A 736,787-nucleotide genomic window follows, 5' to 3' on the forward strand; every position below is an offset into this window, starting at 1 on the left:
ATAAGTTGATGGGCTTTATCTTTTCTATATGAATTGCTAGTCTAACTAACGCGTTTTTTAATTTTTGATTCAGGTTTGATTAGTAGAGAAGATAAAAATTCATAAATAATTGAAAATACCAAGGGTTGTTTACTCTCCTTCAGTTTGTATTTCATTTAGCTCGGATGTAACTATAAAAACAAAGGTTAAAAATGTTTTTTATTGCATCGATCAATTGAGAAGATTGCATAGTAACATCATACAAATAGATTATAATAAAAAAAGGGTCTTTCACATAGTCCTATTTTTAAAAAGTTAGTAAAATTTTTTTCCTCTATTCAAAATGTCTTTGATCTTAATTGTAACTAGTTATAGTTTAGTATAGTTTCGTTCAAAATGATGTAATTGCTTCCCTGTTCAAAACGTTATAAGTTTACAAATAAAAAGCCCTTATCATAGTAGAAATAAGGCTTTTTAGCATGGGAGTTGGGATAAAAAACATTATGGTAACTAGATTTGCAGATTATAAATATGAGATAATACGGTAGATTTTATAGATAAAGGAGATAAATTTAGATGACAAAAGCGATAAACCTTTGGTCATTCGTTTTCACATTGCTATGTGTCTGTCTAACTTTCATAACTTTTGCTCATCCATCATTATTAAGATTAAATTTTTATGTAGCAATTGTTGTATTTTTAGTTGGTATTATAGGTTTCTTTGGAGTACATAATTTGAAATCAGCTGTGAGAAGTGTTTTAACCATTATACTTAGTGCCGTATTAATTGTACTTACTGGATGGATTATCTTTGTTGAAAATCTTTTCTCATAATTAGTATGTGACTTAGAAATATAAAGAATATCAAAGAAGCTGTATTATGGTAACTAAAATTGATCCTAGAAAGACAACTTTATTAGAAATGAGGATAGTTTGGTTGTTCTTAGATGCTAGAAGCTAAAATGTCCAATCTATAATATTAACTATATAGATTTTTCTTCATTAACAAATATAGTTACCATGCATTAGTAAAACCACCTACAGCTATGGCAATCACTATTAGACCTATGGCCATGTAAAAAAAGGGTCCCCTTCCTTTCCACTCTAAATGGGTAGTGTAACTATTAAAAACGAGCGATGACCCTAACAAAACAAGGCCAAATGACTTCAAATAAAGTGAATGCTGAAGGTAAGAAACGATAGCTAGAATGGCTCCCACTACAGCCAAAAGCACATAAAATACTTTCAATACTTTAAGATATGTCATGTATTTCCCCCTTTTGCATCAACCGTATACTATCCTCTGTTACCCAGCATATGTTTGTCCCATATGAATTTAGGTCTAATTTCTAAAAATAATCAAATAAACATTTGAATATTTTTAGAAATTGGCGCCATCTCTAGTTCTAGGTGTGGCTATTAATATTTAATTTCACTATCTATAAGGTACATTAGGCAAAAATAAATTGTGCTTAATAAAAAAAGAAACCTTTGCTTATATAAGCAAAGGTTTTTCAAATTTATTGGAATAGGGGGAATACGTTATTAGTCTGGCCAGATTTGTAGATTCATATACATATATCTTTAAAAATAAACAGTTTGATTGACTCTTTTATTAGAAAATAACTTTATTTAAGTGATGTTGTTAGTTGAGTAAATACTAATTTATTTCATATATTATTAATATTTTACTATTTACACCAAGTAACGACAAATACAAAGTTTCACTTCTTATAGTATATTAAGCTATTCTCCACTTCCCTTTTGAGTAATTATTACATTAATGATAACTAAAAATAAAATCTATATTTATTAAATATCAATATATATTTAATAATGTATATTTTTTTATTCATACAAAGTTAATGTACTTTATATAAAAGAGTAAAAGGTAGAACTAACTTATAAAAATTAAAGTTATACCATTTACTCTAAGTGACGACAAATATAGTATTTTTCTACAAGATAGGTAAATGATATAACTATTTTTAATAAAATACGTTAACCATTACTTTTCTATATAAATGAAATTAAGTATTTATTTTATTATATTGTTGTTTTATCATTTATATTAAGGTATAGATTCTCTATAAGTTTTCTTTTTACACTTTATATAATTAGGTCATCTTTCTCCTTAACCAATATAATCTTTAAACGTAGCATTTCAGATTACAATATGATCTCCACATTTGTCTGCGGTCTGTTTCACAATGGACTTTGTAACAGCAGGCTTTGATCAGGGACAATACACCATTGTTAAGAAGGAAGTTTTATTAAGAATAATAAAAGAGACCCTACAAGGGTCTCTTGTCATACAAATTAAAATTCACTACACGTTTTTTCTATTTTTACCTTAAAATGAGTAGAATTCTCCATCATCTGGCACTAATACATTAGACTTGATTCCTTTTTTGTTGATAAAGTTCTTTAATTCTTCTCTGGACAATCTCCAATGGTTAACTGATTCCATATGACTATCAATGACGTTAGCTTCAGGAGCAGCCTTGTATACTTCATATATGTCTTCTTTCCCCATAATAAGGGGGCCACCTTCAAGAAATTGGTTTTGGCCACCGTTTAGAATAATAACTTCTGGTTTATAGGTATCGATGGTCTCCTGTGCTTTTTCATACCAGACTGTATCACCAGCTAAATACAAAGTTTTTTCATCCGGGTGTTGGAAGACACCCCCCATAACATTTCCCATGCGCTTTGCCGTTTCTCCATATCCGTGTCGACCAACAACCTCAGTAAGTTTAACACCATTAAAGTTTGTATATATTCCTTCTTGCATGACTTTTACTAAATAGTCTTTCACCTTGATTTCTCACTTTTTTCTATACTACTGTTAATCTTTTGTTTTTAATTTACGAACCTTTTCAGGTGTTACATCATTTAAATGCGAATCCACTATCTTCATTCCTGAAAAAGTTTGGAGAACTTGTCCTCGTATGGCACGTAAATAATCTTCACGAAGCGCTTGTTGCTCGACTTTTTCTGCATATGTTAACCCTTCTTCACGCTGCTTTTTCGCTAATACATTAATTCGTTGTAACAAGTCCAACACGTTTTTTCACCGTCCTAATTGATTTTAAATTTATTCAATAATTTGAGTATGGAAGCAACGTTTCATATGGTTTACCATTGTTTCTCCCAGGTCAGTAAATGTTGCTACCCCTCGTTTATGAATGGCTGTTTTGAATCCTTCTGCGTCTGCTCCTGCAACTGTTAAAAAGTCACAAATATCCGTCGTTACCCCAACAGTATGGACCTTTTCTACTCCTAAACTTCTTAAAGTTTCAGCCAAATCCGTTTTAAAAAATGCATTATAGTTCGTTTTAGGTGTATAAAATACATTTGCATGATTCTTATTATCTTGAAACCAGTCATGCAAATCTCCGTACAATTGTTGCCCTTCTGTACCTACAATATTATGTGGTGGCCATAATTCAAAATGTGAGTCATTTTGTTGGTGTGCATCCATTGATACGACAACTACATTTCCCTCTGCTAAAAAACTTGTTGCCAAATCCTTAATATAAGGCACTATGTCTTGTGCTGGCTTACGAACCGTTAATGTTCCATGATCAGCTACAAAATCATTACTCATATCAACAATTAATAAAGCTTCTTTTGCCATTTTAAGTCGACTCCCAAAATTAATTATTTTAAAACTACCATCAAAGCCATTAAATCTACTTTATCTAAATAATAAATGTGTTTTTTCTCTTATAAGGGTACAGTTTTTCGATTGTGTTTTTTTACTTTTTCTATATTTTTCATTTTGTTGTTACAGCAAACCTGACTTAAATTCACAGGATATTCAGCTGGATTTAAAGTACGTTTATACTCATCCCATAAAAGGTCTAGTTGTTGCCGTGCAAAGGATTGAATCTCTTGGACCTGTGGGCATTCGTAAACAAGTGTGCCATGGTCGAAAATAACTTCGTGTAAGTCCTTGACCGTAAAATTAGTGACGAATTTTCCAATATACGTGTGTACAGGATGAAACATGTGAAGTTTGGCTTCTTTTTCTGGTTGTTCGTTGGCTAAGGCGATATAATCTCCTTCTGATTTATTCGTCAGATTATTGATAATACGGTATACCCTTTTTAATCCTGGTGTTGTTACTTTTTCAGGGCTTGCAGAAATTTTGATCGTATCAGTCATCTTACCGTTATCATCTTCAATGGAGACCAATTTGTACACGGCACCTAATGCCGGTTGATCAAAGGCGGTTATGGCTTTAGTACCGATTCCATATACATCAATTTTGGCTCCTTGCGCATTTAAGTTCATAATGGTATATTCGTCGAGATCGTTCGAAGCATATATTTTTGTATCGACAAATCCTGCTTGATCTAATAACTTTCTTGCTTCTTTCGAAAGGTAAGCCAAATCCCCACTATCTAACCGAATGCCTGCAAAATTCATGGTGTTCCCCAGTTCATTGGCTACTTTGATTGCCGTAGGAACACCTGATTTTAGCGTGTCATAGGTATCCACTAAGAAGACACAATTTTTGTTTCGTTTTGCATATTTATGGAAAGCAGTGTGTTCATCACCATAAGCTTGAACAAAGGAATGGGCATGTGTTCCGGAGACAGGAAGTCCGAATCGTTTTCCTGCTCGAACATTACTTGTGCTAGAGAATCCTCCAATATAAGCAGCTCTTGTACCCCATAATGCAGCATCGAATTCATGTGCGCGTCTTGACCCAAACTCTGAGACGGGTTGATCACCTGCGACTTGTTTGATTCGAGAAGCTTTGGTTGCGATGAGTGTCTGATAGTTTACAATATTCAACAATGCCGTCTCGATGAGTTGCGCTTCGATTAACGGCGCTTCGATACGAAGAATGGGTTCGTTACCAAATACAACTTCCCCTTCTTTCATGGCACAAACTGTTCCTGTAAAACGTACAGTTTGCAAAAAATTGATATAGTCTTCTTGATAGCCAAGGTCTTTTAAATAATCCAAATCACTTTCAGAAAAATGAAACGACTGAAGATATTCAATGACTCGTTCTAGTCCAGCAAAAATCGCATACCCATTTCCAAATGGTAATTTTCGAAAATACAATTCGAATACAGCTTTTTTGGTATGAATGTTATCTTCCCAATAGGCTTCTGCCATATTGATTTGGTACAAGTCCGTGTGAAGGGCAAAGCTATCATCCATATACTTGTTCATAATAATTTCCTCCTAAATTAACAAAATACGGTCGGACTTGCTCACGATAAATAAATTTTTTTATGCAGTAGTTTCACTACTTTTACGTAAGAGATCTTTAGCAAAGTTAACAAGTTGATGTGCTTCTTCGGTCCGAAGAAAATTTACATCCAAAGCATCGGGGCCTAGGCGGAATCGATCCAGTGCGTCAGCATCCTTGAAAATCTGATACAGCAGCACAGCCTGTTCACTTAAACTAGACGACTTTTTAATCTCTGACAAACCAAGCGAATCATCCTGGTCATGGTAATAGGTGATGTAATAGGTTTGTTCATCATATGGCAAATCGTGCTCACGGCAATAATCTTTGTAATACTCTGCCGCACGACTACCATGTCCTTTATCAATCCCATCATCAAGGCGTCGGGAATCATGGAAAACAGCTGCCATCCCTAGTGCGTCCTTTTCCTCCTCACTCAGACCTTTTTGATGTGCGATGAGAAGTGCCAGTAACAGCACGCGAGCGCAATGGGTTTTAGTATGCCATACACTATCCGGAAGCCAAAACTCTATCGTTTCTTCCATGAATGTATACCATCGTTCATAAGGCTTTTTGATTGGTTGACAGACAGGAGCATTCAGAACATTCGCTAGAAACATCATTCATTCCCTCCTCTGTTTTCTAATAAACAGCTTATTTCATCTGCACCAAATGCTGTAACACTTCCGCAATATTACCGTCGATCCCAATGGATTTAGAAGCAATTACATCTGGAATAAAAAGCTCGGATCCTCTATTAAAAGTAATATAGGTTGCATTTTCCTCTAAGCTAGTTAAATTCATAAATGGGGCTTTAATCAATTGGTTTCTTGCACCTACGCCTAATTCCAGCAGGACTAATTTTCTACCATGAGCATTATCGATAAAATCCTGATAAGCCTGGTAGCTTGTTTGCCAAGACTGGCCTCTTAGAAAGTTCCGATCGACTTCGACATGGACTTGCATTGGGCCGCCGCACTCTGGACACTTAGGAATAAGATTCAGAGGAACTTTTCCATTCTCTTGGTGTTGGGCCATTTTACTCAATATTTCGTCACCTTGATAAATTCGATTATGGCAACCATTAGAACATTGCAAATACCGACTATTGCCCTCTATTTCGAAAAGGCGCTCCTTTTGAAATCCTGCCAGTGTAAAATGCGAATCTGTATTAGAAGTAACCACAAAATAATTTTTATCCTTCACCAGTTCATAAAGGTTCTTCATCACAGGACTAGCTTCCTTGTTGTTTAAAAAGTAGGCGTACATACGGCTGAAAAATGCCCACTTTTCTTCCTCGGAAGGATATGGATAAAAAGATCCTTGTAGGATACTACGAAAACCATACTTTTTACGGAAATCACCAAAATGTTCTAGAAAGGACGAATCCTCGGCAAAAATATTATATCCTTCCGAAATGGCGAGGCCGTTACTTGCGCCGATTACAATCCTGTCAGCCTCCTTAATTTTGCTTAAAACTTCTTGATACTTCTCTTCCATATGAGCCTCCATTTTTATAAAATTTTGATTATAAATTAGTATATTCCTTAGATATGCAAAGACGGATCGCTCAGTACTTACTCAATATCCGCATCCCTTTTTTCTTTCTTGTTTAAAGCATCTTGTAATACCTTGGCAATATCTTCATGAATGGCAAGTCCCTTATCCTTCAGTTCCCTTGGCAATAATGCATCCTTTGGATTGATGGTAATGTAGTATGCATCCGGCCAACTGTAAGTCATGTTCCAGAAGGGTTCTTTGATGAACATCGGTGTCATTGTGCCAACACCTAATTCCAGAAAGAGAACCTTTTTATCTTTGTTTTTTATAAGAAACTCATTGTATTTTATTAATTCATTTCTGTAAGAGGTACCTTCCAGAAATACATAAGAGCGCACCCATGGTTCCATTTCCTGCCCGCACTTTGGACATAATGGAATTAACTCTGTTGGAATTCTGGTTCCATCTATGTTTGCATACATGTTCTCAATTTGCTCTTTATTAAAATAAACCTGGTCATGGCAACGGGAGCTACATTGAAAATAACGCAAATCCCCTTGAATTGGGGAAACTTTCTCTTCAGGAAAAGTTTTCGAAAACTGTGCATCTTGATTCGTTGTAACAATGAAATAGTTTTTGTCTTGAAGTAGTTTCAATAAATCAAGATATGGACGACCTGCTTCGGCATCATATATAAATTTGATTTCAGTTGCAAGATAAGCCCACCGTTCTTCTCTTGTAGAAAAACGGTAATAAAAGCCCTCAAAAAGGTTTTTAATACCATATTTATCTGCAAATTTTCCAAAATGCTTCAGAAAATTTTCATCAGTATGATAAAAACTGTGTCCGATAGCCTCAGACATCCCAGCAGCGCCACCAACTACAATCGCCTCAGCTTCTTCGATTTTTTTTAGTAATGTGTCTATGTTGTCTTGATGTTGTTGTAGTACCATATTTTATGTGTCCTCCTAATGATTTTCTTCATTCATTGATTTATATAACCCTCCTCAAAAACAAATAGTAGAATCGAGAGGTGTAATATATTTTTAATTAATTAACTTTAAATATATTATATAGTCGATATAAACAGATAAACAAGTATGCACTTTCTTGACATATACTATCCAAATGGATAGTGTGAGTCGTGAAAAATTTAAAATTAATGTTACTGCATGCTATCGTTGGTACAACAATATCCCCCCACTATTTCTCCCTTTACTCTTGAATGGGCCGCCTTATTTTTTGCTGAATATCTGCAATCAATTACTGATATATCAACCACTCAAAAACAAATATTTGAATCCAGAGGTGCATAATTTTCACCCCAAATTCAAATCCTCTTTACTTGGATTCAAATGTATTATATAGTCGATATATATTTATAAACAAGTATGCACTTTTATGATGTATACTATCTAGGAGGATAGTGTAATTATGACAAAATCCAAGATTAATGTTGCTGATAGCAATGAGAAATTTTCTGATAGCCAAGAACCTTTTTTTGGCTATACACTCTCTATTATCAGCGGAAAATGGAAACTGCTAATTATTTACCATTTATCAAAAAACGGTACAGTACGCTATAATGAACTGCAGCGCATGTTAGGGAAGATAACCTATAAAACACTCAGTTCTACATTAAAAGAAATGCAGAATGATGGTTTAGTTCATCGTAAGGAATATCCACAAATTCCTCCAAAGGTCGAATATAGCCTTACCGAAAAAGGGAAAAGTCTTTGGCCTATAATTCAAGAAATGTGCCAATGGGGGGAGCATTGTAAAGAAAGATAAAAGAGAGGTATGTCATCAATAGGTTAAACTTTTGATGGGATTTTGAAATTTTGTATAAAGTAACGGGCAGTTTAGTGGAAGAAGAAGTTGATTACTTTGGCTTTTTCTAGCCAAGTGTTTTAGAATGCTAAGATGCTGTTTGTAAGCCTCCGTTTATGGCAAAAACAATTCCTGTACTCACTCTTATTATGGACCAAAAATAGACCATCTTGATCTTTTATCAGGGAATACTCATATCGAAAAAAATAAAGCATAATGGATAAAGGGTGTCCAGAAGTTATTTTTCTGAACACCCTTTTTTAAGTTGATGAAACATCTTTCTTGTAAAAGGAAAGACGTTATGTTCGCAAAGAAAATTATTTCAAAAAGGCCTCTGTTGTTTTTACAGTTGCATAGACGCCATTTAATGCGGCCATAAATGCGTAATGGACATGCTCAGCAGGAACGATTTCATCTTCGATTTGTAATGTTGTTGTTGCACAAGCATCTTCTACGACTTGACATACATAACCATGTTCAACTGCAGAACGAACTGTTGCATCAATACACATATGGGACATCATACCACAAACGATTAATTCTTTAACCTCTTGTTCTTGTAGCTTTTCATGTAAATCTGTATTAAAAAAGCTATTCGGCATATGTTTTACAATGATTGTCTCTTCCTCTAATGGACGTACTGACTCATGAATTTCGACACCTTCTGTATTTGGATGGAAAAAATGAGCCATGTTACCTTCTGTGATATGCTGTACATGAAAGACTGGTGCGCCTGTTTCTCTGAAGTGTAAAAGTAGTTTAGCCGCATTTTGTGCTGCTTGCTCAGGGTTTGTTAAAGCCATCTTCCCATTTGGAAAGTAATCATTTTGAATATCAATCACTAATAAAGCTGTTGTCATTTTCTTCACCTCTTAAAATTTTATATAGTATAAGGATATATCACTGTAATTAAATTTTCGATGGACTCATGAAATACTATTAATAAAAACTTTTCTATCATAGCTCTTTGCTTGGACTTTTCCGTGACCAAACAACTACAGGAATAAGCACTAGTGACAGAATGGCTCCAGAAAGTGATAACGCTGCATAACTAGAATGAGCGACTACCATTCCTGATAATCCTCCACCAGCTGCTCCTGACAGTGCAAATAAGACATCGACTGATCCTTGTGTTTTTGCACGCACAGATGGGTGTGTTGAATCTATAATGAGAGCCGTTCCACTTATTAAACCAAAGTTCCAGCCCAAACCTAGTAGCACTAACGCCAGGATAAGTAGTGGCATTGAACCTACTGGTGCAAAGGCTGCCACCAATCCAGAGGCTAGGAGTGTAACACCAGAAGCAACAGCCATAGTAGTACGGCCAAGCTTATCCACGAGTATACCTGTCAATGGCGAAGGAAGATACATAGCTGCTATATGAAAACCTATAACTAATCCTACTTCCCCCAAACCATGACCATGATGTCCCATATGAATAGGCGTCATGGTCATAATAGCTGCCATGACAAATTGAGTCAAAATCATAATTACAGCTCCTACCACAACACCTTTTTTGTTAATATTAGCACCCATTAAATTTGTCTTTGTTTCTGTATCCACATTTTTCTGAGCACTCGCAATAGCTGTAGACACAACCAAAGGATCTGGACGAAGAAAAAATAAGATCAATAATCCGGCAATTATGAAGGCAGCTCCTGACAAGATGAAAGGGCCAGCCAAAGTTGGAACACTGATTGAATTCGCAAATTCTCCCATTGTATTGACCAAGTTAGGAGCAACTACAGCACCCAAGGTAGTGGAAACCATGGCCATACTTGCGGCAGTTGCCCTTTGTTTATCTGTTGCAAGATCCGTCCCTGCATATCGCGCTTGTAGATTAGACGCCGTACCAGCTCCATAAATAAGAAGGGAAAGGAATAAAAGTGCAATGTTGTTGGTTAAAGCTGCAATGATAACACCGATAGCGCCTATCCCTCCTGCAAGGAACCCTCCTGCAAGTCCTGCTCTACGTCCAAAACGTTGTGAAGATCGGCCTATAAGTAGCGCAGCTCCTGCAGAACCTAAAGTAAATAAAGCCGTTGGAATCCCTGCAGCATTTTCCGTCCCTAGCATGTCTTGTGCAAGAAGTGCTCCTACTGTTACACCGGCTCCAAGTCCTGCTCCCCCAAAGATTTGTGAAAACATCAAAATTCTTAATGTTTTTTTATAAAGTTTTGCTTGTCTTTCTGGTGAATCAATATATTCTTGCAACCATATAGGCTGCTGTGTTGAGGTATTTGTATCTTTTGCTGCCATTGTCATGAACTCTACCTCCTAATAAAATATTTTGTAGCTTTTCATGTGTGATTTTGTCATCCTTGGAATATTTCATTTATGTTATTCTATATATTTAGGATTTTCGATACATTTAGCTATATTCGCTATTAGAAGAAGCTCATAATTAACTTGTTCATAATTACGAGCTTCTTCTATTTCTTATTTTAAAATATGAACACCACAATATTTGTAGATATTCATATTAAAATGTGTAGGATTCACCATCTTCTGGTACTAAGATATGACTTGAAAATCCTTTTTCTTTGCTAAAGTTTTTTAATTCTTCTCTAGATAGTGCCCAATGGTTAACTGCTTCCATATGAACAGAAATAATCTTAGCATTAGGAGCCGCCTTGTGGACTTCATAGATGTCTTCTTTTCCCATAATGAGAGAACCATATTCTATAAATTGGTTATCTCCGCCATTGACGACAATAATATCTGGTTGATGGGTATCTAATTCTTCCTGTACACCTTCATACCAGACTGTATCACCAGCTACGTATAATGTTTTTTCACTTGGATTTTTGAAGACTACACCACATACTTCACCCATAAGCTTTAATAGTTCTTCTCCTCTTCCATGCTCACCTTTTGTTTTAACTAATTGGATACCCTCAAAAATAGTGTTTTGTTGTAGTACTTCTACATTTTTGAAACCAACGTTTCTCAATTCTATTGCTTCTTCTTCATTTTGAACGAACATTTTAATATCTTTTGGCAATAGTCTTTGCGCTGCTTCGTCAAAATGGTCTAAATGTAAGTGAGTCACAATGACTGCATCAACTCCACCAATAATCTCGTCAACAGAGGTTGGTAAACTCACTATAGGGTTATATTGATCTTGTTTGATTGAACCAGGGAAAGGTGGGTACGCACCTTTCTCTTCCAACATAGGATCTATTAAGAACTTTTTGCCAGCATATTCGACTACGATTGTGGCATTTCGGATTTGTTTAATATTCATCTTTATTGCTCCTTTTCTTTGATCTACATATAGCTTATACTATGTCCAGTGCATGATTACATAGATAAAATCAAGTCTTTTACCCGTTTAACTTGATTTTTGAAAGGATTTGAAGAAATGTTAGATCATACGGACATGGGTATCTTGCGTGAGCTGTCTAAAAATAGTCGAATAACAATGAAAGAATTGGGTGAGAAAGTCCATTTAACTGGACAAGCAGCTGCAGCTAGAGTATCTAAACTTGAGGATAATGGAATAATTGAACGTTATACAATTGAGGTTGACCAACCTAAATTAGGGTGTTTAATACATGCCTGGATTAATATCTATACAAAAAGCACCCATCATCAGCCCTATCTCTCCTTTATCGAAACCCAGGAGAATTATGTATTAAATAACTATAAAATTAGTGGAGATAGTTGCTACTTACTTGAATGTAAATTTCCATCGAATAAAGTATTGGATCAATTCTTAGTAGAGCTGAACAAGCATGTAAATTATAAGTTATCTATTGTAATTAATAAGCTTTAATAAACAAAAGAAGATGGTTGCTACCGTCTTAAGAAAACCAACGATTCAATGAGGGTATTTGTATTTTGCAGGCAATTCAAAAGGGATATCGTTGTTTTTCATCTAACTAACTAAATAAATAGACAAACAAGCAGCTAGGCGCTTTTTCAAGGAAGCCTTGGCTGCTTGTTATATTTATAAGACTCGTGTTATAAGTGTTGATAAAAATATGGCCTATTCTATTTTGTTTGTGTTCATTACTCAATCATACCAATTGATTCCAGCATAGAATAAGCCTTCAAAGTTTAATTCTGAGGGTTCAACTACCGGTAAAAGTGATGTAGTTTTGATACTTCTCTCATCATTAACCTGCGTTATCCTAAAATTCATATGATATAGAAGCTAGTTTTTCATTTGTTAGTATGGTGAAAAGCCTTGAATGTTTAGTTGAATTTAGATAAACGATCAAATTTTATTTGTGGCTCTAATACATCGCTTACTCTCTCTACTATCATATCTTTATCAACTTTGAACGTAGCAGTTCCTTTAATATTTGCGGAAGAAGCTCCTACTTTTACTTTGTAAGTGCCTTTTTCAACAACCCATGCGGATAAATTCTCATCAAATGATGCAAGATCTTTTGCATCAAGCTCGAATTTCACATTTTCTTTTTTGCCTGGGTTTAATTCCTTGGTTTTCGTGAATGCCTTTAACTCTAGCTCAGGTTTTTCAAGCTTTCCATCAGGAGCTGATACATACACCTGCACTACTTCTTTACCTGCTACATTTCCTGTATTTTTTATCGTTGCATGGACCATAATCTTATCTTTAAAATTTCTGGTGTTGGTCACTTTAATATTGCTATAGTCAAAATCTGTATAAGATAGACCATAACCAAACTCATAGGATGGCTTCACGTTGAAAGTCGTATTGTAGCGATAGCCAACATAAATGTCTTCTTTATATACATAATTTCCGCCCGTTCCAGGGAACCTATCTGCGTAAGTTAAATCTTTATAGTCCTTTGGAAAGGTGTGCGGTAGCTTCCCAGATGGGTTCACTTTGCCGGTTATCACATCTGCAACAGCATTCCCTATCTCTTGACCTGGCTGCCAGGATAAAAGGATTCCATCCACTTTATCCTTCCAGCTTTCGACTTCTAATGGTCCTTCTGTATTTAAAATAACAATAACCTTTTTGCCTTTGGCATGGTAGGCAGTAGACACTTTATTGATCATATCTTGTTGTGTTTCAGATAAGTAAAAATCCTCTTTTGCACGATCTTGGGCAGGAATTCCAAAGGCTGGCGATAAAACAATGATGCCTACATCCGTGTTCTTAGCTGCGGCGATAGCCTCTTCGGTAATATCCATTTCCGGTAATTTCGGTCCAAGTGTACCGAAATCTCCAGGTGTACCTTTATACTGGCCCTGTGACCTTAAGTTCGCAACATATTCTCTGTATTTATTAATTAAGCCTTCATTTAATTCAAACCCTGCATTTCTCAAACCATCTGGAATTCCTATAATTCTTCCTGGTTCGGTATAAACTGTAGAACTTCCTCGGCCACCGGTTAATGTCTCAATTTGCGGAGTACCAAATATAGATGCACTAGTGTGTTTCGTGATTGGTAATGTATTTGATTTATTTTTTAGTAATACCATTGCGTTCGCAGCTGCTTTTCGTACTACTTTTGCATTTTTGTTAAGATCGGGATTATTTGAAGGTTGCTCACCTTTGAAACTTGGCGTTTTTACAATTACCTGAAGAAGGTCCTTTACGTTACGATCAAGAACTTTTTCATTTAGTGTACCACTTTGCACAGCATCAATAATTTGTTGTGAAGTGGTTGCGGTCCCAGGCATTAATAAATTCGTGCCAGCGTTCATTTGCTTGGTTCGATCTCTCTCTCCAGTTTCCCAATCTGTCATTGTGAATCCTTTAAATCCAAACTCTTCTCTTAATACATTTCTCAAGAGCTCTTTGTTTTCAGTTGCGTAGGTTCCGTTTATTTTGTTATACGAATTCATGACAGCCCACGGCTTAGCTTCTTTAACTGTCATTTCAAAGCCTTTTAAATAAATTTCTCTCAATGCTCTTTGGCTCACAATCGCATCCACATTAAGGTTTGTGCGTTGATTAAAGGCTGCAAAATGTTTAATAGTTGCTCCGACGCCATTCCCTTGAACCCCTTTAACAAATGCAGTAGCCATTTTACCAGTAACGACAGGATCTTCTGAGAAATATTCATAATTTCTCCTATTTAAGAGATAGCTTTGATTATTCATGCCAGGCGCTAAAAATAAATCAATTCCATATGCTTTTAGTTCCCTAGCTTCTGCTTCTCCCACCTCTTTAACAAGCTCTGTATCCCATGTTGAGGCAAGAACGCTAGGAGAAGGGAATTTCGTAGCGTAGTACTTATGATTATCATTCGGCCGGGTCGGGTCAAGTTTTACTCCCACTGCCCCATCAGCAAAAACAATAGAAGGAATTCCTAAACGTGGAATTGCTTGAGTTTGCCCTGCGGCGCCTGGAACCTTAGTGGCTTGTGTTCCAATTATCTCCCCGTTTCCTGACGTTACTTCTTCCTTATTTCCACCCACAACTAGAGAAGCTTTCTCCTTCAATGTCATCGCTGTAACCACAGCATCGATGGACTCCTCATCCACAAGCTTTAGAGTTTCCTCTTGTTGCACATTTTTATGGTTATCTTGTTTTGAAGACTCATTCACTCTTTGTGACGGGTCATCAGCTGCAATAGCAAAATCGGCATTAATTCCTGATAAAGCAATTCCTGAAGCAAGTGGTAGAACCAACAAACTTTTTCTTTTTTTCTTTTTGAGTTTTTTTAACATGTTATTACCCCTTTGTGTGATATTAAAGCGTTTACAAAAATCACCAACCACTTTTCTTTTTAAACACTTCTATTATTTGAATATTAGCACCATTTATCTAGCAAACACATAGATAAAATCAAGTCTTTTGGGCGTTCCACTTGATTTTTGAAAGTATTTGAATATGTATTGAACCCTACAGATTTGCTTATATTAGTTAGAGTAACTGTTTAAGAACAGTCAGAAGAAATATTAAAAATCGCATCCGTATCAATAGATAGAGGATGTACTCGTTTCATGTACATAATTTAGTACATCTATTTTAAACTGTGTTGAATAGCTTGTTTATTTTTTTATAGGTGTAAAATTAGCCATAAAAAAACCCCATAAATGTTAGATATCAATCTAACATTTATAAGGCAGTTCGATATAGAGAGCTTTTCTAAAAGGGGGGGCAGACGTCAAAGCGTCCTACTCTTTTCTAATTATTCCTCTAAGCTTTCTATCAATTGTTTTTCTTTCCACATTACTGTAATACTAAAACCAATGCCCAAAATAACCGCAGAGAAAAGGTAAGGGTAGTGGATGTTTATGTCAAATAATATTCCACTCATCATTGGTCCGACGATATTCCCTAAGCTCGTATAGGTTGAATTCATTCCCGCAACAAATCCTTGCTCTTTCCCAGCAGCTTTTGATAATAATGTCGTCAATGCAGGACGAAGCAAGTCAAATGCAAGGAAGATGAAGCAAGTCACCGCCAACACCGGCAAAAAACCAGAGATCACGGTAGATACTACCGCCAAGATAGCACCTGTAATTAAACATAATTGAATCAGTCTCTTTTCACCAAGTATATCTACCATTCTTCCAAACATAAAAATTTGGAAAATCACGCCGAAGATTGAGCTTATTGAAATAATGGCGGCAATGTCCTTTGGTGTAAAGCCGAACTTATGATCAGAAAATAGGCTAAAAATAGTTTCATAGGCTGATAAACCGAAAGCGAGCACAAACACAATCATAAATGCAATAAAGTAACGTGGATTAAGTGATCTTTTTATATCATTTATAAAGTTTGTTTGCTTTGTATTAGCAGAAATACCTATAATCCTTTCCTTTGTTGGCGGCTCTTCTTTCAAAATAAATATTGATGGGATGCATGCTAAAATGGCAATGGCTGCCGCAAAGAAGAAGGGCATGCGTATACCGTATTCTGCAATAAAGCCGCCGATGCCGGGTCCTATAATATAGCCAGTACTAATGGCGGCAGAAATATACCCCATCGCTTTTGGACGTTCTTGAACAGATGTAATATCTGCAACATATGCAGTAACGCCCGGCATAATAAAGGCGGCACTTATTCCTCCTAGAATTCTTGATATATAAAGCACCCATATATTCGTACCTAAACCAAAGATAAGTTCTGAAACACCAAAAAGGAATAAACCAATTATAATGATTTTTTTTCTGCCATACCGGTCAACCCAGCGTCCTGCAAATGGTGACATAAGCAGTTGTGCCATCGCATATACAGCAACAAGATAGCCCATCGTTTTACCTGATAAATGCATGATATCCATAAAAGACGGCATAACAGGGACGATGAGTCCAATCCCTAGAAATGCAATGAATATATTGCTTAAAAGTATAATTAATATCAATTTCTGTTCTTTTATTGTTTTCTTCATATATCAACATCTCTTTCTGCATGATCATTGTTGTGAAATACCTCTTCAAAAAACTGTCCAAGAAACTTCTAATTTTCCCTTGAGTCGTTTCTTATCATTTCCATATATAGGCGCATAATGGAATCCATCACTTCTAAGAAGACGGAGGTCGGCGTTTTTGCTGCATCTTCGGCTATTACTTTAGCATTGATCCAATTCTGAAATTTACTTACTAGTACCAACTGTACCTTCTATTCGATATCAATTGTTTTCGCAAGATTTTTTGACGAAAAAAGGACATACATAGCCAAAACTTTAACTGCTCATTTTTTAGAAAAGATCGATTACCAATTGTAGAAATTAAGTGTTTTAGAATGTTACGATGCTGTTCATAAGCCTCTATTTACGGCAAAAACAAGTCCTGTACTCCTTCTTATTTTTTCCATAAATAGGATATATTGATCTTTTATCCGTTGGAAATACTTATACCAAACCACAAAATAAAGCATAATGAAAAAAGAGTGTCCAAAAGTTATTTTTCTGGACACCCTTTTTAAGTTGTTAAAACACCTTTCTTGTGAAAAGAAAGACGTTATGATCGCAAAGGAAGTTCTTTTATTTTTAAAATATCTCTATTATTTTTACTTAAAAATAAAATACAAGAGGTAATAAATAACATTATAACCTGCAATCCAGCTCACCATTAGGGTACTATAATAAGTTAGCACCCAGTTGTTTTAGAATGTCGTATCGATCAAAATGAGCTCTTTTCTCAATAATTTTGCCATCAACAATTTTTAGAAGTATCATAAGAGAAAATTTAACGTTTTTTCCTGTTGCAGGAATACCACCAAACGGTATACCTGTATGGGTACCTTCGAATATAAAATAAACGGCTACTTGATCGCCTTCAGCTACCATAGCTTTAAGAGGCATTTTGAAGTTGGAAGTCGCATCAAAGTTTTTCTTTTCTGATTCTATCAAACCTTCTACGCCATAAAACGGCGTATCCACTTGTGGATAAAAGACAAAGTCTTTATGGCAGAATTCTTTCAATGCCTCATAGTTCTCTTGTTGAATGGCTTCATAAAAACGACGCACTAATTCTTTATTCGTTTCAACTGACATGATGATTTCTCCTCTCTTCCAACATGATAACAACCATGTTTGTCTATTTTCGGCTTAAAACGTGTATGATTCACCATCATCTGGTACTGAAACATTAGACGCCGTTCCTTTTTCGTTAATAAAGCTTTTTAATTCTTCTCTTGATAAGTTCCAATGGTTTACTGCTTCCATATGGACTATAATGATTTGGGAATTAGGGGCAGCTTTGTACACCTTGTAGATATCTTCTTTTCCCATGACAAGAGAGCCACCTTTAAAGAATTGATTATCTCCACCATTTACAACAATGATTTCTGGTTTATGTGTATCAATAACTTTTTGAACCTCGTCATACCATACCGTGTCTCCAGCTACATATAATGTTTTTTCACTTTGGTGTTTGAAGACCACACCACATACTAAACCAGCAAGTTTTAATATCTCTCCTCTGCCGTGCTCCCCTTTTGTTTTAATCAATCGAATATCTTCAAAGACTGTATCTTCTTGTAATACCTCTACATTTTGGAAACCGGCGTTTCTCACTTCTGTTGCATCCTCTTCATTTTGAACAAACATTTTAATATCTTTTGTTAATATTCTTTGCGCTGCCTCGTCAAAGTGGTCTAAATGTAAGTGAGTAACAATGACTGCATCGATATCTTTAATAATATTTTCAACGGATGTAGGTAAACTAACTACAGGGTTCTTTTGATCTTGTCTTGCAGAGTTTGGGAAAGGTGGGTACGTACCTTTCTCAGCTAACATTGGATCTATTAAAAACTTTTTATTTGCATACTCAACAATGATTGTTGCATTACGAATTTGGTTAATTTTCATCTTACCCTCTCCTTTTCTTTAATCTACGTATAGCTTATACTATGTCCAGTGGAGCAATATATAGATAAAATCAAGTCTTTTGGTCGTTTGACTTGATTTTTGAAAGGATTTGAAAATATGTTAGATCATACTAATATGAGTATCTTACGTGAGCTGTCTAAAAATAGTCGAATCACCATGAAAGAATTAGGTGAGAAAGTCCATTTGACTGGTCAAGCAGCTGCGTCTAGGGTAGCAAAATTAGAAGATAATGATGTAATTGAAAGATATTCAATTACAGTAAATCAAGAAAAGCTAGGGTGTTTTATGCATGCTTTTATTAATATCTATTTAAATGACATCCATCATCACCCATTTCTCTCATTTGTAAAAACACAAAATCAATTCATTCTAAACAACTATAAAATTAGTGGAGATGGATGCTATCTGCTTGAATGTAGATTTCCATCTAATGAATATTTAAATGAATTTCTAGAGAATTTAAATGAGTTTGCGAATTATAAGATATCCACTATTATTAAAAAGCTGTAATAAATAATATTAGAAAAAGCCTTATATAGAAATATAAGGCTTTTTTAGTACCGAGAACGCACATTATGGTAAGTACAAACGTGTACTTTTACAGACTGTTCTTACCACCCCAGAAACACTTGTCTATTAATCGCCTCAAAATCTTAGCTTTTGAGATAGATAAATGATTAATAAGGGGTCTAGCCTAGAAGTGAATTTTGATTGAAACACCTTAAAAGCCCATATTTTACGATTAATAAGAAGAATCCATTTTGAAGGAAAGACTAATCAAAATGGACTCTTTTCCAGCAGCTTTAAAATTGGTTTTTATAAAAAAGGGTAATTAATTAAAATATTACATATTTGATGTTTTTACCTCATTTAAATGAAGATTAGAAACTTTTTTTGTTCTGACTTTTAAAGTTAATAACATAAGTGTAGCTAAAATAAATAGTAATACAAAAAATGCAATGTTATATGTGTTTGTTATATCTTTTATAGCTCCCACAAACATAGGGGTAACTCCACTGATAATGTAACCACCAAATTGAATCATTGCACTCCATTGACTTGCATCCCTTGGTGTAGATGTAGCATCTAAAGGCAGAATCATGGCTAATGGGAATAATCCTCCTGTACCAATTCCTATTAGAATCGCACTAATAATAGGCGAGATATTTCCGGTTATTAACATGATGATACCAACAAAGGAAAATAAAGCACATAGGATAATCCAAGGTTTTCTATTCAAACTATTATTAATTAAAATAGGGATAATAAAGCTAAAAATCATCTGTGTAATTGAAAAAACAGTAGCTACTGTTGCTGCATATGTGGCACTAAAGCCCATTTCTTGTACTTTTGGAGCTAACCATGTTGCAAGAGAATAATACACACCAGATTGAAGTCCAAAAATGATCATAAGAAGCCAAACATATCGATTGCTCCAAGGCAACTGATTTTTTGTATTGATTGATTTTCCTTCTTTTTTCCCTTTTAAACTAGACTTTTTGATAATTGGAATCCATACCACTATACCTATTACAGCAAATAACGCCCAAATAGATAAAGCAGCGTTCCAAGAATTATGAAAAGAATACATAGCTGGTACAACCAACCCAGCGCTTAAAGAAGCTCCAACCCCCATTCCAGCTGAATATACGCCAATCATAGAAGATGAATATTTAGGAAAATGTTCTTTAATAAATCCAGAAATAAGCGGTCCTGCAATCGCAATACCAATTCCAGCTAATACTGCAGTCATTAACAAAAGGAAAGAAAAGTTCGAAAAGAAGCGCAATGCTGTTGACACACCTATTAATAATACCGATAATGCAATCGTCAATTCTATCCCCCATCGATTACTAAGCTTTCCAGCAACAGGAGCAAAAATACCCATACAAAAAACAGGAATAGCAGTCAGAAGACTAACCACGATACTAGACATTTGTAAGTCTATCTGAATATTTTTTAAAACTGGAGAAACTGATGTGATAGAAGCTCGTAAGTTCATGGAGATAACAAATAAAGCAAAAATACTCCATATCGTATAAATTTTTTTTGATTCTTTCATAAAAAAACACCTCTCATTGTAAATACTGATATAACTTTGGTATACTATAATAAATTTTCTGTATCATAATTTTATTATAATTAACTGTTTTGTATATTATAGTATACCGTTTTGGTGAAATCAATATGAAAGGCGTGAAAAAGTGAAAGAGGAAAATATTAACTTGTCTAGTCAGGTAGGAATTAATCTAAGAGAACTTCGTAGAGATAAAAACATTAGTCTTGAAGAGTTAGCGAATATAAGTGATGTTAGTAAATTAACGTTGGTGAAAATTGAAAGAGGGGAAGCCAATCCCACACTTAATATCCTTTGGAAAATATGTAGAGGATTAAACATCCCTCTAACATATTTATTAACTTTTGATGAAAACATAGAAGTTTACCGTTTTAAAGACGGTCACTATTTGTTTGAGCAAAATAATAATTGGGTTGTTAATCCATTATTTAGAGCACATGGAACGACTGAATGGTGTCGAGTACGCATCGCACCTGACAGTCGGCACAGCGAGTTTCATTTACCAGGTTCTGAAGAAATGGTCATGGTGTTAAACGGTCAATTGGAGATACAAGTAGGAGAGAAGATACATCAGTTAAATCAGGGGGATGTTATTAAATTTAATAGTGAAGAGCTTCATACGTATATAAACTATTCTCATGAGTCAGTATATTTAATGATTTCCTTAACCTATAAAAATCCATGAATGAAGGGGCCAGTCTCGCTGATCAAAAATTATTTTACAGGCGGTTTATCATGAGAGATTAAGTTATAACGTACAGTACATACATTTATAGCTAATATAATATCTCTCATTGGGGATAAAAAAGCTAAGGATTCTTATACGGGACTGTCCTCAGAGAGTAAAACAAATAAAAAACTACTGGCATATGTGTGTCAGTAGTTTTTTTAGGTTAAATAGTACGTAGATAAGATCCTTGCATTTTAGAATTTAAACACTTCATGAGTAGTATGCTCCAGATGTGAAAACTTATTACTCTTACTAACGAAAAGTACAGATTTTTAATTGTTATCATGTACCAACCTACCCTCTACTTTCCTCTTGAGAAATTTTTACATTAATGATAACCGCACGGAAAAACTCTAAACATTTAACGCCACTATGTTTTCTGTAACATAAATTTAATTTAAAATAAAAAATAAATGTATTCTATACATAGAAGTAAATAGATAAACTCTGTTACAAAAAGAATAGTTTTACCATTTACTCAAGATGACGACAAATATGGGCCTTTTCTACAAAAAAAGAATCTTTTTGTTATTCTTAAGACCAACTTTAAAAAATAGACGACCAAAAGGTCGTCTATTCTTCAGAAATGACATGTTTGTTAAAACTACAAGACCACTCCTAATTGTATTCCTTTATATAAACCTGGAGTTGACAGGAAAACGCATTTACATCAAAAATATCGGTAAATAGATATAATTCTAAACAGTGAATTACATGTAATTTGTTTTCAAGTATAAAGTTCTTTAATTGAAGCATTTTCTCATTTCGATTTTTATTTGTGTAGGACAAAGTTAAGTAATTTCCTGTGGGAAGTATAGAGAACAAATCTTTATTTTTAAGATAATCCTCTTTATTTATTAATTCGAAAACAAATGTTGGTGTTGGATGACCTATTTCATCAATATAATATAGAGTTCCACTTTCATAAATACTTTTTATTTTATAGTCCTCCATTAAACAATCTAAAGTCGAATAATCTAGTAAATCCGATGACTCTGTTACTTCAGTAGAAGGTGTAGTCATCAAGTAACGTTCTTGAAAATGTGTTACTTTAAAATCCTCATCATTTATTATATTGAATGAATCATCGATTCTTTTCCTGAGAATATTGATTTTATTTTTAACAGAGTTTAATTGATTTATTTGTGCATCAATATCCTTCTTCTTTTGCTCTAAGAAATATAGCAATTCTTCAGTATTTGCAGAAGAAAAAATCTTTCGCATTTCTTCAATACTCACATTTAATTGACGTCCAGCCTTAATAATATCAATATGGATAAATTGTTCAGCAGAATAATATCTATAGCCAGTACTCTCATTAATATATGCAGGCATAAGTATTTTTTCCTTATGATAATATCTTAACGCTTTAATGGATAAATTCTTAAGTTTGGAAGTTTCACCTATAGAATATAGTTTAGACCTTTTTTTCATATTACCCCTCGTATAAAATCCTAATTCGTCATAATAATTATGATATTGACAGGTTTTAAATAGAAAGTACTCCAATTAAAAGATACAGGTAGGTGTTCATTAAATTTCATATTGTAATACTCTGACACAACCCAGTTGATAAATACCTTCAACTGGGTCAATCCTAATATATCCCCTTAAAAGAGCTTAACAGGTAACTGTTTTAAACCACGAATTATAAGACTTTGTCGCCATTCTAGTTCAGACAGTTCAGCTGCAAGAGTAATATCTGGGTATTCCTCGAGCAAAACCCGAATGGCAATTTCTCCTTCAATTCGAGCTAGTGGGGCACCTAGACAGTAGTGAAGACCTTTACCAAATGCAAGATGCGGACTTTTCTCTCTTGTAATATCAAGAGTACCAGGTTTTGCAAACACCGCCGGATCATGATTAGCTGATGCAAGTGAAACAATAACGTGGTCCCCCTTCTCAACCTGCTGACCCATAAACGTAAAGGATTCTTTCGCCCAACGGTCTGTACTGAACTCAACCGCCCCATTAAAACGTAGCAATTCCTCAATAGCCTGAGCGACAAGGGAAGGATCTGCTTTTAGCAACGCAAGTTGCTCTGGATGTGTAAGCAGGGCCAGTAAACCGTTAGCAATGAGATTAACGGTCGTTTCATGTCCTGCCACGATAAGAAGCATGATAACTCCATACAATTCGCTTACGGTCAGCCGTTCTCCCCCTTCCTCAGCTTGAATTAAATACGACATTAAATCTTCTTCAGGAGAAACACGCTTTTGTTCTGTCAATTTCTCCAAATAAGCCATAAATTCCATATTGACTTTGTCATACTCAGAATCATCATTTATATCCACCAATGCGTTGGACCAGCGCTGGAAATCAAGCTGATCTTCAGATGGAATACCAAGTAATTCACAAATGACTCTAATTGGAATCGGAAAAGCATAAGCGTTGATAAAATCAACTGTTCCCTTGTTACTCATAAGCTTAGCCTGTTCTCTTGCAATTTCTTCAATACGCCCCCTTAACTTCTCAATCCTTTTGGGTGTAAAACCACTTTGTACTAGGCTGCGTAAACGATGATGATCTGGCGGGTCAACAAAAAGCATACTTTGAGCGATTGGCGGTAAATTCTCATCCGTCATTTCATCAGGAAAAACGGTCCGCATATCTTTTATAAACCTATTATCTTTTAATACGGTTTCTGCTGCCTTATACGTAAAAGCCATCCATGTACTGTGTCCTTCGTTAAGCATCTTCACTTTTGCAAAAGGTTGGTGTGGACGAATTTTCTTATAATAATCATAAGGGTTTTGGTGGAACTGTTGTGAAAACAAATCAAGTGATTTTATATCCATAAACATTGCCCTCCCTTTCTAAACTCCCTCGTACTAATAAGCTGCTTTATTTCCGGGTAAACACTTTTCCAACCTCACGGCATAATATAACCTATATCCAAACACCCCTTCTCTCAATTTCTAACTTAATTTTAATGTCTACCCTAAGAGGAGAGTCAATCTTATTTTTTATGGAAGGTTCCATTAGGTTAAATTTTGAGCTTGCTGTACAAAATTGGAAAGGATTCATTTTTTAGTGAAAGTTTCTTATTATTTAAATTCATAGTCCGTAAACATATGTTTTTACGGTAGGTGTATTAAGGAAAATGAATTTACGTTAATTTTATAGATCAGAAAAACCAGACTTAATAATAAAGATACAATTCAATTTTCCCCATTAAATTCCTCGATATAATACAAATATTATACAATATAAAAAGACTGATAATTTAGGGGGAAGATTATATGGGAAGACAAAATGGAACAATTAAGTGGTACAACTTTAATAGGGGATATGGTTTTATTACAACAGAAGATGAAACTGAGATTTTTGTTTCTTATCGCTCTATTGAAGGGAATGGTTATGCAGATCTGAGAGAAGGTCAAAAGGTTTCTTTTGACATAGAAACAGGTCAAAGGGGTCTAGAAGCAGTACGTGTACGGGTCCTACACTAATTTCCTAAGATCATCTATTATTTAAAAGGCAACAGGTTATTCTGTTTCCTTATTTGGCTTTATAAAGTTATTTTGATCATTAGTCTAAAATAGGTCGCATACTATTATAGTTTGTAGAAAAAATAAAAAGGAACCTCGACAATTGGCAAGCGAGGTTCCTTTTTATAGCTAATATTTGTCATGAGGTAGAAATATTAGTAAATAAATAATAACATATTTTTTTATAAAGACTACATTTTTCTAATTAAGTATACTTCCCCAAGGGTTCTTCTGCTTGTTTGGTTCCTTTAAGAGGTATTATGTAAAATAAACGCCCAACTAGAAATCTATTCAGTTCTAAGTTGGTGTTTATTTTATAAGCAATCTTCAAATGAGATGAAATATTGAATTTCATTATAGAATCTAGCTTAATAATTAACTAGCCATTTTTAGACCAATCACCCCTATTAAAATAAAACAAAGAGATATAAGTTGATAAATTCCTAATTTTTCTTTAAACCATAAGATGCCTGTTAAAGTAATTCCTACACTCCCAACACCTGTCCATACTCCATAAGCGACTCCAGCAGGAAGTGTGCGCATAGCATTAGATAAACAATAAAAAGAAAAAGCAAAACCAATGACCATAACGAACAATGGCCCCTTCTTTTTAAGACCATCCATATACTTCATTGCAATTGTAGCAATAACTTCTTCAATACCAGCTAATATTAATAATGCCCAGGCCATCATTGTTCACCCCTGCTCTCGTGTTCGTTAGTAAATGTTTTCATTCCGACAATTCCTGTTAGTAAAATTAATAAAAAGATAATTTGTGTAATAGAGAAAGGCTCACCTAAGTAGACCCCCATAAGATAAGTTCCTGCCGTTCCGATGCCTACAAATACAGTATAGGCTGCGGCAACTGGAATCTTTTTATATGAATAAATTAGTATAATAAAGCTTACTAAAATTAAAATAAAGGTGATAATCCATTCTAAAAGTGTATCGGCATACTTAAGACCTGAAGCCCATAAAACTTCTAAAATCCCAGCAATAACGACCAATAACCATTTCATTTTACTCACTCCCCAAAGATGACTGACTGTCATTCATTATATTCTAACTTCAAGAAACTGTCAAAAGGAAAGTGATCACACCATTTCACCGTTCTTCAGTAGTTTGAATGATAATTAAAATTTGAAATAAACTAAAAACGTCGAGATAAAAAAGGACCCTTGTGACAAGGGTTCTTTTTTATGGTTGGTTCCTAGAGTACGTTTTATGTTAACTAGAAATGAATATATTATGCATTTTAATTCGCTTATATTTTACTTTTAAATGGAATAAAAGGTAAAAATTATAATTTAATAGATATTGGAAATGTTTATTAAAAACGAACGGGGATTATTTAAATGCATAATATAAAATTTAATTATTTAACTGACTTATGTTCAAGGTATCAACAAGACAAATTTTTCATTGAAGAAATTCCTCTCTCTATTTTATCCAAGGTAAATAAAAGGTTTAACATTTCAAATAATGAAGAAGTGTTTGCTTTTCTCGACTGTACGATATTTGGATCAGGGAAAATCGGTGTGTGTTTTACCGATAAGGGGTTAAGGTGGAAAAATCTAAGTGGTGAATTAGACAATATTGAATGGACTGAATTTGGCAAAGTCAATCAGATTACAGTTCAAAATAATGTCGAAGTTCATTTCGACAATAGAAAAGCATGCTTAATAGGTGGAGGAAATACGTATCCAATCCCATTGTTTATAGAACTTTTGACAAGTATAAGAGATTTCTTAAACGAATATTCTTACGAATTACTTGTACAACCGCACAATGTATTTTCTTCTTTAACGTATAATGACTTAATGAACATAAGTACATTATTTGAGAAATATGAAGAAGCTTTTGAGCCTAATAATGGTCTGTTAGTAAATCAGCATATTCCTTCAGATTTGAAAAAGAAAATAATAAAGTATTTTAATTTACAACCTAATAAAGAGATTGTTGCTTTTTTATGTACGTTTCCTTTAAAGAAGACAGACGGTATTATTATTGGTGAAAATGGAATTTATTTTAGAGAAACATTCTTCTCTCTTTATTATCCCTGGTATGTATTCCGAACGTTGCCTTTATATTTATCAGAAGATGAGCTTAATATTGGGAAAGATAACATTTTTCATCTTACTCATGCCAAAATGGAAGGTACAGAGATTCTACTTTTTCTAAAAAAACTTCAGGATTATGCTAATTCTGTTTACAAAAGCGTTCCTAACGTAGTTGATCTCTATTCTGCTAACACTAAAATTTAAAAGTCACGCTATATATTAATTAAAACCCACTTCATAATAAGATGAGATTCTGAAGTGGGTTTTTGTCGTTTCCTATAATGCACAATATGCTAACAAATTCTGAATATGGTGTACAAAATTCTTTAGTTTAAGAAATCCTTTTTATATCGAACAGCAAGATATATACCTGCAGCAAGGAATGCGAGGGAATATTTAAATAAGAAGAAAATTTGCCACATATACTCTTTTGGAAAAATGAGATCGCATAAAATAATTCCACACAACATAATAAGGGCACTTTTTAAATTTATTTGGTTGGTTCTTTCGTCAGACACACTCATCCCCAATTTTTTTTGAAATACGTATACCAAAATTATTGCGATTATAAGCGATAAAAGTCCAATACCAATCAGCATATTCCAGTTACTATTTGATTGTTCTGTCCAGGTTTTCAAAGGATAAAAGACGGCATTTTCTATTTTATCAGTTATCATTTCAATCACGCCCTCCCACATAATTAAAAATATCGTTAACATCTACGTCGAAAAAACTAGCTATTCGAAAAGCTAGAACGAGAGAAGGAGAATAATTATTTTTCTCCATCACATATATGGTTTGTTTGGATACCCCTACAGCGTCAGCCAATTCTTTTTGAGACATTCTTTTTAAAACTCGGTGCTCATACACTTTATTTTCAACGTAGTCACCATTTTTTTCTTTCAATGTAATCACCTTCCTTTTTTTGACTACAAACAAATAATACAACAAACTTATATAAAGGTAAAGTAAACTTATACAAAAGATAAATATTATTATACAATTAATGATAATAAAAAGGGTTAGACTCTTAGCGAGGAATCTAACCCTTTTTTACATTTTTAATCGAAAATATAAATTCTTTCTCACTGTCTATAAACCACATTATGTTAACTAAACTTGTATGCTATATATATTAAAAAGTAGATATTTTGTAAAAGATGTTTGACATAATGAAAATATTACCATATACTATGAATGTAAAATGTTTTTTACATTTTAGGGGTGGGTTGATAGTATGGATAATCGAATCAAAGAACTAAGGAAATCTAAAAAGTTATCTCAAGAAGCGCTAGCTAATGCATGCAATGTATCGAGACAAACGATTAATGCGATTGAGAATAACAAGTACGATCCAAGCTTAGAGCTAGCATTTCAGTTAGCAGGAAATTTGAATGTTAGTGTAGATGAATTATTTTTATACAAAAACAGGGGGAATTTATAATGAAAAATGTAAAAAATAATTATGTATGGACTGCCATTATTTTACTAAGCTGCGCTTTTGCATTGTATACGATTTATATAACAGATTTTAAAGATGGAGTTAGATTAGGTGTAACGGGAGTTATAGCAATAGTTTTGGTTATTACTACTTTATGTCAACTTGCTACGTGGGGATTTGATCGACAAATTCAAAAAGATGAGATGGGTAAGAAAATTGCTACGATGAGTGCTAAAAGAAGCTACCATATCTTAACTATAGGTCTTTTCATTCTTTGGATTTTGGATCGTATTATTTTCGTAAGAAAAAATGACTTTGGAAATGTTTCTTTGTTTGCAGCGTTATGTCTGGCATTGGTTATCTTTCCAATTGTTCAATTCTTTTCTGCCAGACGTTATAGATAATGTTTCTAGGCTTTTTAGTTCATATAACGTGTTTTATGTTAACTAAAATCATATACAGTTTAAAATTAGAAAAAACTCCCTCCAATAAATAGGGAGTTTTTCTACAGGTTAATGAGATTTAGATCGAAGATAATTCTCAGCACCTTGAGTAGTTTGTTTATAATAAAAAGAGATATTCGTGGTTTAGGCTACTTGTGCCTAAATCATGAATATGTTGACCAAATTATATATTTAAAATAAATTTTTAACCAATAAGAATCTTTTCTTCTGCATACCTAATTTTAGATTGTTTGTTTGAACGAATCGCAAGTACAAAGCCAATGGTAAGAGGTCCCACTCTGCCAATAAACATCATAATTGTAATCAGAATTCGGCCTATAGGACTTAAATCTCCTGTAAAGTTAGCACTTAATCCAACTGTTCCAGAAGCAGAGAACGTTTCAAACAAAAGGGTAGACATGTCTATACCTTTTTCTGTGATTGTGAGTAGAAAGAAAATAATAGAAACAAAAATAATGCCAGAAGTAGCAATAGAAAAAGCTCTATACACAAGCGATTTAGGAATTCGGCGTCGAAAAACATTAATCTCTTCTTTATTTGTCAATACTGACCATAAAGCAAACAATATTAAGACAAACGTAGTTATTTTAATTCCACCGCCTGTTGAACCTGGAGCCGCTCCAATAAACATAAGACCCATCATATACACTTTTGAAGGCAATGTGAGCGCCCCGATATCCAAGGTATTAAAACCAGCAGTACGAGGAACTACACCCTGAAAGTAAGCTGCCCACCATTTATCCCCCATGCTTAATTGACCTAAAGTATGAGAGTTATGATATTCTAGAGTAAAAATAATGAGTGTACTCACGGCATTTAGTAGGATAGTTGAAACTAATACAATTTTAGTGTGAAGAGAAAACTTTCTTATGTTTCGTTTCTGAAAAATGTCTGCTATGACAAAAAATCCAGTCCCTCCTATTATGAAAAGTAACGTAATCATAATATTTACGGTTGGATCTCCTACCCATTTGCTTAAATTATCTGGTTCCAAACCAAATCCTGCATTATTAAAAGCAGAGATAGAATGGAATATGCCATAATAAATAGCCTTTCCCCAGCTCATTTCTTGGGACCAACGAATAGCTAGGATAAGCGCTCCTATACCTTCCACAGCCAATGTAATTAGCACAACACGTTGGACTAATGCAATAACGCCTTGTAGCGAAAAAGCATTTAGAGATTCCTTAAGTATTAATCTTTGTTGTAATCCTATTTTTTTACCTAGTACAATAAACATGAGTATACCAATAGTCATGAATCCCCAGCCACCAACTTGAATGAGTACAAGCAAAATGAGCTGTCCAAATAAAGTAAATGTTGTCCCCGTATCTACCACGGCTAGGCCTGTTACACATACAGCAGAAGTGGCTTCAAAAAGAGCATCAATAAAGCTTAGATGATGTCTATCGCTTGTAGCAGCAGGAATCATTAATAAGCCGGTGCCGAGCAATATTAATCCTAAAAACCCCACGAACAAGATACTTGCAGGTTCCAGATGCTTCACTTTATGTTTTTTACGTGACTTAGAAATTTTCATATTACATTTCCCTTCAAAATGTTTTGATTAAAGATTTATTATATATCATACCCATTTATTTCAAAAGATGGTCATTACTTTTATTACCTTCCTATCTTCTCAGAAAGTACGTTACATTAAGTAAATAATAAAGTATCTAATGTTAATATACTTTAAATAAGATAAAATTTATTAAAAATAAAAAGATCACATCTTCTATGTAAAGGAGTAAAATAACAAACTAATTTATAAAAATAATAGTTTTATAAGGCTCTGTTAAACTTTATTGTTGATTTTTTGAATAAAGAAAAACACTATATTGAATAAAACATAGTGTCCTTGTTTCTTATGGTTGATTATCAGCTTGGCGATTCTAACAATTCATCTATTATCTTTAATTGCCTTACCCTTTCCTTTGTTGAGGAATCTAAGGAGTTATGTGTTAGAAGATTTGTTACCTTTATTGCGTAGTCACTGCTAACCATTGCCTGTCTTCTCATATGTCCTGTTGCTATGGCTTGGGCAAATGAACGTGCAGAATATTTACTAACGTCAGATTTGGAGTCTTTAGCCAATTCATTTACAATAAATCCAACTTTTCGTAAATCAAAAGCTCTAATACTTTCTTCTATTCGTTTTTGCAAAGTTTCTATTCTCAAATTTATACATAGTTCATTTTTTAAATGGTCATCGAGAAAATCTAATCCTTTTTATTGTCCTAAATCATCCATGCTATCAGGTAAATAAAGTCACGCTATAACAAACCTAACCTTTTTAATGTAGCAACCAACGGGGGGGTATTTTCTATTTGTAGAAAATACCTTTTATTTTTATAATCCTGTTGATACACGTGCATATCCAATAAACACCTATTATCACTCTTTCTTATTTTTCTCTTATTCGATTGTAATATAAAATAGAATAAGAAAGGTTATTGAACACAGAATACTGTACAGAGTTTTATTACAAAAAACACTAAAAATCGACTTTTCCCACTCAGAATGTAGCGTGTGCAGAAACGGATAAAAACCAATTATTTTTCATAAAGCTCTAACAAGCGTTTGTGTATCCAAATAGCTGCCTGTAAACCTTCTCCCATCGCTACCGTCACTTGTTCAGAATGAGCTACAATGTCTCCTGCTGCCCACACGTTTGAAACATTTGTTTCTTTTGTACGCGGATTTACGATAATGTGCTGATTTTCTAGAAGTTCTGCTCCGAGCTCATGCGCTAATTCTGTTCGAACTTTATTTCCTCCGAACGCTAAAAAACCTCTTTCTCCATAGATAAATTCATTGTTTTCGAGGATAACTCCTTTTAACATGTCTGCTTCAGCTATGACTTTTTTTATTGCCGCTTCTTTATAGGTAATGCCCTTTTGCATCAAGGTATCTGCTAAAGGTCCAATTTCTTTTTTGTCGTGATTAATGTACGTAATGTCATTTGTCCAATATGTTAACGTAAGAGATAAACTGGCTCCTACTTTTCCTGACCCTAGTACTAATACCCTTCTATTATTTACTTCATACCCATCGCAGTCGGGACATACATATACGGTTGTTCCCATGCACGGATATAGCTCTTGCTGAAGTTCAGGCGGAATCCGGTCTACGACTCCCGTCGCAAACAGTAAAGTAGCTGCTTCGTAGTTCGCAAAGTTTGTAATGACGTTAAACCCTTCTATTTCTTTTTCACACTGAAGGACACGCTCTTCTGCAAATTGAATGCCGTAGCTTTTTGCTTGCTGCCTTCCCGTTTCTCTTAGAGTTTGCCCGCTTATTCCCTCAGGCCATCCCAATATATTTTGATAATTTTTGCAAAGATTGGAACGGCCATCGTTTGAATCAATAACCAATACACTGCGCTTATATCTTCCAAGCTGAATAGCGGCTTGAAGTCCTGCAATTCCTCCACCTATAATGACACAGTCATACTTGTCTGCCACAGCACATCACCCCAACTTTTACTATTTTCTAAACAAAAGCTTCAGTTTTTCATTATCTGTTTTTCCATTATTTTTATACGCTTTATTGCCTTTATTTTTTGAAGTCATTCTACATACAAAAAAACCGCCTCGGCAGCTGCCCTGCCTAGAGACGGTTTTTTATAAAATGAAGAAAGACGATATCACTCATTTTTTGCTTCTTTTTCATTAATTTTAGTAATCAGCTCTTCTTTATATACTTCACTATCTTTCCCGTAGCGTAGACGACTATAACAGTTGGGACATAGTGCCGCAGCGTCCTTTGGCTTAGCGAATCCGCTCTCTGAAAGCTTTGAAAGATAGTACATTTGCAAAAAGGAGCTTCCATCTTTTGCGATAAACGGCGCGCTTTCTCCGCAGGCTTCACAAATACCTGCTGCGCGTTTGTGAACATATTGTTTAAGAGCGGCCGTTTGTTCGTAAATACTTGTCTTTTTTTCTTCTCCTAATGCTATATGGCGAAGCTGTTCAGTTGAATAAGGTGAAACATCCAGCTTTGCTGCTTTTTCCTCAATCACAGGATTTCGTTCAAGTTCAAAAATAATAGCTTCACGAAGCTCTCCGTCTGAGTCCCACATGATTTCTAATTGATGATTAATATACGTCACTTCATCAATGAACTCTACTACTCCAGGCTCCACGTAGTGAAACAAGTAAACGGCTTTTCCTGATAAGAAATGTTCACGAAGCGCTTTATTGCCTTTAATGAGCTGCATCGATCCTCTTTGGCCTTCTCCTGTATAGAAAAAAGCGGTTTTATCTCTGTTCCACCCGTGTCCTGTTCCGTATTCACTTCCGCTTTCTTTTGTGAAAATAAAAATATATGGATGCGCTTTCGGCGTTGATATTTCGCTTTGTTCCTGTCCTTTATAAAGCTTATGAATTTGTTTTCTGCGATAACGATGTCCTTTTTGAAAGAAATCTCCGCGCTGTAAATCCGTAATCAATGAATTGCCTCCTACTGCGGTCCTGCTTTTATAGTACTTATAGCTCTACTATACACTAATTTTTGTTTTCTTTGCAGATCGTTTCTTCTATCTATTGGATTTATATCATACAAAAAAAGCAGCTGTATGGGCAGCTGCTTTTTTGCGATAGTCAATTTTGCACCGTATAGTCTTCTCCTAGCCATTTTGTGCTGAGTTTTTTTAATGTACCGTCTTTTTTCAGCTTTTTAATCGCCTGATCGACTTCCGACTTTAACTTTTCGTCTTTTTTGTTAAACATAAAATATACTTTTGAATTAATCACGATATCTCCAACCGTTTTTTGCTGAAATTTCAGCGCTTGATTGCTAAAGTCGATGGAAAATGGTGTCGCAAGCGTAGCATCTGCCCGGCCTGTTTTTAATTGAGTTGTGGCATCATCCGCACCTTGACCGGCGTAAACTACATCGATTTTATTGCCGTGTTTTTGATTGTATTTGTCTAGATAGACAGCCGCATTGCTTGTAGCTCCTACAATCATTTTTTTACCTTCTAAATCTTTTAATGAATGAATATCATTTCGATTTTGAGGAACTGTTACATAAAGCGGAGAATAATTATATGTTTCATCATTAAATAAAAACTTTTTCTTTCGCTCAGCGTTCTGAGCCATGTTATGAGCAATCATATCAATTTTATTACTTTCTAAGCTGAGAAGCAGATTTGAAAATTCCATCGTTTTAAATTCAAATTTATAATCCTTTAGCTCTTTGTCGATTGCTCTTACTACTTCTACATCATAGCCGGTCAGTTTGCCTTTATCATCGATAAAGCAAATATTAGGAAACTGAGTGCCTGTTCCAACCACAATCGTTTGAACATCTTTTTCTTTCTTTTCTCCTGCACTTGAAGATGCGTTTGTTCCGCATCCTGCCACGCTCACAGCTACTACAATTGAAAGTAAAAACAGCCAATATTTTTTCATACGTTCCTCCCCTAAATCCCTATATTATGTAATAAAAAGAGGCTCTTGATGAAGCAGCTGCTTCATCAAGAGCCTCTGGTTAACCAGTGGGCTTACTTCGTGTAAGATTATTCACATCATAATACTAGTTAACCGATAAATCAAGTAGGTTTTTAGAAAAAGATTATCTTGACAGCCCGGTGTCTACCGCTTAAGATACAACTAATAAAACATTGAACCTACATATCTACCAGTCAACTGGAGGCAAATGGACACGATAATGCGTGTACGTTTGCTTTTTTTATTGTCGTCTACCATTTTATCTTTTGGAGGTAAAACGTATGAAATTTGCTTTATTTAGTCTTATTCAAAACATCCCGAACCCGGTTACTGGAGAAATATTCACTGCTCAAGAAAAGTTTCAGCATGTGTTAAATCAAGCAGTGCTGGCAGAAAAGTTAGGTTTTGATGCTTACGGAGTCGGCGAAAGACACGGAACTCCTTTTTTGTCTTCTTCTCCTCCTGTTGTTTTAAGTGCAATTGCGGCTAAAACGTCACACATCCGTCTCCTTACGACCGTTACCGTTCTAAGTATTTTAGACCCTGTACGAGTAGCTGAAGATTATGCAACGCTTGATCACCTATCGGGTGGACGCCTTGAACTGATTATCGGAAAAGGCAATGACCCGCGTCATTATCCGCTTTTTGGTATTACAGAAGAAGAACAATGGGAATCTCTTGCTGAAAGATACGCTCTTTTAAAACAGCTTTGGACAGAAGAAAATGTCACGTGGAGCGGCCGTTATCGTTCGCCTTTGACAAACGTTACGACTCAGCCTCGTCCGTTTCAAACTTCTATTCCCGTTTGGCATGGAAGCGCGTCAAGCCCGCTGTCTACAGAACTGGCGGCTAAATACGGAGAGCCGCTATTTTCATCTAATTCCTTCCATCCTCAGGCTAAATATAAAGCGCTGATTGACCACTACCGCGAACGTTTGGCTTATTATGGCCATGACCCACGCAAGGCCATCGTCGGTTCGGGGGCGAGTAGCCTCTATATTTCTAATACAGCGGAAGAAGCGATTCGCCGCTATCGCCCGTATTATAACGCCTTTAGCAATACAGAAGCAGCCAAACATAATCAATCGCCGTTCACATCACTAGAAGATATCGTTCAACATGGTCCTGCTTTAGTAGGAAGCCCTGAGCAAATCATTGAAAAAATAATAGACTATCACCATGCTTATGGAAACGAAGTGCTGAGCATCAGCGTAGACGGTCTAAGCGAAGCAGAACAGCGCGAACAGCTAGAGCGCTTTGCAGATGATATTGCACCTGTTCTTCGAAAAGAACTTCCCAGCAGCGTGTGGGAAAATAAAAAAAAGAAAACTCCTTTTTAACAGGAGTTTTCTTTAGCTAAAAATAATTTGTCTATTAGTTTATTAACTTTTAAACTAATAAACTACTCTGGTTAAGATGCCTGCGTGTCTGTATCGTAAATATTGGCTGTTACTTCGCTTCTTTGACAAAGTAAGATGAGCAGCCAAATGCCTCCGATAACTGGAACAAAGTTAATTAAATACCACCAGCCGCTTCTTCCTGTATCATGCAGCCGGCGAACAGTAACAGCAAGTGAAGGCAGAATCATTGCTACTCCATAGAGCAATATTAAAATAGATACAAGTAGAGCAATTGAATCAATAAAAACCAAGGCGTATAGAACAAGCGTAAAGATATAAGCAAATAATGTAAACATCCAATACTCCGTACGCGTTGCTCTTCCTCGAAACGTCGCGTAATTTTTTAACGCTTTTATATACCAGTACATGACAAACCCTCTCTTTATTTATTAAATTAAACTACCTAATCATTTAAGTCCTACGCAACTTTATTAGGTACATCAAAACGATTTAGCTGCGACTCACTTCTTAGACAAAGAAGAATTAATAGACAAATAACTCCTGCAATCGGAATAATACTAATGAGCTGCCACCAGCCGCTTCTTCCTATGTCATGCAGTCGGCGTGCCGTCACAGCAAGAGATGGAATGAGGACTGCAACAAGATAAACTATACGCAAAAACGGAGGCATATCTGTTATAAGTTCAATAGCTGAAAGCACACACCTTTATAAACACGGCAGGCCATATCTTCACTTATGTTCGGTAAAAGTAAGGTTCACATGAGCTTTCATGGGTAATTACATAAGTCCACGTGAAGTTTTTATCAACCACATATAAATCTTCTAAATACATGTTTGTATTTTCACTTAAATCAGCGCTTGTTAGATACTTACATTTAGATAGCTGCAGCACTCGTTCATCATGCTCAAACAGCAAATAACAGTCGTTCTTTATTTGCTGTTCGAACGCTTGAACCGCTTGTTCTCCTTGCAAGCAAGGGAGCTTTTCATAGCTAAACGCATGCCACAAAAATTGGTCCATATAAATTTTCTTTTTTTGCGATGCGCTTAAAGCACTTGCAAATTCATTTTCCCATCGCTTTCGAAAGAATTCACCTTGATTCGGTAATTTTTTAACAAACATTCCTTCTTTCTTTAACGCATCTTTCATTTTCACTGTGCTTTTCCATCCTTTATCCTGTATTCATTTCTTTTTATCGGCTTCTTAGCTTATTTGTCCACTAGTACCCGTGCGTTAGATTCTTTGCTTTTTGACCAAATTCACTTTATAAAACGTCGGCTTTAACGTGCACAAAAACAATACAATTGTACTTAAAAACATAACCAGGCTTCCACCAATTACAGCTTCCTGAATCGAAAAGATGTGCGCAGCCATGCCGCATAAAAAAGTCATGATAATGATCAGGAGTGACTCAAGCAGTCCATATATACTTCCTACTCGACCCATCATGTCAACGGGAATACTGTTTTGATAAAAGGTTTGAAAACCAGCACTTGCAAAAGCTAACGCAAAAGATAAGCTAAAAAATCCTGCTCCGATAGTTTGAAAAGAAGAGGAACACGCATACAGCAAATAACCAAGCGACACCCCTACACTGCCGGCGCCTATGAGAAAGTTCGTCGACAGCTTCTTAGCAAACAGTGTATTCACAACTGCTCCAATCATAATGCCAGCTCCTGCTATGCTTAATAAAAATCCGTATTCGCTTTCGGACAAAGGAATGACTTTTGTTGCAAATGAAACTTCAAGAGAATCAATTGCCGTGGCCATGACCATTAAGAAACTGAATAATACATAAATGGTGATAATGTATCTGTTGGCTCTACTGAAACGAAACACCGCTTTCCAATCCTCTCGAATGGTGTTTACAGACAGCTTATTTTCTTTAACTTCTGTTTTTGTATCCAGGTTCGGCATAAACAAAGTAACCACTCCTGACGATACCAGCGCTGCAGCAGTAGCATAAATGGCAAACGCTGGCGTTCCAATCATAAATAGCGCACCTGCTGCGGCTGGCCCAATAAGAAAACCGCCTGAATCAATCAAACTGCGCAGCGAATTAAATCTTTTTCGTTTTTTACGTGGAATAAGCTTTGTGATATAAACCATCGATGCTGGCCGAAACATTGAACTTGCCATACTCATGATAAATACCAGCACATAAATGATCAGTATGGATGAGAAAAACGGAAAGCAAGCAATAATCCCCGCGCGCGTCCAATCTAAAAACAGCATAAGCTTCCGTTTGTTCATGCGGTCAATTAAGCTTCCAGACCATATATTTGTACATAGCGCAGCAAGCGGCTTTATCATGTATAGCCCTGAAACCGCAAGCGGCGAATTCGTCATATCAAGCATCATGACATTTAAAGCAATTAAATAAATCCAGTCCCCGATATTGCTAATGCCAATTCCAAACAGTAATAAACACGGGTATTTCCAAGACAACAGCTTATTTTTCATAAAAGAAAGGCCTCCGCTTCACTATTGATTTCGATCAATAAAAAAATCCCACCCCCAAGACATTTGTCTTAGGGGCGAGATTATGAATCGCGGTGCCACCCTAGTTTGTTCATATGTCGCCATATAAACCTTATCGAGTACGGCTTTCTCTTATACTCTAGCTTTGTAACGGAAGCAGCCGTCGCACTATCACGTTAGATCCAGTGCGCTGCTCAGAGGCTTGTTTCAACAGCGTTTTTCTTGCTCCTTTTCAGCTTCCGGAGCTCTCTGCTAAGAATACGCGCTGTCTACTTTTCTCTTCACGGCATTTAATTTCTAACATCTTACCATTATTATCTATTTTTTGTAAATACTTTATTTCAAAATCATTTTTTGCGGCTGAGAAAAGAATAGTCGATACCCTAGATATACGAAATAAATGATAGACGCCACCAGCACGATTCCCCACATATTGTACATATCCTTATTTCCCCATACGCCTGTTAGTGAAAACAGCGCTGGAATCGTCAACGTCACCCACGACTGGACAATCGCCACTTTCCCCACATATGCAGATACATCTTTTTTGCTCGTATTAAGCACATAAAATAAAAACCATAAAAACGACCAAAGAATCCATGTAATGGCATTAACTACGTCATGATAGTGAACAAGAGAAACCGTAACGTACACTAAAGCGATAATCGATACCCAAAGCGAGTAATAGCCAAGTCCTGTTCCCTGCATTCCCTTTAATACAGTCACCCCTACATACAAATACGTAAGGCCAAATAAAAAGATTGCCGTTCTTTCATACAAAATCCAGTTGCTTTGATCTGACGTAATAATTAAATAAAACGGAACAATAACTTGAAAAGCTCCAACAAATAAGTTAAATACGCCTACGTTTTTTTCATCTGCTTTTCCAAGCAGCATCAGTCCGTTTAAAAATAAAGCTGCACCTGACAGCAACAGTCCAATTTGATCCATTTTTCAGTAAGAAAAGCCCCCAGCTTTTCTTGTCCTCCTCTGCGTCGATGTTTTTCTTTAGGATGTGCGGAGTTGTAGTTTACATGTAAAAAAGAAAAAGCAATTCCTTTTGAAAAGGAAACTGCTTTTCTTTCTGTTTCTATTACACTTATAAAATGAAGCTGACAACAATTGCTGACAGTACGCTTACAAGCGTAGCTCCGTACAGTAAACGAAGACCAAAGCGCGCTACTGTATTTCCTTGCTTTTCGCTTAAGCCTTTAACAGCTCCTGACACGATTCCAATTGATGAGAAGTTAGCAAATGATACTAAGAATACAGATACAATTCCAAGCGTTTTAGCACTGAATGTTGAAGCCATATCCGACAGGCTCATCATTGCCACAAATTCATTTGTTACAAGTTTTGTTGCCATAATTCCACCCGCTGCCACAACTTCTGAAGCAGGAACACCCATGATGAATGCAAACGGTGCAAACACATAGCCAAGAAGATGCTGGAACGATAGACCAAATAACATTTCAAACACGTTATCAATCGCAGCCATCAGCGCAACGAAACCAATTAGCATCGCACCTACGATAATTGCTACTTTAAATCCATCCATAATGTATTCGCCAAGCATTTCGAAGAACGTTTGCTTATGACCTGTTTGTACCTCTAAAATATCTTCTTGATCCGTTACTGTGTAAGGGTTAATAATAGAAGAAATAATAAATCCGCCAAATAAGTTAATAACGATTGCTGTTACTACGTATTTTGGTTCAATCATTGTCATATAAGCACCGACAATTGACATTGAAACAGTCGACATAGCTGATGCACAAAGCGTATATAAACGATTTGGCGGCAGTTTGTCTAGTTGCTTTTTAACAGTAATGAATACTTCTGACTGACCTACAATCGCGGAAGCTACTGCGTTATAAGACTCTAATTTTCCCATTCCGTTAATCTTGCTGAGAACTAAGCCAATCCATTTCATAATGAACGGAAGGATTTTAAAGTGCTGTAAAATCCCAATCAAGACAGAGATAAAAACAATCGGAAGCAGCACGTTTAAGAAAAACGGCATTGATCCTTTATTCGCAATGCCTCCAAATACGAACTCTACTCCTTGGTTTGCGTATGAAAGCAGCTTTCCAAAAACGCTGGCAATCGCATTGATAATAATCAAACCAAACTTTGTGTTAAGAAGTAAAGCTGATAAAAGAACTTGAATCACAACCATAATAACGATTGGTTTATATTTGATTTCTTTACGGTTATTACTTGCAAGATACGCTAATCCAAAGACAACGAGTAACCCTAAGATGCCAATTAAATATTTCATAGTATCCTCCACTGCTTACTTATTTTTGTAAGTCTTTTGATGAAAAATAGCCCGGTAAGATTTCGTTGATGTTGGTAATCACAAAATCTCCTTTTAGGTTTGCTAAGATAATTTGTGTGTGATCATCACAGAACTCAGCTAATACTTGTCTGCATGCGCCGCAAGGAGAAATTGGTCCGTCCGTATCTCCTACAACTGCAATAGCTGAAAACTGTTTGTCCCCTTCTGAAACAGCTTTAAAGATTGCCGTTCGCTCAGCACAGTTCGTCAATCCATAGGAAGCGTTTTCAATATTGCATCCACGATAAATCTTCCCATCGGTTGTTAAAAGAGCTGCACCAACATGGAAGTGAGAATATGGTACATGTGCCTGTTTGCTTGCTGCGATTGCTTCATCTATTAATTGTTTTGGCTCCACAGTCATCATCCTTTGCTTAGTTTACAGCAGGTTAGTTAGTACTAACCTGCTGTCATTTATTAATAATCAGAGTTGCTTAATTGACCTTTTGCAATTGATACGCCAGAGCTTGCACCAATACGTGTTGCACCAGCTTCAATCATTGCTTTTGCATCTTCTAAGCCTCGAACGCCTCCAGAAGCTTTTACACCTACATCTGGTCCAACCGTTTTTCTCATAAGCGCTACGTCTTCTACCGTTGCGCCTCCTGTAGAAAAGCCCGTTGACGTTTTAACAAAATCAGCTCCAGCTTTTACAGCTAGCTCAGAAACTTTTGCTTTTTCTTCGTCTGTTAAAAGAGCTGTTTCAATAATTACTTTTACTAGCGCTTTGCCTTTTGCAGCATCTACTACTGCTTGAATGTCGCTTTGCACTAAGTCATAGTTTTTATCTTTTAACGCGCCGATGTTGATTACCATATCTACTTCATCTGCACCGTTTTCGATTGCATTTGTTGTTTCGAATGCTTTTACTGCTGAAGTAGTAGCTCCAAGAGGGAAACCGATTACCGTACATACCTTCACTTCTGGAGCATCTTTTAATAACTCAGCTGCTTTTTTTACCCACGTTGGATTTACACAAACCGAAGCGAATGAATATTCTTTTGCTTCTTGTGCTAAAACCGTAATTTGCTCTTCTGTCGCATCTGCTTTTAATAATGTATGATCAATAATACCCGTAATGTTTTGACTCATTTTGTACTTCCTCTCTGTCTCTTAATGAATTTCTTTATAAATTAACGTTGGAGCTTCCACTTTTTCAGCGACCGTGCTGTAAGAATCGTAGACGATATCCATTACTTCCTGTACATTTTCGCTGTTGCTGTGAATTGTAACAAGAGAGTCACCTTTTTTCACTTGGTCGCCAACTTTTTTATTAAGCATGATACCAACTGCTAAGTCGATTTCAGATTCTTTTGTTGCACGTCCTGCACCTAGCTTCATTGCTGCTACACCGATTTTTTCTGCAACGATTTCTGAAATGTAGCCATCTTCTTTTGCTGGCACTTCAATTTTGTGCGCTGCATCCGGTAATTTAGACGGATCGTCTGCAACAGAAGCGTCTCCGCCTTGTGCGCTTAAGAACGTTTTGAACGATTCTAATGCTTTTCCGTTTTTAATTACTTCTTGAAGCATTGCACGCGCTTCATCTAAGCTGCTTGCTTTTTCAGCAAGTACAACCATGTGACTTCCTAATGTTAAGCAAAGCTCTGTTAAATCTTCAGGACCTTCGCCTTTTAACGTGTCGATAGCTTCTTTCACTTCAAGTGCATTACCAACCGCAAATCCTAGAGGCTGGCTCATATCTGAGATGATTGCTTTTGTGTTTCGGCCTACGCCTTTTCCGATTTCAACCATTGCTTTTGCTAATTCTTCAGCGTCTTCAAGCTTTTTCATAAATGCGCCGTTCCCCGTTTTTACATCGAGGCAAATAGCATCTGCTCCAGCTGCAATTTTCTTACTCATAATTGAGCTTGCAATTAACGGAATCGAATCAACCGTTGCTGTTACATCACGAAGCGCATAAAGTTTTTTATCCGCCGGCGTTAAGTCTCCGCTTTGACCGATAACGGCAATTTTATTTGTATTTACTAAACGAATGAATTCTTCATTTGTAATTTCAACGTGGAAGCCAGGCACTGCTTCAAGTTTGTCAATGGTACCGCCAGTGTGTCCTAAGCCGCGGCCAGACATTTTGGCAACCGGTACATCAACCGCAGCTACTAAAGGTCCTAATACAAGTGTTGTTGTATCACCTACGCCGCCTGTGCTGTGTTTGTCTACTTTAATACCTTCAATTTTTGATAAGTCGATTTGATCGCCTGATTCAACCATTGCTTGCGTTAAATTTACGCGTTCTTCCTGCGTCATTCCTTGAAAGTAAATCGCCATCGCAAATGCCGATAGCTGATAATCAGGTAAATCCCCTTTTGTATAACCTTCGATAATAAAATCGATTTCAGCTTTATTTAATTCATGTCCATTACGTTTTTTTTCAATTAAGTCAACCATTCTCATGACGTTTTCCCCCTAAAAGTATCTGCATATTGTGCATCCACTAAAACGTTTTCAACAACTTACACCCTTACTATATAATAGCTTTGAACAATTGTAAACAGATATATTTACATTTGTTCAAAAATATTTATAGCCGCTGTTTTAGTGAATAAAAAAAGACTTCCGCACTCGGAAGTCTTCCCTTATTTTTCAGCTTTTATCACAAATGACAACATGATTCGATACTTATTCTTTACCTTTTTATAAGGAATTAATACATATGGCTGATCAGGCGGCGTAAAACGTTCAGTTCCTTTTTGATTAGCATCAGGAGAAAAATACATTCTTCCCCACCGTTTAATAATATAGCCCGTGGTTCCTTTGGCAATCACTCCGTCTTTTGAGACGTCTGTTTGAAAAGGATACCGGTTTCGCTGCGCCTGCAGAGATGACGCCGAATAAGATACAATATCTTCTACTATTTCAATCCGATGAAGCTTTTGCTCTTGAAAAAACAGCGTCTTCATCTCCCTTACTCTTGTTTATCTAACAAAAAGCGCGCCGTGAACTGATCCGTAACGAGCACATTTGCAAATTTCCCTTGCAGCGCTCCGTAAATGCTGTCAATTTTCTGGTCCCCGCCCGCTACTAAAATGGCGTACTCTTTCTTCTTTAGTTCGTCCAAATCAAGTCCAAGCGTCCGTTCATCCAGGCTTTCATTGCAAATTTGTCCATCTTTATCAAAAAAACGTGAACAAATGTCTCCTACTGCCCGCGAGGAAATCATCTCTACATCTTGTTCGGAAAAGTAGCCAAGCTGAAAAAGCAGCGAATCCGTTTTAATGGGTCCCGTAGTAAAGACGGCAATATTGGCTTGTTTGCCTAAATCTAAAATACGCTTAATATGACGATCCGTTTCCATTGCTTTTTTGACTACCACGTGATCGACGATTACAGGCAAAGGAAGATGCATAGGAGGCGTATTGTATGCCTTTCCAAATAAGTACATAATTTCAGAAGCATATGTGCTCGTTTCCGAATGGCTTACTCCGCCTTTTAACTGCACAACCTGCACGTCATTCACATACTTTTGTTTTAAATCGATGGCCACTTGATAAAGAGTTGTTCCCCACGTCACCCCAATAATATCTCCGTCTTTTACGATGTCATAGAGATAGTCAGCTGCTGCCACGCCTAGATGACTTTTAATAATGTGATTTTCATATTGAGGCACCGGTGTGACGATTGCTTTTTTTAAATTGAATTTTTGTTCAAGTTGAGAAGACAATTTTTCACTATTGATAGATGAATCCACAATTTTAATTTGAACAATGCCTTCTTCTTTTGCTGTCTGCAGCAATCGAGAAACCGTAGGCCTTGATACACCAAGCTTTTTTGCAATTTCACTTTGATTATAATCAAGAATATAATACATCCTTGCCGCTTCAATCACCTTATTAAATTTCTCTTGATCCATCTCCATCGACTTGTTCTCCCCTACCTCATGAATTTCTTATCCCAATTTTACCAAACTTATGTCTTTAGTTTACTTGTTTGATGAACAAAATTTCAAGAGGGGATTTTATAAAAAGAAAAAAGAACTTCACCTTATAACATAAGATAAAAAGTTCTTTCTGATTTTGTATGCATTTTAATCATTCTAATATTGGAGTGCGTTAATTTTTTAACTTTTAGCATAACATTTATTATGAATCAAAAAGCAAGACTGACATTCGTCTATTTCTTCATGAGTTACTGATGTTACAAACTTTTCTGTAGTATATGGATTATAATATATATACTCATAGTCATTTGAAACTTCAGTTTTAATTCCTGCAAATTCACCTACCACAAAGGCATGAACGCTTTTTTGCTTAGTCTTACGGACTTTATCTTGACCCTTTTTTTGAACACGAAATTTTACATTTTCCAACAGTATTCCCTCTCCATATCCAATAACCTTTTTGGTAGTAGCATCCTGAATAGAAAACATATTTTTATGCAAGTTTCTATACACTCTTATTTTCTGACCTATTTCAATAGTTTGCTCTTCTCTAAGATGTATCATATATTCACCTACCACTACTAAGTTCTTTATAAAGTAGCTTGTCCATATGTAGAGAAAATATATATATCTATATAAAAAAACATAAGTTGCACAAAAGCTTGCTTTTGTGCAATTTATGTTTAAGAAAATGAACACACGCATGGTACCGTTTCATCTGAAGTTTTTAAGAATTTGTCTATTCCTTCGCAATCCATCTGTTGTCTATATTGTTTTAATGTATAAGGTCCACCGTTCTTTTTCAGAATGGAAACATCTTTGTCAAAATGTTTACGGAAATTCTCTTCCATTTCTTCTTGCTCCGCGTAACGTTCGGGCCAAATTTTATACAATTGTGCATAATGTTGAAAACCTCCTCGAACACATCTTCCTCCACAGTTAGCGTGAGAGAAGCCTAGCTCATACATACGAGGTAATTTAATACCCCATTCATTCTCAATAATTGATTTAGCATCAATATCTTCACGAAAAGTATCAACCATTGGAAAACGTGTTTCGATAGGCTCTAAAGGATAATGCTTATAAAACTCCGTTAAATTATCGGAACGATGAGTTTCATGAGGACCAATTCCAAAATACAAAATTGGCTCTAGATTATGTTTATCGCGAAGCTCTTCTAAGAAAACTATCGTTTGATATACCTTCAACTCCTCCGAACACTTCGCCAAACGAGAATTCCCTAAAAAGCGGTAATCGTAGAAGACTTCTTCTGGCGTTCTCCCATCGATTCTTTCAGTAATCTCAAGACCTATATAGTCAGACACTTCATCCATAAACCGGTAATTATCTTCATCTTCCCATAACGTATTAGTAAAGAATAAAATACAATTTTCTTTTCCATAAGTTTGTACCATTTGGTAAGCTACATATGCACTAGCAGCTCCACCACTAAACATTGCAACATGGACAGGTTTTCTTTCCATAACTAGCACCACCTAATTTTCTACTCTATAATTTCTTCTAATAATTTATAAACTAAATATTCCACTTCTTCTCTTGGTACATTTCTCCCTGCATTTCTAATCATACGATTTATATTGTTGTATATAGTTTGAGACTTAGTAGACAATTCCACATTTGTAATAGATTTCACTTTATTATTGTACTTAATTTCTATTGACTTTTCATCAATTCCGCTTGAGTTGCTTACAGATTTATATTCGTTTGCTAATTGTTGATTAAATACCTCACTAGTTCTGTCGGACCAATTCTCAATTTCTACACCTGAAAAAGTTGATATGAATTCTTCAATAGGCTTTTTAGCTCCACTAGTCTTTAACAAACTTTTTACTAAGGAATTTCTTTTTTGAATAGCTGGTTCTTGATGCATTGCCCAGTTTCTTGCATCCTCAAAGCTTTCAACTTTAATTACTTTATTTACTTCTTTCTCTATTGAATTTAGATACATTGGGAAGTGAATTTCTAAAGATTTTTTATTTCTTGTAACAAACTCAATATCCTCTTTATATAGAACAAAAAGTTTCTTTAATGTATCCTGCGGGTTAATCTCGCTTTTTCTAATCAATTCTTTAAAGGTACGTTGTTCTTCACTCATATTATTTGAAATCTGTGTAATACGAGGTAAGCTTCTAAGCCACGTCAACATACCACTACTTAGGCGAATAACCCTTGGTTTTTTACTCACTAGCTCATTTTGATAGCTACTAAATTGTGATTCTAAATGCATAAAGAAGTTATCATATTCTTCACTAAATCGATAGTAAACATATTGATATTCGGTTGCTTCTTCAAACATTTTATAGAGGGTTTCACCGTCAATTCCAGCCACATACATATCATTTCTATAAAACATTAATTGATCCCATTTGTCTCTTAAAAGCGCTACTAATATGATAGGAATTAAAGGTTCTCTTAATCCGTAAGGGTCATTAGTCATCACTTCAATAAATTGTTGTAGATTTCCTTGAATATTTTTTTCCAAATAATTCAAAAGATCTTCTCTTAAACTTGCTAGCTCCACACTTTGCAAATTATCTAAATTGTTAAGGTCAAAGTGATTATTTTTGAAAATAGTAGCATAGATCAAATACTCTGGACCTTGCCCTTCAATACCTAAATTATTTTGATCATAACTGTTCAAGATATGATCTAATACTTTATAACCTGCTTTTCTTTGCATGTTATTAACTGTTTTTCTATTAAATGAATCATTACGAACTTCAAGAGTCAATGGATATTTCGAAAACATGATGTCACTTAATAACTTTTCTAAATTAATTTCATTTGCTACATCAATCTCTTTCTGATTATATATCCAATCGCAATCATTATTATAGGCTGTATATTTACTAATGAACTCTTGAATTATATAAACTACATCTTCTCTTTTTAAAGTCAATTCACCTTTTAAATTTTTATCCTGGTTTAGGAGTTCAACATCTTTTAATAAATCGTCAATTACTTGCAGTTCGATTACTGCCTCTTTTACAATGTTAAATGAATACTTACTTATACAAAAAATACTCATGTCATCTTTAATTTCTTTAATTTTACTTACTAGTTCATTATAGTGATGACTTGATTCTAAAATTACATAATATAAAGTTGCATCTGCTTTATTAGAAGTTCGGTTTCCGATAAAATCAATGTTTTCATCTAGGATATCTTGTTCAAATACAAATTGAACTTCAGCATACCTAGTCATACTTTTTACATCATTATATTCATTAGCAAGATAGAATCGCTTCGTCAAACAATTTTCCAAAGCTTTTACCTGTTTATTTTTTGAATTATTTAAGTTCGGCATCCTACTTAAGATTAATTCATCAATAAAGAACGAACTTCCCTCTTGTAATTCCCAATATCCTAGAACACGATTATATCTTACTGCTTTTAAGGCTACTAATTGGTTTAAACTATCTATTAGTATTTCTTTTTTGATATTTAAAGCAAACATTAAGAAATCTGTATCTAACTTGAACCTTGCATGCAAGCCAGATAATTCCCATAGTGTAATCATTTTCAGGATTGAAGATTTAATTTTATCTTTTTCTAGCTCTGGTGTTTTACTGATTAGTTTCTTATATATTTTTAAAGACTCTAATCCGTCACCACTAACATCTATATCATGAATAGATGGAAAGAAATACGAAAATAAATCAGAGGGCAAATAGTAATCTTCAGTTTTCTTCAGATGATTCTTTAACCCACCTGTTTCATTACTTTCTAAGAAAGTAAATAAAGTACGCTCATTTTGTCCAAATGCACTAGACAATTGAGGTAATAAAAATAGGGTAACTGGATGTATAGGGTATACACCTTCAATCACTAGCTTTTCTAATTCTTGTTGATTAAGCTCTGGAAAAAGAGGATATTTACGCAATTGATTAACTACATCATTTAGATGTATATTCTCCGGAGATGCTCCCTTTAAATACGCATCTGCTATACGAATAAATGTAAAACTATCGCTTTCTACATAATAAGATTTAAACCTTTTCTCAATACGTTGAAACTCATTCCGGAATTCTTCTTGAAACACACGGAAATACTGACTTAAATTCCGATGAGTAATTAATAAAAGGTGTAAATTATCTTCATAATGATCCGTTAGTTCAGCTAGGTCTTGTAAATCCTGCATCGTTTCATGAACTTGGATTAACTCTAAAGTTTGTAGCATTCTTCCAAATTCATCGTATGCAATAAATAGTCCTAGATTCTTCTTTTTTAGTTCATCTAGCACAAATTTAATTTGACTAATAAAATCTGTTTGGTAATCTACGAAAAATTCTGCACCGGCTGTCAATTCCGGGTAAATAGAAATAAACCAATCGATTTCTTCTTTTTCCTGATTCAAAATTGCTAATCGCCATAATTTAAAATCTTTATCATTCTCTGCTAGCAAACGTTTAAATGCTTTAAATGTCTTATTAAATTTTTCTTCCCATAGTTCCACAACTTGTATTATTTTACCGTTTTGTCCAGGTAAAACAATATCGATTTCATTTTCATTCAAAGTACGTATAATAGCATTGAGAATAGCATGTCGGAAACGTCCTTCATTTCCATTTAATGCTACTGTTAAATATGTAGTTGGATTATCCGTTACATTGTTTAATTCTTCATATATTTCATCATGCACCTTGTTAAATTTCGATTGTAGACTTTTGAACGTTTCTCTATCAACTTGTTTGGAAACAATTCCGCCAACGATTGTAGCAATTAGAGATTTGCCTGTACCATAGGGACCCACAATCATATGAGCTTTCGAATTTGTAGAATTAGTAAATCCTTTTAATAACCCTATAAGTGATTCAGCATGAGAAGGTGTAGGTAGATATCTGTTAATAAATTCTTTTTTACCTAAATCAAATTTTATATTAACACTTGTTTTAAAAGTATCATTAGTTTTAATCATTTGGTTACACCTACCTTACGACGATATTCTTGTTGTAAAAATTCATATGGAGTAATTTCAGGAATTCTAATTAAATCTAGATTATTCGTTCGAATAAACGTTAAATTATAAATAGGGTTTTGTGTTAATTCATTCAAAGCATTTACAATAGCACTTCTTTTCATGTTAAATACTTTTCCCCATAATGCGGGTTGATTAACTAAGTCATCTACACTTATATTACTTACTCCGTGAAGGGTTTTATAATCTAAGAGTACATACATTAGCGCCGATAAACCTATATCACTTACTGAGGTAGTCCGTTTATATACAATCCCTTTCTTTTCCTCTACTAACTTTGTTTTGTTGAGAGGACTTTGAATGACTTCTTCAGGATCACTAGTATTTTGCCCAGCAGTATATAGTTTTACCAAACAATCAATATCTCTCTTTAGAGATCTCTCTGAAACAGGCTTACTTTCATTCTTTTCTACCCATAAAATTAGTTCACTTAACAGATTATCTTTTGTGATGATAGTCTCATTGAAGTAGTTAAAGTACCAATACCAGGCTGTGCTAGGCTCTTTTTCCTTTACCATCTGATAGTGTAGGATCGCTGCAGTATCTTGAAGTTTAACAAACCTATCATATTCAAAAATTAAACGTCCCAATTCTGTAATTTTATGAACCTTTTTTCTATCTTCATTAAAAACCTCTTCAACAACGCCGGTGGCTACTACCCAATAGCGCAGTGATTGAACCATATTTTTACCTAAACCAATTTTTTCAAACGCTTCTTTATCATAAAAGAAGCGTTCATCTATTTCTAAATGTCTAATTGCCTTATTTAACCATCTATCCCTTAAATAAAAACTTTGATGTTGTCCGTATCCCATTCTTTCTCGCCTTTCTATATTATTACTGGAACAATCTTACCAGTAATGAAATTTATGAAAAGATAGGCATCTAGACATCGTCTAGATGCACAACTTATTATTCCGTTTTATTAAAATATTTGAGTAGCATTCTACGAACTTTAGGAGTTAAGAAAGGACTTTTCCCTCTCTCAACATTCCCATGAACTTTAGCTAAGAAATCGCCTTTTCCTGCAAGCTTTTCTGCTCCTGAATCATCTAAAATGATATTCGATGCAGTTGCATCAGCTGCGCGTAAAGCTAAACGGGCACCTAAATTATTTCTAATATTAGTATTTATTATGTCAGATTTTGGGTTTTGGGTGCAAATAATCAAATGAATTCCTGCTGCCCTTGCTTTTTGTCCTAATCTCATGATGGCATTTTCTACTTGTTTTTTCATATCTGCATCTTGTGTCATAAAATCAGCGAATTCATCAAAGACTACTACTATTCTAGGAAGAACAATTTCTACTTCTTCAATATACTCCTCTAGGTTGGTTACACCTTCTTGAGCAAACGTAGTATATCTGCGTTCCATTTCTTCTACCATGTGTTGAAGAATTAGGACTGCTTCACTAATTTCAGTAATAACATTCATTGTATGTTTTTTATTCTCATAAATTGTAAACTCCACTTTTTTAGGATCAATAAACATAAATTGAACTTGCTCAGGATCATATAAGCACATTATCCCTAAAATAATAGAATTTAGTGTAACACTCTTTCCACTGCCCGTTGTTCCCCCGGTCAAAAGATGAGGAGATAGAGAACTAGAGAAATCCATATAAATAACTTCATTCAGTGGATTAAGACCCAATGGAGCAATTAAATTTGTTTTTTTGATATCTTGCTGTATCTGCTCTCTTGTAAGCTTCATAAATTGCTCAAAATAAATTGTTTCAGGTTGTTCTCTTACAATATCTATATTCATTCCCCGGTTGTTAATAAAGACATGTGGTTCACTATTTAATCCTAGCCATAGCTGTATATCTTTTGTACGCGAAATAATTTTATTTGCTGAAAGATCCGGTGGTAGTGTTAAAATTAGACGTATTACACTTGAACCAATAATCGATTCTTTTACATTAATGTGAATATTATTATGGTTAAAGTTATATTTTAGTTTTCGAATATACGTATTTTTGAGCTCTTCACTATCGTTATCTTCCACTTCGTACTCTAGCTCTAGACCGTTAAGAGCTTTAATTTCAGGATAGCTATAGTTACTATGATTATCGAGTTCTATTGTTGCTATTGGAGTGTTAATAACTTCATTTTTCAGGTCTTTTTCTCCACTGACAATGTTAGTAGTATGAACATCTAAGTTATCCATTGTTCTTAGAACCTCTTCATTATCCGCTTTATTAACCTCAATATTTTGAACTTCTAAGTTCTCTGGTTTCCCCAAACCTTCTATTTTTTCACTATTTCCTTCAATATCTTTATTTTCAAAAGTCTGTTGTAATGTCTCATTCAAAGATTCCAATTTGGCAAGCTCTTCATATTCAGGCATATCTGATTCGTCTGCTTGCAACGTGTTTAAAATGTATGCACGAGTATATATATAATTTTTTATATTAGAGTCTAATGAATCTATATATACACCATTTTCTAATTGTTCAAAATTATATTCCGTTAAATTAGACGTATAACAATAAACATCTACGCTTCCACTAATGGAAACATTTATTTTATCTAAAGAAATATGCTGTAAGTCTTTTAGAAGTTTCGCATGTTCCGGACCATAAGAATTCTTTTCGATAAAATACTGAACCAGTTCACTCCTCCAATGATTTGTGTCTAACTGTTCGTTACCAAATCTAAACAGATTATTGTATAAACTTATACCAGGTTTAACCTGCTTAAGAGCGTCGAAACGTTCCTTATCAAAGATATTATGGTTAATGAATTTAAGCTCTAGCAATTCAAATGTGATCTTTAAACCTTCGTTTTCTCTTTCAATAGTAGTCAAGACTAAATCTGGTCTTCTTTTGTTACTAGCAAACCAAGGTAAGTCATCACAAACCGACCATACCTGCAGCTTACGTTCACTGTAAGTAAGCCTTCTTTCAGTAGATAAATAAGTTGCTAGCATTTCGTGAGCATATTTCCCTCGACCAATTACCTTCAAGACAAGAGCTCCTGAAATATCTTTAACTTTATTAACAGCTTCAATGATCGCGTCTCGAGATATATTTTCGTTCTTCATTATAGATACGAGCTTACGATGCAACCGGTCATAGTATGCAAAATCATTTGTTTCTTCAGTAAGTTTACGAATATATTTAGATGATGAAACAATAAGTTTGAAACGACTGCTCTTTCCTACTTTAGGTTTATATTGAATAATATTTGCTTCACTAGACGTTTTAGTTAAAAGCGTTTTGTCTAAATATCTATCTAAAATTACTGACCAATTAAAGCGTTGATGCATAAAGTCAATTAATGCGCTCTGTTTTTCACTTGTAATTGATATCATATTTTTTAAAAGTTGTACCTCATTTTTTTCAGGCATTAAATTCGTTTGAACTATATATTGTAATTGATAAAAATATTGTAATGTTTTAGGTAAATGCTCACTAACATAACTTATACGTTTAACAGCTTCATCGTTATTGAGTGGCTCTTTATATATGGTTTCAAACCAGCTTGTTGAATTTATAGGAGTGACACGTTCATATCTGTATTTCACTTGTTCTCCTTGACCAAAGTAGTCCGCTAACACTACTAAATCAGCATCTACCATCTGTTTTTCAACTTGATTTGATATTTCGTTAAGGTTCCTGCCTGAAATTACGTTTATTTCAATTTTAGGGAATTTACTATTCAATTCAGACTTCGTATATTCCTCTTTTTGCTGTAGCCATTTATTTAATTGGTGATGAATTTTAGCAGCAGATTCGCTGTGAATAGTTAAACGCATTTTCTTCACTTTCGTTTTTGAAAATAAAGCATCGATACATTTCATAACTACTTCACTACTCTGACAATGTAGTAAAAGCATATCCAGCCCGTCTTTTGCATAGGGGTACACTTCTAAATAATTTTTAACTACTTTTATTAATTCTTCAGATAGCTCCTGAGATAAGTAGTCAGTATTTTGTGCCTGCTTTGTATTTATAACAAAGGATCCTTCTCCAAAATATTCGTCATTTTCGATTAAATAAGTATCGTCTTCTAATACTGAAAAATACCTTGGTGCTAAATGACTAACTTTACTGTATGCAAATTCTAAGTACTCTTCTAACTTTTCTACTTCTAGGTTACCTTGAGTAGCATATTCACACCATTTTTGAACAAATTGGTTAAGAGTTTCAAAACGCTTAAGATATGCTATTAACCGGATAGGATTTACGATAGTTAGCTTTCTAGAGTCAGGTATTCTAGATTCTCCCTTTTTTGTATCAAAATAATCTACGGCACCTATAATATTGATGTTTTGATAAATATGTTTAGCAACGGAAGAAGAAGTTGAAACACGAGAAAGAACTTCTTCTAATTCTTGCTCTAGTCCTTGAGGATCTAGTACAAAAAAACCTTCTTTAAATGCTTTGTTTATATGACCTAAATACTGCTCTAAATAAGCTGAAAAATAATCAAAGTGTTGCTGCATGTTTTGATCATTCATAGAGAGATAATTTTTCACACTTGACTTCATATAGTTATTAACATCTAATATTTCTAGGTCACTCTCTGCATAATTTTTGATGTAAGGTAAATTACCTTTTTCAGCATATTGCTTAAGAGTGCATAACTCAAGATTATTAAATGAGGTAATTTTAAATTTACGATTTCCTATAAATTCATTATCAATGTAGTGTTTTAATTCAAATGTAATATCTGTATCCTTAGAAGTTTCGTCTACTGTAGGTAACTTTAGTTTATCAAAGGTAATCTTCGGTACTAATTTTTCTAGCCCTTCTAAATAAAGCTTCAAAGTTGTTAAAACATTTTCACTTGTTTTAGATGTAATAACTTGTAAATTAAACCTTGAGTTTATAATGTTACTATTCTCTCTTTCGTCTTCAATTAGAGAAAATGTCTCTTTTAAAAGAGCTAGTGTTATATCACTGTATATAGATGGATTCATTAGTTTTTCTACAGAACGATTTAACTTCTTCACAAGCCCATTCTTAGAAGCTAATTCTTCCTCAAACTCTTCCACAAATTCTTTAATCGCTTCAGGACTATCATTAGATATTACTTCATCTAATCCATTTTCAAAGCTTTTTAATTCTTCTTGATCGAAACGGTCTTTGTTCTCTTCTAATACTTCAACAATTTGCTCTTTTATAGTCGGAGGTCCTACTTTAAAGTCTGTGACTTTTTGGACAAAGTCAAAATCATTAAATAAAAAAGCATCTGATGTTTGGTTTAAAAACTCAATTGCTTCTTTAGTTAACTCGTCTATATTTTTACTTTCCCAAATCTCGTCAGGCCAATTATTTTTTTCTTCTTGTTCTAAAAATAAGTATAGATTATTTTGTATTTTCTCATGTTGTGATTCTTTAATTTGCAAGTTAGCTAGTAGATAGTTCTTTTGTAAACGGCTTTTACCTGCTCCACCTATTTTTAGCTTCATATCAATAAACAAATTAAGGTGAGGTAAATTCTTTTGAATACTATCTATAACTGAGGAACTATTGTCGTTTAATACATGAACCAAAAACTTCACAACATTTCTGAGTTGCGGCTCACAAATACTTTGATAAGTTTTAATAAAATCTTGAATATGCTTTATCTCATCCGTAGCAATCTGTCCAGATTCTGCTAAAATATTATAAATAGACATTAACCCTCTTGAAGTTAATAAATAGGATTCATCAACAGTGAATAGGTTCTCTAAACTTTGTGCTTCAGGTGTCATTTCGTTAATAACTAAAATTAGAGCCTGATGAGATTTAGTATTATTTCTAAGCCATGTACTTGTTTCGAAGTCTCTATATGCAAAATTACTAAAACCTTCTACAGGGGTTATTGTTCGAATAACTGGTTCGTAAAAATTACTCATTGAACCTATATTCAAGTTTAATTCACTTAATAAAAGCTGAATATTATTTGAAGTTAATCCGGTTATTTTAACAAATAACTTTTCTGTATGTTCATCTTTTTGCTTCTTAAAATGATCTACTAACAGCCTATTAATCCATTGTGCCAACAATTTGTCTTCGGTTATATTGCTCATATTGTCATCACACCTTCTGCCATCTCATACGGATTTCTAATCATTGCTGTAGCATCCGAATATTCTACTAGCAATCCGTTTTTTCTTAATTTCTCCCTAAGAGCCAACTCATTTTTTTGATAATGACGAATGTTGACTTTTGACCTATCATACAATGCACTTTCTCGCGCTTGCATTTCCCCTACTATGAACCCATATTTTTTATATAGCATATTTAAAAACTCACTAAATTCTATTGATTCTTTTGGTTTCACGTTGATAAAAACTAGTGTTTGTAAGAACGTATCTGTCATCAAATATCTGTAACTAGAACCCGCTTTGAAGTTACCTACTCCGCCATCTCTAGCTAAAGTTCTATTAATAGAAATTTGGTGCCTTTTTAATGTGTCAGAAATGACTTCCTTTACTACGTTATGGAGTTTGTCTTTTACATCCTCATAATTTTTACACTTTTGCAATGAGTTTATTACTCGTTTTTTGCGAGATTGAAGTTTTTGCAAACCCATTTTCTCAATAAAGATCATGGGATCTTCTTTCCATTTACTTAACTCTCTATTGACTTCTTCTTCATGACCGATAATACTGAAAAATTGCTTTGAGAAATAGTCTTCAAATTTTTCTTTAATTAAAATCTCATTATTTTTAAACGTACTAGTTGATATTTTTTGTACTTCTTTATTTTTACCATCTAAACAATCGAAGAAAAACTCTATTCGATCGTTGACATCTACTTTAGATCGCTCATACATATACAATAAAATATGAAAGCAAGTTAAACTTGTTAAAAGCTTGAACATATCGTAAACATCAATATCTAAATTCAATAAGTTTGACATTTCTTCAGCAAACTGGTCAAAAAGTTCGTGCTCTTCAATTGGCAAATGAGGGTATTCCTTAGACAGCTTTTCCACCTTTTTTAATGGATATCTATCTTCAGACTTATTTTCACCTTCATCTCCTAAAACACTTTGGATAGAGTCTACTATTTGACCAACAGAATTGTTTTTTTGTAATAACTGTTGAAACCTCTGCTCTATTCTATGTTTAACACCTGGGAAATTTTTAGCTCCATAAGAAACCATTAAATAATATAATTCTCCACCACGTGCAAAAAAGTTTCGTTCGTAAGAAGTATTTTCACCTTTAACACGCAACTCGAAAAAAAGTAGGCTCTCGTGTAAAGGGTATAACGATCGAGCATACCAAGAGCGATCAGCTTCCTTTCCTTTTCCGTCCACAAGAGGTATTTCTAGATTTCTAAAAAAATCTCTAATAACTTCAATTTTGTTATCATCTTGAAGTTTTTCATAAAGAAATTTCTTTTTTTCTTGATCAAGTTGGGCGCTACCACGCTTGCTACCTTCTTTGACCCCTTCAAAGATAAATTTACGTAAATTTTGTGATTTATTTCTAAAATAGCAATCTGCATTTAGTTGATAATCTGTTCCATATAAAACATTTAAGAACTCTAAAACGTACTCTGGTCCACGTTGACCATCTTTAAAACGGTGCCCCCAGATTTTTGCAGATAGCTGAGATGAAAATTCTTCTACATTTTTATCTGAATTCTGCATGTCTATTCACCCTTATTCTAAAATTTCTATACAATCTTGCACATACAAACCGTTTTCTTTATCTAGCCTTAGAATGTTTAATACAAAAGGGTCTGTTTCGGTTTCTTTTATTAATTCGTTACGAAATGTATCAAGAAGGATTTCCACATCTTCCTTTAAAATATTATGAGTATCGCCGTTGCTTAAGCGCATGAGATATTCAAATACATATAAATTTAAAAATAGTTTAGTTTTACCCACGGTAATTTCAAAGCTAGAGGATCTGTGATCAATATCCTCTCTTTGTTTTTCTTCACTTATTTTCATCTGACTTATAGGTATACTTGAATGAATCATTAGATTTTCTGAAGTAGAGAATAATTCTCTATTACTATCCACTAATCTTTTAGAAAAAGCCCGATTAAGACCTCTAGTTAAATCCCTTTTGCTTATCGCCTGCTTCCTTTGGTCACCAAAGAGCTCGTCGAATATATTTACAAATTTAAAGGGAACTAAATTGGTTCTATTAAAAAATTCTTCTGAAGGGAATTCGAAATAAAACTTTCTTCTTAACCTTTCTATCCATTCTTCAATGAGGTTATCATTACTCTCTTTGTTATGATTACGATAAATATCTAATCTTTTCTTAAAGTATCCTAGATATAAATCCAAATCCGAATTAAATAAATCCTCATGTAAAGCTTCCAATTGGGCATTGCCACTAATATCGCCATTTAAAATAAAGTCATCTATATTAGAATCAGAATATCTTCCTGGATCTAATTCTTTAAAGAGTTTTATTGCTCTCATATCCGAAAGAGCTTCATTGGCAGCATTATTCCCATAGAAATTTTCATAATATGGTTTGTCAATTTGGTATTTTAAGGCTTCATAATCTGCATTCAACACATCTGTACAAGTTAAACCACCGGTAAGGATATAACTAATATGTATAAGCATTTCACGCATAGTTATGTGGGTGCCCAAATAGTCAAGAAACCTATATTGTTCTACCAATCTATTTTTCACAAAATCTTTGGAAGATCTTTTATGATTTAAGTTTATAATACACGCTTTTTGCTTAGAACAACTTTCACATACCGACCAGTTACTTTCTTTATTCCATTCATCTAAGACTTTTTCAACGTATAATGATGAGGTTACATCTAACAAATTGATAATACTAAAAGTAGAATTATTTTCTAAATGGGTCTTAAAACGTCTTTTAACTTCCACTTTCAACGAGGATAGATGTTCATGTTGGGATAAAAACTTAGTCAACTTACCTTCATTTGCAGCAATAAGATAGTATATTTTATCTGCATGGTTATCGTTTATACTTGCTTGTAATCTACTAAGCTCCTGTAGGATAATTTCGTCTTTCAGTTCTGATAAATCTTTAACCATTCTAATTTTCCCGTGCGGAAAATCCACCTCGAGTATTCCTGATTCAGGCCAATCTACTAAACCATCTTGGTGAAAATAATTATAAATGGAACGACATAACCTAGTCTTTCCATCCCCTGCATTTCCTGTTAGTATAATGCTTTGAGGGTTATTTAAAAATAAATTGCAAAGATACGTTTCTGCCTTGGTTTCAATTTTAAAAACATACGAGTCTTTACCTTTATCGTATGTATATTCATCATATATTTTAGAGTGATTAGGAGATAAAACATTAAATTGATCTAAATAGTCAACAAATGTATTTTTATTCAAAGTCATTCTCTCCTTTTGTCATTTTTATTATTCTGATACTATCTAATCTCATAATTCCAATAATTAATTGATGGCATAAAAACAGCCCAAATTGCTTCTAATCGACAATAAAAAAGCTATCCATCAAAAGACAAAATAGGTAAAAAGTAATCTTCAATTTTCCTTTTTTAGGTAATTATACCTCATTATTCTCTTATTGATTATAGCATAGATATAATAATATCTGGAATAAAATTGTTTTATTTTAACTTAAATTACCTGTAATCTCTGTAATGCAGTACCAAATAATTAAAATCAGTCCTGAAATGTAGTAGGTTCTTGAACAAATGACAAAATCATCTTCATTTTTCCTTTTACTAAAATAATTTATTCTACCTCAACTAAATAAACCCGATCATCAAACTTCCCGCGCTCCTTCGCCTTCTCCTCACGCACTTTCTCCAGCTGTTCTGGCGTGGCCCCGTGCACAGCTGCTAGCGCCTGCATAACTTCCAGGAAATCTGCGAGTTCTTCAATAGCATCTTGATGAGTTTGGGCTTCTATGTATTCTTGAAGCTCTTCTTTTGCTTTTTTTATCAGCTCATGTTGATATTCCTCTCGCTGCAGCACGCGTGATTTGAAGGTTTTTCCGCTTTGTTCAATAATCGCAGGAATTTTATCTCGCACTAGCTTGTTGTAAGTAGGCATTATTTTTCCCTCCATCTCTTACCTTTCTAGTAAACTAGTATTTTTCAAATTCTGCTTGATTTCCGTTAAACACATTTAAATCAATAAACGTTTCTTTACCTTTATAGCCGCTTAACCGCCCTTTGTCCGTATACTGCCAAAACGTCCATTTCTTCTGCTCTTCAAGAGTAGGCTTTTTCACAACATCGCGAATCCAAATATCACACTCAGGATATCTGTTTTTAATATACAAGTCATACGCTTTAGGCGTCGTATAAAGAATGACGCGCTTGTCATAATGAGATTCAAGACGTTTAATCATGCTAGAAAGCTCCTTGTATACATGTTTCTGAGACGGAAGGTTTTGTTTTTTATCTCCGTAAAATTCTACATCAATCACTGGAGGCAAATCGTTATTTTTAAGAGAGACCGTTTTGATAAAATTAGCCGCTTGTGTGGAACCTTTGCTATCGTAGCTAAAAAAGTGATAAGCTCCGGTCCGCATGTTTTTCCGATTTGCTTGTTCCCAGTTTTGTTTAAATAAAGGATCTTGAAATGAACTTCCTTCCGTTGCTTTGATAAAAGCAAACTGAATATCTTGTTTACTCAGCACACTCCAATCAATCTGCCCTTGATAAGAAGATACGTCTACGCCTTTTACATCATAGCGGTTGGCACTTATCGCATTAGGAATTACCCATCCTTTACTCCATAGTAAAAATATAAAGCTTACAAGAGCGACTAATATGAGTCCTGCTGTAAACAGTCTTTTGTTTTTTTGATTGGCTTTGTCTATTATGTTTACCCCCTTTTTCCGGAAAATACTTCTAATATTCTAACATAAAAAGGATTTTCTAAAACAATAGAGCCTTCAAGTCTTTGCTAAAAAATACAAAAAACCACCTAAAAATCAGGCGGCTTTTCTTTTATGCTGCGTCTTCAGATGGCTCGTTATCTTTGGCTGCTTCTATCAGTAAGAAAATAGCCGTTAAAATATGCATAATCATGCCGACAATTGGAATCCACGCAATAGCAGAACAGACAATTCCCATGATATGCCCTGTCCGAACTTTGTTTGTTTTAATCGCAAATACTAAACCTACGATGTGCAATGCGAGCATTAGAATAAGCGGCGTGTAGGCTAGGCTTATAACCAAGGTGCCGCCCAGGAGGGGAATCCCCCAAAGAGCCTCTAATCCCCCGCTGACCCATTTCAATATACGACTTGTTTTTCCCAATGTATCCTCCCCCTTTGTCTTCAATGTATGCACAGAGGTTTTATTTCTGAACGGTTGTATATGAAAAAAGTGGCAAAAATACGTGTACTAAAAATAAATCGATAGTCCCTTATAAAGATACGTTTTTGTACGGGACTAGTGTAATAGTGGAAAATGAATGAGAGGAAAAGGCGCGGTTTTATATATAATAACGAGGAGCTCTTCGTAAAGAAAACGAATTACACATAAACAAAAAAGCCGAACTCAAAATGTAAGCTCGGCTTTTTCTTATATAACAAATAGAAGTATTATAAAATGTTTTTCGTATTAGTGTTCTCGACTCTTCTCAAATTTTTCAACAGCTTCAAAATCAAGCTCGGCTGATATCCAATCGCCTTTTTCCGGGAATTCTAGATTGCGCACGACTATTTTATTCGGCACCTTTTTTTCTAAAATTTTCGCCTGGCAGTTTTTGTACATAACTACTTCTCGTTCTTTGATATCTGTCCACAACAAGTGCAGGACCCCTTTCAACTTTAAGAAGTTAATATTTCGAAACACCGTTTTACATTTTATTATATTTCTTTTGATTTGTTAATTTCTTTGTCTTATTTTTTATAAAAAAATATTAAAACACATTTCTTCTAATACAATATACCCAAAATATCTTTTAATCCTTAAACATTTATGTTATATTTTAAAAATTGTATTACAAGTTTTTATTTTTGTAGAAAAAATCAGAACGGCTGATGCGCAAAAAACTTTGCTGTTATTGTAGCAAGTTTTTTTATTTTTGCCTTTCCGCCTATCCTCTTTGCTTTTTTTACATATTTATAATGGACATATGGATTCGTCCTAATGCGTAGGAAGGCTTGAAAATCCAAAAATATCTTAACATAAAGTCATGAAACTATTCCGCTAAGAATACAGTTGAATTTACAAATACTCTACCGAAACTGCCAGCACCCTCTATCCATATAAAAGCTACCTTCCACTATTTAAGAAACCACAATTTACTCGCTGGGAAGCAATACATACTGATAGAAGTGTTCAGAAACAAAATAAACTTTACTCTTGATATCTTGCTATAAAATGAATAATAACAACACAATTTGAGGTGCCAACAATGAACGTATTAACAAACGCTATAATTATCTTATTAGCTTATTTAATTGGGTCCATTCCTTTTGCTTTAGTGATTGGAAAGGGCTTTTACAAAACCGATGTTCGCAAGCACGGAAGCGGTAACTTAGGAGCCACTAATACCTTTCGCACTTTAGGAAAGAAAGCAGGTATTATAGTATTGATCGGCGATATAGCAAAAGGTTCGCTAGCTGTCTGTTTACCGCTTATGATGAATAGCCACTTGCATATGCTTGTCCCTGGATTTATCGCTATTCTTGGACATAGCTATCCTGTTTTTGCAAAGTTTAAAGGAGGAAAATCCGTAGCGACTGCGGCTGGTGTATTCCTTGCATTTTCACCATTAGCTTTCATTCTAGGGGTTCTTGCTTTTTTAATTTCTCTCAAAATTTCTAAATACGTATCCTTATCTTCACCTATTGGCGCATTGGTTGCCTTTTTAGCATCAATTTATGTAGGCGATGTAGTTTTAATGGTATTTGCAGCCATTATTTTTGTTTTCATTACATGGAAGCATATTAAAAACTTCAAACGCATTAAATTAGGTACAGAACCAAAAGTTAATTTTTAAGCGTAATAAAGTTATTTACTATTAATCTTTAAATATTTTTGCCAAAAAGGTGTTCATGATTTGAACACCTTTTTTATTATTTTAGTACGTCTCGTCCGAAGATAGACGTAAATTATAAAATTTCTTTTAACAAACGCTCTTGGTTATAGAGTAAATTATACATTCCGCTACTTCTTGTATCTCATTTTGTAATTTGATATTTCCTATTTAATAACTTAGCATAATAACCTTTTTAATTTTAATAACTTTGAATAAATAAATGAAACCTTTCCTCTCCTCTAACCGTATATCTATCATGCACGTATTAGTTAAAGGAGGAAGACTTGTGCTAAAACGAATTTCACTGTTTATTTTCGTTAATATTTTAGTATTAATCACAATCACAACGATTACATCTTTATTAGGTGTTCAAAGCTATATGGGAAGCAGCGGTTACGGCGGCCTGCTGGCATTTAGCGTAATTGCCGGCTTCAGCGGCGCGATTATTTCTCTTATGATGTCACGCGTGATGGCAAAGTGGATGATGGGTGTTCAAGTTATTGATGAACGTTCTCCTCAAGGTGAATATGAACGATTTGTTTTAGAAGAAACGCACCGACTTGCATCTGTTGCAGGATTAAGAAAAATGCCTCAGGTCGGAATTTATCATTCAGCGGAAGTTAACGCTTTTGCAACTGGGCCAAGTAAAAGACGCTCGCTTGTTGCCGTTTCAAGCGGAATGCTTGAACGAATGGACCGCGATGCGATCAGCGGCGTTATCGCTCACGAAATAGCACATATTAAAAGCGGGGATATGGTCACAACTACGCTTCTGCAAGGAGTATTAAATACATTCGTTATTTTCTTCTCTCGTTTAGTAGCCAAAGCGGTGTCAAACTTTGTGCGAGAAGAGTTTGCGATGGTTGTTTATTTCCTTACATCGATTGTATTTGAGATTCTCTTTAGTATCTTAAGCAGCCCAATTATCTTCTGGCATTCAAGAAGACGTGAATTCAAAGCCGATGCGCTTGCAGCTAAACTCGGTGGTAAAGAAAAAATGATTTATGCGTTAGAATCGCTTCGTCATACTACTTCATTAGTAGATGACCGTCAAAAATCAATTGCTGCTTTTAAAATTAGCGGCAAAGAAAAGTTCTCACGCTTATTCTCTACTCACCCGCCGCTTGAAAAACGCATTGAGCGCTTGCATTCACTATAAGCATAAAAACCAGCTTCTTTATAGAAGCTGGTTTTTTATGTTATGACTGAGGAGCAAGCACACGTGTAGTTTCCCACAGCAAGACGCCATCTTGATTTTTTGTTAATTCAACGTATCCTTCTTTCTCTAAATACGTAAGCTGGCCGTACACTTCTGAGAAAATAAAGTCCGGTGCTTTTTGATACATATCCGGGAAAAAAGCTGCGCTGACTTCAAGCGTTGTTTTTTTTCCTTCACCCATTACTTGTAACACGCGCAGGGCCCATTTATGCTGCTTTTGAATACGTTCCATAATTAAAGAATGAATGTCACCAAGCGGTTCACCATGTCCGCTGTAGATCAAATCAATGTCGTAGTTTAACGTTTTTTCAAGAGACGCCAAGTAGTCCAATAGCGGCGTTGGCTTAGGATTTTGAATGGTTGGCTCTAAATATGGATTTGACGGTACTTTTGGCAAAATATGATCTCCGCCAAACGCGACTTTTTCTTTTCGATTGTAAAACATCAGCTGACTCAAGGAATGTCCCGGCGTTTCAATCACTTCCCAATCACTGGCATACGGAAGTGTATCTCCTTCTTTCAAATACCCTGCTAGCTTCTGTCCTTTAGGTGAATATACTTGAATTGCAGCCGTTGCTTTACGAAGCCATGTATCCATTACATCATCACTGACTCCAAACTCCATAAGGAAATTACGGTATAACTCATTATGCTGCTGAACAAACTCTTCATCTTGGTAAATCCAAGGCTCCACAAGCTTATGACCGTAAACCGGTATATCACTCGGCAGCCATTCTAAAAATCCAGTGTGATCCGGATGCTGATGAGTAAGAATCACTTGTTCAATGTCTGTTACTTTATATCCTTCTTTACGAAGCGCCTCTTCAAAAACATTCCACGCTTCTTTGGTTTTCATACCTGCATCAATTAACGTTAACTTGTCTGCTTTTAATAAAAACACATTCACTGGTCCAATTGGAAATGGCGTAGGCAGCTCAATGCGTATTACCTTATGATCTAAACTCATTTTACCAAACCCCTATATCTGCATTCTTTTTACTGCTTTATACTGTTAAACGTTTTATTCTTTTAAATAGTCAATTTCCTGCTAACTTCTACCTTTTGTAAAAGTGTGCTGAGCCTCAATAATTGGATGACTCTTTGTACTCGTACAAACATTTTACATAAACTCATACTATTAATAGTTTAGCAGGTTTGAAGACAAATTGATAAAGGAATGCTTTCCAGTGTACTTATTTAAAGCAAACGAATGATTTATCAAACTAAGAAAGTAAGATAGAATAAAGAGATGGAATGATGATATAAGGAGTATAGTTTATGATTAAAGCAATTTTTCTTTTTAGTTTAGCAGGCCTTGCTGAAATTGGCGGAGGCTATCTGATTTGGCAGTGGCTGCGCGAAGGAGCATCAAGCTGGTTAGGACTTCTGGGCGGTATTGCTTTGGTGCTGTACGGCGTCATTGCTACGTGGCAGTCGTTCCCGGACTTTGGACGTGTATATGCAGCTTACGGCGGTATTTTTATTGTTTTAAGCCTGTTTTGGGCGTGGTGGGTTGATAAAAAAATGCCCGATACATATGATTGGATTGGCGGACTTGTGTGTCTACTTGGCGTAGCCGTTATGCTTTGGCCAAGAAGTTAAATGATAACGCAGAAAGCGGCAGAATACATGAATTCTGCCGCCTTTTATTTTTTTAGATAAATACAGCTATATTGCCAGTTTATGCACTTACAAAAAAGACAACCCCAAGGTTGTCTTTTTCATTACTTCAACTCAGCCCATCTTTTATCTAATGATTTTAACAGCTCATCTTCAGATGTTTGGCCGCCGATGTATTCTTGTACATCCGCTCCAAATTTTTGCGTTACGCCTTCAGGGAATTTTGTCCATTCCCAAGGAATCGTTTTTTGATCCTTAGAATATTTAAGAAGTTCTTCGCCTAAAGGACCGATGTCTTTTGCTTCGATTGACTTAAAGGCTGGAATGTACTTAAAGTCTTCTACTAACGCTTTTTGACCTTCTTTAGATGTAACCATCCAGTTTAAGAAATCTTTGGCTGCTTTTTTATCTGCCGCTGGCGCTTGCTTGTGAACAACCCAATTGCTTGGAACGTCGATTGCAAGCTTGTCAGATACAGCTGCATCATCGCTTAACGGCATAGGCAAAATGCCTACATCCATGTTCGGCGTAATTTTATCAAGCATTGGCTGAATCCAGTTTCCTTGCTGAATCATCGCTGCTTCACCGTTCGCAAACTTCGTTACTTGCGTGTTGTAGTCCGTCGTTAACGGATTTTTATTTCCGTATTTTACCGTTAAATCAAGCAGCTTTACATACTGTTTGAACTGCTCGTTTCCTGCGATTTTCGTACTGCCGTCATTTAACCCTTTAATAAATGCATCCGGATCTTTTTGACTAGCAAATGGAATATTTAAGCCGTGGTTTCCAAGCACCCACCACTCGCCGTAGCCGATAGAAAATGGCGTAATACCGGCAGCTTTCAGCTTTTTAGCCGCTGCTTCTAATTCTGAATATGTTTTTGGAAGTTCTTTGATGCCTGCTTTTTTGAACAGTTTTTTGTTATATGTAAATCCGTAGCCTTCAAGACTGATCGGCTGCCCATATACTTTACCGTCCATCGTCATTGGTGTAAGTGTGTTTTCATACGCGTCATCAATCCACGGCTGATCCGATAAATCTTCTAATTTATTTTTCCATGTTTTTGCCTCTTGATATCCGCCGTTTGTGAAAAGATCAGGTGCATTACCCGACGCAAACTGTGCTTTTAAAGCAGCTGCGCCGTCAGCTCCTCCACCAACCGTTTGGATATTAAACTTTACGTTTGGATGTTCTTTTGTATATTGATCAGTTAAAGCTTTTAGCTGATCAGCGATTTCTACTTTTCCTTGAAATACATCTACTACTACTTGATCTCCGCCGCTTTTTTTATTACCCGATGCACTTTCGTTTGAACACGCGGTTGAAAATAAAAGCGTAGCCGATAAAACACCTGCTGCTAAAGGCCATTTTTTCATTTTAAATGCCATTTTCCGTTCCTCCCTATTTGCTGCTGATTTTGACGCCTCAGCATCAAAATCAGCCCTGTTGCCGTTTCTATTATTTAATTGAACCGCTTGTAATTCCTTTAACAATGTGTTTTTGCATTGCAAAGAAGAAGATTAATAGCGGGATAATACTGATCACAAGTGCTGCTAGTGCTAAATCCCACTGCTTTGTATACTGACCAAAGAAGAAGAATGTGGCAAGCGGAATTGTTCTTAGCTCAGGATCTTGCAGAACAAGAGACGGAAGTAAGAAGTCATTCCAAATCCATAGGCTGTTTAAGATAACTACGGTTACTGTAATTGGTTTTAATAACGGAAACACAATTCTCCAGAATACGCCTAGACGTGAGCATCCGTCGATGATTGCTGCTTCTTCTAGCTCGACTGGAATTCCTTTAATAAATCCGTGGTATAAGAAAATCGTCATACCTGAACCAAAGCCTAAATACATGATCACAATACCCCAGATGCTGTTTAACAGATTTAAGTTTCCTGCTACTTTTACAAGCGGAATCATGATGGATTGAAACGGAATAACCATTGCCGCTACGAATGCCATAAAGATAATGCTGCTGATTTTTTTCTTTGTTCGAACCAGCATGTAAGCTGCCATTGAACAGAAGATGACTAGAACTGCGTTACTAATGACTGTAATGATCAGCGAGTTGCTAAGCACTTTTAAGTAATTCATTTGGTTGAATGCATTAACAAAGTTTTGAAACTGAATTGTTGTCGGCAGTGCCGATGTGTTTGACAAAATTTCTGCAAATGACTTCAGTGAGTTTGAAAGCACGTAATAAAATGGTACCAAGAACACTAGTCCAAGCAGGACTGCTAAAATTTCAACAATAAAGGTTTTGCTCGTATATTTGTTTCCCATCACGATTCAACCTCCTTCTTCTTGGTGTATGTTACTTGAATAATTGTAATTGCTGCTACGACGATGAAGAAAATTAAGGCTTTTGCTTCACCTAGACCGTATCTGTTATTAACAAATGCTTCTGTATAAATGTTAAGCGCTAACATTTCTGTTGATTTAAATGGACCACCGTTTGTTAATGATAAGTTGACATCAAATACTTTGAATGACCATGAAATCGTTAAGAATAAACAAACCGTTACTGCCGGTGCTACCATTGGAATTGTAATGTGACGAAGAATTTGCCATCTGCTTGCTCCGTCAATTTTTGCTGCTTCAATTAGCTCTTGCGGTACGTTTTGCAGTGCTGCTGTGTAAATAAGCATGATATAACCCGCTCCTTGCCATACACTTACAATCACGATGCCCCAAAATGCTGTTTTTGCGTCTCCCAACCAAGGAAGTTCAAAAAGCGAAATTCCCGTGATTTGTCCGATAGATGCAAATCCTTTTACAAAAATGAACTGCCATACAAATCCTAGTAAAAGTCCGCCAATTAAATTCGGCATAAAGAAAACCGTACGTAAAATATTTCGTGTTTTTAACATTTGAGTAACAAGGATTGCTAACACGAACCCCACCACATTCGTTAAGATAATCGCAACGACCGTATATTTTGTTGTGATCCAAAACGACTGCTGAAACTGCTTATCTTCGGTGAACAAGTACTTAAAGTTATCAAGGCCCACCCAGTTAATCGTGCCGTTTACTCCGTTCCAGTCTGTAAATGAGTAATAAATCCCTGTAAAAAATGGTATAAGTACAATCACACAAAACGCTAAAAGTGCGGGCCCTACAAATAGTGCAAATAAACCTACATTTTTCAAATTTTTACGTTTTTTTGTATTAATGGATGGTTCTCTTTTAAGTTCTTGCTCTAAAGGAACATATTCTGTCTCCTGTAATTTACTTTGGCTATTCATCTTACTAGCACCTCCCTATGTCTTATTTTAGCGAAATCAGCTATTTATGAAACCGCTTTAATTGACGAGTAGGGTGTAAAATATTGACCTTTGTGCAACATTTTCTCCCTTGTGCACATTTTACGCATTTTTTTAAAGTATGCATGAAAGAAAAGCTAGAAGTGGACGACGTATCTTCTTATCCTATACACTAGAAAAAAGATGTAGTTGGGAGGAACATACGCATGACAGCCAAACGAGCGTTAATTACGGGTGCCAATTCTGGAATGGGGCTGGCCACAACGATTGAACTAGCTAAAAAAGGATTCGAAGTCATTATGGTATGCCGAAATGAAGAAAGAGGAAATACGGCTTTAGAAGAAGCGAAGCGTCAAAGCGGATCGGATTCCATATCTCTTATGACCTGTGACCTAGGTTCTCTTGACAGTATTCGGGCTTTCAGTGAAGACTTTACGTCTCGCTACAGCGTGTTTGACCTGCTGATTAATAACGCGGGCGTGGTGACAATCAAGCGTGAAACAACCCAAGACAGCTTTGAAATGATGCTTGGTGTCAATCATTTGGGTCACTTTTTGTTAACTAATTTACTTTTAGATCTGCTGAAAAAATCTCAGCAAGGACGCATTATAAACGTTGGGTCCGGTGCTCATAAAGCTGGAAAAATAGACTTCAGCAACCCTCACTTAACAACAGGATTCGGAATATGGCGAGGATACTCTCAGTCTAAATTAGCGAATAATTTATTTACGATCCATTTAAGTAAAAAGCTAAAAGATACTTCTGTAACCGTAAATTGCCTACACCCCGGTGCAGTCTCTACCGCTATCGGCGTTAATCGTCAAACGGGTTTTGGAAAAAGCGTTCACGCCGTGCTTCGCCCTTTCTTTTTAACACCTCTTCAAGGTGCCGAAACAGCTATTTATTTAGCAGTCAGCCCTGAAGTGACGCATATTAGCGGCGCTTATTTTTATAAAAAACGCGTTACACCCCCTTCTTCAAGAGCAAAAAATGAACGACTCGCAGAAGAATTCTGGAACTGGAGTGCACGCGAAGTTGGCTTATAATGTAGAATAAAAAAAGGTCAGCTTTTCAGCTGACCTTTTCGTATTAGAAAAACGTTAGTCCTATAGCAAAAATAAAGCCTGATACAATTAAGGTCGTCACGCAGTAGCCCATTATATCGCGCGCTCCGAGCCCTGCGATAGCTAGTGCGGGCAGTGCCCAAAACGGCTGCGCCATATTCATCCATGCTTCTCCGTAGGCAATGGCCATCGCAGCGACTCCCGGATCTACGCCGAGCTGTTCAGCTGCCGGCATAATAAAAGGTCCTTGTACAACCCAGTGTCCTCCTCCAGACGGAACAAAAAAGTTCACAACGCCAGAACTTAAAAACGCAAGAAACGGAAATGTCGTTTCATTTGAAATCGAGATAAATGCGTTCGTTAGCTTCCCGCCTAAGCCTGATAGCTCCATCATGCCTTGAATACCTGCGTAGAATGGAAACTGAATCACAATCCCAGCGGTTCCTTTCGCAGCATTAGAAACGGCATTCATATAGGATAAAGGCGTGCGGTGAAGTAAAATACCCGTTGTAAAAAACAATAAGTTCACTGTGTTAATATCCATTTTAAAACCGTTTGTAGCAAAATAATAAATTAAATATGAATACCCAAGAAGCGCAATCGTCAGACTTAAAAACCTGCTGTTCTCCATGCGTACAGCAAATGTTGGCTTAGAAGAAGTTGTCTCAACAACTGTAGCCGGAGCCATTTCATCTTCCGCCAACAGTCTTGGATCAATTTCTACCACTTCTTTTCCCGTCGGCATCATCAGTCTTGTCATAATAGGGAGGACAATTAATAACCCGAGGGTAATAAATAAGTTGTACCCCGTAAAAATCGTGTCTGACAGCGGAATAAGTCCAGCCGTTTTTTCCATTGGGTTTCCAGGTGTAGCAGCGACAAGAGGAATCGAACCCGACAAGCCTCCGTGCCATGTTAAAAACCCTATGTAAGCACAGGCAATTAAAAACCGGTAATCAGATCCCGGCACGCGTTTCGCTACTTCTTTCGCAAACAGCGCACCTACAATTAAGCCAAACCCCCAATTGATCATACAGGCCATAGCTGCGCCGAGCGTGACAAGAATTACCCCTTGCGCCGGAGTTTTGGCTAACAGTGCTATGTTCACAAGCCACTTCTTTACAAGCGGCGAGCTGGCAAGCGCATGTCCCGTGACAAGCACTAAGCTCATTTGCATCGCAAATGCCAAAAGGTTCCAAAAGCCACTTCCCCAAAACTGAACCATTTCAATCGGCCCGTGAGGAGTAAAAACAATACCTGATACAAATAAAATCAGCGTCAAGATTAAAGCAAATACAAACGGATCAGGTAAAAAACGCTGCACAAGCGCCGTAAAGAAATTAGATAACGCTTTCATTTTACTCCTCCTTTACAGGAATACTCCTGTGAATAAATGTCGACAAGCATCTTTAATTATACATAATTTGTTGAAAATTGTTAATATTTAGTTTAAATAAAAAACCCTTCTGTTTTTCAGAAGGGTTTTACACACTAAATGTTTGAATAAGAGTTGGTTCTCCGTCAAGTTCAATTTTCTTTTCTTGAAAGGAAATATGTAAGCTTTTATAAATATGTTTCCAAAATGAAATAGCCCGCTTATTGCCTGCAAGCTCAATAATCATATATGTTCCTTTTCGATGAGAGAAAATGTCTTTTACCGTTTTGGAAGCGATGCCCTGCCCTCGGTATTTGTTTAAGATAAAAAAATCATTGATGCAGTAATCTGCTTCCTGCTGAAGTGCGGGCTGTTCAAGAAGTAAAAAAAAGCCCATCAGCTTATCATCTACTTTAATAAAGTATGGCGAGAGGCCTTCTACTTTCCAAAACAGCGGCAGCTCTTCAAAGTGGAAAGCTCCATCTTCGCAAATATCTAAAGAAGGTGTATAAGCAGATAAATCGTGGAGATAAAGAGAATACAAATTTTGCAAAACGCCCGCTTGGTCTTTAGGTACTTTTTCAATCGTAAGCATTCTTAGTTCATCCCCTTCTTTTCCTATCATAAGGGTTTTTTGTGAAAGTTTACAGTAAAAATATTTGAGCAAAGTGAAGATGGATAGTCAAAAAGCTCTTTTTTCATTTTGTAGATGTATGAAACGCAATAAAAAAACGATCATCTCCGGTACTGTACGCTCCGTCTGATAATCGTTTTTTATGTTTTGTGTGCTGATGCTGAAGTTTTTCCTTCTTTGTTTTGGTTTTCCGCGTTTCCATGTCTGCAAATACAAACAGACTGCGGTTTAATTCTGGGTTTCGCTTGCCTTCACGCGTCATTTTATCACGCATTTTTTTTGCTTTTGACTTTGCCATGTAACTTCCTCCCTATATAAATGATGTATACATATCTTACTGCTTTTTTATAAAATGTCAAGTGCAGAAGCACTGATGTATTGACAGTGCTTCTGTATAGTCAAGACTCTTTATTTTTCAGCATATCATCTAACTTTTGCTCCATACGCTGAAGCCTTTTTTCATTTGCCCCCTGCTTTTGAATCAACCTTTTTAAGCCTATAATAAATGCAATTATTACTCCTGCTATTCCTATCAGGATAAGCAGCATAAGAATTTGAAAAATCATATCACCTATATTAACCATAGTTCCACCTTTAATCTATTTTTTTACATTATATCATTTTTTTGGTTATTTTTGTTTTATTTTATAAAAAAAAGCTCTCAATGCTGAGAGCTTCATTTACTATCTTCATCGTAAACTGTCCACTTTTCCTGTTTGATTTGATTGGAAACATCAATCAGTTTATTTTTCACTCGGTCCTTTTCCGGGCCTGTTAAAGGCGTAGGTCGGTAGTCGTTTCGTGCTGTTGTGGAAGAAATACGGAATGGAATGACGTTGATGTCTTTATTCGTCGTTAGCTTTCCATCTTTAATCGTAAACGTCTGCTGAAATACAAATGTATCTTTATCACTTGGATTTTTGTTTCCGCCAAACATAAAGTTTCCTAAGCTATAGACAATAAATTTATTTTTGTACTCTTCAATTCCTTGAACAACATGAGGATGATGACCTAAAATTAAATCTGCTCCGTTATCAATTGTATATTTCGCCAATGCTTGCTGCGCTGTATCAGGAACATAGTGTCGTTCAGACCCCCAGTGGAAATGCACAATGATAATTTTAGCTCCTTTTTCTTTTAAAGACTTAATTCCGTCTTTAATCTGGCTTCTTATTTCTTTGGTGTCATCCCAGCCCGGATATCCAAGCAATCCTACTTTGACTCCTTTTACCGTTGTGATGTATGTATCTTCATAGCCAAAATAGCCTATTCCGCTTTTCTTTAAGTTCTCTCTTGTATCATCATATCCTTGCTGTAAATAATCACGTGTATGATTATTAGCTAAGTTAACGGTTTCAATACTTCCTTGTTTTAAAATATTCACAAAAGAAGGATCACCTTTAAAACGAAATGTTTTACTTGCTTTTTCGGTCGCCTTTGTCAGCGTCGTTTCTAAATTAACCGTTGTTAAATCATCTTGTTCAAAAATCGACTTTACATTTTGCGTAAAATACGGAAGGCCATTTCTTGCCGCTACGTCATTAAAAGTAGAATCATAGCTGAAGCTTTCATCATTTCCTAAAGTAAAATCTCCCGCTGCGCTAATTTTAATGGTTGTATTAATGCCCTCTTTTTTTTCTTTTTTTGTCGCTTCTTCTTTAGATTTTACAGCTTCTTCTTTTTTCTGCGGTTCAGAAGATGTTTGTTCTCCTGCTCCTCCGCACGCTCCTAGTAAAAAACACAAACTTCCATAAATAACAGCTTTTTTTAAATACTTATTCATGTAACGTTAAAACCCCTTTTTACGTTTTAATAACTGTGTTTGGACATGGTGTTTAATGTACATTTCGCCAAATACATACAATCTTCCTGTTATATCGGCAAAATAAGTGAAATTTTTATAAAAAAAGGAAATTCCTATCTTCTTTTTGAGTTAAAACAAGAGGTTTTTTTAATACAAGCGCTATGAAGAAAGCTGATGATCTTTGATAAACGTCAAGGAATTTACAAAAATATAGAGGTTTTCAAAGATCACCTAAAATAAAAAACCTCCTTTGCTCATGCAAAGAAGGTTTTATCTAAACTTAACAAATCGAATCATTAGATTTAGGGTTTTTGAGTCCAAATATCGGTCGGATAAATAGTGCTAAGCCTGTGCCAAGCATCGCCATAACCATCCATACCCATCCATGAAGACTAAATGAAGCAATACCGCCAAAGTAAGCGCCGATGTTACAGCCAAAAGCAAGACGCGCACCATACCCCATTAAAAGGCCGCCAACAACAGCTGCTCCCGCAACTCCGGGCTTAATCTTTCCTGGTTTGAACGTCCCTTGCGCCGTCGCTGAAATGAAGGACCCTAGTATAATCCCAAAGTTTAACACGCTGGTAGAGTCTGCTAGCACACTTTGCGTTAGCGCTTCTCCATTTGCACCTTGGAAAAATCCCCAGCTCGATACATCTATCCCGGCTGCCATCATGGCTTTTCCGCCCCATAATGCAAAAGCAGAAGTGATTCCCCAAGGGTTTCCTCTTACAGCAAGCGTCAATGCATTTAATACTGCCAGCACAATCGCTGCTGTGAATAGAGGCCAAGAGCCTCGAATAATCTTTTTCCACCCTTTTGTAGTAGGAAGCTGTTTCATCATAGGCGGATTTTTCTTTTTAGCAATTTGAATCGTAATCCAGTAAATCGCTGCGAACGCGATAAGCTGTATAATCCAAGCTCCAAAATAACCAAGACCTGTCGATTCAGCTAATGAGATAGGGGGAAGCGAAGGTTGCTTTTGCCAAAATGGCAAATGATACGCCCCAAACATAGAACCTACAATAAAGGCTAAAAGTGTTAAAATCATAGAAGAAGAACCTCCGCCTAACGAATACAGCGTCCCTGAGGCACATCCATTTCCTAACTGCATGCCAATTCCAAACATAAACGAACCAACTATCACGCTTACTCCTACAGGTGAGACATATCCTTTTGGCGTTACCCCTGTAAAGCTAAAGCCTGTACTTAAAATAATAGCAAACAATGTTGACGCAATTGCAAGCATAAGCATATGCGCTTGCAAGCCTTGAACATTGCCGACAGATACAAGGCGGCGAAATGCTGATGTAAAGCCAAAACGTGCGTATAGAAGCGTCATCCCTAACGCTAGGCCGATAATAAATAAAACACCTTGCGTCCAATTAGTCGTGAGCACAATCGCAAGAAATAAAATAACTGCTGCTATAACCCCTCCTGCAAATAATGGCTTTTGCATAGGACTTAATTCTGTTACAACAGTAGTAGGCTTTGATTTATATGATGAGTGCAACGTTTGCGACACATCATCCACTCCTTTTCTGATAGAAATACTAAGAATTAATATTTATCATCTTATAGCACTTCCCTTCTCCTGTAAACTGTTTAGCAAAATGAAAGTGAATTGTTTATTTTTTAAATATTCTTACCTTTAGTCATACAAAAAGCAGAAGTTTCTATTCTTCTGCTTTTCGCTGCTAAGCGTAAATAGAATGAATCTCTTTTATCGGAGTAGGATGAGGCTTTGCAAAATAATACCCTTGAAACAAATCATATCCCATCTCTATCAGGCATTTTAAATCTTCTTCTGTCTCTACTCCTTCCGCAAGAGCCTTCGCCCCCATTTTATGGGTGATAGCTAACATCTCTTGGGCCACTTTTTTCTGTTTCTCATTTTTACTGACTCCGTTTGTGAATTCAAATGCTAACTTCACCACGTCAGGCTCCACTTCTAAAAGCCTCTTCAGCGTGTTATAACCAACACCTACGTCATCTAAAGCATATTTAAATCCGTGGGAACGATAATAATTCAAAATGTTTTTTAAATGCTCAATATCTTGAACATCCTCGGTTTCAATCACTTCAAACACTATTTGTTCGGGTTTTATATTCAATTCTTGAATTAACGCAAATGTAGATGCCAAGCAATGCTCGGGATTATATATTGCTGTAGGAATAAAGTTAATAAAAATCAGCTGACGATCAATAATACTAGCATTTTTTACAGCTTCTAAGCGACAGGCTCGGTCAAGAGCGAAGGTTTTATTTCTTATTTGAGCAGCTTCAAACATTTTAAAAGGCGGTATAATACTTCCGTCTTCTTCTAATCCTCTTGATAAAATTTCGTGGCCAACGATATGCACGCGTTCGTGATCAATCGATACAATGGGCTGATAATATGAGCAAATTCGCTTGTCTTCAATCAGCTCATCAATCCACAAGGCATCTTTCATTTTTTGAAAAACGGTGATTGGCTCCATACCCCGCAGGTTTTCAAACGGGCTCCGCTGCTTGGCTTCTACAGCCCACACATGCCGAGGGTCTAGATGCTGATGAACATAATCCATAAAACTCCAAAAGATATCTTCCCTCATCCAGACCATATCTTCTCCAAGAGTCTTCCATTGGCTTTGAGAAATATCTTTAAAGTATTTTTCCAATTTCTTCACATCGCTTGATTTCTGAAAAGAAACCGTATATCCTGTCCTAATTGGCAGACACGCGTCGCACCCCATAGCTCATCTTCTCCCTCATTTATCATCAGTTTTTTGTATGTATACATGGATAGTTCTTAGGAACTATACCACTTTTAAGAAACTTACAAACCCTATTTTCCCGTTAAAATAGAATGTACCAAAAAGTTTTGGTAAAATGATAGACGTATTTTATTGTCTACATCATAAGACGCACTTGATAAAAGGAAGTGAACGATACATGAGCAAAAACCGGTTTACGAAGTGGTTTTTATTTTCTTTAATACTCTTTGCCTTAAGTACCGGAGCAATGTATTATATGCTGTATCTATCGTACTGGGCGTATTCTATTAAACTGTTTTTAATCGCGGTGCCGCTCTTCACCTTATTATCGGTTGCTTTTGGTTTGTTGGTAATCGTACATGAACGCAAAAGAAAACGTGTATTTCATCTGCAAAACGATGGAGGCAGTCCTAAAAGTACGTTTATTCAAGGTTTTTCCGAAATAACGGTAGGAGCAGGATGCATTGTGCTGTGCTTTTTTCTTTTTCTTTATTTTCTAATGGATTATTGAGTACATATAAAAAAGACGAGCAGGCAGCTCGTCTTTTTTTATTTGGATCTTTCTAGAATATCTCGAACGGTTGCATAGTCAAGCTCTTTATAAGTGCCAACACCTGGTTTTACAAAGGTCTTTTCAACAATCGCATCAAATTCACGATCATCAATATCATAGTCACGCAAGCAGTTCGGGGCTCCTAAGTCATTCCAGAAAGTGCGAAGCGCTTTTGCTCCTTCCATTGCTGTTTCTTCATCGATTTTTCCTGCTGGATCAATGCCAAATACGTTTACAGCCAATTGTTTTACACGGGAAGGGTCTTCTTTTAAGACGTGCTCCAGCCAGTTAGGGAACAAGATAGCAAGACCGCCTCCGTGGGGAATATCATATACGGCCGACAGAGCATGTTCGATACGGTGAGTAGCCCAGTCTCCCCCGTCCGTTCCGTTTGCTAAGCTTCCGTTAAACGCCGTCGTGCTGATATACATCATCGTTTCACGATACTTATAAGAAGTCAGATCTTTAAGAAGCTTAGGACCTTCTTGTATAGCCGTTCTTAGTAAAGATTCAATAAAGCCGTCGATCATCGGCGTATTTTCCGTGCGATGAAAATAGTGTTCAAGCGCATGCGACATACTGTCAACAATTCCATAGACGGTTTGATCGCGCGGCACTGAAAATGTGTACGCCGGATCTAAAATAGAAAAGACGGGAAATACGTGAGAAGACGTCCATCCGAGCTTTTCTTTTGTTTCCCAATTTGTTATAACAGAAGTTGAATTCATTTCAGACCCAGTTGCTGCAAGTGTTAATACCGTTCCAAAAGGAAGCGCATCTGTAATCTCTTTTTTACGTGTAATTAAATCCCATGTATTTCCTTCATACACGGCTCCAGCTGCAATAGCTTTTGTACAATCGATTACACTTCCTCCCCCAACGGCTAAAAGAAAATCAATGTTTTCTTTTTTACAGATGTCCACGCCTTTAGCTACCGTAGTCAAACGAGGATTAGGTTCTACACCAGACAGCTCGTGAACAACCGCGTTAATAGACTGAAGTTCAGCTTTCACTTCGTCGTATACGCCATTTCGTTTGATACTTCCTCCTCCGTATACTAACAGAACGTTTACTTGTTTATGATAAGAAGCAAGCTCTTGCGATAGCTTCGTAATTTGATTTTTTCCAAAGTATAATTTTGTAGGATTGTGCTGCAAAAATATATTCATGTTCTACACCTCTAGTTTCATGTTTTATAAAAAGTGTAGCACGAAAACTACTTCATCATTATTGAAGATTCTCTATATCTATTATCAATATTTTTGATAACCTTCTTTAACAAGTGAAATAAATTGTTGAATAGGTGCCGTCAGCCATTTTTTCTTTTTGAAGATAAGCTGTGAATAAAGATAAAATTCTTCGTGGTCAAACGGGACTTTAATCAGTTTTCCACTTTCCATCTCTTGTTTTACCGCTATTTCCGGTACAAGAGCAATACCTAAATTATCCGCTACGCACTGTTTAATCGCTTCAAGACTGCTAAACGAGATGACCGATTGCATATGAATACCGCTGCTGCGCATCATCTCTTCTAAAAGCGTGCGATAAGGGCAGCCGCTCTCAGTTAAAATAATGGTCTCTCCCTCAAACTCTTCCATTAGAACGCTGTTTCTTTTACTAAAAGAATGAGAAGACGAAGCAATCATAACCATGCTTTCTTTTCGAATAGGAATCACTTCTAAACTTGAAGATGTTTGAAGGCGATCAAGCAAAACGGCTACATCATACTTTCCGTCAATAATTCCTTGTGTTAAATTTGGACATAAACCCGCTTCTAGCATAATCTTTAGAGAAGGGTACTGTTTTTTTAATTCACGAATATACGGTGTAATAAAATAGGCGGCCAGCGACTCCACGGTTCCTATTGAAACGGTTCCTCTAGCATCTTCGTTCGTAGTAAGACGCTCTTTTGCTTCATTTAATAACTCGGTTACTTGATTCACATAATAAAGCAATTCTTCACCAGGCTGAGTCAGCTTCATTTTTTGTCCTGTTCGTTCAAATAGTTTTTGACCGTAATGATCCTCTAATTTTTTTATATGAGTGGTAACGCTTGACTGAGCATACCCTAACTCCTCGCCCGTTCGTGTATAGCTCCCCCACTTCGCTACTTCTTTAAATGTATATAAATAATTAATATCCATGTGCTGCTCCTTATGTACTGCTGTTTGGTTTCGTTGTCCATATGTTAAAGCTGTTCTAGTAATTAGAACTTATACGTAAATAGAATCACAGTACAGTATAAGCGAACTCGTTTTGCCAAGCAATTTTATCAACCTTAAAAATTCTTTTTATATTAGGCAATTACGCCGTTTTTTGTTCATAGAATGAAAAACAAACCTATGAAAAGAAAGGGTGTATCTCATGACAGCCTACAAAGAAGTGTTATATAAAGGAAAACGCTTTGTACTGATTCACGTATATGATTCAGGATACTGTGAAATCCGACCGATTGATCATGCTTTTAAAGTCGAACTTGTGCGATTAGATGAGATAGAACAATGTGGATAACAATCATGAACGCAGCTAATGCAGCTGCTTTTTTATTTGTATTAAAAACAAGTGGATGAGATAAAAATAGCTGAATTGGCTGGCCTTTTACATAATTTCTTCCTGTATACTTTGTAACTAAGGATATTCGCACTTATTTAGTTTCTATACTTACTCGAGGTGATTACATGAAAAAAGGCTGGCTGGAATGGATATTATTATCCGTGGCGTTAATTTGGGGAGCCAATTATGCAATCGGAAAATTTGGAGTTGCTCATATGTCTTCCATTCAATTTAGCGCACTGCGTTTTATAATGGTTGCTCCTATTCTTTTACTTATTACAGGAATAATAGAGCGAGGCATTCGGATCGAAAAAAAAGACTGGGGACGCTTAATAGCGGTCAGTATAGTAGGCGTTACGCTCTATCAAACGCTGTTTATGGTATCTGTTAAGTATACGACAGCTACAAATGCTTCTTTACTTATTTCGATGTCTCCTATTTTCACAGGAATCCTAGCTATATTATATAAGCATGAAGCTTTTTCGTTAAAAACACAGCTAGGCTCTGTGCTTGCTTTTTTTGGGGCTGCGTTTGTACTGCTGTTTGGTCACTCTAGTCATGCGCTGTCGCAGCTTGCATGGTTCGGAAACATCATGGGGATTGTGGCAGCCATTGCTTGGGGCTGGTACCCGATTTTAGCAAAACCTTTAGTCGTAAAATATTCTGCTTTGCGCGTGACTGCGTGGTCCGCTTTAATCGGCGCTATTCCGCTTACTGTCTACTGTCTTTTCACCTATCAAAAACTTGTATGGCCAACAGATATAGGTAGCTGGAGCTCTCTGGCATACTCTGTTTTGTTCGTGACAGTGTACGGGCTGGTGATGTGGTATGTAGGAATTGGAAAAATTGGTTCTACAAAAGTAATGGTTTACATGTATGTTATTCCTTTGTTCGCCGTTGTTTTTGCTGCTGTAACTATTGGAGAGACCATCAATGCTATGCAGCTGCTTGGAGGACTTATTATTTTTAGCGGTTTGTATATTGTCAAAAAAAGCCCTGCTCCTAAAACAGCTCTTAAACTTAAAAAAGCAAACTAACAAGAGTAACGGGTTCGGTTAATTCATGCTAATAACGCTCAGATTTTTTCTGGGCGTTATTCGTATATTATTTTAATGTCCTAATTGAATTAAACACCCGTTAGTTTGATTAATGAACATTTTTTAGTTTATATTCATGAGTGATTTTATGCTGATTGTATACGCGTTTAAAACCGTTTCGTTCATAAAATAGTTTCGCTTTGTCCGGATCCGTATAGAATCCGAGGCTGTCGTAATAATTCTCTGCACAGTGAATGACTTCTTTTAAAAGTCGCTTGCCTATACCCTTTCTGCACAATTGAGCTGAAACATAAAACCTCCTTACTCTTCCAGCGTTAGCATACTGGCTGTGAGGATTTTCATTAAGGCCAGCTACGCCAATTAATTTGTTGTGTTGACTGTAAATGCTCCATAAGATACATTAGCCTAATGATTCTCATATACCTTCTCTACGTTCAGCAGATGTCTTGTCTATTTCGATAGAATGCTTGTTATACATTAATCCTGCCATGCCTATTAGAGCCGTTAAAAGTAGCATGAAGCTTGAAAATAGATATACAAACCTTACCCCAAACAGATCGGCTACTGTCCCTACAAATGCTATGGAAAGTATAAACACAGCCTGTACAAGAGTTGATTTTGCCGCTATTACTTTAGGAAGCATCCCATTGCTGCAGGTATTTTGATAAATGGTTTCCTGAGCTACATCTCGAAGCTGATAGGCAGGACCCATCATTATCAAAAGTACTAAAGCTAGATACGGGTTCGTTACTAGACCGTAAAAACCGGTTAAAACAGCATAACCGAGTGAGCCTAAGAACATAAAAAGCAAAAGCCTTCCTTTTACCATAGAAGACATTCGGTACACAATAATTCCTCCAACTATGCTTCCAAAATAATACGCACCGTTTATATATCCCCACCACGCTTCTCCTTTTTCAAGCACTTCTTTCACAAAAGAAAGAGTAATAGCTCCAATCCAAATGGTTCCAAAAAGCGACTCGATAATGTCCATTATAACGAGGGCTCTGATGCGTTTATGTATCCATAAAAAGCGCCATCCTTCCATTAGTTTTGCCGCTCTTCGCTTTTGTGTTTGTTTATATGTATGGGCTTCTTTTATAAACAGTAAGCAAACAAATGAAAGCGATAGAAGACCTGCCGTTATAAAGAGAGACTGAGTGGATCCCGTTAAGGACAAAACGAAACCACCAAGCGACCACCCTGCAAACAGAAAAGTTTGATCAATTGTTGAAAGCAAGCTATTCGCCTGCATTCTTTGACTATCATTTACTAAGCTGCGTACAACTGACGTTTTAAAAATGGAAAAAAAGCCGTTAAAAAAAGAAATGATTCCAACAATGATAAAACCCATCGTTAGTACTGTGACTGTAAATTCTTGTGTAAGCAGCACATACAATCCAACAAGCATCCCTATCTGCATCACTTGAACAGACCGCATAATGTCAATGGATTTATACGTATCGGCTAGTAAAGGTACGATAAGGCCGCTAAGGAGCCGTGCAAGTAAGCTCGTCATCGTAATCATCGACGCAAGAGCTGTTGAACCGGTGTTTTCCTTTATATAGGAAGTGACAGCCATTGTATAAAGAACAAAACCTACATTTGCGGTTACTTGACTTGCTGCTAAAAGATAAAAACGCTGAGTCAATTCTTTTCTCCTTTCTGTTAGACGTAACATGCAAAAAGATAATTCATTTTTGTTAATTTTTCCCTTTAAACTATAACACTATTTGACGAAATCCAAAACTATCTATAATTTAGTAGATGGAGGTTTTTATGTTTAAATATAGTTTTCTTATTGTTCTTATCGCTTTTTTACTTATTAACTTTAACGGCCAGGAAAATCAAATTGTAGGAGGCAAAATAAAAAAGGAACGAAGTGAGGTTTTCTTTGGCGAATACGACAGCTTTACGGGCCGCTACTCCCGGAGCATTAAACTCAAAAAAGGCGTAACCTACGCTTTTACGCTATCTAAAAATACCAAAAGCGGAGACCTGTCCCTGTACGTAGAAGATCCAAAACAGACACGATTTTTTGAAATGACTAATAACTCTCTTTATTTAACACCTGAAAAAACGAGGAGATATCGTATTAATTTTGTAGGCTCTGAGCATAAAGGCTCTTTTCAGCTTCACTGGAAAAGCAGTAATCAAAAAGAGAGCGAAAAATTTGTGTAATACCATTTTAGACAACGCTTAAACGAGGAGGAATGGTTTATGATCATTAATCAAGCTGTCCTGTACACCCACTTATTGGACACAATGAAGGATTTTTATGTAAATTCTCTCGATTTTCCATTAACCGCCGCTTCACCGCGTTCTTTTTCCATCAAGGTTGGTGAAAGTGAGCTAACCTTTAAAGAAAGTTCTCTACATACAAAGCCCTTTTACCATTTTGCTTTTAATATTCCAGCAAACCGGTTTATGGAAGCAAAGCAATGGGCTACTCAGAGAGTCTTCCTCAATACAGAAGAGAAGAAAGATGAGATTTATTTTGAAGCATTTGATGCTCATTCCTTTTATTTTGAAGACCCTGCTCATAATATTGTTGAATACATTTCAAGACATTCGGACTGCGCGTCATCCAAGGACCCCTTTTCTTCTAAGTCGCTTTTAAGCATAGGAGAAATCAACTTGACAACTCCTCATGTCCACTCTGTAGGGACACAGCTTATTAACTCCGGTATCACCGTACGTAACAACAGGCTATTAAACGAGACCTTTAACTTTTTAGGAAGCGGCAGTGCGTTTTTTCTTGTAGGGACGCCTAAAAGAAGGTGGTTTTTTTCGAACCGAGACTCTGAAGTTCATCCATTAATGGTAAAAGTCAATCATTCTCTAACGCTTGCGCTCGACGAAGAAGGAATGTTGAAGATTACGCAAGAATGATTGTTTTTTTAATAAAGCCACGTAACAAGCGAACTTGTTACGTGGCTATTTTTGTTCAAAATTCAGCACATACTCCTTCCTATAGGTTTTGTATATAGTTCTCGATGTCCTTTCTGTTCATCAGCATAAAAACCTTGTAATCCTCATCATTTTTAAGCTTTTTAAACCGGTTTCTCATCTTTTTTTTCCGTTCTCGATACGTAGTAAGAATAAACGTAAAAAATGACCAATCTACTTTTTCAGGGCATCCTTTTGCCATATCTTCACGCGTTTTTCTTGCATATACGATTCTCCGCTTTATTACTCGGTACATACAAACGATTAGCGGCAGCTCTAAATAAATAACGGTATCTGCACGCTTCACTCGCAGGTCATAGGAATTGCTGTAGTTCCCGTCGATAATCCAGCTGTCTTTTTTTACAATGTGTTCCTGCAATTCTCTAAAGCTATCATTGTCTCTTTCCGTCCAGCCAGGCTGCCAATACAGGCTGTCTAAATGATATACTTCTAGATCAAGCTTTCCCCCTAATTTCTTGGCAAATGTAGACTTTCCTACTCCTGGAGAAACGCCCATTACCAGTACTCTTTTCATCTTATCACCTTACCTTTTTAAGAAATAAAGCTGATTGAAGAGAAGGGAGCTGTTTATAGCTGACTCGGCGCATTCAGTGTACTCGGAGCGAGCTTCTTTATAAAACGACTTCATGTTAGGATTTTTATTTCCATGATTTTCAGGCAACCTATAAATATTCATTATAAATCCCTATATTCCTTCTTGCTTTGTAGTAAATAGGTTGCTTTTATGAATCGTTTCCTTTACCTTAAATGTGAGTATATAAAAGTAAGGTGAAAAAAATGAATGCATCTATGCTAAAGAGATTTTTACGAAACCTCGGTATTTTTGTTTATATTGTCATTGCAGCTATTAATATTTACTTAACAAGAAATGATTTGGGCGATATGCTTACCCGCCTTGTGCTGCTGACTATTTTACTTCCTTTGTTTTTTAGTTTTGTGTATGCGTTAGGAAAATCACATTTTAAAAGACACGAAGAGCTCGCTGAACAAGAGAAGAAGAAAGAGTAAAAAAAGCCTTTTATCGAGGGGGATTCCCCTTTCTAAAAGGCTTTTTACTTTTTTTCATATAGCTGAACATTAACTACATCAGGATGAACGTGATACTGTTTGGCAACTTGATTTACCATTTGCTGAATTTCCCTTTTCTTATGAGAAGAAAGGTGTTCGCGGGGCAGAAGAACTAGAATTTGAGCTTCCGCATAGTTATTCAGCACCCTAACTTCTTGAAAGCCATGCTGCGTCAAAAAAGCTTTTAACGCTTTTTCAAAGTCTGTGCTTTCTTTTTGAACAACTATAGAAGGCTGATCGTAAGAAAATAGCGAAACCTCTTTCTCTTCAGGCTTGGTATACACCGCCCAAGCAGTTATGAGCACTGTGACAGAAATACCCATATTTAACATCCACCTTTTCATACCACGAACGCTCCTTTTAATTAAGTTTGTTCATGATATGAAAAAATTCGTTCATTCATGCGTTATCTTCCTAGCCAGCCTCCGTCTACAGCAAGTAAGTGCCCATGAATATAGGCAGATGCATCAGATGCTAAAAAGACAACCGCTCCTTTAAAATCATCTGCTTCCCCCCATCTGCCTGCGGGAATACGTTCAATGATTTGTCTGCTGCGCGTTTCATCGTTAATAAGTGCTTCATTCATATCAGTAGCAATATACCCTGGTACAATTCCATTAACATTTACGCCTTTTGCTGCCCATTCATTAGATAAAGCCTTTGTAAGCTGAGCAACTCCGCCTTTTGCTGCAGCATAAGCCGGAACGGTAATACCTCCTTGGTAAGAAAGCAAAGATGCCATATTAATAATTTTTCCGCTTCCTTGTTTAAGCATTTGGCGGCCCGCCTGCTGACATAACAACCATACGGTTTTTAAATTAACATTCATAACAGCATCCCAATCTTCTTCTGCAAAGTCTACAGCGGGTGAACGTCTTTGAATGCCAGCGTTGTTCACTAAAATATCGAGCTTGCCAAAATAAGCAACAACCGATGAGATCGCTTCGCTTACTTCAGAAGCATTTTCTAGATCACAATTAACAATAAAGCATTTTCTTCCGAGACGTTCAATCTCTTCTTTTACTCCAAGAAATTCCTTCGATCGCTGCAGAAGAGCGATATCCGAACCTGCTTCTGCCAAAGCAATCGCCATTGCTCTTCCAATTCCTCTCGTTGCTCCCGTAATCGCTGCTACTTTACCATCTAAAGAAAATAAATCTACTGTCATTGTTCATTCTCCTCTCCGTTTGGTGCAAATAAAACCTTAAGTGATTCATCAGGCCGCTGCATAAACTCAAACCCCGCTTGAAGATCTTCAAGCGGCAGTTTATGAGAAATTAAAGAATCTGCTGCTATTTCACCGTTTGCCAGTAAATCAATAGCCGTCTGAAAATCTTCCCTTGTATAACATCTCGTTGTAGTTAATGAAATTTCTTTAAAGTGCATTGCTGCTAAATCTACTTCTGGAGCGTTTTTATATACGCTCACCACCACAATCTCTCCTTGAATACGGCTTGTTTCAACCATTTGTTTTGCTGTCATTTGATTTCCAGCTACTTCAAATACAACGTCTGCACCGACGTCATTCGTAAGCAAGCGCACTTCTTTTACGACGTCTTTTTTCGTTGCATCAATTGGTATAAAGCCAAGTTCTTTCGCTTTAGTTAAGCGATAAGAACTAATATCTGAGATCATTACTTTTTTTGCTCCTGCTCGTTTCGCAATCATCCCGATCAGCAGTCCAATAGGTCCTGCTCCTAAAATGACAGCTTGGTCTCCTACTTTCAACCGCGAGCGTCGTACTGTATGTACGGCAACTGCTACAGGTTCTGCAAGAGCTGCATGCGCGCTAGACAGTTTCTCTGGCAAGAGGTGAAGGCGGTTCACTGGAACAGCCACGTACTGCGCGAACCCTCCATCTTGATCAATGCCGATTAGTTTTAACTTCTTACAAACGTGAAACTGTCCTCTTACACAGGCTTCACACGTTCTGCAGCTAAGCGTAGGTTCAACTGCTATGCGGTCACCTAAAGAAAATTTCGTTTCCCCTCGGATCTCTTCTATAACTCCGCTGAATTCATGCCCCATAATAAGTGGCGCTTGTGATCTAGGATGTTTTCCAAAATAAATCATCATATCCGTTCCGCAAATTCCAGCATGAGATACCTTTACAAGCGCTTCTCCTTCTTTTATAACCGGTTTCGCTTTTTGCTGCATAACGGCTTTTGTTTCTGAAACGTAGACACCTGCTTTCATTTTTCCATCCCCTTTGTATACTTGTCGACAAGTTAAAGATAAAAAGGTCCAAAAACATTTTGAATCTTTTATCCTTTTTTATGCTTCATTCAAAAGTGAAGCTGTTATCGTATTTCGCGTGTCTTCAAAGTGACGCTTCACTTCATCTTGAATACGTTCTGTATTTTGAGACTTTAATGCTTTAATCATTTCATGATGCTGCTTTATCAGTGGGAGCACAGCTGCTTTATCATCTCGAAATCTTTTTTCAGTAGTAATTAAAAGAGCAGCTAAAATAATTTCACGGATGCTTTCCCACAATTTTAATATCCGTTTGTGGCCTGCTTCGATAATCACGAGCTCATGAAACCGCAAATCTTGATAAGCAAACTCTACATAGTCATCGTATTTAGCTGCCATGTTCATTTGATCAATACTTTGCTCAAGCTTTTTAATAAGCGAATCATGGTTGACTTCAGATAGACGTTCTAAGACAAAATGTTCTAAAAGCAGACGAACATCGTACAGCTCGTTTAAATCCCTAGCTGTTAAACCAATAACAACTGCTCCCATTCGCTGTAAATCAATGAGTCCTTCGTTTGAAAGGGTCCGCAGCGCTTCTCTTATAGGAGATCGACTCGTTCCAAACTCTGCCGAGAGCTGATTTTCCGATAGTATGGTTCCTTTCTTCAGCTCGCCGCTCATAATTTGAATTCTTAATTTGCTTACAACTTGCTCTCCCAGCGAGGCTCCGCGAAGCCATTTTTCCGGGTAGGTTACCTTTTTAATGTGTCATCACTTCCTTAGCCAACTTGTATACAAGTATTCAAGATTTAGTATATAGAGAAGTAATCTGATTGTAAACGTTTTCTTTATAGAATGTATATTTTTACAACTCTTTCTTACACTAAGAACTACTGATAAATAAAAGGTGGGAAGATGAATGAATCAAATTATATTATGGGGGATTCTTGTTATTCCATGGTTTTTACTGCTGCTGCTTGATAAACAGCGTGTTAAACGATTTTTTACTGTAGGGTTATTTGCTGCATTAATGATGACAATCGCCTATCAAGTAGCGGAAAAAATGCACTGGTGGACGGTTCAAGAAAACGTATTTTTTCTTACTAGCATGGGAGCAACGATTTATTGCCTTCATATTGTGATTACGATCTTTGTCTTTTACCTGACGTATCCGGGGTTTATCTTGTACATAATTGTTAACATTATTTTGGATTTGATTCATGGTTATGTTATTGTTCCTTTTCTTGCTAAAATCGGGCTTTATAATCTGTATGATATCAGTCATTTTGGGCTTTTCCTTGTCATGACTACCGTAGCTATTATCCTTTACTTGTTTCAACGGCTGCTTGACTTTATATTTGAGGAAAGTCCTGCATAAAAAGCCACAGCAAACGCTATGGCTTTTTAATCAGTAAAAAAATGGAATAACCGTATCTCCGCGGATCGGTTCAATGGCCGCATGAAACCGAATTCGCAAACTTTTTGACGTTTCGATGTCAGAGGCATCCATGACGTGAAAATGAATGTGGGGTTCGGATGAATTCCCGGAATTTCCACACCTTCCGAGCAGCGTTCCTTTACGAACCACGTCTCCTTTTTTCACAGAAACCGATCCTTTCTTCAAATGCGCAAGCACACTGTATTCTTTTCCTTCATGCTCAATGATGACGTAATTTCCTAAAGGATTTTTTTTATTCGTATGTCCAATTTCATTATCTTCTTGACCATCAACTGCTGTGATAACGACTCCTTCAAGCGGCGCTACAACTTTTTTTCCATAGGCATAGTAATCTTCGTTTTTCATTCCATCATTTTTATAGCTTTGCTTTCCTTTTCGCACGACTAAATCATACGCATACCTTTGTTTTTCGACTGGATGGTGATAGTTCAACACCTCATGCTTTCCTCCCCAATAGACAAACCATTCACTTTGAATCGGCATCGTATATTTGTTTGTACTCCATCGATCTCTCTCTGAAAATGATTCTATAGGAGCAATCACAAGTGCTTGTATAATGTTATGTTCATCAAACATAACGCTGATGAATTTCGTCTGTGTAGAATTTAACCAAATAAACTGCTCAATTTGAGGAGTTAAATAGAGATTTGTTTCTAGTCTGTAGAACTGTTCTCCTTGATTAAACAATTTGCTCTGCTCCAAAAATTGCTGAAGCGAAACTTGACGTTTAAATTCTTCGCTTACACAATCATAAAGTTTCTTAAAATCCCCTTGTGCAAATAAAATTCCAAACTCTTCTCTGATGTTCACTTTTCTCTCTGTATCCATCATTGTAATCCACCCTTTTATATGTATTTCAATTTGTTTGAATTATCTATAAGTAATACGTTTTATGTTATAAAAAGGTTTCATTTTCCAGTTATTCTATCTCAAAATCTTCTTTTATTCCGTATTTACAATTTTCTTAATCCATTTTATACTTATTTTACAAATATTTGAAAGGAGGTGCAGCATGATGAAAATAACGTTAAATAAGAAAATCAAGCTGCGCCGAATAAGTGTTTTTGGCGCTTAGATTTTAAGGAGATTTCACAATGAAAGTAGCATTAGTACGTCATTACAAAGTAAACAAAGGTCTTCCAGAAAACCACCGCTTATCCACTGACGAACTAGTGGCTTGGTTTCAGGAATATGATGAATCAGATATTACGTATGGAGAGACTGATTTGAATAATATCCAATGGAAACGCTGTTTTTCAAGCGATATGCCGCGAGCACACAAAACGGCAAAGCATATTTATAAACAAGAGATCACGCTTCTTCCGGAACTTAGAGAAATACCTATGCCTATTATTCCAGTAAAATTTAAACTTCCTTTTATCCTCTGGGTATTACTGTTTCGCATGTCCGGACTCATCAACAAACAAGCTCGTAAAGATATGGCTGAGACTAAGAGAAAAGTAGCAGCAGTGCTAGATCGCGCCATTTCCGAGTCAGAAGACGATTTGCTGATTGTCAGCCACGGAGGCATTATGAAGTTTATGCGTAAAGAACTTATAAAACGCGGCTTTAAAGGGCCTCGGTTTGATATTGCTGTTAACGGAAAGCTTTATCTTTTTGAAAAGCAATAGAATGAAACTTACTAGAAAAAGTCGCAGAGACTACTCTCTGCGACTTTTTAATAACCATTTTCTTCAATTGTTAATGCTTCACGCAAAGCGATATCTTTTCGGATATTATGAGCGATTTCACGCGTGATTTCTCCTTTTTCATAAAGTTCTTGCACCGTTTCCCGCTCGGTATGAAACGCTTTATAACATAAATCTCTCGTTGCTTTTTTACGTTTGCGTGAATTATACTCCGTACTCTCTTTTCTAAGTCTTGCCATGGATCTATGGTATTCGCTAATAATAGCAAGTGAAATCATTCGATTTTCTTCGTTCATATTTTCTTTAATGACCTTTATCGCTTCTTCAATCATTTGAATACGTACTTTATTCACTTTGCTTCTTCTTCGCAAGCTTTGTTTTCTTAAAGCCTGCTTATTAGGTGAAAAAATTCGGACTAGTAATAATAAAACTTTTTTAAACCTCATCCAGCTCACCAATAATTTGTACCTTACACGATTGGTTACAGCCATTTCAAGCTTGTGCGTATGTTCCAAACAAATATACGCTGTCTCACGGTCTATTTTTTCCTCTTTTAATAGCTTTTCCACCAATTTCCCCTTGGCCTGAAGAGCCAGCAATCGAATTTTTTCCTCGTACTGTTTGTTTTCAGAGGCTTCTAAAGGATGAGTTTTAACGATGATGTTATTAATCGTTGTATTATACGTTGAAATTAACGAAAGGGCTGCTCCACGATTTTCCTCGGTCATTTCTCTTTTTAACCGCTGAATAGCAGCTTTGTGCACTTTAATGCGTGCTTTAACCTCTTTTGTATTGCGCTCAGGCTTCTTCGGCGCCTTTTCTGTTTTCGCAATGAGAGGTAAAAGAATACTTGCCGTAACTAAGGTTAACAATATAACGCCTGCTGCTAGAAAAATAATCAGAGAGCGTTCCGGAAAATCACTGCCGTTATCAAGCGTATATGGGATCGAAAACGCTCCGGCTAACGTAACCGCTCCTCGTACACCTGAAACCGTGATAATGCCAATAGACCGAGGCTCAGGTTTTAGATGCTTGTTATTTTTGTAATACCAGCCTACTGACCATGACACCATCACCCAAATAAATCGTAGTACAAGTAAAAAGACAGTAATAATCAAAATATAAAGAAGCACTTGTCCATTATTAAAGTTTGGATCTTGAATAATTGCTTTCGCCACTTTAGGTATTTGCAGACCAAGCAGTACAAACACCAAGCCATTTAACAAATATAAAATAACCGTCCAAGTACTTTTTGATACTACTTTAAGCTGCTGATTAGGTGATTCCTCTCGGTCACGCTCAATCGCATGTACAATGCCGCCTGCTACAACTGCCAAGATTCCTGATAAATGAAAATGTTCAGCAATGTAGAAGACAACAAATGGAGTTAGAATTTGTATTAACATATGAATCGTAATATCTTCCATTCCTAAACGTCGAACAAGTACACGCAATCTGATAATCAAAAAAGCGATAAATGCTCCTACAAACAAACCGCCCAGCGCTACCCAAAGGAACTGAAATGTAGCATCTACTATCGAAAAGACGCCCGTTACGGTAGCAGCTACTGCTACTTGAAACGCTACCAGACCAGAGGCATCATTCATCAGCCCTTCGCCTTCCAGCAAATGCATAATTCGCTTAGGGAGCTTTACTCGGCTCGCCATAGCTCCAACAGCCACTACATCTGTCGGGGACAAAATAGCAGCTAGTGCAAATGCCGCCGGTAACGGAATGGAAGGAATGAGCCAATTGATTAGATATCCCCCTACTGCCACCGTTACAAAAACCAGTCCCAGCGCTAGTAATAAAATAGGTGTACGAAGCTTCCAAAGAGCAGCTCTTGACACGTTTTTTCCATCATTAAATAATAGCGGGGCAATAAATAAAATAAAAAATAACTCAGGCTCTAAATGTACATCTCCGCCAAATGGTAAGATAGCAAGCCCTGCTCCCAAAGCTATTTGAACTAATGGAACAGGAATAAATGGTACAAAATGATTAATGATATTAGATAGACCAATCAAAGCCAATAAGACTAATATCGTCAGAAAAAATTCCATAAAAACAATCGACTCCTACTTCTATTTACATCCTTTTAAAGGTATCACGTTATCTCTTTTCATTCATTTTATAGTGTTTAGTTTACGCTTTTTGTGCCAAAAAATGTTGTGGGTTATTAAAAAGTGCTCTTTCTTTTCGGTAAGTTTATTTCTGCGGACATTAAGGGAACAGTATACATGATATTCTTTATTTACCATATAAATCAGCTCATCAAACTTTTATAAGGGAGGTGTTCCCTTATCCGTTTCAACGGGGTAAGGAGATAAATTTGGAAACAGTAAATGTCATTTTATTCATCGTATTAATCATATTAACAGCCTTTTTTGTTGCAACGGAATTTGCCGTCATTAGGGTACGGTCGACTAGAATCGACCAGTTAATTGAAGAAGGAAACCGGAACGCTTTAGCAGCAAAAAAAGTAGTATCAAATTTAGATGGTTATCTTTCAGCCACACAGCTGGGCATTACGGTTACCGCACTGGGTCTAGGCTGGATAGGTGAACCTACGGTAGGTCATTTATTAGAGCCGCTTATTGACATGCTTCCTTTTGCTGCATCACTTTCGCATGTCATATCTTTTGTTCTTGCTTTTTCGGTTGTCACATTTTTAAATGTGGTAGCTGGGGAACTTGCGCCCAAAACAGTGGCGATTCAAAAAGCCGAACAAGTGACGCTGTTATTTTCCCGTCCTCTTATTCTTTTTTCTAAGTTACTTTATCCGTTTATTTGGCTTTTAAACCACTCAGCAAGAGGCGTTGTCGGATTATTCGGCCTGAAGCCAGCTTCTGAAAATGAAGTAGCTCATAGTGAAGAAGAACTTAGAATTATTTTATCTGAAAGCTATGAGAGCGGTGAAATTAATCAATCGGAATTTAAGTTCATGAATAATATTTTTGAATTTGATAATCGTACGGCTAAAGAAATCATGGTGCCTCGTACAGAAATTGTTAGCGTATCAGCAGATGAAACGATAGAAGAATTCTTAAAAATGGCTAGAGTAGAGCAATATACTCGCTATCCAGTAGTTGTAGATGGAAACAAAGATCAAGTGGTGGGATTAGTTAATATTAAAGAAATATTAGCGGATTACATAAAAGAAGATGATATTAAACCACGTACCGTGCAAACGTATATGAAACCCATCATTCAAGTCATTGATTCCATCGCCATTTACGACTTATTGCTTAAAATTCAAAAAGACAGAATTCACATGGCCCTCTTAATAGACGAGTACGGAGGAACAACAGGGCTTGTAACGGTAGAAGACATTTTAGAAGAAATTGTTGGTGAAATTCGTGATGAATTTGATGATGATGAAATACCGGACGTACACAAAATTAATGAAAATCACTACGTACTCGATGCGAAGGTGTTGATTGAAGAAGTAAATGACTTACTCGGAACAAATATTGAGCAAGAAGACGTTGATACCATTGGCGGCTGGATGCTGACCGAAAAGTTTGATCTTGCTAAAGGTGACAGCATCACAAACGAAAGTTTTTCATTTAAAGTCATTGATATTGAACATCACCATATTAAACGAATCGAAATAACAAAGGAAAAAAGTACGGATAACAGCTGATTATCCGTACTTTTTTTGATGCTCTTTTTTAAATGTCAAGTACTCTTTATTCTCTCGTACCTCCTTCCATTTTTTCATAAAAATAGCCGCCGATTTTGCTTTTTGTTCATCAATTTGCCGTTCGTTACGCTCTCCGTCTTTGCTGTATTTCTTTCCGCCTTTGTAGTTCGCGTAGCGCCTGGATCGCGTATATCCCATTTGGAGAAATTTCCGGGCCATGTCCATTCCAACAAAATCGCTTTTTTCTTTGTAGGTTAAAAAAAGCTGATAAATGGCGTCCGCCGATTCCTCAGCAATTTCAGGTGTTCGAAAACGCCAATGAGGAAGAATTTCACTTTTATACGGCTCCACAAGGAGAACTCCTTGTTCTCCTTTTCCTACTCTATACTTTTCAGGATGTTTTCTAAAATCGATATGCTCAAAGTCAAGTGAATAATCAAATGCCACGGCTCTCCCCTCCTTTTTGATCTCTACCCCTTACAAATGAATGATAAAACTTTTCTTAAAGAAGTTTTTCACATGCAGATGCGGGTAATAATAGGTGGATAAGTATGACTAACTTTTTTCTCCATGCTAAAAGAAGGCCGAACTTATTAAATCATGATACGGGAGATTTCGTTATGTCAATAAAGCTACAGCAAAACCGAATCAAAGCTAATTTTTGGATTACTCCTTCTTTATATGGAATTGTTGCTTTTGTTTTAGCCACTATTAGTACATTTTTAGATCGATATTTAACAGCTCATAAACAATGGTTAAAATTAGTTCCTTCTGTATTTCTAACGGATAAAGAGCTTGCTCATACTATTTTGAGTTCAGTATCAAATTCCTTATTAACGATGACGACGATTACGTTTTCTTCTGTTTTAGTGGTACTGACTACGTTTGTAGGCCAGTTTTCTCCTAGAACGATTCAAAATTTCAATACAGATGCCAAAACTCAGCGCGTGCTTGGCACTTTTATCGGTGGGTATGTGTACGTGCTTGTACTGCTTATTCAAGTTCGAAGCAATCAAGTCAGCAACACTTTTATTGTTCCTTCACTAGCCATTTTGGTAGCTTTCATTTGTCTAGGTATGTTTGTATTTTTAATTCATCATGTTATTAACTGGATTAAAGTCGGCAACTTAATTTCAAACATTGCCAAAAAAACAATGCTAACCATTGAAGAACGGCAGCTAGAACAGCAAAAATCACCTCAATCAAAAAATGAAGAACAGCTTAATTTTGATAGTGAAAACACGCTGCAAATTAAAAGTAACAAACAAGGATATATTCACTATATTGAACTCAAGCATTTAACTACACTAGCATCTAAATATAATGTTATTGTGAAACTTGAAAAAGCACCCGGTGAGTATGTCGAAGAAGACACACCTCTGCTAAGGGTGATCCATCACGATCAATCATTAGAACACGAAAAATTTCTTCATTGTTTGTTTATTACAAATGATCAAGAGTCGATTCAAGATGTGAAGTTAGGGATTCAAAAGCTGAGTGAAATTGCATTAAGAGCTATTTCACCCGCTATTAATGATCCTGAAACAGCCATTAACTGCATTGAACAGCTCACGCAAGTGTTTATCAAACTTGGAAAAAGCTATTCTTCTTCTCCTTATTATTACGATGAAAAAGGATGCATTCGCGTCATGCTAGAAAAACCTTCTTTTATGGATTATTTGTACAAAGCGTTCTATCAAATTCGTCATTATGGGAAAGAAGATGTTTCCGTGATGTCTGCTGTCATCAAGGCATTAACCGTAATCGCTGAAACAAATCACTCTGCCATCAAAAACGACGTGTGGGTTTTCTCTTCCTATATCGTAGAAGGGCTGCAAAAAGAAGAGTGGCTTAAAATGGACAAAGAGTTTCTTAATCAGCTGCTCAAAAACCTTGCAAAAGCTTGTGGAAAAAAAGGCGCTTCTATGTTGATAGAATAAAAGCCAAAAACGCCGCTCATCAACTGAGCGGCATTTTCTTACGATATAAAGTGCTCTATCTCTTCTCTCTTTTTCACTATTATAAGTTTATCGTTATATGACGTACGAAGGATATGCAAAATTTCAGGTTTACTGTGCTTTTCGAAATCCGCATTCCACTGAAACATAATAAGGTTAGCTCTATTAAAACTTTCATTCACCCATGTATAGTGTACGCCTTCTATAATCCATTCTTTTGAAGCTGCAATATGATGTAAACACTTTTTTCTATCCGCTTCACTTCTTCTTTTATCTCCTTCATATGTTCGTTCCCACATAATATTATCAAGTTCGTAGTGAGGAACTTTTAATTCATGGGATAATAAACGGGCAAGAGCTGTTTTTCCACTTCCAACAGATCCAACGATATGTATTTTTTTACATGAAGCGCTTTGAATACTTCATCTCCTCCTACTTCAAACCTGTTTTTTTACACATATTGTATAATTCACGTTCTTTTTCTCTAATGCAAACGAGAACGTTTTATGCTAGTATTTTATGGTACTTGACTGACAAAAGGAGTGAAATCGCAGTGCCTAAAACCTTTTTTGGAAAACTTACGCTGTTTTGGATTGGACTATTTTTATTGATTACAGGTCTATTTTTTTATTATAAATATACAAACCAAGCGTTTACCGCTGCAGATTTATTCTTTCGCGTCTCTCCTCCTTTAGCTGCTATTGGCTTCCTTTTAAGCGCAGCCGGACTATATGAAGAACGAGGAAAAAACAAGCTAATTCCTCTCCTTGTACTCGGCATTAGTTTTGTCATGCTTTGCCAAGCAGGCTATCATTTTATACATATGCATACCCCCCCGCCGCGTCCCTGACTTTGTCTCATTCTCATTTATAAAAAAGCTCTTCGTTTAGTATATTAAACGAAGAGCTTTACTCTCTATTCAAATAAACGCACAAGCTTTTTTGTATAGGGATGCCTGTTTTTATCAAATAGCTTTGCACGTTCAAACTGATCAATAACCTCACCTTGCTGCATAACTATCATGCGGGTACTCATAAAATTTACCGCTGCTAAATCATGCGAAATAAACAAATAAGATAGCTGAAACGTCTCCTGCAAATCTTTTAATAAATTTAAAATTTTTGCCTGTACCGTAACATCAAGACTCGCTGTTGGTTCGTCTAATAGCACGAGAGACGGACCTACGCTAATGGCACGCGCAATCGCTACACGCTGAAGCTGTCCACCGCTGAGTTCATGAGGATAATTCAACGCATATTCTGCGCTAATCCCGACTGTTTCTAACAAATAAAAAGCGAGTTCTTTTTCGTTTCTGCTCACATGAGATAAAAATGAAGGAACGGTTCGCTGCTGCCGCAAAGGCTCGAGCAAAGAATCGATGATTTTTACTTTTGGATTAAAAGAAGCCGCGGGGTTTTGAAATACAACTTGCATGCCTAGACGAGCTTGCTGCAGTTTTTTTCCTTTTAACCAGTGAAGAGGTTTCTCTGCAAACCATACTTCTCCCTGCTGAATCTCTATTAACCTTAGCACACTTTTTACAAGCGTACTTTTTCCGCTTCCACTTTCTCCAACAATCCCTACACATTCCCCTCTATCGATATGCAGGGAAACATTATTTAGCGCTTTAACGTCTTTATACTGTTTCACCAGCTGCGTGACGCGTAATATACTTTTTTCTTTCATATCTCACTCCTATATCAACACTTTTTTCTGCGTATCTAACAATCGATCAGGCGTTTTCTGTAAAGAAGGAATGGCGTTAAACAGTTTTTTTGTATAAAAGTGATCCGGAGCGTGAAACAGAGATTCGATACTGTTTTCTTCCACGATCTCTCCCGCTAACATAATGGCTGCTCGGTCTGCATATTTCCGCACATGACGCAAATCATGGGTAATAAACAAAATGGCACAGCCTGCTTCTTCTTTCAGCTTATGCAGCAGCTGAAGAACTTCAGCTGCTGACAAGCTATCTAAAGCCGTGGTTGGTTCATCTGCAATAATCAAGGCAGGCTTCATCACCAGTGCTAAAGCAATCGCTGCTCGCTGAAGCTGTCCACCGCTCAGCTGAGAAGCATAGCTTTTATACACGCGTTCATTAGGTAAATTCACAGCTTTTAGAGCCTGAAAAATAGCAGCAGTCCTGTCTTTTTTAGCAAGCTTACTATGTGTACGAATCGTTTCATCAAACTGCTTTCCGATTGTTAAAAAAGGCGTAAAAGCGCTTCGATAATCTTGAAAGATATACGAAATATCTTTTCCAAGGATAGGCGCCTCTCCTTTCTGCTTAAAGATAATAGATCCTCCTTTAAGCGTTACACCTGAAGGCAACAGTCCTCCTATCGAAGCAGCAGTGATACTTTTACCGCTTCCGCTTTCTCCAACGAGCGCCATCCACTGTCCTTGCTCGATTGTAAAAGAAACGTCTTTTACAATTTGTTTTGTTTTATTATGAATGGCTAGATGCTTTATTTCTAAAACGATGACGATCACCTCTTTTACTGATTAACTTGATATTTCCCTCGAATATATTCACCTAAAGCTGTAAACGCCAGCACAAATAAAATAATGGCCACGCCTGGTATCAACATTAACTGCGGAGCATTGTAAAAGTAGGCTCTGCCTTCATTTAGCATCGTTCCCCATTCCGGAGTAGGCGGCTGAGTCCCTAGTCCAATATAGGATAGTGAAGCCATCATTAAAATAATTTTCCCTATATCCAGCGTAGCAAGAACAAGAATATGTCCTCCCACATGAGGAAGAAAGTGGCGCAGGATTAGAGGCAGTGTTCCCACTCCGTTTAATTTAGCGACCAGCACATATTCTTTTGACTTTTCTTGAAGCACAATACTGCGCACTACCCTTGCATAACCAACCCACTTTACAATAACCATCGCAGCAATTAAGTTAAATAATCCAGGCCCTAACAGTCCGCTTAAGACGATAGCTGCAATATAGTCAGGAAAAGCTAAAAAAGCGTCTACAATTCTCATTAAAAAGCGGTCTATTTTCCCTCCAATATACGCTGAAACTAAGCCAACAGGTACTCCAATCAAAAGAGAAAGAGCTAAGACAAGAAAGCTAGTTCCAATTGTGGTCTGAGCTCCAGCTACGATTCGTGAAAAGAGATCTCTGCCTAAGTGATCAGTTCCTAACCAGTGATCACCGGTGGATTTTTGAAGCCGGTCTTGCATATTAACTTGTGTGGGATCCATCGGTGTTAGCTGACTTCCAAACAGACAAAATAAAATAAGCGCAATACCACACACGCTTATCACTACAAAAGGAAGCTGCGGCTTTTTCACGTTTTATCCCCTCCCTTTACGTAGAGCTGGGGATTTACATATTTGTAGCTCAAATCCACAAATGAATTAATTAAAACAACAAACAGGCCCATCCACAAAATATACCCTTGAATCACAGGATAATCACGATTCATAATCGCATCAATAACTAATTTTCCGATGCCAGGATAAGCAAATAGGACTTCAATGATGACCGTTCCTCCAAGCAAACTGCCTAAGCTCGTCCCTAAAATGGTAAGAAGCGGCGTTAAGCTATACCGGAACGCGTGGAAAATAAAAATGCGGCTTTCACTGATTCCTCTTGCTCGAGCGGATCGTATAAAATCTTGTTTCAGTCCTTCTAGCAGACTAGCTCTAATCATTCGCATATACACAGCGGACATGGCAAAACCAAGCGTTAAAGAAGGCAGCACAAGATGAGCTGCTGTGCCTGTACCCATTGAAGGAAGCCATTGAAGACGTACAGAGAACAGCTGTATAAACAAAAGGCCGAGCCAAAAGCTTGGAATAGACGCTCCAATTAAGGAAATACTTCTGCTGAGATAATCAATCCACTTGTTCGGATACAGTGCTGACAGCGTGCCGAGTGGCACAGCTATTAACAGCATCACAACCAAAGATGCAGCCGTCAAGCGCAGCGTAGCCGGAAACTTTGCGGCTAATTCATCGATCACAGGCTCTTTTGTCATATACGAAGACCCTAAATCAAACTGAAAAAAGCGCTTCAGCCACTTTACATATTGAATATATACAGGTTCATTAAACCCTAGCTCTGTTCGCAAACTATTTATTTGTTCCTCAGAAACTGCCACGTCATCTGCGCGGAGCATTTGCTTAACTGGGTCTCCTGGAGCCAGCTTCATCAAAACAAAGCTGAGAAACGATAGGATAACTAAAAAAATGAGTAATTCTATTATTCTTTTACCAATTAATTTCATATCTATTTCACATCTAAATCCTTTGTTATCACATAGTATTCACTTTTAGTTGTGACCCAATTTTTCACATTGTCTCTATAGGCCACAAAATTATTCGGATGAACAATCGAAGAGTGGAGCGTTTCTTTTTCTGCTATTTCTCCGGCTTGTCTTGCTAACTCATTGCGCTGTTTTTGATCAACGGTTTTATTGAGTTTATTGATAATGGAAGTTAATGCTGGTTCATGAAAATGACCTACATTAAATGCTCCTCCCTCCATGTAAAGAGCATTAAAGAAATATCCTGCATCTCCTCGGGGCGCGGTTACTAGACTATATGTAACGATTCCCCAATCATTTTTTGTTGTCATATACTCGTCCATATTTTCCACTTGTTGAATGTCTATTTTTACACCAATCTTTTTTGCTTCTGACTGAAGCATTTGTGACATTAAAGGCAATTCTGGACGATAAGGGTATGTAACAAGCTTAAAGGAAAGCTGTTTTCCATTTTTTATTGCTTTTCCATCCTTGAGTATATAACCGGCTTTTTCTAAATATGTTTGAGCTTCACTTGGTCCATAGATTTTCGTTTTTTGATCGTTCGAAAAATCTAAACTCTTTAAAAATGGACCATTTGCCGGGGATCCTTGACCTGCAAGCGCTGTATCGACAACATCTTTTGGATTTAATAATACATCAAACGCTTTTCTCACATTTTTATCTTTAAACGCTTCTTGCCTTGAATTATAGAAAAGCATTTGATTTCTCAGGCTCGGTTGTACATCTACTACAATAGAAGAATCTTTTTTTAACGTGTTTAAGCTTTCAATAGCCGGCCGGTACACAATACCGGCTTCACCTGATTGCAAAGCGGACGTTCGTGCATTTTCATCATCATTAAATGTTAACACAACTTCATCCAATTTTGGTTCCCCGCCCCAGTATTCTTTATATTTTTTTACTTTCATTTCATTATCCGGTTTAAACGAAGCTACTTTAAATGGCCCTGTTCCCACGGGTTTACTTTTTGTATCTGGAGCATCTATATCAATAATTGCCGTATTTGGATGAACAAGTTCAGAAGGCAGCGTGGCAAGCGGCTCTGTTGTTGTAATGGTTAAGATTTGGCCACTGGCTTTCATTTCTTTAATTTTAAGTGCACTTTTCATTGCTTCGCTTTCTTTTATCGTTCTTTCTAACGAATGTTTCACGGCTTCAGCATTTAGATCCTTGCCATTTTGAAACGTAATCCCGTCTCTAATCTCAAATACCCAGGTCGTCCCATCATCTTCTGTTTTCCACTTTTTTGAAAGCCACGGTTCAATCTGTAATTGCTCATTAACTTTTACTAACGTTTCGGCAATACCGGCTCGTACAGTTGTATAATTTAACTGTGGATCGAGCGTGTCACTTGGAAAATTCGATACAAAAGTAAGTGATTTCTTTTTACACTTTTCTTCGGTACTCGCAGAGTTACTCGAACATGCCGCTAGCAGACCTATCACAGCAAGCGTTAAGCATAGCAAACTTATCCTTTTTCTCATATAAACCCCTCCTTTATTCAAAACTATCTTTCTTTTATGTACCGTCTCTAACTATAACTTCCTCCTTTAAATCGTAACGATTATTATTATCATAAAAAGTTTAATTTGTTTACCTTACTTTGTCAACAAAGGTTTTTAAAGGATATGGGTGCTCTAACACTTGTTTTCACCCGTTATGATGATTAAATTTATTGATAGCGCATACAAATGAGCATAAAAAAACAAAGCCTTCTCGAGGCTTTGTTTATGCAGCGTGTTTTTTTCTTTTATATTTCCACATCATATATCGATAACGAATCGTGCAGCCTATACAATATCCCATCAGCGCTACACCAGCAGCAAGAATCACCATTGCACTAAATACATAGCCGACAAGCGTATAACCAAGTAAAAAGGAAATGAAAGCAATTCCGATACATACAGTTGCAATCCATTGGTTAAAAAGCTGCTGATCCCGGTCTTCCATTTGATAAGAAGAAGCAGGCTTTTTGAGAAGCGTTTTCCCTGCCATAATTACGGGATTACGCTTTGTTGCAAGTGTGACTACTCCAATGAGAAAAGGCAAAAGTAAAAGCCACTTTGCCGCAAGTAAAGCGATCAAAACCGTTATAACGATAAAGAATTGATTAAGCTGAACTAATGGTTTGGGAATGCTCATGGAACTCCTCCTTCTCAAAACCCATTATACAAATTGGTTTACTAATTTAAAAGAAAAAGCACTCCAAATGAGCGATAAGACTCATACAAAAAAGTTACATAATTTCACTAACGTACTTTAAGATCAGTATCGTAAATAAAATCAAGACAACGTATCGTAAAGAACGAATTCGACGTTGAAGAAGACGTTTTACATGCCTTTTATTACGCATATGGGTTCTTCCTTTCGTATATTGAATTGTCTCTAGACACACTTATATCATACTTTTTTGGAAAGTACCAACGTCAGAAAAAATTGCCAAGAACCACAGCTTTATGCGCTTAAAAAGCCTTTTCCAATTACATCTCGTACATCGTGCACAATCACAAATGCTTCATCATCAATTTTTTTAATCAGCTTTTTAAGTTTAATAAGCTCTTGTTTATTAATGACCACATACAAGATTTCTTTTGATTCTTTTGTATAGTTCCCTCGACCGTTTAGAATCGTTACTCCGCGATCAAGCTGCTCATTGATTTGATCCGCTACTTCATTTTTGTTGCTTGAAATAACGGTAACGGCCTTTTTGGCATCAAATCCTTCAATAACGAAGTCAATTACTTTTGTTGTAATATAAAGCATGACGATCGTAAATAGTAGCTTTTCGATTCCAATAATAAAATAAGAAGCCAATACCACTAGTAAATCAACTATTAAAAGTGCATGACTGACTTTCCAGTTTAAAAACTTATTTAGAATTCGAGCAATAATGGCTGAACCTGCTGTTGTTCCACCAACTCGTAAAATCATCCCAATTCCAACGCCTAGCAGTACACCGGCAAAAACCATGCCAATGAGTTCTTCATGAAGATGAAGACCCCAGCCTTCAGTTACGTGAAGAAAAATAGATGTAGCGATAATCGTAATCATCGTATAGACGATGGTTTTTTTCTCTAAAAATTTATACCCTACGATAAGCAAGATACCGTTTAAAATAAAGTTAGTGATGCCCGTTGAAAGATGCGTTGTATAATATAAAATAATTGATATACCCGTAACGCCACCTTCACCTAATCCTATTGGAATGACAAACATGTTAACTGCAAGTGAAAATACAAACGAACCTATTAATAAAAAGATGACATCTTTTATTGTTTTACTCATCGATTAAACCCTCCTCGACATAAAAATTCACATAAAAAAGCCCCTTCTCCAAAAGAGAAGAGACGCTTATGTTTAGTTTTTATATTACGTATTCTTAAATTGCCATGTATGACTATAATATGTTCACATACGTTTGTCAAACGGAAAGTTTATGCATTATGTGTAACCAAGGCGATGAATCATTTATCTTTTATGTATACTAGGAATGTTTTAATTTATTTAAACAAAGACGAATGCAGGAATTAGTTGACTCAATTAATTCTTTATCGCCTTTTTTCAATCGAATTTCTAACGCACGTTGAAAATAATGATGTGCTCTGGAAACAATCCGCTGATCAAGTAAACATTTTCCATAATGCTGATAGACAAAGTCTTCATATATGTGAAGGTCTTCATCTGCTTTTAATTGTTCAATGAGTAGCTGAAACGTTTCATTCGCTTTATCCCACTGTTCTTGCCAGTGATATGTATGTCCAAGCCGGATCGTATTCAAAAATTCACCTATTGTATCAGCATGCCGGTCATATAGATAAATGGCCAGCAGCAGATGTCTTTCACTGCTCGTTAATTCTCCAAGTATGCGCTCATATACACCAATATGTCCATATGTTTTAGCAGCGGCACACTCATCCTCTTCTTCAAGAGCTCGTTTCTTTAAATAGATAATTCCCTGCTTCATTTGGTGTGGGTTAACCGGAACTTCTCGAAGCTGTTCATTAAATCGATAACTCATATTAAACGGAAGATCTCTGATGTTCATGCACGCTCCTTTCATGTGGCACATCAGCAAACATACTTTCATGACCGCTTGCTTTTGGTCCATTGGATGTAGGATTCTTTCCATTTTGATACGTTTACGCGATTTACAGGAAAGCTCAGCAAAAGTGCTGAGCTGTTGGTTCTTATTATTTTACTTATATATCCATTTTATCACAAAAAATACTACCGTAAAGATGCTCAGGCAGTCTTCATATAAAAAAATGGTTTTTTATCAATAAAAATGGTTTTATGCTCTTGAAAGCCTATACGCTGATACAATTTTTTGGCTTCTACGTTATTATATTCAACGTTTAACGATAAAAACATCTTACGCTTTTTGGCTTCTTGCTTGGCTACATTTAAAAGAGCCGTTCCTATCCCTTTTCCAAGATAAGCTTCATCTACACATAGAGAGTCAATATAATAATCTCCATGTTCAGTTTCTATATCAATTTCCCACGCTGGATTATTAAGTTTAGCACGTACAAAACGCTTAACTGGTTCATAAAGCGTTTGTAACATACTTCCTTCGTAGCAAAGCATAAGTCCAACTACCTTCTCCTCGACTTCTGCGACTGTAATATGATGATAGCTATAGCGATTCTTCTCAGACAGAATAAACGCTTTAAGTCTTAAAAGCGCTTCTTCGTTCGTTGTAGCCGCTGTGTGAGAGCGCGCAATACTGCCAAGCATGTCATAAAGTAATTCCGTTACAGCAGAAGCATCTTCTTTTCTTGCTTTCCTTATTTTCACGATTTTCAAACTCCCTTTATTCTCTTCGCTTGCGTTATTTGTAGCAAACCTTCTTACCTATCTACTTTAACACGAAAAAGAAAAGAAAGAAAAAATTAACTCCTAATCTTCCTTTCATTGTATAATTAATGTATATTTTCAAATGAATGGATGATGACTATGAAAAAACGCCGTCAGCAGAAAGATACTACGGTAAGTAGATGGGAAGTTTTAGCAGAAATTCTTTTACAAGTGCCTCAGCTGCTCATATGGCCACTGCGTCTTCTTATACGGATTGGTCGCTCTTTGTTGGATGGTATTTAGCCACTCCTATACAAATACTTACTTAACTCAAAAAAAAAGAAATTCAGCAGTTACTGAATTCCTTTATTAGTTTTTTGCTTTTGTGTATCCTGCTTCTTGCGCATCTTTTTCGGTACAAAACCAAATGACGTTGTTCATGGTTTGATTGTAGTGCGCCCCAGTTGGCACGTGATAAATTTTAGAGTTTTGATTTCCTTTTATTTTACCTTCGCAGCTTTCGGCAGATTGAGTATCTTTTTGATTAGAAGAGGACTGATTTTTTACAGCATCCGTATTATACCCTTTTTCCTGAGCATAGTTTTCAATGCTCCAGATTCCTTTTTCGCTTTTTCGAGCCTGCTCCTGGATTTTCTTAAATTCATCTACGTACTTTGTGTTAGGAGGAAATACTGCTACGCGGGCTAGCCCTTTTGCTAGCAGCTCTTCATTATACAGCTCATTGTCTATCCATACATACGCAAGTAACCGGCCATATTGATCACGCTCTTGCACATCAAATTCAAGGGTGATTTCCTGTCCTTCTAGCCTTTTTTTTGTGTAAGCAGATGCTTCTGGACCAAAGGGCTGTACGCCTAGTTTGGGATGCTTTGTTTCGGGGGTATCAACAAGAAGTAATCGCACGCGATCTCTCTTTCCGTTCAGCATTTTCACTTTAAGCGTATCACCGTCCACTACTCTTTCTACCGTAGCCGCCTCACCTACTACATCTTCACGATTTGCTTTAGAAGGACTATGATCTTCTTCTTGATCTGATGAATCTTCTACTTGAACTGCTTGTTTTGTATCGGCAGAAGATGTGCTTGAATGACTTGCCTGCTCATCGCTGCATCCAGTAAGAAGCAGCATAAACATCGCAAGCATCGTGCAAATAATTGCTTTTATTTCTTTCAAAACCCGGGCCCTCCTTTAACACGTTCCCTATCTACTATATAAAAGTAAAATGATTTTATAAATAGTGTAAATCACCTAAAAACAAAAACTCGTGAAAATACCTTTCACGAGTTTTTTCGTGCAACTGTTATAAAAATTGGTTACCTGTTTTAAAGTTATTCTTTTAAATAGCATCTATTTTGTTTTTATCTCATGAACACATTTTTCGTTTTAGTGTATCCAGATTTTTAATCATGAGGATATTTTACACTACAAATACATTTATCGTCTACCACCTTATAAGAATAAGGAATAGCCGCACAAATAGAATAAGTGTGAATATTTCAATATAATAACTGGCTAACATGATTACTATTTTTTTGTAACATAAATAAGAGCCCTCATTAACAATAGCTAATAGGGCTCTTCAAACCTTTGTTTTTACGATCGAATTTTTTGTTTGCGCATCCACTGGGTAGCGACCCACTTTTCTCCTTTTATAACAGGAGCTCCCCCGTGGAGAGTACGGTCATTAAGTTCAGCGTCACTATAAAAATATTCAAAGTACACGGCCATTCCTTTTGTCGGAGATACGGAAAGACCCAGCTTAGGAAAATAAGTTTCTCCTCCTTCTTCGACATCGTTTAAGTACATAACCAATGTACTAATACGGTTGTTTTTAGATGCTTTACTTGCAGAAGTGAAATAATCGTGATGTGCTTTGTATTCTTGGTCAGGCAAGTATTTTAAAACTTGAAGACCTTCAGCATATTCAATAGATGGTCCCATGATTTTAGAAAGTCGTCTTTCGATTTGATGTACAAGCTCGTTTTCGCTTTCTTCAAAAAACATGCCGCTGCTCGTTCGAATACTGTTTACTTCACGTGCAGCACCAATTTTTGATCGCTGCATTTTATCTTTGGATAGCTGTATAAGTTCGTCACATTCTTCGTTACTTAGGACATTTCCTAAAACTAGAACAAGGGGCTCTTCAAATCGAGCAACAATATCAATCTCTCTGTCTTCTAATTTAATTTTATTCCCTGTATGGTTAAAAATCGTTTGTTCTTTCGTTAGTAAAGATGTATTAGTTAGAATCATCTTTTATCGGCTCCTCGAAATAGCTATTTTCCAATTTTCCACTCCATTATATGTAAACGCTTACTAATAAGAATTATATCATGAATACGAAGTAAATTCTGCTAGTAAAGGAAATAAATAAAAAGAAGCCCGTTATATAACGAACTTCCCTCATTTTTTCTTATAGATTTCACATGTCGTTTAAATGCTTTAACTATCTAAAAAACTCTTTTAATATAGAGTATACGTATCAAAGGCTGCCTAAAATCATCGGTACACAAGTTCTTTTTTACTTAAATCAAGCGTTTGTGCTGTAGAAGCATGAATTTCGTTAAAAAGCGCTGGATTTTCTACCAGTGACAAGCCGTAAGAAGGAATCATTTCTTTTATTTTTGATTCCCATTTCTTCATATGCTGCGGGAAACACTTTTCCAGCACTTCAAGCATGACATGAACGGCAGTCGAAGCACCTGGCGAAGCCCCGAGCAATGCAGCAACGGAACCATCAGCTGAACTCACAACTTCGGTACCGAATTGAAGAGTTCCTTTACCTCCGGCTTCCGTATCTTTGATTACTTGTACACGCTGACCCGCTACGACGATATCCCAGTCTTCGCTTTTTGCGTTTGGAATAAACTCACGAAGTTCTTCCATACGCTTTTCATTGGACAACAGCACCTGCTGAATCAAGTATTTCGTTAAGCCCATCTCTTTGACGCCTGCTGCTAACATCGTTAAGATATTATTCGGTTTTACAGAATTGATTAAATCCAAATTTGAACCCGTTTTTAAGAACTTTGGTGAAAATCCGGCAAAAGGTCCAAACAGCAGTGTTTTTTTGCGGTCGATATAGCGTGTATCAAGGTGCGGAACCGACATCGGCGGAGCACCAACCTTTGCTTTTCCGTACACTTTCCCGTGATGCTGCGCTACAACTTCGGGGTTATTGCATACCATAAATAATCCGCTTACCGGGAACCCTCCAATATGTTTGGACTCAGGAATACCCGTTTTTTGGAGTAAAGACAGACTTCCGCCTCCTCCTCCGATAAAAACAAAGTTCGCCGTGTGATATTCCTGTTTGCCGGTATGAATATCATGTACTTTTACTTTCCACGAGCCGTCTGCGGTACGTGTCAGATTTTCAACGCTGTGGTTATAGTTTATTTCTACCCTTTTACTTTTTAAATGTGTGAACAACATACGAGTTAAAGCTCCAAAGTTCACGTCCGTCCCTGAGTCGATTTTGGTTGCCGCAATTGCTTCAGTCGATGTACGGCCTTTCATAACAAGCGGCATCCATTCTTTTAGCTTTTCAGGACGATCTGAATATTCCATCCCTTGAAACAATGGATTATTTGATAGCGCTTCAAAACGTTTTTTCAAAAAGGATACGTTCTTTTCTCCTTGTACGAAACTCATATGAGGGATTGGCATAATAAACTCTTGCGGATGATGAATTAAATTACTGCTTACAAGATACGACCAAAACTGTCTTGAAAGCTGAAACTGTTCATTAATCTGCACTGCTTTCGTAATATCTATAGATCCGTCAGCTTGTTCAGATGTATAGTTCAACTCGCACAGTGCAGCATGGCCAGTCCCTGCGTTATTCCATTCATTCGAGCTTTCTTCTCCTGCATCTGCGAGTTTCTCAAATACTTTGATTTCCCATTCCGGCGCTAACTCTTTTAGTAAAGATCCCAACGTTGCGCTCATCACTCCGGCCCCAATTAAGATAACGTCTGTTTTTTTATATACATTGCTCATCACAATCTTCCTTATCTTTTATATTTTAAAAAAGCACCTTTTAGCAACACGCCTGTTCTACCTGACTCTCTACAGATTAAGTATGTCTGACAAGTTATCTGTCTTACATAATGGGTGTTTTTATACATACCCTTTCGTCTTGTCCTTTTTTAACATGCTCAATATCACTTCAGCGGTTTCTTCAACTGCTTTACCTGAGACATTAACAATAGGACAGCCAATGCGCTTCATAATTTTCTCAGCATAGTCCAGCTCTTCAAGGATTCGATCTACATTGGCATAATTGGCTTGAGACGCTAAACCTAAATTTTTTAATCGTTCTTTTCGGATTTCATTGAGCTTATCCGGTGTAATAACTAAACCAATACATTTATTTTTCGGAATAGTAAAAAGTTCATCAGGAGGCGTCACTTCTGGAACTAAAGGTATATTCGCTACTTTAAGACTTTTATGAGCTAAATACATAGAAAGTGGCGTCTTAGATGTTCTCGAAACACCAATCAACACTAGATCAGCTCGCTTGATACCTCTGAAGTCTTGTCCATCATCATATTTAACAGCGAATTCAACTGCTTCTACTCTTCGAAAATAGTTATCGTCTAATTTTCTCGTTAATCTCGGTTGAAGATTAGGTTCCTTATTAAAGGTTTGGCTAAAGGCACTCATAAGAGGGGTCATTAAATCAATGGCTACAATTCCTTCTTCATGTGCCTTTTGGTCAAGATACTGTTTTAAAGGTGGGATGACGATAGTATACGCAATGATGGCCTCGTTACATCTTGCTTCAGCAATGATATTATCAATATTTCCCTCATCTTCTACGTAAGAAGTATTTTGAATTTCAATATCTTCTTCACTAAATTGAGTTAAAACTGCTTTTACCATCAGCTCAGCCGTTTCACCTACTGAGTCGGAAACTATATAGACAATTTTTCTTTTATTCACATTAAATCTTCCTATTCTTTGATTTTAATAGTTTAATAACGCTAGTATTTTTTGTTCAACTATCATTTAGCAGCTTGCAAGATACATATTTTATGGGTAATGAATGGGCTAATATCCTGGATACTGTGATTATAAACACTTAAAAAAACGAGCGAATCCAGGATTTATGTCATACTAATTATAAAATAAAACTAAATATGTTATACTATTTCATTAAATGTTATATTAGCATTAAATATACGGAGATACAATCCCTTTTCTCCGCATTTTATAAAAAGTTTGAAGAAAGAAAAAGTTTAGATGTTAAAATATTTTTTGCTTTGGCATGGTGGCACTCATCAGGGCTGAGAGGCGTTTTGCAGCGATAGGTACGAGGATAGTTATATAGTTATGTTGTTTATAGCATGATTTTTAAATTATAGAAGATTTATTCTTATCTATTCTTTTTAGCTAAGAGTGCTATAACTAAAAATAATGAACGGTTTACTTTCCACCTTATGTATACTAAAAACACCGCCTAAAAGACGATGTTTTGAATAGTTGGTTATAATGCATTGTCATGAAATAGATTAATTTTTATAAAACGGGATTACTTCTAGTAGATTTTTGTAATAAAAATTTAGAAAGATAATGAGATACGCCGTTTTCGTCACAGTTAAATTCCGTTACGTCATCGACAATTTCTTTAATATGATCCGGCGCATTTTTCATCGCTACGGCATAGCTGGCAAACTGAAACATTGGTAAATCATTGTTGCTGTCGCCAATTGCTAGAATGTCTTGCTCGGGCAAATTAAAATGTTTTAGCATTTGCTGAATTCCCGTTGCTTTATTTACGTTTGCCACCATCACTTCAACATTGTGTTTAGATGAAGTAGAAGTTGTAAAGTCGATTTCTTTTTTAAGTTCTTCAAGTTCCTCTTTCCATTTATCGATATGCTCGTGCGTTCTTGCAAAGAAATAGAACTTTGAAAATTCACTTCCCTCTACAGAATCTTTCCAGTCAATTTCTTCTTTAATCGCTTGTTTACGAGAAAGCCACTCGTTAATTTCCACACTGTCTGGCTTTGGATCTCTAATTTCATTTTCTACATAGGATTGATCTTGTTTTAACGTCACGCGAGGTGTGCCGTACGGGAAAAGCTCGTAGTACACCTTATTCGCTCTTGCTTTTTCAATAATAGTTTCCACCAATTGAAGCGAAAGCGAGTGCTGAAAGACTGATTCTTTTCCTACATAGCCCGCCATACCATTTGATGTGATAAATCCATCTACTTGAAAGCCTTCAGGAACTAACTCTTCTATTTCATCAAATGCTCTTCCCGTAGCAATAAAAACAAAAATTCCCTGTTTTCGTAATTCGTCAATGATTTCTTTTGTTTGAATACTTACTTTGTTAGAGCGATTTAATATCGTACCGTCCATATCTAAAAAAATTGCTTTAGGTTTTAACAACATATTTATTCCCCCTATTTGTAAAAAGAGTGTACTTGGCAAGTATAAACTTTTCCATTTTTAAACTCAATGAATGTACTTTGCTTTTCTCTTTTATAAAACTACTATAATACTCTCCTTACATTTAAAGTATATACTGATATTGTACAGGCTCTATAAAGAAAGAATTTTATATTTTATACTAATAGCCGGCTAGGCTAATTCGATATAAAACAGCATTCACAAAAACGAATTTTCCTTTTAGCCTTTAGAGTATCGTTCAAAAAAGATATAATAAGACTGTTACAGATTAAATACATACAGAGGAGGTCAACATGAACGAACCATCCAATTTTTCTCCTTACCTTATTAAACAAATCAGCGATGCGATCGATGACAATATCAAAGCAAAGTGCATAGACTTTTTATATGATTCTCATTCGTTTTTTTCGAATGAAAAAGATTTTATAGAAGACTACATTTTAAATATATTGCAAGATACGTTTGTTTTAGAGAATAAATTAATAAATCCTAAGGAAATACGAAACCCGGCCTACAAAAGAAGACAATCGAATAAGAAAAACTGGCTGCAAACCTTAAAAAAAGATATTAAAGCAGAAAAGCCTAATCCTATTTTTGAAGACATTGAATTGGCCAAAAAAGTGATGGATAAAAAAGTGGATACCGAACACTTAAAAAAACTGTTTGGCGTGGAAAAACCTGAAGATATTTTAAAGATAAAGTTAAAAGAAGTAGAGGCATGGGCTAAAAGTAAAAAAACAAACATTACCGATTTTCCTTATTTAGATTCAAAAATGAATTATCAAATAGAGAAAGCATTTCACACGGACTTTACTTTTTTAATTGCTGAAATCATATTAGAAAAATACAATGGAAATTTGAGTAACTGGATTGATAAACGATTAAATTCGTGGGTAGAGGCCCCTATCTTCTCAAACGAAAGTCATTCTCTTAAAACCAATATGGAAGTTAAAACAAACTCCCAAGAAGTCGTTTTATATAATGACTATAAAGTTGATGAAGAATATTTCATTCGCACCATTATCCCTGTGAATGATAATCAAACGGTTCTTTCCAAACGAAATATGGTTTTAGACCCAAAAGATTCCCAAATTATCCAGTTTGCTCTTTCACAGCGCGACGAGATGTTTTATAAAGAAAAAACGGTGACTCTTGATTTAGCGGATATCGTGAAAGAAATTTATAATTCAAAAGGTGTAAAAAACTATGAAGCAGTTGAAGCCCGCATTATGAAAATTGCCAGGTACCACGTAGAAGGTGTAGCGAAGAAGAAAAATTCCAGAGATACAAAATTTGCGATAAACTTCTTCCAAAAAGCTGTTATTGAAACCGATGAAGTAACGGGCAGACGATATGCAACCATCGTATTTAGCGACGATACGCATCAAGGCTTTTTAAATCAGCAGTTTGTACAAATTTACAGTGACGTTATTAAAAAGTTTAAAGATAACTCGCTGTCTTCTTTGCTGCTGTATGCATTTCAAAAAGAGCGATTAGATTGTTATTTACAAGAGAAGTCTTACACCCATTTTTACCCGTATCAATATTTTGCTTCAAAAGTTCGTTTTCGTTCAAAGAAAATTGATGTCAATCTAAAATTAATTAATGAATCTCTAGCAGAGTTTGTTAGCAATCAAGTACTTATCCAAAGTTATCAGCAAAAACTTCAAGGATTTGAAATCTCTTTTATTCCTCTTCAAAATTATGAAATTCAAGACTATTTTGGAGGAGAACATAGAGAAACATTGGAAGGGTAAATTGTTCCCTTCCTTTTTTATTTGATATTTTGCCACTTTCAGCTTATAAATACAAAATATCCCTCTACTTTTATTTCATAGTTTGGAAGTTTTGTCATTTTTAACGTACTAACCAGAAGCTTTTGCCGTTTTTGACGTACCTGTTCGCTTCTTTTGCCGTTTTTAGCGTACTAATTACTACCTTTTGCTGTTTTTGACGTACCACTCTGATTCTTTTGCCATTTTTGACGTACTACATTCATTTTATTTACTCATAATCACTTATTAATTGTTAATTATTCTCTTTTTCCCGTAAAACAATCCTACCTTTTGCCGTTTTTTACGTACTCCTTCACTACTTTTGCCGTTTTCTGCGTACTAAACGTTGCTTTTCCCTTTGTTATTGCCTTTTCAAACCCCATTTTTTATTTTTTTCGCAGCACCTATAAAGCTTTTGCCATTTTTGACGTACCAAACGAAAACTTTTGCTGTTTTTGTCGTACTACTACGTCGTTTTTGACGTTTTTCACGTACTAAAAATAGCTTTTGCCATTTTTGACGTACTAACAAAATTCATTGTGCTATTTACAACGATCAGAAAAGTGATTTTTTTACCTTTTTTTAGGTGAATCGAGATCACTTTTGCTGTTTTTAGCGTACTATTCTTCACTTTTGCTATTTTTGGCGTACTATACTGAGCCTTTTGCCGTTTTTTACGTACTAAAACGCATAAAGTTTTTTTTGATTTTTACTGATCGTAACAAACACTGTTCTGCCGGCGCTTGCTTGCTTTTGCCGTTTTTGTCGTACTAAAAAACCTATACGCTGCACCCCTTGATATGACAGCATTCTTTGAACCTTTTGCCGTTTTTAGCGTACTACTCGTTCGTTTGCGATTCTGTTTCTTATTGATATAATTTTCACAAGGTATTCTTTGTTATTTTACCCTAATAAATTATTGTTGATATGAAATAGATTGGAGGGATTCTCATGATAAAAAAAGAATTTGCGAAAATTGGAAAACAAATTATTCGCCAATTGTCTAGCACCGTAGAAAAATATAAAGATATTGAAGATCACATGGACCTAGACGCTCATGGGAACCCTACAATCAAAACAGTGGCAGAGCATCACCGTTTATCTAAATCTCAAATTTCACAATTAATTTTTTATCACTTCCTTCACGTTGATGAAAGAGGTATTATTTGTGATGTTTCTGAAAAAGAGATTGCAGCCGCTTTGAATTGTACAGTTCGAACAGTTCGCAACAACAATATAGTATTAGCGGAAACAGAATTAATTTCCTATTCTCGCAGCGGCAAAGGAATCAATATTTGTATTGTTCCCTATCCTCAATATTTTGAAGAACACGGCTTTGGGTTTATGGAATTAGAATATACTCGCTTTGAAGAACTTATTCTAATTGAAAACGTAAATGCCCTTCGCTTAGAGCTGCGCAAAGAATTGGTTTATGACAACGATACGATTAAGCGTCAGTTTAATCCTGGAGAAAACACTTCAAAAATTAGCTTTAATGATTATAAAATTTTCACGCCGAAATATACCCACTACAAAGGTATGATGCAAAAAATAGCTGAAACACAGACGAGCGCATTTAAAACCGTTGTCCAAGGATCTACTATTTTCTTTGTTTTAAAAGACGGAGCTAAAAATGGCAAGATGTCAAAACAAGAAAAGAAAGATCAATACGATGCGGCGATTCGACGTGCTATTGAAGAGACTTTTGTAAAATTATCTGGACACAGCACAGATTCTACCGGAATTGTTATGTCTTCATTCCAAAACGAAGACATCGCTGATTTGGTTCAGCTTTCTTTTGAATATGGTATTGAACGAGTGAAGTCTGCCCTTTATTCGCTGATTGAACAGGCCTTCTTCAGCCATGATGCTCAAGTCGTTGAAAATTACGGTGGAAAAATCCGTACGCTCATTCGAAAAGAGCTTTCAAAAAATCTTCAAGATCAAGTCCCTGCCGAACTTACAGCTTCATAAGGGGCTTCTTTGGCATGCCTTTTTTTTATTTTCTCTCCTTTCTCTTCTCTTTTTGAGACAAATAATGCAAACAAACACCCCATTTTGCAGCTATCCAATCCCATTATCCTATCTATATAAACGTAATGAGTTCAAATAAATGATATTTCTTGTGTATAACTACGGAATATTGCTAAAAAAACACCTTCATACTTATCCACAAAAGAAAGAAAACATATTCAATTAATGTTATATCATCCTTTTTGTTAATAAAAACATCCCTTTTATTTTTTTATTAACGATAATTTCTAGGTTATTTACTCTTTAACACGACTATTTTTATCCACAGTGGAAATAATTCATACTTTTAACAGAAATCTTCATACTATGAGTTTTAAAATTCGTCTATTGCAGAAGAAAAAACATAGTGAATAAAATAGTTTCTATATCTGTTGTTATAAAAAACATCCTTTAGCTAAAGGATGCTGTTCACAAAAAAGGGCTCTTTTCCACACAGTTATTTATTGAAAAGCATTTTCCTCGCTACCCCTTGATATCATTGGGTTTTTAAAGGGTTTTTCTTTCTTTAATATCTGTATATAATGTTTGTTAATAAGATCTATCTTAATCTCTGCTATAAGGTTTTATTTAATATTTGTATAAAGAAATGTTTTAAAGATATCTATACTTGAGGATTTTTTCTTTTTCTAAATTAAGGAGTTTTCATTTCATATACCAACTACAAATAAATTAAAATAAAATAATAGTTTAAACGCCTCTTCATAAATTCTAGTAGTATATTTTTAAAAATAAATTATACTATTCAGTAGAGAAAATTTTATAAAGCAAGAAAGGGACTTAGTCATGAAAGACATACAGTGGGTACAGCAAACTTTATTTAATACCGGTAAGTGGATTGACATTAGTGAAGTAATTATAAAGATTATCTTGATTTTCATTATTGCTCAAATCGTTATCAGGTTTGCTCGCAGTGTAATTAATAAAATCTTTGATTTCAGATTTAAAACTAAACTGCTGAGGTACAATGAACGTAAAGAAATAACGCTGAAAAAGCTTTGTCTGAGCATTGTCATGTACGTAGTGTATTTTATTGTACTTATTACGTCTTTAGAGGCAATCGGAATTAATATGAAAGCACTCTTAGCTGGTATTAGTGTAGCAGGATTTATTACAGGCTTAGGTGCACAAAATTTGATTAAAGATATTTTAAACGGTTTTTTTATTCTATTTGAAGATCAATTCTCAGTAGGAGATCACGTATCCATAAATGATACGAAAGGAACTGTTGAAGAAATTGGATTGCGCACGACAAAAATTCGCGGAGTTGACGGAGAGTTTTACTTTTTTGCTAATAGTAACATTACAAAAGTAGCGAACTATACGCTCGGTGAAATTCCCGAAGTACATAAGCCTGAACAAATAAAAACTCGTGAAGAATAGCTTCACGAGTTTTTATTTACTACTGTTGTAAAGAATTGATCGTATGATGTAAGGTGATAATCTGCTTCAATGTCGTCATTTTGAAATGCACATGTTTTGATTCCCAGTTCACGGGCAGGTTTTAAATCAAGCTCGCGGTCTCCAATCACTAAATCGAGCTGATACTTATCGTGAAGATAGGCATAAGCGCCGCTATCAGGCTTTCGTTTGTAGCCATCATCTTTTGTAATAATCTCCGTAAAATAGTGCTCCATATTAAAAAATGCCAGAATATCAAGAGTAGACTGTCTAGATTTATGCGTAACAATTACATTTGTATCCGCAAAGCTCAGTACGTCTTCTACGTGAGGAAAAGCAGGCTTATCTTTAGGATTGATTTTCTGTTCAAGCACATGGAAGTGTTTATCAAACAAAGACTTTTCAATATCGAAGTGCTTAATTGCTACGTCAGAAGATATCTTCATTTGTTTTAAAATATCGTCTTCTGAAATCGTTTGATCTGTTAGTAATTCTTTGAATGCTTTTACAATCGTTGGATAGGTATCAAAGATGGTTCCATCAAAGTCCCATAAAATATTCATTTTCACTGTCTCTCCTTTTTTAAAAACGTAACGATTATACCAAATTTTTCATTGCTTGTCAGTGAACCATTTTGTCGTCGTTGCATTTAAAGTAAAAAAAACTCGTTTTATACGAGTTTTTTTACTTTATCAGCTGCTGCTGCACCCACTCCCGCAGCTGGAGCTTGAACAGCTAGAGCTGCTGCAGTTTGAACTCGAACAGCTGCTGCCGCTGTCATGATGGTGATGCCCTCCATCGTGTTGGTGATGGTGGCGATTGTCTTCCCCTGGACTTGAACAGCTATAGCCGCTGTAAGAGGCTGTATCTCCCGCATATATCGTTTTTTTATATAGCAGCAGCTCATTCATATGGCTTGAAAAGTTGGTGGCTTTGTAGAGAGAATAAAAAACAAAGCCTTGAAGAAGAAGTTCGTTTGATACATTTCCTTTTTTAGCCGTTTTTTTAAAATAAGTTGATCCGCCTGCTTTTTTTCTCTTTCGAGCAGCATCGATTTCTTCTTTTAACGTTTGAATCAGGGCTCTCTGCTGTTCTTCCCATTTGCCGTTTCTCAAAAAATAGCGATCGAGCAATTCATCTTCTGATAATCTTTGAAAATCTTGAAGCGTACTTTTACCAAGCGGATGCTGAAAAAATTTTCCCCAAAGCAGTCGGCTGTTGCCCGTTATGTCAAACAAATGAGCATACATCCAATCGAAGAATGCTCGCTTATCCGGCTGTGGGGATGGAGCTGTATCTACATTTGGCTGGTGATGCAAAAAACGGCTGAAAAAGTGTTCTGTAAAACGCTTATAATCCACTGTAAACATAATCATTTCGTGCCACACTTCATCTACTTTTGCACTAAACATCGGTACGTCTTTGATGACTGCATTTAATAAAAAGTAGCGCTTCATCTCAAAAAACGTCCATTCTACTTCATCGTCTTTTGTATTTCCCCTTTGTATACGCTGTTTTACCTGTTGAACATAGGCTTTCGGTAAAGAATCTTCTAGTGAATGTACAATATCTTCAAAACCATTACCTTCATGTATTCCGAGCTCATCTGGAAGCTCCTCTTTATACAAGCGAAATCCCCTTGGCTTTCCAATCCCTTTAATAATCAAAGCTAAAAGAATTACCGCTCCTACTATAATTGCTGCTATCATCTTCTTCCCCCTATACCGCGTCTATATATTCAATATTTTACCACATTCGTAAAATACAAAAAAAGAGCTCAATTAACTTGAGCTCTCGTCATCATCAGGCATCTCGTCTACCTTTTCTACTTTGACTAGACCTTTGGTGCTATATTCAAGATCAAAGTATGCTTTAACAATATCCCCTTTTTTCAAATTGCTTGGAATCGGTTCATTTAAATTTTTATCGGAAAATTTAATGCCCGTTCCTTCTTTTGTTGTTCCGCTGTATGTACCATTTTCGATTTTTTCAATAGTAATATAATACACTCGATATTTGTGCGCTTCCTCGTCGCCCTTTGCTTTTTCTTTAACGGTTTCTTGTTCAGGGAGCTTACTCAGTGTTTCTTGGGCCTGTTCGGAAGTCGGCTCTGCTGATCGATTTATGAATTGCATCACAACTAACACTAAACATATAACTACTAAAACTAATAATAATATCTTTTTTGCTGATAAAGACAATGAACTGTGCCTCCTTACACCTTTATGTATATCATGCTGCACACAAGAGATTATACACGATAAAGGATTAGAAATTGGAATAAATTCTATAAAAATAGTAAAAATATGAGAAAGTACCTAGAATTTTTTACGCTTTTCTGCACTTTTTTGAGATAAAAAAGAAATTTGGTACCTTATCCTTAAATTGTAACTGATTCACTTCATTTTCGAAAAGAGTTTTGCCCATTTTGTCGTAAAAAAGTCATAATAAGAAGGAATATCACACCATATTGTCGAACATATGTATATACTTATAATGAACTGCCGAACTGCTTTTCTCTACCCTCATTGTTGAGGCAATATGGCAACTGAAACAGCTTGCTGTTAAATTCAGATTACACATCTATACTCAGGAGGTGGAATGCAAAATGATGTTTGCACTTATTGTTGTGGTTGGTATCGTAGCACTTGGCGTAGCTAGCTTCTACGTCATTAAGCGGCCTCAAGGCGCTGTTGATCCTGAGGATCGCAAACCGCTTGTTTCTGTAAACGGGCATGTTAAATTTGCAGAAGGAATTAATCAAATTTCCATATCTAAAATTGACATGTACGATCAGCGTCTTGTTATCAATCAAGTAGCTATTATTCCATTTAACCGTATTCAACGAGCAGAATTTTCAAAGGTTGTCAAAAATGAAAAAGGCCTTCACGGAGCTCCTGTTCAACGCTATTTCGGTGAATTAACCATTCATTTCACAGACAAGAACGGGCAAGAAACATACATTCGCTGTGAAACACCGAAAAAAAATCAATTTCACCTCATCTACCAGTACGATTTAATGAAAAGACAATTAAATAAGCGTCTGGGTCTTGAAGATCTGCAGCCTTACCTTACTCTTCAAGAACCATACGAACTATAAGAGAAAACCTCCCTTTTCACATATTATTTCACTTCCCTGTACATACTAGAAGCGAAACTGAAAATGGGAGGTCATTCCAATGGATTTCGTCCGTTTTTTGCAATATTTTTGTTCAATCGCCGGCGCTCTATGCTTGGGGTTTACCTACTATCACATGTTCAAGCGTGACGCTCCGGTTAAAAAAGAAGAATCACAGCAAGGTGGAACTGACTAACGTTCACCTTGTTTTTTTATGTGCAGGCATGTGTACTTCGCATTTTGGGGTTGAAAGTTAGATTACTTTAATCATTTGTAAAATCACGGGTGATTTTTCTAAAGGAATATCCTCCGTGTTAATGATAAGAAGTCCTCTTTGGACGCTGTAATTGGAGGAAGGCTGTAACACACCGTTTATGAATAGATTACTGTATGAGTAGCTCTCAGGATCCAATATATGCTGAGTGCCGTATTCTTTTAACGCATCTTGATCTGTAAAGATGCGCTTGCTGCCTCCGGCTACCGTATAGTATTCAAAGATGCGAACTTTTTTCGGAAATATATATCTAAATTCCTGCTGAGGCAACACGGGAAGCTTAATAAAAGGTGTTGAACAAGAGGTTGTATAGTGATTGCAGCCGTAAGATTTTTTCTTCAAGAAAAACTCTCCTTCACAGATGTACTTAGTTTAGTTATAGTCTTTCAGAATTAAATTTATGCCATTAAACCTATTCCTTAGAAGGAACAAATGCATATATTGAAGGATAGAACATGAAAGGAGGTAACACGTTTATGCCTCTTCAAATTATGAAACTCGCTATAGCCGCTACTACCACTGTAACCGCCAGTCCGACCGTCTCACGTTTCTTTTATACAGCAACTGCTACAACTACAGGTGCAGCCACTTTAACAATAGATGCCGCTGACTTTTTTGGTGATACAGGTGGCGCGGCTACTGCACTTCCAGCTTTAGCTACGGATAACAGCTATTACAATGTATATATAAACGGCGTTTTACAAATGGCTGGCCTTTCCACATATACGCCAGGAGCTACAGGTGTCGGTTCTTTAGCTATTACTGTTCCTGCAGGATCCAGCGTTTTAACAGGTTCTCCTATAGTTTTAGAAGTTGTTAACTTTGCTCCTGATTCTACAACTGATGTACAAACTTAAAAATAACTTGCTATCGTTTTATTTTAAAACGTAATCGCGTGTAAGATATATGAAGTTTCAGTTTTACAGAAATTTAGTGATCATAATAAAAGCTTCTGCGGATGTAGCGCAGAAGCTTTTATTATTGTTATTTATTTAATTCAAAACGCCCAGTTCCCTTTTCTAAACACCGGCTCGCTTGTACCGTCAGCTTTAATGCCGTCGATGTCCATTTCGGCTGAGCCAATCATGAAGTCAACGTGGGTGATGCTGTCGTTTGCTCCGTTTTGTGACAGCTCTTCTTTAGACATCGTTTTTCCGCCTTCTAAACAGAAGGAATACGAGCTTCCGATCGCTAAGTGGTTGGATGCATTTTCGTCAAACAGTGTGTTGTAGAAGATAATGTTTGACTGAGAAATTGGCGATTGATGCGGTACTAAGGCTACTTCTCCTAAGTATTTGGCACCTTCATCTGTTTCAATTAGGTGCTTTAACGTTTCTTCGCCTTCTTCTGCTTTTACATCAACAATTTTTCCATTTTCAAATGTTAGCGTGAAGTTTTCAATTAAGTTTCCTGCGTAGCTAAGCGGTTTTGTGCTTGTTACTTGTCCGTTTACGCCGTCTTTTTTTGGAAGTGTGAATACTTCTTCTGTTGGCATATTGGCCATAAACGAGTTGCCGTCTTCATTAACACTGCCTGCGCCAACCCAAATATGTTTGTCAGGAAGCTCAATTGTTAAATCTGTTCCTGGCGCTTTATAGTGAAGCTTAGCAAATCTCTTTTCATTTAAAATGTCTACTTTTGTATGTAATGAAGCATTATGCTCTTCCCATGCCGCCACTGGATCTTCTTGGTCTACGCGCACGGATTTAAAAATAGCTTCCCACAGTTTTTCTTGCTGCTGTTCTTCTGGAACGTCAGGAAATACTTTTGCTGCCCAGTCTTTTGAAGGAACAGCTACAATGGACCAGCTGATTTTATCGGATTGGATCGCTTCACGGAATTTTTTCATGGCTTTTCCGCTTACTTTTTGGAACGCAGCAATACGTTTGCCGTCTACTCCTTTTAGTAAGTCAGGACCGCTTGAAATTACAGATAAAACAGCGCCTCCGTTTTTCACAAGCTCTTCTCTTGCTTGAGCTTTCCAAGCAGGAAATTCATTAAATACAGATTCATCTGCTTTTTCATATTTCAAACGAACTAAATGATCGTCATGCCAGTCTACATCCACAGACTTTGCTCCGGCTTCGTACGCTTTTTTCGCAATTTCACGAACAAAATCAGCGGAAGAAATATCGGCATTAATGTTTAATACTTGCCCTTTTTGAATGTTTACACCGACTTTTACAGCCAGCTCGGCGTACTTTTCAATATTGCGCTCAAATTGTTCCATAATTTATCTCCTTTACGTATATATTCTAACGACTTTATTGTATCATGAATAAAACATCAATTAAAAATCCTAGCCTGTAGTTTACATAATATAATTACGTTATTTTACAGATTATTATATAGCAAAAGTTTGTTCTCGAAGAATCAGAACAAACTTTTGTCTTTCACAGATTCAGTTTTGTAGCCGAGCCGCTCTGAAATGTTCTTGCCTATATCAACCATGCGTTCTTGAAGATACGTTAATCGCTCATTTGTCATACGCATCGTAGCACCTGAAATGCTGACTGCAGCAACGACTTGACCAAGGTGGTCAAAAATAGGCGCTGCGATGCAGGTAATTCCATATTCATTTTCTTCTAAATCCAGCGCATATCCTTTTTGTTTTACTTCCGAAAGTTCTCGAAGAAAGCTTTCTTCATCTGTAATGGTGTGATCGGTATGAGCTGGTAAGCCTTTTCTTTCAAGAATGCTTGTTACCGTGTTAAGCGGTAAAAAAGCTAGGATAGCTTTACCGACAGACGTGCAGTGCATAGGGGCTCTTTTCCCGACTTTTGAATGCATGCGCAGCGTCTGATTGCCTTCTAATTTTTCAATATACACTACTTCACCTTGATCGTAGACAACAAGATGAATAACTTCATTTGTTTCACTTTCAAGTTCTTGCAAAAACGGCTTTGCTTCCGTTCGTAAATCAATAGAATCTAAAAGCTTTGAACCTACTTCTAAAAACTTATACCCAAGCTTGTACCGCCCGGTTTCTTGATCTTGTTCAATATAGCCGTACTGAGCAAGAGTAGTTAGAATACGGTATACGGAGCTTTTGTTGATGTCCATTTGCCTTGCAATTTCTGTGACGCCTACCCCTTCTCTTTCCATGCTGACAATTGTGACGATATCCAACGCCCGGCTTACAGACTTCACCATATTTTCTCTCTCCATTTTTTTCTCTCCTTTATGTGTCGTGTTACTGCCGGGCATTTTTTATCACTCTTATACGTTTACACGTTCTTTCTCTGCAGCAAACGGATTTTGGAGGGTTCCAATTTCTCGGATGGTGCATTCAATGACATCGTTTGCGCTTACCAGCTCCGCGCCGACCGGACTTCCTGTTAAAACCACATCTCCCGGCTTAAGGGTCATAACAGTAGAAAGGTAAGCGATCATTTGCTCAACGGAAATAATCATTAAATCTGTCGAGCTATTTTGTTTTTCAACGCCATTTAAAAACGCTTTTACATGAATGGATTTAAAATCAAGCTCCGTTTCGATTACGGGGCCAAGAGGCGTAAATGAATCAAAGGATTTTCCAATGGTCCAGTGCCCGTCTTCATGAAAATAATCCGGAGCCGTTACATCGTTTCCAAGTGTATACCCAAATATATAGTCCAGCACGTCTTCTTTTGCGATGTTCTTCGCTTCTTTTCCAATAACAACCGCAAGCTCGGATTCAAACTTGACGTGCTTAATCGCGGTTGGAATGACAATGGCCTCGTTTGGACCGATCACAGAGGATGTGGGCTTAAAAAAGAAGACAGGAATAGAAGGCATTTCTCTTGGCAGCTCCGACTTTGCAGCTGCATAATTTGCGCCTATTCCAATAATTTGATTCGGCTCTAAAGGAGCCAAAAGCCTTACTTCGCTCGGTGAAAAAGTCTGCCCTGTATAGTCCCATTTCTCAAATATATTTCCTTTAATGACGCTGATCGTATCCTCTTTTAGTACACCTGTATGACGGCTATCTTGTACAGCGAACCTTACAAATTTCATAACGTAGCTCCTTTTCCCATTTGCTTAATTTTAATAAGAATAGTAGATAGTCAGATTCTGAAGGTGTAAGTACAGCCTGCCATCCCTATGCTGACAGGCCGTTTGTTTTACTGTTTTATAGCTGCTTTTGCCTTTGCTTCGATACGGCGGCGGTGTAAAATGGGCTCCGTATAGCCGTTTGGCTGATCATAGCCTTGAAATACTAAATCGCAGGCTGCCTGAAAAGCAATGGATGTGCTGTAGTTCGATGCCATTGGCTGATACAGAGGATCATTTTCATTTTGTTGATCCACTACTTTTGCCATTCGCTTGAGCGTCTCCGTTACTTGTTCTTTTGTACAAATTCCATGATGAAGCCAGTTAGCCACGTGCTGGCTGGAAATACGAAGCGTTGCCCGGTCTTCCATTAGCCCTACATTATTAATATCAGGTACTTTTGAGCACCCTACTCCTTGGTCGACCCATCTCACTACATACCCAAGTATTCCTTGAGCGTTGTTGTCGAGCTCCTGCTGAATTTCATCTTTGCTCCAATTTGGTTTTTCTGCCACAGGAATTTGCAAAATGTCATCTTGTAAATCAGTAGACTGAGTAAGCAATTCGTTTTGAACATCTCTTACCTCAATTTGATGGTAGTGAAGAGCATGAAGCGTTGCTGCGGTTGGTGAAGGCACCCATGCCGTATTCGCTCCTGCTTTTAAATGCCCCACTTTTTGTTTAAGCATTTCCGCCATCATATCCGGCATTGCCCACATTCCTTTTCCGATTTGAGCGCGGCCTTGGAATCCGCTTGCTAAGCCTACATTTACATTAGACTGCTCGTAGCCTTGAAGCCATTTAGACGTTTTCATATCATTTTTACGAATAACAGCGCCTGCTTCCATTGAGGTATGAATTTCGTCACCTGTTCGATCCAAGAATCCAGTATTAATAAAAGCCACTCGGTCTTTTACTTCTTTGATACACGCTTTTAAATTAAGCGTCGTGCGGCGCTCTTCGTCCATTACGCCAATTTTAATTGTATGACGCTCAAGCCCTAGCATATCTTCAATTGAATTAAATAACGTATTGGCAAAAGCGACTTCTTCGGAGCCGTGCATTTTCGGTTTAACGATATAGATAGAGCTCTTTTTAGAATTTTGATACGTGCCGTTTTTAAGTAAGGTGTGTTTGGCAATTAAACTAGTAATCACGCTGTCTAAAATACCTTCATAGATTTCGTTGCCATTTCGATCTAAAACAGCGCTGTTTGTCATTAAATGCCCAACGTTTCGAATAAACATAAGCGAACGGCCAGACAGTGAAATCTTTTTCTTGTCCGGAGAAATATAGGTACGGTCTGGATTTAAACGCCTTGTCATGTTTTGACTTCCTTTTTTAAAAGTAGACGTCAAATCACCTTTCATTAATCCCAGCCAGTTGCGGTAAACATCTACTTTATCCTCTGCGTCTACTGCCGCTACTGAATCTTCACAGTCCATAATCGTCGTAAGAGCTGCTTCCATTAAAATATCTTTTACACCCGCATCGTCTGTTTTACCAATCGAATCCGTACGATCAATTTGAACTTCAAAATGCAGGCCGTTGTTTTTGAATAAAAGAGCATCAGGGCTTTCTTCTTCTCCTTGATACCCTACAAATTTCTCTTCTTCCTGTAATTCGGTTAAACTGCCATCGTTTAATTGAGCGACAAGCTTTCCATTTTCAAGGCTGTACTGAACCACTTCCGCATGAGAAGACTGAACGAGCGGAACAACTGCATCAAGAAAATTCTTCGCAAACGCAATAACTTTTTCTCCTCGAATTGGATTATAAGAACTCGTGCGCGAAGCTCCATTTTCTTCACTGATTGCATCAGTGCCGTAAAGAGCATCATAGAGACTTCCCCAACGTGCATTAGCAGCGTTAATAGCGTACCGGGCGTTATTTACTGGTACAACAAGCTGCGGTCCTGCCTGATAGGCAATTTCGCTGTCTACTCCTTCTGTACCAATAAGAAAATCTTCTGTCTTGTCTTCTAAATAGCCAATTCTCGTTAAAAACGATTTGTATTCGCTAAAGTCACCGTCAGGGTTTTCTTGATGCCACGCATTAATTCGAGCTTGCAGCTGATCACGCTTTTCTAACAAACGTTTATTTACGGGTGTTAACTCGGTTACTAACGCTTCAAAATCAGACCAAAAATTTTCTGTACTTAGGCCGCTGCCCGGAAGAGCTTCCTCATTGATAAATTGATAGAGAACTGGAGCTACTTTCAGATTTCCAACTTGTTTGTAGTTTGTCACCGTCTGTTTCCTCCTCTTACTCTTTTACATTTTTAAATTTGGACACGCTTTCATTTCTTTTTGCCAAAATGGTTAAGACGAATATATGCGGTACTGTTTCTTATTACGAAACAGTGTTTTGTTTTTGTTAAAAAAATCATATCATCGAGCGAATATATTTTCAAGAATTTTCTAAAAATATTCTACTTTTTTCATTTCTTTTTTGACTTCAGCGCAGCGGCTCGGACTTGGAAACAGCTTTCCTGCATTTAATAGATTTTTAGGATTAAATACTTCTCGTATATTCGTTTGTGCTTGAATTTCATCTTCATTGAAAACAAATCGCATTTCTTCTTTTTTTTCAATGCCCACGCCATGTTCGCCGGTAATCGTTCCTCCTGCTTCTGCACATACTTGTAAACATGCGCTTCCGGCGTCGAGTGCTTTTTCAGTTTCCCCCGGCTTTCTAGCATCAAATAATACAAGCGGATGCAAGTTTCCGTCTCCGGCGTGAAAAATATTGGCAATGCGAAGGCCAGATTCTTCGCTAATTTTGTTAATTCGCTTCAGCACTTGAGGCAGTTTACTTCTTGGAATAACGCCGTCTTGTACGAGATAGTCAGGGGATATAGCTCCCATCGCTCCAAATCCTGTTTTACGATTTGCCCACCACCTCGCGCGTTCTTCTTCACTTTCAGCTACTTTCACTTCCCGTACTTTTTGTTTTTTACATACGTCTAAAATACGAAGGATTTGCTCTTCGATACCGGCTGAAATGCCATCTACTTCAATTAATAAAAGAGCTTCAATATCTCTAGGGTGTCCGACTGGAAACGCAGCAGCTTCCACTCCTTCAATGGCGGTTTTATCCATCATTTCAAGCGCGGCAGGCACAATGCCGGCTGATATAATGTCTGATACCGCTTGGCTGCCGTCTTCTACGCGGTCGAAATAAGCAAGAACCGTTTGTTTTGCTTCAGGGTTTTTCAAAATGCGTACCGTAATTTTTGTAACGATTCCTAACGTCCCTTCTGATCCTGTTAAAAGCCCTAATAAATCATATCCCGGTTCATCTGGAATACCTTGCTTGCCAAGCTCAATCACATCTCCATTTGGAAGCACCACCTCTAGCCCTAAAATATGGTTGGTGGTTACTCCATATTTAAGACAGTGTGCCCCTCCTGCGTTTTCCGCTACATTTCCACCAATGGTGCAGCAATATTGACTCGAAGGATCCGGTGCATAATAATATCCTTTTTCAGAGATTGAATTGGTTAATTTAAGATTAATAAATCCCGGCTCTACAACGGCACGCCTGTTTTCATAGTCGACGCTAAGAAGGCGCTTCATTTTCACTAAACTAATAATCACTTCGTTATTAAGAGGAATTGCTCCCCCGCTCAGTCCTGTGCCTGCTCCTCTTGCAAGAAAAGGCAAATCATGTTCATTGCAGTATTTAACAATGCTAGAAACTTCTTTCGTATTTTGAGGAAATAACACCGCTTTAGGCAAATGTCTATGAATGGTAAACCCATCGCAGTCGTACGCAAGCAAATCTTCTTTATGATGCAAAATAGAATGTGCATCTACTAGTTGAGAAAGATTTTTTACGTGAAGATCTTTTATTCTATTTTTCTTCAACACGATGTGCTTCCTCCTCTTCTTTTTGATAGGCCCACTCCAAAAGCTGTACCGTGTGAACAATCTGCTGACTTCGTCCATATTTTTTCACTCCTACTGCCATCTGCAGCATGCATCCCGGATTTCCCATTGAAATCATTTCTACGTCATGAGGTACATGTTCCATTTTACTTTGAAGCACAGCTCCCGCCATATCAGGATTTGTTAAATTATAAATTCCTGCACTTCCACAGCATCGGTCCGCATTAGCCATATGAACCATTTCCACTCCCGGAATAGAAAGTAAAATATCTCTTGGTTCTTCTCTAACTCCTTGACCATGAGCTAAATGGCAAGCGTCGTGATACGTAATACGCTTATGCAGCTTTGTCTGCGGGGGGCGATATCCCGTATCGTGAAGGTATTTTGAAATATCCTGGACTTTTTCAGCAAAGACTTCAGCTTTTTCAAGCCACTCTTGCTCTTCTTCTCTAAATAGTTCAGGATACTCTTTTAACATGCAGCCGCATCCCGCAGCGTTTACAATAATGGTATCGGCATGCTGAAACGCCTCTATATTTTTTTTTGCAAGCTGTCTTCCCATGTCTCGGTCTCCTGCATGAACGTGCAAAGCACCACAGCACGTTTGAGATGGAGGAATAACGACGTCGTTTCCATTTCTTCGTAATACATTAAGAGTCGCTTCATTAATATCACTGAACATGACGTCCATGATGCAGCCGGTTAAAAAAGCAACTTCTGCTTTTCTTTCGGCTTTTGCTTTTAGAACGCGTTTCTTTTTATATTTTTTTCGAACAGAACGGGTAATTTTAGGCATTACATATTCCATGTCCGCTAGATGTGTCGGCATCATATTTAACAAGCCTGTTGTGCGCATCATTTTTTGCATTCCGCTTTTTTGATACAGCTTCAATAAGCTTCCTGCAGCTTCTAAGCGATGAGAGTGAGGAAAAAGTTCTTTTAGAAAAAACTTGCTGATCATGCCTTTCCATCCCGTCAAAGGCATTGCCTGGCGAATTTGGCCGCGAGCTTCTTCAATGAGTCCGCCAACATCTACATTTGCAGGGCAAGCAGTTGTACAGGCCCGGCAATCCAAACAGGCAAACACAGGGTCTGTAAACTGCTCATTCACGCTTATTTTTCCTTCTGCTACCGATTTGATAAGGTGCACGCGTCCTCTTGGTGAATGCTGTTCTTGCCCCGTTATTTCATAAGTAGGACAAGACTCCAAGCACATTCCGCAGTGTACACAATCCGCCCATTTTTTTTCGTCTGGCGCGTCTTTCCACAAATAATTGCTAACGCTTTGACATGGAGCATCTTTGATATCGGCTTTCGCTGAATTCACTTAGATTCCTCCTATAAATCGTTTATAGTTAAGCACATTTTTAGCGTCCATCTTTGCTTTAATTCCTGCTAGTAACGGAAAATGAGAAGGTTCTTCTCCCCATACATTTACTTTTTGGCGCAGTATAAAAGGCAAATGGTTAACGACCACATATCCTCCGTACGTTTTGGCAGTTTCAGTAAATGAAGTAATAACGGAAAGAATGGCATCTTCTGAGCCTTTTATGTAGATCGAACAAAGACCATGTCCAACTCCTCCATGTGCTTTTATCAGTATTGGACGGGACGTTTTTAATGCAGTACTTTTGTTTATTACATCGAGTACATTCATATTTGGTACGCCAATTTTTAGCGCGGCTTCCGTTTCCTCTTCGGAAGAACAGCATGCACCATTTGGACTAATGTTACTAAAAAATCCCCAAAATACTTCGGCTTCTTTTTCATGCAGCACTTTTAAAATCGTATCAGACGGCTGAATACTTTTGATGTAATTCTCTTGATAATGAACGGAACTTTCCACATCTTCAAAGCTGATTACAAGCGTAAACAGATGCTGCCCTATTACATCTTCAGCTAGAGAAGGATTTAATAACTCCAAAGCAACAGGCTCTATCATGGAATCTAAGACTTTGCTAACAAACGCATGAATTTCTTCGATATTGCCTGTTGAAAAAGAAATAAAGACAATGCTTTGATACTTGGGCAGCGGACGCAGCTTTAACGTTATTTCGGATATAACGCCGAGCGTTCCCATTGAACCAATAAACAGCTTATTCATATCATAGCCAGCCACGTTCTTGACGACTTTTCCCCCTGAACGAACAATGGTTCCATCTGAATATACGACTCTCATACCGATTACTGCATCTCGAGCCGATCCATAAGATAAGCGCTTTGGACCACTTTCATTCGCTGCAATAACTCCGCCGATTGTAGCGTAGTCTCCTAGAGCTGGATCAAGTGAAACTTGCTGATTGTGCGTTTTTAAATACGTTTGCAGCTCTCCAAACGGCGTACCAGCTTTTACAGTAACCGTCATATCACCTACTGTATGTTCAACAATTCCGCTGTATTCAGTCAGCGAAAGCAAAAGGTCTGCTGTATCTATAAGTCCCCCAAACCCTTTTTTTGTACCGTTCCCTTCAATGACGACTTTTTTTCCGTGTTCCGTCGCATACTTTAAAACGGCTGCTATTTCTTGTTCTGAAGTTGGCTTAATATGCAGGGACCCGTTATTTCCAAGGAAGTGATTCATATGCTGTTCTTCAAGTGTGGAAGGGTGAGATAAAATGGATTTTAAATGACCTGGAAGCTTCAACGTACTCAATAAATTGACTCCTCTCGTTTTGTAATAGCAAACAACGTTTCACTAATAACATAAAGAAGTGCCATATATAATACGACTAAAAGTAGTAGATTAATAAGAAGAATAATTAGTAGAATAGATGAAAAGATATATTTCAAGCGCTTACAATCATTAAATCACCTATTCTTGGGATTTTCAACCAGTATTTTCTTCTTATCACCAAAAAAATGTCCGTTCTTTTGAAAAAAAGTTTCTTTTAGTACTTGCCTATCCTAAAAGGATTAGAATATAATGTAAGCGAATTCATTTTTACATAAGTCATCAGATGACCTTATCATCGTAGTTTTAATGGTTTCATTTTACTAAATTTATAGTTCACTAATTTGAAAATGAGGTGTTAGTTATGACATGGACACAGCAGTTCACTCCTGTAGGAAACAGCGTCATTTGGTCTTCATTAATCGCTTTGATTCCTATTCTTTACTTCTTTTGGGCTCTGGCTATTAAACGAATGAAAGGTTATATGGCTGGAGTTACAACTTTACTGGTCGCACTTGCCGTTGCAATACTTGCTTATAAAATGCCGGCTAGCATGGCTTTTATGTCAGCCAGTCAAGGAGCCGTATACGGTATACTGCCGATTGGATGGATTATCATTACGTCCGTTTTTCTTTACAAACTAACCGTAAAAACCGGTCAGTTTGATATTATTCGTACCTCTGTCGTATCTATTACAGAAGATCGAAGACTTCAAGCTTTGTTGGTGGCTTTTTCGTTTGGGGCTTTTCTTGAAGGGGCCGCTGGTTTCGGAGCACCTGTTGCTATTTCAGCAGCTCTGCTGGTAGGTTTAGGATTTAATCCGCTGTATGCCGCTGGCTTATGTTTATTAGCAAACACAGCACCCGTTGCTTTTGGTGCAATCGGTATTCCTATCACGGCTATGGAAGGTCCTACTGGAGTAGCGGCAATGGAAATCTCTAAAATGGTAGGCCGCCAGCTTCCTTTTATTTCTGTATTTATTCCCCTGTATTTGGTTTTTGTAATGGCAGGATTTAAGAAAACAGTAGAAGTACTCCCTGCTATTTTAGTATCCGGCATCTCTTTTGCCCTTACCCAGTTTGTCAGCTCTAACTTTTTAGGACCGGAACTTCCCGATATTTTATCGGCACTCGTTTCACTTTTTGCGCTCGCTATTTTCTTAAAATTCTGGAAACCGAAAACAACGTTTCGCTTTCAATCTGAAAAAGCAGCACACGAAGTAGCTTCCGCTTCGGCTGAGCCAAGAGAAACTCAAGATCAACCCGCATTCACGGGGGCTCAAATTGCAAAGGCGTGGTCACCTTTTTTAATTTTAACGATCTTTATTTCTATATGGGGAATTCCTCAAATCAAAACCGCTTTGACAGGACATTATGAAGGAGCTAACGCTTTTTTGAGCGCTATCAATTCCATCGGACATTATTTAACGTTTATGCCAGAAGTACCTTGGTTAAATAATTTAATTTTAAATGGAAATGGAGAACCGATTGCGGCAGTGTATAAGTTAGAATTACTAGGCGCTGCCGGCACAGCTATCCTGTTGTCTGCTGTTGTCACAAAATTTATCGTCAACATCTCTTGGAAAGACTGGTTCATTACGTTTAACGAGACGTGCAAAGAATTAGCGTTGCCGCTGCTTACCATTATGTCCGTTGTGGCATTTGCTTACGTGACAAATGCGTCTGGAATGAGTACAACCTTAGGACTGCTGTTAGCTAAAACAGGCGCGTTATTTCCCTTTTTCTCTCCTGTACTCGGCTGGCTCGGTGTTTTTATTACAGGATCAGATACTTCAGCCAACTTATTGTTTGGCAACTTGCAAAAAATCACGGCTACATCTATTGGAATGGATCCGCTTCTTGCGCTTGCAGCAAACTCTTCTGGTGGAGTAACCGGTAAAATGATTTCACCGCAGTCCATCGCCGTTGCCTGTGCTGCGGTCGGGTTGGCTGGAAAAGAGTCCGATTTGCTTCGTTTCACGGTGAAGCACAGCTTATTTTTACTGCTGATTGTCTGCGTGTTAACATTTTTACAATCTAATGTATTATCGTGGATGATTCCTTAATCAAAAAAAGCTTCCGTATGTAGAGGTACCCCTCTGAACGGAAGCTTTTTTTCTTTTAGTTAAGATTGATTAATAGCATATACAACAAATAAAACTATATCTAGCAAGATCATTACAACACCGACAAGCAGCCAGATGTTTCCTTGAGTCTTTTTCTCACCTTCTTGCATTTCAAACGCTCGAATAGCAAATACAATTCCAAGGGTAAACACAAGAAAAAACAGCTGACGGTAATCGAAGAACGACAGTACAACAAAAATTAAAGTGAAAAACACCATAATCATTTCTAAAATCCGATAAGGCTGCTTTTGACATGCTAATAATAGTTTCATTTCTTGACCTACTTTCATCCCGTTTTTAATAGCGTTATTTTACTATTAATTTTAAATGAGATGTTAGTATTTCGAGCACTGTTCACTGTTTTGTAACAAAAAAGCGTACGTTAGTTAAACGCACGCTTCTTTTTTATTCATTTACATTTGGATTCATTGGATTATCCATCCCTGTTTTATCTTGAATTTTTTTATAGATAAAATATGTGTAGATAGCAATTAAAATGGAGAATGCCCACGTAACGGCCTGACGGAATACAATCATGTTCCCGTACCCTTCTACTCCGTACTTTTGAATCAATACGTATTTTACAATTGCTAAAAATACATAGCGACCTGCGAATAGTACTGTAAGCCAGTTCATCATTTTGAATAAATCAGGCTGGTGGAAGAGTTTTAGAGAGTCTTCTCGCTTATAGCCCATTAAGTAAGCCGTATCTACAAAAAAGTACAAACCAATTGGCTTTTTTATCACAATGGTAAAAAGGACAACTACAGCCAGTCCAATCATAAAGTATACTTGATTGTTTAACATCGTTGCTGCGTTCCCTGAAATTAAATCAATAATGGTACGTGCCAGCAGCGTAATGACAATAAACAATCCTGTTACGTTAAACTGGCGATCTTTAATAAATGTATAAATGGTATACACAAACGCTGGTGCTGTTGAAAGCAAAATGGCATAGTAATCACCAATAATGTCTTTTCCTTGGTTCCATATTAGGTAAGGAATAGCGATATAAAAAAGTAAATCAAACCATACTCGTTTTGTATTGTTCATATATAACTCCTTTAAAAACGTTGTTCCTGCTATTATATGGGATACTACGCAAGAAAAAAAGGCTTTTACCTGGAATGTTATGAAATTTTAATTATTTGATGTTTAGATCCAGAGCGACAGGGAAAACGATTTCTAGAAAGACTTCAAGAATCATAAACATCCAAACACTTGAGCAGCAATACATGTGCCACAAGTGAAAAATGCTGAAAGGATTGATTCATTATCGCACTTCACCTAACGTACACGTCAGAAATGGAAAAGGCCATGCAGCTTTCTCACGGCGTGGGGTATGCTGAATATAGCCGTAAACTAGACAAACGTCTACAGGTGGAAAAAGAACGAGAAAAAGATTATCAGGCTAGCAAAGATATACTGCGTGATATTAACCAGCATCGATAATAAAAAGCCGCTCGCTACTTTTGGTAGCAAGCGGCTTTTTATTTACAAATGAACCAAAATTATACATAATAAGGAAGTGCGTGTGCCAAAGAAAGGAACTTGCTTATTATGATGGAAAAATTACTGATTATTTGTGTGTTTGTAGGCATTATCCATATGATTGAAACACTAGCCTACTCTGTGAGACTTGCGGGCTTAAAAACTGGAAAACTAGTCGTGGCTTTATCTCTTTTTAATATTATTGTCATTGTGTCAAGAACAGCTAATATGGTGCAAGCTCCGCTGACCGGCAAATTAGGAGATGCGGTCCAGTCTAAAGAAGATTTGCCCGTTCTGCTTCATCAGCTTCAAACTATCTTGCTCGCCGCTTCTATTGGTACAATCGTAGGTGCTCTTTTAATTCCTAGCTTTGTATCAATTTTCTCCCGAATGATTTTACATTTAGAAGTAGCGGGTTCTGTACCCAAAATGATGAAAAACATTACTTCCATACATACGCTGGAAAAAGCAAAAAAACACGTGAAGCGTCCTAGGTGGATTATGCTGTCTCAGCTGCGAATAGGCGGAGTGCCCAAGCGATTGCTTCTTTTGAATTTAATGGCCACGACCATTTATACAGTAGGTGTTCTTTCCACTCTTTATGCTTCTACGCTGGAGCCTACTCTTTCTAAATCAATTCTGATGTCTTCTGGTCTTATTAACGGACTAGCGATGATTACCCTTGCTGTATTTGTAGATCCGCAAGTAGCCATTTTAACTGAAAAGGTAATGAAAGGTGAATCCACTAAGCAATCTATGAATAAAATGGTTGGTACACTCGTCATCTCTCGTTTGTGCGGGACAGTATGTGCCCAAATTCTCTTAGTACCTGCTGCTCTTTATATTGCATGGATTTGCAAATTAATCCCTTAGAAAAAAGACTTCGTTAAAGAAGTCTTTTTATACGTATTCCACTTTTTTGTATCTATGAACAGCAGCGATTAAAAGAAAAAAACTGCTCATTAACGTAACAACTACGGTATAGGTGACACTTTGTGACCAGTGCAATTGTTCAAGCAGGCGAGCGGCGTATTGTGACAGCGCTGCAGGACTCCACTTTAATTGATTCGTAAACAAAGTACTCAAAAATGAAAGTAACGCAATGATCAAAATGCTTACTCCAGCAATTCCTCCGCTTTGTAAAAGGAATGTTCCAGCTGCCACTAAAACGGACAAGATAAAAATTAGCCACAGGCTGTATAAAAGAAAGCTAACTAGCATATGAGTCCAATCCACATATGAAAATAAAAGATTTGTATAATACCATGCTGCTATATAGCTTATAAACGTTGAGCCAATGACCAGTACGATTTGTGCAGCCCATTTACTCATAATGTATTGAATGACGCTCACCGGTCTCATCATAACAAGTACAGCAGCATGATTTTGTCGTTCATTTGAAATTATATTCATGCTTGCTAGTACAATCAGTAAAGTTCCTATTGTGCTATATTGCGAAAGGACACCTTGCATTACTTCTTGACCGGTGGGCGTAGGAAGTTGAATAATTGCTCCTTTTGGTAAATTCCCTGCCATGTTAATGATTTGTGGCATATAATAATTCGTTAAAGGCTGTGTGATGCCTAGTAAAATTAGAGAGATTGGCAGCCAAATTCCTTTGCCGTTCGCAAATAATTCATGCAGTTCCTTTTTAAATAAGACTCCAAATGTGTTCATTTGTTCATCACCTCTAGATACACATCTTCGAGAGAATGCTGTTTTCGTTCAAATAAAACAAGGTTTGCTTGTTGATCAACAAGCAGTTGAAGCAGTTGCTGCTGCTGAGATGTATCTTTTACACTTACAGTGGCTTTATAAGGAGAATGAAACAGCACCTGTTCACTTGGCAGACTGCTAAGTGATCCAGGGAGCCTTTCTTCTGTTTCAATCGTAAAAGCAGGAGCCGTAAACTCTTGGCGCAGCGAACTCTTTGTTCCATTCCATTTCATACGTCCGTTTTTAATCATAATAATGTTATCGCATATTTGTTCTGCATCATGCAAAATGTGAGTTGAAAAAAGGATGGTCGTATCTTTTTTTAATGTTTCGATAATCAGTAGGACATCTTTTCTGCCTTCAGGATCCAAAGCCGAAACCGGTTCATCTAGAATTAGCAGTTCAGGTTTATGTAACAAGGCTTGCGCCAAGCCCAAACGTTGTTTCATTCCTCCAGAAAAGCCAGCAATTTTCTGCTTTTCCTTTCCTTTTAAACCTACAGTTTCAAGTACTTCATCTATTCGGTGGGAAAGCACATTTTTTGAAATGTTAGATAAAAGACCTAAAAAAGTTAAATACTGCTGAGGTGTCATCCAATTAAAAAACGTAGGATGCTGTGGCAGAAAGCCAATAAATGATCGTACGTCTTGGTGTTGTTTATCTTCAAAAGAAATTTTCCCTTTATTAGGTGCAGTAAGACCTGCAATCATATGCAAGGTAGTCGTTTTACCTGCACCGTTAGGGCCTAACAACGCTGCACATTTTCCTTTGTCGAGATTAAATGAAAGGTTATTCACAACGGTTATATTACGATACGCTTTTGTCAGTCTTTCTACTTGCATAAACATCTTCGCTCCACCTCACTGTTTTTTACGTCCTAAAACAAAATATAAAACGGGGCCAACTGTACTTACACATAAAATAATGAGTCCCCATAGCCATTTTGGTCCGTTTGTCTCTTCTTGCTTTATGCAGCTTATTAACGCTGGAATCATTAAAAGCAATTGTAAGAATAGAATTGGAGCAATTAACAACCAGTTAATGTCCTTCATTTACATCCCCCTTTTTCTTCGTGCTGGAAGCCAAATAATAAAAAACCAATAAAACAGCGTTGGCATTGGAATTTGAATCAGTCCCCATATTCCCCAAAACCATGGATGAGCGCCGCGTTTTTTTGCATTGATAAAAAGTAGAAAGCTTTGAAGAAGGAGAAATGGTGAAATAAACAGCACAAGAATCCATTTTTCATTCATTATAAAAACATCTCCTTTTTTCGTTTATAGTGAAAAACGATAAAAGAAATAGGAGCAACAATGATCCCAATTACTTCAATAGCGATAAATAAGGCGGGTATTTGTAAAATAGCAGTTGCCATTACCGTTAAAATAACAAGTGCTGTTAATGTAAATAAACATAACTCTTTCCGGAAAGCTTTTTTCTGCTTTTGTTTTTGAATGAGAAGCTGTTCTTGAATTGCATGAAGAGAAATACGTTCATGACTTGCTAAACTCTCTAGCTGCTCCCAATCTTTTTTTAAAGAATGTAAGGACTGATTGTTATTTTCTTCTCTCATTCTTTCCACTCCTTTCTCAGTATGTTTACTCCTTTATTTACTCTTGATTTGACCGTTCCTGCTCGCATATTCAGCATATGGGCAATCTCATCGTATGTATATCCGTAATAATGTCGAAGCAAGACAGGAATTCGAAAGCGCGAATCGAGTTCATTAAAATCGGAAAACATCTCACTCCATTCCACTCCTTTGTATTTAGCTTTCCACTGAAGCTGGTGCGATAAAGACTGCTTTATTCGCTGGAGACTGCTTTTTTCCCGTTTTTGCTTACGCAAATAATCCATGTACAGTCTTGAAGCAATGGATATCATCCAAGTCGAAAACTTTGCTTCATTTTTGTATGAAGAAAGATTCATGTAACACTTCATCATTGCTTCCTGACACAATTCACTGCATAAGTCCTCATCTAATGTCAGCTTTAAAAGGTATTTATATAAAAATGAATGATAGCGCTGAAATAATAATGAAAAGGCATCATCATCACCTTGTAATGCTTTTTGGACAAGGATGAAATCATCTTGTTCCAAAGCGGTCACCCCTCCTTTTTGTTTCATCACCTATATGACGCTTTAGCGATTGAAATCGTTCATTTTTTATATAAAAAAAACGCCCCGCAGGACGTTTTTATTTAGTACGAAGTATTTTTAATCCTTCTTCATCTTCTTCTAAGGGATAGACTTCGTCGTTTTTAGCGAATAAAACACCGTGGAAGATTTGAAGGTCATCATCACAGGCTTCACAAAATTCCTTTTCACCTTCGTTCCAAAAGCTAAAAAGCGCTAGTTCATCGCTACGCACGCTTGCATATTTTTGATGAAATTCATAAATCATCATCGCATAGTAGCGAAGCGCTTCTTCTTTTTTTTCAAATTCAATAGTTTCAATAATATCCTTTTCCCAGCCTTCTAAAAATAGCCAAGGTTCACAATCACTTTTTATTTTATGAACTCTCCATTTATCTGTCATGATAGAACATCTCCTTACTTACAGCTTACTTCTAAAATTTCTCTTTTCCTTATTATTCAGCAAAAATAACTTTGAATCAAGTAAAACGGAAAAAAACGCCTATTTTCAGGAAATAGACGCTAACAATGTGGCTTAATCTGAACTTCTTTTTTATATTAATAATAGCTCCTTAAACTATAAGGAACTAAACTGCCCGTATAATACTGGGTAATGGGAGGAAAAACGCCTGCTGAAGGCGTGATTCCCCCCCACCAAGATGTTTTTTTGCCCCACCAGTTGTCCATCGCTCCATCAGGTCAGGTGAAACGACAAATCCAATTGGACGTGCAAACGAAGGCATAAAATACGGATAGAACGAATACTGAAAAGGCGTATAGAAAGAAGAGTAAAACATCTCTTTCCTTATCCGTTTCCGAAGCCGTTTTGATCAGAACCATCGGGATCGAGCGTATTTGTATTAGAAAGTCCTGAATTTGTATTTACACAAATTCCTGTATTTGAAGACCCTGAACCTTGTGCAGTTTTACTGTTACTTTTTGGAGAAACATAGTACGTATCGCCAAACGTAACGACTCCTCCTGTAACGTTTGGAATCACTACATGATTAATAACAATCGGCATTATCCTCACCCTTTTTATTTTCATCGTGATGTAATATATGAACGATTTATCAAAAGGGTTATACATTAATGGATATAAATAAAAAATCCCCCTGCAGAGTGGGGTATTTTTACGCTTTTACCTCTTTTTTAGAATGACTTAATTCATCTCGCAGAATATCAAAATCTCGTTCTGCTACTTCTTCAATTTTAGTATACAATTCATTCTCCGTTAGAAGTCCTTTTTCTTCAAGTATTTCGACAAGAGCCTTAAACTTTATTCTAGATAAAAGCATTTCGTTTACCGTGCTCTCTGTTGGCTGTTCATTTTTTACTTGTTCTTTTGCTTTAACAGGTTCTTGCTGCAGCTTCACCCTGAAAACAATATTCGTATGATCTGTAATTTCAGGTGACTGATAAAATGTGCTATGCGAAATGTTTTTTAGTGTTAGCGTTTCTTTTGTCTCCATATTTGTTACTTCAAAATACGGATCCTCAAAAAATGCATCATATTTATCATAAGCTGCTTTGCCTACAACCGAAAAAGAAAAGTTTAGCCTTTTCAACTCTTCACCTGTATTCGCATCAGTAATCATTTTTTCTTCAAACATATCAACGTGAAAATTTACGTTATTAATCATTAGTTGTGTCAATTCAATCGCCTCCTTCTTTATTAATACGACACGGAGTGACAAGTTCCCTGTTTTTTTATATAAAAAAACATCTCCCAAAAATGGGGATGTTTTTCAAGGAGCTAGAAAAATGCTCTTTTTTTAGCTCTACAATTCTTCTTCTGCTTTGTCATATTTGCGTTCGTGTGCCGTATCTTCTTCGTTATCACGAATGGTTTTTTGGAGCACAAAAGCAGACATTGTTAAGTATAAAGTTCCAACGGCATAATAACCTTTTACCGGTAATGATGCATCTAAGGTATAAATTCCTATAAACATAGCTAATAGTGCTGTAATAAAAGCTGTCCATGCTAAAAATGTAAAAGCTGCTGTATTACGCTTTTTCATCGTATGACCTCCTCTTTTCCTTTTTCTGCTAAGCGTCGCTTTCATTTTACATTGTAAAATAATTGTTGTCATGGGTATTTATAGTCAGTTACCCTTTTAATCAGAACAAGAAACGGAAGATTTTAGGTCTTACATCCTATTTTTATCATAAAGCTTTTTTTCGAAATGATTAGATATATGGAATTTCTCTTTAAAAGTATGTTCATTCGTTTTCATTAAGAAAAGCCCCAAGTAATTATTGCAATAAAAAAATCATCGCCGAGACGATGATTTTTTGTTTAGCCTTCAAAGTATTCTTTATAAAAGCCGCCGACTTGGCCAGTGTTATCAACAACAAAATAAAACTCTTCTGTTTCATTTTTCACATCATATGTTTTTCCTGCTGTTAAGACATTTTCAACCACGAATTTTTTTGCATCTGTATGTATGCATTTTACTTGTTTAATGGTTGGACGATCGTTCCATTCTAAATGAATCATGTATGTACACTCCTTTGTTTTCATTCAAGATTCATTTTATCTTACTTGAAGTAAAAAAGAAACGGAGCGAATTTAAAAATTAAAAAATTCGCTCATGCACTTTTTTTTTGGCAACTGTTGCTTGTACAAACTGTGCCGTTTGTGCAACAATTGTGTCTTTATCAAAATCCATCGACGCAACATGGTAAGAGTTTCGAAGCATGTGCTGTCTTTTTTCTGCTGATTGAATATGGTTTAAGATATAAGCTGAATTCTCAGGCGGTACTACGTTATCAACTGTTGATGTTAGTACTAAAGCCGGGCACGTTACATAAGATAAGCGTTCTTTTGTTTCATCCATTAAAGAAAGCAGCTCACGCATAGAGCGCACGGGTACTTTATCGTACGTAATTTCATGTACGTTTGGATCTTTAATATCAGGATGCTCTTCTTTTAAATAACGAGGCGTATGACGAGAGCGATAAGTCTCCATTGAAGGAATGGACGTCATAGCCGGATTAATTGCAATAACTCCGTCAAGGTCTAATCCTTGGCTTGCTGTATGAAAGGTAAGAGTGCCTCCCATGGACTGACCCAAGATAAATACATGACGGCATTCTTGCTTCAAACGCTGATACCCAGTTAAAAAGTCTTGCTTCCATTCCTGATACGTTGTTTGTTCAATATCATAGTAGTGAGTACCATGTCCCGTTAGTCGCAAACCGTACACAGTAAAACCTTTTTCAGCTAATTCTTTTCCGATATATTCCATACTTTGAGGAGTCCCCATAAATCCATGAGAAACAAGTATACCAATGTCGTTGCCTTTATAATAAAAAGATTCTGCGCCTTGAATTACGTCATAACGTTCCATTTTCTTCACCCTTTACCACAAATTTTCTGACTAAATGAACTATCTTTATAGTACACCTATAATTCCTATAAGTCAACTGGGGTATTTATTTTTTTACGATTTAAAAAAACGAAGCAAGAATTATCTCTTGCTTCGTTCTTTTTGAATATGTGGAAATACTAGCTCAGCAAACGTATATGCTTCTTCTAGATGCGGGTAGCCTGATAAAATAAACGTATCAATTCCTAGCTCTTTGTACTCTTTTAACCGATCCGCTACAATTTCAGGACTGCCAACAAGAGCAGTTCCAGCACCTTCTCGTGCTAAGCCAATTCCCGCCCATAGATTCGGAGCAATCTCCAGTGCACCTCTATCTTTTGTGCCGCTGTGCAAACTTGACTGTGTTTTTTGGGCAGTGGAGTCAAATGAGGCAAACTTATCTTGAAACGCTTTGATCGTATCATCATTAACATGTTTAATTAATTTATCTGCAGATTCCCACGCTTCGTCTTCCGATTCTCTTACAATAACGTGCAGGCGAATACCAAAGCGAATGTCCCTGCCTTCGTTTGCAACTTTTTCTTTCATCTCATCAATTTTTGTTTTAATCACCGCAGGCGGTTCTCCCCATAACAAATATACATCTGCATGCTTTGCTCCTACTTCTTTTCCTGCTGGAGAAGACCCTCCAAAGTACAGCGGAGGATACGGTTTTTGGACAGGAGGCGATGGAATATACGCTCCTGTTACATCAACATGCTCTCCTTTATAATCCACTTTTTTTCCTTCCATTACATCTCGCCAAATCGTTAAAAATTCATCTGTTAACTCATAGCGTTTATCGTGGCTTAAATAGTTGCCGTATGTTGCTTGTTCCACGGGATCTCCTCCCGTCACAATATTTAACATAAGTCGGCCGTTTGATATTTGATCAAATGTCGAAGCCATCCGTGCTGAAAGTGTTGGAGACATTACACCCGGGCGAAGTGCAATTAAAAACTTCAGCCGATTTGTAACGGAAGCAAGTGCCGATGCAATCACCCATGAATCTTCACAATTTGAACCAGTAGGTAACAAAGCACCGTCATATCCTAGATAATCCAGTCCATGTGCGATTTGCTTTAAGTAGTGAATGTCGCTTGTTCTGCTTCCTTCGGTTGTGCCTAGATAATGTCCGTCGCCTGCTGTAGGGAAAAACCATAAGATGTTCATTTCTATTTCCTCCTAAATATCCTCGTATTCTATATAAAGCGTTTTCATATTGTTTGTTTAATTCTTGTCCGCTAATTATAGAGATGCATTTTTATATTAGCGTATGTAATATGACTCTTTTTATTTATTAAATTAGTAAAATCATAATACCTCTTTAACCTATATGTCAAGTATGAATTGAAATAAAAAAAACAAGAATTAAAAGTAATTCTTGTTTTCTTTATTTCCTCATACGTGAAGCCATCGCGTTAGCAAGGGTTGATTTTGTTGATATATTTTCAAACGATAAACCTAAATGAGAAGCGGTAATCGCGATTTCAGGACGTACCCCAGAGATAGTTGATTCTACACCTATTAATTTTAATGCATCAATCAGCTGGAAAATCTGATGAGCAACCATCGTATCAACAATAACTACTCCTGAAATGTCAATATAAAGGTGATTCACTTGCTGTTCAGCGCAGCGAGTTAACGTATTTTCTAAAATTCGGCGCGCTCTTGCTGTGTCGATATCCCCAACAAGCGGAAGAATCGCGATATGATCGCTTAATGGAATAACTGGCGAGCTCAGCTCATTGATCAGCTCTTTGTGTGCTTCAAGCAACCGCTTTGAATGCTGATGGTGCTCTTCTACAAATTTATAAACGGTGATATCAAATACGCGTACAATCAGTTCGTTCCATTCGTCTAGTTCTTCTTGCGTAATATCTTGCTCGTACTCTTCTACAAATTGATTTAAATACGTTAAATACTGTTTTCTAACTCGGAAAAATTCTCGAATAATATAATGAATAGGCGTTCTTACATGCTCTCCGTCTTCCGCAATCTTTAAAATCCACGTTTCAAATGAATCAAAAAATTCTTTTTCACTTTTTATAAATACATCGGCTATGTATAAATGGAATTCATTATTTTGATCTTTTAATACTGAAATGACTTCCGGATGAGTAGATGCATAAACCGATTCTGGGTCATTGTCTTCAATGCTTTCATACCATTCTTCCGTCAGTTGATCTGCATGTTTTAAAAAAAACATTCGAAGTGCTTCATTTTTATTCAAAACGATTCCCCTTTCCATACCAGCTACTACTATCATTATAATTCAACTTTTTCACCCTTACTAGTTTTATGAAAAGAGAAGAAAGAAAATTATTCTTTTAAATACGTGTAGTTTATGATTTTATGCTACATTGAAAATAGCTATAAAAACACAAAGGAGTTTTCAAATGATACGAACGTTAGCTCTTACGAACGATGACAAACTTGTGAAACATATACAATTAGATCAGATTCACGATCCCTCTATTCAGTACTATTGGATTGACTTTAACTGCCCTTCTGAAGAAGAAGCGCTGCTGCTTCAATCATCTTTTCACTTTCATCCGTTAGCGATTGAAGATTGCTTTCATTTTCTGCAGCGCCCAAAACTCGATTATTATGAAGGATACAGTTTTTTTGTCCTTCATTCGTTAAATCGTCAAACGTTAGAAGCTGAAGAAGTTGACCTTTTTATCGGCGAAAATTATATGGTTACTTTTCATTTTCACCCGTCAGCTGCAATTGATAAAGTATGGGAAAAGTTGCTTCATACACCTTTGATTCAAGAAAAAGGAATAAGCTATCTTGCGTATTCTGTGATGGATAAAGTGGTAGATGAATATTTCCCCACTGTATATCAGATTGAAGATGAGCTGAATGATATAGAAAACATAGATGCAAAAAAATCCATTTCTGTTTTAATGGAAGATGTATTCAAACTTCGAAGTGATTTGCTAAAAATCAGAAGAACCATTTTGCCTATGCGCGACTTATTGTACCGTGTTATAAATTCTGAACGCCTAGATGTTCATCCTGAACAAAAAAGGTATTTTAAAGATGTCTATGACCACTTATTAAAACTAGCCGATATGATTGAATCAAATCGGGAAATGACATCTGATATGCGCGATAATTATCTTTCTCTTAATTCAAACCGGATGAATTCAATCATGATGACACTGACTGTTATTTCATCTATCTTTATTCCCCTTACCTTTATCGTTGGCGTATACGGAATGAATTTTGAAAATATGCCTGAGCTAAAGTGGCACTATGGCTATTTCTTTGTGCTTGGCTTCATGGGACTGATAACGCTGGGGTTAATTTTATGGTTCAAGCGTAAAGGCTGGTTTAATACTGATAAAGAGTAGAAAGGTTGAGACATAACGAAATCAATCCAATGTAAAGACGAACAAATTGGATAAGTAAGCTAGTGCTGTCAATTTCCGCACAAGACTTCGCTTTCCGGGGGCGGCCAATGAGCCTCCTCTTCGCTTAGCCTCCTGCGGGGTCTCACCTGTTCCGCTTTTCCCGCAGGAGTCTTTGCCTTGCCCTACAATTAACAGCTATTACATACGGTAAATCTACGTTCACCATCACAATGAAAAAATCCGAACGAGTTGAATTCTCCGTTAAGAATCTCGATTGATTGTTCGGATCTTCCTTCAACGAAAATACGTCTGTCCCAGCTTCTTTTCTATGGGAAGATAACTTGTTATTTCCCGAAAATATTCATAAAATAACGTGCTTACGTTTCCTTTTTTGAAAAAGTTTCATAAGATAGTGAAAATAATGCTCAAAAAGGAGGCTGAAGTAGTGGATATTAAAGGCAAACACTTGCTAATGGATGCGTTCGAATGCGATGAAGTGATATTAAACGACCCTTCACTCTTAAGGAGAATTCTTGTTGAAGCTGCACTAGATGCAGAGATGGAAGTTTTGCACTGTTATTTTCACCAGTTTACGCCCCAAGGCATTACAGGCATTCTCGTATTAGCTACCTCTCACTTGTCTATTCATACGTGGCCGGAGGAAAACTACGCTTCATTAGATTTTTATACGTGCGGAGACAAAAAAATAATTGAAATTGGTTATGCGTTGCTGAAGCAATTAGCTTCAAAAAAAGCTGTTGTGTATTCGATTTCTCGCGGAATTCAATACGCCGAAACTCCAACAAAAAATCGTCAGCATGCTGAAAACACTCGTCTTCTCAATCGTGGAGATGACTCAGATCACATTGGTCTAAAGCAACTCTTATCAGGCCAGCATGACATTTTGTTTCATCAAAAAAACCGTATTCAAGATATTCAGCTGATTAAAGCATCGGATATTCGAATGTATTTGGATGAACAGCTGCAATTTAGTTCATTAGATGAACATGCGTACCATGAAGCTCTTGTACACCCTATCTTTGCAGCTTCCTTACGTCCTCACCGCATTCTTATTCTAGGCGGTGGAGATGGTTTAGCTTTACGAGAAGTCCTTAAATATAAAGAAGTTAAAGAAATAGACCTTGTGGAAATAGATGCTGACGTTGTAAATGCTGCGATGAATGTAGAAGAATTAAAGAAGTTAAATCAACGCTCATTTGAAGATTCTCGTGTCACCGTTCATATTCAAGATGCTGTTGACTACCTCTCTTTGAATTCAGCGTGTTATGACATCATCATTATTGACTTTCCTGATCCTACTAACGAAAAAATAAGTGCTCTTTATACAAAAGAATTTTACGCACTTCTCCACCGTTCACTATCGCGCAGCGGCTTGGTCGTATGTCAGTCAAATTCTCCTAGAGACACACCTATCGTTTTTTGGAGCATTAATAAGACGATGAAAGCTTCTCAGTTTTATACGTTGAGCTACCACACCATTATTCCTTCTTTTGGAGATTGGGGGTTTCACATCGGCTCGAAAACACCTTTCTCTGTCCCTATACTCTCTACTGATGTTTCATCTACTACGCTGCCGTCAGACTTTACTAAGTTAATGCGTTTTTCTCCCCATTCTCTTTCCAAAAAACAGTTTGCAGTTGTGAACTCTGCTGAGCACTTGGTTCTGCATAAAATATTTAAAAAAGAAGGCTTATATTTGTAAAAAAGAAAGCTTGGCTTATACATTCCTTTTCTTTTGACATACTAAAACAGTCTCGTCACCACTGTGCAACAGAAAGGATTGTTATGAGAAAAATTTCGGTTTTTATTATCTTAGTGCTAACTGTTATTTTCCCTTCCCCCGCTTTTAGCCAAGTGAAAGTGCCTGTATTGATTTACCATTCTATTGATACCTACACAGGCCACGGGGAAAAAGAACTGTATGTGACGCCTGAAAATTTTGAGAAACAACTTCTTTATCTTAAAAAGCAAGGATATACGCCGCTAACATTTGAAAAATGGCAGGAACTAACGCATGTGAAAAAACCTATATTTATTACATTTGACGATGGATATAAAAATAATCTTACTATCTTGCCCATTTTTCAAAGAGCAGCCAGCACTCAATTTCATCCAGCGGCTACAATTTTTGTGATTTCAGATTTTATCGGCCGTCCCAACCGTTTGTCGCCAGCGGATTTAAAAAAATTTGTTGATTCAGGATTTTTTTCTATTCAGTCTCATACTGCTACTCATCCGGATTTAACTAAGACGAAAAATTTATCCTATGAGCTAGGTAATTCAAAACGAAAAATTGAAGCCATTACGAGCCAGCCCGTTATTGCTCTTGCTTACCCTTACGGAAAGGTCAATAGCCGCGTAGTGGAAGAAACAAAAAAGAATTATACATTTGGTCTTTCAACAATTCCAAAATTTTTCACTGAGAGCGGACAAAAGGATGAAAACTATCTTATTCCCCGTCTGTACGTCACGTATTCTACAACGATTGAAGATTTTGCTAAGCTATTAAAAGAAAGCTAAAAACCCTTTCCTTTTAAGGAAAGGGTTTTTAGAATTTTGTTATCTCTAGTCCTCGCTCTTGCTGCCATTCAGCATAAAAAACTTCGCTGTATTTTTTAATTTTCTTGATTGCAAGCTGTTTTTTTAACCATTTTTCGTCTACGTTTGCTTCTTTCAAATTACCAGGCACTACTTTTCCATCCATGATTAAAGCAATCGGTAAATTGGTTTGAGAATAAGGGATGTTTAAATCATTTTTCGTCGGAGGGCTGAATTCATGTTTAGGAGCGACGCTCACCTCTCCATTTGTTTCTAAAATGACGTATTCTGCTTCATACAGTGAAAAATACCCTTGCTGTCTCATTAAATGCTGAAGCTGATTCAAGTCCAAGTTGTTTTTCTTAAGCTCTTTATAAAGGATTTTCCCTTTATAAATAATCATTGAAGGCTTTCCTTCAAGAATCCCTCTAAATCCTGTAAAGGTTTGAGATAGCTTTGTCACTGCGTAGATCAGAAGCCCCCAAATCAAAACGCTGTAAAGAATTTCAGTTAGCTCTACTCCTTTTTCAAGAGCTGCGTCCCCCACAATATTTCCCAGGACAAGCGTGGTAATAAAGTCAAACGGAGTGATTTGAGCAAACTGCGTCTTACCTAAAAGCTTCAGCATAATAAATAGCGCTAAAAATCCACATATCAGTTCAATCGCAATATCTTTATACATCGATACCCTTCCTCTATAGCAAGCATGTTATAGTATCAGTTTGTATCATATGTGAGAGTGATAAACCTAACTTTTTATTTTTCTTTCCTTCTTTCTCCAGTTATAGAACTTTTGATTAAGCTTTTTTCTTACTTGCATAGGTTTCTAACGTTGCATATTGATTAAAAATGGATGCGGCTGCTTTTTTCCCTACATACCTAAGGTGCCATGGTTCGTATTTATAGCCGGTAACCTGTTCTTCACCTTCAGGGTATCGAATAATGAATCCGTAGTGATACGCATTTTTTGAAAGCCAATGAGCCTCTGATGTAGCACCGAAGCAGTCTGCGGCAGCACACATTCCACTTCCTCCCGTGACATCGATTGCTAGTCCCGTTTCGTGTTCACTTGTTCCAGGGTAGGCGCTATAGGTGCGTGCTTGTTCTTCTCCGTCTCGCTTTGCGTAAAATGCAAAAAGCTCTTTTTGACGCTCGTGAGATCGATAACCGGATACACCAAGTAAGCTGATTCCCTCTTTTTCAGCATCTCGGAAAAGTTCTTCAAGCGCTTGTGCTGCAGGCTTTCTAAGCATTCGTTTTTCTATTTTTTCGTTGAAGATAAACGGAACGTCGGCATAGACTAAATCGGAAGGCTGATAGGATTCAGGAAGCTGATGCTTTTTATTAACTAAAGCCGTAACCGATCCTGGATTGGCTATTACCACTGTTTCGTCTACATTAGGCTTCGTTAAAGTTGGAGAAGCTGATGAGCTTTCTAGTTTTTGAGCCTGTCCATTTTTTGTGAATTCTCTGGCAGGCTTTGATGAAGAATTGCTTGTTCCGCACCCTGCTATCATCAGCGTAAAAGCTAAAGAACAAATAAATAAAAAGTATTTCATGATGTCTTACTCCTTTCAAACGGCTTTTGATGCGCTACAAAAGCCTATACAGAAAGGATAAAATATAAATGTTTCTGTCTGTTATTCAGTTGTTTCAAACTTGTAAACAATTCAAGGTGTGAAAAAATAGAAATAGACTGCCTAAGCAGTCTATTTCAAAAAGATAATATACGTATGAACTTGATTTTGCGTAAAGCTCGATGCAACTAGTTTATTTCCTGATTGACTCCAAGCAAGCTGATCAGCGGCATAGTCTAAATTTACGTTTAAGTGTGTAACATCTCCTGTTAATCCATCTGCTATGAATATCCCTTTATCTCCCTCTTTTTCAGAAATAAAGTTATAGGCTAATTTCGAACCGTCGGGAGACCAGCTTACGCCAAAAATTTGAGTGGACAGAGCAAGCTGAAAGGCCTCTGATCCTTTTAAATCTGTGATAGACAGCGTTCTCGTTTGGGCATCTTTTTGCTGAACGAGCGCTAATTGTTTTCCGTTTGGAGACGGGATAATCGAAATCACATTATCTCGGATTTTTTCAGGGTCCGTCTGTTCGTTATGAAGAAAAAAAAGCTGGTTGTTTACACCAATATAATAAATACCACCTATTCCTTTAACTGCATCTAAGATTCGATCGTCTCTGTGCAACAGAGGTTCTGCTTCTCCTTTTACATTTGCTTTAGAAAGCTTTCCTTCCATTGTAATAAACATTACTTCTGAATTATTAAGCCACTCTCCGCTTGATGGATAGAGAAGAACATTCTTTATTTTAACCGTTTTTTTTGTTTGAAGGTTCATTATATAACCAAATGTATCTTCGCCTTTTGCTACTTTATAAAAAAGATATTCACCATTTGGAGAAAGCTTGGCCGCATGTTGAAATTCATTGCTTGGATGCAACACAAAAGTAGACTTGTTTTTTAGATTATAAGTAGCTAAATTCTGTGCATATACCTCTTTGGGACCGAAATTGTGCGAACGAAATTGTTTATTTTCTTTACTAACAATCATTGTGTTTTCTTTTAAAAATTGAAACGCCCTTACGCCGTTAATATCCTGAACGTCTTTCACTTCTATTTTTCCATCTTTATCTACTTGGTCCAATACAGTAATTTTCTTGTCGGGTTTTTCAACGGTTTCTCTATGGCTTTCTTTTTGTCCGCATGATGTTAAAATAAGAAAAGTGCTTGTTATATATATCATTAATCTATACCGTTTCAATAACGGTTCACTCCTTTTAGCTAACTCATTTCTCTGTTTTCAAAGGAAACGACACTTTGAAAATCGTCCATTTAGAATCAGAATGATGCAGCTTGATAACACCTTTTTGTTTTTCAGTTAAATCTTTGGCTAATGCTAAGCCAAGGCCTGTACCTCCGGATAAACGCGACCGATCTTTATTTACGGTGAAAAATGGTTGAAATAATTTCTCTTCTGCTTCGGGTGGAATCCCTATTCCGGTGTTAGCTACATCCACAATAATAGAATTCTCTAAAGTGTAAGACGTTACTTCCACTTTTCCGCCTGGTTCATTATATTTAATAGCATTGTCAATTAAATTGATAAAAATGTGTATTAAGCTTTCACGATCAGCCCAAACAACTGCTTCTTTGATATTTGTATGAAGAGTCAAATCAAATTTAGCTGCTTTTCCTTTCATACGATCGCATATGTCTTCTAGAAGCCGCTTCAATTCAACTTGCTCTGGGCGCTGCTCGAAATCATATTTTTCAAGTGCTGAAAGCTTTAAGATTTTATCTACCATTTCATGAAGGCGATTCGTTTCTTTACGAATATTCTGCACGCCGTCTTCCATAAGCTGAGGATCATCTCGATACATATCAAGTAAGTCAACATAAGCTTTGATCGATGTTAAAGGCGTCTTAAATTCGTGGCTGATGTTACCGATAAACTGCTTTTGCTGTTGTTCAAGAGACTGCAGTTTCGAAATAGCGAACTCAAGCTTTCTTTTTTCTTCATTCATTTGATCGATATTTTTTTCAATCGACGTACTCATAAAAAACAAGCCTTGACTAAGCTCTCCAAGTTCATCGCGTCGTTTGAACGGCACATCAGTCAAATAATGGCCTTTTCGAATCTGCTGTGAAGTTTTTTGAAGGGTAGCGATGAGCGAAGCAATGCGATAAAAATAAGCGTAGCCAATTAAAAAAGCTGCTGCTGCTGCAATCGTTCCTCCCATACGAAATAAGTGCCTAATATCAGCTATAAACTGCTGATTATTTTTTAGGGAATGGTCAAAACGAATGGCTCCAATAAATTGATTATCGATTGACACAGGTGCGAAGTAAATAAGGGAAGCACCCGAGATTTGATAGGCTATTTTTCCTTTCAAAGCATAGCAAAGCGTATCAGAAACATCCACATCTTTTTGGCCGATGGGAATAGAGCTTCCTGATTCCTGTCCTTTTTGATTATATAGGACTGTTTGCATTCCGCTTTGTGATGCAATCGAAGATGCAAGGCGCTGTCCTTTTTGCTGAAGAAAAGAATCTGTATTCAGAGACGGGTCACCGGTTACATAACTTTGATGAATCGTCTGCTCCGCTGCTTTGCTTTTTTGAATAAGTTCACTTTCTAGCTGATCACGCTGATTTGTCTCAATTCCTTTTAACACAAGTACGCTCAGTACGGTTACTGTTAAAATAATTAAAAAAGCAAGAACGAGTCCCATCTTAGCTTTTAGGCTGATTTTCATTCATTGATCCCTGCTGTCGCTTTATATCCAACCCCGTATACCGTTTGAAGCAAATAAGGTTCTGCTTCTCCTACTTTTTTTCGAAGGCGCTGCATGTGAATGTCTACCGTACGTGTACCGCCTGCATAATCCATTCCCCAGACAAGATCTAGTAAATCTTCTCGTGTGTACACTCTCTCTAAATTGGCAAGTAATAAAGCAATAAGATCAAACTCCTTTGGTGTAAGCTTAACTAACTCATTGGCAACATGTAACGTGCGCTGAATTAAGTTCACCTTCACTTTTCCCACCGTGATTTCTCCGACAGCTTCAGGAGCTTCATTTTTTTCCATTCGCCGCACAAGTGCTTTAGCTCTAGCTACAAGTTCTCTTACGTCAAAAGGCTTGGTCATGTAATCATCTGCGCCTAACTCTAAGCCTAGAACTTTATCGACGATATCATTTTTAACCGTTAACAAGATAATCCCCATTCCTCTTCGATTCTCAAGTTTTCGGCATACTTCATAGCCGGTTAATTTCGGCATCATCACATCCAATATCATCACGTCAGGTTGAAAGCTTTTTACTTTTTCAAGTGCTTCTTCACCGTCAGATGCGGTGTCTACAATATATCCTTCGCGCTTGAAAGCATAGGATACCGCTGTAGCAATACTTTTTTCATCATCAACTACTAAAATCTTTTTATTCAATGTATCACGTACTTTCATTTGATATTTCTATTCGTCTATCTTATCAAACAGCTTTCCCAAAAACATCTCCAAGTTGTTTCGAAATTGTAAACAAAAATAAAAACACCATATAAGATGGCGTTTTTTTAGATCTAATATTCATTTGTAAAAGGAAGGATTTTATGCGTATTCAAATATTGATGAAGCAGATCTATACGCTGCTCGCTGCTAATAAAACCAATGTATCCGTCCGGTCTAATAACGTACAGAGCATCTTTTTGAAGCCCTGCTTTCTTCAAGTAAGGGTTCCAAGAAAACTCGTGCAAGGAGAAGTCTTTTTCTTGCATGCTCTTTTTTAGCTTCTCTGCTGCTGTTCCATAGACATGTATTTGCCAGTTTAAAGACTGTAAAGATTCAAAATTCCCTTCTACATAGGGTAATCGATCACCACTTTGCACATTTGTCCCTTGCCCGCTGCTTAGGTCACTATTTCGATACTTAATACGGATTTGAGATAAAATCGTAAATGCTTTGTGACGGGGATAAGGGAAACGAAATAAAAAGGATAGTACAGGCGGAAAGATATGCTTCCTAAAAAATTGACTCGTTTTATCTCGTGCCACCATTCGCTTAAAAGCGCGATCAGTTGTATTTACAAGCAGCTCTGCAAAAGGCAACCTTTCTTCTTCGTATGTATCTAATATGGAAAGTGCCGCTTTGTGTTGAAGGACAGCTGCTAATTTCCATGAAAGGTTGACTGCATCTCCAATTCCTGTGTTCATTCCTTGTCCCCCTGCAGGACTATGAATATGGGCTGCATCTCCACTTAGAAAAATACGCCCCTGTCGGAAACGACTTGCTACTCTGTGATGGATATGATATGTCGAGAACCAATTTATACCCTCAACCTGAGCACCAAATGTTCGTTGAATAAAAGCGTGAATGTTTTCAGCTTTTACATCGTTTTGCCCCCCCAAAGTTGAAGGAATAATGCCGATCATTCGATACGTTCCTTTACTTCTAACAGGCATACAAATCAAAAATTCTTCATTGCTAAATGAAATACTGATTTTTTGATCCTTCATCACTTCACCAGAGCCGTGAACATCCATCACATAAAAATGCTGTTTATATTTTTCTCCTTTAAACTCTATCTTCATTTGCTTGCGAACGGTACTGTGTGCTCCGTCACATCCACAAATATACTTAAAATAAGCGGTTTTCTCTTGCTGTGCTTTTAATAAAGTTTTTACCTCTTCTCCGTGTTCAGCTAGAGATAGTAACTCCGTCTTCCATTCTACTTCGATCCCAAAATTTTTTAATTTTTCAAGCAGAAACCGCTCGTGGTCGTCCTGTGGAAATGTAAGAACAAAAGGAAAAGGACTTAATCCTTCTCCTAAAGATCCTAGATGAACTTTTGCTTTTATTTTATTCTTCACTCGGACGTATACATCTTCCATCTTAATCCCGCTGTCTATGACTTCATCTGCAAAACCGAACTGCTGATAAAATTCAAGTGTTCGCGGTAAAATAGCCATAGCCCGGGAGGCTTGCCCAGGTCCGTCGCTTCTATCAATAATTCGAAAAGGAATGTTATGTCTGGCTAAATTGTAGGCCATAACGAGGCCAGTAGGGCCGGCACCAACGATTAGGATTTGTGGATTCATCATCATCTCTCCTTTTCATTCAGTTACAGTATCGTTTATATTGAGCGAGACTCCTCTTTTTTTTACAGAAGATGCAGGTAAAGCAGAAGCAAACAGAGCACACAAACTTATTAAAGAGATAAGAGCTAGAGCAGATATAGAAGGATTCCATGTCAGATGTTCTCCAAAGAAAAATAGTTCTCTTACGCCATCTACCATAAATCTCATCGGCAGCCATGGATAAATCCACTCTCTATAAAAATCAGGCATAATTTCTGGGGCCATTGAAAGCAAAGGTGCGCCAAAAAATAGAACAATAACGAAAATCGGAAGTCCCTTTAGTCCTAGCCATGAAAGTACGGCTGATATCAAGGTGAAAAAACTGAAGTAAGCAATAGCTAAGAATAGTGCTGTATCCAAAAATGAAGGAACGCTTATTCCAACTACTTCAGCCAGCCACACAAGCCCGAAACCAGCAGCTAAAGCAAGTATAACCCCGATGATTACGATTCCTACTTGGTTAACGATTTTCTCTTTACGAGAAGAAAACGTGATTTTTTGAAGGCTGAGGAAGACCATTGCAGCACCGGCTATACTTGCCATCCACAGCGGCTGAAATAATGAAACGGGGGCATTTCCGTTGACACTATGAGTCCCTGTTTCGTTTACGTTTATCACTGTCTTTTGAATCGGTGCAGCGAGTGCTAATGCTTGGTTTGCACTTAGTTGCGTTCCGTTTTGTTCAAATCTTTTCACTAGCTGCAAGCGCATATTTTCATTCATCTTATCAACTGCCCCGTTTAGCACCTGACTTGCTAGGGTTGAAGCAGCTGTATTCATTCCTTGATTCACTAATAATTTAATAGCAGGTGCATCAGGCTTAGCCGTCTGAAGAGTCGCCTGTTTTTTGGTGAAATCTTTTGGAATGATAAGCGCCCCGTAGTATTGTTGATTATTTAATCCTTTTTCAACTTCTTTAGTATTTGAGACAAAGATCCATTTAACCGAAGACTGTTCGGTACTTGCCCCTTTCGTATTTTGTTCGATTTGATTTCCTATATTTACATTACCCTTTGCTGGAACTGTCATTCCTTCGTCAGCATTTACGAATGCGATTGGCAAATTCTTAGGTGCTGAGCTTGCAGAAGGAATTAAGGTTAGAATAAAGATAAAAATAACAGCTACTACTATAATTGGTGAAAAATATATAAGCTTTTGATTACCTAATTTCATGTAGATCTCTCCTTTTTGTTTTAAGGATATACACGTTAACGAAAAGATAATGTACATGATGTTGATTAGTGATCACTATGTAAATTATAATAAATTTACCTGTATTCTCAATATGCAATAATAGCGGGAATGTCGATTACTTAACACAAAGCATATAACTGTTCATTATTAAAGAAAAAAGTAGGTGTTTAAAAGCTGTGGGGAATTCAAAAACAGATCGCAGAATTATTCGAACGAAAAGATTTATCCGAGATGCTTTGACAGAATTAATGGAAGAGAAAGGGTTTGAAGGTGTAACGGTCAGGGATTTGACGAAAAAAGCGGATATTAATCGCGGAACTTTTTATTTACACTACCAAGATAAATACGATTTGCTTGAAAAAAGCGAAAATGAAGTTATTCAAGAGATAAAAGAATTTATCAAAAAAGCAAATCCCAATGAGATTGTGTCTGCTAATTTAAAAGAACAGCCTTTGCCGTTTATTATTACACTTTTTGAATATATTCAAGAAAATGCACGTTTTATGCAGGTTATGCTTGGTCCAAAAGGAAATCCTGGCTTTCATCTTAAAATTAAAGAAGTTATGAAAACCAATATGCTCGAAAAATTAGAGCTTATGGATAATAAAACGCCTCCGCTTGTTCCACTTGAACATTTAATGTCTTACGTAACGTCAGCGCATCTTGGAGTTATTCAGCACTGGTTAGAACAAGGTATGAAGCAGTCACCGCGAGAAATGGCCCTGACACTCGCTAGCATGACTTTTTTGGGTCCTGCTTATGTTGCAGGCATTAAACGAACATAAAAGAACCTGCTATTCTCTAAGAAAATAGCAGGTTCTTTTTATTAACCTTCTAGTAATAAAGATTCTGGATCTTCTAATAGTTCTTTAACAGTAGCTAGGAAGCTTACGGCTTCTTTGCCGTCAACGATACGGTGATCGTAAGAAAGTGCAATGTACATCATCGGACGATTTTCGATACGCTCTTCATCAATTGCTACCGGACGAAGCTGAACTTTATGCATTCCTAAAATACCAACTTGAGGCCCATTTAAAATTGGTGTAGACATTAATGAACCGAATACGCCGCCGTTTGTAATTGTGAACGTTCCACCTTGTAAATCTTTTAATGCTAATTTGTTGTCGCGCGCTTTTTTCGCTAAATCAACGATAGATCCTTCGATACCAGCGAATGTTTTGCGGTCAGCATCACGTACAACTGGAACAACAAGACCGTCTGGAGCTGACACAGCAATACCGATATCATAGAATTTTTTAATTAATAACTCGTTTCCTTGAATTTCAGCATTTAATAATGGATACTTTTTAAGTGCTGCTACTACTGCTTTTGTAAAGAATGACATAAAGCCAAGTCTTACGTCGTGCTGTTCAAAGAATTTGTCTTTGCGTCGTTTGCGAAGAGCCATAACAGCAGTCATGTCTACTTCGTTAAACGTTGTTAGCATAGCCGCTGTTTGCTGAACTTCAACGAGACGTTTGGCAATTGTTTGACGACGACGTGACATACGTTCGCGTTCAACAGGTTTATCGCTATTTTCACTTGCCGCTGGAGACGGAGATACCGGGTTAGCTGGCTTACTTGCTTGTGCCTGCTGCTTTTGCTCATTTGATTTTTGGTCTGCATACGAATCAATATCATGTTTGCGCACACGGCCAAGAGGATCAGTAGTTGGCACTTGATCTAGCTTAATCCCGCGTTCTCTTGCTGCTTTGCGAGCTGCAGGAGAAGCAATTAGCCATTGTTTTTGATTTCCTTGCTGAGGCGCTTCAGCTGCTGGCGCTACTTCTTCAACAGTTTTTTGCTGAGCCGGAGCCGCTTCTTGCTTTGGTGCTTCCTCTGCTGGTTTTTCTTCAGCTTTTGGTGCTGCTGGTGCTGAAGCTCCTTCTTTCGCTTCAAGACGTGCAATTGTTTCACCAACTTGCACTGTGTCGCCTTCGCCAGCAAGAAGTTCCGTTAACACACCAGAGTCTTCAGCTGTAATTTCAACGTTAACTTTATCTGTTTCAAGTTCAACGATATAATCGCCTTTTTCAACGAAATCTCCTACTTGTTTTAGCCACTGTGCAACTGTTCCTTCAGAAATTGATTCTGCTAATTCCGGTACTTTAATCTCTCCCATGGTTCATTCCCCTTCCTTATCGTGTAACAACGTCGTTAGCAATTTCATTTTTAGTTAATGCATCTTGTAAAATACGTTCTTGTTCTTGTCTGTGAACTGTTGGATCTCCTTCAGCTGGACTTGAGCGTCTTGTGCGTCCGATGTAGTCAACCGTAGCTCCTTCTGGTGCTACTTCACGCAGTCGATCTTCTACATAGTTCCATGCGCCCATGTTTTCCGGCTCTTCTTGTAACCAGACAATCTCTTTTAAATTTTTATAGCGAGCAAAGATTTCAGCAATTACGCGTCTTGGGAACGGATAAATTTGTTCTAGACGAAGGACGTGTAGCCAATCTTTATCATCTTCTGCTTTGTTTAAGCGTTCCGTTAATTCACTGCTGATTTTTCCGCTGCACAGAACGATTCGTTCAACTGTATCTTCTTTTTTGCCTAATCCAGGCTGTTCTACTACTAAGCGGAAAGAGCCTTTTGTAAACTCTTCAAGGTTTGACACACTAAAAGCATTACGAAGCAAACTTTTTGGTGTCATAACTACTAGCGGTCTTACTTCTTCGCGCTGTAAAATGGCAGCTTGTCGTCGAAGTAAGTGGAAGTATTGTGCAGCGCTTGTTACGTTTGCAATTGTCCAGTTGTTTTCACCAGCTAGCTGTAAATAACGTTCTAGACGAGCGCTTGAGTGTTCTGGTCCTTGACCTTCATGGCCGTGTGGCAGCAATAAGACCATTCCAGATTTTTGTCCCCACTTAGCACGGCCTGCTGCAATAAACTGGTCAATAATAACTTGACCTGCATTGGCAAAATCACCGAACTGTGCTTCCCAAAGAACAAGCGTTTCCGGAGCAAATACATTATAGCCGTATTCAAATCCAAGAACGGATCCTTCTGATAATGGACTGTTACGAATATCAAAGGAAGCGCTTACGTTCTTCATTGCGTGTAGTGGTGAGTAAACATCCCCTGTCTTATGATCATGAAGAACAAGATGTCTATGTGCAAACGTACCACGTTCAGAATCCTGGCCTGTAATACGAATTGGCGTGCCGTCTCTTAAAATCGTAGCAAATGCAAATGCCTCACCCAATGACCAATCTACGCTTTCATTTTCTTCAAACGCTTTGGCACGTTTAGATAAGATGCGATCAAGTTTTGGAAATACGTTAAATCCTTCAGGGTATTTCACTAGCTCTTGATTCACTTCAAACAGCTCTTCTTTTGTAACCGATGTATCAATATCTGAAATTCCTTTGAAGACTGCTTGTGGCATTTCCATAATTCTATGTTGCTTTTCAGCTTTTGGCGGCACTTTCTCATAAGCTGCTTTTAACTTCGCTTGTAACTCTTCATTAATTTGATCTGCTTGGCCGCTTTGAATCACGTTTTGTTCTTCAAGCTGCTTTGCATACATAGCACGAACCGTTGGACGTTTTGTCACAATTTCATACATCTTCGGCTGCGTTACAGACGGTTCATCCATTTCATTGTGGCCAAATCGACGGTATCCAATTAAATCAATCAAGAAATCTTTGTTAAAACGTCTGCGATACTCATAAGCAAAGTAAGCAGCAGCTAGACAGGCTTCCGGATCATCCGCATTTACGTGAACAATTGGAATTTCAAATCCTTTTGCTAAGTCACTTGCATATTTCGTTGAACGAGAATCGACGCTTTCTGTTGTAAATCCAATCATGTTGTTAGCAATAATGTGGATTGTTCCACCTGTTTGATAACCAGTCAATTGATTTAAGTTCAGCGTTTCTTGTACTATACCTTCACCAGGGAACGCAGCATCTCCGTGAATTAAAATCGCGAACGATTTTTTTACATCTTGTTTTGGGTATCCATTCACATCACGCTCATCTTGAGCTGCTCTTGTAAACCCTTCCACAACCGGATTAACAAACTCCAAGTGACTAGGGTTGCTAGCCAATGTCAAACGAGCTCGAACTGTGTTCTCTGCTTTAATTTGTTTGTCGGCACCCAGGTGATATTTTACGTCTCCCGTCCAGCCGTAGTTGATACCGATTGAACCTTCTGAAGGAACTAATTCCTTGTTAGGTGCATGCTGGAATTCTGCAAAAATCATTTCATACGGCTTGCCTAATACGTGTGCTAATACATTTAAGCGTCCACGGTGAGCCATCCCGATATTAACCGTTTTTGGGCTTGTTTCCACTGAGCGTGCAATCAGTTCATCTACAAGTGGAATTAACATATCTACGCCTTCAATAGAAAAGCGTTTTTGTCCGACAAATGTACGGTGCAAAAATTGTTCAAAGCCTTCTACTTCTGTTAAACGCTTTAATACAGAAGTTCTTTTCTCATTTGAAAGAGGTTGGAAAATAGCACCTGACTCGACCATATCAGTCAGCCACTTATTCTCTTCCATGTTATGTACGTGATGGAATTCAAACGCAATGGTTTTTGTGTAGACATCTGTTAAATAGTTAATTGCGTCTAAACCATTTTTGACGTGTGATGGCGCATTCGTACATAAAATATCAACCGGAATTGATTTCAAATCTTCTTGCGTTAAATTGTAATCTTCCAAGTGAAGCAAGACAGGATCTTTCTTCTCGCTTTCAAGAGGTTTAATTGATGCGTATAGATGACCATAAGCACGGATGTTTTCCGCTAGCTTAATAGCCGATGCAATTTTAGATGTGTTAGCTGAAGGTGCAGCCTGTGCGTATTCAGCTTGCTGAACCTGCTCGCTTTCGTTTAATGGAGGAGCACCCCAATAATCAAATAATTCTTTTAACTCTGGATCTACTAGATCTGACTGCTCTTCATATAACTCATACTGTTCTAATACATAGCCATAGTTCGGACCCAAAAATCCTTGCCAAGGCTCCCCTCTATTCGACGTTTCGTTACCCATGATAAAACCCCCAACGAGTTATAATAATTGTCGTACTCAACAATCTTTCCATTTTGAATGTCGATTACCTTATCGTCTGACATCTTTACAACGAGTGATAAACCTCACTGCGTGTGTATCTGATATCTGCTTATATTTTACCACTCTTTTACTCGTCAATCAAAATGAAATCGCTATATTTCTTTAATTTTTTTTACTTTTTTAATAGTCTTACTACTTTTTGAAAGCGTTTTATAAGTAAAGCTGATTAAAGGTCGAATCAGGTGTTAATTAATTGTTATTGACCTAGCTTTTGGCAAAATTAAATTGCTTGAAATATGTTTTATGACTATTAAAAAAAAGAAGCAGCGTTTTGCTTCTTTTTTAAAACTCATCTACGATTTTTTCAACGTCTTCAAAATAACCATCATCTACTTCTGTAAGCTTGTTGCTTTTCGCCGCTTCGAGTAAATGAGTGAACCAAGTTAGTTCTACTTTCAAATGCATAATCGTGCGCATAATGATCGACAGATTTGCAATGGAATGATCCACCTTTTTAACTTGGTACAAATTTTGCATTTTTTCTAAATAAGCTGCCGTTTCCTCAATCTTTTTTTCTAAAGCAGAAGCCACTTTTTCTTGATCGACGTAAGAAGTAAATGAAAGCGCAGCATAAACTGGTCTATGCATATGCTCTTTTTTTAATAGCTGTTCAAAATAAAGGCGCTCAAATTCTTCTCTTCCTGCATCCGTAATAGAATAAACGGTCTTTTCAGGTCTGTTCGTCTCTCGAATCACATCGACTACTTTCACCAGCTGATTTTTTTCAAGCGTATCAAAAGCATAATATAAAGAGCCGCTTGCCAGTTTAATATAGTGCTTCATTTGTCTTTCATTAATGGTTTGCTGAATTTCATAAGGGTGCTTGTTTCCTTCCATTAATAAACCCAATATGACTAATTTAACACTCATAACACCTTTCACCTCTTGACATGCATCTTATTTAGTAGAAAAAGCACGAACATCTTCGTGCTTTTTCTATTTTTGAGCTGCAGGTTCCTTAGCTTCTACCCGCTTTTTAGGGGGAACTTCTACTCGTTCATTTCCCATTAAAAAGACAGTAATGATAGCTACTGCAATTGGAATAAGAGCAAGCATAAATGCATACGTGATCGATGTAGACATAGCATCAACAATCTTATCTAATATTTGAGGCGGAATGCTGTTTCTTGCACTTGATTGAAAAACTGCACTCGGATCTCCTATTTGAGAAAATGCTCCTTGTGATCCATTTCCCATACCTTGAAAATTGCGCTGCAGCTCATTTGTAAATGTATTGCTTTGAATCGTTCCAAAAATCGTAACTCCCAGCGTCATTCCTAAAGAACGTGCAAATGAGTTCGTTGAGTTGGCAGAACCTCTAAACTGTGGATCCAGCTTATGCGTTGACGAAGTTGGTAAAAGAGAAAAGCTAAATCCTACGCCAAACCCAGTCAAAATCATGAATACCGTTAGCATCCAACGAGGTGTATCAGGTTCCATTGTTCCTAATAAAAACATTCCTACTGCAAATGAAAAAACGGACATAATCATTAAGTTTCGAAAGCTTGTTTTTGTGAGAAAAATCCCGCCGATAGCACTTCCTGCTACCGAGCCTAACATCATAGGAGTTAAAATTAAACCTGCATTTGTAGCAGAACCTCCATAAACAGCTTGAACGAAAATAGGAATAAATACCGTTAAAATAATAAACGTTGCTCCGTATAAGAAAGCGAGAATTTGTGATGTTGCAAATAAACGGCGCTTGAACATCCAAAATGAAATAATCGGCTCTTGCGCGCGTTTTTCCACAAAAAAGAAGAGTGATAGCGCCACAGCAAAGATAGCAAAAAGAGATAAAATTTGCGGAGAAGACCAATCGTACTCTTTCCCTCCAAGTTCAAGAGCAAACATTAAACTAACTACTGAAATTACAAGAGTGGCTGCACCAGCCCAGTCAATTTTTTGTTTTTTATGACTTTTTGATTCTTTATAAAAGCGCACAATAAAAAATAACGATAAAAGTCCAATCGGCACGTTCACATAAAACACCCAGTGCCAGCTGATGTATTCCGTAATGTATGCACCAAGAAGCGGACCAAATACGCTTGCTGAGCCAAAAACGGCACCTAATAATCCCGTCATTTTCCCGCGTTTTTCAGGAGGGAAAATATCAAATACAATAGTAAAAGCAATCGGAAGAAGCGCTCCTCCTCCAATTCCTTGAATCGCCCGGTAAATACTTAGCTGCACAATGCTTTGCGCTAGGCCACACAATGCAGATCCAAGTAAAAATACCGTCAATCCAAAAATAAAAAACCGTTTACGGCCGTACATATCAGACAGTTTACCAAATATCGGCATACCTGCCATCACGGCAACCATATAGGCGGACGTAACCCAAACAAACTTATCTAACCCACCTAGATCAGAAATGATTTTCCCCATAGCCGTCGCTACGATGGTATTATCCATGGCTGACATAAAAATACCGAGCAGCAATCCTGCTACGATAAAACGAATATTTTTTTCTGATGAAACCATTTCAGTTCCTCCTTTCACGTCATCTTTTTGATGAACAGAAATGATAGCTACTTAAATTATTATATTCAAATTTGAGTATTTTACAATCTTAAATGTGCTTTTTTTAGAAATAAACATAAGAAAAGCGTAATGGGTCCATTACGCTTTTACTGTGAGCTGAGGCTCTAATTCAATCTCAACATTTCCTTGAATGGCTCTTGAAATCATACAGGATGTTTCTGCTTTTTTTATAAGTCGATTGATTTTTTCTTCTTGAGCCGCAAATTCAGATGTGATGATAACATGAGGTTTATGAATAATTTTTTCGTATGTGAATACACCATTCGTCACGTCCACAATAGCTTCTGATTCCATCGTTAAAGCCTCCTGACGGATTCCGCTTCTTTCGAATATCGCTGCAAGCGTGATGATATAGCACGTGGCTGCTGCCCCTAGCAGCATTTCATCCGGATTTGTTCCCACTCCTGGCCCGTCCATTTCTGGTGGAATGGAAATTTTTGTTTTTAATTGTCCTGATTCAATTGTACCTACTTCATTTCGGCCTCCTGGCCAATTTGCTTGCAAATGAAAGTGATGTTTTGCCATAGTTTATCCTTCTTCCTTCTATATAATGATGTGTACCTAGCGTACCCTTTTTATGTATAAAATAAAAATGTTCTGCTTGTCACAGCAAAAAGACTGCTAAACGGTGCAGTCTTTGTTTTTTCTTAACTTAAAGGTACTTTCTTTTCGCTTTCAACGAAAGCTTTGATTAATGAAGGCAGCCAGTCCTGCAGGTTTGTAAATGAATATCCCCAAAAGCTAGCCTTTTCATTACTCATCGTCCAAGAATGATCTACTCCGTAAGGAGAACTATTTTCATCTGTTAAACGAGAGGTTGTTTTTGCTGTTTTATTCGCTGCTTGTTCAATATATGAAAATAAATTTTTGAGTGAAATAGTACCATTTGAACAAGCGTTAATCGGCCCTTTTAGCTTCTGTTCTGCACACCAGACTAAAAATTCACCGGCTTCTTCCTGTGAAATGAAGTTCATTTCTGCTTCAATAGCCGGTACACCAATTTCTTCTTCATGCATAATTTTTTCTACGTGAAAACGTAAGCGATCCGTATAATCATCTTTTCCCATTACAATTGGAAAACGGACAGACGTTACCGAAAACGGTGCTTTTTGAAAAAATACCGCTTCAGCTTGGCGTTTTCCTTCTTGGTAGGAAATATTTTCACGGCGTGTATAGGAAATAGGATACTTGTATGGATCAAAATCTTCTTCATAACACGTTTTTTCTAAAGAACCGTATACTGAAAGAGTCGAGGTGAGTACATAATGACTCGTACTATGACGAAAAGCTTCAACAGCCACAGCTGCGCCGTGTGAAGAATAGCATATTTGATCGAAGATAACATCCCATTTTCTTCCTCGTGTTGTTTCGATTACAGAATCTTTTTCTACACGATCAAGAAAAATCCGTTCAACTCGGTCGCCGAAATCATCTGGGGTTTTACCTCGCGTTGCTAACGTAACCTTAACTCCTTTAGAGAGCAATGTCTGGACTAAATTTTTTCCAAAAAAACGAGTTCCACCTAACACAAGTGCTGTTTTCATCTTTTTCTCCACCTTTCGTATTTGATATGGATAACCATACCATTATTATCCAACTTTTTTGTTCATAAAGCTATGAATCTTTCCGCTTATTTTTTTATATTCCCACCTATTTTTTCGCCACTGTCGTGTTAAGATGTACATATCTAACAAAAAGGAGCGACAGTGATGAATCCTTCTCCACTTCCCCTTAACGAACGCCTTGTTGTTCTTGATATTATTCGGGGTATTGCTTTGCTAGGCATTTTCTTAGTAAATATCCCTGCTTTTGCTTATCCGATATTTATTTTTCAAATGTACGATATTCCTTATGAATATAAAGGAATCGATGCTTATATTGATTTATTCCTGCTGCTGTTTGTTCAAGGAAAGTTTTTTACGATTTTTTCTTTTTTATTTGGACTTGGATGCGGAATCTTTTTGCGTAGAGCTGAAGAAAAGCATTACTTTGCCGCTGCTTTATGGTCAAGAAGAATGGCTTCTTTGCTATTAATCGGGCTTTTTCATCTTGTCTTTTTCTGGTATGGAGACATTTTGCATGTGTATGCTATTGGCGGTTTTTTATTGTTGTTTTTTTATAATCAAAAAACCAAGACGATTTTGCTGTGGGCAATAGGCCTGCTATGCTTTTTTTATCTTTTGGCTTGCATGCAGTTTTTTATTCCAGCCCACGTCTTGCAGGAGGCTCAGTTGGAGTATAAGATTTTACATGAACATGCCTTAGTCCAATATTTATCCACCTACAGGCAAGCAGACTATTTATCTTGGCTGTTTTATCGTTTGAATGTTGAAGTGGTACCTATGCTATTAAATCTACCGTTTTCTATCTTTCCCGTATTTTCTATGTTTTTATTTGGCTTATATACTGCTAAAAAAGAATTAGTACATAGTATCGAACAAAATCGTTCTTTTTTTAAGAAAATTCAGTTAATAACAGGTGCAGCAGGTTTTACTTTAACTATCATTCTCGCTATTTTAAAACTAGAAATTTTAAAATATGGACTCTATCAGCAGGCGGCCATTCACCTTTTTACAAGTTTGAGCGGCATTTTTCTATGTTTTTTTTATCTTACCACCTTACTGTTATTCCTGCAATTTTCTCCTTACGCTTCAGTGCTGGGTCTTTTTAAGTATAGTGGAACAATGGCATTAACAACTTACCTTAGCCAAACTTTAATTTGCCTGTGGATGGTTAGAGTCTTTGGTTTATACGGAACTCTTACCTTAACAGAAAGCACGATTATTTGTCTCATTATATATACACTCCAGCTTTTTTTTAATAAGTGGTGGCTTTATTATTTCTATTACGGTCCGTGTGAATGGTTATGGCGGAGCTTTACATACCGATCTTTCCCGCCTCTCAGACGGAATAGAAAAGCTTCAGCTTAACAGCAAATCGGCCTTCAAATTTGAAAGCCGATTTGTCTCCTTTACTGCAAAGGAGGTATGGTTATTCGTTTAATTCCATTTGCCTCAAACTCTCGTATATACTCCATTTCTCGATGAAAAATTCGCATAAAAACTTCATTTTTTATTTCTTTAATGGGTCCTATTTGTTCTATCACATCTCGTTTAGCCATGCGATAGGCTAGCGCTTCCCAAAACACTTCGTTATCGTATTCTCCAATAATATCTTGAAGAGAATCTTCATGTTCTTCTGTAAACATAACCTCACTGTTTAGCGTGTGAAAAGGTCCTTTTTCAAGGAAAGGCTCTGCATGAGAAAACATTTGTTTTTCTACATCCGTATATTCTTGTGCATGCTCATCTTCTACTCCAGAACATGCTGTGACCATCCAGTTACCTAAATAAATTAAATCAAGCAGTTGAAAAAAGTGCGTTTCAGATAGTTGAAGTTCAATTTCGTTTTTTACAGGGGCTTTTGACATAAGCGTGGATCTCTCCTTTAATTTTGAGGGTAGTTGCTACTAAATAAAATAGCTAAAAGGGTTAGTATGCAGGCTAGCAGGAAAACTGAAGAAATGACTTCACCTCTTTTCTGTAGTGTAAAAATAGAGGTACTGACATCCAAAGAAGTGAATACGAAGGGTGTAAACTTATCATAATCGAAATAAAGACAAGATACAAGACTTTTTTACTAAATTTTCTGACTATTTTCGTCATAAATACCTATTTTTGTTTTGTTTATACTAGAAAGGCCCGAAAATTGCGTGCGGAGCTGCTCAAAATAAAAAAGCGCTGAACCAGGCGCTTTAACGGTGTAAAAAAATAGATAAACCAATAAAAAAAGCAGCTAAAATAAAATCAAAAATCCATTGCCACTTCTCACGTTTTAACAATACGTGCTCTACCCCTGATAACAGCGAACTTATACTAACCAAAACAAAAATAAAGCTTAATTGGTTAAACGAAAATTTAGTGACAAAATTTGATACAAGTATGACTGCTACGGTGATGAACAGTGCCATTTGACTTATAAGTACCCATTTAATTCTCTGTTTATATCCGTCTTTTAAAGCTTGTAATAAATCGTTGCTGATCACTCTCGCTAAACCCCTTTTTATTCCTATCGTTAAAAGTAAGAACGCAGCAAAAACGTTTCTCTGCATCTTAACTACTTAGCAAAACTAGCTATTAAATTGAAACATAAATATCAACTTGACTGTACTCAGGATCAATACAGCGTTCATCATATAATTCAAAATCTATTTTATAGGCACGATGATTTTTTTTAGCCCACTCCCGAATATAAGCCCAAGCCTCTACGACTACCTGTCTAGCTGGCCCAACAGCTGTTGTAAACACCATGTATTCACCTTCTGGAATGATGAACTCTCTCATATCATCTTTCAGTTCGCCGCCGGGTAAAACTTCATATCCGAGAGCAAATGTAAAATCCATTTTTTGATCATATTCAAATTCTGTATAAAGAGCAAATGTATTACCATTTACTTTATTGGCAATTTTATTAGCTAACTGTTGTTTATAAAAAGTCTGCCAGTGCTCGGGAATAAGACCTGTGCCCGTTTCTTCCACAGGTTCATCTGTTCGAATAGGCACTCCTACAACAGTAAATTCATTTACCTTGACTACTTTTTGACTTACAACTAAGTCAGTCAACATATTGAGCCCCCTTAATTCTTCTTTTTCTGTAGTTACAATGAGGGAAATACTTCTTAATATGCATTTTATTTGTATTCAAAGAAAACGTCAACCTTTTATACAAATCCCTTAACGAAGGGGCTGAAGATCATTCTTCTAAACTATAAAAAAACGATTCTATTTTCTTTGTACACATCATACGTATAAGATACCCCTAATTTACAATAGAGTGAGGTAAAAAAATGAAGATCATTGAACTTGCCGAATTCATTAAAACAAGTAAAAAAACAACTAAACTTGCTCTTTCCTCTTCTACAGTACAGTATACATTAGAAACAGATGATTTGAAAATTGAATTAAAAACAGGCGGCACGAATAAGCGAATCGTGTTTTTTCGCATCTTCTTAAAAGGAACATACGAGGATTGGATTTGTTATCACCGGAACGAACATCATATTTACGAATTGTATCAAAATATTTCTTTATCCCCTCAACGGCAAAGGCAGCTTTTGTACGCTATTGCATCATAAAAAGAGCTGGCTTAGTTAGCCAGCTCTTTTTATTTATGCTGTAGCTTTGTAAATGAATGTTTGTGCGGCTTTACATGTAATTTTCCCTTTGTCCATTGAATTCCTCTATATAAATAGTACGAGCACCAAAAAACTGCTGGAACGATGAGTACGTAGGCAACGACACTATTCGTAAAGAAAGAAGAATCTATAGAACGAAGCAATCGATAGGTCTCATTTAATATACATATATGCACTACATAAATGCCAACTGAATTTTTCCCAACCTTTGAAAAAAATGAGTTTTTGCCAAGACTTGGACTGCTCAATACGAATAAAAACAATGATGCCGATAAAAAAATCGTAGAAATAAAGTAGTCTCCGGGCTTGCTGTGCTGGATATTAACCAACCAGTAACGCTCGACGATCTCTAACGCTGAAAACACAAAAAAGCTGGCTAAATAAATTGTTGGCCTTGCGTTTAATACTGACAGAATTTTCTTACCATAAAGGGCAAACATAGCTCCTAATACTGTATAGAACAAACCAAAGAACAGGGCATCTCTCGTTTGAAAAGAAAGTGGAAAAAATAAAGAATAAGACTGCCCAAATAACCCAGTTACATATAATACGGTGCTGATAAACATTAATAAGCCAATCTTTTTCCATCGTTGAAATAAGAAAACGATGACCACAGCCCAAATTAATGCAATCAAGTACCAAAGCTGAAATCCGCTTGTGTCACTTCCATAATAAAAAATATCTTTGAATGTGATGGATGATGTTAAATAATCAGCTACTGCACCTTTTCGTTCTGCTAATGTTCCGTGGTTCTGAAATAAGCGCAGAACTACACCAAACAATAAATAAAAGATGAACCAACATGCATAAAGTTTTGAAATATTCCACGTGTATTTTTTTAAGTATGCAGAAGGCTTTGGATGCTTTTGGATTTTATTCATAAACAAATAACCTGATACAATAAAGAAAAAAGGAACCGCGAATCGTGCAAATGTGTCAACAATGACATCTAGCACATTTTCCTGGTTCCCTAAAAAGAAATCGTCATGTGATGGATTAACATGAATACAAACCACAAACACTGTAGCAAAAAACTTAATAAAATCAATTGAATAATTACGTTCCATCTTGTTGTCAGCTCCTTAAAATAAACTCGAGCTCTATTTTAGCATAATTATCCAAACAGGAAAGATATTTTGGTAAAATTAACCTTATAGTCATGGAAAAAATTTCTTAACTTCCAATATTCTAGTCTTGTTTACTTGTATGATGTCTTTCAATATTCCAAATAAATGATTCTAAAGAACTACAAAATAAAAAAACAGATTACGCGTAACCTGTTTTTTAAATTAACATCTTCCATGCAAACTTATTATCTTGTTTAATATCGACTTCTTTTTCATGCAAAGCCTGCACATGCTGTTTAATCTGTTTTAGAAACAGCATTACTTCCCCGCTTGACACGGCAGCTGAGTTGAGAGATAACGAATGTTTTTTAGCAATTTTTAATTCCTCGGTTTCCACTGAGATACTCACGTGGCGAAATAAGTGCCAAGGGTAGTAAACTGTTTTAAAAGATTTTGAGAAATAAATTCCTTTAGAACAAACGGTAATCCCCTCGGTTTTTTGAAGAGGATATGTATTTAAATGAGCTACAATTTTTTCTTTAGCAGGTAAGTAGAGCCTGTTTCGCATCTCTTTTTCAACTTCTTCACATAGCTGTCCTTCTACCGACAACACATCTTTTGGATCAGGGGTTTGATGAATTTGAAAAGACGAACAAATAGAAGTTAATTCTTTTGAGGATACACACGGATATATATAGTCTTGACACATATATTCATGGGAATGAGTGCGAATAAATTTCTTGATTTTTTTTAATAGAGATACTAGCTTTCTAGCTGAGTAATCGTTTTGATTGACTTGAAATTTCTCCACGTCATTAAAACAAATCATTTCTTCTTTTCGAATGGTAATGGATTGAATGTTAGCGAACTCTTCCCATAACATTTTTCCTTTTTTCATCCCTCTGCTTTTCCAGTAAATCCCCTTATTTGTAAAGCAAATTCCCCTTTTATCTAGGCCTGCTATAAAAGAGCTGTGTAAATACGCGATAATTTTTTCTTGAGGCTGAAACTGAAAGTATTTGCTAGCCATTTTTTTGTAGAAACTAGGTATTTGCAGTACATAAAATTGACTTTCTCTATAGATTAAGCATAAGTCAGTCAAATAATTAGTTTTCAGCGTCGCCACGCTCTCACTTCCTTTTTGAGTGTAAATAACCGTACCCATTTTTTTCTATTACTTTATAAACGTTTTTTAATGAAAAAAGTTTCAACTTTTTTTGTTTTTTATAAAAAAGCTTTAAATTGAATCATTTCTTTCATCTAGGGGGTTGCCTAATTACTCACTTATTCAATAATCTTATTTTAAACGTTCCCTACCTAATTAAGAAACTAAACCAGATAATAGCAATGCTTACCTGCTTTATCCAAATCATCCCTTGTGAACAAAAACAAACCGCAGCGTTAAAACGCGATGCGGTTTGTTTTTTTAAGCTAAATAAGCTTCTTTTATTTTTTCATTATGAATTAATTCCGATCCTTTCCCTTGCAGAATAATTTCTCCCGTTTGAATCACATAGCCTCGGTGTGCGATTTGCAGTGCTTGATAAGCGTTTTGTTCAACGAGTAAAATGGTCATTCCGCTTTTATTTAATTCCATAATGATTTCAAATATTTGTTCTACAATGATAGGAGCAAGCCCCATAGAAGGTTCATCTAGCATAAGCATAGAAGGGTTCATCATAAGCGTTCGCCCAATGGCTAGTACATGGAACAAAAAGCATGTCACCCTACGAAAACATGCTTTGCACCTATTTAACCTAAAAAAGAGGCTGGGACATAACGAAATGAATCCAATCTAAAGGCTAACAAATGAGATACATGAGCTGAACTGCTTGTGACACCGCCATTGATTTCTGCGCAAGACTTCGCTTTCCGCGGGCAGTCGCTGATCCTCCTCGTCGCTTGCGCTCCTGTGGGGTCTCGTCTGTTCCGCTTTTCCTACAGGAGTCTTCGCCTTTCTTTCCAATCAGCTGCTAGAAGGAACGAAACAGATGTATGTTTAACATAACAAAGAAAACGAACCGTTAATCAAACATGTTGACTAACGGTTCGTTTTTCACTTTGGCTAACATACTTTTGTCCAAGCCTCTTTTATGTGACCCTTTGTTTTCTACTTCTCCCCGACTTTAACTATTATTTCGTAATGCCTGTGATCCCTCTTCCCCTGTTCGGATCTTAATCGCATTTTTTAATTCATAGATAAATATTTTCCCATCTCCAGGCTGACCTGTATTTAGTACTTTTCTTGCTTTATCAACAACGTCAGATACCGGAACTTCGCACACCACAATTTCTACTTTAATTCGTGCGTGCATGTTGTCTTGTTTTTTAACGCCTCTATAAAGCTCTGTAATACCTTTTTGCAACCCGCACCCCAGTGCATCCGTAACTGTAATACCGCTAACGCCGATTTTCGCCAGTTCTTGCTTAAGCTCTTCAAACTTTGAAGGGCGTGTAATAATTTCAATTTTCGTTAAAACATCACTCACTGTGCCCACCCCTTTTACATATTCGATTCGTGATACGCTCTTTCACCGTGCAGCGTAATATCAAGCCCAAGTGTTTCTTCTTCTTGTGTCGCACGCAGAGATACGATTAAACCAACCACTTTAACGATAATGAAGGTAGCAATACCGACAAATAGGTATGTTGCTACGATAGCAACCAGCTGTTTCCAAAGTAGACTTGGGTCTCCGTAGAATAAACCATTCGCACCGGCGTCATTTACAGAAGTTGTGGCAAATAAACCTGTTGCAATACCTCCCCATGTTCCCCCAATACCGTGAAGACCAAATGCATCTAACGCATCGTCGTAACCGATTTTCTTTTTAAGTGAGAAGATACCCCAGAAACAAACTGCACCGCCGATAAAACCAATTATAATAGAGGCAAACGGTGTAACGAATCCACAAGCTGGTGTAATAGCTACAAGTCCAGCAATCGCTCCCGAAACGGCTCCAAGCAGCGTAGGTTTTTTATTGATAATCCACTCTACTACAAGCCAGCCGATAATTCCTGTTGCTGCCGCTGTATTCGTGTTAATAAAAGCCGTCATTGCAACGCTGTTAATAGTTAAAGAACTTCCAACGTTAAAACCAAACCAACCGAACCAAATCAGCATTCCGCCTAAAAGAGTTAACGGTAAATTGTGAGGTGCTGCGGCATCGGCATTTTTTCGTTTTCCAACAACAAGAGCTAGAATTAATCCTGCTACACCTGACGAAATGTGAACGACGTTTCCTCCGGCAAAGTCAATAGCTCCTAGTTCACGAAGCCATCCGCCAACTCCCCAAACCCAGTGTGCAACTGGTGCATATACAAATAATGACCATAGGATAGCAAATAAGATAAATGCTGAAAACTTCATGCGCTCTGCAAAAGCCCCAGAGATAATAGCTACTGTTAGTACAGCAAATGTCAGCTGAAACATCATAAACATATTATGCGGGATCGTAGCACTGTAGTCCCCGTTTGGAGTGAACCCGACTCCTTTTAATCCCACCCAGTCCAAGTTACCAATAAAAGCATTGCCACCGGTCGAAAAAGCTAACGAATAGCCTGCTACTATCCAAAGAACGGATATAACAGCTAAGGAACCTACGCTATACATCGCGGTACTTAACATGTTTTTACTTCGAACCATGCCCCCGTAAAACAATGCAATAGCTGGTGTCATAATCCAAACCAATAATGCTGAAAAAAACATAAATACTGAATCGCCCATTTGCATGATGATTTCCCCCTTAAGTACGAATAAATAACCCCTGAATTTAATGTTAGATTATATAACATATTTTGTTATGTTTACTATCATATTTGATTTATATGTATTTAGCAACTACTTTTTGCAAATTTATTCAGAAAACTTTTGTTTTTTATACTGTTTTCTTTTTCTTATGTATTCTTCCACGTACACATAAGCTGAACTATTTTTTATTTGTGTTAGAGTTTCTGACATAAAAAAATCCTCTTCTTGAAGTAGAAGAGGATTTTTCTTTACAAATACATATATACACCAGGCCCCAGAGGAATACCGAATACAGCAAAAATAATCAACATAACAATCCAAATCCCTAAAAAAGCTAGAGTATAAGGAAGCATAAGTGAAATAATTGTGCCAAGTCCTGCCTTAGGCTCGTATTCTTTCATAAAGGCTAAAATAACAATCATATATGGATTTAAAGGAGTGATTACATTCGTGGAAGAATCCGCTATTCGGTATGCCGCTTGAATAAATCCAGGGTTGTAGCCTAACAGCATGAACAATGGAATAAAAATAGGTGCTTCTAGTGCCCATTGAGCGGAGCCGCTAAAAATAAGAAGGCTTAGAACAACAGTTAAAAATACAAAACCAACCACAACTGGAAGTCCAGTTAGATTTAGTGCTTTTAATGCATCCGCTCCTTCTACTGCAATCCACGTTCCAATATTAGTCCAATTAAAGTAAGCGATAAATTGAGCAGCTGCAAAAATAAGGACAATATAGCTAGCCATATCTTTCATCGACTCAGTCATATAAGCAGGTACATCTCTAGAACTTTTGATTTTTCCTACTGTTATTCCGTAAACAGAGCCAACTACCACAAAAAACAGCAGCGTGATCGGAATGATACCATCTAAAAAAGGAGATGGAACAATTCCACCGTCTTCATTTCGTAGAGGAGAGTTGGGCCAAAATAAGAAAACAGCTAGTACAGCGACATAAATACATGTAGCAACGATACTGTTTTTTAACCCTTTTACTTCTGCCTCACTAATTTCACCAAAATCATTGCGTTTTTTTCCTTTATAATTGCCCAGCCTAGGTTCTACAATCTTTTCGGTGACGATCGCCCCTATAACGGTCAAAACAAATACAGAAGCCGCCATGAAATACCAGTTTGCTGCAGGACTGACAGCAGCGCTTGGGTCAATTGTTTTAGCAGCTTCAGTAGAAATGCCTGATAACAATCCGTCGGTTCCGGATATAATAAGATTCGCTGTAAAGCCTGATCCCACCCCAGCAAATCCTGCTGCTAATCCAGCAAGCGGGTGCCTTCCTACTGTATAAAAAATCATTGCGGCAAGCGGAGGCACGATGACAAAAGCAGCATCTGCCGCTAAGTTGGCCATAATTCCTGTAAAAATGATGGCGTATGTAATAAGAGCTTTTGGAGCATTTAAAATCGTTTTCTTTATGGCCACTTCAAGCAGACCTACTTTTTCTGCAAGTCCGACTCCAAGCATCATAGCAAGTACAAGTCCTAGGGGCTTAAATTCAGTGAAATTGGTCAGCATCGATGTTAAGATATACTGAATGCCTTCGTGCGACAACAAACTTTTAATTGGAAGAGTCTTATTAGTACCGGGATGGACCACCGTTACTCCCATACTATGAATAGCAACAGATGCTACTACGATAATAAGCGCTAGACATACAAACAAAATAAAAGGATCAGGTAGTTTGTTTCCGATTGCTTCTACCCTTCCTAATAGTTTGTCTAGAAAGGTTGTTGGGTGTGATTTTTGCTCCGTCTGCAAATTAGGTTGTGCCATACTTTCGCTCCTTTTTCGTTTAGATTCTTTTTAGATTTTTCCTTTTAATTACCAAAAAGACTATTAGTACATAATAATCTGAATATTTATATTATTCAAGTATTATTTTCGAGGAATTTTTATTTATCTATTAAAACTAATAGCATTTAGATAAATAGAAAGGCAGAAGATATCTTTTTAATCGACAATCAAAAATAACAAAAAGCTCTCCGTTTGAAGAGAGCTTTTTGTTATTTCGCTATACTAGACGGAGCGGACTCTTTTCCTGACTCATTAACAGCTGTTACATAGTAACGAGCTTGAGATGCGTCGGAGTCAGCAAAGCTTTTTCGCTCAAATTCCGAAACGCTGCCAATATGGACAAATGTTCCGCCTGGATTCTTTTTATAAATGCGGTAGCCGATAATATTACCTTCTCGTACCGCGTACCACGTAAGCAAATTACCGCTCATCTTTACATGTGTAGGAGGTTGTGGTGCATTTGCTTCACGCTCCAATTCTTTTGCTTGGTCAGCTTTTAGTTCTGTATAGACAACTAACCTCTCTTGATGGGTTCCTTCCGCACGGTCAAACGTGCCTGTGCACGTAATTAAATTTAAATTACGTTTGTTGCTGTACCCAAAAATTTCGTTTAGAGGTGCCTTATCTCGCGGATAGCTTTTTATACGTTTAACAACAAAAGTAAGCGTGGTCCCCTGTGCATCTCTGACGGTAATTTCATCGTCTTTTTTTAAGTTTTTTAGGTTGTAAAAGACGGCAGGTCCGGTTTTACTGTCTACGTGTCCTGCTAATACAGCATTTCCTTTTACGCCAGGTTTAGCTCCTGGTTCAAACCAAGCAACTCCATTTTCTGTAGATGGAGCTGCCATTTCACCGCTGTCTAATACTCCTACTTGTTCAATTGAAGCCTCCACATGAACAGCAGGAATGGACACTTTTTCAGGGATGATTCCTTTAAATTCTTTGTTTAACTGTTTGGCTTCTGTTTTATGCTTTTTTAGTACAGCAAATTCTTCTTCAAGCGTTACCCGGCTTTTTAGATCCTTTGATTGTGCTTCTTTTTCTTTTTGTTTAGCTGCAGCCTGTTGCTTTGTTTCTTTTGCTTCTACCATTTGTTCTTTAAAATATAGTCCCCCGCTAACAAGGATGACTAAACTTAATATACAGTAGGCGAGAACAATCGCTTTTTTCACATCGTCACCTCATTTCACAGCTGTTTATAAAAAAGAAGAGAGAACAACCTCTCTTCTTTTTTTCAGGACTCTTGACTTGTAAATCATAAGGAAAAGGAGAAGAATATTATTTGCTTACTGGTTTCTTGCGTAAAATCACTCCAGCTGTTAACACAGCTAACGAACCTAGTGCAATATAGATCGCTGTTAGTGGGTTCATCGTTGATTCAGATGCCCCGCCCATACCTGTTTTCGGCATATCTGTTGGCATAGCTGTTTCAGCAAACTTATCGGGGTTTTGTTTTACGATTGCTTCACCTAAAGCTTGGCCAACACCAAACATTAATTTATACCCTTCGCGATACGTATCATAACTTCCAGCGTAGTCACCGGATGCATATTGTTCAAATGTTTTAATAACCGTATCCTCGTGTGCTTTTATAGCTGCCTGTGCGTCTGCAGTTGGAAGGTTTCCATCTGTTGCTGTTCCTAAGAATGTACCAAATTCTTGCGCGAATTTATGGAGCTTATCTTTTGCAGCTTTTTCTCCTGCTTCATCGCCTTTTACTTGTGCACTTACTAATTCAGCTTGGGCATTGATGTGATCTCCTTGCCAAATTTTTTCGAATTGTGCAGCTCCTTCATCGCCATATACTGAGCCGATTGCAGCTTTAAAATCTGCTGTGTTGGCATTTTCTAACCAGCTAACATAGTCGTAATCTTTTGAACCGTTAAACCCTTTTTCCATTCCCATTGTTGCTAGAGCAAAATGTTCTGCTGCTAAGCTGTTTAATGAAGAACGTAAATCTGCTGCTGGTGTATCCACTTTTGTATTGTCGAATTTATCGGGCATCTGCGTTACAATTGCATTTGATAACGCTTTACTAATTGCGAACATTTGCTGATATCCTTCGCGGTATGTCTTCGCGGCTGCCTCATAGTCACCTTCTACATAATCTTCAAACGTTTCTTTTACTTGATCTTCGTGAACGCGAAGCGCTTCTTTTGCTGCATCTTCAGGTAGTTTACCTTCCGTAGCAGTGCTTAGAAATTTAGCAAATTCATTCACGAATTGATCTACTTCTTTATCTACTTCCGCCATGGCTTCTTTGTCGTTTTCTTTTGTTGCTTTTACAAAATCATCTGTGTAATTGTTGTGTTCTCTGAAAATTCGTTCAAACTCAGCCGCTCCTTTATCACCATAGATAGAAGCAATAGCTGGCTCCATGTCGACGGCATTTTGATCCAATGCTTTGAACGCAGCGTCAGCATCTTTAGAACCGTCATAGGCTGTTGTCATAGCGGCAACGGCAAGCGTAAAGTGTTCAGATAATAGGTAGTCTAAGTTCGCTCGTAGATCTGAAGCTTTTGTTACTGCCGTTGGTTTTGCTTCCTCTGCATTTGCAATAGTCGGCATCAATAGTGAAGCTCCTAGTACAGGGATCATTAATTTTTTACTTAATTTCATCATTTTCCACTCTCCTCATTTTTAGTTGATGTACGCCACTTTTTTCATTCTTACTACATCTTAAACCATTAAATAGATTGAACATTTTGAATATTATATATATTAAACTTTCATGTTCCCTCACATTTAATGATCCTTTTTAGGAAGTATTCTCTTTCTATTTACTAAACGATCGCTGAGTGACGTTGGATCACTCTTTTAAAAATTTTTTAAAAATGTCATTTTCGTGAAGAATGCCTTCCCTTTCTACTTACCTAACGAACGCCTTCTTCAGCTAGATCACTTTTTTTAAAAAATTTTTAACCGCCTTTTCTTAAGAAGTACTTCCTTTTCTACTTACCTAACGAACACCTTATTCATTTGGATCACTTTTTGAATAAATATTTTAAATTTAACAGAAAAAGAAATTGAGACATAACAAGATAAATTCAATTTAAAGACGAACAAATGGGATAAATGAGTTAGTATGAATCACTTTTAACACCGCTGTTGATTTCCGTTCAAGACTTCGCTTTCTGCAGGCAGCCGCTGAGCCTTCTCGTCGTTTGCGCCCCGCGGAGTTTTCCTGCAGGAGTCTTCGCCTTTCCCTCCAATCATCAGCTAGAAAGCACTATATATATGAAACCTGCGCAATAAAAAAATCCGAACGAGTTGGATTCTTTATCAAGAATCTCCATTCATCGTTCGGATTTTCTTTCACCTAAACTACTTTTGTCTGAGCCTCTTTTTATCTTTACTTATTTAAAAAATTCCACATCACGTCGTTTACGTCGTGAGGCTTTTCATGCTGAGGGGCATGAGATGCTTCAGCTAATCGGTGAACAGATATGTTTGGTACATATTCTTCAATACCATCTAAGTTTTCAGGCATAAAAGTAGGATCTTGATTTCCCCAAATAATTTGTACCGGGATGTGTAACACTTCTTCTTCTAACGGAAACAAAGATTTTCTTTGAAGGTCTTCTTCTGTGAAAATCTTTAAGTTGCGGTAATAACTTAGCATGGACAGCACAGAGCCATTTTCCCAAGAGTTCATGTATGCTTGAACATCATCAGCTGTTAGATATCCTTTTTTTACACCTGGGTCAATCACAAGCTTACGCAAACCTGAGAAATTATCTCGTTCCATATAGTCCTGTGCTTCTTGTTTTTGAAACCATTTCATATATTCACTTGCTTTTTGCTGATTTTTATTTGTTCTAAGCTCACGCATAAATGTATAAGGGTGCGGACCGTTAAAAGCAATTAATTTTTGTACATATTCAGGGTAGCGATAAGCAAATGTCCAGCCGATCCCTGCTCCCCAGTCGTGTACAACTAGCGTGCAGGAGCTATATCCTAAACCTTCAATCACTTGGCGAATATCTTCTACTAATACATCAATTTCGTATGATTCTAGTCCGCTTGGCTTTTCAGATAGATTATATCCTCTTAAATCCAAAGCAACTGTATGAAAATCATTAGAAAATTCATCTATCTGGTGTCGCCAAATATGCGAAAAGTCAGGAAACCCATGAAGAAATAGCATAAGATCTCCTTGTCCCTTGCTTATGTAGTGCAAATTAACGCCATTTACGTTTATATACTGTTTACTCATTGTTCATTTCCTCCTTTATAAGTAGTTGTAGAGCAGTATAACGCTGCAAAAAATGAACGTCAATTCATTTGCCTCGTTTACTTCTTTTTAGTTCCTTTTATGAATATAGTTAATTATTTAGAGTGGATCTTTTTGAAGGAGTGATTAACAATGGCTCATATCTATTCAAAGGGCTGGTTTGTTCAGCAGTTAAAAGCGGCCAATATCTCTAAAATCGATGGAAGAAAGCTAGAAAGTTATAAAACCTACATTCTTCGTAATTTATATGCTGAGCTTATAGAACAAGGTAAAATCAACGGCTAAAAGAGGTTGAGACATAACGAAATGAATCCCATCTAAAGATGAACAAATGGGATATATGAGCTGAACTGCTTGAGACGCCGCAGTTGATTTCCGTGCAAGGCTTCGCTTTCCGCAGGAGTCTTCGCCAATAGCTAGAAAGATTTACACACATGAAATCTACGTTTGCCCTAACAAAAAAACGAACCACTAATCAAAAGTCTTGATCAATGGTTCGTTTTACATTTCGTCTAAAATATTTTTGTCCCAGCCTCTTTTTTTACAGTGATTGCTCAATAAAAGATAATACGCGCTTTACATATTCTTTTTTGTATACATGATAATTTTGCACGTGTTCTGCTTTATCAGTTTTCCAGAAGTGAAAAGCATCCGGGTGCGTTTTAGCCATTTTTTCACTTTCAGTGTAAGGAATTTTTGTATCTCCTGTGCTGTGTATAAATAAAATTGGTCGAGGGTAAATATGCTCGACTGCTTTTATAGGACTAGCTTCACCAGGATTTGCATCTGCAATAACAGGAAGAATAGCAATTGTTAGCGGTGTAAACGGAAAGTTTGGTAAATGAGACCATACAGATAGATTTTCTTTTAAATAAGAGGTTAAATCACTAAAAGGACTATCGGCTACCACCGCTTTTACGTCGTCCTCTTGAGAAGCTGCTAATAAAGAAGTAGCTGCTCCCATTGAAATGCCGTAGAGCACAATTGGCTCTTTTGTTGTTTCTTTCATTTTCTGAATAACGCCTAATAAATCGAGCTGTTCTTTTACACCAATCGTCGTTTGATCTCCTTCTGAGTCTCCTGAATCTCTAAAGTCAAACATGACTACTCGATATCCCGCTTTTACAAATTCCTTACTCAGCGGCAGAAAGCCAGCTCCTTGTGCTTCACGGTTATTTCCGTATCCATGTGACATAATAATGGTCGCTTTTGGCTGTTCCGTTGGTTCAATCATCCATCCTTTTAAATGGGTTATTCCGTCTTTGCTCAAAAATACTTGATTGCTATAGTGCATGCCGTAATCACCAGGATTTTTCACAGCAGGATTTTTATCTAGTTTTGTCAGGCTTATGCCTACATAAAGAGAAATTGCCGTACAAAGTACAAAACAAAGAATAACAAAGGATATCAGGCTAATCCATATTGTTTTTTTCTTTTTTCCTGTATTTGGCTGTCGATTTAGAACTGGAGTCAAGCTCGTTCCTCCTTTTTATCTAAGATCATCTTTCCTATTCCTATTGCTGCTTCCCTTTCTCCATTTTAAAGCTAGCACGTCTATTTTATGAATAAAATTCGTTTTATTTTCCACATATTTTTCTGGTTCAAAGCGATAGCGATGCGCTAGTTCTATTTTCAACGTTTCGTATTCTTTTGCTGTATCAGGGTGAGTTCGCAGATAATCTCGAAACCATATATGCCGATTAATTTCTGGATGACCTTTTTCATAAATATGAACATGGTGCGTTCTTTGATTTCCGCCTTTTTGGAAGTATCGTCTTCCTTTTATGCCGTTTTCACCTTTCGCTTCGTAACCAAGCTGTTCCATCCTCTGATTATATGTATCTACTTTCTTTATATCTTTCACTTCAATAAGTAAATCAATAATCGGTTTTGCGCTTAGGCCGGGAACAGCAGTGCTTCCGATATGATGAACCTCTAAAACTTGAGCTGACATTATAGTTGTTAAGGTGGCAGCTTCTTTTGAAAATTCCTTTTCCCACGCGATATTATAGGGTGTCAGCTGAATTTCTCTTACGGACTTCATCTTCAATTCCTCCTCTTGCAACGAAAAAACTGCTTATTATAGAATAGCCTATAATAAGCAGTTTTTCATCATTTAACATGTTATTAAGTTTTATCTAGCAAACGCCTGCTTCGCTAAATTAATAATCGTCATATCATCCATTGGAGGGTTGTGAAGCCCAGCACGTACGTCTCTATAATAGCGCTGCAGCGGATTACTGCGCTGCAAGCTTCTCGCCCCCACTATGCGCATTGCTTTGTCGACAACCGTACAGGCACTATTGGTCACTACGTGTTTGACAGCTGCTAACTCTCCCGCTAATGCTGATCGGTCGCCGGTTTCATCCCATTTACTTGCCACGCTGTACATAAAGTGACGCGCCTGCATAAGTTCAAGTTCCATCTCTCCTACTAAACGCTGCACATTTGGCAGCTCGCTAATCGTTCCTTCAATACTATTAGGCGAATATTCTGCAGCAAATGCGACAGCATAATCTCTTGCTGCGATGGCTGTACCCATGTAGCAAGCTGGTATATGAAGCAGCCAGCCGCTTGGCTCATTCTTTTTAAAACCACTGAGGCGTTCAACAAGAAAGTCGTGTTTAATATCGACGTTTTCTAGCACAAGATCATGACTTCCTGTCCCGCGCATTGCAATCATATCCCATGTTTCTTCTATTGAAAGTCCGCTTGTTTCACGAGGAATTAAAAACAAGCCGATCTCTTCTTCACCTTCAATGCTTGCTTTTACCAAAAAGTAATTTAACACTGGAGACATCGTGGTGAATGTTTTTCGGCCATTGATTCGCCAGCCTTCTTTTGTTTTTACGGCTGTCGTTTCCGGTTTTCCTCCTCGAGTAGGACTTCCCGTCTTCGGTTCAGTAGCAGCGGTGTTAATAAGTGCACCTTTTTCTATTTCTTTAAAAATAAAATCGAGAATTTGCTGATTCCAAGGCTTTTTTTCACGTAAGTCCATTGTAATCCCCATATGCCATCCAATACTAAGAGCCGTAGAAGCATCTCCTTGAGCAATTAATTCTTGAAATAATAAAAAATCATAAAGGCGTAATTCATCTCCGCCATATTTGCTTTCGAGAGAAAGACGTGTATAGCCCGCTTCTTTTAACTCTTGAATATTTTCAAAGGGAAACGTACCTTCTTCATCTATTTTAAAAGCTCGTTTCTTAAATTTTTCGACTAGAGGCTGCAATTTTTCATACGTAGACTCTTGATTTTTATTTACAAATGAAACACTCATTTGCTTCATCTCCTTTTTATATGACAGAGTGTCCCTATCGGATTAATATATAGTTCTTATCATAGCATACCTCGCCTTTTCTGTGCATGTTTGGTGTGTTTATCTTTCTTGTTGAATCTATTATTTTTCCAATTTAATGGTCTGTTTTACCTGCGCATTCCATACATTTAATGGAATAAAAAGAAAGGAATGGTGTGAATGAATCAATGTCCAAAATGCGGGGCCAGTGCAAGCACAGACCAATTATTTTGCAATAACTGCGGCTTTTCTTTCACCGTGTTCCCAGCTGCAGCTAAGCATAAAAAGAGCTGGTATATTGGCGGGGGTATTGCGCTTATCCTTCTTTTAACTTTTGTATTTTATTTCTTTTTCGCTGGCTCAGAAGAAAAGACGGCTGACCGCTTTATTGAGGCATTAGAATCGAAAGATACAGCTGTGTTAAGAGAGTTATTAGACTCTTCGCAGTCTACTATAGTTATTAATGACACATCTATTCAAGCTCTGTTAGACGCAACTTCCGATGGTTCTATTTTACGAGACGTTGAAAATGATTTAAAAAATAAATCGAGTATCTACTTTACAATAAAAGAACAGAAACATTCACTACTCTTCAAAAAACAGTACGTGGTTGTGCCGTCGTCATATTATATCTCCCTCACCACGCCAGAGGATACAACGGTTACAGTCAATGATACAAAACAATCGATATCCAAGAATCAAACGCAAAAAATAGGGCCTTTTATGATTGGAAATTACCCGCTTACGGCTTCTTATGAAAGCTCTTATGGAAAACTTACAGACCAAACCACTGTAAATTTTCACCGGCAAAAAGAAGAAAATATATCTGTGGTATTTAAAGGGGCTTACGTTACAATCTCATCGAATAGAGATGACGCTATTTTATTCGTAAATGGAAAAAGCACGGGACTGCAGGTGAATAGCTCATCACAAATAGGGCCTGTTGCCACGGATGGAAGCGTCACTGTTCATGCAGAAGTGCAAAAAGACGGCACAACGTTCAAAAGCAGTCCCTACACTATTCAAAGTGAAGAAAGTATTATGTTAAATATACAAACGCCGCCCGTCGAAAAGGAAAAAACCGTCATAAAAGAACGAGAAGTGATCGTGCCTGGGCCGCGCTCTTATGCTACTTCAAGCTCTTATATTCTTGCTGGTTCGGATTCTTACAAATTACGCTATAGTGATATTAGCAGTTTGAGCTCGAGTGAACTAAGGATAGCTCGAAATGAAATCTATGCGCGGCATGGGTATGTATTTAAATCGAAAGATCTTCAAGCCTATTTTTATGAAAAGTCATGGTATACGCCTGATTCATCATTTAGAGATTCCTACTTATCAAGCGTTGAAAAATACAACGTTGATTTTATTAAATCATATGAGTAAGGTGCACTCCCCTTTTGCACAGGGGAGTTTTTTAATTGAAGCGAGTGCTTACTCCAACGTTTTTTTACATACCATAATCCCTATACACGTTAATAAATTTCTTATAGCCTTCTTTATTCTTTTCACTGTAAAATATAAAGTAGATGTACATAAACTTAATACACACATAAGGAGAGATGGAGAATGAATGGAATTGGACGACTTCCACAAAAGCTTAATGGCCATTTGATTTTAGAAAATATTCAAGAAACCATGATCATTGCAGATAAAGACTATCGTGTGCAGTGGATGAATGCAAGAGCAATTGAAACACTCCAGCCAGTACTCCCAATCTACCAGTTATCTCATATCGAAGAGTTAATTGGAAAGCATATGGACTTCTTTCATTCCAATTCTGAAGAAGCGGAAAAATTACTCACCTCTCTTCATACAACCTACCGAACGCGTATAACGATTGGCAGTCAATACGTAGCAGAAGCTGTGATTCACCCTATTGATACAAAAGACGGCGAGCGTTATGGCTACTTGCTTATGCTATTAGACTTTACAGATCAAGCCGAAGCAGAGCTTGAAAAAGAACGGTTAATTGAGGATTTGTCCACACCTTTATTAAAAATATGGGACGAGGTTTTAGCTGTGCCCATTACCGGTAAGATGGATATAGAACGTGGCAAGAAGCTAACTGAAACGGTATTGGAGGCAGTTGTAAAAGAACAGGCGCGCTATTTGCTTATTGATTTATCTTCCCTTCATTCGTTAGATGAAGAACACGGTTATTATATTAACACGCTTCACGATGCTTTGCGTTTGATTGGTACCACTTGCCTTATTGTTGGTCTTTCTTCAAAAATGGCTCTTTCGCTTGTAGATTCTCAGTTTAATTGGCGAACATTTTCCACTGTCCAACAAAGCATCTCTTACATTTTAGAAAAAAAGAATTATCGTATTGCACCCATTTCATAAGCCCATCATATCATTAAGTAATCCTCTCTCAATCGCTTTTTCCTTCAATCGGAAAAGGCGATTTTAGTTATGAGGAATTGTGAACGTTTAGGCACTTATCATCATAGGATACATTAATCAACCATAGAAAAGGGTGAGAGCGTATGCCAAGTGTTATTAACATTTATAATTTAAAGATCAACAGTATCTCAAGCAACGGTTCTGTCAACATTGGCGAAGCACTCCATAACAGTCACACGGCTCATTCAAAATCCACTGGTACGAACTCTTCTTATGGCGATGTCTCACCTGCTTCCTCGAAAATGCGAAACATTTATATCGATCCTGATACAAATGACCAAACAGATATTGCAAACGTTGATCATGTCAATGGTTATCAGCAGTGATATAGGGCAATGCTTGTCAACAGCATGACGACAAACGGTGAATACATTCTCTCTGAACGCAATAAACCGTTGGAGTAGAATGAATAAAAACAGTAAGGAGTCTCTTTATGCCTCTTCAAATTAACGTTTTTAATATCGTAACAAACGGTGTCACGTAAAACGCAAATATTGATTTTGGTTCCACCATTCAAAACAGTCACACGGCGAACTCCAAGTTTAACGGCGCGAATTTCTCTTTAGGTAACTTCTCTCCTACTTGCTCTCAAATGAATACGGGCGTGTTAGATCCTGATGTAAGTGATCAAGATCAAATTGCAAACCCTTCAGCTCCAATTGGAAATCAAATTTAGCTTTAACAATTTTGTCGTTTTACTTGGCACATTACAAGGAGGTGTGTAAATATGTTTCCATTTGGAAAGTCTCCTTTTAAAGGAATGATGGAAAATATCCCAAAAGGAATGGCATCTAAAGACATGAATAAGTATATTCAGCAAATGATTTCTTCTACCATGTCCCATTCTTTTCCGGATTTTATGCAAGGAAATGAATTCTTTAAGCAAGCCCAAGACATGATGAAAGAACAGCAGGATATGGGAACTGAAGGTCATGGACAAAAGCCAAGAAGATTTGATTCAAACGTCATCAATACATTAGATGAATGCATTGTGCAGCTAAAAATCCCTAACCGCGATATTGTATCAAGCATTAAAGTCTATCATACGCCATATGTGTGTACGATTGAAGGAATAGATGGAGAAGAATCCTTCAAAGAAGAAATTCAGCTTCCTTGTTCGGTTCGTAAAAAGGGCACACGCGCCATCTATCGTTCCGGAGTGTTGGAAATCCGGATGCCTAAACATGTTAATATTCCTATGTCTCAAATAGACGTCCACGATTTAGATTAAAGTGGACGTTTTTTTCTGTTTTCATGCATACATATAAAATAGAAAGCTGCAAAAGGACTTGTTTTATTTTTTTAAAGAAGGTGACAAATATGAATCACGGAAAATTTAAAAAGTGGGCAGAAACGTTACAAGAAGAAAACCATACGAAATTTTGGGAAAAGATTTTTGATGATGATCATGAAGAAAAGAATGATACGGAAGCAGATGCTTCTCCTCAAATTGTAAATGAGTACCGAGATTATCCTTTAATTGATGTATATGAATGGGCAAATCAGCTGTTAGTTGTAATTGAAATACCCGGTGCTAAACGAACAGACGTCGAATTGACCATGCATGAAAATACTTTACACATATCCGGTTCATCTCTTTTAACCGTGAAGGATGCAAATGTTCTTCACAAAGAAAGACGTGAAGGAACGTTTCAACGATCAATCATCCTTCCGCCTGGTGTAGGGGAAGCGCCGTGTCACGCATCATTTAAAGATGGTCTTTTGCATGTGAAATTTGATTTGTAATTTATTGTGCAGAACTATACGTAGCATGAAAGGCAGGGAATTTCATGTTTTCTAAGTGGTTTAAACAATCGCCTAAAATTGAAACAGTCCGTAAAATAAACCCGTCTTCCCTTCCAACTCAAAAAAAAGCAGGTCCCATAGACCAACGTTCTAATCAAAAGCGGAAAGAATTACCAGAAAAGATGAAAGCTAAAAAACAGTCTAATCTAAAAAAAACCCCTCAACAGCCAAAGAAGTTGCCTAGCCAAATGGAGCCTAAGACCTCTGCTGAAGCTGAATTCACAAAGCCTGCTCTTTCGACAGATTCAGCGCTGAACCTGCAGGGAATTATTGATCAAGTGACGCGTTTAACCGACGCGATCCCTAAAATAGAAGAGCTTCATCAGCAATTAAATGAATCAGCTCACCTTATTCAATCACTGTCTCAACTGCACGAGCAAACAGCTCATTTACTCTCGGCTATGCAGTCAGCTCCTAATTTCGAAGCTATTCAAAAACAGCTCTCTGCGTTAAAGGAAGAATCGTCTAATACAGCCTTATATGAGATGGTGAAAACTCTTGACAAAAAGATTGATGAAATAACTCAGCCAAAGCAGTCCATTGTTGTTGAAAAAATCATGGTCGAAAAAGTATTGTTAGACAAAATTGATCTTAGTAATAATTTCGGCCAGCTAGGCATTAAAGATTTGACCGGTCACTTAAACATCGGCACCACTTACAGCGCTGACTCTGATCAAGTAGATGAAGAAGTCAAAGACTTGTTTTCTGTTAAGCTAAAAGAAAAAAAGATTGATGAACATACAACTGAAACAACGATGAGTTCAGGAGGTGAAACAGAAAAATCTGATGATCACTCCGAAGAATAAAAAATGACCGCTACTGCTTATTTAAAGCAATTATCGGTCATTTTTGTTTCCATAAATAGTTGTAATTCTTTTTGGAGGCGTTCCATCAAGAACTCTGAAATTTCTTCTTGATTTTCTTCTTTATGATGAGATGATGCTACAACAATATGTCCTGTTTTTCCTAAGAAAGCCCGGTACTCAATTACCTTCATCGCAGCATGAAGTAAGTTTCCGTCCGAAAACGGCGCATTTGTTAGTAGAACAATATTTACTTCGTTTTCTTTTTGTCTATGTGTCAGCACAGCCAGCCACGAGTAACCTTTATCGTCTTTTAAGCGAACTTCATAACTAGATAAAGACGCAGATTTCCACGCCGCGTTAGCACTGCTTTGCTGTTGAACAATTTCTTGACACCAGTCTAGACCTGTTTCATTTGAACCCAGGGAAAGAGTTCTCAAAGGACGAACAAAGGATAAACACAGCTTGCCCGGTTCCTTTTGTAACTGATACAACTCATGGAAGTCCGTCTCTGGATATTGATACGGCGGCACAAAAGCAATTTGTCGCTTGTTCACAGCGGGATGGTGAAATACATGCAAATCAACGTCATATACTCTTTTTAACGTAGCTGCATCCTGGAAAATGGCATCCATCCCGGTTTCTTCTACTCTTCCATCTTTCAGTAACACGGCATTATCTGCAAACAGCGAGGCAATGTTGAGATCATGCAAAATGGCTAGGACCGTCAAGCTCATTTCCTGCTGTAAAGTTTTTAACAGCTGAAGCAGTTCCATTGTATGTTTTACATCTAAGTGATTCGTTGGTTCATCAAGAAGTAAGTAGTCAGGTTCTTGCGCTAGTGCTTTAGCCAGTAAAACCCGCTGTTTTTCTCCACCGCTTAGCGATTGAAAAGTATGATTTCTATAGTGCCAGACGTTTGTTAATTTCATCACGCTTTCCACCACTTCTTCATCCTGTGCTGATACAGTGCTAAACAATCCTTTTGCCTGATAAGGGTAACGTCCAAGTGAAACAATTTCTTGAACCGTAAATTCTAGCCCAATTTGATTTTCTTGCGTCATGACTGCAACTTTTTGCGCCAGTTGTTTTGGTGAATAAGCCTTCACTGACTTTCCTTCCACCTTCACTTCTCCTGATTGAATGGTTAATACATTCATAATTAAGCGAATAAGCGTTGTTTTCCCGCTTCCATTTGGTCCTAGTAAAGCGACAAAAGAACCTTTGTCTACGGTGAACGTGATGTCACGAACGGTCGGCTGCTGCTTATCGTATCCTCCTGTCACATTATATAGTTCAATCATGATATTCCTCTTTTCCGCATACGTTCTTTTACAAGGAGCAGGGTAAAAATCGGCGAACCAATTAAGGCAGTTACGACTCCAATCGGCAGTTCACGAGGTTCTAATATCGTTCGTGCCAATAAATCTGCTAAAACCAAATAACTTCCTCCAATTAAAATAGAAAGCGGCAGTACATGCTTATGATTAGCTCCCGCTACGAGACGAACTACGTGGGGGATAACTAAGCCAACAAATCCAATTGCCCCAGATACTGATACCGCAGCCCCTGTTAATACGGATGCACCTATTAAAATCATTCTTTTTTTCTTCTTTACGTCTATTCCCATAAACTGAGCGGATTGATCGCCAAATGCTAAGCCGTTCAGCTCTTTTACATGTAACAACAGCATAATTGTACCAATCAAAAAGAACGGCCCTAAAATTTGAATATGAGACCATCCTCTCATTGATACGCTTCCCATTAGCCAATATAAAACCTGCCTTACATCTTCTTCGGGAGAAAGAGCCACAATTAATGAAATAAGCGCGCTCATAAAGGATGATAAAATAATCCCCGCTAAGATGATGGTTTCATTGGCCAAATTGCCGCTTGCGAGTTTTGTAATACCAAAAACTAAAAGAAGAGTAATAAAACCAGATACAATGCCGACTACAGGCAGCGTGAAGATAGACAAACCAAAAATACTCCAATGAAAATAAATTGCCATGACAGAGCCAAGGGTTGCACCTGAGGAAACCCCAATCGTATAAGGATCGGCAAGCGAGTTTCTTAATAGCCCTTGAAAGGCAGCCCCTGCTATTGAAAGCGAAGCTCCTACTAAAAATGCCACCAGTACTCTTGGAAAACGAATTTGCCAAATGATTAAATCCATGTTTTCCGGACCGTGATATAAGGATAGCCCGGTAAGGTGGCCAATAATAATTTTGATTGTATCTCCTACGGTTAACGAAACTGTACCAATAAATACGCCCATAATTATCGAAGTACATACAATAAATAAACTGACTATGTATAAAATAGATGCTTTGTTAAAAAAAATACGTTTAAAAATCAATACGTTCAGCTCCTCTAGGAAACGAGGCGTGATGTTTTATATTACATTAACCATTCATTTTCCTGTCCATAAACCATGCTTCCACCATGCATTAAGTTGGAAACAATCATCTTTTATTTGTTACGAGTGCTAGACTGTTGAACTGTGCAACGTAGAATAGCGTACTAAAGTTCTTGGTAAAAAAACAAGCGAAAGCCTCTACAAGCTATACTTTTTGTGTTTGCTCCGGACCTTTATAGTTGTCTATTAACTGATACAGCTTTTCCATATCTACGGCTTCTCTCACATATGCTGCTGCTTTTGAAAAAGACTCCTCTTTTTGCAGGCGACTGTTGAATGTGTCCGTAATAGGCGGCAATTTTTTATGTTTACGAATTTGATTAAGCAAAGCTCTGCGCAAAGAATCGTTATGAAACATATCATGAACATACGTGCCAATGACATTGTCTTTAACCGTTCCTTCTTTTTCATGCTCTACCACTGCAAAAGCTTTCGTGGTGCTCTTAGAAACCGTCTTTCCCATATGAATTTCGTAGCCTTCAATCGAAACTCTTTCATTTTCTAACTGGACATACCCAGAAACTCTTTCTGTTTTTTTGCTGGTTGTCATAACCGTTTCCACTGGAAGCAAGCCCAGCCCTTTAATGGACTCAATCCGAGATTCTACTGCATCAGGGTCTGTAATTGTCTCCCCTAGCATTTGATATCCTCCGCAGATGCCAATGACGTGAACGTTCGTTGTGTTCAAGACTTGATTAATGGCTAGATCCAGGCCGCTTTCTTGTAAAAACTGAGCATCTTCAATCGTATTTTTGCTTCCTGGCAAAACAATTAAATCAGGCGTACCTAATTGCGACGGCTTGGTTACAAGCCTCACGTGACAGTCTTCTTCTAAGCTTAAAGGATCGATGTCTGTAAAATTTGAGATGCGCGGGTACGAGATGACCGCAATATCAATTTCTTTTAAGGGATTCACAAGCGTTGAGTAATTTCTAAGTGATAACGAATCTTCCGCATCAATTTCCACGTTGTTCATATAAGGAATAACTCCTAGAACCGGAACACCCGTGTATTCTTCAAACCACTTCAACCCTGGTTTTAAAAGTTCTAAATCTCCTCGGAATTTATTAATTAACACTCCGATAACTCTAGACTTGTGTTCATCTGGAAGCAATTGAAGAGTACCCACTAGGCTCGCGAAAACGCCACCTTTATCAATATCTCCTACTAACACAACAGGCGCTTCTGCTATTTTTGCAACGCGCATATTTACGAGTTCTCGATCGTTCAAATTGACTTCGGCAGGACTTCCAGCGCCTTCAATCACAATTCGATCATAATGATTGGCAAGCTCTTTATAAGCTTCCGTGATAACGTTCAAACCTTCATTAAAAAATTCTTGCCGATACTGAAAAGCAAACATATTACGTAGCGGTTTTCCGTGAACAACTATTTGAGATTCATGATCACGAGTAGGTTTAATTAAAATAGGGTTCATATTGGTTGTTGCTTCTACTCCAGCCGCTTCTGCTTGAATTCCTTGCGCTCTGCCAATTTCTTTTCCATCCATTGTAATGTATGAATTAAGCGCCATATTTTGCGATTTAAACGGTGCAGTTTGATAGCCGTCTTCTTTAAAAATACGGCAAAATGCTGTAGCAATCATGCTTTTTCCAGCGTCTGAGTGCGTTCCTTGAATCATAAGCGGTTTTCCTTTTTTCACTTTTTCCACTCCCTACCACATAAAAAAACCTTAACTGTAAAAGTCAAGGTTTGGTCATGCGCTCATTAACACATTGTCTTGACTTATTTCTCCCACCGAAAAATAAGGGGTTTTTAAAAGCAGGTCTCCTGGCTTATGCTTCATTTTACTTCTGCACCCTTCCTAGTTTGACTAGTGGGTCTTTGCAGGTTCATCCACATTTACAGTAGCGGGGGCTGCACCGGATTTACACCGATTTCCCTATTATCCTCCTTAGAGGCACTTTTAAAATCATTTATTCTTTATTGTAACGAATTTTATAACCATTCACAATAACGATTTTCTTCTATTATTATATATTACTGTGTTTATACTTATTTGGGTCTCGTATGCTATAATAACAATTATTTTCCAAACATCTTATGGAATAGCTAGGAAGGTGCTCACAGTTGAAGAAAAAAATCATTTATGTCTTTATCAGCGTGTTTGTTCTTTATATAGCAATCACATCTTTTTGTATGTATCAAACTGCTCACAAGCCTGTTCCACAAAACGCAGATTATGTGCTCATTTTAGGTTCTAAAGTAGATGGTGACCAAATGTCTCCTAGTTTAAAAGAACGAGTAAAGACGGCCTTATCTTATTTACAAGCAAATCAACAAACAAAAGTTATCGTAACGGGCGGAAAAGGATCCGATGAAGAAATTTCTGAAGCAGAGGCAGCCTATCGTTTTCTGCGGAAAGAAGGAATTAAGAAGAATCGAATTATAAAAGAAGATCAGTCAACTTCTACTTTTGAGAATTTTACTTTTACTAAACAGAAAGTTGATATTCAACACAAAAAAGTCGTACTTGTTAGCAGTGATTTTCATTTATTTCGCGCCTCTATTATTGCCAAACGTCAAGGCTTTGACGTTTATCCTTTAGGTGCAAAAACACCAAATTCAATTAAACTTCAAGCCTACTTTCGTGAGTATGCTGCTATTTTAAAAACATGGCTGTTTGATAAATAAATAGAGTAAGTAGCTCTACAAATAAAAAACACGGCATGAATTCATGCCGTGTTTTTTATTAATCATCTGTATCGATAACTGCTTTTGGTAAACCTGTGTATTTCGCCCAGTAGAAAATACCAAGTGAAACAAGGGCAATTAAAATTAAGTCAAGCGGGTTGCTTAGCACACCTTGTCCTCCACCAAATGAACCTAGATAAGAGATAACAAGCATAATAATATAATAAGCAACTAGCCACCAAGCAGATTTAAGCTGCTGTGCAAATTTTACAACGTCAGTTGGTACGTATTTCTTAAACGCTACGTAGATAACAACCATTAGAAGCTGTGATCCTAGCAGCCAAGAAATTGTCGTCCACCCTGACCAATATACGATGTATGAACAGAAAATAAATGAAACAGGAGCAATAACGCTCATGCCTTTTAATTTAAAAGGTTTTTTAAGGTCTTTTGCATTTACTCTGAATGCAGCAGCTGAAATTGGCGCAATCGCATAAGACAGAATAAGTGCCACTGAACATACGTTTACTAGCGCTTCCCAAGAAGGAAATGGCAGTGTCCAGAATACGGACATTCCAAATGATAGCCATAGTGACGCACGTGGAATTCCTGTTTTCTTATCTACTTTTGAGAAACGTTTAAATAATGTTCCATTACGAGACCAAGCATAAACTAAACGAGAAGTTGTATTCATGAAGATGTTCCCGTTACCGCCTGGTGATAAAATAGCATCAAAAATAACAAGCGTTACTAACCAGCCAAGGCCTAAAATAAGTGCAATATCTTTAAATGGTAAAGAGAATTGCTCTTGAATTGTTCCCCATCCTCCTGATAGCATATCAGCCGGGATGTTACCAATGAACAATACTTGCAGTGCTGTGTAAATAATCGCTGAAAGTACAATACAGATAATGAGCGCGATTGGAATATTACGCTGCGGGTTTTTAACTTCACTGGCTACAGAAACAATAGGGTGAAGTCCTAGGTAAGCAAACATAACGCCACCTGTTGAAATGGCTGCTTGGATACCATTAAAACCAAACGGAGCAAAATCGCCAGTTGTAAAGTTAGCTGATTTAAAGTGATAAGCCAACACGACGATAATTGTAAGAGGAACCGCATATTTGAACACAGATATAATGACATTTGACTTAGCAAATGCTTTTACACTTACGTAGTTAATGATAAAAAATAGCGTTAATAACGCGAACTGAAATAACCAGCCGATTGTAGTAGGCGATTCAGAACCATGTTTAGTTAGACCAGGAAGCCAAAACGCAACATACTGACGTACAGCCGTTACCTCGATGGCAATCAAACTTGTGTAAGCAATAATGGTAATGAATGAAATTAAGTAACCCACTAAATGACCATGTGAGTAAACCGGATAACGGATAATTCCACCGGTACGCGGCAGCGCTGCTCCAAGTTCAGCATACACTAAACCGATAAGTAAAATAATGACTCCGCCAATCAGCCACGAAAAACTTCCGGCTGGACCAGCCTTTGACGCTACGTTACTAACCGCAAATAACCAGGCGGAACCAAAAATAGCTCCCATCCCAATTAACGTTAGGTCAAGTAAAGATATTGATTTTTTAAATTTTCCTTGATTTCCTTGATCAGACATAAAATCCTCCTTTAAAATTCCCACTCCACATATCTACGCCCTTGCGTCCGATATGGGATTCTTTACATCATCCTCCTCTTACTAAGACCTCACAAGTGGATATGTTAACAAATATTCTCTAAAAAACCAAGTTAAAAACTTTATTTTTTTGTAAAACATCGTTGAATTGCTTATGTATAGCGCATAAATTCCACAGAAGATTTGAGGACTACTCCTCCTATTTAACCGCATTTTTCTTAGGTTAAACATAAAAGAATATTCAAACTATTTGCTGAAAAAAAAGAGGCTGAGACATAACGAAATCAACCGCTAGAAGCAGCTACATACGCAACACCTACGCTTGCCGTACCAATGAAAAAATCCGAACGATTTATCGTTCGGATTTTGCTTCAACTAAAATAATTTTGTCCGTACCTCTTATTTTGCTTATTTAAATACTTTTACACGTTCAGTTAGCGGTTGAAATTCTTTTTCTCCCGCAGGTGACACAGGATTACCAAATGGCATTTGGGCAATTAATTTCCATGAGCTTGGAATATTCCAAGCTGCTTTTACTTCATCGTCAATCAATGGATTGTAATGCTGTAATGTTGCTCCTAGACCTTCGAGCTCAAGCGCTGTCCAAATCACATGCTGCAGCATGCCTGATGATTGGTTAGACCAAACCGGGAAATTTTCGCTGTAAGATGCAAACTGCTTTTGGAGCCCTTCCACTACTTCTTGATCTTCAAAGAAAAGAACTGTTCCATAGCCGCTTCCGAATAAGTTCATTTTTTGATCCGTATCTGAAAAATTTTCAGCTGGAACAATTTTACGAAGCGTTTCTCTCGTAATATCCCATACTTTATCATGCTGTTCGCCAAATAAAACGACTACGCGTGCGCTTTGGGAATTAAATGCTGAAGGAGTATGTTCCACCGAAAAGTTGATAATTTCTTCAATTTTTTCTTCTGATATTTTTACATTTTTATCAATTGCATAAATAGAACGTCGGTTTTTAATTGCTTCATAAAAATCTTTTCCAACCTGTTGTTGATCACTTGATTTATCAAATAATTTATCTAAAAAACCCATTTTCCACACTCCTAATTGTTTGTTTTTTTAAGCTTAAATTGCATGTTTATACCCTTCCCCCTGATAAAAGGAGATAAACAAGATATAATGAATTCTTATATCTCTAATTCGAGATATTAAACTAAAAAATATTAATTGAAATTTAATTACTTTATGTAACTTACTTTACAATGATTATTTTGTTCTGTCAAGAAAAAATTATTATCTTTTTCTTTTGATGATTATATGAAAAAAGACTGCTAAATACGGCAGTCTTTTTTCGTAGATGCTTAATGTTCATAAATCATCTTTCGCGTCATTCCCCCGTCTACTACGAGGTTAGCTCCTGTTACAAAATCATTTTCAACGTTTGTTAAATACATACACGCTCTTGAGATATCCGCTGGCGTTCCCACCCGATTAGACGGATGCTGCGTATGATCGATTTCACGAAGGCCATCGTAGTCAGATGTCTCAATCCATCCTGGAGAAATAGCATTTACTGTGATGTTGTCATCACCAAGTGAAATGGAAAGTGCATGAGTTAAAGCAACGATTCCTCCTTTTGTAGCCGCATAGGCTTCTGTGTGAGGTTCAGACATTGTAGCTCTCGTAGACGCTAAGTTTACAATGGAGCCTCCGCTTTCGTTTTTTCTCATCACCTTAGCTGCTTCGCGAGAGCATAGAAACACGCTGCGCAGGTTCGTATTGATAATGTCATCCCATTCATCAATGGTTAGCTCATACGGTGATTTCCAGCGGGAAACGCCTGCATTATTAATCAAAATATGTATCGTTTCATACGTACTGACCGTTTTTTCAACGAGATTTAAAATGTCGCCTTCTTTTCGGACGTCTGTTTTCACAAAAATGGCTTCTCCGCCTTGTCTTTGAATAGCTTCTGCGTGACGCTCTCCTTCGGTTTCGTCCACATCTGCCAATACCACTTTTGCACCTTGTTTCGCGTATGCGCGGGATACATCTTTACCTATTCCGTTCGCAGCTCCGGTAACAACAACAACTAAATCTTTAAACGACATATCATCTCCTCCTTATACGCTTTATTCACTTTTTTCTTCGTCTTTAAACAAGTGATCCGTGACGAAAAGAGCAAACGTTTCAGCCGTTAACTTGCATCCAGAAGCTTTTGGGTGACCTCCTCCTCCAAGGTGCCCAACAATTTCTGCTAAGTTGATTTCGTCTTTTACTGCACGGAACCCAATCTTTTGGCGTCCCATGTCCACCATAACGGAAAAGTCGATATCTTCGTTTTCTAGACACAGTGCATTTCCTAGCTCAGACTGATATGTATCCGCGAATACAATCCCTGCGTTGTACGCTGTGTTAGCAATTTCAACCCTTTCTTTTATGATTTGTTTTTGTTTATCATAAATGTATTTTTCAATCTTTTTTTCTTCTGCTTCTAGTAAAATTTCGTGTTTGTCCGTAAACGTAAATTCTTGCTTTTCAGTATGGTACGATTCACGAAGCGTTTCTAGAATGGTTTCTTTAAATTCTTCATGCGGGATTAGATAATATAGGTGATTAAGGCGCTTTGCTTTCAAGTTATTTTCATGGAACCAGTCCCACGTATCGAATAAGCGCACAAGTTCTACGTACTCATCAAGCAACGCCGTTTTTTGGAGCATGTTGTTGCGCACTAAGTAGTCGTAGAAAAGAGATGTAGCTGCCGTCTTTTTACCGTTTTCGTCTTCTGCAATAACATGAACCCAATCGTATTTCTGAGCTAGTGGAAGAGCAGAGATATGATGGTCAATAAGAGTGATTTTCTGGCCTTTTTTTACCAGTTCATTTAATTTTTCCGCTACTTCCTCATTTACGCTAATATCCGTTATGTATAAAGCTGTGTCTCCATCGTTTTCTTCTTCAATAAAATGTGTCACTGTGTCATTGATGCGGCCAATGCTTACCGTGCTGTAATCAAAGTTATCATCGCCAAACGCTAACCGACCCAATAGTGCTGGACTTACCCCGTCTAAATCGTTATGTGAAATTAATTTTATTTTTGTCATTAATCAAAACTCCTTTATTTTCAGTCGCCTTAGTATATGTACCGGCTTGTATATTATAGCAATTTCAGCATAAAAATGCTGTTATTTACTTTGAAGTGAAGTCAACGTTCAGACTTAGACTTACCTGTATCAAAAGAGAGTGAGACATAACTACATCGATTCAATCAACAGCTAGAAGCAACTACACACATGAAACCTACGCTCATCAATACCAATGAAAAAATCCGAACGAATGTGATTCTTTATCAAGAATCTCGATTCATCGTTCGGATTTTCTTTTAAATAACCTACTTTTGTTCTAGCCTCTTTCCTCTTATTCTAAATTGCTGTGCTGCTTAAATGCCTGTTCATGATCCGTGTGATTCAAATTCCCGTATTCTAAACAAATGGTATCAAATACAACGTGAGCACATTGATCAAATAACGAGCCAAGTGGCTGAATGGAAGCTGCTTCATTTTCGCTTCGGTATTTGGTTGCAGCGGGAATGTGCAGCAGCTCATCAGTATGAGCAGTTAACGGTGATTCTGTACTAGCTGAAATGCCGATAACTGAACATCCTACTTCTTTGGCTTTTTTAGCTACACTCACCACTTGCTGTGTTTTTCCTGAACCAGATACAGCCACCAACACGTCACCTGCTGCAATCGAAGGAGTAATGGTCTCCCCTACAACATATACTGTCGCACCTAAATGCATCAGTCTCATCGCAAACGATTTGCCCATTAACCCAGAGCGGCCTTCGCCTATAACAAAAATCCGTTTTGCTTGGTAAAGTGAAAACGCTACTTCTTCTATTTGCGGTTCTTTTATGTGATTCATTACGGCCGTAATTTCGTCTAAAATCGTTTGTGTTTTTGTCATTATACGTTCCCCCTGCTCATAAATAAGTTTTGAAATTCAGCAGATGCTTTTGCCACATCCGCACTTTTTGTAATCGCTGATCCAATAATCGCGACGTCCGCCTTCATTTGAAGTAATGATGCTGCTGAGGTTGGATTAATTCCTCCTGCTACTGCTATTTGGGCATCTGAATGAAAATATTGCCGCAAATTTATTTGACTCAGCGATTTTCCTTCTTTTTCTTGCTCGTCTTTGCTGATATGATGGCAAAAAATAGCGTTTCTATAAATACCCACTTGCTTTTGCGAGCTGCTTGACGTGTTTAATAAATCAACCATCATTTTTTTATTCCATTTTTCGCTGACATTTGCGCAAGTATCTATCGTAGGTAAAGGTGATACACCCATGACTGTTGCTATATCTGCACCTGCTTGATAGCACATTGTAAACTCATACTCTGCGTTATCAATCGTTTTGATATCTGCTACAATCGTCTTGTGCGGAAATGCCTGTTTGATTTTATAAATGCTTTCAATTCCATACTCTTTTATAAGAGATGTACCTACTTCAATCCAATCAACAGAGGGTTCTGCCAGCTTGGCAAGGATAATAGCTTCTTCAATTGTGACACGATCTAATGCTAATTGTATCTTCATATTTTTTCTCCTCACTTTTTACTAAACCGGTTTAGTAACTGCGTAAAAAAAACCAATATTTTGATGAGCTAAAAAGAGCACGCCATAGGCGCTCTTTTTAGTTTAATGCGACAAAGTTGTTTCTCGAATAATTAATTCACACTCATACTGGTACTCTTCATAAGCTATCTTTTCTTTTAAAATTTGTTTAATAAGTAAATCTGCTGCTTTTGTTCCCATATCAAAAGCTGGCTGCGAAATCGTCGTAACAGCAGGCGTTGCTACATCTGCGTAAGGAATATTATCATACACAATTAAAGATAAATCATTTGGGATATTAAATCCGTGTTGTTTAATAAATTTCTGCACTTCAATGAATACTAAATCGTTTCCAGCAAGCAGCGCTGTCGGCGAATTATCTGCTGCAAATAGCTTCTCAAGCGCTTTTTGCATGTCCGCTTTTTTGCAGTTGATAATCATGAATTCATTTACAGGCATATTGGCTGATGTTAACGCTTCTTTGTACCCTTCTACACGTTCAATCCGGGGTGTAATAGTTAATGGTTCTGTAATAATCGCTATATGCTTATGTCCAAGCTCGAGGAGATGCAAAATAGCCTGTTTTGTGGCTTCTTGGTTGTTCGCCACTACGGATGGAATTTTTCCTTTTACATCATGAATTTTGCGATCCATAATAACAACCGGATATTCTTCTTTGATCATCTGCTCATAAAGAGAAGTATTGGCTCCCGTTGGAAATAAAATAAGGCCATCTACTTGCTTTGCTTTTAACATATTAATATATTTCTTTTCTTTATCAGGGTCATCATCTGCGTTACAGATGATGGCATGTATATCTTGTGAATGGCAATAGTCTTCAATTGCACGAATGACTTCAGTAGAAAATCTGTGCATAATATTCGCGACAATAATCCCAATCATTGACGTTCGCTTTTGTTTTAAGCTCCTTGCTAGATAATTGGGCTGATAGCCGAGTGTATCAATCGCTTCTTTAATTTTCTTTCGTGTTTCTTCGCCCATATATTCATACCGTTTGTTAATGTATTGTGATACGGTGCTTTTGGAGACATTTGCTGCTTTTGCAACGTCCAGCATAGTAACTTTTTGCATCATAATCCGTCCTTTTCATTCAATCCCTAAAATTATGCTACTCCTAGTGTAAACGAAAAAAACGAAAAAGGAAAAGCCTTCTTGCTAGCAGAAGGCTTTATTTATTAAGCGTACGCAAGCCTAGCTTCTTGAATTTCATTAGTAAAACGCTTCGCTTCCTTGGTTACTTGAAGTAAGTATTCAGGAGTTGGAAGCTGCTTTCCATCCACTAATGTGCTTCCTGCCCCAATAGCAGCTGCTCCAGCTTTAATATAAGCGCCGGCATTTTCAGCCGTAACGCCGCCCGTTGGCATTAATGGAATATGAGGAAGCGGCCCTGCTATATTTTTAAAATAAGCTGGGCCTACTACGCTTGCCGGGAAGACTTTAATCATATCTGCCCCGTATTCATAGGCTGTTAGTATTTCAGTTGGTGTAAAAGCGCCCGGAACGCTAATGACACCGTATCTTTTAGCCGTTTTAATTGTTCGTTCATTAACCGTAGGAGAAAAAATAAATGACGCTCCCGCCATAATAGCAATTCGTGCTGTTTCTTCGTCTAGAACAGTTCCTGCTCCAATAAACATCGAGTCGTCAAATTCATTTTTCAGCTCTTTAATAACCTCTACGGCAGCAGGGTTTTCCATTGTAATTTCTAGGTTTGTTACTCCGCCTTCTTTTAATGCGTAGGCAACCGGAATAATTCGCTCAGCACTTGCTCCTCGAATGACTGCTACAATACCGCTACTTGTAATTTTCTCAATATGCATCTCAATTCTCCTTTTTTATCGTTACATTAAGCCGTTGTTTCGACTGGCTTTACACTTTGAACTTCTCTTGGCTTTTTCGTTGCGACAATGGTTAAAACTGCCGCAAGGAATAATGATCCAGCCATAAAGATATATGAAGCGCCAAATCCTCCTGTTGATCCATTTAAAAATCCTACAATATAAGAACCGGCAAATGAACCAAGTGCGCCCATGCTATTAATTAAAGCCATTGCTCCTCCGGCAACATTACGCGGTAAAATTTCAGGAATAATCGCAAAGAACGGTCCGTACGGAGCGTACATCGTTCCTCCGGCGATAACGAGTAAAGCAAAGGAAAGCCAGAAGTTGCTTGTGCCAACTAAATAAGATCCGTAAAAAGCAAGCGCTCCTACTAATAAGAACGGCCATACAAATGCGCTTCGTTTTAAAAACTTATCTGATAGATATGAAACCGTTAACATTAATACAACTGCTAATACGTAAGGAACGGACGCTAACCAACCTGTTTTCACTATACTCATGTTAGGCGCTGCTTTAATAATAGACGGCAGCCACATAACAAATCCGTAGACGCCAATACTCCATAAAGCATATTGAATGCTTAATAAAATGACAGTACGATTTTTGAAAGCTTCTTTATAGCCTTTAACAGGTTTGATTCCTTCTTGTTCTTTTTGCAGCGCATCGTGTAAATCTGCTTTTTCTTTTTTCGACAGCCAGCCTGCATCTTTTGGCTCGTCGTTTACTAGTTTCCACCATAAAAATGCCCAAATAACAGCTGGAAAACCTTCTAAAATAAACATCCATCTCCAGCCAAACGATTCTAGCAAATACCCAGAAACAATAGACATCCAAAGAACAGTTGCCGGATTTCCTAAAATTAAAAACGTGTTGGCTCTAGAACGTTCTGCTTTTGTAAACCAGTGGCTTAAAAACACTAGCATAGCAGGCATAACGGCACTTTCGACCACTCCTAAAGCAAACCGAATAACAAACAAAAATCCGACGTGGCTTACCATACCCGTAGCTGTAGCAAGTGCTCCCCATAAAATCAGAGACCAAAAAATCAGCTTTTTGGCGCTTTTATTTTCAGCATAGTGAGCGCCTGGAATTTGGAAAAAGAAATAACCTAAGAAAAAGAGCGACCCTAATAAAGACGAAATACCTGGCGTAATATGAAGATCTTCTGCCAGTCCTGCCGCTGCTCCAAACCCATAGTTTGCACGGTCTAAATATGCAAGGCTATACGTAATAAATACGATAGGAATTAACCGAAGCCATCTTTTTTTTGCTAGCTGCTGTTTCATTATCACTTCACTCCTTGTTTTTGGGATTCCATATATCTTTGCAACTGCTGTTCAGTTGGATATCCATCGTTATCTCCAGGGCTTTGTACAGCTAATGACCCAATAGCATTTGCTCTCCTTACAGACTGAGTAAGAGAATCATTTTGAAGAAGTCCGCTTAACAGTCCTACTGCAAAACCGTCTCCTGCTCCGACTGTATCCACTATTTGTTTCACTTTTATTCCTTCAACCATTCCTTGCTCTTTAGCCGTCTTAAAAAAGGCTCCTTGTTCACCTAGTTTAATAACGACAAGCTCTACGCCTGCATCTAAATAGTAAGAAGCAATGTCTTCTGGGTTTTCGTAGCCGGTTAAGATTTTTCCTTCTTCAATACCCGGCAGAACGTAGTTTGCTTGTTTAGCAGCTTCATTGATTGTAACAACCATTTCTTCTTTCGATGCCCAAAGAGTGGGTCTAAGGTTTGGATCAAAGGAAACCGTTCTTCCAGCTGCTTTCATCGATGTAAGTGCATGTAGAGCAAAATCGCGCATACTTGCTGACACAGCAAGCGGTATGCCTGTCATATGCATATGTTTTGCCGCTAAAAAATAGTTTTGATTAAAATCGCTGGAGTGCAAGTGACTGGCTGCTGAATTTTTTCGGAAGTAACAAACTTCCGGGTCTCCCACTTCCACTTTTGATTTAATTTGAAAGCCTGTTGCATGCTCGCTATCTACTAATACACAATCGGTGTTGACATATTCTTCTTGTAGCCGTTTCATAATAAACGTACCGAAAGGATCGTTGCCGACTTTGCTCACCCAGCCTGCGCGCAGACCGAGACGAGCGATACCAATTGCTACATTTGTTTCTGCTCCGGCCAGTTCTTTCGTATAATGCTTAATCTCATGCAGCGGTCCCGACTGCTCTGCCATGAACATCGCCATTGCTTCTCCGAAGGTAATAACGTCTAATGAATTCATTGAACTTCCTCCTGTTCTGCTGCTTGCACCAATGAAATGAAGCCGGGGATTTGTTCCGGTTCATCGATTGGAAACTCTAAAGCTTTAAAAATCGAATGAGAAAACCCTTTCAAAATATCTTTCCACATTTCATTTGAATCGTTCGATATAGCGGTTGTCACTAGCTTTCCGCTGCTTTTTATGACGTGTTTAATATGAATATAGCCCACAAATGACCTTAGCATTTTGATTGCTTCCTGGGGTTGTTCATCTACGTAGAGCCAGTTACCAATATCAAACGTCATGGAAACAGGAACTTCGTAAGCGTTATCAAAAAATGCGTGCAGAGATGCTATGTTGCCTCCGTGACTGGTTTGATCGTTTTCTACAAATAGACGTAAAGCTGGAAATGCCTCTAATAGCTGCTGTAAATCTGCCATAGGCGATTGGGGCTGATAAAAACCAAGAGAAACTTTTACCCACTGAGCGCCAAGTGATACGGCTTCTTCAAGAATAACTTTTAATTCTTGTGTGTTTAACTCTCCATTTTCTCTCCACAGTTCAATTGGAGCCGAATATACTGTAAAAAGTGGATATGTTTTTAATTCTTCAGCAATAAGCGCAATCTCTTGATCTACTTTTTTCATTAACTCTCTTCGAATTTCCACTCCATGTACTTGCTGCTCATGTATTTTTCCAATCATGGCGTGCTGAAAGCCTGTTGTTTCAAATGCATTTAACGGGATAATGATACTGTTCATAAATCGACCTACCTTTCTTATTATAATAACTAACCACTTACTAAACCGGTTTAGTAAATCGATTTATCTAAATTATAAGACTATTGAAAGCGCTTTTCAAGCTTTTTTTATAAATTATAAAAAAAAGAAACAACACAGCTTTATGCCGTGTTGTTTCTTAGTGATCATCTGTGCTTTTTACTAGATTGCGATCTTGCTGGTAAATATCATAAATCAAAAAGCTAAAGCCATAGTACAAGATTATAATGACAACTGACTTCGTCATGATAAATAAAGCGCCTAGCCCGATACCAACTAACAGCGTCTGGACACTTAAACGGTCACGCTGGAAAGCTAGCTGTGATAGGAAATAACCAATACCAATTAAAACGGCCAATACCCATGTGTTTTCAATGGCTAATATATAGTGACTATATAAATAAAAGCTAGGAAAATAAACGGTGCTTTCTACAAAGCTGGAAATACCGCTGTATGCTAGCCACCACTTTTGCTCTCTTTCCGTTTTAGGAACGGTTGCCTCAATTGACGTGGGCATTTCCTGTTCCACAAAAACCGTTTCTCCATGATCTTTCATCCATTGAAGCATAATGGAAAGAATGATAAAGCCAGCAAAGATTAAAAGCAGCAAATATTCAATCCGCGCTGGATACGGAGCCGTGCGATGAATCGTATCGAGATATACTCCCTGTAATCCTAACATAGAAATTGGAACCCTATGGTATACCATCACCGCAATATAAAATAGTAAAATTAGCACATAAAAAAAGAACTGTTCTTTGTAGTAGCGAATTTTTTTGCCTTCTGAAGCAATTCGCTTAACAGTCACGCTTTCCAAGTACGGACGGATAATACTTATGATAATAATAAGACACGTAAATACAATCATATAGTTATGTAATCACCTTTTCAACTTCGTTATGTAACATGTTTTTTCATTTTTTCCATCCGTAAGAACAGCAGGTTAACAGCCTCTGCACTTTCTTATAGTACCAAAAAACTAAACTTTTTGACAATCCTGATTTATCAATTAGGAAGATGAAATAAGCATAGCTACATTGATGCCGCTAATCGTGACCATAGGAGACCCTCCGCCAGGGTGAGTCGTTCCTCCTACAAAATATAAGTTTTTAACATCTTTTGAGACGTTGCTTGGCCGAAGAAAACTATCCATTTTCCGGTTTGAACTCACGCCGTACAAAGCACCTTTAAATGCACCGAACGTTTGTTCAATTTCATATGGAGTAACAATTCGCTCATGTACAAGCGAAGACTCGATATCTAAACCAAACTGAGAAAGCTTGCGATAGACAACTTCTCTGTAAGCGTTCATTTCTTCTTGATTCTCTTCTTTCACAGCAGGAGCATTCACTAAAATAAATAAATTATCACCCGGAGCTACCGTGTTATCGGTATATGAAGAATTACAAATATAGATGGTGGGATCGGTTGGAAGCGTTTTTTGCTGAAATAGCTCATAGAATTCCTGTTTATAATCTTGAGAAAAATACACTTGATGATGAATCAGCTGAGAAAAGCGCTTCTTAACAGCTGCCATGATCACATAAGCTGATATAGAAGGCTCAAATTCAGCTGCTTTTTTGTTTTTGAAATGAGGTCTATCCTGTTCTTTTACGAGTGCCGGATAGGCCTTTAGCAAGTCGCCGTTCACAATAACAATATCCGCGTCTATCTTTTCTTCTCCATTTACTTCTACTCCGACAGCCCGTTTATTTTTTACGATTATTTCAGTAACGCTGCAGTTTGTATACAGCTTCCCTCCAGCTTTTTGGAACACATGTCCCAGCCCTTTTGCAATTCTAGGATTTCCTCCTTTTACATAGTACACCCCATCATTCATTTCTAAATGTCCAATCAATGAAAACGTAGCGGGTGATGTATAAGGTGAAGATCCGATATAGGTTGCATATCGATTAAATGCATTTCGAATGTTTTCGTTTCGAAAAAAACGCTGATGAAACGTGTCTACTGTTTCAAACGGCCTTACTTGCAGCAATGCTTTTAATAAAGAAGGGTTTGTGTAATCTTTCCACGATGAAAATGTCCGGTAGAAAAATTGGCTTTTTGCAATGTCGTATATTCTTTTTACTTCTTTCAAATAGGCAGGGTATTGCTCCGCAGCGAAGGGATCGAGACGTTCAAGCTGCTGAATCATTTTTCTTTCATCTATAGACATGGAAAATTGGGAGCCGTCGGTGAAGAAGTTATTCGTATGATGCGTTAGTTTGACAAGAGGCATATAGTCTTCTGGACGTTCACCCGCTTGCTCAAATAACCACTGAAAAACTTCGGGCATTGTAATGGTATTAGGCCCAAAATCAAAAGAATATTCTCCTAGCTGCACAGGCATCATTTTTCCGCCTACATGCTCGTTTTTTTCCACAATTGTGACATCGAACCCCTTTGTTTGAAGAAGAACTCCTGCAGCTAATCCGCCTAATCCTGCCCCAACTATTAGTACTTTTTTCATTGATAATGCCTTCCTTTCCATTCATATCCCTGCTTTTTTCGTTCACGCTTCATGGAATGATTCATCAGCAGCATCAGCACAATTGCCGACGCGGGCATCGTACAAAATAAAAGCCCTTTTTGCTGAGCCGACCGGTCAATTAAAAACCGCTGAAAAAGCATAATGCAAAAAGGAAGAATCCAAAGCATGTTGCCTGTGAATATTCCTGCTATAAAAAAAGGAAGCGGCAGCACATAGTAACAGGCAAAAAAAACGCTTAGTACCCAAACTGCTTTAGCGGAGCGGCCCAGACCTACAAAGATGTTTTTAGCAAAACCGTTCCATACTTCTTCCGTTGTTTCATACATATAACAGCTAACATGAGAGGTAATATTCGCTAAAATGACGCGGTGTTTCTTTTGCTTAAAAAGCTGGGCTAGGTGGACATCTTCTACTAGTGAAGATTTGACGGCTTCATGTCCTTCTACGGCCTCGTAAGCTTCTTTTTTTATAAACATAAAAGCACCGTGAGCCGCGGAAGCTTTGCTCATCTTGTTACGATTAGCTACGACAACCGGTAAATAACTAAAAACAACCACATGCTGAAGCGGAACAACCAATGCTTCTAACCACGTTTTTACGGGAAAACGAGGGAAACCTGTTAAAAGAGCGGCTTTTGTCGCTTGTGCTGTGGCTAAAGTATGTTCTAGTGTACGTTCTTTTAGTTCTACATCTGCGTCTACAAACAATAAATAGTCTCCATTTGCAGCTTGCGACAGCTGGTGACAAGCATGAACTTTTCCGACCCAGCCCTCTCTCAGCTCTTTTCCTTCTATGATGGTAAACCTCGGATCGCCGTGAATTTCTTTCAACAGCTGTGGTCGTGTTTGATCTGTGGACTGATCGTCTAGTATGACACATTCTAGATTGCTGTACGTTAATCCTTTAATAGAGGAAATGATTCGCTTTACATTTCGTTCCTCATTTCGCATTGGAATCAAAATAGAAATGAGAGGCTGAGGTGTTTTGGAATCCAGCTCGTATCTTTTTAATTTAGGCATTGCTTGAATATTTACAATGGTTAAAAGCAGCATAAAAATAAATAAAAGCATATAGTAAATCATTCTTTCACCTTCGCTTTCCACCACGTTAACCATTCACTAAGCGTCTTTTTTCCTTTTAATAAAACCGTAAAGTCCTCATCGTTTTCTTGAATTATTTTCTGTTTTTGATGATCGAGCTGAGCAGTGACTGCACCGCCTAGCGTGTTGGTTATCTCTTCTCTGGGCTTAGCCGAGTCGTAAAAAACAGCTTGCCCTATCCAGATAAAAAGCTCCGGTCGCTGATCATGGCGAAACGTATAATAATACGTAATGGGAATAACTTCAACGTCAGAATGCTTCTTTAGAAGAAAAGCAGGTCCTTCAGAAAAAGTTAACGGTCTTTTTTCAAGATGCTCTTCTTTTCCTTGGGGAAAAATAAGCACCGCTTTTTTCTCTTCTAACAGCTTACTGGCAAACCTTAACGATTCCACCGTATGCTTCGGGGACGCTGCATTTACTGAAAAAGCTCCGATTCGTTGAAAAAAAGGAAAATCCTTCATTCCTTGTTCGGACATCATAGCGTATAGATCTGTTTTTAATACCGCGTTATTTAAATAAAATGTCACTAAACCGTCCCACCAGCTGGAATGATTAGCAATTAATAAAATTTTTTTATCTTTTGGGAGCCCTTCTATATGTAAATGAATACGATAAAATTGCTTTTTAAGCTGATATGTGACAAACAGTTGAAAAAATCGCTCAAATATTGAGTTTTTCTTCGGGTAAATCATAAGCGAGTCTCCTTTTTATACACAATATAAAGAATAAGAAAAGGAATCATCGTCAGACATACGACAAGCCATAGGCCATTTGCTAACGCTACAATCACAAACATCATGACAACTGCACTATACAAAAATACCATTCTTTTTTCCCACACCGGATTTTCCTCTTTAGGAGACTTAGCTAAAAAGAAATATACGACCAGCTGAATGAAGAAAGACAATAAAAACCAGCCGGAGAAATTTGATAAAGGAATATTATAATAAAAGCTGTCCCCTTCCCACACCCAATATTGTTTAACAACATAGGCAACAGGATCGATAGCCAAATCCATAATAACAGCAAAAAGCGAACTAATGACTGCATAGGCAATTCCATGGACAATAAACGGCAGCTCCATACGTTTCATAATTCCTAAAGCTAGTATTCTGCTTGTAATCACAACCATAAACCAAGCCGAACCAATGGTCAGAGGAACACCTAAAATTTTGGCGCCAAAATCTTTTTCATAATCGTAGGATCCAAATAAAAATCCATACTTAACACCTAGACTTTCGATATAAATAGATGCGCCTGTCACAAATATCGCAACGAGCAGTGCCCGCCTTACTCCATAAGCTTTAGTTAGATAAATAAGAGCAAGAAGACTGCTCAAGTGTAAAAAGACCGCGTTTGCCCATTCTAACCATGAAGGCAGCAAATCGAAGGAAAGCAAGACGACTCCGCATACGTACCAGATAAGAAAAAAACGATAAATACCATTTGTGATCATCCTTTATCCACCTTCTCTCCAGCTTCTTTTTGTCAAAGTGCTATTATATAAGCTTGTACCCATTCTCTCCATTTTCAATGTGCTCTTTTTTATGAATAGTCCGCGCTCTCTTAAAATTATGTAAAAATAGCCACTGTTAGTACGTTCCCTAAATAAGAGACTTTATTACTTATTTATAAACAAAAATAAAATAAACGTCCATTAAAATCTACGGATGTATAGATTGTAATGACGTTTATTTTTTCTTATGTATATACACTTCTAATAGCTTTTTGACAATGAGTCCGACAACAAGTCCAGGTATAACAGACAGCATAGGAAGCCAAATTGGTCCTATAAAAACACCGTTGATGGTTGTTACTGAAGAATACATAATGCCTACTGTAACAAAATAAGCACAGGAGACAAAAGGAATAAATGTAAATCTCGATGCGCCGTTTTCTGCTTCTTTAACAGCATCCCAAATTGCAAAAAAATACAAACATGGATAAAACATTAACCACTGCATGTTCATTACTTCTAGGGACTGCCTTGTTTCTCCTAAAAAGCTTAAGCGAATGCCTTCATTAAAATTTGCGCCCATATTAATGAGAAATTCAAGTACAATAAACAAAATTCCTTTTATATGTTTTTTGTTTAGTAATTGTCCAAAGCCCGGCAACGCAATGCTCCATAAAAGAGCTTCTAGTCTAGTCACGTTCTGTCCTAACATTTTGACGTATAAAAGAACTCCACAGCATGATATCAGTAGAAATTTTGTCCATAGTTATCAACCTCACAATAATTTACTCATAGTTTTTGTAAATGTAAAATTTTTATACTACATCTCCTTTAATATTTGTAACTTATTGTAAATTGATAAATGATTTAGCTATTCGACCAGACATTTTCGTTTAGAATTTTCTGTTTATTAAAACAAAATCGTACGATATACTAGTTTTATACGTACGAAAGGATGAGAAAGCTGACATGGAAACAAGTTTTTTTTCAATTTTAATACTAGGGTTTCTTTTAGGAATCAAGCATGCTCTAGAACCAGATCATATTATCGCTGTATCAACCATTGCTTCAAAAAGTAAAAAACTGTGGCGCTCTTCGCTTGCAGGAGTATACTGGGGGATTGGCCATACGCTTACGCTGTTTATTTTTGGCATGATTTTAATGGTGTTAAAAAGCAGTATTTCTGAACGTATGAGCATGTCACTTGAATTTTTAGTGGGAATTATGCTCGTTTACCTCGGTTTCACATCGTTTCTGTCTTACAAAAAACAAGTACATACGCATCACGAAAAAACGTCTTACTTAAAGTCATTGGGCATTGGCTTTGTTCATGGACTGGCGGGAAGCGCAGCTATGGTTGTATTAACGATGAGCACCGTTACTCACGTATGGCAAGGTGCTCTGTACATTATCATTTTTGGAATCGGCACTTGTCTTGGCATGCTGTTATTTACAACGGTTATTGGGATTCCATTCGTTACAACTAAAAAACAAGTGACGTTAAACCGCTGCTTGATGCAGGTAACAGGCGCTGTCAGCATTATATTTGGCCTTTATTATATGTATAATTTAGGTGTAAGCGACGGATTGTTTAGCCTGTGGTTCTAAAAGCGAATGAGACATAACGAAAACAATTCAATCTAAAGATGAACAAGTAGGATAAATGATCTGGACTGCCTGTTCTACAGCTGTTTATTTCTGTGCAAGACGTCGCTTTGCCTTTTAATCAACGGCTAGAAGGAGCTACATACAGGAAACCTACGTTCACCCTACCAATAAAAAAATCCGAACGAATTTGATTCTCCATTAAGAATCCAGCTCGTTCGGATCTTCTTTCAACTAACATATTTTTGTCCCAGCCTCTTTAATACTTACGCAAAAGTGATACTTCAGCTTTTAGTAAATGCTGTCGGAACAATCCGTATACTTTAGCGATTATGTCTTCAACTTCTTGTGTACTAGCAGCCAATATTCGAATAGCACATCCGGGGATCGGAAGTGCGGAAGCTCCTACTTTACAGCCAGCCTCTTCGCACAGCTGATGTACTTTCGCTATAAATGCGTCGTCGGCATTTGGATGAACAATGATAATCGATCCAAAATGAGTATACCCTTCCATTTTCATCATGCCGCGCAAATGGCTTTCTGGCTTCAAGTATAAGTGATCGTATACCTTCAGCTGCTCGTTTACATACAGTTTAAGCTTGGAACGCATAGAGGTATATTGAAACAGCTGCCCATCCGGCGACCACCCCGGGGTGATGCTGTCACACATAAACAAAGCAGCGTTTTGTGCCATACGAACCGTTATTTCTTGGAAAAATGCAGCATTTTCATACAAAATAAGCGGGTCTGGTATATATTCCATGATGGCTTGTTCTTCAAGGGTTATACACGTTTCTTGTAAAACAGCTTCGTTCGGTGTTTTGTACACCTTTGTCGCAGATTGAGTAGTAGCCGTCAGCTGGGCATTTTTCTCTACCGTTATCATCGTTTTATATTTGTCTCCGCTTACGTATCCTCCACCTACGTGAAGCATATAAACAAAAGGGGATTCAGGAGTCATGTAAATAGGTCTGGCAACTTTAAAAGCACCGTAATGGTACGTATCTTTAATAACGGTTCGCTCGCTGTTTCTTTCTGCTCGAAGCTCTAAATAACCCGTGTAGCTCATGATTCAAGGCCAATTAAAAAGGCCTCTTTTTTAATCCACTCTATTACTTGGTCGAGCCCTTTATCTTCTTTTAAATTGGTGAAAACAAAAGGCTTGTGCCCTCTTGCTTGGATTGTATCTTTTTTCATTACTTCTAAACTGGCTCCTACATACGGGGCTAAATCTGTTTTGTTGATGATGAATAAATCAGATTTAATCATTCCTTGACCGCCTTTACGCGGGATTTTTTCCCCTTGTGCTACGTCGATGATATAAATCGAAAAATCAACGAGCTCTGGGCTAAACGTTGCGGCTAAATTATCTCCTCCGCTTTCTACAAAAATAAGTTCAACATCGGGGTGACGTTCCACTAACTCATCGATCGCAGCAAAGTTCATAGATGCATCTTCTCGAATGGCCGTATGAGGACATCCTCCTGTTTCTACTCCTACGATACGATTTTCTGGCAAAACACTGTTTTTTACTAGAAATTGCGCGTCTTCTTTTGTATAAATATCGTTTGTAATGACTGCCATGCTTAGCTGTCCTTCTAGTGCACGCGTTAATCGTTCTACTAACATTGTTTTCCCTGCACCAACAGGTCCACCAATTCCAATTTTAATTGCATTCATTTTTACGCCTTCATTGTTAGAAGGCTTTCCCTCCTTTTTTATGACATGAACAATCGTACATGCAATTGTTCATGCTGCATTTGAGCAATTTCTAACCCTGGTGTCACCGCACCAAATTCCTCTTGATCTGCTTGTAAAATATGCTGAAGTGCGTGCTGCAGCAGCGGCTGAAAAAGAACGAGCGTTTTTTGCCCATCGGTTTGCCCGATCGGTATGCCCCGAACAGCATTTTGAATTAACGAAGAAATGCTAGCGTACAAGTGACTTAAAATTGCGTCTTCTTTTGTGATATTTAACTGCAGGCTGGCTAATGCAAATACAACAGCAGGATGTCCATACGCCTTCTTTGCTTTTACCTCACTCATATATTTTTCTAAATAAGAGCCTTGAAATAACTCTAAGCAAAGTTTTAACATGCGCTGGCCCACGCGTCTTGTCCCTTCTCTTGTTTCTTTTGACAAAGCAAGAGCGTATAATTCATGATCCACTCTCATAATTTCGTTAAACTGGTCATGATTCGCATACTCATAAGCCAGTCTGCATGCTAAGCCGTCCGTATACGTCAGCTGAACATCAAGGTATGTACGAAGCGCTTCTTGAAAGGTTTCTGTGTTGCAAATTTGATCTTGCTGAATATACGTTTCAAAACCAAACGAATGTGAAAATGCACCGGATGGAAAATTTGAATCACATAGTTGAATCAGCGAAAGCAATGAATTAGTCATGACTGTGTCCGATATGCTTAAAAGCTTGTTTTACTTTTCTTTTTTCGCGCTTATAGGGAATATCAAGCTGCTGAAGCAATTCTTCGACTAAATAATCGTACTGTACGAGCATGTCTCCACCTTCAAACTGTGCTGGCAAATGTCGGTTGCCAAGCTGATGAGCAATTTCTCCCATTTGCTGAATATTAATCGGCTGAATGGTTAAAATATCGTCTGCCACCACCTGAACAACAATCATATTGCTTTCATCCATAAACAGCACGTCGCCATCAGTGAGCTCGCGATTTTCTTTTAGACGAATTCCTAGTTCCTTACCGTGATCTGTTACAACGCGTTGAACGCGTTTTACTAAGTGATCACTTTCGATATATACCTTTTCTATATGCGGAGCCCGTTTTTCTAATGTTGCCATATTTCCGATAATTTTTTCGATTACCATTTCTTTCACCTCAAAATAAAAAGTATCGCTGCGCCATAGGCACAACTTCTGCTGCTTCACATGTAATCATTTGTCCATCTACTTTTACTTCGTACGTTTGGGGATCAACTTCAATTTTAGGCATTTCCCCGTTTAACTTCATATCTGTTTTTTTTAATTGACGAATATTTTTGACCGGTTTAAGCAGCTTTTGCAACCCCAGTTTCTCGCCCACTTTGTTCTCGTACGCTGCTTTTGACACAAACGTAAGAGACGTTTTAGCTCTTGCTTTTCCATAAGAAGCAAACATCGGACGGTATAAAACCGGCTGTGGAGTTGGAATTGAAGCATTAGGATCTCCCATTAAGCTGTGTGCAATCAAACCGCCTTTTACAATCAAGTCAGGCTTTATTCCAAAAAAAGCTGGCTCCCATAGGACTAAGTCAGCCATTTTCCCTGTTTCTATTGATCCTACATATTCGGAAATTCCATGAGCAATAGCTGGATTAATCGTATATTTAGCTACATAGCGTTTGACACGTGCGTTATCGCCAACTTCGCTGTCACCATCAAGTTTCCCTCGTTGCTTTTTCATTTTGTCAGCTGTTTGCCACGTTCTTGTAATTACTTCGCCTACACGTCCCATTGCTTGAGAATCTGAAGAAATCATACTGAATACACCTAAATCGTGTAAAATATCTTCAGCTGCAATCGTTTCTTTGCGAATGCGAGAATCAGCAAAAGCGATGTCTTCTGGTACAGAGGGATCAAGATGATGACATACCATGAGCATATCTAAATGTTCTTCAAGCGTGTTGACAGTATAGGGCCTTGTTGGATTAGTTGATGATGGAAGCACGTTTGGAAAGCTTGCCATTTCCATAATATCAGGTGCATGTCCGCCTCCAGCTCCTTCAGTATGATAGGTATGAATGACTCGATCGCCAATCGCTGCAATCGTATCTTCGACAAAGCCGCCTTCATTTAAAGTATCTGTATGAATCGCAATTTGAACATCGTACTCGTCTGCTACCTGTAAGCTTGTGTCAATGGCAGATGCTGTGGTTCCCCAGTCTTCATGAAGCTTTAGTCCAATCGCTCCAGCTTCAATTTGCTCAATTAAAGGCTCTTTGGCACTTGCATTCCCTTTTCCTAAAAAGCCAATATTCATTGGGAATGCTTCAGCAGCTTCAAGCATTCGTTCAATATGCCAAGCTCCGGGTGTACAAGTTGTCGCTTTTGTTCCTGTAGCCGGTCCCGTTCCTCCTCCAATCATTGTTGTCACGCCAGAGGCAAGAGCAGTTTCAATTTGCTGCGGACAAATGAAATGAATATGTGCATCAATACCGCCGGCGGTTAAAATTTTCCCTTCTGCTGCAATCACTTCTGTACTCGCACCAATGATGATGTCTACTTCATCCATCAGCAGGGGATTGCCCGCTTTTCCGATAGTTTGAATGAGTCCATCTTTTATTCCAATATCTGCTTTATATATGCCTGTATAATCAAGAATAATTGCATTTGTCAACACTAAGTCCGCTGCTTCGTTTCGTGTTGCAAGAGGATGCTGCCCCATTCCGTCACGAATGACTTTTCCTCCGCCGAACTTTACTTCATCTCCGTACGTGGTGAAATCTTTTTCAATTTCAATAAATAGCTCTGTGTCTGCTAAACGAACAGCATCTCCAACGGTTGGTCCAAACATATCTGCATACTGACGTCGCGACATTTGAAAACTCATCTTATACATCTTCCTTTCTATCAGAAAGCGATCTGTTTGTTTTATTGTTAAGACCGTAGATTTCTCTTGTTCCGGAGAAAGCAACGAGATCCACTTCTTTTGCATCACCTGGTTCAAAACGAACGGCTGTGCCGGCCGGAATATTTAAATGATAGCCAAGCGAAGCTTCGCGTGGGAACTCGAGCGCAGCATTCACTTCAAAAAAATGAAAGTGTGACCCTACTTGAACAGGTCGATCGCCTCTGTTGATTACAGTCACGCTAATTGATTTCTTACCGTTATTACATGTGATTGGGTCTTTTTTCAAAAAATATTCTCCTGGAATCATATCTTCCCCTCCTCTTAACGAATTGGATCGTGCACAGTGACGAGCTTGGTTCCGTCTGGAAAGGTAGCTTCCACTTGAATATCATGAATCATTTCCGGAATACCTTCCATTACATCTTCTCGTTTTAAAATCTTGGTCCCTTCTCGCATTAGCTGTGCTACCGTCTTGCCATCACGAGCTCCTTCCATAATTTCATATGTAATAATAGCTACTGCTTCGGGATAATTAAGTTTTAATCCTCTTGTCTGACGGCGTCTTGCTAAGTCTGCAGCTACGACAATCATTAATTTTTCTTGTTCTCTCGACGTAAGTTTCAATGAAAGCTTCCTTTCTGCTAATCTATTTTCTAATTAACATCAAATGTGATATTTTCTAACACAAATACATAACTAATTATAGTAAATTTTCTGACAAAAAACAAAGAATTTATCTCTTCCGATAAAAAAAGATGAGCATGTTTGCTCACCTTTTACTCTTCTGAAATCGCTTGTGTTTTCCACTTCTGCAGGTGTTTCCAGCCCAAACCTTCAGCTAGCTGGCGTTTTGCATAGTCTACTCCTTTTTCAATAGAAGCTTCATAACCAAATAGATAATAGCGCAAGCCAGCGTTTAATACTACTTGATTATAGACGTAAGTCAGTTCGGAAGAAGATTCACCCTCCAGAATGCGCGTCACATATTCCGCTTGTTTTTCAACACTTATTTTCTTTTCAAAGTGCTCTTCTTCCACGAACAGTCCGTATTCTTTTGGATTGACAATAAACGACTCCATCTCTCCTTCTGAGATCGTAAAAACAAAGCTGCTTCTATGTACAGGTACATCTTCTGATCCTTCTATCCCTTGTACCACGTATACGTGTTTGAAAGGCAGAGAAGCAAAAATAGGCACAATCTTATTAATGGCCGTACGGTGAAAAGCGCCCATCATTAAAGAAGAAGCATTCGATAAGTTTAGTAGTTTTTCAACCGTATTAATAAGTGTCCTTACACCAATTTCATGACGAACTTGTTTGATGCGGCTAAGAGGATAAGAGATTGTTTCGGCATTTACAAAGCCAATTTTTAACGTTTCAAACGCATGACCGATGTCTTCAATCGTTTGAGCTTGAGGGATCTGTAATGAATGAAGTACGTCTTCAATCGTTGTTCCAAACTTTGGAGGAAGCGCTTCTGTACAGTGTAAAAAAGCTGGCACACCTCTTTCAGCTAATAAAATTGATACAGGAATGGTCGCAAAAAATGAATTCCTCCCTGCATAAGGGCTTGCAAAATCAATTGATTTATCTTTTAACGGCTGAGACAGCGGTATTTCTTTTGTTTTTTCACGAAAAGCATGAACGAATCCCAATAGTTCATCTGCATTTTCAGTTTTAATACGTTCCGCGATAAAAAAAGCAGCGATCTGAGCATCCGTAGCTTGTCCAGAAGCGATTAAGCGAGCTGCTTCTGTTGCTTGTTCATACGTTAAGTCAGTTGATCCCCTTTTTCCGCGCGCTATTTCTTTGATAAATTGCTGCATATCGTACACTTCCTTTTTAACTGAATATTTGTACATTGTATCACATATTTTCTTTGTTCCTTAGATTATCTTCTATCAGGTACGCAAACTGCTAAAAAATATGAAATTAAAGGAAAAGTACTAGTTCTTTTATAACCTAATATAGTATAATCTATCTGCTATACTATTATTTGGATATTTGGGGGACTTTACAAATGAAAAAAGAGAAACTACTTGTACCATTTATAGCAGCATCCGTTTTAGTAGGAGCATCGGTGACAACGCCTGTTTTTAGTCACTCTGCTTATGCTGCTTCTTCTGTCAGCGTTTATCAAAAAGACGTTAATTCGCTAGCAGATTATTACGCACCATTTTATAAAACCGTAGAAAAAAAGCTAAAAGAAATTGAAGGAATAAAAGATGACGAAAAAGCGTTAGCTGCATATGATCAGCTTGCAGATCAAATTGACCAGTTTCTAACAAAGACTGATAAAAATTACGCGATGAATCATCTTAATTCGGAAGCTGATCAGCTTCAAGGGTATTTATACGACAGCTTAATTGCTCTTTATAATTACATTGTGGATCTTGAAGACTATGCGTACGGAGATGTAAGTGACGCGGAATTTAATAAGATCTCTGCAAATTTCGAAAAAGAAATCAACGCATACAATACGCAATTTCAGCAAAAAGCGAAGAGCTATAAAACGAAGCGAAAAGTAACGTTTAACGCAAATATGAGTTATTTGCTTGATGAAGATATTCAACCTTCACCAACAGCTCCATCTACACCGGCTGATAGCAATGGCACCTACACGGTGAAAAAAGGAGACACGCTGACAGCAGTTGCTAAAAAGTACGGCATGACGGTAGCTGAATTAAAAAAATTAAACAATTTAAAAACAGATGCGTTAAAAGTTGGACAAGTGCTGAAAGTGAAAAGTGCAAGCGCACCTTCGCCGGCTCCAGCACCTCAAACTTCTGTTAGTGCAAAACAGCAGCAAATTGTATCGTATGCTAAAACGCTAATTGGAAAGCCATATAAATATGGGGGTACGACACCAAAAGGTTTTGATGTATCAGGGTACACACAGTATGTATATAAAAACGCGGGTTCAAATATTTCTATCCCCCGTACAGTAGCAGATCAGTATAAAAGCGGCACGGACGTAAAGCAAAACAGCCTCCAGGCTGGAGATTTAGTTTTCTTTAAAAACGGCAAATCCGTTTCAGTCGTAGGAATTTACCTAGACAAACAAGAATTCATTTACGTCAGCAGCAAAGGCGTTAAAACGCAATCACTTTCAACAGCGTACTGGAAAAACAGCTATGCGGGCGCAAAGCGTATTATAAAGTAAAAAGAGGTGCCATAAGGCACCTCTTTTGCTTTACTAGCTATGTATTTCTATACTAGACTAGCAATTTTATAAAGAACTTCTTAGTTCATAACCGTAATTTTAACAGATTTTCTTCCGAACTGTTGAGCATCACCTTCAGCAGGAACGAATACATCAATTCGATTGCCTTTAATTGCTCCACCTGTATCGGCAGCTACAGCTTCACCATAGCCTTCTACATAAACTTTCGAACCTAATGGAATAACACTAGGGTCAACAGCAATTACTTTTTGATTTGGATTTGCTTTTAAATCCACTCCTGTAGCAGTTGTACCGCTACATCCAGCACAATTAGCCGTATAGGCAGTTGCTTCAACTGTCATTGATTTGCCGCTGGCTTGTTGTGACGATTCAGCAGGTTGTTGTTGTTGTTGTTGAGCTTGTTCAGCTTGAGCCTGCTGCTGCTCTTTTTGAGCTTGTTCAGCTTGAGCCTGCTGCTGCTCTTTTTGAGCCTGTTCAGCTTGAGCTTGCTGCTGCTCTTTTTGAGCTTGTTCAGCTTGAGCCTGCTGCTGCTCTTTTTGGGCTTGTTCAGCTTGAGCCTGCTGCTGCTCTTTTTGGGCTTGTTCAGCCGGCGCTTGAGCTTGCTGAGCTTCTGGAGCAGCTTGGGCTACTGAAGGACTTGATTGCTGAGCTTGGCCGTTTGGAGACTGAATTTTTAATTGTTCGCCAGGATAAATTAAATCTGACTTCAGTCCGTTCCATTCTTTAATTTGATCTACCGTCACGCCGTATTGCTGACTGATGGACCATAATGTGTTTCCTTGCTGAACTTTGTGCGTCATTTCTTTTATAGTAGCTACGTTTAATTCTTGATTTGGATAAATAATATTAGATGTTAAGTTATTTGCATCTTTTAGCTCGTCTACGCTCACGCTGTGCTTTTGAGCGACTTTCCATAACGTATCACCTTTTTCTACGTGATACGTTCCGCTTGTAGAAGCAGAAGCTGCACCTACAAATCCTGCTGAAAGGATTGCTGTTGTTCCTAGAGTAAATATAAATTTTTTCATTACGAATACCTCCTTATTTACTCAATGATTGAATGATATCATCCTCACATTTCACAGCCGTTACAGAGCCATGCTACTTTTATTACAAAACTTAACAAAACAGAACATTCAATCGTAATATTTCTGATAATTTGGCTATATGATGAAACGTTTCTACTTTTTACTGCTTTTTATTGTTGTTTTTACTAAAATAGTTAAATTTCTCTACCATTGCTGGCTATGCCTCTTCTTTTTTATTGATCATTTAACGGGTATATTCAGTTTTTTTATAACAAAAAAAAGCGAACCGCTAATCAAAAATTTTGATTAGCGGTTCGCTTTTCAATTCGGCTAAAATACTTTTGTCCCAGCTTTTTTTATTTCTTGTTAAATCCTTGCTTTTCAACAAATTCTTTCATATACATACGCTTAGGATTGGAAAGCATGTCGGCCATTTGACCAGTCCATGTGTCTTGGCGTTTGCCATTTGTTCTTTCGTTGTAATAAGCAGAAATTTCTTCGTTATACGATGTTAATTCTTTTTTCGTCTGCTCATCGTTCGGCTCATAGGTTTCTTCATGATACACATGTTTAAATGGTAAGCGCGGCTTTTTATCCGTAATACCCGCTGGATGTCCAACCGTTAGACCAAATAACGGAATTACATGATGAGGCAGTTTTAACAATTTGCTTACTTCTTCTAATTCGTTACGCAAACCGCCGATGTAACAAGCTCCAAGTCCCATTGATTCAGCAGCAAGCGTTGCATTTTGCGCAGCAAGGGCAACGTCAATAATAGCTACCATAAACTGCTCTGTGCTTTCGAGCGCTGTCGATAAATCTTTTTTCTCCATTTCCGCAATGACATCATGACGATGAAAGTCAGCGCAAAATACAAAGAAGTGTCCATTTGTTTCTACGTAAGGCTGATTTCCTGCTAATTGAGCAAGCTTTCGCTTCGTTTCTTTATCTTTTACTCCAATAATGGAATACGCTTGAATATAGCTTGATGTGGAAGCTGCCTGTGCGCTTTCTACAATCGTCTGAATTTGCTCTTCTGACAATGGTTTGTCTTCATATTTGCGAATAGAACGATGATTTAAAATCGTTTCAATAACTGAGTTCATATTATAATCTCCTTTTACTTCATCTAACCTTCTACAGTTGTTATCTCTACAGTTAGTTTATCGAATGTAAAAAGAAATAACCAATGTTCTGCTTAAAATTGATTTTGACTTGTCTCATATCGATATAGCTTAAAGTGATCTGCAAGCACGCGATCTACTTTTACTTCTAAGCTGTCTACATATTCGTCCATCCGTTTTATCAACCGGTTTCGTTTCACATCATTTTCTAAAATGTTCTTAAGCTGCTGTTCAAAGGCTTCAGCCTCATTAAGCGGTATCAGCAGCTCTTTTCCTTTTAGATATTCAATGTTAATTTGTTCTTGACCGGGAAGAGATGAGTGAATAAAAATAGGTAGTCTTTTGTGAAGGGCTTCGCTAATTGTCACTCCCCCCGCTTTTGTGACAATGGCATCTGCTCCCTCATATAAATCATTCATTTTCTCTCTCGATTTTACATACGAGACCGCTTTAATTCTCGGGTGGTTTAATTTTATTAGTTCTTGATACAACTTTTTGTTTTTTCCGCACAGCACATAATACATATACGTACAGTTTTGCGGAAGCTGCTGAAGCATTTTGCGTACATTTCCAAGGCCGGAATTCCCTCCGGCAATCAGTATATGTTTCTGTGGCATAAGATGGTCAATCCTTCTTTTTAAAAACGCTTTATGAACAGGAATTCCCGTTACATAAATAGAAGACTCTTTTACACCGTGAACGTTTTGTAAAAACGCTTTTGTATCCTGATCAGGCACGCAGTGAAGCTCAATTCCATTTTTACCCCATACGTCGCTTACTAAGAAGTCTGTGTATACGTTTATAATAGGAAGATCAATGATTCCTTTTTCTTTTAACCCGCTTAATACACAGGAAGGAAAGCTGTGTGTACAAACAATGACATCCGGCTGCTCTGCATCAATTAATTTCTTCATATGGTATTCGATAATCGGCCACTTTTTCACAACAAAATCGTCCATCGTATGGTCGTTTTTTTTGTATACATGACCGTAATAAAATTTTTCAAACTGCTTTGGGAAAACAGAAATCCATTTCATGTATATCGATGAAATCATTTGTTCAAGCGGTTTGCTCCAATAGCTTAAACAATCAATTTTTTGACAAATAACGTGCGAAAAACGCTCCATAATGGCATCCATAACGGCGTCTGCTACTTGGTGATGACCAGATGGCATCTGAAAAAGCGGTAAGAATAAAACCTTCCTCATTGACCATCCCTCCTCTCAAGACGTTTTCGGTTTCTTGTTCTTTTTATAAGTAAATAAATGACAAAAAAAGCTACAGCGCCCATGATAATATACGAAATATGAATTCGATCTCCTACGTAGTAACCTAGAATCAGAAAAGAAAGGACCCATACTAGACTTCCTACTACCGATAACAATAAATAAAGCAAAAACGGATAGCGACTTATTCCCGCCATATATGGGCTAATTTGACGCAAGCCTGGAATATATAAACCAAATAAAATGGTCCATATCCCATATTTATGGTAGCTGCCGCTTGCCGCTTCAATTTTCTCTTTGGTTAACCCTACGTATTTTCCGTATTTATCAAAAAATGGGGTTCCCGCATACCTTCCTAGCCCGTAAGCAGTAAGCATTCCAGTAATAACACCTAGAAAAGCAAAAAGAGATGATTCGTATAAGTTCAGCTGATGCTTGGCAATAAACATGCCTAATAATATTAAAAATGATTCTTCAGGCGCTGGAATTCCAACAATCCCACAAAAAAGTACAAGTAAAATAACAATATAACCATAGGAATGTATATACTGAGAAATAATTGTTAAGTCCACTGCTCGCTCCTCTATTTACGATTGATTCATCAATTGCTGCATGGTTATACTTTCATACCCTTGCTGTTTTAAGTAAGGTAAAAATTCTTCTAACGCCGCAATCGTCATTTCAGGTGCTTTTTCATCTGCTCCCGGGGTATCTCCATTATCGTGTAACACAAAAATGGCTCCATCTTCTACTTTACGCATTAGTTTTTGAACTAATGCCGTTTTCGTTGTTTTTAGTGTCCAATCCTGAAAGATTCCTGTCCAGATCACAAGGTGATATGGCTTGGCCATTGATAAACTGCTCATATTTAAATGTCCCCACGGCGGACGATAAAAAAGCGGCTTTTGATTGGTTACTTTCTCTATAACCTGTGCACATTGATGAATTTGTCTTTTTAATTGCCAAGGTGTTTGCGTCCATGCACTCACATGACGATGATGATGTATAGCTACTTCATGTCCTTCATCGATCATTCTGTTTAAAATAGACGGATGTTTCTCCCCTAGTTCTCCCACAATAAAAAAAGTAGCTTTCATTTCATGCAGTTTGAACAAGTCCAAAATTTTTGGTGTATAAACAGGATGAGGACCGTCGTCAAATGTTATAGCTATTTTATGCTTTTTTTTCCCTTTTATTATGACTGATGAATGATAGCGACGATAAAGGGTTTGCGAAATAATGGTATATACACATATAACCATTAGAACGAAAAGTAAAACAATAAAAAAACGAGTCATATGCTTTTAACCATCCTTTTGAATTTAAATCCTGCATTTATTATAACGGTTTACTCAGACTTTGGTTTCATTTTTTTGTGATAGAAGCCAGGAATTTTAAAATAATTTGATACTTTACCTAAAAATAGCTGTTCTGCAAGGATATACCGGAAATAAAATGATATCATAAAATTTCCCTTCATTCAGTAAAAAAAGTACTTTTTACCATTTATATCTATCTTTTGTATGATAACTGTCATTACTTTTTAAAAATAAAAAACTTCCCGCACGAGTGTGGAAAGTTTTTAAATTAAAATTTTGCTCGATACCATTTTTCAGCTGCTTCAATTTCTGTTCGTGTTAACTGATGGCCAAATGATTCCCAATGCACCTGTACGTCCGCTCCAGCTTTTTCTAAAAGCGCAGAAAGTTCTTCCGTTTCTGATGCTGGGCAAATAGGGTCGTTTGTGCCTGCGCCAATAAAGATAGAAGCGTCGGTCTTAGGCACTTCAATTCCTCTTCTTGGAACCATCGGATGAAGAAGAGCCGCCCCTTTTAAAGAATTCTCATAATGAAATAGCAAACTTCCTGCAATATTGGCACCATTTGAGTAGCCTACAGCTACGATGTTGTGTCGGTCGAATGAATATGTTTCAGCCGCTTCGTCTAAAAATTGATGAAGTTCTTTTGTGCGTTCAATTAAATCTTCTATATCAAATATTCCTTCTTGTAAACGTCTAAAGAAACGGGGCATTCCGTTTTCTAGTACATTTCCTCTTACAGATAATATGGAGCAAGAGGAATCAATCATATCCGCAACAGGGAGCAGATCTTGTTCTGTACCTCCTGTACCATGCAACAGCAATAAAGTCGGTTTCGTCTCGTCCGTTCCTTTTTTAAAAATATGTTTCACGTATATCCACTCCTTTTAAATATCTCGAATTAAAGATAATTTTATTATAAGAACTTTCGAAGCATTTGTAAAGGAACTACTGTCAAAGAAATACCTGTATGTTTTGCTGGCAGTATCACATAATACTGAATAACTTCATATGGCCATTGCTCATATGCAGCTAGGTATTTAATTCGTTTGACTTACAGGGTGGAAAGAAATATTCCACTTTTAGCTAAGTGCTCCCGTCAAAAGGTGGATAATGATTAAAACTCACCCGTCTTCCGTCATATAAAAAGTGCCCTAGTCTGATAAATTAGTTAATTTTTTCTTTATTTCGTTACTTTCAACAGATATCAGCATTTATACCCGAACGTACTGAATCTTATTTCGTATACGTGTTATAACAACTTTTTTCTATGAGAAACAGAACGTAAAATACCAGCTTGTTTTTTCATAAAGGGGAACAAAGCCCCGAATGGTGCTTTATACGACTTTATTTGACAAACACAAATTTATGGGTAAACTAAGTTCAGATGATTGTATTTCACTTCGTTTCAGTTTGATAAAAAAACGAAGCATCTGCGAGTAAGCAAAAAATAACTGCGTAAAGAGCTATTTATGTCAATCATCTTATACCCTAAAAACTTACCTGCACTTGAATAATAGCCTTTATTAAACTTAGCACGTCAGCTTGTGAACGTTAATACTTTATCACCCATCTCTCTGTTAAAAGATTGAATGGGCCAACAAACTTCAGCATTCTTTACATAACGACCTTGTAAAGACGAAGAATGTAGCTATGTGTGAACATGGAATTATTACTTAGTGGAGTGAACCAACATGAGGAAATTTATTTTAGCCTTTTTAGTCGTTGTTTTAATTGTAATGCTGGGAGTTACCTATGTATTAAAGCAATTTCAGCAAACGGCTGATTTATCTTACTCGAAACTGCAGTCGGTTCAAAGTACGGTAGTCTATGACAAGAATGACCGTAAGATTGACGAATTGTATAAAACCGTTCCCCGTCAAAATGTTTCGAGCAATGAAATTCCCGATTATGTAAAAATGGCGTTTGTTGCAACGGAAGACCGTCGCTTTTACAAGCATTTTGGGATTGATTTACAAGGTATTGGCCGCGCCCTTTTTAAGAACATTGTAACAATGAGTAAAGCTGAAGGCGCAAGTACCATTACACAGCAGTTAGCAAGAAACCTTTACTTATCTAGTGATAAGACCATTAAACGTAAAGTAGATGAAATGTTTCTATCACTAGGCTTAGAAAGACAATTTACAAAAGATCAAATTTTGGAATTATATTTAAATCAAATTTATTTCGGAAGCGGTGTATATGGTATTGGTGCAGCTTCTCAGCTTTATTTTAATAAGCCTGTATCAGATTTAACCGTAGGCGAAGCTGCGCTTTTAGCGGGACTGCCAAAAGCGCCGAGTACGTATTCACCAAGCAATAGTACAGAAAAAGCGACAGCCCGACGAAACGTTGTATTGAAACTGATGCATGACCAAAACGTTATTAGCGATACTCAGTATCAGCAAGCGTTAAACGAACGTGTAGTCAAGCCTAGTGTTCCTGTTAAAAAACCGAACTCCAATCAAGCATTTATTGATTATGTAATTAAAGAAGCTGCTCAACAGTATGGCGTATCTGCTGATGACCTTTATAAGGGTGGTTATGCCATTTATACAGATTTAGATCCTAATTTACAGGAATCGATTAATAACTCTGTAGCAAATCATACGTTCCGAGATGATGACATCAACAGCAAAGTAGAGGTTGGGATTTCAGCTGTTAACCCTAAAACAGGTGGAATCTCAGCGATGTATGGAGGACGCAGCTATGAGCGAAACGGCTTAAACCGTGCTACAAGCGGATATCAGCTTGGTTCAGCTATTAAGCCGTTAGCCGTATACGGTCCAGCCTTAGAAACTGGAGATTATACGCCAACTTCACTCTTAAGTGACGAACGACAAGACTTTGGCGGTGGATATAGCCCTAAAAACGCAGAAGGTGAATATCAAAAGCATGTGACAATGCGTGAAGCACTTACCCGTTCACTTAACGTTCCAGCTGTTTGGCTTTTAAAACAAATTGGTATTGATACAAGCGCAAAATTCATGGAAAAAGCTGGACTTCCGCTTGAAGATGACGATAAGTCAAAATTAGGGCTTGCTCTTGGAGGAACGACCACAACGTTCTCTCCCCTTCAGTTAGCACAAGGATATACTACTTTTGCTAACAAAGGCGTCATGACTAAGCCGTACGCAATTCGAAAAATTGAGATGCGCGACGGTGAAGTGAAAAAGCCAGACATTCAAACAGAGCAAGTAATGAGTGAAGAAAATGCAGATACAATGACATCCATGTTGCAAGATGTGATTGAAAAAAGCTATGGAACAGGTGTTAACGCTCGTTCTTCACGAGATGCTGCAGGTAAAACCGGTACAACCAACGATGTCAAAGATGCTTGGTTTGTCGGGTATACCGATGATGCAGTCGTTTCTATCCACGCTGGCTTTGATAATGCTAATTCTACGCAAACAACGAAATACTTATCAGGGGGCGGCGGACAAGACCCTGCTACACTGTTTAGCTCTATTATGAATAACTGGTAACCAAAAAACCTCCAACTTCACTGTTGGAGGTTTTTTTAAGATAAATGCGTTTTATGTTTAAGTGAAAAAAAGGAAACGTTAATGACTTTGCAAATCGTTACATAATGCAGAACGGTCAGGACAACCACGCCACAGTTCATCCCGATAATAATTCCCTGCATGCCAATATTTGTTTGTGATCCTAAGAAAAACATCAGGGAAAAAGATACAATATGAGACCAAATCGTATGATAAAAAGCATCTTTTACATAGCCAAGGCCAATTAAATAAGCTTGAAGCGGGACGGCAAAGAAGTGAAAAAGAAAATACGGCCATAAAGCCTTTAGGTAGTACACGGCTTCTGTAGAATGAAAAAACAAGTTAGTAAGCGGCTCAGCAAAGAAATACATCGCCACTATAGACGGAATCCCATATAAAAATGTCATTTGCATACTTTGAGTCAAAAGTCTTTGAAGCTGTTCTTCCTGATTTTTCGCATGAGCTTCAGATACAGCAGGTATTAGTGCTACTAAAAGAGAATGAGCAAAGAAAGCCGGAAAAAAGCCAATCGACATCGCTACCCCTGTTAGCATACCAAAATGCTGCGTTGCCCCGGTTAAAGTCATACCCGATAAAACGAGCGCGTGTTTGATTAAAAACGGCTGAATAGCATTACATACCGCATTAAATAAACGCAGTCCCGTGGTCGGAAGTGAGACACCTAACAGCTTTTTCCGAATCTCACTTGGAGAAAGCAGAGGTCTGTGCCCTCTTGATAAAACACTTAACTGGGTAACATACGTGATAAAAAAATAAAGCAAAATAACAGCTTCGGTCCCAATTAGCGTACAAATCGCAATAAACAGCGACATTTTAACATCTGTGAAAGCAAACATTTGAAAAACAATAAATAAAATCGTTAGCTGAAAGGCTTTGCGGATAAAATTAGACACAGCGATAGTCGTCATGTTATTTTTACCCGTAAAATATCCACGAAGCACCGCTGAAAACGAAACAACCGGAATGAAACATAGTACAACCCATTTTAAATAAGGATGATAGTGACTAAAAAATGGAAAGGCTGCTAATACGGCCAGTGTAATAAAAAAGATTCCCAAGCTCACAGCAGTCGCAAAAATGGTGGCATGCTTCATCATATGCTGATGTTCTTTGCGATGATGTTCAGCCAAAAATTTAGAAATAGAAATAGGCAGTTCTAAGTTGGCTACGGTAGCAATAAGAAAAATGATAGGAAGAACCGTCATGTACATACCCATGCCTTCCCTTCCTAATTCTCTAGCAAGTACCATATTTACAAGAAATTCAATTAACTCTCCTGCAAAGGCAGCACCTGCTAGAATAAACGTTCCTTTCAAAAAAGTGTTCATCTCGTTATCTCCTCTATCTCCCGTCCTTTTTCATCACTACCTCTTCTCTCTATGTATATGACAAGCCCAATACGAATTATTTGTCTAATTGTATTTTTTCGGTGTACAAGTTCTTGTATAATGTTCAACCTATGTGAAAAAAAACCGTTATATACCTTTTTCATATAGGAAATTCATTCATTTCTTATACTTTGACTCTTGAGACTTACATAGGAAAACAGGAGACTGAATGAACCTGGCGATTGCTAACGGGAATAGAGCATGTGGTTTTAATATAACAAATTCACATATCAGTTAAGCTTCTTTATTCACTATTTTCTGTGGATGCACTTCTTTTTTTGACACCGAAGCGTTTTTGCCTAGTACAACCGAAAAGACAACAATTATTGCTGTAGCAAGAGTAAAAAGTGTAATTGTTTCACCTAGAAATAGAGCTGCAAACAAAATCATTAAAAATGGCTGTAAATATTGAACCTGGCTAACTCTGGCTATTCCACCCATAGCCATCCCGCTGTACCAAGCAACGTATGCTAAAAATTGACTCACTACTGAGAGATAAATCAAACTAACCCACGCTTGTAAAGGCGCATGGAGCATTTCAGCTGTAATGCTTAGTCCTACTGGAACCATAAAAAATGGTGCACCGATGATAATGGCCCAAGCAATTACTTGCCAGCTGCCTAATCCTCTTGCTAACACCCCTCCTTCTGCATAGCTCAGTCCAAGTATCAGCACCGCTGCTAGTAAAGCTGCATCAGCAAACTGCAGTTGACCGAATCCAAGGTGAAGAGCATACACGATAACAGCTGCCGAACCGATTATACTTGAGACCCAGAATTTTAAAGAAGGGCGTTCACCCCCTCTAAACATCGCAAAACCGGCTGTGGCTAATAGTAAAAGAGCGAGTTCAACCGCTCCGTGAGAAACAGGCAATGATTTCATTGCCCAGGAAGTGAGCAGAGGAAACCCTAAAACTGCGCCTAAAGCGACGATCAGCAGACTTTTAAATTGGCGGAGAGAAGGGAATTTTTCTTTTCGTACAATCAATATCACAGCTACTAAAACAGCAGCTATAGCTGTTCTTCCTAAACCGGCGACTGTCGTTCCGAAATACTTGACTGCAATGCTTGTAGAAGGAAGGGTTAAGCTAAAACAGATAACGCCTATTAACCCCAACAATAAGCCCATTTTCTCTCTACTTTCTTTTTGCATCTTACCCTACCCCTGTCTTTTTATTTTTCAGAACTATACCATTTTTCTAAAAAAAGTTCTGATATAATTAAAAGGATAGCGCAGGACAACTAGTAAAATAAATCATTCTTTTACCTATCTGTACGGGTACAAATTAAAGGAGTATGACCTATGAGTTTGAAATATCTGAAAATCATGGAAGAAATTAAGCTTGGCCTAGCAAATGGATCGCTTATTGCAGGTGGTAAACTCCCTTCTGTTCGCCGACTCTCTCAACATTTTTCGTGCAGCAAGAATACCGTTATCAAAGCGTACAGTGAACTAGAAAAAGAGCATTTAATTTATTCTGTTCCTAAAAGCGGCTACTACGTTGTGGCAGAATTTCAACATAGGACGAATGAAAATGAAGTGATTGATTTCTTGTCTGCTGGTCCAGATAAAAACGTTATGCCTTATCTTGAATTTCAGCATTGTATAAACCAAGCGATTGAACACTACAAAGAAGAGCTTTTTACATACTCTGATCAACAAGGCTCTTACTCATTGCGGGTACAGTTAGTGAAACACTTGCAGAACCTACAGGTGTTCACTCAAGCTGAAAGGTTAGTTATTGTATCCGGGTCTCAGCAAGCTCTTCATTTACTAGTTTCTATGCCCTTTCCAAATGGAAAAAATAATATCCTAATTGAACAGCCCACTTATTTCGGTTTTATCGAGTCTCTTACGCTGCACCAAGCTACTACTTTTGGGATCGAGCTATCGATGAAAGGTATTGATCTTGATCGTTTGGAGTACATTTTTCGAAATAATGATATAAAATTTTTCTACATTATTCCAAGATTTCACAACCCTCTTGGGCATTGTTATACAAATTTCGAGAAGAAAAAAATCGTGGAGCTAGCCGAAAAATACGATGTATATATAGTGGAAGATGACTTTTTGGGCGATCTTGATCCCGATGCAAAATCAGATCCTTTATTTTCTTTTAATCCTTGTGGACGAGTTATTTACATTAAAAGCTTTTCGAAAATCTTTCTTCCTGGGTTACGTATTGCTGCTGTCGTGCTTCCTTCGTTAATGAATAGCGACTTTTTACGATATAAATTCAGTTCAGATTTTAATAGTTCAGCGCTTTCCCAAGGTGCTCTTGAAATTTATTTAAAAAGCGGCATGTTTACAAGTCATCTTAAAAAGATAAAAGAGGTATACCATACCAAAATGCAAACTCTTGTAGAAGCATGTGATTTACTGCTACCCCCTCATACACATTTTTCTAAACCAACTTCAGGATTCTATTTATCCATTAGTTTGCCTGAGCATGTGACAGCAAAGCAGATCGTTCACATGCTAAACGAGCAGCACATATATGTTGATGATGCTTCTAGATTTTTTTTACCAGAATACAAACGAGACACTCTTCTCCGATTAAGCATCTCACAAGTAAATACGAATACGATCAAACGAGGAATTGAACAGCTGGCTCAGTGCATTACTTTAATTGATGATAGAAAACATCATCCTATTCCAAATAACCTTTTCCCCTTGTAGAATGGGAATTCAATGGACATACTAAACGAAAAGAAGCCAAGGAATTAGCATCCTTGACTTTTTTTATTTAACCGTAACGGTTATAAGAGGCATGTTATGCGTCCCTTTTGCAGAAACATGTGATTGCACGGTATATGTACCAGGCTCAGAGAAAGATGTTTGTATTTCATATACACCTTCTCCTATTTGTTTAGGCTTTAACATCTTCCCTTTCCCTTCACCATCTTTTTTCTCTATTTCAAATTCAATCATTTCAACATCATCATTTTTTACTTTTTCGTCTCCATACGTAACTTCGACTTTGTAGATACCGCTTTCATTTTTCCGTAACGCCTCTGGGCCTTGAAGATTTACGTCCAACGGTTTTGGCTGCTCAGCATTTGTGCTTTGAGCAGGTTCCTGACCACAGGCCGTTAAAAGTAAACAAAGACTGATTATAAATATACTTATTCTTTTTTTCATGTATTCATCTCCTTTTTAAACCCTTTGTTTAACTATAACGCGTATTGCAAAGAAAAAAATGAATTTTTCTAAAAAAGAAGGATTTTTAAAGAATTTTTAAGAAAAAAAGTTCATACTGATACTAACTAGTTTTTTCCAAGGAGGAAGAAAATGAATTCAGCTAAATCTCCAGCTAAAAAATCATGGCTACAGACATTAATCAAAAATAAAAATGAGCGCAAAAAAGTGATCTTTATCTTTACTATCTCTTTTTTACTAGTTGTAGCAGGGCTTATTTATATCCCTATTTATAAACATTCCCTTCCAATCGATTCTAAAATATATGAAGGGAATTTTAAAGAGCTTGGTTCAATCGCACGAATTGGTTTTTTTGCAGCTTTAGCCATTTATCCAATTTTTTTATTATTAAAATGGAAACCGTTATCGGACATAAAAAAAGGGAATTTTGAGTTAAAACCGCTTATCCAATTTTTAGCCAAGTATGTTCGTCAGTGGCACGTTCCCATTGCTCTTATATCAACGGCCTTGATTATTTTACATGGTTATATGGCTTTAATAAAAGGATTTCAAGCAAATTTTACGTACTTTTCAGGAATTATTACAATGGCTGTTCTAGCTTGTTTACTCGTGATGGGCGTGAAGCGCTATAAGCGTACAGATAAAAAGTGGCATCTTAAATTTGCTATCTCTTTTTTGGTTTTGTTTATGATTCACGCTACCTTTTCATAACTTGCCATTGTTTAAAGTTTTTTTATATAGGGTACAGTTCACAATGAATACATGATATGTATCACTATACGTTTTACATCATTTAGGAGGTATAAACATGGCAAGAGTGTTAGCTGTATTATCAAGCGGATACGAAGAGAAAGATTATCACACAGGTTGGTGGGCAGAAGAATTATTTGCTCCGCTGCAAAAGCTTGAGGACGCAGGGCACACCGTTGATTTAGCCTCACCTTTTGGAGGTAAGCCGGAAGTAGACGTTCGAAGTATTTCAGAAGACTTTGATCCAGACGGAACGTATAAAAAATTATATGAATCAGGAAGAGCGGATCAGACAATGAAACTTGAAGAAGTAGATGCTGAGAACTATGACGTTATCTTAGTAGTAGGCGGCCACGGCGCTATGTTTGACTTAGCAAAAAATGTGGACTTGCATGCACTTATGAACAAAGTGTACGACAATGGAGGTATTTTAGCAGCTGAGTGTCACGGACCTTCTGTTTTTGCTTTCTTGAAAGGATCCGATGATGAACTGTTAATTAAAGGACTAGACGTAACCGGTTATCCTGATGAAATTGAACCGGAAGAAGTACTTCCCTTTTTACCATACAGTTTAGAACAAGAACTTCGTGAAGTGGCTAACTACATCCCTGAGATGGATAAAAAAGCATATGCTGTTTGGGCAAATGATCAAATTGTCACAAGCCGAGATCCTTTTTCTTCTGAGTTAATGGGTGATGAATTAGTTAAAAAGCTAAATAAATAAACTAAAAAAAGACTGCTTAAAAGCGGTCTTTTTTGTTTGTTCTATAGGGATGTTTGAAACTGCTGCTCTACCAAACGCCGGTAAAAAGAATGAGAGGCTAACAACTCTTTATGCGTTCCGCTTCCTGTAACCTGCCCTTCTTCTATTACAACAATTTGGTCCGCATTGATGACCGTAGATAGACGATGTGCAATGACGAGTGATGTGCGTTCTTTCATTACCGTTTCCAATGACTCTTGCACAAGCTTTTCTGATTCGGAGTCTAAGCTAGCTGTCGCTTCGTCCAGTAGTAAAAACTGGGGATTGCGTAACAGCGCTCGGGCAATTGCAATACGCTGTCGCTGTCCTCCTGAGAGATTAATACCTCTTTCTCCAATCATTGTTTCATATTGATCTTCAAAGGACTGAATGAAATGATGAGCATTCGCTAACTTCGCTGCTTCTTCTATTTCTTCATCCGTCACATGCCGCTCTAATCCGTAAATGAGATTTTCTCGAATTGTTCCTGCTAAAATCGGAGAATCCTGCTGAACATAGCTAAACAGGTGACGCCACGAACGTAAGTTGACGTTTTGACTGTCTGTTCCATCCAAGAATATGCGCCCCGATGAAGGCTCATAAAAGCGTTCGATAAGCGAAAAAACAGTAGATTTTCCAGCTCCGCTAGGTCCAACAAAAGCGGTAACTTCTCCTTTTTTAGCAGAAAATGAAACTTCCTGCAATACTGGTTTATCTTCATATTGAAAAGCAACTTTATCGAACCTTAAACTCCCTACCTGTTCAAGCACTTCTCCATTTTCATAGTTCTCTTCTTTCTCAGCTAATATATCAAAGATTCTTTCTGAAGCTCCTTTAGTTTGCTGAAAGCTAGTAACAAATCGGGTAAGTGAACCAACCGGAACCATAATTTGAAAAAGGTAAAGAACAAAAGCTACCAGCTCTCCTGCAGTGATAAATCCCTCACTCACACGGTATGCACCAAACCCGACGATGGCAATCATAACAGCGGTCATCACCGTGCTAATAATCGGGGTAATGATGGCTTCAATTTTAGCTCTCTTTACACCGAAGAGGTAGAGTGACTGAAACGATTGTAAGCCGGAATCAACTTCTTTTTTCTCTGAACCGGATACTTTAATCAAGCGGATTTCACTCAGCATTTGAGCTAAAAAAGCTGTAAGCTTAGACATTTTATCCTGCTGCTCACGTGAAATTTTATGTATTTTTCGCGCTAGGGGCATAACCAGTACAAACATAACGGGAATGACCGCTAATAAAATGAGCGTCATGGGTACATCAAGTGTAAATAAAATAACAATGGCAACGATAATAGATAAAATATTTTTAACAAAGTCAATCATTTCTGTTGACAATAAATTCATCACAATGGTTGTATCATTTGTAATGCGGCTTACCATTTCACCGGAACGGTTTTGGTCGTAAAATGAAACCGGAAGCTTTATGAGCTTGTTCCACACTTTATGTCTGAGTTCTTTTACAACACCTTGTCCTACTTGAGCAAGGAGATAAAGAGATACTGCGCTTGTTACCATTTGAGCAGCAAATAAACCAAGGAGTCCTGTTATAAGCTGCAGGGAGACGCCTACTGCAATTTTCTCCATCACTTCTTTAATGACAAGAGGGATAGAAAGCGACGCTCCGGTATTAATTAAGGCCAGTATGAACGAAATGAGTAGCTTTCCTGTCGGAGGGTTCGTTAGCAACCATAATTTTTTAAATGAAAAATGAATTCCTTTTTGCGTATTCATCTTAGTTCCTTTCTAATTCTTTTAATAGGTGGTATACACACTTTAGGCAGACACCACACACTTTACCTTCAAAGTTCTATCTTATTTTACACCATTTCCTTTCTCAACCTGAACTTCTAAGCTTTTACCTGTTTTTCAAACTCGTCTATACGAAAATGACAAGCTGGTCATATACTATGGTACACTGAATTCTTTTACTAGATGAGAGGTTGAATAAGGATGTCTGTTTATATTAAATCTATTTCTATTGGAACAATTTCTGGCGGGATCGTTATTTTTGGAAACGTAGGAAATATATCGCCTCCAAGCGGCTCTACGTCCGGCTCTGGTTCTAGCTCTAGCTCTGGTTCTAATTCCCAAATGCCGATGCCTCCTTCTCCGGGAAAAGGCCCGAGAGATAATACAGCTTTTAATGGCTAATAAAAAAACAGTGAGATATTTCTCACTGTTTTTAGACTTGAATACTTGTCATCATCGCAATATAAAAAGCAAAAACAAACAAACCCGCACTTAATACGCTAAGCCATACTGTCTTTTTGTAAAAACAAATAAGTAAATACACAAAAAACAGCAGTGCGACAAATAAGAATAGGATTCCTACAATTGTTACGTGAAACGTTAGAGGAAGCGTCACTTGTTTCCCATAGATAAACGGAAGAATCGATGAATCCATTGCCATATGACTTATATTAGTTGGCGGCGATTGCGTTACCATGATAGCTGTAAATAAAAAAATGATAAGCAAAATAATGCTTTCTGCTCGAATCCACATCACGGGCTTATATTCTGGATGTTTTATCGTTTTTCTCATAAGAAAGCCATTGATGACGGCAAATGCAAGCAGCGGAATAATCGTAATATGCTTTAGCAAAAGAGACTGCCCGTAATCTGTAGCCCATGAATTTACATAGTTGGACAGACCCATGATAATGACCATCGAAATGAACCCACTTAATGAAAGAAGCACAAAACAAGCGATTGCAAAAGGAGTAAACCAGCTCAAGAAACTTTTCCAATTGGAGGTTTCTTTTGAAAAAGCGGCAACAATCAGAACCACCCCTCCCCACAGTCCAACTGCTAAAATATGAAGAGAATGAGAAAGCATGCCGCTAAGCGCAGAAGCGGATGCTGCGTGACTTGCGTAGGCGATTCCTCCCACCAAGGCTACAGTCAGTAATGTATACATATGAGGGTGGCTCTCTATTGAAACAGCAACCATACATAAAATAGCAATTAGCACAACAAAGATCCAGGCGTGTCCCGTTCTTGTTTCCAATAATACAAGACGAACTGTTTCACCTAACCCTCTTATTTTTGAAAAAGATAAAATAATCTCAAGCGAATTTCCAACCGAAAAAATAGCGACAGCCGCTGCACTTGCAAGTAGCCATCGCTTTGATAATAAAATTGTTGGCTTTTTTGTAAGCGGTACATATTGCAGTACGGCAAATCCTAATAATAAGGAAAGACCTACGTATGTGAACCACTCAAAAACAGGCAACAAAATACTCATCTTTTTAAGCCTTTTTCTTTCTGAAGATTAAGAGTAATGCTCCAACCACCACTACAATAGCAATAATCATGATAACAAAAAACGATGAAGAATCATTGTTCTCTGTTTTTTCATCATTTGCTACTGCACTTTTTTGGTGCTGTTCGGATTGCGTGGCGTCTTGCTTTTTTTCACTATCTTTTCCGGCTGCTTGAGTATTCTCTTCTTTCGCTTCATCTTTCACATCTACTTTAAAAGCAATCGAATCTTTCATTACATGACCATCTTCCCCTACAATTTCCCAGTCCACTGTGTAAGATCCGTTTTCAAGAGGCTGATCGAGAGAAGCTATTAAATCATGACCCTCTACTTTTTGCGATGCAAGTGAAATTTTTTGTCCATCTTTTGTAACAGTTACAGTACTGATTTTCTCGATGTGTGTTTCAAAGGTTAATTTAATTTCTTTTAGAGGAGCTGTAACAATTGCACCATTTTCCGGCACGGTTGTTTGCACATGTGTATGAGCAAAACTAACTGTCGGAACAGCTAGAAAGCATGCTAAAAGTAAACCTATTATTTTTTTCATATTTATGACTCCCTATCTCTTTTTTCTTTTTTCATCATATCCAAAAATGTTTTTATGTAGACGTTTCCGAACACGATCTATTTTCCTAGTAAGTGTACTCCTTTTTTACTCAGTCTCACAATAACTATTACCAATTCGTTATAAAATGTTCACAAATCCTAGGGAAGATGCGATGTAATTTTTTGAATATTCTTTCAGACTATCCTTGAATATAGTAAAATAGTTAAATAAGATGACTGACTTTTTTCTAGCTTAAAATCCCATACAGAAAGGATAGAAACAATGAAAAAGTATACATGCCCTTGCTGTGGTTATCAATCTTTAGACAGTGATGGTGACTATGATATTTGCGAGATATGTTTTTGGGAAGACGATCCGTACCAAAAGCTGAATGCCAACGAATTAGGAGCCAACTCTATTTCTTTAATAGAAGCTCAGGAAAATTTTATAGTTTATGGAGCGTGTAATAAAGAAAGCTTACAGCACGTGAGAAAGCCTTCTGTTCAAGATGTAAAAGATTTTAACTGGAAACCTATTATAAGTCACGAGTAGCAAAACTAGTTTATAAAAAAAGAATGCTTTCGCAAGCATTCTTTTTTTAATTCAGTAAGAAGTAGAAGCGAATGTAGAAAGCACATTTGTAAACCTATAAAAAGTTTGAGTTTTAGACGAAGCTCTTCCTTTTGCAGTGGATGAATGAAACATAGCACTTCGCAGCGGTTGGCTAATCTCTAATTGAATACTTTTCCCAGTACGATTTTTATTTGCAATATTTCCAGAGTTAATGCCTGCAATCTCATCGTGCCCTTTTGTAATCAGTTCGGCCGGAAATCCATTTTGATTTAATAACTGCGTTAATTTTTTTGCGCGCTCCCGATCAGTCCCGCCCACAAAAATATGTTTTTCGTTCCCAGAATACCCGTGAAGAGATAAAACATTATCATACTTGCTTACCATCTTACGCGCTGTGGGCTCATCAAAATGAGTGCTTGTGAGGTGCAGGTCTCGTGACCCTTTCGACTTTAACGATTCGAATAGATAAAGAGCATTTTGTTTGCCAAGCTCTTGGGCAATTTCGCTTGTCCCCCCTTCAATTCCTCCACCGTGTGGAGCAAAGATAAGGACAGAGCTTTTCGTTTCTTTGGTCGTCACTTTATAGCTAGCTGAAGACTCATTCTGTGAGAGCTGCTTGAAATTTTGATATTTATCAGTTGATGCACTAGATGTATCTTGAAAAGGTGAAATGAATAAAACGAGTAGACAGATACATAAGGTAGAGAAACTTACTAAATGATAGCTTTTCAATTTGTACTCCTGCTTTCTTTTGTGTAATAAGACCTAAAACATTAGGAACCTAAAAAATCCAAAAATAATATTTAAAGTAGTCTTATTTACTTATCGTTACAAATTGTAATTTATTTAATAGTTCTTAATACCTATTTATGCTGTTTAAAAAAACTTCAGCGCATATTCACTGAAGTTTTTTTACTTTTTTTGTTTTTATTTATTTAAAGCAAGCGCCAAACTAATTTTATCCAGCCAAAGAAGGCGATCCATAAAGGTATGCTCAAAGATGTTCCCCACGCTAAACCAATTAAGAAGTTTCCTCTTTCAATCATACAAACCACTCCTTATGAACATTGTAGGTGAACAAGTACCATTCTATACCTTCACTATAACAGAAAGCGCTTTCATTTGATAGTCACTTACACGTTTTTAGTGCTATATTCATACAGAAAACCGGATTCCAAGTAGATAAAGGGCGATATATAAGAAAATGAATAATTGCAAGGTGTAAAAGTATAATAATCTACTAAAAAAAAGAAACCTTCTTTGAAGGCTTCTTTTCTAGGTGTTTTTTATTGTTCGCCGCTGCGCTGCAAGCGATTCTCAATAAATAGGCGCTCAACAAATTTATTTAGCTGTGCTTGATACAAACGGCGCTCATCTAGCGATTTTGCGTCTTGTATTTGCTGCTTAAATCGTTTGATTTGCTGTCTTTGTTCAACCGTTACATGATGAGAAAGAAGCATAGGTCCCCCTCCATTTCACTAACGTTTAAATTAAGTAAACCAAGGTTTACCAAAACAAACAACAAACCTGTTAGCTTCTCTTACATACATTTTTTATTCAGCCTCTTTAGCCCCAACTAATGCTAAACCTGGACCGTACGGCGTTGTATGAACATCTAACATTAATTCATTTGTATAAGGCACAATAGAAGCTTCCATTGCTACCTGTACTCCATCGACTTCATACATTTCATCATTTTCAAAAGGCTCTTCAAAAGCTAACCCAATATTAGGGATTTCACAGCTAATTCCTTTGAAATACAAACGAATTCCTGTTATCTCCTGTTCTTCAAGTATATTGTTAATTAATTGTTTTGCTTCTGGTGTAATATGCATGACTAACCCTTCTTCCTTTCAATACTCTTGCTCTATCCTATCATATCTTTAGAGTTTTTAAAGAGAATAACTATGATTTAAAAGCATTCTTATTATTATTTAATAATTATTATAAATAAGTATTGATTTTAATTTGATATTTGATATAATATAAACATAAGATAACAACAACTCATTAGGAGGCTATTAACTATGAATTTAGAAAACGTACTGAACCAACAAATTGCCGATTTTAACGTATTGTATACGAAGCTACATCGCTTTCACTGGTATGTAAAAGGGCCTCAATTTTTTACGCTTCATGAAAAATTTGAAGAATTCTATAATGAGACGGCGGACTATATAGATGAATATGCAGAACGATTACTAGCCATTGGAGGAAGCCCAATTGCTACAATGAAGCAATTTTTGCAAGCAGCTACTCTTTCTGAAGATGGAAACGAGCAAACGAGTGAAGAAATGGTAGAAACCTTAATTAATGACTATACGCTACTTGTTAAAAACCTAAAAAATGCAGTTGAAAACGCTGAAGCAGCACACGATCACGTAACAGCTGACTTATTCATTGGAACAATCGGCAACATTGAAAAACATATTTGGATGCTAAAAGCTGCTTTACCTGTAAAAACATCCGTAAACGCATAAAAAGAGCCTAAGCGGCTCTTTTTTACGTTTGTTGATTTACTTTTTTTTGTCTTTGCAGCCACATAAAAAAAGACATATCATCGTGAATGTCATCTTCTAGCACAGCCTTATAGACATGATCACTCGTATAATAGCGATTATATCCGCTTTGCTGCTTGAAAAATAAAATGCATTCTCGCTTCTTTTCAGTGAAAAGTGATTTTAATAACTCTTGTTTCTCAACTTTGCCTTTCACGATATTTTCTGGAAGCACGGAAATATCAAGCTTCCACTCTTCTCCCTTCTGAATCATATACAGACTCCACTGATACTTATCTTTTTCATTAGTAAATATCATCTTATAAGGGCTAAAACGCTTTGTAAGCTGATACCCCATGTGAAAAATAGATTCTTCATCCATTTCATCATTTCCTACGTAAAAATTAATGATGCGATTTGTCATGACATTTAACTCAAAACTCTCCCCTGAGAGAAGACAACCATATTCTCTTAACAGATCCAATAAATGACTGGATACCACCAGTTGATTTGCTTCGTGTTTTAATTCACTTGAGTATGACAGCAGCTCATTCATGTTTTTTGATTCCCCTATCTATAGATCGTGAATTGTTATTGATATTCGCTTTTTTTTCATAAAACCCTTTCACTTTTACCCTTTAATTAAATAACTAGTTGTAAATTAAGTTATGTAGAGCAACATTTTATGAATAAATCAAGTTTGAGTATAAAACCTGAAGAAGTTTAAAGACTATAGTCGATACCGATTTTAAGGAGGACTTAGTATGAATAATCACGAACTTCCTACAAACATGCAAACTGGAGCTGTACCCCCTCAATTGAACCATGGAGGGCATGAACTATTTGACGTTCATGAAACACTTGCCGGCTCGATTAATGTAATGGATCAGTTTATGATGTTTAGGCAATATGTAAAAGAACAAGAGCTGCTTGATATCATTGATCGGCAATATCAGTTTATTTTAAATGAATATAATTTAATCGTAGAAGCTTTTTCTACTGGTCAAAAGCCGGCCGATTCTACACATGTATATAACATGAAGCAGTCTCATACCTTTGTTTATGGCTTAAAGCCTTCACAGCCTAAAAAGCCGAATCAGTCCGTTGAGGAAATCAATGAAAAAGGCATATCAGGTCATATGCTAGGTCTAGTTAAGTCTCAAGCATCTCTTTTAACCATGACCGCTTTAGAAATAACAAATCCTGTTGTTCGCCGAATATTCGGAGACAGTGTTCCTAATTGGATTGAAATGGCTTATGAAATTTCTCTTTATCAAAATAAACACCATTATTATCAAGTGCCGCAGCTTGCAAAAGAAGATATGCAGCAAATGATCACAAGTTTTGCAAAAGCTACTGCCTCTCCTCAGATGCCTAATAACCATAAACTGCATTAATTAAAAAGAGGCTGGGGCAAACGTATTTTAGTTGAAGGAAGATCCGAACGTTTCACCGTTCGGATCTTTTCATTAGTACGGTGAATATAGGTTATGTTTAGAGTTGCTTCTAGCTGTTGATTGGAAGGAAAGGCGAAGACTCCCGCGAGAAAAGCGGAATAGATGAGACCCCACAGGAGCGCAAGCGACGAGGAGGCTCATCGGCCGCCTGCGGAAAGCGTAGCCTTGCACGGAAATCACCAGCAGTGTAACCAAACGACTCATACTAGATCATTTACTCAGTTTACTCGTCTTTAGATTGTATTGTATTGATTTTGTTATATCTCAATCTCGCTTTGTGCGTATATTTCAGAAAATGACAAAAAACTATGCATTTTGAATTATTTTCTGAATATTTGTAGTATTTTGATTAATTATGTATTATAATACAATTAACTAATAGAAAGGAGTGAGAGATGCATCATATATACTCGGATTACAGTTAAAGGAGGTGTCATAACACACTCGCAATACGTTTGCTAAAAGTCAGTTGAACTGTAGAACCGATATGTGATAGACCATGATGGTAAAGTTAAGATTAATTCCCCTAAATGAACATGTAACATAATAAACTGCTTCTTTTTCTTTTTAAAGATAGAAGCAGTTTTTTTATGTGCGTTTTTCTTTTCTTGATTTAATACATGTTTTCTCCACTTTGGCTAACACTTAAGATATACATTTACATACAAGGTGGTGACTTTGATGATCGCCGTAAAATTACTATTAGTCGCAGTTTTAATTGCATTAACTGCTTTTTTTGTAGCGACAGAATTCGCTATTGTAAAAGTAAGAAGTTCAAAAATCAATCAGCTTCTAGAAGAAGGACATAAAAAAGCTGTATCTGCCAAACACGTTATTACGCATCTAGATGAATATCTATCCGCTTGTCAGCTTGGTATCACCATCACAGCTCTCGGGCTTGGTTGGCTTGGTGAACCGACGCTAGATCGGTTGCTTCACCCTCTTTTTACTACCTTCCATACCAATGAGCCGCTTGCTGGTATTTTATCTTTTGTCATTGCATTTGTTGTTATTACTTTTTTACATGTTGTCTTGGGGGAATTAGCTCCTAAAACATTTGCTATTCAAATGGCTGAACAAATTACGCTGAACTTTGCAAAACCGATTATCGTGTTTTACAAACTTATGTATCCGTTCATTAAAATATTAAATGGATCAGCTCGTATGTTGACTAAGATTTTTGGTATAACGATGATTTCAGAAAATGAAGCTGCTCATAGTGAAGAAGAGCTGCGTATTTTGTTATCTGAGAGCTTCGAAGGCGGTGAAATCAATCAATCCGAATATCGATATATGAGCAAAATCTTTGATTTTGACGATCGATTAGCGAAAGAAGTAATGGTCCCCCGTACGGAAATTGTGAGTGCTTCCAAAGACGACGTCGTAGAGGTTTTTTTGCAAATCGCAAATGTCGAAAAATATACGCGCTATCCAATTGTTGAAGATGGGGATAAAGATAAAGTAATCGGTCTCGTTAATATCAAAGAAATTTATAATGATATTGTATTCAACGAAAAAGACGGCACCAATACGTTACAGTCATACGTCAAGCCTATTTTTAAAGTAATTGAAACCGTACCCATTCATGACTTGCTTGTAAAGATGCAAAAAGAACGTATTCAAATGGCTATTCTTTTTGATGAGTATGGCGGAACCGCTGGGCTTGTTACAGTAGAAGATATTATTGAAGAAATTGTGGGAGAAATTCGAGATGAGTTTGATACGGACGAAATTCCTTATGTACAAAAAATTAAAGACGATCATTATATTCTTGACGGAAAAATGCTCATTAGCCAAGTAAATGATTTACTCGGTACGGATATTAGCGACGAAGAAGTAGATACCATTGCCGGGTGGGTGTTAACCGAAAAGTTTGATGTGACCAAAAATGATATCATTCAGCATGAGCAATTTTACTTTAAAGTTCTGATTATAGAGGATTTTCACATTAAGTATATAGAAGTGAAAAAAAGAAAGAAGAAAGAAAAAAAGGATGATCATCATTAATCATCCTTTTTATTTATTCAAAATCCCTTTTACCAATCGTCTCCTCCATCAAAAAAATCTCCATCCAGCAGATCCTCCCCGGCTTCTTCAATATCTTCTCCAATTTCACCAAGCGCCGAGTCTTCAAACATATCATCCATCAAATTCTCAATGAGCAGTCCGCCTAACATACCGGCTGCAAAACCTCCCATTGCTCCTCCTAACCCGCTCATACGTGGGTGGTGTGAATGCTGATCATAGTGAGGAGACTTATAATATTCATAGTCTCGAGGATTCTCCATCATCTCTTCCATCGCTTCTTCCAGCAAACGAGCGATAGTAGATGGCTGGCTTAGTTCATCATTTGTACAAAAGAGTTCATTTTTTATTTCCCTCTCTCGACCGAAAGAAGGCAAAGCTAGCTCCAACAGCACGCGGATCCCTTCTCGTTCAATGGCTACCTCAAACTCAACCTCATTTACATATCCCTTTAAGAAGTCTGTAGGAAAAAATGAAAATTCTTGTTTGTATCCGTTAAATTTTCCTGAATGATGTTTTTCTCTAAATCCAAGTGCTTCAAAGCCCTCTACTAGCTGATATAAGCTTTTTGGAGCTTTAATGCGCACAGGGTCCCGGTCTGTTGAGTCTACTCCCCCTTCAATATCTAAGTGTGTCTTAAAGAAATAGCTAACGTTGCTCGCAGAGATTGGAAGGTCCAAAGGTAAATGATATGTAAATGGAATTTCTTTTTTCTCGCCTTCATTAATTGTAAATGAAGAAGCTGCGCGCAGGCTTTCCACACGATGTGTATGCATTTGACCGCTTTTCAATTGAACTTCAAGCCAAAATTCAACATCAATTAAATTAATATGTTGCTGAACGTTTCCACCTTGGATGACAATAGCTCCTTCAATTACATGACCGAGCGTATAGGCCGTTTCATTTAATCGTAAATCCACTTTGGCAGCTCCAACTCCAATTTTAGCAAACATTTTTTTAAACATTTTTTTCCTCCTCCAAAATGCTCTTACTATATATACGAAGTATACCGTTTATAAGTTTCAACTTACAAAAAAAGAACTCAATTTCTTGAGTTCTTTCTGCTAAATCAACGCTTCATTTTAATTCAATTATTTATTAAATTAAAACACCCAGCCCCAACAGCAGCGACGTCTTTTACAACCGCCGTGGTTACCGCCGTGACCTCCGCCATGACAACCTCCGTGACCTCCACCGTGGTTACCGTCGTGACCTCCGCCGTGACAACCTCCGTGACCTCCACCGTGGTTACCGTCGTGACCTCCGCCGTGGTTGCCGCCGTGACCTCCGCCGTGGTTGCCGCCGTGACCTCCGCCGTGGTTGCCGCCGTGACCTCCGCCATGACAACCTCCGTGACCTCCACCGTGGTTATCGCCGTGACCTCCGCCATGACTGCCCCCGTGATCTCCGCCATGGTTGCTACCATGATGGCATTTTTTATGTCCAGAACGATGATCATCATCATGTTTAGGACAATGATCGTTATGCTTATAATCGTTATGACAGCATTTTCCTTCATGGCTACTTCTTGGATCATAGCCAGAAGTTTTGTAATAATACTGATTAGAACACCAGCAACACTTCTTATTATTGTTGTAACTCACATAAACCATCCTTATCTATAAATAAGATTTATATAGGCAATTTTATACCTATATATAAATAGATTATGTAAACTAGTACAAGGAAGTGCATTGCTGTGGGCCATGACCTAAGCCTGTTTTTAGGAGGATGTACGGGGGAGATAAGACAAGAAAAAAAGCCATCTCTAGATGGCTTTTTTTATATTTGATTTTTCACTTTACTTGCGCTTTCTGCATAAAACTCTAGAATTTCTCTTCTTCTCACAATTCCAATAAATACACCTTGATCATCCGTTACAGGAACAAAATTTTGGTCAATTGCCTTTGAAAGGATGTTTTGAACTTCATCATATATAGCAACTGGGTTATAATCTTGATAGCGGTCAATCTCTGTTAATTTAATATTTTCCGTATCTTGAAAGCGATAGTCTCCTAGGCTTTTTAACTTCCAAAGAAGATCTCCTTCAGTAAGAACGCCCACATATTTACCATCATCGTCAACTAGCGGAACTGTAGAATAGCGATGATACTCCATTTTTTCAAGAGCCTGTCTTAATGTGGATTGAATATTTAGTGTTACAACATCACTTTTTGGTACTAAGAAAAATGCAATATTCATTTTTTAATCTCCTTTTCCTTACCCGCTCATCTTACAATTTCTATTTATTTTTTCAGTTTTCGGCTTATTTTAATGTTTTAATCATACAAAATGCAGCTCGCAGTTATCTTACATTTACAACTATAAGCTGTCAATCCTAAGCTATGTAATTTTGACTTCTTATTTTCTTTATTACAGTACCCGTTTTCTAAATAATCAAATCCTAATTTTTAGAAAAACACGTCTAGTTAAAATAATGGTTCCTGCAGCTGCTTCTTTATACTAATAAGGGCCGGAAGAGCTACTTTCAGCTCTTCTTCTCTGCGATAAGAACGCAACTGAACCTCATTATATGCTCTGTTTATACTTTTTGACTCATGAAAAAGTCCCACATGATTCGACTAGCATTGGGGCCTTTAGGGTCTGTATAGCTGCCCGCTGAATTCCCTCCTGACCATGCATGCCCCATTCCATTGATAATATATTTATCAATAGCCAATTCTCCCTTACTGCTTTCGTAGCGATATGTTGTATAATCCCGTCCAAAGAGAATTTTTTCTTCTCTCGTTTTAACCGGGCTATCTTGAATCCATCCATCTATTCTTCCGTTATAAGCAAGATTATTCGTTGTAATCCACTGGTGAACCACTTGATCTGCATTGGCTACATTTACCGTAGAATCAGCGTTACCATGAAATACAATGAGCGGCAGTGGCTTTGCCCGTTTTCCCATTTGCTGATAAGCAATTCTTCCTTGTTTAACGGGGGAAGGACCTTTACTGGCCATGACAGAATACGCATTAAATACGTTAAGAGCCGCCTGATATTCGATACCTGCTGACACACCTATTCCAGCAAACAGTTCTGGATACGTTACCCCCATAACGATGCTCATTGCTCCTCCTGCTGACAGACCGGCAATAAACACTTTATTTTTCTGAATAAAGTGCATGTTTTGGACTTTTTTTACAATCCCTGCAATAATAGCTGGCTCGCCAAACCCTCTAATTTGATGAAGAGGTTCAAACCAGTTCCAGCATTTATTCATATTTGAGTTAGAAGACTGCTGCGGGTATACGACAATAAATTCTTTTTCGTCGGCGAGCTCATTCATTTGCGTGCCTATTGCAAAATCATCTGCATTTTGTGTACATCCATGCAGCATAACCATTAGTGGGTAAGATTTTAAAATATGATAGGATTTAGGTAAATAGACCTTGAATTTTTTTCCTTTATGAGTATATGTTTTAAATGATTCAGATGACGCTTCTTGTTGTTCACTTGAAGACACAAGCGTTGACGTATTTATAACATTAGGTAGTGAACCCAACATGGTACCCCTCCTCTTTTTGTCAACGTTTTCATTTTTCTTCCCAATTACGTCCTGTATTACAATACTACATATTATTTCGTTTTTTTGCACGTTCTACATACTCTAAGAGTACCACTTGTTTTGGTTTTAAGGCGTTTTTTATCTTCTTGAAATTTGGGATTTTTTTGCTATATATATACTTTATTACTATATATGAAAATTGTCACTATAATCATGAAAAAAGGACAAACATGCCGTTTGCCCTTTTATTTGGACCTTGATGTTTAAATACCTTTTGCCGAATTAAGCCTCTATACTTTTATTATATGATGCTCCCTATCATTTATATGAATTTATTGCTCTTCATGTTTAAATCTGTAACCTTTACTATTTTATATTTTGCTTTTTATTCACCAATTCTTTCGCAGCAAATGGCAAGGTGCAGGTGCGGAAGCCACGTTGAAAAAGAAGAACCTTAAAGAGCAAATGTTTTTGGTTTAACCTCTTCTTCGTTCGCAACAATCATACAAAGGCTGGTTGCAATCACTCTTTTCCCTTCCTTTTGCTTAAATAGGTACAGCAAAGAGATGCTATTGGGGTAGATTCCTTTATTTTGTATACATTTTTTAGAAAACTATGGTAAAAATAAGACTTATCATATGGAGGTGAATAAATTGGCAAATATCCCAAAGGATACTGAGCCCTACTGGCGCGATCATTTAAAGTTTCCAACATACCCATCTCTTTCAGAAAATCGAAAAGTTGATGTTGTAGTAGTAGGAGGCGGTATTAGCGGTATTACAACAGCTTATTTATTACAAAAAGAAGGACTGAACGTGGCGTTAATTGAAGCTGATAATATTTTAAATGGTACAACCGGTCACACAACAGCAAAGATTACAGCTCAGCATGACGTTATCTACGATGAGCTGCTTTCACACATTGGCGAAGAAAAAACGCTGCTGTATTATAAAGCAAACGAACAAGCACTGCAGTTTATGAAAAACTTAATTCAAACGGAAAACGTTGACTGTGATTTTTCGATACAAGATGCTTACTTGTACGGAGAAACGCTGGAGTTTGATCATCGAGTTCGTAAAGAATTTCGAGCCTATCAGCGATTACATATTCCATGTGAATTTGCAACAGAGATTCCTTTTAGTTTTGATATTAGGGCAGCAGCTATTATGAAAGATCAAGCTCAGTTTCACCCGTTAAAATACCTGCTTCATTTAGTAAAAAAATTCACAGAAAACGGTGGATTGATTTTTGAAAACACCGTAGCAACGGATGTAGAAGAAAGCACGTCGCCCACCGTTGTCACAAGAGACGGACATCGAATTTCTTGCAAATATGTAGTGGCGTGTTCACACTTTCCATTTTATGATGGAGCGGGCTTTTACTATACGCGTATGTATGCCAAACGTTCGTATGTGTTAGCAGCAAAAGTTGAACAAACTTACCCTGGAGGCATGTATTTAAGTGCTGATCAGCCTACTCATTCTCTGCGTTCAACAAAAGTTGACGGAGAAGAACTCATTTTAATTGGTGGAGAAGGCCACAAAGCTGGACAAGGAATTAATACTATGTTCCACTATGAGTCCCTTCAGAGGTTTGCGGAAGAAAATTTTACTGTTCAACATTTTCGTTATAAATGGTCTGCACAAGATTTATTTACGCTTGATAAAATTCCATATATCGGTCCCATTAAAGAAAGCAAGCCAAATATCTTTATTGCCACCGGATTTAAAAAATGGGGGATGACTCATAGCACCATTGCAGCACATATTATTCGAGATGCAATAACCGGAAAAGACAACCCATATGCAGATTTGTATAATCCATCTCGTTTTTATGCGGACCCTAGCCTTAAACATTTCTTTCGTCAAAATCTTGATGTGGCTGAACACTTTATTACCGGTAAGTTTTCAATGCCTGAAAAAGGACTGGATCAGCTCCAAAATGATGAAGGGTCGGTTGTATATGTAAACAGCAAACGTACGGGGGCTTATAAAGATCCTCAGGGTAACCTTCACTGCGTCGATACTACATGCACGCACTTAGGATGTGAAGTAAATTGGAACGCTGGTGACCGCACGTGGGACTGCCCTTGTCACGGCTCTCGTTTCTCTTACGACGGATCTGTGGTAGAAGGCCCTGCTAAAAAGCCGCTTACACCAGTGGATGTCAATTCAAGCGATAAAAAAAGCACGCCGTAGGGCATGCTTTTTTTATCATTATCAATGGATTCACATTTGAGTTTACTCTTTACATTCTTCTTTTCTAAAGTATCGATTATACACCAAAACCATTGCATAAATGACTAAAAAAGAAAATGTAAAGATAATTAACCTTCCAGATTCAGGGACATGATCAAGATAGTCTGTTTCAAAAAACATAACAAACATCAAAAATGGCAATAGGAATAAAAACCAAATAAAATCTCGATCCATAAACATTTTTATAAAAAATAAAATGGCCCCGATGTAGACAATCATCAAAAACATAATCATTCACCAAATTCTATTTAATACTAGAGGTGTTGTAATGATTATATCGGATTTCTCAGGCGAAATATAGAGTCATTGGTTTTAATTTTATAAATTCCTTATAACTTTCAAACTGCTATTTTAACATAATAAGGGAATTTACTGCTGTAAAGACTCTAAGTGAGCAAAAAACTGCGGATAAGAGACGGATACCGCGTCACGATTTTCAATAATTGTTTCCCCTTCTGCAATACAAGAGGCAACAGCAAGCATCATACCGATACGGTGATCTCCGTGGCTGTTTACATTTGCTCCGTGAAGTTTTGCACCTCCGTGAATAATCATTCCATCTTCCGTTGCTTCAATGTTAGCGCCCATTTTGGTTAACTCATTCACTACCGTATCAATACGGTTTGTTTCTTTGACTTTTAACTCTGCAGCATCTTTAATAACTGTAATCCCTTCTGCCTGCGTGGCAGCTAGTGCAATAATTGGGATTTCGTCAATTAGGCGTGGAATTAAGTGTCCGCCTACTTCCGTACCTTTTAAGCGAGAAGCTTCTACAACTAAATCTGCATAGGGTTCCGCTGTTTCTTTTGTTTCTTTGACTGTTTCGATTGAAGCGCCCATATCTGAAAGCACATCTAAAATACCCGTTCGAGTCGGATTCATTCCAACTTTTTGGATTTCAATGCGGCTGTTTGCAATAATAGCCCCCGCTACTAAAAAGAATGCAGCTGACGAAATATCACCAGGGACTTCTACATGCGTTCCTCTTAACGTTTGACCGCCTTCAATTGAAACGGTTAAGCCTTCTTCTTCGACTTTAACACCAAATGCCTCTAGCATACGTTCTGTATGATCACGTGATTTCGCCGGTTCCGTTACAGAAGTTATTCCTTCCGCCTGCAGTCCAGCAAGTAAAATAGCTGATTTTACTTGTGCGCTTGCAACGGGCGATGTATAGTGTATACCTTTTGCTTTCCCACCTCGAATAACAAGGGGTGTAAAATTAGCATCTTTTCGACCGTCTAAATGAATATTCATATCACGAAGCGGACCGGTCACACGCTTCATAGGGCGTTTGGCAATAGATTCGTCTCCAATCAATGTTGAATGAAAGGGTGTATTTGCTAAAATCCCCATCATGAGGCGAATCGTGGTGCCCGAATTGCCAACATCTAAAATATCAGATGGCTCTTTTAGAGCTTGTATCCCTTTTCCTTTCACTACCACGCTTTGTTCATCAATCATTTGAATATCTACACCTAGTTTTTGAAAGCAGGAAATAGTGCTAAGACAATCGTCACCTGGCAAAAACCCGTTAATCGTTGTTGTTCCTTCTGCAATCGAACCAAACATAACGGAACGGTGAGAAATAGATTTATCTCCTGGAATTTGAATCGTTCCTCGTAAAGCTTTTACTGTCACAATATGTCTCTCCTTTTATGCGTGAAGCGAATCACGAAATTCTTTGGCATCTGAAAAGTAATCAAATAATTCGTGACCGTCACCTTTTTCTACTAATAGTTTTACTTGTTCCATTTCTTTCATCCAGTCATCAAGCAATGTTAAAAGCATAGAACGGTTTTGTTTTAGTATATCTCTCCACATATGAGGATTACTTGAAGCAATTCTCGTAATATCTCGAAAACCGCCTGCTGCCATTTCCGTGACAAGATGATTCTGTGCTGAATATCCTTTTACTTGTCTTACAAGACTGGTCGCAATCACATGAGGTAAATGACTGACAACTCCAGTGATTTGGTCATGAGTAGCTGCATCAAGCGGTACAAATTGTGCACCTGTAGGCTCTAGCAAATGCATAAGCGCATCTATTTTTTCTTTTTGCTCATTTTCAAACGGCGTTAAAATATAGCGCGCCGAACAAAATAAATCCGCTCGTGCATTGACTGCACCGCTCGTATGAGAACCAGCCATCGGATGTCCGCCAATAAATGAAATACGTTTCTTATTCAGCGCTTCGGCTGCTTTCATAATTTCACCTTTGGTACTTCCGACATCCGTTACGATAACCGTTTCTTTAAGCTTCCAAGTAGAAAGGTCGTGTATCCATGCTGTCGTGTACTCTACTGGAGTAGCAAGCACGATATAATCTGCTTGGGCTGCTTCTGTTTTTATATCTTCAGCTACATAATCAACGATACCTAGCTGGTTGGCTACTTGTACTTCATTTGTATTGATATCAGCTCCAACGACTGTGACGTGACAATGCTTCTTCATAGCTAGCGCTAATGATCCTCCAATAAGGCCGACGCCAATAAGTAATACACGTGTTTTCACCTTTCATTCTCCTCTATTCATTAAAATTGCTTTGCGTATTCTTCATGTTTTTTTACGTTTTCTTGAATTAACTGAATTCGATCTGCCCCAAATTGATCGATAATAGCAGATGCTAGTTCCCAAGCAATCACTGATTCTGCTACAACCGCTGCCGCCGGTACTGCACAGCTGTCTGAGCGTTCAATACTTGCAGCAAATGGCTCTTTTGTATCAATATCTACACTTTGCAGCGGCTTGTATAAGGTAGGAATAGGTTTCATGACGCCTCGCACAACAATCGGCATCCCTGTTGTCATGCCTCCTTCTAGACCTCCCGCATTGTTCGTTTTACGCGTATAGCCGTTTTGTTCATCCCATAGAATTTCATCATGGACTTCACTTCCCGGTCTGCGAGCTGCTTCAAAGCCTACGCCGATTTCAACGCCTTTAAACGCGTTAATGCTCATAATAGCAGCAGCTAGCTTTGAGTCTAACTTACGATCATAGTGCACGTAACTTCCCACTGCAGTAGGCATTCCTTCTACTACTACTTCCACTACGCCACCAATGCTGTCTCCATTTTCTTTTGCATCATCGATTGCTTTCATCATTTTCTGTCCCGCTTCTTCATCTAAGCAGCGAACAGGTGACGCTTCTGTTTTTTCCTGAAGTTCTGTCAGTGACTCATATGCCGTTTTTTCAGCTTTCACACCGCCGATTTCAAGCACGTGACATGCAATATTTACGCCTACAGCTTTTAGTACTTGTTTGGCAACTGCGCCTGTGGCTACTCGTACCGTCGTTTCACGAGCAGATGAACGTTCCAATACGTTTCGCATATCTCTGTGACCGTATTTAATCGCTCCATTTAAATCAGCATGACCTGGACGAGGTTTTGTAATTTGTCGCTTTACTTCTTCATCATGATCGACTGGATCAGCACCCATAATATTTCTCCAGTGAGTAAAATCTTTGTTTTCAACGACTAAAGCAATAGGTGAACCAAGCGTCTCACCGTGGCGAACCCCGCCTTTAATCTGAACTTGATCTTTTTCAATCTGCATGCGGCGTCCGCGCCCATGTCCCTTTTGTCTTCTTGCTAAATCTTCATTAATATGTTCGGCTGTCAATTCAAGCCCTGCCGGTACTCCTTCAATAATCGCTGTTAATTGAGGTCCGTGCGATTCTCCTGCTGTTAAATATCTCATATTATCGATTCCTTTCTGTTATAAAAATAAAAAAACTCGCCCCTACGCCATAGGGACGAGTTTTTCTCGCGATACCACCCTAGTTGCAAACATTGCTTGCCACCTCGAATTGTTAACGATCCGCTGACCGCTCTGTAAAAGAGTACTCAAAGAGTGTAATTCGCTCACATTTGTGTACTGACTTCCACCAACCGTCAGCTCTCTGAGACAGGGAAATGTTTGCTACTAGTTTCTTATCACTGTATCACTATGAAATTAAGATAATTTTACTGCTGCACCTTTTAATTCTTCCATGAATTTGTGGAATTCAGGAATGTTCATTTGCTGTGCTGAATCTGATAGTGCTACTGCTGGGTCTGGATGAACTTCTGCCATTACAGCATCTGCGCCGATAGCAATCGCTGCTTTTGCACATGGTAATAATAAATCTTTGCGTCCTGTTGAATGCGTTACGTCTACTACAACTGGTAAATGCGTTTCTTTTTTCAAGATTGGAACAGCTGAGATATCTAATGTGTTGCGTGTTGCACGCTCGTATGTGCGGATACCGCGTTCACAAAGAATAATGTTTCCATTTCCGCGAGACATAATGTATTCAGCAGCGTTAATGAATTCTTCAATTGTTGCTGCCAATCCACGTTTTAAAAGAATCGGTTTGTCTACAGAACCTGCAGCTTTTAATAGCTCGAAGTTTTGCATATTACGTGCACCAATTTGAATCACATCTACGTAGTCGAGAGCCGTTTCAATATCTTGAGGAGAAACAATTTCACTGATAATTGATAGGCCTAGTTCATCGCCTACTTGACGTAAGATTTTTAAGCCTTCCACTCCAAGACCTTGGAAATCGTAAGGTGATGTACGTGGTTTGAACGCTCCGCCGCGCATTAACGTAATACCTTGTTCTTTAAGCGCTAAGCCCACTTCTTTTACTTGTTCGTAGCTTTCTACTGCACATGGTCCCATTACAAATTCTAAGTTTCCAGGTCCTACTTTTGTACCGTTGATGTCAACGATTGTATCTTCAGATTTCTTTTTACGAGATACAAGAAGTGCTTTGCGGTGATCGTCTTCTTGAAGCTCTAAGCTTGCTTTGAAAATTTCTTTGAAAATATGCTGAATTGTTGAAGCTTCGAATGGTCCATTATGGTTAGCTAAGATTTGATCTAACGATTTACGTTCACGAACTGGATCAAAGCGATTCACACCTTGTGTACCTTTTACTTTTCCGATTTCTTGTGCGATTTCACCGCGTTTATTTAATAATTCTAAAATTTCTAAATTTATTTCGTCGATTTGTCCTCGTAATTGTTCTAGTGATTTTGTCATTTTAAAAATCCTCCTTTGATTTTATAACCTTGAACGGATCTTCTCGTTTAGTTTGTATTGAAAAATCCGTTTTACACCTACACAGCCGCTTATGCGGATATACAAAAAGTCCCTACTGATTGTATCAGTAGGGACGAATTGATCGCGGTACCACCCTAATTGCAAGCATTGCTTGCCTCTTCATTAAGATAACGGCTATTGCCGCTTTTGACTATTGCCAAAAGAAAGCTCCAAGAATGTAATTCGCAATCTCTTTTGTACTGATTCGCACCAACCATCAGCTCTCTGAATACAGGGAAGATTTTGCTACTATGCTCTTTTCATCGCTTGTAATGGATATAAAATTATAATGGGCCGAAATACAAAAAGTCCCTACTCACCCTTAAGATTTTTCTTAAGAGTCAGTAGGGACGAAAATTCGCGGTACCACCCTAGTTGCAAGCATTTTGCTTGCCTCTTCATTAAAATAACGGCTAGGCCGTCTTTTCCTACTCGGAAAAGATGCTCAAGGAATGTACTTCGAAAAAATTTGTGTTCTGACTCGCAGCAACCGTCAGCTCTCTGTTACAGGGAAATTTTTTCTACTAGTGCTCCTATCAACGCTCAGTATTGACTATGTATGTGTACTTGGATAATCAGTTCCGATCGTTTGAAACTGTTTGTCGCTTCCAAGTTGTGTGTAATGTTGTGTGATGTTGATTTGTATTATGAATGGTTTTTTTATCTTCGTCAACACTTTTTATTAATTTTTTTTATTTTTCAAAAACCATAGCTCCTTCAAACCCATATCTATTAAGAGTTTTGCTGCTCTAATTTTTTTCAAACTTATATTGCATTTCAGATTCATATTCAATAAATCCATATTTTTGATACAAGCTTTTTCCAGCGGAAGAAGTATTTAACCATATTCGATTTACACCATTTTTTTGGCAGTACTGCATCAAATGCTTTAAAATAGCTGAAGAACAGCCGTGCTTTCGGTGATTAAAAGCTGTATACATGTTCATAATATATGCTTCTTTTCCTTGGAGGTTACTCGGTGAAGGCGGACGTATAAAAAAGACGATGCTTCCTGCTGATACAATTTCTCCATCCGCTTTTAAAATAGCCGTATAGCTATGTGGATTATTTATATTTGCAGTAAAATATTCTTCTGTAGCTTTTCGAAACAGCTCCTCATTCCCGTTTAATTCTCCCAGTTCTTTCATGAGCAACATTCGCAGTTTAACCAAATCCTGAACGTTTTCTAGCGCTGCTTTTTCAACCATGACTTCCCCTCTTTTCGTCTCTTTTACACAAAAAAACTCTCATCCTTCGAGAGCCTCATTTAAGCAAGAAAAACAGCTCCGTATACGAGTGCTCCGACAATAACGAACGCTGGATGCACGCGCAATTTTTCCAATAATAGAAAACTGGCTGCTACTAAAAATAAAGTTTGCCATATACCTGAATCACCGTATGAATTCATAAAAAATTCATATGCCATCAAGCCAAGTAAAATGGCGATAACGGGACGAATGTAGTTCGTCATTTTCTTAACATTTGGCGAATCTTTATACTTAAATAATATTCGAAGTAAAATAACTAAAAGTAAAACCGATGGAGCAATCGTTGCAAAAAGAGCAACCACCGAGCCTAAAATCCCTGCCTGCTGATATCCGATAAACCCCGCCATTTTTGTTGCAATCGGACCAGGCAGCGCATTTCCAATTGCCAGCATTTCACTAAACTCTTTGACCGTAAGCCAATGATAGTGATCCACGACTTCTTTTTGAATAAGCGGAATCGACGCAGGTCCGCCTCCATAGCCTAAAATATTTGAAACAAAAAACGCCATAAATAGCTGAATATAAATCATACCGATTCCCTCTTTTGCTTGTGTTCAGCACTTTCACCTTTTTTTCCTTTTCGTTTTAGCGGAATCCAAGCTGCTGCCATAAGAACAATAATAATGACCGCTGGATGGATATGGGCAAATTCCATTAGCCCTAAACTAATAATCAGTAAGATAATAGCTGGCGTCCACCCTAGACCAGACGTTGATTTTTTAAAAAAGTCCCACGTCATAACCGCGAGCATAACTCCTACTACAGGAACAACTGCTTTGGTCATGCCCATAACCCACGGCTGATCTTTAAATTGCGTTAAAGTTGTTAACAGCAATACCATTAAAAAAACGGTTGGAATAACGGCTGCAAATAAAGCTGTCCCGAGACCCAAAATCCCGCCGACTCGATAGCCGATGTATCCAGCCAGCTTTGTAGCAATAGGCCCAGGCAGCGTATTGGCGATTGCTAATAAATCGCCAAATTCATCGTCATCCATCCATTTGTACGTATCGACCACTTCTTTTTTTACAAGTGGAATAGCTGAAGGTCCACCTCCGTACCCGAGCATACCTGAGCGAAAAAACGCTATAAAAATATCCAATTGTCGCATTTCTCGCACTCCTTTCTCTGTGATCTAATAAGCAACGACAGCTCCGTCTGTTCGCGCTTCTGTGCCGCCGTATAATACACCGGTTTGTTCATCTCTTAAAATGATCTGCCCTCTTCCAAACGTATGTCTGCTCGTAGCCACATGAATATCATGCCCTTTGCGTTCTAATGCTTCTACAATATGTGAAGGCATTTCTTTTTCCACAAGAACCTTTTTATGTTCAATCCACTGCCATCTTGGTGCATCTAAAGCTGCCTGAGGATTTAGATGGAAATCGATCATATTCATGACGACTTGCACATGTCCTTGAGGCTGCATGAATTTGCCCATTACACCGAATGGACCTACAGCACTTTTATTCTTTGTTAAAAATCCAGGAATAATGGTATGATAGGTTCGTTTTCCTGGCTCTAATCGGTTATGGTGCTGTGGATCTAACGAAAAATTATGCCCGCGGTTTTGCAGGCATATGCCCGTATTAGGTACGACAAGTCCTGAGCCAAAATCCATGTAATTACTTTGAATGAATGATACCATGTTTCCTTCTCCATCAGCTGTCGCTAAATAGATCGTGCCGCTATGAGATGGCTGTCCGGCTTCAGGAATAAGCGCTTTTTCACCAATCAGCCCTCTGCGCTTGTTTGCATAAGAATCATTCAACAAATCTTCAACAGCTACTGTCATTTTATCAGCATCCGTAATGAATTTTTGTCCATCTGCAAACGCTAGCTTCATGGCTTCAATTTGCTTGTGATATGTATCGACAGAATCTTTGGCATCGAAAGAGAAGCCTTTTAGCGTATTTAAAGCTAAAAGTGCAATAAGGCCTTGGCCGTTAGGCGGAATTTCCCACACATCATATCCTCGGTAAGAAGTTGAAATTGGCTTCACCCACTCTGCTTTAAAAGCTGCTAAATCTTCTTTTGCTAAAAATCCGCCGTATTTTTTCGAAAAAGCTGCTATTTTATCAGCTAAATCCCCTCTGTAAAAAGATTCTCCATTCGTTTCGGCAATTTCAAGCAGCGTAGCAGCATGGTCTGGTGATCGCCACACTTCCCCTACTTTAGGAGCTGATCCATTGTTGGTAAACGTCTCAAACCAGTGCTTATATTCGTCACCTTTTAATGCGTGTGTAAATCGTTCAAACGCTCGTTCCCAATTGTACCCTAAAATCGGGGAGATTGGGAACCCTTCTTGTGCATACGAAATAGCAGGCTGCAGCACTTCTTTTAACGATAACCGGCCAAAGCGTTTTGACAGCTCCACCCACGCGCTGGGGGCACCTGGGACCGTAACAGGAACAAAACCGCGAGCCGGCATCTCTTTTATCCCCATGGCACGCAGAGCCTCAATAGAGATAGAAGCAGGAGCAGGACCGCTCGCGTTGAGTCCATATAGCTCTTCATTTATCCACACGAGAGCAAATGCGTCTCCGCCAATTCCATTTGACGTAGGCTCTACAACCGTTAAACAAGCTGCCGAGGCAATAGCAGCATCTACCGCATTGCCTCCTTTTTTCAACATTTCAAGACCCGCCTGAGCGGCAAGAGGCTGACTAGTTGCTACCATTCCGTTTTTTCCAAACGTACACGTACGCTGCGATGCATAGGGGTGTGTAAAAAAGTATTCGCTCATAGAAAATCTCCTCTTTTCTTTATATGATGAATAAAACGAATCTTTACAGACTAGACAGCGCTACTTCTTCCTCGTAAACTTCTAATGCTGCTTGTAAAGCAGAACCTGCATTCACGCTTGCCCCGTTTCGAATAAGCACTGCTTCAAGACCAGCCAATGTAAAGAGAACGTTGTCTTTTCGACAGCTGTATCCCATTGTACCGATACGCCATATTTTTCCGTGCATCGGCCCAAAAGAACTTGCAATTTCAATCCCAAATTGTTCAAGAAGCGTAGAACGAACTGCCTCTCCGTCAATACCTAGGGGAATTAAAACACAAGTAACGGTTGGAACTTTTGAATCCTCATCTCCGAATAAAGATAATCCCATTGCTTTAATACCGGCTACAAGTGCTTTTTCATGGAGGCGATGCCTTGCAAATCTTTCCTCTAATCCTTCTTCTAAAATAACGCGCAACCCTTCTCTTAAAGCATAGAGCATGGACGTTGCTTCCGTGTGATGATTTAATCTACGCTCACTCCAATAGTCTTGAAGCTGACTCAAATCAAAATAGTTGCTGATAATATTCGGACGCAGACGAACAGTTTGAGCATCTGCTTTTGTCGCAATTCCTTTTTCAACTTTTTTACGTTCCATGATGATTTTTTCAATACGATCATTGTACGTAATAGGTGCCATGCCGGACGGAACAGATAAACACTTTTGTGTGCCTGCAATCAATGCGTCAATGTTCCACTCATCTACTTTTACATCCGTACCGCCAATAGTGGCTACTGCGTCGACGATAAATAAAACATCTTGGTTGCGGCATGCAGCACCAATTTCTTTAAGCCGCTGCATTCTTCCTGTAGACGTTTCACCATGAACCATTGCAACAATTTTCGGATTTACTTTTTTTATTTCACGAATAACTGTTTCAGGGTCAAACACTTCTCCCCATTCGCATTCAATGTTGTGTACATCAGCTCCGTAGCGCTCGGCAATTTCCGTTAATAAATAGCCGAAGCGGCCGAAAATAGGGACGAACACTTTATCGCCAGGCTCAATTACACTTGCAAGAACGGCTTCAATCCCAGCTCTAGACGTTCCATCAACGGGAAAAGCCCATTTGTTTTTGGTTTGAAATAGTTCACGAAGCATTTCCATCGTCTCGTTCATAATGTGCGTAAATGCGGGGTCAAACTGACCTAAAATAGGTGTTCCTAATGCTCTTAATACGCGGGGATCTGCTTCTACGGGTCCGGGTGTCATAATCGTACGCGGCGGTGTATGAAGCTGTTTTGTTATAGTCATGTCAAATTCCTCCTAGTAGGCAAGTTTATATAATAGTTCTATTAAGACCTTTACTCCTTTTTCTAACTGTTCTCCTTTGGTGAATTCCTTTGGGGAATGGCTAATTCCATCTTGGCTCGGTACGAATAACAAACATGTGGGAACTCTTCGTCCGAACACCTGCGAGTCGTGGCCTGCACCGCTTACTAATTCTCGGGAGGAGATATTCTTTTCCGAGGAAATAATTTTGGAAAGTTCAGATAATTCTTCACTCATGGCGACAGGTTTTTCATCCATCCAGCAGTCGATATTCACTTCTAAATCCCCTGATGTTCGCTTTATAATTTCCTTCATTTCTCGTTCTGCCTCTTGTAAAACCTCATATTCATGATGTCTTATATCAACCGTGAATTCTACATATCCTGGTATTACGTTCGGTGCATTTGGAGAAAGTGTAATTTTGCCAACCGTTACGTATAAAGCGTTATGATATTTTTCGCTCAATTCAATAAATGCTTTAGCAAGTTTGCAGCTCGCATAAAATGCATCTTTTCTGATGTTCATCGGGGTTGTGCCCGCATGGTTACTTTCACCTTTAACAGATACTGTAAATCGTTTCTGGCCGACGATACTAGAAACAATTCCGATATCGCAACGAGACATTTCAAGCTGCTTTCCTTGTTCGATATGCAGTTCAATAAAAGAAGCGATGTCCGTGCGGTATGGCTCGCTGTGGAGGCCTTTTCCGAAATTGAGCTGTTTCATTGCGTCATCCAGCTTAACCCCTTCTTTATTTATAACATGTTTTGCATCACTTTTGCTGTGTAATCCATTCATATTGCCTGATCCCCAATACGTAAGAGGAAATCTGCTGCCTTCTTCTTCACAAAGTGATACGACCTCTAAGGTTTTTGTAGGGGAGCCGTAATGTGCATATAGGTACTGCAGAGCAATGATACCTGCCACAACACCAAACGCCCCGTCATACTTTCCTCCGTTTATCACGGTATCGATATGGGATCCTGTTAAAATAACTTGTTGTTCTGAACCCGTTCCTTGCAACCGTCCAAATAAATTTCCTACATCATCGTAATATGTTTTGAGGTGAAGTCCCTTCATTTTTTCTTCCAATGCCTTTTGAGCTGCACTCCACTGTTCCGTATATAAAAGCCTCGTGACCCCTTCTTTTTCATCTAACCCAAACTGTGACAACCAGCTAACGTTTTCTTCGATTTGCTGACAAAGCTTAGATTTTCCCGTCATATCTGCAACCATTGCTATCCCTCCTGCTATCTTCATTTTAAGAAAATGACTGATTGTTTTCATTAACACTTTCTACAATGATTTAGTGTTTTTTTAGCTATTATCACTAAATATATAAAGTCTTATATACGTCACTTTTTCTAACATTATATGTTATTTACTTTATCTTACAGGATTGAATATACTTCTTCATTAACAATTTATACATTTTTTTCTGAAAATTTTATTTATTTTAACTAAACTTTCTTATAAAATAAAAGATAGATAAAAATACGCGCAGGGAAATGTGAGAATTTTTAACAAAAGGAGTAATGAATAATGGAACTACAAACTCTTTTACGCATTCCAATTTATGAAAAAGCATCTGTAGTAGCTGGGCAAAAAGGAGTCACCCGCAAAGTACATAACGTCAATATGATGGATGCACCCGATATTTTATCTTTTTTAAAAGAAGGAGAGTTTTTAATTACAACGGGTTATCACTTCAAAGAACATGAAGAAAGCTTAGCAAAACTTGTAGAAGGAATGGCTAAAAAGAAATGTGCAGGATTGGCCATAAAAACGAAGCGCTTTTTCGAACACGTGCCTGCTTCTATTTGTCAGCTAGCTGATGAACTTCACTTTCCGATCATTGATTTCCAAACGGACGAAACGTTAGGCGCAGTTATTAACGAATCTCTCAGCTTTATTTTAGATAAAAAAACAGCCGAGCTTCAGCAAGCGATGGTCACACATCAGCTATTTTCCTCGTACATCTTACAAGGAAAAGGCATTGAGAAAATTATGCAATCTATTCAAACGTTATGCAATGCTCACGTTGCCCTTTTTGATACCCATGGCCATGAACTCTTTTATACAAACAAACGCGAACCCTTTTCACTCCCGATGGAAGAAGCGGTAGCGGGCGCTAAGCAGCTGTTTTTACGAACGGTAAAATATACAACCTTTTCCTTTTTACACACCAAAAAAACCGTTACGCTTTTTCCGATTGCTACTCATACAAGAAAATACAGTTATTTACTTATTGAACACCAAGTTTCTTTATCCGATTCAGCGCTCCTAACGATTGAACAAGCGACAAACGTTTTATCCTTCGAAATGATGAGACAGCAGGCTTTGTATGAAGCTGAACGGCGACGAAAAAACGATTTTTTCAATCAGCTTGTTAACAATTATTATAAAACGCTTGAAGATGCTTCCTTTCAAGCACAGATGATGGGCTTATCAGCAGGAAACAGCTATATTTGCGCCGTCGGGAAAATCCACTCTACATTCACGCCTTACAGCGATGATGATATGATCTATGAGCTCCTTCAATATGAGTTATCAACAGGTCATACAGAGGCCGTTTTGTTTTTCTATGACAATCTTTATATTCTTTTGTTTACACCTCATTCTCAACCTATGATTATAGAATGCTTGCATCGCTTGCAGGAAGCTGTTTACCGTCACTACGACAAGCGAATGTCATTTGGAGTTGGAAACCAAAGCCAATCCCTACTTACAATCACTGACTCATATAAAGAAGCTGTTGAAGCTCTTGAAACCATCCATTTTAAAGATCAGTCGAAGCTTATTCAATTTTATCAGCCAAAACAGTTTAAAGAACTGCTGAGGTTGCTTCCAGCAAACGATTTACAGGATTACTATTCTCAAACATTAGAAGGTTTGCTGCAGTACGATAAGAAAGATCGCTCCATCTTACTTGACACGCTTGAAACATATCTAAATTCCAATTGCCAAATCTCAGAGACTGCTAAGCAGTTATTCGTTCATCGGAACACGGTGATCTATCGAATTGAAAAATGCGAAGAGTTATTAAAAAGACCTATTCACACGTCAGAGGAAACCCTTCGGCTGCGCGTAGCTTTTCAAATTTTTTCTCTTGTGCATGCTAATTAAGTATAAATACAATAAAAAACGCCTGAGTGGATACTCAAGCGTTTTTTATTGTATTGCATATTCTTTATTTCGCTTTTAATTTAGACTGGACGGATTGTAATTTCCCAGCCATCGTATGATTTTCTTTATCACGGCGATCATCAATTCGTAAATTTGTACATACGCGCTGAATACCATTTTCAAAAGGCACTTCATGCATCTCTTGAACAATGTCTAGCAGCGTGCTTAATTCCCCTTCAATCAATGTATTCATAGGGGTTAATTGATATGTAATTTCATCTTCATGCTTGGCCAACACTTTTTGAATATCAGCTACGTACTGACTCACGCTTGGCGTTTCCGTACCTACCGGAATAATGGTTACATCTACAATAGCCATGTTATACACTCCTTTTATTTGTTCCCTAGTTATCATACCAAATCGCGCAAAAATTTCCTACTTTTACGTTTATAGTGTATAGAAAAAAGGAATAGTTCTACAACTACTCCTTTTTGTTATACTCTTATAGGTAACGCTTTGCTCCTAAGTAACGTTTTGACCAGTAAGAGTTGCTTAGTGATGTGATTGTCACGCCTGTTGAAGAACCTGCATGCATGAATTGACCGTTTCCGATATAAATGCCAGCATGACTAGCTCCTGGTTGGTACGTTTCAAAGAAAACGATATCGCCAGGCTGAGGTGAACTTACACGCGTACCAGTTTGATAGATGCTAGCAACTGTACGAGGAAGACTTACACCTACTGCATTGCGATATACATAGTTAAGGTAACCACTGCAATCAAATCCTCCAGGCGCAGCTCCACCCCAAACATAAGGTGTTCCCATAAAACGTTTACCGTATGAAATAACTTTTGAAGCTGAGCTTGAGCTTGTGCTGCTTCCTGTTGATGTTGAAGGTTTTGAGCTGCTAGAGCTGCTTGAATTTAATTTATTCAGCGTATCTGGACCCGCTTCTCCGTCTACTAATAAACCATTTGCACGTTGAAATGATTTTACTGCACTTGTTGTAATTGAGCCAAAGTAGCCTGTTACACCAGCTGAGAAGTAACCTTTATTTTTTAGTTTTTGCTGAAGGCTGCTTACTGCTGAACCTTTCATACCTTGACGTAAAATAGTTGAGCTGCTAGAGCTAGAACCACCAGTTGAAGCGCTAGAACCGCCATTTTTTAACTTGCTTAACGTAGCCGGACCCGCAATTCCGTCCACAGACAGTCCGTTTGCACGTTGAAATGCCATTACTGCATTTTTTGTAATTGAACCGAAGTATTGAGTCGTAGTTCCTTTAAAATAGCCTTTATTCTTTAGCTGCTGCTGTAAAGATTGTACATTTGGTCCAGTTGAACCAACGCGCAGCAATGAACTTGAGCTAATTGATGAACTTGATGAGCTTCCTAGCAGCTTATTAAATGTAGATGGACCTGCAATGCCATCTGCAGATAAACCATTTGCACGCTGAAACGACTTTACTGCGCTAGTCGTGATTGAACCGTAATAGTTTGTTGTTGTACCGTATGTAAAATAACCTTTGTTTTTTAATTTTTGCTGTAATTCTTTCACATCTGAATTACTTGTTCCTGGGTGCAGCGTAGCATCTCCTAAAGCAGCTTCACTAATTGTAGGTACTACTGTTAAAGATCCACATAACGCTAACGAATATATCAACTTTTTCATAAAAAAAGGTTCCTCCAATGCCATAATCTACTAATCTATAAGACGTTTACATTGTAACAACACATTATTACAAAATAACATCACTAATATTACATTTATGTTACAGGAAACGACAGTAGCGCAGCTGTATGGTGTATATTGTCGTAGTTTATTGTCGTTTAACACTTAATAAGTTCGACAAAAAAGCTAATATATTCCAATATTATTCCTTTTCCTACACTAATAATAGGTAAAAAATCACCCGTAACATTATCTTTATATTTCAAAAAAAACAATTTATTTTTTTTTGAAATGTGAAACTTTTTTAAAATTTATTCGTTTAGCGAATTTGTTTCCCTCTCTAGTAAAACAGCTTTTCTTCTAAAAATTTATATTATTTCCATATTAATGAATAAAAAAGCGAGGGCTGAAAAAAATAGTCTTGTTATGTTGGAAACAAGGAGGATTATTTTATGAGCCATAAAGGCATTCATGGTACAAATGTTAGCGGATCAGGTGACTCGGAAGACAAACGCTATGCAGCCGGAGAAAACGAGCAGACGCTTACGACGCGTCAAGGTCACCCCATTCGTGATAACCAAAATTCTCGAACGGTAGGCAACAGAGGCCCTGCTACTCTTGAAAATTACCAGCTGATTGAAAAACTTTCGCATTTTGATCGTGAACGTATACCAGAACGTGTTGTTCATGCCCGGGGAACGGGAGCTCACGGGTATTTTGAAACGTACGGAAAGCTTGGTGACGAGCCCGTTGAAAAATACACCCGCGCAAAAGTTTTTTCAGGAGCAGGCAAACAGACGCCCGTTTTTGTCAGATTTTCTACCGTAACTCATGGAAAGGACTCTCCAGAAACAATGCGAGACCCAAGGGGATTTGCTGTAAAGTTCTACACAGAAGACGGAAACTGGGACTTAGTAGGAAATAATCTTAAAATATTTTTTATCCGCGATGCTATTAAATTCCCTGATTTGATTCATGCTTTTAAGCCCGATCCTGTGACAAACCGTCAAGATACCGAGCGTATTTTTGATTTTATTTCTCACACCCCTGAGGCTATGCATATGATTACTTTTTTATTTTCACCTTGGGGCATACCTGCTAACTATCGGCAAATGCAAGGTTCCGGTGTTAATACATATAAGTGGGTAAACAAAGATGGCGATGCGTTTCTTGTGAAATACCATTGGGAACCAAAACAAGGAATTAAAAATTTGACCCAAAAGCAAGCAGAAGAAATTCAAGCTAAAAATATTAGTCACGCCACTCAAGACTTGTATGAAGCTATTGAGAGCGGTAACTACCCCGAGTGGGAACTTTGTATACAAATCATGGAAGATGGAGAGCATCCCGAACTGGATTTTGATCCGCTTGATGACACGAAAATTTGGCCGGAAGACAAATTTCCATTTCTCCCAGTAGGTAAAATGGTCCTAGATAAAAATCCAAGCAACGTATTTGCTGAAACGGAGCAAGTCGCATTTGGTACGGGTGTACTTGTAGACGGGCTAGATTTTTCTGATGATAAAATGCTGCAAGGAAGAACGTTTTCTTATTCCGACACGCAGCGTCACCGGGTGGGAACAAACTACTTGCAGCTGCCTATTAACGCGCCGAAAAAACATGTAGCAACAAATCAACGCGATGGTCAAATGGCCTATCATGTAGATGCTGCTCCAGGTCAGAATCCGCATGTGAATTATGAGCCTTCTTCTCTTGGAGGTCTTCAAGAAGCGCATGACCATCCAAAACCTCATCAGCCTTATGTTGAAGGAAATATAAAAAAAGAAAAAATTGATCGTACAAATGACTTTAAGCAAGCTGGTGAACGCTATCATTTACTAGAGGACTGGGAACGTGATGAGCTTATTCAAAATTTAGTAGACGGCTTAAAATGTTGTCACCATACCGTTCAAACAAAGATGATTGAGCTTTTAACTCAATGTGATTTTGACTACGGCAATCGCGTAGCAAATGGCATTGGTCTTCTGATGCATGATGATGGTTCCCTAGAAATTGAAATGGGAGCAGAAATGACTCCTACATACGGGAAATTGCCAAAAGAAGGCGGTTCACCGTTAGGAAGTAACAAAGCTGCTGATGCGGTAGAAGAAGCTAATGAAAAAGGACACGATGCTCATCCTTATTAACAAAAAAACATCCTGCAGCGACAGCAGGATGTTTTTTGGGTTAAACGCTTATGACCAAGTAACGGCAAACACGTGGTAGTCATTTTTTAACTGTGGCGCATCAATGGGTGTCCCGTGCTGATATCCTTGTTTCACTCTTTTAGGATGTAAGGGTTGAACCCATTCTTTCACTTGCTGTTTTGTACCATTTGCTAAAATATATACACAATCAGAAAATGCCCCGTCATTGTTTGGACTATCAACTTTTAGTACTTCCACTAACACATCTTGGACACACGTTTTTCTCTGAATACACATAAGCGTATGGTAGATAATATCAGCGGACACATCGTTATTTAAACGAAAGCCCACCTTCTTTTGTTCAAAAAAAGACGAGAATGAGACGATTGGTAATGTCTTTTTTTGTTCATACGCTTGAGATAAAATCTTGACAAGAACTTCTCCGCTCAAGATGATCCCTCTTTCTAAAAAACGCTTCATCACAACATATGTGAGCATTGATTATGCTCATAGGATAATATATTATCATAGTTTAATTCTGTGGTGTTAGTCTTTTTTGGGGTTTTTACACTGGGAATTATACCCGCCTATTTCTTGCGTTTCCCTGACGTTCTCGCTACTAGCAACAGAATTATTAATAAAATGAATACCCCTGCCCCTACAAACATATCATACAAGAAATCAAGCATCATACTCCTCCTCTTCCTTCAAAAAAACGCTGTTAAAACCAAGCGTTTTAACAGCGTTTTTTTGTTAGATAAAGCCTAGCATATTAATAAATACAATGATAATTAAAACAGGTGCGATATATCGAATGGCAAGAAGCCATAAAGAGAACCAGCGCTTCACATTCGTTGAACCGTGCTTAAATTCTTCAATTAGCACATCTTTTTTCATTTTCCAAGGAACAAAGATGGCAATTAAAAGAGCTCCGAGTGGCATAAGGATATTACTTACAAGAAAATCGAAAGCGTCAAAGATACTTTTTCCAAAGAGCGATACGTCACTTAATAAACCATATGATAGCGCTGAAGGTATTCCTACCACGAAGATTAGCAAGCCCGAAATCCAAGATAGCTTTATACGCTTATGCTGCTCTCCTTTGGCTAAAGAAGCAACAATAATTTCTAACATCGAAAACGCAGATGTCAAAGTGGCAAATAAAAACAGCGCCAAAAAGAAAGTTTGAAACACAATTCCGAACGGAAGCTGTTCAAAAATAGAAGGCAATACAATGAATAAAAGACCTGGTCCTTCCGTGGGTTTGACACCCATTGAAAAGACCGCAGGGAAAATTGCCAGTCCTGCTAGTAAAGAAATCAAAATATTTAACGCTGAAATTGAAATAGCCGATTTTGGCAAGTTTTGCTGCTTAGATAGATACGAACTGTACGTAACCATAACTGAAACGCCTACGCTAAGGGAAAAGAATGCTTGTCCCATCGCAAACAAAATGGTTTGGGATGTGAGCTTTGAAAAATCTGGATACAAAAAGAAAGATACGCCTTCCATTGCCCCTTCTAATGTTAAAGAACGAATAATGATAATAATAAATAATATAAAGAGAGCAGGCATTAAAATTTTGTTTGCTTTTTCAATACCATTTTGAATGCCTCTTGCTACTACAACAATTGTTAAAAGAAGAAAAACAAGTTGAGAGATAACAGCACGTGTTGGATTAGCAATGGTCGAGTTAAATAAACTCCCGTAGTCACTTACTCCATTCAGCTGACCAGTGACGCTTGCAAAAATATATTGCAAAATCCAGCCTCCTACTACACTATAGAAGGATAATAAAATAAAGCATGTAATCACGCCTAAATACCCGATTGCTTTCCATAGGGAACCGGGAGCAACTGCATCATATGCACGAATTGCTTCTTTTTGTGTATGTCTACCTAGTACAAATTCAGCAAGTAAAAGCGGCAAACCAATAATTGCTGTAAACAAGATAAACAGTAAAAAGAAGGCCCCTCCTCCGCTTGTTCCGGCTACATAAGGCAGTTTCCAAATGGCTCCGATTCCAATTGCAGAACCGGCAGATGCCAAGATAAAGCCGAGTTTTGATGTCCATTGTTCGTTTTGACTCATTTTTTCTCACCATTTTTCTTTATTTATTCTGATTTGTCATACTATAGCACACAACCCTTCTGTCGAAAAGGGTTTTTGTTGTTTTAACCCTCATCATGTGTTATGAATAGTATGTAGGTTTCATGATTTATTTTCGTAACTAAAAAAAGTTTGACAGTTAGAGGTACAAAAAATGACAAATCAGCAAGTAATACAGCAACAATTTTTAGATAAGTTCCTTGACTTTATCTTAGTAAAATGTCCAAACTGCGAACTATGTGCGCGAGTTGTAAAACTGGATAAAAAATTGAGCGGGTCAACGCACTCATGCACGTGTCCTCACTGCGGTTATCTAGACGTAACCAACGCTGATAGCCAAGGACCGTTAGAACTTTCTGAAGCAGTAGATCCTTTTTTTCAGCTTCCGCTTTACTTAGAAACGATATGCCCTGAACGTCGACTTTGGGCTTATAACTTAGATCACCTTCAGTATATTGAATCTTATATTGAAGTTAAAACATGCGGGGCTTGTTTCGACGAGCTGTCGGTTGAACATTCATTGCCAGATTGGGTAATTCATAAGCAAGAAGAAGCATTAAGCGAAATTCAACGTTTAAAAGATACCGTCTTTTGCACATTCAAATGAAGATAGAAAAGAAACGTTGCCGAAGGGGCAACGTTTCTTTTTTTACGAAGAACTTTCTTCGGTAAGTTTTCTTCGATAGTCTCCGGCCTTATCGAACTCTTTTGCGGTGCCGACGAAAAAGTAGGTTACCGTATGATTTTTGTTACCTTGAGTCGTTCCATGAATCATCTTCCCCTGCTTCAATTGCTTTCGCTCTCCATTCTTATTTACATAGAAATATTTATTTCTTGCCCAGCCGCCGCCGCTTAAAAGCGTTTTGGTTTTCCCGACTCCCTGGTCATTTACTTTAAATACAGTGTAGTCTCCTTCTGTCTTGCTGGGGTTTCCGTTATCTTTATCATATTCGACCATAACCCATCCTTTGTACCCTTCTGGTATAAGGAAAATGCTCGGTTGAGACGTTTCATCTGGGCGTCCACATCCAGCTGCGATTACAATCAATAAGCACAAAATAAGCCACCTTTTCACTTTTTCCAACTCCTTTCTTAATAAAAGACGTGCCTCTATACTGCTTTTAGTTTTTGTTGAAGGTGAGATTATATTCTTTTTGCATCCCTCAATTTTTTCCAGTTCACCCAGTCAAATATGCTATATTTACGTATTGTTTGTCACACACTATTAGCAGGCGTTTACAATTTACATGGGAGGATAACAAAAATGAGCTATGTTTTTTTATTTATTTTGCTCTTTGTCATTCCGCTTTACACACAGCAAAAAATTGTTCGTGCCGACCGTGAAAATACACGTACATTATTACTAAGTGAACACGAGCAATCTGGACATAAAAAAAGCGATTCCCCGTAAAACAGGAATCGCCTTCTTTTAATATGTTAAGCTTCCGGCTACAATAAGGCCGACGGCAACCGACGCTGCAAAAAGAGTTACTCCAACCGCTATATTTCCTTCTTCTACTTTTTTGGCTAGGCTCGTTTTAGGCGTCATGATAAATTCAATAATCCAATATGCCACTACTTGAGTAATGATACCTACTACTCCCCAAAGAGTTGCATCTACCAAATTTAAGCTGTTGCTCCATACAGTAAAAATGACAATAGCAAGCCCAATTCCTTTTCCCCATAACTTCAAAGCGACCGCCACATTGCCTTTTTTTATGAGTTCACGGTCATTAAATTTTGTTGTTAATTCAAATACCATAACTCCGATAAATAATAACCCTAACCCTACCGCTACGTGAGATAAAAAACTCCCTATACTAGCCCAATCAATCCATTGTGTCATTTTTATTCCCCTTTTCATTTTAATCCAATCGGCAAATAATACGATTCGTTATCCGTAATTTGATTTCCAGCTCGTATTCCTACTGCGCTTGCTTTTCCATTTAATAAAAAGCACCCGTACATGATATGAGCCTCTATTGTTTGCGTTTGAGTCTTCATCGTTGCAGTTGGCAAAGGAATAAACTGTTGATACACAGCCATGTATTCTTGATATGTCTTATGCTGATCTTCGTCTATTTTGATTCCGTCTTCATTATAAATTTCAACGGTATCTCCCTCACGACCAAAGGATGGTTTCTTCACAAATGCTTGTTTTCTTCCAATAAATGTATCTTCTTCTAAATACGTTGGTAAAAAGTATGTTTCAATGATGTGATGCTCTTCTTTAGTGAAGAAAGGATGATGTTGTTCATGCAAAGCCCAAATGAGTGCTTGCACGGCTTTGGACTGCAGCAAAAATGCAGAAGGCGGATTGATTATGGCTACTTGTTTTTGCTGTGCTAATGTTAAAAGCATGTGTCCGACTTTTTCATGCGTACTCGGATCTTCATCTTCAATTAAATGTTCAAGCGGATAAGTTTGGCGATAGAGTACGTCTATTTTTTGTCCATATTGATCATACACGCCCGCTTCTATATGTTCACCTTCTTCCACTGTAGAGGAAGGGACAATTCGAAGCTGCGATAATGGAACGTATGTAGCATCTACATCGGCTAGCTTCATTAAATAAAGAGTCGTTAACTTATCTTCTTCATGCGTATCGTGTGAAGAAAAAACGACGTTTGGATAGTTCGTTCTATCGAGCTCGTTATAAGCTTCAAAAATGGCGTGTTTTAATGCTAAAGCAAGCTTTTTTTCTTCAAGCTTATTAGGGTTTTGTACTTGAAAATGCCGACAGACTAACTCATTTACATGAAATAATTCTTTAATGAACGTAGGCGTATCCGCATTTAGTTCTAAAAGCTTGATTTGATCAGTCGTAACAGCAAAATCAAGGCGCGAAATCACACTTTCTGTTTCCATCGTTTTCAGTCGTAGGTACGGGAGGGTGTCTTTTGGAAATCCTAAAGAAAAAAGCGTCTGATCATCTAACGAACGAAGTAAAGGTGCAGTTTTAAAAAATAATTCACCAATTTGATTTGCAGCTTCTTTAATAGAATCAATGATATGAGAAGACTCTGTATGTACGTCATAAAGAGCATACTCTGTTCCGTATAAATCGTGCCAAAAATCTTCAATTTCTTTATAAAACATTTCTCGCTTTTCTTTATGCATTACCCGCCAAAACCGCCTTTAGAGCCGCTCCCAATTCCAGATTTATACGAGCTGCTTGATTTAAATGATTTATAGGCCGATGATGAGGTCAACTGTTTTTTAGAGCCGTAGTAGCGGCCTCCGTGATAATATGAGCCGCTGTGCGAAGAAGAAGAATCTGAACAGTAGTACGTTTGGGTATCTTCATCCCACTTCCACTTGTCACACGATTTATCTTTCGGTTTAGCTGGTCTTGCCTGATCAGTTGAACCACAGGCAACGAGCGATGTCATTAAAGCTGTGGTCAAAACCCCGGCCATCATTTTTTTTGTTTTTGACATTACGCCTTCTCCCCCTCATACGTTACGCCTGTTTTTGTTACATATAAACTGTACACGCTGCGATCTTCATCAATTTCCGCAGAGTCTCTTTCCCATTCCCATCCATTGTAGTATGTATAAACTGTTCCGATATAGCTCAATACGTCCAAATGCGTATAAAATGAAGAGACGAATAAAATCGGATGTCCTCGAAGAGAATTCAGTTCGCGTACTTCTAACGTAATCTCTCTGTTATCGTCTTCTGCTTGCTCTTTCGGCCCATGTTCATGTTCTTTTACATAAATAATATGTATATCATCTTCGACTGCAGATGAAGTTTGTTTATACGTTACTCCTTCTTTAACAAAAAATTCGCATTCTCTTCTTGCTAAAATTTGTTCAAGTTCAATAGATTGATAGTGATAAATAGATACAAACGTATCATCAGGCTTTAGCAGTCGGTATTCTAACTTCCCCATTGTGCAACTCCTTTTGTGACTTTTTTGTGAACGTTCTTTAATAAATACGCACAGATTTTCAAAAAGTTTCAATTTTTCTCATATTAAAAGGCTTAGCTTTAAATAAGCTAAACCTTTATTTTTTTATCACATCTGTCACAACTTCATAACCGCCTGTGTATGGGTCGAATACATATTCAAGCATGCCGTTTCCACGATTGACTTTAAATAGATAACGGTATTTTTTAGGGCTGTCTTTTGCTGGATATACGTATTTTCCTTTTTGGAACTGACTTAGTAAGAGCTGTTCTCTTTGCGCAAGCATTTTTTTTGCTTCATTATAACCATACAGCGGGAGATTTTTGGCATAGAGAACCGGTACGAATACAAGCACAACGACTGAAATCGTAATAAGCCCTTGTTTGAACCACCGCATAAATCTCTTTGGATTTCGCGAAAGTAACATCGTGATGACAATTACTATTAACAAAGGAACAATATATACTTGAACATACGGAATGTTTGCAAATACAGGTCGATTAATCAATAAGACAATTACTTCGATAGCTGCTACTAATACTAAAATAAAATAGACCACTTACTCTTCACACCTCGACGATTCAATGAATTTTATATGTGTTAGAAAGTATTCCCACTCATGAATGAACTCGTCTATTGTATCATAAGACGCAAAAAAAATATCTACGCTTCTCTATTTTACGGAATTCAGATAATAAAAGAGATTGAGACATTAGGAAATCACCCCACTCTAAAGACGAACAAATGGGATAATGCGCTAATAGGGATCCCTTGTGACACCGCTGTTGATTTCCGTACAAGACTTCGCTTTTCGAGGGCGGTCGCTCCTGCCAGATCTCATCTGTTCCGCTTTTCACGCAGGAGTCCTCGCCTTGCCCTCCAGCCAACAGCTAGAGGCCACTACATACATGAAACTACCTTCACCCTAACCATAAAAAAATCTGAACGCATTTGATTCTCCATCAAGAATCAAACACGTTCAGATCTCCCTTTAACTAAGCTACTTTTATTCCATCCTCTTTATTACGAAACTTCTACGTTTCGATTTTGATTATATTTTTTCCCTTGTAACAGTGAGTAAATGATGGCTGCTGCCCACACAATAAGTATGAATACATATACAGCTATCTGAGTTGAGCTGCTGGATACCCATGTGTTTAAGAGTGTTCGAGCATTTGTTAAAATGATAAACCCACCAACAAGTGAACCAAGCAAGTGAGCCGGGATAATACGAACAAACCATGCAGCAATCGGAGCCGCGATAATTCCGCCAATCATAAGGGCGCCTACCCAGAACCAGTTTACCTGCTCCCAGCCAAGAGAAATTAAAAAGCCAAGTGTAGCCGAGACAGCAATAGCAAATTCACTTGTATCCACGGTTCCAACGACTTTCCGTGCTGTTGTGCCTTTTTTAGCTAGCAATACAGGCGTTGCTATCGGCCCCCAGCCGCCTCCTCCTGTAGCATCAGCAAATCCAGCAATTAATCCCAACGGAATGGACTGCTTCGTCGATAAAGGTTTGGTGCTCTTTTCTTCGTTTGTTTTAAACGTAAATAAAAAACGAAATAACACATAAACTCCTAGGAGCAATAAGAATGTTGAAACGTAAGGTCTTACTGCATCTCCGGGTAAATTACTTAGAAAGCAGGCTCCTACAAAAGCTCCGATGGAACCTGGGATAATTAGTTTTAACACCATCGATTTATCTACATTTCCAAATTTAATATGCGAAACACCCGAAGCTGCCGTTGTTACAACTTCTGCTAAGTGAACAGATGCGGAAGCCACAGCTGGTGCAATTCCAAACGTTAAAAGCAGCGTAGTTGATGTCACTCCGTATGCCATTCCGAGTGATCCATCAATTAACTGAGCTAAAAAGCCAATAAGTGCAAACGTAATTAACTTTTTCATGTTGTCCCTCCACTTTCATCTTCTGTTAGAAAGCACAAAAAGGCCTCCAACAGTTGTTTGCTAGAAGCCTTCGGTATGTCCGATCAGCTGTCCGTTTTATGAATAAGTTGTTTATATTGTAATCCTAACTATTCCTAGAAGTCAACTGTGTTTTTGGTTTTTCTTTTAGTCTATGTACGCTGCTTGGTTATAGTATCAGTAAAATAAAATTCTTCTTGTTAAGTCAACAACATAAAAACGACCGCTCACTTAATAAGGGCGGTCGTTTTTATGCGTATCTTGCCAGTGAGCTAGCACTTCAGGTGGCAAACTCACATCTTTATCTAATGACGTCACATCCATAGAAGCGGGCTCATCGCTATTTATCACTTTTTCTACCCAATCTGGCTGTACGACTAATGCTTGTTCAATCGTAATTAAAGCCAGACCTTGCTCAAAAGCTTCTGCTACTTCTGTTGCCGTAAGTCCTCCTGTACCCACAAGAGGGACCCGGTGATTGACGTGCTTAATAATCGAAGAAAGAAGTGAACGATTTTCTTCACTATTTAAGGTAGGTTCATGCAAAGCACTGATATGCAAATAATCAATTTCTGTATAAACAAGACGATCAATCCACTCAAATGTATCTTCCACTTTATTTCCTAAATAGCCTTTTTCTTTGGGCGCTAATGTATATCCCACAATAAATGGTTTGCCCGCATGTGCTGCTCGACGCGTCACTTCACGAATAACTTCAAGTGCAAAAGTGAAGCGGTTTTCTGCACTCCCACCATAAGAATCAATTCGTTCATTGGCTTGCCTTGACATAAACTGCTGCAGTAGACATTCATTTCCTCCGTCAATTTCTACTCCATCAAACCCTGCTTCCATAGCTCTGGTGGTAGCTTCGCCAAACGCTTGAACAATATAAGTTATATCGCGCTCGGTCATTTGAACAGGCTTTTTCCCTTTACGTTTATGAGGCTTTTCACTTGGGCTAATGGCTTGCCGTTTATTTTTCATTTCTACGCACTTTCTTCCCCCGTGCGATAGTTGAAGAATCGCTTTAGCTCCTCTCCTATGAATCATTTGAGTTAGTTGATGAAGCTTTCGTATGACCTGATCACGATGAATGCCGATTTGACCATGTGCTACTTGGCCATTTTCTGTGATAAACGCAGGGCCGACAATTACCGTACTGACGCCCCCTACTCGTTTTTCGTAAAAAGTCAGATCGATATCAGATATTTCTCCGTTTTCCCGTGAAGCGTATGTGAGGATAGGTCCCATTGCTAATCGGTTTTTCATCTCAAGAGCATCAACAAATTTAAAATGCTTAAATAATTTTTCATAGGCTGTCTTCAATTCATTCACACCTTTTTTCCTTAGCTTGCCCATCTAGAAGCCGAGTAGACATAGGCACAAAAAAAGAAATACCTTCGCCGGCATTTCTTTTTACGTTGTTTTTCTTATTTTTTTAATGGGGTAAAATACAAATTCGCTTTTTCCGACAATCCGTTTTTCATCGATGAGACCTAGACCGTTGCGGCTATCCATACTGTACAGACGGTTATCACCCATTACAAATACTTCGTTTTTAGGTATTTGAACGGGTTCAAAATCTCCCGTAAGCTCCATATCCATGTTATTGGCAATTTGACGATTCGTTTTTAAATAAGGTTCACTTACTTTTTTATCATCAATATAGAGCTGATCTTTTTTCATTTCGATTTTTTCACCTGGCAGACCGATTACTCTTTTTACATAATGCTTATTCTTAGCCTCATCTTTAATAATCACAATATCTCCGCGGCGAATATCATGGAGCGAATACGACAGTTTATTCACAAACAAACGCTCTCCGTTATGCAGCGTTGGGTTCATTGAAGCGCCTTCTACAATATACGGAGAAAATAAAAATGCGCGAATCATAAATACTAGAGCGATAGCGAAGATAATAGTTTTGAATATGCTGCGTAATTGATCGCTTTTTGTTTTTTCCGTAGTCAATATACTTTGTCTCCTTTGTACAGCTCACTTTTCTTATGTAAAAAAGCAAGAAACCTCTTACTTTAACACTTATTCTAACTTAACCATAGAAAGAACTGAAATCAAATGTTTTATGTTATGTAAAAAAAGAACCTCTAACAAATGTTAGAGGCTTACATTACGCAAGTTTCGTCTTTACATCTCTTATTATAACATTAATTATATAAAAAGAGACTACCTTTTATGTAAAAATTATGTTTTTTACGTAAACTTAACTAAATCTTCACATTTAAAGGCGCTTCTCCACGTATAAAAAGTTGGGAGATGCAATACTCTATAATCTCTCTTCGACGCACAAGTCCAACAAAAATGTTTTGGTCATCTACAACTGGTACAAAATTTTGTTCCGCCGCGCGTGACAAAATACTTTCCATTTTATCATGAATTATTTTACGGTATGTTTCATCCGCCTCTTTTAGAAAAAAGCGTTCTTATCGAGGAGATAAGAACGCTTTTTTTAGCTCATTTTCTCAATTTCATTTACAAGAATTGAAATGGCATCCGTTTTTGTTGCTTCACGCATTGTACGCTTCATCGTACTTGCCTGCTGCTGAAGCTCATTTACTTCACGCAAAAACACTTCTTTTGTTAACTGTTCTTCTTCCACAACCATACAGTAGCCTTTTTTCTTAAAGGACTGTGCATTTAAAATTTGATCTCCCCGGCTTTGTGCTTTTGACAAAGGAATAATCATCATCGGTTTATGAAGGGCTAAAAACTCAAAGATAGCATTTGATCCGCCGCGTGTAATCACATAATCAGTGGCCGCTAGAACATCCGGAAGCTGTTCATTTACATATTCTAACTGACGGTAGCCCGACTCTTTTTCAAGGCTTGTATCAACATTACCTTTTCCGCACAGGTGTACAATTTGAAATTTCTTTTGCAGTTCAGGCAAGGACTCTCGAACAATTTCATTGATGCGACGTGCTCCTAAACTTCCGCCCATAATGGTTAAAATTGGGCGCTTATCATAAAAGCGAAGCCAGCTTTCCCCGTTCGCTGCGCTTCCGCTAAATAATTCTTTTCGAATAGGTGAACCAACAACCTGCACTTTTTCTTTTGGAAAATAGTTTGCCGCTTCATCAAAAGAAGTGAAAATTTTAGTGGCAAATTTCTGCGCAATTTTATTTGCCAGTCCCGGTGTTAAATCACTTTCATGAATGAACACGGGAATGTTTAGCGATTTAGCAGCCATTACAACAGGAACTGTGACAAAACCGCCTTTTGAAAACACAAGAGAAGGCTTTAACTTTTTAAGCACGCGACGTGCATCGCCAACTCCTTTTGCTACTCGAAATACATCTTTTACATTTTCCATATCTACGTATCGACGCAGCTTCCCGCTTGAAATCGCATGATATGGAACGTTTAATTTTGTAATTAATTCTTTCTCAATACCATTGTGAGAACCGACATAATGGATATCCCATTTTTCACTGTCTAATTCTTTCATAATGGCAATGTTTGGTGTTACGTGTCCAGCTGTTCCGCCTCCGGTAAAAACGATAACTTGCTTACTCATTTTTTCTTCCTCTCTTTACTTCACTTAATCGATCTGTTTTGACATCAATTTTTATCTGATCTTTTTAGCATGCAATCTGACATGTAAAACGATGGTTTTATTATAGCATTTTTCTTTTTACATATGTATGATAAGGCGTATAAAAGCATGCTATACTTTTCATAGGGAGTGATGATAATGAACAAATCTGCACCTATAGTAAAAGGTGATACGGTGGATTCCGAAACGCGTTGTACACACTATCATACGGATAAAGATATTATTGCAATAAAATTTTATTGCTGTAATACATATTATCCATGCTATCAATGTCATAACGGATATGCTGATCATGATATTAAAAAGTGGCCAAAAGCTATGTTTAATGAAAAAGCTATTCTTTGCGGAGTATGTAAACATGAGCTATCAATTCATGAATATTTAACCTGTAACTCGACTTGCCCTCACTGTCGTTCTTCTTTTAATCCTGGATGCAGCCTGCATGGACACATTTATTTTGAACAAAAAAGCTGAACAAAACATTGTTCAGCTTTTAAAATAACTGCTCATCTATATTTATAATGGAAGGAAGCAGACCTGGGAACAATTCCTCAAGTTCTTCTAAACGCAAGGAATAATAGTGCTGCGTACCTTCTATACGTAGTTTGATAATTCCAGCTTCGCGAAGTACTTTAATATGATGTGATAGCGTTGATTTTGATACATTTAATTTTTGATAATATGAACAGGTCTGCTCCTTTCTTGTCGCTAAACACTGTACAATTCGCAGCCGGTTAGGATCACTCAACGCGTGTAAAATAGGCGTTAATTTAATTTCAGATTTCGGTGGTTGATAAGGTTTTCTCATGCTTAAAATATAACACAGCTTCTTTTGTGTATCAATGTTCGATAACTTTCGAACTAAATTCCTTGCACTGTTATTTAATCGATGTTATAGTTTCATTGTTCGATGATATTCGAACTTATCTTCATTTTAATTATAAATTGAATGAAAGATTAAAAACAAAACAAATAATATAAAGCACCATCATTATTAAAGGAGGAATCACCCATGATTCATTTACAAGCTTCAATGAAAGTTAACCCAGCAAAAAGAGAAGAATTTTTAGAAAACGTACAAGAACTAATTAAGCATTCTTTACAAGAAGAAGGAAACAGCAACTATCAACTATTTGAAGATGCTTTTACACCTAACACATTTATGATGATTGAAGAGTGGAAAAGCGAAGAAGCAATTCAAGCACACAATAAATCAGCTCACTTCCAAAGTTTTGTAGCATTTGCTCAAACTGGCGTACTTGTAGCACCTTTAGATGTAAAAACATTACAAGGTTAATCATAACTTCTTTGAAAGGATGACGCATCATGAATGAAGCAATTCGTACAATTCAAGATCATCGTTCTATCCGTCAGTATACAGACGAAGCAGTAAGTGACGAGCATTTAGATACGATTATTCAATCTGCTCAGTCAGCCGCTTCTTCTATTAATGGACAGCAAGTGACTATTATTAGCGTCCAAGATAAAGAAAAGAAGAAAAAACTTTCAGAGCTTGCCGGCAACCAAGCGTGGATTGACCAAGCTCCTCTATTTTTAATCTTTTGTGCAGATTTTAATCGTGCTAAGATTGCAGCTGAACTTAACGATGCCCCTCTTGGCGTAACCGATGGGCTTGAGTCAATTTTAGTCGGGGCAACTGATGCTGGAATTTCTTTAGAAGCCGCAACAGTTGCAGCAGAATCACTCGGTTTAGGTACAGTTCCAATCGGAGGAATTCGCAGAAAGCCGCTAGAAGTCATTGAACTGCTAGATTTACCGGAATACGTATTCCCAGTAAGCGGTCTTGTGGTTGGACATCCGGCAGATCATTCTGCGAAAAAACCTCGATTGCCACAAGCTGCTGTGCACCATCGTGAAAGCTATAATCACGACTTAAAGTCATTGATTCAAGACTATGATGCTGAAATGGCAGAGTATATGAAAAAGAGAACAAACGGTGCTGATGACCGCAACTGGTCACAAACTGTATCAGCTATTTATAAAACCATTTATTACCCAGAAGTGCGAGCGATGCTTGAAAAACAAGGATTTAAATTCGAATAACCAAAAGCTGCGATGAACATCGCAGCTTTTTTATCTACTTTAACAGCGTGCTGAATAGACTAAAAGTAATACTCGATAAATGAGGTGTTGATATGGAGTTTATTTTAATTTGTAATTTTCTTTTAAGCGCAACCGCAGCGTTTTTATTGGTGCCGGCTTTTACAAAAAAGCACACTCTTCACGTGACTTTACTTTCTCTCCTTTTCCTCCTTTCAATTGTTCCGACTTTTCTTCTTGCTAATCCACATATCGGCGTTTTACCTTGGGCTATTCGAGACGGTCTTCTATTGTTCGCTGCTTTCCTTTTCTTTTGTTTAACCTTCACTTCAAACAAATGGAAAACGCTTTTGTTTTTTCTTCTATTTTTACTGTCGATTGCTCCTCTTTCCTACGTCGTATATGATGACTTCACGCATACGTATATAGATGCCAATATTGGGCTTGGCCTAGGCTTTTTACTGACATGGCTCTTAACAGCTCTGTACAATATTTTGGCTATTCTTCGATTTTTTCGTCAGAAATCTCAGTAAACACATCAAAAGTTAACAAACAAACGAATAGTTGATTTTATTTAGTATACGCTAACAACTGCACAGTCCTTCTCTTTACATAAAGCTGTGTATACTAAAAAAGGAGTGATACTTGATGAAACGACTATTCGTAATGGCAGCAGTGATTGCCTTCTTGGCACTTAGCCGCATGTTAGTATTTGCCGCTGAAACACCTCCTGCTGCAGATGAGCGAACAGCTCAAAATGCAGAAGTTCGCATCGTTCATGCTTCACCGGATGCTCCGGCTGTAGACATTTTTGTGGATGACAAAGCTTTAGTAGAAGGAGCAAAGTTTAAAGATGTCGCCAACTCTTTGCCTTTGGCAGCCGGTTCTCATAAAGTAGAAGTATACGAAGCGAAGACAAAAGGGACAAAAGATTCCATCATCGAAGCTACCCTTGTTGTAGACGGCGGAAAATCGTATACAGTGGCCGCTGTAAATAAAGCAGAAAACCTTGAACTACAAGCTTTCACGAATAATAAGCAAGGAATGGATGGAAAAGCAAGCTTACGTGTTGCTCATTTATCTCCTGATGCTCCTGCGGTAAACGTAGGTCCTAAAGGTGCTGCTCCTTTATTTAAAGATCTGTCTTTTAAAAGCATTTCAGGTTATCAAGTAGTAAATCCGGGTTCGTATGATCTATCTGTTTCCACGGCAGATGGAAAAGAAATACTAAGTCTTCCTGGAACAAATCTTCAAAGCGGTAAAAACTATACGGTTCTCGCAGTAAATACTGCTGACAAGCTTGAGACCATTGTTTTACAAGATAATTAATTAAAAAAAACGTCATTTCAATTGAAATGACGTTTTTTATAGACTGCGCTGAATGAATTCCTCTTTTTTGTACTCATAGGTAGAAATATCGTTCCACAGTCGTTTTGAAAGCTCGTATTTCATACCTTCATATTTTTTTCTAGCACGTTCGTTCGAGCGTAACTGCTCCCTGAAATTAATTCGTTCGTTCCAGTAAGGTGATTCACTGACCGTTACGTACACATGACTTCTTCTCGCATCATGTGGAATGAGTTTACGGGCATTTTTAGCTGTCATAATTGGAGGGTAGTGTGCAGCTGGAACGCCTTCTTTTAATAAGACAAACATCTCTTTTTCCGCTACATATACGTGAGATTTATTTTTTAATATAGCGCGCACTTCATTTATATCTTCTTCGCGTTTGACTCCGATTAAAATATCAACGATTGGTGAACCAGCTAATCCTGGAACGGACGTGCTTCCAATATGTTCGATGTCTACTGAAAAATCTTTTAGTGTATTAAGCAACGCTTCTTTTTCCATTTGATACAAAAGCGACCACTTTGTTTCATACTGAACAATCTTTCGCATATCAGTTTCCACCCTTTCACTTTTTTATACTGTACCATGTTTCAAAGTAAAAAGAAAGAATTTTCTAACTATTTACTTTTAGTTTATGCTACGAGCTTTATACTCCTCCAGACAGGCTTTGTATTATTTTATATATTTTTGTTATTTTTATTCTACATGTTTCATAATTGTGGATGTTTCCCCCTCCAAAAGATAGATACGCTTTTATTTTCTATCTCTCCTCTATCATATTCACACTCAGCTGTTTTATACTATTTTACGTTCTTACTAGTAGAAGACATATCCTCAAAATGTAGATGAACAAAGGATTAAAGGTCTTTAATATCGCTAAATTCCACCTTTAATATAATTATATTTTACATTAATGTAAAATTTTATCGTTAAGAATGGCAGATAGTTCAAATTCATTATACAATTGAATTTCGACATATAGTATGATGGATAATATCGGTATTATGAGATAATAGTAGATTTAACTCAAAATTTTGGACTATTTGCCGATATATGCTTTGTATACCAATAACCTTATGTTGAAATTTGTAATTTGCAAGGAGGAAAAAATGAATAAAAAACATGTCATGTACACAGCCGTTTCTTCTGTTCTTTTAAGCTCTTCATTGCTTTTGCATTCAATTGATGCAGATGCAGCTGAATCGGCCAAAGTAACTGCTACATCGTTAAATGTACGTGCAACGCCTAGTACAAGCGGTGCTATCGTTGGAAAAATAACGAAGGGAAACACCGTTGATATAGTAGATGAAAGCAAAGGATGGGCTAAAATTACCTATAACGGTAAAGAAGCTTGGATCTCATCTCAATACATAAATAAAACGCAAATAAACAGTACGTCTACCGCAAATTCGACATCGAAGTCAGCGGTCGTTAATGCCAGCTCATTAAATGTTCGCTCTTCTGCAAGCACAAGCGCATCCATCGTGACAAACTTACCGCGAAATGCAAAAGTAACGGTGGTAAAAGAAAGCGGGTCTTGGTCACAGATTAAAACGGCAAGCGGTCAAACGGGCTGGGTGGCAAGTCAGTACTTAAAAGCAGACTCCGGTTCTTCTGCGCCAGCTAAAGATTCTGGGTCTACAACATCGAAGTCAGCGGTCGTTAATGCCAGCTCATTAAACGTTCGTTCTTCTGCGAGCACAAGTGCCTCCATCGTGACGAACTTACCGCGCAATTCGAAAGTAACGGTGGTAAAAGAAAGCGGGTCTTGGTCACAGGTTAAAACGGCAAGCGGTCAAACGGGCTGGGTAGCAAGTCAGTACCTACAAGCAAGCTCCGGTTCTTCTACGCCGACTAATGACTCTGGTTCTACGGCAACCAAGCCAGCGGTCGTTAATGCCAGTTCATTAAACGTTCGTTCTTCTGCGAGCACAAGCGCGTCCATCGTGACGAACTTACCGCGAAATGCAAAAGTAACCGTGTTAAAAGAAAGCGGATCCTGGTCCCAGATTAAAACAGCAAGCGGCAAAACAGGCTGGGTGGCAAGTCAATACTTACAAACAGGTTCTGGACAGTCTTCACAAACAGCCCAGTCGATTCAAATTACAAAAGCTTCAAATTTACGCACTCAGCCGAGTTTAAGTGCTGGAATTATCCGTGTAGCAAAAGCAGGTGAAAGATTCAAAAAAGTAAACGAAACGAATGACTGGGTGCAAATTCAGTACTCTGCCAGTCAAACAGCATGGGTATCAAAAGGGTTAACAGCTGCGGCTGATTCTACAACTTCAGCTAGCTTGCCTTCCTCATCTGCTGCTTTAAAAGATAAAATTATTGTAGTAGACGCTGGGCACGGCGGATATGATCCTGGCACTTCAGGCAAGTCATCGATTGAGAAAAATTTAGCGTTAACAACAGCAAAACTTGTGGCAAGCCGCTTAGCTAATGCTGGAGCAAATGTATTTATGACGCGTTCAAACGATACTTTTATTTCACTGAGCGGACGGGTGAATGTTAGTGAAGCAAAGCATGCAGATGCATTTATCAGCATTCACTATAACGCGTCTACTTCATCTTCTGCAAACGGCATCGCATCATTTTATTACAGTGAATCTAAAGATAAAGAATTAGCAAAATACATTCAAGAAAGCATGGCTGAAAACGCGCCTTCTATGAAGGATATGGGGGTTCGTTTTGGAGATTATTATGTTACTCGAGAAAACAACCAGCGGGCTGTACTTCTTGAATTAGGCTTTTTATCAAATGCTCATGATGAGCAAGTTGTTTCTTCTAACGCGTATCAGCAGCAAATATCTACAGGTATTTACCAAGGGATTGCTCGATATTTTGCAGCTAATAAATAATAAAAGCCCTCATAATGAGGGCTTTTATACTACCAGCTTGCTTTTTTAACCCCTGGAATTTGTCCTTTGTAGGCCAATTCCCTAAACGCGATGCGTGACATTTCAAATTTTCTAAGATAGCCTCGCGGACGACCGGTAACGCGACAGCGATTATTTAAACGCGTTGGTGAAGAATCTCTAGGCAATTTTTTTAACGCTTCGTAATCTCCTTTTTCCTTCAGCTCCTGGCGTAATTGCGCATACTCCGCTACCATCTCTTGACGTTTTTGTTCTTTTACCACTTTTGATTTTTTAGCCAAACTCTTTGTCATCCTTTCGTTTTAATAATTTTTATTTGAAATACGTAATCATTACGATTTAATTATTTTGAGCAAGTTACTTTTTAAATTTAATCATATTTGCTTCATTTTTTCAACTTGTTTGCTTTCACGCTTAGATGTACTCTACCCCCACGCTGCTGTATAAACATAAAAAAAATTGTATGTCAAATGTAATTAATTCCTGCATCTCCTATATCATACAAAGAGCCCTACATATTCCATATTGTAGGAGGATTTGTATTTACAGATAATATTTCAATAATATTACAGTTCATTTACATATTAATAACTTCGACAAATTTAGCGGTTATCTAGTATATAATCATCTTAGAAATTCCAAAAATAATATTTTGCGTACTCAATAAAATATAAAAGTAAAGGTGATTAAAAAATGAAATCGACTGGTATTGTAAGAAAAGTAGATGATTTAGGTCGTATCGTAATTCCTAAAGAGTTAAGACGTGTTCTTGAAATAGATGTAAAAGATCCTGTTGAAATTTTTGTCGAAACAGATCGAATTATTTTAAAGAAATATGAGCCGAACGGTGCTTGTGCGATTACTGGCGAAGTATCTTCTGACAACGTAACAATCGCAGATGGCAAATTAACTTTAAGCCGCGAAGGTATGGAGTTATTGCTTGAAGAATTAAAACAACGTAATTTCTAATAAAAAGAAAAGCAGCTGCTCACATGCAGCTGTTTTTCTTTTTGTTAAAGTTTTTTCTTCGCTTTCTGATTTCCAGATGCTATACTCAGAAGCGAATACATAATAAAGGAGCCTTTTATCATGACAGTTGAACAAATGACTCATCACTTTTTAGCACATCGAAATGTAACTAATGAATTAATCAACAAAATTGAAGCAGATCACTACGAATACAAGCCTGCCCCGACATCTATGTCCGCTTTTGACTTATCTACGCATATTTTAACATCCTTTTATGCATTTGCATCAGTGGTAAAATCCGGTGATTTATCGCCACTTGGTCAAAAAGCTGATTTTAGCGGTAAGTCATTATCGGACCTTGCAGCTGAATATACCCAAAAAACAGTAGACGTATTACGTTCACTTAGCGAAGATGATTTAAACAAAACAATTGACGCCACTGCAGCGTTTGGAAGAAAGCTTCCTGGAAGTCAACTTTTACAAATGGCCATTGACCATGAAATTCATCATAAAGGAAATTTATACGTCTACGTACGTGAGATGGGTCATACGGATCTTCCCCTATTTGTTCAGTTTGGTTAAGTTAATGGTTATAAAATAGTTCGTGCTTGTAAGCGCCCAAGCTAGAAGTTTGGTGCGCTTTTTCTTTGCAGTTTTCGGCATAATAAGTAAGATATATGGTATAATTCTATCAATAACTTCATATCTACTATTCAAAGCTTGTTTCTTCTTATAAAACGATAGTCATCATCTTTTACAAAGGAGGAATCACTTCATGAGTCAAACTGTTAACCAACAAAAAATTGCTCAAGTGTATCATCTTCCGTTTGTTTCTTCATTTGGAGGAAGTGCTATGAACCTTCTTTCTCCTCAAGCTGGCGAACATATTTTAGATATTGGCTGCGGCACTGGCGAATTTATTTCGCAGCTCCATAAGCTTCATGTCCGTGCAACGGGCATCGATTGCTCTGAAAATATGATTGAACAAGCTCGTCATCAGTACCCGACTCTATCCTTTGAACAGTTAAATGCCCTTAACCTTCCTTATTACGAACAATTTGACGCAGTTTTTTCAAATGCAACTTTACACGACATCCATCCCCCTCACCTTGTCATTAAAAACATTTACAATGCTTTAAAACCAAACGGCCGATTTGTAGCAGAATTTTGGGGAAAAGGAAACATGGACGAAATTTTCACAGAAATCATTCGTCAATTTAAAACGTTTGATATCCCTTATAACGATGTAGATTTCCCATGGTACTTTCCTTCTGTAGCTGAATATTCTTCTCTTTTGGAATCACAGAATTTTCAAGTCACCACGGCTATTCACTACAGCCGTCCCTTCTTGTTAAAAGGGGAAAACGGCTTGCGTAATTGGCTGGAAACAAATGCAGCCCCTCTTTTTGCTCACGTGACGACAGAAACTAAAAATGTTCTCATTACGCGCTTAGAAAATCGAATGCAAGACAAACTATTTCAAAATGGATCTTGGCTAGCAGAAGCTAAACATATACGTGTACATGCTGTAAAACGAGATTAAAAAATGGACGTGATTCTATTCACGTCCATTTTCGTTAAAGTGCAGCCAATACCCTTTTCCTCGAATCACTTCGATTTCTAAATATGTTCCTATTTTTTTGCGAACCCGGTAAATCAGCGCATTCAGCTCTTCTGCTGCTACTAGAATTTCTCCATTTGACTCTACTCGTTCAGGCCAAACGCTTTTTTTTAATGCTTCTTTTGAAACAAATTGATTGTTGTATTCTAGAAGATAAGCTAAGCACGAGTATTCTTTATCTGACAGAATATACGTTTCCTCTTTTACTTTTACTTTCTGCAAAATTGGATCTAATGTGTAAAATGGCTTATTTATTTGTTTTAGCAAAGGTCCTAAATCGAGGGTTGCATCCATATCATCATTTCTAAATACTAAAGCTGCCTCCTCATTTGCTAAGGTAATGACATCCTGCTCTTTCAATAAACGAGGGGTTCCAGGCTGTAACTCTTCTCCGTTTACTTTTGTCCCGTGTTTACTAAACAAGTCTGTAATGAAAAAGGCATTGCTTTCGTACGTTACTTCAAAATGCTTGCGTGAAATGTAAGCACTTTGGAAGGCCAGATAAGGCTCCCATTCTTCACTGCTTCGTCCGATAATACAGGCTTTATCTTTTGGAATAGGCACGGAAGCTCCTTCATAAAAAGGAGCACCGTTCCGAATAATCAACATACCGTTCATTGTTTGCTCACACTCTTTTTTAAAATTTTCTGACTCTTATCATGTAATTATAACACTCACATTTATTGAGATTTCTTCCAACTTTGGATAACATCATAGTATAGTCAGTTATATGATAAAGGTTGTTGCCATGTAAGTAAACCTTTAGAGCAGTCCTTTTCTAACTGAAAAAATACGTATTCTTTGCCCTACTGTAACGGGGATACAATTTTTTTGTAAAATAATTTGATTTTTAGTAACTTTGACATATGTTCTCTCTTTTTAAAGCGAAGTAAAATAGGAAAATACGTGAAATATTTACATAATGGAGGAAGACCAATGGGACGTTTGCCAAAAGATAGAGAAATTCAAGCGATTAAACGACGCGTTGCACTGGTATTGTTAATTATTGGATCATTTATTTTAACAGGTGCTAGCTTTAGCATTTATTGGTTTATGATGTTAAAAATATAAGATTTTTTTATAAAATAAAGAAAAAAGACATGGTTTTGTTCCCATGTCTTTTTTAGGTTTATTCTTTCTCAGACACTCCCGCAGATTGAAATGTGGCCATATTGGCAATCATCAGTGAAGCTGAGTGCAGCAGTGGAAATGTAACAGCAGCTCCACTTCCCTCACCTAAACGAAGATTGAGGTTGAGGAGCGGTTTCTTGTCAAGAAGCTTCATTGCACACGCATGACCTTGTTCAACAGATTCGTGACTAGCAAACATATAGTCTCTTGCTTGTGTATTGATTTCTGTCGCTAGAAGGGCTGCAACTGTACATATAAAACCATCTACTAAAATAGGAATACGGTGAGCAGCTGCCGCCAGCATAGCACCTGTCATCCCGGCAATTTCAAGCCCCCCTATTTTACTAATAATATCAATCGGATCCTGAGGGTTAATGTGCCTGTTTTGCAGCGCTTCTTCAATCACATTCACTTTGTGGCGCAGTTGTTCGTCAGAAATCCCTGTGCCCATTCCTGCAAGCTTAGAGACTTTTTCTCCTGTCAATACAGCTAAAATAGCCGTGCTTGATGTAGTATTTCCGATGCCCATTTCTCCTACAATCAAACATTTAATTCCTTGGGCAATAAGCTCTTCAGCTTCTTCATATCCGACTTGAACAGCCAGTTCTGCCTCACTGCGCGTCATCGCATCTTCTTTATAAAAACTTGCTGTGCCCAGCTTCACTTTGCGTTGTACAAGGTCCGTATGGGAAAGGTCAGAAGCAATTCCGATGTCAATCAGTTTGAACTGGGCATCTATTTGCTGACTAAACACGTTAATAGCTGCTCCTCCCTGCAAAAAATTCAGCGCCATTTGTGCCGTTACGTCTTGCGGATAAGCTGAAACTCCTTCTTTTACAATTCCATGATCGCCTGCAAAAACGAGGACTCCTGGCGGCGTGACTGTCGGAAAAACTTCCCCGGTCATGGCCGCTAATTCCACTGCTATTTCTTCGAGTCTTCCAAGGCTTCCTATCGGTTTGGTTAATGTATCAATATAGCGTGCCGCTTTTTCGCCAGCGCTTGTTTCAAGCGCTGGAATATAAACGTTTATCATATGTACAGCTCCTTTATTTCAGCAAATGTCTACCGTTTAATTTAACAGGATTTTGTTTATTCTGGCTAGTCTTTTTTAAAGTAGATAATTGGATAGAGTTCCCAAGACTTAGTTATACTAGTAAGAGTTGCGTATAGGCAGTATTTTGAAAGGAAAGATTTTATGACAACGAAACAGCACAAAAAGGAAAAGGCAGGTCGGCTCATTTATCGCTACATTATGATGTTAATTGGGGCTTCCTTGGCTGCCGTTTCTATCGAATTATTTTTAGTCCCAAATTCTGTAATTGATGGCGGTATTATCGGTATTTCTCTAATTTTAGTTTACTTAACGAAATTGCCGTTCAGTCTTCTTATCATCATCTTTAATCTCCCTTTTTTATATAGTGGATACAAACAAATTGGTCGTAACTTCTGCTTTTCATCTATGTTTGCAGTTGTTGCTTTATCCATTGTAGAATCTCAGTTGCACCATGTTCCAGCTGTAACATCTGAACCGCTTCTTGCTACTGTATTTGGCGGGCTGCTGTTAGGAGCAGGTGTAGGAACGGTCATCCGTCACGGCGGAGCGTTAGACGGAACTGAGATTTTAGGTATTTTATTAACAAAAAAAATCCCGTTTTCTGTGGGCGAATTTGTGATGTTTTTAAATATCTTCATTTTTGCTTGGGCAGGTTTTGTGCTAGGTTGGGAACAGGCCATGTACTCGATCCTTACGTACTATATTGCTTCTAAAACAATCGATGCGATTATTCAAGGACTTGATGAAACAAAAGCAGCCTTTATTGTTTCAAATCACTATGAAGAGCTATCAGATGCTATTACGCATCGTCTAGGCCGTGGTGTGACGAAACTGTATGGTAAAGGCGGATTTGAAGGTACGGAAAAAGAAGTCATATACGTAGTGGTGACGCGTTTAGAAATTACCAAGCTTAAAACCATTATTTCCGAAATAGATCCGCATGCCTTTACAACCATTATGGATACCCAAGAAGCGCATGGCGGCAAATTCAAATCAGCCATCCACTAACTTATACATAAGCGTGGATTTCTCTGAGCATGCTAATAGCTGACTACCGGTAAAGGAGATCACCACTATGAAAGAACAAATGTCCAACTTATTTCACCAATTAAAACAGTCGGTTTCCGATGTATCTGATAAGTTATATGACAAAGTACATACGCTGCAATCATCACCAGGAGTGAGTGTGTTTGAACTGTATGAATGGATTAAAGAAAATCCAAGCACAAGCGTACAAAAGCAAACGCTGCTCGGGATTTCGTACTCTTTTTATACACTGCGCGCAGACGGGGTTTTTTTCTATATGGAAACGAAATATGATTATTTACTTTACATGACTATTTATAGTCCAACACGTCATTATTTCACCTATCATTCTTACAGAGGTTCTTTATCAACAGTGACTCCCTTGAAGTTTCCTATTACTAAATAATAAAAAGCTCCTCAATCGAGGAGCTTTCTTTATATGGTTATCTTCCTTTTCGGACTTTAAAGATAAACAGCGCAAGTAAAAAACCGCCCGTCGCAGTTACTATTTTCCACGCGTTTAAGATTGGATTTTTTTTCAAGGTCCTGCTCCTTCCTTGCGGCTATACTAAAAATAGGATGGCCGCCTTTCAAACAGCTAGTCCAACTTCCCCCTACTATTGATACGATCATCTAACATATAGCCCACCGACATTTTCATCAATTTCACTTTTCATACTATAACATATTTTTGCCATTTAGTAGAAGTCTTAAAAGTAAAAGCTGCACTTCTCTTAAAAAAAACGATATTGAACCCCTGCATTTTCTTTACCGTTCATTTTTTGATAAAGGTTTTGAGCCACTTTATTTTCACTGCTGCACTCAGCGGTCATCCCTGCAAACTCATACTTTTGAGAATAGGCCAGGCAGATCTTAAACAAACGTTCACCAATTTTATTTCCTCTGTTTAAAGGAGATACGTACAAGTCTTTTAAGACGGCTGTTTCTTTAAAATAATAGGTGTTCCACGATAGGTACACCGTCGCAAAACCTACTAGTTTCCCTTCCAATTCAGCAACAAACTGGATACCATAGGAAGGATTATTCAATAAGCGCTTAATATGTAAAGTTAAAACTTTCCTGGAAGGGGCAGGCTGCTCACAGAATTTCACTATATATTCTTGCATTAACGTAGCCAGTCGCTCTCGATCAGTTTCAACCGCCTGTCGAATGACAACCATTTAATCACTCCTTTTAGCTCAACGCTCTTAACATAATTCGATAGCCATACTCTTTTTCCTTTCGTTTTCGTGAAAAGCTCTCTACTTTTACACAAGGGGTATTTAAAGCAAACAACCTTATACGGCTTATGGTCGATGAGAGAAAATACGATGTTTAAAAAAAGGTTGCAAATAGCAACCTTTTTTAGTTAGCAAGCGCATAATTTCGCAAGAATAAACCTACACAGCCGCTGATTACAATCAGTCCTCCTGCTGTTAGAAACGCCGCCGTTACATTTAGCGAAGCAACAGCTCCAAGCAGCAGCACCGAAAGCCCAAACGTCACATATGAAACGCTAAGCGTAGCGGAAAGTACCTTCGAAAGCTTTTCTAAAGGAACGGCCGTTTGTGTAAGCGTGTAAGAACATGTAGCGCTTATTTGAAGGGCAATGCCAATAGCAAAACTAAGTAAAAGTGAAAGAAAAGGAGCAGGCATCACTCCGAACAATAATGTAAAGAAACCTGATAAAAGACTGCCTAGTGTTACGATATGATAAAGACTTTTCTCTTGTTCAACTGAAATCTTTAACAAAACGAAACCTCCAAGAACCGTTCCAACAAAAAAACTGCTGTTGATATATCCCCACCAAGCTTCATTTTTATTTAATATCTCTTTCACAAACACGTAGACAATTGCTGATGCCCAAACGCCGGCAGCCATTCCTTCTAAAATCTCCATGACTAATAAAACCCGCAGGCGCGGATAGTGCCAAATTAGCTTCCATCCCTCTTTTAACCCTTGTTTTTGCTTCATTTTAGAAGAATGAGCGTTAATGCGAATAGCCTGCATAAATACGATTGACAAACTGAATAACGAAAATGACAGCCATAAAAGGCCAGTAGCATCCCAGCTAATGATCAGAAAGCTTCCAAGCGGATAGGCTGCAATTTGAATCGTTTGATCAGTGACGTTAAACATACTGTTCCATTTCAACAGCTTCTCTTTATCTACTAAATGAGGAAGCATAGAGCTTTGAACCGGAGCTGCCCACCCATCGAAAAAAGCAATAAGCGCCACGCAGCACAGCATGCTGATAAGCGACATATGCCACAAGAAAAACATAGATAAAACACTGGTTTTTAACAGCTGAGACACAACAAGAATACGCTTAGCCCTGTAGCGATCTATAAGAAAAGGCACAATAAAACTGCTCAAAAACTTAGCAGTCGTAATGGTAAATGGAATGCATGAAAGCAGCACAGGAGAACTATTTTGAGCATAAAGAATACTGATTAACGCAACAATATATAATACATCTGCTAAATTGGCTTGACTTTGACCAAACCATAAAAAAAGTACGGAACGATTTTTCACGACAATCCCTCTTTCTTTTTAGTATGACTGAAAAGAAAGAGAATCCTACACGTAATCAACCCCTTTTATATAGCGGCTTGCTTTTATCGAATTATTACAATCGTATGCTTTTTGCAGAACGAACCTTTTTTATATAGTAAAAATACAAACAGTTAAACAGTATCGTAAAAAATCAAGAAATTGTCGTGAAAACGAAGTTAGATTAACTATAGAATATCAGAGTTATAGAATCAATACTTTTTACATAATTTTCTTTTTCTTCTTCTTCACTTCTAAATAACCTAAGCTCGCCATATACATAGAGGGACGAGTACTCCTATTAAAATTTAACGTATAGGGTGAGGAATATTTTTTCGAGGGTGGTTTCGATTTGCTGTGGCAGCTTATTAATTGGACTAGGGCTAAACGGATTTATTGCTCCGTATCACTTACTAGACGGTGGACTTATAGGATTTGGACTTATCGTATATTATGTGTTTGGAACTCCTATCGGACTGTCCATTTTCTTTTTGAACGTACCTGTCTATTTATATGCTTTTTTTCGTCATCGTCAAAACTTTTTTTACGGAAGTATAGGTTTATTTGTTTCTTTTTTTATGACAGAATGGCTGTCTATTCTCGAAGGCACGCTAGAGCTTCCTTTGCTCTTTAGCTCATTGCTTGGAGGCGCACTCGTAGGAATGGGAATAGGACTGATGCTTCGCTACGGCATCAGTTCGGATGGGCTTGATTTAATTGCCATTATTGTATCGAAAAAATGGAAAATCAATATAGGAATAACCATTTTTATCTTAGACAGTACGATTATGATAGTGGGCTTACATATTATCGGATTTACTGCTTTTTGCTACTCCATGCTTGTTATTACGATGAGCAGCATAATGATTATGCTCTTTACTTCTCCGCGATGGCTGTCTTCATAAAAAAAACGCTGGAACTTCCAGCGTTTTTTTATCTGTTTCCGACTATCATATTGATATGATTGTGGAGAACCGTAACCGTTGAAGGTGTCGTCGTTTCTTTTTCTCCATCACAATCTACCGTTTTTTCAGGAGTAGTTTCAATATGAACTTCTTTTGCACGAAAATGCATAAGGTTGCTTTCAGGGTTAAGCTGTTCCTCATCAGGGCTTGTTTGTAACCATGCCATAACCGGCTCGATTCCCATTTCTTTAATAACGAATACATCTAATAATCCGTCTTGAAATGAGCTGTTTCCTAGCATAGCGCGAGTTCCTCCTAAAAAAGGGCCGTTTCCAATTAACACCATAACAGCTTCTCCTTCATAGGAAGCTTTTTCGCTCGTCATTTTTAATTGAAAAGGCTCTGCTTGATTTAAAGTTCTGCCTACGCTCATGTAGTAAGAGAGCTTACCAAATTTCTCTTTATTTTCTTCCAAAATATTTTCAGATACATCAGCTACGAGGCCGATTCCCCAAAAGTTTAAAAAATAATCTTCGCCATGTTTTCCAACATCCACTGCCTCCGTCTGCTTTTCTATAATTTGCTCCACTGCCTTTAAAGGATTTTGATTCATTCCAATTGCACGCGAAAAGTCGTTGCACGTTCCACCAGGTAAAATAGCAAATACAGGACGTTGCTGCAGCGGAGCAAGAGCATTGATGAGCTCATAAATTGTCCCGTCTCCTCCTGCTCCAATAATGACATCCGCTTTGCCTTCCAATTTCCTTACCAGATCGGCGCCATCTCCAGGTTGCTCTGTTTTATATAAAGTAACCGTCTCAAATGCAGTGTTTAACCGATCACATATAAAGTCAATTTCATTTACTAATTTTTTGTTTCCTGCGTTTGGATTCAAAATCACTGCTGCCTTCATCTTTCTCTCTCCTCTATTCATATCTTCCGTTTCACTTTTTTTCCCTTTCTTTTAAAAAAACAAACCTTTTCAAATATGAACGTTTTATGAAACCATTCCAATAGTACTTTTTTTACTTTCAAAACCTGCTATAATAATTTTCGGACTTGTATTAACAAAAGATGGTTATTGAGAGGAGCTTTCTATACGTGTCAATAAAATGCATGACGCAGCTATTTGCAAGTTGTTTTGTTTTTTTACTTTCCTCAGTCGCTACTTGGTATAACGGCTCTTCGATGCTTGAAGGACCTTTATCAGCTAGTTTGACCGGAGGGCTAACAAAGTCCTCGGCGGTTCATCACTATTCTCACATCGATTATTTGTTATATACAATTAAATTCCACCCTCAGTTTCCAATTATGATGATGGTGAGCGGAATTTATTTGATTGTATTACTATCTATTATTGGCTTCAAAAAGCGGTATGGATTGATTAGCTCCTGCTGTTTATGTATCACAGCTCTCTTATGCTACAGCAGCTATAAACTTTCACATACCCCTACCGAAGGTGAGCACGCCATGATTACCTCTAGCTTAGCTGCAGCAAGTTTATGCTTAGCAGTCGGATTATTCTATTTATTAAAGCAATTTTATTCTCAAAAAGAATATATTTAACCATATGAAAAAAACGTCGGATCTACCGACGTTTTTTATGTGAAAGCGAGTTTATTTATTGATTTTGTTCAACTGGCGTATAACCTATATACGCAGACTGAGGTCGGTAAATACGATTATTTTCTGACTGCTCTACGACATGAGCTGTCCAGCCAACTACACGGCTTGCTGTGAAGGTTGGTGTGAATAGTTCAGACGGAAGCTCAACCGCTTTCATAACCGCTGCAGCGAAATATTCTACATTGGTATAAATGCCTCGACCCGGCTTGTATTCATTGAGTAATTCAATGGTTTTATCTTCAATTTTAACAATTAAATCAAATAGCCCGTTGTCTCCTGAGATTTGTTTCGATACTTCTTTTAATGCTTCTGCTCTTGGATCATGTGTACGATAAACACGATGACCAAATCCCATGATTTTCTCTTTATTATCTAATTTTTTACGAACCCAAGGCTCAATATTCTCTTCACTTCCAATTTCATCAAACATGGTAATAACACCAGAAGGAGCTCCTCCGTGAAGCGGACCTTTCATCGCGCCAATTGCTCCGCAAATAGCTGAAACCATGTCAGATTCGGTAGATGAAATAACGCGTGATGAGAAGGTTGAGGCGTTCATCCCATGCTCAATTGTCAAAACAAAATATGCGTTCAGTGCAGTAACCAAACTTTGATCTGGAATTTCTCCGTTAATCATATATAAATAGTTTGCTACATGATCCAAATGCTCGTTAGGCTCTACTACTTCTAAATCATTCATTTTACGATACCAATAGGCAATAATGGTAGGTGTGACGGCTGTAATCGTAAGTGCCTGCTCTTTTGTCGGAGGCCAGCTGTATGAAGGGTCTCCTAAAGCTGAGATACATGTGCGAAGCGCGCTCATCACTTCTGTATCTTTTGGCAAACAGTCCATTAATGCAACAATATTAGCCGGAAGCGTACGATGAGTCACCATTTTTTGTTTAAATACTTTTAACTCATCATGATTTGGCAGCGTGCCGTTCCAAATTAAATAAGAAACTTCTTCAAAAGAATAATTGATCGCCAAATCTTTTGCCCAATATCCGCGATAAATCAGCTGACCTTTCTCTCCATCAACATGCCCTACTTTTGTTTCAGCTGCAACGATTCCTTCTAATCCTTTAACGTATGTCATCTCAACCACTCCCCCAATTATTTTTAACAAACAGGCCCTTTTTTCTATGTACGGCTCGTTTGCAGAATGAATAGACTCACCTTAGTGGTGCACTATACCATTTTATTCCTCTTTCTTAATTGTCAGAACAGTATACAAAATGAACATTTCAACACGCGTTATTTCTGCGCTCGCGGCTTTGTTTTACGGGAGAAAAAAATATTTTTCTAGGATTTTCTTCGAGGGTGCTTATTTGTTAACGCTTACAAACATGCGGGTTTCTAACGTATTTAGAGGAATTTGATGTACTATTTTTAGATGAATCACTATTCACTTCCTTATGTAAGAGTTTACATTTATTTGAATCATAAGTAAAATAGATAAATAGAATAAATAGTATGAAAACTAAGAATACTAGTGAGGAGAATTTATGGATATTCGAGAACTGCAACATTTCATGGAAGTAGTTAATCAAAAAAGTTTCACAAAAGCAGCAGCCGCAATTCACTTGTCTCAGCCAGCATTAAGTAAAATTGTAAAAAAACTAGAAGAAGAACTCGGCGTAGATCTTTTTGATCGCTCTACTCGAAAGCTGACGTTAACCGATGCAGGACAGATTGTGTATGGGCAAAGCCAAAAGCTGGTATCCACTCTTCACGAGCTGCATGCTCTGTTAGATGATTTACGAAATCTCCCTACAGGAGATATTAAAGTAGGAATTCCTCCTTTAGTAGGGACTGTTGTTTTCCCGATGATTGCAAAAAACTTTACATCAAAACATCCTCAGGTGAAATTAGAGCTTGTGGAGCTTGGCGCAAAGCGAATTGTCGAACTTGTAGAAAACGAACAAGTAGACCTTGGCATTATCGTGTTGCCTATTCAAAACCCTCTTTTTCACGTCTATCCGTTTATTGAAGAAGAGTTTAATTTATACATTCATCACGAGCATCCGCTGGCAGCTAAATCAATCGTTGCTTTGAGCGAGCTTAGAGAAGAACCGTTTGTCCTATTCAGCAAAGATTTCTCTCTTCATGATCGCATTATTCATGAGTGCATTCAAGCGGGTTTTCATCCGAAAATAGCGTACGAAAGTTCTCAATGGGACCTAATTATTGAACTAGTCGCTTCTGAATTAGGTATTGCAATTTTACCAAAGTCCGTGTTTCCAAAGATCAATAACCCTTTTATTAAAAGTATTCCAATTGCCGCACCTACTCCAATGTGGGAGCTCGGCATCATTTTGAAAAAAGATCGCTATATGTCATATGCTACACGGGAACTTTTATCCTTTCTCGTCGACCAAGATATCATTTTACCGTCTCATACGATGTCAGCAAACTCTTAACAAAAAAGCCTCTTCTTTCATTAGGAAGAGGCTTTTAGTCATCTTTTATATCTTTCTTCAATCTTTTTTGTCTTGCGATCAACTAAAAACAAGTCAGCAAATGGCGACTTGTTTTACAGCTGCTTTTTGAATAGCACACCTTTTTTTAAATGTACTCCCAAAGCTTCACGATTGGCCATAAACACTCCTATTAAAATAAGAAGGCCTCCGCCAATAATAGAAGGCGTAATAGCTTCATTTAAGACTACATAGCCGATTAACACCGCGATTAAAGGAGATACATACAACCAAGTAGATGGAAAAACCGGATTTGTTTGGGCGATGAGCCAATAATATAAGCCGTGTCCAGCAATTGAACCAACAAAAATTAAATATACAATAGACCATACTGCGTTTCGAGGCATAATAGTTGAAACATGGATCTGCTCTGTACATAAAGATAGCACCAGCAGAAATATTCCCCCGTAAAACATTTGAATACCGTTAATTAAAAATGGTGACACTTCTTTTAGTTCATTTAACAAGGCTTTCGAATAATTGCTGCCTATGCCGTAAAATACCTCTCCTACTATGATAATGATACACCCTAACGTCCACGAATAAGACATAGTGGCTGTCACATTTGGAAGTGAAATGCAAATAACACCGATAAAAGCCAGAAGCAAAGCCAATAACTGCTCTTTTTTTAATTCCATTTTTCTTTGCATCACTTGAATAAGCAATATTATCATTGGGCCAGTAGCAGATAAAACAGCTGCAAGACCCGATGTCACATGTTGTTCTGCCCAATAGAGCGTTGAAAATGTCATAAAGGTCAAACAAAACCCTACCATCATCACTTTTTTTGAAAATAATAACGAGCGTCGAACGTCTTTTTTATATGCAAAGTACGAGATTACTAAGATTCCTGCTAAAAGAAAGCGAGTTCCGGCTGAGAAAAGTGGAGGCATTCCTGCTTCAATCCCTAATTTAATAGTTAAAAATGTCGTGCCGAAAATAAAACAGATAAGTACGTAATTAATAATAATCATATATCTTCCTCCTTTAAATATGCCACGAGTATAAAAGAAAGGAAGTATAACAGTAAAACCTTGACTATAACAGTTGCTGTTTTTCCAGTTGCGCCCATGCTTATTTTGAGGTTAACTAAAGAAAAAGAATAGTTAGGTGACACAATGAGATTTAATGTACATAAAAAATCTTCTACCCCCATTTATCAGCAAATCTATGAGCAGATTCGTTATCGCATCCAAACGAGCATGATAAAACCTGGTGATCAGCTCCCTTCTTTACGCAAGCTATCACAAGAGTTAGAAATAAGCTTATTAACGGTACGAAAAGCGTATCAGCTCTTACAAAAATCAGGATTAATCGTAATACAGTCAGGAAAAGGAGCTTTTGTTAAAGGGGTTACTAAAGGTTCTTCCAAGGTATTAAATAATTTTTCATGGCAAGATGAATTAAACGTAAATATCACGCGCTCTCAGTATAGCTTAAATCGTGATCGTAAATATTATGATTTCTCTCAGGCTATTCTTTTCCCTCGTCTCCTTCCTAATCAGTTTTTAGCGCAAGAAATGCAAAGTCTGTTACGTACCAATGAGCTTGTTTTAGCCACATACGGTCCAATTCAGGGAGATCGTGAGCTTCGCATAGAGCTTTCTTCTTATTTACAGAGAGAGCAAGGAATAAAAGCTGATCCTCATGAAATTATGATTACAAGTGGCGCTCAGCAAGGTATTGATTTAATTGCTCAAACGCTTTTAAAGCCAGGGGATACGGTTATAGTAGAGAGTCCATGCTACGGAGCTGCAATTGATGTCTTCACCAATAAAGGTGTTAATGTCATTTCAATTGAACTAGATGAAGAAGGAATACAATCTGATTTAGTAGAAGAAGTCTGCCAAAAAATAAAGCCTTCGCTTTTGTACGTGAACCCTTCTTTTCAAAACCCTACAGGTATACTAATGAGCAGACAGCGTCGCAAAGAACTAGTTGATTTGGCCGAATTGTATCACTTTTTTATTGTTGAAGATGATTCGTTTGGAGAGATTTATTTCGATGATATATCGGTGCCTCCACCGATCAAAACGTTTGATAAAAATGGGCATGTTTTGTTCTTGAAGGGGTTTAGTAAAACCTTGGCTCCAGGACTTCGAATAGGATTACTTTATGCACAGGGTTCTGTATTTGATTGGCTATATGCGGTTAAAGCACTGATGGATATTGGTAGTCCCTTACTAACTCAAAAAGCCGTGCTAGCTTTTTTACGCACTGAGCGAATGAAACATCACATGGAAAAACTGAGGACCGCTTTGCAACTGAGAAGAGATCATGCAAGCGATCTGCTTTCGTCTCTTTCCGAATCCGTTCAATTCCAAGTTCCTAAAGGAGGATTCAACTTATGGTTAAAACTGCCTCAAAAAGTAAACACATTTGAGTTATTAAAAAAAGCCCAGGAGCACAATATCTGCTTTTTACCTGGTGAAGCTTGTTTTGTTCATAGACCGCTTCATGCTTACATTCGAATAAGCTATTCCCTCCTTAGTGATACTGATTTGAACACAGGACTTCAACGTCTTAACGCCATTCTTTCAGCTGAAATATAAAAAGATTCTTTAATAGATGTTTAATTATAAGAAGAGAAGTGTATACAGAAAGAGGAGAAGAATAACTTTCTTCTCCTCCACTCTTTTAACTCACATTTTTATTCACAGCAATAATTTCACTCAGGTTATTCATATAAATAATTTGATCACCAAACGTTCTATTTTTCAAAGCAGCCGTATGGTGCGGCTTCATGCCAATAATATAGCATGTGATACCCATGAGATAGAAGGACTGCATAAAGCCTGCAAAAGCTTGAATTCCTTCGGTCGTTAATATATCTAGTCCTCCAAAGTCAAATAGAAGCGTGGTGTAATTTCCTTCATGCGCAAAGTTTTGCAAAATGGACGTATTTTCAGCTACAAGATCTGTATCTAAGTCTCCAAAAAGAGGTATAAGTCCTACTTTAGAGGATAACTTAATAAAAGAAGCGGACAATTGCTTGATTTTCTGTAATGATTTTTCAAGACGTTCTTTTTGTTCAAGCAGTTCAAAATCTGTATCTGCTAATCGTTTCCGATGGTCTTGAACAAGACTCGTTAACTCTTGTATACGTTCATCTTGGCGAATACAAACTAAATGACCTATATCGCTATCCCATTGAATTAAGCATTCAAACAGTGAATAAGGCGAATCATTGGTTTGCATCACGAGCTCTACTTTCTGAATAGCCTGGCCTCGGCTTTGGACAAGCGTTTGCTCATCATGGGGTTCGTCTACAGACAATTCTCGAGAATCTTTTTGGCGCAAGCTTAAAAACTTTCTTGCCTTTTCTTGACTAAATACGTCTACAAGATCTAAAAAATTAGCTGAAGGCTTAAATGAATGACCTGATTGTTGCGACCATTCCAAAATATTAAATTCAGTATCCACTAAAAAGTAAGGAATTGGAACATATTCAAGCATCGACATTAACTTCCACTCCTTTGTGATAACTGAGTAACCAGTTATTTAGTTGGTAAAGATCCGGAATTAGGCGTGTATGCTCAGAACAGTAAGAACGGAAATCAATTTGAGAAACTAAGCGCCCTCCTACCATTACCGTTGGTCTTGGTTCTAATTTGTCCAAAGTTTTGGTGTATTCAGCAAGCCTCTCAATATGATAAGGGATGCTGACAGATAATCCTACCATGTGCGGCTTCCATTCTATAGCCATTTTCTCAGCGTATTCCAGAGGGAGATTGGCCCCTAAAAAGCGAGTATTCCAACCATGTTCCTCAAACAATAAAGCCACCATCTTTAAACCAATGAAGTGCTGTTCTTGTTCCAAGCATAGAAGCAGTGCCCTTGGAGCGGTGTCTGAAGCGTGTCCCTGAATTTTTTTATAAAAGCGATAGCGAGTTAGCACATAATCACATGTCGTAGTTGCAACATGCTCATCAGCTACAGAAATGATATTTTCTTCCCACATATCTCCAGTTACTCGCATTGCGGTTGTAATTAAATTTTCATAAATATCTAGGCTGTTCTTTCCCTGTTGGATTTCTTCCAGCACAATTTCCCAAGCGCTGTCTTGATCACCAGCTAATAAATAGCCTACAAATTTTTGTACTTGAGATTTCATTGTTTCACCTCAGTAAACGTAAAGCTTTTAAGAAACTTGAATAAAAGCTTCTCGTCTCTCTTTTTCAAGATCGCCTAAAATGTATACCACTTTTAGACTAACACATGTTGCCAATAGCAACAACCTAAAAATAGAATAATAACTTTTTATTTTACTACACTCAGTAAAATATGACTAGTATTTCTCTAAATATTCTCCTTTCCCTTTTATTTATGAAAAACACCTCGGCATTTTGTACCGAGGTGTTTTTCAAGTTGTTATCATTTCGTCGGCTAAAAGAATGTAAGTGCGTCTCTTTTTCTTTTATGCATCTTTCCTTTTTTCCACTTTCAATAGACTTTCAAACATATGTATTTATGACTCTTCTGCTCCGACCATAATACTGATAAGGTAGAGCGCTGTCATAACTGAGCCGATTGTATTGCATATCAAATGAATATATTGGCTGGTCGCCATAAACAAGTATAAGCTTAGCGACAGCAGCACCGTTCCGAACAAAAAAGACCATTTAAATAATGACAGTGGCCGGTTAAACTTTAGACGCAAACAAAAAATAAGAATAAAGCCTACTAGCGCCATCACAAAGAAACTAACATTAAATAAATTGATGGTTATCACGTTTGTTCACACTCCCTTTGCCCCTGAAACTATTATAACATATTTTTCCTTATCTTCATTCTTTCTCTAGGAGCACACGCGTCGAAAATTGTTTTTTTAATGTGTTTATGTCACAATATTTTTATAAAAATTCCAAGGAATGAGGGAATGCATTGACTACACCTGAAGCTCAAGATTCAAAATGGTCCATTTTAAATAAAGCCCTTCATAGCTCACAATCTGGCATTATCGTGACAGACCCTTCTTTGCCTGATAACCCAATTATTTACCTCAATCAAGGGTTTTCCCTTATGACCGGCTATAAGGAAGAAGAAGTATTAGGAGAAAATTGCCGTTTTCTGCAAGGGCCTCTAACAAACCCGCACCACATTGATGAAATTCGCAGCGCTATTAGCCGCAATCAATCAGTCTCTGTTACGCTCGTTAATTATCGAAAAGACGGCTCTTTCTTTCATAATCAGCTAACGATTGACCCGACATATATAGAAGAAGAAGATAAATACTACTTTATTGGTGTTCAAAAAGATGTAACAATAGAGATTACAGCCCAGGAACAGCTACAGCAAGCTTTGGAAGAAGTTGAAAGGCTATCCACCCCTATCGTGCCAATAGAGGAAGGAATCTCTGTTCTTCCATTAATCGGAACGTTAAACGAACGGCGTATAGAAATGCTATTTAATAGCTTCACCTCGCGTAACACAAGCAGCAAAGATCGTTATTTAATCCTAGACGTCTCAGGGTTAGCGCGATTTAATGATTCATTCGGCCGTGATATTCTTAATATTTACAATTGGCTGAAGCTCATGGGAACTCAGCTTGTTTTAACAGGAATTTCTCCTGACATGGCCATACATATGAGCACTATGGAAGATGATATGTCCTTCATTTTAGTCTATCAAAGCATTAAAGATGCCTTACCCAAGCTAAAGCTATAAGCACAAGAAGTGGTTCTTTATGAAAAATAGGTAAAATGCATGAATATGGTAGTCAAAAAATGTTTATTTTTTAATAAATTGGGTTTGAGAGTATACAGTTAGGGAAAACAAGGCGTATAGGAAAATAAATGCGCTTCATAATGGATTTATTTATAAGCATCCTCACTCTAGATCAGGGGATGCTTTTATGCCTTTATTTATTAAATCAATTAGACTATACATATATAAGGAGAGTCTTCATGCATAAAAATCAGGACTTATATCATTTTTTCAAAGAACATTCTCTTCAATTAACCGAAGACTGGTACAATCAGCTCGACGATGAAAATGAGTTCTCTGTCTATTCGAGTAAAAATCCAGCAATTGTGAAAGAACTGAAGCAGCAAAATCAAGATTATTTTCAGCATTTATTTGACGTATTTATAAGAGATGAGGAGTATTTTTTTTCAGATTTTCAGCAGTGGTCGATAGAACTAGCGCGTGATCCAAAGCATTTAAGTACGCCTCTTCACTTTATTATTCGAGAATATTTTAATTCACAAAAAATTGCCGTTAATTACTTAAAGAAGTTTATCTCTTTGCATTCGAATGAGGTAAGCGTAGATAAGATATTTATGTGGTATGACATTATTGTTAAAGCTTTTGATCTATCTATTTATATCTTTATTCAAGAATATCATAAAAATACGCAAGAGCAGCTGAACGCTCAGAAAGAGTTAATTAATGAATTAAGTTCTCCTGTTATCATGCTTCAAAATAAAGTTGCACTTCTGCCTCTTGTGGGGGATATTGGAACGGTCAAAAGTCAGTTTATTTTAGAAAACACGCTTCAGCAATGCTCGGAAAAAGGCGTTGAACATTTATGTATTGACCTGCTCGGGGTAGCTACGATTGATACGATGATGGCACAAGAGATTTTTAATTTGGTAAAAGCTCTTCGTTTAATTGGTGTGCAAACAATTTTATCTGGAATTCGACCGGAAATTTCTCAAACTGCCATTCGTTTAGGGCTTTCATTTGAACATGTTAAAACTACTTCTTCTCTTGCACAAGCACTTAATTCTATTGGTTAAGCATATGGCTCTCTATTACAGCATAGAGAGCCATATCTATGGTGTTTCAAATTTTACGGGGGTGTAGTAGACACGCCCAATTAACTTTTTCCCTTTGCTATCTTTCCAATCTGCTACGAGTATATACCGATCACTGTCACTGTGAGAGGCAGAATCTACTGTAATAGCAGATGTTTTTTTTATGTCCTTTTTTTCTACTATGTTTTCATAAATAGACTGATTACGAATTTGTTTGTAATAAAGGGCATTAGGTTTTTTACCATCTATTTTAATGGACACTTGACCACCTTCAGAGACGGGAATACTATTTTTCATAACAATTTGTCGAAAATTTTTTCGTTCGCCAAAATCAGCTTCACATTCGGTCCAGCAAAAGAATAAGGGCTTGATGATGGCTTCTTTGCCTTCCGCTATTATTTTTATAGCGGGTGGATAAGAATCTTCAAGCGTTTCAGCTGTAGGAACCTGACATGCGGCTAATGAAAACAAACTAAATAGGATAATCACCACTTTCTTCATACTATGTCCTCCCTTTTTTGTAAACGTGGTGCACGTAAGCGAGTGGGTGCATAATATACTCTTTCGCCTGCAACCAAAAGATTCCTTTTATAATCAACAAAAAAACAGCTGCCTATTTGTTTAGACAGCTGTTTTGTTCTATTTACTTAGCATGCTTATTTCTTTTTTCATATCTTTTTCTACATATTCCATTAAATCAGATACGTAGGTTTGAAGCGGTTTTGTTGCGTCTTTGTGATCATTCATCGTTAATTCATAGATGCTATCGATATTATCAATCATCAGTTCCATATCATCGATGACGCCCGTATGCTTATACATCGTTTTCATCGTAGGATCAAGGGAAGCTAATTCATTATATTCATAGTTTATAGTATTTGAAATATCATCGAGTTCATTGATAAATTGCTTTTTGGTTTTTTTTTCGGCCATAAGCTGATTATACTCTTTAAAAGCAGTTTGAAGGTTTTTCTGAGAGGCAGTCAATACTTTCAGCTGTTCTCGTCCTAAATAATAATCATAAATACTAGTAACAGTAAAATATCCCCCAAATGTGAGCGCGATTCCGACAACCAAACCTATCCAAAACGTGCTCGTTTTAAAAAAATGTTTCATAATGACTCCTTTTATCTGTGTTCTATGTACAACACTAGCTCATGCTGCTGCTTTTTCCTAGGATACACCAAAAACGAAGTGGAAGCTACACTTTTTTTAAAAATTTGTCGAAATTTGTCTTTTTTCTCACAAACTGCAGCACATTACGTTCCATCTCTATTTCTCCACCTGTATACATCAAATTCGTTAACCGCTGTAAAACCAATTTTTTCATAGGCTGGCTTTCCTGCACTTGTAGCATGCAAAATACACGTATCCGCATGTTTTTTTGCTTCAGTAAGAACTTCCTTCAAATATACGGTGGCCAGGCCTTTTCTCCTCATATGTCTAGCTGTAGTGATACAATACAAGCCAGCTGTACCGTCATAAAAAAAGAGAGACCCAGCTACAGCTGGCTGGTTGTGATAAAGGCCCAGATATAACTGATATTGGTCAGCGTGTTGCATAAGCTCTCTAAACCTTTTAAGAAAGTCAGCTTGATATTCTTTTGGTTTTTGATAGCCGTCTATGTATACCGTTATCCATTCTTTCAATTCAGCTTCTGTGTGCACTCGCTTACATTGAAACCCTTCTACTCCTGTATGTATGTATTCTTTTTCTTGAATGTGCTGAATCATTCCGATCCATTTTTCATAAGGAACAAATCCATTTTTATGAAGAACTGGCCCAAGGTTATCATATGAAGATGGACCGACAATCCATAGAGGTTCCTCCCCTTCCGAAGAGCATATCCCTAACGCAGGCTCAATGTGACGGGTTCCTGCATATATGCCGCGATTGTAAGGAGATGCAGAAATCCATTTAATTTCTGATGTATCCACCTTCACAGATTTCTTCGTATGCTGAAAATACATCCAGTGCTGAATCAAGTGCTGTTCTACTATATCGCTTTGATTTTTTATTTTCACTTCATGTCTCCTTTCTCTTCTAAACTATGTTCCGTTTTCTATTATATACTAGTTAGTCTATTTTCTATGACTCTATCGCAGTTCTTAAATCCTTTTACAAGTTTTTTTTATTTTTTTTGCTATTCTATGAATAGTTTTCTTTTAAGTGGGGTACTAACCTATATAAGCAATACATCATTAAAAAGGAGGATGATATTTATGTCATTTTTATGGGCACTTATTGTAGGTGGTATTATTGGGTGGCTTGCCGGATTAATTACGGGAAGAGACGTTCCAGGAGGTATTATTGGTAACATTATTGCCGGTTTTATCGGTTCTTGGTTAGGTTCAGCTATCTTTGGAAGCTTCGGACCAGTTGTAGGTGGATTTGCTATTATTCCTGCTATTATCGGATCAATCATCTTAGTGTTAATCGTAAGTTTCATTATGAGAAAAATGCGTGGCAGTCATAAACATGCCTAATAAATTATTATATTAGAAAAAGAACCTCCGTTGAAAAAGAGGTTCTTTTTTTATATGAAAAATTCTTAAAATTTACTATTTTTAATTTCATAATATTGAAAAATAAACCTATTAATGTTAATTTAACCATAATCACTATAGAAAAAAGAGGAATTAACATGCTGCTTTCAACCTACTCAAAAGACAAATCCATGTACCAAATACTAATAGAAGAAATCGAACAGACACGAACGTTAATGATTCAAACGGCTGTCCGTGAAGGAATGACAAGTCCTAACACACTTCAAGTTAGTCAATCATTAGATGCTTTATTAAATAAGCTTCAAATTTTCTTCTACCAATAAAAGCCCATGATATGGTTACATACTCATGGGCTTTTATGTTGTATTAGTCCGCTTGATTAACGTGTTCCACTGCTTGGTGAAGGCTACTGAAAGTCGTAATGTCAGCCAAATCTAACCCTAAGTTTACCATCGTCTGAGCAATTTCAGCCCGAATCCCGCTTAAAACCACTTGAATTCCTAATAATCTTAAAGCACCGATTACTTTAAAAATTTGGTCCGCTACCATCGTATCAATAATTGGAACCGCGTATAAATCAATAATCAACCAATTTAGCTTGTAGTCGCTGCCGTGTTGAAGTGCATTTTCCATTAGAATTTGAGCGCGATTTGTATCTAAATCGCCAACAAGAGGAATCACGCCAATTTCTTTCGTAATGCGTACCACAGGAATTGAAAGTTCATCAATTGCATAGCGAGCCGATTGGATTTTGTTTGCAAAGTCGGTCATATATGATTTACTAACCCAGTGTACGGCCTTATCTACTACTACGTTAAAACGAGAAATAACTTGATAGAAGGCATCAAACGTAAACGTTTCAGTTTTTGCTTCTTCTTTAATAATTTCCCCGATAAGATTTCGGTAATAGCTGATTTCTTCTAATGCTACATCCAAAGGAAGCTGAAGGACAACGAGTAAATTCGCTACTTCTCTTCCCCACTCCTCAAGCACTTCAAAGTTTTTTGTATCATTTGTTGAGACAGAATCAGCATATATTTGAATTAAATGAACGCGCCACGGTTCTAACTGTTGTTGAATATCTTTTTCTTCATATCTTTTTTGTTTTGAGAACTCTTCTTTTTTTTCTAGAATTAAATTCGTAATGTGTTTAAGCTTTTTATCTAATAATAATGACTCCATATTGTTCTCCCGTTAAGAATTTGTTTACTTAAAATGATATCACAAATACCTTTAAAAAAAGTAAAACTAAGGGAAAAAGCTTTAAAAAATGAACCGGATGTCCCTTTTTGCGAATAGAATGAGCTAAATTGAATCTAAAACGTACATAAGCTGAACTTCTCTCCTTCCTTTTATCGTTACTTTCACAGTGAATTCTCATACATAACTCTTCAGTTTAATGTTGCGCTATCTTGGCATATATGGTAAATGGATGAAAAAATGTAAAAGGGTTTGCAGCAAGCATGTCGCATGACAGGATGTGTTTTAGGAAAGAATGAAAAGGAATTCCCTATAAAAAGGAGGTTAGGTATATGTCATTTATTTGGATGCTTATTGTTGGAGGACTTATCGGCTGGCTTGCTGGTGTGTTAACGGGACGAGATGTTCCAGGTGGAATTATCGGAAACATCATCGCTGGTTTCATTGGAGCATGGTTAGGCTCTCTAATTTTTGGAGATTTCGGTCCAGAGATCGGCGGATTCGCAATTGTTCCTGCTATTATTGGTGCTGTTATTTTAGTCTTAATTGTGAGTTTTGTTTTACGCAAAATGCGCGGAAATAATAATCATCGACATGCCTGAATAAAAAAGAGAAATCAGCGTCTTGATTTCTCTTTTTTCCTTACTTCTTGTAGCAAAATGTTTTAACAATGACGTACCTGTAAGTGTAATTCTTTATTGCTACATTTAATAATTGCCGCTTGTCACCTCTCACATTTAATACTTCTACACCCTCATATCAAGCGCGTTAGTAATGAGCAGCTCTGGACCTTCGAGATCATCAAGCATATCGGTGAAGATAGCTTCGATATGAACAAGTGAAGTTTTAGCTTTCATTGGACATTGTTGTATAGCTGCTTTCTATTTCGGCTCTACTAATTCAATAAATGATCTTGCTTGTTTGCCCTTTAACTGTGCGTAGTGTGTATCTGTAGCTAATTCAACGGTTTCGTTTTCTAAGTTGACCCACATGCGATAAGATTGTACCTTTATATCCTTTTTTGTTTCCACCGGTTCAAAGTGAAGAATGTAGTTAGGTTTTCGAATCATTTCAGCTTTTTCTTCTCTCCATGATACATCTTTTAACCACTGCTGCACTTTCTGCACTTGATTTTGGTCTTTCATTTTAACCGCATGGCCATATTGATTATCGGCTATGTATTTTTCGATTACGAGCTTTTGTTCAACAGTACCGCTTGAAGCACTGCTTTGCTGACATCCTGTTATCACCCAACAAATAGCAATGAGAACAACTAATCCAGACCATACTTTTTTCATTTACATCTACCTTTCTTTGTGTAATTGAAATGAGATGTTCTTGCTGAATGATGCTACCAGCTGCTCGTTTTTAAATCTCTTTTTGCATTCTCCTTTCTTCATCTAAATCCCTGCTTCATTTGCTCAAAAAAACTGAATCCCCGAAAGGATCCAGTTTTTCGTTACGATTCGACATCTTCTATGACATGAACAGCGCGAATAGCAGCGTTTACTTTTGTATGTTGAATGCGCTCTTTTGCTTCTTGTATAGTCATTGCCTCTACTTCTTGATAAAAAATCACGTTCGCCCATTCATATTCTACTGAATAACGATTTATTTTTTCCACACGGCATCCTCCTTATTGATGAACTAAAATTTGATCAATCATGCCATATTCTTTTGCTTCATCCGCTGTAAAGAATGTATCTCGATCAGTGTCTTTTTTAATTGTTGAAAGCGACTGTCCTGTTCGTTCAGACAGCAGTTCATTTAAGTGGTCTTTTAACCGCAAAATACGCTTTGCTCGAATCTCAATTTCAGCTGCTTGTCCTTTTGCTCCTCCTAGCGGCTGATGAATCATCACTTCGCTATTAGGAAGAGCAAAACGTTTCCCTTTTTGACCGCCTGCTAGTAAAAATGAACCCATAGATGCCGCTAGCCCTATACACAATGTGCTTACGTCTGCACGTATAAGCTGCATCGTATCAAAAATAGCCATGCCCGCTGTAATAGATCCTCCCGGTGAATTAATATAAATGCTGATATCTTTTTCTGGGTTTTCGGCATCTAAAAATAGAAGCTGAGCGATAATACTAGTAGCCACCTCGTCCGTAACTTCACCTGTAAGCATAATCACGCGGTCGAGCAACAGCCTTGAATAAATATCATAGGCACGCTCTCCTTTGCTTGTTTGTTCCACTACATATGGAGTTAAGTTCATGTGACCGCCTCTTTCCCCTGAATTAGTATGAGCAAATTTTTTCACTTTTGCACTGATTTCATGATTTAAAAATGAATCCCCTATCAAATCTTCATCCGTAAATTTAATCATTAGAGAATGCCTTTTTTGCTGTATATGCAAGCTTTCATCGCGGTAAGTCACAGCAACTGCAATTTCTGCCTGTGGATATAAAACGGCCTCTTCCGTGTAGAGCTCTATTAATAGAGGTTCATCGTCGATATGTTTTACTTCGATTTGCCCCTGTTCGTTTTCCCGGTATCCATTTAAGTTTGTCGTTTTAAACAGGCGTTCGGGCAGCTGAATATCAATCGTGATGTTTGTTACTTTTACTTGCGAACGTTCAAATGTAATACAAAGGTGGTTCATTCCTTCTTCTTTTTCCATCACTGATTTTGCCACAGCTAATTTAATCATGCGATGAATGATCCTTTAAAATTTGAGTAACAGACTCAATTACTTTTTGCCGTACGTCCGCTGATAAATTTCGGTTCATAGCGACAAACACATCTTCGTTCACTTGATGCATTTCTTGATTCTGAATTTGTTTGCTTTGGTAAAGAGGGAACTGCGCACCGATATTTTTTACTTCTTCATCACTCATTGAACGCAGCATTTCTTGAATCGAAGCTAGTGACTCCCCTGCTTTTGATAATGTTAAAACGGCTCGAAAGTAGTGAACATGCTGATCTGTATACACGCGTTTGTTCCCTGCTAGCACTAGCGGAGGAACGATTTCTATTTGCGTGTAATACCGTACCGTACGCAGGTTCAAGTCCGCACCTTCATTATTTAATAACTCCGTAATTTGCTTTCCTGTATACGTATTCAAACAATCCCCCCCTTATTAGTTACAGTTAACTGTTACACTATCATTATACTGTAAAGGTTTTGTTTTTACAATTAAAACCATGGTAAATTTTAGATAAATATATGAAGAGAACGAAACAAAGAGCCTAGGTCATATATCCGGGCTCTCTTTACTAAGCGAAAAAACACCTGTGTATATTTCAAACTATTTCTCCTGATACTTCTCGTGCTACACTTTAGTTATCTTAAAAAAGGAGAGAAAATATGATGGGGAATCCACGTATAGATTGCTTAGGGTGTCGATTAGCAAATAACCAAGAGAAATCACATATAATATTTGAAGATTCCTTTGTGACGTGCCTATTAGATCACAAGCCGTTTAACGAAGGACACGTCTTAATTCTTCCTAAAACACATATAGTGGAAATTGACGAATTTGATACTGAACACATACTGGCCGTAATGAATGCAGCGAAGCTAATGACAAAAACAGTAAAGACGCTCTTTTTTCCAGACGGAGTTACTCTCTCTCAAAACGGGGGAATGTTTAACGAGTTAACTCATTTTCACATGCACGTCGTTCCGAGATATAAAGAGGAGTGTTTCGGAGATTTTTATACGCAAATTCCCCAGTTTGCTGAAAAAAATGACGCTTTGGCTGCAACAGCTCAGAAAATGCGCCGCGTCATTCAGCAAATGTCTTTATAAAAAAAACGGCTTCCTTATGGAAGCCGTTCTTTTTACTGACGATCAAACAATGAACTTCCTGCAATACCAGGGTTCGTCATTTCAAATGGATTTAAAATAAGATCTAATTCTTCTTCTGTTAACACATCGTATTGAAGGCAAAGCTCACGAATTGGTTTTCCTGTTAAAATCGCTTCACGCGCAATACGCGATACGACTTCATAGCCTAAGTGAGGGTTAACAGCTGTAATAATCCCTACGCTTTTTTCTACATATTCTTTCATGCGCGTTTCGTTTGCTTCAATTCCTGCTAAACAGTGATCTGTAAAGCTTCTGAAACCGTTGTTCATGATGCTGATTGATTGAAGCAAGTTAAATACAAGCACAGGTTCCATGACGTTAAGCTCCATCTGACCTGCTTCTGAAGCAAGAGAGATTGTTTGGTCATTTCCCATTACTTGAAACGCAATTTGATTGATTAATTCAGCCATAACCGGGTTTACTTTTCCTGGCATGATTGAAGAACCAGGCTGACGAGCAGGAAGGCTGATTTCTCCTAGACCTGCACGAGGTCCAGAGGCCATTAAACGCAGGTCATTTGCAATTTTAGACATATTCGTCATACAGATTTTAAGCGCTGCAGATACTTCTGTATAAGCATCTGTATTTTGAGTAGCATCTACTAAATGCTCTGCATGCACAAGCGGCAGACCACTGATATCCGCTAAGTGTTTGACTACATTTTCAATATAGCGAGGATCTGCATTTAAGCCTGTTCCAACAGCTGTCGCCCCCATATTTACTTCATGCAAGTGGTCACGCGTTGCGCTGATACGCTTAATGTCGCGCGCTAACACGCGGCTGTATGCTTCAAACTCTTGACCAAGACGAACGGGTACAGCATCTTGAAGGTGCGTACGGCCCATTTTAATTACATGATCAAATTCTTGCGCTTTTCGTTTAAACACATCATGCATGTCATTCATTGTAACAAGAAGTTTATTTAATAAGTTCAGCGTTGAAATATGGATAGCCGTTGGAAATACATCATTTGTTGACTGAGACATATTCACATGGCTGTTAGGACTTAATTTACCATATTCCCCTTTGTTATTTCCCATAATTTCAAGAGCACGGTTCGCAATAACTTCATTGGCATTCATATTCATTGATGTTCCTGCTCCGCCTTGAATAGGGTCAACAATAAAATATTCATGCCACTGACCTGCTAAAATCTCATCAGCAGCTTGAACAATTGCATTTCCAATACCTTCATATAAGCGCTTTGTATCCATATTTGCAAGCGCTGCCGCTTTTTTTACAATAGCAAGCGCTTTAATCATTTCTTCATGTACTTTATAACCCGTAATCGGAAAATTTTCTACGGCACGTGCGGTTTGTACACCGTAGTATACGTCTGCTGGGATTTGTTTTTCTCCTAGAAAATCAGCTTCTGTACGATATCCTGCTGTTTCTTGTTTCATAGCTGTACCTGCTTTCTTTTTTAATTAATATCTTCTGCAATCGATGTTTCCATTATCTTTTTAACTTGGTGAGGATCTTTGGTTTGTCCGAGCACCCACATTAATTTAGGAACAATGGCTTCTGTGTTCATGTTTTTTGAGCGAACGACGCTGTCATGATTAATCATTCGGCCTACTTCATAAATGCCCATGTCTTCTCCTTCTTCAAGACACTGAGTCGTAATGACAACGGATACACCGTGGTTTGTTAACTCAACAAGCTTGGCTAAAATGTTACGAACTTGAAATGGAATGCCTCCACTTCCATAGCTTTCAACAACAACGCCTTGATATACATCCTTTAATCCATCGAAAAATTCGGGTTTAATGCCGGGAAACAGTTTAACAACCGCTACATCCGTACAAAGAGATGTATTAACCACCAACTCTTCTTTACTAGAGCGAACGGATTTTGTATATTCCACCGTATTATCATGGATAGACGCCACGTATGGATAATTAATGCTTTCAAATGCATCATAGCTTTTTGTACGAAGCTTAATTGCTCTTGTACCTTGAATCACACGACCGTCAAAGACTACATAAACTCCGCCTGTTTCTTCACATGCAAAGCGAATCGCATCTGCAATGTTGCGCTTCGCGTCCGTTTTACTAAATGAAATAGGAATTTGAGATCCGGTAATCGCAATTGGTTTTTTAGAATGCTGAAGCATGTAAGAAAGAGCTGCCGATGTGTAGGCCATTGTATCAGTTCCATGGGTAATAACAAAACCATCGTATTCATTATAATGCTCTTCAATCGCTTTTGCCATCTCTATCCAACATTCTGGCTGCATATTTGTACTGTCAAGATTCATAAGAGATTTGCTGTCAATTTGACAGTGTTCATTTAAATCAGGTATGTAGCTTAGTAATTGATCTGGCTCCATTCCAGGAACAAGTCCATTTTCACCTTCAAGTGAAGCGACCGTTCCACCAGTTGATAACAATAATAGTTTTTTCAAAACCGACATCCCCTTTGCTTAATTTTTGTAAAAAAACCTGACAATCTATCAAATAAATTATATTCATTTCGCGTACTTCACCTGTAATTATAGTAACCAAAAATCAATAAATCAAGAGAAAAATTATTCGTTTCGCGTACACTTTTCTCTGCAGCAATGATATAATGAATAAAAATGTAAATTAGCTCACGGTTTGATTACAAAGATCTGCGCGCGAGCTGAATGCCTCGGTTTTTTACATACTACACCTACAAAGGAGCGTCATGAATGTTAAGCAGATTAGCTCAACTCAGGAAAGAAAAAAAATGGTCTCTTCAATATACAGCTGACCAGCTTGAAATTGCTAAAAGCACCTACGCAGGATACGAATCTGGCTATCGTCGTCCTTCTCTTGAAGCACTCGTTACAATCGCAGAACTATTTGATACATCAACAGACTACTTGCTAGGTAAGGAAAAAGAACCTCACTCTCTTTCAGATGCACCCATCGAATTAACATCGCCTCAAACTCATACGATTACGGTCGACGGTGCGGAACTATCTCAAGAAGAAATTCAGCAGCTGACGGCTTTTATTCGTGCTAAAAGACAAATTGAAAAAGAAACTGAACCTTCTTCAATTTAAAGAAGATTAGAAGCAGGGTGCTTCTAATCTTCTAGCTGCATTTCTAAATACCCTACTACTTCTTTTGTTATTTCCTCTTCTGTTTCTTCCAGCAGCTCGCCGGTTATCTTGCTGCCTGGGAGCTTCCTCGAAGAACGGATGCCCCAAAACGTGCGTACACAGTGCCAGATAGGAATAAAAAGACTGTCTAAAAACTCATCTTTTTCCAAAATACCCACTTGAATAGTGGTGTGGTAACCGGGCTGAAAAGCATTTTCCCCTTCACGGATCACACCTACAGAAATCTCCATCCCTTTTTTTTCAAAAGCTTCTTTATATTGTGCATATATTGATTTGAGAAGTTCTTGCATAGATCTTTCAACTGTATGTATATGTTGTTCTAACTGCGGCGTAAATTGTTTTGCGGTGTATTCCATCTATCTCCCTCTTCTTTCGGTTCCCTATCCCTTATTTTAGCGACTTTCATTTTATTGTATCATAAGAAAAGCTTTTATCTGTTTAGCAGAAAACCCCGCTTTTTTATAGAAAAGCGGGGTTCATACGTACCTTTACGAGCAATAGCTTACATTGCTTTGTCTTGTTTAGAAGATGATTTTAATTTTTTATTTTTAGTTGGATCTGGCTCATTAGAAGACATGATGATGTTTCCTTCGCCGTTGCACACTTTGCACTTTATAAATCCAAATTTCTTACCGGCTCCTTGGCATTGTGGACAAACATATCGAATTGGCATAAACTGTACCTTCCTTCTTTCTAATTTATACCTGCGCCTTGAAAGCGCCTGTGGCTAGTTTATAATTTTATTATAAGTTGTACAATCCACCCTATCAAGACGTGCCAAATTGCACATCTTTAATGGCAAGAAATCCTCCCTTTCTAAAATTCACCTGAAAAATGAGTCGATAGACAGGAAAATTTCTTTTCTTGTCAAAAGGCAATACGTCAGAGGAAGTTTCTTATTGGATATAATTAGCGATTGTTTGCGCTGAAAATTTTGCGTTTTTTCGCGAAGTTATAGGTTAAACAACCGTTTTATCTCGGATTTCTTTTGAAATGGTTACGTCTTTCCAAAGCTGTTCGTATTTATAACCCGTTAAACTTTCACAAACCGCTTTCGCTTCAGGAGTAACGTCTTTCGCTCGGCCTCCCTTTTTTCTTCTTTGAATTTCAGTTAATAAGATTTTGTGATTTTCCGGACTTATTTTAAACCATATAGTTGCGATAATTCCAGCGAGAATCAAAATAGCAGGTACAATCATGAACAGCTTTTGCAAGCCGGCTAGCATAGACGCTGACTGCTCGGCGTTTGGTACATAGCCAATATTCTTTAAGGCAACACCAACCAGAAAAATCGCAAGCGCCTGAGAAGATTTTCGAATAAACGACATCAGCCCTGCATACACGCCTTCTCTTCTTTTTGTCGTAATCATTTCATCTACATCTGATACGAACGGCAGTACATTCCATGGAATCATAATCGCTCCAGAATGACCGCTTCCTAAGAAAAATGCTGCTAAGTAAATAAGAACTAAAGAGCTGTCTGTTGTTAGGAAACTGAATAAAACAATGCCCGTTCCCCAGATGATCATGCTGAAGTTATAGGTTAATTTATTTCCTAACTTAATGGCTATGTATGTAACAAGAGGAATAAATAGCACCTGTGTAATTTGCACAAAGCTTAGGGTGTCTGCATAAATAGCTTCGCGCAGCATGTAATACGCAATAAAATAAAAGAAAAGAGCATTAAATACATCCATTGCAATGTAAGATGCTAAGTACATGGCAAGGTACACGTTAAACGACTTATTTTTAAATGCACTTCCAAAACTGATAAAAAGCTGCTTAAATTCTAACCAAAATCTGTTTTTCTTTTTTCGTTCCACTACTTCTCCGCTATCCCAAGTTCCTTTATAGACAAAAATCCATGGAAGAGCAAAAAGAAGACCAAAGATAATGCCCATGATTAAATATCCTTGTCCACCTGGAAACGCATCAATGATTCGTTTTGGAAAGAAAGCGCCTAAAAATGAAGCGCCTTGCGAAAAGACCATGCGTATTCCCGTCATTTTCGAACGAATGCTATAATCTGTCGTCATCTCTGCTGCTAGCGTATTGTAAGGAACCATGACCATACCAAACGCCGTGTTAAATAAAAGGTAGGCTAAGATAAAATAGGTGTATTTGAACATATGCGAGCCTTCAATAGGAATCCACAGCATAGTGAACGTGATGGCAACTGGAATGATTCCAAAAAGAAAAAAGACTCTTCTTCGTCCTTTTTTTGTCTGAAGATGATCAGATATGTACCCAATGGTTGGATCTAACAAAGCATCCCACACTTTTCCAAGAGCTACAATCGTTCCTGCTTCTACAGGAGAAAGCCCGACTACATCCGTTAAAAAAACCATAAATAATGTGCCGATAATAAAAAAGGATCCTCCGCCAAACAAATCCCCAAATCCATACGCTACCATATTACGAAAGCGCACTTGTTTTGTTTTCCCTTGCATATGCAGCCCTCCCCCTGAGTAAATAGACTAGCTTCCTTTGTTATTCACTTTTTTCTATTTTACTAAACTACCCCTTGAAAAATAAGGAATATGTCACCTTTTCTACTCAAAAGAATAAGATACTTCTTGGTCATATAAATAGAAAAAGGGCTGGGTAAACCGTTCTTTTTTATCCTCTATTATAAGTTGACTTTTTTTTCACAGCTGTTATAATTCAACCCATCGCTTGTTATTCAACTATAAAATGCAAACTTGAACATTTGACATCTGAGCTGTGACGAATAAAATAATAAGTATGAAACCTATTGATATCTTTAAAGCATTATCTAATGAAACTCGATTAAATATATTGGAGTGGTTAAAAGAACCTGAAAAGCATTTTAAAGACAAACAAGCACATTTGCCTAAGGAGGTCAGCAGCAGAGGCGGTGTTTGCGTGGGAGATATTCAGGAAAAAGCTCAGCTGTCTCAGTCCACAGTGTCCAGTTATCTTTCCATGATGCAAAAAGCAGGTTTGTTAGAGTCAATTCGGCACGGTCAATGGACATACTATCGCCGAAACGAAGAAACGCTTCAAGAGCTTTCTTCATTCTTACGAAAAAAACTTTAACGAGTTTTTTTCACTTATTATATCTATTTTTCTAGATATACAAATATAAAGAAATATTGGAGTGATAAACGTGAAGTTGTTGGTTTATTTGATTGCGGTTCTAGGCGGCGCTGCTTTAAGTATGGAAGGCGCTATTGCCGGAGAACTTGGAAAAACAGTGGGGAAACTTGAAAGCAGTTATTATATTTTTATCATGGGAACACTCATTTTAGGTCTGACCACTTTATTTGCTGGAAAAGGAGATTTACCTTACGTCTTAAAAGCACCTAAGTGGAATTTAACCGGCGGTTTATTAGGTACGGTGTATTTAACAATTCTAGTGATTAGTATCCCCTTTATCGGAATTGGCGTTTCAATGGTTGCTGTTATTGTGGGCCAAATGATTACAAGTATGATTATTGAGCATTTTGGTTGGCTTGGCAGCAGCAAAATTAAAATTAACAAAGAACGCGTAATGGCTATTGTATGTATGGGAATTGCGCTTGTACTTATTTTCTAGGAGGGTTTTACGATGAGTTTATTGATGGTGATACTTACCTTAATAGGAGGATTAACGCTAAGCGCTCAGTCTTCTATTAACGGCACACTAAGTAAAAAAACAGGTACGTTTGAAACAGCTTTTTTAACCTTTGCAACAGGTGCCATGATTTTAACAATTGTCGTCGTATTCTTTGGTCAAGGAAACATTCTCTCGGTTTTCGATGTCCCTAAATGGCAGCTTACCTGCGCTTTATTCGGAGCATCTTATTTATTTCTAACGGTTTTAGCTGTACCTAAAATTGGTGTAACAGCAGCTAATATCTCAACTGTTATCGGTCAGTTATTTGCAAGCATGATTATCGACCATTTTGGCTGGTTTGGAAGCAAGGAAGTCCCCTTTGATCTATCCCGCTGGATTGGTGTAGCATTTATGTTATTAGCTCTTTATTTTATTTTTAAAGGCAATAAGAAAACAGCAGCATAAAATGTTCATGAAAATAGCCAAGTGTCCCTATGTAAAGGCACACTTGGCTATTTTTGTACGTAAACCGCATTTGAATTTTCAATCAATTATTTAGAACATATTTTATTTAAACTAAATTGATTTTAAATAAGGTAAATTCCACAAAAAAAATTGTGCATACCTTCCTGCCTTTGTTCAAAAGATAAAGAGGCAGATCTAGAAAATCAGCTACATAAACGAACAGGTAAGGTGGGTTTTTTCGTGGGAAAATTTTTATTTTTAGCAGCATTTGTCTTTTTTTGTTTTACGCTTTCCATTTCCGCAGAAGAAAATATACCAGAAGAAAATATAGAATCACACGTAAGTCAGCCTGTTGTAAAAGATTTTATTTATCAATCTCTTGAACCTTGGGTACATCAAGATATTACTTCTCATTATGAGAAGGTTTACCGTAAACAGCATAAAAAAGTAAAAGTTCGCCCTATTAAAAAAGATGATATCGGGATACAAATGGGTGAAATACAGCCCGGTAAAGGCGGTAAGTTCACTCATATTGTGCGGGTGAAAATCTTAAACTTAAAAGTAAAACCTGAAGGAGAAGATGAATTTTTTGCAACGGATACGCTTATTTATAAAGTGAATATCAACGAACTTTCTGCTGAAAATGATGTAGAAAACGTCGTAAAACTACTCGAGTATAAACATCAAGAAAGATAAAATTCCAACTCTCCCCCCTTTTGAAGGTATTTATTCCTCTATTCAAAAGGGGCTTTATTATGAAGTGTGTTTTCTCTTCACATATTTAGGGAATATAATTATCACTTATCCCCTAATTTTTTCATATTGCTAGTGCATAAGGTATGAACTTGATAACTTTTTGTCGGTTTTTATCTATTTCTGTAGGGTTTCCTGTAGGATGAAAAAGAAAGTAAAGCGCTTTAATTATCGTGACAGAAAGGTTGAGGATAGCTGTCCTGCGTAACTGGAAATCAATAGGTATTAAGAACTGCATGCAACGACAAAAGTTGACAACCAAAGATTTCAGAATAATAATAATAAAGCAACAATGTTTACAACAGTGTTTAAATGAAAGACTTATTTTACATGAAAGGTGTTAGTCAGATGAACAATTTACATCGAAGAATGGGAACATTCGCGTTAACCATGACGGGACTTGGATCAATTATTGGTTCCGGCTGGTTATTTGGAGCGTGGCGAGCAGCTCAAATTGCAGGGCCGGCTGCTATTTTATCATGGGTCATTGGAATGGTCGTTATTTTATTTATTGCACTTTCTTACAGTGAATTAGGATCCATGTTTCCCGAAGCCGGCGGGATGGTCAAGTATACGCAGTACTCACACGGTTCGTTTATTGGTTTTATCGCTGCTTGGGCAAACTGGATTGCGATTGTATCCGTTATTCCAGTCGAAGCAGTAGCTTCTGTACAGTATATGAGTTCGTGGCCTTGGAAGTGGGCACAGTGGACAAGCCACCTCGTAGAAAAAGGAACGTTAACTGGCGAAGGATTAGCTATCGCTACTGTGCTATTGATTATTTACTTTTTACTGAATTATTGGACAGTTGGACTATTTTCCAAGGCCAACTCGTTAATCACTATTTTTAAAATTGTTATACCGGGACTTACAATTGGAGCACTTTTATTTGTCGGCTTTCACGGCGAGAACTTCACTTCTGGAAGCAGCATCGCACCAAACGGCTGGGCTAGTGTGCTAACAGCTGTTGCTACGTCTGGAATTGTATTCGCTTTTAACGGCTTTCAAAGCCCCATTAATATGGCTGGAGAAGCAAAGAATCCTGGGAGATCTATTCCAATTGCGGTTGTAGGCTCAATTTTAGTGGCTACTGTCATTTATTTGCTTCTTCAAATTGCTTTTATCGGGGCGGTAAATCCTTCTGATATTGCGAAGGGATGGAGTCATTTAAATTTCAACTCTCCATTTGCAGATTTAGCCATTGCCCTTAACATTAACTGGCTTGTCATTGTCCTGTATGCAGATGCGTTTGTTTCACCATCTGGAACAGGTATTACGTATACAGCTACTACTGCTCGAATGATTTATGGTATGGAACAAAATAAATATTTGCCAAGTGTTCTAGGACGCCTTCATCCTATTTATGGTGTTCCGCGTCAAGCCATGTTTTTTAACTTAGCTGTTGCTCTTGTCTTTTTGTTTTTATTTCGAGGCTGGGGCGTGCTTGCTGAAATTATTTCAGTCGCTACGCTTATTTCTTACATTACAGGTCCTGTTACGGTTATGACGCTAAGACGAACTGGAAGCGATTTATATCGTCCCCTTCGTTTAAAAGGATTAAGCATTATTGCGCCGCTCGGCTTTATTTTTGCTTCATTAACGCTATATTGGGCGCGCTGGCCGCTAACTGGACAAGTTTTGTTTATTATTTTAATCGGCCTGCCTATTTATTTTTATTATCAAGCAAAGGCTAAATGGAAGGGATTCCGCCAGAACTTCAAAGGTGGCGTATGGATGGTTGTATACTTACTTTGTATGATGACTATTTCATGGCTTGGAAGCGAAAAGTTTGGGGGCCTTAACGTCATTAAATATGGATGGGATATGGGAATTATTGTTGTTGTTTCTCTTCTCTTCTACACATGGGCTTTAAAAAGCGGCTTTAAAACGGAGTATTTAGAGAATGGAAGAAAAGTAAATGACGACTTAAAAGCAGCAGCGGCTGAAACAGCCGCTTCCAAAGAGTCATAACAAAAGCACCTTGCTCATGCAAGGTGCTTTTTAGTGAGCAGTTCTAACTTTTTTCAGCACGTCTTCGATCGTAATTTGATCTAAATGCCTGATTACGCTTTGCTCACTCTCTGTAAAAATGTCGTCCATCACTGTTTGAATGTTTGATTTGACAATACAGTCAGCGTCAGGGTCGCCGCTGCACCAGTGAGGCTTCAGCGTTCCTGTCGATATAACCCGGTAAATCAATCCAAGACTTATTTCAGCAGGGCTGCAGCCTAAAGTATAACCGCCGCCTAGCCCTTCTTTTGTCCGAACCAAGTTGTTTTTTCTGAGTGTACTCATTATTTTCCGAACCCGTGCAGGATTGGTACAGATGTTATAAGCAATCGATTCACTGCTTGCTCGGTGATCTGGTAAATTTGCTAGGAACACTAAGCTGTGCACGGCAATGGTAAATTCACTGTTCATCTTCCATAAACCACCTTTTTTCTTTCTCTACTGTAACGTTAAGTGACACAGTTGGAAAAGTCAAGAGAGCAAGGAGGGAAAGAAGAACTGTAGCTTTATTTATTCACGGTCTTCTTTTTCTATACTTTCTACTTCATTAGCTGAGTTGATTTCAAGGTATACCGTCTTTTCTTTTAAACTGCCCTTTTCTTCTTTTTCAAAGTCTGTGCTTTTTTGATACGTTTTTTTGCCGTTTGGAACTTTTACCGTTATATGTTTGTTACTTTCTTCTATAAAAACACCTACAATTTTACGCTCGTCTCCATCTTGTTCATAAACGCCATTTTTATCTGCTTTTGCTTTTGGAGTTAATTCAATACTAGTTGCTTCTTGTTTAGCTGCGTCAATTTCAGCTTCTACTTCTTTATTAATCATATCTTTTAGCTGTGAGCCTTCCACTTCCATCCCAGAGCTTTTTGGTACTTTAACGAGTTGATCATCGATATTCAGCGTTATTTCTTTTTCAGCGTCTTTTTTTAACGTACCGATCAAGTCAAAATCTTCATCTTTCCCTTTTTTAATGTCCGGGTCACTCGAATACTGCTGTAGCTTTGTCAATTCTTGACGGTCTTCAATTGGTTTTTCCTCTGCTTTATGATTATCAGATTTTGTTTTATTAGCTGGTTCACCTGAACAAGCTGCCGCACTTCCAATCATACATATAGCGATTAAAGACAGGGTTCCTTTTGTTAGCTGTTTTTGCATATGTATTCTCCTTTTTCTTTTTTATTTCCACCTTTATACATATGTAAAACAAAAAAAGTGAGACATAACTACATACAGGAAACCTACGTTCATTCTACTCGTGAAAAAATCCGAACAGATTAAATTCTCTTTCAAGAATCAAACCCGTTCGGATTTTCTTTTAACTAAAACACTTTTGTCCTAGCCTCTTTTTTAAAGCTGCTGTTGCTTCAGTATATGATTTGCTTCTTCTAAGTAAGTCACATACGCCTGTACTTGTTTATCACCGTAATTATCTAATTCAAACAGCGCTTCTTGTATAAAATTAAAATTATCAATAATATGCTGTGTTTTCATGCCTCGGCTTGTGAGTAAATTGTTTAACCATAAGGCGTAGTCCGTAAAAATTTGCAGGTTGTCTAACTTATATGTTGTCTCAAGATACTTCATATGATAATGATTATCTTCATGGCATCTTTCTTTGCCGCGCTCTCCGAATTTTTCGAGCAAAGAAGGTTCTAACTCGTAGATTTTATCCGTTACTCTTTCGACGATCTTATTAACGGGAAGTGAACTCATCGTGCCACCACTTTGTACTGGGAAACTTTTGGGATGACGGCTGCCAGTTCTTGATCAGGGTATTTTTTCTCTAAATCATGAATACGCTTGAAATCTTCGCTTCGTACCCAGCTTAAATAATTCTCTTTCGTATCAAATGTAAGCTGAACGGTGAGCTCCCCTGCTCGCTTATCGTTTTGAAGAAGTAGAAAGTCTACAAATCCTGGAGCCTCGTCGACGGATTTTGAACGACTTTTATAAATTCCAATCACTTCTTCAGCTTTTTCATCCGGTACATTAAATGTTGAAAATACGGTGTACATCTTTGTTCCTCCCTTTATGATACAAAACCTGGGTTCTTTTCTCTTTATTGTACATCATATGGGAGATGAAATGGTGTTACGTTTAGATTTCACAGCGGTTACAGCAGATTTTTAAAACAAAAAGCCCTTTGAAACAGCGTTTCAAAGGGCTTTTTTACCGTTATTAGTTTTCGATTTTTGTTAATTGTTCTGTATGTGTTTTTACACGTGCTGGATCAATTGTAATACGGGCAACGCCTGAATCCATTGCCGCTTTTGCTACAGATTCTGCTACAGCTGGCGCTACGCGAGGATCAAATGGTCCAGGGATAACGTAATCTGCGTTTAGCTCTTCTTCTGTAATAAGGGCTGCAATTGCTTCAACAGCAGCTTTTTTCATTTCTTCATTGATATGAGTAGCGCGAACGTCTAACGCACCGCGGAAAATTCCAGGGAATGCAAGAACGTTATTTACTTGGTTAGGGAAGTCTGAACGACCTGTTCCAATAACAGCCGCTCCTGCTTCTTTTGCCGCGCCTGGCTTGATTTCTGGATTAGGATTTGCCATCGCAAAGATAATTGCATCTTCATTCATTGATTTAACCATCTCTTGAGATAATGCATCTGCTGCAGATACGCCGATAAATACATCTGCGCCTTTAATTACATCGCTTAGCGTACCGCTTTCTTTGTTTACATTTGTATAAGAAGCCACTTCCGCTTTTACTTTGTTCATACCTTGAGGGCGTCCTTCATAAATAGCACCTCTTGTATCACACATAATCATGTCACGTACGCCGTAAGAATAAAGAAGTTTTGTAATGGCAATGCCGGCAGCTCCTGCTCCGTTTAAGACGATTTTTAAGTCTTCCATTGATTTGTTTACAATTTTTAATGCATTTACAAGTCCTGCTACCGTTACGATTGCTGTACCATGCTGATCATCATGGAATACAGGAATATCTACTTCTTTTTTCAAGCGCTCTTCAATTTCAAAGCACTGTGGAGCTGCGATATCTTCTAAGTTAATGCCTCCGAATGTGTGAGCCATTAATTTTACAGTTTCAACAATTTTATCTGTATCTGTTGTATCAAGTGCAATTGGGAATGCGTCTACGCCTGCAAAGCTTTTAAATAAAATTGCCTTTCCTTCCATAACAGGAAGTGAAGCTGCAGGTCCGATGTTTCCAAGGCCAAGAACAGCCGTACCATTTGTCACAACGCCGACCATGTTTCCTTTCATTGTGTAATCATACACCGTTTCTGGATGTTCATGAATTTCTTTACAAGGTTCTGCTACTCCTGGAGAGTAAGCTAAGCTTAAATCTTGAGCGTTTTGAACTTCAACTTTTGATTTAACTTCTAACTTACCTTGTTTTTCTTGATGCATATGTAGTGCTTGATCACGTAGTGACATAATTGTATTCTCTCCTTTTTTTCTATACATTTAAATTTTTTGATGAATTTATTTAACACTTGCTTTTTATCTCCATAATTGTAAGACAACCTGACCGAATAAATTCACTGACAAGTGCCATTATGAAACAAGGAATATAAAAAGTAAACTATCTTGCTTAAACCACTTCTGCGCTTTGTTATTATAAAGTCTAGACGCAGCGGCAACTCATGTTTGTCTCACTTTAAGTTGTCTGATATACAGACAACTTAGAAAGCATACAACCGCTCACTATAGCGCTTTCAAATACGTTTCAGCAAAATCGACGGCTTTAGGCATTGAAAAGAAGTATGCACGTGCTGAACCGATTTTTTCAGCTTTTATTCCTTTTGCTTCAATAAACGCTTCACCTATCTTTTCAAACAGCTCTTCTCTAAACTCTAATTCTTTATACGTCTTCCATACTCGCTTTCCTCCATCCATAACTGGAGATCCTTTTTGAATCACGTTTCGATATGGAATACGATATTCTGCTAGATGAAAAGAAGTATTGTTCCCAAACCCGACACCTAATAATAAAACAAAGGCATGTTTTTTGTAAAGCCTTTCAAGAGGAGAATTTTCGCCTAAACTGAATTCAAGGGGATGATCTCTTAAGATGTCTTCGCTGCCCTTTCCCCAAGCGGCGAATGAATACATTGGATGGCTGCTTCTTCTTACGCCAGGGTATGTTCGAAAAGTTTCCACGATTTGTCCCATACCGCTTGTTGGTGTATGAGCTGGATCATATGCGGGCATCGTTTCCCGAATAGTTTCCCACCACTCTTTTGGCACAGCCGGATTGCCCCATTCTGATGGATCCGAAAGATCGACCGACTGTGACGGCATCACGATCGTTCCTTCCTCTGTCACTGTCTCCATTAAAGCTTGAACAACGGCTACTGAACCTCCGTTTACCCACCCTAATGAAGATAGCGAAGAATGAACCATGATAGTCATCCCTTTTGTTATGCCTAACCTGCGTAAATCTTCTTTTAATGTATCTTTCGTTCTAGGATGATCTGTTGCTTGGACAATGTGCTTCATCGTAAGCTCCTTACTTATGGTGCTGCTAGAATGTGTTGCCAGACTCTAGCAATATATGTAAAACTTATGTTTCCATAATAGTAAGAATAACACCAATTGTCAAATTATTTAAAGTAATAGAAAAACTTAGTTTTATTCATATCAGTTATCATACAACTGACTTGTTGGTAAGGTTTATTTCTTTCAATTATCTTACTATAATAACCGCTACTGAAGCTTTTCAATAAATTAAAAAGAAGAATATTCCTATAAATAAAAGAAATACTAATGAAGCTATACTATTTACCTATCACTATTTTCAGGAGGAATGTGTACAATGAGCACATCAAAACTTCCGCCGCTCACGTCCTCAGAGCTTGCTAACTTATGGATGACTTATCAGGAAAAAACGATGATTTTGAGGTTTTTAGAATATTGTCTTGAAGGTAAAGAAGATCATAAAGAGCTTTTTGAGCTGTATTATAGCTACTCATTAAATATTACCGAGCAAATCAAAGAAATTTTAGAGCACGAAGGTGCAGTTATTCCTTTAGGCTTTACTAAACATGATGTAAATCTAGGAGTGCCGAAACTGTTCGACCCTATGTTTGAAGTCATGTACGTACGCTTAATGGCTCAAATTGAGACTGGACTGTTCGCTTTGCATTCAACGATGTCCTACCGGGAAGATATCAGAAGTTTTTTCGTAAACGCAACAGCAGAAGCGCAGCAAATATACAATCAGTCTACTCAGATATTATTAGAAACCGGCGTCATTGCAAAGCCTCCTTACGTTTCAATGCCAAAAGAAGTTCGGTTTGTCCACGAACAAAATTATATCGGAGGGTTAAGCTGGCTTAGTGAAAAAAGATCACTTAATACAATTGAAGTGTCTCTTATCCAACATGCGGTTGATACAAATCTTGTAGGAATGCAGCTGATGATTGGCTTTGCTCAAGCAGCTAGCAACAAAGAGGCACAGCAGCATTTTGTCAACGGAATGAAGCTTTCAAAAAAAATTGAAACAGAACTAGGAGATATTTTACGTCATAGCTATATAGAGCCTCCTGCTACGCATGCAGGAAAAGCGACAAGCTTAACGATCTCCCCTTTTTCAGATAAATTAATGATGTACAACACGAGTCTTCTGAGCACCTTTGGTCTAGGAAGCAATGCTTTAGGAGGCGCTTTTAGTTTACGAAGTGATTTGCCACTGAAGATGCTGCAGCTGGCTAAAGATATTTATTTCTTTGCGAAAGAAGGCGGTAAAGTCATGATTCAAAACGGATGGCTTGAAGAGCCTCCTCAAATTGAAGATCGCAATCAGTTAACTAAAAAATAGGTTCTTTCCTATAGGAAAGCTAGCTGCTCTACGTGCAGCTAGCTCTATTTGTTTTTTTAGTATACTGTTTTTAGGGCTAGTACGTAACAACTGTTTGCGTTATTTAGAAGTTTTCCCGTCTTTTTCTCAGTCGTTTAGCTCGTACTTCCACTTAATTTATAACAGAAAAATAAAATAAAAGGTATTTTCTCTGAGCTGACGAAATCTTTCTATATAAAATAGAAAGGAGAAAAGTATGTTTCCTATTCTTCTTACACCTCGCACTACACTGCGTGAAATAACAGAAGTCGATGCAGATACTATCTTTGACTGCTTCTCTCAGAAAGAAGTTATTAGATATTACGGGCAAGAAAAATTCACAACAATTCAAGAGGCTCTGGTTCTGATTGATATTTTTGCTGAAAATTACAGAAAGCAAAAAGGCATGCGCTGGGGAATTGAACGGCTCGATACGGGGGAATTAATCGGGACAGTTGGATTTAATCAGTGGAACCAAAAGCATAAGCGCGCGGAAATTGGCTATGACCTACTCCCTCAGCACTGGGGTCACGGCTATGCTTCAGAAGCTGCTTCGGCTGTTATGGCTTATGGCTTTGATACCCTTCAGCTAGTGAGGATTGGAGCTGTTGTGTTTCTTGAAAACAAAGCATCACAGCATGTGCTTGAAAAGCTCGGGTTTCAAAAAGAAGGAGTGTTAAAAAACTATATGTATCAAAACGGAAAAGCTCACGATACGTTTGTTTATAGTTCCCTGCCTGCTACATAATAAAAAAGGATTCTTTTCTTAAGAAGAATCCTTTTTCCTTTTATTTAAATGCCGCATACCCATCATCAGCCATGATGACGCTGCCGTTTACAGCTCCCGCTTCTTCTAAGGAAAGCAAATAAACCATATCTGCAATTTGTTTTGGTGTAGTAAGCTTTCTGCTCATCGTTTTCGCTTTCATTCCTTCAATCATACCGTTGTCTTTATAGCCTTGAATAATGGGCGTATCAACAAATCCTGGCGCAATGGCGACGACGCGAATACCGTATTTAGCGAGATCTAGCGCAGCTGATTTCGTCATCATCACAACAGCTCCTTTCGTTGCGTGATAGGCATAGGTACCGGGTGAGGCTAAGAAGCTAAAAATAGATGCCGTATTGATAATGACGCCTTTAATACCTAACTCTCTCATTTTCCTGCCCGCTGCCATAATCCCGTATGTAACGCCGTGCTGATTCACATTAATAATGCGGTGATATTCTTCTAAGTCTTGATCCAAAATAGACGTAGGGCGTCCAATACCTGCATTGTTAAACATCACATCAATTCGCCCAAAGCGGTTCACGGTTTCTTCAATCAGTGCTTCCACTTCTTCAAACTTTGTGACGTCCGTTTGCACAAATAAAGCGCTCCCTCCAGCTTCTTCAATTTTTTGAAGGGTATCTTTTCCTTTCCCTTTATCATAATCAGCAATGACCACCGCGTCTCCTTTTTGCGCAAACTTTAAGGCAGTTTCTTTGCCAATTCCGCTTGCTCCCCCTGTAATAACCGCTACTCGTTTTTGCTGCATGTTTCTCCCTCCTTGGTGAAAATTCCTTTCTTTTACATTATAGCATTCTTTTTTTCTATCAGCTGTTTCTATTGATTACTTCATTGCCGTGAAATTAGTTAACTGGGACATAGTTGAACGCCTTTTTTAATAAAAATCAGCGTGTGTACAAGCAGTCTGTTATTTTTTGCATTTACTATAGTGTAAGGAGGTGATGGTTATGCATGAACACACAGATAATGTATCTATTCCCCGTCCTCCGGATGTGGTGACAATTCTGTGGGAGCGAAATCCTTTGGATAGACAAGCTCCTCGTACTGTCGTAGAAGCAACAGTAATCGGCAGCGCAAATCCTTGCGGACGTTTGTTAGCTCAAGGTCAGCGCTACCGCACTGCAGCTCATTGTTTGCTTGACAACGGCTTTGAACAAATTACTGCTGAAAGATTAGGAGTATTTGGAGTAGCTGTATTTGTTAGAGAATATTAAAATAGAAAAAAGGGACCTTTCTGTAAGTTTAGAAAGGTCCCTTGATACGTATTATGCGTGGAAATTCGTGCCGTCTGTTACAGCTTCGATTACACCAGCGCGAATGACAAAGTCACCAAAGTGCTCGCCTTCTTCTCTCTCTTTTGCATAGCGAGGAAGCAAGACACGCAGTTCGTTTAAAATTTCTTCTTCACTGATATTTTCACGGTACATTTTACTTAAGCGGCTGCCATCAAATGCTGCTCCAAGATACATATTGTATTTACCCGGCGCTTTACCGATAAAAGCAATTTCACCTAAAGCAGGACGTGCACAGCCGTTAGGACAGCCCGTCATACGAATGGTAATTTCTTTATCGCGAAGGCCGTTTTCATCTACAATTGCTTCAATTTTCTCAAGAAGAACTGGGAGATAACGCTCAGCTTCTGCCATCGCAAGCCCGCATGTTGGAAGCGATACACAAGCTAATGAACTGCGGCGAAGAGCCGAATAATGCTTGCCGTCAGTTAATCCATATTGTTCGATGAGATCACTAATTTGTTTTTTCTTTTCAGTTGATACGTTCGCGATAATTAAATTTTGATTGGCCGTTAAACGGAAATCACCGCTATGAACTTTTGCAATTTCACGAAGACCCGTCATAAGCTTATAGTCTTCAAAGTCAGCAATACGTCCGCCTTGAACAAAAAGAGTAAAGTGCCATTTTCCTTTTACACCTTTTTCCCAGCCGTAGCGGTCGCCGTTATGATCAAAGTGATAAGATTTTGCTTCGTCTAAGCTCCAGCCCAGACGATTTTCAAGCTCTTCTTTTACCGTTTCTAATCCAAGACGATCAACCGTGTATTTAAAACGCGCGTTTTTACGTACAGAGCGGTTTCCATAATCACGTTGAATCGTAATGATTTTTTCAGCTACTTCTAGAATTTGATCAGGTCGACAGAACCCAATCACTTTTGCAAGCTGAGGGTAAGTTGCTTTATCTCCATGCGTCATACCCATACCGCCGCCGATTGCTACGTTAAAACCAACAAGTTTCTCGTCTTCTAAAATGGCAATAAAGCCAAGGTCTTGTGAATACACGTCAATATCGTTAGACGGTGGAACAGCTACGCCAATTTTGAACTTTCTTGGCAAATAGAGCGGACCATACATTGGTTCCACTTCTTCTTCCACTTCCGGTGTGCTGATCACTTTCTCTTCATCTAGCCAAAGTTCGTGGTACGCTCTTGTACGAGGCAATAAATAATCACTTAATTTTTTTGACCATTCGAATACTTCAGCGTGTACTTCTGACTGATAGGGATTCGGATTGCACATTACGTTACGGTTTACATCTCCGCAAGCTGCAATTGTATCTAATAACGAAGCATGAATTTCTTGAATCGTTTTCTTCATGTTCCACTTTAAAATTCCGTGCATTTGGAATGCCTGACGAGTCGTCAGCTTTAACGTTCCATTTCCGTATTTTTGTGCTAAATCATCCATCACTAGCCACTGTTCTGGTGTTGAAACACCGCCTGGCGTACGGACGCGAAGCATGAATTGGTAAGCTGGCTCTAGCTTTTGTTTTTGGCGTTCGTTACGAAGATCTCGGTCATCTTGCAAGTAGCTTCCGTGGAACTTCATCAAACGATTATCGTCTTCAGAAATACCTGAGCTGATGCGGTCGAGCATTGTTTCTCCTAATGTACCGCGCAAATAATTACTTTCATCTTTTATGCGCTCAACGTCACTTGGAGGACCTTCGGGCGCTTTTAAAATTTTGTTTACCATGTTGAAAATCTCCTTTCAATCCTCAGTATACATCACGCTGATAACGTTTTTGTTTCTTCATTTCAGCAAGGTAACCTTCCGCCTGTTCACGGCTCATCTTGCCTTCTGTTTCGATAATTTCAACTAGCGTGTTGTGCACGTCGCGTGCCATATTTGTTTTATCTCCGCACACATAAAAAGATGCGCCTTCTTCTAACCATTGGAATAATTCTTTACTATGTTCGAGCATACGGTTTTGTACGTATACTTTTTCTTCTGTATCGCGTGAAAACGCCACGTCCATTTTTGTCAGTACGCCATCTTTTAACCACTTTTGCCATTCTGTTTGGTAAAGGAAGTCTGTTACGAAGTGCTGATCTCCAAAGAACATCCATGACTTGCCTTTTGCCCCTGTTTCTTCACGCTCTTGCATAAATGAGCGGAACGGAGCCACACCTGTACCAGGTCCTACCATAATAATTGGCGTTTCTTGATCTTGAGGAAGCTTAAAGTTTTTATTGCTTTGAAGGTATACAGGAATCGTATCGCCTGGTTGCAAACGTTCTGAACAAAGGACTGAACAAACACCTTTGCGCTCGCGTCCATGCGCTTCGTAGCGTACCGCTCCGATTGTTAGATGAACTTCATCAGGGTTTGCTGATAAGCTGCTTGCAATCGAGTAAAGACGCGCTGGCATTTTACGTAGAATGGCTACAAACTCTTGTGCCGATACGTTCCATGGACCGAAGTCACGAACTAAGTCAATTACATCACGGCCTTGTGTGTATGCTTTTAATTCCTCGCGATTTTCTACAAGCGCTTTTAACTTATCGTTTCCCGTAAGCTCAGCTGCTTGCTTTAAAAGAGGCTTTGTTAAAACGGTAATTTCAAAATTAGAGATTAGCGCTTCTCTAAGAGGACGCGTTTCTCCTTCTTTATTAACCGTTACACTTTCACTTGCATCCCACTTGAATTCGTTAAGAAGAAGATCAACAAGCTCCGGGTCATTTTCAGGATAAATACCTAAACTGTCTCCTGGTTCATACGTCAAACCAGAACCTTCTAGAGATAGTTCTAAGTGTCGCGTTTCTTTATTTGATCCGCGGCCGTTTAAGTTTAAGTTCTCAAGCACTTCTGCTTTAAAAGGATTTGTTCTTGAATATGGTGAAGTTCCTGCAGGAGCTTCCGCTGGAACAGCTGCCGAAGCGCTGTGTCCTTTCGCTTCGCTTAATCCGTCAATAACACCTTTAAGCCATTTATTTGCGGGCTCTTCAAAATCTAAATCACAGTCAACGCGCGGATACAGTCTTTCACCGCCAAGTTCTGCTAAGCGCACATCAAATTCTTTTCCTGTTTGACAGAAAAATTCGTATGAGCTGTCTCCAAGCGATAAAACAGAGAAACGGAAGTTCTCAAGTTTTGGCGCTCGACGGCCGTGAAGAAATTCATGGAAAGATAGCGCATTATCAGGCGGCTCTCCTTCTCCATGTGTACTTACGACAATTAATAAATTTTCAAGTTTCTTTAAATTATTTGGTTTGAAATCATTCATAGAAGATACAGTTACATTAAAGCCTTTTGCTTCAAGCGTTTTGCCTGTATTTTCAGCAAGTCCTTGAGCATTTCCTGTTTGTGATCCGTAAAGAATCGTTACGTCTTTTGAAACTGTCTGCTTCGTTTGAGCAGGCGCTGCTGTAGAAACGTCTGGCGTTCCTTCGGCAGACGTAGATTGAGATGCTGTTAAATAACCGCTCAACCACATTTTTTGTGCTTCTGTTAATGTCGGCAGAAGGCGATTAAGCAAATCTGCTTGTTCTTGATTAAAAGGGCTGTTTACTACCTTAAGTTGCAACACTGTCCACCTCACAAAAATATATAATTTAAATATGTATGCTTTTACGAATCATCTTCAACAACATTTAATACCTGTGTCTAATTAATCAATGATGTTTCCCTTCATACATTATTATTCCTATAGATTATATCAAATTTAATTATATAAATCATTAGAAAATTCTTATCAAATTCGTCTACCTGCATTTTATCGGAGAAGAATAAATTAGTAAAATACATATAATTGATAACTAGTATTAAGATCATTAATAATTAAAGCGGTCGTTACGTTTTTTATAAACGCAGTTACTTCTATATTTGTTTATTCTACATCCTTCACATGAATATGAATATTTTGTAATTTTTAGAGAAGTTTTGTAGAAACGGTTTTCTTTCTCATCAGAATGTTACATAATAAATGTAACATTAATCCTTTTAAAAAACACTATACGAAAAAGACAGTATATTCTGAAATTTAGGACAGTTTATAGGTGAGCTAGCAACCTTTTATTCCATCTATTCATACACGTTGAAGAATATAAAGGGAAGCTTGCAGTACATACAATTCCCTTTTGCTCATCTCAAATGAAAGGACTGGCTTTTAAATCAGGTAATCTTTTTTAAGGAGGCTTCTTGAATGTTTTTACGAGAATTAACGAAAAGTGGGACGATAACTGTTTCTTACTATAAAGATGGGACGTTGCAAACGTGCAAAGGCCGCGTGCACAACTTAAATCTCCATCAGCAAATTCTATCCGTAAAAGACGAAAATGAAGCCGTTGTTTCCCTTTTGCTTTCTGATATTAAATCCATTCATTAGTATGTAAAATTAAGGAGGAATTACCATGTGGAAAGATGATAAGCAAGCGCTTACAGATTTTGTGTCGGAAGATCGATTTGAACTGAACTTATATTTAACGTATTTGCTTGATCAAATTTCGTATGACACGTCTAAACAATCTCCTTTTCTTCGTAAGCCTAATGAAACAACTAGTTAATATAGAAAAAAGCGCACAAATTTGTGCGCTTTTTTTAATGTGATGGCTCTACTTCAGCAATGCCTTCTTCTGGTTTTTCTTCGGCTTTTTTATTTGAAAGCTTGATCTGCCTTAAGAACAATGTGCATACCGCTCCTAAAATAATAAAAGCTAAGCCCATGAAAAAGACGCTGTGCAATGCGCTCATTAGCGAGGTCTTCAAAATTGGCACAATGCTGTCTGAAAGCGCAGCTGGAATACTCTTTAGCGCCTCAGGGCTAAACAGCATCTGCAGCACACTTTCAGGATTCGTATCAATCGCTTTTTTAAACCCGTCTGCAAAAGCACTTGCTTGAGCAGGCAATGTGTTTAAATATGGAACGAGTTTGTCACTAAGAAGCGTACCTGATTTTGCATTCATTACCGCTCCTAAGATCGTAATACCGAACGTTCCTCCAATTGAACGGAAAAATTGACTTGATGATGTAACCACACCGAGCTCTTCTTTTGAAAAGCTCTCTTGAAGAGCAAGTGTTAAAATTGGCATTACAAGACCCATTCCTAAACCGATTATGGCCATATAAGAAGTGGCAACAAGTTTGCTAGTATGAAGGTCTAATGTTGTTAACAAGAAGAACCCTCCTGCCATAATGAGCATACCTGTAACAATTTGAGGCTTGATTCCAACTTTATAAACAAGCTGCCCTCCAATAATACTTGTTACAATCATTGAAATCATCATCGGTGTCATAATGGTACCGGATTCCGAGGCGCTGACTCCAACGATTCCTTGCATAAAGAACGGAACAAACGTAATGGCCCCGAACATGCCGATGCTCATAAAAAAGCCAATGATATTTAAAAGCGTAAACGTTCGGTTCTTAAATAAATACATCGGAAGAATCGGCTCTTTCGCTTTCTTTTCCACAATAATAAAGCTTATGATCCCCACAACAGCAAGTGTAAATAGACTAATAATTTGCCAAGAGTTCCAGTCGTAGTCTTTTCCTCCAAAGCTCAGGGCAAGAAGCAAGCTCACTACTCCAATAACCATTGTGAACATACCGGCTACATCGAATTTCACAGGTCCCGTATGTTTCTTTCCTTGAAGTCCCAGGGCAATAAAAACGGTAGCGAGTATCCCTACCGGCAAGTTGATGTAAAATACCCATTTCCAGTTCAGTGAATCAACAATCCACCCGCCAATTTGTGGACCGATGACAGAAGCAAGACCGTAAATTCCTCCGAATACTCCTTGAAATTTTGCTCGTGCTTTTCCTGTAAATAAATCACCGATTACAATCATTGCCATCGGCATCATAACCCCGCCGCCAATTCCTTGTAATGCACGGAATAAAATAAGCTCTGTCATGTTATTTGCCATTCCACATAGAGCAGAAGCAACCATAAAAATAATAAGTCCTGTAACATAAATTACTCTGCGTCCTACTAAATCAGCGAGCTTTCCTGCAATCGGAACAACTGTTGTCGACGTTAATAAATAGGCTGTTGTCAGCCATGTCATCATGCTCAATCCACCAAGATCTCCTACGATTCTTGGCATAGCTGTTCCGACAATGGTTCCATCAAGTGCAGAAAAGAACATCGCAATAATTAACCCAATTAATAAGAGCGTGCGCTTTGAATTTTTTTGATTTTCCATCGTGTGTCTCTCCTCTTTTTTGTTACTGCTGCTTATCTTTATAAGAAGCAGCTGACGTTGCAAGCTTTTTCGTAATAGAAGCCATCATAGAAAGCTCTTCTTCTGTTAAATGCAAAAGATAGCGGTCCATAATGGCTTTTCGACCATTCAGCACATCTTCAAGCTTGTGATACCCAAATTCCGTTAAGGTAATATCAACGACTCGTCTGTCCTCTTTATTATGTTCTCTTACAACAAAATTGTGCTGTTCGAGACGATCCACTAAAAGAGTCACGGCGCTCGGTTTGACATCCATGAGTTCTGCAATTTGAGAAACCTTACTGCTCCCTACTTTCTTTAAATAAGAAAGAACAAATAATTGCGTAGGAGTCATCTCATGCTCATTTAGGCTCTCCATCATTTCGGGCTGCATTTTTTCAAATAGCACTTGAAGCGATGAACGAATCTCTCCAAGATACTGATTGCTTTTTGTCACATCTATTCCTCCAGGCTTGCTTATTTATTTCATGTCATAAATAGTTAATGCTAATTAAATATAAATGCATATAAACTAAAAGTCAATTATTTCTTTTTTAGTATTGACCCTTACGCTGCGTTATATTTTATAGTAGATTTCAGAAGGGAGATGAAAGAATGAACAGAAAAATAAAAGAAGTTGCTGACTTAGTAGGAATCAGCGTCCGCACGCTGCATCACTATGACGAAATCGGGCTATTAAAACCTGATGCCGTTAGTGAATCCGGCTATCGGCTTTATTCAGCGGCTAATCTCGATATGCTTCAACAAATATTATTTTTTAAAGAACTTGGCTTCCCTTTAAAACAAATTCACGAGATTATAACAGACCCGACGTTTAATCGCACAGAAGCATTGATACTGCAAAAAAACATGCTGATTGAAAAACGCAGTCGGCTCGATCAAATGATTGTAACCATTAATAAAACGATTCAATATGAAGAAGGAGCGATTGAAATGAACGAAAAAGAGCGGTTTAAAGGACTGGATTTTTCGCATAACCCATACGAAGAAGAAGCACGGAAGCGCTGGGGAAACCAGCGGGTAGATGAAGCGAATGAAAAAGTACAAAGCTTCTCACAAGAAGAACAGCAGCACATGTCAAACGAATGGGAAAGTATCTACACTCACCTAGCTTCGCTTCGTGATCTGTCACCATCCTCTACAGAAGCTCAAAAAGCTATTGGGAAATGGTATAAATTTTTAAATGAGAACTTTGGAACGTATTCATTAGAAGCCTTTAAAGGTCTCGGAGAAATGTATGTGCAAGATGAGCGATTTACAACTACCATTGACCGCTACGGAAAAGGATTAGCCAAATTTATGAACGAGGCGATGAGTGTATTTGCAGACGCTAAAAACAATAAACAAAAAGACAATGAGATATAACTAAATCAATTCAATCTAAAGACGAACAACTGGCATATATAATCTGACCTGCTTGTTCCGCCGCTGTTGATTTCCGTCCAAGGCTTCGCGTTCCGCGGGCGCCGCTGAGCCTTCAAAACCGCTAGAAGCACCTGCCTATATGAAACTTATGTTCATCACCACAATGAAAAAATCCGAACGATTCATCGTTCGGATTTTCATTCACTTAATATACTTTTGTCCCAGCCTCTTTTTATAAGTGAAGACCCATAAGCATTGTATTATAGTACACGCCATTTATATAGGTGTCTTTTTCTTTTAATCCTTCTGGTTGAAACCCTAGCTTCCTGTATAAAGAAATAGCTCTTTGGTTATCTTCTCGCGTCACAAGTTCGATTTTTTTTGTTTGTTTATTCGTACGTGCCCATTCAATCAGCTCAATCATTAGCTGTCTGCCTAACCCTAGCCCGCTATAAGATTTCTCTACTACAATACCGAGGGTTCCCACATGCTTATTACGCGGGTTTTGAGACGAGGTGATGGATGCGATACTAATGATTTTCTCTTCTTTTTCAGCCACAACTATAAGAGCATTTTGCTCTTGTTTTACAGAAGCTAAAAACAGTTCGTACTCTGAAAGGGGTGTAAGAAACTCACCTTCTCCAAATGAAAGAAAATCACTTTCTCCTCCTACCCGGTTGTAAAAAGCAATCATTTTCTCTGCGTCTTTTGGTGCTGCTTCTCGAATGCTGACGCCTATACCGTTCTTTAATGTACGTAAACTCATATACCTATCTTCCTTTTGGTTATTCTTGTTTGCTTAGCCGAGTTTTATCGCTGTTTTTCTCTCCACTGATCTAACCACATGCGATTTCCTAAAGCTGTAAAATCATTTTCATCGGCGTAGCGTTCAATGACGGAAAGCGCATTGTCCTCAAGCATTGGTGAATAGCTCATGATTTCTAAAATATGATGTGCAGCCCATAAATCAATTCGATAAGTAGGATTCGTCAGCAGTGTTGCAAATTCAAACAGCATGCCTGGATAGTATAAATGAATGAGCTGCGCAATTTTTTTCATATCTTCTGCAGCTCGATTGCCTTTTTTTACAGATTTTTTATCTCGATAATCGATTTCATAATGAATTTTGGCGCTTTTTTGATAAAGATCAACTAGCGTTTCATACGTACGGTGTTTCCGCATTTCTCATCTTCCTTTGCTTCTAGATTTCCTCGTTTGAAGATGCTATAGTTCATTTTTAGGTTTCATATATTCAAATAAATGCAGCAAAAATATGATACTTCCGCCAATACACATCACAAAACTTAACGTAGCAGGATACTGAATAAAGAAACCGACAACACCAAAAATCAGCATAGCAAGCGCTCCTATCATCATAAACAGATGATAAGCCGGTGTATTTTCTTCATTATTCATACATAACTCCTTTTCACTATTTTTTAAGTTATTAAAAAGATATGACACTTCTTTTGGACTATGATCTTTTATTTTGCTGACGCTTTATTTCTTTAGTTTAGCACGAAGTAACGTGAGAAGGCCTCCTCCAAACATGACGCCACCCACAATTTGATACAGGTGTATGTAGCTTTTTATCGTTTCAAGATACAGATCCGTGTCTGCGTTCCCTTGACTTTCTAGCCATTTTTGACCCATGGCCTGCCCTGTTGCAACACTTTTTAACAAAACGACCAGGCCTCCAAGCATGACAACAGCGGCGATAATAAGCTGCACCTTTTCTTTGTCATCTAGCATTTTTTTGAGCTCATCTGCCATATATCTCTCTCCCATCCTTACCTTGTTATGTATCTACTTGTTTGTAATCATGATGTTTTTTCTATTATAACGCTCAACTTGGTCATTATAACACGGTTTTGCCCTGCCTTTAGTCTTACTTTTCATAAATGAAACCTTTTTGGATCATACTATCTTTGAAACACAGGCGTCTTTAACATCCCTTCATCATTTTTAAAGGGTTACTAATTGAGGTTGATACATGCTTATATTTTTAGGGATTTTTTTACTTTGTGCAGCTGTTTGTTTAGTAGAAATACCTTATTTAAAAAAAGTGAACAGTAAAAAAGAAAAGCGAATGTTTTGGAGTTTGTTCACAGTAAGTATTTTGATTGTTAGTTTAAAATACGGCGGTGTTGAAATCCCCAACCCCGGGGACGGCATTGCTTTTTTATTAAAACCTTTTAGTGATTTTTTGTTCAGTCTGTTGAAGTAAAAGGAAGTGAACAACTTGCATCGTCAGATGAAATTATCCGCAGCACAGTTTCGAATACTCGTCATTTTTTATAGTTTAGGCGATACTATTTTAGTCGTGCCTGGAAGCTTAACCGCTGATTCTAAACAAGAGGCATGGATTCCAGCTATTTTAGGCGTAGGTGTAGGCGTTTTACTTGTATGGATGTATATCAAACTCTCTAGCCTTTATCCGAATAAAACCCTGATAGAACTAAACGAAGCCATTTTAGGAAAGTGGCTAGGAAAGTTTGTCTCTCTTTTATTTGTCGCTTCTACTCTTCTTTTTTGCAGTCAAGTTTTGTTTTACGTGGGCTCGTTTCTAACAACTCGCATTATTATTCAAACACCTATGCTTGCTGTTCATATTTTGTTTATGGGAATTGTGATTGTCGGCGTTCGGCTTGGCATTGAAACGATTGCCCGCTGTGCTGAAATTCTCTTTCCATGGTTTGTTATTCCGTTCTTAATCTTAGTTTTTTCGATCTTCCCTCAAATTCATTATGAGAATTTGCAGCCTTTGTTAGAGGTAGGCGTTAAGCCTATTATCAGATCTATTCTGGTATTTACAAGCATTACGTCTCTCACTTTTATTGTATTGCTAACCGTTTTCCCTGCTCACGTAGCGGAACCAGACCAGCGGAACCGGGCTTTTTTTACGGGAAGCTTAATCGGCGGAGGCATTATGATTATTATTTTATTGCTTGGCATTCTTGTACTTGGAAATACGTATACACGTATTGCTTTATATCCAAGCTATGAGCTTGCAAGACGGATTGAAGTTGCGGATTTTCTAAAAAACATTGAAGTAATTATGGCTATTATGTGGTTTTTATCTCTTTATTTTAAAACATCTCTCTACTATTATGCGACCGTTTCTGGACTCGCTCAAATTCTTGAATTAAAAAACTACCGAGTTTTAACTCTTCCGCTAGGCATTATTGCCGTTACATTTTCACTTATCGTGTATCCAAGCATTCCATATGAACAAACGTGGGACAGAGATACGTGGATTCCGTACAGTCTGCTATTTGGACTATTTTACCCTCTTGGATTATTAATAGTTGGGAAAATTCGCGTAAAGCATTCTGCGTCTTTATCCAAATAAAAAAGCCGCTTAAGCGGCTTTTAAAAGAACACGGTTATGCTCACTAATCCATTCCACAGCATATGTAAAATCATAGATGGGAAAATAGATTTTGTTCGATAATAAATAATGGCAAAGACAAGTCCCATGACGGTAGCTGTAATCGGAAAGCCAATATGTAAAAGGCCGAATACAAGAGCGGAAACGAAAACGCCCACAAGCACGTGATGGCGTTTGGTTAAGAAACCACATAAAACACCTCTGTAAAGCAGTTCTTCTTTAATAGGCGTGATAACTGCTACACTTATAAAAAATATCCAGCTCGAAAGCAGCGTTTGATTAAAACTGCCTTGATTTAAATCCTTTTGCTGCTGATCTGCGCTTTCTACGTTTAAAAATGAAAGCATCACGTACTGCACCGCGGCTACAATTAAAAAGCCTACTACAATATATACATACGTTTTTCTTTCTTTTAATACTGAGAAGTTCCACATAGGCTTTAAAAATCTGCGCACAGGCCTGTACAGCACGGCAACACCTAGAAAAAACGCCGCGTCTACCAGCAGAGCATATGGTCCTTCTAATAAAATCCCCGTCATATTTGACCCCGTAACTTCATCGTAAATAGCTACTCCAATTCCAGCTATAATCTGCAGACCAAAGCCCAACACGATAAATAGAAGCAGCGTGAAGTAAGTAAACTCTTTTTTCTTTTTAGGCTTTAAAACCGGTTCTGAATTTGTTGATAACGTACTCAAAATAGTAACCTCCAAAAATGATTCTTTCTCTCTAGTGCTCTCAAAATTCTACCATAATCTCCGCTTAATGATGTTATTTTTTAGGAAAAAAGTTATATTTTTTCACACTTTACACACAAAGATAGGATTTGAAAAGATAAATGAGCTAGCCAAATTAGTTGTCAACTTCCTTATATTTGATTACGCTTGAAGAAATCTTACCGAAAGTGAAGTGAAAAAATGGCAAACATTTTAATGATCAATTTTCCCGCTGAAGGTCACGTAAACCCAACGCTTGGAATGGTAAAAGCTTTTTCAGACCGAGGTGATACCGTTCATTACATTACGACCGAGCGTTTTAAAGAGCGTCTTGAAAACGCCGGAGCTATCGTACACACTCACCGGGACTTCTTAAGCGGTGTATCCATCAAGCCTGAAACTCCTCAAGGAATCAACGCTTTTTTAAATATCCACATCCAAACGTCTTTAGATACGCTTAAGCTTGTTCATACGTTATCAAAAAAAATTGACTTTGACTTTGTGTTTTACGACAAGTTTGGAGCAGGCGAATTAGTCCGTGATTATTTGCGGATTCCCGGGATTGTATCATCCGCTTCTTTTTTAATGCCAAAAGAACGCTTAGCAATGATGCCTCTGCATCCCGATTCAGACGTTCCATTTAAACCTGACGAAAAAGCTCAGTACGGGCTCAGCTTGCTAAAAAATCAGTTTGGGGTAGAACCTAAAAATCTGCTTCAATTTATGAACAATGAAGGCGAATTAACGGTCGTATATACAAGCCGCTTTTTTCAGCCGCTTCATGAACATTTTGATGACTCTTGTTTATTTATTGGGCCAAGCTTTCCAAAGCGTCACGGCTCTCACGATTTTCCGCTAGAAAAGCTAAAGAACGAAAAAGTTCTTTATATTTCAATGGGAACGGTGCTTCATGATGTAGAAGGCTTTTTCAACCTTTGCATCGACGCATTTAGCGACTTTGAAGGAAAAGTTGTGATTGCAGCAGGAGACCGAGCTGATTTTAAAAAAATAAAAAAAGCACCAGAGCATTTTCTTATTTCGCCCTATGTTCCCCAGCTTGACGTGTTAAAAGAAGCTGATGTTTTTATCACGCACGGAGGTATGAACAGCGTAAATGAAAGTATTCATTTTAACGTACCGTTAGTCGTTTTACCTTATGGGAAAGATCAGCCTCTCGTCGCTCAAAGGCTCGTGGAACTAAACGCCGGGTATCGCTTAGCAAAAGAAACGGTAAATGCTTCTCTTTTAAGGAGTGCAGTTGAAGAAGTTGTCCGCGACGATCGCTATAAAAAAGGAATTAAAGAAATCAACGCAAGTTTCCAGCAGGCATCTGGACCGGCTGCAGCAGCTAAAAAAATTGTCAATTACTTAATAAAACAGCATTCATAAAGAAAAGGTGCACAGATGTGCACCTTTTCTTTATAAAAACAGCCATGTACAAACTGTATATATGCCAATGATTAGCAAACTGACGACTGTAAGGAAAATCAATGCACATCCAGCTACAATAAGTTTATCAGCCCATTTGGATACGTAATGAGCAAAGCTTGCAGGCGGTCTCTCACTTTCCCCAAGTTTTCTTCTTTGATATCTCGTTGAATATTTTGCCTTGTTTTTTTGATACTACGTAGCTCATAAGCCTCTCCTTTTTAGGTGTTTATACTCATCTTAACAAGGGTACAATGAACTATAATTGATTTTCGAAGGGGCTCGGTTATGAACAATGATCTTTTACTCATTCAAGAGATAAAAATCCGAAAGAAAGAAGCACTTCATCAGCTTTACAATCGATATGAATCGCTTTTGTATCGTCTTGTCTATTCAGCAGTAAAAGATCCACATGCTTGCGAAAGCATCTTAACAGAGCTATTCAAAGAAATTTGGCATTCCCCTGATCTTTTGGTCAAAGAACGTACTCTTTCTCTTTCTTTGTGCAAGCAATGTGTAAAAAATATAAAAAAGCACAGCCAGAACTCAGAGAGGATTTCGTCGTAAATCATTTTTTTGCTATACATACTATGAATACAAATCCATATGACTGAAATAATCGAAAATATGATTTAAATCTGTAATCTTTATGCTATGAGTGCTGTAAGCAACGATTATTTCAGCCAGCATAAGAACGAATAAAATGGCCAATAGCACCTTAACAAGCGGAAATTGTCGGAACTGAGGAGAAAAAAGCAGCTTACTGACTGTATACAAAAACAGCAGGATAAAGTAGATCATCATGGCATTTGTCGCCTGAAGGGGCACATTCCAGACAAATATGTACACGCTGAATGTCAAAATTAAAATAAACGACATTTCTTTCCCGCTAAAAAAATCACTCATTGCGTAACACCTTTTCTTGTTCATGAATGAATAAGAAATTATAAACTCACGAAACATTAACATTATTTTTACAACAGTATACACGATTTTCCTATTAATTTCTATATACCGCTGTATATATGGAGCGGCTTTTAGCGGATTGGCGTCATGTTTTTGAGTGCAATGGGTTATAGTAACAGGGAAAGCTCATAAAGGAGGTTTAGATAATATGGAAAACACAAATGAATTTGTTCAAAAGCTGAACGATAATCAAGAAAAGCAGCGCAAAAATAAGCAGGGTCAAGCTACTGGGCATCCTGAGAAAAAACTTCCTAACAAACAGCATTAATGTTGTAAAAGTTGGCTGTAAAGACAGCCGGCTTTTTTTTTGAACTTTTTTCGGAAGTCGAAATGTTTGAAGATAAAACAAATCCCCTGTTACAATAAACTGAACCCGCTGCAAAACGTTCGCAGCTATACTTTCCTCTTAAGGAGCTGAATATAAAATGAGTAAATTTGAAAAACTATTCCAACCAACAAACATTGAAGCATTTGATTTACACACTCGTACAGCAATGGCACCGATGACAAGATGCTTTGCTGATCCAGAGACAGGCGTAGTCGGTCAAGACGTTGTAGACTATTACCGCCGCCGCGCAAAGGATGGTATTGGCTTAATTATTAGTGAAGGAATTGTTATCAGCGAACGCGCAAAAGGAAATCCTGGCGTTCCGGGTATCTATACCCAAGAACAAATTGATTCATGGAAGCCTGTAACAGAAGCTGTTCATGAAGAAGGCGGCACGATTATTGCTCAAATTTGGCACGTTGGCCGCTTGAGTCATTCCGGGTTAATCAATGGGCATAAGCCTCAGGCCCCTTCCGCTATTGCAGCACAAGGCCAAGTGCCTCGTTTCCGCAAGCCCTATGAAGAGCCTGAAGAAATGTCGAAAGAAGATATTAAAGAAGTTGTGGGACAGTATGCCCAAGCCGCTAAAAATGCCATTGAAGCAGGATTTGACGGCGTTGAAATTCACGGTGCTCACGGCTATTTGATCGATCAGTTTAATTCAGACTGGTCTAATAAACGCACTGATGAATACGGAGGTGACCTTGCACAGCGATTAACGTTTATGAAAGAAGTGATTTCCGCTGTTATCGACGCCATTGGAAAAGAGCGCGTTGTGATTCGCTTCTCTCCTCATAAGCTTGATAAACCAGACTACCGCTGGGATGATACTGAAAAAGCTATTCAAACGTATACAGAAGCATTTAAAGAAACAGGAATTGAGATCATCCATCCGTCTATGCTGGATTTTTATGAAGATGTTCAAAACGGTCAAAATCTTTATGAAATTACGCGTAAGTACTGGGATGGACCGATTATCGGTGTAGGTGACTTAACGCCTGAATCAGCTGAAAAAGCGCTTCAAGCCGGCTGGATCGACGTAGCTGCTATTGGCCGCCCGCTGATTTCAAATCCTGATTATTTACAGCGCATTAAAAACGGCGAGTCTCTTGTCGAATACGATGCTAAAAAACATTTACCAGAGCTTATCTAAAAAAAGCGCTCCTTCCGGAGCGCTTTTTTATTGGTTTACGTATGCCTGAACCTCTTGTTTCCAAATAGCATAGCCTTGGCCTTTTAAATGAAGACCATCAACCGTGAAATTACTTTTTAACTGATTATGTGTAGATACTTTCGAATACAGATCAATGTAAGAATCGTTGTGTTTCTTAGCTAGACGCTCTAAATAGTTATTTAATGCGATAACATCTTTATTGTCCACTGCGTCGCCGCATTTTTTATTGTTCACGGGCAGTACACTTTGAATGTAGACTTTTGTATTCGGTGATTCTTTATGAATACGTTCAAGAATTTCAGTATAATTGGCTTTGGTTTTTTTTACAGATTTTTGCTCGTTTAAATCGTTAATGCCAATCATTAAGAAAATCTTTTTTGGCTTAGCATCTGTAATACTTTTTAGACGATGCAATACCCCTTCTGTTGTATCATCGGCTACGCCTCGATTGACAATCTGCTTATTATGAAAAAGTTCGCTCCATTCAGAGCGCTGGGTAATGCTATCACCGAGAAATACGATCGACTCTTTAGGAATACTTAATTGCTTAAACAAAGTGGTCCGTTCAATGTAATAAGGATTATCTCTATAGCTTTGCTTAGATGAATCCTTAGATGACAGCGGATTTTTCATTGCGCTGCTGCTTGTAGCATAAAAAGCAAAAACACCTAGGAAAAGGACATTTAAAATAATGGAACTGATAAATACAACTTTCTTTGTTGAACTCACGAAAACGACACTCCTGTACTTTGTATGTTTTTTAGATAACTCTACGATGATATAGTAAAGCTTCCTGTTAACACTCTTTCCCTCCATACAAGACATTTAATCATTTTTTGTAAATAATGATTTTACATAAAAAAGAAGCGGCACTCGAAAGCGCCGCTTCTTTTTCTATAATATAAGGGGTTAAAACGTACTTTTATTATAACATATAGTCTATGGTCATATTTTCCTCTATTAGAAAATAGTTCTTATGTCGTTTCTTTTTCCAGCTGTTTTTCTCTTTTCACTTGCTTTGCGAAGAAGAGTTCGTATACCACTGGAATAATAATTAAGGTAAGAAGGGTAGATGACGCAAGCCCTCCGATTACCGTGATAGCTAAGCCTTTTGAAATCAGCGTTCCGCTTGATGTAGTAAGCGCCAGCGGAATTAATGCAGCAATGGTAGCAAATGCCGTCATTAAAATTGGACGCAAGCGCGTTTTCCCAGCTTCAATAAGGGATTCGCGGATCGTCATGCCTTTTTGTTCACGATTTTGGGTAATTCGATCTACAAGCACAATCGCGTTTGTTGTAACAATTCCAATCAGCATTAAGAATCCAATCATGACGCTGACAGACAGCGGTTCTTTTGCAAGGACTAGACCAACTAACGAACCGATTGGCACAAAAATGAGTGACGATAAAATGATAAATGGAATACGCGCTTTTCCAAACGTAACGAGCATCGTTAAATACACAAGGCCGATTGCTGTTAAAATAGCTAGACCTAGAGATTGGAAGACTTCCACTGTCTCGTCGCTTCCGCCTCCACCGTCCAAGCTCACATCTTTTGGCAAGTCTAACTTTTTCACTCCATCTACAACATCTTTGGTCACAGCTTGAACATCATCGCCTTTAATGTCTGCTTCCACTCGCGCAAATACTTTGCCGTCAAGCTTTTGAATAGAAGTGAACGTATCAATTGTACGAACGTCAGCAATATCTTTTACTAACACAGGTCCTCGTTCTGTAAATACTTGAAGATCTTTAATTTCTTTTACTGAACTAAGGTCTTTATCGTATGAAAGCTGAACCGCTCGTTTTGTATTATCTAATTTTAAGTCTCCAGCAGATACTGGTTTGGTTTGGTCGGAGATTGTACCAAGCAGCTGAAATCCAGATACTCCATACTCTGCAGCTTTATCAGGATCTACTTCTACTACAAGCTGCTTTTGCTTATCTGAGAAGTTATTTGTTACATATTTAAGACGTTTGTCTTTGTTTAAGTGGTTTTCCACTTGCTTAGCTGCCTTTTGCAAGTCATCTAAATTAGAAGAATATAAATCAACCGTTACGTTATTATTTGTAGGAGGCCCTCCTGTTGATGCTTCTTGTACATTAACTGTTGCTTTCGGTGATTCTTCTTTCGTGATGCTTTCCATTTTCTTTTGAACTTTATCAATAAACGTATCAACATTCACGCCTTCTTTTACGTTCAAGAAATAGCCAACTTGGTTCGGGCGTTTTACACCTGTTGAAAAGTCGCGTGATCCAACTTCCGTAGTCACATCGGAAATTTCATTTTGATCCGCAAACATCTTTTCAATTTTTAAAGATACATCGTTTGTTTTTTCAAGTGATGTAGATGCTGGTAATTGAACGTTGGCCTGAAGCATCTTTTGTTCTTCATTTGGAATAAACGTAAAGCCAAGTGAAGGAACAAGCGCAAATGAGCCAAACAGTAAAATAAAGGATAAAATTAAAATTTTGATTTTATGATTAAGCGACCATGCAATCGCTTTTGCATATCCGCGCTGCAGCCTTCCTTCTTTTTCTTCAGGCGGTACTTTTTTAAACGCAAACTTTGCTAAAATCGGCACGATTGTAATCGCTACAAGAAGAGATGCTAACAGTGAAAAAACAACTGTTAAGGCAAACGGCAAGAAGAACTCTCCTGTGATTCCTCCTACAAAGCCGATTGGCAAGAATACGACAACCGTTGTAATGGTAGACGAGGTAATGGCTTTTAAAATCTCTTTTGTGGACGATTCGACAAGCTCGTTGCTCATGCCTTCTTCTGAACGGCGAACGCGTCTAAAAATATTTTCAATCACAACAATACTGTCATCCACTACGCGCCCAACGGCTACAGCCATTCCGCCTAGTGTCATAATGTTAAGTGAAATATCAAGCTGGTTTAAGAAAATAGCTGATACTAACAGCGATAATGGAATCGATATAATCGCAATGATCGTAGCGCGGAAGTTACGCAAGAAAATCAGCACGGCAAGTGATGCAAATAATGCTCCGAGCAATCCTTCGCGTACTAATGTTTCAACAGACTTTTCAATGCCGTCAGCTGAGTCAAAGCCGATTGCGTAGTCTAACTGATCGTCATATTTTTTCAAAATTTTCATCGTTTCGCTCGCCACTTCAACCGTATTAGCATCTTGTTTTTTTGTGATGGCCATCGACAGTGCATCTTTGCTGTCATAACGCGTATATTCGCCTTGGTCTGTTACGGCTTCGACTTTGGCAATATCGCCAAGCTTCACAGGCTTTGCTTCAGGATTCATCGTAGATTTCAGCTGGATTTTCTTTAATGCATCGATCGTCGCAACTTTTTCTTCTACTCGCACTGGAATTTGAAGCTCTTTTCCGTTTAATGTTCCTGCTGGGAATGAAACAGCTTTTTGATTAATTTGTTCTTTCATCCCATCAAGCGTTAAGCCAGCTTGAGCTGCTTTTTCTTTATCGACCGTAATTTGTAAAAGGTCCTCTTTCACGCCGCCAACTGAGACGGAGTTAATACCTTGAATTTTATTCAATTCAGGAATCACTTCATCGTTTAATACTTTTTCAAGATTTGCATCATCTTTCGCAAACAGTGAAATGTTGAAAATCGGGAATGAACCAAATGAAAAACGGTTTACGTCTACATTTGATGACTCTGGTAAATCTAATTCTTTTATCGACGAGTTAATTTGCTGTTCAACTTTATCTAAATCCGTATTAAACGGGAATTCTAAATTAATAATGCCAACGTTTTCATACGATACGCTTTGTACGCTTTTAATTCCTTCAATTCCTTTCACTTGGTCTTCGATTTTCGACGTGACGTTTTCATTTACGTCATCAGGAGAAGCCCCCGGATACGTTGCTTCAATGGACAGCTGCGGAAATTCGATATTCGGCAGTAAATCAATTTTTAGTTTTGAAAATGAATATAGCCCCGCTAAAATAAGTAAAAATGAAACGATAAACACAGCTACCGCATTTTTCAAACTAAATCTCGTCAAAAAATTCATCTTTTTCCTCCGTTACGTAACTAAGTTATTTGAGAAGCCTTCATCCTTTAATAGCTGCAGACCCGTCTTAATTTTTCAACAATTTTAGAGTACCCACGGGTCAGTTTTTCACAAAAAAACTCACCTCCTTTCATGTGCTGATGAACTGTCTATACAAACTGAAATTTGATGGTCACACGCTCCCCCTGGAAGCGAGATAAAGGAAAAGCCATCTTGACCATATAAATCCCAACCTTCAAAAAACGAGCTGTCGTGAAACATATCTAGCGCATACCCATTAGAAAATGTAATTCGAAGTATACCGATATCTTCATACCACTGTATAGAAATAATGTGCTGGCCAAGCAGCAGCGCTTCGACTTGCTGACGCTGCTCGGCAGAATGTAGCGATTTCCAGTCCGCTTGACCAAGCAAGATGCTGCGTTTGTTTTTTAGTCTCCATGGACATTCTGCCACAAGTCCACCTTTACTAAATCCAAGAGAAAACGGCAGGGTATTGTCTGTGTTAACCTTGGTAACGATTTGTTCTTGAAAATATGAAAAATTAATCACTGTGCTGCTGGTATCCATCATATCCCTCCATTATCAACCAGTACCGACGAGTCATTTTTAGGTCTCAAAGTAGCAGCCTTCAATGTATAAGTTCACAATGAACTCCGCATAGTTCATGATATCTTCTTCTGTTATATCATCATCGGAAACGATATCCATCCTATACCCATTTAACATGCTGCAAAACGCTTTTGAGTGTAAAAAAGCATTTTTTATTTTCTGCTCTTCAATCAATTTAGCAACAAGCCCGTGATAATCCTCAAAAAATTGATGAAGACGACCCATCATTTCTGGCATTTGGTGTGGGGCTTGCCAAAAAGAGTCGGGATATTTTTTAGTTTCGTAAAAAAAGAGCAGATGATGCTTCGCAATTGAATACAGCTTTTCATGAAACGTTTGGCATTCATCCGTTCTTCGCTTTGCATGATACAAAAACTCATCAAACGAACGATTGTTCACAGCGATATAAAGCGACTCTTTAGACGAAAAGTACAAGTAAAGCGTTCCTTTAGATACACCCGCTAGTTTAGCAATATCAATCATTTTTGCTTCATAGTAGCCTTTGGATCCGAACACTTCAAAAGCAGCATCTAAAATTTTCTCTCTCTGCTGTTTTCGGTTTGTCATGGTAAAAAATCCTCTCATACGTTTTCGATACTATACATATAAAATAATTAAAATAACTTGTCAACACGTAGTGTGCTCTTTTATCCCTTGCATCACAAGAGTATGTCAGTTTTTTAAACAAAACACTTCTATAGAGCAAATTAAAGCGTTTTCGACTTTTTTGTGACAGATACAAATGATGCTTGTATATGAAGAGCTCGCTATGGTACATTTTTGTCATTGATACAGAAATTTATTCCGTCGTTACGGGAGGAGAAAACATGGTTCTTACATCACCAATCGGTCGCCTGCGTTTAGTAGGAATTTTAGAAGGAATTTCATTTTTACTGCTGCTTGGCATTGCTATGCCGCTAAAATATGCAGCAGGCATACCAGAAGCTGTATCAGTTGTAGGCGCAGCACACGGTGCACTTTTTGTGCTGTACGCTCTTGCAGTCGTTCATGTAAAATTCGCGCATAAATGGTCAATCGGCCGCTCTTTATTTGCGTTTCTTATGTCGGTTATTCCGTTCGGCCCTTTTATTTTAGAGAGACAGCTGAAAAAAGAACAGTAAAAGAAAAGAACGTCACGGACATCATGTTTCCATGACGTTCTTTTTCCTTACTGTTCACCACTGTTTTCGCTAAAATGGTCAATCGTTTTCCACCACTTCAGTGAGTGAGGTTTTAATAGCATTCCAATTTCTTCTGGGCTAATTTGCTGATCTATAATCATTTCATGCATTGCTTGAAAGAGTCCCGTTGTAACAGCTTCTTTCACATCAGCTTCACCTTCTATATACAGCTGTTCAATCGCTTCAAATACGTCCGGTTCACGCTGGAGCTGGCCGTTATATTCAAGAGAGATTAAATGACCCGCAACACGGCTTAATTCATGCTGCAGCTCGTCTTTATCGTTGAGGTCCACTTCTTCGCTTGGCTCAAAAGATGGGCAAGCTTCTTTTAGTAATGGAATAACATTTTGTTTTGTAATCATATCTAAATTCCCTGCCTTTGCATGTGTGACAAATTCTCTATTCTTTACCCTTTTCTCTTTTTCTATAAACTTCTTTTACAAAACTTTTCCGTTTTCTACAACTACTTCTCCTTTTTTTACTACACAGTCAATATGATTTAAGCCATACTGATATTGAAGGGTTCGATAACTAGAGACATTAAAAATCGCTAAGTCAGCCTGTTTTCCGGCTTCAATACTCCCAATCTTATCTCCTTGATTAATAGCATGAGCTGCGTTAATAGTTGTGGCTACAAGCACTTCTTCAGGACTCATGTTCATATTCATACATGCCAGGTTCATCACAAATTGCTGTGAAGTCGTTGGAGATGAACCTGGATTGCAGTCTGTAGAAAGAGTAACCGGAACGCCTAAATCGATCATTTTTCTAGCATCTGGCCATTTCATTCCAACAAATAAGGAATTCCCCGGTAAAAGTGTCGCTACGATCCGTTTTTCAGCCAGTTTCTTTAATCCTTCATCAGAAGCATACAAAAGATAATCTGCTGATATCGCTCCTACCTCTGCTGCGAGCTCCGCTCCTCTGCAGTATTCAAAGGGGTCGGCATGTATTTTAGGAAGCATGCCATGGCTTTTCCCGGCTTCTAGTATTTCTTGACATTGTTTGAATGAAAAAGCATTTGGAAGACATACAGCATCATTAAATGCTGCAAGCTTATAAGAAGAAATTTGAGGAATCATTTCGTGAATAAGTAAATTGACGTATTTCTGCGTATCTTTTTTATATACAAGAGGTACGACGTGTGCGCCTAAAAAGGTACTTACTACATCAACTGCGTGCGTATCATTCAGCATTTTAGCGATTTGCAGCTGCTTTAGTTCTGTTTCTAGTTCTAAGCCATACCCGCTTTTCACTTCTATAGTTGTGACTCCGTGAGCTAGAAAAGACGTAAGACGCTCATAGCTCTGCTGATAAATCCGGTACGCATACTCTTCCTGTGTTTGAACAACAGTGGAGTGAATACCTCCACCTTCTTCTAATAAATCCAAGTAAGAAGTTGGCCTTTCAAACCGCCTATAAAATTCTTCTTCACGCGAGCCAGCGTACACAGCGTGTGTATGGGGATCAATCAGACCCGGAGTCACAATTTTATGAGAAGCATCAATAATCGTTGCGTCATTTCTTTCCCTTTCATATTTTTGTTCTAGCTCTTTTGTTGTACCTACGGTCACAATTTGATCTCCTTCTATCCAGACTGAGCCATTTTCAATCACCGTTAAGTTTCTCATTTCTTTTCCAGCTAAAGGACCTTTATTTTCTTTGGCCGTTACAACTTGCGAAGCATTTTTAATCCATAGCGCTTTTTTTGACATCGTTGAATTTCCCCCTTTTCTAGCGTGTACCACGTTTTGGGGCCTCATGTTTACCGTAAACTCATTTAGATTCACCTACACATTTCGCGCCTCTGCCTTCTTTCTTGTAGGTAGAAATTTGAAAAAGCATATCCATGGTCTGAAAAGCGTGTTTTTAAGTCTTTAAAGCTAGATAACTTATAATTTTTTCAATTATATACGCTTTTAGACCCTTCTTTTCTCCGTTTTCTTACTTATTAATTCTCGTTTTATCCAAATATATCCCTATATACTAAATCTTTTATCACATGTATTTTATAAACATCACGGCGATTTCCCCTCAACAGGATAAATAATAGATTTCTAGGAATAGAACGTTTATAATATTCTTTGAAGTTTTACTTTTAGAAAGATTCACTAATGGAGGAAGAAATATGATTGTCAACTATAAAAACCAAGCAACCGGTCATCGCATGAATAACGGCTGGAATCTTTTCTATGCGTCAAACTTAACGATGTGGCGCAAAGATGAAAAGTATTTGCTTTTAGATGAAAACCAAGATGTAGTGATGATCTTTGGCTTTAAAAAAGACGAAATCATTCTAGATAAATTGCAAACGTGGGGCTATACATTTGGTGTCCATCCAGAGAAAAAACAAATTTCCTGCTTGCAGCGTCAAGAAGAAATTGGTGAATAAAAAGAGGGCTGAATTTCTTCAGTCCTCTTTCTTATTAATGAGTTTGTTGAAACATAGCGCTCAGCTGTTTTTTTTCAGATGGTTTGACAACATAATACCATGTACCATCTACCATTTGTCCTTCTCCTTTTACGGTTACCGTTTCGAAATCAGGCCGGCCCTTCTTAATAACGTTATACATCGTAAATGCATCGCTGACATCAATATTCGTTCGAATATGCTTCTTTACAAGCGTGAGGAGACTTGGAATGTTTTTCACCGTTGACATGTTCATTCCTTTATCTAATAGAGCTTCCACTACTTGGCGCTGGCGATTATTTCTACCTAAATCTCCTTTTGGATCTTCGTGTCTCATCCGCACATAGGCAAGAGCTTTTTCGCCGTTCAACGCATTTTCTCCTTCAGGAAAGATAAATGAATCAAACACAAAAGGAAACGGGTTCTTAACGTATACTCCGCCAAGTTCATCTACTACATCTTTAAAGCCTTCCATATTTACTTTCACATAATAATCGACATCGACATCTAAGAAGTTCTCAACCGTGCGCACGGTTAAAGGAATGCCTCCGTATCGATAAGCATGATTAATTTTCTCATCCGTTCCTTTTCCATCAATGTGCACGCGCGTATCTCTAGGGATCGGCATAACTTTTGCTTTATTGTGGCTCGTATCTAAGTTGACCACCATTAATACATCTGAGCGGCCTGTATCTCCTGGCCTTTCATCTACGCCCATAACTAGTACATTAAACGAGTGAGGCTGCTCTTTAGCAGATGTTTGCTGTTGATAGGCAATTCCAAATCCAGCGGTTCCTAAAAGCAAAATACATGCCGCTAAGATCCCTATTTTGTATTTTTTCATTCATACGGTCTCCTTTACACGTCACTTACTCTCTATATGCCTTAATGAATGAAAATTTATACCTTTTTAGAGAAATTTAAGCATACGTCAAAAAAGCCTGCTTGTTGAGAAGCTGGCTTTTCACTAGTAGATTTTAGCTTGATTTTTGATGCACATCACGCTGTGCCCATTCACTTTCTAACATACTCATTTCAATTAAGCTCCAGTACTGTCCATCTACAAGCCGGACATCTCGAAGAAGGCCTTCGCGTGTAAAGCCAATTCGTTCATAGGACTGAATCGCCCGCTCGTTAAAATCAAAGACGCCGAGCGAAATTCGGTGAAGACCCAGTTCTTCAAAACCGAAAGCTAACACTTTTTCAAACATGTGCGAGCAAAGCCCTTTTCCTCTATACTTTTCACCAAGCAGCACTCGGCCAATTCTTCCTGTTTTATGATAATAATCAATATGAGCAAGAGAAATATGCCCAATAAGCTGTTCATTTTCATCTATGACGGAAAAAGCATAGGTAGAAGCACCATCTTCATTAGCATATCGAATGTAGTGTTTTAACTGTCTAGGAGTCAGCGGAAAAGAAAAGCTAGAGCCGCTCCATTGCACCATAAATGACTCGGAGGGAATCCAATCCATTAGCTGTTTAAAGTCTTTTTTGGAGAACGGTCGTAGAGCTATCACATAATTCTCCCCCTTATTATTTCTGACTTTTCTAAATATATTACATTTATCATAATAAACTGTCAACTGTCTATGTAAAAAAAAGCCATCATTTCGATGACTTATAGCTGTAATGCTTTTCTGAGAAGAGTTAAATCATGAGTGAATTCAAAAAAATAGGTTCTATTTTCATTGTCAAATACCATCATGATTGGCTTTTGATTCGGCTCAAGAACAAAAATAACTTCACTTGCCAGCGTGTTGACCGCACTATTTTCAATTTTTACGGCTGGATCAAGAGGTACTTTAACAAGATAGCCTTTTTTAGGAAGCGGACTTGCCTTTTTATATAAACCAGTAATGGACGCAATACTTTTTTCAGCTTCTTTTTGAACATTTGGAGGTTTGAGCGTTGAACGAACGACTCTGCCCGTTTCAATTTGAAATATCTCTACTTTTGGCTGTTCAGCACTTACTGCCTGCGGAAAAATAAAAGCAGCGAATACGACGCATACAGCCACCCATTTTCGTATCATTTTTAGCACCTCTTTCCATTCATTGTGGATGAGATGGAGATAAGAATGGTCGTCTCTTCTTATACTATGACCTATTTTTATGTATTTATTTCACTAAATGAATGCCTATACTTCCATGTTTTTGTCATGTTCTCAGAACTTCCTTTATACACTACTAATAAGGACACGCTGTATGAGGTGATAAGATGTCGTGGTTTGAAGCATTTATTTTGGGAATCATTCAAGGGCTTACAGAGTTTTTACCGATAAGCAGCACGGGACATTTGTATTTAGGGCGCCACTTATTTGGCTTAGACGATGCAGGATTGTATCTAGATACGATGCTGCATATGGGCACTCTGCTTGCTGTATTTGTCTTTTATAAGCGTGAGCTATGGCATATTATTCGTCATCCCTTTAGCAAGCTTACAGGGCTTTTAGTGATAGGAACGATCCCTGCAGTTGCGATCGGTCTTTTGTTCAAAGACTATTTTGACAGTATTTCTAAATCTGGCTTAACGATCGGCTGGGAATTTCTTGCGACAGGACTGCTGTTATGGTTTGGTGATTCCGTAAAAAATGGCTATAAAAAAATGGACCATATTTCATACGGAGATGCCTTTTTTATCGGCTCGTTTCAAGCAGCTGCGATATTCCCTGCTGTATCTCGATCTGGTTTAACCATGGTAGCTGCGTTAATGCGAAAATTAGACCGTGAAACAGCCGCTTACTTTTCATTTTTATTGTCGACTCCCGCCATTTGCGGAGCGGTGTTACTTCAGTTAAAAGATGTAGTCACAGGTGAAGTCGAGCAGCTTTCCGTTTTCTTTTTATTCGTCGCCACCCTTTCATCTGCTTTATTTGGTTATGTAGCGGTAAAATGGATGATCAATTATTTAAAGCATCATTCATTAAAAACATTTGCAATTTACGTTTGGATATTAGGTGCAGTCGTGCTGGTTTGTCAGTTTACGGGGGTGTTTTAAGATGAAGATGAAAGTCCGGACGCTTTTTTTAGTATTGTTTTTTGCCGGCATTTTAGTCGTGACAAGCTATGTTGATAACAATTCCCAGCAGTCGTTTAACAGCTTATCTCACCTTTCACTTGATGGAGGAGCTGTTGAAACCTCTGCAGATGAAGACGAGGCGGAACAATTAAACATGTCGGTCAAAGAAGTTCATGTTAAAACAGAAAAAAAAGGCGGATACCGAATTGAAGTGTACGAACAAGTAAATGTTTATAGAGATGATAAAGGAAAAGTAGTAAAAAAAGTTCCCACGGGAGAATATCAAACGTTGAAATATAAACTGAATGAAAAAAAATAAACCACTTACCGAAGTAAGTGGTTTTATTTTTAATGGTTAAAGTGAGCTGCAAGAATCCACAGTGTACCAACAACGATACAAAGTGCAATAAAGAAACTGTAAAGAATATTTGCAACCTGTACTTTACCATTTTCACTTTCAGTCATGTGCATGAACATTACTAGCTGCATTGCTGCTTGTAATAACGCTAGGATCATGATAAGAGTCATCGTAATGCTTCTTGATAGATCAGCTAGCACTACTAAACCAAGCGCTGCGAATGTTAAGGCTAGTGAAAGGATAAGCCCAAATACATGACTAAGCGGAAAACCTGCTTTTTGGCCTTGTTTATTTTCCATGTCTTATCCCACCAATCCGTTCAAGTATACAAGCGTGAAGATGAAGATCCATACAACATCAAGGAAATGCCAGTATAAACCGATAATAAATACTTTACGAGCAGTAACTGGTGTTAATCCTCGTCTTACTAATTGAATAATAATACTGATTGCCCAGAATACACCGACTGTTACGTGAAGACCGTGCGTTCCAAGTAGTGTAAAGAACCCTGATAAGAAGGCACTTGTTTGCATTGTTGCACCTTCGTGAACTGCGTACATGTAAAACTCACGAATTTCGTAGAAAAGGAATCCTCCACCAAGGACAAGCGTAATCACGAACCAAACTAAAAGTCCTTTTAAATCATTATTACGCATTTTAAAGATGGCAATTCCCATCGTGAAACTACTGAATAGTAGTAACAGCGTTTCGATCATAAAATCTTTAACAACGAACAGTTCTTCTGCAGTAGGGCCACCCGCTGTACGCGTATGGTACGTTAAGTACGTTACGAACAGCGTAGAGAACAACGCGATCTCGGCACCTAAGAAAATCCAGAATCCAAGGATATTCAGGCGACTTTGTTCTTCTTGGTATTCTAACGGCAATGATTTATCTAAATGTCCTGCCATTATTTGTCACCCCCTGTAATTCCTTCAACCTTCTTGATTTCATCTACTTTTACATAGAAGCCTGGATCATAATCAAATGAACGAGCAAGCATACAAGCAAAAATACCTGCTAATCCAACGATTGCCATTGGAATCCATTCAAATACTAAGCCAAATCCACCGATAAACCAGAAAATACCTGAGATAAACGGCACACCAGAGTTGCTTGGTAAGTGAATTGGTTTTAAGTCTTCTGCTTTAATTTCTGTTTCATTACGTTTTTTCATGTGCCAAAATGCATCCATTTCTTTCACATGAGGAATTACTGCAAAGTTGTAAGCTTGAACTGGTGATTTAGTCCACCACTCAAGTGTACGACCATCCCAAGGATCGTTTGCAGTGTCGCGTTTGTTTTTCCATGCACTGTATAATAAGTTAACTACTAATACGAAGAAGCCAAGACCCATTAAGAATGCACCGATTGTTGAAACTAAGTTTAATCCGTTCCAGCCAAGGTTGTCTGCATAAGTTTGCATACGACGAGTCATACCGTCTAAACCTAGGAAGAATTGTGGGAAGAAACATACGTTAAATCCAACAACAAAAATCCAGAATGAAATTTTCCCTAATTTTTCGTTCAACGTGTGGCCGAAAATCTTTGGATACCAGAAGTATAAACCTGCGAAACAGCCAAACACTGTACCAGAGATTAATACATAGTGGAAGTGAGCGATTAGGAAGTAACTGTTATGATATTGATAATCGGCTGATGCCATCGCAAGCATAACCCCTGTTACCCCACCGATTACGAAGTTTGGAATAAACGCTAATGACCAAAGCATCGCAGTCGTAAATTTGATACGGCCTTTATACATTGTAAAGAGCCAGTTAAAGATTTTAACTCCGGTTGGTACGGCGATTAACATCGTTGTAATTGAGAAGAACGAGTTAACTGACGGTGAGTTACCCATTGTAAAGAAGTGATGCACCCATACAAGGTAACTTAAGAATGCGATACCGACCATTGATACAACCATTGCTTTATAACCGAATAAGTTCTTACGAGAATGTGTACTGATAACTTCTGAGAAGACACCGAATACCGGTAAAATAACGATATATACTTCAGGGTGACCCCAAATCCAGAATAAGTTAGCCCACATCATTGGAAGACCGCCGTTAGCCATTGTAAAGAAGGCTGTTCCGAATACACGGTCAAGTGTCATAAGTGCAAGCGCTACTGTTAATACAGGGAACGCGAAAATAATAATAATTGATGTGATGAAGATTGACCAAGTAAACATTGGCATTTTCATCATTGTCATGCCAGGGGCACGCATTTTTAAGATTGTTACAAAGAAGTTGATACCAGTCATTAATGTACCAGCACCAGCAATCTGTAGTGAAACGGCATAGAAGTTATTTCCGATACCTTCACTGAATTCTTTACCTGCAAGCGGGAAGTAACTTGTCCAACCTGCATCAGGAGCTCCTCCGATTACGAAAGAAAGGTTAAATAGCATTGCTCCCATAAAGAATGTCCAGAAACTAATTGCGTTTAAGAACGGATATGCTACGTCACGCGCACCAATTTGTAATGGAACGATTACGTTCATTAGTCCGATAATAAATGGCATTGCCATGAATAAGATCATGATAACACCGTGAGCCGTGAAGACTCCGTTGTAGTGATGTTCATCTAAAATGTTCATACCCGGGAATGCAAGCTGCATACGCATCATGATTCCATCAATTCCGCCGCGGAAAAGCATTAATACAGCTGAAAGGATGTACATGACACCGAGTCTTTTATGGTCAACTGTTGTTAACCATTCTGTCCATAACCATTTCCATTTCTTGAAATATGTTAAGACAAAAACGATACCGATGACCGTCATAGCGATTGCTGCATCAGCAGCGTAAATCATAGGTTCGCCAGTGACGAAAAATTCATCTAGCTTCATTATGTCTTCCCCCAATCATTACGTTATTTAGTGTAATAAATGAATGTTATTCATGATTTGAGTGATCCATGTTTTCCATTTCTTCATTACTCGTTTTTTCGTCTTCTTTCATCTTGCTGTGATCATGTCCTGTACCACGTTCTAGCTCTTTGCCAGGAATGTATACATCTTTTGCATGGTCAATCCATTTTAAATGTGTACCGTTGTAAGTTTGACGACCAACAACGCCTGGGCTTAGGATTTGATCATATTTCTTTTCAGTCAATTTACCAGCTGTACCTTTTACGTCACTAACCCACTCTTTAAAGTCTTTGTCCGTTTGAGCTTGAACTTCGAACTGCATTTGAGTGAAATGTTCACCAGAGAAGTTAGCACTACGTCCCATATAAGAACCAGGCTTATCAGCTTCTAAGTATAATGGCATTGACATGTTGTTCATCGAATATTTTTGTCCGCCAAGTTCTGGTACCCAGAATGAGTTCATAGGCCCTTGAGCTGTTAACTCAAATTTCACTGGCGTATCCGCTGGAATGTTTACGTAGTTAACCGTCTCGATATTTTGTTCCGGATAACTGAAAATCCATTTCCAGTTTGCAGATGTAACGTGAATCACGATTGGATCTTTATCCTTTGATTCTGCCGGTACTTCTTCTGCAGAATAGATCGCTTTAACAGTTGGCACTGCTAATAGAATTAAGATGATGATTGGGAATGCTGTCCAAATAACCTCCATCTTTAAGTTACCTTCTTGCTCAGGTGGCTCATAGTCCATGTTTTCAGGTTTTTCACGATATTTGACAAGAACAAATATAAAAATAGCAAATACGACAACAACCACGATCAACATCATCCACATAGACCAAATGATTAAATCAGATTGCGTTTTTGCAACAGGACCTTGCGGGTTCAATACAGCAAGCTTTGAACAACCGCTCAAAAATACTAGTGAAAGCGCAGATAGTAAACCTACTAGCTTCCAAAATCCTTTTTTTGGTTTCACTTAAAACTCTCCTTTCTAACAACACATGATGCGAAGCCTATATTGATGAACATTCAAAATGCGCTATCTTTCGCTAGATAACGACATTTTTATACAGACTCTCTTCCCCCTTATTTGTAGGCCACTACTATTGTAATACAAAATGACATTTTTTTCGTCCCTTTTGCTTTATTTTTTTATATTAAAAATATTCTAATATAGTGACTGTACCAATGGGGTTAGAGTGCTTCAACCTTGCGATATTCTATCACATAATTTGGTATGAATAAATGTAAATAAAAGGATTCAGCTCCCATTTCTTAACTATTTCTTTAGGAATAACTGCAAAATTAGCTTTGTATGTTTGCTTCAACATTGATATATCAATACACATCGACATAATTGAATATTTTGTGACAAATTTTCAAAGAAAATGTGACGCCCTGTATGAAACTTATTTTGCCCGTTAATTCCCCTTTACTTTATAGCAAATATTTGTTTTTTTTGCTTAAAATTCTTTCTTTCGAAAATATGAACAAAACGTGAATTTTTTTAAAAAGCTTTTTTTTATAGAAAAAAGCTGCGTGTTATTCACGCAGCTCTTGATCCATAAATTCTTTAACCGTGATATCATCCCCTGCTTTATCCAGCAGCGTTGTCGTTGCTGGAAACGGATGTTTAATATGACTCGGTATTTTTTCATACAGCACAAAATAATCACTTTTTGGGACCGCAGCATCAATTGTATATGTATCGTGCACCAAAGCCGCCTTTACTCGCTCAATTTGTTTACTTCTATTTGTTCCTGTAAACAGCGCATATGTCCCTTTATTTGTATGGATATCATCATAATCCACTAAATTGCTCATTTTAGTACTGACTTCAATACGCAGGCGTTTGTTCCATCCTTGCTTCAATACGGCCATTCCTTCTTTATCACCAGGTATGGAGAATAAGGCTATGTATGTATTAGAGTGATCAACCCGTTTAAAATCTTGCAGCGTAATCTTTGCAGAACCATCAATACTTTCTTTATGCTCCCAATTTCGCAAATGCTGCTGCACACTTGCAGCATTGTTTTCAATTGGATATCGAATCATCTCATACGCAACAATTACAACCGCTATACAAATGAACAGAAATAGCAACCGCTTTATCTTTCGCACATCTATTCACCTTCCTTAGCTTACTCCCCTTTTATGTAATTGCCTAAATTATAACTTCCTATTAAACCTCTGTCTATGCACTAGGAGAACTACGTTTTTTTTTACCACAAAAGGGATTTTTCAAACCTTTTGTCATAAAAATACGCTAAAAGACTCAGTAGCTGTTGAACCAAAAGAAACCGATCTCTGCCCCCCTTCTCATCTTCATAACAAAAAAAGATACCCGTTTTAACACAGGTATCTTTCAGCTTATATATCACAGCTTTCCAAAAGGAAACCCTATAAAGGGTCATTTGCTGTTCTTTTTATTACACACATCTTTCCGCACACATGTATCCCTTGACCTGATACCCATGTTTTTTGAGCTGCCGAATGCTTAAATTTCGGGAAATGCTGTCAGGAACAATTACGACCACTTCTTTATATGGAATTTCCTCATGCTGTCTCTCTAAATAAGGAAGCGGAATATGGATTGCTTTTTGACAGGGGTTTTGTTTCATTTCATGAAAATGACGAACATCTACATACGAAATTGTTGTAGAAGCACAGTCGACGGTCGTCACTTTCTTTATTCCCTGCACCGGCACATAGCGTTTATAAAAACTGTAACAAATTAATAAAAGTAAAATACCTATGCTCATATATAGTATCGCCATGTTTTCCTCCCAATTAATTTCTATACCCCTGTATGTATACTATATTCAAAAGAAAGAATCAACACAGAAGCACTCTATCTCATTTCTCTCTGTAAGAAAAATGGTCTTTTTACACTTTATTATGAAACCACAATAAAGTGACGAAATCAATCATTATTTATTTTGATTTTTCGAAAGATTTAAATACTAGTAAACAGATCGTTTTTTCTTATTATAATGAAGAAACGCAGAATTTTTATTTTCACTTCCCCTTTTCTTTCCAGTTAAAACTGAGGTTCGCTTATGAGTAATACATTAGAACCAATGTTGCACAAACGTCAGAAAAATGATTCTAAAAATGAAGGATGCGAGATAGGATAGTATGAACACGTGAAGGGAGAGATATGATGTTTGATTTGTACTATGTTGTATTATTTACAGATCAAGGTGAGGTAGCAGGCACATGCCCCATCTATATAAGTCCCGAAGAAGACGTTGAAAAAGAACTGTTAAAAAATATCACTTTGCATAAACAAAGGCTGCAGTCAAAAAAAGAAAAAGTGTTTTATTTTGACCAGGATAAAGAGGATATGACAGATTTATCAGATCACTATACACACATCCTTACATTTACTAACAGCGACAGCCAGATTGCAAAATGGCTGGAAGAAGCACATGAAAAGCTGTGCAAAACCGGTGAACTTTTTGTGGAGGACGGTTATTTCCAAAGCGTTTTTATGCAATATATTAATCAAAAAAACAATGTTTTAGAAAATTACTCGTATGACGTTTATGAGAAATCCGTAAAATTCATATATCGAAGGAGAGACTATATTATGATTGGCTCAGAAAAATACGAGTTAACTTAAAAATGCGATATACACCAAAAAGGAAAGCTTCGGAAACGAAAGCTTTCCTTTTTTAGATTAATCTCCGTCAAGGTTTGCCCGACAATTATTATGAGACAAAGAGGTACTTTGTGCTTCATGCTGTTTTTTCTCACCCTGCATTGTCATATCATCTTTTTCCGTTCTTCCTTTAGCGATGTGTTTAGTTTTATTTCCTTGGTTTAATGTCATGTTCATTCCCCTTTCTGGTGGATATAGTGTATGAAAATAACTCACACGCCATAAGAGGAAATGATATGAAAAAGCCCCTCTTAAATTGAGTGAGCTTTCTGCCTAAAACTGCTTTTCCTTTTATTGCTGAATCCGCATGAAAGGATATTCTCTATTTTAAACGTTCGCTTCTCGTTCCTTAGTAAGCACCAAGCTTTTACGCTCTGAGGATAAATTTTATACACAATAATAAATCGCTGTGTCAAACACCCTTTATCGTCCATATAAATAATTTCAACAGGTCGTTTTGAAGAGTAGCTTTCTTGAAGTAGCTGTCGCATAGAATTCGCTCCTTTAATTTTTAGTTTATCGAACATATGTTCTTTTTTTCAAGTGTTTTAAACTGAATAATTCTTTAGCTTTTACAGCTTAAAACGGGGAAAAGCATGGGGAAAATAATAAAAATCATACAAATATTAGGTAATTGTGATATGGTAAAAGGGATTACTTAAGTTGGGAGAGGTGCATGATGGAAAGTAACATACTTAAATGGATCCCCGTTCCTTACTTTCAATTAAATCAAGAAGGTGAAATCCTTCATTTTTCTAGTCAAGCACATTCTTATTTTTCTTCAGTCTCCAGTCTGTGGAGCATTATTCATAAAGACGATCGGAAACAAGCAATGTGGATGCTGTCACAGCACTCCTCATCTAACCCCATCATCAGGCATTTGCGTTTGAGAACGACCGATGATACATTTGTGAATTTTAAATGCACGATTCATTGGAAAAATGGTGTAGGGCATTTAGTATGTACCGAAAAGAAGAATGTCAAGGATCCGTTAGATGTTGTATTATCTGCTCAATCCTATTTAGAAAACTCGGACAAACGATTAAAAGAGTCGGACAAGGTGTTAAATAATGCAGCAGATTTATTATTTAACCGATTAAAACGCTAATTAAGTAAACAAAGTCTAAGCTATATTTCATTATTTCTATCATTTTTAAAATCATTAAAAGGCTACCTATAGGGGTGGCTTTTTGTTTTGTTCTGCATGTAAAGTCATTCTCTTTTCGCCCGCACCATTTAGTACAGAGTACATACACTAATAGGCATACTTTCCATATTTATTCTTCCTATATTTATGTTTTGCTCAGAAAAAAATTCCGAATACTCAATAAATGTTTGAACATTTTTAAAAATTGACATATATTATAAACAAACAATCATTTGAATGTTTGAATGAAGGAGGAAATCATGCCAAAAGACCGCTGTGATATTTATTGTTTTAATGAAGAAAAAGTAAATCGTATTAAGCCTGCCATCGATGCCGAAGCTGTTCAAGGGGTTTCTGCCCTGTTCAAAGCGTTAGGAGATGAAACGAGGCTTAAAATTGTCTTGGCTCTGTATAAAGGCGAGGAATTATGTGTATGTGACGTAGCCAATATTGTAGGCTCTACAGTTGCGACTGCTTCTCATCACTTAAGACTGCTGCGTAATATAGGAATTGCCAATTATCGCAAAGAAGGAAAGTTAGCTTTTTATTCTTTAAGGGATGCACATATTAAACAAGTAATTGATATCATGTTTGCTAAAAAAGAAGACGTAACCATTTAAGTTTTTTTTACCGTATAGGGAGTGGGACATAATGAAACACGAAGATAAAAAAAATCATCAGCATACCGGAAGCTGCTGCAGCGAATCTTCTTCAACAGAAATTGAAAGCAAGACCTGCTGTTCCTCTTCTTCAGAAGCCGCTTCTACTGAAGAGCCTTCTTCCTGTGGCACAAAGAGTCATGAACACAGTCACAGCTGCTGTTCAGATACGATTGTGTTAACGACCGATAAAGGCCAGCATTCTTGCTGCAGTGATCACGATATAGTACCAGGCGACGGTGACATAGAAGAAACGGCTGAATACCGCGTATATGGAATGGATTGCCCTTCCTGCGCCGCGACGATTGAAAAAAGTTTAAAAACATTAAACGATATTCAACACGTAACCCTAAACTATAATACAGGAAAGCTCCAGGTAGCGGCGGCAAGTGAGTCAGCTCTGTCACTCATTCCAAGCTCAGTAGAAAAACTAGGGTTTAACATTGAGGCTATCCAATCAAATAAAAAAATGAAAACGTATTTGATTGAAGGAATGGACTGCGCGGCTTGTGCGAACACGATTGTGAATCATTTAAAAACAGTTCCTGCTGTCAAAGATGTACGCGTTAACTTTTCAACGGGAAAAGCACAAATTGAGCACGATAACGAAGCCGATGACATTATTAAAGAAGTATCTAAAGCTGGGTATACAGCTACTTTAATAACCAGCAGCAGGCAGTCTGCTGAGTCGCGGCACCATAAAGGGCAAAATGGACCGATTGTTTTTTCGGGTATTTTCATCGCATTAGGTTTTATCGGTTCTCATACAGGAATTGCTTCTTATATGACAACTGTACTCTACGCTATTGCCATGATTGTCAGCGGATATAAGCCGGCTAAAAGTGCTTATTACGGAATTAAAAGCCGTTCTTTAGACATGAATGTTTTAATGACCGTTGCAGCACTTGGAGCAGCTGTTATTGGGGAATGGCTTGAAGGTGCTACGGTCGTTTGGCTATTTGCTTTAGGTGTTGCTCTGCAAACAAGGTCGATTGAACAAACAAGAAACTCGATACGAGGTTTGATGGACTTAGCTCCTTCTGAAGCATGGGTGAAAGAAAACGGCCAGCTGATTAAAAAAGCAGCGGAAGATATTTCAATCGGCACTACGATTGTCGTAAAGCCAGGAGACCGAATTCCGCTAGATGGTGAAATTATAAACGGCGAATCCAGTATCAACCAAGCTCCTATTACAGGTGAATCTATTCCAGTTGATAAAGTAATCGGTGATACGGTTTATGCAGGCACCATTAACGAAAGCGCATCGTTAGAAATTAAGGTAACAAAGCTAGTGGAAGATACGACGATTTCTAAAATTATTCATTTAGTGGAAGAAGCACAGGAGAAAAAAGCGCCTACTCAAGCATTTGTTGATAAATTTGCAACCATTTACACGCCTATCGTCTTTATTTTAGCTTTATTCATTATGGTCATCCCTCCCCTGTTTGATGGTGCATGGAGTGAGTGGTTTTACAAGGGGCTTGAATTATTAGTCGTGGCTTGTCCATGTGCGCTAGTCATTTCTACTCCCGTCGCCATTGTATCTGCGATTGGAAACGCGGCGAAAAATGGCGTGCTCATTAAAGGCGGGACGTTTTTAGAAAAAGCTGGTGCAATCAATGCGATTGCTTTTGATAAAACAGGAACGCTAACAGAAGGCAAACCAGCCGTTTCAGAGGTTGTTTCCCTTTCTGCTGAAGAAAATCAGCTTTTAGCGATAACAAAAACGCTTGAAGACTATTCGAATCACCCCATTGCCCGTGCTATCGTGGATTATGCAGAGGAGAAAAAAGTCGGTTCTTTACAAGGATCAAATTTTAAAATCCTTACAGGAAAAGGCGTGCAGGCAACAATTCAAGAAACGGTTTATTACGCAGGTAATGCAAAATTATTCTCAGATTTAGAAACACCTCTATCCCACTGCTGGGCTCATATTGAAAAGCTTCAAAACGAAGGTAAAACGATTATTATTGTCGGAACAGCTAAAAGTGTTCTAGGTATTATTAGCGTAGCTGATACCATCAGACATACAACCGTATCTGCTTTAGAAAGCCTCAAACAAAACGGTATGCAGCAAATTGTGATGTTGACTGGTGATAACGAAGGAACAGCTAAAATGATTGCTTCTCAGTCTCGGATAGACCGCTATTTCGCCGATTTGATGCCTGAAGATAAAGTGAAAGCCATACAGCAGCTTCAAGATGAAGGCTATCAAACGGCTATGGTTGGAGATGGGATTAATGATGCCCCTGCTCTAGCTACTGCTGATCTTGGAATTGCAATGGGCGGTGCTGGTACTGATACGGCTATGGAAACAGCTGATATTGTTCTCATGGCAGACAATTTAGAAAAGCTTCCTCATACGATGAAGCTAAGCCGCAAAGCGTTAGCTGTCATCAAACAAAACATTTGGTTTTCTATTATTGTTAAAGTCATTGCCTTAGCTTTTATCTTTCCAGGATGGCTTACTCTGTGGATTGCCGTCTTAAGCGATACAGGAGCAGCGCTACTTGTTATTTTAAACAGTCTTCGCTTACTCAAAATGAAAAATTAAATGTAATCCGTAAGCTTTTCAGCAGGCGTTGGAAAGCTTATTTTCTAGGAGGGTTTACGTGAATAACCGCTGGAATCAATTTATTTATAAGTGTTGGGCTCCTTTTTACGATGTGTTTTTTAATAACGGGATGTTTTATCGAGCCAGAAAAAAAGTCTTTCAAGACGTCCACTTTTCATCTGAACAGCGCATTTTATTTGTAGGTGTTGGAACGGGTGCAGATTTAGCTTTTATTCCTCATGAAGTAAATGTAACAGCCATAGACTATTCCAGTGAAATGCTTCAAAAAGCAAAAAATAAATACAAAAATCCATCTATAACCTTTCACCAAATGGACGCTCAGCAGCTAACATTCGACTCTTTTTCGTTTGATGTAGTTGTAGCAAGCTTAATTCTTAGCGTAGTACCTGATGCGGAGCAAGCTTTAAAAGAAATGACAAGAGTAGCAAAGCCTAAGGGAACTATCCTGATTTTTGATAAATTTGAAACTAAAAAGAAATCAGCGGCTTTTCCTAAAAAAATATTCCGCCCCTTCGTAAAATTACTAGGAACGGATATTGGACTCTCTTTTGAACATGTGTTTGAAGCAAGCCGGGATCAGCTTATCTTGAAGGAGAATTCAAGCGTCATGTTGAAAGGTATGTATCGGAAAATTAGTTTGCAGAAAGTTGATGAATGACTTCAAAGACGAATGATGCCTTTTTCACATGATGGATGTACATACTATTGTCTAGCTTTAATTGAAGAAAGGATGAACATTTTAATGATAAAATCAAAGGTCATAACAGTTGTCCTTGCAGCAAGCATGGTCTCCGGCTGCGGAAACGAAAGTAAAGAAAGTTCAGGCAGCAAACGTACAGAAGCAACACAACATGAAGAACATCAGCAGCACACATTAGGTGATAAACGAGAAGAAACAAAAAATAGTGAAACTCTTCCCTCTTTTCTAAGTGACAAGCCCGAAGACATGCAGCTTATTTATGCAGCCGCTGCTAAGCATCAAACCTTACTAGAAAACATTCCTTGCTACTGCGGATGTGGAGAAGAGGCTAATCATCAAAACAACTACGACTGTTTTATCTTCGAAAACAAAGGAAACGGCGCAGTGACGTGGGATGATCACGGAACAAAATGCGGCGTCTGTTTAGAAATAGCGGCTCAAGCTGTAGTAGACTACAGCAAAGGCAAAAGCATCGAAGACATTCGCCAAGAAATCGATGATAAATATAAGGAAGGCTATGCCCCGCCTACTCCTACGCCCCAGGTATGATGCTTCAGTATAAAATAAAAATTAGTAAAAGACTTTGATTTCTTTATTCAAAGTCTTTTACTAATTTTATTATTGGTTGATAAAATCTCGGTTGACCTCACCTTTTTAAGTCCTTGTAAAACGCCATAATGTAAAAATAACACATTTGGACGTTTATTTACTGAATCCTCAGGGAATATGCTTTCTAACACCCAAATATAACCATGAGAGGAGAAAAAAACTATGAGTAATTCTGTAGAAACAAATCATTCAGCAAAAGTTGAAGGAGCAATTAATTCTATGAGCGAGGAGAAAAAAGAGGATATTCTCTCTAGCTTCGAAGGATTCAAAAGTTATCTAGGGGACAAGGTCTCAAAAGGCGAAAAGTTAGGGATGAATGAAGAACAGCTTGCTAAAACAGCTCAAAAAGTAGCTGATTACCTTGCCAAACATGAAGAGCCGCGCAATCGAGAGGAAAACCTGCTTCACGAACTGTGGAAGGTTGGAGACAAAGAACAGCAGCATCACCTTGCCCATATGCTTGTAAGATTAGTTCAATAAATAAAAAAGATGACACGGCAGCGTGTCATCTTTTTTATTTGCAGATATTAAACAGCTGGAATGATAATTTGCTGGCCAATTTGTAATTTTGCAGGATCCACACCAGGATTTGCATCCTGCAGCTGCTGAACGGTCATGCTATATTTTTTCGCAATGCTATAAAACGTATCTCCCGCTTGTACAGTATACGTAGCGACAGGAAGAACAATTTGCTGACCAATTTGCAATTTTGCAGGATCTACGCCAGGGTTTGCATCCTGCAGCTGCTGAACGGTGATATTATACTTCTTTGCAATGCTATAAAATGTATCTCCAGATTGAATGCTATAGAATGTAACTCCATTAGAAGATAAGTTTAAATACTTAGCAATTCCACGCGCGTGCGCTTCTCCCACTTCCCGAAGAAACGTAGCGTTTTTTAATTTTTCAGCGTCGGCTGTCGTATCGATAAACAAGTTTTCTGTTAAAACAGCTGGCATATTTGTTTCACGCAGTACAGCGTAATTAGCCGTTTTTAAACCGCGATCTGCAACCGTTCCAAATTTCTGCATGGTTGTTAAAATTTCCGTGTGCAGTTCTTTTTGTAAAAGATAAGATTGACTTCCCTCTTGTGATGGATACCGATACGTTTCAAATCCAGTACCGCTGCCAGCATTGATATGCATAGAAACAAAAATATCTGCTCCCCATGCATTAGCCCGGTTCGCTCGATCTGATAATGAAACAAACACATCGGTTGAACGAGTTACCTGAACATCTACGGAATAGTTATGTTCTAAATACGCCCGCGCGTGTAGTACAAGCTGCAGCGTAATATCTTTTTCACGCAAATTATTTCCTAAAGCTCCTGAATCTGTACCGCCGTGTCCTGCATCTAGCCATACTTTTTTCATGTGAACCTTTCCTTTCAATCATAATATGAAAGAACTTGTGATTAACACCGGCTTTGCCTGATGATTTATCTCTCATTCTATATATATATGTAATTGGACAAGAAGGGTTCGTCCCCTTAAAACATTCAAAAAAATTCACACAAGAAAGCAGGATTTCGCTAGGTATTCTCCGCTGTTTTAAAGCACAAAATAAAGATGAACAAATGGGATACATGAGCTGGACTGCTTGTTACACCGCTGTTGATTTCCGTGCAAGGCTTCGTTTTTCCCTCCAATCACCAGCTAGAAGCAACTGCATACATGAAACCTACTTTTACCATAGACATAAAAAATCCGAGCGAATTGAATTTATCGCTCGGATCTTCCTTTAACTAACGTCCACGCCTTTTAGTGCAGATAAAAAGCAGGTTCGCCATCTTATCTCCTGCTATTTCTCACTAAAAGCAATTTTTAAGCCAATAAGCGTAAAGATAGAGCCTTGCACGAGATTAAGCCGCTTAGACAGAGCTGGAGATTTTCGCAAAAACTCCCCTACTTTCCCTGCAAATAGACTAATTAACGTAAAAATAATCAGCGCTTGAACTAAAAATACGGCGCCGTAAACGAGCATTTGCTGTGTGGCATGTCCGGTTGAATGATTAACAAACTGAGGTAAAAGAGCAAGAAAAAAAAGCGAAACTTTTGGATTTAGCAGATTCATAATCACTCCTTTTTTATATAGCACCTTGTACTCAACGGCTTCTTTGTTTTCAACAGCGAGAGCGGAATCTTTTGCTGTAAACGTCTTATAAGCCAGATATAACAAATAAGCTGCTCCAGCGTATTTTACAATAGCAAACGCTAAAGCCGATTGATAGATAACAGCCGATAGACCCAATGTTGCTGCAGCTATATGACCAAGCAAGCCCGTACAAAGCCCTAATGAAGTCGAGATTCCTGCATATCTACCGTTTGATATGCTTTGTGCTAAAACAAATAAGTTATCAGGTCCAGGCATAACCGTAAGCAAAGCGGCTACGCCTAAAAAAGAAGTGATTGATACGATATCCATAAGTCGTTCTCCCCCTGCATGATTTTGCCCACCATTATAGCATTTTTTACTATCTAGTATTCAAAAAAATAAAATTCATCCACAAAAGAAGAGGCTGGGACATAACTAAATCAATCTAATCTAAAGACAAACAAATGGGATACATAAGCTGGACTGCTTGTTACACCGCTGTTGATTTCCGTGCAAGGCTTCGCTTTCCGCGGGCGGCCGGTGAGCCTCCTCGTCGCTTGCGCTTCTGCGGGGTCTCACCTATGCCGCTTTTCCCGCAGGAGTCTTCGCCTTGCCCTCCAATCAACTGCTAGAACCAACTATACACATAAAATCTATATTCAACATAACAACAAAAAAACACGAACTACCAATCAAAAAATAATTAATAGTTCGCATTTGACTTCAACTGAAATACTTTTTTCCCAGCCTCATTTTTACTACTTATTTAATTTGTTTTTCTATGATCTGTTCTTTAGCTGAGGCAGTCTGTGCTTCCGCTGCTTTCATTTCATTATTAACATCGATTGCTTCTTTTAAATACTCAGTTTTGTATCCGCTTTTAAGTGCCCAAGCATAAAAGAAAAGTGCAACAATTGCAATAAGACCCATATCCCAGCCGTATTTAATAATATTGAGTCCCCCGAACTTTTCACTTCCTATCCAAGAGATTGTCATCATACATAATAAGTAGACAATCATCCAAACGCCAGCTCGGAAGTTTTGACCAAAGCCTTTCCATTTTGATTTTGCTTGGTAATAAAAATAAATTGGCAAACCAATTAAAATAATAAATAATACCTGTCCAGTTAACGGCCATCTTGCCCAGTAAAGAGTAAGTGAAGCAAAAATAAATCCAAGAGCCGCTATTACGCTTAACCCTTTTATACGTAAAGGTCTATAAAGATCGGTCCCCGTTTTTCTTAACGTCATAGCGGTAATAGGACCGGTAAGATATGAAATTAATGTAGCTACAGAAATAATTTCGGCTAATATCCCCCAGCCTCTAAATAAAAATAAAAAGATGAATGAGACAAATAAATTAAAGAACATGGCTTGACGGGGAACTCCGTAAAGCGGATGAACTCTTCCCAGTATATTCGGCAAGTATTTATTTTTTTCCATACCATAAATCATGCGTGACGTGGTAGCTGTATACGTAATACCTGTTCCTGATGGTGATACAAAAGCATCGGCATATAAAACAATAACAAGCCAGTTAATATTTAACGCAATCGCTAAATCGGCAAACGGCGAATTAAAGTTAAGATGACTCCATCCTTTTACGATTTCTGAAGGATTTACCGCTCCAATAAATGCAATTTGAAGCAATACGTAGATCACGGTCGCAATTAAAATGGATCCTACTACCGCAATCGGAATAGAGCGACCCGGATTTTTCGCTTCTCCCGCCATATTAATAGGGCTTTGAAAACCGTTAAAAGCAAACACAATCCCAGACGTAGCAACAGCTGTCAAAACGCTTGCCCATCCATTTGGAGCAACGCCTCCTGCAGAGGAGAAGTTTCCTCCGTGAAACCCTGCGAATAAAAGAGCACCAATTGTAAGCCCTGGAATTATAATCTTAAAAACAGTAATAAGTGAATTAGCTTTCGAAAATAAGCCTACGGTCCAATAATTTAAAAGAAAATAAATGATTAATAGTCCTGTAGCAATAGCCAAGCCTTTTCCCGTAAGAATCCCGTTTTCTACTAAACTGCCTGTCCATTTCGCCCACTCCCACGGCCATGAACTCATATACTGAACAGAAGCAACGGCTTCAACAGGAATAACCGATACGATTGCAATCCAGTTTGCCCAAGCCGCAATAAAGCCAAGAAATGAGCCGTGCGAGTATTGCGTATATTTAACCATACCTCCTGCTTCTGGAAACATCGATCCTAGTTCACTGTAAGAAAGAGCTATAAATAAAATAACAACCATTCCAATAATCCAAGAAGCAATTGCTGCGGGGCCTGCAATTTGAGCAGCTCTCCATGCTCCAAACAGCCATCCTGATCCAATAATAGATCCAAGGCCAACCATCATGAGAGAAAACGTTCCCATTTTTCTATGTAAGTTATTCATGTATCTAACACCTTTCTTCTATATTTTCTGAGAAGTGAGTTATTAAGCGCTTTCATTAAATTTAAAAAATAAAATTCATTTTGAACTTTAAAAATGCTGCTTAAAAATACTAACCAAAAGCTTTTCCATTCATTTACGCGCCCCCTTTCTTCATTTATTATTTGTTATTATATCATCATCAAGTTAAAAAGTACGCGTTGTGAATAAAAAATATTTTTATTTTTAGAATTTTGTGCTTTTTTTTAATTAAAAGTACGCGTTTTGAACACTAACATTCATAAGAGCTGCCTTTCCCTTGAAGTGATATACAAACGATCTTGTTGCAATAACCAGAAAAAAAGCAGGATAAAATGAATGCTTCATTTTATCTTGCTTTCTTTTAAGTTATTTCACAACAGCTAATACCGTTTCTTTAAAGCTGTTATAAACATACGACCAAAGAGCCGGTTCTTCTTTATATCTTGTTCGTAACGAAGAAAAGACTTCTTTTTGCTTTTCTTCAAACGAAGGATCTTCTTTTGAAGGAAGCGTGGCACGAAGCTCATCGACGATTTGCTGAACTTCGGGAGCACGGGGGCCCCACTTCCCAAGTAACGTCCCTTCATTATTAAAAATTAAAATAATCGGAATGGCACGCCCTCCGTTTGTTAAGTGACGGTCAATTAATTCGGTGTCTGCATCTCGCAGTGCAACGCGCACATCGATACCGGCAGCTTCAGCTACTTTACGAATGATTGGGTTAATCATCATCGCATCTCCGCACCAATCTTCAGTAATCGCTAAGAAATGAAGCTTGTGAGCCTTTAATTTGTCAGCCAGTCCATCTTTAGGAAGCTGAAATTGTTCATAAACAGCTAAACTTTCCTCTTTTAATGTACTCATGTCGTTCATATATGTTTGGATTGATTTTCCTTCTTCAAAATACTGCTGTTCTGTTTTCATCAAAATCCCTCTTTCTTTTTTGTATACGAATAGATGAGATGTAAAAATTCGGTTTACTCTTTTCTATACGCACTACTAGTATAGCTTTTAAGCACAGTGAATCAAAATATAAAAGTCAGCGCTTTTTTTAGCCTGCGACAGGATTTACAAAACTTCAATTTAAAAACAGCACATTGAGATGTTATAAAAAAAGAGAATGGGGTACATGTACACTATCAATGTAACAAATTTTAAATCTTTGTGAATATTTGAGAATGTTTATTGTGTAACCGTCATCTTTTGATTATGATAATGATATGTTAGCTACTTGACTAAATATGGAGGATGAGGCAAATATGAATCAATCCCCGCATGAAAAGCGAAAAAAACGCAAACAGTTTGTAGAACGTTTAAGGCTAAAAGGAATCAAAATAGAGCTGACAAAACCGCGCTCTCACTTTTCTTCACTATCCTTACTAAAATCATAACTCGTAACCACCTTTTTCTAAAGCGGAACGGTATCGAATTTCAACTATCTATGCTAAGGCTTACATATCATTTCAAAAAGAACAGCTTCTAAGTGCTGTTCTTTTTTGATACTTTTTTATATTTCTGCCTCTGTTTAAAAAAATTATAAACCTTTTTCTTTATTTCCTCCTTTTTCTATCTAGGGCTTTCCACTCCCTTTCGTACGGTGTTCTCAAAATATATAGTTCTATAAATCCCTTAAATTACCACTATATTCAAGGTATATATAATATAAGTATATATTGTAAATTTATAACTCTTCCTATATAATCTTGTAGAAAACGTAAAAAAAGGAGAAAATTGATGAAAAAACTGGGGGCAATACTATTATCATTTCTGCTGTTTGTTGGCTTATTTCCAACGTCTTCATTCGCAGCAGCGTCAACATTTGACGCAGATTTCAACAAGTATTTAAAATCGCTAAGCCAAACGCGAGGCTTTGAAGTAACCAAAGACGACGTTGAATATTCGCTTTCACTGTACGATGAAAGTCTTGAAAACTTCGATACAATCGCAGATTTAGAAGATTTTTTAGGTGAACCAATTGCAGCTGACTTACATAACGTGCAAGATGTGTATGCAGATTTTGACTTAGACAAAACAAGCTTAAATGCGCTATTAAAAGAGAACGGTCAAAGCTTAGACGACTATGTGTACCTAGATGATTTATACGAGGATGTTGGCTTCTATCTAGAGGGCGACGACTGGTATGAAGATGATGAGTCATATGACGAAGAAGACGCTTCTTACGATGATGAATTATTAAGCGAAGAAGATTTAAGCGGCTTACTATCGTTTATGCAGTCTGAATTAGGCTTAACTTCAGAAGAATTAAATCGAATTGAAGCACATTTTACATCGTTAGAAGATGAGCTTTCAAACGAAGCAACGCTTAACCGCTTAGATCAATTAGGCGAGCGCTTAGCGGCATTCGAAGATTTTGATACAGCAACAGAATTATCTGCTGATCAAATCGCTGAATTAATGTCTATTTATAAAGAAATGCTATCAATCTTCCATTTAGACGCTAAGTTTTCACTTGTACAAGGCGGAAATGAAAGACCGCTTTCTCTTACTGATTTAATCAACTTAGAAGAATTAAAAAATGCAAGTCTAAAAATTTCTCTTTATACAACAGACGGTAAATTTTTAGCAGACATGGTGATCACAGGCGATATGTTTAATTCTGATATCATCACAGACACAGGAAAAGAAGTGGAAAAATCTGCTGAGGCTGTAGCAAAACCAGCTCAAGCGCAAAAACCAGCAGTAGAAAAGAAACAAGAACCTGTAAAGAAACAAACGAATGGCGCTGTACAAAAAACCGTTAAAGGCGGAAAACTTCCGGAAACGGCTTCTAATTATGTAACAAATACATTAATTGGATTAGTGCTTGTAGCCGCTGGCTTTGTTCTTTTCCGCAAAGTGAGACGCGCATAAAATGGAACCAAGAAAAACAAGAAGAACAATCAATCGCAAAAAGCGGTTGATTGTTCTTTCCCTTTTAGCCGCCGTCATTTGCTTTGGTCTTTGGTTTACGACCACAAACGCCTATAAATTTGCAAGAGGCTATTTGGCATTTAAAACAATGGATACAGAAGAACCAGCCGCAGCTAAAAGCAAGGACGCTTCAACAGCGGACTCTTCTGCTGAAGCTTCTGCTGTTGAAGCTAAAAAAACGGTACACTCTCGTACTGCTAGCCCGGAAAAAAAGCCGAAAGTGTCAAATGTGTCTTACCCAAAGCAGCCAAAAATCGGTGATTTAATGGGAGAATTATATATTCCTAAATTAAACGCTAAGCTGCCGATTTATCACGGTACGAACGAAGATGAATTAGAAAAAGGCGTGGGTCATTTTGCGGGAAGCGTGCTGCCTGGTCAAAACGACAATTCTGTTCTATCAGGACATCGCGATACGGTCTTTCGTAAGCTTGGCGACGTGGGTGAAGGCGATTCGCTCGTGGTGGACACGGCAGCAGGCACCTTCACATACAAAGTGAACAAAGTACGAATCGTTGATGCGGATGACCGGACTGTTATTGTACCAAAGCCTAGAGCCACTTTAACCGTCAGCACCTGTTATCCGTTTAATTACGTTGGTTCAGCACCTGAACGCTATATTTTAGTCGCTCACCTTGTGTCATCAACACCAAAATAAAAAAGCTGTCCTTAAAAAGGCAGCTTTTTTTAATGAATAGATTTCATTAGTAAATCAAACCATATTTTCAGCGAAGTCGCCGTAATAACGATCGCTAAGATAACTTGCAGCGACGCTACCTTCGTCTTTTGCCCAACAAAAGCTCCGATTGGAGCTGCTAGTAAGCTTGCTCCAATAATCATAAGCGCCGGAAGCAAAAGGACTTGATGCGTCATTACTTTACCGAATGTTGTTCCCATAGACGAAATAAACGTCACGGCTAATGAGCTTGCAATCGTTACGCGCACAGGAATTTTTAACACGGTAATCATAATAGGAACAAGTAAAAATGCGCCTCCTGCTCCGACAATCCCCCCGCAAATTCCAACTAAAAACGCCAGAGCTGCTGCCAAAGGTTTTGAAAACGTCACTTCGAATGAATCGGCCGCTGGATTATTTTTTTTGGGCATAAACATTAATCCTGCAGCAATTGTTGCCATCACGCCGTAAATGAAATTGATCATTCCTTCTGAAAACGAGTTTGATAGCGTTGAACCAATGAGACTGCCAACTAAGACGCTGATACCCATATATAAAATTAACGGTTTATTCAAATAGCCGCCCTTTTTGTAAGCAAGAGCTCCTGAAACAGACGCAAACAGCGACTGTACGGCTCCTATACCAGCTACTTCGTGCGCGCTGAACATTCCCACTCCTACAAGAGGCGGAACAAATAGCAGCAGCGGGTACAAAACAACTGATCCTCCAATTCCAAGCATACCTGCTAAAAATGACCCGAAAAACCCGAGTGCAAATACCGTTATTAATAGTTGTACATCCATGTTTTTACCACCTGCTTTTATCAATCCAATATCATGTTTGTTATAAAGTATGTATACTTACAACGCCTTATCGCTTCTTCCATTGTATCACTGTATATGCTTCTTTTCTGTAAAAATATTGATAAAAGTGCTTTCAATTATTAATTTTTTTAATCATTAAAACCCTATCGACTTTATGCGTTATTTACTTTTAGCCTAAACTTCCTCGCTCTCCTCTTTGTTACTTGTGGTAGAATAAAGAAAAACTAGATGTTAGAACTGCCTACACGCTACGCTTATCTCAGCAGGCCCATCATCACAGGAGGCTTTCGTATGTTTGAATACAAAATTGATGACGAAGTTAGTTTGCATTTGATTGAATCAACTGACGCTTTCCCCTTGCTTTCTCTTATTAACGAGTCAAGACCTTACCTAAAAGAATGGCTCCCATGGGTAGATAGCATGCAAAGTATTGCTGACTACGATGAACTCATCCCTGAATGGAGAGCTCAATATTATAATAACCAAGGATTCCAGGCCATCATTCGGTACTACGGAGAAATCGCCGGGATGATTGGTTTTCACGGAATTAATTGGGGAAACAAAAGTACAAGTCTTGGCTATTGGATTGGACATGATTTTCAAGGAAAAGGTATTATGACAAGAGCCGTACACGGATGCCTGAATTATGCATTTAATACGTTAAACCTTCATCGAGTCGAAATACGCTGCGGCGTTAATAACGAAAAAAGTAAAGCCATCCCTGCGCGTCTAGGTTTTACAGAAGAAGGCATTTGCAGAGAAGGTGAATACCTATATGATCACTACCATGACCTTGTGATTTATGGCATGTTAAAACACGAGTGGAAGCAAGTTCCTTATGCTCCTTGGCTTCTTTCTTAAAAAGCAGGATCATTTGGACAAGCTATCGTTTGAACTGACTATATTGGAAAAATTAAAAAGAGGTTGAAGACATAACGAAATGAATCCAGCCTAAAGACGAACAAATGAGATACATGAACTGAACCGCTTATGACACCGCAGTTGATTTCCGTGCAAGGCTTCGCTTTCCGCGGGCGGCCGCTGAGCCTCCTCGTCGCTTGCGCTTCTGCGGGGTCTCACCTGTTCCGCTTTTCCCGCAGGAGTCTTCACCTTGCCCTCCAATCACCTGCTAGAAGGAACAAACAAGACAGATGAAACTATATTCACCATAACAAAAAAAACGAACAATTGATCACGTGCTGATCAATTGTTCGTTTTTCACTTGGGTTAAAAACCTTTTTTCCCAGCCTCTCTTTTTTAGTTGAAATACTGAAGCTGTTCGCGGCGAAGCTTATCTTTTTGTTTGTCCGAAATTGAGTAGTCGTAGTTATAAATAGCTCCTTCCCAATCTCCATACATTGGATTTGGAAATACGATTAGCTTTTGGCCAAACGTTTCTTTTTGCTCTTCTACAAGCTTATTTCGATCAGTAATGGACTTTTTATCAAAGCCGCTAAAATCAGATAAGTTATCACCAAACAGCAGGACTACATTATGATTCGTCGCTACTTTTTGACGGCGCGTTTCTTTTCCTTCATCTTTTGGACCCGTTAATAGCACATGGTCTTTGGTTGCTTGAGGAATATGTAAATTCTTTAGGTTTTTAATTGTTGCCTCAAGCTGAGAAGTTGTACGGCCCGAAATATAGTAAATATCTACGCCTTTTTGATCCGCATACGTCAAGAAATCAACAGCACCTGGTACTGCTTTCGCTTTTGCTGCTTGCACCCACTCATCCCATTTATAAGGAAATCCTTTTCCGGTTTTGATTGCTGAAGCTTGAAATGGGCTATTATCAAGCACGGTCTCATCTAAATCCAAAATAATGGCAGGCTTTTTATCGGTACTTTTTGCAAGCCCCTCATCTAAACGAAGCTTTCCAGTATTATAGCCTTGGTAATACAAAGCTTTCATTTCGCCGGATGTTTGGTACCAAGCATCGGCCATGATTTGCTGATCAGCTAGGTGTTGAGCGGGTTCTTTTTTCTCAGCAGACACTTCTTTTTCCTGCTGAGGGGCACATGCCGTCAGTGAAAAAGCAAGTACAGCCACCCCTGTCAACGCTGATAATTTCTTATTCATTTCGCATCCACTTCCATCTCTACATATTTTTATGCTAATAATGTTATATATTACCTCAATTAAACAAAAAATCAATAAAAATCCGAATTATATCTTTATTTTAGTTAAAAATGTTCGTTTTAACTAATGTTTTCTCCCTTTTTTTAACCATTATCCAAATATTTGTTTATACATTTTCCAAAATCCGTTTTTCTCATTCTTTCTTTTTAATCTTTTTTTAGAAACATATTGATTTATCGCTCATTCGCTTCAAAAAAACTTAATAAATCTGAATTATCTAACTTTTAATCTTGTGTTAGATTCTCTCACAAAAGTGCTTTTTTTTGAAAAGATATATAGTAAAATAGATTTTGTGAATTAAAAGACGGTGTTTTCTATCGAAAGTATTGTATAAATATACAAAAGGGGATGGAGATATGAATCACGTAAAACAATGGGGATGGATTACCTTTGGCTGTTTGTGCGTTGCCATCGGAATTCAATTTTTAACCGCTTCTAACCTCGTTATTGGCGGAACAGCAGGACTTGGAATCGTCCTGCAGCATTTAACCGGTATTTCATTTGGGGTATTGTTCTTTATCATCAATTTACCATTTTATTTTATGGCTCTTACGCAAATTGGGCTGCAATTTACGATAAAAAGCTTCATCAGCGTTAGCCTGATGTCAGTGATGTCTGATTTATTAGCTGCCAACTTTTCGTTTGCGCTTCCGCATCCGCTTGTAGCTGCGATTGTGGGCGGCATTATTGTCGGCATTGGACTGATCTTTTTGTTTCGCCACGGCTCTTCTCTTGGCGGAATCAACATGCTATGCGTGTTTCTTGATAAACGCTTTGGCATTAATCCAGGTAAAACAATGCTTTTGACAGATGTATTGATTGTAGGCTCTGCAACTGTGGTATTCGGCGTAGTTCAAGTTCTTTATTCGTTAATCGGTATCTTCATCATGACAGGACTGCTTGGACGCTATCACAAACGCTCGCCAATCGAACGAACTGGTGAACATATGGAAGAAGAAGCAAAACAACAAACGGCTTCAACTATGTAAAAAAACCGTGCGGGAATAATCCCACACGGTTTTTTACGCTTATTCTGCTACTTTTACAAGCTGTTTTCCTAAGTTTGCTCCTTCAAATAAACCAAGGAACGCTTCAGGTACATTTTCAAAACCTTCTACAACGTTTTCGCTGTACTTGATTTTTCCTTGCTGCACCCATTCCCCTAACTGCTTAATGCCTTCAGGGAATTTGTCTGCATAGTCGGCTACGATAAAGCCTTTCATTAACGCACTGTTAATTAATAGAGGTGTTTGAACACGCGGTCCAACATCTTGTTTTTCTAAGTTATACAGTGAAATTTGGCCGCAAAGCGGAATGCGCGCAAATTTATTTAATAAGCTAACAACTGCATCTGAAATCTCTCCACCGACGTTTTCAAAGTAAACATCAACGCCATTAGGACACGCTTCTTTCAACGCTTCTTTTACATTTCCTTTTTTATAATTAATCACTTCATCAAATCCGAGCTCATCTTTTAAATAAGCAATTTTATCTTCAGAACCTGCGATGCCGACAACACGTGCGCCTTTAATTTTAGCGATTTGACCAACAACAGATCCAACAGCACCTGCTGCACCGGAAACGACTACTGTTTCGCCTTCTTTTGGCTGACCGATTTCAAGCAGTCCAAAGTAAGCTGTGAGACCAGGCATACCAAGAACGCCGATAGCCGTTGTAATTGGCGCTAGCTCTGGATCAACTTTCTGTAAGTTTTTTGCTTCTGCAGCTGAATAGCGTTTCCAAGGAAGCATACCCGTCACGATATCGCCTTCTTTAAAACGATCTGATTTTGATTCCGTTACGCGTGCTACAATGCCGCCTGCAAGCGGTGCGTTTAGCTCAAATGGAGGAACATATGATTTTGTATCGTTCATGCGTCCTCTCATATACGGATCAACAGAAAGGTACAGTGTTTGAACAAGTACCTCGCCTTCTTTCGCTGTAGGCATTTCAATTTTTTCGTATTTAAACGTATCTTTTGTTGGCATTCCCTTTGGGCGTTCTGCTAATAAAATTTGTTCATTCATCGATATCGCTCCTTTTTATTTCTCTGTTTTTTGTGAAATGTGCTAAACTTACCTTTGTTATTTTAAATTATATATTGTGCACAACGCAAAAAATATGATTGTGCAATAACACCGAAGGAGAAAAAGACATGGAGCTAATTCGCTGTAAAGAAGATGTTGTTAAAAAACTAAACGAGTTTGTTGAAGTAACTCCCCCCGTTATTTTGTTTAAAAAAGGCAATATGTATCCGATTAAAATGGATATCAACTACAACTGGATTGCCACAGACGAACAAGGTCATGAGCATATTGTCGCTTCAAACACAAAGAATGTGCAGGACGACTACTGGTTTAGCTACCATTTTGACTTATATTAAGGAGTTTCCCGGATTTACTCTTCGTAAACGTTATATAAATAAAGTGTTGCATTAATAAAAACAGCGTGCGAATTCCGGCGCTGTTTTTATGTAATAATTAGAGTATCTCAAGCACGTGTTTGAAGCTTTGATCATGTTCCATTTTCTGCATCGATATCTACTTAAGATTATGTTACAATCACGGTAAAGTAATTTATGATTGATAGAATAAAAGCTAGAGCTTGAAAAATTCGAGGTGGATTATGCAAGGTAAAGTTGTATATAAAGAAGGATTTTCAGTGATAGGCATAGCAAAAAACGGAGAGTATCAAAAAGAGAATCTTTTGAAGCAAATACTTAAAGAAAAAGAAATGATTAGCTCTTCAAAAGAACCTCATATGGTTACAGGCATTTGCATGGCTCCGAAAAAAGAAAATTATTTTTATATTGCAGGGACAGAAGTGGCTGATACGGCTTTTATTCCAAACGGTATGAGCGTTCATACGTTTCCTTCGTTTACATACCTGCAGTTTAAACACATAGGTCCCATTACATCGCTCGGGTCGACGTACAACAGCATCTGGAATGAATGGCTGCCGAACTCTCCTTACAGCATGATTGAAGGTCCTGCTCTTGAAATTGTAAATACAGCTATACACAGCAATTTATATAGTGATACATATGAAATGGATATTTATATTCCCATAAAGCTGGGACAATAAAAAAGGTGAACTTACGTTCACCTTTTTCCTATTTTTGCAGCTGTTTATATAAATGATAAAGAGTAAAAACGCACTCTGGATGACGCTCTTTATGGTTAAAAAATCCGTGAGGAAACATGAGTGAAAGATTCCCTTTTTCAATTCCGGTCACATACTTGTTTTCCATAAGCGGATATTCTTTCACAACCCAGTGCGCTTCATCAATAGTAGACGTAACCACTTCACCAAAGTATACGCCCATACACTCTTCGAATTCTTCTTTTGTCATCGAAAAATAGTCAAAGCAGTTGCTGTCTTCTAGATCATAGTAAAGAAGCTCTAATATTTTCAAACTTTCATCTGTAAAATCAACGATGAACTCATCTACCGCTTTGCTTATTTCATGAATGTGATTCATGCACTGTTCGCGCACTTGATGATAGTAATAGCTAGCTTCAAACTGATGTTCACACGTCACTAACGATTCTCCGTATGATGCTGTTAGATCATGATGCTTGCTCATGCTGACACCTCCACGCTATGCTTATGGAGCAAGTATAACATTAACCAAGCAGCTATTGATCATCTTCCATTAACAACCTATCCGTGGCAATATTAGGTTCACTTTTTGTTCATTATGCTACCGTACACAAATCCTCCGCTAACAAGAAGAATACCGCTAATTAATACGCTGCTTAAAAAGATTTGCGAATGCATCAAGTGATTATACATCATCCACACGCTCATTTCGTCATCTCCTTTTGGCTTTTTTAACTAGTATCCCCGATTTTCTTGGCGCACATGCCGGCATTTTCACTGTTTTTTCATCAATTTTCTATATAGTTAAAGCCGTAAAGCCAACTATCTTTTTTCATCGTTTTACTCCTTAAAAAGCCTGCTTATGACTCTGAAGCAGGCTTTTTTTGCATGGTGAAACAAGTGATTAAGCCGTCTATCCCCACTAATTGTGCATAGTAAGGTATAATTAAAGATAGTTTCACTTTTCTAAAGTGAGAAATACATATGAGGCATCAAAGGAGACATGCAAATGACAGAACTCGAAAAAGCGAAAATTCAGCACCGAAAGCTGTCCAAGGGACAGGTATTTGGAAGGGCCATCGCCATTGCGATCGGTGCGCTGCTCATGGCCACAGGACTTGAAATTTTCCTCGTTCCGAACCACGTTGTCGACGGAGGAATTACCGGTATTTCCATCATGCTTTCGCACCTTACTGGCGTAAATCTAGGAATCTTTCTTTTTGTACTAAATCTTCCGTTTGTATTTATTGGGTACAAGCAAATGGGGAAAACATTTGCCCTTTCCACTATTTTTGGCATACTGGTTGTATCCATCTTAACTTCTATGTTTCATGAAGTCCCCGCGTTTACCGCAGACGTTCTTCTTGCTACCGTTTTTGGAGGGATTATTCTCGGAATTGGAATTGGACTCGTAATTCGCTACGGCGGAGCGCTTGACGGTACGGAGATACTTGCCATTTTAATCAGTAAAAAAATTCCGTTTTCCGTGGGAGAAATTGTGATGTTTTTCAACTTCTTCATTTTAGGAGCAGCGGGATTTGTGTTCACGTGGGACCGCGCCATGTATTCCATCCTTGCGTACATCATTGCAGCTAAAGCCATTGATACGGTTGTAGAAGGATTGGAAGAATCAAAATCTGCTTGGATTATTAGCGAATATTCCGACGAAATTGGCGATGCGATTAATGCGCGTCTAGGTCGAGGCGTTACCTATTTGCACGGTGAAGGTGCTTATACGGGCGATGATAAAAAAGTGATTTTCTGCATCATCACGCGCCTTGAAGAATCAAAGCTAAAAACCATTGTTGAAGATTTTGATCCTACTGCCTTTTTAGCCGTTGCAGATATTACCGAAGTCCGCGGCGGACGCTTTAAAAAACGAAACATTCACTAAAAAAACGCGCAGAAAGCACCATGCTTTCTGCGCGTTTTTTATGTAAGAGATACTTTTTGAACCTGCTTAAACCATTCATAACAAAGAAGCACAATTAAACATAAGTCGATTAAATCGCCTCCGTAATACATCAGCATAGCCCCTTGCTGCGCCCCTTCCGCCGATACGTGCATAGGCGGGTGAGCGTACACATATTTTGATAAAATACCGTGAGCAGCAAGAGCAAGAACCAATACGGATGCCCGGTGCGTAAAAGTTTTTTGATGCGGCGAAGGATCGATTGAAATCATCGATACGGTGAATAAATAGCCGGCTAAAAACACGTGAATATGTACAGCGACATGCACGAAAAAAGAGTGATGCATCATGCCATACAGACTTGTTGTATAAAGAATCCAAAGTCCTCCTACGTTAAGAACAGAAGCTGTCACCGGACTGCTGATGAACCGAACAAACCGTCCTTTTAAAAGTTTTGACACTTTTCTGGCTGCATGAACCGGAAGCGTGCGAAGCAGCAGCGTAAGAGGTGCTCCTAACGCCATTAAAAGCGGAGCTAGCATACCTAAAAGCAAATGCCCCGTCATATGCGCAGTAAAGTCCATATGAGCACGGGCTGCGAGCGGTCCGGCTACAGAAGATATGGCGCATAAAATACCAAGTGTCCAGCTGGACGTCCTATATAATGACCATTTTCTATACGTTGCATTCGAAGAAGCTACAGCCCACATGTATAAAAAAAAGGTAGCGACAAAAGGCAGGGCTAATAAAAGCTGAGACAATACTTCATATTTAATCATGATGTGCACCTTGTTTACGTGTAAACCATGTTAAAATGATGCCAATAAGCAGCATCAAACATGCAAGTACATTCCACGTAATGTCGTAAGGTGCAATCTTCACTCCGTACCGGATTTGATGAAGTCCCATAAGCTTATGCTGCACGGTCCCGTCATAAAGCTGAAACGCCCCGGCTCCAAGCAATACTCCTCCTATCCACCTTTTCACCCACCAGCCGCCTCGGCGCCTTAGATCTGCCACCATAAAAAGTGATGCAATTGTAGCGAACCAGCTGAATGCATGAAACAAACCGTCCGACACTAAACCAGCGGCCGTTGTGGATTTATCATAAAAATGATGCCAATGAAGCAGCTGATGAAACACTGCTTCATCAATAAAAGCAACTAACCCTACGCCAAACAAAAAGCCTGACCAGCTATTTCGAGTGCGATGAACCACGCGCTGATTTGCAGTTGCTTCGTGTTTCTTTTCCATATATATACCTCCCTGGCAGCTCTTTAAGTTTATATCGATTCTAATGAACGTATACCCTATTAAAGAGAAATGAATCTATAATATGGAAAAATAGGAGCTATATCCTAATATCGTTTTCACTATCTTTTCACCATAAAGGTATAGGATAGTACTTGCGAAGCCAATTAGCATATTTTTTTCATAGTTTTACTCCTTTTGAAGATCTGCTTCCCCAGAGCAGGTCTTTTTTTATATTCCGCTTCTCTTTTCATCATTTTTTCACCATAAAGGTATAGGATAGTACTTGCGAAGCCAATTAGCATATTTTTTCATAGTTTTACTCCCTTTCTAAAGACCTGTTTCCCCAAAGCAGGTCTTTTTTATATCCCGTTTCTCTTTTCACCATTTTTTCACCATAAAGGTATAGGATAGTACTTGCGAAGCCAATTAGCATATTTTTTTCATAGTTTTACTCCTTTGTGAAGACCTGCTTCCCCAGAGCAGGTCTTTTTTTATTTTTTCTAAAAGCTTCCATCTTTTCACCGTTTTTTCACTTTTCTTTTGTATACTAAGTTTGTCAAAGCAATTTCATCATTTTTCATAAATGACCCCTATTTATTCCCCGCTTTTTGTGAGCGGGGCTTTTTTTGTAAGAAAAGCATATTTTCACCTTTTTTTTAAAAAAGCTTTTCTCTTTTCACCGTTTTTTCACTTTTCTTTTATATACTGTTCTTGTCAAAACAATTTCATCATTTTTCATAGATGTACCCTATTTGCACCCGCTTCTTGGAAGCGGGACTTTTTTTGTTTCCATACAAAAAAGCTTAACCCGGAGGTTAAGCTTTTTTCGCCTGCTTGCGAAGAACAAGCATCATAATTGTAATGACAGTAAACGCAATAAACGCTAAAAAAGGAATGGTGATAAATCCAAGCCAGTTAATATATTGACCTGAGCAAGGAACACCGCTTGTACACGTTTCAAATGCTTTAAGAGCCGGTATCTTCTGCAGGCAATAATGATAGCCTGAAAGCGCCATACCAATCACTGAAAACGGCAGGACGTATTTGTAGATGAACGTATCATTCCGATACACGGCTACACCTAGCACAATCGCGAGCGGATACATTAAAATTCGCTGATACCAGCAAAGTTCACACGGAATAAAGTGAAGAACTTCACTAAACGTCAAGCTTCCAAGCATCGCGATAAGCGCTGTAATCCACCCGAAGACCAAAGACTTGTTCATTATTTGTTCTCCTTAGCCGCATCTTTGACCATTTGATCAAAGTCATTGATTGTTTTTCCTTCGAATTTTTTGCCGCCTACATAAATGGTTGGTGTACCTGTGATGCCTAAGTTATTGGCTGTCTTCATATCTTGATCAAACGCATCTTTTCCTTTTCCATCTTTAAAAGCACTCGCTACTTTTTTCGCATCGGCATCGCTAGATACTTCTTTCAGCGTATCTTCTAAGTAAGATTCCGTTAAGACATCTTTCTTTTCATCCGCTGCGTTTTGCTTTTTATAAAGAAGTTCATGGAATTTCCAAAATGTATCGTTCCCAAGCTCTTTATATACCGTCTCGGCAAACTCTGCTGCACGAGATGAGTCATTGTTGATAAACGCATAGTTCATAAAGTAGAATTTGACTTTGCCTGTATCTACATAATCTTTTTGAATCAGCGGGAAAAAGGATTCCGTGAAGTTTTTACAAGCCGGACATTTGTAATCTCCAAACTCTACCACTTCTACCGGAGCTGACTCTTTTCCAAGATACGGCTGATTATCATATGTAAGAGCGGCCTTTTCATCTCCTCCGCCCTTTGACATATTAGAAAGGACGATTAACCCTAAAATACAGACCGCAATAATTCCAATCACCCAAAAAATCCACTTGCTCGAGGACGTTTGCTGATTGGGCGTTACTTTTTTCTTTTTCTTTGCTTTTGACACAATCTCATCTCCTTCTTTTCTTTCTCTCTTACAAACTTACAAAGCTGTTAGAGCGGTAAAAATTAGCGCACACAAAATAAAAAACACGTATAGCGACGTCAGCGTTAAAATAACAGGAGGCTGCATCGGCATTTTCGTTTCCGGATTTAAAATATATTGAATGCGATAATTAACCGACGTATCAGCAAACGATACGTGCGCACACGAAAGACTTGTCTGTCCCGTTTTAACCATTTTTAAAAGGGCGCTACCGATGTGAGCAGACGTGCCATTTTTCACAATGGCATCTTGATCAGCCAGCACTTCACGCATGACTTTGAAACGTTTATGGCTCCATTTAATAAACGGAATATACCATAATGCAGAAGCAAGCGTGCTTAGTAAAAATGTTTTGAGCGGATCTTTATTTGCAACATGTGACTGCTCGTGGTAAATAACAGCTTCTAGTTCATTTTCATCAAGCACCGAGAGCAACCCTGTAGACAGAACGATGTGCGGTGTAAACAATCCCATTGTTAATGCAATGGGCTGATCTGTTGTTAAAACTGTTAAATTCTTTCCGTACGCTTTTTGCAGGTGAGCCGTTGTTGTTTCATTTCGCAGCTTCGTAATCATTTTACGGACTTTCCGCATTTGAATCACTTGCTTTACAGCTTTAATGAACAGTACAAACATCGTATGAAAAATAACCGCATTCAGCATGTATTCAATAAAAAACAAGCCGAAAAAGTGGGCTACTTTGTTACAAAGTAAAATTAAGTTAAACGATAAATTCCATCCAAACAGCAAATGCAGCACATACATGCCCATTTGCATAAGCAACGTCACGGCAATAAAAAAGCACAGGTTAAAAATAAGCTTAGAACGCTTTAGTATTCCTTGATTCATTGATTATTCATCCTTTTTTAACTGTTTGACTTTTGATTCGAGCATGCTTAACAGTGAATCATCAACTTCTTCTAACGCATCAAGCATATGAGTAACAGCAAGCGAGCCAAATTCGTCGATCAATTCGTGCGTTAACTCTTTCGACTGAGCGTCGATAAATTCCTCTTTAGAGAGAATCGGCTGATACATCGACGTACGTCCTTTTAAACGCTTTTGCAACACGCCTTTTTCCACCAATCGATTCATAACGGTCATAACGGTGTTGAAGTTCACTGCTTTTTCTTTCTCAAGCACGTGCTGCACATCTTTAATGGACATTTCACTTCCGTTCCATAAAGCCGTCATAATTTTTGCTTCAAGCGGGCCAAAAAAGCGATTAAGGCCGGTTTCGTTAAATTTGAATTTTTCAATTTTCATATTCGACACCTCACACTACCAATTGTAGTGTGAGGTGTCAAATCCGTCAACTTTTCCATGACAACTGCCTTACAATTGTCATAATCACTTTTTTACTTCATCGGTTAAATGCTGAATGGATAGCACAACTGTATCGAGCTTGGCTTCAATTCGGTGAAGTAAATAAAGCGTCACCACAACGGGAAAACCAACGTCTGAGATAAGCGTAAACCACTCTGTCATCTTCCTCTCTCCTTTTAAAAAAGCCCTTCGCACCGAAGTGGAAGGACTTTCATTTTTAAATCGTAAATTCGGTTACATTTCGCTCGACGATTTGAGCGCCTTTTCTGGAAACGAGTGCTCCGCCGCTTGAAGTAAAGACATCGCTTGCGATCAGCGCGTTCATTGCTGCTGTAATGGCTGCCGCGTCTAACGTATCTTTAGGTGATTCAATCGATAGGCTTACTGCTTTTTGTGACTCATTCAAAAACTGCATCGTTAAAGTTTTCATACTCTACCTCTTTTCTTATTTTAAAAGTGAAAACGTGACAACTTCGTTGATTTCAACAAGCGGCAGTGACTGCAGGCTGGCAATGGTTTCACTTGCTGTAATGAGTGCATCTGCAGAACTTCCAGGCTGAATGTTCATATAGGATTTTGTCTTTAAATCGGGTTTTCCATCCTCTTTTATTCCTTGTTCTAATACTAAGCGAAGCTGGCTTGAATGCTGAATTTTTTCTGCCATCTTTTATTCCCCCTTTCACTTTATATATAGAAATGGAAATAGGAAAGAGGGATGATGGAAACATAAAAATTTTTGGTTTATAATGGGAGATAGTCTGAGTTAGAAAGAGGCTTTGGTAATGAGAAAGTGGAGCTTTTTATTTTTTGTTCTAGCATTCATGCACCCAGCTTCAGCACTTGCTGACGACGGTGCAGATGAAAAAAAGCTTGGTCCGTTTTACTACACGGTTTCTCATGATTATAGTCGAGAAAAATGGGATGTAGGGGTGTTAAATCAGCAAGACAAAACGAACATTCCTGAGACTGATTTGAACGATGAAACGCTAAAATTGTTTCAGCGTACGGTTGATGATTTAGCAGACCTCGCGATTCGATTTGCTGCTATGAGCGTACTGCTTGTATGTTCACTCGCTGTTTTTACGTACTTTCGCATTCAAAGAAAACGCCCTTTTCTCCGCTTGTTTTTTGTTTTTTCAAGCGTTGGCTTTCTATTTTGCGTCTATACATCATTGGAGTTATTTAAAAAAACTGAACAAGCAAAATCTTTATTTTACTTACTATGACTTGAAACCCCAAAAAAACCAGCCGATCGGCTGGTTTTTTCATACATTTCTTACGGTTATGTACTTCTGTTCATACGTCATTTCTTCCGTTTGCTTTTGCTGCTCCAAATGGTAATAAGCAGCGCATACTCCTCCTAACCCAGCCAGTGCTAGGACAATTAGAAGTATGGATGTCGCTTTTTTCATTGCCTTTTCTCCCCTTATGTTTAACCCTACCTAGCAACGGCATCCGTAAAAAAGAGTCCCCTTTCTCTTCTTTACTTGCTCATTACTTACGAAAGATATTATCATACTTTTTTTCACTTTTGTCATTTTTTTAGTTATTGTCAAAAAATTGTATATTTTATCCTTGATTTAATGAGTGTTTAAGAAAGTCAATGGACTGGTTTTTTGAAAGGCCAAACGCTGTCACGATATAATCAACGTAGGCAAGAAGCTCCAGATTCCCTCCTAATTTTGTTGTTTTAAATGATCGATTAAATCGATATTGCTTTTTATCTGAAAAGACGAGCCCTTCTTCTTCTAGAAATGTTTGAAATTGCTCATGTGGAAAGTAAAGCACATCGTTTCGAACGTTCTCTAAGTCAATCACAATAATCATATCTTCCAGCTCTGCTTTTAATTCCATCATACAATCAATGTATCCGCCGATGCAGCTGATTAAAGATGTGAGAAAAAAGGGTCCGTTTATATATTGAAACTGCTCAAAAATCGTCTCATCGATGTAGCTTGAAATACTTGACTTTAATACGTCATGAATTGGTTTTGATTCTTCCATGTACGGAATAGGAATATGAAACTTAGCTGATCCGTTATAAAACTGCTCCCACGCAATTGTTTTATCATACGCATCAATCACATCTGTGCTTCGAAAAATGATGGATTCCGCTGAATAAGAGGCTTTAACAAACGGTGTATGCAGCATCACCGTACTCTCGTCGTCCAAACGATAGTATTTTGGCTCGCTAGACTTGCTTAAAATATATTGCTTTAACCGTTCTTCTTCCATTTGTTCAACTAAATGCAAATCATATAGTGGCAGCACGTACATATTACACATCCCGTAATGAATATAGCTTTTCCCGTGCATCGGCCATTTTCTGTTATAGATAGACAGTTCTTTTGTGCAAAATTCCTCTATTCGCTGCGTTTGATCCTCGGATTTTTGATAGAGTCGATCTAAATGATAGCGATCATCGATTTCCGTAACGGGAGATGTGCCGCTTCCAATTCTTCTGTAAATTTTCCCGTAAGACATGTACGGAGGGTTCGGGCCTTCGGGAATCCAAATAACAAAAACACCTTGCCCGGGGTGATCTTCAGGTGATAAAAAACGCGTAACGATACGAGGAATGGGATTGGTGACATCTTTAAGCATATTATTAATAAACAGCTCATATTCTTTGCGCTCGAGCAGGTTAATGGAATGGTCGTCTTCATCTACGCCAAAAATAAGCCACCCTCCTTTTTCATTGGCAAACGAAGCGATGATATTTGGGATTTTCCGTTTGACCGTTGAGCTTACTTCGCGCTTGAACTCAAGCTGATAGCCTTCTTCTAAATGTTTTTTCATCATGCGCTGCACATCTGAAAACTCAATTTCTCCAATTGTTTTTTTCTTTCCGTCTTCGCTTATAAATGGTGAATAAAACGATTCTTCGTTCACTTGTCTTCCCCTCCTCACCACTTCTATTTAACTTATCCATATGATGAGAAGTAAAAAGACAGTCATATTTCTTTGATTTTTTTCAAAAAACAAAGTTTTTACCAAATTAATCCTGTTTTATATTATGATAGAAAAAGAGGTGAAGAATATGATTGAAGCAATATTTTTAGACCGAGACGGAACGATTGGAGGCAGTAATGAAATACAATATCCAGGTGATTTTCAGCTGTTCCCCCAAGCAAAGCAAGCGATTATAGACATAAAGAAACAAAACATTCCGCTGTTTTCCTTTACGAATCAGCCCGATATTACAAAAGGAAAGGTAAAGAAATCACAGTTTATCTCTGAGCTTTTAGCTTTTGGATTTGATGCTGTTTACCTTTGTCCTCATGAAGATTCAGACAATTGTTCGTGCCGCAAACCAAGGCCGGGCATGCTGTTAAAAGCAGCCGAGGAGCACAGCTTAAATTTGGCTAATTGCATCGTGATTGGCGACCGGTGGAAAGACCTCGTAGCGGCCCATGCAGCAGGAGCACAATGTATTTTAGTGTTAACAGGAGCTGGGCACGACACGTTACATGTGCGGGAAAAATGGGCTGACGTACAAGCAGCCTTTATTGCAGCCAATATACAGGAAGCTGTTGAATTTATCTTTACATCACTGAGTTCACAGCCGATACTACCGCATTCACATACTCGTTAAACAGCTGATTGTTCTGTAATAATTGTTCATACTGCGGAGTGGTTATTTCAAGCTGCAGTCCTTTGTGGCGCTGATTGCCGTTTGCGATATTTCGAGGTGAAACGCCTTTTAAATGCACGGGCGTTTCACTGATCGGAAAACCTGAGAGTGCATGACGCACCGCTTTTTCTAACTTTTCGTCTCTTCCTCCGATATAAGTCGTGCAGACGTCGCTGTAGGCACCGTGAAGAGAAATCGTGACCTCTGATTTTTTAACGAGATGACGCGCCATTTCTTCATCGTAGTTTGCAGACGTAACATGCAATTCAAACGGATTTTCTGTTTTCAGCGTTTTAAATACGTACACCGTTGCGTTCAGCTTTTCTGCTATTTTTTCTGCTACTTCTTCTGTCCCAATTTCCATCGTTCCTCCGTGAATAGCAAGCACGACAATTTCTCTCCGGCGAACGACACATTCTATTTCGTAATCAATTCCCGCTCGTTCACACTGTGATAGTTCTTGAAAACTTTGATACACATCCCTCATCCGTTTCTTCACACCTTTCTTTTATCTTTCATATACCCAGGCTTTATTTTTTCTTTTTCTTCATATAGTAAAGGTATTAACCCTTTGTTTACTCGTTTATTTTTGTTTTTATACTTTATATTTTAGTGTGCACAAAAATTTTTTTTGAAATTCGAAATAAAAGTATTGCCAAACAAACCGTCCAGACGGTAAAGTATTCTAGGGAAAATCAAAAAGGAGGAAATTCGTGTGTCTACATTTGATGATATATTGCTTGCAGCTACGCAGGTTGTACAGCGTGACGGCGTTGGAAATTTGACGCTTGAAAAAGTAGCAAAAGAAGCCGGCGTCAGTAAAGGCGGTTTGTTGTATCACTTCTCTTCAAAAGATGAATTGATTAAGCAAATGCTGTATTCAGTCACAAAGAAATATGATGACCGACTAAACGTACAAGTTGAACATGACAATTCTCCTGGCAAATGGAGCCGGGCTTATCTCGCTGAGACGCTTCATGACCTTCAGCGTGAACAAGTGATGAGCGCGGGGTTACTTGCAGGTATTGCAACCAATCCTGAACTCCTGCAGCACTTTCAAAAGCAATACGAAAAGTGGCAGCAGCACATTGAACAAGACGACATTAATCCAGTCCTTGCTACCATTGTGCGCCTAGCAGCTGACGGATTATGGTTCAGTCAAATGTTTGGGCTCGCACCCGTGGATCCAGACATGCAAAAACAGATTCAACAACAACTTCGGAAATTAACAGAGGAGGGTTTTCGATGAAAGCCTATTTATTTTTAGCCATTGCTATTAGTTCAGAGTTATTCGGCACATCTATGTTAAAAGCATCAAACGGATTTACAAAATTTTGGCCTAGTCTTGGTGTTTTATTAGGGTTTGGTCTGGCTTTCTATGCGCTTTCCACATCGCTTCAGCACATTCCACTCAGCGTTGCGTATGCCATCTGGTCTGGTGTAGGAACTGCTGTGACAGCTGTGATTGGCGTAGTTATTTGGAAAGAAAGCGGCAGTCTCACGATGGTATTTGGCATCGTATTAATCATTGCAGGAGTCATTCTTTTAAATTTAAAATCAGTGGCTCACTAAAAAAAGAGCCAGTAAATACTGACTCTTAAGCAAAGGAGGAAAATCGACTGTCTACTTATGAAAGTAGTATGTATCGTTTTCCTTTTTTTATACTCTTTTATAGATTAAACGGGTCTAGGAATTTAACAGATGGATATTTGTCCTGGAACAAACGCCATACAAAATCGTTTTCAAACATAAGAACGGCATGTTTATCACGATCTTCTACTAGCATCACGCGAGAATCTAGCATGCGATCTTCAATTGTTGATTTGTCTACCCATTTTGCAATGTTATGAGACATGCGCGTGAATTCAAGATCGACGTTGTACTCGCCTTTCATACGGTGTTCAAACACTTGGAACTGAAGTTCACCGACTGCTCCTAAAATATAATCTCCAAAGAACGGCGTACGGTAAAGCTGTACGGCTCCTTCTTGTACAAGCTGATTAATCCCTTTTTCAAAGTGCTTAGATTTCATTGCATTTTTCGCACGAACTTTTACAAACAGTTCAGGCGGGAACTTTGGAAGAGCATCAAATTCGAATACTTTTCCCTCTCCTACAATGGTATCGCCAATCTGATACGTACCCGAGTCATACAAGCCAATGATATCCCCTGGATACGCTGTGTCTACTGTTTCACGGCTTGATGCCAAGAACTGATGAGACTGCGCTAGCTTCATTTTACGGTTCGTTCTTGCTAACGTCACGTTCATTCCACGCTCGAATTTCCCTGAACATACGCGTACGAACGCAATGCGGTCGCGGTGAGCTGGGTTCATGTTCGCTTGAATTTTAAAGATGAAACCTGAGAAGTTTTCATCCGTAGGCTGAACGGTGCCATTCGTTGATTCACGAGGCTGCGGCGGTGATGTTAATTGTAAAAATGAATTAAAGAAAGACTGTACACCAAAGTTTGCAATCGCACTTCCGAAGAAAACAGGTGTTAATAGGCCTTGCTTTACTTTTTCAATTGAAAAATCATTACCTGCTTCGTCTAATAGAGATAAATCATCCACTAAGCCTGGTAAATACATTTCATCGACGTGTTTTTTAATTTCATCGTCGATATTTTCACCGTCAAAGTCTGCAAAATATGACTCTTTGTTTCCTTGGTATACTTCAATTTGTTTTGAAAAACGGTCATACGTTCCTTGGAATCGTTTCCCCATGCCAATTGGCCACGTTACAGGGTATGATTCAATACCAAGTACATCTTCAATTTCTTCAAGCAGCTCAAGTGGCTCTTTTCCTTCACGGTCTAATTTATTGATAAATGTTAGAATAGGAATACCACGCATACGACAAACTTTAAAAAGTTTAAGCGTTTGTGCTTCAATCCCTTTCGTTCCGTCAATAACCATGACCGCACTGTCTACAGCCGTTAAGGTACGATACGTATCCTCACTGAAGTCTTCGTGTCCTGGTGTATCCAAGATGTTAATAAAGTGATCTTTATACTCAAACTGCATAACACTTGATGTAACCGAAATTCCACGTTGTTTTTCGATTTCCATCCAGTCAGATGTAGCAAACTTGCCTGATTTTTTTCCTTTAACCGTTCCGGCTGAACGAATCATTCCGCCCAGTAACAGCATTTTTTCTGTTAACGTTGTTTTCCCGGCATCCGGGTGAGAAATAATGGCGAATGTACGACGTGAATCGACCATCGTTTCTTGAAGTTGGTTGTTCATACGTTTTAAAATCCTTTCTGCTCTACAATTCCTATTTTCATCATTTCATTATACGCTTTTTTTATACTGCGTGACTAGTTTTTTTCATATTTGAATACTTCTACAAAATCAAAGAAATCGTCAACAAGGTGTAAAAAGCGAACAAGAAAAGACCCCTTTTATAAAAGGGGCCTTCTCCCAGTTTAGTTTAACGAACGACCAGAGAAACGTTCTGCTGATCGGCTTAAACTTTATAAAAAAAATTACTTTTGAACGTTAGCAGCTTGTGGTCCACGGTTGCCTTCAACGATTTCAAATGTAACTTCTTGACCTTCTTCTAAAGTTTTGAAACCTTCGCCTTGGATAGCAGAGAAATGAACGAATACATCGTCTTGTCCTTCTACTTCGATGAAACCGAAACCTTTTTCAGCGTTGAACCATTTTACTTTACCTTGTAACATATCTCTTTTCCTCCTTGTGTGACAATCCACACATTGTGTATTACTCTATTCCTGCTCTTACAATAAGTCAAGACGAACACTTCGAACTATCCTTACCGAACAAAAATAAGCACCTTTATTGTAACAAATCCTCCAAAAAATTTCAAAGGAATTTGCACATTCTTTTTGTTTGCTTTGATCCCTTACCTACAGCCTTTCCGCCCCTTTTTAAGCAGCCGAATGTGAACGCATTATCCGCACTTCTTCTTGGTGTTTTTTCTTGTATAACGATCCTTTAAATGGATAACGCTATAGAGATAGATACTCTTTCTATTTATGAGAAAGCAGGTGACATCACAACCTATGGAAGACATTCTCATGTCCCTTCTTAGAACCTTTGTTTCTTTCATTATCTTAAGCATTACAACTTTCCTGATTGGAAAACAAATTAACACGCATAATAATCATTTTACATTTGCGATGTCCATCATTATTGGGTCGTTCATCGCAAATATGGGATTTGATTTAAAATTAAAATTTCTGCCGATGTTCGCTTCTTTTGCTTTTCTTGTAGCCATTCATTTTCTTTTAGCATCAACAGCTCTAAAAAGCAGGCGCTTGCGAAAATGGATTACAGGACGCCCGACGGTTATTATGGAAAAAGGAAAGCTTCTTGAAGCAAATATGAAAAAAGTCAAATATTCTATTGACGACTTGAATCAGCATTTACGAGAACTAGGAACGTTCAACATTGCTGAAGTAGAATTTGCTGTTTTAGAAGTAAGCGGAAAACTGTCAGTATTAAAGAAAACTGCTTATCAAAACATTGCCAAACAGGACGTTTTGTCTAAGCCGTTTAAAGAAATGAGTTTACCGGTAGAACTCATCATGGACGGAGAAATTATTCATAAAAACTTAACATCTCACTATACCGAACAGTGGATCAACCTTGAGCTTTCAAATCGTCAGCTTCAGTTGAACCAAGTGCTGTATGCAGTTGTGTCAACAAACGGCATGCTCTATGTAGATGAGTATAAAGATCAGCTGTCCGCTCCTACAGACAGAGAATAAGATTGAGACATAACTAAATTACGCCAATCTAAAGACAGACAGATGGAGTGAATGAGTTCGTATGGATCGCTTGAGACATCGCTGTTAATTTCCGTGCAGGGCTTTGCTCTCCTATCAACAGCTAGAAGCAGCTACATATATAAAACCTATGTTCACGATCACCATAAAAAAATCCGAACGAGTTTGATTCTTGATGGAGAATCAAACTCGTTCGGATAAAATATGTTTGTCCCAGTTTCACTGTGCCATCTCTTCAACGGTTCCTTCTTTTAAGCCATAGTAGTTCCGTTCAAATCGCTTTATTTCTTGATCATAGCGGCGTACTTTTGCATCGGCTAGCTGACGGCTTTGTTTTGTTTCTTCAAGCAGCTCGACCTGCTGATTAATTTGAAAAATAGTCGTCGTCAGCTCGTCTTGATAATCATAAATTTCATTTTGAATATCCACGCATACGGGCAAGCGATTTGCTAAAATAAAGTCCGTCATTTGCATAAGCACTTTTTTACGCTCTACTTCTTTCACTTTGCTTTTGACGGCTCGTTCTGCAGAACGGAACGTCAGTCTTACTTTAGAGAAGAAATCACCTTTAATCGAAAGCTTGCGCTGCAGTTCTTCTACATCTTGTTTTAATGATTCATGCTCTTCAATCATTTTTTGAAGCACAAGCCCTCCGTTTAACGATGTGAGCTCCATTTCATCAAGCTGATGGCGAATGGCTGTTTTGAGAGTTTCAATTTGCTTCACCGTCTTTTTCTCCGTAGCTCGGAGCTGCTTAACATACTGCTCTGTTTTATAAATAAAGCTGTCTAACCGTTCACGGTCAAACAGTGACTGCTCTTTCTTTTTCATATAATCTTGATACGCTGTGTGTACAGATGACCACTTGATCAGCAGAGACTGATAATTCAACAGCTCATCCTGATGCTCAAGCTTGTACGTCCACATCAGCTGAACAACTACCAATAACAGCGGCAAAAAAGTTCCAGCTTCTTTGCGTTTTGCAATAATTTCATGACTTTCAAAGCTCGCCATTAAAAACAGCGGCGCATTCATACTAAATAGCAGTGCTGGCGGGTAATTAACGGGAATAAAGATACTCATTACGGTTGCCATAAGGTCTGAAATAGCAGGGTATGCGTGCGGAGGAAGCTGTTTGTACAGTTCAATTGTCCCTTTTTTCTGCAGCAGTTTCACAAGTGCTTCCTGCTGATATTCTCCTAATGCATCAATCATTCTTTCCTGATACATGGGGGGCAGCTGTTCAATCCAATTCATCAGCTGCTGCTGAAACACAGCTTGCTGACGATTTGTAGCAATCATGTATTGCGAATCAATTAGATGAAAGAACAGTCGGATTTGATGGCGCATTACGTCTTCCAGCGTATGACAGCGTGCAATTGAAAACAGCTCATTGTATTTAGATACAAGCAAATTTCCAATGTTATCGCTTAACTCGTACAGCTCGCCATTTGTTGTAGCATGGGAAACAGGAAGTTCAAAAAACTTCGCCATTTCAAGCAAAATATGCAGATGCATGTCTACTTCAGGCTGTTTTTCAAGCAATTTCATTTCTTCTATCAATGACGCTTGAAAATCCGTATGCTCCGTTTGCTGATACTGTGCTGACATTTCCGTATAAATGCGGTGGTCACATAACACATAAGCAGCTCTTAGGATATCGCCTTTAGACGTAAGCAACCCATACAATAACTGTTGTCCGTTCATCTTCACACCGTCCTTCATTAAATTTTCTTACTATAGCTTTCTATCATTTTATACTTTTTCTATAAATTCGATGCAATAGTTCAAATTTCCTGTTATCTTTCTTCTTGCTTCCTTAATACAAAGAGTGCCGTCCAACATGACATCAGTGCAGGCGGAATGGTCCAAGTCATATATCGCCACTCACCCGTCACAAGCGCCATAATGAAAAAGATGAGCGGAAAACCTATTAGTACTATGATGATACGTGCTCGGCTTACCAATTTTTTCATAGTGCATCGCCCCTTCTGTTCGTCCCTTATTCCTATAATACCCTTTCGCTTCTATAGCATTAAACACCTTTATAAACCGTTCGTACATTTCTTTGTTTTCTAGACAGTCTATGACATAAGTTTTAAAAAAGAACAGAGGATACCTCTTACTTTGGTGAATCTCGTAAGCAGCTTTTATGTTTTGACAAGCTAAATCGAGAAAAATGTGTTATGGTAAAAGAAAATTTCGTTTTTACTACCTACATTGAAACGAAAGGGTTGATCGTATGAACATTTTTTTGATTGGCGCAAGCGGCAGGACCGGACAGGAATTAATAAGGCAAGCGATTAAAAACGGACATTATGTAAAAGCATTTGTACGAAACCCATCTAAGCTTAAGATAACGCATGCGAACGTACACATCATACAAGGCGACGTGCTTGATTATTATGAAGTGTGTCAGGCCATGCGAGGGTGTGATGCAGTAATTTCTTGTCTTGGAACCGAAAATCTAGGGCATTCTACCCTTTTAGTAGAAACGACAAATCTGCTGATTCAATGTATGAATGAAAACGGAATTCAGCGTATCGCCTACACGGCTTCTGCCGGAATCGACGGAGAAATTCCAGGCATGACGGGCTGGCTTGCTCAGCGTATTTTAAAAAATGTGCTTCGCGATCATCACGAAGCCGTGAAGCTCTTGAAGGTAAGCGGGCTCGACTGGACTGTTGCTCGGCCAATGGGTTTAACGAGCGGTCCATTAACTACGTATTATCGTATAGGAGAAGCTAGCATACCAGAAAACGGACGCAACATCAGCCGTTCTGACGTCGCTCACTTTCTTCTTCAAGCCGTAGAAAACAACAGGCATATAAAAAAATCACTAAGTCTTTCGTATTAAGTGTTCTAAAGGAGTGTTGATAGTGAACCTATCAAAAATTTTTCTAAAAATAAGTCTTGTACTTTTAATGGCATGCGTCTTTATTGAAGGTAATTTTCAGGTGGCGCTTGGCATCTTTGCTGCTGTTTGCATGCTTGTCATCATTTTTGCCAAGCCTCTTTCAAAATCGCTGCTTCCTGCTAATAAAAAACCAGGAAAAAAAGACCGCGAAACATTAATGATGGTCATTGGTGTCATCGTTTTTATTTCAGGAAGCTTTTTTATTGCGTAGTAGCATTGTAAAGAAAACAGGCTTAAATCCAGATTTTCAATCATATAAAGGGCTGTGCTGTAAGTCGAATGTTCGGCTTACGACACAGCCTTTTTTTGTTTCATGAGGTCTCTTTTAGCAATAGCTTCTGTCTTTTATACACATACCATTCCATTATTTAAGCAAATTACCTATCAAACCCTCTTATGCTTTTTTCATCAGTTCACATAATATATGTAGAAGATGTCCTAAGACAAGCGTCAAACGATTTGTATCTAGAAAAAGGAGGAAGATAAATGAAATGCCCCCATTGCGCTTATTCTAATCCGGAAGGGGTAAAATTCTGCTTAAATTGCGGCCATGAAATCGTGGAACACGACGAAAACTACAGCATATTCTACTTGTTTGCCCATCGTGTTGATAAAATCCCAAGAAATGAACGTTCGGTTGAACCTAAATTTCGAAATATATTCTCTCGAGTCTTCCGACAGCACAGTGAAATGGAAGCTGAACGGCTTTTTATTGTAGGAACAGGGCTTACGACTCCCAAAATAGAAGAAGTTGTAAATACATGGCCAAAGCCTTGGCTTTTTGCAAGAGTCTTTCTTATTGCGCTTCTCGCATACTTAGGGCTATATCTAGGCGTAAGCTTGTTCGAAAACATCAACTTCATACCCGGTCTTATTGTAGTCGGTGCTTTTGCAGTGCCATTTACTACGCTTATTTTCTTTTGGGAAATGAACGCTCCGCAGAATATTGCTATTTACAAAATTGTTTATATCGTTTTTATTGGCGGAATCCTTTCACTTTTATTAGCACTTGTGTTTTATGATATTCTTGGAAATAACACAAACGTGATCGTGATTGGAATATGCGAGGAACTGGCTAAAGTTATCGCGGTTATTTATTTTGTGCGCAATCTTAAATATAGATATGTGCTTAACGGTCTCCTCTTGGGAGCTGCAATAGGAGCTGGTTTTGCTGCTTTTGAAACCGCTGGCTATGCTTTAAGGGCACTTCTTTCAGGCAGCTTTCACATGCTTTATTCTACAATACTTTGGCGCAGTATTTTTGCTCCTGGAGGACATGTGGCTTGGGCTGCCTTGACTGGCGCTGCCGTCTGCATCGTCCAAGGAAATAAGAAATTTCAGTGGAGCATGTTGATAAAACCAAAATTTCTCGGTGTATTTTTGCTTGTCGTTTTTATGCACGCTCTTTGGGACTCACCTATACTAGGTATGTTGCCCGCTGGACATACAATTTTAACGGTTATATTATGGATTTTAGTATTCAGTATGATTCGTATTGGGCTAAAAGAAATCGCAGATAAAAAGTTGGAATTGACCTACTGCAAAGAAAATCCTACCCCCTCATAGGAAATGTTCAGCTTGCGTTAAGCTGCTCGTTTTAACTTTTTATTACCTTTATGTTTCATTTTGAAAATTGTTGTTACAAATTGTAAAAAAAAACATTCAAACTACCTGTACATGGTATGATAACTTCAATAACATGAAAGGGTGACTTGGTGGATGAACCTAACTGAAATTAAGCACATGATAGCAAATTTAGTAAATTATAGAGATAGCGACATTACTCATACTCTTGCCAATAGGTTTACACTAAGTTATTCAAAACAATTAAACAGTTTTCAAATCTGCGATATTGAAAACGATATCATTTATCGTTATGAAGAACCAGAAACAACTGCGTTAGCTCTGTTTAACATGGTCCATCATCTTCCTGAGACTATTTATAGACATACTAATTCGTTTGAACAAGTTTAAAGCAGCAAAAAAAGCTCATTTATTAACTAACATGAGCTTTTTTGCCGGTGTTTATCTATTTTAGTTATTTATAACCTTCTTCAAAAGAAGAATATCCTTTTTAATTGCCCGTCTAATTTCTTCAACTTTGCAGCGTTTGTATTCTTGTACTAAGCGATAGAGCTCTCGTTTAAATAAAAATTCATCTTTTTGGTTACTCATAGCAGCATACCCCTTATTAGCTTTCTATCACAAGCGATTAAAGAAAGTATTCCCTTTTCTTCTTGTAAAAAACAAATAAATTCACAAACAGATGTAAAAAAGCCCTTTATCATGCGCTTACAGGAATGGCGGGATGTGCTTTGCGCTAGACAAATGAAAGAATTTCGCTAAAACAAATAAAAAAACATTGACTACGAGCTCTCAGTCAATGTTTTTTATTTATTTCAGCTTTGTTTAATTAAAGTCGATTCACATACTTTTATGCGTTCATATCTCCTAAACCTGGAGCATGCTCATTTGGCATTTCAGATAAATGAGGGACTGGAAAAGCTTCCGGTGGAGGTGTTACGCTCAAGTCTCCGCCATTTCTGCTTGGGGTCTGCCCTTGGAATATTTCTCCCATTCGATGCGGATCTAACCTAAAATCAAATTGCGTGTTATGATACCCCATCTCGACAAATTTTCTGCATTCAGGGTATTTGTTAATATCATAATTTGGTACAGGGAATAGTTTTCCCCAGTCCACGCCTAATGTTTCAAGAGCTTTTGCAAACGCATTTTGATGAGCATTATCTCGAACAATTAAGAAACCTAGCGTTTCTCTTAACGTTTGGTTAGAACTCATTTCGTATATTCTTGTTTTTTGTAAAACGCCGGTTGATTCTAATACAACGTTATTGAGCAAATCAGCCACTAGATTTCCGTGATTATAAACCCACGAGCCGTTCCATGGATTTCCGCCCGCATCTACTGGCAGTGAGCTTTGAGCGCCCATGATATAGTGATGAGGATTAGCATGTTTTACGGCTTCATCAAGAGGAGCCTGATCTGAACCTTGACTTCCTACCCCGGCTCCGCCAGATTCATCTAACAATGCATTAATGGTATTTTGAACGAGTTCTACATGAGCAATTTCTTCTAAAAAAACACCTTTCATTAAATCGCGATACTGCGTCTCTTTTCCTCTGAAGTTAGAGCTTTGAAAGAAATATTGCATCATCGTCCGCATTTCACCAAACTGCCCGCCTAAGGCTTCTTGCAGTACCTTCGCGGCCGCAGGATCGGGCTTATCCGGTTTAATGCCATTGATTAATCCTTCTTTGTAATAATACATATCAAACACTCCTTTTACTGACATTGCTTGTTTTTCGAACTAGCTTATGTAGATTTTTGTCCCCTATATGATTATTCACTTGCATACCTGTTGCTTTTCTTCTTAACATATTTTAGCGTGCCATCTTTCTACCATGTGCACATAACTACTGTTTCCAGATGCGGCCTTTTTATTCTAGGTAGCTAAAAGACAACTTCATTGAAAAACGTGGATAACACCCTTTGTTATAAGCAAAAAACTGCTCGCAGCGGTCTTTTTACAGTCACGGAACCGTGAATACTTTGAATGCAAAAAAAAAAGAGCTGGTCAAAACCAGCTCTTTTTTTCTATTACTTCTCTATCCCTGCTTTGATTTCTTTAATCATGCCAGCCATTGACTCAAGGCCTCCTCCAGATAAATACCAAAGGCCTGGATCCAGATACACAACGTGATTGTTTTTCACCGCATTGACTTCTTTTACGTACTCATTTTCAACAATTTGTTTAGCGGATGATTTTTCACCAATCGCTGCACCGCGGTCAACGACGAATAAGTAGTCTGGATTTTGCTTAACTAAATATTCGTATGAAATGCTTTGACCGTGCTTAGCGGATGGATCTAAACTGTCGTCTGCTGCTTTAATACCGAATACGTCGTGGATTAATCCGTATTTAGAACCCGGACCAAACGCTGTCATTTTGCTATCATTTGCCATCATTACAAGCGCTTTTTTATCTAGTTTGTCCGCTTGTTTTTTCAAATCTGCAATTTGCTTATCAATTGCTGCTAGCTCTTTTTTCGCTTGATCTTCTTTATTAAAAATTTGTCCTAGTACTTTTGTGTTTTCTTTAAATGACTTCACATAGTGCTGGTTGTCCGTATCGATATAGATCGTCGGCGCAATTTTTGAAAATTCATCAAATGAATCTGCTTGGCGGCCTTGAATAATAATTAAGTCTGGCTTTAATTCTGCAATTTTTTCGAAATCAGGTTCTTTTAAGCCACCTACATTCGCATACTTATCATCTTGATACTTTGATAAATACTCAGGAATCGCTTGTTTTGGCAAGCCCGCTACTTCAACCCCTAGTTTATCTAGTGTATCAAGTGCACCCATGCTGAATACTACAACTTTTTTAGGGTTTTTCTTAATTTTAATTCCGTCTTTATTGAACTGATCGGTTACTGTTACCGTTTCTTTTTGCTTACTTTCTCCACCTGTTGTTTCTTTTGCTCCTTGATTACCGCAAGCAGCTACAACAATCGCAGTTAAGACTGCTGCAAACATTACTAACACTTTTTTCACTTTCGTCACCTCATGAATAAATTTTATGAAAAATACACGCAAATACGCTGTCCGTTAACCGTTTCGATTGGAATATCCATATCGTATATATCCTTTAATACAGACGTTTGAATGATGGTTTCTGTTGGGCCTTCACAGATTACTTCACCGTTTTTAAGTGCCACAATATAATCCGAATAAACAGACGCAAAATTAATATCGTGAATGACAATTACAATCGTTTTGCCTAAGTCTTCTACGAGACGTTTCAACAGCTTCATAATTTCAACAGAATGCTTCATATCTAAGTTATTGAGCGGTTCATCTAAGAAAATATACTCCGTGTCCTGTGCGATGACCATAGCGATAAAGGCCCGCTGACACTGTCCCCCGCTCAGTTCATCCAAGTATTTGTCTTGAATACTTTCAAGCTTCATATAACTTAGCGCCTGATCAACCGCTTGTTCATCACTTTTTGTTAACCGGCCTTTTGAATAAGGAAACCTTCCAAAATTGACGAGTTCACGTACGCTAAGCTTGATATTCAGCTGATTGGACTGTTTTAAAATGCTCATTTTTTTGGCTAAATCTGAGCTGTCAATATTCTCTATATTTTTTCCTTCTATTGATATTGATCCTGAGTCGGCTTTAATGAGACGGCTCATAATTGAAAGCAGCGTACTTTTCCCCGCTCCGTTTGGACCGATAAATGACGTGATTTTCCCTTTTGGAATCACGACGGATGTTTTTTCCAAAACGGTTTTTTCTCCGTATGTTTTACTGACATTTGTTACTTCTACCATGATTTATTCTCCTTTAGCAGCAAATAAATAAAGTAAATTCCGCCGGCAAAGTCAATGAGGACGCTCAGCGTGGTGCTGAAGGTGAACACTTTTTCAACGATAAATTCTCCTCCGACGAGAGCTATAACACTAAGCAGCAGTGATCCCATCATTAAATAGGTGTGCTTGTACGTTTTGAACAGCTCTCTCGCAAGGTTCACAACAAGCAGTCCAAGAAAGGTAATCGGCCCAACTAACGCTGTAGCCACTGAGACAAAAATGGCGATCACAATCAGCATTTTTTTGACGAGCCCGTCATAATCAATACCTAAATTTACCGCATGTTCTCTTCCAAGCGACAGGACATCAAAAATGGATGTAAAGCGCCACACGTAAATGCCAAGCAGGATAAATATGACGGCTGCGATGTATAGCAAATCGGTATTAACATTGTTAAAGCTTGCAAATGATTTATCTTGTACAACTTGAAATTCATTCGGATCGATCAGCATTTCCATAAATGAAGACATGCTTTTAAATAACGTGCCGAACACAATTCCAACCAGTAAAATAAAGAAAATATTCTTACCGGCTTTTTTGAACATCAGTATGTAAAGCAAGACCGAAAAGATAATCATCAGCGAAACGCAAAGAAGAAAGTTAAGATTTTTGTTCATGATGACAATATTCGTCGAGCCAAAGATGTACACAATAAACGTTTGCAGAAATAAATACAGTGAATCCAGTCCTAGAATACTAGGAGTTAGAATTCGATTATTAGTAATTGTTTGAAAGATAACGGATGAAAAAGCAATGGCTCCTCCGGTTAAAACAATCGCAGCAACTTTTTCAATTCTTCGCGGCAGCGTGTACTGCCAGTAGCCTAAATCGTAGCTGATAAACAGTGCCACTGATAAAACGGCCAGCGCGGCGAGAATGATGATTTTATGTTTGTTATGCATAACGACCTCTCCTTATCAGCATAAAAAGAAAGATCGCACTTCCTATTACACCGACCATTAGCCCAATAGAGATTTCATAAGGGAAAATAATGACTCTGCCTAAAATATCGCACGCCAGTACGAACACAGCTCCAAGCAGCGCTGTATAAGGCAGGCTTTTTCGCAAATGATCTCCACGGTAAATCGATACGATATTTGGAATGATTAATCCTAAAAAAGGCAGCATGCCAACGGTCAAAATCGTAATCGACGTAATAAGCGAAACAATGACTAATCCAATGTTTACGATTTGTTTGTATTTCATGCCTAAATTGATTGAAAAGCTTTCTCCCATACCAGCAACCGTGAACTTATCTGCGTAAAGATAAGCAATTATTACGAGCGGTATACTCAGGTATAAAAGTTCATATCTCCCTTTGACTACTAGCGAAAAGTCGCCTTGCAGCCATGAAGAAAGGTTTTGAATCAAATCGTATTTGTAGGCGATGAAGGTAGCTAAGGAACTTACGATACTGCCGAGCATTAAACCGACTAGCGGAATATAAATCGTATCGTTAAATTTAATTCTGTCTAGTATTCTCATAAACAATAGATTGCCCGCCAGTGAGAAAATGAAAGCAATGCTCATTTTTAATAGAGGACTTGCTGAAGCAAATACTAGTAGAGAAATCAACACACCAAGTCTTGCCCAGTCCATCGTTCCTGCCGTTGTTGGAGATACAAACTTATTTCGCGTAATTTGCTGCATAATTAATCCGCAAATACTAAGGCTCATTCCTGCCATAATAATGCTCAAAAGCCTAGGAAAACGACTAAAAAACAGCGTTTGACTTTCTTCTTTTGTTAAATGAAAGAGATCCGTCGCTGACAGATCTTGTACGCCTATAAAAAGAGACGAAACTGCTAGTACAGCAAACACAAGAATTAACTGATAAAACTTCAACTTTCCTTACTCCTTTCTTCCCTCTATAAGTCTAGTTATCTCCTCCTTCATCACATGTAAATGATTATCATTATCAATTGACTTTCTTTATCATATCATTATTCTCTAAATAATCAATGGTTTTCTCAAAATTTAAGCAAAAAAATACCTTAACAGATGGATCTGTTAAGGTATTTTAAGGTTCAATTAGACTTAAAAAATAGCTATTTCTCTCTTCATCTAAAAGAGGATTGAGACATAACTGTATTAATCTAAAGATGAATAAATTAGATACATTAACTCGTATGGATCGCTTGGTACGCCCATCTTGATTTCCGTGCAAGGCTTCTCGCTTTCCGCTTTTTTCGCAGGAGTCTTCGCCTTCCCCTCCAATTAACAGCTAGAAGTAACTACATATATGAAATCTGCGTTTACCATAACAACAAAAAAATCCGAACCATTAATAGTTATTAATGATTCGGATTTAACTTTAAGCAAAATACTTTTGTGGCAGTCTCTCTGTATCAACATTACATATATATGAAATATATGTTTATATTTGAAAGAAATCTACTTATTTTGCAAATACATGGTTTCCGATAACTGCCGTTACTTGCTGCGTTGCAACCCATTGGCTTTCAGCGATTTTCGGATTATAGAAAAACAGCGCATCGTTTTCATGCGGGTTTGATAATGCTTCGCTTACCGCTTGTTTTGATTCTTCTGATGCAGGTTGATTAATTGCGCCGTTTGCTACTGGTGAAAATTGATATACGCCGTTTCCTAGCTGCTGATAAATAACGTCGTGAATGTTATTTGGAAATTCCGGTGAAGCTACACGGTTTAATACCACAATTGCTACCGCTACTTTTCCTTGGTACGGCTCACCTTTTGCTTCTGCCTCTACTAATCTTGCTAGTAAATCTTGATCTTGTGCAGAAACCGATGTAGACGGAGCAGTTTGTGCCGGCGCCGGTGCTTCTCCTTGAAGTTTTAACGTTTGTCCGATGGTAATGATATCACTTTGTAAACCGTTAACAGCTTTTAACTGATCCACAGTCATGCCGTTTTGTGTTGCAATATGATATAACGTTTCGCCTTGTGCTACTGTATGTACAGATGTTGCCGGACTAGCGGCAGGTTGTGCTTGTCCCTGGTCAGGAATCGTTAATGTTTCTCCAACGTAAATCATGTCGTTTTGGCGGTTATTAGCACCTTTTAGCTCATCTACCGTAACCCCATTTTGTTGGCCAAGCCCCCACAAGGTATCTCCTTTTACGACTTTGTGCGAAGCTGCTGCTGATGCTGTTCCTTGACTTGCTAGAAATGCTACAGACGCTGCAGAAGCAACTGCCCATTTTTTTACACGTTTTTTACTCACAAAAACTACCTCCTAAAATTTGAACCTGTTATTACCTTAGCACATAGATTCGCCTTTTCATTAAAAAAAACAGTAACATTTGTTCTAATTGGATTAAGTTTCTTACAGTGCCATTCATTATGTTACAACTTTTACATGACCCTTAAAGAATATGTAGAAATATGACGATTTCATTGCGAAACGAGCTTTTTATCTGTTTACTTACATTCCTCTTTCTGTAAAAAACTTGATTTAATTATGATTAATCGCAGAGATAAAAAGGAAAACAGCAGTCAAATAGAGAAATAGTGTAACTATTGAGGAATGATTCAGCGCTTCTTTGTCAATTTACGTTTGTTTATTAATAAAGGAGGTCTATTTGGATGTGTGCAAATAAAATGTATGTGACGTATAACACGGAGAAACCGGCTATTACAATTCAAGGAGCTTTTTATCATACGGGAGGAACGCAGGAAGAGTTTTTGCGGGAATTCAAGTACTGGCTTGAATCTCACGGCTGGTCATTTATGGGCGTAACAAATGAAACAACGATGACAACGGCGAACAAAGAGTTAAAAGAAACGATGGAACAGCATAAAATAGAAGGCAAAAAAGTTCAAAGACTAGAAGATTTATAACGATTGCTTCTGTGACCCTTCACACATGTCCAAACGCCAATACGTAAAAAAGCCTTTAGATGAGCTAAAGGCTTTTTTACATTAACGAGAAAGTGCGACCACCTTCTGATTTTCTACTCTCTCTTCAACAGGCTTTCTCATTTCTTTTTCCGTCCATACGCCAATGCGTTTTTGTCTTTTCCCAAGAGGCTGTTTTTCACATGCATAGCAAATTTCTGAAATATCATCAAAATGAGCTAACGACATCTTTATCCCTCCTTTTCTAAATATACACAGGCAAGTTAGTATGCTTCTTCCCTTATTTTCCAAAGCTAAACTGCTTCTTCTTATATTTAAACAATTTATAAACAAACGGAATAAATAATTTCTACTTCATTATCATTTAGATTGTTTTATTTAGATATAGACGGGTAAACAAAAACTATCCCACCTCACACCCTGAAGTTTGAAACTGTCACGTAAAAAAGCAGCTTTCTATACATGTATAGAAAGCTGCTTTTTTATGTAACTAGAAAAAATGCATTGATGCACCAGCTATAACAACAGGCATCCGGCCCTTTATTTTCTAGCAGTTCGTTTTTTGTAACGGTGAATAGTATGCATGGATTCATTAAAATCTTTCATTAGACGATAAGGCTTGCTCACTAACCTTATCGGAATTCCAGTTAAAAATCTATTTATATCTTTTTTATATTCTTTTGATACTCGGTTAGGTTTAGTAAAGACACGCTTGTAGACCTCTTTATAGAACTCTTTCAAAACATCAACTTTAAATACCATTGTACGCCTACATTCTTGACACTCTACGCGTACAATTTTGCCGTTAATATAATAAACGTGGTGAGGAAGCTCTTCTTTGCAACTGTTACAATATAAACCTGCTTCCATTTGGGTATCTTTCAAACTTCCTCCCTCCCTGATTTACATTATTTATATAGTTCGTTTCTACGACTGAACAAGCACTTTTATTTCATTACCTGATAGAACGGCTTCGAATCCTTGACGCCAATAATCAAGAGGTACAATTTTAGTGATCATTTTCTCTGTATTAATTTTCTTTTCCTCAAGAAGTTTTAAAGCAATATGCCAAGAACTTGGTTTCTGAGAACGTGTTCCAATATATGTAATTTCTCTTTGGATGATAGATTCTTGATCTAAAAGGTTTAATTTTTCGGAGAAAATTCCTACTTGTACAAACGTTCCTTTTTTCTTAACCAGAGGCAACCCTTGGTTTAACGCCTGGACAGCACCTGAACACTCAAATAACTTGTCAACACCGTATCCCTTTGTATAGGTCAGCACAATTTCTTCTAAGCTTTCTTTTTGGATATCTACAGTTACGTCGATTCCTAAAGACTTAGCTAACTCTAAACGCTTCTGATCTTTTGTTATACCTGCTAATATAACAAACGCTCCTTGTGCTTTTACAACTTGTGCTTGCAGTAAACCAATAGGACCTGGACCAAAAATTAATACTTTATCTTCTTTTTTAACAATCGTTTTTTCTAAAGCTGCATGAACGCAGCAAGCTAGAGGCTCAGTTAAAGCAGCTGCTTTTAGGTCGACTGTATCTGGCAGCACATGGACACTTTCCTCACGGGAAATAACATATTCAGCAAAGCTGCCGTTTATTTGTGTGCCTATCCCTTTTCGATGAGCGCACAGATTATAGTCTTTTTCTAAGCAATAATCACACTCTCCGCACGTCACAAATGTTGTTTCACTGGTTACTCTATCGCCAACTTTTACTTTTGTTACATCTTCCCCTACTTCAACGACTATACCGGAAAACTCATGCCCAAGCACAACCGGCGTCTGGGAATTTTTGTATTGACCTGTAAACGTGTGAATATCCGTACCGCATATTCCGGTATACGCTACTTTAATCTTCACTTGGTTTTTCTGAACTCCTAATTCAGGGATTGTTTTTAACAGCATCTTATCGTAGCCTGGCTCTACCTTCATGACTGCCTTCATTTTTTTCACTCCTTATTTGGAATTATTAACACTTTTCCATAAGCTTCTTCTCGATTAATAATCATATTAAATGCTTTTTGCGTGTCTTCTAACTTAAATCGATGAGAAATTAATTCTTTTAATCTAATCTTTCCATTTAAAATAAAGTCAACGCTTGTTTTCCACTCTTTCCCGGGAAACGGTGCAGAATAAGAGTTCCAGAAACCTTGCAATGTAAGCTCTTTTCTAAAAATACTCTCAAATGCTGCTTCAGATAAACACACATCTGAATAAGCAATACCTAAATATCCAACCTTCCCTTTTTTACAAGTAACAAGCAGGCACTGCTCTTGAGTGACAGTGGAACCTGCACATTCGAGTGCAAGATCCACTCCTCTTCCTTTTGTATATTCATTGATTTTTTCAAGGACATTTTCATAACGGGTATGAATCACTTTTTCACAACCCATGGCCCTCGCTTCTGCAAGCTTTTCACTAGAAATGTCGATGGCGATGATTTCTTTTACACCCGCAATTTTCAACCATTGAATCGTCAGCATGCCAATGACTCCTGCTCCAAAGACCGCTGCAGTGTCTCCTATTTGCGGATGAATATTAAGTACTCCATGAAGCGCTACTGCTAAAGGTTCTATCATAGCTGCTTCTTCAAAGTCCATCTCTCCTACTTGTATAACATTTGAAGCTGGAATATTGACATACTGAGCAAATCCGCCAAATGATTGCGCACCAATCATTCCGTAGTTTTCGCATAGTGAATACTGCCCTTTTTGGCAATATTCACATGTGCTACACGGTTTAAACGGAATAGCAGCTACTCTGTCTCCAACGTTCAAATCTACTACTTTTCCCCCTTTTTCAACGATATACCCAGCAAATTCATGTCCCATAATGGCAGGTAGCGGATACTTCCATCTGCTTGTCATTTTGTGTGTATCCGATCCGCATATTCCTGCTGCCATTACTTTTATTTTGACTTCATTCGCTCGGCAAGAATCAATCCCAATATCTTGATAAATGATTTTATTTTTTTCATGTAGCACAGCTGCTTTCATTGTCTTACCTCCTGTTTATCCCTATTTTAAAAAATAGAAGCCCACAGCTGAGAGAATTTAAGAATAAGCCAGTTAAATAAGTTTCCTCCCATGTCTAAACTTGAAATTTGTGTTGCACCTTCTGGCATAGAAAACTGAGCTCCTGATAACATTTGTGTATGCACATCTGCAAAATTCGTTGCCATATAAAGTGATAGCGCTACCATAACAGTGCCCGAAATAAGAGAGTGTATAATATTCCCTCTTAATGAGCCCACAACAAAAGCTACATAGAAAGGAATGGTTGCCAAATCCCCAAACGGCAATACTTTATTTCCAGGTAGAATGACAGCTAAAAGTAATGTAATAGGGACAAGTAACAGTGCTGTAGCCATAACGGATGGATGTCCTACTGCAAGAGCCGCATCTAATCCAATATATATTTCACGATTACCATATCGTTTTTGAAGAAAAGAACGAGCTGCTTCAGAAATTGGAATAAGTCCTTCCATTAAGATTTTAACCATTCTAGGCATCAAAAGCATAACCGCTCCCATTGAAATACCTACTTGAAAAACTTTACCAAGGTCATAGCCTGCTAATATACCGATTACACACCCTAAGATTAAACCCATCATCATTGGTTCACCGAAAATACCAAAACGTTTTTGAATAGATTCGGGATCTGCGTTCAACCTTTTAATCCCTGGAATCCTTGATACACCCATACCTACCAAAATACCAATTGGTCCAAATGCAGCTGTAGAGCCCGTAGGAAGAGAAATTCCTTCTAACCCGTAAAATTTTTGAACCATTGGCGCTGTCTTATCTGCTACAAATAAAACAGCAATTTCATACAGAACGGTACACAATATTGCAAACCACCAGCTTCCTGTGACAACGTATCCTGTTGCGCCAGCAGCGATAAAGTGCCAATAGTTCCAAATATCAATATCAAGCGTTTTAGTCAGTTTTAACAAAAGCAAAATAATATTTACAAACAAGCAAACAGGAATTAGTATAGCTGCAACGGGAGATGCCCAAGATATTGCAGCAGCAGAAGGCCATCCCGTATCGATAACAGTTAGATTTAATCCAAATCGTTCAACCATTGCTTGTGCTGCTGGTCCTAAGTTTTTTACAAGTAAATCAATAACTAAGTTGATGCCGACAAAACCAATTCCTATTGTAATTCCGGATTTAAACGCTTTTTTTGCTCCTGTTTTAAATAACAGGCCTAAGATAAAAATGGCAATTGGTAAAATAACTGTAGGTCCTAGATTTAATACTGCTTGCACACCTGATAGAAGTTTATCCATATCCATCCCTCATTTTTCTTTTGTCATTTCCTAAAATGGAGGCAACGCGTGATCCCTATGCTTGTAAATGCGTCAGAATTTTTTGATCTAGTGCTTCCATGCCAATCCCTGTGATATAGGAGGTTGCGCTTAATGCCGGAATGCTGTACTTTGTAGGTAAAATCGTTGTCGATACAATTAAATCCGCTCCTTCTTGGCGAGAAGCTACTTCGGCAATTTTACATTGCACAACTTCCGCGTTAATGCCATTGTCTTTTAATAAATTTTCTACTCGTTCACACACCACTGTTGATGTTGCAATTCCCGCTCCGCATGCTACTAATACCGTATATTTTTTCATTTTGTTCAGCTCCTGATTTATTATTTTTAATTTTCCGACTAATTACTTAGCAAAGGTTTTATTTAAGGCATCTATTATTTTTTGGTCCAGTGCTTCCATGCCAATCCCTGTGATATAGGAAGTTGCGCTTAATGCTGGAATGCTGTACTTTGTGGGTAAAATTGTTGTCGATACAATTAAATCCGCTCCTTCTTGGCGGGAAGCTACTTCGGCAATTTTACATTGCACAACTTCCGCGTTAATGCCGTTATCTTTTAATAAATTTTCTACTCGTTCACACACCACTGTTGATGTTGCAATTCCCGCTCCGCACGCTACTAATACCGTATACTTTTTCATTTTACTTCTCCCCTTTTGTACTAATTTTTTCAACTCCGTTAAAAATAGCTTGAACATCCCTTTGATTTTGAGCCTGTAATAATTGCTCTATTTTTTGCTGATCTTGAATTGTTTGCATCAGCTCCTGAAGTACTGTTAACTGGGTGTGAGGCTGGTTTAAACCTAATAGAAGCACAATGCGCACATCCACTTTTTTTGTATTATCATCCATTAAATAAAACGATATAGGTTTTTGTAAGGTAATCACACTAATAAATTGTTCAAAAACGTGCTCTGGATCTGTATGAGGGATTGCTACACTGTAATCGCCTATTTGGAGCCCCGTCGGAAAAGATGCTTCTCTTTCTTTAATTTTTGTCAAAAAGTTTTCACCGACATACCCTTTGCCAAATGCCTCTTTGTACACTATTTCAAAGATATCTGCTTGATCTTTACATATACTATTTAACTTCAATAACTCTTCTTTTAAAAAAGGCTGTAATGTCACGATTGTATCCTCCTTGCTATACATTCTGTACCATGATTAGATAGAGTGCGTTTTAATTATTTCATAGATTTTGTATTTTTCATTTAGCCGTTTCATCTCATTTATTACCCCGTTCATTTCCGCTAACTTCATCAGCTGCAGCATAGCGTTTAAATGTTTCTTTTTATCAATAGCTGCGATAACAACAATAAAATGAACTTTTTGCTCTCCGCACAATAAGCCTTCTTTTAACTTAAGTAAGCTCATGCCTACTGCTTGAACACCATCCTCAGGGCTTGCATGAGGTATTGCAACATTAAGTCTTAGTACAATATGTGGAGATATAGACGGATATTGTTCCTGCATTTTATCAATATAAGCTTCAGTAATAATACCTTTATGTAAAAGCGGGGAAGCGGCTATTGAAATAGCTTCCTTCCAGCTTTCCACTTGATCGCGCAGCACAATTGTTTCGGGTGTAATTAAATCTGCTAAACTGTATTCTTGATTTTCACTTGTTTCGTTTAATACTTGGAGAGAAAAATAATCTTGCAGCGCTTTTTGAAGTTGAGGCTTTTGATCAACTTTTGCGTACTTTTCAATGACACTTATTAACTGTTCAATGTTTACAACGGATGTATTTAAACCGAATATGGTTTGAATGACTCTCTGCCGAAGCTGCAGCTTTTGAAAATCTGAAATAAATTGTTCCACAATAAATAAATGCTTAGAAGTCTGGACAGGAACAGGAGAAAATACCATATCAAATTCTGCTTTTGATTGCTCAAATTCTCGAATTGAAAGAGCTTCGTAGAAATAAAACTCTGGAAATAAATCGCGCAGCGTGTGCTCCATCAAATGTGAAATGGATACCCCGTTAGGACAAACAACAACCGCTCTCTTTTTCAGCTGTATCGTTTCGCCACTGTTAATTAAATGTCCACCAATAAAAACGGTAATGAACATTACTTCGCTTTCAGGAATAGGGCAGCCAATATAAGTTTCAAAAGGCTTTAATGAATCTTTTACAATATAGTGAATGGCTTCAAATTCTTCACTTACTTTTTTAATTATTGAATAGTTAGTAGTTAGCTGGTATTTAATACGGTAGTAAGCAGGTTTCATGTGCAGCACTAATTTTTGAAGCAGCTTTTCTTTTTCTTTAAAAGTAATACATGCTTTTTTCTCAAATAATGCAAGACTATCCTTCAGTGAAGATTTTAGTTCAAGAGTTTCTTCATCTCTTAAAAATTGAGAAGATAGAACATTAGATGTAAGCAGCTGTAGTGTAATAAATAACCGTTCTTCCTTGGGGATACAAGCAGCTTCTTCAATTAAAATTTCAGCAGCTTCAAACTCTTTTGTATCCGATAATTCTTCATAGTCAATATGATAAGGATCTTTAATTAAGTTTCCTTTTTTAATTCTTTTTAACAAAATAGCTATTGTATATGGAAGAAGTTTTATTTTTTGATCGATAAATTGAAGGGCTAAACGCTTTTCTACTTTTTCCATTTGCCCTTTTAACTTCTGAATTTCTTCCTTTGAAATTCCTGTATACATCTGAATATACGTCTCACCTTGATACATGTCATAGACGGTCCGCAGTACTTCAATAAGCAGCTTTCTTTTATTCCATTCACTTCCGACTATGTCGTATCCATACATTCGTGAATAAACAATTTCAAGATTATAATCATTTACAAGTTTTTGTGTGTATTTCATATCTCTTAATATCGTATTCTTACTCACTGATAGCGAGCTCGAGAAATGAAGTAAAGATAATTCTTCTTCGCTGCTTAATAGCATCAGCAAAACTAATTGAGCTCTTTCTTTTTCAGACGGAATATAGCTTCCAGCAGAGTGTTCGACTTTTTCAGCAAACAGCTCCATTAGAAGAGGATCAATAATAAAATTCCCCCCGTTCGTTCGCTGAATTTTTGGATAGTTGTTACTCTTTAACCAGTCATTAATTTTTGTAAAGCTGTAGCTAATCTGCCTCCGTGAAAGATGATATTTTCTCTCTAATTCCATATTAGAAATACCTGGATTACTAACTACTCTTTTTAAAATTAAATTGCTCCTTTCATCTAGATGCATCAATTGTCCCCCCTTGCTTAAATTTATTCTATCACTGATCCCTACTAAAATGTTTGCGCTTTCATTACCACTTCTGGTCGAGTTATTGTGCAACTTGATGGTTAACTCTTCCTTACCATTGTAGACATTTCGCTAGTGATCAGAAAGAAAAAGAAAAACTGTTTTTGACTACGATTTTTGCGTCACAGTGAATAAAAAAACCCGACTGTTCAGTCAGGTTTTTTGTAGTATCGATTTTTATTGATGCTCTCCTATTCCAAATACTTCTGCTATATGATTTTCTAATTTATGCTTGTAGTGATCAATGTTTGGATGTTTGACTACATCATGAATAGAGTAAGTTGGAAGTGGACTCATACCGACGTACTGATTCATTTTATGCAAATGCATAATGGCTTCGTCTAAACTTTTTCCTTCATAGAAAGCTTCGTCATTGTCGAAAATAGCTTCCGGCGCATTCCACGTGAGAGAAAACATGTATTTTTTCCCCGTTAATAAGCCGCCTCGCCCGTATTGATTGGAGCCTTTAAAGAAAATGTTATCCATATACACGCGATCAATATATTGCTTAAACTTTCCGGGAATGCTGAACCAGTAAATAGGCGTCTGCATAATCACAACATCAGCCCATAGCCACTTTTCAATTTCTTCTTCTACTTCGTAGCCTTTATCAACCACCGTTGTTTTAATGTCAAATTGATCAGCGAGTAAATGCTGCATTTCGTTAAAAATCGTTTGATTTAACTCTCCTTTTGATTTTTTATAATACTCGTGTCCATTAATGATTAATACGTTTTTCATGCTGACCTGCTCCTTTCCAAAATCCTTGTTTCTTTATCTTCATATATCTGTATACCCATAAAAACTACTTACCTATCAGTACTATCTCTTACTTTGAAGTAACATAGGCACCTAGAAGTCCCTTTTTAAACACCCTTATGATTTCCTAAACAAAGAAAAAAACAAGGTCTAATTTACTGATTTCTTAGAAGATGTTTAACTTGCATAAAGCAAATCGTTTTTAAAAATCAGTTCTTTTAACCCAATAAAAAAGGCTGGCGAATTAAATTCCGCCAGCCTTTTTTCCTTTTTTTTATTTCGGTTCGCCTACTTCATTTAATGGATAGTAGCGAAACTGCACTTTTCCGATAACTGATTTTTGTGGAATGAAGCCAAATGCTCGTCCATCATGACTTACAGGACGGTTGTCCCCCATTACAAACAGTGAATTTTTCGGTACCTTCACTTTGCCATCAGTTGCAGGCAGCGTTTGAAGCGTAAAATCTTCCGTGAATTTTTCATTAGGTGCAAGAGATTTTTTAGATTCTTTTAAATACGGCTCTTTATAAGCTTTACCGTTAATATATAGAACGTCGTTTTTCATTTCTACCGTATCTCCTGGCAATCCAATTACACGTTTAATATAATTTTCATCTGCATCCGGTGCATGAAATACAATCATATCAAAGCGATCAACATCACTGATTTTATTTAAAATAACGCGGTTTGAATCTTCAAACGTTGGATACATCGATTCCCCGTGAACTGTAGTTGGCGCAAATAAAAAATGGCGAACTCCCACTACAATAACCAATGCAATAACAATGGACTTAATCCATGAAAACACTTCTTTTTTTACGTTATTTTTGCTCATCTCAAAACATCCCTTACGTCAAAATATACTTTCATCATAGCATCAAATAGAGGGAAAGTATAATAATAACCGAATAATCTTATTTATTGATCACCGTTTGTCACTGTGCCTTGATGGAAAAACAAACGCCACTTTTCTTCTCTTTTTCGCCAAATAGAACTGCGAAGCGTCTTTTTTTCTGCCGTATGGTTCATAAGATGATAGGTAGTTAATACACAGTCAGGAGACAATACGTCTATATGAAAATGAGAGATTTCGAATACATCTGGCGAGAGTACATGATTGTTATTGTAATCTTTTCGTTTCCATACCGTGCCCGAACTGCCAAACTCCACGTAATCATCTGCAAGAATGTTTGAAAGCTCTTTAGCAGAGGTTCGTACTTCTGATTTTAAGTGCATGCATTCTAATTCATAAAATATTTGGGTAGCGTTCTCCATTTTTTATTCATCTCCTCTTACGCTTATTATAAAGAAATAACGCGTTATTTTCATACAAACAAACCATACTCATATCCCGTATAGATATAAGTATGGTTTGTTCAGCTGATTCTATAGCGTCTATTCTTACCTGCCATCCAATCGCTAATGATTTTCACCACAATTCCTATGATAAATACTGTGAGAAAAGAATAAAAAATTGTCCAGTTCAGCAATTCATATAAATGCAGCGCTCTAAATAGCGGAATACCTATAAAAGCAATAATGGCAGAATTAACGGCATGTGCGATGAAGAAAAATTTCCATTTGCTAAAAAATTGGTAGACGAGTGCGATACTTACCGGAATAATAGCAAAGTCAACCGTATTGAAGCGATCTGTAAACGGAAGCATCTGGTGAGGATAGCACCACAGGTTAAAAAATTTCCCGAATTCATCTACCAAACCGACTATGTCAAAGCTGATAAAAAAAAACGAGAAGCATAAAAAAGAGGCGCTGTCTATCAATAAAAAAGTAAAAAAGCAGCAAAAAAAGAGCGTTTATCACCACTATGAGCCACCATTGAAAACTAAAAAGATCTTGATGAACCCAATAAGAAAATTCCTTTTCATTTAAGACTTGTTGCATCATTTTGATCATTTCAAACATAGAAATCCCTCCTATCTTAGAAAGTCTGTCCATGAGAGTTTCACTTCATACTAAAATAAAGCATCTCACACAGTGCTTTTGCACCTCCTCTTTCTTCAAAAGCAGATTGTACCTATTTAGCGATTTCTATCTGTCTAGTAAAAATTTTTCGCAGGAGCTTTGCTTTTCATCTCAGAACCTATTGACTATTATTTTCATTTCATACAAAATTAACAATTGTGCATGGTTTACATGTTAATACGAGCAAAAAGATACTGTTTTGCAACATTAAAGGAGGAACAACATGAACATCGGTACGATTAAAAGAGAAGCTAAAGCTTCTTTAAAGAATCGCTGGGGACTTGCGATTTTACTGACGGTGGTGACGTACGGAGTATATACGCTTCTGCCTATTCCATTTGAAATTGTGGCAAGCGGCGGCTATGACAATTGGATGAAAGATGAATCTGATTCGGCGTCATGGATTTCAACTGCCTTTGCTATTGTCTTTTCGCCTCTTCTCATGGCGAACTACTGGGCATTTTTAGGTTTGGCGCGAGGTGAATCTGTCCGATTGGGACATTTGTTTAAAACATTCCAAGACTTCGGTCTTTATGTAAAGTCACTAGGAATTTATGTACTGATGACTCTTTATGTGATGCTGTGGTCACTGCTTTTACTGATTCCTGGAATTATCAAAGCACTGGCATATTCACAAACGTACTATATTTGTAAAGACAATCCTACTTACTCGATGAATCAAGCGATTACAGAAAGCCGCAGGTTGATGAATGGTTATAAAGGACAGTACTTCCTGCTGCTACTAAGCTTTCTTGGCTGGTTTTTATTAAGTATTATTACACTAGGAATCGGCTTTTTATGGTCTATTCCATACCTTTCTGCTTCACTTGCCCGTTTTTATGAAAATTTGTTAAATGAACGCTCATCGCATGCTGAATAATAAAAAAATCCTCTTCAACGTGAAGGGGATTTTTTTATAAGAACACTGTTTGCATAAGTGAAGCTCTGATGTCATAAAGCTTACTAAGAGTCTAGAAGAAAGGCAGGAGCTTATATGTATACTACAAATGAAATTTGTCAGCAGTTTGGCCAGATTTTAAACGCTAAAAGCAAAGTTAGTCCAACAGGATGCTCAGTGTCTCTTAAAAGAAGCTTTCAAGCTCATGTTCAAGGGCGGAAAAGCAGCTCTGTCGTTCCTGTTGGTGTATCATTTGAAGCGATAGACGCACAGGGAAACGCGTTAAACTTGGCTGAGATTGCTATTTTACAAGAAGAAATCCCCCGTTTTACAGAAGCTGCTGCACGGCAAGGTCTTATCGTAAGCGCTTTGCATAACCATTGGCTTTTTACAGAACCGGTCCTTATGTATCTTCATATTCAATCTGTCGAGCCTCCTTTACATTTTGCGAAAAAAATGGCTTTTTGTTTTACAACCCTCAAGAGTCTTCCCGTTCCGACAAATGAATAATTTATTAAACGCATCTCTCAGGTATATTAGAGAGGTGAAAGATGTTTTTTATACCTATAGATTACTAATATAGCTAAAGGAAACCTCCTTATCTTTTAAGTCATTAACAAAAGGGCGCTATGTATTTTTGAGAAGCTGCATAAAAACAAAACCCAGCACTTTCTTATAAGTGCTGGGCTTCTGCTTTATCTATTTTCGCGTATATCTTTTTCAATTTTCCGCAATGCTTTTTTGGATCCTCGCTGCAGATCATGCTGCTCTTTTCGATCTTTATAGCTAATAAATAACGAATCGAGGTCATAGCCTTCGGGATATAATTCAGCAGCTTTGATTTCAAGAGCTACTCGCTTAATGTTTACTTCAATTAACTCATTCTGATAGAGTACGACTATATTGTTTGTGTTGTCTTTAGACTTATACACAATCGCATGATTTTCATAATCTAACAGTTTGACTCGATCTCCCATTTGGTATTCAACACGGTCTTTTTTCTTTTCCTTCAAAATAGTTGGTTTTTTTATTTTATTTTCTCTGACGACTTCTGTATCATACGATTTGCTTTCCATATAGAACTTTGCTTTTTGTAAAATCTCTTCTTCTACCTTCATCTTCTTTGAAATCCAAAGCGCATTGCTTTCTCCAGATGTGCCAATTAACAGCTGATACAGCGGTTCTAATGTTTTACTGTTGAACTGCATCGCGGCATTCATAAAGTCAGGATGAATTTCTGAGAAACGCTTAATTTCTCCGTAATGCGTAGTCGCGACCGTTATGCAGCCCATATGATAAAACTTTTCTAAGATTGCAATCGCAAGTGCAGCTCCCTCATTCGGTTCGGTGCCGCTGCCAATTTCATCGAATAGGAGCAGCGTATTGTTCGTTGCTTTTTGCAAAATAGCCGATATATTTTTCATGTGTGAGGAAAAGGTGCTCAGCGCATTTTCAATACTTTGGTTGTCGCCGATATCGACAAAAATATGTTCAAACAATGCAATTTCTGTTCCTTCATCAGCTGTAATATGAAATCCTAACATTGTAGCGAGTGTCAGTAGCCCAATCGTTTTTAAGACAACGGTTTTTCCTCCTGCGTTAGGTCCCGTAATAATTAAGCTTCGATAATTCTCGCCAATTTCGAAGTGAAGCGGAACACTTTTACCAGTTAACAGCGGGTGATATGCCCCTTTTAAATGAATATATCCATAATCATTAATTTTAGGTTCGATTCCGTCTGCCTGTTTACTGTATTTTGCTTTGGCAAACACCATGTCGTATTGGCTAATTAGCTCTAAATTAATATGAATATCAGCTAGCTTCTCTAACACTAAACCTGTTAAAGACGCTAAAATTTGATATTCTTCTACCTCTTCTTCTGCTTTCAAAATCGCTAGTTCCGCATTCAGCTTTGTAATAGATGCCGGCTCTATGAACACTGTTGACCCTTTAGAAGATGTTTCAACAATCGTTCCTCCAACATGATTTTTATAGGATGCCTTGATCGGAATCGTATAGCGATCTCCTTTTTTACTGATGAAGAAGTCTTGAATATACTCTTTGTTTTTACCGTTTCGTAAAAATTTCGCAAGCTGTTCTGAAATCTTCGCTTCCGTTCCTTCTATATGTCTTCTGATACGCTTGAGCTCTTTGCTTGCCGCAGCGTCTACTTTTCCGGCTTTGATGGCAAAATTAATTTCCTCTTCTATACCTGTCAGTTCTTTCATCGAATGGGCATAGGAACTTAAGAGCGAAGCAAAAAATTCTTTATCCACCATATATTGTTTTACTTTTCTGCAGCCTTTTAAAAAATCGGATACGCGCATTAGCTCTTCGGGCTCTAAAATCATGCCTTTTTCAAGCTTTTCGATGACTCTTCCTATACCTGAGACACCTGATAGCGGAAGTGATTTCTCAGCATCTAGAAGTCTTCGTGCTTCCGTTGTTTCTTTAAGTCGGTTTTTTACTGTTTTAAGAGATGTGCTCGGCTGAAGTTTATCCATTAATTGTTTTCCCAGCTCACTTACGCAGTGAGATTTTACGATTTCTTTTAATTCCTGATACTGCAATTTTTCAAATGTCATCGTATTCATGGTTTTTCTCCTCACTATGATTTGTCATCACATATGAAGATACCTATTTATTAGAAGGCAATGAAAAAGATAAACAAAAAAAGCTGTGGTGATCCCACAGCTTTTTGCGTTCATAAGGTGTCTAAACACATATCACAAAAGAAAGCTCTGTAAAAACAGAGGCCTCTTTCGCGACAAATGCCGAACCCTTTATAAAGCATTGTAGGTATCTTCATAGGCAGTGAAATAAATCCATAAGCAAATAAAGGGTACCTTCATTCTCCAAAAAATACCCGTCTTGCTTATTTAATTTATTTCATTCAATTGTTCCTATTTAGATACTACTCCGCTCATAAAAGCACCTCATCTATATTTTAGTTTTCATTGGCTTCTAATTTACACTCTTATCATACTATATGAAAAAGCGTGCGTAAAGGAGACAGTAAAAAAGCTCAAGAGCATAACTTGAGCTTTCATGACAAAAGAAAAAAACGAAGCAGCGCCATCATTCCAACTCCGCTAATAACGGTGATGGATAAACTTTTTGTTTTCAGGGCAATCAGTAAGGTTGGAATAACTACGATAATGACGGGCCAGTTAATCTTTACGCTGTCATTTGCTTGAATGATAAAGTTTTCTACAACAAGTGCGGTTAAAATACAAATAGGAATATAGGATAGCCATTTTAATACGGGTTCTGGCAGCGCGATGTTACGTACAACTAAAAAAGGAACAATGCGAGGAACTACGGTAACAAGGGCACACCCTAAAATAACGATGAGTGTTGGGTAGTGGATGCTCATTTATCCGTCACCACCCCAATTGTCGCTACAATAATGGTTGAAATCAATACGGCCACATGTGAAGGTACGAAAAAAGACAGCACAATCATAATAATCGCCATATAAAGAATTAAACGCAAGTAATGATTAAGCTTTGAAGGTAACACGCTTTCAATTTGTAAAACAAGCAGAGCTAAAAACATAGCCGTTAAGGCAAAATCAAACCCAAAGGCTTCCGGGTTAGATAGCATATGGCCACAAATAGCTCCTGTCGTACAGGCGATAATCCAGCTGACGTAAGCCGTTATATTTAATCCGTTCATCCAGCGGTCATTAATTTGCTCACCTTTTGCAATTTTACTTGAAGACACCCCAAATGATTCGTCCGTTAGAAGGGCTCCAATTCCGACGTTTTTTAATAACGAATATTTTGTAAATTTAGGCGCGACCGTAGCGCTCAAAAGAAAGTGTCGTAAGTTTACAATAAATGTTGTGAGAATAATAGCTGAAATCGAGCTGTTTGCAACCATCAGTGCACAAATAATAAACTGTGCTGCCCCTGCATACACGAGCGCTGATAATAAAGCAACTTCCATAACGGAAAGATGCGAGGATACTCCAACGATCCCAGCCGCAAGCCCTATACTTATGTAACCGAGTAGCGTAGGGATACAATCCTTAGCCCCTTGTCTGAACGTTAAGTCCATTTTTTCTCTTTGCTGTACTGCTTTTTCTGCAATCACCGTACTCCCTCCTTTTCTGCTATATTATACATCTATACGTTATATTAAACAACGGTATGTTATACTATCTTTATAATAATTAAAGGAGTACAACAATGGACGCGATTCAAGATATTATTGCTAAAAATCTTGTTAAATTACGAAAAAATCGAAATTTGACGCTTGATCAAGTTTCCGAATTAACCGGTGTTAGTAAAGCAATGCTTGCACAAATTGAAAAGGGTAAATCCAGTCCCACGGTTACCACGCTTTGGAAAATCGCCAACGGCCTTCAAGTCTCTTTTTCTGTATTTATGAAAGAAGACACCCCGGATGTGCAGAAAGTAAGCATACAACAGCTAGATCCCGTCACGGACAACAAAGGTGATTACTTAGTATATTCTTTTTTTCCTTATCATCCGGAAAAAAAGTTTGAAATTTACATCGTCACATTAAAGCCTGGATGCGTGCACGAAGCGAAAACTCATTTAGGAGATGAATACTTACTTATTAAAGAAGGCGAATTAACGGTTCGTTTTGAAAATGAAGAACATGAATTAGTCTCGGGAGATGCTCTGCATTTTTCAGGAAATACCTCTCACAGCTATATCAATTCTTCTGAAGAAGAAGCAAGCTTTTTTTTGCTTATGCACTACCCCGAATCATAAAAAAAGAGCGTACGGATCATCCGTACGCTCTTTTTTTAAGCTGCGTGGGCTTGTTCTTTTTTCATTTTTTTGTTTTTCATGTACCCAATGCCTACAACTGCAATAGTTAAGATAACTTGAACAGCGAGATGTAAAGCTGTGTTTGGAACAAATCCGCCGATAATTTTATCTTCAACAATCATTTTTCCAGCAGACCATGCAAGCATCGCCGCTCCAGCGTAAATGATAATCGGAAATTTTTCCATTGCTTTCATAATAAAGCTGCTTCCCCAAATAATAATCGGAATTGAAATTAATACACCAATCATAATCGGGACAAATTCGTGAGCTACACCTGCTAGAGCTAATACGTTATCTAATGACATGACCGCATCTGCGATAATGATCGTTTTAACCGCGCTCCATACCGTTGCTCCACCTTGAGGATTGTCGCCGTGATCGTGATTGTCCGCTAATAATTTATATGCAATCCACACTAGCATCAAACCGCCGACCGCTCCGATTAATGGTATTTTCAATAAAGGGACAATAATAGCCGCAAATAATAATCGAAGACCAATCGCGCCGCCTGTTCCAATTAAAATCGCTCTTTTTTGTAAATCTTTTGGTACGTTACGAGCCGCCATTGCAATAACAATTGCGTTATCCCCGCTTAAAATTAAATCAAGAAAAATAATTTGCAGCAAACCTTGCACTGATACCCCAATTAGTTCCTCCATAGTTACCTCCACCTTCTCTTTTTATGTAACGTTTCTCCTCTAAATGTCCGAGCCTTTTCCTCCTTTTTTATAATTGAATACAAAAAAGACCCTTACCAAATAAGCGGTAAAGGTCTTGCTAACAACATAATGTCGCCAACAAAGCCGAGAGATAATCTCTGTAATGACGACTTTGCTGTTAAAGCTACTCCCCTTTAGGAGATACGTTCAATTATTTGTTTGTATTTACACCACTTATACTATAGCATCTCCTACATTCTGTCAATCGTTTTTTTATTGACTTTCAATTTAGTAAAATTACTGTCGCTTTTCTAGAAAGGATGTCGAAAAATGAATATAAAAACCTGTAGTTGTATTTGCTTTCTTATAGTATGATAGATTCAGTTCTATAGTCTTATATTTTAAAGGAGGAAAATAAAAATATGAATAAAAAAGGTATAATATCCCTAGTTTCTGCTGGTTTATTAGCATCAACACTATCCGTTCAGTCTGTTCAAGCAGATACCAATAAAAGTGAAAGTGTTTCAAAAAAACTAATAGACCAGCATATGGACAAGCCTCTTCAAAAAAAGAATCTAAATCAACGTGTACTTAATGATTTAAAAAGCGATGCAACTCATTCCTTAGAAAAAGCTCCTTCTCTTTCTTCATCTCAGAATTCAAAACAAATGAACAGCTCCTCTGCAAACGATGATCCACTGTTTGAAAAAGAGCCAAATAATGATTTTAACAAAGCTAATAGTTTGCCAAATGAAAAAACAATCATCGGACAAATGCTTCCTATGTATGACGTTGATTTTTATAAAGTGAATGTCCCTGCTAAAGGCGCACTGCTTGTAGCTGGGACGACCAATTCTCCAGCAATTGACCTTGCCTTTACAGCAGCTGAAAAAGACTTTAAAGATAACAAGAATTTAATCTACCAAGGCTCAGACTATAGCGATGGAGTCGAAGTTCAAGTCTATCAGGTAAATAAATCAGGAACATATTACATAGGCGCCACTGATTATGAGTTTGATGATGATTACGACGATAATACCGTGGATGATCTATATGCTCTGAGCACAGCATTCGTAGACAACGTCGCTCCAGATAAACCAGCCGTAAACAAAGTCGGTAATAATGATAAAGTGGTTACGGGAAAAGCGGAGGCTTCTTCTACTGTAACAGTTAAGGCTGGCAGCAAAACGCTCGGATCTGCCAAAACGTCTTCTAAAGGCACATTTTCTGTTAATATAAGTGTTCAAAAAGCCGGAACAACTCTTACCGTAACGGCTAAAGACAGCGCCGGAAACGTAAGTCCAAGCGTTTCCACGAAAGTAGCCGATGTCGTAGCGCCTAATAAGCCAACTGTCAATAAAGTCGATGATAATGATAAAGTGGTTACGGGAAAAGCGGAGGCTTCTTCTACTGTAACAGTCAAAGCGGGCAGTAAATCGCTTGGATCTGCCAAGGCTTCTTCTAAAGGAACGTACTCTGTAAAAATACCAGCGCAGAAAGCAGGCACTACTCTTACCGTGACGGCCAAAGATGTTGCGGGGAATGTTAGCAGCGGAGCGACAACAAAAGTCGTGAAGCATTAATCAAAGAAGGAGGTGACTATGGTCACCTCCTTCTTTGATATAGTTAAAAAATCGTTTTTTTATACAAAGCGGTTGTCAACGCTTTCTCTTTCAATCAATTCATAGTTAGAAAGTGTAAGCTTTTCAACTTCTTCTCCGTTGACTAGCTTAATAATTCGCTGTGCCCCCATTTGTCCCGCTTCTTTATAGTAATATTTTACGGTTGTTAAGCTAGGATGAATCACACCCGTAATTTCGTAGCCTCCAAAGCCGGTAATGGATACATCTTCCGGAACGCGAAGTCCGTTTAAATAAGCTGCCTTTAACGTGCCAAGTGCAATGTTATCGGTCGCACATACAATGATGGACGGATTAAATTCTTTCATCACAGCCGTAGCGGCCCCGATTGCATCGCTCATGTTAAAGCTTGTTTGATAACAGCGGATCTCGCAATCTCTGTCTTTAAGACCTTCCTTTACACCTTCTTTTCGCTTTACACCTACAGCTATGTCTTTTTCGGTTACGCCTAAAAAAGCAATTTTTTTATGCCCCTTTTCTCCTATGTACCTTCCAATGTCGCATGCCGCCTCGTAGTCTTGGTGAATTAAACTGTGGACTTCTTCATGCTGCTGTCCAATTAGCAAAACGGGAATTGAAATTGTGCGGAAAGCTTCCAAATGAGCTTTTGTGATTTGAACGGCAAGAAGAATAATACCTGCTACCTTCTGCTTAGCCAGCGTATAGATATTTTCGATTTCTCTTTCTAAATCTTGATTAGAATTGGAAATAATCATTTGATAGTGGTGGTCTCTAAGTTCTTGGTCAATACCATCTAATGTGCGGGAAGTCGCAAAAGAACCCATGCGCGGAACAATTACACCAATGATGTTTGTTTTTTTTGCTTTTAAGCTTTGGGCAAACGCATTTGGGCTATAGTTTGTTTCTTTAATAATCTCTTCGATTTTTCGTTTCGTCGCATCGCTCACAGACCCTCCGTTAAGGTAGCGGGATACAGTGCTTTTTGCTACTCCTGCAAGCCGAGCGATATCTGCAATAGTTGTCATTCTCTCATCTCCGTATTTTGTTGCTGCTTCTTTCACAGTATACACGAATATCCCGCGTATATTAAGTAACTGCTTTACTTTTTGCTTCATAAGCGGTATGATAATCTAAAAGTGGATAATCATTATCCACGTTGTACACATAAAGCAGGAGATGATGTTTTTGCATATGAAAACAGGCGTTGAGCAATCGGTGTATGCCATTTTGCTGCTTACGTTTTTACCTGAAAAAGCTGTGTTGCCAGGAGATGTCATCAGCACTCAGCTCGGGGGCTCGCCTACGTATTTTCAAAAGCTTCTTCGCAAACTGGTTAGCGCTGATTTACTTGCTTCCGTTCCTGGTAGCAAAGGTGGATTTCGCTTAAAGAAAACGCCGGAAGAAATTCGTATTTATGACGTATACGTAGCCATTGAAGGTAAACAGTCTCTTTACTCATCAAGCGGTATTTTTCACGACATGCTTAACTTAAAAGACAAAGACATTTGCTTATTATCCGATTTAATGGAAGAAGCCGAATCTTCGTGGCAGTCTATCTTAAAACGGCAAACCATTGCTACGCTCACAAATGAAATTAACAAAAAATGTCCGAAAGAAAACCTGGACATGCTAAAAGCAACAGTAGAAGAAAAAATGGTGCTGTAGCACCCAAAGGAGATCATCATGGAAAACTTAAATAGATATTTTGATTTATTCGATCAATCACGTACAAGCGAACAAGCATTTGAAGAATTAGTGGGGCTTTTTTCAGACGATATCGTATTTGTCTTAAACGGCCACGAAAAGCAAGGCATTGAAAACTGGAAGCTGTTTGTGAAAATGGTGTTTAAAGAAAATGCTGATATTAAGCATATGTTCGAAGGCTGGAAAGCAGTTGAAGGTACAGATAAGTTTGAAACGCCTTGGGCAGTATGCGGAAAACGTGCATCTGGCAGCGTCTTTACTCAAACAGGAAAAGATATTGCTAAGCTAGATGAAAACGGGAAAATCAGCTATTTAGAAAACGTACCTGACGATACGAACATGTTTGATACGTATAAAAACTAATACAAAAAAGAAGGGCTCTTCTAGCCCTTCTTTTTTTACGGAGCAAATCCCTCTTGAGACAGATAAATCATGGAAGAAGGATAAAATTTTTCAAAATAACGAATGGCTTTGACATGAATGTCTTTGTCATACCAGTCTAGAAAACCGTACTTCTCAAATAATTCCGGCATCCCTAGCCTTTTAGACGTTTTACCTAAGGAACCGTCTCCTAAGTACAAGGTATCAATGCAAATTCGGTCCATCATTCCTTCTATTTTTTCAGGAAATTCAGGTGTGAAAGGAAGCATTGGAGCAATGGTTACTTGCGTTGAAATTCCGCTTTCTTTTACTTTTTTTAACGCGTTCATACGAAGTTTCATCCCCGGAGCATAAGGAGAAAAAATTTGTTTTACATCTTCTCGGTCCGTTTCAACAGTCATCGATACGCGAAGATCACATACTTTTTGAAGCTGTAAAAGCAAATCAATATCCCTCGTCACAAGTGGCGACCTTGTTTGAATCAATAAAAAATCAGGGGGATGATTGATCATCGTTTCTAAAAGGGCACGTGTGATGCCTGCTTTGCGCTCAGCAGGCTGATAGGGATCTGTCGCTGAAGACATAAATATGCGCACCGGCTGCTCTTTTTTTCGCAGTTTTTGTATTTCTTTTTGATAGACTTCAGCTGCGTTGACTTTAAGCTCTAGCCATGTCCCCCACTCCATCTCTTTAAAACGCTGAATTGGCAGCTCTCGCACGTAGCAAAATTTGCAGGAAAATGCACATCCGGCATACGGATTTAAACTATGAGTATAACCAGATGCTAAAAAGCCGGTCGCTTTTGTTAAAATACTTCTCGAAACCACGTCTCTTTTGTTCATCTTTCTCACCTCGTTGTCCAATAAGTATATCAAGTTCGCAAATGAAAAAACTACTTTCCACATGGAAAGTAGCCCTTTATGTTTTCAATTCATCAACTTTGATTTTCTTTCTTTTCACTTGTCGTTTCAAGTAAAGAGGTTAAATATGAATTTAACTCAAATTGGTCCTTTTCAATAAAATCAGATAATACCGGCTGCTCTTCTTTTCTCATCTTTCTCCACTCCCTTTGTTTTTTATGTATGTGTTTTCATTCATCAATGGATAAAAGTAATGTACTTAACTCTACCCGTATTAAAACAAAAATAATCATGGTATTTTATACTATTTTTTAATTTATGCACGTTTTATTTGTATATTTTTTACAATATCACACACATTAATAGCAAGATTAGCAAACGTATATATTTTACTATGCACATGAGAGGAATTTCATCATGACGATTAACAAATCAAACGATTGTTCTAGTCTAGCTGAAGTAGTTGACCGCATCTTAGATAAAGGCGTGGTAATTGACGTATTCGCTCGTATTTCCGTTATTGGTATTGAATTAATTACCATCGAAGCTCGAATCGTTATTGCCAGTGTGGACACATGGCTGAGGTATGCCGAGGCAGTTCGGCTGCTTCATAATGAAAGAGAAGATTTTCTTTCTTCGAATAACGGCGGAAAAAAACTTGAACAGCTAAACCTTTTACAAGATTTAGATTTATAAACTCATAAAGGTGGGTTAGAGAAGTGAAAGTAGCCGAAATTATGGAATCCGTGACTGATTTTTTTAAAGAACACGTTGCTCCTCCTCACCGAATTATTTCGTATGAATCGATTCAAAATGGAGGATGGAAAATAACACTTGAAGCATTTGAAGAACAGGAGTATATGAGGCGCTATGCAAAAGATGAACTGCTTGGTATCTATGAAGTGCTGGTCAATAAGCAGCATAACATTACGTCTTTTTCACGCACCAGCCTGCGCTATCGAAGCTCTCCAGCAGAGAAGTAAGCTGATTATTTTAATGGAAAGGAATGAAACAGAAATCAATGAGTGAAGAAACGGGCATTTATATTTTTTGCAGTATTCCCGCCACCGAGGCGCATACGTTTGGCAGCGTCACGATTGATCAGCAAGAAAGAGCTACTTTTACCATTCATTACCGAGATGCAGCTATAGTGGCTGCTGCCTTTCCTCTTAAAATTTATCATCCTACAAAAGAGAACGTCACAGCGCACCAGCAGGTGATTTCCAAAGTAATGAATGAGCATGATTCGGTCATTCCAATCAGCTTTGGCAACGTGTTTCATAGTCAACAAGATGTTGAAATGCTGTTAGAAAACTTATATCCACAGTTCGCCTCTCTTTTCCCACAGTTAAAAGGAAAAATAGAAGTCGGACTAAAAGTAATTGGGAAACCGGACTGGCTGAAACAAAAAGTGAATCAAGATTCTTCTTTGCAGCAAGTACGAAACCCGCGTTCTGCCAGTGCTGATTTTTATAAACAAATTGCGCACGGAGAAACAGCTCAGAAATTCTTTTTAAAGCTTCAGCACGACTGTAAAAAAGAGCTGTATCAACATTTAGAACCGATAGCTGAAGCGTCGAGACTCAATCCTCCTATTGTCGAAACAATGCTTTTGAACGCTTCTTTTTTAATTGACCGAGAAAAAGAAGCAGCGTTTGATGAACGTGTAAATGACCTGTATGAAAAATGGAAGCACAAAGCCGATTTTAAATATTCCGGACCGTGGGCTGCTTATAACTTTATTAATATTCAACTAAAGGTAGAAGAGAATGTATGATTCATAAACTGCTGCTGTCTCCTGTTACGCTCATTGTAAAAGTCGGACAGAAAATCAAGGAAGAAGCGGATAAAGAACTTTACGATGTCTCTTTTATTCAGCAAAAAATCGTTCATCTTCAAATGATGTATGAGCTTGGAGAAATACCAGAAGATGCATATATGGAAAAAGAAAAAGAACTGCTGCTGAGGTATGAAGCAGCAAAAGAATATGAATTAAAAAGATGGGAATCAATGACGAAGAAACAAAAGTGAGGTTAAAAGATGGAAAAGCTCATTTATTTATATGGTCTAGTTCCAACCGAAGAAGCTAATGAAATGCCCTTTCCTTCACTTGAAGGTATGGATCAGAACAACCCTATCTATGCTCTTTGCTTTGATGACATTACCGCATTTGTATGCGACTTGCCAAGCGATGAGTATTCGGAAGAAATGCTGAAAGAAAAGATCGAGCACGATATGAAATGGCTGCAGGACAAAGCCATGCATCACCATGAGATTCTTCTTTTCTTACAAAGTCACTACACGCTTCTTCCCATGAAATTTTGTACGGTCTACAAAAGCAAGGATAGCTGTCAAAAAAGTATTGCTGATAACAAAGAAAAAACGCTCTCTTCTCTTCAGCTTTTAAAAAGATCTGAAGAATGGAATATAAAAGTGTATGCCCATACGAATTCTTTAAAGAACTATCTGCTAACGAACAATGAAACGATCCAAAAGAAAAAAGAAGAAATAAATACGCTGCCTCCAGGCAGGCAGTTTTTTGAACGTAAAAAGATAGAAAGGCTGATCGAAGAAGAGACAGAAAAAGAACAGCTTTCACTTTGTGATCACTTGCACAGTGAGATAAGCCCCTACGCCGCTTACCACACAATCAAAAATAACTGGAGTCAAAAAATAACCGGCGAGAGCTACAGCATGTGCTGGAACAGCATCTACCTTCTTTCAAAGAACAATGTAGAATCATTTTTAAAAGCCATTAGCGACAAGCAAACGTTTTATAGTGAAATGGGACTGAACATCGAAGTAACGGGACCATGGCCTGCTTATCATATCGACACTCTGCGCTCGGAGAAAGATGCGGGATGACATCGCTGCGAAAACAAACGCTGGAGCAAAAGGACATCGCCCTCATTGATATATTAGATGTGATCCTCGATAAAGGAATTGCCATTAAAGGTGATTTATTGATTTCAATTGCCGGAATTGATTTAGTCTATCTTGATTTGCGGGTATTGATTTCTTCTGTAGAAACGCTGATAGGCTCTCATGATCGTCAAATCATTTCTTCTCAGCAGCTTGAACAGGAAACGGAGGCGTTGAGAAATGGAAAATAACCTCAAACGAAACGGCCGCATTGAGCTGAGTGCGGAAAATGCTGAACAAGGCCTAGCGCAGCTTGTTTTAACCGTCATTGAATTACTGCGGCAGCTCATTGAAAAACATGCGATTCGCCGAGTCGACAGCGGAAACCTGACGGACGCTCAAATCGAAGACCTGGGCGTGGCGTTGATGAAGTTAGAGAACAAAATGGAGGAGCTAAAATCAGTGTTTAACTTTACAAATGAAGATTTAAATATTGATCTAGGTCCCCTAGGAAAAGTGCTATAACAAGGAGTGAAAAAATGGCGGCGGAACATAACGGGCATCTGGGCACCATTGTAGAAGTATTGGAAAAAGTATTAGATAAAGGTCTTGTTATTGCTGGAGATATTAAAGTGCAAATTGCTGATGTTGAACTCTTAACAATCAAAATCCGGCTGCTTGTCGCTTCTATTGATAAAGCAAGAGAAATTGGCATGGACTGGTGGGAAACAGACCCTTACCTATGTTCAAAAGCAAATCAGTCTTATCAAAAACTCCAGGCGGAAAATGACAGTTTAACGCAGCAAGTGGCATCTTTAACGCAGCGAATTCAAGATGATTTGCTTTCGCTTGATTAACAGCTCACTTTATATAAGGAGGAATAACAAACATGAACCCTGAACAAAAATCTACGCTGTCTCCTATTTCACAAGAGCAGCAAAGCCCCGATACTCAGCTAACGGAAAAAGAAGAGCGTATACCCGAGTATACGCATACTTCGCTTAATCCAGATTCATAGAACCAAAAGAGAAATGCTTCGGCATTTCTCTTTTTAATGTTTCTATACTTTTCTTCATTAATCATGACATTGAAACAAATGGAGGTAAATACAATGAACATAGCGAATGAGTACCATTATCTATCAATTACAAAGGAGAACGAGCATGAAGAAAAGAGCATTTGGAGTAGTCTATACTCTTTTAACGCTGTTCATTTTAGGTGCCTGCAGTACCGCAGACGTTGTGACAAATAATTCAGATCCAAAAGTTTCTGTTTCTACTACAGTTAAACCGCTGACGAAAAAAGAATTTAGTGAAGTTGGAACATCAGGGTTAACAAGCCCTTCAAAAAAAGATTTTCACAAAGTACATATGACCCTTACCTTACGCGGCACGGATTACCTGTCGAATATTCAAGTTAAGCTACCTAACTATAAAGAAGCTTTTAATAACATCAAAGACGATCAGCAAATAAGATATTGGTTTGGCAACGGTGCAGATGAAGAGCAAGAAAATAAAAACATCTATACAAGAGAATTTGTCCTTTATACGAAAGGCTTAAACGATAAGCAAATTAAAGAAATTTTATCAGCAGCTAAGGTAAAGACGTCCTGGGTGGTAAAGGATACAAAAGCGAAGGATCAATCCGAATTTGCTGCTGGTAAAAACATAAAATTTGAAGCAAAATGAGAAATGCATCAATTAGCAAAAGCCCCCTTTATTAAAAGAGGGCTTTCTCTTATTATATGAAGAACGACTACCTTGTCACCTGCAGCTAAAGGTTTGGATTTGAGGCCAGACTTTCAGAATGCAGCATATTTTCTAAGCTATCTATCCGTTATAAACGCTAGCGCATGTTCCGGGCTTTGGCTCGTAGTAACAGTGATTTTTGTATTGACCAGAAGCGGGTTGACCGTACCAGGTTGGAGGGCATGGAGCGGATGGATTAAAGTACCACAGTGCATATTTCCCCGGGTGTTCTCTCCAATAATCCAAATTCTTTTTGGCTAACCTTTTTTCAACACCTCTTGCTCTTTGATAAAATACGTTTCCTTTTTGAACAGCTTCGAACGAATAGTTGCCTCCCTGCACCTGATAAATAACTTGCGGAACGGATCTTAAATTCTTGAAATCTAAACAGTTTGCTTTAAGACGATTTACAATGACATTTCCAACATACAGCATTCCTTGTTTTCCTTCGCCTTCAGCTTCTGCTCTCATCATCCTTGCCATTAAAGCAACGTCTGAATCTCGATAATTTACTCTTGGCATTTTTTCACCCCAAAAATATACTATGAAAAAAGGACGCTCTTGATGTCACTGCCCCTAAAATAACAATAGCTGGATGTTAAATACACTTAAATACACGATGAGCACACTGACACTGCAGAAAGAGTTTTTATTACGAAAAGCTTATTCTTTTTCATAATAAAGCTGAGCAATTTGCCCGTACTGTTTTATATCGGTAAGCTTCAAGTTCATTTCGGGAATTCCTCGTTTAAACAGCGGAATACCAGCCCCAAGCAAAACGGGAATGACCGATATAATAAATTCATCCACCCTCTTTGCTGTTAAGAAATCAGCGAGAATATCAGCGCCTCCCACCAGCCATATTTTTTTAGTTTCTTGACTGAGGTTGTTGAGAAATAACGCCACGCTTTCGTTTATAAACTCGACATATTGATCTTTTCCTTGAGCTGAGCGGCTAAACACGTAGCATTTTTTACCGAGATACGGAAACTCAGGTGTAAGCTTCAGCACGTGGTCGTACGTAGCTTTTCCCATAACAACCGCATCACACGTTTGATAAAACGCTTCGTAGCCGTTGTCTCCCTCTCCTTCTACGCTTTCCAGCCAGTCAATCTCTCCGTTTTCTCTTGCAATATATCCGTCTAAGCTTGCCGCAATATATACGACGATTTTTTTCTTCATTCCCTTTTCTCCTTTCAACTTTACTGTTTCTGTATGATATCATCTTAATACGACACTTTTTGTCATATTAAAAGAAAAAGGTGAAAATAAATGGCTAAGTCTAGACGGCTTGTTGATATGCTCATGTTTATTAATACAAAAAGAACGTTTACGGCAAAAGAACTAGCGGAGGAATTTGGTCTTTCCGTGCGGACCGTCCAGCGCTATTTACTGGACTTAAGTGAATTAGGGCTGCCTCTTTACAGTGAAAAAGGGCGGAGCGGCGGTTACAGAGTGCTAAAAAATCGTATTCTCCCTCCCATTTTGTTTACGGAAGAAGAAGCTATTTCTATCTTTTTTGCTTATCAAGCTCTGCAGTATTATCATGACCTTCCGTTTGATGCAGGAATTCATGCGGCTCTTCAAAAATTTTATGTGTACCTGTCTGAGGAAACAAAGAAAAAAGCAGATAAAATGAGTGCTCATATTGCGTTTTGGAATCCTAAAAGAAACCTTGACACTCCTTATTTAAAAGAGCTTTTAGAAGCAAGCCTTGCAGGGAAATATATTGAATTTCTTTATGATTCAAAGGCGGGTCAAACAAGAAAAGAAGTCAAACCCCTTGGAATTTATGCTCATAACGGTTTATGGTACTGTCCTGCTTATTCCTTCAATAAGCAAAAAGTGTTATTATTTCGAGCGGATCGTATTCACTCGTTAAAAGTTTTAGAAAAAGACGAAAATATGTCTCTTACGTTAAAGGAATGGCTTGAAACAGAACCGGTAAACTCACAGCCGATTTCGTTAAAAGTAACCTTGACACACGAAGGCGTTCGTCAGTGTAAAGGCGTTCCGTGGCTTGAAAATCATGTGAGGGTGGCGCGTGATGGGAATGGCTATATCGATACAATAACTGATGGAAATGAAATAAACTACATGGCTTCTTTTTTCTATACCTTAGGGGCTCATGCTTTTATTGAAGAACCTCAGAAGCTAATTGAAAAAATCTGCTGTCACGCAGAAGAAACGTTAAGACGCTATAAAAATGAAGTGGGGACAAAAGACGAATAAATGGGAGAAATGAACTCGTATAAATTGCTTTAGGCACCGGGGTTGATCGGAGTGCAAGACTTCGCCTTGCACTCCGATCAACCGCTACAAGTCACTAAATAGATGAAATCTACGTTCACTCTACCAATAAAAAGATCCGAACGATTCATCGTTCGGATCTTCTTTCAACCAACTAAACTACTTATATCCTAGCCTCTTTTTAATTTACCCAGCCCACACGTCTTTTGCGTATCGGCCTTTTTCTTCTAGCTGCTGCAGCCATAAGCGAGCGTCTGCTTCACTCACTTGGTGAACGTCAGCATAGCTTTTCATAAGCGTTGCTTCAACGTCAGGTGCCATTTGGCTTCCGTCTCCGCAAATATAGAAGTGCGCTCCTTGATCAAGAAGTTCAATCAATTTCTTGCCGTCTTGTTCCATCACGTGCTGAACGTATGTTTTCGGCTGATTTGGCACGCGAGAAAAAGCGGTATGAAGCGTAATGATGCCTTCATTTTGGGCGTTTTCAAGCTCTTCTTGATACAGATAGTCTTCATGAGGTGAACGGCAGCCGAAGTATAAATGCGCTTCTCCAAGCGACTGTCCTTGTTCTTTTAGCTGTTTGCGAGCCTGCACGAAACCTCTAAACGGCGCGACGCCTGTTCCCGGTCCGACCATGATAAGCGGCGTTTCAGGGTCTTTTGGCAGCGTAAACCCTGACTGCGGTGTGGAAATAAAGCACGTAATCGTATCTCCTTCTTGCAGCTCGGCAAGATAGTTCGACGCAATTCCTTTATATTCTCCATATCCGCTCCACGCTTCTCCTGAGACAACGCTGACCGTGATGCTTGCTTGTTTTTCATCGACACGAGGTGATGAAGAAATTGAGTAGTAGCGCGGGCGTATGCTTGGCAGAAGGGCGATAAATTCGCTGAATTCCATTTCACACGCCGGGTATTTTTCAAGCAGTTCAAGCATTGTTAAACGTTTTGCCAGCACTTGTTCTTTGTAGGCTTGCTTTTCAAGCAAGGCTTCAAGCTCTACTTTATGCGGCGGGCAGACCGTTATAGCAGCCATTGCGCGAAGCTGCGTGCGCGTAACAGGATCTTGAAGCTCCACGTATTGCAGAAGCTCTTCTACTGATACTGTTTTAGCGAGTGGCAAATGAGCTAATTTTTCTTCTTCTGCTTCCAGACGGATTTGCTGTGATGCATCTAGGCCGAACCTTGCTGTTACACGGTTTACTATTCCTTCATAGTTGCGAGGAATAACGCCTAAATGATCTCCTTCTTGATAAGAAGCTTCTTTTGGAAGTTCAATTTCAAGATGACGCGTGCTTCGTGCACTGCCTGGCTGTTGAAGTTCTTTGCTTGCTACGACGTTCGCTGAAAACGCACCGTGCATTTTCGCAAGCGGCATATCCGCGGCGCTGTCGACGAATTGAAGTGAAAGTGTAGATTTATTATCTTCACTGTTTTCAATGTCGAGGTTAAAGTAGGCTGCTACATCACTCCACATATGTTCACGCCATTCTTCATATGTGCCTTCAAAGTCGTCGCTTGCATCTGCTTCACCGCGGTCAGCGATGTTTTCTGCCCCTTTAGCGGCAAGCGTTTCATCGATAAAAGCAGGCACTTTTTGATACGTTGTCGCCCAGTTTTTATCACCGCATCCAAATACGGAATAGCGAACGCCTTTTACTTCATCAGCAGACGCTTGGTCTAACCAGTCGACAAATTGCTTTGCGTTATCAGGCGGGTGTCCGTTATAAGACGCCGTTACAATTAATACAGCTCCTTCGCGGGGAAGATTTCCGGCGTGCGAATCAAGGGTAGCGACCTGTGGTGCGAATCCTTTGCTCATTGCAATATCTGCTAAATCACGCGCCGTTCCTTCAGCTGTTCCCATATTTGAACCGTATAGCACAAGCAGCGGCGTATTATGAGCGTTTTCTGCCTTTTTGCGTACTTTTTTAGCAGACTGTTCAGTGCTAGGTGAAGGAATACCGCCAAGCGGAATTTTTTTCGATTTTGCTTTTACCACAAAGCCTTCAGGTTTTAACGTTAAAGTTTCTTTAATATCCAGCTCGTAGTTTGTATGATCTTCAAAGTCAAAGTGTTTTAGCATCATACCAAGTACCAGCGTTGCTTCATGAAGAGCGAACTGCTGACCGATACACGCACGCTGCCCGTTTCCAAACGGTTTAAACGCATGCTGCGGAATCGCACTTGGATTTTCAAAACGCTCTGGACGGAACTCTTCCACATCGTCTCCCCAAATTGTTTTATCACGGTGAAGCTGAGGAATCAGAACCATTAGTTCGTCGCCTTTTTCTAAAGGATATTCTCCTCCAAGCACCGTATCTTCTTTTGCATATAGGGAAAACGCAGGAGCCGTTGGCCATAAGCGCAGCGCTTCGTTTAAGACCATGCCCACATATTTAAGCTGTTTGACTTGTTTGTAGCTTGGAACAGGATCTACTAGAACTCGTGCTGCTTCTTCTGCTGCTTTTTGTAATACATGTGGATTTTTCACTAAGAAATACAGCGCAAATGATAAAAGACCGCTTGTTGTTTCGTGTCCCGCAATTAAGAATGTAATAATTTGATAGCGAATGTTCTCGTCATCAAGCGGCTCACCTGTTTCTGGATCTTTTCCGTTTAGCATATGTGTTAACAAATCATCGCTTTGTTCACCGCTTGCTTTGCGATCTGCAATAATTTTATCTACTAGGTTGTTCATTACCTTGATATCTTCTTGAAACTGGCGCTTGTTTTCATCATAAGCTGGGTCATCTGGATTTGCTCGCTGCAGCTTGTTCATCGATTCATCCAGTGCACGGACCATACTCGTAATAAACGGATGCGGCTGATCTCGGTAAAAGCTGTTAAAGCGGTAGTTAAAGCCGCAAAGACCGATTGTATCAAGCGTTAAACGCGTCATATCTTCCGGTACTTCAATATGCTCATCTGCATTTAGACGCTCCCACTTTTGAATAAGCTGCACGGCGATATCGACCATCATCGCATGATAGCCTTTCATTGCCTGCTGACTGAAGCTTGGAAGTAAGATATTATGCGCTTTTTTCCAATTTTTTTCGTGCGTCCAGCTTGTAAATAACCCGTCTCCTGCAAAATCACGTACAAATTTAAGCGCTTGACTTAAGTTTTTATCAAAACGTGATTCATCGCATGCTTCTTTAATTAGACGCTGACTTGATAAGTAACGCGTTACACGGCCAGGCGCCTCGAATTTAAAGATTTCTCCTAATTCATCCGCAATTTTCATCAAAGCTTGAACCGGTTTATCTGTGTTTAATAACGGTAAATTTTTAAGCTCTCCAAACGTTTTTGGCTGAGGCATTTCTTTAATTGTCATGTTATCCCTCTTTCACTTGTTAAGTTTCATGATTGTCTGCTAAGTGCTGCCCACAGACTCTCTTCTACACCAGTAAGAAGTTCATCAGTTAAAGATAAGTAGTCATTTTCAATCATTTCATATACTTCCATGAAACTTCCAAATAAAATAGCAATTAGCGCATTTTCAGGAAGATTTCTAATCACACCTTGCTTTTGTCCTTCTCTGAAGAACGTGCAAACAAATTCCACCAGCTTTTGATATGCGAAGCGGCTCTCTTCCGTTAAAAAAGCTCCTTGGCTATGAGTTTTAATAAATCCAAGAGCACGAGGATGATTTTTAGTAAATGTCACCATACCTTCAAAGATATGATGAAACCCATCTCGGTATCCATCTCTTTCGTTTGCCAGACCGCTTTCAATGCACTGTAAAAACTCGTTTACGTGCTGTTGAAATAATTCATTTACAAGGCTTTCTTTATTTTTAAAGTAGCGATAAATTGTTCCTGCTCCTACTTTGGCATTTTCTGCAATCATTGGCATCGTGGTTGCATCAAACCCTCTTTCTGCAAACAGCAGAAGCGAAGCAGAAAAAATCGCTTTTTGTTTTGTTGGAGTAGATTCCACTTTATCACCTCTTTCCAAAAGCGGAATGAACGTTCATTCCGCTACAATTACAAGTATAAAAAACTGCATCTTAATAGTAAAAAGATAACTAGAAAAGTGGAAAGAAAAGGTTCTTTCACTCTAACTTTCTACCATTTAAAGGTAATTAAACGAGTCTTTCAGAATCTTTAGTGCTTACAGAAAATTAGTCCACTTATCCCCTCTATTAACATAATTTAGCACAACTTATTAAGGACAGAAGTTTAAAGGAAAAGCAACGTGGAAATAGAAAAGAGTTACACAAGGCGTAAAGGAGGATTAAAAATGAATCAAGCAAGAGTTATAGAATACGAAGAAATGCTTCGCTCAGCCATGCTTTCTAATAACATAGAGCTATTAGAAGAATTACTTTCAGATGAGCTTATTTTTGTGAATCACCTTGGGCAATGGTTGTCAAAAGAAGAAGATATAAATGTTCATCGTTCAAAAAGTCTTGATATAGCGGGCATGGAAGTGTTGGAACAAGAAGTTAAACTGTTTCAAGAACTTGCCGTTACGATTACAAAAATAGCGTTGAATGGGGCACTGGCAACCGGTGAATCGATCGGAGGCGAATACAGCTATACGCGAGTTTGGAAAGATGTTGAAGGGAAATTAAAGGTTGTTTCTTGTCACTGCAGTTCTAGCGTATAATCGACGCTGCCATAATAAAAAACATCCCTCCTGTACTAAGAGGGATGTTCCTTTTGCTCGTTAAAAGATTTTCTTCCTGTCTCTGTCATCTTTTAAAATCTCCACGGCCTCGCGGAACCGCTGTGAGTGAACAATCTCTCTTTCTCGTAAAAATCGTAAGCTATCGTTTAAATCAGGATCATCTGATATATCAATTAACCATTGATATGTAGCTCTTGCTTTTTCTTCTGCAGCTATGTCTTCATAAAGATCTGCAATCGGATCGCCTTTTGCCTGTATATAAGTAGCTGTAAACGGAACCCCAGCAGCATTATTGTAATAAAGTGCACTATCATGGTTCACATAGTGTTCTGCTAATCCCGCTGCCTTCAGCTGCTCCGGCGTTGCATCTTTTGTTAGCTTATAAATCATCGTAGCAATCATTTCAAGATGAGCAAACTCTTCTGTTCCAATATCGTTTAGCAGTCCAACAACTTTATCGGGAATTGTATAGCGCTGATTCAAATAACGAAGTGCTGCTGCAAGCTCTCCGTCCGCTCCCCCGTATTGTTCCATTAAATATTTGGCAAGCGTTGGATTACACGTGCTTACTTTCACTGGATACTGCAATTTCTTTTCATACACCCACATATAGCTCCCGCCTTTATCTGCTTATATTTGCCATGGCCAAGGGCTTGTTCCCCAGCTCCACTTTCCGTCGGTATAGCTGTTTCCATATTGCTGAAGCGGCCCGTACTTTGTTTCAAAGGTTCTTTTTAACTGCATAGCCTGCTGCGCGTATTCGTTAAACTGCTGCATAGCCTGCTGGTCATTTGGATGGGTATCTAAATACAGCGTTAATTCTACTAGTGCAAAATCAATCGCCTGTATTTCTTCTAAATCCTGATAGTACTCCGGAGGTAGATTTTTCATTCTTCATCCCTCTTCTTATCTTTGTATGGATTTTCATAGTAGTCCCAAAAAGCCGGCCACAGCGTTCCTTTTTTTAGCGCTTCTTTCGGTGAAAACTGCTGCAGATTCGGCGGCTGAAATCCCATGTATAATTGAGGCGGTGTAGAATAATATTTAACTCCTATCGGCCGGCAAGGATCATAGATACTGTGGAAAGGTTGATAGGTCTTAACCGGTGTAAACATCTTTTTTGGATTGTTATCCATGAAAAGTCCTCCTCTAAAAACACACTCTGTTTTATCCTATTCAGCTTTTATCGAGTTCATGAAGGAATTTACTTCCGACTTAGGAACCAAACTTTTCTTTATAAAAAAGACCTATGTAAAAAACGCTGTAATTGCCCAATCCCTTTAGGCAGTTTTCTCATACTTTATAAAATAGTGATAAAAAATAGAGGTGATTAAAAAATGGACATTAACTACATGGATTTTTATTTGTACCCGACAAGGTTTCCTGGACCTCAACTCCCGCCCGGTCCACCTAGACCACCAGGCGGTTTACCTGCACCTAGCCCGCAGCAAGCCCCAACTTCCCCTCCGCCGGCATTTATTCCGGCTCAACAAATGGCAACTCCATTTGCCGTTGACCCAGGAGCCATTTCTCTATGTCTATTCCGCAACACGTTCATATGGCTTAGAAACGGCTCTAGCTTCTGGTATTTTCCTATTTTTGTAGGACCGCGATCGGTTGCAGGATTTAGATGGAACGGACGTTTTTGGACCATTTTCGGTGTGGATACACGACAAATTGTTTCGTTTACGTGTTTTTAAACGTAAAAAAAGCCTTATTTTTCAATAAGGCTTTTTTGCTTACTAACTACGATTACACTACTGTTCTTATTCCAAAACCAATCAGCAGCACGCCACTGCATCGTTGAAAGGCTTTTTGAAACACCGGTTTTTTAAACCATTTTTTCACGTAATCTATTACATACACCAAGATTAAAAACCACCCTACCGCTATAAGCGTCAGAATAAAACCGAGTATCAGCAGCTGTTGATTTGTGTGTGCATCCAAGTTAATAAACTGTGGCATAAACGTAATATAAACTAATACCGTTTTAGGATTAAGAAAATTACTAAGAGCCCCTTGCATATATGATTCTCTATAGCAGCGACTAGATGAAGACTTTACAGTTTTTGTTTCTTCTGAAATGGCCTCTAATGAGAGCGTATTTTTGGTCAGAAATATTCTGATGCCTAAGTAAAATAAGTACGCTGCCCCTATGTATTTAATCGTGTTAAACAGATACACCGACTGCGCAATAGCAACAGACAAGCCAAGCACAGCAATTAACGTCCAAAACGTGAGGCCTGTAGCCATGCCGAGTATGGTAAAACGTCCTGCTTTTGCTCCGTGATGAAGCGTATTTTTCATGATAAGAATTGTATCAGCACCAGGTATCATCGACATAACCAGCGCCATCAGCATGTAAGCAGCTAAATGATCCACAGTATTTCTCTCCCTTTTAAGCTATTACTAGCATCCTGTTTTCTTTTCACTTTCAAATATTTTCATGTATTGTTTTGGTGTTAGCCCAACCTGACTTTTAAAAAATCGAGTCAAATGACTTTGATCACTGAATCCCGTTAGAAAGGATACGTCAATTGGCTTTTTCCCCTGCTCTAGCAGCTTTTTAGCCTGATTGATTCGAATTGTTTCCAAGTAGCTGTATGGAGAGATTCCTTTTTGTTTTGTAAAAGAGCGCAGCAGCCGGTATTTGCTCCATCCAATTAGCTGACTTAACTCATCCAGCGTGATCTTGTTTGTATAGTTGTCTTCCAAATAGCTGCAGATTGTTGTGATTTCATTGGACGTGTCAACGGCTGACGAAAGAAAAGAAAGATTTGAATGATCCTGCATGAGTTCTTCTAGCAAATATAAAAATAACTCTTCTTTCTTAAACTCCCGTTCACCATTTAAAATTTGTAAATGAAGCTCTTTTAAACTAGAGACAGCATCACTTCTTTGCACCACGCTGCTGTTAAAACGCGGAAGACTTTCACTGCCGTTAATGTCAAAAACAGCTTTTTTCATCACTTCTGGCGTCACGTTAATACAACGATAATCAAGCTTTTTGTCGTCTATTTGTTCACAGCTATGGACATCATACGGATTAAACAGCAGCAAATCTCCTGGATTAATGATGTATTCTTTGCCTTGGCAAATTAAATGACGCTGACCTTCTTCAATAAATCCAATCACATAATACTCGTGAAAATGAGCAGGAAACTTTTGCATAATCCCTTTAAAACGATAAGCTTCAATATGTAAATCGGCGTCAACGTGCGCCGTGCGAATTTCTTTTGTCATCAATGCCCCCTCCTTGTCACATACTAAGCTTTTTAAGCATACCATTCACTCAAAAATTTTTCTTGTATGATATTGCAGATGAGACTTTTTTCCACTACTTTTATCCGTTCAGCTAGGGGTGGTACCAATCACTCTTAAGAGTGATTTCTCTTCTTTCCTCTAGTAATTTTCCGCTCAAATGATAAAATATAGACACATTTTATGGACGAAAGAAGGGATACCGTGAAATATAGACAAATTAAATGGCTGATTTTGCTTCTTCCAACTCTGACCATCGCGCTTTGGGAGTACGTTCGTCATGCCTTTTTGCTCCCTTACATCTCAATGGATATGGGAAATGTGCTTTCTCCGCTCCTTGTCTTTTTTGTAACGCTTGTATTTGTCCGCTATTTATTTTCTATTTTAGAAAAAATGCAAGAGGAACTAAGACAAGAAAAAGAAAAGAAAGCAGCACTTATTGAACGTGAAAAATTAGCTCGTGAACTGCATGACGGCATTGCACAGTCGCTGTTTCTCCTATCTGTTAAAATGAACAAGTTCGGAAGAAAAAATAAATTAGAACAGGATCCTGACTTTATCCGGATGAAACAAACTCTTCAGCATGTCCATGACGATACGCGTCAAGCGATTACGAATTTAAAGCACTCTCCGTCTGACTCTTCCGAAAGCTGGACTGAAAGCATTCATCAATACGTCGATGATTTAACACATACTCATTTACTAGATGTAAACCTAGATTGGAGACTGTCAGAAACAACGCTGTCGAGGAAAGAAAAAAACGAGCTGTTTGCTTGTGTAAAGGAAGCGGCTATGAATGTAATCAAACATGCAAAAACGAATAAAATCTGGATTACAGCCACTGAAACGGCCGGGGGATGGATTTGTGAAATTACAGATTTCGGTACAGGTTTTACGTCCGACTCTCTCAAGTCCGGTCTTGGTTTGCAAATTATGAAAGATCGTGCGAAGGACATGAACTGGGACTTTTCCATTGAGCGAAAACAGAACCAAACCATTGTTAGCATTAAAAAGGGGGTTATGTAAATGCAGCCGTTTCGTATTTTGATTGTAGATGATCATGCTCATGCGAGAGAAGGCATTCGCGATATTTTAGAAGAATATGAAGATTTTATTATTGTTGGCGAAGGAACCAACGGGCAAGAAGCCATTGAACTGACCGAAAAATTAATGCCCGATATCGTACTAATGGACATTGGAATGCCTGTGATGGACGGGTTGGAAGCGACAAAACAAATTAAGCTTCGGTTTCCGTACGTTAAAATTGTGGTTATCACGGTTTCAGACGATATTACGGATTTATTTGATGCGCTGAAAAAAGGCGCACAGGGCTATTTGTTAAAAAACCTGCAGTCTGAAGTGTGGTACGACTATTTGCGTGCGTTCGCTTTAGATGAAGTTCCTATGTCAAAGGAAATTGCGTTTCAAATTTTAAAAGAGTTTCCGCAAGAAACATCGATAAAAAAACCCGACACTCCCCTTTCTGCACGAGAGCTTGAAGTGCTTCAATTAGTGGCTAAAGGACTGTCAAACCGCGATATCTCCGCGCAGTTATTTATTTCTGAACATACGGTAAAAAGCCATTTAAAAAACATTTTAAGCAAGCTTCATTTAGAAAATCGCGTGCAGCTGACAAGCTATGCGTTTCAAAACGGCTTAATGAACTAACAGCTTTCACGAGCTGTTTTTTTATTAGCAGCTTCCTCTTATAAGTCCCAACAATCACTCCTAGGAGTGATGGCTAATTCTCCCTTTCCTTCTATAATGAAAGCACGTTCGTTAGTAAAAAGGAGGAAAAAATGATGCAGGAAAAGCGCGAAGAAACAACAAGTACAATTAAAAAAAGCACGGCGCGTTCTCAAGGCCTATACAAAGCCATATGGCGTTGGCACTTTTATGCGGGCTTAGTGTTTACTCCGTTTCTTCTTATATTAGCTGTTACTGGAGGCGTGTATTTGTTCAAGCCTCAAATTGAAGAAAGACTGTACCACGACTTGTATCATGTTCAAGCTCAATCACAGTCTACATCCCCTTCAGCACAAGTGCAGGCTGTAAAGGAAAAGTATCCAGGCGCTGACGTGTTGACGTATAAGCCCAGTGAGCGCTCCACTCGTTCTTCAGAAGTAGGAATCTCATTAAAAGACCATACATATACGATTTTTGTTAATCCTCACAATGGTCACATTGTAGGAAAACTGGATGATTCGAGTCGCTTAATGAATCAAATTGAAGAATTTCACGGAGAGCTAATGGCAGGAACAGCGGGTGATCGTATCGTAGAACTTGCGGCCTGCTGGGCGATTGTCTTAATTGTAACCGGTGCTTTTTTATGGTGGCCGCGCAAAAAAGACAAAATAAAAGGCGTGCTGATTCCTCGTTTTTCAAAAGGTAAAAACGTGCTTGCACGAGACCTTCATGCGGTACCGGCCTTTTGGATTTCAGCTGGTATGCTTTTTCTCGTACTAACGGGCCTTCCGTGGTCAGGACTGTGGGGCAATGCGTTTCAGCAAATCGCCACAAACGCAGGCGTTGGGTACCCTCCGTCTATTTGGGTAGGCAGTGCACCTACTTCAACCGTGCAAACAAAAGATGTAGCGGACGTGCCTTGGGGAGCTGAAACGCTAGAAGTTCCAAACTCCACAGCTTCGCAATATACAAAAGTATCGCTTGATGACATTGTAGATATTGCAAAAGAACAGCATATGCACGACGGCTATAACATTTCTATTCCGCAAGAACCTCAAGGCGTGTATACGCTCTCTGTATTTTCACCAAGAGCTCAGGATGAAGCAACCATTCACCTTGATCAATACACCGGCGCTGTGTTAGCCGATTATCGGTACGACAACTATGGATTTATGGGAAAATTGATTGCACTTGGTATTACGCTTCATAAAGGTACACAGTTTGGGTTTATAAATCAGCTTATGGGCCTCATTGTTTGTATCGGAATTGCTGGTATTGCTATCAGCGGAGCCTTACTGTGGTGGAAACGAAAACCAGCTAAAAACATAGGCGCTCCTAAAGTTCCTGAAGGAAATGCAATGCGCATTGTGACGTGTATAATCGTGGTGTTTGGTCTCGTCTTTCCTTTAGTCGGACTGTCCTTAGTTATCGTGTGGCTTTTAGATTTCTTTGTCATCAAACGAATTCCAGCATTGAAGCGGTTTTTAAACGCATGATGCATGAAACGATGTGAGGTGCAGTAACAATGAACAAATGGAAAATACCCGGATTGGTCATACTTAGTACGATTTTACTTTCCGCGTGCTCTGTAAACAGTAACGCAGACAAGCTCTACAAGCAGCCAAAGCCTCTGTCTGCGCATGTGATGCTTCCTGAAACTATAAAACCACGGAGCACACAGGTACTAGAAGTGCACGTAATGCAAGAAAATAAAACGGTGGATGATGCCAAAAGCGTTCAGTTTAAAGTGTGGAAAAAAGATGCTCCCGGTAAAGTTGAAATAGTAAAAGCGCATTATGATGGCAGTATGTATAAAGCCAAAGCAACCTTTAAGGAAGATGGTATTTACTATATTAAAACGGATATTAACGCGCGCGGTGAACACATCCTTCCTACTCAGCAAGTCGCAGTAGGCGAATTATCGAAAGAAGAATTACGTTCACTGCAGCCAGCTGAAAACGAAACGCATCATCATCACTCTCATCATTAGACATAAGCTCACGTTCAGGGACTGTACGTGAGCTTATATTTTTCTTATGAATTTTGACTAGTTCCATTATATGTTTTTACATTTTTTTCTTATTACTTTAAAATAAAAGTGATAAACGTTTTATAAAGGAGTTTTACAGATTGAAAAAAATTGTTTCTGGTATTTTAATTTTAGTATTAGCCGTTATTGTTATGATTGAAGGAAATCCGTTAGAGCAGAACTCTTCAACGAATACCTCCTACGATGAAGTAATTACCTTCCCTGCTGATCGTTACCCTGAAACTGCAGCGCACATTCAACATGCAATCGATAAAGGAAAATCGGCTGTTTGTACAATTGACCGAGACGGGGCTGAGGAAAACCGCCGTGAGTCTTTAAAAGGTATTCCGACTAAAAGCGGCTATGACCGAGATGAGTTTCCGATGGCCTTTTGTGAAGAAGGCGGAAGCGGTGCTGATATTGAATATGTAAAGCCTTCAGACAACCGAGGCGCCGGGTCTTGGATCTCCCATCAAGTAGACGAGTTTCCTGACGGTACGAAGGTTTTAATTGAAGTGAAGTAAAAAGAATGGTCGTGATGACCTTTCTTTTTTTATATTAAAAGTCTATAAAAAATGAAAAATTGCTCTTGCCTAAAGATACTCTTCACTTTTAAAATAAAAACGTGTGTGTTACATATATGCATCATCGTTTTATAGGAGGAATGAGTTTCTTGGACAATCTATGGCAGCAGCTACTCCCTGCCTCATGGCAATTAACTTTATTTATTTTCTTTTTTGTTTATATCTTACGCTACAAACAAGAGAATAAATTCAGCATGCAGCTTCACTTGCTGCTTAAGTTTCTTTATGCCGTTATTTTGATTTTAAATGCGGTGTTGTTTTTAGTGGAAAGTCAGCGCGATTTTCTTTTTTATGCAACGCTTTTCATGAGTATCCTGACAATTATTTTGATGGAGTTCACGCTTTCTGCAAAAAAACAGAACGAGCTTGATTTTATTTCAGCCGTTTCTTGCTGTGTTCTTCCGATTTTTATTTCTTTACTTGAACTTAGTTAATGAACCAAAGGCCTCTGATGATTCAGAGGCCTTTTTGATGTTATTGATCTTTGTTGTTACGGTCCATCATATCTTTTGGATCTTCTACAATATCTTCTGGATCACGGTTGTTGTCTTTTTCATCATCTCGATACATCTTGTCATTTTTATCTACGCCAGGTACGTTATTGTTGTTGTTCATATTGTCTAAGCCCGTGTTTACAAACGCCACGTATACTTTGTCGATTTTACTATCTGCTTCTCTTACGCGGTCTGCAATTTTTTGCTCAAAATCAGTTGAAACTTCATGATAAGTATCGCCGTTATACGTTACGGTGTTCACCTTGCCGTTATCATTGTTGTCCGCTGCGTCATTTCCAGCTAGGTCTACCGTTACATACGCGTTATTATTATCGCGAAGCACATATGCATCGTCAACTTCCTTCATATCTTCTACATTTTGTGCTGCTTCAACTGACTTTGTCGGCTGATCAGTGTTATCCATTGGGATATTGTTATTAACTCCATCGTTTGTAGAAGTGTTGCGTAAGTCATTTTGAGTATTGTCCATTGCGTTATTGTCTTTATTTCCTCCACATGCAGCTAAGCCGGAAAGAAAAAGAACTGAAGAAGCAATGATAAGCCCTTTTTTCATTTTTTCCATCTCCTTAAATATAGTTTGCAGTCGTATTATGCTTAATTTTTGCAAAACTATTCAAAGGAGACGGAGAAGTGAAAAAATCTTTTTAAAAAATATACTTAACGCTGCTAGCAATATTATAAGATGCATTTTAATATTACAGCTGTACTTATTCTCCTAATAGCTTTCGAACGGCTATTGAAAGCGTATTGACATGCCGTTCTACGTTTGCCGCCTCAGCAACTTGTTTCTTTTCATCGACGTTGTAAACCGGCGCTGGATTTTGTGTAATTCCGTTGATCGCTGTAGCCATAAAAGCTAGCAGATCATCTGTTGGTACAGCCGGAGAGAAATTCTTTACTTCTATTTGCTGCGTAATAAAGTCGTGAAGCTTTTTTTGAATATATTTAAGGTTAGAGACTTCAACTAGCTGATCTTCAATTTTCATAAAACGCTGAGGGTCTTTTGAATACAACGCTACTAGTTCAAAGTAAATTTCTCCTCCTGCTGTCATCGATTCTTGGATATGCTCTCCAATATACATAATAAAATCATGCAACATTTCAAAGGAATCTTTTTTTGTCTGAAGTAGGGCTTCAATTTTATCTTTTACTTTATAGCTGACGCTTTCTTGATTAAGAAGTCCAACAAATACTTCATCAAGGTTTGAAAAATATTTGTACACGCCTCCCTGACTCATTCCAGCTTCCAAAACGATATCTCGCATGGCTACATCATGCACCGGTTTGCTCTTGCATACTCTTTTGGCTGCTTCTAAAATCTCTTGCTTCTTTTTTTCAGCGTATCCTTCCCTTACTTTTGGCATTTTTTCACGCTCGCTTACTTTTTTATTTATTTTCGAATGTCTCGAGTGCATCAATAATCACCTGAGCTGCTTTTTCAGCTCCTTTTTCAGCTCGGATTTGTTTTCCGATTTCTTGTGCTCTGGATCGAATTTCATTAACTTGCGTACAGGAAATGGCTGCGGATAATTTTTCAGCCGTCAATTCTTTTCTCGGAATGGCTTTTGCTCCAGCTCCTAGCTCGTGAATTTTTCTCCCCCAAGCGAATTGGTCATTTCCATAAGGAACAATAATACTTGGAACACCAGCTCGGAGGCATTCGGCTGTTGTTCCTGCTCCTCCATGATGAACAACGGCAGACATTTTAGGAAACAGCCACTCATGAGGAATATCTTTTACAAATAAAATGTCTTCTGCTATCTCTTCTGTGTGATTCATTCCGCTTCCTCCTGTATTGATGATACCTCGTTTCCCGGCAAGTTTTAAGGCTTTAATCACTAAAGCAGTCGTTTCGCCTGCGTTTTTTTTATCACCAACACTTCCAAATCCAATATAAACTGGCGGTTCTCCAGCCTTTAAAAACCTTTCCAGCTTCTCTTCCGGCTGATAGCTATGGTCACTGTCCATAAACCAATTTCCGTAGGAATGAACGTGTTCAGGCCAATCTTTAGATACGGAAAATACAGTGGGACTTGACGAAATAATGGTTGGGTTAGCTGCTGTACGCTGCTTTGGATACGGGCATGAAAAATCGTTAGGTCCTGTTCCATGCTGCTGAACCCAATATTTTTTTAAAGGACCATTTACTACTTTCCAAAATCCCCATTCAAAAATACGATGCGTCAGCTTATTATATATTTTTCCAAATCGTGGTCGATCATAAAAAATTAAAGCTGGATAGTCTTTTGTTGGTGTCATTGGAAAAGGGCTGGCTAGAATGCTTGGTATATTCATCTCTTTAGCAGCAAAGTAACCAATTGCCGCACCTGGATGATATACAATTGCATCGGCTCCTTTGCATGCTTTGTGCAAATCTTCTTGTATATTCATCATCATACCCATCATCTTTTCATTTTTTAAGCTTGAAAAAAATTTGAGAGGATTGTCTGCATTAATCGCGTCGTCTGCTGCTCCGCTCTCTATAATTTTAGAAACATCTCCTCCAAGCATGGCATATTCGAATCCATACGATTTTATGAAGTTTTGATAAGCTTCTGAAGCCGCAATTCGTACACGGTATCCTTTCTTTTTTAGCTCTAATCCTAAAGCCATAAAAGGCTGGGTGTCTCCCCGCGTTCCCGTTGTTAACATCGTAATAAGCATCATTTCAGCCTCCTTATATTAAAACGACAATGTTGTCGTTTTAATATAATGTAACCTCCTGGAATTGATTCGTCAATGCAAAAACGACAATTATGTCGTTTTATTACTATCCTTTATTTTCCTAAGGTGCTTTTTGTAAGGATTGCTGCTTTTAATTATAGCAAGGGAAAATTTCCTTTTTATAGTATTGTATAAAGAAAGGCTTATTCAGCTAACGGGCAGTCATATTGAATAAGATAGGGTTTATTTATCCTTAAATAAAATATTTTCAAAACATCATAAAAGGAAGTGTGTACTATTGGGCAGTGAAAGTAAACTCATTATTTCTCCATTAAATAATGACTTAATAGAGGATATCAATATGACAAATGATTATTTTAAACTATATGGCAGAGTTGTCCCCAGTTTACAATCAGGAAGGTGGTCTTATAAAGAAGTTCTTTTTGATGAAGCTAGAGAAACACGTTTTCCAGATGACAAACTTGATTGGAGCCAATATATAAACCGAGAGGATAAAGCTTTGTTTTTAGCTTATATGAATAATACTTGCATAGGACAGATTAGAATAATTAAGGATTGGAATCGCTTCTGTTATATTGAAAACATTGCTACTAAAAAAGACTATAGAGGCAGCGGAGTTGGAAAGTTTCTCTTAAATAAAGCAGAAGAGTGGGCAAAACAAAGAAAACTTATAGGGATGTCCTTGGAAGCACAAGATGATAATCTTGGTGCATGCAGATTTTATGTAAAACAAGGATTCATACTAGGTGGAGTTGACACACTAAAGCAGTCATATAATCCTACTATTGGAACCACTTTATACTGGTATAAGTTATTCAAGTAACGGGGGCTTTAGCGAAATAAGTAATAGAGTCGTTTTAACATAGGAATTTTAAAGAGTTAAATAGTTGAAACTGAAAAAAAGATGCTTCGCGTTTTAAACGAAGCATCTTTTTCAAGTGCAGCTATGAATGCCTACCTACTTTTTTAAGTTAAACTGATCGTGAGGCAGCTAATTTCTCAATCGGGGCTTGTTCAATGTCTGCTGCTGAAATATTCAGCAGCTTTTCTAAAACAGCCGTTATGCTCTCATTTGTCTTATTACTTTTCTTGCAGTCATTAATATGCTGATTTAATTGCTTTTTATAAGCCTCTGTATGAATGAGCCACTGACTTAAAAGCTCTTTTGTCGCCTTTCTTTCTTCTTCGCTTTTAGCTCCAAATAAGCTTTCCATATCAGGTTCTTGAATAATTAGCTTACTAAAATCTTCGCTTACTGCAAGCCAAAAATAGTTTTTTTCGTACTCGTAATATCTGTGTTCTTTTAATAAAAAGTAGCCAATTTCAAATTCAATGCGATAGAGCGGCTGGTTAACTTTCGGCGCATGAAGGCTTTTAAAGTTAATATGTTCTACATCATCTACATAAACCTCTGAACCGTATTGGGTTTTAATCATCTTAGCATCTACTGTATTCATGGTGTTTACCTCTTTAAGGATATTATGAGAGAACGGGTGCATTCTTTTTCTAGAATGCGCACGTTCTTTATCTTTTACTTAATTTTGAACAGCATTTTTCCAATCAGCCGCAAATTTTTCGATTCCTTGTTCGGTTAAAGGATGTTTAACAAGCTGCTCGATTACTGAATATGGAATCGTTGCAATATGAGCTCCGGCAAGGGCTACGCGTGTAACGTGATCCGGATGTCTTACAGAAGCCGCAATGATTTGAGAGTCAATATTTTGAATGCGGAACAACTCGGCAATTTTAGCCACAAGCTGTACGCCGTCTTCTGAAATATCATCAAGGCGACCAAGGAATGGAGATACATATGTTGCACCTGCACGAGCTGCTAAAAGCGCTTGGTTCACAGTGAAAATAAGCGTTACGTTTGTTTTTACACCTTTTTTAGCAAGGTAGCGAGTCGCTTCTAATCCAGCGATTGTCATTGGAAGCTTAATCGTAATATTTTGATCCCCGCCATTAATTTTGATTAGTTCTTCTGCTTGCGCAATCATGTCTTCTGCTGTTTCGGCATCCGGTGTCACTTCTGCTGAAACGGATTCTACTTCTGGAACAGTTTTTAAAATTTCTTCAATACGATCTTCAAACTTTACGCCTTCTTTTGCAACAAGAGAAGGGTTTGTTGTGACGCCAGATAAAACGCCCACTTTGTATGCTTTTTTAATATCGTCAAGGTTTGCAGTATCAATAAAAAATTTCATTTTTTCATTCCTCCATTAGTTTTTTTTACTATACCCACTATTTCACTTGTTATTTCTTTTCCACAGCATGACCGCCAAACTCATTTCGAAGTGCGGAAACTACCTTTCCTGTAAAGGTATCATCTTCAAGCGAGCGATAGCGCATCAGTAAAGACATTGCAATAACCGGCGTAGCTGTTTGAAGGTCTAGAGCGGTTTCTACCGTCCATTTCCCTTCACCAGAAGAGTTCATAACTCCTTTGATGTCATCTAGCTTAGTATCTTTAGAGAATGCATTTTCTGTTAATTCCATTAGCCATGAACGAATAACAGATCCATTGTTCCATACTCTCGCCACTTTTTCGTAATCATAGTCGAACTGGCTTTTTTCAAGAACTTCAAATCCTTCTCCGATTGCAGCCATCATGCCGTATTCAATGCCGTTATGAACCATTTTTAAAAAGTGGCCGCTGCCTGCTTCACCAGCGTATAGATATCCGTTTTCTACTGCTGTATCGCGGAAGATAGGTTCAACAATTTCCCACGCTTCACGATCTCCGCCAATCATATAACAAGCTCCGTTACGAGCGCCTTCCATTCCGCCAGATGTTCCAACGTCCATAAAGCGGATTTTGTTTTCTTTTAACTCGTTATAGCGTCGAATAGACTCTTTGTAATGAGAGTTTCCGGCTTCAATTACGATATCTCCTTCAGCTAAAAGAGGCTTCACTTCACTAATAACAGAATCAACAACCGTATGAGGAACCATCAGCCATACAACTCTTGGTGTTTCTAGTGACTGAACAAGCTCCTGCAAGCTTGATACTCCTGAAGCACCATACTCTTTCATTTGTTCCACTGCGTTTGAATTTACGTCAAATGCTACAACGTCATGACGCTGATCCAATAAGTTTTGTCCTAAGTTAATCCCCATTTTCCCTAAACCAACTAATCCTACTTTCATGTGAACAGCTCCTTCTATTTATCTTCTTATTTAAGCCTTTAGCAATTCTTTTGCTTGTGCCACTATGTTTTCTTCTGTAAATCCAAACAGCTTCATCACATCAGCTCCGGTTCCTGAAGCACCAAATGTGTCAACTGCTATCACTTTTCCTTTTGGTCCTACAAAGCGTTCCCAGCCAAGTGAAATTCCCATTTCTAGAGAGATTCGTTTTGAAACAGATTCAGGCAAGATGCACTCTTGATACTCTTTTGACTGTTTGGTAAACAGCTCCCAGCTAGGCATTGCTACAACTCGAACAGATGTACCTTCACGTTCTAGCTGAGTTTTAGCACTGATCGCTAGTGCTACTTCAGAACCTGTAGCGATAAAAATCAGCTCCGGCTTATCGTTTGTTTCGGTTAATACGTAAGCTCCTTTAGTGAGGTCAGTGATATTTTGTTTTGTTTCTTCAAACACAGGCAAGTTTTGACGGCTAAGCACTAAGGCTACAGGACCTTCCGCTTGCTGAAGCGCATAAGCCCAAGCGCTAGCTGTTTCGTTTGCATCAGACGGACGGATTACGGTAAGCCCGGGAATTGCACGAAGAGAAGCTAAATGTTCAACGGGCTCATGAGTCGGTCCATCTTCTCCTACTGCTATGGAATCATGAGTAAACACATACGTGACCGGCAGCTTTTGCAGTGCAGCTAAACGAATCGCTGGACGCAAGTAATCATTAAAAACAAAGAATGTGCTGACAAACGGCTTCACACCGCCGTGAAGGGCCATTCCATTTCCGGCCGCTCCCATTGCATGTTCACGTACGCCGAAATAAATATTTCGATTTCCGAAATATCCTGGTGCGTAAGGGCCTTCTTCTTTAATGTCCGTCATCGTGGAATGCGATAAATCAGCGCTGCCTCCAAAAATAGATGGCACAAATTTAGTGAAATAATTAATAGCTTCTCCGCTTGCAACACGAGTCGAAATCGCTTTTTCTGATGAGAATGTTAAAATATCATTCACTTCAATTAACGCTTCGCCTGTGATGGCACGTTCTAATTCATCAGCGAGCATAGGGTATTCTTTTTGGTAAGAAGCAAACAGCTCGTTCCACTCTGCTTCTGCTTTCATCCCTTTTTCTTCTAGCATTTCAAAATGGGCTTTTACTTCTTCTGGAACATAGAAGTTTTCTTCAGCTTTCCAGCCGTAGGCTTGTTTTGTTGCTTTTGCTTCTTCTTCTCCAAGCGGATTACCGTGTGCTTTATTTGTTCCCGCTACTTTTGGACTTCCGTAGCCAATAATTGTTCTCACTTCAATAAGCGTTGGCTGCTCGGTGTTCTGCTTCGCTTTTTCGATGGCTTTTGTGACTTCATCTACGTTATTTCCATCTTCTACACGCAAATACTGCCAGTTTGCAGATTCCGCTCTTTTCTGGATATTTTCACTAAACGAAAGATTTAATTCCCCGTCTAACGAAATATCGTTGGAGTCATATAAAGCGATAAGTTTACCAAGCTTCATATGGCCAGCCATGGACATTGCTTCATAAGAAATGCCTTCCATCAAGTCACCATCGCCTACTAACGTATACGTATAGTGATCAATGACTGGGAATTTTGACTGGTTAAATTTTGCCGCTAAATGAGCTTCTGCCATTGCCATTCCGACTGCATTTGCAACTCCTTGACCTAAAGGACCTGTTGTGGCTTCCACGCCGTCCGTATGGCCAAATTCAGGATGTCCCGGTGTTTTACTGTTTAGCTTGCGAAAGCTTTTTAAATCTTCTATTGATACATTGTATCCGCTTAAATGAAGCATGCTATACAGCAAGCTTGAGCCATGACCGGCTGATAAGATAAAACGATCTCGGTTAAACCAGCTTGAATTTGCCGGATTATGCTGTAAGTGATTCGCCCATAGCGCATAGGTCATCGGAGCCGCTCCCATTGGAAGCCCAGGGTGGCCTGAATTGGCTGCGTTCACCGCATCGATTGACAGGGTGCGAATCGTATTAACTGCAAGTGTGTCTATGTTGGTACTCATGTGTCATCCTTCTTTCGCTTTGTTTGTATTAAACTGGCTGTACTTCGCGTGATCGGCGCGCTGTTTCTTCATCCAGCCACCATTTAAAACCGTCTTTTTCTAAAAGTGCATGTGATGCATCAGGGCCGTGTGAACCAGCTGCATATTTATAAAGCGGCACTGTATTTTCCTCAAACGCTTCAAGAAGCGGCTGAACCCATTCCCAAGCTAGCTCTACTTCTTTCCAATGAGCAAAAAATGTAGAATCTCCGGCACATGCATCTGCAATAAGGCGTTCATATGCTTCAGGTGCTCCTTCTTGCTGACCTGAAAAATTAATTTGTACAGGCTCAATATGACCATGATTAAATGGGTTTTTGCTGTTCAACTGCAGCGTAATATTTTCATGCGGGTTAATTTCAATGATCAACAGGTTTGGAGATGTTGTTTCTCCTTTGTCTAAGTACAACTCTTTTAACGAGTCTTTGAATTCAATAACAATTCGCGTCGCTTTTTCCGCCATTCTTTTCCCTGTACGAATGTAGAAAGGAACGCCTTTCCAAAGCGAATTATCGATATATAGTCTGGCTGCTAAAAACGTGTCCGTCTGAGAAGATGGTGATACGCCCGGCTCATTTACGTAGCTCTCTACTGAAGACCCGTTTATTTTTCCGGCCTCATATTGACCGCGAACAACGTCTAGATCCATATCTTCTTTCACAAGCGGACGAAGCGCTTTTAACACATTTATTTTTTCGTTTCGAATATCATCAGCGCTAATGCGAGCCGGTAAGTGCATAGCCGTCATCATCAGCATTTGCAGCATGTGATTTTGAACCATATCTCGAATGGCTCCTGAATGGTCATAATAGCTTGCTCTTTCCTCTACACCGACCGTTTCACTTGCTGTAATTTGTATATTCGCAATATGTTCGTTATTCCATAATGATTGAAGAATAGGATTAGCGAATTCCAGCGCTTCTAAATTTTGCACCATCGACTTGCCAAGATAGTGGTCAATGCGGTAAATCTCTTCTTCTTTAAACGCTTTGCTTAAGTTTTCGTTTAATTGACGAGCTGACTGTAGATCATGACCAAATGGTTTTTCAATAATTAACCGTTTCCAACTTTTTGTAGCACCTAAGCCACTGTTTTTAATATGCTCGGCGATCGTACCGAAAAATTCTGGTGCAACGGAGAGATAAAACATTCGGTTGCTTGGAATATTTAGTTCTGCTTCTCGTGCTTCTACTAGATTTAACACACTTTTATAGTCTTCAGCATTCGTTGCATCCAATTGGCTGTAGCGAAAAGCTGAAAGAAAATGCTCCATAAGAGATGAATCTTTTTCGATGCGACGTGAAAAAGTATGAATAGATTCTTTTACTTTTTTCTGAAAATCAGCATCGGACATCTCCCTTCTGCCTAATCCCACAACAGAAATTGATTTAGGGATTTTCCCGTCTACAAATAAATTATAGAGTGCAGGATAAATTTTGCGTTTCGCTAAATCACCTGTTGAACCGAATAAAACAAAAGTCATCGCTTCCATATCTCTTCCTCCTGTTAGGAAAAATATAATCTTTTAAAAGTAACTTTTCTTTCACTCGTTACTTTATGTAACATATCTTATTCCTGAAATATTTTTTCGTCAAGATATTAAACTCGTAAAAAATCATTTCAATTTTCTTTTTTGGTTTAAACCTTATAGCAGCTTATCTCGTTTAGTTTATGGAAAAATAATGAAAATACTTTTCGGTTGAATTTAAAAAATAAAACTGTTTTAATGGATTTGATAGAGTTGTATGAAAGTAAAAACATACATACTATTTACATGTGTGTCAGGTGAAAAATATCAAAAGGTGGAAGTGCTATGAAAGCTCAACTAATGAAGATGTTTGAAGTTCTATCTGTTTTTCGCATAAAAAAATCGCAAAGCACTTTAAAAGAGAAAGGAAGTTTGACCTCTTTCTTTTAAGCTGCACGCACGCCTTTAATGTGTGGCTACAGCAAGAAGTGCAAGCATCATATAGAGGTTAAAAACAGCCAGTAAAACAAGAACGGTATAGACTAGTTTTTTACCTGTTTTTCCTAAAAAGTAGACGTTTACTAAACTAAAATACACGCTTGCTGCGCATAAAACGAATGCAAGAAACTCTTTACACTCATTCAATGTCATTTGAAAATCTTGATTATAGTAAATTCGGAGATCCTTACTAACGGCAAACGGCACGGTCCACCACCTGATCAAGATTCCAATAAACATAAGTATCCCTATTGTGTTTAACGTGGACTGAAGTGTTCTCGGCTGTTTCTTTTTCATATTCACACCCGCTTGTGCGGACCTTTTGAAGTTTACTCGCATGTATTTCCCCCCCATGATGTTTTTGCATACCACAAAAAAGATCATCAGCCATACGCAGGCCTCTCCCGCGGCTATTTCTTACACCGTCAAAAGATGCGTAATGATCATCACGCAAGGCTTCAATAAAGTTATATTCTTTATCTATATTCACTTTATGCTGCATTTGATGCTTTCACAGCTTCTGATCATACCAGCTTGTTATATACATACACAAAAATAAGCCTTGGCTCATAGAGCTAAGGCTTGCTTCATGTTTTGATTAAGTTATACCCCACACATTGAAGAGCTTGTTGAATATTTTTCACGACTTTTAACTGTAAGTTTTTCAAATCATGATTTTTAATTTGCTCTTTCGCAAATGTGGGCGTTACACCTGTTATAACTGCTTGAGCACCCATGAGCTGAAGTGCTGTAATCATTTTTAAGAAGAAATTCGGAAACTCTTTTTCTCTCAGAAGCAGCTTCGATAAATCAATGATAAAGTAATCTATTTCATTATGAGCTGCATCGTGAAGCACATCTGTCATAATCTGATCCGCACGCTCTTTATCAATAATACCTTGAAGAGAAAGAATCGAAACACCTTCTGTAATCGGAATGATTGGGACACTTAAAAACCCCATCTGATATCGTGTTTCATCCAGATCGATCATATGAGATAAGATACCTGCCATTGATTGTAAAAAAGCAATATCTTCTCCTGAAAATTCTTTTTCTTGCTTGTCCATTACACAGAGTGTTCCAAATACATTTCCTTTTAAATCTTTTAATGTAACACCTAAAAAACCTTTTACCTGCAATTGATCCGTTACTTCTAGCTGTCTGGTAACGGCATCCTTCATCAGATTTGCCGTATGCATAACGTCTCCGTCATTCATAATGATTAAGCGGCAGTATGTACCTCCGTATTCAACGCTGTATCCTTCAGGAATAATTTCTTCCTTCTCGTTATATGAGCTGAGGACCGTCATCGCTGTTTCTCCTTTTCTAGTTACGTACGTTGTGCGGACATTCAGCTGTTTGGTAATAACCTCAAATAATTTTTGCGAAACAGACCGCAGTGAATAAAAATGAGGAACTTTATTTTCTCCATCAACGTTCATCTAGTTACCTCCATCGCAACCATCATTCTCTCTGCCATAAGTGCATTCTTTCATAAAGATACACACAGTTTGTTTCTAACTTTTTTGTAGTAGGAGAGAGTACGGCTATATTGCCTCTTTTCTATCTTATACATGCTAGATTTGACATATGACATGATTTCACATAAGAAAAACTTCTTCCGTTCATGAAAGAAGAAGTTTTAAATTATATAAAAATCTTACACGTGCCCATCTCCCCTCTATTCCCCGTATTAGGATATATCAAACTAAACTGCTTAGTTCAATTATGGATAAAAAACAAACGTTTACAGGAAAACATAGCACACAGGGTATTAGAGCTCCTGCTGCACCTTTTTGTGCCATTCCCTTCGCAGCACTCCCATTTTGATGCTATCAACATATTCACCGTTTACGATACGTGCTTCTCTGACTCTTGCTTCTTCTTTCATACCTATTTTTGCCGCTGTTTTGATCATTCTGATATTGCCTGACCATGTGGACATACCGAGTCTATGTAAATGTGTAGATTCAAATAAAAAATCAACCCACATGCGGTAAGCTTCCGCTCCGTATCCTCCGCTCCAATAGTCTGGGTCGTAAATGACAATTCCGGTTTCCAGCCAGTTTGTATGCTTGTCCACCCAATAGCAGCTCACGGTCCCCACCGTTTTTTCATTAATAATAATCGCAAGTATTCGAGGAACTGACGGAAAAAGCTCATATTCTTTTTTCCATGAGTTTATATACTTTTCTTTCGTGAATCTTCGTTCTGGTATGTACGGAGCATTCCACTTTTTTGCTTCTTGTTTTTTTTCTTCGTACTTCCAGTAATAAAGTTCATTAACGTCTTCCTGTGTCGCTTCTCTTAACGACACTTTTTCTCCTATTAGTTTTATCATGAGAAGCATCACTCCTTGACTTATAAAATAGCTTATTACGTTCTGTAGAAATAAAGCGAATATTAATACACGTGTGTACAAGCACACCTTTGCATAACGAATAAAATATAGTAGTTATGATGAAAGGAGTGAATCCTATAAAAAAATATTATTGCTACTACAATTCAGCAGATGACAAATATTATGTAGCAAGCGATTATTCTTTTAAAAAGCGTCCGCGCAAGAAAAAAACATGCTGTGTAACCATTAATTATTATACAAATATTGCATATGAAGGCGGACAAATTGCTATAAACGGCGGGCAAAACGCATCTCAAGGTGGACAGATTGCCAAAAACGGCGGGCAAAATGCTAATCAAGAAGGACAAATCGCAGGAAAGTACGGGCGAAATAAGCTAACTGAATTTAATTTCACTAATGATAATCAAGAGTAATTCCTCCTGTTTTGCCTGTAAAACACCGAGAAGAATGTATATGCTCCCGGTGTTTTTTGTTTTTCTTCTATTTATTACTTACGGTTTCCATAACTGCAAAATAGTTATCTTCACTGTCTGAAAAGTTAAAGACTTTTCCTGAAGGCATGGATACGATTTCTCCCACTGTTACGCCTTTAGCTGTTAAATCTCCGTATAGTTCATCCACATTCTCTGTAAAAAACAGCAGCGAAGGAGTCCCGACATTTAACTCTGGCTGCATTTTTGCTATTAGCTGTTTGTTATGAAGGATAATAGTTGTTTCAGCACCCGCTACCGGCGCTAGCTCAATCCACTTCATGCCTTGTTCATTATTTTGTTCAGACATAACTTGAAATCCCATTTTTTCTGTCCAAAACTTTACCGCTTGATCTTGATCGTTTACATACACCATAATTTGACCGACTTTTTTAATCATTGCTTTCACTCCTTTTTCTCATCGTTTCATCACCTTTTTACTATTTCTTCATTGCCTTTTCATTTCCTGTTTCTTATTTTCTTCCTTCCTAAATAGCGTTGTTTTATTTTGGCTATACGCTTTTTAAAGAAGTGGAATATGAATAACTAACCCATCTACTAATAAAGAAGCAAATGTATGGAAGCTCCAAATTGAGACGACAAATATATGCACAATGAAGAACGCAAAAAAAGTGCTGCTCTTGTCAAGAGCAGCACTTTTTTAAACTTGCACGCTGTTTGATTCTACTAATTTTCCATCTTCCATCCACACAACGCGATCACATAAATCCAGCATTCTTTGGTCATGCGTAACCATTACAGCTGATTTGCCCCTTAGCTTTACTTCATCTGCGAGCATTTGCACGACTGCTCTTCCTCGCTCTGAATCCAAGCTTGCCGTCGGTTCATCTGCAAAGATAATTTCAGGGTTATTCATCCACGCTCTTGCAATCGCTGCCCGCTGGCGTTCTCCGCCCGATAGACTTTCAGGATAGTGATGCTTTCGATGAGCAAGCCCTAGTTTTTCAAGCAAATCATCCGCTCTTTTTTTCGCTTCTTTATTTCGACTTCCTTCTAGTTCCGTGACAAGAAGAAGCTGATCGTGAACCGTTAAATACGGAATTAAATTAGCTGCTTGAAAGATAAAGCCAATTTTCTTCAGGCGAATGCTGTTCATTTGTGATGGAGACATTTTATTAATCTCGTCTCCGTCAATAATCACACGTCCGCTAGACGGCGACAGCAGCGCGCCTGCAATGGATAAAAAGGTACTTTTCCCGGAACCAGAAGGACCGACAATCGCCACAAGCTCTCCTGCTTTTACACGCAGCGATAGGTCATTTAACACGACTACAGCGTTTTCTCCGTCTCCAAATGACTTGCTAACACTCTCTAAAACTAATTTTTCTTCACTCATTAAACAGCCCTCCCAATCGCTTCAACTGCATCTACTTTTGCTACGCGATACAACGACAATAATGAACTCAGTACAGAAACAGCTACAAACAGCGCCGAACAGCCGGCGATTAGCGATAAATCCAAGTGAAATGGCATCGAATCAGGCAAAATGGCAGCTACTCCGTACGTCAGTCCAATACTAATAGCGAGACTGCATAAAGTTAACACAACCACTTGAGATAAAATCGTTCGCGCTAAATAACTTGTTTTTGCTCCTATCGCTTTTAACACCCCAAACTGATTCATTTTTTGAAGCGTCATCACGTAGAAAAAAACGGCTAATACAAAAGCGCCAATGATAAACAGAAACGCGACCATCATTAAAAGCGAGCCTTGTTCTTCTTGATAGCCAGGAATTCCTTTTAACGCTTCATCTTTACTAATCACATCAATGTCCCACTTCTTTTTTTGAAGAGCATGTGCTTTTTTATCGTTCATGTTTAACACCACTGCATTAAAGGCACCTGTGCTTTCAATTGTCTTCCACTCTGTAAAATTAATATGAATAACAGGCGCGTGACTAAACGACTGATTTTTTGTAAAACCAACAATTCTAAAGCTTTTTCCTGAAGCCGTATCTTTTATCATATCACCTAGCTTTACTCCTTCTTCTTTTAGCGAAGAGTCCGCCACGGCTTCATGTTTCGCATCGTCCGTAATCATCTTCCCTTCTGTTACGTTCGGAGCTAAAAAGCCGCTTGTGCTTATGGCAAAAAACGAGGCGTCTATTTTTTTGGCTTTTCCTTCATTTATAATTGCTGTCATCATCACACCAAGCGGCTCAGCATTTTTCTTGCCGCTTAGCTGTTGAATATCTTCTGTTTTGTTTATGGATAAAACAGAGCGCGTCAGGCGTTGATCCGCTTCTTTTTGAAGCACAACGTAATTTCCTTTCATTTCTTGAACAGCTGAAGCATTGTCAGAGGAAAGCCCCTTTGCTAAGCCTGATACAAAAAGCACAAGCCATACAATTAACACCATAATCACGCCAATGAGTAAGTAGCGCAGCTTCGCATGTTTCAATTCACGTAAAGCCAAAAACATGTTTCTTTCATCTCCTTTTTTAATTCTATTTAAAGTATAAAAATAGAAAATGAATGGAAGATGAACGGCTCATTACATTTTCGGAAGATAAACGTGAAAGGTGCTGCCTTTTCCTTTTTCGCTTTCAACGTGAATGGAACCTCCGTGCATTTCGACAATTTGCTTTACAATCGCTAAGCCAAGACCGCTGCTTCCTTCCGTCCGGCTTCTTGCTTTATCTTCTTTATAAAAACGATTAAAAATATGCGGGAGGCTTTCTTTTGACATACCGATTCCCGTATCTTGAAATTCCACGTGGCAATGCGTGTCTTCCATGCCAACGCGAAGAGAGAGCGTTCCTCCTTCTTCCGTAAACTTTACGCTGTTTGTAATCAAATTTGTCCACACTTGATGAAGCAGTTTTTGATCGCCTGAAATCATCGTTGAAGGAAGATCCATTTCAATAGCCAGCTCTTTTTCACGCCAGCTCCACTCCGTCATAAACAGCACTTGCTTGATTTGAGCTGCAACATCAAACGTACTTTTTTCGATATGCTCACTTTCTTTATCAAGTGAAGCAAGCGTAAGCAGCTGTTTGCTGAGTGACGACATGCGCCGGCTTTCTTCTTCAATAATAGACAGGTACTCATTTCTCTGTTCATCTGAAAGATTAGCAGAACGGAGCGTTTTCGAAAATCCTTGAATGGACGCCAGCGGAGACTGAATTTCATGTGACACGTTGGATACAAATTCTTGGCGCATCTCTTCAAGCTGCTCTAAACTTTTAGCCATCTCGGAAAAATGTGAAGCAAGCGCGCCGATTTCGTCTCGGCGCTTTACGTACAGCTCGACGTTGTATTTTCCTTTTGCCACTTGTTTTGTCGCTTCCGTTAGCTTGACAATTGGCTTTACTAAATAACGCGTACTAATAAGTACAAATAAAATACTTAATACAATCATCAGCAGTAAAATGACCGAGAAAAAAATGCGCATTTCCCCGAACTGCAGCTGAATATCAGGGCGAATAAACAGCGCTTGCTGCTTGTTACTTTCTCCTTTTAACGGCACGCCGATGCTATTGGCTAACACATTATCAAAAAATCCCGTCACAAACACCTGTGAAGGAAAGTTTGCAATTCCGTGATACATTTTTCCGTCCAGTACTTGTTTGACAGCACTCTTTTCTAAGCGCTGATTTCTAAATTCCCGTCCGTAAAACGTCTCATGTCCGCTCCTGTCCACCACATATATTTGATAGCCCAATTTACTAATATGCTGTAAATAAGCTTGTTGATCCACGCCCCTATTGCTTTCGTAAAAGCTCCCAATGTCTTTTGCCATACGCGTAAGCTTTTGATCGTTATAAGGTTTTAAGCTGTACTGATAATAAACGTTTGCTAAAATAAACGCTAGGAGACTGCTAAATACCATTACAGCAATGGTAGTCAGAACAATCCGCAAATAGAGCGTCTTCATTTTGCCCTCACCTCAAGCTTATAGCCGACGCCTCGAACCGTCGTAATGACAAAATCATCGGTATGTTCAAACCTTTCGCGCAGCCTTTTCACGTGTACATCGATTGTGCGGTTATCTCCGTTAAAATCCGCTCCCCATATCAGGTGAATTAATTCTTCTCTTGTGAAAATTCTTCCTGGATAGCTCGCGAGCTGAGCTAATAATTCAAATTCTTTCATTGGAAGAATTAATAGTCGTCCGCTGCAGTGCACTTCATAGCTTTTTCGGTCGATAGAGGTGTTGTTTAGCACGATCATCTTTTCATTTACCACTTCGTATCGGCGAAGCAGTGCTTTGATTCGGAAAATCAATTCTTTTGGTTCAAACGGCTTTGTCACATAGTCATCTGTTCCTGCTAAAAAGCCTTTTTCTTTGTCTTCGAGCTGATCTTTTGCTGTTAATAAAATAATGGGAAAATCATAATAGCTGCGTATTTCTTCGCAAACTTCATATCCGTCTTTATGAGGCATCATAATATCGACAACCGCTAAATGAATGTGCTGCTTAGCAAGCAGACCCGAAGCTTCCTCTCCGTCTTTTGCTTCATGCACCATATAGCCTTCAAGCTGCAAATAGTGACGAACTAATTGCCGCATATGCTCATCGTCATCCGCCAGTAAAATGTGAATCATTTTTTCTGCCACTCCTTTTATCAACCATTTAAAATGGCGGCCTTTTGGCCGCCATCACTTATTCTTTCAGTATCTATCTGTTTACTAGTGTAACCAAACGCCGTGGTCCTATTGCGTTTTTATTAGGATAAGAACTTATTGTGAACAGCAGATGAACGGCTTGTTACAAAATCCATTCGCCTCTCGCAATCATCTCTACTTTTCCGCCTACTTTAATGTAAAAAGCTTCTCCATCATAACTAGCTTTTACATACAGCCGTGAAGGTCTTCCTATTTCGTATCCTTGTTCTACACGTATGTCAATAGCTTGCTGATTAAAATAACGGTATTTAACTAAATATGCTGATAAACAGCCGTTGGCGCTGCCGGTTGCTGCATCTTCTGGAACGCCGTAGTAGTCGGCAAAGTCTCGTACGTTTAGCTGATGATCTTGGTGATAGGTTTCCGGCGAAAAGACCATAATCGCTTTCGCTTCTGTATTTTCTATCAGTTTGAAATATTTTTCTTTGTCTACATGTATCTCTTTAGCTGCTTCTAATGATGTTAACGGGACAAGGATGACCGGCAGACCGGTGGATACTTCTTGAACGGGAAAACGCATATCGATATAATCTTCATCAAGGTTTAACACATCCGCAACTTGCTTTTTATCTAACACTTTCCCAAACGTCGGCTGACCTTGTGTCATCCACAGCACATCTTTTTGTTCATCATATGTAACGGGCGTAGGACCTGCTTTATAATGAAGAATAAGTTCCTCTGTATCTTTTTCTTCTAGTTCTTCTCGGATAACATGAGCGGTTCCGAGCGTCGGATGTCCTGCAAACGGTACTTCTTCATTAGGCGTAAAAATCCGCACGTTATATTCTCCTTTTGCAGAAGAAGACGTGATAAACGTCGTTTCAGAAAAATTAATTTCTTTAGCCATTTGCTGCATCTCTTTATCTGAAAGTCTTCCTGCGTCTTTAAAAACAGCGAGCTGATTTCCCGTATATTTTCTCTGTGCAAATACATCAACAATGGAATACTGAATACTTTTCATTTATGTGTTCCTTTCTAAAGCAAATTTTCATGTATAAAATAGGTCATTACGTTTTTCTTTAAAGCCTCATATTGCTCCTTATTGGTATCCATAAACGCTTCTTCCCGACTGGATAAAATGTCTGCATATTGGAGAGACTCAGGAAATTGTTCTTGTGTAAAGTCATAGCGCTGTTCATCAAGCTGATTATAAAAATGCCATCCTTCTTTACACGGAGTTTTTAAAATATATCCTCCTTTAATATCTTGAACGACAAGAGCTGTCACGCCGCACTGTCCCTTAGAAGGATTGTCAGCCGTCCACTTTGTGCTTGAATGAATTGACCACGATTGGTACAGGGCTTTCTTTAAATGATTCATGTTCAAGGAGCTCCTTTTTCTTCAAATCTACCATATTCTTCTTTTTTATGAAAGTTCCCGTTAAAAAACCAACAGCGCAAATATTCTTTTACGTTAAAAATAATTTAAGGAAGAATAGAAAAATACTAGAAATAATGTATAATAATAGAGTCATTTTAGATGATAGATTATAACCAATGAAAGGTGTTTTAAATGGAAGAACAAGCAGTAGATGAACTCATGTCTTTTGAAGAAGAGCATAAAGTAGTTCGAACAAATACGTCCTATTATGATTTGAAGTGGGGAAAAACAGCTAATCCAGCTAAAAACAACACGTGGAACTGGGCAGCCTTTTTTCTGACAAGCGCTTGGTTTGCATACCGAAAAATGTATAAGCACTTTTTTATTTTAACGCTTATTGAGGTAATTTGGTTTTCCCTTTTGTGCTTTGTAGACATACCAGAGTGGTCCGATGCAATTGTGTTCGGCGGTGCTTCACTTATTACAGGGCTATGTGCCAACCGCTGGTATTATAAGCACGTTAAAAACGTGTTAGCTCGAGTCGGAGCTCAGCCGGAGCAGCGGAAAGAAGCTTATCTGCAAATAAAAGGCGGCACTCACATCGGAATTGCTATTGGTTTAAGCATCTTAGCGCTTGTGATTACTTTTGGAGTCGGAGCAGGATTATCATTTTTACCAACAAAAACGAATATTAAAGATGTAGTTCGCTACGGCGACGAAGCAATTACGCTTGAAACGTACAACGATCATCCAAAATGGACCTACATCAAGCAAGAAGGCCGTCATCACGTTGTACAATTTACCGGCTACGATTATACAGAAAAAGAGCATGTGCGCATTGTGTTTAACGTTTATTTGGATAAACAAATTTACGAGTGGGACAAAATTTACATCAACGGCAAAAAGTTAAATAAAAAAGATGCGGAAGACTATGAATACTGGATTGAAGACAGTTCAGCATATTAAAAAGGTCAGCAAAAAAGAAAGGATGAGTGCTTACTCTCCTTTCTTTTTTGTTTTATCTTAAAGCGTCAAAGGCAGCTTAACCGTCACCACTGTCCCGTTCTCATCACTTTCAATCGCAAGCTTACCGTTATGCTCGTTGATGATCGTTTTACAAATAGAAAGCCCTAACCCCATGCCTGTTCCATCTTTTGTTGAGAAAAATGGATTTCCTACTTTATTAATAATGGATAGCGGAATCCCAGAACCGGTATCTTGAATGTCAATAAGAGCCCAATCTTCCCATTCTTTGATAATAAGATTTACTTCCCCGCGTTTCTTTTTCTCCATTGCTTCAATGGCGTTTTTCAAAAGATTCATAAACACTTGTCTCATTTGAGCAGGATCGATTGATACAAGGGGAATGGCTCCTTCTATTCTTACGTTCATTTCGACATTATATAGCGCAGCTTCACTTTTCAAGAAAGCAACGGTATCATGAATAACTTCTACAATCGATACGATTTCTTTTTTAGGCGCTGTTGGCTGCGTGACAAGCAAGAAGTTGTTAATAAGTTCATTCATGCGGTCCAGTTCATCAAGAACAATTTTTTGAAAAGGCTCTGCCTGTTCATTTTCATTAAATAAAAATTGAATAAAGCCACGCACCGACTGCATTGGGTTTCGAATCTCATGCGCTAATCCTGCTGCTAGCTGCCCTACGAGCGCCAGTTTATCAAGCTGCAGAATTTTCTCTTCAATTTTCGGCAAAACAGCCGCTTGATTTTTATAAATAATATGAGACAAAATACCAGCCAGCCGGTTTAACCCTTGAATTTCACTTTCGCTAAACTGATAAGGATCCGGATCGACCGCACATAAGGTACCAAACATTCTCCCGTCTTCTAGCACAATCGGTGTTCCTAAATAAGAACCTACCCGGGCACCATCAATGATGGCTAAATTAGACGTTCTAACATCGCGTTTTGTATTGGGAATAACAAGGGGTTCATCACATGTAACTAAGTTGCATACCGCAAGCTCTAACGGCAGCGTCAGTCCATCCTCTACAAGGCTTCCCCCTTCTTTATTAAAGGCTTTCATAACTGAAAATTGTTCGTCGAAAATCCCTACAAACAGCGTCCTGCTTCCGACTACTTCGCTAGCCATCTGCAATACATCCCAAACGGCTTTTTCATTGATGTTCCTCTCTTCCATTACCTTAGTCACCTACTATTTAAATATAGACTGTTCTATTCTCTTATTCTCATTATAAATTTTAAATGTAAAAACGTATATCAAAATTTTAAGAACTCGTTTATTTCTTCTATTTCATCATTAGGGTTAAGAATAGCCAAGACTTGATGGTCTTCCCATATGCCATTAATATTTACATTTTTTCTAGCAATTCCTTCCCTATGAAAACCTGCTTTTTCTAATACGCGCTGAGAAGGCAAATTACGTGGCATAACGCCGGCTTCAATGCGGTGAAGATGCAGCTCTTCAAACGCATAGTCAACAAGTGCTTTTACGGCTTCTGTTGCGTACCCTTTTCCATTATGATGCTGATCTAGGAAATAGCCGATAAACGCGCTTTGTAAAGATCCGCGCAGCACTTGAAAAAGACTAATGGTGCCAATCAGCTTATTATTCTCTTTTTGAAAAAGACCAAAATAGTATTCTTCATCGTTTTTTCTATTCTCTTCGTGACGCTGAATTTTTTCTACTTGGCTCTCTAACGTATAAAAAGAATGCTCTCGAATCATAGAAAACTGTTCAAAAAAGCCGCGATTGTCCTTTTGCAATCGAAGGCTGTCGTGCGCATCGCTGACAGTTAACGGGCGTAAATAAATAGTATGACTTTCGATCATGTTATGTCTCTCCCTCTTTTACTTCTCACAGAAAGTTATGTAAAAAGAATGCTTCATTAACATTTCCATTTTCTCACATAGTAAGCGTTTCTTACTGTAATGTAAAGAACAAAAAGCACGATTCTAACATCTTTTCTTTATCTCTTTCTGCCGCTATTTTTTATTTCTTCCCTATGTAAAAATCAAAAACCACCTGGAAACTCACCAGATGGTTTTTGATATTAAGTGGGGTACACGCTCTGATTAACTGTGGATGGATATAAAGCCTTACGTTCCAAAACAGATTTCTTTATAGAAAAGAATGATGTGAAAAATATTTCTTCTGAGATTTTTCTTTTATTTACGTTTAACAGCAGCCGCCGAAGCCATAGCCGTAACCGCCAAAGCCACCATAAGGATAACCACCGTAACCGTAGCCGCCAAAGCCATATGGTGATAACAGTGAACCTGCTACTAGCCCTCCTGCTAACCCTCCTAAAAATGGACCTCCAAAGCCAAAGCCGAACGGTCTGCCAAAGCCATAGCCAAACGGGCGTCCGAAACCAAACGGTCTGCCAAAGCCAAACGGTCTGCCAATAAACCTTTCATCTGCTTGTTGAAGTTGATGATGATCTTGAGAATACATAGTAGGAAAAAAATGCATTTCTGAATTCATAAGAGAAACCTCCGTTTTTTGTTTTTGCTTTCACCCATGAATATGCATTTACCTATCCGCTGTCTTGGGCAAATATCTTGGTTATGCTGAAAATAAGGGAAAAGAATTACGAAAAAAAGAAAATTACTAGGTTTATATGAAAATGAGCTTGATTTCTCTTTAGTACCTAATACATACAAAAAGAAGCGGACCCTGACTTAGAATGGTATAGGGAAAGTACTAACGTGTTTATTTCATAGTAAAAAATAAGAAGCCGAAGAAAAAATTCTTCGGCTTCTCCTTCATTATGTACGCAGGCTAAGGAGGAAGTGGTATTAGCCTGCTTTGTTATAACATGGGGGCTCATATATGAGATCTTGGGATGATTCATCCTATGTAGAAAGCGAAAAAAAGTACCGTGTCCATCTTATTTTCTTATCTTTTTTTATTTTCATTGAAATCGTTGGATATTTTTGGAGCATTTTTGCATTTCAGGCATATGTTAAAAATGTACTCAGAACTTGGAGGTGAAATATATGGGCTTCTATGGTGGCTGTGGTTATGGCGGTTACGGTTACGGCGGTGGCGGCTGCGGATTTGGCAGTGGCTTTGCTTTAATCATCGTATTATTCATTTTATTAATCATCATCGGCTGTGCTTGCTGGGGAGGATTTGGCGGTTGCTAATCATTAGAAATAATGATGAACAGCTTCATTTCTGCTAATTTTTTTACCAAAAGCTAGCTTTCCACTTTATTATGAAAAAGCAGTGTCCACATAATGGGCACTGTTTTTAAATGTGCTTATCAACCAGGTCATAATAAGGCTAACTATTATAAAAAAAATAGATCTTTTTAATCTGCCGTTTCTTGTCTGCTTCTTCCCATCACCTTATTTTTCTTGTTCATACTTCCTTTTCTTCTACATATTAATAGATAAAAAGATTAATTAAAAAGAGAGTCACTCTGCAACTCTCTTCCTGCTCTATGTAGGTGCTAAACATTAAACAAACGTTTTTTTCAAGACAACGCGCTGATCATTGACACTATAGCCGTTTCTTTCATAAAAAGCCTGTGCAGCTCCTCCAGTCGCCGTCAAGAGATACAAGCTGTTAATCTCGTGTTTTTGAAGTTCGTTCTCAAACCGGCTTAAGATAGCTGAACCGTACCCTTTTCCCTGCGCGCTTGCGCTGACGCAAAGCTCGGCCACGTAAAAGGTCATACTACTGTATGATTTTTTCGCGTGACCTGCAATCATTCCAATCAACTCTCCTTGGTCATAAAATAAATAGCCCATAAATTTAGGTGTGTTCAGTAAATCAGTCAGCCTTTCTCTAGCAGATTTCTCTGTCCACGGCTCATTCCAAGGTGTTTTTGTAAATACATTCATATACAAGTTAATGCACTGCTGCATATTCTCTGCAGTGAGAGGTACTACTTTTTCGATCATTTTTACGCTTCCTTTTTTGTTTAGTTTGAAGGCTTGTTAACAATTCGCTCGTACATTTCCGGCAGGTGCTTAATTTTATAATCAATCGTCTCAAGCTTGTGATGGATTTCTTCGATTTCTTTTTGTACCGCTTTTTTATGATCCATCAGCATTTGCAGGCTTTTATCAAGCACGGCATTTTCAAGCGTACAGTTTTCAATAAGCGTCCGAATGTCCTTGATTTGCATACCTGTGCTTTTTAAACAGCAGATTAAATCAATCCATTCAATATCTTGTTCTTTAAAAATACGATTCCCTGACGCTGTACGATCTAAAAATGGAAAAAGCCCTTCTTTATCATAATAGCGAATGGTATAAATTGTCACGTTCAATTTTTTTGCCACTTGTGAAATGGTATACGTCATACTGCTTCCTCCTACACCTTAAACTTCTCAGAAAAACATGATGAGTTTGTCTTGACCTCTAGTTATCTCGAGGATTTATTCTTTTATAGTCTTCTTCATTGAGCTCTTTATGCTGCAGACTTTTTGTACAAGCAGCAAGCAACATATATTTAAACCTGAAAGGATGAATACGATGAATACGATGAATACTGCTCACATGATGCTTACCATTGTAATTGGCGGTTTTATTGCCTTTTTGTTAGGTCTTGGCGTCACAAAAATAATTGAGCTGCTGCTAAATCTTTTTCTAGCTTAACCAGTAGTTACTTATCGTAAAACGCAGGTAACTCCGTTCCATATCCGAACGGAGTTACCTGCTTTATTTTAAGAACTGCAGCGCTTAAGGCACCATGTTGCCAGCGGCTTTATAAATATCGTACCACTCTTCGCGCGTTAACTTGATTTCTGAACCTTTACTTGCATCTTTCATACGCTGAATATTTGTAGTACCAAGCACCACTTGAATATTTGCAGGATGAGTTGTAATCCACGCAACGGCAATCGCTGTATTCGTCACGCTATACTTACTTGCGATGCGATCAATCACTTCGTTTAGCTTTCCAAATTTCTCTTTGTCGCCTAAGAAAGGTCCTTCGAAAAATCCATTTTGGAATGGCGACCACGCTTGAAGCGTTATATCATTTAAACGGCAATATTCAAGCACGCTGCTGTCGCGGTTCACAGCTTGGTCGAAGCCCATATTTAAAGAAATACCGGAGTCTATAATTGGCGTATGTGCAATGCTGAACTGCACTTGGTTTACGACAAGCTTTTGGTTGATATATTTTTCAAGCAGCTGAATTTGCGCTGGGTTGTGGTTCGACACACCGAAGTGACGTACCTTTCCGCTGCTTTGAAGCTCATTAAACGCTTCTGCTACTTCTTCAGGATCCATTAGCGGATCTGGGCGATGAAGTAATAAAAGATCTAAGTAATCTGTTTTTAAGCGCTCTAAGCTGCCGTTAACAGAGTCTATGATATGCTTCTTTGAAAAGTCATAGTAATTTTTCGCTGCGTTAATGCCGCATTTACTTTGAATCACCATTTTCTCACGAAGACTTGAATTCATTTGTATAGCGTTTGCAAAATACTCTTCGCATTGTCCCACATAATCAGGACCGTAAATATCAGCATGGTCAAAAAAGTTAATTTCTTCTTCCATCGCTGTGCGGATTAGCTTCTCTGCTTCTTGTAAAGAAAGCTCTGTTAAACGCATATTTCCCATAATCAAATTTGATACGTGTAAGTCAGTATTAGCAATTGTATGATACTTCATATAAAGCCCCTCCTTGAAATGATACTACTACAAGATAAACCATAGAGTTAACTCTAGGTCAAGCAGAAAGAATAAAAGTTTTTATAAGCAGCGACGGTAAAACACCCTATCTTTTTTGGTAAAAAGATGAAATACTAGGTTGTGGTGTGATAAAAGTCACTGCCGCTCTGCATTTCATTTAGTAGTATATGTTACGTTCTTTTATTCCTTTTTATCGAAGCTTATTTCATAGCAATACATCAATTTACCAGGCAAAGGAGCTTATCAATCACTATGCAGAAAACGAAAGCAAAACGATTTGAAATACAGTATTCCGTTCTAAAAGATGAAGCCAAAATCAAAGGAACTTTTGTGATAGAATCTGCTAAAAACCGAGATGACGCATCAAGACTTGCTAAATTAAATGTCTCTACAAAAGAAAGAGTGTTTATTCAATATGTAAAGATTTTAAAAGTCAAACGAGTTTCTACAGATTCGGCGGAAAAGTGACATTGGTTTGCTTCTTCTTTTAGCAAGCCCCTATTTATGCTGAAAGTGTCGTCTTAGAAGATGCTTGTTTCGTTCGTGTGAGTAATAAAACTAATCCAATAATACAAGCTGTGCCTATCCATTGATAAAAACCAAAAGGCTCTTTCAGCCAAACAACGGTTGTAATAACAGCAGCTAAAGGCTCTAAACTTCCAAGCAAACTCGTTTCTTTAGGTAAAAGACTTTGCAGGCTTTCTACATAAAACCAAAAAGCAAGCATCGTGCCAAAAATAATGACAAATAAAATATATCCCCAGGTTATTGGTGATAAGCTTGACGCTTCCCAAGGAGGATGAATAAAGCTCATTACGCTTCCCCCAATTACCATTGACCAGCCAACGATGACAAGCGAACTGTACTTTTTGATTAGCGGCACGGCATACAGCGTATAAAATGCTGCTGCTACACCTGACAGCACTCCCCAAACAACGGCAGATACAGGAACAGACAGCTGAGAAATAGAGCCGTTTGTTAATAAAAAAAAGCAGCCCCCCAGTGCCAGCAAAACAGTGATGACGTCTTGTCGCGTAAATATAGACTGCTTGCGCAAAAGCAAATAAATGATAATCATCACCGGTGATAAATACTGCAGCAGCGTAGCTACTGCTGCATTTCCATGCTTAATAGAAGCCATATACGTATACTGAACGGCGAGCATACCAAATATGGCAAAAACGACGAGCTGAAGAGCTGCCTTTTGGTTCTTCCATACTCCAAATACGTGAGAATGATTATTTTTTATACATGAAATCATTAGCAGCAAAAAACCCGCAATGAGCAGCCGTACTGAAACAAGCCAGTCTACACTGATTTCAAATTCTTGAAAAAGCTTTTGAGCAACCGTCCCTCCCATCCCCCAACATATAGCTCCAGTTGTTACAAAGAAGAACCCTTTTTTCCGGCTGAGATCGTTCATCTTCCATCCCTCACTTTTATTATAAGAATAGTGTTATAATAAGTGAAAAACGGGGCAGAAAATACGCATATTGCATTAAAAAATATAAATATATTGAGGTGACCATGTATGCCAGCAGCCCATTTTAAAATTGATGAAAACTTAAAAGAGCTAACGACCCATCGCACCGTTGAGCTGCCAGTAGCATGTTATCAAACGACGATCAGTGATCACATAAACGGCTACATCCCTCTTCACTGGCATGATGAGCTTCAATTTGTATTGGTTATAAAAGGTGATGCGTCTTTTCAAATAAATGAAAAAACAGTGACTGTAAAACAAGGCTACGGACTGTTTATTAACAGCGGATGTCTTCATATGACTGAAGATATAAACAAATCCGGCTGCGTGTACATTTGTTTAAATGTTTCTCCTCATTTTCTTGTGCCGCAAGAGCTTTTTACAAATTACGTTTATCCCTACATTCATGCAACGAATCTATCACATTTATTCATCAGTCCAAAGCAAGCCTGGGGAAACAACGTGTTAGAGTCTATACATAAGATACACACATGGATTCATAAGCAGCCGCACCACTATGAAATAGAGATTGCCTCTGAACTCAGCATACTTTGGAAAAATTTAATTCTTAACGGTTTGCAGCTGAAATACAATGAAAAAGAAATGATCAAAAATCAGCGGATGAAGCAAATGCTCAATTGGATTCATTTGCACTTTGCTGAAAAGATTACGCTTGATGATATTGCCAAAGCCGGACAATTGAGCCGTTCTGAATGCTGTCGATATTTTAAGAAAATGTTAAAAAAATCGCCTTTGACCTATGTATTAAACTATCGAATTCAACAAAGCTTAGTTATGCTGCAGCAAGCAGAAGCAAATGTGACGTACGTCGCTTATCAAGTAGGGTTTAATAGTACAAGCTATTTTATTAATCAGTTTCGAAAAGAAATGAAGATGACTCCCCTCATGTATCGAAAAAAGAAGCTGCACATGTCTTCACATCACTAAAAAACGGCAGGGCAATCACCCCGCCGTTTTTTATGAACTCTTTTTACTCGTTGATTTTGCATCAGAAATCTTTCCTAAGAAAAACCCGTCTACTTCTGCTATTTTCCCTCTCCAAAAGATCTTTCCTTTAGAAGGAGTAGATTTACTGTCTCCACAGTAAATCTTTGTATTTTTTAAATGAATAAAATGGGCTTCTGCTTCTCCGTTTGATTCGCTCGCTTCGCTTGCTAAAGAGAATTGTTCGCTTAGCGCCTGAGCCACTTCACTGCCTTCTTCAAACGTTTCGCTTAAGTAATCAAAGTATTCTTTTGCTGAAATCATGGTACCGGAAATCACAGCGCCGTTTACATTTAATGAAATATCAAGTGAAAAGCCGTGTTTATTAGAAGCTTTCACAAAGTATTCAAGCGTACTGTCTTTAGTTGAAAAAGAAGGGCCTGTACTCATGTCTTTCTTTCCTCCTTTACGTCTTAGGCTGTTGTATCGTCTTCACTAGAAAGAGATGTTGCTTCATCATCTTCTTCGTCTGTGTTTTTCTTTGCTTTTGTATTTTTTGATTTTTTAGCTGTTGACTTTTTTGGTTTCGCTTCCTTTTTTTCTTCTTCGCTTTCATCTTCGTCTTCTTCTTCTGATTTTACTTTTTTATTTTTTTTGTTTGAGCGAGGATCTTCCTCTTCTTCCTCGCTGTCTTCGTCACTTTCACTTTCTTCTTCCTCTTCTTGCTCAGCTTCTTTTTTATCCTTTTTACGAGGCTTAGATGTTTCTTCTTCGTTTTCGTCGTCCTGCTCGTTTTCTTCGTTTTCATCGTTCTCTTCTTCGTCGGAATCTGTATCTTCCGCTTCTTCATCTTGATTTTTATTGAGGCTAAGCTCAACAAGCATGTTCATTTTTTCTTCAAGCTGTGATAAGCGATCTTGAAGAGTTTGATTTTCTTCTTTTAACTCGTCGTACTCTTGAACGTTATCGTCTTCTGTTTCGCTACTAGAAGAATTTACGTTTTCTTCATCATCTTTTGATTTATCTTTATCTTTATCTTTATCTTTTTTAAACAAGCTTCCCGCAGATGTTTTCAGGCTGGCCACACTGCTTTTTGATTTTTCTTTTACCTTTGTTCCTAAATCAGATGCTTTGCTTTTTAATTCGTCTGTATCAATGCGGTCAAGGAGACTTTTTCGATTTTCAGGAGTCGATACATATCCAATCGTTGCACCGATGATGCCTCCTGCTACCGCTCGTTTGATTGGCCCGCTGCTTGTTGTTTTGCTTGCTTTTGAACCGTTCTTTTCTTTTGAACCGTTTTCCGTATTTTTATTTTCCTTGTTTTCTGCCTGTGTGTTATCTAATTTTGTTTCAGTTGCCATTGTAAATCCCTCCATTTTTTAAGTAGCGTACAGTTTTTAACGTTTCGTTTCTATTTTTTCTTCAAGCGTTTTTAACCGCTCATGCAGCATTTTATTTTCTTCTTCGAGCGCTTTGTTATTGGCTCCTTTTGAACTGAGATAGGGATCATTTTCCCACCAGTCCATGCCGATTTCTTTTGCTTTATCAACCGAAGCCACAATCAAGCGGATCTTTATCGTTAATAGCTCGACATCTGCAATTCCTACGGTGATGTCCCCCGCTATGACGACTCCTTTATCCAAAATCTTTTCGAGCACATCTACAATCGTACTTGACTGCATATTATGTTCGACTGCCATACTGTTCCTCCTACTGACCGCTTAAAGCAGGCTGCCTAGCGGTCCAAGATCAATATTTAAATCTTCTGCATCCAGACCGAACACCTCTTTCAACTCGTCCATTTTTTCTTCTAAGTTCATTAGTGCAATTCCTAAGTTTTCAATTTGTTCGTCCGTCAACGTTCCACCCTCCACCCGCCTCATGGCATGACGTTCAACGATTTGCCTCAATAGCTCAATAACTGTCATCACAAGCTGCGCTAAGCCTTGTTCAGCTTGATCAGGATCCAAGTGGATTCGTCCATTTGCTTGGCTGACCGGTTGCATCCATTAATTCCTCCTTTTGTTTATCAAATTGTTCAGAAGTGATTGGTTTGCGATTTCCTTCTTTTGCTTGAACCAGGGTTTCAACCGAAGAAATAAGCACCCGCAAATCCAAATACACTAAATCGACGCCGGCTATGGAAATGATTAAGTCTCCTTTAATGGCGACTCCTTTATCTAAAATGACATCTAAAATATCAATAAGAGCAATATCTTTATTCTCCATGGATTGTTTAAGAGACATAATGTTAATTCCTCACTTTACGCAAAGCTCGAGAAATGATAGGGCGGCCATGGTCCCGTCACTTCAAATTTCCAGCCTTTATTTTCAAGCTTTTGCTGAAGCTCTTCTATTTCGGTTACAAACTTAGTGATCTGCAGAGACGGGAGAAGAAACACGCTGTTCCACGCCATCTGTTCAGCTGCGCCCGTTACGTCCTTGCTCCAATTCTTTTTAACAGAGTCATAAAGCGATAACTCTTTAAGCTTGTCATGTATCTCTTCACACACTTTATTTTTGTGAAGTTCTAATTCTCTTTCAATCAGCTGATCTATTTTTTTCTTTTCAAAAAACTGTCTTCCTGGTGATAAGTGACTAATTTCTTCTTTTTTCGCTTTCACGCTTTCATTCGTTTCGCTGATTCCTTTTTTAAGCTCCGTATCATCACAGTAAATCTTCACGTTCCACTCTTCATTTCCTTGAAGCAGCGTCAGTGAATTCTCTATCTTTTCTTTGTTAATCTCAATAGCTGCCTGCAGACTTTCTTCACCTTTATAAATGGTACAAAATTTTAATGGAATAATCGTAAATTCTTCGTACAAAGCGGCTACCGTCTCGTGATGATGAAAAGCTTTTTCCTGCAGCCAGCTCATATCCTGCTCCATTTTTTCTCGAATCACTTCTTCTGAATAGGTGTCAGCATCCAGTTTAGAAACTACAGCCGTCACCTGATCAAACGCAATTGGGTACAGTGAATGTTCTCCGTCAAACCCTTTATAAGATGGAAACGGCTCTATGGCTGCTGCTTCTTTTGTTGGAATTAAACCGTATAAATACAGTAATTCTCCCATCTAGTCTTCCTCATTTCTTTTTTTTGTTAGCTCTTCCCATTGTTCAATTTCTCTGCGCTTCGCGATTTCGTACCTCATTAACAATTCATCTTCTTTTTCTTGAAACGCTTCTTCGGGAATTTCACCAAGCTCAAACATCATTTGAAGCTGAATGAGTTTTTGCTGAATCGTCGGAAGGTCATATAGCTGTTTATCAGCTTCTTCCTGTACTTTTTCGCCGATTTTCACTACAAGGTTAATAGGGGCGGTTACTAATTTGTGAAGCACGTTATTTCTCTTCTACTTTTAGGCGAATGTTCACAAAATTATAAGCAGGCCATGGACCGCTGTAATGAAAATCGGCTTTGTCTTTCCAGTTTTCATGCGCTTCATTCACTTTTTCATCAAACTTCGCTTCATCTTCTCGGTTAATTAAGAAAGATGCGTTTAAAAGCATCGTTTCGCCCGTTGGCTCATTTGCTTTTGCTGCTTCCGCTGCTTCTTCAAGCGGTGAAAACACATCTGTCTTGACTTCTTTTTGAAGGGAAGTAAACATCTTTTGAGCCATTCCCCCAAGTTGAATACGCTCATAATAACCGGCTGCTTCTGATTTTCCTTTTACGGAGGCTGATACTTTTTCAAGTTCAGGATTTTCATTTACTTTTTTCTCAAGCCATTCTTTTTTCCCAATTACTTTTAAACCGACTTCAATTTTTCCTTTGATCGCTGGAAACAGCTTTTCAAACTGCGGATAAAGGTTTTCCAAAAGAACTTTTACATCTTCTTTGGATTTGAATACATTCCCAAAGCTGATTGGAATAACCGTATCGTTCTTGTCCATAATCGCTGCTACTGCGTTTTGATGCATTAATAAATTTTGGCGATTAGGATGATAAATTTTCATCGGTACTTCAGCTGCTACCATAGCTGCGTCTTTGTAGCGAATCAAAAATGTTTCAGCTTTTGTTCCTTCTACTTCCACGGCGCCAAATTCTTCGTCTTTATCCGTTTGAATGGCGCTAAAAATATAAATACCTGTTTCGTTTGTTTCACTCATGTTTTCAAGCTCCTTTACTTTTCTTCCGTGTCTATATTCTTACATTCTTCTAAAATGATTTTTTCGGCTTTGCTTTTTGCATTTTCTTCATCCAAACATTTGGTAAGCGGATGATGCAAAATATCGATACATAACGTTTGAAAATCTTCGTCATTTCCATCGATAGCAATGTCTTGCTGCGTGGCGAGAGTAGCGATCATAAGCGAAGCCCGAAGGCTAAGTCCGCTGCTGTTTTCGTCTCCAGAGCGGTTTCGCACGTTTGCTACAAGCGTTACAATTGTGCGCGCTTCGTCTTCTTCTACGTCCGTTTTCTCCGTTAAAATCGCTGTCTCTCTGTCGATGTCTTTATAATCAATAAACATGGTAATTAACCTGTCAAGAAGCGCATCTTGCGTATCATATACGCCGGCATACTCAGCTGGATTGCTTGTGAAGATGACGCGAAAATCGGGATGCACGCGCACAAAAGGATCGGTCATTTTCACTCCATAAAGCGGAAGCACGCCTTCTTCTAATATTGATAGAAAGATATTATTCGTTGCAGGCTTAGACCGAGTAAATTCGTCGTAAATCAGCGTATAGCCATTTTTTACAGCTTCAAGCAATCGGCCATCCTGCCAGTTTTCACTCACTTGTTCATCTTTTTTATAGACAGAACGAACATATTGGTCGATTACTTTTTTGCTCGTGTATCCCGTAAAATCCCCAATTAAATCTTTATTGTTGAGCTCGTGATTCCCGTGCATCAGCATTACAGGACGCTTTCTCTTTTTAGCAAGCGCTCGCGCTAAAGAGGTTTTGCCTCCGCCGGCAGGACCTGTAAAATGAATGGAATAGCCGGATTTTAAATAGCTCAGCGCTCTTGAAAGAACCTCTTTTGTCTCGTCATCTTGTATAAAAGCTCCACTGCCTTTTTTCCTTTTGTCTGTTAAGACGGTCATTTTTACGTTCCTCCTGCCATCTTATCGTCTATGCTTCAATGCCAATGGCGCTTCTATATCTGACGTCCAGTCGTTTGAATGAAATGACTTCTTTTTCTTTATTTAAAAAGCACTCGTACGTTCCGAGCATTTCATCTTTGGCGTATTTTTTCATGTATTCTCGTTCTTCAATGACTTCAACAATAACTCTCCAGCCTTCATCTTCAGTAGCTTCCACCGAGGTAATTTTATGAGGAGGAGCTACGTGTTCACCGAAAAAGTCGTTCACGGCTTGCATAATTTTTTTAATTTCCATTTTTAGTAGCCTCCAATAGTTAAATCTAAAAGCTGGAACCACCCTCAAAAAAGGAAGGTTCCATATCACTTCATATTAAATACTAAAACGCGGCTGTCCTTCACTTGAATTTGAACGTTCAGGAAGACCGTTTTCTTCTACGTCGTCACGAAGAAGCCCTACTGCTTCTGCATAGCGTAACCATGTATCAACACTGGCAATAACCACTCGTGCTTCAATCGTTAAAATCTCAATTCCTACAACAGAAACTCTTGCAAAAGCATCAATAACAATCCCTTTATCTAAAATACGGTCAATGACTTCTGCTAAACTTGAACTATTAGTACTTTTTTGAATAGACATATCTCATTTCTCCTTTCGCTTATGAACCCATTGTTTTTAAATCTGTAGATGATTTAATATCATTGGAACTTTTAATCTTAGTAGAGCTTTTAATATCCGTTGCTTTTTTAATCTGATTTGCGCCTTTTATTTTCCGCTTATTTTTTGACTTCTCTTTATCGTCTGAAGAAGAAACTTTTTCTTGAAAGTTTTCTCCAGCTTCTTTCACATCGCTAAGCTTATCTTTTACTGATAGTAAGACGTCTTGGAGCTTTTCTTTTGCGTCTTCCCCTTTGCCGTGTACCTTTTGGGCATTTTTTTCTTTTGTTTCCTGCAGTTTTTCTGACGCTTCATTTGCTTTTTCCTGCAGTTTCCCTTCAGTTTTTTCGACAAATTTTTCTTTCGCTTTTTCTTTAACCTTTTCTTCTACCTTTTCCTTAACAGGTTCAGGCGTATGATCGATGATCTTTTTTCCTGCTTTTAAGGCTGCTTTCTCCACATCTTTTTTATCCATGAAATTCCCCTTAAGGACGGATATCTTACTTCTTCGCGTCCATGAGTTTGTTTAGCATCTCTTCAATGCGCTGCAGCTGGTCGTTCATATTTTTATTTTCTTCTTTTAGCTCTTCGTACTGAGACGTTTCCATTTCTGCGCTTTGGCTGACTTCTTCCTGCGAATTTCCCTGTTCATTTGATGCATCTTCTTTTTTCTTTTTAGGTGCCAGCAGCTTGCTTAAATTGTCTTTTTCAAGATAGCCTGTAGCCGTCTGTCTTAATGCTCCCATCGCTTGCTGCGTTAGAATATCCTGTGCGTTTCTTCTTAACTCTTGTCCTGTCGCACGTACAATTTCTGATTGTCCTAAGCGGCTGAGTACTTTTTTACTCGTTTGAGGACTTGAAAGAAGTCCAATTCCCGCTCCTACTACGCCTCCTAAAATGGCAAGATTTAAAGAGTTTTGCGTTTTTTCTTCCTGCTGCTGATTTTCTTGTTTTTCATTTTGCACATTGCTATCAGTTGTTGACATGTTTCATCCTCTTTTCTCTTATTATTATTTATTTAATGAATTTTCTTACGATTAAAAGACTTAAAAGCTAAGCCCTGCACCTCGCTCTTCTGTTCGGCCAGGCAGCCCTTCTTCCTCTACTTTGTCGGTTAATAACCCGACGGCTTCTGCGTAGCGAAGCCACGTATCGACACTTGCAATAACGACTCGTGCTTCAATCGTTAAGATTTCAATTCCTACGAGTGATACTCGGGCAAAAGCATCGATGACAATTCCTTTGTCGAGAATTCGATCAATCACTTCTGCTAAACTAGAACTATCTGTACTTTTTTGAATACTCATTTTAGCAGCTCCTTTCGAAATTTAACTAAATGAATGATGCTACTAATCAACCTGCTTAACTTTTTAAGTAAACATACTTTTGAAATATACTTTTTAGCCCTCTTTCAAACATGAATAATTTGCTAAAAAGTAATTTCCGAAAATAAATTAGAAAATTATTCTACTACGTATAATAATTAACAGTTAATTATTGGATGGAACTTGCACGTAAATCCTTCTATTAAAGCTTTCATCAAGATTTCGATCCCAAAATAAAACAATAAATACATTATTGTTACAATAATATTACATTATAATTTAAGGCATATTATTATTTTATACACCATGACATATTTTGATATTTTTAACTATTATGGAATATTATTGTCAATAAAGTTCACTTAAATAAAACCAGCGCATAAAAAAAAACTGCCGCACTGCGACAGATTTCTCCTACGTATCTTACGTTCTATAAAATCATTCCGGTTAAAGGAGCTTTCGGGTTTCCATCATGATCTGAGTCTTCTTTGTCTACTAAAACAAGCAAGCTGCCTTCTTTGACTGAATCATTATATTGTTCGGCCTGCTGTTTTGGAATTCCCATACTTACTAAAATACCAGACAGACCTCCTACGCTCGCACCAGCTGCCGCACCTGTTAATGTAGCTACAATCGGACCAGCCGCCACAATTGGACCTATTCCCGGTATGGCAAGAGCCCCGGCACCTGCTAATATTCCGGTCAAGCTCCCTAGCGTACCTCCGGTAAGTGCTCCAGTTGCTGCCCCTTCTGCTTTTGTATTCGTTTCTTTCTGAACTTTTTTGGTCTTTTTATGTTTGCCGATGATAGATATTTCTTCTGATGTATACCCTTCTTTTTTCAAACTCTCTACAGCTTGAATTGCTTCTTGTTCCGTTTCGTATACCCCCACAACATTCTTTGCTTTTGCTTCCATACTATCTCCTCCTCATTAATGTTGTGTGTACCCGGGAGCATGGCTTTGAAACGTTTTAGAGGATAAGAGGTCTTCTCTATTCTTAAATAAATAGCCCTAAATCACTTTTTATTTAGTGACGTTTTTATTTAAAAATGCATGAACTCGCTCTTTTTTTAACCATATTCCTCCACAAGCAATGAAGCATGCAACTGTACTAAAAGCCAACGTGTAACTCCGGAGCCAATCCACAAGGAGCCCAAACCAAATCGGTGCGAGCACGATGGCAAATTGATTGAGCGTTAACGCAATGCTTACCGTTAAACCAATAAAACGATCATCCGCTTTTTCTGCTATTAGCACGATAAACAAACTAAACCAGCCAATTGCAAAAAAACCGAGGCTAAAACAAACTGCAGTTAGTAGCCAAAAAGGCAAAGTAAATCCAATATAAGAAATAGCTATTATTAATCCTGCAGCCATCCAAACCGTCACTTGCAAAGGAGTTCTTCGATTTCCGTTATACACATAATCACTTACCCAAGCTAAAACAATTCTCCCCACCATTCCGCCTAACAGTGTGATGCTCAGCAGAATGCCAGCTGAAGCAAAATCCATCTTTATGACTTTCGTTAAATAGCTAATAAAGTGCGCAACGATAATCATTTGAAGAGAAATCATTGAAACACCTACAAAAAACAGCGGATAAAGCGTTTTATCTTGAGAAATGCGCTTGATTTTATGACGAAGCGTAAATGTTTCCTTTTTTTCTGACGATGATGATTGCTCTCGGTAGAATACAAAAAAAAGAATGCCTCCTCCGATAGCTGCCGCTGCCTGTACGAGAACAGCCCCATGCCAGCCGTATTGATGAAACAGCAGCGGTAATGCTGCTGAAGCGACAGCGCCTCCAATCGGTATCCCCGTTTGTCGAATCCCCATGGCAAGGCCTCTATGATGAGAAGGAAACCACTTCACCACTGCTTTGCTTCCTCCTGGCTGTGCTGTTCCATACCACACGCCTGCTGCGAGAAGTACGCCTGTTAGATACAAATAATGATCAGCGCTATAGGCAAAAAGCATGCTTACCCCCAGCAAAATAGATCCTCCTCCTACAAGCCACCTTTCTCCATAACGATCCATCCAGTTTCCAAAAAGCAGCATGGAAAAGATCGGACCAATTTGAATAGCTGATACGAGCAGTCCTGTTTGAAACTGCGATAAATCATATAGTCTTTGCCAAAACGCGGCCAATGGCCCCGCTCCGTAGGTGACAAACGTTGCACATGCCTGAGAAAGAGTGGCAATAAATAAAATCATCCACTTATAAGAAGCTTTTTGTCTGCTCATTTTCTCTCCTCCACCTCTACTTTCAGTGTAGAGAAGGAATGGTATCATGTAAAATAAGGAATAAAGATAAAAGTCATCAATAAAAATGATAGCTGAAGGAGGAGATTTTATGGATATAAAAGATTTGCTTGTTTTTACAACGGTAGCAGAAGAAAAAAACATTTCAAAAGCTGCCAAAAGTTTAAGCTATGTGCAGTCGAATGTGACGATGCGCATTCAGCAGCTGGAAGCTGAACTCGGCACACAGCTATTTGAACGCAGCGGTAAAGGCGTAACGTTAACTTCTAGCGGAGAGCTGTTGCATCGTTATGCTGAAGAAATTCTTCGTTTAACCAATGAAGCCACTATAACTGTTCAAAGCAGTGCGCACACGCCGATAGGGCCTTTAAAAATAGGTGCAACTGAATCTACCGCGGCTCTTCGGCTACCGCCTTTTCTTTCTACTTATTGCACTGCCTACCCGGATGTAGACTTCATTTTAGAAACACATACAACCGATGTTCTTATTCACCTGGTTTTAACCCGAAAACTTGAAGGCGCATTTGTTGCAGGCAGCTGTGAACATCCTGATCTAAACTCTTTATTTACTCAAGATGAAGAGCTTGTACTTGTGAGCCGCCACCCTCTTCCTTCTCTTTACAGCCTAAACGATATGAATTTATTAGCCTTCAGCAGCGGATGCGCATATCGACATACGTTAGAAATGCTGTTGACAAAAGAAGGCGTGTTTCCAAAACGGATATTAGAATTTGGTACGATTGAAGCGATTATTGGGTGTGTAAAAGCTGGTATGGGCGTAGCTGTAATGATGAAATCCATTGTATCTCATCACGACCATTCATTAACGTTAACTCCGCTGCCGCAGCCATATAGAAAGGTTCCCACTTTTTTTATTACGCGAAAAGATGCCTTTGTATCGGCGGCTTTACGTGAATTTTCTTCTCTTCTTACCAAACAGCTTTGCATAACAAAACCCTAAGAAAATAGGCGTTCTTAGGGTTTTGACTTAAGTCGCTGCCGGATTCTTTTTCACAAATTTCATAAACAATAAACGAACTAAAGGTCCCATAATAAGAAGCTGAAGCGGGTAGGCTACGATAAAGTTTTTCATCACGATAAATGCATAGCTTGAAAGAAGCGGCTCTCCTTGCAGGCCTTTCGTAAGTGACATCGTAATTAATCCATATACAGACATGGAAAGCACCATTCCAATAACCATACATGATGACAAAATCAACACGACTTTTAACTGTTTAGACTTATCAAACGGCAGTGAAAATGCTACTTTTTTTGCTACGGGACCAACGAAAAAAGTTTCGACAGTCATTGCGACTACAAACGTGATAACCAAGTTCAAAATACCTTCTGCAAGGGTGATATGCCCGATGACGTCATTCATTAACATGTTATACACCGTCATTACAAGCACCATCCCTCCGCACATCATCATTCCAAAATACATACTCTCTTTTTTAGTTGTTGGCACATTCCTCATCCTTTTCATCTTTTTTACTTGGCTTAGTATAGCTTTTTATCTTCCTTCTTCGTAAGTGAACAATTTGTGAACATTCATCTAAAAAATGCCCTGTGACCAAAAAACAGTCACAGGGCATTTTTTTAGACTTAAGCGGCGCGTCCTCTTTTTTTGAGTAGAGCTGAGTATGACAAATTACTCTAGTCTACATCGTTAATAAATATTTAGAGATTTAACAAAAAACCCCCGCTTTATGAGCTAAAGCGGGGGTTGGTTTTATAGAGATTCCGTGTGAGATGCAGGCGGGATCGGCGTTTGGGTGCGGAATACTTTTTCCCATTTTGAGACGACGATACAGGCAATCGCGTGGCCTGGAACGTTGACTCCTGTTCTGGCCATATCCATGATGCGGTCTACTCCTGCAATAATTGCCACTCCTTCAGCCGGCAGACCTACTGCGTTGGCTGTTGCTAAAAGAACAACAAGTGAACCTGACGGGACAGCCGCAATTCCTTTACTTGTCATCACTAGTATAAGCATCATAAATAATTGCTGAGTTAATGGCATATCGATGTTAAAAGCCTGCGCTAAAAAGACGCATGAAACGGATAAATACAGCGTGGAGCCATCACAGTTTAATGACAGGCCCGATGGAATAACGAACGACACAACTCGTTTAGGACATCCGTACTTTTCCATCCGCTCCATCAGCTGTGGCAGCACCGTTTCCGTACTTGTTGTTGAAAAGGCAATAAGAAACAAGTCCCAAATCATTTTGAATACTTCAAAGTAGTTGAATTTGAACAAAAACCCAACAAGCGGAAATAAAACAAATAAAATAATAAAAAGACCTAAAAAGACGGTTCCAATTAGCTTTAGCATTGGAAGCAGAAGTGCAATGCCGTATTGACCTACAGATGCAGCCATTAGCGCTAGTACACCAAGAGGCGCTGTGACCATAACAATTTGCGTTAATTTAAACATAATTTTAGCCGTAGATTCAAAAAATTTCATTGCAGGTTCGGATGCTTTACCGACTCCTGAAGCGGCAACACCGAATAAAATAGCAAAGAAAATCACGGCCAGCAAATCATTTTTTGCCATCACATCTACGATATTCGTTGGAATGATGTTCAAAATCATTTGTTTAAAGTCCACGACTTTCTCGGTGTACTGAGACAATTCACCGATATCTTTTTTAACAAGATGAGAAAGATCGAGGCCTACTCCGGGCTTTAGCAAATTCACTAACAGCAGACCGATTCCTAATACGATGGTAGTAATGATTTCAAACCAAATAATCGTCTTTAACCCTAGACTCCCCATTTGTTTCATACTGCCGCTTCCCGCAGCACCTATGACGATGGTTGAAAAGACAATCGGCACCACAATCATTTTAATGAGCCGGATAAACCCGTCTCCTACCGGTCTTAAAGCCATCCCAAAGTCCGGGAAAAAGTGCCCGATAAAAGCTCCGATTACTAATGCAATTAAAATTTGAAACGCTAAAAACTTTTTCACATTTCTACCTCCCTTTCGCCTTCATGAAACGGACATCCATTCCATTAATATCCAAATTCTCAGACACTTTAAGTAAGTTCGGGACATTTAGCTAGATTCCTTCTAAAATAGACAAATTGGTCTATATATTTCGCTTTATCAGTTAAAATGCATAGAAAAAAGCCAGAGTGAAGTTGTTCTTCATCCTGGCTTTTTTAATCTTATGCTTTTTTAACAAACTGAGATTTTAAGCTCATCGCTCCAAATCCGTCAATTTTGCAGTCGATGTTATGATCGCCTTCTACTAAACGAATGCTTTTTACTTTTGTTCCGATTTTGACAACCGATGAGCTTCCTTTTACTTTTAAGTCTTTGATGACGGTAACTGAATCTCCGTCTTTTAAAAGGTTTCCGTTTGCATCTTTTACAGTCAGCTGTTCTTCCGTGCTTTCTGTTTTTTCATCTTGTCCCCATTCATGCCCACACTCCGGGCAGACGAACAGGTTTCCATCTTCATATGTATACTGTGATTGACAGCTTGGGCAATTAGGTACATTCATTTTCTTTTCCTCCAGCAGCAGCTCGTAACCAATGGTACGATCACGAGATTACATTTTTTATCTGTTTTATACTGTCACAATTTCATGAGATTAACAAGCTTTTCTATTTCCTTGCTGCTGATGTTTTCTTTTCCAAATAAGTGAGCCGATAAACAGAACAAAACCTGCTCCAAAGACAAGAAGCTGATCTAAATAAAAGTCACCTGTTTTTACATACCGTATAATAAATAATCCTCCAAACATGAGCATCAGCATACATGAAAACCGAATGAGGTATGAATTGATTTCCATCTTTCATTCCTCCTTTTTTTAAGACTTTTTATTACGAAAAAAACACGAACCATATGCCGAATGTAACCGCATATAACGGTAAAATGACGGCCAGTTTTTGCTTCCACCCTTTAAAAAAAGAAGAATTACGAGGCGCAAACCAAAGCTCTAACGTGCCGTATAACAGCAGTGCTCCCGCTGCTAATATCGCAATCACAGTCTCTCCTACCTCCATACATACTCCTCGCTTTCATTCTGCGCACTTGAAGCTAAGCACAGCGTATCGTATATAGTAAATCTCATCGTTATAAAAGAGCTTATATCGTGATGCGTGCGGGTTTTGAATACTTTTTTCAACCATACATTTATTACCATTATATCATAATAAAAGCAGTTTTCAGCTTATTTTTGTGATTACACTGCTTATGGAAGCTGGATTAACCTATGCGTGCTCATCCTTTTTGTCTATCCGTTTTATTGAGCTTATGTTTTTTAGCGGACTTTTGTTTTCAGTTTTGACTTTTTGGTTTTCAAGCAGCGGAAGCAACAGCGCTCATTCTCACTATAAAACTCATTCCATGAGGTTGATGTCTGGGGCCAATATCGAACACAATCCGTTTCGTTTGCGCTGGACGGCTTATTTTCTTGCTTCTTTAAGCTTGACGGGAGTGGGCCTGATTTTTTTCATTCTGCTGCTGACCGACATTATTCCTCCAGTAAGCTAAAAAACCTGCTCTTCACAGAGAGCAGGAACTTACGAGAACAGCTTGAGAAGCAGGCATTTTCGCTTTACTTTATTCGCAACAGCTTGAGTCACATGATCTTTTAAAGGCCGAGTCAATATTCGTTTCAGCGGATGTTTTAGCATTCGTTTGCTCACGGGAACTTTAAAGATAACGCTGAGAACCACTGTTGCTAAAACCGAGAGCAGCAAGACCGCAAAAGGCTTTTTTTGAAACCACCTCGAGAAGATAAGCATCATTACATAAATAAGTGCTGACCACCCTAAATGCCAGCCGTGCCTAAATGTAATCCCTTTACACCTGAGCCCAACCCATTCTACAAAGGAAGCTGTACATACCCATTTTGTAATATATTTCACCTGCTTAGCGAGTGTAGACGGATAGGTAGCTAAGAACGACAAAATCATGAGAGGCGTAATGAACATAAGGTGTAAAATACGCAGTACTTTTAATGAAAGATGCAAAGATTTAAAATCCCAAAGCAATTTATCATTACATAAAAAGTAGTAGAGAATATTAAAAAAGCTCACGTATAAAACCCCAGCATACAGCTCGCGTATTTTGTTCCACGTTTTCTTATGGATATTTTGAAAAATCAGCCATAGAAGGACAGAAATATGCACCTTTGTTCACCTCTCTAACGTCGTTTTTAGAATCTCTGCTATTGTATTTTTGTTTTTTCCTGCTTCTTTTCCATTTTTCGAATCCATCCAATCAGCATTCGGTTAAGATACGATTTTAACGTTACGCTAGTAAAAGTGTGATACCACATCCAGCCTGTTTTCCACTCGATGAGCTTCGTTCGTTTTTCAGCCCATAATTCAATAAAAAACATTGGAATCGTAAAAAGCACAATTTTATATAAAACTTTTAACCCTTTATCGTAATACGTAGCTTGATTAATCATGACGGATATCATAGGATACAGTAAAAAGTCGAACAACACGTTAATTCTAAACTGCTTTTTCAATAAGCGAGTTGGATATCGAAGAAGGCCGTGAGTTACAATAAATTTATCAATAATACCATTTGTTAAGGCGTTAAATACATAGGCCAGCAGCCAGTCTTTAATCGGTGGTTTTCTAAATAAAAAAGGGAGAATTCCCAGGGCGATAAGTAGCATTACACGTAAAAATTTCACTTCAAACTTTTTATTTCTCATCACCTTTTCGCTCCTTTCACCAAGTGTTGTTAGCCTACCCTCATGTCAATTGGCAGCTTGAGACGGCTGTTCTCACCACGCTCAATTATTGCTTATATTAATTTATAAAGATACGCAGCAGCGTCTAATGTAAATTTTCCGTACATAACCCCTAAGTTCACGTTATCCTTACATACGTAAATGTTTGTTTTAGTTTTAAGTTCTTTGAAGAGATTTATACATGTGGTTGAGACATGAAAAAAGCCCAACTTTAATCAGTACGGGCTTCTTCCTCCACCTATTGTGTTTTTTTAAACGTTACCATCCAGCTACAAATCCATCCGTTCGTGATTCACTTCCTCCGCATAGCACGCCGCTTTCAGGATCTCTCCAAATAATCTGTCCGCGCCCAAATGCCATTGAATCCACGGCTACTTCAATTTTATGTCCCTTTCGTTCAAGCGCTTGTGCTACGTGTGAGGGAAAAGCTGGCTCCACAAGCACCGTTTTATCTTTTTTCCACTGCCATCTTGGCGCGTCTAAAGCGGCTTGAGGATGAAGCTGAAAGTCAATCGTATTCATGACAACTTGCATATGTCCCTGCGGCTGCATAAAACCTCCCATCACGCCGAACGGTCCTACGGGCTCCTTATTTTTAGTGAGAAAGCCTGGAATAATGGTATGAAACGTTTTTTTATTAGGAGCAAGGCAGTTATCGTGATTAGGGTCCATTGAAAAGTTATGGCCTCGGTTTTGCAAGGCAATTCCCGTTTCTGGCACAACGATTCCAGAACCAAAGCCCATATAATTACTTTGAATAAGCGAAACCATGTTTCCTGCTTCATCAGCCGTTGCTAAATACACCGTTCCGCTTCCGACAGGTTCTCCCGCTTCAGGCTGAAGAGCATGTTCTTTTATAAGGCTGCGGCGATAGCCTGCATATGTATCAGACAGCAGCTCACTAACAGACACGCTCATTTTTGCTTCTTCCGTAATGTATTTTTCTCCGTCCGCAAACGCAAGCTTTATCGCTTCTATTTGTTTATGATACGTATTCACGGCATCTTTTTCTTGAAGCTCAAAGCCTTTGACGATATTTAATGCCATTAACGCAATAAGCCCCTGACCGTTCGGAGGAATTTCCCACACATCATATCCACGGTAGTGAGCGGAAATCGGGTTCACCCACTCAGGCTCATAAGCAGCCAAATCTTCCTTGGATAAAAAGCCGCTATATTTTTTGCTGAATGCATCAATACGATCCGCAAGCTCACCTTTATAAAACGCTTCTGCATTTGTTTCGCCAATGAGCTGAAGCGTACGGGCATGATGGATGGATGACCACATTTCTCCTGCTTTTGGTGCTTGTCCATTTGGGGCAAACGTTTGAAACCATGACTCAAATTCTCCGCTTGTATGTAGTCGTTTGAACGTATCGTACGATTGTTTCCATTGTTTCGCAAGAGTAGGCGCTAGCGGAAATCCTTCTTTGGCGTACTGAATAGCAGGCTGCAGTACTTGAGAAAGAGGCAGTTTGCCAAATCGCTTCGATAAAGCAGCCCAAGATGCCGGAGCCCCAGGAACCGTAACGGGAATCATTCCGTACTTAGGAAAGCGCATCAATGGAAATAGACCGCGGAGAAGGTCCGCTGGCGTTTAGTCCATACAGCTGATTATTTGTCCAAACAAGCGCAAACGCGTCTCCTCCGATTCCATTAGATGTGGGCTCTAATACAGTAAGGCTCGCTGCTGTGGCGATTGCTGCATCAATGGCATTGCCTCCTTTTTTTAAAATATCAAGGCCTGCCTGCGCTGCAAGCGGCTGAGATGTAGATACCATTCCTTTTTTTGCATAAACAGGAACTCGGTAAGATGGATATGGATGATAATGCGGATCATAGGTCATAAAAGCGCATCCTTTTTTAGGTATTTTAATTTTCAGAATAATACAACTCCTTTATTTTACCATATTCATAACCTATCGGCTTTTTTTATCTTAGAATGACATGACTCCTTTTACCTAAAATTGGTATACTGATAGAGTAGAAGAATCGCCAAGGAGGATGATGTATGAAAAAAGTAAAAGCTGCCCTTCCACTCGCTGTTTCTTTAGCACTCGGGCTTCAAGTACTTCCTATGTCCACTTCACCTGTTCAAGCTGAAGCAGCGGCAAATGCTGCTCATCACTCAGCAAAAGTTGAAGTCAAACGAGCAAACGCATTTTTAACGAATGTCGCCAACGGCAAAACTAAAGAAGCTAAGCGCCATTTTTCCCGCAGCCTGCAGTTAAAAATGAGTGAAGACAACCTAAAAACATGGTGGTCAGCTCTAACGGCTCAGCTTGGTGCTGTAAAAAAGATTGGGACAGCTGTACAAGGTGAAATCAATACGGTTCATCGAAATATAGAAATCCCAATTGAATTTGAACACGTATCAGCTACTTTAACCATTCGATTTAGTCAAAATCGTCAAATTGATGATTGGCGAATCGTACCGGAGGAGCGCCAGTTTTCGTTTTCCACACCGCCTTATGACACCCCTAAGAACTACAGTGAAAAACAGCTTTCAATCGGCAAAGCACCTTACGAACTTCCAGCAACGCTTACTCTTCCAACACGTTCAAAACATCAAAATGTACCCGTTGCCATATTCGTTCACGGATCAGGACCTTCTGATCAAGATGAAACGTTTATGAGCTTAAAGCCGTTTCGAGATCTGGCTTCTGGACTGGCTTCTCAAGGAATCGCCGTTTTACGCTACAACAAGCGTACATACGAACATACAGCTAAAATGTCCGGTGAAAATAAAATAAACGTCGACGATGAAACAACGGATGATGCCATACTCGCAGTGGAAGCAATGGCGAAACAAAAAGGCATCGACAGCCGCAATATTTTCATACTAGGACACAGTCAAGGCGGCATGATGATGCCCAGGATTTTAAATCACACGCCGGATAAAAGCGTGCGCGGCTCTATTTTACTTGCTGCACCGAGCCGCACACTTCCAGAGTTAATGCTTGAACAATTTGCCTATCTTGTATCGCTGAATCAGCTTCCGAAAGAGCAGCTTGCTTTTTTCCAGCAGCAGTTTGCCATTTTACAAGACCCAAGCTTTTCACCAGCTCAGCCGCCAAAAGAATTTCTGCTTGGCACGCCTTATTTTTGGTATGACGTAGCTCACTGGCACCCTGCAGAAGTCGCAAAATCTCAGGACACGCCTCTGCTTCTTTTACAAGGAGCACGTGATTATCAAGTAACGACCGAAGATTTTGAAGGCTGGAAACAAAGCTTATCTCAGCGTTCCAACACTTCTTTTAAGCTTTATCCAAAACTCAACCACTTTTTCACAGAAGCACGCCCGATGAATATGCTGTTTCAGCCAACATTCCTTCTTATGTCATTGATGATATTGTGAAATGGGTTCGTGAAACGCAAAAGTAAAGAAACAAGGCGCTGTTTTATCAGCGCCTTGTTCTCTTATTCATTAAACCTGCCCATTACAACCGTACTATAGTACTTGCCGTCAGACAGCATTTTGTCATTTTTTAATACTCCTTCTATTTCAAACCCGAATTTTGTATATAAATCAATCGCTTGTTTATTGGTCTCTAGCACATTCAGCGTTATTTTCTTCATGCCCGCGCTATCTGCCCACAGTATGGACTGCTGTAAAAACTCTTTGCCAATTCCGTATCCCCACCATTCTTTTGCGATGCATACGCCAAACTCTACTTTGTGGGCAAATCGTTTCAAGTCATTACCTTCGCATCTTGAAAACCCGACAATTTTATTATGTACACTTGCTACTAAAAATAAGTTTCGTTTACTTTCTGTGTCACGTTGAATAAGTTTTTCAAAATCCCATTCGTCCATATACCCTTCTCCTGGTTCACGATCTAAGTTTTCCGTTTCTCCGTCTAGCTGAACTCTAAGGTGAGACAGTTCGTGTGCATCGCTAATGTCAGCTGAACGAATGATGTACTGAAGTCCTTTTACATAGTAAATTTGCTGGCTGATGACCATCGTATCCCCCTCAAATGTCTTTATTTCATTAAATCTATTAATTGAATTTAATTTCCTTTAATATAAATATTATACATACAGAGATGAAAGAGAGTTGAACAAATTGCTCTGGTTACTGCTTTTGATCCTATACGGCATTTACAAGTTCTATAAATCAAGAAGACCGCTAACGAAGTTTGACCATTTTTATGAGAAAGCGTTTGAACTAGAAGAAAAAAAGCGCTATGAAGATGCCCTTGATATACGCAACCAAGGGATTGAACTCCATACCCTTACCGATTTAGAACGAGCAGATTTACATTTAGCAAACGGGCGTATGCTTTTAAAACTAAAGCAATACGAAAAAGCAACAAAACACTACGACGCATCATTTAAACTAGCAAAATATGAAGAATTCCCTTACTCAGAAGGATTTGACGAAGTCATTGAAGCCTACTTGTATGCGGGGCGTAAAGAAGATGCACTGATAATAACCAACGACATGTTAAAACGGCAAAGCTATGATCAAAAATTTAAAAAGCTAGAGCCTTTAAAAGAAAAGCTTCTTTCATATGAAGACTCATGGTAAAATTAAACAAATGAAAGCGTATTATTAAGAGCGTAAGAGCGACTGAGGTGAGTATAGTGATTATAACCGTTATTGTAGGAGTGCTGGGTCTAATTGGTTTAATTGCAGCAGGATTTGCGACGAATTATAAGGATACGAAGTAAAAATACATAAAAAAGAACAAGAACCTATTTGGTTCTTGTTCTTTTTTTAACGAGCCAATAGCTTTTCTGTTATGCGCAAAAACATCTTTACTCCAATTTCAAGCGAGTCTTCATCTACCGTAAACTTCGGATGATGATGAGGGTATACGATGCCTTGTTCTTCATTTCGTGCTCCGATGTTAAAAAATGCTCCTTCCGTTTCCTGCAGATAAGCTGAAAAATCTTCTCCTCCCATTTTAGGAGACAGCGTCTTTACACGTTCTTCTCCATATTCTTCGATAGCTGTTTCTTCAATTAACCTTGTAATTTCTTCAGAATTAATGACGGGATGATACCCTTTTTCATACGTAAACGTGTACTCTGCACCGTAGGCCTCTGTTAGTCCTTTTACAATTCGGTCAATTTGTGCCGGAACTTTTTCTCGCAGAGCTGCGTCAAAGCTGCGAACGGTACCGTTAAGCTCCACTTTATCAGGAAGTACATTGTGCGTAGTTCCTCCGTGAAATTGTGTAACCGATACGACTAATTTATCAATTGGATTGGTCGTTCTTGAAACAATCGTTTGAAGGTTCGTCACAATTTGCGCTCCTACAACAATAGCATCAATTGCTTCGTGAGGCGCTGCGGCGTGTCCTCCTTTTCCTTTAATCGATATATTAAACGTGTCAGGCGAAGCCATCATAGGACCTGCAAGCACGCCGATTTCTCCGACGGGAAGACCAGAATTCAAATGCGTGCCAATTACGTAATCCACCCCTTCCATCGCGCCTTCTTTAACAAGCTCCTGTGCCCCTCCTGGCAGCAGCTCTTCCGCGTGTTGAAAAATCAAGCGGATTTCTCCTTTAAATTCATCTCCTAACTGAGAAAGAACAGAAGCTACTCCTAATAAAATAGCCGTATGACCGTCATGTCCGCATGCATGCATCACGCCTTTATGAACCGAGGCAAATGCAAACGTGTTTTCTTCTTCAATCGGCAGCGCGTCCATATCCGCCCGGATCGCAACCACTTTTCCCTCTTCTTTTCCTATTAATCTAGCCACCACGCTTGTTGGGGTAGGACGAGTAATGATAAAGCTTCCAAACGAACGAAGCGTATCTTCAACAAACTGAGACGTTCGATGTTCTTGAAACGATAATTCAGGGTAGCGATGAAAATGCCTTCTCCACTCAATTACCTGCTTTTTCAAGCTTTCTATGACGCTGTAGTCACTGATTAATTTGACTGTCATACACATACTCCTCCTTTGTTTGACTATATTGATTGGCTGGAACGGAAAGGTTCAAATTTCCTCGCAGCGTACTGCTTTCATATGAAGTGTCGTAAAGCCCACGCTCTTGTAAGATAGGCACTACTTTTTCCACAAATTGATGAAACGTATCGCTCATAAACGGACAAAGTACAAATCCATCCGCTGCTTCCTGCCCATGCCATTTTTGCATTTCATCCGCTACGTGTTCAGGTGTTCCTGAAAACGGCGAACGCGGCAAAATTGTTTCAAGCGCCACTTGTCTTAACGTTAACTTTCGAGCAGCCGCCGCTTGTTTAATTTTATTTGTCGTACTTTGAAAGGCATTTGCTCCGATATCCCCTAACTCTGGAAACGGTGCGTCTAGGTCAAATTGCTGAAAGTCATAGTCATCAAAAAAACGAGCTAAATATGTAATGGCGTGATCAATTGGAATTAGCGCGGCAAGCTCTCCATATCTTCTTTCTACATCTTCCTCGCTATCTCCTATAATTAAATCAATACTTGGAAAAATGAGAAGCTCTTCGGGATTTCTCCCGTGATTTCTTGCTCTATTTTTCATATCTTGATAGAATGCCTGCGCTTCTTCTAGTGTATGTGCATTTGTATAAATCGCATCGGCATTCTCTGCTCCGAATCCTCTTCCTCTTTCTGACGAACCTGCTTGAAACACAACCGGATGTCCCTGCTTTGAACGAGCAATATTTAATGGCCCTTGAACTTGAAAATGCTTACCTTTAAATCCAAGCGTATGCATTTTCTTTGGATCAAAAAACTGACCGGTTTCTTTTTTATAGATAAAAGCATCGTCTTCCCATGAATCCCACAGTCCTTTTACTACGTCGAGATGCTCTTTTGCAATTTCGTATCGTTCGCTGTGAAGAGGAAGATACTCTCTCCTGTGATTGCGCGCTGCCCCTTCTTGCGGAGAAGTAACTACGTTCCACCCCGCTCTCCCGCCGCTTATATGATCAAGAGACATCAGCTGACGAGCGATTGTAAAAGGCTCACTGAAACTTGTTGAAACGGTCCCAACTAGTCCGATGTGACTCGTAGAAGCAGCGAGAGCTGACAGCAGCGTAATGGGCTCAAAACGATTTAAAAAGTGAGGAATAGACTTTTCAGATATGGCTAATCCGTCCGCAATAAAGATAAAGCTGAACAGTCCTTTTTCCAATATACGCGCTTGTTTCTTATAAAACTCAATATTAATGCTTGCATCAGGCTCTGCGTCCGGATGTCTCCATCCATCCGTCGTACTTCCAAGGCCTTTAATATTTGCTCCTAGCTTTAGCTTTCTTTTTTCACTCAACGTATACTTCCTCCTTTTTATGACAATTAAAAAGAGATGCTTTGATTGTTCAAAGCATCTCCAGTCGTCTGGTCGATCGGTTTTAAATAGATGTTTAGTTGACTTATCTGCATGTTATACCTACTATCCAGGTAAGTCAAATTAGCTTTTTAAATATGTGCTTTTATTTCTTTAAAACTATAGCTACATTTCCTATTTTACGCGCATTGCTTTCATAACAGCTCTCCTTTTTTCACTAGAGTTCAATATATGTTTATAAACTATGCTCGTCGAAAGCTATTCTTTCACATTTTATAAAGAACGCCGGTGAATCTACTATCACATATGGTAAATAAAAGGATATTGCTATAAAATAAGTATAAAAACAGAAAGCGTGGTACGTGTTATTGTTTAAACTTCTTTTAATTGAAGATGATGTAACGCTGTTTAACGAACTGAAAGAACGGTTGGAGCAATGGTCTTATGATGTTTACGGCATTCGTGATTTCAGTAACGTTATGCAGGAGTTTAGCGAGGTAAAACCTGATTTAGTTATTATGGATATTCAGCTGCCGAAGTATGACGGGTTTCACTGGTGCAGAATGATTCGTTCTCATTCAAAAATCCCTATCATTTTTCTATCTTCACGTGATCATCCTTCTGATATGGTAATGTCTATGCAGTTCGGAGCCGACGACTTTGTGCAAAAGCCGTTTCATTTTGATGTGCTTGTAGCAAAAATACAGGCCCTTCTCCGCCGCGTATATAATTACAGCGTTGAACAAGTAAACCTTCTTTCATGGCAAGGAGCTACGATTGATTATGAAAAAAACAAAGTATCAACCGAATCTACAGCTATCGATTTAACCAAAAATGAAATCTTTATTTTAAAATGTTTAATACAAAAAAAGAATATGATTGTAAGCCGAGATGAACTGATTAATAGTTTGTGGGAAGATAAACGGTTTATCAGTGACAATACGCTGACGGTAAACGTCAATCGCCTGCGAAAAAAATTAGATGAAATTGGACTTGGAGCTTTTATTGAAACAAAAGTCGGCCAAGGTTACGTAGCCATTGAAGAGGAACGCTATGATTAAACTCTTTATTCGCGAGCGTTTAAGCTGGATCTTTTTCTTTTTCATCATGCATTTTTTTATGCTTTTTATCGCGTATATTGATGAATCCATTCCTCTGTCTTCGATTCTCTATATCGTGTTTTTATCATCGATTATCTTTCTTATTTTCTGCGTCTTCCGCTATCACAAAGAAACGAAATTTTATCAAAAACTAAAAGATGAAGAAGACTTCTTTGATTCTTCTACTCTTTCTCATCCGCTGCGTCCGTTTGAAAAGATTGTTCAGCGAAACCTGATGCAACAATTAGAACAAGCGAAAAAAGATGGCGTGCAAACTCTGCTGCACGTGACGCAGGAAAAAGATGAACTATTAGCTTGGATTCACGAAATTAAAACGCCGTTAACTGCGATGCATTTAATAATTGAACGCTTAGAAAATCGAGAAGTTAAAGCAAACTTGAAGTTCGAGTGGCTACGCATTCACTTTTTGCTTGATCAACAGCTGCATCAAAAGCGCATTTTCTTTATCGAAAATGATATGTATATTGAACATCTTGATTTAGAGTCCCTTATTTTCACTGAAATCAAGACGCTGCAAGCTTGGTGCATGCAAAAAAATATTGGGTTTGATGTGGACCTACAGGCAGAACGTGTACTGTGTGACGCAAAGTGGCTTTCGTTTATTATGAGACAGCTGTTAACAAACGCAGTCAAGTACAGTGAAGAATCTGATGTGATGATTAGAAGCTACGAGCACCGCGGTCAAGTATACATCGAGGTAAAAGATAACGGACGGGGCATTTCTCCTCAAGATATGCCGCGCATTTTTGAGAAAGGTTTCACCTCAACTACGCAGCATGAAGACAGCCGCGCTACAGGCATGGGCTTATATCTCGCTCAAAAAGCTGCGCACGCTCTTTCTATTCACATTGGCGTGCAGTCTGCCCTTAATGAAGGCACAACGTTTACACTTGCCTTTCCTAAATCAAATGATTTTGTGGATATGAAAAGCATGTGACAAAAATGTCACATGCTTTCGTTATTTGTTCGGTGAATCAAAGGAAAAGCTAAAGCCCTTTTTTTATAATAAACGTATCAGATCAAAGGAGTGAGTACATATGAACGTATTAGAAGCAACTAATATTCATAAAAGCTACGGAAATAAATTTAATAGACAAGAAGTATTAAAAGGCGTAGACATTACGATTATGAAAGGAGAATTTGTAGGAATTATGGGCGCTTCAGGATCAGGCAAGACGACTCTTCTGAACGTGCTTTCCTCCATTGACAAAATCAACGGAGGAACCATCAAAATCGAAGGAAATGAAATTAGCAGAATGAAAGAAAAGCAGTTAGCAAACTTCCGAAAAACACATTTAGGCTTTATTTTTCAAGACTATAACTTGCTCGATACGCTGACAGTAAAAGAAAATATCCTCTTGCCTCTTTCTGTTGCAAAAACTCCTTCAGCAGTAGCTCACAAAAAATTTGATGCGCTTGCCAAACAGCTCGGCATCTATGAGCTGAAAGACAAATATCCAAGTGAAATTTCCGGGGGACAAAAACAGCGTACTTCCGCTGCAAGAGCCTTTATTCATGAGCCAAGCATGATTTTTGCTGATGAACCCACAGGTGCTCTTGATTCAAAAGCGGCCAGCGATTTGCTAAACAAACTGACCGAGCTTAATGACAAAAGAAGCGCAAGTATTGTGATGGTAACGCATGACCCAGTGGCAGCCAGCTATTGCAGCAAAGTCATTTTTATAAAAGACGGACAAATTTATACGCAGCTGTACAAAGGCGATCAAACGCAAAAAGCCTTTTTTGACGATATTATGAAAACGCAAGGCGTGCTAGGCGGAGTTCAACATGAACATTAATCAGCTGATTTTCCGCAACTTCAAAAAGAATGTAAAAAATTATTATTTATACGTTTTTGCACTAATTTTCAGCGCGGCTTTATATTTTGCTTTTGTCACGCTGCAGTATGACCCCGCTCTTGATGCAACCAAAGGTTCGATTAAAGGAGGCGCAGCGGTTCGGGCCGCTTCTGTTTTACTTGTAGCCATTGTTTCTATCTTTCTATTATATGCAAATACGATTTTTATTAAGCGGCGCAGTAAAGAAATTGGCTTATTTCAGCTAATTGGCATGACCAAAACAAAAATTTTCCGTATTTTGACGGCTGAAAATTTTATGTTGTATTTTGCCTCACTGATTATCGGCATTTTAATCGGTTTTTCGTTTTCAAAAGCGGTCATTATGATTTTGTTTAAAATCACGGATACAAAAGGCATTGCCAAGCTTCATTTTTCCGAAGAAGCCTTGATTCAAACGCTGATTGTGTTCGGCGCTATCTATTTGCTGATTATGACGATGAATTATCTTTTTATTAAAAGACAGACCATTTTGGCTTTATTCCGAGTTACTTCATCGACAGAAGGCAAAACAAAAAAAATCAGTATACTTGAAATTATTATTGGAATTCTTGGCATTATTTTTATCGCTTCAGGCTACTATATTTCTGCTAAATTGTTTGACGGATCTTTTACAAGCATGAATGCTTTGTCTATCGCAATGGTATCCATTTTAGCTTCGGTTATCATCGGAACCTATTTGTTTTATAAAGGCTCAGTTCGCTTTTTATTAAATCTCATGCGAAAAAGCAAAAATGGCTACTTGACGATTAACGACGTATTATCTCTTTCTTCCATTATGTTTCGGATGAAATCAAACGCGTTATTACTAACGGTTATTACAACCGTATCCGCTCTTGCTATCGGTTTTTTATGCTTGAGCTACATTTCCTATTACTCTGCTGAAAAGTCGGCTGGAGACTATGTACCTAACGATTTTGCTATCAATAATTCAAAAGACGCTGCTTCATTTAAAGCCGCACTGGATCGAAAGAAAATAGCCTACACGGAAAAAAAGATCGACGTCATCCAAGTAAAAGCAAACGTAAAAAACATCTTAGAAAATGATTTGGAAAGCCCGATGGTGGATTCGTCCGCTATGATTTTTCCGATGGTTAGTGAAACATCCGTTAGTGGTGTAACCATAGCTCAAAATGAAACTTTATTTACCGGCTCTAATGATATGCTTCAACAAGCAATGGCATTTAAAGACTCCGGACAAATTGAGCTAAAAGGAAAGAAAAAAGTCGTCCCGCAAAAGTTTATAGGTTTAAACCGAAAATTTATCTTATCTACCTATTTTACAAGCGGTATGCCTGCTGCCATTGTAGATGATGCTGTATTTAATGAGCTAAAAAAGGATGCGGATCCTTCTATTCAAAAAGTATCTTCTGTCTACACTGGGATAGACATATTAAATGAAGATAACTTACCAAAAGCAAATGCGCTTTTCGGAGAGATAAAATTTAGCGATAATAGCTTAAATAACTCGCGTATAGAAATGGCAACGAATCAAAAACAAAATATGGGTCTAATCATGTTCATTGTTGCTTTTCTAGGACTGGCATTTCTAATTACATCAGGCTGCATTCTTTACTTTAAGCAAATGGACGAAAGTGAAGATGAAAAGCCAAACTATACGATTCTTAGAAAATTAGGCTTTACCGAAAAAGACTTACTAACTGGCATAATGATTAAGCAGCTTTTTAACTTCGGCATCCCGTTAACCCTAGGCTTGCTTCACAGCTATTTTGCCGTACAGTCCGGCTGGTTCTTATTTGGAACTGAACTTTGGATGCCTATGATTATCGTGATGATTGTCTATACTGCCCTGTACTCTATTTTTGGTATTTTATCTGTTCTTTACTATAAAAAAATTATTAAAGAGGCTCTTTAACGATCAAAAGGCACAAGCTAGAGCTTGTGCTTTTTATCTTTAAATGCCATTAATTGCTGGCATTTTCTTTATTTCCCTGACTGGCTGCATGTAAAAACCCTTCTAGTCGCTTTTTGACAAACGGCCACTCGTCGTCAATTATACTGAAGATAACCGAATCTCGTACGTATCCATCAGGTAAAAGCATATGTTTTCTGCTGATGCCTTCCTGGGTAGCCCCTAACCGTTTAATAGCAGCTCTGGACCTATTGTTTCGTACATCCGTTTTGAATTGAACGCGGTGAAGCTTCAGCTCTTCAAAACAGTATTTTAACAATAAATACTTACACTCCGTATTAACCCGGGTGCGCCACACGGACGGATGGTACCACGTCCAACCTATTTCTACGCTTTTGTTGGGAAGTGATATATCTAAAAATCTCGTGCTTCCTACAATTGAATGTGACTCTATATCAAACACAGCAAAAGGCAGCTCTCTTCCCTCTTGCTTTGCTTTTAAAGCACTTTCAATCAGCCGTTTCATATCACTTAGACTATGAACTTTTACGGGGAGATGCTCCCAAATTTCTTTCGGTTTTGCAGCTTCATATAACTCTTGTTCATGTATTTTTTCAAGCGGAACTAGCTTTACCGCTGTTCCTACAAGCTCACCTGACTTTAGCATAATCTCGCTCCTTTTCGATACGTCTAAAGAAAATGTTAATACATGTATATGTACTGAAAAAGAGTCAGTTTCTGCTTATTGTAAGGTATCACTTTCAGAATACATAGCTAGTGATTAGCTAATTGTTTTTCGAGAAAATCACTTATTGTTTGGAAGGCTTGGTCTGCTGATTCTTTATTAAAGGTTTGTGAAAAAGGATTCATAAAACCATGAACGCCATAAAATTTTTTGATTTCCAAAAGCGGCTCTCTTTTTTGCTCTAATGAATTTATTAAAGAGTCTACATCAAATGTTTGCTCTTCAGCAGGAAAAATAAGAAGAGTTGGGCAAACAGGACTTCTATTTATATAATCTCTAATGCGCGATCCGTAACAGCCAATCACAAAGTTACACAAATTGCTTTCACTGCATAGCCACGACATTGTTGCTCCTACACTGAAGCCTATAACTCCTACTTCGTCATATTCTTGTTTTAGTTGAATTAACATGTTAGTAATTTGTTTTGAACCTTCATCAATCCCAATGTTTTGAACAAAGTTTTGATAAGCCATTCCTTCTTCTTCATAGCTATAAGGAGCGTCTTTAGATAATAAGTTAGGACAGATAATATCTGCCTCTAACTTAGACAATTTCTCTTTCATCAACTTCATATGATCGTTCACACCGTATATTTCATGAATTAATAAAATTGCTTTATTTGATTTTTCCATTTCTTTTATAAAACAGTCGTTTCCCTTGTCAATTCACGATGCAATACGTCTCCCATGCGCTTCATACCTTCAACGATTTGTTCAGCAGACATATTAGAATAATTCAAGCGCAGCGCATTGTTTCTTGTGCCGTTTGGAAAGAATGGCGTTCCTGGCACGCAGGCTACGTTATTTTTTAGACATTCTGAAAAGATATATCCTGAATCGATCCCTTGAGGCAGTTCCACCCAAATAAACAATCCGCCTTCTGGCTTACTGTAAGACAAATTCTCCGGGAAAAATTCTTCAATGCACGATAGCATTTGGGTACATCGCTCTTTGTATACGGCTTTAATTTTTTGAATGTGCTCTTCGATATCATAAAGCTCCATGTACTTAGCCGTTACGCGCTGAGCAAAGCTGTCCGTATGCAAGTCAGCCACTTGCTTAAACGCTACGTACTTATCAATGAAAGCTTCGTCTGCACATACCCAGCCGATTCGAAGACCTGGCGCAAAAATTTTAGAGAATGTGCTGATGTAAATCACTCTGTTTTCTGTATCAAAATGCTTAACCGGGGGCAGCGCTTCTCCTGCAAATCGGACTCCTCCGTACGGATTATCTTCTACAATCAGCACGTCGTATGCGTTCGCAAGTTCGATCATTCGCTGACGTCTTTCTCGCGTTAAGGTGCGCCCTGTAGGATTTTGAAAATCAGGAATCGTATAAATAAATTTAGCCTGTGGATTTTCCTGAAGCTTTTTCTCTAGCTCTTCCATAATCATTCCGTCTTCGTCCATGTCTACTTCTACAAACGTCGCATTGTAGGATTTAAATACGTTAATGGCTGCTAGGTACGTTGGGCTTTCACAGATTACCACGTCTCCGTCATTAAGAAACAGTCTTCCCGTCAGATCGATTGCCTGCTGAGATCCGGACGTAATTAAAATGTTCGAAACCGTGGACTCAATGCCGATGTCCTGCATTCGTTTAGAAATTGCTTCTCGTAAAGGGATATACCCCTCTGTTGTACTATATTGAAGCGAAGCGGCTCCGTCTTCATTTAATACCGCGCGGCACGCATCGTTCATTGCTTCAACGGGAAATAGCTCCGGCGCTGGAAGTCCTCCTGCAAACGAAATGACTTCTGGTCGTTCCGTTACTTTTAAGATTTCACGCGTTTCAGAGGATTTTACAAGACTAGCTCGTTGGGCAAATTTATCTTTCATTGATGATCATTCCTTTTCTAGATTTTAAACTTTTAATAACGAGTTAATTATTGGAATAGTCAGAAAAATATAAACAGAAGCCTTTAAAGATACCTTTTTAATAGACAACCAGCATCTGCTTGCTCTCTGACTCTTCATTTCTTCTTGGTGTTACGTTCTCCTTTCGGTACATATTTTTCTCATTCACTATTTGTAATACAAATCAAAGGTCGTACGATAAATATGGCCTTGTATTTAATGTATGTTAAAAAGGATAACATAAAAATCAAATAAATAAACAATAAATTCTATAAATTCTTAATTTTTTATGCAAATATATTTATCTTAGTAAATTATTTTGTAAGATCCCTTCCCTTTTCATTGACCTACCGTGCAAAACCCTTTATAATCCTTATTAACTCGATAAGATTTAAAGGTTTTAGTACAGGAGTGATGAAAAGTGAAATGGCTTCATTTGCTGTTTAATGAACGATGTCCTAAATGCAAGCAAGTGTTAAATACATCAAAATCCAATGCGCTTCGCTCTACTGTTGTAAAAGTATGTCCGTCGAACCACTATCAAAAAGAATTTCATCCTGCGCTTGAAACGTTTGTGGAAAGTGATGAAGTACTATAAAAAAGCTAAAGCTATGGAAATCCATAGCTTTAGCTTTTTTTATAGCAGCCCCCACCAAATCTTAATTGCCGTTGTTAAGATTAAACCGGCAAGGATCCACTGAAGCACTTTTGTATTCATATTCTGCCCCGCTTTTGCACCGATTGGAGAGGCAATCAGGCTTGCCGCCACTAAAATAAGTGCAGGTATAAATGGGATTTGATGCGTTATCAGCTTTCCAACCGTCGAACCAATGGAAGAAATAAAGGTAACGGCTAGTGAAGTTGCGATGGTAATTCGAGTTGGGATTTTAAGCACCACGAGCATCACAGGAACTAAAATAAAGGCTCCTCCTGCTCCTAACACGCCTGCTACGGCTCCGATAAGCAGTGATAAAATAGAAGCTAACCCTTTATTGAATTGAAGTTCGCCTTCTTTTATCTCATCTAAATTTTTCTTTGGAATAAACATCATAACAACCGCAATAAGAGCTAAAACTCCATATACAACATTTAATCCTTGTTCATTCATATAATGTGAGCTGTAGCTTCCAAGCATGCTTCCGATTAGAATATTGCTGCCCATATATAAAATTAATGATTTGTTTAAAAATCCGCTTTTTCGATACGCCCATACGCCGCCTATTGTCGCAAAGAACACTTGAACAGCTCCTGCACCTGAGACTTGATGAGCCGTTAATGCTCCTACTCCTACTAATGGAGGAATATATAACAGCATCGGATAATTAATAACAGACCCGCCAATACCGACCATACCGGAAATAAACGACCCAATAAATCCAATAAGAAAAAGCGTGATGATAAATGTAAGATCCATCTATAGTCGCTCCGTTTCATATAAGGAAAGGGTACCTTTTACAAGAGATACCCTTTTCGTCCATTATTTCTTATCCTTTTTTAATCCAAAACTTAAAAACGTCGCCTTCTTCTGTATGAAGAAGCTCGTGACCGCCAGATTTTGCCCAGGCTGCAAGATCGTTTTTTGCCCCTTTATCCGTTGCTTGAATTTCTAACACTTGACCTGCTTCAAGTTCATTCATTGCTTTTTTTGTTTTAACAATCGGCATTGGACATGCCAGCCCTTTTGCATCTAGTACTTTAGTTGATTCCATTTCTCTCTCTCCTTTGTTTAAGCTGAACTTTTTACTTAGCGAATCGCACAGCGGTTTGGTCCAATTTCCATTTCACGCTGTTTTTCTTCATCTGGACTTACTTTCCCCATATTGGTTTCACGGATTTCTTGATATGCATTTGGCTGCGGCGGTAAATTATCTGTTACTAAGTGTCTGAACTCTGCTTCGTCTTTGATGTTTAATCCATGATTTTTCGCAAACAAAGTACCTAACTTTTCAGCTACGCTGCCGTTATCATTTAGCTCATCAATAATCATAAAATGAGCTGGCAATACGATTAACTCATCTGATAATGCTTTATAGCGTTTATAAAGCGTCTCGCGAAGATCGCCTACCCAGTCTTCAGCCATACCAGCTAAATCAGGACGTCCAATTGAATCGATGAACAAAATATCACCTGAAAGTAAGTATTGATCGTCTACGATAAAAGAAGTTGATCCAATCGTATGACCCGGTGAATAAAGAGGCTGAATCGTAATCATTGTGTTACCAATCACGACATCACTGCCTTCTTCTAACGCCTTGTAGTCAAAAATCACTTCTTCTGCATCTTTTGGAGGCAGCCAGTACGCTGCATTTGTTGCTTCAGCAATAACTCTTCCTCCTGAAATGTGATCTGCATGAAGGTGCGTATCAAACACATGCTTAACAGTGACACCAAGTTCTTTGGCAAAGTTAATATACACATCCGCCATACGCGTCGCATCAATAATAGCCGCTTCACCGTTTGATACGACCATATAAGATAAGCATCCTTTACCGATACGAACAAACTGATAGATCTCTCCGCCATCTTTTAAATCTCCGACTTTAACAGGCTCTAAATATTCACTCCACGCTTTCATACCGCCTTTAAGGTACGATACGGTAAGCCCCTCTTCTGAAAGCATGTCAGCTACCATCACGGATGAACCTTCTTTGGCGCAGACAACTAATACTTCTTTATCAGAAGGGATTTTTTCTAAGATTTCTTCTACTCCGTCTAAAAGATCGAAGTATGGAACATTTAAATGCTGAAATTGATGACCTTCAATTTTCCAATCGCTAAAATCACTTTCGTTACGAACGTCCAAGATAAATAACGCTTCTTTATTGATAATTTTAGATGTAACTTCTTTTGCAGTAAGTACATGTACTGTCATATTAAAATACCTCCTATAGTATTTTTTCAGTTATAGTCATTCGTTAAAATTAAAAGGTTAATGACACATTTGCATCTTTGGCGAAATCTAAAAACGTAACAGCTCCGCCTACTTCAATACCGTCTACAAAATCTTCTTTTGTTAATCCCATTACATCCATTGTCATTTGACAGCCAATGAATTTAACACCCATTTCTTGCGCCATTTCAACAAGCTCCGGAATAGACGGGACATTTGCTTTTTGAAAACCTTCAGCGAAATGCTCTTTCCCTGCAGGCATAGTTAATTGTTTATGTCCCTCTCTATGAATAAGATTTAACCCTTCAAATGTAAAGAAAATCGATACTTCTTGATCGCTTGCTGCCGCCGCAGTGGCAATGTTAAATACTTTATATGCATCAAATAATCCACCGTTTGCTGCGATAATTGCTACTTTTGAACTCAATTTAGTTCCTCCTTTATTTGGTTATTTACTCTGTTTTACCTGTCCAGTCACGCATACCAGGAACCACATTAATTAAGTTTTTAAACCCTTGCTTTTTCATCGTTTGCCCTGCCATTTCACTTCGTCTTCCAGAGTGGCAAATAATGTAAATTTCATTCTCTTTATTTAGCTCATTCGAACGTTTTTCTACTTCACCAAGCGGAATATGAACTACGCCTGGAATATGAGCTTCATCGTATTCTTCTACTTCACGAACGTCTAAAATATGAAGATGTTCATCATTCTCTACTTTTTTCGCAAATTCTTCTAATGAAATTTCAGGAATTGGCGTTACGTTTTCTTCAGCGCCGCCTTTACGAAGAAAGTGGTGAAGAACGTCACCTGCTGCCTCGGTACCTAAATACTCATGACCTGTGCTTTTTGCCCACGCTTGTAAGTCAGCCGTAGAGCCTTTATCCGTTGCTTGAATTTTTAGTACTTGACCTGCTTCTAATTCATTCATTTTCTTCTTTGTTCTTACGATTGGCATTGGGCATGCTAACCCTTTTGCATCTAATACGAAGTTTGCTTGCATCATTTCTTTTTCCTCCTTGGTTTAAATACTAGTAGGGGTATATTTTTATCTAAAAAAATTAGACCGTTTCCCCTTTCCATTCCATCATTCCGCCTGTCATATTCGTTACATTGTAGCCTTGCTGCTCAAGAAAACGAGCTGCCATTCCGCTTCTGCCTCCAGAACGACAGACAACAATGTAGTGGTTTGTTTTGTCTAACTCATGCATACGGAATTCTAATAAAGGAAGCGGGATATTTAACGCGTTTGGAATTTTACCTATTTTTACTTCCTCTACTTCACGCACATCTAAAATGTGAATTTGTTCTTGTTTTTTTACTAATTGTTCTACTTCTTGTGCCGCTATTGTCTTCACGCTACGTCTCCTCCTTCTTGATTTATCTCCACGTATTCATGCCGCCTTTAATGTTGGTGATAGATGTAAAACCTTGCTTTTTCAAAAGCTTACTTGCTTTCATACTTCTCATTCCGCTTTGACAAATAACGACTACTTCTCTGTCTTTTGAAAGCTGGCCTGTTTGCGCAGGCAGTTCTGGTAAAGGAATGTTTCGAAATCCTTTAATGTGTTTAGTCCGAAATTCATGCGGTGTTCGCACATCGATAAACTGTTTATGTTTATTTTTTAACTCTGCTTTTAATTCCATCGTCGATATTTGCTGTATTCCTTTTACTGGTGCAAAACGCTGATACAAAAACCACAAAAGAAAGACGATAATAAGCGCATTGATAATCATATTAACCCTCGCTTCATTGAGTTATCTTTTAGATGAATAAGTTTACGTTTCCGTCTTCTGCGTCGGCTAAATACGCCGCTACGCCCGCATATTCAATATTATCTAGCAGTTCTTTTTCCTGTAATCCTAGAAGATCCATCGTCATCGTACAAGCCACTAGCTTCACATCTTGTTCTTGTGCCATTTCGATAAGCTGCGGCAGCGTTAGAGCATTATGCTTTTTCATTACGTTTTTAATCATTTTAGGTCCCATACCTGCAAAGTTCATTTTAGATAAGCCCATTTTATCCGCACCGCGCGGCATCATTTTGCCAAACATCTTTTCTAAAAATCCTTTTTTCACCGGCACCATTTCTTCTTTACGAAGCGCATTCAATCCCCAAAACGTATGGAATATCGTCACTTCATGGTCATAAGCAGCCGCTCCGTTGGCAATAATATAAGCTGCCATCGCTTTGTCATAATCACCGCTAAATAATACAATTGTTGTTCGTTTCTTTTGTTCAGTCATGTTGTTCCTCCTACTACCCTATGGGGTATATTTGTTTTTAAAAAAAATTAGGCTTTTTGAATGTAAAAGATAAATGTACTGCCTTCTTCTTTAAAATCAATAAGTTCGTGTCCTGTTGATTTTGCCCACGCTGTTAAATCACTTTTAGCACCTTTATCTGTCGTTTGCACTTCTAATACTTGGCCTGTTGTTAAAGTATCCATTGCTTTTTTTGTTTTTACGATTGGCATTGGACACGCTAATCCTTTTGCATCTAAAACTTGATCAATTTTCATCGTATTTCTCTCTCCTTTTTATATACATATACCTGTAAGGGTATACTATACTAAATAATGATATTCGTCAACCTTAAACAAGGTGACAATGATTAACGACTTTTCACTAACAGCTGTACAGCTTCTTTCACTAAACCTTCCGTTGGCTCTCCTTGCTCCAGGCTTTCTCTGACGCACTGTTCAAGATTGCTGCTCACAATAACTCCCATTGTGCGATCAATGGCACTTCTTACAGCAGATAATTGAGTCACGACGTCTCGGCAGTCTTTTCCTTGCTCCATCATGCTAAGCACGCCTTTTAGCTGCCCTTCAATTCGGCGCAGGCGATTTTTCACCTGTTGGTTATACTCCATAATCAAATACCCCTTTCTTTCCTTTACTTTTACACTTACATGCTGCTAACTCATAGCTGCGTACTTCAAAACCTTTTTTTCGTAAGAACCTTACGCCCAAATTTAACTCCACTCTATCTCCGGCAATCAGATGAACACTGCCCTGTGGAATTTCTGAATAAAAGCGTTTTAGATACGCATACGGAATAACTATACCAATAGAATCGCGAACTTCATGGTAATGACGAATATCTACAACCGTTCGCCCAAGTTCTTTTGCTTCAGATTCACGTATGCACTGTATTCCTTTAACGGGATAATAACGTCTGTATGCAATAAATAAAATAGCAAGCAACAACACTGCTATATAGAGCATAACAATCACCGCCTTGCTATTGAATTAATGTTGTTTACATGCTCTACATTATACCCATATAGGTATATTGTCAAGCGAGAAAATTATATTTAATTTTGCTCATTTACATAGTTGCTTTACCTCGAACTAGTCCATTTTATACAGCTTAGGCATTATGAATGTTGGTCTTTAACTCGCTTTATATATGTACCCCCTACCCTATTGACCAAACATATTTTTCATCATCGTCGCTCGTATACAGCGCTGAAAATCAAGCTTACTGCATCATTCACGTCTACACACAAAAGATCCAGTTCCCAAGGAGAACCGGACCTTTTATGGTAAAAAGCTGATTAGCTTTGATGATAAATATTATGCCATTGATTCCACGAACTGTGTGGATGCTGCTGGTGCCACTGATTCCATGGCACATATGGATTTTGCTGATGCCATTGATTCCACGTACCGTGCGGATACTGATGATGCCACTGATTCCAAGGTGTGTATGGATGTTGTTGATGCCATTGATTCCATGTGCCGTGCGGATACTGTTTATGCCACTGCTCCCACGGTACATGAGGATGTTGCTGATGCCATTGATTCCACGTGCCTTGAGGATGCTGATGATGCCATTGTTCCCATGGAATATAATGTTGCTGTCCTTGATGCATATTTCGTCAACTCCTTTTCCTTTGCCACATCATATGTTCTTTTTAGAATTTAGAGCTTATCTATTTTAAAATATAGGCGTTTGATTAATTATGAATTAAATTACGTATTTCTTCTCTTTACTTATAGGCATGAGCTCTTGTTTTATAAGTGGAAGCACGTATTTATGTAGAAGTATAGAATGAATATTTCTTATGATTCACCTTATTGCTAATAATATTTCTTTCAGGGGTCTATGTTTTTTGGGATGCATTTGTCTTCCCATGAAAAAAACACCTTCTCATTCGAGAAGGTGTTTAAGAATTAACCTACAATATTGTAACCAGCGTCTACGTGTACGATTTCTCCCGTTACGCCGCGTGAAAGATGGCTCAATAATACAACCGTCATGTCGCCAACTTCTGCTTGCGTTACGTTACGCTTAAGAGGTGCTTTTTCTTCAACTTTGTGAAGAATTTGGTTAAAGTCAGAAATGCCTTTTGCTGCAAGCGTACGAATTGGACCTGCTGAAATAGCATTTACGCGGATATTGTCTTTTCCTAAGTCTAATGCTAAGTATTTTACTGAAGACTCAAGCGCTGCTTTCGCTACGCCCATTACGTTATAGCCTTCAACTGCGCGCTCTGCACCAAGATAGCTCATCGCTACAAGAGAACCGCCTTCTGTCATAAGAGGTTTTGCTGCTTTTGCTACCGCGATAAATGAATAAGCGCTTGTATCTTGAGCAAATGCATATCCGCTTCTTGATGTATTGATGAACTCACCGTTTAAATCCTCTGAGTGAGCAAACGCAACAGAGTGAATCACTCCGTGAACTGTGCCTGCTTCTTCTCCGATTTTCTTGAACGCTGCTTCAATGCTTTCATCGCTGTTCACGTCACATTCAGCAATTAGTGATGCTTGAATTTCATTTTTTTCTAGCAGCTTGTTCAATTTTCCTAGTGAACGTTCTTTACGGTATGTAAAAATTAAGTTTGCTCCTACTTGGTGAAGGGCTTTTGCAACACCCCAAGCAATACTTCTGTCGTTGGCAACTCCCATGATCACAATGTTCTTGTTCTTTAATTGTAATAAATCTTCCATATTATCCTCCAAAAAAAATTAGTCATCAATGATGACTAATAGGTAATTGTATAGCTTTATTATAGCACAAAGATGCGCTTAGTTCCTAAGAGTCTTATGAATTAACCGATTTTGCTCTATAAATAATCTCCTACTTATCCGAATCCTGCAGCCATGCTTGTGTTGTTTCAGCAAATTTTTTGGCTGCAGGTGAAAGATGATAACGAGTAGCTAGACCAATTGAACGGTAGCTGTCTACTTGAAACGGAATCGCACGCAGCTCTTGCGGGATCGAATCCAAAAGCATTTCAGGTAAAATGCTAATTCCTAAGTGATGCGTAACCATCGATAAAATAGCACTTTCATCCATTAATTCAAAACGAATGTCAGGCTGAATGCCACGTTCCTCAAACAGTTGCTTAATATCATGATAACCGCCGTATGTCGGCATAATAAACGGTTCTTTCTCTAGATCTTCAAAAGAAACGGTTTTCTGATGGTATAGAGCACTTTGATTCGATACGACGCACAGCAGCCGGTCTTTTTTTAAAGAAATAATATGAAATTGACTTGAATGCGTAATGTTGATAAAGCCGCAGTCTATTTCTCCGCTCAGCAGCCACTGTTCAATTTCAAGGTAGTCGCCTTCCTTGAGCTGAATTTGAATGTCAGGGTAGTTTTTCTCCATCAGCCGAATAATTTCAGGAAGCCATTTGGTTGACACGCTTTTAAAAATACCGATTTTAATCATTCCTTTTGCAAGACCCAATAGGCTGGCTGCTTCTTGATGAACTTTTTCATTTTCTTGCAGCACTTTCCGAATAGCAAGCAGCATCGTTTCGCCTTCTGTTGTTAAGGTAATCCCCGCCCTGTTTCGATTTACAAGCGGAAAGCCAAATTCCGATTCAAGATTTGTAATGGCATGACTGACCGCTGACTGCGTGAGCGCCATCGCATCTGCCGCTTTTGTAAAGCTTTGCAATTCCGCTACTTTGTTTAAAATTTCGTATTTTACTAAGCTCATTTTACCCCGCCTCAACATGAATTTAATTCATGCTCATCATTATAAAGATTCATTTTATTAATATCAAATTCCTTTGTATACTGTGAGTACATGATAAACAATGGAGGGTTGAACGTGAGTTACCGCACACGAGCAAATATGATGATGATTGGGGTAAACGTATTTTGGGGTATGTCGTACGTGTTTATGAAAATGGGGCTGAGTTCACTCGGATCATTTACCATTATTGCGCTTAGATGTTTGATTGCTTTTTTCATTGCCGGGCTGTTTTTTCATAAGCCTTTACGGCAAATCACGCGCAAAACGATTTTATCATCCGCTATTTTAGGCTTTTTACTGTTTTCCGTTTTTGCATTTGTCACGTTTGGCGTCAGCATGACGTCTGCTTCAAACGCCGGATTTCTTGTCAGTTTAACGGTCATTTTTGTTCCGTTGCTCCACTGCTTGTTAGTGAAGAAGCTTCCTTCTTGGCCGATTGGGCTTGGTGTTATCACTACCCTAACCGGTATAGGTGTTTTAACTTTAAAGCACTCCTTTCATATGAATGCTGGTGATTTACTTTGCATCGGGACCGCACTATGTTATGCCATTCATATTACGTTAACTGGCACGTTTACAAAGAATGAAAATCCAATTGCTCTCGGCATTTTACAGCTGGGCTTTGCTGGATTATTTGCACTGATTTGCAGCTTTTTATTTGAACACCCTAGCATCCCAACTACTTTATCATCATGGATTGCAATATTAGGTCTTGGCGTTTTTTGCAGCGCGATTGGATTCATTTGTCAAGCCATTGCCCAGCGCTACACAACTCCTACTCACACAGGACTTATTTTTGCAACGGAGCCTATTTTTGCTGCGCTGTTTGCCGTTCTTTTTTTGCATGAGCTGTTTACGCTTAAAGAACTGATTGGTTCTGTTATTGTGGTTGCGGGGATTTTAATTGCTCAGTTAGACAATTTGCTACTTAAAAAAAGAGTTCATTATCAAGAGACATTGCCAAAGTAAAAGCCGCTAGATTTATGAATCTAGCGGCTCACTTTATACCTTATATGTATAAAACTTCTTATCTACGTTCATCACCGGGAAATTCTCAGGCAGCTTTTCTTTCTCTATATGTTGAAACCCATTTTTCTCATAAAATCGATGAGCAGCTCTATATTGTAACGTGGTTCCTAAATATATTCTTTCCACTTCTCTCTCTTTTGCCCACGCGATGGCTGTATGCAATAACCGGTGAGCTGTTTTCAAGGTTGCTCCTCTATAAGACTTTGCTACAAACATTTTCCGCAGCGCTACTTGACGGCTGCCAATGTCTATTAAAGCTACGCTTCCTACTACTCTTTCGTTGCAAACAGCAACCCAGAAGTTTCCGTTTCCCTGTTGATAAAAGCTTTCGATTTCAAACAAATCAGGCTGATCTTTTTCCGTTATTGGAATTTGGTATTCTTGCTGCTGAATATGAAGAATTAAATCCACTACTTGCTGTTGATACTTGCTAGCATATGGCTCAATAATGATACTTTCACTCAAAACCTCCACCGCCTCTAATCAGTTTACTCCATCTTACTTTTGACTGTTTTTAATACTGCACAGCCTATGTTCATTATAAAACCAATCACAGCACCTGCAAGAATCGATATCACACCTACAGCGATAAAATTGCCTTTAGTCGGCTGAAATAAATTCATGGAAAGCAAACCAAACATAAAAAGCATGGGAATAAGATAACTCAGCATCTTTTTCAACTTCGCACCTCATTTCCTTATCTTTATAAACCCTGTAACCATTTTATCGTATAGTAATTTCCTATTTATTACAATCATTATCTTATTTCATATTTTTATCGAAAAAATGAAATAAAGTGCCTGCCTCTCGTTCCTTACTAATTGAGAGACAGACACTTTTTTTATAAAACATGACTAGTTGCTTGTAAAAAGAACTGAGATTGTTCGTAGTTGTACGTTACTTTTGAAAAGTCAAACGGCTGGCCGTTGGCTAAGTGAAAAAGCGTTTCAATAAACAATTTAGGATCCCCTTCTTTTAACCCTAAGTACGTGGCTTCTTCTTTGTTCAGCTTGCCAACGTGAAGATACAGATCAGAAAACCCGATTTTTAAGCCAAGTCCTTCTTTAATGTAATGAAAAATAGACTGAGAAACAATTTCGTTATTCAAGTACGTAACGATGGATTTATTATAAAACGATTCTTCTAGACAAAGCGTCTGGCCGTTGATATACCGTACTCTTTTTACATAATAGACATCACTATTTTCTTCTATGTTTAAATTTAACGCGGCTTCTTGCGTCGGCTTTCGTACATCTAACTCAATCACTTCCGACGTTAGCTGAAAATCTTCAAGTTCACTCGTAAATCCTTGATTGGAAAGCAAGCCAATATAGCCTGTTCGTTTATGGCGACGGACAAAAATGCCGCTTCCTCTTACTTGAAAAACCACGCCTTTTTTCTCCAGCAGATCTAGAGCTTTTGTTACCGTACTTTTGCTTGCCTTAAACTGCGCCATCAGCGTTTCTAATACCGGCAGCTTATCTCCTTGCTGAAGCTTATGGTCTTCAATATAGGTTTCAATTTCAATTGCAATTTGTTGGTATTTGATCATAGCTATACCTCTTTACTGAATTTGTCTCAAGAATAACACGATTATACCATAATCTAACTCCATACCATAAACTTTAATTATTCATTAATTATTATTTTATTAGGGTATTGATAAATTGTACCGGTACAATTATACTGAAAGCGTATAATCAACAAAGAGGTTAACAATCACGCCGGTTATTATCACCAATTTAAGCGCTTATCGAGAAGTGATTGTTGAAGATATTGAAAATAGCGGGCTGAATCAAACATTATTTTCCGTAGTGAAATAAGGAGGAACTAACAATGACAAAGATGCCAAAGAATTTTTTATGGGGCGGCGCATTAGCAGCTCATCAATTTGAAGGTGGATGGAACCAAGGCGGAAAAGGACCGAGCGTAGTAGACGTTATGACTGCAGGAGCGCACGGTGTAGCGCGACAAATCACTGAAACAGTGGAAGAAGATAAATTTTATCCGAATCACGAAGCGATTGATTTTTACCACCGCTACAAAGAAGATATCGCGCTGTTTGCAGAAATGGGCTTAAAATGTTTGCGTACGTCGATTGGCTGGAGCCGTATTTTCCCTAAGGGCGATGAAGCTGAGCCAAACGAAGAAGGACTAAAATTCTACGACGATGTATTTGATGAACTGTTAAAGCATGGAATTGAACCGGTTATTACGCTGTCTCACTTTGAAATGCCCCTGCATTTAGCTCGAGAATACGGCGGATTTAGAAGTCGAAAAACGGTGGACTGCTTTGTGAAGTTCGCTGAAGTTTGTTTCGACCGCTATAAAGACAAAGTCACGTACTGGATGACGTTTAATGAAATTAACAACAAAATGGACGTACACAACCCGCTATTCTTATGGACGAACTCAGGTGTTTCTGTAAAGCCGGGTGAAAACGCAAAAGAAGTGATGTATCAAGCAGGACATCATGAACTGCTTGCAAGCGCTCTTGCCGTATCAAAAGGAAAAGAAATTAATCCGAATTTCCAAATCGGAGCGATGGTTTCACATGTGCCAATCTATCCTTATTCTTCAAATCCTGAAGATGTGATGTTAGCAGAAGAAACAATGAGACAGCGCTACTTCTTCCCTGACGTTCAAGTTCGCGGCTATTACCCAAGCTATGCGTTAAAAGAATTCGAACGAGAAGGCTATCATATTCCGTTTGAAGAAGGCGACGAAGAAATTTTACGAAACGGAAAAGTTGATTATTTAGGCTTCAGCTATTACATGTCCACAACGGTTAAAAGCGACGTTGAAGCTGATAACACGGGCGATATCGTAAACGGCGGATTGCCAAACGGCGTAGCAAATCCTTATATCAAATCAAGCGATTGGGGCTGGTCAATTGATCCAACGGGCTTGCGCTATACGTTAAACCGCTTCTACGACCGCTATCAAATTCCGCTGTTCATCGTAGAAAACGGATTTGGTGCCATTGATACGGTTGAAGAAGACGGATCCATTCATGACGCATCACGAATTGAATATTTAAAATCGCACATCGAAGCGTTAGAAAAAGCTGTGATGTACGATGGTGTTGATTTAATGGGCTATACGCCATGGGGAATTATTGATATTGTTTCCTTTACAACAGGCGAAATGAAAAAGCGATACGGCATGATTTATGTCGACCGTGACAACGAAGGAAACGGATCAATGAAGCGCTACAAAAAAGATTCCTTTAACTGGTACAAACATGTAATTGAAACAAATGGTGAAGAACTATAAGAAATTAGAAAAAGCCGGACTCCTGCGTAAAAACATAGGAATCCGGCTTTTTTAAAACGTGTAAAAATAAAGGCAAATACGTTATCTCGGTTTATCTACTAGCTGTGTTTGCGCAATTTCCGTTTGCTTAATTCCCGCTCGTTGAATTTCATCAGCAAACGATTCATGTTTCAGCGTTTTGATGACCTTTTCGCTTCCATCCCGAAGAGTATACACTCTAAATTCATACATACTCTACCCTCTCCTTTAAGCTATGATTGATGCGATACATTAGATGCGCTCCTGTAAAAGCAACTCACAATAGAGGTAACTTTTTTCTCTTCTTTACTTTACCCACTTTTTAGGAAACTAGACAAAGAGATTTAATCTGACGCGATAAAAGCCTTTGCAGCAAGCAAAGGCTTTTATCGATGGAATGTTAGTATTCAAAGATGGTTCCTTTTTTAAATTTTGAATGTTTAAAAGCAAATTTCGTTAAAAGAATATACGCAACTCCTGCAACTACCACTCCTATAATCCAGCCTAAATCGACTTCGATAAATGCAGCACCTGCGCCGATGAGCATCGCAAGCATGGCGCATGGATTGTAGCCGGAAAACGGCCCTTTTTCTTGATACAATTCTTCTACGTTTACTCTTTGTTTTCGTAAAATATAGTAATCAACCAGTAAAATAGAAACAATTGGACCTAAAAAAGCAGAGTAAATCAAAATGAACAGCCCAAGACCTGCAGCTGACGAATCTTGAACAAGCACCCAAGGGAACGAGCAAAAGGCAAGGAGTCCAGTAATGGTCACCGCCACTTTATAATTTGCTTTTGTCAGCAGCGTAATCACATACGTAGGTGGAATAATGTTCGCCACCATGTTTACGGCAATAACGCCAATCACAATAAAAGCCGATACAGCGACGGTGATATACGAATTATCCACTACAACCGCGAACGCTTTAACTGGATTGGAAATACCCGTAGCAGAAGCAAGCATTGCCCCGATTGTAAGAACGAATCCATAGGCTACTAGAATTGGTGTAAAGTATAAGAACCCACGCTTTGTGTCGCTAATTCCTGGCTTCAGTTCTCTAGAGTAATCGGCTGCGCTTAGAAAAATCGCTGCATAATTCCCCATGAACATCATAATGAAAGAAAAGAACGGAAGTCCCCATGAACCTTTTGTATGTACCCACTTCTCCCCTACTACCTCACTATGAGAAGTTAAAAGAACACCAAATACGTAAACAAGGCCAAGCAATATGATGATTGAAGCAAGCATCTCTACCCATTTAACCGCGTGGAAGCTGTACAGGGAAAGCACGATTTGCAGCAGCTGAAGGATAATAAAGCAAAGAACAAGATTGTCAAAAGACCCTTTACTCACAATTTTCCCGATTTCGTTTAAAGCGGTACCGCCTGTCCAGCTTTGGAAACCATACCAAATGATAGCTGGAATACCTCGTAAAAGAGACGATATGACGGATCCTTTTATTCCAAAAGACATTCGAAGCTGCATCACATACGGTATGCCCGTCTTATAGCCAATTCGATCGTTTAACACAAAAAAAGTAGAAATAATACCAATGGCAATAATCGCTGCCACAAACGTTTGAAAAAGATTTAATACCGCAGTACCTGCTACTACTAAGCTTGCGCCAAGCGTCATATTTCCTAAATTAACGCCGTCTCCAATCCACATAAACATATAAGACATCGGAGTTAGCTTTCGATCACTTTCCGCTTTTGGCTTCAGTGACGGATCAAGACCTGCATCTTGATGAGAATGCACCTCTTCTATAACGGAACTTGTTGCATTTGTAGACACTATACACTCAACTCCTTTTGTGTGATGTTTCCACCCTAATTTCTAACATTAGATGTAAGTTAACTTAACATGTACATAGTGTATACGAATTCCAACGCAAGTTCATTATTATTTTTGTGAATTTTCTGATATTATTTTGTGCGGTTTGACTAATTTTTGACCTCAACTCACAACATACAGGAGTTGATGATAATAAAAAATCCAAGCGCTTACAATAAGCGCTTGGATGAATCAGCTAGTATTTATTTTTCACAGGCAATGTAGTCTTTATCTCGATCTAGCTTTGTATTGGCATCATACAGTGATTTTGACACATACGGTTTGTGCTTTGTTTTGCCGCCTTTATTTGTTACATTAGCCGCACGAGCTACGCCGCCTTTGTAGTCTTTGTTTAATTCCGTACAGTTTTTGTAAGATTTAGCTGCCGCATCTACGTTTGAAACTGTGCTAAAAGATACGCTCGTTAATAAACCGAAAGATAGAACAATTGGAAAAATCTTTTTCATAAGAGATACTTCCTTCCTATATTTTTTCTAATTAATAATAGAATGTTCTATCGATCTTTTCAATCTTTTTTTTACATTTAAACTACTACTATCCAATTTTATTTACGAGTAACTTTAAGAGTCTTCACCGCTTGTTTAGCCGCTTCTGCAATTAGTTTATCATTATACTCCGCATCTTTTTCCGCACGATTGGAAAGGATCGCAAGAACAATTGGATCTCCTTTTGGCGGCCAAAGGATAGCAATATCATTTCGCGTCGCGTATGAGCCTGCGCCTGTCTTGTCGGCTACTTCCCAGCTTTTCGGCACGCCCGCTCGTATTAACGCATCCCCTGTTGTGTTTCGCTTCATCCAATCTGTTAAAAGTGCACGTTTGTCTTCAGGAAGTGCCTGTCCAAGTACATATTTTTGAAGACTTGCAGCGAGTGCTCTTGGTGTACTTGTATCGTGGGTTTCTCCTGGATTCACTTCATTTAAATCCGGTTCAAAGCGCTCAGGCAGCGTCACATCGTCTCCTATGTTTTCTAAAGCTTCTTTAAATCCATCCGGTCCGCCCAGCTGCTGCAGAATTAAGTTCCCTGCCGTATTATCGCTGTAGCGAAGCGATGCATCCGCGAGTTCTCGAAGAGTCATACCTGTATCCACGTGTTTTTCTGTAATTGGATTGTAGTTCACAAGGTCATCGCGCGTATAAAAGATTCGCTCGTTGAGATCTTCGATTGACTTCTGCTGTAAAAGTGCACCGACAGCGAGAGCTTTATGAGTAGACGCATAAGCAAAACGCTCATCCGGATGATACGTTACCGTTTTATTTGTACCCGTATCTAATGCAAAAACGCCCAGATTCGCATCATATTTTTCTTCAAGCTTAGCAAACTCTCGATCACTCTTAGTTTCTTGCCTTTGACAATTTACCGTTTCAGCATGTACCTCGCTGCTCGAAAAGCTTACAGCCGCCGCGCACGACAGAGCGAGTACAGGCATCATTTTTTTTAGCTTTGAAGTACGAAACATCTCTTTCCATGTCTTCATTACCCTTCAACACCTTTCCAAAAAGTATTTAGTATGTATTCTCTTAGGTAGAGATTACCAACAATTCTATTTTATCAATTGTTTACCCTTACAAACATGATAGCTTTATCACATTTGTATAATAAAAGTGGCTCACACTGAAGATGAGCAGTATAAAAATCGTAAGTATTTTAAAAAACAGGCGGTGTGACTGAGAATAAAATCACGGCTTTCTCCTCAAACGGATTGTCCCATTTGTGTTTCAGGTGCGAAGGGATTTTGACGCTGTCTCCTTTTTCTAGCACGTATACTTCCTCTTCCAAATACACCTTAATTTTTCCTTCTAAGACATATGCCACTTCCTCTCCTTTATGCGCTAAAGGAGATTCTGATGAAGACTTCATCGGCGGTATTTCCATAATCGCCGTAGCTAGATTTCCCGTAAAGTCTGGTGATACTAGCGAATACGTTAACTCTTTTACTTTCATCGTTGTACGCTCGTTCGACCGTACGACTAAATGAGAGGTATTTATTTCTTCAAGTAAAAAACTGAAAGTAGGAACATCGAGGCATTTAGCTAAAATTTTAAGCGTGGAAATGGACGGATTAGCTAATCCTCGCTCAATTTGACTTAACATAGACGGCGTAATCTCCGCTAATTTGGCTAATTCTCGACTGCTTAGCCCCTTTGCTTTTCGAAATTTCTCTACTTTTTTTCCAATATCTATGTTTTCCATGATGATTCCTCCATAAAAAAACGTTTAATTACATTTAATTTTATTAAATTAAACTTAATAAATAGCGTTACTTATGTTAAATTATATTTAATAAATAAAATACAGTTTAATACTATCACAGTAAGGAGGAAGAAAAAAATGAACGACATCTTCACCTTTTTGATTCTCACACTATTTGTTATTATGAGTCCTGGTATTGATACTGCTCTTATTACCAAACGAACGATGTCAGGTGGACAAACGGGCGGCTATAAAATGGCATTAGGATTAGCGAGCGGCTCTTTAGTTCATACACTCGCCGCTACGTTTGGTTTATCAGCTCTTCTTCTTCAGTCAGCTCTGGCATTTGAAATCGTAAAATATGCAGGAGCCCTGTACTTAATGTACTTAGGAATCTCTGCTTTTCTTTCTAAAAAAACCGATACAGTTTCTCCTATAAAAGAGGAGAAGTCAAAGGAAACATCCGCTTTTCGTCAAGGTCTTGTCTCAAACGTCCTTAATCCAAAAGTGGCGGTGTTTTTCTTAACTTTTTTACCTCAATTTGTTCAAAGTGATCAAAACGTAACGCTTCAATTACTTCTGATGGGAATAACCTATACGATCCTTGCTATCACGTGGTTTTTCGTATTCGTCTTTTTTATTAACTATTTACGAAAATGGCTCACAACACCTAGCGTTCAGCGCTTTATGGATAAAGCAACGGGCGTCGTGTTAATTGGGTTTGGATTAAAGCTTGCTTTTGAAAAACATAAATAACAAAAGTATGTTAGTTGAAGAAAGTTCCAAACGAGTTTGATTCTTGATGGAGAATTAAACTCATTTGGATTTTTTTATTGTGATAGTGAACGTAGGTCTAATCAGGTGCTTCTAGCTATTGATTGGAGGGCAAGACGAAGACTCCTGTGGGAAAAGCGGGAATGGTGAGACCCCGCAGGAGCATACGCGACGAGGAGGCTCACCGCCCGCCCGCGGAAAGCGAAGTCTTGCACGGAAATTAATGGCGGTGTCACAAGCGGTTCAGTTCCTCTATCTCGTTTGTTCATCTTTAGCTGGAATTAATTTCGCTATGTCTCAATTTCTTTTATTATTTATACACGTCAGGTTCATAGAGATGGACTTTAAGATCAAGCTTTCCATCCGAAGAAACGAGTATTCCTTCCGCTTCGAGTGAAAGTTTTTGAACAACGTACATTTCTTCGTCTTTAAACCCAATTTCTCCTTTAGAATTAATGACTCTGTGCCAGGGGAGATTATGTTTCTTACTCATCGAATGCAGGACTCGTACAACCTGCCTTGCACCTCGCGGACTACCAGCCAGGCGGGCGATTTGTCCGTATGTCATTACTTTCCCAGATGGTATTTGTTTAATAAGTGCTACTGCTCGTTCTGTAAAACTCAAGTCGCTCCTCCTTTCGTTTCTTCTTTAGTACAACATTACCATATTAAATAAACAGTGAAGGAATCACTCGATTTTTCTTCAGCAACATTATAAGATAATAATAAGAAGTACGCTCATCATTGTTCAACATACTCCAAACAAATGCTTACTGATTATTTCCTATTCTTCAACTAACAAATCTTTGTGCGAGTGGCAGCTTATACCTCATTTATGACACTGTGATTATAAAAACGTTACAGAAACCAACACAGCAAGGTACGTAGAAGCGTTACATGATAAGATAAACAGTAGATACTAGTACAATTTCAAATTGATGCTGACGAATAAGTAATCATTTAAAAAGTGGTGAGAAAATGACAAAATGGCTTAGTGTAAAAGAATTATCTGAAGAAACGAGTATTCCTACTTCAACCATCAGAAGATATATAGATAAATTCCAATATTTCTTTATACAAAAAGAGGATCATCGACCAAAACAATATGAAGCTGCGGCTGCGACCGTTTTACTGAAAATTAAGCAGCTTTATGATGAGGGCTGTCAAGCAGAAGAAATCCATGAAGCGCTGCAAAAAGAATTCTCTTTGACTACAAGCGAGGATCAAGCTGCCGTGTCTCTAGAAGAAGCCGAAGACAAAGAGGACACAAAGAACACAGCAGAAGCAGCTGACCAGCCCGAGGCCGACGACCAGCAGCCGACACCTCCCGAACAGCCGGTACAGCCTTCACCCCAACAAGAGCCTGATACAAAACAAATTCTTCAGGAAAAAGATAAGCAGCTCATTCAATCTTTGCGTAAAAGCTTGCGTGAACAGCAGGCCATTTCAGAATTAGTAGAAGCTTCAAAAGAAAGCAGCGTAGTAGGTAAAAAGAGATCGATTTTAAAACGATTATTCCAACGAAAAAAGGACTAAGTTTGTAAACAAATCTAGGCTAAGAAACACCTTTATTTGTGGTCATTAAATTTATGTAAAACAAAGTTTCTAAACTGTTTAACAGCCGGTGATAGATATCTTCCTTCAATCCATGCTAGTCCAATTACTCGGTGGCAGTTGGCTTTAGCTAATGGGATTTTCACTATTTTACTTTGATCGATTCCGTGTAAATCTGGAAGGATAGAAATTCCTAAGCCGGCTCCTACAAGTCCCGCTACGGTATCAGCTTCCTCTCCTTCAAACATGATGTGAGGCTTTACCCCTGTCTCTTCAAATAACTGCTCAAACGTAAGACGAAGAGAAAAACCTTCTTTTAAGTGAATAAATGATTCTTCAGCAATTTCTTCTAGTGGGATACTTTCACGATCAGCATACTGATGATTTTTCGGTACGATCACAAACAGCTCTTCATTCCAAAGATGCTGCCACTTAATGACCGATTTCTCTTCCATAGGCGCAATCAAACAAAGATCCAGTTCACCGAGCTGCAGCTGCTCAAGAAGAACGTGAGAAGGACTTTGCCTCAGCTGAAAATTCACCTTAGGATATAAGCTGCGAAACGACGCGATTAAATCTGGAATCAAATCTGTGCTGAGCGTATGTAAAAACCCAAGTGACACCTGCCCTTTTTCAGGATCTAGCAGCGCTTGAATTTCCTCTTGTCCTTTATCAAATTCTTTCATTATGTTATCTACACGCTTTAAAAAAACTTTGCCATATTGGTTTAATTGAATGGAACGTCCTTGCCGGTCAAATAGAGGCGCTCCTACTTCTTCTTCAAAACGAGCAATTGAACGACTGAGCGCAGGCTGCGTAATTAACAGTTCTTCTGCTGCTCGCGTCATATGCTGCGTACGTGCTAGCGTTTGAAAATATTTAAACTGCTGCCACTCCACTCCGTACCATCTCCTTATCAAACCATTCTATTCATTACACAGATGTATGAAAAATATGATTATAATGAATTATACATTATAAATAGAGGGTGTTACTATAAAAAATGGAAACATACTCGAGAATGTTTTTAGTTCATCTTGACGATTGCTGTATACGGCACTTATTAAAATTTTATACTCATCATTTTCTAGCAGAAAGAAGGATTTGGTATGAAACGTAAGGAAAGTTATTAAAAAGCTAACTAAGATATCATAGTAACTACACATCAAAAAGACCTTTCTCTCACCATAAAAGAAAGGTCTTTTTTGAGAATCTAACACACATTTTTTCTTGTATGTACCTCTTAAAGTAAACTTTTTAAAGTTTAACCCGTTCTACTAACTGCAGCAACTCATCATTAGGTCCGTGAAATAAAATCATACGGCCGCCTTCAAGCGTTGGCTGAGGCTCAGATGATAAAAATTCAATTCCTTTGCTCTTATAATGTTGAATCGCCTTATTTATATCCTCTACCGTAAAGGCAAGGTGGTTAACAATCCCGCTTTTGTTATACTCGCCAATCGGATCAATATCTCGAATGAGCTCAATTTCCATACCCGGCTGTTCTTCAAGATACAAAAAAGCCATCTCTCTTTTCTCGTTAGATCCTTGAAGGCGAACTTTAAAGCCAAACATATCTCCGTAGTAGTGAATCGTCTCATCCATATTTCCAACAATAATTGCTGTATGCTCCATTTTTTTAATCATGAATATTCTCTCTTTCCCCGTATTTAGTAAGTACAAGTAAACTATAGCGCAATTTAGACAATATGTATTTCCATATACCTTGAATTCTCATACTATAGTTAGGAAAATTCAAGCACTCTATCAATGAATCGGCTATGATTTGAAAAATAACAAATAAAAAAACAAACCTCATTGGTTTGTTTTGGTTACGTATTTTATAATCAGTCTCTGTTTCAACAACGTTCGATAAGCCATGTTTTGTACCTTTGTACTGCAAACGATTTTACTCTCGTACTCAGGCGGTAATCATCTATCTACGATTACACATGTAACCGTCCGTCTCTCCGTTTGATTCCTTAGAGACAGTTCCCCTACCATTGTTTGGGTTTCTCGCTCGTGGGGTTTACCGCGTTCCACCTTTGCTGTTTCCAGCAAAGCTTCGTCACTGTGGCACTTTCAGGGATACTCGACCATATCCGAAGACTTAGGTGGTTTTTCCCGCCGTCAGCTAAGCTATAAGCCAAGCTGCCCTAGCTTATTTTTTCACTAGGCACGAACACTACGGACATCTCAGCACCGTGCGAGCATGGACTTTCCTCTACATCAAATGATGCAGCGATTACCTGAACGTTATTTCAGATCGTGTATGAGTAGTATATGCGTTTTAGCTTGCCGAATCAAATGTAACTTTTGGTATGGATTCCATTTCAATTTTTGCAGCAAATTAAATAAAATAACCTCTTTCTGTACAATCTTTTTAGTAGATGACTCACCAGCAAGCCAAGAAATATTCTCTTCATCCATTTCTACGGGGGATACTTTGTTTCTTTGTAGAATATTTTATACACTACATAAAAAGGTAACAGAGGTGATGAAAAATGAACGCTGATTTAAAATTTGATTTTCATACCCATCACGACCGATGCGGACATGCTCGCGGAACGATTCGAGATTATATAGAGGCATCTATTGATAAAGGCCTTGATATCATTGGGATTTCGGATCATTCTCCTTATTTTGCGAGCGAAGAAGACCAGCCGCATCCTCACATTGCGATGGGAAAAAGCGCATTCTCCGGATATGTAGCTGAGATTTTGAAACTAAAAGAAGACTATAAAGAAAAAATTGAAGTGCTGTTAGGCGTAGAGTCTGATTTCTTTCCCGAGCATGCGGAGATATATCGTAGCTACTATGAAAAATATCCGTTTGACTACATAATCGGCTCTGTCCATCAAGTTGAGGAAGTCAGCATCTTTCATAAAACGCGCTGGGAAGGCCTTTCTCAGCAAGAAAAGCAGCGCACGAAAGAAACGTATTATCAATTGATCGAAGAATCTGCCCGGAGCAGAATGTTTCAGATTCTTGGACATATTGATGCCATGAAAGGATTCTATCCTTCTTTTTCTTCTATTCAGACAGCTGTTATTGATCAAACGCTAAAAGTGATTTCAGCACATGACATTGCCATAGAAGTGAATACATCAGGCAAAACCAAAGACTGCGGAGGCTGGTATCCTGCAGATGATATTTTGGAAAGAGCCCTGCACTACGGGGTACGCATTACCTTTGGTTCCGATGCCCATGACCCGGAGCGCATTGGCGACGACTTTGAACTAGTAAAAAAGCGCCTTAAAGAAATCGGCTTTAAGGATTGGGTCTTTTTTAGACAGAAAAAAATGCAGGTAGCTTCTTTGTAAAACGGTAAACTTAAATAGACTGTAAATACAAATATGCCTGAAGACACGCAGATGAAGGAACATCGCGTGTTTTCAGGCATGTGTTTTTTACTGAGAAACTTTGACTTTTGTAGTTGAAGATAAATCTTCTCCATTTGTCTGGATCACTTGCTTATACCAGTAAAAAGAATCTTTTTTAGATCGTTCAAGCGTACCATTTCCTTCATCATCTTGATCTACGTAAATAAAGCCGTATCGTTTTGACATTTCGTTTGTTGATACACTGATTAAATCAATAGGTCCCCACGCGGTATAACCCATTAAGTCTACACCATCTTTGACCGCTTCTTTCATCTGTTCAATATGCTGTCTTAAGTAATCTACACGATACGGATCATGAATTGAGCCATCTTCTTCTACTTTGTCATGAGCTCCTAACCCATTTTCAACGATAAACAGCGGTTTGCCGTAGCGGTTATGAAAATCTTGTAACGTATAGCGCAGTCCTTTCGGATCGATTTGCCATCCCCAATCAGACGTTTGAAGATGAGGGTTTTTTACACTTCCTGCAATCATATTTCCTAGGACATTTTCTTCTTCACTTTGAGTTGTGACAGAAAGAGACATATAGTAGCTAAATGAAATAAAGTCAACGGGATATTGTTTGATAATCTCGTCATCCCCTACTTCTTTTACGATTTGAATGTTGTTTTCTTTAAAGTAACGTTCCATTACCTTTGGATATTCTCCGCGAACTTGAACATCTGTAAAAAATAAGTTCAAGTCATTTTTATGCTGAGCTAGTAAAATATCATCCGGATGATTCGTCACAGGATACGTTGTCATACGCGCAAGCATACATCCTACTTTTACATCAGGAATAATCTCGTGAGCTAACTTAGTGGCAAGTGCACTCGCAACAAACTGATGATGCGCCCCTTGATACGCAATTTGCTCCGCTGACTGATTTGGAACATTTTCAACTAAAATACCGCCGCCTGTATAAGGGCTATGCGTAATCACATTGATTTCGTTAAACGTGAGCCAATATTTGACTTTGTTTTTATAGCGTGTAAATACCGTTTCCGCGTAGCGTGTATAAAAGCCAATTAGCTTGCGGCTGTACCAGCCGTTGTATTTACGGGTAAGCTCAAGCGGCGTTTCATAATGCGAAAGGGTCACTAGCGGCTCAATTCCGTACTTTAACATTTCATCAAATAGGTTATCGTAAAATTGCAACCCTGCTTCGTTTGGATTCACATCATCTCCATTTGGAAAAATTCTCGCCCAGTTGATCGAAATGCGAAGCGTTTTAAACCCCATTTCTGCGAACAGTGCGATATCTTCTTTATAGCGATGATAAAAGTCGATGGCCGTACGCTTTGGAAAACGATCGTTTACTTTGTTGTTAAGCACATCTTCAATATAATCTGCTTTTACATCCATTGAATAACCAGTTCGCTCGTCTTTTGGGACAAATCGAATCATATCTGCAGTAGACAGCCCTTTTCCATCAACGTCATAAGCTCCTTCAATTTGATTAGCAGCTGTTGCTCCTCCCCATAAAAATCCCTTTTTAAATACAGTATCATTTGTTAACATAGTCCCCACGTCCTTTTCTCATATTTTTATTAAAAATAGCATTTATTTCACTACAGAAAGTAGCTGTTCCCCTTCAAAAATTGGACCTATTTCATTGACAGACAGCACATCTAAATACTCCGTTGTGTTTGTGATGATAACCATCGTAACAGTTTCAAATCCAGCTTCTGCAATCGCATGTCGGTCAAATTCAATGAGCGGCTGCCCTGCATTTACATAATCTTTTTCTTTTACAAGTGCTTTAAAATGCTCTCCTTTTAAAGAAACGGTATCAATTCCAATATGAATTAAAATTTCGGCTCCGTCCTCTCCTTTAATGCCAATTGCGTGTTGAGAATCAGGCAGCACCATAATCGTTCCAGCGATAGGCGAGACTACGCGGTTTTCACTAGGTTTAATCGCAATTCCTTTGCCCATAATTTCTTGAGCAAATGTTGGATCTGACACTTGATGCAGCGGTACAAGTTCACCGTGCAACGGAGAGAATACGCTTTTTGTTTTACCACTTTTTTTCTCCTCTACTGCTAGAGAAACATTTTGCAGTGGTGCTTCTTCTTTGACAGGATGTTCTTCAAGTTTTATTGTATTTTTTTCTGGTTCTTCTGAAGCAATATCTTTAAACCCAAGAGTAAGGACCAAGACGGCTGGTAAAATAACGGCCCCTGCCAGCAGCGCCACAGCGACAATCAAATTGCCTGCTGCTCCGCTTGGATCTGCAAACGTAGGAATAGCAAAGATTCCGACTAATCCTCCTAATGTAAATGCTTTAAACCCATACCACCCGGCAAAGCCACCGAGCAGTGCACTAGAGGCAATAGCGTAATAAAAAGGCTTTTTCAACTTCATGTTTACTCCGTACATGGCAGGCTCTGTAATTCCGATAACAGCTGAAATAGCTGATGAAAACGCAACTTGTTTTAAATCTTTATTTTTTGTCTTCAATGCTACTCCAAAAGCCGCTCCTCCTTGAGCAAGGTTGCTGATATACATCATCGGCATCAAAACATTGTCAAACCCATACACTTTTAGGTTTTGTATCGCAATTGGACCTATTGCATAGTGCATACCTGTCATAATAATAAGAGGCATAAGCCCTGCCAGTAAAAGCCCTGCCAGCGGACCCGCTGTTTCAAACATCCATGAGAATATACTTGCTAATCCGTCTCCCATATACGTTCCAAGCGGACCGATTAACCATAGCGTAATAGGTGCAGCGATTAGAAGTGCAAACAGTGGTGAAAACATGACCGTAACGGTAGCCGGCATCCATGAACGAACAAATTTGTATATATATTTCAATAAAAGTACACCTAAAATAATCGGTATTACACTAGACGTGTAGTTCACGACTGGAATGGATATAAAATCGATTCCAAATAACGTGAATTCTTTTATTTTCGTAATGCCTCTCGCTGCATCTACAAAGGTCGGATACAGCATGGCAGCTGCTAAAGCAAGGGCTAAGTATTCATTTGTTTTAAACTTGCGAGCTGCTGAAACGGCTAAGAAAAATGGCAGAAAGTAAAAGACTCCGTCCCCAATTGCATTCAGCACTGCGTACGTATCACTTTCTATGCTCAGCCATCCTAGCGTAGCAAATAAAGCGATAAAAGCTTTTAGCATACCCGCACCAATAAGAGCTGGTAAGATAGGAGTGAAAATTCCTGAAATACTATCCATTAGAAGTGAAACAACGCCTTGTTTTTGGCTGCTTTTCTCCTCGGTAGCTCTTCCACTGCCCAGCAATGGTTCAACTTCTTCAAAAACTTCAGCAACTCTGTTTCCAATAATGACTTGAAACTGATCCCCGGAAAATTGAGCGCCCATCACTCCTTTTATTTGCTTAATTTCCTCCACCTGCACCTTATTCTTGTTATGAAGATTAAAGCGAAGTCTTGTCACGCAGTGCCAAGCCTGGTTAACATTTTGTGCTCCACCGATTTTATCTACTACTTGTTTAGCCGTTTCTTTATATGAAGTCATTTATATCCCTCCTTTTTTCAATAAAAAAACCCAAACAGATCACCGCATGTTTGTAACATGCAAATGTCTGCTTGGGTAATGCCTGATCGAGTCAGTAACAATCCTCCAAAGAAGAACAATTATTCAGTTTCTACTAGATTCGTCACTCGCCAAATGTGTAGCGTTAAGTAAAGCTTTTCATCTGAAGTTAAAGACCAACCATGCTGTTTATGAAGTAAATTAGCCACTTTTTCAACAGCTTTATATGCTTTTTCATACTTTGTTTTTACAACATCCAGCAGCGTAGCATCAACTTCCGGAGAAACATGTGGGTTCTGATCCAGCTGACGTAAAACAAAAAATCGTAGATGCGTGACAAAGCGAGAATAGTTCATGGATTCTTCGTCAAGTTTGAGCTGAAAATGATATTGAACAACATCGATAATTCGATTAATCACTTCAGTCATCTTCATCGTTTCTTCCACTTTTGCTTGTACATTCTGTGCGTTTACAAAATGATAGGTGAGAAACGTTTCTTCACTTTTAGGAAGCAGCACATCAAGCCGGTCATACACTAGTCGAATCGCGTTAACCGCAGCATTATACTCTTTCGGATAAAGCTTCTTGACTTCCCAGCGGCTTGGCTGCGCGTATTCAAGGCCATTATGGCTTCGCTCAATCGCAAAATTCAAGTGATCCGCAAGAGTCAAGTGAATATTGGTGCGAAAAGGCTCACCTATTTCTTTTTCTGCTTGCTTGATTAACTCTACAGAAACCTCGAGAATTTCTGGTTTGATGCTCTCTAGAATTTGAGCCAGCGGTCTACGAATATTGGACGACTCCGCCACAAACTTTCGTCGAATGACAGCCTTATCAACTGGATCACCTTTTTTCTTTTGGAAACCGACGCCTGTTCCCATGATGACCCATTCTACATTAGAGGAGTCTTTGACCAATGCTACGTTATTATTAAATACTTTAACAAATTTCATAGATGCTTCCCCCACATCAGAACAAACGTAAAAATCCCATCTTAAAAACACATGAACACATCACGTATTTTTAACACAGGTAATGCCTGATCGAATCAGTAACAATCCAGTTTTAAGTTATTACTGAAATTATATTCTACTATGAAAGCGATGTCAATATATAAAATACTGAATTTTTAATAATTTACTAGTGAAAGAGAAATAATTCTTATAGACTATCCATCTACTTCCTTCGCTGCTACTAAATCCCTAATAAAACATCCACATTTTATTTCAACTGTGCTACATTTAACTAAAAATGCTTTCTTAATGAGGGATACAATTGTGAATTTAGATTTAACCGCTTATATAACGCTTATCTGTACGTCTGGTGTTCTTAATTTATACTTGTGTTTTTACGTATTTATTAAGCGTCACCACTACAGCAATATTGCGCATTTATTTATTCTTCATACAGGTTTCACCGCTATTTATTGTATGGGTGCGGCCTTTAGCTTACTATCCGTTAACCTTGAGGAAATGAAATTTTGGACCGTTATTCAATACGTGGGCATGCCTTTTTCACCTCCTGCAGGACTGCTGTTTGTTATGCAGTATGTCGGCATAAAGGTAAGGAAAAAACATATTTTTGCGCTTTTTGTCATTCCTTTTATTAGTTTGATCATGGTCGCAACAAATGACTGGCATCACCTTCATTACCGAGTGTTTGAAATTGACCCAGTTTTGGGTGCTCCTTACATTCATCAAGAAATTGGACCATGGTACACGATTCACGGCATGTTCATCTTTTCGTCTATGTTCGTTGCTTTTTTGCTTGCCGTTTACCGCTGGAAAGAAACAGCCAAAGCTTACCGCCTGCAGTTAATTGCATTAATGGTCGGGCAATTAGTTCCTATTGTCACAGCTTTTGTCTATTTAATGGGCTTTACGCCGCAGGGGATTGATCCAGTTCCGATGGTTTTATGGGTTTCTTCTTTTTTATATTTATGGTCCATTAACTCATCGCGTATGTTTACAGTCATGCCCGTTGCGAAAGATGCGATATTTAACAGCATCAATGACGGTGTTATCGTGCTTGATGAAGCTTACAGATTAATTGAATTTAACTTAGCGTCGAAGAACATGTTTCCGCAGCTGAAAAAAGCGATGTTTGGAAAACGGTTTGCTGATATTTGGTTCACTCTATCGGGCAGTTCATTTCCTTTTACATTCGAAAATAAAAACAGCAGTCAAGAGCTGCAGCTTTTTTCTGGGGATCAATCTCAGTATACGTATCAAGTTCGCACCTCTCCTTTGCAGTATGCTAACAACAGTCACGGCTTGCTGCTTATTTTTACAGATATCACAGAGCTAAAAAGACTTCAGCTAAAGCTTGAAAATCAAGCTTATTACGATGAGCTGACGCAAATTTATAATCGCAGAGCATTTTTTCAACACAGCAAGCAAGCATTCGATGAAGCAAAAAAGTCTGCATCTTCTTTTACGCTTCTTTTACTTGATATTGATTATTTTAAAAAAGTGAACGATACGTATGGTCATTATACCGGCGATCAGGTGCTTGTACATGTCGTAAAAGCCTGCCAGTCCGTATTACCGCAAGGAGCCCTTTTTGCTCGGTACGGCGGTGAAGAATTTGTACTCGCGCTAAAGGGCTATACTATATCCGAAGGCGAAACGCTTGCCAACCAAATTCGCCGTCACGTCGAGACTCAGCCCTTACTGATTAATGAAAAAACCATTTCTGTTACGCTGAGTCTTGGAGTAGCACAAGCGAAAAAACAAGAAAATGAAACGTTAGATGAGCTGTTGAATAAAGCAGATATCGCCCTGTACGCTGCCAAACAACATGGCCGCAACCAAGTACGTATATATAAAGAGATAAAAGAAACCCTAAAAAGAACCTAAACAGCACTGTTTCGGTTCTTTTTGCTTTTGATTACTATTCTTTCATTTATCAAGTGAAAGTGGTAAAAGACTTGATTTTATCTATGTATTTGCAACTAGAGCATCCTATAAACTATATGTAGATCAAAAAAAGGAGAGATACAGATGAAGATTACACATATTCGTAACGCTACTCTAATTGTTGAATACGGAGGAAAAACGTTTTTAATTGATCCTATGTTAGCAGAAAAAGGTACGTACCCTCCTTTCCCAAATTCGATCAGACAAGATCAAAACAACCCTTTAGTGAACTTACCGATATCCGTTGAAGAAATTATTGCTGATGTAGATGCGGTTATTGTCACTCACCTCCATTTAGACCATTTTGACGATGCCGCTAAACAGGCGTTGCCAAACAATATCAAAATGTTCGTTCAAAATGAAGAAGATGCCGCAGCAGTAAAAGAAGCTGGTTTTAAAAATGTAGAAGTACTTACGCAAAACACGGTTTTTGAAGGCGTTGAATTAATCAAAACAAAAGGCGAGCACGGAAGAGGAGAAATTTTAAAGCGTACTGGTTTAGTATGCGGTGTTGTTTTTAAATATAAGAATGAAAAAACGCTTTATATAGCTGGAGATACGGTATGGTATTCCGCTGTTGGAGAAGAAATCAACACATATCAACCTGATGTCATTGTCGTAAACGGCGGAGATAATCAATTTTCAGAAGGCGGTTCTCTTGTGATGGGGAAAGAAGATATTTACGAAGTTTTTAAAGCGGCCCCTCGTGCTACGATTATTTCTGTCCATATGGAAGCTGTAAATCACTGGACGCTATCAAGAGAAGAATTAAAAGGCTTTATCAAAGAAAAAGACATGACATCTCACGTCTTTGTTCCAGATGATGGCGAGTTTTATACTTTTTAAGAGAAAAGCTGAGATAAAAGTATTCTAGTTGAATGTAAATCCGAACGAGGAATCAAGATTCTTGATGGAGAATCAACTCCGTTCGGATTTTTTCATCGGTATGGTGAACGTAGGTTTCATGTATATGGGTACTTCTAGCGGTTGATTGGAGAGCAAGGCGAAGACTCCTGCGGGAAAAGCGGAACAGGTGAGACCCCGCAGGAGCGTAAGTGACAAGGAGGCTCAGCGGCCGCCGGCGGAAAGCGAAGCCTTGCACGGAAATCAACCGCGGTATTATAAGCGGTTCAGCTCATTTATTCCATTGGTTCATCTTTGGGTTAGATTCATGTAGTTATGTCCCAGCCTCTTTTAATAGTCGTTTCATTTATCAAGTAGTAGTCGTAGTAGCAACCGCTGAAGTGCTCGCAATAACCGCTAGCATAGCGGCTTGCTGGGCTTGAATAATCGTTTCAATCGTTGTATAGATACCTGTTTCGACCAGTCTAGAATCCTTTAGCTTTTCACTGATAACCAGATTAACCGCCAGCATAACATTGATGTCTTTCTGCCACTTGAAAAGTTTGTCTGTATTTAACTGTTTCACCACGTCATAAATAATTTCAATTTCAGCTTCCGGTTTTTCAAACAGTGCTAATAAGCCAAGAACCGGGTAATGCATTGCTTTTACTTTCATACCTGCCGATTCACAGATTTCTTTTACTGCCAGGCATCTTTCAATAAGTGTATCCCCATGTAAGTTTTTATCGATTGCGAGAATATGACTTAAAAATTGAAGGTCATTCCCTCTTTTAAATCCATGCTGCCCCAATGTGGTATAGAAGTGTTCAATTTCATGCATCAAATCATCAACAGACTCGCTCGTTTCAGCTAATAAAACGGCAAGAGGTACATCACCATTTGATGTAAGGAAGAGATGCTTTTTTTTCATGCCTTGATAAATTTCTACTGACCTTCGAACCATTTCTTTATGGCTTCGACTTGACTCATTCGACAGCATAGCGGAAGCCGCGATATACGTAAATGCGCCTCTAGTAAACCCGCCCTGTACCAATTGATCATATACATCCAGAAATTCATAAAACGTTTCTTTTGGATTCTCATAGCGGGTATCCAGCATGGCTGCAATCGTAAACCGCTGCGATGATTTTAATGTAGAAAACATTCTTACTTGATTTTTAATATAGTCACTTAACTCAATATAAGGCTGAAGCTGAAGCGATTTGCCTTTCACTGCATACATAGAAGCGATAGCCATAAACTGCTTCGGATCTGCCACTTTCCATTTGAGTTCATTTTTTAAGCTGATATAAAAACCTCTATACTGATCTACTTTTTGTTGAATCGTTTCCGGTAGCATATCAACACGTCCTTTATTCGTCGTTAGCTTATATACGTAACACTTCAATAAAAGTTTCAATATTTGGTAAATACGCCGTACATTTATGACAATACGAAAAAGACCCCGGAATATTCCGAGGTCTTTTTCATTCAGTTCTACCTATTAACCTCTTCCCGCTTGGAAAGAAGGATATTTTGTCATACCGCCATCAGCAAATAGTGTAATACCTGTTACGTAGCTTGCTTGTGACGATGCTAAGAATGCTGCAACTGATGCAATTTCTTCCGGATTGCCGATGTAGCCCATTGGAATCATGCTTTCTACGTCTGCACGCTGTTCCGGATCTGCGAATTTTTCAGCGTTGATTGGCGTATCGATCGCGCCTGGTCCAATGTTATTTACGCGGATACCTTTTGGCGCATATTCAAGAGCCAATGTTTCCGTCATTAGCTTCATACCGCCTTTACTTGCTGCATAGTGAACAAATAGTGGCCAAGGAATCATTTCGTGAACGCTGGACATGTTAATAACGTTTCCTTTAATGTCATTTTCAACAAAATATTTAATCGCTTCGCGGCTTCCTAAAAACGCGCCTGTTAAGTTTGTATCGATTACTTGATTCCAGTTTTCTAATGATAATTCATGTGAAGGAACCGGGTTTTCAACACCAGCATTATTAACCATAACGTCTAATGTGCCAAACTCTTTAACAGCTGTCTCTACAAGGTTCACAACGTCTTCTTCTTTTGTTACGTCGCCTCGAACAATAATTGCTTGACCGCCAGCTTGTTCAATTTCTTTTTTTACTTCTAGCGCTTCATCTTCATTGCTGCGGTAGTTTACAACCACTTTTGACTGCTCTTGACCAAAACGAACGGCCATTGCGCGCCCCAATCCTTTTGATCCGCCTGTTACAACTACTACTTTATCTTTTAAATCTGTATACATCTTGAAGTCCTCCTACTTTTCCTGCGTGATATGTCTTGTTATACTGTACTAATCACAAATACAGTTTAGGTTTTAAAAAGAGAATAAACATTTCTCTATCTCTTCTTTCTCAAACTGTCATTCATTTAAAAAGTAACAAATTCACTTTTGTCTCTTTTCGTTACTTATCGTAACTAAGAGAAATAAAGTAGTCAAACTTTTTGTTTGATCACTTTTATAATTTATTTTTATCTCTCACTTTCTTCATATTTGTTCCCAGTAGAATATAACTTCACACTTCCAACTAACCCCACTTCAAAAGTTTAAACTTTTTCCCTTGCAATTCTTAAATCAATGTATTATATTGTTGATGTATCAATTATTGATATGTCAAACAATTGTCCACAATCAAAAATATGGGAATGACAATAAATAAGTTTAACGCCTAAAAAGAAAGGAATAATGACTATGACTATAAAAGATTTTAACGAAATTGCTTTAAAACGCCGTTCAATTAAAAAATATGATCCTTCAGTAAAAATCAGCCGTGAGGAAATGGAAGAAATTCTTACAGAAGCTATGCGTGCTCCTTCTTCTGTTAATATGCAGCCGTGGCGCTTTGTTGTAATTGAAACGCCGGAAGGCAAAGAAAAATTAGCTAAACTTGCGAAATTTAACAGTGAACAAGTTCATACATCTTCAGCTGTTATTGCCGTGTTTGGTGACATGAACAACGTCGAATATGCAGACGAAATTTTCGGAAAAGCAGTAGAGCTTGGCTATATGCCTCAGGACATTAAAGAACAGCAGCTAAATTTCTTTAAGCCGATTTACGAAAACATGCCAAAAGCAGATATGAAAGACATCGTGCTAATTGATTCAGGTCTTGTATCTATGCAGCTTATGCTTGTTGCTCGCGCTCACGGATATGATACAAATCCAATCGGCGGATACGAAAAACACTTAATCGCAGAAGAATTCGGTTTAGATAAAGAACGTTATCTTCCAATTATGCTTATCTCAATCGGTAAAGCAGCGAGCGAAGGCCATGCTTCTTACCGTTTACCGGTCAATACGGTTACAACTTGGAAATAAGCAGCAGCTATTTCTGTTCATTGAATAAAGAGTTAAAAATGTGAAGTAAAAGGAGATTTTCTGATGAATAACTATCAAGAACTTACAGAAAAACAGCTTTCATTCTTTAATAGCGGTAAAACAAAAGACGTTGCGTTCCGTATCGAAACGCTAAAGAAATTAAGAGAACTTGTTGTACGTCATGAAGACGACATTTTAAAAGCAGTAAAAGCTGACCTTAACAAACCAGAATTTGAAGCAAAACGTGCAGAAGTTGGTCTTGTGCTAAGCGAAATCGACTTTGCAGTTGAAAATCTTGCAGAATGGGCAGCGCCAAAAGAAGTAGAAACACCATCTACTCATGCTGGAGCAAAAAGCTACATTTATCAAGATCCATACGGTTTAGCTCTAGTGATTGCACCTTGGAACTATCCGTTCCAACTTGCTGTATCACCAGTAGTAGGCGCGATTGCTGCAGGTAACTGCGTGGTGTTAAAGCCTTCTGAATTAACACCTCATACGTCAAGCCTTCTTGCTAAGATGTTTAATGAAAACTTCCCTGAAGAATACTTGACGGTAGTCGAAGGTGAAGTGGAAACAAGCACAGCTTTACTAAAAGAAAACTTTGATTACATCTTCTTTACAGGAAGTACAATGGTCGGAAAAATTGTGGCAGAAGCTGCTGCTAAACATTTAACACCTGTTACGCTAGAGCTAGGCGGAAAAAGTCCTACAATTGTACACGAAGATGCAAATATTGAAGAAGCAGCAAAACGCATTGCGCGCGGTAAATTTGCAAATGCTGGCCAAACTTGCGTAGCGCCAGACTACATTCTTGTTCAGCGAAATGTAAAAGACGAGCTGCTAGCTAACCTAAAACAAGTCGTAACAAACACGTACGGCGAAGATGTTTCACAAAACCTAGACTTCCCTCACGTAGTGAGCGAAAAGCATTTTGATCGCCTTAGCAGCTTCTTAACAAACGGAGATATTGTTTTTGGAGGCAAAACGGATCGTTCTCGTCTGTTTATTGAGCCAACTGTTCTTGACAACATCTCATGGGAAGACAATGTGATGCAAGATGAAATCTTTGGGCCAATTCTTCCAGTCATCGTATACGATGAAATCTCAGAAGTAATTGAAGCAATCGTAAAACGTCCAAAACCATTAGCACTTTATCTTTTCTCTGAAGATGAAGCAGTCCAAGATCACATCTTAAACAGCGTGTCATTCGGCGGCGGTTCTATCAATGATACGATTAATCATATGACGTCTCACTACCTTCCATTTGGCGGCGTTGGTGACAGCGGAATGGGTGCATATCATGGAAAAGCAAGCTTTGATACATTTTCACACGCTAAAAGCATCTTAAAACGTTCAAATAAATAATTAAAAAGAAAAGCCGAAGTCACGCGTTGACTTCGGCTTTTTTACTTCTTCATTTGTTTAGTTATCTGTTCATATTGCTCTTCCTTTTCTGTAGAAATAGCTAAATCATAAAGAATATGCAAAAAATATTTTTTATCTTGAACAAATAAATATTCTTCTTCAAAGCCTTGAGACGTGTAGACGGCAAACTCCCAAATGTCGTCGTAATAAGCTGGCCCAATGGCCTCGGCGAGATTTCCAAGCGTTTTAAGCAGCTCCATTGTAATGATAATATTACGTCTAGCATAGTGCCGGATATTAGCAAATCCATCATACAAAAAGTCTTCAAATTTTTTATCAGGAATGACCATTCGTACAACGCCGCTGTCATCAACTAAATACGAGGAAAACTGACTAACATCACAAATTTTCCGAAGAATATCGCTAATTTGGTGAATGGAGTTAATGGCCGTTTTGAAGTCATCACTTCCTAATGATTTAATCGCCATCTCGACAAACTTGGTAATAATATGAGTTGTGTCTTGAATATCGGTTTGAGATTTTCCTATATGAACATATCGATGAAAAATAGTTTGATCAATTTCATCCTGCTCTGTAAAATCTCGGTTCCAATAATAAAACAATATCGTTCCGTCGAGTACGTAGTCCCCTACTTCCCTCTCCATTTTGATCACTAAGTTATGCTCTTTGGCATAGTGAATTAATCGGCTGTAATTAACGGTCTGAATATAGCCGGATGTTTGAATATATACTGGATTTTTATCTCCTTCAGGAAAGGAAAATGGTTCGTTATGAGCAGATTGCGTTCGATGAACCTCTAGCTCTTCACGTATCGTCGTTTCAATAGCTTTTATAGATTCCGTTTTCATCGATTGAGTCATATGATTAACTTGCAGCCATTTAACGGAATGATTAATAAAGTAGACAAACGTGCCTGCACTAAAAACTGATAGCGCCGTGGTCGCAAATGGGATAGCAAAGTAGCCATCTACTTGTGAACTGTTTAAAAAGAGAAAGACAAAAAGTGTATATAAGAAACTCCCCATAAAAATCCCGAGAATTCGCTGAGTCGATTTCGAAGAAGCAAAGTTTTTTAACACGCGAGGAGAAAACTGAGCTGCAAATGATGTAAACACAACAAGCATTAAATTAAAGGTAAACGTCGTAATTGATAGAATTCCGGGCATAATCGTACTCACTAACGTATTGGTTAAATCCATGTTGATTGAAAAAAATGAAGGAACCTTCTCTCCTACTTTGCAATAATAGTCCAGAAACAGCGTCAATGCAGCTAAAAGGACAGAAAAAAGAGCATAAATTAAGGGACTAAACCATATTTGGCTATTTAGCTCATCTTTAAAAGCACGAGGAGAGAGCTGTTTCCTTGCCGCTATCCATCTAAATGTATTCATACAAAACTCTCCTTTTTATTTGTAAATCTCTAACTTTTTTCTTAGTTCCCTAATTTTTTTTGGTTATGCTTATACAATGGAAAAAAATCTATTTTTTAAAATATAGGTACACAAAGCAAAAATGAAATTGACACATACCTCATTAATTTAATCTAAAGATGCACAAATAGGATACATGAGTTGAATGAATATATAAAAGCTATGTTCACCATACAAATAAAAAATCCGAACGAGATGGATTCTCAACTAAGAATCCATCTCGTTCGGATCTTCCTTCAACTAACCTACTTTTATCCCAGCCTCTTTTTACTCTTATCGTTTTACCAGCCTCGGCTCGCTCCACCGCCTCCAGAGCTGCCGCCTCCCCCTCCGCGAGGACCGCTGCCGCCGTTGCCACCGCCACCGCCTCTTCCTCCAAACATCACAAGGAAGTTTAGCAGAAATTGTGTAATGGCTCCTTTAAAAAAGACGAAGTCGAGAATAAGAAAGCCCACAATAACAGCTGCAATCAGCAGCGTTTGAAGGGTTGAGAAATGAACACCGCTATCGGAAGGCGGAGATGCTTTTGGCACTTTTTGTTCAAAGTCTGTTCCTAAATCATACTCTTTCACGACTTGGTTATAAACAGCTTTGTATGTGCTTTCTAGCGCCGTATCGTATTTGCCATTTTTTAAGTTAGGAATAGCATAAGAATCTAAAATTTCTCCCGATTTGATATCGGTGATAGCTCCTTCTAACCCGTATCCTACTTCGATTCGAATTTTTCGTTCTTTTTTAGCGAGTAAAATAAGAACGCCATTGTTCAGCTTTTTATCACCGAGTTTGTACTTTCGAAACGCTTCATTCGCGTACTCTTCTACATCCGCATCACCTAATGAATTCACGGTAAGAATCGCTACTTGAGCTTTCGTTTCATCATCCAATTTTCTGCCCATTTGATTTATTTCAGCTTTTTCCTGATCGTTTAATAGATGAGCAAAATCTTGAGCGTAAATATCGCCTACCGGATTTGGAATATCAGGTGCAGCAAAAGCAACGCTTACCGTATTACATAAAAGAGACAATAATAAAGCAAACGAAGCAAGAAATTTCATCACTTATCGCTCCCAAAATCAACTTTCGGCGCTTCTTTTTCTTCATTTGTTACTTCAAAATATGGCTTTTTTTCAAAGCCGAACGTACCCGCTAACATGCTTTTAGGAAATCTCTTAACTGATTTATTGTATTTTGCAACTTCATCGTTATAGTCTTTACGCGCTACAGCGAGTCGATTTTCCGTTCCTTCTAAACTGTCCATTAAGCTTCTGAAGTTTTCATTCGCTTTTAAATCCGGGTATTTTTCAACCACTACGAGCAGGCGGTTTAATGCGCCGCTTAACTGTTGATTAGCATCAGCTTTGTCTTCAGGAGTTTTAGCTCCCGCTAGCTGCGCTCTTGCCTGAGTGACCGAATCAATTGCTTCCTGCTCATGCTTAGCATAGCCTTTAACCGTTTCCACTAAGTTCGGAATTAAATCAGATCTTCTTTTTAGTTGATTATCTATTTGGGAAAATTTATTATCTACATCTTCCTGTGCGCTAACGAGACTATTGTAAGAGCTCACTCCGTAAATCACAACAATTCCTAACCCTAAAATCACAACAATCGCTATCCCAATGAGCGTAGCGATCAAGCCTTTGTTCTTCAATATACTACCTCTTTTCTTCATCAAAATTATGTATCTACTTACTAGTACGAATCACGCTCTAAAAAGATTCATTTTTTACCAATTTTATTTATAGAACGTATAAGTAAGACATCTCCTAACAATCAATCCCTCTATAAGGTGAGATGCTGTTCTCTACCTAGTCTTTCTATCAATTAGCACATGTAACCTCCTCGATTTTATCTTGTTTCATAATAGAAAAAAAGGAATACCTCTTGGCTATTCCTTTTTTGGCTTAAGACCATCCTTCAATTTTGTATGCGACTCGGTGAAATTCAGGAACCGTTACAAATTGATAGTCGTTTTTTATTAAATACTTAATAAGTTTTGGCAATGAAGCAACAATTTGATCCCGCGCTCCGCTGCCGTATCGATCCCCATCGTGCATGACAATAAGATTCTTTTTTTGTAGATTTTTAATCGTATGTTTGCATATGGCCAATGGATCTTCTTCACGCCAATCCTGGCTATCTACATTCCATAGAACAGACGTCATTCCCAATTCTTTAATAGCAGCAAGAGCTGTATCATTTATCGAACTGTAAGGTGGACGAAACAGCTTGGGAGAATAACCGATGATTTTCTCTATTTGAGCATTTGTAGAAATGATTTCTTTCCACAATTCATGCTTAGAAAGAGTTGTAATATCAGGATGACTCCACGTATGATTTCCAATTACGTGCTTTTCTCTATGAATACGTCGGATCAGCTTTGGAAATCTTTCTACTTCCGAACCAACGACAAAAAAGGTCGCACGTACATTATATCTCTTTAGAATTTTTAAAATAGAAGCCGTGTAAGCTGAGGGGCCATCATCAAACGTTAATGCAACGTACTTTGGTGAATTTTGATTCATGTTTTCTCCCCTTATATAAAATAGAAGAAATAAACCCCTCAATTTGTGGGTGTAAGCTGAGGGGCTTTTACGACGAGACAATTTTTAAGAGATGATGTTATATCTTTTTCTGCATGTAATAGCGCTATAGGTAATAGATTTGTTCAAAAGAACTCGCCAAGTAGTCAAATCCACGAGGGCGCAGTGTTTCGAACTGCTGAATAATTTTTATTCTTTCCTCTGATCCTCCTGGGAGATCGTAAAGTTTCGTCACGGGCTGTCCACTATTTAAATATTCAATGATTCTAAACAGCATGACGCGAAAAGCATGTTTAAATTCCTTATATTCATCAGGAAAACGCTTCTCCAGCGCTTTATATTCAACTAATGTTTTATGCATATGCATAAACGGAAGCTCTTTCCATTCAAGAGAGAGGATAAGAACGTCTATATTAGGATGTTTTTTAACGAAACGATAGTGATTTCCCCATTGTTCTTTTACTTTTCGCTTAGACATACCGTGTTCTTGGTGATAAGCAACCGTAGAGGAATCTAAAACAAATTGTGCACCATTCTTATATAAACGATATCCAAGCTCCCAGTCTTCTGCCCCGTAGCCGACAAAAGTCTCATCAAAATAGCCGGATTTCTTTAATTGCGCTTTTCTTACGGATACATTTCCACTTAAAAATGCGATATACGGTAGCGTAAATCCTTCAAGTCGCTCTCCGAAATGTTTTAGCCCGCTGTTAAGAAAATAACGATTGGGAAATGATAAACGTTGAAAACGGTTTGTATCAATATCTTCTTTTGTTACAAGAGGACAAGGAACATTTGAATGCTGCTTCGTCTGTTCATAGTTTTCATACAATCTTCTATACTCAGGATCCCTGCCGACCAGTTCTTTTAAGTGCGCCATTTGATCTTCATTATAGTCTGGCATAATAAACGTGTAGACTCCTTCATAATGCATAGCTCCGGTAACCACAAGATTGGATTCATGCACATGATGTTTATAGTGATTTTCAATAAAAGGAGGAGGAGCCAGCATTTCTCCGTCTAAAAAGATTAAAAGATCTCCTTCAGCATGATTAATTCCTATATTACGTACTGAGGAACGCCCTTTATTTTGTTTCATACGGATATACTTAAATTTGAACGGGAGATCCGCTTCTTTTAAAATGTCGGGCGTATTATCAGAAGAAGCGTCATCCACTAAAATGACTTCATACTCAGCTTGAGGAAACGTTTGTTTTGATAAACTATAAAGCGAAAGAGAGGTTTGATGATACTTATTATACGTAGGCATAATGATACTAACTTTAATAGGATGTTTGTGATTATTTTTTATGCTCATTTTATATAATGAATTGTCTATTTTACTCCTTTTGTTTTTAGGCTCTTTTAAGGGTTTAAGATTCTTTTCTTTCTTTTTAATATAGTATTTTCCATCGGAACGGTTGTAATAGGAATCATATAATTCTATTTTAATCATCCTTTCTTTGTTTTTCCTCTATATACTATTCAATAAATGATCGGGTGCTTGTACAATATATAATTTTTTTTAGAAAAGGCGTATATAATAGATTCGGGAACTTTGGTAGATCGTTCTATTGAAGTAGAAACACATTCTCTTATCATAAATAAGTGTTCTACTTCTCAGTATAAAAAAGCTGCTTACAACTTCATACGTCATAAGCAGCTCCCTTTTATAGCTGATTTCCATATACTCCATCAATATTCGCAACAGCCGTTTGATCAAATATATCTGCATCCATATTTGTATTTTTCATTCGCGCACAAGCAGCTGAAATGTCTCCATATGTTGAGTTGATTCCAACAGATTTAACATCCGCTGTGTGTCCGTTGTGAAGAACTTCTCCAAAATTCATCGATCCGTTTCTCGCCATACCATTAATTCTCGTGTTACAGATGTTAATAACTCCTGCCATGACCATACCACCTTTTCTTAAAATGAATTCGTACATCGTATGCTGTGACAAGCCTATGTGTGAAAAGTTTTCAAGAAGTGAAAAGCAAGGTACAAATACTAGTGAAATTGTTCATTTCACCCTGCTTCACCCAAAGTTTCCACATGTTTTTATGCTTTTTCTGTTACAATAAATGCATAAGTTATTTTTCATCCATATTGTTTGAAGGAGGATACGTAATATGGACGAACCAAAAGATATTCAACCTAAAGTAGAAAAAAGTTTCGAACTGATTGGCAAGAAGTGGACAGGATTAATCATTTATGTACTTATGAGCGGTCCTAAACGCTTTAGTGAATTAAATGAAAGTATACCAGCCTTAAGCAGAAGGCTTTTGACAGAACGAATTAAAGAGCTTGAAGACCACGGAATTGTTGTCCGAAATGTCATTCCAGACCGCCCTATTCGTTCTGAATATTCGCTGACTCAAAAAGGAACGGAGTTAGGTAAAATATTAGGGCCGATTAGCCAGTGGGCAGAAAGCTGGGTCCAAGATTAATAAAACTACTCCATAGAAAGGATGAGCATCATGGCAAATGTTCTCTATATTACTGCACACCCTTTAGCTGAAGACGAATCACTTAGCATGGCTGTGGGGAAAGAATTTATCGACGTATATAAGCAAACACATCCAGAAGATGATGTGGTTCATTTAGATTTATATCAAGCAGATATTCCATACTTAGATGCAGACGTATTTAACGGCTGGAAAAAGCTTCGTTCTCACTCTTCCATCCAGGATTTATCAACGGATGAACGATTAAAAGTGGGACGATTAGCCGAACTAGGAGGACAGTTCGTACTCGCTGACAAATATATTTTTGTCACGCCAATGTGGAATTTCTCTGTTCCTGCGATTATGAAAACGTACATTGATGCGATTACCGTGTCAGGTAAAACCTTTACATATACAAAAGAAGGCGCTCAGGGATTGCTTAAAGGAAAAAAAGCGCTTCACATTCAATCCCGCGGAGACGTGTATTCAGAAGGCCCTGAAATGGCGAGAGAAATGGGCCACCGCTATTTAGAAATCATGATGGACTTCTTTGGAATCGAAGCGTTTGAAAGCATTATTATCGAAGGGCAAGTAAAATTCCCGGATCAAATTCCGCAAATTAAAGAAAACGCACTCCAAAAAGCCCATTCAATGGCCAAAACGTTTTAAATTCAATAGAAAAGAAAAAGACCTCGAAGCAGATCGAGGTCTTTTTCTTTTCTCTTCCCTCCCTTATATTTCCCTTGAAATAATGATCACCTTTCTGCTCACTTCACGCTGAAAATAGATTTAAAGGAAAGATGAAACGCTGTTATTTTTTGTTACTATTAATAACGCACGAAACAAAAATATACGATTTTTCTTTTTTATTTTTTAATTATCTACCTTCAAAAAAGATAGTTCTTCTAAATGAATAACGTTTAAAATCATGTTTTAAAACAGAAATAAACCTTTATTTTTAAAGGGTTTAGCCACAAAATCCAAAAGCGTAATACTCTTAAAACCGTTTGTGAATATGATAAAATCCAATAAAAAACCTTTGACTAAATTTGTTACGTAAGTTACTATTAATAACGTAGTAGATGTTTTCGAACATATTATCTTTAATTCATGAAACAACATTTATATATTGAAGACAGAAAGGTGAACAGAATTATGGCAAAAGTATTATATATTACAGCAAACCCTAACGATGCTACGCAATCATTCAGTATGGCTGCGGGAGATGCATTTATTAATGAGTATAAAGAAGTAAACCTAACGGATGAGATTGTTCACGTTAATTTATACCAAGAACATATCCCTCACATCGACGGCGATGTATTCAGCGGATGGGGCAAACTTGGAAGCGGCGCAGAATTTGACGCGCTTACTCCTGAAGAACAGCGCAAAGTTGCTCGTTTAAACGAGTTAAGTGACCAATTTGCTCAAGCGGACAAATATGTATTTGTTACACCAATGTGGAACTTCTCATTCCCACCAGTGATGAAAGCATACTTAGATGCTGTAGCAGTAGCTGGAAAATCATTTAAATATACAGCAGAAGGTTCTGTAGGTCTATTAACAGATAAAAAAGCGTATCATATTCAAGCAAACGGCGGTATCTACTCTCGCGGCCCTGCTGGTGAATTAGAAATGGGTCACCGTTATATGCGCATTATGATGAATTTCTTCGGCGTTCCTTCTATCGGAAGCCTATTTGTAGAAGGACAGGCTGCAATGCCAGATAAAGCACAAGAAATTAAAGAAGACGGCATTGCTCGCGCTAAAGAAGCTGCACGTACGTTCTAATAACAAATATAAGCACAAAAAAAGGAACATCTCCCCGTGTTCCTTTTTTTATGCTTGCAATTATATCTTTGCTTCCTCGCGCAGCAGCGAATAAACATATGTATCAAACGGGATTCCGTTTTGGAACAGGTACTCTCTTAGCGTCCCTTCCTTTTTAAATCCTAATTTGCTCAACAAGGCGACAGATCCACTATTTTGCGTAAATACAATCGCTCCTATACGATTGTATTGAAGTTCGTTGAAGCCATAAGAAATCGCTTCATGAACAGCTTCTGTTGCGTATCCTTTGTTCCAATACTCCGGAAAAAGAGCATAGCTTACGTTTGCTTTCTTATGCCCAGGAGACCACTCTTGAAACCCTATTGTTCCAATCAGCTTCTCTTTTCCTTTTAGCTGAATCCCCCATTTAATTAATTGTTTTTCTTCGTAGCCTTTGGAAAAATTCTTAATGATCTCCTTCACTTGGTTGATCGATTCTAAAGGTTTTTGCCCATAATAGCGCAGCACCTCTTCATCAGAAAAGCATTCTAAAATCTCACTGGCATCATCTTCTACAATTTTTCTTAATATCAGACGTTTTGTCTCTAATTCCGGAAACATTTTCTTCCCTCTTTTCTGCGCAGCTTATCTATCTACGGTAAACCATACTATTCTCCTCTGAACTAGCAATATCCTGCTAAAACCCTACCCGGGAGGACTCATTTCCTATCCAAATAGTCGATTTACAGCGGAGATAGTGGTATTTTATATAGTGGGCATAAGTTGCTTTTTATCAACACAGAGGCGGTGAACGCATAAATGAACCAAGATAAAGAATTGCTGTCCACGATACACGCTCTTCAAAAAGAACTGCAGCAAGAAAAAGAAAACCGTGCGTATATGCAAAAAGATATGGACGAACTAAGAAGCGCTTTATTACAATCAGAACAAGTAAAACAAAACTTAATTGATCAGCTAGAAAAGAAAGTCGATTTGATTTTAACGTTGATTCAAAAAGGAGACGCATAAAGGAATGGATTTTTTTAAAAACAGCAAAATACTATACACTATTGTGGCACTTGTTATTGCCCTCATCGCTGTATTTACCAACAATTCGCCCATTTCCCTCATTCAGCAGCATGAAAATTCAAGCAGTACATCGAGTAGCACATCGGACACTACATCAAGCAACCAATGCTCTGCAGAGACTCAAAGCGACAGATTATTTACCGGCAAAGAACTTGTCTTACAAGAAGGAAATGATAAATATGGATATTGCCATATTGTCGCGCATATGCAAAAACCAGGCGTTAACAATTATCAAGGTAAAAGCCAATTCAGCAAGTATTTAAATGAAAAACAAGCGATGTCTGTTGCTGAAGAAGTCATCAACGAAGGTGAAGACGGCACCAACAATAAATCTGGCAACTACGTTAAAGAAAAGTATATTAATTCTTTAAACCAAGAAGTTAGAGTTGTGTATACTGACTACAGAGGCAAAGACTACGACTACAGCGTAACGACCATGTATCCAATTGGTCATTAATAATAATGCAGTGAAAAAAAGCAGGCGCATGCCTGCTTTTTTTATTTTACCTCTATTTATGATTTACACCTTTAAAAAAGTCTCTGTAAATTTACAGTAGCACTTTTACCTCTTGGACATATTCTGAATATAAAAAAGAAACAGCCCCTTGCTTCTTTTTTAGAAAGAGGTTAAAAAATGAGTAACAAGTATAAAGTTAGAAAAAACGTATTGCATCTTACCGACACGGAAAAAAGAGATTTTGTTCGTACCGTGCTAATACTAAAGGAAAAAGGAATATACGACCGCTATATAGCCTGGCATGGCGCAGCAGGTAAATTTCATACGCCTCCGGGCAGCGATCGAAATGCAGCACATATGAGTTCTGCTTTTTTGCCATGGCATCGTGAATACCTTTTACGATTCGAACGTGACCTTCAGTCAATCAATCCAGAAGTAACCCTTCCTTATTGGGAATGGGAAACGGACGCACAGATGCAGGATCCCTCACAATCACAAATTTGGAGTGCAGATTTTATGGGAGGAAACGGAAATCCTAAAAAAGATTTTATCGTCGACACCGGTCCGTTTGCAGCTGGGCGCTGGACGACAATCGATGAACAAGGAAATCCTTCTGGAGGGCTAAAACGTAATTTTGGAGCAACGAAAGAGGCACCTACACTCCCTACTCGAGATGATGTTCTCAATGCTTTAAAAATAACTCAGTATGATACGCCGCCTTGGGATATGACCAGCCAAAACAGCTTTCGTAATCAGCTTGAAGGATTTATTAACGGGCCGCAGCTTCACAATCGCGTACACCGTTGGGTTGGCGGACAGATGGGCGTTGTGCCTACTGCTCCGAATGATCCTGTCTTCTTTTTACACCACGCAAATGTGGATCGTATTTGGGCTGTATGGCAAATTGTTCATCGTAATCAAAACTATCAGCCGATGAAAAACGGGCCATTTGGTCAAAACTTTAGAGATCCGATGTACCCTTGGAACACAATCCCTGAAGACGTTATGAACCATCGAAAGCTTGGGTACGTATACGATATAGAATTAAGAAAATCAAAACGTTCCTCATAACCCGTTCTAGAAACAGCAGTATACAATCAAAAACAGGTAAATCCCTTCCCTTCTGCCATAACTTATAAGGCCACAAGCATCGTAAAACTCACTGTTTCATTTCCATTCACCATAAAATATAGTTAATCAACCATAATTGGGCTGTGAATAAGCTTCATATAAGGACCTTGGAACATATGAATAAGTTATCAAAGCTTTATAAAAGTTTTATAAATGAAGGGAAGATATCAAAATGCATAATAACGTAAACGCACCTTTTAGTTCTAATGAAAATATGCCATTCTCACCTGCTATGGCTCACCACGCCTATACAGCTCCTGCTTATGAGCACATGATTCCACACTGCGGGTATTCAATGCCGGACTATGGATATATGGTTCCTGAATGTGGATATGGCGTTCCTCACCACGGATGTAATGGTTTTGCCATTATCATCGTACTGTTTATTTTACTCATTATTATTGGTGCATGTGGTTGCGGTTTCTGGCACAATGAGTGTTAACCTAAAAAACTCCAGTATAAATACTGGAGTTTTTTCATGTCTTAATAGGCGGTAGGCACCTTCAGAATTCTATAGCGTTTCATCCAAATCCAGGGGTCTCAGCTTTTCTTCGATTTCTTTGCGCTTCGGCTCTAAAAATGGCGGCAGAGCTAATCTTTGGCCCATCGTTTCAAGCGGTTCATCGGTCGCAAATCCAGGTGTGTCCGTTGATAATTCAAATAAAATGCCGTTTGGTTCTCTGAAATAAAGTGCTTTGAAATAGTATCGTTCTACTTTACCGGAATTCGGCAGGCTGTTTTCATTTAATCGAGCTGCCCACTTATTGTATTCTTCTTCATTTGGAACACGGAATGCAACGTGATGAACGCCACCGCGCCCTAAGCGAACTTTCGGCAAATCGGGTCTCGTTTCAATATGAACTTCGGCTCCGCTTCCGCCTTCACCTGTTGCATAAACCAAAATATCTCTATGATCTGCTGCAAGAGATGGATAAGAACCCGCGTAGCGAAATCCCATAATATTTATCAGTACGTCAACAGTTGGTTCTGACGTACCCACGGTTAGCGTGACCGGTCCTAAGCCGATAATCGCATGTTCTAATGGAATGTCTTCGCGCTTCCACGGCACGCCTGCTCTTACCCCTTTTTCACCGTTGTCCGCAACAAGAAGCAAACGTGTACCTTCATAATCTTTAAATGCTAACGTATCACGATTAGCTCGTTTAGCTATTTCTTCATATTCCACTCCATACTGCTCAAAGCGCTCTTTCCAAAAGTGTAAAGAATCCGTACTTTTAACGCGAAGCGAAACAGTCGAAATGTCAGATGCACCTTGATGCGTTCTTGCAAGCCCCGGAATATCAAAAAACGTTACTTCCGTTCCTGGCGTCCCTTCTCCATCTGCATAAAACAAGTGGTAAGACTGAGTGTTATCTTGATTCACCGTTTTTTTTACTAATCGCATACCTAAAACTTTGGTGAAAAACTGATAGTTTTTCTCAGCTTTCCCCGTCAAAATAGATACATGATGCAACCCTAACAATTCCATCTGCTCCGCCTCTTTTCATAATATATAAATTTTTAACTTCTACTAAAATTATCTTTAATTTAATTATCTTTAATTAAAGATAATTTTAAAGGATATACAGCCTGTTTGTCAATAACAAGAAAATGTTGTGAACATAAAAAAGAAACTAAACACATAGTTAGTTTCTCTTTATCTTCCCTTTAACAAACTGCTGATCTTTTCCAACAGCGGTTACTTTTTAAGCACGCGCTGCACATTTTGCTTCATCAGCTCCGCAATTTTCGTTTCATTTTCACGAGACGTCTGCTCTAATTTTTCTATGACTAACTGCTGTCTTTCGACTGAATGATTTTGACTTAGCTTTTGTTTGCCTTCCATTTTGCTGATGTCGATTTTAAACCCAATGATTCCTTTGCTTAAACCATTCATATAAGCAGGATCAACGTCATTTAGTGTATATGTACTGCTCGGGCTTTCATATTTCTCCACCATCTTCCTCAGCAGCCCAAGCAGTTCTGTTGGTGCTTCAATCACTTTCATGGTGCCATACACGTGAACAGCTTCATAATTCCATGTTGGTACAGCTTGATTCGTTTCATACCAAGACGGTGAAATATAACAGTGAGGCCCTTGAAACACAACTAAAATTTCTTGATTTCCAGCATCTTTCCACTGCAGATTCGGACGAGCAAAATGTCCGTATAAAGCTTTTTCTTTCCGGTTTAACATCAGGGGCAAATGGGTAGCATAAGGCTTTTCATTATGATACGAAAACAAAGTGGCAAATCCATTGTCTTCAATAAATTCATACATTATTTGTTCCTCATTCACTTTAAAATACTTTGGAATATACATCGGCGCTTCTCCTTTATCTCTTATTTAGTAAAAGATATAATACTATACGTGTTTGCAACAGCGTCAGTTATGAACTTTTTATGGAGGTCAGCAAACATTTAACCATCTATGAATGGATTTTTTAAGAAGCTTATGCTACACTGCTGCGATGTAAACCGCTGCTTTTTTATATGTATTTATTTAGCACATAATGCAATTAGATACATGTTTGTTAAATAAAGCTTCAGAAACTCAAAAAAAAGAAGAGCTTGTTTAAAACAGCTCCTTTCTCACGTTTATCTATACAATTGAGGATTTTTTTCTCGTTTGATAGGTCCGCCTTTGGCTATATGCCACTCAATGACGCAGTCCGTCAAACGATCGTATACGTCGTCTTCTAAATACGGATCTTCTGCCGAAGTGAGCAAGGTGTGAACATCGGCTTTTATTTCGGCTAACATAGCTGTGCTGAATACGTCCGGATCATTCAATACGTTTAGTATATATAGCACCAGCATCTCAAATCCGCCGTCCCAATTGGCATTCCCGTTGCCTTGAGCTTCGCAGCGAAGCTTTTCAATAGCTCGAATGACTTCTCCTTCTACGATATCCGACTGCCCATTTCTCGGGACATAGTTTAACCATAGTTCTTTTGCTTCGTCAAAATACTTCATTCTGCACTCCTTCTTTCAGAATTTTATTCCTTTTTATGTTTTTGATTCATTGCCGTTCCAAAAGCAACACCTAAGGACGTTCCGATCGCAATACCGAAGCCAATGTTATCCATTAGCATCCCAAGAGAAGCCCCCATCGCAACGCCCAGACCTAGTCCCGGTCCTAGATAATCTGTCTTTTTCTTTTCTTCAGACAAAAAAAACCTCTCCTTTTTCTACTATTTTATTGATACCTTTTATACGTAAAAACTGCGCTAAAAGTTTCATAAAAATGGAAAAAAGCAGTCGCTGTAACTGCTTTTTATTTTTAGATGATGAGCTGATAAATGGCCTCTCCGAGCAGCAAGAACCACGTAAACATGCAGATCACTCCAAATACGTACGTCGTTTTACGTGCAGAAAAATACAAACAACTCAACAGGGAAAGGTATCCAAAACTTAAGAAAAGGGCATTTTAAAAGTAACGAAATTTTGCTTACTTAAAAAGGATGGATTACATTGACACCAAACCAACAGGAATACCTTAAAAAAATACATAGCATACAAGAAAATCTAGCCAAAACGTGGGCTGAATACTGGCAGCAATACTCCACTCCAGGCTCTTGGCAGTTTTGGGTTACCTTGGGGGCTTTCATTTTACCTTTAGTCATTCTCTATTTTTTAATTGATCGAAAAAAAGCCTTTCACTTAGGGTTTTATGGATTTAACGTGCACGTTTGGTTTCACTATAGTGACACCGCTGGAGTTTATAACGGGCTGTGGACGTATCCTTACCAAATCAACACAATCATACCCGTAAGCTTTAGCCTAGATGCTTCGCTTATTCCTGTCTCTTTTATGCTTCTTTATCAATGGACAATTAACCATCATAAAAATTACTATGTATATGCAACTGTTCTTTGTTTGTTTTTTGCTTTTATTTTCAAACCGCTATTAACAGGGATTGGCTTTTTTCAGCTGCATGAATGGGCTACTTACGGTTATTTATTTGTATTTTATCTGGGTGTGATACTGCTATCAAAATGGATTACCAATCTGTTTCTTTATTTTGAAAAACAGCATTAAATTTGATAAGTGTCATCAATAAAAAACGTAAGCATCTTCAAAAGACCTTACGTTTTTTTGATTGTTTTCTTACTAGTTGTCTGCCTTCTCAAAAAATAGAGGGCTTTTCTCATTGTTAATTTAGAACATGCTGCATCTAGCAATAATAAAACTTCTGTTAGCAGCAAAAATCTCACTTTTTCTAAGCCCTGCTTAAATTAGCATTGTATAAGTCCATTAAACTGCTTAAATCATCCAGCAACGGGCAGTGGCCTACGCCTTTCATAATTTTTAACGTCGCATTTTCCCCTATTCCTTTCGCGATGTCAGATGCATCTCTTGTGGAAACCATCTTATCTTCATCGCCTTGAATAACCATAGTAGGGATCGTAATTTTTTCCACCTCTCCTGTCCCTTCCACAACACCATTAAAATCGTTTGAAATATTAAATCTCATAAGTGCGTAATTGATATCAATTAAATTTCGCTGCTTGATCGTTCCTTCTAAATATGTTTCAAATTGATCAGCAGACGGCTTATTTTTTGTATATAAAAATTGACGCAGCATCATTTTTAAAAACCATGTATTTTTTGTTTCTTTTGCGTTTTCTACCATTCTAAATGCTTCTTTTACTTCTTCTTTGGTTTGTATAAAGTTGTTAGGAATAGGCAGTTCTAGGAACGTTCTTCTTGGAATGGGGTAGCCTTTAATGTTGACGGAGCTTAAGAGAATTAAATTTTTGGCATCATTCGGATGATCAATCACATATTGCATAGCAACTGCTCCTCCTAATGACCACCCGCTTATTGTAAAAGCAGACAACTTTAAAGCATCCGCAAACAGTTTGACATCATCTGATAAGTCTTTGATTGTGTGGATAGGTGTATGATAAGTGGAGTCTCCAAATCCTCTTAAATCGATCGCATAAGCTGTGATATGTTCTGGAAGTTCATTCATTAACACATCCCAGTTAAGGGAAGAGTTCATGTTTCCGTGAATTAACAAAAGCACCTCTTTTCCGCCTTTTTTCATTCGGTAATTTACTGTTTCTCCATTCGGTAATTCTACTTTTGCTTGTTCTAAAACAGATACGGTCATCGCTATTTTCCTCTTTTCTTATATAATTAGAACGATCGGTAGCATTTATTTTTTAATACCCTATTTATCAAGATTTAAGCAGTTAGAAAGAAGTTGTGCAAAAGCCAACATAATGCTATGTTATTCTACTTGCTAAAAAAGACAGCCAAATATGCGATTCGGCTGCCTTTTTATAATGAAGAAATATACGAATGAGCAACAAGGCCATTACTTTTTCGGTGCGTCTAATGCTTGATAGGCAAGCTGATATTTCCCGCCTTCAGCCACTTCTGCATGGTACAGAGCTTTAAGAGCAAAGTTTTTTTCAAGGCTGTGCTCTTTCATCAGTCCATTCAGCTTACCTTGCAGTTCCTGATTGTCTTTAATGAGCTGTTTCATCTGTGATTTTAAATATTTCATGGTGTTTTCCGCTCCTTTCACTTGATGAATATCTATCAAGTATATCACTTAAGGATAGGATAATGGTAAAACGACTTACAATTAAGCGATTAAATCTGTACAGCTCTGTTCTTTAAGCGTCCTACAAGCGGAACGACGATGATACCAGCGATAACAACTTGCATCACATTCCCCGGTATAGAGCCAAGCGGAAGGATCCAGTTATGATAAAGAATCACTTCGGCAAAATAGTAGCCTACGATTTTTACAATCAGCGCAGCAGCAACTGCCAGTGTGTTCACAAGTGCTCTTTTACCAGGTGCTTTTTCTGAGATAAGACCTGCTAAAAAGCCCATTGCCCCTACGATAATAAACGTAAACGGCGCCCATGCTGTCCAGCCGGAGATGAGGTCGAATAACCCCATTCCAAAAGCCCCGGCGATGGCTCCTGTCTTTTTGCCGTAAATAAAGGCTGCTATAAAAAGAGGAACGTTGCCTAAATGGATGAGGCCTCCGTTACCCATGATTGGAAGCTTGATGTTGATAAACATTGTCGCTACAAACGTCAGTGCGATAAAAAGTGCATGCATAGATAAAGCTTTGATTTTGGTTGATTCTCTTGGTGAGTATGTTGAATTCATCTGTTGACCTCTTTCTTTTTTTACTACTATCATACTCCTAATTACATACTTAATAAATACGTAAAACTATTTATTTAGTAAGATATATCATTCTAGCAGCACAAAGGGATCCGCCAACTTCAAAAATTGTCCTATCCGTTCTTGAAAAAATAAAGCTGCTTCTGCTTCCTTTAGCAGACTGCGGCGCCTAATTTTTGTTATGGTAAAGAGTCTGTTCGGGCATAATATGAGCAAATCGTTCTTTTTCAAGAGTTGACGAAGGCTGATAAATATGAGAAGTTATATGTTTGTAGAAATGAATGGAATAACCTAGAATTCCAGCGGAACCTGTTACTATAATTGTACTGATATTGACCAAGTTCGTTCAGATTGTGGCAGTCATGATTTTTACATACAGCAAGCAAGTTATAGGAGGAGCAAGAATGGATAATAACGATATTTTAATTAGATTACGATATGCCTTGGATTTAAAAAATACAGAAATGGTAGAGATCTTTAATCTTGGCGGAGTAGACGTAACAAAAGAAGACGTATTAAAGATCCTTACGAGAACGCCGGACGAAGAAGACGAGGATGCAGTTCATGAGGACGAACACATCACGTGCAGTAACAATATGTTAGATTCGTTTTTAAACGGTTTTATTACCTTTAAAAGAGGAGAACAAGACCCTAAACCAGGGCAAGCACCTCCAGCGCCGGTTCAAAGCAATCAAAATATGTATAACGTCTTATTAAAGAAAGTAAAAATTGCTTTGTCCCTAACCAGTGAAGAGATGTTAGAAGTATTCGACGACGGTGGCATACGTGTATCTAAAGCAGAATTAGGTGCTTTATTACGAAAAAAAGGCCACAAAAATTACAAACCGTGCAAAGAGAATTTTGCACGAAAATTCCTAAGAGGCTTAACCGTACAATATAGAGGATAAAATGATACACACTTTTTCAAATCAGAGTATCCATTATGAAATACGATATAAAAATCGAAGTTCTTTTGCGATTAAAGTAGACGGATACGGAACGGTCGAAGTCCTTGCTCCTAAAGGAACGTCTACTGAACAAGTACGGATGTTATTAGAGAACAACTGGGCATTGATTCAGCAAAAAATAAACGAAATGAAAGATAGAACGCATGGACCAAAGAAAAAAGTCTATGAACACGGAGAACGCTTTTTGTATGTAGGAAAAAACTATCCGATACAGATTCATCACGATTCGACCATTACAAAGGATTCTGTAGTGTTTGAAGCGAACACGCTTCAGATTTATGTCAATCAGCACGACGATGAAGCGATAAAACAAGCGCTCAAACGCTTTTACTATCAACAATGTAAAGCGCTAGTAACCAAGAGTATCTCCTCCTATCAAAAACATTTTAAAACAAAGCCGCGCTCCATTTCGATTTCGGATAGCAAAAAAGCGTGGGGCACGTGTGATTCCAAGCGTCAGCTAACCTTTAACTGGCGGCTGGCAATGGCACCGCAGCACGTCATTGATTACGTAGTCGTTCATGAAATGTGCCACATGGTTCACATGAATCACGACCGGTCGTTTTGGCGTCTTGTCGGGAAAATTATGCCCGATTATCGTGAACAAGAGAACTGGCTGGCAATGTCAAGCTGGGAAATGACGGTGTAGTACCACTAAATAAGAAAAGAGCAGGAGCCCCAGAGGCATACTGCTCTTTTTTTATCTTTAACTATAGCGATATTTTCGTAAATCTTTTAAAATAGAAATTTCTTTTAACAATTCTTCTCCGACATTTGTTTCTAAAACCATTTTTCTTTCTAGTTCTTTGTCAACCAATCGCTTTACGGATAAGACGTCCGTTCCTTCTAATAAAATCTCTTCTTTTGAATTAAAGTGTTTATGAGCGACTAGCTGCATGCCGTAAGAATTATATAATAACGTGTAGCCAGCGATACCTGTTGTGGATTGATACGCTTTTGAAAAACCGCCGTCAATAACAATCATCTTTCCATTTGCTTTGACCGGGTTTTCTCCTTCAATTTCTTTGACTGGCGTATGACCATTAATAATATGACCATGATCAGGATTTAATTTAAATTCTTCCAGGATGTTTCGGCAGACTTCCTCATTTTCCCGTAAATAGTAGTATGGATTCTTCTTCTCTTTATGCGTTGTTTTATCACTTATAAAATATCTTTCAAACGTCGTCATTGCGCGTTTCCCAAAGAGTGATGAATATTCTCCTGTCCATAGGTACCAGACCATATCTGTTGCCAAATCATCCGTTTCTTCAGGATGGGCAAAAGCCTCTTGCAAATAATGTTCAAACACATCAAGCAAGTTGCGGCCTGCATACGTTTTATCTTCAATCGTCATTTTTTCCATGTTTCCTTGTTCATCTAAAGGAATGCAGCCGTGTATTAATAAGTTTCCGTTGTATTTCAAATAAAGGCTGCCTTTTTTCATCAGAAACTTCATATGTCTCGCCAGCTTTTCCGAATGCTGCACAGAAAGCAGCAGTCTTTCCATTACCTGCTCTTCTTCTTCTAATAGCTGATCAGGCTGCGCCGGATTAATCGTTGCAAAGCAGCTGTTTTCTAGCTGATACGTGTTTCCGTATATCGTAATTTCATTTTTATCATAATCAATTTTTTCAAGCAACAGCCTTTCTGACATATTAAAGAAAGGACGTCTTTTTATAATCGGACTTTCAAGCTTGAATTGAATCATCGCAATGGCCTGATGAATTTTCGTAATTTGTAGTCGCTCGTGATCGGATAGTTTATCACTTGAGCTTACTTTTGGTCTAAAAGCGGGATTATCATCATAATATTTCTCCGCCAGGTTAAGCAGCGGTCTCAGGTTAATGCCATATACGTCTTCAATAATATCTAGATTGTCGTATCTCGCGCAGATACGAATAATATTGGCAAGACACACTTTCGAACCCGCAAAAGCCCCTAGCCATAGCACATCGTGATTTCCCCACTGAATATCAACGGAGTGATAGTTAATCAGCGTATCCATAATTTTATCCGGTTCAGGTCCACGGTCATAAATATCCCCTACTACGTGCAGGTGGTCCACAACCAATCTTTGCGTCGTATAAGCAAGCCCTATAATAAGCTTATCGGCTTGTCCTAGAGAAATAATCTGCTGAACAATCTTTGTATAGTACTGTTCTTTATTTGTAAATTCATCCGTTTTATATAGCAGCTCTTCAATAATGTACACAAATTGATTTGGCAATGCTTTACGCAGTTTAGAACGCGTGTATTTAGAAGAAGCGTACGAAATGAGATTAAGCATACGATCAATGATTTCTGTATACCATTGATAGAGTTCCTTTTTGTTTCGAAACTGCGCTTTAATTAACGGTAGTTTTTCTTCAGGATAATACACTAATGTCGCAAATTCATTGATTTCTTTGTCAGATAATACATTTTTAAAAAGGTCTTTAATTTTCTCTTTTACATTTCCCGAACCGTTTCGCAGCACGTGCTGAAAGGCTTGATATTCGCCGTGTAAATCACTGACAAAATGTTCGGTCCCCTTTGGCAGATGAAGAATAGCTTCAAGGTTAATAATTTCGGTTACCACTTTTTCTTCCGTATCATACTTTTGTGCAAGTAAATCTAGATATTTTGTGTTCAAAACTATGTATCCCCTTTCAACGTTCACCATTTAATATAATCACCGTTATAATCCTGTAAGATAAATTGTGATTATAATGTTACGCACCTCTTATTTAACTCTTTTCTCTCCATGCCTCACCTCTTTATTTTAACCTATTTTACGTATAGGTAAAATGGTATAAAGTCTATTTGTCTATAAAGATTAACCGATCTTGCCCTCTTAAAGATGACAGCTAGCTGGTAACTAAAAAAACCTGCTGATCTCAGTCAGCAGGTTCGATACATATGAAAGAAGCGCACATAATTAAGAAAGTTTACTCCGACCTCTATACCATAGCAGATTTTTTCTTCCCCGGCTGTGAGAAAACGCACAGCGCCAGACCCTTTGTGGTGGTACGATAAAGATGACCTTTCTGAGACAGGAAAAGTCATCCTTTGTATTATATAAGAGTCATCATTCTGTTGAATCTCTGTTCTTTTATGTTCAGAGATTTTTTCTGTTGGGTTTGTTAAATGAAGAGAAAAATCATCACATTAATATCTTCAGGTACCTTATCTACCTTAATTTTGACCGTTTCACTTTTTCAGCATATCCGGTTTTAAAAATGTTCTCTGAACAACAAGAGTTATATTCAATAAGTACATAATGTAAAATACGAATACTCTATTTATGAAAATAGATTTTATAATAAAGAAAAACGCAGCGCAGGCAATAGGCCATGCTGCGTTTTTCTCTCTACATCTCAAACGAAAAAGATGGTTGTTGTAGAGTGTTCGTACAAATGCAGTAATTTATTCAGCTTAGTGAATATTATTCTTTCTGAAATTACCGCCTTTAACTTCCGCTACGTCATATACCGTAACAAAAGCCGTCGGGTCAATTTCGTTGATAATTTCTTTCATTTTGCTTTCTTCCAAGCGGTTGATTACGCATGTGATTTCCTTAAATTTTTCATGAGAATAACCGCCGTAAGCTTCTTTGTATGTAGCGCTTCGACCTAAACGATCACGTATTGTCTCTACCATTAACGCAGGCTGAGAAGTGATAATCTGGAAGGTTTTCGATCCGCTTAACCCTACTTCTACGATGTGAATAACTTTGGATGCAATAAAGTATGCAATTGCAGAAAGAATCGCGCCTTGCAGACCAAATACTAATGAAACGAAAATAAATACAAATGCATTTAAGAATAAAATAAGATCACTTGTTCCAAACGGCAGTTTTCGAGAAAGCAGCACGGCCAGCATATCGATGCCATCTAAGGCCCCGCCGTTACGAAGTGCAATTCCCATTCCAAACCCAAGGATAATACCGCCAACAACGGTTACGAGTAGTGTATCTCCTTCAATAATTGCTGGAGTGTGATGCATGAGGCTAGTACCGACAGCTAATGAGACAATTCCGAGGATGGAAAATATGGCAAAGCTTTTCCCAATTTGTTGATATCCTAACCATACAAAAGGAATGTTGATAACGGCGATGAGAACCCCAAGTGGCAAGCCAAATAGATTTGAAGCGACGATGCTAATCCCTGTTACCCCTCCATCTGAAACATGGTTTGGAATTAAGACAGTTTCTAAGCCGTAAGCTGCAATAATTCCTCCGATAATAACCATTAATGCTCGGAAAGCAATTTTTAGCCGCTTAGGCCTGTGATGTTTTTTAGTTGTGTTCATATAATTCCTCACTTTTAGATGTTTTTTACTATTTAAGTTTACCACAAACATTCTCTTTATTTGAACTAAGGAGGCTTACGTATCGTTTTTCAGCTCACATAGTGCAAACATAGAGAAAAGAGAAATTCTAGCTGTACAGACTCTATCCTTGCAATAAGTCCCTATTTCTGTTAAGTTTAAGAAGAATTATTTTTGTTCGGTAAAGATTGATAAGTTACATAACTTTCGTCTATAGATTTGAGCAAGGATAGTAACACAATGTGTGCGTGTCACACTAGGAGGCAACAATTATGGAACAAGGTAAAGTAAAATGGTTTAACGCAGAAAAAGGTTTTGGATTCATCGAACGCGAAAACGGAGACGATGTATTTGTACATTTCTCAGCAATCCAAAGCGAAGGCTTCAAATCTTTAGACGAAGGTCAAGCAGTTACATTTGACGTAGAACAAGGTCAACGCGGCCCTCAAGCTTCTAACGTTCAAAAAGCGTAATCCATCATAAATATAAAAAGACAGACTCCTTGGAGTCTGTCTTTTTCATTTCCTTGAAAATGTCATAATAAAACCCTATCCACTGAGGAATAGGGCTTATTAATACAAAAATAGTAATCGGTAATACAAATGGTAAATTCAGTATAGCATAGTATAGACAAAATCCAAACTATAAATCAATATTTATTCATGTTTCATTAATTCTTCTTCAAAGAAAAACGTACTTGGATATTTATCCACTGTATAAGAGTATCTTTTCATGTTTTTTACATAATGGCTTTTTAAGATGATCACTCTTTCATTAGATGCTTTTATATTTACAATTTCTCCATTGGAAAATAAGCTTATACTCATATCCCTCATCCTCTCTCCTATCAAAAATAATCAAATTTTTAACTTTATTTATCGGGAAATATAATGTGCATCTCTTAAGGCTAATCCAGCGAAGGTTAGTTACTTTTGATACCTTCAGGCGTATGTGTACTCCTAAGGCATACAGTTCTATAACCATAAGGGGGGGTTTTCTCTTTTTTTGCGACACGGCATTTTACATATAGGTAAACCTTCATTAATAGCATTCTGTCACAAATGTCTCTACTTATTTTTTAAGTAATCTTTTTAAATTATTAAAATCCAAAGCAAAAAGACCCCTATGTGGAGTCTTTTTTAGTTTTAATTATGCTACTTTATGAACGTTAGCAGCTTGTGCTCCACGTTGGCCTTGTTCGATGTCAAACGTTACTTTTTGACCTTCTTCTAATGATTTAAAGCCTTCACCTTGAATAGAGCTGAAATGTACGAATACATCGTCTCCGCCTTCAATTTCGATAAAGCCGAAGCCTTTGTCTGCATTAAACCATTTCACTGTACCTTGTTCCATAATTGTTGCCTCCTGGTGTGGAATACTCCACGCTTGTATTACTACCCTTGTCCAACCATACTATCTTAAGATAAAAAATTCTATGGAAGACATTTCTCTTCTCTCAATCTTATACCGAACAAAAATAATTAACTTAATCGTAACATACAGAATCAAAGATAGCAAATACAGGGAATGGGATAAATGATTGAATCATAAAAAGAGCCTTCTCTATGCGATACAAGGAGAAGGCTCTTTTTAAGTGTTCATATTTTGCGCAGCAGTTAATGCAGCTGCTGTTTATTTACTTTATTTTTCTGTTTGCTCTGTGTGCCACCATAATGAATCTTTTGGATTTTCAACGGCTTCATTGTATTCAGATTTAGAAGCAACCGTTGGGTATGAACCTTTGAGTGATTTTCCTGCCGTGTTCGCAAACAAGAATAAAATCACGAAAAATCCGATGATGCTCACAATCGTTAAATAGAACGCTGGAGCCAAGTGATTGCCCGTTGCGTGAACTAACCATGTCGCAACCAATGGCGTCGTTCCACCAAAGATAGAAACTGAAACATTAAACGTGATCGCTAATGTACGGTAGCGAATATCTGTGTAGAACATTGTTGGCAGCGTTCCTGGCATTGTTCCTTCATACGTAGCAAGTAAAACACCTAGAATAAGAATACCGATTGAAACAAATACTAAACCATTTAAGTTGATTAAATAGAACGAAAAGGCTGACAGTAAGCTCAATCCGCCTAAACCGATTAAGAAAACTTTCTTGTTTCCGATTTTGTCGCTCAGTTTTCCAAACATAAGAGCAAGCGGCACCATTAAAATCATAACTGCCGTAATTAATACCGTACCAACTGTGTTTGATAAACCAATAATTTCATTCAAATAAGAAGGCATGTACGATAATAGCATATAGTTTGTGATGTTAAAGAAAGCCACGGCTACGAAACAAACAAACACATCTTTTTTGTGATTTTTTAAAATAGAGAGGAAGCTTTCTTCTTCAACTTCGTCTTCATTGGAAAGTTCATTTTCAAAAATAGGTGTTTCCCCTAAACTTCTTCGTAAATAAAAACCAATAAGTCCTAAAGGCAATCCTAATAAGAAGGGAATTCTCCAGCCCCATGAGGCCATTTGTTTATCCGACAGAATAAAAAATAGTAAGCTAGCTAGCAGTGAAGCAAGAATATAACCAACAAGTGTACCGATTTCTAGTCCACTTCCAAGCACATTTCGCTTATTATCTGGAGACGATTCTGCAATATACACCATCGCACCAGCATATTCACCACCAGTTGAAAAACCTTGAATGATTCGTGCAATTAATAAAAGGATGGGTGCCCATATACCGATTTGATCATATGTAGGTAATAACCCAATAAGTAACGTGGAAAAGGCCATTAAAATAATGGTAGTGGTTAAAACGACTTTCCTTCCTAACTTGTCCCCAATTCTACCGAATATAACACCGCCTAATGGACGCATTAAAAAGGCAATCGCAAATGTAGCAAATGTGAACACTAATTTGAGCTGATCATTTTCAACTGCGCTAAAAAAGTTTTGACTAATAATTACGGCTAAATATGAGTACAAGCCAAAGTCAAACCATTCCATCGCGTTTCCTACTCCTGTAGCAAAGACGCTTTTTTTAGCTTTGTCAATATCTACGACGTTAATTTTTTTCTTATTAAACTTCATTTCATTACGTCACCTCCGCGGTATACGATTATACAAGACTGAGTAGTAAAGTCAAATTTGACTTACTGTATTTCACACTTAAATGTGTTGTAACTCTCTTTATTTTTAAGTAAAAAACAAAAACTATTCATGTGATGTTAAATATTAAAAAAGGTTATGGCTAAAGGGATTGAAGCCAAAAAATGCTGAGGAAGGAACGCTAACAAATAAATGAATTAAAACCAAAATAAACTTTTTTTATTTCAACGTACAATTTATTGCTATTTAAAAAACGATTTTCACCTAAAATAGGGATCGTTTTCGATGGAATTACAGTCGCTGAAATAGTAACTTGTCGTTAAAGATAGCGCATTCACAATGTTATTGGTAGCAATTTCCACTCAGGTTATCTGACAATTATTGTTACAACCCATTAGATATAAGCTTTATTTTTGTAATAGATACCCTGTTTCAATTACAAAAATTATGTAGCCTTAAAATAAATATAAAGCTCGTTCTAACAAGTGCAGCAATGGATGATTCGGTCCATAGAATAAAACTTTAAGAGTTGGCTGGGGTCGAGGGATAAAAATTCAACTCCTTTCTCCGTATAATCGTTCGTGGCTTCAAGTAAGTTTTCTACTGTAAAAGCAAGCTGGTTTACAGTGCTACTTTTGGCATATTCTTCAACTCGCGTAATATGCCAGCTCCACTCCCTCACCACGCTGTTTTTCCGGATAGAAAGATACTCTCTTTCTTCTCTTAGATACCCTATAAGACGAACTTTAAACCTAAATACACCCATATAGTTTTGAACATAAAGATTCACACTTATTACATTTTTTTACATTTGGTAAACGTTTTATCTGCGTTAACATAAAAAAATAGACCTTCGCTTAGAAGAAGATCTATTTTTTTACTCGCTTTATTTTTTAGTAAGGCTGCCATTTCGCTCTAAAACAGGGACTTCAATATCTACCGTGTTTGGATATTTAACTCCAAGCCCTGTATTTAAAGCCACAACCGTTTCATTTTCTTTGATCCATCCTTCTTCTCGCAAACGGCGTGCAGCTAGAAATGTAGCCGCGCCTTCAGGACAAATAAACGAACCTTCAAGCTGCGCAACCTTTTTTTGTTCTTCCACAATCTTATCTTCGTCCACCGCAATCGCGCATCCATTTGTATTGTATACGGCTTCTAAAACAAGAAAGTCTCCGATTGCTTTTGGTACGTTAATACCAAAGGCAATGGTTGAAGAATCCGGCCAAAATTCAGATTCTTGTTTTCTTTCATTCCATGCTTTTACAATAGGCGCACAGTTTTCAGCTTGTACCGCAACTAAACGAGGAAGATCACCTTTAATCCAGCCAAGCTCTTTTAATTCATTTAACGCTTTATAGATGCCGATTAAACCAACCCCTCCTCCTGTTGGATATAAAATCACATCAGGAAGATTCCAAGAAAACTGTTCAGCAATTTCCAGGCCCATTGTTTTTTTACCTTCGATTCGGTACGGCTCTTTAAGCGTAGAAGCATCATATAGACCCCCGGCTTTAATAGCTTCACCGACAATTTTACCCGCATCGCTGATGAGTCCATCTACTAAGTAAAGGTCGGCGCCAGCGACAGCACACTCATTTCGTGTAATAACAGGCGCATCTTTTGGCATCACAACAGTTGCTTTTATGTCAGCGCGTGACGAATAAAGCGACCAAGCGGCTCCGGCATTCCCATTTGTAGGCATCGCTAACTGTTCAACGCCCAGTTCTTTTGCTTTTGACACCCCTACAGCGGCGCCTCTAGCTTTAAATGATCCCGTTGGAATAATGCCTTCATCTTTCATATATAAGTTTGGAATGTCCATTTCTTTACCTAGCTTAGGCATTTTTATAAGCGGAGTCATCCCTTCTCCTAAGGAAACGACGTTTTCTGGATCTTCTACTGGAAGCAATTCATGATATCTCCATAAATTTGGTTCTCTGCTTTGGACATCTTCTGGACTTAGATTGTCTTTCAGTCTCTCTAAATCATACGCTACTAATAAAGGTGAGCCACATTCACATAATTGATGTTTTTCTTTTGGACTATATTCTTTTTTACATTTAGGACAATATAAGTGAGAAACATAACTAAACGGCATCATACACACTCCTTTAAATTCTGTAAACATACTACCCTATATATATTATAATTTATATTATTTTTATCAGAATTGTAAGGTATGATTTATCCATCATTTTATTGAATATTAATAAAAGCCTAAAAACCCCTGTTATAGTAGGGTTTTTAGGCTTCTTTCCACTTTGTTTATATTACTTTTTTAGATTTCCCCATCATTACCTCATCTGCGGATATGAACTTTTGATAGTTCTCTCCCTGTTCCTAAACAGATTTATTCATACTTTCTTTCTTAAAGATTCCTATTAACAGCGTAACAAGTCCTATTAAAAAGAAAAACGGAAACAATAACATCATTAATGCAACTCCCGCAAAACCTTCTTCCTGGCTAATCGCAAACAAAATCGAAACGGCCCATGAAAAGAATGGAGCTATGATCAATATGGTTGTTGTTCCCCACACTATATATTTTCTTTTTGCTGATTTTCCTTGACTTAGTCCGCTTGCAAACATCAGACCTACTACTAAAACCGTTAACGCAACTCCAATTGCCATTTCATCACCGCCTTTAGCAGCTATTTTATTTCTGACTTTACAGCGTTTTCTTTTTTGCCTCTTGGACGGAGATGAATGCACTTGTAATAACGAGTAAAAGTAACCCTTCTCCAATAATTATTATCCCTTTTATCTGAATATCTAGCGCCTCAAGCCCGCTTATTTTAGCAAAAGAATAAAACAGTAAAAATAAACCAAATAACATAGTGAGAAAGGAAATAGCTAGGGAAGCTATTCTTTTATTAAATGCAATACTTACAAAAAGGGTTAGCACAAATATGATACTAATGGCCATACAATTATTAAGAATGAACGACATAAGCATCCCCTTAAATACCTTTTTATTACGTTTTAACGTATTCAACTCGTTAATTGGATATGAATGGCGTTTTACCTATGTAAAAAGGATTATGTAGCTGCTCAATCATAAACCTCGCAATATCACGAGAAGATATTTTAAGTCCCGGCATATCAAATGCATCTTCTTTTATTACTTTAGATTTTTCATTTTCTTTAACAAAAGGAAGACGTATAAGCGTCCAATCTAACTTGCTCGCTTGAAGAAGATGTAGTTCTTTTCTTTTATCTTCCATCATTTCAGAGTACAGAATACGAAATGCCATAGCTCCTATTTTATTAAGAACGGATTTTTTATCTCCGTCTATATCTAAAGATCCTCCAGTTACCCCAATATACCTTTTTATTTCGAGCTCTTTCATAGTCTGAATAACTAATGCTGTAATTTCGCTATATAAAGGCACCGCTTTGTTAGGCTGACAAAATGTATTGATAACAGCCTGGCATCCTCTTAGTAAAGAAAGAATATCATCTCGATTTCTAGCATCCCCTTGAATTAAAGTTATATTTTGGCCGTCAAATAACGGTTTTGGCGGAGTTCTAACTAGCATACGAACGTGATAACCTTTTTCTAAAGCTGATTTCGCTAAGAATTTACCTGCCCTTCCAGTTCCTCCAATAATCGCAATTGTGTTTTTTATATCTATCATTCCCTTCATATACATAGCAACAAGGCTTAGTCAATAACCACATTATACCATTTTCACATTTAAGGAATGAGATAAACTCTTTTAATCTTATCAATCTTTCGTTTAAAATCCTTTTTAAAAAGGAGACCTAACTCTCGATAGTAAAAGATTTTTATGTTTCAGCACTTATTCTTACTCAAACCTAAATCCAATCCCACCATCTACAATAATATTTTGACCCGTAACAAAAGATGCGTCATCCGAAAGAAGCCACTTTACTGCTTTTGCCGCTTCAAGCGGCTCACCAATTCTGCCTAGCGCGTTTAGCTTTTGATAGGATTCATTGAGCTTTGCTTTTTCACCTGAAGATAGATTTGAAAATCTTTCTTCTAACATAGGCGTACGAAATGCACCCGGGCAAAAAGAGTTAATTCTTATATTTTGATGGCCATATTCCTGAGCAACTGATTTCGTTAAAGCGATCACACCGCTTTTTCCAGCCGCATATACGCCAGTCCCCGCTGAGCATAAAATCGCGTCCATTGATGATGTATTTACAATTACACCGCTGTTTTGTTTGGTCATTACCTGCAGCTGATACTTCATACAAAGCCATACACTTTTTAACGTAACGTTAATTAAATGATCAAAGTCCTCTTCTTTGAATTCATGTGTAGCACTAGAGGAAGCCTCAGTGTTAGCCGCATTGTTAAAGCCCACGTCAATTTTTCCAAATATAGAGTATGTTTGGCTAACAAGGTTTTTAACATCTTGACTATTCGTTACATCGGTTTTGATAAAAAGAGAGCGAGGAGACCACTTTCTTAATCTAGAAAGAGCTTCTTCTCCTTTTTCACTATTTCTAGAAGCGATCACAACATGCATGCCCTCTTTTGCGAGTAATTCCGCTGTTGCTAAACCAATCCCCGACGTTCCACCCGTAATAATACCTACCTTTTCTTCAAACATATCTTTCTCCCCCTTTTGCGTTTAATAAGATCTCAACCAATTAAATTTAGCAGCATTAGTCATAAGAGTTATTCAGTTTTGGATAGATTAATACCTGCTTCGAAACTCTAAAAAGAGAGTGAGACCACAACTAAAGCAATTCAATCGCTAGAAGCACCCACCCACATAAACGAAACCTACGTTCATCACAACAACAAAAAATCCGAACGAGTTTGATTCTCCATCAAGAATCTCCATTCATCGTTCAGATTTTTCTTTAACTAAAATACTGTTGTTGCAGTCTCTTTTGATTAGCTACTAATCTGATGTTGAGAAACTGATAAAGTAGATTTTCGATTCCATAAATAAAAGGCATATCCGCTTAAAAATAAAAGCAGCGCGTAATTAACAAGGAAAGAATCGTTAGCGTCGACAGGGCTTGTAAACTGGAGAAAATTATTTAAGCCGTGGAATGCAATCGTAATTCCAATCGATTGACCGTTAACGATCAGCAAAGCCAGCACCAACCCAATAACAAATGCAAATAAAATTTGAAAAATTGTATTTGCTACCGATTGACCGCTTAGTATATTCAAACTGTGCGTAAAGGCAAATAGAAACGATGATAGAAGAACCGCCACTTTATAGCTTTTTGCTAACAGCAGATTAAGGATAAATCCTCTAAATACCATCTCTTCTACAAATGCTATGACTAGAGTTTGGGTAAGCAAAATAAGAACAAGATCAGCAATGGAACTTCCGTGTACACCTTTGTTTCCAATGAGGATAATAAGCAAATACAAAAGAAGCGGAGAAAGAAACAGGATTCTCGTTCTAAACGACATGTTTTGTTGAAAGGAGAAAAAATGCGGCCACTTTTTTGTTTTTGTTAGATAAAATACTATTGCAATCGCCAAAGGGACGATTCCTAAAAACTGAAGATAATGTGCAGCAGGATGCGTCATGCTCACGTATGCACCGTTTACCACAAACCAAAAGATAACTAAGATTTCTAGGCCAATAACTTTCCACAAAAGCTTTGACTTGATCATCACTACGCCACCTTTCTGCTTTAGGCTTCATTGATAACCTATACTATTCGTTTTAAGGATTTTATATGTTTTCATCCTTTTATCATTTGAGCTCAAAGGCCATGTGAAGCAACGCTTTTTCCTTTTAAAATAAGAAGGTAGTTCCTTACTTTTTTAATGTAACTACACAAGGTACAAAAATACACAAAACCCTGCCCACGTGACATAATCACTGAACTCCATTTTTTTACCGCCTCTAACAAGTACACTAAGTACCCAATTGGAAATACTTCCTTCAGGCGTTTTGTGTATATATCTGCTGGCTAAAGCGTATGCTCCCACTCGAAATAAGTAATAGCTTACTAAACATAAAAAGGATATGGTCATAAAATTTAAATTTAACTCTTTCACCTGGTACACCTCATTATTTTTCTACTATTTCATAGGATAGCTTACGCAGCTTGTTCTTTTACCCTTGTTCGTAAAAGTCCTTTTTGATATCTCGCAAAAGTTTTAAGATACCTTTATAAAAACAAGCAATTAGCATTCCAGCCATGTTGGTTACCATCGTGATTGTAAGATTGCCGATAATCAGGCTAAGAAAAGTACCAAGAAACATGATGCCTATTCCGATATAAAAACCTGGGTGAAGCAGTTCATCGTCGTCTTCTTTTTCCTCTTCCCGAATATTTATTCTGCTTTGTAATGCAACATCACTTTTAATAAATTCATCAATGGTTGTTCCATAGATGTCCCCTAACTTTAAAAGATGCTGAATTTCGGGATAGCTCTGATTATTTTCCCACTTATGTATGTTTTGTACAGATACCCCCACTTGCTTAGCAACCTCTTCTTGAGACATTTTTTGTTCTTCTCTTAGTTTTTGTAACTGATTTCCTAACCTCAACCCATTCACCTCTATGACTATAGCAGCGTGTAAACAAAATTTGCTTGCACTACATTTTCTCGTTTCCTACAATTATAACATATTGTGGTAAAAATGAAAGAAACAGTTAATAAGGCGTATACCAAAACCTGAAATGCCGGTAATAAAAAATAGTGAGAATTCTCATGTGTAAAAAATGAAAGAATGCACTTTTATCTCCATCCTTTTATTGTTTATACTAAATAGTGGATTGTACGAACGTAGAAATAAAAAAGGAGGCAAAATAACGATGGAAATGCTGCTTATTTATATATTTGTTATGGCTCTTATTGGACTCATTATTTGGAGAAAGATGAAAAAGAAAAATAAGCCCATTAAAAAGAATGGACTTGGTATATTAGCACCTATTTTTTTCATATTGATTGCATTTTCCCTTAGTCTAAGTCAGCTGATGCACATACCGGGCCAGCCCTTTCACTTACCACCCTACTGGGAAATGCTGATTGCTGGTGTATTAGGTGTTATATTTGGACTTATTATGCTTAGCCAAACGGACTATGAAGTAAGAGAAGACGGCTTCATTTACTCAAAGCCAAATAAAAATTTTAAATATGTGATTATTGCTATTATCTTCATAAGAATGGCTTTGAGCCAGTACTTTAAAGGGTTAGATTCGATAGACTTCGCGGTCTTAACGATGACGCTAGCCTTTATATATATTGTTATTTGGAGAGTTGGCAGCTATCTAAAATTTCGTAAATTAAACGGTGATAATTACAGCGTAAATGCTGGGTAATCATCAATATGAATGGTCCTTCTTTCTGCTTGGAAAGAAGGATTTTTTGTCATAGGGAGTAAAAGTACCGCCTGTTGTGTAAGACAATAAATATGTTGTATAATGCAATATGTGTTTTTTATAACGGTAGTCTATATATAAAAATAAAACAGATTAAATTAAAAATGTACCTGGTCATCCACTGTTTGATTTACAGGTAGATTATGAAAGGAATCATACTATGACATTTATCAATTCTGTAACAGGCCCAGTCAACGCGTCAGAACTAGGGCTAACGTTAATCCATGAGCATATGCGCGTTCGTTCTGAATCTGTTCACGCACAGTTTCCTCATTTATATAATGAAAAAAAAGAAATCGCAAAAGCAGTCGAACAAGTAAATCGCGCAAAGAAGCTCGGAGTCAAAACCATCTGTGATCCTACGGTGATGGAACAGGGGCGAGATATTCGTTTTATTGAAAAAATTGCCCGTGAAACGGACACTCAAATCATCGCAGCTACGGGAATTTATACGTATAACTACATCCCTACCCATTTTCAAACTCGTAGCATTGACTATATGGCAGATCTGTTTGTTCGAGATATCGAAGTCGGCATTCAAAACACGTCGATTAAAGCAGGCTTTTTAAAATGCGCTACAGATGCACCTGGCGTAACGGCCGATGTAGAAAAAGTAATGCGTGCCGTCGCACGCGCTCATAAAAAAACGGGCGTGCCGATTATGACCCATTCACACCCTGCAAGCGGCACAGGCTTAAAGCAGCTTGATATCTTACTGGATGAAGGCGCTAATCCGAATCAAATTCTGATTGGACATACGGGAGATACGGATAACCTTGAATATATTTCAAATATTTTAAAACAAGGGGCTTTTATCGGAATGGACCGCTACGGTTTGACAAGAGAATGTTCAACTGAAAATAGAAATAACACGGTCATTGAGTTAGCCAAACAAGGATACTCAAACCGCATGTTTCTATCACAAGACTACTGCTGTACAATGGACTGGTTTCCAGAAGGCGTAATTGAAGAACGTTTTCCAAAATGGTCAATGAGCTTTGTGTTAGAAGAAGTCGTGCCGGAATTAAAAAGAAAAGGCGTAACCGAACAGCAGATTCAGCACATGCTTTTTGATAACGCCCGCTGTTGGTTTGAAGGAAAGTAATTGAGATAGTCTTTTTCATTACTACTAAAACCCCCACTGTCTAAGCCTACAGCGGGGGTTTTTACGCGTATTATTTTATATGCTTACATTAACCAGTTTTTCTTAATAGCTTTTGTTTTTCTTGACTCTTTTTCACCATAAAGTGTACACCACACAGGCATAATCCAACGGCTATTCCTACTGTCAAATTTGTAAATACCGTTAACAAAAAAGTCGTGAGTAAAACCAGCGAATGAAATGATCTTTCTTTTATCACTTTTGCAAACTGTTCTTTTTTACTTATATTCCACGCTACGACCATCAAAACTGGAGCGAGACTGGCAAGCGCCACGTATGAAGCGTACGGAGCGAGCACTAGCAGCACAATCAACACAAAGATAGCGTGCGTGATTCCTGCAATTGGAGAGGAAGCGCCGTTTTTAATATTGGTAACCGTTCTTGCAATTTCTCCTGCTGCGGGAATACCTGAAAACATCGGCGTTACCATGTTTACGATTCCCTGGCCAATCAGTTCTTTTTTGCTGCTGTGCTTTGATTTTGTCATTTCATCTGCAACGCGAGCTGTCAGTAAAGATTGTAACCCTACAAGTATAGCAATGACAAATGCAGAAGGTAAAAGAGTGACCACCCTCTCCACTGTTATATCTGGAAACGCTGGCGCCGGGAAATGACGAGGTATCTCTCCGTAAATGGAACCAATGGTTTCAAACTGATTTGCAAAGAAAAAAGATGCCAAGCCCGTTGATACAATAATTCCAAGTAAATAAGACATTCCCAGCGACTTAGGCGAAAAGTAAAGAACAATTAAAATCGTAGCTAAGCACAATCCTGCTGTAGCGATACTATAGATGCTGATGAAGTGTAAATTACCAAAGATCTCTTTTATATTCAAATGAAAAAACTGAAATTTGTCAATCGCGTGCAACCCAAGGAAGTTTGGTATCTGCCCGCTAAAGATAATCAGCGCGATTCCCGACTGAAATCCTATAATAATAGAGGGCGGAAAATACTTGATTAAAGCTCCTACTTTACATAGCGCAAAGATAATAAGGAGAATTCCAGACATAAAGCCGGCAATTAATAAGTTTTCATAGCCATATTGCAACACAATCCCTAATAAAACAGGAACAAATGCACCGGTAGGTCCCGCGATTTGAAACCTACATCCACCTAAAATAGCAATTAGCAAGCCCGCTACAATCGTTGTATAAAGTCCTGTAACAGGCGATATTCCAGAAGCTATCGCAAATCCTAACCCTAAAGGTATAGCTATAATGCCAACAACAATACCCGATAGTATATCTTTCTTCAAATGCTGCAAGGAGTAATTTCGAAAAACCTCTAGATTCATAAGTGTACATCAGCCTCCATTTTAAGTAGTGAGGTTACCCATTCGTATTTTCGTCATACAACCTTATTGAGCTTTCAACCATTCAAAATAAGGTGGGCTACTCGATTACTTTTATTTTAAAGGAGACAACTTACAAAAAAATAAAGAGGAAATTAGAAGTTTCTTAGCGAGTTATTAAAATTTTCTTAAAAATTTGCGTTATTTATTCTTTTAGTTATTTTTTTAGATGAAATTAGGTAAAACCTATATTTCTATATATCAGCCAAGACAGTTAGACCCTATAGTAGCTATAGAGTCGATGTGGCTAGACTGTACTTAGTTGGGGAGAATTTTTAAGGTCGAATAGACGACAGGGCTACCTCCATTGGTTTAACTATATTCGAATCCATAGGGCGCTTGGTTGCATAAGTGGTATTGATCACAAACTTGAACACTTTAAAAAAGTTGTCTCGTTTAGTGTTGACATATCATAGTTACTATAAAACACGTTATCGGAATCCTAAAAAGATATATAATACCAGTTCTTGTGGGTCTTTTCTATTTCATCAAACTTCAGACCAAAATCGCCTGATGAAGGTTTACGGTTGTGTGGGTCATACACAAAACCTGAGAAATGGCCGAAGAGCCCAAGATTTGTAAAGAAAAGTACGGAGGTTGCCTCTCCTTTGGTTTCTACTGCGACCTCATCTCGACCTCTAGATACGCTCACGTACTCTTTCGGTAAATCAACTAGAGATGAGAGGTCGGGTTCATTGGGTAAAAAATTGAACGATGGGTAGTTGGCTTCATCCGGTTTCAGGATACCTTTTTGTATTTTAGCTGCCACTTCTTCTCTCTTCTGCTGATGGAGTTTAAAGTTTATGTCTAAATTAAGCTGCTCAAACGGAATGAAGAACCACAGCACAACGGTTATCACTTGAATGACTAAAGGCAGCCACTTTCTACTGCTAAACAGATAAATTCCTGTCCACAGCGTTAGTAGTAAAAAGAAAGGAATGACAAAGAATAACCATATATACGGACTTACGTATTTCCCTATCCGATCATCTAAATCCCATTGAAACAGTGACAATAAAAAAACAAGTAAACTACTACATAACGATAAAATTAAGGTTAAATGACGTTTCACACATTTCCTTCTCTCTGAAATAATTCTTTTTTAACCTTCATTCTTTATAATTCGTTATTTACTATAGTTCTATGAATCCGCTTTAAGAATTCTCTTATTATTCTAGAAAGACCATTATTAGCGTTATAAAAGTAGCCAAAAGAATAAGTTTTGTAATGCGGAGGAGCAAAGTTAACGACTACATATTGATCACTTCTAGATAAGCCGGCATCTGTTTTAAATGCGTAGTCAAATCCTATATTTATTGCCGTATTATTTTCCAATGTATTACGAATTGTATCTACATTATTGGTAGTAAACAAGATATCAAATGGTAATGAACTAAAACCTTTCATAAATTCCTGAATATATTTATCGTTATATAAAACAATTGGCTGGTTGAGCAACATCTCTTCAGTAATGAGTGTTTGTTTGGCTAATGGCGACTTCTTATTTACTGCAGCTACCATATGGCCATCTAATAACTTTTTAAATACCAAGTTCCGATACTTTGTTTCTTCTTTTTCTGTATAAGTAATAAAACCTACATCTACCTCCCCCTCTAGAACTTTATCTATAATATACTCGGTGCTATTTTCATAGACAGAAGCCTTTATGTTCGGATATTCTCTTTTAATTTCTGTTATTAAGTGAACGAGAATCTCCATTGGTCCTGGGTAGGTTGCAATCTTTATTTCACCATTCATTGTATTTGTATACGCTTCTGCTTCATCCATAAATTCTTGAATTTTCAATAAAGCAGAATTGGCCTTTTCAATTAACCTATGACCTTCTTCAGTTGGAATAGATCCTCTTCTAGAACGATGAAAAATCATTATATTTAGTTCTTTCTCTAAATTTTTTATAGATTGGCTTAGTGCAGGTAACGTAATATGCAGATTATTAGCTGCTTCTTTTAGTGAACCCGTTTTATCTATTTCCACCATATGTTTTAACTGTTCAATATTCATAATGCCCTCTTTTTCTTTTAGTTAAGTATTACTTAACAATCGTTAATATTAACTAAATTTACCATAAGCATATCTGATTGTATACTTATAGGTATAGTAAAAGAAATGCCACAAGGAGATGTAGTATATGAAGGCGCTAAGATGGCATAATCAAAAAGATATTCGTCTTGAAGAAATAAATGAACCGGTTGTACAGGCTGGTCAGGTAAAAATGAAAGTTAAATGGTGTGGAATTTGCGGTAGTGATTTGCATGAATACTTAGGCGGTCCCATCTTTATTCCAGTTGATAGACCGCACCCTCTCACTAATGAGGTTGCTCCAGTGACGCTTGGACATGAATTCTCAGGTGAAGTAGTAGAGATTGGAGAAGGTGTAACTCGTTATAAAGTGGGTGATCGTGTGGTAGTTGAGCCAATCTTTGCTACACATGGACACCAAGGTGCTTATAACCTAGATGAACAAATGGGATTCTTAGGTTTAGCCGGAGGCGGTGGAGGTCTTAGTGAATATGTTGCTGTAGACGAAGAACTTTTATTCAAACTTCCAGATGATTTATCTTATGAACAAGGTGCTCTAGTAGAACCAGCGGCAGTAGCTCTTTATGCAGTACGTTCAAGTAAAGTGAAAGCAGGAGACAAAGTTGCTGTATTTGGATGTGGCCCCATTGGACTTCTTGTCATTGAAGCGTTGAAAGCAGCAGGTGCAACCGATATTTATGCAGTTGAATTATCTCCAGAAAGACAAGCGAAAGCAGAAGAATTAGGAGCAATCATCATCAATCCTGCTGAAGTTGAAGATACGGTAGCTGAAATTGGTAGATTAACTGACGGTGGCGTAGATGTATCTTTTGAAGTAACAGGCGTACCTATTGTATTACGTCAAGCAATCCAATCTACAGGAATTGGTGGAGAAACTATTATCGTTAGCATATGGGAAAAAGGAGCAGAAATTCTACCAAATGATATTGTAATTAAAGAACGAACTGTTAAAGGAATCATTGGCTATCGTAACGTGTTCCCAGCGGTATTATCTCTTATGCAAAAAGGATACTTCTCAGCCGAAAAGTTAGTAACGAAAAAGATAGCTCTAGACGATGTAATTGAAGAAGGATTCGAAAGCCTGATTAAGGAAAAAAACCAAGTTAAAATTTTGGTTGAATCAGAACAGCGATAATAAGAATTTCTCTAGGCCACTGATAGTAATTAGTGGCTTTTCAGCTCTTTAATAGGATTCAGCCGAGATTTGTGCAGAGTTCCATCAACATAATTTGACAGTGTAGAAGAATTAACGAGTGAACTCCAGGACTATCCCCGTTGATTTAATTACATTCGAATCCATGGGATGCTTAGTTACATGAATTTCATAGATTACAGGCTTTAACACCTAAAAAAGTTGTTTCATCTAATACTAACATATCAATAGGTTAGTTCATGAGGACTAGACAGATATAAAATACGCCACCTTTTCCAACAAAATAAAGAACTAGGGGCCATTCCGTAAATAACTTAGCTATGAAACTTTTTATTTTCTTTGTTCTTTTGATATTCTACAAAAAATGAGACTGGGACTGTACCAATGCATATACCAATTGAAATAAACAGCGCCTGGTTCAGCTGAAAACTCGTATTTTCTACTGCTTTACTATAAATCATAAAACATACAAAACTTAAAAATCCTATGGCGAAAGGAATGAGCGCATGTTTGTACCATTTCATTGTATTAATCTCTCCTCTTTTATAACAGGATAAAGTTAGAAAAACCCCCAGCTTCCAAGGTTATGATCATTTCCAAATTATCACATCTTCTTTTCCTTCCTTTTCCTTCTTATATTCTTCTTAAACAAGTTTAGCCAAATAGTCAACAGTGCCTCTCCAGAACTTACGAGTCCTCTTGAAATCATACGAAAATAAAAAAAGCAGGATTTCTCCTGCTTTTGTGCATATGTAATTTCTCTTCACTATGTCAATTCAGCGCTTTTAGCGAGCATAAAAGCAGAGATACTAAACAAAACAATAAATAAAGAAGCGGCATGTAACAGGAAAAAAAGAAATTTTTGACCGCCTTTAATGAAGAGCGAATAAATCATTCCAAAGATTGTTACTAAGATTAAAAGTGCTGCTGCTATTTTAATTACTATAGCAAAGAAAGCTCCCGCAAATACAATTGACGGAATAAAAGATGCTACAATAATGATATACAAAATCAGTGTAGCAATAAAAGCGTTTTTTGATACGTTTGAAGCCTGTTTAAACAAATTCCCCATATAATCTCCTTTCTCATTTTAAAACTGCATCTTTTACTATAATACATGTGCATAAAGGACACAATTAACTTTTGTAAAAGTGCTTATCACTTAAGCTTGATCACCAATCATATCCGTTATATTTTTGAGATCTTGTTTACTTAGTTTATCAAATGTTCTAGCTGTTTTTTTGTTTGAATTATTTGTTGATAAATAGCCTTAAAGAACGCTTCGTAGTCTTTACTTCAAAATCAATTCATACTAAAATTCTCTCTTCCGGTAGATAGACAGCGCAATAAAGTAAGAAGCAATATACATTACCATCCCAAAAAGAGTATATAAGATAGGAACATACAAAGAAGAAGCAACCGGTAAGCTTGATGCCGCTAATATCTCGACGAAATAGCCAACAGCTCCCTGTAAAGCAATCGCAACGAAAAGGCCTCCCATGCCCCCTCCAAGTACTATTCCGTCAGATTTCTCTGCTCCGAATAGGTAAAGAAGCGGATAAGCAATTGCACCAGCAAAAAGTACGATAAATGTACCAAACGAAACGATATTTATTATATCCTCTACTGCACTCTGGGAAATAAGCGAATACATTGAAAAAACACCATAGGATAAGATGGTTCCGCTGACGACAATTAAAAAATAAAAAACATAGTGACTCTGCACCACATTTTTTCGACTAATCGGAAGAGTAAGCACGTATTTGTCATAGCCGGTCTTACTTTCTAATTTGATCACTTCAAGCGCTGGCATTGCCATTAATAAAATAATTAACATCGCTATAATACGGTAAAATGAAGGATCCGCAAAATAAAAGATGACCGCAGAAATAACTATCGCAAGCCCTGTGTACGTCAAAAAGCTTCGGTGAATGAGGTAGTAGTTCGTTAACAATAGACCTCTCATTTACGTTTCACTCCTCGTTAAAAGCACACTTAGTTCTTCCATAGACATCGGTTCAGTTATAGTTTCATCTGGCAGCTGATGCTTATCTGATACTAATACGCGGATAGACGTATCATACGTTCTTTTTGCCACTATTACATCTTCTGGAAGTAAGTTCAGCTGTTCTTCATTCATAACGGCAATTGCATACTCCTGAAAAACTTTCTCTTTTTCTTCATTTAATAAAACCTCACCGTTTTTAATCACAACAAGGTGGCTCGCTATTTTTTCGACATCGCTCATAATGTGAGACGAAAGCAATATTCCGCTGTTTCCATCGCTGACAAATGCTTTTAATTCATCTAGTATTTGCTCTCTAGACGAAGGATCCAATCCTCCTGTCGCTTCATCTAACAGCAATAATTTAGCACGATGAGACAGCGCTACCGCTAGAGATAATTTCATCGACATGCCGCGTGAAAACGTATGTATTTTTTTATCTTCCGGCAGTGAAAAAGAATGAATCAACCGGTAAAAATCAGCTTCTTCCCAAGAATTAAATAGTTTCTTAAAAACGTTGTTTAACTGTTTTATCGTTAAAGAAACCGGCAGATTAATCGCATCAAACACGACTCCAATATCTTCTTTAATCGCGGCATCTGTATTCAAATTGTCTTCACCAAATATTTCTACAGTTCCGCTATCTCTCGAAATTAATCCTAGTACTGCTTTAAACGTCGTAGATTTCCCTGCTCCGTTATCACCAATAAATCCCACAATCGATCCAGGAGGTACATGAAATGAAACATCTTTTAAAACCTCATTTTGGCCAAACGATTTTGCCATGTTTCTAACTTCTAAAAGATTTGTCATTTGCTCACTTCACTTTCTCTATTAGTAGTTAGGTGTAATCATAGAAAGTAACTGATTTAGCCATTTTGACGGCACACGAAATCACCTTTTATTTACAAAAATGACTATTTAATACCAATTATAGCTAGTAAACTATAAAAAGTCGATGATAACATAAAGGTTTGCTGCCCCTTCGTTTGTTTTTGATGACCGTAATATGTATGACAACATCTGCCTGTACTATTATATTCACTTATTGAAAGCACAAATAAAAAAAAGGATCTGCTATATAAGATCCTTTTTTCTTCACTATAATTGATGACCCTGCTTTTTTTCTTTTTCACTTAATACGCAGTCGGTTATAAAACCAAGAATAAGTCCAAGGGCTACCGGTATTAAACCGCCTTTTGCTTCCATTTGAAAATTTTCCGGTTCATTTACATAAATCCACTGAACTGACAGTAACGAAATATGAAATGTGTTTCCGATAAAAAACAAAAGTGCTATCGTGCCAAATGTTACGCCGAATGAAATGATGTATTTCTTCACTGTACCCCCTCCTTTCATTAAAAGGCTAATCCCAACGGAGCAACCTCTTAGTTTCTTTATTCCACTTCAAACACTGCCTTTTCTTGAAAAAACTTCTTTAATACAAGAGACTGAAAAATCATAAACAAACTTCCCGTCATCCAGTATAAAACGAGACCGGACGGTGAAAATATTCCAAATGAAAGCACCATGAGGGGCGAAAGAATTCGAGATAACACCACGTGCGATTGATTCATTCCTTCTACATCACTTTGCATAACTTTTGACTGTAAGTACGTAGCAACTGCCGCCGCGATTGGAAGAATAAAATACGGATCTGCATGTCCTAAGTCAAGCCACAAAAAAGATGATGCGCTAATTTCATCTATTCGTCTAATCGCGTAGTACACGATTGAAAAGACAGGAAGCTGAACAAGTAAAGGAAGGCATCCCATAAGAGGATTGGCTCCATTTTCTTTAAGCAGTTTCATCATTTCACGCTGATATTGCTGCTGACTCTCAGGATCTTTATCTTTGTACTTCTCTTTTAGCTCTTGAAGCTGAGGCTGTATGCGTTTATTGCTCAGCTGATTTTTATATTGAAGAATGTTTAAAGGCGCCAGCAGCATACGTACGCCAACCGTCACAAGCATAATTGAAAAACCAATACTTTGATGAAGCCACGTATTTCCTATAAACAAAATGAGCAGTGAAAAAGGATAAATAAAATAGTGATCAAAAAAGTGAGTGTGCGAACTTTGAATCACGTTTGATAAATCACAGCCGGCAAGTAGAAAAATGGAAACAAAAATAAAGAAAAGCTTGTTTTTATGTTTTAACATTTGTATTCCTCCAGTATTTTTTTAGTTAAACGAAAAAAAATACTGGCGAATGAGGACCTTCATCATCTTGTTCACCTATTGCTTCTTGTCTGTGAACAGAATATATAAATTTAAATTTGTAATACACGCAGCATATGAGATCCTGAGCGCGTAAAAGATTCACGTTTTGTATAAGGTACATGTCCTTTTGCTGCAGACAAACATGCTTATGTATTGTTTGAAATGTAGCTAGTTTAATAGCAGCATGCACAAAGAATGCCGTCATAATCGCAAATGATAAATACAGAAAAGCATCCGGTATAAAAAATTCCATTTTTTCACATCCTTGTGGATTATTGTATCATATTTTCCTTAATTTAGGTTAAATGTTTTATGAAGCAGATTTAATCTAAGGTAGCCCGCAAAATCGATTTCCTTATAGGAGTCAAAAAATAAGTTTCTTTTTGTAGCTGTCATTATACGGTTGATGAAATGACGTATAGACAATATACCGGGGCACATATAATTCTAAAAATTTCTACTTTTATTAGCAAAAAGGATATTATTCCTTTTTATGGTATAATCAAAAATATCATTTATAGGGAGTGAATCTATTGGAAACTAATACAAAACCTCAAGTAAACACCCACTCTATTGTTTCTCTAACTCTAGGTATCCTATCCATTTTTATTCCAATCATCGGGTTTATTACAGGTATTATTGGCATTATCTTCTACAAAAAAGCATCAAACGAAATAGCTGCTTCCAATCAAGGCGGTAAAGGACTCGCAATTGCCGGGCTGATTTGCAGTATAGTCGGCGTGATTTCTCAGCTGTTCTTTGTATTAGGGATTATTACGTTTATGTTTGCGGGAACGACGGTGGGCTATGAATAAAACAGGTAAATTAAAAAATGTAAGAAAATCGTGATTTAGACAGGATTATTGGAATTTCTATATAAAAGAATAAAAGCTTGATTTTCCACTATCCGAAGATCAAGCTCTTGAAAGCTAAACATTTATTATGATTTATTGTTACTACACCTATAGCTTTTAATGTAAATTGCAAAGGAGAATAAAAAATTAAACCCATCGTTGAATCCAAAATAAAAGAAATCATAATTGTTCTACTTACTTTACTGCTAGTAATCTCTGTGTTGATTAACTGTTCTAGCTATTTTAATAGTACAGAGATAAAAACTTTGACCTCAAGATGTTATGATAACGGCGGAGAAGCCATGGTAGAAATACATAATCCAATTACCAATGACTATTCTTTTGAATGTAAATAACTGAGTTATAAAACAGCTGGTCATTTAACAAGCTTACTTAAAAGAGGGCTAACGATTTAGCCCTCTTCTATACGTTTGAATATAGCTGTATGAAGTCAATGACAAAGGAGTTATTTATGAAACATGTCATATTAGGTATCTGCGTCTTTGTATATGCAGTACTATTAGAATATCTAAGGTATAACTATGGTCTTAACCTTATAGGAAAGGTGCTAATACTGTCCGTTTTAACTGGAGTTACGTATAAAATTATTGAAAAGATATACGGGAACAGAGCAGCTACACCGAAGGACGAAAGGTAATTTTGAGCGGGCTTACTAGTCTGAATATTTATTCCTGTAGCCTGCTCAATAGAGAAGTATTTATAAAAAGAGAAACGTTTAAGTCCGTACATGTATTAGTAACTTTATATGTACTTGTAGACTACTTCTCCAACCAACTTTTAAGGGTGTTACTAAAAGCAGTTCATTCATTTGTCTATAGCATCTATCAGAAAAGACTTGGATAATTGACTTAGTTTACTATTTAGAATATAACTTAACTTTCAGCTGTTTCCCCCATTAACTTTTGTTCCTTTATACAACGAAGTACACGGAAACTATTTAATAGTAAGAAAGCGTTTGTATAGGAACAAATTGTTACATTAGAAGAGCATAATACACCATATGGAAATTGAGTGAGTCTTTAGTTACCTATATGTGGTATATTATTACTCGTTGAAAAAACATATAAAAATATTCGGGGGAAGTAAAATTTGAATAACTTATTAGCAAAGAAAGACTTAACAGCCGAGCAACTAGCAATGGTTCAATCAGAAATGAATAAAAAAAGTAAATCAAAAGGAATTGCTTATGCTTTATGGTTCTTTCTAGGTGGCCTGGGCGGACACCGTTACTATTCAGGAAACATTGGAATGGCAATTGCAATGACTTTAACGCTTGGTGGATTCGGAATCTGGGCTTTCATTGATGTGTTTATGATTGGCGGAGCAATTGAAAAGAAAAACGAAGAGATTGAATTTGAAGCTATTCAATTAGTGAAAACACTAAATAACTAATTAGAGGCGCACTAGCTCTCTTTTTTTAATAGATCAATGTATTTAAATTGAGTTCATGTAAATATAATAATAGAATAAACATCACAAAGAACAAACGGCAGCTGCTGTTTGTTCTTTTTATATGCTATTAAGAAAATTTATCATTAAAAATCCTCTGCAACGGCTACTCCATTTGCGTACGAGTAAGTAAACTGCAAGAGTTTTTGTCCATATCGATTCATAATTTCATCGTTGTACTTCTTATATACGTGCTACGAGAAAAGGTAGCCGGTAAAGAGAATAAACCCCGTAACGAGGATTAATACACCGCTAATTACCACTGTTAGAATACTTCTCAGAGCCGATATCCAATTGTTTATTCCGAAAAATCCTGCGATGCCGATGAAAAATAGAATAATTGCTAAACATAAATTTATATTCAATAATAATGAATGATAAAATGCGATGAAAAAGAACGCAACGCACAGTAGTGTCAAGATAAATGACCAAAAATTGATAACTCGTGCCACTTCAACTAACCTCCCCTACTTTTGAAACTTTCACGTTTAAACACATTCTTAAATCATTTATTTCGAACCTGGCTTTAAACACTGCAAGAAAAAATCGCAAACTGCTGTTTGAATAAACTGCTTCTTTAAACTGCACAATAAATACTCTAATTCAAATTCCTGATAAAAGATCTTAGCAACAACCAATTTTAATTCTTCTACAGTTGGTTGTTCTGACACATATAGTTTATCTAACGCAAGGTTAAATGGAGAAAACAGCTGATCATCTTGATACCAGACGGAAATATCTTCACCTTTTATTCGGCAGCTAAACACACCTAGTATTTTTAAAAATGCCTGAACTTGATTTTCTTCAAACTCATGATCAATCGCAAACATAAAAAAAGGATGTTCCTCAGCGTTAATCATATGTTTCATTAAACTCATTTGATATTTTAATAGCTTTACTTCTTTTACTACGTCCAACTTCTTCACATCTTTCTTAAAAAAATCATCATACTATAATGCTATACTCTGTGAATTTTACCATAATATAGTAGTTACAATAAACCATTCATAGTACTTTTATCTATTTGTAATTAATTGGATAACAAGGTATATTGTTGTAAATAGGAAATTACTTTATAAACTGAAAGCGAGGATACATATGGGCTTATTAATAATTGCTGCTATTATCACGTTATCCGTCATTTTGGATTACTTCATCTTTGACCATGATGATAAGCATTGGGGCTGGCTAAAAAAAGCTTCTAAACCAGTTAGAAGAAGTGTTATCGGCTGCTACTTGCTTATGTCATTTGTTATTTACGTCGGTTTAAGCCTTCCATATATCAAGCCTTTTTTATAAATATCAGTCTGCTTAAACTGGTTAGCCTGTAATTCTTACCCAAAAGTTACAGGCTAACCAACTCACTTCACCACCACTACAAATTGTTTATCTTCAAATGTAAACATTTCTCCTAATTCATAGATGTACTTCTTTTTATCTAATTTATAATGCTTTCCAAAATAAAGCGTTTTTAAGTTAATAAACGTATCTAGACTTGAATCTTTTTCTTCCGCTTCATCACCGTCCAAGCAAGAATATAATTCAATGTGACAGCCCTCTATCAGGTGTTCTTCAATATAAGTAAACAACTCTCTTATTGATTTAGAATGTGCATCACAAGATACTTCGTAGATATATGGCAAGGTGAATGCGTGCTCTATGTCACTGTACCCGTCGGTTAAGTGATTGATACTAATACCGTACGCATCTTCTTCTTTCTCGTAAATTGTAATTAGCTTATCTTTCTTTTGATTTTGATTAAAAGGAGAAACTTCGGATAAAGGCACCAGCGTTTCTTTTGTGCCAAAGCTTCCTGTAGGCAATTCATAAGGAGAACCTATATAATGATGTGTCGTCATATTGGTCACTTCGCTTTCTCTTTGCTTATGTAAAATACTATTATTCTATCACTCTTATTAAGATTACATACAAATACAAGAAAAATATGTATAATAAAACCAGGAGGTGACAACATGAAAAAACTACTGTCTTTTCTATTTCTAGCCGCTCTTTATTTGTATGACTCTTCATACAATCATACTGCTTTTTTACATAAACCGGTTGTTTCTGCATTTTTATATGTAGCTGCTATTTTTGCCTGTGCCCTACTGCTTGTAAATGTAAAAAGAGACAAAGCTGTTTAAGCAAGGAGATTACTATGAGCTATAAAATCGTATTCTTTGACGTGGACGGAACTCTTACTCATCACGAAAACGGGATTATTTCCACCAAAACTCGAGAGATTGTAAAAAGCTTAAAAGATAAAGGAATAAAAGTTGTTGCCGCAACAGGCAGACCTTTGTCTCTCTGTGAAGAAATTAAAGAATTAGGCATAGATACGCTTATTACCGCAAACGGAGCGTTTACTGTACATAATGAAGAAGTCATTCATAAGCTGTCCATGGACAAGCACGTCGCGCGCGAAGTCTTTGAATACGCAGCCTCGCAAAATCACGGTCTTTCATTTTATACAAAAGAGCTCAGCATGAATGGAATTAAAGATGATAATATTTTAAAAGCCCTGAAGGAAACATTATCGCTCAGTGATTATCCTCAAATTAATGAGCGTATTTATGATGAAGATATTTATTTAATGTGTCTGTATGGTGATGACAAAACCTTTGAGCAGTATGCACAGCGATTTCCTCAGTTACTATTTAAAAGATGGCACCCTTTTACCGTAAGTGTTCTTCAAGAAGAAATTACAAAATCGGTAGCTATCCTGAAGGTCTTAGACTATTTTAACATCGATCAATCCGAGGCTATCGCATTCGGAGACGGAGAAAATGACATCGATATGATAGAATTAGCCGGCCTTGGAATTGCGATGGGCAACGGATCTGATAAGTTAAAAAACGCCGCTGATTTTGTCACGAAGAAATCGGGTGAAGACGGGATTGAGTTTGCCCTTAAAAAATTTAAAATCCTATAGAAAAGTGGCACGCCTAGACAACTTATCTAAGCATGCTTTTTCTTTCCATAAATGTTTCAGGATGTAGCTCCTCCGATTGAATGACAATGGCCGTCATACCGGTTTCACTTCCCGACGTATGCCACTCTCCTTTTTCCCACAGTGCTGCTTCTCCACGTTTAATGGGTATTCGTTTTTGATTCTCTCCTGTTACCCACCCTTCACCTTCGACTACGATAAATAGCTGAGAGATAGGAGCTTGATGATACCCTACCGTTCCTTCTCCGTCTATATACATAAAACCAATGATAGCTGCTTCATTTGTTTGACTCATTTTTACGTAAGTGGCTAAATGCGACTGATATTTTTCTACTTTTTTGCCATGTTCTTTACTGAATTTGTAGATTTTCAATGTGCATACCCTTTTTGTTTATTACGTTTTCTTATTTATTTTTATTGCGTTTAAGATACTCGGGCGGAGAAACAGACTCAACAAGTAAAGCACCGTCTAGCTGATCACGCGGTACAAATAAAGTTGGCATGGTACCACTTTCTAAAAAGATAGTTTTAGTGAATATCCACTTGTTTCCTGAAGTTTTTTCAAGCTGTGAAAAATCTGTAAATAAAGCTGGTGACTGCACTTGATGCATATAGTCCTCTAGACTTTTTTTAGGCGGCTTCTCTATTTTATATGGCTGTCCCGTGTCCGTATGTATTTCACCTTCATACATAAATAACCCTAAGTAATAAGACTGTTCTTTTATTTCATTAGAAACGATTGCTCTTAGTGGTTCAAAGCCTGTAAACGTTTTATATTGTTTGAAAATATGAAGGTTATGTGCCCAGATAATAATCTTTTCATTAGGGTACAGTTCTTGACAAATCCATTCTAAATTTTCCTTCATTCGTTTTTCTCTTAGTTTTTTATACGTCCGGTGATTATGGTGAATATAATTGATAAAATACAAACGGTTTTGCAGGCATCGAATAATTATTTTAACTTTACATACAAGCTCTTGATTTTCAAGATGCAAAACGTATTCTTCAAGTAGATAAGCTTCTAAATCTCCTATTACTACGCTTGCTTTTTCTTTAAACTCTGCAAACTCACGTAGCATTTCTGCTGGAACTTTTTTTCTTCTCGCTTTATATTGCCCTAGCTGGTAATACCATTTATACACGCCTGCTTCAATGTATTCTATCTTTTCTATCATGTCTTCAGACACTACGGAACTCAGCTGCTGAACGAATTTTAGGAAAAGGTCAGGATTAGAAGAGGGATTAATATCTATTCCTATTAAACTTAAATCTGATTTTTTCATTAGCTGAAACAAAGACAGATTTTCTTTTGTTGCCCATAAAGAATAAATCGCGTTTTTTAAAAAGTCTTCATCTGTAAACTCCTTCTTTAACTCATTAGCGCTGAAGCATTCGGCTAAGCCGCTTTCAAATGTCAGTACGGTAAAATTCATTTCTTTATGTAGAAATTCTATTATTTTTGACTTCATCATATTATGTTCTCTTATGTTGTGACCGTTTTCTCCTAACCACACAATTCTCTTATCTTTTACTATATGACGGAGAAATTCAAACTCTTGAGGCGTACATTCAGCCGGTTCGCTTAAATGGATTGAGTTTTTAGATAGCCACTCCACAGAGTTTAAATACCTCTCTTTTCCTTTTGAAAAAATCCTCATATTCTATCCTCCTTCACCACGTTACCTATTACTTCCATTTTACTAAAATACAGCTAACACTTCACTATTTATGTCCAATAGCTGATCAGCAACAAAAAGACCTTATATATCTATAAGGTCCTGGCTTTCTAGAATCCTAGATTAAGCCCTTCTGAGCTTTCTCCAAATGCTCTTTAACTATTTTTTTAAACGCATGAGGATCATCTACGCGAATAGCGACCTGCTGGTATTTCTTTTTGATTCCCATAAAAAGCGTTGCTTCAATTGGAGACTTTAATGTTAGTAAAAGATCAGGATGAACGGTTTCAAAATCGCGTGCGATAAATTCAATCGTGGTGTTAGGGATTTTTTGCTCAAGAATGTTAGCGTCTTCTACTATCTCAGCAATGTCTCTAAATGGTAGCTCCATACGCTTAGCTAAACCAAATGAAATGTATAGATGATCATCATCGACTCGTAAAGGGTTAAGCCTTAATGCTTGAATGTCTCCTAAAAAGAAAACAATGCTATAAATATTAAGGATCAGTAAAACGACTGAAAGAATGATAGACGTATTGTGCAGCAGCCAGTGAAGCCCTAATGTTTCAATGACAATCGCATGAATAATCATAATTTGAAACGTAATAAAACTTGAGCGTTTATACAGAGTAAACGTATTCCCTTCAGTACTCGGCTGCTTCTTCCACGTTCCAAACGCATAGTAAAACATCAGCATTTCTGAACAAAGGATGTGTATAAAAGTTTGTTTGGGGAACTTTTCGTTTACAGCCTGCGAAAAAGAAAATAAAAGCGGCAAAGAGCTTGATTTGATCCTTCTCAAAATAGGCGGTACGTTTTTAACTAGCATAAACAGCAGTGAAAGTTCAAATAAAATGAGTACTCCTTCTATTCCAACACCGAGCCACATAACCGATTGAAAAGAAGCCAAGTATTCACTCGGAATGATAAAACGCGCCGCAATAAGGCCTGTGGCCATTAATACAATAAAATATTTCACGCTAAACTTACGCTGCCAGGCTAAAAACAAGAGCGGAGCGACAAGGCTTAAATCTAAAATAGAACCTACTACCACTCCGGTTAGATTAGCAGACAAAGACTGAAGTCCAAAAGAAGAATGATACAGCACGTAATTTGAGCTTATTACTAACAGCAGTAAGAAAAGAGCGACAAAAGAAACTGTTTTTTTATGAAGAACCAAACAACTCACCTCACTTTTAGTTGGCGAAACACAAAAATTCCTGTTACTTCCATTTTACCAATGGAGTTGATTTAAGTCACTTCATAACATGACTTTGTGTTATAAAATCCATTTAAAGATATCCACTCTTCTATAGCGGTTCTTATATACAAATAATTAACAATGTAAAAAGAGTTTGACATTTTTGGAACTGATGATACAATGATAATGTAAAATACTTTTTACATTTTTAACAAGGAGGAGTAAGAATGGATTGGGTTAAAATTGTGTATTCATTCATCCTGTTAGTTTGCGGAATTTTGATTTTTGTTTCATCATCTTCTCCAAAAGGTGATGAAAGGAAGAAGTTTATCAGCAAGAAGGCTCAATCATACGCATTTGTGGTAGTTATAGGTATGCTGATTTTAGAAGTTATAGAGTCCATTTATCGGACTTTTCAAGGGAAAAGTTCTTATGATGGCATTGGCATTTCGCCGCTAATATTTCTGACGATGATTTCAGTTATATATTTAATAACGTTTCTCGCGTACAGAAAAAAATACGGTGATTAAATGAACGATCACAAGTAAGAAATAAAGAAATTGAGCTCATATTTTCTGATGAAACGATAAATATAACCTCACTTTATAATTAGCTTTTAATACAGCCTCTAGATGACATCCGACAGTAAATGAGCTTATTATAAGTGCTTTTAAAAGTAATAACTAGACCTCCTACTGAGGTTTTTTTTATGCACTCTTAAAATAAAACATCTCCCGTAGCTAAAGTCAGGAGATGATATCATAAACGTTGAGTTCATTAGTGTTTTCTTACTTTCTATTCTGTTTCTCAAGTAAATCAATGATTCTATCATTTTGCTTAACGATTGTTTTTAGCTTTGCTTCTAATGAACACAACGTGATAAAGACGGCTATAAATCCTATAACGCCATAAAACATAACGGCTTCTCCCCTTTTTAAAACAATTAAGCATATACGCCCTACATCTCAAAAAAGCTATGTCTTTCCACTTTACAAACCCTAAGCGAAAACTTTTGATACCATTCTTTTTTTCCTTTGTGCTGGGCTGCGCGGTGGGCTGAGTTTTCTTTCCACATTTTGATTGATTTTAAGGAATCCCAATATGAAATGGTAATGCCTAAGTCTTTGTCCCTGGCACTTTCTATTCCTAGAAAGCCTTTTTGTTTAGATGCAAGCTCTACCATTTTGTCTGCCATGATTCCATAACCCTTCTCACCTTCTGTTCTTTCAGAAGCAAAAATAACGGCATAATAAGGCGGTTCGGGGGTTTTAGCAATTCTAGACATATTGATTTCCTCCTTTAAATAAAGTCAAATTAATAACAAAAAGAGTCTGATGTGAAGACTCTTTTACTCTTGATACGTAGAAGCTACTACTTTATATTTTTTCACTTTTGCTAGTTCTTTATCAGGGATTTGTGATGAAGTAGCGTCAAAAGGAATGGATTTTCCAGGAGTCAGCTGCGCTTCTTCGGATTGAAATATAGTTCCTATAAACTCATTTTGTTTTCCATATAAGGCTCCACCAACCAGAATGTATTCAGTAGGTTCTTTGGTATTGTTTGTAGCTGTTCCTTTGATATGTAGGATGTGATTCTCTTTTTCCTGACTCATTGCGTCGCCTTTAATTTTCAAGCTCTGTACATTACTTGCAGGCTTTATCGGATTAATCTTGACCTTTACATTATATGTATCTGGTTCTTTATTAATAATTCCTTCTGCTGAAATGTACCCTTCCTCGCCCGGCTTTAGTACATAGGGAGCAAGATGAACGTCGGGGTCACTTGGAATAATATGCGGATCAAGGACTTTTCCAGTTTTGTTTACATATTTTATAGTGGTATCATTCACATTAAGCGTTTTGTCACTTTCATTTTTTATAACCGCAGAATAGCTCAGTACGTTATCATGAGTGATGGAATCTACAAGTGTATAACTTTTTTCTTCTACTATTTTTATTTTTTCATCCTTTGTTTTCTCTTTCTTATGCTGGGCAGTGTCCGTCTCCTTGCTGCATCCAGCCAGAATGAACAAGAATGCTAGGAGTATTCCTAGCAGCAGTCTTACTTTCATGATGATTCCTCCATTTAATACTATTTTTTTCGTAAATTCCATTATAATACTTTTTTGGATTTATCTAAAGGGGATTTCACACCTAATTAGAATTTGCTAAAACTATAATTAGATAAATATTCCATTTATATGATATAGTTTTTATATGTAAGTAATAAACAAATAGAAATGGAGTTTCAACATGAGGAACATAAGCAAGATAACAACGGGAACCATTACAATCGCTTTAGCGCTGGGGTTAATGGGGTGCAGTCACGCACGTTCAAACAATGAAAGCATAGATGGAAGCGAAGCAAAAAAAGAGCTGGCCATAGAGCTGAAATTTCTGCAAAACGAGTGTGAACGGTTAATCAATAAAGATGGAAAATCAGACGATAAAACGTTTCAAAGCTACAAAAATGATTTTAACCTGCTGTCTGCGTCTATTAATAGTACGTCAAAAGTAGAAACACAAAGTGATAGGGAATTAACAGAAAGCATAGCGCAATTAAAAAGAGATGTAGATGCATTAACAGAAAAAGAATACGTAAAATCCTATAAAAGATTTAATTCAAGCAAGACTATCTATGAAGTTACGCTCATGAACAATGTGCATGACGTTATAGATGCAACAAAAATTTCAGAAAAAAGCAATAACGTGTCAGATTCATTTAATGATAAACACTTCCATTCTTCTGAAGCACAAATAAAAAAATATGTGGGGCCTGCGATTGATCATATTAACACCGTATCTAAATATAAAATAGAGCTCATGCAAGACGAAATCCAAAAGCATCGCGATAGTTTCACCAAGCTGCAGCTCGAACAATTAAAAAAAGCCACTCATAATTTTGATTTGTCTTTAGACAACCAAATTAAATCTATTCAAGCTTATAAACCTATAGGTGAAGATTATAGTGTAAGTAGAGAATTCAGCTATAAAGCATCTGAAAAGTATACCAATGCCTGTGTGTACATTACCGACTTTGAATCTAATTTAGGAATCGCCAAGGCCGGTGATTTTTAGAAAAGCTCTCTAAAAGTACTTTTAGAGAGCTTTTTTTGCTGTATTCATTACAAGCTCAAGTTTTTACTCCTTATGTTTTGTACATATTCGCTTTTTCTAAGTCAAGCGAAGCATCACATATAACCTGGGGATATCGGTGTTATATTTCACAAACAATAACCAAAATAAGGGTTTTAAAAGAGCTTTATAGCTCATTTATCGCGTAAAGAAACCTTATTATTTGATGCATCAACTAATAAAGAGTAAAGTTTTTCTATAATAAAGGTTAAAAGCGAAAGGATGAGTAACATGTTTAAAGACGGTTATGTAAAAGTGAATGATGTAAACCTTCATTACGTGACAAAAGGTGAAGGCGAACTAATGCTGTTTTTACACGGATTCCCTTACTTTTGGTATACGTGGCACCATCAGTTAGAAGAGTTTTCGAAAGATTATCGCGTGGTAGCTGTAGATATGCGAGGCTATAACTTATCAGATAAGCCAGAAGAAATTTCTTCTTACAGCATGCCCCTTCTCATGGAAGATGTAAAACAGTTGATTGAAGCGTTTGGTGAAAAAGAATGTGTGTTAGTGGCACACGATTGGGGCGGCGCTGTTGCATGGGCATTTGCTTATACATATCCGCAGTATGTCAAAAAGTTAGTAATGTTCGATGCACCGCACCCTTACACATTTATAAGAGAGCTTGCTGAAAATCCTGCTCAACGAGAAGCAAGCAGCTATATGAGCTTTTTCCAACAGCCAAATTCTCAAGATGAGCTACTCGCAAATAATAGCGAAAAGCTAAGAAACATGCTGACAGAGCCAGGAATTAAAAAAGGCTATTTAACAAAAGAAGAAGAAGCTAAATATGTAGAGGCGTGGAACCAGCCGAATGCAATGAAATCCATGCTTAACTACTACCGTGCGTCTTCTCTTTATCCATTTGAAGAGCGCGTTCATAAACCTGTAGCCCTGCCGCATAAAGTATTTCAGTCTCCGACTTTAATTGTATGGGGAAATGCGGACGAAGCGTTTGAAAACAGTAATTTAGATGGCATTGAAGAGTACGTTCCAAATGTAACGATCCACCGCTTAGACGGTGTAGGACATGCCCCTCAGCATGAGCAGCCCCAAAAGGTGAATGAATTTATAAGAGACTTCTTACGCAAATAGAACCGAAAAAGACTGCAAAGTACGGTATACAACCGCTTTGCAGTCTTTTTTATAGATTATAAAGCATATTACCAACTATTCATTTCTATTATTGGATTATTTTTCAACGTTTTAATGGAGGTATACGTGATATAAATTTTACTGTACAGATGCAGTCCCCCCCAAAGGAACATGTACATTTCTTTCTTACTTACCCTTTTTGGAACTGTCTTTTTTGAGGGTTCTTTTTATGGTTTTACTCTTTTCCCATCGGAAGAACAATCTTAAACAACGCTCCTCCCGTCTCTTTATTATCGGCTGTGATGCTTCCCCCGTGGTTTTTCACAATGGAATGAGCAATATAAAGACCTAGACCCAAGTTTCCGTGACCGCTTGTTCTCGATGCATCTTCCAGATTTTCACCGGATGCTAACTGGTCTAGAGCGCCGTCCCATATTAACTCTCCTTCTCTCATCACAACAATTTGATCACATACTCGCTGTAATTCATCCAGCAAATGACTAGAAATCAAAATCGTTTTGTTATAGTCCTGTTTTAAGGTAAAAAGCAGCTCGCCCAGTTCACGTACGCCCATTGGATCTAAGCCGTTGGCCGGCTCATCTAGTATCAACAAGTCCGGGTCGCCTAAGAGCGCTTGGGCAATTCCGAGCCTTTGCTTCATTCCAAGAGAATACGTTCGAACTTTATCGTTTTCTCTGCCGGTTAATCCCACAATATCAAGTACTTCTTTCACTAGGTGACGACATCTTACTTTTTTCGAAACGCTTTTTACATCTAAAATAATATTTTTCATATTAAATCCCTCCTATACTACGTGTAGAGGGGATTTATAAAGTTTATAAAAATTATTGTACAGGCTTTTTAGCTACGATATAGGATACAAGCGCGAATAAAAGCAAAAACACGGATAAAAACAAATAGCCCGCACCTTCAAAACCTCTTACCTCTACATAGCCAATATAAATAAGAACGACAGCAGCAATAACGGTTAGCATTGAAGGAAGCGTTCTAACGACTTTGTTCCATTTCATCTTTCTGAACAGCCAAGTTACAAGGAGTAAAAGCACAACTGGCAGCAGTGCAATCAGCAAAGGACCGCCTATCATCATAATCTATCAACCTCTCTAAATCCTTATCATTCACCTATAATAAAAATAATAAGCTTACGGCTCGGAAATACCATTTGCAATTGCTAATAAAAAAATCAAAGCAGAAAGCAAAACAAAAAAGATACTGTTTGCGATAATGCTAAACCACACAACGCTCGGCCTCTTTGTTCGAACTCCCAAAACTAATGCCACAATAAAGCCAACGTCTATCGCAAAAAACAGCCACAGCAGAATGGTCAAATCACCGGTTTCACTTGGGAAAATTGAATTTTGGGGAAGCAGCCGATTTGCAAAAAATACAATAAACGCAGCCGCCAGCAAAATAACTGTCAGTAAAATTGGCTTATTTTCCTTTGGAATACTCATTTCAAATACCTCCTAACTAAAGAAAATAATACCATACATTATTAAATAGAAATATACAGATTCTATAGTCTCAATATCAAAAAAAAAAAGGACATAGATTTTTATTAACAGGTTCTTTTTTGAGGTGCAAAATTTAATTTCATAATGCATTTTTAGCATGAAGTCACACATGAATTTACGTTTTTTATTTGCTTGGTATTACTTCTATATTTGCTATTCCCCCTCAAATTCAAGCAGGAATTCGCATAAAACTTCTCCACTATGGAATAATTATTTGAATTTAACCATGAATTATTTAGTGAGTTTTAAGGATATTATTTATTTTAAGTAGGTTCTGATATCTTTCGTTGTTGATTTTGGAAGCTTTGTTGAAAAATTTGTAAATTCAGCCTTCTAAAGTAAGAACATTTCTTTGTAATGAGAAATGCTTTTTATTTTGTTTAAAATTAAAAGGATATTTCAATAACAACAATAATATAATAAAAAACGATAATATTTTATTGTAAAACGATAAATCGTGTGTTAAATTCATATTATTATTAAATAAGTGAGGTGTTTTTTATGAATGTTAAACGAGATTCTACCACTTTCTTAAAGGTAATAATTTTTCTGATTGGAATTGCAGTGCTTGCCGCATGCATATTGTTGTTGCCTGACGCAGCCAGAAGAGATGCTGTAGAGCGTCCTGGTGATTATTCGTTATATCCACTGTTGGTATGTACATATGGAATATGTATTACATTTTCTTTGGCGTGTTATCAAGCTGTTAAACTTTTAACCTATATCGAGAAGAATAACGCTTTCTCTGAGTTATCTCTTCGATCTTTAAAGGTAATAAAAAAATGCACTTTTACTGTCATTTTGTTTATTTTGTTAGCAATAGTTTATTTAAGGGTGCATGCTCAATTCACAGGTGATGATGCAGCAGGTCCAATATCTCTAGGTCTAATGAGTATCTTGGCAACAAGTATCATCGCAGCCATTGTGGACGTGTTTCAAAAACCTATAAAGAATCTCCTGGATTCACACAAAAAAAACAATTAATATTTCGAAATATAGAAGAGGTGTTTTTTATGAAGATAGCAACCACATTATTTTTAAAGATAGCAGTTATTCTCATTGGAATTTTGGTTCTTACTTTGTGCATATTTCTAGTTCCTGAACTGGCAGATGCGGTAGCGGAGTTCTTAGGTATTCATTCCATAAAATATATCATTTTCATCCTTTTATATGGAGGAACATTACCTTTTTACTTGGCCCTTTATCAAGCTGTTAAACTGTTGAGTTATATTGACAAGAACATTGCTTTCTCCGAATTGTCTGTTCGAATTTTAATGAGCATCAAATACTGCGCCATTTCCATCTGTAGTTTGCATGTCTTAGGTTTGCCCGTCTATTATCTCGTGGCAGATAAAGATGATGCCCCAGGTCTCATATTTGTTGGAATGGTCATTCCTTTTGCTTCGTTGGTTATCGCAGTTTTTGCTGCTGTTCTCCAAAGGCTTTTGCAAGAAGCGATTAACATAAAATCAGAAAATGATTTAACGGTCTGAGGTGGAGGATATGGCAATTATTATTAATATTGATGTGATGTTAGCAAAACGAAAAATGAGCGTAACGGAGCTTTCAGAGAGGGTTGGAATTACTATGGCGAATCTCTCCATCCTGAAAAATGGGAAAGCAAAAGCGGTTCGTTTTTCAACATTAGAAGCGATATGTAAGACTTTGGATTGTCAGCCAGGTGATATTTTGGAGTACAAAAGTGACGAAGACAATCAATAATAAAAGACATCAAATTTCTTCAACCATGATGATGAGGTAGTGAAATTAAAATGAAGGGGCAGCTTAATTGCTGTCCCTTCTCTGCTTTTATTGATTTATTTAATTAGAGCACTCGATTGAGAATTATATTAATATTGGTAACAAAAAGTGTGATGCAATTTGAAATATTTGCACTTCAAAAGGGAACACATTAGATTTTTCTACGTCCTCTTATTCATTTGGTACATAATCTAAAATGTCCCTTGGTTTAAAATCTAACACATAACTCATTCCAAATATTCTTCTGCTAGGGTTCGATTTAAATAACGAGCCATCCCGGTTTTCATTTTCCGAAATCCTGCTTTTCTATAAAACTCTTCATTACCTGCTGTAGAAACAAGATGAACGCAGGAAATATCGTCAAGCTGAGCAAGTAAGTTTTTTATAACTTTCTGTCCAATGCCTTTGTTTTGATACTGCTCGTCAACCACAACATCATAAATGGCAGCATTAAACACACCGTCTGAAAGAGCTCTCCCAAACCCTGCTATATTATCTTCATCATAAGCGATAGCTACTACGTTGCTTGATTGAAATACTTTTTTAATTTTTTCTTCATTATGGTTCGTCCATCCTACCGAGTGATAAATTTCTTTCATTCTCGACCACTCAACATTTTCTATAGAATTTGAAAGGGAAATCTTCATGGAACCTCCTCCTTTTATTTTTATATAAACTATTTCTTTTTTCAAAAACAAAAGTCCTTGGCAGATTATTACGAGTATGTGTATACGATAAAAAGTATCATACATGTTAGTAATGATTTATAAACGTCAACTGCTATATTCAAACGCAAAAAAGGTACAAATCGTCTACGATTTGTACCTACAATACCTACGTTCATTTACTTAATAATCATAACCGGACAGTGTACTCGTTTAGCTACTTTATGACTGACGCTGCCTAGCACCATTTCTTGAAGAGAAGTTAAGCCGCGGCTTCCTATTACAACAAGATTAAAGTTGTTTTTATTGGCGTAGTCTACAATGGTTGGCCCAGGATCGCCGCGTTCTATTTTAAGCTGATACGCTATCTGCTTCTTTTCAAAGCAGCTCTTTATTTCTTCGAGCGCTTGCTGTCTTTTTTGTTTCAGCTCTCCATGTAAAATCTCGGTTTTCGCTTTTGATAAGTCAATAACCGAAATAATTTCTACTTGTGATTGCGGTATGAAAGAAGCAACTTGTATCGCATGCTCCGCGGCTCTTTTTGAATGTTCCGACCCATCTACAGCTAACAAGATTTTTTGATACATTCATTGTCCCCCTATCAATGAGCTGATGCTCTTGCGCTCGGCTTATTGTAAGTCGCTAACCTTTGAAGCAACTCTTCACTTACATCATTTAAACCTGTCAGCTTCACTTCAGCAGACGTTTGTTCTTTTAGCTTCAGTACGATTTTGTCGATAGCCGCTACGGCTGAGTCATCCCAAATATGCGCTTCTGAAAAATCAATTAAAATTTGATCTTGTTTTTCTGTAAACGCAAATGAGTTTACAAAGTCTTCTACAGAGGCAAAGAACAGCTGACCTTTTACTTTGTAAACCGTTCGGTGCTCCGATTCTTTTGCTGACACGTCTAGCTTTGAAATTTTAGCCGCAAAGAAAACTGCGCTTAAAATAACACCCGCAATAACTCCTTTTGATAAATCATGGGTTGCTACAACGGTAATCACGGTCACAAGCATCACGACTGTATCTGTTAAAGGGACTTTGGTTAGTGTACGAAGTGAAGACCAGTCAAATGTTCCGATTGATACCATAATCATGACTCCGGCTAGTGCAGCCATTGGAATTTTGACCACCCAGTCGCCGAGCACCAAAATGAGAAACATTAGAAATAGACCCGCTACAAACGTTGATAAACGACCGCGTCCTCCTGATTTTACATTAATAACGGTTTGACCAATCATCGCACAGCCGGCCATACCGCCAAAGAAACCAACGACGATATTCGCAATTCCTTGCCCTCTGCTTTCTTGATTTTTATTACTAGACGTATCTGTCATATCATCCACAATCGATGCTGTTAGCAGCGATTCTGTTAATCCAACAATAGACAGCCCTAGCGCTGTTGGAAAGATGATGAACAATGTTTCCATATTCCAAGGAACGTTAGGAATAGAAAAGATCGGCAGCGATTTTGTAATCTCTCCCAAGTCTCCTACTGTACGCAAATTGAATCCTCCGAAAATGGCTGCAATTGTCATAACGACAATCGCTACTAATGGAGAAGGCACCGCTTTTGTAAATCGGGGTAATACGTAAATAATGACAAGTGTTAGCGCAACAAACACATACGTCATTGTTGAAATTCCTACAAAGTGCGGAACTTGTGCCATAAAAATTAAAATAGCTAATGCGTTCACAAACCCAACCATCACGGAGCGAGGAATAAATTTCATAAAGCGAGCAATTTTAAAAATGCCAAACAGGAGTTGAATCACACCCGTTAAAATAGTCGTTGCCCATAAATACTCCATTCCATGTTCTTTTACTAGCGTCACCATCAGCAGAGCCATCGCACCGGTAGCTGCTGAAATCATGGCAGGACGCCCTCCTACAAAGGCCATCACAACTGCGATACAAAAAGATGCGTGTAAACCTACCATCGGATCTACTCCTGCAATAATGGAAAAAGCAATGGCTTCTGGAATGAGGGCAAGCGCTACGACAATACCTGAAAGGATATCTCCTTTTACGTTGCCAAACCACTCCATTTTTAATTTATTGAACATGATAACCAAAAACACCTTTCTTTCTATACTAAAAAGCATTTATAACAACTTTTCTAGCTTTCGAATAGCGGAAATGATAAAATAAAGAACCAAAATAGAACGTTTATGGCACTTAGGATATATAAAAATGCGTAAAGGCGGTTTGTTTATTTCTATTATGTTCCGCTTTACTGAAAAGTTGCATTCATATACAGTTCCACTACGTTTTTAACTAGAACATGATTAAGAAGAAATCAGCGCCTCTATTTTTTCCTCATTTAATCCAAACGCTTCTTTCACTTTATTCTCTAAGTCCTCTGTAATTCTTCTCTTCCCAACTTCCACTAACTCAATGAGTGAAAAGCTGCAGTTTACCATTTTAGCAAAATTTCGCTGATTTAAATTGTAGCTTATTCGAATCAGTTTAATGGTCTCTTTATCCATATTACACCTCGCTTTTCTTTTATAAGTGGCTTCCAACTCTCATAGAAGCCGAGACGTTGTTAACAACTAAAACTCTAGCAGACCTAAATCAAAATGTCTATCATTTTTTGTACCAAAAACCATCTTTTTTGGAACTACACTCCTTTCTATACTGAAAAGAAATGTTATGGGTGGAAGGAATTTGGTACAATAGGTAAATATAAATAAACAATCCGTGCAGGAGATGGTGTAGTGATTATTGGTTATACCCGTCCATACAGCGAAGATGAAAATGTGGACAAACAGTTACAGGCATTGCAGCCTTTTAATTGCGATAAAATTTATCAAGAAAAAACAAACTCCATAAAGAAAAGAGTAGAATTTGATGAGATGGTAGCCTCGCTTCAGCCGGGCGATACAGTCGTTGTGTATAAATTTTACTGTATTGCAGACTCTACTCGGCACCTCATTGAATTAATTGAATATCTTTTTGACAATGGCGTTCACTTTGTATCCATTTTGGATGACGTTGATACGTCCACGCCACAAGGAAAAACCTTTTTCAGTACCATTAAACGTATTGGAGAATTTCAGCATGACGTCATCAGCGAGCGCACAAAAGCCGGTCTTCAAGAAGCAAAATCAAAAGGAAAAAGCGGCGGCCGTCCAAAAAAGCCTGACTATAACGTCCATCGAGCGCTTGACATGTACTGGAGTAAAAACTATACAATTGCTCAAATTACAGAAGCTACAGGTATAAGCAAGACGACTTTATACCGTTACTTAGATAACTGAAGCAGTAAAAACACATGCAAAAAAGACGGTCTTTTATCGGATAAAAGGCCGTCTTTTTTAGTGACTGTATCACTGAAGATATTTAGGGTTTGGTTTAGAACCGTGATCAATTTCTTCAAATATATCTGAAGAAGGGTTAGACGACACTTTGTTATGTAAAGTTTGGGCAGGGACGCTGGTTTGAGAAAAGGATGGCATATATAATTCCATTAACTGTTTAAAATCACCTACAGTCAATGGTTGTGCATCTTCTTGAAGTTCGTACCCTAGCTGTCCATTTGGTTCAATTGTTGCGGTTTTAACATCTTTTATAGTTGATATGCCTGCATTTCGTAATCTCATTTCTAATTGATCGGCGGTTAAACGTAATTTTTTAAGCTGCTTAGTATCTAATTGACCATTATTTATAACGATTTTAGACTTACCTGTCAGAAATTTTTCAAACCCATTAAATTTTAATTGTAAATACTCTAAAACTAAAATAGCAAGAACAAAGATAGCTGCCCCGCCAATCGCTTTTAACATACTTTTTTCAACAATGGGTTGCACGATGATGGTACCTAGAGAAAGCATAACGACCGTTTGAGCGAGCGTCATTTGAGCAATCGATTTTCTCCCCGCTATTCTTAGTAATAATATTCCCGATAAAATTAAGATTGCAGATTGCCAGATAAAATTCATAATATCATCCTTTTTACTACAGTTTGCTTTTAGAGTAGGCAACTGAAAGCAAATTATTCATGTATTAAAAATTTCGTTTCCACTTCTCATATCTTAATAAGTTTAAAAAACAAAAAGATACCGTTGAGGTATCTTTTTGTTTTGATATTTTTTCTCTGAGTGACATTTACACCGATTGATCAATACAGCGGATTAACCTTGCTTCAATATCTTTTGCCAGTCGTTGAAGCTCTTCATTATGAAGCATATTAATCATCGCCGTAGGCCTAGGCATGCCAATCTTCGTTTCACTTCCATCTTGATATACAACCATTTTACAAGGCAGAAAGTATCCTACTAAGAGATTTTGCGATAGAACTCGCTGAGCTTCTTTCGGATTGCACACTTCTAATACTGTAAACGGTGTATGAAAGTCCTGCCCTTTTTCCTGTAGCTTTGCAGTTAAATCGAAATTCCACAACACACCGAACCCTTCGCTTTTTAAGTTTTCTTCTAGAGAACTAATCGCTTCTTCTAAGCTTTTCGGTGTTTTCACCGTGTAATCAAACATCAAATCTCCTCCTGTTAAATTAAAATGATTTCCTTTTTCACAGGAAACTGGGAGTTGATACTATTCTGCCCCATCCTGTAGCTTTAAACCTGATATCAACGGCAGCAGCCCCAAGTAAAATTACATCGCATGTTTTACACCTTTTTTAACAAGTACCCAGTTAGCTGGATAGCTTGTACAAAAGCCAATGATCATGGCGATTTGCATCATAAACCAAAAGACCGCGCTGTCTGGTTTAGGTGCCTGTGCAAAAAAGACATAATGTGATAGAGCCATCCAGCCGAACATCCCGATTTCAAAGGCAATAAGAGACCACGTATCCGCTTTTACCGCATTTTTCAACTCCTCTTTTGAGCTAGTATCTTTCATACTCATGCCGTAGTATTGAAAAGCAATTCCCGCTATATAAGCAAGAATAAATTCCGCTACGTAATCCGCAAAAAGTACGCTTCCAGCAATCGTCCATCCTGTTAAAAATACAATCGGTGCACCAATTAAATCTCCAATCGAGCACCCGCTGCTGCAGTGCGTAGTCGATACAAAAACACTTTGCCAAAAAGGCTTTTCACTATGATGGTGCTCATGATGATCTTCATGGTTACCGTGCATATGTTCAGAGGAATGATGAGCGTGATTCTGTTTTTTTCGATCTTTACGCCCTAATTTAAAGTAAAACCATATCCCGGCGACAGGAAAATAGAGACCCGTAATAGGCCACACAATATTCATCACAAACATCATCTGCGGATGCCTGATCACGTCGATTGTAATAACTAAAAATTGAATAATTCCAATTGCAATAGCTATATAAGAAAGTATTTCTAGCCAGCTCATGTACTACACTCCTTTAAGATTTATCTATCAACTACATACCCTCCACCCCTATATTTAAACATAAAAGACCACCTGCTCATTTTTATTATGTTTAATAAACCAAACGATAGTCTAATGTAATAGAGAGAAGAAAAAATAAGGAGGAATTTTACAATGTCTAACGAAAATTATCAAACTGTTATTCAAACGCTCCATGACTGTATGAGTGCCTGCAACCATTGTTTTGATGCTTGTCTAAAAGAAGAAAATGTGGGTATGATGGTGGACTGTATCCGTTTTGATCGAGAATGTGCAGATATTTGCGGATATTTAGAACAAGCTCTAGAAAGAGGAACTCCTTTCGTTGCTGAACTGGCTGGGGTTTGCGCCGAAATTTGCGAAAAATGTGGAAATGAGTGTAAGAAACACGATCATGACCACTGTCAAAAATGTGCGGAAGCTTGCTTGAAATGCGCGGATGAGTGTAGAAAATTAGCTGCATAATCTTTGGAACATAAGAAAGCTAGAACCCTTGAAGCGCATTTCAGGCATTAAGGGTTCTTTTTAATGTATTGGAAAAGAGAAGACATCACGCCACCTCAGGACAGAATCTATAGACTCCCTAAAAAATGAATAAACTTTTTAAGACTTTGAGAGCGCTGTTTCCCTTTCTTTACTACAAAATCAATATGAACGTCTTCTGAAAGCTCTTGATATTCAATGCTTTTCATATCACCACGAGAATTTACTACGCTAGCCGGGACTACACTCATGCCTATTCCATCACGAACGCCTTGTAAAATAGCTTCTAATGAATCAAATTCCATAATATTGGCTTTATGTATATGATGTTCTTTTGAAAACTCTAATAGTCTGTTTCTATAGATGCAGTTTACATCACTATTAATGAGTAACGTTAGTTGACCTGTTTCTACTCTCTCTGCGGATAGAGGTGAAATAAGCACCATTTTTTCTGCATAGTGATAAACCGTTTCAAACTGAGCCTCATTATAGATACCGCTAAGAAAAAGTCCGTCAATTTCTCCGTACGAGAGCATTTCTTGTAAGACTTGTTTTCTATCTGTTTTTATTTTAACTTCAATATTTTGTTGTTCTTTCAGAAAAGATGAGAATAAAGAAGGAATTTTAATAGCGGAAATCGTCTGCGAGGCACCAATAATCAAGGATCTTTTAAACTTATTCGGATTAACTTCTGCTTTAGCTTCCTCCATTAAACGTAAAATACGCTGTGCGTAGTCAAACAAAGCTTCCCCTTCGTTTGTTAACGTAACTCCTCGATTCGTACGTATCAATAATTTGGTGTCTAATTCTTCCTCTAGATTTTTAATCCGCTGGCTGATATGCGGCTGCACATATCCTAATACCTCCGCAGCTTTTGATAGTGACTTTGCTTCTGCTACACATTTGAACATTCGTAAGTCTTGGCTTTCCAATTTTAATTCCTCCGTTGCTATCATTTTAAATGATACCTCTCTTAGTATTACCTATTATATCCTTTTTTCCATCGAAGATATAATAAAAGATGTTAAGAGAAAGGAAGGTTTATAGAAATGATCGATTTTAAAAATAAAGTATTTATTATTACGGGCGGCGGCACTGGTATAGGCAAAGCAACGGCTTTAAAGTTAGCTGACATGGGCGCGAAACTTGTTATAAACTACAGCAACTCAGAAACAGAAGCGAAAAAAGGTGTAGAGGAGATTGCTGAAAAAGGAGGCATAGCGTTTGCTTTTAAAGCGAATGTAGCCAACGAGCAAGAAGTAAATGCAATGATTCATCAAACCATTACACAATTCGGACGGTTAGATGGATTAGTGAATAACGCTAGTATTACAGCTCAAATCCCCATGAATGACTTAGAGTCTGCAACGGATGACATATGGAACTCTTTATATGATGTAAACGTAAAAGGCATGTTTCACTGTGTAAAAGCAGCCGTTCCACATATGAAAAAGCAAAAGTCAGGGGCGATTGTTAATGTAGGAAGCGTTGCGGGTACAACTGGAACCGGCTCCTCTATTCCCTATGCAGCAACAAAAGCAGCGATTCATACGATGACTAAGTCGTTAGCGATTGCACTGGCACCAAATATTCGAGTAAACTGCATCTCTCCTGGTGCAGTCGACACAAGATGGTGGTCTGGCAACGAAGATAAAATGTATCAGCTTGCAGGAAATCTACCTCTTCAGCGCATTTCTTCTCCTGAAGATATCGCAGATGCTATTCTGTTTCAGTTAAAGCAAGAGTCCGTGACGGGCCAAGTATTTACGATTGATAACGGGCAAGCTCTTTAAGCATACGTGAATATTCCTAAAAAATAACCCCACTACTAGCAAGCAATAGTAGCGGGGTTCTAACAAGGCTACTGATTCAACCTCTATTTCCCCAGTGAAAACCCTTCAAACAGCCGGCCTCCATGTGGTGCTAACACTTTATCCACCAGTTGAATTACTTTATCTTTATTCCCTGTTTTATAAAAGGTATCAAATGCCTCTACAAATTCTTTACTAAAGCCTTCATTATAGTCATTCAAAGACCGAACAATCCATTTAGAATCCCCGATCCAATGACCGTTTGTTCTTAAAACAAATTCATGCGTTATGTAAGCGAGCGTATTGGCGATAAAAAGTGATTCGCCTGTATTTGAAGAACCGATTAAATCATCCAAGGCATCGCTTAGAAAATACCTTTTTAGTTTAATCATCTCTTCCGACCATTTTTCAGGGCCTTTTTCTAGTAATTGTGCAGCTTCTTTTTTTATAGCTTGCATCACTCCTTTATCTGCTAAAATAATTCCCTCGGAAATCATTCTTGGGAGTGACGGTCTAGCCCTCTTACAGTCGCTTTTAAAAAAGGCTTGGTATGAAGTCAGATTGTGAGCAAAAACTTCAATTGCCCATCCAAATTCAATAAGCGACTCCCTAAAAGAAGAGGTAAGGCTATCGTCAAAAATAACAAGATCAAGGTCGGACGTGCACGTAGCTTCTCCTCTCACCACGCTCCCAGCGAGTAATGCACCTTGACAGTTAGGATAATGCTTAGAAATAAATTGTGTAGCTGCTTGCAGCGGTTCTAACCTTTTTAGCTCTTTCATCGTATTCCTCCAGAAAACAATATATATGGTTTTTCTGGTTAGAACGTGGAAATTCCTTTAAAAATAAATTCTTATTTATTGAACCTTCCTGAACATGTGTGCCGTATTTTCATTTAGTTACCATCATCTAAATGACTAGTAGAAACGATTGCTGCTCTCCATACATTCATAAATGACTCTTTTATCCAAATTACCTCTTGCCTTAAAGTTAACTTTAACGTTTAAGCTAGTTTTATAGTTTTTAAAATACAAAAAAGGGGAAATACAATGCTGATTAAAAGAATGACGGTGCAGCTTTATGGAGGACTTCAAGCTAGACATACGGCTTTGTTTGCACGTGAAGCTTGTTCGTTTCAAAGTGACATTTTTATTGCGAAAGATGGAAAGTGTGTAAGTGGAAAAAGCATCATGAAGGTCATGGCTTTAGCTGTTAAAAAAGGAGATGAAATAACACTGCTGACAAATGGAGTGGATGAACACGCCGCCGCTCGCACCCTTGAAGAATTTCTTTTAACTAAACATAGATAAAAAGCTGCTATGCTATCTCTTACTCTCCTTTTTTCATAAAATCATAGAAAGTAAAATTTTTTTTAAAAAAACTCTTGCTTTAAAGTCGACTTTAACGTTTAAGCTAGGGTTGTAGCTTTTAAATACATCAAATGACGAAAGGATTGTGTTTTTACTTATGTGTAATCAACATACAACAACATCACGTGTTTTAAGTGCGCCGCATGCAAAGGCAAAATTCGAGAACACGACAATCGAACGCAGAGAACTGCGAGCAGACGACGTTTTAATTGATATTAAGTTTAGCGGTATCTGTCACTCTGATATTCATAGTGCATTTAATGAGTGGGGCGGCGGAATATTCCCGATGGTTCCTGGTCATGAAATCGCGGGAGTAGTTGAAGCGGTTGGAGAAAGCGTAACAAAATACAAGGTTGGCGATCGCGTTGGCGTTGGATGTTTCGTTGACTCTTGCGGAGAGTGCGAGTACTGTGTGAACGGTGACGAGCAATACTGTACAAAAGGCGTTGTTCAAACGTATAATTCATTGGATTATGACGGAAACCCTACATACGGCGGCTACAGCCAAAAAATCGTCGTAAAAGAAGGATTCGTTGTTCGTATTCCTGATAAGTTAAGTATGGATGCAGCAAGTCCGCTTCTATGTGCAGGGATTACAACATTTTCTCCGTTAAAGCACTGGAATGCTGGCCCTGGCAAAAAAGTGGCGATCGTGGGAATGGGCGGTCTTGGACATGTAGCGATTCAATTTGCACATGCAATGGGTGCTGAAGTGACGGTATTGAGCCGTTCTAACAATAAAAAAGAAGAAGCTCTAAGCTTTGGCGCAGATCACTATTTTGCAACAAGTGATGAGACAACATTCACTGAATTAGCGGGTCGCTTTGACCTTATCTTAAACACAGTATCGGCTAACCTGAATGTGGATCAATATTTATCATTACTTCGCGTAGATGGAACGCTTGTTAACGTTGGCGCACCGGCTAACCCAGATCAGTACAGCGTATTCTCACTTATCACGGGACGTCGCAGCATTGCTGGTTCACTTGTAGGCGGCATTCGTGAAACACAAGAAATGCTTGATTTTGCGGCTGAACACGGCGTTGCTCCTATGATTGAAGTTATCGATGCTAAGCAAGTAGATGAAGCGTACGAGCGCGTTCTTCGCAGCGATGTTCGCTATCGATTTGTTATTGACATTTCTACACTGTAAATTTAGAAAAAAGCGGGCAGCTAATTGGATGAGCTGCCCGCTTTTTATTTCTTTATAAAATACGAAAAACAACCGGTAAATTAGGCTTTAGATGAAAGCTCTTCCTGATACTTTTGTTCTAATTTATCATAGTAATCAATTTTCGTTTCCACTTTTCTAAAAGCTGCGTCCAGCTCTCTTTGTTTTTCCATCATTTTCTCTCTATGCTTTTCAAATATCTGCTTGCGCAAACCGATTGTATCATCGCCTTCTTGTGTTAATTCAACAATTTTACGTAATTCTAAAAGGGCAATATCCGTTTTTCGTAAGCAAATAATAAATTCTAACCACTCGATATCGGACTCGCTAAAAATACGATTTCCGTTCTCATCTCTTTTTATAAAAGGTAAAAGCCCTTGCTGTTCGTAGTATCGAAGCGTATGCGTAGGCAGCCCTACCTTTGCAGCGGCCTCTTTAATATGATATTCCATTCCACTATACCCTCCATCGCCATTCTTAGTGCGGCGTTTGCTTTATGTACCTAAGCTTCCCTTTTTACGGGTGCTTTCAACTCTTTTTCTAGGTTTCTACTATACAATATATATAAGAGATTCCGCTATTTTCTTTACTATGAGGTAACTGTATAAATAGTATCATAAACATTAAAGTAAACGTTAAGGCAACTTATAAAGAGCTGCCGTGAAGTCAGCAGCTCTTTTCATTTTTATATAAAATACGATTAATCTGCGGCCATCACTTTACTTAGTTCATTTAATAAATAATCAAGGGTTTGACTGATTCGAACTGTATTACGACTTGTAAGACCTTCTGTAAGTCCTAACATAACCATGTGCTCTCTTGCTGTTTCGATTTCTGTCATTAAGACTTGCATGACAACTCCTTTATACCACTTCACAGCTCATCACCCCTTTTTACTATACATATATCTCATATGCGGTAATCTTAAACCTATCATACAGGTTTTTGGGGGTGAATAGCGAGTTTTATAGCTTCAACAGTTGTATTTTTTATGAAGTAAATATACTAATATATTTATTGAAATAGAAAGTATCACTCCACTTTCTGTTAGAAGTTAAAAAAAGGCCTCCTAATGGAGGCCTTTTCTTATTTCTTATAAAACAGTCTAATACAAAGCCTTAGCCTCTAAAATATTCTCTATAATACGAACCTTTCTCACACTCTATCTCATAGCGCAGCCTAGTTTGCTTTCTGTAAAGCTCTTCGGACAGCTCATTAAATTCACCTTCTGTGATAGATCCATGAATTAAATTGTTGAATAAATTATTAAGATGTTCAGTTAATTCTTGAAGTTTTTTTTCTTTCAATGAACGTCACCCTTTAAAATAATTTTCATCTTCTAAAATTATATCAAATAAAACGTTTTCATACGATATATTTTTTACTGAATTATCGTATTAAAGTAATGAAAGTATTTTTTAACGACCGAAAAAACAGACAAAGAGCTCAGATAAATCATTAATCACATGATTTTAGTAAAAAATAAGTAGATAAAGACCGCGGACAAAAAAGCAAATGGTATCAACCGTTTTGACAAAAGCATAGGATGAAAAGAAAAATTAAACGAGAAAAGGAGAATGAGTATGCACTATACACCTTATTATCATCAGTGGCAGACTCCAGTGTATTACGGGTGGCAGCCATATAGTTATTATGTGCCGAATCACTATCACACCAGCGAACAGTTTCAGCAAAGAAACGGTAAATTAAAGGACTACGGACCAAGGCCGTTTGTTATTAACATTAATGAAGCATCAAAGCAAAACAATACGTACCGCACTGCTTTATGGACGGGAACACATTTACAAGTGACGCTAATGAGTCTTAAGCCCGGTGAAGATATCGGCTTAGAAATCCACCCTAACGTTGATCAATTCCTGCGCATTGAACAAGGGCAAGGCGTTGTTCAAATGGGCAAAAGTAAAAACAATCTAACCTTTAAACGAAAAGTCTACGATGACGATGCGATATTTATCCCTACCGGAACGTGGCATGATGTCACCAATACGGGTACCACTCCGCTAAAGCTTTACTCCATATACGCTCCCCCAAACCACCCATTTGGTACGGTTCATGTGACAAAAGCAAACGCTCTGGCTGAAGAACATTAAAAATGAGCAGAACGTTATGCAGGATTGGAACGCTTGTTCAGGATCAATACTAAGTGAATAGATGAATGTCGACTAAAGAAGCCCGCTAGAAAATCGGTGTATGACCTTTTCTAGCGGGCTTTTTTTAAACTTGCTATACATACAGGATTTTATAGCCAAGGAAAGAATTATAGAATAAACTAATCTTTTTAAACCGCTTAAAATAACTGAAAGGCAAACAGGCGATGAAAATTTTTTATAAAATTCCCAAATCAAACGTACATCCTTCTCTTAAACTAGCAAGAAAAATTCTATATATATCTGTAGAAGCAGTCATTATGACCATGCTTGTGATTAAATCTTTTACTGTGGCCTATGAAAACGATACAAATTTAATTCTCAGGCAGCTAAATGAACTAAAAGCTTCCATTGGCGGATTTGGCATAAACGAATCACTATTTTGGTTTATGATAAAGTGCAGTATTTGTACCATCGCTACATTTGATATGTGCTTATACTTTGGAAAAAAGCTAAAAAGAAACAAAAGAGTTTTATGATTTATACGCTAAAGCTTTTACATTGGACCGCTGTTAATTTCCGTGCAAGGCTTCGCTTTCCGCGGGCGGTCGATGAGCCTCCTCGTCGCTTGCGCTCCTGCGGGGTCTCACCTGTTCCGCTTTTCCCGCAGGAGTCTTCGCCTTGCCCTCCAATCAACAGCTAGAAGCATTTAAACACATGAAACCTACATTCAGCATACCAATAAAAAGCCGAACAAGTTGGATTCACAATCAAGAATCAAACTCGTTCGGACCTTCCTTCACCTAAAACACTTTTGTTCCGTCCTCATGTTTAATAGAAAAATAATAAAAGTAGAGGCATATTACACCTCTACTTTCTGTTTAGAAATCTACATCGATATCTTCTTGAATGGTTCCGGTCACTTTTTCACTTTTAATTAATTGACCTTCTTTAAATGTTTCTTTTTCCTCATTTTCAACGGGTTTCAGCTGCTTATAGGAAGGAGCTGACGCAGAGCCCAGCTCTTTTTTAAGCAAATGAATTTCGCCTAACAGCTCGGCTCTCAATGAATGAATTAACGATTGAAAATCTTCTTCCCGGCTGTCTTTCTGCCCGTTTTGTTCCACAAGCTTCGCTACATAATCCTGAAGTTCCTTTGCCTGCGAGGCCTCATACTCCTCACGATTTGCAGCAAGACGTGAATTCATTTCTTTTTTTAGTAAGTCAATTTCGCCCAACAGCTCTTTTCGAAGTGAATAAACTAACGTCTCCACTTCATTTTCTTTGCTCATTTTTTGCAAGTCTTGCTGTATGAGTCTTACTACATAGTCCTGCAGCTCGTTTGCCTGCTGTTTTTCTTTCAGAAATGAAGACACTTCTGACGGAATGTCAGCAGTGTCGATTGTGAAATTTGCACCTTCATCTCTATTACTTACGGTCTTTTCCCTTGCTCCCATCATATCTGCTGATAGATTGCCAGCTGTCAGAAACGCATTTGATAGTAAGTAAAACGGTGCAGCCATTTGGGAGCTTAGCTGACCGTACCAATCATCTAGTGCTTCCTTAAGGCGAGTGTTTTGATGACTCATATATGCTCCCCCTTTTTAAACGTGAACTGCGTTTGTTTCATGTCTGCTTAAAATTTCAAGACCGTATAAATTTAATTTGCGCGTCTCCGGCAAGAAAAGATGATTTTCTTCTCTGATTTCTTCCCCGTACATGTTATCAATCTGCTCTGCAATAAACTGTTGAAGGATAGGAGCCAGTCCTCCAATATAAATATATTTATAGACTTTATCTTTTGGCGATGGAAATAGATTTTCAATTTTCGTTAATAAAATTTGCGTGTATTCTCTAAGCGAAGCGTGAATAGGCTCCGTGAGATCTACTTTTTTCCCGCTATTGCCGTCTCTTTGCTCCATTTTTGCTTTATGGATATTAGCAATAATAAACTCTTCTAATGAACGAACATCATCAAAATACTCAAGCAGTTTTTCATTTCTTAGCTTTTCAATATGCTTCAAATATGAAATATCCGTAAGACACTTCAGCGAATTTCTGCTTTTAGGAGCTTGAAGTCCTGCAGGAAGAAGCGCAAGGTCAACCGTGCCTCCGCCCAAATCTACAATTAGCGTTTCAAAATGTTTGAATGCATTTGCTTCTTCTCTATCTTGTAATTCAAAATCTTTTTTGATCGCCCAGCGAGCAACTTCACTTTCAATACGGCATTTGCTCGTTTCAATGTTCACAGTGAGCGTTTTTTCTAATCCAGGAGTCAATACCGTAACCGTGTGCTCTCCTTGAAAACGTTCGGCCATCTTCTGCTGCATTTCACTGAATTTATTTGTTTTCTTAAGCAGCCAAATCGGAAGCATAGTCGAGAAATAATTAATCGTCACATGATTATCCTCTTTGTCTTTTCCTTTAAGTATGTTGTAATAAGCAACTGAAGCTAAAAACATCACATAAGGAATATCGGATTCAGTTTTATTATGTAACTTATTAATATGGATATTGCCTAGCACGTGTTTCTCTGCTGCGTCTCCTACTAAATAATACTTTTCTACTCCTTCGATTGTTGTAGAAATCAGTAAATTTTGAAGAAGTAATTCCGGTTCATTTACACTTGAAGGAAAATGACCCTCTGCCTGATCTTTTGTGATTTCTACTACGTTTGTAGGAATTTCATAGTAATAACCATCCACTAGCGTTTGAAAAATTGAGTTACCAAAATCAACGTTTTGACGTTTGATATCCATCCTTGTTTCTCCCCTTTATCTTTTCGTGACAACACTAATAAGTATATATTTTCCTCATTTGTTTGTCTAAGTATTTAAATAATTTATGTTATTCGAAATTGACAATTAATTAATTTTAGACGGCTAATGTAATTGAAAAGCACTTGGAATGCTTCTTTTTACCAGTACCCCTTTTTACAAGGAATGTAACATGTGACGCTGTGACTTTCCCTTATTTTTTTGCAATATAAGCCCTTCAATCACCAGCTAGAAGCAGCCATATACATGAAACCTATGTTCACCCTAACAACAAAAAAACCCGAACCATCACTCAGATTAATAGTTCGGATTTAACGTTAACTAAAATATTTTTGTCTCAGCCTCTGGGCTTTTTTATTTATTAATAACGCCATTTGTCTTTTTTTCTTTGCGGATTTTCTGGCAGTTTACTAAAGCCTATTTCTTCAAGACCTTTTTCTAACGTCGCTCTTGTTTTGATTGTTCCAAAATCCACGCCTAAATCCACAACGGTTTGCGCGATTTCCGGACGTATTCCGGTAATCATCGTTTTAGTGCCGATAAGCTGTAAGACTTTTACAATTTGAAAAATATTGTCCGCTACCATCGTATCGACGATAAGAACACCTGAAATATCAAATATTAAATAACTCAGCTGCAGCTGAGCGCTTTTTTCTAAAGCCGTTTCCATAATAAGCTGCGAACGATGCGTATCAATTTGTCCAACAATTGGCATCACAGCGATTCCTTCAGAAAGAGGAACGATGGGAACTGATAATTCTTCTAGCGCTGCATAAGCGCGTTTTATGGTCTCCGTATTATGTTCTTCATAGATTTCGACAAATATATGATTAAGCTGATCAAGCATCGGATCAATTTTTTTACTTACATCAAGCATCGTAATAGGAGCAAACTGCTTCTGCTGCAGCTCTTCTGTAAAAACACCCCATATCACTGTTCGAAACAGCGCAAGTGATTTTAACGTTTGACTCAAAGAAAGTCCGTTTTCCACAGCCACTTTTCCTATATCTGTACCCCACTGAACGATTTTCTTTAAAACGACCGAGCGCTCTTCGAATAACGACTCGCCTAAATACTCAATGAGTTCTGCTCTCCATTTTAAAACTTCGCTTTCTTCGTGGTAAACCAGCTTCCGCTTATATTCAGAGTCCATCAGATCAGAAAATTGTATCGCTAATTCCTGCTTATTATCGATAATTTTCTTCCCTATATATAACAACTCATCCCTCATTTTTTTCTTTATCTCCTTTAGTTAGCAGAATTAACGATTACATTTTATAACAATAGTTATATCACATACAATATAAAAATATAACCGAAATAAAAAAATTGTTAGGCCCTCCCTATTTACTTTTACCCCTATTCTTCTAATCAGTATACCTGCCATAATGGGATTGAAATTTCAGGGTTTGGGTAAAAAACTACTATGAATTTATTTCTATACTTATAAGGGGGCTTTTTCAATGAGCAAACATAAAGGAACCGTTAAATCATTCAACGAATCAAAAGGATCTGGATTTATTACACCCGAAGACGGATCAAAAGAAGTGTTCGTTCACTCCAACGCGATCGACCGTGAGGAATATAAAAACCTGGCAGAAGGACAAAAAGTAGAGTTTGAAATCCAAGAAGGAGCTAAAGGACCCAGCGCTATAAAAGTACACCCAGTTGACTGATAGAGTGACATTTACATACAGGTTATGGGTAGACTGTCGAATCAAATACTTTTCGAACTCAAAAACGCCTCTTCGCCTTTTGTTCGGAAGAGGTGTTTTTTTGTATAATGCAACTAATTCTACATTCAAAATTAGTTACTATTAGCTATTTAAAAAAACAGTTCTAAAGTTGGCGGACAAGTATCCAAACATTTCCTCTACGAGTGAATACAGTATAGAGTACTGCAAAGAAAGGGTGATTATTATAAAAAAGTATTATTTCAATTACAATGATAAAGATGACAAATATTATGTAGAAAAATCTTATCCTTACAAGAAGAAATCTCGCGAAGCTTCCCTTAACAATAAGAAAGAGCAGCTTCAAGAAGATGCCCCTGAGGAAGCACGCGGCTGGGCTTATGGACGTGAAGAAGATAGCTCTGAAGAATCACAAGTTTGGATGTATGAACGCGAAGAAGATTTCTATGAGGAATCACATGATGGGGCTTCTAGATATAAAGAAGATAAAGGCAAAAAAGGAAGCACGCGGGAGTCAGCATTTAGAGCGCTTAATTTAACGATGCCTCAAAATGTTCCTGCAAATACGTTTGTGAAAGCAGTTTTTCCAACTGAACAATTTGATTTAGCAAATGAATATAATCCGATTACTTCTACCTTCCGCCCCAAAAAAGATGGCGTATATTCCATCATTGCTACAATTGGATTCTCTCCTAACGACCAGATGCTAGATTATAGAACTCGTATAGAAATACGTGTAAATGGGACAACCGCTATCGCTATCGATAACGATTTCTTTGGCGGGGACACACCGTTTGTTAATGCGGTATCCGTGTCTACTATTTACAATTTAGAAGCTGGAGATCGCGTTGAAGTTTTTGTTCAAAGCAGCATAGCTGGTACAATCGTCACATCAGAAAATGGCTCGCATTTTGAAGCAGCGAGATTTCCTTCTCCAACAAATAACTAACACTAGCTTTTAGACAAAAGCATCAATCCCCTCTTTTTAGATGGCTTCATCTTTCTAAAGGAAGGGATTGATATGAACATTAGTGATCTAAAGGTCCATAGAAACTTTTTAAGCGTTTGTATGTACATAATTATTTAGTAGATTTATAGCATTAATCCAGTGTATCAAATCATGTACTTCTATGTAGTCTGCTGCCTCACTCACGCTTGCTTCGCTAACTTTTCCGTTACGCTGCCAAGCTCTTCAACTAACCTACTTAAAAATTCCGCCGTCTGGCCAATGATCTGCAGCGATTGCAGCTGACGCACGGAAGCAGAAGAAATGCCCCTGCTGCTTGCAGCCGATTGATTGGCAAAAGCAGTCATATCGCTGACGGCATGGAGCACCTGCGTAGATCCGACTGCTATTTGCTGAGCAGAAGCAGCCGTTTGCTCAATTTGCTCGTGAACGTAGGCAGATGCGTCGGCGATTCGATTAAAAACATTTTCCGCTTCGTTGGCTAGTAAAATACCGTTTTTTACATCGGCTGTTCCTGATTGAATGAATGCTACGGCTTGAGACGTTTCTTGCTGAATATGCTGAATGAGCCTTGCTACTTGTTCAGCTGACTGATTGGATTGTTCGGCAAGTTTGCGAACTTCCGCTGCTACGACCGCAAACCCTTTACCATGTTCGCCTGCGCGCGCTGCTTCAATTGCAGCATTTAGCGCCAGTAGATTTGTTTGTGCAGCAATGCCTGAAATCACACTCATAATATCGTTGATTTCCGCAGAACGTTCTTTTAACTGATGAATAACGCTAGCTGCATGCTGAACAGAAGAATCGATTGTATGAATTTGTTGAATTGCTTCTTGAATTTTTTCTTTTCCCTGCACGGCTTCATTTGCTGTTTGATCAGAAGCTTCGCTGACTGCCGCTGAAGCCTCAGCTATTTTGGTTACGCCTTGCGTCATCTCTTCTAGAAACTCACTGCTTTTTTGAGCCATTATTACCTGCTGCTCAGCTCCTGCGGCTAGCTCTTGCATTGAAGCAGACGTATGGTGACTAGCCGTTTTTGATTCTTCTAAATTCCCCTTTAAGTTGTCAACCGTTTGTCTTACCTGCCCATTCGTTTCATGCAGTTTTTTCATCATGTCATAAATGATATGCTGCTTTTGTTCATTTTCCTGCTGAAGCTGTTCTGTGTATTTTTTCTTTGAAGTAATTTGCCAAGCGGTTGCCCCTGATGTAAAAAGCAGATAAGCCGCGTGAAGGCAAAGCATCGAAAAGGAATAAGAAGACGTTCCGAAAATAATCGGCGTAAAAATTGGCACGAAAAATCCAGCTAGATGCTCGATGACAAAAATACCTGTCATTAACAATAACAGCTTTACATTTTCATAGTAGGAAAGAATAGCTATCACCATAAAAATTGAAAAGTGATACTCGACCATTCCTCCTCCCCCTACAACCGTGCTGATACTTGAAAACGTCAGCGTTAGCGTCACAAACGCAGGTACTAGCTCATGCTTTTTAACGTACAGCACAAGCAGCACACCAAGAAAAAGAATAGGAAGCATCAAAAAGATCATGGACACTTCGCCTGGCGTTGAATTATGTTCCATGGACATGCCGGACATACGCACCGGCCAAATACGATGAATGATATGTATGAGCAGAGAAAGTGTCACTGCTCCGCTTGATAAAACAACCATTAATTTATGTTTATTCATGTTTATCCCTTTCTAGATTAGACAATACTTCCTTTATCTATAGAATCGGCTGCAGATTGGTTTTTTTTATAGAAATTCACGTTATTTTTCCCCTGTCGTTTTCCTTCGTACAGCGCTTGATCCGCCTGTTTTAACAGCTCTTGAAACGATTCTCCGTTTTCTGGATAATAAGCGGCTCCAATGGTCGATGTAGCTGTAAAGATGCAGGATTCAATACTCCATTCTTTTTGAAGCTCTCCGTGAATTCGTGCCATGATTTGCTGTATTTCCTCGCACCTTTCAATCTGCCGAAGCAAGATAACAAATTCATCGCCTCCAAGGCGATATACTTCGTCACATGCGCGAATGCAAGACGTTAAACGATGTGCGTACTGAATTAAAAATGCATCGCCAATATCATGGCCAAATTGATCGTTCACTTCTTTAAAATTATCGCAGTCTAAAAACAGCAGGCCAAACCTTTCTTTTTGCTCAATCGCAGCCTGTACTTGTTTTTGCAGCATCATTCGATTCGGCACCCCCGTTAAACTGTCATGAAATGCCTTAAACTTCAGCTGATTTTCCAGCTTTTTTTGCGCAGTAATATCGGTTTGAATCAGCACGTAGCTTGAGATGCGATGATGAATATCGGTCAGCGGAACAATCGTCTTATGGCTCCACACGACGACGCCTTCTTTTGTTATGCTTTTGACTTGCCCTCTCCAAACCTTTCCTTGTCCAATACTTTCAAGAATCCGAGGGTCATAGCTTACATCAAACAGTTCATATGATTGTCCAATTAGCTCTTCTTTTTCATAGCCGAATATCGTACAGAACATATCGTTTACATACATAATCGTTCCATGCGGATCCAGGACGCTTACGATAGCAGACTCATCAAGGGCATACTTCATGTTTGCTAAATCTTTCACCGTGTTTTCCAACTTTATTTCAGCTGTCTTTTCCTGTGTAATGTCCTGAGCAATCAAGTAAATACCAATCCATTCATTTTCCACTATGATGGGCACGTTTGTAACATATAAATAAATCTTTCCTTTTTCTTTGTGCCACGCTTGGATTTCTTTGCTGTAGCTTTGGTCGTATATGATGTGATGAAAAGGCAAAGCACGGGCGTCAATCTTCAGTTTTTCTAGAAGCTGCCTGTAAGAACTGTTGATGATCTCCTGCGCATCGTAGCCGAACATTTGCTCACAGGCAGGATTTGCTTGAACAATTTTACCGCTTAAATCCATCATGCATATAGCGTTTTCATGGTTCATAAAAAGCGATTTATACTGCTCCATGCTTTGGGCTAATTCTTTTTTTAACTTCTGGATATTTTTACTCATCACTAATAGGTGCGTACTATTGTCGGCATCATCAAAAATTGGAGTAAGCGTTGTTTCAAACGCTTCAGCTTCATCTAAGAAGGTATTTATGTCATGGTAGGTAACTGGCTTTTTTGTTTCCATTGCTTTCATATAGTAAGGGTAAAGGGAGCGATACGTTCGCTCAGGGAGTACGCTTCCTAGCCGCATGCCCGCTTCTCCTTGGCACCGTATAAGCTTAGCAGCCGCTTTATTCATTTTTTTATAATAAAGATGTTGGTTCTTTACTTCCGCTAAAAAAACCAGCTCATTCATTTGATCAAAATAAAATTCAAACATATGATCTTTCAACATGGTAGGATGGATCTCCTTCGTTTTTTCACAGATGAACGCCCCCTGTACTTTACACTTCTGTATGAAATATACACTAGATCTTTTCACACACAAACACAACTTTAAATGTACAAACAGTAGTTCTTTTGTATCATTACCTACCCTCCTTCACAAGAAGGGTAAACATGGTGAACAAAAATAAAAGAGATTGAGGCATACCTACATCCATCCAATCTAAAAACGAACAAATGGGATAAAGCAGCTAGTATAAATCACTTGTTCCAACGCTGTTAATTTTTTTGCTGGCGGCCGATGAGCCTTGCCCTCTATTCAGCACTTAGAAGTCCCTGCATATATGAAACCTACCTTCATCAAAACAATAAAAAATCCGAACGCGTTTGATTCTCTATCAAGAATCAAACGCGTTCGGATCTTCCTTCAACTAAACTGCTTTTATTCTAGCCTCTTTTTTAAACTACTTAATTCCGTAATATTCTTCAAGCGTAATGCCTTTACTCTTAATCGCCTGCGCCACTGGTTTGCCTACATATCGCAAATGCCACGGTTCATATTTATAGCCGGTCACCGCATCTTTTCCTTTTGGATAACGAATAATAAATCCGTATTCTGCTGCGTGGGCATCGAGCCAAGTTGCTTCTTTAGTTCCGCCAAAGCAGTCTTGAGCAGCACATGTACCGTCTCCTTTTGTTACATCAATTCCAAGACCCGTTTCGTGTTCACTCGTGCCTGGCAATGCGCTATAAGTTGCCGCTTTATCATAACCGTCTCTTTGAACATACGAACTAAAAAGCGCGCTTTGCGTTGCATGTGAACGGTAAGCTGATACGCCAAGAAGCGTAACGCCTTGTTTTTTCGCACCTGCAAATAACTGTGCAATAGCAGCGGCTGCTTCACTGCGCATTTTTTTCTTTTCCGTTTGTTCTTTGAATGTAAATGGAATCGTTGTATATACTAAATCTTTCGGAACGTAGTTTTCCGGAAGCTTGTTTTGTTTATTCACAACAACTTGTATGCTTTCAGGGTTCGAAACCACTTTCATACCAGCTAATGCTCGTACGTATTGACCGCTTACATAGCCAACCTTACCTTGATACGTAATTTTCAGCCAGCCGTTTGCTGCTTTAGCCGTTACGTCTAGCTGTGTGCCGGCTTTAAGTGTTGCGATAACCGCACCAGAAGTTGAAGCAGTTGTTCGAACATTTAAATTCGCCGTTGCCACATAGACAGAAGCCTCCGGAGCTGGAGCCGGTTCAGAAGAACCCGTTGATTCTTTTACGTACTGCGTGCTCACGTAACCCGTTTTGCCTTGATAGCTTACTTTTAGCCAGCCGTTCGCTGCTTGTGCTGTCGACGTTAGCTGCGTGCCTTGTTTGACCGTTACAACAATCGCGCTTGACGTTGAGGGAGCGCTTCGAATATTTAAATTTGCTGTTGTTACATAGGTTTTGGTCGTTGAACTCGCTGACTTTTTAACATACTCACTGCTTACGTAACCCGTTTTGCCTTGATAGTTTACTTTCAGCCAGCCGCTTGCTGCTTGTCCAACTACCGTTAGCTGCGTGCCTTGTTTGACCGTTGCAATAATCGCGTTGGACGTCGATGGGCCGCTTCGAATATTTAAATTCGCCGTTGTTGTATATGTTTCCGCCGCTGCGCTTGCTACAGTTGGCTCACCCGTAAAATGTGAAGAATGAAGACCTAGAGTTCCTGCCCCTACAAGTGTAAAAGCAAGACCTGTTACCGCTAATTTTTTGTAAAATCTTTGTTTGTTCACTTCTGTCATTTTTTATACCTCATTTGCAAAATATAATAGAAATATATGCTGCTAGTTTAATAGGTTAAGTGAAAACAGGATCCGATGTTTAAGTTCAACCTTAACTAAACAACATTAAGTAAATTTATTCGACGTCTAGAGGCTTATCATTACTTCGTTCCAGCTAGCACGTACTTTTAGAATACCGGATAATCGTATCAAAAGTATATCAAAATATTTCAAACTTGTTTCCAAACTGATACATTTTCAACAAAAATAGAATAATAGAGCAGAAACAGCAAAAAAACCCTTACGTTTACGCCCAACTGCTTAGGGTAAAAAACAACTAAAAACAAAGATTGAGATGGTGATAAAATGGACACGGCAACGGATTTTTCCTCAACTGCGTTTCGAGAACCTCACACATTAAAACAGCATATTTTTGATACGCTTCATTTCTACTACCCTGCTTGTATTGACAAGAAAAACGGCGGGTATATCCATGAATACTACGACGACGGCACCGTCAACAACACGCATTCAAAGCATTTGGTAAGTACGGCGCGCTTTATTTATATCTTTAGTGTAGGGGCTCTTTTAGACGGACCGAATTGGTGCAAAGAAGCAGCTCAGCACGGCATTCGTTTTCTACAAAACAACCATTATGATAGAGAGCACGGCGGATATTTTTTTGAAATAGCCGATGCCGGAGAAGTAAAAGATGATTCTAAACAAGCATATGGGCACGCTTTTGCTCTTTTAGCTTCTTCCGTCGCATATCAAGCCGGCATTTCAGAAGCAAAAGAAACAATTGAACAAGTATATGACGTGATGGAAAAGTACTTTTGGGAAGATGCGCACGGCTTTTACCGAGACGAATGGAACGCATCGTGGTCGGCTTCTTCTTTATATCGCGGCCAAAATGCAAATATGCACATGTGTGAAGCGATGCTTTCTGCCTTTGAAGCAACAAGAGATAAAAAATACTTAGACCGAGCGTACACGCTTGCAAAAGGCGTTACTCAGCAGCTTGCTGAACGATCCGGCGGCATGGTTTGGGAGCACTATGATACAGACTGGCAGCCGGATTGGGACTACAATAAAAACAATACAAAAGATGAATTTCGTCCGTACGGCTTTATACCAGGACATCAGTTTGAATGGAGCAAGCTGCTTTTATGGCTTGATCGGCACCGTTCGGAAAACTGGATGACAGAACGTGCAAAAGATTTGTTTGATAAGAGCTGGAACCGAGGCTGGGATGCTAAGTACGGAGGTCTTTACTTTGCGCTGTCTCCTCAAGAAGAGGTCATTGACCGGGATAAAAACTACTGGGTGATGGCCGAAGCCATTTCTGCGGCTTCACTGCTCGGGGTCAAAACCGGAGACAGCGGATATTGGAAAGCATACGACGCCCTGTTCTCCTACTGTCAGAAACACTTTATCGATCACACATATGGAGGCTGGTATCAGCTGTTAAATCAGCAAAACGAACGCTACAGCTCGAAAAAAAGCCCGGCCCCTAAAGCCGATTATCACCCTGTGGCAGCTTGCTATCAAACGCTGATAGCACTGAATTCTCTTTGAGAGAACGCTCATGAAGAAACCGTTTTCTTCCAAATGCGTTTATTTCTTTTATTTAAGGGAATTTACTTACTAACAATCATTGTTTACACATTTTAGAAAAAGCTCGACTATATATATGCAAGGAGTGAGGACGATGTATTTTTACGCGTTAGCACAAGGAACAGATTCTGGAGATCCAGTAACACTGCACCATGAGAAGCAATTTTCGAAAAAAGAATTTTTAGAAATGTTTAATGAAGCATTAGATGAGTTGGATACGCATCCATCTCCAAGCGCTGTCGGTGAATACCTTTGCCGTGCGTACGGATTTCAAGAAATTGAAATTGAGACGGGTGTTGTATGCTACTGCGCTCCTTTTAGAAAGCTAGACGACTCGGATATTATAGAAGACCGTACGTACATGGACGCCACGACCGGAACACTAAAATACAACTAATCAAAAAGAAAGGTTGGATGCGTGTGAAGACCGTACAGAACATTTATCGAACGAGTGAAGCTGTACCAGAATCGGGCGCTTACATTTGTGCGGAAGGTGAAATTAAACTCTTTCAAAAAGATGATCTTTTTACACCTTGCCCACACACACGTGAATCAACGACGTGGAAGCCTGTAGATGACGCCTTTTCAACTGGGGAATTGGTTCCGCAAACCGGTCGCTATACCGACGAAAACGGCAATCAAGTAAAGCTAAAAGAAAACGATTTATTTCCAAGATGCCTTCGTTCAGGTGAGCCTACGACGTGGAGGCGAGGATAACAAACAACAAAGAGGCTGAGACAAAAATATTTTAGCCCAAGTGAAAAACGAACCATTAATCAACATGTTTGATGAGTGGTTCGTTTTTTGTGATGGTGAATATAGTTTGATCTATTTTGTTCCTTCTAGCAGTTGATTGGAGGGCAAGGCGAAGACTCCTGCGGGAAAAGCGGAACAGATGAGACCCCGCAGGAGCACAAGCGACGAGGAGGCTCAGCGGCCGCCCGCGGAAAGCGAAGCCTTGCACGGAAATCAACTGCGGTGTCATAAGCAGGCCAGCTCATATATCTCATTTGTTCGCCTTTAGGTTGGATTCATTTAGTTATGTCTCAACCTCTTTTATTAAAGCTTATTTAAAAAATGAGTTCTTTTTTCTTCCTTTTAACAGATCGCCCGTCCACCCTTTCATTCGTAAATAGAGATAAATGGCAACGGTCGAAAGAACAATTAAAATGAGCGCATAGATATAGCCAAACTTCAAATCAAGCTCCGGCATCCCTTTAAAGTTCATTCCCCAAAGAGCTCCAAAAGCCGTTAAAGGCGTACTGATTGCTGTCAGCAGCGTTAAAGCTTTCATAATCTCATTTCCTCGATGAGTAGACACAACTTCTTCTAATTTAATTAACGCGTCAAATTCTTTTTGATATTGTTCAATCAGCGTTAAGCCAATTTCAATTTTTTTACACATCCGCTGATATTCGACCGTTTGGTTAATTTTTTTATGAAACGCTTCTTCTATTCCCATGGTGACTTCTCGAACAGAACTGATTAAATTTGTCCATATAAGCAGGTCATAGCGCGCTTTGTGAATTTCATCTAACACGTCGATGTTATTATTATGGCGCACTTCCCACAGAAGCTCTCTGAAATGACTTTCAAACTGATCAAACCCATTTAAGTGTTTTTTCATAATTTCGCCTAAAAGAATAAAAAAACTTTCCGCCGTGTTAGCAGACTGCTTCATGCGTTCAATCATTCGTTCATGATTGGTGTTCTCGAGGATTTTCAAATCGATTCCTGCCGTTATAATAAACTCCTCGGTAATATAAAAATGAAACGAATCGTAATTTTTTTGATCAAACGACTCCTTATGATAAATCAGTGAACCATAAATGAGCTCACTTTCTCCTATTACATCTACTTGAATATGATTAGAATTTTTCTTTTGAAGCTGCTGACAAAACCATTCATCTCTTGGATACTGATATTCTTTGATTATATCAGCTATTCCGTCTGCTTCTTCTAAATCAAACTGATACCATTTCCACTGATCGTTCGTCACGGTATTCATACTTTCCCTCTTTCCCCTTTTATTAGAATTTTTCCCTATATACAATCATTTAAAACCTAACACGCAAAATAAACATACATTTCATATCCATCTTTATAAAAAAGGTGCTATAATAAATACGTTGCGCACCTGCGCGATGCTTTATCAGTTTGAGAGGAGAATAACAGTGAAGAAAGATATCGCTTTACGTTCTTATCTGCTAGAAAGTGCACCTAATATGACGGAAGAATGGTATGAATCTTTGGACAAAAAATCTTCTGAAGGCGTATATACCTCTAATGACCCTGACGTCATTCAACGCTTAAAAGCGCAAAACTATGAATTTCATTTATATATTAGCAACGTCTTTATAGAAGATGAAAAAAGCTTTTTTGAATCTTTTAACACGTGGCTAAATAAAGTTGCTAAAGACCAACAGCATCTCAGAACCCCCATTCAAAGTATTATTAAAGAATTTATGAACGTCCGCAAACAATACTGTGAGTATATTCGCCGGTTTGCAGAACTTCATGATGACATCACTCAGCAGCACCTCGATGTATGGAATGAAAAAGTAATAAGGGTATTTGATATTATTATTTTGAAATTCATCACAGAAGCGCAGGAATATGCCTCAAACCGCCTCCGCTCTCAGCAGGAAATGATTCATGAATTAAGTTCACCTGTTATTGTGATTAAAAAAGACGTTGCTCTTTTACCGTTAGTCGGCGATATTGATACGGCAAGAGCCAAAATGATCCTAGAAAGCACGTTAAAACAGTGTGCAGAGAAGCAAATCGCTCATTTGTATATTGATTTGTCAGGAGTTGTGATGATCGATACAATGGTCGCGCATGAGCTGTTTCAGCTGATAAATGCGCTTGATTTAATCGGTGTTAAATCGATTTTATCGGGCATTCGTCCTGAATTAGCCACTACTGCGATGCAGCTTGGTTTAAGTTTTGAGCATATACGAATTAAATCGAATCTTGCTCAGGCATTAGAAGATGATTCAAAAATTGTAATTGCTTCTAGCACTCATTAATATAGGGATACAAACAAAAAAACAGCCCGAGAAGGCTGTTTTTTATTTTCTATGATGAATGTTTTCAGAACCTGATTCATCTTTCGTTTTCGTTTTATTTTTCTCTTCTTTTTGTTCAAGTCTTATATCTTCCAACGGCATAGGATCGACCGTTTCTTCTTCTTTGAAACGTTCAAATAACGTTTCGTCTTGATCTGTTACACGCTGTTCCGTTTCATCTCTTTTTTTTGGTGTATTTGAAATAGATCTTTTCTGGCGTTCTCCCATCTTTTCTCCTCCTTTACTATAGGTGAAGCAATTATGTGTTCATGAAATCTCCGCCGTTGACATGAAGCGTTTGACCCGTCATATAAGATGAATCATTTGAAGCTAGCAGTACATAGCAGCCTACGTGCTCCACAGGATGCCCAGGTCTGCCCATCGGTGTGTCTGTACCGAACTCTCCTACTTTATCACCTGAGAAAGTAGACGGGATAAGCGGTGTCCAGATTGGGCCCGGCGCTACAGCGTTAACGCGAATGCCATCTTTGACAAGCGCTTGCGCCATACTGCGCGTAAAGCCGTTGATTGCACCTTTTGTCGCCGTATAATCGATCAGCTGAGGATTTCCGCGGTAAGGATTAATTGACGTTGTATTAATGATCGCACTGCCTTTTCCTAAGTAATCAAGCGCTTTTTTCGTAAAATAAAAGTAGGAATAAAAGTTCGTTTTGAACGTTCGTTCAAGCTGTTCACTCGTAATTTCTTTAATGCTTTCCTTTGGATGCTGCTCTCCTGCATTATTCACAAGGATATCAAGCTTTCCAAGCTCACTCACCGTTTTTTCTACCGCTTCGTTACAGAATGATTCGTCTCCTACGTCTCCTGCAATCAGCAAGCATCTTACACCTTCTTCTTCAATGCGGGCTTTTGTTTCCTCGGCGTCGCTATGTTCGTTTAAGTAAACGATAGCTACGTCCGCTCCTTCTTTCGCATAAGCAATGGATACAGCTCGTCCAATTCCGCTGTCTCCCCCGGTAACCAGCGCTACTTTTCCTTTTAATTTTCCTGTACCAATGTAATTGTCATCCTCATAAATAGGGAGAGGATTCATCTCACTTTCGATACCCGGCTGGCGGTCTTGCGTTTGCTCGGGCTGACCTTGTGTTTGTTGATCTTGTAAATTCATTTTAATCTCCTCCTATTTTTGATGGAACTTTTTAGTATAGTCTAGGTTTAGCCTTCTGTTTTGAAGTTCAAACATCTTTTTTTAAAAATTTATGATGTTTCTACTCTCTTTTACTATCTGAGAAAATTCATAGAAAACAAGTTTAAAGTTGGAAACAAAGGCTACATGATGAGTAGAAGATGTATTTCAGAAATATCTTTTATCAGGAGGTTTGGTTTGTGTATGAAACACATTCAAGTAGCAGAAAACCAAGAGGAGGCAGTCTGCGTCATCCGTTCTTTTTTAAAGAAAGGATTTACAAGCAGAGATATTTATCTGCTGGCCTACGATAAAGAATGGGCTCAGAATTTAACGGAGGCAACACATACAAAAAAGTACAGAATGGCAGAGCAAGGTATGTTTGAAACGGCGGTAAATAAACTTCTTTCAAGAGAAGATGAGCTTCTTTCAAAGATGGCTTCGCTCGGCTTATCCAATCAAGAAGCAAACCGGTATAAAGAAGAAATGAAACAAGGGCATATCGTGGTTATTGGCGCACAGAGTCAATCCATTCCCTACTAAAACAGCGGAAACGTTTTTTATTAGCTTATAAGGGTATTTAGTAAAATAAACCATTGTCTATCAAGAAAGGAAGTTATAACGATGTTAAATTATTTGGGAATTCAGATAGGCTCTCTTTACTTTCCTACTAGTATTTTGCTTATCACGTTTCTTGTATTAATCGGCTTTTTTATTTATTTCCTCTCTAGAAGAAGAAAAAACCGCCATGAATCACGTGAGCAATCACGAGGAAAATAAAAGAGAATGCCAATTTAAAAGCCCTTCATGCAAAAGGGCTCTCTGTACTATAAAACAGGCAGACACTTTTCATAGCGAGGGTTTACATAAAAAGGAGGACGAGGTTCTAAAAGCGGCAGATCCATTATTAATACCGCTTCAATTTTGACGTATAAAGGCTATGAACAGTTAATTGACTATACGGCAACTAAAGGAGCCATTGTTGGCTTTACTCGTGCGCTTTCCAATAGCGTGATTAAAGACGGCATTCGCGTAAACGCCGTAGCGCCGGGACGCATTTGGACACCGCTCATTCCAGCAAGCTTTTCAGCTGATCATGTAACGCAAGTGGACAATCCGATGGAGCGCCAAGGGCAGCCGTTTGAACTTGCTCCAACCTACGTGTACCTCGCAAGCGACGACTCACGGTTTGTCACGGGGCAGACGCTGCATGTAAACGGCGGAGAGTGGGTTTCTTCTTAAAAATCTCAATATAAAAAGCGTGAAGCCAAGCTCCACGCTTTTTCATTATTTACGGGATTCTTTTTGCAAAGGCGATTTTTCAATAGAACGCGTAAAGCGGTAAACATCAAGTTCTTGTCCTACCTCTGAAGGCAAATACCCAAACGTTGTGAAGCTGTCCACAGATTCCGGCTCAAGTGATAGAGACAATAAATTGTTTTGCGGCTGAGATGTTAAAAAGACGTAGCTTCCTTTTGGGAACGTCACCGTTTTTTTCTTCACGATTGTTTGCACGTCTACATTTGGTTTGTTTTCGTAGGCTTCATTTTCAATGCGGCTGCTAACACTATACGCTTCTACTGAAAGAACCGTTTCTTTCGTTAACTTGAAGCCCTTTACTCCTTGTCCCTGCAATTTCGCTGCTAACTCTTCATGTCCTGGCTTTAAAATATAAGCAGTCGGACGTTCGCGGACAAGCGTCGGCGTAGCTTTCTTTGCACTGTAGTACGTCACAGGAATGTCTTTAACAGACGCGCTTTCCACATCAACCATTTCTAACGTCGAGTTTGGTATTTTTTTATTTTCACTGTTCACAACAATTGGATCACGGTCATTTGCATTTTTTCCTTTTTTGACAAGCGCCGCTTTTTCTTTTGCAATCAGCGCTTTAATTTGTTTCGCATAAGCGGCTGTTTGCGTAATCAGCTTTTCTTGCGTAGCAATTTGGGCACTCACTCGCCGCGGAAAATCTTCTCGTCCAATACCGATCCCTCTGCTTTCGACTAAAAATGAAAACGATGGATACAAGCCTAGTGAATTTCGTCCGATCCGCGGTTCAACTGAGCCTTCTTCCACTTCAAGCTGCCCTTGTTTGTTCACTTGAGACGTATAGTATACTTCTCCTGAATATCCTTGCTTTTCAATGGCTGTAAGCGTGCTGTTCACAAACAGCTCATCAGACACGTCTCGAATGTTCTGCGGAATATTTAAGTTTCGACCGGACTGCAGTAAAATATCGTGATACTTCCACACGCCTTCTTTACCGATATTTTTAAGCCCGCTGCTGTAAGGCGTATATTCATGAGCGTCGATGACAACTTCTGGTGAAAAACGGTTAAATTCAGCTCGTACGCTCTGCACTTCCGGGCTTTCAAGCTTTATGTAGTCGCGGTTTCCATCTAAATTATTTGCTAGCTGACGCTTGAATGCATAAGATCCGTCTGGATTAATGCGCGGCACAATGACGATGTTCACTTTATTTAGCACATCTTTTCCAAAGTCTTCTGTCAAACGCGTCGCAACGGCGAGTACGGATTCACCGCTTGCCGGTTCATTACCATGAATCTGACTTTGAAGCCAAATCGTTGGTTTTTTGGATATTTTTCCATCCGCAAATTTCTTTTCCTTTGAAAAATACAGAGCCGGAATGTCTCGTCCTTGCTGTGATTTACCGATAATCTTCAGCTTTACGTACGGACTTTTATGAGCAAGCTTTTGAACATAGCTCATCATTTCTTCTTGAGTCGTAAAGGCGTCTTGTCCTTTCAGAAATGCCGGCGTGGCTTCATTCACCTTTATTTCCGGATAAAGCGCTTTAATTTTTTCCGGCTGGCTATAGTCTTTTCCGTAATAAGGCATCTCAGCTTGTACCGCAAGCGGCGACAGCAATAATCCAATCGACAAAAGAGCCGGCACGGCCGTTCGTTTTACTGTTTTTTTCATTCATTTACTCCTCCCCATCCCCTTGGTTAGACATTTTAAATTTTTAAAATATTTAAAATGTTACATAAATAATTATACCGTTTAAGTAAATAACTTCAAGATAAGGGAGCTGAACCTTTTTGACTATTTTAATGTAGGAGACGAGTGCGGTTTTATAACAAAGAGATTAGGACATAGCAAAACCAACTCAATATGAAGACGACCAATCAAGGTAAATGATCTAAACCGCTTTTCCCGCAGGATCCTTCCCCTTCAATCAACTGCTAGAAGGAATGAAACAAATGAAATCTCCGTTCGCCATAACAAAAAAATGTACCTCTAATCAAACATGTTGATCAATGGTTCATTTTTCATTTCAGCTAACATACGTTTGTTCCAGCCTCTTTTTTATGTATGAACTGCTATAAAACTCAGCATTTCCTCGAGCCCGTTTTGCGCTAGTCTAGCTGTTTCATAGTCCATGCAGCTATCTCTCCTATGTTCATTTCTTTACGGATTCTAGCGTTTCTAAATCATATCGGCCAATTTCTTTGTTATTTCTCGTAATGACGAGTGTTCCATGCCTCGCCACCTTTTGGAGTTTTTTTAATTCCTGATCGGACGGAGCCATAGGCATTTCTTTGTTTTTAACAGTCGCGCCCAGATCGTAGTGCACATCGACTTTTCCTTTTTTCATATAGTTAAACTCTTCAATTCCCATACCTGTACCGAACTGCTCATGCCCTTCATCAAATACATTAACACCTACTGTATTGATAGATGCTTTCTTTAAATCTTCATTCGGTATAATTTTAGCTTCTATTTCGTCTTTATCATTTTGATAGAATTTACGCTTGCCTTGCTGCTTCATTTTAAACTCGTAATACAGCGCTTTTGGTTTTACGTCCACCATTTTTCCTTTGCTATCTTGTATACCAATTCCTCCAATTAAAGCAGGGTCATCTGTTATCTTGACTTTCACTTTTTGAATGCTATAGCCGCTCTCTTCTTTACTAGCAGAGTTTGAGCACGCTACCAATGACATTGCCAAAAAAGCACTCAATGTGCCCACCATAAATTTCTTCACTTCACCACTCCTCAAGGATTAATATACCATAAAAGGAATTTAAATGGATGTTTATCAGTCGATTTTGTAAATAAGTACAGAGGCAGCAACCAACCTATTGACTTAAGTTTCCTCACCAGCTCTATAAAAACATAAAAAGCTCTCTCCATGAGGAAAGAGCTACTCTATCACAAAGTCCGCTTCTGCTTTTACCACTCCGTTTACAATAACAGAAAGCGTATGCGTACCGCTGTAATGTTTTCTTGTACTTAAATCTTTAAACGCATGCTTTTTTGTGACTGTCAGCGTTTGGCCTGCTTTTGCTTGAACATTTTTTAGCATAAACACTTTTTGACTGCGGTTTCCTTTTGCTTTTACGTAATGAATTCCATACTCTATGCGAAGGAGCATGTTTTTTTTCACCGATAATCGGAAAGAAAAGTCAATGCTATCACCGATTGTAATAGTATGCGGATGTACGCTAAGTTCTGTGACAGTCACGCCCGGATCATCTCCATAGCCAAAAAGAGACAGAGCTTCAGGATCTCCTTTTTTCAACAGTGAACGGCACGCATGTTTAACGATCCAATCGGTTTTAACGTCTTTTCCGTACCAGCTTTTCACCACATCAAGCATCCAGTCTTTTTCTATGTAAGAAATATCATTTAAATGATTGGCTACGCTTTTTCGGACATAGAGCGATTCATCGCATTTTAACTGCTCTAAAATCGGCAGCGTTTGTTTCGGATCTTGCTTTAATGCAGGTACTGATTGTCCCCACGGAAGTCTAGGCCGGCTCCCTTCGCTTGCTAATCTGCGAATATGATGATTTTCATCTCCTGCCCATTCAATCATTTGCTGGAGCATTCGATTTTTATCTTGAATTAAAAACGGACGCACCGCAAATTCTGATGTGGAAAACGGCGTAAAAAACGCGAGTGCTTTTATTGAAGCTTTCCAATCGTTCAATCCGTACAGTTCAACGTAATCTGGAAAAACCGTGCCTTGAAGTCCTCCTACCGTTGGAGCCACTTTATAAAGGATATGAAGTGCTTCTTCATAATCCTCCGGCAGCACTTCATGCATGGAAAGCGTAATTCTTCTCATGCGCTCTTTCAGCCCTAAGTCTTCCCAGTCCTGTTGAAAAACCAGCTCATGAAATACTTGTTTATCAAATGAACTCATTTCACGTGAAAAAGCGTCGCTCAAGTGCGTAATCAACTCTTCATTAAATACGCTTTTACGTAACTCTTCAGCCATACTTATCCCTCTTTTCCAGGCAGTATTTTATTTTCTTTTGAATAAAGCGCCCGCTCGTACATGCCTTTTTTAAAAATTTGCATAAACAGCTGCTTATTTTTAACTTCTTTAAATCCGTACTGACTGTACAAACCGTGAGCATCTTTTGTTGCCAATAAAATTTTTCGTACGTGTTGAATCGGCTGATAGCGAATCATTTCTTGTACCAGCGCTTTTCCAAGCCCGTTGCCCCGTGCGTGCGGAAGAATAAACACATCCGCCAAATAAGCAAACGTGGCAAAATCAGAAATAATTCGTCCGAATCCTACTTGTTTATCGCACTCATCATACACGCCAAAACAAACGGAGTGTTCAATGGACGTTTGAACAAGGTGAAGCGGAATTCCTTTTGCCCAGTATGACTCATAATGAAGGTACGAGTAGATGACATCTATATCAAGCTTTTCTTTATTCGTATGTATGGTAAACTGATGATTTTCTTTCATGCTGCATCCTCCTTGCTTCTCTATCATAGCACAAATGTTCGCAACAGAAAAAAGCCTTTTCGGTAAAAGGCTTTTTTGCTTAGTATGATATTTTTTTAGAAACAGAAGCATTTTTTCTATAGCGTCTTGCGACTATGTAAATAAGCGGACTGCCAATAATCGTCGGCAAAAACCAATAAGAAAGTGCCGGAAGCTTGTTTAACAGCGGAATACTGTCTCCAACATTCACAAGCAGTGCGGTAACCGCTCCGATATAAGACCCCAGCATACCGCGAATATGATGCTGAAGCCAGCTCTTCCATTTTTGCTTGCGTGCTGCATAGCCATAAATCGCTAATCCGTATGAAAACACGGCAATATAAAATAAATAAGCAATTTCATTCCATTTCCAAATCGCTAACATGATAGCCGTGGCAGCTAGTACTCCATAAGAAGCGTGATACACTTCTCCCCATTTGGTATGACGTCCTTTTTTCTTAGCCGCTAGCATAGACATCATTCCTGAAAGCAAACAAATCATGCCCAGTCCAATATGGATACTTAATATAACTTCAAATAAATCCAACGCGTTCTCTCCTTTTACGTACTTTTCTCTTATATCTTCGGCTAGCGTACTTATTTTTTTAACAAAATATCCCTATTTACTTTCCAACTCTTTACTTACATGATGCATATGCTCCACGTTAAAAAGCGCATACTAGCTGTAGAAAAGGAGGCGGATAGGCAGTGGAAAATGCTCGAATTAGCGGATGGCAGCTGTTTGTGTTAATTACGCTCTTTGAGATTGGCAGCGCCTTTTTAGTCGGCTTAGCGATGGACGCTAAGCAAGATGCTTGGATTGCCATTTTAGTTGGTATGATCAGCAGCTACGCACTCATTTTTATATATTATCGCTTGCACCGCTATTATCCGCATTTAGCGCTAACGGAGTATATTGAAAAAATCATTGGAAAAGTGCCGGGACGCATACTTGCTTTTCTTTATGTCTTATATTTTGCTAACGGAGCCGCGCGGGTGCTGCGTGATTTCGGAGCAATGCTTCTCACCTTCGTCTATCCCGATACGCCGCTTTTTATGGTGAACGCTTTGCTGATGCTTGGGATTATCTATACCGTTCGTCAAGGAATTGAAGTGATGGCACGTTCAGCAGAACTGCTCTTTATTTTCATCTATGTTCTCGCCGTTGCTGGCTTTATTCTTATCTTTGTTTCCGGCCTTATTGATTTTACAAGCCTCAGGCCAATTCTTGAAAAAGGCATTGCTCCGGTGCTACGCGTTGCGTACAGCCAAACGCTCTATTTTCCTTTTGATGAAGTGATTGTATTTGCAATGATCTTTCCATACACAAAGAATGTGAAAAAGACCGCTTTGATTGTATTCAGCGCCATTACGTTAAACGGTATTAACCTTATGATTACAATGATTGTGAATATAGGTGTGCTGGGCGTTACCTTAACATCGAGGTCTGCTTTTCCGCTTTTAAGCACGGTTCAAAGCATTCAATTCGCAGGTTTTTTAGAACGGCTTGATGTGTTTTTTATGCTGGCTTTAATCACTGGCGGCTTCTTTAAAATCGGTCTGTTTTTCTATGCCACTTTGCTGGGGCTTTCCCACGTGTTTAAGCTTAAAAACCCGTCACCTCTTGTATTTCCAATCGGCTTAGTCGCTTTGTTTTATTCATTGTCTATTGCTCAAAACTATTTCGAACACGTATATGAAGGGTTAAAAATCATTCCGCTCACTTTACATCTTCCGTTTCAAATTGTCATTCCTGCTCTTTTACTCGTGATCGCATTTTTAAGGAATCGAAAAAAAGTACAGTCCGTCCCTGTGAAAAATACCGCAGAAAATTCGTAGTATGTCCATTTCTCTATTGGATTTAATCTCCTAAAATTATACAATATAATCAAGAAGCCAAAAGGAGAACCAATATGATTGGATTAATTCTTTCTATTTTAATATTTAACATTCTTGCTTTTAAAACAAACAAGCGCTTCACAGCAAATCAAATTGTTCACATTTGGATGTTCACCATTGCTGCTCAGCATATCTTTGACGTCTTCATTAATTTAAAATTTCACGGCTACTGGTATTTTACACAAGAGACAGACTGGCAAGGTATTTTTGCCTATACTGTTCTCATTCCGCCTGTGAACATGCTTTTTCTTACCTACTATCCTTTTGCAGGAAAGCTCACAAAAAAAGCCGCCTATATTTTACTTTGGTCGGTTGCTGTTTTACTTTATGAAGTAGTGGCCCTTCTCCCTGCTCCTTGGGGTTATTTTCACTACGGATGGTGGACATGGTGGTATTCGCTCCTGCTAAATCCGCTGTTGTTTTGGATGGTGGTGCAGTATTACCGGTGGGTGTGTAAAATTGAAAAAAGAGCGATCACTTAAAAATAGAATAGCCTTTGGATCAGCATATCATCATTTTCAGGACCTGCAATAAAATGAGTGTCTGCTTCTCCGCTGGCTATTCTTTTTTATTTAAAAACGTCTTTAGACAAGGAAACTTGCTTTTCTTTTTCTTTTCCAACTAACGACACAAGGAATCCTGCTATTCCGGCTATACATAGAACCACTAATAGATCAGTAGTGCCTACTAACAAGCTCACCGCAGCTGACGCTAACATTCCTCCAATATAGCGAAAAGTAGAATAAATGCCCGATGCAGTGCCTGATTGCTCTTTTTTGACGGATTGAATATTCATAGCCTGCATAGATGAAACACCGATCCCTGCTCCCACTCCTCCTACTAATAAAGATACAATGGTATAAGAAATGGAGGCATTTGCTAAGTGGAAATAAAGCATCGCCGCAAGCAGTGAAATAAGAAATGATAACCGTATCGGATGTTCTTTCCCTACCTTTTCTGCTAACAATCCTCCCAGCCAAGAAGAAATAGACATGGCTAATGAAAAAAAGAAAAGAAGCAAACCAATTAACCGAATATCATACTGCTTCTCTAGCAAAAGCGGAACAAACAAAATGGTACTATACATCATAAAATTACTGCATAAAATGGAAAGATTTGAAGAAAAAAAAGGACGAACCTTAAAAAGCTTAAAATCAATCAGCGGCTCTTGGACTTTGCGTTCTTGCACAATGAAAAGAACGATAGACGCTATGCATATAAAAATAGTCCAAGCATTAAACAAATCACGGTGCGTCAGCATTAGCGTAAAGCTCGTCATGCTTACTCCAAGTAAAAAAGCGCCCCCTATATCCAGCATTTTTGCTTTTTGTTTTACGTTAGACGGCACGTATATAAATGAGCAAATCAACGATAGAACAGCAAAAGGAACGTTAAACCAAAAAATCGACGTCCACCCAAGATACTTAATTAAAAAGGCACCTAATACAGGACCTACAGCTGCTCCCAGCCCCATTGATAAGCCAAATAACCCAAGTGTTCTTCCAAGCTTTTCTTTTGGCAAACTGTGTCTCATAATGGCTGTTGCGTTAGGCGTAGCTAGTGCGCCTCCTAATGCTTGCAGCGTTCGAAAAACGGTGAGCGAAAGTAAGTTATATGAAAACACACAGGCGGCAGATCCCACTAAAAAAATAATCATTCCAGCTACGAACATCGTTTTATTTCCATATAAATCGCCAAGTTTCCCCGCGATGGGCTGAGCAACTGCCATCACAATTAAGTAGATAGTTACCACTACTGATACATGTACGATGGAAAGATGAAGCGCTTTGGCAATAGACGGTAAGCCTACTGCAATCATAGTGGAATTAACGGGAATTAAAAAAGTTCCCGTTAAAATAGAAAAGATAATCAAAGACGGCTTACTGCTGTTCAATCGTCACCACTCCGTTAGTTCCGTCTACGGTAACAACATCTCCGTCTTTTAGTAGATCCACGGCTACTTTTGTGCCAAGAACCGCTGGAAGTTTATATTCACGAGCCACTGTTCCTGCATGAGATAAAATCCCTCCTGCATTGGTTACAATTGCGCCTGCAAGCGAAAATAACGTGGTCCAAGCCGGTGCTGTTGTTTCACACACAAGAACCTCTCCTTGTTTAAGTTTAGAAAATTGACTTGGATCTGAAATGATTTTTACTACTCCCGTATAAACGCCTCTTGAAGCGGCACTTCCTTTAAAGATTTTTTGCGTTTCATCTACTTCTGGAGGCCCCATTTTCCCGAATATACGCTCTAATAAAGGATCTTCTCCTGTTTGAGGAGGCGTGCCATAAGCAGGCGGCGTTTTTTTATGACGATTTTCTTCAAACTCCTGCTTTCTATTGACGATCAGTTCATGAGATGCCACGGGCGTTTTTAATACTTCCAGCAATTCATCGTAATAGAAATAAAAGATATCTTGAGGCTGATGAATCACTTGGTGATCAGCTAAAAGAGTTCCTACATTCAGCAAAAACAGTCTTGCTGTAGCAGGCAGCATCGCATCGATATAAAAATGATGATCTTCATCCAACCCCCACGCGTCTAGGGCCCATCCATAAAACAGCTTAAACTGCTCTTTTTCTTGGCACTCTGGCATTTTTGCGAGTACATCATGATAGCTTTCTTCTCTTTTTTTTACGACATCTTCATAATTTTTCTTGAAGTCGTAATCTTTACGCACATAGCCAGCAATAATCGATAGCGCATGTAAAGGATTCTCTACCCACGTCTCATCAATAAACTCGTGCGAATTTGCAGAACGATAGCCATACTCATCCAAAAAGTTTTGCAGATTCTTTAAAAATTCTCTGCCTTCAGCTGTGCCTAATAGATTTGCTTCTATGTCTTCTGACTTCTGGTCCGTAAAAGCTTGTTTTAACGGGCCAGAACGCTTTACCTTGTCAGTTAGTTCCCAAAGTGCTTGATCCGTTTCAAGTGACTTGTTCATTACGCCTTCTAGCAGATCATATACGTAAGCGGTATTCTCATCTCCCGTCAAGGCTCCATATAGCTCTTCTAAAATCATTCCTAAATCACTTCTTGGCATGACAATTTCAAAGTGAAGCTGCCAAGCTTTTTTATAAAAATCATGCAGTTCTTTTACTTTTTCTTCTGCTTCTTTTAAAGATAAGGGACGTTCTGCATTTCTTTTAACTTCCGTATAAAAAGGTAAAAACACCTCATTAACGTACTCGTATAATCTAGGTTTAAGTCGAGGTAACAGCGGCTTCACTGCTTCTTGGTGCTCCTTTAAGCGATCGTTTACGTCACCGGGAAACGGGATATTTTGCTGATACATTTTTCCATCAGCTAATTTCACTACAAATTGATAGATAGGCAGTTTTAACGTTTCAAAACCTTGCTTTGTCCCATAAGTCATTGCCGGAAGCTGAAAGGAAGCGTATAAAGGACTTAGCGCATGTGCGATATGTAGGTTGTCTTGCACCCAAAATCCTGTTTGTTTTTCTTCCTCACTTAAAAATAGGTCGTTTTGAAATGCAGATAATACGTTCATTTGATTTCCCCTTTCCTTTTCATTATGTAGTAACAGGTCTCACTTGAAGCAAATAAATATGTTCATTTTTTATGGCAAATTCAATGTCTACAGCGTACTGACAATACTGCTCTACTTGATTCGTTAAACAAAGCAGCTGTAGTGCTGTTTCATCTGATATGGAAAATTCATTTTTTTCTTTATCCGTTGTCACAGCTTTTGTTATTCCTGTAAAACCTGACACTAGCTTATACTCTTTTAATCCTAGTTCTTTCACTATACTTTTTGTCTGTTTATGAATAATAAATAAATCTGGCGTAACACCACCTGATACGATTCCCTCTCCTAAGCCGTACGCCACGTTAATGACTACTTCATCTTCACTTTCTGTAATAGGATTTACGCTAAAAATCACTCCGGATACATCGGCTTCAACCATTCCTTGTACAAGGACACCCATCTGGGGATTAGAAAGCGAAATTTCTTTATCTTCGGCGTACGCTTGAACAACGGATGAAAAATAAGAAGCCCAGCATTTTTTTATACTTGTCAAAAGTTCTTCTCTGTTTCTTACGTTTAATATCGTTTCATACTGTCCGGCAAAAGACGCATTCTCCAAATCTTCAAGTGCGGAAGAAGATCTTACGGCTACGGCTTTCACACCAGCACCTTGAATATTGGCATACGAAGAAACAATTTCTTTTTGCAAAGCTAAAGGAAACGTGCCGCTTTGAATCTTCTTTTCTATGACGCTGCTATCTTTTGCTTTTATTTCTATTTGGTTAAACGTTAAAAAGGAATGTAATGCGTGAGATGTTAAAACAAATCCTGTAGGGATATGAGAAACGTGCTGAATCATTTTTGAGAGATTGTAAGCTTTTGAACCTACTGCTTGAAGTTCTGCATAACATGCTTTTTCTAAAGAGACGATGTACAATCACTTAACCTCCTTTCATTTATGTTAAAAGACAACCAAATAAAATAGGAAAATCTATTTAAAACCATAATGTAATTTTATGGAACTAAGTCCAGTTTACCAAAAATTAACATAACTTTAAATATCTTTACAAAAAAATCACAAACCATATTCACTAGAATATGATTTGTGATTTTTTTTATAACTAACACATATAAAAAAACGATAGCCACAAGGGCTATCGTTTTTTTATTATTGAGATACCATTACTTTTTGGCGAACGTGCTCTAAGTGATCACGAACCGCTTCTGCTGCTTCTTCTGGCTCTCCATTTTTAATCGCTTCAAAAATACGCTCATGGTCGGCATCCGTTTGCTTGCGATTTTCTTTTTGGCTTTTATTTAACGAATAAGCAAGCGCTTTTCGATACAAATGGCCTAAATCTTCTACAGCATGAAGAAGGAATGAATTGTGAGCTGCTTTCACGATATCATGGTGAAAGCGATAGTCCGCTTCATGTCCAATTTCTTCACTGTTGTGAACCGTCTTTTTAAATGCTTCTAACGATTCTTTAATTTCAATCAGTTCTTCATCCGTACGGCGCAGCGCGGCTAAGCTTGCTGCCTGCGACTCGATGATAATACGCATTTCAATTAGTTCAAGAACCTGATCTGCTTCAACCATTTCAAACGTCATTGGATCAAGCATGCCCACTAAGTTTACACGTTTTACGTAACTTCCTCCGCCTTGTCGTGATTCAATTAATCCGCTGGCAGAAAGAACGCTTAGCGCTTCACGAATTGGTGCGCGGCTCACTCCAAACATTTTGGATAACTCATGTTCCGACGGCAAACGAGACTCTGGCGGGAACGTTTTCTCTTTAATCATCTTTTTTAATTGATCAAGCACTTGACTAGATACTTTTTTACGCTCAATAGGTACAAACATACTTCTATTCCTCCTCCAAGTAATTATCTCTCTCTTTTTTTTAGTTTTCATCGGACCCAGATTAACTATGTGTATTCCGATTTATGTAAACGCTTCAATCTTTGTATTACAAGTATACATTATTTCAATTCAAATGTGTTGATAAAATTTTACTATTATTGTTATTATACCATGAAAACAAGTTATAAATGAATAACGATTCATGGTTTTTTGACATAATACCACTATCTTACATATAATCCGTATACGATCATGATCGCCGCGTCCGCTAACGCATGACTAATAATTGCCGCTTCGGCACCGTATCGCTCCCTTATACACGCCCACATTATACCTGCTAAAAAAACGCCTGCAGCCGAGATCCAATTAAAAGGAAACGCAAAAGCAGGCAGAATAATAAACAGGTGATAAAGCGTATAAAAGCTTGATGTAACAATGGTTGAAGCAGGTAAGGACAGATGCTTCTTCACTTTATTCTGTATATATACTCGCCAATACATTTCTTCTAAATAAGGGTTAATAAAAATCAAAATGACGGCTAAAATGATAACTTTCCATCCGCTAAATCCCCATATTTGCAAAACCGCTTGCATATCTTCTACATGAAAGATTTTACCAGAAAAAAGCAGGCTGCTTCCAATTATCACAGCGGCACATAGAACTCCGCTCAGAGTTCCCACATACAGAGATTTTTTTATAAGCGCTACCTTCAAGTTAATTTTATTATTCGCATATAAAATCATAAACATCCAGCCGTAAAAGCACACAAATGTTACCAACACATTTTGGATAAGCCACAAACCGAAAAAAACAAAGATTGTTGGCATAAACAGCAAAAACAAAAATTTTATCATGTTTATGGCGCACCTTCTTTAAGAGACGCTTTTCTTTTACCTAGTAAACCTTTCGTATTCAAAAGGTTTACTATCTTTTATCTTATAAAAGTCCCGGGGTATTTTCAATTATTTTTTAATTCCTGCTCCAGCTCACGAAGACTTTCAGCAAGCTTTTTCTTTTCTTCTTCAAAGTGGGCATCGTTTTTAAAAGCAGGAGCTGAAGGTTCTAGCTCTTCATTTTCTCTTAGCCAATCCGGCGTCAATTCCTTGCGAACAACGCGCTTTTTATTAGCGTAGGAAAGCGGCTTTTCAGTCTGCTGACTCGCTAGCGTGCGCTGTGATGTTACATAATGCTTATGAAAAAGATGCTGTTTAATGTAGGCAAATGCTCGAATGGTATCTCCGCTGTATTTAGGCACGTAGTGATCAAATGCTTCATGCAGTCCAGCTAGCGCCTCTTCTATAGGTATTTCGCTTTTGGCGACTTCGTACATATGCTTCAAGTCACTCGCTGAAGGATACACTCCTCGGTTTCTTCTAGCAATAAAAGCGGCTTCTAACGTTTGTACGTAAGCGTCATGCGCGGCTTCTTCTCTTTTTATTTGATTTGTATTTTCTGCTGTAGTCTCTGTTAATGACGCCGTCACAGTGAGTGAATCCGCTGCTTCAATTTGACTCTTTCCTTCTGTCAAATTGACATCTTCGAGCTCTTCAAATTCATCGCTTGGCATAAGCTCTTCTAGTTTATTATAATCAATCCGGTACCAGACCGTGTTGTTAAATTTAGAGCGGTTGTACTTTCCTTTTACAATCAGGCCTTCTTTTTCAAGCTTTGAAATGATGCGTTGAATCGTTGAAAGCGACCAAAATGGAAACTGCTGCAGCCACTGCTGATTGGTGTTGTATACCCACGTATATCCGTCCTGCACGTTTACGCTTTTTTCAAGCCAGTAGTGAAGCTGCTGAAGAAACAGGGCTCCGTTCACTCCTACTTTGACTGCCAGCGCCGGTAGTACAATTAACGGCTGATCTTTTAATAATAATTTACTCATTATATCATCTCCTTTGTTATGTAAAATAGCTACTATATATATACAAAGAAAATGAAAAAACGGGGATGCCCGTTTTAAAATTATGTTAAAATATAGAAAAAATGAGGTGAGCATATGATACGTCCAGGCAGAATTGGCGATGAAGCAGGCATTGCAAATGTACACGTAGAAAGCTGGAAATCAACTTATAAAGGACTTGTTCCGGATTCTTTTTTAGATTCTTTGAGCGCTGAAAAGCGAAAGCCCGTCTGGAAAAAGCAGCTGGAATCAAATTCTATTTTTGTTGCAGAAGAAAACGGTCAAATCGTAGGCTTTGCTTCTTATGGCAAAGAAAGAACCAGCAAGCATCCTTTCTATAAAGGAGAACTGTATGCCATGTATTTACTCGCAGAGCATCAGCGAAAAGGAATCGGAAAAGCGCTTATGCATAAAATAGCGCAAGAGTTGGCAAACCAACATATACATACGATGCTCACATGGGCTTTTGAACAAAACGGCGCCTGTCAGTTTTACGAAGCGCTTGGCGGAAAAAGAATCGATCGTGCTGAGGTTGTTATTGAGGGGACCTCCCTATCTGAAGTGGCTTTTGGATGGGACACGCTTAAAAATTTGTAAGACAACTCTCTGGACAGATTTTTTTCTTCACGGTAAACTGTTTAGTTGGTATAAAAGAAAGGATGACTTACCGTGACGAATTCTACTTATCGAAACATTATTTTGCTGGTTCTTTGTGTCACAGCGGGTATCGTCGATGTGATTGGCTACTTAAGCCTTGGCCATATCTTTACGGCAAACATGACCGGAAACATCGTGCTGCTCGGGTTAGCAATCGGAAACTCTCTTGAAACAACTGTTTTTCACTCTCTGACAGCTTTAGGAGGCTTTATTATAGGAGTTGTTGGAGCTGCAATTTTAGTTGGAAACAAAGAAAAAACGTTTTGGCCTAAAGCCGTAACGATCGCGCTTGGAATAGAAGGATTACTTTTACTTGTTTTTGCACTTTTATCTTCGTTTTCTCCTTCTTTACACTTAACTTACTTATTTATTTTCTTATTAAGCTCAGCGATGGGTCTTCAAACAACGGCTGCTCGAAAGCTTGGCGTAGCCGGCATTTCCACAACTGTATTGACAGGGACGCTTGCTAACTTTTTTGAAGACGTAACGGCACGTTTTCGCAGTTCTCGCTACCGCAAAACGTTTAACACCGATGCTATTCTTCGCGCGCTGTCTCTTGTGCTTTACTGCTTTGGCGCTGTTATCGCCGCGCTTGCAGAGCCTGCTTATAAATTTGAAATTATTTGGCTGCCAATTGTGATTTTGTTAGCCATTATCATTTTTGTCAGCACGAAGTTTCACTCTGATTCAGAAAAATAATAATAAAACGAGGCTGGGATAAAAGTATTTTAGTCAAAGGAAAATCCGAACGATTTTGATTCTTGATTGAGAATCAAATTTGTTCGGATTTTTATTAGTATAGTGAACGTTCATATATATAGCAGCTTCTAGCTGTTGATTGGAGGGCAAGACGAAGACTCCTGCGGGAAAAGCGGGCTAAGTGAGACCCCGCAGGAGTGAAAGCGACGAGGAGGCTCACCAGCCGCCCGCGGAAAGCGAAGTCTTGCACGGAAATCAACAGCGCTGTAACAAGCGAACACAATAGCTCATCTATCCAATTTGTTCGCCTTGAGATTATATTGATTTAGTTATGTCTCAACCTTTTTCATTTTCCCGCTAGTGCCGCTAAAACGCCAAAAATGATTGCTGCTGCAGGCCCTACAATGAATAGTCCAATTAAAATCGATCGTATGGCTTCCCATAATGACCGCAAAGGACCTTGCTTAGACTCTGCTTTTTCCACTCTTTCCTCTAGGTGTTCGACTCTTTGCTGAAGCTTCGCTAGTCCTGCGTAACATCTATTTGTTCGCTCATCGCTCAAGCTCCTTTTTACTCTACATTACCATATACTTCCTTACTAAAACTACTATTTATTTGTGATTACTTCAATGCCGATTTCGCGGTAAGCATTTAACACGGTTTCGTTCACATGTTCTTCTGTAATGAGCCAATCTAGTGAGTTGGCTGAACTGAACGTGTACGTTGACGATGTATTGAGTTTTTTAGCTGTTACAATAGCTGCTACTTCACTCGCACTTTTAATCATTTGGCTTTTAATGTGCATTTCTTCAAGCAAAGGAATGCTCATGCCGATTTTAGGATCGATTGCGTATACGCCTAAAAAACAGAGATCCGCTCGAATTTGTTTTAATGTATCAACCACGCTTTGTCCTACCGTGACCATCGATTCTTTTCGAAATGTCCCTCCAAGAGAAACAACTTCTACAAAGTCATGTTCCGCTAGTGCAACGGTAATTAACGGACTGTTTGTAATAACCGTGACGTTTAAATTCTTTGGAAAAGCTTTGACAAGCTGAATATTTGTTGTACTTCCGTCCATCAAGAGCACCTGCCCGTCTTTAATTAACGGAAGCGCCGCAACGGCAAGTGAATGCTTAACATCCATCAATTCACGTTTTCGCTCTTTGTAATCAACCGCAGACGTGGAACGCGGAAGCGCTCCTCCGTGTACCCGCTGCAACAAACCAAGCGCGTCCATTTCCCGCAGATCTCTGCGGATTGTATCTTCTGAAACATTCAGCGTTTGGCTAAGCGTGGTAGCCACAATTCGCCCTTCTTTTTCAAGCAAATTCATAATTTGTTTGCGTCTTTCTTGTTTTAACATTGCTTGTTCACCTGTTTTCTTTCTGCTTTTTACTTTATTATACTTGTTTCTTTTGTAAAAACAATGTAAAAACGCTTGATTATCAGTGTTTTTTCGTTTATTGTAGGATAAACAAGACAAAACACGCAAAAACAAGTAAAAATAGTCAAAGGGAGAGATAGTTTATGAAGATGATTTTTACAGATTTGGATGGAACGCTTTTAAATAGCAGCAGTGAAATTAGCACAATTAATGCAGAAGCCATTAAAAAAGCGCAAAAACACGGAGTTGAAGTCGTGGTTGCTACGGGGCGCGCTTATTTCGACGTGCAGGAAATTTTAAAAAAAGCTGAGCTTTCAAACCTTTGGGTGATTGCCGCAAACGGAGCGACTATTCATGACCCAAACGGACAGCTCAGACATTCTGTTCCGATTGATGCACATCACGTCAAAGAAGCGCTTCAGTGGCTGGATGCAAACGAATTTTACTATGAAGTGTTTGCTGAACATGCGATTTATACGCCAAACTCAGGCCGTGAGCTGCTGGCTATTGAAATTGACCGAGTAAAAAGCGCCAATAAAAACGTGGATGAAGAAAGACTTCATCACGCAGTGGCTAAGCAATACAGCCAAACGGGATTTGCCTTCGTTGCATCGTATGAAGATATTTTAAATACAAACGCTGAGCTTTATAACGTACTGGCTTTTTCATTTGATGATGAAAAACGAAAAAAAGGCTGGGATCACTTTAGCAAGCAGCATGATATGACGCTTGTCTCTTCGGCTGATCATAACTTCGAACTTGAACACAAAGACGCGTCAAAAGGAAACGCATTAACATACGTGGTAAAAGAGCTTGGCGGCTCTCTTCCTGATACTATTGCTATTGGAGACAGCTTTAACGACGTATCCATGCTGCAAACGGCTGGAAAAGGAATCGCTATGGCAAATGCGCACGCGGAAATTAAAGCACTAGCTGATGACGTTACATTAACAAACGATGAAAACGGAGTAGCTTCCGTTATTGAAAAAGTGTTAGAAGCACAGCTGGAAGCACATTAAAAAAAACGCTTGGCATTTGCCAAGCGTTTTTAAATCATCATGCCATAAATACCAACAAACCAGCTAAACAGCGCAACTAGAAACAACAGCCATGCGCTGGTTTTCTTTCTTTTTTGCCACTCGATTGCTCCTAAAACTAGCATCGTTAAACCTAAAAGTATATTTAAAAATGAAAGGAACTGGTAGCTGTGAGTAAGCATGATATAAAGAGCCAGTCCAACAGTAATAATTGAAAAAATAAGCTGTAATGCTTTTAACAAAAAATCTCTCCTTACTTGTAATTCACGTCTTCATTCACACACGTCACTAAAGGCTTTTTTTCAAGACCTAAAAGCAGGTTCTGGACGGCTAAATCTGCCATGCGATTGCGCGTTTCGTACGTAGCACTTCCAATATGCGGCGTCACCAGTACGTTTGAAAGCTGCAGGAGCTTATGATCTGCCGGAAGCGGCTCTGGGTCTGTTACGTCCAGTGCGGCATACGCAATTTCTTCATTTTTCAGCGCTTCGTACAGTGCTTCCGTGTCCACTAATCCTCCGCGTGCTGCGTTCACAAAATACGCGCTGTTTTTCATAGCTTTAAATTCCGCTTCTCCGAACATGCCTTTGCTTTCATTTGAAAGCGGCACTAAGCATACGATACAGTCAGCTGTGTGAAGCAGCTCTTCAAATGAAAGGTATACGGCATCAAGCTCTTTTTCGGCTTCATGCTTGCGGCTTCGGTTGTGGTAAACGATGTTCATGCCCGATGCCTTTGCTCGTCTGGCAACGGCGCTTCCGATATCGCCCATTCCAACAATACCAAGCGTTTTTCCAAATAAATCAACGCCAAACACCGTTTCCCAGTTTCCTTGTTTCACTTTTTCATAGCCTTCATGAATGCGGCGAGCTGCTGACAGCAAGAGACCAAACGTTAAGTCTGCCGTTGCTTCTACTAGAACGCCTGGCGTATTACTAAACGGCACCCCTTTTTTGGTGCATGCTTCGACATCTACACTGTCATACCCGACACCTGATTGAGAAATAACGCGCAGATTCGGTGCTGCTTCTAACAGCTCTTCGTCCACTGTGATGTGGCCGATATTAAAAAATCCGTCGGCGTCACGAAGCCAGTCGCGCAGCGTTTCTTGTGGAATCTTTCCTTCTCCTTCCCACATTTGAATATCGCAGTGCTCCGCTAGCTTCTCGTAAGCATTTGGCCACGTTTTTCCAGACATAACAACTTTGTATTTCCCCATGTGTATCTCTCCTTTTCCTTGTTCACTCATATGTATGAATAGTAACTAGCTATCCTATCATAAGCCTACTATAAAGATGAAACTTTTTCCATTCAGTAATCGTATTTATAGTAAGGGGGAATACGAATGTTTGAAGATGAAATGATATTTGAAGATGATCCGTCCGGAGATGACATTGTTTTTGAAGGTGATGTGCCCGATGACGTAAGCGGAGGCGCTTTTTTTCCAGACGACGCGTTATTTAACGGAATGCCTACGTTTGTGATGCTATTTTTTGTTATTGTTATTGGTATTTTTCTATTTTCTATTTTTAAAGGGATCGGCACTTGGAGTAAAAATGAGCAGTCTCCCCGTCTATCCGTAAAAGCAAAAATTACGGGCAAACGCACAAACGTCCACCGCCATGGCGGTCATGCTCACGAACATCATCACTCTCACACGTCTACAACTTACTACGTAACCTTCCAATTTGAAAGCACCGACCGCTCTGAATTTACTGTTTCAGGCCGCGAATACGGCATGCTAGCAGAAGGCGACGAAGGAATGCTGACGTTTCAAGGAACTCGTTTTTTGGATTTTCAAAGACATCCAAGTGAAGAACATACAGATGCCTAGGTTATGACCTCTTGCTTTTAGAGGTCTTTTTTACTGTAATGGAGCATTCATATAGCTAATGACTTATTTGTGCCCTTTTTACACTGTAGAAGAACGTTAATCCATATAAAAACATACCGTGTAACACATTCATTTAAACAGGCAGGTGATTTTATGTATTCTCCTTATTCAGGAAGCGGCCTCTACTACGGACATTACGGAGAAGCTCCTCATTCGCATCCTATTCAAACAATACTGGCGCAATACTGGCATGAAACCCACTATCCAGGTCCACATAAAAAATATGTACACGTGTATTATCTTAACCCGGCTTCTCTTCATTATTATCCAACCTACCAAAGGTTTTTGTAAAAAACTGGTGATTCCCAAACTTTTGTATTGTAAAATTAATCCATACACTTATTTATTAGAAAGGAGGCTAAAAAACAATGCGTAATTCTACAGCAAAAAATAGTGTGATAGTCACCACTTTGCTTTCTGCCCTATTTTTCTGCTTCATTTTAGTTCTTGGTTCGCTTTCTCCTCTAGCAAATTCAGGTCCCAACGTTAATACGTTCGGCTCAACTGGGCTGTGGTTATCTCTTGGCATGATTCTGTTTTTATATTTGTTGCCGTTAGCTTTTTATATGTTGGGAATGCATTTCTTAAAATTTATCATGGCCGCTTTTTGCAGCATCGGCCTTTTAATCGCTGCTAGTACTCTATTACTGATGCCGGCTCTGTTTTTATTCGGATTAGAAGATTTCTCAGGAAACTTAGCTTCAATTATAGGAATAATGATTTCTTGTTTAGGCTTGCTGATTACGAATATTGTGTGGTTTGTTGCTGCGTTTAAAAGACCGTCGGCCACCGTGCAGGAAAGCGTTTAAAATGGTGAAGAGGAGCCGCCACTGCTCCTCTTTTTATAGCTCGGTAAGAAAAAAGTGTCAATATACCGAAGCAGCCTTTGTGCTTACTGTTTTTTATACATAACATCAAATTTCATTACATATTTTTATATAATGAAAGACCACTTAAACGGAAAACGATAGTAGATACAAGATTGAAAGAGGTTTTGTTTTTGGTGACGTTATTTTTAACAAATGTGCTGCTCGGTCTTTCGATTGCCCTTCCCGTTGGTACGGTGACAATTGAAATGACAAAACAAGGTTTAAAAAACGGGTTTCTTCACGGATGGGTTGTCGGACTCGGAGGGATGACGGTTGATTTATTATTAATTGTGCTTCTTTACTCTGGACTGGCTTCTGTTTTATCGGCTCCTTTTATACAGCTTATCATGTGGCTTATAGGAGCGCTTTTTTTACTTTATATTGGCTATGACAGCATTAAACATGCCGACCATGATATAACAGCTCCTGGAGAACACGTAAAAAAGTCGTTTGCCTCTTCTTATGTGAACGGGATCTTTGTTGCGATTTCTCCTAGCAATCTCATTTTTTGGCTCAGCGTGTTTGGAACGGTGCTGACCAATTCGCTTCAATCCTCTCATTCTTTTCATTTCCTGCTGATTGCTGCCGGAATATTAACAGGGATTTTAATTCATGACCTAGGCTTAATGACGATTGTCTCTGGAACTAGAAAAGTACTGAATCAGTTTTATATTAAATGGGTTTCTATTGGGGCAGGATGTATCTTAATTGGTTTTTCATGCTATTTCCTCTACCGATTTGTTGAGAATTTGCACATGTATTTTTAATGTTTCTACATATTTTATGACGTGCTATATCCCCTCTTTATCTAGTATAGAGAGGGAATTTTTATCATCTATCAGGGACTATTAGACAAAAAAGTTCACAATTTCGTCACATTTCTATTGATTTTTTTCTCTTTTTATACGAAAATATAAAAAAGGGAGGAAATATCATGAAAATCAAAAAAGCACTTCGCATCTTTATTGGATCAAACGTTCTTGTATTATTAACATTTGGCCTTCTTCCAGCACTATTAGTTAACCCGGATATTGACCTAATTCAATCATTTATTAATTATATAGGCAAGGATTAATTCCGCTTAAAATAATCTAAATTTTCAATCTATTATTTTTATAAAAAAAGACAGCTCAGGCTGTCTTTTTTAGTAGGTTTACACGTTTATTTAGTTGAAAACAGCTTTTGAACATCTACTTTTTGGTCTTTAACAATCGTATATGTCGCCTGTTTTTTATCTTCAAAGCTAAACGCTTTTATGTAGTCATCATCATAAATCGTTAAACCGTACGCATCTTTTCCGTTTTCGACGATTTTTACCCAGTAAGCTTGGTCAAACTTTGGGTCGAGCTCCTTGCTTTTTTTTACTTCTATTTTTGCCAAAGAATGTACGATTTGCTTTATCTCTTTTTTATCATCTACTACACGTTTTCCTTCGTCCGTATCTATTTCAATACGCGTAACGTTTGCTTCGTCTACTTTTATGACGTCTTTTAACTGATAGGCTTTCCCGGTATATGTAAAATAAAATACGACGATAAATAAAAGTGCAGCTATAATAATTGTTCTTTTTTTCAAAAGGAACCTCCTTTTCTACATCACCCTGCATTCAAGTGATACACCTTTTTATTCCTCCTGTTCCGCAGCCCTTTAGTACAATGCTGCTTCCTACAAGTAAACTATACGTTACTCCCGGAACAGGAAGTACTAACGTTACCATCAACAGTAACATGCCCGTACTTGTAAGAGCTACTCCGGCAGCTCGATTTTTCATTCCTTTCACCACCGTTGCTCTGTAAATCTCTTTTTTATAAAGTGATAGAAGTAATATTGATCTACTGTTTACTTATGTGCTTTTAACTTATAGTACAGAAATGTCAAAACTTCTACTAGTAACATCGCTACTTCACATTACCTTCTCTGTTTAACTAACTCATCATGATTTATGAAATAAAAACAGCTCATCTACTGTTGCTCCCAACTCCTCAGCCAGCTGAAAAGCTAGCGTTAAGCTTGGATCATACTTATTGTTTTCAATTGCATTAATTGTTTGTCTCGATACGCCGCATACTTTTGCCAGTTCATCCTGAGACATTCGCTTGCTTTTACGCAGTTCTTTAATTCGATTTTCCACCATTCATCACTCATCTCTAAAATGTAAAAAACTTTTTACATCCATATCTTATATTATTTTTCTTGTTACTGTCAAATATGTTTGACAAATCAATGTCTCTTACCTACCTAAAAAAGAGATTGAAACATAACGAGATTGATCCAATCTAAAGACGAAAAAATGAGAGAAATGATTGAGTATAAATCGCTTGTTACACCGCTGTTGATTTCCGTGCAAGGTCTCGCTTTCCGCGGGCGGCCGCTGAGTCTCCTCGTCGCTTTCGCTCCTGCGGGGTCTCACCTGTGCCGCTTTTCCCGCAGGAGTCTTCGCCTTGCCCTCCAATCAACCGCTAGAAGCAACGAAATAGATAAAACACCTGTGCACCCTCTCAATAAAAAAAGCCGTACTTATTCATGTAAATACCACCTTTACTTTTACATATTTACAATAACTACACAGAAATTAATATAAAAAAGCACAAACTCCTTAAAGGAAGCTTGTGCTTTTCTATTTCATTGTTTGTTAAAGCTCCTTGCTCATATTAAACCACTGCACGCCTGCATGCTGAGACTCCGCTACTCCTTGATTCACATATCCGTTTTTTTCGTAAAACGGAATCAATTCTTCTTTACATGTTAAAGTAACCGTTAAGCGCTGGTTGTCCTGCGCTTGCTTTTCAAACTCTCTTAGCAGCATACTGGCAATTCCTTTGTGATGATGATTGGGATTTACAACGATACCTAAAATGCTTTGATGACCGCCTGCCTCAGGGTTCGAAATCGTTTTTTCAAACAAATCATCCGTAATAAACGGAGCTGAAATGACGGGACCGTTCACATATCCGATTATTTCTTCATTTTCTTGAGCGATGATAAACGTATCAGGAATAGTGTTGATCCGCGTGATAAATGCATCTTTTGAGGCAGCTTCTGCAGGTGTAAAGCCTTTGTTTTCTAACGTAATTAATTGGTTTAAATCTTTTTCCTCCACTTGTCTTATAATCATTGGAACGTTTCCTTTCATTATGTATTTTCTTTTTTCTCTAAAAGCTTCTATTACATATAACTATCTCTTTCTACTATATATAAAAATGCCCAAACAAAAAAGGATTGACCTCTGCATCATACAGAATTCAACCCTACTTCGCTTTTTAATTAACATCTTGATTATTTGATAAATGCTCCAAACGGCTTGCCCACCGGAAGCACAATTCGACCATAGTGAGTATTTAATACAGCCGCTGCAGATCCATAGAATGAAAACAGAGCAATCAATAGCTCTGACACTGCTGCTAGTAAGTGCGTGTATTCATATGCCACACCAAATGTACTTAGCGATAATCCAATGAATAAGAAATCAATTAACACAAAAATAATAAATAATACTTTATGAGTGCCCATTGCTCCAACTGTCATAAAAACGCTGAAAATCAAGTAGCCGACAAAAGCAAATGCGAGCTGCTTTGGATCCGCTTCTTTTGCGAGCGCTTCTCCAAATGCTCCAAGCTGAATAAGCCATGTCATAGCTACACCTAGCCAAAATAACCCGAAGGCACCAAAAGCAGTTGCGCCGAAGGTATTATTATGTTTGAAATCTTGCATAGACGCGATTAACTGTCCTATTCCGCCTAAAAAAACCGCCCATGGCAATACCAATGAAACACCATCGGTTACCCCAAGCTTTTGAAACGATGCAACAAGTGTCACCATGGCAAGTCCGAATAGACCTAGCGCTGATGGATCCGCTGTTACAATTTTAACGTGCTGCGTGCTGTTGTTACTCATGTTGTACCTCCCTGATTTTAAAAACACCTTTAAAAAGATACAAAAATGTACGGGAAGTGTCAATGGATATTTTTGGCCTTTTAAAATCCCATAAGACCAAGCAGTGTAGCGGTTACACTGCTTGGCCTTTACTTTCTTATTATTAAACGTTTTGTAATAAATTTTTTCTGGTTTGTTTTGCAGACTCAACCATCACTTTTAAAGCTTCAACCGTCTCGCTGATTCCTCTTGTTTTAAGGCCGCAGTCGGGATTAATCCAAAATAATGCAGGATCAAGCACCTTTAGCGCGCGGTCAATGTTTCGCTGAAGCTCTTCAAGCTTCGGTACGCGCGGGCTGTGAATATCATATACGCCAAGTCCAATTCCTTGATTGTACGTATGTTTTTCAAACGCATAAATTAATTCACCGTGGCTTTTAGACGTTTCAATGGAAATCACGTCGGCATCCAGCGCTTTAATCGCATCAATAATCTCTTCGAATTCTGAATAGCACATATGCGTGTGAATTTGCGTCTCGTTTTGCACCGATACCGTCGCTAGCTTGAACGCATACACCGCAGCATTTAAGTAGCTGTCCCAGTTTTCTCGTTTTAACGGCAGTCCTTCACGCAGCGCCGGTTCATCTACTTGAATCATTGAAATGCCCTGACTTTCAAGTGCTTCTACTTCTTTTCTAAGAGCAAGCGCAATTTGATTTGCGACGTCGTAGCGCGGGATATCATCACGCACAAACGACCAGTTTAAAATCGTAATCGGACCCGTCAGCATTCCTTTAACCGGCTTATTTGTTAGAGACTGTGCGTAGACCGTTTCTTTGATCGTCATCGCCTGCTCATACGATACATCTCCGTAAATAAGCGGCGGCTTCACGCAGCGAGAACCGTAAGATTGCACCCAGCCAAACTTCGTAAACTGAAAGCCTCCTAATTTCTCACCGAAGTATTCGACCATATCCGTACGCTCAAACTCTCCGTGCACAAGGACATCTAAGCCGATGTTTTCTTGAATTTCAATCCATTTTTTTATTTCCTCGTTAATGTACGCTTCATATGCTTCATCGCTTAACTCGCCTTTACGCCATTTTAGACGCTCTTTTCGCACTTCTTTTGTTTGCGGAAAGCTTCCAATCGTGGTCGTTGGAAGAAGCGGCAGTTGAAACGCTTCTTGCTGAACGCGCTGACGTACGTCAAACGGCGCTTGTCGCTCTGCTTTATAGCTGTGCAGCTGCTTCAGCTCTTTTTGCACATCTTGACAATTTCGAAAAGATGATCCATTTAATGCTTGAATTGCCTGCTTGCTTACGCTTATTTCTTCTTCTATTGCTTCTTTTCCTTGCTGCACCGCTTTTGTTAACAGCGTAATTTCCTTTAGCTTTTCATCTGCAAAAGAGAGCGCATTTTTCAATACTGGATCAATCGTCTCTTCATTTTTCACCGTGACAGGAACATGTAGCAGACTTGATGAAGGCTGAAGAATCAAACGGTCTTTTGATACGGCTTCTTCAATTTCACTGATCGTTAAAAGCTGCTCGTCCAAATTTTCACGCCAAATGTTTCGTCCGTCAATCACTCCTGCTGCCAGCACTTTATCAGTTGGAAAACCATATTTATTAAGGGCAGTGAGATTTTCGCCTCGGTCATGCACAAAGTCTAAACCAATTCCTTCAACAGGAAGAGACACGACTTCTTTATAGTAATCAACGCTGTCAAAATACGTTTGTAAAATGACTTTTACATTCGGTGCTGCTTCCTTCAAAGCTTGATAGACTTCTTTGTAAAGCGCCAGGTCTTCTTTTGATAGCGTTGTAGCTAAAACCGGCTCATCTATTTGTACCCACTCTACTCCTTCTGCTTGCAGCTCCGCTAAGATAGTTGCATAAAGCGGAACAAATTGTTCAACTACTTCTTTAAACTCACTTTTTTTATATCCTTTTGACAGCTTCACAAATGTTACTGGACCTAAAATAACGGGCTTGCCTTCAATATTCAGCTTCTGTTTTGCTTCTTTGTAAAATTGAAGCGGGCGATTTTCTACAAGTGCCGGCGTACATTCCTCAAGCTCTGGTACGATATAGTGATAATTTGTGTTAAACCATTTTGTCATCGTAGAAGCTACCGCACCTTTTGTTCCTCGCGCGATGTCAAAATACGTTTCAAGCGATACCGGTCCCCCGTCATAATCAAAGCGCTTTGGCACTAGACCAAACATAGCGGCTGTATCTAACACGTGATCGTATAAGCTAAAATCGCCGACTGGAATCAATTCAATTCCTGCGTCACGCTGTTTTTTTAAATGCCCTAGACGAAGAGACTCAATTTCCTGCAAAAAGATATCTTTCTCTAGTTTTCCTGCCCAAAACTGCTCAAGCGCTTTTTTCCATTCTCGTTTTTCACCAATTCTTGGATAACCTAAGTTTGAACTTTTTACACTGCTCATTTTTTCCACTCCCTGTATATTTTTTATCGGTAAACTAAAAAATCTCTCTTTTCGAAATGAAAAGAGAGATGATACGCATACTTAACTAAAGTTGAGATAGCCTGTTTTTCTCAACACGTATTCCTCACTCCTCTCTATATCCCGTAGAGCTTAAGTGCATACAACAGGCAGGTCTCCTGACTTAGGTTCATCGCTTCCTATCCCTTCCCATTTCAACATGAAACAGTGGTTAATAAGTTGCTCCCCATTACAGTGGCGGGACCGCGCCGGCTTTTCACCGGTCTTCCCTTTTAAGCTGCGTACATTCGTTACACAGCACCTGATGCATTTTTATAAAATTGTTCATTCAAAACATATTCACATAAAATAAAAAGCCTCTCTATCACGAATAGAGAGGCATAGTATCTATGAAATCCTCTCTTATTTTTCAAAGCTGTACGCTTTGCAGGATGTAGCACCTTTTCAACAAGAATGTTAAATGGTTGCCGGGCTTCACAGGGCCAGTCCCTCCGCCTCTCTCAATAAGAGTTTTAATTGTTTATAATATTTTGAATGTAGAGTCATCTTAACACCTTACATTTATGCTGTCAAAAGAAATTTCAAAAAAATTAGTTTTTAGGAGGCGCTGACGCTAACTTTTGCCTTAACAATTTGTAATCATCTTTTCGGTGCGTTTCGATTAAATCTTTTGCCCCTTGGTGATATCCTGACGAATAAATGTACTCTACCGCTGTTTCGATAAGCTTTCTTTTTTCTTCGGCACACTCCCGGTCCATTAAGGGGAACAGTCTACCTAAAAGGTCATTTAAATCTTCATTGATAAAACGATCAAGTCCTTCTTGCATCTTTTCGTTTGCCATGATTGCTCCTCCATTTGCTGTGTATGTTCTAAGCCTCTATAAACAGGCATTTCACTGTAAATTTTAAGATAAAGTTAAGTCATTAAACAGTATATCAAGTGAATGTTTTTCTTTAATTACATATGTAATACAAATATATGACAAATATAGAGAATATATCATCATTCATTATCTATTATAACGTTTGACTGAGCCTTCTGCTACAAGGTTTCGTTAAGAGTTATGCACATTTTTCCAAAAGAGGTTGAGACATAACAAAATGAATCCACTCTAAAGGCAAATGGAATACATGAGCTGAATCGCTTGTGACACCGCAGTTGATTTCCGTACAAGACTTCGCTTCCCGCGGGCGGTCGCTGAGCCTCCTCGTCACATACGTTCCTGTGGGGTCTCGCCTGTTCCGCTTTTCCCGCAGGAGTCTTCGTCTTGTCCTCCAATCACCTGCTAGAAAGACCTATACACATGAAACCTACGTTTGCCTTAACAAAAAAACGAACCACTAATCACACATCTTGATCGATGATTCGTTTCACTTCGTCTAAAACCCTTTTGTTCCAGCCTCTTTTTTTGAACCTAGCTTTCTACTTTCTTGTTTTTACAAACAATTTCTTCGAGGTCGTCCAAAATCCTTCCAAAGAAGAGGACCTAAAATGTCGTACCTGCTTACAAAAAATTCTGTAAAATTATAATTATTTAAAATTAAAGGCGGCTCAAAATCAAGGGGAGCGCCGGCGCCTCCTGACAATACAAAATCAGTGCCTCTTCCAAGCGTAAACGACCCGTTTCTGTTTTTTCTAATAAACTGCTCGTCATACGCATGCACGTGGCTGACTAACACTTTTTTCACGCGGTGTTCTTGAATTAAATCAAAAAATTCTTGACTTTGAGGAGTCGTTACAGGAAACCCTTCAAGATTTGACCACCGGCCAATATTCGGCTGCGCATGCATGGCTACAACGGTATTACGAGGAGCATCCTCTAGCTGCTGCTCTAAATAATTCAGCTCTCTATCTGTAAATCCATATATTTTATTCTTGGGACTGATGACATTATTTAATGCGATGCACCGGAAGTTGAAGACAGGAATATCAATGACCCAGTGTACTTTTCCGATAGTGGCTCTGAAGTTTTCGAGATTGCTTTCATCAAGGTACAGTTCATCATGATTCCCTACGCATACAAACATAGGAATGTTCGGGGCGATTTTTTCAACAACCTTAACAAAGTGCTCCAAATACTCTTTTTTCCCTGTATAGACGGTGTCTCCCCCATGAATAATAAACAGCGGGTTCAATTCCACCGCCTTTTTTAACACAAGCTCAAATTCACCGCTCATCGTGAAACAATTATCGTTTGGTCCGTCACCTCTGCTGTCTCCCATAAAAACAAAGTTAAATGGATCTCTCGGATTTAATTGTTTAATTCTTTGCTTTAATAACTTTTCAGAACGTTCATGAAGCGTCAAATTCATCAACTAGTTAATCCCCCTATTAATAAATAAATTTAGTTAAAAGTAAACAAGCTTACTTATTTATATGAGAATTTGTTGATGATGGTCACTACCTTCTTGTAAGCAGAACGCACATTTAGCTTTCGTTTTAGAAATTGCTAGTTATGAATATCTATTAAAGTCTACATTATGATAAGCTAACCTATCTTTCCATTTTATTAGGCACTAATAGGACAGGGTAAAAGATGAACTCTCTGTATCTACTAATAAGAAAGAGGCTGGGGACGAACAAAGGCCGACATGAGCTGAACCGCTTGTTCCCCCGCAGTTGATTTCCGTGCAAGGCTTCGCTTTCCGCGGGCGGCCGATGAGCCTCCTCGTCGCTTGTGCGCCTGCGGGGTCTCATCTGTTCCGCTTGTCCCGCAGGAGTCTTCGCCTTGCTCTCGAATCAACTGCTAGAAGAAACGAAACAGCTGAAACCTGCGTTCACCATAAAAAAACGAACCACTAATCAAAGTGTTTGATTAGTGGTTCGTTTTTCACTTCAGCTAAAATACTTTTATCTCAGCATCTTACATTTAAAACATTTACGACAATTAAACATATTTATTACGCTCAACTGGACTTACAGAATTTCTTCCAGAACGAGCTGCCATGTCCGTTTCAATTTGCTCTAGGCTACGTCCTTTTGTTTCAACAACTACAAAACGTATGAAGAATAAACCGAGAATACAAATGATCCCGAACGTTGAAAAGATAACGCCCAAACTAAACTGATCAGCTAAAATTGGGAACACAAGCCCTACTGCCAGCGATCCCGTCCAGTTAAAAGCAGATGAAATCCCAGCACCGATGCCGCGTACAGAAAGCGGGAAAATTTCTCCTACAATAATCCACGTAAGCGGCGCCCAAGAAAACGCATAGCAAAGGATAAAGCAGCAAAGAGCAATTAACGTAACCCAGTTAACAACGACTTCATTAACGCCTAACGCTCCTAGAATAGCCGGTGTAAAAAATGAAAGAGCCATACCCGCGCCGCCAATCGTAAGAATGGTACGGCGGTTGAATCTATCGACAAACTGCAGAAAAATAAGTGTTGTCACGACAAAGATTACCCCAACAATAACCGTAAAACCAGCAGCTACCTGCGGGGCTAAACCAACTTGACGAGCAATGCTTGTTGCATAATAAACAATTGAGTTTGAGCCTTGAATCTGCTGAAAAGTTGCCATCCCGACGCCGATAATTAAAGCTAGACGAAACTTTTTATGAAACAGCTGTTTAATTCCTGATTGTTCATGAACAGCTACGCTTTCAATTTCAGACACTTCAGCTTCCACTTCAGCTGTTGACCGGCGAAGCGTGCGCAGCACTTCACGCGCTTTATCTGGCATTCCATTTTTAATTAAGTAGCGAGGCGACTCTGGAAGCTTGATCATACCGATGCATAATACAATTGCAAAAATACCGGCGCTGCCAAGCATTAATCGCCAGCTGTTTGGAACCGGCTCAAAAATAAAGGCTACGATATAGCTTAATAATAATCCAATTACAATCATTAGCTGATTTAAACCTGAAAGCTTCCCGCGAATATGAGCGGGTGCGATTTCTGACATATAGGCAGGAACTAAAGAAGAAGCCGTTCCTACTGCTGTACCTAAAAAGACGCGCGCAATCGTTAACGTAATTTCCTCTGGTGCAATCGCGGAACCGATGGAGCCTAAAAGAAAGATGATCGACGAAATTAAAATTAACTTTCTTCTTCCAAACTTATCGCCTAATAATCCGCTTAAAATGGAACCGATAATTGCTCCTCCCATTAGCGACGAAACCACAATCCCCAGCCAGAGCGGACTCAAATGAAACGCTTCACGGATATGACCTTCTGCACCAGCAATAATCCCAATATCATAACCGAATAAAATACCGGCAAATGAGCCGAAGAAGAAGATAAACTTACTTGATACTTTACTCATGATTATAGATCCCCTTTGTATTGTCTTAGTTTTGCTTCCTATCACACAAATTTAAAACGCTTTCATTTTTTTCTAAAAACGGCGTTCTTTTACTAACACTATATTTTCACTTTCAAGGAAGCAGCGCTCCCTCGAAAGTAGTGATGCCTACTTAATAATGACGTACTCTAGATCCACAAGCTTTGCATAGCTCACGATTTGATCCGTCGTTAAATTTAATGAAAGAACCGTATGATGGCCTCCTCCATTTTCAATCCACGCTTTAACGCCGTCTTGGAAGTTCGGCTTAATGTTCCAAAGCACGCGCGCCACGGGAAGATGTGGAGCAGGAACTTCCGGCTCAAATGCCGATACTTCGTTAATTAACAGCTTGTAATGCGTGCCGAAGTCAGCCATGGAAACCACTACGCCTTCTCCTTGTTTACCGTCAAACACTAAGCGGGCCGGATCTTCGCGGTTACCGATACCTAGCGGAGAAACGATTAGTTTTGGCTTGTTTACCGCTAGCGTTGGGTCTACTTCAAGCATGTGTGATTGAAGCACAGACTCACGTCCGGGAGCCAATTCATACGTGTAGTCTTCCATAAAGCCCGTTGACTGATTATGGCTCATCACTTTAAGCAAGCGATCAAGCGCCGCTGTTTTCCAGTCTCCTTCACCAGCAAAGCCGTAGCCCTGTGCCATCAAGCGCTGTACGGCTAGACCTGGAAGCTGTTTCATACCGTATAGATCTTCAAAGTTAGTGGTAAAGGCGCTGTAGCCGCCTTCATCTAGAAAACGTTTAATCGCAATTTCATAGCTTGCCTGTACTTTTACACTAGACTCCCAGTCTTCTGCAGAATAATCACCGTAGACAAATTCATACGCGTCTGCATATTCAGCAAATAAATCATTGATTTCTTCTTCCGTAACGGCATTGACATATTGAACAAGGTCACCGATTCCGAAGTAGTCAACCGTCCAGCCAAATTGAATTTGCGCTTCAATTTTGTCTCCTTCCGTTACGCCGACGTTGCGCATATTGTCACCGAAACGCGCAACTTTAATGTTGAAGCTTTCGTTATAAGCAGCGGCTACGTCCATCCACTGTGCAATTTGCTGCTGTACTTCGGGGCGCTCCCAGTAGCCCACTACGATTTTATTTTGCTTGTTCAAACGAGCGTTGATAAAGCCGTATTCACGATCACCGTGAGCGGACTGATTCAAGTTCATAAAGTCCATATCAATCGTTTCCCAAGGAATGCTTTCGTTAAATTGTGTTGCTAAATGAAGCAGTGGTTTTTGCAGTAGTTTGGTACCGCGAATCCACATTTTTGCAGGCGAGAACGTATGCATCCACGTAATTACGCCGGCAACTTCATCTCGGTAATTCACTTCTTTCATCATCTTTGTAATCGTGTCAGCATTCACAGCTAAATCTTGTAGAATAATCGGATAAGGCAAGACACCGCTTTCATTTAAAGCATCAGTCATCGTTTGCGCGTGTGCTTTTACTTCTGCTAGCGCTTCTTTTCCGTAAAGATGCTGTGAACCAACAATAAACCAAAATTCTTTTTGAGCTGTTTTTAACATGATAATCCTCTTTTCTGTATATAAGTCTTTTACTGTCCTTGCCCGTAATACGCGTTTTGTCCGTGTTTTCGTAAATAATGTTTGTCTAATATACGCTGCGGCAGCTCTTCAGCCAGCCCGTTTAATTTTTGTGTAAAGAAGTTCATTTTGGATACTTCGTCTAATACGACGCTGTTCATTACCGCCGATTTGGCATCTTTTCCCCACGTAAACGGCCCGTGCCCTTGGAGTAAAATACCAGGAACCGCTAACACATCTAAGCCGCGCTCTTCAAACGTTTCGATAATCACCTTGCCCGTTTCCACTTCATATCCGTCATTCACTTCTTTTTCGGTCAAAAAGCGCGCGCACGGTACGGAACCATAGAAAGTATCGGCATGAGTAGTACCCATTGCCTGCACATCAAGTCCTGCTTGAGCCCAAATGGTCGCCCACGTTGAATGCGTATGGGCAATACCGCCAATTTGCGGGTAATGTTTATAGAGTACGGCATGTGTCAGCGTATCAGATGACGGATTAAGCTCACCTTCTACCACGCGACCTTCTAAATCAACGACTACCATGTCTTGCGCCGTCATTTTCTCGTACGTCACGCCGCTTGGTTTAATCACAAACAACCCCCTGTCTCGATCAATGGCACTTACATTTCCCCACGTATACTTGACTAGTCCGTGTTTTGGCAAATCGACGTTTGCTTGAAATACTTCTTCTTTTAATTTATCTAGCACACTAACTCCTCCCGTTCTTCGCTGTAGTGCTCTGCAGCTGCTTTTTCAATCACTAGCCCTTTTTTATATCTTTTAATAAATGCTTCAAACCCTTTTACATCGAGTTCGTCAGGATAAATTTCTTGTGCGGTCACTTCTTTAAAGACTCTATCATCCAAGAAATCTTCTAAACTTTCATTCTCACTTTTATTGAGCATATAAGAAGAAAGAATAGCCATTCCCCACGCGCCGCCTTCTCCTGCTGTGTCCATGACGGAAACAGGCGTGTTGATTGCCGCTGCCATCATTTTCTGACCGACTACCGGCGTTTTAAATAATCCTCCGTGCGCTAAAATACTGTGAATCTTTACGTTTTCTTCTTTGACTAAAAGATCCATTCCTATTTTTAAAGCGCCAAAAGCTGTAAAAAGATGTGTACGCATAAAGTTTGCTAGATTAAAATTGCTTTTTGCTGAACGGACAAATAGCGGACGTCCACTTTCTACTCCGGTAATATTTTCACCTGAGAAATAGCCGTAGCTAAGCAAGCCCCCTCCATCAGGATCAGCTTCTAGCGCTTTATTTAACATCACTTCGAATAATTTATCCGACTCTACTTTTTGCCCCATCGCCTCCGAAAATTCACGAAACAATCCGAGCCAGGCGTTTAAGTCGCTTGAGCAGTTATTCGCATGAACCATTCCAACTGGACTGCCGTTTGGCGTGGTAACCAAATCAATTTCCGGATAAACGTTTGAAAGCTTTTTATCTAGTACAATCATCGCAAAAACGGACGTTCCTACTGAAACATTTCCCGTGCGTTTTCTTACGCTGTTTGTCGCCACCATTCCCGTTCCCGCATCTCCTTCTGGAGGACAAAACGGAATGCCCGGCTGCAAATTTTTTGATTGATCTAAAATGCTAGCCCCAATGGCTGTTAATGTGCCTGCTTGCTCGCCTGAAGTATGAACTGCAGGCAGAATATCTGATAGTTGCCACGGATATCCTTTGTAAGAAATAAGCTCATCAAACTGCTTCATCATATCTTCACTGTAATTTTGCGTGCGTTCATCAATTGGAAACATCCCTGAAGCGTCTCCAATGCCCAGCGCCTTACTGCCTGTCAGCAGCCAGTGAATATAGCCAGCTAGCGTTGTCATGTAATCAATGCGCGGCAGATGTTTTTCTTGATTGATGATTGCCTGATACAGATGCGCAATGCTCCATCGTTCAGGAATATTAAATTGGAAATGTTCAGTTAATTCTTTTGCTGCTGCGCTTGTTGTTGCATTACGCCACGTTCGAAACGGAACAAGCAGCTCACCCGTTTTATCAAACGCCATATATCCGTGCATCATAGCTGAAACGCCGATGGAGCCAACTGTTCGAATGGTGATCCCGTAGCTTCGTTCTACCTCTTGCTTCATTTCACGGTAAGCACTTTGCAGACCTGTAATAATATCGAGTAAGTTGTACGTCCAAAAACCGTTTTCTAAGAGATTTTCCCATTCATAACTGCCTGATGCGATCGTTTCAAAGTTTTCATCAATCAGCACCGCTTTAATACGAGTAGATCCAAGTTCAATTCCAAGGGACGTTTTCCCTTTAGCAATTGCTTGTTTTATGCTTTCTTGAGTTGTTTTCACGTTTAATCTCCTTTCTGAACCTATAGCAGTAAGGAAGCGCTTTCCGTTTTATGTAACGCTGTTTGAATTTGTTAACAACCTAAGTATATTTATTTGTACGTACATTTGTCAATATAAAAATTATATATGCACACAAATACTTAAAACATCCTACTCTTTCCTTCTTAAACTTTTAAAAAATCGGTATTCAACCCTTAAATCATTTCCCCTTCGATTAAAAATCAAGGAAATCTTTTCATTTATTCACGTTCATGATAAAATATGTCCATACAAATTTTACACATAAAAAACTTGAATGTATACAACTACGAAAGAAGTGAAAACATGAAGCCAAAATATCAGGTGATTATTGAGGATATAAAAAGCAAAATTCTTTCAGGCGATTACAGCATTGGCGAACAAATCCCGACTGAATCGGTCATGCAAGAAACGTATGGTGTCAGCAGACATACGGTTCGAAAAGCCATTTTAGAGCTGTCGAATGAAGGATTTTTAAGAAGCGAAAAAGGATCTGGCACCTATGTGAGCAATCAGTATCAATCCAAATCTAGCGGGGCTTCTGCCAACAAAACAATCGGTGTAATTACCACGTATATTTCCGACTATATTTTCCCTTCTATTATTCGCGGAATTGAAAGCAGGTTAAATAAAGATAATTATTCGCTGCTGCTGGCGAGCACGAATAACGATGTAGAACAAGAAAAAAAAGCGTTGGAAATGATGCTTTCCTACGGAGTAGACGGTCTAATTGTTGAGCCTACAAAAAGCAATTTGTACAATCCAAACATCTCGTATTATTTATCATTTAAAGAACAAGACGTTCCGTTTACGATGATTAACGCCTACTACGAAGAATTGGACGTTCCGTTTTTTTGTCTAGACGACGTTCAGTCAAGCTACCTTGCCACAAATGAATTAATTTTAAAAGGACATACGCAAATTGGGCTTATCGCAAAAATGGATGACCTGCAAGGAAAGTACCGAATGAAAGGCTACATAAAAGCGCTCGGTGAAGCAAAGCTCCGCTTTCAGCCTGAGCATATTTTGTCTTTCAACACCGAAACAAAACTTGATTTGTATGCTAATTTAAAAGAATTTCTTACTGAAAATCAAAACGAAATGACCGCTCTTGTCTGCTATAACGATGAAGTCGGATTAGAAGTTGTAAATGTATGCAGACAGCTTGGGATTTCCATTCCGGACAAGTTGTCAATTATTGGTCAAGACAATTCATACATCGCTAAAAATGCGACGATTAATTTAACAACGTTAACCCATCCGCAGGAACAAATGGGACACGACGCGGCGGACTGGATTATTAAAAAGCTGCAGGGCAAAAAAGATTTGCCAAACGAAACTTACTATCAGCCTGTATTAGTTGAAGGTGAAACGATTAAAGAGTTAAATGCGAAGCGTGATGAAGTTCGTTAAAAGAAGGCTTCCTTAGAGGTCTATAAAACTTCTTATGAGAGAAAGGGATGCACATTATTATGCATCCCTTTCTTTATGTACTGATTCCCTTTATAACGGAGCCTGAATGTTGAGATATACTCCTTTTTCGATCTTTTGTTTTGCTTGTTCTATTAGTCTTTTAGCAGTAAGTGATAACTGAGATGCAGAATTTGCCCCATCTGAGCCAATAACAAGGGGATCAACCCAGCGCATTTTTGTCGTTTGGTGAACGTCATGACAAGACGCTGTTCCTTTTTGTACTTTGCTGTTAAAAAGAGCAGATAACATCCCTTCAATGCTGCTATCTCCAGCATTTTTCAGCAGCCGAACCACATCGTCATCCTGCTTTAAAAAATCTTCGATAGATAAAATATCTTTTTGCAAAGCGAGCTTGATAATTTCCGTCAGCTGATGATTTCCAAACATATTAAGCGGATTCATAAAAAAGCCAATCACTTCTTTGTAGTAAGCATCCACAAACCAATCTGCCGCTGCTAAATTACTGCATGCCATTTGTCCATTAAATACGACAAGCTGATCCAAAAAAGCATGCACTTCTTGTAAAGTAATCTCCCCGCATACGTACAAATCCCGCAGCGTATAATCCACGCGGTCAGCGCATAAGTGTGGAGCGTTCTGTTCGAGCAGCGTCCACTGGCTTTCATCAAGCAAGATATCTCGCCAGTTTAAACCGGCGTTTTTTAAAATAGAAGGAATAGATGACCCGGTCACAATTTGTTCGTAAATCGTTTCATGATAATTTTCTTCTTTTTGTTCCAAAACATAGTCAATCACATGAGAAAATGCCGTATGTGAAACATCATGTAATAAAGCCGCTATTTGCTCTTCCAAAGAGCCTCCGAGTCTATTTACAAGCATCATCGCACCAACGGAATGATCATATCGAGTAGTATTCCAGTCTTCATTTACAAACCGGCTCGCTCCGCCTTGGTAAATTCCTTTTAAACGCTGTACGGGATCACTTTGAATGAGTTCCAAAAGAACGCCGTCTGCTTCAAATTTGCCGTACAGCTCATCATAAAGTATGAGCATATTTCTCTCTCCTTTTCCTAGCTTATTATGTTTAATCCTAAGCTCAAGACAGAATGCTGTAAAGTTGTGTTGCGATCGTAAACTATTTTTTGTGACAAAATGTTCGAGTTTCTTGCCGTCACACTCATAAAAATCACTCATTGGGATGATTTTTTTTTGTGACTTCAGTGATAAAGTTTTATGGAGAAATGTATTTAATAATAGGATATAAGATAAAAAAGGAGATATTCATGAAAAAGCTTAGCATGCTGCTGCTCGTTTTAGTCATTGCCGTGGTCGGCTGTTCAAAAGGAAATGAGCAACAGTCACAGGAAGTAAAAGGAACAATTGAAGTGCCGCAAACTATTAAAGCAAACGAAAAAACATCTATTAACGTACTCGTTACACAAGGAGATAAAAAAATCGAAAATGCAGACGTCGTACAAATTCAAGTTGAAAAAGAAGGCTATATTAACCAGGAAATGATCGATGCAAAACACAAAGGTAACGGGGCATACAGCACCGACTATACGTTCAAAGACGACGGCGAATATACGGTTACTGCTCATGTGACGATAAAAGGCGACATGAAGATGTTTACGAAAAAAGTGACGGTTGGCGAGAAAAAGTAAATACCCTATCAAAAAGCGACCTCTGCTTGTCAAAGATCGCTTTTATTATTTCTTTGATTCTTTAATACGGTCAAGATACTGCTTCGCATGAAGCAAACCAAGATTTTTTTCTTTTCGTATGTATTTAATAGCCTGCACATCACTTCGGCCATTCATCATCATCAAATTAACTCTGTTTTCAAAAGCCTCGTCTTTCTCTATTTCTAGCTGCTTCCACTCTTCATCTAAATCACGTTTAGGTGTTTTGAGCAGGAATATCACGAGTATAACAAGAACGCTACTTGTGGTGATATAAAGCCAAAGCCAATCGAGAAACCAGCTGTTAATCACATTCACTACGATGAGAATGGTGAAACAAGAGTATAGCCTTGTTTGATACTTATTAGCTTTTTTTGAATCTATTTTATTAGAAAATATCCCCACTGTCAGCCTCCTTTTAGCACGTTATCCGCGCTTTTTTCTACTAATCTCTCTTAGTGTAAACTGCAGCTTCTTTTTACCTGATGATGACGCTTTTGGTCGTACCCTCGCTTGTCTGATAGCTTCCCGAACTGTTGCTGCCAATCACTTGTATGCTGCCGTAATTACGATAATCTTTGTCCGAAGCATGAGAGGTTTGTAGTTGTTTTAACTCCGTTCCCTCTAAAATAAAGTAAGGGCCGTCATAACTCGTATTCTCGTACTCACCGGAAGAATAAAGGTGCGTGTACGCATAGCGACTAGTTGTAAAGAAATGCTGATTATTAAGAACCTCTACCTTCGAAAAAAACTCATCTGCGGTCATTAATCGGTCATATTGAGCAGGCTTTCGATCAACTTTGTCACTTGTAACCGTTAAACGATCCTCTCCTTTGTCTTCACATAAAAAACAAGAGCTGTAATCTAGCATTGTATAGGAGTTATGATCAGAAGGATCTATTACTGTAAACCGCATAGAAGATATATTTTGATTCCTATCGAGCGTTAAACGAAAATCTTCTATTCTTGCATTGTTCTGTGACAGCTGCTGTTCTTTTCGAAATGATTCCCAGCTTTTGCTTACTTCTCCAGACTTCAGCTCATCTCTTGTAAATAGAAGCGTTTGTTTTGTACCTTTATAAACGACATTTACAATACTGAGAATAAGGAGAGCAAGGATTGCCAGCCAGCAGATGGTTTCTGCTGCCTTGTTTTTCGCCATAGTTGTTCTCCCCCAGAAGTTACATGTGTGCGTATCATAAAACAAATACACATCATACAAATTACCATTTATCCTAAAAAATATCAATTAATCTTACATTATAAAACTGAATATCTAGTTAATTAACAACTCATAAAAAAAGCAGGGCTCTTTGCAAAGCCCTGCACTTTTATTTCATATTTAAATAAGGTTAAACGCTTTTACCACTTGAGCAACCGCAAACGTAACCCCAATCGCAATCACTGTTGGAATTGCAAAAGCAAGAAACGTCCACTTGACATTTTTGGTTTCTTTATAAATATTCACAAGCGTCGTTCCGCACGGAAAATGAAGGAGCGAAAACAACATCATATTAAGAGCGGTTAGCCACGTCCAGTGGTGGTCAAGGAAAATTTGTTTCAGTCGAGTTGCATCTTCAATTTCAATTAATGAGCCTGTTGATAAATACGCCATTAGTAAAACCGGTACAACAATTTCATTTGCTGGCAAGCCAATGATAAAAGCAGCTAGTATATACCCGTCTAGCCCCAGCGACTTAGCGAACGGATCAAGAAACTGAACGAAGTGCATCAAAATACTTGTGTCACCGATATAGATATTAGCCAATACCCACGTTAACACCGCCGCGGGTGCTGCAACAATAATCGCGCGTTTTAACACAAACAGTGATTTATCCAGCGTCGCGCGCACAATCGTATCAACAAATTTCGGCTTGCGGTAAGGCGGAAGCTCTAGCGTATAGTGTGTTGGTACTCCGCGCAGCGCCGTTTTAGAAAGTGCCCACGATACGAACAGCGTCACCACAATTCCGAATAACACCGTTCCGACTACCACAAGCGCCGTTACGAATGTTTTAGCACTCCCTGTAAAGCCTGTTGCCATAAATAAAGAAGCTAACAAAATCAGCGTAGGCCATCTGCCGTTACACGGAACAAAGTTATTTGTTAAAATCGCCATCATACGTTCACGCGGCGATTCAATAATACGCGTTGACATAATTGCTGCAGCGTTACATCCAAATCCCATCGCCATCGTCAGTGACTGCTTGCCGTGTGCGCCTGCTCGTTTGAACAGACGATCCATATTAAACGCGACGCGAGGCAAGTAGCCGTAGTTTTCTAAAAGCGCAAACACCGGGAAAAAGATGGCCATCGGAGGCAGCATCACGCTAATGACCCATCCTGTACCTCGAAACAGTCCTAATACAAGAATTCCGTGCAGCCATTCCGGCGCATGCATCATTTGAAAGAAAGCTGTTAAATATCCTTCCGCCCAGCCAAAACCTTGTGCGATTAATCCAGAAGGAACGTTTGCGCCGGCTATGGTGATATAAAAAATCACCGATAAAATACCGAGCATAATTGGAAATCCCCAAATTGGCGAAGTGAAGACTTTATCTAACTTTTCTGTGCGCTGAAGCTTTGAGCGGTCTTCGTACACAACTGATTTTTCACATATTTGCTGTGACGACTTGTAAATGCTTGCGACCATATTGGAACGATGATCTTTTTCTTTTGCCTGCTGCGCATAGCGCGTTAGCTGTTCCATCGCTAATGAGTTTTCAGGAGTTAACGGATTTCCCATATGCGCTGTTCCTCCTTTCTGTGTGACTGATATCTTGCTGCTGACGCTGCTGAATGGTTTCTAAAAATGACGTGTCTCCATCAAGAACCCGTAAAGCAATCCAGCGTAGAGGAAATTGATTTCCCACAATAGAAGCGACTTGAGGTTCTAGCTCCTTTAGTGACGCTTCAATTTCTTTTGTGTACTGCACCTGGTAAGGATTAAGATTTACTTGCCCTCGCACGACTCCTTCAATCGCATCCAGCAAATTCGTAATTCCTTTTTTATTGCGAGCTGATATAGGCACAACCGGTACGCCTAACGATTCAGCGAGCTTTTTTTCATTAATCACAATTCCTTTTTTCTTTGCTTCATCCATTAAGTTCACGCAAATCACGACGTTTTCCGTCATTTCCATTACCTGCAGGGCTAGATTAAGATTTCGCTCCATCGCCGTTGCATCGACCACCACAACCGTAACGTCAGGTCTTTCAAATAAAATATAGTCACGCGCTACTTCTTCGTCCGCTGAGTTTGAATAAAGTGAATACGTTCCAGGTAAATCAACGATTGTGTAGAGCTGCTGGTGATGTTCAAACGTCCCTTCTGCTTTGGCTACGGTTTTTCCCGTCCAGTTTCCCGTATGCTGCTTAAGACCGGTTAAGCTATTAAATAACGTACTTTTTCCTGTGTTCGGATTTCCTGCTAGTGCAATACGATACTCACTCACCGTCGTCACCTACTTTTTTTACATAAATTTTTGAGCTCTCTTCTTTTCTGAGACCAATCGTTGTATGACTGACTTGATAGGCAACAGGATCTCCTAACGGGCTTTTTTGAAGCACTTTGATAATTGCTCCTGGAATAAATCCTAAATCTAACAAGCGTCGCTTTAAGGCACCTTCGATTTCGATTCGCTCTAGCTGTACCGTTTCACCTGTCGTAAATGTAGACAATGGATAATTATTTACACTAGCCATCTATTTTTCGTCCCTTCTCATTTTTTACCTAAGGTTATGTTTTTTTCATCAGACCAACTTTTAAGGTAAAAAAAATATGCTCGTTGATTTTTAATAGGGTATTCTGCTGGTGCAGAAAAATGAACATGTCAGCATAATTTATTTAAAATTTTCAGTTTTTACTGTCATGATACCGAAAGTTTACCACAGGAAACTTTTTTAGTCTAGGGTAAAATACTGTGTTTTTTCTTATTTCTACTGAAGGCATAAAGTGCGCCGGCTATTTTATTTAATCATTTAATAAGAGGAATCAAGTCGAAAAATAATTTAGTAAACACGAATTAACAAAAGTGAAAAACTGTAAAAATATGCTATACTAGTAAATGGGTTTTTTTGAAAATAAAGTATTGATTAGCTTTAAAACCTCAAAAAATCACTTTAGGGGGCTTTTATGAAAAAGTTCAAAAGAGTTAGCGCAGTTGTTTTAGGTTTGGCTTTGTTATTCTCACCGCTTGCTCCGCAAACAGTTGCAGAAGCAAAAGTCGTGTGGGGGAATCAGGAACTGGTTAAAGGGCAAATAGGACGCGTTACCGTTTTAAAGAACACGAATCTTTACAACATTAAAAACAACAAGTTAGTAGCGGCTAGAAAAGTGACAAAAGGGCAAGTATTCCGCGTGTATTCTGAGTCCAGCAAATTTGGTGGTCTGTATGGGGTATCAAAGGGTACCTATGCTCAGAAGTCATCAAGTATTAAGTATGAAAAAGCACCTAGTGACAAAATTCAAGCACTAGGAGTAACGGTTACGAAGAAATCTTTAGCAAGCAACATTAGCTATCCGCAGGTGTCCGGCCTTATCAATAAACCATTTGAAGCTAGCTATAATCGAAAATTTTTAAACATTGCGAAAGAAGCACAAAAAGAACACAACGAGCTAAAAGAACAGGAAAAGGAAGACCGTAAAAACGGCTGGGCACCAGGTCCTTATTCTCGTAATATGACATACTCTGTACCTTACAACCAAGATAATATTTTAAGTGTTGCTATTACGAATGATGCGTACGCTGGCGGCGCTCACGGCAACGCTTGGATTGATACTTATAATTACGATTTATTGAAAGCTCGACAAATTAGCTTAAAAGATATTATTAACAACAACACTAAGTTGAATAAAGTTAATAACTATATTCGCAATGAAATGATTGCTCGCAATAAAAAAGGTGCTCAGTTCTGGGTTAATGAATTTAAGTCTGTAAACTTAAAAGAAGATCAGTTTTACTACACAAGTAGCGGCATTGCCATTATATTTGGTGAGTATGAGTACGGCCCTTATTCTAACGGCATTCATACGTTTAAAATCCCGTCCAGCGTTTATAAATAAGATAATCGTATAAAACAAAAAAGAAGCTTACGAATCATCAGTTCATAAGCTTCTTTTTCTTTTTTTCTGCAAAATAAGCGGAGCAAAAAAGAAAGGTTATTCCTAATCCCCTTCCCTTTTACCATCATTTTTTCGGATATTGCAGAAAATCAAATTATACAGCCATGGAAGAACTCAGGGCTGCCTACATTACGCTGCTGATAGCCGAGGAGAACTGCTTTTTGAGGTATTTTTATAGTGTTTGAAAAAGAGAAATGGTCAGAACTAACGTCAGCAAGGAGCCTGCGGATGTTAACATCATTATTTTTCGGTTACTCTGATTCTTTTCAGGTTTTAAAAACTCTTGAATGGCTGCAAACCAGACAACAAAAGTGATTAAAGAAAGTATCCCCATAGACATACGAGCCTCTCCATTCATATATATATTTAAATTTTTAACACATCTAATCAACAAACTTTCCAGACCAAGTTACTAAAATAAATGCCACTTCTCATCTAATATTAACATAAAATCCCATAAATCTTTAATGCATTGTGTAAAACCACAATATTTAAAAAAACAAGCTATTTATAAAACACTCTTTTGAACTGAAAATAGACATACAGCTGTCTTTGTCTATTCTCCTTTTTACAAATGATATACTTATTTATAGAAAAATTTCTCAAAGCTCACCCAGTACTTACCCTATCGTCAGAGAAAGAAAGCTTACATTGTGAGGAGGAAACGAAATGATTAAAAAATTAGACCATTTTGTGCTAACGGTAAAAGACGTTGAAAAAACGACTCACTTTTATACGGTTATTTTAGGCATGAAAAAAGAAACGTTCGGAGAAGGAAGAATAGCGCTTCGTTTTGGTGAACAAAAAATAAACTTACATCAAGCGGGCCATGAATTTGAGCCAAAAGCAAAGCATCCTCTTCCCGGCTCTGCTGATTTATGTTTTATCACAGAAGAAAAAATCGAAAGCGTAATTAGTCATTTACAAAAACATGATATAGAAATTGAAGAAGGCCCCGTCAAACGAACAGGTGCTGTAGGTCCGATCGTTTCTGTTTATGTAAGAGATCCTGATCACAATTTGATTGAATTATCCAATTACGTAGATTGAAGCATTCTTCTTGAAAAGCCGTTTTCGTAAACATTGTTGCTATATCGTAGGAACTCAAAAGAAAACTCGCAATAGAAGTTTGCGAGTTTTCTTTATTATGTAAGGGACCTTGCTTCCTATAAAATGCGCCCTTACAATCTAATTAACAACCAAATTGATCGTATCTTCCTGTATTGTATACTCCCCCATTATTTCTCCAATACCGGCGATTAAAAGGGAATCACCAGTTTCCAATGGTTTATCCTTTAATGGGATAAGTAATTTATTTATATTTTTTAATCCATCCGCACAATAGGTAAGAGATGGTTGTTGAATAAGGTATTCTTGGTTATTTATCCTTACTTTTATATAATTTTTATGTAATAGCCTGTTCTCAAAAGGGACAATATTCATCGGATCAAAGGATAAAGCAATGATTTCTCCTTCGATAAAAAGATGGGTTCCTATCTGTGCTTCGAATTCATCAAGTTCTTTCTTCCTTGATTCAACCGCAAAAATTACTGCTGCTTCTGTTTCCGGGCTTATTTGTACCTCTTCAATTGCCTGTTTTCGAGGGGCAATATCAAGAAGTTTAATTAACTCAAATAGTGTTGTTTTAGTCTCAAAAAAACTTTCCTTCCAATCAGTTGACAATTCATCCAGCAACAAACACATAAATAAGCCTGAACTATAACAGCTCCACCTTATATTGGAAGTGGATTCAACTACGTCTATTAGATTTTTTTCATATTTTTTTAAAATCAAATCATCAGCGAGCGAAGATTTTTCTGAAAAAGCCTTTATTTCAGCGTACCAGGCGGGTCCTTCAACAGATTCAATTAAGTTTTCATATGTTAGATGCTCTTTTATTCCTTCTGCCCTTTTTTCCCTTAGGCTGATAAACTCGTTCAAATACTGCTTCTTTTTACTGATATCAGTTTCTATCAATGCATTATAAAGACTTTTTCTTTCCCGATTTCGAATTTCTACATTCTCTTTTGTTAAGGGATAGGTTATTCCCAGCGTTTCATCAGGAAAGCGTTTTTCCCCTTTTACATATTGATTTCCGTGGAATAATTCGTGAACCAATATCGAAAAAAGTCCTTCATAGTCATCGTACAGTTCCATATTAGCAATAGCCGTAGGATAGCCATCAAATAGAATAAGCGTATTTCCCACAAACTGCTCGTCCCGTTTTAAAATTTTATATGTTTTAGGAGGAACTTGATTATATCTAGGATGATTGAACAGGAATACACTGTTTTTATCGTACAATGCGTAAGCAACAAGTTCGAAATTTGGCCAATACCTTTCTAAGTTCATGTTAGTTAAGTCCTTGGCAATTTGATTCAGAAAATGATTCATTCTTTTCATCCCCAATTGTTAATTCCCTAAGGAAAGAGAATATTCTTTTTTAGAAAAAAGGGTTTGTTCAACTTGACTGTCCCGCTAGTTAAATAAGGTTACTGTCATCATCCTAATTTTAACATATTTTCTCAATATTTAGTTTGATGTGTAGGAGAAAAAGAAATGGTTAAAAAATTGGACCATTTCGTGTTAACGGTAAAAAACATTAAAAAACAACCCTATAAAAAAAGAGAATGCGCGTGGCCTTCTCTTTTTACATGGCTATATAATCACCTTATTTAACTATAAGCTTTACTCTTTAGACTTACCTACCTCTACTTTTTTCGTAAACATTTTCATGTCACCGTCTACCGTCACGTGAGCGGTAATCATATATTCGCCGTCTTCTTTAAACGTATAGTCCGTGCTGTATACACCTTTTCCTTCGTGCGGTGCTTTTGTCATTTCTTGATTGATATACCCTTCTTTTTCAACTTGGAACTGTACGTCATCGGCGTTTTCCACTTTTTTATCTCCTTGTGTCACAAGGACTTTAAGCTTGACTTGTTCATTTGCTTGAATTGATTCCGGTACTTCAATCGTTCCTTTTACTTCTTTTGAACTTGAATCATTTCCTTTTGAACAGCCTACTATAGCTATCATTAAAACAAATAATACGATGCTGAGTTTTTTCATTATGTTGTTCTCCTTTGTTATGTAAATGTGAAGTCTTCCTGCAATTTCATATTATACTCATTTATCCGGTAAAAAGAGAAAAAATGCTTATTGTCCACATAAAGTTCTTATTTCTACAGTAGCTTTTGCATCTTTTCATTTCTCTACTCACCCTTCGCTTTATAAAAAAAGCTGAAGAAGCTCATTGCCTTCCCCAGCTTTGCCTTTATCTCTGCGGTTCTTCTAACGTGTATGATGAGAGGGCGTTTTCTACCCATCGTACAAAATCTTTGCTTGCTCCCCAATCAATATTTAATATCCCTTCTGCGCTTCCTGAAGGAATACACTTTACTTTGTTTGGACCGGACACATTTTCTAAAATAATCGTTAGTGATCCCCTGCCGCCGGTGCGAAAAAAATAGCGTTCAAACACAAGCGTACACATCTGCTTGCCGTCTCCGAGATCATAATATTCTTTGTATAATAAGTCACTTTCCGAATTATTTGCATTCACAAGCTTTTTTGCTCCATCAAAAGGAAGCAGCGTCGTTTTAAACTCAATTACTTTTTCCATCACTCAAGCCCCTTTCTATCGCAACAGATATGTACTACTTCTCTTTTTTTCTCTAAAAAACCTGCCGCTTCTCTTTATGTACAATCAATATGGTACAATAGAAGAAAAAGAATTGTTTGAACGGAAAAAGGAGCATACAACCTCTATGAATACACGAGATCAACTTATCCAAAATGTGGTTTCCACGATGCGAAACCAAACGAAAAAAATGCAGCTATCGGTTATCCCCACTTTAAAATCATATATTCCTTTAAATGAATTTTTAGCGCTTCGCCTGCTGTATAAAGAAGGCAATCATATCGTTTCTGAGATTGCAGAGCATATGCACATCTCAAACAGCAGCATGACGTGCGTCAGCGACCGTCTTATGGAAAGAGAATTTGTCACGCGCGTACGCAGTCAAAAAGACCGCCGCGTTGTCTACTTATCCATTACGGATAAAGGAAAAGCGTTTGCAGAAGAAATGGAAAAAGTACTCACCAAAGAATATGGTGAAAAGCTTAGCCATTTTACGGATGAAGAATTACAGACGTTTCTTCGCTTGTTAAATAAAATGGATATCTAATAAAAAACCAGATGCACGCTAAGCAGGCATCTGGTTTTTATTTTGTTATTTGTTGTTTACCTTCAAATTAAAGGCGTCTGAGGTTAAGTCTTTTGACCAGTCCTTTTCATGATCACTTACATATGGAACAAATCGCAGCATAACCACTCCTTTGTCGTTTCGGTACTCTTCGTCCATTTCTAGCACTTTGTCTGTTCCTCCTCCACTGCCGCTTTCAGAAAGATCTCTTCCATTTTGGTCTTTTATTTTTACGCCCACGTTCGTTCCGTTTCGAATGCTTCCGGTTGACGATGTAAATGTATAGTGCAGCTTAATTGAAACAGGCGATACGCGAACTTCTTTGATGGACAATACACCTTTTATTCCTTTTTCGTTAATGGGAACTTCTTTATTCAACGGATACACTTTTGTGTCAGCAATAATTTTCGAGCCGTTTACGCTTGTATGCACGGTCCAATTTCCTTTAATTTCTCCGTAGGAATCCCGGTAGTTCCCGCTTTTCGTCTGAGCAGGATTCTTTTCAAATTCTAGACTTGTGAACTGCGCGCTGATTTGATAGTTTTTATTCGGATCAATATGATCTAGTACACTGTAGCCTTCCACATCGATTTTCCCGTCTCCGTTCGTGTCCGCTTGCGTTAGTTTTAAAGCGTACAGATAGTTCCAGCTTCCGTCTTTATTTTTGATTGGTTCCTCTCTAATACTTGAAGCCGAATCAAAAAACGACATGTTGCCAATTTTCACGCGCAGCTCTCCTGGGCGAATTGGCGCGTCTCGGTTAAGCCCTAGTGCAGTTCTTCTAAATTCATCTGCGCTGATCGTTAATCCAAGCAGCACCTGTCCGTCATCAAGCATCATTTCATTTACTTTTACTTGAATGCCTTGGTCCGTTGCTGTTTCATTTACCGTTTTTTTATAGCTGCTCAAGCTGCCTTCAGGCTTGTTCATAAGCAGCTCAATTTGCTGGCCAATTTGCTGACTGATCCGCACAGCCGATGCCCATACCGTTTCGTTTTGCATCATCACAGGCGTCACAGCAAGCAGCAGCACCGCAGCGGCAATCAGCGGACGCGCTTTTTTTCGCGCCGGCTTTATGTCACGTTTTAAACGTTTTTTCATTCGCTTTTTCTCGCTTGCCGTTAGCTCAATTTCTTCATATTCATCAAAATCTACAGAAGATCCGTTTAATAAGTCATATTGATTTTTCATCTTTGTCCCTCCTTATTTCTTATTTGAAAATCGCTTTTAATTTTTTTCGTCCGCGCGACAGCCGGTTGTATAAATTGCTGATGGTAGTCTGCTGTGTTTCAGCAATTTGCTTCAGCTCAACTTCCTGTAAGTAATACGCTTTAAACAGCTCGCGGTCTCCTTCGCTTAAGTGAACTAAAAGTTCTTCCACGTCGTTTGTTTGAATGTTATGAACTTCTGACGTTTCACCCACTCCCGCTTCGCTAAGCGATTCGTGCTGCGTTTTTATGTATTTGCGCTGATAGTCAATGGCTTTGTACTTAGCAACAGCTGCAACCCAATTTTTAAACGTATTTTTCTCCGGATCAAAGCGATCAATATGATACCACACCGCTAACAATACGTCGTTTACACATTCTTCTTCGTAGCTTTTCAGCGTGCCTAAATGCTTGCGTACAATGGCCGTAATTAACCCTCCGTACTGATCGATTAACAGCTCTAATCCTTTTTCTTTTTTTCGCGTTATACACGTAACAATCCAGTCATCTTCCATGACATTGCTCCTTTCCGCTTGCTTTTACATCTATTAATACGGATTCTTTTTACAAAACCTATCAATCTTCCTAAATTAAATGAAAAATAAGCTTGTTCCGTATTTCTCTCGCTGGTAAAATAAGCTAAAACCTTTGAAGGAGGCCGCTATGATTACCTATCCTTTTTTTACATCCAACCCAACCATCGGCATAACCGCACCTTCTTCTGGTGTACCTCAAGCTCTTCATTCCATGTTTTCTTTATCGTGTGAACGCATGAAAGAAAAAGGCTTTTCTGTTATACCGGGCGAAACCGTGTGGACGCAGCATAAAGCAAAATCCGCTTCTCCTAAAAAACGTGCAAATGAGCTTCAAGCCATGATAGAAGATAGAAACATTGATATCATTATCCCGCCTTGGGGAGGCGAGCTGCTAATTGAAATTCTTGAACATCTCGACTTTACAAAATGGACAGCAAAATGGGTGCTTGGCTATTCTGACACCAGCGTTCTTTTGCTGGCTATTACACTTAACACCGGGATTGCAACGGCTCATGGAACCAACTTTGTGGACTTGCGAGGAGAGCACTGGGATCCAACGACTGCGATGTGGCAGCAGGTGCTGACGACCAAAAAAGGAGAAAGCGTGGCTCAAGTTTCTTCTGATCGTTACCAAAAAGAATGGCAGCATAACACCCCGTCACCATGCGTGTTTCATTTAACCGAACAAACCGCTTGGAAGCATACAGAGTTAAGCGACGTGCACATCGAAGGGCGTCTTCTCGGAGGATGTATTGACGTGATCAGGCACTTAGTAGGAACTCCTTTTGGAGATGTAAAAACGTTTAGAGAAAAATACATTCCTGCTGAGCCGGTGATTTGGTACTTTGACAACTGTGAACTCACGACCGCTGACCTTCGCCGCTCGCTTCTTCAGCTTAAGCTAGCGGGCTGGTTTGATAACTGCTCAGGTATTTTATTCGGCAGAAGCAGCGCTAATAAGCCCGTTGATTCCTACACCGCTGAAGATGTGTATCTCGACCTTGCCTCCGAATTACATATTCCAGTTATCTATGATATCGACTGCGGCCACCTCCCTCCTCAGCTCACGCTTATTAACGGCGCGTATGCGAGTGTTAACGTAGAGAAAAACAAAGGCACAGTCGTTCAATACTTTACATAAAAAAACAAGAGAACTTTTTTGCTCTCTTGTTTTTTCACATATCCGTCATCAGTAATATAAACGTCCCAAATAAGAAAAAAGTTGCACCAAACCACGAGTGGTAGTGCTCTTTTTGCTTTCTTTCAAACTTCCATTCTTCGAAACCTCGAATTACGTAGAGGAAAAAAAAGAAAAGAAACATAAAAACCGAGGTGTAGGCTGGAGGTATAACGAAGATGAGCACTAAAAAAGAAGCAAGCATCACCATTTCAATTGTGACAAACAGCGGACGCCTTCCTTTAAAGCTTCTCCAATAGCTTTTTTTCATCTTTGTATGGAGCTTTTTTCGCATGACAAGATCCAGAAAGATATAAACAACTGCCAGAATCAGCAAATACACAAGCGTCATTTTCATTCCTCCTTCCGACCTGAAATATCCTTATACTTCCATTCCAAAGAACTTTCCACAAATTTCAAGCGTCTAAAAAATCTTTACACAACTTATTAGTGCAAGCATTCATATATTCAAAAATCGCTAATATATTGACTAATGTACAGGTTAAATTCTCTGTATAAACTCACCTAGAGGGGGACATCAAGTTATGAGAATAAAAGAAGTAAAGCAAGGTGCACTCGCAGCGCTGAAAAACCGCTGGGGATTTGCCGTACTGCTTACGTTCGTTACGTATCTAATTGCTGCCGGCATTCCAGGACTTATTGACTTTTTAATCAACGGATTTCCAAGCGGGTCCGAAACCGAATACTCTCAGTCTACCTTAGCTAATATTGTATCCCTGCTGCTCGTACCGCTCTTCTTTTCTTACTACTGGGTATTATTGCGTCTGGTGCGAGGAGAAAGTGTACGTGTAGGAAACGTGTTTGATTCGTTTTCATCTGCGGGATTATACTTTAGAACCCTCGGACTTTACTTACTAACGATTATTTATACCGTGCTATGGAGTATTTTATTAATTATTCCTGGCATCATCAAAAGCCTTGCCTATTCACAGGCTTACTACGTATTCCGGGATAACCCTGATTACTCAGTCAACCAGTCTATTACTGAAAGCAGACGGTTAATGAACGGCTACAAGTGGACCTACTTTTTACTTGTTTTAAGCTTTATCGGCTGGGGAATTTTAAGTATCATCACGCTTGGCATTGGGTTATTATGGCTCGTTCCATACGTCACAACTTCGCTTGGCGTATTTTATGAAAAGCTAAAAGCAAATGAAACTGAAGTCGCTGAATAAACGAAAAACCGTATTCGAGTTGCGAATACGGTTTTTTTATGGATAGCTTTACGCTGCCTGGTCTCCTCCATCAGAGGGCTTTAACTTTTGATTCTTCGCTTTTTTATTCACTAAATAAATACTGATAATAATAAGCACCAGCCCTACAAGAAGTGACGACGTAAACGGTTCGTCTAAAAAGAGCGTGCCAATGACAATTGAAATAATCGGAACAAGAAAATTAAAGGACGCCACTTTGCTGGCCTCTCCTCTACTGATTAAATAAAAATAAATGAGCCACGCAACAGCAACGGAAAACAGTGCTAAAAATAAAAGCAGCAGCATAGATGATGAATTCCACACCATATGAGACCATCCTTCCACTCCGCTTCCAGCTGCTGTCATAACCACTCCGCCGACAAGACTTTGAACGGTAATAAGCCAAATGCCATCTACACTGTCGCTAATACGCTTGATATAAACGGTTCCAATCGCCCAGCTCAGTGCCGTAAGGACAGCTAAAAGAATTCCAACGGCTGAAGCATTAGCAGATAATTCTCCCGTGCTGATGGTAGCTACACCTACAAAACCAAGAAGCAAACCCCCTATCTTCACAGCGTTCATGCTTTCTCCAATCCACATCCATGCAATGATGCCGATGAGCACCGGCTGCAAGTAGACAATAACGCTGAAGACCCCTGCTGGCATAAACATAAGTCCAATCGTTTGCAGACCGTAGAATAAGATTGAATTAAATAGACCTGACACCATATATTTACGCCAGTTCTGCTTCCAGTGAAGCTGTTTATATCTTGGCAGTGCGACTGCTAATAAGATGATTCCCGCACTTAATGACCGCAGTCCAGATAACAAAATAGGCGATGAATAGCCAAGTGCCAGTTTCGACATCGGCCACGTTAATCCCCAAATTAGTACAAGAGCAGCTAAAAGAATCCCATTAATAAAAGATGATGACTGTTTCATACAACAACCACTCCTACGTATATGAATGTAAATGATTCACGCGTTCATTCCTCCTTGTATACTACGCTTCTTTTTTGCTCACTTCAACTGGATGCTTTTGATGTAATTTATGTATAGCAGTTATAGTAACTGAGTTTCTTTTATGACAGCGTATCTTTCTTTTCTATGTGTTCACCCAGAAAAAATAAAGTGCATGGCTAGTGACGATATCACTTTTTATCTATAGCTTTTATACATCCTAAAAGCCTTGAAGCCATTCAGCTGCTGGGTTTCTGCTCCCCTTTTTCATTTAGCTTACATATTTTCTAATAAATCTATGAATCTCCTAAACATTTCTACCTAGATAAATTGTCAGAATTATTACAGAGAAGGTGACAATTCTACTTATATCGCCCTTTAATATTAAAACTATGTTACAAAATGTCGTAATTTGGAATTAGATGTTTACTTTTCCTGTCAGGATTGATAGACTCACACTTGTGAATAAAACAAGTTATGGAAAGGGAGAAAGAACATGCTAAAGAAAGCAAATCGTACAGTTATGAATATGGGGTTAGCAGCATTACTTGTTCCCGCTGCCCTAACATTTAGCACAACTTCAGCAAGTGCTAATGACGGAGGCGCTGCACCAGCACCCGTACAAGAAAAGGTAACGCCAAGCGTACCTCAACAACAAGCAACTACTACTACTAATCAAAAAGTCATCGTAAACGTGAGTGCGTTAAATATTCGTCAAGGAGCTAGCTTTTCATCTCCAGTCGTTGGAACTGCAACACAAGGTCAAGAGTTTGCTATTTTAAAAGAAGCAAACGGCTTAGTTGAAATTGCACCAAACAAATGGATTTCAAAAAGCTCAAGCTACGTAACAATTGCATCAGGTAAACCCAGCGCAAGCCAAGTAAAAGGTGTAAGCACATCAACTCCTTCTACTTCTACAGCATCTGCATCTACATCTGCAGCACAAGAAACAAGCACACCAGCACCTGCTCCAACAACAAGCACGGCTTCTGGAAGCACAGTAAATGTTGCACGTAGTTTAGTAGGATCACCTTACCAATGGGCAGGAAACACACCAAGCGGTTTTGACTGCTCAGGCTTTATCGCATACGTGTTCAACCATAGCGGTCACAGCATTTCACGTACAAGCGTAGCCAACTACTGGAACATGGCGACAAAAATTTCGTCTCCACAACCAGGAGATCTAGTATTCTTCCAAAACACATACACAAGCGGCCCATCTCACATGGGAATCTACATCGGAAACGGCCAAATGATTCATGCTGGTTCACACGGTGTAGCTGTAGCTGACCTAGATGTTTCTTACTACCAAGATCATTTCTTAGGATACGGACGCTTCTAAGAAAAAAATGCCCTCTAATCGTTAGATACGTTCTAACGATTAGAGGGCATTTACTTTTTATCTCTGCGCGACGGAAAGCGCCTTTTCAATACGCGTTTGAAATTTATGCTTCCAGTCTTCAGCCAGCTCAGCTACTTCTAAAGCCCGCTTCATCCCTTCTACATCTTTTGAACGATGGAAATATAAATCAAGCGTAAACCAAACGGATACTTGGTTTGGATGAGCTTCAATCAATTTCACTTCCGCATCTTGCGTAATCGTACCTTCTTTCAGCACGCGGCAAAGGTAGCCCGTATAGCTTGTCTCAATCATTCGTTTTAAAATCCCTTTAACGCCCGTTCTCTTTGTAATCGTGTCGCATGGATTTCGACCTTGCGTCACTTGAATAACGGCGTCTCCTACTTGATAAACGTCTCCAATGCATACGTCTTTTTCAATCATGCCTGCAACAACAAGATTTTCTCCAAACGCAGACATTGGGAGCTCCGTATCAAACTCTTCGTTCCATTTCTTATAGTGCTCATACGGATATACGCACACCGCACGATCCGGACCGCCGTGATACTTTAAGTTCGCTACGCCGTCACCTTGAAACCCTTCTTTTGCTAAAAACGTTTCGTCTACTTGCTTCTTGCATATGCCTGTACGCATTTCTTTGTCAGGACTGTAAGCCATTTGTTCAGGCATTCCGGTTGCTAAATGAATTATTTTACGTTCATTCATTTGTACCTCTCCCTTCCCCTTTTTCCCTTACTAATTACGTCATATTTTACCACATTTTAAAGATGGCGTTCTTATCTTTTGTGTATCCCACTAAAATCTTGGCAATATCATGAAAGTTTAAAAAATATTTCACAATTATATTAAAAATATCTTCATTTCCTCTTTTTCTTTTGTTCGAAATGATTTAAGATAGTAGAGGCTGTCGAAATATAAGTTATTATGTCAGCTCTGCATGTTTCTTTACATAATAGCACATAGTAAATATTATTTTACAATTACGTCATTTTTTACAATGGCCTAAAAAATTTTGCCCATTTTTAACAAAATTGGCGTAAAAGTTCCGTTTTTGTATAAAATAGAGGCCGATTTACATAGTCATTTCTATGCACGTCCCTCTTTTATAAATATAGAATACATGTAAGGAGAAAAGTAAATGTCAATTTTAATGGGAATTATCGGGATTGTAATTATCTTAGCAGTTGCATTCCTCATGTCGAACGACAGGAAACTTATCAACTATAAAGGCATCGCAGTTATGCTGGTTATCCAGCTTGCTATCTCTGCTTTTATGATGAATACATCGATTGGTCGCAAGGTGCTTGACTTTATCACAAGTGTATTTACAAAGATCTTATCATTTGGTAACGACGGAATTTCGTTCGTGTTTGGAGATCTTGCAGGAAAAGGCATTTTCTTTATCCAAACGTTAGTTATGATTGTATTCGTTTCAGCATTATTAAGTATTTTAAACTACTCTCGTATTTTACCCTTTGGGATCAAATATATCGGAGGACTTGTTTCAAAAATTACCGGACTTCCTCAAATTGAAAGCTTCACAGCCGTGAACGCAATGATTTTTGGTGATACAACGGCGCTAATTGCGGTGAAAAACCACATCGGAGGTTTAACACCAAACCGTTTATTTATCGTTACAACAACATCATTAGTATCCGTTTCTTGTTCGATTCTAGGCGCATACATGCAGATGATTCCGGCGGAATACGTATTAATTGCCCTTCCGCTAAACGTATTCTCTGGCTTAATTGTTTCTTCTATCGTTGCGCCTGTAAAAGTAGAAGATGAAAACGAAGTCGATATCAAAGCACCTGCTAAGCAAGGCACGCTGTTTGAAGCAATCGGCGACGGAGCACTAGACGGCGGACGCGTTGCGTTAATCGTAGCAGCGATGCTTGTAACGTACGTTGGTCTTTTAGCATTAGTGAACTACGTATTAAACGGCGTCATCGGATTAACTGTTCAAGACATTTTAGGCTATATCTTCTACCCAATTGCCTTTATCATGGGTATTCCGGCAGATGAACTAATGAGAGCCGGCGGCGTAATGGGAACAAAAGTAGTAGCAAACGAATTCGTTGCCATGCTTGACTTCCAAAAAATGATGCCTCACCTTTCTGAAAAAACGGTTGGTATCGTATCAGCTTACTTAATCTCATTTGCAAACTTCAGCTCAATTGGTATCGTTCTTGGTACGATCCAAGCAATCAACGGCGAACAAGCTTCACGCGTTGCGAAGTTCGGCTTGAAGATGCTGTTAGTCGCGACAATGGGATCGATATTAACAGGTATTATGGTTGGATTGTTTATTTAATGGAAAAGCACTCACTTTTGGTGAGTGCTTTTTTGTTGGGGCTGGTTCTTTTGGGGTTATAGCTGGAGCGTTTCTACAATGTTGAAATTTATTAAATATCTCTGTTGACATACTCCGAGTTATCGGCACTATTATCAAATGCTTTTTATCTTCATTCTAATAACATTTAAATTAGTTTTACATAATGGATTAAAGCAATATCTCTTATCCAATAAAAAGACAGCTTGCTTTATCAGCAAACTGCCTTTTTTGTAATGACCCGTCCGGGATTCGAACCCGTGTTACCTTTTTAAAAGGACAATTTCTCGACCACTCGGCCAACGGACCAGATAAAATTATAAAATGGCAGAGAAGAAGGGATTCGAACCCTCGCACCGCGTTAACGATCTACTCCCTTAGCAGGGGAGCCCCTTGAGCCACTTGGGTACTTCTCTGTATGGATCTCCCACTGAGATACTGTGGAATAATAGTAGGCCTAAGTGGGCTTGACACCGACCTCATCAGACTTGGGCTCTACCAAACTGAGCTGCTTCCCGTTTATGGCGCGCCCGAGAGGAGTCGAACCCCTAACCTTTTGATCCGTAGTCAAACGCTCTATCCAATTGAGCTACGGGCGCTTCCTAAAATGGTGCGGATGAAGGGACTTGAACCCCCACGTCATAAGACACTAGATCCTAAGTCTAGCGCGTCTGCCAATTCCGCCACATCCGCATGTGAAAAATGGTTGCGGGGACAGGATTTGAACCTGCGACCTTCGGGTTATGAGCCCGACGAGCTACCGAACTGCTCCACCCCGCGATAATAACAAAGATATAATGGAAGAGGAAGAGGGATTCGAACCCCCGCGGGCTTTGACACCCCTGTCGGTTTTCAAGACCGATCCCTTCAGCCAGACTTGGGTATTCCTCCATATTTCAGGTTCAATGGTGGACCTTGTAGGACTCGAACCTACGACCGGACGGTTATGAGCCGTCTGCTCTAACCTGCTGAGCTAAAGGTCCTTTCTAAGTTCTCTATTAGAATGTGGAGACGGCAATCGGATTTGAACCGGTGATAAAGGTATTGCAGACCTTGACTATGCCATCAATAAGTATGAAAATTTTTTATAGTCAGTCACATTTATCCGTATGCTACCCCTTCATATGAAACATGCACTAGTAAGTTAATAATTAATATTTGTTTCGCTACCAACAAAAATTATTTTACCTTATAGTTTCGTAGAAGTCAACATCTATGTAAATTGTGTTTTGATACTTAATTTTGCAATTATTAAGTAGGAACATACACCTAAATAAAAAAACTCTGTAACAAGAATCATGATTCTTGTTACAGAGCTTATTTTTATAAAAAGGTTTGCGTAATCGCATTTTCTAAATCTCTTGTAGAAGATTTTAGGTATCGTTTTGTAACATTCACATCAGAATGGCCTGCTAATTCGGCAACTGTTGCAATATCTATCCCTTTCTTAACTAACTCATGACAGAAAGTATGACGTAATTTATGAGGATTTACATTATATTTTTTTAACATGTACTGAACCGTACGTGCAGACATTCTTCTATCAAAATTAGAGACAAATAAAGCTTCATGATTAGAATCAAGTGAATCAATATATCTCTTTAAACTATTTCTTGCTTCTGTAGAAAGAGGAACAAGTCGCTTTTTAGACCCTTTAGCATTACGGATAATTAAAAAACCGTCAGATTTGTTAATCTTTACGTCTTTATGATTCAAAGCACAAATCTCTGATACTCGAATCCCTGTATGTAATAAAGTATATACAATAGCAATATCACGAAGGTTTCCCTGTTGATTTACTTCAGATAAAAGGCGCTCACGCTCACTTGCTTCTAATGACTCTGGTACAACCTCGTTATTTTTCTCTTTTGGTTTACGTTCAATATTTTGAACAATTTCTGGTTTTTCAAGAAAGCGTGCAAAAACGCTAATTGTGACAAAAGCTTTTTCTATAGTCGACGCACTTTTATTATTAGATTCAAGGTTAATCATATAAGTTTGGACATTATTTCTTGTTACTTGCTCTAAATGTCTACCTTCACTTAGAAGCCATTCATGAAATTGGTTTAGCACTGCTCGATAGGTTTTAATCGTATTATCAGATTTGCCTGATTCTATTAACCATCGGCTAAAGTCATCAATCAACGGAATAACTTCTAGGCTATTTTTTTTCACTCTAAATCCTCCTACATGTACTAATAAATTACATAAAACATAACATTTAATTTCGTAGAAATCAATTTAAACGAAATTAATATACAAAAAAACAGCCCATCATTGATATGATGGGCTGTTTTTTTGCCTGACAACGTCCTACTCTCACAAGGACAAAGTCCCCACTACCGTTGGCGCTAGAGAACTTAACTTCCGTGTTCGATATGGGAACGGGTGTGACCTCTCTGCTATCGCCACCAGACCTATTAAAGATAGTTTTCTTAACACTAAATAAAAATTGCTAAGTAAAAACACCGTGCACCCGTCATTGACATGATCAAATAAGCGTTACTTGTACAGTTAGCTCGACCGGGCTGTGCTGCAACACACAGAAGAATCTACTTATGGCTGCTTCCTTCCGGACCTGACCATGTTCATAGGTTTCTGTTGTGCAGGACCTAGTTGTCAACACCACTTGTCCAAGTCAGACCTTACCTGACTCATACCTCTGTTAGGAATTAAACCCTGCTAAGGCGGATTGCAGGTTACAGGGCACCGCCATCTCCCCGTCTAGCACGGTATGTATAGTTAAGGGATTCCCACCTATGTCGTCCTCCCAATCTGTTTTGTGAACCCGCGATCTCGCAGGTGGGTTTCCGCATATTAACGTTCCAGCGATCCTGTGTCAAAGACAGGCATGGCATCAGTCAACAAATGTAGGAATCCCAAATAAACAGTACGGTTCAAAACAAATAGGGCATAACGTACATCGTAGGATAAGTATTTAATGTGTTTATTGATGATATAGATTATCCTACAATAAAATTTCGTAGAAGTCAACATAAACGAAAAAATAACTCCTAACTCTCAATGCTTTCTTATTTGCTTGATTTTCTGTTGTTGGGAAGGGATTCCTTTGAAAGGTGGAAGTTATAAGGAGTCGTGTTTCATTATATTGAGTCCTCCACTTAAAAGTGAAGTTCATTACGATTAGATTTTTATACATCCTTGATCTGACAACACTTTTCTGATGCGGTTATTTTTCTTCTTATCCTATGGGAGAAAAATAAAAAAGCCTACATAAAACGGCTTTTTTATTCTAAGAGTAAATTATTGTTCTGTTAGTTCAGTTATAGAAACACTTTGCTTATTATTTGGTTCATCCAGGTTATGAATTGTAGCTACCCCATTTTGTTGGTCTACATGCTCAATGTAAATGCTTTTCCCGTTATGTATGACATTGGCCATGTCCACTGAATCGGCAATTTCTTGTGCTCTTTGTGCATCCATCTTTATCCAGCCTCCTTTTTATTTATGACAGTGAAAGTATTTGTTTTTAATTAATTTTTATGCATTTAATTCCTCTATATAAAATCAATTTTAATTTTTCAACTGAGACATTAAGCAGTAAAAAAGCTATCTCATTCATAATTTGAGATAGCTTTTCATTTTATTATTCAGTTTAATCTTCTTCTGGAATCTTAATTAAAATGGCTATAGCTATTGTTGCCAAAAATATAACCCCTAAAGTTAGCAATAGACTCGTACTCATATGCCTCATCTACCCTTCTCTTTTCATCCCTATGATTCCATTTTAGCAGAGGAAATTAGGTAATAAAACTGGAAATGATAGCGTTTTACTAAAAATTTTATATTATACATGTTAAAATAATGTAGTTGTTTTAACTCAACCAATGTATTCAATTTTTTGCTTCAGTAGAGCAAGCTACCTCTTTCCTATTTTGGGGTAGCCTTTTTTTTATTGTAATAAAATAAAATGTTGTTTTGGATCTATTCCTTCCTGCCCTCGGTTTACATTCGTTATTTACGCATCTGTTCAATCTCTTCTTCTGTAAGCTCCGTTAATTCAGATATTGTTTGATTATCCATACCTTTTTGCAGCATTCTTAATGCTACTCTCTTAATAGCTCTTTTTCCCCCTTGCTTTTCAGCTTTTTTTAATGTCAATGTTTCATCTACTTGGAATTCCTGGTTTACTTCATAAGTCATTAACATTTGTGGATCCTCAGTCACACGTGCCCATTCATTCATCGCATTTTTCAACGTTTGATCTTTCTCCATTACAACTTCCTCCAAAAATGAGTAAAATCTTCATCTCTTGACACATTAAACAACAGTAATTGTTTTACTAATTATGTGTCCTTTTTACGATACTATTCTCACCTATCCCAAAATCAAATTAATCCCATAAAGCTTGTCCGTCCACCCTAAAACTAAAAAAGAGTAATTACTGCATTAGGTGAGGTGTAGGTAGTAATGTAAGATGTGCTCGGTTGTTTATATGCCGGAGTTAGCTTGGTGATAAATAGGGTTTTGATTCAGAAGCAACTAACAAATTATTTATTTAATTTATATGTTTTTTCTTATAGTTGCACATATTAAAAACAATACTAAATGAAAGCGAGATGAGATAAGTAATGTCAAAACAAGGGATACAGAAAAAGAATCAAACAAGAGAGCAAGTAGAGAAGCAAGATAAAAGAAATGATGTTGAATTAGGTAATGAATTTCAAACTGGCAACACAAGTTCCCAGAGCCAGAAAAAAAGTGGACGCCAAGTAAATAAAAAATAAATTTAACCTTTCGAGGATAATAAAAAACCTCCGTTCAAATTTATGACTTGAACGGAGGTTTCTTCAAATTAAATAATACTTTTCCATAGAGTAAATGGAAAAGCTCACTAAACGTTCAACGTTTAGTGAGCTTTATTATATTTATACTATTATCTATACCCGTGAGAGAGTATATGGGAAAACGGTCTTTTTTTTGCAGAGAATGTTGAGTGTTAACGGAATATTATATACTTGTTTCAAACAAATTCAATTTACGCACCAAAATTATAAATAGAGCCCTTTAATGTAAATAGATGCGATATTCTTAGCAATTTGTTCTACAGGATGCTCATATTCATTACGAACAATTTCCCAAAGGTACATTTCATTGGTGAAAAACCATCCTCTTGCTACTAGCTCGTTATGTACATCTTTACGGGCTAATCCATTGCGCTGCGCATAGGCAATGTCTTCTGAAATTCGTTGAATAAACTTTTCCCGAATGTTCTTCCATTTCTCTGAAACGAGAGGAGAAATACCAATAGCCTGCTCAAACACTTGCAGCATTTTTTGTTCATCTTCAGCCATTTTTAAAAACTCGTTCGTTTGTTTATGAATCATTTCTTCTGCTTCATTTACAGAGGCGGGTAAAAATGCAGCCTCGGCAATTTCATAAAATTTCTCCATAACATTCTCCATTAATACAACTAAAAAGTCTTCTTTTCCTTCGAAATGAACGTATGCAGTGCCATACCCAACCCTTGCCTTTTTTATTATTTGAGTGATAGTTGCTTTGTGAAAACCTTCTTGTATAAATACTTCTCTTGCAGCTTCTAATAATTTCTGTCGAGTCTTTATTGAACGTAAATGCCGTTTATCTTCAATGTTATTTTCATTCATTAAGGCTCCTTCCTCCCTATCCGTTTTACTCTCTAGGATATAGAAGTTTTCACAAAACGAAAAGAAATAAAGAGAATTTATTACAAAAATTATTTTTTAAATTTTCAAAATTATATTATTGACACTGTGTCATATTCTTTGTTACGATTCTTCTAGGATACATATTAAGTAATGCAGAGGAGGAAAATTATGCAATTAAATACCTTTAAACCCACATTAGAGTATGCCAAACAGTTGGATCAAGAAGACTCCCTTTCAAGTTTTCGTGACGAATTTTATTTAAAGCCTGATTCCATATATATGGATGGAAACTCATTGGGGCTTCTTTCTAAAAGAGCTGAACGCAGACTTATAGAAGTATTAAATGATTGGAAAGAACAAGGAATTGATGGATGGACTCAAGGGAAACACCCATGGTTCTCCTTGTCCGAAAAATTAGGTGAAATGAGTGCGCCGTTAGTTGGGGCTTCTAGCGAAGAAGTCATTGTAACTGGTTCGACAACAGTTAACCTTCATCAGCTTGTAGCTACTTTCTACAATCCAAAAGGAACGCGCACAAAGATTTTAGCTGATGAACTGACCTTCCCATCTGATATTTATGCGCTTCAAAGTCAGCTGCGAACCCATGGATACAATCCAGATACTCACCTTATATGTGTAAAAAGCCGCGATGGCCGTTTTTTAGAAGAAGATGACATTATTGAGGCTATGACCGATGAAATTGCTTTAATTATCTTACCGACTGTACTCTATCGCAGCGGCCAAATATTAGATATGGAACGATTGACGGCTGAAGCACACAAGCGTGGAATTTTGATTGGATTTGATGGCTGCCACTCTATTGGTGCAATTCCTCACTCCTTTAGTAAATGGGATGTTGACTTTGCATATTGGTGTAACTATAAGCACTTAAACGGTGGACCTGGCTGTGTAGGCGGTTTATATGTAAATAAAAAACATTTTGGAACAGCACCTGGTTTAGCAGGCTGGTTTAGTTCAAAAAAAGAAAAGCAGTTTGATATGGAGCACACATTAACACCTGCTGATTCAGCCGGTGCTTATCAAATTGGAACACCCCATGTTTTAAGTCTTGCTCCTTTAATTGGATCGCTAGAAATTTTCACTGAGGCTGGTATAGATAATATTCGAGCTAAATCTCTTAAAATCAATCATTATTTAATGTATTTATTAGAAAAAGAGCTTAGTGACTTCAATTTTACCCTTGGAAGCCCTAGAGAAGATAAAAAGCGCGGAGGGCACGTAAGTCTTGAACATAAGGAAGCAGCGCGCATTTGTAAAGCATTAAAAGAGAATGGTATCATTCCAGATTTCCGCGCTCCGAATATTATTCGCCTTGCTCCTGTTGCTCTTTACACTTCTTATACAGAAGTCTGGGAAGTAGTACAAACTTTGAAGAAAATTATGAACGATAAAGAATATGAAAAATTTAAAAATGAACGTGAAGTAGTGGCGTAAAAGCTAAACTACTTGTTTTTTAACAAGAAAAGTAAGCGCTTTCTAAATCTTAAGGGAGCTATTTTACGTAGATATGCAGCCAAACCATTATTTTGAAACTATGAGGGAGATGAAATATGAAAACCCACAATACTCAATTGCCAAACAAAGATGACGCAGAAAAGGGATTAAAACGAAATCTAAAAACAAGTCAATTGACAATGATTTCGATGGGCTGTGCAATTGGAACTGGACTGTTCTTAGGCAGTGGACTTGCGATTCAAACAGCTGGACCTAGTGTATTGGTTAGTTATGCTTTAGGAGCTTTTGTTGTATTACTTTTAATGGGGTGTTTGGCAGAAATGACGGTGGCCCACCCTACTTCCGGATCGTTTGGAACAATTTCCGAAAAATATGTACATCCCCTGGCAGGCTTTTTGGTTCGCTATTCATATTGGATAGCCAACGTCCTCGCCGTTGGAGTAGAAGTAAGTGCAATAGCCGTGTATATGAAGTACTGGTTTCCAAGCGTTCCGGGTATTGTCTGGATTTTAGTGTTTGCTACTATACTAATCTATGTAAACGCAACTAGTGTTAATACGTTTGCTACTTTTGAGTATTGGTTTTCTATGATAAAAATTAGTGCAATTGTGGGCTTTATTCTTTTAGGGTCCTATGTTCTGTTTGGAACAGATACACGTCCTAATATGGGTACAGGTAATTTTGTAAATGACGGTGGATTCCTTCCTTTCGGGTGGTGGGGAATGTGGGTAGCTGTCTTTATTTCCCTCTTTAGTTTCTTAGGAACCGAAATGATTGCAGTTACAGCTGGAGAAGCAAAAGAGCCTGATATAGCCGTTCCGAAGGCTTTAAAAGCAACTGTGTTTCGTTTAACTACTTTTTACGTTTTGACTATAGGCATCATGTTAATGATTGTTCCATGGAAGTCAGCTCAAGTTGATAAAAGTCCATTTGTGAAAGTAATGGAAATTCTGAATATCCCGGCTGCCTCTGGAATTATGAATTTTATTATTTTAACGGCTGCTTTATCAGCTATGAACAGTCAGTTATATGCTTCCACACGTATGATGTTCTCCCTCTCTCAAAGTAAACATGCACCAGCTTTTTTAGGGAGACTAAGCAAAAAAGGTGTACCGCTATGGGCCCTTGCTGTATCAACCCTGGGCATTTTTCTTGCGGCAGCAGTTAATGGACTGCTCCCAAGCTCTTCATATGCCTTTATGATGGGTATTTCAATGTTCGGAGCTATGTTCACATGGCTTATGATATTTGTTTCTCACCTCTACTTCCGGAAAAAATGGGAGAAATCTGGCGGAAGAAAATTACCGGTAAGAATGCTTGGCTTCCCCTATTTTACGATTTTAGGAGCCATCTTATTACTAGGTTTAATGATTACCACTTGGTTTACAGATTTTAAAATTATGCTTCAGTTTGGAATTCCTTGGTTAGCATTCTTATCCATTGCTTATTTTATCTCTAAGAAAAGAAAAGGTAACCATCACTTTGCAGAAGATATGGCTAATAGCAGCTTAAAAGAAGAATTAGAGGAATTACGTTAACGTTCAAGTTATTTTACATAAAAACAAGGGGGATACAAAATGAAAACGACAAATAACAAAGCACCCAATGCAGTTGAACTAGAGAAAGAACTTCAAACCGACTTTCAGAAAGCTATGTCATATGGAGACTACCTGCACCTTGATAAAATATTATCTAGTCAGCATAGACTTTCTAATCACCATGATGAAATGCTGTTTATTGTCATCCATCAAGCTAGTGAACTATGGATGAAACTAATTCTACATGAGGTAACAGCTGCTATTCAGTGCATCCGTGCTAATAACCTGGAACCTTCATTTAAAATGCTATCACGCGTTTCAAGAATTCAGCAGCAGCTAATTCAATCTTGGAGTGTTCTCTCTACGCTAACACCGGCAGAATACATGGAATTTAGAGATAAATTAGGTCAATCTTCTGGATTTCAATCTTATCAAAATCGCCTGATAGAATTTGCTTTAGGAAATAAAAATGTCCATACACTCTCTGTTTACCAGCATGACGCGGATTTATATCAAAAAATGCAAACGGCTCTTCATGAGCCTAGTATCTATGATGCTGCTATTCATGCCCTTATGAAACGCGGATTGCCGGTAGATCAAGAAGTTTTACAAAGAGATTGTTCACAGCCTTACGAACCGAATGCCAGCGTAGAGGATGCATGGCTTACCGTATACCGTAACGTTGATCAGTATTGGGACTTATACGAGTTAGCAGAAAAATTAGTTGATATCGGAAATCAACAGCAAATGTGGCGATTTAGTCATATGAGTACAGTAGAAAGAATTATTGGAAACAAACAAGGTACAGGCGGATCTTCTGGAGTGAATTACTTAAAGAGAGCTCTGGATCAGCACTTCTTCCCAGAACTATGGAGCCTGCGAACGAAGCTATAAATATTTTATAAAAGATAGAGAGGTAGTAAGAATGAGCAAATGGATTGATATTTCACAGCCTCTAGACAAAAAAACAGCAGGATGGCCTGGTGATACTCCCTTTTCTTATGAAGTGAATTGGAGTAAAGAAGAGACCGGTTCTGTAAATGTTGGAAAAATAACAATGAGTATCCATACCGGCACTCATATCGATGCACCTTTTCATTTCGATGATAACGGAAAAAAGGTTATAGATTTGGACTTAGATTTATATATTGGACGTACAAAAGTTGTCCATATCCCAGCTAATAAAAGCTTTGGAATAAATGAATTGTCAAATGTTAATTTAAAAGGTGTTACACGCTTATTGATTCGAACAGATGCGTGGCAAGACCGAAGTGTTTTCCCGAAAACCATTCCTTACATTGAACCAAGCTTAGCTTCTTACTTAGCTAAGCTTGGCATTCGCCTGCTAGGCATTGATCTGCCTTCAGTAGATCCACTCGATAGTAAAGAACTAGCGGCTCACCATGAACTTGCATACCATAAAATTCACATTTTAGAAGGTGTTTTACTAGATAAAATCCCTTCAGGAGACTATGAACTAATCGCAGCTCCTCTTCCTTTAGTTGAAGCTGATGGAAGTCCTGTGCGCGCGCTGCTGAAAAAAATCGACTAACTTAAAGCGACTATTAAAAGAGCGATTCTTTTTCCTTAGATAATTTCCGATGTATACAAAAAAGAGCGGTATATTTATATACCGCTCTTTTATTATAGCTAATCAAATTTTTTCAACTTATTTCTTCTTATTCATATCTATTTCTTTCCTTGATACTCCTGCAATTCCCCAGTGCGAAGATGGAACCTCGTTGACAATGATCCTTACTCTCTCCTTTTCAACGTCAAGGCTGTTAGAAATTGCTTCGGTTACTTCTACTAACATGTTTTTAATGTCTTTTTCTTCTCTTCCTTCCAAAAGGTGAACTTGTACAATCGGCATACTATCGACTTCCCTTAAAGTTTTCTATACAACAAAGTGTCTTTATGTTCAGATGAAATAATTATTAAAAAATTCTAGTTAGCTGCAGCTGAATGATACGCTGCCTAAATCAGCGAACTGTGCCTGGATACTATCACCTGATCTAAAAGAAATTGCTTCAGATACCGCTCCAGTTAATACGATATCCCCTTTTTTCAACCCTTCTTTATGTTCACCTAGTTTATTAACCGCCCAGGCGACAGCTTTAGCAGGGTGTCCTAATACGGCAGCACCCGCCCCTACCGTAGCAACCTCTCCGTTTTTAGACATTACCATTCCGATATTAGCTAGATTCACTTGGTCAGGCTTTATCCAATTGCTCCCTACAATAAAACGTGAAGACGAACAGTTATCAGCTACTACATCAGGAAGAGTAAATTTAAAATCCAAGTAACGGCTGTCGATAATTTCAAGAGCTGGTGCAACATATTTTACTGCTTTTAAAACATCTTCTTCAGTTAAGTTGGTTCCACAGAGGTCTTCCCCCATTAAAAAAGCAATTTCTGGCTCAGCTTTTGGGTGGATCAGCTGATTAAATGCTATAGGTTCCCATTCAAATCCCAGCATTTCGCTTGTTAAGTATCCATAAATCGCTTCATGTACCCCCATCATTTCCTGCTTAGCTTTACTTGTTAAACCAAGCTTTACACCTACTCGTTTTACACCATCTTGTACTTTTCGTTGGATCAATTGTCTTTGCAAGCTGTAAGCGTCATCAATTGTCAAATCAGGGTAGCGTTCCGTCACTCTTGTTACTTCATACCCTTCTCTTTCTGCAGATAAAAGATAGTCAACGATTTCTAAATTTCCGCTTTTCGTTAAAGACATCATCACATTTCCACCTTTCTTTGAGCTAACTCAGCAGCCACGTCTAGAATCATATCTTCTTGACCGCCGACTGCTTTTCTTTTACCAAGTTCAAGTAAAATATCACGTGAATCCAAATTAAAACGCTTTGCAGCACGCTCTGCATGAAGTAAGAAACTGGAATACACGCCTGCATAACCCATTGCGAGGCTGCCTTTTCGAATCTCTTGAGAGCCTGGCAGGATAGGTCCTACTACTTCTTCAGCCAGATCCATTATTTTATACAAATCAATACCTACATCTATTCCTAAACGGTTTAATACGGCTATCAATGCTTCAGTTTGAGTGTTACCTGCTCCGGCTCCTAAACAGCGAACGCTTCCGTCTATTCTAGTAGCGCCTTCTTCAATAGCAGCAAGCGTATTTGCAACAGCTAACGAAAGATTATTATGAGCGTGAAAACCTACTTCAACTTGAAGGGATTGACGAAGTGCTCTAACACGTTCACGAACTTCATGAGGCAAAAGAGCTCCTGCAGAATCAGTTATGTAAACTCCTTGTGCTCCATAGCTTTCCATTAGCTTTGCTTGCTCCACAAGCTTTTCTACGGGTGCTGAATGGGCCATCATTAGAAAACCGAAGGTTTCCATCCCTAGTTTCCGAGCATATTCAATGTGCTGAGCAGAAACATCTGCTTCCGTCACATGTGTAGCTACTCGGACTAAGCCTGCCCCAAGGCTATTTGCTTGCTTCAGCTCATGTACCGTTCCAATTCCCGGAATTAAAAGAACCGCAACGGTGGCTTGTTTCGCTTCTTCTACCGCAGCCTCAATTAATTTCATTTCGTCAACGAGAGACTTTCCGTATTGCAGAGTCGAGCCTCCTAACCCGTCTCCATGACTAACCTCTATATAGTGCATCCCTGCATCGTCCAGCGCTCTCGTGACACTTTTTACTTGGGCTTCTGTGAATTGGTGTTTGACTACGTGACTTCCATCTCTGAGGCTGACCTCTGTAATCTTAATAGGCTTATCACTGTTACGTTTCATTCGTCATAGCCCTCTCTTTCTTTATTCCTCCATATAAGCTCTCTTCGAGTTTATAGCGGGCATAATCTTCCGCAACCTTCGCTGCAGCAGCCGTCATAATATCTAAGTTACCGGCATAAGAAGGAAAATAATCTCCGGCTCCAGTTACTTCTAAAAAGACTGTTACTTGATTACTATCAAATAATGGTTCTTGCTTTAAATTATAGCCTGGTACATATTCTTGTACTTTTTTGACCATATCTTTGATAGCCTTTTGAATAGCTTCCTTATTCATATTTTTTACTTTACAATAAATTGTATCGCGCATTAAAATAGGTGGATCAGCCGGATTTAAGAGAATAATAGCTTTTCCGCAGTCTGCACCCCCTACTTTTTCAATAGCTTTTCTTGTGGTAACAGTAAACTCATCAATATTTGCTCGTGTTCCTGGTCCAGCGCTTAGGCTAGAAATAGTCGCTACAATTTCTCCATATGTTACATCTGCAACTTGGTTGATTGCATAAATGATAGGAATCGTCGCTTGGCCGCCGCACGTAATCATGTTTACATTTTCTGATTCAAGATTTTCTCCAAGATTAACTGGAGGACACACAAAAGGTCCTTTGGCAGCGGGAGTTAAGTCGATGACCATTTTTCCTAAGTCTTTTAAAATCTTTGCATGTCTAACGTGAGCCTTAGCCGATGTAGCATCAAACACAATTTCCGCCAGGTCTGGATTTTCAGCAAGGGCTTTTATTCCATTGCTGTATGTTTGATACCCTGCTTCTCTCGCTCTTTTTAGACCATCTGAATCCGGATCAATTCCAAGAACAGCTGTTAACTCGATAAATTCGCTGCGCTGAAGCTTATACATCAAATCGGTCCCAATATTTCCTGAGCCAATAATTGCGGCTTTCACTTTTTCCACTACTCTTCACCTTCTTTCCGGTATTATTCAAAACGTACGGATACTGAACCAAGAGAACCGAATTCTGCTTTTACTGCATCCCCGCTCGCAACTGGTACTGCTGCAGATAGAGCCCCTGGTAAGATTAATTCGCCGGCTTTTAAACAAATATCGAAATCAGATAGCTTATTTGCCAGCCATGCAACCGCATGTGCCGGATGCCCAAGGGCAGCTGCCCCAGCTCCTGTTGCGACAAGCTCCTTGTTTTTATAGAGAATCATACTAGTCGTACGTAAATCGGCTTGCTCAATTGTGGAATATTTATTCCCTACCACTACTTTGGCAGAAGAGCCATTGTCTGCAACCGTATCGACTAATTTGATTTTCCAACCGGCAATGCGACTATCAATGACTTCGATGGTCGGCACCACGTATTTCGTTGCCATTAAGACATCCAAATAGGTAACGTTAGGCCCTTTTAAATCTTCTTCTAGAATAAACCCAATTTCCGCTTCAATTTTTGGAGCCACCATTGAATGAATGTTGATTATTTCATTATCCGTTACTTTCATATCATCAAATAAGTGTCCATAATCAGGCTCACTAACGCCTAACATATCTTGCATGGCTTTACTGGTTAGACCAACTTTTTTACCAATAATCTTTTTTCCTTCTTCCAGCTTTCTTTTTACAATCTCTAATTGAATATGGTAAGAATCAGCTACTGATAAAGCAGCATGTCGTTCTGTAATAGGAGAAATTGGCTGATTCGTCTTTTCTGCTTCTAAAAGTTCTTCTGCAAGCTCACTAATAAGTGTACGCATCCGTTAATCACCTCTTTTATAGAGTTAAAGTTTCATTGTAATTGTTTTGGCTTCTGTATAAAATTCAAAGCTGTGTCGGCCGCCTTCACGACCAATTCCACTTGCTTTTGCTCCGCCAAACGGCGTTCTTAAATCACGAATATACCAGCAGTTGATCCAAAGCAATCCAGCAGTAATTCCAGAAGCAACACGTTGTGCTCTTCGTAAATCATTTGTCCAGACAACCCCTGCTAATCCATAAATAGAATCATTGGCAATTTGAATTGCTTCCTCTTCTGTTTTAAATGGAATAACAACAAGTACAGGTCCAAAAATTTCTTCTTGAGCTACACGCATTTTGTTATCTACGTCGTAAAGAACAGTCGGCTCATAAAAATTCCCTGTTTCTAAACCTTCTACTCTTTTTCCTCCGCATGCCAGCTTAGCTCCTTCCGCCAAACCAATTCGGACATATTCATCGACCGTTTCTAAGTGACTTTGTGATACAAGTGCTCCCATGTTTGTCTCTTCACTCAGAGGATCGCCTACTTTAATATTTCTTACCGCTACTGTGAACTTTTCAAGAAACTGCTTATAAATGCTTTCTTGTACAAGTAAACGAGAACCTGCTAAGCATATCTCTCCTTGATTTCGATAGATTGCTTCGATAGATCCTTTTACTGCTTCATCCAAATCCGCATCTTCAAATACAATATTGGCTGATTTGCCTCCAAGCTCTAGCGAAACAGGAATCAGGTTTTCTGCTGCATTTCGCATGACCGTTTTTCCTGTATTACTTTCCCCTACAAATGAAATACGGCGAACGGACGGGTGAGTAGACATAGTAGTCCCTACCGTATTCCCTGGACCTGTAATAATATTCAATACACCAGGAGGCAATCCAGCTTCATTAGCAATTTCTCCAAGCATTATTGCACTTAACGGTGTATAAGAAGCGGGCTTAATAACCACTGTATTGCCAGATGCCAAAGCAGCTGAAGCTTTCCATGTCATCTGCATAAATGGTAGATTCCAAGGGATAATGAGGCTTGTAACTCCCGCTGGTGAATACTTGGCATAGGACATGACATTATGCTTTTCGTAATGCTCATGCACCATATATTTAGCCATTTCAGCAAAGAAACGGAAGTTTTGAGCTGCTCGTGGAATATCAAACTCTCGACTTTCTTTAATAGGTTTTCCTACATCTAGCGTTTCTAAATAAGCTAGTTCATCTACTTTTTCCATAATTAAGTCAGCCATTTTACAAAGGATGGCAGAGCGCTCTTCAACAGGCATCTTGCTCCAAATACCGCTTTCAAATGCACGCTGAGCTGCGTCAATAGCGCGCTTTGCATCTTCTGTGCCGCCATTAGCTACAGAAGCTAATTTCTCATTCGTTGCTGGATTAAAGGTATCAAAGGTTTGACCGGATAGAGCGTCTACGTATTCTCCATTAATAAAAAGCTTTGCATCTTTTACCGTCATTTTTTCAATAACTGCCTCTTTACTCATCGGATATCCTCCTCATCCTCAATCTCTAAAACCATTTCAATTTCTACAGCTGTGTTATTCGGGAGCTGAGCCATTCCTACAGCTGAACGGCCGTGTTTCCCTTTATCCCCAAATACTTTTACGAGCAAGTCTGAAGCGCCATCCATTACTTTAGGCTGGTCCGTAAAGTCCTCTGTACTATTTACAAAACCAAGAATTTTAACGACACGCTTCACTTTGCTTAACCCGTCTAACTCGTAACTTACCGCACTCAATACATTCAGCACGGATTGCTGAGCCGCCTTATATCCCTCTTCAATTGTTAAATCCTTGCCTAACTTGCCGTGATATTGATCTACCCCTTGGCCAGCAGTAAACAATAAATTACCTGTTCGTACACAGCTGACGTAGTTTCCTACTGAAGGACGAACCTTTGACAGCGTTAAGCCAAGTTCTTGTAATCTATTCTCTGGTGTTTGTACTGTTGGCATAAATGTCACTCCTTTTCTCTTGCCCGATGTTTAAAAACTTCGCAGCATTTCCACCTAACATATCTAATCTTTGTTGTTCAGTTAAATCCAGCGTTTCATCCAGAACTTTTCCCGGAACAACTTCACGCAGTAAAAATGGATAATCCGATCCCATAAAGATTTTTTCATGTCCAAACCGTTCAATCATGTACTTTATATTCAGTGGATCGTAGTTTAACGAATCAAAATAAAATTGCTTTGCATAGTAACTAGGAGGATGTGTTGTCAGTCTAAGGTGCGGCCACACTTCCCACCCTTTATCTAATCTAGGAAGAATATAAGGGAAAGATCCTCCTCCATGTGCAAAACAGACTTTTAATTTAGGGAATTTCTCCATAATGCCGCTCCATAGAAGCGTTGCAGCCGCTAGTGCTGTTTCACTTGGCATTCCTACGGTATACATAAAGTTATGGTTTGGCATTCGATCACGGCCTAACGTTTCCCACGGGTGAATGAAAATGGGCACTTCCCACCTTTCAGCCATTTGAAAAAACTCAATGAAAGACGGATGGTCTAAATTTTGACCATTGACGTTTGTCCCAATTTCAATTCCATGCAGTTTTAATTCATTCATGCACCGTTCCATTTCTTTACAAGCCGTAGGTCCGTCTTGCATAGGAACCGTCCCTAACCCAACAAAGCGATCAGGGTACTTAGCAACTGTTTCTGCAATAAAATCATTTTGGATTTTAGCCATTTCTAATGCATGTTCGGGCTGAGCCCAATAAGAGAACGTAACAGGGATAGGAGATAACACTTGAATATCTACTCCTTCTTTATCCATGTCAGCTATACGTTTTTCAGGGCTCCATACTTGGTCCGTTACGTCTCTGAAGTTTTTCCCTCCGACCATAATCGATGCTCCGCATGTACATGTACGTTCTAGCACGGGCCAGCGCTCACCGCCATATTTTTGAGCAAAATCAGGGAAACTTTCCGGAATGATATGTGTGTGAAAATCTATTCGCATTTCCATTCACTCGCTTCCGGTGCCATAACATGATTACACTTTTTACATGTGCGTAATTCTAAGCTGCTGTTGAACTCCTGAATGGCTTCTTTTACTTGAACTTCAATATTGGTTAGCTGAACTTTCACGCGATGCATCTCGGCATCACATTCATCACAGAACCATACAAAGTCTTCTAACTCCCCTTCACTTCTGTTTCGCTCGATAACAATACCGATTGTATCCGCTACACGATGTGGAGAATGCGGAACGTTTGGAGGAAGTAAATACACTTCTCCTTCTTTCACCGTTACAACTTCGCGCTTGCCTTCTTCATTAATGATTTCAACATAGCAATCACCTTTTAATTGATAAAAGATCTCTTCGGAAGGATCTACGTGGAAATCACGGCGTTTATTGGGTCCCCCCAAGACCATAAACATCAATTCTGAATCTTTCCATATCACTTTATTGTTTACAGGTGGTTTTAACTGATCTTTATGATCTTCGATAAACTTCCAAAGATTTAATGGTTTAGATGATTGAATAGTATTTGTCATTGAGATAATCTCCTTTTAATAAATTTTAATTTTCAAAAAATAAAAGTTAGTTTGATTACACTTGAAAATATTAAAATCTTAAAATGTGATTAAGTAAGGATTTCCAGCTCGCTTACTTTTAGTTTCTTCTGCATGTAGACGACTTCATTTGCTAAATTCTTAATGCGACCTAACACTTCCGGATCGGCTACCTCATTCTTTTGGTTAAAGTGAGTCGTATGAGCGTATACATAACTCGGTGCCACAAAAGCACGAAAGTAACCCGCAATAGGCTTTAACTGATTTTCAATGACTAAATAATGCTGATAAGTACCGCCTGTGGCGATGAACCCCATTACTTTATTTCGGAAAACCCGAGGATGTATTAAATCAAATACATTCTTAAGAGCACCCGTGATTGATCCTTGGAAGATAGGTGAACCAATTACATAAAAATCAGCGCTAGAAATAATTTCAATGACTTTTTTAGTATCTTCTGAATAAGCAGAGGGATCGCGGCCATCACAAAATTGGACAGTATAATCTCGTAAATCTAAAAATTCAATTTCGATATCTGGATGCTGCAATTTAGCTTCTTCTAATACTTGTTGAACAACAGCGCCTGTTTTAGAACCTATAATCGTGCCTGATATGCCTAGTAATTTCATTTTCACTTTCCTCCTTTTAAAAAAGTTCCATACTTATCTTCAAACACTCATTTTTTTATACATATTCCTTTTGCAAAGACCAGCCTAATAAATCATTTGATTGGTCAATTGCGCCTTGCTGGATTAGCTGGCGAATTCTAGTAGAAGAAATTCTTGTTCCTTCTGCACAACAGACAGGCGGGATGATATCTACTAGAAAGTGCTTTGCCAGCAGCTTAATATCTCCTTCTCTATTTCGGCCGAAACGAAAATCGTTGCCTACGATGATCTCCGATGGATTAAGCTTTTTTAAGTTACTGATAAAATCAATTGATGGCCGCTTAGCGTATAATTCATCAAAATGGATAATAACTGCGTAGTCTACTCCTAACTCTGCTATTAGATGTACCTTTTGATCAATAGGCGTTAACACTTGATCTTGTTGAAAATGAAAGCGAGGAGGAGGATCAAATGTATAAACAACGCTAGGTACCTTTAAAGCTTTGCTTCGAGTTACAGCTTGCTTAATCACTGCTTGATGTCCTTGATGCACGCCATCAAATGCACCTATAGCTATTACTGATGCTGGTAAAGTTAGTATTCCATCCTCATACCGCTGCATCTTTACACCTCCCTTATTAAGAACGTCATGAACCTAGACTCTGTATCTATTAACAAAGTTCATTTTTAGATAAAAGGAGTATGGGTATCAGCTGTTTGTTACTTCTTTCTTTTTAACTTCTGTATTTAAAGCAGCATCTACCATGGCAAATGAATGGCTGCGCTTGTAGCTATTGTAGAAAATAGCTCTTTTACGGATTGGATCTCCTGTATAGTATCTCTCGTATTGAAGTAACCTTTGGCCAAATGCTTCTCCACATAAATCCCACGCTAATTTAAATAAGTGAACACGGTCTACAGCAGGCACTCCTTCTCGGCCTCCATAATAACGATTTAAATCCTCTCTTAATTCAAGATTTTCAAAATCTGCTCCTGTAGGAGACATAAGCAAGCCGCCTGCACCAATTGTTTGCATGACTTCAATAGCACGAGGGTACATTTTAGGAAGCAATCCACGAATTGTTTCTAAAGCCGTTTCGTTTGGAAGAGCTTCTCCTTTTTCATTAATCGTATACTCATACTCTGATGTTCGAAGCAAAGCCCTAATGGATTCTACTGACTGTATCAACTCCCCTAAGCTCTCTTGAACGTTTAGATATCCGTCTACACCAATTGCATCCGCTACTTTACAAGCTACTTCCGTTGCAAATTGAAGTTTAACTAATCCTCTTACGCCAGATTGATGTGCCGGTTGCTGGGCAATTCCTGTTTTAGGATACAGAAGATTGGCAGCTTCAATATTGTTATATAAAAACACTCGGTTCCAAGGAATCAGCACATCGTTAAAAATCAAGACTGCATCCATCTCTTCAAATCGAGAGGCTAGCGGATGATCAAACACTGATCTTGTTCCGTCTTGCATAGCTTCTCGACAAAGAATTCGAAGTCCCGGTGTATCAATCGGCAGCGCAAAAGCAAGTGCATAACGTTCATCGCCAGGTTTAAACCCTGGGAACGAATAGACAATCACTTCATCGGTAATAGGTGAAAGTGTAGCTAGCATTTTAGCTCCTTTTACAACAAGTCCATCCGGCGTTTCTTTGACAGCACCTAAATGAGTAAAGAGATCTTGCTGTTCATGCGAGGCTTTGCTTCGGTCATTCTGCGGGTTGATAATAGCATGAGTTAAAAACAAGTCATTATCACGAATATAACGGTAATAATCTCTTATATTTTTGCCCCATTGTTCATTGTAATGATCTAGGAAACTAGCATTATGAAATAAAGAAGTGACTACCACATTTAAGAAATCCGGTGTTCTTCCCATCAGTCCAAAGGTAGCTTTTGCAAATGCTTCAAACACCTCTCGGCGAGCTACTAAGTCTTCGTAACTTTTAGGAATTAAGAAGGCATTTGATATTCTCTCACCTGTTTCTTCGCAAATATGAGTAATTTTCTCTTGGTAAGCCGGGTCATGCTGCATATCGTACAACTTCGCAATTTCTAAAATAGGCTGTTGAAACACCTTTTCTTCAAATACATTTGTAATTTTTCTGCCCCCTAACCAAATTTCTGGCTGGCGTGATTTTAATGCATCAATATATTGAGCACCTGTACGAATCCCCATATTTGTTCATCCCCTTAAGGTTTAATAGTAATTAATTGAATTATAGTATTTGATTTTTTTCAGGGGTGTAGTCTCGTTAACATTTTTTTGGAGTTTTTTATTTTTGGAATAGACGGAGCAGCTCAAATAAGAAATTTATATTATTGCATTTACGCATTTTTCGCTTTAAGATATTGTAGAGAGCGTAACGTTTTTATAAAAATATTGGCTTATTAAAAAAGAGAGCAAATAAAGCGCACATTATTGTAAGCGCTTACTTATTTTGTTTTTTATAGCAACGTAAATAAAATGCCCTACCCTATAGTGTGTTACTTGATCTTACAATTGTCTTTTCAATTTTTTAAGCGTATCTTATATTTTGGTTAAGGAGTGAGTATCATGGCTATTCTCTTCAATCATGAAAATAATTTCAAAAACTACTTAATGTACGGAAAAAGGCAATATATGAAACAAAAAAATGTGGTATATGAACAAGGAGACATAGGAGAAGGATTTTATTACTTGGACAGTGGATTAATTAAAGTCCATACCTCTACCCCATTAGGGAAAGAACGCGTGTTAAACATTGTATTGCCAGGTCAATTGTTGGGAGTCCAAGCAATGGACCAACAAGCTCATTTCACTACTGCAACTACGGTAAAAGATTCCGTACTATATTATTTTAGTTATGACGATTTTAAAAAGCTTATAACTATTCACCCGCCTATACTAAACCTTATTACAAAGAGTATTATTCAAAAAATGCATATCTTAGCTGAACAAATTAATTTACATACGTTAACTACTGAGCAGCAAATCGCCGCTGTGCTTTTAAACATCTATCATGACTTTAAAAACTATGAAATTCCTTTAACACAAAAGGACTTAGCAACGTGTACCGGTTTAACAAGGATTACGGTTTATAAAACGTTAAAAAAATGGAAAGAGAAAAAACTAATAGATAGTAAAAATAAAAGATTTCTAATTAAGAACCCGGATCTGTTAAAAAACTATCTCTTTCAGTGATAAACGCTTTGGTCACGTTATCAAAGTAAGGAATAATGCTCGATGCAGTAAATGTTTCTGTACGTTTAAAATACACGTTTATAGAAAGGTGATTAAATGGTAAACCTTCGATACATATGGCGTCCCTTTTTAAAGTATGGACAGATGATAAAATTAGAAGAAAACACCACAATCTATTATCAAGGAGAAGTTGGTAAAGGATTTTATTATTTAGATAAAGGCAGCGTAAAGATTACTCTCTTAACTGAGAAGGGAGCAGAACGTACGGTTAACTATGTTCCTGAAGGGATGTTATTAGGGGAAAACGGTATTAATAAAGAGCCTTATTTAACAACGGCCGTAACCACAGCTCCATCCGTTTTATATTATTTTACTAATGAAACAACGTTAAAAATATACGAGGAGGAACCGAAAGCAGTCATTCTCTTTACAAATTCTCTTCTCTATAAGTTTAGATTACTAGCAGAAATTATTACGTTTCTTAATCTCCCCGTTGAGCAACAGATGGCTCATTATTTATTAAAGCTCGTAAAAGAAAATGAGGAATTTCCCTTTAACCAAACATCCTTTGCCCGCTACGTTGGGACTTCCCGCATTACGGTGAATAAAATCATTCAAAAATGGAGTAAAGAAAAATTGATTGAGCTGTCTAATCAAAATATCTATATTAAAAACATCAGTAAACTTAAAGAAATAAGAGATCAAAACAGCAAAAATATAGGCGATTTAGATATGCTAATGCTGCCCTTAATGTGATTATAAATATACTTATGATACTGTTTCGCACATAGAAGGTATGGAGAAAAATACAGCGTAAGTGAAAATATAATTAAATAAAAAAAGAAGTTACCTTGCGGTAGCTTCTTTCACTAAAAGAGGAGTCTATTTATTCTAAGGTTAACCTTATATCACAAATCATGTTTTTCAGGGTACTACTACGATTTATTGTATTTTATCCTAATCAAGACGTACCTCTGTTTAAAAGTTCAATTAAAATCGCCTTGCCATATATCCATATGCCTTTATTTCAAAGTTACGGTTAATTCTCTTTCTGTAAAAACTTGTTTAGCAATAAAAATGGCATTTAACACTCTAGGAAAGCCAGTGTATGGAATACAGTGAGTAATGGCTTCTACTATTTCATGGGGTGTGAGACCTACATTAAGCGCAGCATTAATATGAACATTTAATTGTGATTCACACCCTCCTTGTGTCGTGAGCGAGCTTATTGTAACTAGTTGTTTTTGCTGTAGGTTAAGTCCTTCTCTCGTATAAATATCTCCAAAGGCAAATTCAATGACATATTTCCCAATGTCAGGAGCAATGTCTTTTAATGATTCAATTACTCGTTTCCCAACCTCTCCATCTACTTCCATTAACGTTTTCCAACCATTTTCGTAACGTTCATTCATCAACTGAATCTCTCCTTACAACTGAGTTATTTTATTTACAAGTTAGATATTACGCTTTAGAGCGCGCTCTAAAGCAAGCATTTTATTTGTCATGTTATAATAATTAATATGGAAAATTTATTCAGTATTCAACAAGTAGCAAGTATGACCGGTCTTTCAACACATACTTTGCGTTATTACGAAAAAATTGGATTAATAAAAAATGTGCAAAGAGACCAAACCGGATATCGGCAATATACAGACTTTGATCTAGCTTGGATTCAGTTTTTAATTCGTTTACGTGTTACAGGAATGCCTATGCTTAAAATGAAGCAGTTTTCTGATTTGCGACAGCAAGGAGATTCTACTATTACGGCAAGAAAGGAATTGTTAGAGGAACATTATAAAGATGTCTTAGGCAAGATAGAGGAACTAGAGTTAAATTCGGAGAGAATTGAAGAAAAAATTGCGCACTATAAAAAATTAGAGACAGTGGAAAACCAACAATTTTAACAACTATAAAAAAGACCTTGAAACACACCTGTCAAGGTCTTTTTTATAGTACCTAATATAACATTAAACAAAAAACGCTGAATTTATATATGTAGCAGATTTGAAATATTCCCACCTAAAACTCTGTCTGCAACTTCTCCGCTAGTTGCATTTGAAAAATTTGCGTGTCTTGAATACCAGCTTTTTGGAGTTCCTGTTTAAAGGATTCTCCTTTTTTTAGTTTTAATAATTAACAAATCTATACTAACTCCACTCATTCATAATTGCCAAAAGTTCATATCCATATGAACCGGGTTTTCTTTTAACAAACCTAAGATTAAAAGTGGAATCAATTGATCTCTCCTCATAAAATGGGATTAATTTTGCTTTACTTACTTTCATTAATAGTAGAGATATTAATAGAAAACTCCTCAAAACTTAATTGTCCCAAGGCAAACTTCATACTTTCAACAAATATACGTTCATTTTTAGTTAGTTCACGCTTTGCTTCCTTTTCAATCCATTCATGCTCAACGTCCAAAACATCTAAAACATGCTTTTGTTTTGAAAAAGCCTCATAGTATCTTAATCCAAACTTTCTTTGAGAGACGGCATCAATATGAATGCCATCTGGATTTGCTGTTAAGCCTTTTGATGTTACAAAATAACAATTTTTTTCAGTGTGGGCAACTTTAGATAATATCTGGTTTATTTGTTTATATTCTACAGCGCTTTTTCCAAATCCGACATCTCCAAGGTAATGCCCCAACTCACCGATAATAATCGGGATATCTGGTGCATTCAATTCTTCTCTCAAATGTTTAAATAACGAAAGCAATTTATCTTCATACGTCTTATAACGTTCTCCGTAACTGTCGCTTTCTCCTTGATGCCACAGAATTCCCACTAACTCACTTGTTTCCATTGCGAATTTTGCTTCAGAAATCGCGTGTCTTGTTAATAGTCCGTCAATTGTCCACTCATCAATTGAGCTTCCTCCCTCAGCACATGGTATTAACCCAATGGACCCGCCAGGATGATCCTCTGTCCAAGCTTGAGCAAAAGAGGCTGCCGGTCCAACACCAGATATGTGACGATCAAAATTAAGTGGTTCTGCCATCGTTTGCCATCTACCGTTTCTCAACATATGTATATGCTCATTATAAATCGGCGGTACATCCTCAATAAATCCTCTGCCTGCCATATTTGATTGTCCAATTAACAATATAGATTTCATAGAAACGCCTTCTTTCTTTGTTTACAATAGTCTAAGTAGACTAAGTAAGTTTATCAATATAATTTAATTAGCTTTTTTATGATTTAGGTCTTGATAAGATTTTATCTCGAGATTCAGCGTATTCATACACTTTAGTAAGATTTATTTCTTACGGTTCTTTCTCTTCCATGTTGATCACTTTTTTCTAATTTGCTCGTGGTCATACTTATAGAATTAGTTACACTTTGATATATAGCTTAATTGATCGCTTCAAGGGCTTGTTTCAAATAATCCATTTCAGAGGTTATATCATCTATCTTTTGGTTTAACTGATTTACTTTATCAAGAGTATTCTGTGCATCTAATAAATTAATTTCTAACATCAACCGGCTTGCTTCACTCTCAAGTTCTAGTCTCTTTGCAAATAATACCTCATGCTTTTTTATAATTTCAGATTTTAAATTCTTACTATTGGTTTCTTTCATACTTCTACCTCACTAACTTGTAATAACAGTATTTTATTGAGATGTAAATTTCCCTATATAATTTAATAATTATCTACAGGGAAGTTTATGACATAGTTAAAATTGCCTTTTTTACTTACAGGAAAACCACATTTATTTCGCATTTACATAAGATAAATAATAGAAACCAATTAAAATAAATTCCATTATTCACTTTCCTTGGATGGCGTTCATAAGTTCTTGGTATTGGCATTCAGATACATACTGAGTGTTCAAAAGCTTCCCTAACTGTTAAAAATAAATGTAACATTCCATAATAAGGGAAATTTTAAATCGTTTAGTTTTTTTTGCAGGAAAAGAAAGCGCAGTATATAAAAATAACAGTATGCATTAAAAAGTGTTAAGAACATTTTATTATCATTTTCTATCAGCACGAGAGCAATATTGAGAAAAGAGCTTATATAAGTCCGTGTCTTAAGTATGCCTATTATATAGAATGGGTTACTTAGTAACTAAGGGAAGGTGATTTATATGTTAGGGGAAGAAGATTTAAAAGTAAATTGTATATCAGCTGCTATAGGTTTACTCATCCAACATAATATTATCACTCACCAGGAACTGGACAAACTAACTAAAACAAATTATCACGTTTTTTATCATTTTCTCATGGATAAGCTAATTGAAGAAGAGTTTAGTAAGGATAGAGATAGAGTGGTACAAACATAAGTGCTTCAACAAAGAAAGAAGCGCAAGATCTAAAGCAAAGATCTCATATTTCAAATCTATTTCTAATAAGGTTCCTTACATATTAGACATATATAATATGTAAGGACTCTCTTATTCAACAAACGCCTCCTATAGTTTAAATGTACTTCTTCACACTCTATCATTTAAAAAAGTCATTTTATCGCAGGAAGCCTGCCAGTATTGTTACAAAAAAAGTCCTCTCCTCGTTTCAGAAAACGAACTTATATTCAGTGAATTTTACAAGCTACTTCCAAGTCTGATCCAGTTTATCTGAATAAAAATGTAAGGCTTTTTTATAACTTAGTATTTCATTGTCATTTGTCGTATTTAGTAAGCACTTCAATAACAGTTCCATCGCTTGACTATGTTCTTTTAAATTGTACAAGGTCATGGAATAAAACACTTTAATTACATGATTATCTGGGAATAATTCCATTCCTTTTAAAAATATATCTTTTGACTTTTTATATTCCCCCAAGGCTCTATATGTGCTGCCCAATCCCAATATTGCACCTTCCATATCCTTAGAAGGTAACCCTATCTTTATGGCATTTTCGTAAAAGGGCACTGCCTTTTCTTCTTCCCCTAATATGTCGAAGCTCCAAGCACATTGATAGTTATATAAAGCATCGTCTGGAAATTCCTTAACTAATTCACTTAGCAACTCGTTAGATTCTTTGTGATTTCCATCCTTTCGTAACGCTAATGCTTTATCTAGTTTGTGATTCAACTTAAATCTCCAACCCTTCTTTTTCCCACTACTTTTTTATCTCTTAACCTCCTTCCATATCCAGAAATTCAGCGTATTCGTACACTTTATCCAGATCTATTTCTTGTTTTAACTACCCTTAATATTTAATTTTCAAAGGCTAACCCATTGGCCTGCAAAGCTGTTCTAAGTTTAGGTAAAGAAGCCGGCCCCATACCATGAAATTGTAATATCTCTTTTTCACTAAATGTTGATAGCTGCTGCAAAGAAGTTATCCCGTTGTTTTCCAATGCTCGTCTTGCTGGTGCTGATAGCATGGAAAGAAATCCATCTTCAGGTTTGCGTTCTTGCTCACAGGTTGGGCAGGTCGGACAGCTACTGCTTTTATAATATTTATGTCCTTTATGACAGATTCTTAGATTTCCCTTTTGGTTTTTCATTTTTAATCTCTCCTTTTCTCAAGAACTTTTTTAGCTTTTATCCCCTGCCACTTCTTCAATGGATGGTTTATGAAGGAACAAAACATCCTACGTATAGTAAACTAATTATTATTAAATGCTTGTTAGTCTCGTTTCAGGTAGTGCAGCTCCATTACAAATTATGCTAACACCTTACATGTTTGCGTTTGAACCCAAGCCGTCCTCTATCTATATCCTTTTGAATGTTTTCAGAAGCAAGAAGAATACTACTTTTTTTCTTATCCTTCTTAACTTCGACTGGACCTACTGCCTTTGCCGTTTCAAGCGCCTTCTCATGAAGTGGCAAATATGAAATACCGACTGTATAGATAAAATTATTCATAGCCGATTTCGTTCGATCTGGAGAATCGTGAATCGTATTTTCCACTTGATTAAGCATATCGGCAATCTTGCTTGTGCTAAATTCATCGTCAGGACGATTACCCAAAAGCCAGCAGTAACAACTCCAACCTGCCGACATTTTAAGTTCTTCATCGCTTGCCACCCATCTATCAGCAACACCTTGCGCAAAATCTGTTTCTGACAAAGTTACTGCAACTACATAATCAGACAGCATGTAAAAATACGCTTTATCAATCCAACGCTCAAAATCCTCCGCAGTCATCTCTTTTGGGTCTGCAATGATACCGGCAAAATACATAGCGTCGTAATTGCCAGACGCATAAAGCTGCTCGGCTAAAGCCTGATTTTTCTTGATTTTCTTTGCAATCGGCTTCATTTTTCCTGTTGCCACTCCAAAAAGCGGATCGTGTGCACCGTTGTTTATGTAAGTCTTTTTAATTCGTTCCGTACCAAGCGCTTCAAGTTCTTTCATAACCATTTCAAAATCCACCGTTCTGTACCCTCCTTCTTCTCCGCTCATAATCTGCTTTTTATTTCCGCCAAAAAGTTGAACAGTCTTTCTTATCTAACATATTAAACTCGATTATTTTTTTAAGTAATTCATAGTTTACTGGCTCAGTCCATAGAATTCGAAACAGGCCTTTGGTAGCGCTGTATCCAGCCTGGGCGATGTCATGATTAAAGTGCGCAATCCCTATTTCTTCAGGTGAAACGCTCAAATGATGTTTCGCTGAGGCAAAGCCGATGATGAATGTTCCATGATCAGTAAACATCGGCGTATTCCATTTGATTTGTGGTTCCAGATTCGGGAACGTATTAGCAATCCAAGCCAAAACCTCCTCTGTTCGGTCACGGTGGTCAGGGCTATCTATACGCGCTAAATATTCTGCAAAAACTTCCATAGCATTTTCTCCTCAAATAAATTTTTTTAATCTACTCTACTTTTACACAAATCGAACATCAATCAGTTCACTTAGCCCTATTTCATTTTTAACTCAAATACATTAACTATATTAGCCATGTTTTAAATAAAGTGTACTAATCATTTAATCCTTTTCCATTAAGAATGTTTGGAATGCATTTTTCAACCCTTGATTCTCGAGTCTTGGATTGTTTGGCCGCAGAAAAATGAAGAATATATGCTCTTTGTCGTCCTGGAGTCAATGTAGTAAAAGCATCTTTTAGAGCAGGTATTTCATCAAATTTATGCTGTAGCTCTTCAGGAATAATGAGTTCTTCAGGCTTTTTAGCTTTGACTTTTAATCCGGCTTTTTCCACCTCGATGGCCTCATCAATATAAGCTTTCAAGATGGCTTCCTTTTCAGCTATTTCTTGCACATTGGTAAACCGAATTTGTCGTGCCCCTTGCACATTCTCCGTTTGTTGAATTAGAATACCATGAGAATCTTGTAACAGAGAACCTTTAGGAAACAGCAGCGCACAGTATTCTTTAAATCCATGCATTAAAACAATGTTTTTTTTCTCGAACGTGTAACAAGGATTCATCCACTTAAAATCTTCGGTCAACTCACAGTCAAGAACAATCTTTCTCAACGTCTCATATTCTTCTTTCCACTTTTTAGCTTTAGTTAAAAATTCATCAACCTTAGGATTCATTTTACTGTTTGTCATCAAGGAACACCCCTATTCAATTTATTAATCTGTGGCTCTAGCAATCATACAGTCAACCTTCAATTCATTTAATGGTGTTACTATTCTTCAAATGTAGGAAATGCCCTTCTTCAATTGACTTGATAGTTATTAAAATTATAAACATTTCAAGTAGGTTCGCTCACTATACAAAGCGAACATCGATTAGTTCACTTAACTGCATGTGATCCATGAAGGTAAATAAATTAACAAGAGAATCAACAAACTGAATGAATCCTGCCTCTGTAACGCATTGACCCTTCTTATACTATGTAAAGTGCACTGGCTAATTCATATGTAAGGCTTCAATCCTTGCCACTCTAAGTGTATAGCTTTAATAATTTTTGACGGGGCAAATTGTTCGCATCTTTTGTCTCAACAAAATATTCTAATTGCCATTTTTGTGTTTCCATAGCTTGTTTGCTAGTTGGTTTATCCCATATCGGATACACTCTAATTGCCATTTTACCTTTTGTAGTAGCCGTTTTAAGGATTTTTTGTTTTAAAAGAACTTCTTTTGGAAAAACGAATTGTCCAAATCTATTTGTACTAGTGAAGGTATTAATAACTAATAGATCGGTAGCTTTTCCATACGAAAAGGCCTGGTTTTTATAAGTCGCATCTTTTTCCCAAAAGGATACAAACTGCCCTACCTTGTTAGGGGTAGTTTTCGCCACCCTAAATCGTACAGATTTTGAATTTAACTGAAAGATACCAGCGCCATAATCTGAATTTTGAGCTTCTTCTCGAATAGCTTTTATAACGAAGTGATTGGGTTCATAAAAGTTCTCATTTACATAGGTTAACGCCTCATAAAATTTCATTTTTTCACCCCTTATGTTTATAGCCTTCTTCAATTAATAATAAGTGGTTTGTATTTCTTTCCTCGAAATTGCGTCTAAATATCTTAAATATTCCAAAATGTTATAGCAAAGCTATCCTTGCTTTATAACACCTCTTGATCCATTAAGCGTTGCTACCCTCTTAATATAGTTACTGTGCTACATATTAACCTCATTTTTTCACTTTGGTTCGCGATTTCTTTGTATTACTGAAATACTTGGAGGTTCAGTTGAAACCACATCAATTATATGGTTTAAAGCATGTATTCCATAGTGTTTAAACGGGCCAGGGTATATATCGTCAGCTATGGTACCAATTTCGATAAAATCTAGATATCTGGACTTTGAATAAACTGCAAAAGCGCTGCCTTTATACATTTCATATTCATCTATTACAGTAAAACTTTCGTTTCTAACAGAGTATGCAATGTACCAATCAAATGTAAGCCGAATTATAGGAAGTGCGTAATCCACATCAATAGAGGCATAAGAAGAAGAAGTGCTTTCTCCTGTTATCTCTTCATCTGCATTTCCACTAATTTTGCAACGTTCAATATCCACTATTAGCGTGTTATCCTCAGGTTCAAATATAGAGTTTAAATAAATACAGCCTTGATATTGAAGCAGTTTAGAGTAATTCATAAAGCCCTCCTTTTTTAAACTAAAGCATCGAGTGAGTCCAATAACAAGTAAAAAAGCGTTCATTCTTGGATTACATCTATTCAAAAACCTCTAACTTTAAACGAACAAGCAAAAAAATGACGTGTTATTAGTTCGCGGCAAGATTGTCTAAACTTTAGAAAAGTATAGGCAGGAAGTTAGGATTTATTTTATCTTGAATATGATCTTTCTATGATCCTGCTTTATACGTTTCAAGCGCAGCTCTATTTTTCTATCTAACATTTTATGTGCGATTTGGAAAGTTACACATATGAACAGTAAGATAACAGTAATAATTATAGCGTCTGGCACTTGAAAGCAAAAACATAATATTGCTAAAAGAAAAGATATAGTACAAGTAAAGTTGATTATCCATTTTTTATTTCTATGAGCTTGAAGACTTTTTTCAAGCAGCTGCTTTTGTCCTTCTTCCCTTTTTATATCTTCTGAATTATTGAATGTAGAGTTCAATGTTATTTCTCCTTAGAAAACTAATTTTATATAATTTATATATTGGTTATCTTTTCCCTTTAAGATGATGGTATAGTTGGGTGCTCTTAAAGAGAAAGCCCAATTTAATCAATCGTTTTGGCAAGGGCATAGGCTTCTTTCACGCTGATTACAACATCCTCCAACAAGCTCATTTCCCCCTCTTCTTCAACGTTTGCATTTAATATAGAAAAAACAAAGCAAAGAATGCCTTCATGTCGATACATATAATGACTCTGTTTGGTAGCTGCTCATAATCGATCCAAAGAACCTATCAAAAAGAACATTCGTTCTCTATATTATACAAGAACAAACGTTCCCTTTTCAATAAAAACTCTAAAGTTTTCCAAGTTATTCCTATGAATAACGTCGAATTTATTATTTTATAAAAAAAGAAATACCTTATATACCTAGAGAAAGTTATTGAGATAACGAAAACAAAAAAACATGAGAAAATGTTCTACAAAGCAAAATTTCGGAATGAAATAATCAACAAAATTTGCCATAATAAGTGAAGTAAGGAGGTGTATTATGTTTCGATTGTATGGAGCCTTAATTGGGCTTAGTTTAATTTGGGGTTTATCTTTTGTATTTATGAAGTGGCTGCTTCCCTCAGCTGGAATATGGGGAATTGTATTTTTTCGTTGTTTAGCAGGTGCAATCATCTTGCTCCCGTTTTTATGGTGGAAGCGTAGAAAAGTTAAAGAGAAACTCCCCTGGAAGGCGTTGATTGTTGTTGGTATATTTAACTGTGGTTTAGCCTGGGGATTAATTTCCTTAAGCGAAACTGAGATAAACAGTACGACTGCCTCCATTCTGAATGCGACCACTCCAATCTGGACAGGTCTTATCGGATTTATTCTTTTTTCTTATCGACTTACCGGACGTCAATGGTTCGGTATTCTTATCGGTTTTTTCGGGATACTCGTCCTCATGAATTTTCAATTTGGTCAGATTTTCGGGAAAGGGTTTGTTGGGATTGGAACAATGCTTGTTGCTTGTATCTGCTATGGGCTTGCTGGGCAGTTAACAAAACGGTTTTTGTCTGAGGTGAGCGTACTAACTATAACAACCTTCACCCTACTAACAGGTGCTATCATCGGTTTAGTTGGGATGTTGATTACCGAACCATTTAAATTAGATTTGTTAATTCATCCACTTCCGATTCTGGCAATTGTGGGTCTCGGCTGTTTTGGCTCAGGATTGGGTCAGTTAATCTATTTTTATATCAATAAAAATGGTGGCCCTGAATTAGCAGCGACGGTTACTTACCTAATTCCTGCCTCGGCCATGGTATGGGGTTATGTACTACTGGGAGAGACAATTACTCCAAACGTAATCATTGGACTACTTATTATCTTTGTGGGCGTTTATCTTTCATCTAGGAAATCAAAAGGTAAAACTCCGCATGTCACTCTTGTTAGCAATAAACAAAATTAAGTAAGTAGATTTTATAATGTGAGTCTTTAAAGTTATCTCCGAGAGGGAAATTAAGGAACTGAAGGACTACAGAATATGATATATCTCAAATGAAATTCATCATATGTGATGAGAAAACGTAATTCTAGTTGTTCAATTTTGTTTAAAAGGCAGCCCTCTATTTGGCTGCCTTTTTTTATTTCAAGGCAGAAAATAATTTTAAAATTCACTGCTAGTTATCCCATACAACACAACATCAAACAAAAAACGCTGAATTTATAGATGTAGCAGATTCGAGATATTCCCACCTAACACTCTGTCTGCAACTTCTCCACTAGATGTATACCGCTTAACCGCCTGTAGATTTAAGTATGGATCTCCATATGGAAAATCTGAACTAAATAACGTTCTTTCAGGTATTTCTTTTATAGCTAAAGACAAGGCGTATGTTGTATAAAATGCAGATATATCTAAGTAAGCATTTTTAGTATCTTTTATCATTTCTATCGTTTGTAGCCAATGAATCCCGCCCATATGCCCGTATATCACCGGCACATTTTCATATTTTTGAGTGAGAAGAAATAACTCCTGAATATCCTTTAAGTTCAAAGGATGAAAAGTATGTACCCAGATAGGAAAAGACAGGAAAAACCAGTTGAATTCTGTTTAAAATCGATTACGATTGTAGAATTTGGCATATTTTGATCTAGCTTACTTAATCGCTTCAAGCGCCTATTTCAGATAATCAATTTCAGAGATTATATCGTCTATCTGTCGGTTTAGCTGATTTCCTTTATCAAGAGTATGCTGTGCATCCAATAAATTAATTTCTAACATCAAGCGATTTGCTTCACTCTCAAGGTCTAATTTTTTTTACAAATAATTTCTCGTGCTTTTTTACAATTTCATATTTTAAATTCTTTATATTGTTTTCTTTTATACTTTCATCTCACTGTTATAAATTTCGTATGGATAAATAATTAATTTTTGTTTATTTATGAAACTCTAACTATGCCGATGGATATTTCTTACTGATGCTTAAGAAAGCTTTTATTAAAATTCTCAAGAAGTTCACTCGCCTCTAATGACAAAGAATAGGATTGTGAAACTTTCCTCATCCACGATCATCTCTGAATTTTATAGCTTTGTCTTGTAAATGGTTCATTGTTCTCCTCCATTAAGAGATATATCCTAACCTTGCTGAGGTTCTAAGGTTTAATGTAAATATCAGTTGTAATTCTTTTTCTTTAAATAGGGGCACATAGACAATCAAAAATCATTTTATATTTACACTACATAAGGCATATGCGTTCCATCTATATAATCGTTTGGAAAAGAGGAAAATTAATATCCTCTTTTTCAACCAATTAACAAGTCAATAATTCAAAAAAATTCTCAGCTAACTCCTATACCTAAAAAACTTACATATAAACAAAATATATCCAGATCAATTTAAACGTTTTTTATACCTTTAATATAATGATAGAGCCTACTATCTATGCTTTTCTCCATAATCATATTCATATGAACAACTGGAAGTTCTTTGTTATTTTTAACCTTCATTACAGCTTGTTGAACAGTATTTTTATCTGGAATAGCCTTACCTAAATAATAAAAACCGCTTCCTTCATCATCATCTTTTTTTACAAAAATATGAATATCAATATTATTTGCTTTTGCCTCAATAATCTTTTTTACTTCCTCTGACTTTAATGATCGGTTGCTTCTTGTATACCATTTTAATACTTCTCGATCCAAAAACTCATCGCCATACGCTACACTAGCTTCTACTTCTTCATTCTTATGATATGTAATGAAGATTGGACACGTATTGTATTTAGTTTTATAACCATACATAGTTGAACTTTCATCACTAGTCCAATTCAAAAGCTTACATGCATCTCTTCTTGTATATTTCTTATACAATGTTAGAGGCTCATTACATTGGTAAGACTTATTTTTTTCTGCTGCACTTCGGACAATATCTGTAATCATATTCTTGAAGTAGTTATTTGAATTTAAGCTTTTAGCAATGTCCTTATTAAACACAAAGTCCTTGTTTTCATCTAAAACAATAATAGACTGTTCTCCATATTTAACCTTATACACTTGTGTAAAGAATGATAAGTTGAAAATATTTTGCACTGAAGTTAGTGTATTTTCATCTACCTGGCAATTAGATTCCTCCAAGAGATAGAGATACTTATCAAAACTGATTTTCCCTTGATGTAATAATGTATCTAATAATAAGATCTCATGCTTACGTTTTCCATTTAATACTTCTAATGAACACATTGTTAGAACTTTGTTTTCGTACTCCGTTAACTGAGGAACATTTTCTTTAATTTTCACCAAAAATTGTTGATAGTTTGAGTATTTATTTATAATAACCATAGGATCGATTGAACGGTTTGCTACAAAATCATATAAATAGGGTATTCTACCAATCCTATTTTTCAACTCGTTGAAAGCCTCTTTTAATTGTTTCACCTCAGTTAAATTAGTATTATTAATAGCTTTAAAAATATGTTTTTTAGCTATTTCTTCAAAGTTAACTGTAGAAACTCCTTTAATATAACTTGTATCTTGCATATGTCTACGTATATTATCTTTGTTCTGCGATTTATCTCCCGAAAAAGCGATAGGAATTAAATAATTGTTTCTGTAATTCCCGATAAAATCTATAATTGTAACGAATTCTTTTGAAATATGTTTGCGAAGCCCCCTTCCTAATTGTTGAATGAAGACTATACTTGACTGAGTTTGCCTTAACATAACAACTTGGTTAACGCTTGGGATATCAATTCCTTCATTAAAAATGTCCACAGTTAAAATATAATCGAGCACACCGTTTTCTAACTGTTTTACTCGCTCTTCTCTATCTTTCTGAGAATCGTCACCAGTTAATGCAGCTGTACGAAAACCCATCTTGTTTAATGTATATGACAATTCTTCTGCTTCGTCTTTTCGACTACAGAATATTAATCCCCTAACTTTATCACCAGAAAAACCATAATATTGAATTTTTTCAATCATATGATTTACACGTTCTTCAGTAACCAGCTTAGACAAAAGGGTAGTATCATTAATCAACTGTCCATTATATTCAAGATCTGTCACTCCAAAATAATGGAATGGACAAAGCATGTCTTCTTCAAGCGCTTCTTGTAGACGAATTTCATAAGCAATATTGTAATCAAACAGCTCATAAATATTAAAATCATCTGTACGTTCAGGAGTAGCAGTCATTCCCATAAAGAACATAGGTTTAAAATAATCAATTACTTTATTATAAGATTTAGCACCTGCTTTATGAACTTCATCTATTAAAATATAATCAAATGCTTCAGGATCAAATTGGTGCAGGATTTCGCCTTTTGAAATACTTTGAATTGTAGCAAATAAATACTTAGCATCTATTTGCTTATTCGAGCCGGCTAAAATACCAAAGTCTTCATCCTGGCCACCAAGTACCTTTTTAAAGTCTGATTTTGCTTTATTTAATATCTGTTCTCGGTGAACAATAAATAACATCTTTTTAGGATTAAAGCTTTTTACATCAAATGCTGAAAGGTAGGTTTTCCCTGTTCCTGTTGCTGAAATAATTAATCCTTTCTCTTTGCCAGCTTTTCGAATGGCCTCAATCTCTTGCAAAGCTACTTGTTGCATTTTATTTGGCACAATCCTTTGATTTTCTTCAATAGGATTGTTTTCATATAGGATAGAGACACCTGTCCCCTGAGGTACTCCCTTACTATAGGCAGCTTGAAGGTATACCTTTTCATAATCAGCAATCCATTCTTCACTTAAAGGTTGAGAGCTTTTCCAAACTTCTTCAAATTGATGTTGAAAGTTTTGAACAATTTCACCGTTTTCATGTGAAGTTAGCTTTATATTCCATTCATAATTCAGTTTTAGTGCATGGGCAGTTAGATTAGAGCTTCCTACAATTAATGAATAATAGGTATTATGTTTAAACACATATCCTTTTGAATGAAAACCATGTAAGTTGGTCAATTTCACTTCTACATTTTTAATCTTAAGTAATTCTCTAAATACCTTGGGTTGATTGAAATTTAAAAATGTTGATGTTAATATTCGACCTTTAATTCCTTTTTGTTTAAGATCCAGCAAATGAGATTTAAGCGTAGCTAAACCACTTTCTGTAATAAAAGCAACTGAAAAAGCAAAAGACTGACATTTATCAAGTTCTTCTAACAATGAAGTTAAGACATATTCATTATTTTTCACATCATTAATTAATAGTTTAGGTGTATAACTCCCCGATTTAGTGTGTTTTTCATTAATAAATCCCTTATGTAAAGATGCTTCTAAGCTTTGAATAAAATTCACTCCGTATTCTCCATTCAATATTAAATATTTAAGTTAATTGTAATATTCATTATTTTCGAGGGCAAATTTATATAAAAATAAAAGAGCTATTCACCAAAGTAAATAGCTCTTTTATTTTTTAACCATTTTAATTCATTAGAGACGCCTTTGCTAATTTTTCAATAGCAGGAATATCTGCAGGTGCCCAGTCTAAAGTTTTCAACTCACTTGGAGGTAACCATTTAATTGATACATGCTCCGTCAAAACTGGAGTTCCTTCGACAAGTTTGCAATAGAAAGTAGTTAAATGAACGATTCCAAAATCATATTCATAAACAGTATGTTCAACTTGTTCACCAATATGAACTTTACAATGCATTTCCTCATTTATTTCACGTCTTAACGCGTCTTGAGGAGATTCACCTTCTTCTATTTTCCCACCAGGAAATTCCCATTTGTAAGCCAATGCTTTAGTTGGACCTCTTTGCGCACATAGGATCTTTTCATCTTCAACAATTACTGCCCCAACAACATAAATATCCTTCTTCATTACATGCTCCTTATATAGAAAATATATGATACCCAATTGTCACCTTAAATAAAATTTGGATATCTTTCTCTATTATAACTTAAAGAAAAAAACCTATCATTAATCCTCAAATTCCCAAGAAATTTCAAGCATAGTGAAGAATTGAATCTACGATAAAATAAAAAATAAGAGATTTAATTTAAAGAAAAAACAGGAATACATTGTTCATTTAAAACTAATTTAATTCAATAAAACGGATAAAAGTAATAATATTGTCATATAAAATAGAAGAAATTGACGAATAAAGGGAAAATGTAGATAACGACCCAGATTATTGTTGAAGTTGCAAGAAAAAGAGTTTAATATGAAATTGTTAGCAAATCTGACACACAAATATTGGGGGTAGGAGAAATGAAAAAAGTAACATTTGCTTTGGCGGCAGCGTTAACATTTGGGGGAATTGGTACCGTAGCAACTACAGCATCAGCAGAATCAAACGGTTTAGATAAAGACTGTTCTGATTTTAAAGGTAAGCCATACCAAGAAGTAGTAGACTACTGGAATTCGAAAGGTTACACAGCAACAAATGATCCGGAGAGATTAGATGGCTGGGGTAACAAAGTAGACGATGGTATTCCTTGTGAAGCTCCATCTGACTATGATACTTCTAAGATTAACGGCATTGGTAAGAAAGAAGAAGCTACTTCAGAGGAAACGACTAAAGAAGAGACTACTACAGAACAATCCACTGAAAAACAACCTGCAAAAGAAGACACTGCTACTAAAGAAGACAATTCTTCTTCAGAGCAAAAAGCTACTTCAGACAAAAAAGAAGGCGAAGAGCTTCCTGAAACAGCAAGTAATAATCCACTTGGTGTAGCAGCTGGTTTAGCTGTTGCGGCTGCTGGTGTGGTAGTATTTACTCGTCGCAAAAATTCAAAAGCATAATATAAGGATATATAAAATAAAAGGGACGGGATTATTCCTGTCTCTTTTTTATAGAGGTGCAGCTATATGAGAATATTAGGCATTTGTCTATTTGTGATAGGCATTTCCCTAGCTGGCTATTCATTCTTTGAGTGGAACTTAGGAAGATCATCTTCAGAGACTTTATCTCAGAAGGAAATAAACCATTATGAAGTAAAAGAAAAAGAAGATGTAGGCCAACAAAGTACTGAAGTAAAACAAGAAGAATCAACTAAAAATGTGAATCTAGAAGAAGTCGATACGATGTCTCCAGAGAAAATGGAAGATTATAATTACAACAAAGGTCAAAAAGTAGCGAATCTTGTTATTCCTAAACTCGAATTGAAATATTCAGTGTATTGGGGAACAGATGCTGATACCTTGAAAAGAGGCGTAGGGATGTTTGTTAGTGATTTAACTACTACTCCAAAGGGAATGGGACACACAGTATTAAGTGGGCACCGCGACACCGTATTTACAAGGCTAGATGAACTTAAAACGGGTGACAGTCTAATTGTAGAATTTGATAATAAACTTTATGAATACCAAATTAAAAAGATATGGATTACACATAAAGAAGATCGGACAGTAATTGTTCCTAAAGATAAGTCTACGCTTACACTAACAACTTGCTATCCATTTCATATGATTGGAAAAGCACCTGATCGCTACATTATTCAAGCTAAAATGATAAATAACTAAAAGCGACTTACCATTAATAGGTATGTCGCTTTTTATTTTATTCATCTAGTTATTAAATTTGTTGAAGTTGAGTCCAATCAGTAATTAACTTGCCATCTATAACATCCTTTATAAGAATATCAATTAACAAGGAGTGTTATATACCTTATTTAACAATATTTTGAGTTGATCAATCTCTTCATTACTTAATTGCCGCACAACGAAGAGATGAGCGTCTTTAACTAAAGGCGCGAGGGTCTTCTTTAACTCTTCCCCTTTTTCTGTAAGAAACAGATAATGTAAGCGACGATCTCGTTCACTGAACGTTCTTTTTATCAGCCCTTTTTCCTCCATCGCATACATCATTTCTACGATAGTTGTTTGTTTTTTATCAATGGCTTCTGCTAGTTCTTTTTGAGTCATCCCTTTTTGAGTGTCTAGAACGTTAATAATGCTCCATCGCACTGGAGTCATACCATAAGGCTTGAGCTTTTTCTTTAAATAATTCATTACTTTTACATCTGTACGGTGAATAAGATAGCCTGTTAAATCATGTAAATCCATAACGTCACCTCTGAAAGATAGAAAAATATAAGGCTTTATTAGTAGGCGATACCTACACGTGATTTTATGTAATCCCTACTTTTTATTTGGCTAAATGTAAATTCTGCTGTATCTGACACGGATATTTCAGTTCCGCCCTCTGGCAAGAAATCATCGTCCACTCGATATTTACCTACGCTTTCACCATCCGGCAAATACGTAGGACAGACAATGGTCCATTCGAGGCTGGATTGTTTTAGCATAGTGTAAACTTTATGATGTTCTTTTGCTGCACGGACTGACCTACCCTTTGATTTCCTTAACTCATAACGCATTGATTGCGGAGTGCTTCTGCTTTGTAAAATACCAGCAGTTCCTATATTGATAATCCGTTGTATGCCTTCCCTTTTCGTTGCTTCGATGATCAGTGGTATACTTTCTGATAAAGTAGTTGTCCCATCCGTATTTAGTGCACTAATCACTACGTCAACCCCACCTATTGAACGGACAATATCATCTTCGTTTAAAACATTCCCTTGAATAATCGTTAACTTTTCATTAGTTATTTGGATCTTCTCTGGAGTGCGAACTAATGCCGTAACGTGATGTCCATCATGAAGAGCATGCTTCACTATTTGACTTCCAACTCGTCCAATTGCACCTAAGATTAAAATATTCATGAGAACGAACCTCCCCTTCCCCATTCAAATAGTACTCTATAAGTTAAAAGTTGTTAGATAATCTTTTTCAACAGCTAAAATAAAAACCACGAAGTAGATCGTAGTTTTTATTTCACAGGTATCCCCTCTACTTTAACCTTAGCTGGTTTCGTGATTTTCCAACCTAGTAGGATCACAATGAAACCCATCATTATAAGAAGATATAATGTAGGAACAAAACTTCCTAGATAATCATGGAGAAATCCAATTATAAATGGACCCACTGCACCAATCATATATCCAATTGCTTGAGTCATTGCTGACCAATTACTTGCTTCTATAGGTGAAGCTGTCTTATCTATTGGTAACAATAAGGTTAGCGAAACAAGACCGCCTCCACCAATTCCTAAACATATACTTGAAATAATCGGTGTTACGTTTGTAAAACATAAAAGAGATAAACCAACAATCACACTGAAGGTAAAGAATGTAATCCAAAATCTTTTATTTGGTAGTACTCTCAGGAGACTAGGCAATAACAAAGTAGCTGGCAGCTGTGCAATCATAGCGATTGTACCTGCAAGACCACCAAATGCTGGAGTCCCCCCTTTTTCCTCTACAATGACTGGTAGCCATGCTGCAAAACAATAAAATAACAGAGTTACAAGTCCTACAAACGAAGTTAATAACCAGGCTTCTTTATTTTTTAATGGCAAGGAATCCTTCTTCTTTTGTGAAAATTTGCTTTTAGGAGTATGAGATTGTTTTGTGACCATCAACCAAAGTGGAATGGCGAATAAAGCAAAAATACTCCAAAATGCTAATCCATTTTTCCATGAGTTATTGAGCCAGTGTTGAAGTGGTGTCGTTAGCCCGATGGAAATGGATGCACCCACTACCATTGAAGTCGAATATATGCCTATCATCAATGCTGCCTTCTCTGGAAAATAGCTTTTGATAAAACCAGAAAGTAAAGGACTTACAACACCAATTCCTGCCCCAATTAATAAAGCCGTTATTAACAGGTATAGTGATGAATTTGTAAAAACACGTAGAAACGTTGCAATACCTATACACGCTATAAAGAAAGTGATAACTTTCTCTGATTGATAGCGATTTGCTAAACGGCCAGCAAATAACGAACAAAAACCAAAACATAACAAAGGAATAGAAGTGAGTAAACTAGCTGAAGTAGAACTCATGCCTAGTTCCTTTGTTATTCCATGTAAAACTGGGCTAACTGACGTTATACCCGGTCTAAGATTAAATGCAGCTAGTATAAGTGCAAATAGAAACAATATATTGCGATTGACCATATTAATTACCTCCGGTTGATTTCTTGAAGTTTAATTCTCTTTTATGGTACATTAGGTTCTAACATAAATAAAATGCATATTAATTATATAGGAGATAACAAAATTGGTATGAATAAATCACAAATTGAACTTATTGTTCAGATATCAGAAACCGGAAGTTTTACAAAAGCCGGTGAAGAGCTACATATGACACAGCCTGCGGTAAGTCGCGCCGTAGCAGCTATTGAGTCAGAATTAGGAACAACGTTAATTAAGAGAAATAAGAAGAATGGATTGTTTTTTACGGACGTAGGCGAGCGTATATTAGTTATTTTTAGAAATATCCTGTGTGAATTTCAAAAAGTAGATGAATTAATTGCGGCTGAAAAAGGATTAGAAATTGGAAAGGTTCATATTGGCGCTTACCCAACTGCTTGTACGAGGTTGATTCCCAAAATCATACGTACAATGGAAGATAAGTATCCTGGTCTAGAAATCAAGCTTTCAGAAGGAAGTGTCGATCAAGTGAAAGAGTGGTTACGTTCTAAATCTATCGATGTAGGAATTATTATTCCTCCTGATAAAGATTTTGATATCGTACCCTTAATGAAAGATCAATTGATTGTTATTATGCACTCAAGTCATCCTTTATACGAGAAAGAAACAATAGGTATTCCCGACTTACAAGATGAAGATATTATACTTGGACGAGGCGGTTATGAGGTACAAATCCATGATTTATTTAAAGATTTCAACTTGAAGCCTCACGTGCGATTTGAAGTTGATTACATCGACACAGCCCTAAGCATGGTACAAGAAGGATTAGGCATTACCATTACAACAAAAAAAAATATTTTGTCACTGCCAGAACAAGTAGTTTTTCGAGAATTAAAGCCGAACACGTTCAGAGACATTAATATAGCAGTGCTAGATAGTAAAGATACATCAAAAGCAACAGATGCCTTTATCCAAACGGCCCGTGCTCTTTTTACTGACGAAGATGCTTAGGTATTGCTTTATATGTTTTGAGAGGGAAAGTTATACATTAGTACTTAAATAAATGACTTTATGAGAAAAAACTACCGTTCCTCGCCAACGGTAGTTTTTTCTATTTTAGGCTGTATATGATATTCATTTTTTATTAACATAAAATGGATTATAGGTATCTACAAAAATAAAAAAGAAAATTATTGTAATCGACCTTGTATATAATTAGGAATCTATATTGAACTCATTAACTGAAAAAAGTATTCGGACTTCTGAGTTTTATTTAAGCTATACCATGAATCTAATGTATTTGATGCAAATACATCTAATTTCTTTAATACGTCCCTCGCGAATTCTAGAGGTGCTACTCCTGAAGCAGTAATCATGTTATTATCGGATACTACAGGTCCAATCTCATACAACTTCTCTCCTTTATAATTAGGACAGACCATTTTTGTATATTCTAAGTTATTAAGCGTATGCTTTCTAGAATCTAAGTATCCACTATTTGCAAGGGCATCAGTAGCACCACAAATTGCAGCTACAATAGTACCAAGCTCTAAAACTTCCCCAACTTTTTTCAATATAGGTTGATGAATCTCCTCACTCCATGTATTCCCTCCCGGTAGAATTAAAAGATCTTTATCTAGAAAAGTGCACTCATCAAGAGAAATATCCGGCTGTATACTCAGTCCCCCCATTGTTTTAATAATTTCTTTATTAACTCCTACCGTCATTATTTTTAAAGGGGCTAAACCTTGCCTGAAATATCTTCCTGAATTTAGTTCAGCAATTAAATATCCATACTCCCAATCTGACATTGTATTAAATACATAAATATAAACTTTTTTTGTTTGCATATTAAGCCTCCCGAACTGACGTTCTCTATATTATACCATTTTAAAGGCATATATCTATAAAAATGTTAAAATATTCAGAAAAAAATTAAGGAGATTGAGAATCATTTGAAAGAAAACAAAATAGAAAAAGTCGTAATAGTAGGATTAACGACTCCACATTGTGTATCAACTGTTACTCGAATGAATAATAATTTAGGATTTGAAACGTATCTCATATCAGATGCCACAGCTGCATTTGCAATAAAAGGAGCAGATAATGCATATTATCCAGCTGAACAAATACATACTGTTTCATTAGCAACTTTAGATAATGAGTTTGCCAAAGTTTTAACAACTGAAGAATTGATCAAAAAGTTAAATTTGACTGAAGCAATACAATCATAAGATCTTTATTTTAACTGTATATCTTCTACAAGTGGAGTTACCATAATCAACATTCTAAGAACCAAAAAACCTTCTAGATCTCTTTCTAGAAGGTTTTATCATTAATTCTTTTTTAGCTTCTTCATAAAATTAAAAATAAAAACTCCAACCCCAAATAAAACTACCAAATTAAAAATTTGCCAAACAATATCTCCCCAATTGATGCTTGTTATATTCATAATAGACCTCCTATATCCTTATGTTTATATCTCTTAGTTTTTAACAGGAAGTAGGCCTGTCTCCGTTGTAATAATCAAAACGAAACCAACAACTTGATATTTAATAGCAGCAGATAAATTAGGTACTAAAGTAAAATAATCTACTTTATTGGTTAATGCCAAAAATCCCGTTAAAAATAGCAATGCCCCTAAAACATATGTAACCTTACCTAAAAGATTATATTTTTTCATACTATCGCCTCCTATAATATATACAAATACGTTCCATAAAAGTTACATTTTTACATGATTTAAGCAGATACACTTTAGGAAATCTGTTGCATATGATATACAAATTCAGTTTACATAATACCTCTTTTAGGAACACATACAAAAAAGGAGCCCTTATCTACCAAGGGCTCTAAGATTGTCATGTGAATGACAATCTGCAGATTTTTATACATTGCTGATTTATCCAAAGTCCTCTTATATGAAAAAGTAAGAGAACTGTATAAAACTACAACCTTACAGTTTTTAACGAAAAATGTGGTTTGGAACTAATTTCCACTTCGGTGTTACCGTCATTCCTCAAAATGGTTAAACGATTATTTTCACCTTTAATTTGGTTAACATCTTCTAATTCAAAATCAAAGATTAATCCTTTAAAGTGTTCATATCCTAAGCTTACACTACATTTGTTTTCGTGTATCCAAGTAGTCAATATTAATTGAAACCCATAGTCATCATTCTTGCTATACATAAACATACCAGTTTGTTCATCGACCATTACTACAGGTTTACCTTCAAATAACTCAAGCAGTTCGTATTCATTGTACTCCATTAATGTTCAAAGTCTCCTATCTTGGTATTACTGTAATAACATCACGATTATTATTTACGGCGACCTTAATTTTTTCAGCTATGTGATCAAAAGTTCCATTACTACTCCCCGGTTTCACCGGTGTATTTTTAATTGTGTCTTCAATTTCACCTATTTCTTATTTAATCAATGATTAGATCCATGTCCATATAGTGAATATTATCTTTTATATACACCTCTGGGACTGGGTTAAAACCAAATGACCTATAGAGATATTCTTCTGTTACAAAGGCTTGTTGAAGTGCTTGGTTCCTATGGGAGGTATTATGTTAACTGGTGTTGTATATAGTATTCATAGGAGAAAGGCGATATATGAATGTTAAAATGTTAGAAATCAAGCTTGAGTTAGAAGGTTGTGAAAAGTAAATGTTATTAGTTTATTTTTGGCGAGGATTAGCCATCTATTGGAATTAATCAATACGATTGCTTTAATATGGATCGTTGTTTTGTTAGGTAAGAAAAAAAAGGTGAGACGTATTTTGTTAAATTCAAAATACCGTCTCACCTTTTTTTGATGCCTAGAATTCACATTCATATGAGTAGATGTTTGAACTTTAGATAATAAACGTCATTACCAAATTAATGACTAAAATAGTTATTAAGAGGCCTAATATAGCTTTTTGAAGTGTGAAGTTTATTTTACTATTTTGAAACCCTTTAAATACTAGAACAAGGGTTATTAAATTCAAAAATAAAATTATGATTGCTGTAGGGCTAACGATAATATTCACTCCTATTGTTTTATGTCACTTTTATCTCTGATAAGTTTATATTCTTTTATATAACATATATAGATATTTTTGGATACACATTTTATTTCCTATAACGATGACTATGTGAACTGACTTTGTATGAAATATACATATATTCTTGTGAGGCTTTTGATATATACTTGAATTAAAAATGTATGTAGAAGCTCTGAAGGTCTTATGTTAAAGAATTTATTTAACAAAAAAATTACTGAAAAAGAATTCTGGTCTTGGTTTGAAAAAAATAGCGACGATTATTTTCAATTAGATGAAAATAACTATGATCTTTTATTTAACAAATTGAGCTTACAATTATCAAAGTACCATAAAAATTCAACTTTTGAATTCAGTGTAGAGATGAACCAAGGAAAAAGAGAATTTATTATCAGTGCGGAAGGAATGGTTTCAGCGTTTCCTGCTGTTATAAAGCTGGTAGAGGAAGCTCCCACCCTAGAGAAATTTAATATTGTAGCGTTTAGACAAAGACAAAATAGTGAACAGGAAATTTATTTTGAAAATATTGTTTTACATACAAAAGATATCTTCTTTACGTATAGAAAAGATAAACAAATGGATTGTTTAGATATTGTTATTTACATTAAAGGATATAGTGAAGAAAATGATCAGTTTATTGCTGCAGTGTTTATTATGCTCGATAATTTAATTGGTTAATATGATGTAGGTGTAAAACTTGGTGAAATAAATTTTGAGCCATATCAAGAAAAGAAAGACGCACAGCCTATTCTAAATTTAGTTTCTCTAGTTGATAGATTGTGAGTAAAAAGAGCGTAAGTTTTTGATAAACTTAACGCTCTTTTATTTCCGATAACGTGTTTTTTGTTAAATAGAACGAATAGCTAAACATATCCTCTAACACCAGTGTATATAGACCTATCTATATTTAATGAAGGAAGGATGGTTTATGAAGTAGCTCCATCCTTCTTTGATGGTATCCTTAATCCACTCAATACACATATGAATAGCTCATTCATTCAAACGTGTACGTATTTTCCTACGGCTTTGAAATAAAGTCACGATGTTTATAAAAAAGATGCGAAGTTTTACATAAAGATTGTCCGTGTAGTAGGTGAGGTTCATAGTAGTTTGGCTGCCTTAGCGTTTTTAAACCAGAACTGAGTATAATTATACTTTCTTTGAGTATCACCTTATTAACAGTTTTGAATATTTTTTTAAGTGTATGGTGATTACTTTTCTCTATTCTTATCTACTACTTCAGGGTTTCCGGTCTTTTCTATATGCACTTTTTCTTTTTTTAAGGTATCTGTAACAGCCTTAGTTTCTTGGAACTGACGTTTATAAATTGCAACATCTTCTAGAACTGTTGGATGTTTGATGACTTCAATACGCTCTTCACTAATAGGTATCCGAATAATTTCTGTATGTTCAGCCGTTGGATCTGTATTTTCTGCATCTAAAACTTTTTTCTCAATTATCAGTTCCTCATGGATCACAGGTATGGTAATGGTTTTTTCTTCCGTAAAAATCTCTTTATGTATGGTTACCTCTCCTGTTTTTATCCATTCTTTAGAGATGTCTAACTTCTCTTCATGAAGTTGGAGCTTTGCACTATTGTCAGTATCATAAATAACTTGTTCTGAAACTTTGCGATCATTCGTATTGGAGTCATATTTGGCAATTTTGTCCTTTGACATATTTTAGCCTCCATAGTTACTGTAATAAAGATAAGTTAGTTTTTTTCTATTTAAGACAATGTAAAAAGAGGGTGTAAAGTCATCCTTTAAAATACTCCCCTAAAAATACCTCCCAAATCGTTCTTACGATTTGGGAAGTGTTTTTGGGTTTAATTTATATCTTTTTTAATCGATAGAAGACGCTGTATCGTCGGAAGCTATATTAACGTGCCCAGTTGTATCAACATGAGCTTCTTCCCTTTTTAAGGTTTCTTCTACATGTTGCGTTTCTTCTACATTGCGCTTGTAAGCTGAAACTTCACCTGTTGTTACAGTGTGTTTGCTTACTTGAACCTGTTCCTCACTGACTGGAATGTGAATGGTTTCTTCATCACTAATAGATGAATTGCTGAGTTCGTTGTCAATAGCTCTTCTTTCAATAACAACTTCCTCATGAGTAACAGGAACGTCAACCGTTTGTTGCTCTTCTATAACTTCTTTTTGCAAGGTTACCTCTCCTGCAGCTATTTTATTTTTAGTGATATCTAATTCCTCTTTATGAAGACGAAGCTTTTCATTTTCATGATTATTTTGTGCTTTCTCATTCTCATTCTCATCTGCAAAGAGTCCAAAAAAATTGTTCATACATTTCCCTCCATTTTTATTTGTTTTATCAATTATTGGATCTACTCATCATTGTTTGTACAGTTGCCGGTGTCATCTTATTTCCATGTCTTCTTGTCATTGGATAAGTCGTAACAGCCCCAACTCCTAAACTCCATGATGAAAACAGCATGCCTCTATTATTACGTCCAAAATTAAATGAGGACGTTAATCAATGTAAGTTATTCATTATGTGAATACCCCATTGATAGTTATTCGGAAGAAAATAATCTCCCAACGTCTTTATTCTGTGACAATCTTACTTATCTATACCGAGAAAATGATACTACTTTATTTTCTGATTCATCCTCTTTAAAAACATACATCTTTGTCAACGGTAATGCTCGTTAAGTTACCAGTGAAAGCACTTCGAACAATATCAGAAGGAGAATGATGTCCTACTCAAATCCTTAAGAAAGTGCTCAGCTTGGAAGAAAAATAGCAGCATGAAATCGATTTTTATAAAGTATACGACTATGCTCAATTGCCGGATAAAATTAGTGGAAGATATGATCACTGCAACTCAGCTTACTTCAAAAGTTCAGTAAAAGGTGGCGTTTTCTTGTGTGAATGTCGGGAATGCGGAATGAAGAAGTGCATATGAGCAAGTTGATGCTGTTCTTTCTCGTTTCCAACTTTCCATAACCCCTGCAGCAAGTATTGCTCTTCATTTTGTTGCTCCTCATGTGTTGCGAGATAATCAGCTATTTTTTTAGCTACCAGAGCTAATTGGCTATCATTCAATCCTAATTTCTCACCTTAAATCAAGTATGTATAAAAAACTGCATACTCCGGAGAAAGAACCGTGGGAGTTCCCCCTTATAGTGAGACAAGGGTTCTTTTTTGTTTGTATTTTGGAAAGAGTAATTATGTTAACTAAATATGTATATCTTATACACCCTAAAAACAGAAAAAAACCTATCTCTTTTCAATCCAAAAAGGTAGGTTTTTTCTGCTCTATTGCTGTAAGGATTTTGGCTGATGCCTCACGGCGTCTCATGTAGTTTGCTCTGTTTATGATGTTTTATCCTTATAGTTCAACTAACTATTTAAATAAGTAGGATGGTCTACTTGTTTTTATGATAGTATTCATTCATAAGGGAGGGAGAGAAATGTTAGATAAACCACAAACCTACTGCGATAACGATCTCCGTTCCATAAGCCCAACATACCCAGCTAGCTGTATCAGCTGAAATAAACTGAGAAAAAATACTCAAAAAGAAAAGAGCAGCTTTTGGATTTAATACATTACATATAAACCGATATAAGCAAGCTATGACTTTGTTATGATTTCTGACAAAAACAATCTAATATTATTTTTCATTTTATTATATTTAGATTGCCTACATTGAATAATATCTACTATAACGAGCAAACTAAACAAGACGCCGTGAGGCATCTATCCAATACTTTAAAATCCTTGTTGTTTTAAATAGAAAAACCTACTGGTGCCGGATAAACCAATAGGTTTTTCTGTTTTATAACAAAGTGCACGACAGTTGAAACTTCATAGCTCTGAAAAGCTACCTCCAATCCTAGACATTATAGTAGAAGTAGTTACTTGTTCGCATTATATTTTAAAATAGTGGCACAAAACCTGTTAGAAAGGTACACACTGATGAGTGCTTTTAAATAGCTAGGACTGAAATAATGCTAATGCTTTAATGAAACTGAATTTTTTCATACCCTTTTCCTTTTATTAAGAAAATACATTCACACATGTATGACAATTGTCATACTAACTACTTGACGTTTATATCTTTTATTACCAGCTACTATGTTCTACTATAAATATAAAGAAGAGTTGAATACTAATCAATGTAAAGAAAGATGTAAGGAGGAACACATGAGCAAACAAAAAACGACTGAACTAAGAAAAAATGTAGCACCTTTTGAAAAACCCAATACAAAATCGAGTATAAAGCAATTGATAAACACATTCCTTCCGTTTTTCCTACTTTGGTTTCTA

823 protein-coding genes, 6 tRNA genes, 1 rRNA gene, 3 other RNA genes, 12 pseudogenes, 3 riboswitches and 4 other annotated features are annotated in these 736,787 nt (G+C 37.9%); of the genes and pseudogenes, 261 read left to right on the forward strand and 584 right to left on the reverse strand.

Going from position 1 to position 736,787, the window contains the following annotated elements; all coding sequences use genetic code 11:
- Nucleotides 1-555: 555 nt before the first annotated feature.
- Nucleotides 556-813 carry a hypothetical protein gene (locus AC0KUU_RS17165; RefSeq protein ID WP_322552152.1) on the forward strand — a complete coding sequence of 86 codons (258 nt, stop codon included), beginning with the start codon at nt 556-558 and terminating at the stop codon, nt 811-813.
- A 181-nt stretch (nt 814-994) separates the two neighbouring features.
- Here the strand turns inward: AC0KUU_RS17165 and AC0KUU_RS17170 are convergent, their stop codons facing one another.
- The 8 genes and pseudogenes from AC0KUU_RS17170 to AC0KUU_RS17205 form a co-directional block, all read right to left on the reverse strand.
- Complete coding sequence (locus AC0KUU_RS17170) at nt 995-1,246, reverse strand: hypothetical protein (RefSeq protein ID WP_322552153.1); 252 nt, start codon at nt 1,244-1,246, stop codon at nt 995-997.
- 1,086 nt (nt 1,247-2,332) lie between these two features.
- Nucleotides 2,333-2,755, reverse strand: a pseudogene (locus AC0KUU_RS17175) (MBL fold metallo-hydrolase); the annotation flags it as partial.
- Nucleotides 2,756-2,827: 72 nt separating this feature from the next.
- Nucleotides 2,828-3,046 carry a DUF896 domain-containing protein gene (locus tag AC0KUU_RS17180; RefSeq protein WP_322552154.1) on the reverse strand — a complete coding sequence of 73 codons (219 nt, stop codon included), beginning with the start codon at nt 3,044-3,046 and terminating at the stop codon, nt 2,828-2,830.
- A 30-nt stretch (nt 3,047-3,076) separates the two neighbouring features.
- A complete protein-coding gene (locus AC0KUU_RS17185) occupies nt 3,077-3,619 on the reverse strand; it encodes a cysteine hydrolase family protein (RefSeq protein ID WP_322552155.1) in 543 nt (180 codons plus the stop codon).
- An 89-nt stretch (nt 3,620-3,708) separates the two neighbouring features.
- Nucleotides 3,709-5,172: a nicotinate phosphoribosyltransferase gene (locus AC0KUU_RS17190; RefSeq protein WP_322552156.1), complete on the reverse strand. Its 1,464-nt coding sequence runs from the start codon at nt 5,170-5,172 to the stop codon at nt 3,709-3,711.
- Nucleotides 5,173-5,232: 60 nt separating this feature from the next.
- Complete coding sequence (locus AC0KUU_RS17195) at nt 5,233-5,814, reverse strand: HD domain-containing protein (RefSeq protein ID WP_322552157.1); 582 nt, start codon at nt 5,812-5,814, stop codon at nt 5,233-5,235.
- A gap of 31 nt (nt 5,815-5,845) precedes the next feature.
- Nucleotides 5,846-6,691, reverse strand: coding sequence for an SIR2 family NAD-dependent protein deacylase (locus AC0KUU_RS17200; protein WP_322552158.1), 846 nt, complete (start codon nt 6,689-6,691; stop codon nt 5,846-5,848).
- Nucleotides 6,692-6,768: 77 nt separating this feature from the next.
- A complete protein-coding gene (locus AC0KUU_RS17205; protein ID WP_322552159.1) occupies nt 6,769-7,644 on the reverse strand; it encodes an SIR2 family NAD-dependent protein deacylase in 876 nt (291 codons plus the stop codon).
- Between the two features lie 496 nt (nt 7,645-8,140).
- Here AC0KUU_RS17205 and AC0KUU_RS17210 point away from each other — a divergent pair, with 496 nt between their 5' ends.
- Nucleotides 8,141-8,482: a winged helix-turn-helix transcriptional regulator gene (locus AC0KUU_RS17210; protein WP_322552473.1), complete on the forward strand. Its 342-nt coding sequence runs from the start codon at nt 8,141-8,143 to the stop codon at nt 8,480-8,482.
- Nucleotides 8,483-8,838: 356 nt separating this feature from the next.
- Here AC0KUU_RS17210 and AC0KUU_RS17215 read toward each other — a convergent pair whose 3' ends face one another.
- The 3 genes from AC0KUU_RS17215 to AC0KUU_RS17225 form a co-directional block, all read right to left on the reverse strand.
- Complete coding sequence (locus tag AC0KUU_RS17215) at nt 8,839-9,381, reverse strand: cysteine hydrolase family protein (protein WP_322552160.1); 543 nt, start codon at nt 9,379-9,381, stop codon at nt 8,839-8,841.
- 97 nt (nt 9,382-9,478) lie between these two features.
- The gene (locus AC0KUU_RS17220; RefSeq protein WP_322552161.1) at nt 9,479-10,786 is read right to left on the reverse strand and encodes an MFS transporter; all 1,308 of its coding nucleotides are present in this window, start codon (nt 10,784-10,786) and stop codon (nt 9,479-9,481) included.
- A gap of 217 nt (nt 10,787-11,003) precedes the next feature.
- On the reverse strand, nt 11,004-11,768 hold the full coding sequence (locus tag AC0KUU_RS17225) for an MBL fold metallo-hydrolase (protein ID WP_322552162.1): 765 nt from the start codon (nt 11,766-11,768) through the stop codon (nt 11,004-11,006).
- A 117-nt stretch (nt 11,769-11,885) separates the two neighbouring features.
- Here AC0KUU_RS17225 and AC0KUU_RS17230 point away from each other — a divergent pair, with 117 nt between their 5' ends.
- Both AC0KUU_RS17230 and AC0KUU_RS17235 read left to right on the forward strand, forming a co-directional pair.
- Nucleotides 11,886-12,299 carry an Lrp/AsnC family transcriptional regulator gene (locus AC0KUU_RS17230; protein ID WP_322552163.1) on the forward strand — a complete coding sequence of 138 codons (414 nt, stop codon included), beginning with the start codon at nt 11,886-11,888 and terminating at the stop codon, nt 12,297-12,299.
- A 121-nt stretch (nt 12,300-12,420) separates the two neighbouring features.
- Nucleotides 12,421-12,522 (forward strand): annotated as a pseudogene (locus AC0KUU_RS17235) (IS6 family transposase); the annotation flags it as partial.
- A gap of 199 nt (nt 12,523-12,721) precedes the next feature.
- On the opposite strand, the gene AC0KUU_RS17240 reads toward AC0KUU_RS17235, so the two are convergent.
- The 4 genes from AC0KUU_RS17240 to AC0KUU_RS17255 all read right to left on the reverse strand — a co-directional run bounded on the left by AC0KUU_RS17240 (nt 12,722) and on the right by AC0KUU_RS17255 (nt 18,729).
- Nucleotides 12,722-15,136, reverse strand: a complete 2,415-nt coding sequence (locus tag AC0KUU_RS17240) for a beta-glucosidase (protein ID WP_322552164.1) — start codon at nt 15,134-15,136, stop codon at nt 12,722-12,724.
- Between the two features lie 464 nt (nt 15,137-15,600).
- Nucleotides 15,601-16,806, reverse strand: coding sequence for an MFS transporter (locus AC0KUU_RS17245; protein WP_322552165.1), 1,206 nt, complete (start codon nt 16,804-16,806; stop codon nt 15,601-15,603).
- Between the two features lie 690 nt (nt 16,807-17,496).
- Nucleotides 17,497-17,913, reverse strand: coding sequence for an ester cyclase (locus AC0KUU_RS17250; RefSeq protein ID WP_322552166.1), 417 nt, complete (start codon nt 17,911-17,913; stop codon nt 17,497-17,499).
- Nucleotides 17,914-17,967: 54 nt separating this feature from the next.
- Complete coding sequence (locus tag AC0KUU_RS17255) at nt 17,968-18,729, reverse strand: MBL fold metallo-hydrolase (RefSeq protein ID WP_322552167.1); 762 nt, start codon at nt 18,727-18,729, stop codon at nt 17,968-17,970.
- A 117-nt stretch (nt 18,730-18,846) separates the two neighbouring features.
- On the opposite strand from AC0KUU_RS17255, the gene AC0KUU_RS17260 reads away from it, so the two are divergent.
- Nucleotides 18,847-19,260 carry an Lrp/AsnC family transcriptional regulator gene (locus AC0KUU_RS17260; protein WP_322552168.1) on the forward strand — a complete coding sequence of 138 codons (414 nt, stop codon included), beginning with the start codon at nt 18,847-18,849 and terminating at the stop codon, nt 19,258-19,260.
- Nucleotides 19,261-19,594: 334 nt separating this feature from the next.
- On the opposite strand, the gene AC0KUU_RS17265 is transcribed toward AC0KUU_RS17260, so the two are convergent.
- The gene (locus AC0KUU_RS17265) at nt 19,595-20,812 is read right to left on the reverse strand and encodes an MFS transporter (RefSeq protein WP_322552169.1); all 1,218 of its coding nucleotides are present in this window, start codon (nt 20,810-20,812) and stop codon (nt 19,595-19,597) included.
- A 142-nt stretch (nt 20,813-20,954) separates the two neighbouring features.
- Here AC0KUU_RS17265 and AC0KUU_RS17270 point away from each other — a divergent pair, with 142 nt between their 5' ends.
- Nucleotides 20,955-21,512, forward strand: coding sequence for a helix-turn-helix domain-containing protein (locus AC0KUU_RS17270; protein ID WP_053488637.1), 558 nt, complete (start codon nt 20,955-20,957; stop codon nt 21,510-21,512).
- Nucleotides 21,513-22,175: 663 nt separating this feature from the next.
- Here the strand turns inward: AC0KUU_RS17270 and AC0KUU_RS17275 are convergent.
- Both AC0KUU_RS17275 and AC0KUU_RS17280 read right to left on the reverse strand, forming a co-directional pair.
- The gene (locus tag AC0KUU_RS17275; RefSeq protein WP_322552170.1) at nt 22,176-22,991 is read right to left on the reverse strand and encodes a MerR family transcriptional regulator; all 816 of its coding nucleotides are present in this window, start codon (nt 22,989-22,991) and stop codon (nt 22,176-22,178) included.
- A 176-nt stretch (nt 22,992-23,167) separates the two neighbouring features.
- Nucleotides 23,168-24,361, reverse strand: a complete 1,194-nt coding sequence (locus AC0KUU_RS17280; protein WP_473452812.1) for a cytochrome P450 family protein — start codon at nt 24,359-24,361, stop codon at nt 23,168-23,170.
- 438 nt (nt 24,362-24,799) lie between these two features.
- On the opposite strand from AC0KUU_RS17280, the gene AC0KUU_RS17285 reads away from it, so the two are divergent.
- Entirely contained in the window at nt 24,800-25,009 is a 210-nt protein-coding gene (locus AC0KUU_RS17285; RefSeq protein WP_053488634.1) for a cold-shock protein, read from the forward strand.
- Between the two features lie 414 nt (nt 25,010-25,423).
- On the opposite strand, the gene AC0KUU_RS17290 is transcribed toward AC0KUU_RS17285, so the two are convergent.
- Both AC0KUU_RS17290 and AC0KUU_RS17295 read right to left on the reverse strand, forming a co-directional pair.
- On the reverse strand, nt 25,424-25,738 hold the full coding sequence (locus tag AC0KUU_RS17290; protein WP_098590711.1) for a DMT family transporter: 315 nt from the start codon (nt 25,736-25,738) through the stop codon (nt 25,424-25,426).
- Entirely contained in the window at nt 25,738-26,067 is a 330-nt protein-coding gene (locus tag AC0KUU_RS17295) for a DMT family transporter (protein WP_193421547.1), read from the reverse strand. Before AC0KUU_RS17295 ends, AC0KUU_RS17290 begins: the two co-directional genes overlap by 1 nt.
- Before the next feature lie 336 nt (nt 26,068-26,403).
- On the opposite strand from AC0KUU_RS17295, the gene AC0KUU_RS17300 reads away from it, so the two are divergent.
- The gene (locus AC0KUU_RS17300; RefSeq protein WP_322552172.1) at nt 26,404-27,312 is read left to right on the forward strand and encodes a hypothetical protein; all 909 of its coding nucleotides are present in this window, start codon (nt 26,404-26,406) and stop codon (nt 27,310-27,312) included.
- Nucleotides 27,313-27,434: 122 nt separating this feature from the next.
- Here AC0KUU_RS17300 and AC0KUU_RS17305 read toward each other — a convergent pair whose 3' ends face one another.
- A complete protein-coding gene (locus AC0KUU_RS17305) occupies nt 27,435-27,785 on the reverse strand; it encodes a DUF2178 domain-containing protein (protein WP_322552173.1) in 351 nt (116 codons plus the stop codon).
- A gap of 1 nt (nt 27,786) precedes the next feature.
- Nucleotides 27,787-28,014, reverse strand: a complete 228-nt coding sequence (locus AC0KUU_RS17310) for a helix-turn-helix transcriptional regulator (protein ID WP_226555534.1) — start codon at nt 28,012-28,014, stop codon at nt 27,787-27,789.
- 331 nt (nt 28,015-28,345) lie between these two features.
- Here AC0KUU_RS17310 and AC0KUU_RS17315 point away from each other — a divergent pair, with 331 nt between their 5' ends.
- Nucleotides 28,346-28,552: a helix-turn-helix transcriptional regulator gene (locus AC0KUU_RS17315; RefSeq protein WP_061860303.1), complete on the forward strand. Its 207-nt coding sequence runs from the start codon at nt 28,346-28,348 to the stop codon at nt 28,550-28,552.
- Entirely contained in the window at nt 28,552-28,953 is a 402-nt protein-coding gene (locus AC0KUU_RS17320) for a hypothetical protein (protein ID WP_211079785.1), read from the forward strand. Before AC0KUU_RS17315 ends, AC0KUU_RS17320 begins: the two co-directional genes overlap by 1 nt.
- Nucleotides 28,954-29,197: 244 nt before the next feature.
- On the opposite strand, the gene AC0KUU_RS17325 is transcribed toward AC0KUU_RS17320, so the two are convergent.
- The 5 genes and pseudogenes from AC0KUU_RS17325 to AC0KUU_RS17345 form a co-directional block, all read right to left on the reverse strand.
- Nucleotides 29,198-30,553, reverse strand: a complete 1,356-nt coding sequence (locus AC0KUU_RS17325) for a TrkH family potassium uptake protein (protein ID WP_322552174.1) — start codon at nt 30,551-30,553, stop codon at nt 29,198-29,200.
- 338 nt (nt 30,554-30,891) lie between these two features.
- A pseudogene (locus tag AC0KUU_RS17330) lies at nt 30,892-31,224 on the reverse strand (putative immunity protein); the annotation flags it as partial.
- Between the two features lie 341 nt (nt 31,225-31,565).
- Complete coding sequence (locus tag AC0KUU_RS17335) at nt 31,566-32,477, reverse strand: NAD(P)/FAD-dependent oxidoreductase (protein ID WP_322552175.1); 912 nt, start codon at nt 32,475-32,477, stop codon at nt 31,566-31,568.
- Nucleotides 32,478-32,659: 182 nt separating this feature from the next.
- Nucleotides 32,660-33,463, reverse strand: a complete 804-nt coding sequence (locus tag AC0KUU_RS17340; RefSeq protein ID WP_043982758.1) for an SRA domain-containing endonuclease — start codon at nt 33,461-33,463, stop codon at nt 32,660-32,662.
- Nucleotides 33,464-33,614: 151 nt separating this feature from the next.
- The gene (locus AC0KUU_RS17345; RefSeq protein WP_322552176.1) at nt 33,615-34,427 is read right to left on the reverse strand and encodes an amino acid ABC transporter substrate-binding protein; all 813 of its coding nucleotides are present in this window, start codon (nt 34,425-34,427) and stop codon (nt 33,615-33,617) included.
- A gap of 320 nt (nt 34,428-34,747) precedes the next feature.
- On the opposite strand from AC0KUU_RS17345, the gene AC0KUU_RS17350 reads away from it, so the two are divergent.
- Entirely contained in the window at nt 34,748-35,806 is a 1,059-nt protein-coding gene (locus tag AC0KUU_RS17350) for an LLM class flavin-dependent oxidoreductase (RefSeq protein ID WP_322552177.1), read from the forward strand.
- A 71-nt stretch (nt 35,807-35,877) separates the two neighbouring features.
- Here AC0KUU_RS17350 and AC0KUU_RS17355 read toward each other — a convergent pair whose 3' ends face one another.
- The 22 genes from AC0KUU_RS17355 to AC0KUU_RS17460 all read right to left on the reverse strand — a co-directional run bounded on the left by AC0KUU_RS17355 (nt 35,878) and on the right by AC0KUU_RS17460 (nt 61,240).
- Nucleotides 35,878-36,234: a DUF805 domain-containing protein gene (locus tag AC0KUU_RS17355; protein WP_043982754.1), complete on the reverse strand. Its 357-nt coding sequence runs from the start codon at nt 36,232-36,234 to the stop codon at nt 35,878-35,880.
- Between the two features lie 50 nt (nt 36,235-36,284).
- Nucleotides 36,285-36,527, reverse strand: a complete 243-nt coding sequence (locus AC0KUU_RS17360; RefSeq protein WP_237074484.1) for a DUF805 domain-containing protein — start codon at nt 36,525-36,527, stop codon at nt 36,285-36,287.
- 34 nt (nt 36,528-36,561) lie between these two features.
- Complete coding sequence (locus tag AC0KUU_RS17365) at nt 36,562-36,978, reverse strand: DUF4275 family protein (protein ID WP_241771403.1); 417 nt, start codon at nt 36,976-36,978, stop codon at nt 36,562-36,564.
- An 84-nt stretch (nt 36,979-37,062) separates the two neighbouring features.
- A complete protein-coding gene (locus AC0KUU_RS17370; protein ID WP_162214438.1) occupies nt 37,063-38,292 on the reverse strand; it encodes an MFS transporter in 1,230 nt (409 codons plus the stop codon).
- 67 nt (nt 38,293-38,359) lie between these two features.
- Nucleotides 38,360-38,604: a binding site (T-box leader), on the reverse strand.
- Nucleotides 38,605-38,646: 42 nt separating this feature from the next.
- Nucleotides 38,647-39,261, reverse strand: a complete 615-nt coding sequence (locus tag AC0KUU_RS17375; RefSeq protein ID WP_025751370.1) for an AmiS/UreI family transporter — start codon at nt 39,259-39,261, stop codon at nt 38,647-38,649.
- Between the two features lie 148 nt (nt 39,262-39,409).
- Nucleotides 39,410-40,591 (reverse strand): NupC/NupG family nucleoside CNT transporter, encoded by a 1,182-nt coding sequence (locus AC0KUU_RS17380; protein ID WP_013083603.1) that lies wholly within the window; start codon nt 40,589-40,591, stop codon nt 39,410-39,412.
- 19 nt (nt 40,592-40,610) lie between these two features.
- A complete protein-coding gene (locus AC0KUU_RS17385; protein WP_013057475.1) occupies nt 40,611-41,009 on the reverse strand; it encodes a cytidine deaminase in 399 nt (132 codons plus the stop codon).
- A 59-nt stretch (nt 41,010-41,068) separates the two neighbouring features.
- Entirely contained in the window at nt 41,069-41,743 is a 675-nt protein-coding gene (gene deoC / locus AC0KUU_RS17390) for a deoxyribose-phosphate aldolase (protein ID WP_013057476.1), read from the reverse strand.
- 21 nt (nt 41,744-41,764) lie between these two features.
- Nucleotides 41,765-43,066 (reverse strand): pyrimidine-nucleoside phosphorylase, encoded by a 1,302-nt coding sequence (locus tag AC0KUU_RS17395; RefSeq protein ID WP_162214439.1) that lies wholly within the window; start codon nt 43,064-43,066, stop codon nt 41,765-41,767.
- A gap of 182 nt (nt 43,067-43,248) precedes the next feature.
- A complete protein-coding gene (locus AC0KUU_RS17400; protein WP_322552178.1) occupies nt 43,249-43,572 on the reverse strand; it encodes a hypothetical protein in 324 nt (107 codons plus the stop codon).
- A 5-nt stretch (nt 43,573-43,577) separates the two neighbouring features.
- Nucleotides 43,578-44,528, reverse strand: a complete 951-nt coding sequence (locus AC0KUU_RS17405) for a sugar-binding transcriptional regulator (RefSeq protein WP_035335328.1) — start codon at nt 44,526-44,528, stop codon at nt 43,578-43,580.
- Nucleotides 44,529-44,729: 201 nt separating this feature from the next.
- Nucleotides 44,730-45,113 (reverse strand): hypothetical protein, encoded by a 384-nt coding sequence (locus AC0KUU_RS17410; protein ID WP_028408962.1) that lies wholly within the window; start codon nt 45,111-45,113, stop codon nt 44,730-44,732.
- A 119-nt stretch (nt 45,114-45,232) separates the two neighbouring features.
- On the reverse strand, nt 45,233-46,033 hold the full coding sequence (locus AC0KUU_RS17415; RefSeq protein ID WP_231504516.1) for a hypothetical protein: 801 nt from the start codon (nt 46,031-46,033) through the stop codon (nt 45,233-45,235).
- A 20-nt stretch (nt 46,034-46,053) separates the two neighbouring features.
- Nucleotides 46,054-49,488: a hypothetical protein gene (locus AC0KUU_RS17420; protein WP_322552179.1), complete on the reverse strand. Its 3,435-nt coding sequence runs from the start codon at nt 49,486-49,488 to the stop codon at nt 46,054-46,056.
- Nucleotides 49,485-50,363, reverse strand: coding sequence for a DUF4007 family protein (locus tag AC0KUU_RS17425; protein ID WP_028408965.1), 879 nt, complete (start codon nt 50,361-50,363; stop codon nt 49,485-49,487). Before AC0KUU_RS17425 ends, AC0KUU_RS17420 begins: the two co-directional genes overlap by 4 nt.
- Nucleotides 50,364-50,460: 97 nt before the next feature.
- A complete protein-coding gene (locus AC0KUU_RS17430) occupies nt 50,461-55,569 on the reverse strand; it encodes an FtsK/SpoIIIE domain-containing protein (protein WP_322552180.1) in 5,109 nt (1,702 codons plus the stop codon).
- Entirely contained in the window at nt 55,566-57,143 is a 1,578-nt protein-coding gene (locus AC0KUU_RS17435) for a hypothetical protein (protein WP_074894646.1), read from the reverse strand. Before AC0KUU_RS17435 ends, AC0KUU_RS17430 begins: the two co-directional genes overlap by 4 nt.
- 12 nt (nt 57,144-57,155) lie before the next feature.
- Nucleotides 57,156-58,841 (reverse strand): hypothetical protein, encoded by a 1,686-nt coding sequence (locus AC0KUU_RS17440; protein WP_098332899.1) that lies wholly within the window; start codon nt 58,839-58,841, stop codon nt 57,156-57,158.
- A gap of 366 nt (nt 58,842-59,207) precedes the next feature.
- Complete coding sequence (locus AC0KUU_RS17445; RefSeq protein ID WP_165575008.1) at nt 59,208-59,528, reverse strand: pyrophosphohydrolase domain-containing protein; 321 nt, start codon at nt 59,526-59,528, stop codon at nt 59,208-59,210.
- 34 nt (nt 59,529-59,562) lie between these two features.
- A complete protein-coding gene (locus AC0KUU_RS17450; RefSeq protein ID WP_322552474.1) occupies nt 59,563-60,303 on the reverse strand; it encodes a glycoside hydrolase family 25 protein in 741 nt (246 codons plus the stop codon).
- A 130-nt stretch (nt 60,304-60,433) separates the two neighbouring features.
- The gene (locus AC0KUU_RS17455) at nt 60,434-60,745 is read right to left on the reverse strand and encodes a hypothetical protein (protein WP_098248245.1); all 312 of its coding nucleotides are present in this window, start codon (nt 60,743-60,745) and stop codon (nt 60,434-60,436) included.
- 306 nt (nt 60,746-61,051) lie between these two features.
- On the reverse strand, nt 61,052-61,240 hold the full coding sequence (locus AC0KUU_RS17460; RefSeq protein ID WP_225049418.1) for a hypothetical protein: 189 nt from the start codon (nt 61,238-61,240) through the stop codon (nt 61,052-61,054).
- A gap of 610 nt (nt 61,241-61,850) precedes the next feature.
- Here AC0KUU_RS17460 and plsY point away from each other — a divergent pair.
- Nucleotides 61,851-62,438, forward strand: a complete 588-nt coding sequence (gene plsY / locus AC0KUU_RS17465) for a glycerol-3-phosphate 1-O-acyltransferase PlsY (RefSeq protein ID WP_136789968.1) — start codon at nt 61,851-61,853, stop codon at nt 62,436-62,438.
- A 325-nt stretch (nt 62,439-62,763) separates the two neighbouring features.
- A complete protein-coding gene (htpX, locus tag AC0KUU_RS17470) occupies nt 62,764-63,636 on the forward strand; it encodes a protease HtpX (protein ID WP_043982731.1) in 873 nt (290 codons plus the stop codon).
- Nucleotides 63,637-63,676: 40 nt separating this feature from the next.
- Here the strand turns inward: htpX and AC0KUU_RS17475 are convergent, their stop codons facing one another.
- Nucleotides 63,677-64,663, reverse strand: coding sequence for an MBL fold metallo-hydrolase (locus AC0KUU_RS17475; protein WP_043982729.1), 987 nt, complete (start codon nt 64,661-64,663; stop codon nt 63,677-63,679).
- Nucleotides 64,664-64,974: 311 nt separating this feature from the next.
- Here AC0KUU_RS17475 and AC0KUU_RS17480 point away from each other — a divergent pair, with 311 nt between their 5' ends.
- Nucleotides 64,975-65,298 (forward strand): YnfA family protein, encoded by a 324-nt coding sequence (locus tag AC0KUU_RS17480; RefSeq protein ID WP_043981619.1) that lies wholly within the window; start codon nt 64,975-64,977, stop codon nt 65,296-65,298.
- 122 nt (nt 65,299-65,420) lie between these two features.
- Here the strand turns inward: AC0KUU_RS17480 and AC0KUU_RS17485 are convergent, their stop codons facing one another.
- From AC0KUU_RS17485 to AC0KUU_RS17495, 3 genes are all read right to left on the reverse strand, one after another.
- Entirely contained in the window at nt 65,421-66,704 is a 1,284-nt protein-coding gene (locus AC0KUU_RS17485; protein ID WP_043981618.1) for an ABC transporter substrate-binding protein, read from the reverse strand.
- A 70-nt stretch (nt 66,705-66,774) separates the two neighbouring features.
- Nucleotides 66,775-67,602: a carbohydrate ABC transporter permease gene (locus tag AC0KUU_RS17490; protein WP_013057493.1), complete on the reverse strand. Its 828-nt coding sequence runs from the start codon at nt 67,600-67,602 to the stop codon at nt 66,775-66,777.
- Entirely contained in the window at nt 67,602-68,564 is a 963-nt protein-coding gene (locus AC0KUU_RS17495; RefSeq protein ID WP_013057494.1) for a carbohydrate ABC transporter permease, read from the reverse strand. The genes AC0KUU_RS17490 and AC0KUU_RS17495 overlap by 1 nt, the downstream gene beginning before the upstream one ends.
- Nucleotides 68,565-68,788: 224 nt before the next feature.
- Between AC0KUU_RS17495 and AC0KUU_RS17500 the strand changes: the two genes are divergently transcribed.
- A complete protein-coding gene (locus AC0KUU_RS17500) occupies nt 68,789-69,628 on the forward strand; it encodes an SDR family oxidoreductase (protein WP_322552181.1) in 840 nt (279 codons plus the stop codon).
- 43 nt (nt 69,629-69,671) lie between these two features.
- Here AC0KUU_RS17500 and AC0KUU_RS17505 read toward each other — a convergent pair whose 3' ends face one another.
- The 7 genes from AC0KUU_RS17505 to AC0KUU_RS17535 all read right to left on the reverse strand — a co-directional run bounded on the left by AC0KUU_RS17505 (nt 69,672) and on the right by AC0KUU_RS17535 (nt 76,194).
- On the reverse strand, nt 69,672-71,003 hold the full coding sequence (locus tag AC0KUU_RS17505) for a TIGR00366 family protein (protein WP_014459643.1): 1,332 nt from the start codon (nt 71,001-71,003) through the stop codon (nt 69,672-69,674).
- A gap of 127 nt (nt 71,004-71,130) precedes the next feature.
- Entirely contained in the window at nt 71,131-71,616 is a 486-nt protein-coding gene (locus tag AC0KUU_RS17510; RefSeq protein WP_043981616.1) for a GNAT family N-acetyltransferase, read from the reverse strand.
- Between the two features lie 103 nt (nt 71,617-71,719).
- Nucleotides 71,720-71,953, reverse strand: a complete 234-nt coding sequence (locus tag AC0KUU_RS17515; protein WP_098524678.1) for a hypothetical protein — start codon at nt 71,951-71,953, stop codon at nt 71,720-71,722.
- Between the two features lie 100 nt (nt 71,954-72,053).
- On the reverse strand, nt 72,054-72,239 hold the full coding sequence (locus AC0KUU_RS17520; RefSeq protein WP_013083625.1) for a DUF4083 family protein: 186 nt from the start codon (nt 72,237-72,239) through the stop codon (nt 72,054-72,056).
- Nucleotides 72,240-72,331: 92 nt separating this feature from the next.
- Nucleotides 72,332-73,438, reverse strand: a complete 1,107-nt coding sequence (locus AC0KUU_RS17525; RefSeq protein ID WP_043981613.1) for a CapA family protein — start codon at nt 73,436-73,438, stop codon at nt 72,332-72,334.
- 301 nt (nt 73,439-73,739) lie between these two features.
- Nucleotides 73,740-74,984 carry a YeeE/YedE family protein gene (locus AC0KUU_RS17530; RefSeq protein ID WP_322552182.1) on the reverse strand — a complete coding sequence of 415 codons (1,245 nt, stop codon included), beginning with the start codon at nt 74,982-74,984 and terminating at the stop codon, nt 73,740-73,742.
- 172 nt (nt 74,985-75,156) lie between these two features.
- Complete coding sequence (locus AC0KUU_RS17535) at nt 75,157-76,194, reverse strand: EAL domain-containing protein (protein WP_043981611.1); 1,038 nt, start codon at nt 76,192-76,194, stop codon at nt 75,157-75,159.
- A 199-nt stretch (nt 76,195-76,393) separates the two neighbouring features.
- Here AC0KUU_RS17535 and AC0KUU_RS17540 point away from each other — a divergent pair, with 199 nt between their 5' ends.
- A complete protein-coding gene (locus AC0KUU_RS17540) occupies nt 76,394-76,726 on the forward strand; it encodes a hypothetical protein (RefSeq protein ID WP_162214449.1) in 333 nt (110 codons plus the stop codon).
- 38 nt (nt 76,727-76,764) lie between these two features.
- Here AC0KUU_RS17540 and AC0KUU_RS17545 read toward each other — a convergent pair whose 3' ends face one another.
- Both AC0KUU_RS17545 and AC0KUU_RS17550 read right to left on the reverse strand, forming a co-directional pair.
- On the reverse strand, nt 76,765-77,937 hold the full coding sequence (locus AC0KUU_RS17545; protein WP_162214450.1) for an iron-containing alcohol dehydrogenase: 1,173 nt from the start codon (nt 77,935-77,937) through the stop codon (nt 76,765-76,767).
- 84 nt (nt 77,938-78,021) lie between these two features.
- Nucleotides 78,022-78,912, reverse strand: a complete 891-nt coding sequence (locus AC0KUU_RS17550) for a LysR family transcriptional regulator (protein ID WP_322552183.1) — start codon at nt 78,910-78,912, stop codon at nt 78,022-78,024.
- A 220-nt stretch (nt 78,913-79,132) separates the two neighbouring features.
- Between AC0KUU_RS17550 and AC0KUU_RS17555 the strand changes: the two genes are divergently transcribed.
- Complete coding sequence (locus tag AC0KUU_RS17555; RefSeq protein ID WP_013057506.1) at nt 79,133-79,279, forward strand: hypothetical protein; 147 nt, start codon at nt 79,133-79,135, stop codon at nt 79,277-79,279.
- 167 nt (nt 79,280-79,446) lie between these two features.
- Nucleotides 79,447-80,358: a DMT family transporter gene (locus AC0KUU_RS17560; protein ID WP_162214452.1), complete on the forward strand. Its 912-nt coding sequence runs from the start codon at nt 79,447-79,449 to the stop codon at nt 80,356-80,358.
- 109 nt (nt 80,359-80,467) lie between these two features.
- Here the strand turns inward: AC0KUU_RS17560 and AC0KUU_RS17565 are convergent, their stop codons facing one another.
- Together AC0KUU_RS17565 and AC0KUU_RS17570 are read right to left on the reverse strand one after the other, a co-directional pair.
- On the reverse strand, nt 80,468-80,776 hold the full coding sequence (locus AC0KUU_RS17565; protein WP_162215267.1) for a GNAT family N-acetyltransferase: 309 nt from the start codon (nt 80,774-80,776) through the stop codon (nt 80,468-80,470).
- An 18-nt stretch (nt 80,777-80,794) separates the two neighbouring features.
- Nucleotides 80,795-82,030 carry an MFS transporter gene (locus AC0KUU_RS17570; RefSeq protein ID WP_322552184.1) on the reverse strand — a complete coding sequence of 412 codons (1,236 nt, stop codon included), beginning with the start codon at nt 82,028-82,030 and terminating at the stop codon, nt 80,795-80,797.
- 128 nt (nt 82,031-82,158) lie between these two features.
- Here AC0KUU_RS17570 and AC0KUU_RS17575 point away from each other — a divergent pair, with 128 nt between their 5' ends.
- The gene (locus AC0KUU_RS17575; RefSeq protein ID WP_028408992.1) at nt 82,159-82,560 is read left to right on the forward strand and encodes a hypothetical protein; all 402 of its coding nucleotides are present in this window, start codon (nt 82,159-82,161) and stop codon (nt 82,558-82,560) included.
- Between the two features lie 39 nt (nt 82,561-82,599).
- Nucleotides 82,600-83,271, forward strand: coding sequence for a glyoxalase (locus AC0KUU_RS17580; protein WP_043981605.1), 672 nt, complete (start codon nt 82,600-82,602; stop codon nt 83,269-83,271).
- 79 nt (nt 83,272-83,350) lie between these two features.
- Here the strand turns inward: AC0KUU_RS17580 and AC0KUU_RS17585 are convergent, their stop codons facing one another.
- Nucleotides 83,351-83,863, reverse strand: coding sequence for a P-loop NTPase family protein (locus AC0KUU_RS17585; protein ID WP_322552185.1), 513 nt, complete (start codon nt 83,861-83,863; stop codon nt 83,351-83,353).
- Between the two features lie 263 nt (nt 83,864-84,126).
- Here AC0KUU_RS17585 and AC0KUU_RS17590 point away from each other — a divergent pair, with 263 nt between their 5' ends.
- Nucleotides 84,127-84,357 (forward strand): hypothetical protein, encoded by a 231-nt coding sequence (locus AC0KUU_RS17590; RefSeq protein WP_322552186.1) that lies wholly within the window; start codon nt 84,127-84,129, stop codon nt 84,355-84,357.
- A gap of 44 nt (nt 84,358-84,401) precedes the next feature.
- Here the strand turns inward: AC0KUU_RS17590 and AC0KUU_RS17595 are convergent, their stop codons facing one another.
- The 4 genes from AC0KUU_RS17595 to AC0KUU_RS17610 all read right to left on the reverse strand — a co-directional run bounded on the left by AC0KUU_RS17595 (nt 84,402) and on the right by AC0KUU_RS17610 (nt 87,336).
- Nucleotides 84,402-84,761, reverse strand: coding sequence for a hypothetical protein (locus tag AC0KUU_RS17595; RefSeq protein WP_043981602.1), 360 nt, complete (start codon nt 84,759-84,761; stop codon nt 84,402-84,404).
- A gap of 62 nt (nt 84,762-84,823) precedes the next feature.
- Nucleotides 84,824-85,585 (reverse strand): glucose 1-dehydrogenase, encoded by a 762-nt coding sequence (locus AC0KUU_RS17600; RefSeq protein ID WP_097825108.1) that lies wholly within the window; start codon nt 85,583-85,585, stop codon nt 84,824-84,826.
- The gene (locus tag AC0KUU_RS17605; RefSeq protein ID WP_165575000.1) at nt 85,582-86,613 is read right to left on the reverse strand and encodes a zinc-dependent alcohol dehydrogenase; all 1,032 of its coding nucleotides are present in this window, start codon (nt 86,611-86,613) and stop codon (nt 85,582-85,584) included. Before AC0KUU_RS17605 ends, AC0KUU_RS17600 begins: the two co-directional genes overlap by 4 nt.
- Nucleotides 86,614-86,691: 78 nt before the next feature.
- A complete protein-coding gene (locus AC0KUU_RS17610; RefSeq protein ID WP_272911147.1) occupies nt 86,692-87,336 on the reverse strand; it encodes a GntR family transcriptional regulator in 645 nt (214 codons plus the stop codon).
- Between the two features lie 199 nt (nt 87,337-87,535).
- Here AC0KUU_RS17610 and AC0KUU_RS17615 point away from each other — a divergent pair, with 199 nt between their 5' ends.
- On the forward strand, nt 87,536-87,994 hold the full coding sequence (locus AC0KUU_RS17615; RefSeq protein ID WP_013057518.1) for a hypothetical protein: 459 nt from the start codon (nt 87,536-87,538) through the stop codon (nt 87,992-87,994).
- Between the two features lie 30 nt (nt 87,995-88,024).
- On the opposite strand, the gene AC0KUU_RS17620 is transcribed toward AC0KUU_RS17615, so the two are convergent.
- Complete coding sequence (locus AC0KUU_RS17620; protein WP_162214457.1) at nt 88,025-88,906, reverse strand: M23 family metallopeptidase; 882 nt, start codon at nt 88,904-88,906, stop codon at nt 88,025-88,027.
- A 263-nt stretch (nt 88,907-89,169) separates the two neighbouring features.
- Here AC0KUU_RS17620 and AC0KUU_RS17625 point away from each other — a divergent pair, with 263 nt between their 5' ends.
- Nucleotides 89,170-89,706, forward strand: a complete 537-nt coding sequence (locus AC0KUU_RS17625; protein WP_013083645.1) for a histidine phosphatase family protein — start codon at nt 89,170-89,172, stop codon at nt 89,704-89,706.
- 47 nt (nt 89,707-89,753) lie between these two features.
- Here AC0KUU_RS17625 and AC0KUU_RS17630 read toward each other — a convergent pair whose 3' ends face one another.
- A complete protein-coding gene (locus AC0KUU_RS17630) occupies nt 89,754-91,787 on the reverse strand; it encodes a Na+/H+ antiporter (RefSeq protein ID WP_043981597.1) in 2,034 nt (677 codons plus the stop codon).
- Nucleotides 91,788-92,056: 269 nt separating this feature from the next.
- Here AC0KUU_RS17630 and AC0KUU_RS17635 point away from each other — a divergent pair, with 269 nt between their 5' ends.
- Nucleotides 92,057-93,370, forward strand: a complete 1,314-nt coding sequence (locus AC0KUU_RS17635) for a hemolysin family protein (RefSeq protein WP_165574999.1) — start codon at nt 92,057-92,059, stop codon at nt 93,368-93,370.
- On the opposite strand, the gene AC0KUU_RS17640 is transcribed toward AC0KUU_RS17635, so the two are convergent.
- The gene (locus tag AC0KUU_RS17640; RefSeq protein ID WP_013083648.1) at nt 93,371-93,817 is read right to left on the reverse strand and encodes a DUF4385 domain-containing protein; all 447 of its coding nucleotides are present in this window, start codon (nt 93,815-93,817) and stop codon (nt 93,371-93,373) included.
- A gap of 104 nt (nt 93,818-93,921) precedes the next feature.
- Here AC0KUU_RS17640 and AC0KUU_RS17645 point away from each other — a divergent pair, with 104 nt between their 5' ends.
- Both AC0KUU_RS17645 and AC0KUU_RS17650 read left to right on the forward strand, forming a co-directional pair.
- Nucleotides 93,922-95,310 carry a DUF2254 domain-containing protein gene (locus AC0KUU_RS17645; RefSeq protein WP_322552187.1) on the forward strand — a complete coding sequence of 463 codons (1,389 nt, stop codon included), beginning with the start codon at nt 93,922-93,924 and terminating at the stop codon, nt 95,308-95,310.
- Nucleotides 95,311-95,881: 571 nt separating this feature from the next.
- Entirely contained in the window at nt 95,882-96,178 is a 297-nt protein-coding gene (locus tag AC0KUU_RS17650) for a hypothetical protein (protein ID WP_165574998.1), read from the forward strand.
- A gap of 65 nt (nt 96,179-96,243) precedes the next feature.
- Here the strand turns inward: AC0KUU_RS17650 and AC0KUU_RS17655 are convergent, their stop codons facing one another.
- The 14 genes from AC0KUU_RS17655 to AC0KUU_RS17720 form a co-directional block, all read right to left on the reverse strand.
- Entirely contained in the window at nt 96,244-97,014 is a 771-nt protein-coding gene (locus AC0KUU_RS17655) for an ABC transporter ATP-binding protein (protein WP_043981592.1), read from the reverse strand.
- 9 nt (nt 97,015-97,023) lie between these two features.
- Nucleotides 97,024-97,821 (reverse strand): ABC transporter ATP-binding protein, encoded by a 798-nt coding sequence (locus AC0KUU_RS17660; RefSeq protein ID WP_043981591.1) that lies wholly within the window; start codon nt 97,819-97,821, stop codon nt 97,024-97,026.
- 5 nt (nt 97,822-97,826) lie between these two features.
- Nucleotides 97,827-98,633, reverse strand: coding sequence for a nickel transporter permease (gene nikC / locus AC0KUU_RS17665; protein WP_034651053.1), 807 nt, complete (start codon nt 98,631-98,633; stop codon nt 97,827-97,829).
- The gene (nikB, locus tag AC0KUU_RS17670) at nt 98,630-99,571 is read right to left on the reverse strand and encodes a nickel ABC transporter permease (protein ID WP_322552188.1); all 942 of its coding nucleotides are present in this window, start codon (nt 99,569-99,571) and stop codon (nt 98,630-98,632) included. Before nikB ends, nikC begins: the two co-directional genes overlap by 4 nt.
- A 2-nt stretch (nt 99,572-99,573) precedes the next feature.
- Nucleotides 99,574-101,097 (reverse strand): nickel ABC transporter substrate-binding protein, encoded by a 1,524-nt coding sequence (gene nikA, locus AC0KUU_RS17675; protein WP_322552189.1) that lies wholly within the window; start codon nt 101,095-101,097, stop codon nt 99,574-99,576.
- A gap of 244 nt (nt 101,098-101,341) precedes the next feature.
- Nucleotides 101,342-101,755, reverse strand: a complete 414-nt coding sequence (locus AC0KUU_RS17680; protein ID WP_097825123.1) for a DUF4395 domain-containing protein — start codon at nt 101,753-101,755, stop codon at nt 101,342-101,344.
- A gap of 312 nt (nt 101,756-102,067) precedes the next feature.
- Entirely contained in the window at nt 102,068-102,898 is an 831-nt protein-coding gene (locus AC0KUU_RS17685; protein WP_043981587.1) for a YitT family protein, read from the reverse strand.
- 199 nt (nt 102,899-103,097) lie between these two features.
- On the reverse strand, nt 103,098-103,658 hold the full coding sequence (locus tag AC0KUU_RS17690) for a hypothetical protein (protein ID WP_025751320.1): 561 nt from the start codon (nt 103,656-103,658) through the stop codon (nt 103,098-103,100).
- A 197-nt stretch (nt 103,659-103,855) separates the two neighbouring features.
- The gene (locus AC0KUU_RS17695; RefSeq protein WP_322552190.1) at nt 103,856-104,410 is read right to left on the reverse strand and encodes a GNAT family N-acetyltransferase; all 555 of its coding nucleotides are present in this window, start codon (nt 104,408-104,410) and stop codon (nt 103,856-103,858) included.
- A 369-nt stretch (nt 104,411-104,779) separates the two neighbouring features.
- The gene (locus AC0KUU_RS17700; RefSeq protein ID WP_230184831.1) at nt 104,780-105,604 is read right to left on the reverse strand and encodes a thermonuclease family protein; all 825 of its coding nucleotides are present in this window, start codon (nt 105,602-105,604) and stop codon (nt 104,780-104,782) included.
- Nucleotides 105,605-106,024: 420 nt separating this feature from the next.
- A complete protein-coding gene (locus tag AC0KUU_RS17705; RefSeq protein WP_013057538.1) occupies nt 106,025-106,684 on the reverse strand; it encodes a 2OG-Fe(II) oxygenase in 660 nt (219 codons plus the stop codon).
- Nucleotides 106,685-106,930: 246 nt separating this feature from the next.
- Nucleotides 106,931-108,433, reverse strand: a complete 1,503-nt coding sequence (locus AC0KUU_RS17710; protein WP_162214469.1) for a malate:quinone oxidoreductase — start codon at nt 108,431-108,433, stop codon at nt 106,931-106,933.
- Between the two features lie 120 nt (nt 108,434-108,553).
- Nucleotides 108,554-109,378 carry a pyruvate, water dikinase regulatory protein gene (locus AC0KUU_RS17715; RefSeq protein WP_043981583.1) on the reverse strand — a complete coding sequence of 275 codons (825 nt, stop codon included), beginning with the start codon at nt 109,376-109,378 and terminating at the stop codon, nt 108,554-108,556.
- A gap of 576 nt (nt 109,379-109,954) precedes the next feature.
- Nucleotides 109,955-110,836: an HAD family hydrolase gene (locus AC0KUU_RS17720; RefSeq protein WP_237074464.1), complete on the reverse strand. Its 882-nt coding sequence runs from the start codon at nt 110,834-110,836 to the stop codon at nt 109,955-109,957.
- A gap of 311 nt (nt 110,837-111,147) precedes the next feature.
- On the opposite strand from AC0KUU_RS17720, the gene AC0KUU_RS17725 reads away from it, so the two are divergent.
- The 3 genes from AC0KUU_RS17725 to AC0KUU_RS17735 all read left to right on the forward strand — a co-directional run bounded on the left by AC0KUU_RS17725 (nt 111,148) and on the right by AC0KUU_RS17735 (nt 116,043).
- On the forward strand, nt 111,148-112,611 hold the full coding sequence (locus AC0KUU_RS17725) for a hypothetical protein (protein WP_013083667.1): 1,464 nt from the start codon (nt 111,148-111,150) through the stop codon (nt 112,609-112,611).
- Between the two features lie 969 nt (nt 112,612-113,580).
- Complete coding sequence (locus AC0KUU_RS17730) at nt 113,581-114,603, forward strand: hypothetical protein (RefSeq protein ID WP_322552191.1); 1,023 nt, start codon at nt 113,581-113,583, stop codon at nt 114,601-114,603.
- An 843-nt stretch (nt 114,604-115,446) separates the two neighbouring features.
- A complete protein-coding gene (locus AC0KUU_RS17735; protein WP_025751311.1) occupies nt 115,447-116,043 on the forward strand; it encodes a mechanosensitive ion channel family protein in 597 nt (198 codons plus the stop codon).
- 2 nt (nt 116,044-116,045) lie between these two features.
- On the opposite strand, the gene AC0KUU_RS17740 is transcribed toward AC0KUU_RS17735, so the two are convergent.
- The 3 genes from AC0KUU_RS17740 to AC0KUU_RS17750 all read right to left on the reverse strand — a co-directional run bounded on the left by AC0KUU_RS17740 (nt 116,046) and on the right by AC0KUU_RS17750 (nt 118,262).
- On the reverse strand, nt 116,046-116,624 hold the full coding sequence (locus tag AC0KUU_RS17740; RefSeq protein WP_028409020.1) for an HAD-IA family hydrolase: 579 nt from the start codon (nt 116,622-116,624) through the stop codon (nt 116,046-116,048).
- A 129-nt stretch (nt 116,625-116,753) separates the two neighbouring features.
- Complete coding sequence (locus tag AC0KUU_RS17745) at nt 116,754-117,770, reverse strand: glycine-rich domain-containing protein (RefSeq protein ID WP_043981580.1); 1,017 nt, start codon at nt 117,768-117,770, stop codon at nt 116,754-116,756.
- 72 nt (nt 117,771-117,842) lie between these two features.
- Nucleotides 117,843-118,262, reverse strand: a complete 420-nt coding sequence (locus AC0KUU_RS17750; RefSeq protein ID WP_013057548.1) for a hypothetical protein — start codon at nt 118,260-118,262, stop codon at nt 117,843-117,845.
- Between the two features lie 407 nt (nt 118,263-118,669).
- On the opposite strand from AC0KUU_RS17750, the gene AC0KUU_RS17755 reads away from it, so the two are divergent.
- Nucleotides 118,670-119,161, forward strand: coding sequence for a hypothetical protein (locus AC0KUU_RS17755; RefSeq protein WP_013083672.1), 492 nt, complete (start codon nt 118,670-118,672; stop codon nt 119,159-119,161).
- Nucleotides 119,162-119,240: 79 nt separating this feature from the next.
- The gene (locus tag AC0KUU_RS17760; RefSeq protein ID WP_013083673.1) at nt 119,241-119,375 is read left to right on the forward strand and encodes a hypothetical protein; all 135 of its coding nucleotides are present in this window, start codon (nt 119,241-119,243) and stop codon (nt 119,373-119,375) included.
- A gap of 57 nt (nt 119,376-119,432) precedes the next feature.
- Here AC0KUU_RS17760 and AC0KUU_RS17765 read toward each other — a convergent pair whose 3' ends face one another.
- Entirely contained in the window at nt 119,433-119,795 is a 363-nt protein-coding gene (locus AC0KUU_RS17765; protein WP_230183529.1) for a DUF4183 domain-containing protein, read from the reverse strand.
- A 134-nt stretch (nt 119,796-119,929) separates the two neighbouring features.
- Here AC0KUU_RS17765 and AC0KUU_RS17770 point away from each other — a divergent pair, with 134 nt between their 5' ends.
- Nucleotides 119,930-120,310: a DUF4183 domain-containing protein gene (locus tag AC0KUU_RS17770; protein WP_097825134.1), complete on the forward strand. Its 381-nt coding sequence runs from the start codon at nt 119,930-119,932 to the stop codon at nt 120,308-120,310.
- Between the two features lie 140 nt (nt 120,311-120,450).
- Here AC0KUU_RS17770 and AC0KUU_RS17775 read toward each other — a convergent pair whose 3' ends face one another.
- From AC0KUU_RS17775 to AC0KUU_RS17805, 7 genes are all read right to left on the reverse strand, one after another.
- The gene (locus AC0KUU_RS17775) at nt 120,451-121,683 is read right to left on the reverse strand and encodes an aminopeptidase (RefSeq protein ID WP_025751295.1); all 1,233 of its coding nucleotides are present in this window, start codon (nt 121,681-121,683) and stop codon (nt 120,451-120,453) included.
- 143 nt (nt 121,684-121,826) lie between these two features.
- Nucleotides 121,827-122,621: an IclR family transcriptional regulator gene (locus tag AC0KUU_RS17780; protein WP_322552192.1), complete on the reverse strand. Its 795-nt coding sequence runs from the start codon at nt 122,619-122,621 to the stop codon at nt 121,827-121,829.
- A 51-nt stretch (nt 122,622-122,672) separates the two neighbouring features.
- Nucleotides 122,673-123,449: a fumarylacetoacetate hydrolase family protein gene (locus tag AC0KUU_RS17785; RefSeq protein ID WP_043981577.1), complete on the reverse strand. Its 777-nt coding sequence runs from the start codon at nt 123,447-123,449 to the stop codon at nt 122,673-122,675.
- A 107-nt stretch (nt 123,450-123,556) separates the two neighbouring features.
- Nucleotides 123,557-125,734 (reverse strand): malate synthase G, encoded by a 2,178-nt coding sequence (locus AC0KUU_RS17790; protein ID WP_322552193.1) that lies wholly within the window; start codon nt 125,732-125,734, stop codon nt 123,557-123,559.
- A gap of 171 nt (nt 125,735-125,905) precedes the next feature.
- A complete protein-coding gene (locus tag AC0KUU_RS17795) occupies nt 125,906-127,357 on the reverse strand; it encodes an FAD-linked oxidase C-terminal domain-containing protein (RefSeq protein WP_230183525.1) in 1,452 nt (483 codons plus the stop codon).
- Entirely contained in the window at nt 127,341-128,702 is a 1,362-nt protein-coding gene (locus AC0KUU_RS17800) for a (Fe-S)-binding protein (protein ID WP_322552194.1), read from the reverse strand. Before AC0KUU_RS17800 ends, AC0KUU_RS17795 begins: the two co-directional genes overlap by 17 nt.
- Complete coding sequence (locus tag AC0KUU_RS17805) at nt 128,703-130,028, reverse strand: FAD-binding oxidoreductase (RefSeq protein ID WP_052500340.1); 1,326 nt, start codon at nt 130,026-130,028, stop codon at nt 128,703-128,705. It abuts the gene before it with no gap.
- A gap of 382 nt (nt 130,029-130,410) precedes the next feature.
- Here AC0KUU_RS17805 and AC0KUU_RS17810 point away from each other — a divergent pair, with 382 nt between their 5' ends.
- On the forward strand, nt 130,411-132,111 hold the full coding sequence (locus AC0KUU_RS17810; RefSeq protein ID WP_043981574.1) for an L-lactate permease: 1,701 nt from the start codon (nt 130,411-130,413) through the stop codon (nt 132,109-132,111).
- 59 nt (nt 132,112-132,170) lie between these two features.
- Here AC0KUU_RS17810 and AC0KUU_RS17815 read toward each other — a convergent pair whose 3' ends face one another.
- Complete coding sequence (locus AC0KUU_RS17815) at nt 132,171-132,443, reverse strand: hypothetical protein (protein ID WP_237074457.1); 273 nt, start codon at nt 132,441-132,443, stop codon at nt 132,171-132,173.
- Between the two features lie 133 nt (nt 132,444-132,576).
- Nucleotides 132,577-133,224, reverse strand: coding sequence for a VC0807 family protein (locus AC0KUU_RS17820; protein ID WP_043981572.1), 648 nt, complete (start codon nt 133,222-133,224; stop codon nt 132,577-132,579).
- 252 nt (nt 133,225-133,476) lie between these two features.
- On the opposite strand from AC0KUU_RS17820, the gene AC0KUU_RS17825 reads away from it, so the two are divergent.
- Together AC0KUU_RS17825 and AC0KUU_RS17830 are read left to right on the forward strand one after the other, a co-directional pair.
- Entirely contained in the window at nt 133,477-133,623 is a 147-nt protein-coding gene (locus tag AC0KUU_RS17825; RefSeq protein WP_014459567.1) for a YuzK family famiily protein, read from the forward strand.
- Nucleotides 133,624-133,731: 108 nt separating this feature from the next.
- The gene (locus AC0KUU_RS17830; RefSeq protein ID WP_052500339.1) at nt 133,732-134,535 is read left to right on the forward strand and encodes a lipid II flippase Amj family protein; all 804 of its coding nucleotides are present in this window, start codon (nt 133,732-133,734) and stop codon (nt 134,533-134,535) included.
- 27 nt (nt 134,536-134,562) lie between these two features.
- Here the strand turns inward: AC0KUU_RS17830 and AC0KUU_RS17835 are convergent, their stop codons facing one another.
- The 14 genes from AC0KUU_RS17835 to AC0KUU_RS17900 all read right to left on the reverse strand — a co-directional run bounded on the left by AC0KUU_RS17835 (nt 134,563) and on the right by AC0KUU_RS17900 (nt 143,154).
- Nucleotides 134,563-135,339 (reverse strand): ABC transporter permease, encoded by a 777-nt coding sequence (locus tag AC0KUU_RS17835; protein ID WP_016764610.1) that lies wholly within the window; start codon nt 135,337-135,339, stop codon nt 134,563-134,565.
- Nucleotides 135,336-136,226, reverse strand: coding sequence for an ABC transporter ATP-binding protein (locus AC0KUU_RS17840; protein ID WP_237074456.1), 891 nt, complete (start codon nt 136,224-136,226; stop codon nt 135,336-135,338). Before AC0KUU_RS17840 ends, AC0KUU_RS17835 begins: the two co-directional genes overlap by 4 nt.
- 12 nt (nt 136,227-136,238) lie before the next feature.
- On the reverse strand, nt 136,239-136,430 hold the full coding sequence (locus AC0KUU_RS17845; RefSeq protein ID WP_013057569.1) for a PLD nuclease N-terminal domain-containing protein: 192 nt from the start codon (nt 136,428-136,430) through the stop codon (nt 136,239-136,241).
- Nucleotides 136,431-136,631 (reverse strand): hypothetical protein, encoded by a 201-nt coding sequence (locus AC0KUU_RS17850; protein ID WP_013057570.1) that lies wholly within the window; start codon nt 136,629-136,631, stop codon nt 136,431-136,433. It abuts the gene before it with no gap.
- Entirely contained in the window at nt 136,631-136,951 is a 321-nt protein-coding gene (locus AC0KUU_RS17855; protein WP_016764613.1) for a YxlC family protein, read from the reverse strand. Before AC0KUU_RS17855 ends, AC0KUU_RS17850 begins: the two co-directional genes overlap by 1 nt.
- A complete protein-coding gene (gene sigY, locus AC0KUU_RS17860) occupies nt 136,948-137,478 on the reverse strand; it encodes an RNA polymerase sigma factor SigY (protein ID WP_043981570.1) in 531 nt (176 codons plus the stop codon). The genes AC0KUU_RS17855 and sigY overlap by 4 nt, the downstream gene beginning before the upstream one ends.
- A gap of 97 nt (nt 137,479-137,575) precedes the next feature.
- Nucleotides 137,576-137,917, reverse strand: a complete 342-nt coding sequence (locus AC0KUU_RS17865; protein ID WP_013083686.1) for a DUF1033 family protein — start codon at nt 137,915-137,917, stop codon at nt 137,576-137,578.
- 402 nt (nt 137,918-138,319) lie between these two features.
- A complete protein-coding gene (locus AC0KUU_RS17870) occupies nt 138,320-138,538 on the reverse strand; it encodes a spore germination protein (RefSeq protein ID WP_013083687.1) in 219 nt (72 codons plus the stop codon).
- 109 nt (nt 138,539-138,647) lie between these two features.
- A complete protein-coding gene (locus tag AC0KUU_RS17875; protein WP_043981569.1) occupies nt 138,648-139,169 on the reverse strand; it encodes a hypothetical protein in 522 nt (173 codons plus the stop codon).
- Nucleotides 139,170-139,295: 126 nt separating this feature from the next.
- On the reverse strand, nt 139,296-139,535 hold the full coding sequence (locus AC0KUU_RS17880) for a YiaA/YiaB family inner membrane protein (RefSeq protein WP_013057577.1): 240 nt from the start codon (nt 139,533-139,535) through the stop codon (nt 139,296-139,298).
- Between the two features lie 278 nt (nt 139,536-139,813).
- Nucleotides 139,814-140,014 (reverse strand): DUF6501 family protein, encoded by a 201-nt coding sequence (locus AC0KUU_RS17885; RefSeq protein ID WP_013057578.1) that lies wholly within the window; start codon nt 140,012-140,014, stop codon nt 139,814-139,816.
- 79 nt (nt 140,015-140,093) lie between these two features.
- Nucleotides 140,094-140,867, reverse strand: a complete 774-nt coding sequence (locus AC0KUU_RS17890) for an alpha/beta hydrolase (RefSeq protein WP_237074455.1) — start codon at nt 140,865-140,867, stop codon at nt 140,094-140,096.
- Nucleotides 140,868-140,987: 120 nt separating this feature from the next.
- Nucleotides 140,988-142,058, reverse strand: a complete 1,071-nt coding sequence (ssuD, locus tag AC0KUU_RS17895; protein WP_162214485.1) for an FMNH2-dependent alkanesulfonate monooxygenase — start codon at nt 142,056-142,058, stop codon at nt 140,988-140,990.
- 220 nt (nt 142,059-142,278) lie between these two features.
- On the reverse strand, nt 142,279-143,154 hold the full coding sequence (locus tag AC0KUU_RS17900; protein WP_097825150.1) for an STAS domain-containing protein: 876 nt from the start codon (nt 143,152-143,154) through the stop codon (nt 142,279-142,281).
- A 130-nt stretch (nt 143,155-143,284) separates the two neighbouring features.
- Here AC0KUU_RS17900 and corA point away from each other — a divergent pair, with 130 nt between their 5' ends.
- The 3 genes from corA (at nt 143,285) to AC0KUU_RS17915 (ending at nt 146,788) form a co-directional block, all read left to right on the forward strand.
- Complete coding sequence (corA, locus tag AC0KUU_RS17905; protein WP_043981566.1) at nt 143,285-144,247, forward strand: magnesium/cobalt transporter CorA; 963 nt, start codon at nt 143,285-143,287, stop codon at nt 144,245-144,247.
- A 445-nt stretch (nt 144,248-144,692) separates the two neighbouring features.
- Nucleotides 144,693-145,970, forward strand: coding sequence for a polyamine aminopropyltransferase (locus tag AC0KUU_RS17910; RefSeq protein ID WP_322552195.1), 1,278 nt, complete (start codon nt 144,693-144,695; stop codon nt 145,968-145,970).
- 83 nt (nt 145,971-146,053) lie between these two features.
- Entirely contained in the window at nt 146,054-146,788 is a 735-nt protein-coding gene (locus AC0KUU_RS17915; protein ID WP_322552196.1) for a polysaccharide deacetylase family protein, read from the forward strand.
- Between the two features lie 28 nt (nt 146,789-146,816).
- Here AC0KUU_RS17915 and AC0KUU_RS17920 read toward each other — a convergent pair whose 3' ends face one another.
- The 7 genes from AC0KUU_RS17920 to AC0KUU_RS17950 form a co-directional block, all read right to left on the reverse strand.
- The gene (locus AC0KUU_RS17920; RefSeq protein ID WP_322552197.1) at nt 146,817-147,488 is read right to left on the reverse strand and encodes a DUF421 domain-containing protein; all 672 of its coding nucleotides are present in this window, start codon (nt 147,486-147,488) and stop codon (nt 146,817-146,819) included.
- Between the two features lie 115 nt (nt 147,489-147,603).
- Nucleotides 147,604-148,365 (reverse strand): M15 family metallopeptidase, encoded by a 762-nt coding sequence (locus tag AC0KUU_RS17925; RefSeq protein ID WP_043981564.1) that lies wholly within the window; start codon nt 148,363-148,365, stop codon nt 147,604-147,606.
- A 150-nt stretch (nt 148,366-148,515) separates the two neighbouring features.
- Nucleotides 148,516-149,583, reverse strand: a complete 1,068-nt coding sequence (locus AC0KUU_RS17930; RefSeq protein ID WP_322552198.1) for a TolB family protein — start codon at nt 149,581-149,583, stop codon at nt 148,516-148,518.
- Nucleotides 149,584-149,608: 25 nt separating this feature from the next.
- Entirely contained in the window at nt 149,609-151,078 is a 1,470-nt protein-coding gene (locus AC0KUU_RS17935) for a sensor histidine kinase (protein ID WP_162214489.1), read from the reverse strand.
- Nucleotides 151,075-151,767 (reverse strand): response regulator transcription factor, encoded by a 693-nt coding sequence (locus AC0KUU_RS17940; RefSeq protein WP_043981650.1) that lies wholly within the window; start codon nt 151,765-151,767, stop codon nt 151,075-151,077. The genes AC0KUU_RS17935 and AC0KUU_RS17940 overlap by 4 nt, the downstream gene beginning before the upstream one ends.
- Nucleotides 151,768-151,898: 131 nt before the next feature.
- Nucleotides 151,899-153,413 carry an FAD-dependent monooxygenase gene (locus AC0KUU_RS17945; RefSeq protein ID WP_241771382.1) on the reverse strand — a complete coding sequence of 505 codons (1,515 nt, stop codon included), beginning with the start codon at nt 153,411-153,413 and terminating at the stop codon, nt 151,899-151,901.
- Between the two features lie 15 nt (nt 153,414-153,428).
- Nucleotides 153,429-154,625 carry a YhgE/Pip domain-containing protein gene (locus tag AC0KUU_RS17950; protein WP_322552199.1) on the reverse strand — a complete coding sequence of 399 codons (1,197 nt, stop codon included), beginning with the start codon at nt 154,623-154,625 and terminating at the stop codon, nt 153,429-153,431.
- Between the two features lie 197 nt (nt 154,626-154,822).
- Between AC0KUU_RS17950 and AC0KUU_RS17955 the strand changes: the two genes are divergently transcribed.
- Entirely contained in the window at nt 154,823-155,431 is a 609-nt protein-coding gene (locus AC0KUU_RS17955; protein WP_322552200.1) for a TetR/AcrR family transcriptional regulator, read from the forward strand.
- 41 nt (nt 155,432-155,472) lie between these two features.
- On the opposite strand, the gene odhB is transcribed toward AC0KUU_RS17955, so the two are convergent.
- The 6 genes from odhB to AC0KUU_RS17985 all read right to left on the reverse strand — a co-directional run bounded on the left by odhB (nt 155,473) and on the right by AC0KUU_RS17985 (nt 163,812).
- The gene (gene odhB, locus AC0KUU_RS17960) at nt 155,473-156,768 is read right to left on the reverse strand and encodes a 2-oxoglutarate dehydrogenase complex dihydrolipoyllysine-residue succinyltransferase (RefSeq protein WP_014459542.1); all 1,296 of its coding nucleotides are present in this window, start codon (nt 156,766-156,768) and stop codon (nt 155,473-155,475) included.
- Nucleotides 156,769-156,784: 16 nt separating this feature from the next.
- Entirely contained in the window at nt 156,785-159,646 is a 2,862-nt protein-coding gene (gene sucA / locus AC0KUU_RS17965; protein WP_043981558.1) for a 2-oxoglutarate dehydrogenase E1 component, read from the reverse strand.
- A 363-nt stretch (nt 159,647-160,009) separates the two neighbouring features.
- The gene (locus AC0KUU_RS17970) at nt 160,010-160,597 is read right to left on the reverse strand and encodes a PadR family transcriptional regulator (protein WP_013057595.1); all 588 of its coding nucleotides are present in this window, start codon (nt 160,595-160,597) and stop codon (nt 160,010-160,012) included.
- 66 nt (nt 160,598-160,663) lie between these two features.
- Nucleotides 160,664-162,208: an MDR family MFS transporter gene (locus AC0KUU_RS17975; RefSeq protein WP_043981557.1), complete on the reverse strand. Its 1,545-nt coding sequence runs from the start codon at nt 162,206-162,208 to the stop codon at nt 160,664-160,666.
- Nucleotides 162,209-162,346: 138 nt separating this feature from the next.
- On the reverse strand, nt 162,347-162,793 hold the full coding sequence (locus tag AC0KUU_RS17980) for an OsmC family protein (RefSeq protein ID WP_043981556.1): 447 nt from the start codon (nt 162,791-162,793) through the stop codon (nt 162,347-162,349).
- 122 nt (nt 162,794-162,915) lie between these two features.
- Nucleotides 162,916-163,812 carry an NAD-dependent epimerase/dehydratase family protein gene (locus AC0KUU_RS17985; RefSeq protein ID WP_043981555.1) on the reverse strand — a complete coding sequence of 299 codons (897 nt, stop codon included), beginning with the start codon at nt 163,810-163,812 and terminating at the stop codon, nt 162,916-162,918.
- A 165-nt stretch (nt 163,813-163,977) separates the two neighbouring features.
- Here AC0KUU_RS17985 and AC0KUU_RS17990 point away from each other — a divergent pair, with 165 nt between their 5' ends.
- Entirely contained in the window at nt 163,978-165,198 is a 1,221-nt protein-coding gene (locus AC0KUU_RS17990) for a DUF418 domain-containing protein (protein ID WP_280559864.1), read from the forward strand.
- A gap of 41 nt (nt 165,199-165,239) precedes the next feature.
- Here the strand turns inward: AC0KUU_RS17990 and AC0KUU_RS17995 are convergent, their stop codons facing one another.
- The 3 genes from AC0KUU_RS17995 to AC0KUU_RS18005 all read right to left on the reverse strand — a co-directional run bounded on the left by AC0KUU_RS17995 (nt 165,240) and on the right by AC0KUU_RS18005 (nt 166,893).
- Complete coding sequence (locus AC0KUU_RS17995) at nt 165,240-165,698, reverse strand: hypothetical protein (protein ID WP_322552201.1); 459 nt, start codon at nt 165,696-165,698, stop codon at nt 165,240-165,242.
- Between the two features lie 324 nt (nt 165,699-166,022).
- Nucleotides 166,023-166,313: a hypothetical protein gene (locus AC0KUU_RS18000; protein WP_013057601.1), complete on the reverse strand. Its 291-nt coding sequence runs from the start codon at nt 166,311-166,313 to the stop codon at nt 166,023-166,025.
- Between the two features lie 91 nt (nt 166,314-166,404).
- On the reverse strand, nt 166,405-166,893 hold the full coding sequence (locus AC0KUU_RS18005) for a GyrI-like domain-containing protein (RefSeq protein WP_013083710.1): 489 nt from the start codon (nt 166,891-166,893) through the stop codon (nt 166,405-166,407).
- A 221-nt stretch (nt 166,894-167,114) separates the two neighbouring features.
- Between AC0KUU_RS18005 and AC0KUU_RS18010 the strand changes: the two genes are divergently transcribed.
- Nucleotides 167,115-167,402: a hypothetical protein gene (locus AC0KUU_RS18010; protein ID WP_043981552.1), complete on the forward strand. Its 288-nt coding sequence runs from the start codon at nt 167,115-167,117 to the stop codon at nt 167,400-167,402.
- Between the two features lie 29 nt (nt 167,403-167,431).
- Here the strand turns inward: AC0KUU_RS18010 and AC0KUU_RS18015 are convergent, their stop codons facing one another.
- From AC0KUU_RS18015 to AC0KUU_RS18055, 9 genes and pseudogenes are all read right to left on the reverse strand, one after another.
- The gene (locus AC0KUU_RS18015; RefSeq protein ID WP_043981551.1) at nt 167,432-168,529 is read right to left on the reverse strand and encodes an acyltransferase; all 1,098 of its coding nucleotides are present in this window, start codon (nt 168,527-168,529) and stop codon (nt 167,432-167,434) included.
- 217 nt (nt 168,530-168,746) lie between these two features.
- Nucleotides 168,747-169,655: a hypothetical protein gene (locus AC0KUU_RS18020; protein WP_025751257.1), complete on the reverse strand. Its 909-nt coding sequence runs from the start codon at nt 169,653-169,655 to the stop codon at nt 168,747-168,749.
- Nucleotides 169,656-169,955: 300 nt separating this feature from the next.
- Nucleotides 169,956-170,234 (reverse strand): annotated as a pseudogene (locus tag AC0KUU_RS18025) (ATP-binding cassette domain-containing protein); the annotation flags it as partial.
- Between the two features lie 421 nt (nt 170,235-170,655).
- Nucleotides 170,656-171,018 (reverse strand): P-II family nitrogen regulator, encoded by a 363-nt coding sequence (locus AC0KUU_RS18030; protein WP_013057611.1) that lies wholly within the window; start codon nt 171,016-171,018, stop codon nt 170,656-170,658.
- A 14-nt stretch (nt 171,019-171,032) separates the two neighbouring features.
- Nucleotides 171,033-172,259, reverse strand: a complete 1,227-nt coding sequence (locus AC0KUU_RS18035) for an ammonium transporter (RefSeq protein ID WP_043981550.1) — start codon at nt 172,257-172,259, stop codon at nt 171,033-171,035.
- 266 nt (nt 172,260-172,525) lie between these two features.
- Nucleotides 172,526-174,064, reverse strand: coding sequence for an AbgT family transporter (locus tag AC0KUU_RS18040; RefSeq protein ID WP_322552202.1), 1,539 nt, complete (start codon nt 174,062-174,064; stop codon nt 172,526-172,528).
- A 230-nt stretch (nt 174,065-174,294) separates the two neighbouring features.
- On the reverse strand, nt 174,295-175,257 hold the full coding sequence (locus AC0KUU_RS18045; RefSeq protein ID WP_162214494.1) for a sortase domain-containing protein: 963 nt from the start codon (nt 175,255-175,257) through the stop codon (nt 174,295-174,297).
- Between the two features lie 106 nt (nt 175,258-175,363).
- Entirely contained in the window at nt 175,364-176,707 is a 1,344-nt protein-coding gene (locus AC0KUU_RS18050) for a hypothetical protein (RefSeq protein WP_014459522.1), read from the reverse strand.
- A 730-nt stretch (nt 176,708-177,437) separates the two neighbouring features.
- Nucleotides 177,438-178,301: an alpha/beta fold hydrolase gene (locus AC0KUU_RS18055; protein ID WP_237074446.1), complete on the reverse strand. Its 864-nt coding sequence runs from the start codon at nt 178,299-178,301 to the stop codon at nt 177,438-177,440.
- 150 nt (nt 178,302-178,451) lie between these two features.
- Between AC0KUU_RS18055 and AC0KUU_RS18060 the strand changes: the two genes are divergently transcribed.
- Nucleotides 178,452-178,604 (forward strand): YflJ family protein, encoded by a 153-nt coding sequence (locus AC0KUU_RS18060; protein WP_013057618.1) that lies wholly within the window; start codon nt 178,452-178,454, stop codon nt 178,602-178,604.
- A 256-nt stretch (nt 178,605-178,860) separates the two neighbouring features.
- Here the strand turns inward: AC0KUU_RS18060 and AC0KUU_RS18065 are convergent, their stop codons facing one another.
- The 3 genes from AC0KUU_RS18065 to AC0KUU_RS18075 form a co-directional block, all read right to left on the reverse strand.
- A complete protein-coding gene (locus tag AC0KUU_RS18065) occupies nt 178,861-179,793 on the reverse strand; it encodes an alpha/beta hydrolase (RefSeq protein WP_322552204.1) in 933 nt (310 codons plus the stop codon).
- 15 nt (nt 179,794-179,808) lie between these two features.
- Complete coding sequence (locus AC0KUU_RS18070) at nt 179,809-180,363, reverse strand: GrpB family protein (protein ID WP_322552205.1); 555 nt, start codon at nt 180,361-180,363, stop codon at nt 179,809-179,811.
- A gap of 90 nt (nt 180,364-180,453) precedes the next feature.
- On the reverse strand, nt 180,454-181,599 hold the full coding sequence (locus AC0KUU_RS18075; RefSeq protein ID WP_097825171.1) for an acyl-CoA dehydrogenase family protein: 1,146 nt from the start codon (nt 181,597-181,599) through the stop codon (nt 180,454-180,456).
- 198 nt (nt 181,600-181,797) lie between these two features.
- Between AC0KUU_RS18075 and AC0KUU_RS18080 the strand changes: the two genes are divergently transcribed.
- The 7 genes from AC0KUU_RS18080 to AC0KUU_RS18110 all read left to right on the forward strand — a co-directional run bounded on the left by AC0KUU_RS18080 (nt 181,798) and on the right by AC0KUU_RS18110 (nt 186,638).
- Nucleotides 181,798-183,003 (forward strand): TcaA 3rd/4th domain-containing protein, encoded by a 1,206-nt coding sequence (locus tag AC0KUU_RS18080; RefSeq protein ID WP_322552206.1) that lies wholly within the window; start codon nt 181,798-181,800, stop codon nt 183,001-183,003.
- A 183-nt stretch (nt 183,004-183,186) separates the two neighbouring features.
- Nucleotides 183,187-183,966 (forward strand): STAS domain-containing protein, encoded by a 780-nt coding sequence (locus AC0KUU_RS18085; RefSeq protein WP_013057624.1) that lies wholly within the window; start codon nt 183,187-183,189, stop codon nt 183,964-183,966.
- A gap of 143 nt (nt 183,967-184,109) precedes the next feature.
- Entirely contained in the window at nt 184,110-184,352 is a 243-nt protein-coding gene (locus tag AC0KUU_RS18090; protein WP_013057625.1) for a spore germination protein, read from the forward strand.
- Between the two features lie 167 nt (nt 184,353-184,519).
- Entirely contained in the window at nt 184,520-184,702 is a 183-nt protein-coding gene (locus tag AC0KUU_RS18095) for a spore germination protein (RefSeq protein WP_237074493.1), read from the forward strand.
- Nucleotides 184,703-184,753: 51 nt separating this feature from the next.
- Entirely contained in the window at nt 184,754-185,257 is a 504-nt protein-coding gene (locus tag AC0KUU_RS18100) for an Hsp20/alpha crystallin family protein (RefSeq protein ID WP_013057627.1), read from the forward strand.
- 89 nt (nt 185,258-185,346) lie between these two features.
- The gene (locus AC0KUU_RS18105; RefSeq protein WP_028409089.1) at nt 185,347-185,772 is read left to right on the forward strand and encodes an Hsp20/alpha crystallin family protein; all 426 of its coding nucleotides are present in this window, start codon (nt 185,347-185,349) and stop codon (nt 185,770-185,772) included.
- A 44-nt stretch (nt 185,773-185,816) separates the two neighbouring features.
- Nucleotides 185,817-186,638: a hypothetical protein gene (locus tag AC0KUU_RS18110; protein WP_322552207.1), complete on the forward strand. Its 822-nt coding sequence runs from the start codon at nt 185,817-185,819 to the stop codon at nt 186,636-186,638.
- Between the two features lie 17 nt (nt 186,639-186,655).
- Here AC0KUU_RS18110 and AC0KUU_RS18115 read toward each other — a convergent pair whose 3' ends face one another.
- From AC0KUU_RS18115 to AC0KUU_RS18125, 3 genes are all read right to left on the reverse strand, one after another.
- Nucleotides 186,656-187,939, reverse strand: coding sequence for an ABC transporter ATP-binding protein (locus AC0KUU_RS18115; RefSeq protein WP_322552208.1), 1,284 nt, complete (start codon nt 187,937-187,939; stop codon nt 186,656-186,658).
- Nucleotides 187,936-188,994: a FecCD family ABC transporter permease gene (locus tag AC0KUU_RS18120; RefSeq protein WP_043981542.1), complete on the reverse strand. Its 1,059-nt coding sequence runs from the start codon at nt 188,992-188,994 to the stop codon at nt 187,936-187,938. Before AC0KUU_RS18120 ends, AC0KUU_RS18115 begins: the two co-directional genes overlap by 4 nt.
- A gap of 205 nt (nt 188,995-189,199) precedes the next feature.
- Nucleotides 189,200-190,726 (reverse strand): cobyric acid synthase, encoded by a 1,527-nt coding sequence (locus AC0KUU_RS18125; protein WP_322552209.1) that lies wholly within the window; start codon nt 190,724-190,726, stop codon nt 189,200-189,202.
- Between the two features lie 92 nt (nt 190,727-190,818).
- Nucleotides 190,819-190,998, reverse strand: a riboswitch (cobalamin riboswitch).
- Between the two features lie 147 nt (nt 190,999-191,145).
- Here AC0KUU_RS18125 and AC0KUU_RS18130 point away from each other — a divergent pair.
- A complete protein-coding gene (locus tag AC0KUU_RS18130) occupies nt 191,146-191,709 on the forward strand; it encodes a YdcF family protein (protein WP_043981540.1) in 564 nt (187 codons plus the stop codon).
- 58 nt (nt 191,710-191,767) lie between these two features.
- Here the strand turns inward: AC0KUU_RS18130 and AC0KUU_RS18135 are convergent, their stop codons facing one another.
- From AC0KUU_RS18135 to AC0KUU_RS18215, 17 genes are all read right to left on the reverse strand, one after another.
- Nucleotides 191,768-193,339 (reverse strand): APC family permease, encoded by a 1,572-nt coding sequence (locus AC0KUU_RS18135; protein WP_013057634.1) that lies wholly within the window; start codon nt 193,337-193,339, stop codon nt 191,768-191,770.
- A 426-nt stretch (nt 193,340-193,765) separates the two neighbouring features.
- On the reverse strand, nt 193,766-194,413 hold the full coding sequence (locus AC0KUU_RS18140; protein ID WP_322552210.1) for a nitroreductase family protein: 648 nt from the start codon (nt 194,411-194,413) through the stop codon (nt 193,766-193,768).
- Between the two features lie 269 nt (nt 194,414-194,682).
- Nucleotides 194,683-195,432 (reverse strand): SDR family oxidoreductase, encoded by a 750-nt coding sequence (locus AC0KUU_RS18145; protein ID WP_043981538.1) that lies wholly within the window; start codon nt 195,430-195,432, stop codon nt 194,683-194,685.
- Between the two features lie 21 nt (nt 195,433-195,453).
- Nucleotides 195,454-196,425, reverse strand: a complete 972-nt coding sequence (locus AC0KUU_RS18150; RefSeq protein ID WP_043981537.1) for a DHH family phosphoesterase — start codon at nt 196,423-196,425, stop codon at nt 195,454-195,456.
- Between the two features lie 313 nt (nt 196,426-196,738).
- A complete protein-coding gene (hxlB, locus tag AC0KUU_RS18155) occupies nt 196,739-197,287 on the reverse strand; it encodes a 6-phospho-3-hexuloisomerase (RefSeq protein ID WP_028412834.1) in 549 nt (182 codons plus the stop codon).
- Nucleotides 197,287-197,922, reverse strand: a complete 636-nt coding sequence (gene hxlA / locus AC0KUU_RS18160; protein WP_034650902.1) for a 3-hexulose-6-phosphate synthase — start codon at nt 197,920-197,922, stop codon at nt 197,287-197,289. Before hxlA ends, hxlB begins: the two co-directional genes overlap by 1 nt.
- A 102-nt stretch (nt 197,923-198,024) precedes the next feature.
- On the reverse strand, nt 198,025-199,035 hold the full coding sequence (locus tag AC0KUU_RS18165) for a LacI family DNA-binding transcriptional regulator (RefSeq protein ID WP_043981535.1): 1,011 nt from the start codon (nt 199,033-199,035) through the stop codon (nt 198,025-198,027).
- Between the two features lie 101 nt (nt 199,036-199,136).
- Nucleotides 199,137-199,781, reverse strand: a complete 645-nt coding sequence (locus AC0KUU_RS18170) for a bifunctional 4-hydroxy-2-oxoglutarate aldolase/2-dehydro-3-deoxy-phosphogluconate aldolase (protein ID WP_322552211.1) — start codon at nt 199,779-199,781, stop codon at nt 199,137-199,139.
- A gap of 26 nt (nt 199,782-199,807) precedes the next feature.
- Complete coding sequence (locus AC0KUU_RS18175) at nt 199,808-201,088, reverse strand: MFS transporter (RefSeq protein WP_028409101.1); 1,281 nt, start codon at nt 201,086-201,088, stop codon at nt 199,808-199,810.
- A gap of 2 nt (nt 201,089-201,090) precedes the next feature.
- Entirely contained in the window at nt 201,091-202,050 is a 960-nt protein-coding gene (locus tag AC0KUU_RS18180; RefSeq protein WP_322552212.1) for a sugar kinase, read from the reverse strand.
- Nucleotides 202,047-202,790 carry a sugar phosphate isomerase/epimerase family protein gene (locus tag AC0KUU_RS18185; RefSeq protein WP_322552213.1) on the reverse strand — a complete coding sequence of 248 codons (744 nt, stop codon included), beginning with the start codon at nt 202,788-202,790 and terminating at the stop codon, nt 202,047-202,049. Before AC0KUU_RS18185 ends, AC0KUU_RS18180 begins: the two co-directional genes overlap by 4 nt.
- A gap of 157 nt (nt 202,791-202,947) precedes the next feature.
- Complete coding sequence (locus AC0KUU_RS18190; RefSeq protein ID WP_473452900.1) at nt 202,948-203,676, reverse strand: hypothetical protein; 729 nt, start codon at nt 203,674-203,676, stop codon at nt 202,948-202,950.
- 141 nt (nt 203,677-203,817) lie between these two features.
- The gene (locus tag AC0KUU_RS18195) at nt 203,818-205,278 is read right to left on the reverse strand and encodes a phytoene desaturase family protein (RefSeq protein WP_043981531.1); all 1,461 of its coding nucleotides are present in this window, start codon (nt 205,276-205,278) and stop codon (nt 203,818-203,820) included.
- Nucleotides 205,275-206,414, reverse strand: a complete 1,140-nt coding sequence (locus AC0KUU_RS18200) for a glycosyltransferase family 2 protein (protein ID WP_280559878.1) — start codon at nt 206,412-206,414, stop codon at nt 205,275-205,277. Before AC0KUU_RS18200 ends, AC0KUU_RS18195 begins: the two co-directional genes overlap by 4 nt.
- Nucleotides 206,378-207,091: a lysophospholipid acyltransferase family protein gene (locus AC0KUU_RS18205; protein ID WP_043981529.1), complete on the reverse strand. Its 714-nt coding sequence runs from the start codon at nt 207,089-207,091 to the stop codon at nt 206,378-206,380. Before AC0KUU_RS18205 ends, AC0KUU_RS18200 begins: the two co-directional genes overlap by 37 nt.
- Nucleotides 207,088-207,855, reverse strand: a complete 768-nt coding sequence (locus AC0KUU_RS18210; protein ID WP_097825187.1) for a carotenoid biosynthesis protein — start codon at nt 207,853-207,855, stop codon at nt 207,088-207,090. The genes AC0KUU_RS18205 and AC0KUU_RS18210 overlap by 4 nt, the downstream gene beginning before the upstream one ends.
- Nucleotides 207,856-208,090: 235 nt before the next feature.
- A complete protein-coding gene (locus AC0KUU_RS18215) occupies nt 208,091-208,552 on the reverse strand; it encodes a hypothetical protein (protein WP_013057650.1) in 462 nt (153 codons plus the stop codon).
- A gap of 272 nt (nt 208,553-208,824) precedes the next feature.
- Here AC0KUU_RS18215 and AC0KUU_RS18220 point away from each other — a divergent pair, with 272 nt between their 5' ends.
- Nucleotides 208,825-209,463, forward strand: coding sequence for a HoxN/HupN/NixA family nickel/cobalt transporter (locus AC0KUU_RS18220; RefSeq protein WP_016764672.1), 639 nt, complete (start codon nt 208,825-208,827; stop codon nt 209,461-209,463).
- A gap of 256 nt (nt 209,464-209,719) precedes the next feature.
- Here the strand turns inward: AC0KUU_RS18220 and AC0KUU_RS18225 are convergent, their stop codons facing one another.
- From AC0KUU_RS18225 to AC0KUU_RS18260, 8 genes are all read right to left on the reverse strand, one after another.
- A complete protein-coding gene (locus tag AC0KUU_RS18225; RefSeq protein ID WP_043981527.1) occupies nt 209,720-210,529 on the reverse strand; it encodes an urease accessory protein UreD in 810 nt (269 codons plus the stop codon).
- Nucleotides 210,526-211,140, reverse strand: a complete 615-nt coding sequence (ureG, locus tag AC0KUU_RS18230) for an urease accessory protein UreG (RefSeq protein ID WP_043981526.1) — start codon at nt 211,138-211,140, stop codon at nt 210,526-210,528. Before ureG ends, AC0KUU_RS18225 begins: the two co-directional genes overlap by 4 nt.
- Nucleotides 211,141-211,178: 38 nt before the next feature.
- The gene (locus AC0KUU_RS18235) at nt 211,179-211,865 is read right to left on the reverse strand and encodes an urease accessory protein UreF (RefSeq protein ID WP_237074438.1); all 687 of its coding nucleotides are present in this window, start codon (nt 211,863-211,865) and stop codon (nt 211,179-211,181) included.
- Entirely contained in the window at nt 211,858-212,304 is a 447-nt protein-coding gene (ureE, locus tag AC0KUU_RS18240; RefSeq protein ID WP_043981524.1) for an urease accessory protein UreE, read from the reverse strand. The genes AC0KUU_RS18235 and ureE overlap by 8 nt, the downstream gene beginning before the upstream one ends.
- A gap of 10 nt (nt 212,305-212,314) precedes the next feature.
- Nucleotides 212,315-214,024 carry an urease subunit alpha gene (ureC, locus tag AC0KUU_RS18245; RefSeq protein ID WP_340597062.1) on the reverse strand — a complete coding sequence of 570 codons (1,710 nt, stop codon included), beginning with the start codon at nt 214,022-214,024 and terminating at the stop codon, nt 212,315-212,317.
- Between the two features lies 1 nt (nt 214,025).
- A complete protein-coding gene (locus AC0KUU_RS18250; protein ID WP_013083758.1) occupies nt 214,026-214,352 on the reverse strand; it encodes an urease subunit beta in 327 nt (108 codons plus the stop codon).
- Nucleotides 214,353-214,366: 14 nt separating this feature from the next.
- Entirely contained in the window at nt 214,367-214,669 is a 303-nt protein-coding gene (locus AC0KUU_RS18255; protein ID WP_013057659.1) for an urease subunit gamma, read from the reverse strand.
- Between the two features lie 152 nt (nt 214,670-214,821).
- Nucleotides 214,822-215,871, reverse strand: a complete 1,050-nt coding sequence (locus AC0KUU_RS18260) for an anthranilate phosphoribosyltransferase (RefSeq protein ID WP_043981522.1) — start codon at nt 215,869-215,871, stop codon at nt 214,822-214,824.
- A 194-nt stretch (nt 215,872-216,065) separates the two neighbouring features.
- On the opposite strand from AC0KUU_RS18260, the gene AC0KUU_RS18265 reads away from it, so the two are divergent.
- A complete protein-coding gene (locus tag AC0KUU_RS18265; RefSeq protein ID WP_028409119.1) occupies nt 216,066-217,208 on the forward strand; it encodes a C40 family peptidase in 1,143 nt (380 codons plus the stop codon).
- An 80-nt stretch (nt 217,209-217,288) separates the two neighbouring features.
- Here AC0KUU_RS18265 and AC0KUU_RS18270 read toward each other — a convergent pair whose 3' ends face one another.
- The 6 genes from AC0KUU_RS18270 to AC0KUU_RS18295 form a co-directional block, all read right to left on the reverse strand.
- Nucleotides 217,289-218,257 (reverse strand): 3D domain-containing protein, encoded by a 969-nt coding sequence (locus AC0KUU_RS18270; protein WP_322552216.1) that lies wholly within the window; start codon nt 218,255-218,257, stop codon nt 217,289-217,291.
- A gap of 356 nt (nt 218,258-218,613) precedes the next feature.
- A complete protein-coding gene (nfsA, locus tag AC0KUU_RS18275) occupies nt 218,614-219,363 on the reverse strand; it encodes an oxygen-insensitive NADPH nitroreductase (RefSeq protein WP_043981519.1) in 750 nt (249 codons plus the stop codon).
- A gap of 92 nt (nt 219,364-219,455) precedes the next feature.
- Nucleotides 219,456-220,589 carry an MGDG synthase family glycosyltransferase gene (locus AC0KUU_RS18280; RefSeq protein WP_043981518.1) on the reverse strand — a complete coding sequence of 378 codons (1,134 nt, stop codon included), beginning with the start codon at nt 220,587-220,589 and terminating at the stop codon, nt 219,456-219,458.
- Complete coding sequence (locus tag AC0KUU_RS18285) at nt 220,586-221,179, reverse strand: DedA family protein (RefSeq protein ID WP_013083764.1); 594 nt, start codon at nt 221,177-221,179, stop codon at nt 220,586-220,588. The genes AC0KUU_RS18280 and AC0KUU_RS18285 overlap by 4 nt, the downstream gene beginning before the upstream one ends.
- Nucleotides 221,180-221,194: 15 nt before the next feature.
- Nucleotides 221,195-221,905 carry a polysaccharide deacetylase family protein gene (locus tag AC0KUU_RS18290; RefSeq protein WP_214986858.1) on the reverse strand — a complete coding sequence of 237 codons (711 nt, stop codon included), beginning with the start codon at nt 221,903-221,905 and terminating at the stop codon, nt 221,195-221,197.
- A gap of 289 nt (nt 221,906-222,194) precedes the next feature.
- Nucleotides 222,195-222,797 carry an alpha/beta hydrolase gene (locus tag AC0KUU_RS18295; protein WP_043981516.1) on the reverse strand — a complete coding sequence of 201 codons (603 nt, stop codon included), beginning with the start codon at nt 222,795-222,797 and terminating at the stop codon, nt 222,195-222,197.
- 822 nt (nt 222,798-223,619) lie between these two features.
- Between AC0KUU_RS18295 and AC0KUU_RS18300 the strand changes: the two genes are divergently transcribed.
- Entirely contained in the window at nt 223,620-225,410 is a 1,791-nt protein-coding gene (locus AC0KUU_RS18300; RefSeq protein WP_013083767.1) for a transglycosylase domain-containing protein, read from the forward strand.
- 35 nt (nt 225,411-225,445) lie between these two features.
- Here AC0KUU_RS18300 and AC0KUU_RS18305 read toward each other — a convergent pair whose 3' ends face one another.
- Nucleotides 225,446-226,777, reverse strand: a complete 1,332-nt coding sequence (locus AC0KUU_RS18305) for a polysaccharide biosynthesis protein (protein WP_013083768.1) — start codon at nt 226,775-226,777, stop codon at nt 225,446-225,448.
- A 294-nt stretch (nt 226,778-227,071) separates the two neighbouring features.
- Entirely contained in the window at nt 227,072-227,989 is a 918-nt protein-coding gene (locus tag AC0KUU_RS18310) for a DMT family transporter (protein WP_473452909.1), read from the reverse strand.
- A 150-nt stretch (nt 227,990-228,139) separates the two neighbouring features.
- Between AC0KUU_RS18310 and AC0KUU_RS18315 the strand changes: the two genes are divergently transcribed.
- Nucleotides 228,140-229,516 (forward strand): aminotransferase-like domain-containing protein, encoded by a 1,377-nt coding sequence (locus AC0KUU_RS18315; RefSeq protein WP_322552217.1) that lies wholly within the window; start codon nt 228,140-228,142, stop codon nt 229,514-229,516.
- A 63-nt stretch (nt 229,517-229,579) separates the two neighbouring features.
- On the opposite strand, the gene AC0KUU_RS18320 is transcribed toward AC0KUU_RS18315, so the two are convergent.
- Nucleotides 229,580-229,978, reverse strand: a complete 399-nt coding sequence (locus tag AC0KUU_RS18320; RefSeq protein ID WP_043981512.1) for a FixH family protein — start codon at nt 229,976-229,978, stop codon at nt 229,580-229,582.
- Between the two features lie 150 nt (nt 229,979-230,128).
- Between AC0KUU_RS18320 and AC0KUU_RS18325 the strand changes: the two genes are divergently transcribed.
- Nucleotides 230,129-230,707 (forward strand): hypothetical protein, encoded by a 579-nt coding sequence (locus AC0KUU_RS18325; RefSeq protein WP_043981511.1) that lies wholly within the window; start codon nt 230,129-230,131, stop codon nt 230,705-230,707.
- Between the two features lie 97 nt (nt 230,708-230,804).
- Entirely contained in the window at nt 230,805-231,470 is a 666-nt protein-coding gene (locus AC0KUU_RS18330) for a type 1 glutamine amidotransferase domain-containing protein (RefSeq protein ID WP_013083773.1), read from the forward strand.
- Nucleotides 231,471-231,511: 41 nt separating this feature from the next.
- Here AC0KUU_RS18330 and AC0KUU_RS18335 read toward each other — a convergent pair whose 3' ends face one another.
- A complete protein-coding gene (locus AC0KUU_RS18335) occupies nt 231,512-233,239 on the reverse strand; it encodes an ABC transporter ATP-binding protein (RefSeq protein ID WP_322552218.1) in 1,728 nt (575 codons plus the stop codon).
- A gap of 219 nt (nt 233,240-233,458) precedes the next feature.
- On the opposite strand from AC0KUU_RS18335, the gene AC0KUU_RS18340 reads away from it, so the two are divergent.
- Nucleotides 233,459-233,659 (forward strand): hypothetical protein, encoded by a 201-nt coding sequence (locus tag AC0KUU_RS18340; RefSeq protein ID WP_043981509.1) that lies wholly within the window; start codon nt 233,459-233,461, stop codon nt 233,657-233,659.
- Nucleotides 233,660-233,690: 31 nt separating this feature from the next.
- Here AC0KUU_RS18340 and AC0KUU_RS18345 read toward each other — a convergent pair whose 3' ends face one another.
- Both AC0KUU_RS18345 and AC0KUU_RS18350 read right to left on the reverse strand, forming a co-directional pair.
- Nucleotides 233,691-234,752 carry a copper resistance D family protein gene (locus tag AC0KUU_RS18345; protein WP_230183470.1) on the reverse strand — a complete coding sequence of 354 codons (1,062 nt, stop codon included), beginning with the start codon at nt 234,750-234,752 and terminating at the stop codon, nt 233,691-233,693.
- Nucleotides 234,753-234,756: 4 nt separating this feature from the next.
- Nucleotides 234,757-235,317, reverse strand: a complete 561-nt coding sequence (locus tag AC0KUU_RS18350) for a copper resistance CopC family protein (RefSeq protein ID WP_043981508.1) — start codon at nt 235,315-235,317, stop codon at nt 234,757-234,759.
- Between the two features lie 282 nt (nt 235,318-235,599).
- Between AC0KUU_RS18350 and AC0KUU_RS18355 the strand changes: the two genes are divergently transcribed.
- Nucleotides 235,600-235,869 (forward strand): CPCC family cysteine-rich protein, encoded by a 270-nt coding sequence (locus AC0KUU_RS18355; protein ID WP_013057680.1) that lies wholly within the window; start codon nt 235,600-235,602, stop codon nt 235,867-235,869.
- A gap of 51 nt (nt 235,870-235,920) precedes the next feature.
- Here AC0KUU_RS18355 and AC0KUU_RS18360 read toward each other — a convergent pair whose 3' ends face one another.
- The 3 genes from AC0KUU_RS18360 to AC0KUU_RS18370 all read right to left on the reverse strand — a co-directional run bounded on the left by AC0KUU_RS18360 (nt 235,921) and on the right by AC0KUU_RS18370 (nt 237,725).
- On the reverse strand, nt 235,921-236,622 hold the full coding sequence (locus tag AC0KUU_RS18360; protein ID WP_043981507.1) for a poly-gamma-glutamate hydrolase family protein: 702 nt from the start codon (nt 236,620-236,622) through the stop codon (nt 235,921-235,923).
- Between the two features lie 554 nt (nt 236,623-237,176).
- A complete protein-coding gene (locus tag AC0KUU_RS18365; RefSeq protein WP_165574973.1) occupies nt 237,177-237,350 on the reverse strand; it encodes a hypothetical protein in 174 nt (57 codons plus the stop codon).
- A 93-nt stretch (nt 237,351-237,443) separates the two neighbouring features.
- Nucleotides 237,444-237,725, reverse strand: a complete 282-nt coding sequence (locus AC0KUU_RS18370; protein ID WP_013057684.1) for a hypothetical protein — start codon at nt 237,723-237,725, stop codon at nt 237,444-237,446.
- Between the two features lie 192 nt (nt 237,726-237,917).
- Between AC0KUU_RS18370 and AC0KUU_RS18375 the strand changes: the two genes are divergently transcribed.
- Nucleotides 237,918-238,370 (forward strand): Dps family protein, encoded by a 453-nt coding sequence (locus AC0KUU_RS18375; RefSeq protein ID WP_025751201.1) that lies wholly within the window; start codon nt 237,918-237,920, stop codon nt 238,368-238,370.
- 22 nt (nt 238,371-238,392) lie between these two features.
- Here the strand turns inward: AC0KUU_RS18375 and AC0KUU_RS18380 are convergent, their stop codons facing one another.
- Nucleotides 238,393-238,944, reverse strand: coding sequence for a hypothetical protein (locus tag AC0KUU_RS18380; RefSeq protein WP_043981506.1), 552 nt, complete (start codon nt 238,942-238,944; stop codon nt 238,393-238,395).
- Between the two features lie 208 nt (nt 238,945-239,152).
- On the opposite strand from AC0KUU_RS18380, the gene AC0KUU_RS18385 reads away from it, so the two are divergent.
- Complete coding sequence (locus AC0KUU_RS18385; RefSeq protein WP_013057687.1) at nt 239,153-239,785, forward strand: spore coat protein; 633 nt, start codon at nt 239,153-239,155, stop codon at nt 239,783-239,785.
- 741 nt (nt 239,786-240,526) lie between these two features.
- A complete protein-coding gene (locus AC0KUU_RS18390) occupies nt 240,527-241,852 on the forward strand; it encodes a hemolysin family protein (RefSeq protein WP_043981505.1) in 1,326 nt (441 codons plus the stop codon).
- A 29-nt stretch (nt 241,853-241,881) separates the two neighbouring features.
- Here AC0KUU_RS18390 and AC0KUU_RS18395 read toward each other — a convergent pair whose 3' ends face one another.
- The 4 genes from AC0KUU_RS18395 to AC0KUU_RS18410 all read right to left on the reverse strand — a co-directional run bounded on the left by AC0KUU_RS18395 (nt 241,882) and on the right by AC0KUU_RS18410 (nt 245,384).
- A complete protein-coding gene (locus tag AC0KUU_RS18395) occupies nt 241,882-242,835 on the reverse strand; it encodes a sporulation protein (RefSeq protein ID WP_162214525.1) in 954 nt (317 codons plus the stop codon).
- 138 nt (nt 242,836-242,973) lie between these two features.
- Nucleotides 242,974-243,474, reverse strand: coding sequence for a hypothetical protein (locus AC0KUU_RS18400; protein ID WP_322552219.1), 501 nt, complete (start codon nt 243,472-243,474; stop codon nt 242,974-242,976).
- 178 nt (nt 243,475-243,652) lie between these two features.
- Entirely contained in the window at nt 243,653-244,072 is a 420-nt protein-coding gene (locus AC0KUU_RS18405; protein ID WP_013057690.1) for a CBS domain-containing protein, read from the reverse strand.
- Between the two features lie 340 nt (nt 244,073-244,412).
- Nucleotides 244,413-245,384, reverse strand: a complete 972-nt coding sequence (locus tag AC0KUU_RS18410; protein ID WP_016764703.1) for an extracellular catalytic domain type 1 short-chain-length polyhydroxyalkanoate depolymerase — start codon at nt 245,382-245,384, stop codon at nt 244,413-244,415.
- Nucleotides 245,385-246,037: 653 nt separating this feature from the next.
- On the opposite strand from AC0KUU_RS18410, the gene AC0KUU_RS18415 reads away from it, so the two are divergent.
- Nucleotides 246,038-247,582, forward strand: a complete 1,545-nt coding sequence (locus tag AC0KUU_RS18415; protein WP_322552220.1) for an FAD-dependent oxidoreductase — start codon at nt 246,038-246,040, stop codon at nt 247,580-247,582.
- A gap of 42 nt (nt 247,583-247,624) precedes the next feature.
- On the opposite strand, the gene AC0KUU_RS18420 is transcribed toward AC0KUU_RS18415, so the two are convergent.
- The 11 genes from AC0KUU_RS18420 to allC form a co-directional block, all read right to left on the reverse strand.
- Nucleotides 247,625-247,870, reverse strand: a complete 246-nt coding sequence (locus AC0KUU_RS18420; RefSeq protein WP_043981503.1) for a hypothetical protein — start codon at nt 247,868-247,870, stop codon at nt 247,625-247,627.
- Nucleotides 247,871-248,011: 141 nt separating this feature from the next.
- Nucleotides 248,012-249,283 carry a 3-phosphoshikimate 1-carboxyvinyltransferase gene (aroA, locus tag AC0KUU_RS18425; RefSeq protein WP_322552221.1) on the reverse strand — a complete coding sequence of 424 codons (1,272 nt, stop codon included), beginning with the start codon at nt 249,281-249,283 and terminating at the stop codon, nt 248,012-248,014.
- 15 nt (nt 249,284-249,298) lie between these two features.
- Nucleotides 249,299-250,156 carry a prephenate dehydrogenase gene (locus AC0KUU_RS18430; RefSeq protein ID WP_162214526.1) on the reverse strand — a complete coding sequence of 286 codons (858 nt, stop codon included), beginning with the start codon at nt 250,154-250,156 and terminating at the stop codon, nt 249,299-249,301.
- A gap of 20 nt (nt 250,157-250,176) precedes the next feature.
- A complete protein-coding gene (aroC, locus tag AC0KUU_RS18435; protein WP_013057697.1) occupies nt 250,177-251,343 on the reverse strand; it encodes a chorismate synthase in 1,167 nt (388 codons plus the stop codon).
- Between the two features lie 48 nt (nt 251,344-251,391).
- Nucleotides 251,392-251,592: a binding site (T-box leader), on the reverse strand.
- A gap of 6 nt (nt 251,593-251,598) precedes the next feature.
- Nucleotides 251,599-252,672 carry a bifunctional 3-deoxy-7-phosphoheptulonate synthase/chorismate mutase gene (locus tag AC0KUU_RS18440; protein WP_013057698.1) on the reverse strand — a complete coding sequence of 358 codons (1,074 nt, stop codon included), beginning with the start codon at nt 252,670-252,672 and terminating at the stop codon, nt 251,599-251,601.
- 126 nt (nt 252,673-252,798) lie between these two features.
- Nucleotides 252,799-253,005: a binding site (T-box leader), on the reverse strand.
- A 70-nt stretch (nt 253,006-253,075) separates the two neighbouring features.
- Nucleotides 253,076-253,281: a binding site (T-box leader), on the reverse strand.
- Between the two features lie 200 nt (nt 253,282-253,481).
- Entirely contained in the window at nt 253,482-253,940 is a 459-nt protein-coding gene (locus AC0KUU_RS18445; protein ID WP_322552222.1) for a GNAT family N-acetyltransferase, read from the reverse strand.
- 59 nt (nt 253,941-253,999) lie between these two features.
- Nucleotides 254,000-254,530, reverse strand: a complete 531-nt coding sequence (locus AC0KUU_RS18450; protein WP_013083789.1) for a chromate transporter — start codon at nt 254,528-254,530, stop codon at nt 254,000-254,002.
- On the reverse strand, nt 254,527-255,111 hold the full coding sequence (locus tag AC0KUU_RS18455; protein ID WP_013057701.1) for a chromate transporter: 585 nt from the start codon (nt 255,109-255,111) through the stop codon (nt 254,527-254,529). The genes AC0KUU_RS18450 and AC0KUU_RS18455 overlap by 4 nt, the downstream gene beginning before the upstream one ends.
- Before the next feature lie 24 nt (nt 255,112-255,135).
- On the reverse strand, nt 255,136-256,746 hold the full coding sequence (ggt, locus tag AC0KUU_RS18460) for a gamma-glutamyltransferase (RefSeq protein ID WP_043981500.1): 1,611 nt from the start codon (nt 256,744-256,746) through the stop codon (nt 255,136-255,138).
- A 43-nt stretch (nt 256,747-256,789) separates the two neighbouring features.
- A complete protein-coding gene (locus AC0KUU_RS18465) occupies nt 256,790-258,040 on the reverse strand; it encodes a pyridoxal-phosphate-dependent aminotransferase family protein (protein ID WP_097825211.1) in 1,251 nt (416 codons plus the stop codon).
- 12 nt (nt 258,041-258,052) lie between these two features.
- The gene (allC, locus tag AC0KUU_RS18470; RefSeq protein WP_322552223.1) at nt 258,053-259,294 is read right to left on the reverse strand and encodes an allantoate deiminase; all 1,242 of its coding nucleotides are present in this window, start codon (nt 259,292-259,294) and stop codon (nt 258,053-258,055) included.
- A gap of 306 nt (nt 259,295-259,600) precedes the next feature.
- Here allC and AC0KUU_RS18475 point away from each other — a divergent pair, with 306 nt between their 5' ends.
- Nucleotides 259,601-261,184 (forward strand): PucR family transcriptional regulator, encoded by a 1,584-nt coding sequence (locus AC0KUU_RS18475; RefSeq protein ID WP_322552224.1) that lies wholly within the window; start codon nt 259,601-259,603, stop codon nt 261,182-261,184.
- A gap of 64 nt (nt 261,185-261,248) precedes the next feature.
- Here AC0KUU_RS18475 and AC0KUU_RS18480 read toward each other — a convergent pair whose 3' ends face one another.
- Complete coding sequence (locus AC0KUU_RS18480; RefSeq protein ID WP_208756871.1) at nt 261,249-261,563, reverse strand: MTH1187 family thiamine-binding protein; 315 nt, start codon at nt 261,561-261,563, stop codon at nt 261,249-261,251.
- Nucleotides 261,564-261,687: 124 nt separating this feature from the next.
- Nucleotides 261,688-262,857, reverse strand: coding sequence for a C40 family peptidase (locus AC0KUU_RS18485; protein WP_043981496.1), 1,170 nt, complete (start codon nt 262,855-262,857; stop codon nt 261,688-261,690).
- 452 nt (nt 262,858-263,309) lie between these two features.
- Here AC0KUU_RS18485 and AC0KUU_RS18490 point away from each other — a divergent pair.
- A pseudogene (locus tag AC0KUU_RS18490) lies at nt 263,310-264,834 on the forward strand (catalase); the annotation flags it as partial.
- A gap of 218 nt (nt 264,835-265,052) precedes the next feature.
- Here the strand turns inward: AC0KUU_RS18490 and AC0KUU_RS18495 are convergent.
- The gene (locus AC0KUU_RS18495) at nt 265,053-265,502 is read right to left on the reverse strand and encodes a hypothetical protein (protein WP_013083798.1); all 450 of its coding nucleotides are present in this window, start codon (nt 265,500-265,502) and stop codon (nt 265,053-265,055) included.
- Nucleotides 265,503-265,757: 255 nt separating this feature from the next.
- Nucleotides 265,758-267,095 (reverse strand): sodium-dependent transporter, encoded by a 1,338-nt coding sequence (locus AC0KUU_RS18500; RefSeq protein ID WP_322552226.1) that lies wholly within the window; start codon nt 267,093-267,095, stop codon nt 265,758-265,760.
- A 172-nt stretch (nt 267,096-267,267) separates the two neighbouring features.
- On the opposite strand from AC0KUU_RS18500, the gene AC0KUU_RS18505 reads away from it, so the two are divergent.
- Nucleotides 267,268-267,720 (forward strand): hypothetical protein, encoded by a 453-nt coding sequence (locus tag AC0KUU_RS18505; RefSeq protein WP_013083800.1) that lies wholly within the window; start codon nt 267,268-267,270, stop codon nt 267,718-267,720.
- A gap of 42 nt (nt 267,721-267,762) precedes the next feature.
- Here the strand turns inward: AC0KUU_RS18505 and AC0KUU_RS18510 are convergent, their stop codons facing one another.
- Nucleotides 267,763-268,188, reverse strand: a complete 426-nt coding sequence (locus AC0KUU_RS18510; protein WP_025751186.1) for a DUF6843 domain-containing protein — start codon at nt 268,186-268,188, stop codon at nt 267,763-267,765.
- A 189-nt stretch (nt 268,189-268,377) separates the two neighbouring features.
- On the opposite strand from AC0KUU_RS18510, the gene AC0KUU_RS18515 reads away from it, so the two are divergent.
- Nucleotides 268,378-268,524, forward strand: coding sequence for a hypothetical protein (locus AC0KUU_RS18515; protein ID WP_016764718.1), 147 nt, complete (start codon nt 268,378-268,380; stop codon nt 268,522-268,524).
- Nucleotides 268,525-268,542: 18 nt separating this feature from the next.
- Here the strand turns inward: AC0KUU_RS18515 and AC0KUU_RS18520 are convergent, their stop codons facing one another.
- From AC0KUU_RS18520 to AC0KUU_RS18560, 9 genes are all read right to left on the reverse strand, one after another.
- Nucleotides 268,543-268,959, reverse strand: coding sequence for a DUF350 domain-containing protein (locus tag AC0KUU_RS18520; RefSeq protein ID WP_013083802.1), 417 nt, complete (start codon nt 268,957-268,959; stop codon nt 268,543-268,545).
- A 14-nt stretch (nt 268,960-268,973) separates the two neighbouring features.
- Nucleotides 268,974-270,233, reverse strand: a complete 1,260-nt coding sequence (locus AC0KUU_RS18525) for a glutathionylspermidine synthase family protein (protein WP_165574966.1) — start codon at nt 270,231-270,233, stop codon at nt 268,974-268,976.
- Nucleotides 270,233-270,553: a hypothetical protein gene (locus AC0KUU_RS18530; RefSeq protein WP_013057715.1), complete on the reverse strand. Its 321-nt coding sequence runs from the start codon at nt 270,551-270,553 to the stop codon at nt 270,233-270,235. The genes AC0KUU_RS18525 and AC0KUU_RS18530 overlap by 1 nt, the downstream gene beginning before the upstream one ends.
- A complete protein-coding gene (locus tag AC0KUU_RS18535; RefSeq protein ID WP_322552227.1) occupies nt 270,553-271,011 on the reverse strand; it encodes a hypothetical protein in 459 nt (152 codons plus the stop codon). Before AC0KUU_RS18535 ends, AC0KUU_RS18530 begins: the two co-directional genes overlap by 1 nt.
- Before the next feature lie 115 nt (nt 271,012-271,126).
- Entirely contained in the window at nt 271,127-271,588 is a 462-nt protein-coding gene (locus AC0KUU_RS18540) for a hypothetical protein (RefSeq protein ID WP_013083806.1), read from the reverse strand.
- Nucleotides 271,589-272,052: 464 nt separating this feature from the next.
- Nucleotides 272,053-272,940 (reverse strand): sulfite exporter TauE/SafE family protein, encoded by an 888-nt coding sequence (locus tag AC0KUU_RS18545; RefSeq protein WP_043981491.1) that lies wholly within the window; start codon nt 272,938-272,940, stop codon nt 272,053-272,055.
- A 249-nt stretch (nt 272,941-273,189) separates the two neighbouring features.
- The gene (locus AC0KUU_RS18550) at nt 273,190-274,293 is read right to left on the reverse strand and encodes an oxidoreductase (protein WP_322552228.1); all 1,104 of its coding nucleotides are present in this window, start codon (nt 274,291-274,293) and stop codon (nt 273,190-273,192) included.
- An 81-nt stretch (nt 274,294-274,374) separates the two neighbouring features.
- On the reverse strand, nt 274,375-274,929 hold the full coding sequence (gene lepB / locus AC0KUU_RS18555; RefSeq protein WP_013057720.1) for a signal peptidase I: 555 nt from the start codon (nt 274,927-274,929) through the stop codon (nt 274,375-274,377).
- Nucleotides 274,930-275,425: 496 nt separating this feature from the next.
- Nucleotides 275,426-276,493, reverse strand: a complete 1,068-nt coding sequence (locus tag AC0KUU_RS18560) for an undecaprenyldiphospho-muramoylpentapeptide beta-N-acetylglucosaminyltransferase (RefSeq protein WP_013057726.1) — start codon at nt 276,491-276,493, stop codon at nt 275,426-275,428.
- A 177-nt stretch (nt 276,494-276,670) separates the two neighbouring features.
- On the opposite strand from AC0KUU_RS18560, the gene AC0KUU_RS18565 reads away from it, so the two are divergent.
- On the forward strand, nt 276,671-277,006 hold the full coding sequence (locus AC0KUU_RS18565) for a CHY zinc finger protein (protein ID WP_016764731.1): 336 nt from the start codon (nt 276,671-276,673) through the stop codon (nt 277,004-277,006).
- 19 nt (nt 277,007-277,025) lie between these two features.
- On the opposite strand, the gene AC0KUU_RS18570 is transcribed toward AC0KUU_RS18565, so the two are convergent.
- A complete protein-coding gene (locus AC0KUU_RS18570; RefSeq protein WP_013083811.1) occupies nt 277,026-277,340 on the reverse strand; it encodes an ArsR/SmtB family transcription factor in 315 nt (104 codons plus the stop codon).
- A gap of 204 nt (nt 277,341-277,544) precedes the next feature.
- On the opposite strand from AC0KUU_RS18570, the gene AC0KUU_RS18575 reads away from it, so the two are divergent.
- From AC0KUU_RS18575 to AC0KUU_RS18590, 4 genes are all read left to right on the forward strand, one after another.
- Nucleotides 277,545-277,829, forward strand: a complete 285-nt coding sequence (locus AC0KUU_RS18575; RefSeq protein ID WP_013057729.1) for a putative quinol monooxygenase — start codon at nt 277,545-277,547, stop codon at nt 277,827-277,829.
- A gap of 29 nt (nt 277,830-277,858) precedes the next feature.
- Nucleotides 277,859-278,596 carry an oxygen-insensitive NADPH nitroreductase gene (nfsA, locus tag AC0KUU_RS18580; protein ID WP_016764733.1) on the forward strand — a complete coding sequence of 246 codons (738 nt, stop codon included), beginning with the start codon at nt 277,859-277,861 and terminating at the stop codon, nt 278,594-278,596.
- Between the two features lie 92 nt (nt 278,597-278,688).
- Nucleotides 278,689-279,126, forward strand: a complete 438-nt coding sequence (locus AC0KUU_RS18585) for a hypothetical protein (RefSeq protein WP_016764734.1) — start codon at nt 278,689-278,691, stop codon at nt 279,124-279,126.
- A 115-nt stretch (nt 279,127-279,241) separates the two neighbouring features.
- Complete coding sequence (locus tag AC0KUU_RS18590) at nt 279,242-279,922, forward strand: DUF4397 domain-containing protein (RefSeq protein ID WP_025751171.1); 681 nt, start codon at nt 279,242-279,244, stop codon at nt 279,920-279,922.
- 36 nt (nt 279,923-279,958) lie between these two features.
- Here AC0KUU_RS18590 and AC0KUU_RS18595 read toward each other — a convergent pair whose 3' ends face one another.
- The gene (locus AC0KUU_RS18595; protein WP_013083815.1) at nt 279,959-280,492 is read right to left on the reverse strand and encodes a GrpB family protein; all 534 of its coding nucleotides are present in this window, start codon (nt 280,490-280,492) and stop codon (nt 279,959-279,961) included.
- 560 nt (nt 280,493-281,052) lie between these two features.
- Here AC0KUU_RS18595 and AC0KUU_RS18600 point away from each other — a divergent pair.
- Nucleotides 281,053-282,804 carry an SH3 domain-containing protein gene (locus tag AC0KUU_RS18600; protein WP_322552229.1) on the forward strand — a complete coding sequence of 584 codons (1,752 nt, stop codon included), beginning with the start codon at nt 281,053-281,055 and terminating at the stop codon, nt 282,802-282,804.
- A gap of 29 nt (nt 282,805-282,833) precedes the next feature.
- Here AC0KUU_RS18600 and rpsN read toward each other — a convergent pair whose 3' ends face one another.
- The gene (gene rpsN, locus AC0KUU_RS18605) at nt 282,834-283,103 is read right to left on the reverse strand and encodes a 30S ribosomal protein S14 (protein ID WP_043981488.1); all 270 of its coding nucleotides are present in this window, start codon (nt 283,101-283,103) and stop codon (nt 282,834-282,836) included.
- A gap of 412 nt (nt 283,104-283,515) precedes the next feature.
- Between rpsN and AC0KUU_RS18610 the strand changes: the two genes are divergently transcribed.
- The 3 genes from AC0KUU_RS18610 (at nt 283,516) to AC0KUU_RS18620 (ending at nt 285,334) form a co-directional block, all read left to right on the forward strand.
- Complete coding sequence (locus tag AC0KUU_RS18610; RefSeq protein WP_013057736.1) at nt 283,516-283,791, forward strand: AbrB/MazE/SpoVT family DNA-binding domain-containing protein; 276 nt, start codon at nt 283,516-283,518, stop codon at nt 283,789-283,791.
- Nucleotides 283,792-283,911: 120 nt separating this feature from the next.
- A complete protein-coding gene (locus tag AC0KUU_RS18615; RefSeq protein ID WP_098965111.1) occupies nt 283,912-284,373 on the forward strand; it encodes a DinB family protein in 462 nt (153 codons plus the stop codon).
- 193 nt (nt 284,374-284,566) lie between these two features.
- Nucleotides 284,567-285,334, forward strand: a complete 768-nt coding sequence (locus AC0KUU_RS18620) for a class I SAM-dependent methyltransferase (protein ID WP_043981486.1) — start codon at nt 284,567-284,569, stop codon at nt 285,332-285,334.
- A 15-nt stretch (nt 285,335-285,349) separates the two neighbouring features.
- On the opposite strand, the gene AC0KUU_RS18625 is transcribed toward AC0KUU_RS18620, so the two are convergent.
- A complete protein-coding gene (locus tag AC0KUU_RS18625) occupies nt 285,350-286,030 on the reverse strand; it encodes an FHA domain-containing protein (RefSeq protein WP_043981485.1) in 681 nt (226 codons plus the stop codon).
- A 318-nt stretch (nt 286,031-286,348) separates the two neighbouring features.
- On the opposite strand from AC0KUU_RS18625, the gene AC0KUU_RS18630 reads away from it, so the two are divergent.
- On the forward strand, nt 286,349-286,483 hold the full coding sequence (locus AC0KUU_RS18630; protein WP_013057740.1) for a hypothetical protein: 135 nt from the start codon (nt 286,349-286,351) through the stop codon (nt 286,481-286,483).
- Nucleotides 286,484-286,541: 58 nt separating this feature from the next.
- Here the strand turns inward: AC0KUU_RS18630 and cobT are convergent, their stop codons facing one another.
- Nucleotides 286,542-287,579 (reverse strand): nicotinate-nucleotide--dimethylbenzimidazole phosphoribosyltransferase, encoded by a 1,038-nt coding sequence (gene cobT, locus AC0KUU_RS18635; protein ID WP_237074425.1) that lies wholly within the window; start codon nt 287,577-287,579, stop codon nt 286,542-286,544.
- 162 nt (nt 287,580-287,741) lie between these two features.
- Between cobT and AC0KUU_RS18640 the strand changes: the two genes are divergently transcribed.
- A complete protein-coding gene (locus AC0KUU_RS18640; RefSeq protein WP_013057742.1) occupies nt 287,742-288,608 on the forward strand; it encodes a YitT family protein in 867 nt (288 codons plus the stop codon).
- A 67-nt stretch (nt 288,609-288,675) separates the two neighbouring features.
- Entirely contained in the window at nt 288,676-289,032 is a 357-nt protein-coding gene (locus AC0KUU_RS18645; protein ID WP_043981483.1) for a hypothetical protein, read from the forward strand.
- 328 nt (nt 289,033-289,360) lie between these two features.
- On the opposite strand, the gene AC0KUU_RS18650 is transcribed toward AC0KUU_RS18645, so the two are convergent.
- Both AC0KUU_RS18650 and AC0KUU_RS18655 read right to left on the reverse strand, forming a co-directional pair.
- A complete protein-coding gene (locus tag AC0KUU_RS18650; protein ID WP_043981482.1) occupies nt 289,361-289,807 on the reverse strand; it encodes a GNAT family N-acetyltransferase in 447 nt (148 codons plus the stop codon).
- 184 nt (nt 289,808-289,991) lie between these two features.
- Nucleotides 289,992-291,161, reverse strand: a complete 1,170-nt coding sequence (locus tag AC0KUU_RS18655; protein ID WP_043981481.1) for an MFS transporter — start codon at nt 291,159-291,161, stop codon at nt 289,992-289,994.
- Between the two features lie 359 nt (nt 291,162-291,520).
- Between AC0KUU_RS18655 and AC0KUU_RS18660 the strand changes: the two genes are divergently transcribed.
- Nucleotides 291,521-292,084: a YitT family protein gene (locus AC0KUU_RS18660; protein WP_016764744.1), complete on the forward strand. Its 564-nt coding sequence runs from the start codon at nt 291,521-291,523 to the stop codon at nt 292,082-292,084.
- Between the two features lie 28 nt (nt 292,085-292,112).
- Here the strand turns inward: AC0KUU_RS18660 and AC0KUU_RS18665 are convergent, their stop codons facing one another.
- Entirely contained in the window at nt 292,113-292,997 is an 885-nt protein-coding gene (locus AC0KUU_RS18665) for a diacylglycerol/lipid kinase family protein (RefSeq protein WP_237074423.1), read from the reverse strand.
- A gap of 188 nt (nt 292,998-293,185) precedes the next feature.
- Here AC0KUU_RS18665 and AC0KUU_RS18670 point away from each other — a divergent pair, with 188 nt between their 5' ends.
- Entirely contained in the window at nt 293,186-293,650 is a 465-nt protein-coding gene (locus AC0KUU_RS18670) for a DUF4306 domain-containing protein (RefSeq protein ID WP_230183450.1), read from the forward strand.
- Between the two features lie 55 nt (nt 293,651-293,705).
- On the opposite strand, the gene AC0KUU_RS18675 is transcribed toward AC0KUU_RS18670, so the two are convergent.
- The gene (locus AC0KUU_RS18675) at nt 293,706-294,809 is read right to left on the reverse strand and encodes a citrate synthase/methylcitrate synthase (protein WP_098965119.1); all 1,104 of its coding nucleotides are present in this window, start codon (nt 294,807-294,809) and stop codon (nt 293,706-293,708) included.
- A gap of 409 nt (nt 294,810-295,218) precedes the next feature.
- On the opposite strand from AC0KUU_RS18675, the gene AC0KUU_RS18680 reads away from it, so the two are divergent.
- The gene (locus tag AC0KUU_RS18680) at nt 295,219-296,133 is read left to right on the forward strand and encodes a LysR family transcriptional regulator (protein WP_013083830.1); all 915 of its coding nucleotides are present in this window, start codon (nt 295,219-295,221) and stop codon (nt 296,131-296,133) included.
- Nucleotides 296,134-296,246: 113 nt separating this feature from the next.
- On the opposite strand, the gene AC0KUU_RS18685 is transcribed toward AC0KUU_RS18680, so the two are convergent.
- The gene (locus tag AC0KUU_RS18685) at nt 296,247-297,164 is read right to left on the reverse strand and encodes a DMT family transporter (protein WP_237074422.1); all 918 of its coding nucleotides are present in this window, start codon (nt 297,162-297,164) and stop codon (nt 296,247-296,249) included.
- Between the two features lie 144 nt (nt 297,165-297,308).
- Between AC0KUU_RS18685 and pdxR the strand changes: the two genes are divergently transcribed.
- A complete protein-coding gene (gene pdxR, locus AC0KUU_RS18690) occupies nt 297,309-298,742 on the forward strand; it encodes a MocR-like pyridoxine biosynthesis transcription factor PdxR (RefSeq protein WP_162214537.1) in 1,434 nt (477 codons plus the stop codon).
- Between the two features lie 85 nt (nt 298,743-298,827).
- Here pdxR and AC0KUU_RS18695 read toward each other — a convergent pair whose 3' ends face one another.
- The 3 genes from AC0KUU_RS18695 to AC0KUU_RS18705 all read right to left on the reverse strand — a co-directional run bounded on the left by AC0KUU_RS18695 (nt 298,828) and on the right by AC0KUU_RS18705 (nt 300,922).
- The gene (locus AC0KUU_RS18695) at nt 298,828-299,652 is read right to left on the reverse strand and encodes an STAS domain-containing protein (RefSeq protein ID WP_025751158.1); all 825 of its coding nucleotides are present in this window, start codon (nt 299,650-299,652) and stop codon (nt 298,828-298,830) included.
- Nucleotides 299,639-300,304, reverse strand: a complete 666-nt coding sequence (locus AC0KUU_RS18700; RefSeq protein ID WP_034650750.1) for a cobalamin B12-binding domain-containing protein — start codon at nt 300,302-300,304, stop codon at nt 299,639-299,641. The genes AC0KUU_RS18695 and AC0KUU_RS18700 overlap by 14 nt, the downstream gene beginning before the upstream one ends.
- A gap of 354 nt (nt 300,305-300,658) precedes the next feature.
- On the reverse strand, nt 300,659-300,922 hold the full coding sequence (locus tag AC0KUU_RS18705) for a hypothetical protein (RefSeq protein ID WP_080781662.1): 264 nt from the start codon (nt 300,920-300,922) through the stop codon (nt 300,659-300,661).
- Between the two features lie 152 nt (nt 300,923-301,074).
- Here AC0KUU_RS18705 and ytvA point away from each other — a divergent pair, with 152 nt between their 5' ends.
- Nucleotides 301,075-301,857: a YtvA family blue-light photoreceptor gene (gene ytvA, locus AC0KUU_RS18710; RefSeq protein ID WP_162214538.1), complete on the forward strand. Its 783-nt coding sequence runs from the start codon at nt 301,075-301,077 to the stop codon at nt 301,855-301,857.
- Nucleotides 301,858-302,096: 239 nt separating this feature from the next.
- The gene (locus AC0KUU_RS18715; protein ID WP_043981475.1) at nt 302,097-302,930 is read left to right on the forward strand and encodes an STAS domain-containing protein; all 834 of its coding nucleotides are present in this window, start codon (nt 302,097-302,099) and stop codon (nt 302,928-302,930) included.
- 36 nt (nt 302,931-302,966) lie between these two features.
- On the opposite strand, the gene AC0KUU_RS18720 is transcribed toward AC0KUU_RS18715, so the two are convergent.
- The 3 genes from AC0KUU_RS18720 to AC0KUU_RS18730 all read right to left on the reverse strand — a co-directional run bounded on the left by AC0KUU_RS18720 (nt 302,967) and on the right by AC0KUU_RS18730 (nt 304,972).
- Entirely contained in the window at nt 302,967-303,449 is a 483-nt protein-coding gene (locus AC0KUU_RS18720) for a hypothetical protein (RefSeq protein ID WP_097825238.1), read from the reverse strand.
- Between the two features lie 138 nt (nt 303,450-303,587).
- On the reverse strand, nt 303,588-304,064 hold the full coding sequence (locus AC0KUU_RS18725) for a hypothetical protein (protein WP_014459392.1): 477 nt from the start codon (nt 304,062-304,064) through the stop codon (nt 303,588-303,590).
- Nucleotides 304,065-304,207: 143 nt separating this feature from the next.
- Nucleotides 304,208-304,972 carry a GNAT family N-acetyltransferase gene (locus tag AC0KUU_RS18730; RefSeq protein WP_280559912.1) on the reverse strand — a complete coding sequence of 255 codons (765 nt, stop codon included), beginning with the start codon at nt 304,970-304,972 and terminating at the stop codon, nt 304,208-304,210.
- Nucleotides 304,973-305,170: 198 nt separating this feature from the next.
- Between AC0KUU_RS18730 and AC0KUU_RS18735 the strand changes: the two genes are divergently transcribed.
- Both AC0KUU_RS18735 and AC0KUU_RS18740 read left to right on the forward strand, forming a co-directional pair.
- Entirely contained in the window at nt 305,171-305,434 is a 264-nt protein-coding gene (locus AC0KUU_RS18735; protein ID WP_013083841.1) for a GlsB/YeaQ/YmgE family stress response membrane protein, read from the forward strand.
- A gap of 158 nt (nt 305,435-305,592) precedes the next feature.
- Nucleotides 305,593-305,778, forward strand: coding sequence for an aspartyl-phosphate phosphatase Spo0E family protein (locus tag AC0KUU_RS18740; protein ID WP_165574958.1), 186 nt, complete (start codon nt 305,593-305,595; stop codon nt 305,776-305,778).
- 43 nt (nt 305,779-305,821) lie between these two features.
- Here the strand turns inward: AC0KUU_RS18740 and AC0KUU_RS18745 are convergent, their stop codons facing one another.
- Nucleotides 305,822-306,637, reverse strand: a complete 816-nt coding sequence (locus AC0KUU_RS18745) for an STAS domain-containing protein (RefSeq protein ID WP_043981472.1) — start codon at nt 306,635-306,637, stop codon at nt 305,822-305,824.
- 350 nt (nt 306,638-306,987) lie between these two features.
- Here AC0KUU_RS18745 and AC0KUU_RS18750 point away from each other — a divergent pair, with 350 nt between their 5' ends.
- Nucleotides 306,988-307,257, forward strand: a complete 270-nt coding sequence (locus tag AC0KUU_RS18750) for a GlsB/YeaQ/YmgE family stress response membrane protein (RefSeq protein WP_043981471.1) — start codon at nt 306,988-306,990, stop codon at nt 307,255-307,257.
- 279 nt (nt 307,258-307,536) lie between these two features.
- Here AC0KUU_RS18750 and AC0KUU_RS18755 read toward each other — a convergent pair whose 3' ends face one another.
- The 4 genes from AC0KUU_RS18755 to AC0KUU_RS18770 all read right to left on the reverse strand — a co-directional run bounded on the left by AC0KUU_RS18755 (nt 307,537) and on the right by AC0KUU_RS18770 (nt 309,723).
- Complete coding sequence (locus AC0KUU_RS18755) at nt 307,537-307,953, reverse strand: YhfM domain-containing protein (protein WP_016764756.1); 417 nt, start codon at nt 307,951-307,953, stop codon at nt 307,537-307,539.
- 161 nt (nt 307,954-308,114) lie between these two features.
- Nucleotides 308,115-308,279 (reverse strand): hypothetical protein, encoded by a 165-nt coding sequence (locus tag AC0KUU_RS18760; RefSeq protein WP_165574957.1) that lies wholly within the window; start codon nt 308,277-308,279, stop codon nt 308,115-308,117.
- Between the two features lie 12 nt (nt 308,280-308,291).
- Nucleotides 308,292-308,873: an ATP-dependent Clp endopeptidase proteolytic subunit ClpP gene (clpP, locus tag AC0KUU_RS18765; RefSeq protein WP_013057768.1), complete on the reverse strand. Its 582-nt coding sequence runs from the start codon at nt 308,871-308,873 to the stop codon at nt 308,292-308,294.
- Between the two features lie 427 nt (nt 308,874-309,300).
- The gene (locus AC0KUU_RS18770) at nt 309,301-309,723 is read right to left on the reverse strand and encodes a MerR family transcriptional regulator (RefSeq protein ID WP_043981470.1); all 423 of its coding nucleotides are present in this window, start codon (nt 309,721-309,723) and stop codon (nt 309,301-309,303) included.
- Nucleotides 309,724-309,965: 242 nt separating this feature from the next.
- Between AC0KUU_RS18770 and AC0KUU_RS18775 the strand changes: the two genes are divergently transcribed.
- Nucleotides 309,966-310,409 carry an HIT family protein gene (locus AC0KUU_RS18775; protein WP_080781661.1) on the forward strand — a complete coding sequence of 148 codons (444 nt, stop codon included), beginning with the start codon at nt 309,966-309,968 and terminating at the stop codon, nt 310,407-310,409.
- A gap of 32 nt (nt 310,410-310,441) precedes the next feature.
- Here AC0KUU_RS18775 and aspA read toward each other — a convergent pair whose 3' ends face one another.
- Nucleotides 310,442-311,872 (reverse strand): aspartate ammonia-lyase, encoded by a 1,431-nt coding sequence (gene aspA / locus AC0KUU_RS18780; RefSeq protein WP_013057771.1) that lies wholly within the window; start codon nt 311,870-311,872, stop codon nt 310,442-310,444.
- 20 nt (nt 311,873-311,892) lie between these two features.
- Nucleotides 311,893-312,876 (reverse strand): asparaginase, encoded by a 984-nt coding sequence (locus tag AC0KUU_RS18785; protein WP_043981468.1) that lies wholly within the window; start codon nt 312,874-312,876, stop codon nt 311,893-311,895.
- A 267-nt stretch (nt 312,877-313,143) separates the two neighbouring features.
- Between AC0KUU_RS18785 and AC0KUU_RS18790 the strand changes: the two genes are divergently transcribed.
- Complete coding sequence (locus AC0KUU_RS18790; RefSeq protein ID WP_322552230.1) at nt 313,144-313,500, forward strand: helix-turn-helix domain-containing protein; 357 nt, start codon at nt 313,144-313,146, stop codon at nt 313,498-313,500.
- Between the two features lie 23 nt (nt 313,501-313,523).
- Here AC0KUU_RS18790 and AC0KUU_RS18795 read toward each other — a convergent pair whose 3' ends face one another.
- From AC0KUU_RS18795 to AC0KUU_RS18805, 3 genes are all read right to left on the reverse strand, one after another.
- Entirely contained in the window at nt 313,524-313,916 is a 393-nt protein-coding gene (locus tag AC0KUU_RS18795; RefSeq protein WP_043981467.1) for a hypothetical protein, read from the reverse strand.
- 146 nt (nt 313,917-314,062) lie between these two features.
- On the reverse strand, nt 314,063-314,233 hold the full coding sequence (locus tag AC0KUU_RS18800; RefSeq protein WP_013057775.1) for a hypothetical protein: 171 nt from the start codon (nt 314,231-314,233) through the stop codon (nt 314,063-314,065).
- 286 nt (nt 314,234-314,519) lie between these two features.
- Nucleotides 314,520-316,010: an MFS transporter gene (locus tag AC0KUU_RS18805; protein ID WP_322552231.1), complete on the reverse strand. Its 1,491-nt coding sequence runs from the start codon at nt 316,008-316,010 to the stop codon at nt 314,520-314,522.
- 295 nt (nt 316,011-316,305) lie between these two features.
- Here AC0KUU_RS18805 and AC0KUU_RS18810 point away from each other — a divergent pair, with 295 nt between their 5' ends.
- The 5 genes from AC0KUU_RS18810 to AC0KUU_RS18830 all read left to right on the forward strand — a co-directional run bounded on the left by AC0KUU_RS18810 (nt 316,306) and on the right by AC0KUU_RS18830 (nt 320,308).
- On the forward strand, nt 316,306-316,620 hold the full coding sequence (locus tag AC0KUU_RS18810; RefSeq protein ID WP_013083854.1) for an ArsR/SmtB family transcription factor: 315 nt from the start codon (nt 316,306-316,308) through the stop codon (nt 316,618-316,620).
- Between the two features lie 70 nt (nt 316,621-316,690).
- Nucleotides 316,691-317,119, forward strand: coding sequence for a DMT family transporter (locus tag AC0KUU_RS18815; RefSeq protein WP_043981465.1), 429 nt, complete (start codon nt 316,691-316,693; stop codon nt 317,117-317,119).
- A 12-nt stretch (nt 317,120-317,131) separates the two neighbouring features.
- Entirely contained in the window at nt 317,132-317,584 is a 453-nt protein-coding gene (locus tag AC0KUU_RS18820; RefSeq protein WP_013057779.1) for a DMT family transporter, read from the forward strand.
- A 240-nt stretch (nt 317,585-317,824) separates the two neighbouring features.
- Nucleotides 317,825-318,280, forward strand: coding sequence for a hypothetical protein (locus AC0KUU_RS18825; protein WP_322552232.1), 456 nt, complete (start codon nt 317,825-317,827; stop codon nt 318,278-318,280).
- A gap of 405 nt (nt 318,281-318,685) precedes the next feature.
- Nucleotides 318,686-320,308 carry an APC family permease gene (locus tag AC0KUU_RS18830; protein ID WP_043981464.1) on the forward strand — a complete coding sequence of 541 codons (1,623 nt, stop codon included), beginning with the start codon at nt 318,686-318,688 and terminating at the stop codon, nt 320,306-320,308.
- Between the two features lie 30 nt (nt 320,309-320,338).
- Here the strand turns inward: AC0KUU_RS18830 and AC0KUU_RS18835 are convergent, their stop codons facing one another.
- The 6 genes from AC0KUU_RS18835 to AC0KUU_RS18860 all read right to left on the reverse strand — a co-directional run bounded on the left by AC0KUU_RS18835 (nt 320,339) and on the right by AC0KUU_RS18860 (nt 324,823).
- Nucleotides 320,339-320,758: an Rrf2 family transcriptional regulator gene (locus AC0KUU_RS18835; protein ID WP_013057782.1), complete on the reverse strand. Its 420-nt coding sequence runs from the start codon at nt 320,756-320,758 to the stop codon at nt 320,339-320,341.
- Nucleotides 320,759-320,857: 99 nt separating this feature from the next.
- The gene (locus tag AC0KUU_RS18840) at nt 320,858-321,502 is read right to left on the reverse strand and encodes a hypothetical protein (protein WP_043981463.1); all 645 of its coding nucleotides are present in this window, start codon (nt 321,500-321,502) and stop codon (nt 320,858-320,860) included.
- A gap of 192 nt (nt 321,503-321,694) precedes the next feature.
- Nucleotides 321,695-322,060 carry a hypothetical protein gene (locus AC0KUU_RS18845; protein ID WP_043981462.1) on the reverse strand — a complete coding sequence of 122 codons (366 nt, stop codon included), beginning with the start codon at nt 322,058-322,060 and terminating at the stop codon, nt 321,695-321,697.
- Nucleotides 322,057-322,362, reverse strand: coding sequence for an antibiotic biosynthesis monooxygenase family protein (locus tag AC0KUU_RS18850; RefSeq protein WP_043981461.1), 306 nt, complete (start codon nt 322,360-322,362; stop codon nt 322,057-322,059). The genes AC0KUU_RS18845 and AC0KUU_RS18850 overlap by 4 nt, the downstream gene beginning before the upstream one ends.
- A 163-nt stretch (nt 322,363-322,525) precedes the next feature.
- Complete coding sequence (gene ystJ, locus AC0KUU_RS18855; protein WP_043981460.1) at nt 322,526-323,758, reverse strand: NADP-dependent malic enzyme; 1,233 nt, start codon at nt 323,756-323,758, stop codon at nt 322,526-322,528.
- A gap of 270 nt (nt 323,759-324,028) precedes the next feature.
- Nucleotides 324,029-324,823 carry an AAC(3) family N-acetyltransferase gene (locus AC0KUU_RS18860; protein ID WP_162214542.1) on the reverse strand — a complete coding sequence of 265 codons (795 nt, stop codon included), beginning with the start codon at nt 324,821-324,823 and terminating at the stop codon, nt 324,029-324,031.
- A gap of 316 nt (nt 324,824-325,139) precedes the next feature.
- Between AC0KUU_RS18860 and AC0KUU_RS18865 the strand changes: the two genes are divergently transcribed.
- Both AC0KUU_RS18865 and AC0KUU_RS18870 read left to right on the forward strand, forming a co-directional pair.
- On the forward strand, nt 325,140-326,144 hold the full coding sequence (locus AC0KUU_RS18865) for a DUF3231 family protein (protein WP_473452931.1): 1,005 nt from the start codon (nt 325,140-325,142) through the stop codon (nt 326,142-326,144).
- Nucleotides 326,145-326,379: 235 nt separating this feature from the next.
- Nucleotides 326,380-326,910, forward strand: coding sequence for a GNAT family N-acetyltransferase (locus AC0KUU_RS18870; protein WP_043981457.1), 531 nt, complete (start codon nt 326,380-326,382; stop codon nt 326,908-326,910).
- A gap of 40 nt (nt 326,911-326,950) precedes the next feature.
- Here AC0KUU_RS18870 and AC0KUU_RS18875 read toward each other — a convergent pair whose 3' ends face one another.
- On the reverse strand, nt 326,951-327,700 hold the full coding sequence (locus tag AC0KUU_RS18875) for an SDR family NAD(P)-dependent oxidoreductase (RefSeq protein WP_043981456.1): 750 nt from the start codon (nt 327,698-327,700) through the stop codon (nt 326,951-326,953).
- A gap of 199 nt (nt 327,701-327,899) precedes the next feature.
- Here AC0KUU_RS18875 and AC0KUU_RS18880 point away from each other — a divergent pair, with 199 nt between their 5' ends.
- Nucleotides 327,900-328,166 (forward strand): hypothetical protein, encoded by a 267-nt coding sequence (locus AC0KUU_RS18880; protein ID WP_043981455.1) that lies wholly within the window; start codon nt 327,900-327,902, stop codon nt 328,164-328,166.
- 51 nt (nt 328,167-328,217) lie between these two features.
- On the opposite strand, the gene cysI is transcribed toward AC0KUU_RS18880, so the two are convergent.
- Complete coding sequence (cysI, locus tag AC0KUU_RS18885; protein WP_016764771.1) at nt 328,218-329,939, reverse strand: assimilatory sulfite reductase (NADPH) hemoprotein subunit; 1,722 nt, start codon at nt 329,937-329,939, stop codon at nt 328,218-328,220.
- Nucleotides 329,940-329,961: 22 nt separating this feature from the next.
- The gene (locus tag AC0KUU_RS18890; protein ID WP_043981454.1) at nt 329,962-331,770 is read right to left on the reverse strand and encodes an assimilatory sulfite reductase (NADPH) flavoprotein subunit; all 1,809 of its coding nucleotides are present in this window, start codon (nt 331,768-331,770) and stop codon (nt 329,962-329,964) included.
- Between the two features lie 618 nt (nt 331,771-332,388).
- Here AC0KUU_RS18890 and AC0KUU_RS18895 point away from each other — a divergent pair.
- Together AC0KUU_RS18895 and AC0KUU_RS18900 are read left to right on the forward strand one after the other, a co-directional pair.
- Nucleotides 332,389-332,571 carry a YolD-like family protein gene (locus AC0KUU_RS18895; protein WP_013083869.1) on the forward strand — a complete coding sequence of 61 codons (183 nt, stop codon included), beginning with the start codon at nt 332,389-332,391 and terminating at the stop codon, nt 332,569-332,571.
- A gap of 25 nt (nt 332,572-332,596) precedes the next feature.
- On the forward strand, nt 332,597-332,749 hold the full coding sequence (locus AC0KUU_RS18900; RefSeq protein ID WP_165574954.1) for a hypothetical protein: 153 nt from the start codon (nt 332,597-332,599) through the stop codon (nt 332,747-332,749).
- 34 nt (nt 332,750-332,783) lie between these two features.
- Here AC0KUU_RS18900 and AC0KUU_RS18905 read toward each other — a convergent pair whose 3' ends face one another.
- Together AC0KUU_RS18905 and AC0KUU_RS18910 are read right to left on the reverse strand one after the other, a co-directional pair.
- Nucleotides 332,784-334,391: an MDR family MFS transporter gene (locus AC0KUU_RS18905; protein ID WP_237074414.1), complete on the reverse strand. Its 1,608-nt coding sequence runs from the start codon at nt 334,389-334,391 to the stop codon at nt 332,784-332,786.
- Between the two features lie 22 nt (nt 334,392-334,413).
- Nucleotides 334,414-334,866, reverse strand: coding sequence for a MarR family winged helix-turn-helix transcriptional regulator (locus AC0KUU_RS18910; RefSeq protein ID WP_043981452.1), 453 nt, complete (start codon nt 334,864-334,866; stop codon nt 334,414-334,416).
- 158 nt (nt 334,867-335,024) lie between these two features.
- Here AC0KUU_RS18910 and AC0KUU_RS18915 point away from each other — a divergent pair, with 158 nt between their 5' ends.
- Nucleotides 335,025-335,795 (forward strand): MerR family transcriptional regulator, encoded by a 771-nt coding sequence (locus tag AC0KUU_RS18915; RefSeq protein WP_043981451.1) that lies wholly within the window; start codon nt 335,025-335,027, stop codon nt 335,793-335,795.
- A 232-nt stretch (nt 335,796-336,027) separates the two neighbouring features.
- Here the strand turns inward: AC0KUU_RS18915 and AC0KUU_RS18920 are convergent, their stop codons facing one another.
- The 4 genes from AC0KUU_RS18920 to AC0KUU_RS18935 form a co-directional block, all read right to left on the reverse strand.
- On the reverse strand, nt 336,028-336,561 hold the full coding sequence (locus AC0KUU_RS18920; RefSeq protein ID WP_237074413.1) for a GNAT family N-acetyltransferase: 534 nt from the start codon (nt 336,559-336,561) through the stop codon (nt 336,028-336,030).
- Between the two features lie 44 nt (nt 336,562-336,605).
- Nucleotides 336,606-336,977: a hypothetical protein gene (locus AC0KUU_RS18925; protein ID WP_013057801.1), complete on the reverse strand. Its 372-nt coding sequence runs from the start codon at nt 336,975-336,977 to the stop codon at nt 336,606-336,608.
- 42 nt (nt 336,978-337,019) lie between these two features.
- The gene (locus tag AC0KUU_RS18930) at nt 337,020-337,211 is read right to left on the reverse strand and encodes a hypothetical protein (RefSeq protein WP_014459359.1); all 192 of its coding nucleotides are present in this window, start codon (nt 337,209-337,211) and stop codon (nt 337,020-337,022) included.
- Nucleotides 337,212-337,295: 84 nt separating this feature from the next.
- Complete coding sequence (locus tag AC0KUU_RS18935) at nt 337,296-337,568, reverse strand: hypothetical protein (protein ID WP_025751130.1); 273 nt, start codon at nt 337,566-337,568, stop codon at nt 337,296-337,298.
- A gap of 220 nt (nt 337,569-337,788) precedes the next feature.
- Between AC0KUU_RS18935 and AC0KUU_RS18940 the strand changes: the two genes are divergently transcribed.
- Nucleotides 337,789-338,022 (forward strand): hypothetical protein, encoded by a 234-nt coding sequence (locus tag AC0KUU_RS18940; protein WP_043981449.1) that lies wholly within the window; start codon nt 337,789-337,791, stop codon nt 338,020-338,022.
- A 15-nt stretch (nt 338,023-338,037) separates the two neighbouring features.
- The gene (locus AC0KUU_RS18945) at nt 338,038-339,147 is read left to right on the forward strand and encodes a GerAB/ArcD/ProY family transporter (RefSeq protein WP_025751128.1); all 1,110 of its coding nucleotides are present in this window, start codon (nt 338,038-338,040) and stop codon (nt 339,145-339,147) included.
- Between the two features lie 20 nt (nt 339,148-339,167).
- Here AC0KUU_RS18945 and AC0KUU_RS18950 read toward each other — a convergent pair whose 3' ends face one another.
- Complete coding sequence (locus AC0KUU_RS18950) at nt 339,168-339,884, reverse strand: CPBP family intramembrane glutamic endopeptidase (RefSeq protein WP_043981448.1); 717 nt, start codon at nt 339,882-339,884, stop codon at nt 339,168-339,170.
- A 219-nt stretch (nt 339,885-340,103) separates the two neighbouring features.
- On the opposite strand from AC0KUU_RS18950, the gene AC0KUU_RS18955 reads away from it, so the two are divergent.
- Together AC0KUU_RS18955 and AC0KUU_RS18960 are read left to right on the forward strand one after the other, a co-directional pair.
- Nucleotides 340,104-341,291 carry a macrolide family glycosyltransferase gene (locus AC0KUU_RS18955; protein WP_322552233.1) on the forward strand — a complete coding sequence of 396 codons (1,188 nt, stop codon included), beginning with the start codon at nt 340,104-340,106 and terminating at the stop codon, nt 341,289-341,291.
- Between the two features lie 327 nt (nt 341,292-341,618).
- Nucleotides 341,619-341,897 carry an RNA polymerase sigma factor gene (locus AC0KUU_RS18960; protein ID WP_028409216.1) on the forward strand — a complete coding sequence of 93 codons (279 nt, stop codon included), beginning with the start codon at nt 341,619-341,621 and terminating at the stop codon, nt 341,895-341,897.
- 21 nt (nt 341,898-341,918) lie between these two features.
- Here AC0KUU_RS18960 and AC0KUU_RS18965 read toward each other — a convergent pair whose 3' ends face one another.
- Nucleotides 341,919-342,236, reverse strand: a complete 318-nt coding sequence (locus AC0KUU_RS18965) for a hypothetical protein (protein WP_013057808.1) — start codon at nt 342,234-342,236, stop codon at nt 341,919-341,921.
- A 208-nt stretch (nt 342,237-342,444) separates the two neighbouring features.
- Here AC0KUU_RS18965 and AC0KUU_RS18970 point away from each other — a divergent pair, with 208 nt between their 5' ends.
- Nucleotides 342,445-342,564 carry a DUF4023 domain-containing protein gene (locus AC0KUU_RS18970; RefSeq protein WP_013057809.1) on the forward strand — a complete coding sequence of 40 codons (120 nt, stop codon included), beginning with the start codon at nt 342,445-342,447 and terminating at the stop codon, nt 342,562-342,564.
- Nucleotides 342,565-342,736: 172 nt separating this feature from the next.
- Nucleotides 342,737-343,777, forward strand: a pseudogene (locus tag AC0KUU_RS18975) (alkene reductase); the annotation flags it as partial.
- Between the two features lie 27 nt (nt 343,778-343,804).
- Here AC0KUU_RS18975 and AC0KUU_RS18980 read toward each other — a convergent pair.
- The 4 genes from AC0KUU_RS18980 to AC0KUU_RS18995 form a co-directional block, all read right to left on the reverse strand.
- Nucleotides 343,805-344,527, reverse strand: a complete 723-nt coding sequence (locus AC0KUU_RS18980; RefSeq protein WP_162214550.1) for a GDSL-type esterase/lipase family protein — start codon at nt 344,525-344,527, stop codon at nt 343,805-343,807.
- A 245-nt stretch (nt 344,528-344,772) separates the two neighbouring features.
- Complete coding sequence (locus AC0KUU_RS18985; RefSeq protein WP_322552234.1) at nt 344,773-347,811, reverse strand: efflux RND transporter permease subunit; 3,039 nt, start codon at nt 347,809-347,811, stop codon at nt 344,773-344,775.
- A gap of 120 nt (nt 347,812-347,931) precedes the next feature.
- Complete coding sequence (locus AC0KUU_RS18990) at nt 347,932-348,381, reverse strand: DUF6188 family protein (RefSeq protein WP_043981443.1); 450 nt, start codon at nt 348,379-348,381, stop codon at nt 347,932-347,934.
- Between the two features lie 39 nt (nt 348,382-348,420).
- Entirely contained in the window at nt 348,421-348,990 is a 570-nt protein-coding gene (locus AC0KUU_RS18995) for a TetR/AcrR family transcriptional regulator (RefSeq protein WP_016764786.1), read from the reverse strand.
- 260 nt (nt 348,991-349,250) lie between these two features.
- Between AC0KUU_RS18995 and AC0KUU_RS19000 the strand changes: the two genes are divergently transcribed.
- Complete coding sequence (locus tag AC0KUU_RS19000) at nt 349,251-349,544, forward strand: DUF3817 domain-containing protein (protein ID WP_013083888.1); 294 nt, start codon at nt 349,251-349,253, stop codon at nt 349,542-349,544.
- 47 nt (nt 349,545-349,591) lie between these two features.
- Here AC0KUU_RS19000 and AC0KUU_RS19005 read toward each other — a convergent pair whose 3' ends face one another.
- Entirely contained in the window at nt 349,592-349,966 is a 375-nt protein-coding gene (locus tag AC0KUU_RS19005; RefSeq protein WP_013057816.1) for a DUF7674 family protein, read from the reverse strand.
- A gap of 75 nt (nt 349,967-350,041) precedes the next feature.
- Nucleotides 350,042-351,319 (reverse strand): imidazolonepropionase, encoded by a 1,278-nt coding sequence (hutI, locus tag AC0KUU_RS19010; protein ID WP_043981442.1) that lies wholly within the window; start codon nt 351,317-351,319, stop codon nt 350,042-350,044.
- A 413-nt stretch (nt 351,320-351,732) separates the two neighbouring features.
- On the opposite strand from hutI, the gene AC0KUU_RS19015 reads away from it, so the two are divergent.
- Complete coding sequence (locus tag AC0KUU_RS19015; protein WP_013057818.1) at nt 351,733-351,996, forward strand: hypothetical protein; 264 nt, start codon at nt 351,733-351,735, stop codon at nt 351,994-351,996.
- 34 nt (nt 351,997-352,030) lie between these two features.
- Here the strand turns inward: AC0KUU_RS19015 and AC0KUU_RS19020 are convergent, their stop codons facing one another.
- The 3 genes from AC0KUU_RS19020 to AC0KUU_RS19030 all read right to left on the reverse strand — a co-directional run bounded on the left by AC0KUU_RS19020 (nt 352,031) and on the right by AC0KUU_RS19030 (nt 354,049).
- Complete coding sequence (locus AC0KUU_RS19020) at nt 352,031-352,858, reverse strand: LCP family protein (RefSeq protein ID WP_043981441.1); 828 nt, start codon at nt 352,856-352,858, stop codon at nt 352,031-352,033.
- Between the two features lie 133 nt (nt 352,859-352,991).
- Nucleotides 352,992-353,534 (reverse strand): GNAT family N-acetyltransferase, encoded by a 543-nt coding sequence (locus tag AC0KUU_RS19025; RefSeq protein ID WP_013057820.1) that lies wholly within the window; start codon nt 353,532-353,534, stop codon nt 352,992-352,994.
- A 101-nt stretch (nt 353,535-353,635) separates the two neighbouring features.
- The gene (locus AC0KUU_RS19030) at nt 353,636-354,049 is read right to left on the reverse strand and encodes a hypothetical protein (protein ID WP_016764790.1); all 414 of its coding nucleotides are present in this window, start codon (nt 354,047-354,049) and stop codon (nt 353,636-353,638) included.
- A gap of 185 nt (nt 354,050-354,234) precedes the next feature.
- Here AC0KUU_RS19030 and AC0KUU_RS19035 point away from each other — a divergent pair, with 185 nt between their 5' ends.
- Both AC0KUU_RS19035 and AC0KUU_RS19040 read left to right on the forward strand, forming a co-directional pair.
- A complete protein-coding gene (locus tag AC0KUU_RS19035) occupies nt 354,235-355,014 on the forward strand; it encodes an undecaprenyl-diphosphate phosphatase (protein WP_025751115.1) in 780 nt (259 codons plus the stop codon).
- Nucleotide 355,015: 1 nt separating this feature from the next.
- Nucleotides 355,016-355,354, forward strand: coding sequence for a hypothetical protein (locus tag AC0KUU_RS19040; RefSeq protein ID WP_322552235.1), 339 nt, complete (start codon nt 355,016-355,018; stop codon nt 355,352-355,354).
- Between the two features lie 29 nt (nt 355,355-355,383).
- Here the strand turns inward: AC0KUU_RS19040 and qoxD are convergent, their stop codons facing one another.
- From qoxD to AC0KUU_RS19070, 6 genes are all read right to left on the reverse strand, one after another.
- Nucleotides 355,384-355,692 (reverse strand): cytochrome aa3 quinol oxidase subunit IV, encoded by a 309-nt coding sequence (gene qoxD, locus AC0KUU_RS19045; RefSeq protein WP_013057824.1) that lies wholly within the window; start codon nt 355,690-355,692, stop codon nt 355,384-355,386.
- 3 nt (nt 355,693-355,695) lie between these two features.
- On the reverse strand, nt 355,696-356,304 hold the full coding sequence (gene qoxC, locus AC0KUU_RS19050) for a cytochrome aa3 quinol oxidase subunit III (protein WP_013057825.1): 609 nt from the start codon (nt 356,302-356,304) through the stop codon (nt 355,696-355,698).
- Nucleotides 356,304-358,247, reverse strand: a complete 1,944-nt coding sequence (gene qoxB / locus AC0KUU_RS19055; RefSeq protein WP_013083896.1) for a cytochrome aa3 quinol oxidase subunit I — start codon at nt 358,245-358,247, stop codon at nt 356,304-356,306. The genes qoxC and qoxB overlap by 1 nt, the downstream gene beginning before the upstream one ends.
- 46 nt (nt 358,248-358,293) lie before the next feature.
- Nucleotides 358,294-359,247 carry a cytochrome aa3 quinol oxidase subunit II gene (qoxA, locus tag AC0KUU_RS19060; protein WP_013057827.1) on the reverse strand — a complete coding sequence of 318 codons (954 nt, stop codon included), beginning with the start codon at nt 359,245-359,247 and terminating at the stop codon, nt 358,294-358,296.
- 566 nt (nt 359,248-359,813) lie between these two features.
- A complete protein-coding gene (locus AC0KUU_RS19065) occupies nt 359,814-360,392 on the reverse strand; it encodes a hypothetical protein (protein ID WP_025751110.1) in 579 nt (192 codons plus the stop codon).
- Between the two features lie 308 nt (nt 360,393-360,700).
- Complete coding sequence (locus tag AC0KUU_RS19070) at nt 360,701-361,048, reverse strand: rhodanese-like domain-containing protein (RefSeq protein WP_033580561.1); 348 nt, start codon at nt 361,046-361,048, stop codon at nt 360,701-360,703.
- 386 nt (nt 361,049-361,434) lie between these two features.
- Between AC0KUU_RS19070 and AC0KUU_RS19075 the strand changes: the two genes are divergently transcribed.
- Nucleotides 361,435-361,896, forward strand: coding sequence for a hypothetical protein (locus AC0KUU_RS19075; protein ID WP_162215273.1), 462 nt, complete (start codon nt 361,435-361,437; stop codon nt 361,894-361,896).
- A gap of 57 nt (nt 361,897-361,953) precedes the next feature.
- On the opposite strand, the gene AC0KUU_RS19080 is transcribed toward AC0KUU_RS19075, so the two are convergent.
- Complete coding sequence (locus tag AC0KUU_RS19080; RefSeq protein ID WP_170960212.1) at nt 361,954-362,106, reverse strand: hypothetical protein; 153 nt, start codon at nt 362,104-362,106, stop codon at nt 361,954-361,956.
- A gap of 508 nt (nt 362,107-362,614) precedes the next feature.
- On the opposite strand from AC0KUU_RS19080, the gene AC0KUU_RS19085 reads away from it, so the two are divergent.
- From AC0KUU_RS19085 to AC0KUU_RS19110, 6 genes are all read left to right on the forward strand, one after another.
- The gene (locus AC0KUU_RS19085) at nt 362,615-363,043 is read left to right on the forward strand and encodes a PAS domain-containing protein (RefSeq protein ID WP_237074405.1); all 429 of its coding nucleotides are present in this window, start codon (nt 362,615-362,617) and stop codon (nt 363,041-363,043) included.
- A 299-nt stretch (nt 363,044-363,342) separates the two neighbouring features.
- Nucleotides 363,343-363,702: an ArsR/SmtB family transcription factor gene (locus AC0KUU_RS19090; protein WP_013057833.1), complete on the forward strand. Its 360-nt coding sequence runs from the start codon at nt 363,343-363,345 to the stop codon at nt 363,700-363,702.
- Nucleotides 363,703-363,733: 31 nt separating this feature from the next.
- The gene (locus AC0KUU_RS19095) at nt 363,734-366,295 is read left to right on the forward strand and encodes a heavy metal translocating P-type ATPase (RefSeq protein ID WP_322552237.1); all 2,562 of its coding nucleotides are present in this window, start codon (nt 363,734-363,736) and stop codon (nt 366,293-366,295) included.
- A 58-nt stretch (nt 366,296-366,353) separates the two neighbouring features.
- Nucleotides 366,354-366,974, forward strand: coding sequence for a class I SAM-dependent methyltransferase (locus AC0KUU_RS19100; protein ID WP_043981436.1), 621 nt, complete (start codon nt 366,354-366,356; stop codon nt 366,972-366,974).
- A gap of 84 nt (nt 366,975-367,058) precedes the next feature.
- Nucleotides 367,059-367,565 (forward strand): PCYCGC motif-containing (lipo)protein, encoded by a 507-nt coding sequence (locus AC0KUU_RS19105; protein WP_162214555.1) that lies wholly within the window; start codon nt 367,059-367,061, stop codon nt 367,563-367,565.
- A 222-nt stretch (nt 367,566-367,787) separates the two neighbouring features.
- Nucleotides 367,788-368,105 (forward strand): DUF3243 domain-containing protein, encoded by a 318-nt coding sequence (locus AC0KUU_RS19110; protein WP_013083905.1) that lies wholly within the window; start codon nt 367,788-367,790, stop codon nt 368,103-368,105.
- Between the two features lie 47 nt (nt 368,106-368,152).
- Here the strand turns inward: AC0KUU_RS19110 and AC0KUU_RS19115 are convergent, their stop codons facing one another.
- From AC0KUU_RS19115 to AC0KUU_RS19135, 5 genes are all read right to left on the reverse strand, one after another.
- A complete protein-coding gene (locus AC0KUU_RS19115) occupies nt 368,153-368,998 on the reverse strand; it encodes an N-acetylmuramoyl-L-alanine amidase (protein WP_043981434.1) in 846 nt (281 codons plus the stop codon).
- A 427-nt stretch (nt 368,999-369,425) separates the two neighbouring features.
- On the reverse strand, nt 369,426-370,049 hold the full coding sequence (locus AC0KUU_RS19120; RefSeq protein WP_013057840.1) for a LysE family translocator: 624 nt from the start codon (nt 370,047-370,049) through the stop codon (nt 369,426-369,428).
- A gap of 160 nt (nt 370,050-370,209) precedes the next feature.
- A complete protein-coding gene (locus AC0KUU_RS19125) occupies nt 370,210-370,344 on the reverse strand; it encodes a hypothetical protein (RefSeq protein ID WP_272911085.1) in 135 nt (44 codons plus the stop codon).
- 137 nt (nt 370,345-370,481) lie between these two features.
- Nucleotides 370,482-372,125 (reverse strand): APC family permease, encoded by a 1,644-nt coding sequence (locus AC0KUU_RS19130; RefSeq protein ID WP_322552238.1) that lies wholly within the window; start codon nt 372,123-372,125, stop codon nt 370,482-370,484.
- A 384-nt stretch (nt 372,126-372,509) separates the two neighbouring features.
- Entirely contained in the window at nt 372,510-373,067 is a 558-nt protein-coding gene (locus AC0KUU_RS19135; protein ID WP_025751101.1) for a thioredoxin family protein, read from the reverse strand.
- Between the two features lie 335 nt (nt 373,068-373,402).
- Between AC0KUU_RS19135 and AC0KUU_RS19140 the strand changes: the two genes are divergently transcribed.
- From AC0KUU_RS19140 to AC0KUU_RS19150, 3 genes are all read left to right on the forward strand, one after another.
- The gene (locus AC0KUU_RS19140; protein ID WP_013057845.1) at nt 373,403-373,534 is read left to right on the forward strand and encodes a hypothetical protein; all 132 of its coding nucleotides are present in this window, start codon (nt 373,403-373,405) and stop codon (nt 373,532-373,534) included.
- Between the two features lie 343 nt (nt 373,535-373,877).
- Nucleotides 373,878-375,014: a processed acidic surface protein gene (locus AC0KUU_RS19145; RefSeq protein ID WP_237074402.1), complete on the forward strand. Its 1,137-nt coding sequence runs from the start codon at nt 373,878-373,880 to the stop codon at nt 375,012-375,014.
- A 1-nt stretch (nt 375,015) separates the two neighbouring features.
- Nucleotides 375,016-375,732, forward strand: coding sequence for a class D sortase (locus AC0KUU_RS19150; protein WP_322552239.1), 717 nt, complete (start codon nt 375,016-375,018; stop codon nt 375,730-375,732).
- A gap of 29 nt (nt 375,733-375,761) precedes the next feature.
- On the opposite strand, the gene AC0KUU_RS19155 is transcribed toward AC0KUU_RS19150, so the two are convergent.
- The gene (locus AC0KUU_RS19155; RefSeq protein WP_013057848.1) at nt 375,762-376,553 is read right to left on the reverse strand and encodes a sulfite exporter TauE/SafE family protein; all 792 of its coding nucleotides are present in this window, start codon (nt 376,551-376,553) and stop codon (nt 375,762-375,764) included.
- Nucleotides 376,554-376,865: 312 nt separating this feature from the next.
- Here AC0KUU_RS19155 and AC0KUU_RS19160 point away from each other — a divergent pair, with 312 nt between their 5' ends.
- Nucleotides 376,866-377,435, forward strand: a complete 570-nt coding sequence (locus tag AC0KUU_RS19160) for a GNAT family N-acetyltransferase (RefSeq protein ID WP_043981430.1) — start codon at nt 376,866-376,868, stop codon at nt 377,433-377,435.
- 127 nt (nt 377,436-377,562) lie between these two features.
- Here the strand turns inward: AC0KUU_RS19160 and AC0KUU_RS19165 are convergent, their stop codons facing one another.
- Entirely contained in the window at nt 377,563-377,700 is a 138-nt protein-coding gene (locus tag AC0KUU_RS19165; protein ID WP_193377160.1) for a hypothetical protein, read from the reverse strand.
- 131 nt (nt 377,701-377,831) lie between these two features.
- Complete coding sequence (locus AC0KUU_RS19170; RefSeq protein ID WP_043981429.1) at nt 377,832-378,656, reverse strand: 5'-nucleotidase, lipoprotein e(P4) family; 825 nt, start codon at nt 378,654-378,656, stop codon at nt 377,832-377,834.
- Nucleotides 378,657-379,072: 416 nt separating this feature from the next.
- On the opposite strand from AC0KUU_RS19170, the gene AC0KUU_RS19175 reads away from it, so the two are divergent.
- On the forward strand, nt 379,073-379,705 hold the full coding sequence (locus AC0KUU_RS19175) for a YitT family protein (RefSeq protein WP_013083915.1): 633 nt from the start codon (nt 379,073-379,075) through the stop codon (nt 379,703-379,705).
- A gap of 39 nt (nt 379,706-379,744) precedes the next feature.
- Here AC0KUU_RS19175 and AC0KUU_RS19180 read toward each other — a convergent pair whose 3' ends face one another.
- Entirely contained in the window at nt 379,745-380,743 is a 999-nt protein-coding gene (locus AC0KUU_RS19180; RefSeq protein WP_028409240.1) for an NADP-dependent oxidoreductase, read from the reverse strand.
- A 128-nt stretch (nt 380,744-380,871) separates the two neighbouring features.
- Here AC0KUU_RS19180 and AC0KUU_RS19185 point away from each other — a divergent pair, with 128 nt between their 5' ends.
- Together AC0KUU_RS19185 and AC0KUU_RS19190 are read left to right on the forward strand one after the other, a co-directional pair.
- Nucleotides 380,872-381,099, forward strand: coding sequence for a hypothetical protein (locus AC0KUU_RS19185; protein WP_016764806.1), 228 nt, complete (start codon nt 380,872-380,874; stop codon nt 381,097-381,099).
- Nucleotides 381,100-381,341: 242 nt separating this feature from the next.
- On the forward strand, nt 381,342-381,800 hold the full coding sequence (locus AC0KUU_RS19190) for a GyrI-like domain-containing protein (RefSeq protein WP_043981427.1): 459 nt from the start codon (nt 381,342-381,344) through the stop codon (nt 381,798-381,800).
- Nucleotides 381,801-381,828: 28 nt separating this feature from the next.
- Here AC0KUU_RS19190 and AC0KUU_RS19195 read toward each other — a convergent pair whose 3' ends face one another.
- Both AC0KUU_RS19195 and AC0KUU_RS19200 read right to left on the reverse strand, forming a co-directional pair.
- Nucleotides 381,829-382,302, reverse strand: coding sequence for a hypothetical protein (locus AC0KUU_RS19195; RefSeq protein ID WP_097825272.1), 474 nt, complete (start codon nt 382,300-382,302; stop codon nt 381,829-381,831).
- Between the two features lie 98 nt (nt 382,303-382,400).
- Entirely contained in the window at nt 382,401-382,526 is a 126-nt protein-coding gene (locus AC0KUU_RS19200) for a hypothetical protein (RefSeq protein WP_272911084.1), read from the reverse strand.
- Between the two features lie 301 nt (nt 382,527-382,827).
- Between AC0KUU_RS19200 and AC0KUU_RS19205 the strand changes: the two genes are divergently transcribed.
- Nucleotides 382,828-383,712, forward strand: coding sequence for a YitT family protein (locus tag AC0KUU_RS19205; protein WP_074895024.1), 885 nt, complete (start codon nt 382,828-382,830; stop codon nt 383,710-383,712).
- Between the two features lie 38 nt (nt 383,713-383,750).
- Here the strand turns inward: AC0KUU_RS19205 and AC0KUU_RS19210 are convergent, their stop codons facing one another.
- The 9 genes from AC0KUU_RS19210 to AC0KUU_RS19250 form a co-directional block, all read right to left on the reverse strand.
- Nucleotides 383,751-384,509, reverse strand: a complete 759-nt coding sequence (locus tag AC0KUU_RS19210) for a cytochrome c oxidase assembly protein (RefSeq protein ID WP_322552240.1) — start codon at nt 384,507-384,509, stop codon at nt 383,751-383,753.
- Nucleotides 384,502-384,984: a DUF2243 domain-containing protein gene (locus AC0KUU_RS19215; RefSeq protein WP_043981423.1), complete on the reverse strand. Its 483-nt coding sequence runs from the start codon at nt 384,982-384,984 to the stop codon at nt 384,502-384,504. Before AC0KUU_RS19215 ends, AC0KUU_RS19210 begins: the two co-directional genes overlap by 8 nt.
- Before the next feature lie 815 nt (nt 384,985-385,799).
- The gene (locus AC0KUU_RS19220) at nt 385,800-386,210 is read right to left on the reverse strand and encodes a disulfide oxidoreductase (RefSeq protein ID WP_043981422.1); all 411 of its coding nucleotides are present in this window, start codon (nt 386,208-386,210) and stop codon (nt 385,800-385,802) included.
- On the reverse strand, nt 386,210-386,917 hold the full coding sequence (locus AC0KUU_RS19225; protein ID WP_165574945.1) for a DsbA family protein: 708 nt from the start codon (nt 386,915-386,917) through the stop codon (nt 386,210-386,212). Before AC0KUU_RS19225 ends, AC0KUU_RS19220 begins: the two co-directional genes overlap by 1 nt.
- 36 nt (nt 386,918-386,953) lie before the next feature.
- A complete protein-coding gene (locus tag AC0KUU_RS19230; RefSeq protein ID WP_013083927.1) occupies nt 386,954-387,805 on the reverse strand; it encodes a M56 family metallopeptidase in 852 nt (283 codons plus the stop codon).
- A 3-nt stretch (nt 387,806-387,808) separates the two neighbouring features.
- Nucleotides 387,809-388,222, reverse strand: a complete 414-nt coding sequence (locus AC0KUU_RS19235; RefSeq protein WP_013057865.1) for a BlaI/MecI/CopY family transcriptional regulator — start codon at nt 388,220-388,222, stop codon at nt 387,809-387,811.
- Nucleotides 388,223-388,306: 84 nt separating this feature from the next.
- Entirely contained in the window at nt 388,307-388,444 is a 138-nt protein-coding gene (locus AC0KUU_RS19240; protein WP_013083928.1) for a YvrJ family protein, read from the reverse strand.
- Nucleotides 388,445-388,499: 55 nt separating this feature from the next.
- Nucleotides 388,500-388,712, reverse strand: coding sequence for a DUF2922 domain-containing protein (locus AC0KUU_RS19245; protein WP_034650620.1), 213 nt, complete (start codon nt 388,710-388,712; stop codon nt 388,500-388,502).
- Nucleotides 388,713-388,727: 15 nt separating this feature from the next.
- On the reverse strand, nt 388,728-388,946 hold the full coding sequence (locus tag AC0KUU_RS19250; protein WP_013057868.1) for a DUF1659 domain-containing protein: 219 nt from the start codon (nt 388,944-388,946) through the stop codon (nt 388,728-388,730).
- A 118-nt stretch (nt 388,947-389,064) separates the two neighbouring features.
- On the opposite strand from AC0KUU_RS19250, the gene AC0KUU_RS19255 reads away from it, so the two are divergent.
- On the forward strand, nt 389,065-389,508 hold the full coding sequence (locus AC0KUU_RS19255; protein WP_322552241.1) for a hypothetical protein: 444 nt from the start codon (nt 389,065-389,067) through the stop codon (nt 389,506-389,508).
- A 39-nt stretch (nt 389,509-389,547) separates the two neighbouring features.
- On the opposite strand, the gene AC0KUU_RS19260 is transcribed toward AC0KUU_RS19255, so the two are convergent.
- Both AC0KUU_RS19260 and AC0KUU_RS19265 read right to left on the reverse strand, forming a co-directional pair.
- Nucleotides 389,548-389,694 carry a hypothetical protein gene (locus AC0KUU_RS19260; protein WP_322552242.1) on the reverse strand — a complete coding sequence of 49 codons (147 nt, stop codon included), beginning with the start codon at nt 389,692-389,694 and terminating at the stop codon, nt 389,548-389,550.
- A 157-nt stretch (nt 389,695-389,851) separates the two neighbouring features.
- Nucleotides 389,852-391,174 (reverse strand): AlbA family DNA-binding domain-containing protein, encoded by a 1,323-nt coding sequence (locus AC0KUU_RS19265; protein ID WP_043981417.1) that lies wholly within the window; start codon nt 391,172-391,174, stop codon nt 389,852-389,854.
- A gap of 148 nt (nt 391,175-391,322) precedes the next feature.
- Here AC0KUU_RS19265 and AC0KUU_RS19270 point away from each other — a divergent pair, with 148 nt between their 5' ends.
- Nucleotides 391,323-391,877 carry an HAD-IIIA family hydrolase gene (locus tag AC0KUU_RS19270; protein ID WP_043981416.1) on the forward strand — a complete coding sequence of 185 codons (555 nt, stop codon included), beginning with the start codon at nt 391,323-391,325 and terminating at the stop codon, nt 391,875-391,877.
- Here the strand turns inward: AC0KUU_RS19270 and AC0KUU_RS19275 are convergent.
- Nucleotides 391,828-392,403, reverse strand: a complete 576-nt coding sequence (locus AC0KUU_RS19275) for a poly-gamma-glutamate hydrolase family protein (RefSeq protein ID WP_043981415.1) — start codon at nt 392,401-392,403, stop codon at nt 391,828-391,830. The genes AC0KUU_RS19270 and AC0KUU_RS19275 overlap by 50 nt on opposite strands.
- Nucleotides 392,404-392,631: 228 nt before the next feature.
- On the opposite strand from AC0KUU_RS19275, the gene AC0KUU_RS19280 reads away from it, so the two are divergent.
- Together AC0KUU_RS19280 and AC0KUU_RS19285 are read left to right on the forward strand one after the other, a co-directional pair.
- Entirely contained in the window at nt 392,632-393,165 is a 534-nt protein-coding gene (locus AC0KUU_RS19280; RefSeq protein ID WP_322552243.1) for a TetR/AcrR family transcriptional regulator, read from the forward strand.
- On the forward strand, nt 393,162-393,488 hold the full coding sequence (locus tag AC0KUU_RS19285) for a DMT family transporter (protein ID WP_013057875.1): 327 nt from the start codon (nt 393,162-393,164) through the stop codon (nt 393,486-393,488). Before AC0KUU_RS19280 ends, AC0KUU_RS19285 begins: the two co-directional genes overlap by 4 nt.
- 97 nt (nt 393,489-393,585) lie before the next feature.
- On the opposite strand, the gene AC0KUU_RS19290 is transcribed toward AC0KUU_RS19285, so the two are convergent.
- Together AC0KUU_RS19290 and cspD are read right to left on the reverse strand one after the other, a co-directional pair.
- On the reverse strand, nt 393,586-395,163 hold the full coding sequence (locus AC0KUU_RS19290) for a peptide chain release factor 3 (protein WP_016764821.1): 1,578 nt from the start codon (nt 395,161-395,163) through the stop codon (nt 393,586-393,588).
- A 242-nt stretch (nt 395,164-395,405) separates the two neighbouring features.
- On the reverse strand, nt 395,406-395,603 hold the full coding sequence (gene cspD / locus AC0KUU_RS19295) for a cold-shock protein CspD (protein ID WP_013057877.1): 198 nt from the start codon (nt 395,601-395,603) through the stop codon (nt 395,406-395,408).
- A 327-nt stretch (nt 395,604-395,930) separates the two neighbouring features.
- Here cspD and AC0KUU_RS19300 point away from each other — a divergent pair, with 327 nt between their 5' ends.
- The gene (locus AC0KUU_RS19300; RefSeq protein ID WP_237074396.1) at nt 395,931-396,653 is read left to right on the forward strand and encodes a DUF421 domain-containing protein; all 723 of its coding nucleotides are present in this window, start codon (nt 395,931-395,933) and stop codon (nt 396,651-396,653) included.
- A 51-nt stretch (nt 396,654-396,704) separates the two neighbouring features.
- Nucleotides 396,705-396,872, forward strand: a complete 168-nt coding sequence (locus AC0KUU_RS19305) for a hypothetical protein (RefSeq protein ID WP_162214562.1) — start codon at nt 396,705-396,707, stop codon at nt 396,870-396,872.
- 18 nt (nt 396,873-396,890) lie between these two features.
- Here AC0KUU_RS19305 and AC0KUU_RS19310 read toward each other — a convergent pair whose 3' ends face one another.
- Nucleotides 396,891-398,378, reverse strand: coding sequence for a hypothetical protein (locus AC0KUU_RS19310; protein WP_097822761.1), 1,488 nt, complete (start codon nt 398,376-398,378; stop codon nt 396,891-396,893).
- A gap of 92 nt (nt 398,379-398,470) precedes the next feature.
- Nucleotides 398,471-398,647 (reverse strand): hypothetical protein, encoded by a 177-nt coding sequence (locus tag AC0KUU_RS19315; protein WP_473452947.1) that lies wholly within the window; start codon nt 398,645-398,647, stop codon nt 398,471-398,473.
- A 266-nt stretch (nt 398,648-398,913) separates the two neighbouring features.
- Between AC0KUU_RS19315 and AC0KUU_RS19320 the strand changes: the two genes are divergently transcribed.
- The 3 genes from AC0KUU_RS19320 (at nt 398,914) to AC0KUU_RS19330 (ending at nt 401,154) form a co-directional block, all read left to right on the forward strand.
- Nucleotides 398,914-399,528 carry an NAD(P)-dependent oxidoreductase gene (locus AC0KUU_RS19320; protein ID WP_043981411.1) on the forward strand — a complete coding sequence of 205 codons (615 nt, stop codon included), beginning with the start codon at nt 398,914-398,916 and terminating at the stop codon, nt 399,526-399,528.
- A gap of 22 nt (nt 399,529-399,550) precedes the next feature.
- A complete protein-coding gene (locus tag AC0KUU_RS19325; RefSeq protein WP_013083940.1) occupies nt 399,551-399,799 on the forward strand; it encodes a hypothetical protein in 249 nt (82 codons plus the stop codon).
- A gap of 275 nt (nt 399,800-400,074) precedes the next feature.
- Nucleotides 400,075-401,154, forward strand: a complete 1,080-nt coding sequence (locus AC0KUU_RS19330; protein WP_322552244.1) for a PrsW family intramembrane metalloprotease — start codon at nt 400,075-400,077, stop codon at nt 401,152-401,154.
- 468 nt (nt 401,155-401,622) lie between these two features.
- On the opposite strand, the gene AC0KUU_RS19335 is transcribed toward AC0KUU_RS19330, so the two are convergent.
- The 7 genes from AC0KUU_RS19335 to AC0KUU_RS19365 form a co-directional block, all read right to left on the reverse strand.
- A complete protein-coding gene (locus AC0KUU_RS19335; protein WP_013057884.1) occupies nt 401,623-401,763 on the reverse strand; it encodes a hypothetical protein in 141 nt (46 codons plus the stop codon).
- A 259-nt stretch (nt 401,764-402,022) separates the two neighbouring features.
- The gene (locus tag AC0KUU_RS19340; RefSeq protein ID WP_013057886.1) at nt 402,023-402,877 is read right to left on the reverse strand and encodes a manganese catalase family protein; all 855 of its coding nucleotides are present in this window, start codon (nt 402,875-402,877) and stop codon (nt 402,023-402,025) included.
- Nucleotides 402,878-403,206: 329 nt separating this feature from the next.
- Nucleotides 403,207-404,163 carry a siderophore ABC transporter substrate-binding protein gene (locus tag AC0KUU_RS19345; protein WP_043981408.1) on the reverse strand — a complete coding sequence of 319 codons (957 nt, stop codon included), beginning with the start codon at nt 404,161-404,163 and terminating at the stop codon, nt 403,207-403,209.
- A 23-nt stretch (nt 404,164-404,186) separates the two neighbouring features.
- On the reverse strand, nt 404,187-404,945 hold the full coding sequence (locus AC0KUU_RS19350; protein ID WP_237074394.1) for an iron ABC transporter ATP-binding protein: 759 nt from the start codon (nt 404,943-404,945) through the stop codon (nt 404,187-404,189).
- Nucleotides 404,939-405,886, reverse strand: a complete 948-nt coding sequence (locus AC0KUU_RS19355; RefSeq protein ID WP_322552245.1) for an iron chelate uptake ABC transporter family permease subunit — start codon at nt 405,884-405,886, stop codon at nt 404,939-404,941. Before AC0KUU_RS19355 ends, AC0KUU_RS19350 begins: the two co-directional genes overlap by 7 nt.
- A complete protein-coding gene (locus tag AC0KUU_RS19360) occupies nt 405,879-406,829 on the reverse strand; it encodes an ABC transporter permease (RefSeq protein WP_043981405.1) in 951 nt (316 codons plus the stop codon). The genes AC0KUU_RS19355 and AC0KUU_RS19360 overlap by 8 nt, the downstream gene beginning before the upstream one ends.
- A 553-nt stretch (nt 406,830-407,382) precedes the next feature.
- Nucleotides 407,383-408,189 (reverse strand): cell wall hydrolase, encoded by an 807-nt coding sequence (locus tag AC0KUU_RS19365; protein ID WP_097822769.1) that lies wholly within the window; start codon nt 408,187-408,189, stop codon nt 407,383-407,385.
- Nucleotides 408,190-408,551: 362 nt separating this feature from the next.
- Between AC0KUU_RS19365 and AC0KUU_RS19370 the strand changes: the two genes are divergently transcribed.
- The gene (locus tag AC0KUU_RS19370; RefSeq protein ID WP_013057893.1) at nt 408,552-408,806 is read left to right on the forward strand and encodes a hypothetical protein; all 255 of its coding nucleotides are present in this window, start codon (nt 408,552-408,554) and stop codon (nt 408,804-408,806) included.
- Nucleotides 408,807-408,887: 81 nt separating this feature from the next.
- Here AC0KUU_RS19370 and AC0KUU_RS19375 read toward each other — a convergent pair whose 3' ends face one another.
- The 13 genes from AC0KUU_RS19375 to AC0KUU_RS19435 form a co-directional block, all read right to left on the reverse strand.
- Entirely contained in the window at nt 408,888-409,052 is a 165-nt protein-coding gene (locus AC0KUU_RS19375) for a hypothetical protein (protein WP_013057894.1), read from the reverse strand.
- Nucleotides 409,053-409,364: 312 nt separating this feature from the next.
- Nucleotides 409,365-409,709, reverse strand: a complete 345-nt coding sequence (locus tag AC0KUU_RS19380; protein WP_013057895.1) for a hypothetical protein — start codon at nt 409,707-409,709, stop codon at nt 409,365-409,367.
- A 42-nt stretch (nt 409,710-409,751) separates the two neighbouring features.
- Complete coding sequence (locus AC0KUU_RS19385) at nt 409,752-410,783, reverse strand: zinc-binding dehydrogenase (RefSeq protein WP_097822770.1); 1,032 nt, start codon at nt 410,781-410,783, stop codon at nt 409,752-409,754.
- A 5-nt stretch (nt 410,784-410,788) separates the two neighbouring features.
- Complete coding sequence (locus AC0KUU_RS19390) at nt 410,789-411,835, reverse strand: galactitol-1-phosphate 5-dehydrogenase (protein ID WP_322552246.1); 1,047 nt, start codon at nt 411,833-411,835, stop codon at nt 410,789-410,791.
- A 26-nt stretch (nt 411,836-411,861) separates the two neighbouring features.
- Nucleotides 411,862-413,133 (reverse strand): PTS galactitol transporter subunit IIC, encoded by a 1,272-nt coding sequence (locus tag AC0KUU_RS19395; protein WP_097822772.1) that lies wholly within the window; start codon nt 413,131-413,133, stop codon nt 411,862-411,864.
- A 55-nt stretch (nt 413,134-413,188) separates the two neighbouring features.
- A complete protein-coding gene (locus AC0KUU_RS19400) occupies nt 413,189-413,473 on the reverse strand; it encodes a PTS sugar transporter subunit IIB (RefSeq protein ID WP_050691017.1) in 285 nt (94 codons plus the stop codon).
- 42 nt (nt 413,474-413,515) lie between these two features.
- Complete coding sequence (locus tag AC0KUU_RS19405; protein WP_322552247.1) at nt 413,516-413,812, reverse strand: PTS sugar transporter subunit IIB; 297 nt, start codon at nt 413,810-413,812, stop codon at nt 413,516-413,518.
- Nucleotide 413,813: 1 nt separating this feature from the next.
- Complete coding sequence (locus tag AC0KUU_RS19410; protein ID WP_322552248.1) at nt 413,814-414,299, reverse strand: PTS sugar transporter subunit IIA; 486 nt, start codon at nt 414,297-414,299, stop codon at nt 413,814-413,816.
- A gap of 36 nt (nt 414,300-414,335) precedes the next feature.
- Nucleotides 414,336-416,378, reverse strand: a complete 2,043-nt coding sequence (locus AC0KUU_RS19415) for a BglG family transcription antiterminator (RefSeq protein ID WP_097822775.1) — start codon at nt 416,376-416,378, stop codon at nt 414,336-414,338.
- A gap of 237 nt (nt 416,379-416,615) precedes the next feature.
- On the reverse strand, nt 416,616-417,179 hold the full coding sequence (locus AC0KUU_RS19420; protein ID WP_322552249.1) for an NAD(P)H-dependent oxidoreductase: 564 nt from the start codon (nt 417,177-417,179) through the stop codon (nt 416,616-416,618).
- Between the two features lie 292 nt (nt 417,180-417,471).
- Entirely contained in the window at nt 417,472-418,032 is a 561-nt protein-coding gene (gene lepB, locus AC0KUU_RS19425) for a signal peptidase I (RefSeq protein ID WP_025751067.1), read from the reverse strand.
- Nucleotides 418,033-418,115: 83 nt separating this feature from the next.
- Nucleotides 418,116-418,472: a nuclear transport factor 2 family protein gene (locus AC0KUU_RS19430; protein ID WP_097822777.1), complete on the reverse strand. Its 357-nt coding sequence runs from the start codon at nt 418,470-418,472 to the stop codon at nt 418,116-418,118.
- A 101-nt stretch (nt 418,473-418,573) separates the two neighbouring features.
- Nucleotides 418,574-418,978, reverse strand: coding sequence for a CBO0543 family protein (locus tag AC0KUU_RS19435; RefSeq protein ID WP_322552250.1), 405 nt, complete (start codon nt 418,976-418,978; stop codon nt 418,574-418,576).
- A gap of 425 nt (nt 418,979-419,403) precedes the next feature.
- Between AC0KUU_RS19435 and AC0KUU_RS19440 the strand changes: the two genes are divergently transcribed.
- Both AC0KUU_RS19440 and AC0KUU_RS19445 read left to right on the forward strand, forming a co-directional pair.
- Entirely contained in the window at nt 419,404-420,060 is a 657-nt protein-coding gene (locus AC0KUU_RS19440; RefSeq protein ID WP_043981401.1) for a DUF975 family protein, read from the forward strand.
- Nucleotides 420,061-420,174: 114 nt separating this feature from the next.
- Nucleotides 420,175-420,588, forward strand: a complete 414-nt coding sequence (locus AC0KUU_RS19445) for a DUF1259 domain-containing protein (RefSeq protein ID WP_029715116.1) — start codon at nt 420,175-420,177, stop codon at nt 420,586-420,588.
- Nucleotides 420,589-420,773: 185 nt separating this feature from the next.
- Here the strand turns inward: AC0KUU_RS19445 and AC0KUU_RS19450 are convergent, their stop codons facing one another.
- The 3 genes from AC0KUU_RS19450 to AC0KUU_RS19460 form a co-directional block, all read right to left on the reverse strand.
- Nucleotides 420,774-422,672: an endonuclease MutS2 gene (locus AC0KUU_RS19450; protein WP_322552251.1), complete on the reverse strand. Its 1,899-nt coding sequence runs from the start codon at nt 422,670-422,672 to the stop codon at nt 420,774-420,776.
- 452 nt (nt 422,673-423,124) lie between these two features.
- Nucleotides 423,125-423,454 (reverse strand): AzlD domain-containing protein, encoded by a 330-nt coding sequence (locus AC0KUU_RS19455; protein ID WP_016764847.1) that lies wholly within the window; start codon nt 423,452-423,454, stop codon nt 423,125-423,127.
- Nucleotides 423,451-424,176, reverse strand: a complete 726-nt coding sequence (locus tag AC0KUU_RS19460) for an AzlC family ABC transporter permease (RefSeq protein ID WP_237074391.1) — start codon at nt 424,174-424,176, stop codon at nt 423,451-423,453. Before AC0KUU_RS19460 ends, AC0KUU_RS19455 begins: the two co-directional genes overlap by 4 nt.
- Before the next feature lie 95 nt (nt 424,177-424,271).
- Here AC0KUU_RS19460 and AC0KUU_RS19465 point away from each other — a divergent pair, with 95 nt between their 5' ends.
- Nucleotides 424,272-424,823: a helix-turn-helix domain-containing protein gene (locus tag AC0KUU_RS19465; protein ID WP_165574936.1), complete on the forward strand. Its 552-nt coding sequence runs from the start codon at nt 424,272-424,274 to the stop codon at nt 424,821-424,823.
- Nucleotides 424,824-424,858: 35 nt separating this feature from the next.
- Here the strand turns inward: AC0KUU_RS19465 and AC0KUU_RS19470 are convergent, their stop codons facing one another.
- Nucleotides 424,859-425,542 (reverse strand): TerC family protein, encoded by a 684-nt coding sequence (locus AC0KUU_RS19470; protein WP_043981397.1) that lies wholly within the window; start codon nt 425,540-425,542, stop codon nt 424,859-424,861.
- A gap of 422 nt (nt 425,543-425,964) precedes the next feature.
- On the opposite strand from AC0KUU_RS19470, the gene AC0KUU_RS19475 reads away from it, so the two are divergent.
- Nucleotides 425,965-427,125 (forward strand): Ig-like domain-containing protein, encoded by a 1,161-nt coding sequence (locus AC0KUU_RS19475; RefSeq protein ID WP_098965201.1) that lies wholly within the window; start codon nt 425,965-425,967, stop codon nt 427,123-427,125.
- A gap of 59 nt (nt 427,126-427,184) precedes the next feature.
- Here AC0KUU_RS19475 and AC0KUU_RS19480 read toward each other — a convergent pair whose 3' ends face one another.
- Nucleotides 427,185-428,168 carry a LacI family DNA-binding transcriptional regulator gene (locus AC0KUU_RS19480; RefSeq protein WP_195696497.1) on the reverse strand — a complete coding sequence of 328 codons (984 nt, stop codon included), beginning with the start codon at nt 428,166-428,168 and terminating at the stop codon, nt 427,185-427,187.
- A 160-nt stretch (nt 428,169-428,328) separates the two neighbouring features.
- Here AC0KUU_RS19480 and AC0KUU_RS19485 point away from each other — a divergent pair, with 160 nt between their 5' ends.
- Nucleotides 428,329-428,808 carry an RrF2 family transcriptional regulator gene (locus AC0KUU_RS19485; protein WP_043981394.1) on the forward strand — a complete coding sequence of 160 codons (480 nt, stop codon included), beginning with the start codon at nt 428,329-428,331 and terminating at the stop codon, nt 428,806-428,808.
- 18 nt (nt 428,809-428,826) lie between these two features.
- Entirely contained in the window at nt 428,827-429,210 is a 384-nt protein-coding gene (locus tag AC0KUU_RS19490; RefSeq protein ID WP_043981393.1) for a nuclear transport factor 2 family protein, read from the forward strand.
- A gap of 35 nt (nt 429,211-429,245) precedes the next feature.
- Here AC0KUU_RS19490 and AC0KUU_RS19495 read toward each other — a convergent pair whose 3' ends face one another.
- On the reverse strand, nt 429,246-430,070 hold the full coding sequence (locus AC0KUU_RS19495; RefSeq protein ID WP_043981392.1) for an SPL family radical SAM protein: 825 nt from the start codon (nt 430,068-430,070) through the stop codon (nt 429,246-429,248).
- A gap of 435 nt (nt 430,071-430,505) precedes the next feature.
- On the opposite strand from AC0KUU_RS19495, the gene gvpA (AC0KUU_RS19500) reads away from it, so the two are divergent.
- The 10 genes from gvpA (AC0KUU_RS19500) (at nt 430,506) to AC0KUU_RS19545 (ending at nt 434,638) form a co-directional block, all read left to right on the forward strand.
- The gene (gvpA, locus tag AC0KUU_RS19500) at nt 430,506-430,784 is read left to right on the forward strand and encodes a gas vesicle structural protein GvpA (protein WP_013057921.1); all 279 of its coding nucleotides are present in this window, start codon (nt 430,506-430,508) and stop codon (nt 430,782-430,784) included.
- A 23-nt stretch (nt 430,785-430,807) separates the two neighbouring features.
- Entirely contained in the window at nt 430,808-431,071 is a 264-nt protein-coding gene (locus AC0KUU_RS19505; protein WP_013057922.1) for a gas vesicle protein GvpO, read from the forward strand.
- 23 nt (nt 431,072-431,094) lie between these two features.
- A complete protein-coding gene (locus AC0KUU_RS19510; RefSeq protein WP_097822786.1) occupies nt 431,095-431,865 on the forward strand; it encodes a GvpL/GvpF family gas vesicle protein in 771 nt (256 codons plus the stop codon).
- Complete coding sequence (locus AC0KUU_RS19515) at nt 431,862-432,119, forward strand: gas vesicle protein GvpG (RefSeq protein ID WP_014459264.1); 258 nt, start codon at nt 431,862-431,864, stop codon at nt 432,117-432,119. Before AC0KUU_RS19510 ends, AC0KUU_RS19515 begins: the two co-directional genes overlap by 4 nt.
- Before the next feature lie 9 nt (nt 432,120-432,128).
- Complete coding sequence (locus tag AC0KUU_RS19520) at nt 432,129-432,953, forward strand: GvpL/GvpF family gas vesicle protein (RefSeq protein WP_230183386.1); 825 nt, start codon at nt 432,129-432,131, stop codon at nt 432,951-432,953.
- A complete protein-coding gene (locus AC0KUU_RS19525) occupies nt 432,950-433,201 on the forward strand; it encodes a gas vesicle protein (protein ID WP_013057926.1) in 252 nt (83 codons plus the stop codon). The genes AC0KUU_RS19520 and AC0KUU_RS19525 overlap by 4 nt, the downstream gene beginning before the upstream one ends.
- A complete protein-coding gene (locus tag AC0KUU_RS19530) occupies nt 433,191-433,475 on the forward strand; it encodes a gas vesicle protein K (RefSeq protein ID WP_013057927.1) in 285 nt (94 codons plus the stop codon). The genes AC0KUU_RS19525 and AC0KUU_RS19530 overlap by 11 nt, the downstream gene beginning before the upstream one ends.
- Before the next feature lie 14 nt (nt 433,476-433,489).
- The gene (locus tag AC0KUU_RS19535) at nt 433,490-433,807 is read left to right on the forward strand and encodes a gas vesicle protein (protein WP_016764858.1); all 318 of its coding nucleotides are present in this window, start codon (nt 433,490-433,492) and stop codon (nt 433,805-433,807) included.
- 32 nt (nt 433,808-433,839) lie between these two features.
- On the forward strand, nt 433,840-433,968 hold the full coding sequence (locus tag AC0KUU_RS19540; protein WP_272767170.1) for a hypothetical protein: 129 nt from the start codon (nt 433,840-433,842) through the stop codon (nt 433,966-433,968).
- 145 nt (nt 433,969-434,113) lie between these two features.
- Complete coding sequence (locus tag AC0KUU_RS19545) at nt 434,114-434,638, forward strand: hypothetical protein (RefSeq protein ID WP_043981389.1); 525 nt, start codon at nt 434,114-434,116, stop codon at nt 434,636-434,638.
- 141 nt (nt 434,639-434,779) lie between these two features.
- On the opposite strand, the gene AC0KUU_RS19550 is transcribed toward AC0KUU_RS19545, so the two are convergent.
- Nucleotides 434,780-435,220 carry a cell wall hydrolase gene (locus AC0KUU_RS19550; RefSeq protein ID WP_013083968.1) on the reverse strand — a complete coding sequence of 147 codons (441 nt, stop codon included), beginning with the start codon at nt 435,218-435,220 and terminating at the stop codon, nt 434,780-434,782.
- Between the two features lie 141 nt (nt 435,221-435,361).
- Nucleotides 435,362-435,880 carry a dihydrofolate reductase family protein gene (locus AC0KUU_RS19555; protein ID WP_025751048.1) on the reverse strand — a complete coding sequence of 173 codons (519 nt, stop codon included), beginning with the start codon at nt 435,878-435,880 and terminating at the stop codon, nt 435,362-435,364.
- A 90-nt stretch (nt 435,881-435,970) separates the two neighbouring features.
- Between AC0KUU_RS19555 and AC0KUU_RS19560 the strand changes: the two genes are divergently transcribed.
- Nucleotides 435,971-436,930, forward strand: a complete 960-nt coding sequence (locus AC0KUU_RS19560) for a helix-turn-helix transcriptional regulator (protein WP_322552252.1) — start codon at nt 435,971-435,973, stop codon at nt 436,928-436,930.
- Nucleotides 436,931-437,134: 204 nt separating this feature from the next.
- Here the strand turns inward: AC0KUU_RS19560 and AC0KUU_RS19565 are convergent, their stop codons facing one another.
- Nucleotides 437,135-440,284, reverse strand: coding sequence for a bifunctional cytochrome P450/NADPH--P450 reductase (locus AC0KUU_RS19565; protein WP_162214582.1), 3,150 nt, complete (start codon nt 440,282-440,284; stop codon nt 437,135-437,137).
- Between the two features lie 26 nt (nt 440,285-440,310).
- A complete protein-coding gene (locus AC0KUU_RS19570; protein WP_043981385.1) occupies nt 440,311-440,889 on the reverse strand; it encodes a TetR/AcrR family transcriptional regulator in 579 nt (192 codons plus the stop codon).
- A gap of 303 nt (nt 440,890-441,192) precedes the next feature.
- On the opposite strand from AC0KUU_RS19570, the gene AC0KUU_RS19575 reads away from it, so the two are divergent.
- Nucleotides 441,193-441,561 carry a nuclear transport factor 2 family protein gene (locus tag AC0KUU_RS19575; protein WP_043981384.1) on the forward strand — a complete coding sequence of 123 codons (369 nt, stop codon included), beginning with the start codon at nt 441,193-441,195 and terminating at the stop codon, nt 441,559-441,561.
- Between the two features lie 60 nt (nt 441,562-441,621).
- Here the strand turns inward: AC0KUU_RS19575 and cotJC are convergent, their stop codons facing one another.
- The 3 genes from cotJC to AC0KUU_RS19590 are packed head-to-tail and all read right to left on the reverse strand — an operon-like array spanning nt 441,622 to nt 442,718.
- Nucleotides 441,622-442,191 (reverse strand): spore coat protein CotJC, encoded by a 570-nt coding sequence (cotJC, locus tag AC0KUU_RS19580; protein WP_013083974.1) that lies wholly within the window; start codon nt 442,189-442,191, stop codon nt 441,622-441,624.
- A 21-nt stretch (nt 442,192-442,212) separates the two neighbouring features.
- Nucleotides 442,213-442,473 carry a spore coat protein CotJB gene (locus AC0KUU_RS19585; protein ID WP_028409289.1) on the reverse strand — a complete coding sequence of 87 codons (261 nt, stop codon included), beginning with the start codon at nt 442,471-442,473 and terminating at the stop codon, nt 442,213-442,215.
- A complete protein-coding gene (locus AC0KUU_RS19590) occupies nt 442,470-442,718 on the reverse strand; it encodes a spore coat associated protein CotJA (RefSeq protein ID WP_013057939.1) in 249 nt (82 codons plus the stop codon). The genes AC0KUU_RS19585 and AC0KUU_RS19590 overlap by 4 nt, the downstream gene beginning before the upstream one ends.
- Nucleotides 442,719-442,919: 201 nt before the next feature.
- Here AC0KUU_RS19590 and AC0KUU_RS19595 point away from each other — a divergent pair, with 201 nt between their 5' ends.
- Nucleotides 442,920-443,282, forward strand: a complete 363-nt coding sequence (locus tag AC0KUU_RS19595; protein ID WP_165574929.1) for a transporter — start codon at nt 442,920-442,922, stop codon at nt 443,280-443,282.
- A gap of 52 nt (nt 443,283-443,334) precedes the next feature.
- Here the strand turns inward: AC0KUU_RS19595 and AC0KUU_RS19600 are convergent, their stop codons facing one another.
- A complete protein-coding gene (locus AC0KUU_RS19600) occupies nt 443,335-443,964 on the reverse strand; it encodes a LysE family transporter (RefSeq protein ID WP_322552253.1) in 630 nt (209 codons plus the stop codon).
- 27 nt (nt 443,965-443,991) lie between these two features.
- Nucleotides 443,992-444,825, reverse strand: a complete 834-nt coding sequence (locus AC0KUU_RS19605) for an AraC family ligand binding domain-containing protein (protein WP_473452959.1) — start codon at nt 444,823-444,825, stop codon at nt 443,992-443,994.
- A 222-nt stretch (nt 444,826-445,047) separates the two neighbouring features.
- On the opposite strand from AC0KUU_RS19605, the gene AC0KUU_RS19610 reads away from it, so the two are divergent.
- The 6 genes from AC0KUU_RS19610 to AC0KUU_RS19635 all read left to right on the forward strand — a co-directional run bounded on the left by AC0KUU_RS19610 (nt 445,048) and on the right by AC0KUU_RS19635 (nt 449,576).
- Nucleotides 445,048-445,869 carry a sensor histidine kinase gene (locus AC0KUU_RS19610; RefSeq protein WP_074895082.1) on the forward strand — a complete coding sequence of 274 codons (822 nt, stop codon included), beginning with the start codon at nt 445,048-445,050 and terminating at the stop codon, nt 445,867-445,869.
- Complete coding sequence (locus AC0KUU_RS19615; RefSeq protein WP_098248051.1) at nt 445,870-446,511, forward strand: response regulator; 642 nt, start codon at nt 445,870-445,872, stop codon at nt 446,509-446,511.
- Between the two features lie 131 nt (nt 446,512-446,642).
- A complete protein-coding gene (locus AC0KUU_RS19620; RefSeq protein WP_322552255.1) occupies nt 446,643-448,025 on the forward strand; it encodes a PepSY-associated TM helix domain-containing protein in 1,383 nt (460 codons plus the stop codon).
- A 29-nt stretch (nt 448,026-448,054) separates the two neighbouring features.
- On the forward strand, nt 448,055-448,519 hold the full coding sequence (locus AC0KUU_RS19625) for a FixH family protein (protein ID WP_043981377.1): 465 nt from the start codon (nt 448,055-448,057) through the stop codon (nt 448,517-448,519).
- A 140-nt stretch (nt 448,520-448,659) separates the two neighbouring features.
- The gene (locus tag AC0KUU_RS19630; RefSeq protein WP_013057949.1) at nt 448,660-449,082 is read left to right on the forward strand and encodes a NucA/NucB deoxyribonuclease domain-containing protein; all 423 of its coding nucleotides are present in this window, start codon (nt 448,660-448,662) and stop codon (nt 449,080-449,082) included.
- Nucleotides 449,083-449,222: 140 nt separating this feature from the next.
- Nucleotides 449,223-449,576, forward strand: coding sequence for a DUF1516 family protein (locus tag AC0KUU_RS19635; protein WP_225049451.1), 354 nt, complete (start codon nt 449,223-449,225; stop codon nt 449,574-449,576).
- A gap of 40 nt (nt 449,577-449,616) precedes the next feature.
- Here AC0KUU_RS19635 and AC0KUU_RS19640 read toward each other — a convergent pair whose 3' ends face one another.
- The 3 genes from AC0KUU_RS19640 to AC0KUU_RS19650 form a co-directional block, all read right to left on the reverse strand.
- Nucleotides 449,617-450,210, reverse strand: a complete 594-nt coding sequence (locus AC0KUU_RS19640) for a hypothetical protein (RefSeq protein WP_097822801.1) — start codon at nt 450,208-450,210, stop codon at nt 449,617-449,619.
- A 154-nt stretch (nt 450,211-450,364) separates the two neighbouring features.
- Entirely contained in the window at nt 450,365-451,072 is a 708-nt protein-coding gene (locus tag AC0KUU_RS19645; RefSeq protein WP_241771379.1) for a TetR/AcrR family transcriptional regulator, read from the reverse strand.
- Nucleotides 451,044-452,324 (reverse strand): glycosyltransferase, encoded by a 1,281-nt coding sequence (locus AC0KUU_RS19650; protein ID WP_322552256.1) that lies wholly within the window; start codon nt 452,322-452,324, stop codon nt 451,044-451,046. Before AC0KUU_RS19650 ends, AC0KUU_RS19645 begins: the two co-directional genes overlap by 29 nt.
- Before the next feature lie 295 nt (nt 452,325-452,619).
- Between AC0KUU_RS19650 and AC0KUU_RS19655 the strand changes: the two genes are divergently transcribed.
- Entirely contained in the window at nt 452,620-453,165 is a 546-nt protein-coding gene (locus AC0KUU_RS19655; RefSeq protein ID WP_060745312.1) for a GNAT family N-acetyltransferase, read from the forward strand.
- 148 nt (nt 453,166-453,313) lie between these two features.
- On the opposite strand, the gene AC0KUU_RS19660 is transcribed toward AC0KUU_RS19655, so the two are convergent.
- From AC0KUU_RS19660 to AC0KUU_RS19695, 8 genes are all read right to left on the reverse strand, one after another.
- The gene (locus AC0KUU_RS19660) at nt 453,314-453,799 is read right to left on the reverse strand and encodes a hypothetical protein (RefSeq protein ID WP_043981373.1); all 486 of its coding nucleotides are present in this window, start codon (nt 453,797-453,799) and stop codon (nt 453,314-453,316) included.
- Between the two features lie 78 nt (nt 453,800-453,877).
- Nucleotides 453,878-454,546 carry a fructose-6-phosphate aldolase gene (fsa, locus tag AC0KUU_RS19665; RefSeq protein ID WP_014459236.1) on the reverse strand — a complete coding sequence of 223 codons (669 nt, stop codon included), beginning with the start codon at nt 454,544-454,546 and terminating at the stop codon, nt 453,878-453,880.
- Between the two features lie 49 nt (nt 454,547-454,595).
- A complete protein-coding gene (gene gnd, locus AC0KUU_RS19670; protein WP_322552257.1) occupies nt 454,596-455,489 on the reverse strand; it encodes a phosphogluconate dehydrogenase (NAD(+)-dependent, decarboxylating) in 894 nt (297 codons plus the stop codon).
- A 30-nt stretch (nt 455,490-455,519) separates the two neighbouring features.
- The gene (gene tkt / locus AC0KUU_RS19675; protein WP_322552258.1) at nt 455,520-457,514 is read right to left on the reverse strand and encodes a transketolase; all 1,995 of its coding nucleotides are present in this window, start codon (nt 457,512-457,514) and stop codon (nt 455,520-455,522) included.
- Between the two features lie 28 nt (nt 457,515-457,542).
- Nucleotides 457,543-459,045 carry a glucose-6-phosphate dehydrogenase gene (gene zwf, locus AC0KUU_RS19680; RefSeq protein WP_165574923.1) on the reverse strand — a complete coding sequence of 501 codons (1,503 nt, stop codon included), beginning with the start codon at nt 459,043-459,045 and terminating at the stop codon, nt 457,543-457,545.
- 441 nt (nt 459,046-459,486) lie between these two features.
- On the reverse strand, nt 459,487-459,858 hold the full coding sequence (locus AC0KUU_RS19685; RefSeq protein ID WP_043981369.1) for a hypothetical protein: 372 nt from the start codon (nt 459,856-459,858) through the stop codon (nt 459,487-459,489).
- A 248-nt stretch (nt 459,859-460,106) separates the two neighbouring features.
- Complete coding sequence (locus tag AC0KUU_RS19690; protein ID WP_043981368.1) at nt 460,107-460,961, reverse strand: GAF domain-containing protein; 855 nt, start codon at nt 460,959-460,961, stop codon at nt 460,107-460,109.
- Nucleotides 460,962-461,293: 332 nt separating this feature from the next.
- The gene (locus AC0KUU_RS19695) at nt 461,294-461,860 is read right to left on the reverse strand and encodes a GNAT family N-acetyltransferase (RefSeq protein WP_322552259.1); all 567 of its coding nucleotides are present in this window, start codon (nt 461,858-461,860) and stop codon (nt 461,294-461,296) included.
- A gap of 128 nt (nt 461,861-461,988) precedes the next feature.
- Between AC0KUU_RS19695 and AC0KUU_RS19700 the strand changes: the two genes are divergently transcribed.
- Nucleotides 461,989-462,294, forward strand: coding sequence for a hypothetical protein (locus AC0KUU_RS19700; RefSeq protein WP_322552260.1), 306 nt, complete (start codon nt 461,989-461,991; stop codon nt 462,292-462,294).
- 67 nt (nt 462,295-462,361) lie between these two features.
- Here AC0KUU_RS19700 and AC0KUU_RS19705 read toward each other — a convergent pair whose 3' ends face one another.
- The 7 genes from AC0KUU_RS19705 to AC0KUU_RS19735 all read right to left on the reverse strand — a co-directional run bounded on the left by AC0KUU_RS19705 (nt 462,362) and on the right by AC0KUU_RS19735 (nt 468,320).
- Entirely contained in the window at nt 462,362-462,751 is a 390-nt protein-coding gene (locus tag AC0KUU_RS19705) for a VOC family protein (RefSeq protein ID WP_043981366.1), read from the reverse strand.
- A 261-nt stretch (nt 462,752-463,012) separates the two neighbouring features.
- Complete coding sequence (locus AC0KUU_RS19710; RefSeq protein WP_322552261.1) at nt 463,013-463,708, reverse strand: ABC transporter ATP-binding protein; 696 nt, start codon at nt 463,706-463,708, stop codon at nt 463,013-463,015.
- Entirely contained in the window at nt 463,708-464,793 is a 1,086-nt protein-coding gene (locus AC0KUU_RS19715) for an ABC transporter permease (protein ID WP_322552262.1), read from the reverse strand. The genes AC0KUU_RS19710 and AC0KUU_RS19715 overlap by 1 nt, the downstream gene beginning before the upstream one ends.
- 72 nt (nt 464,794-464,865) lie before the next feature.
- A complete protein-coding gene (locus AC0KUU_RS19720) occupies nt 464,866-466,248 on the reverse strand; it encodes a sensor histidine kinase (protein WP_043981363.1) in 1,383 nt (460 codons plus the stop codon).
- Complete coding sequence (locus tag AC0KUU_RS19725; RefSeq protein WP_043981362.1) at nt 466,245-466,919, reverse strand: response regulator transcription factor; 675 nt, start codon at nt 466,917-466,919, stop codon at nt 466,245-466,247. Before AC0KUU_RS19725 ends, AC0KUU_RS19720 begins: the two co-directional genes overlap by 4 nt.
- A 163-nt stretch (nt 466,920-467,082) precedes the next feature.
- A complete protein-coding gene (locus tag AC0KUU_RS19730) occupies nt 467,083-467,961 on the reverse strand; it encodes a PhzF family phenazine biosynthesis protein (protein ID WP_322552263.1) in 879 nt (292 codons plus the stop codon).
- A 14-nt stretch (nt 467,962-467,975) separates the two neighbouring features.
- Nucleotides 467,976-468,320: a YunG family protein gene (locus AC0KUU_RS19735; RefSeq protein WP_043981360.1), complete on the reverse strand. Its 345-nt coding sequence runs from the start codon at nt 468,318-468,320 to the stop codon at nt 467,976-467,978.
- A gap of 192 nt (nt 468,321-468,512) precedes the next feature.
- Between AC0KUU_RS19735 and AC0KUU_RS19740 the strand changes: the two genes are divergently transcribed.
- A complete protein-coding gene (locus AC0KUU_RS19740; RefSeq protein WP_322552264.1) occupies nt 468,513-469,286 on the forward strand; it encodes a DUF2628 domain-containing protein in 774 nt (257 codons plus the stop codon).
- 57 nt (nt 469,287-469,343) lie between these two features.
- On the opposite strand, the gene AC0KUU_RS19745 is transcribed toward AC0KUU_RS19740, so the two are convergent.
- The 3 genes from AC0KUU_RS19745 to AC0KUU_RS19755 all read right to left on the reverse strand — a co-directional run bounded on the left by AC0KUU_RS19745 (nt 469,344) and on the right by AC0KUU_RS19755 (nt 471,788).
- Nucleotides 469,344-470,480 carry a GAF domain-containing sensor histidine kinase gene (locus AC0KUU_RS19745; RefSeq protein WP_043981358.1) on the reverse strand — a complete coding sequence of 379 codons (1,137 nt, stop codon included), beginning with the start codon at nt 470,478-470,480 and terminating at the stop codon, nt 469,344-469,346.
- Between the two features lie 80 nt (nt 470,481-470,560).
- Nucleotides 470,561-471,133, reverse strand: coding sequence for a GNAT family N-acetyltransferase (locus tag AC0KUU_RS19750; protein WP_043981357.1), 573 nt, complete (start codon nt 471,131-471,133; stop codon nt 470,561-470,563).
- A gap of 346 nt (nt 471,134-471,479) precedes the next feature.
- A complete protein-coding gene (locus AC0KUU_RS19755; protein ID WP_237074370.1) occupies nt 471,480-471,788 on the reverse strand; it encodes a hypothetical protein in 309 nt (102 codons plus the stop codon).
- Between the two features lie 515 nt (nt 471,789-472,303).
- On the opposite strand from AC0KUU_RS19755, the gene yjcZ reads away from it, so the two are divergent.
- On the forward strand, nt 472,304-472,453 hold the full coding sequence (gene yjcZ / locus AC0KUU_RS19760) for a sporulation protein YjcZ (protein WP_014459214.1): 150 nt from the start codon (nt 472,304-472,306) through the stop codon (nt 472,451-472,453).
- A gap of 315 nt (nt 472,454-472,768) precedes the next feature.
- On the opposite strand, the gene AC0KUU_RS19765 is transcribed toward yjcZ, so the two are convergent.
- Entirely contained in the window at nt 472,769-473,215 is a 447-nt protein-coding gene (locus tag AC0KUU_RS19765) for a GNAT family N-acetyltransferase (protein WP_043981356.1), read from the reverse strand.
- Between the two features lie 20 nt (nt 473,216-473,235).
- Nucleotides 473,236-473,619 carry a MerR family transcriptional regulator gene (locus tag AC0KUU_RS19770; RefSeq protein WP_025751010.1) on the reverse strand — a complete coding sequence of 128 codons (384 nt, stop codon included), beginning with the start codon at nt 473,617-473,619 and terminating at the stop codon, nt 473,236-473,238.
- Nucleotides 473,620-473,791: 172 nt separating this feature from the next.
- Here AC0KUU_RS19770 and AC0KUU_RS19775 point away from each other — a divergent pair, with 172 nt between their 5' ends.
- Entirely contained in the window at nt 473,792-473,914 is a 123-nt protein-coding gene (locus AC0KUU_RS19775; protein ID WP_286206801.1) for a hypothetical protein, read from the forward strand.
- 84 nt (nt 473,915-473,998) lie between these two features.
- Here the strand turns inward: AC0KUU_RS19775 and AC0KUU_RS19780 are convergent, their stop codons facing one another.
- Complete coding sequence (locus AC0KUU_RS19780) at nt 473,999-474,934, reverse strand: aldo/keto reductase (protein WP_322552265.1); 936 nt, start codon at nt 474,932-474,934, stop codon at nt 473,999-474,001.
- Between the two features lie 273 nt (nt 474,935-475,207).
- Here AC0KUU_RS19780 and AC0KUU_RS19785 point away from each other — a divergent pair, with 273 nt between their 5' ends.
- Nucleotides 475,208-475,423: a hypothetical protein gene (locus AC0KUU_RS19785; RefSeq protein ID WP_028409323.1), complete on the forward strand. Its 216-nt coding sequence runs from the start codon at nt 475,208-475,210 to the stop codon at nt 475,421-475,423.
- Between the two features lie 34 nt (nt 475,424-475,457).
- Here AC0KUU_RS19785 and AC0KUU_RS19790 read toward each other — a convergent pair whose 3' ends face one another.
- A complete protein-coding gene (locus AC0KUU_RS19790) occupies nt 475,458-476,378 on the reverse strand; it encodes an EamA family transporter (protein ID WP_043981355.1) in 921 nt (306 codons plus the stop codon).
- Nucleotides 476,379-476,486: 108 nt separating this feature from the next.
- Between AC0KUU_RS19790 and AC0KUU_RS19795 the strand changes: the two genes are divergently transcribed.
- The gene (locus AC0KUU_RS19795) at nt 476,487-477,386 is read left to right on the forward strand and encodes an AraC family transcriptional regulator (protein WP_043981354.1); all 900 of its coding nucleotides are present in this window, start codon (nt 476,487-476,489) and stop codon (nt 477,384-477,386) included.
- 30 nt (nt 477,387-477,416) lie between these two features.
- Here the strand turns inward: AC0KUU_RS19795 and gvpU are convergent, their stop codons facing one another.
- From gvpU to AC0KUU_RS19875, 16 genes are all read right to left on the reverse strand, one after another.
- Complete coding sequence (gene gvpU, locus AC0KUU_RS19800) at nt 477,417-477,833, reverse strand: gas vesicle accessory protein GvpU (protein WP_014459206.1); 417 nt, start codon at nt 477,831-477,833, stop codon at nt 477,417-477,419.
- Between the two features lie 23 nt (nt 477,834-477,856).
- A complete protein-coding gene (locus AC0KUU_RS19805; RefSeq protein WP_322552266.1) occupies nt 477,857-478,747 on the reverse strand; it encodes a YtxH domain-containing protein in 891 nt (296 codons plus the stop codon).
- Nucleotides 478,748-478,783: 36 nt separating this feature from the next.
- The gene (locus tag AC0KUU_RS19810) at nt 478,784-479,086 is read right to left on the reverse strand and encodes a gas vesicle protein (RefSeq protein ID WP_013057989.1); all 303 of its coding nucleotides are present in this window, start codon (nt 479,084-479,086) and stop codon (nt 478,784-478,786) included.
- Between the two features lie 21 nt (nt 479,087-479,107).
- Nucleotides 479,108-479,392, reverse strand: coding sequence for a gas vesicle protein K (locus AC0KUU_RS19815; RefSeq protein ID WP_013057990.1), 285 nt, complete (start codon nt 479,390-479,392; stop codon nt 479,108-479,110).
- The gene (locus AC0KUU_RS19820; RefSeq protein ID WP_013057991.1) at nt 479,346-479,633 is read right to left on the reverse strand and encodes a gas vesicle protein; all 288 of its coding nucleotides are present in this window, start codon (nt 479,631-479,633) and stop codon (nt 479,346-479,348) included. The genes AC0KUU_RS19815 and AC0KUU_RS19820 overlap by 47 nt, the downstream gene beginning before the upstream one ends.
- 17 nt (nt 479,634-479,650) lie before the next feature.
- Complete coding sequence (locus AC0KUU_RS19825; RefSeq protein ID WP_322552267.1) at nt 479,651-480,460, reverse strand: GvpL/GvpF family gas vesicle protein; 810 nt, start codon at nt 480,458-480,460, stop codon at nt 479,651-479,653.
- Nucleotides 480,461-480,727 carry a gas vesicle protein GvpG gene (locus AC0KUU_RS19830; RefSeq protein ID WP_028409328.1) on the reverse strand — a complete coding sequence of 89 codons (267 nt, stop codon included), beginning with the start codon at nt 480,725-480,727 and terminating at the stop codon, nt 480,461-480,463. It lies immediately after the preceding gene.
- A 1-nt stretch (nt 480,728) separates the two neighbouring features.
- The gene (locus AC0KUU_RS19835; RefSeq protein WP_013057994.1) at nt 480,729-481,496 is read right to left on the reverse strand and encodes a GvpL/GvpF family gas vesicle protein; all 768 of its coding nucleotides are present in this window, start codon (nt 481,494-481,496) and stop codon (nt 480,729-480,731) included.
- A gap of 14 nt (nt 481,497-481,510) precedes the next feature.
- Nucleotides 481,511-482,437, reverse strand: a complete 927-nt coding sequence (gene gvpN, locus AC0KUU_RS19840) for a gas vesicle protein GvpN (protein ID WP_025751003.1) — start codon at nt 482,435-482,437, stop codon at nt 481,511-481,513.
- Nucleotides 482,438-482,465: 28 nt separating this feature from the next.
- On the reverse strand, nt 482,466-482,732 hold the full coding sequence (gvpO, locus tag AC0KUU_RS19845) for a gas vesicle protein GvpO (RefSeq protein WP_013057996.1): 267 nt from the start codon (nt 482,730-482,732) through the stop codon (nt 482,466-482,468).
- Nucleotides 482,733-482,807: 75 nt separating this feature from the next.
- Complete coding sequence (gene gvpA / locus AC0KUU_RS19850) at nt 482,808-483,074, reverse strand: gas vesicle structural protein GvpA (RefSeq protein WP_013057997.1); 267 nt, start codon at nt 483,072-483,074, stop codon at nt 482,808-482,810.
- Nucleotides 483,075-483,093: 19 nt separating this feature from the next.
- Entirely contained in the window at nt 483,094-483,567 is a 474-nt protein-coding gene (gene gvpQ, locus AC0KUU_RS19855) for a gas vesicle protein GvpQ (RefSeq protein ID WP_025751002.1), read from the reverse strand.
- Nucleotides 483,568-483,592: 25 nt separating this feature from the next.
- The gene (gene gvpT, locus AC0KUU_RS19860) at nt 483,593-484,078 is read right to left on the reverse strand and encodes a GvpT/GvpP family gas vesicle accessory protein (protein WP_043981351.1); all 486 of its coding nucleotides are present in this window, start codon (nt 484,076-484,078) and stop codon (nt 483,593-483,595) included.
- A 60-nt stretch (nt 484,079-484,138) separates the two neighbouring features.
- Complete coding sequence (gene gvpA, locus AC0KUU_RS19865; protein ID WP_013058000.1) at nt 484,139-484,399, reverse strand: gas vesicle structural protein GvpA; 261 nt, start codon at nt 484,397-484,399, stop codon at nt 484,139-484,141.
- 448 nt (nt 484,400-484,847) lie between these two features.
- On the reverse strand, nt 484,848-485,333 hold the full coding sequence (locus tag AC0KUU_RS19870; RefSeq protein WP_043981350.1) for a general stress protein: 486 nt from the start codon (nt 485,331-485,333) through the stop codon (nt 484,848-484,850).
- A gap of 108 nt (nt 485,334-485,441) precedes the next feature.
- A complete protein-coding gene (locus tag AC0KUU_RS19875) occupies nt 485,442-486,662 on the reverse strand; it encodes an MFS transporter (protein WP_322552268.1) in 1,221 nt (406 codons plus the stop codon).
- A gap of 109 nt (nt 486,663-486,771) precedes the next feature.
- Here AC0KUU_RS19875 and AC0KUU_RS19880 point away from each other — a divergent pair, with 109 nt between their 5' ends.
- On the forward strand, nt 486,772-487,641 hold the full coding sequence (locus tag AC0KUU_RS19880) for a LysR family transcriptional regulator (RefSeq protein WP_322552269.1): 870 nt from the start codon (nt 486,772-486,774) through the stop codon (nt 487,639-487,641).
- 27 nt (nt 487,642-487,668) lie between these two features.
- On the opposite strand, the gene AC0KUU_RS19885 is transcribed toward AC0KUU_RS19880, so the two are convergent.
- The 5 genes from AC0KUU_RS19885 to AC0KUU_RS19905 form a co-directional block, all read right to left on the reverse strand.
- Nucleotides 487,669-488,148, reverse strand: coding sequence for a DUF2798 domain-containing protein (locus AC0KUU_RS19885; RefSeq protein ID WP_322552270.1), 480 nt, complete (start codon nt 488,146-488,148; stop codon nt 487,669-487,671).
- A 264-nt stretch (nt 488,149-488,412) separates the two neighbouring features.
- Nucleotides 488,413-489,657 carry a glutamate-aspartate/proton symporter GltP gene (gene gltP, locus AC0KUU_RS19890; RefSeq protein ID WP_043981346.1) on the reverse strand — a complete coding sequence of 415 codons (1,245 nt, stop codon included), beginning with the start codon at nt 489,655-489,657 and terminating at the stop codon, nt 488,413-488,415.
- 200 nt (nt 489,658-489,857) lie between these two features.
- A complete protein-coding gene (locus AC0KUU_RS19895) occupies nt 489,858-490,196 on the reverse strand; it encodes a zinc ribbon domain-containing protein YjdM (protein ID WP_016764918.1) in 339 nt (112 codons plus the stop codon).
- A gap of 90 nt (nt 490,197-490,286) precedes the next feature.
- Nucleotides 490,287-490,487 (reverse strand): hypothetical protein, encoded by a 201-nt coding sequence (locus AC0KUU_RS19900; RefSeq protein ID WP_014459191.1) that lies wholly within the window; start codon nt 490,485-490,487, stop codon nt 490,287-490,289.
- A 31-nt stretch (nt 490,488-490,518) separates the two neighbouring features.
- Nucleotides 490,519-490,701: a hypothetical protein gene (locus tag AC0KUU_RS19905; RefSeq protein WP_043981345.1), complete on the reverse strand. Its 183-nt coding sequence runs from the start codon at nt 490,699-490,701 to the stop codon at nt 490,519-490,521.
- Nucleotides 490,702-490,876: 175 nt separating this feature from the next.
- On the opposite strand from AC0KUU_RS19905, the gene AC0KUU_RS19910 reads away from it, so the two are divergent.
- Nucleotides 490,877-491,191: a hypothetical protein gene (locus tag AC0KUU_RS19910; protein WP_280559996.1), complete on the forward strand. Its 315-nt coding sequence runs from the start codon at nt 490,877-490,879 to the stop codon at nt 491,189-491,191.
- A gap of 29 nt (nt 491,192-491,220) precedes the next feature.
- On the opposite strand, the gene AC0KUU_RS19915 is transcribed toward AC0KUU_RS19910, so the two are convergent.
- The 3 genes and pseudogenes from AC0KUU_RS19915 to AC0KUU_RS19925 all read right to left on the reverse strand — a co-directional run bounded on the left by AC0KUU_RS19915 (nt 491,221) and on the right by AC0KUU_RS19925 (nt 494,256).
- Nucleotides 491,221-491,832, reverse strand: coding sequence for a CBO0543 family protein (locus tag AC0KUU_RS19915; RefSeq protein ID WP_043981344.1), 612 nt, complete (start codon nt 491,830-491,832; stop codon nt 491,221-491,223).
- A 38-nt stretch (nt 491,833-491,870) separates the two neighbouring features.
- The gene (locus AC0KUU_RS19920; RefSeq protein WP_043981343.1) at nt 491,871-492,371 is read right to left on the reverse strand and encodes a CBO0543 family protein; all 501 of its coding nucleotides are present in this window, start codon (nt 492,369-492,371) and stop codon (nt 491,871-491,873) included.
- Nucleotides 492,372-492,668: 297 nt separating this feature from the next.
- A pseudogene (locus AC0KUU_RS19925) lies at nt 492,669-494,256 on the reverse strand (gamma-glutamyltransferase family protein).
- A 164-nt stretch (nt 494,257-494,420) separates the two neighbouring features.
- On the opposite strand from AC0KUU_RS19925, the gene AC0KUU_RS19930 reads away from it, so the two are divergent.
- Nucleotides 494,421-495,767, forward strand: coding sequence for an alpha/beta fold hydrolase (locus tag AC0KUU_RS19930; RefSeq protein WP_322552271.1), 1,347 nt, complete (start codon nt 494,421-494,423; stop codon nt 495,765-495,767).
- A gap of 62 nt (nt 495,768-495,829) precedes the next feature.
- Here the strand turns inward: AC0KUU_RS19930 and AC0KUU_RS19935 are convergent, their stop codons facing one another.
- A complete protein-coding gene (locus AC0KUU_RS19935; RefSeq protein ID WP_322552272.1) occupies nt 495,830-496,375 on the reverse strand; it encodes a GNAT family N-acetyltransferase in 546 nt (181 codons plus the stop codon).
- Between the two features lie 94 nt (nt 496,376-496,469).
- Here AC0KUU_RS19935 and AC0KUU_RS19940 point away from each other — a divergent pair, with 94 nt between their 5' ends.
- A complete protein-coding gene (locus AC0KUU_RS19940) occupies nt 496,470-496,943 on the forward strand; it encodes a hypothetical protein (protein ID WP_237074359.1) in 474 nt (157 codons plus the stop codon).
- Between the two features lie 189 nt (nt 496,944-497,132).
- Here the strand turns inward: AC0KUU_RS19940 and AC0KUU_RS19945 are convergent, their stop codons facing one another.
- On the reverse strand, nt 497,133-498,317 hold the full coding sequence (locus tag AC0KUU_RS19945; RefSeq protein WP_322552273.1) for a M20 family metallopeptidase: 1,185 nt from the start codon (nt 498,315-498,317) through the stop codon (nt 497,133-497,135).
- On the reverse strand, nt 498,295-499,647 hold the full coding sequence (locus AC0KUU_RS19950; RefSeq protein WP_322552274.1) for an LLM class flavin-dependent oxidoreductase: 1,353 nt from the start codon (nt 499,645-499,647) through the stop codon (nt 498,295-498,297). The genes AC0KUU_RS19945 and AC0KUU_RS19950 overlap by 23 nt, the downstream gene beginning before the upstream one ends.
- Before the next feature lie 386 nt (nt 499,648-500,033).
- Here AC0KUU_RS19950 and AC0KUU_RS19955 point away from each other — a divergent pair, with 386 nt between their 5' ends.
- The 4 genes from AC0KUU_RS19955 to AC0KUU_RS19970 all read left to right on the forward strand — a co-directional run bounded on the left by AC0KUU_RS19955 (nt 500,034) and on the right by AC0KUU_RS19970 (nt 504,518).
- Nucleotides 500,034-500,726: a response regulator transcription factor gene (locus AC0KUU_RS19955; RefSeq protein ID WP_043981636.1), complete on the forward strand. Its 693-nt coding sequence runs from the start codon at nt 500,034-500,036 to the stop codon at nt 500,724-500,726.
- Nucleotides 500,719-501,723: a sensor histidine kinase gene (locus tag AC0KUU_RS19960; RefSeq protein WP_043981337.1), complete on the forward strand. Its 1,005-nt coding sequence runs from the start codon at nt 500,719-500,721 to the stop codon at nt 501,721-501,723. The genes AC0KUU_RS19955 and AC0KUU_RS19960 overlap by 8 nt, the downstream gene beginning before the upstream one ends.
- A 100-nt stretch (nt 501,724-501,823) precedes the next feature.
- Nucleotides 501,824-502,585, forward strand: coding sequence for an ABC transporter ATP-binding protein (locus tag AC0KUU_RS19965; protein WP_043981336.1), 762 nt, complete (start codon nt 501,824-501,826; stop codon nt 502,583-502,585).
- Nucleotides 502,575-504,518: an FtsX-like permease family protein gene (locus AC0KUU_RS19970; RefSeq protein WP_043981335.1), complete on the forward strand. Its 1,944-nt coding sequence runs from the start codon at nt 502,575-502,577 to the stop codon at nt 504,516-504,518. The genes AC0KUU_RS19965 and AC0KUU_RS19970 overlap by 11 nt, the downstream gene beginning before the upstream one ends.
- Before the next feature lie 49 nt (nt 504,519-504,567).
- On the opposite strand, the gene AC0KUU_RS19975 is transcribed toward AC0KUU_RS19970, so the two are convergent.
- From AC0KUU_RS19975 to AC0KUU_RS19985, 3 genes are all read right to left on the reverse strand, one after another.
- Complete coding sequence (locus tag AC0KUU_RS19975; RefSeq protein WP_322552275.1) at nt 504,568-505,182, reverse strand: GNAT family N-acetyltransferase; 615 nt, start codon at nt 505,180-505,182, stop codon at nt 504,568-504,570.
- Nucleotides 505,183-505,289: 107 nt separating this feature from the next.
- Nucleotides 505,290-505,892 carry a dienelactone hydrolase family protein gene (locus AC0KUU_RS19980; RefSeq protein ID WP_322552276.1) on the reverse strand — a complete coding sequence of 201 codons (603 nt, stop codon included), beginning with the start codon at nt 505,890-505,892 and terminating at the stop codon, nt 505,290-505,292.
- Nucleotides 505,893-505,897: 5 nt separating this feature from the next.
- On the reverse strand, nt 505,898-507,100 hold the full coding sequence (locus AC0KUU_RS19985; protein WP_322552277.1) for an aminotransferase-like domain-containing protein: 1,203 nt from the start codon (nt 507,098-507,100) through the stop codon (nt 505,898-505,900).
- Between the two features lie 439 nt (nt 507,101-507,539).
- On the opposite strand from AC0KUU_RS19985, the gene AC0KUU_RS19990 reads away from it, so the two are divergent.
- Nucleotides 507,540-507,716 carry a hypothetical protein gene (locus AC0KUU_RS19990; protein WP_165592324.1) on the forward strand — a complete coding sequence of 59 codons (177 nt, stop codon included), beginning with the start codon at nt 507,540-507,542 and terminating at the stop codon, nt 507,714-507,716.
- A 39-nt stretch (nt 507,717-507,755) separates the two neighbouring features.
- On the opposite strand, the gene AC0KUU_RS19995 is transcribed toward AC0KUU_RS19990, so the two are convergent.
- From AC0KUU_RS19995 to AC0KUU_RS20060, 14 genes are all read right to left on the reverse strand, one after another.
- Entirely contained in the window at nt 507,756-508,532 is a 777-nt protein-coding gene (locus AC0KUU_RS19995) for a sulfite exporter TauE/SafE family protein (RefSeq protein WP_322552278.1), read from the reverse strand.
- 70 nt (nt 508,533-508,602) lie between these two features.
- Entirely contained in the window at nt 508,603-508,827 is a 225-nt protein-coding gene (locus AC0KUU_RS20000) for a sulfurtransferase TusA family protein (protein ID WP_322552279.1), read from the reverse strand.
- Between the two features lie 35 nt (nt 508,828-508,862).
- Complete coding sequence (locus AC0KUU_RS20005; RefSeq protein ID WP_322552280.1) at nt 508,863-509,990, reverse strand: MBL fold metallo-hydrolase; 1,128 nt, start codon at nt 509,988-509,990, stop codon at nt 508,863-508,865.
- A 49-nt stretch (nt 509,991-510,039) separates the two neighbouring features.
- A complete protein-coding gene (locus AC0KUU_RS20010) occupies nt 510,040-510,435 on the reverse strand; it encodes a DsrE/DsrF/DrsH-like family protein (RefSeq protein ID WP_043981329.1) in 396 nt (131 codons plus the stop codon).
- Between the two features lie 25 nt (nt 510,436-510,460).
- A complete protein-coding gene (locus tag AC0KUU_RS20015; protein ID WP_322552281.1) occupies nt 510,461-511,012 on the reverse strand; it encodes a sulfurtransferase TusA family protein in 552 nt (183 codons plus the stop codon).
- A gap of 55 nt (nt 511,013-511,067) precedes the next feature.
- Nucleotides 511,068-511,364, reverse strand: a complete 297-nt coding sequence (locus tag AC0KUU_RS20020) for a rhodanese-like domain-containing protein (RefSeq protein WP_043981327.1) — start codon at nt 511,362-511,364, stop codon at nt 511,068-511,070.
- 22 nt (nt 511,365-511,386) lie between these two features.
- Nucleotides 511,387-511,743, reverse strand: a complete 357-nt coding sequence (locus AC0KUU_RS20025; RefSeq protein ID WP_043981326.1) for a rhodanese-like domain-containing protein — start codon at nt 511,741-511,743, stop codon at nt 511,387-511,389.
- A 28-nt stretch (nt 511,744-511,771) separates the two neighbouring features.
- Entirely contained in the window at nt 511,772-512,254 is a 483-nt protein-coding gene (locus AC0KUU_RS20030) for a DsrE/DsrF/DrsH-like family protein (RefSeq protein ID WP_013058040.1), read from the reverse strand.
- 47 nt (nt 512,255-512,301) lie between these two features.
- The gene (locus AC0KUU_RS20035) at nt 512,302-512,529 is read right to left on the reverse strand and encodes a sulfurtransferase TusA family protein (protein WP_102813581.1); all 228 of its coding nucleotides are present in this window, start codon (nt 512,527-512,529) and stop codon (nt 512,302-512,304) included.
- Nucleotides 512,530-512,621: 92 nt separating this feature from the next.
- Nucleotides 512,622-512,882 carry a metal-sensitive transcriptional regulator gene (locus AC0KUU_RS20040; RefSeq protein ID WP_098248003.1) on the reverse strand — a complete coding sequence of 87 codons (261 nt, stop codon included), beginning with the start codon at nt 512,880-512,882 and terminating at the stop codon, nt 512,622-512,624.
- Complete coding sequence (locus tag AC0KUU_RS20045; RefSeq protein WP_057234884.1) at nt 512,872-513,237, reverse strand: hypothetical protein; 366 nt, start codon at nt 513,235-513,237, stop codon at nt 512,872-512,874. The genes AC0KUU_RS20040 and AC0KUU_RS20045 overlap by 11 nt, the downstream gene beginning before the upstream one ends.
- A gap of 332 nt (nt 513,238-513,569) precedes the next feature.
- Nucleotides 513,570-513,887 carry a hypothetical protein gene (locus AC0KUU_RS20050; RefSeq protein ID WP_025750968.1) on the reverse strand — a complete coding sequence of 106 codons (318 nt, stop codon included), beginning with the start codon at nt 513,885-513,887 and terminating at the stop codon, nt 513,570-513,572.
- 301 nt (nt 513,888-514,188) lie between these two features.
- Nucleotides 514,189-514,968, reverse strand: a complete 780-nt coding sequence (gene fabI, locus AC0KUU_RS20055) for an enoyl-ACP reductase FabI (protein ID WP_014459159.1) — start codon at nt 514,966-514,968, stop codon at nt 514,189-514,191.
- Between the two features lie 130 nt (nt 514,969-515,098).
- Entirely contained in the window at nt 515,099-515,971 is an 873-nt protein-coding gene (locus AC0KUU_RS20060; protein WP_280560008.1) for a LysR family transcriptional regulator, read from the reverse strand.
- 114 nt (nt 515,972-516,085) lie between these two features.
- Between AC0KUU_RS20060 and AC0KUU_RS20065 the strand changes: the two genes are divergently transcribed.
- Complete coding sequence (locus AC0KUU_RS20065) at nt 516,086-516,979, forward strand: DMT family transporter (RefSeq protein WP_043981321.1); 894 nt, start codon at nt 516,086-516,088, stop codon at nt 516,977-516,979.
- 33 nt (nt 516,980-517,012) lie between these two features.
- Here the strand turns inward: AC0KUU_RS20065 and AC0KUU_RS20070 are convergent, their stop codons facing one another.
- The 3 genes from AC0KUU_RS20070 to AC0KUU_RS20080 form a co-directional block, all read right to left on the reverse strand.
- A complete protein-coding gene (locus AC0KUU_RS20070; protein ID WP_280560009.1) occupies nt 517,013-517,504 on the reverse strand; it encodes a GNAT family N-acetyltransferase in 492 nt (163 codons plus the stop codon).
- Between the two features lie 23 nt (nt 517,505-517,527).
- Nucleotides 517,528-517,710 carry a hypothetical protein gene (locus AC0KUU_RS20075; RefSeq protein WP_280560729.1) on the reverse strand — a complete coding sequence of 61 codons (183 nt, stop codon included), beginning with the start codon at nt 517,708-517,710 and terminating at the stop codon, nt 517,528-517,530.
- Nucleotides 517,711-517,880: 170 nt separating this feature from the next.
- Complete coding sequence (locus tag AC0KUU_RS20080; RefSeq protein WP_043981319.1) at nt 517,881-518,591, reverse strand: GntR family transcriptional regulator; 711 nt, start codon at nt 518,589-518,591, stop codon at nt 517,881-517,883.
- A 284-nt stretch (nt 518,592-518,875) separates the two neighbouring features.
- Here AC0KUU_RS20080 and bglA point away from each other — a divergent pair, with 284 nt between their 5' ends.
- Complete coding sequence (bglA, locus tag AC0KUU_RS20085) at nt 518,876-520,315, forward strand: 6-phospho-beta-glucosidase BglA (protein ID WP_043981318.1); 1,440 nt, start codon at nt 518,876-518,878, stop codon at nt 520,313-520,315.
- A gap of 81 nt (nt 520,316-520,396) precedes the next feature.
- Here the strand turns inward: bglA and AC0KUU_RS20090 are convergent, their stop codons facing one another.
- The 5 genes from AC0KUU_RS20090 to AC0KUU_RS20110 all read right to left on the reverse strand — a co-directional run bounded on the left by AC0KUU_RS20090 (nt 520,397) and on the right by AC0KUU_RS20110 (nt 524,384).
- Nucleotides 520,397-520,546, reverse strand: a complete 150-nt coding sequence (locus tag AC0KUU_RS20090; RefSeq protein ID WP_013058052.1) for a hypothetical protein — start codon at nt 520,544-520,546, stop codon at nt 520,397-520,399.
- A 187-nt stretch (nt 520,547-520,733) separates the two neighbouring features.
- A complete protein-coding gene (locus AC0KUU_RS20095) occupies nt 520,734-522,131 on the reverse strand; it encodes an NCS1 family transporter (protein WP_043981317.1) in 1,398 nt (465 codons plus the stop codon).
- Nucleotides 522,132-522,373: 242 nt separating this feature from the next.
- Entirely contained in the window at nt 522,374-522,637 is a 264-nt protein-coding gene (locus AC0KUU_RS20100) for an excalibur calcium-binding domain-containing protein (RefSeq protein ID WP_043981316.1), read from the reverse strand.
- A 98-nt stretch (nt 522,638-522,735) separates the two neighbouring features.
- Entirely contained in the window at nt 522,736-523,668 is a 933-nt protein-coding gene (gene bla / locus AC0KUU_RS20105) for a class A beta-lactamase (RefSeq protein ID WP_043981315.1), read from the reverse strand.
- A 170-nt stretch (nt 523,669-523,838) separates the two neighbouring features.
- Nucleotides 523,839-524,384 carry a cupin domain-containing protein gene (locus tag AC0KUU_RS20110; protein ID WP_043981314.1) on the reverse strand — a complete coding sequence of 182 codons (546 nt, stop codon included), beginning with the start codon at nt 524,382-524,384 and terminating at the stop codon, nt 523,839-523,841.
- Between the two features lie 138 nt (nt 524,385-524,522).
- Between AC0KUU_RS20110 and AC0KUU_RS20115 the strand changes: the two genes are divergently transcribed.
- Entirely contained in the window at nt 524,523-525,140 is a 618-nt protein-coding gene (locus AC0KUU_RS20115; protein ID WP_043981313.1) for a LysE family translocator, read from the forward strand.
- Between the two features lie 328 nt (nt 525,141-525,468).
- Here the strand turns inward: AC0KUU_RS20115 and AC0KUU_RS20120 are convergent, their stop codons facing one another.
- On the reverse strand, nt 525,469-525,783 hold the full coding sequence (locus AC0KUU_RS20120) for an MGMT family protein (protein WP_043981312.1): 315 nt from the start codon (nt 525,781-525,783) through the stop codon (nt 525,469-525,471).
- Nucleotides 525,784-526,136: 353 nt separating this feature from the next.
- Here AC0KUU_RS20120 and AC0KUU_RS20125 point away from each other — a divergent pair, with 353 nt between their 5' ends.
- Nucleotides 526,137-526,694 (forward strand): MerR family transcriptional regulator, encoded by a 558-nt coding sequence (locus AC0KUU_RS20125; RefSeq protein ID WP_043981311.1) that lies wholly within the window; start codon nt 526,137-526,139, stop codon nt 526,692-526,694.
- Nucleotides 526,695-526,726: 32 nt separating this feature from the next.
- On the opposite strand, the gene AC0KUU_RS20130 is transcribed toward AC0KUU_RS20125, so the two are convergent.
- The 3 genes from AC0KUU_RS20130 to rnpB form a co-directional block, all read right to left on the reverse strand.
- Nucleotides 526,727-527,611, reverse strand: coding sequence for a LysR family transcriptional regulator (locus AC0KUU_RS20130; protein WP_043981310.1), 885 nt, complete (start codon nt 527,609-527,611; stop codon nt 526,727-526,729).
- 358 nt (nt 527,612-527,969) lie between these two features.
- A complete protein-coding gene (locus AC0KUU_RS20135) occupies nt 527,970-528,359 on the reverse strand; it encodes a VOC family protein (protein ID WP_043981309.1) in 390 nt (129 codons plus the stop codon).
- 221 nt (nt 528,360-528,580) lie between these two features.
- Nucleotides 528,581-528,969, reverse strand: an RNA gene (rnpB, locus tag AC0KUU_RS20140) — RNase P RNA component class B.
- 247 nt (nt 528,970-529,216) lie between these two features.
- On the opposite strand from rnpB, the gene AC0KUU_RS20145 reads away from it, so the two are divergent.
- Nucleotides 529,217-530,035 (forward strand): histidinol-phosphatase, encoded by an 819-nt coding sequence (locus AC0KUU_RS20145; RefSeq protein WP_043981307.1) that lies wholly within the window; start codon nt 529,217-529,219, stop codon nt 530,033-530,035.
- Nucleotides 530,036-530,122: 87 nt separating this feature from the next.
- On the opposite strand, the gene AC0KUU_RS20150 is transcribed toward AC0KUU_RS20145, so the two are convergent.
- The 3 genes from AC0KUU_RS20150 to AC0KUU_RS20160 all read right to left on the reverse strand — a co-directional run bounded on the left by AC0KUU_RS20150 (nt 530,123) and on the right by AC0KUU_RS20160 (nt 534,570).
- Nucleotides 530,123-531,616 carry a glycoside hydrolase family 1 protein gene (locus AC0KUU_RS20150; protein ID WP_097822852.1) on the reverse strand — a complete coding sequence of 498 codons (1,494 nt, stop codon included), beginning with the start codon at nt 531,614-531,616 and terminating at the stop codon, nt 530,123-530,125.
- 42 nt (nt 531,617-531,658) lie between these two features.
- Nucleotides 531,659-533,599 carry a beta-glucoside-specific PTS transporter subunit IIABC gene (locus tag AC0KUU_RS20155; protein WP_322552282.1) on the reverse strand — a complete coding sequence of 647 codons (1,941 nt, stop codon included), beginning with the start codon at nt 533,597-533,599 and terminating at the stop codon, nt 531,659-531,661.
- Nucleotides 533,600-533,718: 119 nt separating this feature from the next.
- Nucleotides 533,719-534,570, reverse strand: coding sequence for a PRD domain-containing protein (locus AC0KUU_RS20160; RefSeq protein WP_025750947.1), 852 nt, complete (start codon nt 534,568-534,570; stop codon nt 533,719-533,721).
- 324 nt (nt 534,571-534,894) lie between these two features.
- On the opposite strand from AC0KUU_RS20160, the gene AC0KUU_RS20165 reads away from it, so the two are divergent.
- Together AC0KUU_RS20165 and AC0KUU_RS20170 are read left to right on the forward strand one after the other, a co-directional pair.
- Complete coding sequence (locus AC0KUU_RS20165; RefSeq protein WP_043981304.1) at nt 534,895-536,475, forward strand: histidine kinase N-terminal 7TM domain-containing diguanylate cyclase; 1,581 nt, start codon at nt 534,895-534,897, stop codon at nt 536,473-536,475.
- A gap of 144 nt (nt 536,476-536,619) precedes the next feature.
- Nucleotides 536,620-537,381, forward strand: coding sequence for an MBL fold metallo-hydrolase (locus AC0KUU_RS20170; RefSeq protein WP_043981303.1), 762 nt, complete (start codon nt 536,620-536,622; stop codon nt 537,379-537,381).
- A gap of 367 nt (nt 537,382-537,748) precedes the next feature.
- Here AC0KUU_RS20170 and AC0KUU_RS20175 read toward each other — a convergent pair whose 3' ends face one another.
- Together AC0KUU_RS20175 and gdh are read right to left on the reverse strand one after the other, a co-directional pair.
- The gene (locus AC0KUU_RS20175; RefSeq protein WP_043981302.1) at nt 537,749-538,738 is read right to left on the reverse strand and encodes a DUF4003 family protein; all 990 of its coding nucleotides are present in this window, start codon (nt 538,736-538,738) and stop codon (nt 537,749-537,751) included.
- A 144-nt stretch (nt 538,739-538,882) separates the two neighbouring features.
- Nucleotides 538,883-539,668, reverse strand: a complete 786-nt coding sequence (gdh, locus tag AC0KUU_RS20180; protein WP_025750943.1) for a glucose 1-dehydrogenase — start codon at nt 539,666-539,668, stop codon at nt 538,883-538,885.
- A gap of 447 nt (nt 539,669-540,115) precedes the next feature.
- Here gdh and AC0KUU_RS20185 point away from each other — a divergent pair, with 447 nt between their 5' ends.
- Both AC0KUU_RS20185 and AC0KUU_RS20190 read left to right on the forward strand, forming a co-directional pair.
- A complete protein-coding gene (locus AC0KUU_RS20185; protein ID WP_080781659.1) occupies nt 540,116-540,742 on the forward strand; it encodes a nitroreductase family protein in 627 nt (208 codons plus the stop codon).
- A gap of 63 nt (nt 540,743-540,805) precedes the next feature.
- Complete coding sequence (locus AC0KUU_RS20190) at nt 540,806-542,110, forward strand: aldehyde dehydrogenase (RefSeq protein WP_043981301.1); 1,305 nt, start codon at nt 540,806-540,808, stop codon at nt 542,108-542,110.
- A gap of 41 nt (nt 542,111-542,151) precedes the next feature.
- Here the strand turns inward: AC0KUU_RS20190 and AC0KUU_RS20195 are convergent, their stop codons facing one another.
- The 6 genes from AC0KUU_RS20195 to AC0KUU_RS20220 all read right to left on the reverse strand — a co-directional run bounded on the left by AC0KUU_RS20195 (nt 542,152) and on the right by AC0KUU_RS20220 (nt 548,014).
- Nucleotides 542,152-543,522 (reverse strand): DUF2254 domain-containing protein, encoded by a 1,371-nt coding sequence (locus AC0KUU_RS20195; RefSeq protein WP_043981300.1) that lies wholly within the window; start codon nt 543,520-543,522, stop codon nt 542,152-542,154.
- 320 nt (nt 543,523-543,842) lie between these two features.
- Nucleotides 543,843-544,616, reverse strand: a complete 774-nt coding sequence (locus tag AC0KUU_RS20200) for a TPM domain-containing protein (protein ID WP_043981299.1) — start codon at nt 544,614-544,616, stop codon at nt 543,843-543,845.
- A complete protein-coding gene (locus AC0KUU_RS20205) occupies nt 544,616-545,209 on the reverse strand; it encodes a LemA family protein (RefSeq protein WP_025750938.1) in 594 nt (197 codons plus the stop codon). Before AC0KUU_RS20205 ends, AC0KUU_RS20200 begins: the two co-directional genes overlap by 1 nt.
- A 253-nt stretch (nt 545,210-545,462) precedes the next feature.
- A complete protein-coding gene (locus AC0KUU_RS20210) occupies nt 545,463-546,083 on the reverse strand; it encodes a polysaccharide deacetylase family protein (protein ID WP_043981298.1) in 621 nt (206 codons plus the stop codon).
- Nucleotides 546,084-546,207: 124 nt separating this feature from the next.
- The gene (locus AC0KUU_RS20215; protein ID WP_043981297.1) at nt 546,208-547,557 is read right to left on the reverse strand and encodes a glycosyltransferase family 2 protein; all 1,350 of its coding nucleotides are present in this window, start codon (nt 547,555-547,557) and stop codon (nt 546,208-546,210) included.
- A gap of 214 nt (nt 547,558-547,771) precedes the next feature.
- Nucleotides 547,772-548,014, reverse strand: coding sequence for a spore germination protein (locus AC0KUU_RS20220; RefSeq protein WP_013084095.1), 243 nt, complete (start codon nt 548,012-548,014; stop codon nt 547,772-547,774).
- A gap of 220 nt (nt 548,015-548,234) precedes the next feature.
- Here AC0KUU_RS20220 and AC0KUU_RS20225 point away from each other — a divergent pair, with 220 nt between their 5' ends.
- From AC0KUU_RS20225 to AC0KUU_RS20235, 3 genes are all read left to right on the forward strand, one after another.
- Nucleotides 548,235-548,552, forward strand: coding sequence for a winged helix-turn-helix transcriptional regulator (locus AC0KUU_RS20225; protein WP_013058076.1), 318 nt, complete (start codon nt 548,235-548,237; stop codon nt 548,550-548,552).
- A 30-nt stretch (nt 548,553-548,582) separates the two neighbouring features.
- Complete coding sequence (locus AC0KUU_RS20230; protein WP_043981296.1) at nt 548,583-549,218, forward strand: FMN-dependent NADH-azoreductase; 636 nt, start codon at nt 548,583-548,585, stop codon at nt 549,216-549,218.
- Nucleotides 549,219-549,704: 486 nt separating this feature from the next.
- A complete protein-coding gene (locus AC0KUU_RS20235; protein WP_473452983.1) occupies nt 549,705-550,340 on the forward strand; it encodes an FMN-dependent NADH-azoreductase in 636 nt (211 codons plus the stop codon).
- Nucleotides 550,341-550,400: 60 nt separating this feature from the next.
- On the opposite strand, the gene AC0KUU_RS20240 is transcribed toward AC0KUU_RS20235, so the two are convergent.
- The gene (locus AC0KUU_RS20240; protein WP_043981295.1) at nt 550,401-550,940 is read right to left on the reverse strand and encodes a GNAT family N-acetyltransferase; all 540 of its coding nucleotides are present in this window, start codon (nt 550,938-550,940) and stop codon (nt 550,401-550,403) included.
- A 198-nt stretch (nt 550,941-551,138) separates the two neighbouring features.
- Here AC0KUU_RS20240 and AC0KUU_RS20245 point away from each other — a divergent pair, with 198 nt between their 5' ends.
- The 4 genes from AC0KUU_RS20245 (at nt 551,139) to AC0KUU_RS20260 (ending at nt 553,438) form a co-directional block, all read left to right on the forward strand.
- Nucleotides 551,139-551,348: a hypothetical protein gene (locus AC0KUU_RS20245; RefSeq protein WP_014459119.1), complete on the forward strand. Its 210-nt coding sequence runs from the start codon at nt 551,139-551,141 to the stop codon at nt 551,346-551,348.
- Nucleotides 551,349-551,352: 4 nt separating this feature from the next.
- Nucleotides 551,353-551,865 (forward strand): hypothetical protein, encoded by a 513-nt coding sequence (locus AC0KUU_RS20250; RefSeq protein WP_162214639.1) that lies wholly within the window; start codon nt 551,353-551,355, stop codon nt 551,863-551,865.
- A gap of 177 nt (nt 551,866-552,042) precedes the next feature.
- Nucleotides 552,043-552,936, forward strand: a complete 894-nt coding sequence (locus AC0KUU_RS20255) for a tyrosinase family protein (RefSeq protein ID WP_162214640.1) — start codon at nt 552,043-552,045, stop codon at nt 552,934-552,936.
- Nucleotides 552,937-553,168: 232 nt separating this feature from the next.
- Nucleotides 553,169-553,438: a YjcZ family sporulation protein gene (locus AC0KUU_RS20260; RefSeq protein ID WP_043981292.1), complete on the forward strand. Its 270-nt coding sequence runs from the start codon at nt 553,169-553,171 to the stop codon at nt 553,436-553,438.
- A 69-nt stretch (nt 553,439-553,507) separates the two neighbouring features.
- Here the strand turns inward: AC0KUU_RS20260 and AC0KUU_RS20265 are convergent, their stop codons facing one another.
- From AC0KUU_RS20265 to AC0KUU_RS20280, 4 genes are all read right to left on the reverse strand, one after another.
- On the reverse strand, nt 553,508-554,485 hold the full coding sequence (locus AC0KUU_RS20265) for a ring-cleaving dioxygenase (RefSeq protein ID WP_162214641.1): 978 nt from the start codon (nt 554,483-554,485) through the stop codon (nt 553,508-553,510).
- Nucleotides 554,486-554,695: 210 nt separating this feature from the next.
- A complete protein-coding gene (locus tag AC0KUU_RS20270; RefSeq protein ID WP_237074337.1) occupies nt 554,696-555,319 on the reverse strand; it encodes an FMN-binding negative transcriptional regulator in 624 nt (207 codons plus the stop codon).
- A gap of 275 nt (nt 555,320-555,594) precedes the next feature.
- Nucleotides 555,595-555,972: a hypothetical protein gene (locus AC0KUU_RS20275; protein WP_043981289.1), complete on the reverse strand. Its 378-nt coding sequence runs from the start codon at nt 555,970-555,972 to the stop codon at nt 555,595-555,597.
- Nucleotides 555,973-555,995: 23 nt separating this feature from the next.
- Nucleotides 555,996-556,169: a glycine zipper domain-containing protein gene (locus AC0KUU_RS20280; protein ID WP_198530646.1), complete on the reverse strand. Its 174-nt coding sequence runs from the start codon at nt 556,167-556,169 to the stop codon at nt 555,996-555,998.
- Between the two features lie 301 nt (nt 556,170-556,470).
- Between AC0KUU_RS20280 and AC0KUU_RS20285 the strand changes: the two genes are divergently transcribed.
- The gene (locus tag AC0KUU_RS20285; protein WP_013084105.1) at nt 556,471-557,037 is read left to right on the forward strand and encodes a CBO0543 family protein; all 567 of its coding nucleotides are present in this window, start codon (nt 556,471-556,473) and stop codon (nt 557,035-557,037) included.
- A gap of 181 nt (nt 557,038-557,218) precedes the next feature.
- Here the strand turns inward: AC0KUU_RS20285 and phaZ are convergent, their stop codons facing one another.
- The 3 genes from phaZ to AC0KUU_RS20300 form a co-directional block, all read right to left on the reverse strand.
- The gene (gene phaZ / locus AC0KUU_RS20290) at nt 557,219-558,115 is read right to left on the reverse strand and encodes an intracellular short-chain-length polyhydroxyalkanoate depolymerase (RefSeq protein ID WP_043981288.1); all 897 of its coding nucleotides are present in this window, start codon (nt 558,113-558,115) and stop codon (nt 557,219-557,221) included.
- Nucleotides 558,116-558,322: 207 nt separating this feature from the next.
- The gene (locus tag AC0KUU_RS20295; RefSeq protein ID WP_013058089.1) at nt 558,323-558,514 is read right to left on the reverse strand and encodes a hypothetical protein; all 192 of its coding nucleotides are present in this window, start codon (nt 558,512-558,514) and stop codon (nt 558,323-558,325) included.
- Nucleotides 558,515-558,603: 89 nt separating this feature from the next.
- Nucleotides 558,604-559,134, reverse strand: coding sequence for an ECF transporter S component (locus AC0KUU_RS20300; protein WP_097822870.1), 531 nt, complete (start codon nt 559,132-559,134; stop codon nt 558,604-558,606).
- A gap of 422 nt (nt 559,135-559,556) precedes the next feature.
- Here AC0KUU_RS20300 and AC0KUU_RS20305 point away from each other — a divergent pair, with 422 nt between their 5' ends.
- Both AC0KUU_RS20305 and AC0KUU_RS20310 read left to right on the forward strand, forming a co-directional pair.
- On the forward strand, nt 559,557-560,060 hold the full coding sequence (locus AC0KUU_RS20305; protein ID WP_043981287.1) for a YehS family protein: 504 nt from the start codon (nt 559,557-559,559) through the stop codon (nt 560,058-560,060).
- A 1-nt stretch (nt 560,061) separates the two neighbouring features.
- Entirely contained in the window at nt 560,062-560,769 is a 708-nt protein-coding gene (locus AC0KUU_RS20310; RefSeq protein ID WP_043981286.1) for a M48 family metallopeptidase, read from the forward strand.
- A gap of 57 nt (nt 560,770-560,826) precedes the next feature.
- Here the strand turns inward: AC0KUU_RS20310 and fbp are convergent, their stop codons facing one another.
- Entirely contained in the window at nt 560,827-562,755 is a 1,929-nt protein-coding gene (fbp, locus tag AC0KUU_RS20315; RefSeq protein WP_043981285.1) for a fructose-1,6-bisphosphatase, read from the reverse strand.
- Nucleotides 562,756-563,537: 782 nt separating this feature from the next.
- Nucleotides 563,538-564,413 (reverse strand): YitT family protein, encoded by an 876-nt coding sequence (locus AC0KUU_RS20320; RefSeq protein ID WP_013058095.1) that lies wholly within the window; start codon nt 564,411-564,413, stop codon nt 563,538-563,540.
- Between the two features lie 290 nt (nt 564,414-564,703).
- Here AC0KUU_RS20320 and AC0KUU_RS20325 point away from each other — a divergent pair, with 290 nt between their 5' ends.
- A complete protein-coding gene (locus AC0KUU_RS20325; protein ID WP_013058096.1) occupies nt 564,704-564,904 on the forward strand; it encodes a cold-shock protein in 201 nt (66 codons plus the stop codon).
- Between the two features lie 183 nt (nt 564,905-565,087).
- On the opposite strand, the gene AC0KUU_RS20330 is transcribed toward AC0KUU_RS20325, so the two are convergent.
- From AC0KUU_RS20330 to AC0KUU_RS20380, 11 genes are all read right to left on the reverse strand, one after another.
- Nucleotides 565,088-565,258: a hypothetical protein gene (locus AC0KUU_RS20330; protein WP_013058097.1), complete on the reverse strand. Its 171-nt coding sequence runs from the start codon at nt 565,256-565,258 to the stop codon at nt 565,088-565,090.
- A 322-nt stretch (nt 565,259-565,580) separates the two neighbouring features.
- Nucleotides 565,581-565,784 carry a cold-shock protein gene (locus AC0KUU_RS20335; RefSeq protein WP_013056405.1) on the reverse strand — a complete coding sequence of 68 codons (204 nt, stop codon included), beginning with the start codon at nt 565,782-565,784 and terminating at the stop codon, nt 565,581-565,583.
- Between the two features lie 288 nt (nt 565,785-566,072).
- Nucleotides 566,073-567,476 carry an MFS transporter gene (locus AC0KUU_RS20340; protein WP_013084113.1) on the reverse strand — a complete coding sequence of 468 codons (1,404 nt, stop codon included), beginning with the start codon at nt 567,474-567,476 and terminating at the stop codon, nt 566,073-566,075.
- A gap of 904 nt (nt 567,477-568,380) precedes the next feature.
- Nucleotides 568,381-569,595, reverse strand: coding sequence for a threonine synthase (locus AC0KUU_RS20345; RefSeq protein WP_043981283.1), 1,215 nt, complete (start codon nt 569,593-569,595; stop codon nt 568,381-568,383).
- A gap of 242 nt (nt 569,596-569,837) precedes the next feature.
- Nucleotides 569,838-570,128 carry a hypothetical protein gene (locus AC0KUU_RS20350; protein WP_043981282.1) on the reverse strand — a complete coding sequence of 97 codons (291 nt, stop codon included), beginning with the start codon at nt 570,126-570,128 and terminating at the stop codon, nt 569,838-569,840.
- A gap of 37 nt (nt 570,129-570,165) precedes the next feature.
- Nucleotides 570,166-570,447 carry a hypothetical protein gene (locus AC0KUU_RS20355; protein WP_043981280.1) on the reverse strand — a complete coding sequence of 94 codons (282 nt, stop codon included), beginning with the start codon at nt 570,445-570,447 and terminating at the stop codon, nt 570,166-570,168.
- A gap of 49 nt (nt 570,448-570,496) precedes the next feature.
- Nucleotides 570,497-571,135 (reverse strand): NAD(P)-dependent oxidoreductase, encoded by a 639-nt coding sequence (locus tag AC0KUU_RS20360; protein WP_043981279.1) that lies wholly within the window; start codon nt 571,133-571,135, stop codon nt 570,497-570,499.
- Between the two features lie 171 nt (nt 571,136-571,306).
- A complete protein-coding gene (locus tag AC0KUU_RS20365) occupies nt 571,307-572,083 on the reverse strand; it encodes an SDR family NAD(P)-dependent oxidoreductase (protein WP_043981277.1) in 777 nt (258 codons plus the stop codon).
- Nucleotides 572,084-572,373: 290 nt separating this feature from the next.
- The gene (locus AC0KUU_RS20370; protein WP_043981275.1) at nt 572,374-573,114 is read right to left on the reverse strand and encodes a CPBP family intramembrane glutamic endopeptidase; all 741 of its coding nucleotides are present in this window, start codon (nt 573,112-573,114) and stop codon (nt 572,374-572,376) included.
- A 162-nt stretch (nt 573,115-573,276) separates the two neighbouring features.
- Entirely contained in the window at nt 573,277-573,504 is a 228-nt protein-coding gene (locus AC0KUU_RS20375) for a hypothetical protein (protein ID WP_043981273.1), read from the reverse strand.
- A gap of 58 nt (nt 573,505-573,562) precedes the next feature.
- A complete protein-coding gene (locus tag AC0KUU_RS20380) occupies nt 573,563-574,009 on the reverse strand; it encodes a helix-turn-helix domain-containing protein (protein ID WP_277813729.1) in 447 nt (148 codons plus the stop codon).
- Nucleotides 574,010-574,268: 259 nt separating this feature from the next.
- On the opposite strand from AC0KUU_RS20380, the gene AC0KUU_RS20385 reads away from it, so the two are divergent.
- Nucleotides 574,269-574,775 carry a CcdC protein domain-containing protein gene (locus AC0KUU_RS20385; protein WP_043981270.1) on the forward strand — a complete coding sequence of 169 codons (507 nt, stop codon included), beginning with the start codon at nt 574,269-574,271 and terminating at the stop codon, nt 574,773-574,775.
- 220 nt (nt 574,776-574,995) lie between these two features.
- A complete protein-coding gene (locus AC0KUU_RS20390) occupies nt 574,996-575,940 on the forward strand; it encodes a phosphotriesterase family protein (RefSeq protein ID WP_043981268.1) in 945 nt (314 codons plus the stop codon).
- An 88-nt stretch (nt 575,941-576,028) separates the two neighbouring features.
- Here the strand turns inward: AC0KUU_RS20390 and AC0KUU_RS20395 are convergent, their stop codons facing one another.
- From AC0KUU_RS20395 to AC0KUU_RS20405, 3 genes are all read right to left on the reverse strand, one after another.
- A complete protein-coding gene (locus tag AC0KUU_RS20395) occupies nt 576,029-577,291 on the reverse strand; it encodes a SulP family inorganic anion transporter (RefSeq protein WP_237074334.1) in 1,263 nt (420 codons plus the stop codon).
- A 499-nt stretch (nt 577,292-577,790) separates the two neighbouring features.
- Nucleotides 577,791-578,420 carry a hypothetical protein gene (locus tag AC0KUU_RS20400; protein ID WP_322552283.1) on the reverse strand — a complete coding sequence of 210 codons (630 nt, stop codon included), beginning with the start codon at nt 578,418-578,420 and terminating at the stop codon, nt 577,791-577,793.
- 44 nt (nt 578,421-578,464) lie between these two features.
- Nucleotides 578,465-579,370: a LysR family transcriptional regulator gene (locus tag AC0KUU_RS20405; RefSeq protein ID WP_028409434.1), complete on the reverse strand. Its 906-nt coding sequence runs from the start codon at nt 579,368-579,370 to the stop codon at nt 578,465-578,467.
- A gap of 127 nt (nt 579,371-579,497) precedes the next feature.
- Here AC0KUU_RS20405 and AC0KUU_RS20410 point away from each other — a divergent pair, with 127 nt between their 5' ends.
- Nucleotides 579,498-580,544: a 2,3-butanediol dehydrogenase gene (locus tag AC0KUU_RS20410; RefSeq protein WP_028409435.1), complete on the forward strand. Its 1,047-nt coding sequence runs from the start codon at nt 579,498-579,500 to the stop codon at nt 580,542-580,544.
- A gap of 332 nt (nt 580,545-580,876) precedes the next feature.
- On the opposite strand, the gene AC0KUU_RS20415 is transcribed toward AC0KUU_RS20410, so the two are convergent.
- The 7 genes from AC0KUU_RS20415 to AC0KUU_RS20445 form a co-directional block, all read right to left on the reverse strand.
- Nucleotides 580,877-581,086, reverse strand: coding sequence for a hypothetical protein (locus AC0KUU_RS20415; protein ID WP_165574880.1), 210 nt, complete (start codon nt 581,084-581,086; stop codon nt 580,877-580,879).
- 242 nt (nt 581,087-581,328) lie between these two features.
- Nucleotides 581,329-581,634 carry a hypothetical protein gene (locus AC0KUU_RS20420; RefSeq protein ID WP_043981263.1) on the reverse strand — a complete coding sequence of 102 codons (306 nt, stop codon included), beginning with the start codon at nt 581,632-581,634 and terminating at the stop codon, nt 581,329-581,331.
- A 240-nt stretch (nt 581,635-581,874) separates the two neighbouring features.
- On the reverse strand, nt 581,875-582,528 hold the full coding sequence (locus AC0KUU_RS20425; protein WP_043981261.1) for an ABC-2 transporter permease: 654 nt from the start codon (nt 582,526-582,528) through the stop codon (nt 581,875-581,877).
- On the reverse strand, nt 582,529-583,380 hold the full coding sequence (locus AC0KUU_RS20430) for an ABC transporter ATP-binding protein (RefSeq protein WP_043981259.1): 852 nt from the start codon (nt 583,378-583,380) through the stop codon (nt 582,529-582,531).
- Nucleotides 583,381-583,668: 288 nt separating this feature from the next.
- Nucleotides 583,669-583,908, reverse strand: a complete 240-nt coding sequence (locus AC0KUU_RS20435; protein ID WP_043981257.1) for a hypothetical protein — start codon at nt 583,906-583,908, stop codon at nt 583,669-583,671.
- A 56-nt stretch (nt 583,909-583,964) separates the two neighbouring features.
- The gene (gene yidC, locus AC0KUU_RS20440; RefSeq protein WP_322552284.1) at nt 583,965-584,729 is read right to left on the reverse strand and encodes a membrane protein insertase YidC; all 765 of its coding nucleotides are present in this window, start codon (nt 584,727-584,729) and stop codon (nt 583,965-583,967) included.
- Between the two features lie 25 nt (nt 584,730-584,754).
- Nucleotides 584,755-585,042, reverse strand: a complete 288-nt coding sequence (locus tag AC0KUU_RS20445; protein WP_237074330.1) for a hypothetical protein — start codon at nt 585,040-585,042, stop codon at nt 584,755-584,757.
- Between the two features lie 280 nt (nt 585,043-585,322).
- Between AC0KUU_RS20445 and AC0KUU_RS20450 the strand changes: the two genes are divergently transcribed.
- Together AC0KUU_RS20450 and AC0KUU_RS20455 are read left to right on the forward strand one after the other, a co-directional pair.
- Nucleotides 585,323-585,604, forward strand: a complete 282-nt coding sequence (locus tag AC0KUU_RS20450) for a DUF4190 domain-containing protein (protein WP_043981252.1) — start codon at nt 585,323-585,325, stop codon at nt 585,602-585,604.
- A 1,149-nt stretch (nt 585,605-586,753) separates the two neighbouring features.
- Nucleotides 586,754-587,056, forward strand: a complete 303-nt coding sequence (locus AC0KUU_RS20455; protein ID WP_176526488.1) for a TM2 domain-containing protein — start codon at nt 586,754-586,756, stop codon at nt 587,054-587,056.
- Nucleotides 587,057-587,622: 566 nt separating this feature from the next.
- Here AC0KUU_RS20455 and AC0KUU_RS20460 read toward each other — a convergent pair.
- Nucleotides 587,623-588,030, reverse strand: coding sequence for a DUF1878 family protein (locus AC0KUU_RS20460; RefSeq protein ID WP_162214653.1), 408 nt, complete (start codon nt 588,028-588,030; stop codon nt 587,623-587,625).
- A 181-nt stretch (nt 588,031-588,211) separates the two neighbouring features.
- On the opposite strand from AC0KUU_RS20460, the gene AC0KUU_RS20465 reads away from it, so the two are divergent.
- Nucleotides 588,212-588,412, forward strand: a complete 201-nt coding sequence (locus AC0KUU_RS20465) for a hypothetical protein (protein WP_165574876.1) — start codon at nt 588,212-588,214, stop codon at nt 588,410-588,412.
- Nucleotides 588,413-588,474: 62 nt separating this feature from the next.
- Here AC0KUU_RS20465 and AC0KUU_RS20470 read toward each other — a convergent pair whose 3' ends face one another.
- The gene (locus tag AC0KUU_RS20470) at nt 588,475-588,972 is read right to left on the reverse strand and encodes a hypothetical protein (protein WP_322552475.1); all 498 of its coding nucleotides are present in this window, start codon (nt 588,970-588,972) and stop codon (nt 588,475-588,477) included.
- Between the two features lie 114 nt (nt 588,973-589,086).
- Here AC0KUU_RS20470 and AC0KUU_RS20475 point away from each other — a divergent pair, with 114 nt between their 5' ends.
- Nucleotides 589,087-589,257 carry a hypothetical protein gene (locus tag AC0KUU_RS20475; protein ID WP_322552285.1) on the forward strand — a complete coding sequence of 57 codons (171 nt, stop codon included), beginning with the start codon at nt 589,087-589,089 and terminating at the stop codon, nt 589,255-589,257.
- 14 nt (nt 589,258-589,271) lie between these two features.
- Nucleotides 589,272-590,045: a Cof-type HAD-IIB family hydrolase gene (locus tag AC0KUU_RS20480; RefSeq protein WP_322552286.1), complete on the forward strand. Its 774-nt coding sequence runs from the start codon at nt 589,272-589,274 to the stop codon at nt 590,043-590,045.
- 22 nt (nt 590,046-590,067) lie between these two features.
- Here the strand turns inward: AC0KUU_RS20480 and AC0KUU_RS20485 are convergent, their stop codons facing one another.
- The 3 genes from AC0KUU_RS20485 to AC0KUU_RS20495 all read right to left on the reverse strand — a co-directional run bounded on the left by AC0KUU_RS20485 (nt 590,068) and on the right by AC0KUU_RS20495 (nt 592,919).
- Nucleotides 590,068-590,436 (reverse strand): cupin domain-containing protein, encoded by a 369-nt coding sequence (locus AC0KUU_RS20485; protein WP_322552287.1) that lies wholly within the window; start codon nt 590,434-590,436, stop codon nt 590,068-590,070.
- A gap of 31 nt (nt 590,437-590,467) precedes the next feature.
- The gene (locus AC0KUU_RS20490; RefSeq protein ID WP_322552288.1) at nt 590,468-591,721 is read right to left on the reverse strand and encodes an erythromycin esterase family protein; all 1,254 of its coding nucleotides are present in this window, start codon (nt 591,719-591,721) and stop codon (nt 590,468-590,470) included.
- Between the two features lie 136 nt (nt 591,722-591,857).
- Nucleotides 591,858-592,919 carry a beta-carotene 15,15'-monooxygenase gene (locus AC0KUU_RS20495; protein WP_322552289.1) on the reverse strand — a complete coding sequence of 354 codons (1,062 nt, stop codon included), beginning with the start codon at nt 592,917-592,919 and terminating at the stop codon, nt 591,858-591,860.
- A gap of 248 nt (nt 592,920-593,167) precedes the next feature.
- Between AC0KUU_RS20495 and AC0KUU_RS20500 the strand changes: the two genes are divergently transcribed.
- The gene (locus AC0KUU_RS20500) at nt 593,168-593,470 is read left to right on the forward strand and encodes a hypothetical protein (protein WP_043981238.1); all 303 of its coding nucleotides are present in this window, start codon (nt 593,168-593,170) and stop codon (nt 593,468-593,470) included.
- A 428-nt stretch (nt 593,471-593,898) separates the two neighbouring features.
- Here AC0KUU_RS20500 and AC0KUU_RS20505 read toward each other — a convergent pair whose 3' ends face one another.
- Entirely contained in the window at nt 593,899-594,225 is a 327-nt protein-coding gene (locus AC0KUU_RS20505) for an antibiotic biosynthesis monooxygenase family protein (protein ID WP_043981237.1), read from the reverse strand.
- Nucleotides 594,226-594,288: 63 nt separating this feature from the next.
- Nucleotides 594,289-595,011, reverse strand: coding sequence for an FxLYD domain-containing protein (locus AC0KUU_RS20510; RefSeq protein ID WP_322552290.1), 723 nt, complete (start codon nt 595,009-595,011; stop codon nt 594,289-594,291).
- A gap of 181 nt (nt 595,012-595,192) precedes the next feature.
- Between AC0KUU_RS20510 and AC0KUU_RS20515 the strand changes: the two genes are divergently transcribed.
- Together AC0KUU_RS20515 and AC0KUU_RS20520 are read left to right on the forward strand one after the other, a co-directional pair.
- Nucleotides 595,193-596,017 carry a hypothetical protein gene (locus tag AC0KUU_RS20515; protein WP_322552291.1) on the forward strand — a complete coding sequence of 275 codons (825 nt, stop codon included), beginning with the start codon at nt 595,193-595,195 and terminating at the stop codon, nt 596,015-596,017.
- Between the two features lie 288 nt (nt 596,018-596,305).
- On the forward strand, nt 596,306-597,172 hold the full coding sequence (locus tag AC0KUU_RS20520) for an alpha/beta fold hydrolase (RefSeq protein ID WP_322552292.1): 867 nt from the start codon (nt 596,306-596,308) through the stop codon (nt 597,170-597,172).
- 235 nt (nt 597,173-597,407) lie between these two features.
- Here AC0KUU_RS20520 and AC0KUU_RS20525 read toward each other — a convergent pair whose 3' ends face one another.
- Genes AC0KUU_RS20525 through AC0KUU_RS20535 form a run of 3 tightly spaced genes read right to left on the reverse strand, consistent with a single transcriptional unit; the run spans nt 597,408 to nt 598,647 of the window.
- Nucleotides 597,408-597,965: an ATP-binding cassette domain-containing protein gene (locus AC0KUU_RS20525; RefSeq protein ID WP_322552293.1), complete on the reverse strand. Its 558-nt coding sequence runs from the start codon at nt 597,963-597,965 to the stop codon at nt 597,408-597,410.
- 52 nt (nt 597,966-598,017) lie between these two features.
- On the reverse strand, nt 598,018-598,281 hold the full coding sequence (locus AC0KUU_RS20530; RefSeq protein WP_043981233.1) for a YesK family protein: 264 nt from the start codon (nt 598,279-598,281) through the stop codon (nt 598,018-598,020).
- Nucleotides 598,282-598,335: 54 nt separating this feature from the next.
- Complete coding sequence (locus AC0KUU_RS20535; RefSeq protein ID WP_052500335.1) at nt 598,336-598,647, reverse strand: hypothetical protein; 312 nt, start codon at nt 598,645-598,647, stop codon at nt 598,336-598,338.
- 561 nt (nt 598,648-599,208) lie between these two features.
- Between AC0KUU_RS20535 and AC0KUU_RS20540 the strand changes: the two genes are divergently transcribed.
- The 3 genes from AC0KUU_RS20540 to AC0KUU_RS20550 are packed head-to-tail and all read left to right on the forward strand — an operon-like array spanning nt 599,209 to nt 600,429.
- The gene (locus AC0KUU_RS20540; RefSeq protein WP_322552294.1) at nt 599,209-599,691 is read left to right on the forward strand and encodes a DUF2975 domain-containing protein; all 483 of its coding nucleotides are present in this window, start codon (nt 599,209-599,211) and stop codon (nt 599,689-599,691) included.
- Between the two features lie 29 nt (nt 599,692-599,720).
- Nucleotides 599,721-600,200 carry a DUF2975 domain-containing protein gene (locus tag AC0KUU_RS20545; RefSeq protein ID WP_043981227.1) on the forward strand — a complete coding sequence of 160 codons (480 nt, stop codon included), beginning with the start codon at nt 599,721-599,723 and terminating at the stop codon, nt 600,198-600,200.
- 10 nt (nt 600,201-600,210) lie between these two features.
- Nucleotides 600,211-600,429: a helix-turn-helix domain-containing protein gene (locus tag AC0KUU_RS20550; protein ID WP_013058154.1), complete on the forward strand. Its 219-nt coding sequence runs from the start codon at nt 600,211-600,213 to the stop codon at nt 600,427-600,429.
- Nucleotides 600,430-600,695: 266 nt separating this feature from the next.
- Here AC0KUU_RS20550 and AC0KUU_RS20555 read toward each other — a convergent pair whose 3' ends face one another.
- The 4 genes from AC0KUU_RS20555 to AC0KUU_RS20570 form a co-directional block, all read right to left on the reverse strand.
- The gene (locus tag AC0KUU_RS20555) at nt 600,696-601,115 is read right to left on the reverse strand and encodes a GNAT family N-acetyltransferase (RefSeq protein WP_043981225.1); all 420 of its coding nucleotides are present in this window, start codon (nt 601,113-601,115) and stop codon (nt 600,696-600,698) included.
- A gap of 197 nt (nt 601,116-601,312) precedes the next feature.
- The gene (locus AC0KUU_RS20560) at nt 601,313-601,720 is read right to left on the reverse strand and encodes a universal stress protein (RefSeq protein WP_322552295.1); all 408 of its coding nucleotides are present in this window, start codon (nt 601,718-601,720) and stop codon (nt 601,313-601,315) included.
- Between the two features lie 14 nt (nt 601,721-601,734).
- A complete protein-coding gene (locus AC0KUU_RS20565; protein ID WP_237074321.1) occupies nt 601,735-603,201 on the reverse strand; it encodes a SulP family inorganic anion transporter in 1,467 nt (488 codons plus the stop codon).
- A 222-nt stretch (nt 603,202-603,423) separates the two neighbouring features.
- Nucleotides 603,424-603,624 (reverse strand): helix-turn-helix domain-containing protein, encoded by a 201-nt coding sequence (locus AC0KUU_RS20570; RefSeq protein ID WP_237074320.1) that lies wholly within the window; start codon nt 603,622-603,624, stop codon nt 603,424-603,426.
- Nucleotides 603,625-603,855: 231 nt separating this feature from the next.
- On the opposite strand from AC0KUU_RS20570, the gene AC0KUU_RS20575 reads away from it, so the two are divergent.
- Nucleotides 603,856-604,398 (forward strand): recombinase family protein, encoded by a 543-nt coding sequence (locus tag AC0KUU_RS20575; RefSeq protein ID WP_097822914.1) that lies wholly within the window; start codon nt 603,856-603,858, stop codon nt 604,396-604,398.
- 69 nt (nt 604,399-604,467) lie between these two features.
- On the opposite strand, the gene AC0KUU_RS20580 is transcribed toward AC0KUU_RS20575, so the two are convergent.
- The 3 genes from AC0KUU_RS20580 to AC0KUU_RS20590 form a co-directional block, all read right to left on the reverse strand.
- Complete coding sequence (locus tag AC0KUU_RS20580; protein ID WP_237074319.1) at nt 604,468-605,079, reverse strand: DUF421 domain-containing protein; 612 nt, start codon at nt 605,077-605,079, stop codon at nt 604,468-604,470.
- 166 nt (nt 605,080-605,245) lie between these two features.
- Nucleotides 605,246-605,629, reverse strand: coding sequence for a DUF302 domain-containing protein (locus AC0KUU_RS20585; RefSeq protein ID WP_165574871.1), 384 nt, complete (start codon nt 605,627-605,629; stop codon nt 605,246-605,248).
- Between the two features lie 120 nt (nt 605,630-605,749).
- Nucleotides 605,750-606,463: a DUF4396 domain-containing protein gene (locus AC0KUU_RS20590; RefSeq protein WP_043981210.1), complete on the reverse strand. Its 714-nt coding sequence runs from the start codon at nt 606,461-606,463 to the stop codon at nt 605,750-605,752.
- A 153-nt stretch (nt 606,464-606,616) separates the two neighbouring features.
- Between AC0KUU_RS20590 and AC0KUU_RS20595 the strand changes: the two genes are divergently transcribed.
- Nucleotides 606,617-606,946 carry a four-helix bundle copper-binding protein gene (locus AC0KUU_RS20595; protein ID WP_028409479.1) on the forward strand — a complete coding sequence of 110 codons (330 nt, stop codon included), beginning with the start codon at nt 606,617-606,619 and terminating at the stop codon, nt 606,944-606,946.
- A 107-nt stretch (nt 606,947-607,053) separates the two neighbouring features.
- Here the strand turns inward: AC0KUU_RS20595 and AC0KUU_RS20600 are convergent, their stop codons facing one another.
- Nucleotides 607,054-607,896 (reverse strand): LysR family transcriptional regulator, encoded by an 843-nt coding sequence (locus AC0KUU_RS20600; RefSeq protein ID WP_280560028.1) that lies wholly within the window; start codon nt 607,894-607,896, stop codon nt 607,054-607,056.
- Between the two features lie 117 nt (nt 607,897-608,013).
- On the opposite strand from AC0KUU_RS20600, the gene AC0KUU_RS20605 reads away from it, so the two are divergent.
- Entirely contained in the window at nt 608,014-608,757 is a 744-nt protein-coding gene (locus AC0KUU_RS20605) for an SDR family NAD(P)-dependent oxidoreductase (RefSeq protein ID WP_280560030.1), read from the forward strand.
- Nucleotides 608,758-608,840: 83 nt separating this feature from the next.
- On the opposite strand, the gene AC0KUU_RS20610 is transcribed toward AC0KUU_RS20605, so the two are convergent.
- Entirely contained in the window at nt 608,841-609,557 is a 717-nt protein-coding gene (locus AC0KUU_RS20610; protein ID WP_322552296.1) for a nucleotidyltransferase domain-containing protein, read from the reverse strand.
- Nucleotides 609,558-609,824: 267 nt separating this feature from the next.
- Between AC0KUU_RS20610 and AC0KUU_RS20615 the strand changes: the two genes are divergently transcribed.
- Nucleotides 609,825-610,085: an HPr family phosphocarrier protein gene (locus AC0KUU_RS20615; protein ID WP_322552297.1), complete on the forward strand. Its 261-nt coding sequence runs from the start codon at nt 609,825-609,827 to the stop codon at nt 610,083-610,085.
- Between the two features lie 157 nt (nt 610,086-610,242).
- Nucleotides 610,243-611,298, forward strand: coding sequence for an NAD(P)-dependent alcohol dehydrogenase (locus tag AC0KUU_RS20620; RefSeq protein ID WP_043981170.1), 1,056 nt, complete (start codon nt 610,243-610,245; stop codon nt 611,296-611,298).
- A gap of 80 nt (nt 611,299-611,378) precedes the next feature.
- Here AC0KUU_RS20620 and AC0KUU_RS20625 read toward each other — a convergent pair whose 3' ends face one another.
- The 3 genes from AC0KUU_RS20625 to AC0KUU_RS20635 all read right to left on the reverse strand — a co-directional run bounded on the left by AC0KUU_RS20625 (nt 611,379) and on the right by AC0KUU_RS20635 (nt 612,623).
- The gene (locus AC0KUU_RS20625; RefSeq protein ID WP_025750854.1) at nt 611,379-611,768 is read right to left on the reverse strand and encodes a MerR family transcriptional regulator; all 390 of its coding nucleotides are present in this window, start codon (nt 611,766-611,768) and stop codon (nt 611,379-611,381) included.
- A gap of 248 nt (nt 611,769-612,016) precedes the next feature.
- Entirely contained in the window at nt 612,017-612,193 is a 177-nt protein-coding gene (locus AC0KUU_RS20630; RefSeq protein WP_223260221.1) for an aspartyl-phosphate phosphatase Spo0E family protein, read from the reverse strand.
- 241 nt (nt 612,194-612,434) lie between these two features.
- Nucleotides 612,435-612,623 carry a hypothetical protein gene (locus tag AC0KUU_RS20635; protein ID WP_013058178.1) on the reverse strand — a complete coding sequence of 63 codons (189 nt, stop codon included), beginning with the start codon at nt 612,621-612,623 and terminating at the stop codon, nt 612,435-612,437.
- A 276-nt stretch (nt 612,624-612,899) separates the two neighbouring features.
- On the opposite strand from AC0KUU_RS20635, the gene AC0KUU_RS20640 reads away from it, so the two are divergent.
- The gene (locus AC0KUU_RS20640; RefSeq protein ID WP_473452998.1) at nt 612,900-613,427 is read left to right on the forward strand and encodes a cupin domain-containing protein; all 528 of its coding nucleotides are present in this window, start codon (nt 612,900-612,902) and stop codon (nt 613,425-613,427) included.
- A 537-nt stretch (nt 613,428-613,964) separates the two neighbouring features.
- On the opposite strand, the gene AC0KUU_RS20645 is transcribed toward AC0KUU_RS20640, so the two are convergent.
- The 4 genes from AC0KUU_RS20645 to AC0KUU_RS20660 form a co-directional block, all read right to left on the reverse strand.
- Entirely contained in the window at nt 613,965-614,120 is a 156-nt protein-coding gene (locus AC0KUU_RS20645; RefSeq protein ID WP_162488940.1) for a hypothetical protein, read from the reverse strand.
- 185 nt (nt 614,121-614,305) lie between these two features.
- A complete protein-coding gene (locus AC0KUU_RS20650) occupies nt 614,306-615,013 on the reverse strand; it encodes a hypothetical protein (protein WP_322552298.1) in 708 nt (235 codons plus the stop codon).
- 15 nt (nt 615,014-615,028) lie between these two features.
- Nucleotides 615,029-616,183 carry a ParM/StbA family protein gene (locus tag AC0KUU_RS20655; RefSeq protein ID WP_162214677.1) on the reverse strand — a complete coding sequence of 385 codons (1,155 nt, stop codon included), beginning with the start codon at nt 616,181-616,183 and terminating at the stop codon, nt 615,029-615,031.
- A 379-nt stretch (nt 616,184-616,562) separates the two neighbouring features.
- Nucleotides 616,563-617,432: an STAS domain-containing protein gene (locus tag AC0KUU_RS20660; protein ID WP_473453001.1), complete on the reverse strand. Its 870-nt coding sequence runs from the start codon at nt 617,430-617,432 to the stop codon at nt 616,563-616,565.
- 232 nt (nt 617,433-617,664) lie between these two features.
- Here AC0KUU_RS20660 and AC0KUU_RS20665 point away from each other — a divergent pair, with 232 nt between their 5' ends.
- Nucleotides 617,665-617,877, forward strand: a complete 213-nt coding sequence (locus AC0KUU_RS20665; RefSeq protein WP_016764987.1) for a cold-shock protein — start codon at nt 617,665-617,667, stop codon at nt 617,875-617,877.
- Nucleotides 617,878-618,403: 526 nt separating this feature from the next.
- Nucleotides 618,404-618,844, forward strand: a pseudogene (locus tag AC0KUU_RS20670) (hypothetical protein); the annotation flags it as partial.
- Between the two features lie 200 nt (nt 618,845-619,044).
- Here the strand turns inward: AC0KUU_RS20670 and AC0KUU_RS20675 are convergent.
- From AC0KUU_RS20675 to AC0KUU_RS20685, 3 genes are all read right to left on the reverse strand, one after another.
- Nucleotides 619,045-620,556, reverse strand: a complete 1,512-nt coding sequence (locus AC0KUU_RS20675) for a methyl-accepting chemotaxis protein (protein ID WP_322552299.1) — start codon at nt 620,554-620,556, stop codon at nt 619,045-619,047.
- Between the two features lie 17 nt (nt 620,557-620,573).
- On the reverse strand, nt 620,574-622,217 hold the full coding sequence (locus AC0KUU_RS20680) for a sensor domain-containing diguanylate cyclase (protein ID WP_322552300.1): 1,644 nt from the start codon (nt 622,215-622,217) through the stop codon (nt 620,574-620,576).
- Between the two features lie 454 nt (nt 622,218-622,671).
- Nucleotides 622,672-624,000: an SH3 domain-containing protein gene (locus AC0KUU_RS20685; protein ID WP_322552301.1), complete on the reverse strand. Its 1,329-nt coding sequence runs from the start codon at nt 623,998-624,000 to the stop codon at nt 622,672-622,674.
- A 345-nt stretch (nt 624,001-624,345) separates the two neighbouring features.
- On the opposite strand from AC0KUU_RS20685, the gene AC0KUU_RS20690 reads away from it, so the two are divergent.
- The 4 genes from AC0KUU_RS20690 (at nt 624,346) to AC0KUU_RS20705 (ending at nt 626,583) form a co-directional block, all read left to right on the forward strand.
- Nucleotides 624,346-625,557 carry an AGE family epimerase/isomerase gene (locus AC0KUU_RS20690; protein WP_322552302.1) on the forward strand — a complete coding sequence of 404 codons (1,212 nt, stop codon included), beginning with the start codon at nt 624,346-624,348 and terminating at the stop codon, nt 625,555-625,557.
- A 133-nt stretch (nt 625,558-625,690) separates the two neighbouring features.
- A complete protein-coding gene (locus AC0KUU_RS20695) occupies nt 625,691-625,993 on the forward strand; it encodes a hypothetical protein (RefSeq protein WP_028409496.1) in 303 nt (100 codons plus the stop codon).
- Between the two features lie 17 nt (nt 625,994-626,010).
- Nucleotides 626,011-626,313, forward strand: a complete 303-nt coding sequence (locus AC0KUU_RS20700) for a hypothetical protein (RefSeq protein WP_016764991.1) — start codon at nt 626,011-626,013, stop codon at nt 626,311-626,313.
- Nucleotides 626,314-626,445: 132 nt separating this feature from the next.
- A complete protein-coding gene (locus AC0KUU_RS20705; protein WP_342314824.1) occupies nt 626,446-626,583 on the forward strand; it encodes a hypothetical protein in 138 nt (45 codons plus the stop codon).
- 79 nt (nt 626,584-626,662) lie between these two features.
- Here the strand turns inward: AC0KUU_RS20705 and AC0KUU_RS20710 are convergent, their stop codons facing one another.
- Nucleotides 626,663-627,604, reverse strand: coding sequence for a magnesium transporter CorA family protein (locus AC0KUU_RS20710; protein ID WP_025750842.1), 942 nt, complete (start codon nt 627,602-627,604; stop codon nt 626,663-626,665).
- Nucleotides 627,605-627,770: 166 nt separating this feature from the next.
- Here AC0KUU_RS20710 and AC0KUU_RS20715 point away from each other — a divergent pair, with 166 nt between their 5' ends.
- Complete coding sequence (locus AC0KUU_RS20715; RefSeq protein ID WP_322552303.1) at nt 627,771-628,628, forward strand: STAS domain-containing protein; 858 nt, start codon at nt 627,771-627,773, stop codon at nt 628,626-628,628.
- 42 nt (nt 628,629-628,670) lie between these two features.
- On the opposite strand, the gene AC0KUU_RS20720 is transcribed toward AC0KUU_RS20715, so the two are convergent.
- Together AC0KUU_RS20720 and AC0KUU_RS20725 are read right to left on the reverse strand one after the other, a co-directional pair.
- Entirely contained in the window at nt 628,671-628,895 is a 225-nt protein-coding gene (locus AC0KUU_RS20720; protein ID WP_028409498.1) for a hypothetical protein, read from the reverse strand.
- Between the two features lie 31 nt (nt 628,896-628,926).
- Entirely contained in the window at nt 628,927-629,796 is an 870-nt protein-coding gene (locus tag AC0KUU_RS20725) for an SDR family oxidoreductase (protein ID WP_176343685.1), read from the reverse strand.
- Between the two features lie 222 nt (nt 629,797-630,018).
- On the opposite strand from AC0KUU_RS20725, the gene AC0KUU_RS20730 reads away from it, so the two are divergent.
- On the forward strand, nt 630,019-630,357 hold the full coding sequence (locus tag AC0KUU_RS20730) for a YflT domain-containing protein (protein ID WP_322552304.1): 339 nt from the start codon (nt 630,019-630,021) through the stop codon (nt 630,355-630,357).
- 345 nt (nt 630,358-630,702) lie between these two features.
- Nucleotides 630,703-631,056 (forward strand): annotated as a pseudogene (locus AC0KUU_RS20735) (SDR family oxidoreductase); the annotation flags it as partial.
- A gap of 45 nt (nt 631,057-631,101) precedes the next feature.
- Here the strand turns inward: AC0KUU_RS20735 and AC0KUU_RS20740 are convergent.
- From AC0KUU_RS20740 to AC0KUU_RS20760, 5 genes are all read right to left on the reverse strand, one after another.
- Nucleotides 631,102-632,757: a M14 family metallopeptidase gene (locus AC0KUU_RS20740; RefSeq protein WP_322552305.1), complete on the reverse strand. Its 1,656-nt coding sequence runs from the start codon at nt 632,755-632,757 to the stop codon at nt 631,102-631,104.
- Between the two features lie 481 nt (nt 632,758-633,238).
- Nucleotides 633,239-633,823 carry a hypothetical protein gene (locus AC0KUU_RS20745; protein WP_322552306.1) on the reverse strand — a complete coding sequence of 195 codons (585 nt, stop codon included), beginning with the start codon at nt 633,821-633,823 and terminating at the stop codon, nt 633,239-633,241.
- A 159-nt stretch (nt 633,824-633,982) separates the two neighbouring features.
- A complete protein-coding gene (locus tag AC0KUU_RS20750) occupies nt 633,983-635,062 on the reverse strand; it encodes a DNA alkylation repair protein (protein ID WP_322552307.1) in 1,080 nt (359 codons plus the stop codon).
- A gap of 2 nt (nt 635,063-635,064) precedes the next feature.
- Nucleotides 635,065-635,547, reverse strand: coding sequence for a GNAT family N-acetyltransferase (locus AC0KUU_RS20755; RefSeq protein ID WP_322552308.1), 483 nt, complete (start codon nt 635,545-635,547; stop codon nt 635,065-635,067).
- Between the two features lie 79 nt (nt 635,548-635,626).
- Nucleotides 635,627-636,112 (reverse strand): DUF2306 domain-containing protein, encoded by a 486-nt coding sequence (locus AC0KUU_RS20760; protein ID WP_322552309.1) that lies wholly within the window; start codon nt 636,110-636,112, stop codon nt 635,627-635,629.
- Nucleotides 636,113-636,273: 161 nt separating this feature from the next.
- Between AC0KUU_RS20760 and AC0KUU_RS20765 the strand changes: the two genes are divergently transcribed.
- Both AC0KUU_RS20765 and AC0KUU_RS20770 read left to right on the forward strand, forming a co-directional pair.
- Entirely contained in the window at nt 636,274-637,404 is a 1,131-nt protein-coding gene (locus AC0KUU_RS20765) for a GerAB/ArcD/ProY family transporter (RefSeq protein ID WP_322552310.1), read from the forward strand.
- Nucleotides 637,405-637,478: 74 nt separating this feature from the next.
- Nucleotides 637,479-637,946, forward strand: coding sequence for a hypothetical protein (locus AC0KUU_RS20770; RefSeq protein WP_322552311.1), 468 nt, complete (start codon nt 637,479-637,481; stop codon nt 637,944-637,946).
- A gap of 86 nt (nt 637,947-638,032) precedes the next feature.
- On the opposite strand, the gene AC0KUU_RS20775 is transcribed toward AC0KUU_RS20770, so the two are convergent.
- From AC0KUU_RS20775 to AC0KUU_RS20800, 6 genes are all read right to left on the reverse strand, one after another.
- Entirely contained in the window at nt 638,033-639,358 is a 1,326-nt protein-coding gene (locus AC0KUU_RS20775; protein ID WP_322552312.1) for an MFS transporter, read from the reverse strand.
- Nucleotides 639,345-640,979: a PEP-utilizing enzyme gene (locus AC0KUU_RS20780; RefSeq protein ID WP_162214689.1), complete on the reverse strand. Its 1,635-nt coding sequence runs from the start codon at nt 640,977-640,979 to the stop codon at nt 639,345-639,347. The genes AC0KUU_RS20775 and AC0KUU_RS20780 overlap by 14 nt, the downstream gene beginning before the upstream one ends.
- Nucleotides 640,980-641,001: 22 nt before the next feature.
- Nucleotides 641,002-641,895, reverse strand: coding sequence for a PEP/pyruvate-binding domain-containing protein (locus tag AC0KUU_RS20785; RefSeq protein WP_162214690.1), 894 nt, complete (start codon nt 641,893-641,895; stop codon nt 641,002-641,004).
- A gap of 231 nt (nt 641,896-642,126) precedes the next feature.
- Nucleotides 642,127-642,822: a FadR/GntR family transcriptional regulator gene (locus AC0KUU_RS20790; RefSeq protein ID WP_013058211.1), complete on the reverse strand. Its 696-nt coding sequence runs from the start codon at nt 642,820-642,822 to the stop codon at nt 642,127-642,129.
- 224 nt (nt 642,823-643,046) lie between these two features.
- Nucleotides 643,047-643,676: a CPBP family intramembrane glutamic endopeptidase gene (locus tag AC0KUU_RS20795; protein ID WP_322552313.1), complete on the reverse strand. Its 630-nt coding sequence runs from the start codon at nt 643,674-643,676 to the stop codon at nt 643,047-643,049.
- Between the two features lie 104 nt (nt 643,677-643,780).
- Nucleotides 643,781-644,710, reverse strand: coding sequence for a hypothetical protein (locus AC0KUU_RS20800; RefSeq protein ID WP_322552314.1), 930 nt, complete (start codon nt 644,708-644,710; stop codon nt 643,781-643,783).
- Between the two features lie 114 nt (nt 644,711-644,824).
- Here AC0KUU_RS20800 and AC0KUU_RS20805 point away from each other — a divergent pair, with 114 nt between their 5' ends.
- Together AC0KUU_RS20805 and AC0KUU_RS20810 are read left to right on the forward strand one after the other, a co-directional pair.
- A complete protein-coding gene (locus tag AC0KUU_RS20805; protein ID WP_043981121.1) occupies nt 644,825-645,325 on the forward strand; it encodes a GNAT family N-acetyltransferase in 501 nt (166 codons plus the stop codon).
- Nucleotides 645,326-645,397: 72 nt separating this feature from the next.
- The gene (locus AC0KUU_RS20810) at nt 645,398-646,084 is read left to right on the forward strand and encodes a YoaK family protein (protein WP_060745148.1); all 687 of its coding nucleotides are present in this window, start codon (nt 645,398-645,400) and stop codon (nt 646,082-646,084) included.
- Nucleotides 646,085-646,430: 346 nt separating this feature from the next.
- Here the strand turns inward: AC0KUU_RS20810 and AC0KUU_RS20815 are convergent, their stop codons facing one another.
- Nucleotides 646,431-646,646 carry a hypothetical protein gene (locus AC0KUU_RS20815; protein ID WP_322552315.1) on the reverse strand — a complete coding sequence of 72 codons (216 nt, stop codon included), beginning with the start codon at nt 646,644-646,646 and terminating at the stop codon, nt 646,431-646,433.
- A 45-nt stretch (nt 646,647-646,691) separates the two neighbouring features.
- Nucleotides 646,692-647,450: a DeoR/GlpR family DNA-binding transcription regulator gene (locus AC0KUU_RS20820; RefSeq protein WP_014458988.1), complete on the reverse strand. Its 759-nt coding sequence runs from the start codon at nt 647,448-647,450 to the stop codon at nt 646,692-646,694.
- A 164-nt stretch (nt 647,451-647,614) separates the two neighbouring features.
- Between AC0KUU_RS20820 and AC0KUU_RS20825 the strand changes: the two genes are divergently transcribed.
- Nucleotides 647,615-648,490, forward strand: coding sequence for a Cof-type HAD-IIB family hydrolase (locus tag AC0KUU_RS20825; protein ID WP_322552316.1), 876 nt, complete (start codon nt 647,615-647,617; stop codon nt 648,488-648,490).
- Between the two features lie 29 nt (nt 648,491-648,519).
- Here AC0KUU_RS20825 and AC0KUU_RS20830 read toward each other — a convergent pair whose 3' ends face one another.
- Nucleotides 648,520-648,750, reverse strand: coding sequence for a YczI family protein (locus tag AC0KUU_RS20830; RefSeq protein WP_097822950.1), 231 nt, complete (start codon nt 648,748-648,750; stop codon nt 648,520-648,522).
- Between the two features lie 11 nt (nt 648,751-648,761).
- Nucleotides 648,762-649,727, reverse strand: a complete 966-nt coding sequence (locus tag AC0KUU_RS20835) for a 2-hydroxyacid dehydrogenase (protein WP_153254142.1) — start codon at nt 649,725-649,727, stop codon at nt 648,762-648,764.
- Between the two features lie 126 nt (nt 649,728-649,853).
- On the opposite strand from AC0KUU_RS20835, the gene AC0KUU_RS20840 reads away from it, so the two are divergent.
- The 5 genes from AC0KUU_RS20840 to AC0KUU_RS20860 all read left to right on the forward strand — a co-directional run bounded on the left by AC0KUU_RS20840 (nt 649,854) and on the right by AC0KUU_RS20860 (nt 652,346).
- Nucleotides 649,854-650,342: a DUF2500 domain-containing protein gene (locus AC0KUU_RS20840; RefSeq protein ID WP_016765014.1), complete on the forward strand. Its 489-nt coding sequence runs from the start codon at nt 649,854-649,856 to the stop codon at nt 650,340-650,342.
- A gap of 153 nt (nt 650,343-650,495) precedes the next feature.
- Complete coding sequence (locus AC0KUU_RS20845) at nt 650,496-650,693, forward strand: hypothetical protein (protein ID WP_043981104.1); 198 nt, start codon at nt 650,496-650,498, stop codon at nt 650,691-650,693.
- A 77-nt stretch (nt 650,694-650,770) separates the two neighbouring features.
- Nucleotides 650,771-651,211 carry a DUF5391 family protein gene (locus AC0KUU_RS20850; RefSeq protein WP_098524855.1) on the forward strand — a complete coding sequence of 147 codons (441 nt, stop codon included), beginning with the start codon at nt 650,771-650,773 and terminating at the stop codon, nt 651,209-651,211.
- A gap of 194 nt (nt 651,212-651,405) precedes the next feature.
- Nucleotides 651,406-652,038 carry a LysE family translocator gene (locus tag AC0KUU_RS20855; protein WP_322552476.1) on the forward strand — a complete coding sequence of 211 codons (633 nt, stop codon included), beginning with the start codon at nt 651,406-651,408 and terminating at the stop codon, nt 652,036-652,038.
- A gap of 167 nt (nt 652,039-652,205) precedes the next feature.
- Nucleotides 652,206-652,346, forward strand: coding sequence for a hypothetical protein (locus AC0KUU_RS20860; RefSeq protein ID WP_013058226.1), 141 nt, complete (start codon nt 652,206-652,208; stop codon nt 652,344-652,346).
- An 86-nt stretch (nt 652,347-652,432) separates the two neighbouring features.
- Here AC0KUU_RS20860 and AC0KUU_RS20865 read toward each other — a convergent pair whose 3' ends face one another.
- From AC0KUU_RS20865 to AC0KUU_RS20930, 14 genes are all read right to left on the reverse strand, one after another.
- Nucleotides 652,433-652,846, reverse strand: coding sequence for a DUF5301 domain-containing protein (locus AC0KUU_RS20865; RefSeq protein ID WP_098524857.1), 414 nt, complete (start codon nt 652,844-652,846; stop codon nt 652,433-652,435).
- A 31-nt stretch (nt 652,847-652,877) separates the two neighbouring features.
- Nucleotides 652,878-653,042 (reverse strand): hypothetical protein, encoded by a 165-nt coding sequence (locus AC0KUU_RS20870; RefSeq protein ID WP_165574848.1) that lies wholly within the window; start codon nt 653,040-653,042, stop codon nt 652,878-652,880.
- 162 nt (nt 653,043-653,204) lie between these two features.
- Nucleotides 653,205-653,405, reverse strand: a complete 201-nt coding sequence (locus tag AC0KUU_RS20875) for a helix-turn-helix transcriptional regulator (protein WP_034276269.1) — start codon at nt 653,403-653,405, stop codon at nt 653,205-653,207.
- A 187-nt stretch (nt 653,406-653,592) separates the two neighbouring features.
- Nucleotides 653,593-653,727 carry a hypothetical protein gene (locus tag AC0KUU_RS20880; protein ID WP_342314825.1) on the reverse strand — a complete coding sequence of 45 codons (135 nt, stop codon included), beginning with the start codon at nt 653,725-653,727 and terminating at the stop codon, nt 653,593-653,595.
- Between the two features lie 176 nt (nt 653,728-653,903).
- Nucleotides 653,904-654,404: a GNAT family N-acetyltransferase gene (locus tag AC0KUU_RS20885; RefSeq protein WP_322552317.1), complete on the reverse strand. Its 501-nt coding sequence runs from the start codon at nt 654,402-654,404 to the stop codon at nt 653,904-653,906.
- Nucleotides 654,405-654,547: 143 nt separating this feature from the next.
- Nucleotides 654,548-655,165, reverse strand: coding sequence for an acetate uptake transporter (locus AC0KUU_RS20890; RefSeq protein ID WP_043981097.1), 618 nt, complete (start codon nt 655,163-655,165; stop codon nt 654,548-654,550).
- Between the two features lie 142 nt (nt 655,166-655,307).
- Nucleotides 655,308-657,602, reverse strand: coding sequence for a 5-methyltetrahydropteroyltriglutamate--homocysteine S-methyltransferase (gene metE, locus AC0KUU_RS20895; RefSeq protein ID WP_322552318.1), 2,295 nt, complete (start codon nt 657,600-657,602; stop codon nt 655,308-655,310).
- Between the two features lie 149 nt (nt 657,603-657,751).
- Nucleotides 657,752-657,940, reverse strand: a riboswitch (cobalamin riboswitch).
- A gap of 79 nt (nt 657,941-658,019) precedes the next feature.
- Nucleotides 658,020-658,130: riboswitch (SAM riboswitch) on the reverse strand.
- Nucleotides 658,131-658,210: 80 nt separating this feature from the next.
- Nucleotides 658,211-658,462 carry a hypothetical protein gene (locus AC0KUU_RS20900; RefSeq protein ID WP_322552319.1) on the reverse strand — a complete coding sequence of 84 codons (252 nt, stop codon included), beginning with the start codon at nt 658,460-658,462 and terminating at the stop codon, nt 658,211-658,213.
- A 595-nt stretch (nt 658,463-659,057) separates the two neighbouring features.
- Nucleotides 659,058-659,933 carry a metallophosphoesterase family protein gene (locus tag AC0KUU_RS20905; protein ID WP_234943547.1) on the reverse strand — a complete coding sequence of 292 codons (876 nt, stop codon included), beginning with the start codon at nt 659,931-659,933 and terminating at the stop codon, nt 659,058-659,060.
- 242 nt (nt 659,934-660,175) lie between these two features.
- Nucleotides 660,176-660,364: a hypothetical protein gene (locus AC0KUU_RS20910; RefSeq protein WP_080781654.1), complete on the reverse strand. Its 189-nt coding sequence runs from the start codon at nt 660,362-660,364 to the stop codon at nt 660,176-660,178.
- A 144-nt stretch (nt 660,365-660,508) separates the two neighbouring features.
- Nucleotides 660,509-661,888, reverse strand: a complete 1,380-nt coding sequence (locus tag AC0KUU_RS20915) for a sugar porter family MFS transporter (RefSeq protein WP_132018741.1) — start codon at nt 661,886-661,888, stop codon at nt 660,509-660,511.
- 147 nt (nt 661,889-662,035) lie between these two features.
- The gene (gene araA, locus AC0KUU_RS20920) at nt 662,036-663,460 is read right to left on the reverse strand and encodes an L-arabinose isomerase (protein WP_043981091.1); all 1,425 of its coding nucleotides are present in this window, start codon (nt 663,458-663,460) and stop codon (nt 662,036-662,038) included.
- Between the two features lie 29 nt (nt 663,461-663,489).
- The gene (locus tag AC0KUU_RS20925; RefSeq protein ID WP_237074299.1) at nt 663,490-664,188 is read right to left on the reverse strand and encodes an L-ribulose-5-phosphate 4-epimerase; all 699 of its coding nucleotides are present in this window, start codon (nt 664,186-664,188) and stop codon (nt 663,490-663,492) included.
- A complete protein-coding gene (locus AC0KUU_RS20930) occupies nt 664,182-665,813 on the reverse strand; it encodes a xylulokinase (RefSeq protein WP_473453017.1) in 1,632 nt (543 codons plus the stop codon). The genes AC0KUU_RS20925 and AC0KUU_RS20930 overlap by 7 nt, the downstream gene beginning before the upstream one ends.
- Before the next feature lie 324 nt (nt 665,814-666,137).
- Between AC0KUU_RS20930 and AC0KUU_RS20935 the strand changes: the two genes are divergently transcribed.
- Nucleotides 666,138-667,244, forward strand: a complete 1,107-nt coding sequence (locus AC0KUU_RS20935) for a GntR family transcriptional regulator (protein WP_237074298.1) — start codon at nt 666,138-666,140, stop codon at nt 667,242-667,244.
- Nucleotides 667,245-667,334: 90 nt separating this feature from the next.
- Here AC0KUU_RS20935 and AC0KUU_RS20940 read toward each other — a convergent pair whose 3' ends face one another.
- The gene (locus tag AC0KUU_RS20940) at nt 667,335-668,318 is read right to left on the reverse strand and encodes an HD domain-containing protein (RefSeq protein WP_322552320.1); all 984 of its coding nucleotides are present in this window, start codon (nt 668,316-668,318) and stop codon (nt 667,335-667,337) included.
- 230 nt (nt 668,319-668,548) lie between these two features.
- Here AC0KUU_RS20940 and AC0KUU_RS20945 point away from each other — a divergent pair, with 230 nt between their 5' ends.
- Nucleotides 668,549-668,929 (forward strand): FixH family protein, encoded by a 381-nt coding sequence (locus tag AC0KUU_RS20945; protein WP_043981082.1) that lies wholly within the window; start codon nt 668,549-668,551, stop codon nt 668,927-668,929.
- A 45-nt stretch (nt 668,930-668,974) separates the two neighbouring features.
- Here AC0KUU_RS20945 and AC0KUU_RS20950 read toward each other — a convergent pair whose 3' ends face one another.
- The 5 genes from AC0KUU_RS20950 to AC0KUU_RS20970 all read right to left on the reverse strand — a co-directional run bounded on the left by AC0KUU_RS20950 (nt 668,975) and on the right by AC0KUU_RS20970 (nt 672,652).
- Nucleotides 668,975-669,352: a hypothetical protein gene (locus AC0KUU_RS20950; protein ID WP_028409531.1), complete on the reverse strand. Its 378-nt coding sequence runs from the start codon at nt 669,350-669,352 to the stop codon at nt 668,975-668,977.
- 73 nt (nt 669,353-669,425) lie between these two features.
- Nucleotides 669,426-670,109, reverse strand: a complete 684-nt coding sequence (locus tag AC0KUU_RS20955) for a hypothetical protein (RefSeq protein WP_237074295.1) — start codon at nt 670,107-670,109, stop codon at nt 669,426-669,428.
- Between the two features lie 180 nt (nt 670,110-670,289).
- Entirely contained in the window at nt 670,290-671,657 is a 1,368-nt protein-coding gene (locus tag AC0KUU_RS20960) for a nucleoside recognition domain-containing protein (RefSeq protein ID WP_409233869.1), read from the reverse strand.
- A gap of 13 nt (nt 671,658-671,670) precedes the next feature.
- Nucleotides 671,671-672,402 carry a FeoB small GTPase domain-containing protein gene (locus AC0KUU_RS20965; protein ID WP_136789775.1) on the reverse strand — a complete coding sequence of 244 codons (732 nt, stop codon included), beginning with the start codon at nt 672,400-672,402 and terminating at the stop codon, nt 671,671-671,673.
- A complete protein-coding gene (locus AC0KUU_RS20970; RefSeq protein WP_013058246.1) occupies nt 672,395-672,652 on the reverse strand; it encodes a FeoA family protein in 258 nt (85 codons plus the stop codon). Before AC0KUU_RS20970 ends, AC0KUU_RS20965 begins: the two co-directional genes overlap by 8 nt.
- A gap of 430 nt (nt 672,653-673,082) precedes the next feature.
- Between AC0KUU_RS20970 and AC0KUU_RS20975 the strand changes: the two genes are divergently transcribed.
- The gene (locus AC0KUU_RS20975) at nt 673,083-674,012 is read left to right on the forward strand and encodes a DUF3298 and DUF4163 domain-containing protein (protein WP_043981075.1); all 930 of its coding nucleotides are present in this window, start codon (nt 673,083-673,085) and stop codon (nt 674,010-674,012) included.
- Between the two features lie 232 nt (nt 674,013-674,244).
- On the opposite strand, the gene AC0KUU_RS20980 is transcribed toward AC0KUU_RS20975, so the two are convergent.
- Nucleotides 674,245-674,412 (reverse strand): hypothetical protein, encoded by a 168-nt coding sequence (locus tag AC0KUU_RS20980; RefSeq protein WP_098247867.1) that lies wholly within the window; start codon nt 674,410-674,412, stop codon nt 674,245-674,247.
- 329 nt (nt 674,413-674,741) lie between these two features.
- On the opposite strand from AC0KUU_RS20980, the gene AC0KUU_RS20985 reads away from it, so the two are divergent.
- Complete coding sequence (locus AC0KUU_RS20985) at nt 674,742-675,122, forward strand: VOC family protein (RefSeq protein ID WP_098432470.1); 381 nt, start codon at nt 674,742-674,744, stop codon at nt 675,120-675,122.
- Nucleotides 675,123-675,260: 138 nt separating this feature from the next.
- Here the strand turns inward: AC0KUU_RS20985 and AC0KUU_RS20990 are convergent, their stop codons facing one another.
- The 3 genes from AC0KUU_RS20990 to AC0KUU_RS21000 all read right to left on the reverse strand — a co-directional run bounded on the left by AC0KUU_RS20990 (nt 675,261) and on the right by AC0KUU_RS21000 (nt 677,697).
- On the reverse strand, nt 675,261-676,466 hold the full coding sequence (locus AC0KUU_RS20990) for a hypothetical protein (RefSeq protein WP_322552322.1): 1,206 nt from the start codon (nt 676,464-676,466) through the stop codon (nt 675,261-675,263).
- 294 nt (nt 676,467-676,760) lie between these two features.
- Nucleotides 676,761-677,144 (reverse strand): FixH family protein, encoded by a 384-nt coding sequence (locus tag AC0KUU_RS20995; RefSeq protein WP_013058250.1) that lies wholly within the window; start codon nt 677,142-677,144, stop codon nt 676,761-676,763.
- A 205-nt stretch (nt 677,145-677,349) separates the two neighbouring features.
- Nucleotides 677,350-677,697, reverse strand: a complete 348-nt coding sequence (locus AC0KUU_RS21000; RefSeq protein ID WP_028409537.1) for a DUF6054 family protein — start codon at nt 677,695-677,697, stop codon at nt 677,350-677,352.
- 145 nt (nt 677,698-677,842) lie between these two features.
- Between AC0KUU_RS21000 and AC0KUU_RS21005 the strand changes: the two genes are divergently transcribed.
- Nucleotides 677,843-678,262: a MarR family winged helix-turn-helix transcriptional regulator gene (locus AC0KUU_RS21005; RefSeq protein ID WP_016765035.1), complete on the forward strand. Its 420-nt coding sequence runs from the start codon at nt 677,843-677,845 to the stop codon at nt 678,260-678,262.
- A gap of 45 nt (nt 678,263-678,307) precedes the next feature.
- Here AC0KUU_RS21005 and AC0KUU_RS21010 read toward each other — a convergent pair whose 3' ends face one another.
- Complete coding sequence (locus tag AC0KUU_RS21010; protein WP_322552323.1) at nt 678,308-679,471, reverse strand: DUF4179 domain-containing protein; 1,164 nt, start codon at nt 679,469-679,471, stop codon at nt 678,308-678,310.
- 19 nt (nt 679,472-679,490) lie between these two features.
- On the reverse strand, nt 679,491-680,003 hold the full coding sequence (locus tag AC0KUU_RS21015; protein ID WP_322552324.1) for a sigma-70 family RNA polymerase sigma factor: 513 nt from the start codon (nt 680,001-680,003) through the stop codon (nt 679,491-679,493).
- A 148-nt stretch (nt 680,004-680,151) separates the two neighbouring features.
- On the opposite strand from AC0KUU_RS21015, the gene AC0KUU_RS21020 reads away from it, so the two are divergent.
- Nucleotides 680,152-681,165 (forward strand): S66 family peptidase, encoded by a 1,014-nt coding sequence (locus tag AC0KUU_RS21020; RefSeq protein ID WP_322552325.1) that lies wholly within the window; start codon nt 680,152-680,154, stop codon nt 681,163-681,165.
- A 34-nt stretch (nt 681,166-681,199) separates the two neighbouring features.
- On the opposite strand, the gene AC0KUU_RS21025 is transcribed toward AC0KUU_RS21020, so the two are convergent.
- Nucleotides 681,200-681,553, reverse strand: a complete 354-nt coding sequence (locus AC0KUU_RS21025) for a DUF4181 domain-containing protein (protein ID WP_043981060.1) — start codon at nt 681,551-681,553, stop codon at nt 681,200-681,202.
- Between the two features lie 193 nt (nt 681,554-681,746).
- Between AC0KUU_RS21025 and AC0KUU_RS21030 the strand changes: the two genes are divergently transcribed.
- On the forward strand, nt 681,747-682,397 hold the full coding sequence (locus AC0KUU_RS21030; protein WP_013058258.1) for a DUF975 family protein: 651 nt from the start codon (nt 681,747-681,749) through the stop codon (nt 682,395-682,397).
- Between the two features lie 48 nt (nt 682,398-682,445).
- On the opposite strand, the gene AC0KUU_RS21035 is transcribed toward AC0KUU_RS21030, so the two are convergent.
- Nucleotides 682,446-683,360, reverse strand: a complete 915-nt coding sequence (locus AC0KUU_RS21035) for a DMT family transporter (RefSeq protein ID WP_043981058.1) — start codon at nt 683,358-683,360, stop codon at nt 682,446-682,448.
- Between the two features lie 514 nt (nt 683,361-683,874).
- Between AC0KUU_RS21035 and AC0KUU_RS21040 the strand changes: the two genes are divergently transcribed.
- The gene (locus AC0KUU_RS21040) at nt 683,875-684,720 is read left to right on the forward strand and encodes a C40 family peptidase (RefSeq protein WP_043981056.1); all 846 of its coding nucleotides are present in this window, start codon (nt 683,875-683,877) and stop codon (nt 684,718-684,720) included.
- Nucleotides 684,721-684,777: 57 nt separating this feature from the next.
- Here AC0KUU_RS21040 and AC0KUU_RS21045 read toward each other — a convergent pair whose 3' ends face one another.
- Nucleotides 684,778-685,443: an MOSC domain-containing protein gene (locus AC0KUU_RS21045; RefSeq protein ID WP_043981053.1), complete on the reverse strand. Its 666-nt coding sequence runs from the start codon at nt 685,441-685,443 to the stop codon at nt 684,778-684,780.
- Between the two features lie 433 nt (nt 685,444-685,876).
- Between AC0KUU_RS21045 and AC0KUU_RS21050 the strand changes: the two genes are divergently transcribed.
- On the forward strand, nt 685,877-687,052 hold the full coding sequence (locus AC0KUU_RS21050; RefSeq protein WP_025750788.1) for a NupC/NupG family nucleoside CNT transporter: 1,176 nt from the start codon (nt 685,877-685,879) through the stop codon (nt 687,050-687,052).
- Nucleotides 687,053-687,395: 343 nt separating this feature from the next.
- Here AC0KUU_RS21050 and AC0KUU_RS21055 read toward each other — a convergent pair.
- The 12 genes from AC0KUU_RS21055 to AC0KUU_RS21110 form a co-directional block, all read right to left on the reverse strand.
- Nucleotides 687,396-687,486: transfer RNA gene (locus tag AC0KUU_RS21055), tRNA-Ser, on the reverse strand.
- Between the two features lie 106 nt (nt 687,487-687,592).
- A tRNA-Arg gene (locus AC0KUU_RS21060) sits at nt 687,593-687,669 on the reverse strand.
- 9 nt (nt 687,670-687,678) lie between these two features.
- Nucleotides 687,679-687,763: transfer RNA gene (locus tag AC0KUU_RS21065), tRNA-Leu, on the reverse strand.
- A 10-nt stretch (nt 687,764-687,773) separates the two neighbouring features.
- Nucleotides 687,774-687,850 (reverse strand) — tRNA-Met (locus tag AC0KUU_RS21070).
- A gap of 18 nt (nt 687,851-687,868) precedes the next feature.
- A tRNA-Ser gene (locus AC0KUU_RS21075) sits at nt 687,869-687,961 on the reverse strand.
- A 15-nt stretch (nt 687,962-687,976) separates the two neighbouring features.
- A tRNA-Ile gene (locus AC0KUU_RS21080) sits at nt 687,977-688,053 on the reverse strand.
- A gap of 340 nt (nt 688,054-688,393) precedes the next feature.
- Nucleotides 688,394-689,245, reverse strand: coding sequence for a tyrosine-type recombinase/integrase (locus tag AC0KUU_RS21085; RefSeq protein WP_043981051.1), 852 nt, complete (start codon nt 689,243-689,245; stop codon nt 688,394-688,396).
- A 125-nt stretch (nt 689,246-689,370) separates the two neighbouring features.
- Nucleotides 689,371-689,486 (reverse strand): 5S ribosomal RNA (gene rrf / locus AC0KUU_RS21090).
- A gap of 52 nt (nt 689,487-689,538) precedes the next feature.
- Nucleotides 689,539-689,803: signal recognition particle sRNA large type (gene ffs / locus AC0KUU_RS21095), an RNA gene on the reverse strand.
- 13 nt (nt 689,804-689,816) lie between these two features.
- Nucleotides 689,817-690,005: non-coding RNA, 6S RNA (ssrS, locus tag AC0KUU_RS21100), on the reverse strand.
- Nucleotides 690,006-690,334: 329 nt separating this feature from the next.
- Complete coding sequence (locus AC0KUU_RS21105; RefSeq protein ID WP_043981050.1) at nt 690,335-690,514, reverse strand: small acid-soluble spore protein H; 180 nt, start codon at nt 690,512-690,514, stop codon at nt 690,335-690,337.
- 531 nt (nt 690,515-691,045) lie between these two features.
- Nucleotides 691,046-691,306 carry a hypothetical protein gene (locus tag AC0KUU_RS21110; RefSeq protein ID WP_043981048.1) on the reverse strand — a complete coding sequence of 87 codons (261 nt, stop codon included), beginning with the start codon at nt 691,304-691,306 and terminating at the stop codon, nt 691,046-691,048.
- A 356-nt stretch (nt 691,307-691,662) separates the two neighbouring features.
- Here AC0KUU_RS21110 and AC0KUU_RS21115 point away from each other — a divergent pair, with 356 nt between their 5' ends.
- On the forward strand, nt 691,663-691,818 hold the full coding sequence (locus AC0KUU_RS21115) for a hypothetical protein (protein ID WP_013058266.1): 156 nt from the start codon (nt 691,663-691,665) through the stop codon (nt 691,816-691,818).
- 264 nt (nt 691,819-692,082) lie between these two features.
- Here AC0KUU_RS21115 and AC0KUU_RS21120 read toward each other — a convergent pair whose 3' ends face one another.
- A complete protein-coding gene (locus tag AC0KUU_RS21120) occupies nt 692,083-692,697 on the reverse strand; it encodes a TetR/AcrR family transcriptional regulator (RefSeq protein ID WP_013058267.1) in 615 nt (204 codons plus the stop codon).
- 189 nt (nt 692,698-692,886) lie between these two features.
- Between AC0KUU_RS21120 and kynU the strand changes: the two genes are divergently transcribed.
- The 4 genes from kynU (at nt 692,887) to kynB (ending at nt 697,284) form a co-directional block, all read left to right on the forward strand.
- Nucleotides 692,887-694,173, forward strand: coding sequence for a kynureninase (kynU, locus tag AC0KUU_RS21125; protein ID WP_043981045.1), 1,287 nt, complete (start codon nt 692,887-692,889; stop codon nt 694,171-694,173).
- Between the two features lie 116 nt (nt 694,174-694,289).
- On the forward strand, nt 694,290-695,732 hold the full coding sequence (locus AC0KUU_RS21130; protein WP_043981043.1) for an amino acid permease: 1,443 nt from the start codon (nt 694,290-694,292) through the stop codon (nt 695,730-695,732).
- Between the two features lie 39 nt (nt 695,733-695,771).
- Nucleotides 695,772-696,626, forward strand: a complete 855-nt coding sequence (kynA, locus tag AC0KUU_RS21135; RefSeq protein ID WP_013058270.1) for a tryptophan 2,3-dioxygenase — start codon at nt 695,772-695,774, stop codon at nt 696,624-696,626.
- Nucleotides 696,627-696,657: 31 nt separating this feature from the next.
- Nucleotides 696,658-697,284 (forward strand): arylformamidase, encoded by a 627-nt coding sequence (kynB, locus tag AC0KUU_RS21140; protein WP_322552326.1) that lies wholly within the window; start codon nt 696,658-696,660, stop codon nt 697,282-697,284.
- Nucleotides 697,285-697,401: 117 nt separating this feature from the next.
- Here kynB and AC0KUU_RS21145 read toward each other — a convergent pair whose 3' ends face one another.
- The 12 genes from AC0KUU_RS21145 to AC0KUU_RS21200 form a co-directional block, all read right to left on the reverse strand.
- A complete protein-coding gene (locus AC0KUU_RS21145) occupies nt 697,402-697,605 on the reverse strand; it encodes a 4-oxalocrotonate tautomerase (protein ID WP_016765049.1) in 204 nt (67 codons plus the stop codon).
- 78 nt (nt 697,606-697,683) lie between these two features.
- On the reverse strand, nt 697,684-698,472 hold the full coding sequence (locus tag AC0KUU_RS21150) for a 2-keto-4-pentenoate hydratase (RefSeq protein WP_322552477.1): 789 nt from the start codon (nt 698,470-698,472) through the stop codon (nt 697,684-697,686).
- 2 nt (nt 698,473-698,474) lie between these two features.
- Nucleotides 698,475-699,500, reverse strand: coding sequence for a 4-hydroxy-2-oxovalerate aldolase (gene dmpG, locus AC0KUU_RS21155; RefSeq protein WP_043981038.1), 1,026 nt, complete (start codon nt 699,498-699,500; stop codon nt 698,475-698,477).
- Complete coding sequence (locus tag AC0KUU_RS21160; RefSeq protein WP_043981035.1) at nt 699,490-700,407, reverse strand: acetaldehyde dehydrogenase (acetylating); 918 nt, start codon at nt 700,405-700,407, stop codon at nt 699,490-699,492. The genes dmpG and AC0KUU_RS21160 overlap by 11 nt, the downstream gene beginning before the upstream one ends.
- A 23-nt stretch (nt 700,408-700,430) precedes the next feature.
- Entirely contained in the window at nt 700,431-701,210 is a 780-nt protein-coding gene (locus AC0KUU_RS21165) for a 2-keto-4-pentenoate hydratase (protein ID WP_322552327.1), read from the reverse strand.
- A 24-nt stretch (nt 701,211-701,234) separates the two neighbouring features.
- A complete protein-coding gene (locus AC0KUU_RS21170) occupies nt 701,235-702,704 on the reverse strand; it encodes an aldehyde dehydrogenase (RefSeq protein WP_322552328.1) in 1,470 nt (489 codons plus the stop codon).
- Complete coding sequence (locus tag AC0KUU_RS21175) at nt 702,701-703,174, reverse strand: RidA family protein (protein ID WP_016765055.1); 474 nt, start codon at nt 703,172-703,174, stop codon at nt 702,701-702,703. Before AC0KUU_RS21175 ends, AC0KUU_RS21170 begins: the two co-directional genes overlap by 4 nt.
- Entirely contained in the window at nt 703,146-704,189 is a 1,044-nt protein-coding gene (locus AC0KUU_RS21180; RefSeq protein ID WP_473453027.1) for an amidohydrolase family protein, read from the reverse strand. Before AC0KUU_RS21180 ends, AC0KUU_RS21175 begins: the two co-directional genes overlap by 29 nt.
- Nucleotides 704,174-704,722, reverse strand: coding sequence for a 3-hydroxyanthranilate 3,4-dioxygenase (locus AC0KUU_RS21185; RefSeq protein WP_043981027.1), 549 nt, complete (start codon nt 704,720-704,722; stop codon nt 704,174-704,176). Before AC0KUU_RS21185 ends, AC0KUU_RS21180 begins: the two co-directional genes overlap by 16 nt.
- Before the next feature lie 89 nt (nt 704,723-704,811).
- Nucleotides 704,812-705,369 (reverse strand): NADPH-dependent FMN reductase, encoded by a 558-nt coding sequence (locus AC0KUU_RS21190; protein WP_016765057.1) that lies wholly within the window; start codon nt 705,367-705,369, stop codon nt 704,812-704,814.
- A gap of 55 nt (nt 705,370-705,424) precedes the next feature.
- The gene (locus tag AC0KUU_RS21195; RefSeq protein WP_016765058.1) at nt 705,425-705,970 is read right to left on the reverse strand and encodes an FAD synthetase family protein; all 546 of its coding nucleotides are present in this window, start codon (nt 705,968-705,970) and stop codon (nt 705,425-705,427) included.
- Between the two features lie 87 nt (nt 705,971-706,057).
- Entirely contained in the window at nt 706,058-707,536 is a 1,479-nt protein-coding gene (locus tag AC0KUU_RS21200) for a 4-hydroxyphenylacetate 3-hydroxylase family protein (RefSeq protein ID WP_043981024.1), read from the reverse strand.
- A gap of 375 nt (nt 707,537-707,911) precedes the next feature.
- On the opposite strand from AC0KUU_RS21200, the gene AC0KUU_RS21205 reads away from it, so the two are divergent.
- Together AC0KUU_RS21205 and AC0KUU_RS21210 are read left to right on the forward strand one after the other, a co-directional pair.
- Nucleotides 707,912-708,541, forward strand: coding sequence for a Crp/Fnr family transcriptional regulator (locus AC0KUU_RS21205; RefSeq protein ID WP_080781669.1), 630 nt, complete (start codon nt 707,912-707,914; stop codon nt 708,539-708,541).
- A gap of 96 nt (nt 708,542-708,637) precedes the next feature.
- On the forward strand, nt 708,638-709,297 hold the full coding sequence (locus tag AC0KUU_RS21210; RefSeq protein WP_322552330.1) for a Crp/Fnr family transcriptional regulator: 660 nt from the start codon (nt 708,638-708,640) through the stop codon (nt 709,295-709,297).
- Nucleotides 709,298-709,563: 266 nt separating this feature from the next.
- Here the strand turns inward: AC0KUU_RS21210 and AC0KUU_RS21215 are convergent, their stop codons facing one another.
- Nucleotides 709,564-709,953 carry a carboxymuconolactone decarboxylase family protein gene (locus AC0KUU_RS21215; RefSeq protein ID WP_060745107.1) on the reverse strand — a complete coding sequence of 130 codons (390 nt, stop codon included), beginning with the start codon at nt 709,951-709,953 and terminating at the stop codon, nt 709,564-709,566.
- A gap of 108 nt (nt 709,954-710,061) precedes the next feature.
- Here AC0KUU_RS21215 and AC0KUU_RS21220 point away from each other — a divergent pair, with 108 nt between their 5' ends.
- Nucleotides 710,062-710,445: a MerR family transcriptional regulator gene (locus AC0KUU_RS21220; protein ID WP_043981015.1), complete on the forward strand. Its 384-nt coding sequence runs from the start codon at nt 710,062-710,064 to the stop codon at nt 710,443-710,445.
- A gap of 367 nt (nt 710,446-710,812) precedes the next feature.
- Here the strand turns inward: AC0KUU_RS21220 and AC0KUU_RS21225 are convergent, their stop codons facing one another.
- A complete protein-coding gene (locus AC0KUU_RS21225; RefSeq protein ID WP_322552331.1) occupies nt 710,813-711,661 on the reverse strand; it encodes a sialate O-acetylesterase in 849 nt (282 codons plus the stop codon).
- Nucleotides 711,662-711,897: 236 nt separating this feature from the next.
- Entirely contained in the window at nt 711,898-712,125 is a 228-nt protein-coding gene (locus AC0KUU_RS21230; protein WP_165574833.1) for a hypothetical protein, read from the reverse strand.
- Nucleotides 712,126-712,635: 510 nt separating this feature from the next.
- On the opposite strand from AC0KUU_RS21230, the gene AC0KUU_RS21235 reads away from it, so the two are divergent.
- Nucleotides 712,636-712,830 carry a hypothetical protein gene (locus AC0KUU_RS21235; RefSeq protein WP_043981009.1) on the forward strand — a complete coding sequence of 65 codons (195 nt, stop codon included), beginning with the start codon at nt 712,636-712,638 and terminating at the stop codon, nt 712,828-712,830.
- 265 nt (nt 712,831-713,095) lie between these two features.
- Here AC0KUU_RS21235 and AC0KUU_RS21240 read toward each other — a convergent pair whose 3' ends face one another.
- The 9 genes from AC0KUU_RS21240 to AC0KUU_RS21280 form a co-directional block, all read right to left on the reverse strand.
- Nucleotides 713,096-713,581 carry a tetratricopeptide repeat protein gene (locus tag AC0KUU_RS21240; protein ID WP_043981007.1) on the reverse strand — a complete coding sequence of 162 codons (486 nt, stop codon included), beginning with the start codon at nt 713,579-713,581 and terminating at the stop codon, nt 713,096-713,098.
- Nucleotides 713,582-713,706: 125 nt separating this feature from the next.
- Entirely contained in the window at nt 713,707-714,000 is a 294-nt protein-coding gene (locus AC0KUU_RS21245) for an RNA polymerase alpha subunit C-terminal domain-containing protein (RefSeq protein ID WP_322552332.1), read from the reverse strand.
- Nucleotides 714,001-714,163: 163 nt separating this feature from the next.
- On the reverse strand, nt 714,164-714,871 hold the full coding sequence (locus AC0KUU_RS21250) for a DNA alkylation repair protein (RefSeq protein WP_043981003.1): 708 nt from the start codon (nt 714,869-714,871) through the stop codon (nt 714,164-714,166).
- 40 nt (nt 714,872-714,911) lie between these two features.
- Nucleotides 714,912-715,283 carry an iron chaperone gene (locus AC0KUU_RS21255; protein WP_098432592.1) on the reverse strand — a complete coding sequence of 124 codons (372 nt, stop codon included), beginning with the start codon at nt 715,281-715,283 and terminating at the stop codon, nt 714,912-714,914.
- A 136-nt stretch (nt 715,284-715,419) separates the two neighbouring features.
- Entirely contained in the window at nt 715,420-716,013 is a 594-nt protein-coding gene (locus AC0KUU_RS21260; RefSeq protein WP_322552333.1) for a YdeI/OmpD-associated family protein, read from the reverse strand.
- A 338-nt stretch (nt 716,014-716,351) separates the two neighbouring features.
- Nucleotides 716,352-716,855 (reverse strand): MepB family protein, encoded by a 504-nt coding sequence (locus tag AC0KUU_RS21265; RefSeq protein ID WP_043980997.1) that lies wholly within the window; start codon nt 716,853-716,855, stop codon nt 716,352-716,354.
- A gap of 198 nt (nt 716,856-717,053) precedes the next feature.
- A complete protein-coding gene (locus AC0KUU_RS21270) occupies nt 717,054-717,515 on the reverse strand; it encodes a hypothetical protein (protein WP_043980995.1) in 462 nt (153 codons plus the stop codon).
- Between the two features lie 183 nt (nt 717,516-717,698).
- The gene (locus AC0KUU_RS21275; protein ID WP_043980993.1) at nt 717,699-718,004 is read right to left on the reverse strand and encodes a hypothetical protein; all 306 of its coding nucleotides are present in this window, start codon (nt 718,002-718,004) and stop codon (nt 717,699-717,701) included.
- Between the two features lie 104 nt (nt 718,005-718,108).
- Nucleotides 718,109-718,249, reverse strand: coding sequence for a hypothetical protein (locus tag AC0KUU_RS21280; protein ID WP_237074282.1), 141 nt, complete (start codon nt 718,247-718,249; stop codon nt 718,109-718,111).
- 304 nt (nt 718,250-718,553) lie between these two features.
- Between AC0KUU_RS21280 and AC0KUU_RS21285 the strand changes: the two genes are divergently transcribed.
- Nucleotides 718,554-719,462, forward strand: a complete 909-nt coding sequence (locus tag AC0KUU_RS21285) for a DMT family transporter (RefSeq protein ID WP_043980991.1) — start codon at nt 718,554-718,556, stop codon at nt 719,460-719,462.
- 255 nt (nt 719,463-719,717) lie between these two features.
- Here the strand turns inward: AC0KUU_RS21285 and AC0KUU_RS21290 are convergent, their stop codons facing one another.
- The 3 genes from AC0KUU_RS21290 to AC0KUU_RS21300 all read right to left on the reverse strand — a co-directional run bounded on the left by AC0KUU_RS21290 (nt 719,718) and on the right by AC0KUU_RS21300 (nt 724,323).
- Nucleotides 719,718-720,086 carry an amidohydrolase family protein gene (locus AC0KUU_RS21290; RefSeq protein ID WP_080781652.1) on the reverse strand — a complete coding sequence of 123 codons (369 nt, stop codon included), beginning with the start codon at nt 720,084-720,086 and terminating at the stop codon, nt 719,718-719,720.
- A gap of 807 nt (nt 720,087-720,893) precedes the next feature.
- Nucleotides 720,894-723,794 carry a DEAD/DEAH box helicase gene (locus AC0KUU_RS21295; protein WP_322552334.1) on the reverse strand — a complete coding sequence of 967 codons (2,901 nt, stop codon included), beginning with the start codon at nt 723,792-723,794 and terminating at the stop codon, nt 720,894-720,896.
- 127 nt (nt 723,795-723,921) lie between these two features.
- Nucleotides 723,922-724,323 (reverse strand): (deoxy)nucleoside triphosphate pyrophosphohydrolase, encoded by a 402-nt coding sequence (locus AC0KUU_RS21300; protein ID WP_043980987.1) that lies wholly within the window; start codon nt 724,321-724,323, stop codon nt 723,922-723,924.
- Between the two features lie 390 nt (nt 724,324-724,713).
- On the opposite strand from AC0KUU_RS21300, the gene AC0KUU_RS21305 reads away from it, so the two are divergent.
- Both AC0KUU_RS21305 and AC0KUU_RS21310 read left to right on the forward strand, forming a co-directional pair.
- On the forward strand, nt 724,714-725,250 hold the full coding sequence (locus tag AC0KUU_RS21305) for an LPXTG cell wall anchor domain-containing protein (protein ID WP_043980985.1): 537 nt from the start codon (nt 724,714-724,716) through the stop codon (nt 725,248-725,250).
- Between the two features lie 66 nt (nt 725,251-725,316).
- Complete coding sequence (locus tag AC0KUU_RS21310) at nt 725,317-725,970, forward strand: class D sortase (RefSeq protein ID WP_043980983.1); 654 nt, start codon at nt 725,317-725,319, stop codon at nt 725,968-725,970.
- 123 nt (nt 725,971-726,093) lie between these two features.
- Here the strand turns inward: AC0KUU_RS21310 and AC0KUU_RS21315 are convergent, their stop codons facing one another.
- The 3 genes from AC0KUU_RS21315 to AC0KUU_RS21325 all read right to left on the reverse strand — a co-directional run bounded on the left by AC0KUU_RS21315 (nt 726,094) and on the right by AC0KUU_RS21325 (nt 728,467).
- Nucleotides 726,094-726,513, reverse strand: coding sequence for a MarR family winged helix-turn-helix transcriptional regulator (locus AC0KUU_RS21315; RefSeq protein WP_043980980.1), 420 nt, complete (start codon nt 726,511-726,513; stop codon nt 726,094-726,096).
- 38 nt (nt 726,514-726,551) lie between these two features.
- Entirely contained in the window at nt 726,552-727,172 is a 621-nt protein-coding gene (locus tag AC0KUU_RS21320) for an NAD(P)-dependent oxidoreductase (RefSeq protein ID WP_165574827.1), read from the reverse strand.
- A gap of 107 nt (nt 727,173-727,279) precedes the next feature.
- Nucleotides 727,280-728,467: an MFS transporter gene (locus tag AC0KUU_RS21325; RefSeq protein WP_322552336.1), complete on the reverse strand. Its 1,188-nt coding sequence runs from the start codon at nt 728,465-728,467 to the stop codon at nt 727,280-727,282.
- 108 nt (nt 728,468-728,575) lie between these two features.
- Here AC0KUU_RS21325 and AC0KUU_RS21330 point away from each other — a divergent pair, with 108 nt between their 5' ends.
- Entirely contained in the window at nt 728,576-729,454 is an 879-nt protein-coding gene (locus tag AC0KUU_RS21330) for a LysR family transcriptional regulator (RefSeq protein ID WP_043980978.1), read from the forward strand.
- A 212-nt stretch (nt 729,455-729,666) separates the two neighbouring features.
- On the opposite strand, the gene AC0KUU_RS21335 is transcribed toward AC0KUU_RS21330, so the two are convergent.
- Entirely contained in the window at nt 729,667-730,293 is a 627-nt protein-coding gene (locus tag AC0KUU_RS21335; protein ID WP_043980977.1) for a type 1 glutamine amidotransferase family protein, read from the reverse strand.
- Between the two features lie 93 nt (nt 730,294-730,386).
- Between AC0KUU_RS21335 and AC0KUU_RS21340 the strand changes: the two are divergent.
- A pseudogene (locus AC0KUU_RS21340) lies at nt 730,387-730,677 on the forward strand (isochorismatase family protein); the annotation flags it as partial.
- Nucleotides 730,678-730,928: 251 nt separating this feature from the next.
- Here AC0KUU_RS21340 and AC0KUU_RS21345 read toward each other — a convergent pair.
- Both AC0KUU_RS21345 and AC0KUU_RS21350 read right to left on the reverse strand, forming a co-directional pair.
- On the reverse strand, nt 730,929-731,126 hold the full coding sequence (locus tag AC0KUU_RS21345; protein ID WP_043980975.1) for a hypothetical protein: 198 nt from the start codon (nt 731,124-731,126) through the stop codon (nt 730,929-730,931).
- Nucleotides 731,127-731,391: 265 nt separating this feature from the next.
- Nucleotides 731,392-731,715 (reverse strand): hypothetical protein, encoded by a 324-nt coding sequence (locus tag AC0KUU_RS21350; protein ID WP_043980974.1) that lies wholly within the window; start codon nt 731,713-731,715, stop codon nt 731,392-731,394.
- Nucleotides 731,716-732,683: 968 nt separating this feature from the next.
- On the opposite strand from AC0KUU_RS21350, the gene AC0KUU_RS21355 reads away from it, so the two are divergent.
- Nucleotides 732,684-733,175, forward strand: a complete 492-nt coding sequence (locus AC0KUU_RS21355; RefSeq protein ID WP_237074279.1) for a hypothetical protein — start codon at nt 732,684-732,686, stop codon at nt 733,173-733,175.
- A 533-nt stretch (nt 733,176-733,708) separates the two neighbouring features.
- On the opposite strand, the gene AC0KUU_RS21360 is transcribed toward AC0KUU_RS21355, so the two are convergent.
- Together AC0KUU_RS21360 and AC0KUU_RS21365 are read right to left on the reverse strand one after the other, a co-directional pair.
- Nucleotides 733,709-734,176: a YsnF/AvaK domain-containing protein gene (locus AC0KUU_RS21360; protein WP_034276286.1), complete on the reverse strand. Its 468-nt coding sequence runs from the start codon at nt 734,174-734,176 to the stop codon at nt 733,709-733,711.
- Nucleotides 734,177-734,341: 165 nt separating this feature from the next.
- Nucleotides 734,342-734,800: a YsnF/AvaK domain-containing protein gene (locus AC0KUU_RS21365; RefSeq protein ID WP_028409567.1), complete on the reverse strand. Its 459-nt coding sequence runs from the start codon at nt 734,798-734,800 to the stop codon at nt 734,342-734,344.
- 502 nt (nt 734,801-735,302) lie between these two features.
- Between AC0KUU_RS21365 and AC0KUU_RS21370 the strand changes: the two genes are divergently transcribed.
- On the forward strand, nt 735,303-735,422 hold the full coding sequence (locus tag AC0KUU_RS21370) for a DUF8096 family protein (RefSeq protein WP_471873209.1): 120 nt from the start codon (nt 735,303-735,305) through the stop codon (nt 735,420-735,422).
- Between the two features lie 53 nt (nt 735,423-735,475).
- Here the strand turns inward: AC0KUU_RS21370 and AC0KUU_RS21375 are convergent.
- Together AC0KUU_RS21375 and AC0KUU_RS21380 are read right to left on the reverse strand one after the other, a co-directional pair.
- Nucleotides 735,476-735,562 (reverse strand): annotated as a pseudogene (locus AC0KUU_RS21375) (DUF3243 domain-containing protein); the annotation flags it as partial.
- Between the two features lie 371 nt (nt 735,563-735,933).
- Nucleotides 735,934-736,125 (reverse strand): LysE family transporter, encoded by a 192-nt coding sequence (locus AC0KUU_RS21380; RefSeq protein ID WP_318253772.1) that lies wholly within the window; start codon nt 736,123-736,125, stop codon nt 735,934-735,936.
- A gap of 539 nt (nt 736,126-736,664) precedes the next feature.
- On the opposite strand from AC0KUU_RS21380, the pseudogene AC0KUU_RS21385 reads away from it, so the two are divergent.
- Nucleotides 736,665-736,787 (forward strand): annotated as a pseudogene (locus tag AC0KUU_RS21385) (fatty acid desaturase); the annotation flags it as partial.

It is taken from the genome of Priestia sp. ST2 (genome assembly GCF_055810735.1).

What these genes read in the sequence shown, in the direction of transcription:
- AC0KUU_RS17165 (WP_322552152.1), top strand. Translation starts at nt 556, where the DNA reads ATGACAAAAGCGATAAACCTTTGGTCATTCGTTTTCACATTGCTATGT.
- AC0KUU_RS17170 (WP_322552153.1), bottom strand. Translation starts at nt 1,246, where the DNA reads ATGACATATCTTAAAGTATTGAAAGTATTTTATGTGCTTTTGGCTGTA.
- AC0KUU_RS17185 (WP_322552155.1), bottom strand. Translation starts at nt 3,619, where the DNA reads ATGGCAAAAGAAGCTTTATTAATTGTTGATATGAGTAATGATTTTGTA.
- AC0KUU_RS17190 (WP_322552156.1), bottom strand. Translation starts at nt 5,172, where the DNA reads ATGAACAAGTATATGGATGATAGCTTTGCCCTTCACACGGACTTGTAC.
- AC0KUU_RS17195 (WP_322552157.1), bottom strand. Translation starts at nt 5,814, where the DNA reads ATGATGTTTCTAGCGAATGTTCTGAATGCTCCTGTCTGTCAACCAATC.
- AC0KUU_RS17200 (WP_322552158.1), bottom strand. Translation starts at nt 6,691, where the DNA reads ATGGAAGAGAAGTATCAAGAAGTTTTAAGCAAAATTAAGGAGGCTGAC.
- AC0KUU_RS17205 (WP_322552159.1), bottom strand. Translation starts at nt 7,644, where the DNA reads ATGGTACTACAACAACATCAAGACAACATAGACACATTACTAAAAAAA.
- AC0KUU_RS17215 (WP_322552160.1), bottom strand. Translation starts at nt 9,381, where the DNA reads ATGACAACAGCTTTATTAGTGATTGATATTCAAAATGATTACTTTCCA.
- AC0KUU_RS17220 (WP_322552161.1), bottom strand. Translation starts at nt 10,786, where the DNA reads ATGACAATGGCAGCAAAAGATACAAATACCTCAACACAGCAGCCTATA.
- AC0KUU_RS17225 (WP_322552162.1), bottom strand. Translation starts at nt 11,768, where the DNA reads ATGAATATTAAACAAATCCGAAATGCCACAATCGTAGTCGAATATGCT.
- AC0KUU_RS17230 (WP_322552163.1), top strand. Translation starts at nt 11,886, where the DNA reads ATGTTAGATCATACGGACATGGGTATCTTGCGTGAGCTGTCTAAAAAT.
- AC0KUU_RS17240 (WP_322552164.1), bottom strand. Translation starts at nt 15,136, where the DNA reads ATGTTAAAAAAACTCAAAAAGAAAAAAAGAAAAAGTTTGTTGGTTCTA.
- AC0KUU_RS17245 (WP_322552165.1), bottom strand. Translation starts at nt 16,806, where the DNA reads ATGAAGAAAACAATAAAAGAACAGAAATTGATATTAATTATACTTTTA.
- AC0KUU_RS17250 (WP_322552166.1), bottom strand. Translation starts at nt 17,913, where the DNA reads ATGTCAGTTGAAACGAATAAAGAATTAGTGCGTCGTTTTTATGAAGCC.
- AC0KUU_RS17255 (WP_322552167.1), bottom strand. Translation starts at nt 18,729, where the DNA reads ATGAAAATTAACCAAATTCGTAATGCAACAATCATTGTTGAGTATGCA.
- AC0KUU_RS17260 (WP_322552168.1), top strand. Translation starts at nt 18,847, where the DNA reads ATGTTAGATCATACTAATATGAGTATCTTACGTGAGCTGTCTAAAAAT.
- AC0KUU_RS17265 (WP_322552169.1), bottom strand. Translation starts at nt 20,812, where the DNA reads ATGAAAGAATCAAAAAAAATTTATACGATATGGAGTATTTTTGCTTTA.
- AC0KUU_RS17275 (WP_322552170.1), bottom strand. Translation starts at nt 22,991, where the DNA reads ATGAAAAAAAGGTCTAAACTATATTCTATAGGTGAAACTTCCAAACTT.
- AC0KUU_RS17280 (WP_473452812.1), bottom strand. Translation starts at nt 24,361, where the DNA reads ATGTTTATGGATATAAAATCACTTGATTTGTTTTCACAACAGTTCCAC.
- AC0KUU_RS17285 (WP_053488634.1), top strand. Translation starts at nt 24,800, where the DNA reads ATGGGAAGACAAAATGGAACAATTAAGTGGTACAACTTTAATAGGGGA.
- AC0KUU_RS17290 (WP_098590711.1), bottom strand. Translation starts at nt 25,738, where the DNA reads ATGGCCTGGGCATTATTAATATTAGCTGGTATTGAAGAAGTTATTGCT.
- AC0KUU_RS17295 (WP_193421547.1), bottom strand. Translation starts at nt 26,067, where the DNA reads ATGAAATGGTTATTGGTCGTTATTGCTGGGATTTTAGAAGTTTTATGG.
- AC0KUU_RS17300 (WP_322552172.1), top strand. Translation starts at nt 26,404, where the DNA reads ATGCATAATATAAAATTTAATTATTTAACTGACTTATGTTCAAGGTAT.
- AC0KUU_RS17305 (WP_322552173.1), bottom strand. Translation starts at nt 27,785, where the DNA reads ATGATAACTGATAAAATAGAAAATGCCGTCTTTTATCCTTTGAAAACC.
- AC0KUU_RS17315 (WP_061860303.1), top strand. Translation starts at nt 28,346, where the DNA reads ATGGATAATCGAATCAAAGAACTAAGGAAATCTAAAAAGTTATCTCAA.
- AC0KUU_RS17320 (WP_211079785.1), top strand. Translation starts at nt 28,552, where the DNA reads ATGAAAAATGTAAAAAATAATTATGTATGGACTGCCATTATTTTACTA.
- AC0KUU_RS17325 (WP_322552174.1), bottom strand. Translation starts at nt 30,553, where the DNA reads ATGAAAATTTCTAAGTCACGTAAAAAACATAAAGTGAAGCATCTGGAA.
- AC0KUU_RS17345 (WP_322552176.1), bottom strand. Translation starts at nt 34,427, where the DNA reads ATGAAAAAATATTGGCTGTTTTTACTTTCAATTGTAGTAGCTGTGAGC.
- AC0KUU_RS17350 (WP_322552177.1), top strand. Translation starts at nt 34,748, where the DNA reads ATGAAATTTGCTTTATTTAGTCTTATTCAAAACATCCCGAACCCGGTT.
- AC0KUU_RS17355 (WP_043982754.1), bottom strand. Translation starts at nt 36,234, where the DNA reads ATGTACTGGTATATAAAAGCGTTAAAAAATTACGCGACGTTTCGAGGA.
- AC0KUU_RS17365 (WP_241771403.1), bottom strand. Translation starts at nt 36,978, where the DNA reads ATGAAAGATGCGTTAAAGAAAGAAGGAATGTTTGTTAAAAAATTACCG.
- AC0KUU_RS17370 (WP_162214438.1), bottom strand. Translation starts at nt 38,292, where the DNA reads ATGAAAAATAAGCTGTTGTCTTGGAAATACCCGTGTTTATTACTGTTT.
- AC0KUU_RS17375 (WP_025751370.1), bottom strand. Translation starts at nt 39,261, where the DNA reads ATGGATCAAATTGGACTGTTGCTGTCAGGTGCAGCTTTATTTTTAAAC.
- AC0KUU_RS17380 (WP_013083603.1), bottom strand. Translation starts at nt 40,591, where the DNA reads ATGAAATATTTAATTGGCATCTTAGGGTTACTCGTTGTCTTTGGATTA.
- deoC (WP_013057476.1), bottom strand. Translation starts at nt 41,743, where the DNA reads ATGAGTCAAAACATTACGGGTATTATTGATCATACATTATTAAAAGCA.
- AC0KUU_RS17395 (WP_162214439.1), bottom strand. Translation starts at nt 43,066, where the DNA reads ATGAGAATGGTTGACTTAATTGAAAAAAAACGTAATGGACATGAATTA.
- AC0KUU_RS17400 (WP_322552178.1), bottom strand. Translation starts at nt 43,572, where the DNA reads ATGAAGACGCTGTTTTTTCAAGAGCAAAAGCTTCATCGGATTGAAATA.
- AC0KUU_RS17405 (WP_035335328.1), bottom strand. Translation starts at nt 44,528, where the DNA reads ATGGAGATGGATCAAGAGAAATTTAATAAGGTGATTGAAGCGGCAAGG.
- AC0KUU_RS17410 (WP_028408962.1), bottom strand. Translation starts at nt 45,113, where the DNA reads ATGATACATCTTAGAGAAGAGCAAACTATTGAAATAGGTCAGAAAATA.
- AC0KUU_RS17415 (WP_231504516.1), bottom strand. Translation starts at nt 46,033, where the DNA reads ATGGAAAGAAAACCTGTCCATGTTGCAATGTTTAGTGGTGGAGCTGCT.
- AC0KUU_RS17420 (WP_322552179.1), bottom strand. Translation starts at nt 49,488, where the DNA reads ATGATTAAAACTAATGATACTTTTAAAACAAGTGTTAATATAAAATTT.
- AC0KUU_RS17425 (WP_028408965.1), bottom strand. Translation starts at nt 50,363, where the DNA reads ATGGGATACGGACAACATCAAAGTTTTTATTTAAGGGATAGATGGTTA.
- AC0KUU_RS17430 (WP_322552180.1), bottom strand. Translation starts at nt 55,569, where the DNA reads ATGAGCAATATAACCGAAGACAAATTGTTGGCACAATGGATTAATAGG.
- AC0KUU_RS17435 (WP_074894646.1), bottom strand. Translation starts at nt 57,143, where the DNA reads ATGCAGAATTCAGATAAAAATGTAGAAGAATTTTCATCTCAGCTATCT.
- AC0KUU_RS17445 (WP_165575008.1), bottom strand. Translation starts at nt 59,528, where the DNA reads ATGCCTACTTACAACAAGCTAGTGCGAGATAAAATTCCTGCGATTATT.
- plsY (WP_136789968.1), top strand. Translation starts at nt 61,851, where the DNA reads ATGAACGTATTAACAAACGCTATAATTATCTTATTAGCTTATTTAATT.
- AC0KUU_RS17475 (WP_043982729.1), bottom strand. Translation starts at nt 64,663, where the DNA reads ATGAGTTTAGATCATAAGGTAATACGCATTGAGCTGCCTACGCCATTT.
- AC0KUU_RS17480 (WP_043981619.1), top strand. Translation starts at nt 64,975, where the DNA reads ATGATTAAAGCAATTTTTCTTTTTAGTTTAGCAGGCCTTGCTGAAATT.
- AC0KUU_RS17485 (WP_043981618.1), bottom strand. Translation starts at nt 66,704, where the DNA reads ATGGCATTTAAAATGAAAAAATGGCCTTTAGCAGCAGGTGTTTTATCG.
- AC0KUU_RS17490 (WP_013057493.1), bottom strand. Translation starts at nt 67,602, where the DNA reads ATGGGAAACAAATATACGAGCAAAACCTTTATTGTTGAAATTTTAGCA.
- AC0KUU_RS17495 (WP_013057494.1), bottom strand. Translation starts at nt 68,564, where the DNA reads ATGAATAGCCAAAGTAAATTACAGGAGACAGAATATGTTCCTTTAGAG.
- AC0KUU_RS17500 (WP_322552181.1), top strand. Translation starts at nt 68,789, where the DNA reads ATGACAGCCAAACGAGCGTTAATTACGGGTGCCAATTCTGGAATGGGG.
- AC0KUU_RS17505 (WP_014459643.1), bottom strand. Translation starts at nt 71,003, where the DNA reads ATGAAAGCGTTATCTAATTTCTTTACGGCGCTTGTGCAGCGTTTTTTA.
- AC0KUU_RS17510 (WP_043981616.1), bottom strand. Translation starts at nt 71,616, where the DNA reads ATGCTTACGATTGAAAAAGTACCTAAAGACCAAGCGGGCGTTTTGCAA.
- AC0KUU_RS17515 (WP_098524678.1), bottom strand. Translation starts at nt 71,953, where the DNA reads ATGGCAAAGTCAAAAGCAAAAAAAATGCGTGATAAAATGACGCGTGAA.
- AC0KUU_RS17520 (WP_013083625.1), bottom strand. Translation starts at nt 72,239, where the DNA reads ATGGTTAATATAGGTGATATGATTTTTCAAATTCTTATGCTGCTTATC.
- AC0KUU_RS17525 (WP_043981613.1), bottom strand. Translation starts at nt 73,438, where the DNA reads ATGAATAAGTATTTAAAAAAAGCTGTTATTTATGGAAGTTTGTGTTTT.
- AC0KUU_RS17535 (WP_043981611.1), bottom strand. Translation starts at nt 76,194, where the DNA reads ATGGGGTGCGACGCGTGTCTGCCAATTAGGACAGGATATACGGTTTCT.
- AC0KUU_RS17540 (WP_162214449.1), top strand. Translation starts at nt 76,394, where the DNA reads ATGAGCAAAAACCGGTTTACGAAGTGGTTTTTATTTTCTTTAATACTC.
- AC0KUU_RS17545 (WP_162214450.1), bottom strand. Translation starts at nt 77,937, where the DNA reads ATGAATATATTTTTGCAGCACAATCCTACAAAATTATACTTTGGAAAA.
- AC0KUU_RS17550 (WP_322552183.1), bottom strand. Translation starts at nt 78,912, where the DNA reads ATGGATATTAATTATTTATATACATTTAAAGAAGTAGCGAAGTGGGGG.
- AC0KUU_RS17555 (WP_013057506.1), top strand. Translation starts at nt 79,133, where the DNA reads ATGACAGCCTACAAAGAAGTGTTATATAAAGGAAAACGCTTTGTACTG.
- AC0KUU_RS17560 (WP_162214452.1), top strand. Translation starts at nt 79,447, where the DNA reads ATGAAAAAAGGCTGGCTGGAATGGATATTATTATCCGTGGCGTTAATT.
- AC0KUU_RS17575 (WP_028408992.1), top strand. Translation starts at nt 82,159, where the DNA reads ATGTTTAAATATAGTTTTCTTATTGTTCTTATCGCTTTTTTACTTATT.
- AC0KUU_RS17580 (WP_043981605.1), top strand. Translation starts at nt 82,600, where the DNA reads ATGATCATTAATCAAGCTGTCCTGTACACCCACTTATTGGACACAATG.
- AC0KUU_RS17585 (WP_322552185.1), bottom strand. Translation starts at nt 83,863, where the DNA reads ATGAAAAGAGTACTGGTAATGGGCGTTTCTCCAGGAGTAGGAAAGTCT.
- AC0KUU_RS17590 (WP_322552186.1), top strand. Translation starts at nt 84,127, where the DNA reads ATGAATGCATCTATGCTAAAGAGATTTTTACGAAACCTCGGTATTTTT.
- AC0KUU_RS17595 (WP_043981602.1), bottom strand. Translation starts at nt 84,761, where the DNA reads ATGAAAAGGTGGATGTTAAATATGGGTATTTCTGTCACAGTGCTCATA.
- AC0KUU_RS17600 (WP_097825108.1), bottom strand. Translation starts at nt 85,585, where the DNA reads ATGACAGTAGATTTATTTTCTTTAGATGGTAAAGTAGCAGCGATTACG.
- AC0KUU_RS17605 (WP_165575000.1), bottom strand. Translation starts at nt 86,613, where the DNA reads ATGAAAGCAGGTGTCTACGTTTCAGAAACAAAAGCCGTTATGCAGCAA.
- AC0KUU_RS17615 (WP_013057518.1), top strand. Translation starts at nt 87,536, where the DNA reads ATGAATCAAATTATATTATGGGGGATTCTTGTTATTCCATGGTTTTTA.
- AC0KUU_RS17620 (WP_162214457.1), bottom strand. Translation starts at nt 88,906, where the DNA reads ATGATGGATACAGAGAGAAAAGTGAACATCAGAGAAGAGTTTGGAATT.
- AC0KUU_RS17625 (WP_013083645.1), top strand. Translation starts at nt 89,170, where the DNA reads ATGAAAGTAGCATTAGTACGTCATTACAAAGTAAACAAAGGTCTTCCA.
- AC0KUU_RS17630 (WP_043981597.1), bottom strand. Translation starts at nt 91,787, where the DNA reads ATGGAATTTTTTCTGACGATATTAGTCTTATTGGCTTTGATTGGTCTA.
- AC0KUU_RS17645 (WP_322552187.1), top strand. Translation starts at nt 93,922, where the DNA reads ATGACTAACTTTTTTCTCCATGCTAAAAGAAGGCCGAACTTATTAAAT.
- AC0KUU_RS17655 (WP_043981592.1), bottom strand. Translation starts at nt 97,014, where the DNA reads ATGAAAGAAAAAAGTATATTACGCGTCACGCAGCTGGTGAAACAGTAT.
- nikB (WP_322552188.1), bottom strand. Translation starts at nt 99,571, where the DNA reads ATGAAATTAATTGGTAAAAGAATAATAGAATTACTCATTTTTTTAGTT.
- nikA (WP_322552189.1), bottom strand. Translation starts at nt 101,097, where the DNA reads ATGAGAAAAAGGATAAGTTTGCTATGCTTAACGCTTGCTGTGATAGGT.
- AC0KUU_RS17680 (WP_097825123.1), bottom strand. Translation starts at nt 101,755, where the DNA reads ATGAGCATTCCCAAACCATTAGTTCAGCTTAATCAATTCTTTATCGTT.
- AC0KUU_RS17685 (WP_043981587.1), bottom strand. Translation starts at nt 102,898, where the DNA reads ATGAGTAAAACAATAAAAGATGTCATCTTTTTATTAATAGGTTCGTTT.
- AC0KUU_RS17690 (WP_025751320.1), bottom strand. Translation starts at nt 103,658, where the DNA reads ATGAACATCAGAGATCTTCCGTTTAATATGAGTTATCGATTTAATGAA.
- AC0KUU_RS17705 (WP_013057538.1), bottom strand. Translation starts at nt 106,684, where the DNA reads ATGATTCTAACTAATACATCTTTACTAACGAAAGAACAAACGATTTTT.
- AC0KUU_RS17710 (WP_162214469.1), bottom strand. Translation starts at nt 108,433, where the DNA reads ATGAGCAATGTATATAAAAAAACAGACGTTATCTTAATTGGGGCCGGA.
- AC0KUU_RS17720 (WP_237074464.1), bottom strand. Translation starts at nt 110,836, where the DNA reads ATGTTGTTAAAACCTAAAGCAATTTTTTTAGATATGGACGGTACGATA.
- AC0KUU_RS17725 (WP_013083667.1), top strand. Translation starts at nt 111,148, where the DNA reads ATGAACGAACCATCCAATTTTTCTCCTTACCTTATTAAACAAATCAGC.
- AC0KUU_RS17730 (WP_322552191.1), top strand. Translation starts at nt 113,581, where the DNA reads ATGATAAAAAAAGAATTTGCGAAAATTGGAAAACAAATTATTCGCCAA.
- AC0KUU_RS17735 (WP_025751311.1), top strand. Translation starts at nt 115,447, where the DNA reads ATGAAAGACATACAGTGGGTACAGCAAACTTTATTTAATACCGGTAAG.
- AC0KUU_RS17740 (WP_028409020.1), bottom strand. Translation starts at nt 116,624, where the DNA reads ATGAATATTTTATGGGACTTTGATGGAACCATCTTTGATACCTATCCA.
- AC0KUU_RS17745 (WP_043981580.1), bottom strand. Translation starts at nt 117,770, where the DNA reads ATGATAGCAGCAATTATAGTAGGAGCGGTAATTCTTTTAGCTTTGATT.
- AC0KUU_RS17755 (WP_013083672.1), top strand. Translation starts at nt 118,670, where the DNA reads ATGATGTTTGCACTTATTGTTGTGGTTGGTATCGTAGCACTTGGCGTA.
- AC0KUU_RS17760 (WP_013083673.1), top strand. Translation starts at nt 119,241, where the DNA reads ATGGATTTCGTCCGTTTTTTGCAATATTTTTGTTCAATCGCCGGCGCT.
- AC0KUU_RS17770 (WP_097825134.1), top strand. Translation starts at nt 119,930, where the DNA reads ATGCCTCTTCAAATTATGAAACTCGCTATAGCCGCTACTACCACTGTA.
- AC0KUU_RS17775 (WP_025751295.1), bottom strand. Translation starts at nt 121,683, where the DNA reads ATGGAACAATTTGAGCGCAATATTGAAAAGTACGCCGAGCTGGCTGTA.
- AC0KUU_RS17780 (WP_322552192.1), bottom strand. Translation starts at nt 122,621, where the DNA reads ATGGAGAGAGAAAATATGGTGAAGTCTGTAAGCCGGGCGTTGGATATC.
- AC0KUU_RS17785 (WP_043981577.1), bottom strand. Translation starts at nt 123,449, where the DNA reads ATGAAATTTGTAAGGTTCGCTGTACAAGATAGCCGTCATACAGGTGTA.
- AC0KUU_RS17810 (WP_043981574.1), top strand. Translation starts at nt 130,411, where the DNA reads ATGACATGGACACAGCAGTTCACTCCTGTAGGAAACAGCGTCATTTGG.
- AC0KUU_RS17815 (WP_237074457.1), bottom strand. Translation starts at nt 132,443, where the DNA reads ATGAAACTATTATTAGCATGTCAAAAGCAGCCTTATCGGATTTTAGAA.
- AC0KUU_RS17820 (WP_043981572.1), bottom strand. Translation starts at nt 133,224, where the DNA reads ATGAACAATACAAAACGAGTATGGTTTGATTTACTTTTTTATATCGCT.
- AC0KUU_RS17825 (WP_014459567.1), top strand. Translation starts at nt 133,477, where the DNA reads ATGGAAAAGGCCATGCAGCTTTCTCACGGCGTGGGGTATGCTGAATAT.
- AC0KUU_RS17830 (WP_052500339.1), top strand. Translation starts at nt 133,732, where the DNA reads ATGATGGAAAAATTACTGATTATTTGTGTGTTTGTAGGCATTATCCAT.
- AC0KUU_RS17835 (WP_016764610.1), bottom strand. Translation starts at nt 135,339, where the DNA reads ATGAACACATTTGGAGTCTTATTTAAAAAGGAACTGCATGAATTATTT.
- AC0KUU_RS17840 (WP_237074456.1), bottom strand. Translation starts at nt 136,226, where the DNA reads ATGTTTATGCAAGTAGAAAGACTGACAAAAGCGTATCGTAATATAACC.
- AC0KUU_RS17845 (WP_013057569.1), bottom strand. Translation starts at nt 136,430, where the DNA reads ATGAAGGACATTAACTGGTTGTTAATTGCTCCAATTCTATTCTTACAA.
- AC0KUU_RS17850 (WP_013057570.1), bottom strand. Translation starts at nt 136,631, where the DNA reads ATGAATGAAAAATGGATTCTTGTGCTGTTTATTTCACCATTTCTCCTT.
- AC0KUU_RS17855 (WP_016764613.1), bottom strand. Translation starts at nt 136,951, where the DNA reads ATGAGAGAAGAAAATAACAATCAGTCCTTACATTCTTTAAAAAAAGAT.
- AC0KUU_RS17865 (WP_013083686.1), bottom strand. Translation starts at nt 137,917, where the DNA reads ATGACAGATAAATGGAGAGTTCATAAAATAAAAAGTGATTGTGAACCT.
- AC0KUU_RS17870 (WP_013083687.1), bottom strand. Translation starts at nt 138,538, where the DNA reads ATGCCGATTGTTATTAATCATGTAGTGATTCCAAACGTTACAGGAGGA.
- AC0KUU_RS17880 (WP_013057577.1), bottom strand. Translation starts at nt 139,535, where the DNA reads ATGAAAAAGCGTAATACAGCAGCTTTTACATTTTTAGCATGGACAGCT.
- AC0KUU_RS17885 (WP_013057578.1), bottom strand. Translation starts at nt 140,014, where the DNA reads ATGATTCATTTAGAATGGAACGATCGTCCAACCATTAAACAAGTAAAA.
- AC0KUU_RS17890 (WP_237074455.1), bottom strand. Translation starts at nt 140,867, where the DNA reads ATGGAACGTTATGACGTAATTCAAGGCGCAGAATCTTTTTATTATAAA.
- ssuD (WP_162214485.1), bottom strand. Translation starts at nt 142,058, where the DNA reads ATGAACATCTTATGGTTTTTCCCTACAGCAGGCGACGGACATTATCTA.
- AC0KUU_RS17900 (WP_097825150.1), bottom strand. Translation starts at nt 143,154, where the DNA reads ATGATAGTAGTAGCTGGTATGGAAAGGGGAATCGTTTTGAATAAAAAT.
- corA (WP_043981566.1), top strand. Translation starts at nt 143,285, where the DNA reads ATGATACGAACGTTAGCTCTTACGAACGATGACAAACTTGTGAAACAT.
- AC0KUU_RS17915 (WP_322552196.1), top strand. Translation starts at nt 146,054, where the DNA reads ATGAGAAAAATTTCGGTTTTTATTATCTTAGTGCTAACTGTTATTTTC.
- AC0KUU_RS17920 (WP_322552197.1), bottom strand. Translation starts at nt 147,488, where the DNA reads ATGTATAAAGATATTGCGATTGAACTGATATGTGGATTTTTAGCGCTA.
- AC0KUU_RS17925 (WP_043981564.1), bottom strand. Translation starts at nt 148,365, where the DNA reads ATGAAATACTTTTTATTTATTTGTTCTTTAGCTTTTACGCTGATGATA.
- AC0KUU_RS17935 (WP_162214489.1), bottom strand. Translation starts at nt 151,078, where the DNA reads ATGAAAATCAGCCTAAAAGCTAAGATGGGACTCGTTCTTGCTTTTTTA.
- AC0KUU_RS17945 (WP_241771382.1), bottom strand. Translation starts at nt 153,413, where the DNA reads ATGAATCCACAAATCCTAATCGTTGGTGCCGGCCCTACTGGCCTCGTT.
- AC0KUU_RS17950 (WP_322552199.1), bottom strand. Translation starts at nt 154,625, where the DNA reads ATGAAATTAGGTAATCAAAAGCTTATATATTTTTCACCAATTATAGTA.
- odhB (WP_014459542.1), bottom strand. Translation starts at nt 156,768, where the DNA reads ATGGGAGAGATTAAAGTACCGGAATTAGCAGAATCAATTTCTGAAGGA.
- sucA (WP_043981558.1), bottom strand. Translation starts at nt 159,646, where the DNA reads ATGGGTAACGAAACGTCGAATAGAGGGGAGCCTTGGCAAGGATTTTTG.
- AC0KUU_RS17970 (WP_013057595.1), bottom strand. Translation starts at nt 160,597, where the DNA reads ATGAGTGTTAAATTAGTCATATTGGGTTTATTAATGGAAGGAAACAAG.
- AC0KUU_RS17975 (WP_043981557.1), bottom strand. Translation starts at nt 162,208, where the DNA reads ATGGTTTCATCAGAAAAAAATATTCGTTTTATCGTAGCAGGATTGCTG.
- AC0KUU_RS17980 (WP_043981556.1), bottom strand. Translation starts at nt 162,793, where the DNA reads ATGGCAAAACATCACTTTCATTTGCAAGCAAATTGGCCAGGAGGCCGA.
- AC0KUU_RS17985 (WP_043981555.1), bottom strand. Translation starts at nt 163,812, where the DNA reads ATGAAAACAGCACTTGTGTTAGGTGGAACTCGTTTTTTTGGAAAAAAT.
- AC0KUU_RS17990 (WP_280559864.1), top strand. Translation starts at nt 163,978, where the DNA reads ATGAATCCTTCTCCACTTCCCCTTAACGAACGCCTTGTTGTTCTTGAT.
- AC0KUU_RS17995 (WP_322552201.1), bottom strand. Translation starts at nt 165,698, where the DNA reads ATGTCAAAAGCCCCTGTAAAAAACGAAATTGAACTTCAACTATCTGAA.
- AC0KUU_RS18005 (WP_013083710.1), bottom strand. Translation starts at nt 166,893, where the DNA reads ATGTTGACTGACTTAGTTGTAAGTCAAAAAGTAGTCAAGGTAAATGAA.
- AC0KUU_RS18010 (WP_043981552.1), top strand. Translation starts at nt 167,115, where the DNA reads ATGAAGATCATTGAACTTGCCGAATTCATTAAAACAAGTAAAAAAACA.
- AC0KUU_RS18015 (WP_043981551.1), bottom strand. Translation starts at nt 168,529, where the DNA reads ATGGAACGTAATTATTCAATTGATTTTATTAAGTTTTTTGCTACAGTG.
- AC0KUU_RS18035 (WP_043981550.1), bottom strand. Translation starts at nt 172,259, where the DNA reads ATGCAAATGGGCGATTCAGTATTTATGTTTTTTTCAGCATTATTGGTT.
- AC0KUU_RS18040 (WP_322552202.1), bottom strand. Translation starts at nt 174,064, where the DNA reads ATGGCACAACCTAATTTGCAGACGGAGCAAAAATCACACCCAACAACC.
- AC0KUU_RS18050 (WP_014459522.1), bottom strand. Translation starts at nt 176,707, where the DNA reads ATGATGAAATTAAGTAAAAAATTAATGATCCCTGTACTAGGAGCTTCA.
- AC0KUU_RS18055 (WP_237074446.1), bottom strand. Translation starts at nt 178,301, where the DNA reads ATGAGTAAACAGTATATAAACGTAAATGGCGTTAATTTGCACTACATA.
- AC0KUU_RS18060 (WP_013057618.1), top strand. Translation starts at nt 178,452, where the DNA reads ATGGCTCATATCTATTCAAAGGGCTGGTTTGTTCAGCAGTTAAAAGCG.
- AC0KUU_RS18070 (WP_322552205.1), bottom strand. Translation starts at nt 180,363, where the DNA reads ATGAAGTCCGTAAGAGAAATTCAGCTGACACCCTATAATATCGCGTGG.
- AC0KUU_RS18075 (WP_097825171.1), bottom strand. Translation starts at nt 181,599, where the DNA reads ATGAGTGTTTCATTTGTAAATAAAAATCAAGAGTCTACGTATGAAAAA.
- AC0KUU_RS18080 (WP_322552206.1), top strand. Translation starts at nt 181,798, where the DNA reads ATGAATCAATGTCCAAAATGCGGGGCCAGTGCAAGCACAGACCAATTA.
- AC0KUU_RS18085 (WP_013057624.1), top strand. Translation starts at nt 183,187, where the DNA reads ATGAATGGAATTGGACGACTTCCACAAAAGCTTAATGGCCATTTGATT.
- AC0KUU_RS18090 (WP_013057625.1), top strand. Translation starts at nt 184,110, where the DNA reads ATGCCAAGTGTTATTAACATTTATAATTTAAAGATCAACAGTATCTCA.
- AC0KUU_RS18100 (WP_013057627.1), top strand. Translation starts at nt 184,754, where the DNA reads ATGTTTCCATTTGGAAAGTCTCCTTTTAAAGGAATGATGGAAAATATC.
- AC0KUU_RS18105 (WP_028409089.1), top strand. Translation starts at nt 185,347, where the DNA reads ATGAATCACGGAAAATTTAAAAAGTGGGCAGAAACGTTACAAGAAGAA.
- AC0KUU_RS18110 (WP_322552207.1), top strand. Translation starts at nt 185,817, where the DNA reads ATGTTTTCTAAGTGGTTTAAACAATCGCCTAAAATTGAAACAGTCCGT.
- AC0KUU_RS18115 (WP_322552208.1), bottom strand. Translation starts at nt 187,939, where the DNA reads ATGATTGAACTATATAATGTGACAGGAGGATACGATAAGCAGCAGCCG.
- AC0KUU_RS18135 (WP_013057634.1), bottom strand. Translation starts at nt 193,339, where the DNA reads ATGTCTGATCAAGGAAATCAAGGAAAATTTAAAAAATCAATATCTTTA.
- AC0KUU_RS18140 (WP_322552210.1), bottom strand. Translation starts at nt 194,413, where the DNA reads ATGGGTTTTTTAGATAAATTATTTGATAAATCAAGTGATCAACAACAG.
- AC0KUU_RS18145 (WP_043981538.1), bottom strand. Translation starts at nt 195,432, where the DNA reads ATGTCGTTTAAAGATTTAGTTGTTGTTGTTACCGGAGCTGCGAACGGA.
- AC0KUU_RS18150 (WP_043981537.1), bottom strand. Translation starts at nt 196,425, where the DNA reads ATGACAAAAATAAAATTAATTTCACATAACGATTTAGACGGGGTAAGT.
- hxlB (WP_028412834.1), bottom strand. Translation starts at nt 197,287, where the DNA reads ATGACAAAAACACAAACGATTTTAGACGAAATTACGGCCGTAATGAAT.
- hxlA (WP_034650902.1), bottom strand. Translation starts at nt 197,922, where the DNA reads ATGAAGATACAATTAGCATTAGATCGTGTCACAATTGAAGAAGCTATT.
- AC0KUU_RS18165 (WP_043981535.1), bottom strand. Translation starts at nt 199,035, where the DNA reads ATGATGCAAAAAGTTACTATGCTGGACGTTGCAAAAGCAGCAAATGTC.
- AC0KUU_RS18170 (WP_322552211.1), bottom strand. Translation starts at nt 199,781, where the DNA reads ATGCATATTGAGAAAATTACAAGTAGCGGTATTGTAGCAGTCATTCGA.
- AC0KUU_RS18175 (WP_028409101.1), bottom strand. Translation starts at nt 201,088, where the DNA reads ATGAAACAGCAGCTAGCAAAAAAAAGATGGCTTCGGTTAATTCCTATC.
- AC0KUU_RS18180 (WP_322552212.1), bottom strand. Translation starts at nt 202,050, where the DNA reads ATGAATTCATTAGACGTTATTACCTTCGGAGAAGCAATGGCGATGTTC.
- AC0KUU_RS18185 (WP_322552213.1), bottom strand. Translation starts at nt 202,790, where the DNA reads ATGAACAGTATCATTATCCCGTTAAATGCATTTGAAACAACAGGCTTT.
- AC0KUU_RS18190 (WP_473452900.1), bottom strand. Translation starts at nt 203,676, where the DNA reads ATGATTGTATTTACGTGTCTTATTATTATCATAAGTATTATCCGTCCG.
- AC0KUU_RS18195 (WP_043981531.1), bottom strand. Translation starts at nt 205,278, where the DNA reads ATGAAAAAAGTACTAATAGTTGGGGCAGGATTAGGCGGATTAGCTGCA.
- AC0KUU_RS18200 (WP_280559878.1), bottom strand. Translation starts at nt 206,414, where the DNA reads ATGGTTAACGTGGTGGAAAGCGAAGGTGAAAGAATGATTTACTATATG.
- AC0KUU_RS18205 (WP_043981529.1), bottom strand. Translation starts at nt 207,091, where the DNA reads ATGATTTACCCGAAGAAAAACTCAATATTTGAGCGATTTTTTCAACTG.
- AC0KUU_RS18210 (WP_097825187.1), bottom strand. Translation starts at nt 207,855, where the DNA reads ATGATCACAAATGGTATTTATCGTTTTTTTCTTATCTGGTACGTATGC.
- AC0KUU_RS18220 (WP_016764672.1), top strand. Translation starts at nt 208,825, where the DNA reads ATGGAAACAAGTTTTTTTTCAATTTTAATACTAGGGTTTCTTTTAGGA.
- AC0KUU_RS18225 (WP_043981527.1), bottom strand. Translation starts at nt 210,529, where the DNA reads ATGAGCTACACGGGTTATTTAGAGCTTCGAGCAGAAAGAAACAGCGAG.
- ureG (WP_043981526.1), bottom strand. Translation starts at nt 211,140, where the DNA reads ATGAATGCAATTAAAATTGGAATTGGTGGACCTGTTGGTGCAGGGAAA.
- AC0KUU_RS18235 (WP_237074438.1), bottom strand. Translation starts at nt 211,865, where the DNA reads ATGACTAATTCATTGCTTTCGCTGATTCAACTATGTGATTCAAATTTT.
- ureE (WP_043981524.1), bottom strand. Translation starts at nt 212,304, where the DNA reads ATGGTAATCGAAAAAATTATCGGAAATATGGCAACATTAGAAAAACGG.
- ureC (WP_340597062.1), bottom strand. Translation starts at nt 214,024, where the DNA reads ATGAGTTTTCAAATGTCGCGACGTCAGTATGCAGATATGTTTGGACCA.
- AC0KUU_RS18250 (WP_013083758.1), bottom strand. Translation starts at nt 214,352, where the DNA reads ATGATTCCAGGAGAATATTTTTTGAAAAAAGACCCAATCACATGTAAT.
- AC0KUU_RS18260 (WP_043981522.1), bottom strand. Translation starts at nt 215,871, where the DNA reads ATGCAGCAATTTATCAAAGAAATAGCGCGCGGAAAAAGGGGATCAACT.
- AC0KUU_RS18265 (WP_028409119.1), top strand. Translation starts at nt 216,066, where the DNA reads ATGAAAAAAGAGAAACTACTTGTACCATTTATAGCAGCATCCGTTTTA.
- AC0KUU_RS18270 (WP_322552216.1), bottom strand. Translation starts at nt 218,257, where the DNA reads ATGAAAAAATTTATATTTACTCTAGGAACAACAGCAATCCTTTCAGCA.
- nfsA (WP_043981519.1), bottom strand. Translation starts at nt 219,363, where the DNA reads ATGAACTCAGTTATTGAAACGATTTTAAATCATCGTTCTATTCGCAAA.
- AC0KUU_RS18280 (WP_043981518.1), bottom strand. Translation starts at nt 220,589, where the DNA reads ATGAGGAAGGTTTTATTCTTACCGCTTTTTCAGATGCCATCTGGTCAT.
- AC0KUU_RS18290 (WP_214986858.1), bottom strand. Translation starts at nt 221,905, where the DNA reads ATGACTCGTTTTTTTATTGTTTTACTTTTCGTTCTAATGGTTATATGT.
- AC0KUU_RS18300 (WP_013083767.1), top strand. Translation starts at nt 223,620, where the DNA reads ATGAGGAAATTTATTTTAGCCTTTTTAGTCGTTGTTTTAATTGTAATG.
- AC0KUU_RS18305 (WP_013083768.1), bottom strand. Translation starts at nt 226,777, where the DNA reads ATGAACACTTTTTTGAAAGGAACGTTTATTCTAGCAGGTGCTGCCTTT.
- AC0KUU_RS18310 (WP_473452909.1), bottom strand. Translation starts at nt 227,989, where the DNA reads ATGCAAAAAGAAAGTAGAGAGAAAATGGGCTTATTGTTGGGGTTAATA.
- AC0KUU_RS18315 (WP_322552217.1), top strand. Translation starts at nt 228,140, where the DNA reads ATGAGTTTGAAATATCTGAAAATCATGGAAGAAATTAAGCTTGGCCTA.
- AC0KUU_RS18320 (WP_043981512.1), bottom strand. Translation starts at nt 229,978, where the DNA reads ATGAAAAAAAGAATAAGTATATTTATAATCAGTCTTTGTTTACTTTTA.
- AC0KUU_RS18325 (WP_043981511.1), top strand. Translation starts at nt 230,129, where the DNA reads ATGAATTCAGCTAAATCTCCAGCTAAAAAATCATGGCTACAGACATTA.
- AC0KUU_RS18330 (WP_013083773.1), top strand. Translation starts at nt 230,805, where the DNA reads ATGGCAAGAGTGTTAGCTGTATTATCAAGCGGATACGAAGAGAAAGAT.
- AC0KUU_RS18335 (WP_322552218.1), bottom strand. Translation starts at nt 233,239, where the DNA reads ATGAATACGCAAAAAGGAATTCATTTTTCATTTAAAAAATTATGGTTG.
- AC0KUU_RS18340 (WP_043981509.1), top strand. Translation starts at nt 233,459, where the DNA reads ATGTCTGTTTATATTAAATCTATTTCTATTGGAACAATTTCTGGCGGG.
- AC0KUU_RS18345 (WP_230183470.1), bottom strand. Translation starts at nt 234,752, where the DNA reads ATGAGTATTTTGTTGCCTGTTTTTGAGTGGTTCACATACGTAGGTCTT.
- AC0KUU_RS18350 (WP_043981508.1), bottom strand. Translation starts at nt 235,317, where the DNA reads ATGAAAAAAATAATAGGTTTACTTTTAGCATGCTTTCTAGCTGTTCCG.
- AC0KUU_RS18355 (WP_013057680.1), top strand. Translation starts at nt 235,600, where the DNA reads ATGAAAAAGTATACATGCCCTTGCTGTGGTTATCAATCTTTAGACAGT.
- AC0KUU_RS18365 (WP_165574973.1), bottom strand. Translation starts at nt 237,350, where the DNA reads ATGCTTCTTTCTCATCATGTAACGGTTGAACAAAGACAGCAAATCAAA.
- AC0KUU_RS18370 (WP_013057684.1), bottom strand. Translation starts at nt 237,725, where the DNA reads ATGCATATTACACCAGAAGCAAAACAATTAATTAACAATATACTTGAA.
- AC0KUU_RS18375 (WP_025751201.1), top strand. Translation starts at nt 237,918, where the DNA reads ATGAATTTAGAAAACGTACTGAACCAACAAATTGCCGATTTTAACGTA.
- AC0KUU_RS18380 (WP_043981506.1), bottom strand. Translation starts at nt 238,944, where the DNA reads ATGAATGAGCTGCTGTCATACTCAAGTGAATTAAAACACGAAGCAAAT.
- AC0KUU_RS18385 (WP_013057687.1), top strand. Translation starts at nt 239,153, where the DNA reads ATGAATAATCACGAACTTCCTACAAACATGCAAACTGGAGCTGTACCC.
- AC0KUU_RS18390 (WP_043981505.1), top strand. Translation starts at nt 240,527, where the DNA reads ATGATCGCCGTAAAATTACTATTAGTCGCAGTTTTAATTGCATTAACT.
- AC0KUU_RS18395 (WP_162214525.1), bottom strand. Translation starts at nt 242,835, where the DNA reads ATGTTTAAAAAAATGTTTGCTAAAATTGGAGTTGGAGCTGCCAAAGTG.
- AC0KUU_RS18405 (WP_013057690.1), bottom strand. Translation starts at nt 244,072, where the DNA reads ATGAATATTGCATTTTTCTTAGTACCAAAAAGTGATGTTGTAACACTA.
- AC0KUU_RS18410 (WP_016764703.1), bottom strand. Translation starts at nt 245,384, where the DNA reads ATGTTGGGTTCACTACCTAATGTTATAAATACGTCAACGCTTGTGTCT.
- AC0KUU_RS18420 (WP_043981503.1), bottom strand. Translation starts at nt 247,870, where the DNA reads ATGTTTTTGATGATTGTCTACATCGGGGCCATTTTATTTTTTATAAAA.
- aroC (WP_013057697.1), bottom strand. Translation starts at nt 251,343, where the DNA reads ATGAGATATTTAACAGCAGGAGAATCGCACGGACCTCAATTAACAGCG.
- AC0KUU_RS18440 (WP_013057698.1), bottom strand. Translation starts at nt 252,672, where the DNA reads ATGACAAAATCACTAGAACAATTACGAGGACAAATCGACGAAATAAAT.
- AC0KUU_RS18445 (WP_322552222.1), bottom strand. Translation starts at nt 253,940, where the DNA reads ATGGTTGAAAAAGCAGCGCTAGAAAACGTTCAGGATTTGGTTAAACTG.
- AC0KUU_RS18450 (WP_013083789.1), bottom strand. Translation starts at nt 254,530, where the DNA reads ATGATTTATATTCAGCTATTTATGGCGTTTTTTGTTTCAAATATTTTA.
- AC0KUU_RS18455 (WP_013057701.1), bottom strand. Translation starts at nt 255,111, where the DNA reads ATGCGACAATTGGATATTTTTATAGCGTTTTTTCGCTCAGGTATGCTC.
- ggt (WP_043981500.1), bottom strand. Translation starts at nt 256,746, where the DNA reads ATGAGCGAATACTTTTTTACACACCCCTATGCATCGCAGCGTACGTGT.
- AC0KUU_RS18465 (WP_097825211.1), bottom strand. Translation starts at nt 258,040, where the DNA reads ATGACTATAACAAAACAGCTTCATACACCGCCGCGTACGATTATGACA.
- allC (WP_322552223.1), bottom strand. Translation starts at nt 259,294, where the DNA reads ATGGTTGCAGATATGACGGGAAAATCTAAGCTTTGTCAGCAAATCGAA.
- AC0KUU_RS18475 (WP_322552224.1), top strand. Translation starts at nt 259,601, where the DNA reads ATGGAACTACAAACTCTTTTACGCATTCCAATTTATGAAAAAGCATCT.
- AC0KUU_RS18480 (WP_208756871.1), bottom strand. Translation starts at nt 261,563, where the DNA reads ATGGCTATTGTAGATGTAACCATTATTCCGGTAGGTACGGAAACGCCA.
- AC0KUU_RS18485 (WP_043981496.1), bottom strand. Translation starts at nt 262,857, where the DNA reads ATGAAAAAGTTGATATATTCGTTAGCGTTATGTGGATCTTTAACAGTA.
- AC0KUU_RS18495 (WP_013083798.1), bottom strand. Translation starts at nt 265,502, where the DNA reads ATGCTCACATATGTTGTGATGAAGCGTTTTTTAGAAAGAGGGATCATC.
- AC0KUU_RS18500 (WP_322552226.1), bottom strand. Translation starts at nt 267,095, where the DNA reads ATGAGTCAAAACGAACAATGGACATCAAAACTCGGCTTTATCTTGGCA.
- AC0KUU_RS18505 (WP_013083800.1), top strand. Translation starts at nt 267,268, where the DNA reads ATGACAAATCAGCAAGTAATACAGCAACAATTTTTAGATAAGTTCCTT.
- AC0KUU_RS18515 (WP_016764718.1), top strand. Translation starts at nt 268,378, where the DNA reads ATGAGCTATGTTTTTTTATTTATTTTGCTCTTTGTCATTCCGCTTTAC.
- AC0KUU_RS18520 (WP_013083802.1), bottom strand. Translation starts at nt 268,959, where the DNA reads ATGACACAATGGATTGATTGGGCTAGTATAGGGAGTTTTTTATCTCAC.
- AC0KUU_RS18525 (WP_165574966.1), bottom strand. Translation starts at nt 270,233, where the DNA reads ATGCATAAAGAAAAGCGAGAAATGTTTTATAAAGAAATTGAAGATTTT.
- AC0KUU_RS18530 (WP_013057715.1), bottom strand. Translation starts at nt 270,553, where the DNA reads ATGTCAAAAACAAAAAAAATGATGGCCGGGGTTTTGACCACAGCTTTA.
- AC0KUU_RS18535 (WP_322552227.1), bottom strand. Translation starts at nt 271,011, where the DNA reads ATGGGGAAGTTAGAATACCGACTGCTAAAGCCTGATGATACGTTTGTA.
- AC0KUU_RS18545 (WP_043981491.1), bottom strand. Translation starts at nt 272,940, where the DNA reads ATGAAAAAGTTAATTACGTTTGCACTTATTGGCTTTTTAGCTCAGTTA.
- AC0KUU_RS18560 (WP_013057726.1), bottom strand. Translation starts at nt 276,493, where the DNA reads ATGAGTAAGCAAGTTATCGTTTTTACCGGAGGCGGAACAGCTGGACAC.
- AC0KUU_RS18565 (WP_016764731.1), top strand. Translation starts at nt 276,671, where the DNA reads ATGAACAAATCTGCACCTATAGTAAAAGGTGATACGGTGGATTCCGAA.
- AC0KUU_RS18570 (WP_013083811.1), bottom strand. Translation starts at nt 277,340, where the DNA reads ATGAGAAAACCTTATCAACCACCGAAATCTGAAATTAAATTAACGCCT.
- AC0KUU_RS18575 (WP_013057729.1), top strand. Translation starts at nt 277,545, where the DNA reads ATGATTCATTTACAAGCTTCAATGAAAGTTAACCCAGCAAAAAGAGAA.
- nfsA (WP_016764733.1), top strand. Translation starts at nt 277,859, where the DNA reads ATGAATGAAGCAATTCGTACAATTCAAGATCATCGTTCTATCCGTCAG.
- AC0KUU_RS18585 (WP_016764734.1), top strand. Translation starts at nt 278,689, where the DNA reads ATGGAGTTTATTTTAATTTGTAATTTTCTTTTAAGCGCAACCGCAGCG.
- AC0KUU_RS18590 (WP_025751171.1), top strand. Translation starts at nt 279,242, where the DNA reads ATGAAACGACTATTCGTAATGGCAGCAGTGATTGCCTTCTTGGCACTT.
- AC0KUU_RS18595 (WP_013083815.1), bottom strand. Translation starts at nt 280,492, where the DNA reads ATGCGAAAGATTGTTCAGTATGAAACAAAGTGGTCGCTTTTGTATCAA.
- AC0KUU_RS18600 (WP_322552229.1), top strand. Translation starts at nt 281,053, where the DNA reads ATGAATAAAAAACATGTCATGTACACAGCCGTTTCTTCTGTTCTTTTA.
- AC0KUU_RS18610 (WP_013057736.1), top strand. Translation starts at nt 283,516, where the DNA reads ATGAAATCGACTGGTATTGTAAGAAAAGTAGATGATTTAGGTCGTATC.
- AC0KUU_RS18615 (WP_098965111.1), top strand. Translation starts at nt 283,912, where the DNA reads ATGACAGTTGAACAAATGACTCATCACTTTTTAGCACATCGAAATGTA.
- AC0KUU_RS18620 (WP_043981486.1), top strand. Translation starts at nt 284,567, where the DNA reads ATGAGTCAAACTGTTAACCAACAAAAAATTGCTCAAGTGTATCATCTT.
- AC0KUU_RS18625 (WP_043981485.1), bottom strand. Translation starts at nt 286,030, where the DNA reads ATGAACGGTATGTTGATTATTCGGAACGGTGCTCCTTTTTATGAAGGA.
- AC0KUU_RS18630 (WP_013057740.1), top strand. Translation starts at nt 286,349, where the DNA reads ATGGGACGTTTGCCAAAAGATAGAGAAATTCAAGCGATTAAACGACGC.
- cobT (WP_237074425.1), bottom strand. Translation starts at nt 287,579, where the DNA reads ATGATAAACGTTTATATTCCAGCGCTTGAAACAAGCGCTGGCGAAAAA.
- AC0KUU_RS18640 (WP_013057742.1), top strand. Translation starts at nt 287,742, where the DNA reads ATGACAACGAAACAGCACAAAAAGGAAAAGGCAGGTCGGCTCATTTAT.
- AC0KUU_RS18645 (WP_043981483.1), top strand. Translation starts at nt 288,676, where the DNA reads ATGAAAGAACAAATGTCCAACTTATTTCACCAATTAAAACAGTCGGTT.
- AC0KUU_RS18650 (WP_043981482.1), bottom strand. Translation starts at nt 289,807, where the DNA reads ATGGTTGTCATTCGACAGGCGGTTGAAACTGATCGAGAGCGACTGGCT.
- AC0KUU_RS18665 (WP_237074423.1), bottom strand. Translation starts at nt 292,997, where the DNA reads ATGAAGGCAGCAGTGATTTTGAATCCAAACGCAGGAAACAAAAAATTA.
- AC0KUU_RS18675 (WP_098965119.1), bottom strand. Translation starts at nt 294,809, where the DNA reads ATGACATACGTTAAAGGATTAGAAGGAATCGTTGCAGCTGAAACAAAA.
- AC0KUU_RS18680 (WP_013083830.1), top strand. Translation starts at nt 295,219, where the DNA reads ATGGATATTCGAGAACTGCAACATTTCATGGAAGTAGTTAATCAAAAA.
- AC0KUU_RS18685 (WP_237074422.1), bottom strand. Translation starts at nt 297,164, where the DNA reads ATGATTATTATTAATTACGTACTTATCTGTTTTATTTTCGGCACGACA.
- pdxR (WP_162214537.1), top strand. Translation starts at nt 297,309, where the DNA reads ATGAGATTTAATGTACATAAAAAATCTTCTACCCCCATTTATCAGCAA.
- AC0KUU_RS18695 (WP_025751158.1), bottom strand. Translation starts at nt 299,652, where the DNA reads ATGTCGATGCTTGAATATGTTCCAATTCCTTACTTTTTAGTGGATACT.
- AC0KUU_RS18700 (WP_034650750.1), bottom strand. Translation starts at nt 300,304, where the DNA reads ATGAAATCTCAAGTACAAAAATTTGTAGGCTATTTATTAGCTGGTGAT.
- AC0KUU_RS18715 (WP_043981475.1), top strand. Translation starts at nt 302,097, where the DNA reads ATGCATAAAAATCAGGACTTATATCATTTTTTCAAAGAACATTCTCTT.
- AC0KUU_RS18720 (WP_097825238.1), bottom strand. Translation starts at nt 303,449, where the DNA reads ATGAAGAAAGTGGTGATTATCCTATTTAGTTTGTTTTCATTAGCCGCA.
- AC0KUU_RS18725 (WP_014459392.1), bottom strand. Translation starts at nt 304,064, where the DNA reads ATGAAACATTTTTTTAAAACGAGCACGTTTTGGATAGGTTTGGTTGTC.
- AC0KUU_RS18735 (WP_013083841.1), top strand. Translation starts at nt 305,171, where the DNA reads ATGTCATTTTTATGGGCACTTATTGTAGGTGGTATTATTGGGTGGCTT.
- AC0KUU_RS18740 (WP_165574958.1), top strand. Translation starts at nt 305,593, where the DNA reads ATGCTGCTTTCAACCTACTCAAAAGACAAATCCATGTACCAAATACTA.
- AC0KUU_RS18745 (WP_043981472.1), bottom strand. Translation starts at nt 306,637, where the DNA reads ATGGAGTCATTATTATTAGATAAAAAGCTTAAACACATTACGAATTTA.
- AC0KUU_RS18750 (WP_043981471.1), top strand. Translation starts at nt 306,988, where the DNA reads ATGTCATTTATTTGGATGCTTATTGTTGGAGGACTTATCGGCTGGCTT.
- AC0KUU_RS18755 (WP_016764756.1), bottom strand. Translation starts at nt 307,953, where the DNA reads ATGAAAAAAGTATGGTCTGGATTAGTTGTTCTCATTGCTATTTGTTGG.
- clpP (WP_013057768.1), bottom strand. Translation starts at nt 308,873, where the DNA reads ATGAACTTAACTCCATATGTAGTGGAACAAACAAGCAAAGGAGAGCGT.
- AC0KUU_RS18775 (WP_080781661.1), top strand. Translation starts at nt 309,966, where the DNA reads ATGATGGGGAATCCACGTATAGATTGCTTAGGGTGTCGATTAGCAAAT.
- aspA (WP_013057771.1), bottom strand. Translation starts at nt 311,872, where the DNA reads ATGAAACAAGAAACAGCAGGATATCGTACAGAAGCTGATTTTCTAGGA.
- AC0KUU_RS18790 (WP_322552230.1), top strand. Translation starts at nt 313,144, where the DNA reads ATGTTAAGCAGATTAGCTCAACTCAGGAAAGAAAAAAAATGGTCTCTT.
- AC0KUU_RS18795 (WP_043981467.1), bottom strand. Translation starts at nt 313,916, where the DNA reads ATGGAATACACCGCAAAACAATTTACGCCGCAGTTAGAACAACATATA.
- AC0KUU_RS18800 (WP_013057775.1), bottom strand. Translation starts at nt 314,233, where the DNA reads ATGCCAATTCGATATGTTTGTCCACAATGCCAAGGAGCCGGTAAGAAA.
- AC0KUU_RS18805 (WP_322552231.1), bottom strand. Translation starts at nt 316,010, where the DNA reads ATGCAAGGGAAAACAAAACAAGTGCGCTTTCGTAATATGGTAGCGTAT.
- AC0KUU_RS18810 (WP_013083854.1), top strand. Translation starts at nt 316,306, where the DNA reads ATGAAACCTATTGATATCTTTAAAGCATTATCTAATGAAACTCGATTA.
- AC0KUU_RS18820 (WP_013057779.1), top strand. Translation starts at nt 317,132, where the DNA reads ATGAGTTTATTGATGGTGATACTTACCTTAATAGGAGGATTAACGCTA.
- AC0KUU_RS18830 (WP_043981464.1), top strand. Translation starts at nt 318,686, where the DNA reads ATGAACAATTTACATCGAAGAATGGGAACATTCGCGTTAACCATGACG.
- AC0KUU_RS18835 (WP_013057782.1), bottom strand. Translation starts at nt 320,758, where the DNA reads ATGAACAGTGAATTTACCATTGCCGTGCACAGCTTAGTGTTCCTAGCA.
- AC0KUU_RS18840 (WP_043981463.1), bottom strand. Translation starts at nt 321,502, where the DNA reads ATGCAAAAACAGCTAACAAAAGGAACCCTGTCTTTAATCGCTATATGT.
- AC0KUU_RS18845 (WP_043981462.1), bottom strand. Translation starts at nt 322,060, where the DNA reads ATGAGTTCACTTCCCGTTAATAAGATCGTCGAAAGAGTAACGGATAAA.
- AC0KUU_RS18850 (WP_043981461.1), bottom strand. Translation starts at nt 322,362, where the DNA reads ATGTACACCGTATTTTCAACATTTAATGTACCGGATGAAAAAGCTGAA.
- ystJ (WP_043981460.1), bottom strand. Translation starts at nt 323,758, where the DNA reads ATGTCACTACGTGATCAAGCACTACATATGCATCAAGAAAAACAAGGT.
- AC0KUU_RS18860 (WP_162214542.1), bottom strand. Translation starts at nt 324,823, where the DNA reads ATGAAGCACATTGTCCAAGCAACAGATCATCCTAGAACGAAAGATACA.
- AC0KUU_RS18865 (WP_473452931.1), top strand. Translation starts at nt 325,140, where the DNA reads ATGAGCACATCAAAACTTCCGCCGCTCACGTCCTCAGAGCTTGCTAAC.
- AC0KUU_RS18870 (WP_043981457.1), top strand. Translation starts at nt 326,380, where the DNA reads ATGTTTCCTATTCTTCTTACACCTCGCACTACACTGCGTGAAATAACA.
- AC0KUU_RS18875 (WP_043981456.1), bottom strand. Translation starts at nt 327,700, where the DNA reads ATGCAGCAAAAACGAGTAGCGGTTATTACAGGGGGAGCAAGCGGAATT.
- AC0KUU_RS18880 (WP_043981455.1), top strand. Translation starts at nt 327,900, where the DNA reads ATGCATGAACACACAGATAATGTATCTATTCCCCGTCCTCCGGATGTG.
- cysI (WP_016764771.1), bottom strand. Translation starts at nt 329,939, where the DNA reads ATGGTAAACAAAATTTTAAAAGCGCCCGAAGGTCCTCCAAGTGACGTT.
- AC0KUU_RS18895 (WP_013083869.1), top strand. Translation starts at nt 332,389, where the DNA reads ATGTTTTTACGAGAATTAACGAAAAGTGGGACGATAACTGTTTCTTAC.
- AC0KUU_RS18900 (WP_165574954.1), top strand. Translation starts at nt 332,597, where the DNA reads ATGTGGAAAGATGATAAGCAAGCGCTTACAGATTTTGTGTCGGAAGAT.
- AC0KUU_RS18905 (WP_237074414.1), bottom strand. Translation starts at nt 334,391, where the DNA reads ATGGAAAATCAAAAAAATTCAAAGCGCACGCTCTTATTAATTGGGTTA.
- AC0KUU_RS18915 (WP_043981451.1), top strand. Translation starts at nt 335,025, where the DNA reads ATGAACAGAAAAATAAAAGAAGTTGCTGACTTAGTAGGAATCAGCGTC.
- AC0KUU_RS18920 (WP_237074413.1), bottom strand. Translation starts at nt 336,561, where the DNA reads ATGAGTTTACGTACATTAAAGAACGGTATAGGCGTCAGCATTCGAGAA.
- AC0KUU_RS18925 (WP_013057801.1), bottom strand. Translation starts at nt 336,977, where the DNA reads ATGCGGAAACACCGTACGTATGAAACGCTAGTTGATCTTTATCAAAAA.
- AC0KUU_RS18930 (WP_014459359.1), bottom strand. Translation starts at nt 337,211, where the DNA reads ATGAATAATGAAGAAAATACACCGGCTTATCATCTGTTTATGATGATA.
- AC0KUU_RS18935 (WP_025751130.1), bottom strand. Translation starts at nt 337,568, where the DNA reads ATGGCAGATGAGCTCAAAAAAATGCTAGATGACAAAGAAAAGGTGCAG.
- AC0KUU_RS18940 (WP_043981449.1), top strand. Translation starts at nt 337,789, where the DNA reads ATGCTTATATTTTTAGGGATTTTTTTACTTTGTGCAGCTGTTTGTTTA.
- AC0KUU_RS18955 (WP_322552233.1), top strand. Translation starts at nt 340,104, where the DNA reads ATGGCAAACATTTTAATGATCAATTTTCCCGCTGAAGGTCACGTAAAC.
- AC0KUU_RS18960 (WP_028409216.1), top strand. Translation starts at nt 341,619, where the DNA reads ATGAACAATGATCTTTTACTCATTCAAGAGATAAAAATCCGAAAGAAA.
- AC0KUU_RS18965 (WP_013057808.1), bottom strand. Translation starts at nt 342,236, where the DNA reads ATGAGTGATTTTTTTAGCGGGAAAGAAATGTCGTTTATTTTAATTTTG.
- AC0KUU_RS18970 (WP_013057809.1), top strand. Translation starts at nt 342,445, where the DNA reads ATGGAAAACACAAATGAATTTGTTCAAAAGCTGAACGATAATCAAGAA.
- AC0KUU_RS18985 (WP_322552234.1), bottom strand. Translation starts at nt 347,811, where the DNA reads ATGAATTTTTTGACGAGATTTAGTTTGAAAAATGCGGTAGCTGTGTTT.
- AC0KUU_RS18990 (WP_043981443.1), bottom strand. Translation starts at nt 348,381, where the DNA reads ATGGATACCAGCAGCACAGTGATTAATTTTTCATATTTTCAAGAACAA.
- AC0KUU_RS18995 (WP_016764786.1), bottom strand. Translation starts at nt 348,990, where the DNA reads ATGACAAACCGAAAACAGCAGAGAGAGAAAATTTTAGATGCTGCTTTT.
- AC0KUU_RS19000 (WP_013083888.1), top strand. Translation starts at nt 349,251, where the DNA reads ATGGTTCTTACATCACCAATCGGTCGCCTGCGTTTAGTAGGAATTTTA.
- AC0KUU_RS19005 (WP_013057816.1), bottom strand. Translation starts at nt 349,966, where the DNA reads ATGATTACAAAACAAAATGTTATTCCATTACTAAAAGAAGCTTGCCCA.
- hutI (WP_043981442.1), bottom strand. Translation starts at nt 351,319, where the DNA reads ATGTCAAAAAAAGCGCTATGGATTAAAAATGCTTCGCAAGTTGTAACG.
- AC0KUU_RS19015 (WP_013057818.1), top strand. Translation starts at nt 351,733, where the DNA reads ATGATTGTCAACTATAAAAACCAAGCAACCGGTCATCGCATGAATAAC.
- AC0KUU_RS19020 (WP_043981441.1), bottom strand. Translation starts at nt 352,858, where the DNA reads ATGAAAAAATACAAAATAGGGATCTTAGCGGCATGTATTTTGCTTTTA.
- AC0KUU_RS19030 (WP_016764790.1), bottom strand. Translation starts at nt 354,049, where the DNA reads ATGATACGAAAATGGGTGGCTGTATGCGTCGTATTCGCTGCTTTTATT.
- AC0KUU_RS19035 (WP_025751115.1), top strand. Translation starts at nt 354,235, where the DNA reads ATGTCGTGGTTTGAAGCATTTATTTTGGGAATCATTCAAGGGCTTACA.
- AC0KUU_RS19040 (WP_322552235.1), top strand. Translation starts at nt 355,016, where the DNA reads ATGAAGATGAAAGTCCGGACGCTTTTTTTAGTATTGTTTTTTGCCGGC.
- qoxD (WP_013057824.1), bottom strand. Translation starts at nt 355,692, where the DNA reads ATGGAAAATAAACAAGGCCAAAAAGCAGGTTTTCCGCTTAGTCATGTA.
- qoxC (WP_013057825.1), bottom strand. Translation starts at nt 356,304, where the DNA reads ATGGCAGGACATTTAGATAAATCATTGCCGTTAGAATACCAAGAAGAA.
- qoxB (WP_013083896.1), bottom strand. Translation starts at nt 358,247, where the DNA reads ATGAAGCTAGATGAATTTTTCGTCACTGGCGAACCTATGATTTACGCT.
- AC0KUU_RS19070 (WP_033580561.1), bottom strand. Translation starts at nt 361,048, where the DNA reads ATGGCGATACTATATATGAGCATAGGTATTTTACTTTTATTAATTTGT.
- AC0KUU_RS19075 (WP_162215273.1), top strand. Translation starts at nt 361,435, where the DNA reads ATGTTTGATTTGTACTATGTTGTATTATTTACAGATCAAGGTGAGGTA.
- AC0KUU_RS19080 (WP_170960212.1), bottom strand. Translation starts at nt 362,106, where the DNA reads ATGACATTAAACCAAGGAAATAAAACTAAACACATCGCTAAAGGAAGA.
- AC0KUU_RS19085 (WP_237074405.1), top strand. Translation starts at nt 362,615, where the DNA reads ATGGAAAGTAACATACTTAAATGGATCCCCGTTCCTTACTTTCAATTA.
- AC0KUU_RS19090 (WP_013057833.1), top strand. Translation starts at nt 363,343, where the DNA reads ATGCCAAAAGACCGCTGTGATATTTATTGTTTTAATGAAGAAAAAGTA.
- AC0KUU_RS19095 (WP_322552237.1), top strand. Translation starts at nt 363,734, where the DNA reads ATGAAACACGAAGATAAAAAAAATCATCAGCATACCGGAAGCTGCTGC.
- AC0KUU_RS19105 (WP_162214555.1), top strand. Translation starts at nt 367,059, where the DNA reads ATGATAAAATCAAAGGTCATAACAGTTGTCCTTGCAGCAAGCATGGTC.
- AC0KUU_RS19110 (WP_013083905.1), top strand. Translation starts at nt 367,788, where the DNA reads ATGAGTAATTCTGTAGAAACAAATCATTCAGCAAAAGTTGAAGGAGCA.
- AC0KUU_RS19115 (WP_043981434.1), bottom strand. Translation starts at nt 368,998, where the DNA reads ATGAAAAAAGTATGGCTAGATGCAGGACACGGCGGTACAGATTCAGGA.
- AC0KUU_RS19120 (WP_013057840.1), bottom strand. Translation starts at nt 370,049, where the DNA reads ATGGATATCGTATCAATCACTTCTTTTTTAGGCGTAGCCGCTTTGCTT.
- AC0KUU_RS19130 (WP_322552238.1), bottom strand. Translation starts at nt 372,125, where the DNA reads ATGAATAACTTACATAGAAAAATGGGAACGTTTTCTCTCATGATGGTT.
- AC0KUU_RS19135 (WP_025751101.1), bottom strand. Translation starts at nt 373,067, where the DNA reads ATGAAAACAGAACAGCAGTATTTTGAAGAAGGAAAATCAATCCAAACA.
- AC0KUU_RS19140 (WP_013057845.1), top strand. Translation starts at nt 373,403, where the DNA reads ATGAATCAATCCCCGCATGAAAAGCGAAAAAAACGCAAACAGTTTGTA.
- AC0KUU_RS19145 (WP_237074402.1), top strand. Translation starts at nt 373,878, where the DNA reads ATGAAAAAACTGGGGGCAATACTATTATCATTTCTGCTGTTTGTTGGC.
- AC0KUU_RS19150 (WP_322552239.1), top strand. Translation starts at nt 375,016, where the DNA reads ATGGAACCAAGAAAAACAAGAAGAACAATCAATCGCAAAAAGCGGTTG.
- AC0KUU_RS19155 (WP_013057848.1), bottom strand. Translation starts at nt 376,553, where the DNA reads ATGGATGTACAACTATTAATAACGGTATTTGCACTCGGGTTTTTCGGG.
- AC0KUU_RS19160 (WP_043981430.1), top strand. Translation starts at nt 376,866, where the DNA reads ATGTTTGAATACAAAATTGATGACGAAGTTAGTTTGCATTTGATTGAA.
- AC0KUU_RS19170 (WP_043981429.1), bottom strand. Translation starts at nt 378,656, where the DNA reads ATGAATAAGAAATTATCAGCGTTGACAGGGGTGGCTGTACTTGCTTTT.
- AC0KUU_RS19175 (WP_013083915.1), top strand. Translation starts at nt 379,073, where the DNA reads ATGAATCACGTAAAACAATGGGGATGGATTACCTTTGGCTGTTTGTGC.
- AC0KUU_RS19180 (WP_028409240.1), bottom strand. Translation starts at nt 380,743, where the DNA reads ATGAATGAACAAATTTTATTAGCAGAACGCCCAAAGGGAATGCCAACA.
- AC0KUU_RS19185 (WP_016764806.1), top strand. Translation starts at nt 380,872, where the DNA reads ATGGAGCTAATTCGCTGTAAAGAAGATGTTGTTAAAAAACTAAACGAG.
- AC0KUU_RS19190 (WP_043981427.1), top strand. Translation starts at nt 381,342, where the DNA reads ATGCAAGGTAAAGTTGTATATAAAGAAGGATTTTCAGTGATAGGCATA.
- AC0KUU_RS19195 (WP_097825272.1), bottom strand. Translation starts at nt 382,302, where the DNA reads ATGAGCAAGCATCATGATCTAACAGCATCATACGGAGAATCGTTAGTG.
- AC0KUU_RS19200 (WP_272911084.1), bottom strand. Translation starts at nt 382,526, where the DNA reads ATGAGCGTGTGGATGATGTATAATCACTTGATGCATTCGCAAATCTTT.
- AC0KUU_RS19205 (WP_074895024.1), top strand. Translation starts at nt 382,828, where the DNA reads ATGACAGAACTCGAAAAAGCGAAAATTCAGCACCGAAAGCTGTCCAAG.
- AC0KUU_RS19210 (WP_322552240.1), bottom strand. Translation starts at nt 384,509, where the DNA reads ATGATTAAATATGAAGTATTGTCTCAGCTTTTATTAGCCCTGCCTTTT.
- AC0KUU_RS19215 (WP_043981423.1), bottom strand. Translation starts at nt 384,984, where the DNA reads ATGGAAAAGAAACACGAAGCAACTGCAAATCAGCGCGTGGTTCATCGC.
- AC0KUU_RS19220 (WP_043981422.1), bottom strand. Translation starts at nt 386,210, where the DNA reads ATGAACAAGTCTTTGGTCTTCGGGTGGATTACAGCGCTTATCGCGATG.
- AC0KUU_RS19230 (WP_013083927.1), bottom strand. Translation starts at nt 387,805, where the DNA reads ATGAATCAAGGAATACTAAAGCGTTCTAAGCTTATTTTTAACCTGTGC.
- AC0KUU_RS19235 (WP_013057865.1), bottom strand. Translation starts at nt 388,222, where the DNA reads ATGAAAATTGAAAAATTCAAATTTAACGAAACCGGCCTTAATCGCTTT.
- AC0KUU_RS19240 (WP_013083928.1), bottom strand. Translation starts at nt 388,444, where the DNA reads ATGACAGAGTGGTTTACGCTTATCTCAGACGTTGGTTTTCCCGTTGTG.
- AC0KUU_RS19245 (WP_034650620.1), bottom strand. Translation starts at nt 388,712, where the DNA reads ATGAAAACTTTAACGATGCAGTTTTTGAATGAGTCACAAAAAGCAGTA.
- AC0KUU_RS19250 (WP_013057868.1), bottom strand. Translation starts at nt 388,946, where the DNA reads ATGGCAGAAAAAATTCAGCATTCAAGCCAGCTTCGCTTAGTATTAGAA.
- AC0KUU_RS19255 (WP_322552241.1), top strand. Translation starts at nt 389,065, where the DNA reads ATGAGAAAGTGGAGCTTTTTATTTTTTGTTCTAGCATTCATGCACCCA.
- AC0KUU_RS19260 (WP_322552242.1), bottom strand. Translation starts at nt 389,694, where the DNA reads ATGAAAAAAGCGACATCCATACTTCTAATTGTCCTAGCACTGGCTGGG.
- AC0KUU_RS19270 (WP_043981416.1), top strand. Translation starts at nt 391,323, where the DNA reads ATGATTGAAGCAATATTTTTAGACCGAGACGGAACGATTGGAGGCAGT.
- AC0KUU_RS19275 (WP_043981415.1), bottom strand. Translation starts at nt 392,403, where the DNA reads ATGAGGGATGTGTATCAAAGTTTTCAAGAACTATCACAGTGTGAACGA.
- AC0KUU_RS19285 (WP_013057875.1), top strand. Translation starts at nt 393,162, where the DNA reads ATGAAAGCCTATTTATTTTTAGCCATTGCTATTAGTTCAGAGTTATTC.
- AC0KUU_RS19290 (WP_016764821.1), bottom strand. Translation starts at nt 395,163, where the DNA reads ATGAACAACCAACTTCAAGAAACGATGGTCGATTCACGTCGTACATTC.
- cspD (WP_013057877.1), bottom strand. Translation starts at nt 395,603, where the DNA reads ATGTTACAAGGTAAAGTAAAATGGTTCAACGCTGAAAAAGGTTTCGGT.
- AC0KUU_RS19305 (WP_162214562.1), top strand. Translation starts at nt 396,705, where the DNA reads ATGAGTTCGTATGGATCGCTTGAGACATCGCTGTTAATTTCCGTGCAG.
- AC0KUU_RS19310 (WP_097822761.1), bottom strand. Translation starts at nt 398,378, where the DNA reads ATGAACGGACAACAGTTATTGTATGGGTTGCTTACGTCTAAAGGCGAT.
- AC0KUU_RS19315 (WP_473452947.1), bottom strand. Translation starts at nt 398,647, where the DNA reads ATGAAAAAATTGGTAAGCCGAGCACGTATCATCATAGTACTAATAGGT.
- AC0KUU_RS19320 (WP_043981411.1), top strand. Translation starts at nt 398,914, where the DNA reads ATGAACATTTTTTTGATTGGCGCAAGCGGCAGGACCGGACAGGAATTA.
- AC0KUU_RS19330 (WP_322552244.1), top strand. Translation starts at nt 400,075, where the DNA reads ATGAAATGCCCCCATTGCGCTTATTCTAATCCGGAAGGGGTAAAATTC.
- AC0KUU_RS19335 (WP_013057884.1), bottom strand. Translation starts at nt 401,763, where the DNA reads ATGAGTAACCAAAAAGATGAATTTTTATTTAAACGAGAGCTCTATCGC.
- AC0KUU_RS19340 (WP_013057886.1), bottom strand. Translation starts at nt 402,877, where the DNA reads ATGTATTATTACAAAGAAGGATTAATCAATGGCATTAAACCGGATAAG.
- AC0KUU_RS19350 (WP_237074394.1), bottom strand. Translation starts at nt 404,945, where the DNA reads ATGGTAGAAGTAACAAATGTCAGTAAAACATACGGAGAAAAAACCGTT.
- AC0KUU_RS19355 (WP_322552245.1), bottom strand. Translation starts at nt 405,886, where the DNA reads ATGCATAACAAACATAAAATCATCATTCTCGCCGCGCTGGCCGTTTTA.
- AC0KUU_RS19370 (WP_013057893.1), top strand. Translation starts at nt 408,552, where the DNA reads ATGTGTGCAAATAAAATGTATGTGACGTATAACACGGAGAAACCGGCT.
- AC0KUU_RS19375 (WP_013057894.1), bottom strand. Translation starts at nt 409,052, where the DNA reads ATGTCGTTAGCTCATTTTGATGATATTTCAGAAATTTGCTATGCATGT.
- AC0KUU_RS19385 (WP_097822770.1), bottom strand. Translation starts at nt 410,783, where the DNA reads ATGAAGGCAGTCATGAAGGTAGAGCCAGGCTACGATAAGATGCTGTTA.
- AC0KUU_RS19390 (WP_322552246.1), bottom strand. Translation starts at nt 411,835, where the DNA reads ATGAAAGCAGCTGTGCTACATGAAAAAAATAAAATCATTTATCAAGAT.
- AC0KUU_RS19395 (WP_097822772.1), bottom strand. Translation starts at nt 413,133, where the DNA reads ATGGATAAACTTCTATCAGGTGTGCAAGCAGTATTAAATCTAGGACCT.
- AC0KUU_RS19400 (WP_050691017.1), bottom strand. Translation starts at nt 413,473, where the DNA reads ATGAAAAAATATACGGTATTAGTAGCATGCGGAGCGGGAATTGCAACA.
- AC0KUU_RS19405 (WP_322552247.1), bottom strand. Translation starts at nt 413,812, where the DNA reads ATGAAAAAGTATACGGTATTAGTAGCGTGCGGAGCGGGAATTGCAACA.
- AC0KUU_RS19415 (WP_097822775.1), bottom strand. Translation starts at nt 416,378, where the DNA reads ATGCATCTAGATGAAAGGAGCAATTTAATTTTAAAAAGAGTAGTTAGT.
- AC0KUU_RS19420 (WP_322552249.1), bottom strand. Translation starts at nt 417,179, where the DNA reads ATGAAAAACGTATTAATCATTAATGGACACGAGTATTATAAAAAATCA.
- lepB (WP_025751067.1), bottom strand. Translation starts at nt 418,032, where the DNA reads ATGAGCAAAAATAACGTAAAAAAAGAAGTGTTTTCATGGATTAAGTCC.
- AC0KUU_RS19430 (WP_097822777.1), bottom strand. Translation starts at nt 418,472, where the DNA reads ATGGAGAACGCTACCCAAATATTTTATGAATTAGAATGCATGCACTTA.
- AC0KUU_RS19440 (WP_043981401.1), top strand. Translation starts at nt 419,404, where the DNA reads ATGAACATCGGTACGATTAAAAGAGAAGCTAAAGCTTCTTTAAAGAAT.
- AC0KUU_RS19445 (WP_029715116.1), top strand. Translation starts at nt 420,175, where the DNA reads ATGTATACTACAAATGAAATTTGTCAGCAGTTTGGCCAGATTTTAAAC.
- AC0KUU_RS19450 (WP_322552251.1), bottom strand. Translation starts at nt 422,672, where the DNA reads ATGAATACGATGACATTTGAAAAATTGCAGTATCAGGAATTAAAAGAA.
- AC0KUU_RS19455 (WP_016764847.1), bottom strand. Translation starts at nt 423,454, where the DNA reads ATGAGCATCCACTACCCAACACTCATCGTTATTTTAGGGTGTGCCCTT.
- AC0KUU_RS19465 (WP_165574936.1), top strand. Translation starts at nt 424,272, where the DNA reads ATGGACGCGATTCAAGATATTATTGCTAAAAATCTTGTTAAATTACGA.
- AC0KUU_RS19470 (WP_043981397.1), bottom strand. Translation starts at nt 425,542, where the DNA reads ATGGAGGAACTAATTGGGGTATCAGTGCAAGGTTTGCTGCAAATTATT.
- AC0KUU_RS19475 (WP_098965201.1), top strand. Translation starts at nt 425,965, where the DNA reads ATGAATAAAAAAGGTATAATATCCCTAGTTTCTGCTGGTTTATTAGCA.
- AC0KUU_RS19480 (WP_195696497.1), bottom strand. Translation starts at nt 428,168, where the DNA reads ATGACAACTATTGCAGATATCGCTCGGCTTGCAGGAGTAGCAAAAAGC.
- AC0KUU_RS19490 (WP_043981393.1), top strand. Translation starts at nt 428,827, where the DNA reads ATGGAAAACTTAAATAGATATTTTGATTTATTCGATCAATCACGTACA.
- AC0KUU_RS19495 (WP_043981392.1), bottom strand. Translation starts at nt 430,070, where the DNA reads ATGAACAAAAGAGACGTGGTTTCGAGAAGTATTTTAACAAAAGCGACC.
- gvpA (WP_013057921.1), top strand. Translation starts at nt 430,506, where the DNA reads ATGACGATTAACAAATCAAACGATTGTTCTAGTCTAGCTGAAGTAGTT.
- AC0KUU_RS19510 (WP_097822786.1), top strand. Translation starts at nt 431,095, where the DNA reads ATGAAACAGAAATCAATGAGTGAAGAAACGGGCATTTATATTTTTTGC.
- AC0KUU_RS19515 (WP_014459264.1), top strand. Translation starts at nt 431,862, where the DNA reads ATGATTCATAAACTGCTGCTGTCTCCTGTTACGCTCATTGTAAAAGTC.
- AC0KUU_RS19520 (WP_230183386.1), top strand. Translation starts at nt 432,129, where the DNA reads ATGGAAAAGCTCATTTATTTATATGGTCTAGTTCCAACCGAAGAAGCT.
- AC0KUU_RS19525 (WP_013057926.1), top strand. Translation starts at nt 432,950, where the DNA reads ATGACATCGCTGCGAAAACAAACGCTGGAGCAAAAGGACATCGCCCTC.
- AC0KUU_RS19530 (WP_013057927.1), top strand. Translation starts at nt 433,191, where the DNA reads ATGGAAAATAACCTCAAACGAAACGGCCGCATTGAGCTGAGTGCGGAA.
- AC0KUU_RS19535 (WP_016764858.1), top strand. Translation starts at nt 433,490, where the DNA reads ATGGCGGCGGAACATAACGGGCATCTGGGCACCATTGTAGAAGTATTG.
- AC0KUU_RS19540 (WP_272767170.1), top strand. Translation starts at nt 433,840, where the DNA reads ATGAACCCTGAACAAAAATCTACGCTGTCTCCTATTTCACAAGAGCAG.
- AC0KUU_RS19545 (WP_043981389.1), top strand. Translation starts at nt 434,114, where the DNA reads ATGAAGAAAAGAGCATTTGGAGTAGTCTATACTCTTTTAACGCTGTTC.
- AC0KUU_RS19550 (WP_013083968.1), bottom strand. Translation starts at nt 435,220, where the DNA reads ATGCCAAGAGTAAATTATCGAGATTCAGACGTTGCTTTAATGGCAAGG.
- AC0KUU_RS19555 (WP_025751048.1), bottom strand. Translation starts at nt 435,880, where the DNA reads ATGAAGAAAAAAATCGTCGTATATATTGCGGCAAGCTTAGACGGATAT.
- AC0KUU_RS19560 (WP_322552252.1), top strand. Translation starts at nt 435,971, where the DNA reads ATGGCTAAGTCTAGACGGCTTGTTGATATGCTCATGTTTATTAATACA.
- AC0KUU_RS19565 (WP_162214582.1), bottom strand. Translation starts at nt 440,284, where the DNA reads ATGACAATTAAAGAAATGCCTCAGCCAAAAACGTTTGGAGAGCTTAAA.
- AC0KUU_RS19575 (WP_043981384.1), top strand. Translation starts at nt 441,193, where the DNA reads ATGAATCAAGCAAGAGTTATAGAATACGAAGAAATGCTTCGCTCAGCC.
- cotJC (WP_013083974.1), bottom strand. Translation starts at nt 442,191, where the DNA reads ATGTGGGTGTATGAAAAGAAATTGCAGTATCCAGTGAAAGTAAGCACG.
- AC0KUU_RS19585 (WP_028409289.1), bottom strand. Translation starts at nt 442,473, where the DNA reads ATGAAAAATCTACCTCCGGAGTACTATCAGGATTTAGAAGAAATACAG.
- AC0KUU_RS19590 (WP_013057939.1), bottom strand. Translation starts at nt 442,718, where the DNA reads ATGGATAACAATCCAAAAAAGATGTTTACACCGGTTAAGACCTATCAA.
- AC0KUU_RS19595 (WP_165574929.1), top strand. Translation starts at nt 442,920, where the DNA reads ATGGACATTAACTACATGGATTTTTATTTGTACCCGACAAGGTTTCCT.
- AC0KUU_RS19605 (WP_473452959.1), bottom strand. Translation starts at nt 444,825, where the DNA reads ATGACAAAAGAAATTCGCACGGCGCACGTTGACGCCGATTTACATATT.
- AC0KUU_RS19615 (WP_098248051.1), top strand. Translation starts at nt 445,870, where the DNA reads ATGCAGCCGTTTCGTATTTTGATTGTAGATGATCATGCTCATGCGAGA.
- AC0KUU_RS19620 (WP_322552255.1), top strand. Translation starts at nt 446,643, where the DNA reads ATGATGCAGGAAAAGCGCGAAGAAACAACAAGTACAATTAAAAAAAGC.
- AC0KUU_RS19625 (WP_043981377.1), top strand. Translation starts at nt 448,055, where the DNA reads ATGAACAAATGGAAAATACCCGGATTGGTCATACTTAGTACGATTTTA.
- AC0KUU_RS19635 (WP_225049451.1), top strand. Translation starts at nt 449,223, where the DNA reads ATGAGTTTCTTGGACAATCTATGGCAGCAGCTACTCCCTGCCTCATGG.
- AC0KUU_RS19640 (WP_097822801.1), bottom strand. Translation starts at nt 450,210, where the DNA reads ATGAAAAAAGGGCTTATCATTGCTTCTTCAGTTCTTTTTCTTTCCGGC.
- AC0KUU_RS19645 (WP_241771379.1), bottom strand. Translation starts at nt 451,072, where the DNA reads ATGCACTCGAGACATTCGAAAATAAATAAAAAAGTAAGCGAGCGTGAA.
- AC0KUU_RS19650 (WP_322552256.1), bottom strand. Translation starts at nt 452,324, where the DNA reads ATGATGCTTATTACGATGTTAACAACGGGAACGCGGGGAGACACCCAG.
- AC0KUU_RS19660 (WP_043981373.1), bottom strand. Translation starts at nt 453,799, where the DNA reads ATGAATACAGTAGATGCTAAGATGATTAAAACCCAATACGGTTCAGAG.
- fsa (WP_014459236.1), bottom strand. Translation starts at nt 454,546, where the DNA reads ATGAAATTTTTTATTGATACTGCAAACCTTGACGATATTAAAAAAGCA.
- gnd (WP_322552257.1), bottom strand. Translation starts at nt 455,489, where the DNA reads ATGAAAGTAGGATTAGTTGGTTTAGGGAAAATGGGGATTAACTTAGGA.
- tkt (WP_322552258.1), bottom strand. Translation starts at nt 457,514, where the DNA reads ATGAGTACCAACATAGACACACTTGCAGTTAATACGATTCGCACCCTG.
- zwf (WP_165574923.1), bottom strand. Translation starts at nt 459,045, where the DNA reads ATGGAAGCGATGACTTTTGTTTTATTCGGTTCAACAGGTGATTTAGCG.
- AC0KUU_RS19685 (WP_043981369.1), bottom strand. Translation starts at nt 459,858, where the DNA reads ATGCGAGTAAACTTCAAAAGGTCCGCACAAGCGGGTGTGAATATGAAA.
- AC0KUU_RS19690 (WP_043981368.1), bottom strand. Translation starts at nt 460,961, where the DNA reads ATGAACGTTGATGGAGAAAATAAAGTTCCTCATTTTTATTCACTGCGG.
- AC0KUU_RS19695 (WP_322552259.1), bottom strand. Translation starts at nt 461,860, where the DNA reads ATGATAAAACTAATAGGAGAAAAAGTGTCGTTAAGAGAAGCGACACAG.
- AC0KUU_RS19705 (WP_043981366.1), bottom strand. Translation starts at nt 462,751, where the DNA reads ATGATTAAAAAAGTCGGTCAAATTATGGTGTATGTAAACGATCAAGAT.
- AC0KUU_RS19710 (WP_322552261.1), bottom strand. Translation starts at nt 463,708, where the DNA reads ATGAGTGAAGAAAAATTAGTTTTAGAGAGTGTTAGCAAGTCATTTGGA.
- AC0KUU_RS19715 (WP_322552262.1), bottom strand. Translation starts at nt 464,793, where the DNA reads ATGTTTTTGGCTTTACGTGAATTGAAACATGCGAAGCTGCGCTACTTA.
- AC0KUU_RS19720 (WP_043981363.1), bottom strand. Translation starts at nt 466,248, where the DNA reads ATGAAGACGCTCTATTTGCGGATTGTTCTGACTACCATTGCTGTAATG.
- AC0KUU_RS19725 (WP_043981362.1), bottom strand. Translation starts at nt 466,919, where the DNA reads ATGATTCACATTTTACTGGCGGATGACGATGAGCATATGCGGCAATTA.
- AC0KUU_RS19730 (WP_322552263.1), bottom strand. Translation starts at nt 467,961, where the DNA reads ATGAAAAGTATTCAGTATTCCATTGTTGATGTATTTGCACAGAGAAAA.
- AC0KUU_RS19735 (WP_043981360.1), bottom strand. Translation starts at nt 468,320, where the DNA reads ATGAATCATTTAAAGAAAGCCCTGTACCAATCGTGGTCAATTCATTCA.
- AC0KUU_RS19740 (WP_322552264.1), top strand. Translation starts at nt 468,513, where the DNA reads ATGGAAGAACAAGCAGTAGATGAACTCATGTCTTTTGAAGAAGAGCAT.
- AC0KUU_RS19745 (WP_043981358.1), bottom strand. Translation starts at nt 470,480, where the DNA reads ATGGAAGAGAGGAACATCAATGAAAAAGCCGTTTGGGATGTATTGCAG.
- AC0KUU_RS19750 (WP_043981357.1), bottom strand. Translation starts at nt 471,133, where the DNA reads ATGATCGAAAGTCATACTATTTATTTACGCCCGTTAACTGTCAGCGAT.
- AC0KUU_RS19755 (WP_237074370.1), bottom strand. Translation starts at nt 471,788, where the DNA reads ATGAATTCAGAAATGCATTTTTTTCCTACTATGTATTCTCAAGATCAT.
- yjcZ (WP_014459214.1), top strand. Translation starts at nt 472,304, where the DNA reads ATGGGCTTCTATGGTGGCTGTGGTTATGGCGGTTACGGTTACGGCGGT.
- AC0KUU_RS19765 (WP_043981356.1), bottom strand. Translation starts at nt 473,215, where the DNA reads ATGATCGAAAAAGTAGTACCTCTCACTGCAGAGAATATGCAGCAGTGC.
- AC0KUU_RS19770 (WP_025751010.1), bottom strand. Translation starts at nt 473,619, where the DNA reads ATGACGTATACCATTTCACAAGTGGCAAAAAAATTGAACGTGACAATT.
- AC0KUU_RS19775 (WP_286206801.1), top strand. Translation starts at nt 473,792, where the DNA reads ATGAATACGATGAATACTGCTCACATGATGCTTACCATTGTAATTGGC.
- AC0KUU_RS19780 (WP_322552265.1), bottom strand. Translation starts at nt 474,934, where the DNA reads ATGAAGTATCATACAATTGCTAATACTGACTTACACGTATCAAATTTG.
- AC0KUU_RS19785 (WP_028409323.1), top strand. Translation starts at nt 475,208, where the DNA reads ATGCAGAAAACGAAAGCAAAACGATTTGAAATACAGTATTCCGTTCTA.
- AC0KUU_RS19790 (WP_043981355.1), bottom strand. Translation starts at nt 476,378, where the DNA reads ATGAACGATCTCAGCCGGAAAAAAGGGTTCTTCTTTGTAACAACTGGA.
- AC0KUU_RS19795 (WP_043981354.1), top strand. Translation starts at nt 476,487, where the DNA reads ATGCCAGCAGCCCATTTTAAAATTGATGAAAACTTAAAAGAGCTAACG.
- gvpU (WP_014459206.1), bottom strand. Translation starts at nt 477,833, where the DNA reads ATGAGTACAGGCCCTTCTTTTTCAACTAAAGACAGTACGCTTGAATAC.
- AC0KUU_RS19805 (WP_322552266.1), bottom strand. Translation starts at nt 478,747, where the DNA reads ATGGCAACTGAAACAAAATTAGATAACACACAGGCAGAAAACAAGGAA.
- AC0KUU_RS19810 (WP_013057989.1), bottom strand. Translation starts at nt 479,086, where the DNA reads ATGGCAGTCGAACATAATATGCAGTCAAGTACGATTGTAGATGTGCTC.
- AC0KUU_RS19815 (WP_013057990.1), bottom strand. Translation starts at nt 479,392, where the DNA reads ATGCAACCGGTCAGCCAAGCAAATGGACGAATCCACTTGGATCCTGAT.
- AC0KUU_RS19820 (WP_013057991.1), bottom strand. Translation starts at nt 479,633, where the DNA reads ATGTCTCTTAAACAATCCATGGAGAATAAAGATATTGCTCTTATTGAT.
- AC0KUU_RS19825 (WP_322552267.1), bottom strand. Translation starts at nt 480,460, where the DNA reads ATGGGAGAATTACTGTATTTATACGGTTTAATTCCAACAAAAGAAGCA.
- AC0KUU_RS19835 (WP_013057994.1), bottom strand. Translation starts at nt 481,496, where the DNA reads ATGAGTGAAACAAACGAAACAGGTATTTATATTTTTAGCGCCATTCAA.
- gvpN (WP_025751003.1), bottom strand. Translation starts at nt 482,437, where the DNA reads ATGACCGTCTTAACAGACAAAAGGAAAAAAGGCAGTGGAGCTTTTATA.
- gvpO (WP_013057996.1), bottom strand. Translation starts at nt 482,732, where the DNA reads ATGGAAATTAAAAAAATTATGCAAGCCGTGAACGACTTTTTCGGTGAA.
- gvpA (WP_013057997.1), bottom strand. Translation starts at nt 483,074, where the DNA reads ATGTCTATTCAAAAAAGTACTAATAGTTCAAGTTTAGCAGAAGTCATT.
- gvpQ (WP_025751002.1), bottom strand. Translation starts at nt 483,567, where the DNA reads ATGGATAAAAAAGATGTGGAGAAAGCAGCCTTAAAAGCAGGAAAAAAG.
- gvpT (WP_043981351.1), bottom strand. Translation starts at nt 484,078, where the DNA reads ATGTCAACAACTGATAGCAATGTGCAAAATGAAAAACAAGAAAATCAG.
- gvpA (WP_013058000.1), bottom strand. Translation starts at nt 484,399, where the DNA reads ATGAGTATTCAAAAAAGTACAGATAGTTCTAGTTTAGCAGAAGTGATT.
- AC0KUU_RS19870 (WP_043981350.1), bottom strand. Translation starts at nt 485,333, where the DNA reads ATGGAAGCAAAAGCAAAGAATGTTGTGGGGGTATACGAAACGGAACAA.
- AC0KUU_RS19875 (WP_322552268.1), bottom strand. Translation starts at nt 486,662, where the DNA reads ATGAGCAGACAAAAAGCTTCTTATAAGTGGATGATTTTATTTATTGCC.
- AC0KUU_RS19880 (WP_322552269.1), top strand. Translation starts at nt 486,772, where the DNA reads ATGGATATAAAAGATTTGCTTGTTTTTACAACGGTAGCAGAAGAAAAA.
- AC0KUU_RS19895 (WP_016764918.1), bottom strand. Translation starts at nt 490,196, where the DNA reads ATGAATGTACCTAATTGCCCAAGCTGTCAATCACAGTATACATATGAA.
- AC0KUU_RS19900 (WP_014459191.1), bottom strand. Translation starts at nt 490,487, where the DNA reads ATGGAAATCAATTCATACCTCATTCGGTTTTCATGTATGCTGATGCTC.
- AC0KUU_RS19905 (WP_043981345.1), bottom strand. Translation starts at nt 490,701, where the DNA reads ATGGAGGTAGGAGAGACTGTGATTGCGATATTAGCAGCGGGAGCACTG.
- AC0KUU_RS19920 (WP_043981343.1), bottom strand. Translation starts at nt 492,371, where the DNA reads ATGAGAAATAAAAAGTTTGAAGTGAAATTTTTACGTGTAATGCTACTT.
- AC0KUU_RS19930 (WP_322552271.1), top strand. Translation starts at nt 494,421, where the DNA reads ATGAAAAAAGTAAAAGCTGCCCTTCCACTCGCTGTTTCTTTAGCACTC.
- AC0KUU_RS19935 (WP_322552272.1), bottom strand. Translation starts at nt 496,375, where the DNA reads ATGGTCATCAGCCAGCAAATTTACTATGTAAAAGGACTTCAGTACATC.
- AC0KUU_RS19945 (WP_322552273.1), bottom strand. Translation starts at nt 498,317, where the DNA reads ATGACAGTCAAATTAATCAGTGACTACAGCGTCATAGAAAGCTTGAAA.
- AC0KUU_RS19960 (WP_043981337.1), top strand. Translation starts at nt 500,719, where the DNA reads ATGATTAAACTCTTTATTCGCGAGCGTTTAAGCTGGATCTTTTTCTTT.
- AC0KUU_RS19965 (WP_043981336.1), top strand. Translation starts at nt 501,824, where the DNA reads ATGAACGTATTAGAAGCAACTAATATTCATAAAAGCTACGGAAATAAA.
- AC0KUU_RS19970 (WP_043981335.1), top strand. Translation starts at nt 502,575, where the DNA reads ATGAACATTAATCAGCTGATTTTCCGCAACTTCAAAAAGAATGTAAAA.
- AC0KUU_RS19975 (WP_322552275.1), bottom strand. Translation starts at nt 505,182, where the DNA reads ATGCTAAAGTCAGGTGAGCTTGTAGGAACAGCGGTAAAGCTAGTTCCG.
- AC0KUU_RS19980 (WP_322552276.1), bottom strand. Translation starts at nt 505,892, where the DNA reads ATGGAAAAATCAAATAAAGCAATTTTATTAATTCATGAAATATACGGT.
- AC0KUU_RS19985 (WP_322552277.1), bottom strand. Translation starts at nt 507,100, where the DNA reads ATGAAAGATAAATTTGCCCAACGAGCTAGTCTTGTAAAATCCTCTGAA.
- AC0KUU_RS19995 (WP_322552278.1), bottom strand. Translation starts at nt 508,532, where the DNA reads ATGGATCTTACATTTATCATCACGCTTTTTCTTATTGGATTTATTGGG.
- AC0KUU_RS20000 (WP_322552279.1), bottom strand. Translation starts at nt 508,827, where the DNA reads ATGGAATCAACTAAAGTACTAGATGCAAAAGGGCTGGCATGTCCAATG.
- AC0KUU_RS20005 (WP_322552280.1), bottom strand. Translation starts at nt 509,990, where the DNA reads ATGACAGTACATGTACTTACTGCAAAAGAAGTTACATCTAAAATTATC.
- AC0KUU_RS20015 (WP_322552281.1), bottom strand. Translation starts at nt 511,012, where the DNA reads ATGATGCAAGCAAACTTCGTATTAGATGCAAAAGGGTTAGCATGCCCA.
- AC0KUU_RS20025 (WP_043981326.1), bottom strand. Translation starts at nt 511,743, where the DNA reads ATGATTATCAATGCGCTTATTATCGTCTTTCTTTTGTGGTTTTTGTAT.
- AC0KUU_RS20030 (WP_013058040.1), bottom strand. Translation starts at nt 512,254, where the DNA reads ATGACTGAACAAAAGAAACGAACAACAATTGTATTATTTAGCGGTGAT.
- AC0KUU_RS20035 (WP_102813581.1), bottom strand. Translation starts at nt 512,529, where the DNA reads ATGAAAATTGATCAAGTTTTAGATGCAAAAGGATTAGCGTGTCCAATG.
- AC0KUU_RS20040 (WP_098248003.1), bottom strand. Translation starts at nt 512,882, where the DNA reads ATGGAGTATAACCAACAGGTGAAAAATCGCCTGCGCCGAATTGAAGGG.
- AC0KUU_RS20045 (WP_057234884.1), bottom strand. Translation starts at nt 513,237, where the DNA reads ATGCTCTATATAGCAGTGTTGTTGCTTGCTATTTTATTTATTGCATAC.
- AC0KUU_RS20050 (WP_025750968.1), bottom strand. Translation starts at nt 513,887, where the DNA reads ATGCATCAAGGACAGCAACATTATATTCCATGGGAACAATGGCATCAT.
- fabI (WP_014459159.1), bottom strand. Translation starts at nt 514,968, where the DNA reads ATGGAAGATTTATTACAATTAAAGAACAAGAACATTGTGATCATGGGA.
- AC0KUU_RS20060 (WP_280560008.1), bottom strand. Translation starts at nt 515,971, where the DNA reads ATGAGCTTAGTAAAATACGAAATTTTAAACAAAGTAGCGGAATTGCAA.
- AC0KUU_RS20075 (WP_280560729.1), bottom strand. Translation starts at nt 517,710, where the DNA reads ATGCTGAGTTATCTTATTCCCATGCTTTTTATGTTTGGTTTGCTTTCC.
- AC0KUU_RS20080 (WP_043981319.1), bottom strand. Translation starts at nt 518,591, where the DNA reads ATGATCAAATACCAACAAATTGCAATTGAAATTGAAACCTATATTGAA.
- bglA (WP_043981318.1), top strand. Translation starts at nt 518,876, where the DNA reads ATGACAAAGATGCCAAAGAATTTTTTATGGGGCGGCGCATTAGCAGCT.
- AC0KUU_RS20090 (WP_013058052.1), bottom strand. Translation starts at nt 520,546, where the DNA reads ATGTATGAATTTAGAGTGTATACTCTTCGGGATGGAAGCGAAAAGGTC.
- AC0KUU_RS20100 (WP_043981316.1), bottom strand. Translation starts at nt 522,637, where the DNA reads ATGAAAAAGATTTTTCCAATTGTTCTATCTTTCGGTTTATTAACGAGC.
- bla (WP_043981315.1), bottom strand. Translation starts at nt 523,668, where the DNA reads ATGAAGACATGGAAAGAGATGTTTCGTACTTCAAAGCTAAAAAAAATG.
- AC0KUU_RS20110 (WP_043981314.1), bottom strand. Translation starts at nt 524,384, where the DNA reads ATGGAAAACATAGATATTGGAAAAAAAGTAGAGAAATTTCGAAAAGCA.
- AC0KUU_RS20115 (WP_043981313.1), top strand. Translation starts at nt 524,523, where the DNA reads ATGAACGACATCTTCACCTTTTTGATTCTCACACTATTTGTTATTATG.
- AC0KUU_RS20125 (WP_043981311.1), top strand. Translation starts at nt 526,137, where the DNA reads ATGACAAAATGGCTTAGTGTAAAAGAATTATCTGAAGAAACGAGTATT.
- AC0KUU_RS20135 (WP_043981309.1), bottom strand. Translation starts at nt 528,359, where the DNA reads ATGATTAAAAAAATGGAGCATACAGCAATTATTGTTGGAAATATGGAT.
- AC0KUU_RS20145 (WP_043981307.1), top strand. Translation starts at nt 529,217, where the DNA reads ATGAACGCTGATTTAAAATTTGATTTTCATACCCATCACGACCGATGC.
- AC0KUU_RS20150 (WP_097822852.1), bottom strand. Translation starts at nt 531,616, where the DNA reads ATGTTAACAAATGATACTGTATTTAAAAAGGGATTTTTATGGGGAGGA.
- AC0KUU_RS20155 (WP_322552282.1), bottom strand. Translation starts at nt 533,599, where the DNA reads ATGACTTCATATAAAGAAACGGCTAAACAAGTAGTAGATAAAATCGGT.
- AC0KUU_RS20160 (WP_025750947.1), bottom strand. Translation starts at nt 534,570, where the DNA reads ATGAAATTTGTTAAAGTATTTAATAATAACGTAGCATTGGTCAAAGAC.
- AC0KUU_RS20170 (WP_043981303.1), top strand. Translation starts at nt 536,620, where the DNA reads ATGAAGATTACACATATTCGTAACGCTACTCTAATTGTTGAATACGGA.
- AC0KUU_RS20175 (WP_043981302.1), bottom strand. Translation starts at nt 538,738, where the DNA reads ATGCTACCGGAAACGATTCAACAAAAAGTAGATCAGTATAGAGGTTTT.
- gdh (WP_025750943.1), bottom strand. Translation starts at nt 539,668, where the DNA reads ATGTATACAGATTTAAAAGATAAAGTAGTAGTTGTAACAGGCGGATCA.
- AC0KUU_RS20185 (WP_080781659.1), top strand. Translation starts at nt 540,116, where the DNA reads ATGACTATAAAAGATTTTAACGAAATTGCTTTAAAACGCCGTTCAATT.
- AC0KUU_RS20190 (WP_043981301.1), top strand. Translation starts at nt 540,806, where the DNA reads ATGAATAACTATCAAGAACTTACAGAAAAACAGCTTTCATTCTTTAAT.
- AC0KUU_RS20195 (WP_043981300.1), bottom strand. Translation starts at nt 543,522, where the DNA reads ATGAATACATTTAGATGGATAGCGGCAAGGAAACAGCTCTCTCCTCGT.
- AC0KUU_RS20200 (WP_043981299.1), bottom strand. Translation starts at nt 544,616, where the DNA reads ATGAAATTTCTTGCTTCGTTTGCTTTATTATTGTCTCTTTTATGTAAT.
- AC0KUU_RS20210 (WP_043981298.1), bottom strand. Translation starts at nt 546,083, where the DNA reads ATGAATCAAAATTCACCAAAGTACGTTGCATTAACGTTTGATGATGGC.
- AC0KUU_RS20215 (WP_043981297.1), bottom strand. Translation starts at nt 547,557, where the DNA reads ATGATTAAAATAGAATTATATGATTCCTATTACAACCGTTCCGATGGA.
- AC0KUU_RS20220 (WP_013084095.1), bottom strand. Translation starts at nt 548,014, where the DNA reads ATGGCAGGAGTTATTAACATCTGTAACACGAGAATTAATGGTATGGCG.
- AC0KUU_RS20225 (WP_013058076.1), top strand. Translation starts at nt 548,235, where the DNA reads ATGGACGAACCAAAAGATATTCAACCTAAAGTAGAAAAAAGTTTCGAA.
- AC0KUU_RS20230 (WP_043981296.1), top strand. Translation starts at nt 548,583, where the DNA reads ATGGCAAATGTTCTCTATATTACTGCACACCCTTTAGCTGAAGACGAA.
- AC0KUU_RS20235 (WP_473452983.1), top strand. Translation starts at nt 549,705, where the DNA reads ATGGCAAAAGTATTATATATTACAGCAAACCCTAACGATGCTACGCAA.
- AC0KUU_RS20240 (WP_043981295.1), bottom strand. Translation starts at nt 550,940, where the DNA reads ATGTTTCCGGAATTAGAGACAAAACGTCTGATATTAAGAAAAATTGTA.
- AC0KUU_RS20245 (WP_014459119.1), top strand. Translation starts at nt 551,139, where the DNA reads ATGAACCAAGATAAAGAATTGCTGTCCACGATACACGCTCTTCAAAAA.
- AC0KUU_RS20250 (WP_162214639.1), top strand. Translation starts at nt 551,353, where the DNA reads ATGGATTTTTTTAAAAACAGCAAAATACTATACACTATTGTGGCACTT.
- AC0KUU_RS20255 (WP_162214640.1), top strand. Translation starts at nt 552,043, where the DNA reads ATGAGTAACAAGTATAAAGTTAGAAAAAACGTATTGCATCTTACCGAC.
- AC0KUU_RS20260 (WP_043981292.1), top strand. Translation starts at nt 553,169, where the DNA reads ATGCATAATAACGTAAACGCACCTTTTAGTTCTAATGAAAATATGCCA.
- AC0KUU_RS20265 (WP_162214641.1), bottom strand. Translation starts at nt 554,485, where the DNA reads ATGGAATTGTTAGGGTTGCATCATGTATCTATTTTGACGGGGAAAGCT.
- AC0KUU_RS20270 (WP_237074337.1), bottom strand. Translation starts at nt 555,319, where the DNA reads ATGTATATTCCAAAGTATTTTAAAGTGAATGAGGAACAAATAATGTAT.
- AC0KUU_RS20275 (WP_043981289.1), bottom strand. Translation starts at nt 555,972, where the DNA reads ATGAAGTATTTTGACGAAGCAAAAGAACTATGGTTAAACTATGTCCCG.
- phaZ (WP_043981288.1), bottom strand. Translation starts at nt 558,115, where the DNA reads ATGACCGTATCTGTTTTAGAACAAGCAAAAGTAGAATTACCGAATGGA.
- AC0KUU_RS20295 (WP_013058089.1), bottom strand. Translation starts at nt 558,514, where the DNA reads ATGAAATATTTAAAATCACAGATGAAACAGCTCATTAAAGACAATCAG.
- AC0KUU_RS20300 (WP_097822870.1), bottom strand. Translation starts at nt 559,134, where the DNA reads ATGAATTCAACATACTCACCAAGAGAATCAACCAAAATCAAAGCTTTA.
- AC0KUU_RS20305 (WP_043981287.1), top strand. Translation starts at nt 559,557, where the DNA reads ATGGATAATAACGATATTTTAATTAGATTACGATATGCCTTGGATTTA.
- AC0KUU_RS20310 (WP_043981286.1), top strand. Translation starts at nt 560,062, where the DNA reads ATGATACACACTTTTTCAAATCAGAGTATCCATTATGAAATACGATAT.
- AC0KUU_RS20320 (WP_013058095.1), bottom strand. Translation starts at nt 564,413, where the DNA reads ATGAACACAACTAAAAAACATCACAGGCCTAAGCGGCTAAAAATTGCT.
- AC0KUU_RS20325 (WP_013058096.1), top strand. Translation starts at nt 564,704, where the DNA reads ATGGAACAAGGTAAAGTAAAATGGTTTAACGCAGAAAAAGGTTTTGGA.
- AC0KUU_RS20330 (WP_013058097.1), bottom strand. Translation starts at nt 565,258, where the DNA reads ATGAGTATAAGCTTATTTTCCAATGGAGAAATTGTAAATATAAAAGCA.
- AC0KUU_RS20335 (WP_013056405.1), bottom strand. Translation starts at nt 565,784, where the DNA reads ATGGAACAAGGTACAGTGAAATGGTTTAATGCAGACAAAGGCTTCGGC.
- AC0KUU_RS20340 (WP_013084113.1), bottom strand. Translation starts at nt 567,476, where the DNA reads ATGAAGTTTAATAAGAAAAAAATTAACGTCGTAGATATTGACAAAGCT.
- AC0KUU_RS20345 (WP_043981283.1), bottom strand. Translation starts at nt 569,595, where the DNA reads ATGCCGTTTAGTTATGTTTCTCACTTATATTGTCCTAAATGTAAAAAA.
- AC0KUU_RS20350 (WP_043981282.1), bottom strand. Translation starts at nt 570,128, where the DNA reads ATGGCAATTGGAGTTGCGTTAACGGTTTTAGTAGTAGGTCTGATGTTT.
- AC0KUU_RS20355 (WP_043981280.1), bottom strand. Translation starts at nt 570,447, where the DNA reads ATGTCGTTCATTCTTAATAATTGTATGGCCATTAGTATCATATTTGTG.
- AC0KUU_RS20360 (WP_043981279.1), bottom strand. Translation starts at nt 571,135, where the DNA reads ATGATAGATATAAAAAACACAATTGCGATTATTGGAGGAACTGGAAGG.
- AC0KUU_RS20365 (WP_043981277.1), bottom strand. Translation starts at nt 572,083, where the DNA reads ATGTTTGAAGAAAAGGTAGGTATTATTACGGGTGGAACGTCGGGGATT.
- AC0KUU_RS20370 (WP_043981275.1), bottom strand. Translation starts at nt 573,114, where the DNA reads ATGATCAAGTCAAAGCTTTTGTGGAAAGTTATTGGCCTAGAAATCTTA.
- AC0KUU_RS20385 (WP_043981270.1), top strand. Translation starts at nt 574,269, where the DNA reads ATGGAAATGCTGCTTATTTATATATTTGTTATGGCTCTTATTGGACTC.
- AC0KUU_RS20390 (WP_043981268.1), top strand. Translation starts at nt 574,996, where the DNA reads ATGACATTTATCAATTCTGTAACAGGCCCAGTCAACGCGTCAGAACTA.
- AC0KUU_RS20395 (WP_237074334.1), bottom strand. Translation starts at nt 577,291, where the DNA reads ATGAATCTAGAGGTTTTTCGAAATTACTCCTTGCAGCATTTGAAGAAA.
- AC0KUU_RS20405 (WP_028409434.1), bottom strand. Translation starts at nt 579,370, where the DNA reads ATGAATATTGAACAGTTAAAACATATGGTGGAAATAGATAAAACGGGT.
- AC0KUU_RS20410 (WP_028409435.1), top strand. Translation starts at nt 579,498, where the DNA reads ATGAAGGCGCTAAGATGGCATAATCAAAAAGATATTCGTCTTGAAGAA.
- AC0KUU_RS20415 (WP_165574880.1), bottom strand. Translation starts at nt 581,086, where the DNA reads ATGAAATGGTACAAACATGCGCTCATTCCTTTCGCCATAGGATTTTTA.
- AC0KUU_RS20420 (WP_043981263.1), bottom strand. Translation starts at nt 581,634, where the DNA reads ATGGGGAATTTGTTTAAACAGGCTTCAAACGTATCAAAAAACGCTTTT.
- AC0KUU_RS20425 (WP_043981261.1), bottom strand. Translation starts at nt 582,528, where the DNA reads ATGAGAGGTCTATTGTTAACGAACTACTACCTCATTCACCGAAGCTTT.
- AC0KUU_RS20430 (WP_043981259.1), bottom strand. Translation starts at nt 583,380, where the DNA reads ATGACAAATCTTTTAGAAGTTAGAAACATGGCAAAATCGTTTGGCCAA.
- yidC (WP_322552284.1), bottom strand. Translation starts at nt 584,729, where the DNA reads ATGTTAAAACATAAAAACAAGCTTTTCTTTATTTTTGTTTCCATTTTT.
- AC0KUU_RS20445 (WP_237074330.1), bottom strand. Translation starts at nt 585,042, where the DNA reads ATGGAATTTTTTATACCGGATGCTTTTCTGTATTTATCATTTGCGATT.
- AC0KUU_RS20465 (WP_165574876.1), top strand. Translation starts at nt 588,212, where the DNA reads ATGGGCTTATTAATAATTGCTGCTATTATCACGTTATCCGTCATTTTG.
- AC0KUU_RS20470 (WP_322552475.1), bottom strand. Translation starts at nt 588,972, where the DNA reads ATGACGACACATCATTATATAGGTTCTCCTTATGAATTGCCTACAGGA.
- AC0KUU_RS20475 (WP_322552285.1), top strand. Translation starts at nt 589,087, where the DNA reads ATGAAAAAACTACTGTCTTTTCTATTTCTAGCCGCTCTTTATTTGTAT.
- AC0KUU_RS20480 (WP_322552286.1), top strand. Translation starts at nt 589,272, where the DNA reads ATGAGCTATAAAATCGTATTCTTTGACGTGGACGGAACTCTTACTCAT.
- AC0KUU_RS20490 (WP_322552288.1), bottom strand. Translation starts at nt 591,721, where the DNA reads ATGAGGATTTTTTCAAAAGGAAAAGAGAGGTATTTAAACTCTGTGGAG.
- AC0KUU_RS20500 (WP_043981238.1), top strand. Translation starts at nt 593,168, where the DNA reads ATGGATTGGGTTAAAATTGTGTATTCATTCATCCTGTTAGTTTGCGGA.
- AC0KUU_RS20505 (WP_043981237.1), bottom strand. Translation starts at nt 594,225, where the DNA reads ATGTCTAGAATTGCTAAAACCCCCGAACCGCCTTATTATGCCGTTATT.
- AC0KUU_RS20510 (WP_322552290.1), bottom strand. Translation starts at nt 595,011, where the DNA reads ATGAAAGTAAGACTGCTGCTAGGAATACTCCTAGCATTCTTGTTCATT.
- AC0KUU_RS20515 (WP_322552291.1), top strand. Translation starts at nt 595,193, where the DNA reads ATGAGGAACATAAGCAAGATAACAACGGGAACCATTACAATCGCTTTA.
- AC0KUU_RS20520 (WP_322552292.1), top strand. Translation starts at nt 596,306, where the DNA reads ATGTTTAAAGACGGTTATGTAAAAGTGAATGATGTAAACCTTCATTAC.
- AC0KUU_RS20525 (WP_322552293.1), bottom strand. Translation starts at nt 597,965, where the DNA reads ATGAAAAATATTATTTTAGATGTAAAAAGCGTTTCGAAAAAAGTAAGA.
- AC0KUU_RS20530 (WP_043981233.1), bottom strand. Translation starts at nt 598,281, where the DNA reads ATGATGATAGGCGGTCCTTTGCTGATTGCACTGCTGCCAGTTGTGCTT.
- AC0KUU_RS20535 (WP_052500335.1), bottom strand. Translation starts at nt 598,647, where the DNA reads ATGAGTATTCCAAAGGAAAATAAGCCAATTTTACTGACAGTTATTTTG.
- AC0KUU_RS20540 (WP_322552294.1), top strand. Translation starts at nt 599,209, where the DNA reads ATGAATGTTAAACGAGATTCTACCACTTTCTTAAAGGTAATAATTTTT.
- AC0KUU_RS20545 (WP_043981227.1), top strand. Translation starts at nt 599,721, where the DNA reads ATGAAGATAGCAACCACATTATTTTTAAAGATAGCAGTTATTCTCATT.
- AC0KUU_RS20550 (WP_013058154.1), top strand. Translation starts at nt 600,211, where the DNA reads ATGGCAATTATTATTAATATTGATGTGATGTTAGCAAAACGAAAAATG.
- AC0KUU_RS20555 (WP_043981225.1), bottom strand. Translation starts at nt 601,115, where the DNA reads ATGAAGATTTCCCTTTCAAATTCTATAGAAAATGTTGAGTGGTCGAGA.
- AC0KUU_RS20560 (WP_322552295.1), bottom strand. Translation starts at nt 601,720, where the DNA reads ATGTATCAAAAAATCTTGTTAGCTGTAGATGGGTCGGAACATTCAAAA.
- AC0KUU_RS20565 (WP_237074321.1), bottom strand. Translation starts at nt 603,201, where the DNA reads ATGTTCAATAAATTAAAAATGGAGTGGTTTGGCAACGTAAAAGGAGAT.
- AC0KUU_RS20570 (WP_237074320.1), bottom strand. Translation starts at nt 603,624, where the DNA reads ATGGATAAAGAGACCATTAAACTGATTCGAATAAGCTACAATTTAAAT.
- AC0KUU_RS20580 (WP_237074319.1), bottom strand. Translation starts at nt 605,079, where the DNA reads ATGAATTTTATCTGGCAATCTGCAATCTTAATTTTATCGGGAATATTA.
- AC0KUU_RS20585 (WP_165574871.1), bottom strand. Translation starts at nt 605,629, where the DNA reads ATGTTTGATTACACGGTGAAAACACCGAAAAGCTTAGAAGAAGCGATT.
- AC0KUU_RS20590 (WP_043981210.1), bottom strand. Translation starts at nt 606,463, where the DNA reads ATGAGCTGGCTAGAAATACTTTCTTATATAGCTATTGCAATTGGAATT.
- AC0KUU_RS20595 (WP_028409479.1), top strand. Translation starts at nt 606,617, where the DNA reads ATGTCTAACGAAAATTATCAAACTGTTATTCAAACGCTCCATGACTGT.
- AC0KUU_RS20605 (WP_280560030.1), top strand. Translation starts at nt 608,014, where the DNA reads ATGATCGATTTTAAAAATAAAGTATTTATTATTACGGGCGGCGGCACT.
- AC0KUU_RS20610 (WP_322552296.1), bottom strand. Translation starts at nt 609,557, where the DNA reads ATGAAAGAGCTAAAAAGGTTAGAACCGCTGCAAGCAGCTACACAATTT.
- AC0KUU_RS20615 (WP_322552297.1), top strand. Translation starts at nt 609,825, where the DNA reads ATGCTGATTAAAAGAATGACGGTGCAGCTTTATGGAGGACTTCAAGCT.
- AC0KUU_RS20620 (WP_043981170.1), top strand. Translation starts at nt 610,243, where the DNA reads ATGTGTAATCAACATACAACAACATCACGTGTTTTAAGTGCGCCGCAT.
- AC0KUU_RS20625 (WP_025750854.1), bottom strand. Translation starts at nt 611,768, where the DNA reads ATGGAATATCATATTAAAGAGGCCGCTGCAAAGGTAGGGCTGCCTACG.
- AC0KUU_RS20640 (WP_473452998.1), top strand. Translation starts at nt 612,900, where the DNA reads ATGCACTATACACCTTATTATCATCAGTGGCAGACTCCAGTGTATTAC.
- AC0KUU_RS20650 (WP_322552298.1), bottom strand. Translation starts at nt 615,013, where the DNA reads ATGAGTCATCAAAACACTCGCCTTAAGGAAGCACTAGATGATTGGTAC.
- AC0KUU_RS20655 (WP_162214677.1), bottom strand. Translation starts at nt 616,183, where the DNA reads ATGGATATCAAACGTCAAAACGTTGATTTTGGTAACTCAATTTTTCAA.
- AC0KUU_RS20660 (WP_473453001.1), bottom strand. Translation starts at nt 617,432, where the DNA reads ATGAGGGATGAGTTGTTATATATAGGGAAGAAAATTATCGATAATAAG.
- AC0KUU_RS20665 (WP_016764987.1), top strand. Translation starts at nt 617,665, where the DNA reads ATGAGCAAACATAAAGGAACCGTTAAATCATTCAACGAATCAAAAGGA.
- AC0KUU_RS20675 (WP_322552299.1), bottom strand. Translation starts at nt 620,556, where the DNA reads ATGAATAAACATAAATTAATGGTTGTTTTATCAAGCGGAGCAGTGACA.
- AC0KUU_RS20680 (WP_322552300.1), bottom strand. Translation starts at nt 622,217, where the DNA reads ATGTTGAAAGATCATATGTTTGAATTTTATTTTGATCAAATGAATGAG.
- AC0KUU_RS20685 (WP_322552301.1), bottom strand. Translation starts at nt 624,000, where the DNA reads ATGACAGAAGTGAACAAACAAAGATTTTACAAAAAATTAGCGGTAACA.
- AC0KUU_RS20690 (WP_322552302.1), top strand. Translation starts at nt 624,346, where the DNA reads ATGGACACGGCAACGGATTTTTCCTCAACTGCGTTTCGAGAACCTCAC.
- AC0KUU_RS20695 (WP_028409496.1), top strand. Translation starts at nt 625,691, where the DNA reads ATGTATTTTTACGCGTTAGCACAAGGAACAGATTCTGGAGATCCAGTA.
- AC0KUU_RS20700 (WP_016764991.1), top strand. Translation starts at nt 626,011, where the DNA reads ATGCGTGTGAAGACCGTACAGAACATTTATCGAACGAGTGAAGCTGTA.
- AC0KUU_RS20710 (WP_025750842.1), bottom strand. Translation starts at nt 627,604, where the DNA reads ATGAATACCGTGACGAACGATCAGTGGAAATGGTATCAGTTTGATTTA.
- AC0KUU_RS20720 (WP_028409498.1), bottom strand. Translation starts at nt 628,895, where the DNA reads ATGGGAGAACGCCAGAAAAGATCTATTTCAAATACACCAAAAAAAAGA.
- AC0KUU_RS20725 (WP_176343685.1), bottom strand. Translation starts at nt 629,796, where the DNA reads ATGAATTTACAAGATCAACAAACACAAGGTCAGCCCGAGCAAACGCAA.
- AC0KUU_RS20730 (WP_322552304.1), top strand. Translation starts at nt 630,019, where the DNA reads ATGAAACACATTCAAGTAGCAGAAAACCAAGAGGAGGCAGTCTGCGTC.
- AC0KUU_RS20740 (WP_322552305.1), bottom strand. Translation starts at nt 632,757, where the DNA reads ATGAAAAAAACAGTAAAACGAACGGCCGTGCCGGCTCTTTTGTCGATT.
- AC0KUU_RS20750 (WP_322552307.1), bottom strand. Translation starts at nt 635,062, where the DNA reads ATGGCTGAAGAGTTACGTAAAAGCGTATTTAATGAAGAGTTGATTACG.
- AC0KUU_RS20755 (WP_322552308.1), bottom strand. Translation starts at nt 635,547, where the DNA reads ATGAAAGAAAATCATCAGTTTACCATACATACGAATAAAGAAAAGCTT.
- AC0KUU_RS20770 (WP_322552311.1), top strand. Translation starts at nt 637,479, where the DNA reads ATGATTGGATTAATTCTTTCTATTTTAATATTTAACATTCTTGCTTTT.
- AC0KUU_RS20780 (WP_162214689.1), bottom strand. Translation starts at nt 640,979, where the DNA reads ATGAACGTATTATCTGCATTTCAAAACGACCTATTTTTAAGTGAGGAA.
- AC0KUU_RS20790 (WP_013058211.1), bottom strand. Translation starts at nt 642,822, where the DNA reads ATGTTTGTACCTATTGAGCGTAAAAAAGTATCTAGTCAAGTGCTTGAT.
- AC0KUU_RS20795 (WP_322552313.1), bottom strand. Translation starts at nt 643,676, where the DNA reads ATGATAAAATTTTTGTTTTTGCTGTTTATGCCAACAATCTTTGTTTTT.
- AC0KUU_RS20800 (WP_322552314.1), bottom strand. Translation starts at nt 644,710, where the DNA reads ATGAGTAAATTATTATTAAAAGATCAGCCGTTAATTGTACTACCGGCG.
- AC0KUU_RS20805 (WP_043981121.1), top strand. Translation starts at nt 644,825, where the DNA reads ATGATACGTCCAGGCAGAATTGGCGATGAAGCAGGCATTGCAAATGTA.
- AC0KUU_RS20820 (WP_014458988.1), bottom strand. Translation starts at nt 647,450, where the DNA reads ATGTTAAAACAAGAAAGACGCAAACAAATTATGAATTTGCTTGAAAAA.
- AC0KUU_RS20825 (WP_322552316.1), top strand. Translation starts at nt 647,615, where the DNA reads ATGAAGATGATTTTTACAGATTTGGATGGAACGCTTTTAAATAGCAGC.
- AC0KUU_RS20835 (WP_153254142.1), bottom strand. Translation starts at nt 649,727, where the DNA reads ATGGGGAAATACAAAGTTGTTATGTCTGGAAAAACGTGGCCAAATGCT.
- AC0KUU_RS20840 (WP_016765014.1), top strand. Translation starts at nt 649,854, where the DNA reads ATGTTTGAAGATGAAATGATATTTGAAGATGATCCGTCCGGAGATGAC.
- AC0KUU_RS20845 (WP_043981104.1), top strand. Translation starts at nt 650,496, where the DNA reads ATGTATTCTCCTTATTCAGGAAGCGGCCTCTACTACGGACATTACGGA.
- AC0KUU_RS20850 (WP_098524855.1), top strand. Translation starts at nt 650,771, where the DNA reads ATGCGTAATTCTACAGCAAAAAATAGTGTGATAGTCACCACTTTGCTT.
- AC0KUU_RS20860 (WP_013058226.1), top strand. Translation starts at nt 652,206, where the DNA reads ATGAAAATCAAAAAAGCACTTCGCATCTTTATTGGATCAAACGTTCTT.
- AC0KUU_RS20870 (WP_165574848.1), bottom strand. Translation starts at nt 653,042, where the DNA reads ATGAAAAATCGAGCTGCCGGAGTAGCTCTTACAAGTACGGGCATGTTA.
- AC0KUU_RS20875 (WP_034276269.1), bottom strand. Translation starts at nt 653,405, where the DNA reads ATGGTGGAAAATCGAATTAAAGAACTGCGTAAAAGCAAGCGAATGTCT.
- AC0KUU_RS20885 (WP_322552317.1), bottom strand. Translation starts at nt 654,404, where the DNA reads ATGAAAGGAAACGTTCCAATGATTATAAGACAAGTGGAGGAAAAAGAT.
- AC0KUU_RS20890 (WP_043981097.1), bottom strand. Translation starts at nt 655,165, where the DNA reads ATGAGTAACAACAGCACGCAGCACGTTAAAATTGTAACAGCGGATCCA.
- metE (WP_322552318.1), bottom strand. Translation starts at nt 657,602, where the DNA reads ATGAGCAGTGTAAAAAGTTCAAACTTAGGTTATCCAAGAATTGGTGAA.
- AC0KUU_RS20900 (WP_322552319.1), bottom strand. Translation starts at nt 658,462, where the DNA reads ATGGCAAACGAAAAGATGCAAGAAGGACTTGATCGTTTTATCAATGAA.
- AC0KUU_RS20905 (WP_234943547.1), bottom strand. Translation starts at nt 659,933, where the DNA reads ATGAATTTGACGCTTCATGAACGTTCTGAAAAGTTATTAAAGCAAAGA.
- AC0KUU_RS20915 (WP_132018741.1), bottom strand. Translation starts at nt 661,888, where the DNA reads ATGAGTAAAGTATCAAGTAAGTTTATCTTCTTCTTCGGCTCATTTGCC.
- araA (WP_043981091.1), bottom strand. Translation starts at nt 663,460, where the DNA reads ATGTTAAAAACAGCTCAAAAAGAATTTTGGTTTATTGTTGGTTCACAG.
- AC0KUU_RS20935 (WP_237074298.1), top strand. Translation starts at nt 666,138, where the DNA reads ATGAAGCCAAAATATCAGGTGATTATTGAGGATATAAAAAGCAAAATT.
- AC0KUU_RS20940 (WP_322552320.1), bottom strand. Translation starts at nt 668,318, where the DNA reads ATGCTCATACTTTATGATGAGCTGTACGGCAAATTTGAAGCAGACGGC.
- AC0KUU_RS20945 (WP_043981082.1), top strand. Translation starts at nt 668,549, where the DNA reads ATGAAAAAGCTTAGCATGCTGCTGCTCGTTTTAGTCATTGCCGTGGTC.
- AC0KUU_RS20955 (WP_237074295.1), bottom strand. Translation starts at nt 670,109, where the DNA reads ATGGCGAAAAACAAGGCAGCAGAAACCATCTGCTGGCTGGCAATCCTT.
- AC0KUU_RS20960 (WP_409233869.1), bottom strand. Translation starts at nt 671,657, where the DNA reads ATGGAACAGCTAACGCGCTATGCGCAGCAGGCAAAAGAAAAAGATCAT.
- AC0KUU_RS20970 (WP_013058246.1), bottom strand. Translation starts at nt 672,652, where the DNA reads ATGGCTAGTGTAAATAATTATCCATTGTCTACATTTACGACAGGTGAA.
- AC0KUU_RS20975 (WP_043981075.1), top strand. Translation starts at nt 673,083, where the DNA reads ATGAAAAAGTTCAAAAGAGTTAGCGCAGTTGTTTTAGGTTTGGCTTTG.
- AC0KUU_RS20980 (WP_098247867.1), bottom strand. Translation starts at nt 674,412, where the DNA reads ATGTCTATGGGGATACTTTCTTTAATCACTTTTGTTGTCTGGTTTGCA.
- AC0KUU_RS20985 (WP_098432470.1), top strand. Translation starts at nt 674,742, where the DNA reads ATGATTAAAAAATTAGACCATTTTGTGCTAACGGTAAAAGACGTTGAA.
- AC0KUU_RS20990 (WP_322552322.1), bottom strand. Translation starts at nt 676,466, where the DNA reads ATGAATCATTTTCTGAATCAAATTGCCAAGGACTTAACTAACATGAAC.
- AC0KUU_RS20995 (WP_013058250.1), bottom strand. Translation starts at nt 677,144, where the DNA reads ATGAAAAAACTCAGCATCGTATTATTTGTTTTAATGATAGCTATAGTA.
- AC0KUU_RS21000 (WP_028409537.1), bottom strand. Translation starts at nt 677,697, where the DNA reads ATGGAAAAAGTAATTGAGTTTAAAACGACGCTGCTTCCTTTTGATGGA.
- AC0KUU_RS21005 (WP_016765035.1), top strand. Translation starts at nt 677,843, where the DNA reads ATGAATACACGAGATCAACTTATCCAAAATGTGGTTTCCACGATGCGA.
- AC0KUU_RS21010 (WP_322552323.1), bottom strand. Translation starts at nt 679,471, where the DNA reads ATGAAAAATCAATATGACTTATTAAACGGATCTTCTGTAGATTTTGAT.
- AC0KUU_RS21015 (WP_322552324.1), bottom strand. Translation starts at nt 680,003, where the DNA reads ATGGAAGATGACTGGATTGTTACGTGTATAACGCGAAAAAAAGAAAAA.
- AC0KUU_RS21020 (WP_322552325.1), top strand. Translation starts at nt 680,152, where the DNA reads ATGATTACCTATCCTTTTTTTACATCCAACCCAACCATCGGCATAACC.
- AC0KUU_RS21025 (WP_043981060.1), bottom strand. Translation starts at nt 681,553, where the DNA reads ATGACGCTTGTGTATTTGCTGATTCTGGCAGTTGTTTATATCTTTCTG.
- AC0KUU_RS21030 (WP_013058258.1), top strand. Translation starts at nt 681,747, where the DNA reads ATGAGAATAAAAGAAGTAAAGCAAGGTGCACTCGCAGCGCTGAAAAAC.
- AC0KUU_RS21035 (WP_043981058.1), bottom strand. Translation starts at nt 683,360, where the DNA reads ATGAAACAGTCATCATCTTTTATTAATGGGATTCTTTTAGCTGCTCTT.
- AC0KUU_RS21040 (WP_043981056.1), top strand. Translation starts at nt 683,875, where the DNA reads ATGCTAAAGAAAGCAAATCGTACAGTTATGAATATGGGGTTAGCAGCA.
- AC0KUU_RS21045 (WP_043981053.1), bottom strand. Translation starts at nt 685,443, where the DNA reads ATGAATGAACGTAAAATAATTCATTTAGCAACCGGAATGCCTGAACAA.
- AC0KUU_RS21050 (WP_025750788.1), top strand. Translation starts at nt 685,877, where the DNA reads ATGTCAATTTTAATGGGAATTATCGGGATTGTAATTATCTTAGCAGTT.
- AC0KUU_RS21105 (WP_043981050.1), bottom strand. Translation starts at nt 690,514, where the DNA reads ATGGATGCACAAAGAGCACAAGAAATTGCCGATTCAGTGGACATGGCC.
- AC0KUU_RS21110 (WP_043981048.1), bottom strand. Translation starts at nt 691,306, where the DNA reads ATGGAGAAAGATCAAACGTTGAAAAATGCGATGAATGAATGGGCACGT.
- AC0KUU_RS21115 (WP_013058266.1), top strand. Translation starts at nt 691,663, where the DNA reads ATGTCAAAACAAGGGATACAGAAAAAGAATCAAACAAGAGAGCAAGTA.
- AC0KUU_RS21120 (WP_013058267.1), bottom strand. Translation starts at nt 692,697, where the DNA reads ATGAATGAAAATAACATTGAAGATAAACGGCATTTACGTTCAATAAAG.
- kynU (WP_043981045.1), top strand. Translation starts at nt 692,887, where the DNA reads ATGCAATTAAATACCTTTAAACCCACATTAGAGTATGCCAAACAGTTG.
- AC0KUU_RS21130 (WP_043981043.1), top strand. Translation starts at nt 694,290, where the DNA reads ATGAAAACCCACAATACTCAATTGCCAAACAAAGATGACGCAGAAAAG.
- kynA (WP_013058270.1), top strand. Translation starts at nt 695,772, where the DNA reads ATGAAAACGACAAATAACAAAGCACCCAATGCAGTTGAACTAGAGAAA.
- kynB (WP_322552326.1), top strand. Translation starts at nt 696,658, where the DNA reads ATGAGCAAATGGATTGATATTTCACAGCCTCTAGACAAAAAAACAGCA.
- AC0KUU_RS21145 (WP_016765049.1), bottom strand. Translation starts at nt 697,605, where the DNA reads ATGCCGATTGTACAAGTTCACCTTTTGGAAGGAAGAGAAGAAAAAGAC.
- AC0KUU_RS21150 (WP_322552477.1), bottom strand. Translation starts at nt 698,472, where the DNA reads ATGTCTTTAACGAAAAGCGGAAATTTAGAAATCGTTGACTATCTTTTA.
- dmpG (WP_043981038.1), bottom strand. Translation starts at nt 699,500, where the DNA reads ATGAAACGTAACAGTGATAAGCCTATTAAGATTACAGAGGTCAGCCTC.
- AC0KUU_RS21165 (WP_322552327.1), bottom strand. Translation starts at nt 701,210, where the DNA reads ATGCGTACACTTATTAGTGAGCTTGCAGAAGAACTTTTAGAAGCAGAA.
- AC0KUU_RS21170 (WP_322552328.1), bottom strand. Translation starts at nt 702,704, where the DNA reads ATGAGTAAAGAGGCAGTTATTGAAAAAATGACGGTAAAAGATGCAAAG.
- AC0KUU_RS21175 (WP_016765055.1), bottom strand. Translation starts at nt 703,174, where the DNA reads ATGCCAACAGTACAAACACCAGAGAATAGATTACAAGAACTTGGCTTA.
- AC0KUU_RS21180 (WP_473453027.1), bottom strand. Translation starts at nt 704,189, where the DNA reads ATGGAAATGCGAATAGATTTTCACACACATATCATTCCGGAAAGTTTC.
- AC0KUU_RS21185 (WP_043981027.1), bottom strand. Translation starts at nt 704,722, where the DNA reads ATGACAAATACTATTCAATCATCTAAACCATTAAATCTTTGGAAGTTT.
- AC0KUU_RS21190 (WP_016765057.1), bottom strand. Translation starts at nt 705,369, where the DNA reads ATGAAATTACTAGGCATATCAGGCACGATTATAGGTTCTAAAACAGGC.
- AC0KUU_RS21195 (WP_016765058.1), bottom strand. Translation starts at nt 705,970, where the DNA reads ATGCAGCGGTATGAGGATGGAATACTAACTTTACCAGCATCAGTAATA.
- AC0KUU_RS21200 (WP_043981024.1), bottom strand. Translation starts at nt 707,536, where the DNA reads ATGGGGATTCGTACAGGTGCTCAATATATTGATGCATTAAAATCACGC.
- AC0KUU_RS21210 (WP_322552330.1), top strand. Translation starts at nt 708,638, where the DNA reads ATGGTAAACCTTCGATACATATGGCGTCCCTTTTTAAAGTATGGACAG.
- AC0KUU_RS21215 (WP_060745107.1), bottom strand. Translation starts at nt 709,953, where the DNA reads ATGAATGAACGTTACGAAAATGGTTGGAAAACGTTAATGGAAGTAGAT.
- AC0KUU_RS21220 (WP_043981015.1), top strand. Translation starts at nt 710,062, where the DNA reads ATGGAAAATTTATTCAGTATTCAACAAGTAGCAAGTATGACCGGTCTT.
- AC0KUU_RS21225 (WP_322552331.1), bottom strand. Translation starts at nt 711,661, where the DNA reads ATGAAATCTATATTGTTAATTGGACAATCAAATATGGCAGGCAGAGGA.
- AC0KUU_RS21230 (WP_165574833.1), bottom strand. Translation starts at nt 712,125, where the DNA reads ATGAAAGAAACCAATAGTAAGAATTTAAAATCTGAAATTATAAAAAAG.
- AC0KUU_RS21235 (WP_043981009.1), top strand. Translation starts at nt 712,636, where the DNA reads ATGTTAGGGGAAGAAGATTTAAAAGTAAATTGTATATCAGCTGCTATA.
- AC0KUU_RS21245 (WP_322552332.1), bottom strand. Translation starts at nt 714,000, where the DNA reads ATGAAAAACCAAAAGGGAAATCTAAGAATCTGTCATAAAGGACATAAA.
- AC0KUU_RS21255 (WP_098432592.1), bottom strand. Translation starts at nt 715,283, where the DNA reads ATGGAAGTTTTTGCAGAATATTTAGCGCGTATAGATAGCCCTGACCAC.
- AC0KUU_RS21260 (WP_322552333.1), bottom strand. Translation starts at nt 716,013, where the DNA reads ATGACAAACAGTAAAATGAATCCTAAGGTTGATGAATTTTTAACTAAA.
- AC0KUU_RS21265 (WP_043980997.1), bottom strand. Translation starts at nt 716,855, where the DNA reads ATGAAATTTTATGAGGCGTTAACCTATGTAAATGAGAACTTTTATGAA.
- AC0KUU_RS21270 (WP_043980995.1), bottom strand. Translation starts at nt 717,515, where the DNA reads ATGAATTACTCTAAACTGCTTCAATATCAAGGCTGTATTTATTTAAAC.
- AC0KUU_RS21280 (WP_237074282.1), bottom strand. Translation starts at nt 718,249, where the DNA reads ATGTATCGACATGAAGGCATTCTTTGCTTTGTTTTTTCTATATTAAAT.
- AC0KUU_RS21285 (WP_043980991.1), top strand. Translation starts at nt 718,554, where the DNA reads ATGTTTCGATTGTATGGAGCCTTAATTGGGCTTAGTTTAATTTGGGGT.
- AC0KUU_RS21300 (WP_043980987.1), bottom strand. Translation starts at nt 724,323, where the DNA reads ATGAAGAAGGATATTTATGTTGTTGGGGCAGTAATTGTTGAAGATGAA.
- AC0KUU_RS21305 (WP_043980985.1), top strand. Translation starts at nt 724,714, where the DNA reads ATGAAAAAAGTAACATTTGCTTTGGCGGCAGCGTTAACATTTGGGGGA.
- AC0KUU_RS21310 (WP_043980983.1), top strand. Translation starts at nt 725,317, where the DNA reads ATGAGAATATTAGGCATTTGTCTATTTGTGATAGGCATTTCCCTAGCT.
- AC0KUU_RS21315 (WP_043980980.1), bottom strand. Translation starts at nt 726,513, where the DNA reads ATGGATTTACATGATTTAACAGGCTATCTTATTCACCGTACAGATGTA.
- AC0KUU_RS21320 (WP_165574827.1), bottom strand. Translation starts at nt 727,172, where the DNA reads ATGAATATTTTAATCTTAGGTGCAATTGGACGAGTTGGAAGTCAAATA.
- AC0KUU_RS21325 (WP_322552336.1), bottom strand. Translation starts at nt 728,467, where the DNA reads ATGGTCAATCGCAATATATTGTTTCTATTTGCACTTATACTAGCTGCA.
- AC0KUU_RS21330 (WP_043980978.1), top strand. Translation starts at nt 728,576, where the DNA reads ATGAATAAATCACAAATTGAACTTATTGTTCAGATATCAGAAACCGGA.
- AC0KUU_RS21335 (WP_043980977.1), bottom strand. Translation starts at nt 730,293, where the DNA reads ATGCAAACAAAAAAAGTTTATATTTATGTATTTAATACAATGTCAGAT.
- AC0KUU_RS21345 (WP_043980975.1), bottom strand. Translation starts at nt 731,126, where the DNA reads ATGAAAAAATATAATCTTTTAGGTAAGGTTACATATGTTTTAGGGGCA.
- AC0KUU_RS21350 (WP_043980974.1), bottom strand. Translation starts at nt 731,715, where the DNA reads ATGGAGTACAATGAATACGAACTGCTTGAGTTATTTGAAGGTAAACCT.
- AC0KUU_RS21355 (WP_237074279.1), top strand. Translation starts at nt 732,684, where the DNA reads ATGTTAAAGAATTTATTTAACAAAAAAATTACTGAAAAAGAATTCTGG.
- AC0KUU_RS21360 (WP_034276286.1), bottom strand. Translation starts at nt 734,176, where the DNA reads ATGTCAAAGGACAAAATTGCCAAATATGACTCCAATACGAATGATCGC.
- AC0KUU_RS21365 (WP_028409567.1), bottom strand. Translation starts at nt 734,800, where the DNA reads ATGAACAATTTTTTTGGACTCTTTGCAGATGAGAATGAGAATGAGAAA.